This window comes from Paenibacillus tritici (assembly GCF_018207515.1).
In the GTDB taxonomy this organism is placed as follows: Bacteria; Bacillota; Bacilli; order Paenibacillales; family Paenibacillaceae; genus Paenibacillus_AQ; species Paenibacillus_AQ tritici.
The window spans coordinates 7,029,449-7,708,938 of the sequence record NZ_CP073365.1; the positions used below are offsets into that span (position 1 = coordinate 7,029,449).

Sequence of the window (679,490 nt, forward strand, 5' to 3'; positions counted from 1 at the left end):
CGGATGCCACGGCAGTTCACCGATTCCCGCTCCAGGGGGAATCAGCAGGAACAGCGGCAGCGGCCAGAAGGCCTGCAGCTGATAGCCGCCCACGACCTTGCCGCGCTTGCCGGCAAGGAACAGCGGCGTCGCCAGCCGGGGCCCCTGCCAGCGCGCCAGCAGCGCTTCGGCCAGGTGGAGCAGCGCGGCGAGCGCCAGCAGCGCCGGGATGTCCATCTCCCGCACGGCGCCGGCAACCGTTCCAGCGGTTCCATGGGTCAGCGCGCCGGGGAAGAAGGACAGTACAAACTGAACAACACCCAGCACCCCTATAGCATACGCGAAGCATAAATAGCGCACCCGAAAGAGCATTAAGACAAGGCTGACCACCCATATACAGGCTACAGCCGTATAAGTCACCGAAATACCCAGTGCCATAGCAGCCAAGGAAACCACCAGTCCCGCAACCCCGCCGGTCCATACGGTCCGCCAGGTTTCTTGTCCCCAGCTATGCAGCTTCACATGGATCAGCTTCCGCTCCAGCGCAACCTGTCTGCGGTAATATAGTGCAATAAATATAAGAGCGATATAGTAATAAGGCTGAAGCAGCAGATGAATGACCGCTGTACCCCAGCTAGTAAGCAGTTCCGGCATCACATTCAAACCGTTCGTCACACTCCTTTTCGTCCGGACAGGTGGAAATGTATGAAGCTCATTCAACTATCCGTATCAGCGGGAAATAGAAGGATGAGTTATTAAAGTGAAACATTAAATGCCTGTATTTAAAAAAAGAAGGCTAGAATCAGCCTTCTTACTTTTTCGACGCTGCCGCCTTGATTTCCTTCTGAATTTCTTCGATCCCTTTATTCCGCTGATTGTCGTTCACCGGATCTTGAATGACCTTGATCAGCGCCAGCTCCAGTGCTTCTGCGGTCTTGGTGTCAATCGAGCCTGTCGTCTTCAGCTTCGCTGCGCTCTGGAATTTCTTGACCGCCTCTTTGGTACCGGCATCGAAGTAGCCGTCCTTGCGGCCTGGCTTGTAGCCCAGTCCATCCAGCATGGTCTGCGCGCTTTTGACATCTGCATTGTTCATATTGTATTGCAGCGTCACGCTCTTATTGATCGGTGCCACCGAGAAGTAATCCGGCTGGGCAACCGCGATATCCGGCTTAATGCCCTTGCCGTGAATCCAGGTGCCGTCAGGGGTAAGCCATTTGGCTATCGTAATCTTCAGCAGGCTTCCGTCCCCGAGCTGCTCCTCGAAGCTGGTCTGGACAGTCCCTTTGCCGAACGAGTTCTCTCCGATCAGCTTAGCTCCTGCGGATTGCTGCAAGGCTCCTGCCATGATCTCCGAAGCACTCGCGCTGCCCTTGTTCATCAGCACCACTATCGGGTATTTCTTGCTTGATCCCTTGGAGGTGCTGACTTCACGCCGCTTGTTCTTGTCTTCCACCTGCACGATGGCTTTGCCGGACGGCACGAACTGCTCTACCATCTCAATCACAACCGGCAGCACACCGCCCGGGTCATTCCGGACATCAATGACGAGTCCCTTCATGCCTTGCTTCTCCAGCTTGGTCAGCTCTTCCTTGAACCGCTCAGAGGTGTTCTGCGAGAATTGCGTAACCTCGATAACGCCGACTTTGTCCTTCTCCATCGTGGAGTAGACTGTCTCCAGTCTGACATCATCACGGGTAATGACAAATTGCAGCGGCTCCGCTGTGCCGGTACGCTGGATCTTCAGGGTTGCCTTGCTTCCCTTCGGACCGCGGATTTTGGCAACAGCCGCATTCAGCTCCAGCCCTTCAAGCGATTCATCGTTAACGGAGAGGATAACATCCTTGGCCTGAATACCGGCCTTCTCTGCCGGTGAGCCTTTGATCGGTGAGACCACAACGACCTTGCCGTTGTCCGAAGAGACTTCAGCGCCGATCCCCGAGAAGGAGCCTTCGATGCTCTCCTCAAATCGCTCTGCGGTCTCCTTGCCCATATAGTTGGAGTACGGGTCACCGAGTGCTTCCATCATTCCGTTGACCGCACCGTCAATCAGCTTCTCCCGGTCCACCTTCTCATAATAATTGCTCTCGATCAGGCTGAGGGCGGTACCAAGCTTCTTCGATTCCTTCTCCTGTAGCCCGGCAGTCTGCAGGACTGTGGCCAGCCCTTGGCCTGCCGCTTGTCCGAAGACCTGCACATAACCGGTTACGCCCAGGGTCAGCAGGCTGCCGCACAGCAGTGCCGCGACGATCATAAAGGCCGCAGTGCTTTTCTTTAACATGATGTTCCCACCGTCCCTTCTTGTCCATCTTATCACCAGCATGGGCCCGTTCCTTAAGAAACGGCATCTCTTCCAGTATATGCCGCAGAATGAAATTATATTTATTATATATAAAACGCACTTAAGTTTTAAACTTGAAGCTTCGTCGTCACTGCGGTGAACATTTGGCCCTCCGGCCGCTGCCCGTCCCCAGATTCCTTGATTTTAGACCGCTAGTAGCGGTAGAAATCCGGTGACAAAGGCGGACGCTATCGCTCCTACAGTTCCAAAATTCTCCTCCGCCACTTTTCCCTGTCTGTATATTTTCAAGTTCAATCTATATAGAGCTTAAATTTACAGATAAGGCATTGGATTCACCGGTTTGCCGTTAATCCGCACTTCAAAATGCAGATGCGGGCCGGTTGAGCGTCCGGTTGAGCCGGATTCGGCAATCGTCTGTCCGCGCTCCACCCGTTCTCCCTGTTTCACTCGGATGCCGCCCTGACGGATGTGTCCGTACAGCGTCCATACCCCGCCGCCATGATCAATAATGACACAATAACCATAACCGCTGTACCACTCCGCTACGATAACCGTACCGGAATCCGCCGCATGGATATTCGTTCCCTGCGGCACTGCGAAGTCCACACCGGTGTGCAGCTTACCGACTTGATGCGTCACCGGATGCGTCCGGTAACCAAAAGGCGAGGAGATACGTGCGAAGCCAACCGGCCGCAGGTACGGCCCGTCCCCGCCCGAATATTCCTCTGCGCTGGCGATGGAGGATCGGTCACTGCCGCCCGCAGACTTGGCAGCCTTGGCGGCAGCCGATGCCCGCGCTGCAGCTGCTGCCGCCCGGCGGGCCGCCTCAGCTTTGGCTGCGGCTGCTTTGCGTGCCGCCTCCTCTGCCTTGATCTTATCCTTCTTCGCTTCCAGGGCAGAGCGGTTGGTGGCGAGCTGCACCAGCTTGGCATCCTGTTCTGCGGATATGATCTCCGACTCTTGAATCTCTTCATCATAATAAGCGATGAGCTGCTGCTTCTCCGCTTCCTTCTCCTTCAGCAGGCTGCGCTGGGATTCCAGATCGGTATACAGCTGCTTCGCCGTGGCATACCGGCCTTCCAGCTCCTGTTTCTTGGCAATGACCGTCTGCTTGTCCAGCTTATGCTGCACCAGCAGATCCTGATCCTGATCCACGATCATCTTCAGGGAATCGGCCCGGTCCAGGAAATCCGAGAAGCTGGTCGAAGACAGCAGCACATCCAGATAGGAGACCGCGCCATCCGTGTACATGAGGCGGACACGGGATTCCAGCAGCTTTTCGCGGGAGGCCACACGTGCCTCTGCCTCGTCAAGCTCCGTTGCCGTCACGGTAAGCGACTGCTCCGTGCTGGCAATTTTGCCGGAAATCGTGGTCATCTCGCCCTTCACCTGTTCAATCTGCCCCAGCACATAATCCAGATTCAGCGTGGTCTTATTCTTATAGTGCTGGGCTTCCTGATTGCGGGAATCCGCCTTCTCCTGCGCGGCTTTGGCCGCCTTGACCTCCTGCTGCAGCTGCTTCAGCTGCTTGTCAATCTCGGCAACACTTGTTTTCTTCGCATATCCGTCAGAGGGCCCGAACATTGTGGCAGCCAGCAAGATTACGGCTATTCCGGCGACAATCTTCTTCAACTCGCACTCCCCGTCCTTTGTTCAAATGTGAATTATATTAAGCTATACCTTCAAGAATTTGCGGATCGATACGGTACTTCCCCACACCCCGATCAATACGCCGAGACCCACCAGCAGTCCGCACAGCAGCAGCCAGATATCTCCAAACGGAATCAGCTGCAGCCCCAGCATCGGATCTCCCTTCACGGAAGACACGAGACTGCTATAGCCAACGTACAGCGCAACCGAAGTAACCAGCGAGCCGATCAGCCCGATCAGTGCCCCTTCAATAAAAAACGGCCAGCGGATAAAATAATTCGTCGCTCCCACGAGCTTCATAATGCCGATTTCCTTACGGCGGGCAAGAATCGTTACCCGGATCGTATTCGAGATCAGGAACATGGACATCAGCGCCAGACCTGCTACAAAAATAAACCCGATATTGCGCACAGCCTTCGTCACCTTAAACAACGTCTCCACGGAGCCTTTGCCATAATTCACCTTGTAGATCGGCTGCTCTGTATGGGTCTTGTTCAGTGCTTCTATCTTCTCTGCTACGAACGGAACGGTGGTCGGCTCGATCACCTCTACGAGCAGCTTGTCCGGCAGCGGATTATTGTCTTCGTCGAATCCTTCCAGAAGCTCGGCCGCATCCGGCCCCATATCTTCACGGAATTCCTTCAAGCCCTGTTCCTTGGAGACGAACTCCACCTTGCTGACTTCCGGCATACCGCCGATTTCGTTTTCCAGCTTCTCCCGCATCTTCTGATCCGTATTCAGCGTCAGATGCACATTGATCTGCACCTGGCTGTCTGCTTTGTCCGCTACCTGATTGACGTTGAGCACCAGTAGGATGAACACTCCGAGTACGAAAAGAGAGACAACGATGGACGTGATGGAAGCCACCGACATCCAGCCGTTGCGGAATACGTTTTTGAAGCCTTCCCGCACATGCCGCAAGAAGGTTTTAAAACTCATAACCGTATTCCCCTCTCACTTGGTCTCTGACGATCGTTCCATCCTCAATGGCAAGCACCCGTTTGCGCATTTTGTTGACAATATCCCTGTTATGGGTCGCCATAACGATTGTGGTTCCGCGGAAATTAATCTCATCCAGCAGCTGCATAATGCCCCACGAGGTCTCCGGGTCCAGATTACCGGTAGGCTCGTCCGCAATAATAACGGAAGGATTGTTGACAATAGCTCTGGCAATAGCGATTCGCTGCTGCTCTCCCCCTGAGAGCTGTGAGGGCTCACGCCCCGCCTTGCTGCGCAGTCCCACCAGATCGAGCACTTCATTCACACGTTTCTTGATAACCTTCTTCGGCGCCTCGATAACCTCCATGGCAAAAGCGACATTCTCATAAGCCGTCATCTTCGGCAGCAGGCGGAAATCCTGAAACACCACGCCGATATTACGCCGCACATACGGAATCTTGCGGGGCTTCAGCTTGCCGATATTGAACCCCCCTACAGAGATTTGTCCTTTGGTCGGCGTCTCTTCTCTATAAATTAATTTCATGAACGTTGATTTACCTGCGCCGGACGGTCCGACAATGTAGACGAACTCATTTCGGTCGATTTTGACGGATATTCCTTGTAATGCATGGGTTCCGTTAGGATACGTCTTCCATACATCCTGCATCTCGATCATCTTATCACTTCCCGATTCTGACATCTTCCGCCGGGCTACCCGAGCGCGGAGCTTCCATAAACTGCATTATTACCGCAGGCGTATCTATTGTAACAAATCCATAACCCCTTGAGTACCCGAAAGTTTTACCGATTCCTTACATATACATAAAAACATGAGTCTTCGTCCTAGCTTCTACCCTTATCTATCGGCATTTCTATTTGTCCCTTAAGCGTTATTGTCCGTGGCCTGCGCCAGCAAGCTCCAGCGCAAATCCGTCCCACAGAAGGAGAGATTGCCTATGAAAAAAGCACACGCCGCCCTCATCGCGGGATTCGGACTGATTCTCGCCGGCTCGCTCGCAGCCGGAGGGCTTCATCTATACGGCACCCAGCGCACCCTTCCTGCAAGCACCGTTATCGCCGGCTGGGAGGTTGGCGGACTGAACATTGCCGACGTACAAGCCGGATTGGACACAAAGCTTCAGGCGCTGGAGGCTATTCCTCTTGACCTGAAGGCAGGGGAGAATACGAAGCTGCACCTGACACTGAAGCAGGCAGGCGTGACGTACGATGCCCGGGATTTCCTGCGCGCTGCGAAGACGCTGACCGACGGCACGCTGCTGGAGCGGGTACAAGTCCGGCGCCACTGGCCCGGCAGCTGGAATATGGAGATTCATCTGGACACCGCACCGCTGAAGAGCCTGCTGAATCCGGCATGGGAACAAGAGACCTTCGGTGTTCCCGTCGATGCTGTGCGGCGGATCACCGGAGATGACCGTGTAGTGTATACACCGGGCACCTCCTCGTATGCGGTGGACTGGCAGGCGATGGAGCTTGCACTTCAGGCAGCCTTGCCCACCCGGATGGCCGGTACCGGCGCACTTCAGGAGCAGCGCATTCTGCTGGAGGTCCCTTTAACCGTGAAGCAACCGAAGATTACCCTGCAATTCCTGAAGGATCAGGGCATCGAACGCAAGATCGCCCAGTTCAGCACTTCACTCGGAGCCAGCGGCCCCGGGCGCAGCTTCAATGTGGAGGCGGCGGCCAAAGCGGTGAACGGTACGGTGCTGCCGCCGAATGCGGTTTTTGATTATGGCAAGGCCATTCAGAAGGCCCAGACCGAATACGGCTTCCGCGAAGCCCCGGTCATTGTCAACGGCAAGCTCCAGCCCGGTACGGGCGGGGGGATCTGCCAGGTCTCCAGCACCCTGTATAACGTGGCGCTCCGCTCCGGGCTGGAGATCGTAGAACGGCGCAATCATTCCCTCCCGGTGAGCTATCTGCCGAAGGGGCAGGATGCCACTTTTGCCGAGGGGTATATCAATTTCCGCTTCCGCAACAACACCGGCAAAACGCTGATCATCAAATCCGAAGTCAAAGGGCGCACGCTGACCATCAAGCTGTTTGGAACGTTTCCGAAGAATGTCTCGTATTCCGTTGAATCCCGGACTGTTGAGGTCCTTCCTCCTACGGACAAATATGTGAGCGATGCCTCGCTCCCCAAGGGTGGAACCAGGGTCCTGCTTGCCGGCAAAACCGGCTATGTAGTTGAAACTTATATTACCCGCTATGTTGACGGCAAAGCGGCGGAGCGAAAAAAGCTCTCCCGTGATGTCTACTACGCCCAGAAACGCGTCATCGCTGTCAACCGCGGCGGGATGAGCAAATCTACTCTGCCTGAATCCCCGCGCAGACAGCTGGTCGAGGATGGAGTAAAAGGCCAGTGAAACCCTGACAAATAGAAACGGCTGTGCCGCCCTTGTAACAAGGATGGCACAGCCGTTTCTGTGAGATGCTGGATCGAACCTGAGTTGGCTCCTCTAGAAAAGAGTATCCGGCGACATATCAATTCTCCAATAGCCGCTTACCTTCTTCAGCTTCACCGTTACGACTTCCGAAGCCCCATTTCCTCCTTCAGCAGGTACAGTCAGCTCGAATACCGCTGTTTGTGCGTTTTTGGAGACCATGCGGGCAGTAGCCTGGCTGTAATCCAGTGAATTGCCCAGATCCGCATTCACCTGTGCCATTCTGCCGTTATACTCCAGGAACTGCGTCTGTGCATAGAAGACTGCCGCGTTATGTGTGTACGCTTTCTTGATATAGCTCATCAGCTGCTGCTTCGTGCCAAGGTCACTGGACAGATAGCGGTACTCCTGTGCTTTATAAGTGAACAGCTCAGGGCTGAATACGTTGCCGCCCCGGCTTGCATACGTATATAGCTTCTTGGCATGAACCACCAGCGGAACCACACTCCGGACGGTAAGGTTGTTAATGGTAGCCGGCCCTTCCTTGCCCGGTACAGATGCTGCAACCGTTCTTACTCCCTCAATGCTTGCCACCGGTGAAGCCGCAAGTGCTCCGCCCCCTGCAGAGACAAGACCCAGTGATAATGCCAGTGAACCGATCAGCCATTTTTTGTTCAAATTGAACGCCTCCTCATATTCCTGTTTGCTAGTTAGAGGGATGCCTCTCCCCACACTGCTGCGATAAGTACTATATAACTTACGATAGCCCGTAAGCTAAAATACCCAAACCACCCCGGGGTGTAAACGGAAAAAGGGGGAAATGCGTAAAAAAACTCCGATTCCCGGGGAAATGGGGAGCGGAGCTGGGTAAATGGGATTATATGGGCAAATATAAGACTTTTAAAAGGATTATTTCCCATTTTCAGGGTGAAGTATCCGGTGACTTCTCGTAGTACGCTGTGAAAGTAATACTGGCTGATATGATATTTCCGGAATTGCTGGAGTGCTGAAAGCTGAACGCATCTACATTAATGATCCGGGGCAGGAGCTGCAATTCGTTCATCCAGCTTCGGACATTAGAATACGTTCCTTCCACCAGTGCGGTCATCTTCACTTCCTTCACAGCAGGAAACACCGCTGCAGAGGAATGAGTCGTTACCTGGAGGGGATTGCTGTCTTCAAGCACAAAGCCGATATCCTTCAGTCTGGCATTGGTCATTGTTCCAATGGCACGTAAATCCAGGATAAGCTGCTCACTATCGTCACCACGCGGGAGCTGATCCAGCAGCGCATCCTGAGCATCACCATTCACCGTAGAGCTTTTCAGCTCGTCAATTTTATTCTGCATAAGGCTGTTTTGCTGCTCCAGCTGTGCCTTCTGTGATTCCTGCTCGGCGATCTTGTTGTTTGTAGGCTGGAACCCTAGCAGGAAGAACGCGAACAGCAGCAGGAACAGGACAAGAACACCCAACACAATAGGCGAACGATATTTATTGATTTGTTCCACTCTCATCCGCCTCCCCCAGGTTAGATACTTCAGCATCCTGCTGCACATCTCGGGCTAAATTCACGTGATACACAGCGGTGTAGAACCTCGTCAGAGTTGCTGGGGATTGCGTATTTCCAGCCATATCTCCTTCGGATAGCTTCTGAATGAAGACATCCACCGTGAAGGACATTTTGCGCAATTCAGCCAGATATTCGGCAGCATCCTCCATTCTGGGCAACTTCACTGTCAGATCAATAGCATTGTGGAATGTATAGCCTACACCATTAAATGAAGCCCCCTTCGGCAGTCCGGACGCCAGTTCATTTAATATAGGAACAAGTTCCTGTTTATACTTTAGAATCTCATCAACCGCTGCGCTTCGGTCAAGCTTACCTGAACCGCCAGTATTGGCCTTGGCCAGCTCTAATTGAAGCATTGCATTCCGGTCCTGCAGACCCTGTATTAGCTCAGACTGATCACGGATCTGTCCCTTATTCGCTGCATACAAGATTCCGGTCCCCACTATACCCAGCAGCCAAATTCCCACGAGTGCTATAGCCAAATAAGGAAACAGCATAGCTTCACGGTCTTCACGCGGCAACAGATTGATGTGCTTCCCGCCACAGCCTAAGGCAGCTCCTGTGGCAATCCGGTAGCTGTTCAACTGCTGATTCTGGCTTCCCGCCGCAGCGGCTTCCAGCTGATCCAGGCTTAACGGAATAATCTCCTGTTCGGCTAAAGACTGGCTTAGCTCCTCATAGAGCTGACCGCGTATACCCGGTGTCCCTGTGATCAGAATATTACTGATTCGTGTACTTCCGTCATGAAGACTGTACTGGTAGAAATTCAGCATCCGTGAGATTTCCGCTGTAATCTCCAGCATCTGCTCCGGTGACAGGTGCTCCTCCGCACTCTCATGCGTTGCGGCTGCCTCCAACCTGTATTCCATCTCTCCCTGTACCGGAATGACCGCCGGTTCCGTCCTGCCCGCTTGCAGATCGGCAACATTGATCGTCCGGATAAAGACCGGATTCCCTTCACGGAACATGTAGATGTCCATCAGTGACTGTTCCAGATGGATCAGCATTGTTTCTGTAAAGGCTTCACCTTGACTCAGCATGATACTCCGGGCTAAGGCTGTAGCGGAAATCTCGATGCTTCCGACACGCAGGCCTGCAGCCTCCAGAGTATCAATATAATCCTGAATCGGCTTGCGCGGCGCAGCAAATACGAGCAGATGGCTCTGATTCTCATCGGCGCTTGTAGTTACATAATCGTACACCGGATTCTCAAAAGGCAGATGCAGACCTGTTTCTACCTCCAGCTTCACAAGCTGCTCCAGTTGCTTCTCATTCGTGCTGGGAATACTCATTTTGCGGATAATAATTTGAGCAGGCGGAATAGCCAAGGATACCTTGACTCCGCGAAGGCCTTGTTTTTTCACCCAGGGCTTAAGGATATCGAGCAGCGACTCACCGTCTGCAATCTGATTCTCGACAATCATACCCGGCTGTAGCGGAAGGGCCTTTTTCTTGCGTACTTCCCATGTTTTATGCTTCTTCAAGCTGACGCAGCGGATGGCGGATTCCTCAATGGAAATCCCGACCGCATGCTGACCTAATCCCCTCATCCGATGATGCTCCCCCTAACCGATAAACGAAAGATATGCGCCGATGATGTCCGGGCCGAACAACAAGGACAGGATGGCGCCCAGAGCCAGAAAAGGCCCGAACGGAACAGGCTGTTTGCGCTCTACTCTGCCCAGCACCTGCAGTATACCGCCAACGGAAGCCCCCAGCGCACAAGCCATAAAGAATGCCACAATAACGTTAGGCCAGCCGATGATCCAGCCAAGCAAGGCGAACAGCTTAACATCCCCCATCCCCATGCCCCCGAAGAGGGCCAGCAGCAGGAGAACCCCTCCGCCACTCAGCGCACCTAGCAAATGATCCCATAGCCGGGCTTCCGGCACGAAGAGAACCAGCACCAGAAATACCGGAGTAAAGAATAACAGGACCTTGTCAGGAATCAGCATATATCTCAAGTCAGAGACCGTGATTATGACCGCCAGACTAACCAGCAGCAGCCCGGTGACTCCCTCAAGGGTAAGGCCAAATTTCAGATACATCACCAGAAATAGTAGCCCTGTCACCGCTTCTCCAAGCGGATACACAGGTGACACCCGGGTCCCGCAATGGCGGCATTTCCCTCCCGATAACAAATAGCTCAGAACCGGAATCAGATCCAGTGGCGTAAGCCGTGTCCCGCACTTGGGACATTTCGAAGGCGGATGTAGCAAAGATTCTCCTGCCGGAATGCGCAGCCCTACTACGTTGAAAAAAGAGCCTAGCGTCAGGCCTAATAGAGTTATATAGATTGCGATAAATATGGTCATAGTTGGTTGATGTCCCTTTCGGGGATTTTAAAAAAGGAATCGGAATGGTTCCGATTCCTTTTTGTCATAAAAGATATTATCTTATGAACCTGCTGCTACTGGAGTTGGTGTTGGTGCTGCTCTTAGAACTGCTGCAGCTGAATACGCTTTACTGTTTAGATTTACACTTTGTAAAACCCCACTAGCGAATACAACTTTACTAGTATTTTCAATTGCTGCTTTTGTGCTTGGCAAATATAATGAAGCTTCCAAATACCCTGTATCTTGCAAAACTTTAACAGTAATTGTTTTTGTTGTTCCGGTACTATCATTTGAAAAATCACCATTTAATTCTGACGTAATATATAGACGCGCTGCATTATAAATCTGATTTGCTGTGGCTACATCTGCGTCATTACGGGATTTATTTAGAATCCCACTGATCATAGGTATCGCAATAACCGCAATAATCCCCAAAATAACAATAACCGCCAACAGCTCAATCAGCGTAAATCCCTTCTGACTCTCTTCCTTACTAAGTCTTCTCTTAATCGCTTGTGCCAACATCTCGTGTCCCCCTTGAATTTAGTAGTGTGTGATGGTCCGACAGAAATTTCATCCTGCGTGCTATCTTCCTGCAGCAGCTCCCGCGCCGCCTTTCCGTCGTCACCCCTCTCAATAGTTGCCAGGAACCGCAAGGTTCACATATTACCGTACAGACTGAACATCGGCAGCATGATAGCGGCTACGATTACACCAACTACCCCTGCCAAAAAAGCAATTAAGATAGGTTCTAACAGTGATTTCAGCCGGTCGACCGTATTTTCCACATCCATCTCATAGAAGTCAGCGACCTTCGACAGCATCGTATCCAGCGCCCCTGTCTCTTCACCGATCGCAATCATTTGTGTCACCAGCGGAGGGAATACCCATGCCTTCTTGAGCGGATCGGACAGCGGATTCCCCTGCCTGAGAGAATCACTTGCACTCCGGATGTAACGCCCGATTACCTTATTGCCTGCCACTTCCTCTACAATGGCTAGCGATTGGAGGATCGGCACTGAACTGGCATAGAGAGACGAGAATGTTCTGGTAAACTGCGCAATCGACCCTTTCTGATTGAGTTTCCCGAACACCGGAACCTTCAGCTTCGCATAATCGAGAGCATATGAACCTTTCTCCGTACGTTTGGTTATTTGATAGGCAACCACTAAGAGGAGTACTCCAAAGATCCAGAAATACCACTGGCCCTGAATACTCTTGCTGAGGGCGAGTACCAGCTTAGTAATTGCAGGAAGCTCCGCATTCATTGATTCAAACATGGTAACAAACTGCGGCACAATGGCCCATAACAGGTAGACTACCGCTCCGACCGCCATCACCCCGACGGTTATCGGGTAGGTCAGCGCCGATTTTATTTTTTCAGTCGTTGTATGCTGCTTCTCAAAAAACACCGCCAGCCGCTCCAGGGTTCCCTCCATATTCCCGGATTCCTCACCCGCACGGATCATGCTGACAAACAGCGGCGGGAAGATCCGCTTGTGATCCTGTACCGCCTGAGAGAAGGAAATACCCCTTAGCAGACTCGAACCCACATCCTGCAGCGCCTTGCGCAGCGGCTTGCTGTCCGTCTGCTCTGCCAGAATCCGCGTAGCATCTACGATGGATACCCCGGCACGCATCAGTGTGGCGAACTGGCGGCAGTAGATAATGAAATGAATGGTCTTGACCGGATTGCCTATGTAGATATCCATCTGTAGAATGGAGGTTTTACGTTCGACCAGAGAGAACACAGTCAGACCGCGTTTGCGGAGTTCATCCATGGCGGCGGGCTTATCTGTAGCGGTAAGCTTGCCTTTGATCGGCCGTCCCGCCGCTGTTTTGACCTGATACTCGAACAAGGCCATCAGCTGTTCACCTCACTCATATACGCTTTGGCCGCAGCAGGATGTATAAGCCCTCCCGCAAGATGTTCCCGGATGTTCATCTCCAGTGTATGCATACCCAGCGCCTTGCCGGTCTGCATGACATTCTTCAATTGATGCGTCTTCTCCGTCCGGATCAGATTGGCAACCGCCGGCGTATTCACCAGAATCTCCGTTGCGCATAGCCGTCCGCGGCCCGAAGCTCTCGGGAATAAGCGCTGGCTGACTACAGCCAGCATCACCGAAGCCAGCTGGGAACGGATCTGATTCTGCTGATGGCCTGGAAAAGCGTCGATAATCCGGTCAATCGTCTGCGGCGCATCTGTCGTATGTAACGTTGCTAATACTAAATGTCCAGTCTCAGCAGCAGTAACAGCCGCCGAGATCGTCTCCAGGTCCCGCATTTCTCCTACCAGGATGACATCAGGGTCCTGGCGCAGTGCCGCCCGGAGCCCGCTGGCGAAGCTGCTTGTATCACTCCCCACTTCACGTTGATCCACAAGGCATTTGCCATGGTTATGCAGGAATTCAATAGGGTCCTCAAGCGTCACAATATGTTTGCTCTCGGATTGGTTGATGGAATGAATCATCGCTGCCAGTGTGGAGGACTTGCCGCTCCCTGTAGGCCCCGTCACCAGGATCAGACCCTGCGGCTTCTTGGCCAAAGCTGCCAGAATAGGAGGCATAGATAACTGCTCCAGGGATGGAATCCCGGCTGGAATAGACCGGGCCGCAATGCTTACACCACTCCGCTGGCGGTATACGTTAACTCTGTAGCGCACCCCATTATCAAGCGGGTAAGAGAAGTCCATCTCACCCTTCTCATCGAAAATACTGTTATTCCGCTCCCCCATAAGCACCTCTGCCATGGCCAGTGATTCCGTGGATGTGACCGTCTCACCTTCAACCGGATGTAGAATCCCGTCAATGCGTATTACCGGCGCAGAGCCTACAGAGATATGTAAGTCGGAGGCTTTGGAGGTATAGGCCATATGGAGCAGCTGTATGATGTCTCTCTTGAATGTCGTCATGGGCTATCCTCCTTAACGTTTGGTCTGCTTAAGTTAAGTCTTCTTTATTGGGATACCGTCTCCCGCAGCACCTCTTGGAGCGTCGTGGTTCCTTGGGTAACCTTGAGGAAGCCGTCTTCCATTAACTGAACAAGCCCGCGCTCCCGGGCGGCAGCCTTCAACTCATCTACAGATGCCAGACCGGTGATCAATTGACGCATAGAGTCATCAATCGTCAGAACTTCATGAATGGCAATCCGTCCGCGGTAACCTGTAGTACTACAGCTGCCGCAGCCCCGTCCACGGTGCAGGCTGTCTGCAGGCAGGCCGTATTTCCGCAGCATGATCGCTTCCTGCTCGGACGGCTTGTACTTTTCTTTGCAGTCCGGGCATATTTTACGCACAAGCCGCTGGGCAACCACGCCTATCAGGGAGGATGCAATCAGATAGGGCTCAACACCCATATCTCTGAGGCGTGATATCGTGCTGATTGCATCATTGGTATGAAGTGTCGAGAGAACAAGATGTCCGGTTAGAGACGCCCTGACGGCAATCTCCGCCGTCTCCGTATCGCGGATCTCCCCTACCATTACGATATTGGGGTCCTGACGGAGAATCGAACGCAAGCCTGCGGCGAAGGTGAGGCCTACCGCAGCATTCACATGAACCTGGTTGACGCCCTCGAGCTGATACTCCACCGGATCTTCAACCGTTATAATATTGGTGCTCTCCACATTTAATTGGTTCAGCGCCGAGTATAAGGTTGTGGTTTTGCCGCTTCCCGTTGGTCCGGTAATCAACAAAATCCCGTATGGTCTGGCAATCATCTCTTTAAAAACGGCAGCATTCGACTCGCTGAAGCCAAGACTGTCCACGGATTTGACGCCAGTGCTGAGATCCAGCAGCCGGAGTACAATTTTCTCCCCGTGCATGGTCGGCAGTGAGGATACGCGGATATCGACCATTTTGTAATCGAACTGCATCTTGATGCGCCCGTCCTGCGGCAGCCTCCGCTCTGCAATGTTCAGCTTGGCCATGATCTTCAGTCTGGCTGTGATGAAGCCCTGCATTTGCTTGGGAATTACACGCTCTGTCCGCAGCGTTCCGTCGATCCGGTAACGGATGGAGAGATTATTCTCGCCCGGGTCCACGTGGATGTCGGAAGCACGTAAGGCCACGGCCTGCTGAATCATCTGATTGACCAGCCGGACTATAGGCGAATCCTCATCGGTAATCTCAGTCTCTTCGATTTCTTCCTGGGTGGGCAGTTCTACCATCATCTGGCTCATAGAGTCACGCATCCCGTAATGACGGGCGATGGCCCGCTGAAGTTCATCCCGGGTGGAGATCGCCGGTTCAATTCTGAACCCGGTACTCATCCGCAAATCCTCAATAGCGAAATAGTCCAGCGGATCAGCCATGGCAACCATCAGCTTGCCGCCTTCCTTCATGAACGGCAGCACCTGATAGCGTTTGGCCATACTCTCCGGGATAATCTGCGTAATGGCCGGATCAATCTGATATTTGAACAAGCTTACATGAGGGATGCCAAGCTGAAATTCCAACACCTCAATCAGCTGCTGCTCCGTGATATAGCCCTGCGAGATCAGCAGGTCCCCAAGCTTTCGTTTGGTTTTGCGCTGCTCAGCCAGCGCCTCCGTCAGCTGGTCCTGTGAGATCATACCGTTATCTACCAGCAGATCGCCCAGCCTCTTTTTTATAATTGGCACAGTCACTCATCTCCAGCTCTGAAAACTTCCATTTCTCCGAAACAATCTAGCGAACGATTAGATATAGGACTTTGCGCGTTACAGACATGAATTCCCGGAAATTAACAGGTTTTATAGTTCTAATTGCTTAAATTTTAGGTAATTTATTCATATGTTATTATTGCCTATGGAGGTAATTTGTCCTAGAATGATATATAGCACATAACCGTTTTTTTTACAATTGCGATTTCCAGGAGCTGGACAATTATTGCGAAAGTTTCGATAAATCTGCCAATCATTATTTTTTTATTATCGGGGGAGATGCTGGATGAAATTATTCCGACGGAGAACATGGTTTCTTGTTACGGGGAGTCTATTCGCTGCTCTACTAATCACCTTATTTGTCCATTCGTTTGTTCTCTCTGTTAACGCAGTCGATCCTTCCTATACTATCCGCATTCTGGAGATCACCGACCCCACAAGCACTGCAAGCTTAGCGCTGGATGCCAATGACCCATACCCTAAGAGCGAACTGGATCATCTTCAGGGATTAACCAACGTCAAGATTGATACAATGACCATGAAGCGCTTCGTGTCTCTGCGTGATCATTGGGACGGCAAATACGACGCTGTCTATATCGGCAACGGGGCATTCAGCAAGAAGCTGGTTAACAGCAAAGGTACCTCTACCCAAGATCAGCGCAAGGCGGCTCATAAGACTATCCATGTCGAGAATGACCTTACCCGCCTCAAGGCTCAGGAGATCACCGATTATTATATTAATAAGGGCTTAAATGTTATCCTTCGTGAGGAAACCCTTATCGGGCAGAACAGAAGCGGAACGGAAGGTGTCCTATATGAAACGTTCAACCCTTACCGTACATCCAATCGTCCCAATGTAATTTTCCTGAAGAACCTGAATGAACTGAACACTCTTACGGCTGCGATAAAAGATGGCAGTTGGTCTAAGTTAGCCTCGCTTAAACAGCGCCCCAGACTCACCATTACCAACAAACCGGAACATTATAGTGATAAGCGTTCCACAGTCTATAGATCTGGAGACACTCTGGAATTTCCGGTCAAAATTGATAACATCTCAGGCACGACACCTGTGCGCATCAAATTATATATGAATGTCGATTCTTCTCTGCCTGTTACTGAAGATACGGCGGTAGCTACCAAGGAAATAACCTCTCGTGCCGATACCCTAAGCTATACTCTGCCCTCTACCTTCTCCGGGCCGCTGTATTGGAGAATGGAGGTAAGCACCCTTACCGGGTTAAAGGACTTCGATACTGGAAACATCTTGTATGAGGGTGTGAAACGGGAGATCAAGGTTCTGCAGATTATGCCGGCCGGCAAGACAGAAAGTGACCTGCTGAACACCAAGAATATGAAAGCTTCATACTTGAAGAATCCAGACTACTACGAGCTGATCATCACGCCGCACGACATGGCCTGGTTCAATAATTACATAGCCGCACATGCCAGTGATTCTGATAAAACTTCGGGGCTGAACGGGAATTTTGACATGGTCGTATTCGGGTTTCTGGATATGTATGACCGGGCCGCTACGCCCATGCTGTCTGAAGCAGCTGCCCAAGCAGTCAAAGCTTTTGCAGAAGAAACGAAGCAGAGTCTCATGCTGACACATGATACTATTTTTCAAGAGGCTAATGCTCCTTATGTAGAGAGCGCCAATAATTTGAACTACTGGAGCTATTACTTCCATGACATGGTAGGACAAGCCCTGCCCCGGACTTATCTGGGCGGCAACGCCATTTATCCATCCACCAAGGTTGTTCCGGTCAATCAGGGGCTTATGACACAATACCCGTTCAATCTGAATAAAGACGGTGATGAATCCAATCGGTATACCGTTGCCACTACGCATGACCAGTTCTTCCCGCTCAATCTTGAACGCGCTGATGTCATTCCCTGGTACAACATTTCAGGTTCAGAACGGGATACGGATGATAGTTATAATCACTTTTATACTTATTCTGTCGGCAATATCACCTTCTCCGGTACGGGACATACGAGTAAGGGCTTCCCGGATTGGGAACAGAAGTTATTCGTCAATACCATGTACCGTGCGTTCATCGGCGCCAACCATGCTCCGAAGATTACGGTGTTTACGCCGCAAGATATGAGTACAAAGCCTTCCTATCATGACAAACTCACGGTCAGCTATTCAGCTACCGACTTGGATCTCAAAGATAAAGAACTAACCACAGAGATTACAATCAGAAAACGGGTCGGCGACAAGAAAAACGGCACCTATGTAGAGGTAGATGATATGAAGGAGAAGACGGTCCTGTCAGGCGAGACGGTGACTCATACCTTCAACAATCCCCTGCATGAGAACGGCGAGCTGCAGATTGAAATTACTGCCAAGGATAAACAAGGGGCATTAGATTCCAGGATCATTACGGTCAATGTGGAGAAAGTACAGGCCAATGTATCCATCAGCAGATCCTTATCTAAGGAAAAGGTGGAGCGGGGAGAAGCTCTTACCATTACATATACAGTGAGACCCAATGCCATTCCAGCGCTCAGCGCAGATACAGCCCTACAAGGCGCTGAGAAGCCGGTGATCTCGGATGTTCAATATTCCGAGGTATTCCCGGCCAAGCTGAAATTCAGTGATCTGTCTGCAGGAGGCTTCATTCAGAACGGTGATATGGATTCCGGCTACACCCTGACCAAGAATCTGGGCAATTTCACTTATCATCTATCACCGGACGGGTTGACTTATGTGCCTGATTTAGCTGAGGGGATCACTTTCACCGTTACTGCAATAGCTACTGAAAAAGCAGATTATAATTTGAATAACTCTGAATTGAGTTACGTGGACCTGCACTCACAGCAGGAGGACCTGGCAACGGCAACACCAGGCACTACGGCCACGGCAAGTTCTACAGCAACACCTGCTCCACCACTCAGCCAGACTCCCGCTCCAACACAAGTGGTCAGAGTGGCTCCGCTTGGATTAGCCAAGGATTTCAGTCTATTCATCCGGGGGAACATTAACCGGACTGGCGGAATAGAGGGAACCATTGCTGCCGGAGGAGATGTAACTACCAGCGGCAGCGGCATTGCCAGTGCCTTCACTGGTGATCCGCATACCCTTGACGCACTGGTAGTTGGCGGTAACTTGAATTTCAGTAACGATTCCGTTAATGGCAACGTAGTTGTGGGAGGCACTTCTACGATTGCAAGCAATGTTTCGATCAAAGGGGAATTGAAGCAGGGGAACCCTGTCGACTTCGCTGCTGAGTTCAAGTTTCTGCAAGAACAATCCGATGCTCTTGCCGCTCTCCCTGACAATGGCCAGTCCACAAGATATAATTGGGGCGAAACCTTGCTCAAGGGCACGAATGCTACCAATGTATTCACCATTGATGGTCAGAGTATTACCAATACAGTCGGAATTGACGTTCCCAAAGGTTCGACAGTTATTCTAAATGTTACAGGCGCGAATGCTGTTTTACAGAACACATCATTTGTTTTCTGCTCAAGTAACAGGACTATTGATGATTACAAATATAGTATGGACAGCTGCAAGGGAGCCGACAAATATACTAATAGTGAGTTAGAACTCCAGCGCACTAAGGTAATCTATAATTTTTATAATAAGACCAATGGAACCATAGATACTGCAACCAGACTTAAGATAAATTCCATTGATATAGAAGGTACTGTTCTCGCTCCTCGAGCTTCGATTGAATTTAATAATGGCAGAGTCTATGGCACCTTAATTGGAGCCTCTTTAGATGGAGGAGGGACTCCAATGAATGTGAAGTTCACTGGAGAAACGGGGTTACCGTCACCCCCTACCCCAGTGGTAACAACTGCACCGACTGCAACTCCAACACCAACTGTTGTAACCACGCCAAGTCCGACACCAGCGCCGGTTCCGGCAAGAATAACTTTACATTTTGCTGAATTAAGTTTCACCGCATACGTCAGGATGACTGGCCTTACCTTAGAGGGTTCGACCATACGGATCAACACCAGTCTTAACATGGACTTACTGAAAAAAATCATTCCTGATGATGCAAGCACTCCAACCCTCACTTGGGAATCTCTTAATCAGGAGGTTGCTACAATCTCCGGCACAGGCGTGGTGTGGGGAGCATCCCCAGGAACGGCGAGCATTAGACTAACAGCCGTAGACGCTGCTGGGCAAATATTCACAGCAAATGCTGATATTATAGTTATGGCACCACAGCTTAATATTAGCGGCCCCGCTTCAGCATACGTAGGCGATACGGCAGACTACTTGGCCAGCTATGTAACGGTAGACGATACCGTTCATCAATACGAATGGAAGATAAAAGAAGGAAGTAATACAGCCGGAGTAACCCTTACCGTTGATCCTGCATATCCGCTAAATGATCATGCGTCACTGGTAGCCAGGAATCCTGGCCAGGTCACTCTTGTTGCTATTGCCAGAACGAAGGAGTTTCAAGAGGGGACATCTCCAGAGGAACGTACAGTTACCTTCACCAACCGTCCTAATCCGGTTCGGAAGATCACCATTAGTGGACCGAACTCGGTGAATGTTGGTGGGCAGATTACATTAAGAATTATAGAGGCTCCCGTGAATGCAGATCCGGCCGAATATCATTGGAGTCTGGAAGCCGACGGCCTCAACTACGCCACAATCATTCATGAACCTGACACCAAGAGTATCCAACTGACGGGAGTGACAATTACAGCCCCCAATAAGCCAGTGGTTGTGAGGGCCTCACTCCTGGGAGCGCCTGCTGGAGATCCAGTGGATGATACCTTCGAGGTAACCGTTGGAACCCGTTTGACTGACCTGAAATTAATCGACTCCATTGATATTGGTGTGGGAAAAGAAAACTCCCGTGACCTGTTTGATGTCCATTACCTTACGTTATTTCCGGAGGAAATCACTCTGTCGGACGTAGAAGGCAAGCTGGAATGGAGCAGCAGCAACCTTGCAGTAGTCACAGTATCTTCTAACGGCAAAATTACAGGCTTGATTAAAGGATCTGCTAAAGTTACTGTCATGTACAAAGACAATCCTTCGATCAAATCTTCAATCAAGGTCAATGTATCTAACGAAGACCGTTACTAATTTAACGGCTCCATGAAGAACCCCCGGCCAGCATCCAGCAGATGTGAACCGGGGGTTATTTCCTATTTCAGTTGAAGCTCCTCTACACTGATATTAATGGATTGAACACGAGGCAATCCCGCTTTCTGATCGGTGAACACCCTATTGTTATAGGAAGCGTTGAATCGGATCTGGCTATCATCCTGGCTAACCAAGAAGTTTCCATCCTTATCTGTCGCTGCACCGCGAACAGCGTTAATCGTCAAATTCCCTTTGGCAAAAAAACCTCCGCTTAAAGAAAAAACAGAACCCACACCGTACAACAGCGCATCTGAATCCGTATAAAAGAAGGCCTCCAACGGCTTAGCCAACGAAGCATTGGTAAAGGCAGCCAAGCGATTGATTAAAATAGGACCCTGCGAAATTAGAACAAGCTCTTTATCATTCAACCCCTGAATTGAAGCATCTTCTACAATAGTGGTGTACTCCTCTTCAGCTCCTGTCAACGATGCCTGCTGCAAAGCAAAGATCGTTGAATCGAATTCAACATTTCCTCTAATTTCCACTTTTCCCGTGACGAGAATATTCGCTTTTACTTGCACAGGCGTGGGGCGTCCAGAATTGTCGATCTTCAGATTACCATCAATGATGTACCAGTTGGTATCCTTATTCGCATATTGAATTCCAGCGAGTTCAATACCATCCAAGGTTAAATCCCCTTCGTAAACAAGAGATCTGCTTGGCTTGGTTAGTTGTTTCACTATTTCATCATAAGCCTCTTGGGCTTCCAAGCCGGCTTCTGTAGTATCAGCCGGATCAGGCTTCGGAGGTAGAATCTCCGGATGATCAAATATTGCACCATAGGTACTAATCAGATATTCGCCTAAAGTTCCATTCTGCACATTGTTAATAATTTCTGAGCGTAAGGCAAGACCACCCGCTGCTTCTGCCACCTTATCTGCAAAAGAAGAAACGACATCCACTTCTACAAAACTGCGGTGGTTCTTGATCTTCACTTTATCTGACGGAATTTTCCCCGTCATATCAGTAGTCGGGGTTATTCTATCCGCAGACAGCTTACCCAAGAACCGGTCCTGATAGATTAACTTCTGCAGTGATTGGACATGCGCCTCTCCTTCTAGCTGAAATAACTTGGAGTAAAATGTATGATCTACTCCTCTATAGGAGTAGTTAGCAGTATCACTGATCGTTAAATTGTCCCCAGCGTATATATTCCCCTTAATGTATGGAGAACCGTTTATCGTCAGGTTACGCTCAGAACCCAACGTGTAATTGAGAAAATCAAGAAAAGTATCAATAACCATTACCTGCGATAAATTTCGGACAACCCCATTAACCTCAGCCTGGGAGTTCAACGTCAAGCGATAGCTGAGATAGCTGACAGGAAGACTACTCGTAGGATCATTATTATTCTCGTAGTCGACACTTGTAATCACGCCTAACGCTTTCCCCCCATCTGACTGTAATAAATTAGTGCTAGCATGTAGTATATTCTGATCATCTTGTAGATTCTTCAGAAAAAGTTCAATGGCCTTCTCCAGTTCCGTCTGGCTGACTACAACATTGTCCTGGATGGTTTTATTCAACCCAGCCGTTATATAAGCCACAGCCTCATCCAGTGTCTTCTCCGCCAAATGCAGACTCTGCACATCATTCTTACGCGTCTCTGTACGCTGTGCGCCTCCAACGGCAGCCGTAAGCACACTCAATCCCAGAATGGTCAGGAGCAGCACAATAAACATAACCAGCACCAGGGCAGAACCCCGTTCTTCCCGTAAGCGTCCGGCGAAGCCCTTCCAATTCTCAACTCTCTCATGGCGTATTGATGGTCCAGCTCCAGGCATGGGCTGCTTCCTCCTAAAATCCGAATTTACTCTTCATTTCCATCGTGTAATCCCTGCCATCATACGCCTGTGCCAGTTCGAGCGTAATTTCAATTAGTCCGCTATCGCAAGGCGAAGCACTTGTGCAGAACCTTCCGTCAGGTGTTGCTGAAGAAATGAACGAGCCGGTCAGATCAGATTTCACCGCTGTCCGGGAGTCATTGGAGGGAGCATCCGTTTCAGCACCAATGACCAGTTTCCCCTGAGTGAAGGCGATCTTAACCACTTCTTGGGTAAGGTCGGTATCACTTTTTCTCTTTTTTAGCAAAATCCCATCACTACTGCTTGTTAGCTCTACCCGTTCCGGAGCAAATATGTATAACTCGTTTATGATCGAAGACATAATGAGGTCTGCCTCGTCTCTGAGCGAATTTTCAATGGTGATCTTGTGGTAGCTGCGGAATCCGAACATAGTAACCATAGAAATGATACCCACAATCATTGAAAATAAGGTTATGGCAGCGATAAGCTCAATCAGTGTAAAGCCCTGCTGTGACCTTAGACGGTCAACGTATTTTCTCATCGGCAATATACCCCTCCACTACCGTGCTGACTGTATTCGCATTAGGACCGCCCGGTCCAGTGACCTCTACCTTTATAGGAATCAGATAAGGAGCCATCCCCTTCTTGCGTGTGTCCAGGAGCATCTCCTCATGCAGATCTGCCTGGTAGGTTATGTTCACCTCATATTCAATATTGTTGATAAAAGGATTCAGCACTTCAGGCAGCACCTCTCCATTGATAAATACCGTTTTGTAATTACAGACCACAGCATTACACTGGGCGGCTTCAATTTTAGGATGCGCCTTCGGACTGGTATCGTCTACATTGAAATATCGGCCCATCGCTTCGAAATCCTGCTTCTCCATATAAAACAGCGCGTTCCGTGCCAGATTGACCATGATCGTCTTGTTCTGGTTGGATTTCGAATAGGAGAGGGCGTTGGTGAAGTAGGAGGTCAGGACCAGGGATACTATGGATAAAATAACGATGGCGGCCAGCACCTCAATCAAGGTGAAGCCTGCTTCCTGGCCCCGCTCCCGGCTTCGGTTCCATTGGTCTTTCCAGGACATTGTGTTCGCTCCCTATACTCTATTAGATTCCATCGTTGAGCGGTCCCATGCAGCAGAATACAGGCTTCGCTCCCTCGCTGCTTGGATCGCATCTGTGTCTAGAGTCCTGCTTATTCTCTGTTTCTCTGAATCTTTCTACCTACTCCCATTATATTCTTTCCTCTCGGGGACCAGCAATGCTTGATGATAATAAAACTAGAGAAATCTACAATTTATCTCCGGTTGGGGCTGTGCTATCATTTGGGCAGAAAGGGGATATGTACAATGGCTTTGATTGAATGCAAGTTCTATTCGGAGGTGCTGGGACTCAGTACTTCGATGACTGTAATTCTGCCGCAGCAGACTACCACGCAGATTGGAATGAGCAACGTATCCAGGGGGAAGCTTCACCCAACGTTGTACTTGCTGCACGGCTTGTCTGATGATGATTCGATCTGGCTCCGCCGGACTTCGATTGAGCGTTATGTGGCGGAGATGGGAATCGCCGTGGTTATGCCGCAGGTACACCGCAGCTTCTACACCGATATGGCGGCAGGCGGGCAGTATTGGACGTTTATCAGTGAGGAATTACCGGCGCTGGCTCGTTCCTTCTTCCCCCTGTCTCCAAAACGTGAGGATAACTTCGTAGCGGGGCTGTCGATGGGCGGTTATGGGGCGATGAAGCTGGGGCTGCGCAAGCCTGAGAACTGGGCTGCAGCGGCGAGTCTGTCGGGAGCACTCGATATGGCGCATAATTACTTGAACTTTGAAGATTCAGCGCAGAAATCCAAGGATTATCTGCAGGTTTTTGGAGACAAGGACATTACAGGCACTCCAGAAGACCTGCTGTGGCTGCTTCAGGAGGTTAACCGCTCCAAGGGGCCGAAGCCGCTTCTCTATCAGTGCTGTGGCACCGAGGATTTCCTCTATGAGGACAATCAGGTCTTCCGTAAGGCCTGCGCCAAGACCAAGCTGTCTCTAACTTATGAGGAGGGGCCGGGCCAGCATGAGTGGGGGTATTGGGACACCAAGATCCAGGATGTGCTGAAATGGCTGCCGCTAAGCAAGTAGAGTGCTCCTGATTGTAAGCGGATACGGGTAATTCAAGTAACCCCTTTATCTATTAAGTGAAGTATATAATCCCATCGTTTGACAAAAAAAGACTGTCCTACCGCATCTAACCGATGCAAGTGGACAGTCTTTGGTTTATCTTCTATATCCGCTGCCAGAGTTGGCGGCTCTTATTCTGTATTACTCCGCAGCATTCCCATGCTGCTTCACCCATTCACCAGCGGCCAGCAGGGCGGCCTCGGCCCGTTCAATGGCGGCCTGTACCTGGACTGTAGCTGTGCCTCCGTATACATTACGGGCGTTCACAACAGCCTCGGGCTGGAGAACCGCATAGATCTGATCGTCGAACAGCGGCGAGAACTGCTTGAATTCCTCCAGCGTCAGATCCAGCAGGAATTTACCTTCGTTGATACAGTACAATACAGTCTTGCCGATCACTTCATGCGCCTGGCGGAACGGCAAGCCCTTGCCCACCAGGAAGTCTGCGATATCGGTCGCGTTGGAGAAGTCGGTGTTCACCGCTTCGCGCATCCGCGCTTTGTTCACCTTCATAGTGGAGATCATCGGCGCGAACAGTTGGAGCGCTCCGGTAAGAGTAGCTACTGTATCGAACATGCCTTCCTTATCTTCCTGCATATCCTTGTTATAGGCCAGCGGCAGCGACTTCAGTACGGTCAGGAGTCCGATCAGGTTGCCGTAGACACGGCCTGTTTTGCCGCGTACCAGCTCTGGCACATCCGGGTTCTTCTTCTGCGGCATGATGCTGCTGCCGGTGCAGAAGGCATCGTCCAGCTCCACGAAGCTGAATTCCGTGCTGCTCCACAGCACCAGCTCCTCGCTGAGCCGGGACAGGTGAGTCATGACCAGGGCTGCATTCGCCAGGAACTCCACGATGAAGTCCCGGTCGCTGACCGCATCCAGGCTGTTCTCATAGACGCTATCGAAGCCAAGCTGCTCAGCCACGAAGTGGCGGTCAATCGGGAACGTGGTTCCCGCCAGCGCCCCTGCACCCAGCGGCAGCACATTAATCCGCTTGTAGCTGTCGGTCAGGCGCTCCGCATCGCGGCGGAACATCGACACATACGCTAGCAGATGATGCGCGAACAGGATCGGCTGTGCCCGCTGGAGGTGGGTATAACCCGGCACAATGGTCTCTACATTGTCTTTGGCCTGCTGGATCAGCGCATCCTGCAGATCATGCAGCAGCGCTACGAGTTCCACCACACGGTTACGCAAGTACAGGTGCATATCTGTAGCCACCTGATCGTTACGGCTGCGGCCCGTGTGCAGCTTGCCGCCGACCGGACCGATCTCTTCGATCAGGTTCTTTTCAATATTCATGTGGATATCTTCATCGGCTACGGAGAACACAATCTCACCCGCCCGCACCTTCTCCAGCACCTTGGTCAGTCCGTTCTTGATCGTCTCCACATCATCCTGCGGCAGAATGCCGCATTTGCCCAGCATCGTGACATGGGCCAGACTGCCCTGCACATCCTCTTCCGCCAGCACTTTATCGAATTCGATGGAAGCCGTATACTCCTCCACCAGCTTGTTGGTCCCTTTGGTAAAACGTCCGCCCCACAGCTTGCTCACCTGTTGTTCCTCCTCGGTTGACGTTAGAAGGGCCGCCCCTGTCCGTATGGGAGGAACGGCCTGCTTCTATCCGCTTCTATTGTGTCTGATTCTATAAAATGCCGCCGAGCGGCCACCTTCTGCTACTTGTTAGACTCTGCTACGCCCGCCGACACCTTCAGACGCAAGGCATTCAGACGGATGAAGCCGGTCGCATCGCCCTGATCATAGGCTTGGGTAGGGTCTGCCTCCATGGTGGCGATATCCGGATTGTACAGGCTGACCGGACTCTTCACTCCGGCGCCAATGATGTTGCCTTTGTACAGCTTCACGCGTACGGTACCGGTTACGTTCTTCTGGCTCTCCTTCACCAGAGCCTGCATCGCAATCCGTTCAGGTGCGAACCAGAAGCCGTTATACACTAGCGTGCTGTAACGGGTGATCAGGCTGTCGCGCAGATTCATCACTTCACGGTCCATGGTGATCGACTCCATTTTGCGGTGAGCAGTGAACAGAATCGTGCCGCCCGGTGTTTCATACACGCCGCGGCTCTTCATGCCGACAAAACGGTTCTCCACCATATCCACGCGTCCGATCCCATGCTTGCCGCCAAGCTCATTCAGCTTCTCCATGACTTGCAGCGGGGATAACGGCTCGCCGTTCAGCGCCACGCAGTCGCCCTTCAGGAAGTCCAGCTCCAGATACTCGGCTTCGTCCGGCGCATCCTCCGGGGCATTCGACAGCAGGAACATTTCTTTGTTCTCCGGTGCGCTTGGATCGAACCATGGATCTTCCAGCACGCCGCTCTCATAGCTGATGTGCAGCAGGTTGCGGTCCATCGAATACGGCTTGGCTGCGGAAGCCTGCACGGGGATACCGTTGGCTTCAGCATAAGCGATCATCTCGGCGCGGCCCGGGAACTGGTTGCGGAACTCTTCCAGACGCCAAGGTGCGATGACCTTGATGCTAGGCGACAACGCAGCCGCATTCAGTTCAAAGCGCACCTGGTCGTTACCTTTGCCGGTAGCTCCGTGGGCAATGGCTGTAGCGCCTTCAGCGATGGCGATATCCACCATACGCTTGGCGATCAGCGGACGGGCAATGCTTGTTCCGAGCAGATATTGTCCCTCATACAAGGCGCCTGACTGGAACATCGGATAGATGAAGTCATTCGCGAATTCGTCGCGCAGGTCATCAATGTAGACTTTGGACGCGCCGGTGGCGAGGGCTTTCTCCTCCAGGCCATCCAGCTCTTCCTTTTGACCGATATCGGCTGTAAAAGCAATAATCTCCGCATCATACGTTTCTTTCAGCCATTTCAGAATGACTGAGGTATCCAGCCCGCCGGAATAGGCGAGTACTATTTTTTCTTTTGCCATGGGGGTTTAGCTTCCTTTCGGTGTGGGAGGTTATAAGATAAACTGCAACATCATAAACGGGTTTTGGGCGTCACTACAGAGAATATTTGGACTTCCGGCCGCTGTTGTCTACAGATTTCTTGATTTATAGCCGCTGATCGCGGTTGAAATCCGCAGACAAAGGCGGACGCTGACGCTCCTACAGTTCCAAAATTCCCCTTCGTTCCTTCTAAACCCTCTTACTTAAGTTCCCGTTGATCTTATATATGTGTGTTGTATATACAATTAAATTACTTTAACTCCTCGCTTCCTGAGGGTTAGGCGTGCCCCGATTAAGGTGCAGGTGGTAGGCTTAATTGTACTCTGTACAACTAAATCGTCTGATATAACGCAGAATGTGCGTTTAGCTGTATTTCGTGCAATTAAAATGCCCCTATACCTGGATTCTCGCCCCTTCGGGCAGATATAGTTGTACAGAATACAGTTAGAAGAGGACAACCCTTCGTTTCACTGTTTTTAGTTGTACAGAATACACTTACCTCTGAATGTCCGCTTACAACGTAACTTCATACCTTACCGCATTCATGGAATGAACTCATTTCTGTGCTCCTGATGCTCTGCTAGGCTCCACCTACCTCTAGCCCATCAAAGCCGCCATAAGCGCCTTCTGCGCATGAAGACGGTTCTCTGCCTGATCGAAAATCACAGAGTTCGGGCCGTCGATCACGCCGGTGCTGACCTCTTCCTCACGGTGGGCCGGCAGGCAGTGCAGGAACAGATAATCGCTCTTCGCACCCTTCACAAGCTCCTCATTGACCTGATAGTCCTTGAACGCCGCTTCACGCGCCAGCTGCTCGGCCTCGAAGCCCATGCTCGCCCATACATCCGTATAGATCACATCAGCGTCCTGGACCGCCTCCTGCGGGCTGCGGGTAATCGTGATGACCGAGCCTGTCTCCTTGGCGATCTCGCGTGCCTCGGCCACTACAGCCTCGTCCGGCCCATAGCCCTCCGGTCCGGCAATAGAGACATGTACGCCCAGCTTGGCGCCGCCGATCAGCAGGGAATGCGCCATATTGTTGCCGTCGCCGATATACGCCAGCTTCAGGCCCTTCAGCTTGCCCTTGTGCTCGTAGACGGTCTGGTAATCCGCCAGCACCTGGCAGGGATGCGCCAGATCGCTAAGGCCGTTGATTACAGGAATCGAGGCATAACGGGCCAAATCTTCCACTTTATCATGGCCGAACGTACGGATCATGATACCGTCCAGGTAACGCGACATGACCTGGGCCGTATCACCAACCGTCTCGCCGCGTCCGAGCTGGATGTCATTTTTGCTGAGGAACAGCGCATGACCGCCAAGCTGATACATGCCTACTTCAAATGACACCCGTGTACGGGTAGAGGATTTCTCAAAAATAAGGCCGATCGTCTTGCCCAGCAGCGGCTGGTAGACCTCACCGTTCTTCTGCTTACGCTTCAGTTCAATCGCCAGGTCAATCAAATACGTGATTTCCTCCGGGCTGTAATCGTTCAGCTCGAGTAGATCACGGCCTTTGAGCTGTGCGGCAATCATCTCTGTAACGCCTGTTGTCCCCTGACTCATGAACTTACCTCCCCGTTTGCTGTATTAGCATAAGTATGAATTAGTTCCGAAAGGATGTCCACCGCCTGATCAATTTCAGCGGTAGTTACATATAGATTAGGCAGCAGCCGGATGACATTCGGTCCCGCCTGAACGAACAGCAGTCCGCGCTTCTGTCCGGCGAGCACGATCTCCGCTACCGGCTCCTTGCATTCAATGCCGATCAGCAGGCCTTTGCCGCGAATCTCCTTCACAAATGGGGTATCCGCCAGCTTCTCTCTGAGCAATCCGCTTAAGTAGTCCCCCATCTCCGCAGCCCGCTCCGGCAGCTTATCTTCCAGCATCGTCTCAATCGTCGCTTCCATCACCGCTGCGGACAGCGGTGTGCCGCCGAAGGTGCTGGCATGGCTGCCCGGGCTGAACGCCTCGCGCAGGTAACCCTTGCCCAGCATGACGCCTGCGGGGAACCCGCTGGCTACGCCTTTGGCCAAAGTGAAGATATCCGGCTCAATGCCGTAATGCTGATGGGCGAACAGCTTACCCGTCCGTCCCATCCCCGTCTGGACTTCGTCCACGATGAGCAGTAATCCGTGTTCCTTGCACAGCGCCACTACTGCATCCAGGAATTCCTGCTGCACCTCAAGGACGCCGCCCTCAGCCAGCACCATCTCCAGCATGATCGCCGCTGTATGCTCGGTAATCGCTGCCTTCAGCGCCTCCAGATCATGAAGAGGAACGGTCTTGAAGCCTGCCGGAAGCGGCAGGAAGCCTTCTTTTACCTTCGCCTGTCCGGTTGCTGTCAGCGTAGCCAATGTGCGTCCGTGGAAGGACTGCTCGAACGTGATGACTTCATAACGGTCCGCCCCCTTCACCTTCTGGTGATACCGGCGCGCCAGCTTGATGGCCGCTTCATTCGCTTCCGCTCCGCTGTTGCAGAAGAAGACCTGATCCGCACAGCTATTCTCAGTAAGCAGCGCAGCCACCCGCTCCTGACCCGGAATGTGGAACAGGTTCGAGACATGCCACAGCGTATCAATCTGCGCCTTCAGCTTCTCGCCGACCTTCTCCGGGGCATGACCCAGACTGGTTACGGCCAGCCCGCACATGAAGTCCAGGTACTTGTTACCCTGATCGTCCCATACCCAGCTGCCTTTGCCCTTGACCAGACTGAGATCATATCTGGCATAAGACGGGAATATCGCACTCAGCTTGGCCGGAGCTGGAGCAGCCCCCTGTTCCTGCGTTTCGGCTGAACGTCCCTGCGGCGCCCCTGTCAAAGAATCTTGTTCTGTCTGCGTAAGCTCACTCATTCTTAGTCACTCTCCCACCATGCTGCTGCCGGATTCCCGCCAGCGCGTCTAATTTACTTGCATTATATAGATTGAACTAATGCTTTTGATGTTTTGGGATTGGCCGTGACTCCAGAGAAGTTTTGGACTTCCGGCCACTGTTGTCTACAGATTTCATGAATTATACCGTTTTTAACGGTTGAAATCCGCAGACAAAGGCGGTCGCTACAGCTCCTCCAGTTCCAAAATTCCCCTTCGCCACTTTTCCCTTAACTTAAGTTTAGAGTTCAATCTATATAGCTTAACCATGCTCTGGTTCCTGCCAATTGCATTCTAAGACCTTACAATCCGTGTCCCCAGCTGCTCCCCGCGCAGCACCCGGCTGAGTACACGTGGCTCCTTGCCGTCTACAATGATAACCTCTGACACCTTGCCCTGAATGCAGTCCATGGCTGCGCGCACTTTGGGAATCATCCCGCCGTAGATTTCGCCGCCTGCAATCAGCTCTTCAATCTGTGCCACGGTCACGGACGGAAGAACAACCTTCTCCCCGTCCACCGTCCGCATAATTCCCGGCACATCCGTAACCACGATCATACTCGGCGAGCCTATATAGGAAGCCACCGCTCCGGCAGCGGTATCTGCGTTGATGTTATACCGCTGGCCTTCAGCGTCCACTCCGACCGGTGCAATGACCGGAATATAGCCCATTGCGAGGATACCCGTCACAATCTCCGCTTGGACCCCGGTCACTTCACCTACCAGACCGACTTCGTTATGATTGGCTACAGGACGCGCCATGATCAGGTTGCCGTCCACGCCCGACAAGCCGAGCGCCTGTCCCCCGCTGGCCTGAATCCGGCGGACAATCGCCTTGTTGATGCTGCCGGACAAGGTCATCTCGACTACATCAAGCACCTCTTCCGTCGTCACCCGCAAGCCGTTCACGAAGCTGCTCTCAATGCCGAGCTTCTCCAGATTGCCGGAGATCGCCGGGCCGCCGCCATGGACGATGACAGGCTGGTTCCCGCTGAGCTGCAGCTCCCGCAGATCCTCGAAGAACGAATCCGGCAGCGCAGCCAGCGTACTCCCGCCGCATTTCATCACGAACAGGCCACCGCCCGGCTGCTTCTCTATAGAATCCAACGACATCTCTCAGTTACCTCCCTATATTGAACTTAAGAGCCTAACGCAAAAGCTCAGTCGTCACTACGGTGGATATTTGGACTTCCGGCCGCTGTTGTCCCCAGATTTCATGAATTAACCCGCTCTTCGCGGTGGAAATCCGGTGACAAAGGCGGTCGCTACCGCTCCTTCAGTTCCAAAATCCCCCTCCGATCCTTCTCGCTTTTTGCTAATCTCCATCCCTTACAGCTACGTACGGTAAGCCGCATTAATCCGCACATAATCATAGGTGAGGTCGCAGCCCCAGGCAGTAGCGCTGCCGCTGCCGTCTGCTAACGTTACTGTGATCAGCACCGTGTCGCTCTTTTGCAAATAATGCAGAGCCTTCTCCTCATCAAAAGCCACCGGACGTGACCCGCGCAGCACCTCGATCTCACCCAGCTGAATATCTACCCGTTCCGGCGAGACCGGAACTCCTGCGCGCCCTACGGCAGCGATAATCCGCCCCCAGTTGGCATCTGCACCGAAGATCGCCGATTTCACCAGACTGGAGCCGACCACGGTCTTGGCAATGGCTGCCGCTGCATCATCATGCACTGCGCCGCTAACCTGAACCTCAATCAGCTTCGTCGCGCCTTCCCCATCCCGGGCAATCGCCATCGCCAGACTCCGGCACACATGCGTGAACGCCGCGGCAAAAGCCTCCCAGTCCGGATGCAGCCGCGTCAGCTTCTCATTCCCGGCCAGACCGCTCGCCATAGCAATCAGCATATCATTCGTGCTGGTATCGCCGTCCACGGTAATCATATTAAAAGTAGTGTTGGTCGCGCCGCGCAGCAGGCTGAGCAGATCTTCGCCATCAATGACCACATCCGTGGTCATGAACCCCAGCATCGTCGCCATATTCGGGTGGATCATCCCGGAACCCTTCGCTGCACCGGCAATGATAACCTCAGTCCCGCCTACTGATACTTTGACGCAGCTTTCCTTTTTCACCAGATCCGTTGTCAGAATCGCCTGGCTGAATTCCTCCGCACCGAAAGCTCCGCCGTCCAGCTTCTCCGGCAGTCCGGCAATCCCGCTGCGTACACAGTCCATCTTCAGCAGCTCGCCGATTACTCCGGTTGAAGCCACCGCCACATCCAGCTCATTCACGCCCAACTGGCGGGCAGTGGCAGCGCGCATCTCGTACGCATCCGCCTCCCCCTGATCGCCAGTACAGGCATTGGCATTGCCGCTGTTCACGATTACCGCCTGCAGCGTTCCGTCCGCCAGACTCTCCCGTGTCACCTTCAGCGGAGCCGCCTGAAAAACATTCGTCGTATACACCGCAGCAGCCGTCGCCGGCACCTCGCAGAGAATCGCGGCAAGGTCATTTCGCTCTGTTTTTTTGAGACCGCAGTGCAGGCCTCCGGAAGTGAAGCCCTTGGGTGCAGTAATGCTGCCGCCCTCAACAATGGTATATAATTGTTTCTCGCTCATGTGTGTGTTTGACCGCAGCTTGTTATGGATACACTGGTGTGTAACCAAGACCACGGGTTTCCTCCCATCCCATCATCAAATTCAGGTTCTGAATCGCCTGCCCTGCCGCGCCTTTTACGATATTGTCGATAACCGACACAATGGTGACCCGTCCGGTACGTGCGTCTGTCGCGAAGCCGATATCGCAGTAGTTCGATCCGCTGACTTCCTTCGTCGCCGGAATTACTCCGGGCTCGCGCACCCGCACATAAGGTCTGCCTGCATAATACTTACGGTATAAATCTACGAGTTCCTGTTCGCTGTGTTCACCAGTCAGCCCGGCATACATTGTCGTCATAATCCCCCGGTTCATCGGCACCAGATGGGTAGTGAAGGTTACGGTGACTTTCTCCCCGGCAATATCGGTCAGCACCTGCTCAATTTCCGGAATATGCTGATGTTTGTTGATTTTGTAGGCTTTGAAGTTCTCATTGATCTCGGCAAAATGCACCATCAGGCTCGTTCCCCGCCCGGCCCCGGACACCCCGGATTTCGCATCAATGATGATGCTGTCCGGTTTGATCCAGCCCGCCGCCAGCGCCGGAATCAGCCCCAGCAGCGTAGCTGTCGGATAACAACCCGGGTTCGAGATGAACTCCACTCCCGCCGCACGTTCGCCGTACACCTCACATAAGCCGTATACTGCCTGCTGCAGATAAGCTTCAGGAGGAGCCGGATGCTTATACCACTGCTCATACTCTGCGCCATCCTTCAGCCGGAAATCCCCGGACAGATCGACAACCTTGAGTCCTGCATCCAGCAGCCCGGGCACCAGCTTCGCGCTCACTCCCGAAGGGGTAGCCGTGAATACGACATCCGCCCTACTGGCAATCTCCGCTGCATCTACACCATCCAGCTTACGCTGCACGATCCCTGTCAGATGCGGAAAACCTTCCTCAATCGGCGCACCAGCACTCGAAGAGGAGATGACCGAAGTTATCTCTATATCAGGGTGGCCCTGCAAGAGCCTGATCAGCTCCACGCCCCCATATCCCGTTGATCCGACAATCGCCGCTCTCAGCTTGCCTGTCATTGTCATCCCTGCTTCCCGTTTCTCATTTCTACCATTATCGCCCATGAATAACCGTCCTGCAAATATGTATTATTATACGACCGAATTAATATAAATACAACATGTTACGTTAACTTTATTCAGTCCCTCTCCCGCAAAAAGAAAAAGCGCAGAACCCCCGGCAGGGAGTCTACGCTTCTCTTTTGAACCCTTCGCCCAGCACTTCATGGGCCTCGGTTATAATCACAAAGGCACCCGGGTCTACCGAGCGGACAATCGCCTTCAGCCTCGTAATTTCATTCTGGCCGACGACGACCATCAGCACCGTACGGTTGTCACCGGTATAACCGCCTTGCGCATTCAACTTGGTCAGGCCGCGGTCCAGATCATTCAGAATCGCCTGTGAGATCTCCTCCGTATCATCAGAGATGATATACGCCACCTTCGTGGTGCTGAAGCCCACCTCCAGCGCGTTAATCACCCTGCCGGTGACGAACAGCCCGATCAGTGCATACATCGCCTGCTCCATCCCCAGCACGAAGGCCGCCAGCGTGATCACCGTACCATCCAGCAGCACGACGGACAGCGAGAAGCTGAAGCCGGTGAGTTTTTGAATAATCTGCGCTGCTATGGTCAGTCCGCCTGTGGAGCCGCGCCCCCGGAAGACGAGGCCCAGGCCGAGCCCTACCCCAATCCCTCCATAGATCGAAGCCAGCAGCGGATTCTCTGTCGGCACAGGTCCATCCTTCGTCAGGAAGATGAACAGCGGCAGCACAAAGCTCCCTAAGAGAGAGCGGATACCATACTGTTTGCCGAGGAACACGACACCGAGAATGAAGAGCGGAATATTAAGCGCCCACTGGGTAAAAGCCGGCTCCGCCCCAAACCACTCCTCCGCCAGTACCGACAACCCCGACACCCCGCCGGAAGCAATCTGATTCGGGAGGAAGAACAGGTTGAACGCCAGCCCTGTGATCAGCGAGCCGATCAGAATAAGCGCAATATCCACCGTATGCCGCAGCGGCCCGTTCAAGGGAATGAGCGGAGGTTTGTTGCGTGAATTGATTTTTTGCATGGTTGGCCGGACTCCTTTATGTTCAGACAAAAATCCCTACACCTCCGAAGACGCGTAGGAATAGGATTACGTTTATTCAGTTTCCGTCTTAATCTGGCTGCGCAGATACCCGTCAATGAACCCGTCCAGATCGCCGTCCATCACCGCTCCAACGTTGCCTGTCTCCACAGCGGTGCGGTGATCCTTCACCATGCTGTAGGGATGGAATACATAAGAGCGAATCTGGCTGCCCCAGGCAATCTCCGATTGCTCGCCGCGGATCTCGTCGAGATGGGCCTGCTGCTCCTGGATTTTGCGCTCATAGAGCTTGGAACGCAGCATCTTCATCGCCTGTTCCCGGTTCTTGATCTGTGAACGCTCATTCTGACACGTTACCACGACTCCGGTTGGCATATGCGTAATCCGCACCGCCGAGTCTGTAGTATTGATGTGCTGACCGCCCGCGCCGCTGGCCCGGTACGTATCAATCTTCAGATCCTCTGTGCGGATATCCACCTCAACGTCATCCGCTATCTCCGGTACTACATCGCAGGATACGAAGGAGGTATGCCGTCTGCCTGAGGAGTCAAAAGGTGAAATCCGCACCAGCCGGTGAACCCCCTTCTCCGCCTTCAGGTATCCGTACACATTGTACCCTTTAATCAGCAGCGTTACACTCTTGATCCCTGCCTCGTCGCCCGGCAAATAATCAAGCACATCTACCTTGAAGCCCCGCTTCTCCGCCCAGCGTGTATACATACGCAGCAGCATCTGGCCCCAGTCCTGGGATTCCGTGCCGCCTGCACCGGGATGCAGCTCCAGGATCGCATTCAGCTTATCGTACGGCTGATTGAGCAGCAGCTGCAGCTCGAACTCATCTACCCTGCCGCTGACGCTGCGGATCGTTCCGGCAATCTCAGCGGCCAGCGCGTCATCGCCTTCTTCATCCGCCAGCTCCGCCATCATGGCCGCATCGTCATAATCCTGCTGCAGCTTCTCGTATTGGTCAACCACCGACTTCACGGCATTCATCTCGCCGATCACGCTCTGCGCCTTCTCGGAATCATCCCAGAACCCGGGAGCCGCCATCTTCTCTTCGAAGTTCGCTATAATCTCCAGCTTCAGGTCTAAGTCAAAGTGACCCCCTAAGATTAGTTAGTTTCTTGCCTATTTCACGCAGGTCCTGCTTCACATTAGGATCGATCACTTGGATCACATCACCTTTCATAATTGAATATTGCGCCGGGCTGCCGGTTTGGATGTTTGGCGGATAGGCGACGCAGCTTCTGATCGCTGCTTCACCGCTCTTAAGAAATGCCTGTCGGTGTACGCCGTAACTGCGGGAAATGTTTGGACTTCCGGCCGCTGTTAGGATTGAATTTCCTTATTTAAACTGCTCATCGCAGTAGAAATTCAATCCTAAAGGCGGACGCTGACGCTCCTACAGTTCCAAACTTCCCCTCCGTCACTTCCACCTCAATTGCAGTTCTAAAGAACAATTCCATCCGCTTCCTTTGAAGCGGCGGCCCTCTTCCAGCAAACATCCAAAAAAGCAGCCGGGCCGCAAACGGGGAGTCCCCCGGGCCCAGCCGCTTTGTATTGTCATTATAACCTAAGTGCCGGTGAACCTAACCGGAAGTGCGGTATGGTGAAAGGTATTCGCAGCTTCACGCCTGCTCATTATTTCACCGTGCACTAACAGAACCGGTCTTGAACTCCTAGATCGCGCTGTTCCAGCGGGTTACTTAACCTCTCAGACTCAGCCGTAACTTTGTTTCTCTTACACCTGGCCGTGACAGTTCTTATATTTCTTGCCGCTGCCGCATGGGCATGGATCGTTACGGCCGACAGTAGATTCCACATGCACCGGACGTTTCTCCGCAGGCTCTGCATTGGTAGAGATCTTATCTTCCTCCACTACCGATTGCCGTTCCTGATTCGTCTCGATGTGCGCCTTCATAATGTAGGTCGCTACTTCTTCCTGAATGTTCGCCGTCATAGCGTTGAACATCTCGAAGCCCTCGAATTGGTATTCGCGCAGCGGATCAGTACCGCCGTATGCACGGAGGTGAATCCCTTGACGAAGCTGATCCATAGCATCAATATGATCCATCCATTTGCTGTCTACGGAACGAAGTACAATGACCTTCTCGAATTCACGTACCAGTTCGGAGCCAAGACGCTCTTCACGTGCAGCATACTTCTCAAGTACACGGGCGAAGATGAATTCGATCATTTCATCTACTTCTTTGCCCCACAGATCATCGCGGGTCAGCTCATTCTCTTCCAAAAGCTTGCTGTTCACATAATCCGCAACCTCTTGCAGCTCCCAGTTCTCCGGGATATCGTCACTGCAGTGGGCATTAACAATACGGTCGATGACCGGCTTGATCATTTCCACTACGATGTCTTTGATATTGTCAGACTCCAGAATCTCGCGGCGCTGCTTGTAGATAATCTCACGCTGCTGGTTCATGACGTCATCATATTGCAATACGACTTTGCGGATATCGAAGTTGTTGCCTTCTACCCGCTTCTGGGCAGATTCAACCGCTTTGGTAATCATGCGGCTCTCAATCGGCTGATCTTCCTCGAATCCAAGACGGTCCATCATGTTCAGCACGTTGTCCGCGCCGAAACGCTTCATCAGCTCATCCCCGAGGGACAGATAGAACTGTGTTGAACCCGGGTCGCCCTGGCGTCCGGCGCGTCCGCGAAGCTGGTTATCAATACGGCGCGATTCATGGCGTTCCGTACCAATAATATGCAGACCGCCAACATCAGTTACACCCTCACCCAGTACGATATCCGTACCGCGTCCGGCCATATTCGTGGCGATCGTTACTGTTCCCGGCTGACCGGCAAAAGAGATAATTTCGGCTTCTGCCGCATGATGCTTCGCATTCAGCACCTGGTGTCTTACACCCTTGCGCTTCAGCATTTCCGATACCCGTTCGGAATTCTCAATGGATACCGTACCTACAAGCACCGGCTGATTCTTTTTGTGGCGTTCCACAATTTCCTCAACTACAGCGTTGAACTTGCCGTTTTCGCTTTTGTAGACCACATCCGGCATGTCAATACGCTGATTCGGCTTATTCGTAGGAACCTGAAGAACCTCAAGACCATAAATCTTCTTGAATTCCTCTTCTTCCGTCTTCGCAGTACCCGTCATCCCGCCCAGCTTACGGTACATCCGGAAGTAGTTCTGGAAGGTGATTGTAGCCAGCGTCATACTCTCATTCTGGACCTCAATCTCTTCCTTCGCTTCAATAGCCTGGTGCAGCCCATCGCTGTAACGGCGTCCCTGCATCAGACGGCCGGTGAACTCATCGACGATCATAACCTCGTCTTCGTTAACCACATAATCGACATCCCGGCGCATAATAGCGTTCGCCTTCAAAGCCTGTACAATATGATGGTTCAGGGTTACATGGCTGTGGTCATACAGATTCTCTATTCCAAAAGCACGCTCAGCCGTAGCCACGCCCTTCTCGGTCAACGCAACCGACTTCACCTTAATATCGACGGTGTAGTCTTCTTCGGCCGTCAGCTTCTTCACGAAACGGTCTGCTGCGTAATACAGCTCTGTCGATTTCTCAGCCTGGCCGGAGATGATCAGAGGTGTACGCGCTTCATCTATAAGGATGGAATCGACTTCGTCAATAATACAGAAATACAGCGGGCGCTGTACCATCTGTTCCTTATAGAGAACCATGTTGTCACGCAGATAGTCAAAACCAAATTCATTGTTCGTTCCATACGTAATATCGCAGGCATACGCCGCTTGTTTATCATTATGGTCCATACCGTTGAGGTTGACGCCAACGGTCATGCCCAGAAAGTTATAGATTTGTCCCATTTGCGCACTGTCGCGCTGAGCCAGATAATCATTTACGGTTACGACATGCACGCCTTTACCCAAGAGTGCATTCAGATACACCGGCAAAGTACCCACCAGTGTCTTGCCTTCCCCGGTCTTCATCTCGGAGATCCGGCCTTCATGCAGCGCCATACCTCCAACTAACTGAACGTCAAAATGCCGCATGCCCAGCGTCCGTTTGGATGCTTCGCGTACGGTTGCAAATGCCTCAGGAAGAATCTCTTCCAGGGTTTCGCCCTTCTCAAGACGGGCACGGAACTCTACTGTCTTAGCCTGCAGCTCTTCATCCGTAAGCGATACGAAATCCGGCTCTAGACCATTGATTACTTCGACCGTCTTCATAAGACGTTTAACATCCCGTTCATTAACGTCGCCAAATATTTTCTTCACAAGTCCTAGCATGGTTAACCCCTTTCATGCAACACAGATGGTGGAACCGAGCCCATGCTCAACAAATTGAAAGGGCCATATATGATTTCGATTCCGCTGCTTCATAAATTGTAACAGTTTGTAAGAGATGCCGCAATACAAGCTGCCCTAACCTTATTCTGTATAATCCTCTTATATAAGGAGAGAAGATGACATTTTAACGAAACTTCTATATATACGCACAAGAGCCCTATTCGCTTCAGGCGAATAGGGACTCGTCTAATTGTCCACGTTAGGCTGAACCGAAGCCCTTCCTTATTCCAGCAATTCCCGGTCCGCTAGAGTTAATCTTGTTCGATCAGACCATACTTGCCGTCATCACGTTTGTAAACAACGCTTACTTCAGAAGTATCAATGTTGGAGAACACGAAGAACGTATGACCAATCATGTTCATTTGCAGAATCGCTTCTTCCACATCCATAGGCTTCAAGGTGAACCGTTTGTTCCGCACAACCTCAAGATCATCGTAATCCTGTTCCTGATCTTCAACAGCAACGGCACTAGCCGAACCTTCTACGAACAAGGTCTTCAGACTGCCTTCCTGACGGAACTTGCGATTAAGCTTAGTCTTGTGCTTGCGGATCTGACGTTCCAGCTTGTCCACTACGGCATCGATGGATGCATACATATCATCGCTGCGGTCTTCGGCACGAAGCGTCACACCGGCCAGAGGGATTGTAACTTCCACCGTATGAAGGCCGCGAACGACGCCAAGCGTCACATATCCTTCAGAGGTAGGGGGTGCATCGAAATACTTCTCAAGTCTGCTGAGCTTCTTATCAACATAGTCTCTCAAAGCGTCGGTCACTTCAATTTGTTGACCTCGAATGCTGAATTGCATGGGGCACTCCTCCTTTGTTTACCTTTTCATTATAACAAATTGTCAGAGCTAAGTAAAAAACAAATCATGACAGCCTTTACATTTAGCTAACAAAAGATGTCATAGACCTCGCCTTACAATAAACAGGTCCGGCTAGAGCATGATGTCGCCCTAGCCGGACCCATGTACGGCTGCTGTATTATCTCACGTTGCAGCCAGAATTATGAATGATTGCAATCCTGCAGCAGGAATGATGTCCTGTATTCATATATCCTGGTTATTTAGCAGTATGAATACGCAGAATCTCTACAGGCGACAAGCTGCCGCCAGTACCAGAAACGAAGAAGACTTTGTACGCTGTATCGGCACTCAGTCCGTTCAGCATAAAACTGTGTTTTGCCATAGGAGCCAGTGTAGAAGTTGATCCAGCCCAAGTTCCTGTTAACTGAGCGCCAGCACTATTCTGCCCGTTAGCAATCTGCAGTGCGGTTGGGTCAGCTTCAGTTGCTTTGACTACCACATATTTCAGCGGTGTTACTGGTGCGGCCATCTGCCCGTAAGCTGCATAGACTTCTGCTGATACCGTTCCTATGCTAGTTACTCCAACCTGTGTAAGCGATGTGGCAGTGCCTGCTGCTGTCTTCAAGCGAAGCGGTGTTACGCCCGACCAATTGCCTGAATTATCAGCCAGAGCAACATATACAGTATACTCAGTACCTGCACTCAGACCATATACAGAGAAAGCAACGGTTGTATTAGCAGTTACGGCTGTTTTGCCGGAATGAACGACTGTTGTTCCTGCCGCAGCCATTCCGTCTTTCACTTGCGCTGCAGTTGGTGCTGTTACGTTCATGCTGTAAGGAGCAACTACATAATACACAGCTCCCGTTACAGATGGCGTAACATATACATCTGCGGTAACCGAACCCACATGACCGTAGGTTACATTGCTAACGGAAGGCAAGGTCACGCTGCCGCCTCCGCCTCCGCCACCGCCGCCGCCAGTACCTCCACCACCACTACCGCCAGGAACAGGAGTAGCTGTTGGGCTAGTAGTTGGCACTGGAGTTGCTGTAGGAGCAGGGGTTGTTGTAGGTGTTGGCATTGGGGTTACTCCACCACCAGTACCCGGCTTATGCATAACCGAGTTGCTGATAATTCCGACTGCTTCAGCACGGGTAAGCGATTTCTTCGGCCCGAACGTTCCGTCAGGATAACCGTTGATGATCTTCTTGCCAGCCGCTGATGCTACTGCAGCTTTGGCCCATGCTGAGATCTGGGCATTGTCCTTGAACTTAAGTGGAGTAGAGCTTGTACTCAGCTTAAGCACCTTGGCAGCAATAACTGCTGCTTCCTGCCGGGTGAGCGGATTATTGGCCCGGAAGGTATTATTCTCATACCCGCCAATGTAACCAGCCTTCACAGCCTTGGAAACTTCGCTATATACCCAGTTTGATTTCTTCACATCGGTGAAGCTAATGGAAGCCGTGTCGGTGAACCCGAACAGGCGATTGATCAATGCCACATATTCACCACGGGTAATCGCCTTATTCGGCTTCACCGTTCCGTCAGGATAACCGCCCAGGTATCCTTTATCCAGCCAGCTCTGCAGTTGCTTCTGCGCCCAGTGTCCTTGAATATCCTTGGGGGCAGGCGCTGCGGATACACTTCCCAGTGATCCTAGCAGCATTGAAATACCCAGTACTCCGGCCGTAAGGCCACGCCACAATTTCTTCATTCTTTTGTTCATCCTCCTGTGATTTTGATGGGCATAGGCTTCACTGCATGTCTTCTTACAAAAGCTCTTTCGGAAGCATACGCCTAAGCTAATAATGAGAGTGCAAACTAGGCAAGAAAAAAGCCCAACGGTTCTCATTACCCATATTTTGGAGATGATAAACACTTTTCCAAACTAAATTTTACAAAATGTCCAAATAAGTTATCTTTTATTCCAAATTTGAAGAATATTTATGAATATAATGTAAAATAACCTCGTAAAATGCGCTCTGCTTTGAATGCTCTGGAGGGTTGCTTCTCTCGATTCTGTGCACCTTCAAACACATAAAAAAGACCCCAGGGAATATCCCCAGGGTCTACCGCTAGCGTTGTCTCAATTGCTAACCATCTACCATATATGTAGGTCGGCTTCGCCGGATGATTATAATTTGATGACGTTAGCTGCTTGTGGTCCGCGTGCGCCTTCAACGATATCGAACTCTACGGATTGACCTTCATCCAATGTCTTGAAACCGTCAGTTTGAATCGCGGAGAAGTGTACGAATACGTCGCCACCATCGGCAGTTTCGATGAAACCATAACCTTTTTCTGCGTTAAACCATTTAACTTTACCTTCCATTGACTAAACATTCCCTTCGTCATCAGATGAACGTGAGTCTTGCTCACAATTCGACTATACCACCGCTGCTTCTCTATTGTCAATTGGAATAGTAAATGGTTACATGCAATATTTTACCATACCCTAATTAACCTCAGAAAAAGCCAGATTCGGTGAGATAAGGTACAAAAAAAGGAGCAGACGATTTAAAAATACCCGCCTGCTCCCCGGCTGAAACAGGGAGAATCTATTATTTTTTCCGTTATTTTTTCCGGTCCATTAGGAAGCTGTCCGGAGTATACGCCGTCTCGTATGCGTTGCGTTGGATTTTGGCTTGACCGCGTTTCTGGAGGAAGTCTTGGGCTTCGAGGCGATGGGCATTCATTCGTGCCATGATGGCCGGATCTTGCTCCAGAATTCGACGTAATATCTCTTTTTGTGCAGGGGTCATCTGACAATTTTCGACTTCTTCCCCAATGGCTTCGACAAGCTTCTGGCGTTGTTCTACGAAGGCTTCGAGTTCTTCGTAGGTAGATTCAGGTAGCTGACCTGAGATATTTTTTGTTAAACACTCTAGTTGATTAATCAACTCATCCATGGGCGCCTTCAGGTGACAGCGGGGTCTGTCCCTGCCCTGCAACTATTTTGGAAGCTTGTAACCATGTCTCCCGAAGTTCTGTCAAGTATCCAACCGCTTCCTCAGCCTTTTCAGCATCTTTTCGGATGTTCGCCTCTATAAGCAGAAAGCTTGTATATTCATAGAGTGAATAGAGTCCTTCAGACACCTCGTAACTATGATCAAGCGTACTCATCAACTCACTAACAATCGTCTGTGCTTTTCCAAGATTTGTATTTGTTTTTTCGAAATCATTTTTTTTCATTCCATCTAGTCCAGCCCGAATAAATCGAATTGCCCCATCATACAGCATAATTACTAATTGGGCAGGTGTAGACGTCTGCACAGAAGACTGGCGGTATTTATCGTAAGGAGAATTAAGCAATAATCTCACCCTTTTATACTAATTTGATGATAACCCTAAGCTAGATAGCAGACTGGAGGATTGGGATTGCAGCTTGCTCATAGCTGTTTCCATAGCAGTAAATTGTTTATAATAACGATTCTCGGCAGTGACCAGGTTTTTTTGCATAGTATCAAGGCGGCTGTTATATCCTTTTAAAGTTCTACCAATAACATTCTCAGCCTTGTAAGACCCTGTAATACTAGCAGAGAATCGATCCGTTCCCGCTTTCTCAGAGAATCTTTCAAGTGCAGTCTCTGATATTTTCACCAGTTTGTCGAATAGCCCACTTCCAGCATCACTAGTAGGTCCCTGAAGTAAGTCAATGATCTTCTGAGGATTCTCAGAGATAGCTGTTTTCAATTTAGATTCATCCAGATACAGTTTACCATTCTCATAATATTGCCCTGTCGTAATTCCAATGGAACTGAGATCGCCTAGTTTTCCAGTGATGAGCATCCTCATTGAGGAGACTGTAGATCTTAAAATATCATCATTTTTCAAGAGTCCACTTTGCGCCTTTTCAGTCCAAGTCTTGATATCTGCTTCTTTCATATCCTTCTTCTGTTCTTCAGTTAAAGGAGCAAAATCACGATATTTCACTTCACTTGTTTTTTTATTCAAAAGTTCAATCATACTGTTATAATCTTCAATAAATCCTTTAATCGTTTCAATTGCTGTAGAAGAATCCGTTTGAGTATTAATAGTCGTAGTTTTATCAGCTGCGGAGGTTTCCAATAAAGTTAATGAAACCCCGTTGATTGTAAAGTTATTCGAATCTTTCTCTATTTTGGTTCCATTAATTGTTACCTGTGAGTTCAATCCGGAAGAATACGTCTGTACTCCATTAAAGATATCAAGTAATGTGTTTTCTCCTACGCCTGTTCCAAGTTCAATAGTTCCACCAGACTCGGATTTAAAGGAAAACTTTCCTTTGCTCAAGTCAAAGGCCGCTGTAACGCCAACAGCATCTAATTGACTTATAATATTATCTATCGAATCAGAACCCTTAAACGTAATTGAATTACCGCTATTAATACCTTTAAAGGACAATTTATATTCTTTATTTAAATCGGTACCCGTAAAAGGCTCAGTAGCTCCAGCCAATTTAGCAAGAGTTGTACTACCTGTAAACCCCGTCCCCTTTGCACTATTTGTTTCTATAGCTGCTTTTTCGGTAGGAACTCCTTGGAAAAGATCCATAATACTTTCTCCACTTGTGATCGTTCCTAGTTCAACCTTCCCTTCAGCTCCGCTCGTTTTAGAGCGAATAAATAGTTTACCAGTAATTTCATCATAGCTTGCAATGGCATTTGCCTTTGCATTGGCATTGATAGTTGATACCATAGTCGCAATACTAGTTTTTCCAGTAAATAGAGGTTTCCCGTTATTATCCTTGAAACTTTCACCATTAATCGTGATGGCAAACTCTTTACTAAGCAATGCTTCTTGGTCATTGGGAGGAAGTGTTGTCACCGCCGGATTAAAAAGCTCCGCAAGTGTTGTTTGGCTTGACTTTCCTGCTCCTACACCACGCGTTTCAACAGTTGCTCGGGTAGCCAATCTTTCAATACTGACTTTCATTTCCGTTCCAGTAGCCTCAGCAGTAGCCTCCGCTTTGAGTGCAGTTGTATTACCAGTGATAACTGCCTTGTTAGCATTTAACGCACTATTAAATCCATATTTATCTGTGAGTTGAGCACTTTTAAACTGATAAAGTTTACTGTTGATTTCGCGATAACTGTCCCTTTTCCACTCTAGCAATTGCTTATCTTGTACAAGCTTATCGAAAGGAACACGCTTCGCAGCCATCATGCTCTTGACCATACTATCGATATCCATACCTGAGAATCCATTAACTCTAGTAACCACTACTGCACCTCCAGATTCTAAATCTTTTCGTCAACTAATATTCCGGCAATTTCCATCATTTTAGCTACAAGATCAAGTGTCTTCTCTGGCGGCACTTCACGGATGAGCTCCCCAGTATCCTTATTCATTACCTTGACCATAATATCATGTGTTTTCTCATGGATGCTGATTTCTAATGTAGTCTGCGGTCCTTGTAGGGATTTAACCGCCCTTTCAATGGTCTTTATCAATTGTTCTTCAGCTACAGAGACGTTGACTCCTTGCCTCTCTCTAAGATTAAGGTCCCTGGCATCCTTAATATTATTAGCTGGAAGAACTTCAACGTTTGAAGTGTTGAGCGGAAACTGTGCAGTCGCCCCATTACCCAACAACACTTCCGATTTACTTTGTCCTTTTGTAATAGAACTGGCAGAAAGAGAGAACTGTACATTCATCAAACATCCGACCTCCAAAAAACCTCGATTATCTCGATTATATAGTATATATCGGTTACTCATTGGGATTGTTTAGGTTAGAGCAACAATAATATTTAGGGTATATACCTACCTATATTATTCAGAACAAAGCTATCTCATCAATAAAATAGAAAAGGAACTAGCTTATTAAGCCAGTTCCATAGAAAACATGCGTAATATCCAATAAACTATGTCTTTTCTTCTTTAGAACCTCTTACTCAATAACAAATCACACAAAAAGAAATCTTCCTCAGTATCAATATCATAAGAACGACTCTTCGCCATCTCAAAAGCAACGGTCTCTTGTTCCAAGAAAGAGCCGCTGGCCAACAGCCAATCCACTTCAGCTACATAAACAGCCCCATTTAGAGCATAAACATCAGGTAACTCCTGCCGGCGAGTTATCGATTCACTTCGTTCAATTAATTTCTTCATCATATTATTTTCTTGAAGTGTATACATCCAATAAGGTGATTTATCCGGTTTCGTAACACTAACACAAGCAGGAGCCCCTACATTCCACATGTTTTCAATACATCCATCAATATCATCTATCAATCTTAAAGGGGAAGTAGGCTGTAATAATACAACATAATCGAAATCAGGCAATTGATTTATCGCATGCAGAACTGGAGCAATACCCGGGGTTGTATCTTCAGATAATTCTTTAGGACGCACAAAGGGAGCCTCACACCCATAAGCTCTGGCGATTTCTATAATCTCAGGATCCTCTGAAGATAATATGAGTCTATCAATATACCTTGATTTTTTTGCTTCTTCTATCGTCCACGCAATAAGCGGTTTTCCAGCTAATTGTTTAATATTCTTACGAGGAATCCCCTTGGATCCCCCGCGTGCAGGAATGATGGCAAGGACCTTTTTATTATCGATCATATAAATACACCTCTAAAATCACCGTTTGCTTTCTCATAATCATCCACTCGGCCAATATCAAGCCAATACTCTCTTAACGGAAAAGCAGAGACACCACCCTGAATGTCCATCAATTTCTTGAATAAGTCCGGCATATCATAAAATTCGTCTTGTGGAACATGCTCAAGCACCTGTGGGTTCAGCACGTAAATCCCTGCATTGACAAAGCTTTTGTGAACAGGTTTCTCCACAATGGAAAGAAGCCGATGATTTTCAGTTTCAATGACTCCATAGGGAATTTGATATTCATATTCTCTTACACATATTGTTGCGTTTGATTTAGTCTCACAGTGAAATTCCATCAATTGCTCGTAGTTCATTTTAGTTAGCAGGTCACCATTCATAACGAAAAATGGCACATTCGGCTTTACTGATAAAAGCGATAAAGCTCCCGCGGTACCCAATCTCTTACCCTCTTCAATATACTCTATATTCACATCTAAGTGCTTACCATCTTGAAAATACGCTTTGATTATTTCCTTTTTATAATTTACTGACAGAATAAATTTGGTAAATCCATAATTTTTAAAACCCTCAATAATCGTTTCTAAAATCGGCTTATCTCCAACTTTAAGCATTGGCTTTGGAATATCATCCGTAAAAGGCCGCAGACGAGTTCCAAGCCCCCCTACCATCAAGACTACAACATTATCTTTTGGCAATACCTGTGCAATATCATCAGCAAAGAGAATGCGCTGGACCTGGTTATTGCTATTTACAATAGGTAGTTGTCGCAACTGTCTTGTGCTCATCAATTCTTTGTAATGAAAGAATTTTTCACCTTGCTTCTCGAATATAGGCGAGCTATTCATAACTAAATTAATCGGCGAGTCAAGTGGTATCCCTCTTAATATTCCTCTGCGAATATCACCATCTGTAACAGTTCCAAGCAATTTACGATCTTTATTGACAACAACAGCAAATTGCAGTGAAGATTGGTCGATAATTTTCATCGTTTCAATAACCGTCATCTCAGGCGCGATTAAAATACTTTCCCAGTTATCCATCTGCTACGCCCCTTTTGGATATAATGAATTATCTTCAGTATATTTGAATAGTCAATATTTCACGCCAGTAACAATCCATTCAATCACTTTTTCATTCAGATTGTTATAAGTTCTTTCAAGCTTCTCTATCTCCAAATCGCCAAAACTTTTCATAAGTTCTTTCATGTCTTCTTTTGTTGAAAACCGGCTCATCCCTTTATCCTTTAGAGGGCCCTCGTTAGCAATCCAAGTGTTATTACCGACACATTGACCAGTCCCGTCTCCCCAACATCCCGTTGCGAACGCTCTACTGAAAATCATGCCACTTTGTTTGAGAACTCTATGGATTTCATTATATATCTTCTCTGAATTTTCATAAGAATTCGCATATATCGCTTCATTATCAATAACAGCATCAAACGTACAGCTTTCATAAGGTATTGAGACTATATCTCCTACTCCAAGTTCCCCCACCCAACCGGGTACTTCATTATTTAATCTGGCCCTTGCCTTATCAATTGCTGTTGCAGAACCATCAATTCCAAACACTGAAAACCCTTCTCTTGCAACATACCATAAATTCGCACCAGTACCACAACCAACTTCAAGGATTTTTATTTTTTTCCTGTCAGTCGTTCCATAGAAATTACGCGCAATAAAGCGAATTAAATCCTCAGAAGGATACTTACCCCATTCCCGGGTTTTGAATATATTTTCCCAAGTTTGATCCCATGCCATTATTCATACCTCATTTCTTAACGATAGAATAGAATAAATTGTTCTTTTTGCGGATTTTGTTTTGTATATTCAGTTTTATACTCTTCATATATAGCTTCACTATGCTTATAGTTACCAATGAAGAAGGTAGCTTCTTGCTTTGAAAATCCCTTTTTAAAAAAGAGCAAAGAATTTGAACTTGAACCGTTTGTCCCTCCACCTAAGTACAAGGATTGAACATTAAGTCTTTTTGCATATTCTGCAAATTCGTAAATTAGTAGGTTAGTCACATTTTTCTCTCTACCTTCAGTATTAGTAGCAGAGAGATGATATTCTGCTATGGCACCATTAATAAAGAATATTGCAGCTCCGATTACTTCCCCAGATTCATTCTCTGCACTTAGTAAGTGAACAGCATCATTCTCTAATAATTCTATAAAGTACTTACTGTTAAAATAATAAGTACCATCCGCATTCTTTTCTGTCATTAGCGAAATATACATTTCTAAAAACATTTTTACGTTCACCTTGGATTTTTGCATTGAGATACTTACTTTGTCCTTTTGGGCCTTCCTAATAGCAGTACGCACTCGAGTACTAAATTGATAAAGCAGTTCTCCACCGGAGTTCAAATCAATATAAACCGTCTGTCTGTTTTCACTAACTTCCCCATAATAATTCAAATGATTGTTCAACAGCGGATGGAACCTGATAAATTCTACTATAACTTTTTGTTCCAAACACCATCGTTTATAACTCTCAATGCTTGAATTAATAAATGGTGGTTCGCCTGTAATTAACGGCCCTCCATATCCATAAGGTGACTGAATATCATAATACTCCGTACCTGGTACTTTACCCATATGAAAAGCATGAAAATAAATATTATCATTATCCTCAAGCGCAAAAAACACCGGTTTTAAGCCTTCTTTATATAGCACATCATTAATTACATATTGGGGATGGAAGTAAAAAGATTGCATAGCTAAAGGTAGTTTCTCAAATATACTTATTGCCCGTTCAGCAGAAACTATCATGTCAAAGTAATTTGCTGATCATTATCAAAATCTCTAGAAGCTTTTTTATTTAGCATATTCCAATATTCAAATGGAGGTATGCCGTTTCCTGGTCTTTTAATAGTTATATTTTCAACAGTTAAAGCTTCACCTTGTCTGATTTTTTTAAGTGCAACGATGCTCTTTCTTGCAATATTAAGATTCTTCAACTCTGATTCTGAAGGGATCTTTATACCCGAACCTTTGGCTAATTCTACTTGTCTGATCCCTTCCACCATATGATGTAACTCTTCCGGGGAGAGAGACGCCTTATGATCCGGTCCTTCTGCTTGCTTATCATAAGTTATATGTTTTTCAATCACTGTAGCCCCCAGGGCAACAGCCGCAATTGGTATTGCTATTCCCTCTGTATGATCTGAGTAACCAGACCGCAATCCAAAAGCAGTACTCATTGTATTCATAGCTAACAAATTCACATCGTGTACAGGTGCGGGATATTCAGTAGTACAGTGGAGCAAAGTAACTCTCTCTTTTAATAAACGCTGACCTTCCGAAGAAATGAACGCAGCTTTAAATGCTTCAATAGAAGGAGGCTCTTTAAGTAATAAATATCCATATGCTATGACACCAAGTGCAGCTTCAACTTCGCTCAAACTTGACATCCCTGTCGATAATATTATTTTCACGGATTTTTGTGCAATATGATGAATCAGGGGGGCATTGGTAATTTCACCGGAAGGTATTTTAATTGTCTGTAAACGTAAAATATCAATTAAATAATCAGCACTCTCCATATCAAACGGAGTGGATAAAAATTCAATATTGTGATCATCACAATATAATTTCAGCTCTGAAAATTGAGCAAACGAAAGTTCTAATTTCTTTACCATCTCAAATTGTGACTCTTCACTGCCGGTTGTTTCAATTTGATATTCAGCCTTAGGCGCGTCCATACTAATTACATTTTCCGTTTTAAATGTTTGAAATTTCACCGCATTTGCTTGAGCACTAACCGCAATATCAATAAGCTTCTTTGCTAATTTCATATCACCATTATGATTAACGCCCGCTTCAGCAATAATATATGTGCTTTTCATTTAATCACCTCTAAGAAAAATTGATGGAGCTTTTCTACTACATACAAAATATGCTCTTCGCTAATTCTTTGATCAATTGGAATAGTTAGAATGGCAGAACTGATTCTCATATCGTTAACAAAATTCTTTTCCGGGATAATCCAATGAATCGGACAGAAAATATTATGATTAATCAAATACTGACGAAGACTGTTACGCAATTCAACAGGGGCTAAGACAGGGAACCCTAATGGAACTTCATTATCCAAAATGGTTGTGTAAAGTGGTGTTAGAAACTTTTTGATTAAGCTATCGCTTTCAACCATATTGCTAAAGAATAACCAATTCTCTTTTCTCTTTTTCTTAATTTGCTCAATATCTATTCTTTCCATTAAAAAAACCGAGAACTCCGACATTCTGCCTACGCTCATCCTACTATCTAATCGAGATTCTGAAGACTTGAGTAGTGACAAAAACTCGCTATCATCCTTGGATAATGAACGCCTTATTTTTCCTTCTACCTGAGCAAGCAAAAAATATTTTTCATCTTGTGTGCAAAGTTTTTCAAAATTAAAATGCAATTTTTCCCTGCTTATCAATAAAGCTCCATCAGGTTGAGGAGTAAACTTTCTATAGCTGTATATTTTGAAGTCGAACAATTCGTTATCGAACTCCGAAAAGGCAGCCTGGACGCAATCCTCAATAACGAAAAATTGTTGCGTAGACCTCTCATTTTCCAACCATTTTTTGATTGCTTTATTCTCAAGACCAAAATAATGTACAAATAAAAAGACAACATTATTCAATTTCCGAGGTAAGTTTTCAGGTGTATTCAAATCTGCACCCATTGAATAAAAATAAATTGTGTAATTCTTTTCCTTAAAGGGCTGAACAACAGAGTCGCAAATATAGGCGGGTAAATACGCTATTCGTTCAACGCCTCTTATCTCCAGTTCTTCCAGAGCCAAAAGAATGGCAGCACGTCCAGTCCCAGTCCATAAATGATTTGGATATTCCTTTGTCAAAGCTTCTTGGTTTCTTTTCTTATTAGAGAGTAGTAAGGAGACGTCAATTTCTATATCACCGCCAACTCTGTACATCGTATTTTTCCATCCTCATCTATTTATATCGTAAAACTTTTTTTTGATAATATAGGATAAATCGATTTTCTTTAAATAGTCCTTAATATCAGCAGATGTGGTTTGCCCTTCATACTTTAATTTTAGCTGGTTCAACCCGTTTTGAAACTCCACCGAAAGAGCTAATTGGATTGCCTCAGTAATATCATTAATAGTAGGGGGACAATCAATAATAGAGTCTGCCTTTAACCTGCCTTTCTGTCTATCACCAATATTAATTGTCGGCTTCGAAAACACTGGTGCTTCAACGATCCCGCTTGAAGAGTTACCAATGACTAACGCGCAGTATTTCATAGTGCTTAAGTATCTTATTTGTCCTAAGGAAAAAAAAGATTTTACTCGTTCAGGATGAGACCTTGTATATTCATCTATTAGCTCATTAATTCTTCTGCTGTCGGTATCTGCATTAGATTTAGTAAAGATAATTTTATAATCCGGAAATGAATTCAAGGCAAAAAGCAAGTTCTTCACTTGTTCTTCTGCCATACTAGACTCCAATGTCGCCGGATGAAACGTAATAAGGAAATATTTATTTAAATCCCAGCTATAATAGACACTCAACTCTTCTTTGGTTAGTAATGTCATCTTTCTTATATTCTCAACACCCGTGTCACCTACATTAAACACCCTATCCGGCTGCTCACCAAGCTGAATAACACGTCTTGTATAATCTTCATTTGCTGTAAAGTGGATATGACTCATCTTTGTTAAAGAATGACGAATGGATTCATCAATTGCTCCCTCAGTGAGTTCACCACCAGAAATGTGAGCAACAGGAATACGCATGACTAATGCCGTTTGAGCAGCACTGAATATTTCAAACCGGTCCCCGAGAAGAACCAATATGTCCGGTTTTAGACGCTGAAACGCTTCCGCAAATCCCAATGTAGCAATTCCCATGGATTTAGCGATAGCAACAGGGGTATCTGAAGATAAGAGCATTTCAATTTTCTCATCGATAATAAACCCGTCTTCTTCAATTTGCTTATAGGTCAACCCAAATTCAGGTGACAAATGCATACCTGTAGCTATTAATTGCAACTCCAGTTCATCATCCGCTTGAATTTCTTTCATTATACGAAATAAAAGACCGTATTCTGCACGTGTTCCTGTAACAATACATATCTTACGTCTATTCATTAGACCCTCCCCCCGGCGGAGTTGAAGGAATATTAATTATACGGCCCTTCAATTGTCTTGTAACTGTAAGATCCGCCTTTGGACAATGCAAATAAGGCTGTAATTCATCAAGCGGTGTCCAGATCGGACGAGCCATAACACCTTCACTATTAAGCACCTCTAACACAAAATCACGGTGATAGCACTTCTCATTAATTAGTAGGGTTTGCAGCCAATAATTGCTTGTCCCAAAGGAAGGCTCTGTAAACAGTCGAGCACCTTCTACGCCTTCGAATAATTTCTCATAATGCCTTGTTAATAGTCTTTTTGATTTTTGAAATCCCTCGATCTGCTCTAATTGGGCGCAACCAAGAGCAGCATTAATATTGGGCATCCGGTAATTATACCCTACTTCATCATGAGTAAATTCCCACCGGTGAGGATTTTTTGCAGTTGTAGTAATATGTTTGGCGTAGTCGGCAAGCTTTTCATTATTAGTTAGAATTGCCCCACCGCCACCAGTAGTTATAATCTTGTTGCCATTGAAGCTGAGAGTTCCAACAAGCCCAAAACCTCCAGTATGCTTCCCTTTGTAATAGGAACCGAGTGATTCTGCTGCATCTTCTACTAGAACAAGATGGTAACGTTGACAGATATCTATTAGCGGATCAAGATCCACGGAATGTCCGAAAGTATGCATAGGAACAACAGCACGAATGATCCTGCCTGTATGCTTGTTCATTAGTTGTCCATTATCGACTATTCCAATTTCCTGAATATATTTTTCGAGCTTATATGGATCAAGTCCCAGGGTGTGTTCAGATACATCTACGAAGTGCGGAAAAGCCAGTAAATACGAAACTGCATTGGCAGTCGCAATAAATGTCAATGCTGGCATGAACACTTCATCATTGGCTTGAACACCAGCAACTTTCAGTGCAATATGCAAAGCCGCAGTGCCATTTACAGTGGCCACTGCTCTCTTCACGCCAGTGAAATCTGCAAGTCTTTGTTCAAATTCATTAACATATTTACCTACCGATGAAACCCAGCCAGTCTGGATACAGTCGGCTACATACTGTAGCTCTTTTCCTCCAAAAGTCGGCTCATGCAGAGGAACAAAATCCTTGTTGTCATATAGTGACTTTATATCTCGGGCGATATGCTGCCATTGACTACTCATATATTATATACATCTGCCTTATAGTTGGTTAGATTAGCTGGATTTATGAACCAGTCAATCGTTTCTTGTAATCCGCGTTTAAATCCTTCGATACCCCCATAGGATGGTTCCCATCCGAGTAGATTTTTCGCTTTTGTATTGTCTGCCCAGAGCCGTTCCACTTCACTTTTCTCGGGACGCAATCGAATTTCATCTGTTAAGATTTCTACTGATACCCCCATTACTTCTGCAATAGCCTCTACAGTTTGTCCTATAGAAATTTCGTAATTACTTCCTATATTGATCACTTCACCTATAGCCTTTTCATTATTCATCATCGCAATAAACCCATTTACTGTATCTTGAACATAGTTGAAATCTCTCGTCGGTGTTATTGATCCAAGTTTAATTTCCTTTTGTCCTGCTGCAAGTTGTGTAATGATGGTTGGAATCACCGCACGTGCAGATTGACGCGGACCATACGTATTAAACGGACGAATAACCGCCACAGGCGTTTCAAAAGAGCGATAAAAAGAGAGTGCCATTTGATCTGCACCGATCTTTGATGCTGAATACGGTGACTGCCCCTGTAATGAATGGTTTTCATCTATAGGTACGTATTGCGCTGTACCATAAACTTCACTTGTGGAGGTATGCACGACTTTTGATACTCCTAGTTGACGAGCGGCTTGTAGTACGTTCAATGTACCTTTAATATTCGTGTCTACATAAGTTTCCGGAGAATGATAAGAATAAGGAATAGCGATTAATGAAGCTAAATGCAAAACCTTGCTGCAGCCCTTCATCGCCTCCATTACCCCATGAGGATCTCTAATATCCCCTGCAAATACTTCAAACTCGTTCTTATAAGGTGAATGATCGAGCCAGCCCCAAGAGTTAAAGGAGTTATAATATACGAAGGCCTTTATTTCATATCCGTTCTTGATTAACTTTTCCGTGAGGTGAGACCCAATAAAGCCATCAGCACCAGTTACTAATATCTTTTTATTCTCGGTCATATTATCACGCTCCATTGTCCCTTAAAGGTTATTTGAACTTTCCTCAATTATAGCGATAATTTCTCCTATCACAAAAACACTAACCGTTAAAAATTCCATTTGTATGTCTCTGTTTGCAATTAAGTTGGAAGATGATAATGTTTGTTCTATTGCATACAAGTTCCACATGGAGCTCATCATTATCGGTTGTAAATTATGCCGTAACAGCCAATCCTCTTTTACTTTCTCAAATAGATCATCTGTTTCACTTAAATTTTCCACTATTTTTAATAACTGTTTTTCCGACAAACTGTTATTAATATTTAATCCTTTAACAACTTCAAGTTGTTTTTCAAATTCAAGTTTCATACTGATGAACTTTTCTCTTTGTTTCTTTAATATAGATCGCATTTGCTCTTTTTTCAGAGGGTATTCTGCTATAGTATCCATGACTTCTTTAACTGGTACCATATCTTGAGAACAATATTGTTCAGCAGCTTCTTTCAAACTCATTTGAATTGTACTTTCAATTTTAGCCCCACCTTCGGTGGCATTAACTACAATCATATTTTCATTGAAAATTTCTATTTCAAACCACTTACGGAAATTAATCCAAATATCCGTGGTAGGGACACTTCCACCATAATATCCTTCAGTATACGTTTTATTGATTGCTGAAAACACTTCGTTAGTGAAGTCTTTATTATCGTATATTGTTCCCCCTGCATGAGACTCTTCTTCGGAGTCACCAAATGCCAAGTCTTGGCCCACTAGGATAATTGGAGATGCCCCTATATGCTCTGCAAACCCAAAAGCAACATGTGCACACGATAACCCTAGACTGATCGAATTATCACCCACCAATCCAAGTATCTGTTGAAGCCAAATATACTCTCCAACATTTTCCCGCATAGGAATAATAATATCGCCAGCAAATTCATTGAAAATTTCAGGGTAAAGAAGAAGCGGTGCTACTATACTTGTTTCAGAGGGGTAGATTTTATTCTCATAGAAATAGCTATAAGTTTCTTTGTCACGTTCAATTGAACAAATAAAGTCTGGGATAATTCCTTCTTCACAGAGTCTTTTGGCAATTGTGTCAACAGCAATTATAACCGCCTTCGATTTCATTTTTTTTAATTCATCTATATTTTTATTAAGAGATGGACCTGCAGCAACCACTATTGCTGGTTTATTTTTAAAGAGATTTTTTAAACACGAGACATCTTTTGAATTAACCAAGTGATGAAGATTTTTCATATTGTGTTTGAATCCTGTTAGGCTGTCTTCAATCGAATTCCCAAAAAGCATAGCTTTATACTTTGCCGTTTCTTTGACCACTCGTACCAAGTAAGTACAAATATCCACCGCATAACTTCTGTAGAAATAGGTAAAATAGAATCTAATATTTTTAAGGTAATAAATAAGAGATGTAGAAAAAATCTTATCCAAAAAAATCGACAGATTACTCAATTCATCAGCAAAGAGGATCACATTAAAATTCCTAAAGAAGGATAAGTCCCTTTTATTTAATGTATAACTAAAGAAGGCAGGGTTAGGTTCAATAATGATCAGAAAAGACTCTTTGCTCATGGTTTGAATTAGTTTTTGAATTTCTTCTATAGAATAAATACCCATTACAAATATTAGTTCCCTCTTTAAAGGGTTAGGCCTACTTGATTTTTCAATTTCAGTTTTAACAAGAAACATCTCGTTCTTATATTGAATAAATTCATTGCCTTCACCATCTCTATGAATTAAATCCTCAGACCCCCTCTCTTCCTTTTGTTCGCAAATCCAATGACTAGAATTTCGGGACAGAACCTGTATATTTCTATCTAATAACTTCATTTAATGATTCTCCTTACATACAAAAAGTATATTTAGTATTGGCTTAGAGTTTAATTTAGTTTGGTATAGAAAGATAGCCCCACAATGTGGGGCTAAACTTTTTCGAGGTATCAAGAATAATATTGTATAATTTTAGGAGAAAAATTATCTCAACAATTGAAGCACGCCTTGCGGCTGTTGGTTTGCTTGTGCCAACATAGCTTGAGCAGCTTGAGCCAAGATATTATTTTTAGTTTGTGACATCATTTCTTTAGCCATATCAACGTCACGGATACGGGATTCAGCAGCTGTCAAGTTTTCAGACGCAGTTCCCAAGTTGTTAATCGTATGCTCTAAACGGTTCTGTACAGCACCCAGTTTAGAACGTTCACTGGAAACTTTTTGAGTTGCTTGGTCAATTACTTTAATAGCAACGGTTGCTTGAGATTGCGTCGAAATTTGCAGCCCTTTAACTCCCAGTGCCGAAGCTCCCATGTCTTCAATGGAAAGATTCATGGATTGGCCTGTATTAGCACCAATTTGGAAATTAGCTGTCCCATCAGTTCTCTTGTTAGCGGCAGCTGTAGTTTCGGAGAATGAGGAAAGTGCATTAGTTGCAGCAGTACGGACATTACCACTAGCGTCTTTAATAGTAATTGTCAGTCCATTAACAGCGCCTACGGTACCAGCATTAGCCGCAGTCACTACTGCTGCACCAGCACTAATAGTAAGTCCTTGATTAGCATCAGCTGCTGCTCCATCAGTAGTTCCTAGTGCTGCAATAGTCAAAGCAGCACTAACAGCGAATGTATTAGTAACAGTAGTTCCATCTTTTACATATGAGATAGTAATGGAATCATTTGAAGTAATACCCAAGTTGTTACCATTTTTATCAGTAAGGTTTGTTAAAACAGTAGTTGATACGATTGCAGCACCCAGCGAATTTTTCAGGGAAGCATTCTTATTGATATTTGCTCCATCAGCATTAACTGCACTACCCATGGAACCATCCAACAAGTTTTTAGTATTGAATTGAGTTGTAGATTGAATACGATCAATTTCCTCATTCAATTGAGTCATTTCTTTTTGCAGTTCACTACGGTCACCGGAAGTGTTCGTGTCATTTGCAGATTGAACGGACAATTCACGCATACGTTGCAGGATGCTGTGAGTTTCGTTCAGTGCGCCTTCAGCTGTTTGAATCAAGGAGATACCGTCTTGCGAGTTACGGGAAGCCTGATCCAAACCGCGGATTTGGCCGCGCATTTTTTCGGAGATTGCCAGACCAGCTGCGTCATCACCTGCACGGTTGATGCGAAGACCGGAAGACAGTTTCTCGATATTTTTGTTTGTGTTGGCTGTGTTAGCAGACAGTTGGCGGTGAGTGTTCAGCGCCGCGATATTGTGGTTGATAATCATTTGATATTTCCTCCCTGAAATTAAGTTAGTTCCACATCCATGTGGTAAACGCTGAGCCATTAAGGTCGGCCGCCCCGCTGGCTCAGTGCCTAATACATATATCGACGGCAAGTCCTCAACTGTGTAGAGCATTTCGAAAGTTTTTTAGAAATTAAGCAGGAATTATTTAATAATAAAAAAGAAGATACCCTAGCGGCTATGAAATAGCCTCTGATACCTTCTCTAAGTACCTTAATCTAATTTTTTTCATTGCTCTGTGGCCCACGAAGCCGATGAATCAGTGCATTTAAATCAGACTGCTGTGGACCTACAGACTCCTTATTGGACTGCTGTATGGAAAGATAAACTTCTTTACGGAAAATATCCACATGTTTAGGGGCAGAGATGCCAACTTTTACAGTATCACCATCCACACTTAAGATCGTCAGTTCGATCTGGTCCTGAATGACGATGGTCTCTCCTTTTTTGCGGGACAGTACGAGCATATCATCCACCATCCTTTCCATCTATTGCTGTTTGCTCTTGCAGTAGGCTGTGCTTCGTGTGATAGGGAGTCCGGTGGAGAACAATCTGTTTGCCGGTCAGACCGATTGGATTCAGCACAAGTGGCGCTAAGAGATTCATTGTAGACGCTTCTACGTCTTCCTTCAAAGTGAGGATACAGCGAACGAGTACTTCCGAATTAATTGCAAGCTCCTCAGCTTCATCATCTGGAAGCTCAAATTCATAGGTTGGATAAAATACGAAGGGATCCCCCAACAGAAAAGATAATCCTTGCTCTTTTATAGACTGCAACACCCAGAATGGAGCATCCGGCATAGCAATTAAAGCAAAATCTTTTTCTTCATCAAAACCAGGAATACCCTTTGGAAAGTGATAAATCTGTCCTTCATCTACCTCGAGTTTCCCCATTGAAAGTGTTTCAATAATCAATTTATTCACTCCTTAAAAGTTCAGTATAGCAAAATTAACTACTCAATATACCTGCGTGAAATTTGTATCAGATAATAGAAAAGCTATAGAAGCGCTCTCTGGCACATCCATAGCCTATTACATTACATTTGAACATTCAATTCCGGTGGAATGAATTGAATAGAAGCATATTGCTGCATATAGATATTTAACTTCCCGCGAGTATACTCAGTCTCTGGGCGATGCCTTACAACCTCAATATCTACCTTCGCAGCCCGAAAGTTAACTTCGGGAGCTCTCGTCTCAAAATGAATATCCACATTATCGTAGGACGCCGTACCACATGGCTCGGGAAAAGAATTTGGTTCAGTATCCATTCCATATACTTCTGCAATTGTATTTCCCGGCTTAAAAAACTCAGCCATCCTAGTCCCTTGCTCCATCCGGCGCGCAATCGCTTGAAGGTATAGCTGTTGAATTCCTGAGTAAATTCTTCGGTTCATATCTAACACGCTACCACCATTATAAGCAGCCCGTGCTCTTGTCTGATCAATCGTCAGCTCTGGACGGGTAGACTGAACACTCAATTCTCCAGGTGTAGTTGTGATGTTAACCTCAGCCTTCGGTTGAGTAATGGAGAACGACCCGAGGTCTGCATCTATACCAATCCGCGCAGGCGTCTGCCGAATTTGCAAAACAGGCTGCATCTACAAGAGCCACCTCCGTTATCTGATAAAGTCTACAAGCGTTGTAGAAATAATCTTAGCCCCTACGGATAATGAGGCATTATAGATATTCTCCTGGATCTTGGACTGCATAATCAATCCTTCGTAATCAGCATCCTCAGTCTTAGCCTGCAGATCCGTAAGGTTAATATTCAGGTCGCTTAAACGGTCCTGCATTAATTCCACACGGTTTGTTTTGGCACCTATCTCTGCACGTGCCGATAATATTGAATCATTACGAGTATCAATTTTATCGATTTGGTTAGAAATTCCTGTGAGATCACCTGACTTCAGTGCAGATGAAAGACTATTAATTATTGAAAACAGATTATCTGAATCTCCCGTATGACCAAACACATCATTTCCAGTCATATTAATAGGCATTTGCACACCTTCACCTACAATATACTGAATCTGGCCGGTATCTGTGGTAATAGCCTGTGTTGTATCATATGTACCATCAGCACCCTTGGCAAAATCATAAGGCTTAGTTGTATATTGCTCACCATTAAAAATATATTTTCCATTAAGCTTGCTGTTGGAAATATCTACAAGCTGTTCCTTTAGCTGCATCACTTCTTCATTAATACTGTCCAAAGCCGACTGTGGATTACTTCCTGTCGATGCTTTAACGGTGAGCTCACGCAAGCGTTGGACTACATCTCCTGCCTGTCCCAGTATTGTGTCATTATAATCCAGCCAAGACAGAGCGCTGTCCACGTTCTTCGTATATTGCTCATTGGAAGACAGCTCCGCACGGTAACGCAGCGAATAGGTGATACCTACCGGATCATCGGAGGGCTTGTTGATCTTGCGGCCGCTTGCCAGCTGAAGCTGTGTGTCGTTCATGGTCCGTGCATTGCGGTTCAAGTTAAGCAACAGCTGTGAGCTCATCATATTGGAGGTGACTCTAAGCATGGTTGGTTCCTCCTTTATCTGCCGACTGTGCCGGTAGAATTAATCAATTTATCTAGCATTTCATCATAGGTTGTCATGAAACGTGCAGCAGCGCTATAGGCGTGCTGGAACACCAGCATGTTGGACATCTCTTCATCCAGGGACACACCGCTTACAGACTGGCGGCGGGAACTCACCTGATCCACCAAGTAATCCGAGTTGCTGGCCTGGCGCGTGGCTTCTTGGGATTGGATACCTAATTGCCCGACCATGGAGCTAAGATAAGATCCGACCGTACCTGTCTTGGTGCCATCCGCTGTGGCAAAAGTATTGTTATCCTTCATATTGCTGAACAGCAGCGCCAATGTGTTATTCCCTTTAACTACGGATACATTACCAGCGGTGTCCGTTGTAGTGCGCAAGGAAGTAGCGAACAACGTAGGATCAGCAGCAATTTCCGGGTTCAGCCGGAGATTGGCGGCAGTGATCGCTTCACCAGCTACGGAAGAGGTGAAGAATGGCCGGCCTGAGCTTCCATTCATGGCATAGCCCAACTGATGGAGTCCGTTCAGACCTTTGACTGTGGTTTTCAGATCACCAGTCAATGGGATAGGGACTGCACTCCCTGCTGAGAGGGTGGTTTTGGTGCCATCCGCATTAATGATCTCTGAATCCTTAAGCACAGTGGTTCCCGCTGGTAAGGTAGAGCCTGACGGAATCGTAACCTGCACTTCACCATTGGCTATGGTATTGGCCATAGTATCGAGCTGCTTCCTGTAGTCGGCCACATAGGTATTTCTGGAGAAAATCATTCCATAGGCTTCACCGGCCTTCAGATCACCGGAAGCAAAAGCTGTACTTAGAAATGTACTGTCTACCGCCGCAGTCACGGTTGCCCCTTGAACCAGCGGCTGTGTACCCAGTGAGATGTTATATCCGGCATCTGTATCCATGATCGTAATGTTGGCGATCTTGGACAGCTTGTCCGTCATCAGATCACGCTGATCGCGCAGATCATTGGCCTGGTCTCCCATGCCTTCGATTTTGGAAATAGACTTATTAAGGTCAGCAATAGAGCTGAGGTAGCTCTGTATTTCTTTGCCTTTGACGTCAATGTTGGTATTAAGATCACGGTCCAGATTGCTGAGCTGTGTGCTCATATAGTTCATAGCATCCGTGAGGGCCTGAGCCGTTTGGACCACTATCTTGCGGGCGGTTGGATCTTCAGGATTCTTACTGAGATCCGACCAGGATTTCCAGAAGTTATCAAGCACAATACGAATCCCGGTATCCGACGGCTCATTCACGATGGCTTCCAGCTTATCCAAGGTATCGGATTGGATATCCCAGTTGCCGCTTGCTGAGTTCTCCCCGCGGAATTGATCATCCAGGAACATCTCACGAATCCGCTCGATGGAAGTGAATTCAACGCCCGTACCCATCTGTCCCGGAACAGTGGAGTTATTAAGGCCATAGGCCTCAATGGGTATCGCTGCCTTCATATTCACCCGCTGGCGGGTGTACCCTTCCGTGTTGGCGTTGGCAATGTTGTGGCCGGTGGTATTGAGCGCAGCCGTCTGGGTAAACAGGCTTCGTCTTGCGGTCTCGATGGAGTGGAATGTGGATGTCATGCTACTTGTTCCTCCCTTGTGATTGCTGCGGTGAACAGGGCTGTGCGGATAAGCTAGTTATCCACGGGCATCAAAAAGCCCCGGCCGAGTCACACTGCTGCCCTTGTCGGACGGATGATGGTATGTCATTTCCTGATTTGGTCTTCCGACAAGCAAATCCAGGGAATAATCTATAAAGGTAAGCGACTGCTCAATCAGCTTCTGGTTCAGCTCATTGGCTTTCTTTAATTGCTGCAATGTGCCGGAAAGCTTCTGCTGAATATGCAGCAGGCGCGATTTGTCATCGGGATCAAATACAAGGCGGGACAGCTCGGTTAGATTCAGATTCAGATTGGAACGGATTCCAACCCTCTGCAGAAACACGAATGCCGCCTCTGCACGCTGCTCTTCGAGCTGTCCGATCACCTTCATCAGCTTGGACTCACGGTTCAAGATGTCAATGAGACCCTCCACCTTGTTGTCCATAATGGTCTGTTTCTTCACAGCGGCCAGATCCAGCATCTGTATATGCGCTTCGTCCAGCCGCTCCAGCAATTCTAATAATGTTGTAAGTGCCATGGGTGTGTTCACCTAATTCTCGGAGGATTGCTTAAAGTAGGGGGCGAGTGTCTCAGCGAGCTTGGCTGCGTCAACCTGGTAGGTACCTGCGGATACTTGCTGTTTCAGGCTCTCGATCTTGTTCGCACGTTCGGTGTCAATCTTGCCGCTGTTCTGTGCCTGGAGGAGCTTGATGGCTTCATCCGAAATCGATACCTCATCCTTGCGCGTACTTTTCTTCATCTGTTCCTGCCTTTGCGATTCCGTACTTCGTTGGTAGGGGTTCATCGCATTAATTCGTCCGGTCTCGTTAATTTTCATAACTTCACCTTCCTTCTGATCAAGTGGAGACGGCTCTGCCGGCCTTAAGCTGGACGGCATCCGTATCAGCGAGAAAGATAAGGAATAGTTACTGCGCGAAGCAATACATTCTTATCTTTTATAAAAAAGCCGATAATCTTTACTAAGTTTATCGGCCTTTGTTGAAACATACTTTATAGCTGCAAGCGTTTTTTTTGCAGAATAGTTTAGTTGCGGAACTTGTCCACAGCGCGGTAAGCGGCATCCGTGGTCTTTTTGGGCGCGCTTTTGTCCACACTATCCTTGGCTGCATCGGCCAGTTCTTTGGTCAGACGGCTGCGGCAGTTGTCGCACATATGCCCGTCCCGGATCAGGGTTCCGCATACTTCGCAAGGGTACATCATATTCGGTGCGTTGGCTATGGAAATCCGTCCCTCCCGAATAAAACGGGTAATTTCCTTAATGGAAATATCGGTGGCATCGGACAGTTCCTGGATGTTGGTGCCTCTATTTTTGCGCAGGTATTCTACACAGATCTCATATTCGCGCTCTAAATCTTTGATACAGGGCTGGCACAGGTTCATCAGGTTCTTCACGTATAACCGGCCGCATCTTGGACAATTATCTACATTCATTTCTACCGCGGCTCCCTTCCTGTCATTCTCTACAGCTCATAAATAACTTATGCTAATAAGATACATGATAGCTGAATATCCGTCTATGCTTAGTATCGGTTGGGGAGGGGCTTTTATTGAATTCTGGAGCTGCGGCAGCCGCTAGGAACGCGCCCAGGTCAACGAGTAGATCTCCGCTGTGCAGCCCATACTCTCGCAGAGTCTATGAAGAGCGTCGGCACAAGCGCGGATCGTACTTCCTGTAGTATAGATATCGTCGATAATGATGATTCGCAGTGGACGCTGCTGACCCCGAAATGCTGTAGCATCCAGTTGTTCGCGAAGTCTGTGCAGAACCCCCTCATCCGTATTTCCGGTAAAAGCGTGCTTCATATCGGCCAGCCGTTCGCTTCTGCTTTTGAAGCTCTGCTTGGCGGTATGGTGGGTGCGGACCAGCAGGGGGAGCTGAAGCAGGTCTCTGCTCCGGCATAATACCGCTGCCAGTTGCTCTGCCTGATTGAACCCTCTCTCCAGCAGACGGACCGTACTCACAGGCACAGGGACCAGCAGATCGGCTTGCCACAGATTGGAGCGGCTAAGATTGGACTTCAATACCATTATGGGTTTGCAGAAAAAATGGGTGTGCAGAGTACCACTGGTAAGTTGCCGTTCACTCTGTTCTTTTTGCAGCAGGGCATACGCCTTGTCCAGCATCTGGCCCAGCAGGGGCGCAAGACGCTCATCCCCTCTATATTTGTATTGGCCGAGAATCTCGCGCATCTCACTGGTGTAGGCGACTGCGCTGCGGTTGCACCGGATCGGCACGGGTCCGCGGCTGCGGCTGCAATCGGGACAGCCCACATGGCGCCCGCAGGTCTGGCAACGGGGACGGCGAATCCATGGAATCCGGCTATAGCAGCTCAGGCAAATTCCCGGCATATCCGGGGAGGAACGCGCTTGTCGGCCACAGAAAAGACATTGCGGCAGCGCAGGAGCGACCAGCGAACGGGCTTGTTTCACCCATGACATCAGGGGATTCATCATCATCTTCCTTCAAAAGGGAGTGTACTTTTAAGATTTAAAATATCCCTGCCTGCGGGCCATGGCATTCATCCTGCGGATCTGGGAGATGGCGGCGCGCTGCGACCGGCTCCACTCTGCTGAGGCGAAGATGACGTTGCCTGCCGGATCGTTTTTGGAGCGCCCCGCGCGGCCCGCCATCTGCACCAAAGCCGCTTCATCAAACAGCCCGCTGTCCGCATCCAGTATAAACACATCACTGTGCGGCACTGTAACTCCGCGCTCCAGAATGGTCGTCGTAACCAGCAGGGAAATGGTACCCTCGCGGAATTCCAGCACCTTCTCCGCTCTGGCCGGATCTTTGGATGAGGTGCCCTCTATAGTAAGGTTGGGGTAAACCCGCCGCAGAAGCAGCAGCAGTCCATCAATATGGGCGATCCGCGAGACAAAAAGGAAAATCTGCGCCTTGCGGTCAATCGAATGCTGTAGGGCCTGGAGCAAACGCTTGGGGAGCCTGCCCTGCTTCAGGCAACGATAGAGCGGCGGCATCTGTACATGGCGCGGAACCGGCAAGGGGTGGCCGTGAAAGCGGACCGGCACTCTCGCATGAGGCAGTCTGCCGAAACGGGCGAGGCGTTGCAGCTCTACAGGTGGCGTTGCCGAGAGATAGATGAATGCCCCCTCGGGCTTACAGACCTGCCTGGCGGCATAAGCCAGCATGGGATCGTTATGATAGGGATACGCATCAATCTCGTCGATAATGACCAGATCGAAGGCCTGATTGAACCGCAGCAGCTGGTGGGTGGTCGCCAGCGTGATGCGGCTCCGGCTCCAGCGGTCCTCGCTGCCTCCGTACAGCACGGCGGGGACATCCGCCGGGAACGCCTTCGCCAAGCGCGGCGCCAGCTCCAGCACGACGTCGCGCCGCGGCGTCGCGATCAGCGCCCGGCCTCCGGCAGCGAGCGCCGCCTCCAGAAGCGGGAAAGTAATCTCCGTCTTTCCCGCGCCCGTCACCGCCCAGAGCAGGAACCGCTCTGGGCCGCTTGCGGCGGAGCGCTTACGCGGCTCCGCCAGGAACCCCAGCGCAGCGGCGGCGGCTGCCGCCTGCGCTGCGCTAAGCCCCCACCGGCGTGCCGTTACGGTGGGGGCCACACCGGCCGTGCAGCGCACGGCCGGCAGCGGCGCGCTGCGCAGCAGCAGCGCGCAAGCCCGGCTGCGCCCGAGTGCGAGGCAGGCCTCGCAATAGGCGCAGCCGGCAAGGCCGCACGCGGCGCAGGCCGTGCGGCCCGTGGGGACGCTGCCGCAGCGCAGGCAGCGCAGCACTTCGCGGCGGCGCAGGCCCAGCCGCGCGGCGCCCGCAGTGCCGCCGACTGCGGCCTCCAGTCGCAGCCGTCCCTGCAGGTAGGCGAGCTGTGCCACAGCCAGCCAATGACCCGCCAGCTCCGGAAGGTGCTCGGCCACCAGCGCCTCGGCTTCACCCTGAAGCAAAGAACGCCCGGCGAGCGCCTCCGCCAGTCGGTCTGCACCCGCTGCAAGCTCCCCCCGCATATCCACTCGCGCATTCGTCCGCTCATTCCCATGCGCATTCAGCCGCTCGCCCGTCCACTCACTCCGCCCATCCCCCCAATCTACACCTCCTTCTTCACCCCCGCCGCACCCCTTCGCCCCCACAAGCCTATATATCTCAACCTCCTCAAAAGGCCAGTGCCTGCCCCGCCCGCCTCCGGCAGCCTGCTCTGCACGAATCTCAGCCTTCAAGAGCGCTGCGGCCCCTCTGCTCCAAGCCGCTTCATCCCAGTGCTGCATCCTGCCTGTGAACCGGCAGGCTGCAGCCAGCTTCACCGCCCAGCCCAGCGGCAGCGACCGGGAGAGCAGCACGATCCGGTCAGCAGGCTGGCGGTTCCAGCCCGGCACGCTTGTCTCTCCGCCAGCCCACCATAACTGATCAACAGCCATATCCAGAGATAGTTTAACCGCCCAATCCCCACCCTGCTCCACCATATAGACAGCCACCTTCAACCCATCCGCCTCCTGACTTTGATTCGCCTTGAACCTGCGTTTCTTTTGCAACATATCCTTTCATTGCCGGTTACTTCCCTACCCACAACGCACCACACGACAAAAAAAACACACTGCCCCATTCCTGGAGAGTGTGCTTCACCCGTGACTTGCATCTTCAATTGTCATTCGCCTTGCTTCGCTCTGCTTCCCGGCAACCGCATGATCCGCAGCGGCAGCAGCGGTTCCTGAACCCGCAGATCCACTGTAACTCCCTCCCGGCGTTCATTCCCGCCCGAGAGACTGTACAGCGGCATAGCCGAAGCGCACTCACACTCAATAGAAGAGCTGTGATAGGCCATCCGTGAGGCTATCGCCAGCGTCCCGTCCTCTGAACCGTCATCCAGCACAGTCACATACAGGGGCCTGCCAATCCAGAGCGCATGAACAGCAAGGACCCGGAGATACCACTCCACCACGGCCTCATGATTACGGGTAATCAGAATATAGTGAAGCCGCTTTCCAGTCCGTGCTGCTGCCCGGGTCTCTTCCCGATGATGCAGGAGTTGAACAAGGGCTGCTGCGGATGCATAAATACACATAATCCAGATTAACTGGGCGATCATGGAGATGCACCTCCCTCTTATACCCACACTATATGCCGGGAATAAAAGGACGGTGACTGCCTATTGTGCTGGAACAAATACCTCCAACCGGAACACTCTCCACAAGGACACAAATTACACAATCTACTTCGGGTACTTATTTAAATCAGCATTTTGCAAAATTCGAATATAGTGCGGACTGAAACAATACTATGGCTGCAGCATCCGGCTGCAAACAAGTTATGTACCGTTTTACAAGGATCATTAGGATTCTCCAAAACGCTCAGTTAAAAGTTTATGCGGGAAGCTATAATGTTACCCAGCCATATTTGATAGAATTAATTACAGCCTGCGTCCGGTCATCCACTTCCATCTTTTGAAGAATACTGCTGACATGGTTTTTGACCGTCTTCTCACTGATAAAAAGATACTCCCCGATCATCTTGTTGCTCTTGCCCTCTGCCATCAGCCGCAGAACCTCTGCTTCGCGGCGGGTCAGCGGATTGTTGTCGCCTGCGACGAACTTCACGCCCGCTTCCTTCACGGCAGTCTCGGCAATAGCCCCGGTCTCGTTAAGATAAGTCATGCGCCGCAGCTGATTAATCAGCTTGCCGGTCACCTTCGGATGAATGAAGGCATGACCCTCGCATACGGAACGGATCGCATTAATCAACGACTCGGCTTCCATATCCTTAAGCAGATATCCATTAGCCCCCTTGCGCAGCGTCTCGAATACATAACTTTCATCATCATGGATCGAGAGGATAATCACTTTGACATCCGGGAACATTTCCCTAAGCTTCTGCGTAGCCTCCACGCCGTTCTCAATGGGCATATTGATATCCATCAGCACGATATCCGGCTTGGTGCCGTTGCAGAATTCAAGCACCTGGATGCCGTCACCGCATTCGCCAATGACCTCGATATCATCCTCCATATTCAAAATACGTTTAAGCCCTTCACGAAACAATTGATGATCATCGGCCAAAAGAACTTTTATGGGCGATTTGCCAGAGTTTTGGTTCTCCATCACATTACTCCTTCCCCTTTTCCACATTCGTCGGAATGTGAATTACGATTGTTGTGCCCTGGTTCTCGGCTGATTGTATTTCCATTCTTCCCTCCAGCAATTCCACGCGTTCACGCATTCCCACCAGACCGAAGCTTTCCCGGTTGGCTTGTTCACTGATCTTCTTCACATTGAAGCCTAATCCATTGTCTTTCACGACGATCTTAATCAATTGGGCCTGATAAGTAATCTCCACAAGTACATAGCTGGGATAAGCATGCTTCGCCGCATTGGACAGAGCTTCCTGCACCAGCCGGTATACCGCCGCTTCCATAGCTGAGGACAACCGGTGCTCCTTCCCCCTGGTTTCAAAAGAGGTGCGGATCTTCGTCTTCTCCTCATAATCATGCACATACTTCCGCAGAGTCGGAATCAGCCCCAAATCATCAAGCGCCATCGGACGCAGGTTGAAAATAACCTTACGCATTTCTTCCAGGCTGTATCTTACCTGCCCCTTTAAATCTATTACTTCGGCTTGTACCAGCCCAAATTCCTGCTTTACCAGCATTCTTTCTACAATTTCCGTCCTTAGGACTAGATTCGCCAGCATTTGAGCGGGACCGTCATGAATTTCCCGGGCAATTCTCTTCCGTTCCTCTTCCTGAGCCAGGATTATTTTGAGTCCTATCATCTGCCGGTTCTTCGCGGATTCGACAATTCGCGTCACTTGGCCTAGTTCTCCGGACAGATATTCCAGGACCACGCTCATTTGCGAACCAATCGACTCGGCACGCTCTACAGAATTTTCGACACTGCGAACCCGCATTTGCAGCTCATCGCGTCTGCTCCGCAGATAGACCTCCCTCTCCCTTGTCATCATAAGCTCAAGCTGCAGCTCCGTCGCTTTCTCATAAGCTATCCGGATATCCTTCTCCGTGTAGCGGACGAAATCCCGGCTGACCTCCGTCAGCCGGATCCGGGAGCGGTGGTACTGCTGCTCCAGCTTGTCTACCTTTTGCAATGTTTCATCCGTTTCTTCCATAACCCGCTGCAGTTCTTTGTTGAGTGCAGCAAGCTCATCACGTGCAACCTGCAATATTTCAAAAATCTGATACTTGCTGCTCTCCATCACGTCGATGGTATTTTTAATAACGCGATCTATCGCATCGGCTTGAAATTCCACGGATGCTTGCCCCATTTCTATCGAATCGTATTAAAGGCTTTCCTTTATACTAACATATCACGATTCGATAGTTACGGTCTTAGTGATCTGTTCCCATTTTACGGTGAGTCCGAGCTGTTCTGTCACGAGTCTAAGCGGTACTAAAGTCCTGGCATTCAGAATGATTGGCGCTACTTCAGCACTCTGGCGTTTCCCGTTCAGGATGAATTCCTTCTTGTTCACGGTCAGATCCAGCGCTTTGGCACCGCGAAGGACCATGATTTTCTTGGTCTTCGCATCCCAGACGGCATTGCCGCCAAAAGCGTCCAGGACATATTTGATCGGCACATACGTACTGCCATCCTTCACAATAGGAGCTACGTCAATCGGCTGCTTGGTGCCGTTAACCGTCATCGCCTTGCCGCCAATGCTCATCGCTGCTGTTCCTTTAGGCAGTCCTGCCTCACTGGAGAGCGACGGCATTACAAAGGACATATTATCAAAGGCAACGGTCCCCGTCTTGGCCCGCTCATCCTGACCCTCTTCTACATTTACCACGTACAGCCTCTTAAGGGAAGCCGGGAATTTAATCCCTGAGCCGGACAGATCAATATTCAGTGTCTTCCAGCCATTCCAGTCAATAACCTTGGCCAAATCGATATATGCCGTCGCTCCGCTTGCATCCGTTACCTCGGCACGCAGCCAATTCAGGCTCATATCCCCCATTACATCCACTGACATTGAAGTGGCTGTTGCCGGAATACTTTTGCCGGCTGTCCCGTTGAACTGGGCGTACGCATACATTTTGCCGGTGCCTGCCGTCATGTCATAGCTCAGCGACAATACCTTCGAGCCTGCCCGCTCTGCGCTGCCGGGAACTACTGCTGCTGATCCTGTAACACCTGCCGCATTCGTAGTGAATGCAAACGGATAATTCGTATTCTCAAAATCCTCCCAGGCCGTAGCCGCCGTTGCCGACAATACCACAGCCGTGCTGAAGCCGTCATAACGGGCAATCGCGTACCCGGTAGTTACGCCTGGATCAACAGCTTCAACCTTAAGCTTGCCGTCACCAACGCTTCCTGTGAAGCCGATGAACTCCCACTTCAGTGCTCCTGCCGGAACCGCTATCGTTGCTCCGCTCTTCGATACTGCACTAACCGGAACGGATACGGAGGCTCCCGCCTGAAGTGGCGCAGAGGTCACACCTGCAACCAGACTGGACAGATCATCTCCGCCCAGAACGGTCACCTTGGTCTCTGCGCTCGCTGTTCCGCTGGCAGCCTTCAAGTTGACCGTTCCCGGCTTGACCGCGGTTGCTTCACCTGCGTTCACAGTGACACTGCCGCCGCTTGCGCTCCAGACAGGGTTAGATGCAGCTACATCCACCGGATTGTAGTACGTATCATACCCTTTTAGAGAATAAGAGGCCTTTTGTCCGATCAATAATACCGTACTGCCGCTGATCTTGATCCCTTTCACTTCACCTTGCGGAGCAGAAGTATATACACCAACCCCGTTAACGACGCTACGCTGCTCTTTGCCGTATTCTGTATTGAAGGTAAGTGTAGTCGCGGTCTCGGCCAGCGGGCGGTCTACCATCGTTGTAGAGCCCCCTCCGTCCAGATTCATCCCCTTCCACACCCCGATACTCGTCATGAAGGATTGTAGCTCTGTCAGAGACAGTCCGGCACTGTTGCTATTCTTCTCTGCGGCAATGACATATACATATCTTCCATCCTGCGAATACCCCAGCGCTGTACGCGCACGATATCCGCCGATGCTGTTTGTAGAACGGGAGAACGACGATGCCTTGCCGTTATTCACCAGGATGGTATGTCCCCCGATCATCATCTGCAGCGTGGAAGGATCAAGCTCCTGCTGTGTGGTTTTGGACTTGAGCATATAGGCGCTGCTTAGCTTCTGGCCTACAACCAGATGTGCTTTTACAAATTGGGCAGCCAGCCCGTGAGTCCGCAGAATATAAGCCCCCTTGGGCACCTTTACCGGCAGAGGCGAATCCAGGGAGATCTGGGTAATCACATCATTCTCCACCAGCACCTCTGTCGGTGTAGTAGAACTGTTCTTAGGCCGCTCGAGTGCTGTCCAAGCATCCGTATAGATATAGGCTGCATTGGCATGGCTGTACGTTGAACTGCCGCCTTCGGGATTGTAGGCCCCTTTGTTCACCCCTGACAATGGAAACTGGGAGCCGTCCTCTGCCGTCAGCATCCCCTCGAACGTATATTCATCAATGACCGGTTTACGGTCTTTGGTTACCGCAAAAGCATACATCCCGTTCAACTGTGAAGGTGTGGATACCACCACGCCGCCAGATACCTGACCGCCGATCGGCGCCCCTTCTCCGCTGGTATTGAAGTAATCGCCATTAACCCCCGCGACGGCCCCGGTTTCCTTAGCCATACCTCCGGTGCTCTGCTTCGTATTCAGACTACCGGCTTTGCCGCTCATTACATCTACTGAGACATACGGATTATTCAGATCCACACGAATGACGCTTGCCAGCCCTGTGGCAGTTTTACCGGAGCGTACCGTCTTGAATTTATATTTCATCATCATCGCACCGGAAGTAATGACCTCTTCCCCCAGCTTTGTCGCCGAGAAGGATGCTGCTGCTTGTGCTACCGGCGCAGAACCGGCACCGAGCCATCCGGCACCTTCACTTCCGACAACCGGCATGATCCAGATTACACCTGCTAACGATGCTGCAATCCATTTTTTAGCAGGCGACCATTGATTTCCCCGTGTTTGCTCTTTACCCTTTTTCCCCATGACAAGCTCTTTCATTTCAGTGTAACTCTCCCATCTATTTGTACTCTTCTGCCTTGCTATCAAGTTCCCGTTATTAGTTCCTAGTAATAGACTATACCTTTAATAGACTGAATCCGGAGCGAAAAGTTGCGAAAATTGGCGAGAACTAGCAGGTTTTACCGGCTGAGCGGAGCCATCCTGGAGCTGTAACAGTACACCAAAAAGCACCCGGCTCATTGAGCCGGATGCTTCATTAATGGATAAAATTCACTTACAAATAGCCCGCCGTCTTCAGCATTCGCTGCAGCATCACTGCCGCCTGCCCTCTGGTAGCATTGCCTTGCGGCTGGAATTGCGTAGTGCTGACTCCCTGTATAATCCCCGCTTTGACCGCTTTGGCTACAAATTCGATACTTTGACTTAGAATTTTCGAACGGTCCTTGAACGGGCTAAGCGTATCCATAACTGATGCACTCAGTGTTACGGGTTGCCCCGTATACTCCAGGGCCCTCACCATCATAATGGCCATTTGCTCACGTGTGATCTTATCCTCTGCACGGAAGGTCCCGTCTGTGTTCCCTGTGATGATGCCGGCTTTGGCTGCTGCCTCTATGAAATCACTCGTTTGGGTAAAGGGACGCACATCTTTGAACTGTGAAGCCCCGCCCCGAACTGCCTGCAGACCCAGTCCCCGGCTAAGCATCACAGCGAACTCGGAACGGGTAACGGACTGGTCAGGCTTAAACGTTGTTCCATAGCTGCTGTCAATGATATTTTTGGCGGCCAGTTCTGCTACTGCTGCTTTACTCCAATGGGATGCCATATCTGCAAACGTACGCAAGGATATAAATACCCCTACTGCCTGATTCCCTTTTGTACGGGCGCTAACTACGCTATTACTACCCACTGTAGCCATTTGGGCCGGTAAATGAATAGCATCATTATAGGTTGAATCTATGCTGGCTGCCATCGTTTGCGTGAAATTCAGGACGGCAGCATTACGAACGGTATATTCTCCTGCTACATTCAACTCTTTGGCGTTGGAATAATTATCCTTGATAGAGCCGGTGAGACGTAAATCCATAAGACCTGTCACGTTACGCATGGCCTGGCTTTCAATTTTTTGTTCAAAGGAATAAAAGGTTCCGCCCGGGACATTCTCCATGCGGAGCACAAGTGAGGCTTTATTAATATCTGAACCCAAAGCAGCAACAAGTGCATTTATATCTATATCACTTAGCTTTACGCCAAACATACTGTCACCGAACCGAATGATCAGTTTGGCATTCTTGTTGCCTGCGGCTGCATCCGCTAGTGGTTTTAGAGGCACCGTAACATAGGCTGACTTCTCTGTAGCAGGAACCTCAAATGCCAGTTCGTTCATACCCGCAAGCTTCAGATATTGATAACTGGCGGCCACACGCTCTGCGGTCAGATCATATCTTTTAACAGCCTGTTTATAGACAGACAGATCTGAAACGGCAAGCGCAGAATCACTCTTCAGCAACGGATACTCCTTACCAAATTCACTGGCTGCCAGACTTCCCAGATAGGATGGGCGGCTTCCATTCGCGGATGTGCTATTCGTCAGATTCTGAACTGTTAATGAGTTGAACGAGGGAAGTGAATTCCCATTCGTATCTGTAATCATTCCCGCACCAGACAGGTAAGACAAGTCAACTTTTTGCCCAGCTGTCACTGCTTGTGAGAGATTAATCTTTAAAAGAGTTCCCGACAAGCTGAAATCCTGAACTCCAATGCTGCTTCCATCCGCCTTTACTCCAAACTGATTGACAAATAATTTCGATGAAGATTGCATGCTCTTATTGAAGGTAACATTAAGTTCATTCCCGTTCACCGTTGCTACGCTAATCTCAGATACTAGCGTGGAAGAAGTAACGGATACCGGCTGAAGATCAACATAAGCTGCACGATTTCCATTTAAGTCACTGAGTCCAAGAGTACCTGGAACATAAGATACCGTAACCGCTCCGCTAAGCGGCAAAGCACTTTGAAGTGTCAATGTTGCCTGCGTACCATTAACCGCAACGTTTGTAACATAGTTTGGTTTGCCTCCAACCAGCACTGAGAATTGACTATTCATCGGCAAATTGACTGTTGACAGACCTTCGTTATAATTCAGGATTATTTTATTGCCTGCTCCTGCCGCATTCTGAAACACCGGTGGCACGTTATCCCTAGTGTTGCGGATATTAAAATCATTGAAATTCGCAATATTCTGCCCGAGCGAGCTAACCAGAGGATAAGAACCGGCGTTGTACGATACCCGTACCGACTCCGAATTCCCCACCTCAGAACCTACAGTTAAATATAAAGTGTTGCCGCTGGAGCTGATGGAATTGACCCCCAGCGAATAACCGTCAGTCGTAACTACGAACTGATCATACGCATGAGGAGATACCGTTTTGAGTGAGTCATTGAAGGTCAAGGTCACTGTTCTGCCTGTAATTCTGCCTTCTTTGGGCGTAGGAAGAGCCGATTCTATAGTATTCGTTATCTGCTGTCCGGAGAACGTAGCGGCAGCATTCCCGCTCGTATCCTGAATCGTCCGCACACCGCCGGTATAGCTGATTTTTACATTCTGGCCTACAGCAATACCTGTGCTAATCACTACATATACACTGTCTCCTTGAATATAGGCACTTTCAATGTTCCGGGCCTCCTCATTTACGGTTACCCCAAAGCTGGATGCCAGCAAAGCCACTGAAGCATTAAGCGCTTCATTATACCTCAGGCGGATTGTACGGTTGTTCTCCAGCCCTGCTCCCGTTAGCGACGGAGCTGTTTTATCTATAGCCACAGTGCGGAAGCTCCAGGATTTGGTACCGCTTAATCCCTCATATTGCATACTGGGGTCTGCGGCATCCGTGAATCCCCCCTTGGCCACATCTATATAGTAGATCGTATCTGATTCCAATGCTGCGGCAGGTTTAATGATGAATTCCTTGGCAGATGCACCTTGCTGTACGTTCGCTGTCACCGTTGACCCATTGCTTTTGTATAGAACAACCCCGCTTGTGACGGTGCTGTTATAGACAGCCTCCCGGTTAAAGCTGAGTACAATCGGCCTGGAGATGTCAACCGACTCGCTGCGGTCCGCTGGCGATAACCCGGCTACAGACAGACTTGTTAATGAGGCTGTGGTGAACGTCCATGAATACGGGCCTGATGCCGGAAAAACATGACCATCCTGATCATAAAAAGCTCCCTGTGGGATGGTAACTGTATATAACGTACCGCTTAATAGCGGTGAAGCTGCGGACGCTGGCAACAATGTAATCGTGGAACTTCCTCCACCCGTGACGTTCGTTGAGTTGACGTTCAGCCATCTCGTTCTGGAGTCAGCCTGTGTGCCTGGAGACACTGAAATAGCACCGGAGGCTGGACTCATCGGGCGGTCGAAATACAGCTTGAGCGCCCCGCTGGCCGATGCGCCAAAAGATGCGTTAGCCGGGGCTGTGGATGCTGAGATCGTGCCGTTGCCGGTCGTAGAGAAGCTCCAGCCGCTACCGCTTGAGATGCCCTGATAGGTCTTATTATTGGCGTCTCTGAATGCATAAGCATCGACAAGCACATAATAATTGCCGCCTGCCGGAAGCTTATTAGCCAGCGTCAGTGTAACGGCTGTGGAGGTGTCGCTGCTCTTCAGTTCTACCTTAGGTTCTCCGTCCCTGATTACAAATTCCTGAATAACAGAGTTATCCGCAGAAGAGAGCAGCTTGACGGAGCCTCCCCCGGCTGTAAGGATACCCGACAGTTGCATACTCAATTGGGTTAACCCTCCGGCTTCTACCCTCGAATTGACTGCAGGAGACATAGTGCTTGCTACTATAGCCGGATTAACCTCCGGGGCGGTTGTAAAGCTCCAGCTTGTTGCTGCAGACTCGTTGCCTGCACTGTCCTTAAAAAGCCCTTTGGGCATACTTACGTTATATGTTGTATACGGCGCATACTTCAGACTCGCACCTAATTTGAGTTCATAGCTTGTTGAATTTCCGATCAATCCGGCGCTGCCAATTGCAATGTCCGTAAAGACCGTTCCTGCATTCTGGTCGGTAATCGTGATTTTTCCGGTTTGCGGGATTACCTGACGGTCAAAGCTCAGCCCCAGCGAAGCCCCGACATTTACCAAGGCAGCCCCATTCGCTGGAGAAAAAGTGATTCCGAACTCCGAAGCGGCGTATACCGCTGATGTATGTATACCGATAGCCGGACTGCCCAGACCAAGCAGCAGATTTCCTGCAATGATCATTGCAGTCCCTATTGTTAATTTCTTTTTCATTCTTAATAAAACTCCTTTCAGCCCTTCCAGCACTTCTTGGATTTGTATACTGTTATATTTCGGCTAAAGGGCTTCCAAAGTTTAGAAGATTGCATTTGAGTGAACAGGTATGGGCTGCATAACAAAAAAAGCCCACATAACAGCCTCTTCATGAGGACTGCCATATGGGCATACTTTGCTTAGATTATAATAGCTCGTTGCGCTAACATTTTCTTTTTAAACGCCAGCTTGGGCTTTCAACAAATCGGCCTTATCCACGCGTTCCCACGGAAGGTCCACATCTGTACGGCCAAAATGACCATAAGCTGCTGTTTGTCTGTAGATAGGCTTACGCAGATCCAACATGGAGATGATTCCTGCCGGACGCAGATCAAAGTTGTCGCTGATCAGTTGAACCAGCTTCTCCTCACTGATCTTACCCGTTCCATAAGTATCCACATTGATTGATACAGGGGTTGCTACGCCAATGGCATAAGCCAATTGGATCTCGCACTTATCGGCAAGGCCGGCAGCTACCAGATTCTTCGCTACATAACGTGCAGCATAGGCAGCAGAACGGTCAACCTTAGTCGGATCTTTACCAGAGAACGCACCGCCGCCATGCCGGGCATAACCGCCATATGTATCTACAATGATCTTGCGTCCAGTCAGTCCGGCATCACCTTGAGGACCACCAATAACAAAGCGTCCAGTAGGGTTGATGAAATATTTAGTGGCATCATCCAGCAGTTCGGCTGGAACAACCGGAAGAATGACATGCTCTTTGATGTCTGCCTGAATTTGCTCAAGGGTAATTTCTTCGGCATGCTGAGTAGATACTACGATCGTATCCACACGTACCGGCTTCTCATCCTGATACTCAATCGTAACCTGAGTCTTCCCATCCGGACGGAGGTATTTCAGGGTTCCATCTTTACGGACCTCAGCCAAGCGGCGCGCAATCCGGTGCGATAAGGCAATGGGAAGCGGCATAAGCTCAGGTGTCTCATTGGTTGCGAAACCAAACATCAGACCTTGGTCACCGGCACCGATGTTAGCCGTCTCTTCTGCTACTAACGCAGGATCACGGTTCTCCAGAGCAGCATTCACACCTTGGGCGATGTCCGCCGATTGCTCATTCAAGGAACTAAGCACAGCGCAGGTATCGCAGTCAAAGCCAAATTTGGCACGGGTATAACCAATTTCCTTAATCGTATTACGTACAATTGCCGGAATATCCACATATTCAGACTTGGTGCTAATTTCCCCGATTACAAGCACGAGACCTGTTGCAACAGCTACCTCACAAGCTACACGGGCATTAGGATCGTTAGCAAGAAAAGCATCTAGTACCGCGTCGGATATCTGATCACAGATTTTATCGGGGTGTCCCTCCGTTACGGACTCAGAAGTAAACAGATGACGCCCTTTGATCGACATATACAACAACCTCCCATATTGTTGAATCTGACACTGTATTCAAGGGGGCTCCCTAGTAGATAACAGGCCAAATATAGTTAGTATAATATAATAGCTGATTGCCTGTTTTATTCAAAAAACGAACCTTTTCCAAAATGGAAAAGGTCTACGGCCTTCCTCAAAGGTCATATTATCTTATTTACCGGGTGCTGTCAATTGAAGACAGGTTATGTGAAAAGAGATTGCTCGGCCTGTTTGATCAACCTCTTTGTAATTTCCCCGCCTACAGATCCATTGTCTCTCGAGCTGAGATGTCCCAGATAAGGAGTTCCTCCAGGTGCTCCAGCTCCACCTATTGTTCCCAGTTCAGACGCAAATTCCGTATCCATCCCACCACCGTAAGAAGCTCCATATAATCCAAATTCAGAAGCAATCTCATATTGCATTTGTTTCAGCATTGCCCGGCTCTCTGGTACCACTGTGCGATTAGTGCGTGCCATGTTACAGCACCTCCTGTGAATTTTTTTAAGATTACAGGTAGTATTGTGTACGGATTCCAGAGGCCTGAGTCGGCTCAATGTTTGTCATCTGTGGGAATGAGTTCCGGTGTATAGGGTGACCCAATCTGGGGCATTCTTTATATAGAAAGAAAAATGTCGATTGAAGTGTACTTATAAACGGGTTGTAGCTTATTTGAGAGTATAAGCACCACGGACCATAACAACGATTTTCATCGTTTGACCGTTCTGTACAGCGATTCCACGGCCATCCCGTGGGAAAGATAACAGATGATTCGTAGGCGCAGCTACACCATTCGCCAAATCGACACCATCTGTCAAATCGGCAACCCCATTTGCATCCTGAGAATAAATAATCGCCTTGCCTGCGCGCACAATGAATTCTGCACCTGCTCCAGCAATCAGGGTTTGTCCAGGTTTCACATCAACGATTTCACTGGAATCCCCACTCCCTGAGGTGCCTGTCCCTGGGGTAGGCGCTTTGGTCGGAGCTGTGGTGGCAGCGGGTGCATTAGTGGCAGTCGCACTTGGAGCTTGTGTCGGTACAGTAATATTCCCGCCCAGAGCTTTCTGAATCTGTTGATCCACATAGCTCTTGGTAACGACCGGGTCTTCGACAGTCCCTGGCTGTGATCCAACACCGGCGCCTTCGGCCGTAATATTAAGCATGGAGCCTGCCCACAGGCTACCCGCTACTAACACCGCAGACATCGTGACTTTCCAAGCTGTCTTCAATTGTGTCTCCTCCTCATATTGGGATAAATGGCTATAAAAAAAGAATAGCCTCCGAAGAGGCTATTCTTAATTGCAGTAATCGGAGATTACTTAACAGTGATGGAAGTACCAGTGTTAACTTTGTTTCCTTCTTTGTCAGTGATGTTAGCAACAGGAGCTTCATCTCTAACCTTCACAGTCAATGTGTAGACAGTGTTACCATTAAGATCGATAACGCCATTTGCATCATTGAATGTTACATAGTACTTATCGGCCAACGAAGCATTACCGATAGTTGCAAACGATGAAGGTGATACAGGATTACCGTTCAGCATGAAGATAAAGTCACCTGCATCTGCATTCTTAACTGCTTCTGAGAATGTCAGGATCATTGTTTTGCTGTCGGAAGATGATACTACAGCAGTAGACAGGGTTGGTTTCACTCTGTCACCCAATATGATGTTTTGTTCAAATGCAACGTCCAAACCGTTTCCGGCAGTATCTACAATACCAGCAACCGTGAACTTGTAGTTCTTAGTTTCGTTAATGCTGGACTTAGGAATGTGAACTTCTGCAACTCTTGTAGGAGTGCCACTAGTTGCTGGCAACAGTGTTACATAAGAGCCTACTGGAAGTGCAGCGTCAGCCAATGTGTAGCTGTTATTGTCTTGGAGCGATTTAATGTTTAGTTCTGAGTTATCAGTAGCAGTTACACGGATTACATAGTCAGCACTGTTAAGATCTTCTGTTTGATATACTGCACTCATAACAGTCGGTCTTTCCGCATCGGAAGATGCAGTGCTTCCGGATACAGGCAATACTGTTGCTGCAGATTTATTCTTAGCGTAGCCAGTATCAGCTGCCAGACCTGCAGGCAGACGTAGAGTTTGAGCACCAACTACCGCAGTCGTACCAACTTTGAATGTCAGAGACTTGCCATCGTTAGAACGGCCAGCATAAGTCAAGTCAGTGTTAGCAACACCTGTAGAATCATTGATCAAAGTCAAACCAGTAACATTACCATAAGTAACTTCTTCAGAGAACTTGATAGTGATACCAGTTCCAGCTTTATAAGTTACGCTAGTTACAGTTGGAGCTACTGTATCCTTAGTGAAAGTAATTGGCTGGGACAATGCAGTACCCAGAGTATTACCAAGCGTATCACGAACACTTGCTCCGAAGACAATTGTTCCTGTGAATGTTCCATTTTCAGGAAGACTTGCCATTGTTGAAGTCAAGATGAACGTTTTGCCATCAACACCAGCATTGATCTGCATTACACTCTTGAGTTCTCCGTTAGGGTCGAGCAAACGAACGCTACCAACCAGGGAATTGAAATCAATGTTTTTGTTAAATACAACTTTCACTTTCTTATCGCCTTGTGCCGTCGCGCTTACGATTGTAGGGGCAGCGGAATCAGCAGTTACAGTCACAGAAGCTTTTGTTGGGTTAGGGTTAGCAACATTTCCTGCATAATCAGTTAGATTAGTCAAGGAAACATCATATGTTGCGCCACTAGTCAACGCAGAACCAGTGTTCAAAGTCACTTCATCAAGTGGAGCATAAGTATCGCGGCTTACACTTGCAGGAGCGCCGTTAACATATGCGATCAATCCAGCAGTTTTAACTGGCTCGCTCAATTTAACGTAAACTTTGTTAGTTGTTGTTTTAGCAACAGAAGAAACGGAAGCAACAGTAGGAGCAGTAGTATCAGCAACAGTCAACAGGTTAGTGAAGGCTGGGATAGCTTCTCCGGCAGTTGTTTTCACGCTGTCCTTAATTACAACAGTGTAAGTACCTTTAAGATACTCACTACCTGCAAATGTGATCCAAGCTTCTGTACCATCGGAAGCCAGAACTACGTTTGCGTTATTAGCATTCACCAATTGATCACTGTTGTTAACACGAGTCACTTTAACAACTTCATCAATCAATTTCGCGCCGTTAGCAGTGTTTTCAACAAGAGTTTCTCCATCAATAGCACGGTTGAATTTAACAACCAGTTGCTTGGCGTTTGGAGCTGTAACAGAAACAACCTTAGGAGCCTGCAGAGTTACTTTTGCAGTGTAGTCCTTTTCAAGGTGTTTGAAGTTGATTGTTGTTTCAACGCCTGCTACCAGAGCAGTTGTCAATTCAACGTTTGCAGTTGTTTTGTCAGAGAAAGTTACAACTACTTTGGTTGGGCTTACTGCTTCTGCAGTAGCTACAGTCAATGTAGGAACTTTACCGATTTGGTCAACGGCATAAGCTGTTTCAACTACCAAAGAGCGAGTAGCATTGCCTTTGAAGTTGACGGTTTGAGCGATCAGGCCCTTGTTGATAACTGCTTGCGCATAGCCCTTAGCCCATGCAGATGCATTGTTATCAGTTGTAGTTGGTTGTTCCAGCTTCAGAGCACGGAACAATACAGCCGCAACTTCTTCAACTGTTACTTTACCGTTGTAGTTAAAGATACCTTTAACAGTATCTTGACCTTGCATCAATCCTGCTGCAGTAACAGCTTCGATGTAAGGAACAGCCCAGTTAGTAGCTGTGTAACCTTTATCTTTGTAAGTCAGCTTGCCACTTACTTCAGTAAGACCGAACAATTTAGTAACGATCTTAGCGAATTCTGCGCGAGTCAGATCTTTTTCAAGGTGAGCTTTACCATCTGGGTACCCATTAAGAATACCTTTTGCTGCCAAAGCATCAAATGCTTGTTGTGGAGTTGCTTTTGCTGTTTCACCAAATGCTACAGAGGCAAACATCGAGAATGCCATTGCTGTAGATAATGCTACGGATAAAATTTTCTTCATAACCTTTTTTTCTCCTCCTTGGACCTTCATAAACTGGGATTTTTCTTTAGTTGTGTAGCTCATATCACTCATTTCGTCGAGCACCCCCTTTCCCGAGTTGAGCAGATTAAGTATAAATAATGTCTGTGACGGGTATCACAGAAACTTGTAAACAGCTTCAAGGCATAGTAATACTAGATTCCTAATTCTACCTAAGTATTATACAATGTGCCTCTAGTCACGTAAAGCTAATTTTTCCAATTAGCAAAGCGTACTGCCATAAGAGCGAATCCGCTGTTGCCTTGTGCAAGTGACTCTACACCTTAAACGCAATAGTTTTGAAAAAGTTGCGCTTTGGCGAAAAAAACTTTTTTTGCCCTGCAGTATCCCGGCCCCGGTACACTAGAAGATACAATATGTATGTTCTACTAACTATTGTTAATGTTGGGTGGCTACGGGAACCAGTATAGCACGAGACATTCTAGTCGTCATTAAACAATATTTGCTAAGATCATAAACAAATATTTCATAAGTACTGTTCTCCATTCACTTTCGGCATTTGAGCCAATAAGTAATTACCCACATTACAATGGAATTAACACGTTCATCACGACAAAATAAAATAAGAAGGCTGCTGATAACCTCAGCAGCCTTCTTAACATCTTTATGTCCAGGACTATCGGATCTTCATGGATAGCAGTATTAACTCCTGGCGCTTCTCAGGACTTGCATTAACATTCTCATACATGGCGTCAATCGCTGCGCGGTTCTCGCGGTAGCTCTTCTCATGTTTGATTGTGCTATGGGACCATTCGATCAGTGCATTCTCAGCAATAACCAGCTCATTATAAGCATCATGGAAGCCTGTCGCTTGTACAAGCTCTTCCATCACTTCCTGAGTGATCTCCTGCACTGCCCGCTTAGCTGCAATTTCCTTTTCCATAACCTTTGCTCTATTCTCAAACATATTCTTTGCTTTCGTGTAATCCAATTGTGCTTTTGATAAAATCGGTTTCATCGATGGCTTTCACCTTTCACGTAAAAATGGTCTCTTTGACATTGTAACGCAAATGGGAGCAGATTACAAAGATGTCCGAATGGTAATTTAACCTCTTTGAGATTTTCCATTTCCTAGCTCAGACTTTTAGGGAAAATACTAGTGCTCTTCTTCAAAAGCTCCACAGCAATTTTACCAGCCTCAGCTCTCGTCATATTAGATTTGGGGTTGAAGTTGTACGAGGCTTTCTTTTGACCTGGTGTGTTCACTTCAGCCCCATTCATAATCCTAGCCTTGGATACAGCCTGAACAGCGGCCAATGCATAAGATTCTATCTTGCCGGAATCCAGGAATGACTTAGCTACTGCATCCTTTAATTTCTGATCGTTAACAGGCAGCTTCAGCTTCAGCGCTCTGGCGATCATCACAGCGGCTTGTTCACGCGTAATTGGTTGATCCGGCCCAAACACTCCGTCGGTAAGTCCCGTCACAATTCCTGCTCTTGATGCCGTCTCAATATGTGCGTAGTCCCATGTAACTGAGCCGGCCCCCGGAACCAGATCTGAATAAGTCTTATTATCATCGTAGTTAAGCGGCAGATTCAGACCCTTTACAAGCAGGGTTGCAAACTCTCCTCTTGTTGTTTGATCATCTGTTCCAAATTGTTCAAAACGAAGATTGTTCATGATTCCCTTGGAATACAGAGCATTTAGAATATTTCTAGCCCATTGGTGGTTCGTAATATCGTTATAGCCACGGCTCATCTTCATAACCTTGTAATAACCAAATTCATGAAATGGAACACTAATCGTATGTTTCTTGGTATCAACGGTCCCGCCAATATTAACCCATTCCCGGTTGGAATTATATTGGAATACAGTTACTACTGTCCCTGCATCGTCAACTACATTGGAGTCAAAGGACAGAGTTAACGTTCCCCGTTTGGACGGAGTGATTTTGCGTTCTGCTGGGGTCTGCGGGTCACCGAACAGACCATCAACAGAATAAGGGGCTAGACCATTCGTTGCAGGAATATAACCTGCAGATGCTGCTGTGCCCAGTTCACCAAGGCCTCCGCTAATCCAATACACATCCGAAATTCTCACAAAGTTACTGCTCTCATACGGAGAACTGAAACGAAGAGAAAATTCGTCAGGAATGATCCAGTTAGGGATGCCGCTCTCCTCAAACGTTATTGGGAAGCCGATGACATTGCCATAATCATTACGGCGCTCCACCACACCCGTTGTCGGCTCTGCAATACCGAAGCGAAGCTTGGTATTTGGATAGAACTTTTTCAGATTGCGCGTATCTGTACTTTGCATTACTGTTCCTTTAGGAAAGTTCAGCTCTAGCTTCTTATTAAATACACTGTATTTGTCTGCTACCTTAGGTGCCATATACTGCGAGTCAACCGCCACAGTACCTGTATAGAATATAGATATGGTATCTGTACTTGTACTGCTTCCTCTGACGATCTGAATTTTAATACTATTGGCCTTATCCGGTTTCAACCCTACATAATCCATTACGAATCTGCCAGGGCCCAGATCCGTTCTTTTAACTGCCTGTTCTTTATCAATAATTACATTTGTAGCTCCCTCAGCCTCAATATCGAAATGAACAAAATTCTTATTCACAACATATTGAGTACCTACGGAAGGCTGTGGTGACAGAATACGGTAGGCACTTACTTCCCGGACCAGTTCCAGCTTCTGGCTAGTCTTGGCACCGGTGCTGTTGATCAATTCAAGCGTGTATATATAAGTTCCCGGCGTATCATTGGTAAGATCCTGAATCCGCATAACGAAGTCTTTTTGACTGCCGGCAAAGCTGGTGGTATAACGTTGATCCGCAAAGATCGGGCTTACTGTGTTCGCGGAACTCGCGTTAGCAGGAATATCAAGCGACAATATATTTTTGGTCCCCAGGTTCAGATTAAGCTTAACTGCCCCGCTGCCTCTTAGCACCAAATCATAGGTCTTCAGGCTGGTTGTATATTTCGTCTCATTATAAATGAAGTCAGGTGTCAGATTGAACAGCTTTGTCAATAGGACATCCGTTGGCCCAAAGTTAGCATCCGGGAACGCCGATCTCCCTGTACCTAAGGCTGGCTGGAACTTGCTGATGGTCGATACATTCTCATCGAGAATATAGACGCGCAGTTCCTTGCGAACCTCACGAACCTGTCCTTTTTCATCTACCCCTGTACCTGTCAGAACAATTTTGTTCTCCCCAAATACGATGGGTCCTTTTACTGCATCAATATCCAGATCCACTGTAAAAGTACCGTCACTGGCGTTTGGAAATTTCTCAGAGCCTGTAGGTTTGATCTTCGTTCCATTCACATACATTTCAGCCAAGAAGTATTTACTGTCCAGATTAAAATCAACATATTGTCCCTTGACGTTCAACGATGTACTTTCTTTGGAGTTTATTACATAAGTCTGTCCGTCTGTGAGGTTCGATACATAAATATAGCTCTTAGAAGCAAATGAAATATTCACATCTTTGTTTGAGGACGAACCATCAATCTTGAACCGGACAGTCTGATTCCCGTTCTGGAAATCTGTAATTTTAAAGATATGCTCTGTTGGCGATACCTCCTTTATCCATTCGGGCGCTAAAACTCTGGTGGACAAAGGCAAATAGCTTGCTATCAGCTTCACAGGAGTGGGTTTTACAGCAGTATTAGTCTTAACTAAGATGTAGAATTCTCCAGAATCCACCTTAGCCCCATTAAGTGCTACTCCGGCAGGCACCGTCCCGGTTCCGTTATATCCCGCTAAATACTTCATATCCGTGATTACAATATTATTCTTCATATACTGAAATTCAATGGAACGGTTAACGGTCTTGGTTCCATAGGCAACCGAAAGATTGTGCGTCTGCTTTTCTAAACGGTTAGCGGGTGTTGCATTATCTTTTGTTAGCGTCAAAGGAATTTTAAAAGTTACCAGCCTATAAGCGGGCGCATCCTTAATTGGAGATGGCACCAAAATTTCACCACTACCTACTTTTAACTCTACAGTACCACCACTTCCAAGGGTTAATCCCTCCCCATATTCAATCGCGGGGACTGCACTATCCAGCTTCACAACTGCCGATCCTTTGAAGGGTACTCCCGCATTGTCTGGAACCATCATCTGAACAAACAGATCGGCGGTATCGCTGTCTTCTGTCATCACTGGCTGGTCCCCGTACAAAAGGTCCTGCCCCTGTTTTAGCTTATCCCCTAAATACATTGCAACGATTGGATTCTTCTCATCATAGTAAAAGAGAGAATACTGGAAGCTCAGCGTGTCAGAACCATTCTGCACAACCAGCTTAAGGGTATTCACCCCAGGCTTAAGCTCCATTCGCTGAGAAAAGAAGGTTCCATCCTGAAGCAAGGATGTACTTGACGCAGTACCGTCATTAAGAGCAACAGTAACCTTGGTAGCATTCTGCGCCTTACCTTCCAGTGTGATCTCTTTATTGGCTACAACTAACTGTGCGCCTTCATTTAGATTCAGCTTCTCAGATCCACCCAGAACCTGAAGCTTCTCTACATATGGCACCTTATCAAACAGAACATAAAATGCTTCTGATCGTTCATTGCTGCCTTGTGATCCAGTCAGTGTAATCCGGTTCATACCCGGATACAAGGTCAGATTGGCACTGAATCGGTTATCAGGACTGTCAACATCCAATTGGACAACACCTGGAGTTACACGTGTAGGGTCTTCGATCCACTTTTTATTTGTCTGATCCCAGTTCAACAGTTGAACATTGGCTCCAAGTGTAGAACTAGTCACCTTGGTAAAGGTTCCTGTAACGGTCAAGCTCGCATCTGTCACCTGCAATACATTATCTCTTGCAATTTGCGGAGGTAACGTCGGTGAAGATGGCGGCAATAAAGTCAGATCAACCGTATTCCGAAGTTTTTGATTATCCGGTGTGAAGTAACTGGTAGGCTTATCTGCAGCCGCCGCAATATTCATAAGTCCTGGCGGGACTAAGGATACCAATAAAGCGAACAGAAGTGTCCAGATAAATGTTTTTCTCATGCGCTGCATGTCATTAACCTCTCCCTTTTTGTTGATGATAATTATTTTATCGGTCCAACCGTCAATAAATTGAAGGACTATGTCCAATTTTTCTGTAAACGTCATCCAGATCTGCTACAGTTGACACAATTGGATAGCTCCCTTGAGATTCCGTTTCATGTGAACGCACTAAAAAAGCGTATCCTGTGACAGGATACGCTTCAACTCAATCTAATCAAATTGGATACAATCTAACACCAAGTGAATGTATCACTTAGTGCCCCGTTCCTGATCCACCTTCATCCGCATTCTCAAAAACAAATCAATAATAGGCCGTTTGGTCTTGCTGATCACGCCGGTGATCTCGGCGCCAATCTGCAGGAAGAAGAGCATGACGCAGATGACGACGAAGGTGACCCAGTTGGCCTCGTACAGTGAAGCAGAGGTCTGGATGACAGCCAGGATTCCGAAGAAGGCGGCAATCCCATAGATGATGAGGACGGTCTGGCGGTGGCTGAAGCCCAGTTCACGCAGACAATGATGGAGATGACCTTTGTCCGGAGCGAAGATTGGTTTCTTCTGCAGCTTGCGCCGTACGATGGCAAAGAACGTATCCGATAACGGAACCCCTATAATCAGGAGAGGTGTGATGAACGATACCACCGCAATCTGTTTGAATCCGAGTAGTGCGAGCAGCGCCAGGCAGAAGCCCAGGAACAGCGAGCCCGTATCACCCATGAAGATTTTGGCGGGATGGAAGTTGAAGAACAGGAAGCCCAGAATACTGCCCAGAAGCAGCAGGCAGAGCAGTGCAACCATGGTATTGCCCATCAGAAAGGCCATTACGGCAATGGTGGCAATTGCGATACCTGATACGCCCGCTGCCAGCCCGTCCAGTCCGTCGATCAGGTTCACGGCGTTCGTGACGCCGACAATCCAGAAGATCGTCAGAGGGATAGCAATCCAGCTCTCCAGTGAGGAATAGCTATTATGAAAAGGAATATTTACGAAGTCCACCGTGATGCCAAACCCGAATACTACGATACAGGCAGCGGCAATTTGGCCCAGCAGCTTCACTTTGGCTGACAGCTCGAACCGGTCATCAAGACCGCCAATCAGCACAATCATTCCGCCGCCGCAGAGCAGCGCCTTAATGAAGTTAGCCTCCCGGGGAGTGAAGTCATAAGGAATAATCGGTAATACGGCAAGCAGGCCTAACACAAACGCCAGAAATATGCCGAGTCCGCCAAGGCGGGGCATGATCTTCGTATGCACTTTCCGGGCATTAGGCACATCTGTCGCACCGATCTTAATAGCGAATTTCTTCACGAGCGGCGTCAAAAGCAGTGCAAGCCCCATGCACACAATGAATCCAGCGATGTATATGATTAACATTTGTTCAGTCGACCCCCATTTCTCTACCGCATTGAATTATACGCTGAACCAAAAACAAATTCCAATACTGTTTTTAGGCGGTTACACGGATTTTCTCAGTAAATATCCCCATTTTACTGGGCTTTTGTCACTTTATCTTTCTCTCGCACCACTTTTACTGCGAATTTCGGCAGCGCAAGCATTCTTTTGTACCGCGTGGGTTCCTTGAGCAGCCTGTATAACCATTCGGCCCTCAACTTCTGGAACGCAACCGGGGCACGGCGGCTCTTGCCGGAGATCACATCAAAGCTGCCGCCGACTCCCATCATCACCGGAATCTGCAGCCGGGACTTGTATTTGGCGATCCATGGCTCCTGACTGTCTGCGCCTCTGGCAACAAAGAGCAAATCAGGACTCGCCTCGAGGATTCCGCTTACGATCTGTTCATCCTCATCCGGCCCAAAGTACCCGTCATGGTATCCTGCGATAACAATACCGGGATATCTTGTTTGTAACCGGGAAGCCGTCTCGCGAATCACCTCCGGGGTTGACCCGAGCAAATATACTCTCCAGTTATAGCTTTCGCCTTGCTGCAATAATTCATGTAAAAGATCAAAACCCGCTACACGCTCAGCTACCGGCTCATGACAATAATTCGCCGCCCATACGACTCCAGTCCCGTCAGGAACCACAAGCTCTGCTGATTTCATGATTTCCATATAAGACGGATTCTCCAGCGCTGCCATGACCATAATGGGGTTGGCAGTAATCACCTGATGAGGCTCACGCCGGTGAACCGCATCCGCCAAATACGAAACGGTCGTCTTCATATCTGCCTTGGATACTCGTATGCCAAAAATAGGCACTGTAGGTAATGCGCTATCTGCTTTCACTTGTCACTCATCCTTTATGGCCGAAATATTGGACAATTTGCCGGGCCGGAGCCTCGGCCGCTTCAACCAGCGAAGCAATCAGCGGTTCACGCTCCTGCTTCCAGCTCTCTCCTGACTCCAGCAGCTCCAGGAGCCCGGCAGCCACCTTATCTGCATCCAGTGCAGCTGTAGTACCGACCGGCAGGCAGGCAATCCGTTCAAGAAAATGATCAATCTTCGGATCATAAGAGACGCCCATCAGCGGGGTACGCCTTCCCGCAGCATAGATAAGACTGTGCAGCCGCATACCAATCAGCGCCTGGCACTGCCCTACCTCCCGCAGCATCTGCAGCGGATGCAGCGCATCTTCGCAGATACTCACGGTTCCGCCGTTCTTCTCTATGCCTTGTCCCACCTTCTGCATTACATAACGGGAAGCTTCATTATCTGCAGTGTGATGGAAGGGCAGAAAACGTACATGGAGCGGAAGCTCCGCGGAAGCCTTCACCAGACCCTCTGCCAAGGCATCCAGCTCTTGCCGGGACTGCTCCCAGAACCGTACAGACACACCTACGGTAGATAGAGCATCCTTCAGAACGGACGGGGGCGTATCTCCAATGCCGGACCCCGCTCCTGCAGACTCTCTATGCAGATCCTCCGGCAAAGCCAGACCCATAACCGGGTCAGGAACAACGTCTATCTTGTCCTTATCGAGTCCTATGGACTGAAGCAGCAGGCGGGACTGCTCATCCCGCACGGATACATAAGCACATTTGCGGAACACCGATTTGATCAGCGGATGAAACAGCTTACGGTTCACCGGCCCGATCCCCTGGGCATATATGAAGACCGGCTTGCCCATCCACTGAGCCAGCTTAATGATTCCCAGGTAGTACGGAATGGTCTTGCTGCTTGTTACATCCTGAAGCAGGCTGCCTCCGCCGCTGATCAGTCCGGCACTCTCTGATATGGCCTTCCGTACTTCGCCCAGCTTCATGCGGTGCACCGATTCAACGCCATAAGTAGCGGTCGTCCACTCCGGATCTATGGATAACACGACCGGCTCCAGAGACAGTCCGGCGGCTTGAGACTGCTTGCGCAGAGCGTTAAGAATTGACTGCAGGACGGCCTCGTCTCCACTATTGTGGAAGCCGTAAAAGCCGGAGATTATAATTTTTTGAGCAGCGGCGACCATCGTTTCCAGCACCCTTCCGCAATCTGCCATACTCCAATAGCGATAATACCAATGATCAGACCAAGTCCAAGACCCAGCAGCCCGCGGACCAGCGAGATCAGAATCGGTGAATGAATATGCGCAAAGGTATCCACCATGGACAACTGGCCAATCACTGCAATAATCAACAGGAAGGCTCCACTCCGGTATTTATAGGCCACGAACGCGCCAAGGATAAAGAGCGGATGTGCCAGCAGGAATTCCTTGTTGCGCGGTCTTACACCGACCGTATTCTCCAGGAAGGTTCGCAGGAGCTTCTCCGGTGCGCTTACACTTCCGCTATTGCCGGTCCGGCTCAAATAATACATTCCCACGATGCCCAGAATACCGGCGGCAATCACCATAAACAGCGTAATCGGTGTCCGCAGCAGCTTGCCTGTCTTGTTGAATGCAAACTCTCCACGGTATAAAAGCACATACAGCGCAATAAGTCCGATCGGCGCTAAATGAAGCAGGCTTACACCACGGAACTGATCAAGCACCAGAGCATAGGTGATATTATTCAGCAGTGCAATAACAAATGGAACTGCACTAAGGGAGATCAGCGCTGTCTTCACATACAGAACCAGACTATGCGTCAACCGGCGGCGCGGACTCATTACGGCAAAGGTTAATGCATTGGCGCGCAATGGAGGCCCCATCTCATTAATCTTGCGGATAGCGAGAATCATAGCCACTGTAGGCGCACTAATGGCGACCGCAAGCGCAAGCGCCTGTTCAAATAACGCCGGCTTCAGCAGCATCAGCCCTGCGCTTCCAATCATCCCCAGCACCCAGGCAGGCAGGGTAAGCCAAGGAATGAAGTAGGAGATCAGGAGGGCAACCATGGCAACCGCTCCGAACACGGCAATCAGCTTAAAATAACGCTGGAAAGAGGAATCCGCCACATCAAATGCGGTGGCTTGTCCAATGGTGAACCCGTTAGACTCGATTTTGGCAACCGCGCCTTCAGGTCCGCTGAGGCTTTCAATCAGATTATCCAGAGTATCTGTAATGGCAGCCTTCTTGGTATCTCTTGAGGGAATGGTATTGAGATAAATCATGCGGATATTGCGGTCCTTCGTAGCGAGCGAGAACCGGTCCGCAATCACTTCTGTCTTCAGGTTGGAATCCGCCTCACTGAGGGAATAGAGCCGCGTCACATTGTAGTCCAGCAGATAGGCAAGCTTCGAGAAGCCCTTTTGCTGGACTTTAATATTCTCGATGGCTGCGATTCCCATCCCGTGTTCCTTCAGAAGATCGGCAAACGCCGTAATACTGGCCATATCCGCATCATCCGAGAAGCCTTTGACCGACTCCCCTTCAAAAAGAATCCGCTTGACGCCAAGCTCGGCATAACGGTCCATCAGACGCTTTACGGCATCCTGATTGTATGCCAGAGAGTCTACCAGCCGGGGCACAATGCTGAAGCCTTTGGCGTGCAGCATCTCCAGCGTAATCGGGTCCGGCTGCAGCGGCTTGAGCGTTGCATTCTCAAGCGGGGTCTTGATGATCAGCCCTTGCTGTCCGCGGTAGTTCCATTCTTCCGTGGTGATATCCAGTCTGCCGAAGGCCTCCCGGATGACCGGAGAGAGCGCTCCACTGTTCTTCGCACTGGTAAAGAGGACATATGTATAGTTCTCATTCTCCGGAATCACAGTATCGGTAAGACTGGCGATATCAGACGCTCCCCAGATCATTAACCGGCGCGCCTTGCGGTAATCCTCCAGTGTATTCTCGTAAATGGCCATGCTCTGAACACCGGCAGCCTTCAGCCGGTCAAGCTGCTCGGAGATATAATCCTGCGGCTTCTCCCGGTAGCTCGCCACCTCAACCAGATCGCGGTAATCAAAGACAAACTCAACCGTTTTGGCAGATTTCTCGGTCTGAAGACGGTCATATACAACCGGAAGCGCGCCGAGCAGACCCACTACCACAATGACCCATAACCACTTGCGTGAAGCTATATTCCAGCGTTGCCATTTCTGTTGCACCAAAAGTACCTCCTCTTTCACTTTAAAGCTGATTGCCGTACAAGACAGATACCGCTCTTCTTCCCTTGCGGTCAAATTGAAGCGGAAACGGATGTCCCCCACTCTGGAGCATTCTCCGTTTCCGCACGTAAGTTATATATTCTGTATTCTGTATTATTTCCCGTCTACCCGTGCCATAACCTGATTCGTCAATTCAGCGACTTTGTGCTTGGCATGATCCAGTGATTCACCCACAACGGCAAAATACACTTTGATCTTCGGCTCGGTGCCGGAAGGACGCAGGCAGAACCAGGAGCCGTCAGACAGCAGATATTTCAGCACATTCTCTTTAGGCAGGCCATCAAGACCAAGGGAATAGTCAAGCACCTGTGTCACGGAAGCCCCGGCAATTTCATGCGGCGGGCTGTTCCGCCAGTCATTCATAATCCCTTGAATCTGCGCCACTCCATCCTTGCCTTTCAGCGTGCGGGATTCGAGGCTCTCCAGGAAGTAGCCAAACTGTCCGTACAGCTCCTGAAGCACATCATACAGGGTCTTGCCCTGGGCTTTGTAATACGCGCCCGCTTCGGCGATCAGCATCGCAGCAAGCACAGCATCCTTATCACGGGCATAGTTGCCCGCCAGATAGCCGTAGCTCTCTTCATATCCGAAAAGATACGTGTATTCGCCGGACTGCTCGAACTGGTTCATCTTCTCGCCGATGTATTTGAATCCGGTCAGGGTGTTGAACACGGTAGCGCCATAATGGCTGGCTACGGCAGCGCCCATCTCGCTGGTTACAATGGTTTTGACCACAGCGCCGTTGCTTGGCAGCTTGCCCTGTTCCTGCAGACGGCTCAGGTAGTAATGAATCATGAGTGCGCCTGACTGATTCCCGGACAACACGACGAACTTGCCTTCATTGTCACGAACGACAGCGCCCATCCGGTCAGCATCAGGGTCTGTGCCGATCAGCAGGTCCGCATTCAATTCTTCGCCCAGCTTCATCGCCAAGGTGAAGGCTTCCCGCTCTTCCGGATTCGGCGATTTGACTGTAGAGAATTCGGAATCCGGCTGTTCCTGTTCAGGAACTACATGCACCTGGGTGAACCCGATCTTCTCCAGTACACGGCGCACCGGCAGATTACCTGTCCCGTGCAGCGGCGTATAGACAATGGAGAAGTCACGGCCCAGCGAAGCGGCGATCTCTTCCCGGCTGACGCTTACCGCAGCCACCGTATCGGTGAAGGCTTCGTCGGCATCCGCCCCGAGCCAGTGCAGCAGGCCAGCGCTCTCAGCAGCCTCCCGGGACATGCGATTCACCCCGGTAAAGGTGTCCACTTCCAGAATATTAGCAATTACCTGCTCTGCTTCATGAGGCACCAGCTGTCCGCCCTGGGCGTTATATACCTTGTACCCGTTATATTCGGGCGGATTGTGACTGGCAGTGATGACTATGCCGCCTGAGGCCTGCAGATGGCGCACGGCAAAGGAGAGCTGCGGGGTGGAACGCAAGGAAGGGAACAGATGGGTCTCAATTCCGTTGCCAGCCAGTACAAGCGCAGCTTCCAGTGTGAATTCCGGGGAAAAGCGCCGGGAATCATGGGCAATCACCACCGAAGGTCTGTTTTCTCCCGTATGTTGTTCCAGAATATAATCAGCGAAGCCTTGGGTCGCTCTGCCTACTGTATACCGGTTCATCCGGTTGCTGCCTGCGCCGATGACCCCGCGCAAGCCGCCTGTACCGAACTCAAGGTCTCTATAGAATCGCTCTTCCAGTTCCTTAGGATCATTAGTAAGAGCCTTCAGCTCTTCTTTGGTGGTCTCGTCGACAGAAGGGTCCTGAAGCCAACGTGTTAGGGTCTCTGAGGCCTTCGGGCTTAATTCAGTCATGCAAATCTCTCCTTCTCCATCTATAATGTATAAGTTTATAACAGGAACTAGCTGAGTGCGAACATAATCTCTCCGGAGGCTACGATCTTGCCGTCCACCTTCGCGGTGGCTTGTCCCTTACCGATGCTGCCTTTGAGCCGGGTAATCTCTACCTCAAGCACAAGGGTATCGCCGGGTACGACCTGTCCGCGGAACCGGAAGCCGTCCAGCCCGGCCAGAAAACCGATTTTGCCCCGGTTGGCTTCCAGGCCTAGAATAGCTACTGCACCCACCTGTGCCAATGCTTCTGTAATCAGCACACCCGGCATGACCGGATAGCCCGGGAAATGCCCGGTGAAGAACGGCTCATTCACCGTTACATTTTTGATCCCGACAGCCCGTTTGCCCATTTCTATTTCAGTAATTCTATCCACCAGCAGAAATGGGGGCCGGTGGGGGATTATTTCTTGAATTTGATTGATATTCAGCATGATTAGCAAAGCTCCCTTCGGATATAACCGCGTCTATTAACCTCCGCCTACAGCACTTTTTTTTTCTTCACCGCCCTGCATAAATATGGGCAGCTTCGGTAAAAACTATAATTATCCTTCACGACCTGCAGCAGTGGAGGTTGAGATAAGGGGCTTTCTCCACCGCACGCGGCAGCATGGCGGAGAGGGCCCTTTTTGGCGCTCTTAGGGCACGCCATCATTATACATTTTTCAGTATAAAAAAGAAAACTCCCCTGCACAACAAGGGAGTCTCCGATATCTGTATTCAGGGTGCGAACACCAGGTCATATACATGTTTCCAGGTACTCCATTGAAGCACATCGCTGAGTTCCTTTTTGCCGAGAATGACATAACCCACGACCATCCCGCCGCCTAGCGCAGCAACCAGCAGCAACGGAATCAGGAACCACTGGATAACGGTCCAGACGGATATTCTTCTCCGCTTCACCGGCTTCTGTTGTTCTTCTGCTGCTTCCTTAACCTTCTCACGACTCATTCCTTCACCTCACGCGCGCATGTTATTAGCCAGGCCCAGCATCTGGTCACTGGAGGACAACGCCCGGGCAGCAAGCTGATAGGTACGCTGAATCTGCATCATCTCCGTCATTTCCCGGCTCAGATCCACATTAGAGGATTCCAGATAGCCTGTACGCACGCCTACTGTCGAAGGCTCCGCAGCACCCTTGAATGCCTGCTGCGTGGTCACCCCGTCAGCCAGTACATAGAAATTCCCATCCACAGCTTGCAGGGCACTCCTACTGAGCGGCTCAACAATCATGAGGGACCCGGCCAGAACAGGCGGCTGCTTCTCATCCGTCTTGGTCCATACCCGGCCGCGCTCATCAATAGCAGCACTTACATTGGCTCCTACGGTAAGCGGGTTCCCGTTGGTATTCAGCACCGGGTTCCCGGTATTGTCTACCAGAATCATTCTGTTCTTATTGGCCGTATCCGGGGTGAAATGGAAATTCCCCTGACGGGTATATGCCGTTGCTCCATTCACCTGAACGCCGAACAACCCATTGCCCTGAAGCGCCAGATCCGTAGGTTTCCCTGTCTCCTGGAGGGTGCCTTCCTCCCAATTGCTTGTAACTGTAGGCACACGCACGCCGAAGCCGATGTTGAAGCCAAGCGGCATACTGCGTCCAGGCTGGTCATAATCCTTGGATTGCTGCTGCACACGGGTGAGCACATCCTCGAAAGAGCCTTCCTTGCTCTTATAGCCGTTTGTGTTCATATTGGCAATGTTGTCCGCTATAATATCGAGCCGCTGCTGCAGACTGGACATAGAGACAGCGGCACCGATTGTCGAGTTGTTCACAGGTCTAACCTCCCACAAGCTTGATAAGAAGAAACTGGCTTACCGTATCCATACTTCATTAATATTGCCTAAGTCCAGCCTATACTCTGCCGACTTCATTCACAGCCTTCTGCAGGCTGCTGTCATAGAACTGGATTACCTTCTGATTCGCTTCATAAGCACGGTAAGCCGCGTTCATATCCACCGTAACCTGAGTGGCATCTACGTTAGAGTTCTCCAGATAGCCCTGGCGCACCTGCAGGTTATCGGCTCCTCCGGAGAAGCGGATGTCTGCGGCCTCGGCATCATCGGCATGGAAAACCCCGTTCCCGTCACGCACCAGCTCCTGCGGTCTCGTAATAACGCTGATTCCAATCCGGGTGCCTGATGGCAGTCCTGTATTGTTGTTAATCACGTTGCCCTGCCCGTCCACTTTAAGGTTATCCTGAGGTCCTGTCAATCTCAGCGGATTACCATTACTATCCAGAACCTTGAATCCCCCGGAACTGAGCACTTCCCTTGTAGGAGAGACGGTAAAGCTTCCGTTACGTGTATATAAATTATTGCCTTCATTATCCTGAACTGTAAAGAACGCCTGGGGCCGGTAAGTCACCTCGCCGTCAGGACTGATATATTTACCGGAGCCGTCAAACACAAGATTGGTGCCCGGATTATCCGGGTCCTCTACCTGTAAGTCGGTAGACAGCGCGAAGTCTGTGCTTTTGCCGCTCTCGATGAGGTCGCCCTGCAGGTATTGAGACACCGACTGCTCGGCAAATACTCCCGTATTGATCCGTCCGACAGGCTTCGGAACGCCCCCGCTCATCGCGGAGATCAGCACCTCGGGAAAGGCATGGCTGACGCTGTCAACCTGCTTGTACCCCGTTGTATTCAAATTGGCAATGTTCTGCGTCGCTGTATCATGTCTGCGCTGCTGTGTTACCATTCCTGCTGCGGCCGTATATAGTCCTCTAAGCATGAGGTCAGTCCCTTCTGTAAATCTGAATCTGCTGTTCTCCCTTATTATCGGCAGGCTAGAACTTTTTCTTAACTACCTTGTCCAAATGATCCAGCATAATTCCCGTGCCTTTGACTACGCAGTGCATCGGGTCCTCAGCGACCCAGACGGGAACATGCAGTTGCTCGGAGAGCAGCTCGTCCAGTCCGTTAAGCAGGGCGCCGCCGCCGGTCAATACGACTCCGCGGTCTATAATGTCTGCTGACAGCTCGGGAGGTGTCCGCTCCAGCACCGACTTGGCCGCAGCCACGATGGAAGAGACCGGGTCCCATAGTGCCTCCTTCACCTCGCCGGATGAAATGGTCAGTGTCTGCGGGAGTCCGCTTACCATATCACGCCCGCGGATATCCATCTCTGCCTGCATCCCGCCCGGACGTACCGAACCGATGGTCACTTTGATATCCTCCGCCGTACGTTCACCGATCAGGAGTTTATATTTCTGTTTAATATATCTTAAAATGGCATCGTCGAACTTGTCCCCTGCAATTTTGATGGAGGAGGCGGTAACGACGTCGCCCATGGACAATACGGCTACATCCGTCGTTCCGCCGCCAATATCGACGACCATATTTCCGCTAGGCTGATAAATATCCATCCCTGCGCCGATAGCCGCAGCTTTGGGCTCTGCTTCCATAAATACTTCTTTGGCCCCGCTGCGCTCCGCAGCCTCACGGATGGACTTCTGTTCTACTGAAGTAATATTGGTGGGAGCACAAATCAAAATACGGGGCCGTGAATACCAGGTCCGGCCGCCGACGCTGTCAATAAAGTGCTTGAGCATCATTTCCGTAATGGCAAAATCAGCGATTACCCCGTCCCGGAGCGGACGGATCGTAATTATATTTCCGGGTGTGCGCCCAACCATCCGGCGCGCCTGTTCACCAACCGCAAGGACTCTCTTCGTATCACTTTCAAGTGTGACCACGGAAGGTTCATCCAGAACGACTCCCCTTCCCTTGACATGAATCAGCACATTGGCTGTGCCGAGATCGATTCCGATATCCTTGCTAAGCATAATGAAAGAGCCCCCAAAGTGTTATTTTAAATTGAGATTAGTTAGATAGTACCAAATTTAAAAATACCATACTTTAGGGGGTGTGCACAATGGAATAAAGCTGAATTATGACTCGAAAATCCGAAAATCTTATGGCTTGGAGGCTACGGCAACCTCACGCTTCTTACCTGTTGTTTTCTTATATTTAATTTTTGTGGCTTCTCCCCCCCGAAGATGACGGATGGACTTGTGATATTCGAGAATGTGCTTCACCTGATCAGCCAGATCCGGGTTAATTTCCGGCAGCCGTTCGGTTAAATCTTTATGCACCGTGCTTTTTGAAACGCCAAATTCCTTGGCAATGGTCCGGACCGTGTGCCTGGTTTCCACGATGCAGCGTCCGATTTTAATGGTACGTTCCTTGATGTAATCGTGCACGCTCCCGCCTCCCAACTGTGAATAGTTTGGTACATTATATGAGGGGCGGGCCTATATATTCGCGCTTTCAGGACATGACAAGCTCCGGAAGGCTCATTTAATTTCTCGGACAACCTAATCAGGGGTATTTAACAGCCCTATTGTGTAAATAGAACCTGCCTGACTGTCCATTTCGGGTAGAAAATAAAAAAACAGGAGGCTTTCGCCCCCTGCAGAAATTTCGGCTTAACGCTGCGGAAGCAGATCCGAAGGATTCACAATCTTGCCGTCCTCATGCACCTCAAAGTGCACATGGTTGCCCAGATCCTTCTCCATCTCATTGCGTCCCGCTGCCCCCAGCATATCACCCTGCTTCACTTCATCGCCCTGCTTCACTTTGGTTTCGCCAAGGCTTTGATAGACCGTCTTCAGATCGCCTGGTGAGGTAACCTCGATTACCTTGCCGAGTACCGCTACATCTTCCACTCTTGTGACTTCACCGCTGAGCGCCGCCTTCACATCGAACGTCTTGTTATCCTCACGGGCAATATCAATTCCGGTATTGGTGACAAAAGTATTATTGTACTGCACCATCGCCGCAATATGATTCTCTTCCGTGCCATTCTCATCGTAGTACGGTTTCACCACTTCGACTTCACTTGGGCTTGCTACCGGCCACACCAGACTCTCAGCTGAAGCTACGACTTCCAGGGCTTCCGGATCACCGGTCAGGGCTCCGGTTTTGTTACCGGCTGCACCTTCCTGTGATACAACCGCGGCGGTGTCCGGATTCAGCGGCTTCTGGCCGGCATCCTGATAGACCCACACCAAGGTTAGTATAATTGCCGCTGCCGCCGTGTAGACTGCCGGGAATACCCACCGTTTGGATAACAGTCTGGTCCATGAAGAAGGCTTAACGCCTGAATCTCCCTGCTTGTTTTTGAGAGATTCATCATGGTTTGATTTGATTTTGTCTTGTTCATTCATATGGTTATCACCTCAGTAACCAGTGTTACCGGGCGCTTCGCTTTTATACGTATCTTGCAGATTATTTTTTCAAAAGAGTTGAGATTCCCGTGAAAGTGACTCCGCTGTAATAGTGTTTGAGAATCTGGGTCGCTGTCTTCCCCTGCTTCGCCATGCCGTTCGCCCCCCACTGGCTCATGCCAACCCCGTGGCCGTTGCCATAGGTGGTGATCTGCACCTTCCCCGCCTTGCGCTTCCATGTGAACTGGCTGGAACGGAGCCCCAGCTTCTCTCTCACTTCACGCCCCGTGAATACAGTTCCTCCAATAGAGATCTTTTTGACCCGGTGCCCTGCAGTCAGAGAGAGAACTTCTGCGGGCAGTCCGGCGGAGGATAAGTTAGAGGGCGGCAGCGTCTTGCCTGATGCAGCGAGATTCGCCGCTACCGGAAGATCTCTGGCTCTGAGGCCCAGCTTGCTGCGCAGCTCGGGAATGCTGAAGGTGTACGTGGCCGCCAGGTTCGGGGTAATCTCCAGCTCCCAGGGGCTGGCCACACTGCGCAGGTAAGGAACCGCAGCATTCCAGTACTCCTCGGAGTTCTCTGTATACCCTCCGCTGGAGGCGAAGAAGGAAGCCGTAATCGGCTGCCCCTTGTAGGTCATAATCATCCCGCGCGTCTCCAGGACCGCGCGCTTCAGCTTGGCCAGTCCGGCGCGCCCCTTGGCGGACGCCCAGTCCCGTTCCAGCGCAGCCTTCGATATGTAAGCCTGATGGCTTACCGTATCGCTCACATCCGCCTCGGGAACGGGCACCCCGCTGTGGTCGCCGGCCAGCAGGCGGCGTGCAATGAACGTGCGGGCCGCTACGGCCTGCGCCTTGAGCGCTTCAAGCTCGAAGTCGGCCGGCATCTCGGCCGCCAATACGCCGCTGACGTATTCCTCCAGCGGCAGGGTCTCTATTTGTCCGCTCTGCGACAAATAGACGGATACCTCCGGCTGCGGCGCTTCAGCAGCAGCCGGGGCCTGGGGTACAGGCGCGGCCGTGGCCCGTGCCTGGGGCAGCGCCGCCGGAGGCGCTGGCTGGGGCTGGCTGTCCCCGCGCTGCGGGACAACAGCCAGCGGCAGCAGCAGCGCCGCCAGCAGGGGCGCCGCCAGCCACGCGGCGGGGGCCAGCCGCCGGAGCGGGGGCGCACCGCGCCGCGCACGCGCGTAACGGCGCGGACGCTTCAGGATGCGCCGAAGCAATCTTAACTCTTTCATCTCTATGGCTCCTTCCGTAAGCACCGGTGATTCTTATAGATATGAATTTCCGCCACCTGCTAGAACGTGATTTTGAGAGAAAGAGAGTCTCAGCCGGGCGCAGCAAATCCCCACCAAACGGAGCCATAACTTCGATGATTGGTCAGGTACTTTCTGCTGGGAGCCTATGCTAACCCGATAAGTGGGAAACGGCTTTGCCCGTCCTTATAAAAGGCTGCATTCGTTTCAGAGAGTGCACTAATGCTCCTCATTTCCTAGTTTCTCCAGTATCCGTTGAATTCAAGTGCACTTCTGCTCCTCATTTCCTAGTTTCTCCAGTATCCGTTGTATTCAGGTGCACTTCTGCTCCTCATTTCCTAGTTTCGGTAGCGTCAAGAAGTTTGTGTAAGAGAGTAGAAGTACCTCCCCGGGTTACGGGTTGGGGGTGTAGGTGTTTCTGGGGGGAGGGGGAACCCCGACCCCCAGAAACTGGATTCATCCGCTATGCTTCATCGGGTGTAGGCACGGAAGGGTAGCGGGATTCAAAGAGCTCAAGGAGCTTCTTTTTAACGGGTTCCATCCCAAAGCCGGGGACGACCCGCTGCGCATGACGTTCATTGTAGTCGAGCATTTCCAGATACACGATTTTCTCCGCCGCATCCATATTCGTCAGACTGTTCATCGGTTTCAGGCGTTTGCGGATTTCCTTGTTCATTCGCTCAATCGGATTCGACGTGTAGATCGCTTTGCGGATGGGCTCCGGGTACTTGTAGAACGTCAGGAGGGTGGACAATTGCTCCTCCCAGGACTTCATTTCTTTCGGATATAGCTTGTTCCACTTGGCTTTGACCGTATCAAAATTTGCCCGGGCCACGACCTCATCCGGTGCCGTATACACCGTCTTCAGGGCTTCCAGGACATCGGTTTTGTGCTCGATTCGGATTTTGGGGAAGGTGGCCCGCACTTTGTGCACCACACAATGCTGCACATCGGCCTGCGGATAGGTCTCTTTAAACGCTGCATCCAGTCCTGGAAGCCCGTCAAACACACCGAGCAGCACTTCCTGCGCTCCGCGGTCGTACAGGTCTTTCAGCACCTCCCGCCAGCCGTTTGAACTCTCTTGACCGCCCACGTAGAACCCGAGGATTTGGCGTTGTCCCTCTTCGTCGATCCCCATCGCAAAATAAACCACCTCACCACGGACCGTCCCCCGTTTGAGCTTCACGTACAGCCCGTCCAGGTAGATCACGCTGTAGCGCTTGCTCAGCGGTCGTTTTTGCCACTGGTGGATATCGTCCAGGACGGTAGCCGTAATGTTGCTGACGGTGGTGGGCGAGTAGTGGCTGCCGAACATGCTCTCAATGAACCGGGCGACGTCCCGCGTGCCCATGCCGCTTTTATACATCTGAATGACGGCTTCTTCCAGCCACCCGTCGCGTCGCTGGTACGGCTCAAACATCTGGGTCTGAAATAAACCCTGACGGTCCCGGGGCACCTGAAGATTCTCGATATTGCCGTATTTCGTATGCAGATTTCGCGTGTAATAACCGTTGCGACTATTGCAGTCACCGGATTCTTCGCTGTCCATAAACCCCTGGATTTCAGCGCGCAGAAGGGACTGCATGTTGTCTTTCACAAAATCGTTAACAAGTTTTTCAAATAGATTATTCAGTGCACTTTCGGGTAAAATAGGCATTGGTAGGGTTCCTCCTTAGTGGTTTCGCAATCCTGAGGATACCCTACTTTTTTATTGCCTGACTAGGCTCCAAATACTGGTACACAACTTATTTTACGCCATCCTAGTTTCTCCAGTATCCGTTGAATTCAAGTGTACTTCTGCTCCTCAATTCCCACTTCTGGCCCTTATCTGGCGGAATCAGAGGGATTTATCCCTTTCATTTCCCCGTATCGCCCACTTCCAGCGGAATCAAAGGGATTTATCCCTTTCATTTTCCCGTATCGCCCGCTTCCGGCGGAATCAGAGGGATTTATCCCTCTCATTTTCCCATAACGCCCGCTTCCGGCGGAACCTGAGGGATTTATCCCCTTCATTTCCCCGTACCGCCCACTTCCGGCGGAATCAGAGGGATTTATCCCTTTCATTTTCCCGTATCTCCCGCTTCCGGCGGAACCTGAGGGATTCCTGGAGTCTCATAGCTTCCCAAACAAAACAAAACAAAGAGACCGCCCGCAGGGTGCGGACGGTCTCTTCAGTTAAAAGTGGCTATTATACCCAAGACGGCTGAATCTGAAAACGGGGTCTGACTTCTTCACCCTTGAAGACTTCGCTTCTTGCCGGTTCCGGCTTGACAGCTTCTTCCTTCGCGGCCGGGACAGCCGATTCTTCCATAGAAATACGCCATATGTCCGCACCAAGTCCTGACAGCTTCTCTGCCAGGTGTACATAACCACGGTCAATATGATGAGTACCGCTAACCTCTGTAGTTCCCTCTGCCACAAGCCCTGCCAGAATAAGTGCCGCACCTGCACGCAGGTCCGTAGCACATACCTTAGCGCCGACCAGACTGGCATTGCCCGTCACAATCGCGGAACGGCCTTCAATCTTAATCTCCGCGTTCATATTGTGGAATTCATCCACATGCATGAACCGGTTCTCGAAGACGGTCTCTGTCACTACGCTAGTTCCTTCCGAGCGAAGCAGCAGCGCCATCATCTGGGACTGCATATCCGTAGGGAATCCCGGGTAAGGTAATGTCTTGAGATCCACAGCCTTCAGCGGCTTGTCGCTGATTACACGGACTCCGTTCTCATCCGGGATAATCGTAACTCCCATTTCCTCCATCTTGGCAATAACCGGCCCCAGATGGTCGGCAATGGCGCCCTCTACATACACATCGCCGCCTGTAATCGCTGCTGCTGCCATGTAGGTTCCAGCCTCGATCCGGTCAGGAATGACATGATGTCTTACGCCGTGCATGCGCTCCACGCCTTCAATCCGGATTACTCCGGTTCCGGCTCCGCGCACAATACCGCCCATGCCGTTCAGGTAATTGGCAAGGTCAACGATCTCCGGCTCCTTCGCCGCGTTCTCAATAACCGTGGTGCCTTCGGCAAGCGCCGCAGCCATCATTATATTTTCGGTCGCACCTACGCTGGCCACATCCAGATAAATCTTGGCGCCGCGCAGTCTCCCGTTACTTTTCGCATCAATGTAGCCCTGGCCCAGACTAATCTCGGCGCCGAGCGCTTCAAAACCCTTCAAATGCTGGTCAATCGGCCTTGTTCCAATGGCACAACCGCCAGGCAAGGAAATACGTGTATGCCCCATACGGGACAGCAGTGGACCCATAACCAGGAATGAAGCCCGCATTTTGCGTACCCACTCGTAAGGTGCTTCGCAGGAAGTAATACTTCTGGCATCAACCTCAATCACATCGTTCTGGTATGTAATTCCTGCACCCAGAGACTCCAATACCTTGCTAATCGTGATTACATCGTCTAACGGAGGTGCGTCCACAATGACGCTAACTCCTTCTTCTGCCAATAGAGAGGCGGCTATGATCGGTAGTACGGAATTTTTTGCGCCGCTAACTTTCACGCTCCCGGTCAATCTGTTGCCACCGCGGACGATAAATTTGCTCATTTCGGTTTCCCTCCGCGTCCATTATTTCTGAATTTAATTTGTTTTAATTTGTTGAGGTTGAAATTCGTCTGTTAAGATATTGAATATTCCGTCAGCGCGTCTTAGGTGCAGACTTATTGCTTAAACTCAGTGTTGACATAATAAAACCTTATTATTCGACACTTTTTTCACTACAGTAGCCTACGACACATATAACCAAACCTGCTGCCATTAAAACATCCGGCCGATAAGTCCGCTCCAGCCCAGGTAATCCAAAAGAAAGCCGGCCACGAAATGGCCCAGAACGATAGCCAGCAGCAAGTGCAGCAGTCTGCCCTGAGGACTCTTGGGATATCTTATGACCAAATCCAGCTTAAGGTTCTGGAGTGCCCACCAGGATAATGCAACACAGACCAAAGAGACAATCATCGAAATCATATTGCTGGTGCCGATCGCACCCGACAACTCAGCGGTTAAACGTGTGTTCATAATTAGCCCCCTGTGTTCGGTACTCGGAAATCGACTCTTATATCATACTTGTGCAGGGGAAAAGAATCCAGTACTTTTACGAATTTTTAAACAATTGGGTCTTTATATGCATAACTCATTACGATTTCTTCATTCTTTGCTAGATTCGCATAAGCAAAAAAGCAGTCAAGCCCGGGGCTTGACCGCTTATCCGCTATTGTTGTCCTTTACCGGTCGAAACTTTGATCCGCGTTACCGCGCGCTGCAGGGCCAGCTCCGCACGGCGGTGATCAATCTCATCCTGCTTGCTTTGCAGCTTAAGACGGCGCTCAGCCCGCTCCTTAGCCGCTTCAGCGCGTTCCACATCAATATCCCGGGGCAGCTCTGCACTTTCAGCCAGCACCGTTACCTTGTCTTTGTGAACTTCAACGAAGCCGCCATGAACAGCGATGGATACCGTAACGCCATCCGCCTTAACGCTAAGCGGAGCAACCTGAAGCGGAGTAACGAGCGGAATATGTCCCGGCAAAATCCCCAGTTCACCATTCACGCCGCGTACCGTCAAGCTGTTCACTTGCTTGGAGTAGACCAGATGCTCCGGAGTGACTATTTCGAGCAAAAAGGTATTCACTTCCATTCCTCCTCAAAGCTTTACAGAATAAAGCCCGATACCCGAGCATAACATGCTTAGGGTTACAACGTTTTCGCTTTTTCCACTGCTTCTTCAATCGTACCTACGAACAGGAACGCCACTTCCGGAAGATCATCGTGCTTACCTTCCAGGATTTCCTTGAAGCTGCGTACCGTTTCTTTGATAGGCACGTATTTGCCTTTGAAGCCAGTGAACTGCTCTGCTACGTGGAAAGGCTGGGACAGGAAGCGCTCAACCTTACGGGCGCGGGCCACAATGACCTTATCCTCTTCACTCAGTTCATCCATACCCAGGATCGCAATGATATCTTGAAGTTCAGTGTAACGCTGCAGCAGCTGCTTAACGCCTTGTGCCACGTTGTAGTGCTCTTCGCCAACGATCTCCGGTGCCAGCATGCGCGAGCTGGAAGCCAGTGGGTCAACCGCGGGGAAAATCCCTTTTTCGGAGATTTTACGCTCCAGGTTGGTCGTTGCATCCAAGTGGGCAAACGCTGTAGCCGGTGCAGGGTCAGTATAGTCATCCGCAGGCACGTAGATCGCCTGGATGGAAGTAACGGAGCCTTTCTTGGTGGACGTAATCCGTTCCTGCAATTGGCCCATTTCAGTAGCCAGTGTAGGCTGGTAACCTACCGCAGACGGCATACGGCCGAGAAGAGCCGATACTTCGGAACCCGCTTGGGTGAAGCGGAAGATGTTATCAATAAAGAGCAGGGTATCGCGGCCTTCCACATCACGGAAATATTCCGCCATGGTCAGTCCGGTCAGGGCTACACGCAGACGCGCGCCCGGAGGCTCATTCATTTGTCCGAATACCATCGCCGTTTTTTTGATAACGCCGGAATCGGTCATTTCATGATACAAGTCATTCCCCTCACGGGTACGCTCGCCGACCCCTGCGAATACAGAGATCCCGCCGTGCTCCTGTGCGATGTTGTTGATCAATTCCTGGATGGTTACAGTCTTGCCTACACCGGCACCGCCGAACAGGCCGATCTTACCGCCCTTGGCATAAGGGGCCAACAGGTCGATTACCTTAATACCGGTCTCCAGAACCTCTGCCTGAGTAGATAACTCATCAAAGGTAGGAGCCAGACGGTGAATCGGGTTTCTTGCAGCCACCACTTCTGCACCGTTATCAATAGGATTGCCCAGCACGTTAAATACGCGGCCGAGTGTTGCTTCACCGACAGGAACCGAGATCGGCGCTCCTTGGTCAATGGCGTCAATCCCGCGCACCAGTCCATCTGTAGAGGACATGGCAATACAACGCACCAGGTTATCTCCAAGATGGTTGGAAACTTCAAGAGTCAGATCCATGTTGCGGCCATCGCTGAGGCTCGCAACAATTTTGATGGCGTTGAATATCTCGGGCAGCTGGCCGCGTTCAAATTCAATATCGACAACCGGACCCATAATGCTCACAACGCGTCCTTTGTTCATCTTCATTTCCCTCCTCGAAAGCTGTTACATATGGACCTTAAGCCCACTCATATTAAGACTGCGCGTTCGCACCAGCCACGATCTCGGTAATTTCTTGCGTAATGGCCGCCTGACGGGCACGGTTGTACGTAAGTCTAAGTTCTCCGATCATTTTTGACGCGTTCTTCGTTGCACTGCCCATGGCTGTCATTTTGGCACCCAGCTCACTGGCCTTACCGTTCAGAAGAGCACCGTAGATTAAAGTTTCGGCATATTTGGGAAGCAGAACCTCCAGAACACCTGCAGGGGAAGGCTCGTATTCATAGGCCGCGGATGCCCCATGATGCTCGCCGTCTCCCACACCATCCATAGGAAGAAGTCTGTCAACCGTAGGAATCTGGCTGATCGCATTGACAAACTGGTTGTAGCAAATATACAGCTCGTCGTAGACACCGGTCTCGAACTGGTTCACCGCCGAATAAGCAATCGACTTGATGTCGGCAAACTTCGGCGTATCGGACAGCTCAGTAATTTCCTCAACAATGGGATATTCACGGCGCCGCAAAAAGTCGCGGCCTTTACGGCCGATGACAAACAGCGCGTACTCATCCTTGGACTTATGCCGCTCTGCGATCAGCATGGTTACTTTCCGCAGAATGTTGGCATTGTAGCCGCCGGCAAGGCCTCTGTCCGAGGTGATGATCAGATAACCTGTTTTTTTGACAGGACGGCTGACCAGCATCGGATGCTGGAGATCCTGCGTACCGGCCGCAATACTCGAGACCACCTCTTTGAGCTTCTCGGAATACGGACGGGCAGCCTCCGCTTTCTCCTGCGCCTTGCGCAGCTTGGAGGCAGCGACCATCTCCATTGCTTTGGTGATCTGTCTGGTGTTCTGAACGCTTTTAATTTGACGTTTAATATCGCGCATGCTTCTTGCCATGATTTCACCACCTTAGAGTTTTGACGTATGTCAAAACTAACATCGTAAGCATAAGCTGAGCTTTGGCATAGCCAAAGCTGACTTCGTAAGCATAAACTGGGCAAACTCTATTTATTAGCTTGTAGCAAAGCCTCTTTTGAACTTCTCGATCGTTTCTTTGAGCGCTGCTTCGTTGTCTGCAGTCAGATCCTTGGTATCCGCAATGGACTTCAGGATTTCAGTGGCACTGCTGTCGATAAAGGCCAGGAATTCCTTCTCGAAACGCTTAACGTCTTTGACAGGAATATCATCCAGGTGTCCCTTAACGGCGGTGTACAGACTGAGTACCTGATGCTCAACGGTAAGCGGCTGATTGACACCCTGCTTCAGAATCTCCATCATACGCGCACCGCGGTTCAGACGGGCTTGAGTAGATTTATCCAGGTCGGACCCGAATTGGGAGAAGGCTTGAAGCTCGCGGTATTGAGCCAGATCCAGACGCAGGGAACCTGCAACCTTCTTCATGGCCTTGATCTGTGCGGAACCCCCTACACGGGATACGGAGATACCGACGTTGATCGCCGGACGCTGTCCGGAGTTGAACAGATCGGATTCAAGGAAGATTTGGCCGTCGGTAATCGAAATTACGTTCGTAGGAATGTAAGCCGATACGTCAGAAGCCTGTGTTTCGATGAAAGGCAGGGCGGTTAATGAACCACCACCAAGTGCATCACTGAGCTTGGCTGCACGTTCCAGCAGACGGGAGTGCAGGTAGAATACGTCACCCGGGAATGCTTCACGGCCCGGTGGACGGCGGAGCAGCAGGGACAATTCGCGGTAAGCCGAAGCCTGCTTGGAAAGGTCATCATAGATTACAAGCACATGCTCGCCCTTGTACATGAAGTATTCGCCCATGGCGCAGCCTGCGTATGGAGCAATATAGAGCAGCGGAGAAGGCTCGGAAGCCGATGCGGTTACAACGATAGTGTAATCCAGTGCGCCGTGACGGCGGAGGGTTTCTACTACCTGTGCTACGGTAGATTGCTTTTGTCCGATAGCAACATAGATACATTTCATCCCGTTGCCTTTTTGGTTGATAATCGCATCAATAGCGATCGCAGTCTTACCTGTCTGACGGTCCCCAATGATCAGCTCACGTTGTCCACGGCCGATTGGCACCATGGCATCAATAGCTTTGAGTCCTGTCTGCATCGGTTCGTGTACCGACTTACGGTCGATAACCCCCGGCGCATTATGTTCTACTGGACGGAATTCAGTCGTTGCAATTGGACCTTTGCCGTCAAGCGGCTGGCCCAGTGCGTTAACTACGCGGCCCAGCATGGCTTCGCCAACCGGAACCTGCATGATCTGTCCTGTACGTTTCACTTGATCGCCTTCACGAATCGCTGTGTATTCCCCCAGAATAACAACACCGACGTTGCTTTCTTCCAGGTTAAGCGCCATGCCCACTACACCGTTGGAGAACTCCAGCAGTTCCCCTGCCATCGCGTTTTCCAGACCGTAGACACGGGCGATACCGTCGCCGACTTGAATGACGGTGCCAATTTCGGCCACTTCGATATCGGCTTTATATTGCTCAATTTGACTTTTGATCAAAGTGCTGATCTCTTCAGGTCTGATGCCCAATATCCTCACCCCTATCTTCTTTGCTTATCATTAAAGGATTTCTCGAGACGCTCCAGCTTGCCGGACAGACTGCCGTCATACAGCGTATCGCCGATGACCACTTTCAGTCCTCCGAGCAGGCTCTTATCTACCACATTGGTTACACGAATCTTCCGGCTAGTAAGCTGGCTGAACTCAGCAGCTACAGTATCCTGTTCTTCCTGACTCAGGGAATAGGCGGAGTAGACCGTGGCATCGCCGATGCCGAGGGCGTCCCCTTCTATTTTGATGTACGTAGCCAGGAGTTCTGCGAAAATATCGGTTCTGCCCCGCTCTACCAGCAGTTCTACCATGTTCATTACCGCCTGCGAGACTTTACCTTGCAGCGCCCCGCGCAGCACATTCAGCTTGTCGGACTGCGAGATGCGTGGTGCCAGAATAAACCGTTTCACCTCTGCATCGTAATGAAGCACTTCGACAACCATTTTAAGCTGGGCTTCCACTTCAAGCGTAATGTTCTCATCCACTGCTGCACTGTACAAGGCTTTGGCATAGCGTTTGGCAACTACCGTATCGCGGCTCATGATCGGCCTCCTACCTCTTTGAGGTATTGATCAACGAGCTGCTCCTGTTCACCGTCAGCTTTAACTTCCTTCTCAAGCAGCTTGGAGGCAATGCGGACCGAAGCTGTACCCAGCTCGCTTCGCAGTGCTTCCACTGCCTTGTTCTTCTCGTTCTCGATGTCACGAACCGCTTCGTCTTTGAGACGGACTGCTTCTTCGTGGGCCTGCTCGAGGATCTTGTCAACCTGATTGCTGCTGGTAGCCTGGGACTGCTGAATGATAGCCTGTGCCTCTTGGCGTGCCTGCTGCAGAGCCTGCTTCTGTTCCTCTACATAAGCGACCGCCTGCTCTCTGGTCTTAGCTGCTTCATCCATTTGCTGCAGCACCATTTCGCGCCGTGTCTCCATAATCCCGAACAGCTTGCTGAAGGCAAACTTGCTAAGCAGGAAATACAGAATCGCAAAAGCTAGAATTGAAAATACTATATTTGTCCAAACGATATCCACTGAGGTCACTCCCTTCCGTTACCGCGGCTTGCGGACATATACAAAAGTAAGGCGCGGATGGCACTTGCCCTCCCCGCCAAACCGTAAAAACGGTTTATTAAGTAAACATGATCAGGAATGCAATAACTGTAGCGGCCAAAGGAATAACTTCCACGATACCTACACCGATAAACATTGTTGTCTGCAGTGCGTTACGTGCTTCCGGCTGACGAGCGATGGACTCTACTGTTTTGCTGACGATCATACCGTTACCAAGACCTGCGCCCAGTGCGCCTAAACCAACCGCGATTGCTGCTGCTAAAAATTCCATTTGTAAATATCCTCCTTTAATTTCGGTTCTTTTGGTAATTGCTTAATAATATAAAATCTCCCGCGAAGAGGTTACCGGCGGCTGCCGCTATCCTCACGGCAGCTTATTAATGTGCTTCTTCCTCGTGGATCGTCATCTGCGCGATGTAGACCATCGTCAGAATCGTAAAGATAAATGCCTGAAGCGCCCCGACAAAGATACTGAAGCCCTGCCAGACGGCCAAGAACGGAATACTGAGTATTCCCAGCTTCAGAATAACGGTGATCAGAACCTCGCCGGCAAAAATGTTGGCAAATAGACGAATGGCAAGCGCCACCGGCTTTGCCAGGTTCTCAATGATGTTCAGCGGCAGGAAAATTGGAAACGGCTCAATATAGTGCTTGAAATAATGCTTGCCGTTCAGCTTGATGCCTAAGTAGTTCATGAGTACAAATACAACAATTGCCAGCCCTGCTGTCACATTAATATCTGCAGTCGGTGATTTGTACCACAGAATCTCTGCATGATCGCCATGCGCCAGATTTCTGGTTGCTTCGATGACATGTCCGAAGACTGTAACCGGGCCATGGGCTTCTGTAATAACGGAAAACGGCAGACCAAGGAGATTGGAGACGAAGATAAAGAGTATCAGCGTCAACCCCAGTGATATGTAAGGTTTTCCTTTCTTCAAATCCATGGCGCTGCTGATCAGTCCCTGTACAAATTCGACAACCCACTCCATGAAATTCTGAAGCTTTGACGGATTCTCAACAGACAGGTTGCGGACAGACAGCATGACGAGAGTGAACACGATTACCGAACTGATCACCAGCATCAGCACGGCGGACAGGTCAATCGGTATTCCGCCCACATAGATTAAAGGCATTTCGTGCATAGTATCATCCCCCTTTCTCTTTAATAATGGCTACAGCTTATTCTTGATTCCTAAATATATCCCCACGGGAATAGCCAGAAGCTGGGGGATGAACAGGCCGGCAATCGTTGCCTCCAGCGAGAAATGCTCATATTTGACAGAAAACATGGTAACCAGGATAGCAAAGCTGATTCTTGTCGCAAAACCAAGACCGAAGGAACCTCTCTCCTTCTTCGCAACCGCCTCTGTCACCTTTCTTACTTTGAGGGCCAGATAACGGAAGTTAACCAGTCCGCCCAGCAAGCCAAGCGCCATCCCCAGAGTAACCGCACGGGTCTCATGATGAAGAGCCCATCCCATTAACAAGCCTGCCATAATGACTACTGTCACCCTGGTAACGGTATTGATTACGGGAGTCATATTATCCATTTTGCTCCCCCAGAAATTTTTTGATTAGCAAAGCGACATTCACAACCCCGAGAACCATCCCGGCGATTGTGCCGATAGCCAGCCATAACTTAGGTCCGTCCATCAGTCTCTGCAGCCACCTTGCCACAAAAAAGCCTATTACAATGTAAGCGGCAAGCAAGCTGCCTGCACTCCCGAGAACCAGAGCAATACGCCCCAGACCCGGCTCTTTCTTTTGTTCTTTCATAGGCTACAATCCCAACTAATTTTACTGAATATCCAGACTCTTTGTCAATTCACAGAAAATTGCCCAAATTCGCATGAAAATATGAAAATAATCACAGCAAAACACACCAAAACCATATAAACCGTACAGTTTAACTGTATGCTGCTTTTATTAACTTTAGTATATTAGTTGTCGTTACCTAAATTATCATTTGTGAACATTGTGTGAAATTCTTCCGGACGTTCTTCAACGGCTCCGAAATGGTGCAAAATCGCATTGACAATTCTCTGGGAGGCTTTGCCGTCTCCATACGGGTTGGCGGCCCGGCTCATGGACTGATACAGATTCTGATCGGTCAGTAGAGCATGTGTCCGTTGATACACCTTCTCCTCGTCCGTCCCCACCAGTTCCAGTGTTCCGGCCTCGATCCCTTCCGGGCGCTCGGTTGTATCACGCAGCACAAGCACAGGAACTCCGAAGGAGGGAGCTTCCTCCTGCAGGCCGCCGGAATCGGTCAATATCAGGTGGGTATGCGGATAAAAGTTATGCAGGTCAACGACATCCAGCGGATCAATCAGCTTGATTCTAGGGTGTCCGCCGAGGATCTCGTGCGCCGGTTCCTTCACTGCAGGACTCGGGTGTACGGGATACACAATGGCTACATCTTCAAATTCATCAGCGATTCTTTTGACAGCACGGAAAATATGACGGTGCGGTTCGCCTTGGGATTCTCTGCGGTGCGCCGTCATCAAAATAAGTCTTTTTCCTGAAGCAAAATCAAGGACCGGATGCCGGTAGTCCGGCTGTACGGTATATTGAAACACATCAGTTACAGTGTTGCCTGTGATATAAATACTTGATTCTTTTTTGTTCTCGTGTCTCAGGTTGCGGGCTGACCAGTCGGTCGGAGCAAAGTGCAGATCGGCAAGCACGCCCGTCAGCTGGCGGTTCATTTCCTCAGGATAAGGAGAAAGCTTGTTCCATGTCCGAAGACCTGCTTCTACATGCCCAACCTGGATTTGCTGCAGGAAAGACGCATAGCTGGCCAGGAAGGTCGTCAAGGTATCCCCGTGCACAAGCACCAGGTCCGGCTTCACCTCGCGGAGCACCGGCTCCAGTCCCTCGAGTACGCGGATGGTGATCTCGTTAAGTGTCTGGCGGTCCTTCATAACGTCCAGATCATAATCCGGCGTAATTTTGAAGACCTCCAGCACCTGATCCAGCAGCTCACGATGCTGCGCAGTTACACACACAATAGATTCAATCTGCTCAGGGTGCTTGTTCAATTCCAGAACCAAAGGCGCCATCTTGATCGCCTCGGGGCGCACTCCGAAAATCGTCATTACTTTAATTTTGGACATAACCCCTAACCCTCTCTTCTGAATACTACAGTCAATGTTGTTTGTTCTATTATCACTTGGTATTACTTGGTTCCGTACAGCCTGTCCCCTGCATCTCCGAGTCCTGGAATAATATATCCATGCTCATTCAGATGATCATCAAGCGCAGCGACATAGATATCCACATCAGGGTGGGCAGCTTGTACAGCAGCAACACCTTCCGGGGCAGCAATCAGGTTCATCATCTTGATCTGGGTGCATCCACGGTTCTTAAGCGAGGTAATCGCTGCAATTGCCGAGCCGCCTGTCGCCAGCATAGGATCAATTACGATCAGTTCACGCTCCTGCACATCTGTAGGAAGCTTGATATAGTATTCTACCGGCTGCAGTGTGTCCGGATCGCGGAACAGCCCCACATGTCCTACCTTCGCTGCAGGAAGCAGCTTGAGGACACCCTCCAGCATACCGAGACCGGCGCGCAGAATCGGAATCAGTCCCAGCATTCTTCCCGAAATCACCTTGCCCTCAGTTTCGGCTACCGGTGTCTGAACCGTAATGGTCTCCAGCGGAATGTTACGCGTAATCTCATAAGCCATAAGTGTTGCTACTTCATCGACATGCTCCCTGAACTCTTTTGTGTTGGTCCGCACATCGCGAATGAATGTCAATTTGTGCTGAATCAATGGATGATCGCAAATCACCAATTTTCCCATGTTGTCCCTCCGGTAATTGTAAGTCTTATTTATAGCCAGAGTAAGCGCTTTGCTCCCCGCGTGGCTAAATCCTGTCTATTATATCATCACCCGCATTGCTTTTCACCTACAGAACGGCAAAACTGCCTGCCCCGTCAACTTCTTCAGTATCCCGGCCCATGGAAGCTTAAGGAAGAACGTCCACACTTCTGGATATAAAACAAAACATAGTTTGTTCCATTTCGTTCTTTTAATACTATTCACAGTTTTTTCACTACTTTTATTGAAAGTTTCATGAACTTTCATGATATTTTCAGTATGATTCATTCTGTTTCCCCGTTATAAGATGTGAACATTATGCAACAGCGACTGCTGCAACTTATTGCAGATGCTTACGCAGCAAGTGGAGCCTGGGGGCAAAAGGAAGGGTACAAAGGTGACAGCGAGGGAGAACGCGTAATAGTCAGGGGGATCGAGGGCAGTACGAACGAGGGGTACGAGGAGGGGGAACGACAGAGAGGGAACGAAGGCGGGGCGCGCGAAGGCGGTACGGAGGGGCGCGAAGGCGGTACGGAAGAGCGCGAAGGTACTAGTAACATTGTGGACATTCGGGGGAATTCGAGGAGGTAGCGTCTCTTACGGCAAGCAAGTGGATAAAGGGCACTTAATTCTTTGATTTCCAGGGAATGTAAGTGAATAAGTGGAAAAACAACATCTGCTGGGATGCATTTAAGCTAATTAGGGTGAAAAGGAGTCATTTAGGTGCTGTTTATCCACCTGCTGTGTCAGCAGCCGCCCATTCGTTCAACAGGAAGTGGAGGAAATCCAACTGCTATCCCCCCCTGTAACATTATGCAACAGCGAGGTGCTGTAGCGGCAACGAGAAAGCTTAGATACAAGCAGAAACGGCTTCACCGTCCTCTTAAGGGACGGCGTTCGTTTCAGCGAGAAATAGAAGGATAAGTTATCGTGTGCAACATATAATTTCTTATATTTCCAAAAAACCCTTGCAGCATCCGGGGGCACCGGAGCCGCAAGGGCAGATCAGACAGCTAAGATTTAGTACTGCAATCCCGGATAGATCGGATATTGCTCAGTAAGCGCCGCTACCTCGCGTGCCGCCTGGGCCAGGGTCGCTTCATCCTTCGGATTCTTCAGCACACTCGCAATAATCCGGCCGATCGTAACCATTGCCTGCTCGTCCATACCGCGCGAAGTAACAGCTGGTGTACCGATACGGATACCGCTGGTTACAAACGGGCTGGTAGGATCGAACGGAATTGCATTTTTGTTGACTGTAATCCCGATGGAATCCAGCACCTTCTCCGCATCCTTGCCGGTAATGCTCAGATTGCGGGTATCGAGCAGCATCAGGTGGTTATCCGTACCGCCGGATACAATATTCACGCCTTCACCGACCAGAGTTTCGGCCAGCACCTTAGCATTCTTGACCACATTCTCGGCATACGTCTTGAATGACGGCTGCAGCGCTTCACCGAACGATACTGCTTTGGAAGCAATCACATGCATCAGCGGTCCGCCTTGGGAACCCGGGAAGACAGCTTTATCAATAGCGGCAGCCCACGGCTGTCTGCACAGAATCATACCGCCACGGGGGCCGCGCAAGGTTTTGTGCGTAGTTGTAGTCACGAAGTGGGCATGTGGAACCGGACTCGGGTGAATACCGGCAGCAACCAATCCGGCAATATGAGCCATATCGACCATGAACAGGGCACCCACATCATTCGCAATCGAACCGAGTGCGGCAAAATCAATCGTCCGCGGATATGCGCTCGCACCGGCAACGATCATTTTGGGACGGTGCTTGAAGGCGGCCTTGCGCACTTCATCATAATCAATCAGGAAGGAATCCTCCTGAACACCATAGGCCACAAAGTTATACAGAATACCGGAGGCATTCACCGGACTGCCGTGGGTCAAATGGCCGCCATGCGCCAGATTCATCCCGAGGACAGTGTCGCCAGGGCTAAGTGCGGCAAGGTATACGGCCATGTTGGCCTGAGCGCCGGAATGCGGCTGCACGTTGACATGCTCGGCACCAAACAGCTCCTTGGCACGGTCACGGGCCAGGTTCTCCACGATATCTACATCTTCACAGCCGCCATAATAACGTTTGCCGGGATAGCCTTCAGCGTATTTGTTCGTAAGTACGGAGCCCATAGCCTCCATTACAGCCTCACTTACAATATTCTCTGATGCAATAAGTTCAATGTTCGCACGCTGACGGCTCAGTTCGAGGCCCATCGCTTCCAGTACTGCCGGGTCACTTTTACGCAATTGTTCCATGTTTCTTATTTCCTCCCTGTAACTCTAATTTATGTGGTATTAAGACGAAACCAAACAGATCAATTACTCTCAATCACAACTCGCAGAACCGCTCGTCTCCGGCGCGCGGTACACTGCCCGTTCGCCGCCGATCAGCGGAGGTCTGCTCCATGCAGCATTCACCCGGGCTGCCCCGATATAGCGCAGGCTTGGCCGGAAGGGCACTGCTACGCGGCGCAGGTGCATCCCGATCAGCGTCTCTCCAATGTCGATGCCGGCGTGGGCCTCAATGGTCTCCGCCAGCACAGGGTCTGTCATCGACTGGTATGCCGCAGCGGCCATGGAGCCTCCGGCCCCCGGAACCGGCACCGCCGACACCTCCCGGAGCCCGAGCGACTCCAGTAAGGAGCGTTCCATCACCAGCGAACGGTTCAAATGCTCGCAGCATTGATACACGGGGGTAAATCCAAAGTCTGCGGCAACCTCCGTAATCCCCTGCAGCAATTGCCGGGCCACCTCCAGTGCGCCGCCGGTACCGATCCGTACACCGGCCACTTCACTGGTGCTGGCCCCGACGACAAGGATTCGACCCGGACCAAGCTTACCTGCTTCCGCCAGTTCGCGCGTTACCGCAGCAGTGGATGCAGCCAAAGAAATTCCATCGCCGGGCTGCTGTGCCTCTGCATGTGCTATACCGGATACAAGGTTGTCACCCGTGTCCTGTCTCAGGACCTCATCCATTGTACAAGCCTCCTTCGAGCGTAAATCCTTCTATATTTAAAGAAAAAAGAGCAGTCCGCAGCTAATCTGCGGATGTGCTCTTTTGCCCAGGCGACCGGCCGTTTATTCCAGGTGCTCCATCGTGGTTTCATCCACACTCGTCGCCAGTTACACCGGAACCGGATCATATTTATTTCATCTTAAGGGATAGACGGCGAAAAATCAACCACCTTCAGAGCCGCCGCAAAGATTCAAGCTTATCCAGCAGACCGTAGAGCGCCGTGCGGATCTCCGCAGCCGCCAGCTCATAATCCTCACGGGAGCCGCCGAACGGATCACTGATATCAAAGCTTGGAATACGCTGGCGGATCTCAATCATCCGCTGCATCCCGGCTGCATCCGGCTCTGTGCCCAGCGCCAGGTTCAGTTCCGCCTCTGCATACAGACTATCCAGCTCCCGGATATCAGCATCGACGGATTCCTGGGTCTGCACATATTCCTTAAGGGTATAGGTCTTAGTAACGGCTTCAGGAAAATAGTGCAGCAGATGCCGCTTATGCGCTCCTGTCAGCGTAAGGACCAGATCAGCCCAGGCGACAGCCTCACCGCTTAGCTGGGAGGAGACAATGCGGTCATGAATCCCTTCATCCTGCAGAATGCCTACAGCATGTCTGGACATGGAAGTACCTGGAACAGCAGAAACTCCGGCAGACCGCACCTCCACATCCATTCCCCGCTCCTTCGCAAGCTTCCGCAGAAGCCCTTCGGCCATGGGACTGCGGCAGGTATTTCCTGTGCAGACGAATAAAATATGCAGCATACTTTCCACCTCCGGTAAGAATAGAATTTAAGGGTATTACGGTTGTTCTGAAGAACACCGCAAATCATAGGAATCCGTAATTTACGGTGCACGAATAAGGAAATGTGCTATTTATTTGTATTGCCGTTATTGTATCAGAAGATGAACAGCAAGCCAAACGCCAAAAGAATAGCTCCGCCCAGCGCTTCCCCATAGTCTCCGAGGCCACGGCTCACCCTTCTGCCCAGCAGCAGCCCGGTTATGGACATCATGCCGCCGCAGAGGCCAAAGGCCAGCACGGTTAAGATTATACTATTCACAAACATCCCCAGGGAAACCCCGACCGAGAAGGAATCTACACTGACACTAAGCGAGATCAGCAGCATGCCCCATACCGACCGGTGATCCATCTGCCGGCTGGAGCCTTCCCCCTGGCGGAAGGAATTGAATACCATATGTCCGCCCAGCAGGACAAGCAAGCCTCCGGCGGCATAGGTAGTGACCTGACCCAGCAAATGGCCGACATAGCTGCCTGTGAACAAGCCCAGCAGCGGCATCAGCACATGAAAAAAAGCAATAAGCAGGCTGAGCTGCAGCACATGCAGCAGACGGATGCCCTTCATTCCGATTCCCACGCCGAGTGAGAACGCATCCATCCCCAGCGCAACAGCCATAATGGTAACTGTTACGAGCTGGCCCCAGCCCTCATATATTCCGCCTAAGCCCATGAATATACCCCCACCCAGAGTCCGTAAGTTCTTGTACAACAACGATATGCGGACAAGATGGCATTCATGACTGCGGGTGGACGCCGGGGCGATTAGCCGGCGTCGATTACGGTCTCACCGGCGGCCTTCATCAGCCGGTTCATAATGGCTGCGCCGAGGCCGGTGACCGGGCAGGCCTCGGCCAGAATGTAGGTGGCTCCCGCTTCATCACAACGCCGCAAGGCGGCATACAGGAAGCGGGCTGCCTCCTCCGGCGAGGCCAGCGAGCCGAGAGACACCACGCAGGCGGCCGGGTCGGCGGGATAGAGGGCCCTATGCTCCTCGAAGAGGAGCAGGCCCGTGACCGCGCCGTCCCGCTGCGCCGCCTGCAGCAGCTTCGCGGCGGTCTCCGCTACGCGCTGCGCGGAGGAGCCGCGCACTATGCCAAGCGCGCCGCGCGGGGCATAGTGCGTGTACTTCATGCCCGGCGCGCGCGGCGCCGGGCTGCTGCCTGCGTCCGCCTGCGCAGCAGCGCCGGCGCCGCCCATGCCGCCGGGCACCGCTGCCGGCGGCACAGGCACGGACCCGCCGCCGGACGGGGCGGCGCTTGGGGCGGCCGGCTCCGCGCCGGCCGCGGCAGTGCCGGTCACCGCCGCGAGCTGCTCGGCGGTGATGCCGCCGGGACGGAGCACCGCTACCGTCCCGTCCGGCTGCACCTGCACCACGGTCGACTCCAGGCCGACCCCGGCTGCGCCCCCGTCCAGAACCCCGCCGATATACCCGGCGAGGTCTTCCAGTACATGGGCGGCCAGCGTCGGACTCGGCCGCCCGGAGCGGTTGGCGCTGGGCGCGGCAACCGGACAATCGGCTGCGCGCAGCAGCGCCAGCGCCACCGGATGATCCGGCATACGCACGCCGACCGTATCCAGACCGGCCGTAACCAGCGGCGAGAGGACGCCGGGGCGGACCGGCAGCACCAGTGTCAGCGGGCCGGGCCAGAAGGCGCCGATCAGTGCCGAGGCTACCGGATGCACCTCCGTGACCAGGGCCTCCAGATCACTCCGCCGGGCAATATGCACGATCAGCGGGTTATCGGAGGGACGGCCTTTGGCTGCGAATACTGCTTCCACCGCCGCGGTATTCCGGGCATCCGCGCCCAGCCCGTACACAGTCTCCGTCGGAAAGGCCACCGTCTCCCCGCTTCGCAGCATCGCTGCTGCTTCTGCTATGATTTCGGAGTCACTACCGTTAAGCGGACCGATAGCCTTGCCGTCAGCGAACACATGGCGCATGGCCCCTCCCTGCCCCTTGTCCTCCCCCTTGCGGGCGGAATTCAGGCTCCAGTACAGGGTGGATTCTATAGAACCGCTGCGGCGCTGGGCCGCGAACGGAGAATACTTATCTTCTGTCATCTGACATCACTAGCTTTCCTGTGGGATTCTTACGCAAGCCAAAAGCGGCCCCACCAGGTGGAGCCGCAGCCACTTCCGCTCAAGTTCTGCAGTAATCGTACCATATCCGGCGTCAAAACTGTAGAATCCAAAATGCGCCTACGCCATCATTTTACAGGATATTCAGGCAAACAGTCCGCAGATCCAGCTCCATACATTCTTCAGCAGCTCCCAGAGGAAGAACTTAACCTTCGGAGCTTCCGCACCATCCTCCGCAGTTCCTCCCCCGTTAGCTGAAGCCGTAAGACTGGCAGCAGTCTGATTGGCTGTTCCATCCGCGGCTTTTACCTTCGCTCCGTCTCCCGAAGTCTTCGCAGCTCCAGCCGGTGCCGCAGCCGCAGCATCCCCCGTTCCCGCATCAATGAAGCACAGCGGCGGAAACAGCACGCACCACCAGTTCTGCCCTTTGCCCGCTCCGAGTGTAACCCGCACCGCTTCATATTCCCCGGCAGGATAGACCCGGCCGCCATACATTTTGGTCGGAAAAGGAACTGTACCCAGCTCAACCTGATAGCTGTATTCAATGCCCCGCTGCTTCAGCTCTCTGCCCACCAGATCATTCAGCTCCGGCAGATGATTCTGAATCAGGGCACGGGCCTGCTCCAGACTCTGGGGATCTTCCAGCCCGGCCACCCACTGGTTAATCTGCTCCACCACCTGGTCGCGGATCTGGCGCTTGACCAGCTGATCCCCGGGGCCATCCGAATTCGCCAGAATGCGCAACCGGATCGACTCCTGCGGGATCGAGACCTCCGCTACAGCGGCATCGCTTTTTTGCCCTTCCCAGGCCATCATGAGAATCATAAAAAAACAAATTAAAATGGCAGTATACTTGAAGGTAATCCGCAAGGAATCACTTTTACCCGGCTTATAATCTTCCATCTTCCGCAGCCCCTCTCCCTCTGAACCTCTTATATTCCCAGTATGTCCAGGAATGAGAGACTGCAAACCTAGTAATCTATGATTTTAGCGGAAGCGGCTGCGGCAGATCATCCTCCACATCCTGCCCGTACAGCCGCACACTCATGGCAATGCCCATACAGGCCATATTAATCAGCAGCGAGGTCCCGCCGTAGCTGATGAACGGGAGCGTAATGCCCGTCAGCGGCATCAGCCCGATCATGGCCCCGATATTCTCCAGAATCTGATACAGCAGCATCGCTACGATTCCGACAATCAGGAAAGGGCCGCCGCGGTCTCTGCATTCCAGAGCAATCAGAATTAACCGGTGAATCAGGATGAAGAAGAGCATCAGCAGCACCGCTGTACCCAGGAAGCCGAATTCCTCGCCGATCTGTACAAAAATTGACTCCGAATACAAATACGGCACGCGGTTGCCCTGCACTGATCCGCCCTGCAAATAACCCTCACCGCTGAGGCCGCCCGAGGCAATCGCCGTCTTGGCATTTTTGGTCTGATAGCTTGCTGTACTGCTTGCCAGCTCCGGCACCAGCCAGGGATCAAAGCGGCTGACGAAATGATCCTTGCCCAGACCCTTCTCGATGAAGTTCACCATCTGCTCATGATAGTGAATATAGCTCAGAATGAAGCCCAGAATCATCCCCCCCGCGATAATCATCCCGATCAGCGCATGTGAGAATTTAAGATTTCCGATCCATAAGATCCCCAGCAGGATTACAATATAACTGAGCGCATTGCCCAGGTCGTTCTGGAGGATTACCATTGCGAACGGCACAAAGGCAATCAGGCTGAGCGGCACGACATCACGCCAGAAGCGCAGCGGATTTCTATTTTTGCGGACAAGTACGGTGGTCAGAAAAAGAATCAGGATCAGCTTAAACAGCTCCGCCGGCTGAATGCTTAAATCCCCGATGCCGATCCAGCCCTGGGCGCCATTCTTCACCTTGCCGATAAAGCTTACGAGCAGCAGAATGCCGATCCCCAGTACATATATGTACAGTCCATACCGGACCAGCAGGCGGTAATCGAACAGGGTAAGCATGGCAAACGCGATAAAGCCCATCACATAATACTGGAGCATATTGATATGCATGCCATCCAGGCGGTCTCTTCCATGGGTCACGCTGTAAATGGAGAATATACTGATTCCCATCAGCAATAACAAAATAAGCACAATGCTGCCATCTATTCTTTTGATTCTCTGCAACATAAGGATGTACCCCTTAACCTATTCGGATTCGGAATCCGCCCGCTGCAACAGTCCCGGACGTAATCCACTAATTTCCATTGTAATGCAAAGGGGCACCTGAATACAAAAAATACCGGAACCTTCATAAATAAAATGAAGAATCCCGGTACTGTACGATAGAATTAGACTTTTTTGGCAGAGGGAGAATACAGGGCGGGACTTGGCAGATCCTCTTCCACCTCTTGACCATGCAGGCGCACGCTCATCACAAGCCCTATGCTCGCCATGTTGATCAGCAGTGAGGTCCCCCCGAAGCTGATGAACGGCAGCGTGATCCCGGTCAGCGGCATCAGGCCCAGGAAGGCCCCGATGTTCTCGAAGATCTGATACAGCAGCATCGCCACCACCCCGACAATCAGGAACGGCCCGCCCCTGTCCTTACATTCCAGTGCAATGAGAATCATCCTGTGAATGAGGATAAAGTACAGCAGCAGCACCAGCGCCGATCCGACAAAGCCGTATTCCTCAGCAATCTGGACAAAGATGGAGTCAGAGTAGGTGTAGGGCACCCGGTCCGTCTGCACCGAGGTTCCTGCCATATAGCCTTCACCGCTCATTCCGCCAGATGCTATGGCCATCTTTGCGTTTTTGGTGTGATAGATGGCCTTGGCCGTCGCCTTATCCGGTACCAGCCACGGATCGAAGCGCTCAATCCAGTGGGAGCGTTTGATATCTGTCAGGAAATCCTTAATTTCATCATGGTAATGAATATAGCTCATAATTCCGGCTGCCGCTGTGCCGCCAATAATTAACAGCCCGATCAGCGCGTGGGTGAATTTGATATTGCCGATCCATAGGAGCCCTACCAGAATAACGATATAAGAGAGTGCGTTCCCCAGGTCATTCTGGCTGATTACGATGATGAACGGCAGCAGGCTTAAGAGCCCCAGCGGGACAACGTCGCGCCAGAACAGAAGCTTATTCTTGTTCTTACGAACGAGTACAGCCGCCAGAAACAGGATCAGAATCAGCTTGAACAGCTCAGCAGGCTGAAGACCGAAGCTGCCAAATTTAATCCAGCCTTGCGCACCGTTCTGTTCTGTACCGATGAAGCTGACCAGCACCAGAATCCCAATCCCGGTAACGTACACATATAGCGCATATTTCACAAGCAGACGATAGTCCACGAACGTCAGCCCGATGAAGGCGATGAAGCCGACGATATAGAATTTCATCATTTTGATGTGCGATCCGTCCACCCTGTCGCGCCCGTGGGTCACGCTGTATATGGAGAAAATGCTGACAACCATCAGCAGCACAAGGATAACGAGGATGACGCCGTCAATCTTTTTAATCTTCTGAAGCATATTCTGTCTCCTTACTCAGTACTGGTTCTTCCGGCCTTATAGCAGCAGCCCTTGCAGAAGCTCCGTCATCTCTATTGTAAAGGAAGGGGCAGCCTAAATACAATTTCCATCGTTTGGGGTTGTTCGGTTACGCCGGACTGGCAGGCCGTTGTGCGCGTATAGTTGCACCAGACGCCTCTCATGAAGAACCTGTCGGCTTGGTTCGGGAGAGAACCGCCTGACGCCTGACAGAAGCGGACTAAGCAGCCCTTACTGGCCGCAAAAGCCTCTTCCTGCGGCGTGTCCTCCGGACTCCAAGGCCGTTATTCAGCGATAGTTGTATACTAGAATCATGGTACATCGGCCGTTTAATTGTATGAAATACAGCTATACGGATTATCGCTGGCAAAACAGACGTTTTAGCTGTACTGAGTGCATTTAAGTATACTGCATGTCCCGTAATCGGGGCACGGCAAGCCCTCAGCAAGCCATTGGCTACACACATCTGAGCGTGCCGGGCAGTATCGCAACGGACTCCAAGCGGCTGCGGCTGCAGCAGCATTAGGACAAGCGCGCTGGCTCAGCCTACTGGCGTGCAATGCCCAGCACATGCCGGGGAATCCCGGCGAGATCATTAATAGTAATGATCTCGTTCCAGTGACCGGCCGCCCGCAGCAGCCCGGCCACCTGCTCTGCCTGTCCCTGGCCCAGCTCGAAGCCGACCAGGCGCGGCGGCGCCGGGAGCAGCGGGAGCTGCTCCATCATGCGGCGGTACGGGTCCAGCCCGTCCCCGCCGCCGTCCAGTGCCGTGCGCGGCTCATGGTCGCGCACCTCGCGCTGCAGCCCGGCGATATCGCCGCCGGGGATGTACGGCGGGTTGGAGACGAGAATATCCGTCTCCAGCCCCGCGAACGGCTCGAGCAGATCGCCGAGCCGCAGGTCCACCGCCGTGCCGTGCCGCTGCGCATTGCGCCGGGCCACGGCCAGCGCGCCGGGCGAGATGTCGCCGGCGCAGACCCGCCACGCCGGCGCTTCCGCCGCCAGCGTGACGGAGATCGCTCCGCTGCCGGCGCCGATGTCGACGGCGGTCAGCGGCCGTACGGCGCGCGCTTTGCCAGCGCCGCTCTCCCGGCGGGCGGCACTGCTGCCCGCCTGGGCACTGCTTCCGGCTGCTTCGTCAGCAGCCGTCACACCCGCGGGCGCGGCTCCGCCCCGCATCCCCGCAGCCTCACCGCCCGCAGTTAGCTCTTGCGTGCATCCTTCCGCTTCCGGCGCGGCTCCGCCCCGCGCCGCGACCACCCCGTCCGGCCACAGCTCCGCGCCGTACTTCAGGATCGCCTCGACGAGCAGCTCCGTCTCCGGGCGCGGAATCAGCACCTCGGGCGTGACCTCGAAGGCACGGCCGTAGAATTCCTGTTCGCCGATGATGTATTGCACCGGTTCCCCCGCCGCCCGGCGGTTGACCAAGGCTTCCCAATCGGCCTTGATCGCTGGCGGAAAAGGATCAGCCAGCGCCATATAATAAGCCGCCCCGGACAACCCCAGTACATGCTCCAGCAGCAGCTGGCTGCTGCGCTGCGGCTCATTGCATCCGTTCCTGGCCAAAAAAGAAGAAGCCTCCGCAAAGGCTTCCCGGATGCTTTGCATATCAGGCATGACGTAAAAGTCCTGTTTCAAAGCATTATTCTCCTTTTTCCATCAATTCCGCTTGTTCCGCAATAGACAATGCCGAGATAATCTCGGTGATATCGCCGTTCATGACCTGCTCCAGACGGTGCAGGGTGAGGCCGATCCGGTGGTCCGTTACGCGGCTCTGCGGGAAGTTGTAGGTACGGATACGCTCACTGCGGTCCCCGGTTCCCACTTTGCTCTTGCGTTCCCCGGAATACTTCGCTTCCTCTTCCTGACGCTTCAGATCCGAGATACGGGCGCGCAGCACCTGCAACGCCTTCTCCTTGTTGGAGTTCTGGGACTTGCCGTCCTGACAGGTAGCCACAATACCGGTAGGCACATGAGTTACGCGTACTGCCGACTTGGTCGTGTTGACGGACTGTCCGCCCGCGCCGCTGGAGCAGAAGGTATCGACACGGATGTCTTTGTCATGAATCTCAATTTCGAACTCTTCCGCTTCCGGCATAACAGCAACGGTTGAGGTAGACGTATGAATACGTCCGCCGGATTCTGTCGTAGGAATGCGCTGCACACGGTGTGCGCCGCTTTCAAACTTCATTTTGCTGTATGCGCCGCGGCCGTTGATCAGGAAAATAACTTCCTTGAACCCGCCGAGATCATTCGTGTTCACATCCATCAGCTCTACGCGCCAGCCCTGAGTGTCGGCATAACGGGTATACATCCGGTACAGGTCAGAGGCAAACAAAGCCGCTTCGTCCCCGCCGGCTGCGCCGCGGATTTCCACGATTACGTTCTTATCGTCATTAGGGTCCTTAGGCAGCAGGAGCAGACGAATCTTCTCCTCCAGATGAGTCTGCCGCGTGGACAGCTCATCAATCTCCATCTTGACCATTTCTTTCATCTCATCATCAAGCTTCTCAGCCTGCATCATCTTCGCAGCTTCAAGCTCTTCCATTACATTCTTATATTCGCTATACGCCTCGAAGGCGGGCTGCAAGTCGGATTGTTCTTTGGAATAGTCCCTCAGTTTCTTACTGTCGCTTGCAACATCCGGGTCACAAAGCAGTTCACTGAGTTTCTCATAGCGGTCCGCCAGGGATTGCAATCGGTCCAACAAGGGAATTCACCTCTCCTGATTCAATTTCTTCGTTTATAATTACTTTAAATTGTTAGCACAACTGAAATAGATATACGACTTTATATTATACCACCACTCAAGCTAATTGGCTACATTTTCAAACCGCAGGATCAGGAAAACTTTTGAATTCTGAGCTGCATCACCTTATGATGTAAAAGCTGCATCCAAGTTATGCATTACGCCCGTGTCCCGATTACAAAATCACCCGGTACTGTATAAACATCTGATGCCGCTCCCTGCCTCATTCCCATGAAGATTAGTTAGTTGTATATAATAGTTTGTTGTATATAATGGCGGCGATACGGCGTTTATACGGCGGTCATAGGAAGAGGAGGAGCCACTGTGCATGAACAGCATGAATAGTTGGAAAAACGTATCTTAATTTCGGTGTTTTGCATCTTTAGAGGGAATTAATTGGATAAACGTCATTTAATTTCAGGCGTTTCCTCGAAAGTGATCGGTTTGCTGAATATTAAGTGCCTTTTTTCCAACTACTGCCTGGCAAGGGTCCCTCTATTCAGCAGCAAGTGGAGATTATCCAACTGCTTCTCCGGCGTTGACAGCAGGCGGAAGACGGTAGGTAGTGGAAGGTAGGTAGTGAACGGCAGGCCGCAGACAGAGACAGTGGACCGCAATCGACAGACCAGGCGGCCAGATGATAAGCGGCAGGCCGCAAACAGCGGGCATAATAGGAGCCACTGTGCATGAACAGCATGAATAGTTGGAAAAACGTATCTTAATTTCGGTGTTTTGCATCTTTAGAGGGAATTAATTGGATAAACGTCATTTAATTTCAGGCGTTTCCTCAAAAGTGATCGGTTTGCTGAATATTAAGTGCCTTTTTTCCAACTACTGCCTGGCAGGGGTCCCTCTATTCAGCAGCAAGTGGAGATTATCCAACTGCTTCTCCGGCGTTGACAGCAGGCGAAAGACGACAGGCGGGAAGCCGCCTTTCCAGGTTTTCCACAAATAGGAGTTGACCCTTAGCCTTATCCGAAATTCAAAAAGAACCATCCAGCAAGTAAAACTCTACTCTGAATGGCCTCTCTGCCCTACACTATAAATGTTCTATGCGTTAAATGGTCTAGTTGAATAGTCTATACGTTGAAACGGAAATGCATAACGTCGCCGTCCTGCACCAGGTATTCCTTGCCTTCCAGACGCAGCTGGCCGCGTTCCTTGGCGCCGTTCATCGAGCCTGCAGCTACCAGATCTGTGTACGCAACAACCTCAGCCCGGATAAATCCGCGTTCGAAGTCTGTATGAATAACCCCTGCTGCTCCAGGTGCTTTGGTGCCCTTGCGGATCGTCCAGGCACGGACCTCCTGAACGCCGGCAGTGAAATAAGTGTACAGGCCGAGCAGCTTGTAAGCTGCTTTGATCAGGCGGTTCAGACCGGATTCCTGCAGACCCAGCTCTTCCAGGAACATGTCCTTGTCTTCGCCTTCCAGCTCGGCAATCTCGGCTTCCACCTTGGCACTGATCGGCACCACTTCGGCATTCTCCGCCGCTGCGAATTCGCGGACCTGCTTCACATAAGGGTTCTCCTCCGCAGTCGCCACTTCATCCTCGCCCACGTTCGCCGCATACAGCACCGGCTTCAGGGTCAACAGGTGAAGATCGCGCACGATCTGGCGCTCGTCATCGGATAATTCCAGGCTGCGGGCAGGCTGGTCCAGATACAGGGCTTCCTTCACGCGCTCCAGTACTTCAACTTCCTGGGCGTATTTCTTGTCGCCGCCCTTGATGTTTTTGCGGGACCGTTCGATCCGCTTCTCCACGCTCTCCAGGTCAGCCAGAATCAGCTCCAGGTTAATCGTCTGGATGTCACTGATAGGATTCACCTTGCCGTCCACATGGGTTACGTTCTCATCGACAAAGCAGCGGACCACATGCACAATGGCATCCACTTCGCGGATATGCGCCAGGAACTTGTTGCCCAGGCCTTCGCCCTTGCTTGCGCCGCGTACCAGTCCGGCAATATCGACGAATTCAAAAGCGGTGGGAACCGTCTTGTTCGGCTGCACCAGCTCTACCAGCTTATCCAGACGTTCGTCCGGCACTTCCACGACGCCTACGTTCGGGTCGATGGTGCAGAACGGATAGTTGGCGGATTCTGCGCCCGCTTGGGTGATAGCATTAAATAATGTCGATTTGCCTACGTTGGGAAGTCCAACGATACCTGCTTTCAAAGCCATTTATATGACAACTCCTATTTTCGGTTGGTTTGATCACCGCATGAATTACCGAACTGATCTCAACCATTATATATTAGAACAAAACCTCCAGCAACAGCAGATGTCAAGGGGATGCCGCCCCTAAAGCGGAGCTTAACCCCCGAGGATGAATCAGAGACTGCCTTGGGACCCCACAACACTGCTATTTCCGGCCTATCCGGCCTACTTACAATGTCTTCGACATTGTAATATCCGTAACCAGGAAGCCCATCTTCTTATACAGCTCGAACGCACGGTCATTCTGCCCGAAGACATGCAGTCCGATCTTGGTCACATTCATCTTCCGGGCTTCTTCGTCCAGCAGAGTTAATGCCAGTTTGCCGTAGCCCTTGCCCTGGAAGGGCTCAAAGACATAAAAGTCATAGATGAACGCTTCCCGCACTCCACGGTTCTCATTCACGTTGAACCAGATGTACCCCGCCTGGGTCTTCGTCTCAGTCTCCACTATAGAATAGAGATAAGCCCCCTCCGTGTAGAGCCCTTTGGGCAGGAACCGCGTCATCTCTTCCTGGGATAGCTTCATGGCTGTCTCCGCATCCCAGGCTCCGGCTTTTATTTTGTCTTCTGCGAAGTCACGGGTAGATTGTCTTAAGAAAAATTGAAATGTCGATTCATCCATTTGAACCAGTGTAATCATAATGTTAGCCCTTCCTCTTGTTCCATAATCATCGTCTTGTCCCTACCGCTACCGCCGGAGAAGACGCGGGGTACCGCGCAGTGCGGTAAGATCCGGCGCTCCGATGCCGAACATTACCGTCCGCAGCTCCAGCTCCACCTGGGCCAGCGCCTGATCCAGCGCCTCCTCGGAGCTGACGGCCGGGCCCAGCAGCCCCCGCCCGAAGCCCGCCAGATCCGCGCCCAGCGCCAGAGCCTTCGCAGCATCTACCCCATGCTTCAGCCCGCCGCTGCCGATAAGCGCGCCATGCGGAGAGATGCCGCGCACCTCGGTAATGCAGTCCGCCGTGGGAATCCCCCAGTCGGCGAAGGCCTCCGCAGCCGCGCGCCGCACCGGATCAATGCTGCGGAACTTCTCCACCTGGCTCCAGGAGGTGCCGCCCGCACCGGCAACGTCGATGAAGGCAGCCCCTGCCTGATATAGCCGGGCTGCCGTATCGCCGTCAATTCCCCAGCCGACTTCCTTGACACCCACCGGAATCTCAAGACTCCGGCATAACGCCTCTATCCGCTTCAGCAGGGAGCCAAAGCCGGTATCGCCCTCCGGCTGGAACACCTCCTGCAGTCCGTTCAGATGAAGAACCAGCCAGTCGGCTCCTGCAATCTCTACTGCACGGCGGCACTCGTCTACACCGAAGCCGTAGGAGAGCTGTACCGCTCCGACATTGGCAATGACCGGAATCGTGGGCGCCCTGCCGCGCACATGGAAGGTCGGCGCCAGCTCCGCGCGTTCTACAGCGGCCCGCACTGAGCCGACGCCAAGCGCCCAGCCCCGGCGCTCAGCGGCTTCGGCAAGCCGGTCGTTGATGCTTCCGGTCGCCAGGCTTCCCCCGGTCATGGAGCTGATCAGCAGCGGGGTGCGCAGCGTGCGGCCCAGAAATGCTGTACGCAGCGAGATCTGCTCGAAGTCCAGCTCCGGCAGTGCGTTATGACGGAACCGGTACTGCTCGAAGCCGGTTGTGATTCCGCTGCCGGCGACATCCTCATTCAGGCAGAGCCGTACATGCTCAATCTTCCGTTCTCCGGTTCTGGAGTCGGGCAGCAGAGATTGATGTCCGGCCATGCCTGAAGCAACCTGCTGAACGGGTTCAAGCCCTGTGCCTGACTGCTCAACAGAGCTCTGCGGTACGCCATTCTGCGGCATATCATTCATGCTGTCTTCCTCCGCTCTGTGTCATTATATATGTTCATATCTATTATGTTCATATCTATATGGAAGCGCTTTTTCTATCTTACTCAGCGCTGCTCGGCACAAGTACATTTTATTATAACACAACCCTGCCTGGCCGTTGAATGCAGACAGGGCCATATCCCCTCACCAATGGCTGGCAATGTATTCACCAACCAGCCGTCCGGAGAGCGAGACAACCGGTGTTCCCCCTCCGGGATGGGTGGTGCCGCCAACATACCAGAGTCCCTGTACATCCCTTGAGCGGTTGCCCGGACGGGAGAAGGTCTGCCTTACCGTATTGGAGGATATCCCGTATATGGCTCCCTGATGCGCCAGCGTATCACGGGCGATATCCTGCGGGGTATAATGCTCCAGCACCTCCGCTGCGGACAGCCCTGTGATTCCATGGCCCTCCAGTACCGACATTACACGCTCCCCGTAAGCATCCGTCTCCGCACTCCAGTCACAGGCCGGGCCCAGATAAGGCGCATTGGCCAGGATGAACAGATTGCTGCCGCCCGCAGGCGCCATCTCAGGCTCAGAATAACCCGAATGGCACACATAGACCGCCGGGTGCTGCGGAGGACGTCTATGCTCGAAGATATCCTTGAATTCCTGTTCATAGTTCTCCGGGAAAAACACCGTGTGATGCAGCAGCGCATCATACGTGCGCGGCACTCCTGCCAGCGTGACCAGCCCGGACAGGGACGGCTCGTACGCTTCAATTCTGCGGTCCGTCATCCCGGGGCGGACCGCTTCGGGCAGCAGCAGCCGGTTGATGCTCAGCACATCGCCACCGGCAATGACCGTCTTGGCCGGATAGAAGCCCTGCGCCGTATCCACACCTTCTACCGCACCGGAGACCACGGATATCCCCGTGACCTCCGTTCCTGTCATTAACTTCACGCCCAGATTGCGGGCCAGGGCAGCCAAGCCGCTGACTAACTCATAGGTGCCGCCCTTCACACCGTATACGCCTTCCTGAATCTCCAGATGTCCGAGCATGGCAAAGATGGAGGGAGAACGATAGGGCGATGACCCGACATAGGTGGCATAGCGGCCCAGCATAGCCAGGGTATTCGGATGAGAGAAATAACGGAGCAGCAAATCATGCAGACTAAGAAAAGGCCTTACCCGCAGCAGGTCCCGCACAAGGGAAGGGGATAACTTATCCCTCCAGGACAGCAGCAGCCGGTTCAGGAACTGCTTCTCGCTGAGCCGGTATAGACGGGAGGCTTCCGCCAGAAATTCCGGGTAACGCGAAGCATCTGCGGAACTGTAGGATGCGATCTGCTCACGCATTCTCCCGGTATCCCGCGATAGATCAACCACTTTGCCGTCAGCGAACACATTGCGTGTCCGCGGCTCCAGTTCATAGAGCTGAACGTAATCCTCCATGCTGGCCCCCGCAAGCTCATACAAGGAGCGGAAGACATGGGGCATCGTAATTGTACTGGGACCCCTGTCGAAGGTGTAGCCTCCCGTCTCCACACGCTGCAGCTTACCGCCGGGCTGCGGCTGCCGTTCCAGCACGGTCACTTCCCAGCCTTTGGCGGCTAGGGTTACCGCGCAGGACAGACCTCCGAATCCGGCGCCTATAATCACAGCCTTCGGTTTCATTCATAACGCCTTCCTTTCCATTCATAGCCCCCGCGTGTGCGGCTTCCGTTCCAGGATGCAGCCGCAATCAGGGATAAGCAGAGCATAGCCGCCGGGAGAAGAATACAATACCAGAACGGCTGCTTACCGGCAGCATCGCTCGTCCGCTTGACAGCGATACCAGTCAGCAGCGCAGCAGCAGGCCAGATGGCTGCGCCGAACTGACCGCTCAGGCAGTAGTATAGAACGGCAGCAGGCGGCAGAACGTACAACGACAAATACAGGAACAGTACAGCCAGCAGGAGTATAGGGCTGCGGCCGATACCGGCATAGATATTCTTCCGGTAACCGTTCCATACCTGTTTGGCATTGTGATACATCCGCATCGACACCTGCTCCGTGATATCCATGAGCCTTACCGTCTCTCCCGCCCGCTTCACGGCCCGGGCCAGCGCCATGTCATCCACCAGCGCACTGCGGATGGCCTGATGACCGCCGCAGCGGTCATAGCTGCCGCGGCGGATCAGGATGAAGCCGCCATGTGCCGCAACAAACCGCGGATCTCCAGAGCCGCTGACCAGCGGAACCGGCAGGTGGCAGATGATGGTGAAGACCATCAGGGGAACCACCAGCCGCTCCAGCCATGAACCCGTAATCTGCCGGGGGAAGCCTGTAATCATGCCGCTGCCCGCAGCTTCGGCTGCAGAGAGAGCCGCCTGCAGCGCCCCCTGCTGCAGACGGACATCCGCGTCGAGGAACAGCAGCCAGTCTCCGCTTGCAGCTTCCGCAAGCTGAGCGCAGGCATGGGACTTGCCAAGCCACCCCTCCGGCAGCGCCCGGCCCCGCAGAACGCGTACCCTGCCGCCACCGGCCGCAGCAACCATAGCCCCTGTTCCGTCTGTGGATGAATCATCCAGAACGATGATCTCCACCTCTACTCCACCGGTGCTGCAAGCCAGCACCGAGGAGAGGCAACCGGCAATGTTATCTGCTTCATTGCGGGCAGGGATCAATACCGACAAGCGCCGGACCCGTGAGGTAGCCTGCGCTGGCTGAACCTTCACCTCTCTCCTCCCCGGACCTGCACCTATTACGGGAAGCTGGGCTGCATTCCATAGCGCGAACAACAGCTGGAGCAGCAGAATACCTGACAGGATTTGAAAGAACAGATTCATCGTCTCCCCCTGCCCGGCCGCAGCAGATCCAGCCACTCATTGGTGGATCTCCCTCTGCGCAGCAGCGGCCTGAATTCATCCGGCATGTACCCTTTATGATGAATGATCCTGCTCCGGTGTGCCTCCAGTTGTTCACTAAGAACAGTCTCCAGCGTGCGGGCTATTACGGAGCGGTCCATCTCCGCCCAAGGCAGGAGCTGCGGCACTCCGGCCAGCAGTGTAGCTTCCGGTTTGGTATGACGGAACAGGCCGTGATATAACGTTACTGGCACCACGGCAGTCTGCGGACTGAGGCGCAGCACTAAGGCCGCCCCTGCCTTCAGGCTCAGCGGGCGGTGCTCCAGCGGCAGAATTTCACCTTCGGGATACATCCAGACACTCTCCCCTGCTTGCAGTAATCCGGCTGTATAACGCAGCGAAGCCCGCAAGTCGCCTGTGCTGCCGGAGTTAATGGAATAGGCCCCAAGCTTTCGGAAGAAGGCATATTTGCGCAGCTGCTCCTCTTCCATCATGAAGTAATGGCGGCCGCCGGGCAGCTTCCCGGCGGCGTGATAAGCCAGCAGACCATCCCACCACGAGCTGTGATTCATCAGATAGAGAATCCCCCGGCCTGCGGCGGCAGAGGGCTGGAGTTCGCCGCTGATTCCGATGGAATGGAAATGTCTGCGCAGCAGATACATTGAATTATAGCGGTAGAACATCCGGTCAAAGCTTCCCGACTTGACGGCTTCCAGCATAACGCAGACTCCCTTCAGCCAGAGCAATACCCGCCACGGCGATAACCGCACAGGCTGGCAGTCCCTCTGTAAGACTGATCAGACCGAACATAATCAGAATCGCCTGATACAAGCGGGTGCCCCGGCGGGCAGCAAGCCGGGCCACCGGCACAGCCGGAAGCAGCATGGACAAGAGCCCGCCTGCAATCAGCCAGCCGCCGAAGTTGCTCCAGGGTACCTGGTAGAAGCCCCCGCCGCCCTCCCAATGCCAGAAGCCCCTCGCATGGGCAACAGGATCGAGCACCAGATCCAGCAGCACCGTCCAGCAGCCCACCTGAACAGCCCGCAGCAGCCGCAGCCTGAAGCCCCGCTGTCCGGCATCATGACTGATCAGTACGGCATTGCACACGACAGCGATCCAGGCGAAGCCCAGTGTAACCGGCACACCGAAGAATAAAGGCCCCAGAATAGTAGAGTAACTATAATCTCCAAACAACCGGCCGGAATGTACACCTACCCATTCGACCGCCATTCCTCCCAGCCAGATCAGCACCAAGGAGTACAAGAATCGCGGTTTGCGCCAGCCTCCCGAAGAATTGACTGACCAGTCAGACATAAAAGGCTGAACTCGCCCCTTGGATAATAAATCCACGGCATATGCGGCATAGAACACGAGAAACAATCCGTTAGAGAAACGCAGGCTTTGGGGAATTCCGAACCAGATCAGCAGCAGAGCGCCAATGACATACCAGATCCAAAAAAGAATTCTGACCATCCTCAGACCACCGCAGTTCTTATACCGGCATAACGCACCACCGTACGCTGGAACAGCTGGAGCTTGGCTTCATCACTGACATAAGAGCGCTTGTGAAAAACGTCATAACCGTCTGCCTCCACCGCATCCAGAATGGCCGCATAGAAGGAAGCGGCGAGTTCAATGGCAAGTCCGCTCTCCAAAGGATACGTGTGCACATTCTCCAGCCCCTGGCGGAACCAGCCCAGCGACTCTGTCTTAAGCTCCTGGATTACTGCGATAAACCGCGGGTTGACCTCCCCGTCTTCCAGTTCCCGCTGGCTGTAGCCATGTCTCCCCATCACCTCAAGCGGCACATACCTCCGTCCTCTGCGCAGATCCTCCCCTACATCACGGATGATATTCACAAGCTGCATCCCTATCCCCAGAGCAATTCCAGCCGTACGTGCCGCTTCACTCTGATCATCCCGCAGGACGGGCAGCAGCATCTCCCCAACAGTCCCCGCTACAAGATAGCAGTAGTCCTGAAGCTGCTCCATCGTGTCATATTGAGTGAAGGACAGATCTCTGAGCTGACCCTCCATTTGCAGATGGAAGGGCTCACGCTGAAGCTGCGGGAAGCTGCTGAACAGCCAGCGCAGCGCCGGCCAGATGAAATGCCCTTCCGCCGTCTCCAGATTCCTGAAATGCGCCCGCAGCTCATGAATGCTGTACGGCGAATGTTCAGGCTCATCCACACTATCATCTATAATCCGGCAAAAGGCATAAATCACATGCACCGCCTCACGCCTGGGACTTGGCAGAACATCAAACGCTTTATGAAAGGAGGTAGACCCTCTCTTCATCAATTCCTCGCATTGCTGCAGTATCCTTTCATTCATCTACGCTCATCTCCTTTATCATTTGCTGAACGGCAAGATTCGCTCCCTGCATCACAATCGGCACACCGCCGCCGGGGTGGACGGATGCGCCTGCGGCATATAGCCCTTGGAGCGGATAGGGCTTCGGCTGGGGCCGGAATACCCCCGACTGGCTCAGCAGCGGGGCAATGCCGAAGCTGCCTCCGCCGTACATCCCTTCCTTCTGGGCATCAGCGGGAGTTCTTAGCCTCCGCCAGATCAGACTCGCGGCAAGCCCGGGGAAGCCCCGCTGCTCCGCATCCGCCAGCACCTTGTCGGCCAGCGCTCCGGCCAGCTCCCCCCAGTCCTTATCCGGTGCTGCCGGAACGGGAACAAGGAAATACAGCACGCTTTGTCCGGGAGGGGCCGCGCTGCTGTCCAGCGCTACCGGATTGAATACATAATAAGAGGAATCTGCGGGGATCTGTCCCCGGTCAAACAGCTCATGAAGGCTGCTGTTCAGACTATCCGGCAGGAAGAACTGGTGAACCAGTGACTGCGGCCACCGTTTGTCCGTAGCCGCATAGATCAGCAGGCAGCCCGAGGAAGGCTTGAAGCTCCCCCGCTTGATACCTTTAGGAGATATGCGGCTGCCCTTATTTGCACTTACACCCAGAGCGCGCTCCTGCTTGAATACACCCGGTGGAAGCAGCTTCTCGACATGCGGGAAATCACCGTTATACAGTACAGCATCATAAGGGATCTCCTTCCCTTGAACAACAACTCCGCGGCAGCGGCTTCCCGCAACAAGCAAGGACTCCACTTCTGTGCCCGTATGAATCTCTGTCCCCCGGCTCTCCAGCTCCCGGGCCATGATCTGCGGCAGCGTGCCATACCCGCCCTTCAGCATCCAGATGCCGAAGGCATGTTCGGCGTAAGGGAGCATCGTGTAGATACCCGGGGTGCGGAACGGCGCCCCTCCGATGTACAGGCTCTGGAGGGAGAAGGCATCTCTAAGCTCCTCATGCCGGAAATACTGGCCGACGGCAGAGCGCAGGCTCTGGTAAGCGCGCAGGCGGACCATCAGCGACAGGTTGGCTGGGCTGAAGAACTCCCGCCCGTTCGGATACCCCCGCTCAAGAAATGAAGTCCGGCCCTGCGGATACAGCACTGACATCTCGTTCATGAATCGGGTGAAGCCCTTGCCCTCTCCAGGATAGACCCGGTCAATCTCCTCCGCCTGCGCCGCAGCATCGGCGAACTTGGTCAAGACGCGCCCGCTCCTGAAGTGGACCCGGTAGAGCGGATCACAGTGCAGCAGCTCCAGGCTTCCGCGCGGCAGCCCGCCTTCTTCCAGAATCCCCAGCAGCATCTCCGGCAGCAGCACGATGGTAGGCCCACGGTCAATCCGGTAGCCGCCCTCCTCTTCAAAAGCGACCCGCCCGCCCACCTGGGCAGCGCGCTCATATATCACAACCTCATGCCCCTGACGGGTGAGCAGCAGCGCTGCCGTCAGACCGCCGATCCCGCTGCCCACGATGGCAACGCGGCTCATAGCGGCACCCCTGCGCCCGCGCCGTGAGCGCCGGTCTGCACAGTGAATCTGCCCCGCACAGCCTGGTCATGCTTCCGCAGCAGCTGCGCACTGATCTTGGCCGACTCGAAGATCGTCGGCAGACCGCTGCCCGGATGTGTTCCGCCCCCGACCAGCCAGATGCCGCGCACCTCCTCGAAGGTGTTGTGCGGCCGCAGATGCATCATCTGCCCCAGGTTATGGGCCAGATTGAAGGTTGCACCGTTATAGACATTCTGCTTGTCCTGCCAGTCCTGCGGCGAGAAGAACAGGCGCTCTTCCACCCGTCCGGCTATTCCCGCGAGCTGCGGGATCTGCTCCAGCCGTTCCATCATCCAGTCCTCAACCTCAGCGCGCTCCTGCTCCCAGTTGATATCTGCACTCAGATTCGGCACCGGCATCAGCACATAGAGCGAGGATTTGCCCGGAGGCGCCAGCGTCTTATCAATGACCGAAGGATTATGGATGTAGATGGAGGCATCATCCGACAAGACGCCCAGCTCGGTGATCTCCCTGACATTACGCCGGTAATCTGCGGCGAAGTGAACCGAATGATGATCAAGCTCCACCTCTCCATCTATCCCCAGATAGAGCATGGCTGTGGAGCAGGAATATCTTTTGCGGGCAATCTTGGCGGGGGTATACTTCTTCAGCAGGCCCGGCTCGAACAACTGTGTCATCGCAGAGCCGAAATCTGCTCCAATCACAATGTAATCCGCCTCCACCTTCTCCCCGCTCTCCAGCAGCAAGCCTGCGGCATGTCCGTTCTTGACCAGAATGCGCTTCACTCCGCTTGCCGTATGCACCTGCCCGCCATGCTCCTGAATCACCTCGGCCATGGCCTGAAGCACACGGTTAATTCCGCCTATCGGGTGGTACAGGCCGTAGCGGTGTTCCATGTAAGACAGAATCGTGAAGGTGCCTGGACATTCCCAGGGCGACATCCCCAGATACTTGGCCTGGAACGTGAATGAGAAGCGCAGCCGTTCATCATCGAAATACCGGGACAGCCGGTTGTATACGTTGTCTGCGGCATTCAGCTTGGGCAGCGCATGCAGCACATCTCTTTTCATATAATCACCGAGCGATTGGAACGGACGCTGCAGCAGCGGAATCACCCGCTCCAGCTTGTCGCCCTCTTCGGCCATGAACCGGCGGTAGCCGTTACCGTTGCCGGGGAATAGCCGCTCAATCTCTTCAGCCGTCTGGACCTGATTCGTGGACGGTGTAAATACGGTATCTCCAAAATGCAGGGAATACAGCGGGTCAAGCGGCTTCAAGGAAACATAGTCATGTACAGACCGCCCTGCCAGAGCGAACAGCTCCTCCAGCAAATGCGGCATCATCAAAAAGGTAGCCCCCCGGTCAAAACGGTAATCTCCCAGCCTCAGTTCTCCTGATCTTCCGCCAACCGTGGCCTGCTGCTCGTAGAGCTCCACTTCATATCCTTCGGCGGACAGCAGCATCGCTGCGGCCAATCCGCCCGGCCCTGCGCCGATTACTGCAACTTTTGCCGTACCTGTGGTTCCAGTCAAGCGGCTTCCTCCTTATACCTGCTACCTGCAATATGTAGGCAGATCTCTATTTCCAAACATTATACAAAAACTGTACAATAGTTATACAAGTATAATACCCATTTTGTATAGCCATGTAAATATCATCCTCCGGACTTCCAGCAATTAGATTACTAGACTTGTCCGAAGCACAAAAAGAACCGGCCAGCCACCCTTAGCGGGTTCCTGATCGGTCCAAATATTAGTCTGCTCTATTAAAATTCAGTGAGCCTGCTCATTCTTAGGCCTGATTCCGGTGAATTCCTGATCGAACCAGGCCTGCCACTGCTCTGGAGGCTCGGTCATCCTGTAGGTCGCCCTGGTGTCTTGGGACCTGGACGATTCATAGGCTCTGCCGCCCACAATAAGCTGCATCTCCGGGTACAGGCTGCCCAGCCGTCCAAGCAAATCCTCAGTGTAGTCTACAAGGTCTTCATTCGTAACGGATAGACAGACCGCCCCGATCCGGTCTTGCTTCACCAGCATATCCATCACGCCCTCCTCAGGCGTATTGGCCCCCAGGTAGATAACCTCAACCCCGTTCCTGCGCAAAAACAGCGAGAACAGCAGCAGCCCGATCTGATGATGCTCTCCCGCCGGACAGAAGGCAAGCACCTTCGGCAAATGGGCATACACAGGAAACACATGAAGGAACTGGGACAGCCGGCTTGAAATCATATGCGTCATATAATGCTCCTGGGCCACCGTTGCCGTTCCCTGCTCCCAGGCCTCGCCGACCTTCACCAGCACCGGCACAAGCACCTGATGCACCATCGCCTCATAGCCGTACAAGGAGAACCCGAAGTCGATCAGCGCATCCGCACGCTCCCCCTGGATTTCGAGCAGCGCCGCATAGATCTGCTGCTTCATTTTGTCCATGGCATCCTTGGGGTCCCCACCCGCTGCGGACAGGCGTTCATCCAGATCCTTCTGCTTATGCTTCTTCAGCATCCGCACGGCATGTGAGATACTGATGCCCTGTTTATCAGTCTGTTCCTTCAACCAGCGAAGGTCCTCAATATTCTCCTGATTGTACAGTCTATAGCCGGACTCGGTACGCTCCGGAACGACAGCCTGATACCTGTTCTCCCATGCCCGCAGAGTGACAGAAGGAATATCGAGCATTTCGACGACCTGTTTGATGGAATACACGATAGATTTCACTCTCTTCCTGTTAACACTGAATACTTTTGAAGATTCAAACCTTATACAAATTATTTACACTCATTATACATTTGCTTGTCTGTTATGTCATTAGAACTTGTATAATGCAGCTTTACAGGAATGATTCGGAATAAATTCAGCGGATTTAGCAAAAATACATCTTTCAGGTCATTTTGCACTCTGCTGCTTCACTTCTCCTTAGCGGGCGTTATAGGTACTTACAATGCCTGCGCCAAGTATACGAACACCGGCACCGCAGCACAACCAGGAGGATTATTCTATGAATCGAAGCAGCCGCCCCATCACACCCGAACAGTTGCAGCTAACCCTGGCTTCCGGTGCCATCACAGCCACCCGCCGCAAGCGGAGAATGCGGCTCGTCCTGCGCCGGCCTCGGCTATGGAGTGCCGTTATCCTTCTCCTTCTATGGCTTGCCGGGGTAATGGTCTACCAGACCCATAAGCCGCTTCCGCCCGGACTTTCCATGGAGAGCCCTGCTTATAAGGTAGATAAGGTTGACTTCTGGCAGGATCTGTCCTATCAGGACAGCAGCGGGGCACAAGCGAGGGAAGAACAGATTCTGCCGAGAATGCTGGAGATCATAGAAGAATCCAGACAATTCCTGGTGATTGATCTGTTCCTGTTCAATGGTTACACCCACACCGACCAGCAGTTCCCGGCAGTCAGCCGGAAGCTTACCGATAAGCTGCTCGCCCACAAGGCCGCCTATCCCGGAATGGAGATCGTCTTCATCACCGATGAGGTGAACACGAATTACGGCTCTGCTCCTAACGCCCTCCTGGAAAAGATGAAAGCAGCCGGAATCAAGGTGATTCTGACCGATGTGGATGACCTGCGCGATTCGACTCCGGCTTATTCGGCGGTCTGGCGCACCTTCATCCAGTGGTTCGGCCAATCCGGCACAGGCTGGATTCCGAATCTGATGGCCAGCGGAGGGCCCGATATTACCGCACGTTCCTATCTGAAGCTGCTGAATGTCAAGGCTAACCACCGCAAGGTTGTACTCAGTGAGAACACCGCGCTGATCTCCTCCGGCAATGTGCATGACGCCAGTGCCTATCATTCCAATATTGCCCTGGAGGTGCAAGGCCCCATCCTGGCGGATATTCTGCAGAGCGAGCAAGCTGCGGCTAATCTGTCGGGAGCCGATCCCCTGCTGAGCAAGCAGCCTGACTTCGGGAAGCCTGCCGCCACCGCCGGAGGGGCTCCGCTTGAAGTCCGCTATTTGACCGAAGGCAAGGTGTACAAATATGCTCTGGAGGGCATCGCCTCAGCAGGACCGGGGGATGTCATCTGGATGGGCATGTTCTATCTGGCGGACGATGGGATCATTGATGCCCTGCTTGCGGCAGATGCAAGGGGCGCTGAAGTCAGGCTGCTGCTTGATCCCAATCAGAATGCGTTCGGACGGGACAAAATCGGCATCCCGAACCGCCCCGTTGCCATGGAGCTGGACCAGAAATCCGCAGGCAATATCCTAATCCGCTGGTACAATACGGGTAAGGAGCAGTATCACAGCAAGCTGATGTTCATTGCGAAGGCGTCCGGCGACTCCATCATCCTGGGCGGATCCACGAATTTCACAACCCGTAATCTGGACGATTATAATCTGGAGAATAATCTCTTCGTGTCCGTGCCGCGCGGGCAGCCTCTCTATGCTGACATGGAAGGCTACTTCAACCGTCTGTGGAACAACGAAGGAGCCGAGTACAGCCTGCCGTTCAAGGAATATCAGAGTGAGCTTACCTGGATTAAGTATATGATCTACCGGATACAGACCCGCCTCGGGTTCACTACCTTCTGATTGTACCCAGTTGTGCCCAGGCTCAGAGCAATAGGGGGAAATGTCCGGGGGTGGGAAATTGGAACCTCTGAGGGTACTGCCTCCTCCTGCTACAAGCAAGTGGAATAACGTATCTTAATATGCGCATTTCTGATGGATTGCCGGAAGCAAGTGGATAAACGGCATCTAATCATATTCGTTTTCGCTGCTATGGCAATATCGGGCGCAATTAAGTGCTGTTTATCCATCTGCTGACGTAGCAGCGCTCATTCGTTCATCAGCAAGTGCTGTAAATCCAACTGCTTCAGTCTACGTAACATTAGAGCTTGTGCGGTACGCTATTGCAGAACACGGGTGCCATCGGAGTTATTCCGTATTCTTCTATTGTATAACTCCCTATTCAAAAGACTGCGAAAATCACAAAAACGGTACCGTCCATTTACAGGACGGTACCGTTTTGAATTTTTGTCCCGCCTACAGCAGCGGGGACATCAGCCGGGCTGCCGATTCCAGCAGCCGCTCCAGCAGTCTTTTCTCCATGAAGGTCTCATGGACAATCTGCCGCGTGGACTGCAGGTCACGCTCGAAGTCTGCGACAATGCGCGAGACACTCTCGGTCTGCAGCAGCAGCGCATTCACCTCAAAGTTAAGATGGAAGCTGCGCATGTCCATATTGGCGGTCCCGATCGTCGCAATCTCTCCGTCTGCAATCAGCAGCTTGGAGTGGATGAAGCCCTTCTCATATTCATAGATCTTCACGCCTGACTCCAGCAGCGCCGGGAAGTAGGAATGGGACGCCAGGAAGGGAATCCATTTATCCGGCTTGGCCGGGAACAGCAGTCGCACATCCAGACCCGACATTGCCGCCACACGCAGCGCAGTCAGAATATCCTCGTCAGGAATGAAGTAAGGGCTGGCGATCCAGACCGACTTCTCTGCTGTGGTAATCATCGAGAAGAAAATATTCTTGAGGGCACGCCGCTCATTATCCGGGCCGCTGGCAATAATCTGCACCGCCCCGTCTCCGGTGGTGAAACGAAGCTGCGGGGAGAGATAATCCTGCTCCATGATTTTTTCGCCGGTGGTATGCATCCAGTCCTGGAGGAAGATAATCTGCATCGTCCGCACTGCTTCACCTCTCAGCAGCATATGCGTGTCCCGCCAGAAGCCGTAGGTCTTGCTGCGGCTTAAGTACTCGTCGCCGACATTCAGCCCGCCCATGAATCCCACATCGCCGTCAATGACAACGATTTTGCGGTGATTCCGGTAGTTCACCCGGCTGGAGAAGAAGGAGGTCGAGTTGCCATAAGCAGCCACCTGCACCCCGGCATCACTGAGCTCCTTAAGGAAAGCCCGGGACAATTGAATGCTGCCCACCGCATCATACATGAACCGGACAGCAACGCCCGCGCGGGCCTTCTCAATCAGAATCTGCTGAATGCGCGTACCGATATGATCCGCTCTGAAAATATAATATTCCATATGAATATGATGCTGCGCCTGACGCAGCTCAAGCAGCAGGGTGCCGAAGGTTTCTTCCCCGTTCGTCAGGATACGCGTCTCTGAGCTGAAGGAGATCGACGTCCGGCCCAGTCTTTGCGATAATCCCAGCAGCTTCTGCCGCGCGGGGGTGAACACCGACCAGTCCTGGTGCATCCGCAGCGCGTCATTCTCAATCCGTTCATAGGCCATCAGATCGCGCTGGGCTTTTTTGTCATACTTGCGCCGCTTGAATACATTCTGTCCGAACAGGAAATAGAACACAAGTCCCAGCACCGGAATCAGCGCAAGTAGCAGAATCCAGGATACCGTGGTAGAGGGATTGCGGTTCTCCATGAAGATCCCCAGACCGATAGAGATGACCGTCAAGGTGGAGAAAATACTAATAATCGTTCCGGCAGTACTGCCGAAAATCCCAAATCCAAAATAATAAAAAGCCAGCATAGCACCTATGATGACTATGGCCTGAAGTCCTCTTCTCATATGCAACCTACCTTCTCATTCTTCCGTTCATCACCAAACTGACACATTTATATATTACATGAAGAATCGTTATCTTCCTACTGAAACTGCAAATTTGTAATGCTGCAGGATATATAATATAATCTCTCTGACCATTCAGTCAAATACAGAACTTCATAGTCAGAACGGGGGCCAGGCTGGCATTGACCGCTAAAAGCACGACCAAAAAAGAACAAATCATCAAGACAGCCATGCAGCTGTTTGCTGTGAAAGGCTCGTCCTCTACCTCCATGCAGGAGATTGCCGAACTATGCGGGATCTCTAAGGGAAGCCTCTATCTGATCTTCAAATCCAAGGAGGAGCTGGAACGCAGCATCTACATCTATTGCTTCCGGATGATTCATGATCCCCTCCAGCGGGAGGAGCAAGAGACCGGCAGAGCGCCACGGGAGAAGCTGCGTAACCAGCTCGAAATTCTGCTTAGCCATGTCTACGAGCTGCGCGAATTCCTGCAGCGCCAGTTCCAGGAGGTAGCCGGCAGAGGCATAACCGAGACCCCGGACTGGGTAGCGCAGAATAACGCTGCCCTGCTGCGCTGGTTCCAGCATAAGCTGGAGCTCATGTACGGGCCTGAGATTCTGCCCTACGCAGGCGATCTGTGCCTGCTCAGTCATGGCATGATCCACGCCAGCATCAAGCTGCTGTTCGGCGGGGAGGCCTCTGTCTCCATCCCTGACCTGGCGGACCGCCTGGTGGACTGGCTGGATATTCTGGTATCCGGCCTGCTTGCAGGGCAGCCCGCTCCCCTGATCTCTTCCGCAGTCCTCGCCGCATGGGCCGAGGGATACGGGGAGAACCCGCGCCAGAGTCCGCTTCAGCTGATCAAGGCCATGAAGCTCCTGCTCAGTGAAGCGGACGGTTCGCACCATGAACATGCCGAAGACGGGCTGGAGTCGCTGAACATCCTGGAGAGCGAGATTCTTACCTCCCACCCCCGTAAAGCGATCCTTCAGGGCATGATAGCCAATCTCCAGGGATACCCTGTGTTATCCGTCGAACTCAGTCAACTGAAGAAGCAATTCGCTCCCTTTATGCAGACTTCCTGCGGGCTTCATGAATGACCCATGCAGCACGCTTCAAATATCAAGAATAATTGTACTGGAGGATCGACTCACTAATGAAAAGCCTAATTAATTTCTCACTCCGTAACAAATTCGCTGTCTGGCTGCTGACGATTATTATCGTCTTCGCCGGTCTGTACAGCGGGTTGACCATGAAGCAGGAGACCCTGCCTAATATTAGTATCCCTTATCTCAGCATTACTACTATTTATCCCGGAGCCGCACCCGAGGGCGTCGTGAATGATGTCAGCAAACCGCTGGAGCAGAAGCTGCGCAACGTGGACGGCGTGAAGATGCTGACGTCCACATCGCTGGAGAATGCCTCCAGCGTTACTATTGAATTCGACTATGGCACCAATCTGGATAATGCAACCGCAGCGGTGCGCGAAGCCCTGAATGAGGTGTCGCTGCCGGATAATGTGCAGAAGCCGCAAATCTCGCGCTTCAGCCTCAGCTCGCTGCCGGTCATCTCACTCAGTATCTCTGACGAGAGTTCAGCCGATCTGGAGGAGCTGACCCGGATTGCCGAGAACGATATCCGCCCCGCTCTGGAAGATGTGGAAGGCGTAGCCTCCGTCCAGATTGCCGGACAATACGTCAAAGAGGTGTCGCTGAAGTTCAATCAGGATAAGCTGAAGCAATACGGGCTGACGGAGGACACGATCAAAGGCATCATCCAGGCCTCCTCCCTTCGCGTTCCGCTGGGGCTGTTCGAGATGGACAAATCCCAGAAGGCTGTTGTCGTTGACGGCAATATCACTACGGTGGAAGACCTGCAAAATGTCAGCATTCCGCTAATTCCTTCCGCCGCTCCAGGCGGTGCTGCCGGAGCGGGCGCAGGTGCGGCTGGTGCTGGTGCAGCTGGCGGTACCGCCGGTGCAAGCGCAGGAGCTGGTGCACCTTCGGGCAATGCCGGTGCTGCGGCCATGACCGGACTGCCGACAGTGAAGCTGAGCGAACTGGCTGCTATTGAAGTAGTCGGCAAGTCGGAGTCGATCTCCCGCACGAACGGCAAAGAGTCGATCGGGATTCAGATTGTGAAGGCCAACGATGCCAACACCGTTGATGTCGTCAATGGAGTCAAAGACAAGACGGAAGAGCTGAAGAAGCAATACAAGTCGATGGATCTGACGGTGCTGCTGGACCAGGGCAAGCCGATTGAGGATTCCGTGAATACGATGTTGTCCAAGGCTGCATTCGGCGCCCTGTTCGCCGTACTCATTATTCTGCTGTTCCTGCGGAATATCCGTTCCACCATTATCTCCATTATCTCGATTCCATTATCACTGCTGATTGCTGTATTATGCCTGCGGCAAATGGATATTACCCTCAACATGATGACTCTCGGCGCTATGACCGTCGCCATCGGGCGGGTAGTCGATGACTCCATTGTCGTGATTGAGAACATCTTCCGGCGGCTTACACTGTCCGGCGAGAAGCTGCGCGGCAGAGAGCTGATCAGCGCGGCTACCCGTGAGATGTTCGTGCCGATCATGTCTTCAACGATTGTTACGATTGCCGTCTTCCTGCCGCTCGCTTTTGTCAGCGGTATGGTCGGTGAGCTGTTCCTGCCGTTCGCCCTGACCATGGTGTTCGCGCTGCTGGCTTCGCTGGTTGTCGCAATTACCCTTGTGCCTGCGCTGGCCCATACCCTGTTCCGCAATGGACTGAAGAAGAGCAAGAGCAGCCACGGGGACAAGCCCGGTGCCATGGCCGGAGGGTATGTCAAAATTCTGGATTGGTGCCTCTCGCACAAGCTGATTACCTTCGGCGTTGCCGTGCTGCTGCTGGCAGGCAGTCTGTTCCTGATCAAGCCGATCGGCGTCAGCTTCCTGCCTTCGCAGGAAGAGAAGAATGTTATGCTTACCTTCTCCCCCAAGGCCGGCCAGACGCTGGAGGATGTCAAGGAACAGGGGCTCGTGGCCGAGAAGTTCATTCTGGCACAGAAGCATCTGGACCAAATGCAGTACTCTATCGGCGGCAGCAGCCCGTTCGGGCCTAGCTCCGGCAATTCAGGACTGTTCTATGTCACATATGACAGCAACACGCCTGATTTCGATACCGTGAAGGAAAAGTTAATCGAAGGACTGTCCAAGGAAGTGCCGAATGGCGTGTGGGGCGATATGTCCGGCATGGCAGGCGGCGGCTTGGGCGGCAGTACACTTACCGTCAATATCTACGGCGATACGCTGGAGCAGCTCAAACCGGTAGCCGATGAGATTGCCGGAATCGTTCAGGCAGATACCAAGAACTTCAAAGACGGGGAGACGAGCCTCTCCGAAGCCTATGATCAATACACCATCGTGGCAGACCAGGCCAAGCTTAGCTCACTGGGCTTAACCGCCGGACAGATTGCGATGAAGCTAAGCCCTGCCGGAACCCGGCCTGTACTGACAGAAGTCCAGCTGGACGGCAAGGATTATAAGGTCTACATCGAGACAGACAAAGATTCCTATAGCAGCATTGAAGAAATGCAGGCCGCTACGCTCACCTCACCACTGGGCATTACCGTGCCCATTGGAGAGGTTGCCCGTATTGAGCAAGGCCAGTCGCCCGACTCCATCACCCGCGAGGACGGCAAAATGAAGGTCGATGTGACCGCCGAAATTATCTCGAATGACATCAGCAGCGCTTCAAAGGCGGTACAGGACAAAATCGACGCCCTGGATCTCCCGGATGGTGTGACCATCACCTTCGGCGGTGTTACCGAACAGATTAATGAAACGTTCGGCCAGCTGGGGATCGCCATGCTCGCGGCAATCGCCATTGTATATTTCGTGCTTGTGGTTACTTTTGGCGGCGGTCTGGCACCATTCGCCATTCTGTTCTCCCTGCCGTTCACAGTAATCGGCGCGCTGGTGGCCCTGCTTCTTGCAGGTGAAACCCTGAACGTCTCTGCCCTCATGGGCGCCCTGATGCTGATCGGTATCGTCGTCACCAATGCGATTGTATTGATTGACCGCGTAATCCATAAGGAACAGGAAGGCATGTCCACCCGCCAGGCCTTGCTTGAGGCCGGAGCTACCCGTCTGCGCCCGATTCTCATGACTGCGCTCGCTACCATAGGCGCCCTGCTGCCATTGGTTACAGGCCTTGAGAACAGCGCTGGAATTATCTCCAAGGGACTTGGCGTAACGGTGATCGGCGGTCTCGTCAGCTCCACGCTCCTGACCCTGGTCGTTGTACCGGTGGTGTATGAGTTCCTGATGAGATTCCGCAGCAAAAAGACATATGAATAACGGATGAACCTCCGTTTCAGTTATATAGAGTGGACCTAAGATAATAACGTAAAGCTCAGGCGTCACTGCGGTGAATATTTGGACTTCCGGCCGCTGTTGTCTCCAGATTTCTTGATTTATACCGCCTATTGCGGTTGAAATCCGGAGACAAAGGCGGACGCTACCGCTCCTACAGTTCCAAAATCCCCCTTCGATCCTTTAGGCTTTTTGTATTTTCTTCAGTTCAAGTAATATAAAGTGAAAGCAGAAGTTCAAAATCCGCAAGCAGAAATAAGGCGCCCTTCCGATGATGGAAGGGCGCCTTATTGGGTTAATGCTATAGAGAGTAAACTACACTTATAGCCACAGACCCGCGTATTAAGCCATGGCCGCCGCGCTGCTCTCCAGCGAAGCCTTCCAGACGCGCAGCATCTGCAGATCCTGCGGCAGGAATTCCTCCAGCATATGGCTGAGGCCAAGATAGAGCGGGCTGTCGGTTGCCTCGTTCATTCTCTTGCAGAACTGCGGTGTCCACTTCAGCAGGTGTTCTTCGAGGAATCTCTCCTGGATCTCCAGAAGCTCCATTGCACTGCGGATCGAGAAGCTGTTGTACAGCATCCGTTCGTGCATGATCGCCATGAATTCCAGCTCGATGGCAATATGGTCATCCGCTTCACCGCTGCACTTCTTGAAGACAATGCCCGCTGAGGCGTACACATCGGAGAGCACGTTGCAGAATTCTTCTTCACGGCCCAGTTGAGCCGCTTCACGGGCTACAAAGGAGCTAACGGCACGCTCGTTCATCAGCCGCTTATATTCGAGTTTCTCTTTCTCACAGATGGCCGGGAGCATCGTAGGCTCCTGACTGCACAGGTAACGCTTCAATTCACGGCCGCCTTCAGTCATTTCCGCAGCGACACTCATCTCACGGTTACGGCTCCACTGGGCGACCAGTGAGAGTGAGGGTTTTCTTCCATAAAAGTCCACAAGTAGCTGATATATTAATCCCCGACTCTCCAGCCAGCGGCTGCAAGCCTCCGGCACGACAAGCGATGGAACGGTTGGTATAGTCATTTTGCAAATCCTCCCTACTTAGTTTGCCGGATGCCCGGGGTAACCTGAGGTTGCCTCCTGAATCTTCCGGTATCATAGCTGTGCTCTTCGCAAAAGTGAAAGTATCTAAAGTTTGAATCTTCCGCACCTAAATTATATCGAATATGGTATGCGCTTTCGGTGAGCATTCTATGACCATTCCCTGAAATTGTCGCACTTTTGTCAAAATTAGCCTATGCCTTTCATCTTCTGTCCCCTATTATTTAGGTTGTCCGCACTTGCGGCACCACAAGCATTCCCCCTCGCGTATAGACCCGGGATCTTGTACATTGACGCAGAGGAAGGGTTTCTTTAAAATTTAAAACAAATAAAATCAACAGGTGAAGGAGCAACGCTATGGAGCCGCTGACTGACCCTTTTGGACGCATACATGATTACATCCGTATTTCGGTTACAGACCGCTGCAACCTGCGCTGTATCTATTGTATGCCTGCCGAAGGAATGCAATTCCAGCCGCAGGACGAGATTATGAGCTATGAGGAGATAACCGCTGTGGTGGAGTCTCTTGCGCCGCTAGGCTTGCGGAAGGTCAGGCTGACCGGGGGCGAACCGCTGGTCCGTAAGGACCTGGAGAAGCTGGTAGCCATGATCTCTGCTATACCCGGCATTGAAGATATATCCTTAACTACGAATGGACTGATGCTTCCGGCAAAAGCGGCTGTCCTCAAGCAGGCCGGACTGTCACGCGTGAACATCAGCCTGGATTCGCTGCGGCCGGACCGCTTCTCCATGATCACCCGTGGCGGCGATGTCGCCAAGGTGCTGAAGGGCATTGAAGCCGCTGAAGCTGCGGGTCTGTCCCCGATCAAGCTGAATGTCGTACTCATGAAAGGCATTAACGATGACGAGATTAAGGACTTCATCGCCTTGACCCTGAACAGCCCGCTGAATGTACGGTTCATCGAATATATGCCGATTGGTAGCGCCAGCGATGCCTGGCGGCAGACCTATCTCCCGCTGGAGACTGTCATAGAGGCCTGCAATGAAGCAGGCTGGACCACCGAGGAAGCGGATATGCCTTCCGGGAACGGACCTTCGCAGAACCAGCGTGTCACCAGTGCGAAGGGAACCTTCGGACTGATCCATCCGGTCAGCGAGCATTTCTGCGATAACTGCAACCGGCTGCGCCTGACCGCCGACGGCAACATCAAAGCCTGCCTGTACTGGGAGGATGAATATAATGTGCGCCCGCTGATCAGCGACCCCGCTGCGGTGCAGGCGCTGTTCCGCCAAGCCCTGGGCAACAAGCCGCATAATCATGAAATGGCCCTGGCCCTGGAGCGCAAAGCCCAGAGCCATACGCCCACCTCCCGCCGTATGTCGCAGATTGGGGGCTGAGCGGCTGGTAGCCGCAGAGAAGAGGTCCATGATTAGGTTCATGGGCCTTTTCAAAAAAGACCTGGAAGGCTTACTTCCAGGTCTAACTTTAAATTTGTCATACTTTTTAAAAAGGAGAGGAGTTTCTAAATTGTCGATTCACAAAAAAATTGTAACAGTTTCTCTAATGCTTTTACTCATCTTTCAAGGTTCTATTTCTGCGGCTTCTGCGATCCGCCCCATTGCTGTAAATATTAATGGTGGCTTTATCGCCACCGACAGCAACCCATTTATTGTAGGCGGTAGAGTCATGGTTCCGATCCGAACCCTCGCTTCACTTGGTTTAAGCTATTCATGGGATTCCAAATCTCATACTGCAACAATTACTAATTCTACAAAAGATACTTTTAAAATGACTCAAGGACTGTCTATAGCTTATAAAAATGGGCAGCCAGTAAAAATGGATAGTGAAGCCAATAACTACAACGGACGCATGATGGTACCGGCACGTTTTGTTAGTGAAGCCTTTGGCTACAGTGTCTACTATGAGGGGACTCGCGGCATACTCTTTGTAACGAGCAAGGATTACGCAGTGGATTCAACTAAGCTTACTTCAAGTAATATACAAGAAGCCCGTATAGCAGCTATTTCTTTGCCCATTCAATATTCATTTAAGTCCGATCGCCAAGCAGAAAGTGATAAAAATTTAAATTACACGTACATTTTCGCCGCTAATGATGCCACTCGCTATATATATGAGAACGGATCAGTCTCCACTGTAGTTGAAATTAAGAATAATAAGGCGAACGCAGTCTGGCAATATAGCACTGGTGGTATCCCCGGTAATGATTTATATACAACCTTAGGAGGTAAACAACCGAGTTATATCGCTGAATTGCACGATGACTATTTCGACAATTCTGGAGGGAAATACAAGGCTTACTATACCGCTTCAGATGGATCTACCAAATCTTTTACTTATCAGCCCAAGAACTATGGAGAAATAATTCAACCTATTCCCCTACAATAGCAGAGCCTTAAGAGTAAAACCGTATATGTGGATTATGGCTTATGAGGAGAGGAATCATCAAGGAGTGCTCAATTTGGTTACCTCAAATTTCAAGACGGATATCTATAACGAAAGTTTTCCCGCAGGTACTTACAATATGGGGAGTATTGTGGATATGAAGGCTGTTGCACGTACCACTAATGGTCTTACTGTTCGAATTGTTCAAAGGGTGACCGCGGAAGATCATTATAACGTTAAAGTGGAAAAATAGAGAGCCAACTTCGGAATGTAAGACGAGGACCAAACTTTATACAAAGTACAACGGCTGAGGTCCGTGACAGGAATCTCAGCCGTTGTGTTAGGGATATCTATATATGTTAAGCCGTTTATACATGTCTCAGCCTGATTTCGGAATATCTGAAATCGAGATCTCGAAATCCACGGATATCGTCCCCCGGATTACATTATGCTCACTGTCTATTTTGGCGGATAAGTCCACGCCTTGCATCGTAACATCATCGCCTTTATAACGCTTGCGGGACAGATAGTAGGTTGCCAGTTCACTTCGGAACTGGGCATGGTGGTCATTCAGCATCAACCTGTTCCGTTCACCAAATATACTTGAATATTTGCGGTAAGGAATATAGGCAGCAAACCTCGTCAGAACATGATCCACATTCCATTTGTAGAGGTTAGCCGCTTGAACAATCTTGAACAACGCTGTAAAAATCTCGTTCTCCCGGGTTGAAATGTATTCAACATACTCATCCAGCACCTCGATCTGTCCGTCCATTAAGCGGTAAAGATAGGTATTAGCCGTTCCCCATTCTGTATATTGGGCCTTAATCTTTCTTGCTTCCTCATTGTCCTCCCGTATCCAGCTAAACTCCATATACAAGGGGATAATCTCCAGCGCAGACTTATATTCTCCGCACTCCTCTAAGACAGAGCTACGGAGAAGCAGGGCACTTAAAATATAAGCATATAACGGCCTTTTGTGTCCCTGTTTATTATTTGGCTTCCGGTCTGATTCTCTATGAAGCTCATATAGATTCGTAGCAACTCTCAACATTTCTTCGACAAGTTCCATAACCTTTTGCCACTCATGCAATGAAAAATACGTATTAGCCAACTGACGTAATGCATCTAATTGATTGACCTCGTCCAGTCTGCCCACATAACCTTCACATAAAGTAGCCGCTATCAAGTTTTTCTGCGGATCATCCCCGAGATTAATCAGAAATAACCGATATTGACAGAGCGCCAGACGTTCGGAATGCTGATATTTCTCGCTGGCTCCCACATTTTCATAGATTAAGGCTGCGGCCTGCCAGTCCTTCTGTTCAAATAACTCCTCGGCAATCTCAAACAGCAGCGGTGCATACAGCAGGTTATCCAATAAATTCTGTACGACCCGCTCAATGCAGTCCAGACGCGATAACGCCGCACATTGCAGGAGGAACGGCCGCAAACGCCGCCAGGTTGGAGCTGAATCATATAGACATTCATCCACATACTTACTGTAAAAGTAGTCCTCGGGAAGTCCCATCCCGCGAGTGACACGGGTTAGATGATTCATCGCCAAGGCCTGATGCCCCTTCATCACCCGGCTGAGTGTACCGGAATGGATACCGCTGTTAATCGCAAACTGATTAATGGACAGGTGATGCTTTAGAAGATAGGCCGCTATTTCGTCCCGGATTTTGACTGTATGCTCCACAGTTTCACCACCTTTTTTCGCACGCTTATCCATAGGATTTCAGATCTAACTTCTCTATTACTACACAGTTTCTCTCAGATATTCCTTAAGCAGGGGGCCTTTTATTCATCCGGTAGCTATTATCGTAAGCATTGAGCAGTTCATCCAGTACTATGGATTGCCGCAGGACCTCAGGATGATTGAAACCTCCATATTGAATATGTAATTTGTGAAGCTTAGTTCTTGCTTGCTCAATACGAATTCTAACACTTGCTGGACTATACATGGGAATCCCTCCTCCTTATGCAACATTATAGATATTTATGTAAAACTATAAAATAATGGTCCGATTGCATTATCTGTTAAAGTGGATATATTGACAACGCTCTGGCGAGATAAGAGTTGTCCATAAAAAAGACGCCCCTGCATTAAGCAGAAGACGTCTAAGATGATACTGTACAGTTGCAGCCGCTTACTCAGGCACCCGGGCCATGCCCATTTACTTGAATCATTTGTGGTTGTATAGGTTTGCCCACTACGTCTGCTACAGGCATAGTCATCAGTACAACAACACTACACGAGGCTAGCAATAACAGGAGTTTTCTTTTCATTTGCATCCCGCACCTCTCTTATTAAGATTTTGTATTGCATCTGCTCGTCTTCTCCAGCAATATGCCTGTTCTGCTCGAATAAATCAACACATTTGAAGACGATGCTCTCATTATTAAGCTTAGATGATGATTCCAAACCTTCTAGGATATATCCAATGCCTTCGCTTCGCTTATTCCGCAGATAATAAACTCCCAGTTCAACAAGAAATCTGGCATGTTGGTCAGCTTTAATCTGCTGATTGTACACTCCGAACTCATTAAGATGTATCCTATAGGGCATGTAATCAGAGAAACGTTCCAAAATAGAATCTATATTCCAGTTATACAGGTTAGCAGATTTGACGATATAAAATAATGCTGTGAAAATCTCCCCTTGTTGCGTGGAAATATAATTAACATAATCATCTATTACTTCTAGCTGTCCATCCAGTAAGCGATACAAATAAGTATTAGCCTTGCCCCATTCCTGGAATTGCGCTACAGTCCTCTTCGCTTCCTCACTTTCTTCATGTATCCAGTTTACGTCCGAATATAAAGGTACAAGTTCAAGAGCCGTTTTGTAATCCCCACATTCATCGTAAGCATTCGAACGCATTAGATGGGCATACAATATATAAAAGCAAAGAGGTTTCTCTCCGCTCTTCACTGCCTCTTTATGTTTCGAGTGACAATAAAGATCATACCGGATTGTAGCAAGCCGAAGTAACTCAAGAGCAAGCTCATTTACTTTACTCCATAATTGCAGTGAGTAGTAGACATCCATCAAATCTTTCAGTGCACCCAACTGATCCGCCTCATTCAACCGCGGAATGTAGCTCTCGAACAGGGTTGCCGCGCGCAGGTTCGTGCTCTGGTCGTCACCGAGGGCGATCTGGAACAGGCGGTATTGGCACATGGCCAGCCGTTCGGAGTACTGGTATTTCTCGCTGGCACTCACATTCTCATAGAGCAGGGCCGCCGCCGGCCAATGTCTCTGCTGGAACAAGCCTTCCGCGACTTCAAAAAGCATGGGAACATAGGTCAGATTATCCAGCAGATTCTGCACCAGCAGCTCGATACAATCCACGCGTCCCAGTTCGGCACACTTTACAATGAACGGGCGAAGCCGCCGCCAGGTCGGTGCCGAATAATAGAAGCATTCATCTACATACAATCGGTAAAAATGGTCCTCTCTCATCCCCATCCCTTCAGTAATTAACTCCAAATGGCTCATGGCAATCGGCTGATGGCCCTTAATAATCCGGCTCAATGTCCCGGAATTAATGCCGGATCTTATGGCGAACTGATTAATAGACATCTCATGCTGTGATAAATAATCCGCTAACTGATCTCGAATCATGGCTGCAGGCTCCAAAGTAACTCCACCTCCCACGTTCCAGAATTTAGAACATTATGTTGATATCTGTAATAGTAGGGGATCAGATTTGAAATTTCAATAGATTTGGCTCAAATTATTATGAAGTTGTGAACTTTTGGAAACAGTTTGGCAACCGCCTTGCCGAACCCGGTTATACGAGGCTAGATTGGCGTCAAAAGAGACTCCAGAGCTGTACTCCCATGTAGACGGCGATTCCCCAGATCAATAGGGCTGACACGGTATTCAGCCCCTTAATGAACTTGCCGGAGGCATCCATCCTGCCGAGCAGACGGCCGGCGGCGGCAAGACCCAGGAACCAGAGCCAGGATACGCACACTGCAGCCACTGCGAAGACCCAGCGCACCGCACCGTCATATTGCAGAGAGCTGGTGCCGATAACGCCTACGGTATCCAGCAGGGCATGAGGGTTCAGGAGAGACACGGACAGCGCATAGAGGATCTGCCCCTTCGGCGAGAGACTTCCCGACTCTTCCTTCGCCGGAGCGGCTCTCCAGATTCTCCAGCCCATGAAGACGAGAAAAAGAATTCCCGCACCATAGATAAGGGGCGTGACCCAGTGCAGCGACAGGATCACCAGTGAGACCCCGCCGACAGCCGCAGCTATCAGCAGCGTGTCACATACCGCTGCCGTCAGAACTACAGGCAGCACCCTGCGGAATCTTACATGCTGCACTCCTTGATTAAATACGAATATATTCTGCACGCCCAGCGGCAGAATCAGTCCGAAGGCCAGAATAATTCCATGCAGAGTAGCTTGTACCATCTTTTGTCCCCCTTCCTAATCATGCGGTATTGCCGGATGGACAAGCATCACAGGCAGCTTCCCGCGTTAAGCCCTCTGATCGTACCCTGCTGCGCCCCTGACGTAACCATCCAAGTTATCCACCACCTACCCAACCAAGGTGAATGGATGGGGATGCACCATGGTACACTTAAGGAAAGAAACCGTACAGGAGGAGCTTGTCCCTTGACCCATTCACACCAACCTGAACAATCAGACTTAGGCGTGTCCGGCCTTTCCGTTCATTCTGAAGCTCCCTCGCCCGCAGATGCTGATCAGGAGCAAAACGGTACACTGCCTGTCCTAACCGGCATGTGGAAGCCTGACCCCGCTTCTGCACAACCGCTTCATCGTCAGATTGCAGCCTACCTCCTTGCCAAGATCAGCAGCGGGGCATGGCCTGCCGGTATGCGTCTGCCTCCGCAGCGGGAGCTGTGCCGCCAGCTCGGGGTCAATCGTAGCACGGTGGTTACGGCGCTGGGCCAGCTTACCGCACTGGGCCTGATTGAAGGCAGGCGCGGCGGCGGGACCCTGGTAGCAGAGATGCAGCCGTCCTCGGGAGATTCAGATCCGGCAGCGGCTCCGGCAGAACCGGGGCGCTCCGGTAACTGGAATGATTACGTTGAAGAAGGGATTCATTATCCCAACCTGCCTACCGTCCAGGATATCAACCGGCTCGAATACGAGCCTGGCCTGATCCGCCTCGGCACTGGTGAGCCTGCGCCCGAGCTGCTGCCTGGTGCAGCAATGAACCGGGTGCTGGCAGGACTCTCGCAGCGCATTCTTCCTCCGCTCTCTTATGAAGAGCCGCTCGGCAATCCGGCGCTGCGGGCTGCGGTCAGCCGGATGCTGGCCAGAAGCGGCATCGCCGCTGACCCCGCCTCCATCCTGATCACCTCCGGGGCGCTTCAGGGTCTACAGCTCATTGCCCTTGGGCTTCTGCCGCGCGGCTCGTCCATTCTGCTGGAGAAGCCCTCTTATCTGTATTCGATTCATGCTTTTCAGTCTGCGGGGGTGAAATTCAGCGGCTTGCCTATGGACGGGCGCGGTCTGATCCCGGAGCAGCTTGCGGCCGAGGCGATCCGCAGTAAGGCCGCGATGCTCTACAGCATCCCTTCTTTTCACAACCCTACCGGAATCCTGATGGATGCAGAGCGCCGCCGGGAGCTGATGCAGGTGACAGGCAGACTGGGGCTGCCTATCCTGGAGGACGGGGCCTACCAGGAGTTGTGGCTGGATGCACCGCCTCCACCGCCGCTGAAAGCGCTGGACCATGAGGGAAGAGTCCTGCATCTGGGCACACTCTCCAAAGCGGCCAGCCCCGGCCTGCGCATCGGCTGGATTGCCGGCCCGGAGCCGGTAGTCCGGCGGCTGGCCGACATCAAGATGCAGAGCGATTACGGCGCAAGCTCCCTGTCTCAGCTGGCTGCCGCCGACTGGCTGGAGGGCGGCTATCATGAGGAGCATCTGGGTATCCTGCGCGGTAAGCTCCGTGATCGCCGTGACCACATGCTTGCGTTGCTGCAGCATCATTGTGCCGGATTAGCCACCTGGAACGTCCCGGCAGGAGGGTTCTACATCTGGCTCTCCCTCCTGCACTCTGCCCCTCCGCGCAAGCTGTTCACCGCAGCCCTGCGCGCCGGACTGCTGCTGAATACAGGCGATCTGTACGACCGAAGTGACCGGAGGCATCTCAGACTATCCTACGCTTATGCCTCAGCAGCAGAACTGGAGCGCGGAATCCCCCTGCTGGCAGAGCTGATCAAGAGAGGATAATACAATTAATCCATACAGCCGGATTGCAAATAGCGCCGAACAAATGACAAAATAAATTATTTGTCATTTGTTCGGCGCTATGCTATGCTTCATCCATAGAAAGGGGAAGGGTACCGTGAATAAACCAGGCTCTTTTTTGAGCAAGACAGAAATCCTTGATGCGGCTGAACATACCCTGCGCAGATACGGGCCGGACAAGGCCTCGGTCACTGATGTAGCCAAGCTGCTGGGTGTCAGCCATGGAACACTGTACCGGCATTTCCCCAGCAAGGCCGTACTGCGGGAGGCGGTAACGGAACGCTGGCTGGAGGAGAGGATTGTAGCTCCGCTAAGCGACATTGCCGGGAAGCCCACCGCTAACGCCTTCAAGCAGCTTGGAGATTATATCGCTAAGCTCGTTGAGCTTAAGCAGCATTATGCCGCGCAGGACAGCGAGATGTTCAGAATGTATGCAGCCGTCACCGAAGAATCGGCAGAGCTGGTCGGAGTCCATATCCGCAAGCTTCTGGATCACATCGCCCTCCTCATTGCCCAAGGCATTGAACAAGGGCTGATCACCGGGGAGATCCCAGCCGGGGTACAGGCTCAATCCGTCTTGTATGGCACCGCCCGCTTCCATCATCCGGCTCACGCCTATGAGTGGCGCCGCCCCGGTGTTCTGCAAGAATTCTCCAATCTCTGGGCCCTGCTGGAAAGAGGCTTATCTGTACAGTAAATTCGAGGAGGAATATCAAATGACGCAACCATTGCAAGGCAAGGTGGCTATTGTTACCGGATCATCGAGAGGAATTGGGCGGAGTGTCGCCGAGCGGCTCGCTGCGCAGGGAGCTTCTGTCATCATCAACTATTCCAGCAGCCCAGAGCAGGCGGAAGAGGTTGTTCAGATGATTCAGGCGGGAGGCGGGACAGCAGCCGCCTTGCAGGCAGACATCAGCAAGCCCGCACAGATTGAACAATTGTTCAAGGCTGCCAAGGCCCTCTACGGAAAGATCGACATCGTGGTCAACAATGCGGGGATTATGATTAATTCGCTCATAGGTGAAGCGACCGAAGAGCAATTCGACAAGCAATTCGCCATCAATGTCAAAGGAACCTACTTCTCCTGTCAGCAGGCGTTCCTCTATCTGGAACAAGGCGGACGGATTATTAATTTCTCCACCTCGGTCAACGGCCAGATGTTCCCTGCCTACAGCATGTATGCCGGCACCAAAGGCGCAGTGGAACAGTTCACCCGCCAGCTCGCCAAGGAATTCGGCAGCAAGGGCATTACGATCAATGCAGTTGCACCGGGACCGGTAGCGACCGAGCTGTTCCTGAAGGGCAAGTCCGAAGCTATGCTGGAAGGCTTGAAGCAAGCCAATGCTTTTGGACGCTTGGGTGAACCGGAGGATATTGCCGGCGTGGTCAGCTTCCTGGCCGGTGAAGGCTCCGGCTGGATTACCGGTCAGACCCTCCGCGTCAACGGCGGGTTCATCTGACCGGCAGAGGCAGAGCTATAACACGAGAAAACAGTCTGAGGGATAGTTTACTTAGTGAAATTGCCAACACATACTCAAATGAGTTATAAATTTATTATGGAGACTGAATGATCAGTCTCCATCTTTCTTGTGTAAGGAGGGAGTTTATGAGAAAAATCGGCATCATTTCAATTTCATTGATAATATTGCTTGTTTTAATATATGTTTTAGTCAGACCAAATCCTGAGATTATTAGCGTCAATCTTATTTCCGAAACAGCGGAAATTACTTACACTGACATTGATAGCATTCGAATATTCGACGATGCTATAAGAACTGCGAAAAAAGTACGCGGGGCTGTTGATGTGGGTCCACCCACGTATCGAATGAATGTTACTTACGCAGATACTGAAGTTGTTAAATATAGCCTTTATATAGATTTCAAAACCGAAGATGGATTTTTAATTAAAGATAGCGATAGTGAAAAGATGCTGAAATTAAAAGATCGGAGTTCTAAAGAACTAACTGATCTGTTAAGTAAAGTAAACACAGAATAGTTGAATTGCTATATCATGATTTATAGAATCTCTGTGGTAGCGACTACAGGCCAATCACCTTGGTGTTTGGCAGACGTACGATGAAGGCCGTCCCCTCACCGGGACGGCTTGTTACCTGTATGCTCCCTTCGTGAAGTTCGACGATCTTCTTCACCAGCGGCAGTCCCAGCCCGCTGCCTCCGCCGCTGCTGACGCTTCTGGACTTGTCTACCTTATAGAACCGTTCAAAGATCCGCGGCAGCTCCTCCTCGGCAATGCCGATTCCGCTGTCCTTCACCTCCACTTCCAGCCACTCCCCCGTGCTGCGCAGGGAGACGGTGATCCGTCCCCCGGGCGGGGTGAATTTGATGCTGTTATGCAGCAGGTTGGTCCATACCTGGCTGAGCAGATCCTTCACTGCAACTACGGTGGCTTCCGCAAGTTCCGCCTCCACTTCAATGTCCTTGCCGAGCCACTGCGGCTCTGAAGCCAGAATCATCTCCTGCACCTGCTTGTCCAGCCGGTAAGGCTTCCGTTCGAACGGGAAGCTCTCTGCCTCCAGCGCAGACAGCTTCAGCAGATTGTCACTCAGGCCAGACAGCCTCCGGCTCTCCGCTTCAATGATATCCAGATAATGCTTCCGGCTCTCCGGGCTGAGGCTATCATCCTTCAATGCAGCGGCGAATCCGCGGATAGAGGTCAGAGGCGACTGGATCTCATGTGATACATTCGAGATGAAATCCTGACGCATCATTTCCATCCGGCCTAGCTCATTGGCCATTTCGTTGATCCCCTCCACAATTCCGCCGAACTGCCGGTACTGCCTGATGTTCCCCAGTTCAACTTTGAAATTCCCTTTGGAAATCTGACGCATGGCCGTAAGGATCGGCCCATAGAATTCCTGTTCATGACCACGGGTAGCGAAAGCAATAATGCCTGCCACACAGAAAAAAATAATAATCTGCATCCCCATAACAAACAGATGATACCCGTATTCAGAGAAGGACCAATGGAAATGACGGGCCAGCAATCTCGATCCGAAATAGCTCCCGTTCCAGGAGATAAAGAGCATGATGATGATCCCGGCTATAGGTCCAGCCACATTCATTTTTTCCCATATTCTCATGATTCTGCTCTTCATGCTATCCCTCCAGCCGGTAACCCAGGCCCCGGATCGTACGAATAGCGAATCCGAATTTCTCCTGGGGAAACCGCTCGCGCAGACGGCCTACATGCACATCCAGGGTCCGCTCATTGCCTTCATAATCATAACCCCAGATCTCTTCAATCAGCCGGTCGCGTGTCAGTGTCTGCCCCCGGTAGCTGGCCAGCTTGAATAACAGTTCAAATTCCTTCAGCGGCAGCGTAATATCACCATGCTCGGATAGTACTTCATAAGTCTTGCGGTTCATCCGCAGGCTCCCTACGGTAACGCTCTGGGCGGCAGAAATTTGGTACCGCTTCAGCAGTGCTTTCACTCTGGCGATCAGTATGGGCGGCTCAAACGGCTTGACCAGATAGTCGTCTGTGCCCAGCTCGAAGCCTTTGACAATCTGCGAGGTCTCCCCCTTGGCCGTCAGCATCAGGATCGGGAAGTCGTACTGCCCCCGCAGCTCCCGGCACAGCTCCCAGCCGTCCATATTCGGCATCATCACATCAATAATCGCCAGATCCGCCGCGTTCTCTTCGAGCAGCCGCAGTGCCTCCAGTCCATCGGAAGCACTCAGCACCTCTGCCATCCCTTCAGCTCTCAGGAACACTCCCACCAATTCGCGGATGTGCGGATCGTCGTCCACTACCAGTATTTTGACCATACCCTGTCGAACCCTCCTCTCTAACGCGGCCCTGTGGCTCCGGTGTATTCATCTGCAGCTGCTGCTCGGCGAATTCACGGTACAGCGCATGGTCCCTCAGCAGCTCCTCATGTGTCCCCTTACCGGTTATCCGCCCCTTCTCCATAAAAATAATCTGGTCCGCATTCACTACGGTAGCGAGCCTGTGGGCAATAACAATCGTGGTCCGGCCCTGCATCAGATTCCCCAGCGCCTTCTGGACCACTGCTTCCGACTGGCTGTCCAGACTGGACGTTGCCTCATCGAGCATAAGAATCTTCGGATCGCGCAGCAGCGCTCTGGCGATGGCAATCCGCTGCCGCTGTCCGCCGGACAGCTTCACCCCGCGTTCGCCGACATCCGTGTTGTACCCGTCCGGAAGCCCCTCAATGAAGCCGTCAGCGTAGGCCATGGCCGCAGCGCGCTTCAGCTCCTCCTTACTGATCTCACGCTCCAGCCCGTATGCCAGATTCTCGGCTATCGTACCCGCCAGCAGCGGACTCTCCTGGGAGACATAACCGATCCGCTCCCGCCAGGATTTCAGGGAGAACATCGACACCGGCTTGCCGCTCAGCCGGATCACGCCGCTCTGCGGCTCATAGAAGCGTTCCAGCAGCGAGAACAAGGTCGTTTTGCCGCCGCCGCTTGGACCTACAATGGCAGTGACCTGACCAGGCAGCATAGTGAAGCTTACCTTATTCAGCACCTTCTCGCCCGTCTTGTAACCGAAGCAGAGATCTTCCACATCAATAGGCCCTTCTTCGCCTGTAGCCTCTTCTACGCCTTCATATACTTCTTCCTCTGCCGCAAGCGTCTCGATAATACGCTCTGAGGCACCTTTGGCCTTCTGGAGCTGGGTGAAGAATTGCGTCAGCTGCGTCAGCGGCATAATAATCTGAATCAGGTACAGAATGAAGGCTACCAGCTCACCGGCGGTCAGCGCCCCCGAGGACACCTGCATCCCGCCATAGCCGATAATCACCACCAGCAGCATCATGAAGACGAAGGAGATCAGCGGGCTGATCAGTGCGCTGATCTTGCCCTCACGAATACCGAAGGCCAGCAGGTTCATAATCCCTTTGCGTCCGGCTTCATATTCCTTCTGCTCGGCTCCTGATGATTTAACCAGGCGGATCTCGGACAACACGCCGCTAAGAACGGCAGTGAAGGAGGCGGTCTCATCCTGGGTCCCCTTGGATATCTTGTACATCTGCCGTCCCAGCGGCACCAGAATCAGCGCCGACAATGGGAGAACCGCGAACAGGACCAGCGTCATTTTCCAGTTCAGATAGAGCAGCACAGTGATAGAGCCGACAATGGAGATCATACCGGTGAACAGGCTCGCCAGATGCTCAGAGATCAGTGTTTTGAGAATCCCCGTGTCATTGGTCATCCGGCTGACGCTCTCGCCCGTCCGGTTCTCATTGTAGTAGGACACAGGCAGCACAAGGAATTTACGCCACAGCCGGTCTCTCAGTGCGGCGACTATTTTTTGTCCGATCGCATTCAGCAGATAGATGGATAACCCGCCGGCAATAGTCTGGGCGATGAACGCTCCGGCGATTCCGGCAATCTGCAGCTTGCTGACCGAAGCCAGGGAGAAGCCATCGACCAGATTCTTCGTGAACATTGGAATAACGAGACCTACGAGGGTCGAAATCACGCTGAGGCCAAGAGCCAGCGTCAGCAGCATATAGGATGGCTTAGTTTGGTGCAGCAGCTTCAGGAAGGGCTTCATGGCCGCCCCCTGCTTCTGCGGTGCTTGCTTGTTCTTCATGTTAATCCCCTTTTCCGGCAGATAGATGTCAGGAACAGTCAAGGACTGCTTCCGCCTTAGACCCTAGAATAACGGCCCTATGTAAACTGAAGTTAAACGGCCCGGAACAATAGCCGCATAGCAGATTTTTTATCTGGAACAATATGGAATTCGGGCTGATTCTGGCCTCTTTCCTTATCTTTGCCCGGCTCATTCCCATTGATTTGCAAATCACCATAAAAGTTGGTTTGTATCCCTTTTCAACAAATGTTACAGTGATAGGAGCGGCATATTTACAGCCACAGCAAGACTGCAAGACACCCTGGCGGGAAAGGAGTGCAAAGTTTGCGGGAGAACCTCGATAAGCAGCTGTCTTTCACCTCTCTGAAATGGTTCAACTTCTTCGTGTATGGAACAGTCGTCCTCTTCACCAGCTTCTTTCCGCTATATCTGCAGGATGTTGGGATGAATAAGCTGGAGATCGGAAGCCTGATGTCGGTAGGCGCACTTGTATCCATTATTGCCAATCCCTTCTGGGGGATCTGGAGTGACCGTTATCAGAATATCCGGCGGATTGTCCTCGTCATGCTGACAGGAACGCTGGTTCTGTCCCAGCTTGTATTTCAGGCGAATACATATGAAATGATCTATATAGCTATTCTGCTCTTCTATTTCTTCCAAGGGCCGCTGTTCGCCCAGAGCAATACCATGATTCTCAGTTATATTGACGGAACCCGCCGCAGGTTCAGCTCTTTCCGGCTATGGGGGTCGCTCGGCTGGGCGTTCACTGCCATCCTTGCGGGTCCCGTGATTGAGTGGGCCGGCATCTCAGTGCTGTCCTATCTTTTTGCGGCACTGCTCTGCGCAGCGATGATTGCCCTGATTACCCTGCCGAAGCTCGACCATTCGATTGGAATTGCCCCCCTGCCGTTCAAGGGGATGCGTCAGATTTTCTACAATCCTTTTTTTCTGTGCTTCGTCCTCTTCGGCATACTGGTCTCTATTCCGAATACGATGAACAACACCTTTGTGTCACTGTACATCACAGAGCTGGGGGGAAGCAAGACCATGATCGGCCTCGCCGTATTCCTGTCCTCCATTCTGGAGATGGGGGTACTGCTCCTGTGCAATCTCATTCTTAAGCGCAGAATCCCTGTGCTGCTGGCCTCGCTTACGCTGGTCAGCGCCCTGTTCTTCCTGCGGTGGTGGCTGATGGCCGGTGCAACCACTCCGCTGCAGGTGGCGTTCATTCAGGTACTGCACTCCATTACGTTCGGCGGCTTCTTCTATGTCGGAACCCAGTTAACCATGCTGCTCGTGCCACGGCCTTACCGTTCCTCGGGACAGGCTCTGTACACGCTCGCATGGAGCGGGATTTCGGGGATTCTCGGCGGCGTACTCGGGGGCTGGTTATATCAGACCCTTGGGGCGCAGACCATGTATCAATCCGGTGCGATCCTGACTCTGTTCGGCGCCATCGGCTTCGGCCTGATGTGGCTCTTCGTCATCCGCGGCAGCTACCGGCCCCCGGCCGATCCGGAGGATGAGCCGGAGGAAGATAGCGAATAGCGAATAGCGAATAGCGAATAGCGAATAGCGAATAGCGAATAGCGAATAGCGAATAGCGAATAGCGAATAGCGAATAGCGAATAGCGAATAGCGAATAGCGAATAGCGAATAGCGAATAGCGAATAGCGAATAGCGAATAGCGAATAGCGAATAGCGAATAGCGAATAGCGAATAGCGAATAGCGAATAGCGAATAGGCTTGGTCTCCCGGGTGGGAGACCAAGCCTATTTTGCCGTTCATAAGTGTTCTAGCCTTGCTTGGGCTGGAAGGAGCTTTTGAGCGGCACTACCAGATTGAATACCAGATGGTCCGGCGACGAATATTTGCTGTCTACGTTGAAATACCCGTGGCGGAAGAACTGGAACTTGTCCTGCGGCACGCTGTCCTTCAGGCCCGGTTCCACGAAGCCCTGGAGGATCTCGATGGACTTCGGATTCAGCTGATCCAGGAAGGTCGGCTCCGGCTTACCCTCAGAAGTCTCCAGACCTTCAATCTCGGCATCCGGCTCAGGTTCTTCTGCAGAGATCAGCGGCTCATACAGGCGGAATTCCGCCGGTACAGCCTGGCTGGCATCGACCCAGTGCAGCGTTCCCTTGACCTTGCGTCCAGTGAAGCCGCTGCCGCTCTTCGTCTCCGGATCATAGGTGCAGTGCAGCTCCACAACTTCGCCATTCTCATCCTTGATGAAATCGTTGCACTTGATGAAATAAGCATTCTTCAGACGCACTTCATTGCCCGGGAACAAGCGGAAATACTTATTCGGCGGAACCTCCATGAAGTCATCGCGTTCAATATAAATTTCACGGGAGAACGGAATCAGGCGGTTGCCCATCTCCGGGTTCTCAACATTATTCTCAATCTCGAAATATTCGGTCTCACCTTCCGGATAATTCGTAATCACTACCTTCAGCGGCCGCAGCACCGACATCGTCCGGGGAACCGTCAGCTTGAGATCTTCGCGGATGAAGTGTTCCAGCATCTGCAGGTCCACCAGACCCTGGCTCTTGGAGATCCCGGTCTCGTGTACGAAGCTGCGGATCGCCTCCGGCGTATATCCACGGCGGCGTAGTCCTGAGATCGTCGGCATGCGGGGATCATCCCAGCCGTCTACATGGCCTTCATCCACCAGCAGCTTCAGCTTGCGCTTGCTGGTAACGGTCTGGGCCAGATTGAGGCGTCCGAATTCATACTGATGCGGTGCAGCCTCCATCTCACATTCAGCGACAACCCAGTCATAGAAGGGGCGCTGATCCTCGAACTCCAGAGAGCAGAGGGAGTGGGTGACATGCTCGATAGCATCCTCCAACGGATGTGCGAAGGTATACATCGGATAGATGCACCACTCATCTCCCGTATTATGATGATGGGAGTGTGAGATCCGGTAAATAACTGGGTCACGCAGATTGATGTTCGGGGAGGACATGTCGATTTTGGCGCGCAGCACCTTCTCACCGTCCTTGAATTCCCCTGCCCGCATCCGGTGGAACAGATCCAGATTCTCTTCAATGCCACGTTCACGGTACGGACTGTTCTTCCCCGGCTCGGTCAGTGTTCCCCGGAACTCGCGGATCTGCTCGGCGCTGAGATCATCGACATAGGCTTTGCCCTTCTTGATCAGCAGCTCGGCCCGCGCATACATCTCCCCGAAATAATCCGAGGCGAACCGCAGCTCCTCCCATTCATACCCGAGCCATTTCACATCCTCCTGGATGGAGTTCACGTACTCGGTATCTTCCTTGACCGGATTCGTGTCATCGAATCTCAGATGGGTTTTGCCGCCGAATTCATCTGCCAGTGTAAAGTTAATCCAGATCGCCTTGGCATGTCCGATATGTAAATAACCGTTCGGCTCCGGCGGAAAGCGGGTAACGACTTCCTTAACCTTACCCGAGCGGAGATCTTCGGTAATGACGTTCTTAATGAAATTGGAGGGTGTGCCCTGATTCTCCACAATGATCAACCTTTCATTCTGTAATATAACTACTTCCTTGTATGAACATGTTTCCTACTAATATACCCGTTAAGCAGGGAATGTTCAATAAAAGTTAAGCACCCGCCGCATCCTTTGACTTCTCTCCCGGCGATGGAGTAGCATGATAAATATAGGAATAACGAGAAGAGAGGGATACTTATGAAACCGGTTAAACTGCCCAAAGAACAGCGGGACATGATCAATGATAACATTCGTGCCTACTTTGAAGCCGAGCGCGGGGAGACCATCGGCCACCTGGCAGCAGACAATCTGCTGGAATTCTTCCTGAAGGAGCTGGGACCGGCGATCTATAACGGAGCGCTTAGCGACTGCCGTACGCTAGTCGGCCAGCGTATGCAGGCCCTGGAGGAAGACATCTACGCACTGGAGTGGATCAAACGTTAATTAGGCGAGAACTTATATCTTAAACCGCATAGGGGGCAGCCGCATGTTTAATTATGTCATTGATGAAGATCTGAAGCTGAAGCTGCTCATGCCGGAGCATTCCCGCCAGATGTTCGCCCTGGTGGAACGTTCCCGCCACCGGCTCAGGCAGTGGCTGCCTTGGGTGGACGGCGTAACGGAGCAGGCTCATCTCTCCACCTTTATTAAGAATTCCGTGAAGCAAGGCATTGATAACGGCGGCTTCACCGCCGGGCTATGGGTGCGGGAGGAATTGGCCGGAATCATCGGGTATCACGAGATTGACTGGCATAACCGCTCTGTCGGCATCGGCTACTGGCTTGGCGAAGGCTACGAAGGCAAAGGCTATATGACCAGCGCCTGCCGGGTATTCGTGGATTACGCCCTGCTGGAGCTGGAGCTGAACCGCATCGAAGTCCGCTGTGCCACCGGTAATATGGCAAGCAGAGCTATTCCTGAACGGCTCGGATTTATCTTTGAAGGCGTGATCCGCCAGGCGGAGAAGCTGCCTGCCGGTTATGTGAACCACGCGGTATACGGCCTGCTGCGCAGCGAATGGAAGCTGCTGGCCTGACCCCGGAGGGGCCTTGCCTTAGGAGCGGAAACGGACAAGTTCGGGGGTGCTGGCTGCTAGCGTGCTGGTGGCTGGTGTTCTGGTGGCCTGGTGTTCTGGTGCCTGGGGTGCTGGTGGCTGGCGTTCTGGGTGCTGAGATGCCGATGTGCTGGGGTGCTGGCTGCTGAGGTGCCGATGTGCTGGGGTGTTGGCTGCTAGGGTGCTGGCGTGCTGGTTTCCTGGTGTTCTAGTGTTCGAGTCTGCCCGTGACCGATTTTAGTTGGATTTTGTCCACTTGCTGATGAACGAACGCCCTCTGCTGCTACAGTAGTTGGATTAACAACACTTAAATAATCACATTTCATCCCATGTAGTGGAAACGAACGATATTAGATGTTGTTTATCCACTTGCTTCCTTATTATTAGCAGAAATCGACGAATTAAGAAGCATTATTCCACTTGCTTATTGCAGGAGCCAGCCGGGAGCCCGGTCCTGAGACACTTCGGCTCCTCATTCCCGCTCATGCTCCTGCTCTCGCCCACCTTGAGCGGGTTCAGCAGCTTGCCAGGCGGGATACTCCTTAACAACAAGAACCCCCGGAGCTCTCGTACCTGCTCGGGGGTTCTTTGGGGTTATCCCTTCCTTGTCCTGGGATCTTGGTCGGCCCTGGCCCTTGGTCGGCTCTTGGTCGACCCTGGGGCTGTTCTTGGTCTATCCTACCACTGTCCCTGGTCTACCTTTGGGCCGTCTTTGATCTGTTCTCGGTCTACCCTCGGTCTACCCTTGGGCCGTCCTTGGTCTATTCTCGGTCTACCCTGGCGCTCTCCTCGGTCTGCCCACAGCACGCCCTTGATCTACCCTGGCTCTCTCCTTGGTATGCCACAGCACGCCCTTGATCTACCCTCAGACTCTCCTTGGTCTACCCACAGCATGCCCTTGATCTACCCTCGGACTCACCTTGGTCTGCCCACAGCATGTTGATCTACGCTCAGGCTGCCCTTAGTCTGCCCCTGCTCGTCCTCGGACTGCCCTTAGCCGTCCTATTTCTCCGCAGCCTCCAGCCAGCCCCGGAAACGCTCACGGATACCAGCCGCAAGGCTCTCCAGTCCGGCCAGCTCAGCCAGACCGGTATGATCCTTACGCCCATGCTCCATCGAGTACAGCACCTGCTTCACCGGGAAGCTGCCCGCGCCGCTCTCCAGCTTAACAATCCGGTCACCGCTTGCCACCCGTCCTTCACGCAGTACCCGGAAATAGAATCCGCTATACCCGGTGGTTAGCACCCGTGCAGGCATGTCCGCCGGTCCGTGCTTTTGCGAGAGCTTGAAGCACGGGAAACGCGGCTGGCTCACCTGAAGCAGTGCAGTACCCACTTCGTAGACGTCCCCGATGCAGACCTCGGTCTCCAACAGTCCGCGCGCTGTGATATTCTCGCCGAAGGCGGAATACTCCAGCTTCCGGCCGAGTTGCTCTTCCCAGTAAGCATAATGCTCAATCGGATAGACACAGACAGCCTTGTCGGGGCCGCCATGGTTCACAAGGTCCGCTTGCCCGTCCCCGGCGAACCCTCCGGCCCGAAGCGCAAGCGGCCCGGCTACCGGCAGTTTGTAGATTCCGGTGTCCAGCGGCTTGCCGCGGTACTCCACCGTCGTCGGCTCGCCTACATTCAGCGAGACGACTTGCATCTTCACTTCAGTCTCCATCCCCTTCTCCTCCCGTCAGCCTGCAGCTCATAAATACTTCATCCACATAACGTCCGCTTAAGTAGAACTCCTCCCGCAGCCGTCCCTCTTCCTCGAATCCGCATTTGCGGTAGAACAGGAGCGCCGGTGTGTTGCAGGAGAGCACCCGCAAGCGCAGCTTGCGGATTCCATGCTCGGCGGCATGGCGCTTGATCTCCGCAAGCAGACGGCTGCCTACGCCCATCCGCTGAAAGCGCGGATGCACCGCAATATTCACCTCGCAGACATGGCGGTTACTCTCCATTCCGCTGGGGCAGCCGAAGCCCACGTAACCGCACAGCTCGCCGTCCTGCAAGGCTACGAGCTGGGAGCCGGGCGGCGCATGCAGCAGATAATCCTCCCGCGAACGCCACATCAGCGGCCCCGGTGTTGTATCCTCCGTCCAGATCATATTATCAAGCACAATCAGCTCACGGACATCCCTGATCTCGGAGGGCCGGATGAGCAGAGCAGAATCTCTGTTAAGTTGTTGCATGTTGTACACCCCTCGCCTTACCCGTCAGTTAATGAAAGGATTAGTTACAGTATGAACATTTATACAGTCTTGCGCTCAAGCTGTACAGCTGAACGGTTAATGTAGGCATGGACCGCAAAGAAGCCCACTGACAGAACCGCCATGCCGCAAGCCAGCCAGCCTGTTGGCGCAAGACCGCCCCTGTCGAATTGAACCCCCATCAGATAAGGGCCGATGACCCGGCCGATTGCGCCGATCCCGCCGCTAAGCCCAAGGTAGAACGGCGCGCTGCGCTGGGCATGCTCTGAGATGAAGGACGGCATCGCCGGAGAGATCAGCATCTCACCTAGTGTAGCCAGCACCATTCCCAGCAGCATCCCCGGATAGCTTGGCATAAACAGAATTACAGCATACCCGGCCAGATAGAACACTGCACTTGCCGTCATCTGTGCGGTGGACGTCTGCGCGAACCCGCGTTTGATCAGACTGACCAGCGGCTGCGCTGCGAAGATCAGCACGCCATTCAGCGTCCAGAGGAAGCCGTATAGCTGCTTCGACCAGCCCTCCGAGATAATAAACGGCGAGACTCCGCTATTCCAGATCGAATTGCCTATTAAGAGAAACATCGAACCCACAGCCATGTACAGATAGATCCGTATATTCCCCAGCAGCTTCCAGCCGGACACTTCGTTCTGCGGTTGCTTTTTCGTTACAGTGCTATGAGCCGGTGCTGCCCCCACCTTGCGCAGATAGACGAAGAAGAAGCAGGCAAACACCGCCGAGGTCACCCCGTTCAGCACAAAGCTTAGCATATAATTGCCCAGGAAGCCGCTCAGGGACGTCCCCAGGGCAACCCCGATATTATTCGCAACATAGATGATATTGAACAGCTCCGCCCGCTGCTCCGCGAACCGGAAGCCGATAAATGCCTGAATGGCCGGGAGTGAGAGCGAGTTGAACAATCCCATCAGGCCCATAACTATAATGAATACGCTCCAGCTGCCGCTTGCCCATGGGAGCGCAAACAGGGTCAGGGCGTTCATCGCCAAGGCGCCGACAATCAGCCGGTTCACCCCTACCTTATGGTATAAAGAGCCGCCCAGCAGTTGTCCGGCAATTCCGCCGAGAGACTGCACCAGCAGCACGATTCCCGCGTCCTTCATACTGCGTCCCAGCTCATCGAATACATACATGGTAACCAGCGGCCACATCAGCGCACTGCCGGTTGCATTAATCAGACTGGCAATCAAGAATACTTTAATTTCCTTCGGATAGGCCTGCATAAATCTCATAACTTGTCTGTCATCCCCTGTAACATAGCTGTCATTAATTCATCCAGTATCATCCCAAAACAGGGCGAAGGGCAAGCATACGCATTAACGCTTTATCGCGTGCAACCGACGAATAAGCCAGGTGAAATTCAGCCATCCATTCCCGCCTGCGGCGATATTTATATTCTATAACCAGGCCATTCGCACGTAAAGAAAATCGGATGGTTCAGGGTGATTCGTTCTCTGAAAGCCAGGGTAATAATCCATATGAAACACTCCCTAATTGATTCACCGTGAAGCCCGATTTCGTTCCCCCGAATCGGATTGCACGGTGAATTTTGTTATGTCTGGAAGCGGAGCATCTTCTTATATTCACAAAAAAACACTCCCCGTCCTCCAAGCTCCCCGCAAAGCGGGACGCCGGAAAGCCAGGAAGTGCTTGGGTCAAACTATCACACACGCCGGTGTTAACCGGCTGATTCTTCTTTAAGCGTGTTTCTTCAGCCCTTGAGCGGGGATTCCTTCAACAGATGTTACAGCCGCCGGGTCCTTGCGCAGATAGGCCATCCAGTATGCGGCAGCCACGAAGATCGCGCCGCCCGTCAGATTGCCCAGCCAGACCGGAACGAAGTTGGCGGCATACTGTGCCCAGGTGAAATGTCCTTCAAAGATCGCAGCAGGGATAAGGAACATGTTAGCTACAACGTGCTGGAAGCCGATAGCCACAAACGCCATGGTCGGGAACCAGATACCGAGGATTTTGCCGCTGAAATTGTCTGCCCCATAGGAGAGCCATACCGCCAGAGCCACGAGCCAGTTACAGCCGATCCCGGAGATGAAGGCCTGCAGGAAGGTAGCATCAATCTTATGCTCCGCCATACTTACCAGCTTCTCCAGATACACACCATCAGATGTAAGGCCAACGATGTGACCGAAGAAATAAGCCACGAACAAGGCACCTGCCAGATTGCTGAGAGTAATCAGCACGAGGTTCTTAATGACTTCCCAGAACGAAATCTTCTTCGCAATAAAAGCCAGCGGCACCGCCATCATATTCCCTGTCAGCAGTTCCCCTCCGGCAAGCAGCACCAGGATCAGTCCGACCGGGAACACCGCCGCTCCGATGAAGTTGGCAATGGACCCCCACTCGGCAGGCGCACCTGCAATGACCCGAATATCCAGCAAAAATCCGAGCGCGATAAACGCTCCTCCCAAGAAACCAAGAATAAGTACAGTGCTGAGCGGATTATGCGCCTTCTTAACTCCGTTCTCAACCGTGACCTCAGCGATTCCCTGCGGTTTGTTATAAGCCATGATTCCTATCCCCTTCTAATTACTTAAAATTTGTTCCTTTATGCCATTGTAACGTGATCACAATCACATTTACGTGATAAAAGTCACTATCAGAAAAACAACGTGAAAGTTTTCACTGACATGTCAAATTTACCATAAAATCTGGTGGTGCGGTATACGCAGAAAACCGATGTCTCCCCTAAAGAGGCAGTTCTTCCTATGGGCATTCCTGATGGGAATCTATTATTCTTCGTTATTTACGCCCTTTTTTGCAGTCTGGCAGGACGTTATGCTAGTCGGGCTGGAGAATCCATGCATACCCTACAGCAGACTTCGGAGATGCGGCATCCGGATTCAATCCGGCGCGCCTGCCCATCTGACCAGCCGGTCCCTCGGGTCCGGGAAGTCCATCCGGTTCAATCCAGGAAAGGGGATTAATCCATGAATCCAAACAAGGCAGAAGCAAACAGCAGCAGGAAACTACCCTCACGCGATCCATATGTCTATGTAACTTATGAAATTGACTATCAACATGGCTATGTCGCCGTCATTGATCCTGTTGAAGCTCGGATCATCAAGCGGATTCAGGTAGGTGCCAACCCTGGCGCTATGGCCATGGACCCCGACGAGAAGAAGCTATTCGTAGCGAATACCCGTATCGGTTCGCTCTCCATCATTGATACGAGCACCCACAGCATTATCAATACGGTTCCTGTAGGCAATATGAGCTCCATTCCTGCCCGTCCCGTTGCTGTCCTCGTTGCTTCGAATGGCAAGAAAGCCTATGTAGCCAATTACGGAAATAAGAACGTTACGATTATTGATTCCCTTACGAATACGGTTTTGAAAAATGTGGATGTCGGCCCAGGCCGGCCTTTCGCCTTGGCCAGCAATGAGAATAGCTCCTATATCTATGTAGCCTGTAAGGTTGCCGATGGAAAAGATTATGTCGCCGCCATATCCATTGCGGATGACAGCGTTCATCCGTACGGGTCCCAATTTCAGCTTACCTTTGACACGGCACACAATCCGTTGGTCGTCCACCCGGATGGGCATACGCAAATCGCTCTTGGACAGACCGGTATGCTCATTTTTTATGCCGGTGAGCTAATGGGCGAGCCTACCACCTCAAGTTTGCTGGACAACACGGTATCCGGCGTCTACCTGGACAACAAATTATTGTTTTGCACCATGGAAGATAATAGAGGCTTTCTGAAACTATTTAATGACCTGGAAGTTGATTGGATGGGAACCGTATATAGCTACCCTGGTTCAGACATCCCCAGTTACAAAGGCCAGGATAAAATCCGGCTTTCGCGTAGGCAAGTGTATATTGGTATCACGATTCAACCCACGACTTTACCGACGGGCGGTCTGCAAATCTACAACTCTACGGGCACCGAGTCCCGGTTCGTTCCACTCACTTCTATCGGCGATCTGGCGTTCTTCTCCGACACTAAGGCTTATGTGGGAGAATCAAGAGCGATTCGCCCGATTGATCTGGCAACCGGGGTAGCCCTGCCTGCTATTGAGATTGGACCCACAGAGAGCAATCCTATCGCCGTCAAGAATATAATCTCCGGCTATCGCAATCAATCGTAACCGACACGGATCGTTAAAGTTGAGCTGCCTCAACAAGTCGAAGTTGACTTGAGAGGCAGCTCTCTTTGTCTATCGCCGCATTCAAAAAAAAGAGCCCTGAATGGGCTCCGGCAGAACATTTTATATTTTATATTTTACATTTATGCGTGTACTGGCTCTTTGACTGCAGCCGGCTTAGGCAGGGCCTGAAGGCCTGCGGTATTCAGGAAGTTCCAAGGCTTGTTGTAGTGAGGCTGGAAGAAGAAGTCGATGAAGGCCAGTTGATCTACGGTCATTTGGTTCTGGATGCACACCGATACGGTATTGATCGACTGTGTCAGATCCATCTTGGACATAATCTGTGCGCCAAGAATGCGGCGGGTAGCCCGGTCGAACACTACTTTGACCTGGACCTGCTCGAAGGTCGGCATGAACTCCGGACGGTAGTTGTCGATCAGCATGACACTTTCAGTATCCATCCCCTCAGCCTTGGCAGCATCCTCAGTCAGTCCGGTTCCGGCAATATTGTCTTCGTATATTTTGATGCCCGAGGTTCCTTGCGTACCCATGTACGGGATCGTGTTCGAGACCAGATTGCGGGCTACCAGGGTTCCCATACGCACAGCGTTCGTGGCAAGCGGGATATACGCATGTTTACCGGTCGGGTTGTAATGGATCGCACAGCTGTCACCGGCAGCATAGACATCCGGCAGGCTGGTCTGCATATAATCATTGACCATGATCGCCCCGTTCGGCAGCATATCCACCTGACCCTTCAGCAGCTCGGTATTCGGACGGAAGCCGATGCAGAGAATCACCAGATCGGTCTCATGTTCTCCCTTGCTGGTAATCACCTTGGTCACTCTGCCGTTCTCCCCGGCGAAGGAAGCAACCTTCTCGCCAAGCGCCAGCTTAATGCCATGATCCTCAAGCGACTGCTGAATCGGTGCGGTGAATTCTTCATCGAGATATTTGCTCAGAATCCGCTCTTCTCCATCAATCAGCGTAACTTCCTTGCCGTTCATTTGAAAAGCTTCCACCAGCTCCACTCCGATATACCCGGCTCCAACCACGGTGATTCTCTTCACCTTCTGTGCTTCTTCGATAATGGTGTTGGAGTGATTGTAGTTCTTCGAGAGCAGGATACCGTCCAGATTGATTCCTTCCAGCTTAGGCACAATCGGCCACGAGCCTGTGGTCATAATCAGCTTGTCATACGTATCGTCCATTTCCTCACCTGTAACCAGGTTGCGGGCCTTCAACGTTTTGCGGGCAGTATCTATGTTGATGACTTCATGGCGCATCTTGGTTTGCACACCCAGCGCTGCAAGCTGTTCCGGGGAGGAATAGAATAGTCCCTGCGGGTCCTTGACCACGCCCCCGACATACAGCGCAATTCCGCAAGACAGGAACGATATGTTATCGTTGCGCTCATAGACCGTAATCTGGGCATCCGGGTACAACTGTGCGGTATTAACAATGGCGGCCGTTCCGGCGTGGGTACATCCAATGACTGCTACTTTCATGATTTCTTCCTCCTCCAAGTTGAAAAGCTTATTTAGTAGGTCTTGTGTTTACGTTTGTGATTGTTTTCACTTTATACACTGATTATATTGTGATATTTATCACATTTCAAGTGTTTTTGTGATTTTTCTCACATTGTTCACAATTTCAAATTTTAAATGATCTCTTCAACCTTGCCTTAGTGTCCCCGGGAGGAGGGGGATTATGTCCGTTGTGCGGCAGGAAGCCGAAGGAAACACCGCGCAAGCGGGAACGGCTTTGCCGTCCTTTTATAAGGACGGTATTCGTTTCAGCGGAAATTGAAGGATAAGTTATCGTGTGCAACATATATATTTTATCGCCAAAAAACCTCACCCCCGCAGCATACCGCGGATAGGTGAGGCTATGGAAGATGCGCTTATCGCTTGTCGTTGTTTACTCCAGGCCGGAGATCACGCCATCTTCATCAATCAGCAGACCTTCTGCCGCCGGCTTGGCGGGAAGTCCCGGCATGGTGACCATGTTCCCCGTAATGACTACTGCAAATCCCGCGCCGAGTGACAGCGTGATGTCCCGGACCCCCATAGTGAAGCCTTCCGGCGCCCCAAGCAGCCGCGGCTGATCCGAGAAGGAATAGGGTGTTTTGGCCATGCAGACCTGAAGCTGGTGCAAACCCAGTCTGTCAATTACAGCCAGGCTGCGTTTGGCTGCCGGTGAGAATGCTACTCCTGCACCATGGTAGATCTCGGTGACGATCCGGTTGATTTTGGACGGAATATCCAGACTGTCTTCATAGAGAGGTGCGAAACTCACAGCTTCTTCCTGCGCCAGCAGCTTCTTCAGCTCCTGCGCCAGCGCCTGCCCGCCCGCACTCCCTTCGGCCCATACCTTAGAGACCGCAGCAGGGACCCCCAGCCGCCGGCAGGCTTCCAGCACATCGTCAATCTCCGCCGGGGCATCGCCCTCAAAATGATTAAGCGCCACCAGCACCGGCACGCCGAATTTGCGCAAATTCTCAATATGCCGCTCCATATTGGACAACCCGGAGAGCAGCGCTGCCCGGTTGCCGGCATACAGCTCCTCCTTGCGGACGCCGCCGTTATACTTCAGCGACTTCACCGTAACCACCAGTACAGCGGCCGCAGGCTCCAGCCCGGCCTGGCGGCATTTGATATCCATGAACTTCTCAGCCCCCAGGTCCGCGCCAAAGCCCGCCTCTGTTACCACCACCTCACCAAGCTTCAGCGCGTAGCGGGTTCCAATCACACTGCTGCAGCCGTGGGCAATATTGGCGAACGGGCCGCCATGCACAATAACCGGCGTGCCTTCAAGCGTCTGCACCAGATTGGGCTTCACCGCTTCCTTCAGCAGCGCAGTCATTGCCTCCACCGCTCCGATCTCCTGAGCGGTTACCGGCTGCCCATGCTGGTCATATCCAACCAGGATACGGCTGAGCCGCTGCTTCAGATCAGCAAGATCGCTGCACAGACACAGCACAGCCATAATCTCGGAAGCCGTTGTAATCTGGAAGCCGCTCTCCCGCACAGGTCCGTTGCCGTCCCCAAGCCCGGTCACGATATTCCGCAGGCTGCGGTCATTCATATCCATCACGCGCTTCCAGACGATCCGCTGCGGATCAAGCCCCAGGCTGTTGCCCTGGAAGAGATGATTGTCGATCATCGCCGAGAGCAGGTTATGCGCTGCCGTCACCGCATGGATATCGCCTGTGAAATGGAGATTAATCTCATCTGACGGAACGATCTGCGCCTTGCCGCCCCCGGTTGCTCCGCCCTTCATCCCCAGGCAGGGGCCAAGCGAGGGTTCACGCAGGGCTGCTACCGTTCGGGTACCCGCCGCATTCATGGCCTGGGCCAGCCCGATGGTTGTCAGGGTTTTGCCTTCGCCTGCCGGTGTCGGATTCACTGCGGTGACCAGAACCAGCTTGCCGTCCGGTTTGTCCTTCAGCTCTGCCCAGAGCGACGGGGACAGCTTGCTTTTATATCTACCGTACAATTCCAGATGCTCTTCATTGATCCCCGCTGCCGCTGCTACCTCTGTAATTAACCTCATGCCGTTATGTACCCTCCTGCCGTTATTATCCTGCATCCCTGATTCCTTTATGCAATTCATGTAGTTCGTAGTTAGGTGAAACATTCCTCTTCAAAGGATACAGTGTCTCTGAAAAGATTCAAGGATAATTTTCATACCCGGGCAGTTCTGTGCTTCTAACTAACCAGGCACGGCTACCGTTTGGGTGCACGCGGATTGATGACGAGGCGGGCGAAGGCTGGAGGCGCTAAGGATATCTCCCCCTCCCCCAGCAGCAAGTGGAAAAAGGTAGCTTAATTTACCGGTTTCTGAGGAATATACGAAAGGAAGTGGAAAAACAACACTTGCTGGGGTTCATTTTGGCTACAATGGGTGAAAGGGCCGGAATTAAGTGCTGTTTATACAACTGCTGTTGTAGCAGAGTTCATTCGTTCATCAGTAGGTGCCCAAAATCCAACTGCTATTTCCGGTTACCATCCATACCATCCGATTTCCCCCTACCATTCGACTCCCATCCCTACCATCTGGTTTGTTCAAATCGTTCTTTCGTGTCCCAATCGCTCTTTAAGTATCTCTGGTGCATTCCTAATTACCCAAATTACCCAAAAAACTCCCGGACCGCGCCGACCTGCGCCACGATCCGGGAGAGCGTATATAGCCTGGCTTTACTTTAATCTGCCCAACCTGCTTCCCAATCCACTTCCGCTACCGGCCCGCTTCCTCCGGCTTCAGTTCAGTACAGATTCGATAAGTCCCTTCATGCTCTCCGGTGATTCCTTCGGTTCGACGCGCGCGACCACCTGGCCGCTGCGGTCTACCAGAAACTTCGTGAAGTTCCACTGGATATCACTGCTCTCCCCGTCCCCCGGCTGCTGCCCCTTCAAATATTGGAACAACAGGCTGGCCTCCGGACCATTTACATCGACCTTGGCGAACACCGGGAAGGTGACCCCGTAATTGATCTGGCAGAAGGCCTCCGCTTCCTCGCTGGTCCCCGGTTCCTGGCCGGCAAATTGGTTACACGGGAAGCCCAGCACTACCAGTCCCTGATCTCCATACTGTTCATACAGCTTCTGTAACTCTCCATATTGCGGAGTAAGCCCGCACTTGCTGGCCGTATTGGCGATCAGCAGCACCTTGCCCTCATAGTCCTTAAACGGCACTTCTGTACCCGAAGGGGTGATTCCGGCAAAACTATAAATCGACATCTCTGCTTCGCTTCCTTTCGGCTGTGTAGTTATGATCCATGTTCATCATGTGGAGCCTTTCCTCTCCATTCTATCCTATTGTCAGCCAAAACCAAATTCCGGCAGGAAAGGCCGCTCTCTCCGCTACTAAGTCAAAGGTATCCTGCAATGCAAACAGGCGGCTCCGCAATCATTACGGGACCGCCTTCTGCCGGATAAGTTATATTTATCGCCTGCCATCTTCTCTGCAAAAGGGTATCTGATACGCCGCCGGACCTTTACTATTTCAGGGATAGGCGCTGCAGCCTCTGTTACTGCTGCACCATCTTCACCAGCATATGAGCCAGCCTGTGGCGCTCCTCCTTGTTCCCGGCCTTCCACAATTCCAGCAGCAGCTTCTCTTCACTATTACGCGGTTCTTCATACGCGGCCAGATAATCGGCGATTTTCTCGGCGGCGATTGCGAGCTGTTCGTCACTGAGTCCGATTTTTTGTGCCAGTTGAATGCGCTTTCCTAAATAAGCCTTAAACTGCTCGAAATTGTTCAGAATCAATTCCTTCTGTCCCGGATCTATCCGGTCCAGCGCATCCGTTACCCGGTTCATCGTTACATTGCCGTCCTTACTCACCACATGATTATGTTCAGACATACAGAACGCCTCCCATTTCATAGTGTGCGGTTTCCCACTACTTAACCAGAGGCCAGGCGGGTGAACCAAGCGAAGAGGCAGGCGAACCAAACGAAGACCCGCAGAGGATGCCGGATGGACAACTGCCTTCTCTCCGCAGGGCAGTGCTTGCCTTAGATATAATGATCTACCCTGCTGGTACGTGGAATAGTAGATCAGGCGGGCTGCGTTCCAGGAGGAAATATAAGGAATATGTATTGCGCGGAGCATATAAAATATAGTCTTCGGACAAAAACAAAACGGCCCCGCAGAAAACACGGGACCGCCTGTACAGATGTTATTGCGCCACCGGAACGGCATCATAATATTCTTCGAGCGTAATTCCTCGTTCCGTTACAGATGCGGCAATCTCCTTGCCTACATAACGGACATGCCAAGGCTCATAAATATATCCGGTGATCGCCTCCTTGCCTTCAAGGAACCGGATAATATATCCGTATTCAGCGGCATGGGCAGCAAGCCATTCGGCTTCCTTCGTACCGGCAAAGCAGCTCTCGGCAGCACACTTGCCGTCACTGCCGGACAGGTCGATGGCAAGTCCCGTCTGATGCTCACTGTGTCCGGGCAATGCACTGTAGGTACGCGCCTTCTCTTCGCCGTCTCTGTCCACATAGTTATTGAACAGTCTCCGCTGGGTCGCTTCCGAACGGTAGCCGGATACACCGGCCAGATAGATCCCATCTTCCTTGGCTCCGGCGAACATCTCCTCCAGAGCTTCAGCCGCTTCACGCCGCAGCATCCGCTTCTCAATCTTTTCCGAGAAGATAAAAGGTACGTCAGGATAGACCAGATCGGCTGGCTTATATTTCTCTGGCAGACTGTACTGCTTATTGACCATGACCGCGATGCTCTCCGGCTCGGCTACGACCATCTCAGCATCACTAGGATTAGCGGGGGCCGGCTTATCCGTAGCCGCCGGTGCATCTGCATCCTCAGGCAGCGCCGAAGCCTCAGGTCCGGTTCCCGGCTCCGCTCCAAGGTCTGCACCGGTGTTTATATTGGTTCCGTCTTCCCGGGAAGCGGACGGGCTGGTATATTTTCCGATCCCCCAGCCGACAGCAATCACGACGATGAAAAGAATGATAATTTTAGCGGTTTTGGACATGCTGCATAATCCTCCTAAAAGTTGTGTAGACCTGTATCCGTGTTCCGGTATCTATTCTATTAGACAGGCCTAGCGGCAAAAATGTTTCAGTGATGCCTCAGATCACTGCCTGGCATCCCCGTACATAAATATTACCATAGATCAATTGGCTGGTGAGCCAACTGCCCTATGGTAACAAGGATTAGCTATAGATGTAAAGCGCCGTTATCTGGACGAGCCGCGTCCGCCGCGTGAACCGCCGCCGGAGCCTCCACTGCGCCCGCCGCGCGATGAGGTCCCGCCGCTACTGCGTCCGCCCGAGGCGAATCCGCCTTTGCCGCCCTTGGAGCCGCCGCGTGAGCCGCCTTTGGGAGCGGAGGCACTGTAGCCGCCGGCATCGTTGCTGCGTGCTACATGGGCCCGGAATTTGGGGCTTGATTTGGCGCCGCCGGGATTATACCCGGCGCCCGATCCGGCGCCCTTCGAGGCACCGTAGCTGAACCCGCCGGCATCCGCACCTCTGGCTACATTGGTGCTGTAGCCGCTGCTCGGGCCGCCTTGTGCGGCGGCGCCCCTCGCAGCGCCGCCCTTGCCGCCGCGTCCCGCTGCGGCGTTCGCACCGGCGGCATAGCCGCTGGCTGCGCTGTCGCCGCCGCTGGCGAAGGCACCGTAGCCGCCGCCCGGTCGTGGCTTCGCCGCGCTCTTGCCGGCGGAGTCGCCCATCGGCGCAGCCGCGCTGTAGGCGCTGCGCTTACCGCCTCCGGCCGCGCCCTTACGGCTGCGGCCACCGCTTTCCGCAGGCGCACCCCAGCCGCCTGCTTCTTTACCGCCAGCGGCCGCGCCTTTACGGTTGCGGCCGCTGCCTTCCGCAGGCGCGCTCCAGCCGCCTGCTTCCTTGCCGCCGCGTCCGCGCCCGCCCGGACGCCCTGCGGCTTCACCGCGCGGCGCACCGCCGCTGCGGCCCTGTCCGCGGCCGCCACGGCCGGCGCGCGCCGCTTCAGGCGCAGCGCTCTGCCGCCCGCCGCGTGGCGAGCCGCCGCCTTGGACCGAGGTGAATTCGCCTACGCCGAATTCATCCTTCTCGTACCGGCGGCGGTCCAGCCGCTGGGAGATGCCGTGCTCGATCAGTTCGAGCCCGGCGCGCTCGCGCGGCGAAGAGAACGTGATCGCAAGGCCTTTGCCTCCGGCGCGGCCCGTGCGGCCAATCCGGTGGATATAGCTGTCCGCATCCAGCGGAAGATCGTAGTTGAAGATATGGGTGATCCCTTCCACATCCAGACCACGTGCCGCCACATCAGTAGCTACCAGCAGCTGGAGCTTGGCCTCCCGAAACCGCTTCATGACGGCTTCACGTTTGCCCTGTGACAGATCGCCGTGCAGCTCGTCGCAATCATAGCCGGCCGCCTGCAGCGCTTCATTCAGCTTGATGGCCCGGCGTTTGGTCCGGCAGAAAATAATGGCCAAGTAAGGACGGTCCCGCTCGATCAGCGAGATCAGTGCCTCTTCCTTGTTGCGGTCCGAGCATTCCACCACCTGCTGGCGGATATTATCCAGCGGAATCGGCGAGCCGCTCTTGATAATAATATCAAGCGGCTCCTTCATATAGTTCGCAGCCAGCCGTTTGATCGGGTCCGGCATGGTCGCGGAGAACAGCATCGTCTGACGGCGGTAAGGCACAGCCGTAATGATCGTCTCCACATCCTCCAGGAAGCCCATATGCAGCATCTGGTCCGCTTCGTCCAGCACCAGCATCTTCACGCCGCCCAGGTCCAGCGTCTCCCGGCGCAGATGATCCAGCAGCCGTCCCGGCGTGCCGATGATCAGATGTCTGCCGCCTTCCAGCTTGCGGAGCTGCTTCTCCACATCCTGGCCGCCATAGACTGCCAGAATCTTCACACCCGTGTGACGCGCCAGCTTGCGCGCCTCCTCGGTAATCTGCAGCGCGAGCTCACGCGTTGGCGCAAGGATAAGCGCCTGCGGATACGCCGCCTCTACCCGGATCTTGTCCATAATCGGCAGCAGAAAAGCCAATGTCTTCCCCGTTCCCGTCTTCGCGCGCGCAATGACATCCAGACCCTCCACCAGCGGCGGAATAGCCTCTTCCTGCACCGGCGTCGGCTTCACGATTCCCTGCCCCTTGAGCAGATCGGTTAATACTTCAGATACTCCTAATTCCTTAAAACCCGGCAATTGCTCCACCTCACTCTTTTTCCTAAATTTTCGTTTCATAAAAGTCCGGTCCAACCTCAAAAACCCTCACTTGGCCCGCATCCTGCGAATTCAGGTGCATTAATACCTCTCATTCCCTCACTTGGCCCGCAACCAGCGAATTCAGGTGCATTAATACCCCTCATTTCCTCACTCAGCCCGCATCCGGCGAATTCAAGTGTATTAATCCCCTTCATTTCCATACTTGGCCTGCATTCAGCGAATTCAGGTGCATTAATACCCTTCATTTCCTTAATTGGCCCGCATCCGGAGAATTCAAATGCATTAATACCCTTCATTCCCTCACTTGGCCTGCATCCAGCGAATTCAGGTGCATTTATACCCTTCATTCCTTCACTTGGCCCGCAACCAGTGAATTCAGGTGCATTAATACCCCTCATTCCCTCACTTGGCCCGCATCCGGCGAATTCAGGTGCATTAATACCCTTCATTCCCTCGTCAGGAGGCAGTCTAAAAGGTAACGCCCCTCCGGCAATCAAATTCCATAACTTATATTCATCCATTTAACGGAGTAATGTACGCAAGTAAGCAGGATACGGATATCGCTCGTGAGTATCCGTATCAAACAAAAGCGGAAGAACCCCGTCACCGGAGCCCTTCCGTCCCATGGGCCCGCAAGGCTGCGGTCGAAGTTCGGTTTTAAAGGCGCAGCAGCGATCCACCGGACATTCAGACGGCACTCCATTTGCGTTCCATTACACTTTAATTTCTGGCAAGTTATCTGTATATATTGTACTTGATTTCACGCCGCTTGTGTGCATCTGCCGGAGAATAATTATTTCCCGTCTTCTTCCGGCTAGAATCTTCCTGATTTGAAGATGGAGAACAGCAGCCACAGAATCATCAGCAGGGCGATGACTGATCCGATCTCAACGATCGGGAAGTCCCAGAGCAGCGAAGGCTCGCCGCGCAGGGAAGATGCGATAATCAGCCCGGCCATAATGATGCTGAAGGCCAGCAGCACAATGCTGAAGGACAGACGGTTACCGACCCGGCTGAACTTATGCTCCAGACCCTGGAGCTCGGGTACACCGATCTCGACCTTCAGCTTGCCCTTGCTGATCAGCGACGAGAGCTGCCGGGCCTGGGCGGGAAGCTCCACCAGACTCTCGGCAAGATCGGCTACCCCGCCCAGCAGCTTGCGCTGCAGGCGGCTTCCGCTGAAGCGCTGCTTCAGCAGCTGCCTGCCGAACGGCTCGGCCATCTGCATAATGCTGAAGGCCGGGTCCAGGCTGGACACCATGCCTTCCAGCGTCAGCATGGTCTTGCCCAGCATCGCCAGATCCGGCGGAATGACCAGCCGGTGCTTGCGGGCAATGCCGAACAGATCATTCAGCGCCTTGCCGATGCTGACTTGCTTGAACGGGATATCATAATACTGCTCCCGCAGCCGGTCCATATCATCATGCAGCGCCATCCGGTCGGCATCCTCAGGAATTACACCCAGACGCAGAATAGCCCGTACCATTGAATCCGTATTCTTACGCATGAGTGCGATGACCAGTGCGGACAGGCCATCCTTCATGTCCTCGCTAAGCCGACCGACCATCCCGAAGTCGATCAGGGCCAGCTTCCCGTCCTTCAGCACCATGACATTACCGGGATGCGGATCAGCATGGAAGAAGCCATGAATAAAAATCTGATTCAGCATCATCTCAACAAGCTGCTGGGCGATAGTCTTGAGCTTAAAGCCTGCGCTCAGCAGCTCGTCCCTGCGGTTCAGCGTAATTCCTTCCATATACTCCATGGTCAGTACCCTTGTGGAGCTGAAGTCCCAATAGATGGACGGAATATATACATTATCTTGAGCAGACAGCTGCCCGGCTATACGCTCGGCATTACGCCCCTCCTGGGCATAATCAAGCTCTGCCAGCAGTGCGCGGGAGAATTCCTCGACCATCCGGGTTAACCCGTATTGTCTGGCCCAGTCCATCTTGCGCTCGGCAAGCAGGCTTAGATCCGTTAGAATCTCCAGATCCCTGCTCATGGTCCGCATGACGCCTGGACGTTGTATTTTGACCGCTACACTCTGTCCGCCATGCAGTACAGCCCGGTGTACCTGGCCGATGGAGGCGGCAGCGAGCGGATTGTTCTCGAAGTATTCAAAGACCGCATCAATAGGCTGGTCCAGCTCCTGCTCCAGAATATTGCGGGCAGTCTCGGCAGAGAAGGGCGGCACATGATCCTGCAGCTTAACCAGCTCCTGAATAATCCCCTCCGGCAGCAGATCGGAGCGCGTACTGGCAAGCTGGCCGAGCTTGACAAAGGTCGGCCCCAAATCCTCCAGCACCCGGCGGACCCGCTCACCGAGTGTCACACTTTCATGAACCTCCTGTGTAATAATCCGGCGGGGAAGTGACAGAAGATGGTAAAGGCCCAGTTCCTCCACCATATAGCCGAAGCCATGACGCATAAGCGCCATGGCTATAGCCCGGTAACGTCCGGCATGCCTTATGCGGACTGCCATTTATTCACTACTTGTTTCCGGCACGATGGTCTCCTGGGGGAACTCCTGAGGGGACTTGCCTTCCAGCTCGGCCACGCGTCCTTCCAGCTTAGCAATACGTGACTCCAGTCCGGCTATATCCTCCTGAACGGGCACCTTAAGCTCCTTCAGCACCCGCTGAACCTGTTCCTGCACGGCAGACTTGAACGCTCCCCGTTCTTCATCCCCGCGCTCTACCAGGCGGTCGACCAGGGCCTTGGATTCCGAAGGGGCCAGCTCGCCCCGCTTCACCAGCTCATCTACGACCTTCTCGACTTTCTCCTTGCTGACAATGGTGAGGCCAACTCCTAAAGAGATTGCTTTCTTTAACAAATCACTCATGGTACTTCCCTCCCAAAGATTCCAGTTATGGATAAAGTATACCCCTTAGCCCGCCATTTCACAAAAAAAGCGGATTATCTGGGGATTCGTGCCGCCCAGGTAGCTGCCCGCAGAATAAGCTGGCGGACTGCCGGGTGACGGAATGAAGGCTCGTGATGCCCCGGCATCAGATAGACTACCCGTCCCAGGCCATAGCTGTGGCACCAGGCCGCAGGCAGCAGCTCACCGTCCGCTTCGTACTCCAGCAGAATTTTTTTGTCGGTGAACGGGTCGAACTCGAACCGGTATGGCTCTTCATCCAGCTGGAAATCCTCCATGCCTTCGGTGATATCATGCTCCAGCACCTTGAATTGAAGCGGAGTAAAAGGCGGGTGTCCGGTGAATCTGCCGCCGATCAGCTGGGCCAGCTCATACCGCTTCGCCAGGGATATACCGGTATGCAGGACAATCAGTCCGCCTCCCCCGCTGACATAACTCAGCAGACCTGCAGTCTGCTGCGGGGATACCGTTTCGTTCCATAATTCATTATATGCGATGCAGAGATCGTATCCGGACAGATGCTCGCTTAACAGCAGCTTCTTGTTCTCCGAGCATTGTACCGTCAGAAGCTCATTCAGAATTTCACTGACCTGCTTATCTACCCCTTGCAGCGGGTGAAACCGGGGGTGTGTGTAATCGCCTAACAACAGACATTTTCTCTTATCCATGGGTCTCCTCCTCTGTATTACTTGTATTACTTGTATTACTTGTGTTACTTGTCTTTGTACGCAGGGCCCGGCGGCCTTCTGCTACCGGTGTGCCGCAATATAGCGGCCCAGTGCCACGAACATGCTGCCCATCCGTTCATGCTCCGGCATAACAATCCGCTTCACGCCTTCTTCCTTCAGGGCCTCCGAGGTAAGCCGGCCGACGGATACTGCCAGCACCTTGTCCTCCAGTGCCTGAATGAGCGCCTCCAGCCGGCCCTGCTCCCTTGCATGCTGTGCCAGGAAGCGGAATTGCGGCGCACTTGTGAAGGCTACCGCATCCACCTGTCCTTCCGTTATCTCTGTGAGCAGCAGAGCCAGGGCTCCCGGCTCCGGCTCGGTATACCGGTAAGGCTGCACACAGCCTACGGTTGCCCCCGCCTGCTCCAGCCACCCGACCAGCTGAGGCGCAGTCTCCCCGTGCAGCTGCAGCATAACCCGCTTGCCCTGCAAATCCCAATCCTGCAGTCCGCGGATCAGACCGGCGCTGCTGCCGTCATCGTCACGCACCACCGGCTCAAGTCCCCGTTTCTTCAGGGCATTCACTGTTTTATAACCGCGCGCAGCAATAGGTGAGGCGGAGAGAACCTCCAGGAAGCGGCCTTCAAGCTCCAGCTTCGTGGCCATCTCGAACAATGCGTCGAGGCCCATGCCGGTAGTCAGAACGGCTAGATCCGGCGGCTGATTCGTCCAGGCGATCAGCCCGTCACGCAGGGCATCATCATCCAGAAAGGTGGTTCCCTGGGCGGGACGGTGCAGCGCGGTTCCTCCCATATTCTCTACCAGCTTGGCCATTTCCTCCGCTTTGCGCGGACCGGCCAGGGCCACGGTAATGCCCTTTAATTGCTCTGCCATGAACGTTTCTCCCCTTCGTCACCCCGTATTATTGCTTATCAGTATACTTGCAAAGTGTGGTAAAAGAAAAGACCGGGCCGCATATTTTTCCTCAGGAAATGTGCCGATCTTCGGGAAGACTCTCCCCGGGCTTAAGTACTTCGGACACTGGTGGAGCCTGATTTCCGGGATACAGCTTGAAGCGGCCCACGAGCTGCTGCAGCTCATCGGCGAGATGGCTCAGATCCGCTGAAGACGAGGCGATCTCCTCCACGGAAGCAAGCTGCTGCTGGGCTGCCGCCGAGATGGTCTCGGTATTGCCTGCCGCCTCCTCGGTAATGCCGCGGATCTCGCCGATGGCTTTATCCATACTGTCCGCTTCAGCGGTGAGGGTATGGACGGCTTCGTTCATCGCTTCTATTTTCTCCGCCGCCCCTTTGACGGCCCTGCGGATGCGCGAGAAGGAACGCCCCGTTGTATCCACAGCCATAATGCCGCCCATAACCTTATTCTTCGCATCCTCCATAGTAGCTGTAGCCTGGAGCATCTCTGAATGAATGGACGTAATCTGTTCGGAGATCATCCTGGCTGACTTCTCTGATTCCTCAGCCAGCTTGCGGACCTCTGAGGCTACTACAGCGAACCCTCTTCCCTGTTCACCCGCTCTGGCCGCTTCAATGGAAGCATTCAGTGCGAGCAGGTTGGTCTGCCGCGAGATCCCCGTGATCACACCGGTAATTCCCTGAATCTGTACGACCCGCTCACTCAGCTTGTCGATGACCATCCCCATCTCCTCTACGGTCTCATGAATGCCGTTGATTTTTTCCACCACGCTGATGACCGAATCATTGCCTTCCGAAGCCGAGAGCGAGGTCTTGTCCATCATCGCCGACACCTGCTCCATGAATTCCGAGATATGGGCTACCTCGCTTGTGGTGGCTGCCGTACTAATCATTCCTTTATGTACACTGTTCACCTGACGTTCAGTCCCTGCCGCCACTTCTTGAATTGCAACAGTAACATGCTCTATGGCTCTGGTCGTCTGCTCTGCCCCCGCTGTAAGCTGCTCCGCCGATGAGGAGACATTGTCCGTCATCTCCTGCACACCGATGATCATCTGCCGCAGATTCCCGACCATCTGGCGGAAATTCCCGGCCAGGAGGCCAATCTCATCCGCACGGAAATCCCCGATATCCTGCGACAGGTCGCCTCCGGCGATGCGTTCAGTCGCTCTGCGCAGACGTAGCAGCGGCTTCAGGATCGACGAGACATTGAAATAGATCAGCACCAGTGCCAGAAGTACGGATACAGAGATCACCAGCCACACCGTTTCGCGGATATCACTGGTCGCCCGCGTAATCTCATTCAGGCTGATGGTCCCCCCGATTCTCCATCCGGTCAGCCCGTTCACCATGTAGGTCAGCTTCTTCGGTGAATCCTTATAGACATAATCGAAGCTTCCGCTCTCACTCCCGAACATTTGCTTCACGAAATCAAGCGAGGATTCTTCGCCAATCGCTTCTGACGGATGAACCAGAAATTTCTTGCTGCTGTCTACAATGAGAATATAACCTTCCTGTCCGACCTTGATATTCGTCAGACTGGCGAGTGAGGACAGGTTAAGATCAAGGCTGACTACCCCGTCTCCGCCCGCAAGCACCGCCGAAATGGCAACCGCGCTCTCCTGATTGACCGTCTGAAATACCGGTGAAATCACGATGCCGCTGCCACGCTTAAGCGCATTGACATAGGAATTCTCCTTGCGCGGATCATAGCCGTCCGGCAGCTCCATCTCTGCTGCGCGGATACTTTTGCCTTTGCTGGTTCCGGCATAAATATCCAGCACATCGGAATGCAGCGCGGCATATTCCTTCAATCGGCTCTCCAGAACAGGCGCAGTCTCTCCGGCTGCTTCACTATTAATAGAATCCGCCGCAAGCTGGCCGGCAAAATAAAGAATATCATCTATTTTGGACTGAATATTGTGATTAATAATCTCGTTAACTGCTACTACGCTTTCCTTGGCATTATTGGTAAGCTGCTCCCCGACCTTGCTGCTGGCGGATTGATAGGTTTGCCAGCCTATAATGATGCTCGGCACCAGCAAGACAAGCAGATAGGTAGCAATCAGCTTGGTACGGATGTTCAGACGCGCCTTTTTAGTCATATGATGAACTCACTCTCTCTTTCTTCATGGGTCTTAAGAACGATAATTTGGCAGACTAACTATATAATTAAATACCGCCCCCGGAAACCCTCTTTTCCGCTTCAATTCATGATTATTCTCCTATCTTTATTGATAATTTTTATATGTACACAACAAAAAACCGTTTCGATGAAAACGGTCTTTTGTTATATTCAACCTTTTGTCCAAGGCATATCCCCGTACAAAGGTCCTATATAGATTGTACTTTTATTTTTCTGTGACGGGATTGCCGTGACTCCAGAGAATGTTTGGCCCTCCGGCCGTTGTTGTCTACAGATTTCTTGATTTCAATCCGCTTCTAGCGGTAGAAATCCGGTGACTGCATATGCTTCCGAAGCTAGCTTTCCTGCGGAAAGCTTTCAGGCGGACGCTATCGCTCCTACAGTTCCAAAATTCTCCTCCGCCACTTTTCCCTGTCTGTATATTTTCAAGTTCAATCTTTATAGTTCTATTGCGAATTCTTGCTTCTGCAGGCCGGGCATATGCCACCGAATACAACATGCGTATGGGTGATCGAATAGCCGGTGTCCTGTGCCACCGAGTCGCTCCACTCCTGCGGAACCTGGCTCATCACTTCATCTACTGCCCCGCAGATCTCACAGACAATATGCTGATGATCGTCCAGGCGGGCGTCATACCGGCTTGCCGCCTCACCCAGCTTAAGCTCACGGATCATCTGCTTATCCGAGAGATAACGCAGGGAATTGTAGACTGTTCCGTAAGCCAGATTATGCCCCTGCTCCACCAGCCGGTTCATGACTTCCGCAGCGGTCGGGTGGTCATGGGAATTACGGACGATATCGTATACAGCTTGACGTTGAGAGGTTAAGTTAAGGGTTCTCATCTTTATCATCCTCTAGCTTGTTTTTAGATCAAGTATAAGTCCTGATGCTGAAAGCGTCAATCCAGCCGGACTTTATTTGATCATTCCTGAGTATTTCACATCGACATCGGCTTTGACCTGGAATTTCAGCTGGGGATATAAATTCTCCCAGTCCGACATCTCTGTTGCGTTGTTCCAGTGCCGTGACCCGTAACGCAGCCCCCACCCCAAGGGGTCCATGCCGCTATCCTGAATTTTGACCAGCAAGGCTGTAACAGCCTCACGCAGCTCCGCAGCTCCCGCCTCATTAATCTTCTTCAGCATCTGGTGGGTGATCATCTCCTCCGTACTGTTCTCCTCCAGAATTGCCCGGATCTTGATGGTGTACCGGATATAAGGCTCTCCATCCGGCGGATTCACAATCCGGTAGCTGGAGGAGGAGCTCTCCGTATAGTACTGATACATTCCATTCCCGATATGGGCAGGGAAATTCGTCTGCAGATCGGAGCGGGATAGCAGGTTGAACAGCCTGGTCTCATCGGGCGTGAGGACCAGCTTGATTTTATTCTTATCCAGCAGAGCGATCTTATCAATCAGGAATTGATTCTCCTCCGGCACCTCAATAATCGGCAGGATGGGATCTATCCCTTTCTCATAGATGCTCCTCATCAGCTGATAGGAGTACACACTTGAGATGAAGGGGGACTCGGTCCCTTGCCCGCTCATCGCCAGAATCAGAGAGTTGGACGGAATGCGCTCCGACGGCGGCTTAACCTGCAGGACTTCCAGCGCCCCCGGCCTGCCCACGGCAAAATTAATAATCAGCTGGATATCTCTGCGCCGTACTGCCCAGTCCACAACATGCCGGATATCCTTGGCGGCAATTTTTTCACCCAGAACCACTGATTTGCAGTGGACATAATCCAGCTCCTTCTCCACCTTGGACTTCATTCTGCGCAGCGCCTCGGAGATACTCTCCGATTCTTCCGTGAGGATCTGCATCTTCTCGTCAATCTTCGTCACATCCCCTTGCGGAATCGCCAGCTTCAGACTGACCTTGAATGTTCCTTCCGCCTTGCCGGGATCAATTCCAATCGCCACTACGAATATTCTCCGGTCGATATCCTTGTAGTTGCAGCCTGATATGAGCATGGCCATGACGGTGGACAGCAGGATCAGCAGCATTGCCCGAACGACTCTTCCCCTCACGCTCTGCGCCTCCTTATGATCCAATAACACCAGAATAACAGCAGAATCAGCAGCAGCTCCCCGTACCAACGGACATGCAGCAGGAATACGCCCAGCATATTCAGGTTGTATTGATCCATGCGCATGAGAAAGAGGGTTCCTCCCGCAAAAATCCCCAGGATAACCACCTCCCGCCGCAGCTTGGCCTTAGGCTTGCCGCCTGTAGAGGGAAGCTGGCTAAGGAACAGCTCCTTGCCGACATGCCACTGGATAATGGCACTGACCAGAGCCAAGGTACTGTATGCGAAATAAAAAATATACAGCATACGCTCCACCAAAAAAGCCTCAATACGGATGCTGTCCGCCGTGGTAAACCAGGTATACACATGCCGTTCGACACCGACGGTCCCATGGTACCCGATAGGCACATAAAAAGTGACAAGCAGCACCAGCAGCCCCTCCAGACTCAGAATCCATACATGCTTAAGCTTCAAACCATGAAATACCCGGTTGAAGATGGCCATATTAATGTAGCCGCTGAACGTAAACGTCGCTGCCGCAATACTATTCATATCCGGAGGATGTAGCGAATAGGTCATCATCTGCAGTACGGCATCCCAGCTGAAGTTCGGGTTAACGACCGCCTTGACTGTCGTATACAGAATTAAGGGCAGTGTGATCCCGAGTGTCACCTCCAGCCCGTAGAGCAGAGACAGCGGGTCAATTCGGCTGCAGAGACATACCACAGCCAGGAACCCCAGCAGGACTGCCGTTGGATGGGTATCCGGGCTGACAAACCGCAGGGTAATATCCACAAAGGACAACAGAATCAGCGCACCGGCGAAATACCATAGAACCGCATAAATCAGAATCAGCGGAGAGGCCAGCAGCCTCGGCAAGGCCGACGTGAAGATTTCCGGGAGTCCCTTGCCAGGGAATTTATTAATGACTTTGGTGAACAGGTAGATGAACAGGGTACCTGTAACCACCGCAACCAGAATGGAGGACTGCGCACCGTCAAAGCGGGTATCGAGCAGCTCCCGGGGGGTGAAGTTAATGATATTGATCAGGGAGTTCATGAGAAACAGGCAGTAGAAATAGCGGCTCTTCGCCATCATTGTCCCCCGCCTTTCTTCTTCAGGGATGTTCCTATCGTATCCAGGAAGAACAGCTTGAAATAAGGCTGGCCGAAGCTGCGCTGGCTGCATAAATACAGCGTGAAGCCCACCAGGCAGATGACCACGCCGACGAGTCCGAGGAAGGCTGCTGCGATGACAAAGAAATATTTCAGAACCCGGATCGAGAAGCTCATCATATTGAGCGGCACCAGGAAATTGGATATCGCCACAACGGAGACGAGAATAATCATGATGTTGCCAATTAGTCCCGCTGCGGTAGCCGCTTGTCCCAGAATCAGACCGCCCACCGTTGTCGCTGTCGGACCGATAGCCCGGGGCAGCCGCAAGCTGGCCTCCGTCAGGAACTCCATCATGATCATCATCAGAATCACCTCGACAAAAGAAGGGTAAGGCACCGTTGCACGGCTTCCCCCGATCAACAGGGCAATCTGTACCCGCACAATCTCCGGATTGTACGAGGTGAAGGCTATATACAAGGCTGGCAGCCATAATGTCATAGCCACGCCCAGGATGCGCAGCAGCTTGAGGAACCGCCCTACGAAGGGAAGCTGGATTTTGTCATCCATAGCTATGAAGAAATCGTTGAAGATCGACGGAAGCACAATGGCATACCCGGTCGTATCCAGCAGGATAGCTACCTTGCCCTCCGCCAGATTGAATACTACCCGGTCCGGGCGCTCTGTAACGATGGTTTTGGGAAAAATGCGCAGCTTGTCGCTGCTGATATACTTCTCCAGCTCTCCGGCCGCCTGCAGAATATCCAGCTTAAGCGAGTCCAGCTTCTCTTTTAACTCCGCAAGCACCTCAGGGTTCACTCTATCCTCATCATAGAGAATCGCCGCCTTGGTCTTGGACATATTGCCAATAACGGTGAATTCCATCTTGAGTGCAGCGGATTGATAGCGCCGTCTTATCAGATTGAGGTTCACTGCGAGATTCTCCCCGAGCGCGTCGGACGGGCCTTGGCTGATGCTCTCCGTGACCGTCTCCTTCACACTGCTGGCCTCGGCCCGGAGGACATCGAAGAAACAGAGCTTATCCTGCCAGCCTATACAGGCATAACCGCTGAGCAGAAGCTCCACTGCCCGCGGTCCCTCTGTCACCACCTCACTGCCCGGGTAATCCGCGATGTAGCTGTAATAGCCTGCCGGATTCCCCATTTCGTAGAACGGAGCAATGATATTCCGGCTGATTGCCTGTCCATCCGTAACACTTTTGATATACAGCAGGCTGACCTGCCCCGCCGGAACTGTCAAGCTCTTGTCTTCAAGGTCGCCGAACCCGCTTAGCTGACCTCTGATCCCGTTCAGGGAGGCCTCCTGCTTATGCTCTTGTCCTGACATGGGTCCGTCTCCCCTCTATGCCCGTTTCTCCTTGAATCTCTTTATATTGGCACTTCCTGCCTGTTTTCATGCACCTGCAGCTGGAGCGTGGCGTTTCTATTTCCAGAAGAGTGGTAATAATTGAATGGATAATGACTTAGGAGGGACTCTACTATGAACTCACAGGAACACCGTTCGCAAGGTCTTCCGCAATTTCCGGAATCGTTATGGAGAAGCAGCACCGGGCTGCCCTCTTTCGCGGCGCTTGCGGAAGATCATGTCACAGACGTAGCTATTGTAGGGGCGGGGATTACCGGGATCACCACCGCTTATCTGCTGTCCAATGCCGGGTACAAGGTCACCTTACTGGAGGCCGGAGAGATTCTCGGCGGAGCCACCGGCTTCACCAGCGCCAAGATCACCGCCCAGCACGGGATGATCTACGGCGACCTGCTGAAGAATTTCGGTGAGGAGCAGGCCCGCATGTATTATCAGTCCAACCGCGAGGCCATGGAGTGGATGATGGCTACTGCGGAGGAATTGGACCTCTCCTGCGGGATGAAGCCGGAAGCCGCCTATCTCTATGCCGACAAGGGAGATGAGAAAACGCTGAAGGAGCTGAACCGGGAATTCGAGGCGTACAGCAAGCTCGGACTGCCTGGGGAGTGGCTGGATCAGGTGCCCCTGCCTCTGGGCGCGGGCGGCGCGATCCGGATGCCGGGGCAGGCCCGGTTCCATCCGCTTGAGTATTTGAAGGGACTGCTGCAGGCGGTTCTGGATAAGGGAGGGACCGTATTTGAACATACGATGATCGGGGAGCAGGTGGATTCGGACGGACACCTAACCCTTCATACCGAGGGCGGCAAATTCCAAATCCGCTGCCGCCATGCCGTGTCTGCTTCCCATTTCCCTTTTTATGACGGCGGATCTCTCTACTTCTCGCGGCTGCATGCCGAACGCTCCTATTGCCTGGCGTTTGAACCGGAAACGGATTATGAAGGCGGCATGTATCTGAGTGCCGGTGAACCGACCCGTTCGCTGCGGGCCGTGGAATGGGGCGGGCGCAAGCTGGTCATCGCCGGAGGGGAGAACCACAAGACTGGACAAGGCATCTGTACGTTCGGCCATTATGAGAATCTGGAGAAGTTTGCAGGAGAATTACTGGGCATCCGCAGCATTCCGTTCCGCTGGTCCACCCAGGATCTGATTACTCTGGACCGGGTTCCCTACATCGGCAGGCGGGCAGAGAACGAAGAAATCTATATCGCCACCGGGTTCGCGAAGTGGGGAATGACCACCGGAACCCTGGCCGCCCGCATGATCGCAGACTCGATTCAGGGCAGCAGCAACCCGTACAAGGAGTTATACGATCCTTCACGCTTCAAGGCGGTTCCTGCCATCAAGAATTTCGTTGTGCAGAACCTCTCTGTGGCCAAGGAGCTGGTAGCCGGAAAAGTGGAGATTGTCCATAAAAAGACGCAGGATCTGGAACCGGATCAGGGCGCCGTGGTCTTCCACGACGGTAAACGCGTTGGCGCCTACCGCGATCCCGAAGGCCAACTGCATCTGATCGACAGAACCTGCACCCATATGGGCTGTGAATGCGAGTGGAATGACGGGGAACGCTCCTGGGATTGCCCGTGCCACGGCTCCCGCTTCTCCTATGAAGGCGATGTGCTGGAAGGGCCGGCGACTGTGCCGCTTAAGAAAATCACGGACGGCGGCTGAGCGACGGCGATTGAGCGACGGCGGCTGAGCGACGGCGACTGAGCGACGGCGATTGAGCGACGGCGACTGAGCGACGGCGACTGAGCGACGGCGACTGAGCGACGGCGGCTGAGCGACGGCGACTGAGCGACGGCGATTGAGCGACGGCGACTGAGCGACGGCGACTGAGCGACGGCGACTGAGCTGACGGCGATTGAACTGAGCCTCTGCCCGCGATGCGCGTCACTGGCGGCGGCCCAGGCGGATAGTAGGACAATATTGCCCGGAGCTGCCGCTCCGGCGTGATTGTCGCTGTCCGCTCAGGTATAATAGCAATATATTCGATCTTGCAGTACCCATCATTCTATAAGGAGCGTGACGACAGGTTATGGATTTGAGAGGAACCAGTATTGTAATTACAGGGGCAGGCAAGGGAATCGGCAAGGCGCTCGCCATGGCGCTGGCGAAGGAAGGCGCCAACCTGGGCCTTATCTCCAGAACTTCAGCGGATCTGGAGGCGCTGAAGACGGCTCTGACCGAAGTATATGACATCAAGGTCAGTATTGCAGTTGCCGATATAGCCGTACGTGAAGAAGCCGAGCGCGCAGTTATGGCCCTGCAGAAGACCCTGGGACCCTTCGATGCGCTCATCAACAATGCCGGGATCGCCCAGTTCGGCACGTTCCTGGAGATGGACCCTGCCGACTGGGAACGGCATATGCAGATCAACCTGTTCGGCGCCTACTATGTAACCCGTGCGGCACTGCCTGCTATGATTGAGCGTTCAAGCGGCAATATTATCAATATCTCATCCACCGCAGGAGAACGCGGCTTCGCCACAGGCTCCGCCTACTGTGCTTCCAAGTTCGCGCTGATGGGCATGACGGAAGCGCTGGCCATGGAGGTGCGCAAGCATAATATCCGTGTCGTGGCGCTGACTCCGAGCACAGTGAATACAGGCCTGGCTACAGGCGCAGGCCTTAAGATCGGAGAAGAAGACCGGATGATGCAGCCGGAGGATGTGGCCGAGCTGACACTCGCCGCACTGAAGCTGCCTGACCGCGTCTTCCTCAAAACAGCAGGAATCTGGACCACCAATCCGCAATAATAACAGCAGTACTTACGAAAGCCCTACAAGGAGGACTTGGTTATGCTGGTAGTTACCAATACAATTAAGATCAAAGAAGGGCACGGAGAAGCGCTGGCCTCACGGTTCGGTGCTGATAACGGTGTACAGAGTATGCCCGGATTCATCCGCATGGAGGTCTGGCGCGGAGCGCCCAAGGAAGGTGTGGAGGAACTGAAGATCTCCACCGTCTGGGAGAGCGAGGACGCGCTGAACGGCTGGACTTCAAGCCCTGCCTTCCGCGAATCGCACCGGGGCGCTGGCAAGAACGAGGCCATTGTCGGTGCCTCGCTCGACAAGTACGAGCTGCTGCATAGCCGTACTCCGGGCGGCCAGGCCTGAAGAACCGCATATAAGTAGAAACGGCTGCGCCTTCCCTTTCAGGACAGCGCAGCCGTTTCAGCGAGAAATAGAAGAAATCTATAAATTATATTTAAACAAAATCACCGTAACGGATAAATGCCGCAAGGACTTATGCAGCCCAGGCTCCAGGCAGCTTATACAGCGGCCACAGCGTTCTCCATTCAGCCTGCTTCTGGTGGTAAGGAGCGAATGAGGTGCACTTCTGCTCCTCATTCGCTCATTTGGGTCCGCATCCGGGGAATTCAGGTGCACTTCTGCTCTTCATTTGCTCATTTAACCCGCGTCCGGGGAATTAAAGTACTTGGCAGGTCCAGTCCAATTGTGTTCGGTTTTCCGATTACATTCGGCCTACGTGGCACGTCCAGTCCAATTGTGTTCGGTTTTCCGATTACATCCGGCCTACAGATACTCGCACCGCACATTGTATTCGGTTTCTCGCTTACATTCTGGTCTCTTCATTCGCTCATTTGGCCGCGTCCGGGGAATTAAAGTACTCGGCAGAGTCAGAGGAACTTCCTTTGTTCTTAGCATAAAATCCCTATATTTGTGAACAAAGATGCCCCGCAGGCCTGATAGCCTTGCGGGGCATCCCTATGGTTAACCCTTTGTATCTGGAACAGAGGTTTCGCTTATCTCCTCATGCTTACCCGGCCAGAAGGCCACCCGGCCGAAGAGGACGGTGATGGCCGGCACCAGGAAGGGGCGGACCACGAAGGTATCCAGCAGCACACCAATAGCTGTAATGATGCCGAATTGCACTAGCACCTGAATAGGAAGGCTGGCCAGCACGGCGAAGGTACCGGCCAAGATGAGTCCGGCGGAGGTAATTACCGACCCGGTCTCATTTACGCCTTCAGCAATCGCCCGCTTCAGCGGCATATGCTTACTCTTTTTCCAGATATTCGAGATCATGAAGATGTTGTAATCCTCCCCTAGCGCTACCAGGAAGACGAAGGAATAGAGCGGAATTGAACCCTGAATCGCATCTGCACCGAGTACATAATGAATGATGATCCAGCCCAGGCCCAGTGCCGAGAAGAACGATAGAATAACTGTCCCTACCAGATACACCGTAGCTACAACGGATCTGAGATAGACCAGCAGCAGCAGCGTAATCAGGCCGATTACGACCGGTATGATCAGATCGGTATCCCGTTCCCCCAGCTCCTTGGTATCATGCTGGGTAGCGGTCTGGCCGCTGATCCACACCTTATCCTGTACGTTCCCGATTCCCGACTCCGCCAATGCCTGCTCAACCGTAGTCTGAAGTGCCGGAATATGATTCATCGCTTCGATGGAATACGGATTGTCCTTGAATTCAATATCATATCCCGTGATCTTCGGATTGACCGCTCCCTGCTGCGGGTCGGAGACGACATCCACATAGGATAAGCTGCCCAGCACGGCTTGGAGGTCTTCTCCCCCGGACAACCCTTCTGTATCGACCATCAGCTTAGCGGGCGCAAGCTCCCCCGGAGAGAACTGCTTGCCGATCAGGTCGAACCCTTCCCGCGACTCCATATTTTTCGGGAATGAGGACAGAATATCATAGGTGAATTTGATTCCGCTGGAGAACGAGGCCAATACGCCCAGAAGCACCACGGTAATCCCGACAATAGCCCAAGGACGGGTAATGACAAGCTGCCCGATTCCTTTGCGGCGGTTCGGCTGCGGCTGCGGCACCGGTCTGCCCTTGGCCTTGGCACGTTCCGCTTCCATCTGCGGAGTCCGCGGCACGAACGGGAAGAACGAGGTCCGTCCGAATATTGCGAGCAAGGCCGGAACCAGGGTCAGACTGGCAACCCCCATAATGAGAATGGAGACACTGAACGGAACCGCGAACCGGTGATAGGCGCCATATTTCGCCAGCAGCAAGGCGAAGAGGGCCAGGACAACCGTGAAGCCGCTCATCGCAATCGCTCCCGAGGAATGGGAAATGGCACTCAGCAGCGCACGCCCTTTATTCTCCTCCACCTTCAGCATCTGGCGGAAGCGCGAGATCATGAACAGACAGTAGTCTGTCCCTGCCCCGAAGAGCAGTACGGTCATAATGGAGACAGCCTGCGAATCCACCTTGATCCAGCCTTCCTTGGCCATCAGGCCCAGCACCGGGCTGGTAACGCCATAAGCAAAGCCTACAGCGATCAGCGGAATCAGAGCCAGGATAGGTGAACGGTAAATCAGGAGCAGGAAGACCAGCACCAGAATTACGGTGGCAATCAGCAGGGACACATCGGCATTCTTGAATAGTCCTGTGGCATCCACCGAGATTCCGACGGGACCGGACACCCTCAAGCTTAAGTCTCCGCTGTCCGGCTTGGCTGCAGACGGATCAGCAAGCGTCTCTGTACGTATGATTTGCTTCAGGCTGGTCAGAGACTCCCCGAGCTGGTCGCTGTCTGCCGTCTTGTCGAACAGCACCGGAGTAACCAGTGTGCTTCTATCCTCCGACAACGACGCCTGCAGTGCTTGCGGGGGCAGCTTGCCAAGCGGTGGAACGAAATTCTGATGCTCCAGAGGGTCCTGTTCAAGCTTGTTGTAGACTGCCGTTATATGTACGAGATCCTCCTCCGATATTCCTCCGTCACGATGCCATACAAGCAGCGCCGGTACTCCGCTTCCGGCAGGGAATTCCCGTTCTGCAACGGCCGATGCCCGGACCGATTGTGAATTCTCCGGCAGGTTAGGCGCATTATTGGCAACCTGCGAGTTCACCGAAGGCCACAGCATGGTCAGCACCCCAACCACTGCGATCCACACCAGCAGAGTAATCCATTTGGTCTTGCTCCCTGCTACCCATTTTCCGTAGCCTGACATACCTTTCATCCTCTCTCCTGTCCGTCCGCCCCAAAAATGAGCCACGGGTCATTTTACTCTCCTTATCATATATACCCCGAAAATTTTAAGCAAACCTTTTTTCTCGTTTCATAGATAACTAGAGTTATAATCTGCTGCACCGTCAATGGCGCACCTTGATTCATTACCACTTACAGCAGGTGAATGGCGGTCTCTGTATCTATTATGGCCCTGGAAAATATTATATATTACGCAGAGTTACAATAACCATTTATTAGAGCAGTTCCCTCGGATTAATAAGCTCACTGTCGACGGACCAGACCAGAAATGCTGTAATTAATGCAGCTTCTGCTCACCAATAATCGGGTATTCGGAGGATTGTTGCAGGGAATGCAGGAATTTTACTTGTAGCCGGTGGATAAGAGGAAGAATCGTGCCTTCTGTGCAACATTTTCCTACTGAGGTGGATTGGATGCGGTTAAAGTTGCATTTTGGGCAGGAAATGGTGAACTCTCAATGGAGGATAGATGGAATTAGATGGGACTTGGTTGAGGATAGATGGAGGTTGGATCGGGGGTGATGGGTGGTGGATGGAGTTGGGTTGGTTGGGTTGGTTGGGTTGGTTGGGTTAGTTGGGTTAGTTGGGTTGGGTTGATGGACCGGGTAGATCGAGTGTGTTAGGCAGATTAGGTTAGAAGTGCAGTAGATTAAAAAACGGCGTCCACGCAAAGTCGGTCCGAAGACTCTCTGCAATGAACGCCGGGGCTGAGCTAAGAAGTGGAGCTATGAAGTAGAAACGGCTACGCTGTCTTTTAAAAGGACGGCATTCGTTTCAGCTTATCTTGGAACCAATCGGGATTACCCTGCATCCGGCAGGTCATCCCCGGAGAACTGGCTGTTATACAGATCGGCGTAGAAGCCGCCTGCTTCCAGAAGCTCCAGATGGGTGCCCTTCTCAATGACGCTGCCCTGGTTCATAACCAGAATCAGGTCTGCATCACGGATAGTGGACAAGCGGTGAGCGATCACGAAGCTGGTTCTGCCGTTCATCAGCGTGTTCATGGCCTTCTGAATCTGTACCTCTGTCCGGGTATCCACACTGCTGGTGGCCTCATCCAGAATCAGGATGGACGGATCAGCCAGTATTGCCCGGGCAATGGTAAGCAGCTGCTTCTGCCCTTGGGAGATGTTCGAAGCTTCCTCATTCAGAATGGTGTCATAACCCAGCGGCAGCGTGCGGATAAAGTGATCGGCATGTGCCGCCTTGGCTGCACGTACCACATCCGCTTCCGTAGAGCCCTCGCGGCCATAAGCGATATTATCACGGATGGTGCCGTTGAACAGCCAGGTATCCTGGAGCACCATTCCGAACTTGCTGCGCAGCTCGCTGCGCTTCATATTGGTGATGTTCACACCGTCGATGACAATCTCGCCGCTGTTCACTTCGTAGAAGCGCATGAGCAGATTGATCAGGGTTGTTTTGCCGGCCCCGGTTGGCCCTACAATGGCAATGGTCTGCCCCGGACTGACCTCGATATTCATGTCTTCGATCAGGACTTCATTCTCCTTGTAGCCGAACTTCACATGGCGGAATTCCACCGCGCCCTCTTCCGCATCCGCTGTACGCTTGGCAAGCGAAGTCCCCACTTCAGGAATCTCCTCTTCTTCATCCAGCAGTTCAAATACACGTTCCGCCGAAGCGATCGTAGACTGAATAATGTTGGCAATATTCGCGGTCTGCGTAATCGGCATGGTGAACTGGCGCGAATACTGGATGAACGCCTGGATGTCGCCGACATCAATTGCTTTTTTGGTAACGAAAATCCCGCCGACCACACACACCAGCACATAACCCAGGTTACCGATAAACATCATCAGCGGCATAATAATCCCGGAGATGAACTGGGATCTCCAGCCGGAGTCGTATAGCTGATCGTTGATCTTATCGAAGTCCTTCAGCGAATTCTTCTCGCGTCCAAAAGCCTTGATAATCCGGTGTCCCGTATACATTTCCTCTACATGGCCGTTCAGCTGGCCCAGCGATTTCTGCTGTCCGACAAAATAAGTCTGGGAGCGCTTGGTAATCAGCATGATGACCACGAAGCTAAGCGGCAGCGTTACAATAGTAATCAAGGTCAGCCAAGGGCTGATGGTCAGCATCATCACAATGACTCCGACAATCGTCACAATAGAGGTAATAAGCTGGGTCAAGCTCTGCTGCAGGGTCGTACTGATGTTGTCCACATCATTAGTCGCCCGGCTGAGAATCTCCCCGTGGGTCCGGGAATCGAAATATTTCAGCGGCAGCCGCTCCAGCTTGCTGTTGATCTGCTCGCGCATATCATATACGACCTTTTGGGCCACTCCGGCCATTACATACTGCTGTATATAACTGAACAGTGCACTGAACAGATAGAGTCCGGCCAGCAGGATAAGAATATCATTAATATAGCCGAAATCAATGGCTGCACCAGGCACATCCATCATCTTCCCATAGGCACCTTCAAACAGCTTGGTAGTCGCTCTACCCATTACCTTGGGGCTGAAAATACTGAATACGGTACTGGCAATCGCCATCACGAATACAATAATCAGCTGCACCTGGCGCGGACGCAAATACCGGACCAGGCGGCGCAGGGTTCCTTTGAAATCCTTGGCCTTCTCGGGAGGCATACCCATGCCGGGTCCGCCCGGGCCGGGGCCGAATCCGCCGTGTCTGCGGGCGGGCGGCTTCGTTGCTTTGTTCTGTTCACTCATGCTATTTCCTCCTCTGACAGCTGCGAGGATACGATCTCGCGGTACACCTCATTATTGTCCAGCAGCTCACGGTGCGTGCCCATTCCGACAATCACGCCATCATCCAGCACGATGATCCGGTCTGCATCCATTACCGTACTTACCCGCTGGGCGACAATAAGGACGGTAGATTCTGTAGTCTCCTCCTTGAGCGCTGCACGCAGCTTGGCATCGGTCTTGAAGTCCAGCGCGGAGAAGCTGTCGTCGAACAGGTACACTTCCGGTTTGCGGACGAGGGCCCGGGCGATCGACAGGCGCTGCTTCTGGCCGCCGGAGACATTGCCGCCCCCCTGGGAGATGCTTGAATTGAAGCCTTCCTTCATCGCAGAGACGAAGTCATAGGCCTGAGCCACCTTGGCGGCATGAATAATCTCTTCGTCTGTAGCATCCTCTTTCCCGTAACGGATATTCTCGTTAATGGAACCGGTGAACAGCACTGCTTTTTGCGGGATATAGCCGATCTTGCTCCGCAACTCCTCTTGCGTCATCTCGCGGACATCCACTCCATCCACACGGACCGAGCCTTCTATAGCATCATAGAATCTTGGAATCATGCTCAGCAGCGTCGACTTCCCTGACCCGGTTCCGCCGATAATGGCCGTTATCTCACCTGGGCGCGCACTGAAGGTAATTCCGGACAACGCCTCCTGCTCCGCACCCGGGTAAGAGAAGGACACATTGTCGAACTCTACGAATCCGCGCATTCCGTCACGGCCGTCTGCATGGGTAGCTGTAGCCGTAGTCTTCAGCTCTGCGGTTGTAGGGTCTACAATCTCAGGCTGCATATCGAGTACTTCATTGATACGCTGCGCAGAAGCGGAGGCTCTTGGAATCAGAACGAACATCATGGATACCATAATCAGCGAGAACATAATCTGCATCGCATATTGAATGAAGGCCATCAGGGAGCCGACCTTCAGATCCCCGTCGCCAATACGGATTCCGCCGTAATACAGAATGGCAATCATGGAGAAGTTCATCACGATCATCATCAGCGGCATCAGTCCCGCCATCACCTTATTGACTTTGATCGCAGTGTCGGTAAGGTCGCGGTTCGCCGCACTGAACCGTCTATTCTCATGCTCAATCCGGTTGAAGGAGCGGATGACGCGGATACCGGTCAGATGCTCGCGCAGCACCAGGTTCAATTTGTCCAGCTTGATCTGGATGGCCTTGAACAGCGGCAGACCCTTCATTCCGATGAAGAAGATCGCTCCGACCAGCAGCGGAATCACCACTACAAAGATCAGCGAGAGCTTGGCATCCTCCGACACCGCCATAATAATCCCGCCGATCATCATCATCGGGGCACCGACCATCATGCGGAGCATCATAGTCAGGACGGTCTGGACCTGTGTAATATCATTGGTGGTCCGTGTAATCAATGAAGCGGTGCCCAGCTTATCGAATTCATGAAGTGTGAAGTTCTCCACATGATTGAACACCCGTGAACGGGTATTCTTGCCGAAGCCTGCCGCCACTCTCGCTGACAGATAGCTGGCAATAACAGAGCATAGTACACCGCCGGCTGCTACCAGCAGCATGAAGCCGCCGATTCTCCAGATAAACGGCTGGTCGCCGTTTACAATCCCTTTATCAATAATGTCACTCATTAAGGTGGGAAGATACAAATCACCCATGGACTGCAGGAATACAAGAATCAGCACCCCTGCGATAGCCAAGCGGAAGGGCTTCAGTTGTTTCATTAATTTAATCAAGCTTCTCATCTCCGTTCATTTGTAGCCGGTCTAGATTAGGCGGCGGATTATCCTCCATGAAGGTATAGACCTTCCCCAGCAGCTCCGCCAGCTGGTCGGATTCTTCCTCGCCTAAATATTCCACCATCTTGTTTAGGGTTGCATCCATATGGTCCCTGGCCTTACGTGTAATAATTTTGCCCTGTTCCGTCAACTTGATGCGCACGACTCTCCTGTCGGAAGCATCCGCCTGTCTTTCGACCATCTGTTTGGCTTCAAGGCTGTTAATCAGCTGGGTTACCGTTGGCGGACTCAGTCCCAGAAAGCGGCTGATCTCCGATACCTTAAGTCCAAGCTCCCTGGAATGGGAAGCCCGTGCAATGCATATTAATAAAGTCATCTCACTTGGCTTATGCCCCTCCACTGTGTGATGCCATAGCCCTTTGCGCAGCTTCCTCAGTGCAGAGAAAAGCTTGTGCCCGACTGAATGTTCACCTTCCCGCTCTATCCCAATGCCTTCACCTCATTTTTAGTTAGGTCTACAAATAATTAAATCATATATTAATTAGGCTACCTAATTATATTTTCGTGCCCGCACTTTGTCAATTCCGAAATTCACGGGAATCTATGTAATTTTTTTCACATTCCCACGTACAAACGCTCCCTCGACACGAATGGCCGGGGAGTCCCTCTTAGATATGAGTGCGACTGTATTGTATCTGGTAATAGGCTTAGAATTCCACTCCGTGTTCCATAATGGTAATTCCTCTTCCCTTGGACTTCTGGTCTGCTCCGGCACCGGCAAGAATGAAGCTAAACAATACCAAAACGCTGGCTGTCATCAACAGTGATTTCTTCATGCTGTCTCACCTCCCTAATCAGTTCCCGGTATGCATTCTGCTGGACCTCCGAGGCGTAATCTCTGTTCAGTTCAAACAGGGTTACACAATTAATGAAGTCCTTTCCGCTATTCAGCCTGATGGTCAGACGCAGACAATGAATGATATAGTCGATTCCCTTAGAGCATTGGTTACGGGAGATGTGGTATATGGCGATCTGATAATAGAGACGGTAGACGCGGTCCACATTAATCGTGTCCTGGAACTGTTCGAACCGCAGCATCTCCCGGGAAAAGCGCGACATCACCGCATCGGCAGAGAACCCGAAGCGGTTCGCCGACTCCATAATGATCACCATGCCGGACAGAATCTCCCCGGGATGCTCTGATAGAAATGCTATATAGGAGGGCAGCACCGAAATATTGCCCATCAGAATCTCAAGCGTGAAGCCGTTAGCGACAGCAAACAGCTTGAAGCTCTCCACGCTGCTGCGCCCCTCGTCGTCCAGCATTTCAAACCATCCCAGGTCCGCATATCCGGCAGTATACCGCTTGGCCAGCTCATATTCCCCCTGCTTGGTAAGCGCCGAGGCCTTAAGCAGATAACCATGCCCATAGTAGACCACCAGCGGGCGTTCAGCCTGGAACGGCTCCCCCCGCTTCCCCTTGGTGCGCCGCAGCTCCTCGCGGTAGATGCCGTTGGCCAAGGCCCTCAGCTCATCGGCGAACTTCTCCACATCCTTCCAGCGGTGCAGCGCGAAGCATACCTTCGCCAGCTTCAGCAGCCCGTCCAGCTGCATGTCCTCGGGAAGCAGCCCGCGGTAAGGCTCGAAGCTGATGACAGCACGCAGCTTCTGCTCCATATCCACATCAGGAGTGGTCTCCAGGGATTTGAAGATCCGGTACTTGCTGATCGCCATCCGTTCGGAGTAGCCGTCCTGTTCATTCTCTACAATCAGTCTGTAAAAGATAATGGATTCCTGTATTCTGCCGCTGCAGAACAGCCTCTCTGCCACCCTGTAGATAATATCCAGCGGCCTCTGATATTCCATAATCCGTCTCAGAACCTCTTCAATGCACTGCTGTTTGCCAATCTCGGCACATTTGACCAGGAAAGGCTCGACACGGCGGCGGGAGATTCTATCTTCACTGAAGCACTCGTCCACATATAGCGGGTACAGCCAGCCCTCGGGGAATCCGAAGGCCCGGGTCATGGCATCCAGCTGTCCCAGCGAGATCGGCTTAGGCGGATTGCCGTGAAGAATGGCACTGAGACTGCCGCGGTTCAGGCCGGAGACTTTGGCAAATGAGGCAAGATTATGACCCGAGCGGGACAGATTCTTCTCGATTTCCGTTCGTATAGTAGTCAGCTTCGCCTCCACCCGGCACCTCCCCCATCCATCATTCAGTTTAACCTTCTATTAATTGCCATTATAGGACATGACTATGAAAAGCACAACAAAATGGCCCCACAAATCGCAGGGCCACGGGTTCCCGGACGCCGCCGGGAGATTCATATAATATAGTCTACTGCTGTAGAGCCGCCTTATTCCTGATCCGCTGGCTCTTGGTATTCTTGCCGTAAGGGGCTGCAGCGTTCTTGCGGCTGCGCAGGCTCTCCATCATCAGATTCTGGGCCATGACAATGTACCCGTCCAGCCGCTGGCTAAGCTCCAGCACCGTATGATCGCTCAGACTCCGTTCCTGGGCCACCTCCAGCAGCTCACTTCTTAAGTTCTCTATAGTAAGGAATAGCTCATCTTCTCTGTAATCCCGGCCTTTGGCATCCGGAGAATTCTGGTAAAGGTTCACAGTCACTCACCTTCTCTCTATCAACTTCTCCCTTATCATAAATCATGATGCCAAAAAACAAAATTTGCAAAAAAAGAAAAAAATGTCGATGAAAGCAGAACTAAACCCTCTTATTTATATCCTGTTCATATCTTACCCGGATGCTCCGGCGGGTGAAATCGTTCCCCGAGTACATTCATCGCAAATGCAATCCATTCCCTTGCAGCAAAGGACAGGTAACGGTCCTTCCGCCAGATCATCCCCAGCTGCCAGGGAATCACCGGCTCGGTCAGCGGAATGACGGCGATCCGCGAACGGTCGATATCCCGGCAGATGGTCTCCGGCAGCAGCGCAATACCCATGCCGGCGGCTACCATCCGGCTGATCAAGTCCCACTGTGAGCTTTCATAGACCACCTTGGGCTGAAAGCCCGCTTTGACACATTCCGATATAATCCGGTCATGCAGGGCGAAGTCCTCCCGGAACAAGACGAACTCCTCTTCCGCCAGCTCCTTCAGCGGTACCTGCTGTGCTCCGTCCAGACGGTGTCCTGCCGGGACCAGCAGTTCCAGCTTCTCTTCAACAAAGGTGAAGCAGTGGAACCTCGCCGGGTTCACCGGCAGCACAATCGCCCCGATGTCGAGCAGGCCGGACTCCACATCATCCTCCACTTTTTTGGCCCCGTCCTCATGCAGCCGGATCGTGACCTCGGGATACCGCCGGTGAAATTCTCCGATGACCGCCGGAAAGAAGCTGGCCCCCACCATAGGAGGAAGACCGATGCGGATATGCCCCTGCTTCAGATTGCGCAGACTGTCCAGCTCCGAAGAAAGGCTGGCAAAGGACTCTACAATGTTCTGCGCCTTGACGAGCAGAAGCTCTCCGGCATCCGTCAGGCGGATGCTTTTGCCTTCCCGGTAAAACAGATCCGCCCCCAGCTCCGTCTCCAGATTACGGATCATCTTGCTGATGGTGGGCTGGGTGATATACAGCGATTCGGCAGCCCTGGAGAAGCTGTTCAGCCGGGCGGCTTGCACAAAGTACTCCAGTTGTCTGACCTCCATTAAGGTCCACCTCCATCTATAGACAATTGGAATGTGAGATATTCAATCTATTCATTGTACCTATGAAAGAATTAGATGTAAACTTTCAGTAAGATGAAAGGAGGTAATCGTTTATGAAAAAGATTGCCTTAGGCTTACTGCAGGTTGCCGGACTTACCGTGTTCTCCCTGCTGGTTAACAGTATAACCTCATTGCTGCATATTCCTCTTCCCGGAAGCATTATCGGGATGATTCTATTATTCCTGCTGCTGGAGTCCGGCGTGATCCGCCTGAACTGGGTGGAGGCAGGCGCTTCATGGCTGCTGGCCGAGCTGCTGCTGTTCTTCATTCCTTCGGCTATCGGGGTGATGAATTACTCCAAGCTGCTTGAATCCGATGGCCTGCAGGTGCTGGCGGTTGTACTCGTAGGGACCTTTGCCGTCATGGCCAGTTCCGGCCTGTTGACAGGGGTTATCTATAAAGTGAAGGAGCGTAGAAGCTTATGATGACCGGACTGCTATTCCTTGGACTTACCATTGCAGTATACCTTGTAACCAAACGGATCTATGCGGCCAGCGGCAAAATGTATACCTCCCCGCTGATCATCACTCCGCTGCTAATCATCAGCTTCCTGCTGATGACGGGAAGCTCCTATGAATCCTACAATGCGGGAGGCAAATGGCTGTCGGACCTGCTTCAGCCGGCGACCATCGCCTTCGCCATCCCGCTGCATAAGAACTTCAAGGTACTCAAAAAACACGCCGCCGAAATTGCGGCAGGCGTGCTGTCAGGAACGGTTATGGCCGTGCTGTCCTCGATGCTGCTGGCCAAGTGGCTGCACCTGAGCGGTGATCTGGCGACCAGTCTGGTCCCCCGCTCGGTGACCACGCCCATTGCCATGAGCATCTCGCAGAGCATCGGCGGGGTTCCCAGCATTACCGCGGTCTTCGTCATTCTGACCGGTGTGCTGGGAACGATGATGGGACCCTCCGTGCTGCGCCTCTTCCATATTGAGAATGAAATCGCGCGCGGGGTATCGCTTGGAACCGCAGCGCATGGCACAGGCACCTCCAAGGCCTTCGAGCTTAGCTCGCTGACCGGCACCATCTCCAGTATCTCGATGATTCTGACGGCGCTGTTCTCCATCGGGCTGGCACCGGCCCTGCTCGCCGTCTTCCTCCACTAGGCTGCTCTTGCCCCGGCCCCGGCCGGAATTCTACAGCTTCACCGGGACTCCGCTCTGGGCAGAATCATACGCGGCGCAGGTCACCTTAAGTGTCTTGTACCCATCCTCATAATCGCTGAGAATGCGGGAACGGTCTCCGGTACGGACCGCGTACAGGAACGCCTCGCTCTCTACCGCGTAAGGGTTGCCCGTGTTCTTGTATTCCTTGCTGTCCCCGCTGCGGACTTCGAGGAGACGCTCCGGGTTCCAGTCCAGCATTCCGTTGTCATTATAGAAGCTGATCCCGGCTTTGTTCACCTCACCGGGCAGCACACAGGTGTTGGAGATGCTGGCCACAATGCCGCTCGCAAGCTTCAGGGATACGGTGCCCACATCGGATACGGTCACCCCTTCATGCTTCTCGTGCATAATCCGGTTGCCGAACATGCCATAGACCTCCGTCACTTCACCGGCCAGATAACGCAGCAGGTCCACGATATGGGTCGTCTGCTCCGTGAATTGCCCGCCGGACTGTTCCTGATTGCGCCACCAGGCCGCGCCGGGCATCCCGCCCATCCATTCACCGACAATCATCCCTACCTTGTCCCCGCTGAGGAGCTGCCTCAGCCGCTGGATGTTCTCCTGATACCGGAAATGGTAGCCAACCGAGGTCAAGAGTTGATGCTCCTTGATATCCTGCAGCAGACTGGCCGGAATGGCCGTACTTGAGCCGAGCGGCTTCTCGACGAAGAAGGGAATGTCCCTGCGGATCAGCGCCCGTTCAATGGCCCCGTGCGACTGCGGAGGCACACAGATATAGACGGCATCCAGCTTGTGGCTGTCCAGCATCTCGGTAATCTCCCCATACCCTTCGGCTCCGTAAGGACGGGCCATCTCCTCACCCTTAGCCTTACTGCTGCCGCACACCGCCTTCAGCGACACTTCCTCCATGCCTGCCAGCAAATCTGCATGTACTTTGGAGAACCAGCCTGTTCCGACGATTCCGATATTGAGCGTCATGTCATTACCTCCTGAGTAGTCTGATGAATGCCTTTTCATTGATTATACCCGCTTAGGTCAGGACAGAGTAGTCCCGCCATTCCTCAGGAAGCAATTGTCGGTAAGAAGGCTGCATAAACCGGTCATCCGCCAGTATGATGATGCCGCTGTCGTTCTCGCTGCGGATCAGCCGTCCCCCTGCCTGCTGGACCTTGCACATGCCCGGGTAGATATAGGCATAATCGAAGCCGTTCCGGCCCTGCGACTGGAAATAGCTCCGCAGCAGATTGCGTTCCAGACCTACCTGCGGCAGGCCGACACCCACGACCATTACCCCGTTCAGCCGGTCGCCGGGCAGATCCACCCCTTCGGAGAAAATACCGCCCAGTACGGCAAAGCCCAGCAGCGGCTCCGGGTTGTCCGGACGGAAGGCCGCCAGGAAGCTCTCCCGCTCCACCTCGCTCATCCCGCTGCCTTGCAGCAGTACCGGGACCTCCGGATATTTCTCAGTGAATACCTCATAGACATTCTTCAGATACACATAGGAAGGAAAGAATACCAGATAATTGCCCTTCTTCGAGACCATCCCCTTGAGCGCATCGCTTAGCGGGTGCAGGGATGCCTCCCGGTCATGATACCGCGTCGATACCGGAAGCACCGACACCTGCCACTGCTCCTTGTGAAAAGGCGAGGCGAGACTCAGGCTATAGTCCTCCTCACCCGCACCGATCATATCCCTGTAGTAAGGCAGCGGCGAGAGTGTCGCGGAGAACAGGATCTGGCTGCGGAAGCTCTTCGCCATCTGCTGCAGCAGATGCGAAGGATCTAGATTGAACAGCTTCAGATACACATCCCCGCTGCGTACCTCGGCATAGGTAATGTAGCGTTCATCATAGGTTTTGAAGGTGCGCAGCATCCCCTGCACCGCGTAATAGGTATCCAGCAGGCTGACTGCCCCATCGTCTTCCGCCTGTACAGCACTGAACAGGGATGAGGCATTCAGCAGCTCCGCTTCAGCTTCGGCAGCGAAGTTCTCCAGCAGCTCCGGGAGCTCCCCGGGATACGCTGCCCACTCTCCTGCCCCCTTGTCACCGCAGCTCTTGCGCAGCGCAATGAAGAAGGCGTTCACCGCCTTGGCGGCGCTGCCGAGCCCGGGATTCGCTGCCTTGTAGGTCCGGCTGAGCGCCAGGAACGGCGCCTTGGTGAGCGAGGCCGAATACATCTCCCGCCCCCGGTCCACCAGATTATGCGCCTCATCCACCAGCAGGACCGTGTTCTTCTTCCGCTCCTCGGACATCCGCTTCAGGCTGATGCGCGGATCGTAGATATAATTGTAATCGCAGATGACGATATCACAGGTATAGGCGGCATCCAGGGAGAATTCAAACGGGCAGACCTTATGCTTATGGGCATAGCCGGCAATCGTCTCCCGCGTCATCAGCGTCTCATGCTCCAGCATATCAATCAGTGCGGCATTAATCCGGTCATAATAGCCCTCCGCGTATGAACAGGAGTCATTGCCGCAGATGCCCTCCTCGCGGAAGCAGGCTTTGTCCTTGGCCGTCAGCGCAATGACATGCAGATGCAGCCCCCGGCTGTTCAGCATTGCTGCCGCCTCCTGCGCCGCAATCCGCGTAACCGTCTTGGCTGTCAGATAGAAGATACCCGCCGCTTTGCCTTCCCCCAGCGCTTTGACCGCAGGGAACAGGGTCGAGATGGTTTTGCCGATGCCTGTCGGGGCCTGGGCGAAGAGATTGGCTCCCTCGGCAATTGAGGTGTAGACTGCGGCGGCGAAATGGCGCTGGCCGGGACGGTAAGCCGGGAATGGAAAGGACAGGCCGGGGATGCTCTCCCCTCTCTTCACCCTGTAGCGGACCATCATCTCGGCATAAGGCGCATACCGGCTTACGGTATCTTCAGCGAAGGCTGTCAGCGCTTCGCGGGTCATCTCCCGGTACAGACTGTACTGCGCTTCACTTCCCCGCTGTACATAAGTAAGCTTGACCTGTATCGAAGGGAGCCCCAGATCGGTTGCAAGCATGTAGGCATACATATAAGCCTGGGCCCAGTGAACCTCCCGCCCCTCCAGGGAGGAATCCGGTATTCCGGCGATGGACTTGATCTCCTCCACGGTCAGGCTGCCGTCCTCCGCAGCAAGCAGGCCGTCGCAGCGTCCGTCGATCTTGAAGCGGAGGCTGCCATGCAGAATCTCAGTCTGTAAATAGACCTCCTTGCGGTCCCCTTCCTTATATTGCTTCTGGATAAGCTGGTGGCTGCGCGTCCCCTCTGACATCGCCGCTCCGCTGCGGAAGCCGGGCTCCAGACTGCCGCTGCTGTAGGCAAATTCCACGAGTGCTCTCACCGACAGCGTAATTTCTGTGTGTTCCACCTGTTCACACCTCCAATAATTTCCGGCTCATTCCGCGGCCTCAGCTTCATATTCTTCTTTTAACTCCGATATTAACCGGTCTGAGGGAATTACACGCGGTAAGGTTCCTTCAGAGCGGATTTTACGCACTCTCCAAAGCTTATACGGCGGTTTCTGATTTTTGACATTCCTTCCCTGGCACTGCATAATAAGTTCTATTGATAATGGTATTCTTATGTCCAATGCCGCTGTTTCCTTCAGCCGGGAAACCTGTTCATCCTTTAGAAAGAAGGCGAAGCTGTGTCATCCGTAACTGTGAAACGATGGCTCCTTAAGCCATTTGTGTTCTTTTCCATTCTTTTTCTGTTCAAAAGCCTCTTGGCCTGGGGCGTTATCTTTGATGATCTGCAATTCTGGAAATCGGTATTAACAGAACTGCCTTTTGTCTGGGCATTGTTTTTCCTGATTGAGCGTTTCGCCTCCAAGCGGAAGCTCGGCTATTATATGACGGTCAACCTGCTGGTTACAGCAATCTTTTTTGCCGCCATTATGTACTTCAAATATTACGGAGTCATTGTCACTTACCATGCTGCTGAGCAGGTGAACCAGGTTACTGCCGTCAGCAACAGCGTGTTCTCCTTGATGGACCCTTATTATCTGCTGATCTTCACGGATATTATCGTGCTTGGCTTCTACTTCTTCATTAACAAGAACGGACGCAGCTACAAGAAGGCTACCATCAACCGTCCGAATGGCAGAATGCTGCATGTCGTGCTGTTCGCGGTCTCGCTCGGCCTGTGCCTGTTCAATATTCTTCCGAATAAGGCCAGCATGAATGAGATCAAGAAGGCCCAGGAGATGGGCATCCTTAATTATGAAGCATATACGATTTTTGCTCAAGATAAACCGGAGCTTGTACAGGCCAGTGAAATTACACAGAGCACGATTAATCAGCTCAAAGGAATTGACCCTTCGGCAGTCTCGCCTTATGCAGGTGCCGCCAAGGGCAAGAATCTGATTATGATTCAGCTGGAGTCGTTCCAGAGCTTCCTGCTCGGTCTCAAGGTAGACGGCCAGGAGGTTACCCCTAACCTGAACCGCCTGATGGAGAAAAGCCTGTACTTCACGAACTTCTATCAGATGGTCGGCCAGGGCAATACCTCTGACGCCGAATTCGTGGTCAACTCGTCTTACTATATCCCTCCGCAGGGTGCAGCTACCATGTCTTATATCGACAAAAAGCTGCCAAGTCTGCCCCGTCTGCTGCAGGACAGCGGATACCAGACGGCCACGTTCCATACTAATGTGGTGGAATTCTGGAACCGCGGTGAGCTGTACAAGGCACTGGGCTGGGAGAATTATTATGACCACAAATTCTTCGGAGACGAGGATGCCTTCTTCTTCGGTGCTTCCGATGAAGTGCTCTACCGCAAATCCTCGGAGAAGCTGAAGGAAATGAACGAGGCCGGCAAGCCGTTCTATGCCCAGGTCATCTCCATGTCTGCACATCACCCGTTCACTATTCCTGCAGAGAAGCATAAGATGAAGCTTCCTGAACGGTATGAAGGCACCTTTGTCGGAGATTATGTCCGCTCACAGAACTACGCGGATTATGCCTTCGGACAATTCGTGGATGAGCTGAAGGCGGACGGATTATGGGAGAACAGCCTGATTATGGTCTATGGCGACCATATGGGACTGCCCATCTATTCGCTTGATAATGACGACAAGGAACTAATGAAGGAAATCTACGGCCATGAATATAGCTACGCAGATATGCTCAATATCCCGCTGCTCATTCATGGCGAAGGACTGGCTCCGCAGAAGCTTGAGCAAGTAGGCGGAGAAGTGGATATTATGCCTACGGCGGCCAGCCTGCTGGGGGTATCCATGGATAACAACATTCATTTCGGCCAGGATCTGCTCAGCCAGTCCTACAATCTGCTGCCGCAGCGGTATTACCTGCCTACCGGCTCGTTCATCTCAAGCTCTGCACTGCTGATTCCGGGGAACAGCTTCGAGGATAATACACAATATCCGCTTGCTGCCGGAGGCACAGCTCCTGCCGGTACCGAGGATGAATATAGCCGTGCTCTGCGGCTGCGCCAGTTGTCGGACAGCTATGTTACCCAGCTTCCGGACAAAGCGCCAGCCGGCGAATAGTTCGTCAAGGAGGGATACAGAAATAAGCCAGCCCCGCTGTGATGAGGGGGCTGGCTTATTGTTATTTTAGACAGGCTGCCGGTGCTGGTGTGCTAAGTTACCGTTCCTGCTTCTCCAGCAGCAGATAGTAATGGGCGAACTTCTCCAGCTCCTCCGGCTCAAGGATGGATAGATGCTCCTCCAGCAGCAGCAGCGAGCGGCGCTGTGCTTCTTCCAGAACTTCTTGCCCTTTATCGGTGATCGTTACAATGACAGCCCTGCGGTCATTCTCGTCAGGAACACGGGCGATCAGCCCCAGCAGCTCCAGACGGTCCAGCATGACCGTGACTGCACTGGATTTCACCTCCATCTTGTCCGCCAGATGAACCACCCTCGCCTGCTTCTCCTGCGCGATCATATGCAGCAGTCCGAATTGCGGTACAGTTAACCCCAATTCCTTATGCAAAGACATCTGTGACATGATTTTGCGCTGTACCTTCCACATGGATAATCCCACACGTTCGATCAACGGATTGATTTCTTGCGACATCCCTTCCACTCCCAGTCCGTTCGTTCTGCTTCAAGCGTACCATTTTACTGGCTAGACATACAGATTTATATATATAATTCATCCTTTTCCGACACAAAATCTCTTATCTGCCGCCTGCTTAAATAGCAGCCGATGCGCTATAATCGTAGCAGTGATAACTAAAACTCACTTAATATCTTAGAATCAGGGCTGGTGATACTTGTTATGAAATTGGCAACAAAATTAACTTGGATGATGCTGATTGTGTTGCTTCTGGTTGGATCATCCATAGGCTTCTTCGGGTACAACGCTGCTTACAAGCAGATTGATGAAGCTGCAGGCATTGAATTGGTAGGCTGTGCCAATATAACCACCGGCCTTATCGATCCTGCCGACATCACTGCTCTGGCTGCAGGGGATACGAGCAATCTAGATGCTATTGAGGACCGCATAGGATGGATCAGTGATCACAAGCCTATTTTCAAAGAAGCGTTCATCTTGTCACTGGACGGCATCATCCTGGCTGCTGATACAAACTTCAAAGAAAGAGGCTACAAAGCGGGAGATCCCTTCTACTTCTCAGATGAAGATAAAGATATGATTACCACCATGCAGCATTCTACATACTCCAAGGTGTATACCTATCAAGGTACCTCGCTCAAAACCGGCTACGGCCCCATCTACCAGGACCATGACCCTACCAAACCAATCATTGCTCTAATGGCAATTAACTTCGACGGTCCGTTAATTCAGACCCGGACGATGGATATTATCACCCAGCCCTTCATTGTCGGCAGCTCGATTCTGATCCTTGCGATTCTCGCAGCCTATCTGCTGATCCGCCGTATGGTAAGCCCGCTCACCAAGCTGTCCGCCTCCGTCAATACTGTGGCTAGAGGGGATCTTACCCAGGAGCCGATGCTCTACACGGGCAAGGACGAGATCGGCAAGCTTACCCGTGACTTCAATGCGATGACACTGAATCTGCGGAACCTGATCACACAGGTCAATGATACCTCGATGCTGGTGGCCTCCTCTTCCCAGGAGCTGTCTGCCAGCGCCCAGGAAACTAACCGGGCCGGAGAACACAGCGTCAATGTCACCCTCGAATTGGCCGACGGGGCACACACCCAGCTCCAGAACCTTGAAGGCAGCTACAAGGCGGTCCAGGATATGTCGCAATTTATTACCGAAATAGCGGGCAATGCGGACAGTGCGATGAATCAGGCCGCCCTTAACTCCCAGAAAGCCCGGATGGGCCGTGAATCTATGGATTCTACCACCTCTCAGATGGGGATTGTGAGCGGAAGCATCTCGGATCTTTCCGGGATCATTGAGTCGCTGGGCAGCCATTCCAAAGAGATTGAGAATATTGTAGGCACAATAGCCAGTATTGCCGAAGAGACGAATCTGTTATCCCTCAATGCAGCGATTGAAGCTGCGCGGGCCGGAGAAGAGGGCCGCGGATTCGCAGTTGTGGCAGGCTCTGTACGTAAGCTGGCCGAGCGGTCTGCCGGGTCTGCCCGCCAGATCGGAGAGCTGGTCAGCCTGATTGTCCATCAGATGGACAAGGCCGGAGAGACCATGCATCGCTCCACGGAAGAGATGCATCACGGCAAGGAGATGATTATAGCCGCCGGGCACTCCTTCTCCGAGATCGAGAGCTCAGTCTCTGAGATGTCTGCCCAGAGCCAGCAGATTTCATCCACGGTCCGTGAGCTGGCCCTGATCTCCGACGGGCTGGTCACCGCGATCCAGAAGATCGTCGCCGTCTCCAATCAGACAGCCGAAGGCGCGGAGACCTTGTCCGCCTCGTCTCAGGAACAGCTTGCTGCCATGCAGGAAGTCGAGTCTTCTGCCACTTTCCTCTCCTCACTCGCAGAGAAATTGCAGGTATTGGTGGAGAACTTCAAGATCTAGGCTGGAGCATCAGAATTAAAGAAGTGAATTCATTCCATAAATTTGGGAATGTATGAGGTTGCGTTCGAAGCGAACATTCAGGGATAGTTGTATTCTGTACATTTAAAAACAGTGAAAAGGTAGTCTTTCCTCTTCTAGCTGTAGTCTGTACAACTAAATTTGCCCAAATGGGCGAGAACCACATACTGATGGCAGTTTAATTGCACGAAATACAGGTAAACGGGTATTCGGCGATACATCCGGCGATTTAGTTGTACAAAGTACATTTAAGCATATGATGTGCCCCTTCATCAGGGCACGGCACACCCTCTTGCGATGGGTTACTCTAGTTCTCACTATTTTAGATCGGATGATCCAATAGGCTGGAGCGCCGATCAGCCAGAGTACGTTAATGATGATGCTGTTCCAAGGCTGTCCCAGAAGTCATGAAATGACTGCTTGGGACAGCCTTGTATTTATATGCGGTCAAGTTCAGCGCTTGAGCTGATGCTGTGACCTTAATTTTTTGACGGATGGGTAAAGGTGGCACGGAGGGCGATGGTTGGGCAACGGATCAGCAGGGAATGGAGAGGGTGGGTGGGTGAACACGGATGGATATGTGAGAATATAGATGGATAATGATAGGTACTGATTGGAACTGATGGGTAATGATAGGTACTGGTGGGTACGGAGAGCTCCTCACTGATTGCACTTTATGCAGCAGATTTGGCTCTAACCCGCCCTAAAATTCATTCAATTGTATTTGATACAATTGATTCCCGAATGTATGCGCCAAAACACCCTTTTCACAAAAATCTAATGTACAAAGTGCTATAGATTCTATTTTCAGGTAGATTTCAGAGAAATCTAATGTACAAAGTGCAATAGCATATCGGCCAAGTCTAACCTCATGAAACAAGCTGCAAATGACCACTAACGCAAAGCAGCGATTCTCCGGGTAAGGCGGAGAATCGCTGCTATATAACCTTTTAACCGTCAGCCCAATCAAGCGGTATTCTCAATAAACCATTGGCCTAATTCGTTCACCGGCATGGGTCGTCCATAGTAGAAGCCCTGCATCACCCGGCAGCCCAGCGACTGCAGCAGCTCAATCTGCTCAGTGGTCTCTACGCCCTCGGCCACGACCTCCATGTTGAGATTGCTGGCAATGGCAATGATATTACTGATGATCGCCTTCTTGGAATGCATCTTGCTCTTGCGGATGAATACCTGATCAATCTTCAGAGTATTGACGGGGATCTCGTCCAGGTTACCCAGCGAAGAGAAACCGGTTCCGAAGTCATCCAGCGAGACCCTCACCCCCAGATTCCGCAGCTTGGAGAGCTGGGCAACCGTCTCCTCCATGTTGTTCATCGCAATAGACTCGGTAATCTCCAGTTCAAGGAAATGCGCCGCAAGACCGGAACGCATCAGAGCCTCTTCCACTACCTCATACAAGCTCCCGCCTTCAAACATCCGCGCTGACATATTGATCGAAACCGCTACACTGGCCACCTTCGCCTTATGCCAGAGCATATTCTGTCCGCAGACCTCATGCAGCATCCAGTAGGTAATAGGGACAATCAGGCCGGTCTCCTCGGCAATCGGAATGAACTCAGCGGGTGAGATAATGCCGTGCTCCGGATGTCTCCAGCGCAGCAGCGCTTCAAGACCCACGGTTACATTCAGCAGGGAATCCCACTTCGGCTGGTAGACCACCATGAACTCCGAGCGGGCCAGCGCCTTACGCAGGTCCTTCTCCAGCGACATCCGCCGTACCTGATGACGGTTCATCTCCAGATCGAACACACTGAACTTATTCTTGCCCGAATCCTTGGAAGTGTAGAGCGCTGTATCGGCAGCCTTCATCAGAGCCGAACGGTCTGTCCCGTGCGCCGGGGTCATACTGATTCCCACACTCGCGGTCACGTATAGTTCATTACCTTCAATGCTGTAGGACTTCTTAAGCTCCTGCAGGATATGCTGTGCCACTTCCTCCGCCGCCCCGATGCTGCAATCGGGCAGGGCAATCAGGAATTCATCGCCGCCAAGCCGGAAGACCTTGCCTATCCCGCCAACGCAGCAGGTCAGCCTGGCCGATACCTCGCGCAGCAGTAAATCGCCAATATCATGACCCAGCGTATCATTGATGGATTTGAAGCGGTCCAGATCGACAAAAAACACGGCGCCCGAGATACCGCCGAAGAAATCATCCTTGAAATAACGCTCCAGACCATGACGGTTCGGCAGCTCAGTGAGCGGATCATGATAAGCCATGCGCTCCAATACATCCCTGTCCAGAAAAACAGCGCCGCCGGAGATCGCCAGCACAAACAGGGTAACCAGCGAGATGCCGGTCAGGAGAACCACATCCGTCTCCATCAGCATAGGTGCAGTAGACTGCCAGCTGTAGTAATGCAGGCCGCTTGTTCTCAGGCTAGAATAGTGCATTCCGGTAACCGCCAAGGCGATGAACATTGCCGAATACAGCTTCCAGCGGCTAAACCCTGCGTAATCCTTGAATCTGCGGAACATAAATACTCCGATATAGGAGGCGGCCAGCGCAATCAACACCGATACGGCCTGATCCGCGAACTTATAATGAACCTGCGCATTCATCTCCATGGAGGACATTCCGGCATAGTGCATTAACGATATACCGCCGCCCAGTATGGTGCCGCCCGCAAGGAACCGCCAGCTTCTCTGGCGGGGGGCCGCCGCTATATGAAACGCTGTATAACAGGAGATCATAATAATTAGCAGGGACAGAACAGCCATAGCCGGATGATAACTGACCTTGAACGGCAGGCGGCTGGCCATAATGCCGACAAAATGCATGGCCCAGATCCCGCTGCCAAGCACACTGGCACCCGACAGCAGCCAAAGACGCCTGATCCGGCCCGCGGAATGGGAAACCTGCGAAATCAGATTAAGCGCGGAGTACGCTGCTGCGGCAGCAAGTGCGAAAGATAGTAATACAATCCAGATATTATAGTGGATTCCCATTTGATCCATAGTTGACCTCTTCACCGGTTATAGTATCAGCGTCGTTTCAGCGTCTATCTCAAGGTATTCATCAATATACGAATGGCGGATAAATGGAGGAGTATATTAGCTGTATTCTACCTTGTATTCGGCAGAGTGTCTAAGTAAATACTGGAACTTAGACCCTTTTTTTAATGTCGGCAAAAAATGTCCATATTTGGCCTCAGCCCCCTGCGCGGAGGGTTGGAAGTCCGCCGCTCTGCGAAGGGTCCGGCAGGAAGGCCCGGCGCCAGACCCAGACATTTGCAGCTGCCAGAATTACCAGATAGATGTATATTCCCGCTGGAATTAAGGTGAATACATAATGTACTCCGGCCAGCCCGGCCAGAATGAACAGCTGGACAAAAGCACTGCCGGTAAACTCCTTACGCTGCGATGCTTCATACTTCTCGGAGAACGGCAGCGCTTTGGGGAACGTGAGGAAGCAAATAACGGAATATAGCATCAGCGCAAGCACAACCACGGCCATATCTGCAATAATCCAGGAGCCTAACAGCAGGACGAACACGGCTGCTTCCAGGGCAAGAAGCGGAAGCAGCAGCTTCATTACCATGGCCTTGAGCATTCCCCGGTGCACCATGGCCGTTCCCTGCAAAGGGATTGCCCTGTAGATCCATGCGCCTTTGTAGCTGGCAGAGTAACGGACCATTTGTACGGCAGTCATCATCAGGAGTGCACAGTAATAGATAAACAGAAAGGACTTGGAGCCTCTAATGCCTGCCAGATCCCCGCTCCACACCTGATTGAAAATAAAGATATAAGGAAAGATCAGCGCGAAGCCAACGGTCGGATATACCCGCAGCTTGAATTCACGTTCATGCTTCATCATGGACCAGGTGAAGCGGAAGAACATGGCCTCTACCCTGTTCCGGCACACGAGCTCCGACAACAGGCGTGGAAGCCGCCCGCTGTCCCGGCCCGCCGCCCCCTGCTCAGCCAGCTTCTGGAGACTGCGTTCAAACAGCGGCATCAGCCGGATATAGGCGTTGAACAGCACGAGCGGAGCAACCACGGACAGGGCAGCCAGAATGCTTAGTGACTGGCTCCTTGTTCCGCCCATGAGCAGCTCGAACGGCGCCCCGAACCAGACGGGAGGCAGCAGGTAATGCCACCAGGCAGGGGTGAACTCAAGGCCCAGCTCTGAGATATTGAACAGCCGGCTGACAAGCTGGGCGCCCACAGTTACAACCACCGAGAGAATGATCTGTACATAGTTGATGATGTCCTTCAGCTTTTCCCCGTCGAAGAACCTCAGGATCAGCAGATAGACCAGCGCGGTGAACACCAGAATGAAGCCGTCCATCAGAATAATCTCTGCCCCGTACAGGAAGAAGAACATCGGTCCGTGCCGGAATAGAGAGAACAGCAGCGATGGACCGGTGAAGGTTAGTGTTAACGTCAGCAGGTAGATCAGGATATGTATGCTCTTGGCCATATTCAGCGTGCGGCGGTCCACCGGCTTGGAGAAGAGGATGTTCTTATCCCGCAGATCCAGCATAACTGTCGAGAAGTCAGAAATCAGCGTTGTGGTAATCAGAAACATCACTATGCTGAACAGCAGGCTCATCATCAGGATATGATGGTCCCTGGGCGCAACAAAGACGAGCAGCATTAGCCCCAGCAGCAGATACAGCCACTGCACCTTAAAGGAGGAGCCCTCCATATTCAGCTTGGAATTCTGTGCCCCGGAGAACAGGGTGGGGGTCCGTCTGCCGTCCATCGTGAGCTTAACCTGAAGAATGCGGCGCATGACGGCGTAATCGGCTCCAAGCCTCTTAAAGATCCACTGCACCCGGTCCAGCAGCTTCAGCACCCGGAATTCATTCATGCGCCGTCCCCCCCGCCAATCACGGCAACGAATTCACTGGCGATATCACTGTACTGATCGAACCCGGTGAGCTGATTAAAAATGGCCTCCAGCGAGCCCTCCCGGCTCTTCTCCCGCAGCTGTGAGAAGGTTCCGTCCGCAACAATATCGCCCCCGTCCAGCAGGATAATCCGGCTGCTGATCTTCTCCACCACATCCATAATATGCGAGGAATAAAAGATCGTTTTGCCCCTTGCCGCAAGTGTGGCGAAGATCTCCTTAACCACCATGACGCTATTGGCATCCAGTCCGCTGAGCGGCTCGTCCAGGAACAGGATATCCGGGTCATGCAGCATGCTGGCAATCAGCAGCACCTTCTGCTTCATTCCTTTGGAATAGGAGGCAATCCGCATATCATAGGCCTTGTCCAGGTTCAGCAGCCCCATCAGCTTCTGCGCCTTGGCATCGGCATCCGCCTGCTGCATCCCGTACAATTCCCCGATGAAGGTCAGATACTCCCGCGCCGTCAGGCTGTCATACAGCTCCGCAATCTCAGGCACGTAGCCGATTCTCCGTTTGTAGGCTGTGTCACCGTCCGCGATATCCCTGCCAAAAATACGTATGGTCCCGTTGTACCCCTCCACAAGCCCGAGCATGATCTTGACGGTAGTGCTTTTGCCCGCCCCATTGGGTCCGATGTATCCGATAATCTGTCCGCGGTATACCTCCAGATTAATCCCCCGCAGCACCATTCTGTCACTGTAATTCATCCACAATCCTTCAATTGAAATGACCGGTTCTTCCGGTACGCCCATTGTTGTCTCCTCCTTTGGCCTTGCTCACTCTTTATTCCAGAAATAGAAATTACCAATAACCCTATTCTAGCAAATTTTAGCACTTGATACGTGTGATTTATTGCAGCCTGACACCCAGTCTCGGGGAAGCAGGTGGAATAATGTATCTTAATTTATTGATTTCTGATGATTCAAGGCAAGCAGGTGGAAAAACAGCATCTACTGTTGCGGGTTCCTGCCTTTTTGGGTGAATTGTGAATATTTAAGTGCTGTTATTCCATCTGCTGTTGCAGTAGAGACCATTTGTTCACCAGCAAGTGGACAAAATCCAACTGCTAGCCAACTGCTAGCGTTCACGGAGGCATCCCGGCTTATCCAATGGGCAGATAGAGGCGTCAGGACATGAACCACCGCCGTTAAAGAACATTTGTTTTATGAAGAGCGAAATGGAGGAGTTAAGGAGTTGAGCGGTTGAGGGGAATATAGGGACCACAAGAGCCTCCCGGCTGCCGGTTAAGGGCAAACTGGGAGGCTCAGTTGTTCTTTCTATTAATCTCGGTTGTCCACTCTGTTAATCTCCGCCTCGTAATGACGGGCGGAGAGCAGATATGATAATTACACGAAGCTGATTCGTTGACGCTTGCGGGCCGATTCCAGACAGCTCTCAATCAATCGCATATTCAGCACCGGGTCTTCAGCAGCAATCCAGGGCTTGCCGCTGAAGACCGCAGTAGCGAAATGGTCGGCTTGCTGCACGTAAGGATTGGCTCCGAAGGCCTCCACGCGCCGGGGCTCTTCCCCGCCGTACACGAAGAACTCCGCATCGTCGAATCTGGCATTGAACGGCATCGGAACCTCAATCCGTCCCTCCGTGCCAAGCACCTCCAGCAGCTGGCGGTTGTATGCCCACATGCCGCAGTCGAAGATCAGGCTCTTGCCGCCAGGGAACTCCACCAGGCCGGAGGCCATCATATCGACGTTGTCATGCTCCGGCGAGAACAGCGCCTGCACGGTGACTGCCTCCGGCTCTGCGCCGAACAGCAGCCGTGCGGCTGTGAGCGGGTAGCAGCCGACATCATAGAGCGAGCCGCCTCCCCAGGCAGCGTTGAAGCGGATATTGGTCGTATCCTCAGCATCGTTGTAGGTGAACGTACCGCGGATCGAACGCAATTCGCCAATCTCCCCGCTTGCTATAATCTCCTGCAGCTCGTTGATCCGCGGATGATGGCGGTACATGTAAGCCTCCGCCAGGTGGACTCCCGCCTTCCGGCAGGCCTCTACCATCTCCACAGCCTCGCGGCTGTTCAGCGCAATCGGCTTCTCGCATAAGATATGCTTGCCTGCTTCCGCCGCGCGGATCACCCACTCACAGTGCAGATGATTCGGCAGCGGAATATAGACGGCATCCACCTCCGGATCGGCAAGCAGCTCCTCGTAACTGCCGTATGCCCGCTCAATACCGAACTCGGCGGCTACAGCGCTGCTCTTCGTAAGCCCGCGGCTGGCCACCGCGTGAATCACTCCGGTCTCTGACTCCTGAATAGCCGGCATCACCGACCCTGTGGCAATCTGGGCGCAGCCCATAATTCCCCAGCGAAGCTTCTGTGTCATAGCTATACACCTTCCTTCCTGTTAATTCTTCCGCGTGTACCCTATGAACACCATACCATAGAATCGGGCATCTCTCTAAGCGGGCTATATGGAGACCCATATAACAGCTATACCCAGCACAATGATTCTTGCCACGCTCATCAGGATGAAATTCTTGACGGACAGAATGAAGGTCGTCCCTTTATGCTGCTCCTCATGGAAGCGTGCGATGTTGCGGCGGAGCGGAATCAGTGTCAGCAGGAGCAGAAGGACCAGGACCGGATGCACCCCCAGCAGGACCAGCACGATCATATCCGCAAAAGAGACATAATAGAGCAGCCTCCACAGCAGCAGCGCATTCTCCCGTCCGATATACACCGGCAGTGTATATCTGCGGTTGTCTATATCATCTTCAATGTCGCAGATATTGTTCGCCAGCATGATCCCGGCAATGCCGAGGATAGCCGGTACCGAGAACCAGAACAGATACAGCACCTCAACGAAATTAATATGCAGGCTGATCCATTCTCCCTGAAGCAGCAGAGTGACCACCGCCTGGTCGGAGTGAATATAGGCCGAGATGAAGATAATGACGAACCCCATGAACAGCCCGGAGAACAGCTCCCCCAGCGGCATCCGCGAGATGGGAATCGGCCCGAAGGAATAGAGAATTCCGATCAGGAAGGACAGTCCGCCGAGCAGGAACACCAGCAGTCCGGTCTGGAACACCAGGGCAATCCCCCCGCCTGCCGCAAGCCCGAGGAGGATGACGATCACCGCCACCACCGTGCCCTCCTTCAGCTTGTAACGGACAACCGGATTATGGGTCTCATACCCGTAGCCATGGGTTTTGGACGCTTTTTTGAAATCATAATAGTTGTTGATCGCTGTTGTCGCCATATCAAAGCTTAGCAGCGACACCAGCATCAGCGCGAAGCGCAGAATATAGAAGTCCTCGAACCGGTACAAGGCATACAGTGTCCCCAGCAGCAGCGGGAGCATACTTGCCACCTTCGTCGGCAGCTCGACAAACTTGAAGAACGTTCTTGGATTCACGGTCATTCATCCTTCTCAGTCATATGGGCACGTTACTGTGCAGAGGTGGTAATCGTTACCGGCGACCATTCAGCGATGACCGTCTGGCCATGCGCCGACACACTGCCCTCCGGGGTCAGATCCTTCTCAGTCATGATGCCCAGTGCGATGGTGAAGCTGTTGAACTTAATAGGCACATTCTGCTCGCGCCGCACCTCCTGGCTGTTCACATAGAACACCGCTTCATTGTTGCCCCGGTGGTAGGTAATCCGGTAAGTATTGAATTCGCGCGGCTTGAAGCCGGTATCTTCCTTGAAAATACAGAAGTACTTAGTGCCGCCGGTCTCCGGTACGGTTACGCCAGGGAAGGGAAGAATTCCGTACACGCTGGCGTATTTGTCGTTGCCGGCGAAGAAATCAAGCGCTGCGCCCGTAGTGAAATCCAGCAGGTTCAGCGAGACATAACCGTCATACAGATCACCCGGCGCAGTGCCCTGCGTGCGGGCGCGGATCTGCAGCTCAAAGCTGATCTCGCCTTCCTCCGGTATGTCCACAGGCTGGGCTGAATAATACATATGCTTGGCATTATCCAGAATCTGCACATGGTCATTCCGGCGGCTGAGCTGAGCACGCACATACAGATAATCATTGCGTACAATCACTACCGCCTCCGGCTCACGATAGGCCCAGAAGGAGCCGTCCGGCAGCTTGAAGCCGCCGGTCTGCCAGACCTTGCCTTCGTTCAGAATCGTATGATAATCCCCGATCACCATTTGTTTGCCCTCTGTATCCATGAATTCTCCCGCTTTCTGTAATGTAGTAGATTTCTGTCTTGTCATTAGATGAGTCCCTGAATCAGCAGGGCCGCAGCCATGATCATCCCGCAGCGCACGGATGCGCGCTGTGAGGCACCCATCAGCGGCAGGTAAGCTGCCGAAGCATTCTGCGGCTGAAGGCTGCGGTAGACCTGTACCGGGGCAATTGCCGTAAGCAACGCGAGCAGCGCATACACCGGCAATACATCAAGCAGCACACAGACAATAAGTGAGGCATAAGAGAGGTAGAGCAGCACGCGCGAGAAGACCAGCGCCCTGCGTTCGCCCCACACCACCACCAGCGTGCGCTTGCCCGCCTGCTGATCGGCTCTCCAGTGCAGGAAGTGATGGTTGAACAGCAGCAGTGTCGTCAAAAGGCCGATGGGCAGCGACAGCAGCACCGGCTTCAGGCTGAACTCCCCCGTCTGAACGAAATACGCGCCCAGGACAGGCATTAACCCGAAGGCCAGGAAGATCGCAAGCTCGCTGTAGCCTTTCCCGCGGTATCCGAACTGGAGCGGCGGAGCGACATAGAAGTAGGCGATCAGCGCCCCTCCGGCCACAAACCAGAGAATCTCCCATCCGCTGTACAGGCTGAGCAGCACGCCGCAGCAGACCGCAAGAGCCAGCAGCCCCCAGGTCAGCAGGGCAAACAGGGATTCACGCATAACGCCCCCGGACAGAAACCCGGAGTTCGTTGAGATTGCCCCAGGTGTATTATGCGCCTCCGTATCGGTTCCGTTGCGGTAATCCCACAGATCATTCACCATATTGGAGAATAGATGGGCCGCAGCCGCTCCAACGAAGGTTATAACAAATAAAAACGGATGGAATACTCCCTGCCATACATAGGCCCCGGCCGTTCCCAAGATCACCGGTATGAGCATAACAGGGATGACTCCAAACCGTGAGGCTTTCTTAAATAGTGTCCACTTCTCCATCATGCCAAGGAAGTTCTCCTTTTATTATTATTTGATAATGATTATCATTAAATTATTATACATCAAAATTCGACACTTTGGGCAGATTTACGCTGCAAAATATTCCCTAATCGTGGTACACTAATATAGATGGTACTTATTTCCTATTAAGTCTGACATGTTAAAGGGGATCAGATGAAACTCCGCAAAAAAATAATTATCTTCATTAGTTTGGTTGCCACGCTCGGAATTAGCGCTACCTACCTGCTGCTTCACGTGATTCTGCTGAACCGCTTCGAGAAGCTGGACGAGGCGCAGCTGCAGCGCAACCTGAACAAAGCTGTGGCTTCTTATCATAGAGAGCTGCAGGGCATGACAACCGGACTGCTGAATTATACCGTCCGGGATGAGACCTACCGGTTCATGGAGTCTGCTGCGGCTCCCGGCTCTGCCCGTTCCGGCAGCACGGAGCCTGCCTTCATCCGCAGCAGCCTTGACCCGGCTACTTATCCTATGGATCATTTCGATATGATTGCCCTGCTTGATCTGAACGGCCAGCCGCGATATGGCGGTTCCTACGATCTCCCGTCAGCTAAGGTTACCCCGTTAACCCAGGAGCAGCTAACGCTCATCAAGCTGATCAATAACCGCCTGCCTGTTCCCACGACCGCCGAAGAGAGCACAAGCGGCTTCGTCAATCTGGATGAGGGACCTATGCTGATTACACTTACACCCATACTTAACAGCAGTACAGACAAGCCGGTCATTGGCACCGCGCTTGCCGGACGGATGCTGCATCACGAAGTGACACAGATCTGGGAGGATAGCCTGTCCAGTATGGACATGTCACGCATTTCCTCGCCCCTGCTGGAAGGCAGCGGAGGCAAGCAGATCTGGACTAGCCCCCCTTCGGGCGGGGAGATGTCGATTCACACCGTGTTAAATGATCTGTTTGACGATCCGGGAATGATCCTGTCCCTGAAGGAGCCCCGCCAGCTCTACAACAGCGGGTTGAAGTCGCTCGCCACCTTCCGCCTGTTCTATTTCATCTCTATGCTGCTGCTGCTGACTGCAAGTCTGCTCTTCGTCAACCGGTTCATTCTGGGAAGAATGTCATCGCTCGTGCGCAATATCCGTGCGATCGGCAGCAGCAAGGATCTGTCGATCCGCATTCCCAGCTCCGGGCAGGATGAATTCAGCGAGGTGGAGGTGGAATTCAACCGGATGATTGACTCGCTGGAGCAGACCCACGATGAGCTGCGGCAGCAATCCATGCTCGACCCGCTGACCCGGCTGCCCAACCGCTCGCTCTTTTTTGACAAGCTGAATGAAGCGATTGCCGCCGTTAAGGGAAGTGACCGGATGATTGTGCTGGTCTTCATTGACCTGGATCATTTCAAGACGGTCAACGATACCCTGGGCCACGATTTCGGCGATGCTATCCTGAAGGAGACCGCCTTCCGGCTGACACAGGTTGTCGGTACACATGATGTGGTCTCCCGGCTCGGCGGGGATGAATTCACCATTCTGCTCTATGAGGTTCCGGGTGCCGACAGCATTGCCCAACAGCTCTCACGGATTCAGGAAGCCCTATCCATGCCGCACCATATCAAGGGGCATCTTCTATATAATACAGCCAGCATCGGTATCAGCATTTACCCGCAGAATGGTGAAGATGCCGATTATCTGGTCAAACAGGCGGACCTGGCCATGTTCCATGTCAAAGAGACCGGCCGCAACAACATCTTCCAGTATTCAGAGGACCTGGAGGCCGGTATCCGGCGTAAGAAGGTGCTGGCCCAGCAGCTTCTCTCCGCTGCCGCCGGGAACGAGTTCGAGCTGCACTACCAGCCGATTCTCGGCGCAGGCCCATTGCATGTATCCAAAGTAGAAGCCCTGCTGCGCTGGAATAGTCCAAGCTATGGAAATATCTCACCGGCCGAATTCATTCCGCTGGCAGAGAGCAGCGGCTCCATTGTCGGGATCGGCAGCTGGGTGCTGCGCCAGGTCTGCTCCGATATGCGCGAGTTCCGCAGCCGGGGGCTGGAGCTTACAGCCGCAGTGAATATCTCCGCACTGCAGCTGATGCAGCCGGGCCTGCTGGAGCTGCTGCTTGATCTGCTGCAGGAATATGATCTGCCTGCCTCCAGTCTGGAGCTGGAGATCACCGAGAGTGTCCTCGTCTCCGGGGACAATATCTTCCTCTCGCTGCAGCATCTCAGAGCCCGGGGGTTCCGGATCTCGCTGGATGATTTCGGCACCGGGTTCTCATCCTTAAGTTACCTGCGCCGCTTCCCCGTTGATGTGATCAAGATTGACCGCTCCTTCGTATCTGAAATGTTACAGGACGCTCAAGGCGATGTGCTGGTGAAGGCCATCATTGAGCTGAGCCATAATCTGGGGCTGCGTGTAGTCTCGGAGGGTATTGAGCATAAGGAGCAGTTCGACAGGCTGCGCGCACTGGGCAGTGACGAGCTTCAGGGGTACTATATCAGCAGGCCGCTTCAGGCCAGGGCGCTGTATTCTTTTCTGGAGCAGGAACATTATTATACCGGACACAAATGACCACTTCTTAATATAGGCAAGCTACTGGCGTTATGATATGATAGGCAAGCTGATAACAGCACCCGCTTAGGGTGCTGTTATCCTATGCGAACACTTATGAAAATTGGAGGCTTTCCTTGTTATGTCAGCGCAACCGCACACCACTCAGTCCGTCAAAATCGTCACCGCCGACCCCAGCGCCATCGGCTTGTTCGGACTCGCTATTGTTACCCTGGTCGCTTCTTCACAAAAGCTGGAAATCACAACAGGTCTCAGCTACTGTATTCCTTGGGCAATCTTCCTCGGTGCCTTCGCCCAGTTGTTCGCATCCATCCAGGACGCCAAGCACAACAACACCTTCGGCATGACTGCCTTTGGCGCCTATGCATTCTTCTGGTTCGGCATGGGGGCAAGCTGGCTGATCAAACTCGGTGTCTTCGGCGCAGTGCTGGCAGAGGGCGTTGATCCCAAGCAGCTGGGATTTGTTTTTGCAGGATATCTTGTGTTCACCCTCTTCATGACGCTCGGTGCCGTTGAGGCGAACCGTGTACTGCTGATCATCTTCATTCTCATTGACTTCCTGTTCCTCGGCCTCTCCATGGATGCCTTCGGCGTCGCTGCGGAATTCTTCCACAAGCTGGCCGCCGTCTCGGAGATGGCTATCGGAATTGTATCGCTCTACGGCTGCGGCGCAGCAGTACTTAATGCCCATTTCGGACGCACCTTCCTGCCGGTCGGCGCACCGCTAGGCATCTTCAAAAAATAGCTTCCGCTTCCTGCGGAGCCGCCATATTACCCTATTCAGAGCAACGGATAAATACTTACTGCCCTTCATGCAGACGGTATTTATCCGTTTTTCGATTTCAACGTTTTTTGTTAGGAATTCCCTTGCGCAAACACGATAAAAATGACATGCTATAGAAACATCTGCGACATATATCGACATTTTCCTGTGGTGTAAGAACCACTTTTATTAAATTGGAAATTTACGGCTTTAATTTTTCCCGTATCGGAGGCAATTCATGGCTTTCCTTAGTAAAAAGCCTTTAACGATCATCATCGGCTTCATCATCATTCTTCAGCTCTCCCTGTTCTATTACTATTCCGTATCACTGGGCCGGGAATACAGAGCCGAGAAGGCAGGTCTGGCCTCACAGGCCGTCATGCTGACCTCGAATATCGAAGAGAGAGTGGCTATTGTCAAAGGCGTCAGCTCCTTCATTCAAACGGTCGGCTTCGATGCCGATCCCGCACTGATCCAGGATTACCTGATCACGGCGCACACCAACAACGCAAGCAATGTCACGAACATTATGATCGCTCCCGACGGTCTGATCCGCTACCTCTATCCGCTTGAAGGCAATTCAGCACTCATAGGCAAAAGCCTGCTGCTGGATTCCGCTCTGTCCTCTCCAGGCATGATCCAAGAAACATTACGTTCCCGCGGTATCACAGTAGACGGTCCGCGTACGCTGGCCCAAGGCGGCTATGGGATGGTCATCCGGCAAGCCCTCTATACGGGCAGCTCCCTGGACGGTATTGTCTCCGTCACCGTGAAGATTGATAATATCGTTAACCAGCTTGCCTTTAAGGACAGCCATATCTATGTCAGCGCCAAGGACCATACCTTCCTGTTCGGCAATGAAGCCCATACGCAGGACCCGCAGCTCACCATTCCCGTTGACGTCTACAATCAGCACTGGCTGATGGGCATGTCCCTGCCCCCCTACAAGAAGTGGCAGGTGCTCCGCAGCGTGCTGTGGATTGATATCGCCTTCCTGCTTGTGATTGCCTTCATTCTGTATATTTTCTGGTATCAGAGCCGCTTCAACCGTGAGCTGGAGCGGGTAGTCAGCATCCGGACCCGTGACCTGCGGATTTCCAAGCGTCTATATGAAAAGCTTGCGCATTACGACAGTCTGACGGAGATCCCCAACCGCCGCTTCTTCATGGATGAATTCGAGCGTCTGCTGCAAAGCTCGGAGCCGACGCAGACCTATGCCTTATTCTTCTTCGACCTGAACCGGTTCAAGGAGATCAATGATACACTCGGCCACTCTACGGGTGACCAGGTGATCAAGACCCTGGCGGGCCGTCTGAAATACGGAAGTCTGCCCTTCAAGCTGTTCGCACGCACCGGCGGAGATGAATTCGTGATGATCTTCCCCGATCTGCCGCGCGGGCACATCCCTGTGGTTGCCCAGCAGATCAGCACGCTGATCTCCGAGACCCTGCTGATCGCCGGGGCGCATCTCAGCTTGTCCACCAGTATCGGCATCTCCCTGTACCCCGAGCATTCGCAGAATACGGAGGATCTGCTGAAATTCGCCGATATGTCGATGTATCAGGCCAAGTCGCAGGAAGACGCCAATTACTTCATCTTCGACTGGGAGCTGCGCGAGAAGCTGGATCAGAAAACGATGATCGCCAAATATCTGCATTCCGCCCTGGAGCGGGAGGAATTCGTGCTGCATTATCAGCCCCAGATCAATGCCGTTACAGGTAAAATGATCGGCCTTGAGGCACTGGTCCGCTGGAATCACCCCGAGAAGGGGCTGATCGGTCCGGGAACATTCATCACTGCCGTTGAAGAAGCCGGACTGATGATCCAGCTTACCGACTGGGTGCTGCGCGAGGTGTGCCGCCAGCTCTGCGAGTGGCGCGGCCTGGGTATGCCGCTGCTGCGGACCTCGATCAATATCTCCAATAGCTGGTTCTATAACCGCAATCTGATTGAGAATCTGTTCGCCGTGCTCGATGAGTACGGGCTGGATACGGATGTGCTCGAATTCGAGATCACCGAAAGCACCGCATTGCTGGAGGAGCATTATCCGCTGCTGCAGCAGATGCGCGATCACGGAATCATCGTGTCCATTGATGATTTCGGCACGAAATATTCGTCGCTGAATTATCTGAAGCATTTTCCTGTGAACAAAATCAAGATTGACCGTACCTTCATCACCGGCATCGGCGTCAGCTCCATTGATGAGACCATTATCAAATCCATCGTGTTCGTCGCCTCCCAGCTCGGCTATGACCTGATTGCTGAAGGGGTCGAGACGCAGGAACAGCTTGCCTTCCTGGTGAAGCATAATTGTCCGCATATTCAAGGCTTCCTGTTCTTCCCTCCGCTGCCTGCGGACGAAATCTGGAGATTGGCTTCCTGAACATGGAAATCTGCTTTGCAAGCGGAAATGGGGACCGCTATAATAGGTATATTCTGATGTTACCCGAAAGGAATTAGAGACCCATGAATAGATTAACTACCGGTGAAATTGCCGGAACCGCCCTGTTTGCGCTGATCCTAGCCATCCTGGCCTACCGCATTATCCGCGGCATGCCGAAGATGGCCGGAGATATTACCGCCTTCCGCAAGCGGACCCTCGTCTGGACCCAGGTGGCTCTGGTGCTTACGGTCCTCCAGCTTAACTTCAAGGCCGGAGACTGGCGTTTCGGAATCATCTTAGGCCTGATTGTCCTGTTCACCGGCAGCATCTGGCTGTCCGCCCGCCGCTATGATATGGCACGCCAGGCTGATGCCGAGCAGCGGGAGGGTAACTGACGGACACGGCACGGAACACTTGAAGCCATGACTCTGCTTGATGCTGTCTGATATTAATGTCTCAGGCCCCCGCCAGGGGGCCTTTTCTGCGTCTTCCGGCCGGGCGGCAGGCATACTTTGCCTCTCCATAACCATACTAATGACATTCTATGGATACCAATGGAGGGCTAACGAATGGGCAAAAAACTGAATCTGCTGATGTTCAGCGGGGAATATGACAAGGCTATGGCCGGGCTGATTCTGGCAAATGCCGCAAGGGATATTGAGGTAGAGGTTACGATGTTCTTCTCGTTCTGGGGGCTGTTTCTCGTCCGGGACCCGGAGACCATGACCCTTGCGGATAAGAGTATCTACGAGAAGCTGATGGATGTGATTACGCCCAAAGGGCCGGAGCAGCTTCCGCTCTCGCGGATGAACTTCAGCGGGCTAGGCAAGCTGATGCTGGAGGAGATGATCGAGGACCAGGGGGCGCCGAAGCTGATTCATTTCCTGAAGGGGGCGCGCAAAAAGAACATCAAGTTCTATGCCTGCAAGCTCTCTGTGGAGATCATGGGCTTCAAGCCGGAGGAGCTGCTGCCCGAGGTGGAGATTATTGATGCCGCCGCGTATCTGAAGGATGCGCTGGAGAGCGATATTCAGCTATTCATCTGAATGCTATGGGCTTTAACCTAATTCCGCCGCCGGGCATATACTGGGGCAGACAGAGACGGATATCCCTGCAAGGCTGCATAGGCTTCGGTTGAAACGATGCTGCGCACTGCCCTCTTGAGAATCCGTACCGACGTTCTATAGTATTCATTGCCTGGAGGGATTGTCCGTGCTGAGTATCCACCGCGCCGCTGCGGCAGAGGCGCCGTCTTCACTGCAAGAGCATTTCGCGGCCTTCCGTGAGCATACGGTCGGCAGCCGCCATCTGATCTCCACCCCTTACGGACGGCAGCCGCTGCTGTATGCCGACTGGACAGCCAGCGGACGCCTGTATGAGCCGATTGAGCGCAAGATACAGGAGACCTTTGGCCCCTATGTCAGCAATCCGCATACCGATTCCAACACCACAGGGCTGACGATCACCCGCTCTTATCATGAAGCGCGGAGGATGATCAGGGAGCATGTGAATGCCGCTCCCGCCGATGCCCTGCTCTTCTGCGGCAACGGCACCACCGGAGCGGTGAACAAGCTGCTGCGGATCATGGGCCTGAAGCTGCCGGAATGGCTGAAGCAGGAATACCTCAGCCTGCCGGAGGAACGCCCAATCATCTTCGTGAGTCATATGGAGCATCATTCCAATCTGTTACCCTGGCAGGAGGGCTTCGGCGATGTAGTTACCGTTCCCTCCGGGCCTGGCGGGCAGGTAGATCTTACGCGGCTGGAGGAGCTGCTGCTGAACTACCGGAACCGCCGCTTCAAGATCGGTTCCTTCACCGCCTGCTCCAATGTCACCGGCATCAAGACGCCGTATCATCAGCTTGCTGCGCTCATGCACCGGCATGGCGGGGTTTGCTTTGTGGATTTTGCCGCCAGCGCCCCTTATGAGGAGATCAATATGCATCCGGCCTCCCCGCAGGAGAAGCTCGACGCCATCTTCTTCTCCCCGCACAAATTCCTCGGCGGTCCCGGAACCGGCGGAGTGCTGCTGTTCGATACCGCGCTTAGCACCGGCCGGCTGCCGGATGAGCCCGGCGGAGGCACCGTCGTGTGGGTGAACCGCTGGGGCGGGCGCCGGTACATTGATGATATAGAGGTCCGCGAGGACGGGGGCACCCCCGGATTCCTCCAGGCCATCCGTACAGCGCTCTGCATCAGACTGAAGGAGCAGATGAACGGCCCCGGACAATATATGATCGTCCGGGAGCAGGAGCTATGCCGCAGGATGCTCTCCGGACTGGAGCAGATTCCAGGCTGCTCTGTACTGGAGGGCACGCATCGTGACCGCCATGGAATTATCTCCTTCACGTTGAAGGAGATCCATTACAACCTTGCTGTACGGCTGCTGAATGACCGCTTCGGCATCCAGGCGCGCGGCGGCTGCTCCTGTGCCGGCCCGTACGGCCATCAGCTTCTCGGACTGGACCCGGCACAATCAGAGGCGTTCATCCAGGCGATTCATGCCGGGGACCAGTCGCTGAAGCCGGGCTGGGTCCGCCTGTCCCTGCACCCGATCATGACGGAGCGCGAGGTGGAGCATATGATTCTCGCCGTACGGTCCATCGTGAGCCATATTGAAGAATGGGGCAAGGACTACCGCTATAATGCCGTCACCAACAGCTGGCTTCATACCGGGGACAGGGGCGCTACGGAGGAGGATATCCGTGATTTATTTGTTCTGTAGCGGCGGTGTGCCATGATGCTCCCGTTCCCGGGCCAGCCGGGCGAATCTGGCCTCAATGGCCTTAACCCCCCAGAGTGAACCTCCGATAAACAGCAGCACATAGATAATCTGGCCCGGATCACGGATGAACCGCTGGACATCATTGCCGATGTAGGATACCGCGAATACCATAATAGCTTTGCCTGCACATAACGCAATCAGGTAAGAGCGCAGTCTCATCCCGGCCAGACCCGCCGCCATATTAATCACAACAAACGGGCCTACGGGAAACAGGCTGAGCAGAAACACATAACTGAACCCGCTCTGGCGGACCCAGGTCATGGCTTTGGCTACCTTCGGCCGCGCGGCCCACTTGGTCAGGTAACGGTGCCCGGCGATTTTGCGGATAATCAGGAAGGTGGCCGTACAGCCTGCGACCAGACCGATCCATGAATACAGGAACCCCAGCCATAATCCGTATACCGCCCCGTTAAGCCCCACAATCGCTATGGTCGGCAGCGGGGGCACGAACGATTTCATGAAGGTAAGCCCCACACCGGGCAGCGGCCCGAGCGAGCGGTACTGCTCGAGCAGCATCCGCAGCCGCTCCTCGGTCAGCCATGACATAATATCTATATAGAACATTTCTTCAGCGCTCCTCAAGTACTCTAGTAAGCTTCAATTATACAATACTTTCTGTTCCTCTGATGCCAAGCGGAAGCGGCTTTGCTGTCTATTTTATGGACGATACCGTTTCAGCGGGAATTCGAAGGATAAGTCATGATCAGGCTGGACAAGCGCAAGCTGCCGGAGATATGATGAAATTATGAGAACCTTTGATTATAGTCTGCTGTCCAAAAGAGTGCTGGCCCTGCTGTGTATCGGCCTGCTTACCGCAGCTGCGCTGGTCCCTTTGCTGGGCGGCGGCTCCTCGTCTGCCTGCTACAGCCCGCGGTCAGGATGGGCAGATCTGTCCTCCTGCACCTTCGATGATTCTGCCGTCTACCCGCTGGGAGGGGAATGGGAATTCTATTGGCAGGAGCTGCTCGACCCGCAGGATACCCTGCCAAGAACCGCAGAGGCTCCGGCCTACATGCCTGTACCGGGCGCCTGGAGCACGGACACGGAGGCTACCGGCTTCTCCCGCTACGGATATGCGACCTACCGCCTGCTGGTTCAGCTGCCGCCGGAGGTCCCTGCCTTCGCTCTCAAGGTGAACAATATCCGCAATGCCAGCCGGGTCTATGTGAATGGCGAGCTGCTGGGCGGAAGCGGCGTGCCGGGGGAACGCCCGGAGACCACCAAGCCCCGCAACCACCCTTACTCTCTGAGCTTCAGCGGTAGGGACAACCTGGCCGAGATTCTGATACATACCTCTAATTTCACTTATTCAAGCGGAGGCATTGCCGAATCCATACGGATCGGCACGCCCGCAGCCATAGACGCCATCGACCAGCGGAACCGGACCTACGATACCTTGCTGGTAGCAGGCTTTGCTTTTATCGGCCTGTACTTCTTCGGTCAGGGCTTCCAGCGCAAGGAGGACAAGTCCTCGCTTCAGCTGGCCGTCTACTGCTTCATGATCGCCCTTTATATGCTGACACACAGCGAGAAGCTGCTCTTCGAATACCTTCCGTCCCTGTCCTATGAAGGATTCAGCAAGCTGCAGGCGGTGTCTGGTGTAGTCGGGTTCTATTGTGTGTCCAGCTATACCTATTCTTTGTTTCCCGCACTCTATTCCCGGCTCTTCAAGCGGATCTGCTTCGTGTATGCCTTGAGCTTCTGCGCCGTCGTCCTTCTGACCCCGTTACCGGTATATTCCCGGATTACAGGACTGCTGCTGACGTTCAGCTTCATCTCTGTCTGCTACACGTTCTATGTGATGGCCAAGGCAGCCTGGCTGCGGGAGACAGGTTCCTATTATCTGCTGATCGGTGTCATTGCAGCCGTGATGTTCACCCTCTCCTTAGTCAGTAATCTGTTCTTCGGCACGGAACTCTATTCAGTTCCCCCGGTGGCCGGTCCGGTCTTCATTCTGGCAGAGGGACTATTCCTGTCTGCGCGCCATACCCATGCGTATCAGACCATTAAGCAGCTGTCCCTCCAGCTTGAGCGCAAGGACCGGGACAAGGACGAATTTCTGCTGAAGACCTCCACCCAGCTGCGCACTCCGCTGAATGCCATCATCAATATTGCGTTGTCCATGCATGAAGGAGCCGGAGGGCAGCTCAGTCCGTCCCAGCGGGAAGACATGAGGCTGATTCTCGGCACCGGAAGGCGGCTGGCCTTCCTGGTCAGGGATATTCTCGATTATGAGCAGATCAAGCGGCAGCGCATCACGCTGCAATGGAGAACGGTCGATATCCAGGGAATTGCGGCCATTGTCATTGAGGTCTTCCAGTTCTTGAACAAGAAGGGTGAGATCCGGATCAAGAACCACCTCCCGCCCGGTCACTTCCTGGTCCAGGCAGATGAGCAGCGGCTGATGCAGATCCTCTACACCCTGCTGGATAATGCGCTGAAATTCACAGACCGCGGCAGCGTGGTCATTGAGGCTGCCTGGCAGGAGAATTCCGTCTCCGTAGCGGTTAGAGATACCGGAAGGGGCATCCCGGAGGATCAGCTGGAGGAGATTTTCCGTGATTACGAGCAGATCAGCGAGGCAGATTCACTGGAGACCGGAGGCCTGGGACTCAGTCTGGCGATCAGCCGCAAGCTCATAGAGCTGCATGGGGGCACGATCTCCGTGTCTTCCAGACTGGGCCATGGCAGCACCTTCACCTTCACACTTCCCGGCACACAGGCGGAAGCCGCCATTGCTGCAGCATCGGAGGAGCGGATTGTATCCAGACCGGAGTATACCGGGCCGGACATGCAGGACGACCCCTGGAAATACCGCTCGGTTCATCCGCCGCAGTCCGGCGGGCAGGAGGGCTCTTATGCTCCGCGCATTCTGATCGTCGATGACGACTATGCCAACCTGAAGGCGCTGACCAATCTATTGTCCCTGGAGCACTATAATATCTCCAGCCGCAGCAGCGGCAAGGAGGCACTGGCGCTGCTTGCCGTGGACCGCAATTTCGATCTCTGCATTATCGACGTCATGATGCCGGAGATGTCAGGTCTGGCCCTGTGCAGCATCATCCGTCAGACTTATACTCCGCTGGATCTGCCGATCCTGATGGCTACCGCCGGGCAGCAGCTTCACTTCAATGAGGCGGCGTTCCGGGCCGGAGCCAACGACTTTATTCATAAGCCCTACGCCTGGAGCGATCTCAAGGGGCGCGTCAACACGCTCGTGCAGCTTAGACGGTCTGTCTCTGATCGGCTAAGCTCAGAGATCGCCATGCTGCGGGCGCAGATCAAACCGCATTTTCTCTACAACGCTATTAATACGATTATCTGGATGAGTACACGCGACACCGAGAAGACGCAGCAGCTGCTGTATGATCTAAGCCATTTCCTGCGCGGCAGCTTCGACTTCAGCAACCAGGAGACAGCGATCCCGTTCGAGAAGGAGCTGGAGCTGATCGAGGCGTACCTGTCACTGGAGCAGGCAAGGTTCGGCAAACGCCTGAATGCCCAGTATAATATCGGAGTCAGTGAATTCTCGCTGCCGCCGCTGATTGTACAGCCGATCGTGGAGAATGCCGTCCGTCACGGACTGATGGAGAAGATCGACGGGGGAACCGTTATCCTCTCTACCCGGCAGGAAGGCGACCATATCCTCATTACCGTCTCGGACAACGGGAAGGGCATGAGCGATGAACAGCTCTCTTCCTGGATGAACGAGGACTACCGTTCCCCGCACGGAGAAGGCACCGGAATCGGCCTGCGGAACATTAACCGCCGGCTGCTGACCCAGTTCGGCCGTCCGCTTGTCCTTACACGCGGAGCCGGCGGCGGTATAGATGTACTTATAACTATCCCATGGAAGGATGAGGTCTCCTGAGTATCTCTGTAATGGTAATTGATGACGAGCGGCCGGCACTGGAGCAGATGCAGGAACTGCTGCTCCAGTGCGAAGGCATCTCCTCTGTGCTGGCCTACGATAATCCGCGCGAAGCCTTCGCAGCCGCTGCCGAGCTGAAGCCGGACGTCCTGTTCCTCGACATCCAGATGCCTGAGCTGTCCGGTCTGGCATTTGCCGAGAAGCTGCTGCCCTTCTCCCCGGATACTGAAATCGTATTCGTAACGGCTTACCGGAATTACGCCGTTGAAGCCTTCGACCTGGCGGCGGTGGATTATCTGCTGAAGCCCGTTGATCCTTCGCGCCTGCTGAAGACCTGGAACAAGCTGCTCAGTAAGCGCACGGCGCCGGTAACAGCCGGGACAAGCCCGAAGACACCCGCCTTCCGTCTCCTGGGAGATTATGAATTGACCGGCCCTCACGGGTCCGTGAAATGGAGAACCCATAAGGCGCAGGAATTATTCGCTTATCTGTGGATTCACAGGCAGGGCAGCGTTAGCGTGATTCTGAATGATGTGTTTCCGCAGTGGAATTACGAGAAAGGCAAACAATATCTGCATACCACGGTCTACCAGATCCGCACCACCTTGAAGAAGGCGCTGCTGGAGAATCATATCGAGCTGACCTTCGACCGGGAGAACTATCGGCTGGAATCCAGGGGAATCGAAGGGGACACTGAACGGTTCCATGACGCAGCTACACTAGCACTCCAGCATAACCATCTGGAACCAATGCGGGAGGCTGCCGCCCTGTACACAGGGGATCTGCTCCGGTCGCTGGACAGCCTCTGGGTGTATTCCTCCCGCGACAAATACCGGCGGCTGTATCTCAAGCTGCTGGAGCAGCTTACTGTGGAACTCCTGCAGGCCGCAAGGCCGTATGAGGCCGAGGATTATGCGGTGCGCCTGACCGAGCTGGAGCCGCTGGAGGAGAGCTACACCCTGCGGCTGATCTCCCTCTATTACGAAATCGGCAAGCCGCTGCGCGCCCAGCGCACCTTCACCCAGTTCAGAGATTTCTATACCGCAGAGATGGGCGACAGCTTGCCGGACTGGTTCGTGGAAGCGTACCGGAGGTTGGGGAGATAGGGGCTGAATACGCCAGTGCTTCAATATGAGATTTCAATTGTTGGAAATACAATCATTAGAGCTAGCACTTGTCAAAGGTTCATGAAGAAAAGACGACGGTCCTCCACCATGCTGTGGAGGACCGTCGTCTTTTGTAATTGCAGCTATACTTGGATAAGTCTCATTTAGATTTCATACTCTGATTTTTCATCCATACAATCTGACCCTTCTTATTAAGATATACTTCCTCTTCATCATCACTACTATAGGCGTAGGACAGACCATTCTTAAAGTTATGGGCCCATGCCAATGTCGGCTGAATAACCCATGCGCCCGTTTTATTGATGAAGCCTGTCTTCCCTCCCGACTCCACTGCTGCAAGCCCCTCAGAAAAGTCGCCCGCCGCATCAAATTGATAGGGAATAATCAGCTTGCCTTTGGTATCTATATAACCCGATTTTCCGTTTACTTTAACGGTTGCTGCGCCTTCCGAAAAGGAGTGAGCTTCCTCATAGATAGCAGGAATCACCAGTTTCCCTTTATGGTCCATGAAGCCAACCTTAGTTCCCGCTCTAACAGCTGCCACTCCTTCTGAAAAGGACTCCCCCTTTGAATAATTTGCATTGAATAAGAATTCCCCTTTGTTATCAATATAACGAGAAATCCCATCTATTGTAACCAGCGCAGTTCCCTCATAGAAGTCCTTGGCACTGTCATATTGAGCCTTAATTACCAGTTTCCCCGTCGAATTGATATATCCATATTTACTCCCCACTTGGACCGCAGCCAATCCTTCGGAGAATTTGTTAGCTCGTTTAAACTGCGGTTGTATCACACTGGTTCCTGTAAGGTCCATATAACCATAGTTAGATATAGCATAGTTAGATGTCGTATCTAGCGTCCTATAAGCTGCCAGCCCTTCCGAAAAATCTTTGGCATCATAATAATTCCCCTTGGGAATCACTTTATAGCCTTGTTGATTGATGAATCCGTCAAATTTCGCATTTGCATAGACAATGGCCAGCCCTTCGTTAAAAGCATAGGCATCTGAAAACTTGGTTTGATAATCAATAACAATTTGGCCTTCCGCATCCATGTAACCGAATTTACCTCCGTTTGCTACCGGAAAAAGGTTTTGCTTAGCATATAGTGAGACAATCTGAGAATTCCCATACCACTTCACTTCGAGACCGCTGGCTTCTCCGATCAAACGAAGAGGTACAAATGTTACACCATCAATGATCTGCGGAGCTACTTGAAGGTTAGTGGGAGCTGCATTAATCCAAGCCGTATTTTGATTGATTACTAATTTAATAGTAGTGCCTGCCTTCTCCCCAGAAATGGTTTTACTTGCAGGATCATAGTTAACAGTGAAGCCCATTTTTGTGAATATTCCTTTAAAGGGAATCAGCACCGTATTATTTTTCATCATTGGGGAGTGCTCTCCTTGAATAGAAGCCCCGTATACCATCACTTTAATTCCACTCTTGGCAAAAACCGATTCTTGACTGACACATGCAATAATGAATACAGCAAGGAAAAAGGAACATGCCACTTTTATATATTTGCCCATACGCTACCCTTCAGCTCCTAATATCAATTATTTTCCAATTACAATAATTATACATTATTGCTGGCATTAAGCGTTACTTCGTCCAAGCCACGGAGGCAATAGGTTAGCGATCAGCACGCCGAAAAGACGACATCCACTTTGGCATTCACCGAGTGAAGGTCGTCCTGTTAACATGAAAGATTAATTATCCTGATATAATATTTCGATATTTTCTGCCAAAGTTCGACGTTTATCAGTGGTTTATCAGCGATTTATCAGTGACAATTGTTACCATTGTTCATATACAAGATCATTCTTGCACAGGGATGCATCATTATGGCTATGGAGGTTGTAACATGAATAAACGATTCAGTTTCAAAAAAGCGGTCAAAGGGATGAAGGTACTACCCCTTATGTTCTCGATGATTCGTGAGACCGCAATGGACACCACCGCACCTGCGATGTCTGTAGAGGTAACCACCGACAAAGAGGTCTACACGCCCGGAGAAGAAGTTACTGTACTGCTATATTTAAGAGACTTCGCACCGAATGACCGGGGTTACAGCTACTTCAACTTCATTATCCAATACGACAGCCAGGTGTTCCACAACCTCGAATATACGCAGCATTCCGTCTATACGGACGATAACTATACGGCTGGCAACGAAGTGAATAATCTATTCGAGTTCAATTTCCAGAACCCTGTGGATGGAAGTATCTATCTTGGCATGAACACGAGTATGCGGGGTATCGACATCCAGGTTGAAGCGAGCAGCAGACAGCATTCTATACCGGCAGTAGATCAGACCCTGGTAACGTTCAAGCTGCGTGTCAAAGAACAGACGCTCGCCTCCTCTTCCACAATCAGCCTCGCCAATGAATTCACCAGAATCAGAACCTCTGAAGCCGGCAGCAGCTTCTATCTCTACTCGCCCGATGTTACCGTAATCCCTCCGGCACCGGTGTTCATCACCCAATCCCCCTCCGTCTCCGTCTTCTCTTCAGGGTCCCGGTCTAACCCGCCGCTCCAGTAGAGCGCTAGCAGAGCATCAGAACCAAAGAGTGAATTCATTCATTTCAATACTACGGATGTGGCGATTTGCGGAAATGGATGAAGTCTAATCCGAAGAGAACGTTCAACGTTCAGTGATAGTTGTATAACGTACAATTAAAAACAGGGAAAAGGACAGATTATCTCCTATAACTGTAGTCTGTACAACTAAATCTGCCTGAAACGGTAAGAACCAAGGTACAGGCCGTATTTAATTGTATGGAATACAGTTAAACGGAGCATCGGTAGTAGATCAGACCATTTAGTGGTACAGAGTGCAATTAAGAGTAAGCATACCGCATGTACCTTAATTGAAGAAAAAGAGAGTCAAGAATAACTCTCCACCGCAGCAGCCGGCCTGAAGCCGCTGACCAGCAGCGCTGTCACATGCTTGCGTGCATCCGCTGTGAGCAGCAGCAGCTCTACCGGTTCTCCGGCCGGCTCACTGCGGATGAATGTAACCCGGGCGCCGTCCAGATCCTCATGTATACCGGTAATCGTATAACCCTGCCCGATAAGACTGTCGATTCTCTGCCGCTCCTGATCGAACTCTGCAAATGCTGACATCTCAGACCACTCCTCCGCTGATTTCTGCCTGGGCCGGGCGGGGAGCTTCGGCCTCGAAGCGCTTGCGGTGCAGGTATTTGCCCTTGCCTGCGGCACCGACGAACACCTTGTCGCGGATGACAAATTCACCCCGGCTCAGTACAGAGACTGGTTCCCCCTTGACCTCCATTCCCTCGAACGCATTATAATCCACCTTCATATGATGGGTCTCTGCGGACAGGATTCTCACTGCGGCCGGGTCGAAGATCACGAGATCGGCGTCGCTGCCCACAGCGATGGTGCCTTTTTGCGGGAACAGGCCGAACAGCCTGGCGCTTGCGGTTGCGATAATATCCACGAACTTGTTCAGCGTAATACGGCCCTTCTCTACCCCCTCGGAATAGAGGATACTGAACCGGTCCTCGATGGTGGGTCCACCGTTCGGAATCTTCGAGAAATCGCCCCGGCCCAGCTCCTTCTGACCCTTGAAGTTGAACGAGCACTGGTCGGAGCCGATGGTCTGCAGCGTGCCGCTCCAGAGGGCATCCCACAGCACCTCCTGGTTCCACTGCTCGCGCAGCGGAGGAGACCAGACATACTTGGCGCCTTCGAAGTCCGGCTTCTCAAGCGCCGACTGGTCCAGCACCAGATACTGCGGGCAGGTCTCGCCGTAGACTCGCAGCCCTTTCTTGCGGGCTTCGGCAATCTTCCAGGCCGCTTCCGCACACGTTACGTGTACCACATAGAGCTGAGAATCCGTCAGTCCGGTCAGATACGCCGCCCGGCCGGTAGCCTCCCCCTCCAGCTCAGGCGGACGGGTCAGGGCATGATAGACCGGGTCGGTATGCCCTGCGGCCAGCGCCTGGTCCACCAGATATTCGATCACATCGCCGTTCTCGGCATGTACCATAACCAGCGCCCCTTCGCGCTTCGCCGCCTGCAGTGTCTTGTACAGCACGCCGTCATCGGCCTGGAACGTGTTCTTGTAGGCCATGAACACCTTCAGGGAGGTGATGCCCTCCTGCTCAATAATCTGCGGCAGCTCTTCTAGCACCTTGTCATTCAGTTCTGATACCATCAGGTGGAAGCTGTAGTCGATGACCGCCCGGTCCTGCGATTTATGATGCCAGGTATCCACGGCCTGCTGGAGCGGCTGGCCCTTGGCCGTCAGGCAGAAATCAATCACCGTTGTGGTTCCGCCATAAGCGGCGGCAATCGTGCCACTCTCGAAGTCGTCGGCGGTGACCGTACCGCCAAAAGGCATATCCAGATGGGTATGCGGGTCAATGCCGCCCGGAAAGACATAACAGCCGGAAGCGTCAATGATCTCCGCTCCCGGCGCTTCCAGATTCAGGCCGATTCCGCTGATGATTCCGTCTTCAATCAGGATATCCCCGGTATACGTGTCCGCCGCTGTGACGATAGTTCCGTTCTTGATGATCTTCTTCATCCTACACCACCTCCGCTTCCGAATAAGAACCGTTGACTCCGCTAATGATCCGGCTGCGCTGATTCCAGCTCATCGGGGCCAGCCCGCTGTCCAGGGCAACCATATCAATGGCACCGTCTGCGGGGCAGACAATCGAACACAGATTGCAGCCTACACAATCCTCCTCGCGTACTTGCAGAATGGCCTTGCCCTCCGCATTCGTCAGCATGTCGATACATTGATGCGAGGCGTCCTCACAGGCAATATGGCACTTATTGCAGTTGATGCAGTTCTCCTCGTTGATCCGTGCAACCACCTTATAGTTGAGGTCAAGATCGCCCCAGTTAGAATACCTGGGCAACGATTGGCCGATCAGCTCTGTGACCGAAGCCAGCCCCTTCCCGTCCAGGTAATGGTTCAGCCCGTCGATCATCTCTTCCACAATTCTGAAGCCATGATGCATAACGGCTGTACAGACCTGAATCCCTGTCGAGCCCATCAGCATGAATTCTACGACATCCTGCCAGGTGGAGATGCCGCCAATGCCGGAGATCGGCACACCGACTTCACGGTCACGGGCACATTCGGCCACCATGCTGAGGGCAATCGGCTTGACCGCCGGGCCACAATAGCCGCCGTGCGCCCCCTGGCCGCCGACATTCGGAATCGTGTTCCAGCTATGGATATCCACTCCGGCCAGGCTGTTGATCGTGTTGATTAGGCTGATCGCATCCGCGCCGCCCTTGACGGCATGACGGGCCACGACGGTAATGTCGGTGATATTCGGCGTGAGCTTCACGATGACCGGCGTGGTGGCCACTTCCTTCACCCAGGCTGTCTGCGCCAGCACCAGATCAGGCTGCTGGCCGGAAGCCGCGCCCATTCCGCGTTCGGCCATGCCGTGCGGACAGCCGAAGTTCAGCTCCAGGCCGTCTACGCCGATAGCCTCGACACGCTTGACAATCTCATGCCACTTCTCCCGCTTCGGCTCCACCATCAGGGAGGCGATAATCGCGTGGTCCGGGAATCTTCGCTTCGTCTCATAGATCTCCTTCAGGTTGACCTCCAGCGGACGGTCGGTAATCAGCTCGATATTGTTGAACCCCGCTACACGCTGTCCGCCGAAATGAACGGCGGCAAACCGCGCAGAGGTGTTGATGACCGGCTCGCCCAGCGTCTTCCACACCGCGCCTCCCCAGCCTGCTTCGAACGCACGCTGTACCTGATAACCGGTATTGGTAGGCGGCGCAGAGGCCAGCCAGAACGGATTCGGTGACTTGATACCTGCAAATTCAATACTGAGATCTGCCATGGATATTCCCTCCCTGTCCTATGAAATCCGCTCTATACAGCTGAGCCAACCACGCTGTCCGGATAGCCGGACCACTTCTTCATAATCGCCCTGGCGACATCCTTACCCTGCCGGGCTGCGGACACTACCATAGCCTCCCCGCCCGAGCCTGCGCCGAAGACAATATCCCCGGCGGCATAGATCTGCGGATCAGAGGTGCGGCCGGTCTGCGCATCAATCTTCACCACACCCCGGTCATGCTCAAGCCCCAGCGCTTCAATGAGTCCAACCCGCCGCTTCTGTCCGATGGCCACCACTACAGCATCCACCGGCAGCAGGAATTCTGAGCCCTCTACCGGCATTGGAGCAAAGCGCCCATCCGGCCCGGTCTCGCCGGTCAGCTTCATCTGCACACATTCCAGGGCCGTGACATTCCCCTGCTCATCGCCGATGATCTGCTTCGGCAAAGTCAGCCAATTGAATTCCACGCCCTCCTGCTTGGCGAATTCATATTCAAAGTCATACGCCGTCATCTCCCCGCGGGTCCGGCGGTAGACCATCTTCACATTCGCAGCGCCGAGCCGTACCGAGCAGGTAGCGGCATCAATCGCCGTATTGCCTGCCCCGATGACAGCCACACGCCGGCCCATCAGCTCCAGGGCAGGAATCCCGGTCTTCGTGGTCTCCACCAGCTCGATCGCATCATAGACACCGGACAGCCTCTCGCCCTCGATGCCCAGCGGAGGGACATAGCCCATTCCGGCGGCCAGCACAATGACATCATACCCGGCCTTCAGCTCCTCCACCGAGACATCCACCCCCACCTTCATTCCCGTGCGGATCTCTACGCCCAGCTTCTCCACCTGCTCCACTTCCCAGAGGGAGATGGCCTGCGGCAGCCGGAAGGATACGATTCCGTGGGTATCAAGGCCGCCCGCCAGCGGCTTCGCTTCATAGATCACCACCCGGAAGCCTTCCCGCGCCAGCTCTCTGGCAGCCGACAGCCCTGCCGGTCCGCCGCCGATTACGGCAACACTCACACCGTTAGGCTCCCCCGCCCGGAAGAGCTGAACCCCGCTGTGCATCGCCCAGTCCGTGGCATAGCGCTGGAGCAGGCCAATCTGAATCGGCTCCGATACATCATTCAGCACGCAGGCCCCCTCGCACAGCTCCTCCGTCGGACAGACCCGGGCGCAGCTCGCACCGACAGGATTGGAGTCCATGATCGTCTGGGCCGAACCTCTCAGATTGTCCGTAGCGATTCTTCGGATGAAGGAAGGGATGTTGATGCTGGTGGGGCAGGCCTTGATACATGGCGCATCATAACAATACAGACAGCGGTTGGATTCCTCGATTGCCCCCTTGCGGGTAAGCCCAGGCTCCGCCTCGGCAAAGTTACGCATGAACATGTCAGGAGTGAATGTCGTTAACGGTGAAGTACGCTCCATCGGGTATCCCTCCTTTTGTATGAGTAGCTTCCACTTTCGAACCAACTTTGTGTTATATAATATAACATTATTACGATGATCGCCTTAATATTTTACTTACTTGTTAGGATTATTGTAGTAAAATGAACTTCAGTCCAATAAAATCTTAATCACACTCCATTTAAAGTCATGTTTACTGACATATCATATTCAAACTATAGTCAATTCGTTTTTTCGTTACACTAGACAGATTGTCTAATTTCAAAAGCCTATTTTTTACCTGTGAGAAGGGTCTGAGAACGGAGAGACTGGCAGAACACGCAGCTATAGAACTATGTTAACGAGGGGGAAGCTTATGGATTGGGAACTTGTATTTACGATCCGCGATGCGCTGAAGCGGCCGCTCTTCACAGATGCCGAGCTGATCGGGGGAAGCAACGGCCTGAACCGGACCGTCCGCTGGGTGCATGTGCTGGAGAGCGCAAGCCTGGAGAGCCTGATACACGGGGAGGAGATGATTCTGACCACCGGAATGAGCGCAAGCACGGACCTGTCCGCCGCCTTGTCCTTCATGCAGAATCTGATCAACAAGAATGCCGCCTGCCTGTGTATTGAGCTGGGAGCCTGCTTCAGCGCCATTCCGCAGGAGATGGTGGATCTGGCCGACCTGCACGACTTTCCGCTGATCCAGTTCACCCGCACCGTACGTTTCGTAGACATTACGCTCGACCTGCATTCCCTCATCATCAACCGCCATCACCGTATGCTGCAGGAGCTGGAGAGCATCTCCCGGGAATTCCACCGGCTGACGCTGACCTCGCAAGGAACCGTTAAGGTCCTGCAATTATTATGCAAAAGCACCCGCACACAGCTCCTCTATATGCAGTTGCAGGGCAAACCGCTGTTCTTCCCGGCGCTGGCGCCCGAGGAGCAGCAGCCGCTGCTGGACTTCTTCGAGACCTTCCGCGAAGAGATGGAGGGCGCACAGCCGGATGCCGCCCCTAAGCTCCGCGAATACGGCCAGAAGACCATTGCCGTGAAGCCGGTCGGGGCGCTGGACCAGACCTGGGCCTACATCCTGATGGTCTGCCCGCATAAGCCGCAGGAATTCGACTGTCTGCTGCTGGATTCCGCCTCCCTGTCCATCGCCCAGGAGCTGCTGCGCACGCGGTATATGGAGGAACGGAAGCTTTTCTCGGAGAATCTGTGGGTGGATGAGCTGGTCGGGGGACGTTATGCAGATGAGCACCGGCTGAAGGGACTGATCGGGCCCGACTTCAACCTGGTCAATGAGCTGCCCTACCGGGTGTGCCTGATCGAGATTGAGAATCCCCGTGACGTCAGATGGAACAGCTCGGAGAATGACTGGGAATCCATTACCTTTCACCTCTCGCTCGTTCTGCGCTCTATCTTCGAGAAGTATTCCCTCCGGCCGCTGATTACCCTGAAGAACAACCGGCTGACCGTCATTGCGCTGGATCTCCAGTCCAAGCTGCCCGGGAAGCTGCGCCTGCAGCAGGCACTGGATGCCCTGCAGCATATCCGTGCAGATGAGAAGCTGAAGGACCTGCAGCTCGTCACCGGAGTCAGCAAGTCCCACAGAGGTCTGAAGCATGCCCATGCCGGATACCAGGAAGCCGTACAAGCGCTGTCTCTCTATTCTTGTTACCAGAAGCCGGTCCTCATGTATGAGGAATTGGGCGTCTTCCAGCTGCTGCTGAGCCTGAACGACGGCAAGACGCTGGAGAGCTTCATCCGCAGCTATCTCGGCCCGCTGATTGATCACGACGAGGCGAAGGGCAGCGAGCTGCTGCTGACCCTGCGCGTCTATCTCGACCACGACGGCTCGAAGCAGATCGCCGCCCGCAGCCTGTTCATCGTACGGCAATCGCTCTACTACCGGCTGGACAAAATCACCGAGCTGCTCGGCGAGGACTTCATGCTCCCGGAGAACCGGATCTCCATTCAGGTTGCCCTGCGGGCTTACCAGTTCCTGTACCCGGAGAAGTTCACTCTGCCCAGCTCCCGTTCAGCACAGCTGTGAAGGTATTGATAATGAACTGTATATCTTCATCTGTCGAGGATAACGGAGGAGCGAAGGTGAGGACGTTGTTAAAGCCCGCCACCGTATCCCCGTTCTTGCCGATGATCAGCCCTTTGGACTTACATTCCGCGATAATCCCCTTGACGATGCCAAGGTCAACGGGCTGCTTGGTGGCCTTATCCGCCACCAGCTCGATGCCGATCATCAGGCCGAAGCTGCGGATATCGCCTACCAGCCTGTGATCCCGCAGGCTGGCGAACTCATCTGTCAGCCTGCGGCCCAGCAGCTCCGCGCGTTCGACCAGCTTCTCCTGCTCCAGTATCTCCAGGTTGCGCAGCGCGAGCGCGCAGGCAGCCGGATTGCCGCCGAAGGTGTTCACATGACGGAAGTGTCCGTAATCATCGCTGTTGTCCTTGAAGGCCTCATAGATCTCCTTGCGCACAGCGGTGGCCGACAAGGGCAGATAGGCACTCGTCAGGCCCTTCGCCATCGTCACAATATCGGGCTTCATCCCGAAGTTGTGGTGTCCGAACCTGCGGCCGGACCGCCCGAAGCCGCAGATCACCTCGTCGATAATCAGCAGCACGCCGTGGGTACGGCAGATCTGCTGGACCCGGTCCATATAGACCTGATGCGGCACAATTACACCGCCTCCGGTAATCACCGGCTCCATAATGACCGCCGCCACAGACTCTGCACCTTCCCAGACGATCATATCTTCAATCGCCTGCGCACACTGGAGGTTGAACGCTTCTTCCGTCATCCCGTCCGGACGGCGGTAGCTGTCGGGGGGCGCCACATGCAGGAAGCCGCCGCTGAGCGGCTCATATTTGTATTTGCGCTGGGCCTGCCCGGTTGCCGCCAGGGAACCGAGCGAGCTTCCGTGATAGCCCCGGTAGCGGGCAATGAATTTATGGCGGTGAGGCTGGCCGGTCTGCTGCTGGTACTGGCGGGCGATTTTGAAGGCTGCTTCATTGGCCTCCGAACCGCTGTTGGAGAAGAAGATGACATACTCATCCCCCAGCCATTCATTCAGCTTCTCGGCTAAGGCAATTGCCGGCATATGGCTCTGGGTCAGCGGGAAATACGGCAGGGCCAGCAGCTGGTTGTACGCCGCTTCCGCCAGCTCCTTGCGCCCGTACCCCACATTTACGCACCACAGCCCGGACATCCCGTCCAGATAAGAATTGCCGTCAATATCGGTAACCCAGGAGCCGCTGGCGGAGGCCGCAATCATCGGCGGATTCTGTTCACTGTAAGGGGTCATGCTATGCCACAAATACTGCTGATCCTTCTTAACCGCCTGCCCGCTGTCCTTGCCCAGACTCTGCACGGCACTCACTCCTCTCGGCATTCCTATCCTTTAGTAACGTGCGGTGACCATTTTCTTGCGGGTATAGAATTCAACGCCGTCACGGCCGCCCACATGCAGATCCCCATAGAACGACTTCTTGTACCCTGAGAAGGGGAAGAACGCCATCGGAGCAGGCACGCCCAGATTAACGCCCAGCATTCCGGCATCGGTCTCTTCACGGAACTCACGGACCGCCTTGGCGCTGTCGGTATAGATGCAGGCTCCATTGGCAAAAGAGGACTCATTCGTCACCGCTATCGCCTCCGCCAGGTCCTTCACGCGCACCACCGCCAGCAGCGGTGCGAAAATCTCGTCACGCCAGATCGCCATGCCCGGCTGCACATGGTCGAAGATCGTCGGGCCGAGGAAGTAGCCGTTGCCGGAGGCTGCAGCATCCTTCCGTCCGTCCCGGACCAGTTCCGCCTGTTCGGCCAGCCCGGTCTCGATATAGGCTATCGTCCGGTCTTTATTCGATTGCCGGATGACCGGCCCCAGGAATACACCGTCTTCCGTGCCGTCCCCGATCTTCAGCCCGTCGGCTGCGGCAACAATCCGGCTCACCAGCTCATCGGCAATCTCCTCCTGCACAACAACCACGGAACAGGCCATGCAACGTTCACCCGCCGAGCCGAAGGCTGCGGAGATGATGTTCTTCACCGCATGGTCCAGATCGGCATCCGGCAGCACAATCGAATGATTCTTCGCTCCGGCCAGCGCCTGAACCCGTTTGCCATGCGCCGTCCCTTCCTTATACACATACTCGGCCACCGGCTGCGAGCCGACGAAGGTAATCGCCTTCACTGCTTCATGCGTAAGCAGGCCATTCACCACCTCCTGCGCCCCATGCACCACATTCAGCACCCCCGGCGGGAAGCCCGCTTCGGCGAACAACTCCGCCAGCCGGTTCACCAGCAGCGGCGTCCGCTCGGAGGGCTTCAGTACAAAGGTATTGCCGCAGGCCACCGCCAGCGGGAACATCCAGCAGGGCACCATCATCGGGAAGTTGAACGGGGCAATGCCGCCCACAACTCCCAGGGGATAACGGAACATGCCGGACTCTACGCCTGTCGCGATATCCGGCAGCTGGCTGCCCATCATCAGCGTGGGAGCGCCGGCGGCGAATTCCACACATTCGATGCCGCGCTGCACCTCGCCCAGCGCTTCCTCCAGGCTTTTGCCGTTCTCCAGCGTAATCAGCTCCGCCAGCTCCCTCCAGTGCTGCACCAGCAGCTGCTGGTACTGGAAGAAATAGCGGGCCCGGCGCGGGACGGCCACTCTTTTCCACGAGCTATAGGCTTCGGAAGCCGCCTGCACTGCTGCATCCAGCTCCTCGCGGCTGGAGATCGGCACATAGGCGATCACTTCACCCGTTGCCGGATTGAACACTTCTTCCTGCTGCCCGGACGAGGACTCCACCCAAGCCCCGTTGACATAGTTCTTCACTGTACCGGCCTGCCCGATAAGCAGAGACATGGTCTGCACCTCTTTCCCTGTTTATTTGGCCGCCATTTCCACAATTTCGTTCGTATATGCCGTATTCATATCGGCCGCTGTCTTGATGACACCGAATTTAAGCGCAATATCGGCGGTCTGCTGGAACGCGGCCGCATCCGTGTAGCCTAGCTTGGAAGCATCGAAGCCCTCCGGCTGGATCAGCTTGGCAACCTCCGTCATCATCGTGAGCTGATGCTCCCTGGTTGTACTGCCCTCCTCCGCAAGCTTCATCACACTATCCACCGCCGCTTCCGGGTCCGCTATCGCATCCGCCCAGCCCTTCAGGGAGGCACGGACGAACTTGGCGGCCGTCTCCTTGTTGGCTTCCAGCCATTCCTTATTGGCGAACAGATTGTCTTCAAGCATCGCCACACCCTCATCATTCATGTCGATCACACTCAGCTCCTCGGCCTTGATGCCCGACTCCAGCACCACCTGGTATTCGTTATAAGTCATAGCCGAAGCAGCATCAAGCTCACCGCCGAGGAACTGGTCCATCGTGAAGCCCTGCTTGGTGAAGTTCAGATCCTTGCCCGAATCCAGCTTATATTTATCCAAAAGCGCCAGGATCTCAAACTCATTCCCGCCCATCCAGTTGCCAACCTTCTTGCCCTTCAGGTCAGCTGGTGTAGTAATGCCCGCTTCCTTCTTGGATACCAGCACCAGCCCGCTCTTCTGGAAGATCTGGGCGATCTGCACCAGTGGCATCTCCTGCTCCTGGCTGGTCAGCAGGCTCGCTACCCAGTCCACACCGATGTCGGCTGAACCGCCGGCCACCTGCTGCTCAGGCACGATATCCGGACCGCCCGGCAGAATCTCAACCTTCAGTCCCTCTGCGGCATAATAACCTTTGTCCTGCGCCAGGAAGTAGCCTGCGAACTGGGCCTGCGGCACCCATTTGAGCTGAAGCTTCACGGTTACCGGCTCCGCTCCCGGTTCTGCGGATGCTGCCGGTTCCGGCGCGCTTGCCGCATTCCCTCCCGTGGCTTCCGCCGCCGGAGTATTGGCAGCATTATTGCCGCCGCAGCCCGCGAGTAACGCCATCAGCATGAGGAACGATGCCACCCATAACCCGCCACGTAATTTGCCCTGTTGACCTCTCATCATAGCAACTCCCCCACCACTCAAGTTTTGGTATTCCTGCCTAACACAGCACGGTTACACTCTTGTTGCTCTATACACACGCTCATGCGGTGACGGCTTCTCTCTATTCCGTCAGTGCACAAGCCGGATGTAACAGGTACACGGTTACCGGCATTACGCACGCCGGGAGGGGTGCCACTTGATGAATACTCTCTCCAGCCGTTCAACCACCAGGTAAAAGACGACTCCAGCTATGGCCGCAAGCACGATGCAGGACCAGCCCAGCGGCATCTTCGCCACCTTGATCGAGTTCGAGAGCAGATAACCCAGCCCCCGCGAGGAGAAGAAGAACTCCCCGACAATCGCTCCAATCATACTGGCCGTGGTATTGATCTTCAGAGCAGTGAACACATACGGCAGACTGTTCTGAATCCGCAGATGGCGGAATACCGCAGGTTTGCCTGCCGCATAGGAATGCATCAGATCCAGCGCCAGCGGGTCAACAGCGGCCATGCCCTTGTAGGCATTGATCGCCATCGCCGCCATCGTGGTCGCGGTAACAATCGCAGCCCTTGAGCCGATGCCGTCTCCGAACCACAGGTTCATGATGGGCGCGAGCGCCACAATCGGCACGGCATTCAGCGCAGCTACCATGCTCAGGCTGCCTCCGCCCCAGCGGGGCCAGGCCGTTGCCGCCAGGGCAATCAGAAAGCCGCAGCCCGAGCCGATCAGCATACCAAGGACAGCTTCAGCGAGGGTATATCCGGTGTAGGAGAGCAGCAGACTGAGATTGTCCCGCATCGCTTCAGCAATGGCGGAAGGCAGCGGCAGCTGATACTTCTTCAGATCGAAGAGGCGGTGGAACACCTGAACCTCCCACAGCACCAGGAATATCACCCCGGCCAGGAGGGGAAGAAGGATTCCGGGATTCAGTAGCTGCAAGGGACGGCGGGAATTCTTTTGTCTCCCCGGTTCCGATGAAATCCGGTTGTTAGCTGCCGGGTTTGGAGCAGAATCCGCTTCAGTGCCGGTAGAAGTAATGAATGGAATATCCGGTACAGAATTGCTTGCCATCAGCGGCTCCCTCCTTGGGGACGGAACTCCGGCTGCCAGGGGGCTGCCAGACGTTCTACCAGACTCATCAGCCCGTAGCTTGCCATGCCGAGCAGGGCGCCGACCAGGACCGTGGACCAGAACATGTAGGTATGGGAGGGGCCGTAGTAGAGATTGCGGAGCATAAGAACGCCGATTCCGTGCTGCGCACCCATCAGCTCAACGAGAATAGCGCCCGTTACAGCGAGCGGCGCAGCAATCTTAAGCCCGCTGAACAATCCGGGCAGCGCGGCCGGGAACCTCAGCTTCCAGTAGACAGCCCATGGCTTGGCAGCGTAGGAATGCATCAGCTCCAGTGCAGAGAGGTCCACACTCCGCAGGCCGCGCAGCATGTTAAGCGCCACCGGGAAGAAGGTGATATAGCCGGAGATGAGAATCCGCGATACCTGTTCATCCCGCACAATGCCGTAAATAATCGGCGCAAGGCCCAGAATAGGAATCATCTGGGAAGCAACTGCATAGGGGAAGGCCAGCTGCTCTATCGTCCGGGACAGGCTCATCAGCACGGCCAGCAGCACTCCTGAGAGCGCTCCGATCAGGAAGCCCACCCCGGCGTTGCCGAAGGTGGCTCCCCCTTCCCGGAGAAGTGTACCACTGTACTTCCACAAGGCGGACGCCACCTCATGGACATAAGGCAGCTTGGACTGGGCCAGCGGCGTCTTCGCTATATTGAGCAGCCACCAGGAGACCGCCTCCCACAGAACCAGCAGGCCGGAGATCCAGACGAACAGCGGCAGCACACGCCCCCGCATAAATGCACGGTTCAGCTTCATGCCTACACCCCTTCGAAGCTGCCGCGGATGCGCGCGATCAGTTCAAAGAATTCCGGGGCGTTCCTCATCTCCGCCGTACGCGGACGCGGCAGCGGAATGTCTACAACCGCCGAGAGTCTTCCCGGATGCGGAGATAACACGAATACTCTGTCCGACAGGAAAATGGATTCGGGAATGCTATGGGTCACGAAGACGATGGTGCTCTGTACCTTGCTCCAGACGGCGAGCAGCTCTTCATTCAGCCGCTCCCGCGTGAATTCATCCAGCGCCGAGAAGGGTTCATCCATGAGCAGAATTTCCGGCTCCATCGACAGTGCCCTGGCTATGGCTACGCGCTGCTGCATCCCCCCGCTGAGCTGCCAGGGATACTTGTCTGCGAATCCCTGCAGGCCGACGAGATCAAGCAGCTCCAGCGCTTTATCCTCACGGACGGATCTCTTGACCCCAAGCAGCTCCAGCGGCAGCGTGATATTGTGCCTGACCTTCCGCCAGTCATACAGCACGGGACTTTGAAAGACAATCCCGTATTTCTGGGCCAGCCTGGCCTCTCTGGCACTTTTACCGGCTACTCGAATCCGGCCCGCCGTTGGTGTTATAAGATCTGCCATCAGCCTCAGCAGGGTAGTCTTTCCGCAGCCCGAGGGACCCAGCAGGGAGACGAATTCCCCTTTGGCAATATCGAGACTCACCTGATGCAAGGCCAGCACATCCGCCGTATCCGTCCGGTAACGCATTTCAACATGATCCAGCTGGATCTCAGGAATTTCTGTTGCTATTAATGACATCTCCCGTTCCCCCTCCACGCCTGAATCTATTTAATGTCAAATAACCTATCTCAACAACCTTATTCATCGTGTATTTCCCTGATTCATGTAGGATTAATTAACATGTTACACTTTGCGCTCCATTCCCACATTAGACAAAGCGTAACATTGAGGCTGTGAAATTCCGTCACTTTGTCTAGGGGCCGCTGGCAGTGTAAATAATAGAGCATTGTGCCGATAAAAATAGTAACCATTTACCACCCGTAAACACCCGGCGCACCCCGCTGTTCCAGACCGGCCATCCCATGTCATCTATGCGGATGTGTGATATCATTTAACTGCATCTATAGTACTGTATCTAATCCTTTGTTCAGGAGACCATCACAATGTCCAATGCTCATCCCAACACATGGAGGCGCGCCCCATGGAATCCATGATTTCCAATTACATCATCATCGTCTCCATCTCCGGTGTGCTGAGCGCATTGCTCGCCCTGTTTGCTTTTTACAGGAAGACCGATTTCACGGGACTTAACGCCTTCATCATCAGCTCCGCTGCTTCGGCGGTATATACCTTCGCCTTCGCTCTTGAACTCTCTGGAAGCTCGATGGAAGAAATTAAGTTCTGGATCAAGCTGGAGTATCTCGGAATGCCCTATATCGCCCCTTCCAGCCTGCTGATGATTATGCACTTCGTAGGTCTGGAGCGGCTAGTCTCCAAAAAACTGCTGGTCCTCCTATACTCGGTCCCATTGGTCTCCAGCGTGCTTGTCTGGACCAACGATGCCCATCACCTGTTCTATCAGTCCATCTATTTCCGGGAAGGCGCGCCTACGCCGCTGGTGGACATCGTCATGGGCCCCTGGTATATCGTGCAAGGCAGCCTGACCTTCGGGTGTATGCTCGCCGGGATGTGTCTGATTCTCTGGCGCTGGGGCCGGATGAGACGGGCTTATCTGCGGCAGATGCTGATCATTTTCGTCGGGCAGTTCCTTCCCGCCCTCGGAGCGTTCCTCTACCTGATGGACCTGACCCCTTATGGAATGGACCCTGTACCAGTGGTGATGAGCGTAACCTCGGCGCTATATATATGGGCCATTCTCTCCCGGGGGATGCTGACCGCCGCACCGATTGCCCGCGAGAATCTGTTCGAGAGCATGCGTGACGGCGTACTGGTCACCGACCTCTCCGACAAGCTTGTAGACTATAACCGGGCGGCTGCCGAGATGCTGCAGGATCTGGATGCCTCGGCCATCGGCCGCCCGCTGGCCCAGCTGTTCCTGCCTGCGGGCAAGGAGGCTGTCGATTATGTGATGAATTCCAATCCGCAGGACAGTGACGAGCAGGAGATTGTCTGGCATATCGGCGCAGAGGTCCGTTACTATCAGATCCGTTCCTCTCCGGTGCAGAAGCAAGGCGGGCATCTGGCCGGGCGGATGATCATGCTGATTGATGTGACAGAACGCACCTTACTCCAGGAAAAGCTGCTGCAGCTGGCCACCATCGACAGCCTGACCGGCATCTACAACCGGACTCACTTCATGGAGCTGAGCCGGCAGCGGCTGAAGGAAGCCGCCGAAGCGGCCGCCCCCTTCTCGATCATCCTGCTGGATATTGACTTCTTCAAGAGCATTAATGACCGCTATGGGCATCAGATTGGAGATATGGCATTGCAGCATGTAGTAGGGGTATGCCGCCTTCATGTGCGGGAGGAGGATGTCTTCGGACGGTATGGAGGCGAGGAATTCGTCTTGAGCCTGCCGGGAACGGCCTTGAAGCAAGCCGCCCTGATCTCCGAGCAGATGCGCAGGGATATCGAACAGAGCACCTTCTCCACGCTGACCGGAGCGATCCGTGTCACGGCAAGCTTCGGTGTGGCCGAGGCCTTCCGCCACCCTATATCGCTCGAAGAGCTGCTCTCCGAAGCCGACCACGCGCTCTACTCCTCCAAGGGGAACGGCCGCAATACCGTCCACCTGTCCAGCGGCTCCTCCATCACCAGGTTCAAGCCTATGTGATGGAGGCTGCTTCTGAACCTGGCGTCCCCTGGGCACCTCCCTCCCCATTTCTGCATAAGGTAACAGAATAAAAGACATTCCGCCGGGTATATCTGCCTGCTCTTTTGGTGATAACAGCACCCATAGCAGCCTTTTTACTCACGGCACTGGTATCCAATCCTTTCCTTATGCCACTCTAATATCCGCCGTGCAACTCTTGCGATTGTTTGCCTTGTGGGGTTTTCAGTTTAATAAGAGTTAGCCGATCCGCTCGGCCGAAATTCAGGCATATGTGAAACGGAGGGGGTACTATGATTAAGATTGGGCTAACCGGCTTCGGAGACCACGAGGAGCTGTACGGCAAAATCAAACCTGCCGACCGCCTGCCCGCCTACAGCGCCTATTTTCCCATCGTAGAAATTGACAGCTCCTTCTATGCGGTTCAACCGGTCAAAAATTACGAAAAGTGGGTCAATCAGACGCCAGAGACATTCAAATTCATTGTGAAGGCCTATCAGGGTATGACCGGACATCTCCGGGGCAAAAAAAATTACTATGATACACCGGAGGAGATGTACCAGGCTTTCCATACCTCCATCGCCCCGGTCCGTTCCGCGGGGAAGCTGGCTATGGCCCTGTTTCAATTCCCGCCCTGGTTCGACTGCACCAAGGACAATGTGGATTTCCTGCGTGAAGCGAAGGAGCGGCTGCTGGATGTGCCCGCCGCTATCGAATTCCGTAATGATTCCTGGTACAGCCCTGACATGCGCGCCAGAACACTCCAATTCCTGGAGCAGGAGGGCTGGGTTCATACGATAGCCGATGAACCGCAGGCCGGTTCAGGCTCGATCCCGATTGTGCCTGTTGCCACCCGGCCGGATCTAACCTATGTAAGACTGCACGGCCGCAACACTTCAGGCTGGAACCAGAGCAGCCACCCGGATTGGCGTAAGCTGCGCTATCTGTACCGCTACAGCACCGCAGAGCTGACGGAATGGCGTGACCGGCTGCTGGAGCTGGAGCAGACCTGTAAGGATATTTATGTGGTTTTCAATAATAATTCTGCCGGGGATGCCACTCCCAATGCCCTGGAGCTGCAATCGCTGCTCGGCATCGACGGCGGATTGGCTCCGCGCCAGCTGGACTTGTTCACCTGATGTACAGAGGTCTACATACATCTCTTATACTCCTTGCTGAGGTTCCAGAACTGCCGGATCAGATCACTGTCAGAGTCGTCTTATAATTGTAAAGGAGGCCTACCCGTATGAAGAGAAATCATACAATGATGCAATTTTTTGAATGGCATGTTGCCGCGGACGGAGAACACTGGAAGCGCCTTGCCCAGATGGCCCCGGAACTGAAGGCGGCGGGAATTGATTCTGTATGGGTTCCCCCGGTTACCAAAGCGGTCTCCCCCGAAGATACCGGCTATGGGGTCTACGATCTCTATGACCTTGGTGAATTCGATCAAAAAGGCGGGGTACGTACCAAATACGGGACCAAGCAGGAGCTGATCGACGCCATTGCCGAGTGCCTGAAGAACGGTATCGCGGTCTACGTAGATCTGGTCATGAACCATAAAGCCGGAGCGGATGAGACAGAGGTCTTCGAGGTTATTGAGGTGGACCCCAACGACCGCACTAAGGATATCTCCCAGCCGTTCGAGATCGAAGGCTGGACCAAATTTGATTTCCCGGGGCGCGGGGATGAATACTCCAGCTTCAAATGGAACCATACCCACTTCAACGGTACCGATTTCGATGCCAAGGCGAACCGGAACGGCGTGTTCCGGATTGACGGGCTGAATAGAAGCTGGAATCAGAATGTGGATGACGAATTCGGCAACTACGACTATCTGATGTTCGCCAACATTGACTATAGCAATGACGATGTGCGGAAAGAGATGCTGAACTGGGGCAAATGGCTGGTCGATACGCTGCAATGCAGCGGGTACCGCCTGGATGCGATCAAGCATATCAACCACGAGTTCATCAAGGAATTCGCCATGGAGATGAAAAAGAAACGCGGCGAGGACTTCTACATCGTCGGCGAATTCTGGAACTCCAATCTGGAGGCCTGCCGCGAATTCCTGAACACCGTTGATTACCAGATCGACCTGTTCGATGTTTCGCTTCATTACAAGCTCTACTCTGCTGCGCTGGCAGGAAGGGATTTCGATCTGCGGCATATTTTTGATGATACGCTGGTCCAGACACATCCCGCCAACGCCGTCACCTTCGTTGACAACCACGATTCCCAGCCGCATGAAGCCCTGGAATCCTGGGTTGGCGACTGGTTCAAGCCCAGTGCCTACGCTCTGATTCTGCTACGGCGCGACGGATATCCCGTGGTCTTCTACGGGGATTATTACGGCATCGGCGGACCTGCTCCGATGGATGGCAAGAAGGATGCCATTGATCCTTTGCTCTGCGCCCGCTACACCAAGGCTTACGGGGAGCAGGATGATTACTTCGATCATCCTAACACCATCGGTTGGGTACGGCGCGGGGTCGAGGAGATCGAAGGCTCCGGCTGTGCCGTAGTTATCTCGAACGGGGACAACGGAGAGAAGCGGATGTTCGTCGGTGAAGCGCGCAGCGGAGAAATCTGGGAGGATTTCACCCATAACCGCGAGGAGTCCATCACCATCGGCGAAGACGGCTGGGCGGTATTCCCGGTGAACGGCGGCAGCGTCTCCGTCTGGGCACTGCCTGAGCCGAAGCCCGCGGATTCCTGTGCTGAGGAATAAGGTAGCGGGGCTGCGGGCAATGTAACTTCTACAAACAAACGATGCCGTCCCTTGTGTTATGGGGACGGCATTGTTTATCTACATTTGCTGAAATCAGGTGCACTTGTGCTCTTCATTGCCACACTTTAAATTCTCTATTTTCCTGGCGATTTCAGTTCTCCGAGCACCATCCCTCCCATTTTATCCACAAATTATCCACATAAGTAAATATTACTATTCATTGAATGGGGATAAGCCCATTTTACAGTTAATTCGAGACACAACTCAGGCAAATGGGCAGCTTCAACCGCATCCCGCCTACTTTTGGCCCGATCAGTGGGATTTATCCCTCTGATTTCCGCATCCCGCCAACCTTTGGCCCAATCAGTGGGATTTATCCCTCTGATTTCCGCATCCCGCCTACTTTTGGCCCGATGAGTGGGATTTATCCCTCTGATCTCAGCATCTAGCCAACCTTTGGCCCAATCAGTGAGATTTATCCCTCTCATCTCAGCATCTAGCCAACCTTTGACCCAATTAGTGGGATTTATCCCTCTCATCTCAGCATCCCGCCTACTTTTGGCCCGATCAGTGGGATTTATCCCTCTCATCTCAGCATCTAGCCAACCTTTGGCCCAACCAGTGGGATTTATCCCTCTTATCTCAGCATCTAGCCAACCTTTGGCCCAACCAGTGGGATTTATCCCTCTTATCTCAGCATCTAGCCAACCTTTGGCCCAACCAGTGGGATTTATCCCTCTTATCTCAGCATCTAGCCAACCTTTGACCCAATCAGTAGGATTTATCCCTCTCATCTCAGCATCCCGCCTACCTTTAGCTCAATCAGTGGGATTTATCCCTCTCATCTCAGCATCCCGGCCTACTGTCAGCGTATGCGCGCAGTCTCGGTGTAGAAACAAATTAGTCTTTCGTAGGATTCAGCTCCAAAGCTACTTATCCACAACTTTATCCACATTTTGTGCACAACGGACTGAATATCAGATGAGGAGCTGTCTAGTAAACTGTTAAACAACGCAAAATAGGCGATTCCAAGCCGCAGTGGCTAGGGAATCGCCTATTCGAGCAGAGCAGGTGTGCCTTACAGTGAGCTCCTCACGGGTAACACCTTACGTTCAGCACCTTAAAGTTAGCGACCTACAGTTAACATCTTACGTTCAGCGCCTTAACGTTAGCGGCTAACGGTCGGGTTCTCCCCGTCTGCCCAGGCACCGGTGTCACGGTTCAGAATACGTTCAATCGGATATACCTTCCATACAGCGGTTACTACCGCCGAACAGAGAACTGATTTGAGCAGGTCACCTGGGATAAACGGCCACATGCCTGCTGTTAATGCCTTGGCGAGCGAATCTATCCCTGTTGAATAGGCCAGCCAGCCCACACCGCCCGGATAGACCAGCAGCGCGCCGAAGATAAAGTTGGCTGCAAGCAGCTTCACGAACGTATATTTGTCCTGCTTGATCCGCTCGGCGAAGAAGCCGATCAGCCAGGCTACGAACGGCCAGGAGAAGATATACCCTGCTGTTGGTCCAACCAGCACCGTGAGTCCGCCGCTTCCGCCCATTACCTGGAATCCGGCAGCGGTAAGTCCGATCACAATCAGCACCGCGAGCGCCCCGTAGCGGGCACCGAGGATAGAACCGGCCAGCATTACAGCCAAGGTCTGCGTGGTAATCGGCACCGTGGAGAAGGGCAGCGATATTTTCAAATAACTCAGGGCTATCATAACTGCAGCGAATAAGGCACTGAATATCAGGCCGCGGGTTGTCCATTTTTTCATGGCCGGGAGTAGCCCCCTTTTTTTAGGATCACTATAACACCCGCCTCCTGATACATCAATCCCATAATCTTTGTTATAATGGGTAGCAATTGTTGACAAGAGCATTATGGAAAGCAGGCATGAGGATGATCAGGGCGCATAATTTAACCTTGTCTGTACGGGAAGGACAGCACAGCCGTACGGTACTGCAAGGGATTAATATTCATATAGAGCGGGGGGAGTGGGTGGCGCTTACGGGGGCCAACGGCTGCGGCAAAACCTCGCTGATCCGCTGCTTCAACGGATTGAATACCCCATCAGCTGGCAGTCTGATCGTAGCTGGACTGGACATGCGCCCGGCTCACAACCGCGCAGCGGTGAAGCAGCGGGTCCAGCTCGTATTTCAGAATCCCGAAGCGCAGACGGTAGGCTCCACCCCTTTTGAGGATATTGCCTTCGGACTGGAGAACAGAGGCCTTGCACGGGACCTTATGATTGCGCGAATCGGTGAGATTCTACAGCAGGTGGGGCTGGCCCACAAGGCAGAAGCAGAGGTGTCCACGCTGTCCGGCGGGGAACGCCAGCGACTGGCTGTCGGTTGCTGCCTGGCACTGGAAGCCGATATGATTATCTTCGATGAAGCTACCTCGATGCTGGACCCCGAGGGAAGGCTGGATATCCTCGAGCTGGCCCAAGGGTTATGGCTGACGGGTACCACGATTCTCTGGGTGACACAACGAATGGAGGAACTGGCAGTTAGCCCGCGCATCGCCGTTCTGGGCGAGGGGCAATTACTCTATGACGGCAGCCCGCGCAGCCTGTTCTATGCCTCCGCGCTGCCGGATGCACTCGGCTGGACTCCCTCTCCGGCCGTCCGTGTCGGCAAGCTGCTCCAGAGGCAGGGCTGGCCGATCCACCTGCTGCCGCTGACCGGACAGGAACTGGAGGAGATTCTATGAGAATTCAGGCAAAGCAGTTCTCTTTTCGGTACGAAGACGGCAGACAGGCCATTCAGGATATCTCCCTGGATATCCCTTCAGGTACGCTGACCGTCCTCTGCGGGGTGAACGGGAGCGGCAAGTCTACGCTGCTTCGCCTGCTCGCGGGGCTTGCGCAGCCAACGTCCGGGCGGATTCTCCATGGAGACGGGAAGAAGGGGGATCACCGGGCCGCAGAAGCGGTATCCATGGTTTTTCAGCAGCCGGAGACCCAGCTGTTCGCGGGCACGGTGCACAAGGACATCGAGTATGGCCTGACGCAGCGCGGTGTACCACAGGCTGAGCGGACGGAGATCATCGCCAGCGCACTAAGGAAGACCGGGCTGGCTTACGATGAATTCGCCGGGCGCTCGCCCTTCCTGCTTAGCGGCGGCGAGAAACGCCGGGTATGTATTGCCGGTGCCCTGGCCGCTCAGCCCGGACTCCTGATTCTGGATGAGCCGACAGCCGGGCTGGACCCGCAGGCGGCGCAGTCGCTGCTCGGGCTGGTGCAGGAGCTGCGCCGGAGCGGCTTGACCCTGATCATCGGCACGCATGATCTGGACAGCTTCCTGCCGCTTGCCGACAAGGTGATCGTGATGAAGCAGGGCGCTGTCCATTATGACGGTCCGGCTCCGGCGTTGACCGCCGACCCCGCACTGCTTGCGGACGCCGGTCTTACACCTCCGGCCTATGCTTCCATAGGCCGGAGAGCGGTACAGCTTGGCCTGCTCGAAGGAGTGCCGGGCAGTCTGGAGGAGCTGCTCGCGGAACTGGAGAAGCACCAGCTGCCTGTACCGGAGGTGGCTAGCCTTCCGGCAGGCTCTTGTGCCCCTGCGCGTGCCATATCACCCGATGGCCAGAGCGGCCTTCCCAGGGAAGACAGCGCCAACTACAGCGATGACAGCATCCGAAGCCAAGCGGTCCACGCTTCAGCCGTTGCCACTTCAACCGCTGTCTCTTCAGCCGTTCCACCTTCAGCCGTTGCCACTTCAACCGCTGTCTCTTCAGCCGTTGCCGCTTCAGCCGTTGCCACTTCAACCGTAGTCCCTTCAGCCGTTCCACCTTCAGCCGTTGCCGCTTCAACCGCTGTCCCTTCAGCCGCTCCACCTTCAGCCGAAGCGGAAACCGCCCACGCAGCGACCACGCCCGGCGCCACGCAGCCAGGACCGCCCGCCCGCCGGTCTGGCTGGCAGCAGCTTGACCCCAGGGTCAAATGGCTGGGGATGATCCTCGGCTCGCTGGTCCTGTTAGGGATGGATGCCCTTCTTCCGCTGCTGCTTACCGCAGGCCTGCTTGCCGGACTCGCAGCTTCGGCACGGATCTCCTGGCGCAGAGCACTCCGATTCTTCCGGCCTTTCCTCCTGATGTTCCTGTTCCTCTGGCTGCTGTCCGGGCTAAGCTGGAGTTCACCCGACTTCACCATCGGGCCGCTCAGCTTCAGCTATGCAGGAATGCTGCGCGGGGGGATCAGCGTGCTGCGGTTCCTGCTGCTGATTGCCCTGGGCTTCCTGTTCACCGAGACTACAACCGGCGCCCCCTTGCGGGAGGGGCTGGAATGGGGCATCGCTCCGCTGCGGAGACTGGGCATCCGGACCCGCAACTGGTCGCTTGCCGTATCGGTGACCCTGCAGTTTGTGCCGTGGATTCTCGGCAAGCTGGCACAGCTGCAGCTCGCGCTGGGCTCACGCGGAAGACGCGCCCGCGGGCTGGCGCGCTGGTCCCCGCGGCAGATCGCCCTGCTCATCGTTCCTCTGCTGATCCTGGTCCTCGGCATGGGCGACGAGCTGGCGACAGCGGTAGAATCACGGGGGTATGATCCCGCCAAGCAGCGGACCCCCGTCTATCAGCTACGCTGGAGCAAGCGGGATACGCTGGCCGCCCTGGGTATCCTGGCGGTTGCGGCATTGCTGTGGTGGACAGCCCGGATTAGCTAAGCGTGTAACTGAGCATATATTCCGTATGCGGACTATCCGCCTCTATTCCCGGGTCCTCTATGGCCCAGGTTCCGGCAATGCCCAGCTCCCGGCAGGTCAGCCCGAAGTTGCAGGCGGCAATCCCGATATCAATCCGCTGCATCTGGAACCCAAGCTTGTTGCCGCTATAGTTGGGGGTATGCTGAAGATAGAAGTGCATCTTCTTCCGGTCCGGGGACAGGACCAGCCTCCAGGGCTGTTTGTTGGAGGCCGACGGGCCGATCCGCACCATCTCGACAGGCACAGCCAGCCTCCCGGCCGCTTCCGGGGTTAAGCGGCTGCCAAATGAACCGTCGTAGAAAAGCTCCGCCCACGGCTTCTTATTGTCGGCCTTGACCACATAACGCATCGTGGCATCCAGCAGCCGCTGCTTCTCCCGTGCATATCCAAGCGGAGTAATGCAGGGAATAATCTCCCCTTCCGCAAGCTCAAGCTCGCGGGCAAACGACTTGCGGTTGAACGTTCCGCCAATCCAGCACGTGCCCAGACCCAGTCCGGTAGCGAACAGAATCAGCTTCTGGAACGTATAGCCGAACTCCAGCAGAGCCAGCTTGTCATTGCGCACGGAGCCTGCCAGATAAGCCTGCGGATTCACAATGATCCCGTAAGCCCCCAGCTTCATGCCCTTGCCTTCACTGCCTCCGCCTTTGGCCCATATCCATTCTACCCCGGTTCTCCCGCCGAAGGGCCCGCGCAGATTCTCTTCCTCAGCCAGATACTCCATGATGGCAGCATGAGCCGCCGCATCAATCGGTGTAGTCTCATAGGTGCGTACAGATTTCCGTTTCTCCATCATTTCCATTACTGCTTTTCCCATCCCGATCTTCCCCCTTGTCATGTGAAAAAGGAGGACTCCGCAACAAACAGGAGCCCTCCTAAATAATATGGATCTACAGACGCCCCTTCCGGGGCCGGCAACTGGTAAAAATAGTATCTCCCATTTCCGCAGAAACGTCCAGCGCCTATTCCTGCTCCTCCGGATGGCGGGAGACCAGCCTCACCAGATCCAGCGTCAGAAGCGGGATAGTCACAGATGCGGGGTAGGAGAGGTATCTCGGCTCCCACGCCGGGCCGAACTTCTCCTTGTACATCCGCAGACCGGTGAAGCCGTAACCGTGGCCTCCGCGTTCAAAGACCAGGCGGGCCAGCTTCTCCTCCTGCAGCGCCCCGGAATGGCAGGAGGCACTGAACAGCGGGGCATAGCCGAGATTGAAGCTTCCGTAGCCCCGCAATTTCGCCCACTCCATCAGACACAGGAACAGGTAATCCATAGCCCCGTCCGGCGTATCCTTACGATGGCGCACCAGGTCAACAGACACCGTCTTCTTCCTGTCATAACCCGGGGCTATGGAGGCGAAGGCCAGCAGAATGCCGCCCGGTCCGCGCAGCAGCGCCAGCGGGGATTGCTGGAGATACCGCTCGCTGAACCAGCCCAGCGCATAGCCTTTCTCCATACGCCCGGCCAGCCATTCCTCCGACAGCAGGCGAAGCTCGCGCAGCAGCTCCGCAGAGTGCAGTGCTTCCGTGATCTCAAAGACATAACCCTCACGTTCAAACCGGCTTCTCACACTACGCAGACTGGCATTCCGGAGCCCGCCAGCATCGAAGTCCGCCAGCGGCACGAGAGCCTCTTCCCCCAGTTTGAGGAACCGGTAGCCTTGGCTCTGATACGCCGGGAGATAGGCCGGAGTCGCCAGATAGAACACCACCGATAGCCCGTACAAGTCCGCAGCCTGCCTGAACTCACTGATCCCGTTACGCAGCAGGCTCATGGGTCCCAGCGGGTCGCCCAGCACCACCAGCTTATCCCGGACTCTGGCAAAAGCGAACAGCACTCTGCCCTCCTGGGCCCAGAAGAAGCTTTTGTCGCCAAGAAACAGCTTATGGCTTAAGGCATTGCCCCAGCCCTCTGCCAGAAAACGCTCCAGCCGCAACATATCCTTATCCGCGGCAAGCGCATCTGCCTTGCGCTGCGGCCGGAGGGCCGCAAGCAGGATCAGCAGCAGCCAGGAGAAGATCAATCCGCCAATAGCTGTAACGGCCACATTGCTATGCTGCCGCAGCCATTCCGGCCGGATTCCGGGCGGGAGATGCTTCAGGAAGCCGTGATGGGTATAGCTCCCCAGCCAATAATAGCCGAGCGCCACAGCCGAAGTCAGGAGCAGCCACCCTAAGATGCTTTTGCTGCTCAGGGGCACACTGATCCGGTAGAACCGGGTCCGGGAGATCCAGAGGATCAGCGCTACCAGCAGCAGGAACAGCGCCTCCTCATAATCGAATCCCTTCGTCACGGCAAAGACCGCTCCGCCGCACAGCAGCAGACTTGTCCAGATATACGCCCGATGGACACGCAGGGAGATTCCCCGCGACAGCAGGATCAGCATGAAGCCGATCAGCACGGACAGATGGTGGGAGATCCGCATAACAGGCAGCGACAGCAGCTCCTCCGTCACCTTCAGCCGGTAGACCAGCTCAGGCGTAGCAGCGGACAGCAGCAGAAGCAGACCGCTTGCCAGCACCAGCTTGCCGAGCGCCCATACACCAAGGTCACCAAGGAAGGTATATTGACCGGGCGAGCCCCATATTTTCTGCCATAGCGTCAGGGGCGCTTCAACCTTGTCTCCGCTGCGTTCAGCGCCTTTTTTACCCGGCAGACCGAACTCCAGCGCGGCCAGCACCAGTCCGATCAGCCAGGGGATAATGTAATAGAATAATCTGTAGATGACCAGGACGGCCAGCGCATGATCGCTTTTGAACCCCAGCTGGGTCAGTCCAAGCAGCGCAATCAGGTCGAAGGCGCCGATGCCGCCAGGAGCCATGCTTAGAATCCCCGCAATGGCGGCAACCACATATATACTGAAGATTGTAACTGGCGGCACACTTCCGAGCAGCTCACCGGCAATGAACCAGAAGGTCAGCCCGGCGAACACCCACTCCAGAAGGGAAGCACCCACAGAAGCGCCCACGGTAAGCCAGGCGGTTCTCCCCTCCCCCCGGTTAATCCATTTGGCGAAGAGCGAGGAGCGCTGAAGCAGCACAAACAACGGCAAATACAGCGCTATTCCCCAGACCGCAAATACCAGCCAGTGATGCGCCTGCATCAGCCTGTCCGCCGGAAGAAGTCCGCTAATCGTACCCCAGCCGAGCAGCGATAGCCCCGTAATCATCAGCGGCGACAGAAACACAATGGCCGGTGCCAGCACAGACGTAGGCACATTGCTCCTTTTATACAGCAGCGTTCTAAGGCCCGCGCCGGCCAGACCGGCGAATCCGATCATATTATTGAACGTATTGGCAATCCAGGCGTAGCGGAAAGTCCGAAACCAGCCGAGCTGCAGACGGAAATGCCTGCGGATTAGATAATCATAAGTACTCATGACCGCCACCGACAGCAGCGAAATCCCCAGCATCAGCAGAATGGAAGACACGGGAACGGATTTCAGATCATGGATAATTTTGCCCAAATGAATCTGCTTCAGCTCATGCTGCCCCTCCAGATAGACCAGCCCGATGATCAGCAGCGGAACAAGCGCCCGTACCGCCTTCATCCGGTAGATGGAGATCAGCAGCCGCACGAATCTGAAGCGTTCCAATTTTTTTTTGATTACCGTATGCATCATAACTTCACCTGACCTTACTGCCGAACACTCTTGTTGCCTGAGCAATATTCAGCTCTCCATGCGACCTATTATAACAAGCTCATCCGTAGAAGACCCGTATAATGGTCACATGTGCACAAGAGTTAGACGGCGGGCGAAGGCTTAGTCCCTGCAAAAGCCTCTGTACTTATCCGGTTATCGCCCGAAACTCAGTCTTCCTGAATATCCGCCGCTTCCGGCTTACGGACCCTCCGATTCACCAGCATGACGCTCAGCAGAATGATGACCAGCCCGGCTATCGTGTTGGCATAGACCTGCTCCTGCAGGAAAATCACACCCCAGAGCAGGCCGAATACAGGCACGAGGAATGTGACGCTGACGGTCTTGACCGGACCGATACTGGCAATCAGCCGGAAATACAGCAGATAAGCCACCGAGGTACAGATCAGCGACAGGCCCAGCACAGAGTATACAGCAGCGGCGGAAGGCAGATGATCCGGGGCAAAAATAACCGCCAGCGGCAGCAGCACTACGCTTGCTCCGAGCTGTTGTCCGGCAGCCAGCGCCAGCGGAGAGAGCCCGGCCCCCACCCGTGACGCGTATAAACCTCCCAGCGCATAGCAGAGCGCTGCGCCAAGCGAATAGCCTACGGACACAAGAACCGTGCCTGTGAGCGGAAGCGGGCTCCAGCCGACCAGAACGCCCACACCCGCAAGGCCCATAATCAGCCCGGCAGATTTGGCTGCGCCCGGCTTCTCCTGCCGGGTGCCCCAGGCCGCCAGTGCCGCGAACATCGGGGTCGTCGCATTGAGAATCGCCGCCAGAGAAGCGCTGAGATGCAGCTCAGCCATACAGATCAGGGTGAACGGAAGGGCCGCATTGACCGCACCCAGCAGCAGGAACGCTCTCCAGTGCTTCAGGATGCCCAGCTTGCGCCGGGTGAGCAGGGCATAGAGCAGCAGAGCAGCTCCGGCAAGGGTAACACGCAGTTCTGTCGTGAAGACCGGACCCAGTTCAGGAGAGGCGATCCGCATGAACAGGAACGAAGCTCCCCAGGTAAAAGCAAGCAGCAGCAGAATAGAGAAGTCCTTGCGGCTCATGACCGGACCTCCCTTCTGCAGAGCAGGACATAGGACAGAATAGACAGGAGGCCTGCTCCTGCGATGACCAGCGCCATCGGCACAGCCGAGCCGCTGCCGCCAAGTCCGACGAGCGGTGCCGCGCAGCTGCCCAGCAGCAGGGGGAGCAGACCCAGAAGCGCAGAAGCGCTGCCTGCGGTCTCTCCCTGATCCTGCATCGCGAGCGAGAAGCTGGTTGTACTCACCAGTCCTACACTTGCGACCACGGCGAACAAGCAGACCAGAATCGGCAGCAGCCCGCCTCCGGCGAGAAGGGTCAGCAGCAGAACACCGCCCGAGGTACTGAGCAGCAGGCCGCAGATGAGCAGCTTGCGCTCGCCCACTCTTGCCGCCGTCCGCCCGGCAATCTGCCCGGTCAGAATAATGCCGAAGCCGTTCACAGCGAAGATCAGGCTGTACATCTGGGGGGATACCCCGTAAATCATCTGCAATACAAAGGATGATCCCGAAATATAAGCGAACATGCCTGCGGTAACAAATCCCTGGGAGAGGGCATAGCCCATGAACCTGGCATTGCCGAGCAGGATGCGGAAGGTAAGCAGGGTTCCCTTCAGCCCGCTTTGTATACGCCGTTCCTTGGGCAGAGTCTCCGGCAGCCGCAGCAGAATGACCGCCGCAAAGAGCAGTCCGCATACAAACAAGACCACAAACACGCCCTGCCAGGTCGTCACTCTCAGCAGTTGCCCTCCGATGACGGGAGCTGCGATCGGGCCCAGCCCGTTGACAATCATCAGCAGTGAGAAGAACCGCGTTAATTCAGAGCCGCTGTACATATCGCGGACCGCCGCCCGGGAGATAACCACGCCCACAGATCCGGCCAAGCCCTGGATGAAGCGCAGCAGGATCAGCAGTCCAACCGACGGGCTGAACGCGCACAGCAGCGAGGATACCGCGTAGATGACCATCCCGATCAAGAGCGGGGTGCGGCGTCCGTACACATCACTGAGCGGTCCGGCCACGAGCTGGCCTGAAGCCAGTCCCAGCAGGAAGAAGGTCAGGGTAAGCTGAATCATGGCCGGGCTGGTACCGAAATGGATACCCAGCGCAGGTAAGGCCGGCAGATACATATCAATCGACAGAGGACCAATGGTAGCGATCGCCCCCAGAATGACCGCAAGCTGCAGCCGCTGTCTCCGGGACGGCCCGCCCTCTGCAAGGCTTGTTATCGGGTTATGCTTAATCATATGTAGTTATGCACCTTTCTCTTGGCACCTCTTTAAAAGACAGCAACTCCGTTATTGCCCAGGTCCGTTTTTTATTCTTCATACTACCTGATTACGAGCGGATTGTTCAATGCTTTTATGGCCGCTTGCAGATTGCCCTGTACACAAATAACCGCCTGCGGCCGGCCGGTCATTCTCTGATCAGCAGCCCCTGCAGGCGGTTCCCTGTATAGTTATATCATTCTCCTGAAGCTGTAAGTCCGGCCAGCCAAGCTCTCGCCGCTTCAGCCTCGGCGGCGCTCAGGCGGTGCCCCTGATTGCCCCAATGCGAGGTAACCTCCGCTCCTGCACCGCTTAGAAGAGCCTCCAGCTCACGGGTCTCCTCGGAACGGATGATCGGATCATTGGTCCCTGCCCCGATGAAGACCGGAACCCCCTGCAAGGAAGGTATGGCAAGGCCGCGCAGCGGAACCATCGGATGCAGCAGCACGGCTGCGCGGAAGATGTCTCCGTAATGGAAGAGCAGACTGCCTGCGATGTTCGCACCGTTGGAGTAGCCGACGGCTACCAGATTACCGGCATCGAAGCCATACTTCGCTGCCGCTTCCTCCAGGAACTGCTTCACCTCACGGGTGCGGAAGATCAGGTCCTCCTCATCGAAAATCCCCTCAGCCAGCCGCCGGAAGAAGCGCGGCATCCCATTCTCCAGTACGTTGCCGCGGATACCGAGCACCGAGGCTCCGGGAGCCAGCAGCTCAGCCAGCGGCAGCAGATCACGCTCATTGCCGCCTGTGCCGTGGAACAAGACCAGTGTAGGCTGTGTTACGTCCGTACCTTGCTCGAATACATGAATCATACTCATACCTGCTTCACCTCGATTTCACGGATTTCAAACACACTCAGATTCTCTTCAATCGCTGCACGCTGCGGCTCAAACCACGCCGGAAGCATCAGCTTCTGCCCCAGTGCATCCGCTGGCTCATCACGGGCAAAGCCGGGAGGATCGGTTGCAATCTCGAACAGGATTCCGCCTTCTTCACGGAAGTAGATGGCATTGAAGTACTGGCGGTCCTGCACCGGAGTCGGCTGGTAGCCGTGGCTCTGTACCCGGCGGCCCCATTCCAGGTGCTCCGCATCATCTGCGGCGCGCCAGGCGATGTGGTGGACCGTTCCTGTACCTCCGCCTCCCTGCGGAACCGGGGCAGCCTTCAGATCAATAATGTTGCCGATCTCGCCGGAGGCTCTGTACCGGATGTAGCCGTCACCTTCAGCGATACGCTCCATTCCCAAGGTACGGGAGAGGGTATCTGCTGTCCGGTCCGGGGCAGTGCTGTAGAGCACGGCACCTCCGAAGCCTTTGACTGCATGTTCTACAGGTACTCCGCCGAAGGACCAGGTGCTGGGTGCACCATCTTCGCGTTCCACCAGCTCAATCCGCAGTCCGTCAAAATCCGCGAAGGAGAGATACGACTCGCCGATCCGGGTTACCCGGTTCACGGGAATCTGGTAAGCGGCAAGCCGCTGCTCCCAGAATCCGAAGGAGCCTGCCGGTACCGCGTACGTGGTCACTCCCACCTGGCCGCCGCCGATTCTGCCTATGCGGCCATGGGCCCAAGGGAAGAAGGTGATGATCGTACCCGGAGCGCCCTGCTCGTTGCCGAAGTAGAGGTGATAGACCTCCGGGGCATCGAAGTTAATAGTCTTTTTAACCAGCCGCAGTCCAAGAATTCCGGCATAGAAATCAGCGTTGCGCTGAGCGTCCCCTACAAAAGCGGTGATATGGTGAATTCCTGCAGTTTGCATAGTCATAATAATTACCTCCTGAAATTGGGTGTGTTGTACCATCTGTTTTTTTGTAAAATAGAATGCTATCTTAACGTCCGCCCTGGGCAGCCGCCCGCTGTCTGTGGAGCAGGCTGCCTGGCGTACCGGCTATTATTTAAAGAAAAGTGCATCAAGTGAAATCGAACCCGGACCCGCCAGCGCTACACCTACGGCAACCACCAGCACCGTCAAAGGAAACTCAATCCCGTTCGCCGTAGACCAGAATCCGTTAGGAGCATGGACTTTGACAATCGCGCCAAGCATGGTTGCGGCAATCAGCACAGCAGCTACCGGGGTCAACAGACCAAGTGTGAACAACAGCCCTCCGACCAGCTCCATCAGACCTGCCAGCACCGCCATCCGTACGCCGGGCTTAATGCCGATCGACTCCATCCAGCCGCCTGTTCCTTTGGGGCCGTAGCCGCCGAACCAGCCGAACAGCTTCTGTGCACCATGCCCGATGAACGCTACACCAATTACCAATCTCATCAATAATAATCCTACACTAACCATTTTAAACACGCTCCATTCTCTCGGTTTTAAGTATCTTAACGTTAAGATATTGATTAAAAAAATTTTGGTCTAACTATGGCTATTTATATAAGGCTATTTATATAAGACACACTTAAGATTTGAACTTAGGTCGTCATTGCAGATATTTGGAATTCCGGCCGCTGGCCGAGTTCTATGAACTAATCCGCTGTTCGCGTGACTATTGAGGCTGCCGAAGTGAGCTTGTCATACGGGAAACTATCAGGCGGGAAGCCTTCTGGCGATTGCTGCCGCTCCTATACGCCCTTGCCCAGCTTCTTCAGCAGCAGTGTCGCCTGCGCCTTCTCTTCGCTGTCCAGTCCGCCCATCAGATTGTGTATAGAATCGACATGCTGCGGAAAAATATCATCGAACAGCTCACGCCCGGCCTCTGTAATCTCGGCATACGTAACGCGGCGGTCGTCCTCGCATGGAACGCGCTTCAGCAGTCCCCGCTTCTCCAGCTTGTCGATATTGTAAGTGATGCTGCCGCTGGTGACCAGAATCTTCCCGCCAATCTGCTGTAGCGGAATCCGGTTTCTATGATACAGGACCTCCAGCACCATGAACTCGGCCGATGCCAGTCCGTGGCTCTTCATATCCTTCACCGCCTGATCCATCAGGCTCTTGTAAGCCTTGGACAGAACGACGAACAATTTCAGCGATGCCGCCTGCTCCTGCTCCGTCTGACGGTCAGCTGCTGCGCCTGTTGTTGTGTCATTATTGCTGCTCATGGGATGCACCTCCTGTCAGTTTTGCGTTTGTCTTTAAGTTAATTATCTTTAAGTTAAGATAAATATATATGATCCTGAGCGTCCTGTCAACTGTCTTATAGAGATTGAATTAATAAACCTGCGAGAGAGTGGCTGGAGCGTAGCTTAACCCTCATATATTTCTTATATAATGGAATAACGTATGCACTGGACAGCTCCGGTTGGCAGATACCGCAAACAATAGGGGAACGCCGAAGACTACCCCACTCCTTGCCACAAGCAAGTGGAATAACGTAGCTTAATTTGCCGATTTCCGGGACTTTTACGGAAGCAGGTGGATAATCTACAACTATTGGGAGCCTTATTCACTGCTTTGAGTGAACTATGCTTATTTAAGTGCTGTTTATCCAATTGCTGTCTTGGCAGGGTTCATTTGTTCATCAGCAAGTGGATTATTTCCAACTCCCCTCCGCTCCCCATCAGCAGATTTGACCTGTTCTCCAAAACGGCGTAGACTTTCAAAAGGTGAGTAAATACCGGGGAATTGTCCCCTTAAGCAGGCCTGATTACAAAAGGAGGCTGATTATGGAAGCGAAGGTTGAGTTGAATTCGCAGAGCGCCGCGGGCACAGAAGCGGCGGACGGGACCCGGGCGCAGCGCGTGCTGATCGTGACGGCAGTCGCGGCCGAGCGCGAAGCGGTCCTGCGCGGCCTGCGCGGCAGCAGCAGGTTCGACGTCATCGCTGCGGGCGCCGGCCCCGCAGCGGCAGCGGCGGGCACCGCCGCCGCTCTGGCAGCCGGCTCCTACGGCTGCGTCGTCAGCGCCGGGATCGGCGGCGGCTTCCCGGGCCGGGCGTCCGTAGGCTCGCTGGTCGTCGCCAGCGAGATGCTGGACGCGGCCCTCGGCGCAGAGACGCCCGAGGGCTTCCGCAGCGCTGCCGAGCTTGGCTTCGGCAGCGTGTCCGTGCCTGCGCCGGGCGGCACGGTCCAGGCCCTTGCGGCCGCGCTGGCAGCGGCCGGCCTCACGGTAAGCACGGGCCCCGTGCTTACCGTGTCCACCGCGACCGGCACCGCCGGGACGGCCGCGGCCCTTGCCGCGCGCCATCCGGAGGCAGCGGCGGAAGCGATGGAAGGCCACGGGGTTGCCGTGGCCGCCCATTCCCTGGGGATCGCGGCGCTGGAGCTGCGCGCGATCTCGAACGCGGTCGGCCCGCGTGACCGGGCCGCCTGGAAGATCAATGAAGCCCTGGACGCCCTCACGGCGGCTGCGGCTATTTTACTGGAGGTGTTGTAATGACCACCGAGCTTCACATTGCCTATTCCCCTTGTCCCAATGATACCTTTGTCTTTCATGCCTGGGCGCACGGCCTGATTCCCGGCGCACCCAAGCTGGATGTGACTTTTGCCGATATTGATATCACTAACGGACTTGCAGCAGACGGTACCGGGCCTGAAGTGCTCAAGATTTCCTACGCCGCCCTTCCCTGGGTACTGGACAAGTACAAGCTGCTGCCTTGCGGCGGTGCATTGGGCAGGGGCTGCGGTCCGCTAGTGCTGACACGCAAAGGCGCAGGCGCCATCAAACATCCGCGTGAGTTGTCCGGCCGCCGGATTGCCGTGCCGAGCGAACGTTCCACCGCTTACCTGCTCTTCCGGCTGTGGGCAGCGCAGCAGGTGCCGGACGGTCCGGCTGAGATCGTCGTTATGCCTTTCGATGAGATCATGCCTGCCGTGCAGAAGGGGGAGATTGATGCCGGACTCGTCATCCATGAAGCCCGCTTCACTTATCCGTCCTACAACCTCAATTTGCTGACCGACCTCGGAAGCTGGTGGGAGAGCGACACCGGCCTGCCGATTCCGCTGGGTGCGATTATTGCCCGCCGTGATCTGGACCATGAGGCCATTACCGGCTACGTGCGCAGCTCCCTTCAGTATGCCTGGGACCATCCCCTGGACTGCCAGGAATATGTACTGAGCCATGCCCAGGAGCTCTCACCAGAAGTGGCAAAATCGCATATTGACCTCTACGTCAACGAATTCACAATGAATCTGGGCGAGGACGGCTACGCGGCAATCTCTGCCCTGCTGACCCGCGCCGCTGCGGAGGGTCTCGTTCCTGCTATTGATCCGTCACTTCTGCGCTAGCAGGAGGCCGCCGTCCCTTAACAACCCGGTTCGCTTACCATCGCTTCTGCGCTGGTAAGCGAACCGGCTGCGGACCTTCTTTCAGGCTCATGCCTACAAGCAAGAAAATCATCCTTTCTTAAGGAGGCCGTTCTTATGATTCCTTCAGGCAACAGCAAAGCGAACATTGACCGGTTCCTGGGATACCAGGACGAATATGACCGTTACCGGCCCGAAGCCCCGCCGCTGGTAATTGAACTGCTGAGTAATTACCTGGGCCGCCGCCCCTCCCTGGTCGCTGATATTGGCTGCGGCACCGGCCTGTCCACCTTCCTGTGGAAGGGCGCCGCTGAAGCGGTAACCGGAGTAGAGCCTAATCTGGATATGCTTAGCAAGGCCCAGGAAAAGCTGCGCCTTTTGGATGCCGGAGCGGAGGTTGTGTCTTTTGTGCAGGGGTACTCCAACCAGCTTCCCTTCGAGACAGAGAGTGTGGACATCATCACCTGCTCGCAGTCGTTCCACTGGATGGACCCGGGCAGCACCCTTCAGGAGATCTCGCGCTGCCTGCGGCCCGGCGGAGTATTCGCCGCCTATGACTGTGACTGGCCGCTGGTGCTGTGGCCTGCCATCGAAGCCCGTTACAACCGGCTGATCGCAACTTCGGATGCCCTGCTTGCGGAGCTTCAGCCCGGTGCCGATCAGGCCAGGAAATGGGACAAAGAAGGACATCTGGGCCGGATCAAAGCCAGCGGATTATTTAGCTTTGCCAGAGAGGTTGTTTTTCATAACACCGAATCATGTGATGCACAGCGCTATATCGGACTGGCCCTCAGCCAGGGCGGAATCCAATCCCTTTTGAAGCTCAGCCCCGCCTCTCTGGAGCAGGACATTGCTGAGTTCTCCTTAGAGGTAGAGGAGTTCTTCCAGGGCCGTACACTGCAGGTGCCGATAAGCTACCGGATGAGGGTCGGCGTGAAATAAAACTTTACCCGCTCCCTTTGTAGCCATAATTAAGCTTTTAACCTATACTTAATAACAACGAGACGAAGAACGTCCCGGTTGCCCTCAAGCGAGGGTGCCGGGGCGTTTTCTATTTTCCGGGGAGGCTTGAGAATGATGACATTTGAAGAAGCACATCTGCAATTTATTAACGGGCATCTGGGCAGCAGAGCTGAGGGAGAACGCCGGGCAAGATTGGAACGGGGGCATCGCCATGCTGAGATTCTGTTCCTGAAGAACATCTGGTGGCCTCTGCGGGGCCAGTTTGACAATCTTCATCCGGAATATGAGGTGATGGACTGGCGGGGAAGATCCTATTTTGCAGACTTCGCCTGGTTACCGGGGTACGTGAAGCTGCTGATCGAGATCAAAGGCTATGCCTCGCATGTACGCGATATGGACCGGACCAAATACTGCGGCGAGCTAAACCGCGAAACGTTCCTGTACGCTATGGGTTATCATGTAGTTTCGTTCGCGTATGATGATGTCGAGCAGAGGCCTGAGCTATGCATGACTTTACTCCGGCTATTGCTGGGCAGATACCAGCCCGCCGAAGCGCCAGTCTCACGTGTGCAGTTAATGGAGCAGGAGGTGATCCGGCTGATCATCCATCTGGCCCGGCCCATTCGCCCACAGGATGTGAAGGAGCATTTCTCTGTTGATTACAGAACCGCAGTCCGGACGTTACACAGTCTGTCTGACAAAGGCTGGCTTCTTCCGGTCCCCACCACCCATCAGGAACGAACCGCCCGCTATGAGCTGAAGCGCAGTGCGCTTGAATATTTCAATTAGTCTGCACCAGGAGCAGCACGTTTGCGGTTCCGCAGCAGATCCATATGATGCGGTCAGTTCCGAGATGCAGGTAGTTGCGGGCCATTGACTGTAGGTAGATGAACAGCTACAGCGTCTGCGGAACACCACCACAATACTTCGTCTGATCGACGTTTGCCCAGTAACATTATCTGTATAGGAAAAGTTCCGCTCAGCTTCAGCAGAACCATCGGCAGCTTGCAGATGCTTCTGCGGGCTGCTGGTTGCTGGTTGTTGGTTGTTGGTTGTTGGCTATCGTCTGGCGGTTGCTCACTGCTGGTTGCTGTCTAGTCTCTGCTAGCTACCGTCTGCCAGCTGTCTGCTACTGGCTGCCGGCTACTGTCTGCTGGCTATCGCACTGGGAACCAGAGATTCCTGCAAGCAAATGGAAAAATGTATCTTAATTTCTCGATTCCGGCGGATTATAGGCAAGCAAGTGGAAAAACAGCATCTACTACCGGAGGTTCCAGCTACTTTGGGTGAAATGAGCTAATTTAAGTGCTGTTTATCCATCTGCTGTTGCGGCAGTGGTCATTCGCTCATCAGCAAGTGGAGAAAATCCAACTGCTGTTGCCGGGCTGGTCCTGTTCTTGGTCCTGTTCTCGGTCCTGCCCTTGGTACTGTCCCTGGTCCCGCCCCGTCCCCATACCAGTCTCCATAGCATCCGAACTTTGTCTGCTGCTACCGTCTGTCGGCTGCTGTCTGCTGGCTATCGCGCTAGGAACGGAGTGGTCCTGCAAGCAAATGGAAAAATGTATCTTAATTTCTCGATTCCGGCGGATTATAGGCAAACAAGTGGAAAAACAGCATCTACTACCGGAGGTTCCAGCTACTTTGGGTGAAATGAGCTAATTTAAGTGCTGTTTATCCATCTGCTGTTGCAGCAGTGGTCATTCGCTCATCAGCAAGTGGATAAAATCCAACTGCTGTTGCCGGGCTGGTCCTGTTCTTGGTCCTGTCCCGCTCCTCGTCCCCGTTCCGCGTCCCTGTCCTCATCCCTGCCCCTCATCCCTGTCCTCCCCGTCCCTGCCCCATCCCTACCCCTCATCCCCGTCCCTGTCCCTGTCCCTGTCACCCGTTCCCGTCCCCCTGTCCTCTGTCCCTCGTCCCCGATCCCCATCCCACTCTCCACAGCATTCAATCGGCCTCCCCACGGCAGACAAAAATACCCGCACGCGAAACCACGCGTGCGGGCACTTCAATAACCGATGCCTACTTCTTATTCATCTTGAACTTCAGGAACAGCTCATTATAGTGGGCGAGCATCCGCTTGCCGAGGTTGTCGTAGACCTCCAGCCGGTCTGTAATCCCGGCGGGCGGGTAGAAGCGCTCGTCGCCGGAGATGTCCTCCGGCAGCAGCTCAAGGGCAGGAACATTCGGCGTGGAATAGCCGACGTATTCCGTATTCTGGGCCGCCACATCCGGGCGGAGCATGAAGTTGATGAACTTATGCGCCCCTTCGATATTGGCGGCTCCGCGCGGAATGACCATGTTGTCGAACCATATGTTCGAGCCTTCCTCCGGCACCACATAATCCAGCTTGTCGTTCTCATCCATAATCTCGGAAGCATCGCCGGACCAGACGATTCCGACAGCCGCCTCTTCGTTCGCCAGCAGCATCTTGATCTCGTCGCCGACGATCGCCTTCACATTCGGCGACAGCTTGTTCAGCTTGGTCAGCGCCTCCTGCAGATGTCCTTCGTCCCTGTCATTGACGGAATAGTGCAGACTGTTCAGCGCCATGCCCATCACCTCGCGGGCTCCGTCCACCAGGAAGATATCATTCTTCAGTCTCTCATCCCATAACGAATTCCAGCTGCTGAAGTCGATGCCCTTGGTCATATCGGGGTTGAAGATAATCCCTACAGTTCCCCAGAAGTAAGGCACCGAATACAGGTTGCCGGGATCAAAGGACAGATCCATGAATTTGGAACCGATGTTGGCCAGATTCGGAAGCTTGCTGTGATCCAGCGGCAACAGCAGCTTCTCCTCCCGCATTTTGGCAATGGCATAGTCGGAAGGCACCACGACATCGAAGACCGTGCCGCCCTGTTCGACCTTGGTCAACATCGCTTCGTTGGAATCAAAGGTCTGGTAGATAACCGTAATGCCGGTCTCCTCCTGGAATTGCTTCAGCAAGTCGGGATCAATATAGTCGCCCCAGTTGTAGATCGTCAGCGTATTGCCGCCGCTATAGCCTTGGGCCGAGTTCAGCCGGGACGCCAGGAACATCAGGCCGAACGCGACGATCAGAATCGCCAGGAACGTATTCACAAGCTGCTTCATCTTGGCACCCCCGCTTCGGCAACCGGCTCTGCAATATGGACAGGCTGACGGCTCTTCCGCTGGTTAAGGTAGTAGTAACCTATTACAAGCAGAATAGTGAATAAGAAAATCAGCGTCGACAGCGCGTTAATCGACAGCGAGACCCCTTGCCGGGCCCGGGAGTAAATCTCTACCGACAGGGTCGAATATCCGTTGCCTGTGACGAAGAAGGTAACTGCGAAATCATCCAGGGAATAGGTCAGGGCCATGAAGAATCCGCTGAAGATTCCCGGCTTGATGATCGGCAGAATCACCTTCGTCAGCACATCGCGGCGCGTGGCCCCGAGATCCCGGGCGGCGTCAGTCAGTGTCGGGCTCATCTCCTGCAGATGCGGCAGGATCATGATGACAGCAATAGGGATGCTGAACGCCACATGCGAGAGCAGCACGGAGGTGAAGCCCAGCTTGATCCCGACAATCGTGAACAGGATCAGGAAGGAGGCTCCGATAATGACATCCGGGCTGACGATCAGCACATTATTCAGCGAGAGCAGTGTATTCTTGGCCCGGCGGCTGCGGACATGCTGGATGGCCAGTGCTCCGATGACCGCAATCACGGTCGCAATCGCCGACGACAAGAGGGCAATGACCAATGTGTTAATTACAATAATCATCAGCCGGGTGTCAGCAAGCACTTCACGGTAATAATCCAGCGTGAAGCCCTCGAATTCATGCATCGTCCCGCCGCTGTTGAACGAATAGTACATCAGATAGAAGATCGGCGCGTACAGAACCAGGAAGACCAGCACCAGGTAGATATTCGCAATGCCGTTTTTGTTTTTGATTTTGCGTTTGTTCTTCAACCGCCGCGCACCCCTTTCCGCGAGCTGCCCGTAAGAATCATGAACAGCGCCATAATGGCGATCAGGAATACCGCAACCGTGGAGCCCATGCCCCAATCCTGTGTGACCAGGAAATGCTGCTCAATCGCGGTGCCGAGTGTAATCACCCGGTTGCCGGCAATCAGCCGCGTAATCATGAACAGCGACAGCGCCGGAATGAACACTGCCATGCAGCCGGAGCGCACGCCTGAGATCGTCAGCGGAAAGACCACCCGCCGGAACGTCGTCCAGCCAGATGCCCCCAGATCGCGCGCAGCATCCACCAGTGACAGATTCATCTCATCCAGTGCACTGAAGATCGGCAGAATCATGAATGGAATGAAAATATACACCGATACAAATACAAAGCTGAAGCCCGTGAACAGGATCTGTTGCTCGCCCAGCCCGAGAAGATCAAAGAAGTTATTGACCGGGCCAAAGGTGCCGAAGATCCCGATGAAGGCATATGTTTTGAGCAGCAGATTGATCCAGGTCGGCAGAATAATCAGCAGCAGCCATAGCTGCTTGTGCTTGGTTCGCGTCAGCAGATAAGCAGCCGGATAGGCCACCAGGAGCGAGAACAGCGTGATCAGAAAAGCATACCAGAAAGAATTCAGCATCATCCTCATATAGACCGGCGTGAAGAAATTGACGTAGTTATTCAGCGTCAGCTTCCCGTCCAGATCGAACAGGGAATAGTAAACCACCAGCAGCACCGGTGCGATGACAAACAGCGCGATCCACAGGTAGTACGGGATGAGATAATACGACTTGCCCTTACTGTTCATGACTCTCCACCTCGCCGTACGCCTCCAGACGCTTGTCGAACTCTTCCTCCGTTTCACCGAACCGCATCACATGGATCGCTTCCGGATCAAAATACAGGCCGATCTCGGAGCCAACCTCTGCCTTGCGTGTAGAATGGACCAGCCATTCATGGCCTGAGCCGTCATAGCAGCTGATCTCGTAGTGAACTCCGCGGAACAGCTGGGAATCCACACGTACCTTCAGCTTACCGGCTTCCACGGCGGCAATCTCCAGATCCTCCGGGCGGATGACAACCTCCACCGCTTCATTCGGCTTCAGACCGGCATCGACACACTCGAACCGGTGGCCATTGAATTCAACCACATAGTCCTCAATCATCACACCGGGCACAATGTTAGATTCGCCGATGAAGTCGGCCACGAACCGGTTAATCGGCTCATCGTAGATATCGTTGGGCGTCCCGCTCTGTTCGATCCTGCCGCCGTTCATGACGAAGATCCAGTCCGACATCGCCAGCGCCTCTTCCTGGTCATGGGTAACGAAGATGAAGGTGATGCCCAGCCGCTGCTGCATCTCCCGCAGAATATACTGCATCTCTGTGCGCAGCTTCAGGTCCAGCGCCGACAAAGGCTCGTCCAGCAGCAGCACCTGCGGCTCGTTGACAATGGCCCGCGCAATAGCGACGCGCTGCCTCTGTCCTCCGGACATTTCATTAATCGCCCGCTGGTCATAGCCCACCAGATTAACGAAGCGCAGCGCCTCCTGCACCTTTTGCTGAATGACATCCTTCTTAAGCTTCTTGATCCGCAATCCAAACGCCACATTCTCAAATACGTTCAGGTGCGGAAACAGCGCATAGTCCTGAAATACCGTATTGACCTGCCGCTCGTTGGCGGGAATGTGGTTGATAATTTTGCCGTTCAGATAAATAGAACCTTCAGTCGGCTCCGCGAAGCCGGCGATCAGACGCAGAATGGTCGTTTTCCCGCAGCCCGAGGGGCCCAGCAGAGTATAGAATTTACCGCGCTCAATTTCAAAGCTCACGCCTTTGAGTACAGCCTCTTCGTCGTCATATTGCTTAATTACCTGGTCAAAAGAAATAATAGTGCCTTCCGGGGTAGCTATAGCTAACAACCTCCTTACCTTATGTAGTACAACCTATTTTACCCGCTTCTTGTTAGGGACAATCCGCCAAGATATATATTCAGCGATGATTAGCGACAAATCCTCCCCTTGTTCGACAGGCCCAATATATAGCATATAGGAATCATTCGATATATGCGATAGCTTACATTGTGAAAACCTGCACAAAAACTTAACAAGTTCGTAAAAACTTGGCCGCGTCCGGCCTGTTTTGAGGTGTTATAATGAAAACGGCTGAAAATTCATAAAATTTTACTTATTTTCACGAAAGAAGATGACAACATGGACGAGGGGTTACAGGACCGCCTTGAGAAATTTGGATTATCCCTATATATGATACGGATTACGCTTGCTGCTTCACTCTCCTGGCTGGCGGTGCACAGCATTTATGGAGACGGATATCTGTACTTCGCGCCGCTTGCGGCGATTCTGATCACCCAGAGCAGTGTCAAAGCCTCTCTCGAAAAAGGGTTCTACCGCCTGCTCGGCATTGTCCTCGGCGGAATCGTCAGCTTGGTTGTGGGCCAGTTCTTCGATGTAGGCGCGCTCTCTATCCTGCTGATGCTGCTGATCGGCATAGGAGTGGCCACAGCCTGCCGGATTAATATTCAGGCGGTCTCACAGGTCGGCGTAACTTCGGTTCTCGCTCTCACCTTCTATCATGACCAATATATCGTCTGGAGAGTCGCCGAGACGCTGATCGGTGTGCTGATTGCCCTGATCATCAATATGATTATCGTTCCGCCCAAGGGGTTCGTCAAGGTCAAGAGCTTGGCACTGAAGGGCAGCCTGACCTTGTCCGATGCCTTAACCGGCCTCGCCGCAGGCGGCCGGGAGGCCGCGCAGGCATTGGCCGCGCTGAAATCTTCCGGCGAACTGCTGAAGAAGAGCGACCGGCTGCAGAAGGAGATGCACTACACTGTGTCACACTACCAGTGCCGCAAGGAGCTTGGCACGCTGTCACAGGCTACCTCTCATCTCCTTAAGGTGCATGTCTACGTGAAGGGCATTGCCGAAGAGATCTCCCTGCTGCCGGCCCATTATGCGGCTTCCGACTGGATGCTGGAGGTTGTAACGGCGACGGCAGACTGCATTGCCCTCTACGGCAACCGGACGTTATCGGATGCCGACTGCGGCGGGCGTTCACTCCCCGAGAGTCTGCGCCGCGCCCGCGATGTGCAGCTGGCCTGGTTCTCAGAGCTGCAGGGTCAATGCCCGCTCGCCGCATTCCGTGATCTCGGAGCGGTGTTCTCTCATCTGAACCGGATTCTCGAAGAGATTGAACGTGCCGATTACGCGGCCCTTTCAACTGCACCGCAGCAAGCAAAGGCACAGCCTGCGCGCGCCATCCAATTCATACAAAAGGGACTCTTCCACAAGCTATAAGCTTGGGAGGGTCCCTTTTTTTGGTGCAGGTTGGTGCAAATCAGTGATAATTGTAAAATGTACAATTAAAAACAGCAAAAAGGCCGGCTTGCCTCTGATAACTGTAGTCCGTACAACTAAATCTGCCTGTAAGTGTTGAAGAATCAGCCGATTCAGTTGTACAAAGTGCAATTAAGTATACCCAATATACCGAAATACAAGTGGAAACGGCTTTGGCGTCTTGTAAAGGACGGCATTGGTTTCAGCGGGCATGAACAGCTTGAATCCACACCGCTTTACATGCACATCGAATCGCCCCGCAAGCCATACTCCTGCTTGCGGGGCGTTCGCACGCTCCCACAGGAGCCGCCATTCAATGCACGGGCAAATATCTCCAGCCCCCGTACGCCGTAATATTCTCGGCTCCGGCCGCGGCATACCCTTCACAGATGAAGCCGGTCACTTCCCGGCCGTCCGCAAGTGTCACCCGCCCCAGGCCCAGCGGGGCAGGAATGAGCGACGCGAACGATCCCAGCGATGCCACCGGCATCTGCCACAGCTCCAGCTCGACACTGCCTCCCCCTTCCGCTTGTCTTAGCAGGCCGGGCTTGGGCGGCACGGTCTGGAGCTTGACCAGTTCATAGCAAGGGGCTGTCCTTGCCTCCTGCCAGAACCGGGCACCATGCTCCAGCATCTGCTTCTCCAGCGGGAAGCCGCGCATATGAAGCCCGCAGACAGCCAGGGTGATCATGCCGGGAAGAACAACATCATCCGCAGCAACTTCCGGCGAACTGCTCTCTGCCAGCAACTGCGCCCCAACTCCGGCAAGCAGATGCTCGCTATCCGCGAGAGCGAACAACGTAATGCCGAAGGGCAGGCCGTCCGCCACTTCCCCGGCAGGAACTGCCACGGCTGACAGATCGAGCAGATTGCAGTGATTGGTATAACGCCCCATATCGGAGTTGGCTCCTACCGGATTAACGGCAACCTGCTCACGCTTCCAGGTTCCGCCGCAGGTCGGCAGCATCAGCACGGCCCCTTTCAGCAGCACCTCCGCTTCCCGCTTATAGCGCTGCAGCCGGTGCATCGCCTGGAACAGGCCCGCTGCGGTATGACGTTCCGCTGCCCCGGACGACAGGATAGACTCCGTTACCGGCAGCACCGCTTCCCGGTGCTTCTCTACGAATTCACCCAGTCCGGCCCAGCGCTCGGCTACCCATGGGCCATCGTACAGAATTGACGCCGCTTCGGAGAACAGCGTACAGTCCACCCGTTCAACGGGCAGTCCCAATGCCTGTACTGCGGCTTCAGCCCGTTCCCAGGCCTGACGATATTCGTCCGCATGGGGGCCATAGAAGTCCGGCGGTGCTTCCGGCAGCAGCAGCTTCGCTGGAAGACCGGCAGGCTGGAGCTTGACCGAACGCGACCAGGGGTCCGCTTCATCGAAGCCGCGCGCCGCACGGTCCACCGCGAGCGCATCCTCCAGATTGTGCGCAAACACCGTGACACAATCCAGACTGGCACAGGCCGGGACTACGCCGCGCACCGGCCAGGCGCCCAGGCTGGGCTTATAGCCGACCAGCCCGTTCAGCGCGGCAGGCACACGGCCCGAGCCGGCGGTATCGGTGCCCAGGCTGAACACAGCCTGGCCCCGGGCAACGGCAACGGCTGAACCGGCACTGGAGCCGCCGCTGATGTATTCCGGGCGCAGGGCGTTATGCGTCTCGCCGTAAGGGCTGCGCACCCCGACCAGCCCGGTGGCGAACTGGTCGAGATTGCTTTTGCCGACAGGGATCGCTCCAGCAGCCACTAATCTTGCCACAACCGCCGCGTCCTGATCCGGCAGATAAGCGAACTCGGGACATGCCGCCGTTGTGGGCAGGCCCTTAACATCAATGTTATCCTTCACCGCGAACGGAATTCCCCACAGCGGGTACTCCTGCGGATTCATCGCGCTGAGTGCCTCAAGATACGGACGGATCTGCGCATCGGCAGGCGGCTCAATCCAGATGTTCATTGCCTTATCGCGTGCAGCGCGGCGGATGATCTCGCGGATCACCTGCTCCGGGTCCAGCGCGCCGCTCAAATACCGTCTGCGCAGCCAACCGGCGGTCAGCTTCGCAGGCCATTCTGTTGTCGCCATCATTAGGCTTCATCTCCTTCTCTGCGCATCGGCACGCAGCCTGCGGCCTCTGCCCATCTCATGCAGCTTAAGCGCAAGCTGCAGCTCCAGCATATCGTCACCGTCATCCTGGCTTAGCCCCAGCAGCTCACATGCCCGGTCTATCCGGTAAGTAACCGTATTATAATGAGTGAACAATTCGGCTGACGTCCGTTTGATATTGCGATTGCATTTGAAATAGAGCTGGAGGGTCAGCAGCAGAGAAGCATTATGCTTGCTGTCATACTCCAGCAGCGGAGCTACATACTGGTCTCTGTACTCGCTGATCTCCGCCAGCTCCGGCAGATGGTACAGCAGCCGGAAGACACCCAGCTTCCGGTAGTCCACATAAGCTCCGCTGTAGCCGCTGATCTGGCGGATGCGGGCGATTTTGCGCGAGGACTCATAGCTGAACCGCACCTGGTCGGGACCTTCCGCAAGGTCGCCGATACAGAAGGCACAGGTCTCGCTTACGAATACCCGGTTCATCTCGGCCAGCAGTCGTCCCAGCGTCTCTTCGAGCGGAAGCTCCGGCTGATCGGGCACCGTCAGGACCAGCTCCCCTTCCAGGATCGTCAGCTTCACATGCTGGAGGTCCGCCCTGGCGCGCACCCGCTTCACCACCTGCTGCAGCTGCTTAAGCTCCGGCTGATCCTCCAGCCAGCCGACGGTAACGGCGCGCAGGGGGCGCTCGGGAAGCGGGCAGCCGCAGGCCTCGCCCCGCAGCTTCAGATCCTCGGCTGCGGCGATCCGGCCGCTGATCCAGTCCTGCAGGAACTGGTCAACATATTTCAGTTCAACCTCCCGGCGGGCACCGGCATTAATCATCTCCAGCCCGACCAGCACGCCGACCCGGTCAATGGTTAACTGGTCCACTACCGACAGCTCGCGGTTCCACTCCAGCAGCACCAGCAGGCATTGATCCGCACCCTTGTCATTGACTGCCGAGACGTAGGCGCGTATGCGCCGCTCCCCGACCGTCAGGAAGGTAATGCCGAGGCTGCCTTCCTGGCGCAGCTGCATCCATGCCGGGAGCTGCTCTCCCAGCTCCAGCGCCTCTGCCTGCGGAGAACAGAAGACCTGATCGGTATCATCCAGCAGGAAGACCGGATTATGCAGCATACCGTCCAGCGTCAACAGGAAATCCTCAATGCCATCGCCATGGAGAAGCTGCTTGGACAGCTTGTGGAAGCGGCTCTGCAGTTGGGACAGCTCCCTGGCCTCCTGCACCAGCACCCGCTCCATAATGTCGCGCACCACATCGGAGAACGAGGTGGCGGCCGGCAGCTCGAAGATCGGGAAGTCCAGCTGATCCGCCAGCTCCAGCGCCCGTGCCGGAACCTCGGCAATATAACGTTTTGTCTTGATCCCCAGCGCCGATACGCCCTTCTGGTTCAACTGGGGAATTATCTCGGCGAGCAGCTCGGGCTGGTCATGAAAAGGGAAACCGCTGGTAATCAGAAATTCCCCCGGCCGCACCCAGTCAATCACATCGGGAACCTCCATCACGTTGACCCGGTTAATATAACGCCCGAGACCGCCCGCCCCGGCCAGCAGGACCGCCTCTTTCAGATCGGGAATCAGCAGGATATCGCTGCAGGTCAAACCGGTGATTACATTGCTGCCCATGGCTTCGCCGCCTTTGCTATAGCTTGGAAGAATAGATATCCTCGATCAGAGTGGTGCCAAAAAAACAATTCGCCGGCACATCCGTCTCCGCCGGTACAAAAATACTGATCTGCTCGGACGGCGAATCGCCTGTATTCCTTACCGAATGGACTACGCCCGCAGGCACGTGGAAGGTATCCCCGGCCCGGTAGCTGTACCATTCCTCCCCGCAGAGCAGCTTGACCTCGCCCACGGTAATATGGATGATCTCCACTACATCATGATAGTGCGGCAACACCTGGCCGCCGATACCCAGCTTCTCCCACAGAATCGAGCTCATCCGGATACCCAGGCGGTCCGCCTGCTCTGCCGAGACAATCTCCCGGTGATACAGCTCGATGTGATTCGGCATTAACTCCCAGGTCATGTCTGCCGCACTCAGCACTTCCGTTTCCTGTGTATGCATAGTTCATTCCTCCATGATGTATAAGTTATATATTTGTAAAAAGCCTGCTATCTGCGGCGGAAGACAGCCGCTACCGGCCCTCCGCCCTTCGGTCCCTGATGCTCGCCCCCGCCGGATACGTAGATCATCGGATCGCCGCCGACATAGGCAAGCACACCGCCGACCACGGCCCGCGCATGGCGGGTATGATTAATGTCGGAGTCATCCAGCATGATATGGCGCCGTCCGCGGATCACTCCGTCCGGGTCTGCTTCAGCCTTGGCAAGCACCTGCACCAGCTCTTCACCGGGATACCGGTCCAGCAGCCCTTGCAGTGCCGCGCCGTCGATAGCATCCTGCATGACCGCATGGTCGATGTGATACGGGCCTTCCGCAGACTGCGAGTTGCCGAACACAATCACTTCACAACAAGCGAGCTCACTGCCCGCCGAGGTGGACGCCACCCGGCTGAATTTATCCCAGTTCACGCCGATCTCTTCTTCCCTTAAGGCCGAACGCTCCACTTCACCCAGCGCGGCGGCAGCCCCCAGTGCAGAGGCCCCTCTGGAATACCCCATGGATTTGTAGGTATCCTCTGTCACGAGCGATACCTGACGGCTGTGCGCGTCATAGATCTGCTCTGCGGTAAGCAGCGGACACTTGATTTGCACAAAATGCACATCCTGAAGCGAAGTAATTCCGGCATCCCGGACCGCCCGGGCCACCGCCTCCGCCACGGCGTCTACTTGACTGAGCCGTCCCAGCTCCTCCGGCAGGAAGTCCCGGGTTCTGGCGACGCCGATGGCAAGTGATTTCGGACCACCGGTAATTAGGCCCTGCTCCTGATCCTGCGACTGATCCTGATCCCGTTCCCGCTCCGATGCCAGTCCCGCCTGTCCGCTGCGGCTGATGACCGTGAAGTGCGGACTGAGTACGCCTTCCGTTCCGCCTGACATCACATAAGAGATGTCCGCAGCCCCTCCTTTTACCGCTCCGGCAAAGAAGTCCTTCAGGGCCATAACGGCATACCCCCGCGTGAAATCATTGACGCAGCCGTTACCTTCGGTCTTCCCCAGCACAGCTACGACTTCTTCCGGGCGGAACAGCCCCTCTTCGGCCGATGCCTTCAGGCCGGACATGTCATGCGGCGCACCTGCGGGAATTTTGATCACCGAGCATTTCATCATAGGTCCTCACTCCTTGTCCAGAAAATAACCTTCTTCTCCAGCAGCCCGATACACCAGAACAGCAGCAGACCGCACAGCGCTGAAGCAATAATGGCCGAGAACATCACCGGAGTGTCCATATGATAAGAGGAGACAAGCACTACATAACCCAGTCCCTTATTGGCTCCGACAAATTCGCCGACAATCGCTCCGACAATGGCCAGCGAGGTGGAGATTTTCAGTGCGGAGAAGATATAAGGCAGGCTGGTGGGCAGGCGCAGCTTCCAGAAGATTTCGCTCTTCGTCCCTTTATAGGTGGAGAACAGCTCCCAGGCTTCGTATTCAATGGCCTTAAGACCTTTGACACTGTTCACCAGAATCGGGAAAAAGCAGATCAGCATCGAGGCAATCACCTTCGAGGTATATCCGGTCCCCATCCACACTACCAGCAGCGGCGCCAGCGCCACCAGCGGGGTAGTCTTAAGGGCGATAGCGAGCGGGAACATCCCCTTCTCGATCGGCTTGGAATGGACAAAAATAACCGCAGTCGCAAGACCAAGTATGTTCGCAAGGATGAATCCGGTCAGGGATTCGCCCAGCGTAACCAGCGTATGCGACCATAACGAGCCGTCGATGGCCGATACGACCTGGGTGGGAGCAGGCAGCAGATACATTGGAACCGAGAGAAGCCGCACAGCCAGCTCCCACAGCAGCAGGAAGCCTAGCGCGAACGTGACCGGGTAGAGGCTGTCTTTGATTCTCGCTGTCATAGCCGTCATAGGTGCTTCACCCGCTTTCTCAATTCCTTGACCGTCCGGTGGAATTCCGGCAGCTCTTCCATTCCTGCTTCACGCGGCGATGGCAGCGCCACCGGAATAATATCGGTCACACCGGCGGGCCGGGGGGACATCATGACCACCCGGTCTGACAGCAGCGCGGATTCATGAATCGAATGGGTCACCATGACAATGCTGCTAAGACTGGTCTCCGGGCTCTCCCACAGCCGCAGCAGCTCGAAGTTCAGCTTCTCGCGGGTCAGCTCATCCAGCGCACCGAACGGCTCATCCATCAGCAGCACGGTCGGATCGGCAGCCAAGGCCCGGGCAATCGCCGCCCGCTGCTGCATACCTCCGCTGAGCTGATGCGGGAAGTGATTCAGGTAATCCTGCAAGCCGACCAGACGCAGGGCGCTTTCCGCCTTGTCCCGCGCCTCCCCTTTGCTGAATTTCTTCTTCTCGCCCAGCTCAAGGGGCAGCATGACATTCTGGAGTGCACTGAGCCACGGCATCAGGACAGGCTTTTGGAAGACCATGCCCAGGGACAGATCCGGGGAGGAATACGCAACCTCCCCGCCTGCTTCCGGGCTTAACAGCCGCAGCATCAGCCGCAGCGTTGTAGATTTCCCGCAGCCGCTCGGTCCGAGAATGGAAATGAACTCATTGCGGTAGACGTCGAGACTGACCTTATCAAGTACAGGCACATTGCCGAAGGACAGGGAGCAATTGCGCAAGGAGAGCATCGTTTCCCTGGTACCGGGATTCTGCACAGAAGCCGAATCCATCTGTTCTTTCATCGCTGTCGTCATACGGGTTCCTCCTTATTTCAAGTACTCGTTGGTGAACAATGAGTCCAGATCCTGTCCCTTTTTCACAAAGCCCAGGTCGATCAGATTCTGCTGCAATGTCTCCCAGGCCGTCTCTTCCATCGAGCCCAGCGGAAGCTTCTCCGGCAGAAGCAGAGGGATACTGGCCTTCATCATGCTGACCTCATGCTTCAGATCAAGCTTTTCTCCGTATTTCAGGCCGAATTTCGCCGCTTCCTCAGGGTGATCCAGCGCATAATCCCAACCCTTCATGGAGGCCTGCACGAAGCTGCGGACCATGTCCGGGTCTTTTTTGATCACAGACTCGGTGGTGAAGAGGGTGTCAGCATAGAAATTGATGCCATAGTCGTTCGGGTCAATAATATTGACCTCCTTGCCCTGCTCCTGCACCGCCAGCACTTCATTAATTACATATCCGGGCCAGGCCTTCACTTGACCGGTTAATAACGGACTGAGGTCATATTTGATCGGCATCTCTTCAATTTGCGAAGTGTCGATGCCCGCGCTTTTCTCCATGGCACGGAAGGTCAGCTCTTCGTTGCCGCCCAGCTTGATGCCTACCTTCTGGCCGACCAGATCCTCCATCGTCTTAATGCCCGATTCTTTAAGTGCGAACATGACGAACGGGGTTTTGCGGTATATCGCGGACAACGCTTTGACCGGGACGCCCTTCTCTCTGGCGATGACAATCTGGTCGGCACCGGTTACCCCGAATTCCTCACTGCCCGAAGCCACCATCTGCACCGCAGGGAAATCCGCGCCCCCCGGCCGAATCTCCACATCCAGCCCCGCTTCCTTATAGAAGCCTTTTTCAACTGCGGTGTAGAATCCGGCGAATTGCGCCTGGTGAATCCACTTCAGCCTGAGTACCACCTTCTTCAGCTCACCGGAGCTGCCTGCTCCCTGTCCCTCGGCCTTGCCGGTCTCTGAATGATTGCCGCAGGCTGTGATGAGCAGCATCAGTGAAGTAAGCAGGATGAGCGCTTTAGATCTGGACTTGTTCCACATGGTGATTCCCCCGTTTATGATGTTATTTGGACTATTAATATTGCTCCAGCGCCTTCAGCACCGCTTGTGAATTACTCACACTTCCGAAGACACCGCCCTGCATTTGAACCATACTCAGCGCCGCCAGGTGATTGGCCTCATCCGTAGCCCCCGTGCAATCCTCCAGGATCAGACACTCGTACCCGCGGTCATTTGCTTCCCTCATCGTTGTGTGTACGCAGACATCCGTCGTGATTCCGGTCAGAATCAGGTGGGTAATCCCTTTATTCTTCAATATCAGATCCAGGTCTGTAGCATAAAAGCTGCCTTTGCCCGGCTTATCGACAATGTACTCTCCCGGTACAGGTGCCAGTTCATCAATGATCTGCCAGCCGCGCTCACCCCGGACAAGAATCCGTCCCGCCGGTCCTTCCGAACCGATCTCGGCACCGATTTGCTTGCTGCGCCAACGTTTATTGGCCGGCAGATCGGACAAATCCGGCTTATGCCCCTCCCGGGTATGGATCACAGTGAACCCTGGAATCTCCCGGATGCGTGCCAGCAGCCGCGAGATGGGCTGAATTGCTCTTGCTGTTAAAGAGAGGTCATAGCCCATTCTTTCCACGTACCCGCCTGTGCCGCAAAAATCCGTCTGCATGTCGATAATCATCAGTGCCGTCTTCGCCGGGTCCATAGCGCCGTCATAGGGCCAAATGTATGGTGATGCTGAAATTTGCATGGTTCATGCTCCCCTCCCGAGTTTTCTGCTTTGATTAATGTTATGTTTATTAACATAATGACCATCCGTCTTGCTATGTGTTAGATTATATTACAACATTTTTATCGTGTCTTCGTTTTTATTACGAATTAATATACATTTTGTTTGTGTTTAATCACATATATAACATATACATTACACGATTGCCTCTGATTAGGCCCGCCTCCACCCTTGAATACCATTTAGCCCCACGCCAAAAAAGGCCGCCCAAGACAACAGCCTCAGACGCCCTACGCAAATCACGCTATTCAAGATTTAATTATTCACGAATTTCTCCCATAAGCTGTAAACGCTGGGAAACCAGTTTTCTTGAAATTTAATCTATTTCCACTTGTCGAAATAGGGCTGCACATTTTAAGATTTTTGATAAATAGGCATAATATAGTTGAAAAATAGCTCTTTAAGTACTAGAATTAAGCTTGTTTGCAGAAGTTAATGCAACACAGGAACTAGTGATGACTCTTTTTGTCGATTACAGTCGACCAAGCAGAAGGGACTTCAACTATAATATATAGAAGAAACAAATCGCCTCATACAGAGTGTATATCATTGATCTATTTCTAAAGGCAAACTTCCCGAAAGGGCAGGACGCAAAGCCATGGGCCTAAGAACGCCAAGAGTCGCGTTTAGGGTCGCCAGGCTGCCAATAGAGACCACTTAAGCCAGCTCTCACCGGGAAGCCCTCCCAGGCTTTATGATGTTCTTTTTCTGTACGAATGCCATTGATTATACGAAAAAAAGTGAGGTAACGACCATGCCGCAGCAGTTTATCGAACCAAACCGATATGAATTTGTGGAGTCCTTAATGCTTGAACGTAACGGTCTCCTGGATTCATTCTCTGTAGAGGGCCGAGCTTCTGACGGGGCAAATGGAGATAAGAATGGAATCATCCTCGTGCAGAACAACCAGATATTCATCACTCCCCCGCTGCCCGGCGGCGCTCCCGCCCGGATCTCTGCTATTCACCCTGTTGTACTGAAGATCAACTGGAAGACCGTTACAGAACCGACCGAAGTGACCAAGGCAGATTATATTACCTGGGAGATTTGCGAGAAGCCCCAGTATCAGATTACAGTTTCACCCGACAAGCTGAAGGTCTACTTCACTTTATACCGTGCTGAGAAGTACGCCTGGAATCTGGTCAACTGCCCTGCTGCCTTCGAGGCGGTAGTCCGTGCCCAGCCCAACCCGGCGGTGCTGCTGTCCACGCTTACCATAGAACAGATTATCGCCTCACTGGATAACCGCTTCATTCTGCGCAACTTGAATATTCCGGCCCTGTACGCGGAACTGGAGAACCCCACCTACCTTCCTGTCTGCATTGCTGAAGGACGGGCCCCGCTGCCCGGCAAGGCATCCCGGCTGGAATTATTTCTGCCGGAGCATACGCTGCAGGGCAACGGGATGCTCCAGGGATGCTCTGCCAAGGAGCCTCGGGATACCCTGGAGTACCTCCGGTTTCCGGGGGCTCCTTTTGCCTTGGAGGGGGAGGTGTTCGCCCGCAAATTGCCGCCCGAAGAAGGAATCCCCGGCTTCGACACTGATGGAAGAGTGCTGCCTCCACCGCCGCCGCAGGATATTTACGTCGCCGCCGGAGATCACGCCCGGCTTCTTCCATGCGGCGATATTGTGGCTATGCACACCGGAAGACCCCGCATCTGCGGAGGCACCGGCAGTGTCAGAAGATGTGACTTCCCGGCAGTCCGTGTGCTGACCAGGGAGATGGCGGGCGCTGCCGGTGAACTATTGTTCGCCGGTGACCTCATTGTAACAGAGGATATCGAAGGCCCGCTGCGGATTGAGGCACTGGGTAATGTGTATGTCTACGGCAGCGTATGCCAATCTACGATTGTAGCAACCGGAAGTATCTATATCAGCGGGCAAGCCACAGGGTGCTGCCTGTACGCCGGTCACCCCGGGGTACAGCAGCACCGCTTGCACTGCCTCTCCAGCCTGCTGCTGACCGAGACGGACGGACTGCGCGAGGCAGCGCGGCAGTTAGCCAAGAATGTAGAATCCCGCCAGCAATCGGTGAAATACGGTCTGGTGGTCATGCTGCTAATGGAAGATAAGTACAGCCATATCGCAGGTCTGATCAGCGATCTGCAAGCTGCGCTTAGCAGTATGAACGGCGAGTTCGGGCCCGGTACGGACCAGCTCCTCCATCTGCTGGAGGTGTTCGTCCATCCGGGATCATTCACCGAGATGATTACGGACAGTGTTCTGGGCAGCTTCTCCAGGCTGCTGCGCAAGCTGAGCGAGGATATTGAGCTGCTTCAGGAGGAGCATGTTATTATTAACCTAGCCCGCTCGCAGGGCAGCCTCCTGGAGTCCGGCGGGGAGCTGCTCCTGCGGGAATCTTGCCAGGGCAATAGCTGAAGGAGGGATTATCATACGATATAACCGTCTGGGGAATAGCGGCCTGCAGGTATCTGCTCTGGGCCTTGGAACCAATTCGTTCGGCAAACGGGCGGATCAGGAGACCTCGGTCCGCATTATTCACGCCGCTATGGATCAGGGAATCAACTTCATTGATACAGCCAATATCTATGCCGGCTCCGAATCGGAGCGGATCATCGGCCTCGCGCTTGAAGGCAGCCGCCATGAGGCAGTGCTGGCGACGAAGGCCGGATTGCCGAAGCATGAAGGGCCCGGCGGCAGCGGCTCTTCGCGCCATCATCTGATGCAGGAGCTGGAGGGCAGCCTGCGCCGCCTGAAGACAGACTATGTGGATCTGTATCAGATCCACACCTTCGATCCCTATACACCGCTGGAAGAAACTCTGCGTACGCTGGATGATATGATCTCAGCAGGCAAGGTCCGCTATATCGGCGCTTCCAATTATGCGGCCTGGGAGCTGATGAAGGCGCTGGGGATCAGCGAAGCCCGGAACTTAGCCAAATATATCTCCATTCAGTGCAGCTATTCACTTGCTGACCGCACCCCCGAAACGGAGCTGCTTCCGCTGTGTCTCGATCAGGGCCTTGGAATCATCCCTTACTTCCCCCTGGCCGGCGGTATCCTCACCGGCAAATATGCCGGTAGCGGCAATGTCCCTGCCGGTTCCAGAGCGGAGACCGATCCGAACTTCCGCCGCTTCCTTACCCCAGAGCGCATCTCGCTCGGCGGGCAGGTTAGCGCACTGGCGGACGAGCTCGGCACCTCACCTGCGGCGCTGTCTCTGGCCTGGCTGATGAACCGGCCCGCCGTCTCCACGGTGATCGTCGGGGCCACCGGGGTAGAGCAGGTGCAGCATAATCTGCGCAGCCTCTCCATCCTGCCGGATGCGGCAGTTCTCGAGCAGCTCGATCAGGCCAGCGCCGCCTTCCGCAGCGGCGAACCGTTCGCCGTCTACCGGCTGCCGTAAGCGCTGACGGTGACGTCCATATCCACCATATACACACAAAGCGAGCCCCCGTATACGGAGACTCGCTTTTGTGTTTTTTGGCTCATGATGAATTTGTATTATACGGCGGCAATAAACCGCTCCATGTCTTCCTGAACCGTAGTAATTCCGCCGATGCCGAAGGTGTCTATCAGGACCTTGGCCACATTAGGCGACAGGAACGCCGGGAGTGTAGGTCCGAGGTGGATGTTCTTCACGCCCAGATGCAGCAGCGCCAGCAGCACGATGACCGCCTTTTGCTCATACCACGCAATATTATAGGAGATCGGAAGATCGTTGATATCCGTAAGGCCGAAGACCTCCTTCAGCTTCAGCGCTATGACCACCAGCGAGTAGGAATCATTACACTGGCCGGCATCGAGTACGCGGGGAATGCCGCCGATATCGCCAAGCGCCAGCTTATTATATTTGTATTTGGCACAGCCTGCTGTAAGAATTACAGTATCTCCCGGCAGCTCTGCCGCGAAGTCTGTGTAATAATTCCGGCTCTTCATCCGTCCGTCACAGCCGGCCATCACGAAGAATTGCTTGATTGCACCGCTCTTCACAGCTCCGACCACCTGATCCGCTACATTCATCACGGCCGCATGTGCGAAGCCGCCAATAATCTCGCCTGTCTCGATCTCTACCGGAGCGCTGCAGCTCTTCGCCTGCTCAACCAGCACCGAGAAATCCTTCGCGCCATCAGGGCCAGCCGCAATATGCTGAACTCCAGGATAACCCGTGTTGCCTGTGGTGTAGAGCCGGTTCTTGTAGCTCTCCTTCGGCGGCACGATGCAGTTCGTCGTCATCAGAATCGGACCATTGAAGCTATCGAACTCTTCATTCTGCTTCCACCAGGCATTACCGTAGTTGCCCACGAAGTGGCTGTACTTCTTGAACGCCGGATAATAGTGGGCCGGCAGCATCTCACTGTGCGTATACACATCCACTCCGGTACCCTCAGTCTGCTTCAGCAACGCCTCCATATCCTTGAGATCATGTCCGCTGATCAGAATGCCGGGATTCTTGCCCACACCGATATTGACCTTGGTAATCTCCGGGTTGCCGTAAGCCGCCGTGTTCGCACGGTCAAGCAGCGCCATCACATCCACACCGAACTTGCCGCATTCCAGAACCAGTGCCGTCAGCTCGCCGCCGCTCAGATGGTCATCGAGCGCAGCCGTAAGGCCTTTCTCCATAAAAGCATGTGCGCCCGCTTCGTAGAACCCGAGTACAGCGGCATGTTCCATATAGGCTGCCATTCCCTTCAGGCCATACGTCAGCAGCTCGCGCAAGGAACGGATATCCTCATGCTCCGTGGCAAGCACACCCACAGTTGCCGCCTTATCCATCAGTTCTTCATCTGTAACTGCACTCCAGTTCGCTGCGTCATGCTCTGACAAATACGCGACTACTCCGGCATCAGCCACTCTGCTGCGCCAGGTATCCCGCAGGACAAGTCCTTCCCGGACCTTGGCGGTGAAGTGTTCCGGAACAAAGTTGGCATTGGTAATTGTAGCGAACAAGCTCTCTATAATAAATTTCTCTGTCACCGGATCGGTAATCCCCAGCTCACGGCCACTGCGTGCGAAGATGGCAATACCCTTGAGGGTATACACCAGAAGATCCTGCAGCTTGGCTACCTCACTGGTCTTGCCGCATACGCCCTGAATCGTACAACCCGTACCCTTGGCTGCCTCTTGACACTGAAAACAAAACATATCACTCATTACTTCACTCACTCCTTATCATTAATGGGATAGCTGAACGGGACTGCTCTGTGCCTCGCCTTTACAGTTACCAATAATTGTAGTAGACTTTCGTCTATCAATCGGTAACGAATGTTACCGTTTACTATTCATTTGGAGGAAAAGTATGAGACCTGAGCCTGCAACGCTGCAATCCTGCCTGCTCTTTCGCGGTAAGTCCGCAGATGAAATCGAACGGCTGCTGCATACGCTGGCTTACTCCGTCAGCACTTACCACAAGAACGCTATCATTCTCGCGGAAGGCGATCCGGCGGACCGGCTGGGGATTCTGCTCTCCGGCCGCGTTGAGGTGCAGAAGACGCATCCTACCGGCAGCAGCGTAACCATCGCCCATCTCAAGGAAGGGCAGACTATCGGAGAAGCGGTATTATTCCGCAGGAATAATGCCGTACCCGCCACAGTAACGGCCACGGGTCCCTGCAAGATGATGTTCATCGGTAAGCAGGAGCTGCTGAGATTATTCACTGCGGATACCGATATCCTCACCCGCTTCATCGAGAACCTGTCCGAGCGGCTGGTCCTTGTGAACCGGAAGATCGAGAATCTGTCAGCCGGACCGCTGCGCCGCCGCATCGTAGACTTCCTGCTGGAGCAGGGAGAGCAGCAGAACTCTGATACGCTGAAGCTTCCCTTCAGCCGCAAAGAATGGGCCGAGCATATGAATACCGCCCGTCCTTCGTTGTCCCGGGAGCTTGGATTCCTGCGTGATCAGGGCTGGATCACGTTCAAGGGCAATGAGATCACTCTGCTGAACCGGAGCCGGATGGAGGATTACATCCAGAGCCTGCCTTCTTCGGCAGGCAACCTCTAGGTACCCATTGCCATAGCACATACTATTATGATTCCCTATAGATTTAGATGAGGAGGCTACCATCATGCTGCCGTTCACCGCACAACAGATCGACCAGCTCCTGGCTGAGCATAGACAATGGTTCGCCAGCGGAATCACGAGAACTGCAGGATTCCGGCTGGAGCAGCTTCAGAAGCTGAAGGACGCCATCAAACGCAGCGAAGCGCGGATTATAGCCGCGCTGAACCAGGATCTGCATAAGAGTGAATTCGAGGCTTACGCCACAGAGATTGGATTCACGCTGGACAGTATCGGCTATATGATGAAGCATCTAAGACGCTGGATGAAGCCGGTCAGGGTAGGTTCCCCGCTGCATCTGTTCCCGGCCAGGAGCAGAATCATCGCCGAGCCTTATGGGACGGCACTCATTATCGGCCCTTTCAACTATCCCTTCCAGCTCTTGATTGAACCGCTGATCGGGGCCATTGCGGCCGGCAACTGCGCGGTCCTGAAGCCCTCCGAGAGTACACCGGCTACCTCCGCTGTTATTGAGGACATGATCCGGGAGACCTTTGATCCCGCTTATATCCGGGTGGTGCAGGGGGAGAAAGAGACGACGAATCTGCTGATTCATGCGGCATTCGATTATATTTTTTTCACCGGAAGTGTGCCTGTGGGCAGAATTGTCATGGAGGCGGCTGCGAAGAACCTGGTGCCTGTCACCCTTGAGCTGGGCGGCAAAAGCCCCGTAATTGTCGACCGGACCGCCGACCTGGAGGCAGCCGCGAAACGGATTGTCTGGGGGAAGCTGATCAATGTGGGGCAGACCTGTATTGCGCCTGATTATCTGCTGGTCCATAGCGAGGTGGCAGCGGAGCTGATCGAGCGGATGAAGCGCTGCGTCACCGATTTCTATGGCACCGATATCCGGCATAACACGGACTATGGACGAATAGTGAATGAACGCCAGCTCCGGCGGATCGGGGCTATGCTGGAGCGGGACCGCGAGAAGCTGATTCTCGGCGGGACTGTAATCCCGGAGGAGCTGTATATCGAGCCGTCCCTGATCTATCCGGCGGCCTGGAGCGATGCTTCGATGGAGGATGAAATCTTCGGCCCGGTGCTGCCGATTATGGAGTACAACCAGCTTGAGGAGGCCATTCAGAGCATCAATGCCCGTCCCAAGCCGCTCGCCCTATATCTGTTCACCGGAGATAGGCAGGTCGAGCAGCAGGTGATGAGCCAGGTCTCCTTCGGCGGCGGCTGCATCAATGATACCATCTCCCATGTAGCCAGCACCCGGCTGCCGTTCGGCGGTGTGGGGAACTCCGGGATCGGCGGGTATCACGGAAAATATAGCTTTGACCTGTTCTCCCATCACAAAAGCATTGTTAAGCGAAGCACCCGACTCGATTTCGGGATTGTCTACCCGCCTTACGGCAGCAAGGTCAAGCTGGCGCGGAAGCTGCTGAAGTAGCGCGGAGTGAGACGGATAGCGCCATTGTCACGTGAATTTGCCTCATGAACACATGGTATCTCGGGCTTCAAGTTGCAACAATTACAACACTCTCACTGATGCAGCGTGTATTTAACCAATTAGAATTGGCTGCGCCGTCCTTTTAGAGGACGGTGCCGTTTGATTGGCTCATTTAGCCAGCGTCCGATGAATTCAGGTGCACTAATGCTCCTCATTGGCTCATCTAGCCCGCGTCCGGGGAATTCAGGTGCACTATTGCTCTTCATTGGCTCCTTTAGCCCGCGTCCGGGGAATTTAAGTGCACTATTGCTCTTCATTGGCTCATCTAGCCCGCGTCCAGTGAATTCAGGTGCACTACTGCTCCTCATTTACTCATTCAGCCCGCGTCCAGGTAACTCAGGTGCACTATTGCTCCTCATCGCTCTCCTTCAGCCACACTCGTCAGAATCAGAGGACCCTTTGTTCTTAGCACAACAAAGCCACCTAATCAATAGGTGGCTGATGCTGCTACCAATACAGTAACCCAACAAGATGCAACAAACCCAATAGGCCCATTGGATATATAATTAATCTAGAGAATAGGTTCTTAAAATGATTACTTGGATGCTTCTCAAAGAAAAAATGAGCGATCGAGTGAAGAATTAAAAATATATCTATTATTATGAAAGATAAAAAATGTTGACTTATAAAGGAAAACAGTAAAAAGGCATACAGCGGCAGATGCAAAATTGTAAATACTTTGAAGGCACGTTCATCTGTCAACTCTCTCAGGAAGACAAACATTCTCCATTCTTTGGCTCGGATTGCATCCATTTCGTGCACAAGCAGGAGAGCAAAATTAATCGAAAAAATCAGTAGTAGAATGGATGACAAACCTACACCTCACTTATTGATATACTCAGAGTTAATCACATCATAAAGGATAGTTACGTTTCGAGACACGGAAGGGTTCCATGTGAACTACATAATCCCACTTCTTCTCCATGTTGCCGTATTACTCTGCGAGAAAACCCGGACTTATCCGGTTCACAGCTCAACCTACCCCGCCCTGCGGCCCGCAACCCAGCCTGCAACCTCTTTTTCCGGAATAGGCCTGCTGATATAATAACCCTGAATCTTGTCACAGCTTGTCCGCTTCAGAAAAGCAAGCTGCTCCGGGGTCTCTACCCCCTCAGCGGTAACATTCAGCCCCATATCGTGGCCGATGGTCACAATGGAGCGGGCCAGTGACATACTATTAGGAGTGTCAATGCTGTCGATGAAGGATTTGTCGATCTTCAGGGTAGTAATCGGCAGCTGCTTCAGGTAGCTAAGGGAAGAGTAACCCGTTCCGAAATCGTCCAGCGCTATGCCGATGCCCCTCTTCTTGAGCGCTTCCAGCTTGGAGCTGATCGACTCGAAGGATTCCATGAAGATCGACTCGGTAATCTCCAGCTCCAGATATTCCGGCGCAAGCCCGGTGTCCTGCAGCACGGTAAGCACCATCTCCGTGAAGTCTTCCAGCATCAGCTGAATGACCGAGATATTAACCGAGATATGATAACCCTCATAGCCCTGATTCTGCAGATCCTTGATGAACCGGCAGGCGGAGCGCAGCACCCACTCTCCAATAGGAACAATAAGCCGGCAATCCTCGGCAACCCGGATGAAGGATAACGGCGATACGAAGCCCAGCACCGGATTATTCCAGCGGATCAGTGCCTCGAAGCCCCAGACCTCGCCAGAACCCATATCCAGCAGCGGCTGATAATGCAGCGACAGCTCATTATTGGAAATAGCGCTTCTTAAATGATTCTCAATAACCATCCTTTTATCAAAATACTGCTGCATCTCATGTCCATAGATCACATAGATGCCCTTGCCCGCTTCTTTCGCTTTGTACATCGCAATGTCGGCATTCTTCAGCAGCTCCTCGGCATTCAAGCCGTTCTCCGGGTACTGGGCAATCCCGATACTGGTCGAGATATGCACGACACTCGCGTGAAGCTCGAACGGCTCCCTGAAGCCTTGAACCAAGGCATCCGCATAACGGATTACCTCATCGGCCCCCTCCACATTTTTGAAAAGAATCACAAACTCATCCCCGCCGAAGCGGAAATGCTTGCTGCGCCCGTCAGAGTGGCTAAGCAGCCGTTCCCCTACCTTCACCAGCAGCTCATCGCCGAAGGTATGGCCCATGGTATCGTTGATGTACTTGAAGTTGTCGATATCCAGGAAGAACAGGGCGGCGTGGCCGCTGGAAGGCTCCTCAATGAAAGCCTTCAGCTCTTCGGACAGCGACAGCCGGTTCGGCAGACCGCTAAGCACATCATTATAGGCCAGCAGCCGGTATCTCTCCTCACTGGTCTGCAGCAGCGCCTGGTTCTCCACCACTTTGTTATACTGCTCCAGCAGTTCATCCTGCAGTGCCGTCAGTTCTTCATAGGTGGACTCCAGCTCCTGATAGCTTATCTGCAGCTTGCTCTCATAGCCCTTGCGGTCCGTTACGTCCACCATGGACCCGGCAAACCGGATATATCCGCCGCTTGCATTCCGCAGCACCTTGCCCCGGGCCTGGAACCACTTGTATTCGCCCGCCTTGCTCCGCATCCGGTATTCAGCGTAGTAATAAGAAGAACGACCCTCCAGATGCTGGACCCGCAGCCGGTTCTCCTGCTCGGCATCCTCCGGATGGAGGATATCCCGCCAGCCGCCGCGGCTCTCATTAATCTCATCCCGGGCATACCCGAGCAGCTCATACCAGCTGTCCGAGAAATAATAGATCATCGTAGACATATCAACGTCCCAGATTACCGCATCCGAGCCGTAGGTCGCCAGGCTGAAGCGTTCATTGCTTTTTTCCAGGCTGCTTCTAATCCTTCTGACCAGCTGCACATAGAATAACAACACCAGAATGAAGGCTACCAGCACCGCAAAAGCAGCCACGATGCTCAGCACCAGCACCTTGTAGGTCTGATAGAAGGAGAACGGCTTGTTGATCACCTCACTGCCCTCCGGCAGCTTGTCCTGCGGTATGTTGAACCGCTGCAGCTCGTTATAATCGAACACCTGGCGCACATTGCTGTCGGTTACGACCGGGATCTTCCCCGCCTGCTCTCCCTGCAGGATACGCTGCGCCAGATCGGCCGCCGTCTGGCCCTGAATTCTGCCGCTGATCAGACTGCCCCCGAAGGCGCCATGATTCAATCCAAAATCATAAATATGATATACCGGAACCCTGCTGCTCTTGCCCAGTTCACTGGCAAATCTGTCGAACTCGACAATTCGTCCGGTAGAGTCGCTAAAATATGTAGTCATCAGCACAATACTGTCCGGGGACAGCGACGACGCCGTTGCTTGGATCTGTTCCATGGACAAGCGGTTCATGGGGAACAGCTCAAGCCCCAGCTTCATTGCGTCGATCTGATCCATCACCATCTGGCCGGTTGACAGCCCGCTCTCCGAATTATCATAGACAATATACACCTTCTTCAAGGAAGGATTGATGTCCATAGCCATTCGGATGGTAGGTTTGGGATCTATTTTTTCGATAACGCCTGTAATGTTGTGGGGATTGGGGATAGCGGCCACTCCCAATTCGTTGATCCCGCTGAAAATGATCGGAGCATCATTCAGAAGCTCGTGGCGGTACTTCAACGCGAAGCTCAGCGCAGCATCGTCCGTTGTAAGGATGGTGTCGATATGGACATTCTGATACTTGAATTTGATGGTTTGGTAGAAATGCTCGAGATTCTCCTGCGTGGGATACCTTTTCCAGTCCATGTACTCGGTGTAGATCACGGGAAGATTGGATGCGCTCTTCAGACGTTCTTCCATTCCGGCACTTTGTTCATCGGTCCAGGCAAAGCCCTTCTGATAGGAATGCAGCACCAGCACATTCTGTGCGGGCAGCTCTTCGGCAGCGGCGTGGGCAGCTCCTGTTGTACACCATAAGATAAACAGAGGCAAGAGCAAGCTTCTTAACAACCTGAGATGAATTTGATCTACACTCATTCGCACACTCCCGTTCATCTATCTCAAAGTCGGATTCTGGCAAGTAGAAGGAACACTTCTGGCATGAGGCTTACAAACGAGGACTGCTTGGATACAATTATAGGGGGTAACTGTGTTTTTAGGAACAACAAAAAGCGGCCAGCCCCCGGCCTCATTGGACGATAAACAAAGTACTGTTGCACATAACGTAGGCTATAAAATTTCTTTGAAGCCTTACTAGCTAAAAACTTGCCCTCCAAGATTCGTCTCATGCTAATGGGGCGGGTCTTGTTCTATCTATTAAACATACGTAAGCGTCAAATAGCCTACACCCGTTGGCCATCGTCTGCGGGGACAAGGTGACGGATGCCGGGATGGGGAGCGGAGAGGAATTAGATGGATTTCCTACACTTACTGATGAACAAATAAACACTTCTAGAACAGGAGTTGGATAAACAACACTTAAATTCCCCCATTTCACCCAAAGTAGCCAAAACCAATATAAACAAATGCCCTTTTTCCACTTGCTTCCTTATATTCTTGAGAAATCGAGGAATTAAGATACCTTTTTCCAATTACTTAACCCAGGTGGAGGAACGGAGCAGGGGTATTGATCCGGGTACGGAACGGGGAGATAGTGCGAGATTAGTAGCCAGGGGATGGGACGGGGTGATAGTGCGAGATTAGTAGCCAGGGGATTGAGCGGGGTGATAGTGCGGGATTAGTAGCCAGGGGATGGGACGGGGAGATAATGCGAGATTAGTAGCCAGGGGATGGGACGGGGTGATAGTGCGGCATCAGTAGCCAGGAGACGGAACGGGGCGATGTCGAGGGGGACTGAGCGGAGCGAGAGCGAGAGTGACAGGAGCAGCGGCGCCCCTCCCTCCCCAACGTCTCCCTCCATCCTTCTCTTATTCGTTATCGCCAACCGGCTCGCCGTCTTCTTCTGTTTGGACAAAAAGCCTTGTTCCCCACTCAAATGTGGAGAACAAGGCGACTACAATCCCCCTTGCCTGCGGAGCGGGGGACTGTGTAATACTACGCCCCCGCTCCCGCTGCGCGGTCGCAGGTTCCACTGCACGGCCACAGCCTCCCGGGGGTGGCTAATGCCCGAACAGCCCAAGCAGCTTCCCGGCGTCCAGCGCCGCCGTGGAGGGCAGCACCAGGTCGGCCGCGCCGGGCTGGTGCACGCCCCCAATGCCTACGGCCTTCATGCCTGCCGCGCGAATCGCGGCAAGGCCTGCGGCCGCGTCCTCCACGCCGATGCAGTGGCCCGGCGTGACTCCAAGCAGCTCTGCCGCCTGCAGAAAAATCTCCGGATCGGGCTTGCCCTTCCGAAGCTTTGCGGGGTCGGCTACCGCCTGGAACCAATGGGCTGCGCCGAGGCGCTCCAGAATCTGCGGCGCATTCAGGCTGGCCGAGGCCAGCCCCACGGAGATTCCCCGTTCCCGCAGGGAATCCAGCAGCTCAGGAATCCCCGGCAGCAGGTCCGCCGGGGTGATCCGGCCGATCATCTGCCGGTAATGATCGTTCTTCTTCCCCGCCAGCCGGAGCTTCTCGGCTTCAGGCAGCTGCGCCAGCTCGCTGCCCTCCAGCACAATCTCCAGCGACTCCATCCGGCTGACACCCTTCAGCCGTTCATTCTTCTCCCGGCTGAAGGGAAGGCCCAGCTCATCCGCGAGCGCCTGCCAGGCCAGATAATGGAATTCAGCGGAATCGGTGATCACGCCGTCCAGATCGAAGATAACGGCCTCCAGCCGCCGGGCCAGCCGGACCGCCACCGGCTCCTGCGGAAGCAGTCGCAGCGGCTGCCCCTTGTGCCGGATCGTAAGCCCCGCCCCTTCGAGCAGCGTATACACCGCCGCCTCACGGTCAACGAAGATATCCAGCAGTTGTCCGCGTAATGTGATTTTGAAGTGGTAGCTCGCCCACTGCTCCGGCAGGACCGGAGCGAAGCTCAGCTCTCCCTGAACCAGCCGCATACCTCCAAAACCGTTCACAATCGACATCCACGAACCCGCCATCGCCGCCATATGCAGCCCGTCCTTGGCATTGCGGTTGATATCATCCAGATCCATCCGCACCGTGCGGTCGAAGTAGCTGTACGCCCCGGCCAGATCGCCGGTCTCCGCAGACATGATGCTGTGGATACAAGGGGATAATGAGGAGTCATGGGTCGTCAGCGGTTCATAATAATTGTAGTTGCGGAGCTTATCCGCCAGGCTGAACTTGTCCCCGAGCAGGAATAAGGCCATCACCAGATCGGCCTGCTTCAGCACCTGATGGCGGTAGATCACCAGCGGGTGATAGTGAAGCAGCAGCGGATATTTATCCGCAGGCGTATGCTCGAAATCCCATTTCGCCTTCGTCAGGAACGTATCATCCTGGGCGTAGATCCCAAGCTGCCCGTCAAAAGGAATGAACATAGCCGCTGCGGCCTTCTTCCAGCCCTCCGCCTCTTCAAGGGACAGCCCTATTGCAAGTCTCAGACGTTCGTAATCCGCAGGATACTCCCACCGAAGCAGCAGCGCTGTCTCATAGGCATAGCTGAGCTGGTCCTGTACCATGAGATTGGTATAGGCGTTGTTGTTGACAATCGCCGTGTATTCATCCGGCCCTGTTACACCATCAATACAGAAGGCGCCCCCGCGCGCAGGGTTGTAGTGGCCCAGGTCGGCCCAGAAGCGCGAGGTCTCGAACAGAATCTCCGCCCCCCGGCTGACCAGGAAGTCCATGTCGCCCGTTGCCTGGACATATTGCTTCAGGCCGTAAGCGATATCGGCATTGATATGCGCCTGGGCCGTGCCTGCCGGGAAGTAGGCCGAGTTCTCCTCGCCGTCAATCGTCCGCCACGGGTACAGCGCCCCCTTCTGTGACAGGACTGCCGCCCGCTCCCGCGCCTTGCCCAGCGTAGCATAGCGGAATTCCAGCAGTGCCCGGCTGACCTCGGGCCGGGTGAAGGTGAAGAACGGCAGCATATACATTTCCGTGTCCCAGAAGTAATGCCCCTCGTAGCCTTCCCCTGTTAAGCCCTTGGCTCCGATATTCGTCACACCGTCCCGGCCTACAGATTGCAGCAGTTGAAAAGCATTGAAGCGAATGCCCTGCTGCAAAGCAGGATCGCCGCTGATCTCCACATCCGCATGTGCCCAGAAGCGGTCCAGGTAATCCTGCTGCTGCTCAGCCAGACCGGCGAAGCCCAGATTCCCGGCCAGCTCCAGGGCCTCGGAGCTCCGGCCATGCAGCTCCCCCTCCCCGTAATCCTTGGAGGTATGATAGGTGATATATTTGGTCAGCGTTACGGTCTCCCCGCTGCGTACCGCAGCGGCATAACAGACCGAGATGCGCTGTCCGATCAATTGGTGGCTCATCTCCCGGCCGGACTTCGCCTGCAGCGCATGGCTGGCGGCGGTCAGCAGCGCGAACCGCGTATGCCGGGTCCGCTGCTTCATCCACAGCTTCCGGGCAGCAGCCTCATAGCCCGTATCCTCCAGCAGCAGGCTGGGCTCGGCAGCGCCTGCCCCCAGCCTCGGGTCATCGGTCGCTTCCGGGCCGCTGATCTCCCCGTCCACGGCCGAGTCGAACTTCAGCGTGCCGGAGAAGTTCAGCGCCGTCACTGCATAATGGATCGCCGCCAGATGCTTGTGCGTCAGAGACACCAGCCGGCGAATCTTCAGCAGCACCCGGTGGCCGGCGGGCGATTCCCACTCCAGCTCCCGGTGCAGCACACCGCTGCGCATATCCAGCCGGCGCTCATGCCGGTGCAGCTTCCCCTGGTCCATCCGGAACTCATAGCCCTCAATGCTGAGCCCGATGATACGCGCATCGGTCACATTCAGCATCGCCTGATTGCGGGAAGGGAACCCGAAAGCTCCCTCAGGATAGACGATCCGCTCCGAATCGAAGAATCCGTTCAGATAATTCCCGGCCACCGAAGTGCCCGCCTTGCCGTAATAGCCTTCTTCGAAATTGCCGCGCATCCCGATATATCCGTTGCCAAGCGCGAATATGCTCTCACTCCGCTGGTTGTACTCCTCCTCGTAGTGTTCCTCATCAATACTCCACTCACGGAATGGATATAATGCGGGAGGCTGTTCACAGGACTTCATCTTCATCTTTATTTTCATCTCCGTACTCATCTCTGTATTCTCCTCCTGATCAGCCTTTGACGGAGCCGCCCATCAGACCCCGGACGAAATACTTTTGCAGCAGGAAGAAGATCGCCAGCGGCATCAGCATCGAGATGAACGCAGCCGAGGTCAGCAGATGCCAGTCATTGCCGCGGGAGCCGACCAGATCGGCGATCTTCATGGACATGACCTGCACCGACGGCTGGTTGCCGATGAAGATCAGCGAGACCAGATAATCATTCCACACCCAGAGGAATTGGAAGATTCCAATGGAAGCGAGCGCGGGGACGGAGAGCGGCAGAATCAGTCTGCTGAAAATAGTAAAGTGGCTGGCACCGTCAATAAATGCCGATTCAAACAGATCCTTCGGCAGCTGGCTGATGAAGTTGTACATAAAGTACGTAACCAGCGGCAGCCCGAAGGCCGTATGCGCCAGCCAGATGCCAAGATAGCTGCCGTTCAGCCCAAGCGCCGTGTAGTCCTTCAATACCGGAATCAACGCCACCTGAATCGGAATGACCAGCATTGCAATAATGATAACGAACAGCGTCTTGCGTCCGGGAAAGCGCAGCCAGGCGAAGGCATAGGCGGCAAAAGAAGCAATCAGCACCGGAATCACCGTTGCCGGAACTGCAATCGTCAGTGTATTCCAGAATGCCTGCGACAACCCGCTGCCCTTCTGCACCGTCTCGCTGCCGTCCGCCTCCGTAAGTTTGTACTCCTTGCCCGACAGTACATTCTTATAGTTATCGAGCGTCAGGTCAGGCACAGCCTTCCAGCCCTGCTCCTGCATATTAACGGTACGCGCCCTGCGGTTCTCCCACATCAGCCGGGTGTCATCCGCCTTCACGCCAGCTTTGAGCTGATCATCACTGTAAGTCTTGCCGTTCACCTCAATCGGCTCCCGCAGATCAACCTCCTTGGAGAGCTGCACCGTCTCGCCCGCTTTCCATTCCTGATGGGGGAACACCTTCCACCAGCCGGTCTGCAGAATATCCGCTGCGGGGCGGAAGGAGGAGGCGAAGAGTCCGAACGTCGGCAGAATCCAGAGGAAGCAGATGACGCCCAGGATCAGATTCACGGCCGTTTTGCTGCCTTTTCTTTTCTTTTTGCCCACCATTAGAATCCCCCCTGCTTGCGGAACTGCCGCAGATTAATCAGAATAACAGGCAATACCGCGATCAGGAGTACGATAGCCAGCGTGGAGCCGTAACCGAAGTTGCGGTACATGAAGAACTGCCGGTAGAACTGTGTCGCTACAACCTCTGTATCGTATTGACCTCCTGTCATCACCATGACGACGTCAAATATTTTCAGGGTGAAGACGATAATAGTGGTGGTTACGGTCAGGATCGTCGTGGAGATGTACGGAATCATGATGCCAAAAAAGATCTTCACCTCTCCGGCGCCATCCACCCGTGCGGCCTCCATAATATCCTCGGGCACCCCTTTGATCGCAGCGGAGAAAATAACCATTGCAAACCCTGTCTGCATCCAGATCAGGATGATGATCAGGAAGAAATTATTCCATGGTTGCAGCATACTTGTCCAGGCCTGCGGTTCGCCGCCGAAATAGGTGACGATCGCATTCAGCAGGCCAATCTGCTCATCGCCCGGCTGATAATAATAGACGAACTTCCAGATCACACCCGCGGCTACAAAGGAAATGGCCATCGGCATGAAAATAATAGATTTGGCGATACGCTCATAGCTGCTCCGGTCGGCCAGAATCGCAATCAGCAGCCCGAAGCAGACGCAGGCCAGCGTACCCACGAACACCCAGAGCAGGTTGTTGCGCAGGGCGGTTGCCATCAGACGGTCGCTGAAGATTGCGGCATAATTCCCAAGTCCGACGAACTTCTCGGAGGAAGCGTTGAAAAAGCTCAAGTATAGCGTCCTTAGAGCCGGCAGGATCAGCAGCCAGCCAAGGATCAGGACAGCCGGTCCGATAAAAACATACGGCAGCACTTGCCTGCGGATGCGGTCGGGATACTGCTCCACCGCCCAGGTTAAGGTGTAGTAGATCAGATATACGCCCAGCACGCCCCACAGCACGGCAAGCACCGCAGTCAGCAGCGGATTCAGCGTCGAATCCCGGAAAAACAAGAAGATCAGCCCGTTGATCACTATGTTTGCCAGCAGCACGCCCAGCGATAACAGCACCGCCCTGCCGCTGATTCTCTGCTTGGCCTGTGTACCAGCGGCACCCGGCTCCGGCCTTATTGGTGCATCCATATCGTTCCTCCTTTAAGTTTTGCGAAGCAAAACTCTCTCCGTAAGCATCGGCTATATAAGACGCACATTAAGCGGGTGAAATCCGGTGACTGCTGATGCTTTAGATAGCGAGCTTTTCTGCGGACAGCTTTCAGGCAGTCGCTACCGCTCCTACAGTTCCGAATTTCCCCTCCGCTTCCTTTGCTTTTTGTTTATTTCTTTAGTGCTGCCCGGGGTTCCCCCCGGGCGACAGCCTTTAGTTCTTCCAGCCTGACTGGATCTGTTCCAGCGCCTGATCCAGCGTAGCGGTTCCGCTCACATAATCAGTCATGCCTTTCCAGAAGGTACCCGCGCCCACCTTGCCCGGCATCAGGTCAGAGCCGTCGAAGCGCAGGGTCGAAGCATCCTGCACGAGCTTCGCCATCCGGCGGTCGGATTCGGACTGATACCAGTCCAGCGGAGCATCATTCATTGGGGCAATGACGCCGCCGGATTGCACCCAGCTTTTGATCGACTCACCGGTGGTGAAGAATTCCATGACTGCGCGTACTTCAGGACGGTCATTGAACATGGCATAGATATCGCCTGCCACAAGCACCGGCTTGCCATACTGCTCATCAATCGGCGGGAGATAGAACCAGTCATAATCGGTATCCACCTTGGCCGTTTCCGGGAAGAAGCTGGTAATGAAGTTCCCCATCAGGTTGAACCACGCTTTGGGAGGATTCTCGAACATCGGCTTCGGAGCATCGCCGAATGCAGTGGTGACGATGGATTTCGCACCGCCGTAGACATAATCCTTGTTCAGCCAGATCTTGGACATCACTTCTACAGCGTTCTTCACTTCCGGAGAAGTGAACGGCAGCTCACCGCTTACCCACTTGTCATAGTTCTCAGGAGTCGTGGTCCGCAGCATGATATTCTCTACCCAGTCGGTTGCCGCCCAGCCTGTAGCCGCGCCGCTCTCGATACCGATGGCCCAGGCAGGATCACCGTCTTTGGCAATCTGCTCCGTCAGGGTCATCAGCTCATCCCAGGTCTGGGGAACCGTGTATCCGGCATCGTCAAATTGCTTCTTCGGATACCAGACCAGACTCTTCACGTTGCTGCGGTTCCAGATCCCGGCCATAATCTTGCCGTCCTTACCATCCATGGTGGACATATCCAGCCAGCTCTTATTGTAGTTGGCCGTCAGCTTCGCCTGATCCAGCACTCCGGTCAGGTCAACCACCTTGCCGGTTTTGGCAATGGAGGCCAGAAGCCCCGGCTGCGGGAAGTCCGCGATATCCGGCGCGTTGCCGCCATCGACCCGGATATTAATCGTTGCTTCGAATTCTTTGGAGCCTTCATACTGAATATCAATGCCGGTCTTCTCTTCGAATTCCTTAATGCTGCTCTCGAACTTCACCTGGTCGGCATCCACAAACGGGCCGAACATAGTGACCTTGGTGCCTTTATATTCACCCTTCATCGCTAAGTCCAGCGGACTTCCGGCCGTTGCTGGGTCTGGAGCATTTGTCGAGGTTCCGTTGTTATCTGCTGAAGGTGCCGGTGTTGCCGCTTCTGTTGCTGCCGGAGCTTCCGTCGGCGCAGCAGCGTTATTATTCCCGCCGCATCCGCTGAGCATCATGGTGAAGGATAGGCACAGCACCATCGCGAGTGACAGTTTACGTGCTGGAGCTTTCTTCATTGTTTCATACATCCCCTTTAATTGTTTTTAGAGACTGCATTAAGCCAGCTTCATTCCCGGAACAGCTTCCGGCAGAGCAGTGGATCACCTCCTTGCAAAGGTTTTCAGAGAAAGGTATAGCTGCAATTCCGGTTCGTCATTTCCTGCTTCAACCGGCTTAAGGAATCCAGCAGGGCACTTTCCACCCACCTCTAGGATGTATACGCTTCCAATAGTTCAGTAGTGAATATCCGGATTCCCTATAATGAAAAGCTTTTCAAAAAGGTAAAAAGAAACCGTACTGCTCTCTGCCAAAGCAGCCGTGCTTCCAACCTGCCAGGGCCTAAGCCTCATTTCTCACGCGAGGATTCTCTTATGATTAGCTTATGCTCCAGCTTCTCTTTCATGACAGCCACCGTGCCATCGGTCAATAATTCATGCAGCTTCTCCGCTGAACGGTACCCCAGCTGATAGATCGGCTGTGCAATCGTCGTCAGCTTCGGAATGAACATGCCCGACATCCGCAGATTGTCGAAGCCGATGACAGACACCTGGCCCGGCACCAGAATATTGCGGTCCTTCAGATAAGAGATCGTTCCCATCGCGAACTCGTCGGCCACGCAGAATACCGCGGTTAGCTCGGGATACGCAGTGAAGAGATCATGGGAGGCCTGATATGCCTGCTCAAAACGATGATTCGCATACTTGATCTTCCCGGCATTCCGCTCCAGCCCCGATTCGGTCAACGCTCTCACAAATCCTGCCACCCGCGGCGGTCCGGACACCGAATTATCATGATTGAAGCCGATCATTCCGATCTCCCTGTGCCCCAGCTCAATCAGGAACTTCACCGCATCATACGCCGCCTTCTCATCATCCACCTCCACCGAGGCCACCTCATATTCATCGGAGTGGGAGGAGACCAGCACAAAGGGGATTCTGCAGCCTACCAGCTTCTCGTAATACTCCGGGTACAGAATGTCACTGGCGAATACAACACCATCCACCTGCTTCTCATGAAAAGTATCAATGTAGGACAGCGTCCGCTCCTTGTCACGGTCTGTATTGCAGATCATCAGGCTGTAACCGAGCTTAATGCAGGCATCCTGCACTCCGCGGATCACTCCGGCGAAATACATGTTCTCAATGTCGGGTATAAGCAGACCCAGTGTGAAAGACTTCTTGTAAATTAGACCCCTTGCAAAAGCATTGGGCTGATACTTAAGCGCTTCTATCGCTTCGATGACCCGGCTGCGCTTGCTCTCCACCACCGTATCCGGTGCGTTCATTACACGGGAAACCGTGCTGATGGATACCCCGGCCATCTTGGCGACCTCTCTGATTGTTGGCTTCATAGACTGACTTCCTTTGTGTGAAAGATAAGAGTTGTCCTGCTTCGCGTAAATTAAATGTTCCTCATCTTTCTCTCTGACACGGCTGCTCTCCTTATAGGATGACTGAGCCAATTTAACTTAGAAAAGCTTTTCAAAGCGATTATAGCAAGGCTCCCTTAAATTGGCAAGCAAATTGTTATCGCTTACATTACCCTTCAGGCAGCCACTCACCGGCATAGCACTTACTTAAAGTGTGTAAATTATATTATTTCATGTTATAATTGACGGGTATATGGATTCATGGCTGTAAATACTGCTTACTGATGCGGAAGGCATCTATTATAGGAGGGATTAATGTGAAGCAATTGCACGACATACCATTCTCTGTACTGGATTTGGCCCCTATCCGGGAGGGCGGAACAGCGGCGGATTCTTTTCATGACACCCTTGATCTGGCGCGCCATGCCGAGGACTGGGGGTATCACCGTTTCTGGCTGGCGGAGCATCATAATATGCCCGGTATTGCCAGCTCCGCTACCTCTGTGGTCATCGGACATGTGGCAGCCGGAACCCGCAGCATCCGGGTAGGCTCGGGGGGCATCATGCTCTCCAACCATGCACCGCTTATGATCGCAGAACAATTCGGCACTCTGGAATCCTTGTATCCGGGACGGATTGATCTGGGTCTTGGCAGAGCCCCCGGCTCGGATCAGGCCGCAGCCAGGGCCCTGCGCCGCGGCCTCGGCGGCGACGGCAGTGAATTCCCTGAGCAGCTTAGCGAGCTCCGGGCATATTTCGATCCTGAAGGATCAGGCTCCCGCCCGTCCGGGGTACGCGCCGTACCCGGTGAAGGGCTGAACATCCCGATCTGGCTGCTTGGCTCCAGCGGCTTCAGTGCCCAGCTTGCGGGCCAGCTGGGTTTGCCTTTTGCTTTTGCCAGCCACTTTGCACCGGATTATCTGCTGCCCGCACTGCATCTGTACCGCACCAGCTTCCGGCCTTCGGCTGTACTCGACAAGCCCCATGTTATGGTGGGCCTGGGAATCACAGCGGCGGATACGGTGGAGGAAGCGCGAAGACTCGCTACCTCCCAGCAGCAGCAATTCCTGAACATTATCCGCGGCCGCACCGGGATGCTTAAGCCGCCGGTAGACAGCTTGGACGGAATCTGGACCTCCCAGGAGAAGGCGCTGCTAATGAGCAAACAGCAATACTCCATTGCCGGCGACCAGACGTTGATCAAAGAACGGCTGCTGCAGATTGTGGAAGAGACAGACGCGGATGAGTGGATTATCGCTTCACAGATCTATGATCACTCTGCGCGCCTGCATTCCTATGAGCTTGTGGCCGACCTTTTGAAGAACTCGTAAGAAACATTCACAAGCTGAAGCCCACACGCCCAGCCCATTTAACTACCTATGGAGAACTCTGTAGAAGTAGTTAAATGGGCTGTTTTTGTTCTTTATAAAATTCATCGTAGGAAATATTAAGAGAAATAATGAGCCATTAGCAGCAAACCATAGATAAGGGCTGTTTTTCTATTCTAAATGGCTATTTTATACCGATATGCAGCTCTTTCACTGTTTTTATTTAGGCTTTATTTTGATTATACTGGTATTATTATTCGTTATAACGAACAAACCCTATTGTTCCTTCACTTGTTCGTTCTGAACAGTACTATCGCCTCGATTCGTAGTAGTTCTCCGAAAAACCACTTTATTCGACATGCGGTGCTAAAAAAACACGAACCGGGGCGGATTGTGGAAGACAGCTCCCGAAGGTCTTCAGAAGAAAGGGGCGGGGGAATTGAAAAAGAGACACAAATCCTTAATAGGTGCTTATATTCTAGTCGTTCTGGCAGGTGTGATCTGGCATGCCGGAGGGGCCAGCGCAGAGGATACCATCAAGCTCACCGTGAACGGGCATACGACCAGTACGGCGACCATGAACAATATGCAGCCGGGAGATACGATGGCTTCGGATTACAGGATTATCAATGACGGCAACGAGCCGTTTGATTATTCCGTAGCCTTCAAATTCCTCGCCGGGGATGCAGATTTGTACAATATACTGCAAATGACCCTGCAAAAAGAGGGAGTAATCCTCTATTCAGGCGTCATGAGCGAGGCAGCAGGCGTGGTAACCATTGGCTCCCTGGCAGGAGGAGCAGGGGAAGACATTCAAATGCAGGTGTTGTTCCCTCCCGAAGCCGGTAACGAGTTCCAGGAGAAGACGGTAAGTGTCGCCTTTGAATTCACGGCTACCGCAGCGGCTGCGCCGACAGCCGGTCCGACCTCGTCACCGCAGCCGACAGAGGAGCCAGCGGCTACAGTAACGCCTGTACCTACGGCAACACCGGGGACCACCAGCAGCCCTGGCAGTACGCCCGCGGCAACAATAGTCCCTACGGATTCGCCAGCCGGAAGTGCATCGCCTGGAAGTTCAGCAGCGCCATCACAGGCACCCGAGGCAACGGCTGCAGCAACTCCGGATGGAGTGACCGTAAGTGAAGCCCCTGTTCCGCTGGGCGGAGGGGATGACAGCGGCGGTAACAGTCCGGCGGCCACACCGGATTCCGGAGCAGCTACACTCGGCAGCACTCCGGCACCTTCACCGGGAGATGAAGTCTCCCTTACCGGTGAGGAGCTGCCACTGGGGGCACCGGATGGGGACGGCAAGCTGCCGGACACTGCCGGGCCTTGGTACAATCTGATTGCGGCCAGCATAGTCGTTGCTATTCTGAGCATGATTGCAATTCGCAGGCTGGGCCCGAAGAAATAACAATAAGCATAAGGCAGGAGGAGAGAGTATGAAGATTCGCTTTGGGTTATCTGTAGCCGTGAAGCTGATCTTCCTGCTCTCTTTGTGCGTCATACTGTATTCTGCATTCCAGATCCTCCGGGCGCCGGCCGAAGCCCGCGAGGCACTGAAGATCTGGGACAAAAAGAGGGAGGAAGCCCCTCCGCCCCGGGCATCCATAGAAGAAACTCCGCTGCCTGAAGGAATGATCAGCACTCCCGAAGTATCTGCGCAAGCCACTCCTGTATATACGAAGGGGGAGGTGATTGGCGAGATCTATTTTCCCAGGCTGGATAGGCGGGTGGCCATTCTGGAGGGGACCGGACAGGCAGAGCTTAAGCAAGGCGCCGGGCATGACGAAGCAAGCGCCGCACCGGGCGCCTCCGGCAACAGCGTGCTCGCCGGGCACCGCGATACCGTCTTCCGCAGACTGGGCGAGCTTGCGATTGAAGATATCATTGAGGTGGAGACGGCGGACGGGACCTTCACCTATGAAGTGACCGGAAGCAGAATTGTAGATGGAGACACACGGGGAGCGATTAAGCCGAGCGGGGAGCCTCTCCTCACCTTGATCACTTGTTACCCGTTCTCTTATGTAGGTTCCGCGCCCGACCGTTATCTGCTCTCGGCAAGACTCATCTCCAGCCAGCCGCTGGTACGGCAAAGTATGAGACCCCGTCCAGATCGTGATACTATAGACATACGAAGCTGAAGAGGAGATGACCCCAAGTGAAAGAAGAGTTAATTAGACGTTTTGTATCTTATGCTGAAATGGATACCCAATCGAATGAGGATAGCGAGACCTGCCCTTCCACTCCCAGCCAAATGGTGCTGGCGCATAAGCTGGTGGAAGAACTGCAGGAGATGGGGCTGACAGAGGTTACAGTGGACGAGCACGGGTATGTCATGGCAACCCTGCCGGCCAATACGGACAAGGAGGTCCCGGTCATTGGCTTCCTGGCCCATCTGGATACAGCGACCGATTTCACCGGCACGAATGTGAAGCCGCAGATAGTCCGGGAGTATGACGGGCAGGATCTGGTGCTGAATGAGGCCCAGAATATTGTCCTGTCTACGGAGAGCTTCCCGGAGCTGCGCGGTTACAAGGGGCATACCCTGATTACGACCGACGGCACCACCCTGCTGGGGGCGGATAACAAGGCCGGGATCGCTGAGATTGTGACGGCTATGGGTTATCTGCTGGCGCATCCGGAGATCAAGCATGGCAAGATCCGGATTGCTTTTACCCCCGATGAAGAGATCGGACGCGGCCCGCACAAGTTCGACGTTGCCGCATTCGGCGCTTCCTATGCCTATACTGTGGATGGAGGTCCGCTCGGAGAGCTGGAATATGAGAGCTTCAATGCCGCCGCCGCCAAAATCAGCTTCCACGGGGTCAACGTACATCCCGGCACAGCCAAAGGCAAGATGATCCATTCATCCAAAATCGCCATGGCCTTCCATCTCCGGCTGCCCGCCGGTGAAGCCCCTGAATTCACAGACGGCTATGAGGGCTTCTACCACCTGATCTCCATGCAGGGCAGCGCCGAGCACAGCAAGCTGCATTACATTATCCGTGACTTTGACCGCGAACAATTCGAGCACCGCAAATCAAATATCGCCGCTATTGTGGAAGAATTCAAATCCACCTACGGGGCAGACAACATCGTGCTGGAAATGAATGATCAATACTATAATATGCGCGAGAAAATAGAGCCGGTCAGCCATATCGTCGATATCGCCCGCGAAGCGATGGAAGGTCTGGGGATTACGCCGGTTATCCGTCCGATCCGCGGGGGCACCGACGGCTCGCAGCTCTCCTACATGGGACTGCCTACCCCGAATATTTTCACCGGCGGCGAGAACTTCCACGGCAAATTCGAATATGCCTCTGTAGACGTAATGCTGCAGGCTGTTCAGGTTATCGTTGAGATCGCCCGACTGGCTGAGCACAAAGCTTAAGGCAGTCAAGTTTGCCTGCCTAGCACAAATATCCCCGGATGGAGCATGGTCTGCTCATTCGGGGATATTCGTGCTGCGCGGAGTTTCCTCCATAGAACCCTTCCCTGACCGCCCGTCCGTATCGGTGCCGCCGGGTTCAAGCCGGGCCAGTAACTCCCGGTACTCTTCTCCCCAGTGCTTGATGCTCAGGATTCCTGTCTCCAGGCCCCGCGCCCACTCTGTTAGAGAGTATTCCACCCTCTGCGGCACCTGGTGGTAAGCTTCCCTGTGGACCAGACCGTCACGCTCCAGCTCCCTTAACTGCATAGCCAGCATCCGCTGGGTAATTCCGGGGCATAACCTGCGAAGCTCATTGAACCGCTTCGTTCCGCTGATCAAATGGTAGAGCAGAACCCCTTTCCATTTACCGCCGATGACCTCAAGGGTCCGCTGAAGTGAATGGATGCCTTCCTCCTGCTTCAAGTCCCCTGCCTCCCCGGAGCTCCCGGTATTCCCCTGTGCCTTCATCTCTGCCGCTCCTCATTTCCTGATGTGCCTAGAATTAGTATAAGTGTACCATAGCTATCCCCAGATATTCTCCATTTCGCCCGGCAAGCGGAAACGGCCAAACCGACTTGTAAGGACGGCACCGTTTCAATAAATCACCCTTGGCCTGATAGCCTACGCGGCGCTCCCAGTCTAATTGTGTTTGGTTTTTCGTTAAAATTTGTTAAATAGATGAACAGACGACGTTCTGTTTTTAGGCGTGCTGCTCATTTTCATGCTGGAGTTGTGCCTTGAAAAAAATATTTGTTTCTGCATCCATTCTATGCCCTTTGCAGCCGAACCCGGCAGCCTCAGGGGAGGTGTTTGCCAACCAACAAAAGAAACCCAGGGCAGCCTCTATTGGGGGCTGCCCTGGGTTTATATTACGTTATGACCGCAGACAGTCACCGCCCTGCAGATTATTGCTTGAGCGGCAGCCAGCCCGGCGTATGGATCAGCGCTCTCCAGAGCGGGTCCGGGATCACAAGCTCCGCCTGGGCGGCCGGATCAAGCTCGGTCTTCATCTCATCCGTCCGTCCTTCCGCTACCTTCTGCACCCAGTCGGGTTCAATCAGAAGCGGACGGCCCAGCGCCACCAGGCTGATTCCGCTGTCCAGACTCTTCAGGGCATCGGCGGCCGTATAGAGAGAGCCGACTCCGATTACCGGAGTCTTGCCCCCCGCACGTTCCACAATCTGTTCAATCCGCGGGCGGCTGTCTTCCGTTCCCCGGTGCGGCAGCGACCACAGATCCATCAGGGACACATGCAGATAATCAAGCCCTTCCGCGCTCAGCGCATCAATGAGCGCAAAGGTCTCGGCCATCGTAATTCCCGGTGTCTCCGGCTCTTCAGGGGAGAAGCGGTAGCCGACAAGGAAAGCGCCCTGTGCATGCTGCTTCACTGCATCCTTGACACTGCGCAGAACCGCCAGCGGGAAGGCCAGGCGTTTCTGCAGATCCCCGCCCCAGCGGTCTTCGCGTCTGTTGGAATGCGGGGAGAAGAACTGCTGCAGCAGATACCCGTTCGCACCGTGAATCTCTACCCCATCGAATCCGGCCTCGATAGCCCGGCGGGTCGCTTCTCCGAAATCAGCGATAATTCCGGTGATCTCTTCCTCTGTCAACGGGCGCGGGACCGCACCCTGTCCGCCGCCAGGCAGCTCGGACGGCACATCGCTTGCACTGACAGGCTGCCCATCTACCAGCTGCTCAGGCGGGCATTGGCGTCCGCCATGGAAGATCTGGAGCACCGCCTTCGCTCCTTCGCCCTTGATGGCATCCGCCAGCTCACGCAGACTCGGAATCAGCCCGTCATGGTCAGCTCCGAATTCGCCGGGGAAGCCTTTTCCGCCGCGTGACACATATACACATGCGGTAATCACCATCCCCGCTCCCCCGGAGCGGCGGGTATAATAATCCAGCTCCGCCCGGGTGACCGTCCCATCCTCATTCGAGGAGAAATTGGTCATCGGCGCCATGACAACACGGTTCTTCAGTTCAATCCCGTTCGTGAAGTTGAACGACTCCAGCAACGGGCTATATTCTGTCTTTAGCATAACTTCCAGGCCTCCAATTATCTAATCATCTCAAATGTTAGTATACAACTTAATTTTGCACAATACAAATAGAACGCCTTCGTTTACAGATGTTATCTATCAGAGGTGTTATCTATCGCAGGGAGGTGCATCTTTCCAGATGACCTTCTCCCCGTAATTCTTGCCCCAGTCATACATCATGCGAAGTACAGGCATCAGCGTATGTCCATACTCCGTCAAGGAGTATTCTACTCGCGGAGGAACCTCCGCATACACCTGCCGGAATACAAGCTGATCCTCTTCCAGCTCCCGCAGCTGGTTGGTCAGCATCTTCTGGGTGATATGGGGAATTAGCCTCTTCAGTTCGCTGAACCGCTTGGTCCCTTCCAGACCCAGGTGCCACAGTATAATCAGCTTCCACTTGCCGCCGATAACAGCGAGCGTAAGCTCCTTCTCGCAGTTGATCTCCTTCAGGTTAATGCGGTCTTTAATTTCCGTTGCCAATATCTAGCCCCCTTCCGGCTATAATCATACTACCTCTCCATCTCTGGAAGAAATAGAAGGATGCTCCCCCGTCAAGGGAAGCATCCGTTTCATAACTGTATTCTATTCCAAATTGGCATGTTTGCCAAACATCCGGCCCGTGGACTGGCCTGTCTGCTCCATAATCCGCAGAATGACAGCATCGTAGAATACGAGCAGCGTCTGTTCAAACAAGGAGGCCATCGGCTGGAGTGTGGCATAACCTCCGCCGGACTGATCCTTGGGGGAACCCGGCAGCTTGACCGTATAATCTGCCAGACGCCCGAGTGCCGAGTCCGGCACGATGGTCACCAGCACTACCGCTGCGCCTATAGCCTTGGCTTTCTCCGCCATGGACACCAGCCCCTTCGTCTCCCCGGAGCCGGAGCCAAGCACCAGTACATCGCCGGGGCCGATCCCCGGAGTGACCGTCTCCCCGACAACAAACGCCGCTTGCCCCGCCTGCATCAGCCGCATGGCGAAGGCCCGGCCCATCAGGCCGGAACGGCCGGCGCCCGCCACGAAGATCTGGCCGGAGCGCAGCAGCAGCCCTGCCATTGCCTCCCCTTCTCCGGCGTCCAGCCCGGAGACTGAGCCTTGCAGCTCCTTCACAATCTGCTGTGCGTAATGACGCGTCTCCATAGCAGATTACGCCTGGCTTACAAGGCGCTTCATTTCCGCCGCTGCCGCTGCCGCGTCCGCTTCGCCGGTAATACCGCCGCCGACAATCACCAGATCAGGCTTCGCCGCAATGACTTCAGGCAGCGTACTCAGCTTAATGCCGCCCGCGATTGCCGTTTTGGCCCGGGTAACCACGCTCTTAATCGCTCTCAGATCCTCGAAGGAATTCTTCCCTTCAGCCTGATGGTCATAACCGGAGTGTACACAGACGTAGTCTACGCCCAGCGCATCCACCTCAGCGGCTCTGGCCTTCAGATCCTTCACATTGATCAGATCGACCAGGATTTCCGCTCCTGTCTTCTTCGCTTCCTCCACCGCCCCGCGGATGGTTGAATCATCAGATACACCCAGTACGGTCACAATGCCTGCGCCAGCTTCTACAGCCTTCATTACTTCATAGCCTCCGGCATCCATAATCTTGAGATCGGCCAGCACCGTAAGTGCCGGAAAAGCTTCCTTAATCGCTTTTACCGCATGCAAGCCTTCATTAATGACAACCGGTGTTCCAATTTCGACAACATCTATAAATTCAGCCACTTCTGCCACAATAGCCTTGGCTCCCGCAATATCGACCAGATCGAGCGCTAACTGTAATTTCATAAGTTTCAGATCTCCTCATCGTTAATATATTTTCGTAAGTGATGTACTTAGTTTAGGGATATACTGCCGATAAGGGAAGTAGGCACTTTATTGTGATGTAGTTACCCGGAGGATACTATTGGGCTGAACCGGGACTTTGTTTGTTTATTTTGGTATTTCTGAAATTGTACTGCATTTTCACAAAAGCTGTGCTACCATACATTAGATTCAATATTTTCAGCCGTAAGGAATAACCATAAGAAGGTGTACGATGGATACAAACAAACCCAAAGAATTCAATTTACTGAAGCTGACCTGGCCGATTTTCCTGGAGCTGTTCCTGTTCATGCTCATGGGCAGTGTGGATACGTTCATGATCAGCTCCGTGTCCGATGATGCCGTCTCCGGTGTCGGGGCAGCCAATCAGATCATCGCCATAGCTATTCTGGCCCTCAGTGTCATCGGGAACGGAGCCGCTATTGTCGTGTCGCAGTATCTCGGCTCCAGACAGCCGAAGGAAGCGGCCAGGGTAACCGGCAATGCCGTAAGCCTGAACTTAGGGGTAGGAATTATACTGAGCGTAGCCATGCTGCTGTTCGGGGGCAGTCTGCTGAATGTGCTGAACATAAAGGGTGATATTCTCGAATATGCCAAGGCCTATATTCATATTGTCGGAGGCGGGATCTTCCTGCAGGCGCTAATCAATGCCCTGGCGGCCACCATCCGTACACACGGCTTCACCAAGCAGACCATGGCGGTCTCGCTGCTGATGAACGTCATCCATGTCGGCGGCAATTACCTGCTGATCTTCGGCCATTTCGGACTGCCTGCGCTCGGCGTAGAGGGGGCGGCCATTTCAACGGTGATCAGCCGTTTTATCGCTCTGATTCTTTTCTTCCTGCTGCTCTACCGGATTATGGAGATACGTGTGAAATGGCACTACTACATTCATCTCTCTAGAAAATACGTGCTGCAGATTCTCAAAATCGGCATCCCGTCCGCCTTCGAATCGGTGATCTACCAGTGCTGCCAGCTGATCTTTACCTTGTACATTACTTACCTGGGTGCCGAAGCTATGGCCACCCGCCAGTATGCAGTCAACATCTCCAACTACATCTTCCTGTTCAGCGTAGCGGTAGCGATGGGCACCTCGATCATTGTCGGTCATCTCGTCGGCGCAAGGCGGCCACAGGAGGCTTACTCACGGGTATTCACCAGTGTGAAGTGGGCGCTGCTGGTTACCATCCTGATGGACGGGGTGGTCATTCTCTTCCGTGTACCGTTAATGAGTCTGTTCACGGATAATGAGCTGATTATCGCCATGGGCGCACAGGTCATCCTGCTCAGCTTCTTCCTGGAGACCGGCCGGACCTGCAACCTGGTCATCATCAACTCGCTGCGCGCTTCGGGCGATGCCAAGTTCCCGGTCTATATGGGCCTGATCTCCATGGTGTGCATGAGTCTGCCGCTGGGTTATTATCTGGTATTCACGCTTGATCTTGGTCTTGCCGGGGTATGGCTGGCCACCGCGTTCGATGAATGGGTGCGGGCGGTGATTATGTACTTCCGCTGGAAGAGCAGAGCCTGGGAGAAGCATGGCCTGATCCAGCATGAACCGGCAGAACCACCGGTCACGGCTCCGGCTGCTCCCGCCCATTAATCATTACTTATATATTCAAATAAGGGATGCCATCAGCCATGTTTCGGCTGATGGGCATCCCTTTGTCGTGAGCCTGCAAGAGGCTCAGTTTCCTTTGGCTACAGCTTCCTTATGTCTGGCTGCGAACTGCCCGGGCGTCACCGCCTTGCCGAACAGCGCCTGGATCATATCCAGATGGACCTGGGCGGCATTCGGCTTCATCTGCACATCAGCGAACAACGTAATGCTGCTGGCATTGTTCAGCTCATTCAGCAGTTCGACGTACAGCTGCGGCAGCGCTTCGTTCGTGGTATCGACCTTGGTTGCCGGAATCACTCCCGCACTGGTTACCGAGGCCTGTCCCCATTTGAATACGAAGTATTCGACAAAAGCCTTCGCCTCCTCCTTAACCTTGGAGGATTCCGCTACAAACAGTCCGACACCCGGACCGCCTACCCAGCTGTTAAAGCTCCCCTTCCCGCCTTCCACCATCGGAAATTTGAAGAAGCCGACCTTATCCTTGAAGGTCTGCGAAATCTCCGGATTCGTCGTGAAGTTGGGCAGCTCCCAGGTACCGGTCAGGTACATGGCCGCTTTTTCATCCATGAATTCCGATTTGCCCTCATCATAGGACAATCCGTTGAAGCCGCTGTTGAAGGCATTCATATCCACCAGCGTCTGCACTTCAGCCGCAGCCCGGACCAGACCCGGATCATCGAAGTAGCCCGTCCCCTTCGTCGCCCGCTTCAGAGTCTCGCTTCCGGCAATGCGGTCGGCCAGATACATATACCATATCGAGCCTGTCCACCGGTCCTTATTGCCCAGCGCCACCGGAGCCACGCCATGGCTGGAGAGCGCTCTCACCACACTCTTGAATTCCTCATACGTAGAAGGCACATGAAGATTATATTGGGCGAAGATCTCTTTATTATAGAAGATCGGCGAGATGTTCATCTCCAGAGGCAGCGCATAGGTCTTGTTATCGACAACGTAGGCCTCTGTAGTGCTCTTCACGAACTTATCCTTAAGCTGTGCACCCTGCAGGATGTCGTCCAGCGGAGCGAATAAGCCGCCTCTCACATAAGGCTCAATGAAGCCTGCCGCCCAGGTTATGCCCACATCCGGAAGGTCATTGGAGGCGGAGAGTACCTTAAGCTTGTTCTTGTACTGCTCATTCTCAAGCACTTCCTGCTTGATGATTATATTGGGATGCTCTTTCTCATATTCCCCGATAATCTGGCTAACCAGCTTATACTGCTGGGCAGAGAGCCCGGCGGGCCATAAGTGCATCATCTGAATGGTTATTGTGGGGGCTGAGGCATCTGTAGCTGCCTGCACACTATTATTGTCTCCCGCAGAGCTGCAGCCGCTCAGAACAAGCAACCATACACAGGCCAGGAGCAGACCCTTGGTTATGTGATTCCTTCGCATTTCCATTGCCTCCCAGTCTCCCATTGCAAAAGGCCGATGTAATCGCTATCAGTAAAATTCTAGCATCGCACCCGGAGGGATATAAGGGCACACTTATTGGCTAAAATACCACTTTTATTGGATTTCATGAGACCCGCCCTTCACCTGATGCCGGTAACGGCTCGGGCTTATCCCCTCTAAGGACTTGAATACCTTGATAAAATACTTGTCCGTACGATACCCTACACGCTCCCCGATCTCCCCGATCGTCAGCGGGGTCTGCAGCAGTAATTCCTTCGCCCGCTGAATCCGCAGACGCGCCAGATATTCAGTGAAGGACACTCCGGCCTGTTCCTTGAACAGCACGCTGAAATAGCTGGCATTGAGATGAATCACCCCCGCCACCTCCGCCATCGTCAATTGTTCATGCAGATGCTGCTCCACATAGGCAATCGCTTCTTTGACCGGCTGGCCCATCCCCGCCTGATCCGGGTCAATCTGCAGCAGCTTGTGATCCACCAGCTTCTCCAGCTTCACATGACGCTGATGCTCTTCCTCCCGCTTCAGCGCATCCTCGACCACAGACAGCAGCTCGGCCTTGTCCAGCGGCTTGAGCAGATAATTAACTGCCCCCAGCCGCATCGCCTGCTGCACATAATCAAATTCGGCATAACCGGAGATGACAATGATCACCGGCTTCCAAGGCGATTCCTGAAGCGACTGGATCAGATCCAGCCCGCTGACTTCGGGCATGCGCACATCCGTAATCAGCAGATGGACCCGCTCCTGCCGCAGCCGCTCGCGCGCTTCAACCCCGTTGTCACAAGTCTCCACCATATACCGGCCTGCCGCCCATAACTCCAGCGTCTGCTTGATGCCCTGCCGTGTTCTTGGTTCATCATCTACGACCAGAATGGTCCTGTTGCCCAGACTCATGGGTATATCCTCCATTGCTCGGAATTTCAAATGTTATTACAGTCCCTTCGGATAACCTGCTCTCCACAATCAGGCCCTCCGTCCGGGTGGCTTCCTCCGCGTAATACAGCTTCAGCCGCCGCTGGACGTTCACAAGACCCACTCCGCTGCCTTTGGCAGAGATAGGCGGCCCGCCTTCCAGCGCATCCCGCAGTGCCAGCAGGGTGCCCTCATCCATGCCGGGCCCGTTGTCCGACACCTTCACCGAAGTCCACCCTTCACGCGGGGAAGGGGTGATCACAACCTCAATACTGCCGCTGCCGACACGGCTCTCCACTCCATGGAGAATGGCATTCTCCACAATCGGCTGAATCAGCAGCTTGGGCACCAGAACAGCCGCCTCATTCGGGTCCAGAGTGATCTCCCAGGACAGGCGGTCTCCCATCCGCATCTCCATAATTTTCAGATAACGCCTGATCTGTTCAACCTCTTCACTGAGCGTTACCCACTCGTCTTTATTATTAGGACTGCCAATAATATAGCGGAACAGCCTGGACATAACCACAACTAATCCGGCCAGCTCCTCCTCCCCCTTCTCCTCCAGCGACCAGTTGAAGGCCTCCAGTGTGTTGAACAGGAAATGCGGGTTGATCTGGGCCTGCAAGGCCTTAAGCTCGGTACGGCTCTGCAGCACTTCCTTCTCATAGACGACCCTGATCAGATCATTGATATTCGCCACCATACCATTGTAGGTGTTATTCAGCTCCCGCAGCTCTATGGTAGACACCTTTTGTGAATTCGGGGTCAGTACGCCCAGGCGGGATTTGCGCATAGCCCGGATTAGATGAATAATCGGCCGCGTGATCATTGTGGACAGCAGGAAGGACATGATCAGGAACAGCAGGGTTCCAATCCCCCCCGACAACAGCAGCACCGTCCGCAGCACGGACAGGCCCTTGGTCACGTAGCTGACCGGAGTCAGCACCAGTAACGTCCATTGGGTCTTATCCGAGCGCAGCTTGACCTGCACATACTCCTTGCCCCGGAAGTTCACCGTCTGATCCCCGCTCTCCAGCAGCGGCAGCAGATCCTCCTTCGGCGTCTCCATGCTTCCGAGGGACTGGCCTTCATCGTTCACCAGCAGCACCGACTCCCCTCCGTCACTGCCGGCGATCTGATCGTCCAGCTGGAAGTAGCTGCGCTGGATGCGGGCCATCAGGTAGCCTCCCCGCGAGAACCAGCGGTCCATCAGGCTGACCTGGCGGATCGCCAGCAGGCTCTGGTCATCATGCGGATCGACGCCGATCCACACCAGCCGGCCCTTCTGGGTATTAGCCTCAGTGATATGCGGATCGCTGATTCGGGTCTCCAGGCTGCCCTCCTTAATCGGGAATAGCAGCCTGTAATCGGCGGTATACAGCTCAAGCGAACCCACGCTTGGCATGTACGCCTGGTAGCTGGAGATAATCTGCAGCAGCGACTGGCGCTGATTGAAGGATACTTCATTGCCGTTCAGCTCCTCCAGCAGCAATTGCTGAACTGTAGGATGATTCGCCACCTGCTCCATCAGGCCGTCAATCTGGCCGATCAGCGCATCCAGCCGCCCGTTGGCCTGAACGGCCGTCTGCTGGATATGCCGCTCAGCATTATTTTTGAGCAGAATGGATACCCGGTCGTACACGAACGCCCCTGAAACCAGAATAATGATCAGCATAACCAGCAAAAAACCGATGAATATCTGATTGCGCAGTGTATTGAGTTCTCTGAATCTCTGAAACATCGGAATTCCTTCTTTCCCTGGCAGCGTTTCCAACTCTATTCTCCAAAACTCGGAAGGTTTGTCAAGAGAAATCATTGCGCGCAGGCGGAAACCGGAACAACAGCAAAGAGCCCCAGAGCGCAGTTCTCCCCTTCGAGGAGCTGTCCAAGGGCTTCGGCAGCGTGCACCAGATCATTAGATGAGCATCAGCGGAGTGAGCCACTTCAGCTCCAGAGCTACCCACAATAAGGCCAGCAGGCCGGCGCCAATGATGTAGGCCCATACCTTCCGGCGGGTTGGCTGCAGAGAAATATCCAGAACAACTATAATAATGGCTAAAGCAGGAACAACTGCAAGCAGGACTGGATTGCGGTAATGGATATTCACCAGATTCAAAATAGCCATAACCAGAAGCAGCAGCCTAAGATATTTGTTCATTCCCGCGCCCCCTCCTAAAAGATGAGACATTATTCCAATTATGTGTCCTTCATCCACTTCTCTACTATCCCTTGATCCCCTGATATTGTCAACCCCGGTTACCCGGTGCAGGATTTACGGCAAAAAAAATAGCCCGTTCCCGGCAAGGGAACTGACTGCTATGGCGTTGTTGCTATATGCTGATTCTGTACAAAGCGTCCGGGAAGCGGCAATTAACGGATCGTAATGCCCTTCTTGATCGCCTTCATGTCCGAATTCGTATTCACAAGCATAGGCAGGATCTTCATACTTCTGGTCATTGGTGAATTGCACTGCCAGCAGGTAGGCACATATTGGAAGGCGAAGTTATCGCGCATCCACCCGGTGCAATCTTCCTTGGTGCAGGACCAAATGGCTGTGTCTTCCTGGGGAAGATCCTCCAGCGCTTTTTTACGAAAATACATAAGTACCCCTCCTAATAGCTTGATTGGCGTATTCTAGAGTAAAGGGCTGGTACAACCCAGCCCCTCCTCATCAAACCGTACGTGAGGTTTTCCCTCATACGGCTTTCCGATGTTTGTCATTCATGGGCATGCAGATTACAATAGCGTTTTTAGTCCACACTTATTGACCATATACTTGACCTCCGGGAATGAACTCATCCATCTCCTCCGTTGTCTCTTCTTCGCATACCACCGCGTAAATCGCTGCAGGATATACCAATCCAGCTTGGCTAATCTCTTTTGGCTGTAGTTCGTGTAGTAATAATTTCTCCATCCCTGTATCTTTGGATTGAGCCATTCCACGTGTTCCACGAACGATTTCCAGCGCATGCCGGGCGGTGCTAATCGGTCTTTGACCACGCCTCGGATACGTTCCTCTGCCTTCTTCGTTAGCCACTGCTGGGTGGTATAGTACACCTTCCCTTGAGAAGTTTCTGCTTTCGTTTTTCGGTGGTGCATTCCTAAGAAGTCGAAGCCTTCGTCTCCTGTCCACAGACCTACAATGCGGGTTTTGGTCGGATGCAGCGTGAGTTCTAGACGTTCCATAATGGTGCGGATGAGTTCATACGCATGTTCTGCATCCTTTTTGGTTTTACAGACCACGACGAAGTCGTCTGCATACCTCGTCAGTTCTCCCAGTCCACTTCCGTGTTTTTCCCATAACCGGTCAAAGTAGTTCAAATAGATATTCGCCAGCAGTGGCGAGATGACACCACCTTGGGGTGTCCCTAGATCGGAGCGCCGTACCTTTCCTTCTTCCATTATTCCCGCATGAAGCCACTTCCGTATGAGCTTCAGAATCCGTCTGTCATTGATACGCATCTGTACCAATTTCATGAGTTTCTCTTGATTGATATGGTCGAAGTAACCTTGGATATCGACGTCGACTACCCAATTTCCTTTGCGGTTGCAGGCTTTCCGGATTCGCTCCAGCGCTCCTTTGGCACTTCGTTTTGGACGAAATCCGAAGGAGACTTCTTTAAAATCGGCTTCAAAGATGGGTTCAATCACCAGTTTGGTTGCCATTTGTAAGACACGGTCCCGTACGGTAGGGATGCCTAGCGGTCTTGGCTTCCCATCTTTCTTCGGGATATAGTGCCGCCGAACCGGCTGCGGATGGTAGCTGCCTTCTTTCAATTCTTGCTCACAGCTTTTGAGAAATCTCGTCACTCCTTGTTTCTCGATTTCAGCGAGCGTTACGGCATCCACTCCCGCAGCTCCCTTATTCGCTTTCACCCGTTTCCAGGCTTCGCATAGCACATCCCACCGGTAGACTTTGTCGTACAAGGCGTGGAATTTACGCTTGTTGTTCTCCTTGGCCGCATGACCTAGCTTTTCTTGGAGTTCTTGAACTTTTTCCTTGGGTGTCGTTAGCCGTTTGGCATTCACTCACTCGTACCTCCTCCAAAAGCGTAAACAAAGCAGGGCTCCTTCCCTCCCTAAGGTTATGTTGTCCTTAGGTTCTTCGGTACTACGAGCCCCTCGGACTCCCTTCCCACAGACGGTTCACTTCGTCTTCTGGACTTATAGAGCGCCTCTTTACGGGTTCCTAAAAAAAAAATTCCGTGTGGGGGAGGGTCTCCCCAGTTCACTGCATTATCTTTCAATCCATGCCGTTCCCTATACGCCGGAGGGTTCTTCACTGTTGTTCCAAGTTCTGCACAGCTTCCTTGGCCTTCGTCCATAATAGCGGGACTCGGCTCCCTCTGTTCCCCTTTGCAGGGCCTTTTTGACGACGCGGCAGGATTCACTTGATGTTGCGGCCTGAATTGTTGCTCGCCCGGTCTCTGACCAGTACTTTTGTCGATGCGCTTTTACACACAGATTTCGCCATGTGCAAGCATCCTAGCTACAAAGGTAGCTTGGTCCCTCCTTTGGTTGGACTTTCACCAACTAGATAATGCGTGCCTCTGGGCACGCCTATAAAAAAAAGCTGCCCTCAACTTGTGTTAAGGGCAGCTTATTTGGGTTTATTACAGTTTTACAACGTTCTCAGCCTGTGGACCACGAGCGCCTTGAGTTACGTTGAACTCAACGCGTTGGCCTTCGTCCAAAGATTTGAAGCCGTCGCCAGTGATTGCGGAGAAGTGAACGAATACGTCGCTTCCACCTTCAACCTCGATAAAACCGAAACCTTTGTCTGCGTTGAACCATTTTACTGTACCTGTTTGCATGATATTACCTCCAAAGTTTTATTTAACACATGTCCTTTTATTCCTACGTATTGTACGAACAAATAAAAATTCACACATTGGAAAAGGCTCCATAAACACAAATGCTAACCTTTTACAATATGTGAATTAAGGGTTAAATTTATGATTAACTTCATTGTAGCACACTAATTCTCCAAATGCAAAGCATTAAGTGCAAATGAAGCAAATAAAGTTAAAATTTTAGAAATTGTGCCGGGCGCACGGCCTCTTATGAGTAACCGCGTGCCCGCCAGCTATTGGGTTCAGTCGATATATCCGGCTAGTCCCTTGTCCATCAAATAATCCATTTCAGCATCCAGAATGGTCTCTACCGTCAGCTCGTCCAGCTTCACATCACGCTGTGCCGTAACATAATCGACCAGATCATCATTATCAATATCAATCTCGCCCTTGGCATTGGCCTTCGCCTGATTGATGAACGCCTGCTCGTGCTTCAGCACCAGCCGGATGACGGCCGGAGCCACCTTCGTCTGTGCAGACAATACTTCCACCAGTTCCTGCTCGTTCACTTCATTACTCATCTTCGTTAGTCAGCTCCTTGGCATTTATGCACAATGATTGTACCACAAGTCCCCTTAAGGCGCGCAGCCTCATCTCCACCAGGGGGAATCCGGATACGCGGGGGCACCTGCAGTTACAGTCTCTCCGATTCTTGGCGTAGCCAGCCGTACCCCTCTGCGCGCCGCAGCTGCTAAGATACGTTCCACCGGATCAGTCCAGTCATGCATGGACAGGGTGAATGCCCCCCAATGAATCGGAAGCAGCAGATCTCCCCGTACCTCTATATGTGCTTCTACCGTCTGCTCCGGCAGCATATGGATATCCGCCCAGCGCGGATCATATTGGCCGCATTCCATCAGCGTGAGATCAAAGGGGCCGTACTTTCGTCCAATCTCGGCAAAATGCGGACCATACCCGCTGTCCCCGCTGAAGAAGACCTTGGTCTTCTCGCCTTGGATGATCCAGGAACACCACAGCGTGGTGTTGCGGTCCAGCAGGCTCCGCCCGGAGAAATGACGCGCCGGAGCACTGGTGAAGGTAATCCCCGCATAAGTAAGCGTATCGCCCCAGTCCTGCTCGCGGATCTTCTCCCCGCTCACCCCCCAGCGCCGCAGATGGGCACCAACGCCCAGCGGCACAATGAACAGGCCGACCTTATCCTTCAGCATGCGGATTGTCCCATAGTCAAGATGATCATAATGATCATGGGAGAGCACCACGGCATCCATCTGCGGCAGCCGGGAGATCTCCAGCGGAAGCTGCTTGCTGTAGCGGCGGCCGCCGATGAACGGGAACGGCGACGGGGCATTGCCTAGCATAGGGTCGAGGAACAGGGTAACGCCGTCCATCTCCAGCAGTACAGCCGAATGCCCGAACCAGGTGACCCGGGTATCGCGGCTCTGTCCGATGGATTCCGGCAACAGCCCCTGCGGCTGCAGCGGTTCAGCCGGTCTTGACCGCGGATTACCCTTGATGAAGTCTCTCAGAATGGAGAGGCCGCTGCCCCCGGCCTTCCCGCCGCTTAACTCAGCAGTCTGCGGATAAGCAAATTTGCCCTTACTGTAATGAAGCGAACGGCTGTTCAGAAGCTTCTCCTGCTTCCCGGCCCTCCGCCCAAAGGCCGGGTAGACCGTCATGAGGAGATAGGCTGCGGCAACCACCGCAAGCAATACAACTGCAATTATGATCAGGGTCATGCGTTGATCCTTCTTTCTTACTATTTAGTCCGTCCGAGCTTACGGGCAACAATGAGAATAAGCAGCAGCGAGACCGCGATAATAATGGCATTGAAGCCCCACTGGCCCTGGAACCAACCGCCTTGCTCCTGCGGTTCTTCCGCTGCTTCCGGCACTGATGTCTCTGCACCGAGCGCAGCCTGTACCAGCTTCTCCCCGTCAATCCGGTCTTTGAAATTAATAATATCATACTGCGGTGCGGTAGCCAGAGTATTGCCGTAGATTAATGAATACGGCGCCTTCTCCCCTCCTGCGAATACAAGCCGGTCCACCAGATACTCAATCTGAAGGTCCTTGATTATAATCGGGGCATCATCCAGATTGTGGATTACAACCCGCAGGGACCCGGAAGAGGATGGCGCCAGCAGCTGGATCTCTGTCTGTGAAATCCGGGTATCCTTGAAATCGAGCCGGTACAGCTCCCCGCTTCCAGCCACCGGTATCCTTACCCCGTTACTGTCATAGAGTTCATACCTCCGCAGGAAATTCCCGGTGCTGCCGAGCTTCACCCTCCCAATCTTCAGCCGGTTCATGTTGCTTATAAGGATCTCGGTGCGGTTCTCCACCTGGGTAATCTCCGTCTGCGGTGTCTTCTGCCGCAGGAATGCAGCCGTTCTCCACTCCCTGCTGCTGTCCACAAGCTTCAGGCCGGGGAACTCCAGCCCCTCCGGATTGTTCTTCACCACAAGCCGGTAGTAGCTGAACTTATAGCCGCGCTCCAGCGTAATGCTGTCTGCACTCAGTCCGTTTGTGGCATAGAGGTCCCCTGTGGCTACCTGCTCCCAGGCCAGCCCGTCATAGCCTCCCCACACCTCCACATGCTTCAGGAAGGATTCCGCCGGAAGCTCAATCACCAGCTTATTCCCCTGAATGTCTACATGCTCGGCAAGCGGCTTAATCTGGTAATCCAGCAGCGTATCTGTCCCTTTCACTGCCCTGTGGATCAGCGCCGAGGAATAGACGGCATCATGCTCTTCCACCGTCCGCGCTCCGTTCTCCAGGTAATACGGAACCGGAGCGCCGGTGCGGTCGGTAATACGCAGATCGCGCAGATCCTCTGCCGCTGACCGGTATACTGCTTCATCCAGATACAATTCATAATAGGGAGCCGTCTCCGGGATGGAGAGTTCACGCGAGAACTTCCATTGCCCGCCGCCGGCCTTCACAGCCGCTTCAGGCGATGCCGCCGCACTCTGCGCCGGATGAACAACCGGGGCACTCAGCAGCAATCCGCCAAGGACCGCCAGCAGCACAGCCGCCGCTCTAGTTCTCTGTCCTGTCTTTCTCTTGCGGCGCATAGGCTTCCTCCATTCTGACCGATATCCGCTGATAGAGGTATGAGATCCCCAGCAGGCAGAGCCCGAAGCTGAAATAAGCGATGATCTTGCTGCCGGTGTTCAGCAGGGTCAGATCATAGAGCAGCAGCTTGCCGGTTGCCAGCAGGGACAGCCCCAGTCCGAAACGGCGGATGTACAGATATCTTCGCCAGAAGCCGTACATAATGAACAGCACCGCCAGCAGCAGATAGATCAGACTGAAGGCCAGCCCGCCGTCACGCACCTGGATCTGCACCCCGAGGAATGCCGTAATCATCACCAGCAGATAGATGCCCATAGCTACAGGATACAGCTCAATATTCTTGTAATCGCGCAGCAGTGTAGTCCGCAGCAGCCTTGCGCCGCTGAACCACACGAACAGATTGAAGAGGATCAGCAGAACCAGCACCAGAACATCGGCTGCGGAGCTGCCGGACAACCCCTCCGGCAGGCTGGGCATGCCGAGCGTGATGCCGATACAGATGGCATAAGTAATCCCGTACAGCAGCATGACCATGATGCCGACCACGGCATCATACAGGACCCTTATCTTCGGCAGCGCATAAGCGAGGCCGGAAGTGAGCAGTCCCGCCAGCAGCAGCTTATAGAATGCATTATGCGCTGTATTCTCAGGCACCATCCAGTCATACAGACGCAGAGCCTCGTATATCAGGTACGCATAGAAGTTCACGATAGCGGCGTATTTGAACCAGACCGTAGCCTTCACCTCCGCAGGTGTGCTGCGCAGCAGAATGTCCTGGCTGGCATAGCGGAAGGCATACAATAAGGCCACAATACTCATTCCCGCCGTTACAAATGTATATTTCAGATCGAAATACGGATTGCTGTAGTAGACTACAGCATTAAGCTCAGACACCTGCAGCAGAACATCGAATCCGAAGAAGGTTAGCAGACAGAGCGCAAGGATTCCCCAGCCCGAGCGTTCCACTGCCTTGAAGCGGTACAGATGGCCGTAGACCGTAAGCGCCACGCCTTCCACCAGCCAGCCGATAGACCACCAGGCCGTGCCCAGCTGGAACGGAATCATCAGGATGGCAAAGGTTAAGGAGGTTACATAGAACAGCAGCTTGCTCTCCCTCTCCTGCGGCATCCGCTTCTCCAGCAGTACACCAAGTCCCAGATACATCAGGCAGAAGGCCAGCGCCAGCGCACCTGTGAATTCATTCAGACCTGCATCCAGGAAAAGAACATACAGCGTCACACAGCTAATGACTGTATTGCAGCCCAGCAGGCAGAAGTCCAGCCAGGTAAGCTTCGATTTGAACTTGAACGGGTACCAGAGCGTAATGCCCAGATACATCGCGAAGGTCAGCACCGCACAGAGGATACCCGCCGCACGGCTGTCCGCCAGGTTAATCAGCAGCAGGATCGAAGGTGTATTGAACAGGAAGCTGATGTAATTGACAACCACCCAGCGCTTGCGCAGGGAGATCAGCAGAATCAGCAGGTTGAGCACGAACAGATACCCCATCGCCGCGTACACGGCACTGCCCTGCAGCCCGAAAGCCCCTATGTAAGAGAAGAGCGGCAGATACCCTCCGACAAGGCCCATGGAACAGATGGTCCGCGACTCGTAGCGCAGCGACAGCAGCACAGCGGACAGAGTGACCAGTACCGACAGGCCGATCCCGGCCCATAACCCGATAATCTCCAGTAAGAAATAGCTGTAAAAAATCGAGCCGTAAAGTACGGACACCCCGCCCCCGATCAGGCCGAGGGCAAAGGCCCCCCGCCCTTTGCGGAATAGCCATTCCCCGCCCGCCAGCATCACAGCCCCCAGCAGGAAGAAGGCGCTGCCCTTCATATAATCATTGAACCAGGTGGAATAGCTGTATTTGAACCCCGCTCCCACTGCCAGTAGGAGCAGCAGAATGCCCAGACGGTTGATCCAGTTCAGGCCGATCTTCATCTCGATCCGGTTCTGCTTGCGGCGGCGCAGCAGGGTCTCTTCACTGACCCCTTCGGCTGCGAAATCATCCAGACCGCTGTCCATCGTACCCTTCAGGGACTTCCCGGTCTCCCGCTGCCATTGCCTGCGCAGCAGGATACTCTCATTCAGCTTCGCCTGCACCTCATCCAGGATATAGTTGATCTGTGTCTTCTCCTGACCCAGCTCACGGGCGCCTATTCTGTACATCTCCTCTATACGCCGCTTGGCTTCCTGCTCGAAGGATGTCAGCCGGTCGAGATAAGCGTGATCCCGGGAGGCGAAATACGTCTGCAGCTTCTGCCGCGATACCCGCAGAATGCCCAGCTTCTCATCCAGAATCTGCTCGGCGAGCGCGGTCCGCAGCTCCGAGTTGTCACGCTCCAGCCTGGCAGCCTGAGCCTTCAGCTCCGCCAGGATCAGCCTGCTCGCCCCATTCTCCTGCATCAGAACTTCATTCTCGCGGACAAGATCACTGCTCTCATATTCTTCAATCAATGCCTGATACTCTTTCAACAGCCTGTCTTGCTGCTGCTGCACAGCCCTCATCCGGTCTCTGAAATCCTCCATAGCCGCCCCCCAGTATCTGCTAATCGGCAAATTGTTAATATATTCATTATAAATCTAATTACCACCGCAGGCTCTTCAAAAATCATCTGCCTCCAGTTTCCTGAAAAAAACGAATTTGTCACATTTTTGTCTTCCCGGACGTTATAGGTTTATTATTATCATTATATTCAGGACATAGGAGAACCGGACATTGAAACTTAACCTGCGACAACTGCAAAAACGTTATATCGTCTTATTGTTACTATTAGTAGTCTTCCTGCCTGTTCCTTTCAGAATGAAAGGTATGACCAAGCTTGAAATTACCGGCCTTGACGGAACCCGGATCACCACAGATGCTTATACGCTGACGGCGGATCATGAACTGATGCTGGATAAAGAAATCGCTGAGCGGGCGCTGGGCGCCCGAATCGGCTGGGAGAAGCAGGCTCCGCTTCCCACAGGCGTCTATTACAAAGATCAGGTGGCGGTATTGATGTACCATCATCTTGCTGTAGCACCGTTAACGCTCTATCCCGGAGTATTAACTGTTGGGCAGTTCGATGAACAGCTGCGGCTGCTGAAGCAGGAGGGCTTCCATATCATTACGATGCAGCAATACCGGCAGTTCATGCTGGAGAATGCCCCGGTTCCCGATAATGCCGTTCTGCTAACCTTCGATGACGGGTATGAGAGCTTTTATAAGCTGGCCTTCCCGATCCTGCAAAAGCACGGCTGCACCGCAGTGAACTTCATCATTGTATCTGATGTGGATCATCCGAATAAGCATCAGGTGCCCAAGCTGACCTGGGAGCAGATGCGAGGGATGAAGCGCGCCGGAATGGACTTCTATAATCATACGTACAATTTGCATTATTACGGCATTGTCGATGCAGAGGGGGGCACCCGTCCGGCGGCGAGCGCCTTGCTGTATATTGATGATGAGAACCGCAATGAACTGAATGAAGAATACTACAGAAGAGTAACCGGGGACCTGGCTCATGCAGAGCGCAGGCTGAAGGAAGAGCTGGGCAATACGGATTCGGCTATTGCTTTTCCGTACGGCTCCTATAATGACAAGCTGCTGGAGGCAAGTGATTCACTCGGTATCCGGCTGAAATTCAATATCGGGCAGGGCTTAAGCTCCAGAACAACGATGAACGCACCACGGATCAATGAAGGGGACCGGACCCTCGCTCCGGCGCTGTCCATAGAACGGCTGAAGCATCCGACGCCGCCGATGGTTCTGAGCGTGAACTCCGCGCCGGTCCATCTTACCGGAGCTCCGCCAAAGCTGAGGAAGGGCAGATTAATGGTTCCGATAGATGCGCTAAGCAAAGCACTCGGAGTAGAGATGCAGTACGACCGCAGCAGTGGAAGCTTGAAGCTGACGCATAGCCGGAACAAGGCAGGTTGAGCAGGGGATTCCTCGGAGGGGTAGCGCCAGACGGGCAAATCCGCCTACCCCTCACCGCGCCTGCCGGACCGCCGGACCCCAGGCTCGCGGCCTAACGTTACCCGGTTCTTCCCGGTGCATACACGAAGACCCTACGGGCAGCCCGTAGGGTCTTCAAAAGGTGAGAAGCGAATTTATAGTTATGCCGGGGTTCCAGTTGCTGGTTGCTGATGCTAATCCGGATAATAATCGGATGACATCCCGATTCAATCCGTCCTTCAAGCAGTACATGGGTTAATCAACTTTCCTGTCGGAAAACACACAATCAATGCCCTTCCAAACATCTAATTGATACCTTCCACTTCCCACCTAAGCATTAATACCCGCAACAGCGGCACGTTAAACACCCCCGATACAACAAAGAGGATACTCCTTCACCATCTGCATGGATGCGGGAATATCCTCTATAGCAACAATACCATTATTTCTTCTGAGCAAGCCGTTGTTTGAACTTGTCAACACGACCGCCAGTTTCGGTATCTCTTTGTTTGCCTGTGTAGAACGGGTGGGATGCAGAGCTGGAGTCTACACGGATCACTGGATAAGTGTTGCCGTCTTCCCATTCCATAGTTTCACCGGATGATTTGGTGGATGAGCTCAGGAATTTGTAGCCTACGCTTGCATCGAAGAAAATAACCTGGTTGAACTTAGGGTGTATGCCTTGTTTCATTGTAGTAACCTCCTTTCATTACGGATACAACTTCTTCGGTATTATGAAGCCATCTCTTGGTCTATTTGAAAAATCAGGTTAGACGAAGGGAGATGCGTAAATCTTCCGATTTTTACACGCCATACTATCATACGTGAAATGAGTCAGAGAGTCAATAGTCAACACTGGAGCGGCCTCAAGATCCGGCCGCTCCTGTATTATACATCGTATTCCAGCTGGTTTTTGGCCTGCACAATGAAATCCAGCGGATTCTCAATCTTGTCCGCCTCATATTCCACCGCACCGATCTTCAGCCCCAGGTTCACCTTGTATTTGCCGGAGAACTCCGTGTCATTCAATTCCTGAAGCCGCTGTTTGATCCGCTCAATGACAATTTTGGACCCTTCACGGTCTGTGAAGAGCAGCAGCCCCCAGGTCGCCTCCTCCTTGTCCAGCAGATACAGCGCATCATTGGTACGGATGCTGGACTGGCTGAGCTGGGAGACATCATAGACTGCTTCAGACAGCTGTTCTTCCGGGATGAGACGGCGGATCTCACTCCAGTATTTCACCTTCACCACCAGCAGCGTCAGCGGAATCTTATAGCGGGTCGAGATTCCGATGAACAGATTGGCATCCTTTTGAAAGGAGATGCTGTTGCGCAGGTCTGTATTCTCATCCACTGCGGCAAGATTGGCCGTGCGCTTCAGCAGCCGTTCGTTCTCCGCCTGCAGCTCGCGGGTACTGGAGGTGAAGACCCACAGCACGACCGTAAGCAGCGGGGTCATAATCAGCCAGAAGTACGTGTCTACCCCGATGGACGCGCCCTGGGTTACCGTCTGATATACCACGAAGAAGCCGTAGCCGAATACAAACGCCAGATTCAGCGTAAGTCCCGCGGTGACCGTGGTGAAATACGTGACCAGGGCCAGGATGAAGGATACATTCAGAATAATAATGTTCTGGATATAGTGGTCCGGAGAGCCTGCGATATATACGATGCAGGCGAAGATCAGGACCAGAAAGGCCAGGAAGCCAAGATCCGAGGTTAGACTGCTGCGGTTACGTCTCACGCTTGATCACCACGTTTCTTCTTATGTTTGCGCAGCAGCAGCAGCAGAGCTACAACCACCAGCGCCACCATCAGTACCGCTGCGGTCACGAAGCCCAGCACATCCGTGCGCTCCATCACCCGAGAGGCCAGAGACTCCGGTTCGGCACCGGTGATGGTCTTGAAGCGGTAGGCATTGACTGTGCCGTCCTTGTCCGCTACAACTCCGTCACCGTACACCTTCCATCTGTCCTTCTCGCTGCCAATCAGCTTGGAGACAATGAAATTGCTCTCGGAGCGGACGGCCGTAACCGCCAGCAGGCCGCGTCCGCCCTCGTAAGGCGATTCCAGCAGCTGCAGGGTGCCGATCCCGGCCCCGTACTTCTCCTCAATGGCTAACTTCTCATTGGACAGCAGGGTTGAGCCATCCTTATTATATTTGAAAAAAAGCTTGTCATTGTTATCGCGGATCACCTTGTTATCCTTATAGGTCCCGATGGCAATGATATTGTTGTCCTTCAGATTGCCCGCTGTTACAGTATCGCTGTAGTAGTGAACATCACCCGTATTTCCCCCGGCGTATTTGCCGAGCATGTTGAAGATATTGCCCAGGCTCCTGTAGGTGTAATCATCCTTTTCCTTCGGCAGCACCACGGCTACACGGTTGAAGATTCCATCGCGCAGGAACGGATACGGGTAATTGCCCAGCAGCAGATCTGTGCGGTCCTTCGTATTCAGCCGCATCAGCGATTCCTTGCTGATATAGGCCCAAGGCATCTCATCCCTGTTAGGGGTGCAGAGAATACTCGCCAGCTCCAGCTCAAACGCCACCGTCACAGTGAAGTTGCCGGAGATATTCAGACTCTGCGGGACATTCAGATTCAGAACATCCCCGTTTGCCAGCTCCTTCGTCAGCTTCTTGCTGCCGATGGGCGTATTGTTGATGCTCACTGTAACCAGGGAACGGTTGAAGTCGAGATTCGCGGCATAGCGGAAATCCAGGCTGATCTTCCCGTCATCTGCAATGGAGCGGTTAGAGGGCAGCGATACGAAATACGTCTGCTCCTGATGATTCGGCCCGGTCAGCTTATCCCCCGTATCCGTGAAGGTAATATTCGTGCTGATGGGCGGTGCCGGATCTACTACATGAGTAGTACCGTCAACGACCTTCAGATCCTTGCTGATCTGGCTCATCAGTGTTCTGCTGGCCATCAGCCGTCCGGCTTTGATCAGCAGGCTCTCGTCCTTGGAGGTGACAATCAGCGTGGGCTGGGATTCCTTGTCAACCAGCTGGATTACGGCATGTGTACCCAGGTCATCCGCCGTGCTGACCAGCCTTTTCAGCCTATCAGGCAGATGGTCATACATGGCTACCAGCACTACTGCACGCTTGTCCTCGACGGTGCTTTCGCGGTAAGGCAGCAGCGGAATGGTTGTATCGTTCAGCGTATTGCCTTTGACGAAGCCCGAGAGGGCGTAGGTGGCGCTCTCCAGCTCAGCCCCGCTGGCATTCTGCGGGACCGTGAGCAGGCTTTGTTCTTTTTTCACCGTATCCATGCCCGAGAATCTGCTGCTGAAATCCTGAATCCCCCCGGTAATCGCCTTAGTTGTGTACTTGACGGCAATATTGGAGGTATTGAACAGATGCAGCCAGCTATCCTGCATATCATCGACATTGCATAGCTGATACCCCCCGGTATCCGTTCTCAAGTTGCCCTGGATGCCCAGCGTATTGGTGCCTTCGGTCACGAAGCCCTTGGGTACCTCCACACTCAGGCTCTGCTGCCCGTTATTCTCCCGGGACGGCCTGAAGGAATGGAACGGAATGCCGTTCAGCGACAGCGTTACACTCGAGCGCGTATCCTCATTAATCTGAGACGCCTGGAAATGCAGATTAATCATTACTTTATCAATGTTCCAGTACTCCATTACTGTGAAGAACTGCTGTTGGGAGCCTGAGCCCTTGAGGGAAATCTCTCCGCCCGTGAACGAAGTTTCATACGTCTGCCCGGCTTCACCGGGAAGTGCCGCCGAATGCGCCGCAGGCATTTGAACCAGGAAGAGGGAGAGGCAGAGCAGCAGTGTTATTATCTGTTTTCTCATCATGTCCGTGTCTCCTGTATCTCTAATTTCTCTGACCTCCGGCGCATTAATAACGCTCGGTTTTGTACCATTTGGCTTCCCGTTTGAAAATAACGTCTTTGAGATAATTGTATAGCCCGTAAGCTGCAACCACCATCCAGAGCTGGCAGTATGACACGTACATCAGCATAATAATCCACAGGTTCGACAGGCTCATCTCGCCCTTCTCCGTCGTAAGCGTAACGAAGATGCCCACCACGAACAATACGATGGCGAGCAGCCACAGGAAGCTGCTGAGTCCGGCAATGGTGGTATGGACATAACCCATGGCATGCAGAACGAGCAGAACATCCGAAGTGACCAGTGAGATCAGCAATAAGAAGTAGATCGAGACATAATACAGAATATCGAAGCGGATCTTCGCCGCCTTGCGGTCGAAGAGAAGCGGAAGGTTCTTCACAATGACATAGATATTGCCCTTCGCCCAGCGTGTCCGCTGCTTGAACCACACCTTGACCGTCTGCGGCTCCTGTTCCCAGGTGACCGATTTGGGCTGGAATTTGATCCGGTAGCCCATCATGTAAATGCGGAAGCTGATCTCGGTATCCTCGGCAATCGCCTTCACATCCCAGCCGCCGATACTCTCAACGATGGATCTGCGCATAATGAAGTTCGTCCCCGGGATCGTACAGAGCTTGAAGAGCTTCCAGCGTCCCGCTTGAGCCATCCATTGAAAAGACAAGGTCTCGATATTAATGAACCGGGTCATCAGGCTGGCATTACGGTTGCGGGTTCTGAACTTGCCGATCACCGCGCCGAGTGAGTCATCATTAATGATCTCTGCCACAAGATATTTCAGCGCTGTGCGCTCCGGTGTATTGTCAGCGTCATAAATGGCGATCAGCTCTCCCCTGCTGCGGGAGAAGCCGATGTTCAGGGCATTGGATTTGCCCTTTCCGCCTATGACGGCATCCGTATTGATGATAATCAGATTGCGCTGCGGATTCTTCCGCTGGATATCGCCCAGCAGCTCCGCGCTGTTGTCCGACGAATTATCGTTGATGACGATGATCTCATACCGGTCATGCGGGTAGTCGAGGGCCAGCAGGGATTCGACCGTCTTGCTGATCACAATACCTTCGTTGTGTGCAGGAACCATGATCGTAACCATCGGATGCTCACCGGTGATCTCCGGCACAGCTTCCTTTTCAGTTGCAATGTAGTACAGATATCCCGCTATAATCAGCGCCACATTCACCAGCAGCAGGGACCAGATGCAGATGACCGCAATCACCATCAGGACGTCTGAGATCGTCATATTATTCTCCTAATGTCGCTAAATTTTTCTCGGATTACTTCCTCAAATATTTCCTCCGGTATAGTCTGTAGCCGATGGCGAGCAGACCGCCGAACAAGATCAGCGCAGCCAGAATCACGACGATGAAGAATTGATTCTGCACGCTGAACAGCGTGTTGAAGCTGGTAGCCTGCTTCTCCTGATACTGGTAATCATCAATCACCGTCTTCGGGATATAATCCACATCCAGCGTATGGCCGTCCACCTGGATCACACCGCCGGCGGCTACAAGCGTATGAATATCCGTGCTAACTTTATGGGAAGCCTGCTTATAGTCTGCGAAGGTGTACCATTCATTCTTCAGACTCTGCAGCAGCTCCTCCAGCCCGTCTTCATTCTCCGGCAGGTCGTACGTAACTCCTGCATTCAGCGGCAGCTGCGGCATGGCCTTGCCGTCCCTGCTGATCCCCTGCAGCAATTCCGGCGGCAGACTATATACAGCGGAAGCAAAAACCGCCGAGGTGTCCATCTGCTCCATATAATGCGTCTCCCCGTCGGGGTAGAGTACTGCCGAGTTGAAGAAGCCCATGCCAGCGGTGGAATATTCCTTGTCATACGTCCAGTACCCCTCGGCAGCAACCCCCAGCGGCACAGCGCCTCCCTCGGTCAGCACATTGATGAAGTGGTTCATCTTCCCGCGCAGCGTCCGGTCCTTCGTATTGACCGGCGGTCTGACGGCCGGAGCATTAACCACAATACTGCCGTTATGGGCCTGCACCGTTCGCAGGGCTTCCAGATACCTTTTCATTGCGGGGAAGTCCGTATTGCCGAACACCGGCCGGACACTCGCGATGAAAGGGATACCGCTCTGATACAGCCGGTCTGCCAGCTCCTCCAGCAGCTCCAGATCAGAGAACGGATAGATCTCTTTGATCACCAGATACGTTTGAGGCTCTGCGGTGAACTTCAGCCAGTCCTTCAGCACATAGGCCGCAGCCATGCCCGTGAAATTCCCCTGCTTCAGATAAGGCAGGTAAGTTATTCTGCCCCTGCTAACCGCAAAGGGCGCCTGCATTCCTTCATCTGCCGAGGACCACAGGCCATACGAGCGTCCGCTGCCCGCGGCTGTAATATAGGGCATCTTCTTCACATCCAGCGGAATCCCGGTGAACCCGCCGATGGACAGGCTCGCCCCGGCCCCATGCCACACGCCCGGCTTCAGCCCCAGGGCCTGCTGCATCCCGGCGGGCGGTCTATACCCAACATGCAGCACAGCCCCCCGGTACTTGGCTGCATCCTGCAGATAAGCCTGATTCGTAATCCCAAGCTCGTCGTTATTCACAACGGTGATTACTCCGGTGTAGGCGGACATGCTGCCCGGCTCATAACCGGCAATAGGCTTAAGTGTGACTTGTGCGCTATAGGCTGCGAGCAGCCGTTGCAGCTCTGCCACATTCCCCTCCTGGTCCGTGCCCCTGCCCAGGCTGTCGAACAGCAGCAGAATACGCTGTGCCGGAGCCGGAGAAGCAGTTGCTGCGGATACCGCCCGTACGGGCGGCAGGAGTGATCCCCCGAGTAAGAGTATTACGAGAATGAATATCCCTCTTCGTCTCAAGCGCCCACCCCTCTGTTAAGAGTAGTATAATCCGTGGCCGGCAAAGCAGGTGGTGCAGCCGGCATTGACTTTCTGGATGACATTCCGCGGCCGATCACACTGGATACGACCTGGAAGGTAATCAGGTCGAAGGCAAGAGTGAACAGGAATTCATGCTTGGCAATATCGGCATCACCCGCTCCTATAATAGAGACTACAATGCCCGACAGCCCGACAAGCATGGTCGCCAGAATCAGGAGCAGCCTTTGCATCCCCCGGTAATCGCGTGTACGAACCGCGCGTACGAAGGACGGCATATAGACTCCAATAGTTACAGCCATCCAGAGCAGAATGAAGGCAAAGGTACGGGGAGCCAGCTTCTCCTTGAGCGTACTGTACAGACTGAAGAAGTGGCTCTGGGCCCGGAATTCCTTGCCTGCGGACATCTCGTAATTCCCCATCGCAGCCGGTTTGATCTTATAGGCGCTTTCGGCGGCCGTATCGAGAATCGAGCCAAGCTGCTCCGGATGGGTTACATAGTATTTGAGGATAGAGACGAAACCATACCGGCTGTAGAAATCCTTCTGCAGCATTTCCGATTTCACATCCACTGTCCCGTATTGGTCATAGTAGGTATTGGACTTAAGAATTGCGTATTGTTCGTTGATGCCAAAGGAATTAAGCGCAGTCTCCGGGTTCTCTGATTCCATCAGGACGCCGCGCGTCATTGCATGATATTGGTTAATATTTACGAACTCTTTGGAGATATTAAGATAAGTGGCAATCCCGACGAACATCATCAGACCAGCCGACAGGAGGGTAATCCAGCGGAACAGCTTATCCCGGCGGATCAGGATCAACGGAACAGAGAGCAGGGAAATAACCATCCCCACAGGAGCGTTCTGCTGCTTGGAGGTAGTAAGAATCAAGGTGCTGATCAGAAGAATCGCCAGCATCGCGTAATCGTTATATCTTTTGCGGTAGAGCAGCAGCCAGGAAGCGAACACCATGATCATGGTGACCATTACCACGCTTTCGCCGAAGAACGAACTGAAATAGGAAGTATACCCTGTATCCCCGAAGATAAAAATCGCCAAGACTGCAACCAGCATTCCCCGCTTGAACGACATTTTGAATGTGACAGCTTCAATCAGCAGATAGATCGCAGTAACATACAGCAAGGTATAGATCCCGGCCTGGAACCGGATATCGAATACTTCCTTGCTGAAGAACAGCTTATTGATGAAGATGGCCAGCTTAATGAACAGGGACTGGGAAGACACTACCATCGAACTGTTCTCGTTATAATATTGGAAGATTCCGAACTGCTTCACGAAATACCCGAAATACCGGCTGTCATAGTCCGGAAGATCGAAGTATAATCCATTGCTGTATATAATCCGGTAAAAGTCCCCGTTATCTGCCATCCCGATATAAGGGAGCGTAAACAGCGAGATGACGGTCACCAGCAGAACGCCAAAGGCTGCGACAAACGCCGGAGTCACACGAAAGCCGGCAAGCGTCAGACCAGGACGAATGGTTGTATGCTCTAAGTTGTTATCTATCATCTCGGATTCACCCTCGTTAGTTTAGTTTGTGTATCTATCTATAGGAATAAGCCAACAGCGCCATGAGGTTGTCAAAAGAGTATGCCTGCCGGGCCGCAACATCACCAAATCCGCCATACAGCGGACTTTCAGGATCTGTAACTCTGAATTCGTTCATCCGGTCCATACTGGACTGATAAAGAGATTCGTCCCCCGCCACAGCTCCAATCATAGCCGTGAGCGCATAGATCGCCGTAGATTGAATATCATTAGCCGGCAGACCCTCCCGTGTATATTGTCCGAACAATGTTCCCGCTGCGACCTGAGCTTTGATATAGCTGATGCTTGCCGGCTTCTGCCGGCCGCTCTCTGTCAGATGAAGAATAGTCAGCAGAGATTCTACTGCGTTGATGCCTTCAGAGCTGTACTCACCTGTCTTATAATCGAAGCGGGTCTCATAGAATGGAAAAGTATCGGACAAATATCCCTCCTCCAAAATACCGCTCATATTTTTCAACAAATTCTCTTTCGATTCGCTAGATATCGACAATTTCTGCAACACACTCAGATCAATATAACACAAAGTTACCGATTCGTTTACCACCTTGTAAAAATTGTCATACATGTCAAACATGTAACCTTTTTTAATGTTATTCTTATAAAATCTTTTGCTATATTTATCGGCTTCGCTAGTATATTCCGGTTGGTGAAATGCCTGACCCGCTTCATACAGCGCCCCGATCATCCGCAGATCGTCCACCGCTGCATTCACGTTGAATTGCTTCTGCTGCCCGGGACTGAAGCGGTAGCTGAAGCCGCCCTCCATATCGAAGGTTCGGCGGGCCAGCGTCCAGTGCCGGTTGAACCGCTCCTGATCGCCCTCCCGGACGGCCGTCTCCATTAGAAGAGAAGCCGATTCGCTCAGAACCTCATGCCCTGTAGCCTGCTCTGCCGATTCGCTGGTCTCCCGCAGATTCGTATATACCCCGTAGGGTCCTGTAAGCTTAGTGTCTATGAATTCAAGTAACTCCTGTTGCTCCACTGTGGGTTGGGGCCGCACCTCATCCGGCCGGGCTGTCCCTGGGGGCGGGACCGCCGGAGAAGAAGAAGGGACAGGCTGGGCTGAAGGACCGCCGCAAGAGGTTAACAAGAGCAGTGACAATCCCAGCGCAGCGGCCTTGCTATATCTGCTTCCCATGCCTTCACATCCTTAGATTTACAAGTAGGTTTATGGCCATAATAGTATAACGGTAATTATTGTCACATTATTTACGGTTTGGTTAAACTTTATGTACTGCTTCAAGGAATTATCCAGATGGTGGCTTGGAGCTGAGTAAGAGCTTCTAGGGGCGGATTCATTGTAAGCGCAGTCATAGGAGTCGATGCTGAAAGTGAGGATGCCCGGGAGTTGCGCAAGGATGCTGGGATTGGATACTTGGGAGTTGCATATGGATGACGGGGGTGGATACTTGGGAGTTGCGTATGGATGACGGGGGTGGAGGACGGGGAGCTGAGAGGGGAGCCGAGGGGCGGGGTTGGAGAAGCACTGACAAGCTCTCCCGGCAAGCAAGTGGACAAACGTATCTTAATTCGTCGATTTCTGGAAGATATACGGGACTAAGTGGAAAAACAACATCTACTGTTGATCATTTTTGCTGCTTCGGGTGAAAGGGGAGAATTTAAGTGCTGTTTATCCAACTCCTGTCTTAGAAACGTCTGTTCACGCATCAGCAAGTGTACTTAATCCAACTGCTATTTTCCTTAAAAGCTCCTCATAGCTCAAAACAGCTCAAAACAGTTCGTAACAGTTCGTAACAGTTCAGAACAGTTCGTAACAGTTCAGAACAGCTACTAACAGTTCGTAACAATTCATAACAGCCCGTAACAGCTCCTGTCAGCTCATCAAAGTTCGTTACAGCTCATAATAGCTCCTATCAGCTCATAACCCCCTATTAGCTCCTAACACTTCCCGCTCCACTCATTCCCCTTTCGGCTCCACTCATTCCCCTTTCGGCATTACTCACTCCCCCTTCGGCGTACTTTCCCTTCAGGACCTACAATCTCTAACCCGCAATCTCTAACCTGCAACCTAAAAAAGCCGGCCCGAGTCTTTACGACCGGACCAGCTCTGTTTGATATTGCCCTATGGAATTGACTTTTGTTCTGTCTAGCCTTCTTTGATTCTCCGGTAAGTCTCCTCATCGGCTACGATATAGAGTCTGGCCTCTGCCGGAATCGGCTGGTCGAGCTTGCGGTTAATGCCCAGATCGCCACGGTCGGACAGCAGGGTTGCCCCTTGGCGAAGCAGATCCTGGAAGGCCTCCCCATACGTGGTCCAGCCGCTGCGCCGGGGAATCTCATAGATATCATCGCCATGCTCCCGGCTGAGGAGCTGGGTAATCACCTCGGAATTGCCCTCTTGCAGGGCAGATCTGACCGCGAGTCTGGAGATGGCATCATGGGAGAGCACGAACTCGTTCACGTGAACATGCTTGAAGTTCTGAATATGCTTCTCCTGCATGATCTCAACAGTTGTATGTACCTGCGGGGCAATCCGTTCAATGCTGGAAGCAATCAGCAGCGTTTTGCCGTCGCTCAGCGAAGCCTCATCAATCCGGTTGTCGCTGAACACAATCGCTGCCCTGGCGCTTCCGATGTTCGCCTTCAGCAGGATATCGTCGCTGGAGGCATCTCCGCAGACGAAGTGGACCTGCTCCAGCTGTTCCAGCGGATGGCGCCCGTTCTCATCAATAATCACAATCTGGCAGTCTCCGTTGTAACATAGAATTTCGTCCACCGCCGCCTGTGTCTTACGATTCCAATTAATTAATACAATATGATTGTGTCCGTGATAGGTCAACGTTCCGGCTCCTCTCCTGCGCTGCAGCTCTCCCATAGCATCAATTATCTTGCCGATAACCAAGCTGAGCAGACCGATGCCAAAGATATATAAGAATACCGTAAACACCTTGCCGGTAACTGTAGTGGCGAAGTAGTCGCCGTAGCCTACAGTAGCCATCGTGGTCATGACCCAGTAAAAGGCGTTGAACCAGCTATGAAAAGTGTCCGGCTCCAGCAGAAATGCAATGGTTGAACTCAGAAGGATAAATGACAGAATAATTAGTGCTATGGACTTTTTGCGCAGATGAAGCAGCTTACCGGATAATCGGATTAGAAAATGCAACGCTCATCCCTGCCTTCGGGTTAATGGAGCCAGTAGGACGCAGCCGCGCCTGTAACTTCACAGCACGGCTACTGTGTCCGTCTGTCTAACCGGCCTTACTAAATAATCAGACTGCTTACCGCAAAGGCTGTCCCGATGAATACCATACAGAGCATCACGCCTACGGCCACATTCCCCTTCTGCAATTGTTCCGAGATGCGGAAGCTGGGGGTGAACAGCTCAAAGATCCAATAGGAGGCAATCAGGCACACATAACCCACCGCGAACCAGAGCATCATGAACCAGATTGACGTATTCGTATAGGCCGCCACACCAAGAATAATCGCCGTAGCCAGGAACTTGCCGCCAAAGGCGAGCGATACGGCCACATTTCCCTTCTTCAGCTCCTCCATGTCCTTATAAGGAGTCATCAGTGCAAATATAACCATACCCAGCACCTGCAGCAGAACAATGGTCAGAATACTTACCACCAGATTAATTGCTATCGTCATTTAGCCCACCCCCGAAATTTCGCATAGGCCGAGTCATAGTCGGCGAAATCATGTACTTCCTCCAGAACTACAGAGGCTGTCTTCTGTTTCTCCAGCGCTGTATAGCGCTTGTCGTCAATCGGCTGCTTGATCCGGTTACCTGACGGCAGCTCCAGCACCGCAAAGTTTCTCGTTTTGTTCTGATACTGGGTTTTGTATACTCCGACAAGATCCACATCCGTTGTAATGGATACCTTGAGATTCGCCAGATCCTCCGTTGCCGCCTTCTGGTCGGCATAAGATTTGAGCGTAGTCCACGCGGACAGCCGGATATCATTCTTCTGGTCGGCATCCGTCACCAGCTCGGCGTCCATGAACTGGAGCGTCCAGATGGTATCGCCTGTAGCATAATTACCGTCGTTGGGAAGCAGCTCATTATCCGGCAATACCGTCATGTCGCTGCCGATCAGATCCCCAACCTTGCCCTCCACCACCCGGTAATCCCACGGAACGCGTGATACGCTATCCGTCGTATCGGTGCCGGTGTGAAATACACTGTTGCTGTTCCCGGAGCATGCGCTTAGCAGCATAACTGCCAGAAGCAGCATCACGGCCAGCAGTCCGCGCCGGGATCTCCGCGCTGCGGCATGCCCCTCTCTACCCTTGAACATCTTCAAGCCCCCTCACTCCTAGCGCAATAAAATGACTGGCATTGCCTGTTATCGGCCCGCCGGCCCGGCCGAGCAGCCCGCAGGGCGTCCCGTTAATCACGAACATACCGGTCAGCAGATGAAGCTCTCCCTCCGCTGTCATGATCCGGGCCATTTCGGCTCTTTTCTGATAGACAACAGGGAAGAGCTCGCTGCTGTCATAACCTTCTTCATCCTTAATTTCAAGCGCACCGCTGTCATCGAAGATCCGCACGGACCCGCCTTCCCGGCCGAATACGGACTTGGACACAAAGCTCTCCGAGAATACCGCCTTATTGTATGTCGGCAGGATATAACTGGCGATGGCCTCGCGTTCCTCTTCAGTGAACAACAGGCCCAGCTCATACATCCCCCATACGGCGGCAATCAGACCCTTGGACTGGAGGATGATACTATGCGGTCCGTTGAACAGCTGGAGCTTCCCGCTCTCAATGGCATAGGCCAGGGCGTCGCCGCCTTCATCCACAGCCATCCACTCCTTCGGATACAGCGCGAACATCCGCTCAATGATCCGGTCCTCCCCGTCCTTGACAACTCCCTCATCAATCCACAGGTCCAGGCAGTCCACACAGCGGATATCAAGCCCGCTATGCACAGCCAATGCCTCTATAGTCCCGCTGTCCTCCTGATGGCTGCCATAGGCCACACAGGCTGCCGTATCCGGCCGCTCCACGGCCCAGGCTGCAGCAAGGTGCTGCTTCATCGCAGCATTCGGGCTCCCGATCCCGGCATCCGCGCAGATCCACGGTGTAGCGATGGAGGCCTCCACATATCCGGTCGGTGTATCCGCATTCAGCTCCAGCAGCTTAATGGTTCCGTCACCGGACACCGCGAAGTCAAACCGGGCATACCGGCTGATCAGCCCCGGCTCCGGCAGCGGACAGTCATCAAGCATCTGCCACAGCACCGGGGGAATTCCCAGCAGATCGTACAAGTCATGCCTGAGATGGACATAACGCACTGCCTTATCCAGAATCGACCAGAGAGCCGCCGAGGCTTCCTTCAATTCCTGATAAGTCTCGCCGCGCATTACAGCTACCGCATCCAGCCAGTACTCCTCTTCCTCCAGGTCGGCCCAGGTGAAGCCCAGCTCATGCAGCTGCTGCACGCGCGGGGCCCGCTCCAGACCGGATTGGTCTATATATTGAAATACGCTCCCGTTCCCGGTCATCCGCCGAAACCGCTTTTGCCGGAGCGGCTTACAGAGCTTTTGCCGGAGCTTTTGCTGGAGCCGGATTTGCTGGAGCCCAGTCCGCTGGAGGTTCCGCCGATGCCGCCCGATTTGGAAGAAGTATTCCTTCTCGTTACGGAGCCGGTGGACGAAGTTGAAGTCTTCGGCTTCACTACAGAGCCGGCGACCGGCTTATTCTGGAATTTGCCGCTGTTGTAGGTCGGCGGTTTATAAGTATTTCGTGTGCCGCCATAATAAGTAGGCCGGTCATTATACCAGCCCCGTGAAGAATAGAACGAACCGCTGTTGAACAGCATGTGGTACAGCAGCACATCATCCCAGCCGAAGCCCGAGCTGTAGCCGCCGTAATTGTTGATGACCGTTGTGCCGCCCGAGGTCACCGCCCCCTGCCCTTCCTGGACAGTCTCTTGCTGTTCCTCGGGATACGGGATACTCCAGTCCACATTCTTGTCGAAATAGTTCTTCACTTCCTCGGTAGACCAGGAGACCAGCTTAGGCTCCTCACCGCTGCCGCTTGTACTCCCGCTGGCGCCGGCGCCTCCGGGTATGAATAACGCGTTAGCCAGCAGAGCAATGCCGAGCGAGGTCGACAATACGCGGATCGGTTTGCCATCCGGAGTGAACAGCCTGCTTACTGCGGGTTCTTTTGCATTTTCGTCTTTTGCCAACTTGGCTCCTCCCTTCCTGGTATTCATCTCTAACCTTCTGTACGCATGGGAACCAGCAGAAGCTCCAGCTTCCCTTCATCCACATTCAGCCTTCCCTCTACCGCCTCGAACTCGCGGCCGCCTACGACAATATAATTGACATGCTCCAGAGCCGTAACCATATTCATGCTCCAGACGCGCTCCTCAATCATTTGCAGGTCGCCTTCCGGCAGCTTCTCAAACAGGATGACCTTCAACCCATTATCCATGCTTAATCCCATCTCCTCTTGAATACTCATTATGCTTCTGACTTCTGATACGCTGCTTGTGACACTTTCGTTTCAACTCCCGCAGCCTTGAATATGTATACCACAGGACAGCATGATTGTACCGTTACTCCTTCATCCTTCATCCCTATCTATATTATCTGAACCGGATCAACTAAATTCTATGCCTGACAAATAATAATGGCAATGGGAAAATCAGTGACAGCCGCTGACTCATAGCACCTTCTGGACCCAGCTGTCCATAACCTGATCCGGACGGATGCCCAGGTCTCTCTCCAGCAATTCTTTATACTTATCGTAGTGTGTCCTGAAACCGATGAAATCCCCCAGATCCGCGTAACTTCGCAGGGCAAGCCGGCAGATCTGATCCGAATACGGATCGACCGCCTGCAGGTCCAGCAGCCTGTCCAGCGCCTGCCGGGGCCGCCCGGAGGACAGCTCATACTCAGCGGAATGCAGAGCCATGCGGATATACCGGACCTGCAGCTCCTTGCGCCGGATCTCTGCCCAGTCATAGTGATGTTCTTCCAGGTAATCTCCACGGTACAGCTTCAACACATTCTCCCGGCGCAGCCATTCCTCATCCGACTCCACAGGCGTACCGGAATACCCCCGCTCGAACTCCTCCACATCCAGCAGCACCTTCTCCTTGGTCAGCCTGTACCGCTCCTGCGAGAACTCCACCAGCACCTCCATATCCCATGCCTTCAGCAGCTTGCGGATATGGTACACGGTCGTATGCAGATTCGTCACAGCCTTCTCCGGCTTGAAATCCGGCCAGACAAGATCCACAATCGTATCCTTCATGATCCACTGTCCGCGGTTATGCAGCAGCAGGGCAAACACTTCCTGGGCTTTGCTTGTTCTCCACTGCATCTTGCGGCCCGGCTCCATGCTGTCCGTGAATTCAAGCCGTTTGAAGCAAAGAATGGACAGCTCCTTGACGGGTACCGCAGATTTGGGGAGGGACTCTGTCCGCACTTCGGACTTCTGCAGCCGCTCCAGGGTTTTGCTTAACCGCTGGGAGGTTACCGGCTTCAGCAGATAATCTGCGGCATTCAATTCAAAAGCCTCGATGGCATACTCGCTGTATGCGGTAATATAGACAATCCGGGTGCTCCGGTCCAGACCCGCAATATATTCTCCAGCCTCCAGCCCGTTCATCTCCGGCATGCCGATATCCAGGAATACAATATCCGTCTTATCCCGCTCCAGATGCTCCAGCCCCCGCCGGGCTGACGTATATTTCCCGGTAATCTCCAGACGCCCGTCCTTCAGAAGCAGACGCTCCAGGTGCTGAAGCGCCGGCTTCTCATCGTCAATCAGTATCGCCTTCATGGAAGGACTCACCTCCTATTCATCGTTCACAGGTCTATCGCTTATCTTGGAATGGTATAAGATATAGCGGTTCCCCGGCCCGGTACGCTGTCAATGCTCAGGCCTGTTCCGTACATTTTGAGCAGCCGGTGCTGAATATTCCGCAGCCCGATGCCTCCCTCTGTCCGTTCATCGGACAGGATCTCCACAATCTTCTGCGGGGACATTCCAACACCGTCATCCAGAACAGCTACCCTGAGGGAGCCGGGCAGCAGCTCGACCGTCAGCTGCACCGTCCCTCCGGCCTCCTTCTGCATCAGGCCATGATTCACGGCGTTCTCTACAATCGGCTGAATGCTCAGCGGCGGAACCATAGCCATCACATCGTCCGGGACATCGAACTCGATATTCAGCCGCTCATCGAACCGTGCCTGCTCCAGAGCAAGGTAGGATTTGACCAGCTCCAGCTCCTTCACAATAGACACGGTCTGCCCCCGGTTCTGGAAGTCGAAGCTGCTCCGCAGGTATTGGCTGAGGTCGAGCAGCAGCTCCGTGGCCTTGTCCGGTTCTACCGGACATACCGAAATAATGGCATTCAGGGCATTATATAAGAAATGCGGCTTGATCTGCGCCTGCAGGTAAGCGATCTCCGCCTGAACAGAGGCACGGATAGACTTGCGCATATCCAGCAGGGTCTGCATCCGCGCCTTGAATTCGCGCAGCTCCACCGGCTTGCTTAGATAATCATTCGCGCCGGCCTCGAACGCTGCCAGGATATCGTCCGGACGGCTGCTAGCCATGAGCACCAGAATAGGCAGCTCAGACAAGGTGAACCGTTCACGGATGGCCTTGACTAACAGAAGTCCGGGTACCTCCGGGATCACCCAGTCGGCAATAACAAGATCTAGCTCAGGGTTCTGCTGAATGATATGCATAGCCTCGGCTCCGCTGCTGGCGGTAATCACCGAATGGTTCTCCAGTTGCAGCATACCTGTCAGCACGCGGAGGTTAACAGGGTCATTATCCACTACCAGAATGGAGCAGCAGTCCGCAGACGGCGGCAAGACCGGGTCTTCTCCGGGAGGCTGATACGCAGCAGCAGCCTCCCATCCGTGGAACTCCTTGAGTTCCTCCTCCAGCAGCGCCCGGCTCCTCTGCAGGATAGGCTGAGTGAAGCGGAAGATCGAGCCGTGCCCCGGCTCTGAATGCGCCTCAATCTCTCCGCCTGTCAGTTCTACCAGCCTCTGGGTAATACTGAGACCAAGCCCGTTCTCCCGGTACACCTTGTTCGCGGCGGGACCGCTTGGATCATAAGCATCGAATATCGAGCGCAGCCGCTCAGGCGCTATGCCTTGACCTGTATCCGTTATAAGGATGGCAACATACTCTTCTTTAACCTCAGCAGACAATGTTATCACGCCTCTGGGCGTATAATTCACTGCATTTGCCAATAAATTATGCAGAATCTGGGCCAGGCGCTGCTCATCCGTCTCCAGCAGCGGAAGCCGCTCCGGCAGAATCAGGCGGAATTCCAGGTGGCTATTCCCGTACACCTGGCGGGTGACCTCCATGATCGAGGAAGCTGTTGTAAGGAGATCAACTGCCTGGCGGCGCAGAAACAGCGAGCCGTGGTTGAGCTTCGCGAAGTCCGACATATCATGGATTAAGGCTGTGAGCCGCTTGCCGGTGGAGACAATCGTAAGGAGCTGCTCACTCTGTGCACTGCTTATGGAACCAGCGGTGCCCTGCGCCAGGACCTTGGCCATGTTCACAATCCCCTGAAGCGGCTTGCGGAGTTCCTGGGAAGTATCGGAGATGAAGTCGTCCTTCAGACCGTCAAGCGACAGCAGACGGCGTGAGAGCTGTTCCACCTCCAGGAAGGAGGCCGCATATTGGCGGGTCATAATAATGGCCTGAACGAACCCGAACAGGAGAATTTCGTAGGAGATGATGAAATAGCTGAAGTTCATGCCCATGAAGCTGATCAGGTAATAAATAATAACCACGCTCAGGCTCTCAATGCTCACCATCATCAGGAACATATTTTTGTGATTGCGCCGGGTTCCCTGAACCATGGAGTAGAGGACGAAGCCTATGCTCACCGAGCCCCAGGTCAACAGCATGCCTTCCAGATAGCTGAACTGATAAGCCGGGACAAATACAGCAATCAGCAGCAGCAGGACCGTAAACAGCTTGGAGGTCTTAATGACTGCAATAGACATCGGATAGTTCACGGAATTGGCTACATAACGCAGCAGAAAATAATAGACCAGCGTGGAGGAAGCCAGCTGCAGCTTCAGGATAATCTCGTAAGGAAATCCCGGCATCACGGCCAGGATGAGCTTCTCGCCATGGGTTAGAATGTAGACCAGTGCCGCCAGGCAGAATAAACCGAGATATAAGGTAACCCCCCGGCTTTCCCTTACTTTGGAGAACATCAGCAGGAACAGGGACAGAACGAAGAATCCGATCACCGCAGCCCCATCCACGAACAGGGCAAATTCCCGGTGCTTCAGAATTGAGGTCTGATTACCGATGACAATCGGCTGAACAATTCCTCCTGAAGAGTAGCTGTAGTTAGCCACCTGCACAATAATCTCCATGGAATTCCCGGTCACCGATGCGAAGCCCATATAAGGCATATTATTCTGCCTGCCCTCAGAGGGAGCGGCTGACGGGGTACCACTGCTTCCAATCTCCTGCCCGTTCAAAAAAATCCTGCTCGCACTGCGGATGTTGCTGGTGCGCAGGCCATATACCACGGCTTCCCCCCCGGCAATTCTGGCCTGGAGGCGGTAGGTAGCGTGCCCCTTGGCCCGGCGGACCCCGTCTTCAGCAAGATCAGCGTTCCATTTCGCCGGAACCTTAATCATCGCAGAGACGGAGGGCGCCTTCTTCCCGCCGTTCACCGGATGGAAGTCTCCGGGCGACAGGAGTACATCGCGGTACAGCTCCCATTCTCCATCCAGCTTCATGATACCGTCCTGGCTGGGGTTCCAGGAGCGCAAGTCGATGACACCCTGTACTGCCTGCGGCCTGTCCCCTTTGATCTGCAGGGTCTGGAGGACGGAGAGCAGCGGAATGATCAATACCAGCACCAGACTGCCGAGAATACTCAGCCAATACTTTCTCATATTCTCTGCCATTCCCTTCTGGTTGTAGTAATAGAAGTATTTTAAATTATACAACAGGGGTTGTTTATCTGAGCACACAAAAAAAGCCGATTCCCATATATTTCGGAATCGGCCGCGAATCTTGTTAGATTCGCCGTGATGGAAGATTTTACTTAACCTCCGGGGCTGCGGCGGCCACCGGTGCGTTGTCCTGGGTTCTCGACAAGAAGATATTGAGAATAATGGCCGTCAGGGAACCGGATACTATGCCGTTCTGCAGCAGCATTCTGGCGAACTCCGGCAGCTGGTCGAACATGGACGGAAGCACTGCAGAGCCGAGGCCCACAGCAATACTGCAGGCTGCAATCAACAGATTACCGTCCTTGCGGAGATCAACATCGGACAGAATCGACATGCCGGAAGCGGCTACCGATCCGAACATGACAATCATCGCCCCGCCAAGCACCGCATTCGGCACGACAGTGGTCAGTGCGGCGAGCTTCGGCAGCAGGCCCAGCACGATCATAATTCCGCCAGCTGCAAAAATCACATTCCGCGTCTTCACCCGGGTCAGCGACAGCAACCCGACATTCTGGGAGAATGCGGTGTACGGGAAGGCGTTGAAGAAGCCGCCAAGCATGATGGCCAGTCCTTCGGAACGCAGGCCGTTGACGATCTGCTTCTGCTCCACCTGCTGGTCCGTTGCCTTGCCTACAGCAAAATAAACGCCCGTTGATTCCACCATGGACACAATATTCACGATAATCATCGTGAATATCGCCGTAATGCTGAACTGCGGCCAGCCGAAGTAGAACGGCTGGGCAACACTGACCCAGGAGGCCGTAGTCACGGTAGAGAAATGCACGATGCCCATGGCGTAGCCGATACCCGTTCCAACCACCAGACCGACCAGCACGGATACGGAACGCAGGAACCCTGTAGTCAGCCGGTTCACGGCCAGAATGACGAGCAGGGTGATCAGCGCCAGCAGCAGATTGCGGGGCTGGCCGAAGTCGGTGCTGCCCTGGCCCCCGGCCACGTTATTCATCGCTACCGGGATCAGCGACAGCCCGATAATGGTGACTACCGATCCGGTAACTACCGTAGGGAAGAACTTCAGCAGCTTCCCGTACACCGGGGCTGCCAGTACAACGAACAGACCCGAGATAATGATGGCGCCGTACGCCGTCGCCAGATTGGAGCCTGAAGCAATGGCGATAATCGGGCTGACGGCAGTGAAGGTACAGCCGAGGACCACCGGAAGTCCGCTACCGAAATATTTGCTGCGCATAATCTGCAGCAGGGTAGCCAGTCCGCAGGTGAACAGATCCGCTGCAATCAGATACGCCATCTGCGTACCGTTCAAATTGAGCGCTCCTCCGACCACCAGCGGTACAATGACAGCTCCGGCATACATAGCCAGCACATGCTGAAGCCCGAGGGCGAATATCTTCTGTTTGCTTAACATCCTGCACTCTCCTTGATTAATTCTTCCTGATCTATGAAATGAATCTCACCCGGCGACATCGAAGCAATCCGGGCCAGCGCATGTACAGGAACTCCGCGCTGCTCCAGCAGACCGCGTCCCTCCTGGAAGCTTTTCTCGATCACACAGCCGACCCCAAGCAGCTCCGCCCCAGATTCCGCAATGATCTCGCATAACCCTACAAGCGCAGCGCCGGTAGCCAGGAAATCGTCGATAATCAGTACTTTGTCTTCAGGTCCCAGATACTTCCGGGAGATGCTGATCCGGTAGTCCTCCTGGCGGGTGAACGAATGAACCGGTGCCGAATACACCGCCTCGGACAGGGTAACCGCCTTGTTTTTCTTGGCATAGATGAACGGTACGCCCAGCGCAATCCCTGCCGCCATCGCGAACTGGATGCCGCTGGCCTCCACAGTCAGCACCTTGGTGACCGGCTGATCCCCGAAGATGGCTGCGAATTCCTGCCCGATTTGCAGTGCAAGCTCCGTGTCCACCTGATGATTCAGAAACGAGTCTACTTTCAGTACAGTGCCTGACAGAATTAAGCCTTCTTGCCTGATGCGCTCCTCTAATACTTTCATTACAGCAATTCTTCCTCCTTTGAATAAAAGACAGATGTACAATAAAAAAAGGACAGATTCCCCTGAGTGTTTCTCTCAAGTGAATCTGTCCTTCTGGGTTTTTGTCCCTTAGTGGTGTAACACATATACGTGTCCGCATCGCTTGGACCAGTCCTTCCCGTGCCATGGCACAAGAAACGGAACCCTAGATGCGCTATTTCACTCATAGTCGGATAATTACAGTGGTTATCCGGTAGAAACTTATGGGCCATATTCCCAAGATTATATGAGTTATGATAAGTCTATATCTTACACGCTCCGCAGAATGCTTACAAGCAAAATTTTAAGTATATTTGCGGTGGTTTCATAGTTTTTCATAAAAAGTTAACAATCGTTCATCCTCGCGGCTGCTGAAGCCGGCATAACCCCCGAAAAGCCTTGAAAGCTGAAGTTTTCCGGGGTTTTCTTGCTGCCCGCTCTATCGCCCAGCCTCTATTAAAAGTATAATTATATAGATTTAGTATTACTAACTGAACAAAGGCGGCGAACAATGAGAATAAAACAACAAGTTTGGTTAGCAACATCCGTTTCTATACTGCTGCTTGGCAGTATGATTACTATATCTATCCTCAATATGGAGGGGGGCTCCCGCCTCCTCGCCGCAGGTCTCGGTGCTTGCGGCATTCTGATCGGGATTGGCCTGATCTTCAGTATTCAGCGGAACATCAACCACGGACTGAACCGGATTATGAACATCTCCAGGGATATTGCGGAAGGGACCCTTAGCCCGGCAGCCGCATCTACTGTGCGCAAGGATGAATTCGGGCAGCTCGCCGGCTCTTTCTATAAGCTCGCGTCTGATCTTCACTACAGAACCGCCGAAGAACGCGAGCTGCGGCTGAAGGCGGAGGAGCAGGCCTGGATCAACACGCAGGTGTCAGAGATGGCGATGCAGCTTCAGGGCTCCGTGCAGCTCCAGACGGCTTCCCGTGTCTTCATCGGGAAGCTGGCTGCCGCTGTCGGCGGGAGCTATGGAGCGGTCTACCTGAAGCAGGGAGACCAGCTTAACTTCGCAGCCGGCTATGCCATAGATGAGTCCGCAGGACACCGGGAGCCGATCCCGCTCGGCAGCGGACTGGTCGGACAATGCGGGCTGGACCAGCAGATTATTATGCTGCAGGATCTTCCGGAGGATTATATCAAAGTGCACTCCGCACTCGGAGAAGCCTCCCCTGCCTCGCTGATCGTAGTTCCCATCCTGCATGAGCAGGAAGTGGTTGCCGTAATGGAGCTGGCAGCGTTGCACCACTTCGGGTACAAGGAACATCAGCTGATTGAGCGGACCGGCCAGAATATGGGGGTCCTGATCAATACGCTGGCCGGTGTCGCCAAGATCGAAGAGCTGCTGAACGAGACCCAGCTGCAGAAGGAAGAGCTGGAGACACAGACTGAGGAGCTGCAGGCTCAGACCGAGGAGCTGGAAGCACAGACGGAAGAGCTGCTCGCCCAGACCGATGAGCTGCGTAAGCAGACCGATCAATTGCATGATCAGAAGGTTGAGCTGGAGGTGCAGGCCGAAAGCCTGCTGAGCTTCAACGAGCAGCTCCAGGAACAAATGGAGCTGACAGAGGAACAAAAGGCCGAGATTGAAGCCCAGGCCGATGAGCTTAGAATACAGACAGAAGAACTGGCAGCCTCGAATCTGGAGCTTACGCAGCAGATGGAGGTTACCCACCGGCAGGCCGCAGAGATTAAGGCGCAGGCCGACGAATTATCCGCAGCTAACCGTGATATGCAGAAGCAGCTGCAGATTTCAGAACTCCAGAAATCCGAGATTGCTGAGCAGGCGGAGGAGCTGCAGGCCCAAACAAATGAGCTGCTGAACCAGAAGGAGGAACTCCAGGCCCAGACGGAAGAACTACAGTCTCAGACAGAGGAGCTACAGGCACAAGCTGATGAGCTGCTTGCCCAGGCCGAGGAGCTGCACACCCAGAAGGAAGAGCTGGCAGCCTCCAATGATCAGCTGCTGCTCCAGGTTGAGCTAACCGGTAAGCAGAAGGAAGAGATCGAGGTGCAGGCGCAGGAGATCTTCATGGCCGCACAATACAAATCGGAATTTCTGGCCAATGTCTCCCATGAGCTGCGTACGCCGCTGAACAGCCTGCTTATCCTCTCGCAGATTCTCGCCGAGAACAAGGAAGGGAACCTTCAGGCCAAGCAGCTGGAATACGTGCATACGATTTTCTCGGCAGGCAAGGATCTTCTTCAGCTGATCGACGAGATTCTTGACCTGGCGAAGCTGGAGGTCGGCAAAATGACCCCTGTTATCGAGCCGGTCTCCCTGCTGGATCTCAGCAGCAATATTTACCGCCACTTCGAACAGCAGGCCAAGAAAAAGAACCTCCGGTTCGATGTCCATACGGACAGCCGCCTGCCCGATCATCTGATGACAGACGGCCATAGGCTCCAGCAGGTTATGAATAACCTGTTGTCCAATGCCCTGAAGTTCACCCCGGAGCAAGGCTCCGTTACCCTCTCTATCCGCACCAGCGGCGAAGAGGTGATCTTCTCCGTCAGCGATACTGGCATCGGTATTGCCGCTTCCAAGCTGGAGAGTATCTTCGAGGCCTTCCAGCAGGCCGACGGCACCACCAGCCGCAGATATGGCGGAACCGGTCTGGGCCTCACGATCTGCCGGGAGCTGGCAACGCTGCTGGGCGGAAGAATTGAGGTTGATTCCATAGAGGGCAAGGGCAGCACCTTCTCCCTGCTGATTCCCGCTGTGGAGCCGGGAGAGGATGCCCACGCGCTGGCTGCCTCTGCCTTTGCGGCCGCAGCTACTGCGGATCACCCGGGGGCCGAAGCGGCTCCCCGGGAGAATCCGGCCTTCCGGGAATCCTTCGTTCCCGATATCTCCATCTCCAATCCGAAGCTGCTGCAATATGCCGAGATGGAAGATGACCGCAGCAACCTGACAAGCGGCGATACGCTGCTGCTGATTATTGAAGAGGATGCTGAATTCGCCGCCATGCTGCTGCAGCTCGCGCGCAGCCGGGGCTTCAAAGCCATCGTCGCCTTCCAGGGCGATCAGGGGCTGGCGCTGGCCCATGCCTACAAGCCGGATGCGATCCTGCTGGATCTGCATCTCCCCGTATTGGACGGCTGGTCCATTATCAGCCGGCTGAAGAGCAGGCCGGAGCTGCGCCACATCCCCGTGCATGTCATCTCGACAGCCGAGGAGAATCAGCAGAGCCTGGCGATGGGCGCCTTATCCTTCTGGAAGAAGCCGAATGATTATGCCGAGCTTGAGGCAGCCTTCCTGCAGATCGAGACCTATATCCGCCGTCCGGTGAAGAGTCTGCTGATTGTCGAAGACAATAAGGTTCTGCGCAGCAGCCTTGTGGAATTCATCGCCCATCCCGATGTGAACATCATTGCCGTCGGCACAGGGAGAGAAGCCATGGAGCATCTGGCCAGCCATCATTTTGACTGTATGGTGCTGGACCTGGGCCTGTCGGATATATCCGGCTTCGACCTGCTGGAGCAGGTCAAAACCAACCGCAAGCTGCAGACCCTGCCGGTTATCATCTACACAGGCAAGGATCTCAGCAAGACGGACGAGCAGCGCCTCAAGCATTATGCCGAGAGCATTGTCATCAAGAACGTGCGGTCCATGGAAAGGCTCTATGATGATACGGCCTTGTATCTGCACCGCAAGCACGCGGACCTGCCGCTGGACAAGCAGCGCCTGATCGAGAATCTGCATAATCCGGAGGCCGCTTTTGCCGGAAAAAGCATTCTGCTTGTGGATGATGATATGCGTAATATCTTTGCATTATCCAGTGTCCTGGAAGGGTATAATATGGAGATCAGCTTTGCCCAGAACGGTAACGAAGCACTGAAGCATCTGGAGGACAACCCCGGGGTCGAGCTCGTATTCATGGATATCATGATGCCGGAGATGGATGGTTACGAGACCATGAAGCACATCCGGCTCAGACCGGAGTATGATCAGCTGGTCATTATCGCTCTGACTGCCCGCGCCCTGGAGGAAGACCGGGTCAAGTGCCTGCAGGCCGGAGCAAACGATTATATTTCCAAACCGATCAATACAACACAGCTGGTGAGCGTGCTGAAATTATGGTTGATTCAATAGGAGGCGTCATGGAGTATCCGATTAATATTCTAGTAGTAGATGACCGGGCAGAGGAATTCCTGTCCATCCAGGCATTGCTGGCCGATTCCCCCTACCGGCTGGTCAATGCGCTATCCGGGATGGAGGCGCTGAAATGTCTGCTGGAGCAGGAATTCGCCTTGATTATTATGGATGTGCTTATGCCTGATATGAACGGGTTCGAAACGGCGAAACGAATTAAAATGCGTCAAAAATCACGGGATATTCCCATCATATTCCTGACCTCCCTGACTTCCGAGCTGGAGAACTATATGATGGCCTACTCTGCCGGGGCGATAGATTACTTGACCAAGCCTTACCATCCGACCGTGTTAAAAAGCAAGATTGACGGCTTCGTCCGCCTCTATCAGACCCTCAAAGAGCTGCAGCTCAAAACCGAGGAGCTGGAGACGGCCAACAGCATCCTTACCGAACTGAAGGAAACAGCCGAAGTGGCTCTGCGGATCAAAAGCGGCTTCCTCGCCATGATGAGCCATGAGATCCGTACACCGCTGAACGGGATTATTGCCATGTCCGATGTACTGCGCTCCTCCGATCTATCCGCAGACGACCAGGAGATGGCCGAGATCATTCATACGAGCGGCCATGCGCTGGTCTCGGTGATTACACATATCCTGGACTTCACCAAGATTGAATCGGGAAAAATGGAGCTGGATTACGAGCTCTTCAATCTCCACTCCTGCCTCAAAGAAACGGTCGATCTGTTCCGGGCGCTGGCCAGAGAACGCAGCCTGACCCTGGAGACCTCCATTGATGCTGACGTTCCTGCCCTGCTCATCGGCGATCCCAACCGTCTGCGTCAGGTCTTGAACAACCTGATCGGCAATGCCATTAAATTCACCCAATCCGGCGGCGTCAAAGTGCATGTCCATCTCCGGCAGGCTATGGATAAGCTGCTGGAGCTGGAATTCATTATTGAAGATACCGGAATCGGCATCCCAGCGGACAAAATGAAATATCTGTTCCAGCCGTTCACCCAGATCGGAGCCACCATCAACCGCAAGTTCGGCGGAACCGGGCTCGGGCTGTCCATCTGCAAAATGCTGGTCGATCTCATGGGCGGAACGATCTACGCCAAGCCAGATGTTGAGGGCGGAGCAACCTTTATCTTCACCATTCAGGTCGCAGAAGGAGAGCCGGATTGAACCCCCGCATCGTCCATGCACTTCTATCCTATCTTTCCGAAGAAACGGCTATGCCATCCTCTGTGAGGACGGCATAGCCGTTTCTTCTTGTTTCCATTCCTTATTCCGCCGCGCCCGGCAGCAATTCCCCCTGCTTGTTATTCAGCACATTATCCTCCAGCACAGCGAATTTATCACCGTATTCCTTAATGATATGCAGCTCCCCCCACGCGCAGAGGGAATCCAGAATAGTTCCCAGGGTCTGTCCGTATTCGCTTAGCTCATATTCCACCTTGGGCGGAACCTGATTGTAGCTGATCCGGTTGACGATACCATCCTGCTCCAGCTCCCGGAGCTGCTGGGTCAGCATTTTCTGCGTAATGTTAGGCATATGGCGCTTAAGGTCGCTCGTCCGCAGCTTGCCGTGCCGCAGATGGCAGAGGATGACACACTTCCATTTCCCGCCGATCACTTCAAGCGTTGCTTCAACCGAAATATTATATTTTTTAGCCATTCATCTTCCCCCTGTGTATTCCTCAGAGTATCCTGTCCAATAATCTACAGGTACTTTTTAGTACCTATAGTACTTTTAAGTACGTACTGTTCTAATCGGTAGCTTTAATCCATAATAGCATTTACCGGCCGGTGATTACCATAGTAGGGAGTGAAGAACATGTCTCTGGATCACAGAAAAAGTACCCTCGCGCTGCTGGCTCTGGCGATCAGCGCCTTTGCGATAGGAACAACCGAGTTTATCAGCGTAGGCCTGCTTCCGCTCATTGCTGATGACCTGAATATATCCGTGACCACCGCCGGATTAACTGTAACCCTGTATGCACTGGGCGTAACCTTCGGGGCTCCTGTGCTAACCTCACTGACCACAAGGGTCTCCCGCAAAACACTGCTGCTCCTGCTGATGCTCGTATTCATCGCCGGGAACAGTCTTGCCGCCGCTGCCGGCGGAATCTGCACTCTGCTGGCCGCCCGGGTGATATCCGCTCTCTCCCACGGCCTGTTCATGTCGATCGCCTCCACCATCGCCGCCGATCTGGTGCCGGAGAACCGCAGGGCCAGCGCCATCTCCATGATGTTCACCGGCCTTACCGTCGCCACGGTCACCGGAGTTCCGCTCGGCACGTTCCTCGGCCAGCAGCTGGGCTGGCGGGCCGCCTTCCTCGCGATTGTAGGGATTGGCATCCTCGCGCTGGCCGCCAACCTGATGCTGGTGCCCTCCGGGCTCCGCAAAGGGGCCCGCACGCCGTTACGCGAGCAGGTCAAGCTGGTGACGAACGGCCGGCTGTTACTGGCTTTTGCCATCACGGCCCTGGGCTACGGCGGAACGTTCGTCGTCTTCACCTACCTCTCACCGCTGCTCCATGAGATCAGCGGCTTCCAGGAGAAGACGGTCGCCGTGATCCTGCTCGTCTATGGCATCGCTATCGCCATCGGCAATGTCATCGGCGGCAGAGCAGCGAACCGCAAGCCGATGAACGCCTTATTCTATATGTTCGCCCTGCAGGCCGCTGTGCTGCTGATCCTCACCTTCACGGCTCCATTCCAAACCGCCGCCCTGATCACCATCTTCTTCATGGGGCTGCTCGCCTTCATGAACGTTCCCGGGCTCCAGGTCTATGTAGTGATGCTGGCTGACCGGTTCGCCCCCGGCGCCCGGGATGTCGCCTCTGCCGTCAACATTGCCGCCTTCAATGCAGGCATTGCCATCGGCGCGTACCTCGGCGGGCTGGTTACGGATCACATGGGGCTGATCCATACCGCCTGGGTAGGGGCCGTTATGGTCTTCGGCGCCGTCCTGCTCACGGCCTGGAGCCGGGCGCTGGAGAACAGAGACGAGCGTATACAGCGGGCGGAAGCCGCCTGAGCTTAAGTGCTGTGTATGGCACCAAAGGCAATGTGCGTAGCCAAGCGGTGTGTGTGCCACCAAAGGCAGTGGGCGCTGCCAAGCAGTGTGTATGCCACCAATGGCAGGGGGCGCTGCCAAGCAGTGTGTATGCCACCAATGGTAGAGGGCGCAGCCAAGCAGTGTGTGTGCCACCAATGGCAGGGGCGCAGCCAAGCAGTGTGTGTGGGGCTGGCTATGGCTATGGCTATAGCTGCTGCAGGCCGTTCTCGTATTAACCCGCTGTTTGTAGCGGAGAGAGGTAGGGACGGGGCAGGGGCGCAGCTTATTTTCGTAAAATCCTGCCTATATTACAACATTGCCCTCTTTACTCCGGCCCTATGTCAAGATTGTTGCATGAAAGGCAGCATTTCTCATCCAACCAGGGGTATTACGGAACAATTCTTGTATTTCATGCAGCAATCTGTACAAACAACCAGATACGCTGGAATCAAAGTTGCAATCCGTGCAGCATTTTGCCACTTATCATCCAAAGTACATCCTTACTGCATCATTCATTCTTACTACATCATTCATTCAGGAGGTTATTCCATATGGCACAGCATTTACAAGATAGAACGGTACTTCAAGGCGGCGTGAGTATGCCGTGGGTTGGACTCGGGGTTTTTCAGGTGGAGGACGGCGACGGGCTGGTGCAGGCGGTGAAATCCGCGATCGCCCACGGCTACCGCAGTATAGATACTGCCGCAGTCTATGCCAATGAGCGCGGGGTCGGACAAGCAGTTAGGGAAGCTATGGAGGAGAACAAGCTCGCCCGCGAAGAGCTCTTCATAAACTCCAAGGTCTGGAATGCAGACCTCGGCTATGAACAGACCCTGGCCGCATACGAGGCCAGCCTGGAGAAGCTGGGTCTCGGCTATTTGGATCTGTATCTCATTCACTGGCCGGTGAAGGGCAAATACAAGGAAGCCTGGAGAGCGCTCGAAACCTTGTACCAGGCAGGCCGTGTCAAAGCGATCGGCGTAAGCAATTTCCAGATTCATCATCTGGAAGACATCCTGCAGGATGCGCAGATCCAGCCGATGGTCAATCAGGTGGAGCTGCATCCCTATCTGTCCCAGCAGCCGCTGCGCAGCTTCGCACAGCGCCATGGCATTCAGATTGAGGCCTGGGCGCCGCTGATGCAGGGCCAGCTGCTGGACCAGCCGGTACTGAAGGAGATCGCTGCCAGCCACGGCAAATCCGTTGCCCAGATCATTCTGCGCTGGGATCTGCAGCATGGCATCGTCACCATCCCGAAATCAACCAAAGAGCAGCGGATCATCGAGAATGCCTCCCTGTTCGATTTCGAGCTGAGCCGCGCCGATATGGAGCGGATCGACAGTCTTAACCGGGATCAGCGGACCGGTCCGGATCCGGACAACTTTGATTTCTGAAACCCATTCCCCAGCCGCCCGGCTCAGCGATCTCTACCCGCCCACCGCTGCAATCAGCACCGGCAGGACCAGGAAGGAGGCCAGCGTAGTCCAGACGATACAGCGCGAGACGAGCGAAGGCGAGCTGCCGAAGCGTTCCGCCAAGACCACGGAATTAACAGCGACAGGCATGGAGGCCAGAATCAGCAGCACCGAGAACAGGGTGCCCGTGATGTTCAGGGCGAGCAGCACCAGCGCGGCGAGCAGCGGAGCCAGCAGCAACCGGACGGTCAGCCCTGTCCAGAACGCAAGCTGCACATTGCGCTCCGTATGCGCTGCCTGGACCTTCACCATCTGCGCGCCGAGAATCGCCAGCACTACCGGCGAATACGCTCCGGCGGCCATCGCTACGCCCGAGGCCAGCTCATGCGGCATATGCAGGCCGAGCGCCCGCAGCAGCAGCGCCAGAATAGCCGCGTAGATGGCCGGCAGCGAGAAGACCGACTTCACCGCGCTGCGCACCGAGAACTGGGATCTGGCGGCGAAATAGACGCCGATCGTATTCACGATCACCATCTGGGCGATCACATAGACCGAGGCCTTGTCGAGGCCGAGCTGGCCGAAGGCCAGCAGCACCAGCGGCAGACCGTAATTGACGCTGTTCGTGAAGGTGGAGATGAGCGTCAGACCGGCGGCTTCGGGCGGGGCGAGCTTCAGTATTTTGCCGATTAGGGTAGCCAGACCCCAGAGCAGAAACAGGTTCAGCAGCGAGAACGCGAGTGTCTTATAGACATCATCGAAGGAGATATCTGCCGTAGCCAGCGTATCCAGAATAATAGCCGGACTGAGAAAATACAGGTACAGCGTCAGCAGGGGCTTCGTGTCGAGCTTCTTATACCGTCCAAGCAGCGCCCCGGCGGCCACTGGAATGGACAGCGGTACAATGACCTCTACAAGTGTGGTTAGTACAGTCTGAATCACGAGCCAGGACTCCTCTGTGTGGTAGTTACTCCCTACTATAACCCCCCAGGCGGGGAGCGTCTAAGACACGGAATCAATATCCTTGATAGCCGTTACCTATGGCAGCCCGCCGCTTGCAGACTGTGTAACCAATGTTGCCCGAAGAGCACAACCAGCACTTTACCACTTACCAAGGAGTAGACTTGGCTCCACGCTGCCACGTTGCTCCAGCGACATAAATATATTAGTTGGAAAAACGTATCTTAATCCGGCCTTCTTTGATCATTTTGGGAAAAGAAGTGGATTAACGTCATTTAATTTCCTGCCTTTCTTCTGATCTAGTCGATTTGCAGTATATTAGGTGCTGTTTTTCCACCTGCTGTCCCGCAGGCATTCCTCTGTTCATCAGCAAGTGGAGAAAACCCAACTACTTCCGCCATTTCTGCGTTTCAGCGAGAAGTAGAAGGATAAATTATCATGGGAAACATATAAATTTATACTCAAAAAAAATCCCGCCCCCTCAAAATAAGGGAACTGGGATTCTTGTTAGATGTCTGTTTACAGCATTTTAATTTCAAGCAGCTCATATTTGATAATACCCATCGGGGCATTGACGCTGATGATGTCGCCCACTTTTTTGCCGATCAGCTCTTTGCCCAGCGGGCTTTCGTATGAAATCTTGTTGTCCAGGACATCAGCTTCCGCCGGACCGACCACCCGGTATTCAATCTTTTCGGAGTACTCGACATCATTCAGAATAACAATACAGCCTACGCTGACTGTGCTTAGATCCATATTGCTGGAATCCACGATCTGCGCCTTAATCAGCATCTTCTCCAGAATCATGATGCGGGTCTCCATGAAGGATTGGTCCTCCTTGGCAGAATGGTATTCACTGTTCTCCTTCAGATCCCCGTAGCTGATTGCCAGCTTAAGCCGGGCGGCAAGCTCCTTGCGCCCTGCTCCCTTAAGTTCTCTCAGCTCTTCTTCGAGCTTGGCTAACCCTTCCTTCGTCAAAAACACTTCGTCATTGTTGGACATATTTACAACTCCTATTATTAGCTCGCTTTATTGTATTCTAACTCATATCCGCCCAACATGCGAAGAGAAAGCGCTGCAATCGGAAAACGTGAATCCCCTTCTATAATGACGGTCCAGCAAAAACAAGGCCAAGGATTGACGGATCTGCACGAAACTGATAGATTGAATTAATCATACAAATTAACTCGGAATTACATTTTAGCCAAAGGGGCCGGTCCGCATGAACTTTATTTTCTTTTCCCCGCATTTCCCCAAGAACAGCGCTGAATTCTGTACTCACCTGCGGCAGCAGGGAGCAACGGTGCTGGGAATTGGCGATGCCGAATATGACCAGCTGGAGGACAAGCTGAAGTCGGCATTGACGGAGTATTACAAGGTAAGCGATCTGGAGAGCTATGAGGAGATTCTGCGGGCCGTCGGCTATTTCACCTATAAATACGGCAAGATCGACCGCTTCGAGTCGCTGAACGAATACTGGCTGGAGCAGGACGCCGCTATCCGCACGGACTTCAACATCTACGGCACCAAGTCGGATTTCGTCTCCAACCTGAAGCAGAAGTCCAAGATGAAGGAATTCTTCCACAAAAGCGGTGTAAACACCGTACAGTTCTCCACCGGAACCACCCGCGAGAGCGTGGAGAGCTTCATCCAGAGCGCCGGCTTCCCGCTGGTGGTCAAGCCCGACCTCGGCTCCGGGGCCAGCAATACGTACAAGATCAATAACGAAGAGGAGCTGCAGCACTTTTTGGACACCAAGCCGGAGGATGTAGCCTTTATCATTGAGGAATTCATTGACGGGGTTATCCTCACCTATGACGGGCTGGTCGATATCGACGGCAACGTGCGGTTCGCAGTCAGCCACCTGTTCGAGAACAGTGTCATGGAGGTCGTCAATACGGACAACCACCTCTACTACTTCTGTCTGCGGGAGATCAGCCCGGAGGTCGAGGCGGCCGGGAGAAGCATTTTGCAGGCTTTTGACATCCGGGAACGGTTCTTCCATATCGAGCTGTTCAAATCGCACAAGGATGGCCGGATCATTGCCCTGGAAGTGAATATGCGTCCGCCGGGCGCCTGGATGACCGATGCCATTAACTTCTCCTACGATGTGGATGTCTATCAAGAATGGGCTAGAATGATCGTACACAATGAGGTCGGCGGCCCTTACGAAGGCAAATATTACACAGGCTATGCCAGCCGCAAAAGTCATAAGCATTATGCTCACAGCCACGAGGATATCTACCGTGAATTTGGCGGGAAGATTGTGAATTATGCCGAGATCGAAGAGGTATTCAGCAGAGCGATGGGCAACAGCGCCTATCAGTTCCGTTCGCCCGAGCTTTCGGAGGTCAGGGACATCAGAGGTTATATTCACCAAGAAGAGGGATAGGATGTGTTAACGGATGAGGATAAGCTACCATAAGGAGTACAGCCACAACCTGGGCAGAGACATGGAATATAAAATATACGGCCACGCCGGCAAACCGATGCTTGTCTTCCCTACGTCGCTTGGACGCTTTTACCAATATGAGGATTCGGGCATGATTGATACGCTCTCGTCCTTCATTGAAGCGGGCAAGCTGCAGATTTGGGCCTGCGACAGTATAGATGAAGAGACCTTCTTCTCCACGCACTGGAATAACGAGGACCGTATCCAACGTCATGAGCAGTATGATAAGTATATCGCGCATGAGCTGATTCCCGGCATCCTCCATGAGAGCAGGCAGAACAACGGCGGGACCGATCAGCGCATTCTGATCTCGGGCTGCTCTATGGGTGCTTATTACAGCGCCAGCTTCTTTTTCCGTTATCCGCACTATTTCGATACCTTAATCGCCCTGAGCGGCGTCTACTCCACCTATTATTTCTTCGGCGACTATATGAGCGAGAAGGTCTATTTCAACTCTCCGCTGCATTATCTGCCGGGGCTCACGGATGAATCTTATCTGAACCAGTACCGCAGCAGCAACATCATCGTCTGCGTCGGACAAGGGGCTTATGAGGAGGAGATGCTTCATGAGACCCGGCTGCTCCAGGATGTACTGGGACGCCAGGGAATTCCCGCACGGATCGACTACTGGGGCCATGATGCCAGTCATGACTGGCCGTGGTGGAACAAGCAGATTCATTATTATGTGGAGGGCTGCCTGTAGCACGTTTCACGTTTATAGTAAAAAGAACGGGGCTGTCCAGCCATCACTACAGATGACTGCGGCAGCCCCGTTTGGTGCATACGTTCACCCGGTTCACGGCAACAAAAAAGGAAACCGCCAGGTTCAGCAGTTTCCTTCCAGCGCTTACAGCCGGGTCTTATTCAGGCACATGCTCCGAACAGAACTGAAGCAGCGCTGCTTCCTCGTCTTCTTCCATATCGAAATCAAGCAGCTGGCCTGACGAGGTTTCCTGCAGATCGTAGCTGACAATGCTTGTCTGCTCCTCTTCCACTTTGACAATCACACGGGCGGAAACTCCGTTCTCTACGTACAGCTCATCATCCTCCGGTACATCAATATTAACGACGAATTCATATCTCTTGCCGCTTAGTATACCAAAAGGATCTCTTACGTTCTCCACGGTGTAGCTTGTAAATGTCAACAAGTCGCATTCCTCTTTTCTCAATTCACTGCTGCCAGATTATTGTAACACAGGGCCGGACAAAAAGAACGGTGCGAAGTGAATCCATCACCGGCACCGTTCTTATGAGATCATTCAGCCGCTGTACTTATCCCACAATGGCGGTGCCGGTCTCCGCCGGTTTGCCCTTGGTCTTCTTGATCTGCTTGCTGCGGAGCTGTCCGCAGGCCGCATCAATATCGACTCCATGCTCCAGCCGGGTGCTGACGCTCACGCCCTGCTTCTTCAGCGTATCGAAGAACGCACGCACCGACTCCCGTTCGCTCCGCTGATACTGGCTATGCTCATCCACGGGATTATACGGAATCAGGTTGACATTCGCGAGCTGACGCCGGTCGCCGATTAATTCGGCCAGCTCCAGCGCATGCTCCTCGCGGTCATTGATATCCTTCAGCAGGATATACTCCAGAGTAATTCTGCGGTTGGTCTTCTCCAGATAGTAATCAATCGCCGGCATTAATTGCTCTATAGGAATGGCGCGGTTAATCTTCATAATCTGTGTCCGCAGCGCATTATTCGGCGCATGGAGGGAAATCGCCAGATTGACCTGCATGTTGGCGTCGGCGAATTCTCTGATTTTGTCAGCGAGACCGCTGGTGGATACGGTAATGCCTTTGCCGGCAATCGCCAGACCCTTGTGATCCTTGATCGTAGTCAGGAAATTCAGCAGATGACGGAAATTATCGAACGGCTCACCAATGCCCATGACCACGACATGGCTGACCTTCTGTCCCAGACCGGCCAGATCCAGGTAATGCTGGACCTTCATAATCTGCTCCACAATCTCGCCGCTGGTGAGGTCCCGGCTCTTCGCCAGCAGCCCGCTCGCGCAGAAGCTGCAGCCGATATTGCAGCCGACCTGAGTGGTGACACATACGGACAGGCCGTACTTTTGCCGCATCAGCACCGTCTCAATCAGGTTGCCGTCCTGCAGGCGGAAGAGGAATTTGACCGTACCGTCAGCCGATTCCTGCTTCACATGCTCTTCCATGGTCTGAAAGACAAAATGCTCCTCCAGCAGCTTCACACAGTCCGGATTCATTCCGTCCATGTCCCCGAAGCTGGTAATCCGTTTGCGGTAGAGCCATTCCCAGACAGCGGAGGCCCGGGATTTCTTGTGCCCATGCTCCAGCAGCCAGGCGGTCAATTGTTCCAAAGTCAATCCATAAATGGATTCTTTATTCATTTCATATCCTCTTTTCAAAACATTAAAGTTCAATCGATCTATTCTACCTTGACAGGACATTCGCAACAACAATAACTTATTTATTGTCTCAAATTTCGTTTATTAAAACAAGGGGGAACGCTGCCGATTCCGGGTCGTTTCCGTGTAATTGTAAAAAAGCGCAGTCCGCAGGGACCACGCCTTCTCACCGATACCCTTATTTGTACAGAACCTTCTCCACATTGTATTTCGCCTTAAGCGTGTTCACAATGTACGTCTCATAAATCTCCCTGTCGACCGGATCTTCAACGATGCAGACTTCAATCCTGGTCACTTCGTCGCGGTGAGGCTTCATGACGGATACGTTATCCTCGAAATGCTTCTTGATCCGCGGTCTCAGCTTACGGGCCTTGCCCACGAACAGCAGCTCGTCCTTGTCATTATAGAACATGAAGATGCCGCCGGCTTCGCGGGTAATCAGGTGGAAATCCGTGAATCCGTAAATATGGCTGAGTACAGGGTTCTCCTGCTTGTAGATCGTAACTTCCGGTGCGGGAATGGTAATGCTGATCATTCTGCTTCACTTCCTCATTGTATATAGAAATAAATAGTATCACAGTTTGGGAACCCTGACTATTTCTATCTTCTGCAGATTACGCCTGATTTATAAGGGGGTTTACACATTTCCCGCTGCACGGTTCTGGATGGCACGGATGGTCGCCGTGATCCCCTCTTCAAAGGATGTCGCCGGAACCGGACCGGCTATCCGCTCGTACTTCGCACCGCTGAGCCGCAGGGGTTCCTTCGTCAAATACAGCATCTCGACGATCTCCTTCATCACCGGAACGAACAGGCCAAACAGGGTCAGACCGGCTGTGCCTACCGGAATCATCCATTTCGAGCTTCCGGCGGCCCTGCGGGCGATGCGGATAATCTCCTGGCCGGAGATGACGCCTGCCCCCGGGATGTTCCAGTTCTGCCCGTACGCCTCCTCCCGGAGGGCCAGCTCCACCATCATCACTGCCGCATCCGGCAGATAGACATATTCACGCGGAATCGTCATATTGCCGATGAAGACCCCCGGTTTACCGGCGGCAACTGCCTCCAGGGCCGATCCCAGATAGGAGGCTTCATTAGCGGTCGGGCCGTAGTAATCAGGCAGCCGGACAATCATTCTTTTCGCACGGTTCCAGCGGGGACTAAAGAACATCTGCTCGAATTGCAGCTTTATTTGTCCCTTACGGGTATGCGGGTTCTTCGGATAGTTCTCATCAACCGGCTGGTCATTCACTCTTCTGCTATACACATAAATCCCATCTACAGCCACTACCTTCGCAGCCAGCCGGTTCGCGGCCTCCATTACCGCTTCTCCCATCGGCAGCAGCTTCGCGGTCATCTCGTGATAGGGCACAGAGGCACAATGGAAAATAACCTCCGCCCCCTGCGCCGCCCTGAATACATCCTCCGCCTGAAAAACATCTCCGCTCTGCAGGCTTAGCCCCGCCGGATGACCCAGCCTGCCCGCAAGCTGTTCCAGCTTCGGCATAGACCGCCCAAAAGCGACCGTCTCGATCCCTCTCCGCAGCAGCTCCGCTATAATTACCGTCCCTGTTCCTCCGGTTGCTCCCAGTACAATGGCTTTATTTATCGCATTATTTATCATTTGAGATTCCTCCTCGTTGGGGTGGTTGGCCGTTTGGATATTGATTGATCAATAACTATTTACAAATTAAAATCCTGCACCAAATGCAACTTTCCCCGCTCTCCATGGAGCCAGATAGACAAATGTTGCATCAATGGCACGATTCGTATCTAATCCGAACTGCTTTCCGGGGAAAATCCTGTATTTCCTGCAACAATCGGTGCATCTGACCCGCCATTAAAGAGTCGGTGTTGCAATACTTGCAACATTCTACTACGAACGACCGGTCAGTTGTTACTCTGCCAGTTGAACTAGACGTTTGGATAGTAACGTACATTTTCCTTCTACACTTACTTTTACAATTAAGATATTGATCAGTCACTATCCTACTGTCAAATTAATGCCAAGCTCCGGGGTTGGGAGGAATCGCTTAACAGCAGCAGCCGTACAGAGAATTTGCTCTGCCAGCCTTTCGGTCTGGTTCTGGACCACTGTACATTCCCCCGCCTGCCCCCTGGCTCACCGGTGCTTCGGCTTCAACTCCGGCATTTCCAGCGTAAGCGCAATATTGCACAGCATTCCGTTAGCCATGAAGGTACTTACTTCCACTTCAGGATGTGCGAACCCTGCGGCCGAGAACTTCCCCTCCATCAGCCGGGTTACCTCCAGGATCCCAGCCTGCATCGCCTGACGGATGGCTTCGTCCCGGATGCCAATCGCCTGCACCTGGAGAATAATCTCGTTCGGATGGGTCTCCATTAATTGCTCATATACCTGAATAGCTTCTGCGAGCAGACGATCTTCCGGAGCCTGGAGCCCTGAGAAGGTGCGGATAATCCGCTCGAAAGCCCGCTCCAGCGCAGCAATGAACAGCTCTTCCTTATTCTTGAACAGCTTGAAGATATACGGCTGGGATATTCCGACCTTCTCTGCCACCTGCGCGGTTGTAGCCCGGGAATAGCCATGCTCTGCAAAAACAACCACTGCCGCCTCCAAAATCTGCTCCCTGCGGTTCACCGGAGCGGCCTCATCTCCTTTGGGAGGGATTGTACGGGATTGCTTATTCATGAATAGTCTCCTTCTCTGCGGGAATAACGGGTGTTACCGAATGGGTTATTGATCAATCACTCTCTTGATTAGCAGTATATACTTCAAACTTTAGATAATCAACCCCAGCCGGAAAAATAACTTATCATGATCAATATCCTCCCGGCGGGCGATCAGCACCTCATAAAGATTAATCTGATCTAGACCTCACTCACCGCTCCCTAATTAATTGGACAAACGTATCTTAATTCGCGTGCTTCGGAGTATTCGAGGAAATTAATTGGAAATGTGTAACTTAATTTCATGCGTTTCCTCCATTCTCCTCTATTGCAGCCTATTAAGTGCTGATTTTCCAACTGCTTCCTCGAAATAACGCCTCCGCTCATGAGCAAGTGGAGAAAAAGCAGCTATTTCCAGCTGATTTCATCCCGGACCGGAGTTAGCGGGGGTGATGAAACGGACATGTCAATGCTTCGGTAGCGCCCTGTTGTTCAGACTCTGGAGCCGGTTCATCCGGCCCCACATGCAGCGAGGCAGATCCGTCCGCTTCACCGGATGGACCGGCGGCTGCTGCTGTATCCAGCTTGTCCGCATACGCCTTCTTCTGGTACATGAAACGCGGACTTAGATGCAAATCCCTCAAGGTGTTATCATTCCAGATCGGTGTCGAAGAGGGCGACATCGGAGGGATCAGCCAGCCCCATTTGCCTGATACTTCGCGCCCCTGCCGACTCTCCTGCTCCTGGAAGCGGACGAACTGATCTGCCGCTGTATGGTGATCCACAATACTGACCCCAGCCTGCTTGAACGAATGGAGTACAGCACGGTTCAGCTCCAGCAGTGCACGGTCTTTCCACAGTGATGTATTAGTCGAACGGTCCAGGCCCAACAGATCAGCCACTGCTTGCAGGCGGTTATAACGTTCGATATCCCCCAGATTCCGGGAGCCGATCTCCGTTTCCATATACCAGCCGTTAAAAGGCGCCGCCGGGTAACGGATGCCGCCGATCTCCAGGCACATATCCGAGACAACCGGAACGGGGTACCATTGCAGGCACAGCTCTGGGAATCGTCCGATCTCCGGATGAGTGAGCGGAATCTCCTGCACAAGTCCGGGCGGGACGGGGAACCAGCGGGGTTCCTCCCCGCCGATGCTGATGACTAGCGGCAGAATATCGTAATCCCCGCCGCTCCCCTGCCAGCCCAGCTTCAGGCAGACCGCCGTGAACTCATCCGAGGCCGGATCACCGGCACGCGGCTGCTCCCCGTCTCCGGGATAGCCGGCATAACGGATCAGCTGATGATTCCAGATCCGGATCGTTCTATCCGGCTGCTCGTCGCTGCGGAATACGGTAATGACCGGCCGGACCTTGCCGCCGTTATATGCCTGCTCCACATGCCGCAATAACGCCCCGGCCACCTCCTCCACCGTCTCTGCCCCGCGCGCGTCAATCACTGCAAGTGAGTGCCAGAATAGCCTCCCGATACAGCGGCTGTTATGACGCCAGGCCATCCTCGCCCCATGGGCCAATTCTTCCTCCGTATGTATATAGGTTCCCGTAAGAATTACCTCTTCGTGTATATCTGCAAGACGCCGCTCCAGCTCACTCTGTGACTTCTCCAGCTCCTGGTAACAGGCAGTGATGAACGATTCCGCCTGCCCGGTTAATTCATCAACGTTTCGCTGCTGATGTATTCGATTCATTTTTTTCACTCCTTAGTTCTGTTAAAATAAATGTGATCAACCCCGCCATAGGAGCGGAAACTATATGCTGAGGTGATCCGTCTGAACAAATTCGGAATGTACGCGAAATTCACTGCTAAACCAGGTATGAGAGATGCTTTGGCGGCGATTTTGCTCGAAGCTGCCGCCGCTGCGGAATCCGTACCGGAATGTGAGCTCTATCTCATCAACCTCTCGGAGACGGAACCCGATGTTCTCTGGGTGACCGAGGTATGGAGCCATGCCGAAGCCCATGCCGCTTCCCTTACCCAGGAGGCAACCCGCGCCACGATCCAGCGGGCCATGCCGCTGATTGACGGAGTCGAGCCGGTACAGCTCAAGCCCGTTGGCGGAAAAGGCCTGTTATTCAGCTCCGCTGCGGAATAGCGCCCCAGTGATTGCGAAACCTCCCAAACAGGCAAGGAGCACCGCTCTTGGTCGGGCGGTACTCCTTGCCTGTTCCTTAGTGTTTGTCTTCAGGCTCTGATTGAACGACACCGTTACCTGTTCGGCTCCAGTTCAGCCAGCCTGGCGATAATCCGTCTTTTGCGGTAGAGCATACGGGCAGCCTCCGTCACATCCTCCAGCGTCTTCCGGTTGAGATACGCACCGAAGAACATGCCTGCAACCGGAACCGTCTGGAGCAGCTTTTTCCAGCCCCAATTGTCACGGTATGCCACCACTACCTCCTTCCAGCCCTGAATCTTCGAGACCGCCTCACTGGTTCCGGTACTAATGTTGCCGTCTCCGCCGGCCTGCAAATTCAGCTCCCTCAGCAGCGTGCGCTTACCGACAATATCAGAGGAAGCGAACTGCATCACCTTCACGGTGAATATCCGCTCAGCCTTGTCTGTGGGATCGTAGCCATAACATAAGCCAATCTCCTGGATGGCCTTCAATGAGAGGCCCAGCACGGCCGGAATATCGGCTGCGAGTGTGAAGATTCCGCCGAAGCCGGTGGTCGCCCCCTGGGCAGTAGCCGTATTCCAGCTTCTCTCCGACAGCCGGAGCGCAGCCGCATCCATTACAGCCAGCGGGTAAGGTCCGGTATCACGGACGCCCGCCGCCTGGCTTGTCTCTTCCATCAGCCTCCCAACCTTACGCCCGGCCACCAGATAGTTGCCGCCATTCTGGACATAACTGCCCAGCTCGTCCAGTAGCTTGCCTACCTTTTCATGGACAAGCTTCGGCGTCACTTTATCAAGCAGCTTGAACGGCAACCGGGAAATCCGGTCCCAGATCATTAGCTTATTCTGCTCTTTCTCCCACTTGGCAATCTCCGCAAGCGCGGTGTGCAGCATCTCCGGTGTCTCCGGAGGACTCCATGAACCGGCGTTATCGGCTTCTGGCATTCTAATGCGCCTCCCTCAAAATAATCTCGTCGTTATGGTTGCGTTTATCTAAGATGTACTTAAGTTTTGTACTTGAAGCTGTGTCGTCACTGCGGTGAACATTTGGTTATTTGTAGTATTACGCTAATTCCTCTGATCCGGTTCACAACCGTTATATATGTACCTGATACTTTATAACCTTATTCCCGGCAAATGATTGCACAAGCCTGCCAGGTCGGCCCCGAATCCGACAAAAAACAAACAGGCATTCCCGGAACCCATCCGACAATGCCTGTTGAAGCAGGGCTACTGCGTTTACAGAGGGTAGCTCCTACAGTTCCAAAATTCTCCTTCGTCACTTTTCCCTGTCTGTATATTTTTCAAGTTCAATCTATACAGCTAGACGCCCGCTCTAATCGCGGGCTTGGCCTCCCGGTACATCCAGTGAAGCGAGTCTGCGTTTCTCTTCCTCCAGCCTCTCTTCAGCCAGATCTACCCCGTGTCCCCCGACGGAACCCTCCGGTGCATGACGAACAGCTTCTTCGGCATGCTCCAGGCTGTTCTCTGCCTGCTCGATCATCTGCCCGGTCGGATGGCTCATAGCCTGAGTTACAGAGTTATGCAGCTTGGTTACCGCATCCTGTGCCTGATCCACCGTACTGTTAGTCCCTAGACTGGATTCGTAATGCTTCATAAGAATTCTTCCCCCTCAATCACGGTTTCTGTTCTTCTCTAGGATGGATTGGAGGCCGTATTCTTATGCAGACAGCGCCTACACCAGAAACATGGCGACAACAGTCATCGCCGCCATGCCCAGCAGGACCGGCTTCAGGTTGCGCCGGGCCAGCTCGAACGGGCTGACGCCGCAGATCGCTGCGGCGGGAATCAGCGCCCACGGGATCAGGGTGCCGCCGCCGACCCAGATGGCGGCCACCTGCCCAAGGGCGGTCAGGGTCGCCGCGCCGGAATGGATCGCGGCGGCGAACAGCCCGGCAATCGAGCCGGCCAGCGAGATGCCGGAGAAGCCGGAGCCGTCAAGACCGGTGATCGCCCCGATCACCGTCAGCGTTACGGCTCCCACGGCCCCGTTCAGCGGCACGTGATTCGCCAGGGCAACGCCGAGGTCATTCACGATGCCGTGCGAGCCGTCCGGCAGGACGTTGCCGAACAGCCCGGTGAAGGCCGAATCGCCAAGATAGAAGAAGGCGGCGATCGGGATCACGGGTCCGAAGACCTTGAAGCCGAACACGAACCCTTCAATGAGATAGGCCGTGATCTTCTCCAGCCCCTGGCCCTGGCCCCGGTGGGCCAGCAGGGTAATGACAATCAGGATCAGCACAGCGGTTCCGCCAACCAGCGCGGTAGCATCACCGCCTTGCAGATGCAGCACGAACATGCCGGCCACATCCAGCAGAAAAAGCAGCGGGATGGCAATCGCCAGCCCTTTGCGCAGACCGTCGCTCATGACGACCTGCTCCTCGTCCGTCCCGGCTTCCGGCAGCGGCCCCGCAGCGGCCGGGGAGGAGGAGGAGACCAGACCGTCTCTCCAGGTTCCGTTCTTCTGGTCTCGGCGCATCATCCAGAAGGCGCTCACCGTGGTGACCACCCCCATAACGGCAACCAGCGGAATACTGGCCTGCATCACGCTCGACACCGGAAGACCGGCAGCATCCGCAGTCAGCTTCGGAGCCCCTTGGATAATATAATCGCCCGAGAGAGCGATCCCGTGCCCGAACAGGTTCATAGCCACCGCCGCACCCAGCGCAGGCAGGCCGACCCGGATCGCGGCAGGCAACAGAACAGCCCCGACCAGCGCCACCGCAGGGGAAGGCCAGAAGAAGAACGAGGTTACCATCATGATCAGCCCGATCCCCCAGTAAGCCATCGCCGGTGTACGCAGGAACCGGGTGAGCGGAGATACCATCGTCTCGTTGATGCCTGTAATAATCAGAATCCGGCTCATGGCTACGATGATGGAGATGATCATGATCGTGCCGAGCAGCTCTTTGGTAGCATATACAAAAGAATTGAAGATCCCGGACACCGACCCGCTGATCGTAGCCGTCGCCAGCAGTCCCAGGGCCAGAATTCCGGTCACGCAGATCATAGTCGTATCCCGCCGCCGGATGAGCAGTGCCAGAATGAACACAATAAACACCAGATACACCCAATGAATCGCAGTAAGCTGTATACTCATTCCCATGATCCTGCGCCCCCCTTCCACTTCCCTACAGTAACCCGGTGCTATAAGGTATGCAGAAGGATAGGCTGTTGTTCGCCGTCACGGATTAGAAAAAGACCCCAGTCTCCACATACATGGATTCTGGGGCCAACCTGCGGATCACTCTCCGGTTACCGTTGCCTGCCGGACCTTCTGGCCCGGATGAAGGCAAGCTGCTGCAGCCTGTCCTGAGCATAGCTGCTGCCCTCCATGTCCAGGCGGCCGGTAGGGAGATTCGGAAGTTCCCGCACGGCTTCCGGTCCAGTAGCAGCGGGCAGAAGGGCACAAGTCCCGTCCCTGTGAACGATCAGACTATGGCTGGACATGGTATGAGGATCACGCACATACGCATCCAACTCGCCATAAATCTTACGCTGCAGCACGGGATCTTTGCTCATCTGCTGCAGAATATTCGGAGCGATCACAATCTCCGCCCGATCTTCCCGGACGCCTGAGGCAGCGGCACTATTCCCCTTGCTGCCATCTTTGGATACCGCCAGAATCCGCACGGACAAACCATATTTCCGCTTAATCCTGCGTGCCTGATCTTCAATGGACGCTGCGACAGCCGCCATCATCTCCGGAAAACTGAGAACAGAAGACCCGCCCATATTGCGGTCCGCCTGATGCGGTGAGCGGGTCAGCGAAGCTGCATTGATTCGTGATATGGGAATATACATCTTAGGGTTCCTCTTCTCGTGCAAAAAGTTCAGGACAACTCTTTTATCGGCGGAAAGAGGACAATCACTTAAATTACGTGCTACTCCTTAGCCAGTGCGCCCGCAGCCGCATCCTCGCCGCCCAGCCGCCCGGAGGTGAAGGAATATCCCAGCCCGACGCCATTGCCTACATAGGTATCATTGAAGAGAACACCCTCCGATTCCACGCCGACGGCATACAGCCCTTTGACCGGGACACGCCCTTCATTCAGCACCTGGAACTTGGTATTTACCAGCAGACCGCCCACCGAACAGAGATTGTTAACCTCGGAGACAATGGCATAATACGGGCCGCTGCCCATCGGAACCAGATATTCCTTCGCTTTGCCGAACTCCGTATCCATGCCGGTTTTTGCCGCTTCCTCATACAGCTTGAAGTCCGCTGCGAATACCGCCGGGTCCATGCCTGCATGTTTCGCCAGTTCCTCGATGGTGTTGCCTTTGAAGCCGTCGCCGTTCGCAACCATGGACTCGAATACTTTGTCCGCATCCTTCCAAGGCTGGTCCAGCTTGAACTTGTCTTTGTAAGGGGCATAGAATTCCGGCGGCATGCCCGGCAGCTTCGGTGCCTGAAGTCCGTTCATCCCTTTGGTTCTAAGCGCATCCATCTGCGCCTGCGACAGAATGACCAGATGATAGGCTCCGTTAAAAGCACTGGTATTCGCCGCCGCGACTGCGGTAAGTGTCGCCGCCTCATCTCTGAATCTCGCTCCGGAAGGACCGACATTCATCAGGGTTGGCAGGTAGGTCAGCATCAGCGGATAGCTGGCCTCGAACGGCTCATACTCCGCCTTCAGCTTGTCTGTGGCTCTGGCCAATGTCTGGTGAAGCATTTGTCCCCCGAAGTTATCGGGAACCTTCGCACCGGCATCCCAGGCCATCTTCAGGCCTTCACCGATGTTCTGTCCGAGTCCGCCGTTCACGCCTTCGAAGCCGAACGCTTCCTTAACCATCTCTTTATTGCCGGCATATCCTCCGGTAGCCATCACAATGCTTTTACCGGTAATCTCAAGCGTCGTCCCGTCGGACTTCTCCGCAACCACTCCGGTAACTTCGCCGTTAGTGCCTGTGATCAGCTTCTTGGCCGTTGTCTCAGTAATCACTTGGCCGCCGCCCTTCTCCACCGATGCCTTGAGCATCGCGCGCAGCAGATCCTGACGGGTCTCATATGCAGGAAGCATATGCAGCTGTTCTCCGCCAAAGTTAAGGAAGGTGGTGGTGTAGCCTTTGCCGGTCAGCCAGTCATACGTCTCACCCGACTTCGTAACATACTGGCGGATCGCTGCCGCATTCACTCTCCAGTGGTTGTTAACAATCCAGTCCCCGATCTCCTTCTCCACTTCCACTTGGAGTCCGCTGCTTAACGCTGCTGAGGAGTTGTAGAATTTGCCCGCCCAGGACAGATTGCTCGCTCCGCCAATCGTCGCTGTTTTCTCGATCAGGATAACCTTAGCACCTGCGTCCGCTGCCGACACTGCCGCTGATACACCGGATGCCCCTGCGCCCACCACGACCACATCTGCGGACAGCTGCTCGGTTTGGCCTTCTCCCGATTTCACTACAGCCTTGGATTTAAAAGCCTCCACATTGCCGCCCGCCTGCTTCACCGCATCCTCAACGGCGGTCAGAATCGCCTTGCTGGACTCAGATGCTCCGCTGACGGCATCAATATTCAAGGTCTGGCCGGTCAGTATCTCTTCCTTGATCTTGTTGATTGCTTCCACCCCGATACCGGCGGTTTCGTTCTGGCCGACCACCTCGATACCGGTGATTACGGATTCAGCGTCAAGTGTCACTTCTACCTGAATCTTGCCGTCTTTACCGTCGGCTTCCGCTTTATAGGTTCCCGCTTTGAAATCTGCCGGCACTGCACTTGTATCCGCTGGCTGCACAGCCTCCGGCGATGCCGACGGTTGTTCCGAAGCTGCCGGAGCGGCAGTCTGATTACCGCTGCAGCCGCTGATGAGCGACAGGACCATTACCAGGCATACGGTTAATATCAACATTGGTTTTGTAGCTTGCTTATGCATTCTTTCTCCCCCTGTGTGGTTAATACAGCCCTGTGTCTGTCTCTGTAAGGGCCGCTGGCTAGCCCACAAAGTGTAAACCTTGGTACAGTACCAAGGTCAATGAACGTTACGTGAAATTTTTCTCAAAGTATCACGGACTTCGTGCTCCGCTATATCCGCTCGATAGGTATATTGATCTCCAGATATGTTCTGCTGCCGTTGTTCGTGCGTTCTGTGAACAGGATTTTACCGTTGATATCGCCGCTGATCCGGCAATTCTGCGCCTTCGCATAATCCAGCATGAAACCGAAGGACTCCCGTTCGAGGTATTCCTCATATTCGCTGACAATCACTGCAGAGATGCAGACAGCAGGCTCCAGGTACTCGGTACTGTCATCCAGGCAGACCTCCAGCTTCTGCTGATCCTCCGCAAGCAGCGCAAGCCCCCAGCTGTAATCCAGCTCATCCGTTCCATAGATACCATCGGTATTCTCAATCCGGAAGGAGTAGAAGGTGAACGGCAGCAGCTCCATCCAGGACTGCACGGTCTTTTTGAGCCCCTCCTTCTGGAGCAGATGATTCTTGTTCGTCTGTTGAATCCGGTACATCCCCGGCACTTGCCTGATGGTACAGGTATAAAAAGATTCACTGATCCCCCCAAGCTCGGCATGAATCTCCTGAATCTTGCCAAGCAGCAGCGTACTGCGCCGGATCTCCTCTTCCAGCTGCATACCGGCAGCGGCAATGGACTCCACCACTTGCTCGGACGGCGCGTCTCTGATCAATCCCGCCACCGCCTGAAGCGGAATCTGCATACTCCGGTACCACCTGCTCGACAACAAATTCCGCGCGTCCAGGTCACTGAAATACCGGTAATTATTATGATTGTCCTTCATCGGCCGGACAATATCATGCTTCTCATATAAACGCAGTGTATCCGCCGTCACTCCCAGAATGGACGCAAATTCACCGATAGAATATTTCATCAGCAGCCCCCCAGCTTACTTGATCGCATTCTTCCCCGCCTGTCATTCACATCATTAATGATAGTGGGTTACGCCGGGAGACATTGTGGATTATGTCACACCGTTCCTGCCGGATCTGGTGTATTGGCTTTTCCTGTCGCCGGTGACGGCGGCATGGGCTATACTTGAAGATACTGAAGAACTATGAAGAACGGAGGCGGCAGCCATGCCCGCAAATCTGACAGACAAGATCGCAAACCTTCCTTTAACGCCGGGCGTGTACCTGATGAAGGACAGCCTGGGCCATATCATCTATGTCGGCAAAGCGAAGCAGCTCAGGAAGCGGGTCCAGTCTTATTTTTATAATAATAAAGGACATTCGCCTAAGGTGAAGCAGCTCGTCAAGCATATCCGCGATCTCGACTATAGGCTGACCGATACGGAATTCGAAGCCTTCATGCTGGAATGCCAGCTCATCAAAGAGCTCAAGCCGATGTATAACCGCAAGATGAAAAACCCGCTTGCCTACAGCTACATCTCCATCGTGGATAACGGGCCGTACCGGCAGATTGAGATCGGCTATGAGCCAAGCCCGCAGGCGGACAGCCTCACCTATGGCCCCTATACCAGCCGGAGTACTGTCGAGAGAGCGGTGCAGGGCATTAAGGAATCGCAGCGAATCCTCTGCAGCAGTCCCCATTCCCGGACTACCCGTTGTCTCAACCATTCGCTGGGCTTATGTATAGGGATGTGCGGGGGCGGTGAGGCGGTGAAGCAGTATGAAGCGGTCATGGAGCAAATCATCCGCTTATTGAACGGGAACAGCAGCTCGATTGTCAGCGGACTGGAGGCCCGGATGGAGGAAGCGGCGCTGCGGTTTGACTATGAGACGGCCGCCAAATACCGGGATTACCTGGGAGCCGTTCACTCGCTGCTGCACAAGGAGAAGGTGATCGGATTCACCGGGGAGAACAAGAATATTGTCGTGCTGGAGCCGGTGGACGAGCAGTCCTGCAAGCTGATCCTCATCAAGGGCAGCGTAATTCTCTACCGCACCCTTCTGGCCGCGGAAGATCTCAGCAGCGGACAGCTAACCGGAATGATCACTGCGGCCGCACGAGAGTATTTCCGCAGCAGCAGCCTTGTCGCGGCTACAGAAGAGATGAGCCGCCACAAGATCGACGAGGCTCAGATCATCTACAGCTATCTTAAGAGCAGCTCCGGCCATTATCTGCTCGTTCCGCAGGAGTGGCTGGAGGATGACGGTAGAGCTGAGCTGGGAGAAGCGATGAACGAGTTGATCGGGAACGCATTATAACCGGCGCTGGCTGGAGCCGTCATCTGCTCGAAGGCTCCAGCCAGCCCGGCTATACAGGTTACACTTGCGCAGTAGGACGGATCACGATCTCGTTCACATCAATGTCATCCGGCTGTTCAATCGCGTAGGCAATGGCCCGCGCTACTGCATCCGGTGCCATTGCCAGCCTGTCGCGGACGGCGGCAAGCTGATCTCTTATTGCCGTGTCTGTCACACCCTCGGTGAAGCCGGTCTTGACGATACCGGGTGAGATGATGGTGACGCGCAGCTTGTCGCCCGCCTCCTGGCGCAGCCCCTCCGAGATGGCACGCACGGCGAATTTTGTTCCCGAGTAGACCGACTGGTTAGGAACAGTCTTGTGTCCCGCTGTAGAGGCAGTGTTCACGAAATGTCCGAAGCCCTGCTCCCGGAAGATTGGCAGTGCTGCGGCAATCCCATACAGAACCCCTTTAAGGTTAACGTCAATCATGTCCTCCCAATCCTCGACGCGCAGATCGTCAAGCGGGGAGATCGGCATCACTCCGGCATTGCTGAGTAGCACATCTATCTTCCCGTACCGTTCACAGGCCAGTGCAACAAGCCTGCTTAGATCTTCCCGCTGTCTTACGTCTGTGCTTGCATAAACGGCTTCACCGCCATTGTTCACAATGCGTGCCGCCAGCGTCGCCAGACGCTCAACTCCGCGCGCTCCAAGCACTACCTTGGCCCCGCGCTCCGCAAGGAGCAGCGCTGCCGCCTCCCCAATCCCGCTGCTCGCACCCGTAATGACAACAACTTTATCCTCAATGCTCATACTGTATCCTTCTCTCTAGAGTCTAATGGTCTTACCTGTCCATTGTACGTAAACAGCGGTCTCATCAGGTAGACAGATCGCCTCCGATTCTTGCCTAATCCTCTTCGGCGGGGATATAATTAGCCATTAGACTTTGGCGGAAAGGAGCAATGAAGCATGAACGGCATCTCTTCCCTCTCTACTCTCTCTGTCCACTTACAAGAACTGATTCTGCTAATTCAGCGTCATGCACCTTCAGAAGGAACACATGCTTCATCAGTACCGGAGTTATGCTTCAGACATGCAAGCCAGGTGTCCGAGCCGAGACATTCTGTCAATACGCCTTCGTTATACGTGATCGTACAAGGCTCCAAGACAGCCACGCTGGCGGGAGATACTTACCTATGCAGTCCGGCCAGCTACATCGTCAGCCCGGTGCATCTGCCTGTGGTCGGGATGATTACGGAAGCTTCGCCGGAGCTTCCTTATCTGAGCCTGCAGCTGTCTATCCGTCCGGAGGTCATCCTGGACATCATGCACAGGAGCAGTACGCAGCGCGATACAAAGACGGAACGCGGTATACTGCTAGGCCAATCCGATACGCCTCTGCTGGAGGGGCTGGTCCGCCTGGTCCGTCTTCTGGATACCCCTGAGGATATTGAGTTCCTCGCGCCGATGATCATCCGCGAGATTCTGTACCGTGTGATGAAAGGTGATCAGGGGGCATTCCTCAGCCGGTTCTCCATTGCCGGCAGCTATTCTTATAACATCTCCAACGTGATCCAGCGGATTAACCGCGATTACTCCAAGCCCCTTGTGATTGAAGAATTAGCGAAGGAAGCCCATATGAGCCCTTCTTCCCTGCATAAGCATTTCAAAAAGGTCACAGCGATCAGCCCCCTGCAGTATCAGAAGGCCATCCGGCTGCAGCACGCACGCCGCTTGCTGCTGTCAGAGGGATTAGAAGCCGCTGACGCAGGCTTTCGCGTGGGCTACGAGAGTCCTTCCCAGTTCAGCCGGGAGTATGCCCGCATGTTCGGGCGTTCTCCCATGAACGATGTTAAGCATCTGCGTAATACCTTAAGTGTTCATGGGAATGGATAATGTCGAGGGATATTATGAAGATAATGCTGAGTGAGTGGGCTATGTTGTCTTGTTGTATAGAAGCAAGTGGAAAAACGTCTCTTAATTTCTCCGTTTCCGAGCGATCAGTGGAAGTAAGTGGAAATCCAACATCTAATTAAGTTAGTTTTAGCTACAATCGAGGGAATGGAAAGATTTAAGTGTCATTTATCCAACTCTTGATCTAACATCGGCCATTCTTTCAGCAGCAAGTGGAGAAAATCCAACTGCTTCCGATTCTTATCACTGGAGCTTGTCCGGCGTTACGTTACTTTCTGCACCCTCTACACACTTATCTGGCATAGTGCCTGTCCGGGTGCTACAATAGATCGCTCAATGAGCGTTACTGTACTCAGACTGTGAAGCCTTTACAACACCCCCCAATATAAGGGAAGCAGTTTTTATACTTAATTGTGCACACCAAAAAGCTGCCCTCCGGTATGACCGGTCGGACAGCCTGGTATGAAGCCTTTACTGTGGAGCATTCGCCATCTTATCATGATACCGTCCTCTGGGCACAACCAGCGGAGAACCCGAGACAGGGTCAGGAATGACCGTGCAATCCAGACCGAAGATTTCTTTGACCCGCGTACTTGTAATGACCTCTGCCGGGGTCCCCTCAGCAACAAGCTTGCCCGTGTGAAGCGCAAAGATATGATCGGCATACCGCGCGGACAAGTTGATATCATGCAGCACCATTACAATGGTGGTCCCGTGCTTGCGGTTCAGATCGGTGAGCAGATCCAGAATCTCAACCTGATAAGTGATGTCCAGAAAGGTTGTCGGCTCATCAAGAAACAGGATGTCGGTCTGCTGCGCCAGGGCCATGGCAATCCAGACACGCTGCTGCTGGCCGCCTGAGAGCTCATCAATATTACGGTTGGCGAATTCGGTGATATTCATAATCTCCATCGCTTCGGCAACCGCTTCGTAGTCCTTCCTGGACCAGCCGCCAAGCAGAGACTGATGCGGGAACCTGCCGCGTCCCACCAGATCAGCTACCGAAATTCCCTCGGGCACAATGGGAGATTGCGGAAGCAGGCCGATGACCCGGGCCAAGGCTTTGGCCGGGATGGCGGAGATCGGCTTGCCGTCAAGCGTGACCCGGCCTGCGGTATGCTTGATCAGTCTGGCCATGGTTTTGAGCAGGGTAGACTTCCCGCAGCCGTTGGAGCCGATAATTACGCTGATCTGACGGTCCGGGATTACCAGATCTACACCGTGGATAACCGTCTTGTTCTCATAGCCCGCTACGACCTGCTCAGCACCAAACACATGTGTCGGTTTCATTATAACTCTCCCTTTCGATTCATGCGGATTAACAGGAAGATCAGATAAGGCGCTCCGAGTAATCCGGTAATGATGCCTACAGGGAATCTGTACTCAAAAGCAAATTGTCCAATCAGATCCGACGCCAGGACCAGATTCACCCCGACAAGGCCTGCCGGGATGATGCTGGAGGCGCCTGTACCCACCAGTCTTTTGGCAATCGGTCCCGACAGGAAGGAGACAAACGCAATTGGTCCTGTAGTGGCCGTAGCTATCGCAACCATGCAGACGGAGCTGACAATCAGTGCAATTCTGGTCTTGTCGGTACTTACTCCAAGCGAGGTAGCCGATTGCTCCCCCAGCTCCAGGATACTCAGATGCTTGCCCAGCAGAATAATGATCGGCGAACAGAGGAGTACAATGATTACCAGCGGCGGAAGCTCGTGCATCTGTGAACCGTTGAGACTGCCGGTAAGCCAGCGGATCGCTGAAGGAATATCCTTCTCGGAGCCGATCAGCAGCAGGTAGGAGATGACCGCATCCAGCATCGCCTGCAGGCCTATCCCGATCAGAATTAACCGCCCGATGGAGAAGGTCCGGCCTCTGGAGAGGGCATAAATCAGCAGCACGGTGGCAAGTCCCGCGATTACGGATGCAATGGAGACTACGGCTCCGCTGGCATGAAGGATAACGATGCAGTATACCGCCGCCGAACTGGAGCCGGAAGTAATGCCAATAACATTCGGGTTCGCCAGCGGGTTGCGCAGCATCGTCTGGAAGGTATACCCGGCAATGCCAAAGGCAAATCCGGCAAAAAGACCCGCCAGCATCCGCGGCAGCCGGATAATATTCACAGCGAAGGAGACACCCTTGAGCTCTTCCCCGGAGAGTGCACGGAGTACATCAGTAACCGGATAGATGGTATTCCCGAGCAGCAGCATCGCGCAGCACAGCATACAGGCCAGTACGGCAAGAAGGCTGGTTACCAGTATGCCCCGGCGGTGTCTTTGACGTCTGCCAGCCATAATAAATTCAACCGATTGATTTCTCATAAGGATCGCACTTTCGATTTCATGGCTAATAGAATTAGGATTGGTGCCCCTACGAATGCCGTGACCACACCGACTTCCAGCTCTCCGGGACTTCCGATCAACCTGCCGCCTACATCGGAGATGGTCAGAATAATGGCTCCAGTAATCGCTGACATCGGGATCACGAACCGCAGGTCCGATCCCAGGATCAGCCGGATAACGTGAGTGGACAATAAGCCGATGAAGCCGATCGGCCCGGCCAGTGCTGTAACTGCGCCGCATAATAATACACCCGCCAGCGCGGCAATAAGCCGCAGTGTGCCTGTGCGGACCCCAAGGCCCGTTGCTACATCATCGCCCAGGGCCAGCGCATTCAGAGCCGGAGCCGAAAGGAAAGCAATCAGGATGCCGACGAGCAGGAACGGGATAAATGTGGTAATGCCGCTCCAGCTGCCCGCCCCCACGCTGCCCACCTGCCAGAACCGGAACTGGTCCATGACATAAGAACGAGGAATCATAATGGCGGTAACCAGAGAGGACAAGGCTGCGCTGATGGCAGCACCTGCCAGAACGAGCTTAATGGGCGTGGCTCCGCCACGCCCCATGGAGCCGATTCCGAATACGAATACCGCCGTAATGGCAGCCCCGGCTAAGGCCAGCCATATGTACTGGTTAGCAGAGCTGATGTTCAGGAAAGCAATTCCGCATACCACGAACAAGGATGCCCCTGTATTCACTCCCAGGATGCTCGGGTCGGCAATCGGGTTGCGGGTAACCGCCTGCATCAATGCTCCCGATACTCCGAGCGCCCCGCCGCACATCAGGCTGAATACCGTCCGTGAGATCCGCTTGCGGACCACGCTAGCCCCATAGCTGTCCACCTCTGGACGGAATAACCCGTCGATAAGCTCATTCCAGCTTACCTGACGGGCTCCCAGCACCAGTGAGGCGATAACGCACAAGATCAGCAGGACCAGGCAGCTTATCAGCACCATAGTGAAATTCTTCGGGATATGAAGTTTTAACTTGTTGTCGTCCGAGACCGATGAACTAATCATTTTAATTTATCAATAGCTCCCCCGATTAAAGCAAGGTAATCATCAATCGTATACGCAATGGACAGCGGGTTCGGTGTTCCGGCAGCGACCAGCGGGGTATCGCTGTCGATGAAGGCTACCGATCCCCGTTCAATCGCAGGGATTGTGCCGAGCAGTGAATCCGCCTGGAGCGTTTTAAGCAATTCGTCATTTCCGTACCCCACGATCAGATCGGCATCATACAAGGCCTCAACATTCTCTGAGCTTAAGCTGAGCGAGTAGCTTGTAGGGTCTGTAATCTGTGAGGTAATGCTCTCAGGATATACCATCCCCAGCTCATATAAGAATGCGACACGGGAGTCTACCGGAGTATAAATATGCAGTTTCGACAAATCTTCAGCGGAGAAGTTGACCCATACCACCTTTTTGCCGTTAATCTGCGGGTATTTGCTCAGCTTGTCGTTGACCATAGCCTCAGTGTCCTTGATGAGCTGTTCGCCTTCTGCCTTCATGCCCATACCTTCTGCGTTCAGCAGCACCTGCTCGCGCCATGTCGTCGCCCAGGCAGCCGTCGGATAGGCTACTACCGGCGCAATCTGGCTCAGTGTATCGTAATCTTCCTTCGTTAGGCCGGAATATGCAGCAAGAATAACATCCGGATTGGCATCGGAGATAGCCTCGAAGTCCAGACCGTCGGTATCCTGGAACACATTCGGATCAGTAACATTCAGCTCCTTCAGCTTGTCTGCTGTCCAAGGCAGCAGCCCGCTGCCATCCTGTACGCCGAAGTTCGCAGCCGAGAAGCCTACGGGTACCACACCATGGGCAAGAGCCACATCATGGTTGGCCCATTGCACAGTAACAACGCGTTCCGGCTTGCTCTTAATTACAGCTTCGCCCAGCGCGTGCTTAATGGTAATCGGATAGGTAACCTCAGCCTGTGCAGCAGGCGCTTCAGTGCTGGTTGCTTCGCTTGTTGCAGCAGCCGTTGCAGCCGGAGAAGGTGAAGCGGCTGAATTCGACTGATTGGAGGAGCAGCCCGCCAGCGCTATAGTTAGTGCCAAGGGAATGAATAATGTCTTCAAGGAGAACTTTCTGGTGCTGTTCATGTGTGTGGACCCTTCCTTATCTGAATATGATTTTTGTGTTCCTGTAAGGGGTTAACCAGTGGCACAGGAGAATATTATGCAACTTTATACGATAATGAGAATCATTATCGATAAATATAAAGGTGCAAGCTCAGGTTGTCAACGAAAAAATAGAGTTTTGGGAAAAAACACAGCACATTCTCAGAGGTACGTTCTCATGGGGAGTATGAATGCTCTGTGTTCTATTGTGTTCGGTTTAATACGAAAATAAAAGTATCGGAAAATGCGCCGCAGACTGGATTTTGACAAAAAAAGACCCACCGCCCCAAAATAACGTTTCGTTTTTTTTGAAAAAGGGGAGACTATTGGATAGGATTTAATTGCACGCTATACCCTAACTGCTGGATATATTGCACGTACCGATCCAACGGGTTTTTCTTGGACGTCTCATCGCCTAGTGAGACGTCTATTTCTTGGTATGACCTTTTCTCCCGCATCAGGGCATGGAGGATTCGAATCAGCAAATGCGCGGTGGCGACGTTTGCTTTTTTATCTCCCCGTCTCTTACGAATTCGTCGAAAGAATTGGCCGATCCGGTTCGATGAGCGAGAGTTCGCCCAAGCCGCCTGGCACAAGGCCCCTTTCAGATGCTTGTTCCCTTGCATCGTTTTTGACTTTTTTCGCTTTCCAGCGCTTTCGTTGTTCCCTGGACACACCCCCGCCCATGAAGCAAACTGCGCATCGCTCGGGAACATTTCCGCGACATGCGGCCCCACTTCTGCAAAGATGGTCACGGCAGACGTCCGCTCAATTCCTGGAATGGAGTCAATTTGTTCGATCATCTCCAGGTAGGGTTCTGCCTTCGCCTCGATTCGAGCTTCCAGCTCAGTGATCCGTTTCTCCAAATAGACCAAGTGGTCCCAATGGTCTCGAATCATCTCGCGATGATGACGGCGCAACTTGCCATTGAGCGCGTCTAGCAACTGCGGAACTTTCTTTTTTAAACGGGTTTTGACCAGGTTTTTAACGGTCACTTCGTCTACGACCTCGCCGTCCATGATCTTCTGGAGCAGGCCCCGTCCCGAAACCCCATATAGATCGGACATAAAGGTGGTTAGCTTGATGTTGGCATCCTGCAGGATTTTGTGAATGCGGTTTTTCTCCGCCGTCACCGCCTGCACCATCTTACTCCGGTAACGGGTCAAATCTCGCAAATCCCGGATGTCCTGTTCTGGCACCATACTGCCTTCAATGAGCCCGCAACGGTGCAATTGCGCTAACCAGCGCGCATCTTGCATGTCACTTTTTCGACCCGGCATATTCTTTACCCGCTGGGCGTTGGCCAAGACAAGATCACAACTGCCCTCTAAGATGTTCCATACCGGTTTCCAAAACACGCCGGTACTCTCCATCACCACTTCCCGGCACCCGTGTTCACTCAGCCAATCTTGCAGTCCTAACAATTCTCGGGTTGTCGTCCCAAAGGTTTTCAGGTGACATTGTGGTTTCTGTTCGATCGGTCCTTTTAACACGCAGGCCACAACGGTTTCCTGGTGCACGTCCAGACCGGCGCAACACATACGTACAGCATCCATTCCAATCATCCTCCATCGTCAGCTTACAAATCATGCGCTCGAGTGAGTGTAATTTAATACACGTACTTTTTGGGGGGTACAATAGGCGATGCTCGAAAAGCGCAATAGAACGGTTTTTCGCACGGGGTGTATCCCAGTAACCGCGTCCGCCCTTTGATTTGTATATGTAGTGTTGACGACTACAGCATCTTTTAGAATGGATGCGACGGATGCCACCCACTTATTTTCATTCCTGGGGGTGACAAGGCCTTTGCCTTGTCATGCCTGTTTTTCGTGTACATTCTATGCCCTTTGCAGCCGAATTCGGCAGTCTTAGGGAAGCGGAAAATTTATTACGCGAAGCCTATACATTCTTATCTTTTCACAAAAAAAAGGCCGCCCTCCGGTATCCATACACCGGTAAGAGCAGCCTCTTGAATATTGTAAGATCCGCCAGCGGCGCTGGCCGGATTGATATTAGATTAAGCCAGCAGCGAGCGCACGCCTTCGCTAAGCGGTGTCTGCGGACGGTTCAGCAGCTTCTCCAGATCGCCGCTCTCGATATTCAGTGCACCATCGCGGATGGCTCCCTGAATAGCTACCACGATCGGCAGTGCCGCTTCCGGCACGCCTGCACCCGCCATAATCTTCGCATAGGTGGCGTCATCCACCTGTTGCACAGCAACCTCCTGGCCCAGAACCTCACCAACCACGGCTGCCAGCTCTGCTTGAGTAAGCGGTGTGCCGGACAATTCGTAGATGGCATTCTCACGGCTCGATCCTGCCAGAACAGCCGCAGCCGCCTCGGCATAATCGCTGCGTGTTGCCCAGCCCACCTTGCCGTCTTCCGCAGAGGTCAGCCAAGGTGCGCCAGCCTTAACAGCCTGAATGGAGCCGACTTCATTCTCCAGATACCAGTTGTTGCGCAGGAAAGCATACGGAATGCCGGATTCACGGATGAACTCTTCAGTCGCACGGTGTACCGGTGCCAGGAACAGGGAGCTGTTCTCGGCATCGCCTACGCTGGTATAGGCGATGAAGCCGACCCCTGCACGGACAGCGGCGTCCACAGCAGCCTTATGCTGGCGGATACGTGTATCATTGTCGCCGTCTGCCGAGACAATCAGCAGGCGCTCTACTCCGGCAAACGCTGCATCCAGAGTCTCCGGCTGATCGAAATCACCGTGACGGACATCCACGCCCTGTGCCTTCAGCTTCTCTGCCTTCTCCGGGTTTCTGACGCTGGCTACAATATTCTCAGCCGGTACCGTCTTCAGCAATGTCTCTGCTACGATCGAACCAAAGTGACCTGTTGCTCCTGTTAATGCGATTTTCATGTCAATTCCTCCAATGGGGTTCTTTTATTTGAACATCTCTGCTGATTCTTGTTGATCCAAGGTAATCCTTCATCCTGTAACTATTGTAGTTACATGTAGGCAGAATGTCAAATGGTTTATTTTCACCGGGCAGTCTTGAAATAACGGTAGATCTGCTCCAGCTTACGGCTCTGCTTGCCCTTCGGGCTCTCCATATTGCCGAACTCGAAGAATTTCACCTTGCGGATGCCTACGTAATTAAACAGGGCTTTGCGCATCAGCGCCTTATGAGAGTTGTTCAGCCACAGCAGCGGATAATGGGTTGGCCCCTTCATGACAGAAATGCAGACGACGCTCTTGCCCTTGAGCAGGCCTTCCGGCAGAAGTCCGCCCTTATCCCGGTACGCGAACCCGGAAGCAAACATCCGGTCAATATAACCCATCAGCATGGCTGGCGGCCGCCCCCACCAGATCGGATAGACCAGCACAACCTGATCCGCCCACAGCAGTTGTTCCCTGTATTCCGCCAGCTCCGGGTCACGGTACATATCCCTTCTCCGCTTATTCTCATTAAACACCAGTACCGGATCGAAACCGGCCTCATACAAATCAAGCACTTTGACTTCGTTAATCTTCGTATTCTCCTTGCTGCCGCGCAGCACTTCCTGCAGAAAAGCATAGCTGAGACTGCGGTGATTCGGATGTGTATAAATAACGAGTGTGTTCATCAGTGGTATTCCCCTTTAGTTGTCATTTGATAACAAAAACATAGCATAGTTTTAATTTAGTTGTCAAATGATAATTGTTTTTTGATAATTAATTTGGTATGGTTCCTTTGAGGTGATCTTATGGACAACAACCAGCTGTTTCAGAAATTCGTAGCCTTCAGTGCTGCCGTCCATCAAATAACAAGTGATATAACCAAAGATGTGAAATCAGAGGCCTTAACGCCGCTGCAATATAAAATTCTCGAATACATCGCTGTCAGCCAGCCGGTAACACTCAGCGAGGTCAGTGACTGTATGCAGATGTCGATGCCCAATACAAGCCGTGAAGTGAAAAAGCTCAGCGAGAAGGGCGTCTGTACCCGGATCACCGACCCGGATGACCGCCGCAAGCAGGGGATCACGCTCTCTGCCGCAGGTGAAGCGCTGATGAATGAAGCCTTTCAGCAGATCGCCGTCCGGTTCGAGCAGCGTATTGCCGGTATCACGGCTGCAGAACGCAAAGAGATCGAGCAGGCGCTCGATCTCTTGCAGCACAAAGTATTTTATTAAACTTAGACCATCCTAATCTCTATTACAACAATGGTTATTTCACAGCCACGCCCTTCGCCGGTATCTCAGCAGGGGCTTCCTTGCGTTTGATGAAGAAGGACAGAATCAGCGCAGCTACTGCGGCTCCTGTCGTTACCATGGAAGCCACATTCATTCCGTGAATTAGGCTGTGGACATCTCCCGCTGGTTGCGGGCCGCCGCCGCTATGAGTCATTATGGTGACCAGCAGCGCTGTTCCGATGGAACCGGCGACGGTCCGCAGCGTGGTGTTCACCGGAATCCCATGCCGGATCAGGGCAGGCGGGAGAGAATTCATGCCGCTGGTGATAACCGGCAGTAAGGTCAGGCTGACGCCGACCATCCGCAGAGAATAGCCAACCATCAGGAACGTATAGGTCGTGTGCTCTGTCAGATTCGAGAACAGCAAGGCCGAGAGGACCGTCAGACTGAGTCCGGTGATGACCATCGTCCGGGCACCTATTTTATCGAACAGCCTGCCCGCTATGGGCGACATGATACAGATGAGAATCGCACCGGGGAGCAGCATGAGACCTGACTTGAGCGCGGTATAACCAAGCATCGTCTGCATGTAGATAGGGAGCAGTAATTGGGCGCTCAGCATGATAATCATCAGAATCATACTGATCACTGTAGCCATAGTAAAAGCAGGACTGGTGAATACCCGCAGCTCCAGCAGAGGATTCTCCATAGTCAATTGCCGCCAGACGAACAGGCCCAGCGCGATGAACCCGACCGCCAGGGAGATCAGCACCTCCGTGCTTCCCCACCCTCTGCTGCCGGAGACGCTGAATCCGTATAATACACCGCCGAAGCCAAGCGAGGATAACGTCATGGATAACGCATCCACCTTACTTTTCACCTGCGGGGTAACATTCTTAACGAGTAAGACTCCAATGACGGTGATTAGCAGCGAGCATGGAGCCAGAGCATAGAACAGCAAACGCCAGGAATGATCCTCGACCAGCCAGCCGTTCAATACAGGTCCGATGGCCGGGGCGAAATTAATGGCAAGCCCGATCATCCCCATCGTGAACCCCCGCTTAGCCACCGGGATCAGGATGAACGTTAACGTCTGCACCAGGGGAAGCATGATGCCCACTCCGACGGCCTGCACGATTCTTCCGGTGAGCAGCAGTCCGAAATTCGGCGAGACCGCACACAGGAGCGTTCCCGCGGTCAGCATGCCCATGGCAAAGACGAAGACCTGCTTGGTTGTAAACCGCTGAATCAGAAAAGCCGTGATCGGAACCACGATGCCTGTAACCAGGGCAAAAGCCGTTGTCAGCCATTGGGCAGTACTTGTGGACACCTGGAAATCGCCCATAATGTTCGGCAGCGCTGTATTCAGTGAAGATTGATTCAGCAGCCCCAGCATAGTCCCGATAATTAGAATAGCCATGATTAGTACGGTTCCCTTTGGTATTTTCTCCATTTTAATTCCCCTCCATTGATACGTATTAATAATCTTCTAAAAGTCCGCCTGATCTATGTCTGATCGGCATAACGCCACCAGGCAAGAGTACCTATGATGCCAATGCCGCCGGTGAGATACGGGAGCATACGGCTAATCGCCTCCAGATGGGAGCTCTCCTCCCCGGAAGCGCCGCTGAACAATCCGGGAATGGCCCATGGAATATATTCCACAATACCGAGCGCCCCGCCGAACTGGGCAACTACAATGGTCAGCAGGACCACGCCGAGCGGAGTCATATAACCACGGCCGATACAAGCCATCCACGCCACAGGTATGCTCAGGCAGGTCACCATTAGACTGACCTCCGCGTAACGGCCGAAGCCATGAAGGATGACCTCCAGGCTCCATCCGTCCAGGCCGACAAGCCCCGCTGTTAAGCAGCCGACGATGAACACCAGCAGCGCCAGCCCCATGCTGAGTACAGCAGCAACGAGCAGCTTGGCGGCGGCCACCCCGTATCTGGACAGCGGCAGGGCCAGCAGATCCTTGAGCGTGCGGTCGGAATATTCCCGGCCGAAGATCCAGCTGAACACGAATCCGAATCCGATGAGGCCCCCCATAGAGATCACAATACCCAGCTCCTTCAGGAGTCCCGCCATATTGATCTCACCCTCGAAGCTGCTCTGGGAGCCAATCGTTCCCGAGAAGACCAGCCCGATCATGACCGGCACCATCATACTGGCGGCAAGCGAGATCCAGAACAGCCTGGAACGGCGAAGCTTCAACACCTCTACCCCCAAGGCTGATATCCATTGATTCATCCTTTCTTCCCTCCTTCAGCCTCAATCATTCTTAGAAAATAAGCCTCCAAATCCTCTTCCTCCACCTGGATCAGCGTGGGCGGCATATCCGCATACACAAGCAGCTTGGAGATGTGGTCCGGGTTCGCGATAGCACGTTCATCCGCAAGCAGCAACGTTCCCTCTCCGGCTTCCTGCACAGCATATCCGGCCTGAATCAGTCTCTTCCGGGCACTGCCCGTGTCCCGGGTCTGCACAAGCAGGCGCTTGCGGAGCAGCTGCTGAAGCTCCTTCACATCCGCCTCCTGCAGCAGCCTGCCCTGATGCACGATACCAATCCGCGTCGTCAGCCTGGAGACCTCACCGAGAATATGGCTGGAGATAAAAATCGTTACTCCGTGCTGAAAGGCAAGCTCCCGGAGCAGCTCCCGCACCTCCACAATCCCGGCCGGATCAAGCCCGTTCGTCGGCTCATCCAGAATCAGCACCTGCGGATGATGCAGCATGGCCTTGGCGAGACCCAGCCGCTGCCCGTTGCCGAGGGAGAGCGTCCCCGCCTTGCGGTCCCGGTAAGCGGTAAGCTGAAGCTTATCCATGATGCGGTCAATGGCCTTGTGGTCAGGAATACCCCGCAGCCTGCGGATTATCTCCAGATTCTCGCGGACGGTCAGCTCAGGATAGGAGTAGGGCGTCTCGACCATGTACCCTACCTTCGCCCACAGCTTATGGCTGCCCGCATCCACCCGCTGTCCGAATACATAGGAGGACCCGGAATCAGGACGGATCATGCCCAGCAGCATGCGGATGGTTGTTGTTTTGCCGGCACCGTTCAGTCCCAGGAAGCCGTAGATTTCTCCCTGGTTCACTTCCAGCGACAGTCCGTTCACTGCCTGATTGCTGCCAAAATGCTTCGTTAATCGTTCCGTCTGAATCATTGCGGTCATAAACATCACTCCTGCTTCCGATTTAAAACTAACTAGTTGTTTATATTTTGTCCAAAAAACAGCCGCCTCTTACAGCAAAGACGGCTCCATAACGCCATGGATAATAAATTGCACGATCTGCCGGGTGGTCTGTTCTCTCATCTGCGGGGAATCGAGTGCCCCCAGCAAATGTTCAAACCGTGAAGACGACTGCAGGGTAGCTGTAGTCACATTCATAATCAGAATCGGAAACAATGCCGGGTCCAGATCCTGGCGGAGGATTCCGTTCTTCTGTGCAGCTAAGGCCAATTCATGCATTTGTGTAACATCGTCCGGACGATAGGTGATCTGATTCCATGTCTTCCAGTCTTCAGCGGCCTCCCAGAATAGAATTCTCAGGTAACTCCGATGCTCCAGGAGGAAGGACACCGTCTCCCGGGTCATAGATTCCAGGAAGCTCCTGAACGCCTCAGGGTCCGATACAAGCTTGTCATCCTTCAGCAATTCGCTGACGAACGAGCCTGTAATCTGTTCGCCAATCTGGTCAGCGCGCTTGACGACTTCTGTATATAGACCCAGTTTGTCGCCAAAATACTGATAAATCAGACTCTTATTGTACCCGGACTCCTTCGCAATGGCATCAATGCGTGCCGCTGAATAGCCAAGCTCGGCAAAGATCTTCTCGGCTGCATCGAGGATAATCCCTCTGGTCCGGGCCGCATCGTAAATTTTGGCGCTTCGTTTGCCTTCTGCCGCTGGTATGATGAACACCTCCACTTATAACTAACTGGTTAGATTTTATGATGGATTGTGGCAGAAGTCAAGTGACGAATCATTTGGGGCCCTGCCCACCCTCTGATGCTGGCGCAGGCCCTGGTGCTGGTGTTGGTGTTGGTGTTGGTGTTGGTGCTGGACCTAATGCTAATGCTAATGCTGATGCTGATGCTGGCCCTGGTGCTGTTGGCACCCTTCAGACTCCAGAAATTGGAACAAAACCATTTCACCCCTGCAACGTCCAATGTATAGAGTTAAATCTATCCATAAGGTGATGAATCCATGACAACTAGAAGAACTATGCTGCTGTCTCTGCTCGGACTGGCCCTGCTCTATCCAGCCAGTGTCCATGCAGATGCAGCCCTTGCGCCCAAGCCCATCTCCATTTATCTGGACGGACAACAGCTTCAGCCGGAAGCCCGGCCGCTGAACATCAGCGGGACCGTACTGGTTCCCATGCGGGGATTGTTTGAAGCCCAGGGAGCAGAACTCTCGTGGAACAATATCAGCAAGACGGTGAATGCCGTCAAAGGAGGCACTACATTAACCTATACATTGGGTTCGTCTACTGCCCTGCTGAACGGAAAGACGGTTGAGCTGGCTGTACCGGGGCAACTGTCTCAGGGCTACAGTATGGTTCCCCTGCGCTTCATCAGTGAAGCACTGGGCAGCCTGGTCACTTGGGAGCCGGCCTCAGGCTCTGTCCTTATCTCCTCGGCCGCCTATGATACCTCGGTCACCTGGGGGGTCAACCTGCGCAGCTCCCCGAATGCCGGGAGTGAGGCTGCCAGCCTGCGTCTGCTGCCGGCAGGCAGCAAGGTCCATGTCATCCATGAGGTCGGCGCCCTCTGGCTGGAGGTGCGGACTACGGATAACCTCACCGGATATGTGTCCTCCAAGCCGAAATTCACGGATTACAGAAGCCCTTCCCTTCTGCAGAAGCAGGGCGAGGCGCTGATTGCCACCGGCAAGCAATACCTGAATGCTCCTTATGTATTCGGCGCTTCTCCAGAGCAGACGGATACGTTCGACTGCTCCTCTTTTGTAAAGCGTGTGTATGCAGATACGCTCTCAGTGGAGCTTCCCCGTGTCTCGTATGATCAGGCGCTGGAAGGCAAGAAGGTCAGCTTGGACGAGCTGCGTACGGGAGATCTGCTATTCTTCACCGCCCGCGGCCTTGATATCGGACATGTAGCCATTTATGCCGGAAATAACCGGATTCTGCATACCTACTCCAAGGAGCTGGGTGTACATATGGAGAATTTCAGCAGCTCGTGGCAAAAGCGGTTTGTCACCGCACGCAGAATACTGTAACAAAGGTGCAACCCCGTTTTAGGGCGTTAAGCGGAAGGAACTTGCCGCAACGGGCGAGACCAACGGTGCCGTCCTTTTGAAGGGCGGCACCTTTTTCAGCGGGAAAGAGACTCTTCGCCTGCTTCTTCAGGTAGCGTCCGGTAGATTCAAGTGCAGTAGTGCTCCTCATTCCCTCCCTCGGCCCGCGTCCGGTAGATTCAAGTGCAGTAGTGCTCCTTAATTCCTCCTTCGGCCCGCATCCGGTGGATTCAAGTGCACTGGTGCCCCTTATTTCATCCTTCGGGCCATATCAGGTGGATTCAAGTGCACTAGTGCTCCTTAATTCCTCCTTCAGGCCGCATCCGGTGGATTCAGGTGCATTGGTGCTCCTTAATTCCTCCTTCGGCTAACGTCTTTCGGATCAGAGGGATTAATCCCTTTCATTTTCTCATGTCATCCACTTTTAGCAGATTGAGAGGGATTAATCCCTTTCATTTCCTCATTCCATCCACTTTTAGCAGATTGGGAGGGATTAATCCCTTTCTTCCTCCCGCGCAGCCCACATTTGGCGGAAGCTGAGGTTCGGATGCCGACTTCTGGAGGTATTATGGGGGCAGGGGATTGAAGTGGACTTATGATCCAAAGGCAAATTAGTCCTTCAGGCAAATCTGAGGCAAACAGACGGAGCTGCTCCAAATTCACACTCCACCTTTCACCTTCTTCCTTTCACCTCACACCTTCACCTTTCCTCTCCCACCTTCACCTTTCATATTCTACATTTCACCTTATTCATCTCTTAAGCGGCACCTCACTTTTCTCCTTCCGCCTGCTTTCTGACGGCCTCCCGCGTGCTCTCAATTCTATTGTGTTCGGTTCTTCGATTACATTCGGCTTACGCAGTGCTCCCAGTCCAATTGTGTTCGGTTTTTCGATTACATTTGGCCTACGCGGCGCTCCCAGTCAAATTGTATTCGGTTTAATACGAAAATAAAAGTATCGGAAAATGCGCCGCAGACTGGATTTTGACAAAAAAAGACCCACCGCCCCAAAATTACGTTTCGTTTTTTTTGAAAAAGGGGAGACTATTGGATAGGATTTAATTGCACGCTATATCCTAACTGCTGGATATATTGCACGTACCGATCCAACGGGTTTTTCTTGGACGTCTCATCGCCTAGTGAGACGTCTATTTCTTGGTATAACCTTTTCTCCCGCATCAGGGCATGGAGGATTCGAATCAACAAATGTGCGGTGGCGACGTTTGCTTTTTTATCTCCTCGTCTCTTACGTATTCGTCGAAAGAATTGGCCGATCCGGTTCGAGGAGCGAGAGTTCGCCCAAGCCGCCTGACACAAGGCCCCTTTCAGATGCTTGTTCCCTTGCATCGTTTTTGACTTTTTTCGCTTTCCAGCGCTTTCGTTGTTCCCTGGACACACCCCCGCCCATGATGCAAACTGCGCATCACTCGGGAACATTTCCGCGACATGCGGCCCCACTTCTGCAAAGATGGTCACGGCAGATGTCCGCTCAATTCCTGGAATGGAGTCAATTTGTTCAATCCTCTCCAGGTAGGGTTCTGCCTTCGCCTCGATTCGAGCTTCCAGTTCCGTGATCCGTTTCTCCAAATAGACCAAGTGGTCCCAGTGGTCTCGAATCATCTCCCGATGATGACGGCGCAACTTGCCATTGAGCGCGTCTAGTAGCTGCGGAACTTTCTTTTTTAAACGGGTTTTGACCAGGTTTTTAACGGTCACTTCGTCTACGACCTCGCCGTCCATGATCTTCTGGAGCAGGCCCCGTCCTGAAACCCCATATAGATCGGACATAAAGGTGGTTAGCTTGATGTTGGCATCCTGCAGGATTTTGTGAATGCGGTTTTTCTCCGCCGTCACCGCCTGCACCATCTTACTCCGGTAACGGGTCAAATCTCGCAAATCCCGGATGTCCTGTTCTGGCACCATACTGCCTTCAATGAGCCCGCAACGGTGCAATTGCGCTAACCAGCGCGCATCTTGCATGTCACTTTTTCGACCCGGCATATTCTTTACCCGCTGGGCGTTGGCCAAGACAAGATCACAACTGCCCTCTAAGATGTTCCATACCGGTTTCCAAAACACGCCGGTACTCTCCATCACCACTTCCCGGCAGCCGTGTTCACTCAGCCAATCTTGCAGGCCTAACAATTCTCGGGTTGTCGTCCCAAAGGTTTTCATGTGACATTGCGGTTTCTGTTCGATCGGTCCTTTTAACACGCAGGCCACAACGGTTTCCTGGTGCACGTCCAGACCGGCGCAACACATACGTACAGCATCCATTCCAATCATCCTCCATCGTCAGCTTACAAATCATGCGCTCGAGTGAGTGTAATTTAATACACGTACTTTTTGGGGGGTTACAATAGGCGATGCTCGAAAAGCGCAATAGAACGGTTTTTCGCACGGGGTGTATCCCAGTAACCGCGTCCGCCCTTTGATTTGTATATGTAGTGTTGACGACTACAGCATCTTTTAGAATGGATGCGACGGATGCCACCCACTTATTTTCATTCCTGGGGGTGACAAGGCCTCTGTCTTGTCATGCCTGTTTTTCGATTACATTCGGCTTACGCGGTGCTCCCAATCCAATTGTGTTCGGTTTTCCGTTAAAATTTGTTAAATAGATGAATAGACGACGTTCTGTTTTTAGGCGCGCTGCTCATTTTCATGCTGGAGTTGTGCCTTGAGAGACATGTTTGTTTTCGTATACATTCTATGCCCTTTGCATTGCAGCTGAATTCGGAAGCCCCAGGGGTAGTTGTTTCTTTCAGCGATCCAAATGATCCTACGGATGATTCAAGCCACCCTTATTCCCATCTTTATACACGCCTTATCCACCACAGAAGGATGTCATAATTACCCAACAAATAAAGAACCGGCCTCTGCCGCCCATGGGCAGCAAAAGCCGGTCCTTCGTACTATGCCTTGCGGACAAATTCTGATTTCAGCTTCATCGCGCCGAACCCGTCGATTTTGCAGTCGATATCATGATCGCCTTCCACCAGCCGGATGTTCTTCACCTTGGTGCCTATCTTCAGAACGGACGAGCTGCCTTTGACCTTGAGATCCTTAATCACCGTTACGGTGTCCCCGTCCGCCAAGACATTGCCGTTGGAATCCTTGATTACCTTCTGTTCCTCGCTGTTTCCTTTGTCTGCATCAAGTGACCACTCATGTGCGCATTCCGGGCATACCAGAAGACTTCCGTCCTCGTAAGTGTATACGGAGCTGCACTGCGGACAATTTGGCAATTCATTCATAATTTGATTTCTCCAATCCTGCTTTAAGCACTTGTTATAGGATGAGCCTGTTCAATCTTAGCATATTACTTGATAACGGTCTCTCTCGAGCCCCGGAGCTGCACGGAGAGAAACTGGAAAAATCTCAATGGCCGAGTAGATGCTGTACTTCGAAACCCGTAACCCATTCGCCGGCTAATCACTTATCTTCCTGACCGGGAAGCCGCTACAGTTTGAATAAAATGCGGAAGTGGTAATAATTAGCATGTAGCTTGTTCCGGTACAAATGAATCAGCGAGGAGTGAATGTCCGCATGAATGAATCTGACATGAATGAATCTGAGCAGAAGGGCCAGCTTCCCGCAGACACCGGGGAGAATATAGGACTTGCCGGTGAGGCCGTCGATGCCATCGAGAACCTGTCCGGGGTTCATCCCGGATACCGCCGCGCCCATGCCAGGGGAATCTGCTGCCGCGGCTTCTTCCGGCCGAGCGGTCTGGGAATGGAATTCACTGAAGCGGCGCATCTTCAGGAGCAGCAGGTGAATGCCATCGTCCGCTTCTCGGGCAGCTCCACCGATCCGGCAGTGGCGGATCTCCTCTCTCCCGCCAAAGGGATGGCTGTCCAGTTCATCCTGCCGGAGGGTGAGGTCACGAATCTGGTTGGAGTAACGGTACCTGTCTTTTTTGCCCGGACCCCTGAGTCCTTCATCGACATTGTTCGTACGGCACACCGGCTGCGGACCGGAACCCTTGGACCGCTGGAGCTGATGAAGGAAATTGTCAGTCATTTCACCGAGAGCAAAGAGAGCCTGCTCGCCGTGAAACGGCTGAAGCCGCCGGCCAGTTATGCGGAGAGCCAGTATTTCTGCATCCATGCTTATGTATTGGTGAACGCCGAAGGCCGGAAGCAGCCGGTGCGGTTCGAGTGGGTTCCCGAATCAGGGGTTCGGACCTTGTCAGCAGAAGCGGCAGCCCAGCAGCCGGACAACTATCTGGAGGATGAGCTGGAGCTGCGCTTCAAGGATGAGCCGGCCATCTTCCAGCTTATCGCTGTTCTCGGGGAGGAGGGCGATGCTACAGATGATCCTACCCGTACTTGGCCCGAGGACCGCCGGAGAGTCGATCTCGGGCGGCTGCATATTTCGGAGATCATTCCTGAACCGGAAGGGCTGGTGATGGACCCTGCCCGAATCACCTCCGGGATGCTCCTCTCGGATGATCCCATCCTTAGCTTCCGCAGCGCAGCCTATGCCGAATCTTATCATCGGCGGACAACAGAACGTTAACCGCCGCCCTGCCTGCCGCAGCAGCCAGGCGGAACACGATAAGCGCCCAAGGGACTTGTACGCCCTTTGGCGCTTGTGATTCAAACGATAGGCATAGCTGGTTAATGGATAGTAATCCAGTTACACAGAGAGGAGTGCAGTATGCAGCAGGCTATGATCATCATGAATCCCTCGTCCGGCAAAGCAGAGGCACGGGATTACATCAGAGCAGTGGAAGAAGTGCTGCAAGGCGCGGGTTATCAGGTTGCCGTCCATGAGACTGCGGGCGAAGGAGATGCCACAGCCTTCTGTAATCAGGCATGTTGTGAAGGGTATGATCTGGTGGTTGCCATCGGAGGAGACGGTACTCTGCACGAGACCATGAACGGGCTTGCCGGCCAGCAGCACCGTCCCAAGCTTGGGATTGTGCCTATGGGAACGGTCAATGATTTCGCCCGTGCGCTGCAGATCCCGCTTAATCCTGAAGAGGCCATCCAAACGCTGTCTTCCCCTCATACCCAAAGGGTGGATATGGGCCGGCTCAATGACCGGTTGTTCGCCAATGTGGTGGCTGCAGGCTCACTGGCCGGCTCCCTCTCCTCTGTAACAACCGAAGATAAGACCCGGCTGGGCTTCCTGGCGTATCTGAAGGAGGGCATTAAAGAGCTGGCCAGCAATACTGCGCACACCCTGACGATTACTCATGACGGAGAGGTATGGGAAGGCTCTTCCCCGCTGTTCATCGCCGCGCTCACGAATTCTGTGGGCGGCTTCGAGAAGCTCGCCCCTAACGCCGCTGTAGATGACGGGCTGCTCCACTGCTTCATCGTCAAGGACCTTCACCTGTTGAATTCGGTGACGGTCAGCATATCTCTGCTGCTCGGCAATCTGAGGAACCATAAGGATGTGATCTATTTCACCGCCAAAGAGGTGTCCGTCCGCTCCGCCGATCCGGTTCAGACGAATGTGGACGGGGAAGAAGGCCCGCTGTTGCCGATCCGCCTAAGTACCCTTCCGCGTCACATTCAGGTTGTTGTGCCGGAGGACTGAGCTATTAGGGCGATTCAGGCGCTCCAGGCTGCAGGCTGCAGAATACATGAATTCGGGAAAAGCCTCTTCCTTAGCTGATTCCGTGCAGCTCTGCGAAGTCCCCGCCAAGCGTCCATTCCAGACGCCGTACCCATTCCCGCTGCACCTCCTTAGGCGCAATCCGCAGGCGGTGCAGGATATTCCATACTCTGTACAGACTCGCCGCCTTCATCTGCTGCGGTGTGAAGGACAGCGGGGTAACGGACAGATAGCCCCGGATGAAGGCGGTATTCAGCATCCCGGATTGTCCGGGATAATGGTGCTTCGTGAACCAGCAGACCCAGGCCACATCATTGAGCGGGCTGCCCCATTCTGCCCATTCCCAGTCCAGCACATGCAGGTGACCATCTGATTCGCATAACAGATTATGTACTCCGTAATCCCCATGGGTAAGCACCCACGGAAGCTCTCCGGCCTCCGCCGCTGACAGCATCTGAAGTGATTGCCTGCCGAGAGGAGCGGGGACGAATTCTAATGTGTGGATGACCTGACTCAGCGCAGACCTGTTGCTGAGACGAATCTCCGCCCCTTGCGGCTGATAGGGCCGGGAATGAATCTGGGCCGCCAGAAGCTGCCCCATACTGCAATAGATCCGCTCTGCCCTTGTCCAGTCCCCGGCATCCAGTATGGACTGGGCGTTCCCCCCTTGCATGCAGTCCATGATGATGATCCGCATTCCGTCCATCTCTGACACCTCATGTACAGCCGGAGTATCACAGCTCCCCTGCACCAGCCTCATCACCTGAACCTCATTGAGCGTGTCGTCATTGGACAGATTTGCTATTTTGGCTACAAGCGGAGGCTCCGCTCCTGCCATCCGGTAGGTGAGATTCGTATATCCCCCTGTCAGCCGCTCCATCCGGCAGGTGTACCTTGCTTCCAGCACTCTGATGATGTTATCAATCATGATATGAAATCCCTCTCTTTTCCCTTCAGTAGACAATAAGCCAAGGATATCACATGCTCCAGTTTATTACATATTAAGGTATTCTGCACAAGGGGGAAGCACACCGGCGGCCCGGATTGTACAGCAAAGAGACCGGCAGGGATATCCGGCCGGTCTCTACGTATGGTGCCGCAAATGCCCGTGAACAGGGTCTTATCCCTGTCTCTGCTCCGGGACGTACAGCTTATGAATCAATACCATTTGACCAATATGATAGGCGTTATGTGTCGCCGCATTGCTGATGATCTCCCACCACGCAGCCTTCACCGGGAATCCGTTCACCTGCTCCTCAAGCCCTTCCTCGGACAGCAGACTCTGCCAATTCAGCAGCGTTAGCAGAAGACTCTCGCGCAGTTCACTGAATGCAGTATCTGCGGGAACCCGGAAGGTGAGGTTATTATCCTTGGCCGGAGGTACAGCATCCATCTGCCCTGCCCGGTAGCGGCTCTGCCAGGCTTCATTCCAGTACAGCAAATGCTGGGTGAGTTCAGCAATGCTGCTTACCCCCTCACCGGGCTTCCAGAAGGCTTCTTCCTCTGTAACGGTCTCCACGGCCTGCATAAAAGGAAGATGCCAGCTGGGATCATTAGCACCGGCCAGCAGTTGATTGGCAAGCACATCCTTGGCATGAACCATTCCTTCACTCTCCTCTTTTGCATTATGTTATATTGTATATTCCAAGTAAGACCTAGGCCCTCTTCCCTGCCGGGAACGGGGGGCTTCTCTACTTACTGGAAGGCTTATACTCGCTTAGCTTGCCATAATAGACCAGCTGCAGCCGGTCGCTTTGCCGGAAATCATCCGGTGTGACGAGCGCAGGCAGCTTGTTCCACAGCTTAATACCGGAGCGCTCCAGAATCTCGGCAACGAATTGCGAGCAGAAATAGGAGTTGCTGAATTCTACCGGCTCCTTCAGCGCGATGCCGATGACACCAAGGATATTGTAGAGATACTTCTGGCGGCTGCGGATGAAGACCTGGAGCACCCGCTTCATTTTCTCGACCTCGCGGTCCGTGACCTGAAGCTCGTAGATGACACAGGTCGTCTCCGGATATTTACTATAGGTGCCTGTGCGGATATCCTCCTTCACGAATCCGCCGTTCAGCGGATTGGCCGGATGCTTCCTCCCGAAGCTATATAACTCGGACAGCTCGCGGTTGAACGAGATTGAGGCATGGTTATACGGCGCTTTGGTATAGCCCTGAATGAGCTTCGTGAACAGCGTTCCCGTATTGGTGAGCATGATGTACACTGACCGGTCTGCTGACATTGCAATTTTCCCCTTATAATCTGTTTATAGGCCTTTTGTGGCAGTGATCCCATAACTCTGTGGAATCCTGCACATAATACAACATTATGCTCATGAAATGAGCTTAAATCAAAAATTGTTGTCTAAAAGACAGGATTTCGCCTTCTCCAAACGGCTTAACGGGATAATTCCTGTATTTGATGCAACCATCCTCTCGAACACCCGGTTACCAAAGATTCAGAGTTGTAGAACGTACAACATTTATGTCTGTAGTGCCTACTAAGGTCTCCATACTGCACAACGAATCAAGTGTAAGCTTCAAATTAAGCTGGACGCTCTGTCTATTTTAGCATAAAATCCCTGTATTGAAATGCCACTCCGAGACAAGTTGGTGATTGCAAGTGGACCGCTCCTTATTCACACTAGTTCTGATCTTTGCAGCTCTATCGGTTATACATGGACTGTATCTTGTGGTCAGCAGATTGCAGAAGGACAAGGATTATACCGGCATTGGCTTCCGCATCAAAACCTGGTGGGGCATGCTGTTCATCTTCTGCCTCGCTACCCTGTCCAATTCTGTCGTGTCCCTGCTGTCCCTGATGGTGCTGAGCTTCTTCGCCCTTAAGGAGTATTTCTCCATGATCCGGACCAGAAAAGCGGACCGCAGGCTGTTCCTATGGGCTTATCTGTCCATTCCGCTGCAATTCTACTGGGTCTACATTGAATGGTACGGGATGTTCATTGTCTTCATTCCAGTCTATGTGTTCCTGCTGCTGCCGCTCCCCCGGCTGATCAACAAAGGGACCCTTGGCTTCCTGCGCAGTGTCAGCGCTACCCAGTGGGGACTGATGCTGATGGTATTCGGGCTGAGTCATCTGGCTTACTTCCAATTCGCAACGCCGGAGTACGGGGCCGGTCTGGTCCTCTTCCTGGTGGTACTGACCCAGCTCAATGATGCCGTACACTATCTGGCTTCGATCTACTTCGGCAGACACAAAATCGTCCCGACCGCAAATCCCCACCTGACCTGGGAAGGATTCGTCTGCGCGTTTGTGGTGACAACAGCGGTCTCCTATCTGATCTATCCGCATCTGACACCGCTGAATCCGGTCTTCGGTTATCTCTCCGGCATGCTGGTCAGTCTCAGCGGATTCTTCGGCAGCCTGACCGTCTCCGTGCTTAAGCGGGATCTGCTGATCGGGGATGATGACAAATTCGCCGCGCTTCAAAAAAGCTACCTGAGCCGCATCGACAGCCTCACCTATACCGCACCGGTGTTCTTCCATGTGATCCGGTACTATTTCGACTTCATGTAGCCGCTGGGCATACCCGCTTGTTACCCCGAAGCGCAGCAACAGAGACTATCCGCGAGCGGATAGTCTCTGTTTGGCTGCGGGGATGCCGCTCGCCATACTGCTTATTCCGTACTTGCCCCTGCACTGGCTGGAGCCGTTGTGCCTGCATCCGCCGGCTTCGTAGTGCCTGCATCGGCAGGTCTTGTCGTGCCCGCGTCAGCCGGCGGCGTTCCTCCTTGGCCGCCCGGCCCGCCGCCGGTCCGGTTGCCTCGCCCTCCGCCGCCGGTCCGGTTGCCTCGCCCTCCGCCGCCGCCCGGTCCTCCCATACCGCTACCGCCAGTAGTCACGCCCGATTCATTAACCCAGGTTACAGCGCTGGTGATGTCAAAAGCAACAAATTCGGTGCCCCTTCTGTACGCTCCACCGGTATATAATCCGTATGCGGCTGTTCCGGTAGAACTGCCGCCGGTATAGACGGTGTATTTGCCGTCTTTGAGCTCAGGGGCGCTAACGACTACGGTCTGGAAGCTTTTCGCCGGAGTGAAGGTCAGAACAGGATTCCCGTCAGCGTCTTCCAGATGAACCATAGTTCCCGCCTGCTGCGTCTCTGTGAAGCTGATGCTTACTGAATGCTGGCTGGAGTCCCCGCCCGGAGCCTGTGCCATGCCCGAAGCGCCTGCGGCTACCAGGAAGCCGCCTGTAATGTTGAAGGTCCCGTCATAATCCAGCGCGCCGTTGCCGGAGTTCTCAGGGCCATTCACAATGACGGTACCGCCGGTCATAGTAACCGAGCCGTTGGAATCGAGGCCATCGCCTGCGGCGTCCACCGTCAGGGTGCCGCCGCTGATGGTCAGCAGGTTGCTTCCGGTGCTGCTGAATGAGTCTTGTGCTTGCGTTCCTCCAGCCGTTGCATTATTATCGTTGCCTCCGGCCACATTCACGCCGTCATCCGTCGCGACTACATGAATCTCGCCGCCGGACACGGTAATGTTAGCTCCTTCAATCCCTTCATAGCTCTTCGTAATGTTGATCGTTCCACCGGACAAGGAGGTCAAGGAATCGGCATGAATCCCGTCATCGCCTGTGGCGATCTGGAATTCTCCATCTCTGATCGAGATGTTGCCGTTGCTGTGGACCGCATCGTCTGCGGAGTCGATCGTGAAGCTTCCGCCGCCTACGGTCAGGTCACCGCCTGCCTTCAGTCCCTTCCTGCTGGCGGATTCCGTCTCCGCTGCTACAGCGGTGTCTGTTGTGTCTGGGGCTCCTGCGGTTGCCGTCTGTGCAGGTGAAGGCGAGGGTACCGCTGCGGTTGCTGTTGTTGCTGCGGTTGCTGTTGTTGCTGCGGTTGCTGTTGTTGCCGCGGTTGCTGTTATTGCCGCTGCATCCATATCCGGCGGAGTTCCCCCGGCTGCTCCCCGATCAGGGAAGTCGCCGCCAGCCGGACGCTGCCCGAAGCCGCCGCCCATTCCCGGCCCTCCCTGATCGCCGGTCTTCACTGCGGCATTCACATAGCCGCCGCCAGTCACCAGCGTATAGGTGCCGCCGTCGATGACTGCGGAGGTCTCGGCTTGAATGCCGTCATTGCCTGCGGTAATGTCAAAGGTTCCTGCTGCAATCGCGATGAAGCCTTTGTCGGCAGCTTCGTCGTTGGTCGATTTGATGCCATCGCCCACTGCATTAATGGTAATATCCCCGTCCTGAACGGCGATCAGGTCCTTACCGACAATACCGTCATCTGCTGCCTGCACTTCGATCGTGCCGGACATGATTTTGAGATCATCCTTGCCGGTGATGCCGTCGTTATAATTACCGGTTACCGTAAGCTTGCCGTTCCCGTTGATCGTCAGATCGGCCTTGCTGAAGACCGCAGCGCTCGGCTCATCCTCAGTCCCGTCTGCGAATACATAAGCGGCTCCATCCGTCACACTGTTCTCTGTGCCTTCCTGCAGAGTAAGGACCACCTTACCGGCTTCCTTGATGTAGATAGGCGCACTGTCGCTGTCCGTCAGCCGGGCGCCGTTCAGCACCAGCCTTACCGTTCCTTTGGCCTGCTCATCCACAATAATCTGGCCGTTGCTGAGTGTGCCGCTAAGCACATAAGTGCCTGCCTCCGTAATGGTGACTGAAGCTCCGTTCGCCGTGGCACCTGAACCGTCTACCGCAGCGCTCGTGCCCGCCAGAGTAATTGCCGTCGAGTCTGCTGCCGTCCAGGCGGTTACGGTATCATCCTCATCGAAATCCATAAGGTCCGCAGCCGTCACATTCGCCAGCTGCACTTCGGCAGACTTACTACTCTGATCTGCTGTGACTGATATATTCGCGTTGTTACTTGTAGAAATAGGGGCAGCGGCGTTTGCACTGCATGCCGACAGGACGGCGGCGCATAACAGCACCAGGCCTATCCGGCTGCCTGTTCTGAAGTTCTTCATCGGTCATCGTTCCCTTCTTGTAGCAGATTAATAGTCATTCATAGCGGGAGCCATCGTCAGTGAGAGATCCAGGTTACCGTTGCGGGTGCGGATAGCGTCCAGCAATTCCTTCTGGCTTGTCTGCTCATGGATCGTTACGGCATAGACCAGTTCATACAGGCTTCCGAGTTCGGTGGTTCTGATCTTTTTCAGCTCGTAGGCCACATTGAAGCGGTTGAAGACCTCCGTGAAGGCTTCCTCATATCCCAGATTCTCGGGAATAGTGATTTTCAGTGTCTTTTGCATTGACGGTCTCCGTCCGAAGCCGGTACGGTTAAGCACGGCCATCAGAGCGCAGAGAATGAGGGTGAAGAATACGGCATATCCGAATGCCCCTACCCCGCAGGCAAGCCCGGAAGCCATGGTGAACAGCACAAAGGTAATATCTTTCGGATCGCCGGGGGCGCTGCGGAACCGGATGATTGAGAAGGCGCCGGCCAGGCTGAAAGCCCGGGCAACATTGCTGCCGATGAGCAGGATGATGATCGCTACTATAACTGGCAGCAGGACCATCGTCAGCGTGAAGCTCTGCGAATATCCGGCAGGGCTCGTCTTCATGTAGGTGAAGCTGATCAGTCCGCCAAGTACAATGGAGATGAGTATGGTTAATATAGCACTGGTGAGGGTTAGCTCCGAAGAGGCCGGAGCGGTGGCAAAAATCGACTCAAGCATAAAGGACACGCTCTCTTTCTGATTGGCTGTTTCTCAGCATTTTTTTATATTCATTGCCGTATTTGGAGAAGCTGGTGCGGTACATGTGATGCTCCGAGAGCAGCCGGGCCAGCCAGACTGGAATGGTCTTCTCGGCCTTCACCTCCATCAGCCATTGACCCGGCTCCAGCAGCTCCTCGCCATATACACCGTGCTCCATCTTCAGATCATACCGGCGGCAGCGGATGTTGGTATCGAAGGTGATGCGCAGGTCACGGCTGTTTTTGCAGAACATGGCTTTGCGGTCATAGGACAGATACAGCTTAGGCACCAGCTCATAGCGGGTCAGCAAGTACTTGATCTCTTCCATCACCTGCTTGTTCATGTAGCTCTTGAACTCAGGCTCAATGCCGGTGGCGACGAAGTCATACGCTTCCTTCAGCTTCAGCGGGGTCCTTCTTTTGTTGACCAGGCCCAGCACCTTCTTCTTGATCTCCAGATAGACCCTGGTGTCCCCTGCGGGAATGCCGTAGGCTCTGATGCGGAGCTTCTCCTTGTATTTCGGCTTCGCCAGGCTGCTGCGGATCAGGGAATCCTGCGGTGTGTCATAATACAGGTTGGTGATGGAGTAGTACTCCCCCTGCTTGTTGTATTCATCAGGCTCCATATATTCCAGCAGTTCGTGATAGAGCTTCAGACAGGATTCATTGCCAAGCAGGTATTTGTTCTCGTAGCGGTTGAAGACCTCGATAGCCATAGGGTTCAGATCCTTTCGGGTGAGTAATGGGTGCCGCTTGCTTATGACTGTATCTTAGCCCCCGAACCTTTAGTGAATCTTAAATGACCGGATTAAGGTTGATTAAAGGTACCCTTGATATAATGGCTTAGCAGCAAGCACATTACTTATGTAGAGGATGATGCATCCGATGAGAATATTAATCGTAGAAGACGAGGTTCATCTGGCGGAGGCCTTAACCCAAATCCTCAAAAAGCACCATTACTCGGTCGACGCGGTTCATGACGGCAGAGCCGGTCTCGATTATGCCCGGAGCGGAATCTATGATCTGCTGTTGCTCGATATTATGATGCCTGAGCTGGATGGAATCAGCGTGCTGAAGGAGCTACGGAAGGATGGAATCTCCACGCCGGTCATTATGCTGACAGCCAAAGGGGAGATCACCGATATGGTGACCGGACTCGATTACGGAGCGGACGACTATATCGCCAAGCCGTTCTCCTCGGAGGAGCTGCTGGCCCGAATCCGGGCGGCCCTGCGGCGTAAGGGGGAGGTTATTCCTGACGATGCCCTGAAGTTCGGGGATATTGAGCTGAATACGGTGAATCCGAAGCTGACGGTCAACGGCAAAGAGATGAAGCTGAACCTGAAGGAGACCGAGCTGCTGGAGCTGCTGATCTTAAGGAAGCAGGCGGTCACCTCGAAGGAGCAGATTATTGAGAAGCTGTGGGGCTTCGATTCCGAGGCGGAGCATAATAATGTGGAGGTCTACATTTCTTTTTTGCGTAAAAAGCTTGCTTTCCTCAGCTCCGGGGTACGCATCAGCACGATTAGAGGCGTGGGTTACGTCTTAGAGGGGAGCGCCTGATGTTCCATAAACTCAGAACACGGTTCCTGATTGTCAATCTGGTCACCATCTCGGTGATCATGCTGATTGCCTTCGCCACGATCTATATCATCATGTACGTCAATGTGCAAAATGATATCAATATGGCGCTGCACCGGATAGCGGATATGCAGCAAAGACCGGGCGACTCCCCCTTTCCCCACAGCGGCGGAGAGGGTAAGGGGCCGATGGATAAAGGGCCGATGGACCCCTACCAGCCGGAGCGCTCCGTCTCCTTCACCGTACAGACGGATGCAAGCGGCACACTGCTCACGAAGGAATCCAAATTCACGATGGACGATGAATTCTATGACGCCGCGCTGAAGGAAGCCCTGCGCATAGACAAGGATACCGGCCGGTTCACCCTGGACGGCAGCCGCTGGATCTTCATGGTCAAGTCAACAAGCGGCGGGAAGCAGCTCGTCTTCATGGACATCACCGCCCAGCAGAGCATCCTGACCAACCTGATCTATACCTTCACAGCCGTGGGCCTGCTGATGCTGATCATCCTGTACTTCACCAGCCGCTACTTCGCGGGGCGCTCAATTGCGCCGGTCCGGGAGGCTTTTGACAAGCAGAAGCAGTTCATCGCCGATGCCTCCCATGAGCTGAAGACCCCGCTGACGATCATCAACACCAACGCGGATGTGCTGCTGGCGAACAGTGACGATACCATCCGCAATCAGGCGAAATGGCTGCAGTATATCAAGTCCGAGACCGAGCGGATGACCCGGCTGACCAATGACCTGCTGTACCTGACGGAGATGGATGACTCCCGGACCGCGATGCTCCACACCAGGTTCAATATAAGCGAGGCGGTAGAGAATATTATCCTGACTATGGAGGCGGTCATCTTCGAGAAGAATATCACCTTCAGCTACGACCTTCAGCCTGAGCTTACCGTACACGGCAACAGCGAGCAGCTCAAGCAGGTGGTGATGATTCTGCTGGACAATGCGGTGAAATACACGAATCCGAAGGGCGCCGTACACCTCTCCCTCTACAAGCACAACAGCGATGTCCTCCTCTCTGTCTCGAATACGGGGGAAGGCATCGCTGCTGAGCACCTGACGCGGATTTTTGACCGCTTTTACCGTACGGATACCTCCAGAGCACGCAAGCAGGGCGGCTACGGCCTGGGTCTGGCTATCGCTAAGTCGATTGTGGATCAGCATAAGGGGAGAATCTACGCAAAAAGTGTAGTTGGCGAGTCCACGACGTTCTATCTGCAATTGCCTTAAAAAGCTTGAATCGCTAAAGATAGGGATTCCTTGTCCCATTGGGTGCCTATGGATTGACGCCGACCGAGAAGGGTCGCGCACCGACCGGAATGACGCTGACCACCGCTTGGGTAACCCCGTCAATAACCGATACCGTGTTATCATCCTGGTTGGTGATATATATCCGGTTCGTCAAGGGATTAGCTCCTGCACCGTTGGGATTATTTCCGACCGGAATGGTAGTAATCACCGTATTCGTTAACCCGCCAATCACCGAGACATTGTCGGTATCCCGGTTGGGCACATAGATGGCATTGGTAGATACGTTCACTCCCAGCTCAGCCGGAGTCGTGCCCACAAGCACATTAGTGATCACCGTATTGGTGGCTCCATCAATGACGGATACCGTGTTGCTGGTCAAGTTGGAGACATAGATCCGGTTCGTCGCAGGATCAACGCCCACCCGGAACGGGTTAACCTGAACGGGAATCTGGGTAATCACTGTATTGGTAGCCCCGTCAATGACGGTAACAATATCTGAGTTGAAATCAGAGACATAAATCGTATTGGTTAAGGAATTCACGCCGATTCCCGTTGGAAAAGGCGAACCCCCGGCAGGAATAATGGTCGTCACCACAGTGTTGGTCAATCCGTCAATAACAGTCACCGTATTATCATTGAAATTAGCCACATAGATGGCATTGGTAGCGGTATTGACCGCCACTGCCCCCGAGCCATCTCCGGCAGGAACGGTGGTCAGTACCGTGTTTGTCACTCCGTCAATGACGGATACGTTATCGCTGTTCAGATTCGCCACATAGATCCGGTTGGTTAACGGGTTCACTGCAACTCCTGCAGGATTCACACCGACAGGAATGACTGCTACCACCGCACCCGTTGCCCCGTTGATCACAGAGACATCATTGCTATTGAAATTAGAGACATAGATCCGGTTGACGGAGCCTGTGGCTGCTCCATCTTCAGCTCCCAGCAGCTCGGCTGAGACAAGACGGTGGGCGGTAACCAGCTGCCCGGCTGAATCCTTGCCCCATACGGAGACCTCCGTCTGCAATTCAGCGAGACCTTCCGTCGTGAAGACAAATTCATAGGCATCCAGATTGGCAAAGTAATTTCTTGTGATTACCTCATCCGGGGAAACCGTAATAAGCTCGCTAACATACAACGTTCTTGTGAGGGTTAAATTATACCCCTGGATCAGAACCGCAGACGGATTCACCGCATCCCGGTTATCGACTTTGAGCGTCACCTGTACCGTAGTCCTTACACTGTTCACTGCATTATTCTCAATAGGTCCTGTTGATAGAATAGCCATTCCAGCCAAGCCTCCCTTAACATAAGAGATTACAAACTACCAGTCTCTTATAATATATGGAAGAACTGTAGTCCCGCTTGGACTATACTATAGCTAGAATCCAATCATGACGTACCCATTTATCCAGGAAAGGTGTGATCCTATGCATTCTACAGGACCCAATCCGGATGACCTCCATCCGAATCCTCAGATCAGGCAAGTCCGCTTCATCAAAAATATGATTACCCGCCCCAACATCACCGCCGGAGACTTCTCCTACTATGATGATCCTGACGAGTCGGTATCCTTCGAGAGCCGCGTCACCCATCATTATGAGTTCATCGGAGACCAGCTGATCATCGGCAAATTCTGTGCCATCGCCCGAGGCGTCGAATTCATCATGAATGGGGCCAACCACCGGATGGGCTCGGTGACCACCTATCCCTTCAACATTATGGGCGGAGGCTGGGAAGCGGCCACCCCAGAGCTGGCGGAGCTGCCCTACAAAGGCGATACCGTCATCGGCAACGATGTCTGGATCGGCCAGAACGCCACCATTATGCCGGGCGTGAGCATTGGCGACGGAGCCATTATCGCCGCCAATGCCACTGTCACCAAGGATGTGCCTGCATATCATATTGCCGGGGGCAATCCGGGCCGGATTCTGCGGCAGCGCTTCGGAGACGAGCTCATCGCCCTCCTGCTGAAGCTGAAGTGGTGGGACTGGAGCCCGGAGAAGATTACAGCGAATCTTGAGGTACTATGCAGCAGCGATCTGGAGAATATCCGCGGCCTGGCGGGCGAAGCTGAAGCACAATAAGGGGGTGCCCCGGCAGCCATGCGCCGGCTGACTGGGGCCCCCCTTAAATATGCGCGCTAGTTGATTTCCAGATAATCCAGGTAAGCATCCCAGGTCCCGTCATCGGCTGTGACCACCAGCTCAATGATCTGATTTCCGGTTCCATGGCTGACATTGTTTATCGTGTAGACCGCTGGACTGCTTCCGCCATAATAAAAGGTGCCCTTCGTCACCCCTCCAATCTTCAAGTCAACTCTGGCCATATTGGTGTTATTTGAGGCCGCGCGAAGGGCAAAGTTGTGGGTGCCAATCGTGAAATTCTGAGTATATTTCACGGAATCATTGTTCGCGTATAAGGCGACTCCAGAGAACGGCGAGCTGATATTCGCGGTATATTGACCGGCCTTGGTCATACTCTCTGCCTCTACTTTCGTCGTAGCAGGACTGCCGCCGCCACCGTCAGGTGCGACTGCCCTGCCGGTTGCCGGAGAGATCATACCAGAGCATAGGCCGCGGTTCTTGAGATTCTGCGCGATTTGCGGAACGGCCTGGAGCGTGGTCTGGTATTGGTCATGCATGAGGATGACATCCCCATTCTGCAGCTTGCCTGCGGCGGTCACGATCTGGGCCGTGGTCGCTCCGTTCCAGTCCTGGGAGTCCACATTCCAGAGCACTTCGGTAAGACCGTGCTGGGCCTGGATCGACTTCAGGGCTGCGTTGGTCGCACCATACGGCGGACGGAACAGCTTCGGCGCTGTGCCGGTAATGGATTGCAGTGTCTGCTGCGCCTTCACAATCTCAGAGGTTACCTGGGCAGTGCCGAGCTGTGTCAGATTCGGATGCGACCAGGAATGGTTGCCAATCCACATGCCCGCATTCTTCTGGGCAAGCACGAGGGAAGCATGATTCTGCGCATTCTGACCGACGTTGAAGAACGTGGCCCGCAAGCCATTCTGCACCAGAGCATTCAGCAGGTTCGTTGTGGTGTTGGGATTCGGTCCATCATCATAAGTTAAGCCCACATAGCCATTCGTGCACTCAGCGGCGAACACCTTGTCCCCGCTCACCGCCAGTGAGCCCATGAATAGGGACACGACCAGCGACCCGATGGCGGCCCATTGGATGACTTTGAATTTCATTTGGATTGAATACATGATTCTGCACGCTCCTCTCAAATATAGATAACGCTTACATTTGTAACTATAACAATTATTCCCTTTTATGACTAGCTGTAATTCTCATAATCTGGCAGAATAAATAGTAGATAGTATGCGATGACCCCCTACCACGACGCCTGCCTGCCAACAAGTGGAATAACGTTAAGCCTGTTGATTACCCAAAATAAGGTAGCAAAAAGGCCGCTGATTCGTTAAAGTGTTTGTACCCCTACAAACATACGAAACGAGGCGACCTCATGAAAAAGTCTACTTCAATATCAAATATTCTGCAATTGCTGATTCCCGAGGAACAGATAAAACCGATCTTAAAAGAATTAAAGTATGTTGACGTTGCGCGTAAGTTTACCGTTTATGATTTGTTTTTGTTTTTAGCTGAAGCTGCATTCCAGCAGTGGGACGGATACCGAGACGGCGCACAACGGATGTCCCTTTACGGGCAACATGCGGTGAATTACTCAACGCTTTCTAAAAAGGCCAAAGGGGTTGATTTTCAATTATTTAAGCGTTTGCTGACGCTCATGATCGGGCTGTGTAATCGGAAAACGAAGCGTACGCTCGGTATCCCAAAAGAGCTGTTAATCGTGGATTCTACCACCATTTCCGTCGGTGTCGGTCGGCTACCTTGGGCACCCCTCAAAGGCCAAAAAGCAGGTGTGAAGCTGCATGTCGGATTAGTTGGGGACTCGAATGAATTACACAAAGTGACGGAGACCACGGCCGAACGGCATGATTTAACCAGCTGCGCCTCCCTGCTGGACAGCCTATATATTTTGGTGGGAGACCGCGCTTACGGGAAGCACGGGCTGTTTGATCGCTATCAAGAACAGAAAGAGCGGCAATATTTTGTCATTCGGCTTAAAGATAATACCACGCTCGTCAATCCGATCACGCGCCTGCGAAATCGCCCTTTTGAGGGAAGTGTCGAGCAGGATTTGACGTGCCAATTAGGAAAGGTTAAGGCACTCACCAAGAATCGGTTTCGGGTGGTGATTCTTAAAGATCCTAAAGGGAATCCCGTCCTTCTTGCGACAAACTTGCACTGGCACTCCCCAGAAGCCATAGCAGACATCTATAAGAAACGTTGGCAGATTGAAGTTTTTTTTCGCTGGATCAAGCAGCATTTAAACATCCCTAAGTTGTTTGGAACCACAGAAAATGCAGTGTATGGGCAGCTGTACGTAGCTTTATTGGTTTATGTGTTGCTAAAGTTTCTGTTTGAGCAGGGGAATACTAAGGTGCATGTTAGCGCTAGATTAACGTTCGCCGAGTTTGATCGGTTATTTACGCTGCAAAGGCTACCTGTGGAGTGGAAGATTTATTTAGCCCATGCTATTGATTTAATTACCAGAATATAGGTAATCAACAGGCTTAGAATAACGTATCTTAATTCGCCGATTTCGGAGAAATCCAGGGAAGCAAGTGGAAAAACTCCAACTACTATTGTCCGTTTCGGCTTCTTTGGCTGATATGTGATCATTTAAGTGCTATTTTTCCAACTCTTGCCGTAATACGGCCCATTCGTCCCTCAGCAAGTGGAGGAAATCCACCTAATTCCGCTCCCGGCCTCGCCGTCAGAGCGGCGCTTCTCATCAACATGTTCCGTTCCCCGGCTCGCCTTCAGAGCGGCGCTGCTCATCAGCATGTTCCGCCCCCGCTTAGCCTTCGAAGCACTTCTCAGCAGCATTCGAACGAATTCAATAATTTTCCATATTTAAGGCTGTCCCGGATGAATAGGTTTTCATTCGGCCCGTATGATATAAAGTTCGACTTTATCATGAATCATATACGAGGAGGAAAGTGAATGACCTTTGGTTTCAGGACACTGGGGAAGATGCTTTTGGCTGTAGCACTGCTTGCAGGTACCGCCGCTTTTGCCGGACATAGGGTGAATGCGCAGCAGACAACAGGCAGTTATTACCACACTTCGGGCAGCCGGATTGTAGATTCGCAGGGGAACCCGGCCGTATTCAACGGACTCAACTGGTTTGGCTTCGAGACAGCGAACTATTCCCCGCACGGATTATGGTCGCGTTCCATGGATGATGTGCTCGATCAGGTCCGCGCAGAAGGGTATAACTTGATTCGCCTGCCGTTCAGCAGTCAAATGTTCGATCCGGCCTCCCAGGCCAACAGCATTGATTATGCCAAGAACCCGGACCTCGCAGGTCTGACTCCCGTCGAAATCATGGATACCTTAATCGAAAAAGCCGGCCAGCGCGGCATTCAAATCTTCCTGGACCGGCACCGCCCTGATTCCGGCGGGCAGTCGGCGCTCTGGTATACCGCCGCATATCCTGAATCCCGCTGGATCAGTGACTGGGTGATGCTGGCTGCACGGTATGCGAATAATCCTACGGTAATCGGCGCAGATCTGCATAATGAACCTCACGGCACGGCAAGCTGGGGAACCGGCGATCTAAGCACAGACTGGCGGCTCGCGGCCCAGCGGGCAGGGAATGCAATCCTTGCAGTGAATCCGCACTGGCTGATCATTGTCGAAGGGATCGAGCAGAATGTGCAGGGTAACACCAGCAAGTACTGGTGGGGCGGCAACCTCACCGGGGTGCGGAATTATCCGGTAACGCTTACCGTTCCGAACCAAGTGGTCTATTCTCCGCATGATTACGGTCCCGGGGTGGCGGAGCAGCCGTGGTTCAGCGATCCTGCTTTTCCGGCGAATCTGCCTGCGATATGGGATCAGACGTGGGGCTATATCAGCAAAGAGAACATTGCCCCTCTAATCATGGGTGAATTCGGAGGACGCAGCGTCGATACCCTCTCGGTTGAAGGGAAGTGGCAAAATAAACTAGTCGATTACATTGGCACGAATGACCTGTACTGGACCTACTGGACACTGAATCCCAACAGCGGGGATACCGGCGGTCTGCTGCAGGATGACTGGGCAACCTGGAACCGGCCGAAGCAGCTCATGCTGAACCGGATCATGAAGACGGTCACCTTCCCTCCTATTGAACAGCCTGGAGGCCCCGGGACAGGACCTGTAACCGCCACTCCGCTCTACCGCAGTGATGAGGCCGGCAACAACGTGGGCTCCATCCGGGCAACTCTTCAGCTAAAGAGCACTTCCACCGTCCCCGTCCCGCTCAGCCAATTCACGATCCGTTACTGGTTCACCCAGGACGGCAGCTCCGCACACACCATGGAGATTGACTACGCCGTCGTTGGCAAAAACAATATCCAGACCACCATCGTCCCGCTCACAGCTCCGGTCCCTGATGCCGATGCCTACGCTGAAATCTCCTTCAAGGACGGGGCAGGCAGTCTGGCTGCTTCCGGCTCGACCGGAGAGATCCAGTTCCGTATTCATAAGGATAACTATGCAAATTACAGCCAGAACAACGATTACTCCTTCCGGCCGCTACTGACCAGCTTCACTGCCAATGACCGGATCACTGTATACCATAACGGGACGCTGATCTACGGCGTAGAGCCGTAACCAAGCGGAAACGGCTACGAGGCTATTCCAAAGGCAGGTTTTCTACGGCGGAAGACAGTTCTCTTCATTCTTAAAACCACAAAAAGTGAGCAGAGCAGCGATTTCCCCATTTGGAGGATCGCTGCTCTGCGTTTTTGGTCATTGGGGGCTCATGGGAAATCCGCCCGTGATCAGCGGCATTACCCGCTCCGCCAGTTCGGAGGAAGACTCTGATCTTCCCTCCAGATTCCAGCGGTAGGTTACGCCATATAAGGACCAGCTTAGCAGGGTGGCGGCAGTTGCAAGCGGCTTCGAATCTGTAGCCGCAGCTGATCCGGAGATCAGCTGCAGGATAAGTTTCTCGAGATGCAGCTTAATATTCTCCTCAAGCAAGAGAGCTACAGAATCATATCTTTTGAAACAGCGGTGGCTGTTTTCATGATAATTACATAATGCTATTATCAGCTCTTGAAGCGTTTTCTCAGTCAACGGTCCTTTTGCATCGACTTTATGGAGGACCATATTCGTAAAGGCATCTAACAAAAAGGCTTCGAACAGCGCATATTTATCCTGGAAATGTGCATAAAAGGTGGTCCTGTTAATCGTAGCTGCTTTGGTAATGTCGCCGACGGTTATCGAGTTGAAGTCCATGATATTCAATTGCCGGACGAAGGCATCCAGAATTAATTGACGGGTCCGAATCACCCGCGGGTCGTTCGGATTGGGGGGAAGTATGCCAGCCATCCAAGGAGCGCCCCTTTCAGAAGAGATTATAATCCTCTTATTATAAACATGTGCTCTGTACACAACAAATAGGATCTGCCAATACGACAGTTTTTCCGGCTTCTAGCTTAAGCAACAACTTGGGCAGTTTGTTGGTTGAAGGGAGGATTGGAGCTTGTTACTATTGCATTCATACCCCGCTTTGAGAATAATCATTCAACCTACAGGAGGCGTTAACCATGGCTAAACAACAGGAGCAAATCCATTCACTGGAGACCTTATTTGAACCGTACACGGTTCAACAATTAACTATACCCAACCGGATTGTAATGTCACCGATGGCGCGTGCTTTTTCACCGGAGGGAGTACCGGGTGAGGATATGGCAGCGTATTACCGCCGCCGTGCTGAGAATGGGGTGGGGCTAATCATCACCGTTGGTATGATTGACCATCCGGCAGCAAGCAGTGATCCGGGACTGGCTAATCTCTTTGGTGAAGCCGCTCTGAACGGCTGGCGTGAAGTCGTCAGACAGGTTCATGAGGCCGGCGGTATCATTTTTCCGCAGTTGTCACATATGGGAATGATTCGGTCCATGGGTTCCCAGCCTCACCCGGATGCACCATCAATCGGGCCATCAGGACTCGACATGCAGGGGAACAAGATAAGCGGGCCGATGACAGAAGAAGAAATTGCCGGGGTCATTCAGGCCTATGCCGATGCGGCAGTGAATGCACAGCAAGCTGGCTTCGACGGAATAGAGCTCTCCGGCGGCCACGGCTTGTTGATTGACCAGTTCTTCTGGGAAATAACCAATCAGCGGACGGACCGCTATGGCGGCGATTTCCTGAAGCGTACCCGGTTTGCAGCCGAAGTTGTCCAGGCCGTCCGCGCTGTAGTCGGACCGGATTATCCGATTTCCATCCGGTTGTCCCAGTGGAAGATGGCGGATTACACGGCGAAGCTGGTGGATACACCGGAGCAGCTGGAGCAATTCCTGGATGTGCTGGTACAGGCAGGGGTGGATATTTTCCACATCTCGACCCGCAGGTTCTGGGACCCGGAATTCGCGGGCTCGGAGCTGGGTCTCGCCGGATGGGTGAAGAAGCTTACCGGGAAGCCGACGATTGCCGTTGGTTCCGTAGGCATGGACAATGATCCCGCTGAAGGCGGGGAAGCAGACCATCAAGGGATGGAGGAGCTGCTGAAGCGGCTGGACCACCAGGAGTTCGATCTGGTAGCGGTTGGACGCGCACTTCTGGGTGATCCGGCATGGGCGAAGAAAATCCGTGAAGGCAGGTTGGAGGAGATTCAAGCCTTTACTCCAGAGGCGGCGGCCCAATTGTACTGAATCATAGATAATCTCCAAGAACTGCTCTACTACCCTTGCTCTTCCAAATAAAACGCACGGGAATGAGAAATTCTCTCTGTACCCGTGCGTTTTTTTTGATTATTAACCCAGATCACTCTGCCTGTTCCCCCAGCCTGACCCGCATCTCTGCGTAGGCCTCCGGGGTGCCGACATCATCAATCGTCCCCTCCGTATAATAGGCCCGCATCTCCTGGCGGGAATGCAGCCATTCGGGGAAATAACTCGGCGCATCCGGGTTGCCCCCTTCGGCCAGATAACGGGAGAACAGCGGCAGCGTGGACCGCTTATAGATATAGAGAGCGAATACGCCTATGTTCGAGCGGGGCTCCTGCGGCTTCTCCTCCAGCGACAGGACCCGCATCTGCGCATCCAGCTCCGCCACGCCGATACTGCGAAGCTCAGCCGGATCATCCACCTTACGGACAAGAATACAGTCGGTCCCCACCTCGTGAAAATACTCCAAATACCCCTCAAGGCCGAATCCCAGCACATTATCGCCTGCCAGAACCAGCAGATCTTCCTGCGGCTGTTCCCGCTCCAGCACAAACTGGATATCGCCAATCGCGCCTAACCGGCCCTCAGGAGAAGATGTGCCATCGTTCAGCACCCGAACCGGCTTCAAGCCCTGATACTGCTGCTGCCACTGTTCAAAAGCATGAAAAAAGCGGTCATTCGTCACAATGAGAATCTCCGAAATCTCCTCCAGCACCTCCAGCCGGGCGGCCAGCAGATCCAGGATCGTCCGGCTCCCCTGAACAGGCAGCAGCGGCTTGGGGGTATCCCGGGTTAACGGATAGAGGCGGGTGGCATATCCCGCAGCCAAGATTAGTGCAATCATCCCTTGTTCGCTCCTCTACTCTGGCTTGGATGCGGCAAACAAGGACTCGGACAGCAGCCTCATTGTTTGTCTATATATGGTATGGGCCGCCCCCACATCACCCAGAAAGCCGCCCATATACAGGTGGATTACACCGTGCAGCGATGCCCATATGGTGCTGACGAGGGTCCCGGTCTCTTCCTGATCCGAGATCTGTCCCTGCTCCTGGGCAGTGCTGATTAGAACCAGCAGGCGGTGTATGGCGGTCATCGTCCCCTGCATACTCTCCGCATCCGGCTTGAACTCGGCAAAAGCCCCTCCGAACATCAGCTTATAGTAGCTGGTGTAGTCCTGTCCGAACTGCCAGAACGCTTCGCCCAGATCCAGCAGATGCTGCAGCAGATCTGGCGACGGCGGCACCTCTTCGAAGCGCTGGGCCAGCAGCTTGCAGCCCTCCAGATACAATTGCTGGGCCAGTCCCTCTTTATTGACAAACAAACTGTAAATGATCTTGGTAGAACAGCCCATTCTTTGTGATACTCTGCGCACAGTGACGGCCTCCGGCCCCTCTTCCTGGAGAATGGCGGCGGCCGCATCCACCACAAGCTTACGGAGATTCTCCGTATTTTGCAGACGGGCTTCCTGATATGTTTTTAATACCCGCTCCGTGGAGGGTGAAGATTTGTCTTCGCTACTGATAAGAATCACCTTCATTCGGTTATCATGTTATGGACCAGCAACAGAGTTGCCCGGTTATAACAGGAATTCTAAACATTTGAACATAGGTTGTCAATTGAACCCTCACGCTCAAAAAAAGGAGTTGACACAGGCACGCCCTTTTGGTTACTATGATTCACATAGGAAACAGTGTTACCAAAACAAAACATTGTACCAGAAGGAGTAGAACTTATGAATATTAAAGGAAAATGGTCGTTGATCACCGGGGCCTCATCGGGAATCGGCGAACAGTTCGCAAGACAGTTAGCCAAGGAAGGCAGTCATCTGGTGCTGGTAGCTAGAACCAAAAGCAAACTTGAGGCGCTCGCAGCCGAGTTGACGCGCAGCCATGGAGTCCAGTGCCGGGTTATTCCCCTGGATCTATCGCTCGAAGGCGCTGCCGGAGAGCTGTACCGTCAATGCCAGCAGCTTGGCCTGAGTATAGATCTGCTGGTTAACAATGCGGGCTTTGCCACCCACGGCCTGTTCGAAGAGGTCTCCGGCGAACGCCAGCATGAAGAAGTGATGCTCAACGTCACCGCTGTAGTCGATATGACTCATTTATTCCTTCCCGGCATGCTCCACAGAGGGGCAGGCGCGGTGATCAATGTATCGTCGACCGCAGGCTTTCAGCCGCTGCCTTATATGGCCGTCTACGGGGCGACCAAGGCCTTTGTCTTGTCCTTTACCGACGCGCTGTGGTGGGAGAATCGTAATCGCGGTGTCCAATTCTTCGCCCTGTGTCCAGGCTCCACGGAGACTAATTTCTTCAACGTGGTGGGTACAGAGGACGCCTCTGTCGGCGGCGCGAAGGATTCGCCGGAGCGGGTAGTAGCCCTTACCCTGCGCGCTATGGCCAGAGGGAAACAGTACGTGGTTCCGGGACTCCGCAACTACCTGAGTGCCCAGATTACCCGGTTCATGACCCGCAGGCAAGGTCTGCGGCTGGTCGGCGGTATGCTTCGCCCCACACACTCTAAGGAGGATCTATAATGTCCACAGTAACCAATCCACGTAAACGTTCCACCGGTCAACACATCCGCAGATGGGGTTTGGTCCTGCTCGGGGTCATTGTGCTGGGAATCGCCGGATTCCTGCTGATGCCTGCCCCGGTGGAGCCCGCCGTATGGTCTGCACCTGCCGCCCCTTCTTTTGAGACGAAGGGTCCCTGGAAAGAGAACAATAAGCTTAGCTCCGCAGAGCTGGTAACAGACCGCGCGAAGTTTCCGGAATTTATCACTTTTGATGCTGCGGGGCGGCTGTATACAGGCGACTCTGACGGCACAATCTACCGGGTGGCCTTCGATGCGGAAGGCAAGGCGCAGCCGGCAGAAGTGTTCGCCGATACCCAGGGAACACCTAACGGGCTGAAATTCGATGCGGACGGAAATTTGATTGTGGCGGATATTCAGAAGGGGCTGCTGTCGATTGACAAGGATGGAAAGATTGAAGTGTTGGCCACGGAAGTAGATGGAGGACCGATCTATCTGGCAAATGAGCTGGACATCGCGCAAGACGGATCCATCTATTTCTCCGATACCTCTAACTATGGCAAGGTCATGTTCAAAGAGATCGCCGAGAACAAACCGCATGGACGGTTGTTGAAATATGATCCGCAGACCAAGCAGACAACCGTTCTGCTGAAGGATTTGTATTTCGCTAACGGAGTCGCATTGTCTGCCGATGAAGATTTCGTGCTTGTTGCTGAATCGTACCATTACCAGCTGACCCGGTATTGGCTGAAGGGGCCCAAGCAAGGCACCTCTGATATTTTTGCGGAGAATCTGGCAGGGTTCCCGGACAATATCACCCGGGATGCTCAGGGACACTTCTGGGTAGGGGTATTCACGACCCGTCTGGCTTTTGCCGATTACATGCATAGTCATCCCTGGGTAGCAGCAACGATGTCCAAAGTTCCGCAGTCCCTGTTGAATGGAGCAAGTGCCCCGGTGAAGCACGGACTAGTTGCAGAATACGGACCCGAAGGAGAGCTGGTGAACAGCTGGCATGATCCGGAAGGAACCTTGTATGGCATCACCACTGCCGTAAGCCACGGGGAGTATTTATATCTCGGAACCGCACCAGGCGGCAGCCAGGGAGTTCACCGGGTGCTTTTGAAGCCGTAAGATTGTTACATTAATCCACTCTGCTGCCGGGTTTGAGGCAGTCCAAATAGCAGCTCTCTCCGGAGGGGCTGCTTTTTATGTAGATATGGTAGAATCGAAGGTGAACGGAGGAGAGCCATGAAACGATTCCTTGCCTCAAAAACCTTTCTAATCACATCTATTCTGTTCAGTCTGCTATTCATTGTGAATCTGACTGCAACACCTGACGACACATCCATAGATATTGTACTCAGCATCCTCAAATCTGTCTTAGCAGGAGTGATAAGCGGATTCTTGATTGGCGGACTGATCTTTCTTTTACGGAAGAAGAACAAGATTTGAACCTAACTCCACATGCAACTCAAACAATTTGACCAAGGCACTCCTGTAACAATCCATGATATCCCCCGGCCTGTTCGTCCGTCATCCCTTCCCGCAGTGCTTCGAACAGCGCCAGACAGCGCTTGAAATTCCCGTCCTGCTTGGACTGGTGGGCCAGCCTTAAAGATTGCATTGTCCAGTCCAGCCCCTCCTGCAGTCTGCCTGCCCGTCTATGATATAGAGCCAAATGATAACAATAGCTGAAATAATGCGAGAGATTATCTGCATCTTCATAGTCCCCAAATCCGGCACTCTGCTCCGCGAACCTATGCAGCAGATCGTCCACATCCAGCCTATAATTCACCGCAGCCTGCACAATAGTCCCTAATCCCGGCAACAGCTCTTCAGGATTATCCTGCAAGAACTGGGTATACCCCTCCAGAAAATCCATCCTGCCAGACAAAATCTCCACGATATACAGGTTGGCACGGGCCAAATACCTGAATTCCTCGGCAATCTCCTCCCCTTCTACCCCTAACTCTTCCATCCAGCCAAGCTCGGCATAGCGGTATATCGTCTCTTTTGCCTCGTCATACTTCTGCTGCTTCTGATAGGCAATGCCCTGCATCAGATGACTGAACCCGAAGTAATACACAAGCGGACGCTGCGTGTCCACAAGTGGTACCGGAAGCCCTTTAGCCTTGTGATACTGCCGCTCCTCGTAGATACACTGCGCGAAATTGTAAAGAATACCCGCCGTGTTCAGCATCTTGTCCCAATCCTCTAAGCGATATGCCATATCCAGCATTTCAACGATAATGTCCGGGTTAAGTAATTTCAGAATGGAAGGGCGCATGGATGGGGCCTCCTTTGGTGGTTAGAGATACTTCTATTCCCTTTAGTAAGACGTATTATTTTGAATGAAAAGTAAATAATGGAATATAACTTTATTATCTATAAATGTTATATTAAAGTCAAACACAATCTATAGAGTGTTAATAAGGTGCATTTACTCAGTTAAGCTTGTCATGAGGTGAGCCATGATGACAGATGAGTCCAAATCCGAGCTTGTAAAAAGAATCGGAGAGCGCATTCGAAAAATACGCAAAGAGATGAACCTATCGCAAGAGCAGCTTGCAGAACGGTCAGGTTTACATACGAATTATGTGGGACAAGTTGAACGTGGAGAGAAGAACCTCACGCTTGAGACTCTGGAAAAGGTAGTTGGCGGGTTACACATATCGTTGGAGGAATTGTTCCGCTATATTGGACCCATGGAGCAAAAGGATGCTCTTAGTCAGATTATAGAGTTGCTTGTTGAACGTCCGTCAGAAGACCAAATGATGGCGCTTAGTATACTGAAGTCGGTCATGGAGTGGGAAGAGAAGAAGTACAACCTTTAAAATAATGCAAAGATGAAACGCTCCTCTCCCCTTGAACTTTTTTTCTTAACCTTTGGAAAAGGTGATACCTATGACAGACTTACGGAATGCAGTCGGAGACAGAATTCGGGCTATAAGAAAAGCAAAAGGGCTTACCCAACAACAGCTAGCGGAATTATCCAACTTGGATGATGCATACATAGGGGCCGTAGAACGCGGTGAACGGAATTTTTCGATTGATACACTGGAGAAGATAGTTGCCGCTTTGAACATTCAGCCGTTGGAATTGTTTCAAAATATGGATGATCTTAATGAGGTCGAAGCCGCGCAGCGGGGAGCCATTGATGAATATGCAGTTGTGGTTAGTGAGTTAAGCATTAAGCAAATAAGTACTTTGAATAAGATTGTCAGAGAGGTACGGAGAGCTTTTGAGGATTAAACATACCTGAGGTGATCCCATGAATTTACCAGAAAGTGTTGGAAGTCGGATACGTGAGCTTAGAAAAGCAAAAGGATGGACCCAGGAACAGCTGGCGGAAGCTGCATCACTTCACTATAGCTATATAGGCGGGGTTGAACGTGGAGACCGTAATATTTCTTTGGAGACACTGGAGAAAATAATAGCTGCCTTCCAAATTCCCGCTGAAGAAATTTTCCGTTTCGAGGATCATACCAACCGCCGTAAGGCGTTAGATGAACATATGACTCTGATTAGTGGTAGGAGTACAAACGAAATCGAAGCTCTCACCAAGATCAACCGGGAAGTGATGGCTACATTGGATAGCTCTGAAAAAAAAGATGACAGATGAGTCCAAATCCGAGCTTGTTAAAAGAATCGGAGAGCGCATTCGAAAAATACGCAAAGAGATGAACCTATCGCAAGAGCAGCTTGCCGAACGGTCAGGTTTACATACGAATTATGTGGGACAAGTTGAACGTGGAGAGAAGAACCTCACGCTTGAAACTTTGGAGAAGGTAGTTGGCGGGTTACACATATCGTTGGAGGAACTGTTCCGCTATATTGGACCCATGGAGCAAAAGGATGCTCTTAGTCAGATTATAGAGTTGCTTGTTGAACGTTCGTCAGTAGATCAGGAGATGGTACTCCGTATATTAATCTCTATTTTGGAGTGGGAGGACAAGAAGCATATTCTTTAAAAACACTACTTGGACTTTAACGCAATGCCATAAGGTGTTCCTTTCCCAGTTGGCTGGGCGTCACAGACACCCAGCCTTACATTCTCCCTGGAGTCACAGCAACCTCAGGACAGTCACCATACGATCACCCATTATTGTTCCTCTGGAATATCCACAATAATATAATTTTCCTTCAGCTTAGGTTGAGGAACCTCGGCTTCTTTATAAATAACTTCATTCCAATTCCCCTTATTCATCAAACCATACCCCGTGGAAGTGATATGAGGCATCCAGCGAAAGCTTGCGAAGGTCGTAGCTGTAAAATCCGGTAAGGAACCATTCTCCTGCGTAAGAGCGCGGTTAATGAAATACAGGTTATCTTGCTTGCCGGCCTTGTCGCCAGTGAGAGCTTGCCACTTAAGGTAAGCTGTGTTCTGCGTCAATTGATAATAACGGATTACATTATTATTGACCTCGATGAACCGGTCTTTGGTCTTTGCCGGAAAATAATACTGGAGACTGGCGGTCTCCAGAGAAGGTTCAAAGTCCTCCGTGAGCTGTGACACTCTGGGAAGATTAATCGCAGCATTCCTTGCCGTGCTTAACTCGCTGCTCTTCAGATCACCCAACAATTTCGCGCCTGGTTTGGACACAAATGCCGTTTGGGTGTTGGGATTCCAAGTTACGGAACCGTCCAGGGCTTCGGCAACAAAACGTAAAGGAATCATGGTCTTGCCCTTATGAATAAAGGGAGCAGCGCTTAAGGACACGGAGGCTCCATTTTTCAGGGCAGTGGTATGGTTTATGGTCAACTGCAGGCTGGTGCCGCTCCCCTTCACCGTTACTTGCTTAGTCGTATTATTCCAGGCAAACGTTAATCCGCCCAAGCTTTGGAGTGAAGTCAGGCTAAAAAACACCTGATTATTCTTATTAAGAATATCTGTGGTCTCTAATTCGTTATTATTCACAACTACTTGTGTTCCTTTTGGAGCCGGACCCGCTGCGGACGCCGTATGCGCTACCGGTGCCAGCAGCGCAGCACATAGAATAACAGTTGAACCTAGGAGTAACTTCCTCATCATCACAACCTCCTGAATTTTACATTCCTTTATAGTAGAGACGCAAAAAAATCCAAAAAGTTCCTAGTCTAATCCAGCTCCGCACGTAAGAACAGATCGCGGATGAGCGCGTCATCCTCGCAAGCCCGCTTGAAGGCAGTCGCGAAGGCGACAAGCGCGTCACCGTCGGATGAATAGGCGCAGAACATATCTGCCTCCGGATCGAAGCGGACAATACCGGCCAGCTCAGGCATCTTTTCCTCCAGGAATACCGCGGCCAGCGAGCCCCAATCATACCCGTTGCCCTCGAAGCCTTCCTCTTCCCGCGCGGCGAATATTTCGGTTTTGTATATATTAACGTTCAGAATCACCGATTTCCCGCCATTCTCCTGCTCCACGATTATAAAAGGCTTCAGGTCCACAGCATCCGCGATTTCTGCCTGCTTCAGCTTCTTCAGCAATTGTTCCTTCGCCTCATCCGTGAACCGGAGCGCCCCCTCCGTCTCCACGATCATTCCCTGCCGGACCCGGTCATCCAGCCAGTCCGAGATGAAGCCCGGGGCATATCCGCCTGTGCTGAATTCACCGCCGAACGCGATCATTTTGGAATACACCTCAAGATACTGGTCACGGCTCGTATTCGGGTAAGCGCTGGTATAGAGCCAGAACTGGAGATCATACATCAAGGTGGAGCGTTCGTCCGCGTGAAGAGAGAAATGGCCCTTCTCCTCTACGATGGAGGTGCAGATCTTGCGGATAATCCCTTCTATACCGTCCACTTCCGTAACCTTATCGCACAGCTCCTGAAGCAGCGGAGAGAACGGCGCGGACGCTACCTTCTGCAGATCCTCCTGCTTATCCTCCTCCGAGGTATCATAGACCTCCTCGTTCACCAGCCCGCGAATGAAAGTCTCATAGTCCGGGGCCAGGAACGTAATCTCATAGTTGCTCTCCTGGTCCACATGAATCACCTCCGGTTCCCCTTCCGGGCCGCAGTGACGGTAATCCAGCATAATGACATCATGTCCAGCGGAAGGACAATCGCCGAAAACCACGCCGATATCGGGGTAGCCCCACTCCTCAATCATGAAGCGGCTGCCCAGCTCCCCGCAGAGGGAATAGCTTTTGTCACGGCCGATCCCGGCAATTCCGGATATTGCAACATGATCTTCAGACCAGGAAGTGGGTTCATTCACCGGAAAACACGTATTGAGCGGAATCCCGCCGTTATGCTGCTTCATCATGGCGATGTAAGAGGCCGGCAGCTTATAACCCAGCTCCTGCTCCACAGAGGCAATCAGCTCGTCACTGGGCAGCGGGGACACATACTCCTTCAAGGCATAGTCACTGTCCTCCCAGAAGTCCGCGCAATAGTCGAGGAATGCACCAAGGTCTCTACCGCCACCCTCTCTATTCACCTTCAAGGCCTCCAGCGCTTCGGCGCGTCTTGCCTGCTCTCTTGTCTCACGCCGGGCGCCTTCCCGGCTCCACTCCAGCATTCTCGCGGTATCCCCGTCTCCCGGCTCCAGCGCCTCCGCACGTTCAAACGCATGAATAGCCTGCTCATACTGCTTCAGGTGATAGTAGGAATACCCTATACGGAATTGCCACAGCGGATCATCCCCGCCTTCCTTGGAGATGCTGAGCAGGTGCTCCAGCGCCTCCCCGTATTCACCCAGGTTATTGTAAGCTCTGCCTAATTGGCCGATACACTCATAATCTCTTGCATCCGGCGGAATCTCCAGAATACGGTCCACAATCTGCTGATATTCATCTTCATCATGCCAACGCTTCACCTGTTCCAGCAACGCCTCATCCATGCCTTTGGCCCCCTAATTGAACACTGCAAAACAAGCCTGTCCCCAATTCCGCAGGACTGCTTGTTGTCAGTATATTCGCTATTACCCATTCACCGGAAAATCACAAATAGAAACGGCTACGCCGTCCTTTTAAGGTGACCCTATAACAGTCCATCTCAAAAAGAGGCCGCCTCGGCCGGATATCCGGCATCAAGACAACCTCTCTATGAACGTTCAACCTATATTCCGTCAAGCTACTGAATGGATTGCAGGTGCTCTTCGAGCCGGTCCCAGGTTTCGGTGATCCCTTGCTCCATCCCCATATCCATGACCGTCTTAAGCGCTTCCTCCGAATCATACTTCGACCGGCTGACCAGCTTCGTCCCGCCCTCAACCTCTTCGAACCTCATACTGACCAGTGTGGACGGCATCCCTTCCGTCTCATTGCCTTCGGCATCGGAGAAGTAATCGGTATAGTCGAATCTCTCGCCATCGACAATCTCATGGTAGACGCCCTTGCCCCAGGATTCCATTCCGAAGAATTCCCCCTGCTTCTCATCCACACACTTCATACAATAATGCCAGATGCCGCCCGGACGAAAATCAACAGTGCAGAAGGGAACAATCCAGCCGCGCGGTCCCCACCACTGCTTCAGATGCTCTGCCTCAGAGAATACTTTGAATACCAGCTCACGCGGGGCATTGAATACACGTTCCAGAACCAGCTCAAGACCTTCTACTCGGGAAATCATTGTGCCAGACATTCCTAATCCCTCCTGATAGTCATTCATTTGTCTTCGGACTGCAGCTGCCGCAGATAATCATCCAGATTGTCGAAGCGTTCATTCCACAGCTTGCGGTAAGCTTCCAGCCAGGCATCCATAGCCTCCAGCGGCTCCGTACGCAGCCTGTAGTTCCGGCGGTTAGCCGCCGCTTCCACCTCAACCAGTCCGGCTTCCAGCAGCACACGCAAATGCTTCGAGGCCTGAGGCTGACGGAGCGTGAGCCGCTCGGCGATATCGCCTACGCTCATCGGCCCGTCCTTCAGGATCTCAACCATCCGCAGGCGGGTAGGCTCAGCAAGTGCGCTAAATGTCATTGTGTCCATCATTTCCATATTCCTTTTATACAGCCTTTTAGTATCCGGGTACATTCTAAATATAGCTTATCAGGAATATTCCTGTCAAGGAATATTGTTAAGGTTTCTTATCTCTATTTAAGCAGATTTTCACCTGCTTCTTCCAGCGAAGGAAGGAGATTCTTATGATCTATTGGCGATGACATAACGATCAGAATCGTATAATTCCCGTATTTATCACACTGATTCCCAAACTCCTCAAGACCCTGTGTAGAGTCGGACATGACTTTTAACAGATAATTGTGTTCTCCGCTGATGCGGTAGCACTCTACGACATCGGGATGAGCACGGCAGAAGTCCACAAAAGCATGACACTCTCTGGAGTGGAAAAGGATATAAGCCGCAGCCTGTTTCCCGATCTTCTCCGGCGAGATAATCGTCCGGTACTCCTTGATTACCCCGCTTTCCTCCATACGCTTAACTCTTTCCGTTACTGCTGGCTGAGACAGACCTACGCTCTTCCCCAGCTCTGTCATTGAGATTCTCGCCTGATTTTGCAGATGGAACAGAATTTGCTTGTCAATAGAGTCCATTGTTGACCTCTCCTTTAATTTTAAGATTATTTATTTGAAATCCCTTAACTTTAAATGTATAAGGCGGATTTTAACGTTAATGGCTCATGTATTCAAGTTAATTTATCTTATATACTTAACTTACAATAGTAAAGCAGAAATAGTTACTGCTTTAACTGTAGCGAAAGGATGTTGAGTATGCTCTATTCGAACACCATGAACCCTAACCGTCTCCCGGAACGCATTAACAAGGTCATCGACAAGACGTTAACAGACAAGCGTCTGGCAGGTGTTGTCATAAAGGTAGCATTAGACGGGCAACTCATCTATAGCCGTGCTGCTGGTTATGCGAGCCGCGAGCTCAACCAGCCTATGCGGGAGGATGCCTTGTTCCGGCTCGCCTCGGTATCCAAACCGTATACATCTACGGCTGCTCTGATTCTGGTGGCGCAAGGGCGCCTGAAGCTGGATGACCGTGTAGACCGGTGGCTGCCGGGCTTTCAGCCACGGCTTGAGAACGGAGAGACTCCAGCAATGACAGTCCGTCACTTAATGACACACACTGCCGGTCTGACCTACCGTTTCTTTCAGGAAGAAGGCGGTTCCTATGAGCAGGCTGGCGTATCCGATGGCATGGATCAGTCCGGTATCACGCTTGAAGAGAACCTGAAGCGGCTCGCGTCTGTTCCGCTTCTCTATCATCCTGGCACCCAGTGGAGATATTCTATCGCAACAGATGTGCTGGGAGCAGTGATTGCTAACGTTAGCGGGAACACGCTCAGTGAAACGGTCCGCTCACTTATTACTCGCCCCCTCAATCTGATGGATACCAGCTTCGTTGCCGTAGACCCGCAGCGCCTGGCCTCAGCTTATGCCGATGATGTTCCCGGACTGCGGCTTATGGAGAATCCGGACAGATTGGCCTTTGTAGAAGGAACGGCAGGCTTCCGCCTTGCCCCGGACCGGGCGTTAGACAGCACTGCCTTTCCTTCCGGCGGAGCCGGCATGGTAGGCAGTGCCGGAGACTTCCTGCTGCTGCTGGAGACGTTGCGCAAAGGCGGTGCGCCGCTATTGCCGGAGTCTCTGGTCCGCGAAATGACGGCAAACCAGATTGGCGATCTGCCCATGCCCTTCTGGCCTGGACGGGGTTTCGGCCTCGGGATGACCGTCCTTAAAGATCCTGCTGCCGCCAACACTGCGGAGTCCCTTGGCACTTGGCGCATGGGCGGCACCTATGGCCATTCGTGGTTCGTCGATGTCAAGCAGCGGCTAAGTGTGGTAGCCTTCACCAATACCGCACTGGAGGGTATGTCAGGTCCGTTCACGGTTGACCTGTGCAATGCCATCTACGGCAGATTGGACCCGTCATGAACAACACCAATAAGAGCATTGCGATGAGCAGCGGCACAATTGCTTCTCCGCAGCAAAGCCCCCCTCTCCCTGCTCCAGAGCGTCTTCCCTGGGCTGGATTGATTGCTCTGGCAATGACCGGGTTTATCTGTATTCTGACGGAGACGATTCCCGCCGGACTCCTCCTTCAGATCAGTACGGGTCTTGGAGTAACAGAGGCCATGGCAGGTCAGCTTGTTACCCTCTATGCCCTAGGCTCGTTGCTCGCCGCCATTCCATTGACCACAGTAACACGCGGCTGGAGGCGGAGACCTCTACTGTTACTATGCATCCTTGGCTTCCTCATATTCAATACCGTTACTGCCGTATCTTCGAGTTATCCTTTGACCCTTGCGGCCCGTTTCTTCGCGGGTGTGTGCGCGGGTGTCCTGTGGGGAATGATCGCAGGCTATGCCCGGCGCATGGTACCAGAGCAGCTTAAGGGACGGGCTATGGCTATTGCAATGGCGGGGACACCACTTGCCCTGGCGCTTGGAGTCCCTGCCGGAACATTCTTGGGTGACCTTGCAGGCTGGCGTAATATTTTTGGAGTCTTGTCACTGTTCGCTCTGCTGCTAACCCTTTGGATACTCTGGAAGCTGCCGGACTATCCGGGAGAAGCTGCGGATAAGCGGCTCCCGCTAAATAAGGTGTTCACAAGCCCCGGAGTGCGGCCGATCCTGTTTGTCGTGCTGGCCTGGGTACTGGCCCACAATATCCTGTACACCTATATAGCACCGTACCTTACTCAGGCCGGACTATCCGGGCGCGTGGATCTGGTGCTTCTTATTTTCGGGATTACAGCACTTCTTGGCATCTGGTTAACAGGCGTGTGGATTGATCGTCATCTGAGACTGCTGGTTCTGATTAGCCTGACCGCATTTGCGCTGGCATCTGTGTTGCTCAGCATTGGAAGCGGCAAGCCTGTTGTAATCTATCTAGTAGCTGCTGTATGGGGCTTAACGTTCGGGGGAGCAGCCACGCTGCTGCAAACAGCCATTGCTACAGCTGGCGGAGAGAGCGCAGATGTAGCGCAATCCATGCTTGTAACCGCATGGAATCTGGCCATTGGCGGAGGCGGTATAGCTGGTGGAATTCTTCTCGAAACAACGGGTGTTGCATCGTTCCCATGGGCGTTGTTTGTCTTGCTGGCCCTTTCGGTATGGATAGTCCGGCGCAGCAGAACGCATGGGTTCCCTCCCGGAACTGTGGATATCCAGGGCGATAACTAATTTCAATCCAATAAATGTAAGGAAACTTCACCATTCTCGTTATCCACCCCTGGTGCCATCCGGTAAAATGAGGTGAGGTGCATTAATAACACTTCATTGGCTCATTTGGCTCGCGTCTGCTGAAATGAGGTGCACTAATACACTTCATTGGCTCATTTGGACCGCGTCTGCTGAAATCAGGTGCATTTATACTCTTCATTGGATCATTTGGCTCGCGACTGCTGAAATGAGGTGCACTAATACACTTCATTGGCTCATTTGGGTAGCGTCCGCTGAAATCAGGTGCACTTATACACTTCATTGGCTCATTTGGACCGCGTCCGCGGTAGCGTCAAGAAGTTTGTGTAAGAGAGTAGAAGTACCTCCCCGGGTTACGGGTTGGGGGTGCAGGTGTTTCTGGGGGGAGGGGGAACCCCGACCCCCAGAAACTGGATTCATCCGCTATGCTTCATCGGGTGTAGGTACGGAAGGGTAGCGGGATTCAAAGAGCTCAAGGAGCTTTTTTTTAACGGGTTCCATCCCAAAGCCGGGGACGACCCGCTGCGCATGACGTTCATTGTAGTCGAGCATTTCCAGATACACGATTTTCTCCGCCGCATCCATATTCGTCAGACTGTTCATCGGTTTCAGGCGTTTGCGGATTTCCTTGTTCATTCGCTCAATCGGATTCGACGTGTAGATCGCTTTGCGGATGGGCTCCGGGTACTTGTAGAACGTCAGGAGGGTGGATAATTGCTCCTCCCAGGACTTCATTTCTTTCGGATATAGCTTGTTCCACTTGGCTTTGACCGTATCAAAATTTGCCCGGGCCACGACCTCATCCGGTGCCGTATACACCGTCTTCAGGGCTTCCAAGACATCGGTTTTGTGCTCGATTCGGATTTTGGGGAAGGTGGCCCGCACTTTGTGCACCACACAATGCTGCACATCGGCCTGCGGATAGGTCTCTTTAAACGCTGCATCCAGTCCTGGAAGCCCGTCAAACACACCGAGCAGCACTTCCTGCGCTCCGCGGTCGTATAGGTCTTTCAGTACCTCCCGCCAGCCGTTTGAACTCTCTTGACCGCCCACGTAGAACCCGAGGATTTGGCGTTGTCCCTCTTCATCAATGCCCATCGCAAAATAAACCACCTCGCCACGAACCGTCCCCCGTTTGAGCTTCACGTACAGCCCGTCCAGGTAGATCACGCTGTAGCGCTTGCTCAGCGGTCGTTTTTGCCACTGGTGGATATCGTCCAGGACGGTAGCGGTAATGTTGCTGACGGTGGTGGGCGAGTAGTGGCTGCCGAACATGCTCTCAATGAACCGGGCGACGTCCCGCGTGCCCATGCCGCTTTTATACATCTGAATGACGGCCTCTTCCAGCCACCCGTCGCGTCGCTGGTACGGCTCAAACATCTGGGTCTGAAACAAACCCTGACGGTCACGAGGCACCTGAAGATTCTCGATATTGCCGTATTTCGTATGCAGATTTCGCGTGTAATAACCGTTGCGACTATTGCAGTCACCGGATTCTTCGCTGTCCATAAACCCCTGGATTTCAGTGCGCAGAAGGGACTGCATGTTGTCTTTCACAAAATCGTTAACAAGTTTTTCAAATAGATTATTCAGTGCACTTTCGGGTAAAATAGGCATTGGTAGGGTTCCTCCTTAGTGGTTTCGCAATCCTGAGGATACCCTACTTTTTTGTTGCCTGACTAGGCTCCAAATACTGGTACACAACTTATTTTACGCCATCGCGTCCGCTGAATTGGGATGTACTAATGCTCATATAACACCTTATATTTGCACAAAAACAGCCGGGAACCCTCCCGGCTGTTCTGCTTGAATAGCGGTAAATTCCGCTATCTCTCCATATTCCCGTTGCTACCCCTGCTTAAACGGCGCGGTCAGGATCTTCTTCCCGCGCGGGGTCTTTCCCGCCGCATCCGGTTCCAGCGTAACGGCTATAGTATCATAGTCCTTCGGATCAAATGAATAATACAGCGCCCCGTTTCCGGCCTGTGAGATGAAGGTGCCCGCATTCACCGGTGCGTCCCCTTTCATCAGCCACACCTGATAGACCTCCGTACCTGTAAGCTCCGGCAGGTCTTGCGCCTGGATTATGAGGTGGGTACCGGAAGCATCTGCGGCAAGCGTTACCACACCCTTGGCGGATATCCCCTCTCCCGCGGGACTAAGCGTTACCGCTTCGTTCACCTTAAGCCCCTGCAACGGCCCGGTGCCAGCAGTACTCTGCTGCTTCAGCTCTGCTACATTCCCGCGCAGTTGCCCGGTATAGATTAGCAGCAGCAGCACAGCCACAGCTAATCCGAGGCTTATATAACCCCGGAAGCGGGTTGGTCTAGGCGCCGGAATACTTAACTGGGGCAAGCCCTGTTCTGCGGAAGGAGCCTTAACCGGCTCATGCTCCACGCTGCTGCGCTCTGCCGCAGGCTGAACCGTAAGGCCCGCATTCGGCTTAGCTGCCGGAGCCCCGGCCTTCCCGGACTCTAACACCCGTGACAATATGCGTTCCTTCATGCCGGAGGGAGAGTCTATAGGCTCTGAGGCAAGAGGAAGATGGTCCAGTACCTGACGGTATTCCGCTACAAGCTTCCGGCATTCATCGCAATCTGCTGCATGGGCAGCGAATTGCTGCATCTCTTCTGCCGTGAGTGCACCTAGAGCATATAATTCAACCCACTCGCAGAGTTCCTCGACCTGTTCACTCATACACATGATCCCTCCTTGCCCAGTGCCGTACAGACTTGTGAAGCTGCTTCATAGCCAATCGGACTCTTCCCTTGACTGTCCCTGGCGGAATCGCCACAAGCTGCGCTACCTCCTGCTGGGTATAGCCCTGATAATAGATCATATCCATGACCTGCTGCTGATCTCTGCTCAGCCCCAGCAGCGCCTCCCTGATCTCTTCCCCGGCTGTCAGCAGCCCGGCAACATCCCCGGTAAGTGCCGTAAGATCCTGAACCTGCTCCAGATTCCCGAAATCTGCGGATTGCTGCGGCAGTCTGGCATCCCGTTTCCGGAGATGATCTATCGCCAGCTTGCGGGTCACCGTGAACATCCAGGTGAGCAGCTTGCCCTTGCCGAAGTCTATCTGCCCGGCATTCTTCCATAGGCGCAGAAACAGTTCCTGCATGATATCCTCTGCAGCCGCCGGGTCCTTCACGATCTGATAAGCAAAGCTGTAGATGACCCGTTCATACCGGTCATAGAGCAGTTCGAGGGCATTCGAGTCTTTCTGTGCAATAAGCAGCATCCACTGCTTATCGTCCGTGGTGTCATTCAATTGCCATCCCCCATTCAACAAAAATATAGTATTTCAGTGACTCAGCACTGAATATGCTGCATTCCACTGAGTATAACCGCTTTGCAGGAGCGGCTCAACTGCCTGTCCATCTTCCGGAAGCAACCGGCGGCAGTTATTGAAGCCCCGCCCGCTTCCATATATGATAGCTATATTATATACAAAGGGAGGATCATTTCCGTGGCCGTACTGATGAATGAACAGATCAAGGCAGCCGAGGTCGAGCTGACCGGGCTGAAGGGCGAAAGGCTCGGTACCGTATCCAGAAACGAGGCTCTGGCCCTGGCCAAAGCCGCAGGAGCAGACCTGGTCTGCACCTCGCTGATGAGCAGTCCGCCGCCCTGCAGCCTGGTTGCCAAGGGCAAAGGCAAAGCCGCTGCACAAGCAGCGCGCAAGGGGGATACCAGCCGCCCGCAAGGCGGCAGCAGCAACGAGAAGGTGAAGGAGCTGCGCTTCACCGCCCATATTGAAGAGCATGACTACGATACGAAGCTGCGTCAGGCGGACAAGCATCTGCGCTCCGGCAAGCCGGTGCAGCTCGTCGTGAAGTCTTCCGGCGCGAAGGAAGCCGCCGCCGCGAAGGCAGTATTGGAACGGCTGGTGGCCGATCTGAAGGACGCCGGAAGCAAGGCCTCCGGGCTGCAGACCAGCGGTAAGGGCGCACAGGTAAGAGTGAATCCGCGTACGTAAGTTGTCTTATCAAGGCACGCTTAAGCCTGAATTATGGTCTTGGTCCTGTTCGACACCCTTAATCGTTAGGAGTTCAGAACTGGCTGAATTCTACTTCTGTTGTACTTTGTACATTAGCTGACCCCGAAATTGGTCTAATAATTGATTCTGTTGCACTCTGTACAGCAGAATCGTGAACAATCGAGGCTTTCGGGCAGAATTCACGAAAGTCATTGTATGAAATACAACAGATGATGATTTAACTTAGCAAAGTGCGAATTCTATTGCAGAAAATACAATCAGTCTGCAAAACTGCCACAATGGCGCAATGCCGCATAAGACAGCGATAGGAGTCCGCTCACACACAACAGGTGCCATCCTATAAGGACGGCACCTGTTATTACAATACGGCTAAGCAAGCCGTGATCTCAGATCTCTAATCTCTAATCCCTAATCTCTAATCCCTAATCCCTAATCCCTAATCCCTAATCCCTAATCCCTGATCCCTAATCCCTAATCCCCAATCCCCAATCCCCAATCCCTAATCCCTAATCTCCAATCCCTGATCCCTAATCTCCGATCTCCCGATCACCCCGCACTTATTCGCACTTCTTCCGCGCTACTTCCATCCTATTCCGCCGATCTCCCGCTCATATCCCGCGCCCATCCGCGCATCAGCCTCTTCGGTTCATTGCCCGTCCGCTCGCCCGCCAGCCCAAGCCATGGTCATTTCCCAACACCCGCCTGCCAGCCCAGCCATGGTCATTCCCCAACACTAGGCCGCCCGCCCAGCCCATGCTCATTTTCCACACTTAGCCGCTCCGCAAACCGTGCCTTCGTCAGTACATGCAGCAGTTCACCGTTGCACTCTTCATAATCGCCGGTTAACCCGGCCAGCTCACGTTCAGGCCGGAAGCCCAGCTTCCGGAACACCCCGATGGACGCTGTATTGCGCGGATCTGCCTTGGCATATAACTGCTCCAGCCCGATCACATCGAAGGCATAGCCTGCGAGCGCCGCAGCGGCCTCGGTCGCATATCCCCGGCCCCAGTGTTCACGCCCGATCAGATAATACAGCTCTACATCCGGTGCGCTGAAGTCCAGCACGCCGGCACCGCACCAGCCGACCAGCCCGCCGGTCGCCCGGCTGCAGACCGCGAAGGAATACTTGAACGGCAGCTCAAACGGGGTATGATAGCTGAACATCAGCCAGCGGAACAGGCCTTCATACTCATGCAGCGGCATGACCTCCATATGCATGAAGGACAGCACCTCCGGGTTCTGCATCAGCTCGAACGAAGCCTTCAGATCACTTTCAATATAGGGACGGATGATTAACCGCTCTGTTTCGAGCCTCATCCTGGACAATGCCGGATTCATAATACGCGCAGCCTCACTTTCAAGTTCTGTCTGTACCCCAGCATAGGCCAGGCGTCAGAGGCCCGCAAGGTAAAAGATAATTTAATCCGTTTGTCCCCTGCCGTTATTCCACAGCGTGCGGAAGGATGCGCAGTCCCGGATCAGGGAATCGAAGTCCCCTTCCCCCACCAGCCTGCCTTGCTCCATGACCAGAATCTGGTCCACTTCGCTGATGAAGTTCAGCCGGTGCGCGATAATAAGGACCGTCTTATGCCTTAACTCGGCAAACACCGTCTCCATCAGGCTCCGCTCCGTAATATTATCCAGCGCCGACACCGGTTCATCGAGGATGATTAGATTGCGCTTCTGCAGGATCGCCCGGGCGAAGGCCAGCCGCTGCCGCTCACCGCCCGACAACTTGAGGCCCCGTTCACCGACCCTCGTCTCCAGCTTCTCCGGCAGCGACAGCACCTTCTCCTTCAGATGAACCTTGTCCAGCACCGCATAGAGCTCCTCATCCGGGACCTTCTGGTCAAACACCATATTGCCCCTGATGGAGGTGTCGAAGATCGGGCTGTCCTGCGACAGATACGAGATATGATCATAATAGCTGTCCAGACTCAGCTCATCAATATCCGTGCCGTCTACCAGCAGCTTGCCGCCGCTTGTCTTCAGCAGGCCCGTAATCAGCTTGATCACCGTCGATTTCCCGCTTCCGCTTAAGCCCACCAGCGCAACCGAGGTTCCGGGCGCAATGGAGAAGGATAGCCGGTCCAGCACTTGCACCTCCCCATAGCTGAAGGATACCTCCTTGAACTCCAGTCCCCCCTCCAGCCGCGTGATCCTTATACCCTGCTCCAGATTCCGGTCCTCCGGGGCATTCAGGAATTCTTCGAACCGCTGATAGGTCACCCTGTTCAGCTTATAGCCGACGAATAATACGTTGAAGATGGCGATTGGCGTGTAGATTTTCTCAATGAACATGAACAGCGCGACCATGACCCCGACAGAAGCCTGCCCGGAGACCACATTCTTCACGCCGTACAACAGCACAATCACCTTAATGACCGTAATGAATAATTCGAATAAGGCGAAGAAGGATTCATGAATCATCTGCAGCTTTGCACTTTGCTTAATAATCTTCCGTGCCGTTTCGTTCAACCGGCTGATCTCCTGCGCATACTTCTTGTTGGTCCGGAAGACCACCAGCTCCATGAAGCCGCGCACCCCGTACCGGGACATGGCCTCCTGCTCCTTCAGCACCGACGCCTTGATCCGGTAGAGCGACTTCAGCAGCACATGGGTTAACACGAAGATGACCACGTAGCCGCCCGCAATCACCAGCATGATGCTTAGATCATAATAGCTGATGAAGAGCAGGCTGAAGAGAATCGTAGGCAGCAGCTCATGCAGCGTATGGAGAACAAAAGAAAACAGAATGCTGTTCCCGGCCGCCGCGCCGTTCTCAATCACCTTGATCATCTGGCCTGTGCCCATGTTCTGATAGGCGGAATAATCCATTCTGGAGATTTTGGACAAGGCCATAATCTTCAAGCGTTCCGTGATACTGTTGGACAAATGGGCACTCGGATATTCATCCGCATAATTCAGCAGGACATTCAAGCCGAGCAGGACCCCGTAGATGACAATCCAATAGGTGATTTCGCCGAAGCCCGTTCCATCCACCGCCTGGTCGAGAATCCTCTGAAAGACGACAATGCCCAGACTGCTCAAGAGCTGAATGGCAAAGCCGAGGCATATATACAGAGCAACCCACCCTCTGAGGTGGACAAGACATTTCCTTAGCATGATTACAATCTCCAATCTTATCAATAAGGTATGAAAAAGCCGGGACCCCCGCCATTCCACGCAAAGCACCACCTGCATCTGCAGCATAGTCTTCAAGCGGAATAACTCAGTGTCCCGGCTACAAAAAAATGAATGCACAGGCACCGTTCAAGGTTCTAGTTAGGGTATCTTCTCAAAAGGGCAGACTGCCCCCTTGATGGCTGGTACGCGTTCTACCCAGCCCGATAACTAGTTCCTTGCGACGGTACGGAATGGCATCCATTTCACCTCATTTGTAAGATTGTTTAACATTATATTCGCGGGTTATCCCGGCCGTCAACCCCTAGCGCTTAGGTTCTTCTGCGGCATCGGCATCCGCTCCGGCACTGGAATCAGAATCAGAACCGGTAACTGTATCCTCCGCCGAATCATCATCATCTCCGGCAAGCGCGGCCTTCTCATTCCGGCTCCAGGCCAGGAACTCAATGGTGTCCTGATCCTCAGGGTCCAGCTTATTCGCCTTCTTGAAGGCTTTGATCGCCTCATCGTATTCGTCCAGATAATAATGGGCGTAACCGACGCGGAAATGCCACAGCGGGTCTTTTTTACCCTTGTCCGCCGCCTTGTTGAACCATTTAAGCGCTTCCCGGTAGCGGCCCAGATTGTTGAGCGCCCGGCCCAGGTGGACCGCCAGCTCCTCATCAATCAGCGGTGTAGGCACCTCTTTGATGCGGGATACGATTTCTTCAAATTGGTCTTCCTCATGCCACGCATTTAATTGTGCGATTAACTCTTCTCTCATTGCCTGTAGCCTCCCGGATAATAGATCGAAGTCCTCTTATAGTTACTTTATCATTTTCACACCAGGTTTCCCACTGTTGCCGGGCCCCTAGGTCGGGATGATGATCTTGAAGGTGGTTCCCTTTCCTTTCTCGCTGCGGACCTCGATACGGCCCTTGACCTTGTTGATCGCGTTGTAGACCATAAGCATCCCGAGGCCTGTGCCCTCTTCTTTGGTCGAATAATAAGGCTTGCCCAGGCGGGATATCTCCTCCTTCGTCATTCCGATACCGGTGTCGCGGATCGTAATCACGATATTCGGCTTACTCTCGGTGATCTCGATGGACAGAACGCCGTCATCCCTTCCCTGCATGGCTTCTATCGCATTTTTATACAGATTAATCAGGCATTGCTGCATCTGGTTCCGGTCATAATGGGTGCAGAGTGTATTGTTGAAGCTGAATTCAACCGCGACCTTATGGATGGTGGCATACGGCATAATGACATTCTTGGTGTATTCACACTCGGCCTGCAGGTTGGAGTAGACCCGGTTCTCCGATTGCGGCTTGGCAAAAGACAGATAATCGCTGATGATCTTCTCCGCCCGGTTCAGCTCCAGCAGCGACAGCTCGATGTACCCCTTCTCTTCAGGTGTAAGCGTCTTCGAGAGGTTAAGCAGCTGGAGAAAGCCGCTCGTCACGGTTAACGGGTTCCGCATCTCATGCGAGACGCTGGCCGCCAGCTCGCTGACCACATTCAGCCGCTCCGACTGCATGATCCGCTCCCGGTTCCTGAGGTTGGTAAGAATCTGCTCCAGCAGAATCATGAGAACTGCCATGACCACGGCATGGATAGTTAAGGCATAGAAGGCCAGCGTCCAGTACTGCATATCCAGCTTATCCAGGATCAGGCTCAGGATAAACAGATAACAGCCCATAGTCAGGACCACAATGGAGACGGCCCACATCATCCGGCCCCTTGGCTTGGAACGGAGAAATTTCGAGCTTATAGACGGGACCAGAACCAAGACTGCTGTCGAAAAAAGAAACGATTGGATCGTTCCCTCTCCGCCTATGTAGAACCGGTACACATTTAGAATCAGATATAAGGGCAGGGTGTTTTTGTACCCGCCATACAAGGCCGTAATAATGAACGGAACATACCGCAGATCAAAGATGAACCCCGTCTCCAGCCGGATCGGCTTGGCAATACACAGGATCATGGTTATAGCTATGAGCAGTACAAGAATCTTACGGTTGTAGGCGTGGGGCCGGTTCTCAAAAAATATCAGAAAGATCAGCACCGGAAACAGCATAAACAAAAAATTGAGAAGCAACGTCTCAAACAAGGCTAACTTCCTTTCGGCACTACTGCTGGTTATAGGACATGCGTTTGTGTTCTATGCACTACATATAGAACATTACGCTAACCTGATAATATATGTAAAGTAATAGTTCCGCCCGTTTTTTTTGCGTCTGGTAGCAAGGATACCCGCGAGAGATGTCGAATACCTATGCCTTGAAGGCACGATACACCGTCTTGCAGAATAACTGCTACCGAAGGAGTGGATATCCATGGCTTTTACTATCAATAACCTGAAGGACAATTCCAACGTGGTCATCAAAGAGCAGCTCGGCGGCTTCAGCATTATCGAATACAAAGAGGATCTCAGCACCACCACCCGCTATGAAGCAGAGACCAACTTCTTCATGAGCAAGAGCAATATGCGCAATAAGCAGCTCATGATTGAGCTTAACAACAGTGAGGTGATGCTGAGCGCCGGTGCCATGCAGTATATGATTGGCAATATCGAGATGACCTCCGGGATCAAGGGTGTCGGCGGCCTGATGCGGAATATGTTATCCAGTGCGGCTACCGGAACAAGTGCGGTCAAGCCGCTCTATAAAGGAACCGGGACGATTATGCTCGAAACCACCTACAAATATCTCTGGCTGATTGATGTGGACAACGACCATATCGTCATTGATGACGGCATGTTCCTGGCCTGCGAGGCCTCGCTCGACATCTCTGTGGCTGCACGCAAGAATGTATCCTCTGCCGTTCTCGGCGGAGAAGGACTGTTCAACCTGAGCGCACGCGGCAAAGGAATTATCGCCCTGGAAGCGCCCATCCCTTCCGAGGAAGCCATCGTGGTCGATCTGCAGAATGATGTGCTGAAGGTCGATGGCAATTTCGCGTTAATGTGGTCGAATTCGTTGGACTTTACGGTGGAGAAGTCAGGCAAGACCCGCATGGGCTCCGCTGTATCCGGTGAAGGTCTGGTCAATGTCTACCGGGGAACCGGTATGGTCTGGCTGGCTCCGCTCATGAACTATAGGAACTCACTGCTTCAGCCGTCTGGACCCCCTTCATGATGCTGAGGAACGGGAATATCATCATTCCAATGACCTACGATTCCAGGCAGCAGGCGGCGGATATTACCGAGCTGGAACAGCAGTGCAGCCGCGCGGATTCCATACAGTTAAGCTCAGACCTTGAGCATCTCGTCAAAAAAGACGGCGACCATGCGCTGCTCTGTTACCGTGAAGATCAGCTCATCGGCCTGCTTAGCTGGTTCGCTTCCGGCAGCGGTGAGGCGCAGATCAATGGGATGGTCCACCCGGATTATCGCCGTGAGGGCGTATTCCGCAGTCTTGTAGAGCGGGCAGGGCAGGATATCGCTCCACTGGGCATTCACAAGCTTAGCTACAAGATTCCCGGAGGCTCAGAGACAGGGCTCGGGGCAGCCTCGGCCCTTGGCGCCCGCTTCAGCCGGTCTGAGTACGCCATGTCCTATGATCCCCTGACAACGCTGCAGCCGGTGCCGGAAGATCTGCAGCTGCTCCCGGCCACACAGGCGGATTGGGAATTCATGATATCCTGCTCCTCCCAGGCCTTCGGAGAATCGGAAGAGGAGACGCGCGAGTACTTCACTGAGACGGATGAGCCGGAGCGGGTAACGTATATCGCTTGGGCAGAGGGCCGGGCGCTGGGTCTGATCCGGGTCAATTATATCAATGAGGATACGGCATTTATTCATAATTTCTGTATCCTGCCCTCCTGGCAGGGTAAGGGGGTTGGCGGGAAGGTGCTAAGACAGACCCTCGGTCTCCTCTTGCAGAAGCCTTATCCCGTTATCCGCCTCAGTGTAGTCACCGAGAACGTCCGGGCCTTGAATCTCTATATCCGTGCCGGATTCAAGGTTCGTTCAGAGTTCAAATATTATAGCGGCAGCCTGTAACCTGAGCTGTACGAAATTTCTCCAAAGCTTCAAACGTTAAAAAAGCAGTGGTTCTCCCGTTAATTGGAGAATCATTGCTTTTTTGTGTTCTTTGAATAATTAAAGAAATCCTATAATTCCCCTTTATTCGCCAGCTGCTCCTGTGCCAGGCGAACCATCTCCCGGACCATGGAGCCTCCGATTCTGCCGCCGATCTGTCCTGCCGCTTCCGTCGTCAGATTGCCGTTATTACCTGCCTCCAGCGGAATTCCCATTTCTTTGGCCACTTCGTATTTCACATCATCAGGATGACTCGGATCTACGTGATAGCCTTCCTGTCTCATCACCTCAGCCTTGAAGGTCTGCATTCCCCGGGCTGCTCCCGGCACTGCATATTTTCTGCTTCTTCTCGCCATGAACGGATACCCCTCCCTTGCTGTTTACTCTAAGTTGCCCGGGAGAGCAGTTCTTCATTCCTCAGGACTGCATTCCGTCTTCAATCCGCTTCATGAAATCCTCAACCGCGCTGTACCCGAGCTGCTTGAGATACCAGTTATTCGCGGCAGCTTCAATCAGACCGGCTACATCGCGTCCCGGCTGAAGCTGGACCTCAATATGAGGAATCTGAACACCGAGGTATTCGGTGAACTGGGGCACCAGCTCCAGCTCATTGTTGAGCGAATTCTCCTGCCACGGCGCAAGCTCAATATCAAGCACGATCCGCGTCTCATCCTGGAATGCCCTCCGTCCGTATTGCCGAACTACATTAATCAGGCCAATGCTGCGCAGAGCGAGGAACTCACGTGTAGTCTCATTATGCGTTCCCAGAAGTGTCGCCGGACCCAGCTTCTTAAGCACTACAATATCGTCCGCCACGAAGCGGTGGCCCCTTCGGATGAGGGTATGCGCGGTCTCACTCTTGCCGATGCCCGACTTGCCCCGCAGCAGGATACCGATCCCCGATACGTTCACGCATACCCCATGGATGGACAGCTCCGGCGCCAGCGTCTTGACCAGGAAACTGTCCAGCTTGGCGATGAACTCGGTGGTCACCTCCGGCGTCCGCAGCAGCGGAATGCCCTCCTGGTCACAGAACAGCGTCAGATAAGGAATCTCCTGCTGCCCGCTGGTCACGATGAAGCACGGCGGGTGGTATTTGACGATGTTGCCGATATGCAGCATGCGCTCCTCTACACTCAGCGTAAGCAGATAATTGATCTCTTTACGGCCAAGAACCTGCACCCGCTCCATCGGGAAAAAATCAAAGTAACCGACGAACTCCAGACCCGGTCTGTGCGTCCTTGGACGGGTGACGAGACGGTCCATACGGCCGGCTCCGGCAAGCACCTCCAGATGGAATTTCTCCATTAGATTCTGCACGCTAATAGACTTCATGCGGTTCCCTCCCAATCCAATATTTTCCGAAAGATTTAACTAAAAATCTTGTAATCTGCACACGCTAATTATATATTAAAAACAATATATAAGACCTTAGACCCATAAAAATCAATAAATACTATTAAAACCAAGAAGGTGTAATATATTGGCCTTAGCATCGTGGATTGACCTGATCATGTGCTTCATTCTGTTTCTACTGCTTGTCTATATCGTTGCTACGGTTAACATTACCAATCTGCACAAAGTCTATTTAGGGTTCCATTTCTCCATGCTGATCTGGCCCTATTGCCAGTTTGCGATCCGGACGGTCGATGATCCTGTCTTTCAGCTCTTTTATGTGAAGCTAGCCTTCGTGGATGCTTCCCTGCTGAGCCTGGGCTGGATCTTCTTCACCATTCTGCTGGCCGGACAATCCCAATTCCTGAATCGAAAAGTAGTGGCCGCCCTGACCGTCCCGGCCTTGCTGTCATCCGTCTTAGTGGTGCTGAATCCTTATGAATGGTTTGTCCTCCCGGTGAACGGGGGATATGCGGAACGCATCTACGGGCCTGTCTTCTGGCTTAGCATGGCCTTTATTATTGTTAATGCCCTCATGTCCCTGTATGTCATATACGTGGCCCTGACCTCCAATCAGGCCCAGCGGATCAAGAATCAGATTATGTATATGCTCAGAGGCATTGTTGCCGTATGTGCCTTCATTATGCTCGATGTGTTCTTCAATGTGATTCTGGATGATTACCTGCCGGTGATTCCGGGCTTCACTTCGCTGGGCATCGTGGTGTCGGCTACTTTTTTTGTAATTACGATCCATCAGGATAAAGTGTTTGATATCGTCACTATCGCCCACCAGGATATTATCAATACCATGGAATACGGGGTTCTCGTGCTGGATGATCAAGAGCAGGTCGTAGAAATTAACCAGGCCCTGCACCCTTATATTACTCTGGATACAGGTGCAGCGTTCAACATAAGCAGCTATCTGCCTGACGGCCCTGACGAGAAGATTGAACCCTTCCTGCGGAGCTACCGTGATGATCCGCTGGAGACGGCCGGGACTGAAATTCTGTATCCTGTTATTCAAATGTATATCAGCATTCATGCTGCGCCTATCATGGTAAGCGGCATCCGGGTCGGACGGATTGTTACCTTCCAGAATATTACCGAGATCCACCGGCTCATTGATGAGACGAACCATCAGAATACGATTCTTCAGGAACGCAACGCTGCGCTGATCAAGGTGCAGGAGGAGCTGTTCCAGACGAATGCCAAGCTCCGCAAGCTGGCGATTACCGACAGCCTGACCGGCTGCTACAACCGACATTACCTGATGCAGCAATTGGAGCAGGAGGTGCTGCGGACCGGTAATTCTCTGACACCTTCGACTATTATACTGATCGACATCGACTTTTTCAAAAAAATCAACGATCAGTACGGCCATATGGCCGGCGATGTGGTCATTTGCAGTACGGTGGAGCTTCTGCAGCGCAGTCTGCGGCCCTCCGATATTCTGGCCCGCTACGGCGGAGAGGAATTCATTATCTATCTGCCGGATACGGATGAAGCCGGGGCCCGGCTGCTGGCCGAACAGCTCAAAACAAACGTCGAACACAACAGCATCAACATTGATTATATTGATGAACCCGTGTCCATTACGATCAGCATGGGTCTGCTCAGCATTGGTGAATTCAAGGTCCCGCCAGGCATGGATGCGACAACCTACCTGAATGACCTGCTCAAATCTGCGGACAAAGCACTGTATGCCGCGAAGCATCAGGGCCGGAATCAGATTGTGTCGGCACGGCAATAGAAATGCAGGCAAGCTGAAATTTGTTGGAACCTTTTGGCCTCAGTCGCCGTCTAAGATCACAAATAAACCACAAACTACTCTTATGAGGTGACTGAACATGAAGAATACATTCAAGATCATGACTATATCCGCAGCCGCTGCGCTGGCGCTCAGCTTCGCCGGACAACAACTGGCTTCTGCGGCAGCCTTCAAGGATATTCATAACGTGCAGGGCAAGGAGAAGATTATTGCTCTGCAGAACAGCGGCCTGATCAAAGGCATCAGCGCTGATCTGTTCGGCCCGAACCTCAGCATCACAGCCGCCCAGGGGGTGCAGATGATCGTGAGTGCGCTTGATCTGAATCTGGATACGATCCGGTTCGTGAAGGAGCCGCATGCCACCGACTATTTCAAGAACGCGAGTGACTCCGCCTGGTATGCACAGGCGCTGATTATTGCCGGTGTGCACGGCTTGGACCTGCCAGCAGATCTGAAGCCTGGTGAGAAGCTGACACGCGAGGAATTCACACACCAGCTCATTGATGCGATCGAGAACAGCGGGCGGCTGCCGATGATTAAGCCGGTGGTAGTGGAGTATACCGACCAGGATCAGGTGAAGGCCGAGTATTCCGGTTCCATCCAGCGCGCCCTGAACTACGGTGTTCTGAAGCTGGATGCCAGCGGCAAGCTTAACCCTAAGCTGGAAATTACCCGTGCGGAAGCAGCCGTAGCCATTAGTAATGCTCTGGCTTATCTGAAGGCACATCCAGCACCCGGTACGGTGAGCGGGACGATTACCGCAACCGAAGCCGTCCAGTTCATCAAGGACGCTGCCGGACCTGAGGTGAAGCTTCAGATCAAAATTGATCCGAATATGAGCGTAACCCGCGAATCGTTCACCTCTCTGCTGATTAATACGCTCCAGACCAGCGGCCAACTGCCGATGATCAAGCTGATCCCGGTAGAGATCAAGGATAATGACCAGATCAATACCCTGAACTCGGGAGCCATTCAGACCGCGCTTGCCCTTAAGATCGTGAAGCTGGATCAAGACGGAAGCTTCCGTCCGCAGGACGGTGTCACCAGTGCTGACGCAGCGGCAATGGTCAGCCAAGTGAAGGCCATCCTGAGCGGAAAGTCTGCGAAGTAAGCAACCGCCCCTTCATCTTTGCCCCTTCTGCCGAAAAGGCGGGAGGGGCTTTTGCTGTATTTTACAGCATCAGCACCATCAGATCCTCATCCAGATACTCGCTGCCAAGCTTCATCGCCTTCGGCTCTGTGCCGTAGCGGATGAATCCCAGGGATTCGTAGAGTCTTTTGGCCGGAACGTTATTGGAGGTTACGGTCAGCGTCAGCAGCTCCAGCCCCGGTGCAGCCTTCGCCCGGGCAATCAGCTCCAGCATCAGCGCGCGTCCCGTGCCATGTTTACGGGCATCCGGATCTACATATACTGCATAGACATGAGCTTTGTGCTGAATCTTGGGCCTGCTCTCCCGGAACAAGGTAGCCATTCCCACCAGCCTCTGCTCCCCGTCCAAGAAGGCACCCAGGGTGAAATGTTCGTCCGAGGAGTCCAGCTTGATTCGGGTCGTCTCGGTGGACAATTTCACTTCCGATTCATAGGAGCTTAGAAAAGCCTCAGGGTGCTGCTGCAGCGACTGCAAACGAAGCGCCCGGTAGCTTTCGGCGTCCGAGGGGGCCAGTGTTCTGATGTACATTTCCTTCCTCCCTTACAATATGGATGCAATAAATTGACAAAAGGAAAATATTTGGTTATATTTAGGTTTGTAAAATTATATTTTGCGCAATGTAAATTCCTATTCCTATCACTTGAAAAGAGGGACTCGTTATGATGACTGTAAGTTTAATTCTTGTAGCCTTAGTAGCACTAGAGCATGTGTACATACTTGTACTGGAGATGTTTCTGTGGACCACCCCGAGAGCACAGAAGGCATTCGGAACCTCCCCTGCCTTCTCCCGGGAGACGAAGTCGCTTGCTGCCAACCAGGGCTTGTATAACGGCTTCCTGGCAGCCGGTCTAATCTGGGGCCTGCTGCATCCGAGCGCGGACTTCGGGTACCAGCTGCAATTGTTCTTCCTCATCTGCGTGGCGGTTGCGGCGATCTACGGCGGACTCACCTCCAAGAGATCCATTCTGCTGATGCAAGGACTCCCGGCCTTCCTGGCGCTGGCGGCCACACTGATCGCACATCTGTAAGATTCGCGGGCCTATGCAGGCAGCTTCCACACTTGCCTCACAGCTTCTGCGCGAACTGGTTCAATTGCTCCGACATCGCCCGGATCTCCTCAATGAAGCTGGACATCTCTTGCGTTGAAGCTGCCTGCTCTTGCCCCACCGAAGCAATCTGACCGATGGATTGACCGATTCCCTTCATCGCTGTCTGGATCTCCCGCAGGGTGTCCCGTATCCGCTGCGCGGATTGCTCGGTCTCCTGTGAGAACTTGCGGATTTCTCTGGCGACAATGTCGAAGCCCCGACCCTTCTCCCCGGCATGGGCGGCCTCAATGGCCGCATTAATTCCAAGCAGATGCGTCTGGTCGGCAACCTTCCTCAGGACGGCCAGCACTTCATCGCTTTTTTGGACACTTGCAGCAGTGGTCTCTGACTGGGCCAGCAGCTTCTGTGAGAAGTCGGCCAACTGGTTAGACCCGCCCGCTACCTGCACGATCCGTGCATTAGCCTGATTCAGGGACAGTGTCATCCGGTCGGCAATTTCCCGCAGCTCGGTCTGTCTGCGCACCTGAATGCAGATCGCCCCGCAGACACGTTCATCCTCTCCATGTACCGGAAGGACGGTGCCCACAAATTCGTATCCGTAATACTCTTTGGGAACATTGGCCCTTGTGTATTCATCATTTTTCAGTGCATGATACAGAGGTTCATCTGCGTGAATAATCTGCCCGGCGCTAATCCCCAGATCAATGGAATCCCCAGGGTAATAGACGAGAAACTTCTCAGTGTCACAGACCGCAACCGACAGATCATAAGGAAAAGCAGCTTTCAGGATGGGTACCAGATTCACTATATCTTCAAGGGAGCGTACGATGTTTTTCATAGGTGCGGGTCTCCTTTTATTCAGTTAGCTTCATTGCTCAGCAATATCCTAAACTAAGGTTCGACATTTTTTGATGGCTATCCTTTATTCAATTCTTAATATTTAAAATTAAACATTCCCCTCTTATCTTAAGTCAATGCCCCCCTGCCCGCTGCTGCGTACAATATAACCACAATCATTAATCAATCAGGGGGTTATGCTGATGTCAGTAACAGTGGCACGTACCGGGGGAATCTCACTCATTGTAATGGCAATTGCCGCCGCATTCTCGTATGGATATATTCATGGAAGTGTTGTGGTGAATGGGGATGCCGCCGCTACCTTCGCCCGTCTTCAGTCCTCTCCTTCGCTGTTCAGGGCCGAAATCCTCGGGTGGATCGTAATCATCGCCTGTGACGTCGTGGCTGCCTGGGCCTTATATCAGGTTCTGAGGCCTGTACATCCGGGTCTATCCCTGCTGGGGGCCTGGCTGCGCCTGGCTTATACGGCGGTATTGGGGGTGGCTGTGTCGAGTCTGATCGTGGTTTCCCTGCTTACAGGAGGAAGTGCACCGGAACTCTCCGGCTTCACCAAAGGACAACTACAGGGGGAGGTTATGCTTGCTCTTCAGGGATTCGAGGCGGTATGGTCGGCGGGGCTGATTCTATTCGGCGGGCATCTGCTCGTGGTAGGATTACTTGCGGTTCGGGCGGAGAATATTCCGAAGCCCCTCAGTGTACTGCTGCTGCTGGCAGGCTTCGGTTATATGGCATTGCATCTGTGCAGCTTACTCGTGCCAGAATATACGGGGTTCATCCAGATGGTGAAGTGGATATTTATACTGCCGATGACCGCCGGGGAGCTGGGACTCGGGATATGGCTGCTGTTCAGGATTCCGGCTCCGCGCGTTCACACTGCAGCCGCTTCTTAATCCGGCTTAGGGACTCCGGGGTCATGCCGAGATAGCTGGCCAGCTGATGCTGGGGGACGCGGCTGATCAATCCGGGTCTTGTCTGCATCAGTGTCTTCAGACGGTCTTCGGGGGAAGCGGCCACAAAAGCAGCGAATGCCTCCTGCATCTGACCGAAGTTCTCCTCGATCATCCGGCGGGTCATCCCCTCCAGCTGCGTATGCTTGGCGTACATGGCCTGCTCCGTATTCAGCGCGCCGACAACCAGTACGCAGTCCTCCAGACAGGTCAGGCTGTATTCCGAAGAGGCATCCTCCTTATGCGCATTGAAGATCGCGATGGCCTGCTCCTCTGTATAGAAGTTAGAGGTGATGTCGCGGCCTGTAACGTCCACGCTATGCTGCCGCACGCAGCCTTGTAACACGAAATAGCACTTCCCGGGAACCTCCCCCTGCCTGAGCAGAATGGTTCCCTTGCTGTATTCCTCAACCAGAATCTCATCCAGTATGGCCTGCTGCTCCGCTTCACTGAGAGAGGTCAGGCGGGTCATATATGGGCGTAACCGGTGCTTCATGTTCGTAACTCCTCACAATGAATTCTTCCCTGGTCACTACGTGATGTCAGTAGCGGCTGAACATCCTCGCAGCTTCATCCCGCACCCGGTTCCGCAAGGCTTCCGGCTCCAGCACAACAGCGTCTGCCCCCCAGCCGAGTACCCACTGCAGCAGATCCTCGGGCTGGCGCACGCGAAAGGTCATAAGCCTTCCGTCAGCCTGGTCCTCCATTGCCTCCAGATAAAAGTTACCCGATTCAGCCGCCTTGCCCGCGATCTCCGGCTGAACCAAAATACGCACGTGTACATGGCGGTCATCCTCCGGCTGGTACTCGTGCAGATCGAAATCCGCAGGCGCCTGAAACCGGTCATCCAGAACGGTAAGCTCGCTCATTCTGGATAACCGGAAATGACGGATCTCCTGCCGCAGCTCACAATAGGCGACCAGTGTCCATGCACCTCTGTTCAGTACAAGCCCGTAAGGCCTGACCGTGCGGACACTCCGGTGACTACCATCCGCCTCATGCCTGAATTTCCAATACCCGAAGCTGATCTTCCGCTCCTCCAGGATTGCGCGGCGGATCTGCTCGATGTACACTTGCTCCGTTCCCTGCGTGATTTCTTTGCCCGGGGTGAGCAGCCGGATGCTCTTGCGTATCCGGGAGGCGCTGCCGCGGACATCCTCCGGCAGAATCGCCTCGATTTTCCTGCCTGCTGCGGAGGCCTGGGTCCCGTAATGAGCGTCGAACCGTTGTTCAATGAAGTCCGTCCCAATCAGCAGGGTCACCGCTTCCTCGGCGGTGAAGCTGACCGGGGGCAGGAAATACCCCTTCACTAATGAATATCCCTGACCCGTCGCCCCTATCACCGGCACTCCGGCTTCACTGAGAGCCTGAATATCCCGGTAGATCGTCCTTACGCTCGTCTCGAAGGCTGCCGCCAAATCCTCTGCCCGTACAACGTCTTTACGCTGCAGCTCCAGTACGATAGCTAACATGCGGTCTGTTTTGTTCATGCGGCTGCTGCTCCCTTGTCATGCTGAAATCAGTTTATGTATTGATTATACTGATTTCCTGTTCCTTTTTCTCCTTTTTGCTCCGCATGGAATACAGGAGGAACAGCAGAATGAACCAGAGCGGGGTGAACAGCAGCGCCGGACGGGTCTCATCGGCAAAGAGCATGATCACAAGAATGGCAGCAAACAGCGTCAGGACGGCATAGTTCATCACCGGGGTGAATGGCGCTTTGAATTTGGAAGTGGCATGTAAGTCCGGGCGGTTCCTTTTATACTTGATATGGCAGACCAGCACAACACCCCAGACCCAGATGAAGCAAATGGCACTGATCGTAGTCACGATGCCGAAGGCCTGACCCGGAATGAGCTTGCTGAGCAGTGCCCCGGCAGAGATCACTATAGTAGAAATGAATAGGGAATTCGCAGGTACATGATTCCGGTTCAGCTTGCCGAGCTGGGGGGAGGCCTGATTCCGTCTGCTCAGATTGTAGAGAATCCGGCTGGTCGAGAACATCCCGCTGTTGCAGGCAGAGGCCGCCGAGGTTAAGACCACGAAATTGATAATCCCTGCAGCAATCGGAATTCCCACCAGACTGAAGGTTCTCACGAACGGACTTTCAGCCGCGCTAAGCTGGGTCCAAGGGTTAATGCACAGCAGCACGAAGAGCGCGCCTACATAGAAGAACAGAATCCGCAGAGGGATTTTATTGATGGCTGACGGAATGTTTTTCTCCGGATTAGCTGTTTCGGCCGCCGATACCCCCACCAGCTCCACGCCCACATAAGCGAATACCACCATCTGGAAGGAGAATAAGAAGCCCCTCACCCCGTTCGGAAACACGCCGCCATGCTCCCAGAGATTGCGGACTGTAACCGAGCCTGCATCTGTCTTGAACCCGATCACCAGAAGAATGATCCCCAGGCCGATCAGGGCCAGAATCGTAACTACCTTAATCAGAGCGAACCAGAATTCCAGCTCGCCGAAGCTTTTGACCGTCAGCAAATTGAGGCCCAGCAGAATCATCAGGCAGATGACAGCAGGCACCCACTGCGGGATATCGAACCAATACTGGACGTAGACGCCCACCGCAATCACATCCGCCATCGCCGTCATAATCCAGCAGAACCAGTAGGTCCAGCCCGTAATGAACGCCGTCCGGGGCCCCAGATAGTCCTCAGCAATGTCTGTAAAAGACTGATACCCCGCCTTGGAGAGCAGCAGCTCCCCCAGCGCCCGCATCACAAAAAACACGGCAATTCCCACGATGAGATACGTGAGCATAATGGAAGGCCCGGCCTGCTGAATCGCTTTGCCTGAGCCCAGGAACAACCCTGTGCCAATGGTGCCGCCGATAGCTATAAGCTGAACATGCCGGTTAGCCAGCTCTCTCTTTAATTCTGTCTGTGCCATACCTGTTTCCCCCTTAATATATATGACGCTGTTATGCCGGTAACTCCAAAACAAAACAAAAAGGAGACTGGATGTCATCCAATCTCCCGGTTCCTAAAGAATATCCAAATAAGCTTCTGCCCGGCAGAGGGTTCCTCAGCACGGCAAATACAAATCCGGTACTCTTCTGTCCTTTTGCCTGAGATTGTGAACCCTTCGGCGCTGCGGTTCCCCGCAGTCTCTCCAGAAGCTGCTCCTGCTATAGTGTGATCCATAGCAATCATAGCTTGTGTGATGTATTAAATTGGTGAAGCGTTAATGCGTTCTGATATTCTAACATATTACCGGCAATGTGAGTAATGATCTGTGAAAAAAGTCGCAATGCTCTACAGGAGTTTTGCGGGAACAGGTCATTTTTGAATAAACAGGGTCATTTGCAAGAGAGAATTCCGTTCATCGTCTCTACTATAATAAATTCATCCAGAATAAGCAGAGTGAGGTTAGAACCTATGACAAATCCTAGAACCCAAGCTTTAACCAAGCCGCCCTATACGCAGCCGCAGGGCCGCTTCCGCCGGTTGCTGCTCAATATCGTGAGATACCGGGTGCTGCTGATTATGCTGCTGCCCACCTCGATTATCTTTTTCATCAACTGCTACATTCCGATGTTCGGATTATTCATTGCCTTCAAGAATATCAACTATATTGACGGCATTATGGGCAGCCCCTGGGCCGGGCTCGATAACTTCCGGTTCCTCTTCGCCACCTCTGACGCCCTGCGCGTGACCATCAACACCGTGGGGTACAATGTGGTCTTCATTATCTCAGGACTCATTCTCTCGGTCTCGCTGGCGATTGCGATCAATGAGGTGCGTAACAAGCTGGCTTCGAAGTTCTTCCAGACCGTCATGATTATGCCGAACTTCCTGTCCATGGTCGTGGTCAGCTTCATCGTCTATGCCTTCCTGCACCCGGAGTACGGCTTCCTGGTCAAGCATATTCTGCCAATGTTCGGCTACTCCTCGGTGAACGCATATATGCATCCTAACGCATGGCCTTACATTCTGTGGATCACCAAGATGTGGCATTCCATCGGGATCGGCAGTGTCATCTACCTTGCAGCCATCACCGGCATCAGCGAAGAATTGTATGAGGCTGCGGTGATGGACGGCGCCAGCAAATGGAAGCAGATCACCAAGATTACCCTGCCGCTGCTTACGCCGATCATGGTGATTCTCACGATTCTTAACATGGGCGGCATCTTCCGCTCTGACTTCGGGCTGTTCTACCATGTGACCCTGGACTCCGGTGCGCTGCGCTCGACTACGGACGTCATCGACACCTATGTCTACCGGGGCCTGATCCAGCTCAACGACCTGGGGATGTCCTCAGCGGCGAACTTCTACCAGTCCATCGTCGGCTTCTTCCTGGTCATAGGCGCGAACGCTCTGGCCCGCAAGCTGAACCGCGATACGGCTCTTTTCTAGAAACGGAGGATTCTAATGACTACTGCATCCCGAACCAGCGCTTACGCCAAGGGCTCTACCACCGCCCAGATTATACTTCATGTGTTCTTCATCGCCTTCAGCCTGGCGTGTATCCTGCCGATCCTGCTCATTGTTGCCATCTCCTTAACAAACGAGAAGACATTGACGCTGCAGGGATACAAATTCTGGCCCGATCATATCGACGCATCCGCGTACCAATATCTGTTCAAGCATTCGGAGACATTAGTTAAAGCGTATGGCGTCAGCCTGACCGTTACCCTTATCGGGACTGTTCTGGCCGTGCTGCTGATTGCGCTATATGCGTATCCGCTCTACCGGAAGGATTTTCCTTTCAAAAAGACGTTTAACTTCTACCTGCTGATTACCATGCTGTTCTCGGGCGGGCTGGTCCCCTTCTACCTGCTGTACGTTAACTATCTGGATCTCAAGGACTCGCTGGTCGCGCTTATTCTGCCCGGCTTGTCCAATGCCTTCTATATCTTCATAACCCGCACCTTCTTCCAGCAGACGATCCCGGAAGAGATGATCGAATCCGGCAAACTGGACGGGGCATCGGAATGGCGGATCTTCTTCCAGCTGGTGCTTCCGATCTCGCTGCCCGTTCTCGCCACCGTTGGCCTGTTCACTACACTGACGTATTGGAATGACTGGTTCAACTCCATGCTCTTCATCAATGACACGGACAAGTTCTCCTTGCAGTATGTCATGATCCAGATGATCCGTCAGGCAGAGTTCTTCAAGAACCAATTGGCGGGCAGCGGAGTAGCCCTGATGGTCCAAGAATCGGTTCCGACCGAAAGTCTGCGGATGGCCATGGTGGTGGTGTCGATTGGCCCGATCCTGTTCGTCTATCCCTTCTTCCAGAAGTACTTCACCAAAGGCCTTACGATAGGGGCCATCAAAGGGTAACCCGGTCTGACTCTGGCGTAAATGCCGGTTAGAATATATGATCTAATTATCATTGAGGAGGTTCATACAAATGAGAACAACAAGAAGCTCTGGCGCGGTGTTTGCTGCTCTGACCGCCGTGATACTGGGCATTACCGGGTGCGGCGGGGGCAATTCGGGCGCTTCCGCTCCATCCAAGGCAGAATCGACAGCAGCCGCTACCGCCGGAGGAACAGAAGGCAGCAGTAATCCCGATATTTCAACGTTCCGGAAGTTAACCGTTTACACGGTTGGGAATTTCCCGCAGAATGATACCAAGGCGGTTGTGGAAGAGATCAATAGATATCTCAAGGAGAAAATTAACGCCGAGATTGACTTCCAGGGGCTTCCTTGGTCCTCCTGGGCCGAGAAGATGGCGCTGGCTTACCAATCCGGGGAACAGGTGGATCTGACCTTTGCCCCTAACTGGGCGGATTTCGCCAACAACGTAGCCAAAGGCGCATTCCTGCCGCTTGATGATCTGTTAGCCCAATATGGACAAGGCATCAAGGAGACACTCGATCCCCGCTTCCTCGACGGCGGAACGGTAGACGGCAAAGTATATGCGATTCCCACCAATAAGGAAATTGGCGAGAGCCATACGATTATGTTCCGGAAGGATCTGGTCGATAAATACGGATTCGATGTGAACTCGATCCAGACGCTGGAGGATCTGGAGCCATGGCTGCAGACGATCAAGGAGAAGGAACCGGCCATTGCGCCGATCTGGCTCTCCGGCAGCGGCTCCGATACGCTGGGCTACTTCGACAAAACCAAAGAGAGCATGAAGGAAAACTTCCGTTATGAGCTGGTTGCAGGCGCTCCTGCCGGTATCGTTCTGGATACGAAGACCGATAAGATGATTATCAGCTCCATGGAGTCCGACACAGCGATATACCGGATGAAGCTCTACGGCGACTGGTTCAGCAAAGGCTACATCAACAAGGATGCCGCCACTACTAAGACCAGCACTGAAGACGCTTTCAAGGCCGGCAAGACCTGGATGAAGTTCGGTTCGGATAAGCCGGATTCCGACAAGGAAGATTCCATCGCCACCGGCATTGAGCTGGTGAAGCTGAAGGGGAATGAACCTGAGATCAGCACCGCCAGCGTCAGCAACTCCATGATGGCGATCGGACGTACCTCCATTGATCCGGAGCGGACGATGATGCTGCTCAATCTGCTCCATACGGACCCGCACCTGGTTAATCTGATTGACTTCGGCGTGGAAGGACGGCAGTATGTCAAGGTGGACGGCAAGGACAACTTCATCAAGCTCCCTGACGGCATTGCTACCCGCGCCGATACTGGCTGGGCGCCGGGGATTGAATGGATGTTCGGCAACCAGACCATAACCTACCTGTGGGAAGGCGAAAGTGCCGATAAATGGGAGAAGTTCAAGGCCTATAACGAGAGCGCCCATAAGGTGAAGTCGTTCGGCTTCAACTTCAATACGGACCCTGTCAAAACACAGGTATCCGTGGTCAGCAACATTATCAAGGAATTCCGTCCACTGCTGGAAACAGGCAGTCTGGGTGTAGACAAGGTGCTTGAGGAATATAATAAGAAGCTGAAGGCCAACGGAATCGAAGATATCCGTGCCGAGGTTCAGAAGCAATATGATGCCTGGAAAGCTAAACAATCCTAAATAAATAGGCTAAGGGGAAGGACGGCAGACGTCCTTCCCCTTTCCTGCCGCCAGGGCGCAAATGTACCTAAGGGGTGAACGTGAAACTGTGAAATTATCCTTGCGATTCAAAGTGAGCGCACTTGTCCTGCTGCTGGTCACGCCGCTGTTCCTGTTTCTCTCTTACACCAATCTCTATTCCACCAACATTGTCCGGGAGAAAGTTGCGAAGTCCGCTTCAGACACCTTAACCCTTCACTTAGGTACACTCGATGAGCTGCTGGAGCAGACCAGCCATTATCTGCTGCGTACGGCGAATGAAAATATGCTGCTGGAGCTATACTCCGACAGCGGCCCGGACAGTGTCAACTATTACCTGTCCATCCGCAAGCTGATGGACCAGTGGTATAGCGATGTCAGCTATTACACTATCATCCGCAGTGTATTCGTATACCATCAGGACCGGGAAGAGTTATTCCTCAGCAGCCAGAGAGAGTATTATCAGGAGAAGGAGATGATTACCTCCGGTCTGTCCCCGCGCCTGAAGGCTCCTAATCTCCAGGCCTCCCTGAAGTGGGAGACCGTGATCCTCGGCGGGGAGCCGGTGTTATTCAAGGTGCTGCCGGACAAGAGCGGCCGGCTCCTGATGGGGGTACTGGTCAGCATCGACTCCCTGGCTCAGCCCTTGACCCAACTGGAGTCAACAGCAGGCAGCGGACAGATCGGCATCATCAGCAATGACGGCAAATTGCTATGGGGCGAATTCGCCGGGGAGGATCTTGCCCTCATCCGCAGCCAGCTGGGCAATCCTGACCACCCGGCGGATAAGTCAATCCGGCTGAGCAACGGCAATAATTATCTGCTGATCGACAAGCCTTCACAATATTCCAATCTGAATGTCTTCATTCTGCTGGATGAGAAGTCTATTCTCGACGAGCTGCCGGTCTTCCAGCGAATTATTAAGGTTATTCCCTTCGCCATTATTATCATTATAGGTATCCTGCTGGCGCTGCTCAGCCGGCTTGTGTTCAAGCCTATCCAGCAGCTGACCAGCGGGATGCGCATTCTGGGGAAGGGACAGCTGGAATACCGGCTGAAGGAAGGCAACAGCAGGGAATTCCAGATTATTACCCGGCAGTTCAACCAGATGGCCGAGCAGATCGGCAATCTCAAGATTGATGTGTATGAGGAGCAGATGAAGGTGCAGCAGGCCGAGCTTAAGCATCTTCAGGCGCAGATCAATCCCCATTTTTTCATGAATTCCTTGAATATCGTCTTCCATCTGGTAGAGCTGAAGCAGGATGCCCTGATCAAAAAAATGATTGGACATCTGGTCTCCCATTTCCGGTTCATTATGAGTACCAATAACACCTGGATTCCTCTGCTGAGCGAATTCAATCATATTCAGAACTATATTGAGATTCAAATGGTGATGTATCCGAACAAGCTGGCCTATCACCTTCAGCTCCCCGCGGAGCTTGAGCATACCCTGATTCCGCCGCTGCTGGTTCAGCCCTTCGTCGAGAATGCCATCAAGCATGGCTTCATCAATAATTCCAAGCCCTTTGAAGTCGGAATTACGGTGAGCGAAGAAGCCGGGGAGAACAGCGATGCCTGCATTGCCATTCAGATCCGGGATTCCGGTCCCGGCTTCTCCAGTCAGCAGCTCGACAAGCTTAATCTGGGCTTATATGAGAAAGAACCTACAGACCGTCATCTGGGAATATGGAACGTATACCGACGAATGCTGATGTTCTATAACAACCGGGCAAACCTTACCTTCCATAATGCTCCTGACGGAGGAGCTGTTGTGGAGCTAAGACTACCTGTTCAGAGGGAGCTGTGACGTTCGTATGTACAGAGTTCTAATCGTGGATGATCAATATTTCGCCTTGCTCGGTTTGCAGCAGGGGGTGGATTGGAGCGCTTTGAAGGTGGCGGAGGTCTGCCTTGCAGAGAATGTGGATCAGGCGATTGTCACACTGGAGCAGGCGCCCGTAGATCTGCTGATCTGCGATATCGAAATGCCGGGGAGAAGCGGTCTGGAGCTGCTGGCCTGGGTGAAGCAATTCGCGCCCGGGACGCTGACGATTATGCTGACTTGCCATGCTGATTTCGAGTATGCGCAGCGCGCCATTTACCATGGGGCCTTCCATTATCTGCTCAAGCCGGTAGACTATGAGGAATTGATGAAGATCTCCCGTGAGGCGCTCGCCGAGATTCACAAACAGCGGGAGCAGCAACAGTTCGAGACACTGATCAAGGAGTACCGGAGAAAATGGGAGCATCAGCTGCCCCTTCTGGTGGAACGCTTCTGGCAGGATATTCTCAGCCAGCGGGCTGCCCCTGTGCTGGAATCGCTCACCATTCCGGCGAATACCTACAATCTGGATCTACAGCCGGATGACCGCTACTTCCTCGCCCTGCTCGGCCTGGAGCAATGGAAAGAGAATCTTAGCGCCCGGGACGAGACCATTATGGAATATGCGCTGCGCAATATGGCAGAGGAGCTGCTGCTGAGCGGGCTGGAAGGCACGGTGCTGCAGGATCAGGTGGGCCACAACCTGGCGGTTATTTACGTGAGAGGCGATATGAATGCTGTCCGGCAGACGCTGGAGCAGAACTGCCGGACCTTCCTGGATACCTGCGAGCGGCTGCTGCATTGCTCCTTGTCGGTCTACATCAGTCCGGGTGTATCTCTGCCCGGAATCATGAGTGCCTACACTTATGTCACCGAGCGGGAACAGCGCAATCTGAACCGTTCGCGTCAGGTGTTCGGACCGGACGAGCCTGCTGATGCCAAGGACAAACCGCTGGATGCCCTGCCGCTGGCAGCACCGATGCATTTATTCGGAGAGTGGGCGACCATTCTGGAGCTTGGTGAGCTTGAGGAGCTGGAGCGCCGCGTTACGCTGTGGTTCGTCAATATCGGGGCAGACCGCTGGACGAATGAGCTGCACCGTCAGCTCATCCACGGCATCCTCTTCATCCTCCATACGGTTCTCGCCAAAAAAGGCTTATCTGCCCATGACTCTGCGGAGCTGAAGTCGCTGATGGATAAGGAGAATTATCCGAAGCACTCCGCCTCTCTCCAGAACTGGGCGATGGAGTGCCTGAGAGCCGCGATGCGCTTATTGCAGACCAGCAATAATGTATCCTCGGCTACCGTCACCAAGATCAGACAGTATATCCGCTCCCGGCTGAGCGAAGAGATCACCCGGGATGAGCTGGCGGGGTATGTGTACCTGAACCCGGCTTATTTGTCCCGGCTGTTCAAGAAGGAGACCGGATTATCCATATCCGATGTGATTATCCAGGAACGGCTGCAGAAGGCCAAGCAGCTGCTGGAGGAGACCGAACTTAAGATTACCGACATTGCCGAGCAGGTAGGGTACACCAGCCTGGGCAGCTTCTCCAACCTGTTCAAGCGGATGGTCGGCGTAACGCCGCAGCAGTACCGCGCCCGGAATAAGAAGTGACCGCTGCCGGGGGAGGGAACCAAGCACTGACGATTACTGGGGGATACTGTCCCTACGTAGCACCGTATTTCCCCCCGGCTGCACTGTACGCCCCGTCCCGGCAACAAGCAAGTGGAAAAATGTAGCTTAATTCATCGTTTTTTATCTATACTACTTAAATAAGTGGATAAACAGCATCTGCTAATAATACATTTGCCACATTGCAGGAATTTCAGATTATTAAGTGCTGTTTTTCCAACTGCTCTCCCGGCACGGTCCAATCCTTCATAAGCAAGTGTACAAAATCCAGCTATTTCCTCTCAGCCTAGCCTGGCAGTTTGCACTCGTCCACTTCACACCCTATCTCTTCCTGTGCATATACAAAAAGAAAGGGGCGAGCAGGCATACAGCCTACTCGCTCCTTCTTACATGTATGGTGATACTTTATTCTCTAATTACTTGATAATCACGTATTCCAGGCCAACGAGCTTGGCATAGGTAACGATCTGATCGGTAGTCAGGTTAAGCGATACTACGGTGTGGTGACCGCCGCCGTTCTCGATCCAGGCCTTGACCCCGTCCTGGAAGTTAGGCTTCACCTGCCACAGCACACGGGCTACCGGAAGATTCGGAGCCGGAACGGTTGGCTCGAATGCGGTAACTTCGTTGATCAGCAGCTTGTAATGGGTGCCGAAGTCGGCCATGGATACCACGACACCTTCGCCTGCCTTGCCGTCAAATACGAGACGGGCCGGGTCTTCACGGTCGCCAATTCCCAGCGGAGACACGATAATCTTCGGCTGGTTGCTGGCCAGGCTCGGGTCAACCTCAAGCATATGAGACTGGAGAATAGCTTCTTGTCCGGCAGCCATCTCATATGTGTAATCTTCCATGAACCCGGTGTTCAGGTTGTGGCTCATCACCTTCATCAGGCGGTCCAAGGCAGCGGTCTTCCAGTCCCCTTCACCGGCGAAGCCGTAGCCCTGTGCCATCAGACGCTGAACGGCAAGGCCCGGAAGCTGCTTCATCCCGTGCAGATCCTCGAAGTTTGAAGTGAAGGCATTGTAGCCGCCTGCATCCAGGAAGCGCTTAAGGGCAATCTCATAGCTCGCTTGAACCTTAACGCTGGCTTCCCATGCTTCTTGGCTGTACGTGCCGTAATCAATGGCATACAGCTCGGTGTATTCCGCGAACAGAGCGTCGATCTCTTCCTGCTTCACTTCATTCACACAGGCTACCAGATCGCCGATGCCGAAGTAATCCACCGTCCAGCCGAACTGGATCTGGGCTTCGACCTTATCGCCTTCGGTAACGCCAACGTTACGCATGTTGTCGCCGAAGCGGGCTACCTTGATATTGAAGCTTTCGTTGTAGGCAACCGCAACATCCATCCATTCTGCAATCTGCTTCTGAACTTCAGCACGTTCCCAGTAGCCTACTACTACTTTGTTCTGTTTCTTCAGACGGGCATTGATGAAGCCATATTCACGGTCGCCATGGGCAGCCTGGTTCAGGTTCATGAAGTCCATATCAATCGTAGCCCAAGGAATGCTCTCATTGTACTGGGTAGCCAGGTGCAGCAGCGGCTTCTGCAGCAGCTTCGTTCCGCGAATCCACATTTTGGCCGGGGAGAAGGTGTGCATCCAGGTGATCACACCGGCAACCTCGTCACGATAGTTAACTTCTTTCATGATGGAAGTGATTTTGTCTGCGGTGACAGCCAGCTCCTGCAGCACCAGCGGATAAGGAAGCACCCCGCTGTTATTGAGTGCATCGGTCATCTCCTGCGCATGCGCCTTCACTTCACCGAGTGCTTCTTCCCCGTACAGGTGCTGCGATCCTACTACAAACCAGAATTGCTTGTCGCTTACTGTTGACATATGATTCATCCTCTTCTCTGTTGGATTATATAGTGATTTATTTCTGGCCGTAATACGCGTCCTTGCCGTGCTTGCGCAGATAGTGCTTGTCCAGGACCCGCTGCGGCAGCTCCTCCGCGAAATGATTCAGCTGGCGGGCGAAGTGGTTCATCTTGGACACTTCCTCCAGCACGACACTGTTCATGACTGCGGCATGGGCATCCTTGCCCCAGGTGAACGGTGCATGTCCTTTGAGCAGGACGCCGGGAATCGCCATTACATCCAGCCCCCGCTGCTCGAATGTCTCGATGATGACATGTCCGGTCTCCGCTTCATACCCGCGGTCAATCTCCTCCTGGGTCAGGAACCGGGTGCACGGTACAGAACCATAGAAGGTGTCTGCATGGGTCGTGCCCATGACCGGCACATCCAGTCCGGCCTGCGCCCAGATGGTCGCCCAGGTGGAATGGGTGTGTACGATGCCACCGATCTCGGCATAATGCTTGTAGAGTACAGCATGGGTCGCTGTATCCGAGGAAGGCCGCATCTCTCCCTCCACCACATTGCCATCGAAGTCCACAACGACCATATCGCTCGGCTTCATCTTGTCATAGCTGACTCCGCTCGGCTTGATGACGAACAGACTGCTCGCCCGGTCTACCGCGCTCACATTGCCCCAGGTGTATTTGACGAGTCCATGTTTGGGAAGTTCCAGGTTGGCCTCGAATACCTCTTCCTTCAGTTGCTCCAGCATGGTTTAATTCCTCCCGTTCTCTACCAGATGATCTACAGCAGCCTGCTCAATCGCCAGCCCTGCGGTGTAACGTTCCATGAATAATTCGAAGCCCTTCACATCGGCCTCATCCGGATGAATGACCTGACCTTCTATATCCTTGAAGACCTTGTGGTCGAGGAAGTCGTCCAGACGCTCCTGCTGCTCTTTGTTCTGCATATAAGCAGCCAGAATCGCCATCCCCCACGCGCCGCCTTCACCGGCTGTTGCCATGACAGACACCGGAACATTCATGGCAGCGGCCACGATTTTTTGACCGACGACAGGTGTCTTGAACAAGCCGCCGTGCGCGAGAATGCTGTCAATGGATACATGCTCCTTGCGGGTCAGGATGTCCATTCCGATCTTCAGCGCCCCGAAGGCGGAGAACAGATGACTGCGCATGAAGTTAGCCAGATTGAAGCGGCTCTCCGGTGAACGGACGAACAGCGGGCGTCCCTTCTCCAAGCCGGTAATGTTCTCGCCCGAGAAATAGCCGTAGCTGAGCAAACCGCCGCCATCGGAGTCCGCTTCCAGCGCTTTGTTAAACAACACACTGAACAACCGTTCAGGATCTGCCTTGAATCCCATCGCCTCCGAGAACTCACGGAACAGGCCGACCCAGGCATTGATATCGCTGGAGCAGTTGTTGGCATGCACCATTCCCACCGGACTGCCGTCAGGGGTGGTTACCATGTCAATCTCGGGATATACCGCTGTAAGATCCTTCTCCAGTACGATCATAGCGAATACGGAGGTACCTACTGAGATATTGCCTGTCCGTTTGCGGACACTGTTCGTAGCGACCATGCCTGTTCCGGCATCCCCTTCCGGAGGACACAGCGGAATTCCTGCCAGCAGGTCCCCGGACTCATCCAGCAGCTTGGCTCCGGCTTCCGTTAATACGCCTGCCTGCTCACCCGCAGGATAGACCTTGGGAAGAAGATCGCTCAGCTTCCAAGGGTAATTCCTCTCTGCAATCAATTCATCGAACTGTGCAACCATCGCCGGATGGTAATCCTGCGCAGCTTCATCTATAGGGAAGACACCGGAGGCATCGCCGATCCCGATCGCCTTGCTGCCGGTCAGCAGCCAGTGAATATATCCGCCCAGCGTCGTTACGAACCGGGCCTGCGGGACATGCTCTTCTCCGTTCAGAATGGCCTGGTACAGGTGGGCAATGCTCCAGCGCTCAGGAATATTGAACTGGAAAAGCTCCGTTAACGCTTTGGCCGCAGCGCCGGTTGTTGCATTACGCCAGGTCCGGAAGGGAACCAGCAGCTCGCCCGCACTGTCAAAAGCCATATATCCATGCATCATTGCCGAGAATCCGATAGAACCGACAGTAGTAACCGTAACCCCGTATTTCTGTGCAACCTCCTGCTTCATTTCGCGGTAAGCCGCTTGCAGCCCCTTGATAATATCCGTCAAAGGATACGTCCAGTACCCGCCCTCAAGCAGGTTCTCCCACTCGTAGCTTCCGGATGCAAGGGTCTCGAAACGCTGATCAATCAGGACTGCCTTGATACGTGTGGACCCAAATTCGATACCCAGTGAAGTCTCTCCCTTAAGTATCGCTTGCTTGATGTTCTGATCCATGCCCACGTTACTCCTCTCTGAACCAAACTGTATTTCTTGCCAATCGAAAGAATGCGCTTCCTTTATGAACAGCCTTAGTATATTTTTTGTTCGTACATTTGTCAATAATATATATAAGATATACCTACAAATTAGACCTGAAATTCCTTGTATTTTACGAAAATCACGATAAGCAGTAGACATCGGAGGATATTAAGCTTATATTCAAGCTATAATATGTACGTACAACTACGGAGAATAAGCAATTCCATATAAGAACAACTGTGAAAGAAGTGAACCGTGTGAGAACCAAATATCAGATCATATTCGATGAACTCAAAAGCAATATTCTGTCCGGAGTCTACAGTGTGGGCGAACAAATCCCTACAGAGTCTGCTCTGCAGGATACCTATGGAGTCAGCCGCCAGACCGTCCGCAAGGCGATCCTGGAGCTGTCCAATGAGGGGTTCCTGCGGAGCGAGAAGGGCTCCGGCACTTATGTCAGCAACCAGTTCCGCTCCAAATCCGGGGGTAACCTGAACCAAAAAACCATTGGCGTCATCACCACCTACCTCTCGGATTATATTTTCCCCTCCATTATCCGGGGGATCGAGAGCAGACTTAATGAGGACAACTATTCGCTGCTGCTCGCCAGCACCAATAATGATGTCGCCCAGGAGAAGAAGGCGCTGGAAATGATGTTATCCTTCGGTGTGGACGGACTGATCATTGAGCCTACGAAGAGCAATCTGTACAATCCGAACATCGCCTACTACCTGTCGTTCAAAGAGCAGGATGTCCCGTTCATCATGATTAACGCTTATTATGAAGAGCTGGAGGTGCCCTTCTTCTGTCTGGATGACGTACAGTCCAGTTATCTGGCTACCCGGGAGCTGATCTCCAAGGGCCATACCCAGATCGGCATTATTGCCAAAATGGATGATCTCCAGGGCAAATACCGCATGAAAGGCTATATCAAGGCGCTCGGTGAAGCCAAACTACGCTTCCATCCGGAGCAGGTGCTCTCCTTCGATACCGAATCCAAGCGGGAGCTGTCGGCTAACCTCAAGCAATTCCTCACCGATAACAGAGAGATACTAACCGCTATTGTCTGCTATAACGACGAGGTAGGCCTGGAAGTGGTCAATGTCTGCAAGCAGCTGAATATTTCGATCCCGGAGGAGCTGTCGATCATCGGCCAGGACAATTCCTACATTGCCAAGAACGCAGGCATCAAGCTGACGACCTTAACCCACCCGCAGGAGCAGATGGGCCGCGATGCCGCAGAATGGGTGATCAAGAAGCTGCAGGGTAAAAAAGATCTGCGGAACAGCACCTACTATCAGCCTGTGCTGGTGCAGGGGGAGACGGTGAGGGTGCTGGAATAGCCCTCTGCGGAGTAGGGCAGACCGCCTAAAATATCCTTTTCAGCCAGAAGCCCATTCTTCCCTGGCGTAATAAATAAAAACAGCCCTGGCCGTGAAGCGGCAGGGCTGTTTTTATTTTATTACATAGAACCAGTAACCGGTAAGACGGCTCAGTCCATCAGTGTGGAGATATTGATGCTCTCAATCTTAGCGCCTTTGACATGAAACAGCATATAATCCACATAGTTGCTTGGGGCGAACCGGTAGTCATCCTCTTCCTCAGGTGCTCCGTCTCCGGTCAGCTTGCCTTCGGGATAGGCTTTTTTGAGGGTATCCAGGCTGTCTCCGACCTTGATGTTACGGACAGTAGTGTACTTCGGATCCGTAATCTTAATGCTGAAGATGAAGAACTGCTTGCCATCACCTGAATCCATCGTCTTAATCTCAACGCCCGGGAACGTATACGTCTTCTCTGTTCTGCCGATCAGGGTATCCATATTCAGCCCGTCATCCACAGAATACGTGTGCGATTTCTTCTTCGTTGCCTTCCCCAGCATACTCTCCAGCTTGTTATCGTCCACAATGTCGGAGAGGGCAATGGTATGGTCCTTATAGACAAAAGCCAGCTCCTTAAGAATCACATTCCCTTCCTTCTCAATGGTTCCTTCCTTGATCGCTTCGGAACCGGAGCCGGTGCCTGCTGAAGCCGCAGGCGAAGGCTCGGCCGGTGCCTCTGTAGCAGCTGCTTCTGTGGCCGCAGGCTCCGCAGCAGGGGTAGCCGAAGCTGCCGGTGCCTCTGTGGACGCCGCTTCAGAAGCGGGCGCCGTCCCGGGAGTGGCTGCCGCCTGACCCGCCGGGCCGGACTGGCATCCCGCCAGAAGTGTCATCAGTAATATTGCGGGCAGCAGCAGGGCTGCCGGTTTTTGAAATGTTCCCATAATTATCCCTCCATGAATGTACGCGATGGAACGCGTTGTTTGTTTGGTATGAGGTAAGTATACGAAAACCATTTGTTAGTGTAATAACAGAGTTGTATCAGTCTTGTAACGTCACAGGAGCGGCAGATGGATAGAGACGGACGTTCCTGCGCCGAGCTGGCTCACTATGCTGAGGTGCCCGCCGAACTTCTCGGCGATCTCCTTACAGATGGACAGCCCCAGCCCCGTTCCGCCAGCCGCGCTGGCATTCCGTGCCCGGTAGAACCGCTCCTGAACACGGGCAATCTCATCCGCGCTGATTCCGATCCCCTGATCGCTGATCTGCACGATGGCTTCCTGCTCCCGGATCAGCACTTCAATGCTGATCCGGGTACGGGGATCAGAGTACTTAATCGCGTTGTCCAGCACATTGGCGATGGCGTGCGACATCAATACCTGATTGACATAGACGAAGGCTGGCGGCCCCTGCCGGATCGTAAGCTCTATCCCCTTACTGTCAGCCTTGGCCCGTACTCCGGTGGCCACCTGCTCCGCCAATTGCGTCAGATCGGTCTTCTCCGTATCCATCTCATCCGGTCCTGCCTTGTCGAACCGGGATAACATCAGCAGCTCATTGATCAGCAGGGTAAGGCGGTCGGATTCATTTACAAGGTGATAATATATCTTTTGCAGCTCCTCATCCTCATTCTCGCCCTCATACAGATACTGGGAGAACCCCTTGATGGCGGCGAGCGGCGTCTTCAGCTCATGGGATACATTCGAGACAAACTGCTTCTGATACTGGATATAATCGCTGAGCTGAATACCCATCCGGTTCAGGCCGGCAGCCAGCATCCCCAGCTCATCCTTCCTGTTCAAGTGCACCTCCCGGAACTGCTGCCTGGAGAAGCTCTCCGTAGCGCCAAGCAGATATTTAATCGGCTTCGTCGTATTACGGGCAATGAATAGACTGGAGATTGTAATCAGTATAATGAACCCTCCGGCACCGGCGAACAGGATATACCGGATCTGGTCCATCATCGTATAGAAATAGGAGATATCCTCCACGAATTCGAACACATAGCTGTTCTGATAATACTTGTCTTGAATCGGTATGGCGAAGTACAGCAGATGGTCATCAGAAACCGTGTACGCATAATTTCCCTTCAGAGCGTTCTGAATATTCCCGGCGAAGATCACGGGCGTCTTGTTATTGATAATAATCCCGTCTACGGCAAGTCCCAGCAGCTTCTGGTTGCTGTCGTAGATCCGTACTTCCTTGCCGGAGGCTTTTAACGTCTCCAGCGCACTCCTGGCCACATCCGAAGGCTGCCCTGCTTCTTCCGCCTTATCGTGCTTGGAGAGAACCTCCCTGAAGGACAGCTCACGCAGATCCGCCTTTTCCATCATCTGCTTCTCTATGGTGACGAAGCTGAAGTATTCAATCGCTGTATTGACCGATATAATAATCACGGCAAACGACAACACCGAGAACAACAAATAATTAAGCAGCAGCCGGGTTGCGTATTTCAGGCGGAGCCACCTCCAAGCTGATACCCGAATCCGTAAATGGTTCTAATATACTTCGGATGCTCGGCATCATCCTCCAGCTTCTTCCTTAAGCGCATAATGGTCATATCCACGCTGCGGCTGTCCCCCAGGAAATCGTATCCCCACACGAGCTCCAGCAGTTCGTCCCTTGTATAGATTTTCTCCGGACGTTTCAGCAGCGTTTCGAGAATCCTGAATTCCTTGGCCGTCAGCGAGACCTGTGCACCGTTCTTCCGCACCACCCGGGTCTCCAGATCAAACTCCAGCTCCTCATGAATGATCCGGGTATCCTCACCACCTGACTCCGGCTCACTATGGTCAAATCTTCTAAGCACCACCTTGATCCGCGCCAGAAGCTCCCGGTTATCAAATGGCTTGGTCATATAATCCTCTGCCCCCAGCTCAAGCCCTAACACCTTATCTATAATCTCATTCTTGGCCGATAACATAATTACAGGAACCGCCTGCTTCTTAGTGATCTCTTTACACACATCATAGCCCGAGCAGTCCGGCAGCATCAGATCCAGCACCACCAGGTCCGGCTGAAAAGAATCCAGAGCCTGCAGTCCCGACCTTCCGTTCTCTGCCGTCTGCACCTGATAGTTCTCTCTCCTGAGCACAAGCTCGATCAAGTCTCTAAGGGCGGCCTCATCATCAATCACCAGAATTTTCTTCATCCGGTTCCTCCTCCTCAGCAGAAGTATGCTCTTCTTATAGTAACACTACCAATTCAGGTTCACCTCACCTGCCTAAATCTACACCATCCGGGCAGAAAAAATTCTCAGCAGGCGGTTCACCTCTCCCGCTTTCCAACATACCTTGAATAAACCACTGGAAAGGGGGACAAATCAATGTATCTGCTCTGGGTAATCATTATAGGCGGACTCATCGGCTGGCTAAGCGGCAATCTGATCGGCCGTGATGTGCCGGGAGGCGTGCTGGGCAATGTGATCGCCGGCTTCATCGGCTCCTGGCTGGGCACTGAGCTGCTTGGTCCAAGAGGCCCTGTAGTGGGTGGCTTCCATATCGTTCCGGCGATTATCGGGTCCATCGTCGCTTTGCTGATCTTCTTTGCCCTGGCCCGCGGCGGCGCCTTCCGGCGGCGTTAATCCCTCCGCCGGTTCCAGCTGCAAAGTTCCAACGCAGAGCCCCTCCTGTTAACCAGGCAGGGGCTCTGCCATGTCATCCTTACAGAATCCTTAGAATCTCCCCTTAGAGTACAGAGAGAGAAAGGATGATATACTATGCAGGATCACATTCTGGAAACACAGAATCTATGTAAAAGCTTCAAGCACCACACAGCCGTCAACAAGGTATCGTTAGCGGTGCCGCGCAATTCCGTCTATGGCCTCCTGGGCCCGAACGGCGCCGGCAAATCGACCATGCTCAAAATGATCGCAGGCATGCTGCACCCGGATTCCGGGAGCATTCTTATTCAAGGACGGGAATGGACCCGGAAGGATCTAAGCCGGATTGGTGTATTAATCGAAGCGCCGCCGCTGTATGAGAATCTGACCGCCAGAGAGAATCTCAAGGTGCGGACGCTTGCCCTCGGATTACCGGACTCCCGGATAGATGAGGTGCTCACTGTCGTTGATCTGACCTCTACCGGAAGGAAACGCGCCGGACAGTTCTCCATGGGCATGAAGCAGCGGCTTGGCATCGCGATTGCCCTGCTTAACCAGCCGGAGCTGCTAATTCTGGACGAGCCGACGAACGGGCTGGACCCGATCGGGATTCAGGAGCTGCGGGAGCTGATCCGTTCCTTCCCCGGGCAGGGAATTACCATCATTCTATCGAGCCACATGCTCTCTGAAGTAGAGCAAACCGCAGATCACATCGGCATTATCGCCGGGGGAGTGCTGGGCTATCAGGGAGCGGTAACCCACGGTCAGGATCTGGAAGCCTTATTCATGCAGGTTGCCGCAGCCCACCGGAGAGAAGGTGCTTCCCATGCTTAGTGTGATTAGGGCGGAACGCCTGAAATGGCGGCGGACCTTTATTCCCAAGCTGGTCTGGATGGCCCCTGTGTTCACGTTACTCCTGTGTGCTGTTCTAATGGGCGGACGTTTTTTTCAAACCGGGTCCTACAACTGGTGGTACACAATGCTTCTGCCCGGAGCGCTGACCCTCGTCTGTTCACTGGCGCTTCAGAAGGATGCCAAACTGAAATACCGCGGACTTTTGGCCCTGCCGCTGCCGCCGGGGAGACTCTGGGCCGGCAAAATCATTGCCTGCGCCTCCTGGCTCCTAGCTGCTCTCCTCGTGTTCCTGATAGGCATTACAGCCGGAGGACTGCTGTTTGGACAGACCATTCCGCTGCTCAGCAGCCTGGCCGGCAGCACCCTGATCTTCATCACCTTCCTGTGGCAGATTCCGTTATGCCTGTTCCTGGCGGCACGCTTCGGGCTATTCGCTGCGGTACTGCTTAATATGGCCGGCAATATCATGGGGGTTCTTACCTTCAATAGCGGGGGCTTCTGGGATGTCATCCCTTATACGATTACCTTCAGGCTGATGTGCCCGGTTCTGTCGATTCTGCCGAACGGTCTTCCGGTCCCGGCGGACAGTCCGCTGAGAAGCACAGATATGATTCTTATAGATGTCCTGGTCTCCCTGGCCTGGTTCGGCGTTCTATTCCTGCTTACTACCCTGTGGTTCCGTAAACAGGAGGCGATTTAGCATGAATTCATTGCCAGGCCTGCTAAGGGCGGATCTGCTCAAAACACGGCATACCCCGTTTCTGCTGATTCACCTGCTGACACCGCTGATCGGGGCCGGTATATTCCTGGCCTATTATTCCTTCTCTCCATGGAGTGAGACGGACAAGGCGATGGCCTTCATGCAGTCGCTCGCCTGTGCTTTTCCTACCCTGATCGGGCTGGTCTGCGCTATGGCGGCGGAACAGGAGGCGAACGCCGGGCAGTTTCAGGGGATGCTTGCCCTGCCTGCGGCCCGGCTCACAACCTATTTCAGCAAGCTGCTGGTCCTGCTGTGGTTCGGCTTGGGGGCCGTCCTGCTCGCCTTCACCCTATTTGGCGCAGGGTTCGGCTGGCTGCTTCACCAGGACAGTCAGGGACTGCCCTTCTACCTTACGGGAGCAGTCATTACCTTCGGGAGTAATGTGTTTCTCTATCTGCTTCACCTCACAGTCAGCCTGCGCTTCGGACGGGGCGCTTCCATTGGTATCGGAATCTCGGGGAGTCTGGTAGCCGCCCTGATGCTCACCGGTCTTGGCGATACCCTGTGGCCTTATATCCCCTTTGCCTGGGGTGCCCGCTTCCTCTCGCTCTGGGTCTTCGGTCATTCGGGCGGCATGTTATCACCCGCAGCATCGGGACTGCCTACCGGAGTGTGGACCTGTATAATGGGAACGATAATAGCAGGTCTGCTGGGCCTGTTATGGTTCCGCCGGTGGGAAGGACGCTCCGCGGATAACTAGGGCGGATCACAGATAACGGATAAATTTGCAATCGAGGGAATGAATATGGCCAAAATACTTGTAGTAGATGACGAACCCGCCATTCTGTCGCTCATTCATAACGCACTCAGCACCGATCAGCATCTGGTGACCACCCTGTCCGATTCTACACAGGTGCACAAGACTGACCTCGGGACGTATGACCTTATTCTGCTGGATGTGATGATGCCGGGCGTGGACGGCTTCACCCTGTGCCGGGAGATCCGGCCGGCGGTGGATTGCCCCATTCTTTTTTTGACGGCCAAAACGCTGGAAACGGACTTGATGTACGGCCTGGGGCTGGGGGCGGATGACTATATTATGAAGCCCTTCGGCATAGGCGCACTGCGGGCGCGGATCAATGCTCATCTCCGGCGGGAGGGCAGGGAGAAGCGTAATATTCTGTATCTGGACCCTGTGCGCTTCAACCTCTCCGGTAAAGAGCTGTTTGCCCGGGAGGACAAGGTGCCGCTGACCAAAAGCGAATATGAAATCTGCGAATTTCTCGCCCGCAACCGGGGTCAGGTTTTTTCCAAGGAGAATATCTATGAAGGTGTCTTCGGGTATGACGGAGAAAGTGACAGCAGTGCGATTACAGAGCACATCAAGAACATCCGCGCCAAGCTGGGCAGGTATGGGCTTGAGGCAATCGAAACTATCTGGGGGATCGGATATAAGTGGAAGCTGTAAAACCTATCAAAACCGTACGCCTGCGTACATTTTTCCTGCACTATCTGCTGCTCCTCAGCCTGGGAACGATCCTGCTGCTGGGGGGGCTGCTTGGTGTATTCACGCTGGCTTTTGCCTGGGGCGCAGTGCTGCCTGCCAACTATGCCGAGAAGGAAATCGCCGTCTTCAAGGAGCAGCTTGCCGCAAGCGGAGCCGACGCGGACGGAAGGGCTCCGGACTGGCTGGATTACACAGTGTTCACCGTGGACGGGAAGCCGATCGCCGGTAATCTGAACCGTAAGGACGCCGCACAAGCCTGGAGGATTACCCGGCAAGGCGATGCTAGAGACTCCTATTTCTATACCACCGCCAGGCACGGACAGCAGCTCTGGATATTCCGCTATACCTTAACACCGCAGTATGCCTCTTCCCTGCTGCGCAGCTCCCTGCCGAACCCCCAGCTGCTGGGAATCCTGCTCTTCGTGGTTGGCATTCTGCTCCAGGCCGCTCTGCTTGCCGCCCGGTTCGGCCGGAGGCTCTCCGAGAGAATGGCCGGACTGCAGGAAGCGACCGAGAACATCCAGCGCGAGAACCTGGAGTTCACGGTCAAGCCCAGCGGAATCCATGAGATTGACGAGGTGCTGGCCTCCCTGGACCGGATGAAGGATGCCCTGCACGCTTCGCTGGAGCGGCAGTGGGAGCTGGAGCGCTCCCGCAGGGAGCAGATCTCTGCGCTGGCCCACGATATCAAGACGCCGCTGACCATTATCCGCGGGAATGCAGAGCTGCTGCAGGAAACCAGCCAGAACGAGGCCCAGCACGAATACAACAGCTATATTCTCCGCAGCGCCGCAGATATCGAGGCCTTCGTGCAGGAGGTGATTGACCTGTCCAGCCTCCAGGCCGGATCGTCTCCACAGGCATCCCTTGTGCCTACAGCGGATCTGGTGGCAGAGCTGGAGCTGCAGATCAAGGCCCTCTCTTCAGGGAAGGGTCTGCAACCCTCGTTACAGCAAGAGCACCTGCCGGAATCGCTGATCATCCAGAAGGAGCTTCTGCTGCGGGGAATCGTCAACCTGATTGCAAATGCCGCTGAGCATACCCCGCCCCAGGGGAGCGTTGCCCTGCTCATCCGGGGCGATGCTGCTGCTTCTACTGTAGAGTTCATAGTCACGGATACCGGCCCCGGCTTCTCCCAGACCGATCTTAGAGAAGCCGCCAACCAATTCTACAGAGGCGACCAGAGCCGGGGTGCCAGTCATCACCACGGGATGGGACTCTATATTGCGAGGTCCGTTGCCGAGCAGCATGGGGGCAGCCTTAGCCTGGACAATGTCTCTCCCTCCGGCGGAGCGAAGGTAACACTGAGGATTTCCGTTCCAGCTCCGCGGCGGGACCGGGGGTTGGAATGAGCTTATATCTAAGCGGCCTTCATCCCTCTTCCCAATTCCTGCGATACAAGCGGGAACTATGCTGCAGCGCATCCTCCTTATAGAGATCTGTCTCAGCCACCAGACCTGCCACTTTGTCCCGGAAGACTGCCTCCGCCAGCTCCTTGTCCAGAATCCCCTCATACACCTGCTGTAGCTCTGCCAGGGTGAACCGCTCGGGCATTAAGTGCAGTGCAATGTCCGCTTGCTCTGTTTCTTGGCGCAGCCGTTCGATGGCATAGACAATGATTCTGGCGTGATCAAAAGCCAGCCCATTATTCGACCGTACAGAGTAACTCACTGACCTTGAGGTTAGCTTCAGCGTTACAATCCGGTCTACTTCAGCCGTCAGCTCTACTGCTCCGGCAGTAAGTGTAAGCATGTAAGTTAAAGTGTGGACGCGGCCTTCTTCCAGCCGCTCCTTCTGCTCCCGCAGAAGCCGGTAGCTGGCCTTGAACCAAACCGTATCTTCAGCATCGTCTCCCGCCTGTAACCGGACACGGCTACTGTCGATCAAGGCCATATAGCTGCTGCTGATCACCCAGGTGCGGGGATCACGGCCGGGATCGGTGAAGGTATGCAGCTGCTCCAGGTGTACGTCAGTAACACCGGTCTCCTCGAACAGCTCCCGCGCAGCCGCCTGCTCCCCGGTCTCATCCGGCTGGATGAAGCCGCCGGGCAGCGCCCAATGCCCCAGATAGGGATGCCCGCCTCTGCGGATGAGCAGGATGCGCAGCTCTTTGGCCGGAGGCTTGCTGCGGGTATCCACCTCTGAATCTGTGACGGTAAAAATCACCATATCCGCTGCCACCGAAGGCCGCTCATAATCCCCCGCCCGGTACTGCTCCAGGAATTCACGTTCCGTAAGTCCGTTACGATCTACCCATTCCAATATCTCCGCCTCCTTATTCTCCTTCAATTCTCCAGCTCTCCGAAATAGTTCCCGTAAGGCTTGAATCTGGCAAGCACCCCGTCTACCTTGTGTATACGTTCCTTAAGCGTCCCCCTCAGCGTAATATAAGGAATCCGCCGCTCCTTCAAGTCCGCAATAATCTGTTTGTGAAAAATATGCCGCTTCTGATCCCCGCTGCGGTCCCAGGTATCATCATAAGGAATATCATCGTCGCAGAGGAAAAACAGATCGTACCGCTGCGCATTCTCCAGGGCCAGCCGGGTCAGCAGCTCCGGAGCCCGCCCATGGTAATCCAGCGCATACATATAGGTCGTAATCGCATTCGTATCGACAAACAAATACTTATCTGCATCACGCAGTGCCTGCTCCTCCCGCTCCAGATGCCCAACGGCGATTTCATCAAAAGCCTCTATACCGATCCGGCGGTCCACCTGATGCTCGGTCCAATAATCCCGCCCGTACTCGCTGGCGAAGGTCGTCTGGTACTGCCACGCAAGCGCTTCGGTGAGCGTAGACTTGCCGGTGGACATCGCGCCTACAAACACAACCTTTGTGATTAAATCCCGGTACACAACATCGCTGACATAATCCCGGTATTTGTAAGGATCGGAGCGGACCATCGTGGCCGACACCGGTACCCGCTCACGCGCTTCATCCACCCGCCGGTCGATGGCCCCCAGTGCCCGGCTCATATGCCCGCCATAGAACTCGCTCGAATAAAAGTGGGTCACCTGCTCGCCCTTCAGCAGCCCGAGAATATACTGCTCTTCCCGGATCTCATGCTCTCTGTCGTCCGAGTACCCGTCCGGACCGTCCCAGGCTTCGATTACCCGGACCGCAGGATAGAGGCGGCGAATCCAGTTCGCCCGGATATGCAGCGGCACCGGGGATACGGCCGTCTCGTAGATCACCACGATTAATTCATCCACCTCCTGCAGCGCCGTCTCAATCATGAATTGGTGGCCTTTATGCAGCGGGGCAAACTTCCCAAGTGTTAATCCGAGTGTCTTCATGACAGCGCCTCCTTAGCTCCTTTGTTCCAGTTGTAGTAGCCGTACCCTGCGTTAATCAGATAGGCGCTCCACATCACGATCATCAGCAGACCTTCCCCGCTGCCTTCCAGCGTCCGGATCACCCAGAGCAGAACGGTGAACATATTCAGTACGATATAGACCAGCCACTGCTCCTTGAAGCGCCGCACCATCAGGAGGGTAGCCACAACGGATAACACGGTAGTCAGAGCATCAATATAAGGTGAATTCTGCGCCGGAATGAACGATAAGCCGAATCCCAGCAGCAAGGCACCCGAAATACAGACCCCCGCCGTAAGGAGTATGCCCTTCACCCCCATCTGGCGCATGGACAGCTTGCCGCCGTGCATATTCTTGCTCCACATATAGAAGCCTACAACATTCATCGGGACAAAAAATAGCAGATTCAGCATAACCTCGCCAAATAATCCATTAATGTAGGCTAAATAGGCGTAGCCGAAGGTATTATACATCCCAAATCCATAACTTGCCAGCTTCCCCTTCGCCGTAAGCACCACACACAGCACTCCGGTAATAAAGACCGTGAATCCAAAGAACGAATCCTTGGAGATCACTGTGAACACAACGGCAATCAGAGTGAATACAACCAGCCAAGCGAGTTCAAACCTGCTCCAGTGTCCCGCAGCCTTCTTCATGCTTATCCCTCCGCCTAATCCGCTTCTCCCGGAAACGAATGTCTTATTAACTAATTGATAATTACAATTTGTTAATATCAAAATACCAGAAATTAGAATGGGATGCAAGCCCGAATTATTGCGGTACATGCCAAAAAAGGGCCATTCCCTAAGGAAGGCCCTGAAACCTGTTATTTTCAATACAAGTGGCGCTCCCTAGAATTTCTCCGGGAACTGTTGGACGATGCCCATGCTCAGGATATCCGCGAGGTGGATCATATGATCCTCATTTTTGTCAGTGACAGCAATTGAGCCCTCCCAGTCGCCTTTGAGTATGTCCAGCACCAAGTCCGTGATCAGTTGAAGATGCGTGTACAGCATTTCTTGCACCGTTTTAAACGGCCAGTTCGGATTCAACTTGTTCAAGAAGGTGGCAATATTATCGGCATTCGTATGCCAATCTGCCTGCAGCTTCTTCACTTCAGCCTGATTGCCTGTTTTGGCCGCTGCTACAATCTTCCCTGCAATCTGAATGTGTTCTGTCAGAAGCTCCGCGAGCTTGTTGCCTGCAGCCTCCCCGTAATACGGCTTGAATACCGCGCCTATGTCCTGCTGGTTCCGTAAGAGCCGGCCTAATACGTCCTGCTGGTCCGGAAGATTCGAGAGGGCACTGACGATATAGCTTCGCGTCCATATGGTATGGTCGATCCATACCCTTTGCATATCGCTTTTCAACTGCACCATCTTTGGACTGAAGCAACCTGCTTCCTTGGTTACGCCTGCCTGTGCCTGCACGGATACTGCTGTTTGCGTCAGACCCAGAACCAGCATCATGACCAACGCCACCAGCCATTTGTTTTTCAAATTCATCTGCTCCTTTGGGTGTGAATGAAATTGCCTGTATTATTATGGCTGAAGCGGAAGGATGTATGCAGATAGTGTACTTTGTCGTTCTTCTACTATTCTTCCATTTGTTGTTGCCTAATCCTCTATATGCAAATATTATAGATTCATAATACTCCATGACCTTACATCATTTCCCAACCTAATTCCATTATATGAGGAGGATCAGCAGCAATGTTCAAGACAAGAATGATGAAACGAAGCTTCGCCCTGTTTGCAGTTCTGCTATTGGTATTATCATCCCTTCAGCTCCAGCCTGCCTTAGCACAAGAGGACTCAGACGGCAAACAGCAAATGACCTACACGGGGGAGGGCTACGAGGCCACCTACACGGTTTCTTCCAAGTGGGAGGGGGCATTCAATGCTGAGGTGACCATCAGGAACACGGGTGCCCAGGCCATGGAGAACTGGACCGCTAAGTTCACATCCCCTTATGAGATTACGAACATCTGGAACGGACGGATACAATCCTACGAGAACGGAGTCTATGCCATCCAGAATGCCGGGAGCAATCAGGACATTCCGGCCGGCAGCAGTGTCAATTTCGGCTTCACTGCGAGCTATGAGGGAGAGCTGTTGCTGCCGGCGGCATTCGATATGCTTGGAACGGAACAGATTGTACCAGCCGGGCAATATGAAACCAGCTTCAAGGTGACCAGTGACTGGGGAAGCGCCTTCAACGGTGAGCTTGCCATTAAGAATGTATCGCAGACGGCGATTGAAGACTGGAAGCTTAGTTTGGATTATGAGGGTAATCTGGAACGCTTCTGGACGGCTGAAATTACCGGGCATACCGGCAATCATTACGTTATACATAATGCGGGCTACAACGCCAATATTCAACCGGGCGAGACACTGGTGCTCGGGTTCTCCGGGAGTCCGGGGAACGTAGCCAATGAGCCTTCGGGCTATCAGCTTACGCAGATATCTACGCGGCAGGAGACACCCGGTCCAGAACCGGCTGAAGTCACCGTACAGCTGGATACGTACAGCTTACAGCTTCAGAATAGCCCGGATGGTGACTACTACTTCCTGACCTCGAAGATGGATAAGCTGTCGGGGACGCTGGGAGGGACATCACGCATTAAGGCCTTCACCTATCAGATTACCGACAAGAATAGAGTGATCCTCCAGCAGGGAACGATCCCTGTAAGCGGGGCCTGGGCTGTGGAAGGCATTGGGTTCGGCGTTGGATATAATCTGCTGAAGCTGACTGCACAATTGAACGATGATTCAGAGGTTGCCAAATCATATACCCTTGTAAATTTCGATGAGAAGAATCTGGATAACTTAGGAATTGACCGGGAGCTGGACAGTGACAATGACGGTATTAGTGATTACTATGAAGAACATTATGGCCTTTCCGTCACCAGTAAGGACAGCGACGGCGATGGATTAAGTGACCGGGATGAGATTCTCGTAGTGAAACTGAATCCACTTGAACCGGACACGGATAAGAATGGAACTCCAGACGGGGAGGAAGATCATGATCAAGATGGATTAACCAACCTGGCGGAATTATCCGGCGGAACCAGCCTTATTCATTCTGATACAGACGGCGATGGCCTGACGGACGGGGAAGAGGTTCATACGCACAAGACCGATCCCCTGAAGAGTGATACGGATGACGATGGACTGTCAGACGCCTGGGAAGTGAAGATCGGAAGCAATCCGCTGGTGGCTGAGACGAAGTTCTCCCGAACGGTGAAGGTAGAGGATGCCAGCGCCAAGGCTGTTCCAAGTGTGGCCGTTGAAGGGATCACAGCAGAGCAGGTAGATACCCTGTCTGTTCAGCCTGTGCAAGATGGCATTCTTAATGATACGACCATCCCCGGATATATTGATCAAGGTTATAACTTCTCCATCAACGGATCTTTTGAGAAGGCGACCCTATCCTTCGAACTGGATGCAAGCTTAATGAAGGCAGCGGACTTCGTTCCGAAGATTTACTATTATAACGAGGAATCTCAACTATTTGAAGAGCTGCCGGATCAGCAGACCCAAGGCAACGTGGTGTCCGCCGAGACGACCCATTTCTCGAAGTACATCTTGCTCAACAAAACGGAATACGATACTGTGTGGCTGTATAAGTTCCTGTATGATGAAGGACAAGAGCATTATGCGGGAATGGATATCGCCTTCGTGATTGATTCATCGGGCAGTATGTCGAGCAATGACCAGAGCAATGTGAGAATCAGCGTAACTAAGCAGTTCGTCAATCTGCTGACAGACAGTGACCGTGGCGCTATTGTTGATTTTGACGACTCCGCATCGGTATTATCCAATTTCACTTCTGACAAGACCGCTCTGAATCAAGCAGCAGGACGGATTGACAGTAACGGCGGGACCGTTCTGACCAGCGGGATTGCAAGTGCACTTAATCTGTTCACGGGCAGCGGCAGGGCGGATGTCCTGAAGTACATTATTATGCTTACGGATGGGGAAGGCTCTTACGATACATCGCTGACCAAGCGGGCTGCCGATCAGGGAATTGTTATTTATACAGTGGGGCTGGGCAGCAGTATTTCGACGAGTGTCCTGACGGGCATGGCCCAAGGCACCGGCGGCAGCTACTATCATGCAAGCAACGCCAATCAATTATACGGAATATTCGATAACATTGCGGAGACCTCAGACCTGTACAAGGATACGGACCAGGATGGCATCAGTGATTATCATGAGAAGGAGATGCAAGCAGGACGGCTGCGCGTGGGGACGGGCGGTGCGGCGGTCAGAGTGAACTACCTGGATGCGGACAGCGATGACGATGGCCTTAAGGACGGGGAAGAGATCCGTATTGTCAAAACCGGAGACAAGGTCTACGCCTATCTATACTCGAATCCCAACCTGGCAGATACGGACGGGGATGGTCTGCATGACGCGGTGGACAGCAGAAGGCTGACGCCGGATGTTAGTCAGGCATTAATTCTTCAATCGGATCACCGGGAGGGAATTCTCAAAACAGCTCCACCAGGAATGACTCCCGTGGCGGATGACCTGACGTTCAATGACTACACCTATAGCGAGCTATTCAAGCTGGGCCCGGTGTTCTCTGTAGCCAAAATTACGCCGGAATCCATGATCTGGGGCGAAATGGCTGTCCTGTTCTCGGTGGGTGCCACAGGTGCAACGGACGATATGAGCTCTGTTCTGGGCGATCTGCTCTCTACGTTCAAATATGGCAACCGCAGTAATGAAGGGACCTCCGTCTCCATGGGCAACACCTTCGATACCGGTAAATATATTAAGTATCACAACAGCAAGCTGGATGATGCCGTCATAAGTGACTCCAGCACCCAGAGTTATGTGCAAATCATCCGTAATTTCGTTGTCCATGAGCTGCGCAGTAATAATGGTGACCTGTCCAAGCTGACATTCGTGCCGAGTTCGAACAAGAATGTGGTGAATAATTACGTCAATCAATTCTCGACCAGCCCGTATCCGGTATTTACCGAGAAGAGCAATCTGGCGTTATCCCTGGCCATTCACGCCTTCCATGGTCACAATATTACGATTAAGGACTTCAAGAACAACGGGGACCAATTCAGCGGTAAGCTTGTATTCCATTTCTATGATCATTTCGGCCTGGACGCAGATGATGAGATTAACTGGCCGGGATTTGTAGATTGGTTCACACTGCAGCACTACGACCGTTTCAATGGAAAATATGTACCGTTCATTACAACCATTGACTACGAAATGTATTTCAGCGGTTCTGTTAACTAATTTCAGGGTCGCATTCTGAATGGATCAGGCAGGTGAAGCTATGGGTCGCGGTATAAAAGTCTGGATTGGCCTTGCGGCTACACTATTGCTGGTGGCGGCAGGAATCATCATCGGCAACAATAACTCCAAGGCGAAATATGATATTTTCCAGGAGCAACGCGGGCTGTTTGAAGCTGTGAAGGAGGAGACCGGGCTTCTGATGAAGAGCATAGATGACCGGAGCAATGTCAGGAATACCTTCATCTACTCCAGTAACGGCAATGCGGCTGCCCATCAGTTCCACGAGGGTGCGAACGCAGACCTGCAAGACAAGGTACGGCAGATAGCTGCGGTGTCCGGGGACGAGCTGAACTTCGTGAGATACAGCAGGCAGGACGGGGAGGACCTCTTAAGGTTCGTCTTCAACTGGGAAAGGGAGCGTGGCAAGACCTATCATATTGTGTATTGCGAGAGTCAGAGTATGGTCGAGCGGGCATATGAAGAGGAGCCTGTTCAATACAAGCTGGCTAAGCTGGCAGATGGCTGGTATGGGATTGAGATACAATAGTGGTGGCAGCTCATCCCGCTTGAACCCGCTCTCTATATTTTCATTTTGCCTGAGTATATGTTATCCTTTAACGGTAAGTTTAAATTTTAAATGATTAGGAGGGATACCTGTGAAAAAGAGGTCTATTCAGTACTTATCTTGTGGGATCGGGTATTCCACGGCTGTTTTTTTCTAGAATTCATTCGGACGGGATAGGTCTGTCCAGAATATTCAAAAAAATAGCGAATTTAAAAGGAGACTTACAAACGATGAGCTTAAATAACCATTTAAATAACAATGTCGTTCAACGATATAATCCGGAGAATATAGCGAAGCCTGTTGGAGGCTACAGTCATGTAACCAAAATAAGCAGAGACGCTGAGATGTATGTGTTCTCCGGTCAAATCGGGATCGATCACAACAATAACATCCCCGCAGACTTCAACCAGCAGGTGACCCATACCATGAGTAATATTGTTGACATCCTTGCTTCTCAAGAGCTAACGCCTGATCATGTCATCAAGATCAACATTTGGGCCACTGAAGAAATAGACTGGGATCATTTCTATGCCATCTGGAATAAAGTATTCGGCCTTACGCCTCCTTCCATGACGGTTGCCTATATCCAAGGATTAGGGCTGCCTGAGTTAAAAATCGAATTGGATGTTTGGGCCGCCGGTTAACACCTAAATATCATCCACCTCACCCAAAACGTACTTTAGAAGACATTCTAAAGATGCGTTTTGGGTGTTTTAGTGTTTGTCTGCGCTGTTGGCTGGCTTCCCTCTCCATGGTCATACTAATCGAATCTTTTTCATGCCCAAAATTATATTTTTTCCCAAAGAGTGTAACTTTGCCCTTATTCTCTACGTCTTTGATATTGTATTTCATTCTTTATTATTTACATTAGTGAAATATGGAAATAAGATACTGCTTCCGGTGGCGGGCATGCAATAGTTATTTATGGCTTCAGCAAATATATTTAAGGAGGAACTTCCATGAGGAAGAAAACGCTACTGGCAAGTATTGCCTCATTTTTGTTGCTTCTACACTTACTCTCCCCTATACAGGCTCAGGACATTGCAGAAGATGTGGTTTCTTTTGCCAACACCCAGGGGTTGAGCTTAATTAAAGAAGGGCTATCTAAAGACCCCGGAGGATACGGTTACGCTAATGAAGCGGAGATTAGTGAGGTTACCGTAGGTGAAGGAATGCAGATTCATTTTATTGATGGGGCAAAGCTGAGGACAGCTTCTGATAGTTTACTTGAAACAGTCACCCCTCAGGAGAGCTGGGAATTTCTTATTCTGTCAAGTGGGGTACCCAGATCCAAGATGGTCATTCAAAAAGATTCAAACGGTTCGTATCAGGTTACCGAATTCGGGGGAAACCCTGGAACATTAGCTTATGCCATCCAATCTCTGCAGGCTGAAGGGAGTGTGAGTGAGCCTACTCTTATCCGTGAGCGGGACGAATATATAGCTGCCTTCAAAAAAGATAATCAGGAGCTCATTATTGTCCCACAGCAGGCCTCATCAGCAGAGTCAAAAGGATTAAGCAGCAATTCAGAACCTCAACCACAGGAAAATTTAATTGATGTACTACAGTCCCTACAAAATGATTCATCCGATAACGGGAAGGATGGTTCGGGAACCGTTGCTTCTGCATCCAATGCAGATAATAATACTCCCTTAATAAGACCTATTATGATAAGCATTCTTATTGCTCTAGCAGCGGTGTTCGTATTCTGGGTCTATTTCAGAAGACGGAAGCCCTCTAGTCCAATGTAAAAAGAAACAGGCCGCCTTCCAGCATTGGAAAGCGGCCTGTTTATCAACTATCTACAATATCACTCCGCCTCCGTCTTCTTCGCACCTCGCTCATAAGCCACAGGGTAACTCTGGCTTCCCAGCAGAATCCGTTTCCCCTGGAACTCATCATAGACATTCACCCGCACCGTTACGCCGGTAAGGGCCTTATACGCTTTGTGGTTCCGCGAGAAGGACAAGTTGCCTACGGCTCCGGCACCTGCAGGTTCCTCTCCTAGTGATAGAAGCTTCTCCGAAGGCTGACCGAACGGGTCGACCAATTCCACCACAAACTTATGCTCATTGTCGCCGGTTACGTACGATTCGCTGCGGGTTAACCGGTAGTTGATCTGCGTCTCGATGGACTCCCTTTCTTCTGTCATCGTTGCTGTCACCTGGTTCACCGACAGGGAGTACGGGAACAGCTCCAGCTTCTGAAGGGACGGCTGCGGAGCGGGATTGGCCGGGTTCAGCGCCAGACCCACGGTCTCGATATAGGCGGTCGGCACTGCGCCGGGTGCGGTCAATTTGCCTTCAGCGATGCCTTCCCCGAGATAGAGGGTTAACTCTGAAGCGTTGATCTCCGGCGGAAGCTTGCTCCAGACGGTGACCAGACTCTTCTCTTTGGCATTCAGGGCCGCAGCGGACTGCGTAATTACCGCTTCGAAATACTGATGGTCCGGGGTCCGGTAATACCCCACCAGCTGCGCCGGCTGGCTCCTCCGTAATTCCTCGTTCGTCATCACCAGCTCCGTGTACACAAGCTTGGAGTCTATGCCGGGATAGATGCGGGTCTGTCTCTCCAGAACCTCCGCCTTCTTGCCGGTCAGCTCCAGGTGGAACGGTTCTCCGGCGTCTACAGTTCTTAGGGTATTATCAAGCTGGCTGGTGAACAGCGTAAGGAAATTCAACTTGGCCTCTCCCGAAGCATACTGGAGGATCATCTTCAGCTTCGTGAGGTCATAGGAATAGGGAAGCTTCCCTGCGATATACAGCACCGCTGTCTCCCGCGGAGCCAATTGGCTCTTGGAACCGTCAATGATGATCTGCGAAGTGCCGCTGATATCCATATCCCCCGCTTTCAGAAGAGCTGTAAGCGCCGGGAGCTGCACACTCGCCGCACCAGTGTTGCGGAGGCTGACCTTGGCCACAATCTGATCCTGGTCCGACCACGGCAGGCGTTCTACCGATTCAAGCTTCACTACGAAGCTGCCCAGACTGTTCTGTACAGGGTATTCTGTTGCCCGCAGGTGATCCGGCTGCAAGGAATACGGAATCTGGAAGTAGGCTGCCGGGAAGGCCATCCGGTTCTCTTCGGCAGGCTCATTCATCTGAAGCTGGAGCACGCCCTGATTCAGCTTCTGCGGCAGCTCTGCGCGGAGTTCTACCGTCCGCTCTTCCAGCGGCTTCAACTGCAGACCCGCAAGTGCTTTATTGCTGACAGGGTAGCTATACCCCTCGGCCGTGGTTAGGCTGAACGGGTAATCCGGAATGGTCACGGCCTGGTTGCCTGTGTTCCGCACACGGAACTGCAGACTCCATTTGGCCAGATTGTCCTCTGCATACACTGCTGCGCTTGCCAACTGGGTCTCAATGGTATGGTTAGCGACTTTAAGCTTCGCCACGGCGTTAACGGGTACGGTGAAGTTAGGCAATTCCGCTACAGGCAGCTTATACTCAGCAACCGGGAGTTTCAATTGCAGCGTGCTGTCTTCCCGGACAAATTGCAGGGACATATGATCCAGCTTCGTATAGGCAGGGATGTCTGCCAGATAGTACAGGGTTCTTTTCTCCTTGGGCTGAATCTGGTAATCTGCCTTGTCGGCGTTCAGCTCAAATCTGGAGCCTCCTGCGGATACCAGATATCCCTTCAGGCCTGTATCCTTAAGCACCTTGGTGCCCGAATTGGACAAGCTGACTCCAACCCTGGCGTACACCTTTCCGTTAGTTTTAATAATCTGCAGGCTCTCCGCCTTGCTGATGACCGGCATCTCTCCCAGGACCAGCTTCTTGCTCTGGCCTCTGGCAATCACCGTGGAGTAGGAGCCTGGAATCGTGAACATCCCCAGCTTCTTCTGGTAATTCGCCTGACTGAAGTCCCAGCCGAATAAGGAGATGCGGACGCCGTTTAACTTAGCCGCCTGACCCGCATTGACGTAATACGTCACCGGCTGGCTGCTATTCGCCGGAATGGACTTGATTGCAGCACTGCTTGTCACCGGTTTGCCTTGAATCACAGCGCCGCTTGAAGTAGTGACCCTGGAGAAATAATCAATCAGGCTTACGCTGCTATTGCTCTGGTTGTAGTAATTCAAGGTGTAGGTAAGAATATTCCCGCCCTCCTGGGGCTGAAGGGCTGCATCCAGCAGCCTCACACTCACCCCGTTCTTCAATGAGACCGCCCCTATTCCCTCCAGCGTGGGTACGGCGGCTGAAGCCGCAGTTCCCGCTGAAGGACCGGCCGCTGCCGTATAGGCTCCGAAGGCCATGGACTGGCTGAGAACCGCCAGGCTTAGCATGGCGACAGCATATTTTCTCGTGGAATGATACATGATGCTCTCCTCCCTTAACTTCGCTTAAGCTTGCGGCAGCCGCATCTCGAACCTTGTCCATAGTTCATTGCTCTCTACAGACAGGCTTCCCTCATGCTGCTCTACGATATTGCGCGCAATGAACAGACCGAGACCGGTGCCGCCCTCCTGATGTGTCCGTGCCCGGTCCCCCGAATAATACATCTCGAAGATATGCGGCTGCTCCTCCGGGGGAATGGGATTTCCGTAATTAATCACCTCAACCGCCACTACGCCTGAATCGAGACGGCCGTTAATATCCACATACACGCCTTCTTGTCCATACCGGGCGGCATTGGTCAGCAGATTCCCAAGTACACGTACCAGCAGATCCCCATCCCCATAGATGCTTAAGCCCTGGTTAACCTGCAGCCGTGAGGTCAGGCCATTCCGCTCGAATACCGGGTACAGCTCCTCGTTCAACTGTCTGAGCAGCTCGCTGAGATCCAGGTGTGTCTTGACCATAGGCAGCGTGCCATAGTTCATCCTGGTGATCTCGAACAGCCCGTCAATCAGCTTCTCCAGTCGCTGGGACTTGGTGAAGGCAATGGTCGCGAAATGTCTGATCGTCTCGATAGGCAATTGCTTATCCTTAAGAATCAGATCCAGATATCCCAGCACGGAGGTGAGCGGTGTACGCAGATCATGCGCCAAATTGACGACCAGCTGGTCCTTGCTGCTCTCGGCGAAATCGCCTCTTTGCACCGCCTCCTGCAATTTAGCCCCTGCCGCATTCAGATCCTCGGCGATTGCGCTGAACTCATCCTTGGAGGCAATCTGCACCTGATTCTGAAATTCTCCGTTCGCCAGATGATGAATTCCCTTGGATATCTCATCAAGGTAGCGGATGTACGGCTTGGTGAACTTGAAGAAGAATATCAGCATCAGGGGGATAAACAGCATCAGGAACACATTGAAGTCTCCAATCCTGAAGATCATCCGGCGTAATTCTGCCTCGGGGTCCTCCCACCGGACACCAGCGTAATAGAGCTGAAGCAGCTTGAACAATCCATAGATAATACTGCCTGACAAGAGCATGCTTACGCCCAGTAACTGGACCAGTCTGGCTCTGAAGCCCCGGAGTCTCTTAGGCATTGAACGTGTACCCGACACCCCAGATGGTTTTGATGAACCGGTCCTTATTCTGGTCTTCCCCCAGCTTCCTGCGCAGGGTGCGGATATGCACCATCACGGTATTGCCGGTCTCATAATACGCTTCACCCCACACCTGTTGAAAAATGCTCTCCGCACTAAACACCTGCCTGGAATGGCTGGCCAGCAAATAGAGGATGTCGAACTCCTTCGGTGTGAGGTCAACCGCCTCTCCATACAGAGTAACGGTATGCTGGTCAGGGGAGATGATCAGCCCGCCCACCTCCAGAACCGAAGTCTGATTGGCGGCCGCAGGCTGGCTGAACTGCAGGGAACGCCGCAGCTGGGAATTAACCCGGGCCAGCAGCTCCATAGGATTGAAGGGCTTAATCATATAATCGTCAGCTCCCATCACAAGTCCGGTAATCTTATCGAAATCAGAGGCCTTGGCACTGAGGAATATAATCGGCAGATTATGCTTCACCCGGACCCGGCGGGTGACCTCATACCCGTCCAGCTCCGGCATCATAATATCCAGGATCGCCAGGTCGATGGACTGGGATTGTATCGCCTGCACCGCTGCTTTGCCGTCTGCCACTTGGATACAGTGATACCCTTCCTTCTGTAGATGCAGAGCCACCAGATCGGCAATCTCTCTCTCGTCCTCTGCGATCAGAATCGTGACTCTCTTCATACAGGGCTCCTCCTCCGTCTGGATCTATTCGTTCAGGTACGTCGTCGCCTTGTTCTGAATCAACTTCGCCACTTCCTCCGCCGTCTTCTGTCCGCTGAAGAACGCGCCCGCCTCTTCACCAATGATGTTGATAATCTTGACATCCATCATGGCGAAGTTATCCGCGGTATCCATCATCTCCTGGAATTCCTTGAACTGCCCGTCAGGCACACTGGCAAGCTTGCCGCTTGGAAGCTTATATGTCCCGCTCTTCACCTGCTGCTGAAGCTCACCAAGCTGCTTGTGATTCAGCGATTGCAGCAGGGAGAAGCCTTCTCTGCTCTGGATGGACTGCGCTTCCTCAGACAGCAGGAACTCGATGAACCTCCAGGCCTGGTCTGTAACCGGCGATTTGGCCTGTATCGCAAACGCAGAGATCGGAATTATTCTCATGGCGCCGGAATTTCCGCTATGCGGCTTATACAGCAGCTTCGGATTGGCAAAATAGGTATACGGGATATTGATGAAATCCGCCGGGGTCTGGATAACGGTGGAATAGAACAATTGATTCTCCACCTCCGCAGGCTTGCTGGTCATCACGTTATCGTCATACATCTCTTGAATCTGCCGCATCATATAGATGAATGCAGGAGAATCGAACTTGGCCTTCCGAGCAGCAGCGTCTACGAACTGGTTATAGCTGTCGAATACCATCTCCTGAAGGAGCAGATCCGGCGGATTGTTCGGAAGGGCGTAACGGTGGCTGGAGCCGGCCTTCTGCCCGGCCTCAATCAGTGATTTGGCAATCTCATTGAAATCCTGCCAGGTCCAGCTCTTATCGTCTACGTCCGCTTGCTTCAGCACATCCCCGTCTCCAAGGAATGCCCTCAGGTAGTACCCGGATGGAATGATATAGGTGCCGCCATCCAGCTTCAGGGCATTCAGCACATTCATCGCAAGATCATCCCGCTTCAGCGTTTGCGACTGCTTGAGGTAATCCTCCATATTAAGAAATAGCTGCTTGTTCACGTATTCACTGACAGGCAGGCTGCTCGTTTCATAAATGTCGGCTCCTTTTCCAGAGAGCAGAGCCGTGCTGGCGCTTTTCTGATAATTCTCATAATCCGGCCCCTTCATAGTCTCGCCGATCCCCTTGTAAGCCTGAACCTGCAGATCAATCTCAGGATAGGCCTGCTCGAACTTCTGCTCCACAGCACGGTAGAATTCAGAGTCCTGTTGAACAGATAACGTAACGACCGTCTTCCCGCCTGTGCTTAGTGCTTCCGCGCTGTTCCCTGGACTGCATGCAGTCATTAGGGTGGTAAAAGCAAGGCCCATGCCCAGCCAACTTTTCCTCATCTTCATCTTGAAAGACCTCCTATAACTCTTCGTAGGGTATGTGTACAAATATTGCTTATTGCAGACGTACGCGATTCCCGTCCTGTAAGGGCTCACTGCTCTCCAGAATAATCAGCTCATCTTCATACAGGGTATCCGTCTGAATGAGGCTGTCTACACCATTGGTGATACTGGAGCGGATCTGAACTTCACGGACTACAAAATTATTGCCTAGCGCCCCCCGCTGCTCCTCGATCTTATACACAAAGCTGCGCTCACCCGCCTGATGGATAGCCTTATCCGGGACCACCAGCCCCTCTTGAAGAGAAGGCTTCTTCAGCTTGACCTGAACCTGCTCACCCCCCTTAAGCGAGTCTTCTGCCAGCCGAATAAAGACATTCCTTTGCGGGATTTCCTCCGCCCTGCCGTTCTCCTCCCCGGATGAGCTGCCGGTACGCGCCTGAACCGTCTTGATCTCCGCCACCTGTCCCTGTAAGGGACGGGCCTGCTGCCCCTCTGAAGGATGAACCTCCACCTCAATCTTCTCTCCTAAGGAAACTCCGAGACTGGATAACAGCTCTGCATCTGCCATGAAATCAAACTGATACCCCTCACTGCTGCTCGATAGAACAAGATCCGGCGCGCCCGCAGACAGCATCCCCGGAATGGCATTCACCTGGGTTACAATCCCGTCGAATGGAGCCAGAAGCTGCTGCTGACGGGCCAACTGGTCTCTCATCCCGGCAATTTTGCGCGCCTGCGTGGCCTGATCAAGCTTGCCCGCCTCAATCTCTCGTCTGGCCTTGCGAATCTGAAGCTCATCCCCCTCCAGGTACGTCTGAATGAACTGATCCTGGAGGGTCTGCTGCAGGATCTTCTGTTTGTCCAAGAGCGAGACCTCATCCTGCAGCTCTGATTCGGCAGTCTGGCTGTCATAGAGGATTAGCTGCTGCCCCTTCTTGACCTTGTCCCCCTCCTTCACAAGAATCTGCCGGACCTTCCAGCCGCTGGAATTCAGGAGCTGTACTTCACTCACGGGCCGCAGCATCCCGCTGCCCTCCAGCGTGAATTCAAGGCTCCGGCTCTCCGGTTGGACCGTCGTCACTTTGGGCAACATCAAGGACTCCAGCGTATTACTGAAGAAGGTGAAGAAGAGTAGCACCCCCAAGAGCAGCAGGAAGGCCGTTCTGATCCTTTTTTTGCGCCTGCGGTCTGCCGGCACGCCTGTAATCTCCATATCCCGTCTTTCTCCTCCTTCCCTACAAGTCCCTCACACGCGGGCATTACCCCTTGATTCCCGACAATTGGACACCTTCAATGAAATACGTCTCCGCATACAGAAAGAGAAGGACCATCGGAGCCATATAGATGGCGGAAGCGGCAAAGGCAAGCCCCTTTTCGCTGCTGACATTGGATAGATAGACCGATAAGGGCTGCCTCAGCGGGTCATCCAGGAAGATCAGCGGCTGCTCCACCATATTCCAGTAATCGACGAATAACAGAATCGTGAGGGCGGCCAGGCCCGGCTGAACCATGGGAACAATAAGGGTATAAAAAATCCGCAAATGTCCGGCCCCGTCCATCTTGGCCGCTTCGATATAGGCATACGGAATGTCCAGCATGAACTGCCTGAGCATGAATACACCGAAGGCCGCAAAAATACCGGGCAGGATAATGGCCCCCGGGCTATTCAGCAACCCCAGCCGGTCCGCCATGATGTAATTGGGCACAAGAGTCACCTGAAAGGGCATCAGCATCGTCAGGACATAGATCAGGAACATGAATTCCCGCCCCCTGAACCTCAGCTTGGAGAACGCATAGGCCGCGAGCGCGGCGATCAGCGTCTGTCCGGCAATGATCGGCACCACCAGGAATACCGAATTCCAGAACATCGACAGGTAGAGCGGACTGTCCATCAGCACCTTGCCGTATTGCTCCAGCGAGACCTGATCCGGCAGCCATTTCAAATTTGCAAAAGGATCGCTTCTCCCCTCCACCACCTTGTTCATTTGTCCGACAGGGCCGTAATTGATCCCTATTTCGCGGGTGCTCATGAACGAATTGATGAGGGTCACCCCAATCGGGAACAACATGACGAGTGCGACCGCCCCCAGAATGACGGTTAACGTTAGCTTGTGTATGACTTTACCAACTGGCAAGACCTCACCTCTATTCCATATATCGCCGGTAGCGGCGTTCCATGGCGAACAGCCCGAGTACGATGAAGAGAATACCGCCAACCATTAAGGTGGACGCAGCCGTCATCTTCGGAAGGTCGAGCGACAGGAACATATTGTTCATAAAGTGCTGCAGCATATAGATGCTGTCATGCGGATAAGGTCCGGCAATCAGATACGTCTCCCGAAATACCTTGAAGGAATTAATGACCGACATAATGACAACAAAAAACATCGTAGAGGTTAAATAGACCAGCGTAATGCTGCGGAACTGCCCTAGCCGGCCGGCCCCCTCAATCTGGGCGGTTTCGTAATAATCCTTCGGAATCTGCTGCAAGCCGGCCAGGAACAGGATTACGTTATACCCGATGTTTTTCCATACATACATCGTCATGATTACATTCCGCGCAGCCTCCGTCTTCATCCAATCCACCCGTGCCAGACCGAAGCCGCTCAGCCAGGCATTCAGCGCCCCGTTCCAGTCAAACAGGATCTGCCAGACCAGGATAATGGAGGCGACAGGAACGACCAGCGGGAGTACATAGGCAGTTCTCAGCCACTTCTGACCATATAGGCCTCTGTTGAGCAGCAGCGCTAACCCCAGCGACAGCACAATCAGCAGCGGAACACTCACCACGCTGAAGTAAAAGGTGTTCGTGGCCGCCTTCCGGAAGGATTCGCCCGCCATCAGCTCCCGGTAATTCTGCAGTCCCACATACTGCCCGCCCACCGTGCGGTCCATGAAGGAATAGAACACGCCCATGCCGAACGGAATCAGGTAGAACAGTGCAAATCCGGCCACACTTGGTGCAAGAAATAACCATGCGACAGATGAATCCCTTCGGGCCCAATTCTTCATGTGGTTCCCTCCCTGTCCTCAAGAATAGGCAAAACTGTTTAAGAACAAGTCGGGTAAAGATTAAAACTTTCTTAAATTCTCAGCGCAAAAAAGCCGCGAACGGATTGGTTGATCCGTGCACAGCTATTTCACACAAAAAAATCCTGGCGCATAAGCTTGTATAAGCTTCTTATACGCCAGGATTATCGTATTTATCTATGCTGACCCTTCCGGCAGGAGCATCTCCTCTTGCTCAAGGTCTTCAGGCGGCAGACTTACAGTAATGTCTACCATAACGGTATCCGTTATCGTGGTGTCGGTCCAGGACGATCCGTCCCACACCTGCTTCAGATAAGTCACCGTTATTTTAAAATCACCTGCCGCAGAGGGAAGGTATTCAGCCTCATATACCACATCAGTCACGGTAAATGTTCCCGGCTTACCGGTCTCCGTGGAGCTCCATGTTACCGGCTGATACCGCTCGTCGCCGATGATTGGCGTTGGATTGCCCTGATAGTAGCCTTCAGCTGTCAGGATGACTATCTGCCCCGCCACTGCCCCGCCTGGACTGATGCTGAGACTATTACCGGCAGCGCTAACCGCCGTATAAACGTCCTGAGTTACCGTCTTGTTCGCAGCAGACTGCACCTTCTGGATGCCTGTAACGCGGGCATTATCAAACACGGCATTCTGGGATGTGGTTCTGAAGCCAATCTGCCCTGCGGTTAATTCCGTATGCGGGTTCGTCCATTCGAGCTTACGCTGGCCGTTCACAAACCCTAGGATCCGGTTTCCTTTGATCACCGCTTTAAGGGTATACCACTGATTCGCAGCCGCATCGGCGAACATCGTGCTGGACACAAGGGTCAGCGTTCCGTTTACCGCCTTGAACAGCTCCAGCTTCTTGTCGTTCACATTTATCCGGTACATATAATAGTTATTGGCATCCTGTACCCGGAAGAGGATACCGGCATTGGCATTCGCGATAGGAACCTTCACTTTGGCTTCCACCGCAACATCTTTCCATGAATCCCCGGCTGTAATAAGCGCCGTCCCATTCCCCTTCGTCTGGATCAGGGCTTTCGTATTGCCGTCTGTGGTTACACTCCAGGTCCCGGCAGACGCCGTCCAGCCCGTAGTATTGCCATCCTCAAAGTTATCCGTGAACCGGACGGAACCCGGATTAGCATCAATCGGAGTCTCATCCACATCTGTAACCTGAATCGTGAAGCTCTTCTCCAGAGACAGGCCGTTTGCGTCAATGCTCTTCACCCGGATGCTGTAGCTGCTCTTCGCTTCATAATCCGGCGTGCTGCGGAGAATCAGCCTGTCTCCCAGCGGGGGAATGGAGAAGCTGCCGTTATCAGCGTCTCCTTGCCCGGAGACCAGCGCATAAGTGAAGGTCTGGCCCGCATCCGGATGGGCTGTAGAGAAGGTGCCCACTACGCCGCTTGGAGTGGTAAGCTCCGGCACCTGTGTAGCGCTGAGAGCAATATCAGTGGGCGGATTGTGAATGGCAGTCACCTTGGCATCGTCATACCAGACCCCGGCTGAAGTGGTGCGGAAGCCGATTCCGCCCGAGGTTAATTCATTGACCGGATTGGTCCATGTGGTCTTCAGCACACCATCCACATACCCTTTGATGGTATTGCCCTGAACCGTCGCCTTAAGCGTATACCATTGGTTCTTGACAGGCACAAACGAAGTATCCGAGACCAGCGTCAACGTTCCAGCCACAACCTTATAGAGCTGCAGCTGACTCTTGCTGGCATCAATCCGGTACATATAGAAGTTGTTCTGATCCTGCACCCGGAAGACAATGCCTGCGTTCTCGCTTCCATTAATGAGAGGTAGTCTGGCTCTGGCTTCATACGTGTAATCTGTCCAGGATATACCGGCCTTAGCGGTAATCAGCGCCGTCGTGGTCTGGCTGGTGGACAGCACCCGGTTCCCTGTTCGATCGGTTGCCGCCCAACTGTTGGCACCTGAAGCCATGGTCCAATCCGTAAGAAGCCCGGAGGTGAAGTGATCGCTGAACCAGGCCTGATCCGAATTCGCGAAGACTACCCCGCTTACATTATCATTCCTGATGCTCACCTTCAGGTCACTGAGATTCTTCGCCAGCTTTCCTTTGACCACTACGTCTGCAAAAGTTACCCCGTTCACCATCCCGCCTCTGGTGGGATTGCCCTGAATAGGGGACTCTCCCCCGGTATCGCGGACATTGATATTCCGGAGAATGACATTGCTTACATCGCCGGATGTACTGGTGGAGACCCGCAGCCAGTAATTCCCGAACTGGTTGATCCCCACCCGTTCAATATCAATATTCTCGAAGGTAACATCCTGGGCCCAGCCTTCAACCGGGAGCGGATTCTCTGTATAAGCATGATCCACCAGCAGCGCCCGCGCGCTTTGATAGACATACGAATTGCGGATCGTTACGCCAATCTGGGGTGTGCATATGCCCATCCCTAGCTTGAAGGCGGCGCACCGGGTCCAGGCGAAGCAATCCTCGAAGACCACATTCTCTAGATGCTCGATGGCTCCCGGCCAGTCCTTGGACATTCCTTTCTGCGGCCAGGTCTTGGTCGAGAAGGTATCGTCATCCGAGATGGCAAGGGCATGCTTCACAAGCACGTTCTGGCTCTCGTTAATATCAATGGCATCATCCTCAAGCGTAAATAAATCCTGGTAGCCCTTATAGTTGGTGATGGTCACGTTATCGGAGCGGACGACCAGGAACGCCCAGAAGCCGCCGTCCCGCAAGGTTAACCCGTCAAACTTGAAGTTGCTGGTCGCCATCGGCACCACCAGGTTATTGATGAACCCCTCTCCCGTCTTATGCGTTGGAGGCGGGTTGGTCATCTTGCGTTTGCGCATTTCTATCCCTTTCCCGTCGATGGTTCCGCGTCCCCGCATGGTGATATTCATGGAATTGGTGGCGGTACGGATGAAATAGGTTCCATCCGAGATCGAATCCTTGCGGAAGTCATTCCGGTAGTCCTCGCCCCGGCCTGTGCCGACAATGACTGCACCGCCGGCCAGGTAGAAGGTAACATTGCTTTTCAGGGTCAGATTACTGCTCTTATACACGCCTGCCGGAATATATACGATGCCGCCCCCGGCCTGATTGGCCGCATCAATCGCCTGCTGGATGGCGCCCGAGGTTATCGTCGCCCCCGTCTTGTCTGCGTTGTATGGCGCAGCGGTCACATTGTAGATTCCCGGGCCGGAGGAAGCGGGGATGTCTGTCTCCAGCGGATCGGCGGCGATAACGAGTCTTTTTCGGCGCTTGTCCGGGTCCTTCTCATTCGGGTCTTCGTTCGCAGGCGCATTAATATCAACGATCACATAGGTAGACGCCGACAAGGTGAAGGTCAGCTTGTTGCCGTTGACTGTTCCCGTGATGTTCTTGGCGAGCGGGCTGATCGAATAGGAGGTAATCGGCTTATCTGCCGTAACCTCAATGCTGACTGTTCCGCTGAAGGAGAACTGGGCGTAATCGTAGTCAGGCAAATATTTAATGACGGGAACCGATTGATCACCCGCTTTCAGTGAATAGACATCCGACGGCGTATAAATGGCCGGCATCGGGTAGTTCTGAATAATGGCTGGCCCCCCGGCCGCCTGTGGCAGAGACGCCGGATCAGCCTCGCCGCCGTTATCCGTTGCAGACAACGCGTAGCTCTGAATAATGTCGGCTGCGCCGGCTGTCTGCGGGATGAAGCCTGTGAATGTGACTGCAAGCGCTAGCAGAAGACTTATTACTTTTCTCGTAAGCATAAATACCTCCTCTAGATCCATATTGGCTCCTTATGCATTCGGGTAACCGCTTTCATATCCCTGCTTCAGAGCTGCTCGTTACTCATCTACTATAATCCTGGTCCATGGAGAAAGGAGCGTGGCAGGCCCACTCTCCAGGGATACAATTATACTGTTCTGTATGTATTACACAGTTCTCCAGAGAGCAAGAATAGTCGTAATAACACTTTGCTTGGCGAATCAGCACTTCCTTTGTCACCCGTGCAGGGGGCCGCCAAAGAACAACGAATAAGTCATAGGAGGACTACTACACTGGAGGGATTGAAATGGAAATTCTGAAAACAAAGGAAGCTGCGGAGCTGCTGTCCGTCAGCCAGACTACGATCAAACGCTGGGCGGCCATGTTCCCGGATTTCTTTCTAAAGGACCGTCTGGGACACTATACCTTCTCGGAGCAGCAAATCAGCCAGCTCACTCATATTAAAGACCGTATTAATCACGGGGAAGCACTGGAATGTATCCAGCTGGATCAAGCGGATGACAAGCTGCCTGCGGGCCTGCTGCAAGAGAACCCCGGCCTGCATTCAGAAGGTGACCTTATGAATAGAATATGGACCCGGATCGAGGACATTGAGCATGCACTGGACCAAAAGGCGAGCGAGATCGTGTCGGTACAACTGCTCCAGCAGCGTGCAGAGCTTGAGGATATGCGTGTAATGATTAAGCAATTATCCGCATCGCTGGAAACGATGCACAAGCCCGTCACTACTTCCCGCTCCCCGTATGAAGAGCTTCATCCGGTTGCCGCCGGCAGGCTGATGTCTCCGCCAAGGAAGCGCAGCCTGTTGCGCTCTTTTTTCCCATTCCTATAGCCCTATCATACGCTGCATTGCCGCCTCTTCACATACAGAAGGTGCGAACAGGCCTGTTCATCTACCAGAGGCTTGTCGCATCTTCTATCTCTTTAAGTCTATTTGTATATACATATTTTGTTAAATATGGTATCCTCGATATGGATGCGCTTACATGTTATGCCGAGTTTTGCCAAATCGAATCGAGGAGGATACGTGAAATGAGGAAAATTCTAACCCATATTGCAAGTCTGGCTCTGGCCACAGCACTGATGCTGCCGGCAATGTCCTATGCATCACCTGTTACAGAGGAACAAGATCTGAACCTCTCTGCCGCTCTGACTGCGAGCACTACCATTACCCCCGCTCCGCAGGGCTATGATGGGTACCGCAATAATATCCCGCACGGCAACGTGCAGCAGATCTCTTATTATTCAACCACAGTAGGCAAGTCGAGAAATGCGATGGTGTATACCCCTCCGGGTTATAACCCTTCCAAGACCTATAACGTCCTCTACCTGCTGCACGGCATTGGCGGAGACCAGAATGAATGGCTCAATGGGATGAATCCGCGCAATATTCTGGACAACCTGTACTCCCAGAACAAGCTGGAGCCGATGATTGTAGTGTTCCCGAACGGCCGCGCCATGGCGGATGACCGCCCAATTGGCGATATTTATGCTCCGGACAAGGTAGCCGCCTTCGAGCGGTTTGAATTCGATCTCATCAATGATCTCATTCCTTACGTTGACTCCCATTTCCCGGTATATACGGACAAGCAGCACCGTGCGCTGGCCGGATTATCCATGGGAGGCGGACAGACGCTGAACTTCGGCTTGAAGCATCTGGACAAGTTCTCCTGGATTGGCGCGTTCTCCTCCGCTCCCAATACGAAGCCGGCCTCACAGCTCATCACCAATCCGGCTCAGACGGCCAGCCAGCTGAAGCTGCTCTGGATCTCCTGCGGCGCTTCAGATGGTCTGCTGTATATCAGCCAGAATTTCCATAACAGCCTGAACAGCATGAATGTCCCGCATATGTGGTATCTGGATGTAGGCGGACATGAAGGGAAAGTGTGGAGCAGCGGGCTGTATCAATTCTCGCAGCGGATCTTTAAGTAACCACGATGAATAGCCTGTATTCTCCCTACCGCTAAGGCAGGGAGAATACAGGCTTCATTCAGATTGTTACCAACCCGTTAACATTCAATCTGATTTTAATTTCGAATATATACGAAGGTCATTGAATCTTCCCGCTACTCTCTCAGATTGCCTAAGTGTTCCTTCAAATGTGAAATCAAGCTTGTGCAGCAGCTTTATAGAATTCATATTTGCGGGGTCTACCTTCGCTTCAACCCGGTTCAGCTCCAATGAGGAGAAGGCGTGATCCAGCAACGCACGGACAGCTTCGGAAGCATACCCTCTTCCCCAAAAGGATGCCGCAATATCATATCCGATCTCTGCTTTGGCATTCTCGAAATCTAAAGAATTATAGCCGCAGGAGCCTATAATTTCACTCGACTCTGTGAGAATGACCGAATAGCGAATAGCCTTATCGTCCTCTGAGAGATCATCCAGAAGCTGGATCATATCCTTGGCCTGCTGTTCATCTGTAAAACTGCTGACATTCATATACCGGGTAACCTCCGGGTCCGACCAGATGCCAAACAGGCTGGAAGAATCGGCCACCTTCATTTTTCTGAGCAATAGCCGTTCAGTGTGTAGCTCTGTAATCAATACTTTCACCTCCCATATATAAGTTAATATCCAGGGTTCAAATATTGATATCTGCGCATAGTTCAGTCCCTTCATGTTAGCTCCGTATAAATCTGAAACGTCACGCCGAATTTGTCCGTCACATCCCCAAACCCCGGACTGAACGGTTCTTCTTTGAATGGCATATTGACATGCCCCTCTTGCTGCAAGGCTTCAAAAATCCGCCTCGATTCCTCCACGCTGTCCGTTGTAAGGCAAATGGTTACCCGCTTTCCGCTCTCGATCGGCATACCGCCAGGAGCATCTGATAACATGAGTTCCGCTGTTCCAATCGTTAACTTGGCGTGAGCCACAAGATGATTCAGCTCATCCGTGAAAGTACTTGGCATACCCGGCATGTCACCGTAAGTCAACAGGGAGAGAACCTTGGCACCGATGGCTTGTTCGTAGAATTGTATAGCTTCCTGCGTCCGGCCCTCCAAGGTAATATAAGGGGTGATTTTTAACGTCATAACTTATTCCTCCTTGAGTATGGATTGAATCGGATAGGTGATTCATTAGTATAGACGTTCGGGCCACCGCAAACTCATCGGTTTATTGAAAAATCCTCCGTCGCATCCAAACCTGCCGGCAATCCAAAGCGGATAAATAATTCAGCGTCAATAAAATGATGGATATGGGCGATCCTGCCCTGGTTCAGCTCAAGAATATGAATCGCCCACGGGATCAGCCGCCCCTCGGCTCCGGCGGGGACATACTGGGCTACAGCGGGAAGGTTCCCGTTAGCCCGGACCGGCAGCATCCGCGAGCCCAGACAATGGCTGCGTGTTGTATTGTAGAACGCCAAGAGATCCGGGCTGCCTTGAACCCACATCGTAAACGGCGGCATCGACAGGCTGCCATTCTCCTGGAATAACGCTAACAGCGCATCAATATTATATTGCTCAAAAGCTTCCACGTAACGGGTAATCAGCCCCTCATCCACTTCCGCATCCTCATGCTGCAATTCTTCAGACCGGAGGTCTGCCCTTGCCATTGTCGCCCTTGCCCGCTGCAGAGCGCTGTTGACTGCTGCCACGGTCATCTCCAGCGCAATCGCGGTCTCACCCGCCGACCAGCGGAAGACCTCCTGCAGAATCAGTACGGCACGCTGCCGGGGCGGCAGCAGCTGCAGAAGTGCAATGAAGGACAGCCGGAGGGTCTCTCTGCTGATCAGGATATGACCAGGGTCGTCCACATGACCTGGAGCCGGCCAGATCCAGGAGTCCCGGGACAGATTGTCCTTAGGCTCTGTTATCGTGGCGGCCGGCTCGGATAGATCCATCGGAAGTGCCCGGCGTTTGGCCCCCCTTAACCTGTCCAGACAGGTATTGGTGGCAATCCGGTACACCCAGGCCTTACGGGATGAATCCTGCCTGACACGGTCCCAGCTCTGCCAGGCGCGGACCATCGTATCCTGCACCGCATCCTCCGCTTCGAAGATAGACCCCATCATCCGGTAGCAATAACCTGTAAGCTCCGAACGCCATTCCTCCAGTCTATCGGGTGACTCATGCTTCTGGTTCATTTCGCGTTCTCTCCTTCGTGGCGTATACATTGCAGCCTTATCCCGGATTTTGTGGAATCCGTTCGCAGCCCTTCGACACAAGCCATTGCTGCATCAAGGTGAATACCGGCTCTGCACTCTGCTCATAGAAGACAGCCACCTCTTGCTGGTTGGCAAGATTCAGGCGGATATAACCGCCCAGCTGACGGTAGAACAGCAAGCAGGTATATGGATTCTCAATGCACAGATTAGGCGGAAATTCCGCCCGGCACATGGCGGCCAGTCCGGGGAGCGTAAGCTGGCCCGTCCCAGGCGGCAACCGCAGGAAAAGGTGGTTCCGGGTCCCCGTCCACGGCTCATAATAGACACTCTCCTCCTGGCTCCGTCCATACATCTGACGGTAGATTTCGTCCAGCAGCGATATGTATGTCCCGCCCTCCTTCTGTTCCCATACCTCCGGCGGGATCGCCTGTATCCGCTCCGCATGACGGGGCAGCCAGAGCAGCCCGTCCACCCCGTGATGAACGGCCAGGAAATCACCGTCCACCGTCGTCCCGATAGCGATGCACTCGCCGATCTGTTGCTCCGTAATGGGACTGTCTTCATCATGCTCCCATAGCTCATATTCGGCGAACGGCTGCAACACATCAGGGTCAGGCAGCTGGACATTCATCCACCCTCTGTAGGTTCCTTCGCCGAATTGCTGTAGGAACAGGACATAGACGGGCGGATACACGGCTGGATTCTCCGCCGTAAGCCGTTGTTGCTGGCGCTCAGACAGCCCGCTTGGTTCCGATACAATATACATTTCATTACCTCCGCTTGGCTAACCATTGATGTACGAAATAGCGCTACTCTGCCGCTTCCGCCAGCCAGGCCTGCATCGCCGGAGACTCCGCCCGGTTCAGCCGCAGGGCTATTTCGGTATTCCCCTCATCCGGCGGCATCACCTCGACAAGCACGCATATCGCTTCCCTGGGTTGATTCAAGGCAAACAGGCCCTCCGCGTCCAGGATACTCATGGCCCGTTCCATCGCCCTCAGCCTCACGCCGAATTCAAGCTCCGATTCGTCAGCCTCAAGCTCTGAAGGGGCCGGACGCGCCTGGAACAGTCGCTTGACCCCGTCAAAGTTCTCATCCCTGAAGCAGCAATAGGGTGAATCCGCATAGGACCATTTGATGAGCTCCGCAAGCTCTGATTCCGGCAGCCTGCCGTCCTCTGCTTGCCTGGCTGCTTCCTTCTCCAAGGCTTCCCGCGACCAGGCGGAGATGCTGGGAGCATGTCCCTCACCGGTAGTATATAACGTACAGTAATAATACCGTTCCCCGTTCTCAAAAAGAGCGCCAAAAGACCTTCTCGCCGCATCGGCGATTGCTGTTGCCAGCAGCTCTATTTCCTGCATCGGCTTCATAACCATCGCCCTCCCTTCTGTTACCCGATCCGCGTGAGAGTATTCAGGAACGCTCGTCGATCAGCCGCTCCAGGAACTCTGCGAATGTTGCGGCATATAAGCTGATGTCACTATTCATGAGATCATAGCACATGACCGGGAAACCATTTGATCGCCGAGGTCGTTTTCAGTTTTTCTGCCAATTGCCCGTACATCATGAAGCTCCCCTTTCCCTATGAAAAGTTAATATAAGTTATCAGGATGAATACCAGTAGGCTCATAGTCATTCATACGGAGAAAGATATACTCCACCTCTTCCAATGGCATTTGCAGTTTCCGGCTGACTTCATGAAGTCCCGTCTCTTGCGACAGGAGTATCCGCGCCTGATGCAGCTTCCCTTGCAGCCAGTGATGGGCAAGCATCCATTGTCTCACCAGGTCCAGCAGTTGTTCTTGGGCCTTCTTATCGGCATACTTGTTATATTTGGCAACCGACTCTGACAGGTAGCTGTACAGGTGAATACCCAATGCCTCACGCTGCTCATGCTTGGACATCCGCCCGTACTGTTCATAGCTCAGGCTGATATCCAAATACAGAGTACCGTCTCTGCTATCGAACCGCCTAGACGTTCTTCTCTCATAACTGTCAGGTAACACGCGAAATACAACAAAGATCGTATAGGGGAACTCCCATGAAACAGCCGATTCCTCTAGCGGCAGCAGTTCATCTCTCAATTGACCCACACAGGTTCCATGGGTATCCAGCGTAAAAGCCAGTTCCATACGTACGCCCCTACCTCCCTCTTCTATAAGCATCAGCCAATTGGACCAGATACCAGACGGCCACACCCACCAGGGCCGAGAACACAAGATTGATGCAGCCGAACACGATCAGTGACTTCGCCTTGCCGGGACCGATTCGCACAGCAGCCGCGAGCTGGATAATAGCAGGCAGCAGAAAGGCCAGCCAGGAGACGGTGATAAGCTTCTCTGTTCTGAAGCTCCACCATACCGCCGAACACGATGCAGCGAGCAATACCCAGGTGCAGATAAACTTTAACATCATATATTCCCTCCCTTTTACTGCCCCGAAATTCTCATCGTAACGCACGCAAATCCTGCGCGATCTGAAACCGGTCCAGTGTATCCGGATTATGGATTAGTATCCTTTTTGACCACACTTTGCGCATTCACAGTTCCTCCTAATTTCCCCTGGAGCCTAAGACCATATTTACTGAAGATCCACGAGTTGCTGAGGTCTTGAGCCGCACCCGGACTGATACGGACAGAAGGCTTCTGCTCATCCATCGCCGCTGCTTCAAGCGCCGAGAAGCGCAGCGGCTTGGTCAATGTTCGGATAGATCCGCTGATTTCACTGAAATACGTATAGGTTAACGGCCTGCGGTCGCGGATATCCTCGTAGATATAATACTTCCCGCGCTCATCCTCCAGATCCACTTGGACACCTTTGGGAAGCGAGAACAAGATACTCGGCAGTTTATCCTCTGCCCATTGGCCGTAATAGGGGAAGTAGATTTGCTCATTCCTCGTGAAATATCCCGACTGCTCTTGGTCAGGCAGGACGGAAATGGAATACACAAAGGAGGGGTGAACCCCGTCCCGCTGTTCCGCTGCTATATAATAATGATAATAACTCCGGTACGCCTCCACCACCTGGTCCTGATCATGCTCGGTCCGGGCGTAATTGGTCTGGTAGAATCGTGCAGTCGCAGGCTCCAGCAGCTTCAGGACACCTCGGAACTCTTCCGGAGTGATGAAGAATTGAAGCTTATAGAATCCGCTGTTCTTCAATCGGTCCACGTAGCCACTCACCGCCCGAATTCATATTTTGCAAAACGTGCTTGAAGGGTCTCTTCATACGGTATCCACTCATAGTCGCACCACAAAGACATACCTGCGATCTCTGACAGCTTCTCTACAGCCTGATCCGGACTCGTCATCCTAATCAATTCGCCGGCAGCTTCACCCTGAATATTCAGCACTTGCTGCAAGTAGTCATCATTCACACGCTCTTCCCGGAGCTGTCCGTATTCCTCCCGGGTCCACGGCTCGCAAAAGATTCGCTCCGCCGCAAGCTCCCCCTGCTCAAAAAATGACAGCTCGAAAATCTCCTCATTCATATAACCCGCCGTCATCACCGGCTCCTTGATTAGCCCGGACAAGGCTTTGCCCACCTTTTTGACCGTACCCCAGACCAAATATTCGTGAAGCACGCTGACCCAGCTCTCGTTGCTTTGGCTTACGTACATAACAGCCTGGCTCTCTGGAGCCTCAGCCTTGGAATAACCTAATACCCCGCCATGCCGCGTGCTTAGCTCTCTTAACGCTTCGACGGTCTTTTCCAGATTGTCCGACTTAATATGCAGATTTGCGAATGATCTCCCCACGGGATGCCTCCTCAGAGTGGTTTGTGACAACTTTTTGTCATACTATTATATTAACTGCATTTCGTCCTTTTACCAAATTAATGTAAGGAGAGGATCTAGGTTGAATAAGAAGTCACTCCTGGCAAGATGGCAGGGCGACCAGCTCTCTGAAGTGAACAGGCTGATCGCCGCTATTACCGGCAAGTCTAATCTGCATCACAAAGACCGCTCCTTTCCAGCGTCCCCCTACGGTCTGACCGAGGCTGGACTAGAGGATTACCGGGGAGTTACCCTGACCGAGACCCTTCAATACCTCACAGTCCAGGGAGTCGATCTGTCCTATGCAAGGTTCGAGGATTCGGCAAGCTTGAACACCTCAACCTTTACCCATTGCGGCTTCGACGGGGTCAAGCTGGATGGCAGATTTGTGACGCATACCTTCAGTCACTGTTCTTTCCGGGGAGCCAAGCTGAATAATGCCAGGATCAGCAAAGAGTTTCACGATTGCGATTTCACAGGCTGCAACTTAAGTAAAGTAATAGCGAACGATGTATCCTTCACTCGCTGCCGATTCTCCGGCGCCAATTTCCGCTGGGCCATCTTCACCTATTGCCGGTTTGAAGAATGCAGCTTTGAGGGGGCTATATGTCAGGACAGCTCGTTTGCCGGAAGCCGATTTAAGGGGGAGACCGGCCTGCTTCCGGTTTGGGATAATGCGATCCTGGATCATGTCAAATTCTTATCATTTCCTTAAATATTGCGGGCGTGATTCATTGCACATGAAATATCGCTTATAATAGACCGGAAGCAAGGGAGGATTTACGGTGGAAAGCACAATTTTGATGGTGGATGACGAAGCAGAAATTATCCAGCTGATGAGTATTTATCTCAATAACGAAGGGTACAGGCTCCTGCAGGCGTCGAATGGCCTGGAGGCACTGGAGATTCTGCAGTCCAGGCAAGTGGATCTGATTGTACTTGACCTGATGATGCCCGAGATGGACGGATTACAGGCTTGTATCAAAATACGGGAAACGAACCCTATTCCCATTATCATGCTCTCGGCAAAGGGCCAGGATATTGATAAAATATCCGGCCTCAGCATCGGCGCCGACGATTACGTAACCAAACCGTTCAACCCGCTTGAACTGATCGCACGTATCAAGTCCCAGCTTCGCAGGCTGAAGCAGTTCAATTCCGGTCCGGCAAACGCGAATGAGATACATATCGACAACGTCGTTATTAATATTGCCTCCCATACGGTAACGGTCGATCAGCAGGAGATCAAGCTGACCCCCCGCGAGTTCGCACTCCTTCACATGCTGGCCGTCAACCGGGGGATGGTGCTGAGCATGAACCGCATCTATGAAGAGGTGTGGAACGAGCCCTTCATGGAGTCGAAGAATAGCGTCATGGTCCATATCCGTAAGCTCCGGGAGAAGATAGAGACTAATCCGCGCGAACCGCAGATCATCAAGACGGTGTGGGGGATTGGCTACAAAATCGAAAGCGAGCAAAAAGGCCTTCTACCCTCTCCTGAGAGATCGTAAAAGGCCTTTCGCTGTGCCAGTATGTTAATAAATCTGCTTCAGCAGTTCAACCACTTCATCCAAAGTAAGCCCGAAGGACTTGTAATACGAGGTGTCGTTCACCATTTGCTTCAGGATCATTTCGTTGCGTATCCGCAGCATCTCATCCGCCGTGAACTCGGCAACAAAACAGCCTTTACCGGTCACCGTATGGATCAGACCGCTCCGCTCCAGCTCTTCCCAGGCCTTCTTAACGGTAATGACACTGACATGAAGCTCCAGAGCGGCCTGCCGGATGGGCGGCAAGCAATAACCGCTCTCCAGCTCGCCTTTGAGAATCTGGGCGCTGATCTGTTCGTACAGCTGCTGATAGATCGGTTTCTCGGAGGTGCTGGAAATCGTTACGTTCATAATATTTCCACTTTGAGGAATCGCTTCACCGCAATCCGGTAAGCTATCAGAGTCAAGGCAACGAAAATGAGAATGCCTGCGATCAGAATGGATAGCTGGAGTGCCGTGTTATCTAAGCCGGAGCCGTAGAAAATGTCATTCATCCAGGGATATTGGATGCCGGCCCATTGAGCCGCTCCGGCAAACAGTATCGCTGCCGCAGTCGATGCGGTAGTTGCCGCACCATACTTATACGCCGTCCGGTAGTACATGGAGATAAATATAAGGTTGAAGAGGGCAAGCATGATGAAGCATAATCCCCAAAAACCCATATGCGGCGCAAAGAAGATATACGTCAGGTGAGGATACAAAAGAAACGTAAATATACTGCAGATCATCGCAACGACAAGATGCATGAGCTCAAGAATAACAATCACAGCAACCCTGGATTTCACGATGTCTGTTTTGGTTACAGGCATCATCGTACTGAACATCAGATCGTTCTGGCTTTTAAATCCGCCAAACATGTTCGGGACTGTTATGAAGCAGAAGTACAGCGGAACCAGAAAATAGAGCCAGCCGGGAATAAGCATTAAGCCGCCTAGAATTAAGGGTAATGCGAAGAACCAGGGATTTACGCCTAACTTCAAATCCTTCATCACCAGATTATACATGTACACCCTCCTTTTTCGCGAAGTAGATCATGATGTCATCAAGGCTCGGCGTGGTTGCCCGGAGTGTGGAGGATGGATGAATGTCTTTGGCATGAATCAATCCGGTAAAGCCGAACGAGTTGATCTTGTAGGAGATCAAGTGCTCCTTCACTTCGCTGAGTTCAGCCTCGCTGCCGCTGAGTAAACGATACGATTCCTTGAACTCGTTCTTCTCGGAACTGGCGACGATCTGGCCTTGTTCGATGAAGGTTATATAGTCCGCACAGCGTTCCAGATCGGATGTAATATGCGTGGAGAACAGAATGCTGATCTCGCCGCCGACGATAAGCTCCTGGAAGATATCCAGCAGATCGTCTCTGGATACGGGATCAAGTCCGCTGGTCGGTTCATCCAGGATCAGCAGCTTGGCCCCATGCGATAAGGCAAGGGTCAAGCTGTATTTTACTTTCATCCCCGTGGACAGCTCCGCTATTTTTTTGTTTTCATCCAATTTGAACCGGCGCAGATAGCTGTAGTACGTGTCATCATTCCAATTCTTATAGAACCGCTTAGTAATATCCGTCAGCGTCTTAAGCTTGCTGCGTGTATAGAAATCAATATCGCCGAAGGCGCAGCCGATCTCCTGCTTCAATTCGATTTCGTGTTCAGCCATATTCTTGCCGAGTATGCTGACCTCACCGCTATCAGCCTGAATCATGTTCAGGATCGACTTGATCGTGGTCGTTTTGCCTGCACCGTTAACCCCGATGAAGCCCATAATATAACCCTGCTCCAATTGAAAGGATACATCTTTGATCTCAAAATGAGGATACTTTTTATTTAAATTCTTTAGTTCTAAAGCCAGCATAACAACCCTCCTCAACAAATTGTGTATTCCGTGTATACACAATGTATCATGAGGTTTTCACAAAGTCAACGGCTCACCTTCCTAAATATTTTCCTTGGCAGCCAGCACTTGTTCAAGAAACAGATCGGCGTCGCTATTGAATTTCCAGCACACTCCAAATTTATCGGCCAGCATCCCAAAGCATGATGACCAGGGGGTGACGGATAACGGCATGATGACATGTCCGCCAAGAGATAACTGATTATAGTACTCTTCCAGTTGCTGCTTATCCTCCATGACCAGACTGATCAGCATATTATTCCCCTGCACCAGTTCACCTGTTACCGGCTTCATGGAAGGCAATACGTCCGACAGCATGATTCTACCGCCTGCGAATTCTATCGAAGCTTCCATGATCATATTCAGCTCATTTTCCGGCAGAGGATAGCTCGGATCTTGCGGGATATCTCCGAATTTCACCTTTTTCACTGTAGTCGCCTGGAGAGCCTCCGCATAGAATTCAATCGCTTGTCCGGCAATTCCATCAAAGTTAATATAGGCAATAGCTGACATTGAACATAACCTCCTTTTTAATATAAATGTAGTATAATACACGATAGGTGACGGCTATATGTCACCGTTCTAACCCATGCAGAAAAAGAGGACACCCGAATGGACAAGGTTGAACGGCTCATCTCTATCATTATGATTTTGCTGAAGAAAGATATCGTTCCCAGCAATGAATTCGCTGCATTATTTAACGTGTCCAAAAGAACGATTCTGCGCGATATGGAAACGTTAAGCCTATCCAACATCCCGATCTATTCGCTCCACGGAGTTCATGGCGGCTACGGGATTATGGAACAATACAAGGTGGATAAACGTCTCCTCAGCAGCTCCGACTTAGAGAATATATTAATTGCACTTGGCGGATTGGAACAGATTACGCTTAGTGAAGATGTTGAAATGACGATTAGGAAAATAGAAGCCATGGTCAGTCCATTGGCTCCGAAGGGGTCTATTCAGATTTCCTTCTACAACTGGGAGGGGCGGCCTGAGCTTAGCCATACCTTGAAGCTCTGCCAGGAGGCTATCTTGAAGCGAACGATGGTTTCGTTCGACTATACCGATAAGAATGGGATGGCGACGACCCGGACGGTCGAGCCTGATCAGCTGCATTTTAGCGAAACGAGCTGGTATCTGAAAGGCTTCTGCTTACAGCGTATGGACACCAGAAGTTTCAAATTATCCAGGATGGAGCATCTTGTCAGGAGTGAGCAGACGTTCAGCCCCAGAGCTGGACCGGCGGGGCAAGAACAAGAACGGGAAGGGCGTATTCAGCCGGAGCTAACGGAAGTCAAGGTGCTGATTAAGCGGGGAATACAAGACCAATTCATTGAACGGTATGGCCGGAAGAGCATCGAATCCTATAATGCTGAACTTCTTCTGGCAACCATCCATGTTCCACAGAACAGCATTGGCTATCAATTCCTGGCGGGCTTCGGGACCGGTCTGGAGATCATAGAGCCCATACCCTACCGGGAAGAATTCCGGGATTACTTGCTGGAAATCGTGGATAAATATCCTCACCGGTAATGGAAATGCGGTTCGCCCTGTGGTCCCATCGGCCAGCGGCAGATCATGGTTAAGTTGCCGCCGTGCAGCTCTGCGGTCAATGTGCCGTTCATCTTGTTCATGAGACTTTTGGCGATAGACAGACCAAGCCCCGAGCCTTGCCCGGAACGGGTGCGGTCTACGGTATAGAAGCGGTCGAATAGCAGCCTCACATCGCTTGCGGATAATTCCTTCGCTTCATTCACTATACTCAGCTCTGCCAGGGTCCCCTGCTGCCCGAAGCAGATGGTCACAGGACCGCTCGCGTGCTTGACGGTATTGATAAGCAGGTTCTCCACAACCCTCCGCACGGCGGATTCATCGGCATATACAGCCACCGCTTCTCTAGGAAGCCGGATATCCGGTGTAATGCCCCGCTCGTTGAACTGATCGTAGAAGCCGACAAGCGTGTCAGACAGCAGCACCGTCATGGCAATCCGCTCGGTCTTCAGCTGATAATCCGAAGATTCGATTAAGGACAGCTCAAAAAAATCGTTCAACAGCGCTTGGAGCCGCTTTGTCCGATTTTTGACAATTTCGAGATATTCGAGCTTCTCCTCAGGCGTAATGGGCTCTACTTCCAGCAATTGAATGTAGCCAAGGATGGAGGTTAGCGGCGTGCGGATGTCGTGGGAGATGTTGGCAATGGCCTGCCGCAGCTCGTTCTCCGTCCGTCTCCGGTTAGCCTCCGCTTCAACGATCAGGTTAGACTGGCGGTTAATCTGACCTGCCAGCGCTTCGAGCCTCCGGTCAAACAGGGTTACCTCCAGCTTCTTGCCGGTGGCCCGTTCATTATACTGACGAAGCTGCTCCGTCATCCGCCGCAGCTCCCGCCTCAATCCCAAGAGATGGGCCAGCAGGAGAGCCGCGGCTGTAACGGATATGAGCGTGATGATGAACAAGACTCTCCGCCCCCTCTTCTATTATTTAATTTCCTTCTTGCGGTACACGAGAATCCCCAGCAGCCCGGCTACCCCAATGGTCAGCAAGGGCACGAGCAGGAGCGCCGGCAGCTCACCGCTGTCCATATGGATTTTGCTGATATCCCCCAGCAGCTTGAAGACTGAATAATTGTACACCGTGGTGAAGAACGGGATATATTCACCCAGGCCTCCCAAGACCGTATTGATCATCAGGAAGAAGATCATCAGGAAGCTGATGGTCTTGCCGCTCTCGGTGAACACGGCCGTGAACAACACCCCAATCGCTGCGTAGCCTGCCGTGTACAGCAGGGTTAATCCGAGAACACGCGGGATGAAGAAGGGGTCCACTCCCTCCGGCAACTGGCCGAACCCGGATAGTATGGAGACCTCAGCCATACTGACTAGCGGGAATATCAGCGAGATCACCATGGCTCCGGCAGAGAATCCGACAAGCTTGGCCGCATACAGCCGCCCTCTATTGTTGCCTGAGGAAGCGACTATCTTCATGACTCCTGTCGTATATTCGCTGGCGATGAAGAATCCGGCCAGGGCGGCTATACTGAATTTGATGACATAACCATTGCTGAACACGAATCTAACCAGGAATTCGGCCCCTGTGAACTGCGGTTTGCCACCCGACTTATTATCAATATAGTAGAGCAGGGGATAGGCCAGGGACAGCACGGCAGTGATAAGCAGCAGTACCCGGAAGGATCTGTCCTTCCGCAGCTTGAACAGCTCGGCTCTGATCAGATTATACATCTCCCCCGCCTCCGATCCGCTTCATGAAGTAACTCTCCAGGTCTTCGCCCATCGGCATGAACTCCTCGATGGTAAGACCTGCGGAGAATAGCGCCGAAGATACCTTGCCGGGCTGTTCCCTATATCCGTACAGCTTAATCGCCCCATCCGGCATGACCTCGAAGTCGCTTGTACCCAGCACATTCTGAATAACCATGGCTGCCCTGTCGGGATGATCCGCTTTGATATGCACATAGTGCTGGCATTTGTCGTGCAATTCCTGGGCGGTAAGCTGCTCCAGCAGCTTACCGTGATGGATGATGCCATAATGGCTCGCCAGCAGGTGCAGCTCACTCAGAATGTGGCTGGAGATCAGAATCGTAAGTCCCCGTTCCTGATTGAGCCGCTTAAGCAATTCACGCATCTCGATGACACTCATCGGATCAAGCCCATTGGTCGGCTCGTCCAGGATCAGAAATTCAGGGTCGCTTAGCATGGCAATTGCAAGGCCCAGCCGTTGCTTCATCCCCAGCGAGAAATTCTTCACCTTCTTCCGGCCTGTTCCCTGCAGTCCGACAAGCTCCAGCATTCTGCTGACGCAGTCTCTGCCGGGAATGCCCCGGAGAAGACGGTTCACCTCCAGATTCTCGCTGGCCGTCATGTGCGGGAACAGTGAGGGCCCCTCAATAATCAGCCCCATCCGCTTGCGGGCCTGGGTCAACTCCCGTTCCGCACTGGCACCGAATAACTCTATCGTTCCATCCGATGGAAAAGCGAGTCCGGTCACAATACGCATCAGCGTCGATTTCCCGGCTCCATTCTGTCCAATAAAGCCATAGATCGAGCCTTTGCGGATGGATAAATTCACTTTATCCAGCGCAACGCTGCCACTGAATCTCTTGGACAATTGATTGGTTTGCAGTACATATTCACTCATTGCTGTCTTGGCCTCCCTTATATGATAGACCAAGTATAGAATCGAGAACTTAAGAAGGGCTAAAGCCAATCCTTAAGAATGTCTTAAGCCTTCAGCCGATAGCCTATGCCCCATACCGTCTCAATAAATTCGCTGCCGGGCGCCGCCTTCGCCAGCTTGCTCCGCAAATTGCTCATATGGACGTTCACCGTATTATCGTCACCGTAATAAGGCTCCTCCCATACGCTTTCGTACAGATTGGCTTTGGTGAATACCTTCCGCGCCTCCGACAGCAGCAATTTGAGAATTTCATACTCCCGTGCGGTCAGTACGGCCTCCGTCCCTTCGGCCGTCACCACTTGGGAGTCGCAGTCCAGCACAAGCCCCTTATGCTGAAGGATGTGGGGTACAGATGCAGCAGGCGGTGTAATCTGCGCGAACCGGCGCAGAAGCGAATCAATCCGCGCGGACACCTCTTCAATATCGAATGGCTTCGTAATGAAGTCATCCGCACCTCCGCGCAGCGCGGATACCTTAGTCTGCTGCTCACCCTTCGCCGAGATGATAATGACCGGCACGCTGCCCCGCAGGCGAATCCGCTCCAGCAGCTCCTCGCCCGTCATTCCCGGCAGCATCAAATCAAGCAGGACCATGCTCCATGGCTGCTTCTCCAGATAGAGCAGTGCCTCTGTTCCGGAGAAGGCAGGCTGTGGCAGATATCCGCTCTTTCTGATAATGCTGCACAGCAGGCGGCTGATATCGCCGTCATCCTCAGCAACAAGAATATGAATTGAATTCTCCATCTGGTCTCCTTAGGGGATTAATCTTTTGCCTATATGATAGACCATTGTTGCCGCAACTTCCAGAGCAGGAGTGGTGACAGAAGGCAGCAACCTATTCTTGGAGCGGCCGGTGTTCATCCAGCTTCTTAAGGAATTGCTCAATCTGATCCATATATCCGGGAACTGTAATCTGACGCGGGGAGAAGAGGCTGATCATGAGCGCCCTGAGGCCGGAATCAGCCGTCTTCTTGCTCAGCATCGAATGCTCTGCGTCAGGGAAGACTGCAACCGTCAGCAGCTCCGGCTTCACTGTATTGCGGTATACTAGCTCTGTCTCCTTCCAGTCTACATGGATATCCTCCTGGCCCAGCATCAGAAGTACAGGTGAATGCAGCTGCTTAAGATCCTGCCCGGCATCCGACAGGAAGTTTTTGCTCACGAATGTCCATCGCTCCTTCGTCATCGGACTGCCGTCCCGCACGGCTCCAAGATAATCTTCATAACTCGCCTTCTTTGAGAGAAGTTGTCTAACTTCGTTGTTAGCTGCTATTTCAGCTTCTATGTCCGCTTCTGATCTCCCTTCCTTCAGCATCTGCTGCCGGGTATGATAAGCTCCTTGCCGCAGCCAGTTGACGGCGGGGGACACCAGAATACTGAAGGCGAGCGGCTCCTCCCCTGCCAGCTTGGGAATCACCCAGCCCGCCTGGCTGGCGCCCCACACCCCGACCCGGTCCGGATCAATCCTTGGATGCTTGCGGGCCCATGCTATGGCCTCACGCGCCTCTTCTACGCGATCCTCCATGCTCTGTTCCAGCCAGTTGCCCTCCGAACCGCCAATCCCTCTTTTATTCAGGGACAAGGAGGCATAACCAAGGCTGGCTAACCGCTCCCATAACGGCTTATACCCATCATCGTGTGTTGCATTAATCGCTCCATCCCCATGAATGAAGAGGACTAATCCCAGCTTGCCGGAAGAGTCCTCCGGCAGCGCCAACGTACCTGTCAGCTTCCCTTCCGGCGATTCGATCTCGATGGCCTGCTCTACCAGGTCGAAGCGGTTTTGCTGCACAATATAGAGCCCTGTACCGCCAATAATCAATACCATAATCATCACACAGAGCCAAACTTTCCTCTTCAGCATGATCTTCCGGCTCCCCTCTTCTCCTGAACCATATATTCCCATTCCCATTGATTGCACAATACAAACAAGATAAAGCGCTTCTCCCGGGAGCTCGTATGGAAAGACAGCTTCTCGTAGAGTTGTCTGGCACGCAGATTGCCGGACGACACGTGCAGGCTAAGACGATCCAGTTGCGGATCGGTATCGACAACATGCCGGGCCCACTGTATCAGGAGTCTTCCTATGCCCTTGCCTTGCTGGTCTGAATGGACTGCCAGGTCAGCAATATAACATTCCCCCGCCTCCGGTTCATGATCAAGTACGTGGAGGCCGATCAACATCTGGATCATGCGCCAATTGCCGAACAGACTGACTATTTCCGCCAGCGGAATTTTTTGCGTTGGGGTGAGGGCGTTCAGCATGGGTTTTCGTTTGATCGCAATGCTGCCAATGACCTCCCCCTCCTGGAGGGCGACCATCCTTTGAGTGAACGGCTCTGCCGGAACGTATTGGAGCAGCTTTTCAAAATGCGGAGCCAGATCACCCCCGCCCAGTTCAGTCCTTCGGCTGAATTTCCCATGAAACGCTTGAGCCAGCAGCCGTCCGACCGGCCGATTATACTTGGCGTCCATAGACTCGATGGTTATTGGCGCTGTACTTATAGGGGCTGTAATTATAGGGGCTGTGCTCATACGGAATACCTCCCTTCCCCTGCTGCACCCGGCCCTATGCAGGCCCTCAGCTCATAATGCAGCTTGCCCGGAACGAACAGGGATAAATACGATCGTTCAATAACCACCAGAGGTCCGGTTAGAGGGACGGATTGCATAGCTGCATATTCGGCGAATCGTCCGATTTGCCCTTCCAGCTCTTCCTCTTGAACCACACACTGCAGCGTCAGGTAGTCCCCTTCGGGTAAGGTTACATCGCCTGGGGCGGGCGTCTCCAGATATAAGGTCACGGTGCCCCGCTCATCCGCCACATAATAAATATCCGATTCAAACAAGTCTGGAATCCCTATGGCCTGTTCAGCCAGCGACGCCGCACTAAGCTTCACATGTGAATCCAGCTTCATGATCCGTGCCAGAGATGCGGCCTTCAGCTTCTGGATTTGGAAGGAATCCGGCTGAGCACTGTAGCTTTGTTGTTCCTGTAGCATCTTAAGGATGAAGTGCCGAAGCTCCTCCAGGCGCAGCAGTTCCTTCCCGATTCCCTGTAAGGAATCCTCCAGCAGCTTGCCATGCTGCTCTGCCGTATAACTCATGCATTCATGAATGGATTGAACGGGTACCTCCAGCTTGCGGAGCAGCAGGATATGCGCTAACTGGTACACTTGCTCCATGCCATACATCCTGTACTGATTCTCGCCGGTATAAGCGGGCTGAAGCACCCCCTTTTCTTCAAAATACCGGATTTGGTGAACCGACACATTCATCAGCTTGGCTAGTTCACTAATTGTAATTTCACTTCTCATCGCGATCACTCCCCGGGATACGGCTTGGAATATCTCTACGATACACCCTAGGTCTGACCTAAGGTCAAGGGGCTCAGCTCCCGGGTCACCTTCAAAAAAGCCTTAATCGCCGGCGAGAGCCATTTCTCTTCATGCCAGAATACTTGGGTCGCAAACGTGGTAGCCTTCAGATCCCAGGGCAATAAGACCAGCTCCCCCCGGTTCAATTCCTCTCTCACGGCCATTTCAGGCAAGATGGCAATACCCATTCCCAGCATCGCACATTGTTTAATCGCCTCAGCGCTGTGGAACTCCAGTTCGGTGATTCCCCCCATGCCCTGCTGCGACAGGCTCCGCTCAAAAAACATTCGGTAGGAGCAGCCCCGCTCCGTCAATAAAAAGGTCTCGCCATTAAAATCCTCAACAGCCAGTGCAGCACGCGCCGCCAAGGGATGCGAGGGAGCCGCCAGGATGCAAAAGGGCTCATCTATTATTTTCTCTCCGCAGAACCCTGCCTCGCCCTTCACTTCATCCAGCATGAAGATAATATCCACATCCCCCTCGCGCAGGCTCTGCTTAAGGCTCGCACTCACCAGCGGCTGAAAGATCAGCCGGACTGCCGGGTACATCGTGCGAAACTGGTGCAATACCGCCGGCAACCGGTACGTACACAACGTCTCATCGGCACTTATCACGATCGTTCCTGTCAATTCACCGGATTGCTTGACGGCATGCTGGGCTTCCTCCACCATACACAATATGTTATCTGCATAGCGCAGGAACGTTCTCCCTGCATCGGTCAGCGTTACACTTTTGCCTAACCGGTCCACCAGCATTACCCCTAATTCTTCCTCTAACGCCTTAATCTGCATCGTAACGGTGGAGGGGACATAATTCTGCGCTTCGGCAGCTTTGGTGAAGTTCAGCGTAGAAGCAAGCGTATAAAAGGTCTTCAGTTGGCGCAATTCCATCACATTCCGCTCCTTCATTCAAAAAAAATGAACGTTATATTCATAAACATTTCTTTGACTTAAACATAGCAGCATCGTAGAGTGATGACAAGAACGGTGATGAGGAGCGATTGAATTGAGAAATAAGTTATTGATCTATGTTATGGCCTTGGCCGTTTTTCTAATCGGAACCATTGAATACATTATTACAGGCGTCATCGAGATGATGGCGGTGGACCTTAACGTAACTACTTCCGAGGTAGGGCTGATGGTGACCGTATTTGCTCTGTCCGCAGCCATTGTCGCTCCGGTGCTAATTGCCTTAACCATTCATATGGACCGCAAGAAGCTGCTGGTGACTGCCCTTAGTGTGTTTATTGCCAGCAACGGGCTGATGCTCCTTAACCTGTCTTATGAGCTACTGCTTGCGGTACGGATCATTCAAGGAGCTAGCGGAGGTATCGCTACGGTTGTAGCCATGGCAGTAGCGACACGGCTGGTCGAGCCGGAAAGAAGGGGCAATGCCATCGGCATTATTCTAATGGGGCTCAGCAGCTCCTTGGTGCTGGGTGTTCCGGCGGGCACCTTTTTTAGCGAGAGGTTTGGATGGAGGGTCCTGTTTATTGTGATCGGTATCCTGAGCCTTCTTCCCCTGATGATTATCTCTAGGAAGATTCCTGCCATACAAGAAGATAAGACCGTCTCCCTCAGGATGCAGCTCGCGGTGCTGAAGGATTCAAGAATTGTAACCGCCTTGGCGATCACCTTATTCTATGTCGGGGGTTACTCTACGCTCTTCACTTACATTACCCCTTACTTACAGGCAGCATCCTCGATGTCCATTACCGAAATTAGCGGGGTGCTATTCCTGGCGGGAATATGCAGCTTCATGGGGTCCAAAGTGGGCGGACAATTGGCAGATACCAAGGGATCACAATTCACCATTTGGGCAGGACTTCTGCTACAGGGAGCATCGCTCCTGTTATTCACTCTGGCGGGTGTCCATATCCTTGTGCTTATCCTGGTATTGATGATCTTCATGCTAGCAACCTGGAGCATTTCCCCTGCACAGCAGCTCTTACTGGTCACTCTGGTACCCCGGAATCCGGACATTGCCCTAAGCGTAAATACCTCGTTCATCCAATTCGGCTTTGCGCTGGGATCTTTATTAGGCGGGCTTGTCATCAGCCGCACCTCTGTACTGAATTTGAATTGGGTAGGACTTGCTGCTGTAGGTGCGGCTCTGGTTCTTGCCGCCTTCCTGTTCAGCAGGAAGAGCAAGGCGGTTGCCAGCTCCCTCCGGTAACCCTGATGCTGTTGCAGACAAACATAAAGGCCATCCCTTCGGATGGCCTTTAGCTATATATGGTTGACTGCAATCGGCTGCCCATGCCCCCCTGGCCCGTTAATAAGGCCCAGCGTTTGCGCTGCTGAAGTATGGATTTCGTGCAAAAGCTTCGGATTGGCCGACAGGGACATGCCATAGGACGGAATCATCTGTTTGATCTTCGGCTCCCAGTCCTTAACCTGCTGCGGGAAGCATTTGCCGATCACCTCCAGCATGACGGAGACCGCGGTTGAGGCCCCCGGAGAAGCGCCAAGCAAGGCCGCTATCGAACCGTCGGCACTGCTGATCACTTCCGTCCCGAATTGAAGCATCCCTTTACCGGCAGCCGTATCCTTAATAATCTGCACACGCTGGCCTGCCACCACCAGCTCCCAATCCTCGCTGTTCGCGTTCGGGACGAACTCCCGCAAGGCTTCCATGCGCTGCTCTTTGGACAACATGACCTGCCCGATCAGATATTTGGTCAATGACAGGTTCTTGGCTCCTGCCGCAAGCATCGTGACGAGATTATCCGGCTTCACGGAGGTAATCAGATCGAACATCGAACCGAATTTCAGGAACTTGGGCGAGAAGCCGGCAAACGGCCCGAAGAACAACGACTCCTGGTTCTCAATCACTCTGGTATCCAGATGCGGTACAGACATCGGAGGGGCGCCCACCGCTGCTTTACCGTACACTTTGGCATGATGCTGCGCTACAATATCCGGCTTCTTGCATACCATGAACAGTCCGCTTACCGGAAATCCGCCGATCGCCTTGCCTTCCGGAATACCGGATTTCTGCAGCAGATGCAGACTTCCTCCCCCGCCCCCGATGAAGACGAATTTGGCTGTATGGCGCTCTGCCTGGCCGCTTGTAAGATTACGCACCTTAAGCTCCCATGAGCCGTCACTGGTGCGCTTCAGGTCATCCACCTGATGATTATATCTGATATCGGTGTTGTTGTTCTTCAAGTGGTCGAACATCATGCGGGTCAGCGCACCGAAATTAACATCTGTTCCCGAGTCGATTCTTGTTGCCGCGATCGGCTGGTCCAGCGTCCGGTTCTTCATCATCAGCGGAATCCATTCCATCAGCCGCCTTGGATCATCGGAGAATTCCATGCCCTGGAACAGCGGGCTATTTGAAAGCGCTTCAAATCTTTTTTGTAAAAACGTTACGTCCTTCTGCCCTTCTACAAAGCTCATATGCGGTACAGGTACAATAAAATCCTGTGGATTGCGTATTCGTTTCTGGCTTACCAGATAGGACCAGAACTGCTTGGAGAACTGATATTCCTCATTCACCTTAATAGCCTTGCTAATATCAATAGATCCGTCGGGTTGCTCCGTGGTGTAGTTAAGCTCACATAAGGAAGAATGCCCCGTTCCCGCATTGTTCCATTCATTGGAGCTTTCCTCACCGGCACCCGCACGACGCTCAAACACAGTTATTTTCCATTCAGGAGCTAATTCCTTCAGCAGTGAACCAAGTGTTGCACTCATGATTCCGGCACCAATTAAAATAATATCTGTTTTCGTTTGTTGGTTGCTCATATTCTACCGTCCTTCTACCCTACGATTTGCAGGAAGGATGCAGGCACTCCTGCTCAGGTGCCATAGCAAGCCAGCGCGGACCTAGTCACACACCGTTTTGGATCAATCCTGCTCCTAGTGTATCACTATTGGATATAAATTTTAAGATTTATTCTTAATTTTTATAAACATTTTAATCAATAATGGCGGGCGGCATCGAACCAGCGTTGCGCCATTTCCTCTGTTATAGGCTGACTCAGCCCATGAACGGACTGGCTAATCTGCCAAACGGCTTCGCCGAGGTCTTCTCTCTCGGTAGTCTCAATGCCCTTGAGCGAATTGAAGCGCATGGTGAATCTGGTAATCACTTCCTCCGCATCCGTAAGACTGCAGGCCTCCGCCCAAGCTGCCTGCGCCTCATCGTAGGCTTCGTTAGCCCATTTGGCCAGACGCTTCGGCCAGGCCGAGAACGGGCGGCCATATTCGTTCATCCACCACTCCGGCTTCCGCAGTTTGCTCACGGATGCGAAGTCGTCCCAGGGGCGGGCCTTGGCACGTGCCTTCATCTGTTGTCTTAGGCGCTTCCCCCCGGCCTCTTCCACATTGTAGGCAATGAACCGGTCCAGCAGCGGCCACGAATCAAGGCCCGGCAGCTCCACCAGATCAGGCATGAAGCGCAGCTCCAGATTCGTGAGCCCCGTATGGCGGGCGAGAGAACCGAGATCGCAGAAGCTGCCCCACAGGCTGAGGGATTGAAGGTTCGGGAACCGATCCAGACTCTCCAGTGAGACAGGCTGACCCAGCGGCGGGCTGTGCAGCGTCAAGCCCGTCACCCCGTGCAGCTCACCAAGGTCCGGCAGCTTGAAGGGGGGATCACTCTTGCGCCTGCTCGTATGCGGCGCCAAGGTTAAGGAAGACGGCAGAGTGCCGGAAAGCGAGATGCGTGACAGGTCGCCGGACAAGCCCAGGCGGCACGGGCGCTGCGGAAGCGTCAGGCTTAAGAACCCCCCCGGCTGCGGGCCGAGCTCGATATGCAGGCCGTGCACAATAGACAGGCTGGCGTCTACTACCGTATCTGCCGCCAGGACCGGAATCCAGGTCGCCTCTTCAAGGGGACGGTGCTGTGCCCATTCCAGGAACCCGGCGTCCTCGCCTGTATAACGCAAATAGCGCGGCCAGGGTGAGCCCGCCGGGGTGGCGAAGGCTTCGAATACGGGCCAGTTGATGACCGCATCTGGAGCAACATGAAGCTCAGCCTTATTCCCTAAGCCCGGCGGTCCGATAGATAAGCTGCCGACACCGGGCCGGGTAACCAGCGTGTGGCTGCGGGGTCCTGTCAGGTCAATGACATAGTGGCCGGGTTCTGTAATCGGAGCTGAACGGGGCGCTTGGTTATCCTCTGGCATTACCATCATCCTCTCTTCTTCGTTCCCTTAAACATACGATATATTAATTCTCACAGCAACTTTGCTTAACTCCTACCTCATCGGAACTGGCACAAAAAAGAAGCCTGGGCCCTTTCCGGCACAAGCTCCTGTCTCTTCCATATGACAGAGTGCAGTCGTTACACTCCCTGTCCTGCATTCGCACCTGCTCTGTACATGTTCTCTGCTTCAATCGGATTCTCTTTGGCCGTCACATGTTGCGGAGTAATCCGGCAGACTTGAACGGGCCCGCCGTATACGGCGGAGCGGTATTTATCTACATGCTGTTTCGACAAGGGACGGTTATGATAGCCGGGAACATATTTATTCATCATTTCCTGAAGGACCCGGGTAGCCTCGTCCAGATCTGTAATCGGCTCCGCTTGTCCGAATATCATCACGCTCATATAAGCGGTATCTGTTTTGGCAGGCACGGGATTGGTAATGGTTCCGTATTCCTCGCATACCGTGAAGCACACCTCTGAATTGGCACTCATCACCTGATTGCGTCTTCCGTCCCCCGCTCCGTGGAAATACAGCTTCCCGTCCATCCATACATAGTTAAGCGGCACCACATAGGGAAGATTCCCGTCCACAAGCCCCAGAAATCCAATCCTCGCCTGCCGCAAAAATTGTTCTATTCTCACTTCATCTGTACATTCCCTGACCTTATACCGAACTGGATTCATCTCGAAATCTCTCCTTCTCACGTGTACGTTATTACGGTAGTATATCAGTGAATGGATTGTACTTAAATATCCAAAGATGATGGTTTGGAGCAATCCATAATTCCTGTTACAGGACTGAATCTACGATTTGGAGGGTTACCCCATGCTGACCGTAAACCGCAAGGACAAGAGCCCGATCTGGCAGCAGCTGCTGAATCAGGCCATCGAACATATCACAAGTGGACAATGGGCACCGGGCGAGCTGCTGATCCCCTCGCGTGAGCTTGCCCACCTGGTAGGCGTCTCACGCTCGACCATTCAGATTGTCTATGAGGAACTGCTGAGCAGGGGGTATACCGTTACCTCCCGGCGGGGCGGGACACGGGTCAGTAACTGGAACCGGGTCACGGAGTCTACGGCAGCAACCCTGGCACAGGGTCCCGTACCGCCCGCACTCCCCCTGTTAAATTCAGCCGTCGATCAGCTACATGACTGGTTCGGGGGCATTCAGCAGCAGGAGGTGGAGATTGATTTCACACCCCATGAGCCTTATCTGGATGGACCCTTTCAGAAAAACTGGCGGCAATCCTTAATTCACGCCTCCACCGCCATGAGCTTATCGGATTGGGCCTATGGCAATCCCTATGGCCTCCTGGCCTTACGCCAGCAAATTCAGCGTTATTTGTTACTGGAACGGGGCATCCCGATCGGGACGAATCAAATTCTGTTAACCTCGGGCGCTCAGCATAGCCTTGATTTGATTGCGCAATCACTTTTGGCTGAAGGAGATACGGTCTCTGTAGAAGACCCCGGCTTCCCGGCAGCCTGGATGGCCATGAAATACCGGCGGATGCATGTCGTCCCCGTCCCCGTAGATGAGCAGGGCCTGGTCGTGAACCAGATCCACCCGGAGTCCAAGCTGGTCTTCGTGACCCCCTCGCACCAGTGCGCAGTAGGGTCCGTGATGTCTGAGCCGCGCAGGCAGCAATTGCTGCATAAGGCCGTGCAGGAGCAATTGTGGATCATTGAGGATGATTATGACAGTGAATTCCGCTATCGCGGAGAGCCGCTGCCGACACTGTTCAGCCAGGCGGCGAATAACACCTTGTACCTGATGAGCTTCTCCAAAATGATTGCGCCCGGCATTCGGCTATCCGCGATCGTGGGATCGGCCGAGGCCATCGCCCAGCTTGCCCGTGTACAGGAGCTGACGTACCGTCATCTTCCCGTTATGGACCAGCTCACCCTGACCCACTTCATCAAGAACGGGCATTTCATGCGCCATATGAGAAGAGTCCGCAATGTCTACCGCCGTAGACATGAAGCCATAACCAAGGCTATCACGGCCAGCGGTTTAGGGGAGCGGTTCACCTTAAGCGGTGCCGAGACTGGACTGCATGTATTGCTTGAAGCAGAAGCATCCTACAACGAAGAAGCCGTAACCCGGTTAGCCCTGCAACAGGGAATACGTATATACCCTCTCGGCCCTTACTGTCTGGAGAGCCGCCGGAAGGGATGGGTGCTTGGGTTTGCCAAAGTGGATGAAGCCTCCATTGCACAGGGTATTCACCGTCTGGCCGGGCTGATCTTATAGACCATTCGTTAGGTGATCAGCAGCCTTTTTCCCCCGGCGTCCAAACTGAACAGAATAGACTGCAATCACCACAATGACCAGAACCGCGAGCACTGCAAAAATATTGCTATATACCATGGACGCAGGGTTATCCGCTATAGGATTCAAGGCCGCCGCCGGCGCACCGGAATCAAGCACCTTGCCCAGTACAGCCGTCGATGAGGCGGCAGAGATGAAGGTCAGCATGGAGAATAAGCCCATTCCAACGCCTGTCTGCTCATGGGACAGCGTCCGGGACACGGTGTTCGACATTGCAATCTGCATGAACGACTGGCCCAGCACACAGAAGATCAAGGATATAGAGACCAGAACAGCATGCCTGCCGGCAACTACAGACAGACACAGGAAGCCAATAACAAGAAGCGCTGAGGCTGTATACACTAGTCGCGGGTTTCCTTTCTCATCTGCCAGTTTCCCGCCCTTGCGGCCCAGAAAGGTAGTAACTATTGCTGCGGGCAGCATGACGATCCCGATGTAGGCAGGAGGCAGACCATTAACCAGGGCCAAGAGCTGGGGGATCAGATACGGAGAGCTGAAGCTGATTCCCGTAATGAAGAACGTAATGACAAGGATGACGGAATACTTTTTATTCCGGAAAATATCGGGAGAAATGAATGGAGCCGCAGCGAAGCGGATGCGCAGTACAAACAGGATCAACATAAAGAGGGCTGAAAGCCCCAGCCAGAGGCTAGTATTCGTCAACGCCAGCAGGATGGCCGTCACCGTTCCAGCGAGCAGCGCCCCGCCAAGCCAGTCGATGGGATCAGCATCCCCTTGCTCATCATCCAGATATTTGCGGTAGACAGGCAGCGTAAGCAGCGACAACAGCGGAATGATGAACAGAATCCGCCAGCTCCATGCGCTGATTACAAAACCGGCAACAATCGGCCCCATCGCCGTACCTAGCGCAATCCCGATGGCAGACATGCCGAGCGCCCGGCCCCGCTTATCAGGAGAGAAGTAACGGACCGGTACAATCATAGCCATCGCAGGGATAACTGAGGCGCCAGCCGCCTGCACAACACGACCGGCAATAATCATCCAATATTCTGTAGCTGCAAGGCCGGCAATAGATCCCAGGACGAAGAGTAACAATCCGAACGTCAGTAAATCCTTCAGCCGGTATTTCTCCGTCAATTTGCCGAAGGTTACGGCGCCAACAGCATATACAATCATATAACTGGTAATGATCCAGCTTACCTGGGAGGAAGATAATTCAAATTGCCTGCTGATCGTCGGCAGGACAATATTGAACATATTCGCATTCATTGACGAAATAATCAGTGTAAAAATCAGGGCGCGCATTAATAGATTTCCTGTATTCTTGGGGCTCACAGCATGAGATTGCATGATTTGTACTCCTCTCTGAATGCCTTGCTTTAATGTAGTCTGTCAGTACTTACTGTCATTTTGTTCAAAATACAACTAGGGCGTTAAAGCCCTAGTAAAGGTCTGCACACTCGCGGTTATGAACTCCTCCAGCGACACCGAGGTGAAGTTGGCATCATCGTCCAGATGATTCAGGAAGGCACCGTAATTCATCACCATAAACTGCACTGCCTGCACTCTGGCATTGCCGGGAACCAGCTTACCCTGCTCCGTCATGGTTGTGAAATACTCCGTCAGAGCCTGCATTAACTGCTCAGGGGAGTTTCTGGTATACTCCTCCAGCCCGGGCAGATTATCCGCCTCTTTAATACAAATCATAATCATCTTCCGGTTGCGGTTCATAATCTCATGATAGGTCCGGCTGATCAGAAGCAGATCCCTCTGAAGATCCCACACAATCCTCTCATTGAACAGCCTAACCATCTCCCCGGCATAATGAAAACGGTCGAATGCCTGCTCCAGAAGGTTCTGCTTGCTGCCGAACTGCCGGAACAGCGTTTTTTCACTTAAACCCGCTGCTCCTGCAATCTCCTGGGTAGTCACGCTCTTGTAGCCCTTTTCTGCGAACAGATCAATGGCAGCGATCAGCAATTTATCACTGGTGCTTATGTTTTGGCCTTCACTCATGTATATACCTCATTTCAATATTCAACAATTGACTGTCAGTACTTACTGTCATTTAAGTAAAAGAATACACCCTGCTAATCATAATAGCAAGGTGTATTCCGCTGGAAGCACATGTTACCGTGAGGGAGATACAGTTAACCTAGAAGCAGGTGAACGAGCTAACCCGGCTCAGATCAATGCCGAAGTAACCCCAGAACAATCCGTTCCATCTGAAGCCTGCAATAGAATTACGTCCGACAAATACCGGGTAGAACCAGAATTGCTCACCGTTGTTCAGCCAGATATAAGTGTTGCGGAACAGGCAGCGTCTGATCCCTCCGGGGTCAACGGCAAATGTGGTAGCCTGCATTTGCGGTACGAATTGCGGTGGAGGAGCCGTTGGCGCCTGCACGCCTCCCGGTGCACCTCCCGGAGACCCCGGAAATCCTCCCGGGCCTCCGCCTGGAAACCCCGGCACGCCTGGTCCACCCGGAAATGGAAATCCGGGTCCTCCGGGTCCGCCCGGAATTCCCGGAAACCCTCCGCCGGCTCCCGGTATTGGCAAAATTCCCATATATGATCGCTCCCCTTTCAACTAATAGGCATAATCATCATATGCATTCGCGGAGAAGTTGCCTGGGCGGATGCCCATACCAAGAGTAATCAGACCATAGGGTACGAGCGGAATTCAGTGATAAATTCCTCCAGCCAGTCTTCTGTGAAATCCAGTGCACCACTGTCATGGATGAATTCAACATCAAGGCCCATGACCCACAACCGGCGGGCGATGATAAACAGATCCATCGCAGATTCATCCTGCTCAGAGAAATCCCGGACAGAGCGATAGCCGGAGATCAGCGTGTTCCACAGCGGGGCTTTTTTCTCCTCCGGCAAGCGTTTTCTATGACGGACTTGCACCAGGTCGTATGCCCGCCATCCTTTTGCCGCCCATTCAAAGTCATAATGCGTGAAGGTATCGCCTTCCTGGAAGGCATTATTATTCCCATGCAAATCGCCATGGCAGATCCCCCAATCCAAGCCTTGACTGGTTGCCTTGTGGATTCGCTCTATTAACGCGTCCGAGAACTCCCGCAGGAATGGAGTGGCGTGATGCCTCTCCCCAAGATAGTCCACAATACGCTCTAACGGCTGGCTGATCAGAGCGTTAGTATCCATATTGTATCTTGGAAGCTCCAGGGAAATGTTGTCCATGGCAGCGTGTAATTCGGCAGCGGACTTCCCGAAAGCGAAGCATGACTTCTCGTCATGAAGCACATTCTCCGTACCGGTCAGGTAGCTGAAAATCACGGCAACTCTCGGGCCTTCTGGCGCATGGATCACCGAGAATACTCCGCCGTCCTTTTGAGGAACGGGAACGGAAACTTTGGTGCTTGCTTGGCTTAACTGATAATCGAGCTGCGTCAGTAGAGACATCTCGTAGGCCACATCATTTTCGCTGACGGATTGACGGTATACGCGAAGAATATAGTATCCTCTAGAGGTGCGAAGTCTATAGGTATCATTCAATCCGCGTAACCAGAAGAGGCAATCCTTCCACTCCCCAATGTCATACAGACAGCTCAGGCAGTGTTCTAAATATTTCGGGGCAAGCACGGAACGTAAAGCAGTTGGTTTATTATACATCTGAGTCTCCTCGGGCTTGTTTCTCCAATTGGATCATCGTTTCTTCAAACCCTATCACCGGACTGTAGCCCAGTTCATCTTTTATTTTGGTATAACTATACGCCATTCTTATAGGGTCTCCGCCCGGTGTGGTGAACTTCTTATTCATGGCACGCCCAATACGTACAGTGAACTCTTGCTCCGGGTAATTCCCGTCTACTGCATTGTAGCATTGGTTCACGGCCGCAGGATGCGTTGCTGCCAGTACACACATCTCAGCCAAGTTCTCCGCATGGACCCAAGGGGTCAGATCATCCGGGTGAATCCAATTCACATCCTCTGTATGAGCAAGCCTGGCAATCAGCTTATCGCCCCAGTGGGAGTTAGACTCGGAGCAGATCACTCCAGGACGCAGAATGACACCTTCCAGCCCCTTAGCTATTGCAGCCTGTATAATCCGCTCTGATTCACATTTGGTTGAGATGTACACCTCCGAATGACCATATGCCAAATCACTTTCTTCATCCAGTTCTACCGCTCCATCAAAATGACCATACACCGACAGCGTCGAAATATGTACGAAGCGTTCAACCCCGGCTGCTATAGCCCCATCCACCAGGTTCTGGACCCCTTCAATATTCGACGCCTCAGCGATAGCTCTATCCTCACCGAGATACGCCGCAGCGTGAATGATAATATCAACATTCTGAAGCGCTTTCAATATTGTGTCTTTATCCGTTAAGTCTCCAATAACGGGTGTAATGCCTAGCTGACTGCAAAGGTCCATCTTCTCTTTATTACGTATAAGTCCTTTAACCTCAGCGCCTTCCTGTAGGCACCTGGCGGCAATTTTGTCCCCTGCCGTACCCGAGATCCCTGTAATCAGAACAACCTTATTGCGAAGCTTCATTTCGATTCTCCTTTAGCCCACTTGCTATTGCTATAGATATGGATCTTATATAACAAATTCTAGTATATAAAATATTTGCAATCTATAGCAAATCCCCGCTCCGAGGGTTCATAATAGATTCATCATGATTAGAGCGGGGGCTTTGGAGCATGGAACTGAACGAACAAGGTGTACTCCTTATTGATGAACAGGATATCTGCAATATGTATTTTTACTCAGTCCATGATGGAACAGCATTCAAGGATTCCTTCCGGTTTGAGATGCAGCTGCAGGGGATTGAACTTCATCCCGGCAGTGTAACCGAGCTCGTTCATCCGCCGCAGATGCCGGAAGGCTACCCGGAAGAAGACCTTCCACTTGTCATTGAAGCCGTCTATGCTGTAATCCGGGAGAATGATCCGGGCTTCGGGGTGTGGTCATAGGACCGGCCCCCGAAGGTTCCGTCAACCTCTACCGCTGAATCGTTTGATCGCCTCCTCAGTTACCGGCTCAAAGAGATTGACGAGGTTGCCGTCAGGGTCGCGGAACAGCATGGAACGGTTGCCCCAGGGCATCAGGGTCGGTTCTTTGACCCAATCGCCAATAGCAGGCTTCAGGCGCGCGTACTCTGCTTCGACATCGTTAACGTAGAACTCGATGATGACACTGTGATTATTGGCTGCCATTACAGAACCGGCTCCGAATAGCTGCGCCGTCTGGGAGTGGCCGATTGCCAGGGTGCATGATGGCACAACGAGCTCGGCAAACACAGGAGCGGGACGCTCCGCCGTAACACCCAGAACATGCTCATAGAACCCGACGAGACGATCTACATCGTCGGTAATAATGCGTACAGAAGCGAAATTCACAAGATATCATCCTTCCTATTTATACATCATACCTTCTTCCCCTAATATAAAAGAACGCTACTGACAACGTTGTGTCAGTAGCGCTTTTTTTGAGTTTCCTCACGAATCCGCCCAATATCGGATATTCAAAATAAGTGCCTGATTTTCGGCTACGGCCGTTATGGGCAAGATATATAATAAATCTATCCTTAGAGGTGCAGGTGCTGATCATGATCCATAATGAGGAACGCAAGGCAGAATATTATAAAGCCCTTATCGAGAAAAAAACAGAATACGAAGGCGTCTTCTATGTAGGCGTCACTTCCACCGGCGTATTTTGCCGGCCGACATGTCCAGCCAGGAAACCAAAGTACGATAACTGCGAGTTCTACGAGACCGCGCAGCAGGCGCTTCTGGCTTCCTTCCGCCCGTGTCAGCGCTGCCGGCCCTTATCCCATCCGAATCATGTTTCGGATATCGTCCGGCTGCTGGTCGAGGCCGTGGAGCGGAACCCGGAGAAGCGCTGGAAGGGCCAAGATTTCAAGGCGTTATCCATGGATGAATCCACTGCCCGCCGTCAATTTAAAAAGCGCTTCGGCATGACCTTCGTGGAGTACGCCAGGTCCCGCCGAATGGGACTGGCCTTGAAGAATATCCGGTCGGGAGGGAAGATTATCGACACACAGCTTGCTTCCGGCTATGATTCCAGCAGCGGCTTCCGGGATGCCTTCTCCCGCATTATGGGGGCGGCGCCTACGCGGTCAGAGAGCAGCCTTATTCTTAGAGCAGCATGGCTGGACACACCGCTCGGTCCTATGATGGCAATAGCGGACGACAGTGGGCTCTATCTCCTAGAATTCGTAGACCGCCGGGGGCTGGAACGCGAGGTTGAACGGTTAAGGACCCGACTGAAGACAGCGATTATTCCAGGACAGACCCTGCCCATTCAGTCGGTGGAGCGAGAGCTGGGCCAGTTTTTCGAGGGAACATTAATCGAATTCAAGACACCTCTCCATCTGATGGGATCACCTTTTCAGCAGAGCGTATGGGAACAGTTAAAGAAGATTCCACCCGGCGAGACCCGTTCCTACGCAGATATCGCACTGGCGCTCGGCAAGCCTAGAGCCTATCGTGCGGTGGCACAAGCGAATGGGACCAATCAGCTGGCAATCGTCATTCCCTGTCATCGCGTAATTAACACCAGCGGCGGGCCCGGCGGGTATGGCGGCGGAGTCGCACGCAAAGAATGGCTGCTAAATCATGAGAAAAACGGAGGTCAAAACCATGAATAATCAACTTGAGCAAGCACGGAAATTTCACGAATTGCATAGAAGCGGCACCCCGCTGGTCCTTGTCAATGCCTGGGACGCCGGAAGCGCGCAGATCATTCAAGGAGCAGGAGGCCAGGTGATCGCTACCGGCAGTTGGTCTGTAGCTGCCGCGCATGGATACGACGATGGGGAAAAGCTTCCCTTCGACCTCGTTCTGTCTAATCTCCAGCGGATTAGCCAAAGTGTAGATCTGCCCGTTACGATAGATATTGAGAGTGGCTATGGACCTTCGCCTGAGATAATCAAGAACAATGTGCTGAAGGTCATCGAATGCGGAGCCGTAGGCGTCAATATTGAAGATCAGAAGATCCATGAACCGGGGCTATATCCCGTAGAGGAGCAAGTCCTGCGCATCACAGCTGTGCGGGAAGCCGGTGTGGATACGTCAATTCCCCTTTTTATTAATGCCCGAACCGATATCTTCTTTGAGACCCCATCAGCCGGGCATGGGGAAGCCCACTTGGAAGCTGCCCTTCAAAGGGCACACGCCTATGCGGAAGCCGGAGCTCACGGGATCTTCGTGCCAGGTTTGTGTAATGAGGAGCTGATCGCGAGATTATGCCAACAGTCTTCGCTCCCCGTTAACGTTATGGTTTCGCCGGATTCACCTTCTCTCCAGAGATTGGCGTCGTTAGGTGTCGCCCGCATCAGCTATGGTCCGCGACCCTATTTGATATTGATGGATGCCTTGAAACAGGCTGCCGTGCGGGCCCTTGCCCTCCAGGAATTGTGATTAAGGGTATTTCCAATAAGAAACGGCTGGTCAGGTTCCCCTGATCCAGCCGTTTCCTTTGATTATGACTATAGACTTGCCCCGTTGGTCGCGATAACCTCCTTGTACCAATCAAAGCTCTTCTTCTTGATTCTGCGCAGGGTGCCATTCCCCTCATTATCTTTATCGACATAGATGTATCCGTAACGCTTCTTCATCTCGCCTGTAGAGGCACTCACGATATCAATCGGTCCCCAGCTCAGGAATCCCAGCAATTCAACACCGTCATCAATCGCCTTCCCTGTCTCAATCATGTGGTCCCGCAGGTAGGAGATCCGGTAATCATCATGGATGCTCTGATCTTCTTCAACCGTGTCCACAGCGCCGAACCCGTTCTCAACAATGAAAAGCGGCTTCTGATACCGGTCGTAGAGCTGGTTCAGCGTGAATCTCAGGCCCGTGGGATCAATCTGCCAGCCCCACTCCGATGCTTTCAGATAAGGATTCTTGACCCCCATAGCCAGGTTGCCCGATACCATCTCCAGACCACTCGGATCAGCACTGGCACAGCGGCTCTTGTAATAGCTGAAGCTGATATAATCAACGGTATGCTGCTTCAGCAGCTGTTCATCCTCTGCCGTCAGATCCAGCTCGATGTCATACTCCTTGAACCATCGTTTCACGTAAGTAGGGTAGTACCCTCTGGCCATAACATCCGTGAAAAAGAAAACCTGTCTATCCATCTCCATGGCTGTGAGAATATCATCGGGATGGCAGGTATGCGGGTAATACGGCCCTGCGGCGATCATACAGCCCATCTGCGAGCCCGGAATAATCTCATGGCAGGCCTTCGCAGCCAGTGCGCTGGCTACATGCTGGTAGTGCGCCATCTGATAGATGATCTGCTTCTTGTTCTCGCCTTCCTCAATGACCGTTCCTCCGCCGACGAAGGGAATGTGGAGCAGCACGTTGATCTCGTTGAAGGCAATCCAGTATTTCACCTTGTCCTTGTAACGCTTAAATACAGCAATCGCATATCTCTCAAAGAACTCAATCAGCTTGCGGTTTCTCCACCCGCCGTAATCCTTAACAAGTCCAAGCGGCATTTCATAATGGGACAGTGTCACAACCGGCTCTATATTATACTTCCGCATACAATCGAATAATTGGTCGTAAAACTGCAAACCGGCTTCATTGGGAGTCTCTTCGTCCCCGTTAGGGAATATTCTTGTCCAGGCAATGGAGGTACGGAGCGCCTTGAAGCCCATCTCAGCGAATAACGCGATGTCCTCCTCGTATCTGTGGTAGAAATCTATAGCCTCATGGTAAGGATTCTTCTTACCCGGATGCTCATAGGGCGGGTTAAAGATGCCGTTGGCCAGGATGTCAGCAATAGATAACCCTTTACCGTTCTCCCGATAAGCGCCTTCCACCTGATTAGCCGCAATCGCGCCCCCCCATAAGAAGCCTTCCGGGAACTGCATGTCTGTCTGTTTCATAATATCTTCTTCCCTTCTATTGGTTCATACATTAAGTTTCAGCAGAGTTTCCTTTTCTTTCACGGTAGTCTGGCTGACAGCCGTAATGCCTGCGTAGTCGCTGGTATTAGAGATGATTACCGGAGTAATGATGTCGAAGCCCTCCTGAATAATGCTGTCCCTATCGAATTCAAGAATCAGATCGCCGACATTTACCCGGTCACCTTGATTCACATGGAGCGTGAAGTGTTTGCCGCCCAGCTTGACCGTATCAATCCCGACATGAATCAGAACCTCTGCCCCGTCGTCGCTGGTAAGGAGAACAGCATGCTTCTTCTTGAAAGCCACCGACACAACACCATGAATTGGGGACACAACACGGCCCTCACTAGGCAGAATTGCAATGCCTTTACCCATCGTCTCCTGCGAAAAGGCAGGATCGCTGACTTCGCTTAAGCTTTTAACCTCGCCTGCAATGGGAGCATAGATTTCTTCGTTTTGCAGTTTTTTGGCAGATACAGGTTCACTCTCAGACGGCTCGGGAAGGTCCGTACTGTACTCTTCCACTGGCGCCTCTGTAACATCCTTGAAGCCCAGAACATAAGCGACTACAGCCGCAACGACAAAGCTGACACACACTGCCAGAATCATCAACGAAAATTTATGTCCGATGTACAGCGGCAAGGACGGCAAGCCGACTTTCCCCAGCGCAAAGGCTGCCACCTGGAAGATACTTAAGATGAATGCACCTGCCGCACTGCCGATCAACCCGGCAATAAACGGCTTTTTCAACTTGAGGTTTACCCCGTAAATAGCTGGTTCTGAGATTCCCATCAGCGCGCTGATCGTTGAGGCTCCGGACAAGGACTTCATATTATTGTTTTTGGTCTTCAGGAATACGGCGAATACGGCACCGGCCTGCGCGATATTAGCAACGGTCATAATCGGCATAATGTAGTCGAAGCCGTTCTGGGCAATCGCCTGAAAGACAAGCGGAATGAGGCCGTAATGCAGTCCGGTGATGACCATCAGCGAGAATGTGGCTCCAAGCAGCGTTCCGGCGATTACACCAAAATGCTCATAGAAATACATGTAGCCATCGGCAATGGCATTACCCGCATAAATTCCTAATGGGCCAATCACGATTAAGGCGATAGGTGCCACAATTAACAGGATCAGCATCGGCTCCAGGATGGTCTTCAGTACATTCGGTACAATTTTGCGGACAAAACGTTCTACATAAGACATGATCCATACGGTTGCAATAATAGGAATCACAGAGGATGAGTAGGACACCAGCTTGACCGGTAGCCCCAGGAAGCTCATCGACGTTATACCGTCAGCCATAAATTTGGCAAAGTTAGGATGGAGCAGCACGCCCCCTATCACAACAGCCAGATACGGATTGACATTGAATTTCTTGGCAGAGCTGAAGGCGAGCAGCATTGGCAGGAAATAGAATACGGCATCTGAAATAATATTCAGAATTTTGTAGAGATCCGTATTTGCCGCTGTGGCATTGAACATGACAATTACAGCCAGCAGCGCCTTGATCATCCCTGCTCCCGCTATAGCTGGAACAATGGGATTGAATATTCCCGGTAATATATCTGCAAAAAACTTGCCAACTGAAGCCTTAATGCCGAGCTTCTGCCCTTTATTGTTACCTTGTTGTTCAGCGTTCTCCTTAGCAGAGCCAGCATTGTTTTTGGCAATCTTGCTTAACTCTCCATACACCTTGGATACATCGTTGCCGATGATGACCTGAAATTGCCCGCCGTTAATGTTAACATCCATCACTCCAGGCAGCTCCTTTAGCTTTATTCGGTCCGCCGCCCCATTATCCCGCAGATTGAAGCGAAGTCTGGTCATACAATGGGTATAATCCTGTATGTTGTCTTCCCCGCCTACTAATTTTAGTATTTCTTTCGCCAGCTTTTGTTGATCCATGGTACAGCTCACTCCTCTTCATTGATAAGAAAAATATAAGAAAAATATAAGAAAAACCTAAACCGGTGAAAGAATACCCCTAGCAAAACACAGGGATAGTCCTTTCCCAGTTTAGGTTTTGCCTGCTCCGCAGTAGCAACCCCAAACAAGGGTTATTTTAGATGTACGACTCTTTCAATATGAATCGTTAAATACATGACTTCTTCATTGGTCAGTGTACAGTTGTATGTTTTTCGGATATAATCTTGAATCTTCCGTCCACACAAGAAGGAGTCCTTATACTGCTGCTTGACCATCTCATATAACTCACTATCGGTATTCTCAATATGTGTGCCATTTAATATTCTTCGGGCGAAGAATTTGAGATGGGTGACGAACCTGTAATACGTTAGCGACTCTTCGTCGTAATCGATTTTGAAATGATACTTCACGATATTGAGAATCTCATGCATGATCTTGGTGATTTTAACTACATTCGGGATTTCTTCATTCATATGCGCATTGACCAGATGGAGCGCAATATGAGCGGCCTCGTCTTCCGGGAACCGGATTCCCAGCTCCTCATGGATCAGTAACAGCGCTTTCTCACCAATCTCGAATTCATCCTTGTAGAATTTCTTGACCTCCCACAGCAACACATTCTTGATATGGTGTCCCTGCCTGAAGCGTTCGATAGCCGAATGGATATGGTCGGTCAGACTAACATAGATGCTGTCGTGCAGTCTCTTCCCCAGATTCATTTTGGCGAGATTTATAATACGCTCCGAAATCTCCATATGCGCAAGCGGGATCTCGGATAGAAGCGTCTTCATTTTGTCGGATATACTCTCATTATCCATGAAGACCTTCTCAATTTTATCTTCTTCAATGAGGTCGCCCGGCTTCTTCTTGAACGCAATCCCCCTGCCTATTACCACCACTTCTTTATTCTGGTCATTCACAGTAATGATGGCATTATTATTCAACACTTTTGCAATTCTCATAATAACCACCTTTATCACAAAATAAAAAAAGGCAAGACCACAAACTTCGCCATATAAATATAGCTCTGTTAATGGTATTGCCTACATACGTAGTAACAATCCGTTATCTATTTAATTCTGGACCGATTATATCATGGATTTTTTAGTTCAACAAGACTTTCCTGCAACCCTTTTCATGGAAGCTTCACTACTGCTCAAACAACCTCCCGTCCTCCATCCGGTACACCTTATCGCAATATTCAAGCATGCGCTCGCTTCGAGCCCGGAACCAGATTCGATGATTGCATAATGAATAGCATTTCCCAATAGCAAGACCAAGCAAAGAATGGTTGAAAGTCACTTATGAGATGCTTTGCAAAATATGAACGATTTTCCCCTCCATATTGGAGTTGTCTATCATCTTCACGTATTCGGGTTTTAGCAATTGATACTGCTTCATGTGGTAGTAATCCATAATTGCTTGTTTCAAGGTGATATCATACTGAATCGAAAATAATGGTTCGATAAAGCGCCGCAGCACAGCGTCATCTTGAACCATAAACAACACGGCATTCAATCTGTTGAAAATCTGTTGCTCCATTCCGGATTCAAAAAAAGCTTGTAAATTTTTATTCCGATTGTGCAGGGCAACTGACAGATTCTCAAAATGATGCGGATAAAAATCCTTCAGATCTTGCAAAAACAAATCAGAAATATACACGGCACACATCAAAGATTGTAAAAACGTGATTTGAAACCGCTCCAAAAAAGAGACGGAATCATCATTAGCCGTGGCGTCAGCTTCCTTCGAGTAATCAATGTAATAATCTACAACCTGTTCGATGATGTCATCTTTGGAGGCAAAATGCTTATATAGTGTCACTTTGCTGATATCCATATATTTTGCGAGATCGTCGACTTTCAGTTGGCTGAATTTTGTTTTTCTAATAACAGGCTTTATTTTTTCTATATATGTCTCCACACTCACGGCTTTTCTCACGAACGAATGCCCCTCCTTTGATACGTATCAAATGGATTATACCAAATTTGCCGACTTTTTATTTACATTAATAATTAAATGAATTAGATTAACTAATTTAGTTAATTTAGTTTACTTCGTAAAATCTCTGTTGTATAATCGTTCCTGTACCTAATCATCCAATTACGGATTATACAAAGGGAGGACGATTCAAATGGAACTATCCAGTAAGGGCAAATTCTCCGGCAAAAACGTTGTGATCACGGGAGGCAGCAGTGGAATCGGCCTAGCGACAGCGAAGCTGCTAGTAGATGAAGGAGCACATGTACTGATTACCGGGCGTACGCAGGCGACGCTTGACATGGCTCGTGAACAACTCGGCAACAACGCAATCGCATACTTGAGCGATGCCGCTTCATTGAAGGATATCGCCGCATTGGCCGATCGCGTGAAGGTTGAATTTGGAACGATAGATGCCCTGTTTGTTAACGCAGGTGTCACTGGCTTTGTCCCTTTCGAGTCAACGACCGAAGAAACGTACGATGAGATTTTTACAATCAACGCCAAAGGGTCATACTTCACCGTACAAAAACTCACTCCACTCATGAACACAGGGAGCGGGATAGTCCTTACCACTTCAATCGTGAACGTAGTGGGCCTCCCCATGCTCAGTGCGTATGCAGCTACTAAGGCGGCGCTACGCTCCATGACTCGAAGTCTGGCACGCGAGTTATTGCCTCGAAATATTCGCGTCAACGCTGTCAGTCCTGGCGTTATTGAGACGGGTATCTTAGAGAAGTCAATGCCAAAAGAAGCTGCCGCACAGACAAAGGAACAGATGACACAGCAGATCCCGATGTTGCGTTTGGGTGATCCAGTCGAGGTTGCCAAAGTCGTAGCCTTTCTGGCATTTGACGCCACCTATACCACCGGTGCTGAGTTCCCTGTCGATGGAGGCGGCTCCCAGATCTGAAACGGGGGGACATCTATTGAATACTAACCAACGAGAACATATCGCACTGATTACAGGCGCGAGCCAGGGAATCGGCTTGGCATTAGCCCGGAAACTTCTATCGCAGAACTGGCAGGTCATTACTTTAAACCGTTCCGATTTTCCGGCGGACGATATGCTCATGCAAAATGCCCTCAAGAACGGATGGCTCCGAGCCTATAAAGTGAAGGATCTCACCGATTATGGCAGCTTAAGACGCTCTTTGGATGAAATCAAAAGCAAGGAGCAGCGGATCGATATTTTGTTCAACAACGCCGGAGGAGGCTTAAGTGAGCTACGCTATTCGAAACAAGGCCGCGAAATGCATTATGAATTGTTGACGGTCGTTCCTTATATTATTCTGATGGAATTGAAGGAGCTATTGAAAAACGGCAGCTTAAAAACGGTAATTAACACTTCATCTCAGGTGCTTAGATTTACGAAGGAGTTTTCGGTCGAAAATTTAGAGCATCCCAAAACCTTCCGCAAAATGTATGGCCCTTATGCGACTTCAAAGCTGGCTCTTTCATTGTGGACCCAAGCCGTCGCACCACAACTTGCCAAGGAAGGCATCAAGATCCGCAGCGTTGACCCGGGAATTAATAACACGCTAAGAAAAGGAAAAGATTCCGGACTGACCGCAGGGTTCGAACTGTTTATGAGGTTTTTTTCCTCTCCGCCTACCCATGGAGCCAACCTTTTATTTGAGGGAGCCCTCGGCAAACAGCGTAATGAGACCGGCGTGTTTTTGTTAAAGGATCGGGTTGCGGACTTGAAATTCACAGAACATATGCAGCGTGTACTGGACAGAATTTCCGCCATCTATAGCCGTGAGTTCCTTGACGGGAATGTTCTTCATGGCTGAGTTCCAGAAGAACGTTGCTTAGGGCTTCTGCCCCGAATATCGCTGAAAGGGACACCCTAATGGGTGCCCCTATCGTCGGTTATGAGCAGGTTGCATTTATCGCGGCGACTCTTTCTTCTGCTCTGGTTTCCGTGAACCTTTAAAGGAAGATGAAAGTAAGACCAGCAGACTGCCAAATGCGATCCAGATTAAGACAATTGTCGGATGATTCATACTCAGGCCTTGTCCTAAGAATAACAGCTCTCGTAGCCCATCAACCAGGAAGCGCATCGGCAGCCAAGGCAGTATCCAATCACGGTAAAACAGAGGTAATAACTCTGGAGCGACACTAAGAACTGGAGCACCGAAGAACAGTAATAACACAAATATAATCATGCCTTTTAATCCAATCCAGGAGAAAACAGCAGCTATCATGAGGAAAAATGCTAAATAAGCAATTGCCAGGAATAGAGCGGTATCCGTGAAAAGAGGAATGTGTATGCCCCATCTTCCGGCGAACCAAGTCAGGCTAAAGCCAGCCGCCAAAGCAATGATTGCTCCCCAAAGAAATTGGACTATATTCGCCCGAAGCCGATCCTTACGATTGACGTAATTTTGTTTATTTTTGACAAGCAAGAAAATCACGTTTCCGATTAGACAGGCCATCCACAAGGGTTGTAACATCAAAACCGGTGAATTCCCGTTTGCACTTTGCGTACCGGTTGCATTCACAATGGCATTGGGCAAGAGATGAGGAGCAGAATGGATGCTAGGAATCATGGCCAGACTAAATAAGAAGATGACTGCAATAACGATAATGGGTAATGTAGCTATTAGTTTATTTTTTAATAAGCTCATTGGGTTTTCATCTAATCTCAAAATCTACTGTTCGAATTCTTTCGTTTTTCCACAGGCAGTATCGCCTCGATCACATCCCAATGCTCCGCGATTTTCCCGTCCTCCACACGAAACAAATCGTAGAATGCAGTAGGTTCACCATCAAATAGACCTTCACTCCCCGTAAGCACAAAATCGCCTTGTCCGATAACCTGATGAACCTGAGTATATTGAAACTCAATATTCTTCTCCTTAAGACCCTGCAATGCAGCCCCGAGGCCGGAAAGACCATCTGCAATATGTGGACTATGCTGAATGTATTTATCCCCGGCAAAGTACGAGGTCAGCAGGTCCGGGTTCTTCCCAAGCAGTATATTCTCGACATAGCTTTTGACAACTGCTTTGTTCGCGTCAGTCTTGTCGATATCCTTAATCATGAACGGTCCGTCAATCATCGTATGATGACTTGGTGTCTTTTCTACCCTATCTTGCAAATTGTCCCAATGTTCAACGATCAGTCCATGCTCAAAACGGAAAATATCAAAGCCAATTTTGGGGCCAAAAAAATCATATTCGGAATGAAGGGCAACATAATCTCCATCAGCTAAAATGCGCTTAATTCTTACCTTGGTACCGATTTCCTTTAAATGATCAAGTGCACCCAGCATGGCTTCACGGCCATTGGATAAGGCAAGGTTGTGCTGAACATATTGATCCGGATGAATGTAATTCGTAATCGCCTTGGGATTGCCGCTCTCTAGACTTTCCAGCACTGCTTTAGCCTTTAGGACTAACTCATTTTGATCGTTTAATGTCATTAGAATATCCTCCTTATTCTTTATAGGCGTTAGATAAATAATGAACGTTGTGTTGTTTATTTATCCTTCGCTCATTATAATTAAGGTGAACATTACGTTCAATATTCAATATTTTGGGTTTTGGGGGATAACATACAATTTATATCACTTTGTCGCTTAACGACTCTAATTTACTATAGGAGAGCGAAAACAATGACCAAGAAAACCGATTTAAGAATACTACGTACTAAACAATCGATTCGAATGGCGTTTATTGAGCTTATTCAAGAAAAAGGATATGAAGCAATCACGATCCAGGATATTGCCGATCGGGCTATGATCAATCGAAACACCTTTTATCTCCATTACGAGAATAAACCTGACTTATTAAATACCTATGTGGATGAGTCATTGGGCGAATTAAAAAATGCAGTCATTCTTTGCCCAATCAGCATGAATCCTTATAGTATTTCTGTACTCGAGACCATCATGCAAACGGTACTGGAACACATTTCGCATAACATCTCTTTTTACTACGCCATGCTCATTGAAGAGAATAGAATCTATCCGTTCCGCGCGAAAATGGAGAATATCATTAAAGATAAGCTTAACGAGGCGTGGAATCCGGCAGCGGGAAATCCCTCTTTGGTGCTGTCTAAGGAATTGCTGTTCGAATACCTTGTATCCTCTTTCATGGGGATTATCATTTGGTGGATTAAAAATAACCTGCCTCTTCCTGCGGGTGAAGTCTCATCACAGTTTAGCAAACTGGTTGCCTACGGACATTTAAAGGCTGCCGGCATCGCCTTAAAAAAGGAAAATAATCTTGAATCCGAGGTCAAAGAAAAACAATGAGCGAATTCCTGAAATTAATGAAGGATGCCCGTTTCAGAAGAACCATGCAGATGATTTTTACATTCGTCTGGGATTTCTGGTGGCTGGGCAGGCTGAAGTATTTTATTCCGAGACGGCGCTTAGCAGCGAAGACACAGGCCTTATACCGCAAACATGCAGCGTATTTCACGAAGACCGCCATGGATATGGGTGGATTAATTATCAAGCTTGGGCAGCATGTGAGTGCGCAGGTGGATATGCTGCCGAAGGAAGTTATCAATGAATTGTCCAAGCTGCAGGATTCTGTAGAATTCGTAGATTTCTCTGAGATCCAGCAGAAGGTAGAGCGTGAACTCGGAGCATCTATAATTGAGAAGTTTGCTGAGTTCAGCGCGACTCCTATTGCAGCAGCTTCCTTCGGACAGGTCCACCGGGCCACCTTGCAGACAGGTGAGCAAGTCGCCGTGAAGGTGATGCGGCCCGGGGTCGAGGACATTATCGCCATTGATTGGAAATCTATTCAAGTCGCTATTTCGTTATTGAAGCGCCAGAAGATGATTACAGACTTCATGGACCTTGATGCGGTGTATGATGAGTTTCATGACACCATTATGGAGGAACTCGATTATCAGCAAGAAGGGCGTAATGCCGAAGAATTCAAGCAGCAGTTAGCCCACCGGAAGGATGTCGTGATTCCACACATTCATTGGTCTTGTACTACATCGCAGGTGCTGACCATGGAGTTTATGGAGGGGGTCAAAATCAATGATTTTGCCAAACTCGACGCTTGGGGTGTGGACCGGACCCAACTGGCAACGTCGCTGATCGAAATGTTCGTGGAACAGATTTTATTGAACGGACTTTTTCATGCTGACCCCCACCCTGGCAATGTGCTCGTGCAGCCTGACGGCACCATCGCCTTGATTGATTTTGGAATGGTCGGACGGATTCCCGGGGATATGAAGACGCAAATGGTAGCCCTTCTAATGGCCGTGTATTTAAAAGATGCCCACGGCGCAATTGATGCCCTTACCCGCTTGAGATTTTTAAGACGCAATGTAGATCTGGAGGTCTTCTCCAGGAATCTTACGTTATTATTCGAGCAAATCAACGGGGATACGTTCGATCTGAGTTTTGTGACGTCAGGCGACAATGTCGAAGAATTACGCAATTTCCTCTACTCCCAGCCTTTTCAATTACCTGCCAATACCACATTCCTGGGCAAAGCCATAGGCACCGTGTACGGACTCTGCACCGGACTGGACCCTGAGCTTGATCTGGTCGGGACGGTTAAGCCTTATGTGGAACAGGTGGTGCGGAGGGATCTGCGGGGAAGTGTCATCTCCAAAGTGGTAGAGGATGGCAAGAATATGCTCAAAGACATCCTTCCAACGACCAAGAAGTTCATCTCTGCAATAGATAAAATGGATAGCGGAGGCTTAAGGGTCAAGCTGGCGAGCTCCCTCGAGCAAAAATTAATCGAGACGCAGAATAAAAATACACAGCGGTTGATTGCCACCATCATTGGCGCAGTATTACTTCTGGCCGGGGTCAACCTGTGGAATGAAGTGGATCCTACCGTTTCTTATGTACTCGGCACTCTAGGGCTGCTCATTATGCTGAGCCAGCTTAGAGCAAGAGGAAGCCGCCGGGATGAAAGACAGACCAGGCAAATAAATGCTATGCGTGAACGCAGCAGGTTGGAGAAGCCGAAGTCTGGATCGAATAGATAACAATGCGCACTTTACTTATGCTATAGAACAACGCACAAGCCCATGGCTTGTGCGTCTCAAATATATCGAGACCCATGAGGAAATCGCTTTACTTGCCTATTCCCCTCTGTTGAACGGTGCATACAGCCGCCAGAATCGCCCAGTTCCTGTGCAATACGCTGGCCTAGATGCTGAGTCAAGAATTGCACGCTTACTCAGGAGCAGATTAAAAGGTTAAATGAAGCAACCTATTAAGTCCTTTTTTTAACCATTAGGTCCAGCTTATTAGCATAAGGGGTGAGCGCCTCTAATAACTTCTGTTGATCTTGTATCTCTTCTGCCGACAGCCGGTCCATATGAAGACTTCCGTCTGGATCAGTTACCTTGGCATCATAGCTTTTCAACTGATTTATTATGGGCTCAAGCTCCCTATACTCCTGTTTGGTAAGCCTCTGTTCAGCTTTTTCAAGCAAGCTATCCCAGAAAGCACCACGATCTGTGCCAGATGCCTTTGCCTTGGGTTTATCCGTTTCGTTCATTTTCTTGAAATACGGTTCAAGCTCCACCAGTAATTTCTGGTATGCCTTCTGTTCTTCTGCATCAAGCTGTTCGATGTGAAAAGCTCCCTTGGAATCTGCCGCCAGCAGATTGTACTCGCCTAATTCCTTCAATAAGGACATAACCGTGGCAGCTTCTTCCTTGCTAAAATTATGCTTCAACCTCTGCAGCTTGGCCTCAAACTCCTCATACTTCTGCGGGGTTAGGCCAATTGTAGCTGCTGCTTCTTTCGAACCATACATATTATCCGCCAGATAATGATATCCGGCAAACGCTCCAGTAGGAATTAATAAAGTAGCTGCCAAAACGCCTGCTACAATCCACTTCTTTTTCATGCGTCCTCCCCCTTGTCCGGTTACAGTCTGATTTAGTATTCTCTCCTTCAGTTCCGGTGGGGCATTTAAATTTCTGGCCTCTTCCTGCAGAACTGTTCGCAGCTTCTCATTGAAATTCATGCAGATCCTCCACCTTTCCCTTAAAAAGAGTCTGATTCTCTGGCTTCTGACGAAGCTTGCGCAGTGCAGCATGAATACGGGATTTCACGGTACCCAGAGGGATCTCAAGGATCGCTGCACTTTCTTCCTGCAATAATTCATTTAAATAATGCAGAATAATCACCTGCTTCAGCTTATATGGAAGACTTTCTACGCTTGTAAGCAAGGAATGGTTAGAGATCTTGTCCACAACCTTATTTGTGAATTCAGGCTCCACCACCGGATTGACCTGCTCTGCCTTTTTGAGAACTCGGAGATGCGTCCATCTCTTTCTCCGGTAGGCATGAATTTGTCGCACTGCTATTCCCATAAGCCAGGGTCTAAAGGGACGACTGATGTCAAAATGTTCAAGAGACCTGCGCATTTGAATATAAATCTCCTGAACGATATCATCCACCTCAGATGTTTCGCGAACGAGGAAATGAACGGTTTGATATACATCCCTAATCGTAGCTTCATATAGCTCACTAAATGCTTCACGACTGCCGGCTAGCGTAAGCGTAATGAGCTGAGAATATTCTTTTGGATGCTCCATTCATCACCCCTCCCTTCGGTCTTACACTATATATTGGGGAATAACGAATATTTCGTTCGATTTTTCTTCAGATTAATACGGAGGCAGATTCTGTTAAAGCTGTGGTAAGTTCGTTGTGACTGAGGTGCAGGCAGCATTATATAAAATTAACCCCTTCTGCCGAAATGGCGGAAGGAGCCAATTGTTAATGCACTCCTTTACGGAATGGCCTTCGTGAGTTCTGGGTACTTACTTCATATTCAGAACACAGCGGAATTACAGTTCCTTACCCTGATTCTTAACTCCCCAGTCGCACAGCTGTTCCAGCACAGGCAACAGCGACTCCGCCTTATCTGTAAGACTGTATTCCACTTTTGGCGGCACCTGCGGGTACTCCCTCCGTTCAACCATCCCATCTGCTTCCAGCTCCTTGAGCTGGGCGCTTAAGGTTTTGTACGTAATGGCCCCAAGCTGTCTTTTCATTTCATTGAAGCGAACCGGCTGCTTCTCAGCCAAGAGGTACAGGATCACCATTTTCCACTTCCCGCCGATTACTGACATCGTATATCCAAAAGGTGTATCCTGAATCTTCGTATCTTTGCCGTTTAAATCGGATATGCCCATGTTTTACACTATCCTTTCAGATAGTACCTATCTTTGAAGTGCGTACTATCTCTTTCTTTGTGCCAAGTTTATACTAGCCTTACTTTGAAGTAAAGGAGACCATCACATGTCCACAATTAAGACCTATCATCACGATCTCTGGGATCATGGCATCTCGCAAGGATACAGCGTAAACGGCACCCTCTACATCTCCGGCCAATTCGCTCACAATGCAGCAGGTGAATTTGTCGGAGCTGGCGATATCGGGATTCAGACCCGTCAGACATTGGATAATCTGGACCGTGTACTAGCCGAATTCGGTGTCACCAAAACCAACCTGGCTTATGTCGAGGTATACCTAACCCATGCACAAGAGCATGGAGGAACAGTTATCGAGTTATTCAAGGAATACCTGGGAGATCATCACCGCCCCGCTGGCAGTCTGATCGGCGTCAACTTCTTGGCCTTCCCTGAGCAATGGATTGAGATCAGCGCAGTAGCCCATGTAGATTAAGCGAGTCAAGTTAAAAAAGGCCATCCTTTACGGGATGGCCACATGCATCGCTTCCGCGATAATCAGAAAATCTTCACGGCTTATCCCGAAGTGGCCGGTACGGAAGGGGTAGCCCCAATTCCGCTGGCCGCGTGTGAAGGACAACCGATCAAGTAAGCCCTTGATTCTCGCCTCCTGGCAGGGAACATATTCAATCTTCCGGCGGTAAGGTACGAACGTCGCAGACATCGCATATTCGTATACACGGTCGTCCATAACCCGGCCAATGGCGGTGAACGCTTGCAACGGCTCGCCTTCTCCTATCTCCATGCGGGGAGAATAATACACAAGCCAATCCCCCGGCTGCATCCTGCGCAGCGGCGCCGCCTTACCGTGACACATCTGGGCAAAGCCGCCACTAACGCCCCTCTGCACATGGTTCGCCGAGACGACCCCTATCCAATACGAAGGACCTCCATTTTCCGTCTCCTCGAATGTACGCAACGTTTCATTCGTATCCATTGCCGAAGCAACTCCTTTTATTTAAGCTGAATCCAGCATACTAAAACGCTACTGACAGCGGTTTGTCAGTAGCGTTTTAGTAGTTATTGACTTAAACAACTTTCCCCCTACATCATTTATAATTAAGTCTGGATATCTATTTTATATGATCTATCGAAAGAGTCAGAGATGTGAAATTGAATAGACAAACTGCGGAAGGGGATGAACTCAATAGATGGGAAACTCTAAGCTCCCTTTGTTTCAGAAAAACTTCGTTCTACAGGCGCGGAGTACTACTCATCACTGGGAAGGTACCGGACCGCTTTCCATAAAGACATTTCGTAATGGCCGAGCCTATTACAGAACCAAATTTGGTCATTATGCTGTCGAGAAAGAAGGCTACCTCCTTCTAAATGAAGGGGAACAATATGCTATAGCCATTGAATCCGAAACAGAAGTCGACTCTTTTTGCGTATTTTTCAAGGCTGGCTTTGCTGAAGAATTTCATAGCGCTATTCATTTAGGGGCAGAGAAGTCCTTAGACGATCCATTCTCAGACTCCAGACACCCGTTGCAATTTCATACAAAGTCATACCGCCATAGTCATCTGATCACTCCACTGATTGAAGACTTTAAGAATTCCTTACCCGTACTCGGTAGCGAGAAGCTCTGGGTCGATGAGCAGTATCAACATCTAATGCAAGCATTGATTACCGTCCATCAGAAAATTTCTCAAGAAATTAATACACTGCCCGGTATGCGGCCAGCCACTAGGGAAGAACTGTTTCGGCGGTTGACCGTGGCCTATGAGTACTTACATGCTTATTACAACCAAAACGTGTCCCTTGATGAAGTCTCAAGAGTCGCTTGTCTTTCTAAAAATCATCTGATCCGCAACTTTCGGCATTTTTTCAACAGGACACCTCACCAGTTCATCATCGAAAAAAGGATACTTGAAGCACAGCGTCTCCTTTCTCAAACGGAAAGCAGCGTAACCGAGATTAGTTTAAGTGTTGGCTTCGAGAATCCCTCTTCCTTCAATAAAGTCTTTAAACAACGAACGGGATTCTCGCCCCAGGTGTTTAGAAAAAAGTGATTTTGGAAAAGCAATGCTTAACCCACACATGTTACATTTACTGCGTGAAATATACGATTTAATAAGGGAGCGATATGTAAATGAATTCAGAATTTCAGATTAAAGGTATTGGACAAATATCCATTCGTGTACATGATATGGAAGCTGCCACTCGATTCTATCAAGATACTTTAGGCCTGAAAATGTTATTTCAGATCCCAAACATGACCTTTTTTGAATGTAATGGTATTCAGCTTGTCTTGAGTATTGCTGAAGACCCCCAGTTCGATCATCCCAGTTCTGTGTTCTATTTCACAGTTGACAATATTAACTCTGCGTACGAAACATTAGTCAGCCGGAATGTACACTTTTTGGATCAACCGCATAAAGTCGCTGAGATGGGCCAAACCGCCACCTGGATGACGTTCTTTCATGACCCCGACCACAATGTGCATGCTCTAATGAGCGAAGAATCTCTGTCCCAATAATGATTCTACCAAAGAAGCTCACCCGGAATTCGGGTGAGCTTCTTTGGTCTAACTTAAGATACCGTTCACAGTGCGACTCTTGGTCAGGAATGGGCTGCCAAATATCCTTCGAGCTGATCGAAGGTTCCTCCGAATCCCTCCTGCATGGAATCGAACATACCTTCAAAAAATCTTCTCTCTTCCTCAGTTGCGTTGACCGGTCCGCTGCACAAGGTCAATGTTGTAATGCCGTCATTCTCACTAAACGTTACCGTATTGCGTATTTCTAGCGGGATCAAATCACTAAACGGAGCCCGGACAATATTGCCTAATTCATCTGAAAAGCTATTGACCCAGACAATCTTTTCGAATGCCTGGATGTCCTGATATACAAATTTACCCCACATTTGCACACCATCAGGAGATTGCATGTTGTAATGGAACACACCGCCCGGACGGAAATCTAATTGGGCGACATGTATTTCAAACCCCTTGGGCCCCCACCACCGCTTCAGATGCTCGGCCTCAGACCAAGCTTTGAATACGAGCTCACGCGGATAATTGAATACACGTGTAATGACTAACTCCTTGCCTTCCGATTGCTCTGTCACTTCGATCCCTCCATTTCTCATGTGTACCACTGAATAGAGTATAGACCGATTGGAATATTCCCGTCAAGGAATATTCGATAATAACCGAACTTCATTTATTGTACTGCTTTTTATATCTCCATGATTCCTAAGCTCTATCTCTTTGTCTATTGAGCCTTTGCTACTTTATCTGCAACAGCCTGAGTGCTGGATTGAATTGCAGCAGCAGCTTTATCTAATGTTGTTTTCCCGTTTACTACCTGTGTCAGTTCTTCAGATAGAATGGACCGAAAATCCAGTTCCAAATCTGCTGACTTGTTCATGAGAGCATAGCTTGTAATCGTTGAATTGAAGTTAGGTTGTAATGTATAGAATGCGTCCAGCTTGTAACCAGAGTACTCCTTAATCATGCGGGACAGAGGAGCACCTATACTATTGTTAGAAGTATTGGGTTTATAGTATACGTTAGCGTACTCATCCCCATTGAAATATTTGATAAAGTCCCAAGCGGCATCCCTATTCGATGCACCTGACGGAATCGCCAGAATCTCAGAACCAAAAACATATCCTGTTGACTTCCGGTCCTTAGAATCTGCAGGGCCGGTAACCATACCCAGCTTAAACGGTTTATAATTCTTTACATTCTTTTTTGCTTTTTGCAAGGACTGCAGCTGACTGATAGAGGCTACTATCATAGCGGACCGTCCCATAATGAACGGGCTGCTCTCCAGGTAGCTTTTGCCCGACAAGGTGATTCTTTCGTCAAGTACCCCAGACTCCGTGGCCTCGACGGACAGACGATAGGCATTTTTCCACGCAGCTGTATTCGCAGTAGCCTTAAGGGTATCTGGATCAATATACGTTAACCCTTCTGTTCTGGCGATATCCATGACCAGATTGCCCGATCCGGAAGCGCTTAGGCCCCAGATTCGGGTGCTCTTATCTCCCTTAGCAGGGAATTTCTTAGCAAGCTTCAATATCTCTTCCCACGTCATTGCATCACTTGGTATTTCAACATTGTGCTTTTTAAATAAGTCCGCATTATATAGAAGAGCATACGACTCCGTTTTTGGGCTTAACCCGTACAGTTTGCCGCCGCCTTGTTCCTTCAATTCATCGAGCAGGCCAGGGTATAACGTTGTCGTGTCATACTGGTCCCGCTTAATTAGCGGTTCCAACTCTGTCAGCTTGTTATCTTTAGACAGTTGCTGGTAGTGGTATGGGGGCAGCATCACAAGATCCGGGGAATACTTTTCGATCGCCGAATTGTAATCTGTAATCGAACCTGTACCTGTAGGGGCAAAGACTTCGATGTTTGTATCCGGGTAGCTCTTATTGAACTGGTCTCCATACCTCCTATTGAAATCTTCAGCGTTCCAGTACAATACTTTTAAAGTGTCTTTCGTGCCCGTCTGGTTGACGGATTGTGCGGAAGCTTGTTTACCTGTGCCAAGACCTGCTGAAGTTCCGATAACCATCACACTCAGACTCGTAAGCATAACCTTCTGTAATAAATTATGTTTCACAAATAAAACCTCCATTCATCTATTGTTCAAGCGTTTTATACTCGTTAGTTATTTCTTCGCTTGTTGCTTCTTCACCGCATCATCAAGGCTTTTTTGAACTTGGGTTTGAACGGAAGCCAGCGCTTTATCCAGTGTTTTTTTGTTGCTGATTACCTGTTTAAGCTCATTATGCACAATAACTGAATATTGCAAATTGTTAAATGGAATTCCCATTGGATGGATATTTGGTGGTGTTTCCAGGTTTGGTTTTAATTTATAGAAGGCCTCCGTACTATATCCTTTGTATTCTTTACTATAATCCATACGGGATAAGGAATAACCTACAGGTTCCCCCGCTTTGAATTTAGCAAATTCCACCCCGTTATAATATTTGATGAAATCCCAAGCAAGGTCTTGATTCGGTGAACCCGTTGGAATCGCCATGATTGAATCAAGATGGATATTTCGTGTCATGTTCCGGTTCTTTGGATCGGCAGGACCTGCAGCCATTTTAACGGTAAACGGTTTGTACTTCGCAACAGCAGACTTATCTGCAGCTATATCCCTTAGAGTGTTCATACTATTCAGATTTACGGTCATAGCGGCTCGTCCCATAAGAAAAGGATCCGCATCATATCCGCTTTTATTTGATCCCTCTATGGTATTGGATTTTATGGCCGTAACAGCCATGCTGTATACCTTTTTCCAGGCGGCTGTATTTATAGTTACTTTTAGTGTATCAGGATTATATCGGGCTACCCCTTCAGCAGTTGCTATGTCATTGATTAGATAAGTGTAATTATCAAGCGGATAGTGAAGTCCCCAGATCCGAGTATCCTTATTCCCCGTGGCCGGGAATTTGGCAGCTAACTTCAGCACTTCCTCCCAGGTCATTCCATCCTTCGGCATAGGAACCTTATATTTTTGGAATAAGTCGGCATTGTAAAAAATGGCTTCTGTGTTAAAGCGCGGACTTAGCCCGTAGAGCTTCCCCTTCACCTTCAGTGCATCCAACAAATCAGGATACAGGGTTGCCGTGTCATAATTGTCGCGCTTAATGAGCTGCCCTAGCTCTGCTAACTGATTCTCCTTGGATAACTGCGTATACTGAAGGGTGTTCAACATGACAACGTCAGGGGATTGCTTGGCGATAAATGTCTTTAAATCTGATTTGCCATCCCAGATAACAGCCTGAATCTGTGTACCTGGAAATTGCTCTTTGAACAAATTCTCATTGTAATAGTATCTATCATTGTACAGCACCTTTAAAGTCTGGTTCGTGTTCACCTGGGGGCTTGAATTAGCAGAAGCTTTGGGGGCTTGGCTAAAGCCTGCTGACATGATCAATAGCATAGAACTTAGACTAACGGTCAGTGCCTTCTTTAATAGATTCATTCTCAAAATGATAACCTCCGCGTATTTGTTGTTGTTCTCTTGTGCTGAACTAAGCATAGAAGAGAAAGCTTACCAACTAGCTACCTAAATTCTTATCATTTCCTTAAATACTGCTGGCGTTATCCATTGCATTAGCAATATGGCTTATAATTACTGAATGGACAAGCGATCTAAAATCAAGGGGTGAGTAGAATCAGGCTACAGTGGGTGTATACAATTCGTTGGAGATTCATGCTGATTATGGTTGCAAGCCTGGCCTTAACCGGCGCAGCTATTTTTTTCGGGTATTTCATGGCGGGGGAGCTGCAAAAAATCAAATACGTAGCTGTCCCGATCAATTGGAGCATTGAACATGCCGGATCGGCTCGCGTGATGATCATAACCGGCATCCTCCTCTTTCCTATTACTTTCTTCCTGGCCAGTCTTCGTCTGGTTAAGGATTTGCGAGAAATCAACGCAGGATTACAGGAAATAATGGCCGGCAGGTTCGGGCATGTGGTGACGGTACAGGGCAAGGATGAATTAAGCGCTGTGGCAGAGAGTGTGAATCAGCTCAGCAGCGAATGGGATCATTATCTGGCGGAGATTACCCGGGGGTTAGAGGAGATTGCAGGGGGGCAGTTCGGCTATCAAATCACGGAAATTGCCGGTAACAAGTTGGGGGAGGTCGCAGGCAGCATTAACCGGATGAGTATGCAGTTAAAGTATTCGATAGCGGAGGAGCGCAAGGCCGAGAAGACCAAAAACGACTTAATTACCGGCGTATCACATGACCTGCGTACTCCACTGACCTCGATTCTCGGCTTTCTCGAAGTGATTGAGGAGGACCGGTATCTGGATGAAGTGGAGCTGCGTTATTACGTCAACATCGCGTATGAGAAATCCTTGTCGCTTCGGCGGCTGATCGACGAGCTGTTCGAATATACACGAATCAATAACGGCATGCCTCTGGAACTGAACGAGCTTGATATCGCCGGGTTGATCTGTCAGCTGGAAGAGGAATTCGTGCCGATTACGGAGAATGCAGGCATGGAAATCAGGGTGAGCATGCAGGAAGGAGAATTCAAGATCCAGGCAGACGGGGGACTGCTCGTACGGGCGTACGAGAATATAATCGCCAATGCCATACAGTACGGGAAGGCAGGCAAATATATTGATATTGATATTGCCAGGGATGGAGATATGCTCGTCGTGCGGATCACAAATTATGGAGACCCCATTCCGGAACGGGATTTGCCCTTTATTTTCGACCGCTTTTACCGGGTGGAGAGCTCCAGATCGAAGCAGACCGGGGGGACAGGTCTCGGACTGGCCATTGCGAAAAGCATTATAGATGTGCACCGAGGAAATATCACTGCATACAGCAGTAAGAAGGCAACTATATTTGAGACGCGGTTCTCGGGTTCCGTCATCCATCAGGCGCATGAGGCTGTTCCCGATGTCGTTAACACTGAAAGTAAACCGTTGCCGGCTGCGCTCCCCAAGCGTGACCTGACGCACAAACAAAAATCACCTTCCCGGCAGCGGGGCTTATTCCAATCCAGACTAGCTGCGGTATCAATGATCGTACTGCTTATCTGTGCAGTGGCACTAATCAGCGTTAAAAATCCGTTCACCTCCCTAGTTATGGAAAGGGTGAATTCACTTCTCTTTGAATATGACGAGCAAGCGCTAACGCAAACAAGCGGAAATGACACAATGACTTCGATAGGCGGTAAAACGGACAAAGGTTATACCTTGCTCATTCATCAGTATATGTTCAACGGCCAGAACCTAATTATCCAATACTCCATGAAGAATTTTAACGACATCCCGCAGGCACAAAGGGCGAAACAATCGGTCAAGCCGGCTTTTGAATTGGACCCTGCAATGCTTCAGGCCGTTCCCGGCATCACTAGGGATTCAGGTGTAATGTTGAACAACAACGGCACCCTCAACTTTTCCTTCAATGGGTCCCCGCCTCCGGACAAGTTCATGTTGAAAGTCAACGTAAAAGAGTTAACCCTCTCCGATGACACTAATCAGCAGCATACACTCGCCGGAAACTGGAGCTTTGAAATTCCTGTGGTGATCAATTACAAACGAAAAGCCAATGGTCAAAGCGAGCCGTTGTAAATTCAGACTTAGGTTGTATACCCTGGCCCGTATACCTCAAACTCATAGATTCTTGCCGCAGAATTCGTGGTCTGTGTAGGTGCCGTTACGTTAAGCTTAATATATCGGGCCGATACTGCTGTTATATTGTCTACCGTAATACCGAGCGAATTGTTGGTTACGTTGACCACCATGTTCCAGTTCGTACCGTCGGTGCTGACCTGGATATTGTAAGCCTTCGTGTTATAGGAGGGAGTCTCTCCGCCCTCCGATGCATGCTTGATCACAAATTGATTCACTTGCTTCACGGAGCCAAGATCAATCTGCAGCCAGCGGTTGCCGGACTTGGAGCACCATTTGTCATCATTGATGACGCTGCCTTCCACGGCTTTGTCTGCAGTCTGCGAAGCGTTGCACGTGCTGTCCACCGTCGCGGGTTTATTGAATGCCATATTTGGAGGTCCGTATACCTCAAACTCATAGATTCTCGCCGCAGGGTTTGTGGTTTGCGTGGGCGTAGTAACATTTAACTTGATATATCTTGCTGATACTACTGTGATATTGTCCACCGTAGTGCCTTTCGTATTGTTGGTTACGTTAACCACCGTGTTCCAATTCGCACCATCATTACTGACCTGGATATTATACGCTTTCGTGTTATATGAAGTTGTCTCTCCGCCTTCTGCTGCGTGCTTGATGATGAATTGGTTCACTTGCCTCACGGAGCCAAGATCAATCTGCAGCCAGCGGTTGCCGGACTTGGAGCACCATTTGCTATCATTCACGACGCTGCCTTCCACAGCTTTGGCCGCAGTCTGCGAAGCATTGCACGTGCTGTCCACGGTCGCGGGTCTATTCAATGCTAAATTTGGAGAGCTCACTATTATCGTGTACGTAACCTTATTCGCTCCAGATTTCGAGGTTACGATGACCTTCATGCCCGTCTCCAGTGTCGTCGCTTTCGTTATTCCGTCTGCATTGTAAATCTCAAACGTTGCATTCGCCGCTGGCGTGATCGCAGCCTTCAACGCAGCTAGATTAATGCCATTTTCGACAGTAATCGTCTCATTCGCTGTCCCGCCGGCACTCACTATGCCGATCGACGAGGTCAATGTAGCCGCGCACAGCACGTTTGCTCCCTGGCCCACCCATTTGGCATACAGCGTCAGGTCTCTAGTAATTAGATCTGACCCCTTATAGGCTTGCGTCAGCGCGCTATCGTAGTACCAGCCCTCGAAGCTGTAGCAATCCTTCACCGGAGTATGCTGAAACACCACTTTACCTCCGGATGCCGGCACAAGTTGTGGGCTAACCGCTGAGCCTCCGTTCGTCTCATAGGTCACGACTAGTTGTTTGGGGTTTCCCCCTTCATCGCCTCCGGCAATTGCAGGAGCTCCTAATGCCATTACCGACACGATGATAGCTATAACCATCAGATACCCTCTTATCTTCGCCGTAATCCTTTTCTTCCCCTGCCTAATCCCTGACCCTTCCATGTTCGTGCCCCTTTCTCCTGCCCCAAATGATTACGGACTTTCGCACCACTCATTAGGATATTCACACCAACGCGGAAGAATGCTTATTAATCGTGGAGGTTGTATGATCATATATTATCGCCCAGCATTTTTCTTAAAAAGTGAAATCACCCTAATCCAAAATAAAGAGCTGCCTCAAATAGCCATTTCATGGCTTCTGGGACAGCTCCTTTTGTTCTCAACAACCTCATTTACCTTGTGCAGCTCACCTCATAGTTTCACTAATAGGTAGGAGCTGGTAGCTCGGCTATATTCATACGCAGTAAACTATAAGGCTTCTGGCGCAGATCATTGCCGTAATGAAATCTGGGCTGCCGGTTTAATTGGTTCACGATGAAATATAAGCATTGATCTGGACCAATAGAAAACGTATCCGGCCATAAAATTCTTGGGTCATGTGCGATCGTTTCTATGATTCCGTTCGGCAATATCCTGCGAATACTATTGTTTTCATAGTCTCCCGCGTATACATTCCCTTTGGCATCGGTGATCATTCCATCTGATGCCCCTTTTTCACCCCAATACTGCACATCAGCCTGTACATTCATATCCGGTATCGTCCGGTCTCTTAGGACTTCCGTTGAAATCGAGTACAGATCACGACTGGAGAGAGGGCAGTAATACAACATCTTGCCATCCGGGGAAATCGCTATACCATCGGATGCCAATTGGAAGGGTGAGGTAGACCCATCCGGGTTGCGGTTGATCAGGATTGTACCTTCAACTTTCGGTAAGAAATAGGGGTCGGGCGAAGTGGACATTGCCCCATTTAACCTTCTCCAGGCATGACCGGTTTCTAAATCAACGACAATAATGGCTCCGGGTCCCCGGGAAGACGAATCTGTGATATACGCATAACCTGCTCGACCCACACGGAAATCAAAGCGGACATCATTCAGATAAGTCGTGGGCAGTACAACCTCTTCTGTAAATGTAATTACGCTTCTTATGGAATTTGTGTTTAAATCTACAGCGACTAACTTCGCTCCTCCGATGATGGGTTCTGAGAAATTAGGAGCTCCCGTATCCAGTACCCACAGCGTTCCCCTTCCATCCGCAACAACACTCTGGACACTAATGAAGGACGTCGTGATATTCGCTTGGCTTACCGCATTAGCCTCTGCACTGGGATAAGGCTGTAATGTATCCTTAACGATCTCAGCCACTGTACATTGAACGTCATCCCCCCATTTTGGAAAGCAAATGAAAATACGCCCGGTTTCAGAAACGGTAACACCTGTAGGCATGGCCCCGTAAAACAAAAAAACCGCTTCAAACTTACCGAAAAAACGTTCACTCGGCAGCTTTACTTGCATGATATCCTCCTCAAAGGTTCGAGCTTCTATCACCCATATATATGCCGGAAGATGCTGTTCCAGTCTAGAATAAAAAACCAATACACAGGAAAATCTAACTCCGATGAAAGAAAGGAAGGGATAACGATCAATGAATATGCCAACGCTAGCGCCACACGAATCGATGGAGCTGCATGAAGCGTTAAACTTCAAAACGCTCTGCCTCGCCAAGTCAAAACTGATGCAAGGCTTGGTCTTTGACCAAGAGCTGAAAGCGTTAATGCAGAAGGACGTCCTATTATCCACGCAACAGATCGCTGAGCTTCAGGCCATCTACGCAAGAGCTCCATTCCAGGCACCTGTACCAAATAGCCCAACACCTATCACTCATTAAAGGGGAACGCCAATGAACACCGATTATTTAGACCCGATAAATTCACTAAATATGCCGGAGATGGCTGATATGACTTTTGCCATGGACTTCCTTATTCGCGCCAAGGAAGGCGTGCGAAATTTGTCTATCGCTTTGACAGAGACGGCTTCTCCCGATGTAAGAACGCTGCTGCGCAATCATCTGATGCAGGGGATTGCCCTGCACCAAGAAATCACGGAGCTCATGATCCGCAAAAAGTGGTTCCATCCTTATGAGCTCAACGAACAGTACCAGCTCGACCAGCTTTCAGCGAAAAATACGGTGATGATCGGGCAGATGAATTTGTTCCCGGGGGATACGTCGCGTAAAGGGATGTTTGACCGGACCCCAGATGAACATATTGGAGGACACTACGCATGAAGGCGGTAACGTATCAAGGCATTAAGAATGTCGTGGTCAAAGAGGTGCCGGACCCAAAGATTGAGAAGCCGGACGATATGATCGTAAGGGTGACCAGTTCGGCCATTTGCGGCTCGGACCTTCACCTGATTCACGGGATGATCCCTAACCTTCAGGAGAACTATGTCATCGGGCATGAACCCATGGGGATTGTAGAAGAAGTAGGCCCTGGAGTGACCAAGGTTAAGAAAGGCGACAGAGTGATCATCCCTTTCAACATCGCTTGCGGAGAATGCTTCTATTGTAAGAATCATCTGGAGAGCCAATGCGACAATTCTAACGAACATGGAGATATGGGGGCATACTTCGGCTACTCCGGAACAACCGGTGGGTATCCTGGCGGGCAAGCCGAGTATTTACGGGTTCCGTATGCCAACTTCACTCACTTCAAGATTCCCGAAGACTGCGAGCATCCGGACGAAAAGCTAAGCTTGATTGCCGATGCTATGACGACCGCATTCTGGAGCGTAGATAACGCTGGCGTCAAGAATGGAGATACGGTCATTGTGCTAGGCTGCGGTCCGGTCGGACTGCTGGCCCAGAAATTCTGCTGGCTGAAGGGAGCCAAGCGGGTCATCGCTGTTGACTATGTCGATTACCGCTTACAGCATGCGAAGCGGACAAACCATGTGGAAATCGTAAACTTCGAACAGGACCAGAATATTGGCAACACGCTCAAGGAAATGACCAAAGGCGGGGCCGATGTCGTGATTGATGCGGTAGGCATGGACGGCAAGATGAGCGATCTTGAATTTCTGGCCAGCGGTATGAAGCTGCAAGGCGGCACCATGAGCGCATTTGTCATTGCATCGCAGGCTGTCCGCAAAGGCGGGACTATCCAAGTCACGGGGGTATACGGCGGACGCTATAACGGCTTCCCCCTCGGCGACATCATGCAGCGCAACGTGAATATCCGCTCTGGACAAGCCCCGGTTATTCACTACATGCCATATATGTATGAGTTGGTCACTTCCGGCAAAGTAGACCCTGGAGATATTGTTACGCATGTCATTCCGCTTAGCGAGGCCAAGCGGGGTTATGAAGTGTTCGATACCAAAACGGATGATTGCATCAAAGTCATCTTAAAGCCTTGAGTATGAGTATGAATAGATACATGGGAGGACAACCTGAATGAATTCTAATTACGCTTTGCATGAGCTGCTCGAGGTCCGTGAGATGGCTGCGTTTAAGACAGTGTGCCTAACGAAATCCAAGACCATGCAGGCTCTGGTAACCGACCCGGAGCTCATGCAAATTTTGCAGCAGGATGCCATATTATCACAACAGCAGCTTCAGGAACTCAGTGGAGTGCTATCTAAAGTAACTGTATAGGAGATAAAACAATGAACCCAATAGTAGAACATATGACCGGTCTTAATACGCTGACGGATGACGTAATCGCAATGGATCTGTTGATGAACGCCAAGAGCGGCGTCAGAAACTACGCCATGGCTGTGACTGAATGTGCTACCCCCGAAGTCAGGGAAATCTTGATGAAACAACTCGGCGAGGCTATTACTTCCCACGAAAAGATAACAGAATACATGCTGCAGCGGGGCCTATACCGCCCCTACCATATTCCGGAGCAAGTCCAGCTTGATCTGCAAAATATTCAGACCGCTATGGACATTCCGTCCTGACGCTATATTCACCAAAAAAACGCGCTAAACCATCATGGTTCAGGCGCGTTTTTTTGATTGTTGCGGATCTCCTCACCCCTGCCTTTTATACGCCCTCATTGCGAAGATATAGGCCACGATCATAATTCCAACGCACCAAACAAGCGCGATCCATATATCATTGCCCACCGGCTGATCCGACAGCAGTGCGCGGATGGCTTCCACGATTGAGGTTACGGGCTGGTTATCGGCAAAAGCGCGAACGACCTTCGGCATCGAACCGGTCGGAACAAAGGCCGAGCTGACATACCTACCGTTGGTTTGAATAAGGGCAAAAATAAGCTGCCTTGCGGCAGTTTAATTTTCTAACCTGTCTTCCCTGGCTGACAAATCATGATGGGAATAATCCACAGACCAATATTCATATTCAATCGGCAGCCATTCAGACCGGTCTGCCTTGATCAATGGTTGACGGTCAACAGGAGAGCTTAATTTGATCGGATATTCCGCTTTAAGATTGTGACTGGCCCGAAGGACTTAACCAATTTAAGAAGCGGGAGAAGTCCTCTTTTAAAATAGTTAACCTGGCCGAGATCGAACAGAATATTCAACGCATGTGAGAAGGTCAGCATATGGCCTATTAAATCGTGATGAGCTTCCGCTCTATAAATGGTATGAAAAGAAGACAATTCACTTAATATGAATTCTGACAGCTGTGCTGCATTCACAATAGCGGAAAATAATCTTTCTCATTAATTTCCAATTCCCTCACGTCAGACATGGAATACCCGAGCCAGGACCTCCCGGGGATTGACTTGTCAAAAGAACGAATCAGTGTGGAGATTCCCAGGATTTCCTCCTTCGTCCCCCACCCTCCCAGCTCTTGAATGGCCAACAAACCCAGCGCTGCATAGATAACATTGTGTCCGACCCAATGCAGCTCATCGATCCCGGGCTCCAATGATTCCAGGATCATCTTTTCCGCATCCCCAGGATCTATTCCAAACACGGGATGAGCTGCTCCTCGGGATGAATGTTTATCGAGCATCGTCTCGGATTGAGCCACAATTCTATTTACGGTATCAAGAGGCATCGAGTTTTCTTTTACAAAAAAATAACCTGCAATCGCCGCCGCCCCAAAATATGCTTCCCAAATATCACCAGTCATGCTTTTACATTGAGAAATAATCAATAGTCCGTCTTCAAGTATGCTTCTGCCCATTCTTTTCCCTCCCCCAATGAACTTGTCTCTCCTATGATACGGTTAAGCTTAACAGGTCTATCGTTGAAAAAAACAACCATTGACGACTCCAGGTCATCAATGGTTGTTTTGCATTACTTATCAATCAGGTCGGTTACTTTGAGCATTCTTGCGATCAATGCAGTGACTTCAGCACGAGCCATTTGTGCTTTTGGATCAAGCGATTGAGGTCCGTTGCCTTGGATTATTCCTGCCTGGATCAACTGAGCAACATCGCCTTGTGCCCAAGCCGCTACGTTTGTTCCATCCGTATAAGATGCCAGTGTAGAAGCGATCTTCTCTTGACTTGGTAAATCTTCGGATTGAATCAAGCGGTACGCGCGGGCAATCATCGCGAATCCTTGCTCTCTCGTAATTTGCTGATCACCTTTGAAGTTACTGTCATCATAACCACGAACGATATCGAATTCATCGGCAATCGCTACAGAGTCTTTGTACCACGCAGAAGCAGGTACATCGGAGAAATCAGCTTGCGTTACATTTTGACGCATTAAGCCTAGTCCGGTAACTACAATCTCTGCAAACTCAGAGCGGCTAACACTACGGTTAGGTGAGAACGTGTTATCTCCGTTGCCCTTCAGACTCAATCTTGCTGCAATGTTGTTGACGTCCTCTTTGCCCCAATGGTTTCTTACATCACCGAAATCCTGAGGATTCCAGATCACCGAGTAAGTACCACTGCTGCGTAGATCATTAATAAGCGCGAAATACCGGTTATTGATCTTCGTAACAACCGTAGGCACATGGAATACGCTGCCGTCTGGGTTAACGATAACGCCTGTTGTAATCCGGTTCGGATCAATGCCTTCCGGAAGAGCAATGTATTTCGGCGCATAACCTTTCAATGCTCCCGCTCTATCTGTTTTCCCGTCATGCATAAAGCTCAAATCGAGATCAACAGGATTCACAAGCAGTTCATAACTGCCTAGAGTTGCCTTCTCGCGGGCAAGCTTCGTCACATCATCTGCAGAGCGTTTGATCTTGATGTTCACCGCAATATTGCTAATTGGCGCGTTGCCGAACTGTCTGCTAATCGCGTTCACATCAATCTGTCCTGCAGGAACCGGGTAAATCGCCAGCACGTCTTCAATATCCAGGCTGGACCCGGTATCAGCAATCTTCTTCAGATCTTCCAGCGTCAGACCTTGAACTTCGACATCACCGTTACCCGGTACGCGGATGCCGAGTTTATGTCCCTTACCGTCTGCAATAAAGCTGGCAAGCTTATTCGGATCGATGGTCACCGTCGCTTGGTCTCCATTTGGTGTTACAGTACCCGTGGCAAACGATTGATTCGAACCGTTGACGGTAGTTATAATGTTCGTATTTTCCGTCGTCGGAGGGGTAGGTAGAGTTGGTGGAGTAGAAGGATTGCTGGTCCCCGAATTGCCTCCACTGCCGTCGCTACCACCGCCATTGTTGCCGCCGTTACCTGGAGCTTTCTCACGCACGATGATATAGATGTATTCATTGATCAGCTCACCGGCTGTATTATAGACACCGACTCTGATCTCATTCTCACCTTCATTAAGCGGCAGCTTATTCCACTTGTCAGAAGGATACTCTTCATTGTTGACGGTGATTTTCACCTGAGTATCGTCTGGATATTTTGTAACTGGATTCAGACTGACACCATAAACGTTATTGGTTACTGTCCCCTTATAGTTTTTGTTCTGATTTGGATCGAATTCAGGAGTTAATGGGATAGCTTGACTGCCTTCATTCGTTAGACCAACAAGGTTTATTTCTTTGAGTTCTCCGCTCGTTACAATGAGATCATCCAGCGCCTTTTGCAACTCGGCCAGTGCCTGATCTACTTGATCCTGCGTTGCATTTGGATTGTTCAGCACGTTGTTGGCTTCGGTAAGCTCACGCTCCAGATTCGACCAGCTTTCAGCCGTGTACTCTTTCTTGTCGAGCGTGCCTGCTTCGGTTACCTTACCTTGAAGAGCGGTCTTGTCGACCTTGATCTTCTCCAGATCATCCAGCGCCTTTTGCAACTCGGCCAGTGCCTGATCTACTTGATCCTGCGTTGCATTTGGATTGTTCAGCACGTTGTTGGCTTCGGTAAGCTCACGCTCCAGATTCGACCAGCTTTCAGCCGTGTACTCTTTCTTGTCGAGCGTGCCTGCTTCGCTTACTTTATTTTCAAGAGCCGTCTTATCGACCTTTATCTTCTCCAGATCATCCAGCGCCTTTTGCAACTCGGCCAGTGCCTGATCTACTTGATCCTGCGTTGCATTTGGATTGTTCAGCACGTTGTTGGCTTCGGTAAGCTCACGCTCCAGATTCGACCAGCTTTCAGCCGTGTACTCTTTCTTGTCGAGCGTGCCTGCTTCGGTTACCTTACCTTGAAGAGCGGTCTTGTCGACCTTGATCTTCTCCAGATCATCCAGCGCCTTTTGCAACTCGGCCAGTGCCTGATCTACTTGATCCTGCGTTGCATTTGGATTGTTCAGCACGTTGTTGGCTTCGGTCAGCTCACGCTCCAGGTTCGACCAGCTTTCTGCGGTGTACTCTTTCTTATCGAGCGTGCCTGCTTCGGTTACCTTACCTTCAAGAGCGGTCTTGTCGACCTTCAAAACGGTATATGTTACAGAATTTGACGCTTCCGAATCCACATAGGCATCGTTATCCGACTTCGCCGTTACCGTTACATCATAGCTGCCGGGTTTCAGTCCCAATGTCGACAAATCGAGTTCTGCTCCATATACGGCTTTGGTAATACTGGTGCCGTCACTTAACTTCACCGTTACTTCATAATTGTCTGCATGGTCTATTGGACCCCAGGATAGCATGTCCTTATTCAATTGAGCATTAGGCTTCGCTAGCTTTGTTATATCCTTGGCAAAAGCATCTACAGGAACTCCGTTACTCCCCTTCAGGTTACCTTTTCCGTTATAGGATACTGTTACCGTTTTGCCGGCAATGTCTGTTCCGGATGGTAATGTAACTATCAGTTTTGTGGTATCAACCGGATCAACTTTAATACTAACCTGACCAATCGGTACCTCTGTACCATCCATTTCAATGGAGAAACCCGTTGAATCAGTTAACACTACATTTTGATCAAAAGTGAAGACAATTTGCTTACTATTTGCTGTAGCTTGATCTAGTATCGCACTTATTAGCTTCGGGGATGGCGCTGCAATAGTGAAGTATGATCCATTGTTAAAATCTTCACTGCTAAGCGTTGCTTTGCCGTCAACCAGCTCGTAGAACTTGTCTTGATGATCGAATTGATCGTCTGCACTGACAACTAAATATAAAGGCCATTGTTCAGCAGGTTCTACTTTATCTACCTGCAATGTAATCTGAACAGGTGACCCTGTTTCCGAATCTTTATCTGCCCAGTTGGTCTTCTCCACTTTGTGAATGCGTGCAGTATGCTTTAGACTTTCATTGTCTTTATCGATTGAACTAATGAACTCGGTCCCAGCCCCATTATCGCTAAAAACAAAAAAAGATTTATCGTTAGCAATCTCTTGGGTATTCTCTTCATTAGAATTTGCTACCGTAGCTCCTAATGAAATCGTTACGTTAGCGCCGTTATCTTGAGACTTCGATTGCTTCTGATCCAATGCCCCTTGATCGTCACGCCCGATTCCGGTGATACGGTTACCATAGCCCTGATTATTAGCGGCGGTCCACATCGTAGACGTCTGCTCTGCATCATGATTACTTGTGACATAGTCGATCAATTGGCCATTTGCGTCTTTCAAGGATAGACCATACTTTAGAGCGAGATAGCTGTTCACCTTATGGCGCTCAGTCTCACTTAGTTTTTTGTTGAATACAATGACTTCGGAGATAGAGCCGTTAAACCGGCTAAAGTGACCTGCACCAATGTATACTTTTCCGCCGGCAGCAAGAGTAAAATCAACTTTATGTTGATCTCCAGTACCGTTAACTGGATCTAACTGTTTTCCATCTAAAGAAAAAGACCATTGATCTTTATTCGGATTCCCAGTGTCTACTGCACTCCATATATTCATAACTCGTGTTTTCTTCAAGTCATATCCTGTAACATCAATGTCTTTGTACGAATCTGATCCAAAATAGGTGCGAATCAGCTTCCCTGATGTATTCCCATATTCAGAAGTCGCCGACTTACCACCTAAATCCCAAGGAAATCCGCTAAAATCGCTGCTTGCCTGAACCGAGAACACTTCCCGTTGTGTGTCCTGTGGAGTACCTACAGAAGCTTTCTTGAAATAGGTAGTAGCCGAAGTCACCTGAATAGCGGGATTATAGTTCACAGCATTGGCGCTATATGGAATATTTCGGTTAGTTTCAGTTCGGTCCCATTTTTCATTAATGGCCAAATCTTGCAGCTCGGTAACCAGGCCATTCTCAGGGTTAGCACTCTTGCCTACATCTACCCATGAAATCAATCCATTATTGACTCCCACCCCGCCAGGGGCAGGTGCCTTTTTCCATACCAAGGCATTGCCTTCTCCATACGCAGCAAATATAGATGGGGTGTTGTCCGCAAACAGATTCTTAATACCCTTCAGATCGCCGGCAATGGCCTCCCCGAACTTGCTGCCTTCCGTCATCCGATTTTGCGCGGTGATGCCCGCTTTCCCGGTAAAGTCTCCGTTCATATAAAGAAGATTAGAGCCTTTCAAATTAACGTTTTGACCCTTGCCCGATGCGATCAAATTCTCAGTAATCTGTCCGGTTCCAGACAGGATGAATTTACCTGCTGCGACTTCAACGCCTCCGCCAATATTCCCGGTAATTTGGCCTCCACTCATAGTGAATTCACCATTACTCAAAAGGATCGCACTCGTAGCCGTACCAGCATACTTATTACCGCTGATTTCTCCCCCGGTCATTTTGACAGTCGATGCCGGATCACTTACGTAAATTACACTTGCCGGCAAGTTATTAATATTATTATTTCGTAAAATCGCGCCATCTTCTATGGTTAGACTTGAAGCATCGTATACATTAACGATTCTTCCAGCAGAATTAGTTCCCATGCCGTCAATGATGATATTCTTCAATGTAAGGTGACCATCAAGCAGATCTAAAAGTGTTCCGCTACCCCCACGCTTAATCACAGCAGTTTGGGAGGCATTAGGATCTGTTGTGATTGTAATTTGTTTGCCCCCTCTGAGCTCTAGGAACTTCCCGGGCTGAACGGGTGACAAAGTGATATCATCCATGACATATATTGTTCCCCCGCTGACCACCTCTTGATTGGCTTTGGGGAGAGTAGCAAAGGGCTTGTCTTCGGTCCCATCACCTGTATTGTCATTGCCATTGCTTGCTACATAAATATCCGAAGAAGCAGCATAGCTCACTGAAGCTCCAAAGCTTAATCCCATGCCCGTGAAGACGAGAGTAAAGATCAGAAACATAATTCCAATTTTCCGCAAATTCATGTTGTTGCTTACCATTTAATTCATCCCTTTCTGAAATCGTTTTGGTATGTAGTAACACTCTTGGTGCAAATGCGCCGAACTATATGACATACCTCACAATTATAAAATAGGGACCTATACATTTTCTAAACAATTGTCGAAGCCTGTAGATTATCTCCGCTCATTTCATAGTTTAACGGGGCTATCGGAGACAGAAAAAAGCGGCCTTGAAGGCCGCCACCAGTATAAACCCTTCGATATTCAACCACTTGCTTTCATATAGCACTTCAACCCAGCTATGAATGATCTCCCGGGGGGACAGTTGGTAATACCACCCTTTCATTGCACCCTTTTGCAGCTTTTTATCAATGGCGAATCATGCTCTTCCGCATCAATCGAATCTGACACCACCATCAAATGATGCTCCGCTCCTTATAAATTCATCATGTTCTAATCACGGAAAATCCAACTCATCATCGATGTCATGGAATATTTCCCTGCTCCGCACTGGATACCGCGAATCGTGATATAGCGATCATATCCGATCACGAAGGTACCCGATCTATAAACGTTATATCCTCAATATCATGTCTTACAGTGGAATGACCCTCTTGAATCCCTCTGCCCACACTTAATAACATAATGTCTTCATAATGTCCGGGAATATTGAGCTCTTCAAAAAGAGCAGCTTTATCATAACCTGACATCGTGATGGTCTGGTACCCTTTGTCGTTCAAAATAAGGACCAAGGTCATTGCAGCCAGACTGCCATCGCGGACCAACTCTTTTAAATAATCTTGATTAGACATGTTGTGATAATAACCAATTGCTGCATTTGTTAAATACGTTTTCGTTTCTTGAGTGAAATAACCTTTCTCCAAAGCCTTGTCTTGAATAGCATGGATATTCTCAGTATGAAAAGCACGGTAATCCCCCAAGATCAAAATCAAATAACTGGAGGTTTCAACCTGCTCCTGGTGATATGCAATGGGTTTAACTTTAGCGCGCAACTCCTTATCTTCGATGAGTAAATAGCGTGTACTCTGAATGTTATTTCCGTTTGGTGACTTGGCTGCCAGTTCAATCGCATCAAGTATTTCCTTTCTTTCAATCTTATAGTTTGGATCATAATGTCTGACCGATTTCCTTTGTAGGATAATATCCTGCAAACTCATTTTAACGCCCCCCATAGCTTAGATTTGCTATAATCATCTTATCTGGAGCGTCTGCAATTGAAAATACTGCACTTTATAGTCACTAGGTTACTTCGAAGTAAGGAGGATATCATGAATAAAATAAATACTGGATTTGATGTGGTGCAAAATATCATTAGTGGTAAATGGAAAAGCATTATCCTGTATCAATTAGGATATGAGCAAAAGCGCACAAAAGACTTACTCAAAATTTGTGAAGGCGTCTCACATAAGGTTTTAAACGAACAATTAAAGCAAATGCAACAGGATGGATTAGTGAATCGCGCGGTATATGCAGACGAGGTTCCCATTAGAGTAGAATACTCAATATCGGACTATGGCCGGACATTGCTTCCCTTATTAAAAGAAATGTGTGATGCGGGCGATAACCATCTTAAAAGAGAGGGAATCACCGCAGGTAATAATACAATTTGCGAACATTCTAAATCACTGTGATCGAAACATGAAGCAGAAACCCCTGATTCCTTAAAGCAAAGGACGCCCAAGCAGGTGCCCTTTGCTACTTATTCAACAAACTTGCCGCTACTTATTTCAGCTTAACGTTATCTGGCAGTAAGCTTGTGAACCAGGTCTCGTATCTCTGTGCTAAGTCTTGGATTGGCCGGATAGACGGCTTCAATGAACTCTAGAATGCATAGTGCCGACTCGGGTACACGATCATATCCCTGCAGCATACCGCCAAGCTTGTCGGCAAAACTGGGGTACCGCTTCTCTAAACGGCGCTCATTTCCGAAGGGATCAGGGAAGTAATCCACCTCCGGCTCCAGCAGATGAAGCACCGACAAAATCCGGTCGATCGCGTGGCCCTGAATAAACCGTGCCGCAGACAGGCGCTCTCCCCTGGCATAACGGCCCAGCCCCACGTACAGATTGGTTAACGCTTCGTTCAGCGGAAAGTCTAAGGAATCACACTTTTGACTCGGCAGCGGTCTGCGCGGTTTGGCTATAGCCGTGTTACTGTACAGCGGAGCCTTCCACACCACCCGGCCCTCCGTATAAGACACGTCAGTCAGCTCTCGCTCCTCAAATATCGCGTATTCGCCGTAAATTCCATCCTCAAACAAGATTTTGCAGCCCACATCAGAGTTTTTAAAAGCATAGGCAAGCGGATACGTCTCCTCCAGCCAATCCAGACGGTCAATATACCTCTTCTTCTGCCCTGCTTCCACAATAACAAAAAAATCCAAATCCGAATACTCATCCATTCGCTCCAGCTCCACCCCCACCGACCCCACACCCAGCAGCAGAAGCGCCCCGCCCTTACGTCCGAGCGTCCCCCCAATCTCATCCAGTCTTTGTAAAAGTAACTCTGTCCGCAACATGCTAATATTCCTCCCTTTATCGGAATGCAAAAAAGGCCCAACCCCACACTTCTCAGCGAGGTTGAACCCTAAGGTTACATTGCCTTTGATATTCTAGAGTAAAAATAGCACTGGTTGGGGGTGGGTGTCAAATGAAATTACGTATAGCTACTTATTTCTTACTAAGGTTCAGTTTAACCAGTCTATCGGTGAAATTTACGGGAAATCAAGCTCATCATCAATGACACGGAATATCTCCCTACTCCGCGCCGGATAACGGGCATCCAGCTCCTCCCACTTCTGCTTCGGTAAAATCAAAAATTCGTGCGTATCGGAAAGATACGAGGCCTCAAACAGTCGAATTTCGTATTTGTCCCGGATCAGCTCCTGAAAGCCGCGAATCGTGATGTAGCGGTCATTTCCGGTAAAGGTAAGCGCAATCGAATGCATTTGTCCATTGTAGGTAACATCCAGTCCTTTGTCCGTAGGCGTTACCTCGACCGTTTCATCGGGAAGCTGTTTACCGAACAATCGGACGATCTCCTCGTCCTCTTCTCTCCAATCTATGGTGACGCTGTTCGCAAAAGCAAATTGCTGCAGCTGTTGCTCATCTCCGACGAATAGCAATGTCAGCTCGCTGTCGCTTGGCATTCTCATCCCCGTATCCTCCTTGATAATGCTCTTCTCAGCTACTGCCAAATCGTAATAACGGTCCGCAATCCCGCAATTCTAAAATCATATATTCTCTTGCTTTAAGGTATCAATAATATTCTCCTTTTTTACTTTAGCTCCGGAATAAACAACCGCAGAGCTGACAATGACAAATACACACACAATGACAGACAGAATGCTCATCCAGGGCAGGGTGAACCCATAGCTGAATTTGTTCGCAAATGCTTTATAGATCAGAACCATCACGGCGAAACTGACAGGAAGCCCATACAAGAGCGACTTGACCCCATAAAAAATACTCTCATAGTTCAGCATTTTTGCAAACCCCTTTGGCGTCGCGCCTACGGATTTCAGCATCGCAAATTCCCGTTTGCGAAGAGCAAGCCCTGTTGAGATCGTATTAAAGATGTTCGCAACGGAAATCGCAGAGATTAATACGATGAAACCGTAAGAAAAGACGTTCATCAGCAGAATCTGTTGTTCTTCTCTTATTCTGGATTGATATACATTGTAGACATTCAGATTGGTCTCATTCAACGCTTCAATTTCCTGCTGCGTTTTCACCGGTTCCGTGCTTTTCAAATGGAGATACATCGAAGCGTTAGCCAGCTCCTCGCCGTCTGCCAGCCGATTCATGACGCGTTCCGACACGATTATATTTAACCCGCCTACGCCTAACGGGCTCATCCCCATCGGTGCCTTATCCGTCAATGCGGCAACTCTCACTTTATTGGCCTTCGTTTCTTCCCCGCTCGCTTTAAAAAAACTCGTTAGCTCGATATGTTGTCCGATATTCGCATATATGGACTTCGTCTGAATATATTTCCCCGTATCTATATCTTTGTAATGAATCGTATCCATCACGATTGCGGCAGGATGATCCAGATCCGTAAGCTGTTCGTAATCTGCGTGGGCCGCTCTGGCATAGGCTTGCAGGCTCGAATCATTCAGTGCATAGAGCTTAATTTCGTAAGGGTATTTCCCGTCTTGCAGCATACTCTTATCCTGCTTAACCTTCTCTTGCAACTCGTCGGCGATGCTTGCTGCATCGACCCAAGCGTTCCTGACTAACTCATGACTGACGCTATATTCCGTGACGCCATCCAGAGATACAAGCGATTGCATCAACCGGTCATCTAGTCTTTCGCCATTACTGGACGACACTTCGATATCGTAATTGATGCCTTCCAGCGACAATGCCAGAGATCGTGTCAGGCCAGTCGTGAAAAACGATATCGTCAAAAACAAAACGATGCTGATGACCAGCGAAAAAAGAATAACATGATATCTTCGTTTGTTCCTTTTTAAGTTTTTCAGCCCGATTTCTGCTTCGATTCCGAAGAGCTTACGAATGATCTTCGACGTCTTCACTGCTTTGGCCGTAAGCTTTACGTCAGTGGTTTGGCGAATCGCGTCCATGGGAGATACCCTGGATGCTTTAACCGCCGGGAGATACGCCGAAACGAAAATCGTCAGCATCGAAACAAGACAAGTAATCAAGAGCAATAACGGCGTGACGATAAGCCTCAGCTTTTCACTAGTCCATAATGCCCCTTCAATCATTGTGTTCATGAACGAAAAGGTGATTCCGATTCCGGCAAGACCGCATAAGATGCCAATGGGAATGCTGATCAAACCAATGACGATACCTTCAAAAAATACGGAATTTCGCTTCTGCCTTTTCGTCGCCCCCACGCTCGCGAGCATCCCTAAATGGCGGGAGCGTTCCGAGACGGATATCGCAAAAGCGTTATAGATGAGCCCAACCGAGCCAATTATAATGGCCCCCATAATGATTGCCGATAATGAGAACATCATGCTGGATGAGGCTCCGCTGCTGGACAAGCCATAATAACGAAGCAAATCGTTATTATATTGGACAGTGTCCATTTGGTTTTTCTCAGCCAGCTTCTCCGCATGTGCGAACAAGAACGGATTGACCTGCTGCAAGACCACCGACGCATCGACCCGATCGTCCCCCCCGATGATATGATCATCGACATAGCTAATGATCGTATAACCCGGGGCCCGGGCCGGTTCCGACACCGGAGGTTTAATGAAGCCTACCACCGTATAATCCCTAATTATGCTATGCTGTAATGTCTCGGTCAATGTGCCGTCTTTCCTGCGCAGCGGTTCCGTCTGATCCAGGGGATGATCGCCCCCTTGTTTGAATCGGTCGCCGACCCGAAGCGTTAGACGGTCGCCGATTTCGTACTTCACTTTGCCATTTGTTGTAACAGACTCGGAGATCACAACCTCCTTGTCCGTGTGCGGAAGACGCCCTTTGCTTATTTCAATCTGAAATTGTGTGAACCCTTGCACATCATATTCCTTAATGAACAAGTACGGCTTATTGGAATTTTGTCCTCCTTCTAATGGGGCATACCCAAGGTCTCTTGTGATTGCAACTGTTTTGGTTGCATCATCGCCCTTTATCGCCGCAAGCTGTTCCTTGGTTATATCTTGATACTGAACATGCCACTCCCCTGTATCTGTGATCGTTTGTCTGATCATTAAATCCGCAAAGGAAAAAATTAGCGTAATGACAGCGGTCATCATGGATACCGAAATAATTACGCCAAGAATAGTCACAAGTGTTCGTCTCTTGTTCTGCTTCAGATGCCGGATGGTTAATGTATTGACAATATTCATCGCCTTATCACCTCGTCTTTGGCAATCCTCCCATCTTCAATTGAAATGATTCTGTCGGCTTGCAGGGCGATCCGTTCGTCATGCGTGATTACGAGCAGGGTCTGATGATAGGTCTTATTCAGCATTTTCAATAAATCGACGATCTCACTGCTATTCCTGCTGTCCAGATTCCCGGTGGGTTCGTCGGCCAGCATGATCGCAGGATTGCCGATGATCGCCCTGCCAATCGAGACACGCTGCTGCTGTCCACCGGATAGCTGATTCGGCAGATGATTTAATCGATGCTGCAAATTCAACGTATTCACAAGATCAGCCAATTGCTTTTGATCTACCTTTTGTTGATCCAGCAAGAGCGGCAGCGTAATATTCTCTTCCACCGTCAGGACGGGAAGCAGATTGAAAAACTGGTAGATCAGCCCGATTTGCCTGCGTCTGAAGATGGCCAGCTGCGTTTCGTCCAAGGTATACATATCCGTATCCTGAACATACACTTTCCCGCCAGTCGGTCGATCCACACCGCCCAGCATATGAAGGAGTGTCGATTTCCCCGATCCGGAAGGTCCGATAATTACGACGAATTCACCTTTTTGGACCGAAAAGGAAACATCATCAAGCGCCTTCACCGCCGATTCGCCTGTGCCGTATATTTTGGACAAATTTTCAATGGTTAAAATCTCCATTGCCATCCCTCCTTCCCGAGATGCTCAATTCCAGTTATATACCATCTCTCTATATCCAACATCCCAAAGGATTTCATTCCCCTCAATGGTTATCTTAAGCTCTTTAGCCCCGGTGAGATGAAGGATCCTATTGTCCGGCTCATGGAGCTGATCTTCTGCAGATACAGACAGGAGCTCATGCCCGTCAACGGTAACCTTAAGGCTGCCCTGAAAATCCTTATGATCAGGAATTCCATAATTCAATCTAAGATACAGATCACTCTTATTGCCTAGCGAATACGTATATGTTTCCTTCTTTTTGCCTTCGATGCCATACACATTATATTGGGGTGTCACGTCTTGACCGCCAATCTTAAGACTGTCCTGTTTGGTTCCCGTTACTCGATTTCCGGTACTATCTTCCCATTCGTTTATCGCTACAAAAGGGGCCAACTCTTTGGTGAACACTTGATCAACTACTCCGAAGACCCCCCATACGCCGAGCATTAACACAGCACTGGCAATTCCTGTAGCAGCGATATTTCTCCAGTAGTTTTTTGTACGGAAGCCAATCTTGTAGCCCCCGAATCCAATAGCAGCGCCCACTGAGTTCGTTATGACGTCGTTCGTGTCAAAGCTGCCGAGGAATGTTAGGGCCTGGATGGTCTCCACCACAAGAATGGACAGGATAAACCCTGTCATGAAGCGAACAAAGCTAGTGCGGTATAACAACGGAAACAGTATGCCAAAAGGTATGAAGGCTGCAAAGTTTCCAATACCCACCAAGTCCATCAGTGTCGGATGTAGAAGATCGGAAAGACCCGGCACCCTAAAAAAACCGTCCGGCAAAAAAATAAAGGTGTACTGACTGGTTTGATCTACCGTATCCGCTCTGCCGAAAGCAAAAAGCATAAAATAAAGAATAATCAGGGTGTAGCCTATCGTGATAATAAAAGTAATCTTGCGCTGCTGCTTCATTTGCATGGTTGTACCTCCATTGTTCATCTGATAAATATCATTTTAACTGTCCAAAATGACTTTACAGTGACGTTGGAGGTGACAGTTCAGTCACTTACGGAATGCTGTTAAATCACATGCTTATAAAATTTGATCCGAAACTCTGTACCCCTCCCGCTGCCGCTCGTTACATCAATCACGCCGTTCTGGCTTGCAATGATGCTGTGAGCCATCGCAAGCCCTATACCGATACTTCCTTCATTAGCATTCTTTCCTTTATAAAAACGTTTGAATATATAAGGCAAATCCTCTTTCGGAATGCCCTCTCCGTTGTCAGCAATAACGATTTCCGTATATAGCACGTTGTCGGAAAATGTGATGGTAATCGCACCGCCCTCAGGTGTATGCTCCACTCCATTTTTCAAAATATTGATAACCGCTTCAGCAGTCCAACGGAAATCGCCGGCAAAAGAGACGTTGTCATCCCCTGTGATGGAAACGGTCTGTCCCTTAATATCCATCGGAATCATAACCGGCTCCAGTGCCTTTTGGATTAAGGTTCTCATGTGTATTCGATCTTTTTTGAACGGGATAGTTCCCGCTTCCATTTTCGCTAGCTTTAATAAGGATGAAACAAGCCAATCGATCCGTTCAAGCTGAATGCGAATATGATGGGTGAACTCCGTTCTTTTGAGTGAAGGCAGATCAGGGGCGCTTAACAGATCTGCCATGACTGTCATAGAGGTGATCGGTGTTTTGAGCTGATGTGAAATATCGGAGATGGCATCGGTCAGTTGAAGCTTATCCCGCTGCAATAGCGAACGATGCTCGGAGAGCATGCGTGTCACCTTGTAAATATCATTCTTTAAGATGCTAAGCTCACCTTCTTGATTATCGCGAGGGTCAAGGGAGGCCTGGCCGCTGCTAATCTCCCGCAAATAGACGGACAGCTTCTCTAGCTCGTAATATCTCCGTTTTGTGAATAATACAGCGGTGCCGGTAAGCAGCACGGATACAATAATAACCAGGGCAACGGCGACAGACGATATGAAAGCAGCAATGACGATCGCCGATAAGCTGATCGAACCCATGACGAGTAATAATATTTGATTTTCCCGATTGCGCAGCATCTAATCACCAACCTTATAGCCTAAACCGCGTACCGTTTTGATCAGAGCCGGCTGCTCTGGATTATCCTCCAGCTTTTCCCTTAGCCTTTTGATATAAACCGTTAACGTGTTGTCATTCACGAAGTCGCCGGCCACGTCCCAGATTTGCTCCAAGAGCTGATTCCTGGTGAGGACCTGTCCAACGTGGTTGCCGAAGATCAGCAATAAGCGGTATTCCAAGGCGGTTAGCGAAATTTCGGCACCGTTTTTATATACTTTGCCTTCCAGCGTATGGATGCGCACATTGTCAATGTCAATGACCGCTCCGGCATGGGACAGCTTCTGGTATCTCCGCAAGACGGACTTGATCCGGGAGAGAAGCTCGCGAACCCGAAAAGGTTTGGTAATGTAATCATCGGCTCCCATATCGAGTCCCATCACGACATTGACCTCATCATCAATCACTGTTAAGAAAATGACCGGGATATCCCGTCGTCCCTTCACCATCTTGCATAATTCATAGCCCGTTCCGTCTGGAAGCTGTAAATCGAACAGGCACAAAGTGAACTGATCGATGTCTTCAGCGAGCACCTTTCGGGCTGAAGCGGCATCATGGCAGAGAACGGTCCAATAACCCTCTTGCTGCAGCGAATATTCCAGTCCCGACGCGATCGTCTTATCATCTTCAACTAATAATATTTTCATCTGAAGATCATCCTTATGATTGATTTTAGAACATTTAATGAATTCCACGACTACACAATCTCTTTATTATAATGCCCTCTTGTGTCTGTTTCCTGATTAAAGACAGCATTATTCATTGAGCCATTTAATTTGCCTAAGGCCATATGAATGACTTCCACAACCTGATCTTTAGATTCCACTGTGAAGTTTAACCGGAGCGCCTCGATTCCTTTGAGGTTTGGTAGCTCATCTAACAGATTAAGCGTCTTCCCATTAAGAATAGTCGATGAACAATCCTCATGGGAAAGGATAGGGAATGTTCCATGCTCATCTTTTAACTCATAGCTCTTCGTTTTGCAAATTCTGCATTGATTCATTTTTTTCATCGGACAATATTTGGTGAACATCAAAGGAGCCCTTCCATATACAACCATTTCCAGAGCAGGATAGCCGTCATTTTCTTCAACATAGGCATTCATTAAATCTTCAATTTGGCTCTTATTCAACTCATAAGATAAAGTGACCCGTTTGGCACCTAATTTATATAATTCATAGCAGCTAGTGGCATTAATAACATTTAGAGAATAGTCCGTAACAAACGGGTTTGTTTCTCTATAGTGATGAATCCCCCCATATCCTCCAATTAGTAGCTGTCCTTCTTGTTCCTTATAATCATTCTGATTTCTTCTAACCACATTTTCGTAATAGATTTCCTTAATTCCACAGCTCACGCAAGTATCGTACTGTTCCTTAGTCGTTACAGAGGCCGTAAGGTATGGTTGTACAGGGGCAAAGCTTATTTTTTCTTTTGCTTTCACAGCCTTGATTCTTTTCTGCTGGCTGTTAAGCTTTAGGTCATATAAGCCCAGTACAATATCTCTTCTTGCTGCATTTAACAGTTTAGCTGGAATAAATGCATTGCATTCCTCATAATCGACCTGATGAAGTTCAAATATCGTATCATTTAATCTGGAGAATTGCTTGATGACCTGGTCTTTCGTTGTTGGATTATTAATGGCTTCGTCCAGTATTTCCTCACTTTCATAGGAATAATTACAGCCTAAGCCCTCCGCCTCTATGACAAGCTTTGAACCTGGATATGCATATACTCTAATATCGAGGTTAAACCGCTTAAATTCTTTTTCCAGTGAGGCCTCTAATTCTTTATTATAGAAATAATCCTTCGTTTTATATACTACATCTCCCTTAGACATCTTTTCTTTGATTTTGATATAGCAGACATCATCTGCTGTGTTGATTAATTCGCCCTCTTTATTGTACAGTTTGGCAACCGTTAGATTAACATCTTCATTGTTGTGACTTATTCGAATGGTATCGTTCTGATTTAAAGGACGTGTAAGGGTTATTTCATACGTGTCTTTAATAACCTTGCTGATTGTTCCAATTTCATAACCAAAGTTATTAGGTTTTAAGATGTTTGTAATATTTCTCTTATCTTCGTGAAACAAATACCCTTTAGTAAATGTTCTATTGAATGTTTTTTTCAGATTTTCTTTGTCTTCTGCTGTTATTTTATGATCTAAGGCCATGCGATATTTGGATACAACATTAGCCACATACGTAGGTGCCTTCATTCGGCCTTCTATTTTCAAAGAATCGACTTCATTTAAATCATGGATATAATCAATTGTGTTTAAGTCCTTAGTAGATAGAATATAGCTTTTCCCTAATGATGTATCTGTTGTCTTATCAATCAGGTCGTATTCCTTACGGCATGAACCCACACATCTTCCGCGATTTGCGCATCGATTGCCGAGTAATCCTGACATTAGACAGTTTCCCGAATAAGATACACATAACGCACCGTGAACGAAAATTTCTAAAGGGATGTCAGCTACTCTTTTGATCTCTTTTACTTTTTCAACCTTGACCTCACGGGACAGAACCACTCTTTTCGCACCAAGTTCTTTGAATAATAAAGTTCCGTCTACATCGTCTATTCCCATCTGAGTGGAACAATGTGCTTCCATATCAACAAAGTTTTTAACGATATAATCGAAAACCGTCAGGTCCTGGACGATAATGCCATCCACACCGATTTCATTTAATTTGCGGATCTGCTCTTTCATCTCTTCCACTTCGTTTTGGAACACGATGGTATTCATTGTAACATAGAGTTTAACGTCCCTCAGGTGCGCATACGTAACGGCCTCTTGTAACGTTTCTAGATCAAAATTAGATGAGTATGCACGTGCACCAAATTTTTGCATCCCTAAGTATACTGCATCACAACCATTAGATATTGCAGCTTTTAAAGCTTCCATATTTCCTGCTGGCGCTAATAATTCAGTCATAAATTATCCTTACCTCCTACTTCAATAACCGCTCAAATTCAGCACCATTAATCATAAAATAAGAACTACACCTAAGCTACGGCAAATAGCACAAACCAATGGTTTGCGCTTTTGTACATTTAGCCACACGTACCTTCTCCTCATTGGCCTCACGGAGCATGCCTACAATATCCTGAATATCACGCTCTGCTGCGGTAACCATGAACTCTTCATCCTGGTACGCAAACAATTGAATGATATTCACCTCAAGTGATTCTGCAATCTTATGTAAATTCAATAAAGAAACGTTCTTCTCCCCAAGCGCCTCCTGCGACAGTCCCCGCTCTTTCCGAAGAGCAAGAATCCGGGCTCCGACCATTTGCTATTAGCTTGCAGGGTTGCAAAAGGGAGATTAACAGTTCGTAGCTGCTAATCTCCCTTTCTGTAACCATCATTAATACGTTATCCAAAAGGGTGTGATTTCACAACCCCGTGTCATTGACATCCACTACCGGAATTTCTCCACACACTCCTGCAGAAATGCTTCCAGCTTGCGCGGCTCTCTGCCGAGCAGGCGCCTCACCGTGTCATTTGGACTTTCTGGAACCACCCTGGACATGGTTTGAATCTCCACAACGTGGTTCGCCAGCCAAGGAGGCATATGCCCGTGCTCGATAAGATTACGGAGTAGTTCTTCGGGTTCCATATTGATGTAACTTATTGGCCGATGGAGCAGGGCGGACAACCGGGCCGCGATCTGAGGATAGCTGAAAATCTCTGAACCCGTAAGCGTATATATTTGGCCTGTGACCTCAGGGTTAGTCAGAGCTTCTGCGGCAACATCTGCGATATCGCGGCAGTCAATGAAGTTACACGGTGAATGGCCCATGGAGCCGAAGAAAACATTTTGGGTTGTAATCGTCGGTGCAAAGCGCATTAGGTTTTGCATGAATGCATACGGGCGCAACACGGTATGGGTGAGACCTGATTCCCTCAGCACTTGCTCGATTTCTTGATGCCAGCCCGCCACTGCTACTGGAGAGCTCTGCTCAAAGGCTGGGCTGGATATTTTCACGATGTGCTCGATTCCAGATTGGCCTGCAATCTGAATGATTGAAGTTTCCAATTCGATTTGTCTTGGACTGTTGGACATGGCGAGGAAGAGCTGGCTGGCACCTGTACATGCGCGGCGCAGCGATTCGGGGTCAGCAGCATTTGCCCCTACGACCTCGATAGTAGATCGGCCCTTCTCTCCGATCTGCTTACGCAACTTCTCCGGCTCTCTGCTCAGAGCCCTGACGGGCACGCCAAGATCAGCCAAACGTTCCACCAGCGCACTGCCTATCGTACCTGTTGCTCCCACAATAACTATCATTTTTTTCTTCTCCTTTTGGATGTCAAATGGGTGGTAACGGCGAGACGCCACCGCCATGTCACTATCGTGCTTGCTATGAATCCGGACAACGGGAAATCGGTCCAGACGCGATCGGCCCAAGCCAAGTGATGGCCCGGCATCATAAGTTCCAGTACACCAGATGTCACCCATGCCGCGCATAGGCCATACAAGGACCCGGCTATTGCGAACCCTCCTACCACAACCAGGTGAGGTGCACCTGTGACCCATCGCATATGACCCACCCGGCTGCGCAATATAAGGCCAATCATCAAGGCCATCAAAGCTGATGCACCGCCGATTGTGGTCAATGCTCCGATTTGAAGCCCCCTATCAGCAGTAACCAATCCCCCAATACCTGCCATGATGGCAGGAGCAGCATAGGCCATTACAACTTCACGCCATAGTGCAAAGGGCTTTTTTCTGGAACCCACCGTCTTGATACCGTAAGCATCATCTGGCGGATTCGGGTATTTCATCTGGTTCATTTCGTTGCCCCTTCCTTCTCTGAGATCATTCCGTCGAGTGCTTTCAGTGAAATATAATTAGGGACCTAACTATATAGGAGTAAAAAGAGGCTAGCATTACTAGCCCATTCTACTCATTACTGATGTTTCATTTTGGTTTCGAGCCTGGTTCGTCCATAAGGGCAGAGATGCCTTGTGTAACCCGGCCCAGCAAGTCGAGGAATACGCTCCGCTCGTCTATACTGAGTAAGCCCACCGTGGCCTCCAGCCAAGCGAAATGCTCAGGAGCCATTTCACGTAGCTTCTTCGCTCCTTCTTCCGTCAAAATAACCGATTTCTGACGGCCATCTTTTGAGCTTAACCGTCTAGATACTAGGCCATCCCGTTCAAGAATGTCGATTAGACCTGTCACTGTAGCACGTGTAACGCCTAGATGCTCTGCTAATTGCGAAGGCAACTCTTCTCCCTCGTAATCTTCGAGATCTGCCAATACACGATATCGGCCTGTTGATAAGCCGAATCTGGAGAAATGAATCTCCGAGGCCTGACCAAGCTGGGCTCCCGCTGCCATTAGCCTAGACGCGACGAGTATAGCCTGTGCGTCTATGTCCAGGTTATAGCGATCAATCTGACGCTGGGATTGTACAAGGGAGGGAATAGCCTCCATGTCATTTATTTTTCTATTGTTGTTGTTCATACACATAGTATGGCACCTAATTACTTTTGTGTCAACCCGCATTGCAGTGTCGTCTGTTACATGGCCTTTTCAGCCACATCATGAACTAGATTTCTTATCCACTTGCGGGAGTAAATCCGGGCATATCCGAAGCCAAAGCGGACAACCTCCTCCAGGGAGATGACGAGATACACAAGGTACACAGGCTGGTTCCAGACATAGGACAGCAGCAGCCCGGAGGGGACACCTATCAGCCACGTTGTGGTCGATTCCAAGGTGAACACGAACTTACTGTCTCCCCCGCTGTTTAGAATTCCGCCAGCTATAATCATATTGGACACCTTGACCCAAAGAAATCCAGCAAACACGATAACGATATACATGCTCATTTGCTTAGCATCCTCGGAGATATTGAATGCAGAGACATACAGCTTCGAACCTGCCGCAATAATAACCCCGACAATCAGAGAGATAATGATGCCAAGGCGTATGAACCTTTTCGCGTGATCGAGTGCAAGTTCTGTTTCGTCCGCACCCAAACGGTTACCAACCATTACTCCTGCTGCACTGGCCAGTCCCGATAATAAGCCGATGCAAAGACCCTGCAGCGGGAAGGTAATAGTCATCGCAGTCATTTCCGTTGACCCCATACGGCTATAAATGATCGCATATACCGTTTCGCCCAATACCCAGATCAATTCAGTCAGTAGCAGCGGATAGGTCGTTCCAAAAAACTTGCGAATGAGCGGTTTAGGAATGATGAACAAGTTCTTTAACCCGACAGCTCCCGGTAAACGATATCGGTATACGGCACCAATGATCAACAAGCATTCTAAGATCCTGGAAATTAGGGTAGCAATGGCTGCGCCCTTCAGACCAAGCGCAGGAGCGCCGAAATGGCCGTATATAAGCACGTAATTCAGGATAATATTCAAACCCACTGAGATTAAACTTACATACATCGGCCATTTGGCATGGCCCGTACTGCGCAAAATCGCAGAATACATCATCGTGAGCATAACAGGCACAAAGCCGATCGACATGACCTGAAGGAAAATGTACCCCTCATCTATTACATTCACATCTGTAGTGAACAGGCTCAAAAAGAGCGGCGAATCCAGGAAGACAGCCGCAGAGAACAGGAAAGAGAACGTGAATCCGGCGATCAGCCCGAGACCCAGCACTTGGGAGACACTTTTGGAATCCTTGTTCCCCCAAAACTGGGCAGCGTAAATGGATACACCCGTCGATAAACCGGCTAAGACAACCGCGATGATCCCGTATATTTTGGTGGATATCCCCACCGAGGCAATGGCCACATCTCCAAGCTGCCCGACCATCAATTGATCCGTCAAATTGAGCAGTGCCATCAGCAAGCTTTGAAGCGTAACGGGCACAGCGATTTTATACACACTTTTATAGAACTCTTTGTTCTCTGACATGATTCGTACATAACCCCCATATTCTAGATTTTTCCATTAATCCATAGCCATTGCAGTCTATGACTTAGTGTGAGGTCATATCACCTTTTTGTAGCGCATGAGTGTGTAATTATCGTTTGGCTGAATTTCTACAACCTTGAACTTCTTCGCAAAGCTCAATTGCTGATACCCGTCTCCATCCACTAAAGTAATGTTCGTGGAGCCGCCGATGATGATCGGGAGCTGCATCAGAATAATTTCATCGACGATATCCTGATTGAAAATATGCCAGTTCAAAAATCCGCCACCTTCGACCATCAGGCTGGTGATCCCGTAATTTTCCTCTAACTGACGTTCAAGCTCCACAAAATCAACGGTATCCTTGCCGCAGATGAGGCACTCCTTCCCTCTTTCCCGGATCTGCTTGATCTTATCTTCATCCCGTCCTTTCTCGGTCGTAACAATAATCGTCTTTCCCTGATCCGAAAGCACATTGCAGTCCATCGGAATATCCAGGGTAGTCGTCGGTATGATACGGATTGGATTTTTGTTCTCCTCATACCGATTCGTAAGAAATGGATTGTCGGTCAGGATTGTATTTTTACCAACCATAATGCCCTGCACATTCCCCCGGAATAGATGGATGAATTCCATATCCTCACTGGAAAATAAAGAAAAAAGCTCTTTACTCGAATTCCCGGCCCCCATCGTGAGCTTTCCGTCGATTGAAATTTGGCTGAATATCGTTGTTTTCATTTCTCTTCTCCCCTTATCTGATTAGTTTTGTAATGCGCCCCAGGATGCTTGGAGGGTCTGTTCCATTTTTTTCAAGGCTTGTTCGGGATTGCTTAAAGGCAACTCGGTCAGACCCGCATTGAGCGCCTCCCAGACATGGATCATGAAGGGGTAAGTCGGCATCGGCCGTGTGTGGTCTAAAAGCGACAAAATCATTCTTTTATTAGGTGCAGCAGTGGCACTTAGGCGGTGCAGCACCTGCTCCTGAGCCGGAATTCGCTGCACGCCCTGCGTCCACAGGGTTTGGCATTCGTCACTCAGCATAAAACGCGTGAATGACAAAATATCTTCCCGCTCCTCCGTGGTTAACGAAAAATTCGGGTAGATCAGGCCGATGGAAGAAGACATAGATAGCGATTGCTGGCCTTCTATGACTGGAAGCTGGCAAACCTCAAGCCTATCGTTCATATGCTTGTCCAGATGGTTGTAGATCCACTCCCCACAAATAATAGCGCCGATCTTACCGTCAATGAACTGCTCTAGCAGTCCTGTAGAACCGTCGAGACTGACGAGTACGCCCTGATCCATCTTGTCGCGGATGAACTCAAGCGCTTGCTTCATTTCAGGGCTGACGATATTCGGCTTTCCATTCTGTACAGGCCAGCCACCGAAAGCTGTAAGGAACGGAATAAACCAATAGCCCTGTTGTAGATCCGCCCCAATGGGTACGATTCCTTGGGCGGTTAACCTCTCTGCTGCCTCTTCAAACACGTTCCATGTCGCCGGTGCACTGGGATAAATCTCCGGATTGTAATATACAACCAGATGATTGCCCCGCAAGACCGGGATACCATACTGGACACCCTCCATTTGCATCGTGGAAAGGGTCTCCTCAGTCAGCACATCCTCAAACAACCCGCCCGGAACCTCGGAGTAAAGACCATTGTCGACATAGGAGGACATATCGGCAGGAACCATCGCCAGATGCGGACCTTGGCGGGTATGTTTGATTCGGTTCAAGCGCGCAGTCAGATCCGTAATGTTCATCACTTGTGGCGTAATTTGTACGCTGAAGCGCTCTGTATACAGCTTGCAAATCCCCTCCAGCACTTCAATCGAGGTATCTCCCGGACCGTCAAACTCATGCCATAGCACGATTTCCTTGTTGTTCTTTTCCATTCACAGCCTCTCTCCCTTATCTAAAAATTGTTTACGAGCACTAGAGCCTGATTAGGCGCAAGCTGCAAGAAGTCGAACGCCTGACCTACGCTGCTACCCGTTAAAGAGCTATCCAGTGTTACGGTCATTGGGCATCGGCCGGGTACGGCCACGTTTAAATCGACTTGGCAGACAGCATCGGCACTCAAATTAAAGCAGCACAGCATCGTCTCATCCCCTTGCATATATCCGTATATAGCCGTACCTTCCGGGGATTGAGCCACGAAAAAGTTCTCCGGCTTCACGAGGTGATGCCAAGCTTCCTTAAATTCACTTAGCTCCGCCAGCAGCGGCAGCATGGGTGCAGGATTGGTCCAATTAATTTGCATGACATTAAAAAAAGCGCGGGAAATCTCCTCACCGTTCGTGTTGTCACCAAGACCACAGTTGAGGGGCTGCTCCTCATTCATTTCATAGCCCGTTGTCACGTAAGGAATTGCGTTCGGAAGAAATTGATTAAATACAGCGATCATCCGGGCAACCCCGACACCGCCCCGGCTCGTGATCCGGGGAGTATCTGCCGTTTCTGCACAAGCAAACACATGAATATTCAACTCGGGCAGCTCCTCTAAGAATGAAACCAGGTTCTCCTTAGTAATCTCCGTCATCACGTTCCATCCGCTTCCAAGCATAATGTTGTAGCCCGTGTTCGCTGCCTTCCTGTGATTGCGGTTGAACAAGTCTTCACTGATCAGGAGCGCATTCGGATTCATCTCTTTAATCGTGTCAAAAATACGAGTCAACAACGGAATAGGAAGCACATGTCCGATGTCGATGCGAAAGCCGTCAATCCCATACTTTTCGAGATTAAAGCGTACTGCCTGCTCCAGAACGTCCCATAACTCCCAATTCGGCTCCTCTCCCGGGTAGTCATTGCATTTAATCGTATCAAAAAGGACATATGGCGCCTGACCCCTGCTGATAAGATGTCTCACTTGCGGAGAGAAATCTTTATAGAGACGCAAGAACGTAATGTCTGTCCAAATCGGCTGCACATCATTAATCCAATCCGAATGCGCCGGAGAGGTTGTTATTCCCATCTCTTGCTCCACCAAAGTTAATAGCTCGTCTCCATAATTAGCAGCTCTTTCCTTCAACTGCTGCCAAAGGCTGGGATGAAGTTCATGGGGCGGCGGTGAGAACTTCCGCAGGAATGCTGCGGTCTCCTGGCTGTGATAGACCGTCTCCAAGTGGTCAGGCGTACACTCCTCAAAGAATCCAAGCTCAGGAATCGGCGGCGGCGCAAAGCCTTCTAATTCCTCAAGCTTGATCCAGTACACCCATTCGGGATGCTCAGTAATGAATGCACTGTTTCTCGCTGTTACACGAGGAATGAAATCGACAACCGTCTTGATATCGAGCAAATGACAAGCTTCTACCAAAGCGCTAAGCTCATCGTGAATGGTGAACTCTTCCATACCGTCCAACAAGCTGTCATGCAGGTTCTGGTCCAAGTGGAATAACGATTGCACAGCATAAGGTGACCCGATATCCCCCTTCAGATTTAACTTGCTGTACTGGTTTACTGGAAGCATATACAGAATATTGACGCCCATTTTCTTTAACAGCGGCAGAAGAATAAGGAATCTTAGAAAAGTGCCCGATTCGACTGCTCCGTCATGGTTGTAATCCCAGGCCGTCGAATAACGAATTAACGCAGAATAGATCGTGCTTTCGTCTAAATTCGTGCGTTCCTTGAGCAAATACCTCCAGGAAAGCTTGTCTACATACCTCAAATGCTCTGTCAAAAAATCATACGGATGCACACATATTTCACCGTCTTTTTCGAAGAGAATAGGCTTATAGCTGCACTCATTCCACACTGCAGGTATCCAAATCGGCTCTACCTCTCTGGCCTTGTGCATAGACAAGTAATCCTGAACAAGTCTAAATTTGTCTTCTTTGCCCATGAATAGATCCACCCCTCGCTAATTACAGCTCCACATTTAGGGAACAAAAACCGTCTTCACGGTATCACTCTCAACCACCTTCAAAGAATTCAATTCATAGCCGATCAACTCGTTTATTGCTGCTTCGTGCTGATTGAGCTTAACTTTTCTAGTCACCAGTTTCTCCAGTTCAGGTGTCTCAGCAGCAAACCGTATAGCTTCCTCGAACATGTAGCGGTATTCGCCTGCTGCGATAATTTTGATGGCCTGCTGTACGAATTTGGTAGGAGAAAAGGTGTACCGGTAATTCGCATTAATACCAAAAGGAACGATGCGGCCTCCACGCTCAATCCATTGCTCCGCCATTTCGAGCTGAGTGCCTACCGTGTCGATAATCACATCAAACTTATGTCCCGAGCAGATCTCGTCTACGGTGTCTTCATGTAATTGGGAAGGTGTCAGAGCATAATCTGAGATTTCTCTGGCAAAAGCCAACCGGTAAGGATTAATTTCCGTCGCAACGGTAAGCGCCGCCTTGGATTTACTCACAATTTGACTTAACAATCCCATCGGACCCGATCCAAGAATGAGCACCTTATCGTCTGCAGTGACATTAGCCTCTTTGAAATTGTGCAGCACACAGGCAAGAGGCTCGATCAAAACCCCTGTTTCCCAGCTCATATGGTCAGGAAGCAGGTGTGCAAACGTTTGTACAGTTGAGTAAAAAAAAGTGAATGTCCCATTTCGATTCAAACCTGCAATAGGCATCCCATTTCCATCGGTGCCCATGCAGAGATGCGGCTGTTTCTTCAAGCAAAAATAACATTTCTCGCAGCTTTGATTCGGATCAATAACTACGCGGTCGCCTACCTTAACGCGGTCAACGTTGCTGCCGGTTTCAATTACGGTCCCTACAGCCTCATGACCGCGAATAACGCCTGGAACCCCCTCCTCTTTCCCCGTGATGACTGCTAAATCTGTTCCACATACACCCGTCATCTCAATCCGGATCTTGACTTCATCCGGTGCTGCAATTGTCGGCTCTTCCCATTCGCAGAGCTCCAGCTTATGATTCGATGTCCACACAAGCGCCTCCATACGCATTCTCCTTCCCCTTTCACTTCTTTACTATCCATATTCACCCAGAATATATCATAGCTACCACGTAAAAGTAAGGTGAATTTTGTCGAATAATGTTAATAAATACATTTTATATAAAAATATAATAGTAAGCGCTTTAATTTCGACATTCGGATAACATACCAGAACAGCTCAAAGGGAGTGTTCTCACACTCCCTTTGAGCTGTTTCTTAGGATAGGGAACTTACAGTAATGACGACATTCCCCTTCTTATGTTTTTGTTCGACATAACGATGGGCATCCGGAATTTGTTCCAGCGAATAGCATCTATCAATAACAGGCTTAAGGGTACCGGCCTCAAGCTGCTCTTGGAGGAAGATAAGATCTTCAACGCGAGGCTTGTGTGACATATCCACACTCACATACTTCCCGTTCGTACGCAGTGCTTTTTTGAATGCCGATTTTTTGATTTTCGATATCTTCTGCCCAACGGCATCAAAGATCAGATCATAGCTTTCTTCATGCGCCATGAACTTCTGTTTCGTATAATCTATGACCCGATCGGCTCCTATAGATCTTACCAGCTCAAGATTAGCAGTACTGCATACCCCTGTTACATCTGCCCCATAATATTTGGCAAGCTGGACCGCATAAGTTCCCACACTTCCAGAGGCTCCATAAATAAGCACCTTCATTCCGCTCGCGAGTTTTCCCTTCCTTAGAAAATTCAACGCGGTGAGCCCCCCGACGGGAACAGCGGCAGCCTGCTCATAGCTCACATTGACCGGCTTCATGACCACCAGTCCATCTTCAGGCAGACATTTGTACTCGGCATATGCACCGAAGCTGAAACCACAAGACGCAAATATTTGATCGCCAATCTTAAAGCGTGTTACATTTTTGCCTGCGGCTTCAACTTCCCCGGCTAACTCAAACCCCAATATCGTTACCTTTTTGGGCCTTAAGAGACCATTGTACAATCTTGCAAGGAACGGGTCGGCCTTTCGCATACGCCAGTCCCCCGCTGTTACCGTTGCCGCATAGATTCTGACAAGGACTTCGTTATCCTTCGGTGCGGGTTTCTCTAGCTCCTTCAGGTGAAGCACATCAGGCGAACCGTATTTGGCATATACCATTGCTCTCATCCTTTACCCCCTATCTATTTCCCGCTTGGCTCCTCTGAATTTTCCCCATAAAAGAATACCTCTTCGAGCGGCAAGTTAAAGGTGCGGGCTATACGAAAGGCCAACTCCAGTGAAGGAGAGTAATTTCCTTTTTCAAGAGCTACGATCGTTTGTCTGGTTACACCTACCTTGTCGGCCAGCTGCTGCTGGGTCATTTCATTAAGATCGAATCGTAATTTTCTGATGTAATTGCCAACAAGAACTTTGCCCATCTTAGACTCCTCTCCTGTAGTAATACAGTCTCGATATTGAACCGGTTACGTCTGACAGAAATCCAGCGGCGATTAGGACGATGAACATTACCTTCAAAGGCTGGTCTATAACCAATGAGCCCATAGCCAGAAGGAAGCCACTGACAAACATAGCAAATGAATTTCGGAAGGCCAGCAAGCCGATGCGCTTATCCAGTTCGTCCGCGAATGCAGGTTCCTTTTCACCCGTCGTCATCCGGAAGATGATGTTAAAAACAATGCTGATCACGATATGTGCCGCGATGGAAACCAAGGTCAATACAAGAATGAAGGAACCCCAGTAATGGAAGGTTACTTTTGAATCCAACACTTCATTTGGATACTGCGGGTACCTGTACAGCAAATACACTGTAAAAATGAGCAGGGTGCTGATTAGCGATACGATGCTCTTCTTTTCCTGATAAGTCATGTATGACACCGCCTTTAGTATAGTTCACTAAACATAATGTATACCAAACTATACATCGTGTCAACTTTATCATACAAAAAAAACCGTCTTATGTATGTTATGATCCTTTTCATCATACATAAGACGGTTTTTTTGTAGTATCAGCCCTTCAAGAATTGCAACAAGGCATGGTTAAATTCCTTAGCGTGGGTAACATTGAATCCGTGGGGGCCGCCATGAATTACAACGAACTGGCTACCTGCGATCCGCTCATGCGCTTTTTGTCCACTGATCTCGACAGGAACGATCGCATCAGCATCACCATGAAGAATAAGCGTTGGCAATTTGAATTTCTCAAGGTCCGCACGAAAATCGGTATAGCTGAATGCCGAGATGCAATCAAGCGTGCCTTTCGGCGACGCAAAAGCTGCAATATCGCGATTGTATAAGCGGAACGCTTCATTTACCAAGTCAGTTCTATCCCCAGAGGCGAAGAAATTGGTTACAAACCCATCTAGGAACCCTAGACGATCCGCCTTTACCCCCTCTTGGAATCCTTTAATAGTCGCATCGTCAAATCCGCCGTCCGGGTTATCCGAGGATTTGTACAGATACGGCGGGACAGCACCGGCCAACACCGCTTTTGATACCCGATCCGCTCCATAAGTACCAATGTAACGCGCTACTTCTCCTCCGCCCATGGAGAACCCGACCAATGTCACATCGTGAAGATCCAGGTTCAACATCAACGCATGCAAATCCGCCGCGAATGTATCATAGTCGTATCCGTTCCACGGCTGGGAAGACTGACCGAATCCACGGCGGTCATACGTGATCACCCGATAACCGGCTTCCACTAGTGCAGGCACTTGCTTCTCCCAGGACCTTCCACTGAGTGGCCAACCATGAATCAGCACAACTGGCTTCCCTGTTCCGACATCCTCATAATGAAGCTCAATTGAAGTTCCATTCTCCTGCCCAACCGTAACCTTTGCCATTTGTACATCCCTCCATTTTTTGTTTTGCCGCTTCATGGGCTTCTACTACCCCTTTAATTGTTAAATATAGTTAAAATTTTTGACGTTGAGAATATAACAATTAATAGTCTAGCTGTCAACACCCCAGGAAAATGGATATTGAGTATGTTATGAATACTGACTTATAGTCTTCTCCAGCAACTCTCTGACGGATTCCTGCAACTCCCTTGGAGAGACCACCTTCACTTCCGGTCCGTATGCAAGCAGCTTCTGCCCATGAACGGGGACTCTTCCACAGGAATACAGCTGCTCTTGCCGCTGCGGGAATGATAAGCAAATGTAATCTCTCTCTTCTACACGGCTTCACCTAACTACGTCATATTTTGTCATAGTTCAAGTGTATCATTGAATCTAGAAGGGAGCGATTAACAATGTCAAAACAAAAAGTTGTGCTGTATATCGCTATGAGTCTGGATGGTTATATTGCAAGGCCCGATGGCTCTGTCGACTGGTTGTATGAGATCGAAGGGAATGGAGGGGATAACGGGTATAGTGAATTCTATGGAACTGTGGGAAGCGTAGTGATGGGGCGGAATACTTATGAAGAGGTGCTGAAGCTAGCCGATGAATTCCCCTATGCAGATAAACCGGCTTTTGTCCTTACGCGTTCCGGGCAACCCCCTGCGCCACATGTTGTTTTTACAGGCGAATCCATTGACCGGCTTATCCCCCGGTTACAACAAACCTCAGAAGGCAAGGTCTGGATTGTAGGCGGTGGATTGCTTGTCCAGAGCGTCCTGAAGCTTCAATTGCTGGATGAGCTCCAAATTGCGCTTATTCCCACCATTCTGGGGGAAGGCATTCCCTTATTCCCTGCCGGAACAGTGCCAGAGAATCTAACCTTAACCCATTCCGAGAGAATGGGTCAGATTGTGATGCTTCATTATCAAACACTTCGGTCATAAGCTCCATGATTGAGGGGTACTTATGATATGGTTCCCCGCGCTGTCTGTAGCGGCAAGCTTTGACCAAAAGGCCATCCCGCAAAGGATGGCCTTTCGTTCTTCCAACCTTTTTGCCATCCCGTCGCTTTTGCCCGTTTTATTGTGATATCTTTACATCGTCGAATTGGCCGGTACCTTGGGAAGCAAAGACACCGATAGTTCCAGAAGCAAATTGAGTATCTGTCGTGTAAATCCGCTCCGTTCCATCCACTGACACTTTGATGCTCGTTCCGAGCATGCTCAGTTTAACCGTGTGATAACTGTCTTCCGTATAGTTGCCGGCATACGAACCGATTGTGGTCCAACTGCCGTTCACGACTTTAGCCAGAACAAGGCTTTGGCTGCCGTTGAAGTAAGCGATATAGAAATTATTCTGGTTGTGCAGACGGCCGGCAATACCGATCTGAAGGTTGGTTCGGTTTCCTGTATTTACAGCTTGGACTTTAACTTTGGACTCATATGAATAATTGCTCCAGCTTTGGCTTTGTACGCGAGATACGCCCGTGTCATAAACTCCGCCGCTCGAATACACTTTTGTTAGGTCCGTGACAACAGACCAGTTGCCGCTGAAATTCGACCAATTGCTGCTCCCACTCTCAAAGGAATCGGACCATAAGATAGTTTCACTGCCACTGCCGCTACTCACATTTGTGGTTACGGAGAGAGCGCTGCTCGGAGCCGACACGTTGCCTGCGGCATCCCTAGCCCTGACAGTAAAGCTGTAGCTTGTGTCTGGACTTAACTCCGTACAAGTAAAGGACGTAGAGGCTGTCGTGCCGCAAGGCGTCGTGCCGTGGAAGATTTCATAGCCGGTAACCCCAATATTGTCGGACGATGCATTCCATGTCAAGGATACGGACGTATCGGATTTGCTCGGCGAGCTCAGACCTGTCGGTGTAGTTGGTGCCTGAGTGTCGCTTGATGGCGGATTCGTTCCACCGCCGCTTGGCTTATAAATTTTAAATTTGCCGCTGGCATGCAGAAGGCTCATCATATACAAACAGCCGTCATAATAGCGATATTGACCGGAAGGAATGGACGTATTCCAAAACTCATTTACGAACTCCCATGACTTAGTTGTTGTTGCAGCAAGTGTCCCTACTGCATTGGTTGCTACAAGGCCTGGAGAGTGGTCCGTCGAAAGTGATGATCCGCTTAGCGAATATTGGTTCGCATAAGCACCAATGCCCTGACCATGAAAGAAGCTCTGAACACGATCTGCATAGGTTGTCTGCCAGGAATCCTTGGCGAACCAGTGATAGTCCATCGCCACATTCATAATCGTTCGCCATGCGTCGAAGCGGAAGTCGCCATGGTTTCCAGTATTATTCGGTCTGCCGTCGAATTCCGCATAGTCCGGTCCTAAGCCTGTGGTAGAATGAGCCTGTTTCTTAAAGAACTCACGGCTTGTCGCGGCTGCATCGCGCCAGAATTGGTTGTTGTTATTATCCCAGAGTGCCCAGAGTTCATAAAACGCTGGCAGATGATAGGAGGGGTCTGAAAATCCGGCGGCACTGCCGTATGGGACGAAAACGACTTGCTTCTGTGTCAGGTCAAACAAAGTCTTCTGATCGCCGTTTGGAGTTAGAACCCGGTCAAGCAGTGTCTGCGCCTCAGTGCTGTAATTGTAGATTCCCGTACCGCTTCCCCAGCGATTAGCTGCGAAGAGCAAGGCCGTGATGAAATATTCTTCGCCATCTGAAGCCGGGTTTGTGTCGATTTTGTTGCCACTTGCGTCTACCTGCCAAGCAAAATAACCTTGCTGTGTTCCACTTGTGTTCTGCATATAGGTCTTGGCCCATTTCCAGAGACGATCGAATTCCGCCTTCTTGTCAAGCTGGACGGCGATCATCATCCCGTAAGACATACCCTCGCTGCGAACATCGTTGTTCGCTTTGTCAAGAATATAAGCCATGTCCGTACCTACAGGGTAGTAGATCCTCTGAGTGTCGTTATCCCCGTAGAACAGCTGCTGAAACGCGGCATTGACCTTTGCGTCAATCTCCGCATCGGACTTGCCAAATTCCTTGAACAGATTACGGTAAACCCCGGAATCAAAGGCCCCGGTAGTCGGAGGAACCGGGGCGGGAGGCGACAGCGCGGGAACACTATCGAAATAAAGCTCGTAGTAGTCGATCAACGTATCATTCGATCCATTGTCTGTCTCAAGCTTCAGTTGCACTTCTTGACTGCTGGTGCCGGTCACATCGAATAATACCGACTGAATAGCAGGGGTCGTACCCGTGAATGAAAGCGATGCTTTCTTGCTTCCCCCGACGTAGACCGAGACACCTGCTGCCGACGAATTACTCGACGCTCCTCTTACCCGCAATTCGTATTTCCCCGGAATAGTCGCGAAGGTGGTGCTATTCTTGACGAGATCATTGTTCGCATACAGCGCAACTCCGCTAAATGGTGACGAAATATTACTGGTATAGCTTCCCGCCTTCGTCGTCGACTCCGCCTCATACTTCGAAATGAATGTAGCGGCCTGTACTTCGGCACCGCCAATGAAGGTGAAAATGTTCAGTACCATAACAATCGCCAGCAAACTGCTCCAACACTTTTTCATAACACACCCCTCTTATCAGAAATATTAATAACCGCTTTTATAGTAAGCGCTTACAGAATCAAATTATAATTCACTTCATCTGTTCACACTATGTATGAAATCGTTCGTTATTTGTCCATTTGATGCCATAATTTACTGTTAAACTACTTTAGTTTTGATAAAGACAAAAGATGTCAGTGAGGATATGATGAACTCAGGAAGCGAGAACCTGTGAAGGGGCGTGATTGTAATGATAATAAAGTCCAAATTCTCTCATCAGCGGACACATGAATTTGAAGAATATTATCTGCCCAATATACACACTTCGTTATATGTACATGAAGCCCACTGGCGAAAGGTTCCTGCCAGTTGGTCCTATCCCGCCCATGAAGAGTCGATCTTCGAAGTCAATTATGTCATTGAAGGCGTCCAACTTTGCATACTGAATAATCAGCGTCATATTTTGCAAGCCGGGGACTTTATTATTATTCGACCGTTCGAAATGCATGAGAATTTCTGTGCCTCTGAGTCAGGATTGACTTATTTCTGTCTTCATTTCGACTTGAATGACATCCTGTTCCGAAAGATGCTGTGTAATACCGAGAATACCTTTTTTCCTAAAGAAAATGAGAACGCTTACGGTATTCGACAAAGCATCGAAAAATTAATCCAGCTTTGCGGCGACAAGAATAAAGATTGTTTGGCAAGCCGATTAGATATCGTTTCTGCCTCCATCAGCTTGTTTGGAGAGATGGGCAGGTGCTTGTCCGACTCCGAAACAAAACGAAGGCCAGATACCTCCATTCGCAATATCCAAATGGCGCACTTTGCCTCCGAGAGAATCATGAAGTTAGCCCCTCCATCCATCACCCGTCATGAGCCTTCTATGGAAAGGCAGTTTACGAATGTGGTTTCCAAAATCGCAGCAGAGCTTGCCATAAGCAGAACTTATCTGTACCGAATCTTTAGTCAAACCTTTGGCATGTCCCCTCGTCAATATTTGTCCTCCTTAATTCTGGATAACGCCAAGTTCATGCTGCTTGAAGACCACAAATCAATAGAAGAGGTCGCTTACAACCTGGGCTATTATGATGTCTCGCACTTTAGCCGCCAGTTCAAGCGGTGGACTGGAATGACCCCTTCACAATATCGGAACAAAATGAACTTGTAGTTTCAAGTGCAGAACCATTCCTCTAGTTTTGCCCCTACTTATGATACGGTTCCCCGTGCTGTCTGTAACGGCAAGTTAAAAGGCCATCTCTTTATTGGATGGCCGCATGCATCGCTTCCGCGATTATAAAGAAATCTTCTTGGTTTATCCCAAAAGTGGCCGGTACGGAACGGGTAGCCCCAGTTCCGCTTGCCTCGGGTGAAGGAATGGCGGTGAACGCTTGCAACGGCTCGCCGTCTCCTATCTCTGTTCGAAGAGAATAGTACACAAGCCAATCCCCATGTTGCATGCTGACCGTTTCCTCAAAATTACACAACGTTTCTTTCGTATTCATTGCTGAACCCAGCTCCTTTTTCTTACACTGAATCCAACACCAGGCATAGTGATCATTAATTGATTTTAGTCTAATCAGACTATATAATGATTCGATTAGTTTATATTAGGTATGTAAAGGAATGAAGATTAAATGATAAAATCATTTTTAATGTTGGGTCAATCTAATATGGCAGGCCGTGGATTCTTGCATGAAGTCGACCCTATATATAATGAAAAAATAAAAATGCTGCGTAATGGACAGTGGCAGATGATGACAGAGCCGATTAATTATGACCGTCCGGTTTCCGGTGTAAGCCTGGCGGCGTCTTTCGCCGATGCCTGGTCGAAAGCCAATTCTGATGAAGAAATTGGTTTGATTCCTTGTGCAGAAGGTGGCAGTTCTTTGAATGATTGGCATCCGGAGGGCATCCTTTTTCAGCATGCTCTGTCCGAAGCTCGCTTCGCCTTGCGGTCCAGTCAAATCTGCGGAATTCTTTGGCACCAGGGTGAGAGCGACAGTTATCATTCGCTGCATGAAACTTATTACGAGAAATTAACCCTTATCATCGAGACCCTAAGAAACGAATTGAATCTTGATGAGGTGCCGTTGATCATTGGCGGACTTGGTGATTTCCTTGGTAAGACTGGTTTTGGGCAGCAAGCGACAGAGTATAGACAGGTCAATGAACAATTGCAGCGCTTTGCTAACGAACAGCAAAATTGTTATTTTGTAACGGCGGCAGAGTTGACCGCGAATCCTGATGGCATTCATATAGACGCGGTTTCGCAACGCAAATTCGGCTACCGCTATTTCGAAGCTTTTTCGAACAAGTGTCATGTATTGGAGCCCCTGCCGGGGGAGGAGCTATCGCTGAAAGTGGAGCGCGACTATTCAAAATCAGAACAGATCTACCTTCTTAGCATGGATTTGGCTTTGGGTAAAATCACTTACGCGGAATTCGAAGCGCAGATGGTGAAGGTTATGCAGCCTTGATCCCTTTAACGTAACGGGTTTATCGGCGAAAACAAAGGGGCGGCCTGGAAGGCCGCCACTGTTGTTTATACTATGAATAGTCACGCTCTGCTGCGGTAACCATGAACTCCTCACCCTGGTAAGCAAACAACTGAATGATATTCACCTTCTCCCCACGTTCAATCTGCCCTATGTATGAAAAATGAAACCCGCCTATCTCCCCAAGCGCCTCCTGTGACAGGCCTGTCCAAAGTGTGGACAAGTTACTTTATTATCACTTAACAGTCACGATTCAGTTTTTCGCAGTAAACCCCGGTCATCTTCATAGTCGAAAACTGTATCCAGGAAAACTTGCTCGTTTGGAGCTAAATGAACAAGTCGTTTGAGCTTTTCAGCAAAGTATTCTCGCTGGGTTCCAGTTATACTAAAAGGATAAGTGTTGAAACGTTAACGTCAAAACGGCTTCTAATTATTCTACAGGTAAGCGCAGACTGGCATAACCGAAAGGATGATTAAGAAATGGAAACTAGAGCAATCGCAGGTACAAGTAAGGCGGGACGTCCATGGCTATGAGATCAAGCAAAATGGTCAAGGTGCCTAATGAACTGGTAAAGTTTCCTAATAAAAAAGGAAGCTTGAAGCTGGGTGGGATGTCCGTTATCGAAATCTGCTTTTACACGCAAGGCATAAAAGGAACCTTTTTTTTGCAGGATCATCTTCTGCTAATCGTCAAGTCGGGTGTCTATACAGTTCGCTTCGGTGATCAAGAATATACGATGCGGAGCAACGAAATGATGTTTATTCATAAATCAATGGGAGTCGAGTACGAGAAAGCGGGTGAACCCGATTCCGATTACATCCTCGACTATATGATGTTTTTCCTGAACGAGAAGATAGTAGATGAATTCCTCAAATTCGCCGGTTTAAAACCGATTTGTCTCGTGAATGATGTTGTTCCGATAACAGTCTTTCCGATCAATGACCGCATTGGAAGCTATATCGAGTCGTTAAAACCCTATTTCGAGAACCCTGACGAAGTCAAAGAAGGACTGGTTCGTGTGAAACTGATGGAATTGCTGTTTCACATAGCAGATTCGAATGATCGTTTGTTGCATCAAATGATGCAACCCATAAGCAAGGACAGAGGCAGCATCACAAAGATCATGGAGGAGAACTTCATGAATCCTGTTTCCCTTAATGACCTGGCCTATTTGTCTGGCAGAAGCCTGGCGACGTTCAAAAGGGATTTTCAAGCAATATACAACACCTCACCGCTCAAATGGATTCGCAATCGAAGGCTGGATAAAGCCAAGGAACTGCTAGCGGAAACAGCGTTATCTGTTACGGATATCTGTTTTTCGACCGGATTCGAAAATATCGCTCACTTTTCTAAAGTATTCAAGGAAAGATTCGGACTTCCACCGTCAGAGTTTAGACGTAAGCAGAGGTTGAAGAAGGATGCCTAAAGGGGCTAAAAATGAGCTAAATAAACAAATAGAATGAGCTTGTAGGCAAAGAAATTTATTTGTCCCCTTGATATTCTTAACTCATGCGGTAAACGCAGCCGTATTAAAACAAGAATGTAGGGAGGCAATTTTATGAATAAATCTATGATCGTATTAATTACAGGTGGAAACAAAGGTATCGGTTTTGAGACAGCAAGACAATTGGGAAATATGGGGTATGAGATTTTAATAGGAGCAAGAAGCGAAAATAAAGGACATGAGGCCGTAACGTTATTGGAAAAGGAGAAAATTAAAGCTAAAACAGTGGTTCTTGATGTCACGAACCCCAGCTCCGTTCTCTCCGCAGTAGAATGGATTGAGCAAGAGTATGGATTGCTTGATATCTTGATTAATAATGCAGGCGTGTTTTTCGAAGAAAACACCCCTCCAAGTGAACTGGAATTGTCTATTCTCAAGAGTACTTATGAGACAAACGTTTTCGGTGTATTTTCTGTCACTAAAGCAATGCTTCCATTGCTCAGATATTCTTCCGCCGGAAGAATCGTTAATCTTTCCAGCGCATTAGGTTCCTTAACCTTGAATTCAGACTCAACGTCAGAATTTTATAATGCGAATTCGCTCGCCTACAATAGTTCTAAAACGGCTGTAAATGCTTTAACCGTTTCCTTAGCTAAAGAGTTAAGCGATTCTCCTATTAAAATCAACTCCGTTTGCCCTGGATTTACAGCTACCGATCTAAATGGTAATAGTGGCTATCGTACAGTCGAACAAGCAGCTTCCATTGTAGTGGAGCTTGCCACAATACTTAATGATGGTCCAACTGGTGGATTTTTTGATGAGCATGGAGTTGTGGCTTGGTAAAACAGAAAAGCCAATCAGAATTCTGACTGGCCAGATAATTAGGAATGAGGGACCGGGTCGCCTGCAGCCGCACATGTGCACGCGGTCCACCTCGGCCAATGGCCGCGAAATATCAGAAGTGACTTCCGATTTCTATAAATTGATTTTCGCCATCACTTATGGTATGGTTCTCCGCGCTGTCTGTAACGGCAAGTTGAGGATCATCCTTGCAGAATGGTATTCATGATGAATTTAAGTCAATTTCGGCATGCTTGATGTCACGTTCTCAAGGTTTTGTAAGTGCTATTCTAAAACCAAGATCATCTATCTTGAGATCGGGCATGCTTTTCCTTCTACTGGTAGAACCACAGTTGTTCTCAACTTCAGCCCAGCTACCTCCCCGGAAGACTCTATAGTTCCCATATCGTTCAGTATCATATAGATCCCAGCACCATTCCCAAACGTTCCCAATCATATCAAAAAGTCCCCATGGATTAGGAAGCAGTTGTCCTACTTGATGAACGGAGCCATTGGAGTTTTCTTGATACCATGCAATTTGATCAATTCTTGCATATCGGTATCCCGTAGTTCCCGCTTTGCACGCATATTGCCATTCAGCGTCTGACAGTAATCGAAAGCCATTTGCTGTCTTGTTATATATCGTGTTCTCACTTTCATTTGTGAATATGTAGCATTCCGTCCTTCCAAGCATTCTGGACAATTCATTACAAAAGACAAGCGAATCCATCCACGAAACTTCCGTAATTGGCAGATTATTCACATTCGGTTCTACTTCTTCTTCATACATGACAAAATGATACAACTGCTGGGTTACCGGATACTTCATTACATGGAAAGGTTCGATCGTTTCAGTCCATGTAATAGCTTTTTTATTACTTCCAGGATCTGATAACCTGTAGTCAGAGCTAAACCATTTATTTGTGTTAATATAATCGCGTAATTCAATGGTCCCCCCCTTTACCGGCACCATCAAATTCATTAAATCCATTAGAAACCGCTCTCTGTCACTTCCGTATTTTTCGATAATCTTATTGACCTCCCTTGCTCATTTATCGCCAGAAAGTTTCATTTATTAACTGTATTATCCTGTTTAATAGCTCTGAAATGTACCCGCAAAAAACTTGCCGTTACTTGTGATACGGTTCGGCGCGATGGCTGAAGCGGCAAGTTGTGCATACTAGTTAAAGCGACATTTTTTTATTAAAGATATTTTTGTTACGCCTATATAGCCTTGGTCTTTCGACAGGCTTCGCATCTGCTGTAGGATCGGAAGTAGTGACCAGCAAAGATAGAAAGCAGTCATGATTTCTTTTAGCGCCTACCAGTTCACGAACCGTCATAACCTGTACTTTATTCTGGTCAGCATAACATTTGGCTTGAACCGCAGTTCTCTCGCCACGTTTATCAATAATGACCAAATCCACACCACCATCCCTACCTCCTACTCCTACTTCTTTAACACTATACCCTTGATCCCTGAAGTACAGAGACCACAACCGCTCAAACTCAGCACCATTGATTTTGTCCAAAGGTGTTCTTAAAAGTATATCGTCAGGTCTTAAACTACTGCAAAAAGCACAAACCAATGGCTTGCGCTTTTGTTTCTAACGATCTTTTTTGCCCTGAGAGGCTTGCTTCATAATTATTCTTTATAATAATTCCTTCAGTACATTTTTAGCCACACGTACCTTCTCCTCATTGGCCTCACGGAGCATGCTGACGATATCCTGTATATCATTTTCTGCTGCGGTAACCATGAACTCCTCACCCTGGTAAGCAAACAACTGAATGATATTCACCTCAAGCGATTCTGCAATCTTATGTAAATTCAATAAAGAAACGTTCTTCTCCCCACGTTCGATCTGCCCTATGTATGAAAAATGAAATCCGCCCTTCTCCCCAAGCGCCTCTTGTGACAGTGCCCGCTCTTTCCGAAGAGCACGTATCCGAGCTCCTACCTGCTTCAATATTTCCTTATCCATCACCGTATTCACCTCTCCATGTCCAAAGTGTAGACAAGTTTCCTAAAGGTAAACACCAATTAATAGATATTATTATTTATTATAATACTTATAGGTATTATAATAGGTGTGATACTTTTCCAAATATGCTATGGGAGGCTTTCACTATGGAAAGAAGCTTGCAAGAGAAAATCAACGACTATACAAGTCTAGCCCGTTATCACATGAAATTAGCTCATATTATGAGAAATCACAAGCAATACAAGACAGCGTTCTTTCTTTGTCATTCAGCCCTCATCTCCATGATTCGTGCGTTATACATCTATGAGAATAAGACAGAGTTCGGCTCAGAGATATCATTAAATGATCTGTTACTCCTGATACATACCGACTATCATCCTGGGCTTGAGATTGTGGTGTTTGTGGGTGAATTGAATTATCTCGTAAATGGGGAGGGGAAGGAGTTAGAGATGATAAAGGACGAGGATATGAAAAGAGTGATGAGACGGGCGGGTGAGGTTTTAGAAGAGTTGTGTTGGAGGGTGGGGATGTAGAGAGAGGTTATCATAGCAAGGGAAATACCTTTTTGCACTGATGAATTTATTCCCAATATAAAACAGAAAGTTAGAGTCGGACCCTTTACGTGTCTGACTCTAACTTTCCGCTTACTACTACTTATAATACGGTGAACCGTATCATAAGTAGGGCGAAATATTTGTGGTAACGGTTCGGCGTAACCGTTGTAAGACAACTTGTATGGCTGGTTTGAGAAGGGTCTTTTTTTTATATTTCTACTTATATTTCAGTATATACTTTGAGAGAATTTCAAAAGTGTTTGAGTGAATTGTTGCTCTGCTCTGCGGGCTATATGGCACTAAAACATTATGACCCATTACGTTTTTCAATACTTCGGTAAAAACATCCCTCACATCACTTTGGCCTTGTCTATAAACTTCAACTTTCCTTCTTTCAACCCTTGGCCCTAAATAATACTTGCAAAACAAATTAAACTTCTTAAAATTCTTATCAAACATCTCAAAGTCAAAATCATTTTTATCTGTCAGCCCTATCTCTAAACAGACAATATTTTTACCTACTTGCTTTTCAACTATCCCTTTCTTAAAACCAGCCCTCATTCTATCTTTTTCCAGTAAATATTTATACCGGTCCTTATGAAGAAATATTCTTTTTCCCTGAATAGAATAGTACTTGTCGATTTTAAGATAATCATTATCTATTGTATTTTTAAAATCAGGTATGGCATTTGGTTTTCTTTCAGAAAATATAATGCCATTAAGCGAATCTTCAGAATTCAAGAAATTGTCATTCAAGTCATTGAGCCATAACTTATTAATACTCATTAAATTTAGCCTGTCGATATTAAACGAATGGACTAAACAAAATCCATCTTTCAAAAATAATATATCTGATTCTTCAATTGCATTGAAATAATGAAATCTTGATTCTAGATTTACGTGCTTTAGTAAATTATTTATTATTTTAAATTTTCCATTTGAATCAAACTCAAGGGTAGGTATCTGTAAAAGATTAGCGAGAATATCTTTACATACATCTGCCACAAGTTCATCACTGAATGGTAGTTCACCATAGATCTTATTTCTATCTAATGTTAGAGGTAGATGCCCATCATAATCTGATATCATTAATAGTGGTATGTTTTTATCGAATATTGGAAAATCATATGAATTTAGTCTGTACCCATTTGGTATTACAATCCCGTTGCAAACTAAATCATAATACTTGTTAAGATTCGTATTAGTCCATCGAATTTCCTGATAATTATTTGAGTATAATACTTGTTGACTTATATCATCCTTCTTAATAATTTCTTTATTTTTAATTTTGTCAGAATACTTTTCCCAATCTATAGGGATTAATATTTTTATATTAATGTCGCTTGATTTATACCAATCATGCCAAGAAACACCTGAATAATTAGTTCCAATTCTAAGTTGTTCCTCCAATATTTCCATAATAGAGTTTGTTACTTCTATTTTTATTTCTGTACCTATAGTGTTTGGGTTTTTGTCGACTTGAACTTCAATCTGATCCTTTGCTAAACTTACTTCGAATTCAAAAGTTCTGTCATCATTTAAATTCCTAGTTTTTACTTTTATATTTTCCCCTAGTAAGAAACCTGCAAATACACCTACTCCAAATCTCCCATTTCTTTGAACTAACGAACTACCATTATCACGCGTGAACTTGTCTCTCCAATTTTGGCTGTTCCTGAAAGAAGCACCAGCTCTTAAAAAGTAGTTTACAATTATCTCTTCATTCATCCCGATACCATTATCTATAATTGAGAAATAGTTAGTATCATTTTCTTTGCAAATATCAATTATTATATTAGGTGTATAGGAACTGCTCAATCTTTCATCACATAATTTCCGTTCAAGACAAGCATCTATTGAGTTTTGCAATAATTCTCTTACACCAAACGACGGATTATCTCCATATAAAGGTGCGATTAGTAGTTTGATCAATTCAGGAGAACTTTGGCACCTAATTTCTCTTGGAAGATAGCTTACACTTTCCGAGAATTTATCGATTGAATCAAGATTTGATTGAATTCTTCGGATTTTGATTCCCAAACTTCTGAAGTTTTCCATGAAATTGTATACCTCACCTAATATAGCCCATGAAGTATCAATTTCAAATTGTATATCTTTAAATCGCTTTATTAGTTTCAAATATCTGATGCTATCACTTGGCTCTGCAATAATAAAAAGAGCTTCTCTATCAGGTAACTCATAATTAATCTCTTTGACAGATTTGTGTAAATCCCACTCAAGCTTTGAAATAGTACTAGATATATTATTTGTATTCAAATAAATTTGCGGCGCTCTTTCAGAAGTAATATGTAAATAATCGGAGATACGCAGGATTACCATTTGATAAATGCATTTAACATTTCGTGGATTTCTCCAAGCTTTGTCAAACTTTTTTTGTAGATAGTCAAAAGTATTCCGAATATCCATTCCATGACTTCTTGCTACTATACCAATTATATCTTTAAGACCACTTTCCATATCTGGTGCAAAATCGATTACAGAATCGTTTGTTTTTGGAAAACCAAAAATAGCAATTTCATGTGCCAGCCTCGGATGATGACGACGGATAAATTCACCAATTACTTTTCTATCAAGTCGAGATAAATAGTCTTTATTATTTGGGAGTTCCTTTATTTCAAAATCTTGACCAAATAGATTTATCAACGATTTTCCACTAAGTTTCTTTAACTCGTTAATATATGAATGCCAAAGTTCTGGCCATGATTTACTATCAAGTTCTTTTATTCTATTTTCTGCGTAACTACCATTAATTATTGACTGAAAGCCTTCGTAAGTTAAGTGCATTCCAATGTCATGTAATAAGATTGATAGTATTAGCGAACAAATATCCTCAGGAGTCAATAAGTTAAGTGCGCTATCTTTTGATAAAAATAGAGATGTTTCAAGGACTTTATTAATATGATCCATCTTATGTTCGGTATATTCTGGGAAAAATTCAAATTGACTATGGTATATTATCTCCGTAAAGTCAGAAACGGTACTATTTACAATAACGTGCAACTGGTTATTTTTCTTTATTATTGCAGTGAATTCATCAGGAATATTTAACACCATTTTATGACAGCTCCCTTAGTAAAATCATTTTCTATAATTCTATAATTTTCCTTAAGATAAGTCTCTAATATTTTCAAGTATGTACTTTTTGAAGAATTACTTAAGTGAATAGTCAGTGAAAAAATTACAAATTAATGATATCACATGGATGCGCCCTACAAATGATACGGTTCACCGTAACATTTGTAGGGCGAAAAATAAGGTCACCCAATTGAGTGACCTCACCGCAAATATTCTGTATTAATTATGACTAACAATCAACTTTGGACCTGTTTTAGATATTTTTCCTTATATGCAGCATCAAATACTAATTCCTTAAACTTCTCCATAAGTTTTAACATTTCATGATATAGATTTTGAAATTCTTCTTTCGCCCTTTTTTCTTCATCACTTTTATTTTTCCTAGGATCCACAATTAACACATATTCACCATGAGCAATTTTGTTTCGCTCAAGCACTAAGTTTTCCTTTATAAAGTTATCCTTTATCTCAAAAGCTTCACAGTCCAAACCCAAACTAAATAATATATCTTCTAATATTGCATAGGTTAAGTTTGAATCAGTATCTACAATAAGCTTATCCATTTCATCAACATTAAATATTTTTTCGGATTCATATAATAACTCACTTATAATTTCAGAATGTGATAAACATCTATTAGATTGCCTCGAGTTAACTATTGTTTTCTTCATTGATAGAGTTATGAAATTATCTTTCATATCAATACATTTTATATTCAGACTGTTTAAATATTTTAAATACTCTCGAGCAGTTGTTTTAATGAACCCTTCCCAATGACCATACAATAATGTTATTCCTGATCTTATTGATGTAACTAGTAGATTCTCCTCTGATTCATCAACATTATTTTTAAGTATCGTAAGCTCACGTTTTCTCCAAGAGATATTTTTATCAAGTTTTGTTTGGAATTTCTCGAGCGAGTACTCAGCCATTCATAAATACTCCCTTGCTTAATGTAGCTAGTTCTTTCAACCTCGTAATAGGGCGAGCGCCCCCTCTAGTTGTAACGTTTAAATATTCCTGAGAAATATATATTTCTTTAATAATCTGACTCATTTCCTCTGGTGCCTTCGTATTTATTTCATCTATATTCTCACTTAAACCTGCAATAATCACTTCAAATGCTGGCATCGAGAAGGCCCCTCTAAATTTGCCCTTCTCATGATCAAATTTTCGAAAAGTGTCATCTGAGAGAATTCTATCCAGGTAGTCAAAGGTCTTATAAAAAACTGCTTCTTCCTTTTGTAGATCTAATGCTCCATTTTCAGCTATATTTATAATTTCTTCCGAAATATAATCTCCAATATCTTCGTTACCTTTAATATTACTTAAATCTGCATGTCGGATAACTAAATAACGCATTAAAATTTCCATATTAAACTGTTCTAATTGTTGTTTTTCTGAAAGAGGTATGCAATTTACAAATGACTGATGTTTCACAAGTTCTACTGCCCACAAATAAAAGTCCCTATTAACCATTATTAATAGACAATTTCTAACTTCTTGGTCTGACAACTTTGTTCCACCTGTATTGATTCTTTGAAAGAGTTCGTACTTAGCATCTTTATCACTAGTCTTTTTAATAATTTTAATATCAAATTTCGATCTTTTAAAATCAATTCTTAACTCTTGAGTAAAGGAATTTTCTAGGTCATCAGGGCTTTCCCACATTTTATTCTCTAAAGATGGTAGAAACTTTGTACCTAATAATTTACTAGGCGGCTTCAACGTATTATCAGGGGCTTTTAATAAACCCATAAATTCAAATATTGTCGATAGTCTCTGCAGTCCATCGATAACATCCCATATTCCCTTCTCACCATGAGAGACAAAAATCGGCGGTATCGGTATTCCTAAAAGTATTGATTCTATTAATTTAGTTTTTTGGGCGTCTGACCATCTAAAAAACCTTTGAAATTCCGGATTAACCTTTAATTCGCCATCCCTATACATATTTGCCAACTCTCCAATTGACATTGGATATCCATCCGCTTGAATTTCTTTTGCTTTTTTATCTACCTCTTCTTGTAATGACATTCTTATCCCTCCCAAGTGTTTATGCTTACAACCGATATTTTTAGAATAACTCATTTATCATTAAGTCAATCTCGTCTTGTTCAGGTAAATGAGTACCTACTCTTTTCCCTATTTCCTCTAATTGTTCTATACCAGGATATTTAAGATTTCTTAAATCCGTTGCATTTACTTGAGTATGACCGTTGAACTGACGTAAATATGAGTCAATTATTGAAGAATTTAGAAATACAGCTAATCCTTTAGCTATTCTCTCAGTTAGACCTTCTCCGTTAATATGAAAGTAGTTTAAATGATTTTCAAATCCGACTTTTGAAAAAATCACTCTTTCAGGGTCATAGATAGCTGCAACAACTCTTCTGCGTTCCTCTTTTGAAGAAAACCGCTTAACTAAAACATAAAAACCAGAAGGTACTAAGAGGCTATCAGTCATACAGTTCTGAATAATAGAATCTAGTTTCTTACTATTTATTTTAGGCCACTTTACAAATCCGTCCTCAAAGTGACTAGAATAAATTAGTGGCACTGTTCCATGTAATGATTCACTATGCAGATAATCTTTAGATCTAAAGTCCACCACTTTACCTGTGGATACTGAAATCCCCAGATCTTCTATTGTATTTCCTAACTTATCTATTTGATCTGAAATTCGATATCCTGAATCATTTTTTAATATTCTTATAAACATCTCTTTATCATTGGGGTGTACAAATTGATCATAACGTATATGATATTTAGCAATTTTATCTGTGTTTGCAAAACTAGATGAAATTGTTACGTTATTATTATTTTGTGATTTTCCCTTTATTAATTTAAAAATTATGTTTTCTTGTTGCACTCCATCATCACTGAATGTACTCCTTCTTGAATCAAAGGTATGAATTTGACAAAATGTTGTTTCGTTTAACATTTCTTTTCGAAAGGATTTATAATACGGGCCATTACAGAAACTTCTAGGTGTAATAGCTACCAACTCACCATTACTCTTTAAAAGACGTATTGCTAATATTACAAAAGCAGAGTATAAATTAGAAGTTTCTATTGCGATTCCTTTCAAGAGCTTCCGTTCTAACGAATTACTATGGATTTTACGATAAGGTGGATTCAAAATTGCACAATCAAAACGTTGAAATTGTGAATCATCCACTTCACTATTCTCCAAGAGATCTCTACTTTCCTCAATAAAATCATGATTCAATATTTCCCAGATCAACTTTATTCCTACACGCTTGCAAGCATCATTACATATTTCCCTAGTTTTACACAAATAAGACAATAACATTGCGTCCTTTTCGTATGAAACAATAAAAATTTTTTTAGGTTTGATTTCTCTACAACACATTTCTGCAACAAAAGCTGCACTTAGAGACCCTACTCCTGCTCCAGCATCAAGTAACCTTACCGTACTTCTACCTTCATCAAACATAGATGCCATAAGACTTGCAATTCTAGAGCTAGTAAAGAACTGTCCTAGCTCTATTTGTTTATCAGCTTTGATCGCAACACTGGATTCTCTTCGAATCTTATCAACTAATTCAAGTAAATTATTTTTATCAAAAGTGCTGTTTTTTAAGTACAAAATTAACCTTCTCCTTAAAGATAAAGAACTAATATTATTATACACTAAACAAGAATTTCCATCATTTTCAACTTGACAAAATACATATCCGCCCTACTTATGGTACGGTTCTCCGCGATTGATCTTCACCGCCCGGTATACCTGCTCCACCAGCACCAGCCGCATGAGCTGGTGGGGCAGCGTCATGCGGCCGAAGCTCATGCGCTGCTGGGCGCGGCGCATGACGTCATCGGAGAGGCCGTGGCTGCCTCCGATGACGAAGACGACATGGCTCGTCCCGTAGGTGCCGAGCCGGTCGATCTCGGCGGCAAGCTCCTCCGAGCTCCAGAGCTTGCCGTCAATCGCGAGCGCAATAACATGCGCTTCGCTCTTGATCTGCGCGAGGATGCGCTCGCCCTCGCGCACCTTCACCTGAATAACCTCTGCGTCGCTGAGGTTATCAGGGGCCTTCTCATCCGCCACCTCAATCATCTGGAACTTGATGTAGGGCGTTAACCGCTTGGCATATTCCGCGATGCCAAGCGTCAGATACTTTTCCTTCAATTTGCCTACGCTTATCAGTTGAATTAACATATTTCCTCCATCGGTCTCATCTTGTCATGTCCCTGTATTTTATCACATCCCTGCCCATAACATGCCCTGCTTAAGAGACATTCTCCGCGCACCCTGTACCGGCAAAAAAAGAGCCACCCTTCACGGATGGCCCTAAGACACTACGAATAACCTGCAATTATTGGTTAGACAAATCAACAACTAACTGCTGTGTAATCTTACTCTCCTTCATAGTGGTGAAATCCAGGCGAAGCGACTGCGGCTTATTCAAGAAGAAGTAGCTCTCTGAGACGATTTTCATCTCATGGTCTGCATAGGTATAGGTAGAAGCTCCCTCTTCCGATTTATAATCACCGGTTCCGTTCTTAACCAATAGCGATGGATTATATTCCATATAGAAGGTCTCCATAAACTCTCTGTTTTTAAACAAAGCTTCGTCTGAGGATAGTGTGGTTACGGTTGTGAACGGTGTCAATTCCAGCTTCACTTTAATCTTATGCCCTGCCACATCAATCGTTTCCTCCGGCGTCAGTGTCCGGGTCTCCTGCTTCCAGACCTTGGGGTTGATATCAAAAGCCACCTTCAACACGGGAGTCTGCTTTACTTTGGATTTGAGCGCATCATACCTCTTTAACAGTTCAGGACTGTAGCTGAACGATGAGGCCTGGTCCGGGTCGTCCGCATGGGCCTTTTCGGCGACAGCGAGCATTTCGGCATCCAGTGCCTGTAACTGATTCAGCTCAATAGCGGTTAATGTGCCTAGCTGAAATTGCGCAGCTACTTTTTTGGGCGGCGTGGCCAATGGACTGCTTAACCGGATTTTAGCAATTCCATATAGAATATGATCTTTCTTTGCCGGACTTGCGCCTACGACTAGCGCATCATTGAATTTCTTGCCACTGATGACCTTGCCTGTAATCGCATCGGACAATTGGAGACTATGACCCTTTGGCGGCATGAACACGAATGCTCTCTTACTGTCGGCTTGGGCTGTAAAAAGAATAATTAGCTCATATTTGTCTGCGATAAAACCGTTCACCGTCAACTGATAACCGTCTTTTTTGACGACTGTGTTCAGCGGCTGCACCAGATTGTGTTTGATGGCATACTCAACCTGCCGGTAACCCTGAAGCTCGGGATTTACAAAGGGGGCAAGCGCTGCCGACGGTTTCGCGGCGGTTGCCGAGGCGGCCAAAGCATGACCTGTCACGGCAAAAGGGCTAAGCACCAGCGCTGCGGTTGTCATGACTGCGACGATGGCGGTAGATAGCCGGTTCCTGGAGGACCGCCGTTTATTTGGTGCCAACCTTTGCTTTTGTTCCTGTCCTAGATGCGTCTGTGCCGTATGTTTAATCTCCATTGTATCCCGCTTTATGCTATTCATTACTACACTCTCCTTCAATACAAGTTGGTTGTTTCTTCCGGATCAGCTCTGATCCTGTCCGGGGACATCAAAGGTCATCTGGTATGTATGCTCAAGATCCTTCATTCCAGTAGGTTTCGCCGGACTCTTCATGAAATCCAGCCGCAGAGATTGCAGCTTATCCAACAAATAATAGCTTTCTGTAACCATCTTCATTTCATAGTCTGTAAACGTAATTGATGAAGTGCCTGGCTGCTGCCTATAGTCTCCCGTTCCAGTCTTGCTCCACCACAGGAATGGAGAACCGTACTTCTCATGGAATGATTTCATAAATTCCTTATTCTTAAACAAAGGTTCATCTGAATAAAAAGTGGCGATGGTTGTTAACGGTGTCAATTGTAATTTCACTTTGATCTTGTGCCCCGCTACGTTAAGCGTTTCTTGCGATGTGATGGTATGCGACTCCTGCTTCCAGTAATTTGCCCTCACATCGAAGGTGGTCTGAAGTGCCGGAGACTCCTGAATGTTGGAATCGTTGGCTCCCAGTGTGCGTAAATGGAACTCTACCTTAATCTTTGAAGGCGGGTCCGTCAAAGGAGTACTGAACGGAAGTCTGGCTATCGCATCTTTAATATGCTGCTCCGGGCTGCTGCTGCTGACCAGCGCGTGGGTCCGGCCGTTAATCACCTTGCCGGTAATACCATCCGTAATGATGCATTCTACGAAATGAGGACCGTCAGAGAATAGTGACCTACCGCCGTCCACTCTCGCAGTATAGAAGAGAATCAATTGATTCTTGTCTGCCATGAAGCCTGTGATGTTGACCTGGTAACCGTCTTGTTCAATCTCCACATTCATCGGCACCAGAAGATTATGCCTGATGACATACTCCGTCTGTTGTGCATCTATGCTCGTTAACGGCATCAGTGTCTCTCCTTGCTCCGTTGGCGTTGCTACGCGTTCCCCCGCAGCAACGCCTTCTGCATGCGTGCCAGCGGAATTGGCCTTAGGTTCCGTGACAACGGAGTCTCCGGGCTTCCCGGAAGCGCCTGTAAGAGTCACAATGCTCAATAGGGCAACCAGAATGACAGCCGTCACGGACATGCGGTAGGAGCCTTTTTTGAAAGATTGAATCATACTGATTCTTCTTCTAATCTGTTGCCGCTGCTGCGGGTTAGAGAAATAGAGATGCCCCCTCCTCTCCCGGACTCGTGAGAAGCGCTTCAGGAACTCCACCAGAGTAAGCCCATAGTCGATAGCCTCCTCTTCTCCTAACACCTCCAGCACATAGGCGTCGCAGGCGACCTCCCTATCAATCTTCATCCGCCGGATAGCCAGCCACATCAGGGGATTGAACCAATGTATCGTTGCGGCTAGACTCCCTAGCAAGTTCCACAGCATATCCCTCCGCTTGTAGTGGGCAAGCTCATGCGCGAGGATGTGCCGCAGCCGGGAAGCATCCAGTTCCCGCAGAGCTTGCTCCGGGACAAAAATCCATGGATGCAGGAATCCTGACAGATATGGGTTGTTAGCAGAACCTCCGGTATAGATAGGTATCGCTCTCCGTATTCCAAACTGGCGTCTGGTGGCAAGAACCACTTGAAGAATCTCCGGAGCATTCACCCTTCTAAGCCGTCTGCGCTCACGCTGCATCCGCCGTATGTACAGGAGTCCATTCAGCAGCATAAACGCAGCGCCCAGTAACCAGATCACGGTGCCTATCTTCATCCAGAGCGGATAGCCTGCGGCCCCCGCAGAGCTGCGGTTATCTGCTACAGCACCATCCTTCTGCCGGGCTGTGTCTGTCTGCCCCTGTACATCCAGAGCGGTGTTATTGACCGGATATGTAACCTGATCTCCCTCTCCCGGCGGAAGCTCCTGATAATCACCCTTAGAAGCTCCGGTGTCCGGCCCCTTGTCCAGGATAGTTGTTAACAAATGCTTACTATTGCCGAGAATATGCAACATGCTGACAGGGCTGTCCGGTACAGCAGGCAATAACAGCCGGGCGATAACAAGCAGCCACAGGAGGTAACGCACCCGGGCGTTGATGAATCTCCGCACAACATATTGAATGAACAACACAGCCAGAATCACCATGCTTGCCGCCAGTGTCTGTTCTGCGATACCGGCAAACCATCCGTAGACCATATTCATTCCTGCTTACCTGAGTTGCCGCTGGTGCCCTGCGACTTCTTCTCCTTGAGCAGCTGTTCGAGCTGTTCAATCTCCTGCTTGGACAGCTCAACATCCTCCAGGAAGCTGGTCACCATTAACTGGGTAGCTCCGCCAAAAACGCGCTGCAGGAAGGAGCGGCTCTCGGCCCGGACACACTCATTCTCTGACACCAGCGGATAATAGAGATAGCTCCGGCCGGATTTCTCATACGCTATTGCCTTCTTCTTAAGCAGCCGGGTAACGAAGGTGCGCACCGTCTGCTCGCTCCATTCCACAGATGCAGGCAGGAGCCGGGTAATTTGTTCCGAGGTGAGCGGATGATGCTCCCAGATAATCTTCATAATTTCCCATTCAGCTTCTGAAATCTTCGGGGTTGTACTCATCATAACAGCTCCATTCCGTGGCGGCGGCATTCAATCTACAAGTGTAAATACAAGCTCTATTCTATACATTACACTTGTAGATTGAATTTGTCAAATATGCCCACATTGTGATGAATGCGCGCGAAACGACACCCAAAGTGGCTAAGTGGCCGTAACCATAGCAAAAAGCACAAGCCAGCGACTTGTACTTCCTGCATCCTATTCATAAGAACATACTTACTCCTGTCTCACTTGCAGCTTACAAGCCCGCAATCAAAGCCTTAACCGAGCTGTCGCTCTCCAGCGCGCGGATAATCACGGCCACCGCTTCGGCGCGGGTAGCCTGACTTTTTGGAGCGAACGCTGAAGCAGAGATGCCCTTCACCAGATTAGCCGAAGTGGCCTGGCGGATGGCGCCGGCCGCCCAGTAGCTGCTGCTGACATCCTTGAAGCTCGCCGGAGTGCCAGTCTGGAGCACGCCGAGATCAAGCACACGGCCGATCATCGTGACCATCTCAGCGCGGGTAATGGCCCAGCCCGGCTTGAAGCTGCCGTCTGCGTAGCCGGTTACGATGCCTTTATCGGCCAGGGCACCGATATACCCAGCCACCCAGTTGGAGGCCGTATCACGGAATGTTGAGGCTGCCGATGTGTTGCCCAGCCCGAAGGAACGGGCAATCATCGCCGCGAATTCGGCTCTGGTCACCGGTGCATCCGGGCGGAAGCTTCCGTCCGCATAGCCGCTGATGATCTGCAGCTTCACGGCTGTAGCGATGGTGCTGCTGCCCCAGTGCCCTGCGGTATCCTTGAAGCTGATGCTCTGATTCTTCGTGGCTGCAATGGCTTCAGTCACGGTCTTGTATACCGCTTCTCTGCTGACCACTCCGGATTGGAACGGATTAACGCCGCTCTGTGGCTGTTTTTCCGGTTCAGCAGGAGTAGTGCTGCCATTCCCTGGAGTGGTGCCGGTAGTCCCTGGTACCGTGCCGGTATTACCAGCCGGAGTCCCCGGCGTTCCGCCCGGATTACCGCCGCCAGTTCCTCCGCTTGTCGTATCTGTAATACTAAGCGCGATCTGATCGCTCAGGTACATGACCTGGGCGTTATATTTGCTTGGCAGTCCTTCAACCTGCACGGAAGCAAACTGCCCGCTGCGCTGGCTGACGCCATGCGTAATGAGCGGAATCAGGTTGCTGCCTGGAACGTAGCTGTTCGCGAAGTTTACCTTCAGCTTCCCGTCCGCCTTCACTGCGCCCTTAACGTTAAGCACATCGTCCGCACCGGCAAGATTCAGAACCAGTGTCCCTTCGGAAGCTTGGGTGAGGTTGCCGCCGATGACCATTGGGCCGTAGACGTTCTCAACTACAGAACCGCCGGTATTCGTCACATTCCCTTTGCCGAAGGCTGTTGCCGAGTCTCCTTCCAGGATACCTGCGTTCACCTCTGTACCACCGGAATACGTGTTGCTGCCCGCCAGCTTAAGCGTGCCTGTACCCTCCTTGGTCAGTCCGCCCGTCCCGGAGATATCATTCCGCCAGCGGTCTGCGGCGTGGAAGCCGCCCTTCGCAGCGTCCATGGCTACCGTTACATGCTCAGCGAATGCACCGTACCCGTCAGCAGCGGCGAACAGGTTCAATCGTCCCCAGCCTTCGGGATCATCCAGCAGTGGATAACCGGAAGGGAGTGGCGTTGTTACGAGAACTGCTCTACGCTGATCCGCACTCAGGTAAGGCAGGCGGGTCTCCAGCAAGACCTCTGCTCCCTTAGGAGCAACAGCAGGCTCAGTCGTGGAGTGAATCTGCGGGAATCCGTAGGTTAGCCGCTGGGTGTACAGGGCCTTATTCTTCGCATAATCCGTGAATCGGTCTTCTGCGGTACCCGTCTGTGTAAGCAGTACTTCATGAGCCTGAGTATAGGCCGCTTGCTTCAGCGCGGCATTATCTGGGTCCGTCAGGGCTCCCGCTGCAAAGGCCATTGCCGTAACCCGTCCGCCCATTACGTCGAGGGGCGAATGCATCCCGGCAATAACCCGGTTGTTCCCCATCTCTGAGGCCCGGGTCATCAGCTCCTGGAAGCGCTCAGGTACGGAATACGCCAGAGCCAGGGCTGCCAGATAGGAAGCGTTGGTATGTCCGCTCGGGAAGCCGCCGTCTGTGGCAGGCGTTGTGCTTCTGGCCGGCATCAACGTCGGCACGATGACAGAGGTATCCTTCCAGCGGAACGGACGCATGTAGCTGTAGAATTTCTTGGCCTGACTCGTTGAAGCATAATTGCCGCGGACGATTCCGATCAGGTCAACCATTTTGCCTAATTGGGAATCAGAATCCCCGCCCTTATTGGTATCATTGCCGTCATTGTACTTCACCGTAGTTGCATCATCCGGGATGCTGTTAATCGTAGTGTAGGTTCCTGACATCGTACGGTACACCTCAGACAACGGACCAAGACCGTCAACTGCACCATAGGTCTGATTCCGCCGGTCATCGTAATACGCGGCCTCCTCCTCTGCCGGAGTACGGGTCTTAGACAGATCCGCCACATATTGAATGTTGTAATCCAGCACATCATTGTTCAGCTTCGTTCCGGTATCCCAGGTAGCGCCCGGTGTCCAAAGATCCAGGAAGCCGGAGAGAACACCGATCGAGGGGTTGGAATACACCGCCAGATTAACAGGTGTGTTATTCTTATAGGTATCTACGAAATGCCCCCATGCCGGAGCAGCCGGCAGCCCGGTTAATGAATTACCCGTGGCCGCCTCTGCAGGATGTACCGCGATCGAATTCGTGAGGAGTACCAGACCTGCCGTAACAGACAACAGCTTGCTTTTCGACTTCAAGTTCAATGTGTCAGCCCCTATCCCAGTAGTATTGGACGTTCCGAATCGGACTCAATATAGCACTAGCCTTCGCCGCCACTCAATAACACAATTTCGCAATTCTATGATTTTGGGAACAATTCAGCCATTTCCGGACATTTAACCTTCAATTAACACAAGCCACGAACATAACTGTTAGGGGTTAGTGTATAATCCGCTTGGGAGGGGGAATACATCTTGCGTAAATGGAACTCGGCTTTCGCCGTCCTGACTGCCTCATACATCTCTGTTGTGTTAGTCATTGTCCTCTTGCTCTGCTCTGCCTTCTATCTTTATTTCTCGAACCATTATAAGGAAGAGCTTCAGAGCCGCAACCGGCTCATCCTTGAGAATACAGCCAGTACCATAGAAACCTCCGTCCTTGAGCGGGTCCAGCAGATCTATCTGGAGGTCTCACTGAACCAGCAGGCAGCGCTCGGCCTGTTACCCGATGCTTCTCTTCCATCGAACCTCAGCAAAGTGAGCAGTCTCCAGGACATGTTGAGGGCGCAAGTGGCGAGTAACTCGGACTTGATCCAGGCTGTACATCTGTATGCCCCACGGCAGCACATCCTGCTCTCCTCGCTATACGGACTGAAATTTAATGCCGATCAGGGAGCCGGGTCTGCCTACTGGAGCGATTGGGTTAATGGAATGAAGCGTAATTCCGGTAACAGACTATGGACAGAAGCCCGCTTCGTCCCGGAGGATATTGTGTCCAGCATTCCCGGCGGCAGCGGCAGCTCCTTGATTACCTATGCGCACAGCTATCCTTTTCGTTCCTCCGGTGCTGACAGTGAGCTGCTGATCGCCATTGACCTGAAGGAGCGCGCACTACGTGATATTCTGCTGAATATGATGCCTGCCCGGGATCAGAGCAGCTTCATTGCAACACCATCCGGACAAATTCTGGCCGGCTCTCATCCGGATACGGTGGCCCAGGAAGGCACCTATGCTGCCAGCATTGCTGATGCATTAGCCTCTTCAGAGACCTCCGGGAGCTTAAGCCAGGAGATTGGTGGTAGCGCTTACGTGATCTCATATCAGGATCTGCCTTCTACCGGCTGGAAGATCTTCAACGCTTCCCCGGCGGACCTCTTTTATGAGAAATGGGGGGTTGTCCAGCGGCTCATTCTGTCCCTCTGCCTGTTCGCCCTCTTGGTGGGCATCGGCTTGTCTGGAATCCTGGCCACCCTAAATTACAGCCCGGTCAAACGGCTCCTCCGGAGGATTAAGGATCTGTCCGGTTCTGCGCCAGATCCTGCCGCTAACGAATTTAGCCTGATTGACTCTGCCTTCGTCCGGTTGAACGATAAAGTCAGCAGTCTGGAGGACACCCTGCTGGCCAGCAGTCCGCATATCCGGCAGAATATCATCATGAATCTCCTTCAGGGCAGCCCTGCGCAGGGTAAGGTGACGGGAGATCCTGAATTCCTGGGACTGTCGCCGGAGTATACCCGTTACTGCTGCCTGCTCTTGAATACGCGGGGAGCTTATACTCACATGAGTCTTAGCGGGATGCAAACGGCAATGACCGGAATCATCGAAGGGCTTGAGGAGATTCGGCTGCCGGGAAGCCGGATTATCGCCGAAGAGCTTCCGGACAAGCAGCTTATTATAATCCTCGGTACACGCGAAGCCTCCGGGATTCTCCTTGAACAGCTCTCGGAGCATATCGTGACGGAGACCCGCAAGCAGTTCCAGACCGGGATTCAGCTCTCCCGGGGCTGCTGGGTGGATGACATCCGCCGTCTCCATCACAGCTATACCGAAGCACAGACATTCATGAAATATGCTTACTTTTTGCCGGAGGTAACCGTCTTGAAGGATCGGGACTTGCTGGAGAAGGAGCAGAGTCTTGAGGAGATTCCGCAGCCCGTCCTAACCAGACTCAAGGATAAATTGCAGACCCGCCAGCTGGAGGAGTCCCTGGCAGCCCTGGAGCAATTGGTGACGGCTATGCGGGAAGGCAGTTACCCTGCGGACTATTGCCACTTCATTCTGGCAAATACCGTCTTCATGTATTCCGATGTTCTGAAAAGCGTCCGCTATACCCCTGCCCTTCAAGGGCATCTGGACCTCTATAACGAGTACATTGCCCTTGCGGATATCCGGCATTTCCAGGAATGGTTCGCTGCGTCCATCAGCACCTTCATTGCTGATACGGAGAAGCGGAACAGTGACCGTGCGTTGTCGGCTATTGAAACGGCCAAGGAATATATCGGGAAGCATCTGCCCGAGGATCTGTCCCTGGATGCCGTAGCTTCCAAGGTCTTCATCAGCCCTAAGTATCTAAGCAAGCTGTTTAAGGAAGAGCTGGGGATCACCTACACGGACTATATCACCGGCAGGCGGATGGAACAGGCCAGGCTGCTGATTGAGAACAACAAGATGTCTGTCGAACAGGTTGCCGCTAGCGTCGGCTATGGAACTACAGCTTACTTCATCAAGCGGTTCAAGGAAGTCTACGGCTGTACGCCGGGGAATTACTTGCGCACCGTGAATACATTGCAGCCGCCGCAGGCAGAGATTCGTTTAAGTTAAGGAGGGTGACTTATGATTGCAAGCAGACTTCGGCGTTATAGCGCCTTCTTGACCTCACCCGTGCTCTTGCTTCTCTGGGGACTGCTCAGCGGCTGCGACGGACAGCCCGCTCCGTCCGCTGCTTCGCACGTACAAGAGCCTGGACCACAGGAGGCTTCTGATTCTGCGGCTACTGTCCCGAAATTCAAGATCTCCTGGACCATGCATCAGAACCTGCCGGTCGCTGAGGATGCGGTGATGGTCTGGGCTCTGGAGCAGAAGTTCAATGTAGATCTGGAGTTCTGGAATCTGGCGAACAATAACTATGAGTCGCTGCTCGATCTGAAGCTGGTTCAAGGCCATATTCCAGACTTGTTCCGGGTCCGGCAGACTCAGGATCTGCTGAAGTATCAGCAGCAGGGCCTGCTCGCCGCCATCCCGGAAGACCTGCTGAACACACACGCCCCCAATATCCTTAAGGCTATCCGTGAGTACGCACCCGCATATCAGGATTATGGACGCATTAACGGGTCCTATTATGGAATTCCGGTCATTAACCCCACCAATATCTATCGGGTCCCCGTAGTCTACCGGCAGGACTGGCTGGATAAGCTCGGCCTTACGGTTCCCGGGACCCTGGCCGATTTCGAGAGGGTCATCTATGCCTTTGCGAATCAGGACCCTGACGGCAACGGCATTCGGGACACCTACGGGTTATCGCTGGAAGGAATGAATGTTGTCTTCGGCGCATTCGGGCAGATGGTCTTTACAGATCAGCTCTACTTCAGCCGGAAGGATCAGGGTCTGGTCATTGGCGCACTGGAGCCGGACATGAAGAAGGCCCTGCACTATCTTCGCAAATGGTACCGTGACGGGATCATTGATCCGGAGTTCATCACCGGGGAGAACAGCGGAGGCTACAAGCATCTGTCTCATGCCTTCATCAAAGGGCGGATCGGTATGACCTCCATGGGCAATTATTATCACTGGGTTCAGGATGGGGATTATTTAGATTGGAGCCTGGATCACCAGAAGACAGCCAGGCTCGTTCCGGCAGAAGCCACATTTAACGTGAAAGAGTTAACCGCCAAGAATCCGCAGGCTAAGATCGTATTCGGCCGGCCGGTCAGCGGTCCTGACGGCAAACGCGGCTCCAAAGCCTACGATATGCTGATGAGCTTCACCGCCATTGGCGCGGAAGCTGTCCAGGAGCCGGGCAAGCTGGAGACCCTACTGCAGATGCTGGATTACGTCAGCGCGAGTCCCGATCCGGATGAAGCCGCTGCCCTGCAATACGGCCTTCAGGGAACCCATTGGGCCTGGGCCGGAACGGGCAAGCAGGACATCATCCTGCTGCCCCCGTATAACCGGATGTTCAGCTATCAGAATACCATCGGTGCCAATATCGGCATGACGCTGCCTGTTATTCCTTCAGACCGCAGAGACCAGTGGGCGTCTACCCTGGGACTGGATCACGACGGCATCTATAATGCCCTTGAAGTGGCCACCCCTTCTCTAATCAGGAACAGTCCCGGGCTGATCAAGCTAAGAGACCAGGCGTACATTGCCTTCATCACCGGGGAACGGCCGCTTGAGGAATTTGGGGAATTCGTGGAGGAGTTCATGTCTGCGGGCGGAGCGGAGGTGCTGAAGGAGGCGAACGAGTCGTATAGGGAGCTTATTCCACACCGAAATGGCGAGCAGTAGAAAAGACCGGAGTCTCCTCATTGCTCACCTCTCCTTCACAGACAGGCCGCCCCGGGTCCCCGGAGCGGCTTCTATATAATAATGCGGCATATTTAAACAGCAGCAATCGCCTTAACACAGCCTACCAGCGACTCCTGCCGTTCCTCTAACCCTACTCTTCCTGCTCTTCCGCCGAATCGCCGAATCCCTCACCCGGCTCCGACCTCTCGTAAGCCTGCAATACCGAATCCAGCAGCCCGGGGAACCGTTCGTCCAGATCCTCTGTCCGCAGCGACAGAATACGCTGGGTCCCCTGCACCCGCGTATGAATGACACCCGCTTCGCGTAGCGTCCGGGCATGATGGGTCAGCGTGGACTTGGCAATCGGCACCTTGAAGCTGTTGCAGGCCTGTGCGCCATGCTTACGAATCTCCGACGCTACATATAGACGGATCGGATCGCTAAGCGCATAGAGCACAGAGGCGAGCTGAATGTCCTTGCGGTCCGGATGATGGAGCTGCTTCATGAATAAGACCCCTTCGGAGTACAGAATTGTACTTAATTTCTCTCTCAAATCATGCTCTAACAAGTGGTTTCTTCGTTCATTTTCCTAATTGCATTTTACATTAGCGCATGCTATATTTCAATAGTTCGTAAGTAATCGAACTATACAATAATAAAGGAGTGGCATTCTCATGACCTCATCACAAGCTTCTGAGGGCGATTCAGAGCATCTGGCGGCCGCTCCGCAAGCGGCTCTTCCGCGCGAAGGACTACTGACTCTGCTGTTCAGCGTAGCTGTCGTTCTCGTCATTATGAATACGGCAATGTTCAATCTGGCCCTGCCTGATGTGACCGAGACCTTCGGCATCACAGCGGCATCCGCCTCCTGGATTGTGACCGGATATTCCATTATGTTCTCCATCGCCTCGATCACATACAGCCGGCTCTCTGACTTCGTGCCGATCCGCAGGCTGCTGGTGATCGGGCTGCTCACCTTAGGGCTGGCTGCTGTGGCCGGATTCTTCAGCACCAACTTCATATTCCTGCTGATTGTGCGTATTCTGCAGGCATCTGGTGCAGGCGCAGTGATGTCCCTGTCCCTCGTCCTGTTCACCCGCTACATTCCGCAAGCCCGGCGCGGCAAAGCCATGGCAACCATCATGTCGGCCGTCTCCCTGGGACTGGGTCTCGGTCCGGTAGCAGGCGGCTCCATCGTGGAATACCTCGGCTGGACCTGGCTGTTCGCAGTCACAGCGGCCGTTCTGCTCCTGGTGCCGCTGTTCCTAATCCTGTTGCCGAAGGAAATTCCGGCCCGCGGTTCCTTCGACATCCTGGGCGGCATATTCCTTGGCGTCGGCACCACCGGCCTGCTGCTGTTCCTGACCAGCGGACTGTGGGTGGCCCTGGTCGCCGGAATCGCTGCCATTGCCCTGTTTGTCGGGCGTATCCGCACCACCCCAGATCCATTCGTGCTGCCGGCGTTATTCAGCAACCGGCCGTATCTGGTGCTGGCTCTAATCGGAGTCGCCTCTTACCTGTGCAGCTTCGCTACCTTATTCCTGCTGCCGCAGATTCTGACCCACCGCTTTGGCTTCAGTGCCAGCCATGCCGGGCTTGTCATCTTCCCCGGCTCCCTGCTGGCCATCTTCGTCTCCCGCGCGGTGGGGCGGATTATTGACCGCTACGGCAATGCCGGAATTCTGCGTCTGGCACCATTTCTGGTCTTGGCCGCTACCGTATTGTTCGCCTTGTTTGCCGGGCAATCCTGGGTTGCTGTCATGCTCGTGTACATGATCATGAGCCTATCGTTCACCGTGCTGTCGAGCAGCGTATCGAATGAAATCTCGCGTATCCTGCCTGCTTCGCAGATTGGCTCCGGGATGGGACTCTTCCAGCTGCTGCAATTCTTCAGCGGAGCCTTCAGCGTGGCGATGGCGGCAAGCGCCTTGGAGTGGCAGCGCAGCTTATCGCTCCAGGCAGCTTACTCCAATATTTACTGGGGGTTGTCCATTGCCGCAATCATCGCCATTGTATCGGCATTTATATACCTGCGGAGCAGCCAGAGCCGCCCGCAAGCCGACGTAACCGAGGCCGCAGACTACTAGACTACAGCTTCTGCAATTTTTTAGCAGTCTCTGATCGCTCCATCCGGCCCGCTTACCCGCACGCCAAAACACCCTGCAGCCCTTCCCGGCCGCAGGGTGTTTATAATTCCGGTAGCTTTAGACTACCAGATATTCCGCATTCTGTTCACATTCCGCACATTTCGCCGGCGGGTCCCAGTCCGAGAACTCCGTCTCCTTCAGATCGACTACATCCGGTGCATCCTCGTACTCGTCCACAAATTTGTCGATGGCCAGCTCTACGTGTTCCTTACACACTACATACATTCAATCAAGCATCCCTTTCTGTGCCGCTGCGGCGTAGACTCATACTATTGTTCTACCACACTTCCCCGCAAAAGGAAACCTCCCGCAGCGCAATAATCCCGCCTTATCCCCGTCCCGTGAACTTATCGACATCCCCGGCAATGAAACCAAGCGCTTCCTGCCAGAAGGCCAGGGAATGCACATCAATATCCATCAGCTTCGCGGCGTCTGCGATACTCCGGGTACTGGTCGCTGAGAGGAACTGCTCATAGCGGTTCACGAACACTTTACCCTGCTTCTTGTACTGGGCATACAGCCCCTTGGAGAACAAGAGCCCGAAGGAATACGGGAAGTTCAGGAACTCATTGCCTGCCATATAATATCCGGCCTTGCTGATCCACTGGTAAGGATGAACCGAGCCCGGCAGTATACTCTCCCCGTAAGCGGCAACCATCGACTCCAGCATCAGATCGTTCAACTCTTCCACGGACAGGGGACCGGATAACCTGCGGGCATATAACCCGCTCTCGAAGCAATACCTGGCATAGAAGTCTACAATATAATACCCCGCATCCGAGAGACTCCGTTCCAGCATCGTATCCGCTTCTTCCGCAGGCAGAGACATCAGCAGTTCATAGGTCATCAGACTCTCGCAAAAAATCGACGCCGTCTCCGCGATAGGAACCGGGTAGTCCATGTTCACCATCGTGTGCCCGGCGAGACGGCTGCTGTGGTAGGCATGTCCGATCTCGTGGGCCAGCACACTCACATCCATATAATGGCCTTGGAAGCTGGTAATAATCCGGCTCTCCCCGATTGGGACAATATCGACGCACATGCCGAAATTGCCTTTGCCGCTGCGCGGCTCGGCATCAATCCAGCGCTGTTCGAACACCTTGCGGGCGAACCCGCCAAGCGCCGGGCTGAACCTGCTGAAGCCCGCGATAATCATCGCCTGGGCCTCAGCATACGGAATCCGGCCCATCGAAGACTCCGCCGCACCAACAGGCGCAAAAATATCCCAAAACGGCAGCTGTCCCGCTGCATACCCCAGGCGTTCCGCCTTCCGGGCGTAATACCGCTGAAAGACCGGCAGGCTCTCCCTGATGGCCTGCAGCATCACATCCAGCGTCTCCTGATCCATCCGCGAGGCGTCCAGCACCTTATGCAGCGGTGAAGCATATCCTCTCAGCCCGTAGACTGCCGCTGCCTCACCGCTTACGGCATTAATGCAGGCTGCACTCTGCTCTGCTACACTGCGGCAGGCTTCCTGCTCGGCTTCAGCCGCCGCCTGCCGTACCGCAGGATCAGGGTCATAGACGAGATTCCGCAGCTCGGCAAGTGTATAACTCCGGGTTACCCCGTCCAGTTCCACATCTGCCCGCAGTGTAGACAGCGTCCGCATGTACAGCCGCTCCCACGCTTTGGAGCCGGTTGCCTGCATCCGGGCCAAGACCGCTTCCCCTTCCTCGCTGAGCAAATGCTGTGACTGACTTCGCAGTCCGCGCAGATAGAAGCCGTGCTGCTCCAGATAACTGCTGGAGCGAATGCTCCGTTCCAGCTCATCCGCACTTACCCTGCCCAGCCATTTGCTGAAGCTGACCAGAGCTTCACCTGCACCATAGCCGGCCTCCTCCAGCTCGTCCATGAGATTAACAGCTTCCACGTTGCCACTGTCCGCGCTGAACCTTAATTCCGCGTAGCTGAACAGACGTAAGTATATATGTTGATATGCGTTATATTGTGTAAGGAACTCTTCCATCACACCGGCCGCAGCCTGCCCGTTATTCATCTGCAAGGCTGACCATCTATTCAGCTCCCCGGCAAGCGTCTCCGCCCGCACACGGTCCTGCTGAAATTGCTCCGATTCGAAGGAGGGATAGATTGGGTCCAGATCCCATGTTAATTCCATTGATTAATCTCTCCTTATCTATAGTCACAGGAGCTGTTTCGAAATCACATGCTTCCACCCCGTTCTTAGGAATCCTTACAAGAAAATCCCCTCCAGTATATCACGCCCGCCAAGTTAGAAGTCCACGGAAATAACAGCTATAATCAACTATACCAGATGCTTTACGATTTCAGAGTAAGTCATTCCGGTTAAGAACGATTCCGCCGGTTCACAGGAGAGGAGCGCCATATGGTCAACCAGTCGATCACCGAAGGAGTTATACGTACACGTACCAAGCTGCGCAGAGATCTGCTGATTTCTGTTTTTGACGAATTCGATGGCAGCATTATGGGCCTGTCCCCTGATAACAGAAGAGAGAAATACAGCAAAATGGCGCAAAGCGCTTTTTCCTTCTACCGGGGGAGCGCATATCTGTTCTATTTTGACACAACAAGGCAGTACTTTCCTTATCATAGCTCGCCCAGCCGGCCTACCTGGATTCAAGGGGATCTGCATTTCGAGAACTTCGGTGCCTTCCGCAGTGAGGACGGGGCGATTGTGTATGATGTGAATGATTTTGACGAGGGGTATGTCGGGTCCTATCTGTATGATCTGCTGCGGATGGCCGTCAGCCTTGCACTTGTCGCCAGGTCCCTTGGCCACGGTCAGGATGAACAGCGCGGGCTCATCCGCAGCTATGCGGAGGCTTATTACCGGCAAATCCACCGTTTCTGTGACCACAAAGACCAGCCCGGGAGCTATGTAGTGGATGAGAATACCGCCAGAGGACCCGTCCGTAAGCTGCTCCGTAAGCTGGAGAAGCGCCGCCAGAGTCATTTCCTGGAGAAGGTTACCGCCCAGATGCAGACCAGCAGAGTGTTCCTGGAGACCTCGGAGCTGCTGAACCCCGGAGCTGCGGAGCAGGCACAGCTGGAGCAGGCCTGGGGCTTCTATACCCGGACTGTAACTACGCGCAGCCTGAATGAGGAGCATTTCCGGATCAAGGACATCGCGGTCAAACGCGGCTCGGGGACGGCCTCCATCGGGCTGAACCGCTATTATATTCTTATTGAGGGCGGCATGGAGCAGGCAGGGACCGACGACACTGTCCTGGAGGCCAAAGAAGTCCGCGTTCCCGTTCCTGCCTATTTCCTGCCGTATTCAGACTCCTTCTGGCAAGCGTTCGCCCATCAGGGCAAACGTGTATCCGCGACCCAGCAGGCTATGCATCATAAGGCTGATCCCTACCTTGGCTTCCTGACGATGGATGGCCGGGAGTTCTATGTCCGAGAACGTTCGCCGTACAAAAAAAGACTGAAGCCCGGGAGCCTCGCAGATATGGATGAGTGGACCGCAGTGACCCGGCAGATGGGCAGCCTGACCGCCAAAATCCATGCCCGCGCCGACTCCGACGTCGACAAGGGTATTCTCGACTATCACAGTGAGCATGAGATCGCGAAGGCCATGGGCGCGGATGCTGAAGCCTTTGCCCGTTATCTTGCGGAGTGGGCCTACGGCTATGCCGGACAGGTGGAGAAAGACTATGCCATGTTCGTGGACTGGGTGTCAGAACAGTATGGTATATAAGGGTTACGGCCGCTCAAGTAATACTGACTTCCATTTGAACGGTTGAATGCTGCCCGGACTTTCATCTGCCAAGGGGCTGCAGCGTCCCGCTTTCGTTTCCGGTACTCCCCCAGCGGAGACAGTATATACAGCAAAGAAGCCCTCTCTGCCCGGCAACCGGGCGGAAAGGGCTTCTTTGCTCACTATTCCAAAAGCTCAATCTATGAGCGCCTATTCTTATTTACCAGGCGTATCCTTCAGATACCGGCTTGGCCGGTCCAGCTCATATAGCCTGCGGTAGCGCGGCTGCTTCTCCATCAGCTCGGCATGGGTGCCGCGCATCTCCACCTGCCCGTTCTCCATGAAGATCACCTCGTCCATCTGCTCTGCGCCTACCAGATGATGCGTGACCCAGATCAGCGTCTTGTCTGCCATCGCCTCGAACATGGTGGCCAGCAGCTCGCGCTCTGTGCGCGGGTCAAGGCCAACCGTTGGCTCATCCAGCACAACCACCGGTGTATTCTGCAGCAGAATACGGGCCAGGGCGATCCGCTGGCGCTCCCCGCCGGAGAAGCGCTGCCCAGCCTCGCGAACCGGAGTGTCATAGCCCTCCGGCAGCGAAGAGATCAGCGTATCCAGCTTCGCCAGGGCTGCCGCCTGCCGGACCGCTGCCTCCGAAGCCCCCGGGGCCCCGAGCCGGATGTTGTTCGTCACCGTAGTGTCGAACAGATGCGGGCTCTGGTTGAGTACCGCGATGAGCTGCGGAATCCGCTCACCATAAGCCGCAGCGTCAATTCCGTTAATCGTCACGGAGCCGGCCGTAGGCGTAATCACGCCTTGTATCATCTTGAGCAGTGTCGATTTACCGGCCCCGCTGCGGCCAATAACAGCGATCTTCCGCCCCTGCGGCAGCGTAAGATCCAGCCCCCGAACCGATAAGTCGTGGCCCGCCGCATAGCGGTAACCCGCCGACTTCAGTTCAATACGGACCTGTCCGCTGACCTGGACAGTCTGCAGGGCAGCGGCTGCCTGAGCTGCCGCTTCGGCATTCCCGGCAGCTTCCGCCCCCAGCGGTACATCTCCCGCTGAGGTCTCCACCCCCTCCAGGCGCTCCAGAGAATTCCGGTATTGCGGAATTTTCTCCACGGCCTCGGATACGGGCAGGAAGGCATCCGCTACCGGGAAGACCACCAGCACGAACGCGGCAATCAGCGTTCCGGCAATCGCTCCGTCAGCGTACTGTCCGGCTGCCCAGTAGAGCAGGGACAGCACGCCCAGGCCGACCACGGCTTGGGCGATGAACATACGCAGCCGCGCCCAGCGCCGCAGCGCACCGTCTGTACGGGCTACGCTCTGCTCATCCGCCTCATACGTATCGACGAACTGGCTCTGCCGTCCGCTGATGACCCAGTCGCCCAGGCCAAGCACGGCATCAGTCAGCTTTTGATACAGCCGGTTGCGCTCCTGCTTCACCTGACGCTGACGCTTCTGGGTGAACAGCAGGGAGATCAGCGGCAATACGACCACCAGGATCAGCATGTATAGGCCCATAAGCAGAGCGAACGCCAGATCGAACGTACCGAGCGAAATAACGGCAACCGCATAGATCAGGAGCGCGATAATGCTCGGAAAGACTGTGCGGAGATACACATTCTGCAAGTATTCGATATCATCGGCCAGCATGCCGAGCAGATCGCCGGTACGGAAGCGCGAGGACAGGAACAAAGCCTGCGGCTCCAGAATGTTGTAGAGCCGGACCCGCATTTTAGAGAGAATCCGCAGAATCGTATCATGCCCCACCAGCCGCTCCACATAGTGGATCACGGCCCGGCTTGTGCCGAAGGTGCGCACGCCGACAATCGGCACATAGATCATCAGAATATTTTCCGGCGGAATCGACGCCTTCGAGATCAGGAAGCCCGAGGTATACATCAGCGACGAAGCCGAGAAGATCGTCAATGCGCCAAGCAGAATGATTAACACGAACCGCCAGAAGTAGGCGGAGTAATACGGAGCAAACCATCCCTCACGTTTCAATGGATTCCCTCCAGTTGACCTTGAATAAGCTCATAATAGGCACCCCTCCGCGCGGTCAGCTCGTTGTGTGTGCCGATTTCAGCCACCTGCCCCTGCTGCATAACGATAATCAGATCCATGTCGATCATCCAGTGCAGACGGTGCGTGGCCAGGAACACCAGCTTGCCCTCAAACAGCGGCAGCATCGTTTCCTTCAGCTCATATTCGGTCTCAATGTCCAGATGGGCCGTCGGCTCATCCAGCAGCATAATGGGGCGGCTGCTCAGCAGGGCACGGGCCAGGGCCACACGCTGCTCCTGCCCGCCGCTTAGCGAACGGCCGCCGCCGCCAATCATTTCGTTCAAGCCTTCAGGCAGCGAGGCCACCAGCTTCGATAATCCTGCGGATTCCAACGCGGCGGCTACAGCCTCATTCGAGGCTTCCGGGTAATAGAACCGCACATTGTCTGCGAGCGTACCACTGAAGATATACGGACGCTGCGGAATATAGGCGGTCTGCTTGCGCCACTCCTCATCGGTAAGCGCGCTGACCCGGTTCCCGTTAATGTGGATCGTTCCGGCGGTGGGATGAAGGAAGCCCCCCAGAATATCCACGAGTGTAGACTTGCCTGCTCCGCTCTCCCCTATTATGCCGATTTTGGCATATCCGCTGAATTCAAGGTTCACATCCTCCAGCGAAGCGGCTCCCTCAGCTTCATATTTCACACCAACGGCGTTCAGCCGCAGGCTGCTATCATTGTTCCACGTGAAAATTGTTCCCGGCAACCGTCCGCCATCCTCCTTCATCGCCCCCTGCTCTCCCGGCTCCAGCAGCTTCGCTTGCACCGTCTCACGGTCGATGATACTCTTCATCGCTTCTCCGGCTTCCTTGCCATCCAGTGTCGCATGGAAATCCGCCCCCACCAGCCGCACCGGCAGGAAATATTCCGGAGCCAGAATCAGAATTGTCAGTCCGGTAACCAGCGTCATCTGCTCATTGACCAGGCGCAGACCGAGGCTTACGGCTACCGATGCTACGGACAGCATCGTGAAGAAGTCCATGGCGAAGGATGACAGGAAGGCCACGCGCAGCGTACGCATCGTCGCCGAGCGGTAGCGGTCGCTGACAGTGGCGATACTCTCGCTGTGGCTGCGGCTGCGCCCAAGGAATTTGAGTGTCTCCAGGCCACGCAGCGAATCCACGAAGTGATTCGATAAAGTGCGGTAAGACTTCAGCTGACGGTCCATTTGCTTGCGGGCCGTCATACCGATCAGAATCATGAAGACAATAATGATGGGCATCGTTAAGGTAAGAATGACACCGCTGGACGTATCCTGGGTGTACACATAGACCAGCAGCAATGCCGGCGTTACGGCCATACCGACCATTCGCGGAATAATCAGCTCCAGGTAGGTACGGAACTTGGTTACTCCTTCAAGCACTAATGTGACCACATTTCCCGTTCCCCGGTCGTAAGCCAGCCTCGGTCCAAGCTGGAACAGCTTATCCATCATCTGTCTCCGCATGCTGCTGCCGGTCGCCTCAGCGAAGTGGTAAGCCGTCCGGCTCATCAGCATGGCACAGGCATGACGCACGAGAAATGCAAGAAGGAACAAGAGCGCTCTAGCCCCTTGTTCCTTCAGCGGTTCTCCCGCAAACAGCGCAGAGACAACTTCTGCCAGCGACTTCGCCAGCAGAAGAATGGAGAAGCTTTGCACCAGGGTAAGGAAGCCGACCAGCAGAAAGACAGGCTTAACTCCTTTGTACCCAAGCAAATTTTTATCCATTAGTATTCAAGATGCTCCTTCTCGTGAACCCGTTTGTGGAAGATGAAATAACTCCAGATCTGATAGCCCAGCACGAAGGGCAACAGCGTGAGCGACACAATCGTCATGACCTTCAACGAATATTGGCCGGAGGCTGCATTCGTAATCGTCAGGTTGAATGCCTGATCCAGCGAGCTGATCATCACCCGCGGGAACAGCCCGATGAAGATCGAAGCCACCGACAGCGCCATTACCGCTCCGGTCATTCCGAAGGCATAGCCGTCCTTCTTCTTAGTCATGAAGTATCCGGCCAGCAGATAAGCTACAACACCCAGAACGACTACAATCCACAGCAATGTTCCGCGTTTGTCGAAGATATCCGTCATGGTGTATGTCATAACTACGAAGGCCACCAGCAGCGCCGCGAGCGGAATCAGCAGCTTCTGGGCCAGCTTGCGCGCCCGTTCCTGCAGATCTCCAAGAGTACGCAGCGTGGTGAACATCAGTCCGTGAACCAGACACAGCAGAACAACCGTAATTCCCGCTACAACCGTATAAGCATTGACGATATCGAAGAATCCGGCATACATCTGCATATCCTTGTCAATCGGCAAGCCTTTAATGAAGCTGGCAAACACCACAGCCAGCAGAAACGGTGGCAGAAAGCTGCCGAAGAAGATGCAGACATCCCAGGTTTTCTGCCAAGCCTTGGAATCGCGTTTGCCTCTGAACTCGAAGGCGACACCGCGGGCAATCAGAGCCAGTAGGGCAAATACAAACGGAATATAGAAGCCGCTGAACAGCGTGGCATACCAATGCGGGAAGGCGGCGAACATCGCGCCCGCACCCGTAATCAGCCATACCTCATTCGCATCCCAGAACGGCCCGATCGAATTGATCAATATCCGGCGCTCTGTATCATTCTTAGCCAGAATCTGCGTCTCCATCCCTACGCCGAAGTCGAAGCCTTCCAGGAAGAAGAACCCGACGAACAGCACTGCAATCAGCAGAAACCATAATTCATTAAGTGACATGGGTTAGCCCTCCTTGTTATACGGATCGTGGGATTCACCGTGTTCGTTATCCATAGCATAAGGACCTTTTTTAATTACTTTGACGAACAAGCCGATCAGCACCGCACCCAGAACGGCATAGATAATGTTGAATGAAATCACTGAGAACAGCACCTGTCCGCTGGTAATATTAGGGGATACACTGTCTTCCGTAGTCATAAGTCCAAATACAGTCCATGGCTGCCGCCCGATCTCTGTCATAATCCAGCCGGAAGTGTTGGCAATCGGCGGGAGCAGCAGTCCCCAGAACATAAACCGCATGAACCAGGTGTTCGGCTTATCCATCTTCTTGCGCCACATGAGGTAGATTGCGTACACGCCAAGCACGATCATCAGCGTACCGGCAGCAACCATGATCCGGAAGCTCCAGAACGTTGTTTTGACAGGAGGGATATAATCTCCCGGTCCATAAGCCTGTTCATATTCCGCCTGCAGCTGATTCATCCCTTTAACTTCACCGGAGAATTTACTGTAGGACAGGAAGCTCAGCAGGTACGGAACCTGAATCTCATTGCTGTTGGTTTTGTTATCTACATCGATATTGGCAAAAATCGTCCAGGGTGCAGGATCACCGCTCTCGCCCCATAATGCTTCGGAAGCCGCCATCTTCATCGGCTGGGTCTCAACGAGATACTGAGCTTGCGCATGACCCGCAACAGCTACTCCGAAGGAAGAAATAATACCTACAATTGCCGCGATTTCAAAGGATTTGCGGAAAAAAGGAACGTCTTGCTTCTTAAGTAACTTATAAGCACTGATCCCCGTTACCAGGAATGCGCCTGTAGCGTATGCGGCAAGCACCGTATGCGGAAACTCCACCAGCAGCTGCCCGTTTGTTATCAGTGCGAAGATATCATTCATTTCCGCCCGCCCGTTATTGATGGCGAAGCCTACCGGATGCTGCATGAACGAGTTAGCCAGCAGAATCCAGAATGCCGACAGCATCGTTCCGAGTGCAACCATCCAGATAGAGAAGAGATGGACACGCTTGGATACCTTATCCCAGCCGAAGATCCAGATCCCGATAAAGGTTGACTCCAAAAAGAACGCAAGCAGCGCTTCAATCGCCAACGGCGCTCCAAACACATCACCGACGAAGCGCGAATAGTCAGACCAGTTCATTCCGAACTGGAACTCCTGCAATATCCCTGTCACTACGCCTACTGCGAAGTTAATGAGGAACAGCTTCCCCCAGAACTGCGCCATTCGTTTGTACTCTTCATTGCCCTTTCTTACGTACATAGTCTCCATAATTGCAATTAAGAGCGCTAGTCCGATTGATACCGGCACAAAGAAATAATGAAAAATTGTCGTCGACGCAAATTGTATACGTGACAGCATGACTGTATCCATATTTCTCCCCTTCCTTCTCCCCATTCGTTATGTCTATTTTGTCAAATTTTCATCACTCAAAGTGTGATAATTATCACATTATACACCCCGTTTAGGCATAAAAAACAATAAATTTGTGACAAATATCACAATATTGCGCTTGGAAAGCAAAAAAAATAAGACGGTTTCACCGTCTTACATTTCGACTCTCATATATAGCATCTATAGTTGTCTTGGCTCATAAAGGCATTGGTCTAGGTAATCGAAGTACCCTTCTTAAGCGATTTGAGATCGCCATTTGAATTAAGCAATTGCGGCAGCATCTTCATGCTACGAACCATTGGGGAATGACAGAGACGGCAGGAAGGCGCATGTTCAAATGCGAAATTATCCCTCATCCATCCATTACACTCATCGTTGGTGCATGCCCATATTGCGGTATTTTCTTCTGGTACTTCCTCCAAAGGCTTCTTCCGGTAGTTCATTGCCGTTCCTCCTTCCTTTATGTTGCAAGGCCAGTAACGATAAAAAAAGACCGTCCCAACTTTCACAAGCGGGGACGGTACCTTCTATTAATTACAGTTTTACAACGTTTTCGGCTTGTGGTCCGCGGTTGCCTTGAACAACGTTGAATTCAACGCGTTGGCCTTCGTCCAAAGTTTTGAAGCCGTCGCCAGTGATTGCGCTGAAGTGAACGAATACGTCGCTTCCGCCTTCAACTTCGATGAAACCGAATCCTTTTTCTGCGTTGAACCATTTAACTGTACCTGTTTGCATGTGTGTTACCTCCACAAATTTAAATTAATATGTTCTTTTTATCTTCAGACAAAGAAAAAATTCACACATTGAGAAAGGTTGTATTTCAGTTGACAGCCCTTTTCAATAGGAGAATAAGGTATCAATTGTATGAGTAATTTCATGTTACCACACCTTTTTAACAAAGGCAAGCTATTCTATCCTAAATTTCTCCGTTTCTTCCCTTATTAGGTCCTCTTCCCAATGTAAGGGCTACCAGTTGGGTTGAATAGTAATATTTATAGCCAATACTACCATTTACCCCGTGATTTCAGCCTTGAAACGGCTCCATCCTCTTATATTTTGCTAAGAGGACGGCTTGAACCGTTTCCGTTATCCTTACTGCCTCATTATTATATACGGCTGTTTCCAGTTTTATTCCTCGGGCTTCTCCAGAAGCTTAACCGTTGTCTGCTTCACTTCACCATTGCGGTAAAAGGTGATTTCCAGCTTATCTCCGATCTTGGTATGATCGTACAGATATTTGCGCAGCGACAGGGTCGAGGTAATCGGTTTGTCATTGAACTTCGTAATCACATCGTTAAGCTGCAGGCCTGCATCCTTAGCCGGGCCTACGGCATCCAGGACCACAACCCCGTCGGTTACTACGGCCGGAAGATTAAGCTCCTTACGCTGATCATCGGCCAGCGGCACATAGGGATTATTCAAATCAACAGAATACACTCCCAGGTAAGAACGGGCAATCCGGCCTTTGGCCGTAAGTTCATTGGCTGTATCCACCACATGGTTGGCGGGAATCGCGAAGCCCAGTCCCTCCACGCCCGTATCGGAGATCTTCATCGTATTAATACCGATAACCTTGCCGTCCAGATCCACCAGCGCACCTCCGCTGTTGCCTTCATTGATGGCCGCGTCGGTCTGGATAACCTCCTGCTCCCAGTCGTACACACCATCCTGATTCAGTGACACAGGGATCGTCCGCTCTGTATAGCTTACAATGCCTGAAGTCAGCGTATCGCCAAGCCCCAGCGGATTGCCGATGGCAATCACCGTCTCGCCCAGGCGCAGCTTGGAGGAATCGCCGATCTCCGCAATCGTGTTAATACCCTTGTCACTAATGGAGAGCACTGCGATGTCGCTCACCTTATCGGCGCCTACCAGCTCCGCTTTGTGCGTCTTGCCGTCTACTGTAACAACCTCCAGCTTGCCGGCACCCTCAATGACATGATTGTTGGTAATGATAAATGCCTTATTATCATCCTTCTTATAGATAACTCCCGAGCCTAATGCCGATTCATCGAGAATATTGAGTTCTTTGTTGTCTTCCTTATGGTTAATGATGCTCACTACCGCAGGGCGGACATGTGCGGCAGCCTGAATAATCCGGTCGAACGGATCGGAGCTGCTGACAGCCACTTTATCAATAACTACCGGAGCCAGGGCTTTCTCCTGGGCGAACTGTCCTGTTACCAGACTGAACAGCAGCACAGCCACAACAGCACTGCATACAGAGCTGATCAGCGATATCTGCCAGGTTGCCAGGGAACGCCTGGATTTGCGGACCGCCCACTTGCCGTCAGCATATCCACCGGATGGTTTAGATTTGCCGTTTCTGCGCCGCGACACCTTGGTTGAATAGAAATCATCATCGAATAATCCCACGTTACACTCTCTCCCCTCTATTGCCACCGCATTCAGGACTGAACGCCAAGCAACCACGCCCGAGCTTAACCGCTATATCTCTTAGACTTCACGAAGTACTAAAAGGTTTCACTTGATTTATTCACCACATTTCTGTGGGTTCTAAGCGCAAGGGATGTCTCTTATTCTTGTAAGCTACTAAAAAGTTTAACAGCCTGTATCCGGAATATTTTGCAACTTAAAAGACTACAATAGGATTAGAACGCTCTTTATGATTGTATCACAGGCAGCAGTGCCGCCCACATTTTTTTAATGTTAAAAAAGATGTGAATTTTTTACATTCCCACTACAATTCAATTACTAAGGAGGCCCGGACTATGGAGTCTTTTTCAACAAGTAATGACCTGGTGCAGTTTATCGGCAAGCTGGGAGATCTGAAGGATGAACACTATCAACTGATTCTTGTCCAGCATGCAATAATCGAGCTGCTTATTGATAAAGGATTATTCTCCCGCCAGGAGCTGGAGCATAAGATCACCGAGGTTGACCGCCTTATGACTGGCTCACCTTATCCCATGGCGTAGGCCGGTCATAGTAGGTATCACAGAGCCTGAACTCGCTGTCTCTATAGAAGCAGCCGCGGTCCTCCATGGCTCCGCGCACGGACATCTTCGCCAGATCCATCATATTATGGTCTCTGCTTAAGTGGGCGAGATAGGCGCGTTTGGTCCGTCCTGTCAGAATCTCGCTGAGTGCTGTGCCTGCCGCCTCATTGGACAGATGCCCCAGATCGCCGAGAATCCGCCGTTTCGTATTCCAGGGATACCGCCCCATCCGCAGCATTTCGATATCATGATTCGATTCCAGCACAAGCACATCGGCATCCGATATCGCTGCTCTAACCTTGTCGCTGACATACCCCAGGTCCGTCGCCACACACAGCTTCTCCTTGCCGTCATAGAAATTGTAGGCCACCGGCTCCGCAGCATCGTGGGAGATGGCGAATGACTCCACCCGCATGCTGCCGAAATCCCGGTGCTGTCCGGTTTCCAGAATGACCCGGTTATGCTCAGGAATCTTGCCAATCCCCTTCTCTATGGCTCCCCAGGTATTCGGATTCGCATAGATCGGAAGATCATACTTGCGGGCCATCGCACCCAGCCCCTTAATATGATCGGAATGCTCATGGGTCACCAGAATCCCGTCCAAATCCTCTCCTGTCAGCTCACGCATGGCCAGCAGCTCGTCGATCCGTTTCGCGCTCAGACCTGCGTCAATCATAAGCGTGGTCTCGCCGTTACGCACCACTGTCACATTCCCGGTAGAACCGCTGGACAGTACTGTAAATGAAATCCCCATATCTCTCCTGCTCCCTCTACTCTGTTGTCTTAGGACTGATAATATCCGCACTGATCGCATCCATATAGTAGGCGCTGCCGTCCTCCAGCATGAACCGCCACATCGGCGAAGCCACCTGGCTCTCGGAGTTGAACAGCTCGCCGTAATAGCCCAGCTCAATCTCCTTCACTGCGGCATCCGCCGGAAAATACTTCTCGATCAGACTGCTCAGCGCCTGTGAAGCCGGGAGCACCTTCTGCAGATCATCGCTCCGGCTCGCCCCAATCTCAATCTGCGGCCAGCGGTACGCTACAATCTTCTGATCACTGTTAATCAGCTCCAGCCTCACTCTGAACAGGGACCATTTGTTGTCCACCAGCGGATGCAGCACGAACTTGCCAACCTCGCTCTCCTGCGAATCGAACCGGTAATTGGCAATGTCCGGGATCTGGCCTTTCAGCAGGTTGCTCAGCTCGGAGAACGAGGAGTACATCAGCTTGCTGTCAATCGGCTCCTTGAGCTTTACAGGCACTTCATTCTGCTCTTCTCCCGAATAACGGTACGTGATATCAGGCAGCTCCGGAGTGGCAGCCGGAATCGGACACAGCAGCCGGATGCCCTTCTCTTCCATCACCGCCTGAGTTTCTGCGGACAGGGAGGTGAAGTCAAGTCCCGCGCTGACCTGATCGCGCACATCAATCCATAACTGATAGCACAGCAGCAGGTTAAGCACCAGAAAGGCATAGATCAATACACTTTTGGCCCTTCCCCAGTCCATAACATTCCCTCCCCGGATAACAGCTTAAGTCTAAGACGTCACTACGCCTTGTATTCATTCCTATACTCTGTATTCCTGCATCCTGCTCTAATTCAGCGTAAGCTCAGTTCCATCACTCAGCGTAACCCGCCAGACCGGACGGAGCTGCAGCTTCTCCCCTGTCTGCGCAGGCAGATAGGCAGGTGTAAGATCAATGATCCGCAGGGTACTGCTGATCCCCGCCAGCCGCTGCTTCAGCACTTCGCCGCCGGACAGCTCAACGATGGTCTTCTCTGACTTCTCCTCATCCATATACAACAGGGAGCGTTCGTAGGAAGAGACCGTCCCCTGCTGCAGCTCCAGATGAATTACGCCATACTGGAGCTGCGGATTGCTCATGACCGGATAGGAGCCGGACGGATACGCGCCATAATATTGCTGAAAGGAAACCTTGCGGTCCTGCCGGCCCTCTTCTGTAGCCGCCAGTCTGTAGGTTCCGTTCCAGCCGCCGTGCCGGTTGACGAAGTCCACTGCCTCCAGCGCATCCTTTGCCGGAGTACTGTCGCCGTCTGGAAGTGCCGCCGGATCACTATAGCTCATCCAGTTCTGCTCCTGGTTCACCTGCAAACTGCGTTTGCTGTCTGTATAGATTTTGGAGCCATCCTTCTCGGGAATGTATCTGGTGCTGCCAGCATCGTTGAACAGATTGCTCTGCATTTGCTCAATGGTATACATACCCGCAGGCATAACTGCTTCAACCAGCGGAACATTGGCCTCAGGGACATAATACTCTCCATTCACGGCAGTATACAGGGTCAGATTCTTGCCGAAGTCCACATGCTGCTGCACATCCTGTACCGTAAGATCGGCTTTGGCCGCCTCGTACACAATATCTCCGCGGGTGCTGAAGAAGACGGCATGGGCTTTGGAATCATTCTTAATGTTGTAAATCCAGATCCGGTCAATGCTCTCCCCTTCGAACAGTGAATCCGGCGAGATCTGCATGACCCGCTGCAGCAGCGATACCGGAATACCCGCCCCGAACGACAGCTCAATGCCCGGATTCTCGCTGCGGATCTTGTCCCAGTCGAAGTCCTGGACAGACCGCCGCTGGAAGCTCTCGAAGCCGCGGCCCTTCAGGCGGTTCATAATCAGATTATAAAAGGTGGAGCTGGGATAGAACAGTGTATGCTTGTCCCCGCCCATATGGATGATCATCTTATCCGGATAGAGCAGATTCTCCACCTTTTCCTCCGGTCCCATATTATCCGTCTTCACATACAAGTTCTTGGATAACACTGCTGAATCGCTGCCCGGCAGCCTGTAGATCAAATAATAGCTCTCCACGAGGCTTCCGAGTATCAGCACGACCAGCACCCATGACTTGATTCTCTCCTTCACGCCTCACTCCCCCTTTGCTTCATCAAAGGCAGCGTGAACGTGACCAGCGAGCCCTCATTCAGCTCAGACTGCAGGGAGATAGAGCCGCCGTGCGCTTTGACAATTTCCCGGGCAATGGACAGCCCCAGACCGGTTCCGCCCATATTCCGCGACCGGGCTTTGTCGACCCGGTAAAAGCGTTCAAAGATACGCTCAATATCCTTCTTCGGAATCCCAATACCGGAATCGCGCACCGAAACGGCCAGCATTCCATCCTCGTTCTTATGCGCCTCCAGCTGAATCGTCCCGCCTTCCGGCGTATATTTCAGGGCATTGGAGACCAGGTTGCCCAGCACCTGATCAATCTGATCACGATCGAGCCAAGCCGTGGATACCTCCTTGCGCACCCTCGTGCTGATATGAATCCGCTTCTGGCGGATCTGGAAGGAGAAGCGGTCGGCCACATCCTCCAGCATCTCCGAGATGTCTGTCTGCTGAATGCGCAGACTGGACTCTTTGGAGTCGAGCCGCGACAGATGCAGCAGATCGGTAACCAGCCGGATCATGCGCTCCGTCTCATTGCGGATGACCCCGACGAACCGCACCGCAAGCTGCGGATCTTCCAGTGCGCCGTCATCCAGCGCTTCCGCATAGCTCTTGATTGTAGTGAGCGGTGTCCGCAGCTCATGCGATACATTCGCCACGAACTCCCGGCGTGACTCCTCCAGATTCTCCTGCTCTGTCACATCCTGCAGCACCGCAATCGTCCCGGCAACCCGTCCGCCTTCGCGGCGGTGGATCGGGGTGAAGGTCACCCTCACGATATTGGGGTCTTCTCCGTCCAGAGGAGACAGGTGAAGCATGGCCGACTGGGCAACACCCTGTGTCACCGAGACCGTCTGCTCAGGGTCAAGACCCAGCAGGCCGCCGAGCGGAGCCCCTTCCGGCAGCGGCCCTTCGGCACCCAGCATCAGGGCAGCGCGTGTATTCATCAGAATGACTGCCCCGCTCTCGTCCGTCGCTACCACGCCGTCACTCATATTGGCAAGAATGGAGGACAGCTTCTCCTTCTCCTCCTCATTCTGCAGCAGCGCCTCGCGCAATCTGTCCGTCATGTAGTTGAAGGCTTGGCTCAGCTGGCCAATCTCATCATTGCCGAACACGGGAACCTTCCGGTTGAAGCGGCCTTCTGCCACCGCAGTGGCATGCTTGGTCATCTCCTTGATCGGATGGGTGATGGTATGAGCCAGGATCACACCCAGCACTGCTGTCAGCGCCAGCGCCAGCAGCAGCCCCGAGAGGAATACACTGTTAATCCGGCTCATCGTGGCGTATAAGTCTTTCATATCAGCGGCTATATAGATAGCGCCTACGACCTTATCTCCAGAGATCACCGGCTTCGCTACTACCTTCTTGCGCACATTATCATCCGCGATGATATATTCCTCATTATCGCTAATACCCTGCAAGGCGCGGCTGACCACGGTCTGCGTATTCCGCTGGCCCACATAGTCATTCTGGGAAGGAATCGAGGTGGTAATAATCTTGCCGCTCGCATCCAGCACCTGAATCTCTGCACCATTGATATACAGATTGTTCACCATGCCGCGCAGACTTTCCACAGCCGATTCCTCATCGGCCGTCCCCGTCTCACTCCCGAACTTGTCGGCGGTGAGAATCGAGAGCATCTCTGCCCGGGCCTTCAGATCCTTGGTGAAGTTATCCGTCAGCGAGTTCTTCATGGAGCTGACAAAATATACGCCGATCAGCTGCATCGCAATCAGAATCAGCAGCACGTAAATTACAATAAGCCTGGCCTGAATCGTCCGGAAAAAGGACAGTGCTTTCATCACAATCCTCCGTTTTTGGGGCTATGCATCAAATAACCGAGTCCGCGCCGGGTATGAATATACTCCGGCTTGCTGGGGTTCTCCTCAATTTTTTCTCTGAGCCGGCGGATCGTCACATCCACCGTCCGCACATCACCGAAGTATTCGAAGCCCCATACAGCCTGCAGCAGATGCTCCCGGGTCATTACCTTGCCGGCATGACGGATCATATAATAGAGCAGCTCGTATTCACGATGCGTCAGATCCAGCGGCTCGCCGTCCTTGTAGACCATGTACATATCCGTATCAATGAATAACCCGAAATGATAAACCCCCTGCTTGCTCTCCGCAGCCTCACTTGGTGCCTCGGACTGGGCCGGCTTATGCTGGCGGCGCATTTGGGCCTTCACTCTGGCCAGCAGCTCACGTGTGCTGAACGGCTTGGTTACATAATCATCAGCGCCAAGCTCAAGACCCAGCACCTTGTCAATCTCTCCATCCTTCGCGGTAAGCATGATGATGGGAATATCCAGATGTGCAGAGCGTACCTCACGGCAGACATCCATCCCGTCCTTGCCGGGCAGCATGAGATCAAGCAGCATCAGATCGGGACGTTTGGACAGAGCCAGCTCAACCGCACTGTTGCCGTCGAATGCGCAGATGACCTCATAGCCCTCTTTTTCCAGATTGAACTTCAATATATCAGCAATAGGTTGTTCATCATCCACTACCAGAATCGTTCCCATTTGCATATGCTCAGCTTCACCTTTCTAACGATACTCAGGTCATTGATTCCTTTATTTTAACATACCTGCGGGGGGCATCACATCTAACGAAATAAAAACCGCCCGAAATCATCCGGACGGCAGAAAATTACATATGGATATTAGAAATTATATATTTATTTGTTATTTCAGATATTTCATCGGATTGATAGCTGTTCCGTTCTTGCGGATTTCAAAATGCAGATGCGTACCGGTTGAGCGGCCGGTGCTGCCCATAATCCCAATCTGGCTGCCCTGTCCCAGCTTCTGTCCGGCCGAGACCGAGATACGGCTTAAATGCCCGTAGTAAGTAACATATCCGTTATTGTGGTCAACGATAACCACGTTGCCGTATCCGCTCTGCACACCGGCGAAGCTTACCGTCCCGGCATCCGCAGCCTTGATCGTACGGTTGCCGGATACAAGATCCACTCCCTTATGGGCGCGTCCCCAGCGCTCGCCGTAACTGCTCGATATCATGGCTCCGCTAACGGGCCAGGCGAACATCCCTGTGCCTTCACCCACAACCTTGGTGCCGGAATAGACCACTTCAGGCAGGGCGGCCTTCACTACACTCTGCCCCAGCCACTCTTCCTGGACAACCTGTCCATTTTCTTTGGTCAGCCTGTACTGCATCGTTTTGAGTCCGGTTTGTCCGGGGCGGACAACCTTTCTTTTGCCTGCCGGCAGCTGATCGCTCTTGCGGATAATCACCTCAGGCTCCGTGACTACCTCTTCGGTCACCTGTTCTACGGTCACAACCGTAAGATCCGGCTGCGGGACTGTTAACTGCAAAGTATCGCCGATCTGCAGGCTAAGCTCCTTAACCTCCGGATTGTTGCGGAAGATCTCCGCTTGGTTAATGTTGAACCTGGAAGCAATCGCAGAGACCGTATCGCCCTCCTGAACCGAATAGCGAAGCGGAGCTTCCCGGCCTTCGGTCAGCACTTTCACCGCTTCTTCTACACTCAGCACCTTGTTGGGGTCTGCCTTCACCGGAATGATGTTCACTTCCTCACGGATCTTGACCGATTCCACTTGGTCTTTAGCTTCCGGGATAGCGGCTCCCGCCTTGGCAGCCGTCTTCTTCAGCTTCCCGCCCGAAGCCGCAGCCGTCTGCGGAGCATAATGCTCCTTCACGGCCTGAAGCACTGCTGTAGCCGTCTCCTGATCCTTGACGATTCCGAGCGGCTCTCCGTCCACGGCCAGCTGCACACCTACGGCATAGGCTTTGAGCATGCCATCCAGCTTGTCCAGGGTAGACTCACTGTCAACCTCCGGCTTGTAAGCCCGCTGTGCTTCTGTAGTGATGCCGCCCGTCTGCAGTACCATCACAGAGTCAGGATACTTGAGCTGATATTCCCGTCTCTTGTCCTCGAACAGCTTATTCAAGTCCGCCTGCTGGTCCAGGTTCCCGATCTCCTCGCCGTTCACCAGCACTTTGTAATAGGTTACGGTATTCGCCGTAACATGTCTTTTCTCTGCCCCCACCAGGAAGATGGTCAGAAGAACCAGACCGGTTGAAGCCAGCAGCCATGAACGCCGGCGTCTGCGTGATTTCGTCACCGGCTGAAAGACACGGGACTCACCCGCGCCTGCGGTTTCCTTATCCTGTAGACCTGCTGCACCGGATTCTGCGGATGCTTCAACACGGCTCCGCAGGTTCCCCGTCCGGCGTATAAACTTAAATCCTTTCATGAAACTCTCCCTTTCAGTCTATGCTTCACATCGAATTTTATTGTCTATTTGCACGAGTACGAATATTGCTCTATTAAGGACACGTAAAAGGTTACAAAAAATTAACCCTTAATAGTCCTTTTTTACTGTACCATAGCCTGCAGAAAAATTTCAACTTTGTCCCTACAGCAAAACCCGCGAAATTCGCGGGTTTATGGCCTAAATATACGTCTCAAGCCACGATGTCGTGTCCAAAAAGTGACATTTTTTAATTCTGATTCGGCTCCGCATTGTCGGGTGTAAGCATTTTCATCAGAGCCTTATATTCATCTGCATCTACATATTTCTCAATGATTCCCTGCAATTCCGTTACTTCGCTCTCTGTCAACCCGCCTTCCAGGGCAGCGGAGATTTTGATCATCTCCTCCTGCGGAAGCTTGGTCATCAGAATATTGAAAATATTGGATTTCTCATTCGCAGGGAGATTCTCCTTCAGGTCGTTCATCGCCTCCGGTGTCATCACCAGATTCTGGTCCAGGGCACTTTCGCTCTGTTCTTCTCCAGCCGCAGCTTGTCCCATTACAGGCAGCGCGTTCTCCGGCACCTTTTCATCCACTGACTGATTCTCCGTATTGCCCGTCTTCCCTCCACTATTGCCCTGCTCGCCGTCCGTCTTGCCTGAATCTGTCTCTGTGGTTGTCTCCTTGGATGTCTCCTTGGATATCTCGTCCTTGGGATTCGCCCCGCTGCCGCCCCCCATCCCGGTCAGACCCTTCACGAAGCCGCCGATCCCTGGACCCGGTCCATCCAGCTTAATATCCAAGCTCGCCAATACCGACTGGATATACGTATTCACAACATATGCAGTCGTCAGCATCGACAATCCGCTGGCCAGCACAACAATCAGGCAGATGCCAAGCGCGCGTTTCACTATTCTCATCATCATCTCTCCCTTACAGCCTGCTCTATTCATTCCCTGAAGAATCAGTCCGGATGTGATCCCATTCTCACAGTATTGACTAGAACAAGGCTGGGGAAACGTGCCTGAGGTATAGAAAAGTGGTCCATCCACTGTCTATTAGCCTGAAAATACAAAAAAGCAGGCACCTCCAGCGAGGTCCCTGCTCCTGTACTTCCTATTCACACTGCTTCAATCTAGATATAGATGGGCAGCACTTGATTGGTCTGTTCCCGGTTGCGGCCCACGGAGAAGATCGAGATCGGAATACCCGTCAGCTCCGATACGCGTTCCACATATTTGCGGGTGTTCGCCGGCAGATCATCCAGAGTTTTTGCAGAGGTGATATCCTCGCTCCAGCCTGGAAGCTCCTCATAGACCGCTTCACATTCTGCCAGCATTTTGAGGCTCGCCGGGTAATGGGTAATGATCTCCCCGCGGTACTTGTAGCCGGTGCAGATCTTAACCGTCTCGAGGCCGCTCAGTACGTCCAGCGAGTTCAGCGACAGACCGGTGATTCCGCTGACGCGGCGGGCATGGCGCACCACTACACTGTCGAACCAGCCGACACGGCGGGCGCGTCCGGTTACTGTACCGTACTCATGCCCGGTCTCGCGGATATAATCACCGGTGGCATCGTTCAGTTCAGTAGGGAATGGACCGTCGCCGACACGGGTAGTATAGGACTTCGCTACACCGATAACCTGCTTGATCTTCGACGGGCCAACCCCCGAGCCGATGCAGACGCCGCCTGCCGACGGATTCGATGAAGTTACGAACGGATAAGTACCTTGGTCAATATCCAGCATGACGCCCTGCGCACCTTCAAACAATACTCTAGAATCTGCATCAATAGCCTCATTGAGCACAACCGAGGTATCCGTTACGTAGCCGCGCAGCACTTCTGCATACCCCAGATATTTCGCCAGAATCTCTTCCACATCCAGCGCCTCTGCCCCGTATACCTGAGTAATGACCTGGTTCTTCTCTTCCATAAGCGGACGAAGTCTCAGCTCGAATTCCTCGGCATCCATCAGATCGGCGATCCGGATGCCATTGCGGGCCGCCTTGTCCATGTAGCACGGGCCAATCCCCTTGCGGGTTGTGCCGATTTTGTTCGGGCCCTTGCGGTCTTCCTCAAGCGCATCAAGCAGCATATGGTAAGGCATAATGACATGGGCACGATCGCTGATAACCAGGTTCTTCGTATCGAAGCCATTTTCATGAATATAATTAATTTCTTGGATCAGGGCTTCCGGATTGATAACCATTCCATTGCCGATAACACAAGTCTTCTCTTTATAAAATACACCAGATGGAATCAAGCTCAGCTTGAATTTCTTCCCGTCAATCAGAATCGTGTGACCGGCATTGTTCCCCCCTTGATACCGGGCGACCACATCTGCACTTTCCGCCAGAAAATCCGTGATCTTCCCTTTGCCTTCGTCTCCCCATTGTGTTCCCACGACGACTACCGTTGACATGTTCATTCCTCCGTAGGTGCAAGCAAGCACCATTATTTTTCAAAATAGAAGAATATCCTTCTATTTCCCGCTGAAACCCACTGTCCCTGTATAAGGACAGGAAGCCGTTTCCACTTGTAATAAGGGCTCTGTACGCGCTTCATTATGTACGCAGCCCTCCGGACACCAGGCGGGCAGACCCGCCAAAGCACAATAATCAGTGTAACAGCGGCACTTTTTAAAGTCAAATAAAAACGAACGATCACAAGTTAATATATGCGATCGTTCGTGTATTGTGCGAATTCTGCCTAACCTGCGAACGGTTCTGCATGTGCCCGCTCGTAGTTGACGAACTTGTTAAAGTTCTTGAGGAACACAAGCTCCACCGTCCCTACCGGACCGTTACGCTGCTTGGCGATAATAATCTCAATGATATTCTTCTTCTCGGTATCCTGATTATAGTAATCATCACGGTACAGGAACGCTACGATATCGGCATCCTGCTCGATGGAGCCCGATTCACGAAGGTCACTCATCATCGGGCGTTTGTCCTGACGCTGCTCCACACCCCGGCTGAGCTGGGACAGGGCGATAACGGGAACGTCAAGCTCACGGGCAATCTGCTTCAGGGTACGCGAGATTTCGGATACCTCCTGCTGACGGTTCTCCCCGGCCTTCCCGCGCCCCTGAATCAGCTGCAGGTAGTCGATGACGATCATTCCGAGGCCTTTTTCCTTCTTCAGCCTGCGGCATTTCGCCCGGATATCGGTCACTGTAATTCCGGGAGTATCGTCAATGTAAATCTCAGACTCCGACAAGGATTGGATGCCCATGGTGAGCTTGGACCAGTCATCATCGCTTTTGAAATCACCGGTACGCATAATATTGGCATCCAGATTGGCCTCGGCGCAGATCATACGCTGAACCAGCTGGGGCGCCGACATTTCCAGACTGAAGATGGCTACCGTCTCCTTCGCCCGGACCGCCACATTCTGTGCGATATTCAGGGCGAAGGCCGTCTTCCCGACAGAAGGGCGGGCAGCCACAATAATTAAGTCGTTGCGCTGGAAACCGTTCGTCATATGGTCAAGATCAACGAAGCCGGTCGGAATCCCCGAAGTTCCGCCCTTGTTCTGATGGAGCAGCTCCACCCGGTCGAATACCTGCATCAGCACATCACGGATCGCGATGAACCCGCTGCCGCTGCGGCGGTTCGAGATCTCCAGGATCCGCCGCTCGGCGTCACTCAGCATAATGCCCACATCTTCGCCGCCGGTATAGCCTTCGCTGACAATCTGCGTCGCTGTGCGGATCAGCCGCCGCAGCATCGCCTTCTCTTCTATAATCTGGGCATAATAATCGACGTTGGCCGCAGTCGGAACCGCATGTGCCAGCTTCGCCAGATAGCTGACACCGCCGATATCCTCAAGCTCCCCCTTATCCTGGAGCCGGGAAGTCAATGTAATCAAGTCAATCGGCTGGCTCTCTTCTCCGAGCTGCACCATCGCCTCAAATATCATCTGATGCGGTTTGTCGTAGAAGTCTTCGGTATTCACCCGCTCCATCGCGGTAATCAGCGCTTCATCCGATAGCAGAACTGCACCCAGTACGGCCTGTTCCGCCTCTAGATTCTGCGGGGGAACCCGATCGAAAAAGAGATCTCCACCCATTCTACTCCTCCGTTACCTGAACCGTGAGGTTAGCCTTTACTTCAGTATGCAGCTTCACTGTTACCTGGAATGTGCCTACATGGCGAATTGAATCGCTCAGCTCAATTTTGCGCTTGTCGATGACGATCCCCTGCGTAGCTGCCAGCGCCTCACCGATCTGCTTGCTTGTGATCGCGCCGAACAGACGGCCGCCTTCACCCGCTTTGGCCTTCAGGGTCAAGGTCAGCTCATCCAGCTTCTTGCCCAGCTGTACAGCCTCCTCTTTCTCCTGGTCCTTGCGGCGTTGTTCTGCGGCCGCCTGATTCTCCAGTGTCTTCACGTTGCCGTCTGTAGCCGGACGAACCAGTCCGCGCGGGAGCAGGAAGTTGGCTGCATACCCTTCCGATACCTCTTTGACCTGTCCCTTCTTGCCTTGACCCTTAACATCTTTAATGAAAATGACCTTCATTCAAATAACCCCTCTTTCGCTTCAATTTCGGCCAACACTGCAAGCAGTCTGGCTTCTGCTTCTTTGGTTGTTCCTTCAAGCTGTACAGCCGCGTTGGACAGATGTCCGCCGCCGCCCAGCTTCTCCATCACCACTTGCACATTCATCCGTCCCAGAGACCGGGCACTGATGCCGATCAGGCCGTCAGGCCGCTCACTGATGACGAAGGACGCTACCACATTCGTCATCCCCAACAGCGTATCCGCCGTCTGGGCAATCAACAGCTGCGGTATTTTCATTCCAGGCTGAGTGACAACCAGCGCGATTTGGTCATATACCATACGTGCATGCTTGATGATCTCCGCCTTGGAGATGTACTCCTGCAGATCCTCCTTCAGCATCCGCTGAATCAGAATCGTGTCTGCCCCGACCCGGCGCAGGAAGCCGGCAGCCTCGAAGGTGCGCGATCCCGTGTGCAACGCGAAATGCTTCGTATCCACCGTGATGCCCGCCAGCAGCATCGTTGCCTCCAGCGGACTGAGTTTGATCTTGTCGTGAATATACTGCAGCAGCTCAGTTACCAGCTCACAGGTCGATGAAGCATACGGCTCCAGGTACACAAGCACGGCGTCATTGATGAATTCCTCACCCCGGCGGTGATGGTCTACGACCACAATCCGGCTGGCATATTGCACCAGTCTCGGCTCCATAGTCATGGAGGCCTTGTGCGTATCTACAACAATCAGCAGCGTATGCTCCGTCATCACCTGGAGCGCCTGCTCTGTCGTGATGAAGGTTTTGTGGAGCGCCTCATCCTTGCGGATCTCCTCCAGCATCCGGGTGATCGAAGGATTCGGTGTCTCCATCACAATACTAGCTTCCACATTGTACATCTGTGCCGCCTTGAGCAGGCCGATTGCCGCTCCCACGGCATCAATATCCGGTATCCGGTGCCCCATAATCAGCACCCGGTCACTCTCCTGCATCAGATCCCGCAGGGCATGGGCGATCACGCGCGCCCGCACCCGGGTACGCTTCTCTGCGGCATTGCTCTTGCCGCCATAGAAGGAGAGCCGCTGGCCCGCCTTCACGGCGGCCTGGTCTCCGCCTCTGCCCAGTGCCATATCCAGACTCGACTGGGCCAGCGCTCCAAGCTCACTGGCTGATTCCGCCCCATACGCAAGGCCTATGCTCAGCGTCATAGGCACCTTAAGATCCGCTGTCATCTCGCGGACCTCATCTAGCACCACAAACCGGCTCTCCTCCAGGGCCTGAAGACTCCGGTGGTTCAGCAGCATCAGATACCGTTCTGAAGACAAGCGGCGCAGATACACCTCGAACTGCTTGCTCCACTCCGTAATCTCACTGGCTACCTTGGCAATCAGCGAAGTACGCTGCTGATCATCCATGCCCTGGGCGGCCTCATCCAGATTATCCATCATGACAATACCGATCGCCAGCTTCTCATCCTCATACCTTTCACGCAGGACAACAAGCTCAGTAATATCGAACAAATACAGCAGACGTTCGCTTGGAATCACCACGACCTGATAATAACGGTCATCGACCGAGAGTTCATGGCGGTGATCCTTCAGCACTCCGTCCTTGGCCTGTTCCCGCTTATGCGGTATATTCTGCAGAGAAGCCATGACATCCGGCATCAGCTCCTGCATGCTCTCGCCTACAAGAGATTTGCGGGAGAAAATATTGCCGGCATTCCGGTTATGCCATTCTACGGCGCGGTCCTCACTGTACAGGATAATTCCGAGCGGAAGCATACTTACAGCTTCCCCCTCCACCCGCTTAATACGGAACGACAGGCCGTTAATATACTCTACAAGGTTGCGGCGGAACGACAGCTCGGCCTGCAGCATGGTGAAACACAATGTGCCCGCCAGAAAGAGGCTGGCAACGCCGAGGACCCAGTTATAGATGCTTACCACTATAATCAGGACCAGCAGCAGCAAGAACGCCCACACGGTATGATAGCCGTGCCAGCGTCTTTGCAGAAATTTTGGCATGAGCTCTCACCCTATCGTTTCGATTTCTTGACAAGCTCCCGCAGCGGAAACGCCAGGTCCACCACACCGATAATCCAGAATCCCGGCAAAGCTATAACAGGTATCGCCAGCAGGAGTGCTATAATCTTGCTCCACTTCCGTTCATGCACCAGGAAGAAGAGGAAACCGATGGTTTGAATCTTGAACGCAATTTGCAGCAGCGGCAGCAGATTGGCCGAGACCATCAGCATGAAGCCGCTGTCTGCACCGCCGAACAGCAGGCTGATCACCACGCCAAGCAGATAATACCAGATGAAGGATCTGGCAAGTCTCCACTCCCGTGCAGGCTTCAGCTTGGGTACCGCATATCCCATGCTGTTCAGAATAGGGCGGACAATGGAATGGGTAATGACAGCCATGACGAATGCGCTGAGGATCAGCGTCATTGGAATCGCCTGGATGGTGAGCCAGCTCATCTGGCCAATCTGATCGGATGAGATGGTGATTTCAGTCAGCAGCGGATTGCTCGCTCCCATACTTGCCAGCCAATCCGCATAGGTCTTCAGAACATCATAGACATAGTCATATAAATTAAACTTGAGGAACGCAGTGCTGATTAGCAGGATCATCAGGAATTCAGCTAATATAGCGACCATGCCGGCAACCAGGGTTGAGATCGCTGATGACCTTTTCCTGTACCAGCGCCCCATCACCAGGGCCGGGATCAGGAAATAGGCCGCAATCAACAGATACATGGGTGTAATCAGGCCTACAATCAGCAGGACCGGTAACAGATGCAGAATAAACTGCTTAGTGCTGAGTGTAGTGTAGAGCACTATGGCCGGAATAATCATAAACAGGGTCGTAATAAGCAGCAACGGGGTTGACAGGGATAACAGCAGCAATAAATAAACTATGCTCCAAGCCACAGATGTCCAGCGAAATTTCAACAGTATTCACCTCTTACGCATATGTTCTTCTAACGCAGATATATCCTGGTACCATTCTTCCAGCTGATGGCCTTCCTGCCTGTGCTTTCTCAGCTTCTCCATCAGTAAATCATCCAGCTCACGATAAGGGATACCCAGTCTGCGCCCCAGTATATAGGAGCTCATAATCAGGCTGGCCAGACTATCGCCAACACGGGCGGTGCTGCCTTCCCACAACGCTTTGAATAACCTTGAGACTTGATCAATTACTTCGGTCTTTAACCACTCGATTACCTTGGCACGTTTGGCCACATCCAGGTCCTTCGGCACATTGGGCACTGTCTCTCTACCTCCGGCAAAAAGCATTATTCTCCATTATAGCATAAAAATTTCCGAGCCACACGGACGCCTGCCACCCCGGAACCTGGCCTCATTCAGTGAGGTTACCGCTCCGCTAATCTTTCAAAAAAGGCCCGCATTCCGTTACGCCGGAAATACAGGCCTTGGTTCCTTCAGCATGGTTAACTCATGATGTGGTTATAACGATTCCTGGGATTGCCGTGAGACAAATTTCTCGCAGTATTCAATAATCTGACTCCGGCGTACAATGCCGATGAACCGCTTCATATCGTCGACCACCGGTACAAAGTTCTGCACCTTGGCCAGATTGATCAGATCCTCCATATCCGCATCAATCGAGACCGCCAGATTATTCATCCGCAGCGGCACATCCTTGAGCAGAAATTTGGAAGCATTCTCAAAAGTGACCGCGCCACCTGACTCCTTCATGTACCAGAGCAAATCCCCTTCTGTAACCGTTCCGGCATATTCTCCGTTCCGGTTCAGAATCGGCACTGCAGTATAGCGGTGAAACTCCATCCGTTCCAGGGTCTGACGCAGCGTCGAATCCATTGTAACGCAGGCTACCTCCTGTTTAGGAAGTAAAAAAAACGCAATATTCATCTCTTGATCCTCCTCAAAGAGTTCCGAAGGAATGATGCTCTACCTTCCTTGCTATAAGGCCCATCGTAGTTATACGACTCCGGCAGCAATTAGTTCCACTCCATTATACCATGAAGACAGTAAACAGCAGCCATTAACCTTAAGCAATGGCTGCTGTATCTAATAAGAACAGGAGTGGCGGATTAACCGTTACTGCGCTGCGGATGTAGCCGCCGGCTCCAGCGCGTTCCCTGCCTTGCCTGGTTCAATAAGCTGGTCAACCGGGGTGTTGGCATTCATCCAGTTGTCGATCATGGCCTGGGCTTCGCTCAGATCCTCTTCATCCACAATATCGTAGTAGACACCGCCGATGCGCTTGCCTTCTCCCATCACGGTGAAGCTGGAGATATCCATATCCTTGCCGCCCATGAACTTCTTGGCCAGACTGATAATCATGGAAGGCTGGATATCCGTTTTGAAATTGTCGCCCATAATATCCAGCAGCTCCGGGATATTGCCGATTTGGCTGATCGATAACATTTTATTCGCTACGACATCAATAAAGACCTGCTGCCGTTTGGTCCGGTTGAAATCACTATCCTCCCGGTAGCGGGTATAGTTAAGCGCCTCTTCACCACTGTAGTTCGATTTATTGGCTTTGATGGTGAACTTATCATGGTCTGCGCCTTTGTTGACAATATCCTTCTTAATCGGAAGCGGAACGCCGCCAATCGCATCCACGGCATCCTTCAGCCCCTGGAAGTTAATGGTGGCATAATACTGAATATCATGGCCGAGCAGCGCTTCCAGCGTATCCTTGGACATTTGCTGGCCGCCAAAAGCGTAAGCATGTGTAATTTTGTCCTTCTTATTGCCGCTATGTCCGATGATTTCCGTGTACGTGTCCCGGGGAATGGAGATCAGCAGGATCTTATAATCCTCCGGACGGACGACTGCAAACATCATGGTATCAGACCGTGCCACTTCATTGCCCCGCTGATCTGTACCCAGAAGCATCAGGGAGAACGGATCGCTTTTGTACACGACCGGTTCAGCTTTCACTGTACTTGTAGTAGTCTTGTTATCATTATCCAGCGGCTGATAGGATTCCTGCGCCAGCTTGGTCTCAACCTGATCTGACAAAAAGAGGTCAAAGGCCAGCACAGCGAGCGGCTTCTGGAACAGAAACCCTCCGGCAGCAATTACCAGTACAATAATGAGCGCAATGTATCTTTTCTTTATTTTTTTGATCTTTTTCATCATTTTGATTCCTTCTTTGTGGTGGATTGTACATATAATTGCCTTAATCTATTTACAATGCCCGCCTGGGTTCCCAGGACAGTCATGACTGGGCTGTTCTTACTGCTATGCGCCGCCCTGCTTCAAATGGTATTGTTCCCCCTTTCCGGGATTCGGGTCGTTCTAATTTTAGAATAAACATGGTAAACGGCTTTGACACATAAACAATATTTCTATTGTAATCACTTCACAACTAAAAAGAAACAACAAATAACGACAACTTCAGCCTCTTTGCTGCTTATATTCCATAAAGTATATGACGCAGCAAACTCCGTTTTGATTCTTATTTTCGCAAAAAAATAAAATAGGGCAGTCTGCGCTGCAAGCCGAACGCTGCAGATCAGACCACCCTAAGGGGTTATTGATTATCCTTAATCCACCAGTTCTGCGGGTCCCGGATATTGCTTATGGCGTTCATCGTCACACCCTGGACACGCTTATTCACGGCGGTGATATTGGACCGTTCCGAGAAAAAGATCATCGGAACCTCATCATTAATCAGCTTCTGCCATTCATAATAGACCTCTGTGCGGAAATCCTTGTCGTAGGCTCTCAGGCTTACTCCGTCACGAATCAGTTCCTCGCTGAGCTTCGACGTCCACCGGGGATAATTCCACGAATCCGTCGCCCGCCATAACCCCGAAGGATCAGGGTCGCTGGCCAGTCCCCAGACCCCGTTAAACAGCTCTACTGACGGATCATCGGACTCCACTGCTTCATAGAAGGTGTTCAGCTCCTTCAGGCTTCCTCCGTTCAGCCGAACATCCAGTCCCACATCACGCCAGTTCTGCAGAATGGCTGCTGTTCGCGCTTCGGCGGTTTTGCTTCCGCTCATAGCATCATAATGAATGATGAACTTCTTGCCGCCCGGATCCTCCCGGAGTCCGTCCCCGTCCCTGTCGAGATATCCCGCTTCATCCAGGAGCTGCATGGCCTTCTCCGGAAGATACGGATAGGTATCAATCTCCCCGTCCTCGATCTTAGCCCAGCTTGAGCTGGGAACAGGCGTCTCGATAAGCGTTCCGAGACCGTAGGAGTATTCATCAATAATTCCCTGCCGGTCAAGCGCATAATACATCGCTTTGCGGAGCCTTTTATCCCGGAATTTGGGATTATCCATGACCACCTGATTGCTTGCTTCATCCCAGTGCCCGAACTTGAATCCGATATATTCATAAGTCAGCCCCGGCGTCACCTGGATCTCAACATTATCCAGCTGTCTGGCAGCCGGGTAGGCATCACGCGGCACAGTGACGATATCTATGCTGCCCGCTTCAAGCTGAGCCGTGATATCCTTGCTGTCGATGGTCTGGTACGTTACCCCGTCGAGCAGAGCTTTGCCCTTATAATAATCATCGAATCTTGTCATCTCGACACGCTGGCCCGGCACAATGCTGGTTACCATGAACGGGCCGATCCCGATCGGCTGCTTGCGTACCTGGTCACTGTTCATCATGTCTTTGACGGCGACACCCTCGAAGTACCTCTTGTTCATCGGGTAAGCCCACAGATTATCAATCACGTTCACCCGTGCGGCATTCATTGTAATGCGCAGCGTATAAGGGTCCATCACCTTAATCCCTGTGATTTCCTTCGCCAGACCCTGATGATAGGCTTCTGCGCCCTTAATCATCTCAACACTGTAATATCTGGAACCCGTATAATCCGGGCTGGCAATCGTCTCAAGGGCAAATTTCCAATCCTCAACCGTCAATTCATCGCCGTTATGCCAGCGGACCCCGGGCTTGATCGTGAAGGTAAATACCGTATGATTGTCAGATTCCTGCCAGCTCGCGATATTAGGAGCCGTGGTCAAGTCATCATTCACCGTAAACATAGCTTCAGTGGTGAATTCCAGTACATTCGAATCATCTTCCCCTTCAAAAAAAGCCGGTTCAAAAATCCCCTGAAAAGCTGACGGGTAGCCGTAAATCACAGTCCCGCCTGTAATGGGTTCATCGGCGGTTTGGCTTAAGCGCGCCACAACATTCTGGACGGCCGGGCTTGACCCGCTGCATGCCGACAATGCCACCACGAGTACAAGCGGTAGCATTAGTCTGCCGATGAGTTGGTTTGACATATATTTCTTCCCTCCCGGGTTGGATCACACAGTAATGTAAGCGGTTTCTACACTAGATTTTACTGTAATGCCTATTATGCAGATTATGGACAAATAAATATTCCACATTATAGAGGATAACCAATATTGGCTGCAAAGTGAAGCCCTTTATTTATTTTTGCAGTGCCAGCATCGCTTTATATTTGACAAAAAGCCTGCCCTGACGGGCAGACTCCGGTGATCACAACACCTTATTTTTCCTCCCCGGGATGGATGATGCTCAGCCCCTCGACATGCTTTTTCCGCATCAGCTTACGCTTCTTGCGCGTCTCCTTGCTCTCGAAGATAATATCAAAATCATAATCCTCCGGATATAGCTCCTCCTTGGACAGATATGGCTTCAGCCGTTTATGGTTAATGATCATTTTCTGCTTCTGGATCATCACTCCGACCCTTCCCAGGCTGTCCTTCTTCTCATAGACGATGCCGGTACGCCCCAGAGAGCTGACATAGACGGCATCCCCTACCTCAAATTCAGGTTTCAGAGCCGTTGGCTCCTGCACCGCAGCGGCACCCTCTTCTCCACCAGCCATATCGTCAGCTCCTGCACTTGCCCGGGCCTCAGCAGCTTTACCCCTCTGTGCTTCTTGCAAAGTGTCCTTCCAAGGGCTGTGGCTGCCTCTGTGACCCTGCTGCACTGTAACGAGCTCCCTGGCACGCTCAATTACAGACGGGACTATCCCCAGCTTCGCAGCGATCTGTAAGGCATAACTCTCGCCCGCTTCGCCAATCGTCAACCGGTACAGCGGCTGCAGAGTGTTCTTGTCGAACTCCATGCGCGCATTCTCGAAGCCTGACGTCGCAGCTGCGAAGGCCTTCAGCTCATTGAAGTGGGTCGTTACCACGATATTGGCCCCCTTCCGGTTCAGCTCCTCCAGAATCGCGATGGACAGCGCGAACCCTTCACCGGGGTCTGTGCCCGCTGCCAGCTCATCAATTAGCAGCAGCACGCCTCTGCCGGCATCATAGAGCATTCCTTCAATACTCTTCATCTGTGCCGAGAAGGTACTCAGAGACTGTGTCAGACTCTGTCCGTCTCCGATTACGCTCATTACATTGGTGAAGACAGCGAAGTCACTGCCGGGGTCAACCGGCACCAGAAGGCCTGACTGTGCCATTAATACGAGTAGACCCAGTGTTTTGAGCACAACCGTCTTACCGCCCGTATTCGGCCCGGTTACGATCAGTGATTTGTACCCCTGGCCGAATTCCAGACTAACCGGCACCATATCCTTCAGCAGCGGGTGCCGGCCGCCGTTCATCCTCAGATAACCGCGTTCGTTCAGGGAGACCGGCATCGCATCTATAGCCCGGGCGTACTTTCCTTTGGCGAAAATAAAGTCATAAGTGCCTGTTACCTCGATATTTAGCCGTAAGGCGGCCTGCTCCTGCTCTAACAGCCCGGTCAGCATACTCAGGATAATTCCCTCCTCACGGGCTTCGTCGGCTGTCAGCAGCTCTATCTCCCCCTGAAGCGAGGCCACCTCCTCCGGCTCAACGAATACAGTCTGCCCGCTTGTAGACTGGTCCAGCACCGAGCCTTTGATTTGCTTGTGATACTCCCGCTTCACCGGAATCACATAACGGCCGCCGCGCATACTGACCAGGCTGTCCTGCAGAATGGATTTATGCCGGTTCATGATACTCTCCAGCTTCCTGTGCAGCCGCTCCTTGACGACCGCCAGCCGTTTACGCACCCGTTCCAGCCCTTTGCTGGCCTGGTCATCAATGACGCCCAGCCGGATACACCGTTCGATCTCTTCCCGGACAGCCCTCAGCTCCTGCAGAGAAGCGCCGTATGACGCAATGCGCGGAGCAATCTGCTCCTTGGAGGCCATGTACTTCCGTAATTGTCCGCAGCTGTTCAGGAACAGCGACACTGCGGTGAAATCCTGCTCATTGTACATATAACCGGTCCCCAGCAGTGACAGCACCCATTCAATCCCTTCCAGCGAAGGGATCGGCACGCTCGCCCCCCGTTCCAGTAGCTCCTTCGCTTCCTGCGCCTCTTCGAGCGCCCGGTGTATGGCCGGCAGATATACCATCGGTTCCAGCTCACTTACATATCTTCTTCCTTCATACGATACAGCGTGACGCATCAGCTCCTGCTTGATCGTCCCGTATTCCAAGGTATTCATACTCTGTACATTCACTGCTATTCCTCCCTTTATGTGCGGCCTTATCTTGAGGCCGAATGAATCCTAACGCAAAAAAAGGGCGAAGACCGCCACTACGGCAGTCTTCGCCCTCCTTCAGGTGCTATTCTTCTCTTAGGCTCCAGGATTCCCTTCCCTCCCCGGGATACTCCTGAACAACAGAAAAACCGTGCTGCAAAGAGCACGGTTCATCACAAAGAGAATAATAGCCGTAAAGAGGCCATCATGACGCTTCGCGTGTGTTCTTAACTAAATCATTCATTCCTGCAGCCCGTTATCTCCCCAGGTCAGGCATGTCACCGGGACATACTCTAACAAGACATGCTCATAGCGATAATCAGAACATGCTGCGGCTAACTGCCGGAACGATATGAAATTGCTTAGTTAAGAACGCTCACCAACATCAAAATTTCCCCTTTAGTTATAGGATACCTGTAATTTACTACATCTGGAATAGGATTGTCAATTGCCGGCAAAGCAATTCATTACCCATGTAATACCGTTTTTACCGTCAGCGACCTGTCCATGAAGTGCTCCGAAGAACGTTTTTTGCAGTTCGACCTTGACCTGCCCGCCCTCTGAGCTCAGTTTCTCATAAATCGCCCGCATCTCATCCTCATTGTCCAACCCCAGAATAACACTTACATTCTCTGTCTTGGCACCTTTGCCGTAATCATCGGAGAAATGAATCACTAGCTGATACATATATGTTGACAAAATAACCCCACATAGTGGGGCCTTAGCTTAGGTGTTTATTCAGGCGTTTTGCAGGGACTATCCCCACACCAAGACAAAAAGCAGCCGGCTTAGCCGGCTGCTTCAGAAAACGTCCTATTCCGTTGTGTAAGGCAGCAGCGCGATTTGACGCGAGCGTTTTACAGCAATAGTCAGAGCGCGTTGGTATTTTGCACTTGTACCAGTTACACGACGCGGCAAAATCTTTCCGCGTTCGCTGATGAACTTCTTAAGAAGCTCAGTGTCTTTATAGTCAATGTGAGTAATCTTGTTCACAGTGAAATAGCACACTTTTTTACGCTTGTTGCGTCCACCACGACGTGCCGGTCTTTTGTCGTTGTCCGCACCTTCTCTTGGTTTGAAAGCCATGTTCAGTTCAGTCCTTCCTTATTAAAATGGCAAATCATCGTCCGATATATCGATCGGTTTTCCATCGCCCGAAAAAGGATCTTGGGTATTGTTGTTACGCGAGAAATTATTGTTATTTCCATTTCCGCGAGCACTGTTCCCACCGTTACCGCCGCCACCTAAGGCTGGCTCTTCAGGCATACTTCCACCACTTGATGCATTTCCGCCTTCACGGCTCTGCGCGGATTCCAGGAAACGGACATTATCGGCAATAACTTCAGTAACGTATACACGTTTGCCTTCGTTATTCTCGTAATTCCGTACTTGGATGCGTCCTTCTACGGCTGCCAGTCGTCCTTTGCGCAAGTAATTGGCACAGGTCTCAGCCAGCTGTCTCCAGGTTACTACCGGGATAAAGTCCGCTTCGCGTTCACCGTTCTGGCCCGTAAAGTTGCGGTCTACGGCAAGCGTAAACTGCGTTACGGCAACACCAGCGGGAGTATAACGAAGTTCCGGGTCACGGGTCAACCGACCGATCAGAATGATACGGTTCAACAATTAGGTCCCCTCCTTAAAAGCGCGATTCGTTTACAAAGCTTGTCAATATCTTAGGCAACGTCGTTCGTAATGAGATAACGAATGACTTCGTCAGAAATCTTCATGATACGCTCAAGTTCAGTAACTACTGCAGGTTCTGCACTGAAGTTAACCAAAACAAAAACGCCATCACGATGTTTCTTGATCTCATACGCAAGACGGCGTTTACCTTGTACGTCGTGCTTTGTAATTTCTCCGCCGTTGGAGATGATGCCTTGGAATTTTTCGACTGCTGCTTGAACGGCTTCTTGTTCAATGTCAGGACGAATAATGTACATGACTTCATATTTGCGCATAATTTTCACCTCCTTATGGTCTGAGGCCCCTAATCAGGTCAGGAGCAAGGAACGAGCACAAACATAGACTCGCACCAAATCAATATACCAAATTATATAGATGAATGCAAGTCTTATTCAAGCATCCAGATGCTGGTGCTACAGAAAGATAATGCTCCCTGTTCCCCTCAAGCTGCCTGAGTAATCCCGGGTGGACGGGGCCACAATATAACAGCTTCATCATCTTACAACAGGAGGTATCCATACCATGGGCGAACAAACAGAATACGAAAAGGGCGACAAGGCCCCCAACCCGGGTGTCTACACTGAAGTAGGCGAAGCCCGCAGCTTCCATACCGAGATTCAGAATCCGAAACGGATCGAAATGGAGAAGGGCGACACTTTTCCCGAGACCTCCAACAAGAACCGTAAATGGAAAAAAGTCGAGAAGGCACGCGTCCATTAATTTAGTAAGGCAACAGGTATAAAACCATCCAGTCTGCACATACTATACCCAGGCAGTACAAAAGAGAGGTGTGGTTCCGTTGAACGTCGCAGACGAACACGATCACAGGGATTCTGAATCAGCAACTATCGTAACCCGGGACGAGTGAAGCTGGCCCGATAAAAAAGGCATCAGCTTTGGTATGACCCAATCACAGTAGTAGCTACAGACAGAGACTTCCGAACATCATTGATGTACTGCCTCTTGAAGAGAGACCTTAACTGGTCTCTCTTTTTGCATCCCGTATAAGGATGATAAGACGCTATATGACGCAACAAAAAAGCCTCCGTATCAGAACGGAGGGCTCGTAGTTAAGGATATAATTGCTGAAGTGGCGGAGAGGGTGGGATTCGAACCCACGCACGCTGTGACACGCCTAACTGATTTCGAGTCAGCCCCCTTGGGCCTCTTGGGTACCTCTCCGCAGCAAGAATTATTGTATCATGCCAGCATTACAATTGCAAGCTTATTGTACTAACGTTTCGCCTCCTGCGGCAAGCTTAATTATTCTCTGCTCCGCCCTCCGCTGAATGCAGAACCTTCTTCATATTCTTCTCGAATTTGGCCCGGGGAATGAGGACACTATGCTGACAGCCTGTACACTTAATCCGGATATCCATCCCCATACGGATGATCTCCATCTCGTTCGTTCCGCAGGGATGCTGCTTCTTCATCTGTACTATATCACCCAGCCCGAATACCTTGCGTTCCATCACTCTTCCCCCTCTTCTCCCTCTTGCGCAGCAGCCACCTGTCTTCTGGGGCCTGCCTCATGCTCCTCACGGGCTCTGCGGGCGTCATCTGCGAGTTCCTGCTCACGCAACGCTTGTGCCTCCCTTGCTTCTCTTTCCGCCTGCTCACGGGCCTCCTGCTCGGCCTTAGCCGCTTCCAGGGCACTCTGCTTCTCCAGCGCCTGCTTAATATCATTCTGAATCTCCCGTTCAGCCGCATCCCTGGCATTAGGCATACAATTCGCCGCTACCCGGATGACATACTCCGATGTGCTCATCGACTGGATTCCCAGAATGTTAGGATAGGCAATGACGCTTGAACTCCGCTCCTCGATTCCCTGAAGCGCCTCACCGATCAATGAGAGGGTAGCTTCAAGTCCCCGCTCTATTTTGACCGGAACATCGACTACTGCCAGTGCATTCGCCAGCGAATAATTCGTGACATTAACAATCGTGCCATTGGGAATGATATGTACCTCTCCCGTAGCGCTTAGCAGCCTTGTCGTTCTCAGGCCAATCATCTCCACCGTCCCCTTATAGGTTCCGCTCTGGATGACATCGCCGACTGCAAATTGATCCTCAAAAATGATAAAGAATCCGGTAATCACATCTTTGACCAAACTTTGCGCGCCGAACCCTATAGCCAGTCCGACAACTCCGGCCCCGGCGAGCAGCGGCTTCAGATCGAAGTTGAACTCCGACAGAACCAGCAGAATCATGGTGAAGTTACAGAAGAAGCTAACCACATTCTTCATCAGCCCGCCTACCGTGGAGAAACGGCGGTTATTCGCTAACATTCTCCCCCTCGTCTCCCGCTCCAGGGAACGGTCAATAACGCCCGAGACCACTCTGATAATCACCCGGGTCAGAATGAAGATCAGGAGAATCCGTATCCCCGCAAACAGCACGGCGGCCCACATATCCATATTGGTTATCCAGTCCCATATTCTATCCTTGAAGCGGACTGCATCCTTGAGGGCTTCTCCGCCAGTTGTTTCCAGTATCCAGTTATTCATCGAACCCCTCCTTCTCCTCCACCTCTACATAACCATCACCATGAGCGGCTTTGGCATAGATTCCGCGGATTTCTATATTCTGCTCTGACACAAGGACCCGTACCTCTTCCAGCGTATTCCGGTAGAATTGGATCGACATCGCACAGCCGGCAGTGATCTCCTTGGGTGTAGGAAATATATCAATTTCAATCTCCGCATATTCAAGCAGCATCTCAGCGCGCAGCGCCTGCTGGGTCGAATCAAAGGCTATCAACAATTCCTCCTCCAACTTCAGGCCGCCTCCTTCTGGGCTATTCGTCCTATCTATTGCTGCCATAGTATAAAAAACCACTCTTATCCATATACTAGGATCATCAGAAATCTCTTCCGCGGACTTAAACTTTGCGTGATCAGCAGCCTTGCTGCCAGCCTCTTCATCAGCTGATCTTTCCCGTAATTCGCAGTCGCCGCCTCAGAAAGGACGATTATATGAATTTATCTTCTAAAGCTCCGTCATTGCCAGAGCCATCCTGTTTAAAAATATCACATGCTGATCCCAATATCTATTCTGCTATTACCCATCGGCTGCTTTTTCACATTTCAAGGACCCGTCCCGATACGCCCATTGTGATTATCTGCGTGGGAACGGACCGCTCTACCGGCGATTCACTCGGCCCGCTGGTCGGCACTACCCTGGCCCGCTTTCACAGCCCACTGTTCCATCTTTATGGAACGCTGGAAGATCCGGTACATGCCATTAACCTGGAAGAGACCCTCTCCCTCGTGTATGAGAAGCACCATAACCCGTTCATCATCGCCATTGATGCCTGTCTGGGCCAATCCACCAGTGTCGGCTGCATTCAAGTCGTTGAAGGGCCTCTGCGGCCGGGCGCGGGGGTCAATAAGCAGCTTCCGCCGGTTGGGGATATCCATTTGACGGGTATTGTAAATGTCGGGGGATTCATGGAATACTTCGTATTACAGAACACAAGATTAAGCCTTGTGATGCGATTGTCGGATATCATTGCCTCCAGCCTCTACTCTGCCTTGAAGCAATGGAATCTTCACTCTAAATCTGCTGCAACGCGAGAGCAATAACTTCCTTCTCCTCCGGAGACAGCGGGTATGGCGACTCCCCTTTTTCAAGGGGCTTGGCATAGATATATGAGTTCTCGCGGTTGTGCAGACTGCTCAGTACAATTCCGCTATGGTTGTCATCCAGTATGGCAAGCGAGAAGCTCAGGTCATTGCCGCGCTCTCCAAAAGCATTATAGCGCTTAATCGCCACCTTCGATTTCATGCCGCGCATTTTGGCGTGTGCCGCTTCAATAAGTACCTTCTGCTCCTGCTGCGCTTCCTCCAGCATATCTCCCTGATTCTTCAGATTGACCAGAAGACTCTCCAGATCCTCTATGCCATTGCCGCTCATCATCGCTTCATATTTCCGCCGCATTTTGCGAAGCCTTGCTCCCTGGACAATAATCATCACCGCCATCAGCACGATTACCACAGCAAACCCCATGATGAACAATGATAATTGTTCACTTATGATTTCATTTAGTTCCGACATTATGGATCATCCTTTATACAAATATAAGAATTCGTTGGTTTTCACATGATATATAAGACGCACTTAAGATTGAACTTGAAGCTTCATCGTCACTGCGGTGAACATTTGGACTTTCGGCCGCTCCGCTTCTTTTGCTTTTTGTTTATTTCTTTAGCACTTCTTATATAGCTTGTTATTTTGCACGTAATACGCCGAACATCTCCTTCACGGCCGTTACCAGCCTATCCACATCCGCTTCCGTTGAACTCACTCCGACACTGGCTCTTACCGCCCCGCTATCCAAGGTATCTGCAGCTTTGTGAGCCAGCGGCGTACAATGCATACCGGCACGCACGGCAATATTATATTCGCGGTCCAGGCGATGCGCAATATGGGCTGATTCTTGTCCTTCAATAGTAAAAGCGACAATTCCGCTGCGCTGAGCACCCGGCGCCGGGCCGAGAATCCGAATGGCCGGAACAGCAGCTAGTCCCTCCATCAGCAGCTGTGTGAGCTTCCATTCCTGCTTATGAATCTGTTCTATTCCCAGAGCCTTGACTGCCTTCACGCCAGCCAGTAATCCGGCTATCCCCACTGCATTCTGTGTCCCCGCCTCATAACGATCCGGACGTACACTTGGCTGATCACTGTTCTCTGACTGGCTGCCCGTCCCTCCATGCATTAGAGGCTCCAGATCCAGCGCGGGAGATATATACAGACCACCGGTCCCTTGCGGTCCCAGCAGCCCTTTGTGTCCCGGAAATGCCAGCAGATCAATATTCATTGCGGACACATCAATATCCAGCGCCCCGGCACTCTGCGCAGCATCGACCAGAAATACTGCCCCATGCGATTTCACAATATCACCGATATCCCCAATGGGCAGAATACTTCCAAGGAGATTGGAGCTATGGTTGCAGATCACCATCCGGGTGTTATGCCGTAGAGAACGCTGAAGCTCCTGTAGATCGAGTTGACCCTCAGGGCTTACCTGTACATAATCTACTTCAATCCCGATCGTCCGGCGCAAATATTCCAAAGGTCTGCGTACAGAATTATGCTCCGTCATCGTGGAGATGACATGATCCCCTGGTTGAAGTGTACCCTTAATAGCCATATTTAGCCCCATAGTAGTGTTATGAGTAAAGGCAATATCCTGGGCATTAGATACACCGAACAGCTCTGCCAGCAACGCCCGGGCTCGCACCAGTACCCTTCCCGTTCCAATAGCCAGCGAATGGTTGCCGCGTCCGGCATTTGCTCCTGACTGCTGCAAGGCTTCCATCATCGCTGCCGCCACCTCAGGCGGCTTAGGCCATGAAGTAGCTGCATGATCGAGATATACCAGCCTGTCCATTTCTCCACCTCCGTTTTTCCGGTTTAAAAAACATATCCCTCCATATCCGTATTAAGGATATCTCAGGATATGTTTTCGGCACAAACATCCACATCAGTTCCCCAGCAGCTCCAGTAATCTTTCCAGGTCTTGGGCACTGTAATAGTTTAATTCGATTTTCCCTTTTTCCTTGCCTTGTTTGATCTTGACCGTTGTCTTGAAGCGCTCCCGCAATACTTCCTCAACATTATCAATATAAGGATCACGTTTGACGACCTTTGCCTTGATTCCGTTAGCCGGTTTGCGGTCAAGATTCTTCACTACCTCTTCAAGCTCTCTAACACTCCATTGAAGCTCTACACACTGCTCAGCTAGTTGCTTGATCATCTCCGGGTCTTTCAGAGCGACAATCGCCCGGGCATGTCCCATTGAAATTGTTCCACGTGAAACATAATCCTTCACTTCCTCCGGCAAACTAAGCAGCCGCAAAAAGTTAGCGATATGTGATCTGGACTTTCCGACCTTAAGTGATAGCTCCTCCTGGGTCAGCGAGAATTGATCCATTAAGCCTTGATAGGCTACGGCGATTTCCATGGCGTTGAGATTCTCACGCTGCAGATTCTCTATCAGAGCTATCTCCATAACCTGCTGATCACTGAGACTGCGTACCACGGCTGGAATAGTAGCTTTACCACAATACTGCGATGCCCGGAATCTGCGTTCCCCGGCAATAATCTCATACCCTTTTAAGACACTACGAACAATGATTGGCTGAATTACCCCATGCTGTCTTATGGATTCTGCAAGCTCCTGGATAGCCTCTTCATTGAAGTCCTTCCGCGGCTGATAGGGATTGGCTCTCAGCTGCGTCAGCGGAATTTCAACCACCTTGTCATCCTCGTTTATCGACAGAGAAGGTATCAATGCATCCAAGCCTTTCCCCAAACGCTTACTCATAAGAGATCACTTCCTTTGCCAGCTCTAAATATACTTCCGCCCCTTTGGAACGGGAATCATAAGTGATAATGGATTGTCCGTGTGAAGGAGCTTCACTTAAGCGTACATTACGCGGGATAATCGTTCTGTATACCTTTTCCTGGAAATATTTCTTTACTTCTTCAATAACTTGAATCCCCAGATTGGTGCGGGCATCAAGCATGGTAAGCAATACGCCTTCTATTTTGAGATGCGGATTAAGATTCTTCTGGACCAGCCGTACGGTATTGAGAAGCTGGCTTAGTCCTTCAAGCGCATAGTATTCGCATTGGATAGGAATGATCACTGAATCTGCTGCTGTCAGAGAGTTAATGGTAAGAATGCCCAAGGATGGAGGACAATCAATGATAATATAATCATAGTTTGCCTTAACCGCATTCAGTGCCTTTTTCAGCTTCAGTTCTCTGGAAATCGTGGAGACAAGTTCGATCTCGGCTCCTGCCAGTTGAATGGTTGCCGGAATAATATGAAGACCTTCGATCCGGGTCTCCAATATCGTCTCCTGCGGGTCTACTTCATTAATTAGAATATCATAAATGCAATTTGCTACATCCGCTTTGTTGACGCCAACGCCGCTCGTAGTGTTGCCTTGGGGGTCAATATCAACGAGCAGCACTCTCTTCCCCAGAGTAGCCATACCGGCACCCAGGTTCACAGAGGTTGTTGTTTTACCGACCCCGCCTTTTTGATTTGCTATGGCAATAATCTTGGACACTTATTTCACCTCGAATTGTTTAGAAAGAATCATCTTGTAGTTCATAGCTGTTGACGGCATAATCATCTGGATCTACGGCATCACATTTGCGAAATGTTGACAAATATACATAAACTAATTCTTAGAATGTATGTGTGATAACGTTTGGGGCTGGTCATAGAAAAGGCGGCCAACACCTCAGGGCCGCCTTCAGCTTTTGAAACCATTTATCTTTTTGGAATTTGGATAACAATCTCATAATGATCGCCACGATCATTCTCGGAGGTTTTGATCTCCATGCCTGAACCGGTCACCATGTCTATAGATTGACGAATTGTATTAAGAGCGAGACGAACATCTTTGGTATAGGAGGTCCGTTTTGATTTTTTGGTCTGGGTAACGGCCTTATAGAAGGCGATACGTGCTTCCGTTTGCTTAACATTTAACTCTTTGGAGATGATTTCAGCCAGAACCTTAAGCTGCATCTCTTCGCTGTCCAGAGATAAGAGCGAACGTGCATGACGCTCCGTGATTTTTCTTTCCATCAATGCAGTCTTGACCTGCTCCGGCAAATTCAGCAAGCGGATTTTGTTGGCTATCGTGGATTGGCTTTTGCCAAGCCGCTGTGCAAGACTTTCCTGGGTCAATTGATGTAGATCAATGAGCTTCTGATAGGCAATGGCTTCTTCTATAGAAGTTAAGCCCTCACGCTGCAGATTCTCAATCAGTGCAATGGAAGCTGCCTGTGAATCATTGAACTCCCGGACAAGCGCTGGAATCGTCTCCATGCCCAGCTTCTTGACCGCCCGCCAGCGTCTCTCACCTGCAATAATCTCATACTGGGAATCACGCATACGCACAACGATCGGCTGGATAACTCCATGAGTTTTGATAGTCTGACATAACTCATCTATCTTGTCATCATCAAAAATGGTCCGCGGCTGATACGGGCTGCTGATGACCTCATGAACCGGGATTTGTTTGATCTCTTCTCCGCTGCTCCGCTCGGTAAATCCAAAAAGCTTGGTGAATTGTTCTTTCATTCCGTTCATAACCACCTAATTTCGTTATAGTACGATCCTCATAAACCTTTCCTGCGAAAAGCTAATCGTACAGCGTAAGAAAGTATATCCAGTATTGATACAAACGATATACCCGGTTGTTGGCCTTAACGGCCATTCATATCTATTGAAAGTCTTACTATAGTATTCTATCACTTTTCTGCTAATAATCCTATTCTCCATAGTGACCTATTTTTCCTGCATTTCATCTTATATAGAGGAATCTATCCGGTGAGAATGATAACAAAAAAAAGATCAAGCTCATATTAGCATGAGCTTGATCTTAAACCTAACGCTGCCAATTCTTTGTTTCACGTGAAACATTAGATCAGCGGCGATTTGGCAGGAACACCTGGTTTGCGCGGATATTTGGAGGGTGTTGCTCCAGTTTTACGAACGAGAATAATGTGGCGGGAAGATTCTTCCACCGGCAGGCTAAAGGATTCAACCTTATGCAGTTCTGCACGCAGTTCCTTGAAGCTGCGTTTGGCCTCTGCCAATTCCTCAGTCGGGTCGCTGCCCTTCATCGCGGCGAAGATTCCATCTTTCTTGGTGAACGGCAGACAAAATTCATTTAAGAGCGATAGGCGTGCAACTGCACGGGCAGTTACAACATCATAAGCATCACGATGAACAAACTGTCTGGCCACATCCTCTGCCCGGCCATGAATAAGCTGTACACCGGTCAACCCCAGGGTATCACATACATGCTGCAGGAATGAGATTCGTTTGCTAAGTGAATCCACAATCGTCAGCTTTAGGTGAGGGAAGCATATTTTCAGCGGGATTCCAGGGAATCCCGCCCCTGAACCAATATCGGCAAGACTCTTCGTCTCATCCATATTAATGTAGAAAGCCAAGGACAAAGAATCGTAGAAATGCTTCGTATAGACTTGGCTCCGCTCTGTTATCCCCGTTAGATTCATCTTCTCATTCCAGGAGATCAGTTCCTGAAAATATAGTTCAAATTGTTCTAATTGCTTCGTTGAGAGCTGTAGTCCATGCTCCTTGAGCAGAGCAGTGAACTGGGCTGTCGTGTTATCCATAGATTATCCTTTCGCCGCTGTGACACGGTTGTAATGCTCCAAATATACCAACAAAATCGAAATATCCGCCGGTGTAACTCCCCCGATACGGGAAGCCTGGCCTATGGAGATTGGAGCGATTTTGGTCAGCTTTTGCCGGGCTTCCATCGCCAGTCCATGAATCTCGTTATAGTTGATATCCTCAGGAATCTTCTTCTTCTCCATCTTCTGCAGCTTCTCCACATGCAGGAGCTGTTTCTCGATATATCCGGCATACTTTATCTGAATCTCAACCTGTTCCTTCATATCTTCATCCAGTTCTTCCAGAGAAGGTGAGATCATATCTACGAAGCTATAGGCAATCTCCGGACGGCGCATCAGAGTCAGCAGATTGCTTCCGTCAACAATCGGTGCTGATCCATAACCGGCGAGAGCTTCATTCACCTGAACAGGCTTCACCTTCGTTTCCTGCAGGCGGATGATTTCGCGGTCCACCCGTTCTTTCTTATCGAGGAAGGCTTCATACCGTTGCGCTGGAATAAGTCCGATGTCGTATCCGATGGGAGTCAGGCGCAGATCCGCATTATCATGACGGAGCAGCAGACGGTATTCTGCACGTGAAGTCAGCAGACGGTAAGGCTCATTGGTTCCTTTGGTGACCAGATCATCAATCAGAACACCAATATAACCTTGCGAACGGTCAAGCACCACCGGTTCCTTCTCCTGTACTTTACGCGCGGCATTGATGCCGGCAATGATACCCTGTCCCGCAGCTTCCTCATATCCAGAGGTACCGTTGATCTGTCCCGCTGTGAATAGTCCAGGCAGACGTTTGGTTTCCAGAGACGGCCAGAGCTGTGTTGGAACCATCGCATCATATTCAATAGCATAGCCGTTGCGCATCATCTCTACCTTCTCCATACCCGGGATGGAACGCAGGATCGCCAGCTGTACATCCTCCGGAAGACTCGTAGACAGGCCTTGAACATAGTATTCCGATGTGTTTTTACCTTCCGGCTCCAGGAAGATCTGATGCTGTGATTTATCACTGAACCGGACGACCTTATCTTCGATGGATGGACAATAACGCGGACCTGTTCCTTCAATAATTCCGGTGAACATCGGTGCACGGTGCAGGTTGTCATTAATAATCTGGTGGGTGACCGGTGAGGTGTAGGTGAGCCAGCATGGCAGCTGTTCATTCTCCGATGATTTCGTTTCAAAAGAGAAAAATTTAAGCTTCTCATCCCCCGGCTGAATTTCCGTCTTGGAGAAGTCAATGGTATCCTTGTGTACCCGCGGCGGTGTTCCTGTCTTGAAGCGGACAAGATCGAATCCAAGCTCACGCAGATTCTCAGACAGCCGTACAGACGGCTGCTGATTATTCGGCCCGCTCTCATACGTCAGCTCACCCATAATCACTTTGCCGCGCAGATAAGTTCCGGTCGTCAGAATAACAGTCTTGCTGTGGTACGCCGTTCCGGTCTTCGTGACCACTCCGGCGCAGCGTCCGTCTTCAACAATCAGTTCCTCCACCATGCCCTGGCGCAGAGTCAGGTTAGGGGTCTTTTCCATCGTTTCTTTCATCGCATGCTGATAGAGGAACTTATCCGCTTGTGCACGCAATGCGTGCACAGCAGGTCCCTTGCCTGTATTAAGCATCCGCAGCTGAATGAATGTCTTATCTATATTGCGGCCCATTTCACCGCCCAGGGCATCAATTTCACGTACCACATGGCCCTTGGCGGGTCCGCCAATGGATGGATTACATGGCATGAAGGCCACCATATCCAGGTTAATTGTGATCATTAGTGTGCGGCAGCCCATCCGTGCAGCAGCCAGAGCCGCTTCGCAGCCGGCATGTCCGGCGCCAATGACGATAACATCATAGCTGCCTCCATCATAATTCATATCTGTTCCCTCCTTTTTATTTACCTAGACAGAATTGTGAGAAAATCTGATCCAGCAGAGAATCGGCAGCCGTATCTCCAATAATCTCCCCGAGCTGCTCCCAGGCCAGACGTACATCAATCTGTATCATATCTATAGGAATTAGCATCTCCGCCGCTTCATAGGCATCCTGCAGGGATCTATGCGCCTTCTTAAGCAGTGCTATATGTCTTACATTACTTACGTAAGTCAGATCACCCGATTCCAGCTTGCCTCCGAAAAAGAGTGCAGAGATCGCCTCTTCCAGCTTATCCAGTCCTTCCTCTTCCAGTACAGACATTGGGACAATACTGGCTTCATCAAAAAATGAGCGCAGCTTCCCCGTGTCCAGACGGGACGGTAAGTCCATTTTATTCATGATGACCAAGGCTTGTCTACCGTGGATTTGTTCCATAAGTGCCAATTCATCCTCATGAAGCTCATCATTTGCATTCAGCACCAGCAGAATCAGATCCGCATCGCTGAAGGCAGCCTTCGAGCGCTCCACACCGATTTTTTCCACCACATCCATCGTTTCACGGATTCCGGCAGTGTCCAGCAGCTTCAGCGGGATATTATTAATCGTTACATACTCTTCTATTACATCACGTGTTGTTCCCGGAATATCGGTTACAATCGCCTTGTTGTCACGGGCAAGCGCGTTAAGCAGTGAGGACTTGCCTACATTGGGCCGGCCCACAATCGCCGTGGTAATGCCTTCGCGCAGAATCTTTCCTTCATTGGCGGTTCGCAGCAGCTTATCAATGCCTGTCATTACTTCCCGGCTCTTATCCTTGATGAACTCGGACGTTAAGGATTCCACATCATGTTCGGGATAATCAATGTTCACTTCAATATGGGCCAGGGTCTCGATAAGGGTATGCCGAAGCTCATGAATACGTGCGGATAATGATCCGCTAACCTGCTTGAGCGCAACCGAGAATGCCCGGTCTGACTTGGAACGAATCAGGTCAATGACGGCCTCCGCCTGTGACAGATCGATCCGCCCGCCCAGAAAAGCGCGTTTGGTGAACTCCCCCGGCTCGGCCAGCCGGATATCCTGCTGCAGCAGCAGATCCATTACTCTTCTTACAGAGATCACACCGCCGTGGGCGCTAATCTCTACCACATCCTCCGTTGTAAACGAACGCGGTCCCTTCATTACCGTCACCAGTACTTCTTCGAGCTGTTCCCCGTCCAGCGGACTTACGATATGTCCATAATGTACCGTATGGGATTCAGCTTCCGTTAAGGGGGTCCGGCTTTTGAACAAGGGGGCCACCTGGCTGATCGCCTGCGGTCCGCTAACCCGGATGATGGCAATCCCCCCCTCACCCAGGGCCGTTGATACAGCAGCAATAGTGTCACTAAGCATGTTGTTATTCACCTCTGGCTTGATCTATGTCAACGTAATTTATTAATATCCTTATATTTCAAAAAAACAATGACTCCTCGCATAGGTCAAGGAGTCATTGCGGCATATGGTTCTACTTCAAAGTTATAACGACGCGGCGGTTCGGTTCTTCACCCTTGCTGAGAGTGTTAACCTGCCGGTGATCCTGTAATCTGGAATGAATAATCTTGCGTTCCTGCGGGGACATCGGTTCAAGGACAACCTCTTTACGGGTCCTCACCACACGCCCAGCCAGACGGTCAGCCAGTTCCTCGAGCGTCTTCTTGCGGCGTTCACGGAAGTTCTCCGCATCCAGCACAAGCCGGATGAAGCTGTCTGAGTAACGATTGGCCACAATATTAGCCAAATACTGCAGAGCATCGAGAGTTTGTCCTCTTCTGCCAATCAGCAGCCCCAGATCCGGACCGGATATTTGCAGAATAGTTGATTCCTTGGAATGAACGATTTCAACTTCCACCTCAAGCCCCATGCTCTTGGCGACATCTACAATGAACTGAACGGCCTGTCCGTAAGCTTCCTCCACCGGGTGTCCGGAATCCTGGCGCGGTACGCCGCTGATCGCCTCTATATGGCTCTCTCTGGTTGACTGCTGAGACAGTAGCGGAGCACTCGCCGCTGATGCCGGTGCGGCTTCAGAGATCAAGGTTAATTCTACCTTGGCTCCCTTCGCACCGATCAATCCAAGGAATCCTTTTGACGGCTGTTCAAGTACGTTGACCGTTACCCGGTCTTTGTGAACTCCAAGCTGGTTAAGTCCGCGTTCTACAGCTTCTTCAATGGTTTTCCCTGTTGCGACGACTTTGCTCATTTTGACTTTTTGACCCCCTTCTTCCCTTTGCTGCCGTTGGCTCTTGCATTAGGAGTAACATCTTTGCGGGCGTTAGAGTTGCTGTTCTTGCTCTTCGTCAGGTTCACTTCTTTGGCGCTTACAGCAGCACTGGAGGCAGCAATTGCCGCTTTGTGCTTATCATTGTTGCGGTACAAGAAGTAGTTCTGAATAATAGTGTACAGATTGCTATAGAACCAGTACAGCGGAAGTGCAGACGGGAAGTTGTAGGACATGATGAAGATCAGAACCGGATATACCATCATCATGAACTGCATTGGACCCTGCTGTTGTACCGGGTTCATTTTGGTCATCATACGGGTCTGGATGAATGTCGTAGCAGCTGCAAGAAGCGGCAGGATGAACAGATGATCGGGCTTGCCAAGCTGCAGCCACAGGAAGTCATGAAGTCTAAGATCCGGGTTGTAGTAGATTGAATTGTATAGTGCGATAAAGATCGGCATTTGCACGATCAGCGGCAGACAGCCCGCCATCGGATTAACCTTGTTCTCCTGGAACAGGCGCATCGTTTCCTGTTGTACCTTTTCAGGCTCATCTTTATATTTTTTCTTAATCTTCTCAAGTTCCGGCTGGATCGCCTGCATCGCACGTGAACTCTTCACTTGCTTCATTGTAAGCGGCAGAATCAGCGTACGGACAATGATAACCATTACAAGAACGGCTAATCCATACTGGCCATCAAACCACTTCGCGAAAGTATCCAGGGCAATGGCGAAATAATAGACTACATTACTCTGCCAGAAGCCTCCATTTTTCAAATCCTCCGTAGTGTGCGTCACTGTTGCCGCAGACGGAGAGCATCCCGACAGAACAGCGATCATTAGAACCATTAACCCGAGGAGAAGAAACATTTTTCCTCGCTTAGTCTTCATTAGAGACACTTCAAAACCCCTCTCATAAACATTCCATTGCACCGTAAATCATAACATAATTATGGATACAAATAAACAAGCCCTCTTCCGGCCCTTTTACTTGCGTAAAGCCTTTAGCAGCTTGGCTTTGCGCAGCACATGCAGCACACTTTTTTCAAGCTCGGCGTAATCCTTGGAAAGCGCTCCTTTTCTTACGATGAACACGATGTCCAGCCCCCCGGCAATTTCAGGCTCATGGTGGCGGACAATTTCCTTAACCAGCCGTCTCATCCGGTTGCGGACCACGGCGTTCCCGACCTTCTTGCTGACGGATATGCCTACACGGAAACGTTCCACCTCTCTTCTGGGGAACCAATACACCACATACTGATGATTCGCAAATGACTTCCCATGGCGGTATACGCGGCTGAAGTCGGCACGGTTTCGTAATCGTAAACTTTTGTGCACGGGAAAATCTCCTATTCAAATACCGGAATGTCTCCAGGCCCCGGTATTTCATCTTCTAATTAGTATAGTCATTCAAGGGATGCCATAAACGGCAGCTGTTACGGCCTTCGGGACACCCCGCTAAATGAAGTATAAATACTTATATTTAAAAAAAGCCCCGCAGTAGCGTTAACATCCCCTGCAGAGCCGATCATTTATCTTGTTGCAGCGGCAGATATAATGGCTGGTTGTCCGCTCACGGAGCAGCATCCAAATCTGCGCTATATATAGAAGAGAAGCAGAAACGGTTACGCCTTCTTCTATTAAAAAGACGGTCTCCGCTTCATTACATCCCTTATAGTTGAACAAATTCAGCGTAAAAAAGGACCACCGCAGTGGTCCCTAAGTGGCCTAACTTACGCACTCAAAACTTTTCTGCCTTTCAAGCGGCGGGCTGCCAGCACTTTGCGGCCGTTTTTCGTGCTCATTCTTTTGCGGAAACCATGCACCTTTTTGCGTTTGCTCACATTCGGTCTGAACGTCGGTCTCATGTATTGCACCTCCCTTACAGGAACTTAATTACTGTCATATAAGCAGAAACGGACTAAGCCGCCCTTAGAGTAGGGACAGTATCTACAAGTATTATCAATTAAATTTGGAGACATATCCTCACAGAAAACACCTTTATATATTTAAACACATAATCCGGGCAAAAGTCAACCTTGTTGGCTTCCTCCCTCTTTTTAAATTTCTCAGCCTCTGACCTTGACCTCTGAAATTTTATCCCCAGGCTGCACCCGGCCTTCAAAATGATCACTGAAACAGCTTATCCACACTCCGGCACCTCAAAAATAATAATCCACAGGCCCGGATAGTTATCCACCTGTGATTAAAAAGTGATGCAGGTTGCTCACAGGTGAGTACAACCTGTGTATAAAAATATCGGAGCAATTGCAGAATCTGTCGAACGGTAAACAAATTATCAACAATATGTAGTGGTGTGCCTAAAAATTATACACAAGTGATTGAATTTGTGGATAAAATGGCGTGGCTCATTGAAAAACAAGGGGCGTTTTGCTATGATAGTATTACTTTTGAATGTGAATAGATTTGATTGTTCAATATCTTATCAACAAGCTGTGGATAAAGTTGTGAACAATTCAAATTTATCCATATTTTTTTGTCTCTTGATCTTGCACATTGGGGATAAGATTCAGCACCAACCCATTTTCTTCGACATTTCCACTCATGGCTGATGCCACATTTGGAAGATTTAAAGGAGTGACAGTCT

Annotated in this window: 591 protein-coding genes, 1 tRNA gene, 2 pseudogenes and 4 riboswitches (1 of these 598 cut by a window edge); of the genes and pseudogenes, 145 read left to right on the top strand and 449 right to left on the bottom strand. The window is 51.9% G+C overall.

The window, feature by feature from the left end; genetic code table 11:
- The 5 genes from KDC22_RS30280 to ftsE all read right to left on the bottom strand — a co-directional run.
- Positions 1-633: the start of a PDZ domain-containing protein gene (locus KDC22_RS30280; protein ID WP_211724245.1), read on the bottom strand. It extends 684 nt beyond the left edge of the window; 633 of the gene's 1,317 nt are visible here — the first part of the coding sequence; it begins with the start codon at positions 631-633; its stop codon lies off the left edge, out of view.
- 157 nt (positions 634-790) lie between these two features.
- Positions 791-2,257 carry a S41 family peptidase gene (locus KDC22_RS30285; protein ID WP_211721320.1) on the bottom strand — a complete coding sequence of 489 codons (1,467 nt, stop codon included), beginning with the start codon at positions 2,255-2,257 and terminating at the stop codon, positions 791-793.
- A 333-nt stretch (positions 2,258-2,590) separates the two neighbouring features.
- Positions 2,591-3,910 (bottom strand): murein hydrolase activator EnvC family protein, encoded by a 1,320-nt coding sequence (locus tag KDC22_RS30290; protein WP_211721321.1) that lies wholly within the window; start codon positions 3,908-3,910, stop codon positions 2,591-2,593.
- A gap of 42 nt (positions 3,911-3,952) precedes the next feature.
- Positions 3,953-4,867 carry a permease-like cell division protein FtsX gene (gene ftsX / locus KDC22_RS30295; protein ID WP_211721322.1) on the bottom strand — a complete coding sequence of 305 codons (915 nt, stop codon included), beginning with the start codon at positions 4,865-4,867 and terminating at the stop codon, positions 3,953-3,955.
- A complete protein-coding gene (ftsE, locus tag KDC22_RS30300; RefSeq protein WP_173136219.1) occupies positions 4,857-5,543 on the bottom strand; it encodes a cell division ATP-binding protein FtsE in 687 nt (228 codons plus the stop codon). The genes ftsX and ftsE overlap by 11 nt, the downstream gene beginning before the upstream one ends.
- A gap of 280 nt (positions 5,544-5,823) precedes the next feature.
- On the opposite strand from ftsE, the gene KDC22_RS30305 reads away from it, so the two are divergent.
- The gene (locus tag KDC22_RS30305) at positions 5,824-7,251 is read left to right on the top strand and encodes a VanW family protein (RefSeq protein ID WP_211721323.1); all 1,428 of its coding nucleotides are present in this window, start codon (positions 5,824-5,826) and stop codon (positions 7,249-7,251) included.
- Positions 7,252-7,344: 93 nt separating this feature from the next.
- Here the strand turns inward: KDC22_RS30305 and KDC22_RS30310 are convergent, their stop codons facing one another.
- From KDC22_RS30310 to KDC22_RS30345, 8 genes are all read right to left on the bottom strand, one after another.
- Positions 7,345-7,947, bottom strand: a complete 603-nt coding sequence (locus tag KDC22_RS30310) for a DL-endopeptidase inhibitor IseA family protein (RefSeq protein ID WP_211721324.1) — start codon at positions 7,945-7,947, stop codon at positions 7,345-7,347.
- A 244-nt stretch (positions 7,948-8,191) separates the two neighbouring features.
- Entirely contained in the window at positions 8,192-8,776 is a 585-nt protein-coding gene (gene pilO, locus KDC22_RS30315) for a type 4a pilus biogenesis protein PilO (RefSeq protein ID WP_211721325.1), read from the bottom strand.
- The gene (gene pilM, locus KDC22_RS30320; RefSeq protein ID WP_211721326.1) at positions 8,760-10,388 is read right to left on the bottom strand and encodes a pilus assembly protein PilM; all 1,629 of its coding nucleotides are present in this window, start codon (positions 10,386-10,388) and stop codon (positions 8,760-8,762) included. Before pilM ends, pilO begins: the two co-directional genes overlap by 17 nt.
- Before the next feature lie 15 nt (positions 10,389-10,403).
- Positions 10,404-11,153 (bottom strand): prepilin peptidase, encoded by a 750-nt coding sequence (locus KDC22_RS30325; RefSeq protein WP_211721327.1) that lies wholly within the window; start codon positions 11,151-11,153, stop codon positions 10,404-10,406.
- 81 nt (positions 11,154-11,234) lie between these two features.
- Positions 11,235-11,699, bottom strand: coding sequence for a type II secretion system protein (locus KDC22_RS30330; protein WP_246553114.1), 465 nt, complete (start codon positions 11,697-11,699; stop codon positions 11,235-11,237).
- 134 nt (positions 11,700-11,833) lie between these two features.
- Complete coding sequence (locus tag KDC22_RS30335; RefSeq protein ID WP_211721328.1) at positions 11,834-13,039, bottom strand: type II secretion system F family protein; 1,206 nt, start codon at positions 13,037-13,039, stop codon at positions 11,834-11,836.
- The gene (locus tag KDC22_RS30340) at positions 13,039-14,088 is read right to left on the bottom strand and encodes a type IV pilus twitching motility protein PilT (RefSeq protein WP_211721329.1); all 1,050 of its coding nucleotides are present in this window, start codon (positions 14,086-14,088) and stop codon (positions 13,039-13,041) included. Before KDC22_RS30340 ends, KDC22_RS30335 begins: the two co-directional genes overlap by 1 nt.
- A gap of 44 nt (positions 14,089-14,132) precedes the next feature.
- Positions 14,133-15,797, bottom strand: a complete 1,665-nt coding sequence (locus tag KDC22_RS30345) for a GspE/PulE family protein (protein ID WP_211721330.1) — start codon at positions 15,795-15,797, stop codon at positions 14,133-14,135.
- A 307-nt stretch (positions 15,798-16,104) separates the two neighbouring features.
- Between KDC22_RS30345 and KDC22_RS30350 the strand changes: the two genes are divergently transcribed.
- Positions 16,105-20,886 (top strand): collagen-binding domain-containing protein, encoded by a 4,782-nt coding sequence (locus KDC22_RS30350; RefSeq protein WP_211721331.1) that lies wholly within the window; start codon positions 16,105-16,107, stop codon positions 20,884-20,886.
- A 62-nt stretch (positions 20,887-20,948) separates the two neighbouring features.
- On the opposite strand, the gene KDC22_RS30355 is transcribed toward KDC22_RS30350, so the two are convergent.
- From KDC22_RS30355 to KDC22_RS30365, 3 genes are read right to left on the bottom strand one after another with little or no spacing between them, the layout of a single operon-like run.
- Positions 20,949-22,730 carry a hypothetical protein gene (locus KDC22_RS30355; RefSeq protein ID WP_211721332.1) on the bottom strand — a complete coding sequence of 594 codons (1,782 nt, stop codon included), beginning with the start codon at positions 22,728-22,730 and terminating at the stop codon, positions 20,949-20,951.
- 13 nt (positions 22,731-22,743) lie between these two features.
- On the bottom strand, positions 22,744-23,292 hold the full coding sequence (locus KDC22_RS30360) for a type II secretion system protein (protein WP_211721333.1): 549 nt from the start codon (positions 23,290-23,292) through the stop codon (positions 22,744-22,746).
- A complete protein-coding gene (locus KDC22_RS30365) occupies positions 23,276-23,842 on the bottom strand; it encodes a type IV pilus modification PilV family protein (RefSeq protein WP_211721334.1) in 567 nt (188 codons plus the stop codon). Before KDC22_RS30365 ends, KDC22_RS30360 begins: the two co-directional genes overlap by 17 nt.
- Before the next feature lie 264 nt (positions 23,843-24,106).
- On the opposite strand from KDC22_RS30365, the gene KDC22_RS30370 reads away from it, so the two are divergent.
- A complete protein-coding gene (locus KDC22_RS30370) occupies positions 24,107-24,892 on the top strand; it encodes an alpha/beta hydrolase (RefSeq protein ID WP_173136194.1) in 786 nt (261 codons plus the stop codon).
- Positions 24,893-25,072: 180 nt separating this feature from the next.
- Here the strand turns inward: KDC22_RS30370 and argH are convergent, their stop codons facing one another.
- The 77 genes from argH to upp all read right to left on the bottom strand — a co-directional run bounded on the left by argH (position 25,073) and on the right by upp (position 114,870).
- Positions 25,073-26,488 carry an argininosuccinate lyase gene (argH, locus tag KDC22_RS30375; protein WP_211721335.1) on the bottom strand — a complete coding sequence of 472 codons (1,416 nt, stop codon included), beginning with the start codon at positions 26,486-26,488 and terminating at the stop codon, positions 25,073-25,075.
- 122 nt (positions 26,489-26,610) lie between these two features.
- Positions 26,611-27,846, bottom strand: a complete 1,236-nt coding sequence (locus KDC22_RS30380) for an argininosuccinate synthase (RefSeq protein ID WP_173136190.1) — start codon at positions 27,844-27,846, stop codon at positions 26,611-26,613.
- Positions 27,847-28,462: 616 nt separating this feature from the next.
- Positions 28,463-29,431, bottom strand: coding sequence for an ornithine carbamoyltransferase (gene argF / locus KDC22_RS30385; RefSeq protein ID WP_211721336.1), 969 nt, complete (start codon positions 29,429-29,431; stop codon positions 28,463-28,465).
- Entirely contained in the window at positions 29,428-30,720 is a 1,293-nt protein-coding gene (locus tag KDC22_RS30390) for an aspartate aminotransferase family protein (RefSeq protein WP_211721337.1), read from the bottom strand. The genes argF and KDC22_RS30390 overlap by 4 nt, the downstream gene beginning before the upstream one ends.
- A gap of 312 nt (positions 30,721-31,032) precedes the next feature.
- On the bottom strand, positions 31,033-31,851 hold the full coding sequence (argB, locus tag KDC22_RS30395; RefSeq protein ID WP_211721338.1) for an acetylglutamate kinase: 819 nt from the start codon (positions 31,849-31,851) through the stop codon (positions 31,033-31,035).
- Positions 31,852-32,073: 222 nt separating this feature from the next.
- Positions 32,074-33,306: a bifunctional ornithine acetyltransferase/N-acetylglutamate synthase gene (argJ, locus tag KDC22_RS30400; RefSeq protein ID WP_211724247.1), complete on the bottom strand. Its 1,233-nt coding sequence runs from the start codon at positions 33,304-33,306 to the stop codon at positions 32,074-32,076.
- A 22-nt stretch (positions 33,307-33,328) separates the two neighbouring features.
- Positions 33,329-34,378, bottom strand: a complete 1,050-nt coding sequence (argC, locus tag KDC22_RS30405; RefSeq protein ID WP_211724248.1) for an N-acetyl-gamma-glutamyl-phosphate reductase — start codon at positions 34,376-34,378, stop codon at positions 33,329-33,331.
- A 169-nt stretch (positions 34,379-34,547) separates the two neighbouring features.
- On the bottom strand, positions 34,548-35,432 hold the full coding sequence (locus KDC22_RS30410; RefSeq protein ID WP_173136181.1) for a YitT family protein: 885 nt from the start codon (positions 35,430-35,432) through the stop codon (positions 34,548-34,550).
- Between the two features lie 72 nt (positions 35,433-35,504).
- Positions 35,505-36,639 (bottom strand): peptide chain release factor 2 gene (gene prfB / locus KDC22_RS30415; RefSeq protein ID WP_246553115.1). Its coding sequence is split into 2 segments (ribosomal slippage): positions 35,505-36,545 and positions 36,547-36,639, totalling 1,134 coding nucleotides; the frame shifts between segments, so codons are not numbered across the junction.
- A 552-nt stretch (positions 36,640-37,191) separates the two neighbouring features.
- Positions 37,192-39,696, bottom strand: coding sequence for a preprotein translocase subunit SecA (gene secA, locus KDC22_RS30420; protein ID WP_173136179.1), 2,505 nt, complete (start codon positions 39,694-39,696; stop codon positions 37,192-37,194).
- A gap of 311 nt (positions 39,697-40,007) precedes the next feature.
- Positions 40,008-40,565 (bottom strand): ribosome hibernation-promoting factor, HPF/YfiA family, encoded by a 558-nt coding sequence (gene hpf, locus KDC22_RS30425; protein WP_173136177.1) that lies wholly within the window; start codon positions 40,563-40,565, stop codon positions 40,008-40,010.
- A 256-nt stretch (positions 40,566-40,821) separates the two neighbouring features.
- Entirely contained in the window at positions 40,822-42,282 is a 1,461-nt protein-coding gene (locus KDC22_RS30430) for an S-layer homology domain-containing protein (protein WP_211721339.1), read from the bottom strand.
- 420 nt (positions 42,283-42,702) lie between these two features.
- A complete protein-coding gene (locus KDC22_RS30435) occupies positions 42,703-42,900 on the bottom strand; it encodes a cold shock domain-containing protein (RefSeq protein ID WP_019915069.1) in 198 nt (65 codons plus the stop codon).
- 241 nt (positions 42,901-43,141) lie between these two features.
- On the bottom strand, positions 43,142-43,477 hold the full coding sequence (locus KDC22_RS30440; RefSeq protein WP_211721340.1) for a flagellar protein FliT: 336 nt from the start codon (positions 43,475-43,477) through the stop codon (positions 43,142-43,144).
- A complete protein-coding gene (gene fliS / locus KDC22_RS30445) occupies positions 43,470-43,880 on the bottom strand; it encodes a flagellar export chaperone FliS (RefSeq protein WP_211724250.1) in 411 nt (136 codons plus the stop codon). The genes KDC22_RS30440 and fliS overlap by 8 nt, the downstream gene beginning before the upstream one ends.
- 18 nt (positions 43,881-43,898) lie before the next feature.
- On the bottom strand, positions 43,899-45,770 hold the full coding sequence (gene fliD, locus KDC22_RS30450; RefSeq protein WP_211721341.1) for a flagellar filament capping protein FliD: 1,872 nt from the start codon (positions 45,768-45,770) through the stop codon (positions 43,899-43,901).
- Between the two features lie 17 nt (positions 45,771-45,787).
- Positions 45,788-46,204, bottom strand: a complete 417-nt coding sequence (locus KDC22_RS30455; RefSeq protein WP_211724251.1) for a flagellar protein FlaG — start codon at positions 46,202-46,204, stop codon at positions 45,788-45,790.
- A 225-nt stretch (positions 46,205-46,429) separates the two neighbouring features.
- Positions 46,430-47,119 carry an acylneuraminate cytidylyltransferase family protein gene (locus KDC22_RS30460; protein ID WP_211721342.1) on the bottom strand — a complete coding sequence of 230 codons (690 nt, stop codon included), beginning with the start codon at positions 47,117-47,119 and terminating at the stop codon, positions 46,430-46,432.
- Positions 47,116-48,165 (bottom strand): nucleotidyltransferase family protein, encoded by a 1,050-nt coding sequence (locus tag KDC22_RS30465; protein ID WP_211721343.1) that lies wholly within the window; start codon positions 48,163-48,165, stop codon positions 47,116-47,118. The genes KDC22_RS30460 and KDC22_RS30465 overlap by 4 nt, the downstream gene beginning before the upstream one ends.
- Positions 48,166-48,216: 51 nt before the next feature.
- Positions 48,217-48,882 carry a class I SAM-dependent methyltransferase gene (locus tag KDC22_RS30470; RefSeq protein ID WP_211721344.1) on the bottom strand — a complete coding sequence of 222 codons (666 nt, stop codon included), beginning with the start codon at positions 48,880-48,882 and terminating at the stop codon, positions 48,217-48,219.
- A 17-nt stretch (positions 48,883-48,899) separates the two neighbouring features.
- The gene (locus tag KDC22_RS30475) at positions 48,900-49,898 is read right to left on the bottom strand and encodes a GNAT family N-acetyltransferase (RefSeq protein WP_211721345.1); all 999 of its coding nucleotides are present in this window, start codon (positions 49,896-49,898) and stop codon (positions 48,900-48,902) included.
- On the bottom strand, positions 49,895-50,974 hold the full coding sequence (gene neuB / locus KDC22_RS30480) for an N-acetylneuraminate synthase (protein ID WP_211721346.1): 1,080 nt from the start codon (positions 50,972-50,974) through the stop codon (positions 49,895-49,897). Before neuB ends, KDC22_RS30475 begins: the two co-directional genes overlap by 4 nt.
- Positions 50,971-52,053: an aspartate aminotransferase family protein gene (locus KDC22_RS30485; protein ID WP_211721347.1), complete on the bottom strand. Its 1,083-nt coding sequence runs from the start codon at positions 52,051-52,053 to the stop codon at positions 50,971-50,973. The genes neuB and KDC22_RS30485 overlap by 4 nt, the downstream gene beginning before the upstream one ends.
- A 15-nt stretch (positions 52,054-52,068) precedes the next feature.
- Positions 52,069-53,232: a UDP-N-acetylglucosamine 2-epimerase gene (gene neuC / locus KDC22_RS30490; RefSeq protein WP_211721348.1), complete on the bottom strand. Its 1,164-nt coding sequence runs from the start codon at positions 53,230-53,232 to the stop codon at positions 52,069-52,071.
- Positions 53,225-54,394 carry a LegC family aminotransferase gene (locus KDC22_RS30495; protein WP_211721349.1) on the bottom strand — a complete coding sequence of 390 codons (1,170 nt, stop codon included), beginning with the start codon at positions 54,392-54,394 and terminating at the stop codon, positions 53,225-53,227. Before KDC22_RS30495 ends, neuC begins: the two co-directional genes overlap by 8 nt.
- Positions 54,391-55,392: an NAD-dependent 4,6-dehydratase LegB gene (locus tag KDC22_RS30500; RefSeq protein WP_211721350.1), complete on the bottom strand. Its 1,002-nt coding sequence runs from the start codon at positions 55,390-55,392 to the stop codon at positions 54,391-54,393. Before KDC22_RS30500 ends, KDC22_RS30495 begins: the two co-directional genes overlap by 4 nt.
- Before the next feature lie 21 nt (positions 55,393-55,413).
- On the bottom strand, positions 55,414-57,222 hold the full coding sequence (locus tag KDC22_RS30505; protein WP_211721351.1) for a motility associated factor glycosyltransferase family protein: 1,809 nt from the start codon (positions 57,220-57,222) through the stop codon (positions 55,414-55,416).
- Positions 57,223-57,366: 144 nt separating this feature from the next.
- Positions 57,367-58,620, bottom strand: a complete 1,254-nt coding sequence (locus tag KDC22_RS30510; RefSeq protein WP_211721352.1) for a flagellin N-terminal helical domain-containing protein — start codon at positions 58,618-58,620, stop codon at positions 57,367-57,369.
- A gap of 236 nt (positions 58,621-58,856) precedes the next feature.
- On the bottom strand, positions 58,857-59,105 hold the full coding sequence (gene csrA, locus KDC22_RS30515; protein WP_211724252.1) for a carbon storage regulator CsrA: 249 nt from the start codon (positions 59,103-59,105) through the stop codon (positions 58,857-58,859).
- A 1-nt stretch (position 59,106) separates the two neighbouring features.
- Positions 59,107-59,553: a flagellar assembly protein FliW gene (locus KDC22_RS30520; RefSeq protein ID WP_211721353.1), complete on the bottom strand. Its 447-nt coding sequence runs from the start codon at positions 59,551-59,553 to the stop codon at positions 59,107-59,109.
- A gap of 122 nt (positions 59,554-59,675) precedes the next feature.
- The gene (locus tag KDC22_RS30525; protein WP_211721354.1) at positions 59,676-60,239 is read right to left on the bottom strand and encodes a DUF6470 family protein; all 564 of its coding nucleotides are present in this window, start codon (positions 60,237-60,239) and stop codon (positions 59,676-59,678) included.
- A gap of 18 nt (positions 60,240-60,257) precedes the next feature.
- Positions 60,258-61,175, bottom strand: coding sequence for a flagellar hook-associated protein FlgL (gene flgL / locus KDC22_RS30530; protein WP_211721355.1), 918 nt, complete (start codon positions 61,173-61,175; stop codon positions 60,258-60,260).
- A 14-nt stretch (positions 61,176-61,189) separates the two neighbouring features.
- On the bottom strand, positions 61,190-62,785 hold the full coding sequence (gene flgK / locus KDC22_RS30535; protein WP_211721356.1) for a flagellar hook-associated protein FlgK: 1,596 nt from the start codon (positions 62,783-62,785) through the stop codon (positions 61,190-61,192).
- 57 nt (positions 62,786-62,842) lie between these two features.
- The gene (locus KDC22_RS30540) at positions 62,843-63,343 is read right to left on the bottom strand and encodes a flagellar protein FlgN (protein ID WP_211721357.1); all 501 of its coding nucleotides are present in this window, start codon (positions 63,341-63,343) and stop codon (positions 62,843-62,845) included.
- A 12-nt stretch (positions 63,344-63,355) separates the two neighbouring features.
- Complete coding sequence (gene flgM, locus KDC22_RS30545; protein WP_173136153.1) at positions 63,356-63,643, bottom strand: flagellar biosynthesis anti-sigma factor FlgM; 288 nt, start codon at positions 63,641-63,643, stop codon at positions 63,356-63,358.
- 206 nt (positions 63,644-63,849) lie between these two features.
- Entirely contained in the window at positions 63,850-64,257 is a 408-nt protein-coding gene (locus tag KDC22_RS30550) for a TIGR03826 family flagellar region protein (protein WP_173136151.1), read from the bottom strand.
- A gap of 141 nt (positions 64,258-64,398) precedes the next feature.
- Complete coding sequence (locus tag KDC22_RS30555; protein ID WP_211721358.1) at positions 64,399-65,265, bottom strand: ComFC family protein; 867 nt, start codon at positions 65,263-65,265, stop codon at positions 64,399-64,401.
- 42 nt (positions 65,266-65,307) lie between these two features.
- On the bottom strand, positions 65,308-67,329 hold the full coding sequence (locus KDC22_RS30560; RefSeq protein WP_246553117.1) for a helicase-related protein: 2,022 nt from the start codon (positions 67,327-67,329) through the stop codon (positions 65,308-65,310).
- Between the two features lie 110 nt (positions 67,330-67,439).
- Positions 67,440-67,880 (bottom strand): hypothetical protein, encoded by a 441-nt coding sequence (locus tag KDC22_RS30565; RefSeq protein WP_211721359.1) that lies wholly within the window; start codon positions 67,878-67,880, stop codon positions 67,440-67,442.
- A gap of 286 nt (positions 67,881-68,166) precedes the next feature.
- Positions 68,167-68,889: a response regulator gene (locus tag KDC22_RS30570; protein ID WP_173136145.1), complete on the bottom strand. Its 723-nt coding sequence runs from the start codon at positions 68,887-68,889 to the stop codon at positions 68,167-68,169.
- A 4-nt stretch (positions 68,890-68,893) separates the two neighbouring features.
- On the bottom strand, positions 68,894-70,051 hold the full coding sequence (locus KDC22_RS30575; RefSeq protein WP_173136388.1) for a sensor histidine kinase: 1,158 nt from the start codon (positions 70,049-70,051) through the stop codon (positions 68,894-68,896).
- Positions 70,052-70,108: 57 nt separating this feature from the next.
- Positions 70,109-72,838 (bottom strand): stalk domain-containing protein, encoded by a 2,730-nt coding sequence (locus KDC22_RS30580; protein ID WP_211721360.1) that lies wholly within the window; start codon positions 72,836-72,838, stop codon positions 70,109-70,111.
- Between the two features lie 235 nt (positions 72,839-73,073).
- Positions 73,074-77,105, bottom strand: a complete 4,032-nt coding sequence (locus tag KDC22_RS30585) for an Ig-like domain-containing protein (protein ID WP_211721361.1) — start codon at positions 77,103-77,105, stop codon at positions 73,074-73,076.
- A gap of 216 nt (positions 77,106-77,321) precedes the next feature.
- Positions 77,322-78,524, bottom strand: a complete 1,203-nt coding sequence (gene metK, locus KDC22_RS30590) for a methionine adenosyltransferase (protein ID WP_211721362.1) — start codon at positions 78,522-78,524, stop codon at positions 77,322-77,324.
- Positions 78,525-78,730: 206 nt separating this feature from the next.
- Positions 78,731-79,003: an alpha/beta-type small acid-soluble spore protein gene (locus tag KDC22_RS30595; protein ID WP_173136137.1), complete on the bottom strand. Its 273-nt coding sequence runs from the start codon at positions 79,001-79,003 to the stop codon at positions 78,731-78,733.
- Positions 79,004-79,192: 189 nt separating this feature from the next.
- A complete protein-coding gene (locus KDC22_RS30600; protein ID WP_211721363.1) occupies positions 79,193-79,756 on the bottom strand; it encodes a hypothetical protein in 564 nt (187 codons plus the stop codon).
- 86 nt (positions 79,757-79,842) lie between these two features.
- Positions 79,843-82,602 (bottom strand): Ig-like domain-containing protein, encoded by a 2,760-nt coding sequence (locus tag KDC22_RS30605; RefSeq protein ID WP_211721364.1) that lies wholly within the window; start codon positions 82,600-82,602, stop codon positions 79,843-79,845.
- A 583-nt stretch (positions 82,603-83,185) separates the two neighbouring features.
- A complete protein-coding gene (locus tag KDC22_RS30610; protein ID WP_343221849.1) occupies positions 83,186-83,452 on the bottom strand; it encodes a hypothetical protein in 267 nt (88 codons plus the stop codon).
- Between the two features lie 188 nt (positions 83,453-83,640).
- A complete protein-coding gene (locus tag KDC22_RS30615; protein ID WP_211721365.1) occupies positions 83,641-87,660 on the bottom strand; it encodes an S-layer homology domain-containing protein in 4,020 nt (1,339 codons plus the stop codon).
- Between the two features lie 144 nt (positions 87,661-87,804).
- On the bottom strand, positions 87,805-88,929 hold the full coding sequence (locus KDC22_RS30620) for a glycosyltransferase family 4 protein (protein ID WP_173136127.1): 1,125 nt from the start codon (positions 88,927-88,929) through the stop codon (positions 87,805-87,807).
- A 113-nt stretch (positions 88,930-89,042) separates the two neighbouring features.
- Entirely contained in the window at positions 89,043-89,801 is a 759-nt protein-coding gene (locus tag KDC22_RS30625) for a WecB/TagA/CpsF family glycosyltransferase (RefSeq protein WP_246553119.1), read from the bottom strand.
- A gap of 7 nt (positions 89,802-89,808) precedes the next feature.
- On the bottom strand, positions 89,809-90,975 hold the full coding sequence (gene csaB / locus KDC22_RS30630; protein ID WP_211724255.1) for a polysaccharide pyruvyl transferase CsaB: 1,167 nt from the start codon (positions 90,973-90,975) through the stop codon (positions 89,809-89,811).
- Positions 90,948-92,987 (bottom strand): DUF5693 family protein, encoded by a 2,040-nt coding sequence (locus KDC22_RS30635; RefSeq protein WP_211721366.1) that lies wholly within the window; start codon positions 92,985-92,987, stop codon positions 90,948-90,950. Before KDC22_RS30635 ends, csaB begins: the two co-directional genes overlap by 28 nt.
- A 153-nt stretch (positions 92,988-93,140) precedes the next feature.
- Positions 93,141-94,859, bottom strand: coding sequence for a phospho-sugar mutase (locus tag KDC22_RS30640; RefSeq protein WP_211721367.1), 1,719 nt, complete (start codon positions 94,857-94,859; stop codon positions 93,141-93,143).
- A gap of 47 nt (positions 94,860-94,906) precedes the next feature.
- Positions 94,907-95,329 (bottom strand): 3-hydroxyacyl-ACP dehydratase FabZ, encoded by a 423-nt coding sequence (fabZ, locus tag KDC22_RS30645; RefSeq protein ID WP_173136121.1) that lies wholly within the window; start codon positions 95,327-95,329, stop codon positions 94,907-94,909.
- A gap of 286 nt (positions 95,330-95,615) precedes the next feature.
- Entirely contained in the window at positions 95,616-95,846 is a 231-nt protein-coding gene (locus KDC22_RS30650; protein WP_173136119.1) for a DNA-directed RNA polymerase subunit beta, read from the bottom strand.
- Positions 95,847-95,855: 9 nt separating this feature from the next.
- Entirely contained in the window at positions 95,856-96,671 is an 816-nt protein-coding gene (locus tag KDC22_RS30655) for a flagellar hook-basal body protein (protein WP_211721368.1), read from the bottom strand.
- Positions 96,672-96,750: 79 nt separating this feature from the next.
- Positions 96,751-97,629, bottom strand: a complete 879-nt coding sequence (locus KDC22_RS30660; protein WP_173136115.1) for a flagellar hook-basal body protein — start codon at positions 97,627-97,629, stop codon at positions 96,751-96,753.
- 55 nt (positions 97,630-97,684) lie between these two features.
- Positions 97,685-98,683 carry a rod shape-determining protein gene (mreB, locus tag KDC22_RS30665; RefSeq protein WP_173136113.1) on the bottom strand — a complete coding sequence of 333 codons (999 nt, stop codon included), beginning with the start codon at positions 98,681-98,683 and terminating at the stop codon, positions 97,685-97,687.
- Positions 98,684-98,812: 129 nt separating this feature from the next.
- Positions 98,813-99,100 carry a sporulation transcriptional regulator SpoIIID gene (gene spoIIID, locus KDC22_RS30670; RefSeq protein WP_019915029.1) on the bottom strand — a complete coding sequence of 96 codons (288 nt, stop codon included), beginning with the start codon at positions 99,098-99,100 and terminating at the stop codon, positions 98,813-98,815.
- Positions 99,101-99,325: 225 nt separating this feature from the next.
- Positions 99,326-100,066, bottom strand: a complete 741-nt coding sequence (locus tag KDC22_RS30675; RefSeq protein ID WP_211721369.1) for a M23 family metallopeptidase — start codon at positions 100,064-100,066, stop codon at positions 99,326-99,328.
- 61 nt (positions 100,067-100,127) lie between these two features.
- Positions 100,128-101,303, bottom strand: coding sequence for a stage II sporulation protein D (spoIID, locus tag KDC22_RS30680; RefSeq protein ID WP_211721370.1), 1,176 nt, complete (start codon positions 101,301-101,303; stop codon positions 100,128-100,130).
- Positions 101,304-101,784: 481 nt separating this feature from the next.
- Positions 101,785-102,978 carry an IS256 family transposase gene (locus tag KDC22_RS30685; RefSeq protein ID WP_211721371.1) on the bottom strand — a complete coding sequence of 398 codons (1,194 nt, stop codon included), beginning with the start codon at positions 102,976-102,978 and terminating at the stop codon, positions 101,785-101,787.
- A 531-nt stretch (positions 102,979-103,509) separates the two neighbouring features.
- On the bottom strand, positions 103,510-104,886 hold the full coding sequence (gene murA, locus KDC22_RS30690; RefSeq protein ID WP_173136107.1) for a UDP-N-acetylglucosamine 1-carboxyvinyltransferase: 1,377 nt from the start codon (positions 104,884-104,886) through the stop codon (positions 103,510-103,512).
- A gap of 210 nt (positions 104,887-105,096) precedes the next feature.
- Positions 105,097-105,354, bottom strand: coding sequence for a DUF1146 family protein (locus KDC22_RS30695; RefSeq protein WP_173136105.1), 258 nt, complete (start codon positions 105,352-105,354; stop codon positions 105,097-105,099).
- A gap of 193 nt (positions 105,355-105,547) precedes the next feature.
- Positions 105,548-105,964, bottom strand: a complete 417-nt coding sequence (locus tag KDC22_RS30700) for a F0F1 ATP synthase subunit epsilon (RefSeq protein ID WP_036699230.1) — start codon at positions 105,962-105,964, stop codon at positions 105,548-105,550.
- Between the two features lie 62 nt (positions 105,965-106,026).
- Positions 106,027-107,424 carry a F0F1 ATP synthase subunit beta gene (atpD, locus tag KDC22_RS30705; protein ID WP_173136102.1) on the bottom strand — a complete coding sequence of 466 codons (1,398 nt, stop codon included), beginning with the start codon at positions 107,422-107,424 and terminating at the stop codon, positions 106,027-106,029.
- Positions 107,425-107,476: 52 nt separating this feature from the next.
- Positions 107,477-108,346 (bottom strand): ATP synthase F1 subunit gamma, encoded by an 870-nt coding sequence (gene atpG, locus KDC22_RS30710; protein WP_173136100.1) that lies wholly within the window; start codon positions 108,344-108,346, stop codon positions 107,477-107,479.
- A gap of 114 nt (positions 108,347-108,460) precedes the next feature.
- Complete coding sequence (gene atpA, locus KDC22_RS30715) at positions 108,461-109,972, bottom strand: F0F1 ATP synthase subunit alpha (protein ID WP_173136098.1); 1,512 nt, start codon at positions 109,970-109,972, stop codon at positions 108,461-108,463.
- 11 nt (positions 109,973-109,983) lie between these two features.
- Positions 109,984-110,535 (bottom strand): F0F1 ATP synthase subunit delta, encoded by a 552-nt coding sequence (locus tag KDC22_RS30720; RefSeq protein WP_173136096.1) that lies wholly within the window; start codon positions 110,533-110,535, stop codon positions 109,984-109,986.
- The gene (gene atpF / locus KDC22_RS30725; RefSeq protein WP_211721372.1) at positions 110,532-111,020 is read right to left on the bottom strand and encodes a F0F1 ATP synthase subunit B; all 489 of its coding nucleotides are present in this window, start codon (positions 111,018-111,020) and stop codon (positions 110,532-110,534) included. The genes KDC22_RS30720 and atpF overlap by 4 nt, the downstream gene beginning before the upstream one ends.
- A 97-nt stretch (positions 111,021-111,117) precedes the next feature.
- Entirely contained in the window at positions 111,118-111,330 is a 213-nt protein-coding gene (atpE, locus tag KDC22_RS30730) for a F0F1 ATP synthase subunit C (protein ID WP_036699216.1), read from the bottom strand.
- Between the two features lie 106 nt (positions 111,331-111,436).
- Complete coding sequence (gene atpB, locus KDC22_RS30735) at positions 111,437-112,204, bottom strand: F0F1 ATP synthase subunit A (protein WP_173136092.1); 768 nt, start codon at positions 112,202-112,204, stop codon at positions 111,437-111,439.
- Between the two features lie 30 nt (positions 112,205-112,234).
- A complete protein-coding gene (locus tag KDC22_RS30740; RefSeq protein WP_173136090.1) occupies positions 112,235-112,612 on the bottom strand; it encodes an ATP synthase subunit I in 378 nt (125 codons plus the stop codon).
- Positions 112,605-112,838 carry an AtpZ/AtpI family protein gene (locus tag KDC22_RS30745; RefSeq protein WP_173136088.1) on the bottom strand — a complete coding sequence of 78 codons (234 nt, stop codon included), beginning with the start codon at positions 112,836-112,838 and terminating at the stop codon, positions 112,605-112,607. Before KDC22_RS30745 ends, KDC22_RS30740 begins: the two co-directional genes overlap by 8 nt.
- A gap of 164 nt (positions 112,839-113,002) precedes the next feature.
- Entirely contained in the window at positions 113,003-114,178 is a 1,176-nt protein-coding gene (gene wecB / locus KDC22_RS30750; RefSeq protein ID WP_173136086.1) for a non-hydrolyzing UDP-N-acetylglucosamine 2-epimerase, read from the bottom strand.
- Positions 114,179-114,240: 62 nt separating this feature from the next.
- Positions 114,241-114,870, bottom strand: a complete 630-nt coding sequence (upp, locus tag KDC22_RS30755) for a uracil phosphoribosyltransferase (RefSeq protein WP_173136084.1) — start codon at positions 114,868-114,870, stop codon at positions 114,241-114,243.
- A gap of 336 nt (positions 114,871-115,206) precedes the next feature.
- Between upp and KDC22_RS30760 the strand changes: the two genes are divergently transcribed.
- Entirely contained in the window at positions 115,207-115,479 is a 273-nt protein-coding gene (locus tag KDC22_RS30760; RefSeq protein ID WP_211721373.1) for a hypothetical protein, read from the top strand.
- Between the two features lie 429 nt (positions 115,480-115,908).
- On the opposite strand, the gene KDC22_RS30765 is transcribed toward KDC22_RS30760, so the two are convergent.
- From KDC22_RS30765 to KDC22_RS30865, 21 genes are all read right to left on the bottom strand, one after another.
- Positions 115,909-117,156, bottom strand: coding sequence for a serine hydroxymethyltransferase (locus KDC22_RS30765; protein WP_211721374.1), 1,248 nt, complete (start codon positions 117,154-117,156; stop codon positions 115,909-115,911).
- 69 nt (positions 117,157-117,225) lie between these two features.
- Complete coding sequence (locus tag KDC22_RS30770) at positions 117,226-117,876, bottom strand: TIGR01440 family protein (protein WP_211721375.1); 651 nt, start codon at positions 117,874-117,876, stop codon at positions 117,226-117,228.
- A gap of 77 nt (positions 117,877-117,953) precedes the next feature.
- Positions 117,954-118,037, bottom strand: a riboswitch (ZMP/ZTP riboswitch).
- A gap of 50 nt (positions 118,038-118,087) precedes the next feature.
- The gene (locus KDC22_RS30775; protein ID WP_211721376.1) at positions 118,088-118,675 is read right to left on the bottom strand and encodes a low molecular weight protein arginine phosphatase; all 588 of its coding nucleotides are present in this window, start codon (positions 118,673-118,675) and stop codon (positions 118,088-118,090) included.
- A gap of 134 nt (positions 118,676-118,809) precedes the next feature.
- Positions 118,810-119,382, bottom strand: a complete 573-nt coding sequence (locus tag KDC22_RS30780; RefSeq protein WP_211721377.1) for a manganese efflux pump MntP — start codon at positions 119,380-119,382, stop codon at positions 118,810-118,812.
- Between the two features lie 92 nt (positions 119,383-119,474).
- Positions 119,475-120,653 carry an L-threonylcarbamoyladenylate synthase gene (locus KDC22_RS30785; RefSeq protein WP_425517083.1) on the bottom strand — a complete coding sequence of 393 codons (1,179 nt, stop codon included), beginning with the start codon at positions 120,651-120,653 and terminating at the stop codon, positions 119,475-119,477.
- 282 nt (positions 120,654-120,935) lie between these two features.
- Positions 120,936-121,694 carry a stage II sporulation protein R gene (gene spoIIR, locus KDC22_RS30790; protein WP_211721379.1) on the bottom strand — a complete coding sequence of 253 codons (759 nt, stop codon included), beginning with the start codon at positions 121,692-121,694 and terminating at the stop codon, positions 120,936-120,938.
- Positions 121,695-121,770: 76 nt separating this feature from the next.
- Entirely contained in the window at positions 121,771-122,943 is a 1,173-nt protein-coding gene (locus KDC22_RS30795; RefSeq protein WP_211721380.1) for an FtsW/RodA/SpoVE family cell cycle protein, read from the bottom strand.
- Positions 122,944-123,104: 161 nt separating this feature from the next.
- Positions 123,105-124,289, bottom strand: coding sequence for an FtsW/RodA/SpoVE family cell cycle protein (locus KDC22_RS30800; protein ID WP_173136065.1), 1,185 nt, complete (start codon positions 124,287-124,289; stop codon positions 123,105-123,107).
- Positions 124,290-124,853: 564 nt separating this feature from the next.
- Complete coding sequence (locus KDC22_RS30805; protein WP_211721381.1) at positions 124,854-125,945, bottom strand: N5-glutamine methyltransferase family protein; 1,092 nt, start codon at positions 125,943-125,945, stop codon at positions 124,854-124,856.
- A 4-nt stretch (positions 125,946-125,949) separates the two neighbouring features.
- Positions 125,950-127,017, bottom strand: a complete 1,068-nt coding sequence (gene prfA / locus KDC22_RS30810) for a peptide chain release factor 1 (protein WP_173136061.1) — start codon at positions 127,015-127,017, stop codon at positions 125,950-125,952.
- A gap of 1,118 nt (positions 127,018-128,135) precedes the next feature.
- Positions 128,136-129,236 (bottom strand): redox-regulated ATPase YchF, encoded by a 1,101-nt coding sequence (ychF, locus tag KDC22_RS30815; protein WP_173136059.1) that lies wholly within the window; start codon positions 129,234-129,236, stop codon positions 128,136-128,138.
- 205 nt (positions 129,237-129,441) lie between these two features.
- A complete protein-coding gene (locus KDC22_RS30820; RefSeq protein ID WP_246553121.1) occupies positions 129,442-129,912 on the bottom strand; it encodes a GNAT family N-acetyltransferase in 471 nt (156 codons plus the stop codon).
- 48 nt (positions 129,913-129,960) lie between these two features.
- Positions 129,961-131,013, bottom strand: a complete 1,053-nt coding sequence (gene fni, locus KDC22_RS30825) for a type 2 isopentenyl-diphosphate Delta-isomerase (protein ID WP_246553805.1) — start codon at positions 131,011-131,013, stop codon at positions 129,961-129,963.
- Positions 131,014-131,265: 252 nt separating this feature from the next.
- Positions 131,266-132,741, bottom strand: a complete 1,476-nt coding sequence (locus KDC22_RS30830; RefSeq protein ID WP_211721383.1) for a phytoene desaturase family protein — start codon at positions 132,739-132,741, stop codon at positions 131,266-131,268.
- On the bottom strand, positions 132,738-133,931 hold the full coding sequence (locus tag KDC22_RS30835) for a glycosyltransferase family 2 protein (RefSeq protein WP_246553123.1): 1,194 nt from the start codon (positions 133,929-133,931) through the stop codon (positions 132,738-132,740). Before KDC22_RS30835 ends, KDC22_RS30830 begins: the two co-directional genes overlap by 4 nt.
- Complete coding sequence (locus KDC22_RS30840) at positions 133,892-134,632, bottom strand: lysophospholipid acyltransferase family protein (protein ID WP_211721384.1); 741 nt, start codon at positions 134,630-134,632, stop codon at positions 133,892-133,894. The genes KDC22_RS30835 and KDC22_RS30840 overlap by 40 nt, the downstream gene beginning before the upstream one ends.
- The gene (locus KDC22_RS30845; RefSeq protein WP_211721385.1) at positions 134,601-135,386 is read right to left on the bottom strand and encodes a carotenoid biosynthesis protein; all 786 of its coding nucleotides are present in this window, start codon (positions 135,384-135,386) and stop codon (positions 134,601-134,603) included. Before KDC22_RS30845 ends, KDC22_RS30840 begins: the two co-directional genes overlap by 32 nt.
- 2 nt (positions 135,387-135,388) lie before the next feature.
- Positions 135,389-136,246: a phytoene/squalene synthase family protein gene (locus KDC22_RS30850; RefSeq protein ID WP_211721386.1), complete on the bottom strand. Its 858-nt coding sequence runs from the start codon at positions 136,244-136,246 to the stop codon at positions 135,389-135,391.
- A complete protein-coding gene (locus tag KDC22_RS30855) occupies positions 136,239-137,759 on the bottom strand; it encodes a phytoene desaturase family protein (protein ID WP_211721387.1) in 1,521 nt (506 codons plus the stop codon). The genes KDC22_RS30850 and KDC22_RS30855 overlap by 8 nt, the downstream gene beginning before the upstream one ends.
- Positions 137,756-139,312, bottom strand: a complete 1,557-nt coding sequence (locus KDC22_RS30860; protein WP_343221855.1) for a phytoene desaturase family protein — start codon at positions 139,310-139,312, stop codon at positions 137,756-137,758. Before KDC22_RS30860 ends, KDC22_RS30855 begins: the two co-directional genes overlap by 4 nt.
- A gap of 240 nt (positions 139,313-139,552) precedes the next feature.
- A complete protein-coding gene (locus KDC22_RS30865) occupies positions 139,553-140,494 on the bottom strand; it encodes a MerR family transcriptional regulator (protein ID WP_246553125.1) in 942 nt (313 codons plus the stop codon).
- Between the two features lie 370 nt (positions 140,495-140,864).
- On the opposite strand from KDC22_RS30865, the gene KDC22_RS30870 reads away from it, so the two are divergent.
- The gene (locus KDC22_RS30870; protein ID WP_211724258.1) at positions 140,865-142,319 is read left to right on the top strand and encodes a phospholipase D family protein; all 1,455 of its coding nucleotides are present in this window, start codon (positions 140,865-140,867) and stop codon (positions 142,317-142,319) included.
- Between the two features lie 453 nt (positions 142,320-142,772).
- On the opposite strand, the gene cls is transcribed toward KDC22_RS30870, so the two are convergent.
- Positions 142,773-144,281: a cardiolipin synthase gene (gene cls, locus KDC22_RS30875; RefSeq protein ID WP_173136042.1), complete on the bottom strand. Its 1,509-nt coding sequence runs from the start codon at positions 144,279-144,281 to the stop codon at positions 142,773-142,775.
- Between the two features lie 182 nt (positions 144,282-144,463).
- Between cls and KDC22_RS30880 the strand changes: the two genes are divergently transcribed.
- Both KDC22_RS30880 and KDC22_RS30885 read left to right on the top strand, forming a co-directional pair.
- Positions 144,464-145,381: a TetR/AcrR family transcriptional regulator gene (locus KDC22_RS30880; RefSeq protein ID WP_211721388.1), complete on the top strand. Its 918-nt coding sequence runs from the start codon at positions 144,464-144,466 to the stop codon at positions 145,379-145,381.
- A 56-nt stretch (positions 145,382-145,437) separates the two neighbouring features.
- On the top strand, positions 145,438-148,620 hold the full coding sequence (locus KDC22_RS30885; RefSeq protein ID WP_211721389.1) for an efflux RND transporter permease subunit: 3,183 nt from the start codon (positions 145,438-145,440) through the stop codon (positions 148,618-148,620).
- Between the two features lie 357 nt (positions 148,621-148,977).
- Here KDC22_RS30885 and KDC22_RS30890 read toward each other — a convergent pair whose 3' ends face one another.
- Positions 148,978-149,673: a TorD/DmsD family molecular chaperone gene (locus KDC22_RS30890; protein ID WP_211721390.1), complete on the bottom strand. Its 696-nt coding sequence runs from the start codon at positions 149,671-149,673 to the stop codon at positions 148,978-148,980.
- A 375-nt stretch (positions 149,674-150,048) separates the two neighbouring features.
- On the opposite strand from KDC22_RS30890, the gene moaA reads away from it, so the two are divergent.
- Positions 150,049-151,050 (top strand): GTP 3',8-cyclase MoaA, encoded by a 1,002-nt coding sequence (moaA, locus tag KDC22_RS30895; RefSeq protein WP_211721391.1) that lies wholly within the window; start codon positions 150,049-150,051, stop codon positions 151,048-151,050.
- Between the two features lie 40 nt (positions 151,051-151,090).
- A complete protein-coding gene (locus KDC22_RS30900; protein ID WP_211721392.1) occupies positions 151,091-152,059 on the top strand; it encodes a copper amine oxidase N-terminal domain-containing protein in 969 nt (322 codons plus the stop codon).
- Between the two features lie 376 nt (positions 152,060-152,435).
- On the opposite strand, the gene KDC22_RS30905 is transcribed toward KDC22_RS30900, so the two are convergent.
- From KDC22_RS30905 to KDC22_RS30920, 4 genes are all read right to left on the bottom strand, one after another.
- Positions 152,436-153,791, bottom strand: a complete 1,356-nt coding sequence (locus KDC22_RS30905; RefSeq protein ID WP_211721393.1) for a helix-turn-helix domain-containing protein — start codon at positions 153,789-153,791, stop codon at positions 152,436-152,438.
- Positions 153,792-153,843: 52 nt separating this feature from the next.
- Positions 153,844-154,023 carry an aspartyl-phosphate phosphatase Spo0E family protein gene (locus tag KDC22_RS30910; RefSeq protein WP_173136030.1) on the bottom strand — a complete coding sequence of 60 codons (180 nt, stop codon included), beginning with the start codon at positions 154,021-154,023 and terminating at the stop codon, positions 153,844-153,846.
- Between the two features lie 287 nt (positions 154,024-154,310).
- Positions 154,311-155,702, bottom strand: a complete 1,392-nt coding sequence (locus KDC22_RS30915) for a helix-turn-helix domain-containing protein (protein WP_246553129.1) — start codon at positions 155,700-155,702, stop codon at positions 154,311-154,313.
- 175 nt (positions 155,703-155,877) lie between these two features.
- Positions 155,878-156,489 carry a LysE/ArgO family amino acid transporter gene (locus KDC22_RS30920; RefSeq protein WP_211721394.1) on the bottom strand — a complete coding sequence of 204 codons (612 nt, stop codon included), beginning with the start codon at positions 156,487-156,489 and terminating at the stop codon, positions 155,878-155,880.
- A 204-nt stretch (positions 156,490-156,693) separates the two neighbouring features.
- On the opposite strand from KDC22_RS30920, the gene KDC22_RS30925 reads away from it, so the two are divergent.
- The 4 genes from KDC22_RS30925 (at position 156,694) to KDC22_RS30940 (ending at position 160,297) form a co-directional block, all read left to right on the top strand.
- The gene (locus tag KDC22_RS30925; RefSeq protein ID WP_343221857.1) at positions 156,694-158,283 is read left to right on the top strand and encodes an aminotransferase-like domain-containing protein; all 1,590 of its coding nucleotides are present in this window, start codon (positions 156,694-156,696) and stop codon (positions 158,281-158,283) included.
- A 115-nt stretch (positions 158,284-158,398) separates the two neighbouring features.
- A complete protein-coding gene (locus KDC22_RS30930) occupies positions 158,399-158,998 on the top strand; it encodes a TetR/AcrR family transcriptional regulator (protein WP_425516977.1) in 600 nt (199 codons plus the stop codon).
- A 19-nt stretch (positions 158,999-159,017) separates the two neighbouring features.
- Positions 159,018-159,761: an SDR family oxidoreductase gene (locus tag KDC22_RS30935; protein ID WP_211721396.1), complete on the top strand. Its 744-nt coding sequence runs from the start codon at positions 159,018-159,020 to the stop codon at positions 159,759-159,761.
- A gap of 146 nt (positions 159,762-159,907) precedes the next feature.
- On the top strand, positions 159,908-160,297 hold the full coding sequence (locus KDC22_RS30940; RefSeq protein WP_211721397.1) for a YhfM domain-containing protein: 390 nt from the start codon (positions 159,908-159,910) through the stop codon (positions 160,295-160,297).
- Between the two features lie 43 nt (positions 160,298-160,340).
- Here KDC22_RS30940 and KDC22_RS30945 read toward each other — a convergent pair whose 3' ends face one another.
- Genes KDC22_RS30945 through KDC22_RS30955 form a run of 3 tightly spaced genes read right to left on the bottom strand, consistent with a single transcriptional unit; the run spans position 160,341 to position 163,885 of the window.
- Entirely contained in the window at positions 160,341-161,417 is a 1,077-nt protein-coding gene (locus tag KDC22_RS30945) for a sensor histidine kinase (RefSeq protein ID WP_246553133.1), read from the bottom strand.
- A gap of 1 nt (position 161,418) precedes the next feature.
- Positions 161,419-162,090, bottom strand: a complete 672-nt coding sequence (locus KDC22_RS30950) for a response regulator transcription factor (protein WP_211721398.1) — start codon at positions 162,088-162,090, stop codon at positions 161,419-161,421.
- Positions 162,020-163,885, bottom strand: a complete 1,866-nt coding sequence (locus KDC22_RS30955) for an ABC transporter ATP-binding protein (protein ID WP_211724260.1) — start codon at positions 163,883-163,885, stop codon at positions 162,020-162,022. The genes KDC22_RS30950 and KDC22_RS30955 overlap by 71 nt, the downstream gene beginning before the upstream one ends.
- A gap of 324 nt (positions 163,886-164,209) precedes the next feature.
- Here KDC22_RS30955 and KDC22_RS30960 point away from each other — a divergent pair, with 324 nt between their 5' ends.
- On the top strand, positions 164,210-165,433 hold the full coding sequence (locus KDC22_RS30960; protein WP_211724261.1) for an MFS transporter: 1,224 nt from the start codon (positions 164,210-164,212) through the stop codon (positions 165,431-165,433).
- A gap of 247 nt (positions 165,434-165,680) precedes the next feature.
- Here the strand turns inward: KDC22_RS30960 and KDC22_RS30965 are convergent, their stop codons facing one another.
- Positions 165,681-167,384, bottom strand: a complete 1,704-nt coding sequence (locus KDC22_RS30965; RefSeq protein WP_211721399.1) for a glutamine--tRNA ligase/YqeY domain fusion protein — start codon at positions 167,382-167,384, stop codon at positions 165,681-165,683.
- Positions 167,385-167,564: 180 nt separating this feature from the next.
- On the opposite strand from KDC22_RS30965, the gene KDC22_RS30970 reads away from it, so the two are divergent.
- Positions 167,565-167,810: a DUF2164 domain-containing protein gene (locus KDC22_RS30970; RefSeq protein WP_173136020.1), complete on the top strand. Its 246-nt coding sequence runs from the start codon at positions 167,565-167,567 to the stop codon at positions 167,808-167,810.
- 43 nt (positions 167,811-167,853) lie between these two features.
- Complete coding sequence (locus KDC22_RS30975; protein ID WP_173136018.1) at positions 167,854-168,402, top strand: GNAT family N-acetyltransferase; 549 nt, start codon at positions 167,854-167,856, stop codon at positions 168,400-168,402.
- A 1,020-nt stretch (positions 168,403-169,422) separates the two neighbouring features.
- On the opposite strand, the gene KDC22_RS30980 is transcribed toward KDC22_RS30975, so the two are convergent.
- The 5 genes from KDC22_RS30980 to KDC22_RS31000 all read right to left on the bottom strand — a co-directional run bounded on the left by KDC22_RS30980 (position 169,423) and on the right by KDC22_RS31000 (position 173,593).
- Complete coding sequence (locus KDC22_RS30980; protein ID WP_246553135.1) at positions 169,423-170,085, bottom strand: MOSC domain-containing protein; 663 nt, start codon at positions 170,083-170,085, stop codon at positions 169,423-169,425.
- On the bottom strand, positions 170,075-170,599 hold the full coding sequence (locus KDC22_RS30985; RefSeq protein WP_173136016.1) for a GNAT family N-acetyltransferase: 525 nt from the start codon (positions 170,597-170,599) through the stop codon (positions 170,075-170,077). The genes KDC22_RS30980 and KDC22_RS30985 overlap by 11 nt, the downstream gene beginning before the upstream one ends.
- Positions 170,600-170,658: 59 nt before the next feature.
- Entirely contained in the window at positions 170,659-171,870 is a 1,212-nt protein-coding gene (locus KDC22_RS30990; RefSeq protein ID WP_173136014.1) for an MFS transporter, read from the bottom strand.
- Positions 171,871-172,335: 465 nt separating this feature from the next.
- Positions 172,336-173,163 carry a formate/nitrite transporter family protein gene (locus KDC22_RS30995; protein ID WP_173136012.1) on the bottom strand — a complete coding sequence of 276 codons (828 nt, stop codon included), beginning with the start codon at positions 173,161-173,163 and terminating at the stop codon, positions 172,336-172,338.
- A 271-nt stretch (positions 173,164-173,434) separates the two neighbouring features.
- The gene (locus tag KDC22_RS31000) at positions 173,435-173,593 is read right to left on the bottom strand and encodes a hypothetical protein (protein WP_211721400.1); all 159 of its coding nucleotides are present in this window, start codon (positions 173,591-173,593) and stop codon (positions 173,435-173,437) included.
- Between KDC22_RS31000 and KDC22_RS31005 the strand changes: the two genes are divergently transcribed.
- Complete coding sequence (locus KDC22_RS31005) at positions 173,584-174,744, top strand: YncE family protein (RefSeq protein WP_211721401.1); 1,161 nt, start codon at positions 173,584-173,586, stop codon at positions 174,742-174,744. The genes KDC22_RS31000 and KDC22_RS31005 overlap by 10 nt on opposite strands.
- A 140-nt stretch (positions 174,745-174,884) precedes the next feature.
- On the opposite strand, the gene KDC22_RS31010 is transcribed toward KDC22_RS31005, so the two are convergent.
- From KDC22_RS31010 to KDC22_RS31085, 16 genes and pseudogenes are all read right to left on the bottom strand, one after another.
- Entirely contained in the window at positions 174,885-176,249 is a 1,365-nt protein-coding gene (locus tag KDC22_RS31010) for an FAD-dependent oxidoreductase (protein WP_211721402.1), read from the bottom strand.
- Positions 176,250-176,661: 412 nt separating this feature from the next.
- The gene (locus tag KDC22_RS31015; RefSeq protein WP_211721403.1) at positions 176,662-178,296 is read right to left on the bottom strand and encodes a formate--tetrahydrofolate ligase; all 1,635 of its coding nucleotides are present in this window, start codon (positions 178,294-178,296) and stop codon (positions 176,662-176,664) included.
- Between the two features lie 707 nt (positions 178,297-179,003).
- On the bottom strand, positions 179,004-179,483 hold the full coding sequence (locus tag KDC22_RS31020; protein WP_173136006.1) for a glutathione peroxidase: 480 nt from the start codon (positions 179,481-179,483) through the stop codon (positions 179,004-179,006).
- Positions 179,484-179,773: 290 nt separating this feature from the next.
- Positions 179,774-180,112 (bottom strand): DUF3243 domain-containing protein, encoded by a 339-nt coding sequence (locus tag KDC22_RS31025; RefSeq protein WP_173136004.1) that lies wholly within the window; start codon positions 180,110-180,112, stop codon positions 179,774-179,776.
- A 316-nt stretch (positions 180,113-180,428) separates the two neighbouring features.
- Entirely contained in the window at positions 180,429-181,256 is an 828-nt protein-coding gene (locus tag KDC22_RS31030) for a M15 family metallopeptidase (RefSeq protein ID WP_211721404.1), read from the bottom strand.
- Positions 181,257-182,171: 915 nt separating this feature from the next.
- Positions 182,172-183,425, bottom strand: a pseudogene (locus KDC22_RS34090) (DEAD/DEAH box helicase); the annotation flags it as partial.
- A 56-nt stretch (positions 183,426-183,481) separates the two neighbouring features.
- Positions 183,482-183,895, bottom strand: a complete 414-nt coding sequence (locus tag KDC22_RS31040; RefSeq protein WP_211721406.1) for a hypothetical protein — start codon at positions 183,893-183,895, stop codon at positions 183,482-183,484.
- A 365-nt stretch (positions 183,896-184,260) separates the two neighbouring features.
- The gene (locus KDC22_RS31045; RefSeq protein WP_211721407.1) at positions 184,261-185,931 is read right to left on the bottom strand and encodes an ABC1 kinase family protein; all 1,671 of its coding nucleotides are present in this window, start codon (positions 185,929-185,931) and stop codon (positions 184,261-184,263) included.
- Positions 185,932-186,291, bottom strand: a complete 360-nt coding sequence (locus tag KDC22_RS31050; protein WP_173135993.1) for a phasin family protein — start codon at positions 186,289-186,291, stop codon at positions 185,932-185,934.
- 74 nt (positions 186,292-186,365) lie between these two features.
- On the bottom strand, positions 186,366-186,998 hold the full coding sequence (locus KDC22_RS31055; RefSeq protein ID WP_173135990.1) for a ThuA domain-containing protein: 633 nt from the start codon (positions 186,996-186,998) through the stop codon (positions 186,366-186,368).
- An 81-nt stretch (positions 186,999-187,079) separates the two neighbouring features.
- Entirely contained in the window at positions 187,080-187,892 is an 813-nt protein-coding gene (locus KDC22_RS31060; protein ID WP_173135988.1) for a uroporphyrinogen-III synthase, read from the bottom strand.
- 91 nt (positions 187,893-187,983) lie between these two features.
- On the bottom strand, positions 187,984-190,038 hold the full coding sequence (locus KDC22_RS31065) for a methyl-accepting chemotaxis protein (protein ID WP_211721408.1): 2,055 nt from the start codon (positions 190,036-190,038) through the stop codon (positions 187,984-187,986).
- Between the two features lie 487 nt (positions 190,039-190,525).
- Positions 190,526-190,921, bottom strand: a complete 396-nt coding sequence (locus KDC22_RS31070; protein WP_211721409.1) for a Fur family transcriptional regulator — start codon at positions 190,919-190,921, stop codon at positions 190,526-190,528.
- Between the two features lie 72 nt (positions 190,922-190,993).
- Positions 190,994-192,109 (bottom strand): Ger(x)C family spore germination protein, encoded by a 1,116-nt coding sequence (locus tag KDC22_RS31075; protein ID WP_173135982.1) that lies wholly within the window; start codon positions 192,107-192,109, stop codon positions 190,994-190,996.
- Positions 192,106-193,206, bottom strand: coding sequence for a GerAB/ArcD/ProY family transporter (locus tag KDC22_RS31080; RefSeq protein WP_211721410.1), 1,101 nt, complete (start codon positions 193,204-193,206; stop codon positions 192,106-192,108). Before KDC22_RS31080 ends, KDC22_RS31075 begins: the two co-directional genes overlap by 4 nt.
- Positions 193,203-194,570 carry a spore germination protein gene (locus KDC22_RS31085; RefSeq protein ID WP_211721411.1) on the bottom strand — a complete coding sequence of 456 codons (1,368 nt, stop codon included), beginning with the start codon at positions 194,568-194,570 and terminating at the stop codon, positions 193,203-193,205. Before KDC22_RS31085 ends, KDC22_RS31080 begins: the two co-directional genes overlap by 4 nt.
- A gap of 153 nt (positions 194,571-194,723) precedes the next feature.
- Here KDC22_RS31085 and KDC22_RS31090 point away from each other — a divergent pair, with 153 nt between their 5' ends.
- From KDC22_RS31090 to KDC22_RS31100, 3 genes are all read left to right on the top strand, one after another.
- Positions 194,724-196,277, top strand: a complete 1,554-nt coding sequence (locus KDC22_RS31090; protein WP_211721412.1) for an FAD-dependent oxidoreductase — start codon at positions 194,724-194,726, stop codon at positions 196,275-196,277.
- 367 nt (positions 196,278-196,644) lie between these two features.
- Positions 196,645-197,364 (top strand): 3-ketoacyl-ACP reductase, encoded by a 720-nt coding sequence (locus KDC22_RS31095; protein WP_173135974.1) that lies wholly within the window; start codon positions 196,645-196,647, stop codon positions 197,362-197,364.
- Between the two features lie 42 nt (positions 197,365-197,406).
- Positions 197,407-197,724: an antibiotic biosynthesis monooxygenase gene (locus KDC22_RS31100; protein ID WP_211721413.1), complete on the top strand. Its 318-nt coding sequence runs from the start codon at positions 197,407-197,409 to the stop codon at positions 197,722-197,724.
- Between the two features lie 618 nt (positions 197,725-198,342).
- On the opposite strand, the gene KDC22_RS31105 is transcribed toward KDC22_RS31100, so the two are convergent.
- From KDC22_RS31105 to cidR, 7 genes are all read right to left on the bottom strand, one after another.
- Positions 198,343-200,571, bottom strand: a complete 2,229-nt coding sequence (locus tag KDC22_RS31105; RefSeq protein WP_211721414.1) for an MMPL family transporter — start codon at positions 200,569-200,571, stop codon at positions 198,343-198,345.
- Positions 200,572-201,399: 828 nt separating this feature from the next.
- A complete protein-coding gene (locus KDC22_RS31110) occupies positions 201,400-203,298 on the bottom strand; it encodes an ABC transporter ATP-binding protein (RefSeq protein WP_281424946.1) in 1,899 nt (632 codons plus the stop codon).
- Positions 203,295-205,055, bottom strand: coding sequence for an ABC transporter ATP-binding protein (locus KDC22_RS31115; protein ID WP_173135968.1), 1,761 nt, complete (start codon positions 205,053-205,055; stop codon positions 203,295-203,297). The genes KDC22_RS31110 and KDC22_RS31115 overlap by 4 nt, the downstream gene beginning before the upstream one ends.
- Positions 205,048-205,434, bottom strand: a complete 387-nt coding sequence (locus KDC22_RS31120) for a MarR family winged helix-turn-helix transcriptional regulator (RefSeq protein WP_173135966.1) — start codon at positions 205,432-205,434, stop codon at positions 205,048-205,050. Before KDC22_RS31120 ends, KDC22_RS31115 begins: the two co-directional genes overlap by 8 nt.
- A gap of 413 nt (positions 205,435-205,847) precedes the next feature.
- Positions 205,848-207,254 carry a DNA-binding protein gene (locus KDC22_RS31125; protein WP_211721415.1) on the bottom strand — a complete coding sequence of 469 codons (1,407 nt, stop codon included), beginning with the start codon at positions 207,252-207,254 and terminating at the stop codon, positions 205,848-205,850.
- A 145-nt stretch (positions 207,255-207,399) separates the two neighbouring features.
- Positions 207,400-207,690, bottom strand: coding sequence for an aspartyl-phosphate phosphatase Spo0E family protein (locus KDC22_RS33915; RefSeq protein ID WP_343221859.1), 291 nt, complete (start codon positions 207,688-207,690; stop codon positions 207,400-207,402).
- 119 nt (positions 207,691-207,809) lie between these two features.
- On the bottom strand, positions 207,810-208,727 hold the full coding sequence (cidR, locus tag KDC22_RS31135; protein ID WP_211721416.1) for a cidABC operon transcriptional activator CidR: 918 nt from the start codon (positions 208,725-208,727) through the stop codon (positions 207,810-207,812).
- Positions 208,728-208,840: 113 nt separating this feature from the next.
- Here cidR and KDC22_RS31140 point away from each other — a divergent pair, with 113 nt between their 5' ends.
- A complete protein-coding gene (locus KDC22_RS31140) occupies positions 208,841-209,212 on the top strand; it encodes a CidA/LrgA family protein (RefSeq protein ID WP_173135960.1) in 372 nt (123 codons plus the stop codon).
- A complete protein-coding gene (locus tag KDC22_RS31145; protein WP_173136361.1) occupies positions 209,212-209,892 on the top strand; it encodes a CidB/LrgB family autolysis modulator in 681 nt (226 codons plus the stop codon). Before KDC22_RS31140 ends, KDC22_RS31145 begins: the two co-directional genes overlap by 1 nt.
- Positions 209,893-209,922: 30 nt before the next feature.
- Here the strand turns inward: KDC22_RS31145 and KDC22_RS31150 are convergent, their stop codons facing one another.
- Together KDC22_RS31150 and KDC22_RS31155 are read right to left on the bottom strand one after the other, a co-directional pair.
- Entirely contained in the window at positions 209,923-210,891 is a 969-nt protein-coding gene (locus KDC22_RS31150; RefSeq protein ID WP_173135958.1) for a Gfo/Idh/MocA family protein, read from the bottom strand.
- Positions 210,892-210,943: 52 nt separating this feature from the next.
- Positions 210,944-213,259 (bottom strand): helicase C-terminal domain-containing protein, encoded by a 2,316-nt coding sequence (locus KDC22_RS31155; protein ID WP_246553137.1) that lies wholly within the window; start codon positions 213,257-213,259, stop codon positions 210,944-210,946.
- Positions 213,260-213,553: 294 nt separating this feature from the next.
- Here KDC22_RS31155 and KDC22_RS31160 point away from each other — a divergent pair, with 294 nt between their 5' ends.
- The gene (locus tag KDC22_RS31160) at positions 213,554-215,401 is read left to right on the top strand and encodes an LTA synthase family protein (RefSeq protein ID WP_246553139.1); all 1,848 of its coding nucleotides are present in this window, start codon (positions 213,554-213,556) and stop codon (positions 215,399-215,401) included.
- Positions 215,402-215,498: 97 nt separating this feature from the next.
- On the opposite strand, the gene KDC22_RS31165 is transcribed toward KDC22_RS31160, so the two are convergent.
- Positions 215,499-215,930, bottom strand: a complete 432-nt coding sequence (locus KDC22_RS31165) for a MarR family winged helix-turn-helix transcriptional regulator (protein ID WP_211721418.1) — start codon at positions 215,928-215,930, stop codon at positions 215,499-215,501.
- Between the two features lie 231 nt (positions 215,931-216,161).
- On the opposite strand from KDC22_RS31165, the gene KDC22_RS31170 reads away from it, so the two are divergent.
- Positions 216,162-217,829 (top strand): methyl-accepting chemotaxis protein, encoded by a 1,668-nt coding sequence (locus KDC22_RS31170; RefSeq protein WP_246553141.1) that lies wholly within the window; start codon positions 216,162-216,164, stop codon positions 217,827-217,829.
- 984 nt (positions 217,830-218,813) lie between these two features.
- Here the strand turns inward: KDC22_RS31170 and KDC22_RS31175 are convergent.
- From KDC22_RS31175 to KDC22_RS31205, 7 genes are all read right to left on the bottom strand, one after another.
- Positions 218,814-220,823: a putative bifunctional diguanylate cyclase/phosphodiesterase gene (locus KDC22_RS31175; RefSeq protein WP_211721420.1), complete on the bottom strand. Its 2,010-nt coding sequence runs from the start codon at positions 220,821-220,823 to the stop codon at positions 218,814-218,816.
- A gap of 193 nt (positions 220,824-221,016) precedes the next feature.
- Positions 221,017-222,681 carry a hypothetical protein gene (locus tag KDC22_RS31180; RefSeq protein ID WP_211721421.1) on the bottom strand — a complete coding sequence of 555 codons (1,665 nt, stop codon included), beginning with the start codon at positions 222,679-222,681 and terminating at the stop codon, positions 221,017-221,019.
- Positions 222,678-223,475 (bottom strand): ABC transporter ATP-binding protein, encoded by a 798-nt coding sequence (locus tag KDC22_RS31185; RefSeq protein ID WP_211721422.1) that lies wholly within the window; start codon positions 223,473-223,475, stop codon positions 222,678-222,680. Before KDC22_RS31185 ends, KDC22_RS31180 begins: the two co-directional genes overlap by 4 nt.
- 594 nt (positions 223,476-224,069) lie before the next feature.
- Positions 224,070-225,065, bottom strand: a complete 996-nt coding sequence (locus KDC22_RS31190) for a Gfo/Idh/MocA family protein (protein WP_173135944.1) — start codon at positions 225,063-225,065, stop codon at positions 224,070-224,072.
- Positions 225,066-225,149: 84 nt separating this feature from the next.
- Positions 225,150-226,106 (bottom strand): 1,4-dihydroxy-2-naphthoate polyprenyltransferase, encoded by a 957-nt coding sequence (locus tag KDC22_RS31195; RefSeq protein ID WP_211721423.1) that lies wholly within the window; start codon positions 226,104-226,106, stop codon positions 225,150-225,152.
- A gap of 26 nt (positions 226,107-226,132) precedes the next feature.
- Entirely contained in the window at positions 226,133-226,918 is a 786-nt protein-coding gene (locus tag KDC22_RS31200; RefSeq protein ID WP_246553142.1) for a DUF6081 family protein, read from the bottom strand.
- Complete coding sequence (locus tag KDC22_RS31205; protein ID WP_246553144.1) at positions 226,918-227,838, bottom strand: prenyltransferase; 921 nt, start codon at positions 227,836-227,838, stop codon at positions 226,918-226,920. The genes KDC22_RS31200 and KDC22_RS31205 overlap by 1 nt, the downstream gene beginning before the upstream one ends.
- A gap of 171 nt (positions 227,839-228,009) precedes the next feature.
- Between KDC22_RS31205 and KDC22_RS31210 the strand changes: the two genes are divergently transcribed.
- The 6 genes from KDC22_RS31210 to KDC22_RS31235 all read left to right on the top strand — a co-directional run bounded on the left by KDC22_RS31210 (position 228,010) and on the right by KDC22_RS31235 (position 236,249).
- Positions 228,010-230,379 carry an EAL domain-containing protein gene (locus KDC22_RS31210; RefSeq protein WP_211721424.1) on the top strand — a complete coding sequence of 790 codons (2,370 nt, stop codon included), beginning with the start codon at positions 228,010-228,012 and terminating at the stop codon, positions 230,377-230,379.
- A 121-nt stretch (positions 230,380-230,500) separates the two neighbouring features.
- The gene (locus tag KDC22_RS31215; protein WP_211721425.1) at positions 230,501-231,124 is read left to right on the top strand and encodes an acetate uptake transporter; all 624 of its coding nucleotides are present in this window, start codon (positions 230,501-230,503) and stop codon (positions 231,122-231,124) included.
- 256 nt (positions 231,125-231,380) lie between these two features.
- On the top strand, positions 231,381-233,525 hold the full coding sequence (locus tag KDC22_RS31220) for a putative bifunctional diguanylate cyclase/phosphodiesterase (protein ID WP_211721426.1): 2,145 nt from the start codon (positions 231,381-231,383) through the stop codon (positions 233,523-233,525).
- An 83-nt stretch (positions 233,526-233,608) separates the two neighbouring features.
- Positions 233,609-233,920: a hypothetical protein gene (locus KDC22_RS31225; RefSeq protein WP_211721427.1), complete on the top strand. Its 312-nt coding sequence runs from the start codon at positions 233,609-233,611 to the stop codon at positions 233,918-233,920.
- 174 nt (positions 233,921-234,094) lie between these two features.
- Positions 234,095-234,571: a DsrE/DsrF/DrsH-like family protein gene (locus KDC22_RS31230; RefSeq protein WP_173135932.1), complete on the top strand. Its 477-nt coding sequence runs from the start codon at positions 234,095-234,097 to the stop codon at positions 234,569-234,571.
- A gap of 166 nt (positions 234,572-234,737) precedes the next feature.
- Positions 234,738-236,249 (top strand): aminotransferase class V-fold PLP-dependent enzyme, encoded by a 1,512-nt coding sequence (locus tag KDC22_RS31235; protein ID WP_211721428.1) that lies wholly within the window; start codon positions 234,738-234,740, stop codon positions 236,247-236,249.
- Here the strand turns inward: KDC22_RS31235 and KDC22_RS31240 are convergent.
- The gene (locus tag KDC22_RS31240; protein WP_211721429.1) at positions 236,235-236,873 is read right to left on the bottom strand and encodes a TVP38/TMEM64 family protein; all 639 of its coding nucleotides are present in this window, start codon (positions 236,871-236,873) and stop codon (positions 236,235-236,237) included. The genes KDC22_RS31235 and KDC22_RS31240 overlap by 15 nt on opposite strands.
- Positions 236,874-237,054: 181 nt before the next feature.
- Here KDC22_RS31240 and KDC22_RS31245 point away from each other — a divergent pair, with 181 nt between their 5' ends.
- Both KDC22_RS31245 and KDC22_RS31250 read left to right on the top strand, forming a co-directional pair.
- Positions 237,055-240,180, top strand: coding sequence for an ATP-binding protein (locus KDC22_RS31245; RefSeq protein WP_211721430.1), 3,126 nt, complete (start codon positions 237,055-237,057; stop codon positions 240,178-240,180).
- Between the two features lie 11 nt (positions 240,181-240,191).
- Positions 240,192-241,286 (top strand): response regulator, encoded by a 1,095-nt coding sequence (locus tag KDC22_RS31250; protein ID WP_211721431.1) that lies wholly within the window; start codon positions 240,192-240,194, stop codon positions 241,284-241,286.
- 160 nt (positions 241,287-241,446) lie between these two features.
- Here the strand turns inward: KDC22_RS31250 and KDC22_RS31255 are convergent, their stop codons facing one another.
- Positions 241,447-242,838, bottom strand: a complete 1,392-nt coding sequence (locus KDC22_RS31255) for a WG repeat-containing protein (RefSeq protein WP_211721432.1) — start codon at positions 242,836-242,838, stop codon at positions 241,447-241,449.
- Between the two features lie 335 nt (positions 242,839-243,173).
- Between KDC22_RS31255 and KDC22_RS31260 the strand changes: the two genes are divergently transcribed.
- Positions 243,174-243,851 carry a hypothetical protein gene (locus KDC22_RS31260; protein ID WP_211721433.1) on the top strand — a complete coding sequence of 226 codons (678 nt, stop codon included), beginning with the start codon at positions 243,174-243,176 and terminating at the stop codon, positions 243,849-243,851.
- 344 nt (positions 243,852-244,195) lie between these two features.
- Here the strand turns inward: KDC22_RS31260 and KDC22_RS31265 are convergent, their stop codons facing one another.
- The 4 genes from KDC22_RS31265 to KDC22_RS31280 are packed head-to-tail and all read right to left on the bottom strand — an operon-like array spanning position 244,196 to position 248,582.
- Entirely contained in the window at positions 244,196-244,435 is a 240-nt protein-coding gene (locus tag KDC22_RS31265; RefSeq protein WP_211721434.1) for a hypothetical protein, read from the bottom strand.
- A gap of 1 nt (position 244,436) precedes the next feature.
- Positions 244,437-245,864: a dihydropyrimidinase gene (hydA, locus tag KDC22_RS31270; protein WP_211721435.1), complete on the bottom strand. Its 1,428-nt coding sequence runs from the start codon at positions 245,862-245,864 to the stop codon at positions 244,437-244,439.
- A 1-nt stretch (position 245,865) separates the two neighbouring features.
- Positions 245,866-247,155 carry an NAD-dependent dihydropyrimidine dehydrogenase subunit PreA gene (gene preA / locus KDC22_RS31275; protein ID WP_211721436.1) on the bottom strand — a complete coding sequence of 430 codons (1,290 nt, stop codon included), beginning with the start codon at positions 247,153-247,155 and terminating at the stop codon, positions 245,866-245,868.
- Positions 247,156-247,187: 32 nt separating this feature from the next.
- Entirely contained in the window at positions 247,188-248,582 is a 1,395-nt protein-coding gene (locus KDC22_RS31280; RefSeq protein ID WP_211721437.1) for an NAD(P)-dependent oxidoreductase, read from the bottom strand.
- 334 nt (positions 248,583-248,916) lie between these two features.
- Here KDC22_RS31280 and KDC22_RS31285 point away from each other — a divergent pair, with 334 nt between their 5' ends.
- Positions 248,917-250,605 carry a PucR family transcriptional regulator gene (locus KDC22_RS31285; protein WP_211721438.1) on the top strand — a complete coding sequence of 563 codons (1,689 nt, stop codon included), beginning with the start codon at positions 248,917-248,919 and terminating at the stop codon, positions 250,603-250,605.
- On the opposite strand, the gene KDC22_RS31290 is transcribed toward KDC22_RS31285, so the two are convergent.
- From KDC22_RS31290 to KDC22_RS31315, 6 genes are all read right to left on the bottom strand, one after another.
- On the bottom strand, positions 250,571-251,959 hold the full coding sequence (locus KDC22_RS31290) for an aspartate aminotransferase family protein (RefSeq protein WP_211721439.1): 1,389 nt from the start codon (positions 251,957-251,959) through the stop codon (positions 250,571-250,573). The genes KDC22_RS31285 and KDC22_RS31290 overlap by 35 nt on opposite strands.
- Before the next feature lie 9 nt (positions 251,960-251,968).
- The gene (locus tag KDC22_RS31295; protein ID WP_211721440.1) at positions 251,969-253,432 is read right to left on the bottom strand and encodes a CoA-acylating methylmalonate-semialdehyde dehydrogenase; all 1,464 of its coding nucleotides are present in this window, start codon (positions 253,430-253,432) and stop codon (positions 251,969-251,971) included.
- 21 nt (positions 253,433-253,453) lie between these two features.
- Positions 253,454-254,560, bottom strand: a complete 1,107-nt coding sequence (locus tag KDC22_RS31300) for an ABC transporter substrate-binding protein (RefSeq protein WP_343221863.1) — start codon at positions 254,558-254,560, stop codon at positions 253,454-253,456.
- Positions 254,561-254,710: 150 nt separating this feature from the next.
- The gene (locus KDC22_RS31305) at positions 254,711-255,610 is read right to left on the bottom strand and encodes an ABC transporter permease (protein WP_211721441.1); all 900 of its coding nucleotides are present in this window, start codon (positions 255,608-255,610) and stop codon (positions 254,711-254,713) included.
- Positions 255,610-256,422, bottom strand: coding sequence for an ABC transporter permease (locus KDC22_RS31310; RefSeq protein ID WP_211721442.1), 813 nt, complete (start codon positions 256,420-256,422; stop codon positions 255,610-255,612). Before KDC22_RS31310 ends, KDC22_RS31305 begins: the two co-directional genes overlap by 1 nt.
- Positions 256,423-256,424: 2 nt before the next feature.
- A complete protein-coding gene (locus KDC22_RS31315) occupies positions 256,425-257,207 on the bottom strand; it encodes an ABC transporter ATP-binding protein (RefSeq protein ID WP_211721443.1) in 783 nt (260 codons plus the stop codon).
- Between the two features lie 403 nt (positions 257,208-257,610).
- Between KDC22_RS31315 and KDC22_RS31320 the strand changes: the two genes are divergently transcribed.
- From KDC22_RS31320 to KDC22_RS31330, 3 genes are all read left to right on the top strand, one after another.
- Positions 257,611-259,203, top strand: coding sequence for a histidine kinase N-terminal 7TM domain-containing diguanylate cyclase (locus KDC22_RS31320; protein WP_211721444.1), 1,593 nt, complete (start codon positions 257,611-257,613; stop codon positions 259,201-259,203).
- Positions 259,204-259,493: 290 nt separating this feature from the next.
- Positions 259,494-260,339: a DUF72 domain-containing protein gene (locus KDC22_RS31325; RefSeq protein ID WP_211721445.1), complete on the top strand. Its 846-nt coding sequence runs from the start codon at positions 259,494-259,496 to the stop codon at positions 260,337-260,339.
- A gap of 107 nt (positions 260,340-260,446) precedes the next feature.
- Positions 260,447-261,931, top strand: coding sequence for an alpha-amylase (locus KDC22_RS31330; RefSeq protein ID WP_211721446.1), 1,485 nt, complete (start codon positions 260,447-260,449; stop codon positions 261,929-261,931).
- 1,168 nt (positions 261,932-263,099) lie between these two features.
- Here KDC22_RS31330 and KDC22_RS31335 read toward each other — a convergent pair.
- Entirely contained in the window at positions 263,100-263,708 is a 609-nt protein-coding gene (locus tag KDC22_RS31335) for a biotin transporter BioY (protein WP_211721447.1), read from the bottom strand.
- 125 nt (positions 263,709-263,833) lie between these two features.
- Here KDC22_RS31335 and KDC22_RS31340 point away from each other — a divergent pair, with 125 nt between their 5' ends.
- On the top strand, positions 263,834-264,646 hold the full coding sequence (locus tag KDC22_RS31340; RefSeq protein ID WP_211721448.1) for an energy-coupling factor ABC transporter ATP-binding protein: 813 nt from the start codon (positions 263,834-263,836) through the stop codon (positions 264,644-264,646).
- Complete coding sequence (locus KDC22_RS31345) at positions 264,643-266,601, top strand: ATP-binding cassette domain-containing protein (RefSeq protein WP_211721449.1); 1,959 nt, start codon at positions 264,643-264,645, stop codon at positions 266,599-266,601. The genes KDC22_RS31340 and KDC22_RS31345 overlap by 4 nt, the downstream gene beginning before the upstream one ends.
- Here the strand turns inward: KDC22_RS31345 and KDC22_RS31350 are convergent.
- The 8 genes from KDC22_RS31350 to KDC22_RS31385 form a co-directional block, all read right to left on the bottom strand.
- Complete coding sequence (locus tag KDC22_RS31350) at positions 266,594-267,457, bottom strand: nitroreductase family protein (protein ID WP_211721450.1); 864 nt, start codon at positions 267,455-267,457, stop codon at positions 266,594-266,596. The genes KDC22_RS31345 and KDC22_RS31350 overlap by 8 nt on opposite strands.
- A 145-nt stretch (positions 267,458-267,602) precedes the next feature.
- The gene (gene mprF, locus KDC22_RS31355) at positions 267,603-270,260 is read right to left on the bottom strand and encodes a bifunctional lysylphosphatidylglycerol flippase/synthetase MprF (protein WP_425516978.1); all 2,658 of its coding nucleotides are present in this window, start codon (positions 270,258-270,260) and stop codon (positions 267,603-267,605) included.
- Between the two features lie 188 nt (positions 270,261-270,448).
- Entirely contained in the window at positions 270,449-271,339 is an 891-nt protein-coding gene (locus KDC22_RS31360) for a DMT family transporter (RefSeq protein WP_211721451.1), read from the bottom strand.
- Positions 271,336-272,562: a multidrug effflux MFS transporter gene (locus KDC22_RS31365; protein WP_211721452.1), complete on the bottom strand. Its 1,227-nt coding sequence runs from the start codon at positions 272,560-272,562 to the stop codon at positions 271,336-271,338. The genes KDC22_RS31360 and KDC22_RS31365 overlap by 4 nt, the downstream gene beginning before the upstream one ends.
- 217 nt (positions 272,563-272,779) lie before the next feature.
- The gene (locus KDC22_RS31370) at positions 272,780-273,397 is read right to left on the bottom strand and encodes an alpha/beta hydrolase (RefSeq protein ID WP_173136350.1); all 618 of its coding nucleotides are present in this window, start codon (positions 273,395-273,397) and stop codon (positions 272,780-272,782) included.
- Positions 273,398-273,399: 2 nt separating this feature from the next.
- Positions 273,400-274,350 (bottom strand): ring-cleaving dioxygenase, encoded by a 951-nt coding sequence (locus KDC22_RS31375; protein ID WP_211721453.1) that lies wholly within the window; start codon positions 274,348-274,350, stop codon positions 273,400-273,402.
- A 126-nt stretch (positions 274,351-274,476) separates the two neighbouring features.
- Positions 274,477-274,878 (bottom strand): DoxX family protein, encoded by a 402-nt coding sequence (locus KDC22_RS31380; RefSeq protein ID WP_039308226.1) that lies wholly within the window; start codon positions 274,876-274,878, stop codon positions 274,477-274,479.
- Between the two features lie 275 nt (positions 274,879-275,153).
- On the bottom strand, positions 275,154-275,630 hold the full coding sequence (locus KDC22_RS31385) for a MarR family winged helix-turn-helix transcriptional regulator (protein ID WP_211721454.1): 477 nt from the start codon (positions 275,628-275,630) through the stop codon (positions 275,154-275,156).
- 564 nt (positions 275,631-276,194) lie between these two features.
- Here KDC22_RS31385 and KDC22_RS31390 point away from each other — a divergent pair.
- From KDC22_RS31390 to KDC22_RS31405, 4 genes are all read left to right on the top strand, one after another.
- Positions 276,195-276,902 (top strand): futalosine hydrolase, encoded by a 708-nt coding sequence (locus KDC22_RS31390; RefSeq protein WP_246553146.1) that lies wholly within the window; start codon positions 276,195-276,197, stop codon positions 276,900-276,902.
- Positions 276,902-277,753, top strand: coding sequence for a 1,4-dihydroxy-6-naphtoate synthase (locus KDC22_RS31395; protein ID WP_173135875.1), 852 nt, complete (start codon positions 276,902-276,904; stop codon positions 277,751-277,753). Before KDC22_RS31390 ends, KDC22_RS31395 begins: the two co-directional genes overlap by 1 nt.
- Positions 277,754-277,888: 135 nt before the next feature.
- Complete coding sequence (locus tag KDC22_RS31400) at positions 277,889-278,713, top strand: class I SAM-dependent methyltransferase (RefSeq protein ID WP_211721455.1); 825 nt, start codon at positions 277,889-277,891, stop codon at positions 278,711-278,713.
- A 132-nt stretch (positions 278,714-278,845) separates the two neighbouring features.
- Positions 278,846-279,523 (top strand): hypothetical protein, encoded by a 678-nt coding sequence (locus KDC22_RS31405; protein ID WP_343221866.1) that lies wholly within the window; start codon positions 278,846-278,848, stop codon positions 279,521-279,523.
- 1,230 nt (positions 279,524-280,753) lie between these two features.
- Here the strand turns inward: KDC22_RS31405 and KDC22_RS31410 are convergent.
- From KDC22_RS31410 to KDC22_RS31425, 4 genes are read right to left on the bottom strand one after another with little or no spacing between them, the layout of a single operon-like run.
- Positions 280,754-281,827 carry an ABC transporter substrate-binding protein gene (locus tag KDC22_RS31410; RefSeq protein WP_211721456.1) on the bottom strand — a complete coding sequence of 358 codons (1,074 nt, stop codon included), beginning with the start codon at positions 281,825-281,827 and terminating at the stop codon, positions 280,754-280,756.
- Complete coding sequence (locus KDC22_RS31415) at positions 281,824-282,651, bottom strand: ABC transporter permease (protein WP_173136344.1); 828 nt, start codon at positions 282,649-282,651, stop codon at positions 281,824-281,826. Before KDC22_RS31415 ends, KDC22_RS31410 begins: the two co-directional genes overlap by 4 nt.
- 14 nt (positions 282,652-282,665) lie before the next feature.
- Positions 282,666-283,475 carry an ABC transporter permease gene (locus tag KDC22_RS31420; RefSeq protein WP_173135869.1) on the bottom strand — a complete coding sequence of 270 codons (810 nt, stop codon included), beginning with the start codon at positions 283,473-283,475 and terminating at the stop codon, positions 282,666-282,668.
- Complete coding sequence (locus KDC22_RS31425) at positions 283,465-284,589, bottom strand: ABC transporter ATP-binding protein (RefSeq protein WP_173135867.1); 1,125 nt, start codon at positions 284,587-284,589, stop codon at positions 283,465-283,467. Before KDC22_RS31425 ends, KDC22_RS31420 begins: the two co-directional genes overlap by 11 nt.
- A gap of 291 nt (positions 284,590-284,880) precedes the next feature.
- Between KDC22_RS31425 and KDC22_RS31430 the strand changes: the two genes are divergently transcribed.
- Entirely contained in the window at positions 284,881-285,984 is a 1,104-nt protein-coding gene (locus KDC22_RS31430) for an FUSC family protein (protein ID WP_211721457.1), read from the top strand.
- A 352-nt stretch (positions 285,985-286,336) separates the two neighbouring features.
- Here KDC22_RS31430 and atzF read toward each other — a convergent pair whose 3' ends face one another.
- Genes atzF through biuH form a run of 8 tightly spaced genes read right to left on the bottom strand, consistent with a single transcriptional unit; the run spans position 286,337 to position 294,672 of the window.
- Complete coding sequence (atzF, locus tag KDC22_RS31435; protein WP_211724270.1) at positions 286,337-288,106, bottom strand: allophanate hydrolase; 1,770 nt, start codon at positions 288,104-288,106, stop codon at positions 286,337-286,339.
- A gap of 9 nt (positions 288,107-288,115) precedes the next feature.
- A complete protein-coding gene (locus tag KDC22_RS31440; RefSeq protein ID WP_211721458.1) occupies positions 288,116-289,753 on the bottom strand; it encodes a PucR family transcriptional regulator in 1,638 nt (545 codons plus the stop codon).
- 16 nt (positions 289,754-289,769) lie between these two features.
- Positions 289,770-290,198 (bottom strand): cupin domain-containing protein, encoded by a 429-nt coding sequence (locus KDC22_RS31445; protein WP_173135861.1) that lies wholly within the window; start codon positions 290,196-290,198, stop codon positions 289,770-289,772.
- 47 nt (positions 290,199-290,245) lie between these two features.
- A complete protein-coding gene (gene atzD, locus KDC22_RS31450; protein ID WP_211721459.1) occupies positions 290,246-291,364 on the bottom strand; it encodes a cyanuric acid amidohydrolase in 1,119 nt (372 codons plus the stop codon).
- Positions 291,361-292,122: an ABC transporter permease gene (locus tag KDC22_RS31455; protein ID WP_246553148.1), complete on the bottom strand. Its 762-nt coding sequence runs from the start codon at positions 292,120-292,122 to the stop codon at positions 291,361-291,363. Before KDC22_RS31455 ends, atzD begins: the two co-directional genes overlap by 4 nt.
- Positions 292,119-292,928 carry an ABC transporter ATP-binding protein gene (locus KDC22_RS31460; RefSeq protein ID WP_211721460.1) on the bottom strand — a complete coding sequence of 270 codons (810 nt, stop codon included), beginning with the start codon at positions 292,926-292,928 and terminating at the stop codon, positions 292,119-292,121. The genes KDC22_RS31455 and KDC22_RS31460 overlap by 4 nt, the downstream gene beginning before the upstream one ends.
- A 12-nt stretch (positions 292,929-292,940) precedes the next feature.
- A complete protein-coding gene (locus KDC22_RS31465) occupies positions 292,941-293,954 on the bottom strand; it encodes an ABC transporter substrate-binding protein (protein WP_211721461.1) in 1,014 nt (337 codons plus the stop codon).
- 34 nt (positions 293,955-293,988) lie between these two features.
- Positions 293,989-294,672 (bottom strand): biuret amidohydrolase, encoded by a 684-nt coding sequence (gene biuH, locus KDC22_RS31470; protein WP_211721462.1) that lies wholly within the window; start codon positions 294,670-294,672, stop codon positions 293,989-293,991.
- Between the two features lie 594 nt (positions 294,673-295,266).
- Positions 295,267-295,359: riboswitch (cyclic di-GMP riboswitch) on the top strand.
- Positions 295,360-295,405: 46 nt separating this feature from the next.
- Between biuH and KDC22_RS31475 the strand changes: the two genes are divergently transcribed.
- The gene (locus tag KDC22_RS31475; RefSeq protein WP_211721463.1) at positions 295,406-297,091 is read left to right on the top strand and encodes a flagellar assembly protein A; all 1,686 of its coding nucleotides are present in this window, start codon (positions 295,406-295,408) and stop codon (positions 297,089-297,091) included.
- A gap of 13 nt (positions 297,092-297,104) precedes the next feature.
- A complete protein-coding gene (locus KDC22_RS31480; RefSeq protein ID WP_211724271.1) occupies positions 297,105-298,079 on the top strand; it encodes an aldo/keto reductase in 975 nt (324 codons plus the stop codon).
- 98 nt (positions 298,080-298,177) lie between these two features.
- Here KDC22_RS31480 and hcp read toward each other — a convergent pair whose 3' ends face one another.
- Positions 298,178-299,830, bottom strand: a complete 1,653-nt coding sequence (hcp, locus tag KDC22_RS31485) for a hydroxylamine reductase (protein WP_211721464.1) — start codon at positions 299,828-299,830, stop codon at positions 298,178-298,180.
- A gap of 145 nt (positions 299,831-299,975) precedes the next feature.
- Between hcp and KDC22_RS31490 the strand changes: the two genes are divergently transcribed.
- Together KDC22_RS31490 and KDC22_RS31495 are read left to right on the top strand one after the other, a co-directional pair.
- Positions 299,976-300,680: a Crp/Fnr family transcriptional regulator gene (locus KDC22_RS31490; protein WP_211721465.1), complete on the top strand. Its 705-nt coding sequence runs from the start codon at positions 299,976-299,978 to the stop codon at positions 300,678-300,680.
- Between the two features lie 64 nt (positions 300,681-300,744).
- Positions 300,745-302,136 carry an aldehyde dehydrogenase gene (locus KDC22_RS31495; protein WP_211721466.1) on the top strand — a complete coding sequence of 464 codons (1,392 nt, stop codon included), beginning with the start codon at positions 300,745-300,747 and terminating at the stop codon, positions 302,134-302,136.
- A gap of 507 nt (positions 302,137-302,643) precedes the next feature.
- Here the strand turns inward: KDC22_RS31495 and KDC22_RS33920 are convergent.
- The 8 genes from KDC22_RS33920 to KDC22_RS31530 all read right to left on the bottom strand — a co-directional run bounded on the left by KDC22_RS33920 (position 302,644) and on the right by KDC22_RS31530 (position 315,476).
- Complete coding sequence (locus KDC22_RS33920) at positions 302,644-303,009, bottom strand: DUF6713 family protein (protein ID WP_343221868.1); 366 nt, start codon at positions 303,007-303,009, stop codon at positions 302,644-302,646.
- A gap of 165 nt (positions 303,010-303,174) precedes the next feature.
- Positions 303,175-306,129: an ABC transporter substrate binding protein gene (locus KDC22_RS31500; RefSeq protein ID WP_211721467.1), complete on the bottom strand. Its 2,955-nt coding sequence runs from the start codon at positions 306,127-306,129 to the stop codon at positions 303,175-303,177.
- A gap of 890 nt (positions 306,130-307,019) precedes the next feature.
- Positions 307,020-307,184 carry a hypothetical protein gene (locus KDC22_RS31505; protein WP_211721468.1) on the bottom strand — a complete coding sequence of 55 codons (165 nt, stop codon included), beginning with the start codon at positions 307,182-307,184 and terminating at the stop codon, positions 307,020-307,022.
- Positions 307,185-307,211: 27 nt separating this feature from the next.
- Positions 307,212-310,247: a beta-phosphoglucomutase gene (gene pgmB, locus KDC22_RS31510; RefSeq protein WP_211721469.1), complete on the bottom strand. Its 3,036-nt coding sequence runs from the start codon at positions 310,245-310,247 to the stop codon at positions 307,212-307,214.
- 19 nt (positions 310,248-310,266) lie between these two features.
- On the bottom strand, positions 310,267-311,358 hold the full coding sequence (locus tag KDC22_RS31515) for a carbohydrate ABC transporter permease (RefSeq protein WP_173133742.1): 1,092 nt from the start codon (positions 311,356-311,358) through the stop codon (positions 310,267-310,269).
- Complete coding sequence (locus KDC22_RS31520) at positions 311,358-312,473, bottom strand: carbohydrate ABC transporter permease (protein ID WP_211721470.1); 1,116 nt, start codon at positions 312,471-312,473, stop codon at positions 311,358-311,360. The genes KDC22_RS31515 and KDC22_RS31520 overlap by 1 nt, the downstream gene beginning before the upstream one ends.
- A 235-nt stretch (positions 312,474-312,708) precedes the next feature.
- Entirely contained in the window at positions 312,709-314,142 is a 1,434-nt protein-coding gene (locus KDC22_RS31525) for an ABC transporter substrate-binding protein (protein WP_173133748.1), read from the bottom strand.
- A 329-nt stretch (positions 314,143-314,471) separates the two neighbouring features.
- Positions 314,472-315,476, bottom strand: coding sequence for a LacI family DNA-binding transcriptional regulator (locus KDC22_RS31530; RefSeq protein ID WP_211721471.1), 1,005 nt, complete (start codon positions 315,474-315,476; stop codon positions 314,472-314,474).
- A gap of 302 nt (positions 315,477-315,778) precedes the next feature.
- Here KDC22_RS31530 and KDC22_RS31535 point away from each other — a divergent pair, with 302 nt between their 5' ends.
- The 4 genes from KDC22_RS31535 to pepT all read left to right on the top strand — a co-directional run bounded on the left by KDC22_RS31535 (position 315,779) and on the right by pepT (position 320,216).
- Positions 315,779-316,825 carry an LLM class flavin-dependent oxidoreductase gene (locus tag KDC22_RS31535; protein ID WP_173133754.1) on the top strand — a complete coding sequence of 349 codons (1,047 nt, stop codon included), beginning with the start codon at positions 315,779-315,781 and terminating at the stop codon, positions 316,823-316,825.
- 436 nt (positions 316,826-317,261) lie between these two features.
- Positions 317,262-318,236, top strand: a complete 975-nt coding sequence (locus KDC22_RS31540; RefSeq protein WP_211721472.1) for a hypothetical protein — start codon at positions 317,262-317,264, stop codon at positions 318,234-318,236.
- A 28-nt stretch (positions 318,237-318,264) separates the two neighbouring features.
- A complete protein-coding gene (locus tag KDC22_RS31545; RefSeq protein ID WP_211721473.1) occupies positions 318,265-318,966 on the top strand; it encodes a sortase in 702 nt (233 codons plus the stop codon).
- 17 nt (positions 318,967-318,983) lie between these two features.
- Positions 318,984-320,216: a peptidase T gene (gene pepT, locus KDC22_RS31550; protein WP_211721474.1), complete on the top strand. Its 1,233-nt coding sequence runs from the start codon at positions 318,984-318,986 to the stop codon at positions 320,214-320,216.
- Positions 320,217-320,270: 54 nt separating this feature from the next.
- On the opposite strand, the gene KDC22_RS31555 is transcribed toward pepT, so the two are convergent.
- From KDC22_RS31555 to hxlA, 5 genes are all read right to left on the bottom strand, one after another.
- Positions 320,271-320,723 (bottom strand): winged helix-turn-helix transcriptional regulator, encoded by a 453-nt coding sequence (locus KDC22_RS31555; protein ID WP_211721475.1) that lies wholly within the window; start codon positions 320,721-320,723, stop codon positions 320,271-320,273.
- Between the two features lie 437 nt (positions 320,724-321,160).
- Complete coding sequence (locus KDC22_RS31560; RefSeq protein WP_211721476.1) at positions 321,161-322,297, bottom strand: NADH-dependent flavin oxidoreductase; 1,137 nt, start codon at positions 322,295-322,297, stop codon at positions 321,161-321,163.
- 108 nt (positions 322,298-322,405) lie between these two features.
- Complete coding sequence (locus tag KDC22_RS31565) at positions 322,406-322,780, bottom strand: winged helix-turn-helix transcriptional regulator (RefSeq protein WP_211721477.1); 375 nt, start codon at positions 322,778-322,780, stop codon at positions 322,406-322,408.
- A 102-nt stretch (positions 322,781-322,882) separates the two neighbouring features.
- Positions 322,883-323,440, bottom strand: a complete 558-nt coding sequence (hxlB, locus tag KDC22_RS31570) for a 6-phospho-3-hexuloisomerase (protein ID WP_211721478.1) — start codon at positions 323,438-323,440, stop codon at positions 322,883-322,885.
- Positions 323,441-323,446: 6 nt separating this feature from the next.
- A complete protein-coding gene (gene hxlA, locus KDC22_RS31575; RefSeq protein WP_173133778.1) occupies positions 323,447-324,079 on the bottom strand; it encodes a 3-hexulose-6-phosphate synthase in 633 nt (210 codons plus the stop codon).
- Positions 324,080-324,329: 250 nt separating this feature from the next.
- Here hxlA and KDC22_RS31580 point away from each other — a divergent pair, with 250 nt between their 5' ends.
- Positions 324,330-325,718 (top strand): MATE family efflux transporter, encoded by a 1,389-nt coding sequence (locus KDC22_RS31580; protein ID WP_211721479.1) that lies wholly within the window; start codon positions 324,330-324,332, stop codon positions 325,716-325,718.
- An 84-nt stretch (positions 325,719-325,802) separates the two neighbouring features.
- Here the strand turns inward: KDC22_RS31580 and KDC22_RS31585 are convergent, their stop codons facing one another.
- The 11 genes from KDC22_RS31585 to KDC22_RS31635 form a co-directional block, all read right to left on the bottom strand.
- Complete coding sequence (locus tag KDC22_RS31585) at positions 325,803-327,128, bottom strand: extracellular solute-binding protein (protein ID WP_211721480.1); 1,326 nt, start codon at positions 327,126-327,128, stop codon at positions 325,803-325,805.
- A gap of 114 nt (positions 327,129-327,242) precedes the next feature.
- Positions 327,243-328,043: a response regulator transcription factor gene (locus KDC22_RS31590; protein WP_211721481.1), complete on the bottom strand. Its 801-nt coding sequence runs from the start codon at positions 328,041-328,043 to the stop codon at positions 327,243-327,245.
- On the bottom strand, positions 328,006-329,802 hold the full coding sequence (locus tag KDC22_RS31595; RefSeq protein WP_211721482.1) for a cache domain-containing sensor histidine kinase: 1,797 nt from the start codon (positions 329,800-329,802) through the stop codon (positions 328,006-328,008). Before KDC22_RS31595 ends, KDC22_RS31590 begins: the two co-directional genes overlap by 38 nt.
- Before the next feature lie 174 nt (positions 329,803-329,976).
- A complete protein-coding gene (locus KDC22_RS31600) occupies positions 329,977-330,219 on the bottom strand; it encodes a hypothetical protein (RefSeq protein ID WP_173133806.1) in 243 nt (80 codons plus the stop codon).
- 212 nt (positions 330,220-330,431) lie between these two features.
- On the bottom strand, positions 330,432-330,662 hold the full coding sequence (locus tag KDC22_RS31605; protein WP_173133808.1) for a cold-shock protein: 231 nt from the start codon (positions 330,660-330,662) through the stop codon (positions 330,432-330,434).
- A 135-nt stretch (positions 330,663-330,797) separates the two neighbouring features.
- A complete protein-coding gene (gene ltrA / locus KDC22_RS31610) occupies positions 330,798-332,090 on the bottom strand; it encodes a group II intron reverse transcriptase/maturase (protein ID WP_211720874.1) in 1,293 nt (430 codons plus the stop codon).
- Between the two features lie 584 nt (positions 332,091-332,674).
- Entirely contained in the window at positions 332,675-332,875 is a 201-nt protein-coding gene (locus KDC22_RS31615; protein ID WP_019914790.1) for a cold-shock protein, read from the bottom strand.
- Between the two features lie 281 nt (positions 332,876-333,156).
- Entirely contained in the window at positions 333,157-333,435 is a 279-nt protein-coding gene (locus tag KDC22_RS31620; protein ID WP_173133811.1) for a hypothetical protein, read from the bottom strand.
- A 69-nt stretch (positions 333,436-333,504) separates the two neighbouring features.
- Complete coding sequence (locus tag KDC22_RS31625; protein WP_173133813.1) at positions 333,505-334,611, bottom strand: MBL fold metallo-hydrolase; 1,107 nt, start codon at positions 334,609-334,611, stop codon at positions 333,505-333,507.
- Positions 334,612-334,631: 20 nt separating this feature from the next.
- Entirely contained in the window at positions 334,632-335,948 is a 1,317-nt protein-coding gene (locus KDC22_RS31630) for a DUF3999 family protein (protein ID WP_211721483.1), read from the bottom strand.
- Positions 335,914-338,484: a DUF2339 domain-containing protein gene (locus tag KDC22_RS31635; RefSeq protein ID WP_211721484.1), complete on the bottom strand. Its 2,571-nt coding sequence runs from the start codon at positions 338,482-338,484 to the stop codon at positions 335,914-335,916. Before KDC22_RS31635 ends, KDC22_RS31630 begins: the two co-directional genes overlap by 35 nt.
- A 190-nt stretch (positions 338,485-338,674) precedes the next feature.
- On the opposite strand from KDC22_RS31635, the gene KDC22_RS31640 reads away from it, so the two are divergent.
- Positions 338,675-339,877, top strand: coding sequence for a polysaccharide deacetylase family protein (locus KDC22_RS31640; protein WP_211721485.1), 1,203 nt, complete (start codon positions 338,675-338,677; stop codon positions 339,875-339,877).
- A 460-nt stretch (positions 339,878-340,337) separates the two neighbouring features.
- Here KDC22_RS31640 and KDC22_RS31645 read toward each other — a convergent pair whose 3' ends face one another.
- The 7 genes from KDC22_RS31645 to KDC22_RS31675 all read right to left on the bottom strand — a co-directional run bounded on the left by KDC22_RS31645 (position 340,338) and on the right by KDC22_RS31675 (position 349,334).
- The gene (locus KDC22_RS31645; protein WP_036691962.1) at positions 340,338-340,586 is read right to left on the bottom strand and encodes a type B 50S ribosomal protein L31; all 249 of its coding nucleotides are present in this window, start codon (positions 340,584-340,586) and stop codon (positions 340,338-340,340) included.
- Between the two features lie 197 nt (positions 340,587-340,783).
- Positions 340,784-341,638, bottom strand: coding sequence for a diguanylate cyclase domain-containing protein (locus KDC22_RS31650; RefSeq protein WP_173133831.1), 855 nt, complete (start codon positions 341,636-341,638; stop codon positions 340,784-340,786).
- Positions 341,635-343,722, bottom strand: a complete 2,088-nt coding sequence (locus tag KDC22_RS31655; protein WP_211721486.1) for a cellulose biosynthesis cyclic di-GMP-binding regulatory protein BcsB — start codon at positions 343,720-343,722, stop codon at positions 341,635-341,637. Before KDC22_RS31655 ends, KDC22_RS31650 begins: the two co-directional genes overlap by 4 nt.
- Before the next feature lie 43 nt (positions 343,723-343,765).
- Positions 343,766-345,016, bottom strand: coding sequence for a glycosyltransferase family 2 protein (locus KDC22_RS31660; RefSeq protein WP_211721487.1), 1,251 nt, complete (start codon positions 345,014-345,016; stop codon positions 343,766-343,768).
- Positions 345,017-345,050: 34 nt separating this feature from the next.
- Entirely contained in the window at positions 345,051-346,610 is a 1,560-nt protein-coding gene (locus KDC22_RS31665) for a hypothetical protein (protein ID WP_211721488.1), read from the bottom strand.
- Positions 346,607-348,157 (bottom strand): glycan biosynthesis hexose transferase WsfD, encoded by a 1,551-nt coding sequence (gene wsfD, locus KDC22_RS31670; RefSeq protein ID WP_211721489.1) that lies wholly within the window; start codon positions 348,155-348,157, stop codon positions 346,607-346,609. Before wsfD ends, KDC22_RS31665 begins: the two co-directional genes overlap by 4 nt.
- Positions 348,158-348,191: 34 nt before the next feature.
- Positions 348,192-349,334, bottom strand: coding sequence for a glycosyl hydrolase family 8 (locus KDC22_RS31675; protein ID WP_211721490.1), 1,143 nt, complete (start codon positions 349,332-349,334; stop codon positions 348,192-348,194).
- A 288-nt stretch (positions 349,335-349,622) separates the two neighbouring features.
- Here KDC22_RS31675 and KDC22_RS33845 point away from each other — a divergent pair, with 288 nt between their 5' ends.
- On the top strand, positions 349,623-349,757 hold the full coding sequence (locus tag KDC22_RS33845) for a hypothetical protein (RefSeq protein ID WP_281424948.1): 135 nt from the start codon (positions 349,623-349,625) through the stop codon (positions 349,755-349,757).
- A gap of 546 nt (positions 349,758-350,303) precedes the next feature.
- Here KDC22_RS33845 and KDC22_RS31680 read toward each other — a convergent pair.
- The 10 genes from KDC22_RS31680 to KDC22_RS31725 form a co-directional block, all read right to left on the bottom strand.
- Complete coding sequence (locus KDC22_RS31680; RefSeq protein WP_211721491.1) at positions 350,304-351,320, bottom strand: potassium channel family protein; 1,017 nt, start codon at positions 351,318-351,320, stop codon at positions 350,304-350,306.
- Between the two features lie 98 nt (positions 351,321-351,418).
- Positions 351,419-351,811 carry a DUF350 domain-containing protein gene (locus tag KDC22_RS31685; protein ID WP_173133846.1) on the bottom strand — a complete coding sequence of 131 codons (393 nt, stop codon included), beginning with the start codon at positions 351,809-351,811 and terminating at the stop codon, positions 351,419-351,421.
- Complete coding sequence (locus tag KDC22_RS31690; protein ID WP_211721492.1) at positions 351,808-352,461, bottom strand: hypothetical protein; 654 nt, start codon at positions 352,459-352,461, stop codon at positions 351,808-351,810. The genes KDC22_RS31685 and KDC22_RS31690 overlap by 4 nt, the downstream gene beginning before the upstream one ends.
- The gene (locus tag KDC22_RS31695) at positions 352,448-353,671 is read right to left on the bottom strand and encodes a glutathionylspermidine synthase family protein (RefSeq protein ID WP_211721493.1); all 1,224 of its coding nucleotides are present in this window, start codon (positions 353,669-353,671) and stop codon (positions 352,448-352,450) included. The genes KDC22_RS31690 and KDC22_RS31695 overlap by 14 nt, the downstream gene beginning before the upstream one ends.
- A complete protein-coding gene (locus tag KDC22_RS31700) occupies positions 353,668-354,360 on the bottom strand; it encodes a hypothetical protein (RefSeq protein ID WP_211721494.1) in 693 nt (230 codons plus the stop codon). The genes KDC22_RS31695 and KDC22_RS31700 overlap by 4 nt, the downstream gene beginning before the upstream one ends.
- A 29-nt stretch (positions 354,361-354,389) precedes the next feature.
- A complete protein-coding gene (locus KDC22_RS31705) occupies positions 354,390-354,608 on the bottom strand; it encodes a hypothetical protein (RefSeq protein WP_036691939.1) in 219 nt (72 codons plus the stop codon).
- A 231-nt stretch (positions 354,609-354,839) separates the two neighbouring features.
- The gene (locus tag KDC22_RS31710) at positions 354,840-355,964 is read right to left on the bottom strand and encodes a response regulator (protein WP_211721495.1); all 1,125 of its coding nucleotides are present in this window, start codon (positions 355,962-355,964) and stop codon (positions 354,840-354,842) included.
- A 41-nt stretch (positions 355,965-356,005) separates the two neighbouring features.
- A complete protein-coding gene (locus KDC22_RS31715) occupies positions 356,006-359,131 on the bottom strand; it encodes an ATP-binding protein (protein ID WP_246553150.1) in 3,126 nt (1,041 codons plus the stop codon).
- 94 nt (positions 359,132-359,225) lie between these two features.
- Positions 359,226-360,524 carry a nucleobase:cation symporter-2 family protein gene (locus tag KDC22_RS31720; protein WP_211721496.1) on the bottom strand — a complete coding sequence of 433 codons (1,299 nt, stop codon included), beginning with the start codon at positions 360,522-360,524 and terminating at the stop codon, positions 359,226-359,228.
- The gene (locus KDC22_RS31725; RefSeq protein WP_173133875.1) at positions 360,518-361,123 is read right to left on the bottom strand and encodes a xanthine phosphoribosyltransferase; all 606 of its coding nucleotides are present in this window, start codon (positions 361,121-361,123) and stop codon (positions 360,518-360,520) included. Before KDC22_RS31725 ends, KDC22_RS31720 begins: the two co-directional genes overlap by 7 nt.
- Before the next feature lie 185 nt (positions 361,124-361,308).
- Positions 361,309-361,412, bottom strand: a riboswitch (purine riboswitch).
- A gap of 324 nt (positions 361,413-361,736) precedes the next feature.
- On the opposite strand from KDC22_RS31725, the gene KDC22_RS31730 reads away from it, so the two are divergent.
- Both KDC22_RS31730 and KDC22_RS31735 read left to right on the top strand, forming a co-directional pair.
- A complete protein-coding gene (locus KDC22_RS31730) occupies positions 361,737-365,258 on the top strand; it encodes a response regulator (RefSeq protein ID WP_246553152.1) in 3,522 nt (1,173 codons plus the stop codon).
- Between the two features lie 8 nt (positions 365,259-365,266).
- The gene (locus tag KDC22_RS31735; protein ID WP_173133878.1) at positions 365,267-366,442 is read left to right on the top strand and encodes an ATP-binding response regulator; all 1,176 of its coding nucleotides are present in this window, start codon (positions 365,267-365,269) and stop codon (positions 366,440-366,442) included.
- A gap of 100 nt (positions 366,443-366,542) precedes the next feature.
- Here the strand turns inward: KDC22_RS31735 and KDC22_RS31740 are convergent, their stop codons facing one another.
- Positions 366,543-366,935, bottom strand: a complete 393-nt coding sequence (locus KDC22_RS31740; RefSeq protein ID WP_173133881.1) for a winged helix-turn-helix transcriptional regulator — start codon at positions 366,933-366,935, stop codon at positions 366,543-366,545.
- A 159-nt stretch (positions 366,936-367,094) separates the two neighbouring features.
- Between KDC22_RS31740 and KDC22_RS31745 the strand changes: the two genes are divergently transcribed.
- Entirely contained in the window at positions 367,095-368,300 is a 1,206-nt protein-coding gene (locus tag KDC22_RS31745) for an MFS transporter (protein ID WP_211721497.1), read from the top strand.
- Between the two features lie 572 nt (positions 368,301-368,872).
- Positions 368,873-369,715, top strand: a complete 843-nt coding sequence (locus KDC22_RS31750; RefSeq protein WP_211721498.1) for an aldo/keto reductase — start codon at positions 368,873-368,875, stop codon at positions 369,713-369,715.
- A 33-nt stretch (positions 369,716-369,748) separates the two neighbouring features.
- On the opposite strand, the gene KDC22_RS31755 is transcribed toward KDC22_RS31750, so the two are convergent.
- Both KDC22_RS31755 and greA read right to left on the bottom strand, forming a co-directional pair.
- A complete protein-coding gene (locus KDC22_RS31755) occupies positions 369,749-370,675 on the bottom strand; it encodes an AEC family transporter (RefSeq protein ID WP_173133890.1) in 927 nt (308 codons plus the stop codon).
- Positions 370,676-371,212: 537 nt separating this feature from the next.
- Positions 371,213-371,695: a transcription elongation factor GreA gene (greA, locus tag KDC22_RS31760; protein ID WP_173133893.1), complete on the bottom strand. Its 483-nt coding sequence runs from the start codon at positions 371,693-371,695 to the stop codon at positions 371,213-371,215.
- A gap of 220 nt (positions 371,696-371,915) precedes the next feature.
- Here greA and KDC22_RS31765 point away from each other — a divergent pair, with 220 nt between their 5' ends.
- A complete protein-coding gene (locus KDC22_RS31765; RefSeq protein ID WP_211721499.1) occupies positions 371,916-373,085 on the top strand; it encodes an ATP-grasp domain-containing protein in 1,170 nt (389 codons plus the stop codon).
- 13 nt (positions 373,086-373,098) lie between these two features.
- Positions 373,099-373,848 (top strand): esterase family protein, encoded by a 750-nt coding sequence (locus tag KDC22_RS31770; protein ID WP_211721500.1) that lies wholly within the window; start codon positions 373,099-373,101, stop codon positions 373,846-373,848.
- A gap of 157 nt (positions 373,849-374,005) precedes the next feature.
- On the opposite strand, the gene KDC22_RS31775 is transcribed toward KDC22_RS31770, so the two are convergent.
- From KDC22_RS31775 to KDC22_RS31800, 6 genes are all read right to left on the bottom strand, one after another.
- On the bottom strand, positions 374,006-374,293 hold the full coding sequence (locus KDC22_RS31775; RefSeq protein WP_173133902.1) for a DUF6509 family protein: 288 nt from the start codon (positions 374,291-374,293) through the stop codon (positions 374,006-374,008).
- A gap of 124 nt (positions 374,294-374,417) precedes the next feature.
- Positions 374,418-375,515, bottom strand: a complete 1,098-nt coding sequence (gene rlmN, locus KDC22_RS31780; RefSeq protein WP_211721501.1) for a dual-specificity RNA methyltransferase RlmN — start codon at positions 375,513-375,515, stop codon at positions 374,418-374,420.
- A 196-nt stretch (positions 375,516-375,711) separates the two neighbouring features.
- Entirely contained in the window at positions 375,712-376,068 is a 357-nt protein-coding gene (locus KDC22_RS31785; RefSeq protein ID WP_211721502.1) for a nucleotide excision repair endonuclease, read from the bottom strand.
- Positions 376,069-376,170: 102 nt separating this feature from the next.
- Complete coding sequence (locus KDC22_RS31790) at positions 376,171-377,157, bottom strand: NAD-dependent epimerase/dehydratase family protein (protein WP_211721503.1); 987 nt, start codon at positions 377,155-377,157, stop codon at positions 376,171-376,173.
- Positions 377,158-377,655: 498 nt separating this feature from the next.
- Positions 377,656-378,204, bottom strand: coding sequence for a TetR/AcrR family transcriptional regulator (locus KDC22_RS31795; RefSeq protein WP_173133914.1), 549 nt, complete (start codon positions 378,202-378,204; stop codon positions 377,656-377,658).
- A 418-nt stretch (positions 378,205-378,622) separates the two neighbouring features.
- Complete coding sequence (locus tag KDC22_RS31800; protein WP_211721504.1) at positions 378,623-379,888, bottom strand: nitric oxide synthase oxygenase; 1,266 nt, start codon at positions 379,886-379,888, stop codon at positions 378,623-378,625.
- A gap of 96 nt (positions 379,889-379,984) precedes the next feature.
- On the opposite strand from KDC22_RS31800, the gene KDC22_RS31805 reads away from it, so the two are divergent.
- A complete protein-coding gene (locus tag KDC22_RS31805) occupies positions 379,985-380,293 on the top strand; it encodes a putative quinol monooxygenase (protein ID WP_343221874.1) in 309 nt (102 codons plus the stop codon).
- Between the two features lie 113 nt (positions 380,294-380,406).
- On the opposite strand, the gene KDC22_RS31810 is transcribed toward KDC22_RS31805, so the two are convergent.
- The 6 genes from KDC22_RS31810 to KDC22_RS31835 form a co-directional block, all read right to left on the bottom strand.
- Positions 380,407-381,258 carry an EcsC family protein gene (locus KDC22_RS31810; protein WP_211721505.1) on the bottom strand — a complete coding sequence of 284 codons (852 nt, stop codon included), beginning with the start codon at positions 381,256-381,258 and terminating at the stop codon, positions 380,407-380,409.
- Between the two features lie 391 nt (positions 381,259-381,649).
- A complete protein-coding gene (locus KDC22_RS31815) occupies positions 381,650-381,931 on the bottom strand; it encodes a hypothetical protein (RefSeq protein ID WP_211721506.1) in 282 nt (93 codons plus the stop codon).
- 78 nt (positions 381,932-382,009) lie between these two features.
- Complete coding sequence (locus KDC22_RS31820; RefSeq protein WP_211724275.1) at positions 382,010-383,434, bottom strand: hypothetical protein; 1,425 nt, start codon at positions 383,432-383,434, stop codon at positions 382,010-382,012.
- Positions 383,435-383,589: 155 nt separating this feature from the next.
- Positions 383,590-384,138, bottom strand: coding sequence for a hypothetical protein (locus KDC22_RS31825; RefSeq protein WP_211721507.1), 549 nt, complete (start codon positions 384,136-384,138; stop codon positions 383,590-383,592).
- Positions 384,139-384,218: 80 nt separating this feature from the next.
- Positions 384,219-386,183: an FAD-binding protein gene (locus tag KDC22_RS31830; RefSeq protein ID WP_246553154.1), complete on the bottom strand. Its 1,965-nt coding sequence runs from the start codon at positions 386,181-386,183 to the stop codon at positions 384,219-384,221.
- A 173-nt stretch (positions 386,184-386,356) separates the two neighbouring features.
- On the bottom strand, positions 386,357-387,172 hold the full coding sequence (locus tag KDC22_RS31835; protein WP_211721509.1) for a MerR family transcriptional regulator: 816 nt from the start codon (positions 387,170-387,172) through the stop codon (positions 386,357-386,359).
- A 205-nt stretch (positions 387,173-387,377) separates the two neighbouring features.
- Here KDC22_RS31835 and KDC22_RS31840 point away from each other — a divergent pair, with 205 nt between their 5' ends.
- Positions 387,378-388,469, top strand: coding sequence for a GIY-YIG nuclease family protein (locus KDC22_RS31840; protein ID WP_211721510.1), 1,092 nt, complete (start codon positions 387,378-387,380; stop codon positions 388,467-388,469).
- 58 nt (positions 388,470-388,527) lie between these two features.
- Here the strand turns inward: KDC22_RS31840 and KDC22_RS31845 are convergent, their stop codons facing one another.
- On the bottom strand, positions 388,528-389,262 hold the full coding sequence (locus tag KDC22_RS31845; RefSeq protein ID WP_173133935.1) for an SDR family oxidoreductase: 735 nt from the start codon (positions 389,260-389,262) through the stop codon (positions 388,528-388,530).
- A 156-nt stretch (positions 389,263-389,418) separates the two neighbouring features.
- On the opposite strand from KDC22_RS31845, the gene KDC22_RS31850 reads away from it, so the two are divergent.
- Entirely contained in the window at positions 389,419-390,345 is a 927-nt protein-coding gene (locus KDC22_RS31850; RefSeq protein ID WP_211721511.1) for an AraC family transcriptional regulator, read from the top strand.
- A 489-nt stretch (positions 390,346-390,834) separates the two neighbouring features.
- Here the strand turns inward: KDC22_RS31850 and KDC22_RS31855 are convergent, their stop codons facing one another.
- The 7 genes from KDC22_RS31855 to KDC22_RS31885 form a co-directional block, all read right to left on the bottom strand.
- Positions 390,835-391,653, bottom strand: a complete 819-nt coding sequence (locus KDC22_RS31855; protein WP_173133941.1) for an ABC transporter ATP-binding protein — start codon at positions 391,651-391,653, stop codon at positions 390,835-390,837.
- On the bottom strand, positions 391,653-392,684 hold the full coding sequence (locus KDC22_RS31860; RefSeq protein WP_211721512.1) for a FecCD family ABC transporter permease: 1,032 nt from the start codon (positions 392,682-392,684) through the stop codon (positions 391,653-391,655). Before KDC22_RS31860 ends, KDC22_RS31855 begins: the two co-directional genes overlap by 1 nt.
- Complete coding sequence (locus KDC22_RS31865) at positions 392,681-393,721, bottom strand: FecCD family ABC transporter permease (RefSeq protein WP_211721513.1); 1,041 nt, start codon at positions 393,719-393,721, stop codon at positions 392,681-392,683. Before KDC22_RS31865 ends, KDC22_RS31860 begins: the two co-directional genes overlap by 4 nt.
- Entirely contained in the window at positions 393,718-394,809 is a 1,092-nt protein-coding gene (locus tag KDC22_RS31870) for an iron-siderophore ABC transporter substrate-binding protein (protein WP_211721514.1), read from the bottom strand. The genes KDC22_RS31865 and KDC22_RS31870 overlap by 4 nt, the downstream gene beginning before the upstream one ends.
- Before the next feature lie 341 nt (positions 394,810-395,150).
- Complete coding sequence (locus KDC22_RS31875; protein WP_211721515.1) at positions 395,151-396,383, bottom strand: IS110 family RNA-guided transposase; 1,233 nt, start codon at positions 396,381-396,383, stop codon at positions 395,151-395,153.
- Between the two features lie 461 nt (positions 396,384-396,844).
- A complete protein-coding gene (locus KDC22_RS31880; RefSeq protein WP_211721516.1) occupies positions 396,845-397,699 on the bottom strand; it encodes an SDR family oxidoreductase in 855 nt (284 codons plus the stop codon).
- Between the two features lie 122 nt (positions 397,700-397,821).
- A complete protein-coding gene (locus tag KDC22_RS31885; protein ID WP_211721517.1) occupies positions 397,822-398,406 on the bottom strand; it encodes an NAD(P)H-dependent oxidoreductase in 585 nt (194 codons plus the stop codon).
- 120 nt (positions 398,407-398,526) lie between these two features.
- On the opposite strand from KDC22_RS31885, the gene KDC22_RS31890 reads away from it, so the two are divergent.
- On the top strand, positions 398,527-398,955 hold the full coding sequence (locus KDC22_RS31890) for a MarR family winged helix-turn-helix transcriptional regulator (protein WP_211721518.1): 429 nt from the start codon (positions 398,527-398,529) through the stop codon (positions 398,953-398,955).
- A gap of 34 nt (positions 398,956-398,989) precedes the next feature.
- Here the strand turns inward: KDC22_RS31890 and KDC22_RS31895 are convergent, their stop codons facing one another.
- The 4 genes from KDC22_RS31895 to KDC22_RS31910 all read right to left on the bottom strand — a co-directional run bounded on the left by KDC22_RS31895 (position 398,990) and on the right by KDC22_RS31910 (position 402,884).
- On the bottom strand, positions 398,990-400,408 hold the full coding sequence (locus tag KDC22_RS31895) for a DHA2 family efflux MFS transporter permease subunit (RefSeq protein WP_211721519.1): 1,419 nt from the start codon (positions 400,406-400,408) through the stop codon (positions 398,990-398,992).
- Between the two features lie 53 nt (positions 400,409-400,461).
- Entirely contained in the window at positions 400,462-401,211 is a 750-nt protein-coding gene (locus KDC22_RS31900) for an ABC transporter permease (RefSeq protein WP_211721520.1), read from the bottom strand.
- Complete coding sequence (locus KDC22_RS31905) at positions 401,208-402,134, bottom strand: ABC transporter ATP-binding protein (protein WP_211721521.1); 927 nt, start codon at positions 402,132-402,134, stop codon at positions 401,208-401,210. Before KDC22_RS31905 ends, KDC22_RS31900 begins: the two co-directional genes overlap by 4 nt.
- Positions 402,135-402,203: 69 nt before the next feature.
- Positions 402,204-402,884 (bottom strand): TetR/AcrR family transcriptional regulator, encoded by a 681-nt coding sequence (locus KDC22_RS31910; protein WP_211721522.1) that lies wholly within the window; start codon positions 402,882-402,884, stop codon positions 402,204-402,206.
- A gap of 87 nt (positions 402,885-402,971) precedes the next feature.
- Here KDC22_RS31910 and KDC22_RS31915 point away from each other — a divergent pair, with 87 nt between their 5' ends.
- Positions 402,972-403,139: a hypothetical protein gene (locus tag KDC22_RS31915; protein ID WP_211721523.1), complete on the top strand. Its 168-nt coding sequence runs from the start codon at positions 402,972-402,974 to the stop codon at positions 403,137-403,139.
- Between the two features lie 30 nt (positions 403,140-403,169).
- Complete coding sequence (locus tag KDC22_RS31920; RefSeq protein ID WP_211721524.1) at positions 403,170-404,201, top strand: C40 family peptidase; 1,032 nt, start codon at positions 403,170-403,172, stop codon at positions 404,199-404,201.
- Between the two features lie 1,061 nt (positions 404,202-405,262).
- Here KDC22_RS31920 and KDC22_RS31925 read toward each other — a convergent pair.
- Together KDC22_RS31925 and KDC22_RS31930 are read right to left on the bottom strand one after the other, a co-directional pair.
- On the bottom strand, positions 405,263-406,495 hold the full coding sequence (locus KDC22_RS31925) for an IS110 family RNA-guided transposase (RefSeq protein ID WP_211721312.1): 1,233 nt from the start codon (positions 406,493-406,495) through the stop codon (positions 405,263-405,265).
- A gap of 638 nt (positions 406,496-407,133) precedes the next feature.
- A complete protein-coding gene (locus tag KDC22_RS31930; protein WP_173133986.1) occupies positions 407,134-407,475 on the bottom strand; it encodes a zinc ribbon domain-containing protein YjdM in 342 nt (113 codons plus the stop codon).
- Positions 407,476-407,740: 265 nt separating this feature from the next.
- Between KDC22_RS31930 and KDC22_RS31935 the strand changes: the two genes are divergently transcribed.
- Both KDC22_RS31935 and KDC22_RS31940 read left to right on the top strand, forming a co-directional pair.
- Positions 407,741-408,742 carry a catalase family peroxidase gene (locus tag KDC22_RS31935; RefSeq protein ID WP_246553156.1) on the top strand — a complete coding sequence of 334 codons (1,002 nt, stop codon included), beginning with the start codon at positions 407,741-407,743 and terminating at the stop codon, positions 408,740-408,742.
- Positions 408,743-408,883: 141 nt separating this feature from the next.
- Positions 408,884-409,771 (top strand): diacylglycerol/lipid kinase family protein, encoded by an 888-nt coding sequence (locus KDC22_RS31940; RefSeq protein ID WP_211721525.1) that lies wholly within the window; start codon positions 408,884-408,886, stop codon positions 409,769-409,771.
- Between the two features lie 70 nt (positions 409,772-409,841).
- Here the strand turns inward: KDC22_RS31940 and KDC22_RS31945 are convergent, their stop codons facing one another.
- The 3 genes from KDC22_RS31945 to KDC22_RS31955 form a co-directional block, all read right to left on the bottom strand.
- The gene (locus KDC22_RS31945; RefSeq protein ID WP_211721526.1) at positions 409,842-410,717 is read right to left on the bottom strand and encodes a phosphotransferase family protein; all 876 of its coding nucleotides are present in this window, start codon (positions 410,715-410,717) and stop codon (positions 409,842-409,844) included.
- Positions 410,718-410,909: 192 nt separating this feature from the next.
- On the bottom strand, positions 410,910-411,392 hold the full coding sequence (locus KDC22_RS31950; protein WP_211721527.1) for a DinB family protein: 483 nt from the start codon (positions 411,390-411,392) through the stop codon (positions 410,910-410,912).
- Between the two features lie 88 nt (positions 411,393-411,480).
- Positions 411,481-412,026 carry a C40 family peptidase gene (locus KDC22_RS31955; protein ID WP_173134016.1) on the bottom strand — a complete coding sequence of 182 codons (546 nt, stop codon included), beginning with the start codon at positions 412,024-412,026 and terminating at the stop codon, positions 411,481-411,483.
- Between the two features lie 380 nt (positions 412,027-412,406).
- Between KDC22_RS31955 and KDC22_RS31960 the strand changes: the two genes are divergently transcribed.
- Positions 412,407-413,321, top strand: a complete 915-nt coding sequence (locus tag KDC22_RS31960; RefSeq protein WP_211721528.1) for a phosphatidate cytidylyltransferase — start codon at positions 412,407-412,409, stop codon at positions 413,319-413,321.
- Between the two features lie 101 nt (positions 413,322-413,422).
- Here KDC22_RS31960 and KDC22_RS31965 read toward each other — a convergent pair whose 3' ends face one another.
- From KDC22_RS31965 to KDC22_RS31975, 3 genes are read right to left on the bottom strand one after another with little or no spacing between them, the layout of a single operon-like run.
- Positions 413,423-415,729, bottom strand: a complete 2,307-nt coding sequence (locus tag KDC22_RS31965) for a carbohydrate-binding domain-containing protein (protein ID WP_211721529.1) — start codon at positions 415,727-415,729, stop codon at positions 413,423-413,425.
- Positions 415,730-415,756: 27 nt separating this feature from the next.
- Positions 415,757-416,440, bottom strand: a complete 684-nt coding sequence (locus KDC22_RS31970) for a DUF4956 domain-containing protein (RefSeq protein ID WP_211721530.1) — start codon at positions 416,438-416,440, stop codon at positions 415,757-415,759.
- Positions 416,433-417,176: a polyphosphate polymerase domain-containing protein gene (locus KDC22_RS31975; protein WP_173134027.1), complete on the bottom strand. Its 744-nt coding sequence runs from the start codon at positions 417,174-417,176 to the stop codon at positions 416,433-416,435. Before KDC22_RS31975 ends, KDC22_RS31970 begins: the two co-directional genes overlap by 8 nt.
- 169 nt (positions 417,177-417,345) lie before the next feature.
- Here KDC22_RS31975 and KDC22_RS31980 point away from each other — a divergent pair, with 169 nt between their 5' ends.
- Together KDC22_RS31980 and KDC22_RS31985 are read left to right on the top strand one after the other, a co-directional pair.
- On the top strand, positions 417,346-418,023 hold the full coding sequence (locus KDC22_RS31980) for a response regulator transcription factor (RefSeq protein WP_211721531.1): 678 nt from the start codon (positions 417,346-417,348) through the stop codon (positions 418,021-418,023).
- Positions 418,023-419,282 (top strand): sensor histidine kinase, encoded by a 1,260-nt coding sequence (locus KDC22_RS31985; protein WP_211721532.1) that lies wholly within the window; start codon positions 418,023-418,025, stop codon positions 419,280-419,282. The genes KDC22_RS31980 and KDC22_RS31985 overlap by 1 nt, the downstream gene beginning before the upstream one ends.
- A 46-nt stretch (positions 419,283-419,328) precedes the next feature.
- Here KDC22_RS31985 and KDC22_RS31990 read toward each other — a convergent pair whose 3' ends face one another.
- A complete protein-coding gene (locus KDC22_RS31990) occupies positions 419,329-420,594 on the bottom strand; it encodes a beta-propeller fold lactonase family protein (RefSeq protein WP_211721533.1) in 1,266 nt (421 codons plus the stop codon).
- Positions 420,595-420,736: 142 nt separating this feature from the next.
- Here KDC22_RS31990 and KDC22_RS31995 point away from each other — a divergent pair, with 142 nt between their 5' ends.
- Positions 420,737-421,393: a Vat family streptogramin A O-acetyltransferase gene (locus KDC22_RS31995; RefSeq protein ID WP_173134037.1), complete on the top strand. Its 657-nt coding sequence runs from the start codon at positions 420,737-420,739 to the stop codon at positions 421,391-421,393.
- A 56-nt stretch (positions 421,394-421,449) separates the two neighbouring features.
- On the opposite strand, the gene KDC22_RS32000 is transcribed toward KDC22_RS31995, so the two are convergent.
- Positions 421,450-422,526 (bottom strand): polysaccharide deacetylase family protein, encoded by a 1,077-nt coding sequence (locus tag KDC22_RS32000; protein WP_246553158.1) that lies wholly within the window; start codon positions 422,524-422,526, stop codon positions 421,450-421,452.
- A 260-nt stretch (positions 422,527-422,786) separates the two neighbouring features.
- Here KDC22_RS32000 and KDC22_RS32005 point away from each other — a divergent pair, with 260 nt between their 5' ends.
- A complete protein-coding gene (locus tag KDC22_RS32005; RefSeq protein ID WP_173141379.1) occupies positions 422,787-423,905 on the top strand; it encodes an IS4 family transposase in 1,119 nt (372 codons plus the stop codon).
- Between the two features lie 170 nt (positions 423,906-424,075).
- On the opposite strand, the gene KDC22_RS32010 is transcribed toward KDC22_RS32005, so the two are convergent.
- Positions 424,076-424,234, bottom strand: coding sequence for a hypothetical protein (locus KDC22_RS32010; protein ID WP_211721534.1), 159 nt, complete (start codon positions 424,232-424,234; stop codon positions 424,076-424,078).
- Between the two features lie 117 nt (positions 424,235-424,351).
- Here KDC22_RS32010 and KDC22_RS32015 point away from each other — a divergent pair, with 117 nt between their 5' ends.
- Positions 424,352-426,007 (top strand): cellulase family glycosylhydrolase, encoded by a 1,656-nt coding sequence (locus KDC22_RS32015; protein ID WP_211721535.1) that lies wholly within the window; start codon positions 424,352-424,354, stop codon positions 426,005-426,007.
- Positions 426,008-426,145: 138 nt separating this feature from the next.
- On the opposite strand, the gene KDC22_RS32020 is transcribed toward KDC22_RS32015, so the two are convergent.
- A complete protein-coding gene (locus tag KDC22_RS32020) occupies positions 426,146-426,730 on the bottom strand; it encodes a TetR/AcrR family transcriptional regulator (RefSeq protein ID WP_211721536.1) in 585 nt (194 codons plus the stop codon).
- A gap of 218 nt (positions 426,731-426,948) precedes the next feature.
- Here KDC22_RS32020 and KDC22_RS32025 point away from each other — a divergent pair, with 218 nt between their 5' ends.
- On the top strand, positions 426,949-428,058 hold the full coding sequence (locus KDC22_RS32025; protein WP_211721537.1) for an NADH:flavin oxidoreductase: 1,110 nt from the start codon (positions 426,949-426,951) through the stop codon (positions 428,056-428,058).
- A gap of 112 nt (positions 428,059-428,170) precedes the next feature.
- Here the strand turns inward: KDC22_RS32025 and KDC22_RS32030 are convergent, their stop codons facing one another.
- Positions 428,171-428,917 (bottom strand): sugar phosphate nucleotidyltransferase, encoded by a 747-nt coding sequence (locus KDC22_RS32030; RefSeq protein WP_173134046.1) that lies wholly within the window; start codon positions 428,915-428,917, stop codon positions 428,171-428,173.
- 15 nt (positions 428,918-428,932) lie between these two features.
- Entirely contained in the window at positions 428,933-429,610 is a 678-nt protein-coding gene (locus tag KDC22_RS32035) for a TetR/AcrR family transcriptional regulator (protein WP_211721538.1), read from the bottom strand.
- 195 nt (positions 429,611-429,805) lie between these two features.
- Between KDC22_RS32035 and KDC22_RS32040 the strand changes: the two genes are divergently transcribed.
- From KDC22_RS32040 to KDC22_RS32050, 3 genes are all read left to right on the top strand, one after another.
- On the top strand, positions 429,806-430,606 hold the full coding sequence (locus KDC22_RS32040; protein WP_211721539.1) for an SDR family NAD(P)-dependent oxidoreductase: 801 nt from the start codon (positions 429,806-429,808) through the stop codon (positions 430,604-430,606).
- Positions 430,606-431,739: an SMP-30/gluconolactonase/LRE family protein gene (locus tag KDC22_RS32045; RefSeq protein WP_211721540.1), complete on the top strand. Its 1,134-nt coding sequence runs from the start codon at positions 430,606-430,608 to the stop codon at positions 431,737-431,739. Before KDC22_RS32040 ends, KDC22_RS32045 begins: the two co-directional genes overlap by 1 nt.
- 117 nt (positions 431,740-431,856) lie before the next feature.
- Entirely contained in the window at positions 431,857-432,060 is a 204-nt protein-coding gene (locus KDC22_RS32050; protein ID WP_173134058.1) for a hypothetical protein, read from the top strand.
- A 19-nt stretch (positions 432,061-432,079) separates the two neighbouring features.
- Here the strand turns inward: KDC22_RS32050 and KDC22_RS32055 are convergent, their stop codons facing one another.
- On the bottom strand, positions 432,080-432,895 hold the full coding sequence (locus KDC22_RS32055; protein WP_211721541.1) for a DNA-binding protein: 816 nt from the start codon (positions 432,893-432,895) through the stop codon (positions 432,080-432,082).
- 184 nt (positions 432,896-433,079) lie between these two features.
- Here KDC22_RS32055 and KDC22_RS32060 point away from each other — a divergent pair, with 184 nt between their 5' ends.
- The 4 genes from KDC22_RS32060 to KDC22_RS32075 all read left to right on the top strand — a co-directional run bounded on the left by KDC22_RS32060 (position 433,080) and on the right by KDC22_RS32075 (position 434,579).
- Positions 433,080-433,442: a helix-turn-helix domain-containing protein gene (locus KDC22_RS32060; protein ID WP_246553160.1), complete on the top strand. Its 363-nt coding sequence runs from the start codon at positions 433,080-433,082 to the stop codon at positions 433,440-433,442.
- A gap of 70 nt (positions 433,443-433,512) precedes the next feature.
- Positions 433,513-433,860, top strand: coding sequence for a helix-turn-helix domain-containing protein (locus tag KDC22_RS32065; protein ID WP_211721542.1), 348 nt, complete (start codon positions 433,513-433,515; stop codon positions 433,858-433,860).
- A 19-nt stretch (positions 433,861-433,879) separates the two neighbouring features.
- Positions 433,880-434,230 (top strand): helix-turn-helix domain-containing protein, encoded by a 351-nt coding sequence (locus KDC22_RS32070; RefSeq protein WP_173134064.1) that lies wholly within the window; start codon positions 433,880-433,882, stop codon positions 434,228-434,230.
- Positions 434,220-434,579 (top strand): helix-turn-helix domain-containing protein, encoded by a 360-nt coding sequence (locus KDC22_RS32075; protein ID WP_173134067.1) that lies wholly within the window; start codon positions 434,220-434,222, stop codon positions 434,577-434,579. Before KDC22_RS32070 ends, KDC22_RS32075 begins: the two co-directional genes overlap by 11 nt.
- Before the next feature lie 131 nt (positions 434,580-434,710).
- Here KDC22_RS32075 and KDC22_RS32080 read toward each other — a convergent pair whose 3' ends face one another.
- From KDC22_RS32080 to KDC22_RS32100, 5 genes are all read right to left on the bottom strand, one after another.
- The gene (locus tag KDC22_RS32080) at positions 434,711-435,640 is read right to left on the bottom strand and encodes a copper amine oxidase N-terminal domain-containing protein (protein ID WP_246553162.1); all 930 of its coding nucleotides are present in this window, start codon (positions 435,638-435,640) and stop codon (positions 434,711-434,713) included.
- Between the two features lie 65 nt (positions 435,641-435,705).
- Positions 435,706-437,436, bottom strand: coding sequence for an Imm51 family immunity protein (locus KDC22_RS32085; RefSeq protein ID WP_211721543.1), 1,731 nt, complete (start codon positions 437,434-437,436; stop codon positions 435,706-435,708).
- A gap of 233 nt (positions 437,437-437,669) precedes the next feature.
- The gene (locus KDC22_RS32090; protein ID WP_173134092.1) at positions 437,670-438,179 is read right to left on the bottom strand and encodes an SRPBCC domain-containing protein; all 510 of its coding nucleotides are present in this window, start codon (positions 438,177-438,179) and stop codon (positions 437,670-437,672) included.
- A gap of 23 nt (positions 438,180-438,202) precedes the next feature.
- Positions 438,203-438,523 carry an ArsR/SmtB family transcription factor gene (locus KDC22_RS32095; RefSeq protein ID WP_211724279.1) on the bottom strand — a complete coding sequence of 107 codons (321 nt, stop codon included), beginning with the start codon at positions 438,521-438,523 and terminating at the stop codon, positions 438,203-438,205.
- A 104-nt stretch (positions 438,524-438,627) separates the two neighbouring features.
- The gene (locus KDC22_RS32100) at positions 438,628-439,086 is read right to left on the bottom strand and encodes an Lrp/AsnC family transcriptional regulator (RefSeq protein WP_173134098.1); all 459 of its coding nucleotides are present in this window, start codon (positions 439,084-439,086) and stop codon (positions 438,628-438,630) included.
- A 195-nt stretch (positions 439,087-439,281) separates the two neighbouring features.
- On the opposite strand from KDC22_RS32100, the gene KDC22_RS32105 reads away from it, so the two are divergent.
- Both KDC22_RS32105 and KDC22_RS32110 read left to right on the top strand, forming a co-directional pair.
- Complete coding sequence (locus KDC22_RS32105; protein WP_246553164.1) at positions 439,282-440,436, top strand: serine hydrolase domain-containing protein; 1,155 nt, start codon at positions 439,282-439,284, stop codon at positions 440,434-440,436.
- Positions 440,437-440,459: 23 nt separating this feature from the next.
- On the top strand, positions 440,460-441,686 hold the full coding sequence (locus tag KDC22_RS32110) for an MFS transporter (protein WP_211724280.1): 1,227 nt from the start codon (positions 440,460-440,462) through the stop codon (positions 441,684-441,686).
- 441 nt (positions 441,687-442,127) lie between these two features.
- Here KDC22_RS32110 and KDC22_RS32115 read toward each other — a convergent pair whose 3' ends face one another.
- The 3 genes from KDC22_RS32115 to KDC22_RS32125 form a co-directional block, all read right to left on the bottom strand.
- A complete protein-coding gene (locus tag KDC22_RS32115; RefSeq protein ID WP_211721545.1) occupies positions 442,128-443,321 on the bottom strand; it encodes an IS256 family transposase in 1,194 nt (397 codons plus the stop codon).
- A 231-nt stretch (positions 443,322-443,552) separates the two neighbouring features.
- A complete protein-coding gene (locus KDC22_RS32120; RefSeq protein ID WP_211724281.1) occupies positions 443,553-444,401 on the bottom strand; it encodes an anti-sigma factor domain-containing protein in 849 nt (282 codons plus the stop codon).
- Positions 444,394-444,975, bottom strand: coding sequence for an RNA polymerase sigma factor (locus KDC22_RS32125; protein WP_246553166.1), 582 nt, complete (start codon positions 444,973-444,975; stop codon positions 444,394-444,396). Before KDC22_RS32125 ends, KDC22_RS32120 begins: the two co-directional genes overlap by 8 nt.
- 198 nt (positions 444,976-445,173) lie before the next feature.
- Between KDC22_RS32125 and infC the strand changes: the two genes are divergently transcribed.
- Complete coding sequence (gene infC, locus KDC22_RS32130; RefSeq protein ID WP_173134101.1) at positions 445,174-445,683, top strand: translation initiation factor IF-3; 510 nt, start codon at positions 445,174-445,176, stop codon at positions 445,681-445,683.
- Between the two features lie 741 nt (positions 445,684-446,424).
- Here infC and KDC22_RS32135 read toward each other — a convergent pair.
- The 4 genes from KDC22_RS32135 to KDC22_RS32150 form a co-directional block, all read right to left on the bottom strand.
- Entirely contained in the window at positions 446,425-447,021 is a 597-nt protein-coding gene (locus tag KDC22_RS32135) for a GNAT family N-acetyltransferase (protein WP_246553168.1), read from the bottom strand.
- 102 nt (positions 447,022-447,123) lie between these two features.
- Entirely contained in the window at positions 447,124-448,830 is a 1,707-nt protein-coding gene (locus tag KDC22_RS32140) for an ABC transporter ATP-binding protein (protein ID WP_211721547.1), read from the bottom strand.
- 322 nt (positions 448,831-449,152) lie between these two features.
- Entirely contained in the window at positions 449,153-449,611 is a 459-nt protein-coding gene (locus KDC22_RS32145) for a tetratricopeptide repeat protein (RefSeq protein ID WP_211721548.1), read from the bottom strand.
- An 87-nt stretch (positions 449,612-449,698) separates the two neighbouring features.
- Positions 449,699-450,904 carry an ATP-binding protein gene (locus tag KDC22_RS32150; RefSeq protein ID WP_246553807.1) on the bottom strand — a complete coding sequence of 402 codons (1,206 nt, stop codon included), beginning with the start codon at positions 450,902-450,904 and terminating at the stop codon, positions 449,699-449,701.
- Positions 450,905-451,163: 259 nt separating this feature from the next.
- Between KDC22_RS32150 and KDC22_RS32155 the strand changes: the two genes are divergently transcribed.
- Entirely contained in the window at positions 451,164-451,964 is an 801-nt protein-coding gene (locus KDC22_RS32155; RefSeq protein WP_211721550.1) for an AIM24 family protein, read from the top strand.
- Positions 451,961-452,830 carry a GNAT family N-acetyltransferase gene (locus KDC22_RS32160; protein ID WP_211721551.1) on the top strand — a complete coding sequence of 290 codons (870 nt, stop codon included), beginning with the start codon at positions 451,961-451,963 and terminating at the stop codon, positions 452,828-452,830. Before KDC22_RS32155 ends, KDC22_RS32160 begins: the two co-directional genes overlap by 4 nt.
- A gap of 110 nt (positions 452,831-452,940) precedes the next feature.
- Here the strand turns inward: KDC22_RS32160 and KDC22_RS32165 are convergent, their stop codons facing one another.
- Together KDC22_RS32165 and hprK are read right to left on the bottom strand one after the other, a co-directional pair.
- Positions 452,941-453,225 (bottom strand): alpha/beta-type small acid-soluble spore protein, encoded by a 285-nt coding sequence (locus KDC22_RS32165; RefSeq protein ID WP_211721552.1) that lies wholly within the window; start codon positions 453,223-453,225, stop codon positions 452,941-452,943.
- Positions 453,226-453,286: 61 nt separating this feature from the next.
- On the bottom strand, positions 453,287-454,204 hold the full coding sequence (gene hprK, locus KDC22_RS32170; RefSeq protein WP_173134126.1) for an HPr(Ser) kinase/phosphatase: 918 nt from the start codon (positions 454,202-454,204) through the stop codon (positions 453,287-453,289).
- Positions 454,205-454,352: 148 nt separating this feature from the next.
- Here hprK and KDC22_RS32175 point away from each other — a divergent pair, with 148 nt between their 5' ends.
- Both KDC22_RS32175 and KDC22_RS33675 read left to right on the top strand, forming a co-directional pair.
- Positions 454,353-456,014: a histidine kinase N-terminal 7TM domain-containing diguanylate cyclase gene (locus KDC22_RS32175; protein ID WP_211721553.1), complete on the top strand. Its 1,662-nt coding sequence runs from the start codon at positions 454,353-454,355 to the stop codon at positions 456,012-456,014.
- Positions 456,015-456,111: 97 nt separating this feature from the next.
- Entirely contained in the window at positions 456,112-457,143 is a 1,032-nt protein-coding gene (locus KDC22_RS33675; protein WP_246553170.1) for an S-layer homology domain-containing protein, read from the top strand.
- A 61-nt stretch (positions 457,144-457,204) separates the two neighbouring features.
- Here the strand turns inward: KDC22_RS33675 and KDC22_RS32185 are convergent, their stop codons facing one another.
- On the bottom strand, positions 457,205-457,711 hold the full coding sequence (locus tag KDC22_RS32185) for a GNAT family N-acetyltransferase (protein ID WP_211721554.1): 507 nt from the start codon (positions 457,709-457,711) through the stop codon (positions 457,205-457,207).
- Between the two features lie 131 nt (positions 457,712-457,842).
- On the opposite strand from KDC22_RS32185, the gene KDC22_RS32190 reads away from it, so the two are divergent.
- On the top strand, positions 457,843-458,211 hold the full coding sequence (locus KDC22_RS32190; protein ID WP_173134153.1) for a DUF1304 domain-containing protein: 369 nt from the start codon (positions 457,843-457,845) through the stop codon (positions 458,209-458,211).
- 37 nt (positions 458,212-458,248) lie between these two features.
- On the opposite strand, the gene KDC22_RS32195 is transcribed toward KDC22_RS32190, so the two are convergent.
- Entirely contained in the window at positions 458,249-459,070 is an 822-nt protein-coding gene (locus KDC22_RS32195; protein ID WP_211721555.1) for a methyl-accepting chemotaxis protein, read from the bottom strand.
- Positions 459,071-459,272: 202 nt separating this feature from the next.
- On the opposite strand from KDC22_RS32195, the gene KDC22_RS32200 reads away from it, so the two are divergent.
- Positions 459,273-459,980: a DUF4386 domain-containing protein gene (locus KDC22_RS32200; RefSeq protein ID WP_211721556.1), complete on the top strand. Its 708-nt coding sequence runs from the start codon at positions 459,273-459,275 to the stop codon at positions 459,978-459,980.
- On the opposite strand, the gene KDC22_RS32205 is transcribed toward KDC22_RS32200, so the two are convergent.
- Genes KDC22_RS32205 through KDC22_RS32215 form a run of 3 tightly spaced genes read right to left on the bottom strand, consistent with a single transcriptional unit; the run spans position 459,937 to position 462,938 of the window.
- Positions 459,937-460,533, bottom strand: a complete 597-nt coding sequence (locus KDC22_RS32205; RefSeq protein WP_211721557.1) for a Crp/Fnr family transcriptional regulator — start codon at positions 460,531-460,533, stop codon at positions 459,937-459,939. The genes KDC22_RS32200 and KDC22_RS32205 overlap by 44 nt on opposite strands.
- A gap of 46 nt (positions 460,534-460,579) precedes the next feature.
- Positions 460,580-461,527 carry a helix-turn-helix transcriptional regulator gene (locus tag KDC22_RS32210; protein ID WP_211721558.1) on the bottom strand — a complete coding sequence of 316 codons (948 nt, stop codon included), beginning with the start codon at positions 461,525-461,527 and terminating at the stop codon, positions 460,580-460,582.
- A gap of 34 nt (positions 461,528-461,561) precedes the next feature.
- Positions 461,562-462,938, bottom strand: coding sequence for an amino acid permease (locus KDC22_RS32215; protein WP_211721559.1), 1,377 nt, complete (start codon positions 462,936-462,938; stop codon positions 461,562-461,564).
- Positions 462,939-463,094: 156 nt separating this feature from the next.
- Positions 463,095-463,174: riboswitch (glycine riboswitch) on the bottom strand.
- Between the two features lie 252 nt (positions 463,175-463,426).
- Between KDC22_RS32215 and KDC22_RS32220 the strand changes: the two genes are divergently transcribed.
- The 5 genes from KDC22_RS32220 (at position 463,427) to KDC22_RS32240 (ending at position 470,458) form a co-directional block, all read left to right on the top strand.
- On the top strand, positions 463,427-464,404 hold the full coding sequence (locus tag KDC22_RS32220) for an ABC transporter permease (protein ID WP_246553172.1): 978 nt from the start codon (positions 463,427-463,429) through the stop codon (positions 464,402-464,404).
- A 15-nt stretch (positions 464,405-464,419) separates the two neighbouring features.
- Positions 464,420-465,334: a carbohydrate ABC transporter permease gene (locus KDC22_RS32225; RefSeq protein WP_211721560.1), complete on the top strand. Its 915-nt coding sequence runs from the start codon at positions 464,420-464,422 to the stop codon at positions 465,332-465,334.
- Positions 465,335-465,404: 70 nt separating this feature from the next.
- Positions 465,405-467,000 (top strand): ABC transporter substrate-binding protein, encoded by a 1,596-nt coding sequence (locus KDC22_RS32230; RefSeq protein ID WP_211721561.1) that lies wholly within the window; start codon positions 465,405-465,407, stop codon positions 466,998-467,000.
- A 112-nt stretch (positions 467,001-467,112) separates the two neighbouring features.
- A complete protein-coding gene (locus KDC22_RS32235) occupies positions 467,113-468,825 on the top strand; it encodes a sensor histidine kinase (protein WP_211721562.1) in 1,713 nt (570 codons plus the stop codon).
- Between the two features lie 7 nt (positions 468,826-468,832).
- A complete protein-coding gene (locus tag KDC22_RS32240; RefSeq protein WP_211721563.1) occupies positions 468,833-470,458 on the top strand; it encodes a helix-turn-helix domain-containing protein in 1,626 nt (541 codons plus the stop codon).
- 434 nt (positions 470,459-470,892) lie between these two features.
- Here KDC22_RS32240 and araA read toward each other — a convergent pair whose 3' ends face one another.
- The 3 genes from araA to KDC22_RS32255 are packed head-to-tail and all read right to left on the bottom strand — an operon-like array spanning position 470,893 to position 474,667.
- A complete protein-coding gene (gene araA / locus KDC22_RS32245; protein ID WP_211721564.1) occupies positions 470,893-472,317 on the bottom strand; it encodes an L-arabinose isomerase in 1,425 nt (474 codons plus the stop codon).
- 37 nt (positions 472,318-472,354) lie between these two features.
- The gene (locus KDC22_RS32250; protein ID WP_211721565.1) at positions 472,355-473,050 is read right to left on the bottom strand and encodes an L-ribulose-5-phosphate 4-epimerase; all 696 of its coding nucleotides are present in this window, start codon (positions 473,048-473,050) and stop codon (positions 472,355-472,357) included.
- A 3-nt stretch (positions 473,051-473,053) separates the two neighbouring features.
- Positions 473,054-474,667: a xylulokinase gene (locus tag KDC22_RS32255; RefSeq protein ID WP_211721566.1), complete on the bottom strand. Its 1,614-nt coding sequence runs from the start codon at positions 474,665-474,667 to the stop codon at positions 473,054-473,056.
- 281 nt (positions 474,668-474,948) lie between these two features.
- Here KDC22_RS32255 and KDC22_RS32260 point away from each other — a divergent pair, with 281 nt between their 5' ends.
- Positions 474,949-476,034 carry a GntR family transcriptional regulator gene (locus KDC22_RS32260; RefSeq protein ID WP_173134779.1) on the top strand — a complete coding sequence of 362 codons (1,086 nt, stop codon included), beginning with the start codon at positions 474,949-474,951 and terminating at the stop codon, positions 476,032-476,034.
- A gap of 149 nt (positions 476,035-476,183) precedes the next feature.
- On the opposite strand, the gene KDC22_RS32265 is transcribed toward KDC22_RS32260, so the two are convergent.
- The 3 genes from KDC22_RS32265 to KDC22_RS32275 form a co-directional block, all read right to left on the bottom strand.
- Entirely contained in the window at positions 476,184-476,951 is a 768-nt protein-coding gene (locus KDC22_RS32265) for a hypothetical protein (protein WP_211721567.1), read from the bottom strand.
- Between the two features lie 111 nt (positions 476,952-477,062).
- Positions 477,063-478,403: a sensor histidine kinase gene (locus KDC22_RS32270; protein WP_246553174.1), complete on the bottom strand. Its 1,341-nt coding sequence runs from the start codon at positions 478,401-478,403 to the stop codon at positions 477,063-477,065.
- Positions 478,404-478,459: 56 nt separating this feature from the next.
- Positions 478,460-479,158, bottom strand: a complete 699-nt coding sequence (locus KDC22_RS32275; RefSeq protein WP_211721568.1) for a response regulator transcription factor — start codon at positions 479,156-479,158, stop codon at positions 478,460-478,462.
- Positions 479,159-479,332: 174 nt separating this feature from the next.
- Between KDC22_RS32275 and KDC22_RS32280 the strand changes: the two genes are divergently transcribed.
- The 6 genes from KDC22_RS32280 to KDC22_RS32305 all read left to right on the top strand — a co-directional run bounded on the left by KDC22_RS32280 (position 479,333) and on the right by KDC22_RS32305 (position 484,022).
- Complete coding sequence (locus KDC22_RS32280) at positions 479,333-479,590, top strand: GlsB/YeaQ/YmgE family stress response membrane protein (RefSeq protein WP_173134188.1); 258 nt, start codon at positions 479,333-479,335, stop codon at positions 479,588-479,590.
- A gap of 135 nt (positions 479,591-479,725) precedes the next feature.
- Positions 479,726-480,442: a lantibiotic protection ABC transporter ATP-binding protein gene (locus KDC22_RS32285; RefSeq protein WP_211721569.1), complete on the top strand. Its 717-nt coding sequence runs from the start codon at positions 479,726-479,728 to the stop codon at positions 480,440-480,442.
- Positions 480,435-481,163, top strand: a complete 729-nt coding sequence (locus tag KDC22_RS32290) for a lantibiotic immunity ABC transporter MutE/EpiE family permease subunit (protein ID WP_211721570.1) — start codon at positions 480,435-480,437, stop codon at positions 481,161-481,163. The genes KDC22_RS32285 and KDC22_RS32290 overlap by 8 nt, the downstream gene beginning before the upstream one ends.
- A 1-nt stretch (position 481,164) precedes the next feature.
- Positions 481,165-481,923 carry a lantibiotic immunity ABC transporter MutG family permease subunit gene (locus KDC22_RS32295; RefSeq protein ID WP_173134195.1) on the top strand — a complete coding sequence of 253 codons (759 nt, stop codon included), beginning with the start codon at positions 481,165-481,167 and terminating at the stop codon, positions 481,921-481,923.
- Between the two features lie 45 nt (positions 481,924-481,968).
- Positions 481,969-482,631 carry a response regulator transcription factor gene (locus KDC22_RS32300; protein WP_173134197.1) on the top strand — a complete coding sequence of 221 codons (663 nt, stop codon included), beginning with the start codon at positions 481,969-481,971 and terminating at the stop codon, positions 482,629-482,631.
- Complete coding sequence (locus KDC22_RS32305; protein WP_211721571.1) at positions 482,619-484,022, top strand: HAMP domain-containing sensor histidine kinase; 1,404 nt, start codon at positions 482,619-482,621, stop codon at positions 484,020-484,022. The genes KDC22_RS32300 and KDC22_RS32305 overlap by 13 nt, the downstream gene beginning before the upstream one ends.
- Positions 484,023-484,041: 19 nt before the next feature.
- Here KDC22_RS32305 and KDC22_RS32310 read toward each other — a convergent pair whose 3' ends face one another.
- The 4 genes from KDC22_RS32310 to KDC22_RS32325 all read right to left on the bottom strand — a co-directional run bounded on the left by KDC22_RS32310 (position 484,042) and on the right by KDC22_RS32325 (position 487,483).
- Positions 484,042-484,932 (bottom strand): NUDIX domain-containing protein, encoded by an 891-nt coding sequence (locus tag KDC22_RS32310; RefSeq protein ID WP_211721572.1) that lies wholly within the window; start codon positions 484,930-484,932, stop codon positions 484,042-484,044.
- Positions 484,933-484,955: 23 nt separating this feature from the next.
- Positions 484,956-485,966, bottom strand: a complete 1,011-nt coding sequence (locus KDC22_RS32315) for an AAA family ATPase (RefSeq protein ID WP_211721573.1) — start codon at positions 485,964-485,966, stop codon at positions 484,956-484,958.
- Positions 485,963-486,640 (bottom strand): nicotinamide riboside transporter PnuC, encoded by a 678-nt coding sequence (gene pnuC / locus KDC22_RS32320; RefSeq protein WP_211721574.1) that lies wholly within the window; start codon positions 486,638-486,640, stop codon positions 485,963-485,965. Before pnuC ends, KDC22_RS32315 begins: the two co-directional genes overlap by 4 nt.
- 195 nt (positions 486,641-486,835) lie before the next feature.
- Positions 486,836-487,483, bottom strand: a complete 648-nt coding sequence (locus tag KDC22_RS32325) for a glycosyltransferase (protein WP_211721575.1) — start codon at positions 487,481-487,483, stop codon at positions 486,836-486,838.
- Positions 487,484-487,696: 213 nt separating this feature from the next.
- Here KDC22_RS32325 and KDC22_RS32330 point away from each other — a divergent pair, with 213 nt between their 5' ends.
- The 4 genes from KDC22_RS32330 (at position 487,697) to KDC22_RS32345 (ending at position 493,564) form a co-directional block, all read left to right on the top strand.
- Positions 487,697-491,248 (top strand): DUF3289 family protein, encoded by a 3,552-nt coding sequence (locus tag KDC22_RS32330; protein ID WP_211721576.1) that lies wholly within the window; start codon positions 487,697-487,699, stop codon positions 491,246-491,248.
- 40 nt (positions 491,249-491,288) lie between these two features.
- Positions 491,289-491,795 (top strand): hypothetical protein, encoded by a 507-nt coding sequence (locus KDC22_RS32335; protein ID WP_211721577.1) that lies wholly within the window; start codon positions 491,289-491,291, stop codon positions 491,793-491,795.
- 248 nt (positions 491,796-492,043) lie between these two features.
- The gene (locus KDC22_RS32340) at positions 492,044-492,457 is read left to right on the top strand and encodes a RidA family protein (protein ID WP_173134216.1); all 414 of its coding nucleotides are present in this window, start codon (positions 492,044-492,046) and stop codon (positions 492,455-492,457) included.
- Positions 492,458-492,772: 315 nt separating this feature from the next.
- Entirely contained in the window at positions 492,773-493,564 is a 792-nt protein-coding gene (locus KDC22_RS32345; RefSeq protein ID WP_211721578.1) for a hypothetical protein, read from the top strand.
- Positions 493,565-493,623: 59 nt separating this feature from the next.
- On the opposite strand, the gene KDC22_RS32350 is transcribed toward KDC22_RS32345, so the two are convergent.
- The 8 genes from KDC22_RS32350 to KDC22_RS32385 all read right to left on the bottom strand — a co-directional run bounded on the left by KDC22_RS32350 (position 493,624) and on the right by KDC22_RS32385 (position 506,056).
- Entirely contained in the window at positions 493,624-496,134 is a 2,511-nt protein-coding gene (locus KDC22_RS32350; RefSeq protein WP_211721579.1) for a hypothetical protein, read from the bottom strand.
- Positions 496,135-496,158: 24 nt separating this feature from the next.
- Positions 496,159-497,247: a HAMP domain-containing sensor histidine kinase gene (locus tag KDC22_RS32355; RefSeq protein ID WP_211721580.1), complete on the bottom strand. Its 1,089-nt coding sequence runs from the start codon at positions 497,245-497,247 to the stop codon at positions 496,159-496,161.
- On the bottom strand, positions 497,240-497,938 hold the full coding sequence (locus KDC22_RS32360) for a response regulator transcription factor (protein ID WP_211721581.1): 699 nt from the start codon (positions 497,936-497,938) through the stop codon (positions 497,240-497,242). The genes KDC22_RS32355 and KDC22_RS32360 overlap by 8 nt, the downstream gene beginning before the upstream one ends.
- Before the next feature lie 24 nt (positions 497,939-497,962).
- A complete protein-coding gene (locus KDC22_RS32365; protein WP_211721582.1) occupies positions 497,963-499,282 on the bottom strand; it encodes an ABC transporter substrate-binding protein in 1,320 nt (439 codons plus the stop codon).
- Positions 499,283-499,331: 49 nt separating this feature from the next.
- Positions 499,332-500,492, bottom strand: coding sequence for an efflux RND transporter periplasmic adaptor subunit (locus tag KDC22_RS32370; RefSeq protein ID WP_211721583.1), 1,161 nt, complete (start codon positions 500,490-500,492; stop codon positions 499,332-499,334).
- A gap of 46 nt (positions 500,493-500,538) precedes the next feature.
- Positions 500,539-501,348, bottom strand: coding sequence for a carbohydrate ABC transporter permease (locus tag KDC22_RS32375; RefSeq protein WP_211724285.1), 810 nt, complete (start codon positions 501,346-501,348; stop codon positions 500,539-500,541).
- A 76-nt stretch (positions 501,349-501,424) separates the two neighbouring features.
- The gene (locus tag KDC22_RS32380; protein ID WP_211721584.1) at positions 501,425-502,291 is read right to left on the bottom strand and encodes a carbohydrate ABC transporter permease; all 867 of its coding nucleotides are present in this window, start codon (positions 502,289-502,291) and stop codon (positions 501,425-501,427) included.
- A 195-nt stretch (positions 502,292-502,486) separates the two neighbouring features.
- Positions 502,487-506,056 (bottom strand): 3-keto-alpha-glucoside-1,2-lyase-like domain-containing protein, encoded by a 3,570-nt coding sequence (locus KDC22_RS32385; RefSeq protein WP_246553187.1) that lies wholly within the window; start codon positions 506,054-506,056, stop codon positions 502,487-502,489.
- Between the two features lie 305 nt (positions 506,057-506,361).
- Here KDC22_RS32385 and KDC22_RS32390 point away from each other — a divergent pair, with 305 nt between their 5' ends.
- Positions 506,362-506,907, top strand: coding sequence for a MerR family transcriptional regulator (locus tag KDC22_RS32390; protein WP_211721586.1), 546 nt, complete (start codon positions 506,362-506,364; stop codon positions 506,905-506,907).
- 200 nt (positions 506,908-507,107) lie between these two features.
- Positions 507,108-508,007 carry an alpha/beta hydrolase gene (locus tag KDC22_RS32395; protein ID WP_211721587.1) on the top strand — a complete coding sequence of 300 codons (900 nt, stop codon included), beginning with the start codon at positions 507,108-507,110 and terminating at the stop codon, positions 508,005-508,007.
- Positions 508,008-508,091: 84 nt separating this feature from the next.
- On the opposite strand, the gene KDC22_RS32400 is transcribed toward KDC22_RS32395, so the two are convergent.
- From KDC22_RS32400 to KDC22_RS32440, 9 genes are all read right to left on the bottom strand, one after another.
- Positions 508,092-508,622: a GNAT family N-acetyltransferase gene (locus KDC22_RS32400; protein WP_211721588.1), complete on the bottom strand. Its 531-nt coding sequence runs from the start codon at positions 508,620-508,622 to the stop codon at positions 508,092-508,094.
- Between the two features lie 71 nt (positions 508,623-508,693).
- Positions 508,694-509,113, bottom strand: coding sequence for a VOC family protein (locus KDC22_RS32405; RefSeq protein WP_211721589.1), 420 nt, complete (start codon positions 509,111-509,113; stop codon positions 508,694-508,696).
- 74 nt (positions 509,114-509,187) lie between these two features.
- Positions 509,188-510,198, bottom strand: coding sequence for a sigma-70 family RNA polymerase sigma factor (locus KDC22_RS32410; RefSeq protein ID WP_211721590.1), 1,011 nt, complete (start codon positions 510,196-510,198; stop codon positions 509,188-509,190).
- Between the two features lie 7 nt (positions 510,199-510,205).
- The gene (locus KDC22_RS32415; protein WP_211721591.1) at positions 510,206-510,955 is read right to left on the bottom strand and encodes a hypothetical protein; all 750 of its coding nucleotides are present in this window, start codon (positions 510,953-510,955) and stop codon (positions 510,206-510,208) included.
- Between the two features lie 43 nt (positions 510,956-510,998).
- A complete protein-coding gene (locus KDC22_RS32420; protein ID WP_173134270.1) occupies positions 510,999-511,559 on the bottom strand; it encodes a DUF4303 domain-containing protein in 561 nt (186 codons plus the stop codon).
- A 222-nt stretch (positions 511,560-511,781) separates the two neighbouring features.
- Positions 511,782-512,321, bottom strand: coding sequence for an Imm44 family immunity protein (locus KDC22_RS32425; protein WP_173134273.1), 540 nt, complete (start codon positions 512,319-512,321; stop codon positions 511,782-511,784).
- Between the two features lie 10 nt (positions 512,322-512,331).
- A complete protein-coding gene (locus KDC22_RS32430; protein ID WP_211721592.1) occupies positions 512,332-512,604 on the bottom strand; it encodes a hypothetical protein in 273 nt (90 codons plus the stop codon).
- Between the two features lie 86 nt (positions 512,605-512,690).
- Positions 512,691-513,359, bottom strand: coding sequence for a hypothetical protein (locus tag KDC22_RS32435; RefSeq protein WP_211721593.1), 669 nt, complete (start codon positions 513,357-513,359; stop codon positions 512,691-512,693).
- A gap of 8 nt (positions 513,360-513,367) precedes the next feature.
- Entirely contained in the window at positions 513,368-513,946 is a 579-nt protein-coding gene (locus KDC22_RS32440) for a hypothetical protein (RefSeq protein ID WP_211721594.1), read from the bottom strand.
- A 100-nt stretch (positions 513,947-514,046) separates the two neighbouring features.
- Between KDC22_RS32440 and KDC22_RS32445 the strand changes: the two genes are divergently transcribed.
- Both KDC22_RS32445 and KDC22_RS32450 read left to right on the top strand, forming a co-directional pair.
- Positions 514,047-514,679 carry a pentapeptide repeat-containing protein gene (locus KDC22_RS32445; RefSeq protein WP_211721595.1) on the top strand — a complete coding sequence of 211 codons (633 nt, stop codon included), beginning with the start codon at positions 514,047-514,049 and terminating at the stop codon, positions 514,677-514,679.
- 88 nt (positions 514,680-514,767) lie between these two features.
- Positions 514,768-515,475 carry a response regulator transcription factor gene (locus tag KDC22_RS32450; protein WP_173134791.1) on the top strand — a complete coding sequence of 236 codons (708 nt, stop codon included), beginning with the start codon at positions 514,768-514,770 and terminating at the stop codon, positions 515,473-515,475.
- Positions 515,476-515,499: 24 nt separating this feature from the next.
- On the opposite strand, the gene KDC22_RS32455 is transcribed toward KDC22_RS32450, so the two are convergent.
- The 4 genes from KDC22_RS32455 to KDC22_RS32470 all read right to left on the bottom strand — a co-directional run bounded on the left by KDC22_RS32455 (position 515,500) and on the right by KDC22_RS32470 (position 517,917).
- Complete coding sequence (locus tag KDC22_RS32455) at positions 515,500-515,865, bottom strand: GntR family transcriptional regulator (protein WP_211721596.1); 366 nt, start codon at positions 515,863-515,865, stop codon at positions 515,500-515,502.
- Entirely contained in the window at positions 515,862-516,518 is a 657-nt protein-coding gene (locus tag KDC22_RS32460; protein WP_211721597.1) for an ABC-2 transporter permease, read from the bottom strand. The genes KDC22_RS32455 and KDC22_RS32460 overlap by 4 nt, the downstream gene beginning before the upstream one ends.
- Positions 516,511-517,365 carry an ABC transporter ATP-binding protein gene (locus tag KDC22_RS32465; protein ID WP_173134289.1) on the bottom strand — a complete coding sequence of 285 codons (855 nt, stop codon included), beginning with the start codon at positions 517,363-517,365 and terminating at the stop codon, positions 516,511-516,513. The genes KDC22_RS32460 and KDC22_RS32465 overlap by 8 nt, the downstream gene beginning before the upstream one ends.
- An 81-nt stretch (positions 517,366-517,446) precedes the next feature.
- Positions 517,447-517,917 carry a VOC family protein gene (locus KDC22_RS32470; protein ID WP_211721598.1) on the bottom strand — a complete coding sequence of 157 codons (471 nt, stop codon included), beginning with the start codon at positions 517,915-517,917 and terminating at the stop codon, positions 517,447-517,449.
- Between the two features lie 99 nt (positions 517,918-518,016).
- On the opposite strand from KDC22_RS32470, the gene KDC22_RS32475 reads away from it, so the two are divergent.
- Complete coding sequence (locus KDC22_RS32475; protein WP_211721599.1) at positions 518,017-518,940, top strand: helix-turn-helix transcriptional regulator; 924 nt, start codon at positions 518,017-518,019, stop codon at positions 518,938-518,940.
- On the opposite strand, the gene KDC22_RS32480 is transcribed toward KDC22_RS32475, so the two are convergent.
- The 8 genes from KDC22_RS32480 to KDC22_RS32515 form a co-directional block, all read right to left on the bottom strand.
- Positions 518,931-519,860 (bottom strand): sensor histidine kinase, encoded by a 930-nt coding sequence (locus KDC22_RS32480; RefSeq protein WP_211721600.1) that lies wholly within the window; start codon positions 519,858-519,860, stop codon positions 518,931-518,933. The two genes, KDC22_RS32475 and KDC22_RS32480, sit on opposite strands and share 10 nt — an antisense overlap.
- A gap of 21 nt (positions 519,861-519,881) precedes the next feature.
- A complete protein-coding gene (locus tag KDC22_RS32485; RefSeq protein WP_211721601.1) occupies positions 519,882-520,643 on the bottom strand; it encodes an ABC transporter permease in 762 nt (253 codons plus the stop codon).
- Positions 520,636-521,559 carry an ABC transporter ATP-binding protein gene (locus KDC22_RS32490; RefSeq protein ID WP_211721602.1) on the bottom strand — a complete coding sequence of 308 codons (924 nt, stop codon included), beginning with the start codon at positions 521,557-521,559 and terminating at the stop codon, positions 520,636-520,638. The genes KDC22_RS32485 and KDC22_RS32490 overlap by 8 nt, the downstream gene beginning before the upstream one ends.
- A gap of 83 nt (positions 521,560-521,642) precedes the next feature.
- Positions 521,643-522,341 carry a response regulator transcription factor gene (locus tag KDC22_RS32495; protein WP_173134303.1) on the bottom strand — a complete coding sequence of 233 codons (699 nt, stop codon included), beginning with the start codon at positions 522,339-522,341 and terminating at the stop codon, positions 521,643-521,645.
- Positions 522,342-522,432: 91 nt separating this feature from the next.
- Entirely contained in the window at positions 522,433-523,461 is a 1,029-nt protein-coding gene (locus KDC22_RS32500; RefSeq protein ID WP_425516979.1) for an alpha/beta hydrolase family protein, read from the bottom strand.
- Entirely contained in the window at positions 523,455-524,132 is a 678-nt protein-coding gene (locus tag KDC22_RS32505; RefSeq protein WP_211721603.1) for a GNAT family N-acetyltransferase, read from the bottom strand. Before KDC22_RS32505 ends, KDC22_RS32500 begins: the two co-directional genes overlap by 7 nt.
- Positions 524,129-524,914, bottom strand: a complete 786-nt coding sequence (locus tag KDC22_RS32510; protein ID WP_211721604.1) for a MerR family transcriptional regulator — start codon at positions 524,912-524,914, stop codon at positions 524,129-524,131. Before KDC22_RS32510 ends, KDC22_RS32505 begins: the two co-directional genes overlap by 4 nt.
- 47 nt (positions 524,915-524,961) lie before the next feature.
- Complete coding sequence (locus KDC22_RS32515; RefSeq protein WP_211721605.1) at positions 524,962-525,864, bottom strand: LysR family transcriptional regulator; 903 nt, start codon at positions 525,862-525,864, stop codon at positions 524,962-524,964.
- A gap of 115 nt (positions 525,865-525,979) precedes the next feature.
- On the opposite strand from KDC22_RS32515, the gene KDC22_RS32520 reads away from it, so the two are divergent.
- On the top strand, positions 525,980-527,149 hold the full coding sequence (locus tag KDC22_RS32520) for an MFS transporter (RefSeq protein ID WP_211721606.1): 1,170 nt from the start codon (positions 525,980-525,982) through the stop codon (positions 527,147-527,149).
- Positions 527,150-527,202: 53 nt separating this feature from the next.
- Here the strand turns inward: KDC22_RS32520 and KDC22_RS32525 are convergent, their stop codons facing one another.
- The 3 genes from KDC22_RS32525 to KDC22_RS32535 form a co-directional block, all read right to left on the bottom strand.
- A complete protein-coding gene (locus KDC22_RS32525; protein ID WP_173134313.1) occupies positions 527,203-528,726 on the bottom strand; it encodes a malate:quinone oxidoreductase in 1,524 nt (507 codons plus the stop codon).
- Positions 528,727-528,902: 176 nt separating this feature from the next.
- Entirely contained in the window at positions 528,903-530,111 is a 1,209-nt protein-coding gene (locus KDC22_RS32530) for a hypothetical protein (RefSeq protein ID WP_211721607.1), read from the bottom strand.
- A gap of 158 nt (positions 530,112-530,269) precedes the next feature.
- On the bottom strand, positions 530,270-530,818 hold the full coding sequence (locus KDC22_RS32535) for a pyridoxamine 5'-phosphate oxidase family protein (protein ID WP_211721608.1): 549 nt from the start codon (positions 530,816-530,818) through the stop codon (positions 530,270-530,272).
- A gap of 142 nt (positions 530,819-530,960) precedes the next feature.
- On the opposite strand from KDC22_RS32535, the gene pdxR reads away from it, so the two are divergent.
- The gene (pdxR, locus tag KDC22_RS32540; RefSeq protein WP_211721609.1) at positions 530,961-532,391 is read left to right on the top strand and encodes a MocR-like pyridoxine biosynthesis transcription factor PdxR; all 1,431 of its coding nucleotides are present in this window, start codon (positions 530,961-530,963) and stop codon (positions 532,389-532,391) included.
- On the opposite strand, the gene KDC22_RS32545 is transcribed toward pdxR, so the two are convergent.
- The 5 genes from KDC22_RS32545 to KDC22_RS32565 form a co-directional block, all read right to left on the bottom strand.
- The gene (locus tag KDC22_RS32545) at positions 532,386-533,780 is read right to left on the bottom strand and encodes an MFS transporter (RefSeq protein WP_211721610.1); all 1,395 of its coding nucleotides are present in this window, start codon (positions 533,778-533,780) and stop codon (positions 532,386-532,388) included. The genes pdxR and KDC22_RS32545 overlap by 6 nt on opposite strands.
- A 75-nt stretch (positions 533,781-533,855) precedes the next feature.
- Positions 533,856-534,446 (bottom strand): TetR/AcrR family transcriptional regulator, encoded by a 591-nt coding sequence (locus tag KDC22_RS32550; protein WP_211721611.1) that lies wholly within the window; start codon positions 534,444-534,446, stop codon positions 533,856-533,858.
- Between the two features lie 139 nt (positions 534,447-534,585).
- A complete protein-coding gene (locus KDC22_RS34095) occupies positions 534,586-534,795 on the bottom strand; it encodes a transporter (RefSeq protein WP_425516980.1) in 210 nt (69 codons plus the stop codon).
- Positions 534,796-535,088: 293 nt separating this feature from the next.
- Positions 535,089-536,069 carry a phosphotransferase gene (locus KDC22_RS32560; protein WP_211721613.1) on the bottom strand — a complete coding sequence of 327 codons (981 nt, stop codon included), beginning with the start codon at positions 536,067-536,069 and terminating at the stop codon, positions 535,089-535,091.
- Positions 536,062-536,958 carry an NAD-dependent epimerase/dehydratase family protein gene (locus KDC22_RS32565; RefSeq protein WP_211721614.1) on the bottom strand — a complete coding sequence of 299 codons (897 nt, stop codon included), beginning with the start codon at positions 536,956-536,958 and terminating at the stop codon, positions 536,062-536,064. The genes KDC22_RS32560 and KDC22_RS32565 overlap by 8 nt, the downstream gene beginning before the upstream one ends.
- A 149-nt stretch (positions 536,959-537,107) precedes the next feature.
- Between KDC22_RS32565 and KDC22_RS32570 the strand changes: the two genes are divergently transcribed.
- The gene (locus KDC22_RS32570) at positions 537,108-537,380 is read left to right on the top strand and encodes a hypothetical protein (RefSeq protein ID WP_211721615.1); all 273 of its coding nucleotides are present in this window, start codon (positions 537,108-537,110) and stop codon (positions 537,378-537,380) included.
- Positions 537,381-537,401: 21 nt separating this feature from the next.
- Here the strand turns inward: KDC22_RS32570 and KDC22_RS32575 are convergent, their stop codons facing one another.
- On the bottom strand, positions 537,402-537,806 hold the full coding sequence (locus tag KDC22_RS32575) for a VOC family protein (RefSeq protein WP_211721616.1): 405 nt from the start codon (positions 537,804-537,806) through the stop codon (positions 537,402-537,404).
- A 209-nt stretch (positions 537,807-538,015) separates the two neighbouring features.
- Between KDC22_RS32575 and KDC22_RS32580 the strand changes: the two genes are divergently transcribed.
- Together KDC22_RS32580 and KDC22_RS32585 are read left to right on the top strand one after the other, a co-directional pair.
- Positions 538,016-539,077 carry a bifunctional transcriptional activator/DNA repair enzyme AdaA gene (locus KDC22_RS32580; RefSeq protein ID WP_211721617.1) on the top strand — a complete coding sequence of 354 codons (1,062 nt, stop codon included), beginning with the start codon at positions 538,016-538,018 and terminating at the stop codon, positions 539,075-539,077.
- The gene (locus KDC22_RS32585; protein WP_211721618.1) at positions 539,070-539,849 is read left to right on the top strand and encodes an isocitrate lyase/PEP mutase family protein; all 780 of its coding nucleotides are present in this window, start codon (positions 539,070-539,072) and stop codon (positions 539,847-539,849) included. Before KDC22_RS32580 ends, KDC22_RS32585 begins: the two co-directional genes overlap by 8 nt.
- Before the next feature lie 68 nt (positions 539,850-539,917).
- Here KDC22_RS32585 and bglH read toward each other — a convergent pair whose 3' ends face one another.
- The 4 genes from bglH to KDC22_RS32605 all read right to left on the bottom strand — a co-directional run bounded on the left by bglH (position 539,918) and on the right by KDC22_RS32605 (position 545,218).
- On the bottom strand, positions 539,918-541,327 hold the full coding sequence (gene bglH, locus KDC22_RS32590; protein WP_211721619.1) for an aryl-phospho-beta-d-glucosidase: 1,410 nt from the start codon (positions 541,325-541,327) through the stop codon (positions 539,918-539,920).
- Positions 541,328-541,351: 24 nt separating this feature from the next.
- Positions 541,352-543,256, bottom strand: a complete 1,905-nt coding sequence (locus tag KDC22_RS32595; RefSeq protein WP_211721620.1) for a beta-glucoside-specific PTS transporter subunit IIABC — start codon at positions 543,254-543,256, stop codon at positions 541,352-541,354.
- A 152-nt stretch (positions 543,257-543,408) separates the two neighbouring features.
- The gene (gene licT / locus KDC22_RS32600) at positions 543,409-544,239 is read right to left on the bottom strand and encodes a BglG family transcription antiterminator LicT (protein WP_173134358.1); all 831 of its coding nucleotides are present in this window, start codon (positions 544,237-544,239) and stop codon (positions 543,409-543,411) included.
- Positions 544,240-544,579: 340 nt separating this feature from the next.
- On the bottom strand, positions 544,580-545,218 hold the full coding sequence (locus KDC22_RS32605; protein ID WP_211721621.1) for a TetR/AcrR family transcriptional regulator: 639 nt from the start codon (positions 545,216-545,218) through the stop codon (positions 544,580-544,582).
- Positions 545,219-545,411: 193 nt separating this feature from the next.
- Here KDC22_RS32605 and KDC22_RS32610 point away from each other — a divergent pair, with 193 nt between their 5' ends.
- Positions 545,412-546,170: an SDR family oxidoreductase gene (locus KDC22_RS32610; protein ID WP_211721622.1), complete on the top strand. Its 759-nt coding sequence runs from the start codon at positions 545,412-545,414 to the stop codon at positions 546,168-546,170.
- Between the two features lie 16 nt (positions 546,171-546,186).
- Positions 546,187-547,053 carry an SDR family NAD(P)-dependent oxidoreductase gene (locus KDC22_RS32615; RefSeq protein ID WP_211721623.1) on the top strand — a complete coding sequence of 289 codons (867 nt, stop codon included), beginning with the start codon at positions 546,187-546,189 and terminating at the stop codon, positions 547,051-547,053.
- Between the two features lie 96 nt (positions 547,054-547,149).
- Here KDC22_RS32615 and KDC22_RS32620 read toward each other — a convergent pair whose 3' ends face one another.
- Positions 547,150-547,911: an ABC-2 transporter permease gene (locus tag KDC22_RS32620; protein ID WP_211721624.1), complete on the bottom strand. Its 762-nt coding sequence runs from the start codon at positions 547,909-547,911 to the stop codon at positions 547,150-547,152.
- Positions 547,908-548,687 (bottom strand): nuclear transport factor 2 family protein, encoded by a 780-nt coding sequence (locus KDC22_RS32625; RefSeq protein ID WP_211721625.1) that lies wholly within the window; start codon positions 548,685-548,687, stop codon positions 547,908-547,910. Before KDC22_RS32625 ends, KDC22_RS32620 begins: the two co-directional genes overlap by 4 nt.
- Positions 548,688-548,879: 192 nt before the next feature.
- Here KDC22_RS32625 and KDC22_RS32630 point away from each other — a divergent pair, with 192 nt between their 5' ends.
- Both KDC22_RS32630 and KDC22_RS32635 read left to right on the top strand, forming a co-directional pair.
- Positions 548,880-549,521: a TetR/AcrR family transcriptional regulator gene (locus KDC22_RS32630; RefSeq protein ID WP_211721626.1), complete on the top strand. Its 642-nt coding sequence runs from the start codon at positions 548,880-548,882 to the stop codon at positions 549,519-549,521.
- A gap of 50 nt (positions 549,522-549,571) precedes the next feature.
- Complete coding sequence (locus KDC22_RS32635; protein ID WP_211721628.1) at positions 549,572-551,233, top strand: ABC1 kinase family protein; 1,662 nt, start codon at positions 549,572-549,574, stop codon at positions 551,231-551,233.
- Positions 551,234-551,463: 230 nt separating this feature from the next.
- On the opposite strand, the gene KDC22_RS32640 is transcribed toward KDC22_RS32635, so the two are convergent.
- The 3 genes from KDC22_RS32640 to KDC22_RS32650 form a co-directional block, all read right to left on the bottom strand.
- Positions 551,464-552,225: a DUF3600 domain-containing protein gene (locus KDC22_RS32640; RefSeq protein WP_211721629.1), complete on the bottom strand. Its 762-nt coding sequence runs from the start codon at positions 552,223-552,225 to the stop codon at positions 551,464-551,466.
- Complete coding sequence (locus KDC22_RS32645) at positions 552,212-552,799, bottom strand: sigma-70 family RNA polymerase sigma factor (RefSeq protein ID WP_211721630.1); 588 nt, start codon at positions 552,797-552,799, stop codon at positions 552,212-552,214. Before KDC22_RS32645 ends, KDC22_RS32640 begins: the two co-directional genes overlap by 14 nt.
- Positions 552,800-553,054: 255 nt before the next feature.
- Positions 553,055-553,402: a winged helix-turn-helix transcriptional regulator gene (locus KDC22_RS32650; RefSeq protein ID WP_211721631.1), complete on the bottom strand. Its 348-nt coding sequence runs from the start codon at positions 553,400-553,402 to the stop codon at positions 553,055-553,057.
- A gap of 106 nt (positions 553,403-553,508) precedes the next feature.
- Between KDC22_RS32650 and KDC22_RS32655 the strand changes: the two genes are divergently transcribed.
- A complete protein-coding gene (locus KDC22_RS32655) occupies positions 553,509-553,895 on the top strand; it encodes a RidA family protein (protein WP_211721632.1) in 387 nt (128 codons plus the stop codon).
- 27 nt (positions 553,896-553,922) lie between these two features.
- On the opposite strand, the gene KDC22_RS32660 is transcribed toward KDC22_RS32655, so the two are convergent.
- Entirely contained in the window at positions 553,923-554,396 is a 474-nt protein-coding gene (locus tag KDC22_RS32660) for an EVE domain-containing protein (protein ID WP_211721633.1), read from the bottom strand.
- A gap of 214 nt (positions 554,397-554,610) precedes the next feature.
- Here KDC22_RS32660 and KDC22_RS32665 point away from each other — a divergent pair, with 214 nt between their 5' ends.
- A complete protein-coding gene (locus KDC22_RS32665) occupies positions 554,611-555,471 on the top strand; it encodes a helix-turn-helix domain-containing protein (RefSeq protein WP_211721634.1) in 861 nt (286 codons plus the stop codon).
- 80 nt (positions 555,472-555,551) lie between these two features.
- A complete protein-coding gene (locus KDC22_RS32670) occupies positions 555,552-555,938 on the top strand; it encodes a VOC family protein (RefSeq protein WP_211721635.1) in 387 nt (128 codons plus the stop codon).
- Between the two features lie 83 nt (positions 555,939-556,021).
- Here KDC22_RS32670 and KDC22_RS32675 read toward each other — a convergent pair whose 3' ends face one another.
- From KDC22_RS32675 to KDC22_RS32685, 3 genes are all read right to left on the bottom strand, one after another.
- Positions 556,022-556,528 carry an SRPBCC family protein gene (locus KDC22_RS32675; protein WP_211721636.1) on the bottom strand — a complete coding sequence of 169 codons (507 nt, stop codon included), beginning with the start codon at positions 556,526-556,528 and terminating at the stop codon, positions 556,022-556,024.
- Positions 556,529-556,674: 146 nt separating this feature from the next.
- On the bottom strand, positions 556,675-558,033 hold the full coding sequence (locus tag KDC22_RS32680; RefSeq protein ID WP_211721637.1) for an ABC transporter substrate-binding protein: 1,359 nt from the start codon (positions 558,031-558,033) through the stop codon (positions 556,675-556,677).
- 48 nt (positions 558,034-558,081) lie between these two features.
- Positions 558,082-559,407 carry an ABC transporter substrate-binding protein gene (locus KDC22_RS32685; protein ID WP_246553808.1) on the bottom strand — a complete coding sequence of 442 codons (1,326 nt, stop codon included), beginning with the start codon at positions 559,405-559,407 and terminating at the stop codon, positions 558,082-558,084.
- A 231-nt stretch (positions 559,408-559,638) separates the two neighbouring features.
- Here KDC22_RS32685 and KDC22_RS33925 point away from each other — a divergent pair, with 231 nt between their 5' ends.
- Positions 559,639-561,522, top strand: a complete 1,884-nt coding sequence (locus KDC22_RS33925) for an ATP-binding protein (RefSeq protein ID WP_211721639.1) — start codon at positions 559,639-559,641, stop codon at positions 561,520-561,522.
- An 8-nt stretch (positions 561,523-561,530) separates the two neighbouring features.
- Here KDC22_RS33925 and KDC22_RS32695 read toward each other — a convergent pair whose 3' ends face one another.
- Together KDC22_RS32695 and KDC22_RS32700 are read right to left on the bottom strand one after the other, a co-directional pair.
- Positions 561,531-562,934 (bottom strand): discoidin domain-containing protein, encoded by a 1,404-nt coding sequence (locus tag KDC22_RS32695; protein WP_211721640.1) that lies wholly within the window; start codon positions 562,932-562,934, stop codon positions 561,531-561,533.
- A 323-nt stretch (positions 562,935-563,257) separates the two neighbouring features.
- Complete coding sequence (locus KDC22_RS32700; protein WP_211721641.1) at positions 563,258-564,352, bottom strand: L-dopachrome tautomerase-related protein; 1,095 nt, start codon at positions 564,350-564,352, stop codon at positions 563,258-563,260.
- A 130-nt stretch (positions 564,353-564,482) separates the two neighbouring features.
- On the opposite strand from KDC22_RS32700, the gene KDC22_RS32705 reads away from it, so the two are divergent.
- From KDC22_RS32705 to KDC22_RS32725, 5 genes are read left to right on the top strand one after another with little or no spacing between them, the layout of a single operon-like run.
- A complete protein-coding gene (locus KDC22_RS32705) occupies positions 564,483-564,725 on the top strand; it encodes a spore gernimation protein GerQ (RefSeq protein WP_211721642.1) in 243 nt (80 codons plus the stop codon).
- Positions 564,726-564,737: 12 nt separating this feature from the next.
- On the top strand, positions 564,738-565,124 hold the full coding sequence (locus KDC22_RS32710; protein ID WP_173134420.1) for a spore coat protein: 387 nt from the start codon (positions 564,738-564,740) through the stop codon (positions 565,122-565,124).
- Complete coding sequence (locus KDC22_RS32715) at positions 565,121-566,257, top strand: zinc-dependent alcohol dehydrogenase (RefSeq protein ID WP_211721643.1); 1,137 nt, start codon at positions 565,121-565,123, stop codon at positions 566,255-566,257. Before KDC22_RS32710 ends, KDC22_RS32715 begins: the two co-directional genes overlap by 4 nt.
- 37 nt (positions 566,258-566,294) lie before the next feature.
- On the top strand, positions 566,295-566,495 hold the full coding sequence (locus KDC22_RS32720) for a hypothetical protein (protein WP_173134425.1): 201 nt from the start codon (positions 566,295-566,297) through the stop codon (positions 566,493-566,495).
- An 11-nt stretch (positions 566,496-566,506) separates the two neighbouring features.
- Positions 566,507-566,803 carry a spore coat protein gene (locus tag KDC22_RS32725; RefSeq protein ID WP_173134428.1) on the top strand — a complete coding sequence of 99 codons (297 nt, stop codon included), beginning with the start codon at positions 566,507-566,509 and terminating at the stop codon, positions 566,801-566,803.
- 72 nt (positions 566,804-566,875) lie between these two features.
- Here the strand turns inward: KDC22_RS32725 and KDC22_RS32730 are convergent.
- The 4 genes and pseudogenes from KDC22_RS32730 to KDC22_RS32745 form a co-directional block, all read right to left on the bottom strand.
- Positions 566,876-567,091: pseudogene (locus KDC22_RS32730) on the bottom strand (ABC transporter permease); the annotation flags it as partial.
- Between the two features lie 415 nt (positions 567,092-567,506).
- Positions 567,507-568,004: a hypothetical protein gene (locus KDC22_RS32735; RefSeq protein WP_211721644.1), complete on the bottom strand. Its 498-nt coding sequence runs from the start codon at positions 568,002-568,004 to the stop codon at positions 567,507-567,509.
- A gap of 113 nt (positions 568,005-568,117) precedes the next feature.
- Complete coding sequence (locus KDC22_RS32740; RefSeq protein ID WP_211721645.1) at positions 568,118-573,451, bottom strand: DUF8202 domain-containing protein; 5,334 nt, start codon at positions 573,449-573,451, stop codon at positions 568,118-568,120.
- 509 nt (positions 573,452-573,960) lie between these two features.
- Positions 573,961-574,590, bottom strand: coding sequence for a nitroreductase family protein (locus tag KDC22_RS32745; protein ID WP_211721646.1), 630 nt, complete (start codon positions 574,588-574,590; stop codon positions 573,961-573,963).
- 111 nt (positions 574,591-574,701) lie between these two features.
- Between KDC22_RS32745 and KDC22_RS32750 the strand changes: the two genes are divergently transcribed.
- Positions 574,702-575,064, top strand: coding sequence for a winged helix-turn-helix transcriptional regulator (locus KDC22_RS32750; RefSeq protein WP_173134440.1), 363 nt, complete (start codon positions 574,702-574,704; stop codon positions 575,062-575,064).
- 107 nt (positions 575,065-575,171) lie between these two features.
- On the opposite strand, the gene KDC22_RS32755 is transcribed toward KDC22_RS32750, so the two are convergent.
- The 22 genes from KDC22_RS32755 to KDC22_RS34115 form a co-directional block, all read right to left on the bottom strand.
- A complete protein-coding gene (locus tag KDC22_RS32755; protein WP_211721647.1) occupies positions 575,172-575,951 on the bottom strand; it encodes a hypothetical protein in 780 nt (259 codons plus the stop codon).
- 195 nt (positions 575,952-576,146) lie between these two features.
- Positions 576,147-576,587, bottom strand: coding sequence for a beta/alpha barrel domain-containing protein (locus KDC22_RS32760; protein WP_211721648.1), 441 nt, complete (start codon positions 576,585-576,587; stop codon positions 576,147-576,149).
- A gap of 78 nt (positions 576,588-576,665) precedes the next feature.
- On the bottom strand, positions 576,666-579,257 hold the full coding sequence (locus KDC22_RS32765; RefSeq protein WP_211721649.1) for an ABC transporter permease: 2,592 nt from the start codon (positions 579,255-579,257) through the stop codon (positions 576,666-576,668).
- Positions 579,254-579,937 (bottom strand): ABC transporter ATP-binding protein, encoded by a 684-nt coding sequence (locus tag KDC22_RS32770; protein WP_076243716.1) that lies wholly within the window; start codon positions 579,935-579,937, stop codon positions 579,254-579,256. The genes KDC22_RS32765 and KDC22_RS32770 overlap by 4 nt, the downstream gene beginning before the upstream one ends.
- A gap of 24 nt (positions 579,938-579,961) precedes the next feature.
- A complete protein-coding gene (locus KDC22_RS32775) occupies positions 579,962-580,900 on the bottom strand; it encodes a VanZ family protein (protein WP_173134456.1) in 939 nt (312 codons plus the stop codon).
- A 101-nt stretch (positions 580,901-581,001) separates the two neighbouring features.
- Positions 581,002-582,003, bottom strand: coding sequence for a sensor histidine kinase (locus KDC22_RS32780; protein WP_173134459.1), 1,002 nt, complete (start codon positions 582,001-582,003; stop codon positions 581,002-581,004).
- Positions 582,004-582,687, bottom strand: a complete 684-nt coding sequence (locus KDC22_RS32785; protein ID WP_211721650.1) for a response regulator transcription factor — start codon at positions 582,685-582,687, stop codon at positions 582,004-582,006.
- A 50-nt stretch (positions 582,688-582,737) separates the two neighbouring features.
- Positions 582,738-584,981 carry a U32 family peptidase gene (locus tag KDC22_RS32790; RefSeq protein ID WP_211721651.1) on the bottom strand — a complete coding sequence of 748 codons (2,244 nt, stop codon included), beginning with the start codon at positions 584,979-584,981 and terminating at the stop codon, positions 582,738-582,740.
- Positions 584,982-585,057: 76 nt separating this feature from the next.
- Positions 585,058-585,258 carry a hypothetical protein gene (locus tag KDC22_RS32795; protein WP_343221882.1) on the bottom strand — a complete coding sequence of 67 codons (201 nt, stop codon included), beginning with the start codon at positions 585,256-585,258 and terminating at the stop codon, positions 585,058-585,060.
- A 210-nt stretch (positions 585,259-585,468) separates the two neighbouring features.
- Positions 585,469-586,335: an SDR family oxidoreductase gene (locus KDC22_RS32800; protein ID WP_211721653.1), complete on the bottom strand. Its 867-nt coding sequence runs from the start codon at positions 586,333-586,335 to the stop codon at positions 585,469-585,471.
- Positions 586,332-586,841, bottom strand: a complete 510-nt coding sequence (locus KDC22_RS32805) for a hypothetical protein (protein ID WP_211721654.1) — start codon at positions 586,839-586,841, stop codon at positions 586,332-586,334. The genes KDC22_RS32800 and KDC22_RS32805 overlap by 4 nt, the downstream gene beginning before the upstream one ends.
- 127 nt (positions 586,842-586,968) lie before the next feature.
- Positions 586,969-587,517, bottom strand: a complete 549-nt coding sequence (locus KDC22_RS32810) for a MarR family winged helix-turn-helix transcriptional regulator (protein WP_425516981.1) — start codon at positions 587,515-587,517, stop codon at positions 586,969-586,971.
- A gap of 56 nt (positions 587,518-587,573) precedes the next feature.
- The gene (locus tag KDC22_RS32815; protein ID WP_211721656.1) at positions 587,574-588,938 is read right to left on the bottom strand and encodes an MATE family efflux transporter; all 1,365 of its coding nucleotides are present in this window, start codon (positions 588,936-588,938) and stop codon (positions 587,574-587,576) included.
- Positions 588,939-589,013: 75 nt separating this feature from the next.
- Entirely contained in the window at positions 589,014-589,673 is a 660-nt protein-coding gene (locus tag KDC22_RS32820) for a dihydrofolate reductase family protein (protein ID WP_173134492.1), read from the bottom strand.
- A gap of 21 nt (positions 589,674-589,694) precedes the next feature.
- On the bottom strand, positions 589,695-590,831 hold the full coding sequence (locus KDC22_RS32825) for a sugar ABC transporter substrate-binding protein (RefSeq protein ID WP_211721657.1): 1,137 nt from the start codon (positions 590,829-590,831) through the stop codon (positions 589,695-589,697).
- Positions 590,832-590,851: 20 nt separating this feature from the next.
- Entirely contained in the window at positions 590,852-592,780 is a 1,929-nt protein-coding gene (locus KDC22_RS32830) for an alpha-amylase family protein (RefSeq protein ID WP_211721658.1), read from the bottom strand.
- Between the two features lie 36 nt (positions 592,781-592,816).
- Positions 592,817-593,857: a zinc-dependent alcohol dehydrogenase gene (locus KDC22_RS32835; protein ID WP_211721659.1), complete on the bottom strand. Its 1,041-nt coding sequence runs from the start codon at positions 593,855-593,857 to the stop codon at positions 592,817-592,819.
- A 212-nt stretch (positions 593,858-594,069) separates the two neighbouring features.
- Positions 594,070-594,984, bottom strand: a complete 915-nt coding sequence (locus KDC22_RS32840) for an NAD(P)-dependent alcohol dehydrogenase (protein WP_211721660.1) — start codon at positions 594,982-594,984, stop codon at positions 594,070-594,072.
- A 14-nt stretch (positions 594,985-594,998) separates the two neighbouring features.
- Entirely contained in the window at positions 594,999-595,235 is a 237-nt protein-coding gene (locus KDC22_RS32845; RefSeq protein ID WP_211721661.1) for a helix-turn-helix transcriptional regulator, read from the bottom strand.
- A gap of 1 nt (position 595,236) precedes the next feature.
- Positions 595,237-595,683, bottom strand: a complete 447-nt coding sequence (locus tag KDC22_RS32850) for a hypothetical protein (RefSeq protein ID WP_209987242.1) — start codon at positions 595,681-595,683, stop codon at positions 595,237-595,239.
- 140 nt (positions 595,684-595,823) lie between these two features.
- Positions 595,824-596,660, bottom strand: coding sequence for an alpha/beta fold hydrolase (locus KDC22_RS32855; protein WP_211721662.1), 837 nt, complete (start codon positions 596,658-596,660; stop codon positions 595,824-595,826).
- A 147-nt stretch (positions 596,661-596,807) separates the two neighbouring features.
- Positions 596,808-596,978: a WCX domain-containing protein gene (locus KDC22_RS34115; RefSeq protein WP_485020542.1), complete on the bottom strand. Its 171-nt coding sequence runs from the start codon at positions 596,976-596,978 to the stop codon at positions 596,808-596,810.
- A gap of 92 nt (positions 596,979-597,070) precedes the next feature.
- Here KDC22_RS34115 and KDC22_RS32860 point away from each other — a divergent pair, with 92 nt between their 5' ends.
- The gene (locus KDC22_RS32860) at positions 597,071-597,604 is read left to right on the top strand and encodes a dihydrofolate reductase family protein (RefSeq protein ID WP_211721663.1); all 534 of its coding nucleotides are present in this window, start codon (positions 597,071-597,073) and stop codon (positions 597,602-597,604) included.
- Between the two features lie 136 nt (positions 597,605-597,740).
- Here KDC22_RS32860 and KDC22_RS32865 read toward each other — a convergent pair whose 3' ends face one another.
- Positions 597,741-600,215, bottom strand: coding sequence for a glycosyl hydrolase family 8 (locus KDC22_RS32865; protein WP_211721664.1), 2,475 nt, complete (start codon positions 600,213-600,215; stop codon positions 597,741-597,743).
- A gap of 229 nt (positions 600,216-600,444) precedes the next feature.
- On the opposite strand from KDC22_RS32865, the gene KDC22_RS32870 reads away from it, so the two are divergent.
- Positions 600,445-601,365, top strand: a complete 921-nt coding sequence (locus KDC22_RS32870) for an AraC family transcriptional regulator (RefSeq protein ID WP_246553809.1) — start codon at positions 600,445-600,447, stop codon at positions 601,363-601,365.
- Positions 601,366-601,456: 91 nt separating this feature from the next.
- On the opposite strand, the gene KDC22_RS32875 is transcribed toward KDC22_RS32870, so the two are convergent.
- Positions 601,457-601,699 carry a hypothetical protein gene (locus KDC22_RS32875; RefSeq protein WP_211721666.1) on the bottom strand — a complete coding sequence of 81 codons (243 nt, stop codon included), beginning with the start codon at positions 601,697-601,699 and terminating at the stop codon, positions 601,457-601,459.
- Between the two features lie 132 nt (positions 601,700-601,831).
- On the opposite strand from KDC22_RS32875, the gene KDC22_RS32880 reads away from it, so the two are divergent.
- The gene (locus tag KDC22_RS32880) at positions 601,832-602,674 is read left to right on the top strand and encodes a sialate O-acetylesterase (RefSeq protein WP_211721667.1); all 843 of its coding nucleotides are present in this window, start codon (positions 601,832-601,834) and stop codon (positions 602,672-602,674) included.
- Between the two features lie 70 nt (positions 602,675-602,744).
- On the opposite strand, the gene KDC22_RS32885 is transcribed toward KDC22_RS32880, so the two are convergent.
- Positions 602,745-602,915, bottom strand: coding sequence for a hypothetical protein (locus KDC22_RS32885; RefSeq protein ID WP_425517085.1), 171 nt, complete (start codon positions 602,913-602,915; stop codon positions 602,745-602,747).
- Positions 602,916-603,216: 301 nt separating this feature from the next.
- On the opposite strand from KDC22_RS32885, the gene KDC22_RS32890 reads away from it, so the two are divergent.
- Together KDC22_RS32890 and KDC22_RS32895 are read left to right on the top strand one after the other, a co-directional pair.
- Complete coding sequence (locus tag KDC22_RS32890) at positions 603,217-604,119, top strand: helix-turn-helix domain-containing protein (RefSeq protein WP_211721668.1); 903 nt, start codon at positions 603,217-603,219, stop codon at positions 604,117-604,119.
- 132 nt (positions 604,120-604,251) lie between these two features.
- Entirely contained in the window at positions 604,252-604,980 is a 729-nt protein-coding gene (locus tag KDC22_RS32895) for an SDR family oxidoreductase (RefSeq protein ID WP_211721669.1), read from the top strand.
- 265 nt (positions 604,981-605,245) lie between these two features.
- Here KDC22_RS32895 and KDC22_RS32900 read toward each other — a convergent pair whose 3' ends face one another.
- From KDC22_RS32900 to KDC22_RS32910, 3 genes are all read right to left on the bottom strand, one after another.
- Positions 605,246-605,968, bottom strand: a complete 723-nt coding sequence (locus KDC22_RS32900) for a formylglycine-generating enzyme family protein (RefSeq protein WP_211721670.1) — start codon at positions 605,966-605,968, stop codon at positions 605,246-605,248.
- 193 nt (positions 605,969-606,161) lie between these two features.
- Positions 606,162-606,509 (bottom strand): restriction endonuclease, encoded by a 348-nt coding sequence (locus tag KDC22_RS32905; RefSeq protein WP_246553192.1) that lies wholly within the window; start codon positions 606,507-606,509, stop codon positions 606,162-606,164.
- 120 nt (positions 606,510-606,629) lie between these two features.
- On the bottom strand, positions 606,630-606,965 hold the full coding sequence (locus tag KDC22_RS32910; RefSeq protein ID WP_211721671.1) for a helix-turn-helix domain-containing protein: 336 nt from the start codon (positions 606,963-606,965) through the stop codon (positions 606,630-606,632).
- A gap of 143 nt (positions 606,966-607,108) precedes the next feature.
- Between KDC22_RS32910 and KDC22_RS32915 the strand changes: the two genes are divergently transcribed.
- Complete coding sequence (locus tag KDC22_RS32915) at positions 607,109-607,495, top strand: HEPN domain-containing protein (protein WP_211721672.1); 387 nt, start codon at positions 607,109-607,111, stop codon at positions 607,493-607,495.
- A 237-nt stretch (positions 607,496-607,732) separates the two neighbouring features.
- Here KDC22_RS32915 and KDC22_RS32920 read toward each other — a convergent pair whose 3' ends face one another.
- From KDC22_RS32920 to KDC22_RS32960, 9 genes are all read right to left on the bottom strand, one after another.
- Complete coding sequence (locus tag KDC22_RS32920) at positions 607,733-610,591, bottom strand: HD domain-containing protein (protein WP_211721673.1); 2,859 nt, start codon at positions 610,589-610,591, stop codon at positions 607,733-607,735.
- A 257-nt stretch (positions 610,592-610,848) separates the two neighbouring features.
- Complete coding sequence (locus KDC22_RS32925) at positions 610,849-611,544, bottom strand: MAE_28990/MAE_18760 family HEPN-like nuclease (RefSeq protein ID WP_211721674.1); 696 nt, start codon at positions 611,542-611,544, stop codon at positions 610,849-610,851.
- Positions 611,537-612,649 (bottom strand): GmrSD restriction endonuclease domain-containing protein, encoded by a 1,113-nt coding sequence (locus KDC22_RS32930; protein ID WP_211721675.1) that lies wholly within the window; start codon positions 612,647-612,649, stop codon positions 611,537-611,539. Before KDC22_RS32930 ends, KDC22_RS32925 begins: the two co-directional genes overlap by 8 nt.
- Positions 612,650-612,689: 40 nt before the next feature.
- A complete protein-coding gene (locus tag KDC22_RS32935) occupies positions 612,690-614,225 on the bottom strand; it encodes an Eco57I restriction-modification methylase domain-containing protein (protein WP_211721676.1) in 1,536 nt (511 codons plus the stop codon).
- 93 nt (positions 614,226-614,318) lie between these two features.
- Positions 614,319-614,798 carry a 23S rRNA (pseudouridine(1915)-N(3))-methyltransferase RlmH gene (rlmH, locus tag KDC22_RS32940; RefSeq protein ID WP_211721677.1) on the bottom strand — a complete coding sequence of 160 codons (480 nt, stop codon included), beginning with the start codon at positions 614,796-614,798 and terminating at the stop codon, positions 614,319-614,321.
- Between the two features lie 157 nt (positions 614,799-614,955).
- Positions 614,956-616,161 (bottom strand): DUF4179 domain-containing protein, encoded by a 1,206-nt coding sequence (locus KDC22_RS32945; protein ID WP_211721678.1) that lies wholly within the window; start codon positions 616,159-616,161, stop codon positions 614,956-614,958.
- A gap of 42 nt (positions 616,162-616,203) precedes the next feature.
- On the bottom strand, positions 616,204-618,291 hold the full coding sequence (locus KDC22_RS32950; protein ID WP_211721679.1) for a M56 family metallopeptidase: 2,088 nt from the start codon (positions 618,289-618,291) through the stop codon (positions 616,204-616,206).
- A 2-nt stretch (positions 618,292-618,293) separates the two neighbouring features.
- Positions 618,294-618,701 (bottom strand): BlaI/MecI/CopY family transcriptional regulator, encoded by a 408-nt coding sequence (locus KDC22_RS32955; protein WP_211724287.1) that lies wholly within the window; start codon positions 618,699-618,701, stop codon positions 618,294-618,296.
- A 238-nt stretch (positions 618,702-618,939) separates the two neighbouring features.
- Entirely contained in the window at positions 618,940-621,516 is a 2,577-nt protein-coding gene (locus KDC22_RS32960; RefSeq protein WP_425517084.1) for an S-layer homology domain-containing protein, read from the bottom strand.
- Positions 621,517-621,732: 216 nt separating this feature from the next.
- Here KDC22_RS32960 and KDC22_RS32965 point away from each other — a divergent pair, with 216 nt between their 5' ends.
- Together KDC22_RS32965 and KDC22_RS32970 are read left to right on the top strand one after the other, a co-directional pair.
- Complete coding sequence (locus KDC22_RS32965; protein WP_211721681.1) at positions 621,733-624,078, top strand: helix-turn-helix domain-containing protein; 2,346 nt, start codon at positions 621,733-621,735, stop codon at positions 624,076-624,078.
- 12 nt (positions 624,079-624,090) lie between these two features.
- Positions 624,091-625,764, top strand: coding sequence for a type 2 periplasmic-binding domain-containing protein (locus tag KDC22_RS32970; protein WP_211721682.1), 1,674 nt, complete (start codon positions 624,091-624,093; stop codon positions 625,762-625,764).
- A gap of 151 nt (positions 625,765-625,915) precedes the next feature.
- Here KDC22_RS32970 and KDC22_RS32975 read toward each other — a convergent pair whose 3' ends face one another.
- On the bottom strand, positions 625,916-626,269 hold the full coding sequence (locus KDC22_RS32975) for an ArsR/SmtB family transcription factor (protein ID WP_211721683.1): 354 nt from the start codon (positions 626,267-626,269) through the stop codon (positions 625,916-625,918).
- A gap of 169 nt (positions 626,270-626,438) precedes the next feature.
- Between KDC22_RS32975 and KDC22_RS32980 the strand changes: the two genes are divergently transcribed.
- Positions 626,439-627,851 carry an MFS transporter gene (locus tag KDC22_RS32980; RefSeq protein WP_173134593.1) on the top strand — a complete coding sequence of 471 codons (1,413 nt, stop codon included), beginning with the start codon at positions 626,439-626,441 and terminating at the stop codon, positions 627,849-627,851.
- A 117-nt stretch (positions 627,852-627,968) separates the two neighbouring features.
- On the opposite strand, the gene KDC22_RS32985 is transcribed toward KDC22_RS32980, so the two are convergent.
- Both KDC22_RS32985 and KDC22_RS32990 read right to left on the bottom strand, forming a co-directional pair.
- On the bottom strand, positions 627,969-628,136 hold the full coding sequence (locus tag KDC22_RS32985) for a CxxH/CxxC protein (protein WP_063776434.1): 168 nt from the start codon (positions 628,134-628,136) through the stop codon (positions 627,969-627,971).
- Positions 628,137-628,239: 103 nt separating this feature from the next.
- Complete coding sequence (locus tag KDC22_RS32990) at positions 628,240-630,027, bottom strand: M3 family oligoendopeptidase (RefSeq protein ID WP_211721684.1); 1,788 nt, start codon at positions 630,025-630,027, stop codon at positions 628,240-628,242.
- 228 nt (positions 630,028-630,255) lie between these two features.
- Between KDC22_RS32990 and KDC22_RS32995 the strand changes: the two genes are divergently transcribed.
- Positions 630,256-631,593: a DUF2252 domain-containing protein gene (locus KDC22_RS32995; protein WP_211721685.1), complete on the top strand. Its 1,338-nt coding sequence runs from the start codon at positions 630,256-630,258 to the stop codon at positions 631,591-631,593.
- A 216-nt stretch (positions 631,594-631,809) separates the two neighbouring features.
- Here the strand turns inward: KDC22_RS32995 and cydC are convergent, their stop codons facing one another.
- The 7 genes from cydC to KDC22_RS33030 all read right to left on the bottom strand — a co-directional run bounded on the left by cydC (position 631,810) and on the right by KDC22_RS33030 (position 640,177).
- Positions 631,810-633,609: a thiol reductant ABC exporter subunit CydC gene (gene cydC / locus KDC22_RS33000; protein WP_211721686.1), complete on the bottom strand. Its 1,800-nt coding sequence runs from the start codon at positions 633,607-633,609 to the stop codon at positions 631,810-631,812.
- A complete protein-coding gene (gene cydD / locus KDC22_RS33005; protein WP_211721687.1) occupies positions 633,606-635,375 on the bottom strand; it encodes a thiol reductant ABC exporter subunit CydD in 1,770 nt (589 codons plus the stop codon). Before cydD ends, cydC begins: the two co-directional genes overlap by 4 nt.
- On the bottom strand, positions 635,375-636,388 hold the full coding sequence (gene cydB, locus KDC22_RS33010; RefSeq protein ID WP_173134608.1) for a cytochrome d ubiquinol oxidase subunit II: 1,014 nt from the start codon (positions 636,386-636,388) through the stop codon (positions 635,375-635,377). Before cydB ends, cydD begins: the two co-directional genes overlap by 1 nt.
- A gap of 3 nt (positions 636,389-636,391) precedes the next feature.
- Positions 636,392-637,780, bottom strand: a complete 1,389-nt coding sequence (locus tag KDC22_RS33015; RefSeq protein ID WP_173134611.1) for a cytochrome ubiquinol oxidase subunit I — start codon at positions 637,778-637,780, stop codon at positions 636,392-636,394.
- Positions 637,781-638,013: 233 nt separating this feature from the next.
- Positions 638,014-638,244: a cold-shock protein gene (locus tag KDC22_RS33020; protein ID WP_173134614.1), complete on the bottom strand. Its 231-nt coding sequence runs from the start codon at positions 638,242-638,244 to the stop codon at positions 638,014-638,016.
- Positions 638,245-638,335: 91 nt separating this feature from the next.
- Entirely contained in the window at positions 638,336-638,536 is a 201-nt protein-coding gene (locus KDC22_RS33025; protein WP_019914582.1) for a cold-shock protein, read from the bottom strand.
- Between the two features lie 393 nt (positions 638,537-638,929).
- Entirely contained in the window at positions 638,930-640,177 is a 1,248-nt protein-coding gene (locus KDC22_RS33030) for a S1C family serine protease (RefSeq protein WP_211721688.1), read from the bottom strand.
- Between the two features lie 356 nt (positions 640,178-640,533).
- On the opposite strand from KDC22_RS33030, the gene KDC22_RS33035 reads away from it, so the two are divergent.
- Positions 640,534-640,740, top strand: coding sequence for a hypothetical protein (locus KDC22_RS33035; RefSeq protein WP_211721689.1), 207 nt, complete (start codon positions 640,534-640,536; stop codon positions 640,738-640,740).
- Here KDC22_RS33035 and KDC22_RS33040 read toward each other — a convergent pair.
- The 21 genes from KDC22_RS33040 to rpsF all read right to left on the bottom strand — a co-directional run bounded on the left by KDC22_RS33040 (position 640,709) and on the right by rpsF (position 663,840).
- Complete coding sequence (locus tag KDC22_RS33040) at positions 640,709-641,515, bottom strand: MBL fold metallo-hydrolase (RefSeq protein WP_173134623.1); 807 nt, start codon at positions 641,513-641,515, stop codon at positions 640,709-640,711. The genes KDC22_RS33035 and KDC22_RS33040 overlap by 32 nt on opposite strands.
- Before the next feature lie 16 nt (positions 641,516-641,531).
- Positions 641,532-642,272 carry a two-component system regulatory protein YycI gene (gene yycI / locus KDC22_RS33045; RefSeq protein WP_211721690.1) on the bottom strand — a complete coding sequence of 247 codons (741 nt, stop codon included), beginning with the start codon at positions 642,270-642,272 and terminating at the stop codon, positions 641,532-641,534.
- Positions 642,273-642,359: 87 nt separating this feature from the next.
- Positions 642,360-643,652 carry a YycH family regulatory protein gene (locus KDC22_RS33050; RefSeq protein ID WP_211721691.1) on the bottom strand — a complete coding sequence of 431 codons (1,293 nt, stop codon included), beginning with the start codon at positions 643,650-643,652 and terminating at the stop codon, positions 642,360-642,362.
- The gene (gene walK / locus KDC22_RS33055) at positions 643,649-645,481 is read right to left on the bottom strand and encodes a cell wall metabolism sensor histidine kinase WalK (RefSeq protein WP_173134632.1); all 1,833 of its coding nucleotides are present in this window, start codon (positions 645,479-645,481) and stop codon (positions 643,649-643,651) included. Before walK ends, KDC22_RS33050 begins: the two co-directional genes overlap by 4 nt.
- Positions 645,481-646,212, bottom strand: coding sequence for a response regulator YycF (gene yycF, locus KDC22_RS33060; RefSeq protein WP_173134635.1), 732 nt, complete (start codon positions 646,210-646,212; stop codon positions 645,481-645,483). The genes walK and yycF overlap by 1 nt, the downstream gene beginning before the upstream one ends.
- 156 nt (positions 646,213-646,368) lie before the next feature.
- Entirely contained in the window at positions 646,369-647,922 is a 1,554-nt protein-coding gene (locus tag KDC22_RS33065) for a M23 family metallopeptidase (RefSeq protein WP_211721692.1), read from the bottom strand.
- 247 nt (positions 647,923-648,169) lie between these two features.
- Positions 648,170-648,847, bottom strand: a complete 678-nt coding sequence (locus tag KDC22_RS33070; RefSeq protein WP_211721693.1) for a hypothetical protein — start codon at positions 648,845-648,847, stop codon at positions 648,170-648,172.
- A gap of 209 nt (positions 648,848-649,056) precedes the next feature.
- Positions 649,057-650,343 (bottom strand): adenylosuccinate synthase, encoded by a 1,287-nt coding sequence (locus KDC22_RS33075; RefSeq protein ID WP_173134644.1) that lies wholly within the window; start codon positions 650,341-650,343, stop codon positions 649,057-649,059.
- Positions 650,344-650,630: 287 nt separating this feature from the next.
- Positions 650,631-651,992, bottom strand: coding sequence for a replicative DNA helicase (dnaB, locus tag KDC22_RS33080; RefSeq protein ID WP_036699821.1), 1,362 nt, complete (start codon positions 651,990-651,992; stop codon positions 650,631-650,633).
- A 1-nt stretch (position 651,993) separates the two neighbouring features.
- Complete coding sequence (gene rplI / locus KDC22_RS33085; protein ID WP_173134647.1) at positions 651,994-652,440, bottom strand: 50S ribosomal protein L9; 447 nt, start codon at positions 652,438-652,440, stop codon at positions 651,994-651,996.
- Positions 652,437-654,440: a DHH family phosphoesterase gene (locus KDC22_RS33090; protein WP_211721694.1), complete on the bottom strand. Its 2,004-nt coding sequence runs from the start codon at positions 654,438-654,440 to the stop codon at positions 652,437-652,439. Before KDC22_RS33090 ends, rplI begins: the two co-directional genes overlap by 4 nt.
- 11 nt (positions 654,441-654,451) lie before the next feature.
- Positions 654,452-655,348: a DUF2232 domain-containing protein gene (locus tag KDC22_RS33095; RefSeq protein ID WP_246553194.1), complete on the bottom strand. Its 897-nt coding sequence runs from the start codon at positions 655,346-655,348 to the stop codon at positions 654,452-654,454.
- A gap of 27 nt (positions 655,349-655,375) precedes the next feature.
- Entirely contained in the window at positions 655,376-655,678 is a 303-nt protein-coding gene (locus KDC22_RS33100; RefSeq protein WP_171717780.1) for a MazG-like family protein, read from the bottom strand.
- 207 nt (positions 655,679-655,885) lie between these two features.
- Positions 655,886-656,311: a CBS domain-containing protein gene (locus tag KDC22_RS33105; RefSeq protein WP_173134656.1), complete on the bottom strand. Its 426-nt coding sequence runs from the start codon at positions 656,309-656,311 to the stop codon at positions 655,886-655,888.
- A 189-nt stretch (positions 656,312-656,500) separates the two neighbouring features.
- Entirely contained in the window at positions 656,501-657,553 is a 1,053-nt protein-coding gene (locus tag KDC22_RS33110) for an LCP family protein (RefSeq protein ID WP_173134659.1), read from the bottom strand.
- Positions 657,554-657,947: 394 nt separating this feature from the next.
- A complete protein-coding gene (gene opp4A, locus KDC22_RS33115) occupies positions 657,948-659,669 on the bottom strand; it encodes an oligopeptide ABC transporter substrate-binding protein (RefSeq protein ID WP_211721696.1) in 1,722 nt (573 codons plus the stop codon).
- A gap of 230 nt (positions 659,670-659,899) precedes the next feature.
- Positions 659,900-661,861, bottom strand: a complete 1,962-nt coding sequence (locus KDC22_RS33120) for an endonuclease MutS2 (protein WP_211721697.1) — start codon at positions 661,859-661,861, stop codon at positions 659,900-659,902.
- Between the two features lie 465 nt (positions 661,862-662,326).
- Positions 662,327-662,569, bottom strand: a complete 243-nt coding sequence (locus tag KDC22_RS33125; protein ID WP_211721698.1) for a VOC family protein — start codon at positions 662,567-662,569, stop codon at positions 662,327-662,329.
- A 126-nt stretch (positions 662,570-662,695) separates the two neighbouring features.
- Entirely contained in the window at positions 662,696-662,968 is a 273-nt protein-coding gene (gene rpsR, locus KDC22_RS33130; protein WP_036699837.1) for a 30S ribosomal protein S18, read from the bottom strand.
- A gap of 21 nt (positions 662,969-662,989) precedes the next feature.
- Positions 662,990-663,505: a single-stranded DNA-binding protein gene (gene ssb / locus KDC22_RS33135; RefSeq protein ID WP_173134671.1), complete on the bottom strand. Its 516-nt coding sequence runs from the start codon at positions 663,503-663,505 to the stop codon at positions 662,990-662,992.
- A gap of 50 nt (positions 663,506-663,555) precedes the next feature.
- Positions 663,556-663,840 carry a 30S ribosomal protein S6 gene (rpsF, locus tag KDC22_RS33140; RefSeq protein ID WP_036699842.1) on the bottom strand — a complete coding sequence of 95 codons (285 nt, stop codon included), beginning with the start codon at positions 663,838-663,840 and terminating at the stop codon, positions 663,556-663,558.
- 247 nt (positions 663,841-664,087) lie between these two features.
- Between rpsF and KDC22_RS33145 the strand changes: the two genes are divergently transcribed.
- Entirely contained in the window at positions 664,088-664,285 is a 198-nt protein-coding gene (locus KDC22_RS33145; RefSeq protein WP_173134674.1) for a YjzC family protein, read from the top strand.
- 371 nt (positions 664,286-664,656) lie between these two features.
- Here KDC22_RS33145 and KDC22_RS33150 read toward each other — a convergent pair.
- From KDC22_RS33150 to KDC22_RS33165, 4 genes are all read right to left on the bottom strand, one after another.
- Positions 664,657-664,747, bottom strand: a tRNA-Ser gene (locus KDC22_RS33150).
- Positions 664,748-664,824: 77 nt separating this feature from the next.
- On the bottom strand, positions 664,825-665,037 hold the full coding sequence (locus KDC22_RS33155) for a DUF951 domain-containing protein (RefSeq protein WP_173134677.1): 213 nt from the start codon (positions 665,035-665,037) through the stop codon (positions 664,825-664,827).
- The gene (locus KDC22_RS33160) at positions 665,037-666,071 is read right to left on the bottom strand and encodes a mechanosensitive ion channel domain-containing protein (protein WP_211721699.1); all 1,035 of its coding nucleotides are present in this window, start codon (positions 666,069-666,071) and stop codon (positions 665,037-665,039) included. Before KDC22_RS33160 ends, KDC22_RS33155 begins: the two co-directional genes overlap by 1 nt.
- Positions 666,064-666,339, bottom strand: a complete 276-nt coding sequence (locus KDC22_RS33165; RefSeq protein ID WP_211721700.1) for a putative Se/S carrier protein — start codon at positions 666,337-666,339, stop codon at positions 666,064-666,066. The genes KDC22_RS33160 and KDC22_RS33165 overlap by 8 nt, the downstream gene beginning before the upstream one ends.
- 200 nt (positions 666,340-666,539) lie before the next feature.
- On the opposite strand from KDC22_RS33165, the gene yyaC reads away from it, so the two are divergent.
- Positions 666,540-667,148 carry a spore protease YyaC gene (gene yyaC, locus KDC22_RS33170; protein ID WP_211721701.1) on the top strand — a complete coding sequence of 203 codons (609 nt, stop codon included), beginning with the start codon at positions 666,540-666,542 and terminating at the stop codon, positions 667,146-667,148.
- Here the strand turns inward: yyaC and KDC22_RS33175 are convergent.
- From KDC22_RS33175 to rpmH, 12 genes are all read right to left on the bottom strand, one after another.
- Positions 667,120-667,620 (bottom strand): DUF4446 family protein, encoded by a 501-nt coding sequence (locus KDC22_RS33175; protein WP_173134690.1) that lies wholly within the window; start codon positions 667,618-667,620, stop codon positions 667,120-667,122. The genes yyaC and KDC22_RS33175 overlap by 29 nt on opposite strands.
- 172 nt (positions 667,621-667,792) lie before the next feature.
- Positions 667,793-668,956 carry an aminotransferase class V-fold PLP-dependent enzyme gene (locus KDC22_RS33180; RefSeq protein ID WP_211721702.1) on the bottom strand — a complete coding sequence of 388 codons (1,164 nt, stop codon included), beginning with the start codon at positions 668,954-668,956 and terminating at the stop codon, positions 667,793-667,795.
- A 93-nt stretch (positions 668,957-669,049) separates the two neighbouring features.
- Positions 669,050-669,892: a ParB/RepB/Spo0J family partition protein gene (locus tag KDC22_RS33185; RefSeq protein WP_173134693.1), complete on the bottom strand. Its 843-nt coding sequence runs from the start codon at positions 669,890-669,892 to the stop codon at positions 669,050-669,052.
- Complete coding sequence (locus KDC22_RS33190; protein ID WP_173134694.1) at positions 669,885-670,646, bottom strand: ParA family protein; 762 nt, start codon at positions 670,644-670,646, stop codon at positions 669,885-669,887. Before KDC22_RS33190 ends, KDC22_RS33185 begins: the two co-directional genes overlap by 8 nt.
- 206 nt (positions 670,647-670,852) lie before the next feature.
- Entirely contained in the window at positions 670,853-671,668 is an 816-nt protein-coding gene (gene noc / locus KDC22_RS33195; RefSeq protein ID WP_173134695.1) for a nucleoid occlusion protein, read from the bottom strand.
- A gap of 341 nt (positions 671,669-672,009) precedes the next feature.
- A complete protein-coding gene (gene rsmG / locus KDC22_RS33200) occupies positions 672,010-672,732 on the bottom strand; it encodes a 16S rRNA (guanine(527)-N(7))-methyltransferase RsmG (protein ID WP_211721703.1) in 723 nt (240 codons plus the stop codon).
- Between the two features lie 3 nt (positions 672,733-672,735).
- Positions 672,736-674,622, bottom strand: coding sequence for a tRNA uridine-5-carboxymethylaminomethyl(34) synthesis enzyme MnmG (gene mnmG, locus KDC22_RS33205; RefSeq protein ID WP_211721704.1), 1,887 nt, complete (start codon positions 674,620-674,622; stop codon positions 672,736-672,738).
- A 16-nt stretch (positions 674,623-674,638) separates the two neighbouring features.
- Positions 674,639-676,015, bottom strand: a complete 1,377-nt coding sequence (gene mnmE, locus KDC22_RS33210) for a tRNA uridine-5-carboxymethylaminomethyl(34) synthesis GTPase MnmE (RefSeq protein ID WP_211721705.1) — start codon at positions 676,013-676,015, stop codon at positions 674,639-674,641.
- Between the two features lie 112 nt (positions 676,016-676,127).
- Complete coding sequence (gene jag / locus KDC22_RS33215; protein ID WP_173134703.1) at positions 676,128-676,862, bottom strand: RNA-binding cell elongation regulator Jag/EloR; 735 nt, start codon at positions 676,860-676,862, stop codon at positions 676,128-676,130.
- Complete coding sequence (locus KDC22_RS33220) at positions 676,859-677,782, bottom strand: YidC/Oxa1 family membrane protein insertase (protein WP_173134705.1); 924 nt, start codon at positions 677,780-677,782, stop codon at positions 676,859-676,861. The genes jag and KDC22_RS33220 overlap by 4 nt, the downstream gene beginning before the upstream one ends.
- 87 nt (positions 677,783-677,869) lie before the next feature.
- Positions 677,870-678,220 carry a ribonuclease P protein component gene (gene rnpA / locus KDC22_RS33225; protein ID WP_173134708.1) on the bottom strand — a complete coding sequence of 117 codons (351 nt, stop codon included), beginning with the start codon at positions 678,218-678,220 and terminating at the stop codon, positions 677,870-677,872.
- Positions 678,221-678,615: 395 nt separating this feature from the next.
- Entirely contained in the window at positions 678,616-678,750 is a 135-nt protein-coding gene (rpmH, locus tag KDC22_RS33230) for a 50S ribosomal protein L34 (protein WP_039295761.1), read from the bottom strand.
- Positions 678,751-679,490: the final 740 nt, after the last annotated feature.

Excerpts from the sequence above, each read along its gene's own strand:
- KDC22_RS31440 (WP_211721458.1), bottom strand. The coding sequence starts at position 289,753 with ATGGGCAGCAATGTAATCACCGGTTTGACCTGCAGCGATATCCTGCTG.
- KDC22_RS31945 (WP_211721526.1), bottom strand. The coding sequence starts at position 410,717 with ATGATTGATAACATCATCAGAGTGCTGGAAGCAAGGTACACCTGCCGG.
- KDC22_RS32150 (WP_246553807.1), bottom strand. The coding sequence starts at position 450,904 with ATGCTGTTTCCGGTGCTGATCTTTCTGATATTTTTTGAGAACCGGCCC.
- KDC22_RS30595 (WP_173136137.1), bottom strand. The coding sequence starts at position 79,003 with ATGGCACGCACTAATCGCACAGTGGTACCAGAGAGCCGGGCAATGCTG.
- KDC22_RS31720 (WP_211721496.1), bottom strand. The coding sequence starts at position 360,524 with ATGTTAAGCAAACAGAAGATATTCGCCCTCGGGCTTCAGCATGTGCTG.
- KDC22_RS31975 (WP_173134027.1), bottom strand. The coding sequence starts at position 417,176 with ATGGCTATCGAGGTCTTCAACCGCTACGAGAACAAATACCTGCTTGGC.
- KDC22_RS31375 (WP_211721453.1), bottom strand. The coding sequence starts at position 274,350 with ATGACTATGCAAACTGCAGGAATTCACCATATCACCGCTTTTGTAGGG.
- KDC22_RS31770 (WP_211721500.1), top strand. The coding sequence starts at position 373,099 with ATGAGGATAAGCTACCATAAGGAGTACAGCCACAACCTGGGCAGAGAC.
- KDC22_RS32950 (WP_211721679.1), bottom strand. The coding sequence starts at position 618,291 with ATGGTCTACGGATGGTTTGCCGGTATCGCAGAACAGACACTGGCGGCA.
- KDC22_RS32465 (WP_173134289.1), bottom strand. The coding sequence starts at position 517,365 with ATGCTGGCTTTAGAACTAAAGAATTTAAATAAAAAGTATCCTCATTTT.
- KDC22_RS32585 (WP_211721618.1), top strand. The coding sequence starts at position 539,070 with ATGAATAATCAACTTGAGCAAGCACGGAAATTTCACGAATTGCATAGA.
- KDC22_RS31695 (WP_211721493.1), bottom strand. The coding sequence starts at position 353,671 with ATGACCGGGAACGGGAGCGTATTTCAATATATAGACCAATCCGGTCTG.
- KDC22_RS33015 (WP_173134611.1), bottom strand. The coding sequence starts at position 637,780 with ATGGATACAGTCATGCTGTCACGTATACAATTTGCGTCGACGACAATT.
- KDC22_RS32080 (WP_246553162.1), bottom strand. The coding sequence starts at position 435,640 with ATGATGAGGAAGTTACTCCTAGGTTCAACTGTTATTCTATGTGCTGCG.
- KDC22_RS32790 (WP_211721651.1), bottom strand. The coding sequence starts at position 584,981 with ATGACTGAATTATTAGCGCCAGCAGGAAATATGGAAGCTTTAAAAGCT.
- KDC22_RS30470 (WP_211721344.1), bottom strand. The coding sequence starts at position 48,882 with ATGGCATGGGATCAAACTTGGGAAAATATATTCAAAACCCGGGAATGG.
- KDC22_RS30365 (WP_211721334.1), bottom strand. The coding sequence starts at position 23,842 with ATGTCCTGGAAAGACCAATGGAACCGAAGCCGGGAGCGGGGCCAGGAA.
- KDC22_RS31990 (WP_211721533.1), bottom strand. The coding sequence starts at position 420,594 with ATGGCTATTCTATCAACAGGACCTATTGAGAATAATGCAGTGAACAGT.
- KDC22_RS32010 (WP_211721534.1), bottom strand. The coding sequence starts at position 424,234 with ATGCTGCTGAGAAGTGCTTCGAAGGCTAAGCGGGGGCGGAACATGCTG.
- KDC22_RS31080 (WP_211721410.1), bottom strand. The coding sequence starts at position 193,206 with ATGATGGCGAAGAGCCGCTATTTCTACTGCCTGTTTCTCATGAACTCC.
- argJ (WP_211724247.1), bottom strand. The coding sequence starts at position 33,306 with ATGAGCGAGAAACAATTATATACCATTGTTGAGGGCGGCAGCATTACT.
- KDC22_RS32240 (WP_211721563.1), top strand. The coding sequence starts at position 468,833 with ATGTACAGAGTTCTAATCGTGGATGATCAATATTTCGCCTTGCTCGGT.
- KDC22_RS30910 (WP_173136030.1), bottom strand. The coding sequence starts at position 154,023 with ATGTATAGTCCAGCAAGTGTTAGAATTCGTATTGAGCAAGCAAGAACT.
- KDC22_RS30660 (WP_173136115.1), bottom strand. The coding sequence starts at position 97,629 with ATGCTTAGAGGACTATATACGGCCGCAGCAGGAATGGTAACACAGCAG.
- KDC22_RS31010 (WP_211721402.1), bottom strand. The coding sequence starts at position 176,249 with ATGAAAGTAGCAGTCATTGGATGTACCCACGCCGGAACGGCCGCCATT.
- KDC22_RS30850 (WP_211721386.1), bottom strand. The coding sequence starts at position 136,246 with ATGAATGAAAGGATACTGCAGCAATGCGAGGAATTGATGAAGAGAGGG.
- KDC22_RS32450 (WP_173134791.1), top strand. The coding sequence starts at position 514,768 with ATGGTGGATGACGAAGCAGAAATTATCCAGCTGATGAGTATTTATCTC.
- flgL (WP_211721355.1), bottom strand. The coding sequence starts at position 61,175 with ATGCTTAGAGTCACCTCCAATATGATGAGCTCACAGCTGTTGCTTAAC.
- KDC22_RS31335 (WP_211721447.1), bottom strand. The coding sequence starts at position 263,708 with ATGAAAAAATGGACAACCCGCGGCCTGATATTCAGTGCCTTATTCGCT.
- rpmH (WP_039295761.1), bottom strand. The coding sequence starts at position 678,750 with ATGAGACCGACGTTCAGACCGAATGTGAGCAAACGCAAAAAGGTGCAT.
- neuC (WP_211721348.1), bottom strand. The coding sequence starts at position 53,232 with ATGAATAGACGTAAGATATGTATTGTTACAGGAACACGTGCAGAATAC.
- KDC22_RS30905 (WP_211721393.1), bottom strand. The coding sequence starts at position 153,791 with ATGGATAAGCGTGCGAAAAAAGGTGGTGAAACTGTGGAGCATACAGTC.
- KDC22_RS31620 (WP_173133811.1), bottom strand. The coding sequence starts at position 333,435 with ATGAGTAATGAAGTGAACGAGCAGGAACTGGTGGAAGTATTGTCTGCA.
- KDC22_RS31395 (WP_173135875.1), top strand. The coding sequence starts at position 276,902 with ATGACCACCGAGCTTCACATTGCCTATTCCCCTTGTCCCAATGATACC.
- atpB (WP_173136092.1), bottom strand. The coding sequence starts at position 112,204 with ATGCACGAAATGCCTTTAATCTATGTGGGCGGAATACCGATTGACCTG.
- pgmB (WP_211721469.1), bottom strand. The coding sequence starts at position 310,247 with ATGAGTACGGAGATGAAAATAAAGATGAAGATGAAGTCCTGTGAACAG.
- KDC22_RS31790 (WP_211721503.1), bottom strand. The coding sequence starts at position 377,157 with ATGATAAATAATGCGATAAATAAAGCCATTGTACTGGGAGCAACCGGA.
- KDC22_RS33185 (WP_173134693.1), bottom strand. The coding sequence starts at position 669,892 with ATGAGTAAGCGTTTGGGGAAAGGCTTGGATGCATTGATACCTTCTCTG.
- KDC22_RS32715 (WP_211721643.1), top strand. The coding sequence starts at position 565,121 with ATGAAGGCGGTAACGTATCAAGGCATTAAGAATGTCGTGGTCAAAGAG.
- cls (WP_173136042.1), bottom strand. The coding sequence starts at position 144,281 with ATGAGAAGAGGACTTCAGGCCATAGTCATCATAGGTGCTATGCTGGCT.
- KDC22_RS30740 (WP_173136090.1), bottom strand. The coding sequence starts at position 112,612 with ATGGATAATATGACTCCCGTAATCAATACCGTTACCAGGGTGACAGTA.
- pnuC (WP_211721574.1), bottom strand. The coding sequence starts at position 486,640 with ATGAAGAAGGCTGCGGGACACTGGAGCAGGTTTGAACTCGCTTGGCTG.
- licT (WP_173134358.1), bottom strand. The coding sequence starts at position 544,239 with ATGAGAATTGCAAAAGTGTTGAATAATAATGCCATCATTACTGTGAAT.
- KDC22_RS32870 (WP_246553809.1), top strand. The coding sequence starts at position 600,445 with ATGATAATAAAGTCCAAATTCTCTCATCAGCGGACACATGAATTTGAA.
- KDC22_RS33070 (WP_211721693.1), bottom strand. The coding sequence starts at position 648,847 with ATGATGATGAGAATAGTGAAACGCGCGCTTGGCATCTGCCTGATTGTT.
- atpE (WP_036699216.1), bottom strand. The coding sequence starts at position 111,330 with ATGGAATTTTTAGCAGCAGCAATCGCGGTTGGTTTAGGCGCACTGGGC.
- KDC22_RS31385 (WP_211721454.1), bottom strand. The coding sequence starts at position 275,630 with ATGAGCAGCAATAATGACACAACAACAGGCGCAGCAGCTGACCGTCAG.
- KDC22_RS31690 (WP_211721492.1), bottom strand. The coding sequence starts at position 352,461 with ATGTTCAAGGGTAGAGAGGGGCATGCCGCAGCGCGGAGATCCCGGCGC.
- KDC22_RS31215 (WP_211721425.1), top strand. The coding sequence starts at position 230,501 with ATGTCAGCGCAACCGCACACCACTCAGTCCGTCAAAATCGTCACCGCC.
- KDC22_RS32420 (WP_173134270.1), bottom strand. The coding sequence starts at position 511,559 with ATGAAGCCGATGCAGGAAATAGAGCTGCTGGCAACAGCAATCGCCGAT.
- KDC22_RS31455 (WP_246553148.1), bottom strand. The coding sequence starts at position 292,122 with ATGACGGCTATGACAGCGAGAATCAAAGACAGCCTCTACCCGGTCACG.
- KDC22_RS32720 (WP_173134425.1), top strand. The coding sequence starts at position 566,295 with ATGAATTCTAATTACGCTTTGCATGAGCTGCTCGAGGTCCGTGAGATG.
- KDC22_RS31915 (WP_211721523.1), top strand. The coding sequence starts at position 402,972 with ATGCTGGCGCAGGCCCTGGTGCTGGTGTTGGTGTTGGTGTTGGTGTTG.
- KDC22_RS32255 (WP_211721566.1), bottom strand. The coding sequence starts at position 474,667 with ATGGATCAGAACATCAAGCAAGCGATACTTAAGGGAGAGACTTCACTG.
- csaB (WP_211724255.1), bottom strand. The coding sequence starts at position 90,975 with ATGGTCGCCGCTGCTCAAAAAATTATAATCTCCGGCTTTTACGGCTTC.
- KDC22_RS33925 (WP_211721639.1), top strand. The coding sequence starts at position 559,639 with ATGCTGATTATGGTTGCAAGCCTGGCCTTAACCGGCGCAGCTATTTTT.
- KDC22_RS31855 (WP_173133941.1), bottom strand. The coding sequence starts at position 391,653 with ATGAAACCGACACATGTGTTTGGTGCTGAGCAGGTCGTAGCGGGCTAT.
- KDC22_RS31905 (WP_211721521.1), bottom strand. The coding sequence starts at position 402,134 with ATGACCGCAATGATTCAGACGGAACGATTAACGAAGCATTTTGGCAGC.
- KDC22_RS32000 (WP_246553158.1), bottom strand. The coding sequence starts at position 422,526 with ATGTATTCAATCCAAATGAAATTCAAAGTCATCCAATGGGCCGCCATC.
- KDC22_RS30380 (WP_173136190.1), bottom strand. The coding sequence starts at position 27,846 with ATGGCAAAAGAAAAAATAGTACTCGCCTATTCCGGCGGGCTGGATACC.
- KDC22_RS31940 (WP_211721525.1), top strand. The coding sequence starts at position 408,884 with ATGCAGCAGGCTATGATCATCATGAATCCCTCGTCCGGCAAAGCAGAG.
- rplI (WP_173134647.1), bottom strand. The coding sequence starts at position 652,440 with ATGAAGGTCATTTTCATTAAAGATGTTAAGGGTCAAGGCAAGAAGGGA.
- KDC22_RS30475 (WP_211721345.1), bottom strand. The coding sequence starts at position 49,898 with ATGATAGTTTCTGCTGAACGGGCAATAAGTATATTTGAGAAACTACCT.
- KDC22_RS30550 (WP_173136151.1), bottom strand. The coding sequence starts at position 64,257 with ATGAATGTAGATAATTGTCCAAGATGCGGCCGGTTATACGTGAAGAAC.
- KDC22_RS32735 (WP_211721644.1), bottom strand. The coding sequence starts at position 568,004 with ATGGGCAGAAGCATACTTGAAGACGGACTATTGATTATTTCTCAATGT.
- KDC22_RS31195 (WP_211721423.1), bottom strand. The coding sequence starts at position 226,106 with ATGACCGTGAATCCAAGAACGTTCTTCAAGTTTGTCGAGCTGCCGACG.
- KDC22_RS32105 (WP_246553164.1), top strand. The coding sequence starts at position 439,282 with ATGAACCCTAACCGTCTCCCGGAACGCATTAACAAGGTCATCGACAAG.
- KDC22_RS30360 (WP_211721333.1), bottom strand. The coding sequence starts at position 23,292 with ATGAGAAAATACGTTGACCGTCTAAGGTCACAGCAGGGCTTTACACTG.
- KDC22_RS32065 (WP_211721542.1), top strand. The coding sequence starts at position 433,513 with ATGACAGACTTACGGAATGCAGTCGGAGACAGAATTCGGGCTATAAGA.
- KDC22_RS32265 (WP_211721567.1), bottom strand. The coding sequence starts at position 476,951 with ATGGGAACATTTCAAAAACCGGCAGCCCTGCTGCTGCCCGCAATATTA.
- KDC22_RS31360 (WP_211721451.1), bottom strand. The coding sequence starts at position 271,339 with ATGAGCCGCAAGGACTTCTCTATTCTGCTGCTGCTTGCTTTTACCTGG.
- KDC22_RS31070 (WP_211721409.1), bottom strand. The coding sequence starts at position 190,921 with ATGAGAACCCTTAACTTAACCTCTCAACGTCAAGCTGTATACGATATC.
- KDC22_RS31225 (WP_211721427.1), top strand. The coding sequence starts at position 233,609 with ATGAATAGATTAACTACCGGTGAAATTGCCGGAACCGCCCTGTTTGCG.
- KDC22_RS30785 (WP_425517083.1), bottom strand. The coding sequence starts at position 120,653 with ATGCGCCATGTGTTCGCTGACGGCAAGGCTATCGGTCCGCTTAACGGT.
- KDC22_RS32490 (WP_211721602.1), bottom strand. The coding sequence starts at position 521,559 with ATGAGTGAATATGTACTGCAAACCAATCAATTGTCCAAGAGATTCAGT.
- KDC22_RS30760 (WP_211721373.1), top strand. The coding sequence starts at position 115,207 with ATGCAACAGCGACTGCTGCAACTTATTGCAGATGCTTACGCAGCAAGT.
- KDC22_RS32055 (WP_211721541.1), bottom strand. The coding sequence starts at position 432,895 with ATGCGCCCTTCCATTCTGAAATTACTTAACCCGGACATTATCGTTGAA.
- KDC22_RS31495 (WP_211721466.1), top strand. The coding sequence starts at position 300,745 with ATGCTGCCGTTCACCGCACAACAGATCGACCAGCTCCTGGCTGAGCAT.
- KDC22_RS31740 (WP_173133881.1), bottom strand. The coding sequence starts at position 366,935 with ATGGCTAAAAAATATAATATTTCGGTTGAAGCAACGCTTGAAGTGATC.
- KDC22_RS32845 (WP_211721661.1), bottom strand. The coding sequence starts at position 595,235 with ATGGGCAAAGTTCTTGTTGGCAATTACATCAGAAAATTACGATTCGAT.
- KDC22_RS32380 (WP_211721584.1), bottom strand. The coding sequence starts at position 502,291 with ATGAAGAATTGGGCCCGAAGGGATTCATCTGTCGCATGGTTATTTCTT.
- KDC22_RS33180 (WP_211721702.1), bottom strand. The coding sequence starts at position 668,956 with ATGGACAGGCTGGTATATCTCGATCATGCAGCTACTTCATGGCCTAAG.
- KDC22_RS32060 (WP_246553160.1), top strand. The coding sequence starts at position 433,080 with ATGATGACAGATGAGTCCAAATCCGAGCTTGTAAAAAGAATCGGAGAG.
- KDC22_RS30305 (WP_211721323.1), top strand. The coding sequence starts at position 5,824 with ATGAAAAAAGCACACGCCGCCCTCATCGCGGGATTCGGACTGATTCTC.
- KDC22_RS30485 (WP_211721347.1), bottom strand. The coding sequence starts at position 52,053 with ATGTACAGAGTTGGCGGTGATATAGAAATTGACGTCTCCTTACTACTC.
- KDC22_RS30335 (WP_211721328.1), bottom strand. The coding sequence starts at position 13,039 with ATGGCCTTGTTCGAGTATCAGGTCAAAACAGCGGCGGGACGGCCGATC.
- KDC22_RS32495 (WP_173134303.1), bottom strand. The coding sequence starts at position 522,341 with ATGGAGAATTCAATTCATATTCTTGTTGCTGAGGATGACGGCGATATC.
- secA (WP_173136179.1), bottom strand. The coding sequence starts at position 39,696 with ATGCTAGGACTTGTGAAGAAAATATTTGGCGACGTTAATGAACGGGAT.
- KDC22_RS31165 (WP_211721418.1), bottom strand. The coding sequence starts at position 215,930 with ATGTCGCAAGAAATCAATCCGTTGATCGAACGTGTGGGATTATCCATG.
- KDC22_RS32745 (WP_211721646.1), bottom strand. The coding sequence starts at position 574,590 with ATGAGTTTGCAGGATATTATCCTACAAAGGAAATCGGTCAGACATTAT.
- KDC22_RS30950 (WP_211721398.1), bottom strand. The coding sequence starts at position 162,090 with ATGGTCAAAATACTGGTAGTGGACGACGATCCGCACATCCGCGAATTG.
- KDC22_RS30775 (WP_211721376.1), bottom strand. The coding sequence starts at position 118,675 with ATGCTGCATATTTTATTCGTCTGCACAGGAAATACCTGCCGCAGTCCC.
- KDC22_RS32120 (WP_211724281.1), bottom strand. The coding sequence starts at position 444,401 with ATGAGTGAACAGGTCGAGGAACTCTGCGAGTGGGTTGAATTATATGCT.
- KDC22_RS32550 (WP_211721611.1), bottom strand. The coding sequence starts at position 534,446 with ATGAGTGAAGGCCAAAACATAAGCACCAGTGATAAATTGCTGATCGCT.
- KDC22_RS31390 (WP_246553146.1), top strand. The coding sequence starts at position 276,195 with ATGGAAGCGAAGGTTGAGTTGAATTCGCAGAGCGCCGCGGGCACAGAA.
- KDC22_RS32030 (WP_173134046.1), bottom strand. The coding sequence starts at position 428,917 with ATGATTGCACTAATCTTGGCTGCGGGATATGCCACCCGCCTCTATCCG.
- KDC22_RS31750 (WP_211721498.1), top strand. The coding sequence starts at position 368,873 with ATGGCACAGCATTTACAAGATAGAACGGTACTTCAAGGCGGCGTGAGT.
- KDC22_RS30900 (WP_211721392.1), top strand. The coding sequence starts at position 151,091 with ATGGGCCTTTTCAAAAAAGACCTGGAAGGCTTACTTCCAGGTCTAACT.
- KDC22_RS32650 (WP_211721631.1), bottom strand. The coding sequence starts at position 553,402 with ATGGGCATATCCGATTTAAACGGCAAAGATACGAAGATTCAGGATACA.
- KDC22_RS30505 (WP_211721351.1), bottom strand. The coding sequence starts at position 57,222 with ATGAAGTTATTAGATAGAAATATACAGGTTCTGTCCCGAAATTCTAGT.
- KDC22_RS32860 (WP_211721663.1), top strand. The coding sequence starts at position 597,071 with ATGTCAAAACAAAAAGTTGTGCTGTATATCGCTATGAGTCTGGATGGT.
- hpf (WP_173136177.1), bottom strand. The coding sequence starts at position 40,565 with ATGCAATTCAGCATTCGAGGTCAACAAATTGAAGTGACCGACGCTTTG.
- KDC22_RS30955 (WP_211724260.1), bottom strand. The coding sequence starts at position 163,885 with ATGAAGAACAAGCAAGCACCGCAGAAGCAGGGGGCGGCCATGAAGCCC.
- KDC22_RS32515 (WP_211721605.1), bottom strand. The coding sequence starts at position 525,864 with ATGGAATTGCGCCAACTGAAGACCTTTTATACGCTTGCTTCTACGCTG.
- jag (WP_173134703.1), bottom strand. The coding sequence starts at position 676,862 with ATGAGCAAAGTCGTCGCAACAGGGAAAACCATTGAAGAAGCTGTAGAA.
- KDC22_RS31645 (WP_036691962.1), bottom strand. The coding sequence starts at position 340,586 with ATGAAACAAGGCATACACCCTAAGTTCAACCAGGTTATTTTCTTCGAT.
- KDC22_RS31675 (WP_211721490.1), bottom strand. The coding sequence starts at position 349,334 with ATGGGAAGCAGATATAGCAAGGCCGCTGCGCTGGGATTGTCACTGCTC.
- KDC22_RS30605 (WP_211721364.1), bottom strand. The coding sequence starts at position 82,602 with ATGAGTGATATGAGCTACACAACTAAAGAAAAATCCCAGTTTATGAAG.
- argB (WP_211721338.1), bottom strand. The coding sequence starts at position 31,851 with ATGTCGTTGGATTCTATAGAGAAGCAGCCGGGCGGTGGCCTGTTCGTG.
- hprK (WP_173134126.1), bottom strand. The coding sequence starts at position 454,204 with ATGAAGTCTATTAGCGTGCAGAATCTAATGGAGAAATTCCATCTGGAG.
- KDC22_RS32580 (WP_211721617.1), top strand. The coding sequence starts at position 538,016 with ATGATCCATAATGAGGAACGCAAGGCAGAATATTATAAAGCCCTTATC.
- KDC22_RS31345 (WP_211721449.1), top strand. The coding sequence starts at position 264,643 with ATGAGAATTCAGGCAAAGCAGTTCTCTTTTCGGTACGAAGACGGCAGA.
- KDC22_RS30675 (WP_211721369.1), bottom strand. The coding sequence starts at position 100,066 with ATGAATGAACAAGACAAAATCAAATCAAACCATGATGAATCTCTCAAA.
- KDC22_RS31380 (WP_039308226.1), bottom strand. The coding sequence starts at position 274,878 with ATGGTTAGTGTAGGATTATTATTGATGAGATTGGTAATTGGTGTAGCG.
- KDC22_RS31330 (WP_211721446.1), top strand. The coding sequence starts at position 260,447 with ATGAAGAGAAATCATACAATGATGCAATTTTTTGAATGGCATGTTGCC.
- KDC22_RS31925 (WP_211721312.1), bottom strand. The coding sequence starts at position 406,495 with ATGGATGCTGTACGTATGTGTTGCGCCGGTCTGGACGTGCACCAGGAA.
- KDC22_RS32415 (WP_211721591.1), bottom strand. The coding sequence starts at position 510,955 with ATGTATATTGTATCGGAACCAAGCGGGCTGTCTGAGCGCCAGCAACAA.
- KDC22_RS33090 (WP_211721694.1), bottom strand. The coding sequence starts at position 654,440 with ATGCCAAAATTTCTGCAAAGACGCTGGCACGGCTATCATACCGTGTGG.
- KDC22_RS30640 (WP_211721367.1), bottom strand. The coding sequence starts at position 94,859 with ATGACTGAATTAAGCCCGAAGGCCTCAGAGACCCTAACACGTTGGCTT.
- wsfD (WP_211721489.1), bottom strand. The coding sequence starts at position 348,157 with ATGATAGATAACAACTTAGAGCATACAACCATTCGTCCTGGTCTGACG.
- KDC22_RS32535 (WP_211721608.1), bottom strand. The coding sequence starts at position 530,818 with ATGAATCCAGTTCGGTATAAGGTCAGGGAATGTACAGATGAAGTGAGA.
- KDC22_RS31295 (WP_211721440.1), bottom strand. The coding sequence starts at position 253,432 with ATGTCTCTGCTTATCGGGCAGGCCGGTACAGTGAAGAACTATGTCAAC.
- KDC22_RS30685 (WP_211721371.1), bottom strand. The coding sequence starts at position 102,978 with ATGCCTATTTTACCCGAAAGTGCACTGAATAATCTATTTGAAAAACTT.
- KDC22_RS31865 (WP_211721513.1), bottom strand. The coding sequence starts at position 393,721 with ATGATTAGTTCATCGGTCTCGGACGACAACAAGTTAAAACTTCATATC.
- KDC22_RS32990 (WP_211721684.1), bottom strand. The coding sequence starts at position 630,027 with ATGGAATTAACATGGGATCTGGACCCAATCTATCCCTCCTTCGAATCG.
- KDC22_RS30995 (WP_173136012.1), bottom strand. The coding sequence starts at position 173,163 with ATGGCTTATAACAAACCGCAGGGAATCGCTGAGGTCACGGTTGAGAAC.
- KDC22_RS32140 (WP_211721547.1), bottom strand. The coding sequence starts at position 448,830 with ATGCTAAGGAAATGTCTTGTCCACCTCAGAGGGTGGGTTGCTCTGTAT.
- KDC22_RS30830 (WP_211721383.1), bottom strand. The coding sequence starts at position 132,741 with ATGAAACCGAAGGCTGTGATTATAGGCGCCGGATTCGGAGGTCTGTCC.
- KDC22_RS34095 (WP_425516980.1), bottom strand. The coding sequence starts at position 534,795 with ATGCAGGCTACCACATTTGCCGTTGACCCCGGAGGGATCAGACGCTGC.
- KDC22_RS31985 (WP_211721532.1), top strand. The coding sequence starts at position 418,023 with ATGTTCCATAAACTCAGAACACGGTTCCTGATTGTCAATCTGGTCACC.
- KDC22_RS31950 (WP_211721527.1), bottom strand. The coding sequence starts at position 411,392 with ATGGTTCATGCCAAGGATGTGCTTGCCAATCAACTGCTGGCCGGTGCT.
- KDC22_RS31880 (WP_211721516.1), bottom strand. The coding sequence starts at position 397,699 with ATGAAAATCGCATTAACAGGAGCAACAGGTCACTTTGGTTCGATCGTA.
- KDC22_RS32505 (WP_211721603.1), bottom strand. The coding sequence starts at position 524,132 with ATGAGCACAGCCCCTATAATTACAGCCCCTATAAGTACAGCGCCAATA.
- KDC22_RS32430 (WP_211721592.1), bottom strand. The coding sequence starts at position 512,604 with ATGATGTTAAAGTTTATCTGCACCTGGGTATTGCTCGCTGCATCGTGT.
- KDC22_RS32725 (WP_173134428.1), top strand. The coding sequence starts at position 566,507 with ATGAACCCAATAGTAGAACATATGACCGGTCTTAATACGCTGACGGAT.
- KDC22_RS31530 (WP_211721471.1), bottom strand. The coding sequence starts at position 315,476 with ATGAAGCCAACAATCAGAGAGGTCGCCAAGATGGCCGGGGTATCCATC.
- KDC22_RS31210 (WP_211721424.1), top strand. The coding sequence starts at position 228,010 with ATGAAACTCCGCAAAAAAATAATTATCTTCATTAGTTTGGTTGCCACG.
- KDC22_RS31935 (WP_246553156.1), top strand. The coding sequence starts at position 407,741 with ATGAATCAGCGAGGAGTGAATGTCCGCATGAATGAATCTGACATGAAT.
- KDC22_RS31815 (WP_211721506.1), bottom strand. The coding sequence starts at position 381,931 with ATGAAGCATTACGAATCCAGTCTAGGGACTAACAGTACGGTGGATCAG.
- neuB (WP_211721346.1), bottom strand. The coding sequence starts at position 50,974 with ATGAAAAGCACATATATTATTGCTGAAGCGGGCGTTAATCATAATGGT.
- KDC22_RS32285 (WP_211721569.1), top strand. The coding sequence starts at position 479,726 with ATGCAGGATCACATTCTGGAAACACAGAATCTATGTAAAAGCTTCAAG.
- flgM (WP_173136153.1), bottom strand. The coding sequence starts at position 63,643 with ATGAAAATTAACGAGACCGGACGAATTAATGCGATGAACCCCTACCAA.
- KDC22_RS32810 (WP_425516981.1), bottom strand. The coding sequence starts at position 587,517 with ATGAACAACAACAATAGAAAAATAAATGACATGGAGGCTATTCCCTCC.
- metK (WP_211721362.1), bottom strand. The coding sequence starts at position 78,524 with ATGTCGATCAAAGGGCGTCATCTGTTTACTTCTGAGTCCGTAACGGAG.
- KDC22_RS31830 (WP_246553154.1), bottom strand. The coding sequence starts at position 386,183 with ATGTTGATATTAACCGTATGCCTGGTAATGGTCCTGTCGCTCATCAGC.
- KDC22_RS32815 (WP_211721656.1), bottom strand. The coding sequence starts at position 588,938 with ATGTCAGAGAACAAAGAGTTCTATAAAAGTGTGTATAAAATCGCTGTG.
- KDC22_RS32710 (WP_173134420.1), top strand. The coding sequence starts at position 564,738 with ATGAACACCGATTATTTAGACCCGATAAATTCACTAAATATGCCGGAG.
- KDC22_RS31605 (WP_173133808.1), bottom strand. The coding sequence starts at position 330,662 with ATGTATTTTCGTAAAAAAGCGCTGGAGGATCTTCCCCAGGAAGACACA.
- KDC22_RS32090 (WP_173134092.1), bottom strand. The coding sequence starts at position 438,179 with ATGTCTGGCACAATGATTTCCCGAGTAGAAGGTCTTGAGCTGGTTCTG.
- KDC22_RS31635 (WP_211721484.1), bottom strand. The coding sequence starts at position 338,484 with ATGGAGGATTTCAGAGACCGGATGAGGGCTGTGCAGCAGCAGCAAGAC.
- KDC22_RS31365 (WP_211721452.1), bottom strand. The coding sequence starts at position 272,562 with ATGATTAAGCATAACCCGATAACAAGCCTTGCAGAGGGCGGGCCGTCC.
- KDC22_RS31250 (WP_211721431.1), top strand. The coding sequence starts at position 240,192 with ATGGTAATTGATGACGAGCGGCCGGCACTGGAGCAGATGCAGGAACTG.
- KDC22_RS31055 (WP_173135990.1), bottom strand. The coding sequence starts at position 186,998 with ATGGATAAGAGAAAATGTCTGTTGTTAGGCGATTACACACACCCCCGG.
- KDC22_RS32370 (WP_211721583.1), bottom strand. The coding sequence starts at position 500,492 with ATGGAGATTACAGGCGTGCCGGCAGACCGCAGGCGCAAAAAAAGGATC.
- KDC22_RS32980 (WP_173134593.1), top strand. The coding sequence starts at position 626,439 with ATGACCTCATCACAAGCTTCTGAGGGCGATTCAGAGCATCTGGCGGCC.
- KDC22_RS33125 (WP_211721698.1), bottom strand. The coding sequence starts at position 662,569 with ATGTATCAGCTAGTGATTCATTTCTCCGATGATTACGGCAAAGGTGCC.
- KDC22_RS30525 (WP_211721354.1), bottom strand. The coding sequence starts at position 60,239 with ATGCAGCCTGTTTTGCAAATTCGGCAGACGCCTGCGCGGATTGGTATA.
- KDC22_RS32085 (WP_211721543.1), bottom strand. The coding sequence starts at position 437,436 with ATGGATGAGGCGTTGCTGGAACAGGTGAAGCGTTGGCATGATGAAGAT.
- KDC22_RS30650 (WP_173136119.1), bottom strand. The coding sequence starts at position 95,846 with ATGAGTCGTGAGAAGGTTAAGGAAGCAGCAGAAGAACAACAGAAGCCG.
- KDC22_RS33675 (WP_246553170.1), top strand. The coding sequence starts at position 456,112 with ATGAAGAATACATTCAAGATCATGACTATATCCGCAGCCGCTGCGCTG.
- KDC22_RS32995 (WP_211721685.1), top strand. The coding sequence starts at position 630,256 with ATGGTCAACCAGTCGATCACCGAAGGAGTTATACGTACACGTACCAAG.
- KDC22_RS31100 (WP_211721413.1), top strand. The coding sequence starts at position 197,407 with ATGCTGGTAGTTACCAATACAATTAAGATCAAAGAAGGGCACGGAGAA.
- KDC22_RS32890 (WP_211721668.1), top strand. The coding sequence starts at position 603,217 with ATGGCTATGAGATCAAGCAAAATGGTCAAGGTGCCTAATGAACTGGTA.
- KDC22_RS31065 (WP_211721408.1), bottom strand. The coding sequence starts at position 190,038 with ATGACTAAAAAGGCGCGTCTGAACATCCGTACCAAGCTGATTGCTACC.
- KDC22_RS31580 (WP_211721479.1), top strand. The coding sequence starts at position 324,330 with ATGGATACAAACAAACCCAAAGAATTCAATTTACTGAAGCTGACCTGG.
- KDC22_RS31260 (WP_211721433.1), top strand. The coding sequence starts at position 243,174 with ATGAATAAACGATTCAGTTTCAAAAAAGCGGTCAAAGGGATGAAGGTA.
- KDC22_RS31265 (WP_211721434.1), bottom strand. The coding sequence starts at position 244,435 with ATGTCAGCATTTGCAGAGTTCGATCAGGAGCGGCAGAGAATCGACAGT.
- KDC22_RS31220 (WP_211721426.1), top strand. The coding sequence starts at position 231,381 with ATGGCTTTCCTTAGTAAAAAGCCTTTAACGATCATCATCGGCTTCATC.
- KDC22_RS30460 (WP_211721342.1), bottom strand. The coding sequence starts at position 47,119 with ATGATCGATAATAAAAAGGTCCTTGCCATCATTCCTGCACGCGGGGGA.
- pilM (WP_211721326.1), bottom strand. The coding sequence starts at position 10,388 with ATGAGGGGATTAGGTCAGCATGCGGTCGGGATTTCCATTGAGGAATCC.
- KDC22_RS32165 (WP_211721552.1), bottom strand. The coding sequence starts at position 453,225 with ATGGCGAGAAGAAGCAGAAAATATGCAGTGCCGGGAGCAGCCCGGGGA.
- KDC22_RS31040 (WP_211721406.1), bottom strand. The coding sequence starts at position 183,895 with ATGAAGGGTATTAATGCACCTGAATTCGCCGGATGCGGGCCAAGTGAG.
- KDC22_RS32350 (WP_211721579.1), bottom strand. The coding sequence starts at position 496,134 with ATGTATCATTCCACGAGAAAATATGCTGTCGCCATGCTAAGCCTGGCG.
- KDC22_RS32110 (WP_211724280.1), top strand. The coding sequence starts at position 440,460 with ATGAGCAGCGGCACAATTGCTTCTCCGCAGCAAAGCCCCCCTCTCCCT.
- KDC22_RS30870 (WP_211724258.1), top strand. The coding sequence starts at position 140,865 with ATGCGGCTCGTCCTGCGCCGGCCTCGGCTATGGAGTGCCGTTATCCTT.
- KDC22_RS32830 (WP_211721658.1), bottom strand. The coding sequence starts at position 592,780 with ATGGGCAAAGAAGACAAATTTAGACTTGTTCAGGATTACTTGTCTATG.
- KDC22_RS32330 (WP_211721576.1), top strand. The coding sequence starts at position 487,697 with ATGTTCAAGACAAGAATGATGAAACGAAGCTTCGCCCTGTTTGCAGTT.
- KDC22_RS32335 (WP_211721577.1), top strand. The coding sequence starts at position 491,289 with ATGGGTCGCGGTATAAAAGTCTGGATTGGCCTTGCGGCTACACTATTG.
- KDC22_RS30350 (WP_211721331.1), top strand. The coding sequence starts at position 16,105 with ATGAAATTATTCCGACGGAGAACATGGTTTCTTGTTACGGGGAGTCTA.
- KDC22_RS31630 (WP_211721483.1), bottom strand. The coding sequence starts at position 335,948 with ATGCGCCGCAAGAGAAAGACAGGACAGAGAACTAGAGCGGCGGCTGTG.
- KDC22_RS32740 (WP_211721645.1), bottom strand. The coding sequence starts at position 573,451 with ATGGTAAGCAACAACATGAATTTGCGGAAAATTGGAATTATGTTTCTG.
- KDC22_RS32295 (WP_173134195.1), top strand. The coding sequence starts at position 481,165 with ATGAATTCATTGCCAGGCCTGCTAAGGGCGGATCTGCTCAAAACACGG.
- KDC22_RS31180 (WP_211721421.1), bottom strand. The coding sequence starts at position 222,681 with ATGAATGAATTCCGGGTGCTGAAGCTGCTGGACCGGGTGCAGTGGATC.
- KDC22_RS30370 (WP_173136194.1), top strand. The coding sequence starts at position 24,107 with ATGGCTTTGATTGAATGCAAGTTCTATTCGGAGGTGCTGGGACTCAGT.
- KDC22_RS32340 (WP_173134216.1), top strand. The coding sequence starts at position 492,044 with ATGAGCTTAAATAACCATTTAAATAACAATGTCGTTCAACGATATAAT.
- KDC22_RS30620 (WP_173136127.1), bottom strand. The coding sequence starts at position 88,929 with ATGTTAATCATATACATCGCTGGATTCATTGTGTGCATGGGGCTTGCA.
- KDC22_RS31050 (WP_173135993.1), bottom strand. The coding sequence starts at position 186,291 with ATGAGTGATTTGTTAAAGAAAGCAATCTCTTTAGGAGTTGGCCTCACC.
- KDC22_RS32475 (WP_211721599.1), top strand. The coding sequence starts at position 518,017 with ATGGACAAGGTTGAACGGCTCATCTCTATCATTATGATTTTGCTGAAG.
- KDC22_RS31900 (WP_211721520.1), bottom strand. The coding sequence starts at position 401,211 with ATGAATCAATGGATATCAGCCTTGGGGGTAGAGGTGTTGAAGCTTCGC.
- KDC22_RS31515 (WP_173133742.1), bottom strand. The coding sequence starts at position 311,358 with ATGGTGGGCAAAAAGAAAAGAAAAGGCAGCAAAACGGCCGTGAATCTG.
- KDC22_RS32760 (WP_211721648.1), bottom strand. The coding sequence starts at position 576,587 with ATGAGAATGCCAAGCGACAGCGAGCTGACATTGCTATTCGTCGGAGAT.
- KDC22_RS31895 (WP_211721519.1), bottom strand. The coding sequence starts at position 400,408 with ATGGAGAAAATACCAAAGGGAACCGTACTAATCATGGCTATTCTAATT.
- argC (WP_211724248.1), bottom strand. The coding sequence starts at position 34,378 with ATGACAGGCAAGCTGAGAGCGGCGATTGTCGGATCAACGGGATATGGG.
- opp4A (WP_211721696.1), bottom strand. The coding sequence starts at position 659,669 with ATGTCAAACCAACTCATCGGCAGACTAATGCTACCGCTTGTACTCGTG.
- KDC22_RS31245 (WP_211721430.1), top strand. The coding sequence starts at position 237,055 with ATGAGAACCTTTGATTATAGTCTGCTGTCCAAAAGAGTGCTGGCCCTG.
- rlmH (WP_211721677.1), bottom strand. The coding sequence starts at position 614,798 with ATGTTAATTCAACTGATAAGCGTAGGCAAATTGAAGGAAAAGTATCTG.
- KDC22_RS32925 (WP_211721674.1), bottom strand. The coding sequence starts at position 611,544 with ATGGCTGAGTACTCGCTCGAGAAATTCCAAACAAAACTTGATAAAAAT.
- KDC22_RS31660 (WP_211721487.1), bottom strand. The coding sequence starts at position 345,016 with ATGACGATCTCAGACGTCCTGATGGTGATTGCGGTCATCTGCATCTGG.
- KDC22_RS33145 (WP_173134674.1), top strand. The coding sequence starts at position 664,088 with ATGGGCGAACAAACAGAATACGAAAAGGGCGACAAGGCCCCCAACCCG.
- KDC22_RS33175 (WP_173134690.1), bottom strand. The coding sequence starts at position 667,620 with ATGTCGGAACTAAATGAAATCATAAGTGAACAATTATCATTGTTCATC.
- KDC22_RS32660 (WP_211721633.1), bottom strand. The coding sequence starts at position 554,396 with ATGGATACGAATGAAACGTTGCGTACATTCGAGGAGACGGAAAATGGA.
- KDC22_RS30615 (WP_211721365.1), bottom strand. The coding sequence starts at position 87,660 with ATGACGTTTACAGAAAAATTGGACATAGTCCTTCAATTTATTGACGGT.
- KDC22_RS31320 (WP_211721444.1), top strand. The coding sequence starts at position 257,611 with ATGGAATCCATGATTTCCAATTACATCATCATCGTCTCCATCTCCGGT.
- KDC22_RS31555 (WP_211721475.1), bottom strand. The coding sequence starts at position 320,723 with ATGAAGGCACAGGGGAATACCGGGAGCTCCGGGGAGGCAGGGGACTTG.
- KDC22_RS31655 (WP_211721486.1), bottom strand. The coding sequence starts at position 343,722 with ATGATGAGAAAACAGATAATAACACTGCTGCTCTGCCTCTCCCTCTTC.
- KDC22_RS32915 (WP_211721672.1), top strand. The coding sequence starts at position 607,109 with ATGGAAAGAAGCTTGCAAGAGAAAATCAACGACTATACAAGTCTAGCC.
- KDC22_RS31710 (WP_211721495.1), bottom strand. The coding sequence starts at position 355,964 with ATGAAGGCGATACTGATTGACGATGAGAAGCCGGCGCTTCAGCACCTG.
- KDC22_RS32840 (WP_211721660.1), bottom strand. The coding sequence starts at position 594,984 with ATGAGAGCAATGGTATATGCCAAATACGGTTCGCCTGATGTGCTTCAC.
- KDC22_RS30940 (WP_211721397.1), top strand. The coding sequence starts at position 159,908 with ATGAGAAAAATCGGCATCATTTCAATTTCATTGATAATATTGCTTGTT.
- KDC22_RS31885 (WP_211721517.1), bottom strand. The coding sequence starts at position 398,406 with ATGAACACACTCGTTATTTATACACATCCGAATCACCGCAGTCTCAGC.
- KDC22_RS32595 (WP_211721620.1), bottom strand. The coding sequence starts at position 543,256 with ATGGATCAACAAAAGCTGGCGAAAGAAATACTAAAATTAGTAGGCGGG.
- KDC22_RS32525 (WP_173134313.1), bottom strand. The coding sequence starts at position 528,726 with ATGAGCAACCAACAAACGAAAACAGATATTATTTTAATTGGTGCCGGA.
- KDC22_RS32645 (WP_211721630.1), bottom strand. The coding sequence starts at position 552,799 with ATGGAGCATCCAAAAGAATATTCTCAGCTCATTACGCTTACGCTAGCC.
- KDC22_RS30570 (WP_173136145.1), bottom strand. The coding sequence starts at position 68,889 with ATGGAGAACCAAAACTCTGGCAAATCGCCCATAAAAGTTCTTTTGGCC.
- KDC22_RS31445 (WP_173135861.1), bottom strand. The coding sequence starts at position 290,198 with ATGCATACACAGGAAACGGAAGTGCTGAGTGCGGCAGACATGACCTGG.
- KDC22_RS32985 (WP_063776434.1), bottom strand. The coding sequence starts at position 628,136 with ATGTATGTAGTGTGTAAGGAACACGTAGAGCTGGCCATCGACAAATTT.
- KDC22_RS31430 (WP_211721457.1), top strand. The coding sequence starts at position 284,881 with ATGGACGAGGGGTTACAGGACCGCCTTGAGAAATTTGGATTATCCCTA.
- KDC22_RS31175 (WP_211721420.1), bottom strand. The coding sequence starts at position 220,823 with ATGGATCAAATGGGAATCCACTATAATATCTGGATTGTATTACTATCT.
- KDC22_RS31545 (WP_211721473.1), top strand. The coding sequence starts at position 318,265 with ATGAAGATTCGCTTTGGGTTATCTGTAGCCGTGAAGCTGATCTTCCTG.
- csrA (WP_211724252.1), bottom strand. The coding sequence starts at position 59,105 with ATGCTCGTACTGTCCCGCAAAAAAGGAGAGACCATCGTCATTCAGGAC.
- KDC22_RS32015 (WP_211721535.1), top strand. The coding sequence starts at position 424,352 with ATGACCTTTGGTTTCAGGACACTGGGGAAGATGCTTTTGGCTGTAGCA.
- KDC22_RS31340 (WP_211721448.1), top strand. The coding sequence starts at position 263,834 with ATGATCAGGGCGCATAATTTAACCTTGTCTGTACGGGAAGGACAGCAC.
- KDC22_RS32665 (WP_211721634.1), top strand. The coding sequence starts at position 554,611 with ATGGGAAACTCTAAGCTCCCTTTGTTTCAGAAAAACTTCGTTCTACAG.
- noc (WP_173134695.1), bottom strand. The coding sequence starts at position 671,668 with ATGAAAGAACAATTCACCAAGCTTTTTGGATTTACCGAGCGGAGCAGC.
- KDC22_RS31465 (WP_211721461.1), bottom strand. The coding sequence starts at position 293,954 with ATGTGGAACAAGTCCAGATCTAAAGCGCTCATCCTGCTTACTTCACTG.
- KDC22_RS31085 (WP_211721411.1), bottom strand. The coding sequence starts at position 194,570 with ATGTCAGGACAAGAGCATAAGCAGGAGGCCTCCCTGAACGGGATCAGA.
- KDC22_RS32160 (WP_211721551.1), top strand. The coding sequence starts at position 451,961 with ATGATGCTGAGGAACGGGAATATCATCATTCCAATGACCTACGATTCC.
- biuH (WP_211721462.1), bottom strand. The coding sequence starts at position 294,672 with ATGCAAATTTCAGCATCACCATACATTTGGCCCTATGACGGCGCTATG.
- KDC22_RS31185 (WP_211721422.1), bottom strand. The coding sequence starts at position 223,475 with ATGGGCGTACCGGAAGAACCGGTCATTTCAATTGAAGGATTGTGGATG.
- KDC22_RS32670 (WP_211721635.1), top strand. The coding sequence starts at position 555,552 with ATGAATTCAGAATTTCAGATTAAAGGTATTGGACAAATATCCATTCGT.
- KDC22_RS32205 (WP_211721557.1), bottom strand. The coding sequence starts at position 460,533 with ATGAAGCACCGGTTACGCCCATATATGACCCGCCTGACCTCTCTCAGT.
- KDC22_RS30435 (WP_019915069.1), bottom strand. The coding sequence starts at position 42,900 with ATGGAAGGTAAAGTTAAATGGTTTAACGCAGAAAAAGGTTATGGTTTC.
- KDC22_RS30840 (WP_211721384.1), bottom strand. The coding sequence starts at position 134,632 with ATGCTGGAAGCCGTCAAGTCGGGAAGCTTTGACCGGATGTTCTACCGC.
- KDC22_RS31140 (WP_173135960.1), top strand. The coding sequence starts at position 208,841 with ATGAAAAAGATTGCCTTAGGCTTACTGCAGGTTGCCGGACTTACCGTG.
- KDC22_RS31980 (WP_211721531.1), top strand. The coding sequence starts at position 417,346 with ATGAGAATATTAATCGTAGAAGACGAGGTTCATCTGGCGGAGGCCTTA.
- KDC22_RS31350 (WP_211721450.1), bottom strand. The coding sequence starts at position 267,457 with ATGGGAAAAGCAGTAATGGAAATGATGGAGAAACGGAAATCTGTACGC.
- KDC22_RS30495 (WP_211721349.1), bottom strand. The coding sequence starts at position 54,394 with ATGAGTAGTCAATGGCAGCATATCGCCCGAGATATAAAGTCACTATAT.
- KDC22_RS32750 (WP_173134440.1), top strand. The coding sequence starts at position 574,702 with ATGAATAAAATAAATACTGGATTTGATGTGGTGCAAAATATCATTAGT.
- KDC22_RS32250 (WP_211721565.1), bottom strand. The coding sequence starts at position 473,050 with ATGCTGGAGCAACTGAAGGAAGAGGTATTCGAGGCCAACCTGGAACTT.
- KDC22_RS32410 (WP_211721590.1), bottom strand. The coding sequence starts at position 510,198 with ATGTATACGCCACGAAGGAGAGAACGCGAAATGAACCAGAAGCATGAG.
- KDC22_RS32225 (WP_211721560.1), top strand. The coding sequence starts at position 464,420 with ATGACTACTGCATCCCGAACCAGCGCTTACGCCAAGGGCTCTACCACC.
- ftsX (WP_211721322.1), bottom strand. The coding sequence starts at position 4,867 with ATGAGTTTTAAAACCTTCTTGCGGCATGTGCGGGAAGGCTTCAAAAAC.
- KDC22_RS31590 (WP_211721481.1), bottom strand. The coding sequence starts at position 328,043 with ATGAGTCTGGGCAACAGGACCATTCTGGTCGTAGATGATGAACCAAGA.
- KDC22_RS31090 (WP_211721412.1), top strand. The coding sequence starts at position 194,724 with ATGAACTCACAGGAACACCGTTCGCAAGGTCTTCCGCAATTTCCGGAA.
- KDC22_RS31490 (WP_211721465.1), top strand. The coding sequence starts at position 299,976 with ATGAGACCTGAGCCTGCAACGCTGCAATCCTGCCTGCTCTTTCGCGGT.
- KDC22_RS31785 (WP_211721502.1), bottom strand. The coding sequence starts at position 376,068 with ATGATCAGCATTACCATTCCCGCACCGGAAGTTACGATCTACAAGCAG.
- mnmE (WP_211721705.1), bottom strand. The coding sequence starts at position 676,015 with ATGCTTAGTGACACTATTGCTGCTGTATCAACGGCCCTGGGTGAGGGG.
- KDC22_RS32945 (WP_211721678.1), bottom strand. The coding sequence starts at position 616,161 with ATGAATAGCATAAAGCGGGATACAATGGAGATTAAACATACGGCACAG.
- KDC22_RS30890 (WP_211721390.1), bottom strand. The coding sequence starts at position 149,673 with ATGACTATACCAACCGTTCCATCGCTTGTCGTGCCGGAGGCTTGCAGC.
- mprF (WP_425516978.1), bottom strand. The coding sequence starts at position 270,260 with ATGATGCATACGGTAATCAAAAAAAAATTGGAACGCTTCAGATTCGTG.
- KDC22_RS30325 (WP_211721327.1), bottom strand. The coding sequence starts at position 11,153 with ATGACCATATTTATCGCAATCTATATAACTCTATTAGGCCTGACGCTA.
- KDC22_RS32095 (WP_211724279.1), bottom strand. The coding sequence starts at position 438,523 with ATGGACACAATGACATTTAGCGCACTTGCTGAGCCTACCCGCCTGCGG.
- KDC22_RS31600 (WP_173133806.1), bottom strand. The coding sequence starts at position 330,219 with ATGAACAAATATCTTAGGCTGCTGCTTCTGGTTATGGCTATTTTGAAT.
- KDC22_RS32185 (WP_211721554.1), bottom strand. The coding sequence starts at position 457,711 with ATGTACATCAGAACACTGGCCCCCTCGGACGCCGAAAGCTACCGGGCG.
- KDC22_RS31230 (WP_173135932.1), top strand. The coding sequence starts at position 234,095 with ATGGGCAAAAAACTGAATCTGCTGATGTTCAGCGGGGAATATGACAAG.
- mnmG (WP_211721704.1), bottom strand. The coding sequence starts at position 674,622 with ATGAATTATGATGGAGGCAGCTATGATGTTATCGTCATTGGCGCCGGA.
- KDC22_RS30765 (WP_211721374.1), bottom strand. The coding sequence starts at position 117,156 with ATGGAACAATTGCGTAAAAGTGACCCGGCAGTACTGGAAGCGATGGGC.
- KDC22_RS32920 (WP_211721673.1), bottom strand. The coding sequence starts at position 610,591 with ATGGTGTTAAATATTCCTGATGAATTCACTGCAATAATAAAGAAAAAT.
- KDC22_RS32035 (WP_211721538.1), bottom strand. The coding sequence starts at position 429,610 with ATGAAGGTGATTCTTATCAGTAGCGAAGACAAATCTTCACCCTCCACG.
- KDC22_RS31870 (WP_211721514.1), bottom strand. The coding sequence starts at position 394,809 with ATGAACAGCACCAGAAAGTTCTCCTTGAAGACATTATTCATTCCCTTG.
- KDC22_RS31500 (WP_211721467.1), bottom strand. The coding sequence starts at position 306,129 with ATGAGTGTAGATCAAATTCATCTCAGGTTGTTAAGAAGCTTGCTCTTG.
- KDC22_RS32040 (WP_211721539.1), top strand. The coding sequence starts at position 429,806 with ATGAATATTAAAGGAAAATGGTCGTTGATCACCGGGGCCTCATCGGGA.
- KDC22_RS30430 (WP_211721339.1), bottom strand. The coding sequence starts at position 42,282 with ATGAAGAAATTGTGGCGTGGCCTTACGGCCGGAGTACTGGGTATTTCA.
- KDC22_RS31025 (WP_173136004.1), bottom strand. The coding sequence starts at position 180,112 with ATGTCTGAACATAATCATGTGGTGAGTAAGGACGGCAATGTAACGATG.
- rpsR (WP_036699837.1), bottom strand. The coding sequence starts at position 662,968 with ATGGCTTTCAAACCAAGAGAAGGTGCGGACAACGACAAAAGACCGGCA.
- atpG (WP_173136100.1), bottom strand. The coding sequence starts at position 108,346 with ATGGCAAGAAGCATGCGCGATATTAAACGTCAAATTAAAAGCGTTCAG.
- KDC22_RS31145 (WP_173136361.1), top strand. The coding sequence starts at position 209,212 with ATGACCGGACTGCTATTCCTTGGACTTACCATTGCAGTATACCTTGTA.
- KDC22_RS31890 (WP_211721518.1), top strand. The coding sequence starts at position 398,527 with ATGGACAACAACCAGCTGTTTCAGAAATTCGTAGCCTTCAGTGCTGCC.
- KDC22_RS33075 (WP_173134644.1), bottom strand. The coding sequence starts at position 650,343 with ATGTCAACGGTAGTCGTCGTGGGAACACAATGGGGAGACGAAGGCAAA.
- KDC22_RS30465 (WP_211721343.1), bottom strand. The coding sequence starts at position 48,165 with ATGGATAACTGGGAAAGTATTTTAATCGCGCCTGAGATGACGGTTATT.
- KDC22_RS31560 (WP_211721476.1), bottom strand. The coding sequence starts at position 322,297 with ATGCTAAAGACAGAATATAGCCCGTTGCTGGAGTCGTTCAACTTCACG.
- KDC22_RS30440 (WP_211721340.1), bottom strand. The coding sequence starts at position 43,477 with ATGGATGAGTTGATTAATCAACTAGAGTGTTTAACAAAAAATATCTCA.
- KDC22_RS31045 (WP_211721407.1), bottom strand. The coding sequence starts at position 185,931 with ATGGCAGTCCGCATAAGGCATGCCGGACGTTACCGGGCTATAGCCATG.
- KDC22_RS31920 (WP_211721524.1), top strand. The coding sequence starts at position 403,170 with ATGACAACTAGAAGAACTATGCTGCTGTCTCTGCTCGGACTGGCCCTG.
- KDC22_RS31325 (WP_211721445.1), top strand. The coding sequence starts at position 259,494 with ATGATTAAGATTGGGCTAACCGGCTTCGGAGACCACGAGGAGCTGTAC.
- spoIIR (WP_211721379.1), bottom strand. The coding sequence starts at position 121,694 with ATGGAAGATTATAAGCCGGGTAAAAGTGATTCCTTGCGGATTACCTTC.
- KDC22_RS30580 (WP_211721360.1), bottom strand. The coding sequence starts at position 72,838 with ATGAAAGAGCTTGTCATGGGGAAAAAGGGTAAAGAGCAAACACGGGGA.
- KDC22_RS30500 (WP_211721350.1), bottom strand. The coding sequence starts at position 55,392 with ATGACCGAGAATAAAAAGATATTAGTAACTGGTGCTGATGGCTTTATT.
- moaA (WP_211721391.1), top strand. The coding sequence starts at position 150,049 with ATGGAGCCGCTGACTGACCCTTTTGGACGCATACATGATTACATCCGT.
- KDC22_RS32470 (WP_211721598.1), bottom strand. The coding sequence starts at position 517,917 with ATGTCAGCTATTGCCTATATTAACTTTGATGGAATTGCCGGACAAGCG.
- pdxR (WP_211721609.1), top strand. The coding sequence starts at position 530,961 with ATGCTGACCGTAAACCGCAAGGACAAGAGCCCGATCTGGCAGCAGCTG.
- KDC22_RS30340 (WP_211721329.1), bottom strand. The coding sequence starts at position 14,088 with ATGACGACATTCAAGAGAGACATCATACAGCTGCTCCATATGGCCTAT.
- KDC22_RS32045 (WP_211721540.1), top strand. The coding sequence starts at position 430,606 with ATGTCCACAGTAACCAATCCACGTAAACGTTCCACCGGTCAACACATC.
- KDC22_RS32315 (WP_211721573.1), bottom strand. The coding sequence starts at position 485,966 with ATGAAGACACTCGGATTAACACTTGGGAAGTTTGCCCCGCTGCATAAA.
- KDC22_RS32195 (WP_211721555.1), bottom strand. The coding sequence starts at position 459,070 with ATGAAAAACATCGTACGCTCCCTTGAAGATATAGTGAATCTGGTACCC.
- KDC22_RS31120 (WP_173135966.1), bottom strand. The coding sequence starts at position 205,434 with ATGACTTTATTAATATGCATTGCACGGGCTTCCCATTCCAGGGAGCTT.
- KDC22_RS30585 (WP_211721361.1), bottom strand. The coding sequence starts at position 77,105 with ATGAAAAAGAAATTAACAATAGGGACTGCAATGATCATTGCAGGAAAT.
- KDC22_RS31410 (WP_211721456.1), bottom strand. The coding sequence starts at position 281,827 with ATGAAGCAGCTTGTGAATACGTTCCTGGCGATTCTGATCGTCGCGTTC.
- KDC22_RS32640 (WP_211721629.1), bottom strand. The coding sequence starts at position 552,225 with ATGAATTTCAATGAGAAGCTGCGAACAGTTCTGCAGGAAGAGGCCAGA.
- KDC22_RS31995 (WP_173134037.1), top strand. The coding sequence starts at position 420,737 with ATGCATTCTACAGGACCCAATCCGGATGACCTCCATCCGAATCCTCAG.
- KDC22_RS32955 (WP_211724287.1), bottom strand. The coding sequence starts at position 618,701 with ATGAGTACAACCCCGAAGATTTCAGAAGCTGAATGGGAAATTATGAAG.
- ftsE (WP_173136219.1), bottom strand. The coding sequence starts at position 5,543 with ATGATCGAGATGCAGGATGTATGGAAGACGTATCCTAACGGAACCCAT.
- KDC22_RS30800 (WP_173136065.1), bottom strand. The coding sequence starts at position 124,289 with ATGCTTCAGAAGATTAAAAAGATTGACGGCGTCATCCTCGTTATCCTT.
- KDC22_RS31730 (WP_246553152.1), top strand. The coding sequence starts at position 361,737 with ATGGAGGGGGGCTCCCGCCTCCTCGCCGCAGGTCTCGGTGCTTGCGGC.
- KDC22_RS33845 (WP_281424948.1), top strand. The coding sequence starts at position 349,623 with ATGACGGGGGTGGAGGACGGGGAGCTGAGAGGGGAGCCGAGGGGCGGG.
- KDC22_RS32460 (WP_211721597.1), bottom strand. The coding sequence starts at position 516,518 with ATGTATAATCTGGTGATGAAGGATTTGAAGTTAGGCGTAAATCCCTGG.
- KDC22_RS30920 (WP_211721394.1), bottom strand. The coding sequence starts at position 156,489 with ATGGTACAAGCTACTCTGCATGGAATTATTCTGGCCTTCGGACTGATT.
- KDC22_RS32545 (WP_211721610.1), bottom strand. The coding sequence starts at position 533,780 with ATGCAATCTCATGCTGTGAGCCCCAAGAATACAGGAAATCTATTAATG.
- KDC22_RS30795 (WP_211721380.1), bottom strand. The coding sequence starts at position 122,943 with ATGTTGCAGAGAATCAAAAGAATAGATGGCAGCATTGTGCTTATTTTG.
- KDC22_RS31725 (WP_173133875.1), bottom strand. The coding sequence starts at position 361,123 with ATGAAAGTATTAGAGGAGCGCATCAGGCAAGAAGGCTTAATTCTGTCA.
- KDC22_RS31170 (WP_246553141.1), top strand. The coding sequence starts at position 216,162 with ATGATGCTGATTGTGTTGCTTCTGGTTGGATCATCCATAGGCTTCTTC.
- KDC22_RS32365 (WP_211721582.1), bottom strand. The coding sequence starts at position 499,282 with ATGAAGATGAGGAAAAGTTGGCTGGGCATGGGCCTTGCTTTTACCACC.
- KDC22_RS30990 (WP_173136014.1), bottom strand. The coding sequence starts at position 171,870 with ATGAGATTTATGCAGGCCTATCCGAAGGAAATTAAAGTATTCTTGATT.
- KDC22_RS31820 (WP_211724275.1), bottom strand. The coding sequence starts at position 383,434 with ATGAGTATACAGCTTACTGCGATTCATTGGGTGTATCTGGTGTTTATT.
- KDC22_RS32970 (WP_211721682.1), top strand. The coding sequence starts at position 624,091 with ATGATTGCAAGCAGACTTCGGCGTTATAGCGCCTTCTTGACCTCACCC.
- KDC22_RS32780 (WP_173134459.1), bottom strand. The coding sequence starts at position 582,003 with ATGCTGCGCAATCGGGAAAATCAAATATTATTACTCGTCATGGGTTCG.
- KDC22_RS32485 (WP_211721601.1), bottom strand. The coding sequence starts at position 520,643 with ATGTATAATCTGATCAGAGCCGAGCTGTTCAAGCTGCGGAAGGACAGA.
- KDC22_RS30985 (WP_173136016.1), bottom strand. The coding sequence starts at position 170,599 with ATGCAACAACTTAACAGAGATTCTGCTCTGCTCATCCGGCCCTCCGAG.
- KDC22_RS33020 (WP_173134614.1), bottom strand. The coding sequence starts at position 638,244 with ATGAACTACCGGAAGAAGCCTTTGGAGGAAGTACCAGAAGAAAATACC.
- KDC22_RS31200 (WP_246553142.1), bottom strand. The coding sequence starts at position 226,918 with ATGACAAGACAGAAATCTACTACATTACAGAAAGCGGGAGAATTCATG.
- KDC22_RS30820 (WP_246553121.1), bottom strand. The coding sequence starts at position 129,912 with ATGATTACACTGGTTCAAATGGATGAATCGACATTTCAATTTTTCTTA.
- upp (WP_173136084.1), bottom strand. The coding sequence starts at position 114,870 with ATGGGAAAATTGGTGATTTGCGATCATCCATTGATTCAGCACAAATTG.
- bglH (WP_211721619.1), bottom strand. The coding sequence starts at position 541,327 with ATGAAACAGACAGACATGCAGTTCCCGGAAGGCTTCTTATGGGGGGGC.
- wecB (WP_173136086.1), bottom strand. The coding sequence starts at position 114,178 with ATGTCCAAAATTAAAGTAATGACGATTTTCGGAGTGCGCCCCGAGGCG.
- KDC22_RS32530 (WP_211721607.1), bottom strand. The coding sequence starts at position 530,111 with ATGCCAGAGGATAACCAAGCGCCCCGTTCAGCTCCGATTACAGAACCC.
- KDC22_RS31370 (WP_173136350.1), bottom strand. The coding sequence starts at position 273,397 with ATGATTCATGTATTCGAGCAAGGTACGGACGTAACACAGCCTACACTG.
- KDC22_RS32345 (WP_211721578.1), top strand. The coding sequence starts at position 492,773 with ATGAGGAAGAAAACGCTACTGGCAAGTATTGCCTCATTTTTGTTGCTT.
- yycF (WP_173134635.1), bottom strand. The coding sequence starts at position 646,212 with ATGCAAATGGGAACGATTCTGGTAGTGGATGATGAACAACCTATTGCT.
- atzF (WP_211724270.1), bottom strand. The coding sequence starts at position 288,106 with ATGGCGACAACAGAATGGCCTGCGAAGCTGACCGCCGGTTGGCTGCGC.
- KDC22_RS31020 (WP_173136006.1), bottom strand. The coding sequence starts at position 179,483 with ATGTCGATTTATAGTTTTGCCGGAATCACCCCTTCGGGTACAGAAGTG.
- KDC22_RS31955 (WP_173134016.1), bottom strand. The coding sequence starts at position 412,026 with ATGTCAGCAGACCGGTCAGTGTACATCATGCTCACCAATACGGGAACG.
- KDC22_RS31745 (WP_211721497.1), top strand. The coding sequence starts at position 367,095 with ATGTCTCTGGATCACAGAAAAAGTACCCTCGCGCTGCTGGCTCTGGCG.
- KDC22_RS32145 (WP_211721548.1), bottom strand. The coding sequence starts at position 449,611 with ATGAGAGAAGAGTTAATCGCACAATTAAATGCGTGGCATGAGGAAGAC.
- KDC22_RS31300 (WP_343221863.1), bottom strand. The coding sequence starts at position 254,560 with ATGATGAGAGGTCAACAGGGCAAATTACGTGGCGGGTTATGGGTGGCA.
- KDC22_RS30935 (WP_211721396.1), top strand. The coding sequence starts at position 159,018 with ATGACGCAACCATTGCAAGGCAAGGTGGCTATTGTTACCGGATCATCG.
- KDC22_RS33040 (WP_173134623.1), bottom strand. The coding sequence starts at position 641,515 with ATGGGGATTTCATTTACAGTACTGTCCAGCGGTTCTACCGGGAATGTG.
- KDC22_RS30945 (WP_246553133.1), bottom strand. The coding sequence starts at position 161,417 with ATGAAGAGCAGAATCATGAGAATATGGGAAAAAATGAATGTGGCTGGA.
- KDC22_RS31615 (WP_019914790.1), bottom strand. The coding sequence starts at position 332,875 with ATGCAAACAGGTACAGTAAAATGGTTCAACGCAGACAAAGGTTTCGGT.
- KDC22_RS30885 (WP_211721389.1), top strand. The coding sequence starts at position 145,438 with ATGAAAAGCCTAATTAATTTCTCACTCCGTAACAAATTCGCTGTCTGG.
- KDC22_RS30610 (WP_343221849.1), bottom strand. The coding sequence starts at position 83,452 with ATGGAAAAGGAAATTGCAGCTAAGCGGGCAGTGCAGGAGATCACTCAG.
- spoIID (WP_211721370.1), bottom strand. The coding sequence starts at position 101,303 with ATGAAAGAGTTAAGATTGCTTCGGCGCATCCTGAAGCGTCCGCGCCGT.
- KDC22_RS31405 (WP_343221866.1), top strand. The coding sequence starts at position 278,846 with ATGATGACATTTGAAGAAGCACATCTGCAATTTATTAACGGGCATCTG.
- KDC22_RS32880 (WP_211721667.1), top strand. The coding sequence starts at position 601,832 with ATGATAAAATCATTTTTAATGTTGGGTCAATCTAATATGGCAGGCCGT.
- ychF (WP_173136059.1), bottom strand. The coding sequence starts at position 129,236 with ATGGCTTTGAAAGCAGGTATCGTTGGACTTCCCAACGTAGGCAAATCG.
- KDC22_RS30770 (WP_211721375.1), bottom strand. The coding sequence starts at position 117,876 with ATGGATGAGGTCCTGAGACAGGACACGGGTGACAACCTTGTATCCGGT.
- KDC22_RS30560 (WP_246553117.1), bottom strand. The coding sequence starts at position 67,329 with ATGTTGCAAAAGAAACGCAGGTTCAAGGCGAATCAAAGTCAGGAGGCG.
- KDC22_RS33035 (WP_211721689.1), top strand. The coding sequence starts at position 640,534 with ATGGAGTCTTTTTCAACAAGTAATGACCTGGTGCAGTTTATCGGCAAG.
- KDC22_RS31205 (WP_246553144.1), bottom strand. The coding sequence starts at position 227,838 with ATGATGGAGAAGTGGACACTATTTAAGAAAGCCTCACGGTTTGGAGTC.
- KDC22_RS31015 (WP_211721403.1), bottom strand. The coding sequence starts at position 178,296 with ATGAGGTTAATTACAGAGGTAGCAGCGGCAGCGGGGATCAATGAAGAG.
- KDC22_RS31110 (WP_281424946.1), bottom strand. The coding sequence starts at position 203,298 with ATGAGTGAACAGAACAAAGCAACGAAGCCGCCCGCCCGCAGACACGGC.
- KDC22_RS31860 (WP_211721512.1), bottom strand. The coding sequence starts at position 392,684 with ATGAGAAATCAATCGGTTGAATTTATTATGGCTGGCAGACGTCAAAGA.
- dnaB (WP_036699821.1), bottom strand. The coding sequence starts at position 651,992 with ATGGGTGGAGATCTCTTTTTCGATCGGGTTCCCCCGCAGAATCTAGAG.
- yyaC (WP_211721701.1), top strand. The coding sequence starts at position 666,540 with ATGAATTTATCTTCTAAAGCTCCGTCATTGCCAGAGCCATCCTGTTTA.
- KDC22_RS30510 (WP_211721352.1), bottom strand. The coding sequence starts at position 58,620 with ATGATTATCAACCACAATATCGCGGCGCTGAACACTCACCGCCAACTG.
- KDC22_RS30455 (WP_211724251.1), bottom strand. The coding sequence starts at position 46,204 with ATGAATGTACAGTTCTCTCTTTCTGCCAGTTCTATTACAAAAGGACAA.
- KDC22_RS30330 (WP_246553114.1), bottom strand. The coding sequence starts at position 11,699 with ATGTTGGCACAAGCGATTAAGAGAAGACTTAGTAAGGAAGAGAGTCAG.
- KDC22_RS32785 (WP_211721650.1), bottom strand. The coding sequence starts at position 582,687 with ATGAAAATATTATTAGTTGAAGATGATAAGACGATCGCGTCGGGACTG.
- KDC22_RS32020 (WP_211721536.1), bottom strand. The coding sequence starts at position 426,730 with ATGGCTGGCATACTTCCCCCCAATCCGAACGACCCGCGGGTGATTCGG.
- preA (WP_211721436.1), bottom strand. The coding sequence starts at position 247,155 with ATGGCAGATCTCAGTATTGAATTTGCAGGTATCAAGTCACCGAATCCG.
- KDC22_RS32210 (WP_211721558.1), bottom strand. The coding sequence starts at position 461,527 with ATGAACAAAACAGACCGCATGTTAGCTATCGTACTGGAGCTGCAGCGT.
- KDC22_RS32280 (WP_173134188.1), top strand. The coding sequence starts at position 479,333 with ATGTATCTGCTCTGGGTAATCATTATAGGCGGACTCATCGGCTGGCTA.
- KDC22_RS32500 (WP_425516979.1), bottom strand. The coding sequence starts at position 523,461 with ATGCTGAAGAGGAAAGTTTGGCTCTGTGTGATGATTATGGTATTGATT.
- KDC22_RS31150 (WP_173135958.1), bottom strand. The coding sequence starts at position 210,891 with ATGACGCTCAATATCGGAATCGTCGGAACAGGCTGGTTCTCCAAAGTA.
- KDC22_RS32510 (WP_211721604.1), bottom strand. The coding sequence starts at position 524,914 with ATGAGAAGTGAAATTACAATTAGTGAACTAGCCAAGCTGATGAATGTG.
- KDC22_RS30745 (WP_173136088.1), bottom strand. The coding sequence starts at position 112,838 with ATGAAAGAACAAAAGAAAGAGCCGGGTCTGGGGCGTATTGCTCTGGTT.
- KDC22_RS32755 (WP_211721647.1), bottom strand. The coding sequence starts at position 575,951 with ATGTTGCGGACAGAGTTACTTTTACAAAGACTGGATGAGATTGGGGGG.
- KDC22_RS33025 (WP_019914582.1), bottom strand. The coding sequence starts at position 638,536 with ATGCAAACAGGTACAGTTAAATGGTTCAACGCAGAAAAAGGATTCGGT.
- KDC22_RS32395 (WP_211721587.1), top strand. The coding sequence starts at position 507,108 with ATGAGGAAAATTCTAACCCATATTGCAAGTCTGGCTCTGGCCACAGCA.
- KDC22_RS32800 (WP_211721653.1), bottom strand. The coding sequence starts at position 586,335 with ATGATAGTTATTGTGGGAGCAACAGGTACGATAGGCAGTGCGCTGGTG.
- KDC22_RS33155 (WP_173134677.1), bottom strand. The coding sequence starts at position 665,037 with ATGGAACGCAAGGTATTCGGGCTGGGTGATATAGTACAGATGAAGAAG.
- KDC22_RS33160 (WP_211721699.1), bottom strand. The coding sequence starts at position 666,071 with ATGAATAACTGGATACTGGAAACAACTGGCGGAGAAGCCCTCAAGGAT.
- KDC22_RS31255 (WP_211721432.1), bottom strand. The coding sequence starts at position 242,838 with ATGGGCAAATATATAAAAGTGGCATGTTCCTTTTTCCTTGCTGTATTC.
- KDC22_RS32230 (WP_211721561.1), top strand. The coding sequence starts at position 465,405 with ATGAGAACAACAAGAAGCTCTGGCGCGGTGTTTGCTGCTCTGACCGCC.
- flgK (WP_211721356.1), bottom strand. The coding sequence starts at position 62,785 with ATGACATCCACATTCCACTCCATCGAGACCGCAAGACGAAGCCTGTTT.
- greA (WP_173133893.1), bottom strand. The coding sequence starts at position 371,695 with ATGTCCAACAATGACGAAGTGTTTTTGACGAAGGAAGGGTTAGCCAAG.
- KDC22_RS31400 (WP_211721455.1), top strand. The coding sequence starts at position 277,889 with ATGATTCCTTCAGGCAACAGCAAAGCGAACATTGACCGGTTCCTGGGA.
- KDC22_RS31585 (WP_211721480.1), bottom strand. The coding sequence starts at position 327,128 with ATGCGAAGGAATCACATAACCAAGGGTCTGCTCCTGGCCTGTGTATGG.
- KDC22_RS32975 (WP_211721683.1), bottom strand. The coding sequence starts at position 626,269 with ATGAAGCAGCTCCATCATCCGGACCGCAAGGACATTCAGCTCGCCTCT.
- KDC22_RS32570 (WP_211721615.1), top strand. The coding sequence starts at position 537,108 with ATGGAACTGAACGAACAAGGTGTACTCCTTATTGATGAACAGGATATC.
- KDC22_RS30855 (WP_211721387.1), bottom strand. The coding sequence starts at position 137,759 with ATGAGCCGCGTTGCCATCGTGGGCAGCGGGATCGGCGGTCTGACGGCA.
- KDC22_RS31805 (WP_343221874.1), top strand. The coding sequence starts at position 379,985 with ATGTACGCGAAATTCACTGCTAAACCAGGTATGAGAGATGCTTTGGCG.
- KDC22_RS33065 (WP_211721692.1), bottom strand. The coding sequence starts at position 647,922 with ATGAAAGGATTTAAGTTTATACGCCGGACGGGGAACCTGCGGAGCCGT.
- KDC22_RS32770 (WP_076243716.1), bottom strand. The coding sequence starts at position 579,937 with ATGGAGATTTTAACCATTGAAAATTTGTCCAAAATATACGGCACAGGC.
- rlmN (WP_211721501.1), bottom strand. The coding sequence starts at position 375,515 with ATGAATAAAGAATCCATTTATGGATTGACTTTGGAACAATTGACCGCC.
- hydA (WP_211721435.1), bottom strand. The coding sequence starts at position 245,864 with ATGAAGAAGATCATCAAGAACGGAACTATCGTCACAGCGGCGGACACG.
- KDC22_RS31060 (WP_173135988.1), bottom strand. The coding sequence starts at position 187,892 with ATGGCAGAGCAATTAAAGGGCATTACCGTGGCCCTGGCCGGTCCGCGC.
- KDC22_RS32775 (WP_173134456.1), bottom strand. The coding sequence starts at position 580,900 with ATGCAAATGAAGCAGCAGCGCAAGATTACTTTTATTATCACGATAGGC.
- araA (WP_211721564.1), bottom strand. The coding sequence starts at position 472,317 with ATGTCAACAGTAAGCGACAAGCAATTCTGGTTTGTAGTAGGATCGCAG.
- rsmG (WP_211721703.1), bottom strand. The coding sequence starts at position 672,732 with ATGGATAACACGACAGCCCAGTTCACTGCTCTGCTCAAGGAGCATGGA.
- KDC22_RS31280 (WP_211721437.1), bottom strand. The coding sequence starts at position 248,582 with ATGGAGCGTACTTCACCGTTAACGACATTCACTCCTGACATGTTCATG.
- KDC22_RS32215 (WP_211721559.1), bottom strand. The coding sequence starts at position 462,938 with ATGGCACAGACAGAATTAAAGAGAGAGCTGGCTAACCGGCATGTTCAG.
- murA (WP_173136107.1), bottom strand. The coding sequence starts at position 104,886 with ATGAGCAAATTTATCGTCCGCGGTGGCAACAGATTGACCGGGAGCGTG.
- atzD (WP_211721459.1), bottom strand. The coding sequence starts at position 291,364 with ATGATGAAATGCTCGGTGATCAAAATTCCCGCAGGTGCGCCGCATGAC.
- KDC22_RS31765 (WP_211721499.1), top strand. The coding sequence starts at position 371,916 with ATGAACTTTATTTTCTTTTCCCCGCATTTCCCCAAGAACAGCGCTGAA.
- KDC22_RS32655 (WP_211721632.1), top strand. The coding sequence starts at position 553,509 with ATGTCCACAATTAAGACCTATCATCACGATCTCTGGGATCATGGCATC.
- KDC22_RS32275 (WP_211721568.1), bottom strand. The coding sequence starts at position 479,158 with ATGAAGAAAATTCTGGTGATTGATGATGAGGCCGCCCTTAGAGACTTG.
- KDC22_RS30390 (WP_211721337.1), bottom strand. The coding sequence starts at position 30,720 with ATGAGTGAGCTTACGCAGACAGAACAAGATTCTTTGACAGGGGCGCCG.
- KDC22_RS31625 (WP_173133813.1), bottom strand. The coding sequence starts at position 334,611 with ATGACCCTGATCATAATTGCAGTTGTATTGCTTGCGGTGGTTGCCGCA.
- KDC22_RS32360 (WP_211721581.1), bottom strand. The coding sequence starts at position 497,938 with ATGAAGAGAGTCACGATTCTGATCGCAGAGGACGAGAGAGAGATTGCC.
- KDC22_RS31835 (WP_211721509.1), bottom strand. The coding sequence starts at position 387,172 with ATGAAATATTCTATCGGTGAATTTGCGTCCATTCTGGGAGTGACGGCG.
- KDC22_RS31825 (WP_211721507.1), bottom strand. The coding sequence starts at position 384,138 with ATGTATATTCCCATATCACGAATCAATGCAGCTTCGCTGACCCGCTCA.
- KDC22_RS32875 (WP_211721666.1), bottom strand. The coding sequence starts at position 601,699 with ATGAATACGAAAGAAACGTTGTGTAATTTTGAGGAAACGGTCAGCATG.
- KDC22_RS32825 (WP_211721657.1), bottom strand. The coding sequence starts at position 590,831 with ATGGAAAAGAACAACAAGGAAATCGTGCTATGGCATGAGTTTGACGGT.
- KDC22_RS31705 (WP_036691939.1), bottom strand. The coding sequence starts at position 354,608 with ATGGATAATGGGTTGAAGGTCATCCTGTTTGAGAAGCTGCCGGAAGGC.
- KDC22_RS31735 (WP_173133878.1), top strand. The coding sequence starts at position 365,267 with ATGGAGTATCCGATTAATATTCTAGTAGTAGATGACCGGGCAGAGGAA.
- KDC22_RS31305 (WP_211721441.1), bottom strand. The coding sequence starts at position 255,610 with ATGGCAAGCAATTCTGTACCGGATATTCCATTCATTACTTCTACCGGC.
- KDC22_RS32695 (WP_211721640.1), bottom strand. The coding sequence starts at position 562,934 with ATGGTTATAGCTATCATCGTGTCGGTAATGGCATTAGGAGCTCCTGCA.
- KDC22_RS30845 (WP_211721385.1), bottom strand. The coding sequence starts at position 135,386 with ATGGTCAGAATTCTTTTTTGGATCTGGTATGTCATTGGCGCTCTGCTG.
- KDC22_RS31315 (WP_211721443.1), bottom strand. The coding sequence starts at position 257,207 with ATGTCATTAATAGCAACAGAAATTCCTGAGATCCAGCTGGATCATGTT.
- KDC22_RS31105 (WP_211721414.1), bottom strand. The coding sequence starts at position 200,571 with ATGAAAGGTATGTCAGGCTACGGAAAATGGGTAGCAGGGAGCAAGACC.
- KDC22_RS32805 (WP_211721654.1), bottom strand. The coding sequence starts at position 586,841 with ATGAACCAGATGAAATACCCGAATCCGCCAGATGATGCTTACGGTATC.
- KDC22_RS31840 (WP_211721510.1), top strand. The coding sequence starts at position 387,378 with ATGCCCGCAAATCTGACAGACAAGATCGCAAACCTTCCTTTAACGCCG.
- KDC22_RS31525 (WP_173133748.1), bottom strand. The coding sequence starts at position 314,142 with ATGAAGAAAGCTCCAGCACGTAAACTGTCACTCGCGATGGTGCTGTGC.
- KDC22_RS31795 (WP_173133914.1), bottom strand. The coding sequence starts at position 378,204 with ATGAATAAGCAATCCCGTACAATCCCTCCCAAAGGAGATGAGGCCGCT.
- hxlB (WP_211721478.1), bottom strand. The coding sequence starts at position 323,440 with ATGGAGACGCGTCATTACGCACAGCAGATTGTGAAGGAGCTGCAAGGC.
- KDC22_RS32455 (WP_211721596.1), bottom strand. The coding sequence starts at position 515,865 with ATGAACGTAACGATTTCCAGCACCTCCGAGAAACCGATCTATCAGCAG.
- KDC22_RS31285 (WP_211721438.1), top strand. The coding sequence starts at position 248,917 with ATGGATTGGGAACTTGTATTTACGATCCGCGATGCGCTGAAGCGGCCG.
- mreB (WP_173136113.1), bottom strand. The coding sequence starts at position 98,683 with ATGCTTAGCAAGGATATCGGAATCGATCTCGGCACAGCCAATGTGCTG.
- KDC22_RS32705 (WP_211721642.1), top strand. The coding sequence starts at position 564,483 with ATGAATATGCCAACGCTAGCGCCACACGAATCGATGGAGCTGCATGAA.
- walK (WP_173134632.1), bottom strand. The coding sequence starts at position 645,481 with ATGAAAGCACTGTCCTTTTTCCGGACGATTCAGGCCAGGCTTATTGTA.
- KDC22_RS32930 (WP_211721675.1), bottom strand. The coding sequence starts at position 612,649 with ATGTCATTACAAGAAGAGGTAGATAAAAAAGCAAAAGAAATTCAAGCG.
- KDC22_RS32155 (WP_211721550.1), top strand. The coding sequence starts at position 451,164 with ATGGCTTTTACTATCAATAACCTGAAGGACAATTCCAACGTGGTCATC.
- KDC22_RS32075 (WP_173134067.1), top strand. The coding sequence starts at position 434,220 with ATGACAGATGAGTCCAAATCCGAGCTTGTTAAAAGAATCGGAGAGCGC.
- KDC22_RS31520 (WP_211721470.1), bottom strand. The coding sequence starts at position 312,473 with ATGGATGCACCAATAAGGCCGGAGCCGGGTGCCGCTGGTACACAGGCC.
- KDC22_RS31475 (WP_211721463.1), top strand. The coding sequence starts at position 295,406 with ATGATGTTCTTTTTCTGTACGAATGCCATTGATTATACGAAAAAAAGT.
- KDC22_RS33105 (WP_173134656.1), bottom strand. The coding sequence starts at position 656,311 with ATGAATATTGCGTTTTTTTTACTTCCTAAACAGGAGGTAGCCTGCGTT.
- cydD (WP_211721687.1), bottom strand. The coding sequence starts at position 635,375 with ATGGATAAAAATTTGCTTGGGTACAAAGGAGTTAAGCCTGTCTTTCTG.
- KDC22_RS32425 (WP_173134273.1), bottom strand. The coding sequence starts at position 512,321 with ATGGAACTGGCTTTTACGCTGGATACCCATGGAACCTGTGTGGGTCAA.
- argF (WP_211721336.1), bottom strand. The coding sequence starts at position 29,431 with ATGAGTCAGGGGACAACAGGCGTTACAGAGATGATTGCCGCACAGCTC.
- KDC22_RS30555 (WP_211721358.1), bottom strand. The coding sequence starts at position 65,265 with ATGTCATGGGTGAAACAAGCCCGTTCGCTGGTCGCTCCTGCGCTGCCG.
- KDC22_RS31030 (WP_211721404.1), bottom strand. The coding sequence starts at position 181,256 with ATGTCCAAAACCGCTAAAATTATCATTCTTTTCATCGTCGTGATTGCT.
- KDC22_RS30285 (WP_211721320.1), bottom strand. The coding sequence starts at position 2,257 with ATGTTAAAGAAAAGCACTGCGGCCTTTATGATCGTCGCGGCACTGCTG.
- KDC22_RS32220 (WP_246553172.1), top strand. The coding sequence starts at position 463,427 with ATGACAAATCCTAGAACCCAAGCTTTAACCAAGCCGCCCTATACGCAG.
- KDC22_RS30780 (WP_211721377.1), bottom strand. The coding sequence starts at position 119,382 with ATGGGCTTAGGCGGAATATATGAGGGCTGGGGCCAGCTCGTAACAGTT.
- KDC22_RS31095 (WP_173135974.1), top strand. The coding sequence starts at position 196,645 with ATGGATTTGAGAGGAACCAGTATTGTAATTACAGGGGCAGGCAAGGGA.
- KDC22_RS31810 (WP_211721505.1), bottom strand. The coding sequence starts at position 381,258 with ATGCCAGAAGCCGATAACGCCGGTTCATGGAGTCCTCCGGAGACACCG.
- KDC22_RS32300 (WP_173134197.1), top strand. The coding sequence starts at position 481,969 with ATGGCCAAAATACTTGTAGTAGATGACGAACCCGCCATTCTGTCGCTC.
- fni (WP_246553805.1), bottom strand. The coding sequence starts at position 131,013 with ATGGCCGGACATCAATCTCTGCTGCCCGACTCCAGAACCGGAGAACGG.
- KDC22_RS32610 (WP_211721622.1), top strand. The coding sequence starts at position 545,412 with ATGGAACTATCCAGTAAGGGCAAATTCTCCGGCAAAAACGTTGTGATC.
- KDC22_RS32200 (WP_211721556.1), top strand. The coding sequence starts at position 459,273 with ATGTCAGTAACAGTGGCACGTACCGGGGGAATCTCACTCATTGTAATG.
- KDC22_RS31190 (WP_173135944.1), bottom strand. The coding sequence starts at position 225,065 with ATGACACAGAAGCTTCGCTGGGGAATTATGGGCTGCGCCCAGATTGCC.
- hcp (WP_211721464.1), bottom strand. The coding sequence starts at position 299,830 with ATGAGTGATATGTTTTGTTTTCAGTGTCAAGAGGCAGCCAAGGGTACG.
- KDC22_RS32100 (WP_173134098.1), bottom strand. The coding sequence starts at position 439,086 with ATGGACTCTATTGACAAGCAAATTCTGTTCCATCTGCAAAATCAGGCG.
- KDC22_RS32355 (WP_211721580.1), bottom strand. The coding sequence starts at position 497,247 with ATGCCTAAGAGACTCCGGGGCTTCAGAGCCAGACTGGTCCAGTTACTG.
- KDC22_RS32390 (WP_211721586.1), top strand. The coding sequence starts at position 506,362 with ATGGAAATTCTGAAAACAAAGGAAGCTGCGGAGCTGCTGTCCGTCAGC.
- KDC22_RS32900 (WP_211721670.1), bottom strand. The coding sequence starts at position 605,968 with ATGGATTTAATGAATTTGATGGTGCCGGTAAAGGGGGGGACCATTGAA.
- KDC22_RS31965 (WP_211721529.1), bottom strand. The coding sequence starts at position 415,729 with ATGAAGAACTTCAGAACAGGCAGCCGGATAGGCCTGGTGCTGTTATGC.
- rpsF (WP_036699842.1), bottom strand. The coding sequence starts at position 663,840 with ATGCGCAAATATGAAGTCATGTACATTATTCGTCCTGACATTGAACAA.
- KDC22_RS31685 (WP_173133846.1), bottom strand. The coding sequence starts at position 351,811 with ATGACGATAGCAATTAATCTGGTGGTAAGTATTCTGACCATTGTTCTG.
- fabZ (WP_173136121.1), bottom strand. The coding sequence starts at position 95,329 with ATGCTGAATATCAATCAAATTCAAGAAATAATCCCCCACCGGCCCCCA.
- KDC22_RS32560 (WP_211721613.1), bottom strand. The coding sequence starts at position 536,069 with ATGTATAATAAACCAACTGCTTTACGTTCCGTGCTTGCCCCGAAATAT.
- KDC22_RS32765 (WP_211721649.1), bottom strand. The coding sequence starts at position 579,257 with ATGAATATTGTCAATACATTAACCATCCGGCATCTGAAGCAGAACAAG.
- KDC22_RS32375 (WP_211724285.1), bottom strand. The coding sequence starts at position 501,348 with ATGTTGTTCCCGATTGGGGTGACCCTCATCAATTCGTTCATGAGCACC.
- KDC22_RS30540 (WP_211721357.1), bottom strand. The coding sequence starts at position 63,343 with ATGGCACTTACAACATTATTAGAATTGCTGGAGCGGCTGGACGAAGCG.
- KDC22_RS32565 (WP_211721614.1), bottom strand. The coding sequence starts at position 536,958 with ATGAAGCTTCGCAATAAGGTTGTTCTGATTACAGGGATCTCGGGTACG.
- KDC22_RS31930 (WP_173133986.1), bottom strand. The coding sequence starts at position 407,475 with ATGAATGAATTGCCAAATTGTCCGCAGTGCAGCTCCGTATACACTTAC.
- atpD (WP_173136102.1), bottom strand. The coding sequence starts at position 107,424 with ATGAACAAAGGACGCGTTGTGAGCATTATGGGTCCGGTTGTCGATATT.
- KDC22_RS31800 (WP_211721504.1), bottom strand. The coding sequence starts at position 379,888 with ATGAATCGAATACATCAGCAGCGAAACGTTGATGAATTAACCGGGCAG.
- KDC22_RS32855 (WP_211721662.1), bottom strand. The coding sequence starts at position 596,660 with ATGGCAAAGGTTACGGTTGGGCAGGAGAATGGAACTTCAATTGAGCTT.
- KDC22_RS30720 (WP_173136096.1), bottom strand. The coding sequence starts at position 110,535 with ATGAGCCGCGATACGGTAGTTGCCAAACGCTATGCCAAAGCCTTGTAC.
- KDC22_RS31290 (WP_211721439.1), bottom strand. The coding sequence starts at position 251,959 with ATGCCGAGAGGAGTGAGTGCCGTGCAGAGTCTGGGCAAGGACAGCGGG.
- KDC22_RS30980 (WP_246553135.1), bottom strand. The coding sequence starts at position 170,085 with ATGGAGACTGAAGTGAAGATGCAAGTCGTCTCGCTGAATGTAGGCGAG.
- KDC22_RS31420 (WP_173135869.1), bottom strand. The coding sequence starts at position 283,475 with ATGAACAGTAAGGGCAAGTCGTATTATCTCATCCCGTACTACCTGTGG.
- KDC22_RS32635 (WP_211721628.1), top strand. The coding sequence starts at position 549,572 with ATGATTTTTACATTCGTCTGGGATTTCTGGTGGCTGGGCAGGCTGAAG.
- KDC22_RS31845 (WP_173133935.1), bottom strand. The coding sequence starts at position 389,262 with ATGAGCATTGAGGATAAAGTTGTTGTCATTACGGGTGCGAGCAGCGGG.
- KDC22_RS32135 (WP_246553168.1), bottom strand. The coding sequence starts at position 447,021 with ATGAGGCTCGAAACAGAGCGGTTAATCATCCGTCCCTATATTGAAAGT.
- KDC22_RS31310 (WP_211721442.1), bottom strand. The coding sequence starts at position 256,422 with ATGAAGCTGAACCGTGCATTTATGCGGGGGCGTGTGCTGCCGCTGTTC.
- KDC22_RS32895 (WP_211721669.1), top strand. The coding sequence starts at position 604,252 with ATGAATAAATCTATGATCGTATTAATTACAGGTGGAAACAAAGGTATC.
- KDC22_RS31460 (WP_211721460.1), bottom strand. The coding sequence starts at position 292,928 with ATGACGACAGCGATGAAAGAACAGATGGATTCGGCTTCTGTGCAGAAT.
- KDC22_RS32820 (WP_173134492.1), bottom strand. The coding sequence starts at position 589,673 with ATGAAAACAACGATATTCAGCCAAATTTCAATCGACGGAAAGCTCACG.
- KDC22_RS32700 (WP_211721641.1), bottom strand. The coding sequence starts at position 564,352 with ATGCAAGTAAAGCTGCCGAGTGAACGTTTTTTCGGTAAGTTTGAAGCG.
- hxlA (WP_173133778.1), bottom strand. The coding sequence starts at position 324,079 with ATGAAATTACAGTTAGCGCTCGATCTGGTCGATATTGCGGGAGCCAAG.
- KDC22_RS30410 (WP_173136181.1), bottom strand. The coding sequence starts at position 35,432 with ATGCAAAAAATCAATTCACGCAACAAACCTCCGCTCATTCCCTTGAAC.
- KDC22_RS32070 (WP_173134064.1), top strand. The coding sequence starts at position 433,880 with ATGAATTTACCAGAAAGTGTTGGAAGTCGGATACGTGAGCTTAGAAAA.
- KDC22_RS31240 (WP_211721429.1), bottom strand. The coding sequence starts at position 236,873 with ATGTTCTATATAGATATTATGTCATGGCTGACCGAGGAGCGGCTGCGG.
- KDC22_RS30565 (WP_211721359.1), bottom strand. The coding sequence starts at position 67,880 with ATGATCGCCCAGTTAATCTGGATTATGTGTATTTATGCATCCGCAGCA.
- KDC22_RS32625 (WP_211721625.1), bottom strand. The coding sequence starts at position 548,687 with ATGACATTAAACGATCAAAATGAGTTAGTCCTAAAGGCTAAAGCAGTG.
- KDC22_RS30970 (WP_173136020.1), top strand. The coding sequence starts at position 167,565 with ATGAAACCGGTTAAACTGCCCAAAGAACAGCGGGACATGATCAATGAT.
- KDC22_RS32685 (WP_246553808.1), bottom strand. The coding sequence starts at position 559,407 with ATGAATCTATTAAAGAAGGCACTGACCGTTAGTCTAAGTTCTATGCTA.
- yycI (WP_211721690.1), bottom strand. The coding sequence starts at position 642,272 with ATGGACTGGGGAAGGGCCAAAAGTGTATTGATCTATGCCTTTCTGGTG.
- KDC22_RS32865 (WP_211721664.1), bottom strand. The coding sequence starts at position 600,215 with ATGAAAAAGTGTTGGAGCAGTTTGCTGGCGATTGTTATGGTACTGAAC.
- KDC22_RS32835 (WP_211721659.1), bottom strand. The coding sequence starts at position 593,857 with ATGGAGGCGCTTGTGTGGACATCGAATCATAAGCTGGAGCTCTGCGAA.
- KDC22_RS32385 (WP_246553187.1), bottom strand. The coding sequence starts at position 506,056 with ATGCTTACGAGAAAAGTAATAAGTCTTCTGCTAGCGCTTGCAGTCACA.
- KDC22_RS30695 (WP_173136105.1), bottom strand. The coding sequence starts at position 105,354 with ATGAACACACGTTTAACCGCTGAGTTGTCGGGTGCGATCGGCACCAGC.
- KDC22_RS32290 (WP_211721570.1), top strand. The coding sequence starts at position 480,435 with ATGCTTAGTGTGATTAGGGCGGAACGCCTGAAATGGCGGCGGACCTTT.
- KDC22_RS32405 (WP_211721589.1), bottom strand. The coding sequence starts at position 509,113 with ATGACGTTAAAAATCACCCCTTATATTACCTTGGAGGGCCGGACGCAG.
- KDC22_RS31875 (WP_211721515.1), bottom strand. The coding sequence starts at position 396,383 with ATGGATGCTGTACGTATGTGTTGCGCCGGTCTGGACGTGCACCAGGAA.
- KDC22_RS30355 (WP_211721332.1), bottom strand. The coding sequence starts at position 22,730 with ATGCCTGGAGCTGGACCATCAATACGCCATGAGAGAGTTGAGAATTGG.
- cydB (WP_173134608.1), bottom strand. The coding sequence starts at position 636,388 with ATGTCACTTAATGAATTATGGTTTCTGCTGATTGCAGTGCTGTTCGTC.
- KDC22_RS31535 (WP_173133754.1), top strand. The coding sequence starts at position 315,779 with ATGCGGAAGGCATCTATTATAGGAGGGATTAATGTGAAGCAATTGCAC.
- KDC22_RS31850 (WP_211721511.1), top strand. The coding sequence starts at position 389,419 with ATGAACGGCATCTCTTCCCTCTCTACTCTCTCTGTCCACTTACAAGAA.
- KDC22_RS32050 (WP_173134058.1), top strand. The coding sequence starts at position 431,857 with ATGAAACGATTCCTTGCCTCAAAAACCTTTCTAATCACATCTATTCTG.
- KDC22_RS31005 (WP_211721401.1), top strand. The coding sequence starts at position 173,584 with ATGAATCCAAACAAGGCAGAAGCAAACAGCAGCAGGAAACTACCCTCA.
- KDC22_RS30975 (WP_173136018.1), top strand. The coding sequence starts at position 167,854 with ATGTTTAATTATGTCATTGATGAAGATCTGAAGCTGAAGCTGCTCATG.
- KDC22_RS31595 (WP_211721482.1), bottom strand. The coding sequence starts at position 329,802 with ATGTTTCAGAGATTCAGAGAACTCAATACACTGCGCAATCAGATATTC.
- cidR (WP_211721416.1), bottom strand. The coding sequence starts at position 208,727 with ATGGAGGTCAGACAACTGGAGTACTTTGTGCAAGCCGCCCGGCTGAAC.
- KDC22_RS31970 (WP_211721530.1), bottom strand. The coding sequence starts at position 416,440 with ATGCTTGAGTCGATTTTTGCCACCGCTCCGGCCTCTTCGGAGCTAACC.
- KDC22_RS33110 (WP_173134659.1), bottom strand. The coding sequence starts at position 657,553 with ATGATGAAAAAGATCAAAAAAATAAAGAAAAGATACATTGCGCTCATT.
- KDC22_RS32850 (WP_209987242.1), bottom strand. The coding sequence starts at position 595,683 with ATGACTTATCAGGAAAAGAAGAGCATCGTATCGCTAATCAGCACCCTG.
- KDC22_RS32630 (WP_211721626.1), top strand. The coding sequence starts at position 548,880 with ATGACCAAGAAAACCGATTTAAGAATACTACGTACTAAACAATCGATT.
- KDC22_RS32025 (WP_211721537.1), top strand. The coding sequence starts at position 426,949 with ATGGCTAAACAACAGGAGCAAATCCATTCACTGGAGACCTTATTTGAA.
- KDC22_RS32190 (WP_173134153.1), top strand. The coding sequence starts at position 457,843 with ATGATGACTGTAAGTTTAATTCTTGTAGCCTTAGTAGCACTAGAGCAT.
- KDC22_RS32005 (WP_173141379.1), top strand. The coding sequence starts at position 422,787 with ATGAAAAAGTCTACTTCAATATCAAATATTCTGCAATTGCTGATTCCC.
- KDC22_RS32115 (WP_211721545.1), bottom strand. The coding sequence starts at position 443,321 with ATGCCTATTTTACCCGAAAGTGCACTGAATAATCTATTTGAAAAACTT.